Here is a 901,979-nt window from a genome sequence, read left to right as displayed (position 1 = left end):
GGGATGCCGGCGATTTCCTCGAGCCAGTATTTGGCCGCGCAGCCGCTGTAATAGCTGGTGCCGCAGGCCAGGATGAGCACGCTGTCGATCTCTTTGAAAACGCGCCATGCCGCTGCGCCGGGCTCGCCGTGCAGGCCGGCACCGTCAAACAGTTCGGGCACGATGCCTTCGACGCCTGCGAGCGTGTCGGCAATGGCGCGTGGCTGCTCGAAGATTTCTTTTTGCATGTAGTGGCGATAGGGGCCCAGCTCTGCCGCACCGCTGTGGGCCTGCACGGTGCGCACGGGACGTTGCGCAGGGGTGAGGCTTTCGCGCCCCTTGCCAACAATCCAGTAACGGCCTCTTTGCAGGTCTACCAGGTCGCCTTCTTCGAGGTAAACAACCTGGTCAGTGACGCCCGCCAAGGCCATGGCGTCGCTGGCCAGAAAGTGCTCGGAGCCATCCTTTCCCACGCCCAGTATCAGTGGCGAACCCGCCCGCGCACCCACCACGCGTTGGGGTTCGTCCTTGTGCATCACGGCGATGGCGTAGGCGCCACGCAGTTCGGCCACAGTGGCACGCACCGCGTCGAAAAGATCGCCGTTGTAGTGACTGTCCACCAGGTGCGCAATGACTTCGGTGTCGGTCTGGCTGGCAAACACATAGCCGCGCGCCTGCAGCGCGGCGCGCAGCTCTTCGTGGTTTTCGATGATGCCGTTGTGCACCACCGCCACGCGCCCGGGCGTGCTGGCAGATGCATCTGCGCCGGTGCCATGGCTGAAATGGGGGTGCGCGTTGGACACGGTCGGCGCGCCGTGCGTGGCCCAGCGGGTGTGCGCGATGCCGGTGGCGCCTTCAAGGTGGTCGGTCTGCACCTGCTCCAGCAGCTCGGCCACGCGGGCCGTGCTGCGCGCGCGCCGCAGCCCCGCAGACGACGATGCATTCAGGCTGGCCGCATGCACCGCCACGCCACAAGAGTCATAGCCGCGGTACTCCAGCCGCTGCAGGCCCTGGACAAGAATGGGAACGATGTTGCGCGATGAAACTGCGCCGACGATGCCGCACATAGGAAAGCTCCTGTGAATATGCTGCGATGGTAGGGCGTGCGATATTTAATTTTCAATCAAGATTTGAAGCCACTTGATTGAATATTTCACCAATCTTTTGAAACGACTGAAAATTTCATAAACTCCCGATATATGGAATTATCAACAATCGATGCCATCGACCTGCAGCTGCTCGACCTGCTGCAGCGCGATGCCGCGCAAAGCAACCAGGCGCTGGCGCAGCAGGTGCATGTGTCTGCGCCCACCTGCCTGCGGCGCATCAAGCGCCTGCACACCGAAGGCCTGATCGAGCGCCAGGTGGCCCTGCTGCAGCCCGACCGGCTGGCCGCGCTGCAAGGCCACGGGCTGTCGGCCATTGTGGAAGTGACGCTGGACCGCCAGGGCACCGAATGGCTGGACGGCTTTGAGGCCCGTGCCGTGGCCGAAGACTGCGTGCAGCAGTGCTGGCGCGTGTCGCCGGGGCCGGATTTCATGCTGGTGGTGCACACCCGCGACATGCCAGGCTATCTGGCACTGTCGCAGCGCCTGTTCACCGACGACGCCAATGTGCGCAACGTGAAAGCCTTTTTTGCCACCCGTCGCGCAAAATTTGAAACAAAAGTGCCACTAGCCCTTTCGTAGCAAGCGGCAATAGCTATGTTTTTCATAGCGTTTTAATCCATCCATCTGCACTCCGTACGGGGCGGGTTGCCGTGGTGGCAGGCTGCGGCATACAGTCAGCCCCAACAGCTGCCCCGCGCAGCCCCACCGCGAAGGAAACGCCGCATGGAATTCAAGGACTACTACCAGGTGCTGGGTGTCAGCAAAACGGCCACCGCCGATGACATCAAGAAGGCCTACCGCAAGCTGGCGCGCAAATACCACCCCGACGTGAGCAAGGAAGCCGATGCCATGGCGCGCATGGCCGAGATCAACGAGGCCAACGCCGTGCTCTCCGACCCCGAAAAGCGCGAGGCTTACGACGCCCTGGGCCGCCAGGCACCACACCGCCCGGGGCAGGACTTTCGCCCCCCGCCCAACTGGGACGCGGGCTTCGAGTTCTCCGACGGGGCCGGCGCAGCCGGTGGAACCGACGGCGAATTCAGCGACTTTTTTGAGCAGCTGTTTGGCCGCCAGGCGCGCGCGCAGCGTGCGCACCGTGCTACGGGCCAGCACCGCCAGGCGCCACCGGATGCCCAATGGGGTGGTGCACCACCGCCCACGCGCGGCAACGACCAGCACGCCAAGATCGAGCTTGATCTGCTGGACGCCTACCAGGGCGCCGAGCGCACCCTGGCGCTGCGCGGCGCCCGGCTGGACGAGGCGGGGCATATGGTTCATGAACAACGCAGCCTGCAGGTCAAGATCCCCAAGGGCGTGCGCGAAGGCCAGCTCATCCGCCTGTCGGGCCAGGGCAGCCCGGGCACGGGCGGCGCCCCCGCGGGCGACTTGTTTCTGGAGGTGCAATTCAAGCCCGACCCGCGCTGGCGCGCCGTCGACCGCGATGTGTACCAGCCTGTGGCCGTGGCACCCTGGGAAGCCGAGCTGGGCGCCGTCGTCGAGGTGCAGACCCCGGCAGGCGCCTTGGAGGTGACCGTGCCTGCGCACTGGAAAACCGCACGCAAGCTGCGCCTGAAGGGCCGGGGCATTCCGGCCGCCACGCCCGGGGATCTGTATCTGGAACTGACGGTTGCCCTGCCCCCGGCCCACACCGATGCCGAACGCGCTGCCTACACCGCGCTGGCCCATGCCTTCCCCCGCTTCAACCCCCGCGCCACCCCGGGAGCCTGACCATGACATCTGCCCACAACACCCCCACCGTGCAGCCGGGCGAGCTGCTGGACGACTCGGCCCTGCTCTCCCTGGAAGACCTGGCCCGCACCTGCCACATGGCGCCGGGCTGGGTGAGCGAACGGCTGGAGGCCGGCCTGCTGCAGGCCGACAGCCCGGACGGCCACTGGCGCTTTGTCAGCGCCACCGTGGTGCGCGCACGCCGGCTGGCCCAGCTGGAAACCACCTTCGACGCCGATCCCCATCTTGCAGCCCTCACGGCCGACCTGATGGAGGAAGTGGCACATCTGCGCCAACGCCTGCAGCACCTGGAGGCCGCCACGGGCCCTGGACCACAACCCAGGTGACCTGCGTGGTGACCCGTGTCGTGACATCACCGTGCCATTTTTCGCTGGCGCTGGCGGGAGGCAACCTGTAGGATTTCGTAACAACTCCCTGTCTGCCGGGCTCCCGGCACACCATGCCCCAGTGGCGCCCGACTCACCCATTGACGATGCCCAATCCCAAGCGCCAACTCCCCCGCCGCGTCTATCCCTTGCGCGCGCTGGGCATGGGGCTTGCGGGCCTGGTGGTGGGCGTGGTGCTGTGGGAGCGCAATGCTGGCCTGGCGGCATGGCTGTGCATGGCTGCGATCTCTTTCGTGTGGCCCCATGTGGCCCACCTGCTGAGCCGCCGCAGCGCTGACCCCTACCGCGCCGAAATACGCAACCTGCTGGTGGATTCGGCGCTGGCAGTGGTCCTGGTGACCCTGATGCACTTCAACTTGCTGCCCAGCGTATTGCTGGTCACGCTGACCATGGTGGACAAGATCACCACCGGCATCCGGGGCCTGTGGGCCCGCTCGCTGCCGGGCATGGCGGGGGCTGCAGTGGCCGGTGCGGCGTTCAACGGCTTTCAGTGGGCGCCAGAAACATCCATGCCGGTGATTCTGGCGTGCCTGCCCGTGATGGTGCTGCACACCCTGTCGGTCAGCTTGGTGAGCTACCGCCTGATCCGCAGGGTGTCACGCCAAAACCAGCTGCTCGACGAATTGCGGCGCATCGACGCCCTCACGGGCCTGTATGACCGCGGCCACTGGCAGGAGCAGGCCGAAGCCACGCTGCGCCGCCACCACGCCACCGATGAACCGGCCTGCCTGGTGATGCTGGACATCGACCATTTCAAGCAGATCAACGACCAGCATGGCCACACCGTGGGCGACGAGGTGCTGCGCGCGCTGGCGCGCATCGTGCTCAGCAATGTGCGCGCCACCGACTGCGCTGGCCGCTACGGCGGCGATGAGTTCGCCATCGTGCTGCGCGGCATGCACCTGGACGGCGCCACGGCGGTGGCCCATCGCATCCGCGAACAGGTGCAAGCCCTGCAGTTGCACGACATGCCCGACCTGCAGTTCACCACCAGCATGGGCGTGGCAACGGCCGACCACCGCCACAGCAGCCTGCGCGCATGGACCAACGCCGCCGATGCCGAGCTTTACCAGGCCAAGGCTGCGGGGCGCAACCGTGTATCGGCCAGTTCCATGCCAGACATGGCGCCGGTGGTGTAGCCGCTTCGTCTTGCTGATTCGGCGCCAGCGCCCGGCGCAGGGTGGGGCCGCCAATGCGGGTCAATGCCCACCAGGTGCCTGCCTGCGCAGGGCGGCGGGCAAAAGCGGCGAAAAAGCTGCAGCCATCAGGCGGCGTCGCTTGGCCACTCCACCCGCACCGTGCAGCCAGCGCCCGGCACGGCGGTGGCCGTGATGGCGCCGCCATGGCGTTGCGCAATGGCGCGGCACAGCGCCAGCCCTGTGCCCACGCCTTCAAACTCGCTTTCGCGGTGCAGGCGCTGGAACACACCAAACAATGTGCCGGCGCGTGCGGGGTCAAACCCCACGCCGTTGTCCTGCACGGTAAAGGCCACATGGCCAGCCGGTGCGACAACAGCCTGCACGGCAATGCAGGGCTGCGCTGCCTGGCGCGTGAACTTGAGGGCGTTGCCCAACAGCTGCACCAGCAGCTCCTGCAGCAAGGCGGGGTCGGCCTGCAGCGTGGGCAGATCCAACGCAATGCGCCACTCTACCGCCCGCCCGGGCTCGACAGCGGCAAGTGAGGCACGCGCCTGAACGATGGCATCTGCCAGCAAGACGGGCTGCAAGCGCAGCGGCGCCCGGCCCGCGCGCACCAGAGCCAGCAGGCCGTCGATCATGAGGCCCATGCGTTTGGCGGACTGGTCCATGGTGGCCAGAAAACCCAGCGCCTCCTGCACCTCGGGACCCTGCGCCACCTCGGGCGGCAAGTCGCCCAGCACCTCGCGCACCAGCGTGCCGTACGAGGTGACATGCCGCAGCGGCGCGCGCAGGTCGTGCGAAACGGCGCGCAAGAACTCTTCTTGCGCAGCGGCCATGTCGGCCACCTGCTGCTGGCTGCGGGCCAGCTCGGCGCGCAACTCCTGCAGCTGGTGATCGACGATGGCGTCGGGTTGCGTCATGGCTTGGGCATCTTGGCGGGGCGCTGCCAGTTTTCTTTGGTGATCTGCTTGCCCCGCGCCACGCCCAGCGCACCCGCAGGCACATCCTTGGTGATGGTGGAGCCGCCGCCCACGGTGGCCCCCGCGCCAATGGTCACAGGCGCCACCAGCACGCAGTTGCTGCCGATGTGCACGTCGGCCTCAATCACGGTGCGGTGCTTGTTGGCGCCGTCGTAGTTGGCAGTGATGCTGCCAGCACCGTAATTCACGCGCTCGCCCACGGTGGCGTCACCCAGGTAGGCGAGGTGGTTGGCCTTGGCGCCGTCGGCCAGGGTGCTGTTCTTCACTTCCACAAAGTTGCCGATGTGCACCTCGCGGCCCAGTTGCGCGCCGGGGCGCAGGCGGGCAAAGGGGCCAATCAATGCGCCCTCGCCCACCGTGGCACCGAGCTTCTCGCCGTCGATGTGGGTGTAGGGGTGGATAACGGCGCCCGCAGCGATGCGCGCGTTGGCAATGCAGCAGTTCGCGCCGATGCTCACGCCCTCGCCCAGCTCCACACGGCCGGTAAAGACGCAGTTCACATCCAGCTCCACGTCCTGCCCGCAGACCAATGCGCCGCGCACCCCGGTGCGGGCATCGTCGCGCAGGTCAAACCGTGCGGGGTCGGCCAGGCGCACGCCTTGCTCCATCAAGGCCCGCGCGGTGCGCAGCTGGTGCGCGCGTTCCAGTTCGGCCAGTTGCAGCGGGCTGTTCACGCCCGCCACCTGCAGCGCATCGGTGATGCGGTGGGCCGCCACGGGCACGCCGTCGGCGACGGCCATGGCGACAATGTCGGTAAGGTAGTACTCGCCCTGGGCGTTGTGGTTGGTCAGCCGTGCCAGCCAGCCACGCAGCAGGCGCGCGGGCACGGCCATGATGCCGCTGTAGACCTCGGTGATGGCACGCTGGGCGTCGGTGGCGTCTTTGTGCTCCACGATACCTTGCACCGCGCCTTCGGCATTGCGCACGATGCGGCCATAGCCCGTGGGGTCGGGCAGGGTCACTGTGAGCAGCGCCAGCTGCCCGCCGGCGCTGGCAGCCACCAGCGCGCGCAGCGTACCGGCCTGGGTCAGCGGCACATCGCCCGACAGCACCACCACTGTGCCGTCATCGCGCAGGTGGGGCACGGCCTGCTGCACGGCGTGGCCGGTGCCCAGCTGGGGCTCCTGGCGCACGAACTTCAAGTCAAATGTGCCTGTAGCGCTTGCTGCACCTACGGTAGCCGCTTCTACTTCTGTAGCGCCGTGGCCGGTGATGACGATGGCGCTGCGCGCCTGCAGGTGCGCGGCCTGGTCCAGAACATGGTGCAGCAGCGGGCGCCCGGCCAGGCGCTGCAGCACTTTGGGGATGCGGCTTTTCATGCGCGTGCCCTTGCCGGCCGCCATGATGAGAATGTCGAGTGAGGTCATGAAAAAGAAGTGTTGTGTGCACAGCAGGCACCCGCCGCGCGGGCATGGCACGAATTATCGTGCGGCACACTGCAATGCACCAAACGCTATAAATACAATAGCTACTAGCGCTTATCCATTAAGCGCTAGAGGCCATTTTGACCATATTTTTAGCAACGCAGGCGGTGCCTACAGCAACGGCATCAGCCGCGGCGGGGTGTCGTAATACTCGGCGATGCGCGCCAGGGCCCGCGTGTTCAGCAGGCGCAGCCGCCCGTTCTTGATCTCGTGCAGGCCCAGCCTCGACAAGCCGCGCAGCGTGCGGTTGGTGTGCACCAGCGACAACCCCAGTGCATCGGCGATGTGCTGCTGGTTGAGCGGAAACGCCACCGTGCCGTCCTCCACCAGCCCGATGCGGTCGAGCCGCCGGTACAGGTGCATGATCAGCATCGCCACGCGCTCGGTGGCGTTGCGGCGGCCGGCGGTCAGCAGGTTGTCGTCCACATGGCCTTCTTCGTGCGCCGACAGCCAGGTGATGTCGTAACCCAGGCGCGGATGTTCGCGAAACAGGGCCCACAGGCTGTCGCTCTGGAACACGCACAAAGAGCAATCGGTGAGTGCCTCGATGCCATGTGCGGACACATCGCCAAACTCTTGCTGCAGACCCACCAGGTCGCCGGGCAGCAAGAAATTGAGGATCTGGCGGCGCCCGTCGCTCATGGTCTTGTAGCGAAATGCCCAGCCCGAATACAGCGTGAACAGCTTGGCGTTGGTCTGGTTCTCACGCACCAGCGCGCCGCCCGCGGCCACCGCCAGGCTGTCGGTACGAAAGCCCTCAATGAAATTAAGCACCTCGGGCTTTACCGCCGTAAATGCGCCGGTCTTGCGCAAGCGGCATTCGCGGCATGTGGGAGGGCACGCGTGGGGCGGCAAGGTGGCAATCATGGTGCGGCGATTCTAGGTGGGGGAAGGCAATCCACCCGAGACTACGCGCCCCGCAGCGCAGCGGGCACGCAACGCCCGCCCCGACTGTGTCTTTTGACATTGCGCGGCTATCGCCCCACTCCTACATTCAGTCGCACTTATGACCCATTGCGCCGCCCTCTACGAAGTGCTCTACGTGAGCACCCTCGCCCCCCTTCACCCCCCGAGAGTGGTGGCCGAGATTGCCGCAAGGGCGCGCCATGTCAACGCCGAACTCGATGTCACGGGTCTGCTGATTTTTGACGGCCAGCGTTTTTGCCAACAGCTCGAAGGCCCGCAAAAGTCCGTGCTCAAACTCATCGAGCGCATCCGCAACGACCCGCGCCACATCAACGTGGAGGTGCTGCACCATGGCCCACTGGCGGGGCGGCGGTTTCAGCAGTTCACCCTGGCGTTCAGCACCGTGGAGGACGTGGACGCCCTGGCCCGCATGGAGCAACTGGACGGAGAAGCCGCACTGGCCGCGTTTGAGACCGTGCGCGGAGATGCCCTGCGCTAAGGCAATGCGGATTCAGACCGTGCCGAACAACTAACCCGCTGGCGCCAGGGCATTGCCTGGTAAAGCGCAAACCGGGCCAGGCCCGCGGCACACCGCCCACCAGCGTGCACGACCTTTGCAACGTCCGTGCCCAGGGCCCGCCCAAGCTGCCCCAAGGCTTGCCCCAGGTCGCGCAGCGGTTGCGCCACGCCATGCTCCCAGTCACGGGCTTCGGCGCTGGCGGCACGCAGTGTGGCGGGGGCGGTCACGCCCTCCCAACGCACTTCCACCGCTTCGGCACAGCCGGGCGGGCTCCAGGCTTCCATCACGACATGCTGGCCGGCAGCGATGGCCAGGCACTCGCCCGCCTGCAGCACATGGTCAGCCCCGGCCCCCGGCAGGTCGCCCCAACACCCACGCAGGGTGAGCCAGGCGCGCCCCCGGGCCACCCGCAGCACACCGGTGGTTTGCGGGCGCAGCGACAGCGCACGGCCTGGCGCCAGTTGCCAGCAACCGGCCGCGCTGCTGCCCACCCGGTTAGCCCGAGCGGATTGTTGCAATTCCAGACATGGAAGGGATGACATGGCGGCCTCCTTGGCACGAAAATAGGCTTTAAAGACAACGCATGGTGCGCCGACCACTGCCCACAGTCCAATGAAAACGCGGTACGCTATTCATTCCATCAACGCATGAATCATCGTTCCCATGGCCACTGCCCAATACGCCCCCGCCGTGCTGCGCACCCGCCCCGTGGCCACCGGCCACTGGCGCGCCTTTCTGGCCGTGGCACGGCACCTGAACTTCCGCGCCGCAGCCGATGAGCTGGCGCTCACGCAGTCGGCCGTGAGCCGCCAGATCCAGGCGCTGGAAGAAGAAGTGGGTGTGGCACTGTTCCTGCGCCATACGCGGGCCGTGGAGCTGACCAGCGCCGGTGCGCAGCTGCAGCGGGCCGTGGCACCGGCACTTGAGCGCATGGACGCCGCCGTGCGCCAGGTGCGCCAGACGGCGGGGCGCCGCAGCGTGGCCATCACCACCTGGGCCAGCTTTGCATCCATGTGGCTGATTCCGCGCATGGAAGAGTTCCAGCGCGACAACCCGGGCATCGACATCCGCATTGATGCCAGCGACGTGCCGGTGGACCTGGAAACCTCGGATGTGGACCTGGCCCTGCGCTACACCCTGCCAGGCCCGGGCACCCAGGGCGGGCTGCGCCTGTTTGGCGAGCAACTGGCGGTGGTGGCGAGCCCCTGGCTGCTCAAAAGTGGCAAGCCCCTGCGCACCCCGGCCGATGTAGCCCAGTTCACCCTGATCGAGGCGGGCGACGCGCACCGCAGCCAGCACCTGGAGTGGCTCAGCTGGCGCCGCTGGTTTGAAGCGTGCCACCTGACCCGGCTGCAGCCCGAGCGCTGGCTGTATTTCAACTACGCCCACCAGATCGTGCAGGCCGCCCTGGCCGGCCAGGGCCTGGCGCTGGCACGCATGCCGCTGATTGCCGACGCACTGGCCGCTGGAGACCTGGTGGAGGTGCTGCCCGGCCACCGCATCGACTCCCCGCTGGCCTATTGGCTGATGGTGGGGCCGCGCAGCGCACAACGGCCGGAAATCAAGGCGTTCTGTGCCTGGCTGCAGGTACAGGCCGAGGCCACCCGCCAGGCCATTGGCGATGTGCCCGATCCGGATCTGAATGACAACCTGGATTGAGCAATGCGACGCCAAAATGCTACACATTTAATAGCTGCTTGCGCTTATCCATAAAGGGCCGTCAGCCATTTTTAGCAGAATTGTGATGCCATTGAACTGCGCGCCAGCCAGCGCCTTCGAGAAGGGCGCGGCTCTGGCCAGTGCACCGGTGAAACTGGCTCCGACAGGCCTCCGGGTGCGCCCCCTCAGAGGGAAGCGGCGTAGCCGCTCAGGAGACCAGGTTCACGCGTGCAAACTTGCGCTTGCCCACCTGCACCACATAGGTGCCCGCGTCGAGTTTGAGGCCCCTGTCGCTGACCACGCCACCATCCACACGCACGCCGCCGCCGTCGATCAGGCGGTTGGCCTCGCTGGTAGACGGCGCCAGGTTGGCCTGCTTGAGCAAGGCACCAATGCCCAGCGGCGCACCCGTCAGGGCCACCTCGGGAATCTCGTCGGGCACGCCGCCCTTGCTGCGGTTGATGAAATCCTGCTCGGCCGCCTCGGCCGCAGCCGCGCTGTGAAAACGCGCGGTGATTTCCTTGGCCAGCGCCACCTTGGCATCCTTGGGGTTGCGGCCACCCGCGATCTCGGCCCTGAGCGCGGCGATCTCGGCCAGGCTCTTGAACGACAGCAGCGTGTACCAGTCCCACATCAGCGTGTCACTGATGGAGAGCACCTTGGCAAACATGGTGTTGGCGTCTTCGGTGATGCCGATGTAGTTGTTCTTGGACTTGGACATCTTGTCGATGCCGTCCAGGCCGACCAGCAGCGGCATGGTGAGCACGCACTGCGGCTCCTGGCCATATTCCTGCTGCAAATGGCGGCCCATGAGCAAATTGAACTTCTGGTCGGTGCCACCGAGTTCCAGATCGCTTTTCAGGGCCACCGAGTCGTACCCCTGCATCAGCGGGTAGAGAAACTCGTGCACCGCAATCGGATTGCCCGCCTTGAAACGGTCGTGAAAATCGTTGCGTTCCATCATGCGCGCCACCGTGAACCTGGCGGCCAGCTGGATCATGCCCGTGGCGCCCAGCGGCTCGCTCCACTCGCTGTTGTAACGAATCTCGGTGCGCGCCGGGTCCAGCACCATGCTGGCCTGGCGGTAGTAGGTCTCGGCGTTGAACTTGATCTGCTCAGGCGTGAGCGGCGGGCGCGTGCTGTTACGCCCCGACGGGTCGCCGATCAGGCTGGTGAAGTCCCCGATCAGGAAGATCACCTGATGGCCCAGATCTTGCAGCTGGCGCATCTTGTTCAGCACCACCGTGTGGCCGATGTGAATGTCTGGAGCCGTGGGGTCCAGCCCCAGCTTGATGCGCAGGGGTTGGCCGGTGGCTTCGGAGCGTGCCAGTTTCTTGATCCACTCGTCCTGCGGCAGCAACTCTTCCACGCCGCGCAACGAGATTTCGAGGGCCCGGCCTACACCATCGGATACCGGGTTTTTTGTAACAGAAGATTGATTCATAAGGGTTTTATGGGATGTCCAGACAGCATGCGCCGCTATACTTCAGCCCACACTTGCAGAGGCGGATTCTAGTGGTCTCGCCGTTTCGACACCTTGGTAACCCTGTCGAACGCCTGCAGCCTGACAGCTTGTACCCCCGGTTTTACCCCGCGTTGCAGCGGGACACATCACTAGGCGTACCTTCACCCTTGGGAACAGACCTTTGATCAACGGCTTCACCACCGCCAGCCTGGCTTTGCTAGACCAGCTGACTCACAGTGTCCAGAAACACCCCAAACGTATCACTACCGCCGTGGCGGCCCTGCTGCTGACTGGCGGCGGCGGCGCCTTTGCCGTGGCATCGTTGGCACCCGATGCTTCGGACCTGCCGGTACGCCAGATCAGCTACGCCGTGGAATCACTGGCGGAAAGCCCTGCGCTGGCCGCCCTGGAAGCGCCCGGTTTCTCGCTGTACCGCTCCGAGCAGACCCGCAGCAGCGACACCGCGGAATCGTTGCTGCAGCGCATGGGCGTGGCCGACCCTGCCGCCGCTGCCTTTCTGCGCAGCGATGCATCGGTTCGCCAGAACCTGCTGGGCCGTGCGGGCCGCTCGGTCTCAGCCGAAACCACTGACGACCACCGTCTGCTGCGCCTGACGGCCCGCTGGGCCCCGGACGACAGCGGCACTTTCCGCCGCCTGGTGGTGGAGCGCACTGGCGAAAAGTTCTCCTCGCGCATCGAAACCGCCCCCCTCACCACCGGCAGCCGCTTGGCGGGCGGGGTGATCCGCAGTTCGCTGTTTGCCGCCACCGACGCGTCCAGCATTCCCGATTCCGTGGCCGTTCAGATTGCAGAGCTGTTCTCGGGCAGCATCGACTTCCACCGCTCCCTGCGCAAGTCCGACCGTTTTTCGGTGGTCTATGAAACCTTGGAAGCCGACGGAGAACCCCTGCGCAGCGGCCGCGTGCTGAGCGCAGAATTCCACAACAACGGCAAGACCCATCAGGCAATGTGGTTCCAGGACCCCGGCACCAGCAAGGGAACCTACTACACCCTCGACGGCGAAAGCATGCGTCGCGCCTACCTCACATCGCCGGTGGAGTTCTCGCGCGTGAGCAGCAGCTTCAAGATGCGCTTTCACCCCATCCTGCAAAAATGGCGCGCCCATCTGGGCACCGACTATGCTGCCCCCACCGGAACCACCGTGCGCACGGTGGGTGACGGCGTCGTCGAATTTGCCGGGGTGCAGAACGGCTTTGGCAATGTGATCTTCGTGAAGCACCGCAACCAGCACCAGACCGTGTACGCACACCTGAGCCGCATGGATGTGAAAAAAGGCCAAACCGTCGAGCAGGGCCAGACCATCGGTGCCGTGGGCGCCACGGGCTGGGCCACGGGCCCACACCTGCATTTCGAGTTCCGCGTGAACGGGGAGCATCAGGACCCCCAGACCATCGCCCAGCAAAGCGAAGCCGCCGCCCCGGTGTCGGCTGCCGCACGGCCCGCCTTCGATCGCCTGGCCGCCAACATGCGCGTGCAACTGTCGGCTGCCGCGCTGGTGCTGCAGGCCAGCGCAGAATAAGCCGCTGCCGCACCTGGCACGCAGCGCTGGTGCGATAGGCCATCGGACATGCGCGGCTTGTACATTGGCCTCATGTCGGGCACATCGCTCGACGGGGTGGATGGTGTTCTGGCCGATTTTTCACACGAAACAATGGCCATCATTGGCCATGCATCAGCGCCTTTAGCTCCTGATTTACGAGCAGAAATGCTCGCACTCAACACCCCCGGACCCAATGAACTGCACCGCGCAGCCCTCGCGGGCAATGCGCTGGCCCGGTCTTATGCCGAAGTCGTGCGTACCTTGCTCCAATGCAGCGGTGTTTCTGCCAGCGCCGTGCAGGCCATTGGCGCCCATGGTCAAACCGTGCGCCATCGGCCCCAGGAGTTCGACGGCACGGGTTACACCCTGCAACTGAACAACCCGTCCTTGCTGGCCGAGCACACCGCCATTGCCGTGGTGGCCGACTTTCGCAGCCGCGATGTGGCCGCCGGCGGCCAGGGCGCACCGCTGGTGCCCGCTTTCCACCAAGGGGTGTTTGGCCGTGCGGGTGAGACGGTGCTGGTACTCAATATTGGCGGCATCTCCAACCTCAGCGTGCTGGGCGCCGACGGCACGGTGCAGGGCTTTGACTGTGGCCCCGGCAATGCGCTCATGGACTACTGGTGCCAGTTGCATACCGGCCAGGCGTATGACCGCGGCGGTGCCTGGGCCGCCCAGGGCCAGGTCCTTCCCAACCTGCTTGCCACACTGATGCAAGAGCCTTTTTTGCACCAGCCGCCACCCAAAAGCACCGGACGCGACCTTTTCAACCCGGCGTGGCTGGCAGCGGCGCTGGCCGGGTTTCCCATGGCACGGCCCGTTGACGTGCAGGCAACATTAACCGAATTGACCGCTAGCGCTTGTGCAGCAAGCGCTAGCAGCTATGGAAAAAATAGCAAAATACTGGCGGTGTGCGGTGGTGGCGCCTTGAACACGCACCTGATGCAGCGCCTTCAGGCGCTGTTGCCAGGTGTCTCGGTGGTGCCGACCGATGACCTGGGCCTGCCGGCAATGCAAGTGGAGGCTGCTGCCTTTGCCTGGTTGGCTCGCCAGACGCTGCTGGGCCAAACCGGCAACCTCCAAAGCGTCACGGGCGCAAAAGGCGCCCGTGTTCTAGGGGCCGTCTACCCGGCCTGAGGTATCTGCCCGCCCGAGTGGTCAGGCCGAGAAGCTGGAACCGCAGCCGCAAGTGCTGGCAGCGTTGGGGTTCTTGATCACAAATTGGGCGCCCTGCAGGTCTTCCTTGTAGTCAATTTCGGCGCCCAGCAAGTACTGGTAGCTCATGGCGTCGATCAACAGGGAGACACCGTTCTTGGTCATGGTGGTGTCGTCTTCGTTCGTGATTTCGTCGAAGGTGAAGCCATACTGGAAACCCGAGCATCCGCCACCCTGGACAAACACGCGCAGCTTCAGATCGGGGTTGCCTTCTTCGGCGATCAGGTCTGCCACCTTGGCCGCAGCACTGTCGGTGAACAGAATGGGGGTGGGCATTTCGGTCTGGATGTTTTCTGCAACTGCACTCATGGGGTACTCCAATTCAGGATTTCCCGTGAATGCTACTGCAATCCAGTCGGGAATTCAGGCGACCGGCTTTTGACGCCAGTTTCAGTGGGGGCATTGCGCCCAACAGCTCGCTGTGCGGCTTGCACACGCACACGCGCCAGACGGACGCACCAACAAAAAACCGCCCGTAGGCGGTTGTTTTGGCTGCCCACCACCGCAAGGATGATGGGCATGAAGCGCGGCCAAAGACAGCGCTTGCGCAGAGGCGAAACTTAACGTTTCGAGAACTGCTTGGCGCGGCGTGCAGAGTGCAGACCGACCTTTTTACGTTCCACTTCGCGGGCGTCACGCGTCACGAAGCCGGCTTGGCTCAGGACGGGCTTGAGCGTCGCGTCGTAGTCGATCAGGGCGCGGGTGATGCCGTGGCGGGCTGCACCAGCCTGGCCGGATTCACCACCACCGTGCACGTTGATCATCACGTCGAAGGTTTCGGCGTGGTTGGTCAGCATGAGCGGTTGCTTGGCAATCATGATCGAGGTTTCGCGGCCGAAGTAGGACTGGATGTCCTTGCCGTTCACCGTGATCTTGCCGGAGCCTTTTTTCAGAAACACGCGGGCGACGCTGGACTTGCGACGGCCGGTGCCATTGTTCCATTCACCAATCATCTCAAGGCTCCTTAGATTTCCAGCACTTTGGGCTGCTGGGCGGTGTGGGGATGCTCAGCACCACCGTACACCTTGAGTTTCTTGATCATCGCGTAGCCAAGGGGGCCCTTGGGCAGCATGCCCTTGACGGCCTTTTCCAGCGCGCGGCCGGGGTGCTTGGCTTGCATGTCGCGGAAGTTGGTGGCCGTGATACCGCCGGGATAACCCGAGTGGCGGTAATACACCTTGTCGAGGGACTTGGTGCCGGTGACCTTGATCTGGGCGGCGTTAATGATGACGATGAAGTCACCGGTATCGACGTGAGGCGTGTAAATGGCCTTGTGTTTGCCGCGCAAACGGAGAGCAACTTCGCTGGCTACTCGTCCGAGGACCTTGTCGGTCGCGTCAATCACAAACCACTCGTGCACGACCTCAGCGGGCTTGGCGCTGAAAGTAGTAGTCATGAGTTTCTCTTATGAAGAGGGTTTGGCGGGTCCTTTTCCACGGTCGGTGCTTCTCTTTCGGAAGCCTCTTAGGTGGGATAGAGTCTTCGCCGCGGGACCACATAAGCGCTGCGAAGCCTGCCATTATACGAAGCTGCGCGCTTTTTAGGCAAGGGCGCTCGCCAGAACGCTGCGCAGTGTCAGTTTTGCATCTGCCGACGCTGCTCGTCGGCCTCCTGCCGCCGGCGGACGTCCACGCAGACCGGGTGCCCCGTGAGGCCGGGTTTTTTGCATTCATTGAAGATACACAGCGGGCGGGCCAGAAAGCTGGCGTCAGCGCACGCCTCCTCGGGCCCCACACGCACGAGTGCCACCACGGGCTTGGGTGCCAAGGCCGGCGGGGGTGGCGGCACGGGCACATCCTGCACCACCACTGGCACGGGAGCCGAGGGCTCGGGCGTGTTGCGACGCTGGGCCAAGGCACGCGCGGTGGGGCGGGCCACAGGCGCTTCGGCGGTGGCCGCGCCGCCCAAGGCACCAGCCCCTGCAACCGCCTCCCTTTCGGCGCCGCCCGCCACGGGAACATCACCCAAGGGATTTGCCGACACAACCTGCTCCGACGCGGCAGTCCCGGCTGCGGCAGCGACCGGCACGACCTCTGGCACCTTGAGTTCCGTGATGATGTCGTCTGTGGGCCGCTGCGTAGACCGGCCCTGTGCCCACCACAGGGCCGCTGCCCCGACGATCAAGGCCAATGCAACACCCGTCAGCCACACCGGCGATGGCCGCCGCCGTGCCGTTGCACCGGCGGCAGCGCGCTCTGGCCCATGTTCTCTGTTCGCTCCGTTGCCCGAGGCCGGGCGCGTGCGCTTGGGCCCAGATTGCCCGGCTCGCGAGGCTTGTGCCGCCGGGGCATGGTCCGCTGCGTGGGCATCCTCGAAAACCGAGTCGCCAACATCGATGAACACCGTGTCGGCCATGTCAGCCGCCACCGTGTCCGGCCCCTCGGCAGCACCGTTGTGCTGCGTATCCGGCGCGATCGCGCCAGTCGCAGGCAGTTCGGGCCTGGCAGAGCGGTAGGTCAGGTCCTCCAGATCAGCCTTCTGCCTGGTAGCGGACTTCACGTCCACCGTAGGGGCAGGCACGCCGAGGCCCGGATGGTCCGCAGGCTCAACCCAGATATCTCCCAGATCAGCCCGAAAGTCAAAATGCCCCACCCCCTCGGGTGGCGAAGTCATTTCCATGGTCTGCAGGAACGCATCAATGCTCTGGGGGCGGTCTTCGGGGCGCAGGGCCAGGGCCTGGGCGATGGCGGCCACAAACGGCGCCGAATACTCCACCCCGAACTGGCGCTTGACCGTCTTGGCCACGCGCGAAAACGACACCATGCGGTCCCGGATGGAGCGCAAGGTGGCAGGCAGCGGCGTGTCGTTGCACAGACAGCCGTGCACCACGGCGGCCAGCGAATACAGATCGCTCCAGGGCCCCTGGCGCAATTCATCGTCGCTTTCAGCGTATTGCTCGATGGGGGCGTAGTTCACCTTGAGCACGGCCGTGTGCTTGTGCCCCTGGTCGTTGATGGCATGGCGCGCGGCACCCAGGTCCAGCAGCACCGGTGGCCCGTTGTCCTGCAGGAAGATGTTGTCCGGAGAGATGTCGCGGTGCAGCGTGTTGCCATCGTGCAGCACGCGCAGCGCACCCAGCACCGACCACAGCATCTTGCGCAGCCATGCCTCGGGCGGGGGCGTGCGCATCTGCGCGCGCGCCTGCTTGAACGTCATGCCGGTGTACAGCGGCATCACCATGTAAGCGGTGTTGTTAGCCTCCCAGAAGCGGAACACCTTCACCAGGGACGGGTGGTCAAACTGCGCCAGCAGGCGCGCCTCGCCCATGAACGACGTCAACCCGGCCTGGAACGTCTGCTGGTCGGACGACGACCGCACCCAAAGCGATTGCCCCTGCGCGCGGCCTGCAAGCGCCGAGGGCATGTATTCCTTGATGGCCACGGCACGGTGCAGCGAGTGGTCGAATGCCTTGTAGACCATGCCAAAACCACCCACGCCCAGCAATTGCAGGATTTCAAACTCGGCCAGGCGGGTGCCCGGTGGCAGCGCGTCCACATGGTTGACGCGGCTGGCAGAAGTTTGACTGGGGCTTTCGATCATCATGGGCAGGGTAAAGAGCAGGCTCGCGTCCGGGGCAGCAACGGGATGGGGGAGGAGACTGCACCTGTGCCGTCACGGCTGCCATCATGAAGCATGCACCAGCGCGACCTGAAACAAAAGGCATCCTGTCTGCGAAAAACATCACCCGCAGCCCGAACAGCGGCCCATTGTGCCGCGACTCAGCCGCGGCGCCCCCGCCCCGCTGGCTACGGCAACCGCTGCGCCACCCATGATATTTTACATAAAAACAGGCTCTAGCCCTTTACAGCAAAACGCTAACAGCTATGTTTTATATAGCATTGCAATCAAGCATCGCTGGCCCGCGCTGCCCGGCCACTTTGCGCCACGCCGCAGCGCACTACGGCAACCAGGGGCCGAGTCGTTACCATTGCGCCATGTTCAGTTATCGCCACGCCTTCCATGCGGGCAACCACGCCGATGTGCTCAAGCACACGGTGCTGATTGCCACTTTGCAACACCTCACCGACAAAGACGCGGCCCTCACGGTGCTCGACACCCATGCGGGCGCGGGCCTGTACCGGCTCGATGGCGACTATGCCAGCACCAGCGGTGAGGCGGGTGGCGGCATCTTGCGCATCACTGCAGCGGGCGTTGCAGCCCTCACGCCTGCGCTGCAGGCCTATGTGGACATGGTGAAAGCCTTCAACCAGGGTGCCACCACCAAGGTGTACCCGGGCTCGCCCTTCATCATCCAGCGGCTGCTGCGCGACCACGACAAGCTCAAGCTGTTTGAACTGCACCCGACCGATCTGCGCGCGCTGGCCGGAAACGTGGCGCAGCTGGAGGCCGGCCGGCAAGTGGCCGTGCTGCACGAAGACGGATTTGAAGGCATCAAGAAATTTTTGCCCCCACCGGCCCGCCGCGCTTTGGTGCTGTGCGATCCCAGCTATGAAATGAAGAGCGACTATGCCAAGGTACTGGACATGGCGGCCGACTCGCTCAAGCGCTTTGCCACCGGCACCTATGCCGTCTGGTACCCGATCATTCCGCGCCCGGAAGCACACGACCTGCCGCGCCGCCTGAAAACCATGGCCACCAAGGCAGGCAAAAGCTGGCTGCACGCCACGCTCACGGTCAAATCCAGCAAACTCACCGAGAACGCCGAGGGTGAAGTCAAGCGCCCAGGCCTGCCTGCCAGCGGCATGTTTTTGATCAATCCGCCCTTCACCCTGAAGGCCGCCTTGAAGACCGCCCTGCCCCAGATGGTGGAATTGCTGGCGCAAGACAAGCACGCGACCCACACGCTCGAATCGGGCAGCTAAGCGCCACGACCGCCGCTGCCCGCGGTGCGACGGGGCGGCGAACCGACAGGGCCTGAAAGCGGCTCCTGCCAGGTCAGCGCCCTACGGCGCCGACACCGACAGCGACCGCGGGCAATCGCCCTCGCCTTCCTCCAGCAGCCACAGTTCCACGGGCTTGATACCCAGCCCCTGCATGCCCAGTTCCTGGGCCGCGGCCTGGCTCAAATCAATCACGCGGTTCCCGGTAAACGGGCCACGGTCATTGATGCGCACCACCACAGCGCGGCCTGTAAGTTGGCTGCGCACACACACCCGGGTGCCAAACGGCAGCGTGCGGTGTGCAGCCGTGAGGGCCCGGCGGTTGAAGATTTCGCCACTGGCCGTGCGTCGGCCATGAAAGCGCGGGCCATACCAAGAGGCCAGGCCCTGCTGGTCGCTCTCGGGCACGGGCTCGGCCAGGGACTCTGGCAACTCTGCGCTGTCGGCCCCGCGCCCGCCTGCACTGTTGCGAACCGGTTCAGGCGGCTGTCTGGCCGTGGACGGTGGCTCGAGTGGCTGGCCAGCCGACGGCGCGCAAAACCGGGAGCTTGGCACACCACGCTGTTGCGCCAGCTCGCAGGCGTTGCGGGGCTCGATGGGCATCGCGGCAGCCGCTTCAGGCGCCGCCGTTTCCGCCACCGGCATGGGTGCGCAGGCCACCAGAGCGCAGGCAAGCGCCCCCAAACCCGTCAGGGTGCGCCAGCGCCGCATCCGGTCAGACATCTGCATCGATCACCTCTTTGCGAAAAAACGAACGTACCCACCGGGAGGTGACAGTTCCATCCACCCTCTCCAGCGACAATGCAAACCGGCCCCGGCCCAAGCCCCAAGACGCGCCGGGCCCCGCGCCCCATTACAAACCGAGGCGCCGGCAGATTTCCAGTGTGGTTGCACTTTGATTCATGGTGTAGAAGTGCAGGCTGGGCACACCGCGCTGGCGCAGTTGCTCGCACAGCGAGGTCACCACATCCAGCCCGAAAGCCCGGATCGACGCTGTATCGTCGCCAAACCCCTGCAGGCGCAGCCGGATCCAGCGCGGAATCTCGGCGCCGCAGGCGTCGGAAAACCGCATCAGCTGAGATGACCCCATGATGGGCATGATGCCGGGCACCACGGGTACATCCAGCCCCATGCGGCGCACGTCGTCTACAAAGCGCTCGTACGCGTCCGCATTGAAAAAATACTGCGTGATGGCCGAATCAGCCCCCGCGCGCACCTTGGCGGCAAAGGCCTGCAGGTCGGCGTCGGCCGACTTGGCCTGGGGATGCACCTCGGGGTAGGCAGCCACCTCGATGTGGAAATCGCGCCCGGTCTCGGCCCGGATGAAGGCGACCAGGTCGCTGGCATAGTGGAACTCGCCCCCCATGCCATAGCCGCTGGGCAGATCACCGCGCAGCGCCACCAGGCGGCGCACGCCCATGGCCTTGAGCGTGGCGAGCTCCTCGCGCACCGATTGCCGTGTGGCACCGATGCACGAGAAGTGCGAGGCCGCACTGACGCCTTCGGCCAGAATCTCACGCACCGTGCCGAAGGTGCCCTCCTGCGTCGAGCCCCCCGCGCCATAGGTGACCGAGCAAAACTCGGGCCGCTGCGCATACAGCTGCTGGCGCACGGCGCGCAGCTTCTCGGCGCCCTCGGGCGTCTTGGGCGGAAAAAATTCAAAACTGACCGGCAGGCCGGTGGATGGTGCGTTGGCTGCGGTCATGCGCCCCTCCTCGCAAAAACAAAAAACTCGTGGTTGCCGTCGCCGCCGCTGATGGGGCTGTCCAGCCAGGCCTGCACCACCAGGCCCTGTTCGGCACAGCAGTCGCGGATGCGTTGCTCTACCACCGCGTACAACGACGCATCGCGCACGATGCCGCCCTTGCCCACCTGGCCGGGCTGCAGCTCGAACTGCGGTTTGACCAGCATAAGCAGGCTGCCGCCCGGCGCCAGCAGCGGCACCAGCGCGGGCAACACCAGCGTGAGCGAGATGAACGAAAGATCGCCCGTCACCACATCAAACACCGGCGTGATGTCCACATTGGCACACTCGGCGCGGCGGCGGCGCTCAATGGGCAGCGTGCCCTGCTCGCGGGCCTTGGCACGGGCCGCACGCTCGGACTTGAAAGTCTCGATGTCCTTGTCCTTGGCATCGTTGCTGTCGTCGTATTCCTCGTCCACCTGCCCGCCATTGCGCATCCAGCTGTAGGGCGCCTCGGGCTGGGTCTCGTTGTCCTCTTCGGCCTCGATGACTTCGGACAGCGCCAGATCGCAGGCTTGCTGCAAGGCCGGCGCCGTCAGCGAGCGCGCATTCACACCCTCCACACAAACCACGCGCAGATCGCTGCGCAGCCGGTCGTGCAGCTGGCCGTGACCCACATCCACGCCGATCACCTGCGCCGCGCCGTGCTGCAGCAGGCAGTCGGTGAACCCGCCCGTGCTCTGCCCCACATCAAGGCAGCGCAGCCCCGTCACCGCCAGGCCGGTGGCCCGCAGCGCCCCTTCGAGCTTGAGCCCTCCGCGCGAGATGTATTTGGCCTCGGCATCGTCGAGCAGCCGCACCTCGGCCACGGACGGTATGTCGTCACCATTCTTGGCAACCTTCTGCCACGGGGCCAGCGGGGACAGGCGCCACTCCACGCCCGCAGCAATCAGCCGCTGCGCCTGCGAGCGCGTGGTCGCATGGCCAAAATCCACCAGAAAAACATCTGCACGCATGCGCCCATCCTTTTTGAATCAAAAGAGCCTCTGGCGCCCGTATATAAAGCGCAGTTAGCTATTATTTCAGGAGCAAATCAATCGCTCCTGCATTGCGCATGAAACGGCCATGCCCCAAAAGCCAGCGCCACCGCGAAGCCGGTTTTGCCGGGCAGCTTGTGGCGCCGCCCCCGGGGCTGAGGCCTGAGGCTCCAGGCCTGCCTGCGCAGGCCTGGTCAAAACCGAAGAGGCCGCGCCCGTGGCGCGTGCCACCGAGGCGCGCAGCACCTCAGGGAGAATCAATACCGGTAGGTATCGGGCTTGTAAGGGCCTTGCTTGGGCACGCCAATGTAGGCCGCCTGCTCGTCGCTCAGCTCGGTCAGCATGGCGCCCACCTTCTTCAGGTGCAGGCGCGCCACCTTCTCGTCCAGGTGCTTGGGCAGCACATAGACCTTGCCGTTTTCGTAGTAGTCGCTGTGGGTGAACAGCTCGATCTGGGCAATGGTCTGGTTGGCGAAGCTCGACGACATCACAAAGCTCGGGTGGCCCGTGCCGCAGCCCAGGTTCACCAGGCGGCCCTTGGCCAGCAGGATGATGCGCTTGCCATCGGCAAAGATCACATGGTCCACCTGGGGCTTGATCTCTTCCCACTGGCAGTGCTCTTCGAGCTTGGCGACCTGGATTTCGTTGTCGAAGTGACCAATGTTGCAGACGATGGCCTGGTCCTTCATGGCCTGCATGTGCTCGAACGTGATCACGTCGCGGTTACCGGTGGTGGTCACAAAGATGTCGGCCTTGTCAGCGGCGTATTCCATGGTCACAACCTTGTAGCCCTCCATCGCTGCCTGCAGTGCGTTGATGGGGTCGATCTCGGTCACCCACACCTGGGCGCTCAGGGCGCGCAGGGCCTGGGCACTGCCCTTGCCCACGTCACCATAGCCCGCCACCACGGCCACCTTGCCGGCGATCATCACGTCGGTGGCGCGCTTGATGCCGTCCACCAGCGACTCGCGGCAGCCATACAGGTTGTCGAACTTGCTCTTGGTCACCGAGTCGTTCACGTTGATCGCGCGGAACATCAGGCTGCCCTTGGCGGACATTTCCTTCAAGCGGTGCACGCCGGTGGTGGTTTCTTCGGTCACACCGATGATCTGGGCGCTCTTGCGGCTGTACCAGGTCGGGTCCACGGCCAGCTTGGCCTTGATGGAGGCGAACAGGCAGGTTTCTTCTTCGCTGGTGGGATTGGCGATGAGCGAGGCGTCCTTTTCGGCGCGCTTGCCCAGGTGCATCAGCAGCGTGGCATCGCCGCCGTCGTCCAGAATCAGGTTGGGGCCTTCGCCTTCGCTGCCGGCGGGGCCAAAGTCGAAAATGCGGTGCGTGTAATCCCAGTATTCGGCCAGGGTTTCGCCCTTGATCGCGAACACCGGCGTGCCCGCGGCGGCAATGGCGGCGGCGGCGTGGTCCTGCGTGGAGAAGATGTTGCACGATGCCCAGCGCACTTCGGCTCCCAGGGCCTGCAGCGTCTCGATCAGCACGGCCGTCTGGATGGTCATGTGCAGCGAGCCGGTAATGCGGGCGCCTTTCAGCGCCTGCTTGGCAGCGAACTCCTCGCGGATGGCCATCAGGCCGGGCATTTCGGTTTCGGCGATGCGAATTTCTTTGCGGCCCCATTCGGCCAGGCCGATGTCGGCAATGATGCAGTCGGTGTTGACGGGGGCGTTGACGCGTGCGTTCATGGTGTGCTCCAAAGCATGTTTGAAAAGCCACTTGACGCGGGGAGACAAAAAAAGCTCACCACACGATAAGTGGATGAGCGTCGTTGCTGGATGACTCCGAGCCTCACGCCCCGCCAGTAGCTGGGGGCGCTGCAACGCTCCTCGGATACCGGCGATTATAAAAGCAGTTGCGTGGGGCCCGCGCTTGGCCACACACATGCCCGGTAAAATCGCGGGTTCGGCCGCCCTGCCCCCGCTGTTCAGGTGCTGGCCCACCGTTTGCCCCAGCAGGGATTTGCCGCCCTGCCCACCTTCTGGAACCCCCGTGTCCTACGCCTCTGAAACCCGGCGCCGCCGTACCTTTGCCATCATTTCCCACCCCGACGCGGGCAAGACCACGCTGACCGAAAAGCTGCTGCTGTTCTCGGGCGCGATCCAGATCGCCGGCGCCGTCAAGGGCCGCAAGGCCAGCCGCCATGCCACCAGCGACTGGATGGAAATCGAAAAGCAGCGCGGCATCTCTGTGGCATCCAGCGTGATGCAGATGCTGTACCGCGACCATGTCATCAACCTGCTGGACACCCCCGGCCACAAGGACTTCAGCGAGGACACCTACCGCGTGCTCACCGCCGTGGATTCGGCCCTGATGGTGATCGACGCGGCCAACGGCGTGGAAGCGCAGACGCGCCGCCTGATCGAAGTGTGCCGCCAGCGCGACACGCCCATCATCACCTTCGTCAACAAGATGGACCGCGAGGTGCGCGACCCGCTGGACATCCTGGACGAAGTGGAGCGCGAACTGGGCATGCCCTGCTGCCCCATCACCTGGCCCGTGGGCCAGGGCAAGAGCTTTGGCGGCATCATCAATCTGCGCACGCAGACCATGACGGTGTTCACCCCCGGCAGTGACCGCGGCCCCAAAGACTTTGAAGTGGTGCCGCTGGCCGAGGCCGACCGGCTGCGCGCGCGCTTTGGCCAGTCGTTTGACGATGCGCTGGAGAGCATGGAACTGGCGGTGGGTGCCTCGGCGGCATGGAACCACGCAGACTTCCTGGCCGGCAAGCTCACACCCGTGTTCTTCGGCTCGGGCGTGAACAACTTCGGGGTCATGGAAGTGCTCGATGCCGTGGTCGACATGTCGCCCCCGCCCGGCCCGCGCACCAGCACCTTGCAGGTCAACAAGCAGGCCGTGGTCAAAACCATTCAGCCCGAAGACGAGGGCTTTGCCGGCGTGGTGTTCAAGGTGCAGGCCAATATGGACGCCAACCACCGCGACCGCATCGCCTTTGTGCGCGTGGCCTCGGGCAGATACACACCGGGCATGAAGCTCAAGGTGCAGCGCACTGGCAAAGAGCTGCGCCCCACCAGCGTGGTCACCTTCATGAGCCAGCGCCGCGAGGCGGTAGAAGAAGCCTACGCGGGCGACATCATCGGTTTCACCACGCACGGCGGCGTGCAGCTGGGCGACACCATCACCGACGGCGCCAACCTGCAGTTCACCGGCCTGCCCTTCTTCGCGCCCGAGCTGTTCATGACCGTCATTTTGAAGAACCCGCTGCGCACCAAGCAGCTGCAGCAGGGCCTGGCGCAGCTGGGCGAGGAAGGCGCGATTCAGGTTTTCCGGCCCGACGTGGGCGGCCCCATGCTGCTGGGCGCCGTGGGCCAGCTGCAGTTTGAAGTGGTGCAGCACCGCCTGAAGGCCGAATACGACGCCGACGTGCGCCTGGAAGGCTGCCAGTACACCGGCGCCCGCTGGATCACCGCCGACACCCCGGCCGACCTGCGCGCCTTCACCGACGCCTACCCCATGCGCCTGTCGCACGACGCGGCGAATGCGCTGGCCTACCTGTGCACCAGCCCCTATGACGTGCGGCTGGCGCAGGAACGATTTCCGAAAATCCACTTTCATCCGCTGCGTGAGCATGCGGGGTTGGCGCTGGACAGCAACCACTGACGGCGGCGGCCATGACTGCATTTTTGCGCCCCCTGACCGAGTGGCCGGCACCCGTGCCTGGCCAGTTGCTGGGCATCCTCACCGACATCGACGACACCCTGACCACCGACGGCGCCATCACCCCCGATGCGCTGCAGGCTTTGGGTGCGCTCAAGGCGAGTGGCCTGCATGTGATTCCCATCACCGGCCGGCCTGTGGGCTGGAGCGAGCCGTTTGCCGCCACCTGGCCCGTGGATGCCATCGTGGCGGAAAACGGGGCGGTGGCGCTGCAGCGCAGCGCAGACGTTTTTGATCAAAACAGCCCCTTGCCTAATCACAGCAAGCGTGAGCAGCTATCAAAAATATACCAACAGGACGCCGCCACACGCGCAGCCAACTACGCGAACATGCAGCAGGTTCTGGCGCAGATTGAGCGTGAGGTGCCCGGTGCGCGCCGCGCCACGGATTCGCCGGGCCGCGAAACCGACATCGCCATCGACCACAGCGAATTCACCCATCTGCCACAGGACGCCATTGACCACGCCGTGCGCATCATGCGCGACGCGGGCATGAACGCCACGGTGAGCAGCATCCACATCAACGGCTGGTTTGGGGCGCACAACAAGCTCGAAGGTGCCCGCTGGATCGTGCGCGAATTGTTCGGGCGCGACCTGGACGCCGAGATCGACCGCTGGGTGTATGTGGGCGACTCCACCAACGACCAGGTCATGTTCGAACATTTCCCGCACAGCGTGGGCGTGGCCAACATTGCGCGCTTTGTGCCGCAACTCACGCACCGGCCGCGTTTTGTAACGCAGGGCGAGCGTGGTGCGGGGTTTGCGGAGGTCGCGCGCGCGGTGCTGTCGACACGTTGATGCCATCCGGCATGGCCGGCGGTACCCCGGCACACCCAAGCTGCGCTAGAGTTAGGTATGGACTTGATCAACACACTCCGACACTGGCAGGCCATCGACCGGACAAGAGCGCGCCTGCCCAGTGAGAACCTCATGGTGGCGGGCCTTGGGCTGGCCCTGATCGCCGTATCCCTGCGCTCAGAGCGTCGCGGCACGGCCGCGCTACAGGCCGCCGCGGGCGGGGCACTGCTTGTACGGGCCGCACGAGGCAGCCGCTACCTGACCCGCGACCCCGACCCGCGCCTCAGCGGGGCGTGGGACGCCCACTTGGCGGATGCCCGCGAACTGGGCCTGGACTGATGGGGCGACTTCAGCCTTGAAGCCTTTGAGAGCCGTATCGCTTCACAGATAAGCAATACAGGCTACTCAAAATAAAGCATCACGGCGCCTTCGCCAGCCCCAGCTTCTCTACCAGCGCTTTCTCGCGTGCGAAAGTCTCTTGGGCAAACTTCTGGTAGGCCGCTGTGCTCATGTACATGGGCACCATGTCGTAGCGCGCCAGGGCCGTTCTGTAGCTCTCTTGCTCCATGGCCTGCTTGAAGGCGTCGTGCAGGCGCTTGACCACGGGCGCTGGCGTGCCCTTGGGCGCGCCAATGCCAAACGGCGAGTTCTGCACGATGTCCAGGCCCAGTTCCTTGAGCGTGGGCGCATCGGGGAACTTGGCCAGCCGCTCGGCGCCCCAGGTGTTGAGCACGCGCAGCTTGCCGGCCTCAACCTGCGGCGCAAAGCCCGTGGAGTCGGCAGCGGCCATGAGCTGGCCGCCCAGGGTGGCCTGCATGAGGTCGGCACTGCCCTTGTAGGGCACGTGCAGCAGCTCGATGCCAAGCTTTTGCGCGATCAGCTCGGTCGTCAGGTGCGGACTGGTCATGGTTCCGGTAGAGCCATAGCTCAGCTTGCCCGGATTGGCCTTGGCCCAGGCAACAAAGTGCGTCCAGGTCTTGAGCGGCGAATCGGCTGGCACCACGATGCCGAAGGCATAGCCCGTGACGTTGAGCACGTAGCTGATGTCCTTGACCGGATCCCAGTTGATCTTGGTGGTGTAGGGCAGGCGGAACACGCCCAGCGGAATCTGCGCCAGCGTGTAGCCGTCGGGCTGGGCTGTCTGCAGCGCCTGCGCGGGCAGCGTGCCACCGGCGCCGGGCTTGTTCTCGACGATCACGGGCTGGCCGAGGATCTTGCTGGCGTTGTCGGCCAGCACGCGCATGGAGATATCGGTGGGACCGCCTGCGGGGAAGGCAATCACGAGCTTGACCGGCTTGGCGGGAAAGCTCTGGGCGCTGGCGGTACCCAGAGAGACGGCGGTGAGTGCGGCTGCGCCCCACTGAATGATGTGTCGACGTTGCATGTGGCGATCCTGAAGGGACTAAAGGTTCCATTGAACCGCAAATGACGCACTGCAACACTCAGGAAAGCACCTAGCGGCTGTCGCCAAGGCGGCAGCCGCCGCGGGCGGCGCTTAGTACCGCTGGGGAACGTACATTTCAGGGGGCACCGGCTGGCGCAGGTATTCGGGGTTGCGCACCCGCTCCGGCAGCTCCACCGGGGGATGCGGCACCTCGTGGTACGGGAATTGATCGAGCAGGTGCGCAATGCAGTTCAGGCGCGCCTTTTTCTTGTCCACCGCCTGCACCACCCACCAGGGCGCCTCGGGGATGTGGGTGCGCTCGAGCATGGTCTCCTTGGCCTTGGTGTAGGCCTCCCAGCGCACGCGGCTTTCCAGGTCCATGGGGCTCAATTTCCACTGTTTCAACGGGTCGTGAATGCGGCCCAGAAAGCGCAGGTGCTGCTCGTCATCGGTGATGGAAAACCAGTATTTGACGAGCGTGATGCCCGAGCGCACCAGCATCTTCTCGAACTCGGGCACGGTGCGAAAGAACTCTTCGTACTCGTCGTCGGTGCAAAAGCCCATCACGCGCTCAACCCCCGCGCGGTTGTACCAGCTGCGATCAAACAGCACCATCTCGCCCGCAGCGGGCAGGTGCGCGGCGTAGCGCTGAAAGTACCACTGCGTGCGCTCGCGGTCATTGGGTGCAGGCAGCGCGGCCACACGCACCACGCGCGGGTTCAGGCGCTGGGTGATGCGCTTGATGACGCCGCCTTTGCCGGCGGCATCGCGCCCCTCAAACAAGATCACCACCTTCTTGCGCGTGTGCTGCACCCAGTCCTGGAGCTTGACCAGCTCACCCTGCAAGCGAAAAAGCTCTTTGAAATAGGCCTGCCGCTCCGCGCGGTCGGTGACGTGGCGGCCCTCCAGCTCGTCGAGGCTGCGGTCTTCCAGCTCCAGTTCGATTTCTTCGTCGTAGCTGTCCACCAGATCGCTCGCAATGCGCCGCATCAGGTCGTCATGGTTGGTCAGTGCACTGGGCAGCGTCATGGAATAAGGACTCCTGAAAAGAACAGGCCATACTGCCCATGCCCCATGTCATGTGCATGACATCCATAAGGCATCCTGGGCAGCACACAGGATGCCGGTCCACGGTGTCCGAGAAATCACCTACCGCAGGCTAACCCAGTAAGCCAGCAAGATCAACGCCAGCACCAGCGCCAGCCAGCCCACCACCAGCCAGCGCCACAGGGCTGGCGCATGCCGCAACTCCAGAAAGTCCAGACACACCAGCACCCCTTTCACGAACGCCAGCGCAAACATGGCCAGCACCGGCCCCATGGAGCCATGGCCGGACAGGCCCGCCTCGCCAATCCAGTACGTTGCAGCCGTGATGGCCAGCAATATCAGCCAGACACGGGTGTGTGAAATAGCAGGCATCTCTTCGCTCCTCAACGCATCACGTAAACCAGCGGGAACAGCACGATCCACAGCAGATCGACCATATGCCAGAACGCCGCGCCCGTCTCCAACGCGTGGCAATCATGGCTGCCATAGCACCCGCGCCGCGTTTTTACCCACAGATATCCAAGCGCCAGCATGCCCACCACCACATGCAGGAAGTGAAAACCGGTGAGGAAAAGGTAAAACATGTAGAAAGTGTTTGTCGAAAGGTCCACCCCGGACGCCATTTTCTGGGCGTATTCGCCCAGCTTGACCCCCACAAACCCCCCTCCGCAGGCCAAAGCCCCCAGTAACCAGCGCGCCCCCACCGTGGATGCATTGCGCCGCACTGCAGACACCGCGCAGGCCACGCACCAACTGCCGGAGATCAACAGCACGGTGTTGAGCGCGCCGGCAGTCAGGTTGAGCGTGGCCTGCGAGGCGTTGAACAGTTCCACCTCCCGCGTGCGGGCAAACGCAAATGACACAAAGAGGATGGCAAAGGTCAGCAACTCCAACAAAATGATCAGCCAGACCCCCAGGTCACCTGGGAGCCTGGGGGTGGCATCCTGAACATGCGGGGGAAAGCGTGTGTCGTCCACCAAACCCTCTACTGACTGCGATTCGTTGCTTGAAGACGACAAATAACTGGGTACGGGACCGTGCATAGGGAACATCCTGACTGATAATTCGCAGCCTTTTGCAACCAGGGGTTGCAGGCAAGCAACTCCAGGCTCATATTCTGTCGCCGCAAAGTGCCCAGAAGGCACAAGTTCAATGTAAGATTCATACCGAATGAATCTTATTGATTCTAATCAACCATTTGACCCGCTAAGTCATTACGATGCGGGCTCATCACTGCATGAGGTACACCATGAGTCAAGGCTTCACGAGCCAGATGGCGCGCAACATTTTCTACGGAGGCACGGTTTTTTTTCGTGCTTGTGTTTGCGAGCCTAATTTTTCACACCGAAACCAAAATTCCCGAGCGATCCAAAGCGGGCGAAATCACGGAGTCCGTAGTCCGTGGAAAGCATTTATGGGAGACGCGCAACTGCATCGGCTGCCATACACTGCTGGGCGAGGGTGCCTATTTCGCACCTGAGTTGGGCAACGTCTATGCGCGTCGTGGCCCTGATTTCATCAAGGGCTGGATCAAGGCCATGCCCACGCACACGCCGGGCCGCCGCCAGATGCCGCAGTTCAACTTCACCGAAGCACAGCTTGATGATCTGGTCGAGTTCCTGCGCTGGACCAATGGCATCGATGCCGAAAAGTGGCCACCCAATATCGAAGGGTAAGCATCTCAGTGCACTGAGACCTCACATCCAAGGATACAAAAATGCAACCCGCAACCCTTAAATACCAATCGCAGTCTGTCGCCAAGCTGTACTTCATCGCGGCGCTAGGACTGTTCACCGGCCAGATCATTTTCGGTCTGACGCTCGGCCTGCAATACGTGATCGGCGACCTGATGTTCCCGGCCATTCCCTTCAACATCGCCCGCATGGTTCACACCAACCTGCTGATCGTGTGGCTGTTGTTCGGATTCATGGGCGCCGCCTATTTCATGGTGCCCGAAGAGAGCGAAACCGAGCTTTACAGCCCGCTGCTCGCCAAGGTGCTGTTCTGGATCTTCCTGGCCGCCGGAGCCCTGACCATCCTCGGTTACCTGCTGGTGCCCTATGCCACGCTGGCCGAGATGACAGGTAACGACCTGTTGGCCACCATGGGGCGCGAGTTCCTGGAGCAACCCTTGCCTACCAAAGTCGGCATTGTGGTGGTGGCACTGGGCTTCCTCTTCAACATCAGCATGACCGTGCTGAAGGGTCGCAAGACCGCCATCACCCTGGTGCTGCTGCTCGGTCTGTGGGGCCTCGCGCTGCTGTTCCTGTTCAGCTTCGTCAACCCCAGCAACCTGGTGCGCGACAAGATGTACTGGTGGTTCGTGGTGCACCTGTGGGTGGAAGGCACGTGGGAGCTGATCATGGCGTCCCTGCTGGCCTTTGTGCTGATCAAGACGACCGGTGTGGACCGTGAAGTGATCGACAAGTGGATGTACATGATCGTCGCCTTCGCGCTGATCTCGGGCATTCTGGGCACTGGCCACCACTTCTACTTCATCGGCCTGCCAGGCTACTGGCACTGGGTGGGTGGCGTGTTCTCCGCACTGGAGCCCATTCCATTCTTCATGATGACGCTGTTTGCTTTCAACATGGTGCAGCGCCGCCGCCGTGAACACCCCAACCAGGCCGCTGTGCTCTGGGCTGTGGGCACCGCCGTCATCGCCTTCCTGGGTGCTGGCGTCTGGGGCTTCATCCACACGCTGAGCTGGGTCAACTTCTACACGCACGGCTCGCAAGTTACGGCAGCCCACGGCCACCTGGCTTTCTACGGCGCCTATGTGCTGGTAGTGCTGGCCATCATCAGCTACTCCATGCCCCTGATGCGCGGCCGTGAAGCCAACCCCATGCGCGCTCAACGCGTCGAAATGTGGAGCTTCTGGATCATGAGCATCGGTATGGCCGTGATGGTTCTGGCCCTCAGCGGCGCTGGTATCCTTCAAGTTTGGCTGCAGCGCATGCCGACCGACGGCACCGCGATGTCCTTCATGGCCACGCAAGACCAGCTGGTGTTCTTCTACTGGACACGTGTGGCTGGTGGTGTGATGTTCCTGATCGGCCTGCTGACCTATCTGTCGAGCTTCTTCATCGGTCCTGCAAAAGACGAGCAGGAAGTGGCTGCCATTCCCGGTAGCCGCATGCAGCGAGCCTGACCATGGAACACGCCCATACTGCGGTTTCGTCGGCCTCGGGTGCCAGCACCGGCCCGGGCGTGCGGCCCGCAGGTGGGGCGCCGTTCTATGCAGAACAGGGGGGCGAACGAGCGCTCTTTGAGCATTGCTTTGCCCAGCAGCTTCCGCTGCTGATCAAAGGCCCCACTGGCTGCGGCAAGACCCGTTTTGTCGAACACATGGCGGCGCGCCTGTCGCGCCCCCTGATTACCGTTTCCTGCCACGACGATCTCAGCGCTGCCGACCTGGTCGGTCGCCACCTGATTGGTCAAGGCAACACCGTCTGGACCGACGGGCCGCTCACGCGGGCCGTACGGGAAGGCGCCATTTTGTATCTCGACGAGGTGGTCGAAGCGCGCAAGGACACCACGGTGGTTCTGCACCCGCTTGCCGACGACCGGCGTCTCCTGCCGATTGAACGCACAGGCGAGCTGCTCAAAGCGCCGCCCGAGTTCATGCTCGTCATCTCCTATAACCCCGGCTACCAGAATCTGCTCAAGGGCCTCAAGCCGAGCACGCGCCAGCGCTTTACCGCACTGACGCTGGGTTACCCCGCCCCGGCCGTTGAACGCGCCATTCTGGAGCGCGAAGGCCATGCCTCCCCGGCTCTGGCAGCCCGTCTGGTGCAACTGGCACAGGCGCTGCGCCGCCTGACCGACCACGACCTGGAAGAAACCGCCAGCACCCGCCTTCTCGTAATGGCTGCACGCCTGGTGGCATCGGGTCTGCCCTTGCGCGACGCCTGCCGCGCTGCCATAGTGGACGCGTTGACCGACGACACCGAGACCATCCAGGCGCTCGATGAAGTTGTGCGCGCGATTGTGGGTGATGAAGACTGATTGTTCTGGCTGTGCCTCGGCTCCCGGCTGCTCCAGCGCAGCCACCGCGGCCAGCACATTAGGCGACAGCGCCCCGGTGGCGCTGCCCGCCACCGCACAACTGCAGCGCCGCCGTCGCTGGTTTCAAGCGGTCTTTTTTGCTGTATTTCTGCTCGCCCCCGCACTCAACCTGCTGCGCTTTGACCTCACCGAGGCACAGCTGTGGGTGCTTGGCTTTCGTTGGTCTCTGGGCATAGAGGCCTTCATGCGCGGCGAAGCCTCGGCAATGCAAACCGCGTGGTCCATTGTGTGGCGCGGCATTTTGCCGGTGTTGACCCTCGTCGTCGGTTTTCTCGCCGTGGCCTACCACTTTGGCCGGCTCTATTGCGGCTGGTTGTGCCCCCATTTTTCGCTGGTCGAAACCCTCAACGACCTGCTTCACCGCGCCACTGGCAAGCTCAGCGTGTGGGACAAATCGCCCACGCCACGTCCTGGCCGCTCGGCCGACAAGCGCTGGTGGCCCGTGTTCCTGGTGGCCTGCCTGGTTTTTGGCTTTGCCTGGGCCATCACGCTGCTGACCTACCTGCTCCCCCCCGCCATGATCTGGGGCAATCTGGTAAACGGCACCCTCACCCCCAACCAGACGCGCTTTCTGGTGGTGGGCACGCTGGTCTTCACGCTGGAGTTCACACTCGCGCGGCACCTGTTTTGCCGCTACGGCTGTGCCGTTGGCCTGTTCCAGAGCCTTGCCTGGATGGCCAACCCCAAGGGCATGGTGGTCTCGTTCACCCGCGAGCGGGCGCGCGAATGCAAAACCTGCGACGCCCCCGAGGCAGCGCCTGCGACAACGCCTGCCCCATGCGCCTGAACCCGCGCAACATCAAACGCATGATGTTTGCCTGCGTACAGTGCGGCCAGTGCCTGACCGCCTGTGACACCACCCAAACCGACCAGGGCCGCACACCCACGCTGGAGTGGAAGGTGGGTCTGGACGCTGTGCGCGAAACCATGCGTCAGCGCCGCGAGGAGCAGCGCTGATGGAAGAGTGGATTGGCCAGTGGTGGCACCGCGCCGTCACGCGCGTCGCAGAACCCGACCGCGCCCATGTGCAGGTCACCCTGGAGGAGATGCGCCGCAGCATCGCCTTGCTGTACCGCGCTGGCGGAGGCGACGCCGCTGTGCGCGTGGCGCCGGTGGCCGACAGCCGCCATGGCGGGCCCCGTGGCTGGCTTCAGCGCCTGGCCGGCAGTGGCATCCGCGTGCCCCTGCCGGTGCTCGACTGGGAAACGCTGGCCCTGCCCGCCCAAGTGGCAGTTTTTGACGAGCGCGAGCTCAACCACGAGTTGTACCTGTGGCTGGCAGCACTGGCTGCAGTGTTTGAACCCACGGGCGACTGGATCGCCGACAACCGCGCCGCCACGGCGCGGGCGTTGCAGCGTTTTGCAGGGATGCGCGGGCGCCACCAGCGCCTCACGCAGGCCCACCTTGCACAGCGCCCCAGCCTGACCAGCCTGCGCGCCGAGTCCATCCCCTGGGAGGCTGCGGTGCAAGCCGCACTGCGTGGCGATGACCACGGCCCTCTCTTCGTGGCGCCCGCCCAGGTGGCACCCGTGTGGCTGTGGCTGACAGCGGGTGTAGGCCAAGGCCCTTCAGGCGCTGCCGGGCAGAGCGGCGATGGCGCTGGCGAGCGCCCAGATGGCCCGCCTGGTGAGGAAAGCAAGCAACGCCGCCGTTCACGCCGCGTCGAGCACAAGGAGGTTCGCAACCCCTTGCTGGTGGCGTCAAAGACCGAGGCCTTGATGAGCTGGAGCGAGCTGATCCGCCTGGACCGCGGCACCGACGACGAGGTCGATCCCAACGCCACGGCGGCTGCCAACGATATGGACACCTTGTCGCTGGCGCGCGGCGACCAGACCACGGCCTCACGCATCAAGTTCGACCTTGATCTGCCCAGCGCCTCGGCCGACGATCTGCCGCTGGGCCCTGGCCGCAAAACCCCCGAATGGGACTGGCGCCGCAACGTGCTGCAACCCGATCACTGCTCGGTGCAGTGCTCGGTCGCCCGGCCAGGCACGCCCTACATTGCGCCCCAGGCGCTGCGCGCCACCGCACGGCGTGTGCGCCGCCGTCTGGAGGTGCTGCGCGCTGCGCCACGCTGGCAAAACGGCCAGACCACGGGCGACGAATTCGACATCGACGCCTGGGTCCGTTTTCAGACCGAATCCCAGGGGGGTGTGCAACATACCGACTCACCGCCGGTCTACATCCGGCGCCAGCGCGGCGAGCGCAGCCTGGCCACGCTCTTGCTGGCCGATTTGTCGCTCTCGACGGACGCCTACGCCACGTCCAATGCCCGCGTCATCGATGTGATCCGCGACGCGCTCTACGTGTTTGGCGAGGCCCTCTCGGCCACCGGCGACGCGTTTGAAGTGCTCGGCTTCAGCTCGGTACGGCGCCAGCATGTGCGCATCCAGCACATCAAGGGGTTTGGTGAACGCTGGAACGACACCGTACGCTCTCGCGTCGGTGCACTCAAACCGGGCTTCTATACCCGCATGGGTGCTGCGCTGCGCGATGCCACCCGCCGCCTGGGTGCGCGACCCGAGCGCCAGCGGCTGCTTTTGGTGCTGACCGACGGCAAGCCAAACGATCTGGACATTTACGAAGGTCGCTACGGCCTGGAAGACACCCGCCATGCCATTCAGGAGGCACGCGATGCGGGCCTGACACCGTTTTGCGTCACGATTGATCACGAAGCCCACGATTACCTGCCGATGCTGTTTGGCAGCCAGGGCTATGCGCTGGTGCGACGCCCGCAGGATCTGGTGCAGCGCCTGACACAGGCGTGGGCGACCCTGGCGCGCTGAGCGCCGCAACTCACCCGGCACACAGCCTCATTTTGGAGGCTGGTGTGCCAGCACATCGGCATCACACCCTGCCCCCGCAGCGATCCAGCGCCGGGCCAGCCGCCCCAGCCAGCGCACAGCCCAGGGATGCGTCCAGCCGGTAACACCGCCCGGATCGACCACCATTCCGCACTGGTAGCGCCCGTCGGCGTCGCTCCAGCGCAAGGCCAGGCAGGCCCCCGCGCGCCGCCGCGAAACCAGCACACCCAACGGGCAAGGCTCCGCCAGGCAACACAGGCCACAGCCGTTGCACGGCGCCCCCTCAACGGGCTTGGCGGGCGCCTCGGGGTGCAACCATACAACCGTGGGTGCAGAGGGTGGAGGCGTTGGCATGGTCTGCAAAAGTCGAGAAAATAGGGTTCTGTCGTTGCTCAAGGGCCGCGCGGATGCGCGAACGCAGGCACGCTTTGGCAACGCGCCAGCGTCCAGATGGCACAGCGCGACATCGCGAGCCGGTGGGACCCGTGGCACTTGCTTGATGCCCCGCTGCTGAGCGCATGCTAAGGCAAACACCCCCACCACCGTACTGGCCAGGGTCGCCCGACCGGTTGACCAACGTCAAAGCCAGTAACAACCCTGCCCCCACGCCGCACCACCGCTGCAACAATGGCACTCCCTGTTGCCTGGTCCCGCCCGCCATGAACCCTGCCCCTCACACCCTCGCCACCCTTCAGGCGGCGCTGGCCAGCCACCGTGTATGGAGTCAACTGGACGCGGCCACGCTGGACACACTGGCGCCGCAGTGGCGGCTGGAGGCATCGGATGTGGGCACCACGCTGCTGCCCCAGGGCCGCCTGCACAGTCGCACCGGGCTCATCGTGAGCGGCGCGGTAGACCTGCACGACCCCGACCTGGACATGGCCGTGCACCTGCAGCCCGGAGACATGTTCGGCTTTGGCGCCACCCCGGCGCAACACCTCACCACCTGGCAGGCCACTGCTGCGGCCGACAGCCACATCGCCTGGCTGGCCCCCGACACCGTGACCGCACTGTGCCGCGACCATGGCGCCCTCGCGTATTTCTTTCCGTCACTGCCCGGCGTAGGGCAGCCTCCAGCTGCGGCGCAGGCACCCGGCGCGGGCGTGCACCTGAACCTGCTGGGCACGCCCGTGCGCGCGCTCATCAAGCGCGAGCCGATCACGCTGCCGCCCGACACCAGCATCCGCGCCGCTGCGCTGCAAATGCGCGATCTGCGCGTATCGTCGGTGCTGCTGGTCGAGCAGCACCATCTGTTTGGCCTGGTCACAGACCGCGATCTGCGCAACCGCGTGGTCGCACTGGGGCTGGATATTGACCGGCCCGTGTCCGACATCGCCACCCTGGCGCCCATGACACTGCAGGCACAAAGCCCCGCCTTTGAAGCCCTGCTGCTCATGGCGCGGCACAACATCCACCATGTGCCGGTGATGGACGGCGCGCGCATCGTCGGCATGATCACCGCCACCGACCTGGCGGAACAACACAGCACATCGGCTGTTTACCTGGCGGGCGATGTTTACAAACAGACCACGGTAGAGGGCCTGGCGCATGCCAGCACCAAGATCAAGGCGCTGCAGCAACACCTGGCCGCCGCCGACGCCAGCGCCTACAGCACGGGCCACATCATCACCACCATCACCGACGCGCTGACCACCCGCCTCATCCACCTAGCCGAGGTGAAGCTGGGCCCGCCGCCGGTGGACTATGTGTGGGTGGCCGCCGGCTCCCAGGCCCGCAGCGAACAGACCGCCAGGTCCGACCAGGACAACTGCATGGTGCTGGACGACCGGTATGACGAAGCACAGCATGGCGAGTACTTTCGTGCGTTCTCGCGATTCGTGTGCGATGGCCTGGCGGCCTGCGGCTATATCCACTGCCCGGGCGAGATGATGGCCATGACCGACAAGTGGCGCCAGCCGCGCGCGCGCTGGGCACAGTACTTTCACCAGTGGGTGGACAAGCCCGAGCCCATGGCACTGATGCTGACCTGCGTGTTCTTCGACCTGCGCGCCATCCACGGCAAGACCGAGCTGCTGGAGTCGCTGCGCAATGAGGTGCTGCAGCGCACGCGGGGCAACAGCCTTTTTCTGGCGCACATGGTCGGCAACGCGCTCAAGCACCGCCCGCCGCTGGGCATGTTTGGCACCATCGCACGCATCCGTGGCGGCGAAAACGCGGGCACCATCGACCTCAAGCACAGCGGCATCGTGCCCATCGTGGACCTGGCGCGGGTGTATGCGCTGGCGGGCGGCATTGCGGCGGTCAACACGCACGACCGGCTGGAGGTGGCGTCACTGGCGGGTGAGGTGAGTGCACAAAGCGCACGCGATCTGCGCGATGCGCTGGAGTTCTTGTCCCGGCTGCGCATCGACCACCAGGCGCGTCAGATCGCGCAGGGGCAGGCGCCCGACAATTTTCTGGCGCTGGAGGAGCTATCCAACTTTGAGCGCAGCCACCTCAAGGAGGCGTTTTCGGTGGTGCAGACGCTGCAGGGGGTGTTGGGGCAGCGGTATCAGACGGGGCGGTATTGAGTGTTTTTGGGGTCTGGCGCTTATGGGGTAAGCGCTGGCAGCTATTTTTATATAGCTAACTTTGTGCTTTTGCGAGGGGCAAGTGCCGGGTCTCGCCCCGGCGGCCGACTCACTTTTCTTTGCTTCGCTGTATGGACCGGGGACATTGTTAACAGATGTGCGGACACATGGTTTACAGATCTGATTAAACGGCCTCGGTGTCAGCCAGGTCAATTACCAAGCAGCGATGGTGTGCGAAGAACACCTCAAAGCAGCCGTCCTTGTCCTGCTTGGGCCGGATACCCACCTTGTGGCGATGCAGGGCATTGCTCAGCTTGTATCGCTTGCCCCTGAACTTCAGGATCCCGTTCCAGTCGACCGTGCTCACTTCGTCTTCACTGCTGTACTCGGGCAGGCTCAATTGCTCCGGGAACGCTATCTTGCTGGGCCGATAGCACGTGACCGGTGTAGCTCCATGCAGTGCTTGGTGCGGGCGCTGATGGTTGTAGACCGCACGCCAGCGATCCAGCGCCGCCTGTACCCTCTCCAAGCTCTCAAAGCACCGTCCCTTGAGCACCTCGATCTCCAGTGTTCGATGGAAGCGCTCGTCCTTGCCATTGGTTTGCGGGTGGTAGGGTCGGCTGTGACTGACGTGAATGCCCAGTTGTACCAGCCACACGCCCAGTACTGTGAGCTGGCCCGGCGCACTTGGTGAGCCCCAGGGAGCGCCGTTGTCGAAGTTGATCTGCGCGGGCAGGCCATAGCGCCTGAATACTTCTGTCATGTGCGCTTGAACGACCTCGGTGGCAGTCTTGCCGCAGGCCTGCAAAGCCAGGTTAAAGCGCGAGTGATCATCCAGCATGGTCAGCGGCGAACAGCGCCCCTGAAGAGTCTGAAAGTGACCCTTGAAGTCGGCTTGCCACAGTGCGTTGGGCTCTTCACGTTCGAACCGCTGCCAGGGCTTGGCCGCTTCGCTGGCCTCGGACGTGATCAGGCCGTGGCGGCGCAGGATGGAGGTGGCGGTGCTGGGAGCCACACAGGGCCCACCCAGATGCTGCAAACGCCAGCTGATCTTGCGCCCGCCCCACGAGGGGTGCTCGGTGCGTACCGCGATGACGGCCGCCTCTACCTGCGGTGAGGAGCTGCTTGGACTGTTGCGGGGCCTGCGCGATCGATCTACCAGCCCCTCACTGCCTTGCTCTTCAAAGCGATTGAGCCACTTGTACGCGGTTGGGGCACTGATGCCAAAGCGTCGGCACAGCTCACGCACGTTGGCCCCTTCTTGCCTTGCCAGCTCAACGAATTCCTGTCTCAGGTTCATGGTGTTGCAAGCCTTCCATGGCATATAGACCTCCGGCGAAGTTCACCGAAAGTGTTAACCATGTCCTCGCACACCTGTTAACAATGTGCCCGGTCCATACACTTCGCCAAAGAAAAGTAAGCAAAAGAAAGGCGACCCTCAGTCTGCGACCCCTGCGCTTCGCTACGGGGCAAACCTGGGGCGGGGCGCTTGCGGGGTTCGCCGCATAACTCACTGCGCGCCTGCGGCGCTCCGTTCGGACAAACGCGGCGAGTCAGTTCACGAAGCATGCGCGCGGGGGCGCGCATGCCACCCCGCAAGCACCCCGCCGCAGGCGCAGCCAGCAAGGGGTTGAACACCCGCAGACCACACGGGCCATCGCTGCGCTCGGCCCTTCTTCGCGGGCGCAAGCGCCTCGCGCTGGCACGCCAGGCCGAGCGCAGCGATGGCCCGTGTGGTTGTTGGGCGCCAACCCCCCCTTCTGGTTGCGCCTGCGGCGCGCAGGGGATGGCGGATCAGGGCTCGCGATTGTCTGAGCGCCGCAGGCGCGAGTTCGAGCGAGACCCCGCCAGCACCGAGCACCGCAGGTTGCGGGTTATTGGGGTCAGACACCCATTTCACTGCGGTGCGCAGCACCGCACCCTCCGGGCGAGCCGAAGGCTCGGTGAATTGGGGCTCTGACCCCAATAACCCGTCGCAGACAGTAGGGTCGCCTTTTCTTTGGTGACTTTCTTTTGGCGAAGCAAAAGAAAGTTACTGCGCCGCCGGGCGCACACCCCGGCTCCCGCCCTCCGCAAAAGCACACCATCAACTACAAAAACAATAGCTGCCAGCGCTTACCCCATAAGCGCAAAACCCCAAAAACACTCAATATTTCAACCGCGCGTAATACGTCTTCTGCGCCGCCTCGCGCGCCTGGCGCAGCGTATGGATGCCCTGCTCCTGCAGCAGCGGAATCAGCCGCAGCCAGATCTCGGCCGTCACCAGCGCATCGCCCAGGGCCGTGTGGCGCCCCAGCACGGTAACGTTGAAGCGTTCCGCAATCGCTTCGAGCCGGTGCGACTCCTGGTTCGGGTGCACCACGGCCGAGAGCAGCAGCGTATCGAGCACAGGCTGGTGAAAGACCACCCCCGTGGCCTTCTCCTGCAGCTGCAGAAAGCGCATGTCGAACGCCGCGTTGTGCGCCACCAGCACCGTGTCTTGCGTGAACGCATGGAACACCGGCAGCACCTCGCCGATGCGCGGCTTGCCCGCCACCATGTCGTCGGTGATGCCGTGGATGGGGATGGACGCCGCTGGGATGCCGCGCCCCGGGTCCACCAGCTGTTCAAAGCATTCCTGCCGCAGCAGCTTGCCATTGACGATGCGGGCTGCACCGAGCTGGATGATGGCGTCGCCGCCGGCCGGATTCAGGCCCGTGGTTTCGGTGTCGAACACGGTGTAGGCCAGCTCGGACAGCGGGCGGTCGTCCAGCGCGCTGCTCTGGTCGGCCTGCTTGAACAGATCGAAGTCGTAATACTCGGGGCGGCTGTATTCGCTCTCGCCCAAAGCGGCATCCACCACGCCCTGCACGCTGGCCAGGGGCAGCATGAAGCGGAAGAACGCCTGGTGGCGCACCCGCTCGCGCTCAAACCACATTTCGCCGCCGTGGCGCTCGACCACTTCGCGCACGGTCAGGGGACTGCGTTCCGCGCCAAATCGCATGGCGTCCATCTCCCAGTTCATTACCGTTTCGTTGCTCATGGCCTGGCCGCTCCAGACCAGGTCGAGCTGCGCATGCGTGCCCGTGCTCTGCAACCGCAGTTGCAAAAAGCGCACCTCAAACTCATCCACCAGCCGGTGCGCCAGATAGGTCAGTGCCTGCAGCAGGGTGTAGCTGTCCACCTTGAGCCACAGGCTGCCGTCGATCGCGTCGAGCGTTACCGGCCGGTCGCACTGCGCGGCAATGCGGCGCTGGGCGGCGGTGGCCAGGTCGGCGCCCAGCATGTCCTCCATGGGCCAGCGCGTCTTGAGGCGCTGCGTGGCGCGCTGCGCCAGGTCGGTGATGCGCCGCCCCATGGCGCCCACCTCGTCGCGCACCACGCCCAGAAAGCGCTCGCGCATGGCGGGTTCCAGGTCGGAAAAGCCCAGCATGTCCACCGCCGCCTGGATGTTGGCCAGCGACGCTCGGCTGCCTTCGGTCAGGCCGTGCAGGAGCTGGTCGCGGGCAGATTCTTCCTCCACGCTGGCCGTCACGTTGTCGAGCATCAGCACAAAGCCGCTCACCACGGACTCCAGCGTTTCTTCGTCGGCCCCCTCGGCCACCGCCGCACGCACCGGCGCCACCTGCACGCGCAGCAACTGCCCACCCTGCGTGGTGGTGACAAACTGCGCCGACGGGCTGGCTACACCCCGCGCCATGCCCTGGTGAATGCGTTCGAGCGCATGGGCCAGCAACTGCTGGTCGAACACGGCATAAATCGACCGGCCAATGCCGATCAGCTCGGCCCCGGCCGCCAGCGCCGGCCCCTGCGATATCTGCCGGAACTGCTGGCGCGCGCGCTGGTTGTAGAGCAGGATGCGCCCGTCGCGGTTGCACACCACCACGCTCTGGTTCAGCTCAGCCATCAGGGCGGCGAGCCGGTTCTTCTCTTGCTGCACGCTGTGGCTGGCCTGGGATACCTGGGCGGCCATGTCGCCGCGCAACTGGTCGCGCTGGGCCGCCAGTTCGTTCACGGCGCGGGCCATGGCCTGCATTTCGGCGGTGCCCCTGGGGGTGAGCTGCTGGGGCGTGGTGGCCGTCACCACCACCCGGATTTTTTCCAGCAGGCGGTGCGGGTCGCCCACATAGCGGCGGTGCAGCACATGCAGCGTGCCCGCCACCAGAAACAGGCCCAGCAGCCAGCCCATGGCCACCAGCACGGTGCGGGACGCCAGCACCTCGCCCACCGCCAGGCGCTCCTGCGCATCGAGTGTGGACCAGACAATCACGGACATCAGCACCAGCCACAGCGCCATCACCAGGCCTGCAGCGGCCACGGCCAGCACCAGCCGGGGGTCGATCTTTTTCATGCGGGGGCCTCCCCGAGCAGCTCGGCCACCTTCTGCACCAGTTCGCGCGTGGAGAACGGCTTGGTCATGTAAGCGTTGGCGCCCAGGGCCAGGCCTTTGGCCAGGTCGGTCTCGCGGCCCTTGGCGGTGAGCATGAGAATTTTGGTGCCCTGCAGGGCCTCGTCGGCGCGCACGGCCTGGCAGACCTCGAAGCCCGTCTTGTGCGGCATCATCACATCGAGCAGCACCAGCGCGGGCCGCTCACGGGCGATGGTGTCCAGCGCCTCCTGCCCGTCGCGGGCCACCAGCACGGCGTAGCCTTCGCGCTGCAGCAGGTATTCGAGCGAGATCACGATGTTGGGCTCGTCGTCGGCAATCAGGATCTTGTGCGTCATGGGGTCTTGTCTCCAATAGGTGCTTTGGGCAGCGGCAGCCAGAAGCAAAAGCAGGCGCCCGGCTGTGCGGTGGGTTCCAGCCACAGCCGCCCACCAAAATGTTCTGCAATATGGCGGCTGATCGGCAGGCCCAGGCCTGTTCCGTGCGCCACCTGGGCACCCAGGTCGGTCTGGTGAAAACGATCAAAAATCATGGCCTCGTGGCCCGGTTGCACGCCCGGGCCATTGTCCTGCACGCACACGGTGATGCCCTGCGCATCGCACGCCAGCCGCACCTGCACCTGCCCGCCGGGCGAGGGCACAAACTTGGCTGCGTTGGACAACAGATTCAGCAGCACCTGCAGAATGCGGTCGGGGTCGGCCTGGAGCACGGGCGCCTCGTCGGGCAGGTGCACGTGCACCTGGGCCGCGCGCTCGCGGAACACTTCAGCCGTGGTGGCCACCGCACGCTCCACCAGGGCGCGCATGTCCACCGGCGCCACATGCCATTCGGCATGACCCGACTCGATCTTGGCCATGTCCAGCACCTGGTTCACCAGGCGTGTCAGGCGCTCGGTTTCGGACACGATGATGCCCACGAACTGCTGGCGCTGGGCGGCGGGCATGCTGGCGTCGTCCTGCATGAGTTCGGCCAGCGCGCGGATAGACGTGAGCGGCGTGCGCAGCTCGTGCGTCACAGACGACATGAAGTCGTCCTTGAGCCGGTCCAGGCTCTGCAACTGCTCGTTGGCGGCGCGCAGCTCGGCGGTGGCCTGCTCCAGCGAGCGCGACTTGCCCTCCAGCGCCCGCGAATAGGCGCGAATCTGCGAGGCCTCGTCCAGAATGCGCAGCACGTCTTCGGGCGAGAGCGTTTCTTCTTCGGCCACCGAGGCCACCAGCGCACGGGCCGATGCACTGCCCACGGCACCGGCCAGTTGGGTTTCGACAAACTGCACCAGCCGGGCGTCGGGCCGCAGCGCGTGGGCATGGTGCACGCCCACGCGCTGCGCATAGCCGTCAAAAAGCGCCTGCGCCTTGGCGGCGCCCAGAAAACGCTCGCACAGGCGCAGCAGGTCTTGCGTGTTGGCCCGCCCGCGCCAGAACACGGGGCTGGAAGTGGCCGTACGCTCCAGCACATCGACAAACAACAGGGCCTGGCTGGCCTCGCGGCCCGAAGGCGCGCGCCACAGCGACACCCCGACATAGGCCACCACATTGGCCAGCATGCTCCAGAAGAGCGAATGCGTGAGGCCGTCGAACCCCTGCAGGCCAAGCAACTGCTCGGGCCGCAGCCAGGCCATGCCCCAGGGCCCGTGTGCGATGAAGCCCATGTCGAGCCAGCCCGACTTGGCAATGGAGGGCAGCATGAGCGTGTAGGCCCACATCACAAAGCCCGCCAGCAGACCCGCGAGTGCGCCCAGGCGGGTTCCGCCCTTCCAGTACATGCCGCCCAGCACCACGGGTGCAAACTGCGCCACGGCGGCAAAGCTGATGAGCCCGATGCTGACCAGCGCGTACGCCTCACCCGCGAGGTGAAAGTAAACATAACCCAGCACCAGCACGCCCAAAATGGCGGCGCGCCGGATGCCCAGCAGAAGGCGCGTGAAGTCCTGCCCGCCGCCGCTGCGCAGGTGGCGCCAGCGCAGCAGCAGGGGCAGCACCAGCTCGTTGCTGACCATGGTGGAGACCGCCACGGTCTCCACGATGACCATGCCCGTGGCCGCAGACAGCCCCCCGACAAACGCAAACAGCGCCAGCGCGTGCTGCCCGGCCGCCAGCGGCAGCGACAGCACAAAATTCTCGGCATTGCCTTGCCCCGGCCCGAAATACAGCAGGCCGCCCAGTGCAATGGGCAGCACGAACAGGTTGATGAGCAGCATGTAGAGCGGAAACACCCAGACCGCGCGGCGCAGGTGGTCTTCGCGCACGTTCTCCACCACCATCACCTGGAACTGGCGAGGCAAAAACACCACCGAGAACATCGACAGCAGCATCAACCCGAACCACTGCGCCCAGGCAAACTGCCCGCCCTGCTCCAGGCGCAGCAACTGCTGCAACTGCGGCACCGCCTGCGCGCGGGCGAACAGGTCGCCCAAGCCATCGAACAGGCCATACACCACAAAGAAGCCGACCATCAGGAAGGCCACCAGCTTGACCACCGATTCAAACGCGATGGCGGCCACCATGCCCTCGTGCCGCTCGGTGGTGTCCAGGTGCCGCGCACCAAACACCATGGCAAAGCCGGCCAGCACCAGCGCCACATAAAAGGCACTGTCGCGGCTCCAGTGTGCGGGGTCGGCCACGCCGCCGGGCACCGTCAGCAGGGCATAGCCCGCCGACACCGCCTTGAGCTGCAGCGCAATGTAGGGCACGATGCCCACCACCGCGATCAGGGTCACCAGCCCGGCCAGCAGCGGGCTCTTGCCGTAGCGGCTGGCAACAAAGTCGGCAATCGACGTGATGCGGTAGGCCTTGGCAATGCGGATCATCTTGCGCAGCACGATCCAGCCCAGCACCATGACCAGCGTGGGCCCCAGGTAAATGGGCAAAAACCACACCCCGCCCGAGGCAGCCCGCCCCACGCTGCCGAAATACGTCCAGGCGGTGCAATACACGGCCAGCGAAAGCGCGTAGGTCCAGGGGTTGGCGATGACCGAGCGCCCCGCTTGCGCACGGCGATCGGCCCAGTAGGCCACGGCAAACAGCAGCAGCAGATAGGCGAACGACGAGGCAATGACCAGTGCGGGCGAGAGCATGCCTAATCCTGCAGCGGTGCAGACGGTGGGGGCGCCGCTGCCACGCGGTCGTCAGGGCGGTCATCGGGGCGTTCTTCGCTGCGGTCGCCCAGGCGGTTATCGGGCCGCTCCATCAGCCAGGCTAGTGCGGCAATCAGCCCGCCCCACAGCAAGAACAGGGCCGCCGGGAACAACGGAATGCCCCACACGGTGGCATCACGGTCCCACAGGCCGAGCAGCGGAAAATTGAACAGTACCCAGCCGCCGGCAAACAGGGCAACCAGGCGTTGGGAGCCGAGTCCTTTGAGCACAGCAGTCTCCTGGCGGGGAGTCTGGATGCCCCCCTGTTGTCCATTGTGCGCCCGGCACTTACCTCGGTCTTACGTACCGGGCAACGCAGTCAGGCTTTGACCTTGGGCTTGGCCCTGGCGGCCGCCCCATGCGCCTGGCGCGAGAGCGCGAAATCCAGAAAAAACTTGCACCAGATGGTGCTACCCGCCATGGCGGTCCAGGTGTTGTAGTCGAGCTGGCCCAGTGCCACGCTGACGATCACCACCGACGCCACCACACCAGCGATGAGGTTGATGACCATCGCATAGGGGGCGTATTTTTCGGGGTTGGGCGGTGACTCACCGCGCCTGATGGCGACCTCGGAAAAATCGCGCTTGACCACGATACGCCACGCCCGGCGGAACCAGAAGAACGCCATCGGGAACAACGCGAGATACAAAATCCAGGTCAATGCGACGCTGACATCAAAAACCATGCAGAGCTCCCAGCTTCGGGGGCAACGCACAGCGCGCAGGCTCCCCGGAGAATTCAATTAAAAAGGCCCTGCCAGCGCAGCCGGCAGGGCCTCCATTGTCACTGCCGCAGCGCCAGAGCGCCACGGCACAGGGGATTTACCCCCGGACAGACGCCTTAGTGGGCACCCGTCACCAGCTTGGAGCCGCGCGGGACGCGCACCGACTCCACCATGGCCTGGATATGCTCCGGTGGCTCTTTGGTGAACTTGTCCACCAGGAAGGCGACCCCGAAGTTCACCAGGGCACCGGCCGCACCAATCGCTTCAGGCGTGATGCCGAAGAAGCTGTTGGCGCCGCCAATGAGACCCAGATATTCCGTGCCCTTGATGAAGAAGATGCCCTTGTGTGCGAACACATAGAACAGCGTGAAGAACAGGCCAGCCAGCATACCGGCCATGGCGCCTTCCTTGTTCATCTTCTTGCTGAAAATACCCATCATGATGGCGGGGAACAGCGAGCTGGCGGCAATACCGAAGGCCAGGGCCACGGTACCGGCCGCAAAGCCTGGCGGGTTCAAGCCCAGATAACCAGCCACCACAATGGCCACGGCCATCGACACCTTGCCCGCCAGCAGCTCGTTCTTCTCGCTGATGTTGGGGTTGAAGACGCCCTTGACCAGGTCATGCGACACGGCAGACGAAATAGCCATCAGCAGACCCGCAGCCGTCGACAGAGCAGCTGCCAGACCACCAGCCGCCACCAGCGCGATCACCCAGTTGGGCAGCAGCGCGATTTCGGGGTTGGCCATCACGATGATGTCGGCATTCACGTCGAGCTCATTGCCCTTCCAGCCGGCAGCCTCTGCCTTGCCCTTGGCAACTTCGTTCTTGGTCTTGTCGTTGTAGTACTGGATGCGGCCGTCACCGTTCTTGTCGGTGAACTTCAGCAGGCCGGTCTTTTCCCAACGCTTCATCCAGTCAGGACGGTCTTCGTTCTTGAGCGAAGCTTCAGGCGCATACAGGTCGCCACCGGCCTTGACGGCGGTGTTGACGGTGGCATGCAGGTTCAGCTTGGCCATGGCAGCCACAGCAGGTGCCGTGGTGTACAGGATGGCGATGAAGATCAGGGCCCAGCCAGCCGAGCTGCGAGCATCCTTTACCGAAGGCACGGTAAAGAATCGCATGATGACGTGCGGCAAACCAGCGGTACCGATCATCAGCGACATCGTGTACATGAACATGTTGAGCATGCTGCCGGGCCATTGCGTGGTGTACTTGCCAAAGCCCAGGTCAGTGACCACGGAATCGAGCTTGGCCAGCAAAGTCATGTCGGTGCCAACATAGCTGCCACCCAGACCCAGCTGAGGGATCACGTTGCCCGTGAGCTGCAGCGAGATGAACACGGCAGGCACGGTGTAGGCCAGGATCAGCACGATGTACTGCGCCACCTGGGTGTAGGTGATGCCCTTCATGCCGCCGAACACGGCGTAGGCGAACACGATGGCCATACCGACGTAAATGCCGGTGTCGCTGGACACGCCCAGGAAGCGCGAGAAGGCAATGCCCACACCGGTCATCTGACCAATGATGTAGGTGAGCGACGCCACCAGCAGGCACATCACGGCAATGGTGCTGGCGCTCTTGGAGTAGAAGCGATCACCGATGAACTGCGGCACCGTGAACTTGCCGAACTTGCGCAGGTACGGAGCCAGCAGCATGGCCAGCAGCACGTAGCCGCCGGTCCAGCCCATCAGGAACAGGCCACCGCCATAGCCCATGTTGGCGATCAGACCAGCCATGGAGATGAAGGACGCCGCGCTCATCCAGTCGGCGGCCGTGGCCATGCCGTTGGTGATGGGGTGCACGCTGCCGCCGGCCGCGTAGAACTCGCTGGTGGAACCCGCGCGGGCCCACACTGCGATGCCGATGTAGAGCGCGAAGCTCAGACCGACAAAGATATAGATGGTTGTTTGAAGATCCATGATTTCAGCCCTCAGTCTTCATGCACGTCGAACTGACGATCGATGTCGCCCATCTTCTTCGCGTAATAAAAAATCAGCGCAATGAAGATGTAGATAGAGCCCTGGTGAGCAAACCAGAACCCGAGCGGATAACCGCCCAACTTGATGTTATTGAGCACGTCGACAAACAGGATCCCCGCGCCGAACGACACCACAAACCAGACGATCAGAATCTTGGTTAGCAGGCCGAGCGTGGCTTTCCAGTAGGCGTGACTGCTTTTGTCTTCCTTCATGAATTCCCCTCGTGTATGAGTACAGAACACAGCACCTAGGCACTGCCCCCGCGCATTCCGCAGGCTGGGCCATCGGATTGCGTAAGCGACTGTGTCCACGCTTGCTTACAGCTAACTGATGAAAACGCCCAAATTGCCGTGCGAAGGACGACTCAAGGGAAAACACCGATCAGAGATGTTGCGCGCATCTGAAACGGCCTAGTGAAAGTCCCAATGGCATAAAAAGGGGATGCGGAAACACTCTGTCACCAATTCACTTTTCGCTGAAAGATTGCGCCCCACACCCCATGGCAGATGTTCCCTCCAACCTGACCGCCGCCATTTACGCCAAGACCGCCCAGGGCCAACAAGAAATACAGTCCCGCTCGCTGGGGCTGACACCTCTTGCACGGCGCATTCTGGTGCTGGTGGACGGCAAGCGCAGCGGCCAGGACCTGAGTACCTTTGCTCCCGGCGGCGAGATCAGCGCCCAGCTCACCGAATTGCTCAGCCGTGACTGCATCGAGGCGGTGGGCGTGGCGCAGCCAGCCGCCAGCCCTGCGGCTGCCCCCGCCAAACCGCACGCCCCCGACGAGATTGACCTTTCGGGCCTGCCCCCCGCCGAATCGCGCAGCGCCAAAGAGCTGGACATGGCGCGCAATTTCATGACCAACACGGTCAACAACATCTTTGGCCACCACAACCGCATTTCGCTGTTGGAAGCCATCCACGGCTGCAAAAGCAGCAGCGAGTTGCGCCACGTTTATGTGGCCTGGGCCCAGGCGCTCGAAACCAACGCCACCGGCAAGAAGCGCCTGCCCGAGTTGCGCGAAAAGCTGTTCGCGGTGCTTTGATTTTTTTCCCAATTGCGCGTATGCCGTGTCGGTCGAAGGTGCGGCGCGTTGGGGAATGTTTGCGCTGTGCCGTCCCACTGCAGCAGCGCAGCCAGCAGGCGCACGCCTGCTGCCATACTGGAGCCGAGGCGGATTTAATTTTTGCACAAATGAGGCGCTAGTGCCCGTATAGAAAGCGTCTAATGCTATTTATTTAATAGCAATAGCTTCCACGCTTCAGGCGAACGGCAGTTCATGCACGCACCACGCCATCACGCCGTCACTCCAATGCGGGCCCCAAACGGCAACGGCCGCAAGGCCGTGGTGCAAACGTGATGTTCGGCGGTGCGCGCTCTGTAGCCTGCACCGCCCCCGCGTATTGTGAGGGGGCGGCGGGCAGCAGAGCCGCGTTCAGCAGCCCATGGGACGGTTGGGGCGCATGGGCACGATGCCCGTCACACGCAGCGTGGCAGCAGAGCCATCGGTGGCGGTGAGCGTCTTGCCTGTCAGACGCACCTGGTCACTCTCGCGCACCACCGCAGTGTCGGTGTCGTCGCTGCTGGCGTATTCCTTGCCGTCAAAAGTCAGGAACGCCTGGTAGAGCTTGGTGACATCGGGACGGTAGCGAATGTCGCCAAACGCGGTTGCCGAAGAGCCCACCTTGTTGGCACCGTCAAAGCGGAAAGCGCACAGCTCTGGCACCGAGCCAATGGGGTTTTGTTTGCTCACATCGGTGAGGTTGAGCGCACCGTTGCCGTACACGCCATTGAGGCCACTGACGGTGGCGTTGGTGACCGTCAGCACACCTGGCTCGTTGCTGGGGGTTGGGTCGTCGTCATTGCCGCCGCCACAGGCGACCAGCAGAACAGAGGCGGCCGCAATGGCGGTACAGGTCTTGAGAAGATGGAAAGCGTTCATGGTGATGGGCGTCCGTAGCTGTGGATGGAAAGTGGGGAGCCGATCCCCTGCAACCCATCGTAGGAAGCCCACCCCGCGCGGCGCGTGCGCCATGTTCCGCGCTGTGCGTAGGACAGGGGCCGACAGCTGCGTACGCACACCACCGGGCTGGCACTCCGCCCCTCCCTTCAGGCGCGCGGGCCATCACACTGCAAGGGCACCTCAGCGCGCCAGCACCGCCGCCAGCGCCTTGCCTGTATGGGTGCCTGCCGCCACCACGTCTTCAGGTGTGGCTGCGGCCACGATGCGCCCGCCTGCGTTGCCGCCCTCGGGGCCCAGGTCCAGAATCCAGTCGGCCTCGGCGATCACATCCAGGTCGTGCTCGATCACGATCACGCTGTGACCACCATCGACCAAGCGGTGCAGCACGCGGATGAGCTTGTCCACGTCGGCCATGTGCAGCCCCACGGTGGGCTCGTCCAGCACATACAGCGTGTGCGGCGCCTTCTGGCCCCGGCGGCCGACTTCGTCTCGCACCTTGGTCAGCTCGGTCACGAGCTTGATGCGCTGCGCCTCGCCGCCGCTCAGGGTCGGCGAGGGCTGGCCCAACGTGAGGTAGCCCAGGCCCACGTCCTGCAAGAGCTGCAGCGGGTGCGCAATGCTGGGCATGGTGGCAAAGAAGCCCACGGCCTCGTCCACTTCCATCTGCAGCACATCGCCAATGCTCTTGCCGCGCCAGGTGACGGCCAGTGTTTCGGGGTTGAAGCGCGCGCCGTGGCAGGTTTCGCAGGGCACCTTCACGTCGGGCAGAAAACTCATCTCGATGGTGCGCACGCCCGCACCTTCGCAACCGGGGCAGCGGCCTTCGCCGGTGTTGAAGCTGAATCGCCCGGCGGCGTAACCGCGTGCCTTGGCCTCCAGCGTCTCGGCAAACAGCTTGCGGATGGTGTCCCAGAAACCGATGTAGGTGGCGGGGCAGGAACGCGGGGTTTTTCCAATCGGTGTCTGGTCCACTTCGAGCACGCGGTCGATGCTCTCAAAGCCCGACAGCCCTGTGCAACCCACCAGCGGCTGCGCCTTGCCCGCGTCCATCGCATCGCGCCCGGCCTTGGTACTGCGCTGCTGCACCCAGGCCTGCACATTGGCCAGCAGCACGTCTCGCGCGAGCGTGGATTTGCCAGAGCCACTCACGCCCGTCACCGCCACCAGGCGGTGCAGCGGCACCGTGGCGGTCACGTTCTGCAGGTTGTGCAGCTGCGCGCCGTGCACGGTGAGCCAGCGCATGGCGGCGCGTTCCTTGGCCTCGGTCAGCGCACCGGCCGCCAGCGATGCAGCTTGGGCCGCGCGCTTCTTCGCGGCGGCGCTTTGCCGACCGGTGGGCGCTGCCGACTCGGCTTGGGCAAAGGCCGCCGTGGCCTGGGCACTCACCGCGCTGGGCGCCATGCTGCGGCGCAATTGCAGCGGGTGCTTCATGGCGTGCAGCAGGTAGCGGCCGGTTTGCGAATCTTCGGCACCCGTAATGTCTGCCACGCTGCCCTGCGCCACCAGGCGTCCGCCGCGTTTGCCCGCGCTGGGGCCAATGTCGATGATGTGGTCGGCGCGGCGGATGGTGTCTTCGTCGTGCTCCACCACCACCAGCGTGTTGCCCTTGTCGCCCAGCTTGTGCAGGGCGTTGAGCAAAATCTGGTTGTCGCGCGCATGCAGGCCGATGGTGGGCTCGTCGAGCACGTAGCACACGCCCTGCAGGTTGCTGCCCAGCTGCGCGGCCAGGCGAATGCGCTGGGCCTCGCCACCACTGAGCGTGGGCGCGCCCCGGTCCAGCGTGAGGTAGCCCAGGCCCACTTCTTCCAAAAATTCGAGGCGGCTCTGGATCTCGGGCACGAGGTCGCGGGCGATGTCGCTTTCACGTTGAGTCATGCGCTGGGGCATGCCGTCCGCTCCGCGCAGGGTCTCGATCCAGCGGCGCACGTCCGTCACCGACAGCGCGGCGATATCGGTGATGCCGACGCCGGCAAACTTCACGGCGCGGGCCGTGTCGTTCAGGCGCGTGCCCTGGCACGTGGGGCAAGCAGTGTCGGCCAGGTCTTCCACCTCGGGCTCGGCAAAGGTCTGCTCGCGGCCTTTTTCCCTTCCTTTTTCATTGCTGTCCTGCACCGAGTCGTCAAACACCTTGCGCTGGTCGCGGGTGAGCTTGACGCCGGTGCCCACGCAGTCGGGGCACCAGCCGTGTTTGCTGTTGTAGCTGAACAGACGCGGGTCCAGCTCGGCATAGCTGGTGGCGCACACCGGGCAGGCACGCTTGGTGGAGAAAGCCTGCAGATGCCCAATGCCTGCCGTGGGCAAGCCGCCTTCCATGGCCGCAGCCAGCGTGCCAATGCTGCTGAGCACATGCACCACGCCTTTGCCGTGGGTGAGGGCGTCGGCCAGCGCAGTGCGCAGCGCGGCCTCGTTCTCTGGCGACACATCCAGGCTGGCCACGGGCAGCTCGATGGTGTGCTCCTTGAAGCGGTCGATGCGAGGGAAGTTGGTGGTGGGCAAAAAGTTGCCGTCCACGCGCAGGTGGGTGTGACCACGCGGGCGGGCCCAGTCGGCCAGCTCGGTGTACACGCCTTTGCGGTTCATCACCAGCGGCGCGAGGAGGCCGATGTGTTGGCCCCGAAACTGCGTGAGCAGCTGGGCGGCGATGCTCTCGGGCGTTTGCGGCTGCACCGCCGCACCGTCTTTCACGCAATGCTGCGTGCCCAGCTTGACGTACAGCAGACGCAAAAAGTGCCACACCTCGGTGGTCGTACCCACGGTGGACTTGCGCCCGCCGCGCGAGAGGCGCTGCTCGATGGCCACGGTGGGTGGGATGCCGTACACCGCATCCACCTCGGGCCGGCCTGCGGGCTGCACGATGGATCGCGCGTAGGCGTTGAGCGATTCAAGGTAACGGCGCTGGCCTTCGTTGAACAGGATGTCGAACGCCAGCGTGGACTTGCCCGAGCCGCTGACGCCCGTCACCACATTGAACTTGCCACGCGGAATGTCCACGCTCAGGTTTTGGAGGTTGTGTTCCTTCGCGTTGACGATTTGTATAGCGTTTTTGGCCTCTAGCGCTTTACCATCAAGCGCCACTAGCTCTTTTTTTCGTAGCACGGCGGCTTTTTCGTGTGCCGAATGGCCACCGATGCCCAGCGTGAGTTCATAGTCGCGCAGCGCCTGTCCGGTGTGCGAGGTGGCGTGCTGGCGCACATCCTCCGGCGTCCCTTCGGCCACGATGAGGCCGCCCGCATAACCTCCCTCGGGCCCCAGGTCGATGAGCCAGTCGCTCGCGCGGATCACATCAAGGTTGTGCTCGATGACGATGAGCGAGTGCCCTGCGTCGATGAGCTTGCGCAGCGCGCGCATCAACTTGGCAATGTCGTCAAAGTGCAGGCCGGTGGTGGGCTCGTCAAACAAGAACAGCGTGCCTTTGCGGGCGACGGACTGGCGCGATTTGGATGCGCTGCGCGCGGCCTCAGCCAGAAAGCCTGCAAGCTTGAGGCGCTGCGCCTCGCCACCTGACAGCGTGGGCACGGGCTGGCCCAGCGCCACATATTCGAGCCCCACATCCACGATGGGCTGCAGCGCACGGATCACATCGCGGTCATTGGCAAACAGGTCGGCCGCCTCGGCCACCGTGAGGGCCAGCACATCGGCCACGTTCAACACCCGGCCGCCGCGCTCGATGGTGACTTCCAGAATCTCGGGGCGGTAGCGCTTGCCATCGCAATCGGGGCAACGCAGGTACACGTCCGACAAAAACTGCATCTCCACATGCTCGAAGCCCGAGCCGCCGCAGGTGGGGCAGCGCCCGTCGCCGCTGTTGAAGCTGAACTTGCTGGCGGTGTAGCTGCGCTGGCGCGACAGCGGCGCCACGGCATACAGCTCGCGAATGCTGTCCCACGCGCCGACATAGCTCACGGGGTTGGAGCGGGCCGTCTTGCCAATGGGCGACTGGTCCACAAACACCACGTCCGACAAATGGTCGGCACCCAGCATGCGGTCGTGCACGCCCGGCGCATCGGTGGCCTTGCCAAAGTGGCGCAGCAGTGCGGGGGCCAGCACATCCTGGATCAGGCTGGACTTGCCCGAGCCGCTGACGCCAGTGACGGTGACCAGGCGCTGCAGCGGGAACTCCACCGACACGTTCTGCAGGTTGTGCTCGCGCGCGCCTTCGAGGATGAGGCGTGGCGTCGCTTCCGTCACCATGCGCTTGAAGCCAAAGCCCACATGCTTGCGCCCGCTGAGATAGGCCCCGGTGAGCGTGTCGGCCTTGCGCAGATCGGCCGTTGTGCCATCAAAGACGATCTGCCCGCCGAGGCGGCCGGGGCCGGGGCCCATGTCGATCATGCGGTCGGCCGCCAGCATCACGGCCGGGTCGTGCTCCACCACCACCAGCGTGTTGCCCGCGTCGCGCAGGCGCAGCATGGCCTCGGTGATGCGGTGCATGTCGCGCGGGTGCAGGCCGATGCTGGGCTCGTCCAGCACGAACAGCGCGTTGACCAGGCTGGTGCCCAACGCGGTGGTGAGGTTGATGCGCTGCACCTCGCCGCCGCTCAGCGTGCGGCTTTGGCGGTCGAGCGTGAGGTAGCCAATGCCCACGTCACACAGGTACTTGAGGCGGGTGGTGATTTCTTCGTGCAGCAGTCGAAGCGCTTGTGCTTCACCAGTTTTCGCTTGTGCTTCACCAGGTTTCGCTTGCGCGTCACCCTTGGCGTTGTCGCCCACCGGCAGCTGCATGCGCGCAAAGAACTGGCGCAGGCGGTCGATGGGCAGCAGCATCAGGTCGTGCAAGCACAGGCCGGGCAGCGCTTCGAGCTGCTCGCGCGACCATTGCACGCCCTCGGGCATGAAGCGCTTGCCGGGCTCCAGCGCGGCATCGGCATCTTCCTTGCGGCCAATGCGCCACAGCAGGCTTTCGGTCTTGAGCCGCGCGCCCGCGCAGGTGGGGCATGGCGTGTAGCTGCGGTACTTGGACAAGAGCACGCGGATGTGCATCTTGTAGGCCTTGCTTTCCAGGTACTCAAAAAAACGCTTGATGCCGTACCACTGCTGGTTCCACTTGCCGTTCCAGTTGGGCGAGCCGTTGATGACCCACTTTTTGTGCTCGTCGGTCAGCTTGTTCCAGGGCGTGTCGCGCGGGATGCCCGCGGCCTCGGCGTGGCGCATGAGGTCGTCCTGCGCCTCTTTCCACGCGGGGGTCTGAATGGTCTTGACGGCGCCTGCGCGCAGCGTGAGCTTGTCGTTGGGGATGACGAGGCCGTAGTCCACCCCGATCACGCGGCCAAAGCCCCGGCAGCTGTCGCACGCGCCCACGGCGGAGTTGAACGAGAAGGCCGACGGAATGGGGTCGCTGTAGCGCAGGTCGCTGTCGGGGCAGTGCAGGCCGGTGGAGAAGCGCCACAGCTCGGGCTCGCCCTCCTCCATCAACCGGTAGACATTCAAACGCCCCGAGCCGCGCTTGAGCGCCACCTCAATGGCCTCGATCGCGCGCGCCTTCTCGGCATTGCCCAAACGGAAGCGGTCGGCCACCACATCGAGCACCTTGCGCGGCCCGGTGGGCGTGCCCACTTCGCGCTCGGCCTGCACCTTGGTAAAGCCGCTGGCTGACAGCCATTGCTCGACCTGCTCTGCGCTGGTGTTGGCAGGCAGCTCGACCGGGAAGGTCAGCACGATGCGCGGGTTGACCTCGGCCCCCACGCTCCCCACTGCGTGTGGTTCGCCGCCCCCCAGGGGGGCGCTCGCCGCCTTGGGGCGGCCCGGCGCCGGCTCGATGCCGCAGCGCTGCTGCAGCTCCGCATAAATGGTCTCCGGCGTGTCGTGCCGCACGGGCTGTGCCGTCTGCCTGTCAAACAACTGGCCCGCTCGGGCGAACAGCAGCTTCAGATGGTCGTTCAGCTCCGTCATCGTGCCCACGGTGGAGCGGCTGGAGCGCACGGGGTTGGTCTGGTCGATGGCAATGGCCGGGGGCACGCCCTCGACCTTGTCCACGGCAGGTTTGTCCATGCGGTCCAGAAACTGGCGCGCATAGGCGCTGAAGGTTTCCACGTAGCGGCGCTGGCCTTCGGCATACAGCGTGTCAAAAACCAGGCTCGACTTGCCCGAGCCACTGGGGCCCGTGACCACCGTGAGTTCGCCGGTGCGGATGTCCAGATCCAGGTTCTTGAGGTTGTGCTGGCGTGCGCCGCGGATTCGGATCAGTCCCTGGGTCATGGAAGCAGTCTTTCGGGTGTGAGGCGGAACATTCTAGGGACCAACCGCGGCGGGCGCGCAACACGGCGCAGTATCCCCGGCACCGCTGTGGTGCTTATGCTGCATTGCGGCATTCCACAGGGCACGGTGACGGTCAAAAGATGGCCTTAAGGCCGGTTCACCGTATAGACTGAAAATCAACTTAGAGAGGGGACTCCGATGAATCAATGGACCAAGCTCTGCGCCAGTGCTGCACTGGCCACACTGATCTGCACCAGCCACGCACAGATCCTGATCGGACAGACCGCCGGATATTCCGGCCAGGTCGCGGCGGGCGTCAAGGAAACTGCGGACGGTGCAATGCTGTACCTCGACGCGGTCAACGCGAAGGGTGGCGTGAACGGACAGAAAATTGAACTCGTCTCGCTGGACGACAAGTTCGACCCCAAACTCGCCGGTGAAAACGCCCGCAAGCTGATTGAAGAGCAAAACGTGCTCGCAATGTTTCTGACCCGCGGCACCCCTCACACAGAAGCCATGATCCAGCTGCTGGAGAAGAACGGCGTGGCGCTCATCGGCCCATCCACCGGCGCCATGGTGCTGCACCAGCCCGTGCGCAAATACATCTTCAACGTGCGCGCCACCTATCAGCGCGAGGCGGAAAAGGCCATGACCCACCTGGCATCCATGGGTATGACACGCATAGCGGTGGTGTATTCCGACGACAGTTTTGGTGCAGACGGCATCATCGGCGCCCAAAAAGGCCTGACCGCCAGCAAGCTCACCCCGGTTGTGCTGGAGAAGTTCAACCGTACCAAACCCGACTTTGCTCCCATTGCAGTCAAACTGGCCAGCGCCAACGCCCAGGCGGTGCTGATGGTGGCATCGGGCGCGGCGGTGGTGGATGCCGGCAATGCGTTTCGGGCAGCCGGGTCGGCCGCACAGATCGTCACGCTCTCCAACAATGCCTCCACAGGGTTCATCAAGAGCCTGGGCGCCAATGCGCGAGGGATGATCGTGACCCAGGTCTACCCCAACGAACGTGCCATGACCTACGCCATGGTGAAGGAAGCACTCGACCTGGCCAAAGCCAAGGGTCTCAGTGAGGTCAGCCCAGCCATGCTGGAAGGGTTTGCTGCCGCCAAAGTGCTGGTTGAAGGCCTCAAGCGCGCGGGCCCCAAGCCCACCCGGGAAAAAGTCCACGCCGCGCTGGAGAGCCTGCGCAAGTTTGACCTCGGTGGCCTTGAAATCAGCTACGGGCCCGACGACCATTCCGGGCTGGATTTTGCCGATCTCGCCATCATTGGCACAGACGGCAGGTTCCGCCGCTAACCGCACGGGGGGGCTCATCTGCCCTTCACGTATGAGTTGCTGAGGAAGCACAAAGGCCGCACGCATGCGACCTTTGCGTTTCCTCATTACCTGGTTCTGCTCTCCGGCCTAAACTCGGACCACTGGATAGATAGGTACACGCATGAAAAAATGGAAACCCTTGTTGGCAGCTTGTGCACTGGCGGCAGGATTGGCTGGCCACAGCATGGCGCAGATCGTCGTTGGACAAACGGTGGGCGTCACGGGCTCTGCGGCCATCACCGTCAAGGAATCCATGCAGGGTGCGTCGCTGTACCTGGATTTTGTGAACGCCCAAGGAGGCGTGGGTGGCCAAAAAATTGAACTGGTGGTGCTGGACGACAAGTTCGACACCAAGCTGACGCTGGAAAACGCCCGCACCCTCATCGAGAAACACGGCGCCATTGCGCTCTTCATGACACGGGGAACCCCACACACCCAGGGCATCGTGCCGCTGCTCGACGAAGCCGGCGTGGTGCTGGTGGGCCCATCCACCGGCGCAATGGCATTGCACAAGCCGGTGAGCCGCCACGTCTTCAATGTTCGTGCGCCCTACCAGCTTGAGGTGGAAAAGGCCATCACCCACCTGAACACGCTGGGGGTTGAGCGCATTGGTGTCATCCACGTCGATGACAGCTTCGGGGCAGACGCCCTGAGCGGCGCCCTGAACGGGTTCAAGGCCCAGGGTACCCAGGCTCTTTTTATTGAGAAATTTGATCGCAGCAAGCCTGACTTCAGCGCCATTGCCCCACGTGCCGCCAAACAGGCGCCACAAGCTGTGATCTTCGTCGGCACGGGCGCTGCCGTGGTGGACGGCATCAAGGCCCTGCGCACGGCCGGTGTGTCTGGCCAGATCGTGACATTGTCAAACAATGCCTCTGGCGGCTTCACCAAGGCTCTGGGAGAACAAGCGCGGGGCGTTGTGGTCACCCAGGTTTTCCCATCCGAGCGATCCATCAACTACCCCGTCATCAAGGAGGCCATGGGTCTGGCCAAGGCAAAGGGCATTGCCGAACTGACACCGGCCATGGTCGAAGGCTTCATCAACGCCAAGGTGCTGGTCGAAGGCCTGCGCCGGGCAAGCCCCAAGCCAGACCGCGCCCGCATGCTGGCGGCACTGGAGGGAATGCGAAAGTTCGACCTGGGCGGCCTGGAGTTGTCTTACAGCGCCACCGACCACAGTGGACTCGCGTTCACCGACCTGTCCATCGTGGGATCGGACGGGCGCTTCAAGCGCTGAAAAGCAGCTAACCCAAGCGGCGATCACTGGGCTGGAGGTATACGAGGTGATCTGGCCCCGGGAATGCGCTCATGACGCGCCGATGGTTGGTTTGACTCCGGCCAGGTTAGCTTTCTGACCACGATGTCTTCAGAAGTCAGACGCAACTGCAGAAATAGCTGCGTTCCTTTCGCTTTCGACTGGAGACTGCCCCTCTGCGCTCCGGTGAAAAATGGCCTCTTGAGCCACACAGGAAGCTGCCGTGACCCATCACCGCCGTATTCCACCAACCAGCGCTCCGCTCGCTGCAGATACCATCGACAACACAGCTCTGCGAGCAAGCGCACACCAATGAAAAAGGCCTTGCATCCAAAGATGCAAGGCCTTCACAGATTCCGTTTCGTCAGCTGGCAAAGCCAGCTGACGATCGGGAATTAGAAGTTGTGGCGAACGCCCACAGCGAACGAGGAGAAATCCTTGCCAGGCGCCTGGCCTGCAGCCAACGTGCCATTGAAGCCGTAGCCGTAAGTAGCATTGGCATCGTTGTTCACGCGGGTGTAGTAGGTGTAAACCTTGGTCCGCTTGCTCAGGTTGTAGTTGTAGCCCAGGGTAAATTGGGTGGCGGCCGAGTCAGCCAGATTGCTCCAGCTGTTAGTCCGGCCGACATTCAGGTGAAATTCCGATGCCCCCAAATTGTAGGCGCCAGCCAGACGGAAGTTGTTGCGGGTTCCGGCGGAGAACTGGTCGTTTCGCTGGTAGTAGCCACCCAAAGTGAACTGTCCAAGGGTATACAGTGCGCGCAACCCCAACTGCTTGGCGCCACCGACTTGGCTATAGCCAGCGCCCAAAGCCAGGGGGCCCGAAGCATAGTTACCGGCCAAGTCATAACCATGCTCGTTCTGGCTGCCCACCGTGATTTTATTCTCGTGAAGCTGTACCGCTGCTTCTGCCCAAAAACCGCCGAACTCGGGAGTACGGTAGGAGATTTTGTTAGCTTGCCCTAAATTACCGAACCAGACAGGATCGTGGTACAGGGCATCAGATGAAGACCCCGTGTCGTGGTTGTGCATGCTGACGTAGTCAGCCGTGGCGTAATAGGACTCGGGCGTGAAGTTGCCCAAGCGCACCATACCGAAGCCACCCGACAGGTTCACTTCGCTTTGACGGCCAAAGAACGTGGAAGACGATGCACCCGTGTCCGAAGCAAAACCGCTTTCCAGCTGGAAGCCAGCCTTCAGGCCACCGCCCAGGTCTTCCGTGCCCTTGAAGCCAAAGCGGGAAGAGTTGTTGAACATACCGGTGCTGCTGACGTCGCCCAGTTTTTGGCGTTCCACGGTGGTGTTGACGCGGCCATACAGCGTTACGCTGCTTTGGGCCATGGCGGCGGTGGTGCCGGCAACAGCCAGGACAGCCAGGACAACGCGGGTCATTTTTTGCATGAGAATTCCTTTGAAACTAGTTGCCATCAATAGAAGAGGCGCACAGGTGGCTTCAGATTTTGACTGGGCCACCCAAAATGCTATGGGGCCTCGATCTTATTGCGCGTCACGTTTAAACGCACTATTTGCTGAAAGTTTGATGACACGAGTGATGCACTCCTGCAACACTCGTACTTGCGGCGGGGTGGCCACTGCCCCACGACGGCTCCTGGGCGCATGAACGGCAAACCGACAGCAGTGCTCCAGAATGGTGCAAGAAGCCTGTTTTGCGAGCACACCGCGCTCTCACAGGTGGGCGGATGCACCGAACGATGGCAGTTGTTGATCAATCGTTGCCGTAGATGTCGACATCCTTGGTTTCACGAATGAACAAAGTGCCGATCACCGCCGTGACGCCCGCGATGATGATGGGATACCAGAGGCCGTTGTACATGTTGCCGGTCTGCGCCACGATGGCAAACGCCATGGTGGGGAGCAAGCCACCAAACCAGCCATTGCCAATGTGATACGGCAAGCTCATGGATGTGTAGCGTATGCGCGTGGGGAACATTTCCACCAGCATGGCAGCAATGGGGCCATACACCATGGTCACCAGAATTACCAGGTAGGTCAGGATGACAACCAGCATCACCTTGTTCATCTTGGCGGGGTCGGCATGGGCGGGATAACCTTCGGCCTTCAACGTTTCGGCCACGGCCTTCTTGAACGCTGCGTCCTTGGCCCGGGACTCATCCGCCGGGATACCCCTGGATGCATAGCTGGCGATGGTGGTTTCACCCACCTTGATCACGGCAGGTGCGCCCGCGGGGGCTGCTTCGTTGTCATAGCTCACCGACCTGGCGGCCAGCACCTGCTTGGCGACATCGCAAGAGCTGGTGAACTTCGCCGTGCCCGTGGGGTTGAACTGGAAGGAACACTCGGCGGGGTCGGCCAGCACCACCACCTTGTTCCTGGCCTGTGCGGCGGCCAGATCCGGATTGGCCGCCTCGGTCAGCGCCTTGAACGCGGGGAAATACGTCAAAACAGCCAGCACACAGCCCAGCATGATGATCGGCTTGCGCCCGATCCTGTCTGACAACGTGCCGAAGACCACGAAAAACGGCGTGCCGATCAGCAGTGCCGCGGCGATCAGCAGGTTGGCCGTGACGGCATCCACCTTGAGCTGCTGCGTCAGAAAAAACAACGCATAGAACTGCCCGGTGTACCAGACCACGGCTTGGCCGGCGGTCAGGCCGATCAGGGCCAGGATCACGATCTTCAGGTTCTTCCACTGGCCAAAAGATTCGGACAGGGGCGCCCTGGATGTCTTGCCTTCGGCCTTCATTTTCTGAAAGGCGGGCGATTCCGACAACGACAGCCGGATCCACACCGAGACGCCCAGCAGCAGGATGGACACCAGAAACGGAATGCGCCAGCCCCAATCGCCAAATTCGGCTTCGCCCATGAGCGTGCGGGTGCCCAGAATCACCACCAACGACAGAAACAGGCCCAGCGTTGCCGTGGTCTGAATCCATGAGGTGTAGGCACCGCGTGCACCGTGCGGCGCATGTTCGGCCACGTAGGTGGCAGCGCCGCCATATTCACCGCCCAGCGCCAGGCCCTGCAGCATGCGCAGCGCAATCAGGATCACCGGCGCAGCCACGCCGATGCTGGCGTAGGTGGGCAGGATGCCCACGATGAAAGTGGACAGACCCATGATCAGGATAGTGACCAGAAAAGTGTATTTGCGCCCGATCATGTCGCCCAGCCGGCCAAACACCAGTGCGCCAAAAGGCCGCACGATGAAGCCGGCGGCAAAGGCCAGCAGCGCAAAGATGAACGCCGACCCCGCATCCAGTCCGCTGAAGAACTGCTTGGCAATGATGGCGGCAAGCGAGCCATAAAGATAAAAGTCGTACCACTCGAACACGGTGCCGAGCGACGAAGCGAAGATCACATTCTTCTCTTGGGCAGACATGGGCCGCGGTGCGGAATGCTGGGTTGCCATGGTTGTCTCCTGTTCTTTTTTTATGTGAACTTGCAGGCACCGCAAGAATATTTTTGGGGCGACTATCCTTTGCGCCACTGACACCGCTCTGACGCATTTTTTTGCAGCAATTGCTGCAGAGCCTGCGCGAGTTTGCGCAGCGTCAACGGCTGTCTGTGCCCCGCGTGTTTCGACTCAACCAACACGCGGTAACAAATCAGCCCCACCGCCCTCTCACGGCCGCTGCGGTGCTCCTATCTCTGCAGCAATATCGCGGCAAAGCCCCGCGGCGTAAGCACTTGGTCAGTGCGCGTTCGCACAATCGAGACATGCGGTGCGGCATGCCGCCCCACACGACGATTGAATACACCACCTTGAGGAGAGACACCCATGAGCGACCCGATGGTCCAGAAAATACAAAGCCATCCGAAGTACCTGGAGTTGCGCACCAAGCGCAATCGCCTGGGCATCTTCCTGACGGCACTGATGCTGATCGTTTACTACGGCTACATCGCGCTGATTGCCTTCGACAAGAAGTTCCTGGCCCAGCCCATTGGCACGGGTGTGACCACATTGGGCATCCCCATCGGCATGGGCGTGATCATTTTCACAATCGTGATCACCGCCATTTATGTGCGCCGCGCCAACGGCGAATTTGACACCCTGACCAAAGAAATCCTGAAGGACGCAGCGCAATGAACGCCATGGAAAAACGCGGGGTCAGCCTGCTGACGCTGATGGCCCTGCTCGCAGCGGGTGCCGCCCACGCGGCCGGGGCCGACCTGGGCCAATCGGCCAAACAGGCCACCAACTGGACGGCCATCATCATGTTTGGCGTCTTTGTCGCCGGCACGCTGTGGATTACCAAGTGGGCTGCGGCCAAAACCAAGTCCGCCTCCGATTTCTACACCGCTGGCGGCGGCATCACCGGATTTCAGAACGGTCTGGCGATTGCAGGCGACTACATGTCGGCGGCTTCGTTTCTGGGCATTTCAGCGGCCGTGATGGCATCGGGCTACGACGGCCTGATCTACTCCATCGGCTTCCTGGTGGGCTGGCCCATCATCACCTTCCTGATGGCCGAGCGCCTGCGCAACCTGGGCAAGTTCACCTTTGCCGACGTGGCCGGCTACCGCTTTCAGCAAGGCCCCATCCGTGCGTTTGCCGCTTCGGGCACGCTGGTGGTGGTGGCTTTCTACCTGATCGCACAGATGGTTGGTGCAGGCCAGCTCATCAAGCTGCTGTTTGGCCTGGAATACTGGATGGCCGTGGTCATCGTGGGCGCGTTGATGATGGTTTACGTGCTGTTTGGCGGCATGACTGCCACGACCTGGGTGCAGATCATCAAGGCCGTGATGCTTTTGGCGGGCGTGACCTTCATGGCCTTCATGGTGCTGGCGCAGTTCGGCTTCAGCCCCGAGGCGCTTTTTGCCAAGGGCGTTGAAGTGCGCACTGCCATTGCCGCCAACACCGGCAAAACACCCGAAGAGGCCGCCCGCGCGGGCCTGGGCATCATGGGCCCTGGTGGCTTCATCAAGGACCCCATCTCGGCCATTTCGTTTGGCATGGCATTGATGTTCGGCACCGCCGGACTGCCGCACATCCTGATGCGCTTTTTCACGGTGCCCGATGCCAAGCAGGCACGCAAATCGGTGTTGTGGGCCACCACCTGGATCGGTTACTTCTATGTGCTGATCTTCATCATTGGCTTTGGCGCCATCACCCTGGTGCTCACCAACCCCGAGTTCGCAGACGTGGTCAAGGGCGTCATCCACGGCGGCGCGGGCACGGCCAACATGGCGGCCGTGCTGGTGGCCAAGTCGGTGGGCGGCAACATCTTCTATGGCTTCATCTCGGCGGTGGCGTTTGCCACCATCCTGGCCGTGGTGGCGGGCCTGACGCTCTCGGGCGCCTCGGCCGTGTCGCACGACCTGTATGCCACGGTGTTCAAGAAGGGCAAGGCCGACAGCGCCTCGGAGCTGAAGGTTTCGCGCATGACCACGCTGGCCCTGGGCCTGATTGCCGTGGTTCTGGGCATTGCCTTTGAAAAGCAGAACATCGCGTTCATGGTGTCGCTGGCCTTCGCCATCGCCGCCTCGGCCAACTTCCCGGTGCTGTTCATGTCGGTGCTGTGGAAAGACTGCACCACGCGCGGCGCTGTCATTGGCGGCTTCATGGGTCTGATCTCCTCGGTGGGCCTGACCATCGTGTCGCCCTCGGTGTGGGAAGCCACGCTGGGCAACCCGGTCGGCTCGGCGCTGTTCCCCTACACCTCGCCGGCGCTGTTCTCCATGACCATCGGTTTTGTGGGCATCTGGCTCTTCTCGATCACCGACAAGAGCGCCAACGCCGCACGCGAGCGCGCCGCCTTCCCGGCGCAGCAGGTGCGTTCGGAAACCGGCTTCGGCGCCGCCGGCGCTTCGGGCCACTGACCCGGCGCGGTACAGCGCCCACCTGCAGCACAGCGGCACCACCGCGGTGCTGCACCCCTCAAGCTGGGCCCCAGGGTCCGGCTTTTTTCATGTCCGTGTTCAGATAAGCGCTGTAACAATTGCTATTAATACAATAGCTTGTTGCGCTTTACAGATAAGGGCTAGAGGCCATTTTTTCTTAAACCTTGCTGACATTGCAATGGCAGTCCCGCCATCAGCCTGCGCCGTGCAACTGGCGCAGTTTGACGAAGGCCAGCGCCGCCATCACAGCGTCATTGAGTGCGTCATGCGCTTCGCGCCGGGGAAGGCCCAGGTCGTCCATCAGGGTGGCAAAGCGCAGATCGATGTCGGCGTTGGCGTGCTGCTGGTAGGGCGGGAGCTGCCGGAACTTGTGCTCGTAATACATCGCCGAGACTTCAATGGCGGGCTGCGGCAGGCCCATGCCCAGCATGGGCCACAGTGCCCGATTGAGCATGGCCACGTCGAATTCGAGGTAGTAGCCCACCAGCGGGCGGCTGCCAATGAAGCGCAGCAGCTGGCCCAGTGCCTCTTCAATCGGCAACCCCTGGGCCACGTCTGTGCTGCGCAGGCGGTGGATGCGCACGCTGTCTGCCGGCACGCTCTTGTCGGGGCGCACCAACAGCTCCAGCCGCTCGCTGGTGAGAATGCGGTTGCCCACGATGCGCACCGCACCAATGGCGATGATTTCGTCGCTGCGCACGTTCAGGCCCGTGGTCTCGCAGTCCAGCGCCACCCATTCATCGGGCGGTGGGGGTTCCAGCACAAAGGCGTAAGCCGGGTCGGTCAGGCGGTGCAGCAGCCATTGGCGCCGCAACTGCGCCAGCCAGCCGCGCGGGCCGGTGACGGTTTTCACAACAGATCCAGCCGCAGGCGCTGGTGCAGCAGCGCCTTGAAACGCTTGACCACCGCGAGTGCATCCTTGAGCAGGTCGCGCTCTAGGCTGCTCAGGCGCTCGGGATCGACGTTGCCGGTGACCTGCCGGCCGGTGTCGAGCTCGGCCAGGCCCGCCTGCAGGCGCAGGCCCATCAGGAAGTGCAGGCTCTGCACGAGTTCATCGCCCAGCGCCGCATCCAGCACGCCGCCCTCCACCAGTGCAGCAATGCGCTCGGCGGTGCCCGTGGCGGCCACGCGCCGGGCCAGGGCCAGGCTGCGCACGCCGTGAACGATGGGAAAGATGCCTGCCTTTTTCAGGCTGATGGCACGGCCTTCGTCGCCCAGGCCAAACAGGCGGCTCCACCAACCGGCAGGGCCGCCAAAGTTGTCCACCGCAGAGGCGAATCGCGCCAGCACAACGTCGTTGTCGATGGCTTGCGCCGCGACACTCTCGCGCACGACGGCCAGCAGCGCGGCATCGCCCGCCACCGCGTGCGCATCCAGAAAAATGGCCAGCTGCATGAGGCTGTCGCCCACGGGCTGCATCAGCCACTGGCGCACGCGCTGGCTCAAGGTGCTGACCGTGCCGCGCCAGTCGGGGTTGCTGACCATGATGCGGCCGGGGCATTCGGGGTAGCCAAAGCTCGCCAGCACCTCCGAAAAGCGCTGGCAAATGGCTTCAAGGTCGGGCGGCGGCACATAACCATCGCGCAGCACCAGGCCGTTGTCCTGGTCGGTCTTGAGCAACTGCTCGCCGCGCCCTTCGCTGCCCATGACGAACAGGCAGCTGTTGTCCACCAGATCGGCGGGCGCCACCATGTGCCAGGCGCGCTCGAACAGCCGGGCGTTGAGCTGCTGCACCAGCTTGGCCATGAGGCCGATGCGCGTGCCCCCGCGGTGCAGCGCTGAGATCAGCCGCGTGATCTGCGCCGCCGCCTGCGCCAGTGCGGGCAGGTCCTGGGCATGTTCGATCTGCACTGTGATGAGGTGCGAGTGGTTGGCCAGAAAGCTGAACAGGTCGAGCGCTTCGAGGATGCCCCGCACCTGGCCATTGTCCTCTACCACCACCAGCCGGTGCACGCGCTGGCGCAGCAGCAGCGCCATGGCATCGCCCAGCTGGTCGGATGGGCGCACGGTGACCACCGGGCCGCTGGCCAGCTCGCCCACGGCCAGCTGGTCCAGCGGGCGGCCATCGAGGATGGCGCGCTGCAGGCTGGTGTTGGTGAAGATGCCCAGCCCGCCGCCAGGCACGTTGTTCAGCCCCGTGACCAGCACATTGGTGGTGCGCTGCGCCTGGAACAGGCGCACCACCGAAACAATGTCGGTACCTGCATCGACCGTGTGCGCAGGGCGCAGGTACGCCTGGTCTACGCGCGCCAGGGTGAGCGACTGCAGCTCGTGCTGGTCGGCGCGCTGCGCGAGCGCACTGAGTTTCTGGCCCAGGTCAGAAAAAAGCAGCGCGCCAAAGGTGGTGTTGCGCGCGATGAGTTCATTGACCGCCTCGCGGGCGAGCTGGTAGGCCACCACCTCCTCGGCGGCCACAAAGCGGCTGCCCACGCGCCCGGTCATCAGGCCGCAGCCGTCAAAGCAATCGTCCGGCCCGTACGTGGCCAGCACCTCGTCGCCCTCGGTCTGCGTGACATAGCCCTTGATGATGACAAACAGGTGGGTGGGCACCACCCCCACGTCCAGCACCACGGCACCTTCCGGGAAATAGGCAATGTCCACGCTGGCGCGCACCAGACGCTGCTCGTCCGGGGTCAGGCAGTCAAACGGCGAGGCGGCGAAGTTGAAGGCATTGGGCATGGTGGGGCGATGGAGGAGCCGCTAGCGGGACTCAGACCCCGCCATTCAACCGGGCAGGCCTTGCGCCACGCTTGCAGCAGCGTCCCAGTCGTGCCCGAACCAGGTGTCGCCTTCCAGATAGGCGCGCAGCATGGGCAGGCTGTCGAAGCCCCAGAAAACCTTGCCATCGACCTCGAAGGCGGGCACACCAAACACGCCGCGCGCGGCGGCCGCATCGGTGTTGCTGCGCAGCAGCGCCTTGGCGCGTGCGCCATCGGCGTCGTCGGGTTGCAGCTGCGCCTCCAGCGCGGCGGCCAGGTCGGTGAGGCGCTGTGCATCCAGGGCATCGTGACCGCCCTGCCACACATGGCGCAGCAGCGTGCCCGCGACAAAGCGGTTGACGCTGCCGTCACGGCTGCAGGCCAGGGCCTGGCGCAACAGCGGCAGCGGGTTGAACGGGTGGCGCGCCGGCATCTGCAGGCCCACGCCCAGCGAATGGGCCAGCCAGGTGACATGGCGATAGGTCCAGTCACGCTTCGGAGCAATGCCCGCCGGCCCCGGGTTGCCATGCTGCTTGAGCAGCGCGCCCAGCAGCACCGGACGGTATTCCACGCTGTAGCTCAAGCCCTCCAGCACCTCGGGCAGGCGCTCGAAGGCCAGCCAGGCGTAGGGCGAAACGACGTCGAGGTAGAACGTGATGCGCTTCATGTCGGATCCTTGGCAACGGCTTCAGGGGGAAATGGCATTCCAGCACGCTGCGCCAGCCGCGCCCAGATGGCCAGGCGCTCGGCGCTGTCGGCCAGCGCCCAGGCGCGAATCTCGGGGATGGTGCGAAAGCACCCTTCGCAGCGGCTGCGGTCTTCGGTCATGCGGCACACCGAGATGCAGGGCGAGGGGATCACCTCGTCAGAATCTGCATCAAAATAGCCCGCAGAGCTTAACAGCTGTGCGCGAGCAGCTATTGCTTCTGTAGCACTCATACCGCCACCGCCTCTTGCACTACATCCACCACGGGGGCCCCGGTCAAGCGCTGCAGGTCGCCCGGGTGCAACGGAAACACGCCATGCGGGTGCCCGGCCGCCGCCCACACCACGTCAAAGCGCAGCAGGTCGCGGTCGATCAGCGTGACCGGTTTCGTGGCATGCGCAATGGGCGCAACACCGCCAATCGAGAAGCCCGTGCGCTCCTTCACAAACCCGGCGTCGGCACGGCCGATCTTGCCCACATGGGCCTCGACCTTCTTTTCGTCCACGCGCCGGTCGCCCGAGGTGATGACGAGCACGGCCACGTCGTCTGCCTTGCGGCGAAAGATGATGCTCTTGGCAATTTGCCCCAGCGCCACACCCAGCGCATCGGCTGCCTGCTGCGCGGTGCGCGCGGCGTCGTCGAGCATGCGCGGCATGTGCCCATGTCCCTGCGCCTGCAGCGCTGCCACCACGCGCTGCACACCCTCGGGCAGGCCTTCAAGTTCGGCTCGACTCATATCCGTCACCCCGCGCGCTTGTTGAGCACGGCCACGGCCACACGCGAGTTGGGTTTGCGGCCCAGGTAGTCGCTGATGTAGGCGCCTGCATCCACGAGCTTGTCGAGATCAATGCCGGTTTCAATGCCCATGCCATGCAGCATGAAGACCACGTCTTCGGTGGCCACGTTGCCGGTGGCGCCCTTGGCGTAAGGGCAGCCGCCCAGACCTGCCACGGAAGCCTGGTAGTTCCACACCCCCAGTTCCAGCGCGGCCAGCGTGTTGGACAACGCCTGGCCGTAGGTGTCGTGAAAATGGCCCGAGATCGCGTCGATGCCGAAATGCTGCAGCGTGGCCTCGATGGCGCGCTGCACCTTGCGCGGCGTGCCGACGCCAATGGTGTCGGCCACGTCCACGCGCTGCACGCCAATGCCTTTCATCAGCCCTGCCAGGTAAGCCACCTGCTGCGGTGCAATGTCGCCCTCGTAGGGGCAGCCCACGGTGCAGCTCATGGCGCCGCGCACGGCAATGCCAGCGGCCAAGGCTGCTTCGACCACGGGCGCAAAGCGTTCGATGCTTTCCGCAATGGAGCAGTTGATGTTTTTCTGGCTGAAGGCCTCGCTGGCCGATCCGAACACCACGATCTCGTCGGGCTTATCGAGCACCGCCGCCTCATAACCTTTGAGATTGGGCGTCAACACCGAATACGCCACGCCCGCCTGGCGCGCGACGCCTTCCATGACCTCGTGGTTATCGGCCATCTGTGGCACCCACTTTGGAGACACGTAGCTGGTGACCTCGATCTCTTTCAGGCCCGCCTGCTGCAAGCGGTGCACCAGCTCGATCTTGACGGCGGCAGGCACGGGGGTCTTTTCGTTTTGCAGGCCATCGCGGGGGCCAACGTCGATGAGGTGAACGCGGGAGGGAATGCTCATGGGGGCTACCAGATGAAGAGGTCAGGAAAATTTCTCATTGTCCAGCGAGTACTGGGCCAAGGCCACCTCATATCGTGCCAGACCATTCTCCGGACGCGCCATCAGCGGCCCACAGTGCCCGAGCTTTGTACTTCCTGCCGCAGCAGGGCCACCATCTCCTGCGCCGCCAGCGACAGGGGTCGCCCGCGCAGAGTGATCAGCCCGATGGGCCGGTGCAGCACAGGCGCCTTGAGTGGACGCGTGACCACCTCGGGCCTGCGCACGACCTGGGCAGCCAGCTCGGGCAACGCACTCACGCCCAACCCCGCCGCCACCATGGCCGCGATGGTGGCCAGGTGTTCCACCTCGTAGCGCGGCGCAAAGCGAATGCGGTGGGTCAGCAAGGCCTCTTCTGCATATTGCCGCACGCTGGTACCTGCGGGCATGGAAATGTGCGGCAGCTCGGCCACATCCGCCCAGGCGATGGCACTGCGCGCCCGTGCCAGCAGGTGCGTGCGTCCCATCAACAGCACAAAGCGGTCGGACACCAGCGGGGTGTAGTCCAGGTCTGCATAGGCGGGGTTGGCGGCCGTGAGGGCAAAGTCGACCCGCCCGGCGCGCACCATGTCAAACGCCGGGCCGGCCAGGCTGTCAAACAGCTCCAGCTGCACGCCCGGATGCTGCGCAGCAAACCGGGCAAACGCGCGCGGCACGGCCCCGGCTGCCAACGACGGCAGCGCCGCCAGCGCAATGCGGCCCACCTGCAGTTGCGCTACCTCCTGCACGCGGCGCACGGTCTCCTCCATCTGGTGGCGCAAAAATCGGGTTTGCTCGGCAAACACCTCGCCCGCCAGCGTGAGCTGCACGGTGCGCGTGGTGCGCTCAAACAGCCGCACGTCCAGCATTTCCTCCAGCCGCGCCACCGTGCCCGACACCGCCGACTGCGACAGGTGCACCTGCAGGGCCGTGCGCCGAAAGCTCAGCGTCTCGGCCAGCGACAAGAACACATCCACCTCGCGGGCGGACCAATTAATCTTCATGGCCGATCAGTCTATCGAAAAAGACGGCTAGACCGCGCAATGCAGGCCACCTAGACTGAATTGAAATGCAAGCACATCGCTTGAGCAGCTTGACAACGACAAGGAGACACGATGGACAACAGTTCGCCGCGTAACGCGCGCACCGTGGTGGTGGGCGGAGGCACCATGGGGGCCGATGTAGCCGTGGTCCTGGCCCGGGGCGGCGCGCAGGTCACGGTGGTGGACCCCCACGCCGCACGCCGCGACCACGTGTTGCCCCACATTGCGCAAGAGCTGGCCGCCGCGGGCCAGGCCACCCATGCCGGCCCGGTGCAGGTGTGCGCCAGCCTGCAGGACGTGGACTGGAGCGGCGTGGTGCTGGTGGTCGAATGCATCACCGAGCAACTGGCCGCCAAGCAAAAGTTGTTTGCCGAGCTGGAAGCTGTGGCGCCCCTCAACGCCGTACTGGCCAGCAACAGCTCAGGCTTTCCCATCAGCGCCATCGCCCACGGCCTGGCCACGGCACAGCGCATGCTGGGCTTGCACTTCTTCATGCCCGCGCACCTGGTGCCGCTGGTGGAGGTGGTGCTGGGCGAGCGCAGCGACCCGGCGCTGGGCACCTGGCTACACGCCTTCATGCGCGGCTGCGGCAGCGTGCCGGTGCTGGTCAAGAAGGACAAGCCGGGCTTTCTGGCCAACCGCATGCAACACGCCTTGTCGCGCGAGGCGTTTGCGCTTATCGACGAAGGCATTGCCTCCCCCGAGGACGTGGACGCCGCCGTGCGCTTTGGTTTTGGCTTCCGCTTTCTGGCGGCCGGGCCGGTGCTGCAGCGCGACCACGCGGGTATCGAGGTGCATACCGCTGCCGCAGCCACCATGTACCCCACGCTGTCGAACACCGACGTACCCGCCCAGGCCCTGCGCGACAAGGTGGCCCAGGGCACCCTGGGCATGAAGACGGGCAAGGGCTTTTTTGACTGGCCCGATGACCGCAAGCAGGCCGAACGCGCGCGTTACGACGCGCTGCTGCGCCAGGGCCTGGCCCTGCTGGCCAGCGAGTTGCCCACCATTGAGCCCCCCACCGATACCTCATCGACAGACACCCCATCGACCACCGGAGCCCGCTCATGAGTGCATCGCCCACCACCCACAACCAATGGACCGATCCGCTGATCGTGACCGTGGCGCCCAACGGTGCCTACAAACAGCCCGCCGACCACCCGGCCGTACCCATCACGCCAGCAACGCTGGCCACCACGGCCAAGTCCTGCCTGGACGCAGGAGCCGCGATGCTGCACATGCACATCCGCGATGCGCAGGGCCGCCATAGCCTCGATGTGGAGGGCTACCGCGAGGCCCAGCGCGTGGTACGCCAGGCCGTAGGCGATGCCATGGTGATCCAGATCACCAGCGAGGCCGCAGGCGTCTACCAGGCACCGGCGCAGATCGCCATGGTCGAAGCCCTGCAACCCGAGGCCGTGTCCATCGGCCTGCGCGAAATCGACAAGCCCGAGATTGGCGAGGCAGGTCTGCGGCGCTTTTTTGCCGACCTGGCGCAGCGCCACACCATGGTGCAGGTCATCCTGTACGACGTGCCCGACCTGCGCCGCTGGCAGGCGCTGCGCGCCAGTGGCGTAGTGCCCGACGCCGCCTGGTTCCTGCTGTTTGTGCTGGGCCGCTACAGCGCGGGGCAGACCTCCAGCCCGCGCGACCTGCTGCCGTTCCTGGCCGCCCACGAAGGCCCAGAGCCCTGGGCCGTGTGCGCCTTTGGTGCTGCAGAAAACACCTGCATCACTGCTGCCACGCTGTTCGGCGGCCACGCGCGCGTCGGCTTTGAAAACAACCTGCTGTGCAAGGACGGCAGCGTGGCCCCCGACAACACCGCGCTGGTACGCCAGGCCGTCGAAGCAGCCGCCGCGCTGGGCCGCCCGCTGGCGACAGCCGCTGACATCCGGCAGCGCTTTGGCGCAGGCTGAGCGGCACCGACGCGCAACAGACCACATCTATTGACATCAACCCGCAGCAGACGGGCCTTATCCATCCCCACAGGAGACAGACATGCACCACCGCCACCTTCCCTCATCGATGCCTCGCACCACCCGGCGCGCCGTGCTGCACGCGGCCCTTGCCGTACCCCTGGCCCTGGGCATCGCAGGTCAGGCCGCTGCACAAACAGCGGCCACCGCCTTCCCCAGCAAAACCATCCGCTTTGTGGTGCCCTACCCACCCGGTGGCCCCACCGACCTGATGGCCCGCATGTTGCAGCCCGAGCTGCAAAGCCGCCTGGGCGTGACCGTGGTGGTGGACAACAAGGGCGGGGCCGGTGGCAATACCGGGAGCGCCGAAGTGGCCAAGCAGGCACCGGCCGACGGCCACACGCTGCTGCTGGCCGCCAGCGGCCCGATGGCAGTCAACCCATCGCTGTACGCCAGCATGCCGTTCAACCCGCTGACCGATCTGGCGCCGGTGATCCAGCTGTCGGCATTCCCGCTGGTACTTGAAGTTCACCCCTCGCTGGGCGTCAAGACACTGGCCGAGTTCCTGGCCATGGCCAAGGCCGGCAAGCCGGTGCTGAGCTACGCGTCAGCCGGCAACGGCACGCCACAGCACCTGGCGGGCGAACTGTTCAACACCACGGCAGGCGTGAAGATGGGGCACATCCCCTACCGGGGAGCAGGCCCCGCGCTCAACGACCTGATCGGCGGGCAGGTGAACGTGATGTTCGACATCGTCGGCAGCTCCTTGCCCCACATCCAGGCGGGCAAACTCATACCGCTGGCCGTCACATCGGGCGAACGCGCCAAGGTGCTGCCCAACGTGCCCACCATGGCCGAGGCCGGCATTGCGGGTTACCAGATCACGGGCTGGCACGGCATTGCGGTGCGCGCTGGCACACCCCAGGCCACCATCGACAAGCTCAACGCCACGGTCAACGCCATCTTCAAGGAGCCCGCATTCCGCGCCAAGTGGGAGGCCATCGGCACCCCCGTGGTGGCGGGCAGCGCAGCCGACTTTGGCGCGCTGATCAAGGCCGATGCACAGCGCCTGGGCAAGCTCGTGCGTGATGCTGGCGTGACGGTGGATTGACCGCCACGCGGCGAGCTGGCGCGGCTCAGTAGCCGCGCGCGGGGTTCACTACACCCGCCACGGCCTCGCCCCGCTGTAGCGCGGCCATCTTGCGCGCGATCTGGGCAATACTCTCTTCGCGCAGCGTACGCGCCGAGGTATGGGGCGTGATGGTGATGCGCGGGTGGTTCCAGAACGCGTGGCCCGCGGGCAGCGGCTCGGTACGAAACACATCGAGCGTGGCACCGGCCACATGGCCGCTGTCGATAGCTGCGAGCAGGTCTTCGTCCACCAGATGAGCGCCGCGCGCTACGTTGATCACGTACGCGCCGGGCTGCAGGCGGCTCAGCGCGTCCTTGTTGATCACGTCGGTCGTGTCAGGCGTGAGGGGCAGCAGGTTGACCAGCACACGGCTGGCGCCCAGAAAGTCGTTGAACTGCTCCGCACCCGTGAAGGCGCGCACGCCATCAATGGCCTTGGGGCTGCGACTCCAGCCGTTGACGGGAAAATCAAACTGCGCCAGGGCCTTGGCCACGCGCTCGCCCAGCACGCCCAGCCCCATCACGCCCACGGCAAAGTCCTGGCGCAGGCGCGGCTTGCGGTAGGCCCATTGGCCCGCACGCATGCTGGCCTCGTATTGGTCGAACTCCCGAAAATGGCGGATGACGGCGTGGCACACGTATTCGGCCATCTGCACGGCCATGCCCGCATCGTCCAGGCGCACCACGCGGGCACCCTGCGGCAGGCGGCGCTGCAACAGCGCATCCACGCCCGCGCCAATGTTGAACAAGGCCTTGATGCCCTGCTGCTCATCCATGAACTGCTGGGGCGGTGCCCAGACGACGGCGTAATCGGCGACCGGGGCGCCGGGCTCCCACACAGAAAGCTCAGCGCCGGGCAGCGCAGCGGACAGCCCCTGGAGCCAGGGCTCGGCCTTGGTATCGGTACAACAAAAGGTGATTTTCATGGCGCCCGAGGTTAACGCCATTGCGACGCGCGCGCAGCAAGGCAAGGCGTGCACCCTTTGCCGCACCCGGTCATGTTCAGGCCTTGTCGGCAACGACCAGCTTGAGCAGCTCGGCCCCTTCGGTGACCTGATCGCCGGGCGCGTACAGCAGCTCCTGCACCACGCCGTCGGCCGGGGCCGCAATGGTGTGCTCCATCTTCATGGCTTCCATCACCGCCAGGGGCTGGCCCTTGGTCACGGCGTCGCCCGCCTTCACGGCAAACGACACCACTTTGCCCGGCATGGGCGCGGTGAGGCGCCCACCCTCGGCCGCGGTCTCTCCCGAGTGGGCCAGCAGGTCGATGGCGGTGATCTGCGTGGCACCCAGCGGGGTGAACACATGGTCCACCTCGCCCTGGGCATACACGGCGGCGCGGGTGCGCTGGCCGGCAAACTGCAATTCGATGCCCTGCGCCACAGCGTTGAACACCAACGGGCCGGCCACGGCGGCATCGCCCTCGCCTACCGCCAGATGCAGGCTGCCGCCGCGCTCGTAGGTCAGCAGCGCCTTGGCATGTTCATCGCCAAATTCAAACTCGAAGCGGCGCTGCACCACGCCATGCGTGTGAAAACCGTCGCGGCGGCTGAAGGGGTCCACGCCCTCGCTGGCGCGTTCGTTCAGCAGCGTTTGCGCTACGGCCGCCGCAGCGGCCAGCGGCAGGCCCACGGGTTCCTGGTGGAACAGCACGGCCTGCTCGCGCGGGATGAGCGCGGTGTCGAGCTTGGCCTGGGCAAACGAATCGGTGCGCGCCACGCGGCGCAAGAACTGCACGTTGGTTGCCAGGCCCACGATGTGGGTCTGCGCCAGCGCTTCATCGAGCCGCGCCAGCGCCTGCTCGCGCGTGTCGCCGTGCACGATGAGTTTGGCCACCATGGAGTCGTAGAACGGGCTGATCGCATCGCCCTGGCGCACGCCGGAATCGACGCGGACCGCACCCCGCTCGAAGGTCACGCACTCAGGCAGCACGTACACATTGAGCGCGCCGGTGGCGGGCAGGAAGTTGTTGTCGGGGTTCTCGGCGCAAATGCGTGCCTCGATGGCGTGGCCGTGGATGCGCAGGTCTTCCTGCTTCAGTGGCAGTGGCTCGCCCGAGGCCACACGCAGCTGCCACTCCACCAGGTCGAGGCCCGTGATGGCTTCGGTCACGGGATGTTCCACCTGCAGGCGGGTGTTCATCTCCATGAAGTAGAACTTCATCTGCTCGGGAGCGTCGTAGCCGCCGGGCTGCTCCACGATGAACTCCACCGTGCCTGCGCCCACGTAGTTCACGGCGCGGGCTGCGGCCACGGCGGCCTCGCCCATGCGGGCGCGCAGCTCGGGCGTCATGCCGGGGGCGGGGGCTTCTTCCAGCACCTTTTGGTGGCGGCGCTGCACCGAGCAGTCGCGCTCGAACAGGTACACGCAGTTGCCGTGCGTGTCTCCAAACACCTGGATCTCGATATGGCGGGGGCGCTGCACATATTTCTCGACCAGCACCGCATCGTCGCCAAAGCTGTTGATGGCCTCGCGCTTGCACGATTCGAGTGCTGCGGCAAAGTCCTCGCTCTTGTCCACCGCGCGCATGCCCTTGCCACCACCACCCGCGCTGGCCTTGATGAGCACCGGGTAGCCAATGCGGTCGGCCTCGCGCTGCAGCAGCGCGGGGTCCTGGTCGGCACCATGGTAGCCGGGCACCAGGGGCACCTGGGCCTGCTCCATCAGGCGCTTGGACTCGGCTTTGAGCCCCATGGCGTTGATGGCGCTGGCGGGTGGGCCGATGAAGACCAGGCCCGCGTCGGCACAGGCCTGGGCGAAGTCTTCGTTCTCGCTCAGAAAGCCGTAGCCCGGGTGGATGGCCTGCGCGCCCGTGGCTTTGGCGGCGTCGATGATGCGTTCCCAGCGCAGATAGCTGTCCTTGGGTGCACTGCCGCCGATGTGCACAGCCTCGTCGCACACGGCCACATGCTTGGCACTGGCGTCAGCATCGGAATACACGGCGACGGTCTTCACGCCCAAGCACTTGGCCGTGGCTGCTACACGGCAGGCGATCTCCCCGCGATTGGCAATCAGAATTTTTTTGAACATTTAGGCCACCTTGGCAGAACCAGAAAAGAAAGAAGACAAGCGCCGCACCACTGCGCGCAGAAACTTGAACAGCACCACCAGCAGCAGTACCGACACGATCACCATCACCACCAGGGCGATGCCAAAGGCCACGGGGTACTGCGTGGCCAGCCACACCACTGCCACGACCAGGCCGTCCTCAAAGAACGACAGGCCCCAGTTGGAGAAAGGCTCGGGCGAGGTGTTCACGGCGGCGCGCGTGGTCATCTTGGTGGCCAGCGCCGTGGCCGAGAGCGAGCCACCCAACAGCCCTGCCGCAACTGCCATCGTGGCGTTGTCGGCGCCAAAGACGCCGAAGGCCAGCGCGGCACCTGCGGGCACGCGGATGAAGGCGTGCACTGCATCCCAGGCACTGTCCAGCCAGGGCACCTTGTCGGCAAAAAACTCCACCATCAGCATGAAGCCGCTGACCATCAGCACCACAGGGTGCTGCAGCATGGTCAGGCCAGGCGGCAACGGCATCCAGCCCAGCACACCCATCATGCCGACCAGAAACACCACGGCATACAACCGAAAGCCGCTGGCCCAGCCCAGCGCGGCGGCCAGCGCCAGCAGGCTGGGCATGTCGAGCTGCGCGGTGGCACGCGCCGCACCCTCAGCCACACTGCGCGCCGCGCCCGCGTCCACATGCAGCCCCACGGTGTGAAGCCACTGGACGATGGCGAGCCAGAGTTGGTCCATGGTTGTTCAGGCGTATCGCTGAGGGCTCAGACCAGCAACCACGCGGGTTTGCGCTTTTGCAGGAAAGACTGCACGCCTTCCTTGCCCTCATCGCTCGCGCGGATGTCGGCAATGCCCTGCACCGTGGCGGCAATCAGGCCTGCATTGATCTCGCGCTCGGCCACATCCATGACGAGCTTCTTGCAGGCGCGCACGGCGTTGGGGCTGGCGCTGGTGAGGGCCTTGAGCAGTTCGTCCACCTTGGCGTCGAGTTGGTCGGTCGCCACCACCTCGTGCACAAAACCGATGCGCAGCGCATCAAACGCACCAAAACGCTCGGCCGTGAGGAAATAACGGTGCGCGGCCCGCGCGCCCATGGCACGGATCACATAGGGGCTGATGGTGGCGGGAATGAGCCCCAGCTTCACCTCGCTGAGGCAAAAGCCCGCCGTGTCCACCGCCACCGCCATATCGCACGCGGCCACCAGGCCCATGCCACCGGCATACACATCGCCCTGCACGCGCGCAATGGTGGGCTTGGGGCATTCGTAGATCACGCGCAGCATCTCGGCCAGCTTGGCGGCATCGGCGACGTTTTCAGCGCGCGTGTAGTCGGCCATGCGGCGCATCCAGTTGAGGTTGGCTCCTGCGCAGAACGCGGGCCCCTCAGCCGCCAGCACCACGGCGCGCACATCGGCACGGGCACCCACCTCGGCGAAGGCCGCCGTGATTTCGGCAATGACCTCGTCGCTGAAGGCATTGCGCACCTCGGGCTGGGTCAGGGTGATGGTGGCGCGGGGGCCTTCGTAGCGGATGGAAAGGGCTGCCATGGTCTTCCTCACATGCGGAACAGGCCGAACTTGGTGTCTTCAATCGGCGCGTTGCGCGTGGCCGCCAGGCCCAGCGCCAGCACGCGGCGGGTGTCGGCGGGGTCGATCACACCGTCATCCCACAGGCGCGCGGTGGCGTAGTAGGGGTGGCCCTGGTCTTCGTACTGGCGGCGGATGGGGGCCTTGAAGGCTTCTTCGTCCTCCATGCTCCAGGCTTCCTCACCTTTCTTGCCGCTCTTGGCCTCGATGCCGTCGCGCTTGACGGTGGCCAGCACGCCCGCAGCCTGGTCACCGCCCATCACGCTGATGCGCGCGTTGGGCCACATCCACAAAAAGCGCGGGCTGAAGGCCCGGCCGCACATGCCGTAGTTGCCCGCCCCAAAGCTGCCGCCGATGATGATGGTGAACTTGGGGACGCTGGCCGTGGCCACGGCCGTGACCATCTTGGCGCCGTTGCGGGCAATGCCTTCGTTTTCGTACTTGCGGCCCACCATGAAGCCGGTGATGTTCTGCAAGAACACCAGCGGGATCTTGCGCTGGCAGCACAGCTCGATGAAATGCGCGCCCTTGAGGGCCGACTCGCTGAACAAAATGCCGTTGTTGGCGATGATGCCGACCATCATGCCCTCAATGCGCGCAAAGCCCGTGACCAGCGTGGTGCCGTAGCGCGCCTTGAACTCGTCGAACTCGCTGCCATCGACGATGCGGGCAATGATCTCGCGCACGTCAAAGGGCTTGCGCGTGTCCACAGGGATCACGCCGTACAGTTCTTCTGCTGCAAATTTAGGAGCTACCGGCGCTTGATCGGCGGGCGCTGGAGCCTTGTTTTTATTCAAATTTCGCACTGCATTGCGCGCCAGTTGCAGGGCGTGCATGTCGTTTTGCGCCAGGTGGTCGGCCACGCCCGACAGGCGCGTGTGCACGTCGCCGCCGCCCAGGTCTTCAGCCGTGACGACCTCGCCCGTGGCGGCCTTGACCAGCGGCGGGCCACCCAAAAAGATGGTGCCCTGGTTCTTCACGATGATGGATTCGTCGCTCATCGCGGGCACATAGGCGCCGCCCGCCGTGCAGCTGCCCATGACCACGGCGATCTGCGAGATGCCCAGTGCGCTCATGTTGGCCTGGTTGAAGAAGATGCGGCCGAAATGGTCGCGATCAGGAAACACCTCGTCCTGGTTGGGCAGGTTCGCGCCGCCCGAGTCCACCAGGTAAATGCACGGCAGGTGGTTTTGCTGCGCCACTTCCTGGGCGCGCAGGTGTTTTTTTACGGTGAGGGGGTAGTAGGTGCCGCCCTTCACGGTGGCGTCGTTGCACACGATCATGCAGTCCACTCCGCTCACGCGCCCGATGCCTGCAATCAGGCCCGCGCCGGGGGCGTCGTTGTTGTACATGTTCAGTGCGGCCAGCGGTGCCAGCTCCAAAAACGGCGTGCCGGGGTCGAGCAGCATTTGCACGCGCTCGCGCGGCAGCAGCTTGCCGCGCGCCACATGCTTGGCGCGTGCGGCCTCGCCGCCGCCCAGGGCGATCTGGTCGAGCTGGGCGCGCAGGTCATTCACCAGCGTGCGCATGGCCGCAGCGTTGGCCAGAAAGTCGGCCGAGCGGGCGTTGAGTTGGGTGTCGAGAATGGTCATGCTGTAGTACTTCTTTGTTTCACGCCGTTTTGGCTTCGACCAGGCCCAGCTGGTCCGTCATCTCGTCGCGGATCTTGAACTTCTGAATCTTGCCGGTCACCGTCATCGGGAAAGCAGCCACAAAGCGGATATAGCGCGGCACCTTGTAGTGCGCGATCTGGCCCTTGCAGAAGGCGCGGATGTCGTCTTCGGTGGGCTTGGTGCCGGGCTTGGCAATGATCCAGGCGCAGAGTTCTTCTCCGTATTTGGGGTCGGGCACGCCCACCACCTGCACGTCCTGCACCTGCGGGTGGCGGTACAGAAACTCTTCAATCTCGCGCGGGTAGATGTTTTCGCCGCCCCGGATCACCATGTCCTTGATGCGGCCGACGATGTTCACGTAGCCCTCGGCGTCCATGGTGGCGAGGTCACCGGTGTGCATCCAGCCATCGGCGTCGATGGCTTCGCGCGTCTTGGTCTCGTCGCCCCAATAGCCGTGCATCACCGAATAGCCCTTGGTGCAGAACTCGCCGCGCTGACCCCGGGGCACCACGGCGCCGGTTTCGGGGTCCACAATCTTGATCTCCAGGTGCGGCTGCACCTGGCCCACGGTGGAGACGCGCTTTTCAAGCGGCGTATCGGTGCTGCTCTGGCAGCTCACGGGGCTGGTCTCGGTCATGCCGTAGGCGATGGTGATCTCGCGCAGGTTCATCTGCTCCACCACGCGCTTCATCACCTCGGTGGGGCACGGCGAGCCCGCCATGATGCCGGTGCGCAGGCTACCCAGGTCAAATTCGGCAAAGCGCGGGTGGTCCAGCTCGGCGATGAACATGGTGGGCACGCCGTGCAGTCCGGTGCATTTTTCGTCCTGCACCGTTTGCAGCACGGTGAGCGGGTCGAACCCGTCGTTGGGGTAGACGATGGCCGAGCCGTGCGTGAGGCACGCCAGGTTGCCCAGCACCATGCCAAAGCAGTGGTACAGCGGCACGGGGATGCACAGGCGGTCGTCGGGCGTGAGCTTCATGCACTCGCCAATGAAGAAGCCGTTGTTCAGGATGTTGCGGTGCGTGAGCGTGGCGCCCTTGGGAAAGCCCGTGGTGCCGCTGGTGAACTGGATGTTGATGGGGTCGGTGGCGCGCAAGGTGGCAGCCACCTGGGCGATGCGGGGGTCGGCCGCATTGCCGCGCGCCATCAGGTCGGAAAAGCGCAGCAAGCCCGGCTCTTCGCCACCCACGCCGGGCTCGTCGATCCACACCACGGTGTTCAGGTGCGGCAATTGCAGCGCCTCCAGCTGGCCCGGCGTGCCATGCACCCACTCGGGCGCCAGCTCGCGCAGCATGCCCAGGTAGTCGCTGGTCTTGAAGCGCGCCATGGTCACCAGCAGCTTGCAGCCCACCTTGTTGAGTGCATATTCCACCTCCGAGGTGCGGTAGGCGGGGTTGATGTTGACCAGCACCAGGCCCACCTGCGCGGTGGCCAGCTGCATCAGCACCCATTCGGCGTTGTTGTGCGACCAGATACCCACGCGGTCGCCGGGCACCAGGCCCAGGCCCAGCAGTGCGCTGGCCAGGCGGTGCGCCTCGGTCTGCAGGCTGCGGTAGGTGTAGCGCAGCCCCTGGTGCCGGCTCACCAGCGCCTCACGCTCGGGCTGGCGGGCCACCATGTCGGCAAAAAAGGCGCCAATGGTCTGCTCGATCAGGGGAACCTCGGTGGCACCGCAGGCGTAGCTGTCTGCGGGCGGTGCATTGTTCTGTGCGGCTGCAATCGTCATGGTCTTGTCTCCTGGGTCGCGCACCGGGGCACACATAAGGTGGCGCCCCTCAAGCATAGAAGCCTCGTCCCGCGCCGGGTTGCCACAAAGGTTGCAAATCGTGCCACGGCTGGGGCACACTGTGCACCGTGAAATCCCTTGCCCCGTCTCCCGATTCCCTGGTGCAGCCGCTTGTCGCCGCAGGCGCGCCGGCCGCTACGCCCATCGCGTTTGTGCGCGCCATTGCATTGGCTTACGAAAGAAGGGGCCTGAGCCCCCACCGCGCACTGGCCCAGGCACAAATTGCGCCGCAGCTGCTGCAAGACGACAGCGCCCGCATCACCGCCTGGCAGATGGAGCAGATCTCTGATGCCGCCATGCAAGAGCTGGACGACGAAGCCCTGGGCTGGTTCAACCGCCGCCTGCCCTGGGGCAGCTACGGCATGCTGGCACGCGCATCGATCAGCTCGCCCACACTGCAGGTCGCCCTGGCCCGCTGGTGCCGCCACCACGGCCTGCTGGCGGACGACATTGCCCTGCACCTCACTACCCAGGGCGAGACCGCCACCCTGGCGATCACCGAGGCCCGCGACCTGGGCGCGCTGCGCGAGTTCTGCCTGGTATCCGTGCTGCGCAATGCCCACGGGCTGGCGTGCTGGCTGGTGGACTCGCGCATTCCCCTCATCGCGGCCGAGTTTGCCTTTGATGCGCCGCCGCATGCCGATGCCTACGCCGTGCTGTTCCGTGGCCCCGTCACCTTCCACGCGCAGCGCACGGCTCTGCACTTTGACGCCCGCTACCTGAACCTGCCCCTGCGCCGCGACGAACAGGCCCTGCGCCAAATGCTGCAGCACGCCCTGCCGCTGACGGTGCTGCAGTACCGACGCGACCGCCTGCTGGTGCAGCGCGTGCGCCAGCTGCTGGCCGCGCCCCTGCCTGGGCAACCTGCCCACGCCCTGCCCCAGCACAGCGCCGAATCGCTGGCCGCGCTGCTGCATGTTTCACCCCGCACGCTGCACCGGCAACTGAAGGAAGAAGGCGCCACGCTGCAGGGCCTGAAGGACGACGTGCGCCGCACCCGCGCGGTGGAGCTGCTGCACCGCACCCAGCGCCCCATCAAGCAGGTGGCCGAGGCGGCGGGGTTTGTGAACGAGAAGAGTTTTATCCGGGCGTTTCGGGGGTGGACAGGGCAGTCGCCGGCGGAGTTTCGGAGGGTGGTGAGGGTGTAGGGAACGTGAGGGCGAGCGTTTTGATGAACGCCAGTCAGCCGGATCAGTTTCTCCTTGCGACCCTGAGGAGTCCTCGGCCTCGTACAAAAGAAGTCTTTGGGACAGGGTCGAGCCACGGACCCGAGCCCTCCAATCCTCAGCTCAGGCCGTCGGCCCCGGAGTGCGGGCCACATTCATCAGCCAGCACACCATGGCGAAGTAGCCGACCAGCGTGAGCACTTCGACCAGCGTCGATTCGCCCCATACCCTTAGCCCCTCATTCCAGGTTTCTTCGCTCAGGCGGTGCCGGCTGAGGAGCTCACTGGCAACCGTGCGCGCCAGCACGAGGTCGGGACGCAGGGCGGACGGCGAAGGCTCGCCGGCGTCCAGTGCAGCCAGCGCCGCTGCCGGGACCCCGGCGGCTGCAGCGAGCGGCAGGTGCATGTCCCACTCGAAGGCGTTGGAGAGTTCACGCGCAACGACGCAGATCGTCCATTCGCGCAGCGCGGCGTCGAGCGTGCCTTCGTAGCGCAAAGTTTCACCCACCTTGGCCACTGCACGCAGCAGCGGCGGGCGATGTAGCAGCGGGCGGAAAGGGCCATACACGCCACGGCGGGGTCCGTTGATCAGCTCGTCGGCTGCATCCTGCTGCGCCGCGTCCAGGGTCGCCGGCGGCCCCAGGCGCTCAGGCTGGCCTGCTTCGGGAAAGGCCCGGGGGGATGTCATCGAGGGAACAACTTTCATGGCAAGTGCTTGGTCAGGGTTGAGGGAGGAGGATTGCTGTCTCGCCACAGCCAGGCGGCTGAAACTATCAGCAGCACCGTGGCTGCGGCGTTGGCCCACGCCAGCGCGTCCCAGCCAGCGACGAGGCCAGGGCCGATTGCACGCACCAGAAGCGGCCCCAGGATCTGGCCGGCTGCAAAGGCGACCGTCATGCGGGACAGCAGCGGCGTCGGGTTGTTCGGTAGCCGCTCGCGCGCCAGCTGCAGGCCGGCCATCGTCGCGACCATGAACGTGCCGCCCACGAGCACGGCGCTGGCGGCCAACGCCCACAGCGACGGCGTCGCCAGCGGCAGGGCCGTGCCCAGCGCCATCGTTCCTTGCGCCAGCGCCCAGACGCGCCTGCGCGGCCAAGCCGAGAGGTAGCGCGCAGCCGCCATGACAGACAGGGCCGCCGCGAGCCCGAACAGAGGCCAGGTGAGGCCGAACACCAGCGGGTCGGCAACCTGCTGCCGCGCCATCGCGGGCAGGAAGGTCGCCGGCACGATGTAGCCGAAACCAAAGGTGCCGTAGCACAGCACGAGAGGCAGAGTCCCTTGGGTAGCGGTTCTTGGGGACGGTGCTGGCGGGGGCGCCGCAGCTGCAGTCCCAGCCGTGGCTGCGTGCTGCTGCAACTTCCATCCCACAAATAGCGCGCCGCCTGCGGCGAGCAGCCCCATCTCCAGCCACAGCCATTGGGCCGGCTGCGGCCCACCGAGCCATGCGAGCGTGCCTGCCAGCGCAATGCCAAGGCCCACGCCGACGTAGATCCAGGCGCCGAGTTGCGGTGCCTGTCGCCGGGCCAGCTCCGCCAGGCCCCAACCGCTCGTGCAAACCAGCGCCCAGGCACTGAACACACCCGCGGCGCCGCGCAGCAGCGCGCCCATCCAAGGGGGCGAACCGTGGCCGGTCCCTGCGATGGCCAAGGTTGTCAGCGCGACACCGACCAGTGCCAGCTGCAGACCGCGTCGTGGATTGCGTGAGAACCAGGCTGCGGTCAGCGCCCCGAGCAGGTAGCCGATGTAGTTTGCAGCCGCCCATTCCGCGCCTGCGGCCACCGTGAGGGTGCCGTCGCGCAGCATCAGCGGCATCAGCGGCGTGAAGGCGAAACGGCCGATACCCATGGCAACCGCCAGCGCAACGATGCCGCTGCTGACGATGAGCCAGTGCATGCGGTCGGGCTGAACGGTATCGGAAGGTGGAGTGTCCATCGTGGGCCGTATTGGACACCCCCAATAGTGCGTTGAATACTGAATTATTGAGAAGTAAACTTCTCAAAATGAGAATGATGAATCTCGAAGACCTGGACATTTTTCGCTGCGTGGTCAGGGAAGGCGGGGTGACTCGGGCGGCCAGCCAGCTCCACCGCGTTCCTTCCAACGTCACCACCCGGATCAAGCAGTTCGAAGCGCGCCTGGGTGTCACGCTGTTCAAGCGCCAGGGTCGGGGCCTGGTGCTGACCGATGCCGGCCGCACTCTGCTGGGCCACGCCGAGCGGCTGCTGCAGATGGCCGATCTGGCCGAGCAGGAACTGTGCAGCGGCACCGTGCGTGGAGTGCTGAGGTTGGGGTCGTTGGAAAGCGCGGCAGGCGCCCGGCTCCCGCCTGTACTTTCTGCGTTCCACGCGAAGCACCCGGAGGTTTCTGTCGAACTGCAGACCGGTACGACCGGCACTTTGCTGCGCCGGTTGGAGCACTTCGAGGTCGAGGCCGCTTTCGTGTCGGAGCCCTTCGAGAAGGGGAGCCTCTCTTCGCGGCCGGCTTTCGAGGAGGAACTGGTCCTCATCACCGCCAAGGGTTCTCCGGCGTTGCAACGCCCGGCTGACTTGGGCGGCCGCACACTGGTGGTCTTTCCGCACGGCTGCTCCTACCGTCGCCGTCTCCATGAATGGCTGGCCGAGGGAGGCATTTCACCGGGGCGGGTGCTGGATTTGGGCTCCTACCACGCCATTGTGGCCTGCGTCGCTGGCGGCACGGGTGTGGCCATCGTGCCTGCGGAAATGCTCGATCACGCTGTGCTGGGAAGCGCGGTGCAACGCCATCCTCTGCCCTTGCGGCTACGGGTCAACTACACGCACTTGGTGTGGTCAGGTGAGGCCAGCCCGGCCCTGCAAGGGCTTATCGACCTATTGCCTTCGTCGCATGACGCAAGCAAAGGCGAGAACACCTTGCCGTTCACAACAGGCACAGATGCCAAAACATCCAGACGAGAGAAAGAGCCGCGCTCATCGCGGGGGCGCAGCGTGAGCTGCGGACCATGGTGATTGGAGTGCCGTCAATGCATAGCTTGCTCGACGGGCGGCTTGCAGGGCCTTCGCTCGAACCTCCGCTCTTGACCGAAGCCCGACGCACCCTAAGCTGCGGGAAGTAACAGCCAGCCCGCGAAGCTAGACCGCCCCATGCTCCACCTCCACCACTGCGTCAGCGCCCGCTCCTTCCGCCCCCTGTGGATGCTCGAAGAGCTGCAACTGCCCTACACCCTGCACATGCTGCCCTTCCCGCCCCGGGCGCTGGCGCGCAGTTTTCTGGAGCTGAACCCGCTGGGCACCGTGCCGCTGTTGGTGCAAGGCAAGGCACCCAACGAGGTGCGCATGACCGAATCAGCCGCGATGTGCCAATACCTGGCCGCCACGCACCCCGAAGCGGGGCTGGATGTGGCGCCCACGCACCCGGCGTATGGCGCGTACCTGAACTGGCTGCACATGAGCGATGCCACGCTGACCTTTCCACAGACGCTGGTGCTGCGCTATGGCCGCTTTGAGCCGGCGCAGCGGCAGCAGCCGCAGGTGGTGCAGGACTACACGCGCTGGTTTCTGGCGCGGCTGCGGGCGGTAGAGGCGGCGGTGGCACACAACGAGTATCTGTGCGCAGGCCGCTTCACGGCGGCGGATGTGGCGGTGGGGTATGCGTTGCTGTTGGCGCAGCACCTGGGACTGGTGGAGCAGTTTGGCCCTGCCACGCAGGCCTACTGGCAGCGCCTTCAAGATCGCCCGGCCTACCAGCGCGCACTGGCTGCCCAGCACCAGGCAGCGCTGGCCCAGGGGGTTTCGCCACAGCCTTCGCCCGATATCCGCCCTTGACTGGCCTGCTGCAGAACCCTTACTTCAGCGCCCCAAACACCTTCTTCAAAATGGCGCTGCCCGCCGCCGCCGGGTTCTGGCGCAGTTGCTGCTCTTGCTCGCCGATCACCAGATACAGGCCGTCCAGCGTCTTGCCAGTGACGTACTGCTCGATGGTCGCATCTTCCTTCTTCACCAGGCCAAAACCCGCCGCCTTGCCCGCAAAGGCGTTGTACTGCTGGGCCAGGCCCACCTTCTGCGTTGCCTGGGAGACGACGGGCAAAAATTTCTGGCCCAACGGGGCACGGGTTTTTTCAGAAAAGAACTGCGTCACCGAGGTGTCGCCGCCCGCCAGGATGTTCTTGGCGTCGGTCACCGTCATGCTGCGCACGGCGCCCACCAGCAAGTCCTTGCCCATGGGCACGGCGGCTTCGGCGGCGCGGTTGATCGAGGTTTCCAGCTCTTCGATGCGCTGGCCCTGGCCAAATCGCTTCATCAGCTTGGCCGCGTCGTTGAGGTAACCCGGCAGCGGGATGCGCACCTTGGGGTTGTTCAAAAACCCGCCAGATTGGCCCAGCAAGCCCACAGCCGCCAGCGCGCCCTGCTCCAGCGCGGCCTTCACGCCGCTGCTGGCGTCGGCATTGCTGAGCTCACCCAGCGACAGGGCCTGCGCCCGCGTGGTGGCCAGGGCGATCAGTGCGGCAAAACTACAGGCCTGGAATTGGCGTCGTTGCATGGAGTGCTCCTTGAAGAAAAAACGGGAAACTCCCCCGAGTGTGCCGCGTGCGACCGTGGGGTTGTAACGGGCCGCTGACCGGGCGCCACCCGCAGTGTGGCCGCGCCACCGATGTCCCCTCTTCCTGCCCCACGGCGCGACAAAAATGCTCTGTAATAAATAGCTAATAGCGCTTGCTACATAAGCGCTTGGGGGAGTTTTCATTGAAATTTCTTTTTTTTCCAACGGCCTGCACCACAAGCACTTTGTTTTTGATAGCTTTTTGCGCTTACTCCATAAGGGCTAGAGCCATTTTTGGCCTCAACTCAGCGGCTGTCACCATCCACGTAGTACCAGCGCCCGGCCTCGCGCACGAAGCGGCTGCATTCGTGCAGACGCACGGCGCGCCCGGCCACACGGTAGCGGGCCACAAACTCGACCTCGGCGTGGTCGGCATCCAGCACGCGGTGGCTGCGCACCGCAAGGCCCAGCCAGTGCGCGCCGGGCTCGAACTCCAGCGTGGCCGGGCGCTGGCTGGCGTGCCAGGTGGCCAGCAAATAGTCGCGCCGTTGCAACACAAAAGCGCTATAGCGCGAGCGCATCAACCGCTCGGCGTCGGGCGCGGGCGTGGCATCGAAATCCTCCACATAACGGCCGCAGCAGTCGGCGTAGACCAGGGCTTTTTGCCGGGGCGACAAAGCGCCGCAGGGACAGGGAGAGGCGGGCAAAAACTGGGGTGGGTGCGGGGTTTGGGGCATGGCAGACGGGCGGTGGAAGCAATCGGCGGGACAACCCTCTGATTATTGAATGCCGCCTGTGCAGCCCGGGGCCCCACGGACGCACCGAGATGAGCACATACAACCGCGCGCAAGTGTTCGCCTTGATCCAGACCATGCCACGCCGGTAGCCAAACCAAGGGAAAACCCCTAAGATGTAAAGTTGAGTAAAAAACTGCACTACTGCAACCTGCGCAGGTGCGGTGTTTTCAATCCTCCAAGGTGAAGTGGCTGACCCGCCTGCGGCGAGCGTCGTCGGATTGCCTTGCAGGTACCTACCCCCTCATCTGGAGTTGCCGTGTTTGATTTTTCTTCCTGGCGCGTGCGCACGCGCCTGACCGTTGGTTTTGGCGTGGTCTGTGTCTTGCTGGTGGCCTCGGTGGTCATGGGCCTGATGGCCATGGGCCGCATGGGTGCGGGCCTCAAAGCCGTGGTCGCCGACCATTTCCCCCGCATCGTGGCGGCCGCCAACCTCTCGACACAGATCGACGTCATCGCCATTGCGCTGCGCAACATGATGCTCAACGCCGACGCTGCCGACCGCGAGCGCCAGACCCAGGTCATTGCCCAGTCGCGCCAAGAGGTCGTTCGGCTGTTTGACACCCTCGACAAAACGCTCACCGAGCCCAAAGACCGCGCCCTGCTGCAACAAGTGAAGGAGCAGCGCGCGCTTTACCTGGCTGGCCAGGAAGAATTGCTGGGCTTCATCAGGAGCGACCAGACCGATCAAAGCCGCGAATACCTGGCCAGCAAGCTGCGGCCGGTGCTGGCAAGCTACAAGGCATCCATCGGCGCGCTGGTGGAATCCGAGAAAAACTCCATCGTGACGGCCGGCACGGATGCACGGGATACCGCCCTGAGCGCACGCAACACCCTCATTGGCCTGGGCGTTACCGCCTTGCTGCTGGCGGTGGCCCTGGGCTGGCTCATCACGCGCAGCCTGGTGCGTGAGCTGGGCGGCGAGCCCCGCACTGCGGCCGATGTGGCCCGTGCCGTGGCCGGGGGCGACTTCACCCAGCCCATTGCCGTCAAAGACGGCGACACCACCAGCCTGATGGCCCAGCTTGCCGCCATGAAAGATGGCCTCGCCCAGGTGGTGTCGCAGGTGCGGCGCGGCTCGGAAAGCGTGGCCATGGCCAGCTCGGAGATCGCACAGGGCAACCAGGACTTGTCGGCCCGCACCGAGAGCCAGGCCAGTGCACTCGAAGAAACCGCCGCCTCCATGGAGCAGCTGGGCGCCACCGTGCGCCAGAACGCCGACAGCGCGGGCCAGGCCAATGCGCTGGCACGCAGCGCCTCGGACGTGGCCGTGCGCGGCGGCGAGGTGGTGGGCCAGGTGGTGCAGACCATGAAGGGCATCAACGAGAGCTCACAGCGCATTGCCGACATCATTGGCGTGATTGATGGCATTGCTTTTCAGACCAACATCCTGGCGCTGAACGCCGCTGTGGAAGCCGCGCGTGCCGGCGAGCAGGGCCGGGGTTTTGCCGTGGTGGCCAGCGAGGTGCGGTCCCTGGCCGGTCGCAGCGCCGAGGCCGCCAAGGAGATCAAGCAGCTCATCAGCGCCAGTGTGGAGCGCGTGGAGCAAGGCAGCGCCATGGCCGACCAGGCGGGCGAGACCATGACCGAGGTGGTGCAGAGCATTCGCCGCGTGACCGACCTGATGGGCGAGATCAACGCCGCCAGTTCCGAGCAGGCCAGCGGCGTGGCCCAGGTGGGCGAAGCCGTGACGCAGATGGACCAGGCCACGCAGCAAAATGCCGCGCTGGTTGAAGAGATGGCCGCCGCCGCAGGCAGCCTGAGCAGCCAGGCGCAAGAACTGGTGCAGGCCGTGGCGGTGTTCAAGCTCGATGCCGGCCAGAGCGGCGCCAGCGCTTACAGCACGCCCACAGCCCGCCCCGCACCCAAGGCTGCCCCGGTGCGGATGCCCGCACCGGCACGCAAGCCCACGGCCTTCAAGGCAGCGCCCGCCAAACCGGCCGCACTGCACGCCCCCAATCCGCCAAAACCCGTCAAGACCGCCAGTGCAGGCGCAGAGGACGACTGGGAATCGTTTTAAGGCACCGGTTGCAGCCCGGCCCTGCGCGGGCGGGCTGCATTGCATTGCCGCACTGAAAGCCGGGAACCTGCCGCGCCAGCAGCGCCCGCCGCAGACGCGTCAAAGGCCGAGGTTTTTTCGGCCGTGCCCGCACGGCGCGTCAACACCCCTGATCAAGGCGCAAAGCAAGGCCATGGCCCAACAGGCGATGGCGGGGCATTGACGGCACGGGTCCGGCGCGCTGTGGCGTGCAAGGCGGGCAGGGGCCATAGAGCCTCCGCCTCTCAGCCCAGCAGGGCGGGCAGCTCGCTCATGTGGGCAATGACGCGCACCGCCCCGGCGGCAAGCAGGGCCTCGGGTGCGCCGTGCCCCACCAGCGAGGGGCTGAAGCCCACCACCGTGGCGCCGGCGGCCACCCCGGCGGCAACGCCCGTCACCGTGTCTTCCACCACCAGACAGCGCTGCGGCGGCACGCCCAGTGCGGCGGCAGCGGCCAGGTACACATCGGGCGCGGGCTTGGTGCGCGGCATTTCGTGGCCGCTGAACACGTTGGCACCAAAGTACGGCGCCAAGCCCACTTTCTGCAGCTGCATTTCGACCTTGTAGCGGTCGGCTCCCGAGGCGCAGGCAATGCGCCCGCCCAGGCGCGCATGCACGGCGCGCACGGCCTCAATGGCGCCTTCGATCGGCTGCAGCTCGGCCTCCAGCAGCGCGTTGCGGCGCGCGTAAAACGCGGCCATCCAGGCGTCGGTCAGCGGCTGGCCGGTGTGCGCCTCGATGCGCGCGGCCTCGCTGCGCACCGTCTTGCCAATGAAGATCCGCATGCACTCGTCAGGCGCCAGCGCCCAGCCGGCCTCGTTCAGCATGGCGCACAGCACGCCATTGGTGATGGCCTCGCTGTCCACCAGCACGCCGTCGCAGTCAAACAGAAGGGCTTCGTAGTTCATCAACTTATCAGGTATTTTTGGCCTCTAGCGCTTATGCATCAAGCGCTATTAGCTATTGTATTTATAGCATTCAAGCCAGCGCGCGCTGGATGATGATCTTCTGCACGTCGCTGGTGCCTTCGTAGATCTGGCACACGCGCACGTCGCGGTAGATGCGTTCGACCGGGAAGTCGCTCACCACGCCGTAGCCGCCCAGCGTCTGGATGGCGGCGCTGCAGACTTTTTCGGCCATTTCGCTGGCAAACAGCTTGGCCATGGCGGCTTCCTTGAGACAGGGGCGGCCTGCGTCGCGCAGCGCAGCGGCGTGCCAGATGAGCTGGCGCGCGGCCTCGATCTGCGTGGCGCAGTCGGCTAGGCGAAAGCCCACGGCCTGGTGGTTGAAGATGGGGGTGCTGAAGCTTTCGCGCTCCTTGGAATACGCCAGGGCCGCGTCGAACGCGCTGCGCGCCATGCCCACGCTTTGTGCGGCGATGCCGATGCGCCCGCCCTCCAAAGCGCCCAGCGCGATCTTGTAGCCCTCGCCCTCGGCACCGATGAGGTTCTCGGCCGGGATGCGGCAGTGGTCAAAGTTGATCTGCGCGGTGTCGCTGCTGTGCTGGCCCAGCTTGTCTTCGAGCCGCGCCACCACGTAGCCGGGGTTGCTGGTGGGCACGAGGAAGGCGCTCATGCCTTTTTTGCCCGCGCCCTTGTCGGTGACGGCGATGACGATGGCCACATGGCCGTTTTGGCCGCTGGTGATGAACTGCTTGACGCCGTTGATGACGTATTCGTCGCCCTCTTTCACGGCCGTGGTGCGCAGCGCAGAGGCGTCCGAGCCCACATGCGGCTCGGTCAGGCAGAACGCGCCCAGCATTTCGCCACGCGCCAGGGGCGTGAGCCAGTCGCGTTTTTGCTGCGTGTTGCCGTAGCGCATGAGGATGGCGTTGACGGGGCAGTTGGTCACGCTGATGGCCGTGCTGGTGCCACCGTCGCCCGCAGCGATTTCTTCGAGCACCAGGGCGAGCGTGACGTAGTCGAGGTGGGCACCGCCCAATTCTTCGGGCACACAGATGCCATAGGCGCCGAGAGCGGCCAGACCCTGATGGGCCTCCTTGGGGAAGTGGTGTTCTTTATCCCAGCGGGCGGCGTGGGGCCACAGCTCGGTTTGCGCAAAGTCGCGCACGGCGTCGCGGATCATTTCCTGGTCTTGGGTCAGCAGCATGTTTGTCTTCGGGTGTATGGGTGTTTTTTGCGTGTCAAGCCCGCAGCCTCACCACGAGGCGAAAGGGGTGCCGTCGCGTTGCAGGAACTGGCCCTTGTGCGCTGGCGTGAGCCGCGCCAGCGTGGCGCGCATGGCGGCCACGCTCTCGGGCGCGGTGAGCGGGGCCTGTTCACCCCCCATCTCGGTCTGCACCCAGCCGGGGTGAAGCGCCACCAGCGTGGCCCGTGGGTAGTCGTGCTGGGCGCTGGCCACCGCCATGTTGAGGGCCGCCTTGCTGACGCGGTAAAGCCAGGTGTGGCTGCTTGCCACGCCGCCGATGCGGCCCAACTCACTGCTGATGAAGGCAAAGCGCCCTTGCGCGGCCTCGACCAGCGGGGCGACCTGCGGAATGGCCTGCATGGCGCCCAGCACGTTGGTGTGCATGACGCGGTCAAATTGCTCGTGCGTGGGCGGCGAAAGCGCCGTGCCGTGGCCCATGACGCCCGCCACGTAGAGGGCGGTGTCGATTTTTTCGCCGTCCAGCATCCAGGCCAGGCCGCTGATGCTGGCGGGGTTGGCCACGTCCACAGTCAGCACGTTTTCCACACCCAGCGCCTGCAGGCGCTCGCGCCCGGCGGCATCGCGCGCGGTGGCCAGCACGCGGTCACCGTCCGCCACATACTGGCGCGCAAACTCCAGACCCAGACCGCGCGAAGCACCCAAAATCAGGACATTTGACATCAAATAGGCCTCTAACCCTTATGTGATAAGCGCGAACAGCTATCAAATAAATAGTAAACCGGGCACGACCCAACAGGTGCCCCGGTGCGGGAAAGTGCGTGAAGCGTTTCCGGGGCGCGGCCAGAACCGCTGGCGCCCTGCCCCGGTCGCCCTCAGACCAGCTCGACCGCCACGGCCGTGGCCTCGCCGCCGCCGATGCACAGCGTGGCCAGGCCCTTTTTGAGGCCGCGTGCCTGCAGCGCGTAGATCAGCGTGACCATGATGCGCGCGCCCGAGGCACCGATGGGGTGGCCCAGCGCGCAGGCGCCGCCGTTCACGTTGACCTTGTCGTGCGGCAGGTTCAGCTCTTTCATCAGCGCCATGGGCACCACGGCGAAGGCTTCGTTGATTTCCCACAGATCCACATCCCCCACAGCCCAACCCGCCTTGGCCAGCGCCTTCTGCGTGGCGCCCAGGGGGGCGGTGGCAAACCACTCGGGCTCTTGCGCGTGCGTGGCGTGGCCCACGATGCGCGCCAGCGGCTTGCAGCCGAGCTTGGTGGCTGTGGATGCGCGCATCATCACCAGCGCAGCGGCGCCGTCGTTGATGCTGGAGCTGGAGGCCGCCGTGATGGTGCCGTCCTTCTTGAAGGCGGGCTTGAGGCTGGCGATCTTGTCGAGCTTGACCTTGCCCGGGCCTTCGTCCACGGAGACCACGGTTTCACCAGCGCGGCTTTTGACCGTGACGGGGGTGATCTCGGCGGCAAAGGCGCCCGAGGCAGTGGCGGCCTTGGCGCGCTCGACGCTGGCCGTGGCGAAGGCGTCTTGCTCGGCACGGGTGAAGCCGTACTTGGCGGCGCAGTCTTCACCAAAGGTGCCCATGGAGCGGCCGGGTTCGTAGGCGTCTTCCAGCCCGTCGAGCATCATGTGGTCGAAGATGCGGTCGTGGCCCAGGCGGTAGCCGCCGCGACCTTTTTGCAGCAGGTAGGGGGCGTTGGTCATGCTTTCCATACCGCCCGCAACCATCACATCGTGCGTGCCGGCCAGCAGCATGTCGTGCGCAAACATGGCGGCTTTCATGCCCGAGCCGCACATCTTGCTGAGCGTGACCGCGCCCGCCTCCTTGGGCAAACCGCCCTTGAACGCCGCCTGGCGCGCGGGCGCCTGGCCCTGGCCGGCCATCAGGCAGTTGCCAAACAGCACTTCGCCCACAGCATCGGGTTGGACACCCGCGCGCTCTACGGCGGCGCGGATGGCGGCGCCGCCCAGGTCGTGCGCCGCCAGGGCAGAGAAGTCACCCTGGAAGGCGCCCATGGGGGTGCGCGCCGCGCCGACGATGACGATGGGGTCTTGTTGCAATGCGGACATGAGAAGGCTCCTTGAGATTGAGGGAATGCTCGGTGATCAGTGGGCAGCGTGGTGGAAACGCCGCTCGGGGTCGTAGGGGAAAACGTCGTACACATGGCCCGCCTGGATGCGCTCTTTGTGCTGCTGCCAGAAAGCCACGTCCAGCAGATCGCCGTGGTGCTGCATGAACACGGCGCGCACGGCGTCGTTGCCCAGCAAAAAGGGGCCAAAGGTTTCGGGAAACACGTCGTGCGGGCCCACGGTGTACCAGACCTCGCCGCTCATTTCTTCTTCTTCGTTGCGCGGCGTGGGCACGCGGCGGAAGTTGCAGTCGGTGAGGTATTCGATCTCGTCGTAGTCGTAGAACACCACCTTGCCGTTGCGCGTGACGCCGAAGTTCTTCCAGAGCATGTCACCGGGGAAGATGTTGGCGGCTACCAGGTCTTTGATGGCATTGCCATATTCGATGACGCTGCGCTCCATCTGCTGGTGCGCGCGCGGGTCGGAAAGGCCGGTATCAAACGCTTCCTGCAGGTAGATGTTGAGCGGAATCATGCGCCGCTCGATGTACAGGTGCTTGATGATGACTTCCTGGTGCCCGTCACCGTCGCGGTCGCTGATTTCGAGCTGGCTGGGCGCGAATTTCTCGATCTCGGCGATCAGCGCATCGTCAAAACGCTCGCGCGGAAACGCGACTTCGCTGTATTCAAGCGTGTCGGCCATGCGCCCCACACGGTCGTGCTGCTTGACCAGCAGGTACTTGCCCTTGATCTGCTCGCGCGTGGTTTCCTTGGGAGGCGGGAAGTAGTCCTTGATGAGCTTGAACACGAACGGAAAGCTTGGCAAATCGAACACCAGCATCACCATGCCCTTGATGCCGGGCGCAATGCGGAACTTGTCGGTGGAGTGCTTGAGGTGGTAGAGGAAGTCGCGGTAAAAAAGCGTCTTGCCCTGCTTGGCCAGGCCCAGGGCGTTGTAGATCTCGGCGCGGGGCTTCCTGGGCATGAGGCTGCGCAGAAACTGCACGTAGGCGCTGGGCACCTCCATGTCGACCATGAAATACGCGCGCGCAAAGCTGAAGAGCATTTGCAGGTCGTCTTCACCAAACAGTGCGGCATCAATGAAGAGCCTGCCATCGTCGTCATGCAGGATGGGCAGGGCAAACGGCACTTCGTTGAAGCCGTTGATGATCTTGCCCACCACATACGCGCCCTTGTTGCGGAAAAAAAGGCTGCTGAGCACCTGGATCTGGAAGTTGGCGCGCAGCCTGACCTTGTCGAGCCGGCCGCGCATGGCGCTCACCACGCAACCGGCATCGCGCGGCAGGTCCACAAACTCCCGCTGGAGCTGAAAGGTTTCGACGATGTGGCACAGCGTTTCGTGCAGGTTTTCGCGCGTGGGATAAAAGGCCCGGTAAGTGGGCCGCGCGGCTGGCTCGTCGTTTTCGATGTATTCGGTGCTGACGGCGGGCCGTACAAAGATGAAGTCGTTGTGAAAATGCGTGCGGTGCAGGATCTTGGTGGTGACCGAGTTGAAGAAGGTTTCGGCCAGCTCGGGCTGGTGGTGGTTGACCAGCAACCCGATGTAGTGCAGCTTGACCTGGTGCCACACATCCATGGGTTGCGCGCCCGCGCTGAATTCCTTTTCGAGCCGTCGGACGCACTCCTTGACGCGCAGGTCATAAAACTCGATGCGCTCGCGCTGCGCCCGCTGCTGGCCGTGCCAGTCGGCGGTTTCAAAACGGTGCTTGGCCCGCGACGACTCGGTGCGAAACAGCCGGTAATGGCGGTTGAAACCGTCCATCATGGCCTTGGCAATGCCGTAGGCCTGGGGGGAGTCGAGCCGCTGCGGAAACATGCACCGACCTGCGCAATTACTGCCGACGGGCCGCCGCGACCCCTGCGATGGCGGCCTTGTAGAGCGACTCCAGGCCCTCGGTGCTGTCCACGCTCATGTGCAGGTTGTTGATGAGCCCGTCTTTGAGGCCATAGCACCAGCCATGCAGGGTGACCTTTTGACCACGGCCCCAGGCGTCCAGCATCACAGTGGTCTGCGCAATGTTGACCACCTGTTCGATGGCGTTGAGCTCGCAAAGCACGTCATGGCGCAGCTCGGGGTCCGTCGCGACAATCAGGTCACGGTGGCGGTCGCGCACGTCCTGCACATGACGAATCCAGTTGTCGGCCAGGCCTACGCGCGTGCCTTCCAGCGCTGCGAGCACACCGCCGCAACCATAGTGACCGACCACCATGAGGTGTTCGATGTGCAGCTGATCCACTGCGTACTGGATGGTGGACAGGCAGTTCAGATCAGTGGGCACGACCACGTTGGCCACGTTGCGGTGCACAAATATCTCACCAGGTTCCAGGCCCGTGATCTGGTTGGCTGGCACACGGCTGTCCGAGCACCCGATCCACATGTACTTGGGCTTTTGCTGGGCCAGCAGACCTGTGAAAAAGCCGGGGCGCTCGCGCTCCATCTGGGCTGCCCAGGCACGGTTGTGAACAAACAGGTCGTCGATCGTTGAAGGCATGTTGTCCTTGATTCGTCAGGGGAGAGCGGATACTCAGCAAGTCTCGGCAAACAGCTCGCGGCCAATCAGCATGCGGCGGATTTCGCTGGTGCCCGCGCCAATCTCATACAGCTTGGCATCGCGCCACAGGCGGCCCAGCGGGTATTCGTTGATGTAGCCGTTGCCGCCAAAAATCTGGATGCCGTCACCCGCCATTTTGGTGGCTTGTTCAGCGCACCACAGGATGACGCTGGCGCAGTCCTTGCGCACCTGGCGAACATGCTCGCTGCCCAGCATGTCGAGGTTTTTGGCCACAGTGTAGGCAAATGAGCGGCCGGCCTGCAGCAGGGTGTACATGTCTGCCACCTTGCCCTGAATGAGCTGGAATTCGCCAATGCTCTGGCCAAACTGCTTGCGGTCGTGGATGTAGGGGACCACGTTGTCCATCACGGCCTGCATGATGCCCAGCGGACCACCGGTGAGCACCGCGCGCTCATAGTCCAGGCCGCTCATCAGCACCTTGGCGCCCATGTTCAAGCCGCCCAGCACGTTGGCCGCAGGCACTTCGACGTTGTTGAACACCAGTTCGCCTGTATGGCTGCCGCGCATTCCGAGCTTGTCGAGTTTTTGCGCAATGCTGAAACCTGGCATGGCCTTTTCGATCAGAAACGCCGTGACGCCACGTGCTCCCAGTTCAGGCTCGGTCTTGGCATACACCACCAGGGTGTCGGCATCCGGGCCGTTGGTGATCCACATCTTGTTGCCGTTGAGCAGGTAGTAGCCGCCCTTGTCCTCGGCCTTGAGCTTCATGCTGATCACGTCCGAGCCTGCACCGGGCTCGCTCATGGCCAGGGCACCCACATGTTCACCGCTGATCAACTTAGGCAAGTATTTTTCTTTTTGCTCCTCGCTGCCGTTGCGGTTGATCTGGTTCACGCATAGATTGCTGTGTGCACCATACGACAGACCCACCGATGCGCTGGCACGCGAGATTTCCTCCATGGCCACCATGTGCGCCAGGTAGCCCATGGCAGCACCACCATATTGCTCGGGCACCGTGATGCCCAGGACGCCGAGATCGCCCATCTTGCGCCACAGATCCATGGGGAACTGATCGGACTGGTCAATTTCTGCCGCACGCGGAGCGATTTCTGCCTGGGCGAAATCGCGCACCGCGTCGCGCAATGCGTCAATATCGTCTCCCAGCTGGAAGTTGAGGCCTGGAATGTTGGCGGGAACGCTCATGAATGTCTCCTCGGATGGATGGAACGGTATGGTTTTTCAATGACGGATGTTTTCGCGGCCAGTGACTGCCATCAGCGTGCAGCCCATGGTGGCCACCAGCTTTTCGTGGGTGCCATCGAGCGCGTAGGCGCGCCCTTCGCAAACAGTGATGGTGCGGCCAGGCTTGAGCACCCGGCCCTCCATGCGAAAGCGCTCGCCACGGGCAGGCGCCAGAAGGTTGATCTTGAACTCGATGGTGAGGACAGCCGCTTCTTCTGGCATCAAGGTCAATCCGGCGTAGCCACAGGCTGAATCGAGGGCGGTGGCCACCATGCCCGCGTGCAAAAAGCCGTGCTGCTGGGTCAGACCTGCGGCCCAATCCAGTTCAATATTCACAGCACCGGGAGCAACAAGACCGAGGCGTGCACCAAGGGTCTGCATGGCCCCTTGCAGCGCAAAACTGTCGTGAACCCGAGCGACGTAGCCTGGCGCCTTGACCTCGAAAGGGGTTGTGCTCACACTCACTCCTGATTTACGTTTACGTAAACGTCAATTATCAACTATTTTTGGTTTTCCATGGCTCGCAGCAATACCCGCGCTTCCTTTTCGTGCTCTTGAACTTCTTCCAGATTCGCCTGAAGGTCAGCCAGCTGGTCTTCGAGTTGCCGCCGGTGAACGACGAGAACATCCAGAAATTTCTGCAATTGCACACCGGTATCTCGCGGGCTGTCGTAGAGGTCAATGATCTCCTTGGCCTCGCTCAATGACAGGCCAAGACGCTTGGCACGCAACGTCAGGCGCAGGCGCGTGCGGTCCCGCGCGCTGTAAACCCGGCTGCGACCCGCAGGTCCATTGCGCTCGGGCTGCAATAGACCCATATCTTCATAGAAACGAATGGCGCGCGTGGTGAGATCAAACTCTTTGGCAAGATCACTGATGGTGTAGGTGTGAGCCATGGTGGCGCAGCATTGCAGTGCCGCTTTGGACAGGAAACTTCCTGCTGCAAACGATGGCCACTGTGCAACGCTGTCTGACGTTTACGTTAACGTCAATAGTACCGCAACTTGCACCATAGGCGATTTGACTACCACTGCCGCCTCTTTCAAATACACGCTGGCGTAAACGGCTTGCCAGCATGAACACCACCGCTTGGGCGATCTAGCGGCCAGCGACCCGAGCTCCCACGGCGATAAGGTGCAAAGCAGACTCACCGGATGCAACGTTTGCCGGCTGGCTTGGCAGGCATTGAGTTTGGTGTGCAGTGTTTTGGCAATTCCAAAGCAGAAACGCCCCCTTCTGATCACAGAGGGGGGCGTTGCTGGGCTGTAAGAGCCTGACGATGACCTACTTTCACACGGGAACCCGCACTATCATCGGCGCAAAGTCGTTTCACTGTCCTGTTCGGGATGGGAAGGAGTGGTACCAACTTGCTATGGTCATCAGGCATAACTGAGTGCTGAGCTGTTACTGGAACAGCTCGGCGAATTCATAGAGTTTGGAATCAGATTGTGTGTTTTTTTGAATGCGTCAACTTGGCATAACAATCTTTGAAGAGAATGTCTGACACATCTTTGGGGGATGTGAAGACAGGCTGTCAAAGTTATAGGGTCAAGCCGCACGAGCAATTAGTATCAGTTAGCTTAACGCATTACTGCGCTTCCACACCTGACCTATCAACGTCCTGGTCTTGAACGACTCTTTAGGGGGCTCAAGGCCCCGGCAGATCTCATCTTGAAACGAGTTTCCCGCTTAGATGCTTTCAGCGGTTATCTCTTCCACACTTAGCTACTCGGCAATGCCACTGGCGTGACAACCGATACACCAGAGGTGTGTCCACTCCGGTCCTCTCGTACTAGGAGCAGGCTTCCTCAAATCTGCAGCGCCCACGGAAGATAGGGACCAAACTGTCTCACGACGTTTTAAACCCAGCTCACGTACCTCTTTAAATGGCGAACAGCCATACCCTTGGGACCGGCTACAGCCCCAGGATGAGATGAGCCGACATCGAGGTGCCAAACACCGCCGTCGATATGAACTCTTGGGCGGTATCAGCCTGTTATCCCCAGAGTACCTTTTATCCGTTGAGCGATGGCCCTTCCATACAGAACCACCGGATCACTATGTCCTGCTTTCGCATCTGCTCGACTTGTCAGTCTCGCAGTTAAGCACGCTTATGCCATTGCACTATCGTCACGATGTCCGACCGTAACTAGCGTACCTTCGAACTCCTCCGTTACGCTTTGGGAGGAGACCGCCCCAGTCAAACTGCCTACCATGCACTGTCCCCGATCCAGATAATGGACCTAGGTTAGAACCTCAAACACACCAGGGTGGTATTTCAACGTTGGCTCCATGAGATCTAGCGACCTCACTTCAAAGCCTCCCACCTATCCTACACAGATCTGTTCAAAGTCCAATACAAAGCTACAGTAAAGGTTCATGGGGTCTTTCCGTCTTTCCGCGGGGAGATTGCATCATCACAAACATTTCAACTTCGCTGAGTCTCAGGAGGAGACAGTGTGGCCATCGTTACGCCATTCGTGCAGGTCGGAACTTACCCGACAAGGAATTTCGCTACCTTAGGACCGTTATAGTTACGGCCGCCGTTTACTGGGACTTCAGTCAAGAGCTTGCACCCCATCATTTAATCTTCCAGCACCGGGCAGGCGTCACACCCTATACGTCCACTTTCGTGTTTGCAGAGTGCTGTGTTTTTATTAAACAGTCGCAGCCACCGATTTTTTGCAACCCCTTTGGGCTCGCCTTGTACAGGTTCACCTACTTGGGGCATACCTTCTCCCGAAGTTACGGTATCAATTTGCCGAGTTCCTTCTCCTGAGTTCTCTCAAGCGCCTTAGAATACTCATCTCGCGCACCAGTGTCGGTTTGCGGTACGGTCGTGTGTAGCTGAAGCTTAGTGGCTTTTCCTGGAAGCAGGGTATCACTCACTTCGGCTGCAAGCAGCCTCGTTATCACCCCTCATCTAAGCCCGGCGGATTTGCCTACCGGGCACGACTACAGGCTTGAACCAACATATCCAACAGTTGGCTGAGCTAACCTTCTCCGTCCCCACATCGCACTACACATCGGTACAGGAATATTGACCTGTTTCCCATCAGCTACGCATCTCTGCCTCGCCTTAGGGGCCGACTCACTCTACGCCGATGAACGTTGCGTAGAAAACCTTGCGCTTACGGCGAGGGGGCTTTTCACCCCCTTTAACGCTACTCATGTCAGCATTCGCACTTCTGATACCTCCAGCATCCGTTACCAGACACCTTCACAGGCCTACAGAACGCTCTCCTACCACGTGCAATAAATTGCACATCCGCAGCTTCGGTAACTGGCTTAGCCCCGTTACATCTTCCGCGCAGGACGACTCGATCAGTGAGCTATTACGCTTTCTTTAAATGATGGCTGCTTCTAAGCCAACATCCTGACTGTTTTAGCCTTCCCACTTCGTTTCCCACTTAGCCAATTTTAGGGACCTTAGCTGGCGGTCTGGGTTGTTTCCCTCTTGAGTCCGGACGTTAGCACCCGGTGCTCTGTCTCCCAAGCTGTACTCGTCGGTATTCGGAGTTTGCATAGGTTTGGTAAGTCGCCATGACCCCCTAGCCTAAACAGTGCTCTACCCCCGACGGTAATACTTGAGGCACTACCTAAATAGTTTTCGGAGAGAACCAGCTATTTCCAAGTTTGTTTAGCCTTTCACCCCTATCCACAGCTCATCCCCTAGTTTTGCAACACTAGTGGGTTCGGACCTCCAGTACCTGTTACGGCACCTTCATCCTGGCCATGGATAGATCACTTGGTTTCGGGTCTACACCCAGCGACTGATTCGCCCTATTCGGACTCGATTTCTCTACGGCTTCCCTATTCGGTTAACCTTGCCACTGAATGTAAGTCGCTGACCCATTATACAAAAGGTACGCAGTCACCCCTAAGGGCTCCTACTTTTTGTAAGCATGCGGTTTCAGGATCTATTTCACTCCCCTCCCGGGGTTCTTTTCGCCTTTCCCTCACGGTACTGGTTCACTATCGGTCGATTACGAGTATTTAGCCTTGGAGGATGGTCCCCCCATATTCAGACAGGATTTCTCGTGTCCCGCCCTACTTGTCTCTACCTTAGTACCACACGTCTGTTTTCGCATACAGGGCTATCACCTGCTATGGCCGGACTTTCCATTCCGTTTTGCTAACAGTCGTGCTATCAATAGAAGGCTCTTCCGATTTCGCTCGCCACTACTTTCGGAATCTCGGTTGATGTCTTTTCCTCGAGCTACTGAGATGTTTCAGTTCACCCGGTTCGCCTCGCATGACTATGTATTCATCATGCGATACCTCTTGCGAGGTGGGTTTCCCCATTCAGAAATCTCCGGATCAAAGCTTATTTGCCAGCTCCCCGAAGCTTATCGCAGGCTATCACGTCTTTCGTCGCCTGTAATCGCCAAGGCATCCACCACATGCTCTTATTCACTTGACCCTATAACTTTGACATCTCTTTCAAGATATCTCAGCCTAATCTTTCAAGGAATTGCCAGGTCTTTCACCTGACGCGTTATGCCGTAAACAATTTCAACCCTTTCAGGTTGTCATCGTATTACTTAAGAATTTCAAACTAGGTTTGAATATTCGTTTTGACGCAATCAAAAATTCTTGTTGCCAGCGGCACGGTCTGCACTAAACCTTTACGAATGTGCAGTTTCCGCCGACAACTCTGATTCGACTCTATGAATTTTTAAAGAACAGCCGATTGATCAAATGATATTGATCAACAACAAAGAGGCCTTTCACATTTCTGCTCAAAGCCGCTTTGGTGTTGAATGACCGAATTACTTCTTGTCGTCGTTGGTGGTGGAGGATGACGGGATCGAACCGACGACCCCCTGCTTGCAAAGCAGGTGCTCTCCCAGCTGAGCTAATCCCCCAGTGTCCTCTTACCGTATCTAGCAATTGGAATTTGGTGGGTCTAGTTGGGCTCGAACCAACGACCCCTGCGTTATCAACACAGTGCTCTAACCAGCTGAGCTACAGACCCATTCCTCAGCCTTGCAAATAGCTTCGCAAGTCTGCGGCTTGTTCCAACAACCGATAAGTGTGGGCGTTCAATTTTGAATGCGGTTTTCCAGAAAGGAGGTGATCCAGCCGCACCTTCCGATACGGCTACCTTGTTACGACTTCACCCCAGTCACGAACCCTGCCGTGGTAATCGCCCTCCTTGCGGTTAGGCTAACTACTTCTGGCAGAACCCGCTCCCATGGTGTGACGGGCGGTGTGTACAAGACCCGGGAACGTATTCACCGTGACATTCTGATCCACGATTACTAGCGATTCCGACTTCACGTAGTCGAGTTGCAGACTACGATCCGGACTACGAATGGCTTTATGGGATTGGCTCCCCCTCGCGGGTTGGCGACCCTTTGTACCATCCATTGTATGACGTGTGTAGCCCCACCTATAAGGGCCATGAGGACTTGACGTCATCCCCACCTTCCTCCGGTTTGTCACCGGCAGTCTCATTAGAGTGCCCAACTAAATGTAGCAACTAATGACAAGGGTTGCGCTCGTTGCGGGACTTAACCCAACATCTCACGACACGAGCTGACGACAGCCATGCAGCACCTGTGTTACGGCTCTCTTTCGAGCACTCCTCTATCTCTAAAGGATTCCGTACATGTCAAAGGTGGGTAAGGTTTTTCGCGTTGCATCGAATTAAACCACATCATCCACCGCTTGTGCGGGTCCCCGTCAATTCCTTTGAGTTTCAACCTTGCGGCCGTACTCCCCAGGCGGTCAACTTCACGCGTTAGCTTCGTTACTGAGAAAGTGAATTCCCAACAACCAGTTGACATCGTTTAGGGCGTGGACTACCAGGGTATCTAATCCTGTTTGCTCCCCACGCTTTCGTGCATGAGCGTCAGTACAGGCCCAGGGGATTGCCTTCGCCATCGGTGTTCCTCCGCATATCTACGCATTTCACTGCTACACGCGGAATTCCATCCCCCTCTGCCGTACTCTAGCTATACAGTCACAAATGCAGTTCCCAGGTTGAGCCCGGGGATTTCACATCTGTCTTATATAACCGCCTGCGCACGCTTTACGCCCAGTAATTCCGATTAACGCTTGCACCCTACGTATTACCGCGGCTGCTGGCACGTAGTTAGCCGGTGCTTATTCTTACGGTACCGTCATGGACCCCCTTTATTAGAAGGAGTCTTTTCGTTCCGTACAAAAGCAGTTTACAACCCGAAGGCCTTCATCCTGCACGCGGCATGGCTGGATCAGGCTTTCGCCCATTGTCCAAAATTCCCCACTGCTGCCTCCCGTAGGAGTCTGGGCCGTGTCTCAGTCCCAGTGTGGCTGGTCGTCCTCTCAGACCAGCTACAGATCGTCGGCTTGGTAAGCTTTTATCCCACCAACTACCTAATCTGCCATCGGCCGCTCCGTCCGCGCAAGGCCTTGCGGTCCCCTGCTTTCATCCGTAGATCGTATGCGGTATTAGCAAAGCTTTCGCTCCGTTATCCCCCACGATCGGGCACGTTCCGATGTATTACTCACCCGTTCGCCACTCGTCAGCATCCGAAGACCTGTTACCGTTCGACTTGCATGTGTAAGGCATGCCGCCAGCGTTCAATCTGAGCCAGGATCAAACTCTACAGTTCGATCTTGATTTTTTTCGCTCTTTCGAGCAACTCATAATTAAGAATTGAAGTGAACTTCACTTCTCTCTCATGAGCGTTTGTAGTGCTAAGCACTAGTTCCAAAGAACTTGGCACTCGCCATCAAACGCCCACGCTTATCGGCTGTATATTTTTAATGAACCAGATACCAAAACAGCAAAAGCTTTCTTGATTTCCTGACTTAGCTGCGATCAGCTGAGCCTTAAATTATAACAGGCTTTTTAATAACCTGTCAACTCGAAGGTCTTTGCACTTTCTTCACAAGCCACCATCTTCGGCAACTCGCTACTCTCAGCGCAGCCTTGAATTATATACCGGGTTTTTACCCAATCAAACCCAAAATCACACCTTTTTGCAAAACCTCACCCCCACCACCCAGATCTTCCCAACAGGGACGCCTCTGAGCAGCGAAGCCTGCAACTATAGCATGGAAAAGTTGACGCCTGAAGCAGGTCGTCGATTCTTTGCAAGTCAGCGGAATACTGATTCCCGTCACGACGCTTCGCAAGCGAAATGCACTGTACGGCATGACCCGCCCCCGCCCAACACCAACCGTCAATGGTCGCTCCCCTGATAATCAGCGCCACCATGTCACTTATCACCTTACTGGACGCCCAACTCGCATTTGGGCATGTCGCACTGCTGGATCACGCCGGCTTTTCCCTTGAAACCGCGGAGCGCGTTGGCCTGATCGGGCGCAACGGAGCAGGCAAATCTTCTTTGCTCAAAATTCTGGGGGGATTGGCCAAGCCAGACGATGGCAACCTGCACGTCCAGCAGGGGGTTCGTATCGCCTACGTAGCTCAGGAGCCGACCCTTGATCAGCAAGTCACCATTTTCAAGGCGGTTTCTGAAGGCTTGCAACATGTGATTGCCGTGAGGGACCAATACCTGTCAGGAGCAGATGGGCTTGATCTCGACGCGCTGCAGTCCGTGATTGAAGCGTACGACGCATGGAACTGGGAGCAGCGCGTCGAAGAGACGCTGCAACGCCTGCACCTGGATCCGGATGCGATCGTAGGGACGCTCTCCGGCGGCACAAAGAAGCGCGTTGCGCTCGCCCAGGCGTTGGTCACACGGCCGGATGTGCTGCTGCTGGACGAGCCCACCAATCATCTGGATCTTGACTCTATTGAATGGCTGGAGGACTTGCTGCTCGACTTTCCGGGCAGCGTTGTCACGATTACCCATGACCGGGCGTTCCTGGACCGGGTCGCAACCCGGATTGTGGAGCTGGACCGAGGACAGCTGCGCTCGTATCCCGGTAACTTCGCTCAGTACCTTGTGCAGAAGGAAGACCAGCTTGCGCAAGAAGCCGTAATTTCAGCCAAGGCAGACAAACTGCTGGCGCAGGAAGAGGTGTGGATTCGCAGGGGCGTGGAAGCGCGGCGTACCCGCAGCCAAAGCCGAATCAGCCGGCTTGAGCATCTACGCGCTCGTCGCGAGGCGCGGCGAGATGTTGTGGGCAGCGTCAAGATGGATGTCGCTACGGGTTCGCAAAACGGCTACCAGGGAAAAATCGTTGCCGAGCTGACCGGGGTTAGCAAGGCATTTGGCGACAAGACCATTGTTCGAAAATTCAGTGCCACGATCCTGCGCGGTGACAAGGTCGGGCTGATTGGTCCGAACGGTGCGGGAAAAACCACCTTGCTGAAGCTCATCCTGGGTGAACTTCAGCCTGACGAAGGCCAGATCCGCCAGGGTGCCAACTTGCAGGTGGCGTATTTTGACCAGATGCGACACGCGATCAACCTGGATGCCACCCTAGAGGACTTCATCAGCCCCGGCAGCGAGTGGATCGAGATTGGCGGACAGCGCAAGCATGTCAAAAGTTACCTGAGCGATTTCCTGTTTTCCCCGGCACGTGCACATTCACCTGTGAGGTCCCTGTCCGGCGGTGAGCGCAACCGACTATTGCTGGCGCGGCTGTTTGCGCGCCCCGCCAATGTGCTGGTGCTCGACGAGCCGACCAATGACCTGGACATCGACACGCTGGACTTGCTGGAAGATCTGCTGGAATCGTATGAAGGCACCGTATTTCTTGTAAGCCACGACCGCACCTTCCTGGACAACGTGGTAACCAGCACCATCGCTTTCGAAGGCGATGGCAACTGGCGTGAATACGAGGGCGGTGTGCAGGATTGGCTGATCCAATCCAAGCGAAGCCGGGCCCTGACGGCGGCTGCGCCCACGCCGAAGGAGCGCGCGGCACAAAATTTGAGCGAAACAACGGCTGAGCGCCTATCAGATAAGCCTGAGCAGCTATCAAAAAAGAAACTTAGCTACAAAGAGCAACGAGAACTGGATCAATTGCCCCAACGCATCGCCGATCTGGAGGCCGAGCAAAAAACCTTGCAGGATGAGCTGGCCGACGGCAAGGTGTACAGCCAGGACGCCGCCAGGGCAGCTACCCTCCACGCGCGCGAAGGAGAAATTGAGGAGCAACTGATGGCAGCGCTCGAACGCTGGTCAGCGCTTTCCACCTGACACGCTGATTTTTACAGGCCACAAGGCGCTCCCGGCGCTTTGCGGGCAGCATCTCAGATGCGGTGGTGCAGGCGGTCGGTGGCTCCGCGCAACCGCGTGATCAAGGCGGAGGCAATCTGGTTCAACGGAAGCACCTCATCTGCCGCACCGTGGCCAATGGCCTCGCGCGGCATGCCAAACACGATGCAACTCGCTTCATCCTGCACATAGTTGTAGCTGCCTGCGTCCTTCATCTCCTTCATCGCAGCCGCTCCATCGTTGCCCATGCCCGTGAGCATGATGCCGAATGCATTGCGGCCCACCACGGCAGCCGCAGATTTGAAGAGCACCTCCACCGATGGCTTGTGACGATTGACTGGTGCGCCATCGTCCACCACCGCGACATAATTGGCGCCACTGCGCGCCACATGAAACTGGGTGCCACCGGGGGCAATATAGGCATGCCCCGGAAGGATGCGCTCACCATTGACCGCTTCCTTGACCGTGATCTGACACAAGCCATTGAGCCGCGCCGCAAAACTGGTGGTAAAGCCGGGCGGCATGTGCTGGGTGATCACAATCGCCGGCGAGTCTGCCGGCATCTGCACCAGCACTTCGCGAATTGCCTCCGTGCCGCCGGTCGATGCACCGATGCAAATCAGCTTTTCTGTCGACAACCGGCCCAGCAACGCCGTTGCTGGTGCAGGATGAGCAACCCCACCGGACGAAGCGGACGCAGCCACCTCACGCGGCGCAGAACGGCGCACCTGGGCCACCGCGGCCACCCGGATCTTGTCTACGATCAGGGAGGCGAGCTCATTGATTCCGCTCGCCAGCCCCACGCGCGGCTTGGCCACAAAATCCACGGCACCCAACTCCAGCGCTTTCATGGTGACCTCTGCACCGCGCTCTGTCAGGGTGGAAATCATCACCACCGGCATAGGTCGCAAGCGCATCAATCGGCCAAGAAAATCAATGCCGTCCATGCGCGGCATCTCAACGTCCAAGGTGATCACATCGGGGTTCAGTTCGCGAATCATTTCGCGTGCGACCAGTGGATCGTTCGCCGTGCCAACGCACTCCATGTCCCTCTGTCGGTTGATGATTTCCGCGAGCAAGCTGCGCACCAGCGCCGAATCATCCACCACCACCACTCGAATTTTCTTGCTCATTCCCTCACACCTTCCTCAAAACAGATCCACCGAACCACCAGATGTGGTCTTGGCAACGATCGCTGCATTGCCGCGAACCTCCTGAGCCACAAGTGTTTCGGGGTGGGTATGGGCCAGCCGCTTGACCATGGCTTTGCCGGTTACGGGGAAAAAAACCACTTTGCGTGGATAGATATCCAGCACGTCCTCAGACATGATGGGGATACGTTCCGTCTGAAGATAGTTCAGCACGAAATTGGTGTTGCGCTCTCCCACATTCATCGTGGTGAAGTTGTGCATGACCTGGGCTCCGCCAAAAATCTTGGCTTGCATCGTCTCACGCCGGGCGCCGAGCTTGAGCATCTCGTTGATCAGCAACTCCATGGCGTAAGACCCATAGCGGCCCGAGGCATCTGCCATATCCCCGTCTGGAAGCATGAAATGGTTCATTCCACCAATGCGGGCTCTGCTGTCCCACAGGCAAGCCGCAATGCATGACCCCAGCACCGTCATGATGATCATGTTCTCGTCCGACACAAAGTATTCACCCGGCAACACCTTCACAGCGTTGTGCTGGAAATGATGGTCGGCGTAAAAAAACGATGCCTCACCAGGTTTGCGCGCCTGGGCTTTCAACCCCTGCAGCGACGACTCTTTCGCAACCGCAGTGCCAGTGGAGTAAACGTCTGCGCTCAAGGGGGCAATGCGCGGCGCACGCCGCCGCTCTGTGGTGTCAAATGCCATGGGAATGGCTCCCTGAAAGACCAGTGGCCAAATGGCGCCGGATCATAGGTTGGTCGTGGAAACTGCGTGGCATCAGTGAGGCTGTCAACGCCGTTCGTACACCGTTTTTCCACGCAGGGTAAAGAGATCCCGTGATTCGCTGAAATTTTCGGCATGGCCAACGAACAACATTCCGCCCGGCTTGAGCACCCGATGGATTCGCTCCAGCACCTTCCGCTGGGTCGGGGCGTCAAAATAAATCATGACATTGCGACAAAAAACCACATCAAAAGGCTCCCGGAAAGGCCAATCGTCGCGGATCAGGTTCACGCTGATGAACTCGATTGCCTTACGCATCTCGGGTTTGGCGCGAACCATGCCTTCATTGCCGGCCTTTCCACGCAGGAAAAAATGCCGAAGGCGCTCGGGGCTGAGCCCTTTGACGTTGTCCACCCGATAAACACCTTGTGACGCAGTCGCCAGTACGCGCGAGTCGATATCACTGGCCGTCAGCTTGAAAGGCGCATTCGGGCCCAGCGCTTCCAGCGCAGTCATGACAATGGAATAGGGCTCTTCCCCGGTGGATGCCGCATTGCACCAAACCCGCCACGGCGTGCCAGAAGGCTTGCTCTTCAGATGCGCAGCAAAAATTTCAAAATGGTGCTGTTCACGGAAAAATGCCGTCAAATTGGTGGTCAAGGCATTCACGAACTCTTGCCACTCGGGACCGTCATGCTTTTCCAGCCAGCTCAGATACTCGTTAAAGCTCGTATGCCCCGTCTCCCTGAGGCGACGCGAGAGTCGGCTGTAAACCATTGCGTGCTTGCCATCGTGCAAACTGATGCCAGCGCGCTGGTAAATGAGCCCCTGGACCCGCGCGAAATCGGCCGTTGTCCAGACAAATTCACGCCCTTGCGAAAGGGGGCCGGAGGACGCCGTTGCAGCAACGGCAGTATCCGCCCTGCCGGAAAGAGTGCGCGTTCGCGCCGCAGTTGAAGCGGTGGCAGTCGAGGACATGTGTTTCCTGTTCGCTCCATAGGGCCAGTGAAAAAACTCACCGGCCTGTGTTTCCCTGGGCCAACATTTGAATGGCCCAATCGTGCTACTCGTCCGTAGTCACCAAACCCATGTCCACACTGGACATCAATTTTTCAATGTCCAGCAGGATGAGCATGCGCTCGCCTACCGAGCCCAGACCCAAGATACAACTGTTGTCGATGGCGCTTTCAATATCGGGGGCGGCGCGAACACTGCCCGAGGCCAGTTCCATGACATCGCTGACCGAGTCCACCACAATCCCGACCACACGCTGACGCAAATTCAGAATGATCACCACCGTAAAGGTGTTGTAGTCGGCCTGGGTGCAGTTGAACTTGATGCGCATGTCCACGATGGGCACGATCGTTCCCCGCAAATTGACCACGCCTTTGATGAACTCTGGTGCATTGGCAATGCGGGTGGGAGGCTCGTAACCCCGAATTTCCTGAACCTTCAGGATGTCGATGCCGTACTCTTCCTGGTCGAGCCTGAACGTCAGATACTCCCGGGCACTGGACGCAGTGGTTTCTTCTGATTTTTCCATCACACTCATGGTGATTCTTCCTTTCAAGACAGCGCCTGCAACAACCGGCGCAGGCGCAAGAATCTAGTGGCGTGCCCGTCGCACCAGCCCACCCGTATCCAGAATAAGGGCCACGGTGCCGTCGCCCAAAATCGTGGCCCCCGACACATTGGGAACTTTGCGATAGTTGGATTCGAGGTTCTTGACTACCACTTGGTGCTGACCCAGCAACTCATCCACCAGCAGGGCGACACGGCTACCGTCTGCTTCCACTACCACCATGATGTTGCTGGACTTGCTGGCGTCGAAGCGAGGCACCTGGAAAATCTTTTCCAGGGCAATCACGGGCATGTATTCGTCCCGCACCTTGACCAACTGCGACCCTTGCGCCACTGTGCTGACATCTTCGGGGTTGACCTGGAACGACTCGACCACCGACGACAACGGAAGAATGTAGACCTCGTCGCTGACGCCCACGGACATGCCATCCATGATGGCCAACGTCAGGGGCAGGCGCACGGACACCCTCATCCCGTAGCCTTCTGCCGAATCGATCTCGACCGAGCCGTTGAGCGCCGCAATGTTTCGCTTGACAACGTCCATTCCCACACCACGGCCGGACACGTCCGTAACCTCATCGGCGGTGGAAAATCCCGGTGCAAAGATAAGCTGCCAGACATCGGCGTCACTCATGTGCTCGGACACATCGAGGCCGCGCTCCTGCGCTTTGCTCAGTATCTTTTCGCGCGACAGCCCTTTGCCGTCATCTCGCACCTCGATCACGATCGAGCCGCCCTGGTGAGAGGCTGATAGCGTAATGGTGCCGTGCTCCGGTTTGCCTTTTGCCAGACGATCGGCGGGCATTTCGATGCCGTGATCGCAACTGTTTCGCACCAGGTGAGTCAACGGGTCGGTGATTTTTTCAACCAGACCCTTGTCGAGTTCGGTGGCCTCACCCAGCGTCACAAAATCCACCTTCTTCCCGAGTTTGTTCGCCAGATCACGCAGCATGCGTGGAAAACGGCTGAACACGATCGACATGGGAATCATGCGAATCGACATGACCGATTCCTGAAGATCACGGGTGTTGCGATCAAGATCCGCCAGCCCCGCCAGCAACTGCTGGTAGGCGCCCGCATCAAGGCCTCGGCTGTTTTGCGCAAGCATGGCCTGGGTGATTACCAGCTCACCCACCAGGTTGATCAGCTGATCCACCTTGTTCACAGCCACCCGGATCGTCGTCGATTCCATCTGGGCCTGACTCTGCGCCTTGGGCTCTGCCGCCGTCTTGGCAACCGCTGGCTTGACGCCTGCGGTTACGGGCGGCGCAGCCACCAGCGCGGGGGCGGTCTCGGCGGGCGCGCCAGGCGCATCATGAAAGAAACCATAGGGCACTTCTGCTGCGGTGCCGGCTGGCGCCGCCTGCTCGACTGTTATGGCACCTGACGTCGCTGCGTCGCTGATGGCCACCTGCTCCTTGGCAACATGAAACGCAAAGAGATCCAGCAGATCATCGTTGGTTGATGTGGTTTCAACGGCAAATCGGCGGGTGGCGGGCTCGATAACGGGCAAATCGCTGATAGAACCCAGACCCGGGATGTCTCGGAAGAGCTCCTTGATGGCATCTGCCTGCGCTGGTCGTTCCAGCGGGCCTATCTGGATATGGAGCTGGCGCGGCTGACCGGACAGCACAGCCGGTGCTGGCGCCAGAACGGGCGGCGGCGCTACAACGGCGACCGCAGGAACCACTGCCGGCACCACGGGTGCAGGCGCATCCCCCGCTGGAACCCGGCCTGCGGCCAACTCGCTAATGCGGTGCACAAGCTCGGTGGTAGAGACCGCCTCGCCCTGCTCTCCCGCTTGGTGGCGCGCCAACAGACTGCGCGAGGCGTCTGCCGATTCGAGCAATACGTCCACCATTTGCGGAATGGGCTGAAGTTCGTGCCGCCGCAAGCGGTCCAGCAGAGACTCCATCTGGTGCGTCAATTCCGCCACATCGGCAAACCCGAACGTGGCGGCGCCGCCCTTGATTGAGTGCGCGCACCGAAAAATGCCGTTGAGCTCTTCGTCGTTGGCATTGACCAGGTCCAGATTCAGCAGCATATGCTCCATCTGGTCGAGGTTTTCACCTGCTTCTTCGAAAAAGATTTGATAGAACTGGCTCAGATCAAAATCTGCGCCAGATCCCGATCCTTCTTGATAGGTTTCCGCCATGGAGGCTCCTGTTGTCTTGCTTATCCCGGTCCGTGCGGATCAGCGGATAACTTTCTGAATTACTTCAATCAATCGGTTCGGATCGAAAGGTTTTACCAGCCATCCCGTGGCACCTGCGGCACGGCCTGCCTGTTTCATCTGGTCACTGGATTCAGTGGTCAGAATCAGGATGGGAATAGTCTTGAATTTGGGGTGCTCGCGCAGCTTGCGCGTGAGACCAATGCCGTCGAGCCGGGGCATGTTCTGGTCCGCCAGTACGAGGTGGATGTCGTGAGCTTCTGCTTTTTCCAGGGCATCCTGCCCATCCACGGCTTCCACCACATGGTAGCCCGCACCCGTGAGGGTAAAAGACACCATCTTTCGCATGGAAGGTGAATCATCTACGGCAAGGATCGATTGCATGTAAGGCTCCAACTGACTTGTGTATATAGGTTAACCAGTGATGCGAGCATCAAAACAGATCCACAGAACCCGCATCCATCTCGCTCTGGGTCACGGGATTGGGGCGATCAGGGGCCATTTCAGCAAATGGAGCCGCCTCTTCACCCTCTTCGTGCCCCATGACTTCAGATGCAAGCCGAAAGGCGCAGCCCTGGAGCACCTTGGTGGTATGCCAGATCAACTGAGAAGCCATGTCCTGAAACTGCAACTCGGTCACGGCTTTGCGCAATGCTGCTCGTGCAGCCACCAACTCTGGCGCATCCTTCACCACCGCATCGGACAACGCTGCATTGGCTTCGTCAAAACGCTCCAGCAAGTTGTCGGTGGCGTGGTTCAACAGCCCCTCAAGCCGATGCAAATCATGCATGACCACCAGCAACGAATCCTGCAGTTCCGCTGCCACCATGACGGGGACCTGTACTCCGGGGCCTCCGGAGGGTGTGAGCGTAGATTGCATCGTTTTCCATCCCGGCAAATATTGCAAAGCACGCGAAAAAATGGGCCCTGCGGAATCGATTGCCAAGCACCAGACTTACACCTTACAAGGTGCTGCCCATCTGACACCTCGCGCCGCACATGCCCCACGAGATAACACTATTTGTTCCAATATGTATCCTATGATAGCGCTCCTATGGTCAAAGCAATACAAGACCATCACCTAAAAATCCTTCATCTTGAGGATTCTCTCGCCGACCACGGGCTTGCCAAAGCTGCCTTGCGACGCTCGGGGATGGCATGCACGGTTCAGCACGTCGACACGCTAGAGGCCTTTCAGACCCTGACGGCACACCATTCGTTCGACATCATTCTGGCGGACTACCGTTTGGCAGGTTTTACGGCGCTTGATGCGTGGCAGCATGTTGCGCAATTGCATCAACATCCGCCTTTTGTCCTGCTCTCCGGGGCCATCGGGGAGGCCGCAGCAGTTGACGCCATGCGGCTGGGAATTGCGGATTATCTTTCCAAGGATGACATGGCTCGCCTGCCCCATGTCATATCTCGGGCGTTGGAGGTGCACGAGGCAAGAATAACGCGCGAACAGGCGGTGGCCGAACTGGCCGCCTCCCAAAGACGCCTGGCAGACCTGACCGAGCACCTTCAAACCTCCATTGAGCAAGAGCGTGCAGCAATCGCCCGGGAGATCCACGACGATATCGGGGGAGCCCTCACGGCTGTCCGGTTTGATCTTGCCTGGATCGGGCGCCACGCCCAGGATCGCACGATGCAGGAACACGCCACGGCCGCAGCTGACATGCTCCAGCATGCCATTGGCGCCAGCCAGCGCATCATGATGAACTTGCGCCCACCCATCCTTGATCAGGGCTTGGTCGCCGCCGTTCAGTGGTTGGCCAGCAGTTTCGAGCGCCGCACCGGCGTCACAACCGTGGTCCGCACAAGCAGCGGGGCCGTGGACATTCCTGCCGAAGTTCAGTTGGTAGCCTATCGCACCGCTCAGGAAGCACTGACCAACGTTGCAAAATATGCTGCGCCCCAGTCCGTTCACATCGAACTTGCAGACAGCGAAGGCGTATTGACACTGGAGGTCGCAGACGACGGGTGCGGAATTGAACCCGCCATGCGCGAAAAACCCAAGGCTTTTGGGCTGAAGGGGCTGCAGGAGCGCGCACGCACCGTGAACGGCTGGCTGGACATCAGCAGCCACCCCGGAAAAGGCACCAGCGTGATTCTTTCCGTTCCCCTTGCATCGCGCCACAATGCACCAGATGAAGGAGCCTCACAGTGATTCATGTTGTGTTGTGCGATGACCATGCTGTCTTGCGCCGCGGAATACGCGATACGCTGGCAGAGGCGCCAGACATCCTTGTCACCGGCGAGGCGGGTGGTTACTCGGAATTGCGCGAAGTGCTGCGTGCCGCCCCATGCGATGTACTGCTGCTGGACTTGAACATGCCGGGGCGCAGCGGCCTCGAAGTGCTGGCCAGCGTGCGCGAAACCCACTCCGCCATCAAGGTGCTGGTGGTTTCGATGTATCCGGAAGACCAGTATGCGCTGCGCTGTCTGCGTGCCGGCGCACAGGGTTATGCCAACAAGGCAAGTGACCCCGTCGAGCTCATTGCGGCCGTGCGCACCGTGATGCAGGGGCGCAAATACCTCACCCCCGAAGTCGCCCAAATGCTGGCGGAAAGCCTCGCACAACCAGCGCCCGAAGTGCCCCATGCAGCGCTCTCCGAGCGGGAACTGCAGACGCTGGTCAAGATTGCCTCGGGACGCAAGCTTTCGGATATCGCTGAAGAATTGATGCTCAGTCCCAAGACCGTCAGCGTATACCGCTCCCGCGTTCTTGAAAAGCTCAAGCTCACCAACAATGCTGAACTGACGGTCTACGCCATCCGCAACGAACTGGTTTGACGCCTTTGGCTAGCGCTGAGCCGCAAAAAGATCCATGACCTGTTGCATCAGGGTCAGCACTGGCTGCTCCAGCATGGGCAATGTGGCTGCAATGCCGAGCAAGCCGACTGTCAGCGTCACAGGAAAACCCACCGCGTAGATATTCATCTGCGGGGCCACGCGGGAAATGATGCCCAAGGTCAGGTTGACAAAGGTCAGCAGCGCGATCATTGGCAGCGCAATCCACAAGGCGCTGGAGAACAGCGATGCTCCCAGTTCGTGCAAGCGCATCTGCCCCAGTGCCTGCAGAAAGTTTCCGTCGGCTGGAAAGCTGTCAAAACTCTTGACCACGGCCATCAGCACCATCAAGTGCCCATTGATGACCACAAAGAGCAAGGTCGCCATGTGCCCAAAGAAACGTGCCACAGCGCTGACCTGCGCGTTGCTCGCCGGGTCGAAGAACGAAGCGAAATTCAGGCCCATTTGCAGACCGATGATTTCGCCCGCCAGCTCCACGGCCGAAAAAACCAGCCGCACTGCGAATCCAATGGCCAGGCCCACCACCACTTGCTGAGCAACGGCCCCCAAGGCCTCGCGCCCGTTCACACTGATCACCGGCTGGTCCGTCAAAACCGCCTGCGCGCACAGTGCGACCAGAAAAGCCAGCCCCACCTTGACCCGCATGGGAATGACACGCATGGAAAACACGGGGGCCACCGTAAAAACGGCCAGCACACGCAAAAACGGCCAAAGAATGGGTGAAATCCAGGCAACCAGCTGTGCCTCGGTGAAAGTGATCACGAAAACCCCACCTGGGAGGACTGACGCACTGAAACCCCGTGAAAGGTGCGTTTCGCACGTTCTGGAGAGCACTCGCCAGCCGCGCAGCCCGGATACATGACCACATCACCCGCCAGTTGACGCAACATGCTCACTTCCCGCGCACCACAGGCCAAATCACCCGATCACCGACGGAATCGATTCAATGGTCCGGCGGATGTAATCCACCAGCGTACTGATCATCCACGGACCAGCCACCGCAAAGACCACCATGGCAGCAATGAGCTTGGGAACAAAGGCCAGGGTTGCCTCGTGGATCTGCGTCACCGCCTGAAAGATACTGACCAGCAAGCCAACCGCCATCACAACGCCCAGCACGGGCATGGCGATCATCAATAGCAGGGTAAGCGCCTCGCGCCCCATGGTCAAAACCAGCTGAGAGGTCATAACACGGCTTCCTCAGGTCACAAAACTGGCGGCCAGTGAGCCAATCAGCAAATTCCAGCCATCTGCCAGGACAAACAGCATGAGCTTGAATGGCAACGCCACCAGCACCGGCGACAGCATCATCATGCCCAAGGACATCAGGATGCTGGACACCACCATGTCAATAACCAGGAAGGGAATGAAAATCATGAACCCGATCTGGAATGCCGACTTGAGCTCGCTCGTCACAAACGCCGGCACCAGCACGCGCAGGGGCGCCGTTTCGGCCGTGACCGATGCGTCCAGCCGCGCAAGGCGAGAAAACAGCGCAAAGTCGGACTGGCGGGTCTGCTTGAGCATGAACTCCCGCATCGGGGCCCCTGCCTTTTCCAGCGCCGCCTCAAAACTGATGGCGTTGGTGGTGTACGGCACATAGGCGTCCTTGTAGACGCGGTCCAGCGTGGGCCCCATGACAAAGAACGTGAGAAACAACGACAAGCCGATGATGACCTGATTGGGCGGAGCAGACTGCGTGCCCAGGGCCTGGCGCAACAGCGACAACACAATGACGATGCGGGTGAATCCCGTCATCATCAAAAGCACCGCCGGCAAGAATGACAGCGCCGTGAAGAACAGCAATGTCTGTATAGGTACGGAAAAGCTGGTTCCCGCGTTGCCCGATCCGACGAGCAGGGGCAACGAACCGCCACTTTGAGCGATGGCCGGCACATGAACCATGGTCAGCGCGCAAAACCCCACCAGCCATACCACCGGGCGCGATGCACCCCAAGCCCTGTTGCGGCATCCACCGGCCAATTCAGACATGGGAGGCCTTTTCGGGGGGTTGTGCGGCCAGCGCCATTGCACCGGCAAACGAGGCCGCAGGAGCTCCCTGCTGGTGGGCAGGGGATCCGATGACATGCAGACAGGTGATGCTCTGGGTCGTCACCCCCAACACCAGACACGCACGGGCCCCTTCCGCCCCCACCTCCACGGTCACCACGCGCTGCTGTGGCCCAACCGCCACGGCCGAGAGCACGCGAGACGAAGCGCCCCCAGGGGCACCACCTGCCGCCTGGCGCAACTGCACGCGCCGCACCAGCCACGGCAACGCCGCCATGGCAGCCACAAACAGCACCACAATGACAAGCGTCTGGGTCATGCCAGCACTATCCACGGCTGACCCGCCGCAGGCGCTCCGATGGCGTCACCACATCGGTGAGACGAATACCGAACTTGTCGTTGACCACCACCACCTCACCCTGTGCAATCAGATAGCCGTTGACCAGCACGTCCATGGGCTCACCCGCCAGCGCATCGAGCTCGACCACCGATCCCTGGGCCAGCTGCAGGATGTACTTGATGGGCACCTTGGTGCGCCCCAGCTCCACAGACAGCTGCACGGGAATGTCGAGCACCATGTTGATGTCATTGACCGTTCCGTCCCCTGCGCCAGAGAACGGGCGAACCGGTTCGCCCGACAACGGACCACCCTGCTCCGCATCACCGGGCTTGTCATCGGTGCGCTTTTGCTCTTCCAGCGCCTCGGCCCAGCCAGCAAACGGATCGTCCGCACTGTTGTCTTTACCGTCGTTGTTGTCTTCAGTGGACATCTTTTTCTCCAAGCCAGCTCATATCCGCATTGCGCAGGCATTCTTCAATGCGAATCGCATATTTGGAATTGTGGGTGCCATACTGGCACTCAAAAATAGGCACTCCCCCAATGGAGGCCCGAATACGGGGTTCCCTGTCCAGCTCGATGAAATCGCCGGGCTTCATGGCCAGCAGTTGTTCCACGGTGGCATCCGCTCGCGCCAGCTCCGCCACCAAGGTGACTTCGGCCGCCTGGATTTCGCGCGTCAGAACCCGCACCCAGCGGCGATCCACCTCGATCGAGTCACCCTGCGTGGAGGAATACAGCACATCCCGGATCGGCTCGAGGGTGGCATAGGGCATGCAGATGTGGATGGCGCCTGACAGGTCGCCAATTTCCAGCTGAAAGGCCGTGGACACCACAATTTCGCTGGGCGTCGCGATGTTCGCGAACTGGGGTTGCATTTCCGATCGCTGGTATTCCAGTTCCAGCGGATAGATACCGTGCCACGCCTTCTTGTATTCGGTGCAGATGACATCCACCAGCCGGTTGATCACGCGCTGCTCGGTGGGGGAAAAATCACGCCCCTCGATCCGGGTTTGAAACTTGCCCACACCACCATACAGCGTGTCGATGATGCCGAACACCAGCGAGGGTTCACACACGATCAGCCCACTGCCCCGCAACGGCCGAATAGCCACAATGTTGAAGTTGGTGGGAACCGCCAGCTCGCGCAGAAAAGCGCTATAGCGCTGCACCGAGACGGTGCCCACGGATATCTCGGGGCTGCGGCGGATGAAGTTGAACAAGCCGATGCGAAAGTTGCGCGCAAACCGCTCGTTGACGATTTCCATCGTCGGCATGCGGCCACGAACAATACGCTCCTGGCTGGAGATGTCGTAGTTGCGGACAGCCCCCGCCTCGGCGACCTCCTCTACCGATTTCTGACTCTCTCCGGTGACCCCTTCCAGAAGGGCATCTACCTCTTCCTGGGATAGAAACGAATCACTCATGGGGAAATCCTTGCCAGCTCACTGGATGATGAAACTGGAAAACAACACCCGCTGTACAGGGTTCTTCTCAACCTTGCGACGCGCAGCGGGCTCTTCAGAATCATCGTCCGGCACCTCGCGACGGGGCTTGGCCGACGACACCGAATAACCCAGCGGGCGAGAGACCTCTCGCAGGATATCGGCGGCCAGTTTTTCCTTGCCCTCGCGCTGCAAGAGCTCTTCCGAGGTGCGCTGCGAGGTGAGCATGAGAATTCCGCTGCGGATACTGGGCAGGTACTGCTTGATCTGCTCTGCCGTCTTGGCGTCCGACACTTCGAGCGTGATACCGATTTGCGCAAAACGGTCGCCACCCGGGTCGGCGAGATTGACCACCATGTTTTCCATGGGCAGGAAAGTGGGCACCACCTTGACCGCCTCCTTGCGCACTGGTTCGGCACCTTCTTCATCCTCGGCAGCCTGCGACCGGCTGGCAAGGAACCATGCGGCGCCAGCGCCCACAATGACCAGCAAGACAAGCACTGCGCCGATCACGATCAGCTTCTTGCTTTTGGCCTTGACCGGTGCGGCGGCGGGAGGAGTGGCAGACACGTTGAAAATTCCTTGGGGTAGAAAGCAGACAGCGTCCGCGCCCGAAGGAACGCAGGATCAACTGGAAACCCATTATTGGGCGAAGGGCCGACCAATAATAGCCAGAATAAAAGCCCAAAACCACGGCATTCCACCACCTCAGCCCGCAAACGCTGCGGGAGCGGGCGTTAAAAATCCTTGCGCCCTTCCGCAATCTCAGCGCCTCGGAGCCAGGACATCACACAAAGATGTCCACCGCACGGTCAGATGCGCCGCCGTTATGTCGCGCCGTTACCGCTGCGGACGGCACGGACGTCACCACTTGCGCACGCCGCTCACCGCCCCGGCCCTGGCGCTGTCCGGAATCGTTCGGCGAAGCGCCATCCCGCGCCGTTGTGCCCACCGTCGTGCCGGCCAACACGAGGCCCTCGTTGTGCAGCAAATCCCGCAACTGGGCCATGCTCGAATCCAGCAACTCACGGGTCTGCGCCTGGTCGCTGCGAAACGTCACATGGGCCTCACTGCCCGAGAGCGACACAGTCACCTGCACCGGCTGTCCATCGCGGTCCAGCGTCATTTCTGCATTCTGCGTTTTCTGGTTCACCCAGTAGGCTACCTGGTCCGCAATCTGCTCTTCGGCCCCCGCCAGCGTGGGGTCCGCAAACACTGCGGCACCCTCCAAGCCTGCCGTCTCCGGGCCCGCCGGCACAGTGCCCGAGCTACCCCAAGCCGCGTCTGCGGACGGGCGGCCACCAGCGTCACCACTGGTGGCGCTGCCTCCGCGCTGGGGCACCCGGTTTTCAGCAAATAGATTCAGGGCTGGGGCTTCTTCCGCACCGCTTAGCCCTCCCAGCAAATCACTCCCGCCGCGCGGTCCGACCTCGGCCAGTGGCCCGCCCACCATCCGCGCATCCACCAACGCCTGCGCGCCCTGCGTTGCGGAGAAAGCCGTCACCAGGGCCTGCTTCTTATCTGTCCCGTTGGCGGCAGCCGTGGCGGCAGCGGCCAAGCCGGACACCTCGCCCCTTCCTTGAGACAGCGCATTGTGGTGGCGCGAGAACATGCGGCCATAGCCCACCGCAGATCCATTGGGCGGCTTTGCGCCAGCGGCCTCTGCAGCTCCATCCAGCATCGCCGTCTGCGCCACCAGCCCATCGGCTGCCGCATGCCAATCGGCCCCGGCCAAACCGGACATGGCACCACCGCCAGCCGCCACCGCAGTTCCCGGCTGCGCGCCAGGAGCCAGAAGGCCTTGCCAGGCAGCCAGCGATGCAGAGTCCGCGTTGACAGGCGAAAGGGCCGCTGAACTGTCAGCGGATGGCCCTTCACCTGGCAGCGTGCCATCCAAAGACGCCAACAAAGCCAGAAACCCCCCCTGGGCCGACGGATCCACGGGGCCACCCGCTTGCTGTGCCTGGGATTTTCCACGCGCGGACTGGGTTCCCTGTGCGCCCTGACTACCCTGTGGGCCAGAGATGCGTGCTGGTTCCATTTTCAATACTCCTGCCCCGGCGGGCCATTGATCGCATTGCGCACCTGTATCGAGGCGCGCTCATCGGTTTGCTTTTGTTCGCGGCGCATCTGCTGGCGCTCGTGGTCCTGCTGGCGCTTTTCCACCACCTTGCGCAGGCTGGCCAGGCGCAGTTCGGCCTCCAGCAACGTGCGGGTGGCGTCTTGCACCCGGCTGGCGTGGTCACTCACCACACCTGTTTGCAGGCCCACGGCGTGGCCCAGCCGGTCCATGAACTGGTAGTGGTGGAACATCACCTCGGGCTGCACTGCGGCGTCCGCACGCATTCCCCAGCGCCCTTCTGTTTCCCGGGCGTAGCCCTGCAACTGGTTGAGCTGGTCTTGCGCGGCCTGCTGCGCCCCCTGCGCATCCTGCAACAGCCGCCGGGCCTCATCGCGCTTGCGCGAAGCCACTTCCACGGCCACCGTCAGGGCGTTCAGGGTTGACATGGTCGTTCAATCTCCATCGTTCAGTGCGTCAGTGATCCAGCACCACGGCCATGGTGTGGAGGCTTTGCTCCATGGACGCCGCATCAAACATGTCCTGCTGCAGGAAAGCGGCCATCTGGGGTTGCAGACGAATCGCTTCGTCCAGGGCCGGATCGGAGCCGCTCATATACGCCCCCACCTGCACCAGATCGCGGCTCTTCTGGTAGCGCGAATACACCGCGCGAAACCGCCGCGCCAGGTCAAAATGCCCGCGCGAGACCACGTTGTGCATCACCCGCGAGGCAGACTGCTCAATATCGATGGCCGGGAAATGCCCGGTTTCGGCCAGCGCCCGCGACAGCACGATGTGCCCGTCCAGAATGGCCCGCGCCGCATCGGCAATCGGGTCTTGCTGGTCATCACCCTCCGACAGCACGGTGTAAAAAGCGGTAATAGAACCCACGCCATGCAGCCCATTGCCGCTGCGCTCCACCAGCGCAGGCAGCTTGGCAAAACACGATGGTGGGTAGCCCTTGGTGGCCGGTGGCTCGCCAATGGCCAGCGCGATTTCACGCTGGGCCATGGCATAGCGCGTGAGCGAATCCATGAGCAGCAGCACATGCTTGCCCTTGTCACGAAAATGCTCAGCCACGGCCGTGGCATAGGCGGCCCCCTGCATGCGCAGCAGCGGCGGCGCATCGGCCGGAGCCGCCACCACCACCGACCGCGCGCGGCCATCCTCGCCCAGGATGTCTTCGACAAACTCCTTGACCTCGCGTCCGCGCTCGCCAATCAGCCCCACCACAATCACATCGGCCTGGGTGTAACGGGCCATCATGCCCAGCAACACACTTTTGCCCACGCCCGAACCCGCAAACAAACCCAGCCGCTGCCCCCGCCCCACGGTGAGCAGGGCATTGATGGCGCGCACGCCGGTGTCCAGGGGCTCGCGCACCGGGTCACGGTCCATGGCATTGATCTGTCGGCGATCCATGGGTTCGGAGACCACGTTCTGCACCGGGCCGCCGTGGTCCAGCGGCAAACCCTGCGAATCCACCACGCGTCCGAGCAATCCGTCGCCCATCGGCAGCCGCAGCACGCCAGCGCGGTGCACCGGGCGCGGGGGCTCGCCCAGACGGGGCATGGGAATGTAAGGCGCCGCAGGCACCACGCTGGCCCCGCTGGACAGGCCGTGGATGTCCCCAGCGGGCATCAAAAAAGCCCGGTCGGCAGAAAACCCCACCACCTCGGCCAGGATGGGTGTGTGGCCCGGCATCTGCACCATGCACTGCGAACCCACCGGCACCCGGATGCCCGCGGCCTCCAGCACCAAACCCGTCAGACGGGTGAGCGTGCCCCGCGTTTCCAGCGGCACTTGGGCCTGCACGCGTTCCCGGGCGTCTTCCATGAATTCGGCCCAGGCAGAACGGGTATCAGTGGACATCGCCATCACCACCGTCCTGCCACGCCGAATCGAGCCCCAGCGCCGCCACAGCGCGCTGCCAGCGCTTGTCCAGGCTGCCGTCCACCACTGTACCGGCCGACTCCACCAGGCAGCCCCCGGCTGGCACTGCGGCGTCCGCCATCCACTGCACGGCGGCGCCATCAAACTCTTCGCGCAAAGACCCCGCCATGGTTTCCATGTCCACAGGGTTCAGGCGCACCAGCGCCGGCCGCCCCTCGGACACCAGCATGCCCACGGCTTCGCGCACCACGGGCTGTACCGCGTTGGGATTGACCGACAGCTCGTGGCGCAGCACCTGGCGGGCAATGTCACAGGCCAGGTGCAGCATGTCTTGCGCCATGTGCTGCTGCATGTCGGCCAGCGATGCCTGGAGCGACTGCACCACGGCATTGATCCGCTCGGCCGCTTCTTGCCCCTGGTTCGCCACGTAGTCGTCCATGCGGCGTTGCCACTCCAGCGTGGCCTGCGCTTCACCCTGGGCCACGCCCTTTGCGTAGGCCTCGTCGCAGGCCTGCTGCACCAGGGCCTGCTGCTGTGCCTCGTCGAGGGCGGGCGGCAGCTCTGCTGCGGCCTTGGATTCAGGTACGGGCTCCTCCAAATCAGAGCCATCCATCGCACCGAACTTCCAGTGGGTGACGTCCCCCACTTCCTCGCTGGGGATGAAGCGCGAATACACCCGCTGGTTAGACGAAGGCATCATCACCGCCACCGCCAATCACAATCTGGCCCTCGTCAGACAAGCGGCGCACCGTCTTGAGGATTTCCTTTTGCTGGGCTTCCACTTCCGACAGGCGCATCGGCCCGCGCGACTCCAGGTCTTCGCGCAAGGCATCTGCCGCACGGGTGGACATATTGGCGAGAAATTTCTCGCGCAATTCGGGCACCGCACCCTTGAGGGCCACGATCAGCGTCTCGGACGCCACTTCGCGCAGCACCGTCTGGATGGCCTTGTCATCGAGCTTGAGCACATCGTCGAAGACGAACATCTTGTCCATGATCTTCTGGGCCAAATCGGGGTCGTATCCACGAATGGATTCGAGCACCACGCTGTCCATGTTGCCGCCCAGCATGTTGATGATTTCAGCCGCTGCCTTGACCCCGCCCAGAGAACTCTTGCGAATCTTGTCGCCCCCGGCCAGCACCTTGAACAGCACTTCGTTCAGGTCCTTCAGCGCGGTCGGCTGTATGCCTTCGAGGGTGGCCACGCGCAGCAGCACCTCGCTGCGCTGGCGGTCCGTGAAATTCATCAACACGGCAGCGGCCTGGTCGGAATCAAGGTGCACCAGAATGGCCGCCACGATCTGGGGATGCTCGTTGCGCAGCAGTTCTGCCACCGACAGCGGGTCCATCCACTTCAGGCTTTCAATGCCTGACACATCGCCGCCTTGCAAAATGCGGTCAATCAACAGCCCGGCCTTGTCATCGCCGAGCGCCCGCTTGAGCACCGCGCGCACATAGTTTCCAGTGTCGGACACCAGCAGGCTCTGCGCCGCTGCGGCATCCGAAAACCGGTTGATGACCTTGTCCACCTTGTCGCGCGACACCGAGCGCATGCGCGCAATGGTTTCGCCCAGCTTTTGCACCTCTTTGGGCGAGAAGTGCTTGAACACTTCGGCCGCCTCCTCCTCGCCGAGGGACATCAGCATGATGGCGGCGTCGTTGAGGCCCTGCTCATCCATAAGAAATTTTGTCCGTTCAGATCCGGGATCAGACGGGTTCGCCGTTCACCCAGGTTTTCAAAATATTGGCCACGGCCATGGGGTTCTCCTTGGCCAGCAGGCGCGCATCTTCGAGGCGCAGCTGCTCGGGCGTCGCCGGTAGCAGCTCGTCCTTTTTGGTTGGCGCCGGCAAGGCGGGCCGCTCGGGCTGCTCGGCCTCCATGGCATCCACCGTGCCGCCCGCCATCGGGATGGCCCGGGGGCGCTCCGCCCCGCCCTTGAGGGCTGGGCGCACCAGCCCCAGCAAAACCAGCGCGGCAAACAACACGGCTCCCACCGGCCAGGCAAAGCTCTTGGCCAGGTCCAGCACTTCAGGCTGCTTCCACAGCGGCACCTCGGTAACCGGCGTCACATCCACCTGGAACGGTGTGTTCATCAGATTGACGGAATCGCCACGCTCTTTGTTGAACCCGATGGTTTCGCGCACCAGCGCCGTCATCTGCTCCAGCTGTTCGGGCGTCAGCGCCTTGGCCACGGTCTTGCCCTTGTCTTCGGAAGACTGGTAGTTCACCACCACCGCCGCACTCAGGCGCTTGACGGCACCGCTGCCGCCCCGCGTCACGCGCACGGTTTTGTCCACTTCGTAATTGATCGTTGACTCGCGCTTGCCCCCCGCACCCAGTGCGCCCTGTGGCTGGCCGTTGGCAGCGGCCAGCGGCGGATTGGCACCGTTGATGGGTGCGGCAGACGGTGCGGGCGGCTGGTTAGAGGCGGCGCCGGGCACGCCGGTGGGCTGCGCGCCACCCTGGGGACCATTGCTTTCCACCACCTGCTGGCTGCGGATCGCGCTGGCATCCGGGGCCAGATTGGGGCGGTGCTGCTCAGAGGTGGATTCGGTCTGGCTGAAATCCACCTCGGCAGACACCTGCGCCTTCACATTGTTGCGCCCCACCACGGGCTCCAGGATGTCCATGATGCGGCGCGTGTATTGCTGCTCCAGCTGCTGCACATACAACAGCTGCTGCGCATCCACGGCGCTGCCCGAGGCGGTGTCGGGTGACTGCGACAGCAGCTTGCCCGTATCGTCCAGCACGCTCACGGCCGAGGGCGCCAGCTCGGGCACGCTCGACGCCACCAGATGCACGATGCCCGCCAGTTGCGCCCGGTCCAGAATGCGGCCGGGGTGCAGGCTCACCAGCACCGAGGCCGAAGGCTTTTGCTGCTCGCGAAAAAAACCATTCTGGTTGGGCAGCGCCAGGTGCACGCGGGCCCCCTGCACCGACGACAGTGCCTGGATCGAGCGGGTGAGCTCACCCTCCAGCCCGCGCTGAAAATTCAGCCGCTCCTGGAACTGCGTCATGCCGAACTTGCTCGACTCCATCAGTTCAAACCCCGCCACCGAGCCCTTGGGCAGCCCCTGGGTGGCCAGGCGCAGGCGCACGTCGTGCACGCGGTCGGCCGGAATCAAAATGGCGCCACCGCCATCAGCGTGCTTGTAAGGCACATTCATTTGCGACAACTGGGCCACGATGGCACCACCGTCCTTGTCATTGAGGTTGGCAAACAGCACCCGGTAGTCGGGCTGGCGACCCAGCACAATGGCCGCAATGGCCACCGCCACCAGCAGCGCAGCCCCCACGCCCAGCCGCATGCGCTGCGCCCGGTCGAGCGCCGACAGCCGCTGCAGCCAGCCAGAGCTTGCGGGGGAAGTGACGGGGATTTCAGCAACTGCAGACATTTCGCTTTCCAGTATGGCAGGGCCGGTGGGCGGTCCTTGCGTTGGGTCGATTATTCGGGCGCATCACCCGGACGTTCGCTGGATAAGCCGCGCATTTGACCATCAATTCCCCCGGATGGCCGGCGCCCCAGGGCCTAGTATTGCGCCATCCCCCCATCCCCCACCACACCCGCCATGGACCTCCGCATATCAAGCTCTACCACCCCCCTCTCGGGTGCCGGCCTGGCGCGCCGTGCCGCTGCGCCGCAAGACGCAGGCAATGAAGTGGGGTTTTCGGGGGCGCTCAAAGGCGCACTCAAATCGGTCAGTGCCGCCCAGAACCACGCCACCGGCCTGCAGCAAGAAGTGCAGATGGAGAACCCATCCGTCAGCCTGGAGCAGACCATGGTGGCCATCCAGAAAGCGCAAATCGGCTTTCAGGCCACGCTGCATGTGCGCAACCGCATGGTGCAGGCCTACACCGACATCATGAACATGCAGGTCTGAGGGGCTGCAAGCCGAGCCGCTTCACCCAGCAGTTCACCCGGCAAGTTCCGTCACCTGCCATGGTTGCCATGCAACCACTCCGTTTTTCATAGCTATCAGCGCTTGCCTGATAAGCGCTACAGTCGAATTTTGATCAAAAAAAAGCCACCCTGATCCAGAGTGGCTTTTTTCGTGCCCCGGGAATACATTGCGGCCTTCGCACGAGAGAACTATTATTTTGATAGCTTCTTGCGCTTACCACACAAGGGCTAGAGGCATATTTCGCTTAAAAACCAACCCCAGCACCCGGTCGCACCTCAATGCACCATCTGCGGCTGGCCTTCGAACATGTGTTCTACCTGCGCCAGCCAAGGCTCGGCCAGGCAGCGAATCTGGGCATCGTTGCGCAAGATGCGCTGCATGATGCGTGTCTTTTCGCGCTTGTGCTCGGGCAGCAGCTCATGCTCTTGCGCCTTGAAGCGCAATTGCTCGATCAGCACAGCGCAAGTGCCTTCGTAGCGCACCACACCGTCCCAGTCCTTACTTTGGGCGGCTTGCAGCATCTTGGCGCTGCTGTCTTCGATGGCTTTGTAGTAGTCAATCAGCATGTGTGACATGGTTCAGGCTCCCGCGCCCTGGGCGGCTGCGCCGTTGTTGGTACCGATTTCGCTCCAGCTTTGCGCCACGGGGGCAATCAGGCTCACCACCTCTTCCACCAGCGCAAGGTCGTTGCGCATGTTGGCCAGGGTAAGGCGGCTAACACAGTAGTCGTACAACGCGGCCAGGTTGCTGGCAATTTCGCCGCCCTGCGCGGGGTTGAGGCCGCCCTTGAGGCCCTCTTCCAGAATGCGCACGGCCTTGCCGATCTGGCGGCCTTTTTCGGCAATATCGCCGCGCTGCAAAGCGCCGCGCGCGGCGTTAAGCGACTGGATGAGGCCATCAAACAGCATCTTGATCAGCGTGTGCGGCGAAGCGCCATCCACGCCGGACTGAACGCCCACTTGCCGATAGGCCGAGGCTGCGCGAGAACTGACGGGGGTGTACATCAACGGCTCCTTCATGTGCTACTTGTTGTTATTGATATCGGCAATTGCTGGGAAAACTCAAGCAAATTTCATAGCACATCAGAAACATGAGAAGCGGCCTATTCCGCCCTTCGAAAACTAAAATTGATAGCTGCTGGCGCTTGCTCAGCAAGGGCCAGAGCCCTAAAACATCCCAATCAACTCTTGGTATTGTTCCACTGGGTGACTTGCTGATTCACATAGCTGCTCAATGCGGTCAGCTTGCCCATGCTGGCGTCGAGCCGGCTGTATTGCGCCTCGATCCGCGCCTTGGTTCTGCTGATGCGGTCAGACACACGCTCCTGCTCCTTGGTGTTGCGGTCAGACTCTGACTTCAGCGCACTGCTGCGCGTGCTCAGCGTGCCGCTCGAGTTCAGCAAACCCGCCGCAAAATCCTTGAGCCGCAAAGCCAAGCCATCAGAGCCATTGGTGCCGCCATCGGCCATGAAAAAGGTGCGCACATCGTCCGGCTTCGCCAGCGCTGCATCCAGCTTGGTGGTATCCACCTTGAGCGAGCCGTCTTTCTGAAACTCCACACCCAGGTCAGACAGGCGCCCCACAGCCGTGCCCGCCGGCCCGCTGCCGCCCACCATGCGCCGCAATGCGGCCTGCAAACCCAAGGCGGTGGAATCGCCCTGCAGCGTTCCACCCGTTTTGGTGGCGGCGTCGTACTTGGTCATCTCGGCCAGCGCATTGCTCATGGCGTTGTACGAGGCTACAAAATTGTTGATGCTGGTCTTGGCCGCCGCGGTGTCGCGCTTGATGCTCACCTCCACCGGCCCGGTGTCGGTGGTCACCTTGGACACCGTCAGCTTCACCCCCGCAATGGCTTCAATCGTGTTGTTTTGCGACGACACCGCCACGCCATTGATGGTGGCCTTGGTGTTCAAGGCCGACTGGGTGAGCGCCAGCCCGCCCGTTGCAGTGGCCGGGTCGAAGGCCAGCCGCCCCAGGCCCGTGCCATTGGTAATGGCCACACCCTCGGTGGCGGGAGCCACCGGCTCGGCCAGCGCCTGCACCCGAAACGCCGAAGCCTCGCCCGTAGCGCTGGAGCGCATCAGCAAGCGCTCGCCCGCGTCATCCTTCAGCACCGTTGCAGTCACCCCGGCGCCAGCGGCGTTAATTTTGTCGGCTATCTGGCTGAGGGTGTCGGTAGCGCTCACCGCCACATTCACGGCGGCGCCACTGCCCTTGGTAAACGTGGCCGGGCCGCTGGTGCTCCACGCGCCCAGTTCAATGCGCAGCGTGCCCGCACCCACAGGGCTGCCCGCAGGCGCCAAAGGGGCAGACCCCGCCATTTGCGCGCGCGCCATTTGACTCACTTCCACGCTGAACGCCGTTACCGCTGCCGCCGTGGTGGCGGTGCCTGAAATGGCGGCGTTGCTGGAGCTGACCGACATAGCATCCCAGTTGCTGGCCGTGGCCAGCTTGGAAGCCATGTCTTGCAAATTGGCCATTTGCGACTGCAACTGCCCATAGGCCGACAGCTTGGCGGTAATGGAAGATGCCTTGACCTGCAGCTGCGACAGCGGCTTTTGCTCCAGCGCCACCAGCTGCGAAACAATGCTTTTGACATCCAGGCCACTGCCAATGCCTGCAGAAGAAATTGCCATATAAACCTCCAGTTTCGGTGGCATGGATTGTGAACCCATTCACCCCAAGCCACACCTGCGGCGCGATGCGCAACCGGCCCGGCCCAAACAATTTGGACCCTGTCTATAAGGGTTATCGGCCAGTTGGGCGCCCAACTTGAGGCCCACCGAGATCGCCCGGCAAAGCGCGCCACGCGCGCCAGCCGGTTTACTGCAACAGCTTCAGCACGTTTTGCGGCAATTGGTTGGCCTGCGCCACCATGGCAGTTCCAGCTTGCTGCAGGATTTGCGAGCGGCTCAGGTTGGCGGTCTCTTGGGCGAAGTCCGCATCCATGATGCGGCTGCGCGAGGCAGAGAGGTTTTCGCTGTTCACGGCCAGGTTCGACACCACCGCCTCAAACCGGTTCTGTATGGCTCCCAGGTCAGCACGGGCCGAGTTCACGGCCTTCAGCGCGGCGTCCATAGCCAAGATGGTGTCGTCCGCGCCTTCGGCTGTCGCCACCGAAACCGTGGAAAACCCAATCTGCGCAGTCCCGGCGACGATGGGAGTTGTTCCAGCGGTCAGACCTGTGCCCACGGTCGGTGCCGTTCCCCCGACCAAGATAGGGCCATCAGACTTCATCACCAGCGTGCCGTTCACATTCGAGGCCTTGACGGCACCGTCAGGAAACGCATTGTTGATGGCCGTCACCAATTGTGCTGCCCTGTCCGCATCGGTGTAGGCGGCGTTAACCACGATGTTTTGGCCGTTCACGGTCAACGCACCGGCAGCAATGGCGGGATAATTGGTTCCTGCAGTGACATCCACGTCGGTCACAGGGCCGCCAGCGACTGACAAAGCATAGGTATTGACGGACGCATTGTTCAGCGTAACGACATCAGCCAAAACTGATGCAGACAATCCAGCAATACCAGACCCATCAACTGCCAACTTGATTTTGGCGGCGATGGCATCATTCGCATCAGCATCGGTACGTCCAACGAGCGCAGGAATACCCGTAACCTGCAGCTCTACGCCGCCAATGTTGATTTGAAAATCGGGAACCGCAGCTGCGCCCGTCCCGGCAGGCACGGCAGCAGTGAATGTGCCGGAACCCGCGATGGGCGTGCCGCCCATCGCGCCGCTATAAACTGAAGCGGGCTTGTCCACACTGCTCCACTCGCCTAACTGACTAACTCGAGAGTTCTGGATGCTGTCAATGTTGATCAGCTGACCTTGATTTGCCCCCACCTGAAAAGCCTTCGAGGTGAACGAACCATCGAGCAGGTTGGTGCCGTTGAAGGAGGTATCTCGGGCGACACGGTCCACCTCGCTCTTGAGCTGCGCCACTTCCTTTTGCAGGGCTGCACGGTCTTCGCTGGAGTTGGTGGCATTGCGCGACTGCACGGCCAATTCGCGAATGCGCTGCAGGTTGTTGCCAATGGTGCCCAACGCGCCTTCGGCCGTCTGCGCCAGCGAAATGCCGTCGTTGGCGTTGCGCCCTGCCTGGTTAAGACCGCGAATCTGCGTGGTCATGCGCTCGGAGATCGCCAAGCCAGCGGCGTCGTCCTTAGCGCTGTTGATGCGCAGGCCCGACGACAGGCGCTGCATGGACGTGGACAGCGAGTTTTGCGACACGCTCAGATTGCGCTGTGCGGTAAGTGACTGGATATTGGTGTTGATGACAGATGCCATGGCGATAGCTCCTTGGGTTTCAGCCCGTAAACCGGCACTGCGGTGGCCGTTTGCAATGCCAGCAACTGCGCTGGCTTCGGTTCCGGCGCCATGGGCTGGCCCACGTTTTCCGGATGAGCAATTGTTGAGGCGCAGGCCTAGTGGCATTACCCCGATAAAGGGCAGAAATCCGGAGCTTTTTGGCGCCACGCACCGATGGCGCAACACAAGCAGGCGAAAAAAAACCGGGTGCAAACCCGGTTTTTGAAGAAGGCCCCGAAACCCGGGGCCGAAACTGCGCTTAGCTCAACGCAGCAGGGCCAGCACGCCTTGTGGCAACTGATTGGCTTGGGCCACCATGGCCGTGCCTGCCTGCTGCAGAATCTGCGAGCGGCTGAGGTTGGCCGTTTCCGAAGCAAAGTCGGCGTCCAGGATACGGCTGCGCGATGCGGCCAGGTTTTCGCTGTTCACACCCAGATTCGACACCACCGATTCAAAACGGTTCTGGATGGCACCCAGGTCAGCACGGGCCGAGTTCACAGCCTTCAGCGCGGCGTCCATGGCCAAGATGGTGTCGTCTGCGCCTTCTGCTGTCGCAACCGAAATTCCCTCAAAGCCCACCTGAGCCGTACCCTTGACTGTGGTGGTCGTACCTGCGGCCAAGCCCGTACCCGTAGCTGGGGCTGCATTCACCACAATGTCCGCTGAAGACTTCAGCACCAGCGTGCCATTCACATTTGAGGCCTTCACGGAGTTATCCGCGAACGCTGTGTTGATGGCTGAAACCAGTTGGTTGGCACGGTCTGCGTCCGTGTAGGCAGCACCCACCTGGATATCCTTGCCGTTGATCTGCAAAGTGCTGCCCGTCAATGCTGCATGCTTAGTACCAGCAGTAACGTCCGTATCTGTAACAGCTGCACCTGCCACCGACAAGGCGTAGGTATTGGTCGAGGCGTTAGCCAACGTGACGCCGGTTGCCGTGGCCGTTGCCGTCAGGCCCGCAATGCCCGCGCCGTCAATAGCCGTTTTAATGTTCGTTGCAAGAGCTGCCTGAGCCTGTGCCACCGTACGCGTGGCCCCACCATCAGCAGCGAGGCCCGCGACGTCCAACTCCACACCGCCCACGCTGATTTTGAAAGCCGCAAATTCGGCTTGTGCTGCTGCGTCGTTAGCAGGCGCTGTCACCGCGAAATTACCTGCCCCTGGCGTAGCCGTTCCACCCATCGATGCGCCATAGACCGAAGCAGGCTTGTCTACGCTGGTCCACTCGCCCAACTTGTCGATCTGGGAATTCTGGATATTGTCAATACTGATCAGCTGGCCTTGGTTAGCCCCCACCTGAAAAGCCTTCGAGGTGAACGAGCCATCGAGCAGGTTGGTGCCGTTAAAGGAGGTTTCCTTGGCCACGCGGTTCACTTCGCTCGTGAGTTGAGCCACTTCCTTTTGCAGTGCAGCACGGTCTTCGCTGGAGTTGGTGGCGTTGCGCGACTGTACGGCCAACTCGCGAATGCGCTGCAGGTTGTTGCCGATGGTGCCCAGCGCGCCTTCTGCTGTTTGCGCCAACGACACGCCGTCGTTTGCGTTGCGAGCTGCTTGGTTCAGTCCGCGAATCTGCGTGCTCATGCGCTCAGAGATGGCCAAGCCAGCAGCGTCGTCCTTGGCGCTGTTGATGCGCAGGCCCGACGACAGACGCTGCATGGACGTGGACAGCTGGCTTTGCGAAGTGCTCAGGTTGCGCTGTGCGGTGAGCGACTGAACGTTGGTGTTGATATTGGCTGCCATGGTGATAGCTCCTTGTGTAACTAAAGCCCGAACGAGCGGTATTGCTTTCGGTGTCTCAAATGCCAGCACACGCTGGCTGCCCAACCCGTTGGCGCTCCACCTGTGTGCTGGGGTTTGCCTTCGGGGACAGGGCTTTTGTTCCCTGTTGCTTTGGTTATCGGACCCATGTGCAACAAACTTTAGGGCTGGCGTAACTTTTTGTGTATCGATAGCGGCACACGTCTTTTCGTTTGGTCGTCAGTCAGGATATTTTTGCTATTTTTTTTATAGCTGTCAGCGCTTGTCAATAATGGGCTTTAGGTATATTTCGCTTGTACTTCTCTACGGCGTTGGTGTTGGGTTGGTTTCAATGCATGGACGGCGCAGGCTTTCACACGCAGCACGAGCGCAGAGCGCCGCTTGACACGAGCGACAGGCGGGCTCATTGCGCGAAGCGGGTGGTGATCCGAGGCAAGTGACAGAGGTGAGGGTTCACTGCGAGCAGCGGCGGTAGGCTGCGCCGGTGAAATGCGCTGCTTGAACAAGGGCCAGTGAGCAGCCATGGCGGACGCTCAGCACAGCGGTGCGCAGTGCGGCCAGTGGCCAAAATACACCAGCAGCGCAATCTGGCAGCCCAAGCGGGTCTTGTTTGCACCAATGAAGTGGCAAGACTCTGCCAAAATCGACGCATGTTTGTCATCATCGGTTACATCGTCTGCTTCGGCTGTATCTTCGGCGTGTATGTGCTGCACGGTGGAAATATTGCCGTGATCCTGAAGGCCCTGCCCTTCGAGATCGTCACCATTCTGGGCGGTGCGCTCGGGGCCTTTGTGGTCAACAACCAGCCCAAGGTGCTCAAGGCCACGGCAGCGGCCATTCCCATGGCGCTCAAGGGCTCCAAGTACACCAAGGCGCGCTACATGGAGCTGATGGCGATGCTCTATGACATCTTGCAAAAGGCCCGCAAAGAGGGATTGATGGCCATTGAAAAGGATGTCGAGGCGCCCCACGAATCCGAGATTTTCAAAAAGTACCCCACGGTGGGCAGCGATCACCATGTGATTGAGTTCATGACCGATTACCTGCGCATGATGGTGTCGGGCAACCTCAATTCGCACGAGATCGAGGCGCTGATGGACAGCGAAATCGACACCCACCACCAAGAGGCACACGCCCCCGTGGCCGCGCTGGCACGGCTGGCGGGCGCGCTGCCAGCCTTCGGCATCATTGCCGCCGTGCTGGGGGTGGTGAACACCATGGGATCGGTGGGTCAGCCGCCTTCGGTGCTGGGCGGCATGATCGGCTCGGCCTTGGTGGGCACATTTTTGGGCATTTTGCTGGCCTACGGGGTAGTGGAGCCCTTGGGCGGCCTGGTAGAGCAAAAGACCGAAGACGCTGCCAAAGAGTTGCTGTGCATCAAATCCACCCTGCTGGCCAGCATGCAGGGCTACAACCCGGCCACGGCCATTGAGTTTGGCCGCAAGGTGCTGTTTTCAGGCGACCGCCCCAGCTTCACCGAGCTGGAAGGGCATGTAAAGGGCAAGAAGTAAGCGCACGCCGCGCCAGAGCACAACGCCATGGCAGAAAAAAAACTCCAGCCCATCATCATCAAGCGCATCAAGAAGAGCGGTCACGCCGTGCATGGTGGGGCGTGGAAGATTGCCTATGCCGACTTCGTGACGGCCATGATGGCCTTCTTTTTGTTGATGTGGCTGCTGGGCTCCACCGCCAAAGGTGAACTGCAGGGCATTGCGGCTTATTTCAGCTCGCCCCTCAAGGTGGCCATGACGGGCGGCGATGGTGCGGGCAACAGTTCGAGCGTGATTCCTGGCGGTGGCAATGATTTGACCAAGGTGCATGGGCAGGTGCGGCGCTCCGACAGCGAGACGGAAAAAGAACGCCGCATGAGCATTGACACGGCCCGGGCAGAGCGGGCCAGGCAGGACGCAGCGCGCATCAAGGCCTTGCAGTCCAAGATAGACGCCATGATCACGGAAAACCCGCGACTGAACGAATACAAGTCGCAAATCCGCATCGATGTGACGCCAGACGGCCTGCAAATCCAGATTGTGGACAACCAGAATCGCCCCATGTTTGACAGCGGCAGCGCCCTCGTCAAGCCCTACATGCGCGACATTCTTCGCGAAATTGGCGCAGCGCTGGGGGGTGTAGAAAACCGCATCAGCCTGGCTGGCCACACCGACTCCGCGCCCTATGGCAACAGCGACCGGGGTTACAGCAACTGGGAATTGTCGGCAGACCGCGCCAATGCCTCGCGACGCGAGCTGGTTTCTGCAGGCATGCCAGACGCTAAACTTGGCCGGGTTGTAGGCTTGGCCGCCAGCGACTTGCTGGAACCCGACAACCCGCGTGCCCCTGCAAACCGGCGCATCACGATCACTGTGTTGACGCGTGAAGCCGAAGAAAGACTCATGGGCAAGGGCATTCCTACCGTGACTTCCACCGAGTTGATGGAAGAAAAGACGGAAAATCCCAATACCGGCAGGTAAAAGTTACGACTTGTCACAAAACCTGCGCTCTATGACAATACCCCCAGCTAATTCCGACCGAAAGGGTCCCAAGTGAGCACAGCCCTTCGTTTTTTGATCGTTGATGATTTTTCCACCATGCGGCGCATTGTTCGCAATCTGCTCAAAGAAAGCGGATTTGCCGATGCCGATGAGGCCGAGGACGGCGTGGCCGCACTCAACAAGTTGCGCAACAGCAAGTTCGACTTCGTAGTAACCGACATCAACATGCCGAACATGAACGGCTTTCAGTTGCTGGCGGAAATCAAGAAGGACGACAAGCTCAGGCACCTGCCCGTTTTGATGGTGACGGCAGAAGCACGCAAGGAAGACATCGTGGCCGCAGCCCAAGGTGGCGCAGCGGGCTACATCGTCAAACCTTTCACCAAGGCAACCCTCGAGGAGAAGGTCACCCTGATTCTCAAGAAGATGGGGTTATGACGCCATGGTGCCAACCGAGATTTCGTTGGCGGATTCCGCCGACGTTCACCACAAGATCGGGCAACTGACACGCCAGTTGCACGATTCGCTGAATGAGTTGGGTTATGCCGACAAGCTGCGCGGCTCCATGGGCGAATTGCCCGATGCGCAAAGCCGACTGTCCTACATTGCCCGCCTCACAGGAGAAGCCGCCGAGAAAGTGCTCAACCGTGTGGAGCAGGCCAAGGCGCAGCACGATTTCATTGCGCAGGAGACCCGCCGAGTCGTCACCTCGCTGGTGAAAGACCCTGTGGCGGCCGTAGCCAAGGGTGAGATCATGAACTTTCTCACTGATGTGGAGCGCGTCACCAAGGAAGCCGACTCGCACCTGACCGAGATCATGATGGCGCAGGACTTTCACGATCTCACGGGCCAGGTGATTGCCCGCGTGGTGAACCTGGCTGCCACGATTGAGGAGCAACTGGTGCAGCTGCTCATTCAAACCGCGCCACCCAGCGTGCAGTCTGCGCCCATTGAGGTTCCGCGCGAGCACTTGGCGGGGCCGGTGGTAGACCCCGAGCGCACGCCCGACGTGGTGACCAACCAGTCGCAGGTGGACGACCTGCTGGCAAGCCTGGGTTTCTGATCCACGCCACCCGATAAGCAGGCCCAGCGGGCCTCTTATCGGGCTTTAGATTTCCAGGTCGCTCACGACAATGGCATGACACCAGCCGTCATGCCACCATGGAATCCAGCCAAGAAAAAAGCCTCCCCGCGACCGAGCGAAAGCTCCAGAAGACGCGCGAAGACGGCCAGGGCGCCCGCTCACGCGATCTCTCGCACCTGGCCATTTTGGGCGCAGGGGCGGGTTGCCTGATGGTGTGGACCCCCGAGTTGATGGAGCACATGCAGCGCGCCATGGGGCAACAGTTGAGTTTTGATGCCGCCACCGTGATGGCCACCGGCAGCATGCTCACCCGCCTTCAGGACATGGTGCTGGTGGGCATGGTGGCTAGCCTTGTTTTTGCCGTGTTGACTGGTGGCGCCGCGCTGCTCAGCGCCATTGGTGCGGGTGGCTGGATCTTCAGCGCCAAGCCCATCACACCGCAGTTCAGCCGGCTCAATCCGATCTCTGGCGCAGCCAACCTGTTCTCCAAGCAGCAGATGGCCAATGTGGCCAAGATGGTGCTGATGACCGCCATTCTTTCGTTTGTGGCGTGGAACTTCATGGGCAACAGCATCGACCGCATAGCCAGGCTGGTGTTGCAGCCCTCGCCCCTGGCCCTTCGCGATGTGGCGCAGTGGCTGATATCTGGCACCAGCCTGCTGCTGCTGGTGGTGTTTCTGGCGGCGGTGATTGATGTGCCGCTGCAGGCATATTTCTTCAAGTCGCGGCTGAAGATGTCGCACGAAGAAGTCAAGCAGGAGCACAAGGAGTCGGACGGCAACCCTCATACCAAGGGCCGCATTCGGCAACGCCAGCGCGAGATGGCAGACCGCGCCAGCGTGGGCGCCGTACCCAAGGCAGATTTTGTGGTGATGAACCCCACGCACTATGCCGTCGCCCTCAAATACGACGAACAAACCATGAGCGCCCCGCAGGTGATTGCCCGTGGTACCGACTTGATCGCCCTGAAGATCCGCGATCTGGCGGGCACCCACGGCGTGCCCGTGCTGCAGTCGCCCATGCTGGCGCGTGCCCTGTATGCCCACGCCGAGCTTGACCAGGCCATCCCCGCCACGCTGTACACGGCGGTGGCCCAGGTGCTGGCCTATGTGTATCGCCTCAAGGCTGCGCTGCGTGGCGAGGGCAAGATGCCCGACGCGCTGGTGCAACCCCATGTCCCCCCTGAGCTTGACCCGCTGAACCGGGTTGCTCCGCAAGGCACTGCCGTATGAACACCTCTGTAAAGTCTCTTCAGCAATGGGCGGGCAGCAACGCAGGCGCTCTTCAGGGGCTGTCTGCCCCCTTGCTGGTGGTTGCCATCCTGGCGCTCATGGTGCTGCCCATCCCGCCGTGGATGCTGGATGCGTTTTTTACGCTCAATATTGCCGTGGCGCTGATGGTGATGATGGTGGCGGCCTACATGCTGCGGCCGCTGGATTTTGCAGCCTTCCCCTCGGTGTTGCTGTTGACCACCCTCATGCGCCTGTCGCTGAACGTGGCCTCCACCCGCGTGGTGCTGCTCGAAGGCCACACCGGCCCCGGTGCGGCCGGTGCCGTGATCGAGGCGTTTGGTCACTTCCTGATTGGCGGCAATTTTGCCGTGGGCCTGATCGTGTTCGCCATTCTGGTGGTGATCAACTTCGTGGTGGTGACCAAGGGCGCCGAGCGCATTGCCGAGGTGTCTGCACGCTTCACGCTGGATGCCATGCCCGGCAAACAGATGGCGGTGGATGCGGACCTGAATGCCGGCCTGATTGACGAAAAAGAAGCCAAACGCCGCCGCGCCGAAGTGGCAGAAGAAGCCAACTTTTTCGGCTCGATGGACGGCGCCTCCAAGTTTGTTCGCGGCGATGCCGTGGCCGGCATTCTGATTTTGCTGATCAACATCGTGGGTGGCTTTGCCATTGGCGTGTTGCAGCACGATCTTTCGGCCAAGCAGGCTGCCGACAGCTACATTTTGCTGGCCATTGGTGATGCGCTGGTCGCACAGATTCCTGGCCTGCTGATCTCGGTGGCGGCCGCCATGGTGATCTCGCGGGTGGGCAAGGACCACGACATGGGCCGCCAGATCGTGGAGCAGCTGTTCATGTCGCCCCGCGTGCTGGGGGTGACCGCTGGCATTCTGTTGCTGCTGGGGCTGATTCCCGGCATGCCGCACATCGTGTTCCTGACCATGGGCGGGCTGCTGGGCTACGGCGCCTGGATCCTGCACGAGCGCCAGAAGGTGCCCCCAGCCGTCGAGGCCCCGCCCGCGCCGGTCAGCGATGGCGAAGCCACCTGGGACGACCTGCAGCCCGTGGACCTGCTGGGGCTGGAGCTGGGCTACCGGCTGATCACGCTGGTGGACAAAAGCCGCCAGGGCGACCTGCTTACCCGCATCAAGGGCGTGCGCCGCAAGTTTGCCCAGGAGGTGGGCTTTTTGCCGCCCGCCGTGCATGTGCGCGACAACCTGGAGCTCAAACCCAGCGGCTACCGCATCACGCTGCGCGGCGTGGTGGTGGGTGAAGGCGAGGCGTTCCCCGGCATGTTTTTGGCCATCAACCCCGGCGGCATCACCACGCCGCTGATCGGCACCCCCACCACCGATCCCGCTTTCGGGCTGCCAGCGCACTGGATCGACGAACGCCAGAAGGAAGCGGCACAAATGGCGGGTTTTACCGTGGTTGATTCCGAAACCGTGATGGCCACCCATTTGTCACACTTGATGCAAGTTCAAGCAGCCAAGCTCCTCAGCCGCACGGAAACCCAGCAGCTGGTGGAGCATGTGGCCAAGCTGGCCCCCAAACTCATCGAAGAAGTGGTCCCGAAAATGGTTTCTATCGCAACGTTCCAGAAGGTTCTCCAGCTGCTGCTGGAGGAGTCTGTGCACATTCGCGACATCCGCACCATCATCGAGACGCTGGCCGAGCATGCCGTCGGCATCTCGGACCCTGCAGAGCTGGCACGGCGGGTGCGCATTGCGTTGTCGCCCGCCATCGTGCAGCAAATCTACGGCCCGACGCGTGAACTCAACGTCATCGCCATTGAGCCCGGGCTGGAGCGCCTGCTGGTGCAGGCCCTGGGCAATGCCGCCGGCCCCGCACTCGACCCCGGCGTCGCAGACATCCTGACGCAAAAAGCAGCCGAGGTGGCACTCAAGCAGGAAGAGCTGGGCTTGCCCGCCTGCCTGCTGGTACCCGATCAGATTCGCACCGCCATATCCCGGCTGGTGCGTCGCGTAGCGCCTCGCCTGCAGGTGCTTGCGCACAGTGAAATTCCCGAGACCCACACCATCCGTATTGGGCCCATCCTCAAAGGTGCATCCGCATGAACATCAAACGCTTTCACGCTCCCACGTCACGGGAGGCCCTGGCCAAAGCGCGCATGGCGTTTGGCGACGGCACGCTCATCCTGTCCAATCGCCCAACGGCCACTGGCGTTGAGGTGGTGGCCACGGCCGAAGACACACTGTCGGCCCTGGACAGCGGCAGCGCGTCTGTGGGTACACAGGCCCTTTTGACGCCCGCACCGCAACGGGCGGCACGCACGGCGCAAAGCAATCCGGCTCCGGCTGGGCGAAACCCGGTGGAGGAAGACACGGAACAGCTGGCCATGAGCACGCTGTCCTTTCAGGACTATGTGCGTGAACGCATGTTGCGCCGCCGGCACGAGGCACTGAACGGCCCTGCCGACACCCCCACGCTTACTGATCGCAGCCGCGACCCCACCTCCGACCGCGAGCGCATGCCTGCCCCGCAGGTGGCCCGCCACAACCCGTTGCGCCCCGCACCCGTGGCCCGGCCCACAGAGCCTGCCCCCCGTCGCCGCCCCGAGCCTCAGGCTGCCGCCCCCGCATCGTCGGCGGGCCAGCAAAGCCTGATGAACGAACTGCACTCCATGAAGGAGCTGATCGAAGACCGGTTCAACACCCTGTCATGGCTGGGCCAGGCGCGGCAAAACCCGATCCAGTCCAATCTGATGCTCAAGATGATCCGCGCCGGCTACTCTCCGGCACTGGCGCGAGCCATTCTGGAGCGCATGCCCGAAGAGATGTCGGCAGCTGAATCGGTGCGCTGGCTCATGGAGGTGCTGGAGCGCAACCTCAAGACCGACATGCACGCGCCCCCGTTGTATGAAGAAGGCGGCATTTTTGCGCTGGTGGGCTCCACCGGCGTGGGCAAGACGACCACCACCGCCAAGCTTGCGGCCCATTGCGCACGCATCCACGGCCCTGGCAGCGTAGGCCTGATCACGCTGGACACCTATCGCGTGGGCGCCCATGAGCAACTGCGCACCTATGGGCGCATGCTGGGCATCGTGGCCCACCTGGCCCACGACCGCGCAGCGCTGCAAGATTTGCTCGGGCTGCTCAGCGGCAAGAAGATGGTGCTGATCGACACCACGGGCGTAGCGCCGCGCGATCCGCGCAAGCGCGACATGCTGGACGTGCTGGACCTGCCCAACGTCAACCGCCTGCTGGTTCTGAACGCCGGATGCCACGGCGACACGCTCGACGATGTGCTCACCGCCTTCAAGACCAGCGGCTCGCAGCAAGCCATCCTTTCGAAGGTGGACGAGGCCGTCAAGCTGGGCCCCGCCATGGATGCACTGATCCGCCACCAGATGGTGCTGCGCGGCATCACCAATGGCCAGCGCGTCCCTGAAGACTGGGAAACCGCCGATGCGCACAAACTCATCAGCACGTCGATGCGCGCGCCCACCAAGTCGGCGTTTGACCCCAAGGCAACCGATCTGGACTTCTTCTTCTCCCACTCGACCGACCCCATGACCGAACGGGAGTTTGTGGATGCTTGACACCAGTTTTCACCAGGGCGCCGGCCTGCACAGCTTCACGCCACAGTCCGAATTGCGCGTGCTGGCCGTAGCCAGCCAGGAACAGGCAGAAAGCGGCCTGGAGATGGAAACCCTCTGGCAGCTGTGCGCCAGCCTGCAGCGACTGGGTTACCCGGTGGTGGTACTGGATGGCACTGCCTATGAGACCGAGGCATCCCCCGGCCTCCACCACCTGCTCAGACAAGCCCCCTGGAACGAAGGCGCCAGCCTGGAGGCGGATGGAAACGTATCGTCCCTGGCCGTCCTGCCGGCTGCCAAGGGGTTATCGGAACTGGTGCGCATCGCACACGCAACCTATGCACCTCCCCTGCAGGGGCTTCTGCCTTATTTTCGAGCCTACGGGCTGCTGGTACTTCACGCACCGGCCAGTGTGCTGGGCCCGTTGCTCACGCACACGGCCACAACGCCCCTGGTCGTGATGCCAAAGGGTGCCGCAGGCGTGCTCACCAGCTACAAACACCTCAAGCAGATCGCACAGCACTCGGGTTTGCCATGCACCGTGGCTGCGGTACTGCAGGGCAACGGAGCGCCGGAACGCAGCAAAGCACAGGGTGCACTGCGCACCTTGCAGCAATGCGCAGACCGTCACCTGGGTGGGCGCATGCACGCCACAACGCTGTCTGTTGACAATGGCCAGGATATTCAGCGCCTGGCCTTGCAACTGCTGGAAAACGCGGGCACCATCGGCGGATCGCTGTCTGCAATGCCCACCCACAACCTGACCGGACTGCCTTCGCATGGTGTTCGGAGCCACTGATCTGATGTATACCGCCAAAGGCCAGCTCGACCGTGATGCGCTGATCCGCCAGCACGTACCGCTGGTTCGACGGATTGCCCACCACATGATTGCCAAGCTGCCCCCCAATGTGGAGGTGGACGACCTGATCCAGGTGGGAATGATGGGTCTGGCAGAAGCACTGTCCCGCTACGAAGCCACGCAAGGTGTTCAGTTCGAAACCTTTGCCACCCAGCGCATCCGCGGAGCCATGCTGGATGAGTTGCGCGAGGGCGACTGGATGTCCCGAAGCTCCCGCAAGAGCCAGAAAGACATCGAACACGCCGTGCGTCGGCTGGAACAAAAGCTGGGGCGCAGCCCCCTGGAGTCAGAAATTGCCGCAGACATGGGCATGACCCTTCCCGAATACCAAAGCCTGCTCGGCAAGGTACGGGGCACCCAGCTGGTGTACCTGGAAGACATGACCCACGGCAACGAAGACGACGATGGTTTTCTGGACCGCCACGTTGCCGACAGCGATGCCGACCCCGTCGAACTACTGCGCGACCACCGGCTCCGCACCTCTTTGGTTCAGGCCATTCAGAGCCTGCCCGAACGGGAGCAGCACATCATGGGCATGTATTACGAACATGACATGAATCTGAAGGAAATTGCAGCTGTGCTGGGCGTCACGGAATCACGGGTGTGCCAGTTGCACAGCCAGTCGATTGCCCGGCTTCGCGCAAAAATGCGCAGCCACTGAGCCGGGTGGTTTGTTTGGGTGGGTGGTGCTTCACCGAGCACCGGGTGCGCACACCACTGCGCACCTGCGTAAATTTTCAGCTCGCAGACCGGTAGATGCGGGCCACACTGCCGGCATTGCGCCCGCCCATGGCGCTTCCATATGTGGCGGCAGCATCTGCGGGGGGTAGCAAACCTGCGGCTTGCCGGTCGGTAATGGCCGCCAGGCGGGCCAGGCTCTCACGCTGAACCGCGAGCAAAGCGCCGACGGCCTGCAGGCGCTTTTGCAGGCCAGCAGGCGCAACACCTTCCCGGGAAATCTGTTCCATGACTTGTGACAGCTGTGCTGCTGCGTTGCGCAGCTGGGTGCTACCCGTTTCGAGCGCCTGTGGATCTGCAGCCAAAAGCGCAGCAGAAATGCCCTGCAGTTGGTGTTCTACGGTGGTGAGCGCGTCTTCCAGTTGCATGGTGCCTGTGTGCGGGTGAAGACGTTATGGGGAAACGGGTTACCCGCGTGAGCGGGTGAGTATTTCCTGGGCGTTCGACAACATCTTGTCGGCAATGGCCCCGGCATCCACGGTGAACGTGCCTTGATCGATGGCTGCTCGCACTGCCTTGACCCGACCGGCGTCGAAATCTCCGGCCGTTCGCGCCGTCTGGGCAAGGGTTCGGGCACTCATGGACACCGTAACGGGCACACCAGCGGCCGACGCCGAGCTTGCGCCTTTTGTTGCTTCTTCCGCTGCTGCAGGGGTTTTTGTCTGTTTGGACAGCCCTGTTTGCGCGAGTGCTCCCGGGAGTTCCGGTTTTTGACCAATCTTCATCGCTCTCTCCACCACCCCGTTCGATGTGGGGCACAGTAGCAATGTTTTCGACCTATCCGGGCCAGACTTTAGCCATTTCTGGCCAGTGGTGCATCAAAGAGATGCAGCTATTGTCCCATCTTCATTGACAATGCCCGATATCAATCGACCATTACTCATGCGGATGCGAACAGTCTGCCCCACGGTTCCGTTCGACATTGCCTGGCCCGACGATGTTACTGAATAGCCGGGGCCCTGAGCCACCACACGAACCTGTGCACCCGCGCGGAAAACACTGGGTGCCCGCACCATGGACTGCCGCACCGCCTGCCCCGCCATCAACTGGCGGGATGCCACCTGCCCCACCCATTGCTCGGGGTTGGCGATGACAGGCGCCACTTCGGCTGCCCAATCCACCTCGGATTCGCTGGCATCCGCCGCCGTCAACACGGTTCCGGTGGTGACATTGTTGTTCAACACCCAGGCCGGGCCAAAAGCCTTGATGGTCACCGGCAGAAAAACGTTCCAGGCCGTGGCACCCTCCACGCAGCGAAGCCCCAGGCGCGTGCGTCCCCACAGGCGGGAGCCGGCTGGCAAGTAGGGCTCTACGCGTGCGCAAGGCGCCAGGCGCAACCGGCTATCGAGCGTGCCCACGCTGACTTCCATGCGCAAGGGCAAACCACCAGACGGGCTGCTCGCCAGCGCATTGTCCAGCCAGCGCTGCGTCAGCGGCCCCAGATCAGCGGCGGGGTCCGTCACAGCCTGTGCCAGCAACGGACCGCCGTACATTGCAGACCCCAAACCCGCCAGCACCAGCGTCGCACGCAAAGCGGTACGCCGCAACAGCGGCAGGAACACCCGCAGCAAGTGGGGAGAGGGATTAAGGGGCAGCACGGCAATCTCCTGGGCGGATGGGCTGCCAGCCACCGGGCAGACCATTTCACCGCTGCAACTATAGGCAGACCTTGGCGGGATGAACCCGAAAACTGCGCAGCAATGTCCGCTTTCTTCGCGCTTTAGAAAAATCCGGCGATTTCCATAATCAAGCCACGCCGGAAACCCTCTCCAGGGCCCGGCGCCACTGCAACCCAGAGTGTGAGGCACACATGCTTGACAAGATGACCAACCGGCTGGACTTTCACGGCAACGCACTTTTGCTGCGTGCCGAGCGCCAGCGCGCCATCGCCAGCAACATTGCCAATGCCGACACGCCCGGGTACGTGGCCCGCGACTTCAACTTTGCCCAGGCCATGCGTGACGCCACTGGCTCTTCCGCAGGCAACAGCGCAGCCCGCCTGGCCAGCGGTGGCGCAGGGGCTTCCGGCACCACCGACGCGCGCCACATTCCGCTGCCCGCCTCAGGCGCTGGTGCCGGATCACAAAGCACGCTGGGGTACGCCATGCAAACCCAGCCCAGCCTGGACAACAACACCGTGGACCTCGACCGGGAACGCGCCAACTTCGTGGACAACGCCGTGCGTTACGAGGCCACGCTGCGCTTCCTCAACGGGCAATCCAAAACCATGCTCAGCGCCATTCAGGGCCAATAAGCCAGGCCGCGCAGACAACGGGAAATCACCATGTCCATGTTCTCCATCTTCAGTGTGTCAGGCAGCGCCATCAGCGCCCAGTCCCAGCGCCTCAACGTCGTGGCCAGCAACCTGGCCAACGTGGATGCCGTGGCCGGGCCGGACGGCCAGGCGTACAAGGCCCGCCAGGTGGTTTTTCAGACGGCCCCCATGGGCGCCGACAGCTCCGCCGGTGTGCGCGTGAGCGCCATCAACGAAAACAACACGCCAGGGCGGCGCATCCACGACCCGGGGCACCCTTCCGCCGATGCAGAGGGCTACGTGACCCATTCCAACGTCAACGCCGTGGACGAGATGGTCAACATGATTTCCGCATCGCGCTCCTATCAGAACAACGTCGAGGTCATGAACACGGCCAAAACGTTGCTGCTCAAGACCCTGCAAATGGGCCAGTAATTTCAGGACAAGCCACCATGATCAACAGCGCAACCTCCGCCACTTCGGGCTCTACGGCCGTGAGCACCACGGCAACCAGGGCCGACACCACGACCGATGCCTCGGCGGGACAGGACCGGTTCCTGAAGCTTCTGGTGGCACAGCTCAACAACCAGGATCCGATGAATCCGCTGGACAACGCGCAGATGACCTCGCAGATCGCGCAGATCAACACGGTGACCGGAATCCAGCAGCTCAATGACACCGTCAAGGGGCTGGTCAGCCAGTTTGCTGCACAGCAAATGCTGCAGGGCAGCGCCATGGTGGGGCATCAGGTGCTGGCAGAGGGCAACACCCTGTCCGTGGACACCGAGAGTGGCCAGGCTACCGGCGCCTTCGACCTCGCCGGATCGGCCGCCAGTGTGAAGGTCCAGGTGCTCGACGCCGCTGGCAAAGAGGTGGGGACCGTCGACATGGGCAGCCTCCCGGCAGGCCGCTACAACTTTGCATGGGATACCGCTGGCTACCAGGGCGACAGCGCACTGCGCTTCAAAGTGCTGGCCGCCAATGGCGACACCAGCGTGGGATCCACCGCACTGATGATCGACAAGGTCACCGCCGTCAGCATGGACAACGGCAGCCTGCAGCTGCAGCTTTCGCGCGGCGGCATGACCACCCAGGCAGGCATCAAGGCCATTCTGTAATTTCAAGAATCACCAGGAGTACACACCATGGCTTTCCAACACGGCCTCTCGGGACTGAACGCCTCCAGCAAGAACCTGGACGTCATTGGTCACAACATCGCCAATGCCAACACCACGGGTTTCAAGTCGTCGCGCGCCGAGTTCGCGGACCTGGTGGCATCGTCCATGGGAGCGGGCGGTGGCGCCAACTATGGCATCGGCGTCGAAGTGGCGGCGGTGGCCCAGCAGTTCTCGCAGGGCAACGTCACCGTGACGGGCAACAACCTGGATGTGGCCATCAACGGCAACGGCTTTTTCAAGGTGCAGCAGGCCGATGGCTCGGCCGCATACACCCGCGCCGGCAACTTCAAGCTCGACAAGACGGGCGACCTGGTGACCAACGGCGGTGCCCAGGTGATGGGATTCAAGGTGGACCCCGCCACAGGCCTCAGCACTTCCGAGGCACAGCCACTGAGCTTCCCGACGGGCGCCCCCATTCAGGCCAAGCAGACATCCACCATCACCGCCAACTTCAACCTGGATGCACGGGCTCAGAATGCCGTAGGCAAGGCCGCAGTCGCTGCGAACCCGACAGCAACGCCGCCCATCGCAGCGCAGGCAGCAGTACCTCCCACCCCAGCATCAACTTACGGCACATCAATCAATGTGTACGACAGCCAAGGGGTAGCAACCCCGGTAAGTTTGTATTTTTTGAAGAATGGCCCCAATACTTGGGAGGTTTACACAGACCTCGCTGTGGCTGAAGCCGATCTGGCCACTGCTGCCGCTGCAGGTGCAGGAACACCCTTGGCCCCGACTGATTCCAAAGGTCAACTCGTATTTGACGCAAGCGGGAAACTGATAAGCGGCAGCCCAATCCCGGGCTTGGAAATCCTTGCCCAAAACCCCAACACTCCCTCCCCAGAGTTCATCAACGGCGCGACTGGTGTGACGCTGGACCTGTCCGGCGCCACTCAGTTCGGCAGCAAATTCGCCGTCGCCGACCTCACGCAAAACGGCTACGCCTCCGGCGACCTCACGAGCATCAACATCTCCAACGACGGCATGGTGATGGCCAGCTACTCCAATGGCGTGACCCGTGCCGAGGCGCAGGTGGCGCTGGCCAACTTCCGCAACCCGCAGGGCCTGCTGGCCGTGGGCGGCAACAACTGGGTGGAGTCGTTCGACTCCGGCCCGGCCGTCATGGGCAAGCCCGGCGACGGCAACTTTGGCGCCCTGCGCTCGGGGGCGCTGGAAGACTCGAACGTCGATCTGACCGCCGAGCTGGTCAACATGATGACCGCCCAGCGCGCCTACCAGGCCAACGCCCAGACCATCAAGACGCAAGACCAGGTGATGTCGACCCTGGTGAACCTGAGATGAAGCAACACCCCCCTGTGGCGCTGCGCGCCTTCCCCCCGCTCTCGCAACGCTGCGCGCTGCGGGCGAGGGGACGCAGCCAGCGCGGCGGGGCGGCCCTTGCGCGGCTGCCCTGGCCCTGGGCGCGCCAGTTTCTGGCGCCGCGGGCACAGTGCGACTCGGTGAAACACTGAAAGGAAAGCAGGACCATGGACCGCATCATCTACACCTCCATGACGGGCGCCAACGCCGCCGCGCACCGGCAGGCGGTGCTGGCCAACAACCTGGCGAACGCATCCACCACCGGGTTCCGTGCCGAAATGTCCACCTTCCGCTCGGTGCCACTGCAGGGCGAGGGGTCTACCACGCGCGTCTTCGCGCTGGAGGCCACGTCTGGCCACGTCACGGCGTCCGGCCCCGCACAAACCACGGGGCGCAACCTGGATGCCATGGCCAAGGGCAATGCCTGGTTCGCCGTGCAAGGGCTCGATGGCACCGAGACCTACACCCGCGCAGGCCATTTCCAGGTCTCCCAGGGCGGGCAACTGGTCACCCCCACCGGACTGCCGGTGCTGTCGGATGGCGGTGCGCCCATCGATATTCCGCCCAACGCCACCATTTCCCTGGGTGCGGATGGCACGGTCACGGCCAAGACGGGCAACGAGCCACCGGTTCCCGTGGCCCGCCTCAAACTTGCCACGGCCACCGCCGACAACCCGGTGCGACGGGGCGACGACGGCCTGTTCCGTGCAACCAACGGTGACGCCCTGCCGGCCGACCCCAACGCGCAAATGCTGGCCGGTGCGCTGGAGGGCTCCAACGTGAACGCGGTCGAATGCATGGTGGGCATGATTGCCGCGTCCCGCCAGTTCGAGCAGCAGATGAAGCTGCTGCAAACCGCCGAGAGTGATGACAAGGCCGCAGGCCAGCTACTGAGCCTCAACGGCTGAAGAAAAGGACAACCGCCATGATGAATTCACTGTGGATCGCCAAGACCGGCATGACCGCCCAGCAAACCCAGCTGGACGTGATCTCGCACAACCTCGCCAACGTCTCCACCACCGGCTTCAAGCGCAACCGTGCGGAGTTTCAGGATCTGATCTATCAGAACCTGCGCCAGGTTGGCGCCCAGACCACCGAGGAAAACCAGCTTCCAACGGGCCTGCATCTGGGCCTGGGCGTGAACGTGGTGGCAACCAGCCGCAATTTCACGCAGGGCGGCCTGCAACAGTCGGGCAACAACCTTGATGTGGCCATCAATGGCGACGGATTCTTCGAGATCACGTTGCCCGATGGCACCACCGGCTACACACGTGACGGCTCGTTCCAGCTCGACGCTCAGGGCCGCATAGTCACCTCCGGCGGCCTGCCGGTGGCCCCCGGCATCACCGTGCCCGCGGGCACGAAAAGCATCAGCATCAGCGAAAACGGTGAAGTGAGTGCCATCGTGGCGGGCTCCGTCGCACCGCAGCCACTGGGCTCGCTGTCGATGTCCAGCTTCGTCAACTCTGCCGGCCTGCAGCCGATGGGCCAGAACATGTTCAAGGAGTCGGCTGCGTCCGGCGCTCCCCAGCAGGGCACGCCCGGCACCAACGGCCTGGGCATCGTGCGCCAGGGCTTTCTGGAGACTTCCAACGTCAACGTGGTGGAAGAACTGGTCAACATGATCCAGACCCAGCGCGCCTACGAGATGAACTCCAAGGCCATCCAGACTTCGGACCAGATGCTGGCCAAACTGTCGCAAATGTGAGGAGCACCACCATGAACACCCTCCTGCGCCTGATGGGCTGCGCCGCCCTCGCCGTGCTCGCCACGGGCTGCGCCAGCATCAACCCGCCACCGCCCGTGGACGTGCTGCCCACCACACTGCCACCCGTGGCCACCATGCCCCGGCCCGCCGGTCCTGCCACGGGCAGCCTGTTTCATGCCGCCAGCTTTCGGCCCGCGTTCGAAGACCAGCGCGCCCGCCTGATCGGTGATCTGGTAACGATCACGATCAAGGAAGAAATCGACGCCAAGCAAAACAGCACGTCGAACGTCGGCCGGTCGTCCAACACCGAGGGCCGCATCACGGCGCTGCCGCTTGTTTCAAGCAGCCTGGCTGCCAAGCTTGCTGGCAAGACGGCCATCGGTGCGGGCTATGAAAACACCTTCGAGGGCAAGGGGGACACCCTGGCCAAGAACGATTTCAAGAGCAACATCACCGCCATCGTCACCGACGTGTTGCCCAACGGGCATCTGGTCGTTGCGGGCGAAAAGCAGGTGGGCGTGAACCGCAGTGTGGACGTGCTGCGCTTTTCGGGCATCGTGGATCCACGCCGTCTGGCGCCTGGCAGCGTCATCGATTCCCGGTACGTGGCCAACGTGCGCGTGATCTCGCGCGGCATGGGCGAGCAGGCCGAGGCGCAGGCCATGGGCTGGCTGGCACGGGCGTTCAACACGGTCACGCCGTTCTGACACAGGTTTGCACCGCGCCCATGCACACCCTGCGCACACTGCTTCAACGCTCGGCGGCCGTGGTCCTGGCGATGTGCTGCGGCCTTGCTGGCGCAGCCGATTTTCGCGACCCGGTGGGGCAACCCTTTCTGGTCTGGCCCAATATTCCGGTCGTGCGCGCCACCGATCTGGGCGAATACGAGCACGATCGCAAGCTGTTTGCAGACCTGCACACCGGCAAGGGTGATCCGGCCACGGTGCTTGCCGCGCTGCAGGCCGTGGACAGCCTGCAGGCCCACCACGAGCGCACGGCGCTGGCCCAGCTGGGGCGCACGCTCAACACCCAATTGATTGGCGAGCTGGACCGGCAGGCACGGCGCATCAACACCCGTTCGCCCAAGCTGCGCTTCGAGTTTGCCGGCATCACACCCGAAGAGTTGCAGCGCGCCTCTGCGGCCGATGCCCGGGCGCTGGATGCCCTCAAGGCCAAGGCGGGCCGGATGGCGATGGTGGCCTACATCACCTACACACGGCTGGAGGGTTCGCTGGTGCAGGCCACCGCCACGCTGGTCAAGCTGGGCAGTGGCGAATCGCAAAGCTTCACCGTGACGGTGCCCGCGCCCACGCTGGCGGATGCGCTGGCGCGCGACATCTTTGATTACTTTCAGGGCACGCGCTTTTCTCAGCACCAGAACCCGCTGGCCGCACGGGAATGGCTGATGGCCGCGCCGGGACACGCCGATCAGCTGGTCTCGCGCGAGGCGGCGCAGCGCTACTGCCAGTCGCAGAACGCGGCCCTGCCCACGGCAGGGGAGCTGGAGACGGCCGAGGCATCGGGTTTTTATGGCGGCGGCGTGGCGCTGCGGCCCACCGGCGTCTACCACATCCAGTCGGGTCTGTACGACACGGCACAGGCGCTGGCAGACAAGGTGCGCGCCAACCACATTGCCAGCGTGCCCAATGGCCACTACTACTGCATACGCAACCCGGTGGACACCAGGGCGGCCAGGGTGCGCAGGTAAGGCGAGCACGCCGGTAGTTCGTCAAAAATAATAGCTTCTAGCGCTTTACTGCAAAGGGCTAGAGCCATATTTGACCCATATTTTTATTACCCCCGCCTCCCCGCACAAACCGGGGGCGAACACCGGCAATAAGGCGGCAGAAGCACGCTCTTTTCCCCTCTTTGCCGGCCGGGTGGCACGCCACAATGGGTGTCATGAAGACCTTGCCCCTCCCTCGCTTTGCATGGCTGCAGACACGCACGCTGTGGCTGGTGCTGGCCCTGTCCGTCACGGGACTCGTGGCGCCCGCCCATGCCTTGCGCATCAAGGAAGTGGCGTCCGTGCAGGGCGTGCGCAGCAATCAGCTGTCGGGCTACGGCCTGGTGGTGGGGCTGGACGGCACGGGTGACCAGTCCACGCAGATGCCCTTTACAGCGCAGGCGATGGCCAACTACCTGCAGCAAATGGGCATCAGCCTGCCCCCGGGCACCAGCGCTCCGCAGCTCAAGAACGTGGCCACCGTGGTGATCACGGCCCAGCTGCCCGCCTTTGCGCAGCCGGGGCAGAACATTGACGTGGCCGTGTCCTCCATTGGCAATGCCAAGTCCCTGAGGGGCGGCACACTCATCGCCGCACCGCTGCGCGGTGCAGACGGCGAGATTTATGCCCTGGCGCAAGGCAACGTGGTGGTGGGCGGCGCCGGCGCCTCGGCCGGCGGCAGCAAGGTGCAGATCAACCACCTGAGCGCAGGCCGCATTCCCGGTGGCGCGCAGGTGGAACGCTCGGTTCCCACGCCGCTGCACGTGGGCAGCACCATCACCCTGGGCCTTGATGCGGTGGACTTTCAGACCGCGCGCAAGGTGGCGCAGGCCATCAATGCCCGCCAGGGCGAGGGCACCGCCACCGCGCTGGACGGGCGCAGCGTGCAGGTGACGGCGCCGCAAGACCCAGGCAAACGGGTGAATTTCATCGCAGAGCTGGAAGAGCTGCAATTGCCCAACTCCACACCCGCAGCCAAGGTGGTGATCAACGCCCGCACCGGCTCCATTGTGCTGAACCAGGCGGTGACGCTGGGGCCCTGCGCCATCGCGCACGGCAATCTGTCCATCACCATCAGCAGCACGCCCGTCATCAGCCAGCCCAATCCCCTGTCGCAGGGAGTGACCGTAGTGGCGCAAAAAAGCGACATCGCCATCCAGCAGGAAGCGGGCAACGTCATCCAGATGCCGCCGTCGCCGCAGCTGGCCGACGTGGTACGCGCACTCAACTCCCTGGGCGCCACGCCCCAGGATCTGCTGGCCATTTTGCAGGCCATCAAGGCGGCCGGCGCCCTGAACGCCGAGCTCGAAGTGATCTGACCATGCCCTGCCCCACCAGCGCCCTGTCGGCCACGCACCAGGAGTCACCATGGCTTTGACCCTGCCCTCTTCCGCGACCTCCAGCACCACCAATGCGCTGGCGGCCGATGCACGCTCGCTCAACGCCCTGAAATACGAAGCCGGGCAAAACAGCGCCCAGGCCGCCAAAGAGGCCGCCAAGCAGTTTGAATCGCTTTTCATGCGCGAGCTGATCAAGAGCATGCGCGAAGCCACCATGAAATCCGGCCTGATGGACGGTGCCCAGGGTGACCTGGGAACCGACCTGCTGGACCAGCAACTGTCGGTCAGCATGTCGGGCGCGCCCGGCGGTTTGTCAGAAGCCATTGCGCGCCAGCTTTCGCGCCAGATGGGTGGGGCCGACACCACCATCTCGGCACCGTCCACGCTCAGCCTGCCCGGCGTGACCTCACGCAGCGCGGCCAGCACCACCCCTGTTGCCACCGGCCCCGTGCCCAAGGGGCGGGACGGTTTTGTGCAGTCGCTCAGCGCCACCGCCGAGCGCGTGGCACAAGACAGCGGCATTCCGGCCAGCTTCATGCTGGGCCAGGCAGGCCATGAAACCGGCTGGGGCAAGAGCGAGATCAAAAACGCCGACGGCTCCACTTCGTTCAACCTGTTTGGCATCAAGGCAGGCAAGGGCTGGACCGGCAAGGTGGCCGAGATCACCACCACCGAATACATCAACGGCAAGGCCCAGAAGGTAACGGCCAAGTTCCGCGCCTACGACTCGTACGAGGATTCGTTCCGCGACTACGCCCGGCTGATCAACGACAGCCCGCGCTACGAAAAAGCCCAGGCCACCGCCAGGACCGGCTCGGCCGTGGCTTATGCCGCCGAGCTGCAGAAAGCCGGCTACGCCACCGACCCCGAGTACGCCAAAAAGCTCAGCGGCGCCATCAACAGTGCCCTGCGCGTGCAGCGCGCACAGGCCTGAGCACACAAGGTAAGCCATGAGCCTGCTCAACGTCGGATCCCGCGCCCTTCTGGCCAACCAGGCGGCCCTGCAGACCGCAGGCCACAACATTGCCAACGTCAGCACGCCCGGCTATTCGCGCCAGACCGTGGTGCTGCAGACCGTGCAGGGCCAGTTCACCGGCGGTGGCTACATTGGCAAGGGCGTGGATGTGCAGACCATCCAGCGCAACCACAGCGAGCTGCTCACGCGCCAGTCCACGGCCGCATCGGCGGTGGATGCGGGCGACACCGTGCGCATGGACCGCCTGCGCCAGTTGCAAGAGGTTTTCAGCGGCGGCGCCAGCGGCATTGGCGCATCCATCAACGACATGATGAACGCGCTCTCGGATGTCGTGAGCGCCCCCACCGACCTCACTGCGCGCAGCGTGGCCCTCACGCGCATGGACGAAACCGCCGCGCGCATGCGCGACGCCTCGCAACGCCTGGACGAAATCGGCTACACCGTGGCCGAGCAGCTCAAGGGCAGCATGGTCGCCGTCAACAGCCTGGCCAAGAACATCGCCGGCATCAACGAGCAGATTGCCCGTGCCAAGGGCAACGGCCAGCCCGCCAACGACCTGCTCGACCAGCGCGACCAGCTCATCCGCGAGCTCAACCAGCACATCCAGACATCGCAAGTGGCCGCCGACGACGGCACGGTCAGCGTGTTCGTGGCCGGCAGCCAGCCCCTGGTGCTGGGCAACCAGGCTGCCACGCTGTCGATTGACGATCCGATCGATTTTGGCGCAGGCAGCGGCAAAAAAGTGCTGAGCTTTCTGGCACCCGGCTCCTCCACCAAGGTGGAATTGAACGAAAGCATGCTTGGCGGCGGCCAGGTGGCGGGTCTGCTGCGCTTTCAAAACAACGACCTGGCCGAAGGCCGCAACCTGCTCGGCCGCATGGCCATCGCCATCAGCGAATCGATGAACACGCAGAACCGGCTGGGTCTGACGCTCAATGGCCAGCCGGGTGAAAACCTTTTCGCGCCCATCAGTCTGGGCAATGCAACACCCAGCAACTTCAATACCTCGACCGCCACAATGGCGCTGACGGTAACCGACCCCACGGCGCTGCAGGCGTCGAGCTACACCGTCAGCTTCACGGCGGGCGACGCGGGCTCGGTCACCCGCCATTCGGACGGCAAAGTCTTCAACTTCGATGGCTCTGCGCTGCCACCGGTCACAGTGGCGAGCGTCTTTTCGGCACAGGGTCTGGGTGTCACGCTCTCAGGTGCGGTCAACGCAGGCGACAAGTTCGTGATCAATTCGCTGCAGGGCGCCGCGGCGGAGTTGCAGGCGCTGCAGTACTCGCCGACCGACCTGGCGGCTGCCAATCCGGTCAATGCCGCCATGGGGGCGACGAATGGGGGTTCGCTCCAGTTGGCATCACTGAAGGCAACCGGCCCGATCACGCAACCTGCAACGGGAAGTCCTGTCACGATTGCCTTTACAGCAGGGTCGCCTGCAACCTATTCGGCAACGGTTCCCGGCCCGCCCGTAGCAACCATTGCTACCGGCAACTACGTTTCTGGCGAAAAAATTGCCATCAATGGCTGGGAAATCGCACTGCAGGGCGCACCCAAGAGCGGCGACACCGTTACGGTGGGTAACGCGACCGACTCCCAATATGGCGACTGGTACAAGCGTGACACCGGCAACGCCAGCGCGCTGATGGCCCTGCGCGATGTGCCGATGTTCGACAACGCCACGCTGGCCGACGGTTTTGCCAGCGCCATGGCGCAGGTGGGCACACGCACCCAAAGCGCACAATTCGCGGCCGAGTTGTCTTCGTCGATCGCGGCCAATCTGGAGCGCGACCGCACGGCCGTCTCCGGCGTCAACCTCGACGAAGAGGCTGCGCGTCTGATCCAGTACCAGCAGGCTTACCAGGCCTCGGCCAAGATGATCCAGATCGCACAAAATATCTTCGACACACTGATCCAGGGTCTCGGCCGCTAAGAACAGGGCCCATGCCTGAACGGAGTCCATCATGAGCAACGCTCTTTACCGGCTGAGCACAGCCAACCAGTACGACGTAGCTGTGCGCAACATCGGTCAGCGCCAGACATCCCTGTCCAACCTGCAGGAAAACCTGACCTCGGGCAAGCGCGTGGTGCGGGCCAGCGACGACCCGGTGGCAGCCGCGCAGGCCGAGCGCGCCCTCACGCGGCTGACGCGTAACGAGACCGACCAGCGCGCTCTCGACATGCAGCGCAACACCATGGCACTGGCGGAATCTGCCCTGGGCCAGGCTGGGGATGCCATGCAGGAATTCCGCCAGCTGGTGGTGAGCGCCGGCAATGGCGCGTACACCCAGACCGAACGCGACGCCATCGTGCAGCAACTCGTGGGGCTGCGCGACCAGATCCTGGGCTACGCCAACCGCAAGGATTCCAACGGCCAGCCGCTGTTCCAGGCGCTGGGCAGCGCCGAGGCTCCCTTTACCGGCACGGCAACCACTGTCAGCTTTGCTGGCCTGCCGGGGCAGCATGCCAGCGGCAACACGCAGATTGCAAAGGTGCTGGATGGCGACGCCGCCTGGATGAGCGTGCCCACCGGCAACGGGGTTTTCGAAGTCACCCGCAATCCCAATAGCACCCCCGGTGTTTATGCCGGCAAGGCATGGGCCGACGTGGGGCAGATCACGGACCCCAGCGCAGTGACCGGTACAAGCCATCGCATCGCCTTTTTCACCGAGAGCGATGGAACTGCCAGTTTCAGCATCACGCCTGCCCCCACCACCCCCGGCCCGAACATGGCGCCCCACCCACTGGATGCAGCGCGATACGCCTACAAATCCCCCACGGACATCGCTTTTGACGGCCTGAGTTTCAAGATCACCGGCGCCCCCGTCGCCGGCGACAGCTTTGACGTGAAACCCAGCCAGCCATCCAATGTGTTCTCCGTGCTGGAAAGCGCCATCGGCGCCATCCGCGATGCACGCAACCCCGACGGCAGCACCGACGCTGGTAGCCTTACCCACGGCATCGGCCGAGGGCTGAACGAGATCGATGCGGCCATGAACCGGCTGCAGGCATCGCGCGGCCTGGCAGGCGATTTGCTCAACCGCGCAGACCGCATCGAAGGGGAACTGGACACGCGCTCCATCCAGCTCGAAGACGACCGCTCGCGCGCCGAGGATCTCGATATGATCAAGGGCATTTCGGACTTCCAGAACCAGCAGGTGGGATACGAGGCCGCCCTCAAGTCCTATGCCTCGGTTCAGAAGCTTTCCCTGTTCAACTTCATTAGTTAAAACCTGCTCGCGCGGCGGAGGCCCGGCTCCGTTGCCAGGATCCGGCCCCGCTGTCTTATTGCTTCAACGCCCATGGTCCAATCCGTCCTTGGCAGCCTGATTCTTGGCTACCGCCCTTTGTGGAACCGGGCCCGCAAGCTCGCGGGCATTCAGCTCTATGCCCAGAACGAAGCCGCCACGGTGGTGGATGCCGCCCACCTGCTGCGGACGGTGCAAGAGATGTGGTCTTCCACCTCACCACCGCTTCTGTTGTCTGCGCAAACGCGCCAGCTTTTGTGCTCGCTGCTGGATGAAGCCCCGCGCGGCGCACCCTGGATCGAGGTGCGGGGCGACTGGCTGTCCGACAGTGCCATCTTGGCCCGCGTCAAGTCGGCGCACCAGCGCGGCCTCAAGCTGGTGTGGCGCGGCGACATGGCCCGCTTGCCTGGGCCCGAGGTGGCGCGCTGCTTTGACAACAGCCTGCTTTCGCTGCGCCCCGAAGACGCCGTGGCGGCACTTCAAACCGCCCCCACCCGGCCTGGTGGCCCGGCGCCGGTGGCCCACGCCAAAAGCCCGGTGCTGGCAGGCCAGATGTATGAAAACATCACCAGCCGCGCACTCATGGAGCATTGTCTGGATCAGCAAAACGCCCTGGCACTTGCCGGGTGGCCGGCCGAAGACGTGCTGTATCACCAGCGGCACCAGGCGCCCCAACCCTCGCACGCCGTCATCTTCAAGCTGATGAAGGCCATAGACGCCGAGCAGTCGCTGGAGACCTTCGAAGAAATCATGGGCGAAGACCCGCTGCTGGCCTACCGTTTCATGGTCTATACCAACTCGGCGGCACTGGGCTTGCGCACGGGCATCGACTCGTTGCGCCGGGGGCTGGTGATGATGGGCTATGGCTCCATCAAGCGCTGGCTGTCCGACCAGTTGCCCCACGCCAGCACCGACCTGAACCTGCGGCCCGTGCGCGAGTCCATGCTGATCCGGGCGCAACTCATGACGCACCTGCTCGACGCTGGCGTAGAAAACGACCTGCGCCGCGAGATCTATCTGTGCGGGCTGCTGTCGCAACTGGACGATGTGATGGGCGAATCGCTGGGCACCATCCTGCGCCGCATTCCGCTGTCGGAACGCATCTACGACGCCAATGTGCTCGGCACGGGCCCCTATGTCTCGGGCCTTCAGATGGCCCGGGCACTGGAATCCGAAGACGCCAGCGCCATCCGCAAGCTGTGCGAAACCCACGAGATGGATCTGGAAGAAGTCAACCGCGCACTGCTGCGGGTGCTGGCCGATCTGGAAGTGGAACGCCCCGCCGCGTGACCCTTTGCTGCCGCAACGCTGCTCCGGTCTGGCGGTCTGGCGGTCTGGCAAAAATTCAACCGTTCGCCCTGCGCTTGTCGAAGGGCTTCGACCTCAAGGCGAGCGGAATTTGAGATCCAACGCCTGATCCAAACGCGGCTATCGGCTCTGCGCCACCACCCGCTGGAGCACGCGCCAGAAGGCCGCGTCCTGCGTGGTGGTGAAGTTGATGCGCATCAGCGTGCACGGTTGCCGGCTGGCATGGAACAACGCCCCGGGCGCCAGCAGGTAGCCCTCGTCCAGCATGCGCTGGGCCAGCACGTCGGTGTCCACGCCCGTTTCCACCCAGCCGAACAGCCCCGCAGGTTCGGCGGCAAAGCTGCAACCTGCCTCCAGCGCCAGCTGCACGCTGCGCGAGCGCGCCTGGGCCAGGCGCAGGCGCATGCGCTCGGCATGGCGGCGCAACTGGCCCTGGTCGATGCACAGGGCCAGCGCCTTCTCCAGGATGGACGGGGTGGTCAGGGTGGACAACAGTTTGGTGTCGAGCAGGCGCTCCACCAGATCGGGTGGCGCCGCCAGGTAGCCCACGCGCCAGTTGGGCGCGAGGATTTTGGCGAAACCACTCACATAGATGGTGCGCCGCAGGCCGTCGAGCACCGACAGCCGCGTGGCGTGTTCGGGCGCGATGTGGCTGTAGGTGTCGTCTTCCACCACATGAAAGTTGTGCTGCTGTGCCAGCTGCAGCACCTGGTGCGCACTGCCGGGCGACAGGCAATAGCCCGTGGGGTTGTGGAACACGCTCACGCTCACGAACAGCTTGGGGGCGTGGGCCTCGCAATAGCGCGCCATCACGGCCAGATCGGGCCCGTCGGCGCGACGCGGCACGGGCAGGATGTGCATGCCCAGGGCATCCAGGCGCGCAAACTCCACCGACCAGCCGGGCTCCTCGACCATCACCGGGTCGCCGGGCCGCAGCAGCGTGCGGCTGACGATGTCGAGCGCATGGGTGGCGCCCACCGTGGTCATGATCTGCCCGGCCCGCGCGGGAATGCCCAGGCCAGCCAGCTTGCGCGCCAGCACCTGGCGCAGGCCGGGGTCGCCCATGGGTTCGCCATACTGCAGTGAGCCCTCTTGCAACGCCCGGCTGCCGGTGACTTTGCGCACCGCCGCCGCCATGAAGCCCGTCTCCAGCCAATCGGCCGGGAACACGCCCGCGCCGGGTTGCGGATGGGTGGACGCCTGGTGGAACATGCCCCGGATCAGCGCCGTGGCGTTGATGCGCGAACCTGAGGGCAACGACCCCGTGCCCGTGGCCGCCCTGAGCGCCACACCTGCTACATTTTGTATAGCTGCTTGCGCTTGCCCCTCTTGGGCTAGCGCCCCATTCTGCACAAAATCCCGCACAAAAAAGCCGCGCTGGCTGCGCGCCTCTACCAGGCCCTGGGCCTGCAACTGGTCGTAGGCTGCCACCACGGTGTAGGGGCTCACGCCCTGCTGGCGCGCGCATTCGCGCACCGACGGCAAGCGCGCGCCCGCAGGCAGCAGGCGCGAACGGATGCGCTCGGCAAAACGCTCGGCCAGCTGTTCGGTCAGGGTGTGGTTGCTGTAACGGGTCAACATGCGGGGCCTTGTGCAGAAATGCCGACTGTGCTGACACAACCACCACTACAGATGGTTTGATTGTCAGATTAACTGTACCGGTACTGTATTGCCATTGCCTCTACAGTAACAGCCCAACATTCTCTTTTCAAGGCCATGCCACCTGTTGAATTCACTGCCCTGCTGGCACTGGCCACCGCCATGAGCTTCAGCCCCGGCCCCAACACCACGCTGTCCACCGCGCTGGCGGCCAACCGGGGCCTGCGCCACGCAATGCGCTTTGTCTGCGCCGTGCCCGTGGGCTGGAGCGCCCTGCTGCTTTTGTGCGCGGGCGGCTTGGGCGCCGCGGTGGTGGCGGTGCCCGCGCTGCGCTGGGCCATCAAGGCCGTGGGCATTGCGTACCTGGTGTGGCTGGCCTGGAAACTCAGCCAGAGCGGCCAGTTGGGCGAGGCCGACGCTGCCCGCATGGACGTGGGCTTTTGGCAAGGCGCGGCACTGCAATTCGTGAACATCAAGGCCTGGCTGCTGTCGCTGACCATCGTGGCGGGCTGGATCGTGGGGCGCGAAGACAGCCTGCAGCGCCTGGCCGTGGTGCTGCCCGTGATGGCCCTGTTTGCGCTGACCAGCAATTTTGCGTATGCCTCCGTGGGCGCGTTGCTGCGCCACTGGCTGGCGCACGGGCGCCGCCTGCTGTGGTTCAACCGCGCCATGGCGCTTGTCTTGGTGGTGACGGCGGCCTGGATGGTGCGCGCATGACGCCGCCCCGCGCCCATCCAGCCCACGGCGCTGAGGCCCGCGGGCTGGCCCTGGGCCTGCTCGGCGTGACGATCTTTGCCCTGACCCTGCCCATGACCCGGCTGGCCGTGGGCACACCCGATGCGCCACTGATGTCGGGCCTGTTCATCGCTATGGGGCGCGCGGCCCTGGCGGGGCTGCTTTCGGGGGCGCTGCTGCTGGCGCTGCGGGCACCGCTGCCGCAGCGCGCCGACGCCTGGCCGCTGGTGCTGACAGCGCTCGGTGTGGTGTTTGGCTTTCCGCTGCTCACCTCGATAGCCATGCGCCATGTCAGCGCCGTGCACGCCAGCGTGATCGTGGGCGTGCTGCCGCTGGCCACTGCGGCTGTGGGCGCGCTGCTGCACCGCCAGCGCCCGTCGCCAGCCTTCTGGGCCTGTGCGGCGCTGGGCACCGGGCTGGTGGTGGGGTTTGCCGTGTTGCGCTCGGGCGCCGCCGGGCTGGCGCTGCACCCGGCCGATCTGCTGCTGGGTGCCATGCTGTGCGCGGCCGTGGGCTATGGTTTTGGCGCGCGGCTGTCGCAGCACATGCGCGCCGAGTTCGTGATCTGCTGGGCACTGGTGATCTCGCTGCCAGTCACGGCGCCGCTGGCCGCGCTGTCGTGGCCTGACGTGTCCGTACCCGCCGTCGCCTGGAGCGGGTTTGCCTATGTATCGGTTTTCTCGATGTGGCTGGGCTTTTTTGCCTGGTACCGGGGCCTGGCGCTGGGCGGCACGGTGCGCGTGAGCCAGGTGCAACTGGTGCAACCCTTTCTGGGCATGTTGTTTGCCGTGCCCCTGCTGGGCGAGGGCCTGGACGCGGTGAGCGCAGGCTTTGGCCTGGCTGTGATGGCCACCGTGTTGCTGGGCCGTCGCATGCCGGTGCGGGCGCGGGCCACGCAGGGATGACGATGACAACCCGCCACGAACCCCCACAACCCCCACGGGCCCACGCCGAGACAGGCGCGTTACGCCCATCGGGCGGGTTAAAGTGCGACCCCATCGGTCCACCCGCACCCCCTGGCCCCGCCGCAAAGCGGCCCTTTTAATCGGATGACAAGCGCGCCCCTGCCGGGCGCCCACTGGAGATGACTGCATGACGAACTGGACCCTGGCTGCACGCGCCGCCAAGATGAACCCCTCGGCAATCCGCGAGATCCTCAAACTGACCGACAAGCCCGGCATCATCAGCCTGGCCGGCGGCCTGCCCTCGCCCAAGGCGTTCCCTCTTCAGGAGTTCACCGCGGCCTGCAACACCGTGATGGCACGCGACGGCGCGGCCGCCCTGCAATACGCCACCAGCGAAGGCTTTGCCCCCCTGCGCCAGGCCGTGGCCGACATGCTGCCCTGGGCGGTGGACCCGGACCAGGTGCTCATCACCACCGGCTCGCAACAAGCGCTCGATCTGATCGGCAAGGTGTTTCTCGACAAGGACAGCCGCATGCTGGTGGAAACGCCCACCTACCTGGGCGCGCTGCAGGCCTTTGCGCCGCAAGAACCGCTGGCCGTGAGCGTGGCCAGCGACGACGACGGCATTCTGGTGGACGACTTTGCCGCCAAGGTGGGCACCGGCGCCGACAAGGCCCGCCTGGCCTATGTGCTGCCCAACTTCCAGAACCCCACGGGCCGCACCATGACCGAGGCACGCCGCGCCGCGCTGGTGGCCAAGGCGGCCGAGCTGAACATTCCGCTGATCGAAGACAACCCCTATGGCGACCTGTGGTTTGGCGAGGCCCCACCCGCGCCCCTGACCGCCCGCAACCCCGACGGCTGCATCTATATGGGCTCGTTTTCCAAGGTGCTGGCCCCGGGCCTGCGCATCGGATTTCTGGTCGCGCCCAAGGCCATCTACCCCAAGCTGCTGCAAGCCAAGCAGGCGGCCGACCTGCACACGCCCGGTTTCAACCAGCGTGTGGTCGCCGAAGTGATCCGGGACGGTTTTCTCGACCGCCATGTGCCCACGATCCGCGCACTCTACAAGCAGCAGCGCGACACCATGCTGGACGCGCTGGAGCGCGAAATGGCCGGCCTGGATGTGACCTGGACGCGCCCGGCGGGTGGCATGTTCCTGTGGGTGATGCTGCCCGAAGGCATGGATGCGCAGGCCCTGCTGCCGGCGGCCGTGGAGCGCAACGTGGCCTTTGTGCCCGGTGCGCCGTTTTATGCCGAACACCCCGACACCCGCACCCTGCGCCTGTCGTATGTCACCGCGACCAGCGACGAGATCCGCACCGCCATCGCCGCGCTGGCAGCGGCCATCCGCGCGCAACTGGCAAAGGGCTGAGCATGTTGCGGCTATGGGGGCGGCTCTCGTCCATCAATGTGCGCAAGGTGGTATGGACCGCGCAGGAATTGGCGCTGCCCTTGCAGCGCACCGATGCCGGGGGGCAATTTGGCATCGTGCGTGACCCACATTACCTGGGCCTCAACCCCAACGGCCTGGTGCCCCTGATCGAAGACGAAGGCGGCGTGGTGCTGTGGGAGTCGAACACCATCGTGCGCTACCTGTGCGCCCGCTATGCACCCGGCCAGCTCTATCCCGAAGCCCTGCCTGCCCGGTTTGTGGCCGAGCAATGGATGGATTGGCAGCAAACAACGCTCAACCCTGCCGGGCGCGACGCCTTCATGCAGTGGATTCGCACACCGGCCACGCAGCGCAACGAGGCGCTCATCCACCGCTCGGTGGCGGCCACCGAAGCGCTGTTGGCGCTGCTGGACGCGCACTTGGCGCACCAGCCCTTCATGGCAGGCGAGCACTTCACCATGGCCGACATTCCGGTGGGCTGCGAGATCCATCGCTGGTGGGGCCTGCCCCAGGAACGCACCGCCCGGCCCCACCTGGAACGCTGGTTCCAGGCCCTGCGCGAGCGCCCCGGCGCACGCGGCGTGCTGGACCAGCCGCTGTCCTGAGTTCTTTCCTTCCAAGTCCCGCCATGCGCCAACGCCCTTTTCTGCAGGTCGACGTATTCACCCCCGAGCCCTACCGTGGCAACCCGCTGGCCGTGGTGCTGGACGGTGAAGGCCTCACGGCAGAAGCCATGCAGCAGTTCACCAACTGGACCAACCTGTCCGAAGCCACGTTTGTGCTGCCGCCCACGCCCGAGGGCCGCGCAGCGGGGGCCGATTACCGCGTGCGCATCTTCAGCCCGGGCCGCGAGCTGCCGTTTGCCGGCCACCCCACGCTGGGCAGCTGCCATGCCTGGCTGCAATCGGGCGGCCAGCCCCTCGTGGCGGGCCGCGTGGTGCAGGAGTGCGGCGTGGGCCTGGTCGCGCTGCGCCAGGACGATGACCGCCTGGCCTTTGCGGCCCCACCGTTGATCAAAAGCGGCCCGCTCGACGAAGCCGATGTGGCCCGCATCGCCCAGGGCCTTGGTGTGGCGCGCAGCGACATCCTGCACCACGCCTGGTGCGACAACGGCCCGAACTGGCGCGGCGTGATGCTGCGCTCGGCCGCGCAGGTGCTGGCCTTGAAGCCCGACGGCGCCATCCTTGCCGGGCTGGATGTGGGCGTGGTCGGCCCCCGTGGCAAGGTCGGCGTGGTGGGCAGCAGTGATGCGGACGGCATCGCCTTCGACGTGCGCGCCTTCTTCCCCGGCAACAACGGCCTGGCGGAAGACCCCGTCACGGGCAGCCTCAATGCCGCGCTGGCGCAATGGCTTATTGGCGCAGGCCTCGCGCCCGCGCGCTACGTGGCCAGCCAGGGCACGGCGCTGGGCCGCGCCGGGCGGGTGCATGTTGAACAAGATGGCGCGGATATCTGGGTGGGCGGCCACACCGTCACCTGCATCAGCGGCACGGTGCGGCTGTAAAAAACAAGCCAAAACAGCTCCAAGCGGCCATTCAGCAAGCGCCAGCAGCTATCAAAACAGAAGTTTTCTCCATGCCCCTTCCCACCCTGGCCGACATCGAAGCCGCCGCACAGGTGGTTTACCGCGACTTTGCCGCCACGCCGCAATACCGCTGGGCGCTGCTGAGCGAGCGCCTGGGCACCGACTGCTGGCTCAAGCACGAAAACCACACCCCCGTGGGCGCTTTCAAGATCCGGGGTGGCCTGACCTACTTCGACCAGCTCGCGCGGCGCGGCGCACTGCCGCGCGAGGTGGTCAGCGCCACGCGCGGCAACCACGGCCAGAGCATGGGCTGGGCCGCGCGCCGCCACGGTGTGGCCTGCACCATCGTCGTGCCACGCGGCAACTCGGTCGAAAAGAACACCGCCATGCGTGCCCTGGGCGTCAGGCTCATCGAGCACGGCAGCGACTTCCAGGAGGCGCGCGAACACGCCATGCAGATCGCGGCCGAGCGTGGCGCGCACATGGTGCCAAGCTTTCACGCCGACCTGCTGCGTGGCGTAAGCACCTACTGGTGGGAGTTTTTGCGCGCCGTGCCGCAGCTCGATGTGGTGTATGTGCCCATCGGCCAGGGCTCGGGCGCTTGTTCGGCGATTGCGGCCAAGCTGGCACTCGGCCATGGCGTGCGCGTGGTGGGCGTGGTCAGCAGCCATGCCACCACCTATGCCGACTCGGTGGCCGCAGGCCGCGTGGTGGAGGCCCCGGTGACCACCCAGCTGGCCGACGGCATGGCCTGCCGCGTGGCCGACGCCGCGGCACTGGCCATCATTGCACCGCACATCGACCACATCGTGCAGGTCAGCGACAACGAGGTGGCCGCCGCCATGCGCGCCTTGTTCACCGACACGCACAACGTGGCCGAAGGTGCAGGCGCCGCAGCCTTCGCGGCGGCGCTGCAAGAGAAAGACCGGCTTGCGGGCCAGACGGTGGGCGTGGCGCTCACGGGCGGCAATGTGGATGCGGACATCTTCAGCCAGGTGCTGCACCCCGCACCCTGAACCGGCGGCAGCCACAGGCCCCGGCCTTGCGTACAGGGCGGCCAGCACCGCGTGGTTCGCTTCTCTTTCAATAGCATGCGTCGCCCGCGAGACATAGGCAGACTGGCTATTCCCCTAAATTCCCGCCATGGGAACCCTCTACCTTGTGCGCCACGGCCAGGCCTCGTTTGGTGCCGACGATTACGACCAGCTCAGCACGCGGGGGCGTGAGCAGGCGGTGCGGCTGGGCGAACACTGGCGCGCACAGGGCCAGGCATTTGACGCCATCCTTACCGGAACGCTGCGGCGCCACACGCAGACGCTTGAAGGCATTGCCGAAGGCCTGCAGATCACCCCCGAGCCGCTGCAGATGCCGGGCCTGAACGAATACGACAGCCTGGCGCTCATTCGCGCCATCCACCCGCAACCCCTGGCCAAGCCCGACACGCCCGAGCTATACCGCCACCATTTCCGCCTGCTGTGCGACGCGCTGGCGCAATGGATGGCGGGCGTCATCAGCCCGCAGGGCATGCCCAGCTGGGACGAATTTGCCGGCGGCGTGCGCGCCGCGCTCGACCATGTGCGCCACCAGCACGCGGGGCACAACGTGCTGCTGGTCAGCAGCGGTGGCCCCATTTCGGCGGCAGTGGGCGAGGTGCTGGGCACCGCGCCCGAGGTGACCATTGCGCTGAACATGCGCATCCGCAACAGCGCCGTGACCGAGTTCAGCGTGTCGCCCAAGCGGCTGATGCTGCAGACCTTCAACACCCTGCCGCACCTGAACGGGCGCGAGCATGCCGACTGGGTGACGCACGCCTGATTCCGTTTCTAAATCACCCGTGTCGTCGTTGCTTCGCCTTGTCGTGCTACAGCACTGCCTGCGGCTTCGCGCCTAGACACGAATGATTTGGAAACGGAATGATCACAGAGGCATCGGCCCGCTTCATGCAGGCTGTCAAAGCCCGCAGCAGGCGCCCAGCACCAGCGCGGCCTCCAGCGTGAACCCGCCCGCGGCAATGCACTCGCGCACCTGGGCGGGGCTCCACAGCTCAAACCGCTCCACCTCGCCGTCCTGGTTGCGGGGTTCCAGCCCTTCGGGCACGGTGCAGCGAAACCAGTCGATGCGCTCGACCATGTAGCCCACGCCACCGCCCTCGCGGCTGGGGCGGCTGAAATCCACCTGACCGCCGTGTTCAGAGCCAAGCAATTCAGGCAGGCGCAAGCCCGCCTCCTCCCAGGTTTCGCGCTCCAGCGCCTGTTGCAAGGTGTCGGCGGCCGAGACCATGCCGCCCATCAACGTGTCCCACATGCCCGGGTTGTTGGGCTTGGTTTTGGAGCGTTGCTGCACCCAGATGCGTCCATCCGGCGCCCTGCCCACCAGGTGCACGGCCCGCGTGGCAATGCCCAGCACACGCACGGCGCCGCGCTCGATGGTGCCCAGCCGCTCGCCATGGGCGTTGCACACCGCCAGTTGCTCGTCGCGCCACGGGCCGCACTGGCCCTGGGCGCGCAGGGCCTGCGCCAGCAGGTTCAGCGCAGGGGTGACGGCGTCGGGCGCCACATCGAGGTGCCACGTCCATTCACCAGAATGCTCCTGATTCAGTAGCTGGTAGCGCTTATCTGATAAGCGCCAAAGGTCGATTTGGCTCAAAATCCCGGTCGCCACCGACCCCACGGCCTGCCCCGCCACCCACAGGGGCTCACGCGCTTGCGCGGGCGGCTGACGGACAGCCGCGCGGGCCGTGGCCAGCCATTCGGCGGCAGACGCTTTGGCGGCCAGCGTCACAGCGTGAGGATGGTCGAGCCGGTGGTCTTGCGCGCTTCCAGGTCGCGGTGCGCCTGCTGCACCTCGGCGAGTGGGTAGCGCTGGTCGATGTGGATCTTCACCCGCCCGCTGGCCACCACGGCAAACAGGTCGTCGGCCATGGCCTGGGTGCTTTCGCGCGTGGCGATGTGGCTGAACAGCGTCTGGCGCGTGACATACAGCGAGCCCTTGGCACCCAGCGCGCCGGGTGCAAAAGGCGCCACCGGGCCCGAGGAGTTGCCGAAGCTGGCCATCAGGCCAAACGGGCGCAGGCATTCCAGCGACTTGTCCCAGGTGTCCTTGCCCACCGAGTCGTACACCACCTTCACGCCCTGGCCTGCGGTGATTTCTTTCACGCGCGCCGCAAAGTCTTCGGTGGCGTAGTTGATGGCGTGGGCCGCGCCATTGGCCAGCGCCAGCTGGCACTTGGCATCGGTGCCAGCGGTGGCGATGAGCTGCAGCCCCAGCACCTTGGCCCACTGGCAGGCGATCAGGCCCACACCTCCGGCGGCGGCATGGAACAGCACATGGTCGCCGGGGTGCAGCCCCTCCACCGGCAGCGTCTTTTTCAGCAGGTATTGCGCCGTGAGGCCCTTGAGCATCATGGCCGCGCCGGTCTCGAAGCTGATGGCGTCGGGCAGCTTGCACACGCATTTGGCGGGCATCACGCGCGCCTCGCAATAGGCACCGGGCGGCTGGCTGGCATAGGCGGCGCGGTCGCCCACCTTCAGGTGCGTGACGCCCTCACCCACGGCTTCGACCACGCCGGCGGCCTCCATGCCGATGGTGGCGGGCAGGTTGAGCGGGTACAGACCCGTGCGGTGGTAAACATCGATGAAGTTCAGGCCGATGGCGTGGTGCCGGATGCGGATTTCACCCGGCCCGGGCTCACCCACGGCCACGTCAACCAGGTGAAGTTCTTCGGCGCCACCGGGCTGGCGGATCTGGACGGCAAGGCTCATGAAAACGGTCTCCTGTAATGGATGCGACAAGGGGGCTGTCATCCTGCCATGAATCTGCAAGCCTCGCTGGGGCCCCACCGTTACAGTGACGGCATGACTCAACGACTGACGCCCGGCACGGTGGCGCTGCTGGTGACGGCGCCGCTGCTGTGGGCCGGCAATGCCGTGGTGGGCCGCCTGGTTCATGACCTGGTGCCGCCCATCACCCTCAATTTTTTGCGCTGGGCGCTGGCCCTGGCACTGCTGTTGCCGCTCACGCACCGCGTGCTGCGCCCGGACAGCCCGCTGTGGCCGCACTGGCGGCGCTATGCGCTGCTGGGGCTGCTGGGGGTGGGCCTGTACAACGCACTGCAATACTTGGCGCTGCAGACCTCCACACCCATCAACGTGACGCTGGTGGGCTCCAGCATGCCGGTGTGGATGCTGGCGGTGGGCGCGCTGTTTTTTGGCGTAGCCGTCACGCGTCGGCAGCTGGCGGGCGCGGCCCTGTCAATGATCGGCGTGCTCACCGTGCTCAGTCGGGGCGAGTGGAGCCAGCTGCTGGCGCTGCGCCTGGTGGCGGGCGATCTGTTCATGCTGCTGGCCACGATTTCATGGTCGTTCTACAGCTGGCTGCTGGTGCGCACCAGCGAGCCCGCCAGCGTGCGCGGCGACTGGGCCGCCTTTCTGACAGGGCAGATGGTGTTTGGCCTGGCCTGGTCGGGCGTCTTTGCCAGCGCCGAGTGGGCCACGGGGCACACGCACATTGCATGGGGCTGGCCGCTGGTGGCGGCGCTGCTGTTCATCGCCATCGGTCCGGCGCTGGTGGCCTACCGCTGCTGGGGCATTGGGGTGCAGCGGGCCGGGCCGGCAGTGGCCGGGTTCTTCTCCAACCTGACCCCGCTGTTTGCCGCCTTGCTGTCGGCGGCGTTTCTGGGCGAAGCGCCCAGCGGCTACCACGCTGTGGCGTTTGCACTGATCGTGGGCGGAATTGTGGTGTCGTCGCGGCGCTGAAGGTTTTTTAATCAAAACAGCCGCCCGCGCTTTGTGGACAAGCGCAAGCAGCTATCAAAAACTAAGCGCCATCACACAGCGCCATGCAACGCCGTCAGAACGTGCCGGGGTAGGCGCCGCCGTCGGCCAGCACATTCTGGCCCGTCATGTAGCCCGCATGCACGCTGCACAGGAACGCGCAGATGGCACCAAACTCATCGGGGTTGCCAAAGCGGCCGGCCGGGATCTGCGCCTGCTGGGCGCGGCGCACGTCGTCCAGGCTTTTGCCGGACTTGGTGGCCGCAGCGCCCAGCGTGGTGGCAAGGCGGTCGGTGTCGAACTTGCCCGGCAGCAGGTTGTTCAGGGTGACGCCCTGCGCTGCCAGCTTGCTGCGCGCGGCGCCTGCCACAAAACCGGTGAGCCCGCTGCGTGCGCCGTTGGACAGGCCCAGGATGTCAATCGGCGCCTTCACCGCACTGGAGGTGATGTTGACGACGCGGCCAAAACCCCGCGCAGCCATGCCATCCACCGTGGCCTTGATGAGCTCGATGGGGGTGAGCATGTTGGCGTCCACCGCCTTGATCCAGGCGTCGCGGTCCCAGTCGCGAAAATCGCCCGTGGGTGGGCCACCCGCGTTGGTGACCACGATGTCGAAATCGCGCCCCGGCCCGCCGGGCACGGCAAAAACAGCGGCCCGCCCCTCGGGGGTGGTGATATCGGCGGCCACCGTCAGCACCACGGGTTTGGTGCCATTTTGGCCTCTGGCGCTTGCTGCGTCTGCGCCAGCAGCTATTAATTGAGAAGCAGCCACCTGCAGTGCATCGGCGTTGCGCGCGTTGATGACCACGTTCACGCCCTCGCGCACCAGCGCCTGCGCGCAACCAAACCCCAACCCCTTGCTGGCACCACACACCAGCGCCCATTTGCCCGCGATTCCCAGATCCATAAAAACTCCCGATTGCTGGCCGCAACTCGCAGCCGTTTCAAATCATAAATGGGGCCTGCGCGGGCGACCGCCGTGGCCCGGCGGTGCCCCCACGGCGCGGTTGGTTGCCCCGGCGGGTGGGGCGCCCGTGGAGCGTCAGCGCACCGGCTGGCGCGACATGCGCGTGAACACAAAAATGCCCGCAATCACCAGCGCAGTGCCCGCCGCCACCCACAGCGTGAAGGGCTCACCCAGAATCCACACCCCCATGAGGATGGTGGACAGCGGGCCCACCATGCCGGTCTGGGCCGCCATTCCGGCGCCAATGCGCTCGATGGCCATCATCACCATGAGCACCGGCGCCGCGGTGCACAGCGTGGCATTGAGCACCGACAGCCAGATCACCTCGGGCGCCACCACCGCCGCGCTCAGGGGCCGCAGCAGCACAAACTGCAGCAGGCAGCACAGGCAGGCCACCGTGGTGGCCAGGCCCACCAGCCGCAGCGAGCCGATGCGCTTGACCATCTCGCCGCTGTAAACAAGGTAGATGGCATAGCTGACGGCGCTCAGAAACACCAGCAGCGCGCCCCAGGCCGCATCGGCGCCCTGCAGCCGGGCCTCCAGGCCAAACACCAGCACCACGCCGCAGTAACTGATGGCCATGCCCAGCGCTTGGCCCCAGCGGATGCTGCGGCCATACAGCACCCAGCCCAGCATCATCACCAGCGTGGGGTTGAGGTACAGGATGAGCCGCTCCAGGCTGGCGCTGATGTAGGCCAGCCCGGCAAAATCCAGAAAGCTGGCCAGGTAGTAGCCCGTGACACCCAGGCCTGCCACGCCCAGCCAGTCGCGGCGCGACAAAGGCGGCTTGCCCCGGCTGGCCCACCACGCCATCACGGCAAAAATGGGCAGCGCAAACAGCATGCGGTACATGATGAGCGTGACCGCATCCACGCCATGGCGGTAGGCCAGCTTGACGATGATGGCCTTGCCGCTGAAGGCGATGGCGCCGAACAGCGCCAGCAATAAACCAGTTGCTACATTTTTTCTAGCTGCTTGCGCTTGCTGTGATTGGGCTGTAGGCACTTTTGATTAAAACTCACACCAACGCATTCAAAACCCGGCCGCCAGGCCGTCGCGGCGCGCATCGCTGGCAGCCAGGTAGCCATGCACCTTGGGGTCGCCCATGCGCCAGATGAACTGGCCCGCGCCAAAGTCCTGGTAAGAGTCCTGCAGCACGTCGATGCGGTGGCCCAGCGCCTGCAAGCCCTGCACGGTGGCGGGCTGCATCGACGCCTCGACGTTGATCGACAGCCCCGCATTGAAGCGCCAGCGCGGCGCGTCGCAGGCCATCTGCGGGTTCTGGCCGTGGTCGAGCATGCGCACCAGTGTCTGCATGTGGCCCTGGGGCTGCATGTTGGCGCCCATCACGCCATAGCTCATGACGGGCTGCCCGTCCTTCGTGACAAAGGCTGGAATGATGGTGTGAAACGGCCGCTTGCCCGGCGCCACCAGATTGGCCCGGTTGGCACCTGCCGGGTCAGTGCTGAACCCGAAACCCCGGTTTTGCAGGCTGATGCCGAACGTGGGCTCCACGCAGCCCGAGCCAAAGCCGGTGAAGTTGCTCTGGATGAAGCTCACCATCATGCCGTTCTCGTCGGCCGCTGTGAGGTAGATGGTGCCGCCCTTGACCGGGTTGCCCGCCCCAAAATCCTGCGCCTGGTTCATGCGGATGAGTCTGGCACGGGAAGCGAGGTAGCCGTCATCGAGCATTTGCGCGGGGGTCACCTCCATCCAAGAAGGCTCGGCCACATAGCGGTACACATCGGCAAACGCCAGCTTCATGGCCTCGATCTGCAGGTGCTGGGCCTCGGGCCCGTCCACCGGCAGGCTGGCCAGGTCAAACTGCTCCAGGATGCCCAGCGCAATCAGGGCGGCAATGCCCTGGCCGCTGGGCGGAATCTCGTGCAACGTGTAGCCCCGGTAGTTGCGGGCAATGGGCGTCACCCATTCGGGCCGGTGCGCGCCCAGGTCCGCCAGACTGAGGCTGCCGCCGTGGGCCTGCGCAAAGGCAGCCATGGCCTGGGCGATTTCGCCGGTGTAAAAGGCCTCGCCGCGCGTGGCACCAATGGCGCGCAAGGCGCGCGCGGCGGCCGGAAACTGGAACAGCTCGCCCACCTGCGGCGCGCGCCCCCAGGGCATGAAGCTTTGCGCAAAACCGGGCTGCGATTGCAGTTCGGGCACAGCGGCGGCCCACTTTTGCTGCACCACCACGGGCACCAGGTAGCCACGCTCGGCGATCTCGATGGCGGGTGCCATGAGGTCGGCAAACGGCAGCTTGCCAAAGCGCTCTGACAGCGCCACCCAAGCGCTCACGGCGCCGGGCACGGTGACAGAGTCGATGCCGCGCTTGGGCGGCGTGGCCGCACCGGTGCCGTAGCGGCGATGAAAATACTCCGGCGTCCACGCCTGCGGTGCGCGGCCCGACGCATTCAAGCCATGCAGCGCCTTCCCGTCCCACAAGATGCAGAACGCATCGCTGCCCAGGCCGTTGCTGACTGGCTCACACAGCGTCATGGCGGCGGCGGCGGCCACGGCGGCATCCACCGCATTGCCGCCCTGCTGCAGCATGCGCAAACCGGCCTGCGCGGCCAGCGGGTGCGAGGTGGAACAAAGGTTGCGCGCAAACACCGGCAAGCGGGTGCTGGCATAAGAGGGGGTGTAGCTGAATGGCATGCAGCGATTATCGGCCGCTTGCCCGCAGCGCGCCGAGACCCTTCAGCGGCCAAAAACCCGGCTCAGCGCTCTCCGGAGGGGGCAGCGGCGCGGGGGCGCAGGCGGCGCAGCCCCGAACGGCCCGGTGCGAGCCAGTGCGGCAAGCGCCATGCAAAACCCCAGGGGCGTTTTCAGAACGCTTTCAGTGCTTGCGAAACACCCGGTGGTGCAGCCGCCGCAGCGACCACCACACGCCCACCGCCACCACCGGAATCGCCACAGCCGCCGTGGTCTCGGGCGACAGGGGCCAGCCCAGCTTTTGCGCGCCCTTGGCCAGGTAGCTCACCAGCCCCACGATGTAATAGGTGATGGCGGCTACCGACAGGCCTTCCACCGTGGACTGCATCTGCAATTGCAAATCCTGCCGGTGGTTCATGGTGGTCAGCAGCGCCTGGCTGCTTTGCTGCTGCTCGATTTCGACGCGGGTGCGCAGCAGGTTGCTCATGCGCGAGACGCGCTGCGACAGCGCGTCCTGGCGCCGCGTGGCCCACTCGCAGGTGCTGCGCGCGGGCGTGAGCCGGCGGTCCATGAACTCGCGAATGGTCTGCATGCCCGCCAGGCGCGATTCGGCGATGTCCTGGATGCGGCGGTCCACCAGTTCAAAGTAGGCACTGCTGGCCGAAAACCGGGAATGCGTGGCGGCATACTGGCTTTCCACCTGCCCGGCCAGCCGTGTCAGGCGGTCGAGCAGCGCGGGCTCGGCATCGCGGTTGGCGGTGCGGATGGCATCGGCCAGCTCGGCCAGCTCGCGCTCGGCAAAGGCCAGCACATTGGCGGCATCGCGGGCTGCGGGCAGGCCCAGCAGGGCGGCCATGCGGTAGGTTTCGATCTCCAGCAGGCGCTGCACCAGGCGCCCCAGGCGGCGCGGTGTCATGCCGCCGGCCAGCAGCACCATGCGCGAAAAACCATCGGCATGGATGGCAAAGTCGGTGTACAGCTCGCCATGCCCGTCGGCCACGGTGGAGGCCACCAGCGTGTCCTCGTGCAGCACATGCCTGACCAGCGACCCCGAGCCAAACTGCTGGGTGGGCAGCACCCACAGGTTCAGGCTGCACAGACACTGGCCCGGCAGCGCCGCCAGCCATTCGCGCGGCACCACGTCGATGGCGCTGGTGGGATCGCGCTCGCCAAAAGCCTCGACGGGTGTGGGCACCATAAAGGTCCACGACACGAACTCGGTGTGCAACTCCCAGCGGATGCGAAACACACCCAGGTCCATGCGCAGGTGCGTGGTCTGCGCATCGGGCAGCGCCAGGTGGTGGTCGCGCAGCAGCGCCGCCACATGGGCGCGGCTGGCTTCGCGGCCGGCGGCATCGGCCAGCATGACGATGTGGGCAATGGCCAGCGGCGCCGTCAGGGCCTCGGGCGGGCGGGCGTGAATCTCGTTGTGCAGCATGACCCGGTGCGGGTGCTGCGTGGGGCGGTTGGGTGGTGGCATGCGGTCCTCGGTGCGCCATTGTGTACCGGGCGTTGCACCGTTTTGCCGAACCATCTTGCCAAAAAACAACGGCACCCGAGGGTGCCGTTGTGCTTGCAGCCGGGTCCCGCGCTGCGGGACCGGGGCGTTGGGTCAGTCTTCGACGAAGGCCTCTTCGCGCTTGTTCTTCACGGCAGGCAGCAGCACGATGATGAGCAGCAGGGCAGCGGCCGCCAGCAGACCGGCCGACAGCGGACGCGTGACAAACACGCTCCAGTCGCCACGCGAGAGCAGCAGGGCGCGGCGCAGGTTTTCTTCCATCATCGGGCCCAGGATGAAACCGAGCAGCAGGGGCGCGGGTTCGGTGCCCAGCTTGTGAAAGATGTAACCCACCAGGCCAAAGAGACCCACCATCCAGACATCCCAGGTGTTGTTGTTGGTGGAATACACGCCCACCGCACAGAACAGCACGATGGATGGGAACAGCCAACGGTAAGGCACCGTGAGCAGTTTGATCCAGATGCCGATCAGCGGCAGGTTCAAAACGATCAGCATGGCGTTGCCGATCCACATCGAGGCGATCAGGCCCCAGAACAGCTCGGGGTTGCTGGTCATCACCTGGGGGCCAGGCTGGATGTTGTGGATCGTCATGGCACCCACCATCAGCGCCATCACGGCGTTGGGTGGAATGCCCAGCGTGAGCAGCGGGATGAACGAGGTTTGCGAACCCGCGTTGTTGGCGGCCTCGGGAGCCGCCACGCCACGGATGTTGCCTTGGCCAAAGGGCACTTCGCCGGGGTGCAGCTTGGTTTTCTTTTCAATGGTGTAGGCAGCAAAAGCCGACAGCAGGGCACCGCCGCCGGGCAGGATACCCAGGGCAGAACCCAGCGCCGTACCGCGGATCACGGCGGGCAGCATGCGCTTGAAGTCTTCCTTGGTGGGGAACAGGCCTTCCACCTTGGCAGTGAACACTTCGCGGTCTTCTTCAGGACGCGAGAGGTTGGCAATGATTTCGCCGTAGCCGAACACGCCCATGGCAATGGTCACGAAGCCGATGCCGTCGGTCAGCTCAGGAATATCGAAGCTGAAACGGGCCACGCCCGAATTCACGTCGGTACCCACCAGGCCCATCAGCAGGCCCAGCACGATCATGCCCACCGCCTTGAGCAGCGAGCCCGAGGCCAGCACCACCGCGCCGATCAGGCCCAGGGTCATCAGCGAGAAGTATTCGGCGGGGCCGAACTTGAAGGCCACTTCGGTCAACGGAGGCGCGAAGGCCGCCAGAATCAGCGTGCCCACGCAACCGGCAAAGAACGAGCCCAGGCCGGCAGCCGCCAGCGCGGGTCCCGCACGGCCCTTGCGCGCCATCTGGTAGCCGTCGATCACGGTCACCACCGACGATGACTCGCCCGGCAGATTCACCAGAATGGCGGTGGTCGAGCCACCGTATTGCGCACCGTAGTAAATACCGGCCAGCATGATCAGCGCGGCCACGGGTGGCAGTGCATAGGTGGCGGGCAGCAGCATGGCGATGGTGGCCACGGGGCCGATGCCTGGGAGCACACCGATCAGCGTGCCCAGCAGGCAGCCTACAAAACAGTAGATCAGGTTCTGGAACGTGAAAGCAACGCCAAAACCGAGCGAGAGGTTGTCAAATAAATCCATGGTCAGTGCTCCTGCTTAACCCGTAATGAAACTCGGCCACACAGGAAACTGCAGCTTGAGCGCCCAGACGAATGCCACATAGCTGCCCACGGCAAGCACCGTGGCCAGAATGAACACGGCCTTTGCATTGAATTCATTGCCCGCTAGGCTGGCAACGAAGGTCAGCGCATAGATGCCAACAATCAGGCCCATGGCAGGAATACCAAAGCTGGGCAAGCCGGCCAAAAGGATGCCAAAGGTGAAGTTGGCGGCCAGAATGAAGAACAGCGGCTTCCAGGCCCACTTGCCGATCTTGTCTCCGTCCACGGTTTCCACCACGGTGGCCTTGAAGGCGATCAGGCTGCCAATCAGTGCCAGCAGGATGCCCAGCATCAGCGGGAAATAGCCCGGGCCCATGCGGGCGCCGGTGCCGACGTTGTAGGTTGTGGCGCCCCAGGCGAAGGCCACGCCGACGCACATGAACATGAGGCCGGCAAAAAAGTCTTTTTGACTCTTGATTTTCACGAATGTCTCCTAGGCGGAATCTCGACATCGCGATTGTGCTGGGAATACAGGCCCCCAGCGATGTGGATTCCACCTACACCCGGGCACCGCCGCCGCGCCTAGCCTTGTCGTGCTTTGCCGTGCCAAAAAGGGGCGCAGCGGCCACCCCCCGGGTCATTCGAGCGGCGGGGTCCCCGCCACCACCTCATCGAGCGTGGTCAGCCCTTCGGCCACGCGCAGGGCGCCAGCCAGGCGCAGGGGACGCATGCCGTCGGCCACGGCCTGGCGGCGCAGCACGTCGATCGATGGCGCCTGGGTGATCTTGTCCTTGAGCGCCTCGCTCACCGTGAGCAGCTCGTACAGCCCCATGCGCCCCAGAAAGCCCCCCATGCGGCAATCCACGCAGCCCACGGCCTTGAACGGCTGGTAAGTGCCCGAGAGCTTCCAGGGCTTGACCACCTCGGCCAGCGCCTCGGGCGCGGCCGAGGTGTCGGGCTGCTTGCACTGCTTGCACAGCGTGCGCACCAGGCGCTGGGCCAGCACACCGAGCAGCGTGGCATTGATCAGGTAAGACGGCACACCCAGCTCCATCAAGCGGGTGATGGCACTGGGCGCATCGTTGGTGTGCAGGGTGGAGAACACCAGATGCCCCGTGAGCGCCGCCTGGATGGCCATCTCGGCGGTTTCCAGGTCGCGAATTTCGCCCACCATGATGATGTCCGGGTCCTGGCGCATCAGGGCGCGCAGGCCTTCGGCAAAGTTGAAGTCGAGCTGCGGCTGCACCTGCGTCTGGTTGAAGCTGGGCTCGATCATTTCGATCGGGTCTTCCACCGTGCTCACGTTGACCTCTTCGGTGGCCACGCGCTTCAAGGTGGCATACAGCGTGGTGGTCTTGCCCGAGCCGGTGGGCCCGGTCACCAGGATGATGCCGTGCGGGCGCTTGACCAGCGCCTCCCAGCGCTGCGCGTCGTGCGGCGCAAAGCCCAGGGCATCCAGATTCTTGACGGTGTTGTCGGGGTCAAAAATCCGCATCACCATCTTTTCGCCAAACGCCGTGGGCAGCGTGGACAGGCGCATCTCCACCTCGTCCCCGCGCTGGTTGCGGGTCTTGATGCGGCCGTCCTGCGGGCGGCGCTTTTCCACCACGTCGATGCGGCCCAGCAGCTTGATGCGCGACACCATGGCGTTGTGCACGCCCATGGGCATCTGGTAGACGGGGTGCAGCACGCCGTCGATGCGAAAGCGGATCACGCCCTGCTCGCGGCGCGGCTCCAGGTGGATGTCGCTGGCGCGCTGGTCAAACGCGTATTGCCACAGCCAGTCCACCACCTTCACCACACCCTGGTCGTTGGCATCGAGCTGCTTGTTGCTTTTGCCCAGCTCCACCAGCTGCTCAAAACTGCTGCCACCCGAGTTGCCGCCCGCCTTCTGCGCCGCGCGCACCGACTTGGCCAGCGCAAAGAACTCGGCCGTGTAGCGGTGAATATCCTGCGGGCTGGCCACCACGCGGCGCACCGCGCGGCGCGACTGGCGCTCCACCTCGGCCACCCAGTCGTCAATGAAGGGCTCGGCCGTGGCCACCACCACCTCCTTGGCCGTCACCTGCACCGGCAGCACCTTGTGGCGCTCGGCATACTGGGCGCTCATGCTGTCGGCCACGCGGCCCACGTCCACCTTGAGCGGGTCGATGCGCAGGTATTGCAGGCCCGCGCGCTTGGCCAGGTATTCGGTAAGTGCTTCGATATCGAGCGGCTTGCCGTCGCTGGCGCGCGCCATGGACACGCTGGCCAGCCGCACCAGCGGATGCTGCGAGCTTTCGGCCTGCGAGCAGCGCGCAATGGTGCGCTGGGCTTCTTCCAGCGATATCACGCCATCGGAGCGCAACCAGTCCACCATGCGGCGCCAGTCCAGCGGGCCGACATGGATCGCAGGCGCAGCAGGCGCGGAGGTTTCGGGGAGGGTTTTCATCAGGGGCCTTGGAAGACGGTGCAATGGCTCGGCGCGCGGCTGCGGACGATCAGTCCACAACGGGTTTGAACACGCGCAGCCACTTGGCAGAGGGCAGATCCCAGCGCGCCTGGATGGCCTCGGCCCGCGCCGCCAGCTCGGTGCGTTTGGGCCGGCTGGGCGTGCGCTGCGCCAGCACCACGGTGTTGCCCTCGCGGGTGGGCTTGAAGGCCCACAGCGCGTCTTCGCCAAAGGCGCTGGCCATGCTCTTGAGGCTGCGCTCAAAGCTCGACGCGCGGCCAAACAGGTTGACGGTCATGCAGCCGTCCTCGGTCAGCAGGGCGCGGCAGTCGGCATAAAAATCAGGGCTGTCGAGCACCGGCGCGGCGGCTTCGTGGTCGTACAAATCCACGGCCAGGGCATCCACGGTGCCCAGCCACATCGGGTTCTTGATTTCCTCGGCTGCATCGGCCAGCACCACGCGCAGCTTGGGGCCATCGGGCGGCAGCTTGAACCACTGGCGGCACACCGCCAGCACCTGGGGGTTGAGCTCGATGGCCGTGGTGCACAGGCGCAGTTTCTTGTGGCAGAACTTGGTGATGGCCCCGGCCCCCAGCCCCAGCTGCATGGCATGGCGCTTGGTGACGCTGGCGGGCTCGACAAACAGCAGCCAGGCCATCATGCGCTGCACATACTGCAGCTCGATCTCGAACGGCTCGGCCACGCGCATGGAGCCCTGGATCCAGGGCGTGCCCAGGTGCAGGTGGCGCACCTCGCCATCGTCGGAGACACTCACTTCGGGCAGTTCTATCGCGGTTTTTTTATTGCGGGCCATTCACACCAATCCATGCCGGGCCAGCAGGTCGGCCCAGGCGGTCAATTTACGATCAAAACTCCAGGAGGCGTTGGCCGGGCTGGTCGACGGCAGCCGGTGCACCGGCACCCCCAGCAACGCCGTGCTGCGCGCATGCTTGAAGCTCTCCCCGCCATTGTGGGCGATGGCCGCCAGCCGGGGGCAGCGCGCACGCAGGCTCGCAAAGTCGTTGACCTGCGCATTGCGGATGCGGGTGTCCAGACTACCCACCCGCTCACAACTGGCGTACACATCCCACAGGCCCAGGCCCCGCGCCAACAACCAGTCGCAGCGCAGGCCGTAGTCTTGCCTGTCCGGCAGCGGGTGCTGCGGCCAGAGCGCCTGCACAATGCGCCAGAAATGGTTTTGCGGGTGCGCATAGTATTGCCCCGCCCGCAAGGAGGCCGCGCCCGGAAAGCTGCCCAGCACCAGCACCACCGTACGGTCGGACACCACGGGCGCCAAGCCCGTGAGGCGCTCGCCGCCGGGCGCCAGCAGCGGGCCAGCCCCCTCAGAGATTGGCGCGGCCAGATTGGGCGGCGCCGGTGGCGCGGGACGGGTGGTGGGGCGGTTGGTGGGGTACTCAGCCCCCGTTCTGTCCTTCATGCTTCGATTCTGGACTGAAACCCGGGGTACAGCCTTGTCACTATCAAATAAATAGCTACTTGCGCTTATCCAGCAAGCGCTAGAGGTCAAAAACACTTCAAATTTTCTGCACCAACCCGGCCAGGCGCGGCAGCGCCACACAGGCGTTGGCGCTGGTGCTGCGCGCCAGCGCAGCCAGCGGCAGGCCGCGCAGGCCCGCTACCACCTCGGCGATGCGGGGCAGCTCGGCCGGCGCGTTGCGCCCCTGCGGCTTTCCGGCAGCGCGCTGCTCGGCCGGGGTGTAAAGCCAGTGCGGCGGGATGTCGGGCGCGTCGGTTTCCAGCACCAGGGCCGATGCGGGCAACTCGGCCGCCAGCCGGCGCAATTGCAGCGCCCGGTCATAAGTCACCGCGCCGCCAAACCCCAGCCTGAACCCCAGCGCAATGAACGCCTGCGCCTGCTGCAGGCTGCCATTGAAGGCATGGGCGATGCCGCCCGGCACGGCAATGTCGCGCAGCCCCTTGAGCAGCTTGTCGGCCGAACGGCGTACATGCAGGATCACCGGCAGATCGAACCGGCGCGCCAGCTGCAGTTGCGCGCGGTAAAACTGCTCCTGCCGCGCGGGATCCAGTCCATTGGCAAAAAAATCCAGCCCGATTTCGCCGATGGCCACCAGGCGCGGGTCACGATGGTGCTGCTCCAGCGCCTGGGCCAGCAGCGCCAGGTCGGCATCGGCCGCCCGCGCGGTGTAGAGCGGGTGAATGCCCAGGGCGTAGCTGTCGCCGTGGCGGTGCGCGAGCTGGCGCACGGCATCCCAGTTGGCACGCTCTACCGCCGGAATCACGCAATGCGCCACGCCTGCTGCAGCCGCCTGCTGGCGCACGGTGTCGCGGTCGGCGGCAAACTCGGCGGCGTCCAGGTGGCAGTGCGTATCGATCCAGGAAGACATGCCGACATGATGCCCGACCAGCGCGCACCTGGCAGCGGCCTGGCAGCGGCCCGGCCACACAGCGGTGTGCATCAACCGGCGATCCGTGCTACTGTCAAACCCGTGCGCCACGCTCCGGCGCGACATTCCGTTTCCTCACCCCCGCGTGCCTGCAAAGGCGCGGCGCCCACAGCCCCCAAGGCGTGCGCACGGGCCGGGAAATGGCCATGGAACCAGAAGGTGACAGCATGCCACGGCCCGCCCTCTACAGCAGTTCCCGCCCCACCCGGCGCCCGGCAGAACCGGTGGCCGCAGTGGCCAGCGCGCCGCAGCCGTCACCACCGCTGGCACCGCCCGCCGAGGCATCCGCAACCACTGTCGCCCCGCGCAACCACCTGCGCGCCCTGTGGGCCACCGTGGTGCTGCTCACCGCGCTGCTGCTGGCCAGCCTGTGGCTGCACCCGGGCACCACGCCCCGCCGCATCACGCAGGACGACATCGACGCTGCCGTGCTGCGCACCCTGGAGACCACCACCTTTCCATCGCCCGCCACAGCGGCAGTGGAGGCCGTGGCGCCCTCGGTGGTGCGTGTGGCGAGCTACACGCGCAGCAAGAACGGCAAGAAAGAGCTCGAGCGCGGCATTGGCACGGGCGTGGTGATTGTGGATTCGGGAATCATCCTCACCAACCTGCATGTGGTGCAGGGCGCCAGCCGCATCACCGTCACTTTTCACGATGGGCTGGAAACCACCGCCAGCATCACCGGTGTCCAGCCCGAAAACGACCTGGCCGTACTGCAGGCCCACAAGGTGCCCGACGACCTGGCCGCCGCGCCGCTGCGCTCCACCCAAGACCTGCGGGCGGGCGACCAGGTGGTGGCCATCGGTTTTCCGTTTGGCATCGGGCCATCGGCGTCGGCGGGCGTGGTGTCGGGCCTGGACCGTGAATTCGATCCGCCCGAAGGCACCCGTCCGCTCACCAACCTGATCCAGTTCGACGCGGCCGCCAACCCCGGCAACTCGGGCGGCCCGCTGGTCACCATGGAAGGCGAGGTGGTGGGCATCGTCACCGCCATCCTCAACCCCACCGAGGCCCGCACCTTTATCGGCATCGGCTTTGCCGTGCCCATTGAAAACGCCGCGGCTGCGGTGGGCATGCCGCCGTTCTGAAATGGAACACCCCCTGAGTCGCTCCGCGCCTTCCCCCTCCAGGGGGACGACACCCTCGCTGCGGGGCGGCCCTTGCTCGGTGTCTCTCGCCTTGGCCGCGCCCGTCGTGTGGGCTGGTGACGGCCCGCAGCATCGTTGATCACTGACAAGGAAGGGAACCCATGGAAGCCGCAACGAACAACGCATCCACCGCCACGCTGATGGAGCAGGTGCTTTATGAGGTCAAGCGCGTCGTGGTGGGGCAAGACCGTTTTCTGGAACGTGTCATGGTGGCCATGCTCGCCCAGGGCCACCTGCTGGTCGAAGGCGTGCCCGGGCTGGCCAAGACGCTCACCGTCAAGACGCTGGCCCGCACCATCCAGGGCAGCTTCAAGCGCATCCAATTCACGCCCGACCTGGTGCCCGCCGACCTGGTGGGCACGCGCATGTACAACCAGAAAACCGGCGAGTTCATCACCACGCTGGGCCCGGTGTTCACGCACCTGCTGCTGGCCGACGAAATCAACCGCGCCCCCGCCAAAGTGCAAAGCGCCCTGCTGGAGGTGATGCAGGAGCGCCAGGTGACGATTGCCGGCGAAACCCACAAGGTGCCCGCGCCTTTTTTGGTGATGGCCACGCAAAACCCCATCGAGACCGAAGGCACCTACGCCCTGCCCGAAGCGCAGGTGGACCGCTTCATGATGAAGGTGCTGCTGGGTTACCCCACCGAGGAGGAAGAGTTCGTGATTGCCCAGCGCGCGCTGGCTGCGCCCGTGCAGGTGCTGCCCGTGGCCACCACGGCGCAGCTGTCGGCCCTGCAGGCCGAGTGCCGCAGCGTGTATGTGGACCCGTCGCTGCTGCAATATGCGGTGAAGCTCGTGGCGGCCACGCGGGCGCCCGCGCAGCATGGCGTCCAGGACATTGCGCAGTTCATTGCCTGCGGCGCCAGCCCGCGCGCCACCATCTGCCTGGCTGAAGGCGCGCAGGCCCTGGCCATGCTGCGCGGGCGCGCCTACGTGCTGCCCGAAGACATGACCGATCTGGCGGCCGATGTGCTGCGCCACCGGCTGTCGCTGTCGTACGAGGCGCTGTCGGACGGGCTGGATGCCGATGCGCTGATTGCCCGCATCATGGCCAAGATACCGGCGCCTGCGCGGCCTTTGCACCACCTGCAAAACAGCTTGGGCACTCACCATGAGCAACAAGCCGCCTGAACCCGCCACCGGGCAGCCCCTGCCCCGCTTGCCCGGCGAGGCCGACCGCCTGCTGCGGCAGCTGGAGTGGCATGTCATCCGGCGGCTCGACGGCCTGCTGCAGGGCGACTACCGCACGCTGGTGCGCGGCAGCGAGCTCGACCTGGCCGATCTGCGCGAGTACCAGCCCCACGACGATGTGCGCCACATCGACTGGAACGTCACGGCGCGCCTGAACGCGCCCCATGTGCGCGTGTTCACCGAAGACCGCGAAATGTCGGCCTGGTTTCTGCTGGACCTGAGCCCCTCCATCCACTTTGGCCCGCAGGGCCACGCCAAGCGCGACATCCTCACCGGCTTTGTGGCCGTGCTGGCGCGCCTGCTCACGCGCCACGGCAACCGCGTGGGTGCCATGCTGTATGGCGCGGGGGGTGCGGGTGGCGCAAAGGATGCAGAGGGCCGCAGCGCACGCGCGGTGGATGCCGTGCTGCCCCCGCGCAACAGCCGCGCGCAGGTGCTGCAACTGGTGCACCGGCTGCTGCAACCGGCCGCCGACCGGGCGGCGGGCGGCACGCAACTGGGCTTGCTGCTGCAGGCCGGGCTGGGCGGCATTCGCAGGTGCTCCACAGTGTTCGTGGTGTCGGACTTCATCAGCGCACCCGGCTGGGAAAAGCCGCTGGCCCAGCTGGCGCAGCGCCACGACGTGGTGGCCGTGCGCCTGTTCGATCCGCTCGAACTGGAGCTGCCCGACCTGGGCCTGGTGCTGTTGCGCGATGCCGAGACCGGCGAGCAACTGCAGGTCGACACGCACGACAAGGCCTTTCGCCAGCGCTTTGCCCGCCTGTCCGCCGAGCGCGAGGCCGCCCTGCGCACCGCCCTGGCCGCCGCGGGCGCCGACACGCTGGAGCTGCGCACCGATGACGACCTGATCGACGCCCTGCTGCGCTTCATGGACCTGCGCCAGCGCCGCGCCGGGCCGCGGCTGCGCGCTGTCCAGTCCAGCCCCCGCCCCACCACCGTGCTGGCCGGGCAGACCGCGCAGGCCACTGCCTGAAACCCACTCACCCAAGGACAACCGACCATGGTTTTTCTCTGGCCCACCCTGCTCTGGCTGCTGCTGGCGGTGCCGCTGCTGGTGGCGCTGTACGCCTGGCTGCTGCACCGGCGCAAGCAGCAGGCGCTGAACTACCCCAGCCTCGGCCTGGTGCGCGCGGCGCTCGGCCCCGGCCAGCGCCTGCGCCGCCACATCCCGCCCACCCTGTTTTTGCTGGCGCTGGTGGCCCTGCTGCTGGCGGCGGCGCGCCCCATGGCGGTGATCACGCTGCCCTCAGAGCAACAGACCATCGTGCTGGCCATGGATGTGTCGGGCAGCATGCGCGCCACTGACGTGGAGCCCGACCGCCTCACCGCCGCGCAGAACGCCGCCAAGGCCTTCATTGCCGAGCTGCCGCGCCATGTGCGCGTGGGCATCGTGGCGTTTGCGGGCAGCGCCCAACTGGCGCAACTGCCCACCCAGAGCCATGAAGACCTGGTCAAGGCGATCGACAGCTTTCAGCTGCAGCGCGGCACGGCCACGGGCAACGGCATCATGCTGGCGCTGGCCACGCTGTTCCCCAACGCAGGCATCGACATTGCCGCTCTGGGCGAGCGCCAGGCCATGCGGCCGCGCTCGCTCGACGAGGTCACCCGGCAGGACCCGGCCAAGACCTTCACGCCCGTCGCCCCGGGCTCCTACAACTCGGCCGCCATCATCATGCTGACCGACGGCCAGCGCACCACCGGGGTGGACCCGCTCGAAGCCGCCCAATGGGCCGCCGACCGGGGCGTGCGTGTTTACACCGTGGGCGTGGGCACGGTGCAGGGTGAAACCATCGGTTTTGAGGGCTGGTCGATGCGCGTGCGGCTCGACGAAGAAACCCTCAAGGCCGTGGCCTTGCGCACCCAGGCCGAATATTTCCACGCTGCCACGGCCGCCGACCTGAAGAAGGTCTATGAAACCCTGAGTTCGCGCCTTACGGTGGAAAAGCGCGAAACCGAAGTCTCTGCCCTGCTGGCGCTGGTGGGGGCGGCGCTGGCGGTGCTGGCCGCCGGGCTGTCGGTGGGGTGGTTTGGGCGGGTGATGTAGTTAAAAAAACTATCAAAATAATAGCTGCTTGCGCTTATTCCATAAGTGCTAGAGGCCAAAAACACCCAAAATACGCGTTATTCGACCAGGCCCCCGGCGCCATCCACCAAGGTGGCCAGCGGCAGATCGTGCAGCTCTTGCAGCAAGCGCACCAGTTGCTGTGCGGCGGCATCCACCACCGCGCGGCCCTTGTCGGCGGTGGCGGCGGCGGCATTGCCCACGGCACCGGCCACGTGGTAGTCCTGCATCTGCCAGCCCAGCTTGGCGCTTTTGCCGTTGCCCAGGATGGCGTAGCGCTCGGCCCGGTCCTGCGAGGTGGAGCGGAAATCGCGCGCGTGCTCCATGTGCACCGCGCTTGGCGCCAGGTGCAGCATCATTGAGGTCTCGATCTCGCCCGCATGGATGCCAAAGCGGTGCTCTTCGGCACTGAATTGGCCAGCCACGGCGTCGGGCAGAGGCAGGCTGAACCAGCTGGCGCTGTAGACCAGCAGATGGCTGCGCGTGCGCAACTCGCGCGCCACGATGTCCATCACGCTGACCTGGCCGCCATGGCCGTTGAACAGCAAGAGCTTTTTCACCCCGGCGCGCGCCACGCATTCGCCAATCTCGGTCCACAGCGCAATCACCGTGGCGGGCGACAGCGTGAGCGTGCCGGGAAAGCGGATGTGCTCGGGGCTCAGGCCCACCACCTGCGGCGGCAAAAACAGCACGGGCAGCGCGGCGGGCAGCTGCTGCAGGGCGGCGTCCATCACGCCCTGCAGCAGCGTGGCATCCACCGACAGCGGCAGGTGCGGCCCATGCTGCTCGATGGCCGCCACCGGCAGCACGGCCACCGTCTGCCGGGCCTGGCCGCTGGCGCGCAGCCCGGTGAAGTCGCGGGTGGAAAGGTCGGCCCAGAAGCGCGACGGCAGGGGTGGATGGGTGGCAGCAGTCATGCCCGCCATGGTAGTGGCTGCCGCCTCGGCCTGGGCATGAAAGGAATGCAGGTCACTTGAGCACCGTGGTGAGCAGCCAATACAGCAGATGGCCCACGCCCATCGCCAGCAACAGCACCAGTGCCAGCCCGCTGGCGCGCGTGCTGAAGCCACGGCGGCGCTGCCATGCCCGCACTGCCAGCGCCGCCACCAGCCCCACGCCCGCCAGCACGGCCCACACCACCCAGACAAGACCCCGGTAAATGCAGCCAAAGTTCTCGCAATACAACGTGAAGCCGTGAAAGGACAGCGCTGCCAGCAACGCACACAGGCCCAGCAGCAGCCAGCCGCTGCCACGCAGCAGGCGGGTGAGCGAGCGCGACCAGATAGTTGCTGCAGGAACGACCACAGAAGAAGAAGAAGAAGAAGAAGAAGAAGAGGGCTGCATGGAAGTGGATGTGCCCGACAGGGGCATGACCACCCCGACTATCCACCAGTTGGAGGCACCCCGGCGCACGGGTTGCAATGGCTTACCCCGACGGTCAGACAACGGGGACAATAGCGGCTCGCGCGCGGTCGTTTTGCATCAGGCCCTTGGGACTGCGGCGCTCACTTTTTGCACGTCGCCATGCCTTTGTCCCTGCCCTCTTTTTCTATTGCCTCCTCGCGCCAGCAACGCTGGCTTCGCCTCGCAGTGGGCGCACTGGCGGCCTTGATCGTGATTTGGCTGGTCAGCTGGCTGGCTATTGCGCATTTGGCGAAAGGCCCGCTGGAGCGCATCGCCAGTGAACAGCTGGGCCGACCGGTGACCGTGGGGGCGATCGAGTTCACGCCCTGGACGCTGGAATTGACCCTGCGCGACATCGCCATTGGCGGCGCCCAGGGCGGCCCCCCGCAGCTTCAGATTGCACGCATCTATGCCGATGCCGAGCTGCAGTCGCTGGTGCGCCTGGCGCCGGTGGTGGATGCCCTCGCGATCGACGCCCCCCATCTGCGGCTCACGCACCTCTCGGACGGCCACTACGACGTGGACGACATCCTCGCCCGGCTCACCGCCCCCAGCGACAAACCGGCCAGCGGCCCCGCACGGCTGGCGCTTTACAACCTGGCGCTAACGGACGGCACCATCGAATTCAACGACCACAGGGTCGACGCACTCCACACCGTGCGCCAGCTGGCCCTCAAAGTGCCTTTCATCAGCACCCTGCCCTCGCAACGCGAGATCAAGGTGGAGCCGCACCTGTCGTTTGTCGTCGGCGACAGCCGGTTTGACTCGTCGGTGCAGGGCACGCCGTTTGCGCAAACCGGCAAGGGCGACGCCACGGTGAAGTGGGAAGGGCTTGATCTGGCGCCTTACCTGCCCTACCTGCCCGCCAGCCTGCCGGTGCGGGTGCAGGGTGCCTTGCTCGACCTGGACCTGAAGGTGGCGTTTGAGCAGGCACCCCGCCTGGCCGTCACACTGAGCGGCACGGCGCAGACGCGCAACGTCAAGATTGCTGACCGCAACAACCAGCCCCTGCTGTCGTACGAGCGCCTCACGGTGGACATGGCCGATGTGCGGCCGCTCGACCAGGTGGTGCGCCTGGCCCGCGTGGAGCTGGCGTCGCCCATCGTGACGGCCGCGCGCAATGCCCAGGGCGCGGTCAACCTCGCGCAACTGGCTACCCCGGCCGCCGCCGCCAAACCGGCAGCGCCGGCACGCACATCACCGGCGGCATCGGCCCCCCAGGCCCCCGCCAGCAGCGCAAACCCACCCGCAGCCACAGCCCCCGCCCCCGGCTGGACCGTGGCGGTGGCGCAGGCCGCCGTGCGCAAGGGCCAGGTGCGCTGGAGCGACCAGAGCACCCGCCCCGCCGCCGCGCTGGAGGCCACCGACCTCACGCTGGATGTGGCCGATGTGGCCTATCCCTTCAAGGCCCCGCTCACCTTCACGGGCGCGCTGGGCGTGCAGGGCAGCACCCTGGCTTTCAAGGGTCAGGCCACCGACCGTGCCGCCGAGGTGCGCCTGACTGCCCAGGCCCTCGCCCTGCAACTGGCCGCGCCCTACCTGGCCCAGACGCTGGAGCCCGTGCTGACCGGCCTGGTCAGCGGCGAGCTGGCCCTGCAGTGGCAAGCCCCTGCTGGCGACGCCGCCAAGGCAGGCGCTACGGGCATCACGCTTGGCGCGGGTCCCCTGGCGCTGGAGCAACTGGCCCTGCAACAGGGCAAGACCGCGCTGGCCAGCGTGGGCAAGCTGGCGCTGGACGGCCTGAAGCTGAACCTGGACACCCGCACCGTGGACATCGAGCGCCTGGGCATCACCCAGCCCAAGGCCACGGTGGAACGCGCCGCCGATGGCCGCTGGCTGGCCGAGCGCTGGCTCAAGTCCGCGCCCGCCGCCAGTCCCTCCAGCGCCACCACAGCGCAAGCCTCCGCACCGCCACCCGCTGCGCCCGCTGCACCCGCATGGCGCGTGCGCCTGGGCGAGTTGGCCGTGGACGAGGGCAGCGTGGCCTTTGCCGACCGCGCCCAGCCCCGCCCCGTGGCACTGAACCTGTCGTCACTGGGCCTGCAGGCGCGCAACCTGGCGCTGGACGGCGGCAAGCCCGAGGCCTTCCAGCTCTCTGCCCGGGTGGCCGCACGCCGCGGCAACGCCGGCTTAGTCGAATCCCGGGGCAACGCCGGCAAGCTCGACTACCGGGGCACGCTGACGCCCCAGCCCTTTGCCACGCAAGGTCGCCTGGAAGCCAGCCGCCTGCCCCTGCACGCCCTGGACGGCTACCTGGCCGACCGGTTCGCCATCGAGTTGCTGCACGCCGAGGCGGGTTTTCGGGGCCAGGTGGCCATGGCCCAAAGCGCGCGCGGCACCACGCTGCGCGTGAGCGGCGATGCCGCCATCGACGAGCTGCGCGCCAACAGCACGGCTGCCGCCACGCCCAAGACCGCAGACCAGGTGGGCGAAGAACTGCTGGCCTGGAAGAGCCTGGGCCTGCGCGGCCTGAGCGTGGCCCTGGCGCCCGACACCGCCCCCCGGGTGGAGGTCAAAGAGACCAGCCTGGCCGACTTCTTTGCGCGCATCACCATCAACGAAAACGGCCGCATCAACCTGAGCGACATTGCCAAAAGCCCCGCCCAGGTCAACAACACGCCCCCGGCCGCCGACACCGCACCAGCCGCCCCCGTGGCGCAAGCGCCAAGCTCGCCCCCCGACACGCCCGCGAACACCGCCAACGCCACGGCATCGGCCAGTACCGCGCTGCCCCCCTCCCCAGCCACCCCGCCCGACCCCCTGGCCCCAGTGGTGGTGTTCGGCCCGGTGAGCCTGGTCAACGGCAAGGTGCTGTTCTCGGACTTTTTCATCAAGCCCAACTACTCGGCCGACCTGACCGAGCTGACCGGCAAGCTCAGCGCGTTCTCGTCCCAACCTGCGGGCAGCGAGCCCGTGCTGGCCGACCTGGAGCTGCGCGGGCGCGCCGAGGGCTCGGCATCGCTGGAGATCACCGGCAAGCTCAATCCGCTGGCCAAGCCGCTGGCGCTCGATATCCAGGGCAAGGTGCGCGACCTCGAACTGCCGCCCCTTACGCCTTATTCCGTCAAATACGCGGGGCACGGCATCGAGCGCGGCAAGCTCAGCATGGATGTCTCTTACAAGGTGCTGCCCAACGGCCAGCTCACGGCGAGCAACAAGCTGGTGCTCAACCAGCTCACGTTCGGCGACCCGGTGGAGGGCGCCCCCAACAGCCTGCCGGTGAAGCTGGCCGTGGCCCTGCTGTCTGACAGCCGTGGCGTGATCGACCTCGATCTGCCCATCAGCGGCTCGCTGAACGACCCGCAATTTCGCATCGGCCCGGTCATCTTCAAGATCATCGTCAATTTGATCGGCAAGGCCATTACCGCCCCGTTCAGCCTACTGGCCCGCGCTTTTGGCGGTGGTGACGAACTGAGCAGCGTGGCCTTTGCCCCAGGCAGTGCCGCCCTCACGCCCGAGGCCCGGCAGGGCCTGGACAAGGTGGCCAAGGCGCTGACCGAACGGCCCGCGCTCAAGATCACCGTCACCGGCACGGCCAGCCTGGAGCGCGAACGCGACGCCATCCAGCGCGAGCGCCTGCAAGCGCTGGTGCACGCCGCAAAACGCCGCGCGGCCCCCGCCGACACCACCCCCGTGCAGGCCGCCGAATACCCGGCGCTGCTCAAAGAGGTGTACCGCCGCGCCGACATGCCCAAGCCGCGCAACCTGGTGGGCATGGCCAAAGACCTGCCAGTGCCCGAGATGGAAGCCCTGCTGCTGGCCCACCTGCCCGCCGCCACCGAAGACGAGGCCACCGAGCTGGCCACACAGCGCGGCCAGGCCGTCAAGGCTTATCTGGCCGAGCAAAAGCTGCCCGAGGAGCGCCTGTTCATCGCCGCACCCAAGGCCGCCAAGCCCGACGAAAAATGGACGCCCCAGGCCCAACTGAACCTGGCAACACAATAAGGCAGGCCGCGGGCTCCAGGCAGGGCGCTCCGGCGCGCCCGGCCGGGGCGCCGGAACCAACCGCTGCGCCGAGCGCTCACACCCTCTAACCATGCCCCAACGCCTGCTCCCCCGTCTCTTTTTAGCTCTGCTTTTTATAGCTGTTAGCGCTTTATCCACGGGCGCCAACGCCCAATTTGGCCAAAAATCCAGCGCCGCAGCCGGCAGCGTGGTCACCACACCCTATGTGCGCGCCGAGCTGCTGGCCCATGCGCCTCAGGGCGTGGCGCCCGGCCAGCCGCTGTGGCTGGGCCTGCAAATCACCCACCAGCCCGAGTGGCACACCTACTGGAAGAACCCCGGCGACTCTGGCCTGCCCACCGAACTGGTCTGGACGCTGCCCGCCGGCCTGGACGCTGGCGAAATCGCCTGGCCCCTGCCCCGAAAAATCCCCATCGGCACGCTGGCCAACTATGGCTACGAAGGCACGGTGCTGCTGCCCGTTCCCGTCACCGTGGCCAGCACCTTTGCCCCCGGCCCGCTGACCAAGGACGCCACCATCGAGCTGCGCGCCTCGTGGCTGGTGTGCCGCAAGGAGTGCATCCCCGAAGAGGGCGTGTTCACGCTGCAGCTGCCCATCCAGAGCACCACGGCGCTGCACGGCGGCGCATTCGCGGCCGCCGCCAGGGCGCAGCCGCAACCCGTGCTGGCGGGCACCGGCGGCAGCGGGCCAGAGAGCCAGGCGCAGGTTGCCTCCGACGGCAACACCCTGAACGTCAGCGTGCAGGGGCTTCCCGCGGCGCTGCGCGGCAAGACGCTGGACCTGTTCCCCGAAACCGCCGAGATCATCGACAACGCCGCGCCGTGGCCCCAGGCCTGGAACGGCAGCGTGTGGACGGCCACTGTGCCGCTGTCGCCCCAGCGCAGCGCCAGCCCCAGCCTGATGCCGGTGGTGCTGGCCGAGAAGACCTCCGGGCAAGAAACCGCAGGCCACGCCACCGGCCCCGACACGCGCACCGGCTACCGCGCCGAGCTGAAGGTGCTGGGCACCTGGCCCCAGGGCGCCGCCGTGGCCACCGTATCGCCCGCGCTGGAGGCTGCGCTCAAGGCCAATGCGGCGCAGGCGGGCGGCACCGCCGCCACCAATGCGGCAACGGCAACGCCAGGCGGCGGGGCCTCGTCCCTCACCCTCACGGCTGCGCTGCTGGGTGCCTTGCTGGGGGGCCTCATCCTCAACCTCATGCCCTGCGTGTTCCCGGTGCTGGCCATCAAGGTGGTGGGATTCACCCAGCATGCGCAAAACCGCCGCGCCCACCGCATCAGTGGCATCGCCTACACGGCGGGCGTGGTGCTGTCGTTCATCGCGCTGGGCGCACTCATGCTGGGCCTGCGCGCGGCGGGCGAGGCCATTGGCTGGGGCTTTCAGCTGCAGTCGCCCGCCGTGGTGGCGGGGCTGGCGGCACTGTTCACGCTGATTGCGCTGAATCTGGCTGGGGTGTTCGAGTTCGGGCATTTCCTGCCGTCGTCGGTGGCCAGCCTGCAGGCGCGCCACCCAATGGCCGACAGCTTTTTGACCGGCGTGCTGGCTGTGGCCGTGGCCTCGCCCTGCACGGCGCCGTTCATGGGCGCCTCACTGGGCCTCACGGCCACACTGCCCGCACCGCAGGCGCTGGCCGTGTTTGCGGCGCTGGGCCTGGGCTTGGCGCTGCCGTACCTGGCCGCGAGCTTTGTGCCCGCCGTGGCCCGCGCACTGCCGCGCCCCGGTGCCTGGATGGACACTTTCCGCAAGCTCATGGCCTTTCCCATGCTGGCCACCGTGGTGTGGCTGGTGTGGGTGCTGGGCCAGCAAAGCGGCATTGATGGCGCGGGCGCGCTGCTGATCCTGCTGGTGGGGCTGGCCATGGTGGTGTGGGCGCTGTCGCTGGCGGGCCGTGCCCGCTTGTGGATGGGCTCTGTGTCCATCGCGGCGATGGCGCTGCTGGTCTGGGCCTTTGCACCGCAGGTGACCACCGTTGCGTCCACCGCCGCGCCCGCCACGGCAGCATCCAGCGCCGAAGCCGCTGCAGGCACCGGCTGGCAGCCCTGGGCACCCGGCGCGGCCGAGCAGATCGTGGCCACCGGCCGCCCGGTGTTTGTGGACTTCACGGCCGCCTGGTGCGTGACCTGCCAATACAACAAAAAGACCACGCTGGCCAACGTCGACGTGCTGGCCGACTTGCAAGCCAGGAACGTGGCCCTGCTGCGCGCCGACTGGACGCGGCGCGACCCCGCCATCACGGCGGCTCTCACCGCGCTGGGCCGCAGCGGCGTTCCCGTGTATGTGTTCTACCGCCCCGGCAAGCCGCCGGTGGTGCTGACGGAAGTGCTGAGCGTGGACGAGGTGCGGGCGGTGCTGGCCGACCTGTAGCGGCGCAAGGGGCGGGCAGCGCACATGCGCGGTCATGCTTGCGTACACTGCCACGCATGAGCCGCACCCCCGACACCATCAGCACCTTGCGCGACGTGCTGGGCCGCTGCCGCACCATTGCGGTGGTGGGCCTGTCGCCGCAATGGCACCGCCCCAGCTTCTTTGCCGCCAAGTACATGCAGGCGCATGGCTACCGCATCGTGCCGGTGAACCCGGTGGTGGCGCAGGGCGGCGGCAGCATCCTGGGCGAGATCTGCTTCGCCAGCCTGTCCGACGCGGGGCAGGCCATCGCCCGCCAAGGCGGGCGCATCGACATGGTGGACTGCTTTCGCAAAAGCGAAGACATCCCACCGCTGGCCGAGGATGCCACCGCCATTGGCGCCAGCTGCCTGTGGCTGCAGCTCGGCGTGGTCAATGAAGACGCTGCCCGGCGCGCCGAAGACGCGGGCCTGCAGGTCATACAGAACCGCTGCGTAAAAATTGAACACGCGCGCCTGTTTGGCGGCCTGGGCTGGATGGGCGTGAACACCGGCGTGATCACCGCCAAGCGGCTGCGGCAGCTGCCCTACTGACTGGTTACTCCTGTTTTAATAGCTGCTTACGCTTTATACATAAGCGCTTGCGGCCAATTTGATGCATAAACCGCCATGAGCAACTCTCCCCACCAAGCCGACCATGCCTATGGTTTTGGCACCCGCGCCATCCACGCCGGCGCCCAGCCCGACCCGGTGACCGGCGCGCGCGCCACGCCCATCCACCAGACCACGAGCTTTGTGTTTGACAGCGCCGAGCACGCCAGCAGCCTGTTCAACCTGCAGACTTTCGGCAATGTCTACAGCCGCATCAGCAACCCGACGGTGGCGGTGTTCGAGGAACGCATCGCCAGCCTGGAAAACGGCCGCGCCGCGCTGGCCTGCGCCAGCGGCATGGCCGCACAAATGGCGGCGCTGCTGGCCATTTTGAAAACCGGCGACCACATTGTGGCGGCGAGCACGCTGTATGGCGGCACGGTGGGGCAGCTGGGCGTGGGCTTTGCGCGCCTCGGTATCGAGACGACCTTCGTGGACCCGGCCGACCCAGAGAACTTTGCCCGTGCCATGCGCCCCAACACGCGCGCGGTGTATGGCGAAACCATCGGCAACCCGCTGGTCAACGTGCTTGACATCGCCGCAATTGCCGAGGTAGCGCAGGCCCACGGCGTGCCGCTGGTCATCGACAACACGGTGGCCAGCCCCTACCTGTGCAACCCGCTCGATTTTGGCGCCGACATCGTGGTGCACAGCGCCACCAAGTACATCGGCGGCCACGGCACCACCATGGGCGGCGTGGTGGTGGAAGGCGGCAAGTTTCCGTGGGACAACGGCAAGTTCCCCGAAATGGTGGAGCCAAGCCGCGCGTACCACGGCGTAAAGTTCTACGAGACCTTTGGCGATTTTGGCTACACCATGAAGGCGCGCATGGAGGTCAACCGCACCTTTGGCGGCGTGCTCTCGCCCATGAACGCCTGGCAGTTGCTGCAGGGCGCCGAAACGCTGCACCTGCGCATGCGCGAGCACTGCCGCAACGCGCTGAAGGTGGCGCAGTTTCTGCAGGGCCACCCGCAGGTGCAGTGGGTCAACTACCCGGGCCTGCCCGGCTCGCCGTACCACGCGCTGGCGCACAAGCAGTTCCGCGCGGTGGACGGCCACCCGGGCGCCTCGGGCATCCTGACCTTCGGGGTCAAAAGTGCAAAGGGTGGCGGCGCGGCTGCGGGCGAGAAGTTCATCGACGCGTGCGAGTTTTTGAGCCACCTGGCCAACATCGGTGACGCCAAGACACTGGTGATCCACCCGGCTTCGACCACGCACCGCCAGCTCAACGAAGAAGAACTGGCCCGCGCTGGCGTGAGCGCCGACATGGTGCGCCTGAGCGTGGGCATTGAAGACGTGGACGACATCCTGTGGGACATCGACCAGGCACTGGGGCGGGCCACGGCCTAGGAACCTGGGGGCTGTCAATACTCCTGCGGCGGCATGCGCTGGGCTGCCACGCGGCAGCGCTGCCAGCGGCGCCCGCGCTGCACGGCCGGCGCCAGCCACAGGATGTGCACGGCCACATAACCCAGCGCTGCCAGCAGCAGCCCCAGCGTGGGCAACCCCACCAGCAGCGGGGTGCCCAGGGCCTGCATCCATGCGGCCAGCGCCTGCACTGAAAACGCGCCGTCGGGTGCCACGCTGCCCCAGGCGGGCATGACCTGTTCTCCGGGCATCACCAGCGCGCCCAGGTAAAAGGCCAGCGCATACAGCGGCACGATCGTCAGGGGGTTGGTATAGAACGTGGTCATGCCGCCCGCCACCACATTGCCGCGCATCCAGGCGCAGGCCAGCAGGGTGCCAGGCAACTGCAGCGGGCCGGGAATGAGCCCGCAGAACATGCCCGCCGCTACACCCCGGGCCAGCGGCTGGCGCTGAAAACGGAACAGCGCGCGCTGCTCCAGCCAGGGCTGCAGGCGCAGCAGCCAGGGCCGGTCCATGTGACCCCGCACGCGGGGCTCCAGCCCCCGCAACCAGCGGCGCAAGCGGCACAGCATCTGCATGGCGGCGAACACTTAGAAGGTGTGAATGAATCCGGCGTGGCCGAGCAGGCCGCCAAAACGCGGCCTGTCGAGGCGCAAAGCGCAGCCATAGCTCGGGCTATGGCGAGCATTTGCGACGACGAGGGGGTGCGTTTTGGCGGGATGAGCGGGCATGGTGGGTTCGTTCACGCCTTCTCAACCCTTGGGGGGCAGGGCCGGCGAGCCTTGGCTCGACGCCCGCAGCGACAGCACGATGGAGCCGGCAATCAGCGAGGCCGTGACCAGCAGGGCATAGCCAATCGGGATCTTCACCAGGTCGATGAGCAGCATCTTGCCGCCGATGAACACCAGCACCAGGGCCAGGCCATAGGCCAGCAGGTGAAAGCGGTTGGCCAGGTCGGCCAGCAGGAAGTACAGCGCGCGCAGGCCCAGGATGGCGAAGATGTTGGCCGTGAGCACGATGAACGGGTCGCTGGTGATGGCAAAGATGGCGGGGATGCTGTCCACCGCAAAGATGATGTCGGTGGTGCCGATCAGCACCAGCACCACGAACAGCGGGGTGTAGTGCTTGACGCCGTCGATCATGGTGCTGAGCTTTTCGCCGTCAAACCGGTCGGTGATGCGCATGCGCTTTTTCAGCAGGGTGAGCACCGGATTGGTGGCAATGTCGGGCTCCTGCCCTGCGGCAAACCACATTTTCGCGCCGGTAAACACCAGAAATGCGCCAAATACATACAAAAGCCAGTGGAAGGTGGCCAACAGCCAGGCGCCCACCAGAATCAGCAGCGTGCGCAGCACGATGGCGCCGATGATGCCGATGATGAGCGCGCGCTTCTGGTATTGCGGCGGCACGGCAAAGTAGCTGAACAGCATCAGAAACACGAAGATGTTGTCGATCGACAGGCTTTTTTCCACCAGATAGCCGGTGATGAACTGCATTGACACCGTGTTGGCCACCTCACGGCCCTGGCTGCCGTCCAGATACCACCACAGGATGGCCACAAACACAAAGGCCAGCGAGAACCACAAAAGACTCCAGCGCACGGCCTCTTTCATCGTGACCTTGTGCGCGCCCTGGCGCTCCATCACCAACAGGTCGATGGCAATGGCCACCACCACAAAGACGGCAAATCCCGCCCACATCCACCAGGTTCCTATCGTTTCCATGCTTTTTCTCCGAAAGGGAATTTGTTTTGCCCACCGCTCGCCTCGGGCACAGGGCTGCACTGTAGGGGCGGCATCGATTCTTAAAAACCTGTCATATTGGTAGCATTGGTTCGGTTTTTACGAACCCCACCGCTTCACCCACCGAAAGCCCCCCATGAGCCAAAGCTTCAATTACCGCCATCTTTTCTACTTCTGGGTGGTGGCCAAGGAAGGCGGCATTGCCCGCGCCGCCGAGCGGCTGGACATGGCCGTGCAGACCATCAGCGCCCAGGTGCGCGAGCTGGAAAAATCGCTGGGCGTAAGCCTGCTGCGCACCGAAGGCCGCAACCTGGTGCTGACCGACGCCGGCGTGGCGGCGCTGCACGAGGCCGACCACATCTTTGCGCTGGGTGAGCTGCTGCCCGTGCGCGTGCGCGAGGCCGCCAGCGGCCAGACGCTGCGGCTGAACCTGGGCATCTCTGACGGCATTGCCAAGCTGGCCGTGCACCGGCTGCTGACGCCCGTGCTGGACGAGCCCCACCTGCGGCTGCTGTGCCATGAGGGCGAATTTCAGCCGCTTTTGGGCGAGCTGGCACTGCACAAGCTCGACGCCGTGCTGGCCGACCGCGCGGCGCCCCCCAACCCCGCCCTGCGCACCACCAGCCAGCTGCTGGGAAGCAGCGCCATCGCCTGGTATGCCCCGCCGCTATGGGCCGAGGCAGCGGCCAACGGCTTTCCGCACAGCCTGGCCGTGGTGCCGGTGCTGCTGCCCACCGACCACGCCGCCATGCGCGCGCGCATCGACCACTGGCTGGAGCGCGAGCGCATCCGCCCGCGGATTGCCGGCGAGTTTGAAGACAGCGCCCTCTTGAGCACCTTTGCCGCCACCGGCATGGGCGTGATGCCCGCGCCGGTATCGCTGGGCGAGCACCTGGCGCAAACCCACGGACTGGTGCAGGTGGGCAGCACGCCCGAGGTGCAGGAGCAGTTTCACCTGATCTACAGCGCACGCAAGGTCATGCACCCGCTGCTGACAAGGCTGCTGGAGGCAGGCAAGATCGGAACGCTATTAAATCAATAGCTTATAGCGCTTATCCATCAATGGCCAGAAGCCAAAAACACCCAAACTTCGAACCACAACCCGCTGGATGTACAGCGTTTGCGGCCCATCCCCGCGAGCAGGCCGACGCAACAGGAGGACCGCTTCTTCCAGACCGAAACCCGGGCCAGTGGCCTGCGCCAGCGCGCCCTGCGACAATTGCGGGCATGAGCACCACCTTCGCCCCCCTCACCAACGACACCTTTTTGCGCGCCTGCCGCCGCCAAGCCACCGACTACACCCCCCTGTGGCTGATGCGCCAGGCGGGCCGCTATTTGCCTGAATACAAGGCCACGCGTGCCCAGGCGGGTAGCTTCATGGGTCTGGCCACCAATGTGGACTACGCCACCGAAGTGACCCTGCAGCCGCTGGAGCGTTTCCCGCTCGACGCGGCCATTCTGTTCAGCGACATCCTCACCGTGCCCGACGCCATGGGCCTGGGCCTGACGTTTGCCGAGGGCGAGGGCCCACGCTTTGCCCAATCGATCCGCACCGAGGCCGACGTGGCCCAACTGGCCGTGCCCGACATGGACAAGCTGCGCTACGTGTTTGACGCCGTCACCAGCATCCGCAAGGCCTTGAATGGCCGCGTGCCGCTCATCGGTTTCTCGGGCAGCCCCTGGACGCTGGCCTGCTACATGGTCGAGGGCAAGGGCTCGGACGACTACCGCCTTGTCAAGACGCTGATGTACAGCCGCCCCGACCTGATGCACCGCATCCTGGCCGTGAACGCCGACGCCGTGGCGCAGTACCTGAACGCCCAGATCGACGCGGGCGCCCAGGCCGTGATGATTTTTGACAGCTGGGGCGGCGTGCTGGCCGACGGCGCATTCCAGGAATTCAGCCTGGCCTACACCCGCCGCGTGCTCGCGCAGCTCAAGCGCACCGGCGTGGACGGCCAGGACGTGCCGCGCATCGTCTTCACCAAGGGCGGCGGCATCTGGCTCGAAGACATGAAGGACATCGACTGCGAGGTGCTGGGCCTGGACTGGACGGCCAGCCTGGGCAAGGCGCGCGCCATTGTCGGCGGCCAGGTGGGCGGCCCCGGCAAGGCGCTGCAAGGCAACATCGACCCCAATGTGCTGTTTGCCCCGCCCGCGCAGATCGTGACCCAGGTGCATGCCGTGCTCGACAGCTTCGGCAAGCCGCACACCGACAAGTCCACCACCGGCCCCACGCATATCTTCAACCTGGGCCACGGCATCAGCCAGTTCACGCCGCCCGAGCATGTGGCGGCGCTGGTCGAGGCAGTGCATGGCTACTCACGGGCGCAGCGCCAGCGGTGAACACGGGGGCAACCGCCCCGTGCACCAGCCGGGGGCGCCCCGGCCCTGGTTATGCACAAACCGGGCGCAGCGGCCGCCTCCCCGCCCTGCCCCGTGCGCCCCGTCGAAACGATCTTTGACAGCTCGCAAAGTTTGATCTAAGTGATTGATTCCAAACGAGTTAATTGCATTGCCTATTTTCTGGGCAATCTAGCCAGAGCACGTAATTTCAAGGGCTTGCAAGCCAAATCCAGGGGATATCAACAAAGTTATCCACAGAAATTCTGAATTTCCTGCAAATACTTTGTGAAATCAAGGACTTGGAGCCCAAAGTGAACCAGTTTTTGAAGATCCCCGCCAACGGCTAGCACAAAACGGGGGCGTTTTCCCCTCTTGACGTACCCCGGCTGTACGACTTATGCACACAAATGGTGGTGCGGCGCAGCAAAATGGCGGGTGAACGCGCTACCACAAAAATTTCGCAAAAATTTCTTCAGATGATTGATTCATAAGGATTTTTTGCCGGTGCCATTTTTCCGGGCAATCTGTTGCAAGCCAGTATTCATGCGGCCTGGCAGCGCATCCCGGCAGGATGTCAACAAAGTTATCCACAGAAATCCGGGATTACTCCCCAATGCCTGCCAGATCAAGCACTTAGCCGCCACATCCCCGCACCACATCAACAAGCGGTTGTAACTCTTGCCTGTCCATCCCTCCATCGTCCACGTGGCACTGCACACCCCATCGCACAGCGGCGTGGGCGACCTGCTGAGCTACGCCAGTGAGCGCCCGCTTGCGCCCGGCACGCTGGTGCGCGTGCCGCTGGGCAGCCGCGAGGTGCTGGGCGTGGTGTGGGATGCCGACCAGGCCACCGGCGAGTTGCCCGACGGCGCCACCCTGCGCGCCATTGCTGGCGTGCTCGATGGCGTGGCCCCGCTCGACCTGTCCTGGCGCCGCCTCGTGGCGTTTGCGGCGCGCTACTACCAGCGCGCGCTGGGCGAGGTGGCCCTGGCCGCCCTGCCCCCGCAGCTGCGCGACCTGAACCCCGAGCAGCTGGCCCGGCGCCTGCGCCGCCCGGCCACGCCGGCAGGCGACACGTCAGACACTATTGAAAACATAGCACTTACCGCAGAGCAGGAGAGCGCCAGAGCCCGAATTGCTGCCGAAAAAGGCCCCTTCCTGCTGTTTGGCAGCACCGGCAGCGGCAAGACCGAGGTGTACCTGCGCTGCGTGCAGGAAATGCTGGAGGCCGACAAGGGCGATGGATTTCCGGCCCAGGCGCTGGTGATGGTGCCCGAGATCAACCTCACGCCGCAGCTCGAAGAGCGCTTTGTGGGCCGCTTTGCCCCCCGCTTTGGTGCGGGCGCCGTGGTGTCGCTGCACAGCGGCATGACCAACCCGCAGCGCCTGAAAAGCTGGCTGGCCGCCCACAGCGGCAGCGCGCGCATTGTGCTGGGCACGCGCATGGCGGTGTTTGCCAGCCTGCCGGGGCTGAAACTCATCGTGGTAGACGAAGAGCACGACCCCAGCTACAAGCAGCAGGAAGGCGCCCGCTACTCGGCGCGCGACCTGGCCATCTGGCGCGGGCGCGAGCAGAGCGCCAAGGTGCTGCTGGGCTCGGCCACGCCGTCGCTGGAAAGCTGGCACGCCAGCCGCCCGCCCACGCCCGAAGACCCCGAGGGCGGGCGCTACGTGCGCCTGCACATGCCCAGCCGAATCGGTGCCGGCGCCCTGGCCCGCGTGCGGCGGGTGGACATGAACCAGCAGCCCCGTCGCACCGTGTTCAGCGCGCCGCTGCTGCAGGCCATCACCGAGCGCGTGGCGCGTGGCGAGCAAAGCATGATCTTGCTGAACCGCCGCGGCTATGCCCCCGTGCTGCACTGCGTGGACTGCGGCTGGAAAAGCGACTGCCCCCACTGCAGCGCGCACCAGGTCTTTCACAAGACCGACCGCACCCTGCGCTGCCACCACTGCGGGTTCGCGGTGCGCGTGCCCCACCACTGCCCCAGCTGCGGCAGCCCCGACATCCACCCCATGGGCCGGGGCACCGAGCAGCTCGAAGAGCAACTGGGCGCCCTGCTGCGCAACGTGCAGCGGCCCGATGGCGACCCTGCCCGCATCGCCCGCATCGACGCCGACACCACCAAGGCCAAGGGCGCGCTGGAGGCGCAGCTGGCGCAGGTGCATTCGGGCGAGGTGGATGTGCTGGTGGGCACGCAGATGATTGCCAAGGGTCACGACTTTCGGCGCATCACGCTGGTGGCCGCCGTGCAGCCCGACGGCGCCCTGTTCAGCAGCGACTTTCGTGCGCCTGAGCGGCTGTTTGCGTTGCTCATGCAGGCTGCGGGCCGCGCCGGGCGCGACGCCGCCTACATGGCCGCGCAGGGCACGCAGTGCGAAATGTGGGTGCAGAGCTTTCACCCCCAGCACGCCGTGTTTGAGGCGCTGCGCACGCACGACTACCCCGCCTTTGCCACCCAGCAATTGAAGGAACGCGAAGAGGCCGCCATGCCCCCGTTCTCATACCAGGCGCTGGTACGGGCCGACGCCCGCACGCAGGAGGTGGCCCAGGGATTCCTGTCGGCCGCCACCGCCGCAGCCCATGCGACGGGCCTGCCGGGGCTCGACCTGGTGACCCTGTTCCCGCCCGTGCCCCTCACCATCCAGCGCGTGGCCAATGTAGAACGCGCCCAGATGCTCATGGAAAGTCCCAGCCGCGCTGCGCTGCAGCGCTTTCTGGCCGCCTGGCAGCCCGTGCTGCAAACCACCCGCAGCCAGCCCGAGCACAAGGGCCTGATCCGCTGGCTGGTGGATGTGGACCCGCTGGCGATTTGAGGTGTTTTTTGGCCCTTGCGCTTGCTGGACAAGCGCTAGGGATGACCTGCATAACCCTCGCGCGTCGGTGGTAGTGCGGATCGGGATGGGCCGCAAGGCGTCTTTTTGCAGCCAATAGCTCGGCTATTGGCAAGAAAAGCAACGCAGTGGACCGCCCGAGGCCGCGCTGCCACAGACCGCAGGGAGTTATGCAGATCATCCCTCGAAGCTATCGAAATGGATGCAGCCCAGAGAGCCGAAGCGGCACCTCGGTACGCCGTGGATGCGCACGCACGATCTGCCGCTGCAGCGCAGCGTGCCAACCTACAAGTGGAAGTCGCCCGCGGCTTCCGGCTGGTAAAGCACTTTTTCAATCCGGATGTGGCAGGTCCGGTCCGGAATCCGCCAGCTGAAGGCATCGCCCGCCTTGTAGCCCAGGATCGCGGTGCCGATGCCGGAGCAAACCGACAGTTTCCCGGCACGGTCGTCCGCGTCCTCCGGGTACACCAGCGCCACTTCCAGTTCCTCGTCGTCCACCTGCAGCAAGGCCCGGGAGTTCATCGTGACAACATCCTCGGCCACGTTCCAGGGATCAACGACGATGGCACGCTCGATCTCGTGCTCCAGCTCAAAAACCTCCGAGCCGCGGTCAAGCTCGACCAGGCTCCTGAGCCGGGCCTTGTCAATCTCGGTGATGTAGATGTCGGCGGCGTGCACCGCAGGGCTTTCGCGCAAGAGCCGGAGATAGCGCTCCGAGCTCATGGAAAGCGACTTCATCGCAGGCGTTTCGCTTTCCAGCAAAAAGCCGCTGTGCAGGAAGGCCTTCAGCGAGCGCGCATTGTCCGGGTGGATCTTGGCGATGAGCTTCTCGGCCCGCATGTCGAAGAAGGCGAGCTTCATGCCTTCGCGGATGGCGCTGGCGCCGAGCTTGCGGCCCCAGTTGTCGCGATTGCCGATGACCAGTACCATTTCGCAGTCCCGTCCCACCTTGACGAGGCGCACAAAGCCCACCGGCACGTCCTGCCCGTCGTAGGCCATGAAGAACCGGCCGCCCTGGTTGAAAAGATGGGTGAGGATCGGCAACTGGACGCGCCCGATGACCTGCTCGATGAACCGGGAGACATGGCGCGAATCGCTCAGGTAGCGGGTGACGTCCTCGTCTTCCAGCCAGTCCATCAGGGTCAGCGCGTTGGCCCGGGTGATCTCGGGGCACAGAGCAATAAAAGGCTTGTTCATCTTCACCACCTTTGGTTTCAAGAATGAAAGCCTTTCAGGGCCACGGCCGTGACGGTTCTTTCGGTTAACGTTTCATTTTAAAGCGGTACGCGGGTGCAGGCGTTCGACGCATTGCAAAAACCCCTGCGTTGCGTGCGACGTATGGGCCAGCGCTGAAGCGCCCGAGTTCACCGCGAAACGATCGCTTGCGCCATGTGAGCGAGCGGCCGCAACGGCTCGGCGCCCGCCATTCGAGGCAATTCGCCGGTGTCCGCTCGCAACGGGTGGCCTGTACCAACCGGGCCGGGCCGCGCAGCCAGACGATGAGTGCGCTGGCCATTTAGCGGTGGCATTTTCTGGCAGACCGTCATAGAGTGACCCAATGCACGTCCCTCCCTGCCACGTCACCCACCTTGTCTATCGGCTTGGCACGGGTGGCATGGAAAACGTGGTGGTGCAACTCATTCGGCACCTGCCGCGCACATCGTTTCGGCACACCGTCATCGCACTCAGTGACATCGACCCCGAGTTTGCCCGGCGTCTTGATGGAACAGATGTGGAGCTCATCGCGCTCAACAAGCCGCCGGGGCAGCCCTATGCCCTGTACCCCAAGGTCTATCGACTGTTGCGTCGCCTGCGGCCCGACGTGCTCCACAGCTGCAACCTGGGGGCGCTGGAGTTCGTGCCCGTGGCGGCACTCGCGCGGGTTCCGCTGCGTGTGCATGTCGAGCACGGACTGGACTTGCATGAAATCAATGGCAAATCGACCCGCTACCGCCTGCTCAGAAGGCTTTATCGCCCCTTTGTAAGCCAATACGTGGCGGTGTCAGTGGACCAGGCGCGCCAGTGTGCGCAGATTGGAGCGGCCGCCGAGCGCGTGCACCTGATCCCCAACGGCGTGGACACGCGTGTGTTTCGTCCGCGCACCAGCGACGACGCCTTGCCGGTGGGTTTTCCGTTCCAGCGCGAACGGCACTGGGTCATTGGCACGGTGGGGCGCCAGGCGGACATCAAGAACCCCTTGCTGCTGGTGGACGCCTTTGTCCACCTGGTGCGTTCGGGCGCTCCCGGCACAGAACGCCTGCGGCTGGCCATGGTGGGTGACGGGCCATTGCACAGCGAGATGGCACTGCGGCTGCACAACGAAGGGTTGAGCGATCGCGCCTGGCTGCCGGGCGCGCGTTCGGACATTGCAGACATCCTGCGATCGTTCGACTGCTTCGTCCTCCCGTCCCTTTCAGAAGCGACGTCGTGCGCCCTCCAGGAGGCCATGGCCACGGGCCTGACCATCGTGGCCTCCAACGTTGGCGGCAACGCGGACGTGCTGGACCAGGGCCGGTGCGGCAGCCTGGTGCCCTCGGGCGACGCCACCGCGCTGGCGACCGAACTGCTGCGGCTCAGCCAATCGGGCCGGCCGAACGCCCAGGCGCAAGAAGCGCTCATCTCGGTGCAGCGCCGCTACAGCCTTGAGACAGTGATCCAGCGCTATGGCGACCTCTTCCTGAGCGCGGCAACCCATGGCCCCCTTGAAATAGCGGCACAGCAGCCGGCGCCCCCGCAAGACACCATGCATTGATCCCCGTGCAAAGAAGCGGATTCACCACCGGTCTCATCCCTCTTTGCGTCCGAACGACGTCACTTTTTACCGCCATGAAAATACTTACGTTCTCTACCCTGTACCCCAATGCCGTCAAACAGCATCACGGCATCTTCACGGAAACCGCGCTGAAGAAGGTCATGGAGACGGGCAAGATCGAAACGGTGGTGGTGGCGCCGGTGCCATGGTTTCCGTTCACGCACAAGATGTTCGGCGACTATGCGGGCTTTGCGAAAGTGCCCACAGAGGAAATTCGCAGTGGCGTGCGCGTGCTACACCCCCGGTACTTTCTGCCGCCCAAGATGGGCATGCATGTCGCGCCGTTTCTGATGGCCATGGCTTCCAGGTCCGCGATAGCCAGACTGATGGACGAAGGCTTTCAATTTGACGTCATCGATGCGCATTACTTCTACCCTGACGGGGTGGCAGCAACGCTGCTGGGGCGCTACTTCAACAAACCCGTCGTCATCAGCGCCCTTGGCACAGACATCAACCTGATCCCGAAGTTTTACCTGCCCCGGAAAATGATAGTGTGGGCAGGCAAAAATGCGGCGGCCGTCGTGACGGTCTGTGAGGCCCTGAAGACTGAACTGAAAAAAATTGGCTTGGCACGCGAAGACATCATGCCGCTGCGCAACGGCGTCGATCTGGAATTGTTCAAACCCGTCGACCGGCCCACCACGCGGTCTGCGCTGGGGATCAGCGGCTTTACCTTGCTGTCGGTGGGTTACCTGGTGGCACGAAAAGGGCATCACCGCGCCATTGCCGCGCTCGCGTTGATGCCCGACGTGACCCTCGCCATCGCAGGCGGCGGCCCCGACGAGAACAAGCTCAGAAAACTGGCCACGGATCTCGGTGTTCAGAACCGCGTCAAGTTTCTGGGTGTGCTGTCGCAAAAAGAGCTATGCCGTTACTACGGTGCCTGCGACGCCCTGGTTTTGGCCTCCAGCCGGGAAGGCTGGGCCAACGTGCTCCTGGAGTCGATGGCATGCGGCACCCCGGTGGTCGCCAGCAATATATGGGGAACACCAGAGGTCATTACCTCGCCCGAGGCTGGCGTCTTAATGCCCAGCAATACGCCGACTGGCATTGCCCAGGCGGTGGCGCATCTGCGCAGCAACTACCCTCTGCACACCTCAACGCGGGCTTATGCAGAAAGGTTCAGCTGGTCGGACACCACGGCGGAAAAAGTGCGGATTTACAGCCGCTTGACCCAGCAGCCTGCACCAGCGCATTGAGTTTTATGGCACTTGAACTTGCAACCGCCCTTTTTGGGCATGCAAAAACAAGCCATCAAAAGCAAATCAAGTCTTGCGCAAATGGCCGCGCCGGTTCCCGTTCTGTCGGGCTAACCGCAGCAGTCGCCGCTGGCTCGGTTGGGAGTTGGCGCGCTCGGTGGGGCTCCTGCGGCACCGCTGCAGCACGATGCTGCGCCACGGTTCAATGGCGATGCCGGCGCAAGCATCTGGCTGGCTGCCATCAACCCTGCCTGGATGAACTGCTCCTGCGGGATCGCCTCGTAAGTGCGGCCGCCCACTTCAATCGTGCGGCAATCCGAGTCGCCGCACACAGAGCAGCAACGGCTCATGCCCACCTCGGCGCCCAGCCACTCCTCGATGGGTTTGCCCGCGATCCACACGCGGTTGGACTCGGAGGGATTGGACTTGAACGCAGCTTCGTCGATTTGCTGCATTTCGAGCACGGGCTCGATCCCCAGCGGTCGCAGTGCCGCAGCGAGTTGGGCCGTGGCCGCCTCGAGTTCGCGACCCGTATCCCCGCAACGGGTGCAAGTCTCACCGCCCATCACGAGGCGCCTCCACACAATCTGCATTGGTTTCATGCCACTCTCCTGAAAGTTTCTGACGGGCAACCGTTGTCATGGTCCATCGCGCCGCATGAGTTGGCAAGAGCAGCCAACACCACAGGCATGCGCATTCTTTGGTGCCTTGAACTGCTCGGCCAACCCTTCCATCACATCCGGATTATTCGACACCTCTCGAACTCCCGCCCCCCCCCCCGATCGAACCGGATGGGCATGGCCTTCGGCAAGAACCCAATGCGAGGTTGGCACAGGATTTAATTGAAGTGTTTTTGGCCTCTAACGCTTATGCAATAAGCGCCAACAGCTATTAAAATGAAAGCGCTCAGGTCAGCAACGCCACCGCCCCCGAAAAGCTCAGAAACGCCAGGGCCGTGGACACCAGAATGATGCGTGCGATGCGGCCGTTGTGGGCGCCGAATCGTTCGGCCAGCAGCGAGACATTGCTGGCGCTGGGCAGGGCGGCCAGCAGCACCAGCACCGTCAGCGCAAAGGGCGTGAGCGGCACACCCAGGGCGATGGCCGCCGTACCCACCGACCACACCAGCAGCGGGTGCACCAGCAGTTTGGCCAGGGCAATGGGCACGTAGTCGCGCACCAGCACCTGTTCGTGCTGGTTCATTTGTGAGCGCGCCAGCACGGCACCGATGGTGAACAGCGCCACGGGCGAGGCGGCGTCGGCCAGCATGGCCACGGTTTTTTCCACCGGGCCGGGCTGGGTGAACTGCAACGCCGAGGCCAGCGCCCCCAGCGCAATGGACCAGGGCATGGGATTGGTGGCCATGCCCTTGAAGGCGCTCTTGAGCGCCACGCCCACGCCGTGGGTGCCCGCGCCGTCAAGGCGTGACAACGCAATGCACAGCGAGCTGGTGATGACCATGTCCACCACGATGGTGACGATGGCCGGGCCCGCGCTTTGCGCGCCCAGCAGCGCCACCAAGAGCGGCACGCCCATGAAGCCCGTGTTGGGAAAGGCGGCCACCAGGGCGCCAAAGGCGGCGTCGTTCCAGCCGATGCGCGCATTGCGCGTGAGGGCCACCGCGGCGCCCACCATGACCAGCGCGCACAGCAGGTAGACGCCGGCCACGGCCGGGTCGAGCAGCTGCGCGATGGGGGTGCTGGCGCCAAAGCGGTACAGCATGCACGGCAGCGCGAAATACAGCACGAAGGCGTTGAGCCCGGGAATAGCCGGCTGCGGCAGCACGCCGCGCCGGGCGGCCAGATAGCCGCACAGCACCAGCGCGAAGAAGGGAAAGGTGATGAGGAGGACAGACAGCACGGGAAAGATTGTCGGTGCTGCGCCCGGCGCCGGGACGGTGCGGTCCGGGCCGCGGTCAGCGCAAAGTCAGGCGGGGGTCATCGCACAGGGCGAATGCGCGGCGGATCGCAGGCTTGGGGGGTCTCTTCAGGGGGTGCTTCTAAGGATTGCCTTCCACCGGATAACCAGGCGGAGAGCCGCAGACAGTGCTATTGCACGGCAAGGCTCTTCAACGACGTTAGCCGGCTGGAGGCATTCCTTGGTCACTGCTTGCGCTGGATGATGAGGTTGCGCTTGGCGTCTTCGGGGTAGGCAAAGGTGATGCCGCCGTTTTTGACCATGCCGATGACCAGCATGTTGCGCGTGATGGCGTCCTTGTCTTCCACGCTGAACGGTTTTTCGTAGGTGGACACGACGCCGTAGTAGGTTTTCATCTTGCCTTCGAGCGATTCCTTGATGGCCTTGCCGGCCAGGTTGCCGTCGCGGATGCCCAGAAACGAATACATCAGCAGGTAGGTGGCGTCGTAGGCGTTGGCGGCTGCCATGGGCACGGCCACCTTGCGCTGGTATTTGCGGGTGTAGCTCGACAAAAAGGACGCACGGCGCTCGTTGCTGGGCTCGGCAATGAAGGTCTGCACCATCAGCGCGCCTTCGGCGGCATCCTTGGCTCCATCCAGGAAGAACGGGAACGACAGCGTCCAGGGGCCCACCTGCGGCACCTTCCAGCCCAGGGCCTTCTTGCCATTGGCGATGACGGCGTTTTCCTGGCCCACGGTGTAGCTGTAGATCACTTCGGCGCCTGCGGTGCGCGCGGCGGCGAGTTCGGCCGAGAGGTCTTTCACGCCCAGCGCGAAGCGCGACACATGCACGGGCTTGAGGTTCTTGGCGGCCAGGGCGGCCACCACGTCGTTGTAGCCGCCTTCGCCATAGCCGGTGGTGTCGGCAAAGATGGCGACCTTGTCCCAGCCGCGCTTGACGATGTCCTCGACCATGAACGGGGCCTGCAGCGCATCGCGCCCCGTCACGCGAAAGATGTAGCTCTCGGGGGCGGGGTATTTGGCGGTGACGGCCGTGCCGGTGGCGCAGGGCACGATCAGCGGGGTCTTGGTGTCCTGGAACAGGTCGATGGCCTTCATCGCCACGCCGGTGTTGCAAAAGCCGATGGCGGCAACCACTTTTTCCTTGAGCAGCTCCTGGCTCACCTTGCGCCCCTGGTCCGGGTCGGCCGCGTCGTCCTTGACCACCAGTTCCAGCGGCCGCCCCAGGTAGCCACCCACTGCGTTGATTTCATCCACCGCCAGCTTGATGCCATTGAGCATGGGCACACCAAAATCGGCAGAGGGGCCAGTGAAAGGCCCCACCACACCGATGCGCACGGGCGTGGAGCTGCCGATCTGGGCCTGTGCAGGCAGGCAGGCCGCGCCCAGCAGCAAGCTGCCTACGGCCATTGCGCCCCACGAAGGGCGGCGTGCAACGCACAGGATCGAAAGAAAACGGTGCATGGAGGACATGGGTACAGACGTTGCAGCGCAACCGCTGGCAAGAAAAGTGATGAGATGGGTCAAGAGTATCAAACTGCAACGCCAAACGCCCTAGCGGGAATTCCCGAGACCACAGGTGGGGTGTCAGGGCGGCGTCAGGCAAAGCGAAAACTGGGCCGGCCGGTATCATTGCGCGCTTCGCGTCGTCCGCCCCCTGCCTGTCCCCTTCCCTCCCCCTCCCTCCATGTCTGCCGGTCTCAATCTCGCCCAGCTTCAGGCTGTCCATTACACCGACGGTGCCTGTCTGGTGCTGGCGGGGGCCGGCTCGGGCAAGACGCGGGTGATCACGCACAAGATCGCGCACATGATCGAAAAAGGGATGGAGCCCAAGCGCATTGCCGCCATCACCTTTACCAACAAGGCCGCCGCCGAAATGCGCGAGCGCGCCAAGGGCCTGATTGGCCGCCGCGCCAAGGATGTGCTGGTGTGCACCTTCCACGCCCTGGGTGTGCGCATGGTGCGCGAAGATGGCGCGGTGCTGGGCCTCAAGCCCCAGTTCAGCATCATGGATGCCGATGACGTGGCCGGTATCCTGAAAGACGCCGCTGGCGGCACCACCGACCTGGCCACCGCGCGCCAGTGGCAGTGGACCATCAGCAAGTGGAAGAACATGGGCCTGACCTCCGAGCAGGCACTGGCCCAGGCGGCAGACGACAACGAGCGCAGCATTGCCGTGGTGATGGCGCGCTACGAAGAGCGTCTGGCGGCCTACCAGAGCGTGGACTTTGACGACCTCATCGGCATGCCGCTCAAGCTGCTGCGCGATTTTCCCGAGGTGCGCGCCAAGTGGCAGGCGCTGCTGGCCCATGTGCTGGTGGATGAATACCAGGACACCAACGCCACGCAGTACGAACTTTTGAAGCTGCTGGTGGGTGAGCGCGGCCACTTCACGGCCGTGGGCGACGATGACCAGTCCATCTATGGCTGGCGCGGCGCCACGCTCGACAACCTCAAGAAGCTGCCGCTGGACTACCCCGCGCTCAAGGTGATCAAGCTCGAGCAGAACTACCGCTCCACCAGCGCCATCCTGCGCGCGGCCAACAACGTGATCGGGCCCAACCCCAAGCTGTTCCCCAAGACCCTGTTCAGCGAACTGGGCGAGGGCGAGCCGGTGCGCGTGGTCGATGCCGACACCGAAGAGCACGAGGCCGACCGTGCCGTGGCCCGCATCCAGAGCCTGCGCGCCGCCAGCAACCCGCCGCCTGCGTGGAAGGACTTCGCCATCCTGTACCGCGCCAACCACCAGGCCAAGCCGTTTGAAAAAGCGCTGCGCCGCGCGAACATTCCTTACAAGGTGTCGGGCGGCACCAGCTTTTTTGACCGCGCCGAAATCAAGGACCTGTGCGCCTGGTTTCGCCTGTGGATCAACAACGACGATGACCCGGCGTTTTTGCGCGCCATCGGCAGCCCCAAACGCGGCATCGGCCACACCACGCTGGCCGCTTTGGGCGCGTTTGCCACGCAGCACAAGCAAAGCATGTTCGGCGCGCTGTTCAACGGCATGCTGCCCGCGGCCGTGCCCAAACGCGCGCTCGATGGCCTGCACGAGTTTGGCCGCTACATCAACGACCTGGAGCACCGCGCACGCCACACGCACGGTGCCGAAGATTCGCGCGCTTTTCTGGCCGAATGGCTCAAGGAAATCGGCTACGAGCAGCACCTGTACGACGGCGAAGACAGCGAAAAGGTGGCTGCGGCCCGCTGGACCAACGTGCTGGAGTTTTGCGACTGGATGGCCCAGCGCGCCGGCGGCCAGATAGACGACACCGCCGGTGCCGTGGTGGCCAAGGAGACGAAAAGCCTGCTGGAGGTGTCGCAGACCATTGCACTGCTCTCCACCATCAGCGAGCGCGAGCAAGAGCAGGACATGGTCACGCTCTCCACGCTGCACGCCAGCAAGGGGCTGGAGTGGCCGCACGTCATTCTGGTGGGCGTGACCGAGGGCATGCTGCCCTTCAAGCTCGACGATGACGAGGGCCGCCAGCTCAAGGTGGCCGACGACACCCTGCAACGCCTGCAGGAAGAGCGCCGCCTCATGTATGTGGGCATCACCCGCGCCCAGCGCACGCTGGCCGTGAGCTGGACCAAAAAGCGCAAGAAGGGCCGCGAGATGGTGGCCGCACGGCCCAGCCGCTTCATTGCCGAGATGGGCCTGGACAAAACCACGGCGCGCGAAGACCCACGCGAAAAACTCAAGGCCCTGCGCGCCGAATTTGCTGCCAAGGCGCAGGCCGCAAGCGCTGCGAATGCCGCCAACGCGGCGCCCACCCCATGACGCCACGCCCGATGAAGCCGGTGGCATGGCCTATGCTCCGGCCTGCGATTACTTACATTTTGATAGCTATCAGCGCTTGTCCTACAAGCGCTACAGGCCAAAACGACCCAAAATCCGCGACGGCTTGCCCGGCTGCTGCCAACATGAACCACCAGCACCTGCAGGGCCGCTGGCACGCCACGCTGCAGGCCGCCGCACCGGATGCGGCGCACCCGCCCGATGCCACCGCCCTGTTGCAGCTTGGCCCCCATCCCGAGCTGGCCCACAGCGTGCGCGGAACCGTGCAGCGTGGCGGCGCCAGTGCACAGCTCAGCGGCGATGTGGACGCGGGCGAACTGACTTTGGAAGAATCGGTCAACGGCACCAACATCAGCGCCACCTGGACAGGCCAGGTGGTCGATGGCAGTTGCGGCAAGGAAATACACGGAACATGGAACAACGCCACTCCCCCCACCACCCAACCCTTCGTGCTGCGCAAGCAGGCGGGCTGGCAATGAGCGCCCGCCACGGCGCCGCACTGGCGCTGGCATTGCTGGCACCGGCCGGGGCCGGCCTGGCCCAAAACGCACCCACGCCCGCCAGCGCCAGTGCACTCGCCAGCGGCGACGCTGCATGGCGCCGGTGCGCAGCCCTGGGCGACGACAACCAGGCGCGACTGGCCTGCTTCGACCAGTGGGCCGGCCAGCAGGCCTGGCAGGCGCCGGGTGCGTCGGCCAAGGCGGGTGCAGCGGGCGCGGGCGAAACCGGCCAGGGCGCCGATGCGTCGGCGGTTGCGCTGCCGGTGGACGCCCGGCTGCCGGCCACCCGCATCATCGATGTCGCAAGCTCCGCAGGTTGCCGCGACACCCAATACAGTGACATCTCGCGCTTTTGGGAGCTGGAATCGGGCACCGACTGCGGCACCTTCAGCTTTCGCGGCTACCGGCCCATCACCGTGTCGGTGGTGGCCTCCGACAGCGTGAACCGCCAGCCCAGCTCGGATGCCGAGGACCGCACCGCTGCCGACATCACTCCCTACCGGCGCACCGAAAACCGCATTCAGCTGTCGGTGCGCACCAAGCTGGCCCAGGGCATGCTGACGCGGGGCCACCCCACGCTCAAGGACTCGCTGTGGTTTGGCTACACGCAGCAGTCGCACTGGCAGCTGTTCAGCCCCAACATTTCGCGCCCCTTCCGCACCACGGACCATGAGCCCGAGGTGATTTACGTGTATCCCACCGACGCCCAACTGCCTTTTGGCTGGCGCTGGCGCTACAGCGGCGTCGGGCTGGTGCACCAGTCCAACGGGCAGAGCAACCCCTTGTCGCGCAGCTGGAACCGCGCCTATCTCATGACCGGCATGGAGCTGGACAACCGCTGGAACGTGCGCGCGCGCGTCTGGAAGCGCCTGTCCGAAGACCGCACCAGCGACGACAACCCCGGCATCAGCGACTACATCGGCCGGGGCGAAGTGCAGGTGTTCTGGAACGTGGACAAGGACAACACCCTGGGCGCCACGGTGCGCCACTCGCTGTCCGGCACGGGGCGCGGCTCGGCCCGGCTGGAATGGCTGCAAACCCTGGGCACGGGGCTGGGTGGTGGCAAAAGCAACCTGCGCCTGCACACCCAGCTGTTCAGCGGCTACGGCGACAGCATGATCGACTACAACCACAAGCGCACAGTGCTCAGCCTGGGGCTGAGCCTGGTGGACTTCTAGCGTACATCCCCCTGAGGCGCTTGCGCGCCTTCCCCCTTCTCTCTCCTCGCTTCGCGAGTCGGAAAGGGAGACGCAGCCAGTGCGGCGGGGCGGCCCTTGCACGGCTGCCCTGGCTTGGGCCGCGCCAGCGCCACGCGCCGCGGGTGGCACGCAGCACCGGAGAGAGCCCATGCCATCACCGCCGCCCTCGCCAGCTCACAACTCGTTACGACATCGTCCTCAAGTTTGCCCCTGACGCGCCGACGTGCCGCCACAATGGCACGCGCACCGACGCCGGCATGGTCCTTGGCGAAGGGCTCCCAAAAAGAGCCCCTTTCCCACCCTTTAACCTGCCATTGCCTGCACCGTGCGCCCTCGACAATGCCGCTAAAGAGGAAATCCCATGGACATGCAATACCAGCTCAAGGCAGGCAGCTACTACCTGTACGACATGCGTGACACGCCCAGCGCGGTCACGGGTGAACGCCGGTTCAAGCTGAAAACCGACACGGTGGCCATTGCATTTGATGTGCACACGGGCGAGGTGCACCAGCACGGCAGCCCCACACGCATCCAGTCGTGGGCCAACAATACGCGCCGACGCCTGCGCGCAGCAGGTGCGCAAGATGTGGCCAACGACATCGTGGTGGTGTCAGGCCCCCTGCCGGTGGACGAGCTCAACAAGTGCCTGTGGGTCAACGGCTACGTGCGGCGCATGTTCAAGCGCCTGGCCAGCCTGCCGCACGGCAAGCTGCAGCGCACGGCCGAGCCGTTTCGTAAGGCCGCCTGAAGCCGGTCAGGCATTCAATTAATTCTGCACAAGGGCCGCGAACAGCGGCCCTTTGCGCATCTGCAGGTCAAACTGCTGCGTCTGCGGCACCTTCCAGGTCGTCTTGCACCTCCAGCACCTCGGGGTGTTTCACGATGGTCACCGGCACCGGGCTGGCATGGGCCAGCTCTTGCGACACCGATCCCAGCAACGCACTGCTGATGGCACCCTGGCCGCGCGCGCCAATCACGACCATGTCGCAACCCGAGCTTTCGATGATGTCCACCAGCACATGCGCCGGGTCGCCCACGCCCACGGCGGTGTCGCAGCCAAGGCCGGCCGCCTGCAGCAGCGCGCGCGCGGAGGCCATCAGGTGCTCGCCGGCCTCCACGCTGGCGGCGGCGATCAGGTCGGGGTCGCGCGACACCACCAGCTCATACAGCGACGCGGGCTCTTGCACATTGGCCAGCACCACGCTGGCGCGCAGGCCGTCCTGCACCAGCCGCAGCACATGGTGCACGGCGTCGAGCGAGAGGGCCGAGCCATCCACAGCGATAAGTATCTTGATCATGGCAACAACTCCTTTGTATTGAACAGTTCGGACCAGTGTAGCGGCGCGTGGGCAGCGCGCAGCGCGGCATGGCGGTGTGGCCCCATCTGGGACAATCGCGCCCATGCTCCAGTTTGACCTTCTCACCACCGACCCCACCAGCCACGCCCGGCGCGGCACGCTCACGCTCAACCATGGCGTGGTGCAAACCCCCATGTTCATGCCCGTGGGCACCTATGGCACCGTCAAGGGCGTGATGCCGCAAAGCCTGCACGACATGGGCGCGCAGATCATCCTGGGCAACACCTTTCACCTGTGGATGCGCCCTGGCCAGGACGTGATGCAGAGCTTTGGCGGCCTGCACGGCTTTGAAAAATGGGACAAACCCATCCTCACCGACTCGGGCGGATTTCAAGTGTGGAGCCTGGGCGCCATGCGCAAGATCACCGAAGAAGGCGTGCACTTTGCTTCTCCCGTCAACGGCGACAAACTCTTCATGTCGCCCGAGGTGAGCATGCAGATCCAGACCACGCTCAACAGCGACATCGTGATGCAGCTCGACGAGTGCACCCCCTATGAAACCAAGGGCCACCTGACCACCGAAGCCGAGGCCCGCAAGAGCATGGAGATGAGCCTGCGCTGGGCGCGCCGCAGCCAGGACGAATTTGCGCGGCTCGAAAACCCCAACGCCCTGTTTGGCATCGTGCAGGGCGGCATGTTTGAAAACCTGCGCGCCGAATCCCTGGAGCGCCTGGTCGAGATGGACTTCCCCGGCTATGCCGTGGGCGGCGTGAGCGTGGGCGAGCCCAAGGACGAAATGCTGCGCATCATGGCGCACACGCCGCACCTGCTGCCCGCCCACAAGCCCCGCTACCTGATGGGCGTGGGCACACCCGAAGACCTGGTCGAAGGCGTGGCGCAGGGTGTGGACATGTTCGACTGCGTGATGCCCACGCGCAACGCGCGCAACGGCACGCTGTTCACGCGCTTTGGCGACCTCAAAATCCGCAACGCCCGCCACAAGACCGACCACCAGCCGCTCGACACCACCTGCAGCTGCCACGCCTGCGCCGGCAGCGCGGGCGTGCCGTGGAGCCAAGGCGGCCGAGGCGGCTTCAGCCGCGCCTACCTGCACCACCTGGACCGCTGCGGCGAAATGCTGGGCCCCATGCTCACCACCATCCACAACCTGCACTACTACCTGAACCTCATGCGCGAAGTGCGTGAGGCACTGGAGGCAGGGCAGTTTGCGCAATTCCGCGCGCAATTCAAGGCAGACCGGGCGCGCGGGGTGTGAACAGTATCAAAGCCCTGTGCGGCGCGGACACTCTAAACTCATCTATTGATAGCTGACAACGCTTAACACCTGGGCGTTTAAGCCACTTTTATTAGAGAACCAAGCCCCCCATGAGCCACCTTTTCCAGGCCCTGGCCGAACGCGTGGACGCTTGGCGCACCGCGCGCTACGACTGCCCCGACTTCCCCGCCATCCGCGAAATCCTCGACTTCGCAATCGAAGACCCAGCCACCGGGCAATTGCGCTACCTGCGCCACGCGCAGTTCCGAGCGCTGGAAACCTATTGGTACCTGCGGCTGGTGCTGAATACACCACGTATTCCCGACCTTTACGCAACGCTGTTCCCAAAGCCCAAAGAGCGACGCGAAGCCATGGGTCTGACCGCACGCGAGATCGTGGACATGATTGCGGACGACGGGCTGGATACCGTCCTGGAGCGCCTCCAAACCGACAACGCCTTCGTACGCAAGCACGGACTCGAATCCCTGCGCGAAACCTTCGCGCTCGACTACCCCAGCTACATCCTGGCGCTGGCCATGGGCGCCGGCAAGACCATCCTGATGGGCTCCATTGTCGCCACCGAGTTCGCCATGGCGCTGGAATATCCCGATGGCCCGTTTGTTGAAAACGCGCTGGTGTTCGCACCCGGCAAAACCATCCTGAGCGCCCTGCGCGAGCTCGCCGATATTCCGTTTGACCGCCTGCTCCCCGCGCGGCTGTACAAGCCTTTTGCCGCCAGCTTCAAGCTCACCTTCACGCGCGACGGCGACAAAACCATTCCCATCACGCTGGGCAGCAGCTTCAACGTCATCGTCACCAACACCGAAAAAATCCGCATCCAGAAGCCCACCGTGCGCAACACCGCGCAAAGCCGCCTGTTTGCCGGCACCAAAGACGAAGAAGCCACGGCCCTGGCCAACCTGCGTCTGCAGGCCATTGCCTCGCTGCCGCACCTGGCCGTATTCTCGGATGAAGCCCACCACACCTACGGCCAGAAGCTGCTGGGCAAGTGGGAGAAAGACAAGGAAACTGGCGAGCCGGTATTCAAGGACGATGGCATCAAAAAAGTGCGCCGCACCATCGACTACCTGGCGCAGGAAACCAACCTCATCGTCACCATCAACGCCACCGGCACGCCCTATTTCGAGCGCCAGCCGCTGCGCGACGTGGTCGTCTGGTACGGCCTGGGCGAAGGCATACGCGATGGCGTGCTCAAAGAGCTGGCCGGCGGCATCAAGGTGCTGGAGCTGGGCGATGGCGAGGCCGGCACCATGGTGCAAAGCGTGATCGACGACTTTGTGCGCGACTATTGGCCGGTGGCGCTGGAAAACGGCGCCCCGGCCCGGCTGGCGCTGTACTTTCCCAACATCGACACACGCGACGAACTGCGCCCCGCCATCGAATCGGCGCTGCTGGCCCACGGCATTGGCCCCGATACCCTGCTGGCCGTGGACAACAAATCCAGCGACGCAACGCGCCGCGCCTTCGAGGCCGTGGCCCGCGACAGCGCCGCCCCGCACCGCGTACTGCTGCTGGTCAACATGGGCACCGAGGGCTGGAACTGCCCCAGCCTGTTTGCCTGCGCGCTGGTGCGCAAGCTCGCCACCAGCAACAACTTCGTGCTGCAGGCTGCCACCCGCTGCCTGCGCCAGGTACCGGGCAACAAGGCGCCAGCACGCGTTTACCTGACCGCCAGCAACAAGAAAACGCTGGAAGACCAGCTCGCCGAAACCTACGGCACCAGCCTCAAAGCGCTGGATGCCCAGCACGCCGACCGGGTGGAAAAAACCATCCACCTGCACAAGCCCCACCTGCCGCCGCTTCTCATCAAAAAGCGCGTGCTGCGCATTCAGCGCAAGGCCGACAGCGGTGCTGCCACGCCACTGACTTTCGCCGTGCCTGACACTCCGGCCCCAAGCGGCCCCGTTGTGCAAACCTGGAGCCCTGTGCTCACCGCCAGCGGCGACACCCGCTTGCAGCGCCTGGATGCCGGCGACGTGCTGCTGCAGCCCTACACGCCGATGCTGGATGCCTACACCGCCGCCGCCCGGCTGGCCACCAGCCACCACCTGCCCACACCCGAGCTGGTGGGCGCCCTGCGCAGTGCTTACAGTCAAAATGGCACGCAACCCAATCAGGATAAGCGCGAGCAGCTAGAAATACCAGAGCATCACCTCGATGCCCTGGCGCTGCAAATCGAAGCCCAGCGCAACCAGTACGAGGAAACCTGGGACGAAATCGAAGTGGCCGTGGCCCTGGTCAAGGCCGAGGGCTTCGACCATGCCGAGGTGGATGGCCAAAGCATCTACACCGCCCGCATCAGCTTTGCGAAAGAGCGCGAACCACTCTACAAGCAGGCCAAGGACACGGCCCATGCCGCGCTGGCCCTGCAAACCAGCTTCCACTACGAGGGCTACAACTTCGACTCCACGCCCGAGGCCGAATTTCTGGATTGGACGCTGGGCCTGCTGCAAAGCCACCCGCACCAGATCGAAGGCCTGTGGTTCACCGGCGGCCTGACCGATGCGGGCAAAACCGACCTGCGCGCCGAGTACCTGGGCGACGATGGCCGCTGGCACACCTACACGCCCGACTTCGTACTGCGCCGCGCCGACGGCAAACACCTGGTGGTGGAAGTCAAGAGCGACAGGCTCAGCCCCGACATCCATGCCGACATGGCCCGCCACGCGGCAGGCGAGCCCCCGCAAACCCAGGAAGGCCGAAAGGCTGTAGCACTGAAGCGCTGGGAAGACCTCAACCCCGAGCGCCTGCGCTACCACGTCATGTTTGCCGACACAGCCCTGCATGACGAGGGCAAGATAACCGTGCGTGATTTTATTTTGGGCTGACAATGTATATACTTAACATATATACATCCTCAAAAGGAGCAAACGCATGACTTACGCCCGCGTTTTTCAGTCTGGCAACAGCCAGGCGGTGCGCCTGCCCAAGGAATTTCGGCTCAACGTGGACCAAGTCGAAATTTTTCGCCAGGGCCGCGATATTGTGTTGCGCGAAGTTCCGCTCAGCGCCGCCGTGGTTTTTGATCTTCTGGCCAGCATGCCCGCCGATTTCATGGGTGACGGTCGGCACGACACCCCACCACAAGAGCGGGAAGCGTTCTGATGACCGATCGTTCCACCGTCCGCTACCTGCTCGACACCAACATCTGCATCTACATCGCCAAAGGCCAGCCGCTGGCGGTGCGCGCACGCTTTGAGCAGCACGCCCTGCACGACGTGGCCATGTCCACCATCACGCTGGGTGAATTGCGGTTTGGGGCGGAAAAAAGCCAAGCCCGCGAGCGCGCCCTGAACACCATCGAACAACTCATGCAGGTGATACCGGCCTGCGCCCTGCCCCTGGAGGCGGGTGAGCATTACGGCCAGATTCGCGCCGCCTTGCAACAGCAGGGGCTTCCCATCGGCAACAACGACTTGTGGCTGGCGGCGCATGCGCGCTCTCAGGGCTGGATTCTGGTGACCAACAACACCCGTGAATTTGCACGCGTACCTGGCCTGCAGGTGGAAAACTGGGTGGATTGAGACTCTTCTTTTATGACCGAAAAACCGTCGCCCGCCAAGAAACCCACCGAGGTGAGCATCACCCGCGCCAAAGGCCGCCCCATGCTCAGCTGGGTGGGCAAAAAACCCTTGGGCCGCGTGACGGCCTTCCCGGCGCAAGCCATTGAACGCTTCAGCGCCACCGACGCCGCGCCCGCGCAAGGTTTGGGCACCGCCGACTGGTCGAAGTGGCCGCAAGGTTTGCCCCAGGGTGGCCTGCTCTACCACGGCGACAACAAGGAAGTGCTGGCCCACCTGCTGGCCAACGGCTTTCGCGGCCAGGTCAAGCTGATCTACATCGACCCGCCCTTTGACAGCGGCGCCGACTATGTGCGCAAGGTGCAGCTGCGCGGCCCCAAGGGCACGCTGAAAATTGACGGCGAGGACTACGCTTTAGGCGAGCAGGTGCAGTACACGGACATCTGGAGCAACGACAACTACCTGCAGTTCATGTACGAGCGGCTGCTGATGTTGAAGGAGCTGCTGCATGAGAATGGTGCAATTGCTGTCCACTGTGACTTCAGCAAGGGCCACTACCTGCGCTTAATGCTTGATGAAATATTCGGCGAAAAGAACTTTGTAAACGACATAACCTGGTACTACGAAAACAAGCCGCAATTCGGGTTCATGAAGCATCTTCCACATGATCACGATCTGATTTTTGTATACGCAAAAAATTTCGGCGACCATTGCACGAACCATCAGCAAGTCCCCGTGAAGGAGGTCCAGCAGCAGGCGGTTGTTGCCTGGGATCCAGTTGCAAAAAAACGTGTTGCTAAGCGTGATGAGGCTGGCGACATCATCTATGTCACCCGAGAAGAAAAATACATGGGGAGTGTGTGGACTATTCCTCTAGTCCACCCAATTGCCACAGAGAGAACTGGTTACCCCACTCAAAAACCTGAACCTCTCCTTGAACGAGTGGTTGAGGTTTTTTCCAACCCCGGCGACCTCGTGCTCGACTGCTTTATCGGCTCGGGCACAACCGCCGCCGTCGCCCAGAAACTCGGCCGCCGCTGGATTGGCTGCGACATCAACAAGGGCGCCATCCAGACCACGGCCAAGCGGCTGCAGGGCGTGATGCGCGAGCAGGCGCAGGCACTGGCCGCCGCCAACAGCCAAGGCGAGTTGGTGGCGCGCGACGATGCGCCGACCGCGCCCTGCCAGCTGTCTTTCAGCACCTGGCGCGTGAACGACTACGACCTGCACATCCAGCACAACGAGGCGGTCGAGCTGGCCTGCCAGCACCTGGGCATCACGCGCACGCGCACCGACCCATTCTTTGACGGCACGCGCGGCGCGATGCTGGCCAAGATCATCCCGCTCAACCACCCGCTCACACCGCTGGACCTCGAAGCGCTGCGCACCGAACTCAAAAACCGGCCCGAAGAAGAGCGCGACATGCTGGTCGTCAGCCTGGGCCAGGAGCACAAGGCGCGCGAATGGGTGGCGCAGTACAACCACAACCGCCCTGTCAACAAGATTCACCTGATCGAGCTGCGCACCGACCGCAAGGCGGGCGGCTTCATCAAGCACGAGCCGATGAGCGTGCAGGCGCATCTGGAGCGCGATGGCAACACGCTGGTGGTGCAGATTGACGACGTGGTGTCGCCCAGCATCATTGCGCGGCTCGACTTGCAAGAGGGCATCTTCCGCGCCAGCATCCCCGATTGGCGCGCGGTGGTGGACTGCGTGCTGATCGACACCCAGCACGACGGCGAGGTGTTCAACGTGGCGCTGGCCGACGTGCCCGCGCGCAAGCAAGACCTGGTGGCCGGGCGCTACGAGCTGCCCGCACCGCCCACGGGCGCTACGGTGGCGGTGAAGTTGATCGACATGCTGGGTGAGGAATGCGTGGTTCGACTGCACGCCTGACGACCGATAGGCGCAGCGCTTGGCACCGGCACTTAGCAGCGCCCCGCGCACCGAAAAGGCAGCTTGGGCGCGCTGCACCCTGCGTGGCACGATCACACTCAATGCTTTATTTTTGATAGCTACCAGCGCTTTCTCCATAAGCGCTAGAGCCATATTTGACCCAAAAAACTATAACCGCCCAAAGCAAAGGCCCCTGCCATGCAAGACGACAGGGGCCTTCTGGGGCGGCGCGACGGCGCCGCAGATCAGTCGCGCAGATCGGCCGGCAGCGTGCCGCCGTTGGCGGCAATGCTGCGCATCACCTGCTTGTGCAGACCGATGTTCCAGGCGGCCGAGCCGGGTTCGTCGTTGCCGCTGTAAAGCAGTTCGGCGGCCAGCTCCTTGCGCGCCGACAGGCTGCTGTCCAGGCCCAGCAGCTTGAGCAGATCAACGATGGAGGTGCGCCAGTTCAGCGCGCTGGCGCCGGGCATGGCGTCCAGGATGGGCGCCACGTCTCCCAGCGCGATGGATGCCGGTGCTGGGGGGGCTGCAGGTGCGCCCGCGGCGGCGGGTGCCGGTGGCGCGGCCACCACGACTTCGGCCGCGTTGGCCGACGGAAAAATCTTGGAGAAGATGTTGGAAAAGAAACCCATGATTGCTCCCGAAGTGGTTGGGGTGGAAAGGACACGCGGCACCCAGGGTGAGGCCCTGAACTGCGCCTGCCTTTGTATCACGCTGGGGTGACGGGCGAATGCCCGGGCTCCGTTGACTGGCTGGCCTGTGCCCCCGTGCCGCACGCATGGCAAAACCGGGCAAATGAGCTCTTGCGCGTGCTGCAGTGGCCGCAGTGGTCAAACAGGCCGATGCCGCAGTGGGGGCAAAAATCGATCTTGTCGTTCTTCAGGTCGACCGGGCGTTCGCAGCCGGGGCACACGCTTTTGGCCAGGCGCGCCAGGGCCACGTCGTAGCCCAGCTCTTTGCGGCGCTGCTGGTCGGGCAAGGACTCGGCCTGCTTTTGCCGCTCCAGGTAGCGGTTGAGCGCCAGGATGGCATAGCGCCCCACCAGCGCCGTGATGGCGATGCCCACCACATAGCGCACGTAGCCGCCGTAGCTGGGCAGGTAGGGCACGAGTTCGACAAAGAATGCAAACAAGGCGAAAAAGATGAAGCCCCACACAAACGGCCAGTAAGTGCTTTTGCGCTTTTTTACAAACAGCCAGCCCGCCACCACCAGCAGCGGCAGCGTAAGCGCCAGGCGGTACAGGAACACGCGCAGCTCGACCTTGCGGCGCTCGGCGTTGAGCTTTTCGTAGCCTGCGGCTTCGAGCGTGCTCAGGCGCGCCTGGGCGGCGGCGGCGGCCTGGCGGGCATCCAGCGCGGCCTGCTGCTGTGCCTCTACGGCCTGCTGGGTGGTGCGCTCGGCCTGCTTGAGGGCATCGAGCGCCTGGGTGCGGGCCAGCACATCGGGGTCGTGCTCGGCGCGCTGGGTGACGCTGCGCGTGGCCAGCCAGTTGTTGAAGGTTTCGCGCGCGGACTGGCTTTCGCTGCGGGTCTTGCTGCGCTGCAGCTGGGCCTGCTCCAGCGCGGTTTGCGCCTCTTGCTCGGCCTGCCGGGCGGCCTGCACCTGGCTGCGCAGGGCCTGGGCCGCCGGTTTGTCGAGAAAGTCGTCCACCCGCAGTGGGGCCTCGACCTTGGGCAGGTCGCCCACGATGGTGCCGCCCAGGCCGATGAGGAAGCCGGCAAACACCAGGGCCACCAGCCACAGGCCGCGGCGAAACCATTTTTCAGACAGTCGCAATGATTTGCTCATGGTCTTTTTTCCTTTTAAAACACTATTAATTCAATAGCTGCTTGCGCTTTACCAGAAAGCGCTAGAGCCTGTTTTCACCATATTTTCTGCGGAAGAGGACACGTGCGCCGTGCAACGCATCCGAGGTGCTTCAACCGCTGCTGGCGCTGGCCCGGCTGCACTGGCCGCGTCGGCCACCCTGCAGCATGGTGCGGCACAGCGGGGCCGGAACTTTTCGTGGGCGCCGCGCCCCCAACCTCGTTGCGACGTACCACCGAGGTGAAATCATGATGTGGCAAAAACTGCGGCCTCTCGCATGGACCGGGATGGCCGCTGCGGCGCTTGCCGCCAGCGGCGTTGCGTGGGCCGATCGCGGCGGGCACAGCCATGGGCACCGGGGTGCGCGGGTGGGCATTGGCGTTTACCTGGGCCCGGGTATTGGTTATCCCGTGTACCGCCCGGCCTATCCTTACTACCAACCCTATCCGTATGGCTGGTCGCCGCCGGTGATGGCAGTGCCCGCCGAACCGCCCGTCTACATCGAGCGCGGCAACGACGCCCCGGCCTACAGCGGCGGCACCAACGGGCAGCAGCCTCAGGGCTACTGGTACCGCTGTAACGAACCCGATGGCTACTATCCCTACATCACCCACTGCCCTGGCGGCTGGCTGCAGGTGCCGGCGCAGCCGCCGGCCAACTGATGGACAGCCCTGCCCCTCGCTGCAATGACCCTGGCGCCGGGCAGGCGCCTTATCTTCACCTTGAGGAATCATGATGAAACCCCTTTCCCTCGCAAGCGTGTCGCTGCTGGTGCTGGCCTTGACCGGTTGCACGGTGATGCCCACCGGCCCCAGCGTGACGGTGCTGCCCGGCAGCACCAAGAGTTTTGAGCAGTTCCGGTACGACGACGTCAACTGCCGGCAATACGCACACATGCAGGTGGGCGGCGCCAACGAAGCCGTCAACCAGAGCGCCGTGGGCAGCGCGGTGGTGGGCACGGCCATCGGCGCCCTGGCCGGTGCCGCGCTGGGCGGCAACCACGAGGGCGCGGCGGTGGGCGCTGGCATGGGCCTGCTGATGGGCTCCAGCGTGGGCGCTGGCAATTCGCAATCTGCGGGCTACGGCAGCCAGCGCGGCTATGACAGCGCCTATGTGCAGTGCATGTATGCCCGCGGCCACCAGGTGCCGGTGTATGGCCGCATGCTCACCAGCCCGGGGGCACCCGGGCCGGGCTACGCCGCCCCCATGGCACCGCCGCCCCCGCCTGGCTACTGGCGGCGTTATTGATCTGGCGCCGGGATATTTCGAAGGCCGCGCGGGCTTGTCAAAGACCTTCGGCCAATTCAGCGTGAATGGCGCAAACGCCATGGTGCGGGGGCCCACAGGCCGTTCATGAAGGCTGTGCATTGACGACAGGTGGCACCAAGCCGTCAGGCCGCCAGCAGGCGCGCCACGCGCTCACGCAATAACTCGGGCTGCGCCTCGGCGGCCGCCACGGGGGTGCCCACGTTCAGCCCCACGCGGTTGAACAGGCCACGCCGGAACGGCCGCACCATGGCACCGCCCTGCTCTATGCGGCTGAAGTACGAGCCCCACAGGTTGGTCAGTGCCATCGGAACCACGGGCACGTCCAGCCCGTCGGCGCGGGCGCGGTCCAGAATTTTGACGATACCGCCCTTGAACGGCTGCAATTGCCCGTCGCGCGTGATGCCGCCTTCGGGGAAGATGGCCAGCAGGTCGCCGCCCTGCAGCACCTGCGCCGCGCGCTCGAAGGCCGCCTCGTAGGTGGCGGCGTCTTCCTTGTAGGGGGCAATGGGAATGGCTTTGGCCAGGCGGAACAATGCGCCCAGCACCGGCACCCGAAAAATGCGGTGGTCCATCACAAAATAGATGGGCCGGGGGCTGGCGGCCATCAGCAGCACCGCATCGACAAAGCTCACGTGGTTGCACGCCAGCACGGCCGCGCCCTGCACGGGCAGGTTTTCGTCGCCCTGCACCTTGAAGCGGTAAACAAAGCGCGAGAGCACCCAGGCCACAAAACGCAGCAAATATTCGGGCACCAGCAGGAAGATGTAAAACGCCACCACCGCGTTGGCAATGCCGGTGAACAAAAAGATCTGCGGCACCGTGAAACCCGCGCCCAGCAACGCGCCTGCAATGAGCGAGCTGGCAATCATGAACAGAGCGTTCAAGATGTTGTTGGCCGCGATGATGCGCGCGCGGTGCGTGGGCTGGCTGCGCATCTGGATCAGTGCATACATGGGCACGCTGTACAGGCCGGCAAACAGACTCAGCAGCGCCAGGTCGGCCATCACGCGCCAGTGCGCGGGCTGCGCCACAAAGGCGGCCAGGCCCATCACATCGGAAGCGGGTAGGCCGCGCGCGGCGAAATACAGGTCGATGGCAAAAACGCTCATGCCAATGGCGCCCAGTGGCACCAGGCCGATCTCGACATGGCGGCGCGAGAGCACCTCGCACAAGAGCGAGCCGGTGCCAATGCCGATGGAAAACACCACTAGCAGCAGCGAGGCCACCTGCTCGTTGCCATGCAGCACCTCTTTGGCAAAGCTGGGGAACTGGCTCAAAAACACCGCGCCAAAAAACCACATCCAGCTGATACCCAGCAGCGAGCGGAACACCACGATGTTTTCGTGCGCCAGCTTCAGGTTGCGCCAGGTCTCGGTGAAGGGGTTCCAGTTGATGGTGAGGTGCGGGTCGGTGGCGGGCACCGGGGGGATGAACTGCGCCACGGCCCGCCCCATCAGCGCCAGCAGCACACAGGCCAGGGCCACCGTGGTGTGCCCAATGCCGGGAATGGCCACCAGCAGGCCCCCCGCCACGTTGCCCAGCAAAATGGCCACGAAGGTGCCCATCTCGACCATGCCGTTGCCACCGGTGAGTTCGCGCTCGCTGAGCACCTGGGGCATGTAGGCAAACTTTACCGGGCCAAACAGCGTGGAGTGCACGCCCATCAAAAACGTGCACAGCAGCAGCACCGGCACGTTGCCCGCAATGAACCCGCCAGCGGCCACCAGCATGATGGCAATCTCCAGGTTCTTCACGAAACGGATCATGCGCGTCTTGTCGTATTTGTCGGTCAATTGCCCCGAGGTGGCCGAGAACAACAAAAACGGCAGGATGAACAGCGCACCAATCACCAGCCCCGCCATGGCAGGTGGCAGCCACGACACGCTGAGCTGGTACGTCACCATCACGGTGAAGGCGAACTTGAACAGGTTGTCATTGGCCGCCCCCGAGAACTGCGTCCAGAAAAAGGGCGCAAAGCGGCGCTGGCGCAACAGGGCGAACTGGTTGGGGTCGGCGTGTGCGCCAGGGGCAGGATGGCTGCTGATTGCGCTGGTAGCACTGGTGGCGCTGTCAGAGAGGGTCTCGGGGGTCATGCGTTGGTCCTCGGTTCCGTCACGGGTTATTGGGCGCGGGGTCTGCGGCTGCGCGCCGGGTCCACCGCTGTTCTGGTGCCGGTGCCCTGGCGCATGCAGTGCGCCCGCACACCGGGGTGACGTGGCGCGTCATTCTGCCCGCACACCGTGACTGCTGCGCCCGCAGGCAGCGGGCCGGTGCGCACTGCGGCCAGCGCGGCCAGCACCGGCAAGGCGGCACCCGCCGCCAGCAGGTGCTTGAGGCTGTGGCCCGACACCCACTGGCCCAGCGCGTCAAACACCGCGTGGTCTGCGGCCTCGAACAGCTTGGCCGCGCCATACCAGGCCATGACGGCGCCCAGCTGCAGTGCCAGTGCGCCGCACCGCGTGGGCAGCAACGCCATGGCCGTCACCGCCAGCATGCCGCCCAGTTGCACCACCGCCCAGGGCAGCAAGTTGCCGGTGTGCGCCCACCACATCACGGCCGCCGGCCCGGCCACCACCATGGCGGCCGCCGCCACCCCGCCCGCGCGCAGACTGACTCGGCTGGCCCCCGCCAGGCCCAGCAGCCCGGCAAAGGCCACGGCCATGCCCAGCCGGTCCCACAGCAAGCCTGCGTCATCGGGGCGCAGGTGGTAAACGGTGGAGCCGACCGATGTCAGCACCAGGCCCACAAAAAACAGGCCCGCCGCGGCGCGCGTGACCGCATCGACCGCGCCGCGCTGCACCCCCCGCAGCAACCCAAGCCCCCACAGGCCCGCCAGGGCAAAAGGCAGGTTGGTCAGCACGTCCAGCGCGCAGGGCAGACCCCACAGCATGCGCTGATCGGCAAAGCCATGCTGGTGCTCGCTGGCAGGCACGGCGGGGCCCAGCACAGCCAGTGCCAGCAGCACCGCGGCGCCCAGCAGCAGGCCGGTTTCGGGCCGGGTAAGGCCGCCCCGGGGAAGTGAATGGTCAAAGGTCATGGTGTTGCGTGGCCGGTAGTGGGTGATGCCGCGCAGTGTGGGCAAGGCCGGGGCAATTGGGGGCATAAAGTCGCTCAGGGCGCTACCGATAGCACCTTGGGTATCCATAATCGATACCCATGAGCACCACCGCCGACCTTGTTGCCGCCCTGAAGAAGGAACTCAAGACCGCCCAGATGACCTATGCCGACCTGGCGCAGCAACTCGGCATGGCCGAGTCCAGCGTCAAGCGCATGCTGGCCAAGGGCGACATGCCGCTGTCACGCATCGACGCCATCTGCCGCGCGCTGGCGCTGGACTTTGCCGACCTGGCCCGGCATGTGGCCGACAACCAGCCGCTGCTCAGGGAACTGACCCCCGAGCAGGAGCGGGCCGTGGTGGCCGACAAGAAACTGCTGCTGATGGCCATTTGCGTGCTGAGCCAGTGGACGCTGGAGCAGGTGACCACCGCCTACCGCCTGACCGAGGCCGAGGGCATCCAGTACCTGGCCCAGCTCGACCGCATCGGCATCATCGAGCTGCGGCCGTTCAACCGCTACCGCCTCAAGCTCGCCAAGACCTTCCGCTGGCGCCCGCACGGCGCGGTGATGAACTACTTTCGGGAGCACGCACTGCTCGACTACTTTGCGGGTGGCTTTGACGGCCCAGGCGAGGGGGTACTGCTGGTGCACGGCGCCATCAGCCGCAGTCTGGCCCCGGCTTTCATGGAACGCATGCAGCGCGTGGCGCACGACTTTGCCCAGCAGCACCTGGCCGACCAGAAACTGCCCCAAAGCGAACGCGAGGGCTACACGCTGCTGCTGGCGCTGCGCAGCTGGGAGTTCGAGGCGTTTGCGGGCATGCGGCGCTAGCACATTTTTTTCATAGCACGCAGCGCTCACCAGTAGGGCGTTACAGGCCAAAAACCCTCTGAATACTGCGCGCAAGTCGGCGCCCTGAAACACAACTTCACAACACTTCGCACAGCACCTACATGCGCTTGACGCAGTGCCCCCACGATCAAGGCTCCCGGTTCCGCACGGAATCCTTTCTGAGGAGAACACCATGGCACGCATAGCCCTCGCCGCCGCTTCCATCGCCCTGCTGTCGCTGAGCGCCTTGACGGCGGCGCATGCACAGGTTGGCGCCACTATCGTCATCCAGTCGGGCAGCCCCCACTACCAGCGCCCCGCCCCGGCGCTGGTGCAATACCAGGCCCCACCGCCCCCGCGCTACGAAGCTGTGCCCCGCCATCGGCGCGGCATGGCATGGGTGCCCGGCCACTGGGAATGGCGCGGCCACCGCCATGTGTGGATGCAAGGCCACTGGGTGAAGGCCCGCCCCGGCTACCACTACCGCGAGCCGCGCTGGATGGAGCACGACGGCCGCTGGGCCATGCAGCGCGGCGGCTGGGACCGTGACCGCGACGGCGTGGCCAACCGCTACGACCGGGACCGCGACGGTGACGGCGTACCCAACCGCCGCGACCCCCAGCCCGACAACCCCCGCCGCAACTGATTGCAACCGGGCACAACTGAGCGCCAATAAGCGCTATGTATCGCGGATCGGCACAACCGGGTGCAGGCGTGGCGGGTTTTCAGCCCAGCTGAAGCTCGGCGCGGCCCAGGCCCGGGAAGTCGGCCACCACCACCGTGCCCGGCGCCACCAGCACGGTACCGGTGCATGAACCAGTGGTCACCCACTGGCCGGCGCACAGCCCGCCCAGGCTGCGCGCACCTTCGTTGGCCAGCCATGTCAGCAACCGCAGGGGGTCGCCCGCCGGGTTGCTCCAGGTGGCGTGCTGCACGGCCACCGCCCCATTCACCGACAGGCTCACTCCTTGTGCCAGGGGCTGCACTGCAGCCACATCGGCCGTGCCCGAACCCACGATAAGTGCCCCGTGGCAGGCCTGGTCGGCCAGGCGGCTCCACGCGCCCTGCTGCGCCCAGGCGGCAAAGCGCGTGTCGCACACCTCGATGGCGGCACGCACGGATGCCATGGCCGCCAGCACCTCGGCCGCACTGTAAGGCGTTGGGCGATCGGGTAGATCGATGCCCAGCTCGTACACCAGTTCCGCCTCGACTCCCATCACGGCAAAGCCTGCGGCAGGCAGATGCAGTGCCTGCCCGGCTGGCGCAACAAACACCGAATCGCGGGTGAGTGCAGCGCGCGCAGGCAGCGCCTGGGGCGAAGCAGCCCCCACCTTCCAACCCGCGATCTCGCCGCGCTCGCGCACCACGGCGTCCTGCACGGCATACGCCTGGTCCGCATCGCATGGGCGCAGCGCAACGGGCAAATCCAGTGGCCGGGGCATGCGACCCTGGCGGGCCATGGTGATAACGGCGGCGCTGGCGAAGGGGTCAAAAGCGGTAACAGGCATGGCGTGCGTCCTTGGGGTAAAGCTGGGCGGATTATGGCGAGGCGCAGGCCCGTCCTGCCCCGCCAGCATCAGCAACGATTGCTGCCCATTAGCCAGCAAAACCACCCCGCCGCCGCCAGCGCACTCCTAGAATGGCCCCCGCAGGAGAGCATGGCGGGCCGCAAGCCCGCCGCTGCACCGAAGGCGCAAACTCCCATACACGCTCAGGTCCCGTACTGCACCATTCATCAAAGCCGTCTGGAGAGCCGCCACACACCCGTGTGGCGCACCGAAGGAGCAAACCGAGCGCCATGTGGGCCGCGCGGTGAATCTCTCAGGTACCAAGGACAGGGGGAGCGGCAGCTTGGGCAGTCATGCGCCAGCTGTACGCTATTGAACCTATAGCTGCCAGCGCACGTCTTTCAAGCGCCAGAGCCCAGAAAGGCTTTGAAAATCATGCGCGTGATCGTTTTGGGTGCCGGCTTGCTCGGCGTGACTTCGGCTTATTTTCTGCAGCAACTCGGCCACGAGGTGACCGTCATCGACCGCCAGGGCGCCCCCGGCGCCGAAACCAGCTTTGCCAACGGCGGGCAAATTTCGGTGAGCCACGCCGAACCCTGGGCCAACCCCAGCGCGCCGCTGAAGGTGCTGCAATGGCTGGGGCAGGAGGATGCGCCGCTGCTGTTCCGCATCCGCGCCGACATGCGCCAGTGGCTGTGGGGCCTGTCCTTTTTGCGCAACTGCACCCCGGCGCGCACGCGCCACAACATTGAGCAGATCGTGCGCCTGGGCACCTACAGCCGCAGCGTGCTGCAGCAACTGCGCGCGGACACGGGCATCCAGTACGACCAGCGCACGCAGGGCATCCTGCACTTTTATACCAACGCCAAGGAGTTCGACGGCGCTCTGGCCCCCGCCGAGCAGATGCGCGGTTTGGGCTGCGAGCGCCAGGTCATCAGCGCCGACGAGGCCGTGCGCATCGAGCCCGCCCTGGCCCACATCCGCCCGCAGCTGGCGGGCGCCACGTTCACGGCCGAGGACGAGTCGGGCGACGCCAACCAGTTCACGCGCGAACTCGCCAAACTGTGCGAGGCGGCGGGCGTGCAGTTCCGCCTGGGGCACCACATCACCGCGCTGCGCGAGGCGGGCGGCCGCATCGACCATGTGGAGGTGACCAACGCCGAAGGCCGCTTCGAGCGCGTGCGTGGCGATGCGTTTGTGCTGGCCATGGGCTCGTTCAGCCCGCTGCTGGCCCAGCCGCTGGGCATCAGCCTGCCCATTTACCCGGCCAAGGGCTATTCGGTGACCATGCCGGTGAAGGACGCGAGCCGGGCGCACCAAGTGAGCCTGACGGACGACGAGTACAAGCTGGTGTTCTCGCGCTACACCAGCGAACGCGGCGGCGACCGGTTGCGCATTGCTGGCACCGCCGAGCTCAACGGCTACAACCGCGACCTCAACCAGGTGCGCTGCGACGCCATCGTGCGCCGCGTGGAGCAACTCTTTCCCGGTGCGGGCGACGCGAGCCAGGCGCAGTTCTGGACCGGCCTGCGCCCCGCAACGCCCAGTAACGTGCCGCTGATCGGCCAGACGAAAGTGGGCAACCTGTTTCTCAACACCGGCCACGGCACGCTGGGCTGGACGCACGCCTGCGGCTCGGGCAAGGCGCTGGCCGACATCGTGAGCGGCCGCGTGCCAGAGGTGGATTTTGCGTTCCAGGGAATGGCCGCAGGACGTGGCGCCCATGCGCTGGTGCCCGCGGCCAAGGTGGCATGAGCCCCCAAAACGGACGAAGCGGCTGCAGCCGCTTCACAGGGAAGGCGCCGGAGCGAAACCACCGCGCCAGGAAAGGCCCGCCACAAGAATTGTGGCGGGCGAGCGGCCCCGTTCAAGGCGATGCCGCACCCGTGGCATGCGCGACAAAGCGTGCCAAAGCCTGCATGTCTTGCGGGCTGATTTTTTCAGCGTAGGAGGGCATCACGCCGATGCCGTTGCGCAACGCGCGCAGCACGCGGTCGGCATCGGGCTTGAGCTCGTCCAGCACCGGGCCGATCTGCCCCTCAGCCCCGGCCGCCTGCAAGGTGTGGCAAACGGCGCAGGCCGGCTGCAGGGTGGTGAACAGCAGCTTGCCGCGCGCTATTTCGGCAGGGTCGGCCGCCACGCTGGCGCCCGCCAGCAATGCCAGCCCACCCGCCGCCAAAGCGCGTGGCAGCCAGCGCCTCGTCGCCAACGCCACGTCAGGCCACCGTCACGGTCACGGCGTGATCGCTCCAGCTGGCGTTGTTGTAGCCGCCCACGTTTTCTTCGCGCTGCTGGGCCTGCACATTGCCTGCCATGTCGGTTGCGCGGCTGGCCAGCACATAGGTACCGACCCCCAGGCGCACTGGCAGCACAAACTGGCGCCATGCAAACCGGCCAAGGTCGGGGCCCACCAGTTGCGCGGCCCGCCAGGTTTGGCCGCCGTCCACCGACACCTCTACGCCCTTGACGGCGTGCATGCCACCAAAGGCCACGCCATGGATCTGCGCCACACCGGCCTTGAGGGGGCCTTGCTCGGGCAGCGGGCCGTTGATCCAGGACTTGACCGTCATTTCCCACACCGAGGGCTGGTCCGGGCTTGCCTTGGTGCCGGGTGGCGACATGCGGTAGCCGTGCTGCATGATGCGCGCCTGCGACTGTGTCGGCGTGAACGCCAGCCGCTTCACGTACTTGATGTTGTTCACGCCCTGGTAACCCGGCACCACCAGGCGCAGCGGCCCGCCATGTGCCAGCGACAAGGGCTCGCCGTTCATTTCCCAGGCCAGGATGGCATCGTCCAGCGCCTTCAGGGGCACCGAGCGCTCGACAAGAACGGTCAGAGGGTCCACACCTTCGGGCAGCTTTTCACCACCGGTTCCGGTGACATACGCCATGCCGTCCACCAGCCCACCCAGGGCGGCCACCACGTTGCGCAGCGGCACACCGCTCCACACCACACAACCGGCGGCACCCACCGTCCACGGCGTACCGCTGGGCTTGCTGGGGAAGAACCCCCGACCATTGCCCGAGCACTGCAGCACCGTGGCGACGGTGTCGATGCCCAGCGTCTTGAGCTCGGCCAGGCTCAGCGTGCGCGGGTTTTTGACGCCCTCGATGGACACGGTCCAGGCATCGCGGTTCTCCAGAACGGCGGCGTCGGGTGCGGGCAAATTGTTGCGAACATACAACTGGTTCGACGGCGTGATCACGCTGGTGCCGAAGGCTGCGCGGCGGGTTTCCAGGGTGCTGCCGCTGTGCACGATCAGCGCATTGGCGCTCTTCCAGCCGGCGTAGCCCGGCAACGGCTTGGGCGTGGCTGCGGCCTGGGCACGTGCAACGCCAGTCCAGCCAGCCAGCCCCAGCGCGCTCAGTGCGGCAGCGCTTCCGGCCAACATGTGGCGGCGTGGCAGTGTCATCGGGTTCTTCATGGGCAGGGTCCTCCGGAAATAAAGGAAACAGGTGAAGTCCGTCTTGCAACGCCGGATCGCCCGACGCCACAGAAGGGGCTTGGCGGATTTTGTGTGGGAAGCCGTTTTTGGCGAAGCGCTTTTGGAGCACAGATGTAAACAGGTGCAACAAATCCGCTGCAGGTGTTCGCAATGTCAAACCCTTGGGGCATATTTGCCAGACGGTTCACCGTGTTGCAAACGCGCACGCCCGGAAGTTGCCAGGCCAAAGCGCGGGCTGCGCCGGATTGCGGCGGGGTCCAAGCAGGGCGCGCCCTGGTGCGGTCTCGCACCGTGGTGGAATCCGACGCCGCACCGTCCATTGCGGCAAGCCACGGTGAAATTGAAGCGCCGCCATTCAACAATTCAAGAGGAAAAACCATGCCCCGCAACTTTCAATGGACCGCTGTCACGCTGGCGTGTCTGCTCGTCAGCCCCTGGGCCCAGGCCCAGCTGACGGCCATCGTGGCGGTGGAACCCACCGCCAAGAAGGCGGCCCACACCATCGTCCGCAGTGCGCTGGAAACAGGCCTGACACAGGCAGCAGGCCAGCCCCTGAAGCTCAGCACCAGCGAAGACCTGGCCGATGTGATGCGGGCCACCCGCAGCGCGGGCTATGACGTGTTCATCGGCCCTGCACAGGTTGCTGCCTCGGCCTTGCAGCGGGGCTATGAACTGGTGGGTGCCACCCAAAAATCCGAGCAATACCTGCTGATCGGCGCAGCCAATGTGCCTGCGGTGGCGGCCATGAAAGGCCAGCGGCTCTATCTGCCGCAGCAGGACTCGGTCTACACCTACATGGCGCGCGGCATGCTCAATGAAGCCGGGCTGTCGTTCCAGGACCTGAAATCGGTAAAGCATGAAAAATACCCGCAAGCAGGCCTGTCCGCGTTGTCGCTGGGCGTTGCGGACGCCACCGTGGTGCGCGCCGATGAATGGGCCGAGTGGTCGGCGGGCCACCCCGGCGTGGCACGCGTGCTGGCCACCTCGCACCCGGTGCCGGGCGGCTTCACGATCGTGGTGCGCAAGGATCTGCCCGCCGATACACGCAGCAAGCTGGGCCAGTGGTTCGGCACGGCCACGGTGTCCAGCGGGCTGACGCCGGTCACCCAGCGCCCCGACGCCCAGGAATACCGCCGCGTGGCCGAACTGGGCCTGTTCACACCCAACGGCCTGCCCGGCGTGACCCGCATTTCCGCCAAGGAGGCGCAGCAGTTGCAGGCCCAGGGCGCCGTGGTGGTGGACACGCGCACCGAGAAGGAATTCAAAGCCAAGCGCATCCGGGGCGCGGTGTTGGCCGCCTACGTGGAGAAAAGCCTCAAGGATGTGGCCTTCAACGCGGCCCAGGACGACTTTCAGGCGTTCGACAAGGTTTCCCTCGACAAGACCAAGCCGGTGATCTTTGCCTGCAATGGAGCCGAGTGCTGGAAGTCCTACAAGGCGGCCAAGGTGGCAGCCGCCAAAGGCTTCAAGTCGGTGTACTGGCTGCGTGGCGGATTGCCCGAATGGGATGCTGGCGGACTGCCCACGGAAGGCGGCTGAGGCCACGGGCATCGCCCGCGCTTCAGACAAACTTCGACAGAAAGCCCATGACTGTCAGGCGCGCGGGTTGCTGACCTGAAGGCTGAGGCCAGCGGCGCACCACCAAGCCAACGGTACGCCAGGTCAGGCGCTACTGCCCGCGCAGCATCACGCGCCAACAAACACCGTCAACACGCCGGTGTAGCCATACAGGTGGTGGTGCGCAATTTCACCGCCGGCGAAAAAACCCACCAATGGCACATCGCCCAGCGCATGCCGCACGATCTGCAGTTCGGCACTGGGGCCGCCAAAGTGGGGGCCGCCCCGGCCCGAGCAGCTCACGTAGATCGCGCCACAGATGCGCCGCCCCGTCTGTGGCAGCGCACCAGCAGCGGAGGCGCCAGGGGCTGCGGCCTGTTGTCCGCCCTGCGCATCGGACGATACCAACGGTGCGGTCTCCAGCTCTTCGGGCGAAAGCTCTTCGCGGATTTCGGCGCAGATGCGCATGAGGTCGGCGCGCGCCGCCGCCACATTGCGCTGGCAAAACGTCAGGTGCATTCCTGGTTCCACATGGTCGGCCAGCGCTACGCCCCGGCGGGTGGCATCCAGGCCCACGATGTGGCGCACACGCGTGTCGGTGCCGAAATGGCCCGTGCGGCGCTGGCCCTGGGGCTGCTCGCCCGCATTGACCAGCCCGGCCAGCGTGGCGCGCACCTTGCGAAGGGCGGGTTGCGGGTCGCCACCGTCCAGAGAAACCTCCAGCGTGTCGAGCAGCACATCGAGCGCAGGTTCGCCATCGAGCTGCAGCACCACGTTTTCGTGCGCGGCGGTGATGGTGTGCTGCACGCCCACGGGCTGGCAACCTTGCGTGACACGCGACACCAGCGCCACCCCGGCGCCAAACGCCACACCCGAAAGCCCGCCGTCAAACACCCCGCTGGCGCCGCCCTGCCCGGCCATGTTGCCGTCCCCCCCCACCGCAAACTGCACGTTGTTGCTGCGGCTGGCGCTCAGCCCCCCAAACAGGTAACCCGTGGCGGTGCGCGCAGCCATCTCGTCCAGCAGCTCGGCCAGTTCGGCGGTATGGCCATCGGCATGCACCAGCGCGGTGTAGGCCTCGAACCCGCTGGCCGGATTGCGCGGCAACGGGGCCACACCGGAAAACACGCGGTACTGGTCGGCGGGCACGTCCAGCAGCATCACGGAGAGCGCGGGCTCGTCAAAATACTCGGCGTTGCTGGCCGAGACGCCCACGCCCACGGTGCCGCTCCAGTCGGTCACCTCGGACAGTTCACTGCTCAGATAGTCGAACAGCGCCTGCGCTTCGCTGGCGTAGTGGTCGGTGATGTAGAGCAGGCCCAGCGTGGGTGCGGATGCGTATTCGGGCAGGGACATCTGTGCCCGCAACTGGGCCAGCACGAGTGCGGCGGCCATGCGCCACTGGGGGTGGGTGGCATGGCCGGTGGGAAATAGTTTCATGGTGTGACCTCTCGGGCAGTGGCGGGCGCTGCCCGCAGCACCGCCAGATCAGTGATCTCAGCCCGCCGACTTGCGCGGTGCGCGGCGGGCCGTGGCTTTTTTGGCGGCGGGTTTCGCGGCGGGTTTGCTGGCAGATTTGGCAGGTGCCTTTTTTGCAGCAGACTTTTTGGCAGCGGGCGCTTTGGCCGCACCGGCAGCAGCGCGTTGGCCGGCCTGCATGGTCTCTATGCCCTTGGCGGCAAACTGGCTGGCCATGTCGGTGGCGGTCTTCATGGCTTCTTTGGCCAGGCCGGTGGCCACGTTATGGGTGGGATCGATGCTGGTCTGCTTGGCGGCGTCTTTCAGGGCGTTGGCCGCGATCTGCTGGAACTGGCTGGTCAGCGCGCCCCACCAATGCATGGGGTCCACCACGGATGGCTCGGGGGCCTGGGAGCCCTTGGAATCGTCGGCCGGTGCGGCCTGGGCTGGCTTGACGGGTTCTGCGGGCGCAGGCGCAGCGGCGGCTGGCGCGGGGGTTGCTGCAGCAGTTGCAGCTGCCCGGCCGGCAAAGGTTTCGGCAGCCTTTTGCATGCTGCCCATCACGCCGTCGGCAGGCTTGAGCTTGAAGGCGCTGGCCACGTCGCCCATGCTGAAGTTCATGCCCTTGAGCGTGGCCAGCGTCATCTTTTGCACCTCCAGCGCCTGGACGGTGGCGGTCAGGGCGCGCGAGTTCTGCTCCAGCCAGAACTGCACGGCCTTGAGTTCGTCGATGCGTTTTTCCAGCTCTTCGACGCTGATGGTGGGCGCCACCCAGTTCGACAGGTTGGGCAGCTGGGGAATGCTGCTGGAGGCCCCTTTGGCCAGGCTTTGCAGAAAGTCAAAGCCGGGGACGAATTTGCCGAAACCGAAGTTGGATGTGTCGCTCATGGCCGCTCCGCAATAGGTGGGTCTTTGGCACGCGCCCCGCAGGGCGTCGTGTTGGCACAGCTTACTCCAATGCCTTGCGTTCCGGAAAGCCCCCGGTGCTCAGTGCTTGTTTCCGTGCGCTGCGCCTTGGCCCATGCCGGAGGCCGCTGCTCCAGGTGCTTGCGAGGCCACCGGCAGCTGCAGTGGCAGCTGGGTTTCGGCGCCCTTGGCATCCTGGAACACCAGGGTCACAGGCACGTTGGAGCCCTTGGCCAACGGAGCCTTCAGGTCCATCAGCATGACGTGGTAGCCGCCGGGCTTGAGCTCGACGGTTTTGCCGGCAGGCAGGTCGAGCGCGGGTATGGCGCGCATTTTCATGATGTCGCCTTCCATCTTCATCTCGTGCACTTCGACCACGCCGGCTGCTGGCGACTCGGCGCGCACCAGGCGCGCGCCGTCTTTGGCAGTCAGGCGCATGAAGGCACCCGTGGCCTTTTGGCCCTGCACGGTGGCACGCGCCCAGGCGCCGTCCACCGCCACGGGGGCAGTGGCTTGGGCGTGGGCCTGGCCGGCAAGCAGGGCAAGGGCGAAGAGTGCGGGACGGGTGATGCGGTGCAGTGTCATGGGGTTCTCCTGGGTAAAAAACGAATGGGAAACAGTAAAAGGGAAACAGTGAAAGGGGAACAACGTCAGCGGGAGGCCGCGTGCTGTCGACATTGCCACAGACAAGGCCTTCGGCGCAGGCGCGGAAATCTTCTGCCTGCCCGGCTTGCGGCCTGCAAACCGCTGCACACCTTGGCCAGCGCTGGCCCAGCCATGGCATGGGCGCGTCGCGCATTCAGGTAGCGCGGGCGCGGGGTCGATTCGCATAGGGCACTGGACACATCCAGCGCCGCGCAGCTTGGGTGCACGCAGCCTCCTGATTACAAGCCAAATTGGCCTCTAGCGCTTATCGATAAAGCGCAAACAGCTATTATAATAATAGCAAAATCAGAAGACAGCTGGGGGCCCGCGCGGCGGCAGCGGCGCGGCTGTGCGGGCCGCAATGTGCGCTGGCGGGGCAGAACCCAGGGCATGCGACGGGGGGCGGGCGACCGGCAACACTGCCGACGGGGGTGGCGGGGGTACACCGACATGGGCGCACAGTGGGCAGTCCAGCGTGTGGCTGGGAGTCTCCCGGGCGCCTTCATCGCTTTTCGCCACCAATTTGATGGCACCCGAGCCCGCGCAAATCAGCTCTACGGCCTGCGGACTGACCAGCGGCGAAGCCACGGCCACGCCGATCGACAAGGCAAACCACGCCAGCGCAAGGCGCGCGAACCAGCGAAGGTGCCGAAGGGTTTGCAGGAGGTGCCGCATGACGGCGCTGATTGTAGGGTGCCAACCCGCCATGGCCTTGACCGGGGTCATCTGAGCGACGGACTTCGCCGGTGCGCTCGCCTACGATGTGGGCTTCCACCCCACGACACCGGAGACAACCCCCATGCTGACACTCTGCGGCTTTTCAGCCAGCAACTACTACAACAAGGTCAAGCTCGCCCTGCTTGAAAAGGGCCTGCCCTTCACCGAAGAACGGGCCTGGGTGGGCGAGACCGACCCCAGCGCCACGCCGCTGGGCAAGGTGCCCTACCTGCGCACACCCCAGGGCACGCTGTGCGAATCGGCGGTAATGACCGACTACATCGAGGCCGCCCACCCCCAGCCCGCCCTGCTGCCTGCCGACCCGTTTGCCGCCGCCAAGGTGCGTGAGCTGATCACCTTCATGGAGCTGCACCTGGAACTGGTGGCGCGCAACCTCTACCCACAAGCCTTCTTTGGCGGTACCGTCAGCGAGTCGGCCCGCGAGAAAGTGGGCGTGCAACTGGAGAAAAACATTGCCGCCTTCGGCCAGCTGGCAAAGTTCAGTCCCTTTGTGGCGGGCGACAGCTTCACGCTGGCCGACTGCGCCGCCATCGTGCATCTGCCGCTTATCAGCGCAGCCACCAAAATCATCTATGGCCGCGACTACCTGGCCGACCTGCCGGTGCGCGACTACCTCGCGCGCATGGCCGAACGCCCCCATGTGCAGCGCCTGAACGCCGACCGCAAAACCAGCACCGCCGAAATGCTGGCCCGCCAACCCAAGCGCTGAGCACGCGCTGGAAAGAAGGGGGGGGAAATCCGGCCGCAGCAGCCGCCAGAAGCTGCAGATGCATCGGTTTCCTCCGTGCCATGCCGGGCTCCCCGCACGGGCTGTGCAGCCTCTTCTTGACCCTTGTCAACGCATGGTGGGTACCTCGGGCGCACCATGGAGGTGTTAGACCATTCCCAAGGAACCCTCGCATGGACCCCCATCTCGCCGCCCCCTTCCGCCAGCAACTGCTTGCGCAGCAATCCGCGCTTTTGGCCCAGTTGGCAGAGCAACGGGGGGGCGTCATCGGCCGGGCCGAGGCAGCAGCGGACCATTTTGGGCAGCCAGAAGATCCGCGTGCCCAGTTGGCCACTGAACGCGAGCTGGAATTTGCGCTGGACGAGCGCGAAACCGCCCACCTGGCCGCCGTGGTTGCGGCCCTCACACGCATCGAGGCCGGCACCTATGGCGAGTGCACCGATTGCGGTACCCATATCACCGCAGCCCGCCTGCACGCCACACCCGAGGCCGCGCGCTGCGTGCACTGCCAGGAAAAGGCCGAGCAGCACCGCCGGGCAGCCTGAGCAATCCTTTTTTTCTCCACTTCTTTACTTCAAGAAAGCATTTTCATGAGCACTTTTCACGCCGTTGTCTGGATGGACCACTCCGAAGCCCATGTGGTGATGTTCGACCGCGAACACACCGAGGCACAGCGCATCAAATCCCGCAGCCACCACAAGCACCAGGGCAAGACAGAAGACCTCAGCCTGTTCTTTGCCGACATCGCCCAGGCCCTGTCGAACACGCATGAAGTGCTGCTGGCAGGCCCCGGCCTCGCGCGCAACCAGTTCCGCGACTGGTGCGCCAAGCACAACGCTGCAGTGGCCGGCGCGGTGGTGGACTCGGTCGCGGCAGACCATCCCTCGGACGCTCAGCTGGTGGCCATGGCGCGCCAGTACTTCAAGAAGTTTGACAACATGGCGTCCGACCCGTCGATGGCCTGAACCCGGCCAGCCTGGCGGGCCTGATCGGCCCCGCCAGGCCGGTGCCTTGGCTGCTATCCTTTGCAGGATGCGCAGCCTTTTTCATTTCGCCTTTCATGTCACCGACCTGGATGCGGCGCGACGCTTCTATGGCGGCGTGCTGGGTTGCCAGGAAGGCCGAAGCACCAACACCTGGGTGGACTTTGACTTCTTCGGTCACCAGATCGCACTGCATCTGGGCACACCATTCGCCACCGCCCGCACCGGCCATGTCGGCGACCACCTGGTGCCCATGCCCCACTTTGGCGCTATTTTGGAGTTGCCCGACTGGCATGCACTGGCTGCGCGCCTGCGTGCTGCCAACACGGCCTTTGTGCTGGAACCCCAGGTGCGCTTTGAGGGCCAGCCCGGCGAGCAGTGGACGATGTTCTTTCACGACCCGAGCGGCAACCCGATAGAAATCAAGGGCTTTCGTACACTGGACAGGGTGTACGCGACATGAGCTACACCTTCGCGTCCGCCACGATCTTGCTGCTGCTGATCACCGATCCGCTGGGCAACATTCCCATTTTTGCCAACGCGCTGCGCGGCGTGGCACCCGAACGCCGGGCGCGGGTGATCCTGCGCGAGGTGCTGATAGCGTTTGCACTGCTGCTGGTGTTTTTATTCTTTGGCGCGCAGTTCCTGCGGGTGATGAACCTGAGTGATTTGTCGCTGCAGATCGCCGGGGCAGTGGTGCTTTTCCTGATCGCGCTGCGCATGATCTTCCCGCCCGACGCCGGACCTCCAACCGACCTGCCAGGCGAGCCGCTGATCGTGCCCTTGGCCATCCCTGCGCTCGCAGGCCCCTCCGCCATGGCCACCGTGATGCTGCTGGTGGCCCAGGCGCCCGAGCGAAAGATGGAATGGGTGGCCGCCCTGTGCGTGACCATGGCGGTGTGCGCGGTGGTGCTGCTACTGGCCGAGCGCATACAGCGCCTGGTGGGCGAACGCGTGGTGATGGCGTTTGAACGCCTGATGGGGCTGATCCTGGTGGCCATCTCGGTGGAGATGCTGATCCGCGGAATCAAGCAACTGGCGCATCAGCTGTAAATCCCGCGTCCTTGGGGACTGCACGCCCAGAGCATCCCGCGTGAATGCGGCGACCGAATCGCCGCGCAGGCCTATTTGCGGGCAAGGACCGGGAGAGCACCCAGCGCGAAGACCGAATTGGGCACTCCGGCACGGGCCATCAGCGGTGCGGGACGGCGTGCCAGTTTTGCACGGGCCACCACCGGTGACTCGACCCGTACGCCACGCGCCTGTTGCTCGGCCACCAGATCGCGCAGCGTGACAGACTGGAGGTATTCCAGAACCCGTGCATTGAACGCCGTGAAGAGCGAGCCGGTCATGGTCACCATTTGCGACGACCCGTTAGAGGCTGGCGCAGCCTCCTCACCTGGCTTGTGGTTCTCTACCGCCACCACGATGTCGGCAACCGACACCTGCTCGGGCTTGCGGGCCAGGGCATAGCCGCCTCCAGGCCCGCGTGTGCTGTCAACCAGCCCGGCCCGTTTGAGGGCGCTAAAAAGCTGCTCCAGATAAGACAGCGATGTCCCCTGGCGCGCACTGATCGTGGAGAGCGCAACGGGCCCGGTGTTCTGTCGCATTGCCAGGTCGGTCATCGCAGACACGGCAAGTTGGCCTCTGGTGGTAATTCGCATCTTCACTCCTTGTGAACATTGATACCTCCGAGCCCCGGGAAACCCTTTCCGGCTCGGTCCATGAAAACAATATAGCGGCTGAAACACTTCGCGTATATTCGTTTTATCGAGAAAAATAGTGCGGTTTTTTCGAACTATGGTGTTTCATCATGAACTTCAAGCATCTCAAATACTTCTGGACAGTTGCCAAGGCTGGCGGCGTGGTGCGCGCCGGCGAGCAACTGCACACCACGCCCCAGACGCTGTCAGGGCAAATCAAGCAGCTGGAGCAGTGGCTCGGTCACGACCTTTTTCGAAAGCGCGGCAGAGGGCTGGAGCTGACCAGCGAAGGGCGGGTTGCACTGGGCTACGCCGAGCAGATTTTTGCGCTGGGTGACGAGCTGGAAAAATCCGTCCGCCTGTCGCGCGACCAGGCAAAGACGCTGGAGTTTCGCGTGGGCATTGCCGATTCGGTGGCCAAGCCGGTGGCCTATCACTTGCTGGAACCGGCGCTGGGCCTGGCGGATCGCGTGCACATGATTTGCCACGAAGGAAAATTCCCGGAGCTGTTGGCCCAGCTCACCCTGCACCGCCTGGATCTGGTGATTGCAGACGAGCCGGTATCCCGGAAGGTGGGTGTCAAGGCCTTCAACCATGCCCTTGGGACCAGCGCCATGAGCTTCTTCTGCGCCCCTTCACTCGCGCGGCAACTCCAGGGCCCCTTTCCGCAATGCCTTCATCGTGCACCCATGCTGATCCAGGGCCCCACGTCTTCCGTGCGCCAGCAACTCGATCACTGGTTCAACAAATACCAGCTCCAGCCGCTCATCGTCGGAGAGTTCGACGACAGCGCCCTCATGAATGCCTTTGGTCGGGAGGGTCGAGGCGTTTTCACCTCTCCCAGCGTTCTGGAGGACGAAACCATGGCGCAGTTCGGCGTGGAGATCGTGGGCAAGACATCCGAGCTGGTGGAGGAGTTCTTCGCCATCTCCGTCGAGCGCCGCATCACCCACCCCTGTGTTTCCGCCATCACCCGGGCCGCCAGGGCAAAGCTGTTTGCGCTGTAGGCGCGCTGCCCAAAAACGGCATGAACAGAGCGGCCCTGTGGGCGCGGCGTTCGGTGCGTTAAAAAGCTGCGGCCACCGAACTGCCAACTTGGTGATGGCGCCCGGGTACCAGTGCGCAAGGCGGGTTCGCTGCCCAACCTTGGCTGAAGAAACGGAGCGCGCGGCAGCATGACCAAACACGCAGGTCCGTGACCTTGCCTTGCCAAAAAACGCCGAAAACCTATTGCTTCGACCGACTCTTGCGCACCGGCTTGGCCGTGGAGCTGTTGGCCTTGGCGCTTGCCTGCTCCAGCCACAGCAAGGAATCCATCTGCGACAGAAAACGGCGCAGGTAGTCGGGCGACAGGGACTGCATCAGGCTGAGTGAGCGCAGCATGAGCCTGTGCGAGTTGAGTGGCCCGGCATTCTCAGGCCCGCGGTGCAGCGCCTGTACCACCTGTTGCTCTGCAGAAATTTTTGACCAGACCTCAGTGAACTGGCGCACGCTCCTCAGGTCCGCCAGGCTGGCGCCTTCGCTAGCGAGTTCGGTGCCTGCATCTGCTCGTGCGCGGGCATTCAGCTCGCGGTTCAGTTGCGCCAGAGCAGCGCCTGGGGCGGGCGCTGCGGACTTTGGAAGGCACGGGCTTTCCCCAACGATCAACGACCTTCGCCCGGCATAGGCTGCAACGGCCTCGCGCAACCGGCTCGCCAGCACCTGCTGCACCGCCGCGTGCTGGCCCGGCAAGCGCCGGGCCAGCACCTCCAGGTAATGAAACCGCGCGGGGTCGTAGTGATGTGCGCCCTCTGCCCGCAAGGACTCCAGGGTGGGCTCACTTGGCTCACTCATGGGCGATGGTTTTTGCGTTGGTGGCCCTGGGCACCGGGGCCATTTCCACGCGGCGGTTCTGCGCGCGGCCCTTTTCATCCGCGTTGTCGGCAACGGGTTGCTCGGCACCGAAGGCGGCAGCAAACACCTGCGAAGATGGCATCCCCTCGTCGATCAGGGCGCGTGCCACAGTGAGCGCCCGCTGGGCCGACAGCTCCAGGTTGTCGGCAAAGCGCTGGTGGGGGACACGCAGCAACGTGGTGTTGTCGGTAAAGCCACTCACCATCAGCATTTCATCGCGTTCGCGAAGATACACCTGCAGCGGCTGCACCAGACTTTTAAGGAGCTGGCGGCCTTCTGGACGCAGCTCGTCAGAGCCTGCCGCAAACAGCACGCTGCCGCTGATGCCTATGCGGCCGTTGTTTACCGTGACCCGACCGCTGGCCAGCGGAATGGCAAGAGCCTTCTCCAGCGCCATGCGGCGCTGCTCTTCGATCTGGCGCTTTTCCACCTCCTGCTTAAGGCTTGCCACCAGATCAATCTGCACCACGAGTACGCCGACAAGGATCAACACAAACGCGCCGAGCAGACCCGCCATGAGGTCGCCAAAAACAGCCCATATCGGTGCGGTATGCGCCGTGTCATCGTCGAATGCTTCATCCAGGCCGGTCACGCATCGCCTCCCAAAGACGCCATGGCAGGCCGCCCCACACTGCCTTCACTACCGTGGAGCCTGCGCAGGTCTTCCACAATGCCCTGCTGCGCGCTGATGCTCAGGTCGATGACCTCACGGGCCTGGGCCACGTAGTAGGCCAGTTGCTCGTCGCTGCGGCTCATGGACTGCCCGATCGCCTGCTCAATGCTCTGCATGCTCTCCATGAGCTTTTCATTGCTGCCACTGAACAAGTCAACGCCACGGCTGAACGACTCTCCCAGGCTGGCCAATTCCACCGCACTGGCCGCCACATGTACGGCCACGTCGCCCACTGTGCCCGCCTGCTCCCGGAGTACCCGCCCAAACTGCTGACCCGCCTGTTCGAGCGCCTGGACTGCGGACCCTGCCAGTGTCTCGACGGCTGCACGCTGTTGTATCGCGGCTTCGCTCACCGAGTTCAGCAGGGTTCCCAGCTGTTCCATCATGGCCGTGCGTTCTACCAGGGCAACGTTGTCACGCTCGCTCAGGCGGGTCATTTCCTCGCGCAGCTGCGTGATGACCACCGCCGCGGCCTGCGGCACATCTGCGGCCGTCTTCAGCAGGCGTGTGAGGGGCGCCTCCAGGGCCGAGCCCAGCATTGCCAGATGCTGCGCCACGGCAGCCTGCAGCGTGTCGAGCCGATCCACCGCTGCCTGCCCGCGCACGGCCTCTGCATCGCGCAGTGAATTCAGCTCGGTGCGCCACACGGCAGTCAGCTCATCCATGCGCTGGCCCTGGGTATGCACCCACTGGGCCTCGGTCTCGATGCGGGTGCGCAGGAGCGCATCCGATTGGTCCATCAACGCAGCCGCACCGCCGATCGCGCGGGTCACCTGCTCGGTCATTCGCTCGGTGATCTGCGCTGTCGTGGCCTCCAGGGCCTGGCATACGCCCTGTTGCTGCGCCGCCGTCTGGGCCCCTGCGCGCTGCCATTCGGCGCTGAGCACGCTGGCCATCGTTTCCATGGAACGGCTCCAGCCGTCCAGGCGCTGCTGATCAAAGGCCAGCTGAGTCGCGTGCGATTGCACACCCAGTTCACGCAGCGACGCCACCAGGAAGTTGGAGCGCTCATCAAACGCTTGCGTTACCGACTGCAATGCGCCGCCCAGCTGCTCCACCAAGCCGCCCTGGGTTCGTGTGTAACTGTGCAAGGCTGTGGTCCATGTGTCGGCCACCCGGTGGGCCGTACCCTCCCATTGCGCAGTGAGCGCCTGCAACTGCACATCGGTGGTCTCGCGCAGGCGCTCGTGCGAGTGCTGGGCCTCCTGGGTCATGGCGGCCATCGCCTGCTCGACCACCTGACGGATCGCACCCCCGGCGCGGAGGGCATTGGTTTCAAGGCTCTCTTGCAAGGATGCCCCCACAGAGCTAGCCAGCTGCGTGTAGGCCGAAGCGGCCTCGCGGTGAAACTCCTGCTGTTGGGCCAGCAAATGCTGGTTGAGCTGGTCATTGCGACGCTCCAGCCCTTGCATCAGGTCTTGCAGGCGCTCAGCAATCAGCGGCATGGCCTGCGCCTGCGTCTTGAATGCAAGAAGCATTTCATCACGCCGATGGGCTGCCGAGAATGGCCGGAACAGTGCAGGAACACGCGCGTCGAGCAGGCGCGCGGCCTCCAATCGCTCACGACGGCTCATGGCGGACAAGAGGCCCAGGATGGCCGATGCAGCGACCCCAGCGATGGAGGTGCCAAAGGAAAGACCAAGGCCCTGGATCGGAGCCGCCAGCGCAGAGCGAATCGACTCGAGGCTGGACGAGGTCTCCAGCGCAAACATGGCACCCTTGAATGTGATCACCATTCCCAGGAACGTGCCCAGCATGCCGAGCATGACCAGCAGGCCTACCAGATAGGGTGTGAGGGCTGGGCCGGGCAAGGCTACACGCTCGCCCTCTATGCGCTGACGCACTGGGCTGCGCAGTGAAGGAACAAGGCGGACCAGCCAGCCGTCCAGGTCCGCCAACGGCTCTGCGGGGTTAACAGCCAGCGCAGTGGTAAGGGACGCGGTGGCGGCCCGGAATTGCACCAGCTCATATGCACCCAGTACGTAAACGCCGCCAATCACCACCGTCATCACCAGCGCCAGAGAGCTAGACCCCACGAACCCCCAGCCCACCCAGGCCACTACAGCAAGGCCCGCCGCAAATAGGGAGGCCATCACGATCTTGTTCATTCCTGTTGTCCTGTTTTGTCGTTGCGTGCGGCCTCCAACAACCCGTAAATCGGCTGAAGGCGCGCCTGCATTTCGGCGAGTAGCAACGCCTGTAGATCCTGCTCAAAGGCCCACAGCCACCCACCGGACTGTCGCCAGCGCTGTGGGTCATCGGCCCGGCCGGTGGTTTGCAGCATCTTTTGGTGCTCTTTGTGCCGATACACCAGACGACGCTCCACATAGCCCGACAACATGGCCCACGCCCGCTGCTCCCGCGCGTGAAACATCTGCTCCATGACGGAATCCAGCATTGCGAGCTGCCGCACGCTGCGTGCTCCAGTCGACAGCCACTGCCGCATCTGCGCCCGCACGGCGCCCAGTTTTGCGTCCATGTATTTTTGTATGCCGAGATAGCGCTGCACTTGTGCGGCGAAGTCATCCCGCGTCCAGGAATCAGGACTGTCAATGGGCGTGCGGTCGACACGTGCACGCATCGGCTTCAAAGGAGCACCATGGCCCGTGATGAGCGCTATGACATCGGCTTTTGCCGCCTGCAAGACGGCGTCCATCGTGTCCGCATCCCCGGCTTGCGCAAGCGGCGCCACCTTGGCCGGCAAAGACTCAATGGCGTGCAATGCCCTGCTCACATGGATGGCATCCACCGCATCCACCCACAGGCTCAACTGCTCTGCCACATCCTGCTGTGACACCTGTTCGCCCTCGGACCCAGCCCATTGGTGAAGAAGCACAACAAGACTTGAACTGTTGAGTCGATGACGCAGATACATCCCGTGTAACCCAATGACCGTGCCAGCTCCCAATCAGGTTACAGGCGTTAAGAGTCACGAGTCCCCCAATTGAGAAAGCGACATCTTTTGCAGAACCGCCTTGCTACGCTGACACGAGGCAATGGCTGAATACCGCACTTAAGTGGCTCCAAAGAGGAAATCACACCAGAGGTGTGGGTCATGCGACCATCTACCCTGTCCCCGCCCCTCTGCGACCAGGAGACAACATCAACTGTTGGCCCATAAACAAAAAAACCCACTGTTAAGTGGGCTTTTTTGATAGCGGAAACCGCCTATTTTGGTTGCGCGAGAAGGATTTGAACCTCCGACCTTTGGGTTATGAGCCCAACGAGCTACCAGACTGCTCCATCGCGCGGTAAGAAATAAATTATACCCTATTATTCAGCAGCTGCCGAATTATTTTCGGTTTCTGCAGCACGATCGACCAATTCGACCAGCGCCATAGGTGCGTTGTCGCCCACGCGAAAACCCATCTTCAGGATACGGGTGTAGCCGCCAGGACGGGCATTGAAGCGGGGCCCCAGATCGTTGAACAACTTGGTAACGCTGTCGCGGTCACGCAGGCGATTGAATGCAAGACGGCGGTTGGCAACAGTGTCTACCTTGGCCAGGGTGATCATGGGCTCAACCACCCGGCGCAATTCCTTGGCCTTGGGGACGGTCGTCTTGATGGCTTCATGTTCGATGAGCGAATTCATCATGTTCTGAAGCATCGCAAGGCGGTGCGAGCTGGTGCGGTTGAGTTTACGAAGGCCGTGTCCGTGGCGCATGGTGCTTTCCTTTTACTTGATTAAATCAGGCAGCCGTATCAGGTACTGCCCGAGGCACTGTTCCCACAAGGGGAACCAAAAATTATAACTTAACGTTTATCCAAACCAGCAGGCGGCCAGTTTTCAAGCTTCATACCGAGCGTAAGACCGCGCGACGCCAGCACTTCCTTGATCTCGTTGAGCGACTTGCGACCCAAATTGGGGGTCTTGAGCAACTCGTTTTCGGTACGCTGGATCAGGTCACCGATGTAGTAAATGTTCTCGGCCTTCAGGCAGTTGGCAGAGCGAACAGTCAACTCCAGCTCATCCACCGGACGCAACAGGATGGGATCGAACGTTGCATTGCCGCGAGGGCCTGCAGGTGCGTCAAATGCAGCCAGTTCACCACCTTCCAGCTGCGCGAATACCGCCAGCTGCTCCACCAAGATCTTGGCCGATGCGCGCACTGCGTCTTCGGCAGTAATGGCACCGTTGGTTTCGATCTCGACAACCAGTTTGTCCAGGTCCGTACGTTGCTCGACACGAGCGCTTTCTACGGTGTAGCTGACACGCTTCACGGGCGAGAACGACGCATCCAGAACGATCCGGCCAATAGACTTGGTCGATTCGTCGGCATAGCGACGCAAATTGCCCGGCACGTAGCCGCGGCCCTTCTCGACCTTGATCTGCATGTCCAGTTTGCCACCTGCGGACAGAGTGGCGATCACATGATCAGGGTTGACGATTTCCACGTCATGCGGTGTCTGGATATCACGTGCAGTGACAACACCTTCACCGTCTTTGCGCAGGCTCAGCGTCACTTCATCACGGTTGTGCAGTTTGAACACGACACCCTTGAGGTTCAGCAGGATATTGACCACATCCTCTTGAACACCATCGATGGACGAGTACTCATGCAGAACGCCTGCGATAGTGACTTCCGTCGCTGCGTAACCCACCATGGACGAGAGCAGGACACGCCGAATGGCGTTGCCCAATGTGTGACCGTAGCCACGTTCGAACGGCTCAAGCGCTACCTTGGCACGGTTGTGGCCAAGCTGTTCGACATTAATCGCCTTGGGTTTCAGCAAATTGGTTTGCATGCAACTTCCTCTCAATACCCCCAGCTCGTTACACCGGTAAGGCTGGTGAAGCGCCTAAACCGCGATGCCTCGCGGTTCAGGGACGGTTTCTCAAAATACGTATCGGGCGATTAGCGCGAATACAACTCAACGATCAGGGATTCGTTGATGTCGGCACCAAACTCATCACGATCAGGCACCTTCTTGAAGATACCTTCAGCCTTTTCGGCATTGACATCCACCCATGCCGGCATACCAACCTGGGCCGCCAGCTGAAGGGCTTCAACAATGCGGTTTTGCTTCTTGGACTTTTCACGCACTGCCACTACGTCGCCTGTCTTCACCAGATACGACGCGATGTTGACAGACTTGCCGTTCACCGTGATCGCCTTGTGGGAAACCAGCTGACGCGCTTCAGCGCGGGTCGAACCGAATCCCATGCGATAGACCACGTTATCAAGACGCGATTCGAGCAGGAACAGCAAGTTGGCGCCGGTATTACCCTTGCGGCCTTCAGCGGCTTCGAAGTAGCGGCGGAATTGTTTTTCCAGCACGCCGTACATGCGCTTGACCTTCTGCTTTTCACGCAGTTGCAGGCCGTAGTCAGAGGTACGAGCGCCAGAGGTGCGGCCATGCTGACCAGGCTTGGAGTCGAACTTGGACTTGTCCGCAATCGAGCGACGTGCGCTCTTGAGGAACAGGTCGGTGCCTTCACGGCGAGAGAGTTTGGCCTTGGGGCCGAGGTAACGTGCCACTTGAGCTTCCTTTGTGTCATCTGCCGCAAACAATTGCGGGAGCCGCCTGAGGCGCTTGCGCGTTCTCAGGCGGCGGTGGGCTTAGAGAGATTAGATACGACGACGCTTTTGAGGGCGACAACCGTTGTGAGGCACCGGTGTCACATCAGAGATCGACGTGATACGGATACCCAGTGCGCCCAGAGCGCGCACCGACGATTCACGACCTGGACCAGGACCCTTGATTTCAACATCAAGGTTCTTGATACCCTGGTCGATGGCTGCGCGACCCGCCACTTCCGAAGCCACCTGGGCTGCGAAGGGGGTGGACTTGCGCGAGCCCTTGAAACCCTGGCCACCGGACGATGCCCACGACAATGCATTGCCCTGGCGGTCGGTGATGGTGATGATGGTGTTGTTGAACGAAGCGTGCACGTGTGCAACGCCGTCCGACACGTTCTTGCGAACTTTCTTGCGTACGCGCTGCGCTGCGTTATTGGCAGGTGATTTAGCCATATTGATCTTTCAATCTTTATTTCTTCAGTGCCGCTGCGCCCTTGCGCGGACCCTTGCGAGTGCGAGCATTGGTACGGGTACGCTGGCCACGCATTGGCAGGCCACGGCGATGACGAAAACCACGGTAGCAACCGATGTCCATCAGTCGCTTGATATTCATCGTGGTTTCACGGCGCAGGTCACCTTCAATGGTGAACTGCTCAATTTGCTCGCGAATTTTTTCCAGATCGCTATCAGAAAGATCTTTGATCTTCTTGCTGTAAGCGATGCCAGTAGCTTCGCAAATTTTGCGAGCGCGGGTGCGTCCAATGCCAAAGATAGCGGTCAGACCGATTTCCGTGTGCTTGTGCGGCGGAATGTTAATGCCAGCGATACGTGCCATATGCGTCCTCTAATACTTTCCAATCAACCTTGGCGCTGCTTGTGACGCAGATCCGTGCAGATCACGCGCACCACACCCTTGCGGCGGATGATCTTGCAGTTGCGGCAGATTTTTTTGACCGAAGCCGAAACTCTCATTGCATTCTCCTAAAACTATTCCATCCGTCCCGGCTGCTTTGCACGGAACACAATTTGTGCCCGCGAAAAATCGTGGGGCGCCAACTCTACCGATATCCAGCTCTTTACAGGCAGCGTCGCCATGAAAGCGCGCTGCCTTCCTAATCATCAACTGCCTGCGTTGCCTTTGAAATTGGCCTTCTTGAGCAGCGACTCATATTGTTGCGACATCATGTAGTTCTGAACCTGGGACATGAAGTCCATGGTTACAACCACAATGATCAACAGTGATGTTCCACCGAAGTAGAACGGCACGTTGTACTTCAAGATCAGGAACTCTGGCAGCAAACACACGAAGGTGATGTAGACAGCGCCCGCCAAAGTCAGGCGAACCAGAATCTTGTCGATGTAACGGGCGGTTTGCTCCCCCGGACGAATGCCTGGAATGAACGCACCACTCTTCTTCAAATTGTCCGCAGTTTCACGGCTGTTGAATACGAGTGCCGTGTAAAAGAAACAGAAGAAGATGATCGCGGTGGCATAGAACATCACATAAATGGGCTGACCAGGAGTCAACGCACCCGAGATGTCTTTTAACCAGCGCATGGATTCACCCGCACTGAACCAGTTCACCACCGTTGCCGGCAGCAAGATGATCGAGGACGCAAAGATCGGAGGTATCACGCCGGCCATGTTCAGCTTCAAGGGCAAGTGCGACGACTGACCGCCGTAAACCTTGTTACCAACCTGCCGACGAGCGTAATTCACCAAGATCTTCCTTTGACCACGCTCCACAAACACCACGAAGTAAGTCACCAGACCCACAACAATGACAATGAAGATCGCCGCCAAAATGCTCATTGCACCCGTGCGAACCAGTTCCAGCAGGCCTCCGATCGAACTCGGCAACCCTGCAGCGATACCTGCAAAGATCAGGATCGAAATCCCGTTACCCAGTCCTCGCTCGGTTATCTGCTCACCCAGCCACATCAGAAACATAGTGCCGGCCGTCAGGCTGACCACCGCAGTCATGCGGAAGCCGAAACCCGGATTCAGCACCAGACCTGCAGAGCTTTCGAGCGCGACGGCAATGCCCAGGGACTGAAACAGGGCCAACCCCAATGTGCCGTAGCGTGTGTACTGAGTGATCTTTCTGCGACCGGCTTCGCCTTCCTTCTTCAACTGCTCAAACGTGGGAACCACGTAAGTCATCAGCTGCATGATGATCGATGCCGAGATATACGGCATGATCCCCAGAGCGAAGACCGTGAAGCGAGAAAGCGCGCCACCCGAGAACATGTTGAACAGGTTCAGGATTCCGCCTTGCTGGCCACTGAACAGCTGCTGGAGTTGAGCTGGATCGATACCTGGCACAGGGATATGAGCCCCTATGCGATACACGACCAGCGCAAGCAACAGAAAAACCAAGCGACGGCGCAGATCGCCGAACTTACCGGTCTTTGCAATTTGAGCCGCGCTAGTAGCCACAGATGTCTTCCTTCAGAGCCACACTCAGGCGACGCTGCCGCCAGCAGCTTCGATAGCTGCCTTGGCACCGGCCGTTGCGCCCACACCGTTCAGCTTTACAGCCTTGGTGAGAGCACCACTCTTGATGACCTTGACGACCTTGGCCAGCTCGCCCACGAGGCCAGCTTGCTTGAGAGCCAATACGTCCACTTCGGCCAGGCCGAGTTGGTCTAGAGCAGTCAGTGTCACTTCTGCGTTGAACTTGAGCAGATGCGATTTGAAACCGCGCTTTGGCAGACGGCGTTGCAAAGGCATTTGACCGCCTTCGAAACCCACCTTGTGGTAACCACCCGAACGCGACTTTTGACCCTTGTGACCACGGCCAGCGGTCTTGCCCAGACCGGAGCCGATACCACGGCCTACGCGGCGCTTGGCATGCTTGGCGCCGTCTGCGGGCTTGATGCTATTGAGTTCCATGATCTATCTCTCAGAGGACTTTGACCAGATAGCTGATCTTGTTAATCATGCCGCGCACTTCAGGCGAGTCCTGCAGTTCGCTGACACTGTTCAGCTTGCGCAGACCCAGGCCACGAACAGTGGCGCGGTGCGATTCCTTGGTGCCAATCGGGCTGCGCACCAGTTGAATCTTGACGGTTTGTTGCGTTGTCATATTCAAGCTCCGGTTCAGGCGAAGATGTCTTCGACTGTCTTGCCGCGCTTGGCTGCCACATTCGACGGGGTGGTCGAATTGACGAGCGCGTCAAACGTTGCACGGACCATGTTGTACGGGTTAGACGAACCATGGCTCTTGGCCACGATGTCGGTAATGCCAACAACTTCAAAAACAGCGCGCATGGGGCCGCCAGCGATGATGCCGGTACCCTTGGGTGCTGGGTGGAGTTCCACCGATGCTGCACCGTGATGACCCTTCACCGAGTGGTGAATGGTGCCACTCTTGAGCGCAACCTTCACCAGATTGCGACGGCATTCTTCCATCGCCTTCTGCACAGCTGCGGGCACTTCCTTGGATTTGCCCTTGCCCATGCCCACGCGGCCATCGCCGTCGCCAACCACCGTCAGTGCGGCGAAACCGAGAATACGGCCACCCTTCACGACTTTGGTCACGCGGTTCACCGCGATCATTTTTTCGCGCAGACCGTCGTCCTGGCCTTCGCTCTGCACCTTGGGTTGAAATTTAGCCATTTTTAATTCCGTTCCGCTTAGAACTGCAGACCTGCTTCACGGGCTGCATCGGCCAAAGCCTTGACGCGTCCGTGGTACGCAAAACCTGCGCGATCAAATGCAACCTTCTCGACACCAGCAGCCTTTGCTTTTTCAGCAATACGCTTGCCAATAGCCTGGGCTGCAGCGGCATTGCCACCCTTGCCCGAACCGCCCAGCGACTTGCGCACATCGGCTTCGGCCGTGGACGCACTTGCGAGCACCTTGCTGCCGTCGCCGGAAATCACACTGGCGTAGATATGGAGGTTCGTACGATTCACGGTCAAACGTGCCACGCCTTGCTGTGCAATGCGGATGCGTGTTTGACGCGAACGACGAAGACGCTGCTCTTTCTTTGTCAACATTTTGCAGCTCCTTATTTCTTCTTGGTCTCTTTGATCGTGATCTTTTCGTCCGCATAGCGGATACCCTTGCCCTTATAGGGCTCAGGTGGACGAACAGCACGAATCTCGGCAGCAATCTGACCTACGCGCTGGCGGTCTGCACCCTTGACGACCACTTCCGTGGGCGTGGGGGTTGCAACCGTAATGCCGGCGGGCATGTCAAAATTCACAGGGTGCGAATAACCGACCGTCAGGTTCAGGCGAGCACCGGAAGCAGCAGCTTTGTAGCCCACGCCCACCAGGCTCAGCTTCTTTTCGAAACCCTTGCTAACACCGATCACCATGTTGTTGACCAACTGGCGAATCGTGCCGCTCATAGCGTTTGCTTCGCGGGACTCGTTAGCCGGCTCAAAGCTGAGCTTGCCGTCATTGCTAGACACCTTCACCAGCACATTTTGTGCAAGCGAAAGCGCACCACCAGAACCCTTGACAGAGATCTGGTCATCTTTCACGGACACATCCACGCCTGCGGGGATGGTCACGGGCATTTTTCCTACTCGGGACATTTCAGTTTCTCCTCAATGCCGCGGGTTAGGCCACGTAGCAGAGCACTTCACCACCGACACCGGTAGCACGCGCTTTGCGATCAGTCATCACGCCCTTAGGAGTCGTGACGATTGCCACACCCAGACCGTTCATGACTTGTGGAATGGAATCACGGCCTTTGTAGACACGCAGTCCGGGGCGGCTGACGCGCTCGATGCGCTCAATCACGGGACGGCCTGCGTAGTACTTCAGGGCGATTTCAAGTTCGGACTTGCCAGCTTCCGTTTTCACCTGGAAGCCGTCGATATAACCCTCGTCCTTCAACACCTGGGCGATGGCAATCTTCACTTTGGAAGAAGGCACCAGCACCGTGGCCTTGGCGACCATTTGTGCGTTACGAATGCGGGTCAGCAAGTCAGCGATAGGATCACTCATGCTCATGTTGTATCTCTCCTGCCTGCTTACCAGCTGGCCTTGGTGACACCGGGGATGTCGCCTGCAAAAGCCAGTTCGCGAATCTTGGCGCGGGCCAGACCGAATTGACGGAATGTTCCACGTGGGCGACCGGTGATTGCGCAACGGTTACGCTGACGCGTAGGGTTTGCATTGCGTGGGAGCTTTTGCAGGCCCAGACGGGCTGCATCACGCTCTTCATCGCTGCGCTTGGCGTCGCCAGCAATCGCCTTCAGTTCCGCATACTTGGTTGCGTACTTGGCTGCCAATTTTTCGCGCTTCAGTTCGCGCTGGATCAAAGCTACTTTAGCCATGCTTCGCCTCAGTTCTTGAACGGGAAACGGAAACCAGCGAGAAGCGCCTTGGCTTCTTCGTCGGACTTGGCCGTCGTGGTGATGCTGATATTGAGACCGCGCAAGGCATCAACCTTGTCGTATTCAATTTCAGGGAAAATGATCTGCTCTTTAACGCCGATGTTGTAGTTGCCGCGGCCATCGAAGGCGCGACCAGAGATACCACGGAAGTCACGAACGCGAGGCAGCGCCACGGTCACGAAACGGTCCAGGAACTCATACATCTGCACGCCGCGCAGCGTAACCATGCAACCAATGGCCTGGCCTTCGCGGATCTTGAAACCAGCGATAGCCTTCTTGGCCTTGGTCACCACGGGTTTTTGACCAGCGATTTTGGTCAAGTCTGCCACAGCGTTGTCCATCACCTTCTTGTCCGAGACCGCCTCGCTCACACCCATATTGAGAGTGATCTTGGTCAGCCGGGGAACCTGCATCGGCGATGTGTAGCCAAACTGCTTCATCAGTTCGGGAGCGACTTTGTCGCGGTAAATTTCTTGCAGTCGTGCCATGTTTACCCCTTAGGCCGCCTTGATTTCAGCGCCGCTGGACTTGAACACGCGAACGCGTGCACCGTCAGCCTGCACCTTGATGCCTACGCGATCAGCCTTACCGGTAGCGGCATTAAAAATGGCCACGTTAGACTGATGGATGGGCATGGACTTCTCAACGATGCCACCCGTCAAACCCTTCATGGGATTTGGCTTGGCGTGCTTCTTGACGAGATTGATGCCGTCGATGACCAAATACGAGTCATCCTTGCGCAGCGACACTGTGCCGCGCTTGCCCTTATCGCGCCCTGTCAGCACGATGACTTCGTCGCCCTTGCGAATCTTGTTCATGGCGCGTCCTTAGAGAACTTCAGGAGCCAGGGACACGATCTTCATGAACTTTTCGGTACGCAGTTCACGCGTCACGGGTCCAAAGATGCGGGTGCCGATAGGCTCCAACTTTGCATTCAGCAACACCGCAGCGTTGCCATCGAATTTAACGAGCGAGCCATCGCCACGACGAATACCCTTCGCCGTACGCACCACCACCGCGCTATAGACCTCGCCTTTTTTGACGCGACCACGCGGAGCAGCTTCTTTAACGCTCACTTTAATGATGTCGCCAACGCTTGCATAACGACGCTTCGAGCCACCCAGCACCTTGATGCAAAGGACGGATTTAGCGCCGGTATTGTCGGCAACCTCTAACCGAGATTCTGTCTGGATCATTTCAATATTCCCAACTTGCACCAGAAGACAACAGCCCCAGAGAACTTCTCAAGGGCTGCAAATCAGCCAGTCAGTCTTGGGCCCGTCGTCCGCACCGCAAACCATTTGCAGCACTTCCCGCTGGGCAGAAACTTCACGCAGGAAACGCGAAGCCTTTGATTATTGCAAAGCTATTCAGGGAAGTCAAGCGCCTATTCGCCAGGAATGCGCAAATACTGTTGCGCCAACGTCAGAAATACTTCGAGCTGGGGGTCAGCGCCCAGCTCATCCTGCAGCAAAGCCGCAATGCGAGGGGCCAATGCGATGGCTTTGCGGGCATCCAGAAACAACAGCCGCGAACGGCGGGCCAGCATGTCCTCCACCGTGGATGCGTACTCATACCGAGCTGCAAAGCGCACCATCGCCTCTGTCAACCCTTCGCTCAGGCACTCGCTGTTCCCGGGGAGATCGGCAACAAACCTGGCCTCGCTCCCGTAGGAGTGCAGTCCCTGCAACTCGCTGATGCGATGGGTGACCGGCTGCGCCGGGGCACCCACGAGTGGCAGATTGTTGGTGATTCCCGCGGGCCGGGACGGCAACAGTTCGAGGGTGAAGCATTTTTGCAGCACGTCTTCCGCCATGGCGCGGTACGTAGTCCATTTGCCACCCGTCACGGTCACCAGGCCACTGCGGCTGGACAGCACCGTGTGCTCGCGACTAAGACTTTTGGTGTTGTCGCCGTCATCATCCTGCGGCTTGACCAGCGGACGCAGCCCCACCCAGATACTGCGGATATCTGCTGCTCTCGGCGCCCTGGTCAGAAACCGCGCGGACTCCTGGAGGATGAAATCCACCTCTTCACGGAAAGGCTCGGGCTCTCGCACAACGTCTTGGCGCGGGCTGTCGGTGGTGCCCAAAATCAGTTTGCCCAGCCACGGCACGGCAAACAAGACCCGGCCATCGGCGGTCTTGGGCACCATCAAGGCGTGGTCTGCGGGGAGAAATTCGCGGTCCACCACAATGTGCACCCCCTGGCTGGGAGCCACGATGGGCTTCACGGGGCGCCCGATCGCTTCTCCATCCATCTGTCTCAAGTCATCCACCCAGACCCCGGTGGCATTCACCACACTGCGGGCGCGCACCCTGAACCTACGGCCACTTTCGACGTCTTCGCACACCAGCCCGGCCACACGCCCCCCCTCATGAATCAGCTCCCGCGCGGGGCAGTAATTCACCAGCAGGGCGCCGTGGCTGGCCGCCGTGCGCGCCAGTGCCAATGCCAGCCGGGCATCGTCAAACTGCCCATCCCAGTATTTGACGCCCCCCTTAAGCCCCTCCGTGCGGATGGTGGGCAGGCACTGCAGGGTGCGCTCGCGCCCGAGGAACTGGGTGGCACCCAACCCGGCCTTGCCAGCCAGCACGTCGTACATCAGCAGGCCGGCGCCATAAAACGGCGTTTCCCACCAGTGGTAAGAGGGCATCACAAAAGGAAGCGGCTGCGCCAGGTGAGGCGCGTTGTGCAAGAGAGTGGTGCGCTCGTGCAGAGCTTCTCTTACCAACGCAATGTTTCCTTGGGCCAGATAGCGGACGCCACCGTGCACCAACTTGGTGGCGCGTGACGAGGTTCCCTTGGCAAAGTCGTGCGATTCGACCAGCACCACCCTGAAGCCCCGCGCCGCCGCATCCAGCGCCACCCCCAGGCCGGTGGCACCACCGCCAATGACGGCCAGATCGAAACAATGGGGTTCAGCCAAGCGGGCCAGCAAATCTTTGCGGCGGGTAGGGAGGGGAGCGGCAACGGTAGTCATGGATCCGATTGTCCATGGGCGGCAGCAGGATGCGCGCGCCCCTGTTATTCACTCCCGACGCCACGCACGGCTATCCTTGCCAGCCATGACCTACCTGCTCGCACTCGACCAAGGCACCTCCAGCTCCCGCAGCATCGTCTTTGATGAACGTGGCCACATCGTGGCGCACGCCCAGCTGGAGCTGCCGCAGATCTACCCGCAGCCCGGCTGGGTGGAGCACGACCCGCTCGAAATCTGGCGCACCCAGCTGACCACGGCACGCGATGCGCTGACCAAGGCGGGCATTTCCGCCAGTGCCGTCCGCGCCGTGGGCATCACCAACCAGCGCGAAACCACGGTGCTGTGGAACCGCAAGACCGGCAAACCCATGCACCACGCCATCGTGTGGCAAGACCGGCGCGCCGAGCCCGCCTGCGCTCAGCTGCGCGCACAAGGCCACGCAGCCCTGATCCAGACCAGAACCGGGTTGCTGGTGGACGCTTACTTCTCTGGCACCAAGCTGCAGTGGCTGCTGGACAACGTTTCCGGCGCGCGCAACGCGGCCGAGCGCGGCGAGCTGGCCTTTGGCACGGTGGACAGCTGGCTGATGTGGAAACTCACCCACGGCCAGGTGCATGTGACGGACGTGAGCAACGCCGCGCGCACCATGCTGTTCAACGTGCACACCAACCAGTGGGACGACGATCTGCTGGCGCTGCTGCGCATCCCCAAAGCATTGCTGCCAGAGGTGCTGCCCTCGGCCGCCCACTTTGGCGACATCGCCCCCGACCTGCTGGGCCACAGCATCCGCATCGGCGGCGTGGCGGGCGACCAGCAGAGCGCGCTGTTCGGCCAGGCCTGCTTTACCGCGGGCATGGCCAAGAACACCTATGGCACGGGCTGCTTCATGCTGATGCACACGGGCGGCACGTTCCAGACATCCCACAACGGGTTGCTGACCACCAGCGCGGCACAAGCCACCGCGCAGCCCGAATTTGCGATGGAAGGCTCCGTCTTCGTCGGCGGCGCCGTGGTGCAGTGGCTGCGCGACGGGCTGCGCGCCATCGATTCGAGCAGCGAGGTGCAGGCGCTGGCCGAAAGCGTGCCCGATTCGGGCGGCGTGATGATGGTGCCCGCCTTCACCGGCCTGGGCGCACCCTACTGGAAACCCGATGCACGCGGCACCATCACAGGCCTCACGCGCGGCACCACGCTGGGGCACATTGCACGCGCCGCGCTCGAAAGCATTGCCTACCAGAGCGCTGCCCTGCTGCTGGCCATGAGCCGCGATGCCGTGGCCGCCGGTGGCGCGCCAGTGAGCGAGCTGCGCGTGGACGGCGGCGCCTGCATCAATGACCTGCTGATGCAGTTCCAGGCCGACCTGCTGGGCATTCCTGTGGTGCGCCCCGCCGTCATTGAGACCACGGCGCTGGGCGCGGCCTACTTGGCAGGTTTATCGAGCGGCGTGTACCGCAGCACCGACGAACTCTCGCAACTGTGGCGCGCGGACCGGCGTTTTGTGCCCACGCTCAGCAATGCGCGCGCGCAGGAGCTGATGGCCAACTGGGAACACGCCGTGCGGCAAACGACAGCAGAGTGAATAAGCAGCGCGCCGAAACACCCCGGCGCGACGGCGCTACCATCATGACCCCCGTTGTTGCCACCTTGCACGTCCCATGAGCCAACCCGCCGCATCCCGTCTCCTCACCACCATCGCCTTCATCGGCGGCGGCAACATGGCCAGCGCCATCATTGGCGGGCTGATCCACCAGGGCCACCCGGCCAGCCAGATCGAGGTGGTCGAGCCCTGGGCCGAGGCGCGTGAGGCACTGCGCAAGAACTATGGCATCGAAGCCCAGGCCGAAGCCGGCCCAGCGCTGCAGCGGGCACAGATCGTGGTGTGGGCCGTCAAGCCCCAGACCTTCAGGGACGCGGCCGCCCAGGCCAAAGCCCACACGCAGGGTGCACTGCACCTGAGCGTGGCCGCCGGCATCCGCTCGGGCAGCATTGCCCAGTGGCTCTCCAGCGACCGCATCGTGCGCACCATGCCCAACACGCCCGCCCTGGTGGGCAAGGGCATGAGCGCGCTGTATGCCCGCCCCGCCGTCAGCGGGCCAGAGCGGCAAAGCATCGAGGCCATCATGGCCACGACGGGTGAGTTTCTGTGGGTGGACGACGAGCCGCTGCTGGACGCGGTCACGGCACTGTCGGGTTCGGGACCTGCGTATGTCTTTTATTTCCTCGAAGCCATGACGCGTGCGGGCACTGGCATGGGGTTGACCGAGCAGCAGGCGCACCAGCTGGCCGTGGGCACGTTTGTGGGTGCGTCCGAGCTGGCGCGACGCTCCGACGATCCGCCCTCCGTGCTGCGCCAGCGTGTCACGTCCAAGGGCGGCACCACCTATGCGGCGCTACAGTCGATGGAGGCAGCGGGCGTGGCGGCCAGCTTCGAGGCCGCCATGCGCGCCGCGCAACATCGGGCCCACGAGCTGGGCGATGAATTCGGAGCCTGATTTGGCACAATACGAGTGTTTTGCCGTCTAGCCCTTATCCATAAAGCGCTAACAGCTATTATTTAATGAGCATTAGCCGCAGCATGTGACGGCCTGCGAAGCACGCCAACACCGGCGTGCTCACCTGAAAATTGCGGTGAAGCGCCTCCACGCGTACCTATGCGGATCAGGATCACTGTGACACGCCACAGTACCTACAAAAGTGCCGCGCGAATTCTGGCAAAAATTGCTATACAAACAATAGCGTATCGCACTTACCCAAAAAGCGCGAGAGCCATAAAATGGCATACAACCAAGCAGAACGCCATGATGGATGGGCACATCCACTCGGCCCTGCGCAATGCTCGAGTTTGCAATGCCAGTTTTCGCAGCGACTGCGGTATGGCGGTCACGCGCCTTCAGACCGGGTGGGCGATGGCCACCCGCCGCACGAGTAGCGGCCGGACAATGGCCGAGCAATGGCCTCGGAGTTGGTGACGCCAACGTGGTGACCGCCGGCTTGGCGCCCACAGCGGCCGGGCCGTTGCACACGCCAAGGGTGCGCTGCCCTGCTGCCCAGTCTGCCGTAAACCCGGTAAAGTCTTTGCTCCAGCAACCTCACGGACCTGCAACGCATGCCCCGTTCTTCGAGCCCCCAGGCCGCCTCGCGTTTCGCCATTCCTCGCGCGCTGGTGGCAGGTTTTGTGGTGGCGGCCCTCGCCACCCTCGTCATCGCCATCGTCAATTTCCGGTCCGCCGAGACGCGATCCGATGCCGTGCACGCCATGGACCTCACCTCCCTGGCGATGCGACAGCTCAATTTTTTCAACGCGGCGGTCAGGGATGCAGAGAGCAGCCAGCGTGGCTACCTCCTGACCGGAGACATGGCCTACCTGCAGCCCTATCAACAGGCAGTGACGACACTCTCCAAGCACCTGGCCGAACTCGAATTCAGCTCAAGAAGCGACCCTGCCCACCAGCAACTGGTGGTGCAACTGGAAGAGCTGACCCAGCTGAAGCTGCGCGAACTCAATGAAGCTCTGGCGCTGCGCAAAAACGGTGATGCGGTGGGTGCAATGGGACTGGTGCATTCCGGAGCCGGCAAAAGCATCATGGACCGGATGCGCGACGTTGCAGAAAGCTTGCGCGTCCAGCAAAACCAGCAACTGGCCGAGCGGCGTCAGGAGTGGGTCAACGCCGCGAGCAACTCCAACCTGTACTCGGCGGGTGGCTCAATGGTGCTGCTGGCGCTGATCTGTCTGTCAGCCGCCATCACGGCGCGCGAATACCGAGCCAAGAGCCAGCAGTCCTGGGTGTCCGCAGGGCTTACCGGCCTGGGCCAGCGCATCCAGGGCGACCACCGGCTGGAAGATGTGGGCCAGCTGGCACTCGGATACCTGGCCACCTACCTCAGGGCCCAGGTGGGTGCCGGGTATGTGGCGGACCGCAACGGCGGCTTTACGCTGTTCGGCGGCTATGCCTTGCCACGCGAGCGCCTGGCGCAAAAGCTTCTGAGCGACGAAGGTTTGGTGGGGCAAGCCGCGCGCGCGCGCCAGCTGCTGGACGTGCGCGATGTACCGCCCGGCTACCTGCCGGTCTCATCCAGCACCGGGCAGGCCAGCCCCACCCAGCTGCTGATTGCGCCAGCCGTGGAAAACGGCGAAGTGTTTGCCGTTATAGAGCTGGGCTTTTATCGCCCCGTGAGCGACGCCGAGCGCAGCCTGCTGGAGCGTGCATCCGAGATGCTGGCCGTGGCCATACGCTCGGGTATCGACCGCAACCGCCTGCAAGAGCTGCTGGAAGAAACCCAACGCCAGTCCGAAGAACTGCAGACCCAACAGGAAGAGCTGCGCGTCAACAACGAAGAGCTGGAACAGCAAAGCCGCATCCTTCAAGAGTCGCAAGCGCAAATGGAAGTCCAGCAGACCGAGCTGGAACAGACCAATGCCAACCTGGAAGCGCAAACCCAACAGCTGGAACACCAGCGCGAGCAACTGCTGCGCGCCCAAAGCGCCATGACGGACAAGGCCCGCGAACTGGCTTTGGCCAGCCAGTACAAAAGCGAGTTTCTGGCCAATATGAGCCACGAACTGCGCACGCCGCTGAACTCCACACTCATCCTGGCCAAGCTGCTGGCCGACAACAAGCCCGGCAACCTGAGCACCGAGCAGGTGAAGTTTGCGCAGACGATTTACGCCGCGGGCAACGACCTGCTGGCGCTGATCAACGACATCCTGGACCTGGCGAAGATCGAATCCGGACAAGCCACCGTAGAGGTAGAACCCGTTAACATCGCCCGGACGCTGCAGGCGCTGGTCGACCCGTTGCGCCCAGTGGCGCAGGAAAAAGGCCTGGAGCTCACCACCACCGTGGCGCCCGACGCACCTGCCGGCTTCGAAACCGACCCACAGCGCCTGGGCCAGGTGCTCAAGAACCTGCTGTCCAACGCGCTCAAGTTCACCGACAAGGGCGCCGTGGCACTGCATGTGTCGCGCAACCCCGACGACACGCTGTCGTTCGCAGTGAAGGACACCGGCATCGGCATCCCCCCCCACCAACAAGCCCTGATTTTTGAAGCCTTCCGCCAGGCCGATGGCAGCACCCACCGCAAATACGGCGGCACGGGGCTGGGCCTGTCGATATCACGGGATCTGGCGCACCTTCTGGGAGGCACCCTTACGGTGCACAGCGTGCCCGGCGAAGGCAGTGTTTTCACGCTCATGGTGCCTATGCGACTCGTGCCGCAGCAACCGGCGGAGCCCCGCGCTGTGGCGCCTCTCGACTCGGCAACGCCCGAAGCGCCCTCCGGCACACCGTCGACCGTCCAGACAGGGCCCACTGCGGGACAGCCTGCGCCTGTTCCCGCAGGCTCTTCAGCTTCCGCCATCGCTGCCGTGGCCCAGCCTGTCCCGGTTCGCGCCGGGCCGCGCAGCATTCTGGTGATCGAGGACGACAAGCGTTTTGCCCAGATCCTGTGCGACCTCGCCCGTGAGATGGACTTTGAATGCCATCTGGCCTACAACGCGGCCGACGGCCTGGCTTTTGCAGCGCAAAGCCTGCCCAGCGCCATTGTGCTGGATGTGAATCTGCCCGATTTTTCGGGCCTGGGTGTGCTCGACCAGCTCAAGCGCAACCCCGCTACCCGCCACATCCCGGTGCATGTGGTGTCGGTGGCCGACTATTCCCAGGAGGCCATGGGACGAGGCGCGATTGGCTATGCGCTCAAGCCCGTCAAACGCGAAGAGCTGGTGCAGGCCCTGCAGCGGCTGGAAGCCAAATTCACCCAGCACCTGCGCCGCGTACTGGTGGTGGAAGACGACGAGCGCCAGCGCGAGAGCGTGCGGCACCTGCTCAGCAGCGAGGATGTGGAAATTGTGGGCGCCGGCACCGCCGCCGCCGCGCTCAATCACCTGCGCGGCTCCACGTTCGACTGCATGGTGATGGACCTGAACCTGCCCGACCTGAATGGCTACGAGCTGCTGCAGCAGATCACCGAGCAGGACGGGGTGTCGTTTCCGCCCGTGATCGTTTACACCGGCGGCGCCCTGTCGCGCGATGAAGAGCAAAAGCTGCTTCGGTTCTCCAAGTCCATCATCATCAAGGACGCTCGCTCACCAGAGCGACTGCTGGACGAGGTCACGTTGTTTTTGCACCAGGTGGAGTCTGATTTGTCGGCTGAGCACCGCCAGATGCTTCAGACCGCGCGCAACCGCGAGTCGGCACTGGAAGGCCGCACCGTATTGGTGGTGGAGGACGATGTGCGCAATGTATTTGCGCTCTCCAGCATCCTGGAACCCACAGGCATTCGGGTCGAAATTGCCCGCAACGGGCGTGAAGCGCTGGACAAGCTGGCGCGCGCGGGCAATGCGGACAGCCCGGTGATCGACCTGGTGCTGATGGATATCATGATGCCCGAGATGGACGGCTACACCGCCATGCGCGAGATCCGCAACCGCCCCGAATGGCGCCGCCTGCCCATCCTTGCGCTCACAGCCAAGGCCATGAAGGACGATCAGGAAAAGTGCCTGGCCGCCGGTGCCAACGACTACATCCCCAAGCCACTGGACGTGGAAAAGCTCCTGTCGCTGGTGCGAGTGTGGATGCCCAAATAGCCAGGCACCGCCCCCCAGCCCGCCAGCACCTATGCCGTACCAGAAGAAAGCGCGCATCGCCGACATCGAGCAGCGCCTGCTGATCGACGCGATTTTTCACCGCTACCACTACGACTTTCGGGGGTATGCCCAGGCGTCGCTCAAGCGGCGCCTGGGCTCGGCGCTGTTGCATTTTGACTGCAAGACACTGTCGCAACTGCAAGACCGCGTGCTGCACGACCCCACCGTATTCCCGGCGCTGCTGGAATACCTCACGGTCCAGGTCAGTGACATGTTTCGCGACCCCAGCTACTTTCGCGCGCTGCGTGACGAGGTGGTGCCGCTGCTGCGCACCTACCCTTCGCTAAGGGTGTGGGTGGCAGGCTGCAGCACTGGCGAAGAGGTTTATTCGCTGGCCATCCTGCTACAGGAAGAAGGGCTGCTGGACCGCACGCTGATCTATGCCACCGACATCAACCCGCATGCCCTGCGCGCGGCCGAATCCGGCGTGTTCGACATGGCGCGTATCGCCGCTTTCACCGAGAACCATGCCCGCTCCGGTGGGCGCGGCTCGCTGTCCAGCTACTACACCGCGCGCTACGGGCGGGTGGTTTTTGACAAATCCCTGCGTGAGCACATGGTGTTCTCGGACCACAGCCTGGCCACCGACAGCGTGTTTGCCGAGATGCACCTTGTGTCGTGCCGCAATGTACTGATCTATTTTGACCGCGAGCTCCAGAACCGCGCGCTCGGGCTGTTTCGCGACGCGCTGTGCCACCGGGGGTTCCTGGGCCTGGGCTCCAAAGAGTCGTTGAGGTTTTCTACGCACACGGAAGCGTTTGATGACTTTGTTTCGGAAAACCGCATCTACCGGAAGAAGGCGGGCCTGTGATGCCGACTTCTTTGCAATCACCCCAGGCTCGGCCCCCCTCAGCGGGCTACGACGCCATCGTGGTGGGCGGCTCGTCCGGTGGCATCGACGCGCTGTTGTACATGTTGCCTGCCCTGCCTGCCACCCTGCGCGCGGCGGTGTTGGTGGTGATGCACCTGCCGCGCGACCGGCCCAGCCTGCTGGCAGAGATCTTCCGCCACCGCTGCGGCCTACCCCTGAAGGAGGCGCACGACAAGGATGCAATTGCTCCGGGCACGGTGTACTTTGCGCCGCCGGACTACCACCTGCTGGTGGACGCCGGGCCGAGGCTCGCGTTGTCGGTGGATGCGCCCGTGCATTTTTCGCGCCCCTCGATCGACGTTCTGTTCGAGTCCGCAGCCGACCAGTATGGTGAGCGCCTGCTGGGCATTTTGCTGTCGGGTGCCAATGAAGATGGCGCACGCGGCCTGCAGGCCATTGCCGCCGCAGGCGGGCTGGTCGTGGTGCAGGACCCCGCCAGCGCTTCCATGCCTGCCATGCCCCATGCCGCCCTGGCACGCGTTGCGGTCCACCATGTCTTGCCACCCGCAGGTATTGCCGACCTGCTGGCCCATCTGCATGAAAATTGCTTGCTGTGATGCCGGCAGTTTCCACCTCCACACGCCCTCTATCGTTGAAACGTCCCATGCCATCTACCGACTGCATCAAATGCCTGCTTGTCGATGACGTTCCGGAAAACCTGATCGCTCTGGAAGCGCTGTTGCAGCGTGACGGGCTTGAAATCCTCAAGGCACAGTCGGGGCCCGAGGCCCTGGAACTGTTACTGACCCACACCGATGTGGCGCTGGCCTTGCTGGATGTGCAGATGCCTGAGATGAGCGGGTTCGAGCTGGCTGAGCTCATTCGCGGTAGCGAGCGCACGCGGCATATTCCGCTGATCTTCATCACGGCGGGATCGCGCGAACACAACTGGCAGTTTCGGGGCTACGAAAGTGGCGCGGTGGACTTTCTTTACAAGCCCATTGATCCCCACATGCTGATCAACAAGGCCAACGTTTTCTTCGAGTTGCAGCGCCGCAAGCAGGCACAGGCGCGCGAACTGGAGGAACGCACGGCGGCGCTGCGCGTCAATGAAATGTTCACGGCCGTGCTCAGCCACGACCTGCGCACCCCACTCATGTCCATCAGCGCTGCGGCCACGGTGCTCAAGCGGCAGCCCGACACCGACCGGGTCGCCGTCCTGGCGGACCGGGTGCTGAGCAGCAGCCAGCGCATGGGCCGCATGATCGAAGACCTGCTGGATGTGACCCGCATCCGCCACGCCGGTGGTTTGGCGCTGCAACTGGGGCGTGCCGACATGCAATCCATTGTGCAGCGCACGCTGGACGAAGTGCAGACGAGCTTCCCCGACCGCAACATCGAATCCGTGCTGCAGGGCGATATGGCGGGTGTATGGGACAGTGAGCGCCTGTGCCAGGTGGCCACCAATATTGTCGGCAACGCGATCCACCACGGCGCCCCCGACCAGCCCGTGCGGGTGGCCGTGGATGGCACCCAGGCGAGCGTGGTGACGGTGGCGGTCTCCAACGGCGGCACCATCGCGCCAGAACTGCTGCCGCACCTCTTCGACCCTTTTCGGGGCCGCGACCGCGCACCGGGCCGCCACCAGGGGCTGGGGTTGGGGTTGTTCATTGCCCACCAGGTCGTTCGGGCGCACGGGGGCCGTATCGATGTGCACTCGCAAGACGGCACAACACGCTTTGTGGTGGAGTTACCCCGGGTGTCACCAGCGGCAGAAAAGTGGTCGAACACCTGAGCCGCAGTGAAAGCCGGTTCTGGGCTCAGAAAAACCCACAAAGGGGTCAGGCGTCCGACCGTGCCACGGCTTGCTGGATGGAGCCGAGCAATTGCTCAAGTTCTTCTAGCTCAAACGGCTTGAGCAAGGTGCGCACGTTGGGGCCCCAGGCGTCGGGATAGCCACCCAGCGGGTAGCCCGAGCACAGCACCACCCGCCGCCCAGGATCTTCGGCCAGCAGCTGGCGGGCAAGTTCGGTTCCGGACATGCCCGGCAGGCTGACATCGGACACCAGCAGATCGAAACCCTGCTGCGCATCCAGTTTCAGTGCTTCTTCGGCCGTGGCGCATGAAGTCACTGTCCGGCCTTCCGCCTCCATGAGCATGCCAATCGTCTCGCGCAACTCACGGTTGTCCTCGACGTATAGGATTCGCATAAATCACCAGATGAGCTTGCCCCTGTCCTGGACAGGAGCCTGCAAGAAATGAAATCATCGGCTGCCAATGGGGTGCAGCACCATGCCGAAAGGCCCTAGGCGCAGCGGGATGACCCCAGGCAGCACACCGAGCCCTGGATCATCGGGACAAGTGCCATGGCCCGTTGTAGGACAAAACACAATTAGCTCGCCAAAAGCCCGCCAAGCATGGCAAGTGCGGCCATCAGCGCACCAGGCTGCTGCCCACAATGCCGGCAAACAGCGTGAACCCCACCCAGTGGTTCATGCGAAACGCGCGAAAACACCCCTCTCGCGTGCGTGTGCGGATCAGCCACCAGTGCCACCCTACCTGGGCCAGCGCCAGGGCAATTGCTATATAAAAAATAGCACCTAGCGCAAGCGGGATAAGCGCTAGCACCCAAAAACCCAAAAATAACAGGTAGAACACCACAATGGCCGCCACATCAAAACGCCCGAGCGTGATGGCCGAGGTTTTCATGCCGATCTTCAGGTCATCATCGCGGTCCACCATGGCGTATTCGGTGTCGTAGGCCAGCACCCAAAACAGGTTGCCCAGCCACAGCAGCCAGGCCGTGTCCGGCACTTCGCCCCGCACGGCGGCAAACGCAATCACGATGCCGAAGTTGAAGGCAATGCCCAGCACCGCCTGCGGCATGGCAAAAAAGCGCTTGGTGAACGGATAAAGAATGGTCACCAGCAGCGCGGGAACCGACCAGGCCACCGCTGCCCAGTTGGTGGTGAGCACCAGCCCGAGCGAAACAAGGGCCAGCACCGCGCCCAGCGCCAGCGCTTCCTTGACCGAGACCTGGCCCGAGGTGATGGGCCGCTGCGCCGTGCGCTTGACGTGGCGGTCAAAGTCGCGGTCGGCCACGTCGTTGATGCAGCAACCGGCGCTGCGCATCAGGATGGTGCCCAGCACAAACACCGCCAGCAGATGCCAGCCGGGAAACCCGCCCGCTGCCACCCACAGCGCGCTGAGCGTGGGCCAGATCAACACCAACCAGCCGGCAGGCCGATTCCAGCGGATCAGGTCAAGGTACAGGGAAAAGCGGCTGCGCGGGGAAGGAGTCATGCTGAAACCAACGGAAAACAAACGAGAGCGGGCGACGAAAGGACGGCAGAGGAAAGCGGCGAGCGCAGCCACCCGAACGCGCTGGCGGGCTTGCCAGGAAAAGGCGCTTTATACGCTACCCGGCAGCTGCGATGCCCAGGGCACACCAGCCCGGCCGGCGGCATAGCCGCGCAGAAACGCCACAATGCCCCGGTCCACTGCCAGCCGCTGGGCCAGCACACCGGCCTGCAACAGATCGCGTGATGCGCCAATCCCCGCCTGCACACCGCTGGCCTGCTGCAGCCAGCGTTGCGTGCGGGCGGGCAAGAGCGGGCACAAGGCCTCGATGTTGTAGCGCAGGCGCTTGGCCAGAATGCGCGCGCGGTGCTGGCTTTCGGCGTGGGTGCTGTCGCGCAGCGCCTTTTTCCATTGCGCATGCAGCCGCTGGATACGCTGGCGCACCCAGCGGCGCACGGTTTTTCCGGGCAAACCCGGGCTGTCGCCCCAGGCCTGCGGCCGGGACATGTCGTCCAGCCACAGGGTGATGGCCAGCAAGTCGGAGCCCACCGCCGGCGCCTGCAACGCATGGCGCACCGCCCGGCGCTGCTGCACCGCGGCGTGGCGAAACGCCAGCTCCATGGCCTGCCAAGCCTGCATTCGCTCGGCGCACTCGGCCACAAAGGCGTTTTGCAGCGCGGGCAGGGTCTGGGTACACGCCACATCCAGGTCGCGCAACTCGCCCAGCGCGGTCAGCAGGGGTTGCAGCCCCTGCCACGAGGGCAACGCCTGCGCGGGCACGGCAGGCTTGAACAGGCGCACGGCGCCGCGAAAGCGCCGCCAGCCCACCCGGGCCTGGTGCACCAGTTCCGGATCATCGCAATGGCGCAAAGCGTTCAGGTTGGCGGTGAACTGGGCAAACATCTCGCCCAGCACGGGCTGCACCATGTGGTGCCAGGCGACGTCGCCGCCCAGTGGCTGCGGGCGAGCGCGCAGGGGGGTGTCCAGCGTGCCATCGCGCAGCGCGTGGCCGCGCTGCGCCTTGCTGGCCGCCAGCGGCAGCACGGCGATGTGCAGCGCGATGTGCCGCGCCAGATCGAACAGCGCGGTGGGCGCACCCGCCAGCAGCTCCAGCTCCAGCTCGCAAATCGGCACGCTGCGCTGTCCGCTGGTGATCTGCCCCAGGTCGAGCGCCACCTCGATCACACTGCCATCGCGCCGGCGCACCGTCCAGGCCGTGCGTTCAAATGCAGTGGCAAAGCACGGCTGCAGCGCGGCAAACACCGCGCCCTCGGGGTCCAGGCGTTGCCAGGGGGGCGCGGCCTGCAAAGCGGCCTGCACCAGCGCGGGCCCCGGCACCGGCACCTCCCACTCACCACGCAGGCTCAGTGCGGAATCACCGCCGTCGCTGGTCTTGAAGGTTTGCAGCCACTGCGGCGCGTCATCCCCGCCCACCCGGCGCAGGCGCAGGGCCATGCGTTGGGCGCGCAAGGCCTGCGCGGGTGTGTCGAAGTAGATGTTGTCCACCTGCTTGCGCACGGGCTTGCGGCGCACCAGCGCTGGCAAACGCGCCAGTTGACGGGCCAGGCTAGCGGGGTCGGCCGTGGGCAGGGCCAGCTTGATTTCAAGCTCTGCACCCGGGCCGTGCTGGCTGGTAGAGGGCATGGTGTGTGTCTGGCCAGGTCACGGCGCCACGGAGAAGGTCCACTGCCAGAAATGAGCGCCGGCAGCAGACACGCCCCATGATCCAGCGAAGGGAATCAGTCTTCCAGCAAAGAGCGCAACATCCACGCGGCCTGCTCATGCACCGTCAGGCGCTGGGTGAGCAGGTCGGCCGTGGGCTCGTCGCTGGCCTTTTCGACCACCGAGAACAGGCTGCGGGCGGTACGTGCCACGGCTTCATGGCCCTCGACCAGCACGCGCACCATGTCCAGCGCCTTGGGGGGCTTGCTGGGTGCGTCGGGCACGCTGGCTAGCTTGCCAAAATCGGCATACGAGCCCGGCGCCACATGACCCAGCGAGCGAATGCGCTCGGCAATCGGGTCCACCGCATTCCACAGCTCGGTGTACTGCGTCATGAACATGGTGTGCAGCGTGTTGAACATCGGGCCCGTCACATTCCAGTGGAAGTTGTGGGTGGTGAGGTACAGCGTGTAGGTGTCGGCCAGCAGGCGCGACAGGCCCTGGGCGATGGCTGCACGGTCTTTCTCGCTGATGCCGATGTTGATGGTGGGTGCCGAGGTTTTGCTGGAAGCTTTGGCCATGTCATTTCTCCTGGAAAGGGCGGGTTAAACAACGGCTGCGGGCGCCGGGAAACCGGCCTGCAGCGCAATGGCCCACTGTAGCGCAGGAAACCGCGCGCCCGCGGCACAACCGCCGTTCAATACCTGTCGCGACGCCGATGCCCGATGCACGGTCGCATCAGGTCATGACAGCCGCGTGACGCCCGGCAGCTCGCAGGCATAAATGGCGTTGCGCAGCGCGGCAATGGCTTCGTAGCGCGTGAAACTGCGCCGCCAGGCCAGCACCACGCGGCGCGTGGGCGGCGGGCTGCCGTCTTCCTCGCGGATGGGCAGGTAGCGGATGTAGGTCTCGTCACTCTTGCGCCGGCGCGACACGGTCAGCAGTGCATCGCGCGGCACCGACAGGCGCGGCACCAGCGTCACCCCCATGCCGGCGGCCACCATGTGCTTGATGGTCTCCAGTGACGAGCCTTCGAACGACTTGCGAATGCCCTCGGCGTTGCTGGCAAAGCGCGCAAATTCGGGGCAGACCTCCAGCACATGGTCGCGAAAACAGTGGCCCGCGCCCAGCAGCAGCATGGTCTCGCTCTTGAGCTCGGCTGCCGTGATGGATTTTTGCGCGGCCAGCGGGTGCGTGCTGGGCACCGCCGCCATGAAAGGCTCGTCGTACAGCGGCGCCATGGCCAGCCCGGTGTCCGGAAAAGGCTCGGCCAGAATGGCGCAATCGATCTCGCCGGTGCGCAGCATCTCCAGCAACTTGACGGTGAAATTCTCTTGCAGCATCAGCGGCATCTGGGGCGATCGCTTGATGGCCTGGCGCACCAGATCGGGCAGCAGATAGGGCCCGATGGTGTAGATCACCCCCAGCGTGAGCGGCCCGGCCAGCGGGTCTTTGCCGCGCTTGGCAATCTCCTTGATGGCCGCCGCCTGCTCCAGCACGCTTTGCGCCTGGCGCACGATCTCTTCGCCCAGCGGCGTCACCGTCACCTCGCCCGCGCTGCGCTCGAAGAGCTTCACATCCAGCTCTTCTTCCAGCTTCTTGATAGCCACCGACAGGGTGGGTTGCGAGACATAGCAGGCATCGGCCGCATGGCCGAAGTGCTTCTCCCGTGCCACGGCGACGATGTACTTGAGTTCGGTGAGGGTCATGGTGTGTTCCAGCAGGCCGCGTCAGTGTTGATCGCAGCGTCTCATGCCTTGAGATAGTCTGATTTTCCACCCAACCAGCGCGCCACATGCCGGGCAGCCAACTCGGGGTGGCGGTCCAGCATCTGCGGGGCCAGTTCGCGCGCCCATTCGAGCAGGTGGGTGTCGGTGGCCAGGTCGGCAAAGCGCAGCAGTGCATCGCCCGACTGGCGCGCCCCCAGAAACTCGCCCGGCCCGCGGATTTCGAGGTCACGCCGGGCGATCTCGAAGCCGTCGTTGGTCTCGGCCATGGCGCGCAGGCGCTCTTTCGCCGTCTCGCCCACACGCCCGCTGTCGTTGGTGGCATACAGCAGCACGCAGGCCGAAGCGGCCGCGCCCCGCCCGACCCGGCCGCGCAACTGGTGCAGCTGCGACAGGCCAAAGCGCTCTGCGTGCTCAATCACCATGAGCGAGGCATTGGGCACGTCCACGCCCACCTCGATCACCGTGGTGCTGACCAGCACGCCCATCTGGCCGCTGGTGAACAGCGCCATCACAGCCTTCTTCTCGGCCGTGGGCATGCGCGAGTGCAACAGGCCGACCATCACGCCGGGCAAGGCCTCGCTCAAATCGGCATGGGTGGCCGTGGCGTTGGAAAGGTCGAGCGCCTCGCTCTCTTCGATCAGCGGGCACACCCAGTACACCTGCCGCCCAGCCGCCACCTGCGCGCCGATGCGCGCAATCACCTCGTCCTTGCGGCTGTCGGCGATGAGCTTGGTGACGATGGGCGTGCGCCCTGGGGGCAACTCGTCGATGACCGACACATCCAGGTCGGCGTAGTAGCTCATGGCCAGCGTGCGAGGGATGGGCGTAGCACTCATCATGAGCATGTGCGGTTCCATAGCGACCACAGGCCCCCACGCTCCGCCGCTGCGCGGGTCGCTGCCCCCCGAGGGGGCTGCGACGCCTTGGGGCGGCCCGGCGGCGACGCCCGCAGCCAGCTTTTGCCGCAAGGCAAGCCGCTGCGCCACACCAAAGCGGTGCTGCTCGTCGATGATGGCCAGCGCCAGGTTCTTGAACTGCACCTGCTCCTGGATGACGGCGTGGGTGCCCACCACCAGGGCGGCTTCGCCGCTCGCCACCAGCGCCAGCATGGCGGTGCGTTCTTTCTTTTTTTGCCCGCCCACCAGCCAGGCCACACGGCGGCCGCGTGCGGCCAGCAGGGGTTCGAGCCAGCCGATCATCTTGGCAAAGTGCTGCTCGGCCAGGATTTCGGTGGGCGCCATCAGCGCGCACTGCCAGCCGGCGTCCATGGCCAGGCACGCGGCCAGGGCCGAGACCACGGTTTTGCCCGAGCCCACATCACCCTGCAGCAGGCGGTGCATGGGCACGGCGCGGGCCAGGTCGGCGGCAATTTCTTCGCCCACGCGGCGCTGGGCGGAGGTGAGGCTGAAGGGCAGCACGGCCATGAGTTGCTCGTGCAGCGGCAAAGCACCATCGGCGGCTTTTTGGGCGCGCAATACGGGCGCACGCAGCATGTCGCGCGCGCGCCGCGACTGCTGCTGCGACAGCTGCTGGGCCAGCAGCTCCTCGGCCTTCAGGCGCTGCCACGCGGGGTGGCTGTGGTCTTCCAGCGTGGACAGCGCCACATCGGGCGTGGGGTGGTGCAAAAAAGTGAGCGCCTCGCGCAGGCTGAATAAGCGCTGCAGGCCATTTTGGCTATAAACCCGCGTCACCGGCGGCTCGCAGCCGGACGGCAGGGTGTCCGACAGGTCCACCCGGCTCAGCGCGCCCACCACGGCCCGGCGCAGGTAGGGCTGGGGCAGACCGGCGGTGGTGGGGTAGACAGGCGTCAACGCCGCAGGCAGCTCGCCGCCCGCCACGCGGAACGCCGGGTGCATCATCTGCCGCCCCCAGAAGCCGCCCTTGACCTCGCCCCGGATGCGCAGGCGCGCGCCCACCGCCAGGATTTTCTGGTGCGAGGGGTAGAAGCTGAAGAAGCGCAGCTCGCAACTGCCGGTGTCGTCCTCCACCTGCACCAGCAACTGACGACGCGGGCGTAGCTGAATCTCGCTGGCCGTCACCGTGGCTTCGATCTGCACCATCTGCCCGTCGCGCGCGTTGGCCAGCGGGGTGATGCGGGTTTCATCCTCGTAGCGCAGGGGCAGGTGCAGGGCCAGGTCAATGTCGCGGCGCAGCCCCAGCTTTTGCAGCGCCTTTTGCGCCACGGAGGCCCCGCCCTTGGCAGCCGACAGGGCAGGTGCCGGAGCGGCCGCTCGGGGAACGATTTTTGGGGCTGCGGGCATGAAGGGAAAAGAGACAGAAGAGCAAGAGACGATGACAGGCCAAAAAGGCTACCATGGTTGTCTTTGCTCACACCTTGTTACGATGTTCTTTCGAACGCAGTGCTTTCGTCATGCTCAAGCGTATCCCCATCCAGCACCTCACCCTTGGCATGTACCTGCACGAGTTTTGCGGCTCGTGGATGGAGCATCCCTTCTGGCGCGCCAAATTCCTGCTCAAGGACCCCGAGGATCTGGCCCGCATCGGTGCCACCTCCATCCGCGAATGCTGGATCGACACCGACAAAGGCATGGATGTGGCCATCGGCACCGCCTCTATCTCCTGGGAAGAAGTTGATGCGCAGAGCGATACCGACTTCAGCGCACCAGAGAACACACCCCAACCACCGCAGGCCATCCCGCCGACGCCTGCCCCGCGCAACCACGCCCCCACAGACATTGACTCCGAGCTGCAGATGGCCGCGTTCATCTGCAGACAGTCCAAGGAAGCCGTCGTGTCGATGTTCAGCGAAGCGCGCATGGGCCGCGCCGTGGACACCCCCAGCGTCAAGAACCTGGTGCAAGACATTTCCGATTCCATCACCCGCAACCCCGATGCACTGATCAGCCTGGCACGCCTGAAAACGGCGGACGACTACACCTACATGCATTCGGTGGCGGTGTGCGCCCTGATGGTGGCACTGGCACGGCAGCTCAAACTCGACGACGAGCAAACCCGCGTCGCCGGCATGGCAGGCCTGCTGCACGATCTTGGCAAAATCGCAACGCCTATGGTCGTGCTCAAAAAGCCCAGCCGGCTCACCGATCAGGAATTCGATGTGGTGCGCAACCACTCCGCGTCTGGCTACCAGATTCTCAAGAAGAGCGGCAACCTACCCGAGGCCGTGCTGGACGCCTGCTTACATCACCACGAAAAAATGGATGGCACGGGCTACCCCGACAAACTGAAGGGCGACGCCATCAGCCTGATCGCCCGCATGACCGCGATCTGCGATGTCTATGACGCCATCACTTCCGATCGCCCGTACAAAAACGGCTGGGATCCTTCCGAATCGCTGCGCCGCATGGCCGAATGGTCGGGCCACCATCTGGACCCCCGGCTTTTCCAGGCGTTCGTCAAAAGCATCGGCATCTACCCGGTGGGCTCGCTGGTGCGGCTGACTTCTGGGCGCCTGGGCGTGGTGGTAGAGCAGGCCCCTGCAGCGCTCACCACCCCGGTCGTCAAAGTGTTCTTTTCGACCAAATCCGACCTGCGCATTCCAGCCGAGCTGGTGAACCTGGCCGCGCCCGGCGCCACCGAGAAAATCGTGGCGCGGGAAGACCCCGGCCAATGGAATTTTCCCGACATGATCGAGCTGTGGTCGGGTTTTTCCGAGCAGGTCTGGTAGCTTTACGCCGCCAGCGGCCTGCGGTCGCACCGGCCGCCCGCCCCCAACGCCAGTCACGGGTTCGCCCAGGGTGACTGCAGGCTGCTGCTGGCTCAGCGATCTGTCAGCCCCGGTGAGGAAAAAGACTAATATGGTTGCTGATTGTTACGCCTTTTTGCCACCCATTCCAGCCAGCCACCATGCTCAAACGCATCGACGTGAAGCACCTCACCCTGGGTATGTACCTGCACGAGTTTTGCGGCTCGTGGATGGAGCATCCCTTCTGGCGCGCCAAATTCCTGCTCCAGGACCCTGACGACCTGGCCCGCATCCAGGCCACCGCCATTCGCGAATGCTGGATCGATACCGACAAGGGTGTGGATGTGGCTATCGGCACCGCCTCGATGTCCCGCGAACAGGTCGATGAGCAGATCGAGACCGACTTCAGCCTGCTGGAGGATCTGCCCCCCATCCATGTCACCCTGCCGACCCCGCCGCCACCGCCCAAGCGCAACCGACAGCCTGCGAACATGCAAAGTGAGCTCCAGATGGCGGCCTCCATTTGCGTGAAGTCAAAGCAGGCAGTGGTCTCCATGTTCAATGAGGCACGCATGGGCCGTGCGGTGGATTCGGTGGGGTTGCAAAGCCTGGTAGAGGAAATCTCCGATTCCGTCACCCGCAACCCAGGCGCGTTGATCAGCCTGGCGCGCCTGAAAACGGCGGACGATTACACCTATATGCATTCGGTGGCGGTGTGCGCGCTCATGATCGCCCTGGCCAAACAGCTCAAGCTCAAGGAAGACCAGCAGCGGCTGGCCGGTTTGGCCGGTCTGATGCATGACCTGGGCAAGGCCGCCATTCCCCTGAAGGTGCTCAACAAGCCGGGCAAGCTCACAGACCAGGAATTCACCGTGGTCCGCAGCCACCCGGTGGAAGGCTTTCACATGCTCAAAGAGGGTGGCAATATCCCCGAAGCCGTGCTGGACGCCTGCCTGCACCACCACGAGAAGGTGGATGGATCGGGCTACCCCGACAAGCTCAAGGGCGATGGCATCAGCGTGATCGCCCGCATGACGGCCATCTGCGACGTGTACGACGCCATCACCTCCGACCGGCCTTACAAGCGCGGCTGGGACCCCGCCGAGTCGCTGCGACGCATGGCCGACTGGACCAACGACCACTTCGACCCCCGGCTGTTCCAGGCGTTCGTCAAAAGCATCGGCATCTACCCGGTGGGCTCGCTGGTGCGGCTGACTTCTGGGCGCCTGGGCGTGGTGGTAGAGCAGGCCCCTGCAGCGCTCACCACCCCGGTCGTCAAAGTGTTCTTTTCGACCAAATCCGACCTGCGCATTCCAGCCGAGCTGGTGAACCTGGCCGCGCCCGGCGCCACCGAGAAAATCGTGGCGCGGGAAGACCCCGGCCAATGGAATTTTCCCGACATGATCGAGCTGTGGTCGGGTTTTTCCGAGCAGGTCTGGTAGGTTCGCGCCCAACTGTTTGCCCCACCCGAATGCTGCCCGTGCCCGCACTGATCACCCTCTCCCTCAACCCCGCACTCGACCTGGCCACCACCATCGAACGCGTGGAGCCTACGCACAAGCTGCGCTGCGGCCCTGCGCAACGGTTTGCAGGCGGTGGCGGCATCAATGTGGCCCGCGTGCTGCACCGGCTGGGCAGCGATGTGCAGGCCTGGGCCCTGGCGGGGGGGGCCGCGGGCGCGCAAGTGCGCCAGTTGTTGGCAGACGAAGGTGTGGCCGCCGACATCCGCCCCATTGCGGGCGATACCCGGGAAAATTTTTCGGTCGTCGAAACTGCCACCGGCCAGGAATTTCGCTTCGTGCTGCCCGGCCCCACTCTGCAGACTGCGGAATGGCAGGCGTGCCTGGATGCCCTGACCACACTCACCGTGGCCCCGCGCTGGCTGATTGCCAGCGGCAGCCTGCCGCCCGGCGTGCCGGATGATTTTTATGCCCGGCTTGCCCCCTGCTCCCGCGCACGCGGCACGCGCCTGGTGGTGGATACGTTTGGCCTGCCACTGGCCGCTGCGCTGCAAGCCGGCACCACCCTGATCAAGCCCAGCCTGCGCGAATTGCGCGAGGTGCTGCGGCAGCCGCTGGAACACCCCGCGGACCAGTGCGCGGCCGCGCAAGCGCTGGTGCACTCTGGCCAGACAGAGATGGTTGCGCTATCGCTGGGGGCGCAAGGCGCCGTGCTGGCCACGCGCGATGGGGTGTGGCAGGCGCCAGCCCTTGACGTGTCCGCGGCCAGGGGAACCACGGGTGCGGGCGACTGCTTTCTGGCCGCGCTGGTCTGGTCACTGGACCGCGGCGCCCCCCCGCCTGATGCCCTTCGCTGGGGCATGGCGGCGGGCGCTGCCGCGCTGCTGGTTCCAGGCACCGCACTGGCCCGGGCGACCGACGTGCACCGACTGCAATCGCAGGTCATCGTGCGCGCATCATCGGTTTGAATGGCGTGGCCGGCGTGAGAACGGTGCGAACGGCGAGCTGGGCGCGGGCGCCCTTGTGCCCTCACGCACTGATCGGTCGCGTCAGGCCGATTCCGCCATAACCCAGCGATTGCGCCCCTGCTCCTTGGCCCGGTAAAGCGCCGCATCGGCCTGGGCCACCAGGGGTGCACTGGCATCGCGCTGCGCCGGAATGCCGCTTACCGCCCCCACGCTGACCGAGACATGCGTAGCGACGCCCGAGGCCTTGTGGGCCAGCCCCAGCGCTGCCACCGCAGCCACCACCCGTGCAGCCACGGCGGCGGTGCCGGCGGCGTCGGTATCGGGCAAGATCACGGCCAGTTCCTCACCGCCATACCGGGCCACCAGATCGCTGGCGCGCAGCATGGCACCCTGCACTGCAGCAGCCACCGCCTGCAGGCACGCATCGCCAGCCTGGTGGCCGTAGCTGTCGTTGTAGCGCTTGAAATAGTCCACATCGATCATCAGCAGCCCCAGCGGTTGCTCGCGCCGAAAAGCGGTCGCACAGGCTTCTGCCAGCCGGGTGTCGAAATACGCGCGGTTTGCCAGCTGCAGCAGCCCGTCGGTGCGCGAGAAGGCTTCCAGCCGAACATTGGCCAGCTTCAGTTCTTCATTGGTCTGGGCCAACTCTGCGGTGCGCTGGGCCACGCGGTCTTCCAGGTGCAGGTTGGCCCGCGCCAGATCGGCGTTCTGCCGGGACAGCACATGGTAAAGATTGCCAATCATCTTGATCAGGGCCTGCGTGCCGTGGTCTTGCGCCGCCCCCTCGCGCTCGAAGGCATCGGCCGGGGCAACCCCCTGGCGTATCAGGTTGATCTGGCGTGCCAGCGACTGGTCGATGCCCAGAATATGCAAACCCAGCCACGCCGTCAGAAACCCGACAAAGGTCTCCGCCGGATCACCCATGTCGGCGCGCCGCCCCCACATCGTGTTGACCTGCGCCACAAACTGCTCATGCAGGGCGTGGTGCACCACGATGTGGCGCGCGTCCACCCCCTCGGAATGCATGAGGGCCTCTTCGTCGCTGAAATGCTCGCGGGTATAGGCTTCCAGCCGCCGGAAGGTATCGGCAAGCACCACCTCGCGGTTACCTTCCGCCAGAAAAAACGAGCTGCTGAGTTCATTGAAAAGGTCCACCAGCGCGTGGTGCTGCTGGTCCACCAGGGGCAGGCCGGTGAGCAGGTTCTGATCCCAGACAAAAGTTTCCATAGAGGCAGATAGGTGTTGTGTTCGAGTGGCCGGGCGTTCAGATGCGTCAATGCAAGGCGGCATTGTCAGCCCAGGCACCACACCGCGCAATGCATGGCCGGTTGTGTGGCTTTACCTCCGACTTGCCTTTCTCGCGTCACCGTCACCGTGGGCGTAGGCGTAGGCGTGGGCGTGGGAAAATCGGCGCCTCCCTCACCTCCCCCTTTTCTTGGCACGGACCCGTCCGGTCCTCAAGCTCCATGATCGATCACCCCGGCGGCAGCGCCCGCACTTTTACCCTCAGCGATTTTGATTTTTCGCTGCCCCCCGCACTGATTGCCCAGCACCCCGCCCCGGAACGCAGCGCCTCGCGCCTGCTTGACGGCCGCGCCATGCAGCCCGTGGACCGCATCTTTCGCGAGCTGCCCGGCCTGCTCCGCGCGGGCGACCTGCTGGTGTTCAACGACACCCGCGTCGTCAAGGCGCGCATCTTTGGCGAGAAAGCCAGCGGCGGCAAGCTCGAACTCCTGATCGAACGTGTGCTCACCGGTCACGAGGTGGTGGCGCACATGAAAGTCAGCAAGAAGCCCCAGAGCGGCAGCACCGTGCACATGGCCGGCGGGCGCCAGGGCGGCGGCTTCGACGCCACCTTGCTGGGCCGTTGGCCGGACGAGAACGGCCCGCTGTTCCGCTTTGCACTGCACGGCCCGGCCGGCGAGAGCCCCTGGGAGCTGATGGAGCGCCACGGCCACCTGCCGCTGCCGCCCTACATCGAGCGCAATCAGAACACCGACCACGACCCCGACGCCGCCGAGGACAGCCAGCGCTACCAGACGGTATTTGCCCGCGCCCCCGGCGCCGTGGCCGCGCCCACAGCGGCGCTGCACTTTGACGACGCCGTGCTGGCCGTCCTGGCAGCGCGCGGCATCGAGCGTGCCAGCGTCACGTTGCATGTCGGCGCGGGCACCTTCCAGCCCGTCAAGACCGAAAACCTGGCCGAGCACCAGATGCACAGCGAGTGGTACGAGGTGCCCCTGGCCACCCTGGCCGCGCTGGAGCGCTGCCGCCAGCGCGGCGGGCGCGTGGTGGCCGTGGGCACAACGACGGTGCGCACGCTCGAATCCTGGGCGCGCTCGGGCCAGGCGAGTGGCGACACCAATATCTTCATCACGCCGGGCTTTCGCTTTCAGGTGGTGGATGTGCTGCTGACCAACTTCCATCTGCCCAAGAGCACGCTGATGATGCTGGTGAGCGCGTTTGCGGGGTATGAGCGGGTGATGGCGTTGTACCGCCATGCGATTGCGCAGGAGTACCGGTTTTTTAGTTATGGGGATGCGATGTTGTTGGAGCGAATTTCTGGGTGATTTTGGCCGATAGCGCTTATACAGCAAGCGCTAGCAGCTATGGTTTTGATAGTTTTTGGTGCGCGCATGGCGAGGGCGGAGGCCGGGTCTCGCCCCGGCGGGCGACTCACTTTCTTTTGCCTCGCGAGACAAAGAACAAGTACCTCGCCCGCCGGGGCGAGACCCGGCCCCCCGCCCTCAGCACAAGCACAACAGCAACAGCAACAGCAACAGCAACAGCAACAACCTACCGCAAACTCACCCGGACATCACCGCCCGCCAAATCTCCCCCGCGTGCGACACCCCGAACAACACCAAGCCAATCAACCCGCCCACCACCGTCCCATTGATCCGGATGTACTGCAGGTCCTTGCCGATGTTCAGCTCGATAAGCTCTGACAGCTCCTGCGCATCCCAGCGCTGCACCGTGTCCTGTATGTGTTGCGCAGCAAACTGGGCCACGTCGGGCGCTAGCCCTTGCACCCAACTTTCCAGCCGCTGGTTGAGCGACTGGCGCAGCGCTGCATCGCCCGCCAGCGAGCGGCCCAGCCATGCGCCCATGGCGTGCACGTTGCGCGCCACGGCCGAGTGCTCGTCGGCCAGGTCGCTCTGCAATGCTGCGCGCATCCCTTGCCACAAGTCCTGCACATAGCGGCCCAGGGTGGCATTGGTCTGCAGATAGCGCCGAATCTCCTCGCCCTTGCGTGCCCAGTCCGGGTCGGTCTGCAGCCGCAGCACCATCCGCTGCACGGCCGCGTCGAACTGTTCGCGCAACTGGTGCTGCGGGTTCTGCGCCACGTCGGCCAGCAGGGCTTCCAGGGCATTGGCGATCATGGCCGAACCCTTGTCGCCCAGCCAGTCGGTGGGCAGCATTTTTTCCTTGAGCGGGTGCTCTTTCTTGAGCCATTGCACGATGGTGGTGGCAATCAGGTGGCGCGTGTCTTCCTCCTGCAGCACCACGATCAGCCGGCCCAGCGCATCATCGAGCAGCGCCTGGTGGCGCCCGTTGTGGGTGAGCGCCCCCAGCACCGTGGCCAGGGTGCCCGACAAATCCACCCGCCCGATGAGGGCGCGCGCTGCCTTGCGGATGAACCGCTCCATCTGCGCATCCTGCACGGTATCCAGGGCGGCACTGAGCAACCGCGCCGCCTGCTGGCCCAGCAGACCAGCGTTGCCTGCATCGCCCAGCCACTGGGCCAGCCGCAAGGCAGGGTCGTGACGCCGCAGCAGCGCCACCAGCGACGGCGGGTCGAGAAACCGGTCGCGCACAAAGGCGGCCAGGTTCACGCCAATGCGATCTTTGTTGCGGGGAATGACGGCCGTGTGCGGTATTGGCAGCCCCAGCGGGCGTCGAAACAGCGCCACCACGGCAAACCAGTCTGCCAGGGCGCCCACCATGGCGGCCTCGGCCATGGCTTTCACACAGTCGAGCAGCAAGCCGCGTTCGACCAGGCTGGTGCCGATGAACACCGCGGTCACCAGCAACAGCAGGCCCAGGGCCTGCCGCTTGGCGGCGCGCAGGGACTGGTGCGCGGGGCTCTGGTTAGCGTTCTGCATGATCAACCATGCGGGGCGCGCGCCGCAGCACAGACTGCGCCGCCCGGCCAGCCTTGGGGGTCATCAGGACTCGGCCGCAATCTGGTCCAGTGCCCTGGAAAGATGGCCCACCGTGCGCTCCACGTTGTGCCATTTTTCCAGCCCGAAGAGGCCGATGCGAAAGCTCTTGAACTCCGGCCCCTCGTCGCACTGCAGCGGCACGCCCGAGGCCGTCTGCAGGCCCACGGCGGCAAACTTGCTGGCGTTCTGGATGCCGGGGTCGGTGGTGTAGCTCACCACCACGCCAGGCGCCTTGAAGCCCTCGGCCGCCACGCTGGCAAAACCGCGCGATTCCAGCAGCGCACGCACCTTGGCGCCCAGTTCGATCTGCTCCTCGCGCACCTTGGCAAAGCCGTATTCGCGGGTTTCCTGCATCACGTCGCGCAGGCGCACCAGCGCGTCGGTGGGCATGGTGGTGTGGTAGGCGTGCTGGCCTTTTTCGTAGCCCTCGGCGATCTGCATCCACTTCTTCAGGTCACACGAGAAGCTGCTGCTCGTAGTGCCATCAATCGCCTGGCGCGCGCGCTCGGACAGCATCACCATGGCGCAACAGGGCGAGCCACTCCAGCCTTTTTGCGGGGCGGAAATCAGCACGTCCACGCCGGTGGCCTGCATGTCCACCCACATGGCGCCCGAGGCCACGCAATCGAGCACGAAGAGCGCGCCCACTTCGTGCGCGGCAGCCGTCAGCGTGCGCAGGTAGTCGTCGGAAAGGATGATGCCGCTGGCCGTCTCGACGTGGGGCGCAAACACCACCTTGGGTTTTTCGGCGCGGATGGTAGCGGCCACTTCCTCGGCGGGGCACGGCGCCCAGGGTGCCTGCGGGCCGCTGCCCTGCTGGCGCGCCTTGCACACCACGGCCCCGCCGCCCAGGCCTTTGTCGGCATCAAAAATCTGGCTCCAGCGGTAGCTGAACCAGCCGTTGCGCACGATCAGCACTTTTTGCTGGTTGGCAAACTGGCGCGCCACGGCCTCCATGCCGAACGTGCCGCTGCCGGGCACCAGCACGGCGGTATGGGCGTGGTACACCTCCTTGAGCGTGGCCAGGATGTCCTGCATGACGCCGGTGAAGCGCTTGGACATGTGGTTGAGCGCACGGTCGGTGTAGACCACCGAGAATTCGAGCAGGCCATCGGGGTCGATATCGGGCAGCAATCCGGGCATGAAAAGATCTCCAGTGACGGGGTGTGATGGCTGCAATCCGCCCTCGGGCGGCAAGCCATAAACTGAGCGAATCAGCTTAGCACGGGCGGCTTGCCAGACCCACCTGGTTGCGGCGCTGGAATGCCCGCAGCACGCCACAGCGGCAGGCTGTTGCGCAACGCTTGCACGAGTGGATCAGGCCGCCGGATAGGTTCGCCCGCCAAAGATGCCCGTACCCACACGCACCAGGGTGCTGCCCGCCTGGATGGCGGCCTCCAGATCCGCGGTCATGCCCATGGACAGGGTGTCGAAGTGTTCGAGCCCGGGCTCTCCCAGGGCGGCTATCTGGTCAAAAAGCCTTTTGGCGCCTTGGTGCAGTGCCAGTTGCGTTTCGAAATCAGGCGCGTGGTCTGGAATGCTCATCAATCCACGCACCCGCAAACGTGGCAGTTTTGCAACAGCGCGCACCAACTCCAGCGTGTCTGCCGGTGCCACACCGGACTTGGTGGGGCCGCCATCCATATTCACCTGAATACACACCTGCAAGGGCGGCAGGTGATCGGGCCGCTGGGCCGCCAGGCGCTCGGCGGTCTTGAGCCGGTCTACGGTGTGCGCCCAGTCAAAGTGCTCGGCCACCAGGCGCGTCTTGTTGCTCTGGATGGGGCCAATGCAGTGCCACTGCAGCGCGGGAACGAATCCGCCCCCCACCGCGGCGATCTTTTCTACCCCCTCCTGGATGTAATTTTCACCAAACGCACGCTGGCCGGCAGCGGCTGCCTGCAGCACCGCCTCGGCACCAAAAGTTTTGGAAACGGCCAGCAGCGAAACACTGGCGGGATCCCGGCCCGCCGCTGCACAGGCGTGCGCAATGCGCCCCAGAACCTGTTGGAGGTTGTTGGCAATCGTGGTCATAATGAACAATAAGCGTATCAAACGATAGAGGGAACCCGTGGACATTACCCAACTGCTTGCATTCAGCGTCAAGAACAAAGCTTCCGACCTGCATTTGTCCTCGGGTTTGCCGCCCATGATCCGGGTCCACGGGGACGTGCGGCGCATCAATGTGGACGCGCTCGACCACAAGACCGTGCACGCCATGGTGTACGACATCATGAGCGACTCACAGCGCAAGACGTATGAAGAGTTTCTGGAGGTCGACTTTTCGTTTGAAATCGAAGGCCTTGCACGCTTTCGCGTCAACGCGTTCAACCAGAACCGCGGCGCGGCGGCGGTGTTCCGGACCATTCCGAGCAAAATCCTCACGCTGGAGCAGCTCAACGCGCCCAAGATCTTTGGCGACCTGGCACTGAAGCCGCGCGGCTTGGTGCTGGTGACCGGCCCCACGGGCTCGGGCAAATCCACCACGCTGGCGGCCATGGTCAACTATCTCAACGAAACCGAGTACGGCCACATCCTCACGGTGGAAGATCCGATCGAGTTCGTGCACGAGTCCAAAAAGTGCCTGATCAACCAGCGCGAAGTGGGGCCGATGACGCTGTCGTTCGCGGCCGCGCTCAAATCGGCGCTGCGCGAAGACCCGGACGCCATTCTGGTGGGTGAAATGCGCGACCTGGAGACCATTCGCCTGGCCATGACGGCCGCAGAAACGGGTCACTTGGTCTTTGGCACGCTGCACACATCCAGCGCCGCCAAGACCATCGACCGGATCATCGACGTGTTCCCGGCCGAAGAAAAGGAAATGGTGCGTGCCATGCTGTCGGAGTCGCTGCAGGCCGTCATCTCGCAGACGCTGTGCAAGCTGAAAGACGGCTCGGGCCGCGTAGCCGCGCACGAGATCATGCTGGGCACCAGCGCCATCCGCAACCTGATCCGCGAGGCCAAGGTGGCGCAGATGTACTCCACCATCCAGACCAGTAACAGCGTGGGCATGCAGACGCTCGACCAGAACCTGACCGATCTGGTGCGGCGCAACATCATCAGCCCCGCCGAGGCCCGCAGCAAGGCCAAGATCCCCGAGAACTTCCCGGGTTGATCGCACGCTGCGGCCAACACCACCCTTCTGACACAGCGACGGCGCTTGCCGCGCATTGGAGAAATCAATGAAAGGCATTCTCAGCCTTCTGCGCCGCAACACCCGTGCAGGCAAGCCTACGGAGGACCACACCGACTCCGTGCTGTTCTCCACAGCGTTTGCTGGCCAGGGTGTTGACGCATCCATGCTCGTACCGTGGGAGGCCCGCGCCGTGGAAGTGGGTGCCAAGCGCCTGCCCATCAGTCGAGGCGGCAAGCTGCTGCAGGCGTTGTGGGCCAAAGACAAGTACATGGTCCACCTCGACAAGGACGCGGTGGAGCGCATGGAGCGCTTCTTTGAATTTGCAGCCATCCCTGCCAACCGCGACGTCATCCGGCAAGATGAATACGGCAACTTCATGGTGGTGTTGCTCACCGGCACCATCGCGGTGGACCGTGTTCAGCCCTGGGGCGAGCAATTGCGCCTGGCCGAGACACGGCCAGGTGACATCCTGGGCGAGATGTCGCTGCTGGACAGCGGCATCCGTTTTTCAGCCTGCACCACCCTTACCGACTGCGAAATCGCCGTGCTGAGCGCCGAGGCCATGGACGACATGATGACCAAGGACCCGCAATTGGCCGCCAGCCTGATTGCATTGCTGGCGCGCAAGCTGTCGCTGCGCCTGCGGGTGGTGAGCGCCCGGCTGAGCGACAACCAGAAATGACCCCTGTCCTGCAGACAAAGCCCCCCCGGAAGGATCTCTGATGGAACGCGATCAGGCCAGTAAATTCATCAACGACTTGCTCAAACTGATGGTGAGCCGCAATGGCAGCGACTTGTTCATCACGGCAGAATTTCCACCGGCCATCAAGGTCGATGGAAAGGTCACCAAGGTGTCGCCCCAGCCACTGACCGGCACCCACACCCTCACGCTGGCGCGCGCCGTCATGAGCGACAAGCAGGTGGCCGACTTCGAGCGCACCAAGGAGTGCAACTTCGCCATCTCGCCCGCCGGTATTGGCCGCTTTCGCGTGAACGCTTTCATTCAGCAGGGCAAGGTCGGCATGGTGCTGCGGACCATTCCGCTCACGCTGCCGACCATTGACGGTCTGGGTGTGCCTCAGGTCCTCAAGGAAGTGACCATGACCAAGCGCGGCCTGTGCATCCTGGTGGGTGCTACGGGTTCGGGCAAGTCGACCACGCTCGCCGCCATGGTCGACTGGCGCAACGAGAACTCGTTCGGCCACATCATCACCGTGGAAGATCCGGTGGAATTTGTGCATCCGCACAAGAACTGCGTGGTGACGCAGCGCGAGGTAGGCCTGGACACTGACAGCTGGGAAGCGGCGCTCAAGAACACGCTGCGCCAGGCACCCGACGTGATCCTTATGGGCGAAATCCGCGACCGCGAAACCATGGAACACGCCGTGGCGTTTGCCGAAACCGGCCATCTGTGCCTGGCCACACTGCACGCCAACAGCGCCAACCAGGCGCTGGACCGGATCATCAACTTCTTCCCCGAAGAGCGCCGCGCCCAGTTGCTGATGGACCTTTCGCTGAATCTGCGCGCCATGGTGTCACAGCGGCTCATCCCCAAGCAGGACGGCAAGGGCCGGGCTGCGGCGGTGGAAATCATGCTCAACACCCCTCTGATTGCCGACCTGATCTTCAAGGGCGAAGTCGCCGAGATCAAGGAGGTCATGAAAAAGAGCCGCAATCTGGGCATGCAGACCTTCGACCAGGCACTGTTTGATGCCTACGAGGCCAACGTGATCAGCTACGAAGATGCGCTGCGCAACGCCGACTCGCTCAACGACCTGCGCCTGCAGATCAAGCTCAACAGCCAGCGTGCCAAATCGCCCGACCTGGCTTCGGGCACCGAACATTTCGCGATTGTCTAGCCTCGGTCTGCCACCCGCATTTATCTGCTTTTCATCACCGCTTGAAGCCCGCCCCCTTGGGCGGGTTTTCTTTTTTTCCAACCCACTTTTCATTCATCGCGATGCCAAGCACCAACCCCCGCAACTACGACGCAACCCCTTCGCGCAAGGTGGCCTTTTTGGGCTTGGGCGTGATGGGCTACCCCATGGCCGGCCACCTCGCGCTGGCGGGCCATGAGGTCACGGCGTACAACCGCACCACTACAAAATCAATAGCGTGGTGCGCAGAGTACGCAAGCACCAAAGCCCCAAAACATGCCACAACGCCGCGCGAGGCCGCAGTGGGTGCGGACATCGTGTTCTGTTGCGTTGGCAACGACGACGACCTGCGTTCGGTGACGCTGGGCGCTGACGGCGCATTTGCCGGCATGCAGCCGGGCGCGATCTTTGTCGACCACACCACGGCCTCGGCCGAAGTGGCGCGGGAGCTGTATGCCGCCGCGCGCACCTTGGGATTGCACTTTGTCGATGCCCCGGTCTCCGGGGGCCAGGCGGGGGCGCAAAACGGCCAACTGACGGTGATGTGTGGCGGAGACCAGGCCGCGTTTGACGCAGCCCAGCCGGTGGCGATGGCATTCTCGCGGGCGTTCACGCTGCTGGGTGCCAGTGGCTCGGGCCAGCTGGCCAAGATGGTCAATCAGATCTGCATCGCGGGTCTTGTGCAAGGCCTGTCTGAAGCAGTGGCCTTTGGCCAGAATGCCGGGCTGGACATGAAGCAGGTGCTGGACGTGATCGGCAAGGGCGCAGCGCAGAGCTGGCAGCTGGACAACCGCGGCAAGACCATGGTGGACGGCAAGTTCGACTTCGGCTTTGCCGTGGACTGGATGCGCAAGGACCTGAGCCTGGTGCTGGACGAAGCCCGGCGCAACGGCTCGCGCGTGCCGGTGACCGCACTGGTGGACCAGTTTTATGCCGATGTGCAGAAGATGGGCGGCAACCGCTGGGACACGTCCAGCCTGATCAAGCGCCTGACCTGACGCCGGATGCGGGCGGCACAGGCGCCTTGCAGCCCCCTGCAAGTCTGCGATCGGCCAGAAAGCTGCGCAAAGCCGCGCCGTAATCGCCGGACTGCGATTCAGAACCCGGCCGTCAAACAGGCATCAGTTGCCCTGCGACGATGGGCTGTCAGTGGTCACGGTCGGGGGCGGCTGCGTGCTGGCGCGGCGCAGGTCGTCTTCGGTGATCATCTCGAACACCCGCACCACCTTGCTCACGCCCCCCACGCCGCGCGCGATTTCGGTGGCCCGCGTGGCCTCGCGGGGGGTTACCAGTCCCATCAGGTAGACCACGTTGCGTTCGGTCACCACCTTGTAGGCGCTGGCAAAAACGTCCTTGGCATCCACGAAACTCGCCCGCACCTTGCCGGTGATCAGGACATCATTCGAACGCTGGCCCAGTGAGGTGCTGGGCATCACGGCCAGATCGTTCACCACCGAGCGCACATTGTTCACACCCGCCACGATCTGGTCGACGGTGGCACGGTCCTGCGCCGTGGGCACCTCGCCGGTCAGCAAGACCTGGCGGTTGAAGCTGGTGACGTTGACATGGGCACGATCACCCAGCGTTTCCCGGATGCGGTTGACCGCGCGCAATTCGATCCCTTCGTCTTCCACCTGGGTGCCGGTGGTGCGGCGGTCCGTGGCCATCATGCCGCCCATCACCGCTCCTCCAACAACCAGAGGGGCGCAAGCAGACAGGCCTGCGGCAAGCGCAGCGGCAGCCAGCAGGGTGCAGGCGGTACGGTTCATGGTCAGCTTCATTGCGGTATTTCCTGTTCTCCAAGTAACTGGGCATCCACGCCATCGCACAGGCAGTGCAACACCAGCGCATGGACCTCGCGCACCCGCGCGGCGCGGTCGTGCGGCACGCTGATCAGCACATCGGTCTCGCGCACCAGGGCGGCCAGCTTGCCGCCGGTGCGACCGCTGAGGATCACCACCGTCATGTCGCGCTCGTGGGCGGCCTCGGTGGCAGCGATCACGTTGGCATCATTGCCCGTGACGGACAGCGCCAGCAACACATCGCCCGCCTGGCCAAGCGCACGCACCTGGCGGGCAAACTGCTGGGCCCCGTCGCTGCCGCCCCCGGCCAAAGTGAGCAGGGTGCTGTCAGAAGTCAGGGCCACTGCAGCCAATTCAGGCCGGTCGCGCTCAAACCCCGCAACACAGAAGGCTGCAAACTGCTGCGCCTCGGCGGCCGAAGGCCCGTTGCCGCAGGCCAGCACTTTGCCGCCACTGGTCACGCAGGCCAGAATGGCCTGCACGGCTGCAGCGATGGGCGCGCTGAGGGCTTGCGCGGCCTGGTATTTCAGGTCGGCGCTGTCGATAAAGTGCTGTTGAATGCGTTGCTCTAGCATGGAGGCCCGATGATACCCGCGGGTTGTTATAGGTTTTGTAGCAAACCGTAGTCACCAGCGTGGTGTGCAGGCCTTTTGGGCGCTGCGCTTATTGGGCGTCGAAGGCAGCCTTGAGCCATTGCACCGAATCCTGCACCAGCACCACGTCGAAGCGGCACGGCGGCGGCACCGACATACGCAGCAGGTAATGGCGCGCCGCAAACACGATGCGCCGCTGCTTGATGGCGCCAATGCTGGCACCCGCCCCTCCGAAGGCATTGCTGGCACGGCTGCGCACCTCGACAAACACCAGCGTGCCGTCACGATCGCGCATCACCAGATCAATCTCGCCCCCACCGCGCCCGGGCGTCCGATAATTGCGCTCCAGCAACTTCAGGCCCGCAGCCTGCAAAAAGGCCAACGCCTGGTCTTCGGCCGCATTGCCCCGCTGCCGCGTGGTGCTGCTACCTGCGGCGTCAGGCGCAGGCGGGCGGGTATGGGCTGGCTTTTTTCCAAGGAAATTCATTGAGCGCATCTTTCGCATCTGCCTTGAACGCCGCACGCGATGCGGCGGCTGCACAGCATTATCCGCAAGGCGCGCTGTATGTCGTGGCCACGCCCATCGGCAACCTGGCCGATATCACCCTGCGCGCGCTGCATGTGCTGCAGCTGGCCGACGCCATTGCCTGCGAGGACACGCGCCACACCCAGGCGCTGCTGCGCGCCTATGGCATCGACAAAACCAGCGCGCAACTGCTGGCTGTGCACCAGCACAACGAGGCCGAAGCCGCGCTGGCAGTGGTGCAGCGGCTGCAGCAGGGCCTGCGCGTGGCCTATGTCAGTGATGCGGGCACGCCCGGGGTCAGCGACCCCGGCGCGCGCCTGGTGGCTGCAGTGCACTCGGCTGGCCTGCGCGCCCTGCCGCTGCCCGGTGCCAGCAGCATCACCACGGCCCTGAGCGTGGCGGGCGCCGTGGTGCACAGCACGCAAAGCAGTGGCTTTCTATTTGCGGGTTTTTTGCCGGTGAAGAACGCCGAGCGGGCCACTGCCGTGCAGCAACTCTCCAGCGAGCCCCGCTGCGTTGTGCTGCTGGAGGCCCCCCACCGCATTGACGAGCTGGCCCAGGCGCTGGCGGTGCTGGGCGATCGCCCAGTGACGCTGGCACGCGAACTCACCAAGCAATTCGAAGAAATCGCCACCCACCCAGCCCGCGAGTTGACGGCCTGGCTGCAAGGCTCACCCCAGCGGTCCCGCGGTGAATTTGTGGTGCTGCTGCACCCCACGGCTCCTGCCGCAGACGACGGCGACAGCCTGCGCGTGCTGCGCCTGTTGTTGCAGGAGCTACCCCTGAAGACGGCCGTGCGCTTGGCTGCCGAAGTGACGGGCGCATCGCGCAACAGCCTGTATGACACCGCACTGGAATGGAAGCGCAGCGTCCCGGAATCCGGGAATGCGTAGCCTGCGCCTGTTTTTACATCAAATTGCCCCCTAGCCCTTTATAGATAAGCGCGCACAGCTATTGTATTAATAGCGTTCAACCACCCTGCATCCCCCTGATGGGTCTGCAAAACCGCCTGTGGTCAGGGCGCTGCCACCGCCAGCCCCGCCGCGACTCCCCCAAACAGATCGCCCTCCACCTGCGGGGTATCAGGGAACGCCATACGCAGCGCGTCACGCAGCGGGCGCAGTGCCGATGATCCACCAGTGAGGTAGATGGCCTGCAAATCCTGAGGCACCAGCCCGGCCAGTTGCACGCATTCGGTGGCGCAGGCCACCACCTGCTGCAAAGGCGCGACAAGGTGGCGGGCCAGGCCTTCAGAAGTGATGAGTGCCCCCAGCCCCGGCTCGACCCAGTCCAGCACCATCGGGGTATCCACCGCATCCACGGAAGCCGCGATCTTGGCCTGCTCCACCGTGTTGGCAAGGCGGTGCCCCAGGCGCTGATTGAGCACCGCCATCAGGCGGTCGTGCAGCACCGGCTGCGCATAATCGGGCCGCAGGGCCTGTGCATCGCGCAGCGCGCGCGGCGCATACAGCCACTGAATCAGGTGCCAGGTCGCAAGGTCAAAAAATACGCGGCTGGGCACCTCGCGGCCAGAAGGCCCGGTGTGCCCCAAGCCCAGCAATGGCATCAGCAGCGCCAGACTAAGGCGCCTGTCAAAATCGGTGCCCCCGACATGCACGCCAGTGGTGGCCAGAATGTCGCTGGCGCGGTCGGTGCGGGCCCTGCGCTCAGGCCCCAGGCGCACCACGGTGAAATCAGAGGTGCCGCCGCCAATGTCCACCACCAGCACCAGCGATTCGCGCTCGATGCGCTGTTCGTAATCCAGCGCTGCGGCAATGGGCTCCAGCTGGAACGAAATGTTTACAAACCCAGCATCCAGCGCCGCCTGCCGCAAGGCATCTTCGGCCTGCTGGTCGCGCACGGTATCGCCATCCACAAAATGCACGGGGCGCCCCAGCAGCACCCGGCCCGGCATACCGCCCAGCGTTTCGCGCGCCGTTTGGGCCAACATGCGCAAGAACAGGCTGATGATGTCCTGGTAGCTCACCAGCGCGTTGTGCACCGCCGTCTTGTCTTGCAGCAGCGAACTGCCCAGCAGGCTTTTGAGCGAGCGCATCAGGCGCCCTTCGGTGCCCGACAGGTACTGCGCAACGGCATCGCGCCCGTAGTGCGTGCGATGGTCTTCGGCATTGAAGAACAGCGCTGTCGGCAAGGTGTTGTTCTCGCCCTCCAAGCGCAACATGCGCGCAGGTGAATTCCCCTGGCGCACCGCCACCGCCGAGTTGGAAGTGCCAAAGTCAATGCCCAGGGTTGTGTCCGTCAAAAATGCCATCGTGAAAAATATGGAGATAAATGCCCGAAACCAGGCGCGGCGCGGCTCCAAAAGATGCGGACTTGTGCCAACAGGTGACATTGCCGCCCAGGGGCCAGGGCGATGCAGAAAGGCGCGGGAATGAGCCGCACCCCAAGGCCTGCAGTGAGGAAAAGCCAATGGAAAAAGCCCCTGACTTTTACAAATCAAGGGCTTTTAGGTTTGGTGGTGGAGTATAGCAGAACCTCGAACCGCTTATCTTCAACGATGCCGAAACGTCCCCATAGAAGTCCGTATCGTCGTGCTGAGCAGGGACATTGGCATGGACCGCTGATACACGCTGGTTCCCCGGCCAGGCGACGAGCCTCATCGCAACTCCGCGAATGACTTGGCTTCGTGGCCGAAGCTACGCCTGAATGCGTTGCCTTCAACCACAGACGGAGTCAACCATGCAGAAGATGATGATGAACGAAAACGAGCTGGCCACGCGCTGGAACATCAGCCCCAAGACCCTTCAACGCTGGCGTAGCGAGGGGCGCGGGCCTCGATTCATGAAAATGTCCAAGCGCGTCGTGTACCCCATCGATGAAGTCTTCGACTTCGAATCCAAAGCCCTCCGAGCCTCAACTTGGGAGCGAGCATCCGACGTCGTTCTTCCGAGCGGCTCTACGTTGATGGACCCGCGCGAAATTTCGCATGTGACCGGACTCCCCTTGTACCTCTTCACGCAAAAGCAGATGCGAGAGGCATTGGGTATCCCGCATCGTCGGGTACAGAAGCTCATCCGATTCGACCGCGACGAGGTCATGGCATGGGCCAAACGCTGGGTCCAGGATGCCCAAGACCAGGGCATTGATGTCAAGGCCGATCCTTCAAGCCAGAGCAGATCGTTGCTGCACGCCTTGGCATCGCTGCCTGCCTGACCGTAGCGCCCGCCACAGCGCAGCCGGTCATCTTGTTCCTTTTGATCGTCAAATTCGAGCGCCAGACGAAAAAACGGAACATACTCCGGCCATGCTCCCCGAGACCCACACCCAGCGCATCCTTGATCTGGCCAGCCAGAGAGGGCTGCTACGTGCCAGCGATCTGGACGCCATCGGCTCGCCCCGGGTCATCCTGACGCGCATGACTGCAGCAGGACTGCTGGAACGGGTCGGGCGTGGTCTTTACCGTCTGCCAGGCGCACAGGTGACGGAATTTGAGAGTCTTGCCCTTGTCTGTTGGCGCCGATTCAAAATTGAGCCACCGTGCCGATTGAATTTTGAGCCAGGGCTAATGGCCAACCTGTGAAGGTCGGCTGTGGATAAGTGTAGTGCCTTGGGTCGGTTTTGGTCTCCTTGGTGATCGAGCTCGGTGGTCGTCCGTTGAGGGCAAGCCGCGCAGGGCGAAGCCCGTAGCGGCTTGCCCTTGAACCGCTCAGAACGGCTCAGCCTTCTTGGCCTGTTCGCGTGCCTTGATGCGTTTCTTGGCCACGGCTGTGCTGTGCATGAACCTGTGGGACTCGTTGCCCGTCTCGACGATGTGGCAGTGGTGCGTGAGTCGATCCAGCAGTGCCGTGGTCATCTTGGCGTCGCCGAACACGCTGGACCATTCCTTGAAGTCCAGGTTGGTGGTGATCATCACGCTGGTCTGCTCGTAGAGCTTGCTCAGCAGGTGGAACAGCAAGGCGCCGCCTGCCTGGCTGAAGGGCAGGTAGCCCAGCTCATCAAGGATGACCAGGTCCATGCGCTGCAAGCTCGCTGCGATGCGGCCTGCCTTGCCTTGGGCCTTCTCCTGCTCCAGTGCGTTGACCAGATCCACCGTGGAGTAAAACCGCACGCGTGAGCCATGGCGCGTGATGCCCGCCACGCCGATGGCCGTGGCCAGATGCGTCTTGCCCGTGCCGGGGCCACCCACTAGCACCACGTTGTGCGCCTGCTCGGTGAACGCCATGCTGGCCAACTGCTCGATGAGCTTTTTGTCCACGGGCGAGCATTCGAAGTCGAAGCCCGCCAGGTCGCGGTGCACGGGGAACTTCGCCGTGTGCATCTGGTAGCTCACTGAGCGCATGGCCCTGTCCGTGACTTCCGCTTGCAGCAGGTGCTCCAGCAGCCAGCGCGAGCTCTCCAGCGTGGCGTGGCCGCGTTGCTTGACCAGGTCCTCCCAGGCCCCGGCCATGCCGTACAGGCGCAGCTCTTTGAACTCCTTGTCCAGCTCACGCATGATCGGCCTCCTGCATGTCGCTGCCAGCGCGCAGGCGGTCATAGCGCGCCGTGTCGGCCAGGGGTGTCTGGCTCACTTGCAGGTTGGTCGCAACCGTCTCGGGCAGGGGCTGCGCTTGCAGGCGGCCGAGCACGTTGATGACGTGCTCGGTGCTCACCCGCCCCGATGGCGGCGCACTCTCCAGGGCCAACTCCACCGCCACCAGCACGGCGTCCAGCCCTTGCTTGGGCACCTCGGCCAGTACCTGCGCCATCACCCTGTCGCCCCCCTCCTGGTGCAGCAAGCCTTTGCGCATGCGCTGCAATGGCTCGGGCAGGTCTGCAAAGGGCGCGCCGTTGCGCAGCGCGCCCGGCTTGCGCTCGATCAGCGGCACGTAATGCTGCCAGTCGTAGCGGGTCTGGTTGCGATCGCTCAGGCGCTCGTGCGTGGCCACCATAGCATCGCCGGCCACCACCACGATCTGCGCCGGGTACAGGTGTGTGCTGACCATTTGCCCCGCCCATTCGCAGGGCACCGAGTAGCGGTTGCGCGCCACCGTCACCAGGCAGGTGCTGCTCACCTTGGCCGGGTTCTCAACATAGCCATCAAAGGCCACCGGCATCGGCATCAGGTGGCTTTGCTCCAGCTCCAGCATCTCGGCGATGCTGAACGCTTTGTGCTGCGGGTGGCGCAGCTCTCGCCACAGAGCCCGGCAGCGCTCGCCCAGCCACGCATTGAGCTCGGTAAAGCTGCCAAAGCGCCGTTGCCCCGCCTCCACCCAGATGCGACGGCGGCTGTCTTGCACATCCTTCTCCACGCGCCCCTTCTCCCAGCCGCTGGCACGGTTGCAAAAATCAGGGTCGAACAGATAGTGCGCGCACATGGCTGCAAAGCGCGCATTGACCACGCGGCCTTTGCCCTTCTTGACTTTGTCGACCGCCGTCTTCATGTTGTCGTAGATGCCACGGCGTGCCACGCCACCCAGCGCTGCAAAGCTGCGGGTGTGCGCATCGAACAGCATCTCGTGGCCTTGGCTGGGGTAGGCCACCAGCCAGAAGGCCCCACTGGCACACAGCTTCATGTGCGAGACCTGCATGCGGTAGTACACCCCGCCCACCAGCAAGCCGTCTTCGCTCCAGTCGAACTGGAAGGCCTCGCCAAGCTCGAAGGTCAATGGCACGAAGGCCTTGCAGGCCGCCTGTTGGCCTTCACCTTGGCGCCACTTGCGGATGAAGTCCGTCACCCGCGTGTAGCCACCTTCGTAGCCCGCTGCCTTGATCTGCGTGAACAAGGCCTTGGCCGTGCGCCGCTCCTTCTTGGGCCGCTTGGCATCGGCCTTCAAGGCTTGCTTGAGCTCCGCCTCGTGCGCCGACAGCTTGGTCGCCTTCGCCGCCTCCCGGCGGTACTTGGGCTCGACCGGCTGCGCCTCGTCCAGCCACTTGGCCACCGTGTTGCGAGACAGGCCCGTGGTCCTCGATATCTCCCGCTTCGTCTTCTTGTCCCGGCGGTGCATCCGCCGTATCTTGCCAATCATGTCCATGGTGATCACCCTCTTCATTCCCTTGCTGCACAAAACAGCAGGGTAGGTAAAACACCTGGCTCAGTTTTAGGTCGGCATCACACCAAAAAGTGGCTCAGTTTTCGGTCGGCGTCAACACGATCCATTCCCGCCCAAGGGCTGACATGGAGGCACGCCTCGCGGGTTTGCCCTTCTGCTTTGCCCATGCAAACCCGCGAGCCAACCATTCGCATCGGCGCGCGCACAAGTGGTTGATGAACACCGCTGTCTGCGTGTGCTACGGCGAAGAAGTTAGCGCCGATTTCGAGAGAAGAGAGGGCGGAACGGAGGGCAACCGGGGATGTTCCTGCCAGACCACAGGACCCGGGTCGCACACGCAGAATGTGCGGGAACCCCGCGTGTCATGCGGGAAGCACAAATGAAAACGCCCAACTGAGAACAGTTGGGCGCCGAATTTTGGTGGCCTGGGGCGGAATCGAACCACCGACACAAGGATTTTCAATCCTCTGCTCTACCGACTGAGCTACCGGGCCTAAGCCTCAAATTATAAACCAGAAATTGACGCGATAAAAACAGCAACCCCAAGATTAATTGCGTTTTCCGCGGCCAAGGTCCACGCCCAGTTGGCGCAGCTTGCGGTACAGGTGGGTGCGCTCCAGCCCGGTTTTTTCTGCAACGCGGGTCATCGAGCCGCCTTCACGCGCGAGATGGAATTCAAAGTAGGCTTTTTCAAAGCCGTCGCGGGCTTCACGCAAGGGGCGATCCAGATCGAACCCTTGGTGCGCGTGAGGGCCGACCTCGCCCACCATGGCGGTGGTGATGATCGGTGCGGGCACGAAGCCGCCATCCACAGGCCCTGCAGCGGTGGGCTGGTGGGCGACCACGGGGGCTTGTTGCACGGCAGTACGTGCCAGTCCCTGTTCCACAGCCTTGAGCAGTTTTTGCAGGGTGATGGGTTTTTCAAGAAACGAGAATGCGCCAATCCGGGTGGCTTCGACGGCGGTGTCTATCGTGGCGTGCCCGCTCATCATGATGACGGGCATGGTGAGCACGCCGGCTGAGGCCCATTCCTTGAGCAGCGATACGCCGTCTGTGTCTGGCATCCAGATGTCCAGCAACACCAGGTCATACATCCCGGCGGCACGCGCTGCGCGCGCCTGCGTCGCGTTCTCCGCGAGGTCGACACTGTGGCCCTCGTCGTTCAGAATTTCCGACAAGAGGTCACGAATGCCGAGTTCGTCATCAACCACCAGAATGTTTGCCATGTGTATGAAACGCCTTGGATGCTGCAGTGGGTGTTGTTATGACGCCACCGATGGGTAAGTGGCGAATGATAACGACACTTGCGCCCCCCGCACCACGCCGTCGTCAAGCCGATTCGACAACTCGATGCGCGCACCATGCTCATCGGCGATCTTTTTCACTACGGCCAGACCCAATCCGGTACCGCGGGGTTTGGTAGTGACATAGGGTTCAAACGCGCGCTGGAGGATGTGCGCGGGAAAGCCCGGCCCACTGTCACTCACGGTGAGGCGGACGCGGCGCGTCGAGTCGCTCCAGCGTGTCGTGATGCGCACGGGCGGCAATGCGGGCCCCTCCCCACGCGCCTGTTCGGTGGCGTCCTGGGCGTTTTGCAGCAGGTTGTGCACGACCTGGCGCAGTTGCTGGGCGTCGCCTGCAATTGGCGGGCACCGCGCGTCCAGCTCGGATTCCACGGGCACGGTGGCGTTTTCCGCGCCATACAGATACAGCACATCTGTCACCAGCGTGTTCAGGTCCAGCGCCTGCAGTTCGGCAGCGGGCAAGCGTGCGTAGTCACGAAACTCGTTGACGAGCCGCTTCATCGCGTCCACCTGCTCGACGATGGTTTTGACCGACTTGGTGAGGATGGCCTGCTCGGGGGCAGGCAGCTTGCCCGTGAGCTTCATTTCAAGGCGCTCGGCGGACAGTTGCACAGGCGTGAGGGGGTTCTTGATTTCATGGGCCAGGCGCCGCGCCACCTCTCCCCAGGCCTGGGCCCGCTGGGCTGAAACAATTTCAGAAATGTCGTCAAAAACCAACAGACGCGTCGCATCCGGGAGCTCTGCGCCCCGCACCACGAGGCTTGTCGCATGGTGCCCGGCCCCGCTGGGTGAGCCATGCAGCTCAAAGGGCTGTTGCCAATGGTCCAGCCCGTGGTGGTGACGATCCCCCAGAAACTCGTCAAACTGCTTCTGCACCGCGGCCGCAAAATCGGCCAGACCCGGCACCGCCGCCAGTGGCTGGCCCGCATAGGCCGCCATAGGCACACGCAAAATGCGCGTGGCGCCCGGGTTGAAGGACAGGATCAGGCCCTGCGGATCCAGCACCATCACGCCTGCGGTGAGGTTGTCCAGAATGGTCTGAAGCTTGGCGCGCGCCGCGTCCACCGCGCCCATGCTCTGCTCCACCGCACCCCGCGCGTCTGCAATCTGCTGCGTCATGGTGGCAAAGGAACGGGTCAATCCGTCGAGCTCATCCTTGCCCTGCAATGCGGCCTTGGGGCTCAGGTTGCCGGCGGCCACCTCCCGCACACCCTCGGCGAGCACCAGCAGTGGCCGCACCAGCTGATTGCCCAGCAACACCGCCAGCAACACCGCACCAAACACCGCCAGAAACAGGCCCAGCGTCAACGTGCCCACATACATGCGGCGCAGGCCCTCGCGGGCCAGGGCGCGCTCCTGGTATTCACGGTTGGCCTCTTGCACCGCGAGCGCGTTTGCCACCAGGGCCGGGGGCAATGGCATCGTGACCTGCAAAAACCGGGGCTCCAGCAGCAGCCCAACCCGGGGGCTGGCGACCAGCGCAAAAACCTTCACCCGGGCATTCTGCGTAGCGACCGTGTCGGTGAGGTCGTCCAGGCCTTCGATCTGGGTCAGGGTGCGCTGCTGGCGCACCATGCGCAACTGGGCCGTGCCCGGGCGCTCCGGGCTCAGGCTGAAGCGCGACTGGCCGGCACTGGCAACAGCGTTGCCTGCCGCATTCCACAAGATCACATCGCTGGCGGAAAGCTGCTCGCGGATGCGCTCCAGCACCAGTCCGGCGGCGGCGTCGGGCACCTGGGCCAGCTGCACACTGGCGGTCCGCGCCTGGGTGGCCATGTCTTCGGCCATGGAATCAAGGGACACCCGCGCCAGATTCACACCGGCCACCAGCGCACCCTCCACCTTGACATCAAACCAGCTCTCGATGGACCGCGTGACAAACTGGTACGACACCACATAGATCAGCAGCCCGGGCAGCAGGCCAACCAGCGCAAAAATGGCGGCCAGCTTGACCAGGAGACGGCTGCCAAAGCGCCCACGCCGCAGCCGCACAACCAGGCGCACGCCCACCCACAGCAGCACCGCCAGCAGCAACACGGCCACCAGCACATTGACCCCGAGCAGCCACGCATAGTTGCGCTCGTAAAGTGCCCGGTTGTTGGTGGCCAGGGTGAGCATGAAAAGCAGCACCATTCCGATGGCCGACATGATGGCGGCCCCCACGCCCACGGTCCAGCGCACCGCACGCGATTGCCGGGCCAGGGCCTGGGCCGATCCTGGCTCGCCGACAGGTACGCGGGGTGGCTGCCTGATCACCGCGCCACCTCGGGCACCAGCCGCTGGTTGCGGGTGACCATGAGACTCCAGCCCGCGCTGCCCACTGCGCCTATCTGCAAAGGACGGGGCAACTGCGACAGGTCCAGCCGGAACCGGAAATTCACCGTATGCACAACATCGGCATCGATTGCTTCTCCATCCGCAATCTTCCAGCGCGAAATGCGCTGCATGGAAGACAATGCATCGCGCAAGTCGTCAAAGTTCTGCCCCAGCACCACGCCCAGCCCGGTGTTGGAAAACGGAACGGGCGATGTGCTCAGACGCCAGCGCCGTGTCAGGGGCTGGTAGCTCAACCGCATATGGCGCGTGGCTGCGGCCACTTGGCGGTCTGACCAGTACCAGCGCTCACGCAGCACCTGGGCTTCCGCCACAAAAAACACGGGAATGCCCTTGTACAGCGCATCTTCGGCCAGCGCGGGCAGTGCAAGCTGCAAGGCCGCATTCAGGTACAGGCCATCATCGGCCTGCTCCAGGCCGAGGTCCACCACCTCGTTCGCCGGAGACTGCGCCTGCACATTCACTGGCCAGGCCAGCAACCACAGCCACGCCATCGCCCACAACAAGACCCAGCGAGCCATGCGGCGCTCACCCAGGGGCTTTTTGCAACAGTGCGTAAAAAAATCCGTCGTGCTCACCCGCTGCATTGTCCGGGACAGCTCGGTGATTGGTGTCATTGCCTGGGAGTAAATGCCCCGGCGAGGGCAACAACCGGGCATCGGTGTGGTGCGCAAGAAACGTTTGTACCTGCGCATCGCCTTCTGCGCGGAACACCGAACAGGTGCAATACAGCAGCCGCCCGCCCGGCCGCACCAACGGCCACAATGCCCTAAGCAGGCGCGCCTGCTGGACCGCCAGCTGCGCAATGTCGGTTTCGCGGCGCAACCAGCGCACATCGGGGTGGCGGCGAACGATGCCCGAGGCGGTGCAGGGTGCATCCAGCAAGATCGCATCAAACGGCACACCTGCACAGTGCTGCTGCCACCAGTCTTGCGGCCGCGCTGCATCAGCCACTAGCACTTGCGCGTGCAGACCGATTCGATGCAGGGTTTCATGAAGGCGGGCGCTGCGCACCGAGTCCACCTCCAGTGCGGTCACCTGCATGGCGCTGGACGGGCCCGCGTATTCCAGCAGGTGTGCCGTCTTGCCTCCTGGTGCGGCGCAGGCATCCAGCACCCGCAAGGGCTGCGTGAGATCCAGCCCCTGCAGCAACAGTGGCGCGGCCAGTTGCGCCGCAGCATCCTGCACCGAAACCATCCCCTGGGCGAATCCCGGCAGCTCGGTCACCGGCAGGGGCTGCTGCAGGATCAAGCCGTGCTCACCCACCGAAGATGAATCAACATTCATAGCAGCTAGCGCTTGCTGGTATTGGGCTACAGTGCCTTTTGATGCATTAACACGCAAAATCATGGGTGCATGGGCATTGTTGCCCTGCAGGATTTGTTCCCAGTGCGTCGGGTGGTCCTTTTGCAACTTTTTTACCCACCACAGCGGGTGATTCCAGCGCGCCACGGGGTCGGCATCCGTTGCAGCAACCAAGGCATCGCGCTCTCGCAGAAAACGGCGCAGGCACGCATTGACGAACGACGCCTGGGCGCGCGTGGCAACGCCGCGTTTGGCAGCCTCTACCGCCTGGTTGACCAGGGTGAAGGGCTCGTATGGCGCCACTTCGGGTTGCCACGACAGCGCCAGCGCTGCGCACAACAGGGCATCGGCGGCGGGTGGCGGTGCACGGGACACCAGCTTGCGCCGAAGCGCCTCTGCACGCCCCAGTGAGCGCAACACCTGAAACAGCAGCGCCTGCACTCCGGGCCGCAAGCCCGAATCCACGGCGGCCAATGCCGCCGTGCCCGATTGCCCGGCCCGGATGGCCTGCAGCGCCGACGCGACACCCGCTAGTTGCTGCCAAAGCGCAATCCCCACCGCTGGGCGGGGGTCTGCTCCCAACTCTGCATGTGAAGAAGCGCGGATACCGGGTGCTCCCGCAGGGGCCCCATGGCGAGGCTGTTGATGTGAACCGGCTCGTGTCATGAATTGCCTTCTCGTGCGATGGACAGCACACGCGCTGGGGTGAAACCAAAAATCCAGGCCAGCAGCATCGCAGGAAACTGTGCGATCCCGGCGTTGTAGTGGGTCACCGCATCATTGAAGATCCGTGCGGCCTGTTCGTTATGGGTGCGCAACTCGTCCCACCGCGCGCGCCAGGGCGCCATCCTGCGGTGGTTGTCATCCGCATCTGCGTCCGGCAGGAGTGTCGGCCACACCGTGTCGACGACAGCACACGCGGCCGACAGTGCCGCCACCGCATCCGCCTTTAACGGGCGAGCCCGCGCCACCGCCAGGCAAGCCGTCAATTGCGTGGTCGCACCTTGCAGAAGGCTGCGCGCATGGCGATCCAGGGTACCGGCGGTAACTTGCGCAGCGTCAAATTCGCCCAGCATGGCCAGCCATCGAACCAGGTGGGCATCCAGACTTCCGAATGCCTGAACCACGGCGGAGCGCAACCGCACCAGGCGGTTGTAGGCGCCTACGGCCCAGAAAAGAGCGATGGCAATGACGATCCAGATGAGCGGCGATGACCACATGCGCTAACACCGACACCGCATGCGCCATGCGGCCCGGTCCTTGAGGATTCCAGAAAAAACGCTCCCGGCCTGTCGGGCGACAGGGCGGGAGCGCATCAGTGACGGCCCGGGGGCTTAGTCGGCAGCCGCGTCAGGAGCAGCACCTTCCGTCACGGAGGCTTCGGCAGAGGCCTCCATTTCAGCGGCTTCCGCTTCGGCAATGGCGCGGCGCTCGGCGTCGTCCATGGCGTCCTTGGCCTTGCGGGCCTGGTGATAGGCCATGCCCGTGCCTGCCGGAATCAGGCGACCCACGATCACGTTTTCCTTCAGGCCACGCAGCTCGTCGCGCTTGCCCATGATGGCGGCCTCGGTGAGCACGCGGGTCGTTTCCTGGAAGGAAGCGGCCGAGATGAACGAGTCGGTAGACAGCGATGCCTTCGTGATACCCAAAAGCAGATTGCTGTAGGTAGCGGGGATCTTGCCCGCTGCCTGCAGTGCATCGTTGGTGTTGAGGATCTCGGAGCGCTCGACCTGTTCACCACCGATGTAGTTCGACTCACCAACGTTCTCGACCACGACGCGGCGCAGCATCTGGCGAACGATCACCTCGATGTGCTTGTCGTTGATCTTCACGCCCTGCAAGCGGTACACGTCCTGCACTTCATCGACGATGTAGCGAGACAGCTCTTCGATACCCAGCAAACGCAGGATGTCCTGCGGGTCGGCCGGGCCGTCCACAATCGATTCGCCCTTGTTCACCACCTGGCCTTCGTGCACCAGGATGTTCTTTTCCTTGGGCACGAGTTCTTCGAACACATGGCCTTCGGGATCGGTGATCTGCAGGCGGACCTTGCCCTTGGTTTCCTTGCCGAACGACACAGTACCGGTCATCTCGGCCAGCGTGCCCTTGTCCTTGGGCGTACGGGCTTCGAACAGCTCGGCCACACGCGGCAGACCGCCGGTAATGTCGCGGGTCTTTTGACCTTCGACCGGGATACGGGCCAGCACTTCGCCGGGACCCACATCCTGACCGTCGCGCACCTGGATCAGCGCGCCGACCTGGAAGCCGATGGTCACCGAGTGGTCGGTGCCAGGGATCTTCACTTCGTTGCCCTGGGCATCGATCAGCTTCACCTGCGGGCGCACCACCTTGGCGGCGCCACGGCGCTTCGGATCGATCACCACCAGCGTGGACAGACCGGTCACTTCGTCGACCTGCTTGGCCACCGTCAGGCCTTCTTCGACGTTCTCGAACTTGGTCTGACCGGCAAACTCGGTGATGATGGGTCGAGTCAGCGGATCCCAGTTGGCCAGAATGGTGCCAGCCTTGATGGTCTGGTCGGCCTTCACCGTCAGCGTGGCGCCGTAAGGCACCTTGTGGCGCTCACGCTCGCGGCCATGCTCGTCCTGGATGATGATTTCACCCGAACGTGCAATCACCACCAGCTCGCCCTTGGTGTTGCTCACATAGCGCATCGTGGCGTTGAAGCCGATCACGCCGTTGGACTTGGCTTCCACGCTCGACGCGATGGCGGCACGCGAAGCGGCACCACCAATGTGGAACGTACGCATGGTCAGCTGGGTGCCGGGTTCGCCGATGGACTGGGCAGCGATCACACCCACGGCTTCGCCGAGGTTGATCAGGCCGCCACGGCCCAGGTCGCGGCCATAGCACTTGGCGCACAGGCCGTAGCGGGTTTCGCAGGTCAGTGCCGTGCGCACCTTCACCTCGTCCACACCGGCGATTTCGAGCCCTTCGATGATGTCTTCGTCGAGCATGACGCCCGCCTGGACCAGCACCGAACGGTTTTCGGGGTGCAACACGTCTTCCGCCGCCGTGCGGCCCAGGATGCGGTCGCGCAGCGATTCGATCACTTCACCGCCCTCGACAATGGCGCGCATCAGCGAACCGTTGGCCGTGCCGCAATCTTCTTCGGTCACGACCAGATCCTGCGTCACGTCCACCAGACGACGGGTCAGATAACCCGAGTTGGCCGTCTTCAGCGCCGTATCGGCCAGACCCTTACGGGCACCGTGGGTGGAGATAAAGTACTCCAGCACGTTCAGACCTTCGCGGAAGTTCGCGGTAATGGGCGTTTCGATGATCGAGCCGTCTGGCTTGGCCATCAGACCCCGCATACCGGCCACTTGACGGATCTGGGCAGCAGAACCGCGAGCGCCGGAGTCGGCCATCATGTAGATGGAGTTGAAGGACTCCTGAGAGACTTCGTTTCCATGGCGGTCAATGACCTGCTCCTTGGAGAGCCGGGCCATCATCACCTTGGAAACTTCGTCACCGGCCTTGCCCCAGATGTCCACCACCTTGTTGTAGCGCTCACCAGCGGTGACCAGACCGGACACGTATTGCTGCTCGATCTCTTTCACTTCCTTCTCGGAGCGCTCGATGATGCCGGCTTTCTGGGGCGGCACCAGCATGTCGTCGATGGCAATCGAAATACCGGCGCGGGTGGCCAGACGGAAACCGTTTTGCAGCAGCTTGTCGGCGAACACCACCGTTTCCTTCAGACCGCACTTGCGGAAGGACACGTTGATGAGCTTGGAAATCTCCTTCTTCTTGAGCGCCTTGTTCATGTTAGAGAACGGCAGGCCCTTGGGAAGAATTTCGGACAGCAGTGCACGGCCCGCGGTGGTTTCCACCAGCGAGGTCGATGGCACGAATTCGCCGGTTTCCTTGTTTTTCGTCCACTCGGTCATGCGCACGGTGATCCGGGCGGCCAGCTCCACTTCGCCAGCGTCCAGCGCACGTTGCACCTCGCCCGTATCGGCGAACACCAGGCCTTCACCCTTGCCGTTGATGCGGTCGCGGGTGGCGTAATACAGGCCCAGCACCACGTCCTGCGAGGGAACGATGGAAGGCTCGCCCGACGCGGGGAACAGCACGTTGTTGGAGGCCAGCATCAGCGTGCGGGCTTCCATCTGCGCTTCCACCGACAGCGGTACGTGAACAGCCATCTGGTCACCGTCGAAGTCGGCGTTGAAGGCCGCGCAAACGAGGGGGTGCAGCTGGATGGCCTTGCCTTCGATCAGGATGGGCTCAAAGGCCTGGATGCCCAAACGGTGCAGCGTAGGCGCACGGTTCAGCATCACGGGGTGTTCCTTGATGACCTCTTCCAGGATGTCCCACACCACGGGGGTGCCGGATTCGACTTCCTTCTTGGCGGCCTTGATCGTCGTCGCGATGCCCATGGCTTCGAGGCGCGAAAAGATGAAAGGCTTGAAAAGTTCGAGCGCCATCAGCTTGGGCAGACCGCACTGGTGCAGCTTGAGCGTTGGGCCCACGGTAATCACGGAACGGCCGGAGTAGTCCACGCGCTTGCCCAGCAAGTTCTGGCGGAAACGACCCGACTTGCCCTTGATCATGTCGGCCAGGGACTTCAGGGCACGCTTGTTGGCACCCGTCATGGCCTTGCCACGGCGGCCGTTATCCAACAACGAGTCGACAGCCTCTTGCAGCATCCGCTTTTCGTTGCGGGCGATGATTTCAGGGGCCTTGAGCTCCAGCAGTCGGCGCAGACGCGAGTTGCGGTTGATGACGCGGCGGTACAAGTCGTTCAGGTCAGAGGTCGCGAAGCGGCCGCCATCCAGCGGCACCAGCGGACGCAGGTCCGGTGGCAGCACGGGCAACACTTCGAGCACCATCCACTCGGGCTTGATGCCCGACTTCTTGAACGCTTCCAGCACCTTCAGGCGCTTGGCGTTCTTCTTGACCTTGACTTCGGAACCGGTCAGGTCGCCGCGCAGGCGTTCGATCGACAGGTCGATGTCGATGGATTCCAACAGGTCCTTGATGCCTTCAGCGCCCATCTTGGCGACGAACTCATCGCCGTATTCCTTGCGCTTGGCGTCGTAGTCGTCCTCGGACATGATGCTGAACTTCTTCAGCGGGGTCATGCCGGGGTCCGTCACAACGTAGGCTTCAAAGTACAGCACGCGTTCGATGTCGCGCAGCGTCATGTCGAGCACTAGGCCCAGACGCGATGGCAGCGACTTCAGGAACCAGATGTGGGCGCAAGGCGCGGCCAGGTCGATGTGACCCATGCGCTCGCGGCGCACCTTGGTCTGCGTGACTTCAACGCCGCACTTCTCGCAGATCACGCCGCGGTGCTTAAGGCGCTTGTACTTGCCGCACAGGCATTCGTAGTCCTTGATGGGGCCAAAAATCTTGGCGCAAAACAGGCCATCACGCTCAGGCTTGAACGTGCGGTAGTTGATGGTCTCGGGCTTTTTCACTTCGCCGAAAGACCACGAACGGATCTTCTCGGGCGAAGCCATGCCGATGCGAATGGCATCAAAGTGCTCATCCGGCGTGAATTGCTTGAACAGGTCGAGTAGCGATTTCATAGTGACTCTTTCCTTTTCTGCTTAGGAGCGTTCCAGCTCGATGTCCAGGCCCAGCGAACGGATTTCCTTGACCAGCACGTTGAACGATTCCGGCATACCGGCTTCGATGGCATGTTCGCCCTTGACGATGGATTCGTACACCTTGGTACGGCCCACCACGTCGTCGGACTTCACCGTCAGCATTTCCTGCAGTACGTAGGCAGCGCCGTAAGCTTCCAGCGCCCACACTTCCATTTCACCGAAACGCTGGCCACCGAACTGGGCCTTGCCGCCCAGCGGTTGTTGCGTGACGAGCGAGTACGGACCGGTGGAACGGGCGTGCATCTTGTCGTCCACCAGGTGGTGCAGCTTCAGGTAGTGCATGTAGCCGATGGTGGTGGGGCGCTCGAATTGATCACCCGTGCGGCCGTCAAACAAATAGGCCTGGGTGCGTTCAGCGGTCAACCCCTTGCGCTCGGCAAGATCATCGGGATACGCCAGTTTCAGCATGGCCTTGATTTCGTCTTCCGACGCACCGTCGAACACGGGCGTGGCATACGGCACACCGTTGGTGAGGTTCTCTGCCATGGCAACCAGCTCGTCATCGCTCAATTGCGACAAGTCTTCGGTACGACCACGGGAGTTGTAGACCTCTTCGAGGAACTTGCGCAGTTCAGACGCCTTGGCCTCCTGCTGCAGCATGTCGCCGATGCGCTGGCCAATGCCCTTGCCGGCCCAACCCAGGTGAACTTCAAGCACCTGGCCGATGTTCATCCGCGAAGGCACGCCCAGCGGGTTCAGAACGATGTCGGCAGGCGTGCCGTCGGCCATGTAAGGCATGTCTTCGACCGGAACGATCTTGGACACCACGCCCTTGTTACCGTGGCGGCCGGCCATCTTGTCGCCAGGCTGCAGGCGGCGCTTGACGGCCAGATAGACCTTGACCATCTTGAGCACGCCCGCTGGCAACTCGTCGCCTTGCGTGAGCTTCTTGCGCTTTTCCTCAAAAGCCAGGTCGAAACTGTGACGCGTCTGCTCCAGGGAGTTCTTGATGGATTCGAGCTGCGTGGCAACTTCGTCTTCTGCAGGGCGAATGTCGAACCAGTGGAACTTCTCGACCGAGGCCAGATAGGCCTTGTCGATCTTCGTACCCTTGGCCAGCTTCTGCGGGCCGCCGTTGGCAACACGGCCATTCAGCAATTTTTCGATACGGTCAAAGGCGTCGGCCTCCACGATACGCAGCTGGTCATTCAGGTCAAGGCGGAAGCGCTTGAGCTCATCGTCGATGATCTGCTGGGCGCGCTTGTCGCGCTGAATGCCTTCACGGGTGAACACCTGCACGTCGATCACGGTGCCTTGCGAGCCCTGATCCACGCGCAGCGAGGTGTCCTTCACATCCGATGCCTTCTCGCCGAAGATGGCGCGCAGCAGCTTCTCTTCAGGCGTGAGCGTGGTCTCGCCCTTGGGCGTGACCTTGCCCACCAGCGTATCGCCGGGCTGCACTTCGGCACCCACGTAGATGATGCCGGACTCGTCCAAACGGTTCAGTTGCTGCTCAGACAGGTTAGGGATATCACGCGTGATTTCCTCGGCGCCCAGCTTGGTGTCGCGCGCCATAACCACCAGCTCCTCGATGTGGATCGAGGTGTACCGGTCTTCGGAGACCACGCGTTCGGAGATCAGGATCGAGTCTTCGAAGTTGTAGCCGTTCCAGGGCATGAACGCGATCAGCATGTTCTGGCCAATGGCGATTTCGCCAAAGTCCGTCGATGCGCCGTCGGCAATCACGTCGCCCTTGACCAGCTTGTCGCCCTTCTTGACGATGGGACGCTGGTGAATGTTGGTGTTCTGGTTGGAACGCTGGTACTTGATGAGGTTGTAGATGTCCACACCGACTTCACCCGCCAGTGCTTCTGCGTCATTGACACGAACCACGATACGCGTCGCATCGACGTAATCCACGATGCCGCCACGGGTCGCGGTGACCACAGTGCCAGAGTCCACAGCAGCCACGCGCTCGATGCCCGTGCCAACCAGCGGCTTTTCAGGGCGCAGCACAGGTACAGCCTGGCGGGACATGTTGGCGCCCATCAGTGCGCGGTTTGCATCGTCGTGCTCCAGGAACGGAACCAGCGAGGCAGCAACCGACACGATCTGCGCAGGCGACACGTCCATGTATTGCACGCGGTCGGCACCACACAAAATGGATTCACCCTTTTCGCGAGCAGACACCAACTCACCCGTCAGACGGCCGTCCTTGTCGAGCACGGCATTGGCCTGCGCGATCACGTACTTGCCTTCTTCGATGGCCGAGAGGTAATCGATGTCGTTGGTGACCTTGCCATCCACCACGCGGCGATACGGGGTTTCAATGAAACCGTATTCGTTCAGACGCGCATACAGTGCCAGCGAGTTGATCAGACCAATGTTTGGACCTTCTGGCGTTTCGATAGGGCACACGCGTCCGTAGTGGGTCACGTGCACGTCACGCACTTCAAAGCCTGCACGTTCCCGCGTCAGACCACCTGGGCCCAGGGCAGACACGCGGCGCTTGTGCGTGATTTCAGCCAACGGGTTGGTCTGGTCCATGAACTGCGACAGCTGCGAGGCACCGAAGAACTCCTTCAGCGCGGCCGAGATGGGCTTGCTGTTGATCAGATCGTGAGGCATGAGCGGCTCTTGCTCTGCCTGGCCCAGACGTTCTTTCACAGCCTTTTCAATACGAGCCAAACCGGTGCGGTACTGGTTTTCGGCCAGTTCACCCACGCAACGCACGCGGCGGTTGCCCAGGTGATCAATGTCATCGACTTCGCCATTGCCATTGCGCAGATCCACCAGGATCTTGACCACGGCCAGGATGTCCTCGTTGGACAGCACCATGGGACCGGTGGACTCGCCGCGACCGATCTTGGCGTTGAACTTCATGCGGCCCACGCGCGACAGGTCGTAAGTGTCGGGGTTGTAGAACAGGCGCTGGAACAGGGCCTGTACAGCGTCTTCCGTAGGCGGCTCGCCAGGACGCATCATGCGGTAGATGGCCACGCGGGCAGCGAATTCGTCCACCGTCTCGTCGATGCGCAGGGTCTGCGACATGTACGCACCCTGATCTAGTTCATTGGTGTAGATGCATTGGACATCCTGTACACCCGAGCTGCGCAGCTTTTTGAGCAGTGCTTCGGTCAACTCTTCATTCGCCTTGGCAATGATTTCGCCAGTGTCCGCATCCACGATGTTGCGGGCCACGACGCGGCCGATCAGGAAGTCTTCCGGCACGCTGATGTGCGTGGTGCCCGACTGCTCGAGTTCGCGCGTGTGGCGTGCGGTGACACGCTTGTCCTTGGCCACGACCACTTTGCCGGATTTGTCGGTAATGTCAAAACGGGCCACTTCGCCACGCAGACGCTCGGACACAAACTCCATTTGTGCGCCGCTGTCCATCAGGCGGAAGTTGTCGTTGACGAAGAAGTTCGCCAGGATCGATTCGGGGTTCAGGCCGATGGCCTTCAGCAGGATGGTGACCGGCATCTTGCGACGACGGTCAACCCGGAAATACAAGATGTCCTTGGGATCGAACTCGAAATCGAGCCACGATCCGCGGTACGGAATGATGCGCGCCGAAAACAGCAACTTGCCCGAACTGTGGGTCTTGCCCTTGTCGTGCTCGAAGAACACACCGGGCGAACGGTGCAGCTGCGAGACGATCACGCGCTCGGTGCCATTGATGATGAACGAGCCTTTTTCGGTCATGAGCGGCACTTCGCCCATGTACACCTCTTGCTCCTTCACTTCCTTGACCACCTTGGACTGCGAGGTTGAGGACTCGCGGTCATAAATGATCAACTGAACCTTGGCCCGGACAGCGGACGCAAAAGTCAGACCGCGTGTCTGGCATTCACGCACATCGAATGCGGGTTTGGCAAGGTTGTACTCGATGAACTTCATCTCCACAAAACCGTTGTGGGAGACGATAGGAAAGGCAGCGTCGAATGCAGCCTGAAGGCCTTCGATGGTTCTTTTCTGGGGTGCTTTATCAGCCTGCAGGAAAGCGGTGTATGCGTCCTTCTGCATCTGCAGCAGATAAGGAACTTCGAGCACGCTATCGCGGGTGCCGAAACTTTTGCGAATTCGCTTGCGTTCGGTGTAGGAATAGGCCATGAGATCTCCGGGCAAAGACATGAGTCCTGGGTCTTCGACGACTGACCCGCAAGGAGATACGTCCTTACGGGCTTGGCGGTTGGCCACTACCAACCATGGCGGACGGTGATGCGTTGCACATCACCCGAACCAAGGCGTCTTCTGCTGTCGGGGTTGTCAGAAGACACTCGAAAATCTGCTGCTCGTTTTCCGTCGACCTTGTGTCTTCGGGAAACCGTTCAATCTGGTTTTCGGGTGCACTCTGAAAGCACCAAAGGCTGGAGGCCCGATAGGAGCACTCCAGCCCTTGAAGGAGACTGAATTACTTCAGTTCAGCCTTGGCGCCAGCTTCCACCAGCTTCTTGACTGCTGCTTCGGCATCAGCCTTGGCAATAGCTTCCTTGACGTTCTTCGGAGCGCCATCCACCAAGTCCTTGGCTTCCTTGAGGCCCAGGCCGGTGATTTCGCGAACTGCCTTGATGACGGACACCTTGTTGGCGCCAGCTTCGAGCAGCACAACGTTGAATTCGGTCTGCTCTTCGGCAGCAGCAGCAGCGCCGCCGCCACCAGCAGCAGGAGCGGCCATAGCGGCAGCGCTCACACCAAACTTCTCTTCAATGGCTTTTACCAGCTCATTGAGTTCCAGAACCGTCATGCTGTCCAGCGCGGTCAAAAATGCGTCTTTGTCGAATGCCATTTTGATTTCCTAACAAATTTGTTGGTTAACTGTCGGGCGCTTAAGCCACGACAGGTTCGGCTGCCTGCTCGGCAGCGCCTTCGCTTTTCTTTGCCGCCAGCGCGCCCAGCACAACGGCCGTACGCGACATGGGGGACATGAGCAAGCCACACACCTGTGCCAGCAACACTTCCTTGGAAGGAATGTTGGCCAGTTGTTTGACGCCATTAACGTCCAAAGCCTTACCCCCGAAAGCGCCTGCGCGAATCACCAACTTGTCGTTGGTTTTTGCGAAGTCGGCCACCACCTTGGCAGCGGCCACTGCGTCTTCAGAGAAGCCATAGATCAACGGACCAGTCATCTGGTCAGCCACCACGTCAAACCCGGTTCCAGCTACAGCACGGCGAGCCAAAGTGTTCTTCAAAACACTCAAGCTGACACCTTTGCTGCGAGCATCGGCACGCAGTTTGGTCATGTCGGCGACCGTGATGCCACGGTATTCCGAGATCACAAGCGTTTGAGCTTTAGCGGCGAGGCTGGTCACTTCACTGATGACCGCTTCTTTCTCACTGCGATTAAGACTCAAGGTCTACTCCTTAAAATGCGCACTCGGCAGAATGCCTCGTGCGCGCTCTTGTTGCAGCGACCAACTGTTTAGGAAAATTTCCATCTGCAGCGGGATCGCCATCTGCGTTGGCGCCTTGTCTGGCTTTAAGCGCGACAACGTCGCGCACCAACGGTCTTGGATGGCCTGCGGCTCCCGAAGCAGCCCCAGCCCACCACATCAGGCCCACCCGAGGGCCGGCCCGAAGATTTTTTGCGATTACGCTGCGATGGTCTGTGTATCCACGCGGACGCCAAGTCCCATCGTGGAGGACACTGCCACCTTGCGCAGGTACACGCCCTTGCTGGTTGCGGGCTTGGCCTTGGACAGCGCGTCGATCAGAGCTGCCAGATTGCCTTGCAGTTTGTCGTTGTCGAACGAACGGCGACCGATCGTGCTGTGCACGATACCAGCCTTGTCAACACGGAATTGCACCTGACCAGCCTTGGCGTTCTTCACAGCCGTGGCGACGTCAGGGGTCACAGTTCCGACCTTGGGGTTTGGCATCAGGCCACGTGGACCCAGAATCTGACCCAAGGTACCCACAACGCGCATAGCGTCCGGAGCAGCAATCACCACATCGAAAGGCATGTCGCCAGCCTTCACCATGGCGGCCAGGTCGTCCATGCCTACGATGTCAGCACCAGCGGCCTTGGCTTCATCAGCCTTGGCACCTTGCGCAAACACCGCCACGCGGGTGGTCTTGCCAGTGCCGTTGGGCAGCACCACGGCGCCACGCACAACCTGGTCGGACTTCTTGGCGTCGATGCCCAACTGCACTGCCACATCAATAGACTCGTCGAACTTGGCGGTCGCCGCATCCTTGACGATCACGATGGCTTCAGCGAATGCGTACAGCTTGGTGCTGTCCACTTTACCCTGCTGGGCTTTTTGTTTTTTTGTCAGCTTGGCCATTTACAAACCCTCCACCGTCACGCCCATGGAGCGTGCAGAGCCAGCCAATGTACGGACAGCAGCGTCCACATTGGCGGCATTCATGTCTTTGAACTTGGTCTTGGCGATTTCCTCGAGCTGGGCGCGAGTGATCTTGCCGACCTTGGTGCTCAGTGCGTTTGGTGAACCTTTTTCCAGCTTGATGGCCTTCTTGATCAAAACCGTCGCAGGCGGCGTCTTGATGATGAAGGTGAAGCTCTTGTCAGCAAAGGCCGTAATGACCACCGGCAGCGGCAGGCCGGGCTCGACACCTTGGGTCTGCGCATTGAATGCCTTGCAGAACTCCATGATGTTGAGGCCGCGCTGACCGAGCGCAGGGCCAATGGGTGGGGATGGATTGGCCTTACCAGCTGGTACTTGCAGCTTGATAAAACCGACGATTTTTTTCGCCATGGTTTTCTCCTTGCGGGTAATAACGCCGAACTTGCTGATGCAAGAATAGGCTCCCCGGGGCTAACGACTCACAAATTGCATTCACACCGAGTCGGAAAGTGTGATGCCCAAAAATTCAACAAATCAGGTTTTTTCGACCTGCGAAAACTCTAACTCCACCGGCGTGGAGCGACCGAAAATCATCACGGAAACGCGCACTCGGCTCTTCTCGTAATTCACCTCTTCCACCGATCCATTGAAATCCGTGAAAGGGCCCTCCTTGACCCGAACCAACTCACCCGCCATGAACTCGACCTTGTGCCGGGGCTTGTCAGTGCCTTCCTGCATCTGGCTGACGATTTTCTGCACCTCTTCTTCAGAGATGGGAGCGGGGCGATTCTTCGCGCCACCGACAAATCCAGTGACCTTGTTGGTGTGCTTGACCAAGTGCCAAGTGTCATCATCCATGACCATCTCGACGAACACATAACCAGGGAAAAGCCGACGCTCCGTTGTTTTGCGCTGGCCGTTCTTCATCTCGACCACCTCTTCGGTGGGCACCAAAATGCGACCAAACTTATCCTGCATTCCGGAGCGAGCAATGCGCTCGAGGATGTTGCGTTCAACTGCTTTTTCCATACCAGAATAAGCGTGGACAATGTACCAGCGCAAATCAGGATTGGAGGATGCAGCCCCACCAGGGGCATCTGCCCCAGCCAACTCCACAACGCTTGTCATGATTTTCTCCAGCCCAGAATCAGGTCGTAAAACACCCACTCAAGGGTCTTGTCGGTCAACCACAAGAACAGCGCCATGATCACGACAAATGCAAACACATAAGCCGTCATCTGAACGGTTTCTTTGCGCGTAGGCCACACCACCTTTTTGACTTCACGCCAAGCATCACGAGCGAAGGCGACAAACTGCCGCCCTGATTCAGAAACCAGAAATACGGCCGCAGCAACAACGAGGCCCACCAGCAACGCAGCCCATTGCACGATCGGACCTTGCTTGCTCAGCAAATAAAAGCCCGCCACGGAAGCAATGACCAAAGCCACGGCCGCAGCGAGCTTGGCCTTGTCCGCCCCGGTATTGACGGTTTCAACTTGTGTAGTGGCCATGTGTAAAATTCCTGCTTCGATTTCTGGCGTCGCCTAAGACGCCGAAGCCCGCCAATTCATGGCGGGCTTTTTTGACCACATTCAAGTGGCAGGGGCAGTAGGAATCGAACCTACAACCTTCGGTTTTGGAGACCGACGCTCTGCCAATTGAGCTATACCCCTATGAACACGCTTTAAGCAATGATCTTGGCCACGACGCCAGCGCCCACGGTGCGGCCGCCTTCACGGATGGCGAAACGCAGGCCTTCTTCCATGGCGATGGGGTTGATCAGCTTCACAGTGATCGACACGTTGTCGCCAGGCATGACCATTTCCTTGTCGGCTGGCAGCTCGATGGCGCCAGTCACGTCGGTCGTGCGGAAGTAGAACTGAGGGCGGTAGTTGTTGAAGAAAGGCGTGTGACGGCCGCCTTCGTCCTTGCTCAGCACATACACCTCAGCGGTGAAGTGGGTGTGGGGCTTGATCGAGCCGGGCTTGCACAGCACTTGGCCGCGCTCCACGTCTTCACGCTTGGTGCCGCGCAGCAGCAGACCGACGTTGTCGCCAGCCTGGCCCTGGTCCAGCAGCTTGCGGAACATTTCCACGCCGGTGCAGGTGGTCTTGACGGTGTCTTTGATACCGACGATTTCGATTTCTTCGCCGACCTTGATGATGCCGCGCTCGATACGGCCGGTCACCACGGTGCCGCGACCGGAGATGGAGAACACGTCTTCCACGGGCATCAGGAAGGCGCCGTCCACAGCACGCTCGGGCGTGGGGATGTAGGTGTCCAGTGCTTCAGCCAGCTTCATGATGGCTTCTTCGCCCAGCGGACCCTTGTCGCCTTCCAGGGCGAGCTTGGCGGAACCACGAATGATCGGGGTGTCGTCGCCAGGGAAGTTGTATTTGTCGAGGAGCTCGCGCACTTCCATTTCGACGAGTTCGAGCAGCTCTTCGTCGTCCACCATGTCGCACTTGTTCAGGAACACGATGATGTAAGGCACGCCCACCTGGCGGGCCAGCAGGATGTGTTCACGGGTCTGTGGCATCGGGCCGTCAGCGGCCGAGCACACCAGGATGGCGCCGTCCATCTGGGCAGCGCCGGTGATCATGTTCTTCACATAGTCAGCGTGACCGGGGCAGTCGACGTGGGCGTAGTGGCGGTTGGCCGTTTCGTATTCGACGTGGGCGGTGTTGATCGTGATGCCGCGGGCCTTTTCTTCAGGCGCTGCGTCGATCTGATCGTAGGCCTTGGCTTCGCCGCCGAACTTGGCGGACAGCACCGTGGCGATGGCCGCCGTCAGTGTGGTCTTGCCATGGTCCACGTGACCGATGGTGCCCACGTTGACGTGGGGCTTGGTGCGCTCGAATTTGCCTTTTGCCATTTTTCCGACTCCGAAAAAAATCTATGCCAACAAAACAGGACCACGGCGCAGCCGAATTCGGACGCACCAGAATTGGTGCCCATGGCGGGAATCGGACCCGCGACCTCTCCCTTACCAAGGGAGTGCTCTACCACTGAGCCACATGGGCCTTTTGGAACCGCAAAAACGATACCAAAGACTTTCTAAACTTCAAAACCAGCCTGCAGACGATGGAGCGGGAGACGGGAATCGAACCCGCGTCATTAGCTTGGAAGGCTAGGGTTCTACCATTGAACTACTCCCGCATCAGTGGCGTTTGCCACATCAGCGCAACCCGACAAATGCCGAGCAACTTTTGACTCATCTATAACTGGTGGAGGGGACTGGATTCGAACCAGTGTAGGCGTAAGCCAACAGATTTACAGTCTGCCCCCTTTAGCCACTCGGGCACCCCTCCGAAGAATTTCGAATTATAGCACTATTTTTTACGACTTCAGCGTTCCGCCCCACAAGATATGCAGCTTACAAAGACTCTCGCAAGGCCAACTGACGAAGAAACGTCTACGGCATAGGCAATTGGTGCGGCTGGCGGGGATCGAACCCACGACCCTTGGCTTCGGAGGCCAATACTCTATCCACTGAGCTACAGCCGCACTTTGTGCTTTGAACCACCCCGTAGATTATTGCATGAGCAAGCCCTACGAACGACGAGATCGCCACGATGGATTGCCTGCTGTTCACCCCACACGCAGACCACTTACGTATGCACCTCACTTTCGCGCGGCATCGCACAGACGTCTGCGATGCGTCAGCGACGAACACCTCGTCAGTGCTGGCGCCAGCCTGCTTCCGTGTCGCATCCGGGTCATCACACCTATAATTAAAAATTGATCACATCAAGCCCCGACATAACTGAGGACGTCATGAGCGACAACAACCATCACGAAGAAGCACATACCGGCCCAATCAAAAACCCCAAGCAGTTGCTGGTTGCGGTGATTCTTTCGTTTGTGGTACCGATCTTCGCAATCATCGGCTTGGTGTTGTATGTGACCGCTGACAACAAACCCGCCGCAGGCTCTGCGAATCCCGAAAAAGCGATCGCCGAGCGCATCCAGAAGATCGGCATGGTGGAGATTCGCGATGCAAACCGCCCCTTGCGCGGTGGCGAAGAAGTTTACAAAGGGCAATGCGCGGCTTGCCACGCCACGGGGGCTGCAGGCGCACCCAAGCTCGGAGACGCCGCCGAATGGGGCCCGCGCATCAAGACCGGATTCGACACGCTGGTTCAGTCTGCGCTCAAGGGCAAAAATGCCATGGCGCCGCAAGGTGGCGGCGAGTTCAATGACACTGAGATTGCACGTGCGGTCGCTTACATGGCGAATGCTGGTGGCGCCAAGTTCGCAGAACCCGCTGCTGCTGGCGCGCCCTCTGCAGACGCTTCGCCGGCCAGTACTGCTGCGCCTGTAGCGGCGGCCGCTCCTGCATCGGCAGTTTCGGCCAATGGCGAAGCTTTGTACAAGCAGGCTTGTCAGGTGTGCCATGGTGCCGGCATAGCTGGCGCGCCCAAGTTTGGCGACAAGACTGCCTGGGCCCCGCGCTTGGCCGCAGGCATTGATGCGGTGTATGCCAGCGCTGTTCAGGGCAAGGGTGGTATGCCTGCCCGTGGTGGCGCACAAGCTTCGGATGAAGATTTGCGTGCGGCAGTGGAGTACATGGCCGAGGCGGCCAAATAGGCACAGCACCGCACAATCGCGTAACTTGTTTCCGAGCCGACCCGAGTGGTCGGCTTTTTTCTGCCTGGTGTGTGTTGAAAGACCAACGGTACTGAACGATTCAGCGCGACATGCTATGCGCCTTGGGGCTCAAGACGTAGCCGAATTGCAGAGGTAGCTCGGCGCTGCGCACAGGTTGCGGCGACCAGATCCCTTTTTCAACGGCATCCGCGACAGCTTCCATATCCAGCGTGTGGACCAGTCCCACACCGATTGCGGAGCTGAGATAAACACGGCCGCACTCATCCTCAAGGCAGCCCAGTGCGGCAGCTTTGACCCCTGTGTGTGCCACCAGCGAAAAATCTGATTCGATGCGCCATACCCATGGCGTGTACTCCAACTCTACGTACACCCGCTGTGGGCCGTTCTGAAAGAACCACTGCCCCTCTACGTCTGCCTCGTAATTGCGCTGGATGAATTCAATGAGTTTTTCGTGCTGCAGGAGGGAACCCTTACTGTGGGGGAACGGACCTGCCGCCTGAGCAGCGTCGTCACGCAGGTACCACCGCCCACGCGCGTCCAAGCCTAGCCATCCGTAGCAATCGGGCACATTGGGCCACTTGACGAGGGCCTGTTTGACGATGTCATCCATGCGCGCATTGTGCCCCGCCCGGAGCAACTGCGTGGGCTGCGGCTTGCTGCGACAGCCATCCCACCACGATTTCCGGCATGGCCCGCACATGGCCAGGAACCCGACCCTGCACAAACCCCACATGCCCGCCATGCATCGGTTGCCACAGCCGCACAGAGGATCCCACCTCGTTGGCTGCAGGCAGGCTGGATGCGGGAACAAAGGGATCATTGCGGGCATTGACCACCAGGGCAGGTATGTGAAGGTTGCGCAGCAACGGTTTTGCTGACGCGCGGCGCCAGTAATCTTCTGTGTCTCTGAACCCGTGCAGGGGCGCTGTGAATACGTTGTCAAACGCATACAGATCACGCGCCTTCAACAAGGTATCGCGATCAAACAGGCCCGGATGCTGCTCCAGTTTCTTCAGTGCTTTGTGCGCATGAACATGCGTGTGTACACCTGCCGATTGAAGCCCTGACCGATCGCCCTCCCCCCAGCCGCCAGATCCAGCGGTGAGCACACCGCAGCTACGGCATCCACGCTACGGCCGGCCTGCGCCCCGGCCTCGGCCGCCCACCGCAACAGGGCGTTACCCCCTAGAGAGACACCCACCGCCATCAATGGCCCGCGATGGGCGCGGCGCAAGCGTTCAAGCATCCAGCCCATCTCTTCATGGTCGCCAGAATGGTAGGCACGGGGTGCCCGATTGATCTCGCCGCTGCAGCCACGAAAATGCGGCAATGCACAGGCCCAGCCTCGCTCCCGGGCCACATCGGCAAAAGCCTCACCGTAGTGGCTGCGCGATGATCCTTCAAGGCCATGAAAAACCACCAGCAACGGACGCAAAAACTCCGTCGGAGCGCCGTCCTGCAGATAATCCACATCCACAAAATCTGCGTCTGGCGTGGTCCACCGCTCGCGCCGATATGGCAACGGTGGCCCCTTCACCCGCCGCGAATACAGTGCCGGCCATATTGTCTGCAACTGCCCCCCGGGCAACCACCGCGGTGCCACGTAGTTCAGTGTGCACTGCGAGCTCTCAGCGGGCCTGACAGGCATCATTTTTCCATCCTCGGTCAGCGCACATGTCAATGCAACACGGGTCGCCCATCGCTCAGATTCTGGGCATCTTGTGCGCCCCCCGGACTGGCGTGGTGGACGCCATGCGCCACCCTTCGGGTGCATTGTGATAGACATTGGTCGCCAGGATGAGCGCATGGTGCACTCCATCCGGTAGCGTTATTTCCAGTTGTTCGACCACACCGTGCACGGCACTGGCCAGTGCAAGCACCCTGTGCACCTGCAAAGGTGTGGCTCGCACCACAGAAAATGGCCTCGAACGCGGCACGAATGGCACCGGTGCCCAAGAGGCGCGGACCATCCGGGTGCACGCACACAATGTCCTCATCCTGCGCCCAGCAGGACATCAGCTGTTCGATGTCACCGTGTTGCTGCGCTTCGTAAAACGCCGCCTCGATGTCTTCGGCAGATCCGCCCAGTACTGCTGCTCTGGGGCGTGCGCGGGTCATGGGATGGTGAGAATGTCGCGGAACTGGTATTGTGCTCGGCCCTGTCCAGTGCGGGTGCTGGGACTTCCTTGGGACCAAACCTGCCTTGCGGCAAAATTCAACGGTACCTTGCCACTTCCGGTATTCCCCATTTCATTTTTCCATACACAGGACCGCCAACATGAAACGTCTTCTTGCCCTTTTCACGGCTGCTCTGTTGCTTACAGGCTGCGGCTACAACGATTTTCAGCGCCTGGACGAACAATCCAAGGCCGCTTGGAGTGAGGTACTCAATCAATACCAGCGCCGCGCCGATCTGGTGCCCAACATTGTTGCCACCGTCAAAGGCGAAGCCAGTTTCGAGCAGGACACGCTGACCAAGGTGATCGAGGCCCGCGCCAAAGCCACCTCTATCCAGGTGACGCCGGAAACGCTCAGCGACCCCACCGCATTTGCCAGGTTCCAGGCGGCGCAGGGGGAGTTGTCGGGAGCGCTGTCGCGGCTCATGGTGGTGGCAGAGCGCTACCCCACCCTGCAGGCAAATCAAGGCTTCCGGGACCTCCGTGTGACGCTGGAAGGCACCGAGAACCGCATCACCGTGGCGCGCAACCGTTACATCCAGACGGTGCAGGAATACAACGTGCTGGCGCGCAGCTTTCCCACCAATCTGACCGCCATGGCGTTCAGCTACGCTCCGAAGCCAAGTTTCAGCGTGCAAAACGAAGCCCAGATCACCGCACCACCCGCTGTCGATTTTTCGGCATCGAAGCCTTGATTCTTGCTCATATATGCCTTTAGCGCTTATCCACATTGCGCTAGCAGCTATATTATTAATAGCAACCGGATGGGGTAGCGTTTATGCGCAAACACCGCTACCGGTTCCTGCGCTGACAGCACGCGTGCTGGATCAAACCGGCACGCTCAGTTCCGGCCAGCTTCTGTCTCTGGAGCAGCAGCTCGCAGCACTTGAACAATCCGGTGGCTCCCAGGTAGTGGTGCTGATGGTGGCCACCACGGCACCCGAAGACATTGCCAGCTACGCCAACCGCGTTGCGAACACCTGGAAGATCGGCCGCCGAACCGTGGGTGATGGTGTGCTGCTGCTGGTCGTAAAAGATGACCGCAAGATGCGCATGGAGGTGGCCAAGGCACTGGAAGGCGCTATTCCGGACATTGCCGCGGCCCGCATCATTGACACGGCCATGAAGCCGCGCTTTCGTGAAGGCGATTTCGCCGGGGGCCTGCAGGCGGCTATTACCCAGATATCTGCCCGCATTGCCGAAGAAGCCTTGCCAGAGCCGCAAGCAAATGCTCGCCCGTCGGGGAGAGACGATGCTATAGATTGGGGTGAGTGGGCCATTTTCCTGTTTCTGGGAGTCACGGTGGTCGGCCCGTTGGTGCGCTCCATTTTCGGTAAAGGCCTGGGTTCGGTGCTGACAGGGTCCGTCGCTGCGGTGCTGGCCTACGTGGCAACCACCAGCGCCCTGCTGGCAGGGCTGGCAGGCTTGGCCGCATTGGTCTACATGCTGCTCAGTGCATCGTCACGCACCCTGTCCAGTCGCGGACGTGGTGGCGGATGGGGTGGCGGCACCGGAGGTGGGGGCTGGGGCAGCGGATCCTCAGGCGGCGGTGGATTCAGTTCTGGTGGCGGCGGCGATTTTGGAGGCGGTGGCGCCTCGGGAGACTGGTGAACATGTCAGGGCTTTTTCCCGTCTTTGGGGTAGTTGACCGTCTCTTGCGGCACCGCTGGAACGACCAACTCGTGCGCCGCGTGCTCCCCGACGTCGCCTTGCAGCGGCTGACCACCCGCATTGCCGCCAGCGAACAACAGCACACCGGACAGATACGCCTGTGTGCGGAAGGTGGTCTCCCGTGGAGCTACCTGCTGCGCAATGCGCCCGCGCGCGAGCGCGCCCTCATGATGTTCAGCAAGCTGCGCGTGTGGGACACAGAGCACAACAACGGTGTGCTTATCTATGTTCTGCTTGCAGAGCATTCCATCGATATCGTCGCCGACCGGGGAATCCACGCACACGTCGGCGCCGCTGAGTGGCAAAAGATGGTTGCCCGCATGTCGCAGGCCTTCCGAGCGGGGCAATTTGAAGAGGGCATGGGTTTGGCAGTGGACGAAGTCACAGCTTTGTTGTGCCGCCATTTCCCGGCGTCATCGGACGCAGCCCGATCCAACGAATTGCCCGACGAACCCCACATCCCTTGAACCATATGTGCCCAGGCCCACCGACCAGCCTGTCTCATCAACCGCTGTGTCTGTGTGCTGGCTCCATGAAAAAACCCGGCAAAGCCGGGTTTCTGGGACGCGATCAGCCGGGGGACTGACTTACCTCTTTTGGCGGTATTTGCGCAATGCAGCAATCTGCGCTGCCATGACAGCCAGTTCTGATTGCGCCTTGGCCAGGTCGATTTCGCTTTTGGCGTTTTTCAGGGCCTCTTCTGCGGCAGCCTTGGCAGCATTGGCCTTTTCGTCATCCAGATCCTTGCCACGGATGGCGGTGTCGGACAACACGGTCACGCAGTCGGGCTGAACTTCCAGAATGCCCCCGGCCACGAAAACAAACTCTTCGCTGCCATCGGCCATTTCAATGCGCACCGAGCCGGGCTTGATACGCGTAATCAGCGGAGTGTGGCGTGGGTACACACCCAGTTCGCCCGCTTCACCGGGCAGCGCAATAAAGCGCGCTTCACCGGAGAAGATGGACTCTTCGGCACTGACCACATCAACGTGGATGGTGTTCATCATTGCTCCTGGGAAAAGATGGTTTGCTAGATTGCTGAAGGCCGAACCGCCGTGGGCTGCTCAGCCGCCGGGCAATCAGGCCATCTTCTTGGCCTTTTCGAAGGCTTCGTCAATGGTGCCCACCATGTAGAACGCCTGTTCTGGCAGGTGATCGCACTCGCCACCCACAATCATCTTGAAACCACGGATGGTTTCCGACAGCGGAACGTACTTGCCAGGCGAGCCAGTGAACACTTCGGCCACATGGAACGGCTGCGACAGGAAACGCTGGATCTTGCGCGCGCGGGCAACAGCCAGCTTGTCTTCAGGAGCCAGTTCGTCCATGCCCAGAATGGCGATGATGTCGCGCAGTTCCTTGTAGCGCTGCAGCGTGCCCTGCACGGCACGTGCGGTCGTGTAGTGGTCTTCGCCCACGACGTTCGGGTCGAGCTGGCGGCTGGTGGAATCCAGAGGATCCACAGCAGGGTAGATACCCAGCGAGGCAATGTCACGCGAAAGCACCACGGTGGAATCCAAGTGGGCGAACGTTGTGGCAGGTGATGGATCGGTCAAGTCATCGGCAGGCACGTAAACGGCCTGGATGGAAGTGATCGAGCCCACCTTGGTCGAGGTAATGCGCTCTTGCAGACGGCCCATTTCTTCAGCCAACGTAGGCTGATAGCCCACGGCGGAAGGCATACGGCCCAGCAGAGCGGACACTTCAGTGCCGGCCAGCGTGTAGCGGTAGATGTTGTCCACGAAGAACAGCACGTCACGGCCTTCGTCACGGAACGACTCGGCGATGGTCAGGCCGGTCAGCGCAACGCGCAGACGGTTGCCTGGGGGCTCGTTCATCTGGCCGTACACCATGGCCACCTTGGACTCTTCGAGCTTCTCCAGGTTCACCACGCCGGAATCGGCCATTTCGTGATAAAAGTCGTTGCCCTCTCGGGTACGCTCACCCACACCAGCGAACACCGAAAGACCGCTGTGGGCCTTGGCGATGTTGTTGATGAGTTCCATCATGTTCACGGTCTTGCCCACGCCGGCGCCACCGAACAGACCCACCTTACCGCCCTTGGCGAACGGGCAGACCAAGTCGATCACTTTGATGCCGGTTTCCAGCAGCTCTTGCGAAGGCGACAGTTCGTCGTACGCAGGGGCCTTGCGGTGGATGGATGCCGTCAGTTCCTGGCTGACCGGACCGCGCTCGTCGATGGGCGCGCCGAGCACGTCCATGATTCGACCCAGCGTCGCCTTGCCGACAGGCACCGTGATGGGGTTGCCTGTGTTGGACACCATGATGCCGCGGCGCAGGCCGTCGGACGATCCGAGCGCAATGGTACGCACGATGCCATCGCCCAGCTGCTGCTGAACTTCCAGCGTCAGAGCCGAGCCGTCCAGTTTCAGAGCGTCATAAATCTTGGGCATCTGGTCGCGCGGGAACTCAACGTCCACCACAGCGCCGATACATTGAACAATCTTGCCTTGCACTTGAGCCATTTTTCGCTCCAATTTAGATGTTGGTTGAGCTGCTTAAACAGCAGCGGCGCCGGACACGATTTCCGAAAGTTCTTTCGTGATCGCTGCCTGGCGCGTCTTGTTGTAGACCAGCTTCAACTCGCCAATGACGCTGCCGGCGTTGTCGGTGGCGGCCTTCATGGCCACCATGCGTGCCGACTGCTCGGACGCCATGTTTTCCGCAACCGCCTGGTAGATCAGGGACTCGACATAGCGAACCAGCAACTCGTCGATGACGCTTTGCGCGTCAGGTTCGTAGATGTAGTCCCAGCCATGCTCCGTTTTTTCGGCCTGCATCTGCTCGGAGGACAGGGGCAGCAACTGCTCCACCACCGACTCCTGCTTCATGGTGTTGATGAACTTGGTGTAGCTCAGATACACCGCGTTGATCTTGCCTTCGGCATAAGCATCGAGCAGCACCTTCACCGGGCCGATGAGCTTGTCCAGATGGGGCGTGTCGCCAAGACCCGTCACATGCGACACCACCTTGGCGCCCACACGGTTCAGGAATCCCAAACCCTTATTGCCAATGGCCACAGCTTCGGTGGACACGCCAGCGCTCTGCAATTCACGCAACTTGGTGGTCACGGCACGCAACACGTTGGTGTTCATGCCGCCACACAGGCCCTTGTCGGTAGTGACCACGATCACGCCAGCCGCCTTGGCCTCGTTCACCTTCATGAACGGGTGAACGTACTCAGGATTCGCATGACCGAGGTTGGCTGCAATGTTGCGGATCTTTTCGCTGTAGGGGCGAGCTGCCCGCATCCGTTCCTGCGCCTTGCGCATTTTGGATGCGGCCACCATTTCCATGGCTTTGGTGATCTTCTTGGTGTTTTCCACCGATTTGATCTTGCCGCGTATTTCCTTGCCTGCTGCCATGATGCCTCCTCGTCCGGTTTAAGCGAACGACTTCTTGAACGCGCCCACGGCAGCGGTCAATTCGGCCTCAGCGTCCTTGTCCATGGCGCGGTCCTTCTCCAGCTTGGCCAGCAGAGCGGCATGGCTGGTCTTGAGGAACTGGTGCAGGCCGTGCTCGAAGTCGAGCACCTTCTTGACGTCGATGTCGTCGAGGAAGCCCTTGTTCACAGCGAACAGCGTCGAAGCCATCAACGAGATAGGCAGAGGGCTGTACTGGGCTTGCTTGAGCAATTCCGTCACACGAGCGCCACGCTCCAGTTGCTTGCGGGTAGCTTCGTCCAGGTCGGAGGCAAACTGCGCAAAGGCAGCCAGCTCACGGTACTGGGCCAAGTCGGTACGGATACCGCCGGACAGGTTCTTGATCAGCTTGGTCTGTGCTGCACCACCCACGCGGGACACCGAAATACCGGCATTGATAGCGGGACGGATACCGGCGTTGAACAGGCTGGTTTCCAGGAAGATCTGGCCGTCGGTGATAGAAATCACGTTGGTTGGCACGAAAGCGGACACGTCGCCAGCTTGCGTTTCAATGATCGGCAGCGCAGTCAGCGAGCCAGTCTTCCCCTTCACGGAACCCTTGGTGAAGGCTTCGACATAGTCGGCATTCACGCGGGCTGCACGCTCAAGCAGGCGGCTGTGCAGATAGAACACGTCGCCAGGGTAGGCTTCGCGGCCTGGTGGGCGACGCAGCAGCAGCGAAACCTGGCGATAGGCCACGGCTTGTTTGGACAGGTCGTCATACACGATCAGGGCGTCTTCGCCGCGGTCGCGGAAATACTCACCCATCGTGCAGCCCGAGTAGGCCGACACGTATTGCATGGCGGCGGATTCAGATGCCGAGGCAGCCACGACAATGGTGTATTCCATCGCGCCGGCTTGTTCCAGTGAGCGCACCACGTTCTTGATCGACGACGCCTTCTGACCGATGGCAACGTAGATGCAGGTGACGCCCTGGCCCTTCTGGGCGATGATGGCGTCGATAGCGACGGCAGTCTTGCCGGTCTGGCGGTCACCAATGATCAATTCGCGCTGACCACGGCCCACAGGCACCATGGAGTCAATCGACTTCAGGCCGGTTTGCAACGGCTGGTCCACCGATTTACGGGCAATCACGCCCGGAGCAACCTTTTCGATCACGTCGGTGAGCTTGGCGTTGATAGGACCCTTGCCGTCAATCGGCTGACCCAAGGCGTTCACCACGCGGCCAATCAGCTCAGGGCCAACCGGCACTTCCAGAATGCGGCCAGTGCACTTGACGGTGTCGCCTTCGGAGATGTGCTCGTACTCGCCCAGAATCACGGCGCCGACAGAGTCGCGCTCGAGGTTCAGAGCCAGACCGTAGGAAGGCTGACCGTCCTTGGTGGCGGGGAACTCCAGCATTTCGCCTTGCATCACGTCCGACAGGCCATGAACGCGCACGATACCGTCAGACACGGACACCACGGTGCCCTGGTTGCGGATGTCGCTGTTGGCGGCCAGCCCTTCGATGCGGCTCTTGATGAGTTCAGAAATTTCTGCGGGATTGAGTTGCATGACTCTTTCCTTCTTTCTTTGGTTCGCGAAGACCTCGCCGCATTACGCGGTGAGGACCGCTTTCATTTGTTCAAGACGGGCCTTGACCGAAGTGTCCAGCACCTCGTCACCCACCACTACGCGAATGCCACCGATCAGGGACTCGTCCTGCTGCACGGTGAGATTGAGCTTGCGGCCAAAGCGGTTTTCCAGCGCCGAGCCGACGTCTGCCAGTGCAGCGCCATCCATGGGAAAGGCGCTGTAGACCACGGCGTCCGAAGACCCATTGCGGCGATTGACAAGAGCACGAAACTGCTCAGCCACTTCGGGGAGCGCGTTGAGACGCCCGTTGTCGATGACTGTACGCAGGAAGTTTTTCGCCATTTCGGGCAGCGCAGACTGCGCTACACCCGTGAAGACGTCAAACACCTGGTCTGCCGTCACCTTGGGGTTGTCCGCCAGCTGGCGCAACTGTGGGTTGGCGGCAATCGCCGCCAGTTCGTCCACCCAGGCAGCGGTGCTGCCCAGATCGACGCCCGCACCCGCCGTAACTGCCTTGAACAAGGCATCGGCGTAAGGGCGTGCAATGGTGGCGAGTTCTGCCATATTGTCCCCTTACAGCTCGGTCTTCAGGCGGTTGAGCAGGTCGGCATGAACGCCAGCATTGACTTCCTTGCGGAGAATCTGCTCGGCACCCTTGACGGCCAGTGCTGCCACCTGCTCACGCAGGGATTCGCGGGCTTGCACCGTCTGCTGCTCGGCTTCAGCGCGGGCAGCAGCAACAATCTTGTTGCCTTCCTCGGTGGCGCGGGCCTTGGCCTCTTCCACGATGGCCTGGGCACGTCGGTCGGCGTCCGCAAGACGCGAGGCCGTTTCGTTGCGGGCCTGTGACAGCTCCTTTTCGACGCGCTGATTGGCAGCGGTCAATTCGGACTTGGCACGGTCGGCAGCGGCGAGGCCATCGGCGATTTTCTGGGCTCGTTCATCCAGCGCCTTTGCGATCGGAGGCCACACGAATTTCATCGTGAACCACACAAGGATCAGAAAGACAATGGCCTGAACGAACAGGGTCGCATTGATACTCACGGCAACACCTTTCTAGAGTGGCGTTGAACGGGAATTACTTGGGCAGGTTGGCCAAGAACGTCGAAGCGAAGGGGTTGGCGAATGCGAACAGCAGAGCGATAGCCACACCGATCAGGAAAGCCGCATCGATCAGACCAGCCAAGATGAACATCTTGGTTTGCAGTTCGTTGATCAGTTCAGGCTGACGTGCCGACGATTCGAGGAACTTGCCACCCATCAGTGCGATACCGATCGAAGCGCCAATGGCACCAAGACCAACGATCAGACCACAAGCCAGAGCGACGAGACCGAGAATGTTTTCCATGATGACTCCTGAGTTAAAAAAGAAAAGTTAAGGAAAGAAACAACGAAAGGGAAAGCTTAGTGGGCGTTGTGCGCCTGGCCCAGGTAGATCAGCGACAGCATCATGAAAATGAATGCTTGCAGCGTGATCACCAGAATATGGAACAGCGTCCAGATGGTGCCCGCAATCACATGACCCACAGGCAGCAACACCCCAGACAGAGACAGCGCGGCTGCGCCACCCATCAATGCAATCAGCATGAAGACCAGTTCGCCGGCATACATGTTGCCGAACAACCGCATGCCGTGGGACACGGTATTGGCCACATATTCAATGATCTGCATCAGCACGTTGATCACACCGAGAATCAGGGCGAAGATCGGATTCTTGCTGGTACCAAAAGGAGCCGACACGAGTTCGTGCGCCCAACCGCCAGCACCCTTGATCTTGACGCTGTACCAGAAGCGCAGGATCAGAACAGCGAAAGCCAAACCAAGGGTCGTGGACAGATCGGCCGTCGGCACGACACGCAGGTAAGCATGACTCGGATCATGGCCAGCGGCGCCGTAGATCTGTGCCCAGAGGGCTGGCAGCGCATCCACCGGCAGCATGTCCATGAAGTTCATCAGGAAGATCCAGACAAACACGGTGAGGCCCAGCGGAGCGATGAACTTGCGGCTCTCAGCGTTGTGAATGTTGGCTTTCGCCTGATTGTCAACCATCTCCACCAGGATTTCCACGGCAGCCTGGAAGCGCCCCGGAACGCCGGAAGTTGCCTTGCGGGCAGCCGACCAGAGAATCAAAAGCGTGATGACGCCCAGAACGAGCCCCACAATGATGGAGTCGTAGTTGATGACGGTGAAGTCAACAATCTTGGTCTGGTTGACGTTCTGAAGATGCTGCAGGTGGTGAACGATGTATTCACTTGCAGTCGGAGCGTGCGCTTCTGCGGCCATCGGACAACTCTTCTCTATATCAATCGGTTTTTCGGACACCGGGCCGCACCAAAAGCGCCACCCAGTACGTTTTCATCGTGATCACCATGCCCACCACCAGGGCCAACCAACTCAACCCCGGCACCAGCCGAGGCGCCGCAGCCAGCAGCGCCACAGTCAACACGATCTTGGCAATTTCCCAACCAAAGAACCCCACCATGGCCGCCCGGGGATTAGCAGACGCCTTGCGGCGCAGCACGCCACGCGCAAACAAGGCAGCCGGAACCACCACCGCCAAAGCACCGTAGGCTGCAGACCAACCCATCGACGCCCGGCCCGTCAGAACCCAAGCCGCCAAAGCCACCACCACTCCGACCAGTACCTGACCCACCACAATCTTCCACACCGATACGGGAGGATTGCGACTGCGCCACTGCTCAGCCTCTTGGGCGGTCAGGGGCTTGAAGTCAGATTCTTCAGCCTCAGCTTCAGTGACAGGCGCGATTGTTTTCATGGATGAATGACGCCCGCGTTACAAGCTGGAACTTTTACAAAGCCTCTAATTATAAGTAAAAACCCGTGGCAAATAGCAAAGACCCGCAACGCGGATGCGAAAGTGGTGCGCGCGCTGCCCTGTTGTGGCTATCGACCAACGGCGCGCGGCACCACAATACACCTTTCTTGCACCCTTATCGAGCAAGGACATCGCTGTGAAGCATTGCCATTACTTGGCTTTGTCGCCCAATGGTAAAGCATCTGAAGCTATCAAAAAAGAAGCACTCATCCATGATTTCTCCTACACCGCCCCCAGCCAACGGCGCTGCACCATCCACCGATGATCCCCGCAAGGATTCTCTGATCGAATACCCATCCCGGTTTCCCATCAAGGTCATGGGCGCTAAAGTGGATGGTTTTGTGCATGCAGTGACCGAGTTGGCGCACCGCTTCGACCCCACTTTCGATGCCGCCACCATTGAACTGCGCGACAGCCGTGCGGGCAATTATCTCGGCGTCACCATCACCATCACCGCCACCAGCCGGGAGCAGCTTGATGACCTGTACCGCGCGCTGTCAGCACACCCCCTGGTGAAAGTGGTGCTCTAAGACATGGCCATCGACCTCAGCGTGCTGGGCCGGGTGGACTATGCCGCCACCGTGCAGGCCATGCAGGACCACACGGCGACCCGCACGCCGGAGAGCCGTGATTTGCTCTGGATTTGCGAGCACGATGCGCTTTACACACAAGGGATAGCGGGCAAATCAGATCACATTCTTCGCCCCGGCAACATTCCGGTGGTTGCCACCAACCGGGGCGGGCAGGTCACTTTTCATGGCCCCGGTCAGGTGGTGGCTTACCCGCTGATTGACCTGCAGCGCGCCGGCTATTTCGTCAAGGAATACGTCTATCGCATTGAAGAGGCGGTGATCCGCACACTGGCGCACTTTGGTGTCACGGGCCACCGCGTGGCTGGTGCCCCCGGCATCTATGTGCGCCTGGATGACCCGCACAGCCACGCGCTGCTGCCCCAGCGGCCACAAAAGCGCGTCGGCGCCGCTGCTCCAGTGCCCGAATTTGACGGGCTGGGGAAGATTGCCGCTTTGGGCATCAAGGTCAGCCGGCACTGCACCTACCATGGTGTGGCGCTCAATATCGCCATGGACCTTGAACCCTTTGAGCGCATCAACCCTTGCGGTTACGCAGGATTGCGCACGGTGGACCTTTCTACAATCGGGGTTCAAACCACCTGGGAAGAAGCCGCGCAGGTGCTGGGCCAGCAGCTCAGCATCCGTCTCGCGCCTTGACCACCACCACGCTGCCTACACGCCATGAGCACCCCTGAAGTCGTCCGCGAAGCACAGTCCGCTGAAACCTACAACCCGCTGGCCAAACAGAAGGCCGCAGCCAAACTGTCGCGCATTCCGATCAAGGTGGAACAGGGCGAAGTACTCAAAAAGCCCGACTGGATCCGCGTGAAGGCCGGCTCGCCGACCACGCGCTTCTACGAGATCAAACAGATCCTGCGCGAGAGCAATCTCAACACAGTTTGTGAAGAAGCCTCGTGCCCCAACATCGGCGAATGCTTTGGCAAGGGCACGGCCACCTTCATGATCATGGGCGACAAGTGCACGCGCCGCTGCCCGTTCTGCGATGTGGGCCACGGCCGTCCCGATCCGCTCGACAAAGATGAGCCCCTGAACCTGGCCAAGACGATTGCCGCACTCAAGCTCAAATACGTGGTGATCACCAGCGTGGACCGCGACGATCTGCGCGACGGCGGTAGCGGACATTTTGTGGAGTGCATCCAGAACATCCGCGCACTCTCGCCCCAGACGCAAATCGAGATTCTGGTGCCCGACTTCCGGGGCCGCGACGACCGCGCGCTGGAAATCCTGAACGCTGCGCCGCCCGATGTGATGAACCACAACCTGGAAACCGCGCCGCGCCTGTACAAGGAAGCACGCCCGGGCTCGGATTACCAGTTCAGCCTGAATCTGCTGAAAAAGTTCAAGGCCCTGCACCCCAACGTGCCCACCAAGAGCGGCATCATGGTGGGTCTGGGCGAGACGGACGAAGAGATCTTGCAGGTGATGCGCGACATGCGTGCGCACAACATCGACATGCTGACCATCGGCCAGTATCTGGCCCCCAGCAACAGCCACTTGCCCGTACGCCGCTACGTGCACCCCGAAACCTTCAAGATGTTCGAGGCCGAAGCCTACAAGCTGGGCTTCAGCCATGCCGCTGTGGGCGCCATGGTGCGCAGCAGCTATCACGCCGACCAGCAGGCCCACGCCGCCGGCGTGTAAGCCCTTGATCGGAGCGCAGCCCCGAACAGGCTTGCGCTTCCAACGCTGCGACGAGATGCCACATCTGCTCCGCCTATAGTCGGCGCCATGCAAGCCAATCTCTACGCCTTGGGCGCCATCGCCCTGTGGGCCTCGCTCGCCTCGCTCGGCGTTTCGCTCACGCACATTCCGCCGTTCCTGCTCACGGGCATCGCCCTCATCATCGGCAGTGTGCCCGCATGGCCTTTTGTTCTGCGCGATCCCTCGCAATGGCGCATTCCCGCGCGCACGCTGGCGCTGGGCGTGTATGGCCTGTTTGCTTACCACTTCCTGCTGTTTATCGCGCTGCGCCACGCGCCGCCCGTCGAGGCCAACCTGGTCAACTACCTGTGGCCACTGCTCATCGTGGTCCTGGCACCCGTGGTGTTGCCCGGCGTAGCCCTGCGCCTGCCCCATGTGCTGGCGGCCCTGCTGGGCTTTGGCGGCGCAGCCATTGCCATGGTGGGAGGGCGCGAATTAAGCGGCACGCTGGCCTGGGGCTACCTGCCCGCACTGGCGGCGGCGTTCATCTGGGCCACCTACTCGCTGCTCACCAAGCGTGTGGCGGCCTTCCCCACCACGGCCATTGGCCTGTTCGGACTGGTCTCGGGCGTGCTCTCGCTGCTGTGCCATGTGGTGCTGGAACCGCCCGCTTCGCTGCAGGCGCGCGATTGGGCGCTGCTGGCCGTGCTGGGCCTGGGCCCGCTGGGCGCATCGTTCTTTCTTTGGGATAAGGCGCTCAAGCTCGGGGATGCGCGGCACATCGGCATCCTGAGCTACATCACGCCGCTGGCCTCTACCGCTCTGCTGCTGCTGGTGAGCGGCCGCCCGTTCAGCTGGAGCATTGCCATCTCCACGGCAATGATCATCAGCGCCGCCGTGATGGGCATGCGGGCCCGGTAGAAAATTTGGCCAAAAAGGTCTATAGCGCTTATGGATAAAGCGCAAACAGCTATTATTTATATAGCATGTCAGGCCACAGCCAATGCAGCGGTCACTTCCCCCGCCAGCACTTGCTGTGCCCACGGGGCCAGCTTGCGGATGTCGGCCCGCAAGATCTCTTGCTTCACGGCCAGGATCTGCGCCGGGTGCATCGAAAAACTGCGCAGGCCCAGCCCCAGCAACAGGCGCGTCATGGTCACATCGCCCGCTGTTTCGCCGCACACACACACGCTCTTGCCTTGCGCCTGGCCCTCTGAGATCACGTCGGCCACCAGGCGCAGCACCGCAGGGTGCAAGGGGTCGTACAGATGGGCCACGGCTTCGTCGGCGCGGTCGATGGCCAGGGTGTACTGGATGAGGTCGTTGGTACCGATGGACAAAAAATCGAAATGCTTGAGAAAGCTGCGCACCATCAAGGCGGCTGCTGGCACTTCGATCATGGCGCCCAGCTCGACCGGGCCATACGGCACGCCCCGGGCGTCGAGTTCGGCACGCGCCAACGCCACCTGGGCCAGCGTCTGCTCGATTTCGTGCAGATGCGCCAGCATCGGGAACAGCAACTTCACCTTGCCGTAGGCGGCTGCGCGCAGCACCGCGCGCAGCTGGTTTCGGAACATGGACGGATCGGCCAGGCTCCAGCGAATGGCCCGCAAACCAAGGGCGGGATTGAGGTGCGTGTCCTTGTGGCCCTTGTCCAGTGGTTTGTCGGCGCCCACGTCAATGGTGCGAATGGTGACCGGCAGGCCCTGCATGCCGTCGATGGCTTCGCAATACGCCCGGTATTGCTCGTCTTCACCGGGCAGGTTGCCATTTTTGCCCATGAAGAGGAATTCGCTGCGGAACAGGCCTACGCCCACGGCGCCCGCGCGCACGGCGGCAGCGGCATCGCCAGGCTGCTCGATGTTGGCCAGCAGCTCGACCTTGTGGCCGTCCAGCGTGACCGCGGGCGTGTGGCGCAGGCGCGAGAGGCGCTCGCGCTCCAGCTCGGTCTGGCGCTGGCGAAACCCGTATTCGGCCAGAACGATGGGCGAGGGGTCCACGATCATCACCCCGGCATCGCCGTCGATGATGACCCAGTCGTCCTGGCGCACCAGCTGGCTGGCCGCACGCGCGCCCACCACGGCCGGAATGTCCATGCTGCGCGCCACGATGGCAGTGTGCGAGGTTTTTCCGCCCACGTCGGTCACAAACCCGGCGAAAACGCTCTGCTTGAACTGCAGCATGTCGGCCGGTGACAGGTCGTGCGCCACCAACACCAGGGGCACATCCACGGTGTCATCAAGCAGCAAATCTTGCTGGGTCTTGCGGCGCGGGCTGCTGGCAGGTGGCGCCACGGGGCTGGCCACGCCCTTCATGTAGCGCAGGATGCGCTCGACCACCTGTTCCAGGTCGGCCTTGCGCTCGCGCAGGTATTCGTCTTCCATCTCGTCGAACTGGCGCGCGATCAGCTCGAACTGCGTGGTCAGGGCCCACTCGGCGTTGTACAGGCGCTCGGAAATCCAGTGCTTGACCCCGCTGGTGAGCATCTCGTCCTGTAGCAGCATCAGGTGCACATCCAGCAGCGCGGTCAGTTCGGGCGGCGCATCGGGCGGCATCTCGGCCTGCAGGCGCTGCAATTCATCGGCCACCGCGTTGCGCCCCTGGCGCACCCGCTCGATTTCAGCCGCCACCTGCTCGGGCTGGATGAAATAGTGCGCCACATCCACGCGGCTGGAAGCCACCAGCACGGCCCGGCCGATGGCGATGCCCCGGGCAACCGCAAGTCCGTGGACGGAAAACGTCATCGAAGATCCTTCTCTGGCAACAGTTCAATCACCGCGTCGGCCCCCGCGCACCGGCGGGCACCAGACACGCGCCCGGTGCGCTCACGGGCACGCCTGTCATTCGCCCTCGCCGAACTTGTCGGCGATCAGCGCGAGCAGCGCATCCATGGCCTCTTGCTCGCGCTCACCGATGGTCTCGATTTCCACCTCGGTGCCCATGCCGGCGGCCAGCATCATCACGCCCATGATGCTCTTGGCATTGATGCGGCGATCTCCCCGGCTCATGAAAACATCGCACGGAAAACTGCCCGCCAGCTTGGTCAGCTTGGCAGACGCGCGGGCATGCAGGCCCAGCTTATTGTTGATGGTCGTGTGGGTCTTGATCATGGGAGTTTCGTCGAGTCTGGTTCTGCGGCGCCGCAATGGCCACCTGCATCACACCCTGGGTGCCGCCGACGACAGCGCGGGACACCACGGCGTCAAGGGGCTCTGCCCTGTAGCTCACGGCACGCAGCAGCATCGGCAGGTTCACACCCGCCACCAGGCGCGAGCCCACGCCGTCCACCAGTCGTTGTGCGATGTTGCAGGGCGTGGCGCCAAAAAGGTCGGTCAGCACCAGCGTGGAATGCGTGCCCATTTGCTGCAGCAGGCTGCGCGCCTGCGCGAGGCTGTCTTCTGGTGCGGCGTGGGGTTGCACATCCAGCGCCGCAACGCTGTCGCCGCAGTCAGAAAACACGTGCAAAGCACATTCGCGCAAGGCATGAGCCAGCGGGGCGTGGGCAATGATGAGAATGCTGGTGCTCATGGTGTGATCGTTTGCCTCGCATTATGGCGGCCTGCAACGGTGCCACGGCAGACAAACCGATAGCGGCGCCCCGGGGCAACAGGTTCAATGAAGGGTCAGGCCGGCAAAAAAGGCGTCGGCCACGTCAGGCCGGGGCTTGGCGGTGTACACCACGGCGTGGTAGAGCCGCACCTGGGGGCCCATCGCGCGCGCAAACCACACCCCCTGCACCGTGACGGCGGCGCCGTCCGCGCGCTGCCCCTGCGCCACCAGGCGCGCCGCCGACGGCAGTGGCAGCGTGCCCGGTGGCGCAAATGCCTGCTCGGACAGCACGGTGGCCGCGCCCACACGCGCCAGCGCCGCCGCCCGCCAGTGCGCCAGCGCAGTGTCGGCGCGGGCCGGGTCAGGCAACGCGGCGTGCGAGATGGCAAAGGTGGCGTTATCGGCTTCGCAGCCCGCCATGGCCAGCTCCACCGGCAAACCGGCCATTTCCACGGTGCGCACGGCATGGTCGGGCTTGCACGGCAGGGTGGCAGTGAGTGCGGCGCCGTCAAGCGCCACGCTGCGCCAGTTCAGGGCGGGGCTGCATGCCGCCAGCATCAGGGCGGCAACCCAGGGCAATGTCCGTTTCATGGCTCGATTATCAGCAGCGGCGTGCTTTCGTGCAGTGCGGCACACTGGGCGAACGAACTTTCATGGCTGCCTGAGGTCCATCCAACATGGTCACACAGGGCAGCAGGCGTGGGCAAGAAGTCCTGCACAATGCAGCGTTGGGCGTGGCCCATAGCTTTTGGATGAGGATGTCATGGGTATCAAGCATTGGGCGGTGGGTGCCGCATTGGTGGCTTTTGCGGGCGTGGGGGCGTTTGTGTATCTGGACGCCGGGCGTTCGGTCGCACCGGAATCCACGTTTGTATTGCTGGACGGCTCAAGCCAAACCACCGCCGATCTGCGTGGCAAAGTCACGCTGGTGAATTTCTGGGCCACCAGCTGTACTACCTGCGTAGCCGAGATGCCCGAAATCATCGCCACCCACAACAAATACCACGCCAAGGGTTTTGACACTCTGGCCGTGGCCATGAGTTATGACCCGCCGAGCTACGTGGTGAACTTTGCCGAATCGCGCAAGCTGCCTTTCAAGGTGGCGCTCGACAATACCGGTGCTGTGGCCAAGGCCTGGGGTGACGTGCGCCTCACGCCGTCAACTTTCATCGTGAACAAGCGTGGCGAAATCGTCAAAAGCTTTGTCGGCGCCCCCAACTTTCCGGAACTGCACCAGCTGATTGAAAAACTCCTGGCAGAAAGCTGATCGGACAGCTTGCCCGCGGTTGCACCAAAGGCCTGCATCTCGGAACCAGCCCTTTTCGGTGGTGATGGCCTGCACTCAAATTGCTCTGCAATGCCACGGTGTGTTCGCGGTCGCTGTGTTCGACCGCGAGGGCGCTGTCGTTGCGGAGAACGTTGTGCAGCGTGCAGACCACCATCCCTCCCTGCCGCTACACTGTCTTTTTGACTTCGCCAGCTTGCGTTGTGGATAAGTTACCCGTCACTCTGCTGAACCCGTCCCTGCCGCACGAAATGGACATGGTGCGCGCCATCTTCCGGGAATACGCCGAAAGCCTCGGAATCGACCTGTGTTTCCAGGATTTTGAGAACGAACTCGCGCAGTTGCCTGGCGAGTACGCTGCGCCACGCGGCCACTTGCTGCTGGCCGAGGTGGATGGTGCCATCGCCGGTTGCTGCGCTTTGCGCCCACTTGACACAGCCGATTACCCCAATGCCGCAGAAATGAAACGCCTGTATGTGCGCAAGGCGTTTCGCGGCTTTGGCCTGGGCCGCCAACTGGCCGAAGCGGCGCTCGACGCGGCACGGGCAAAGGGCTACGCCTGCGTGCTGCTCGATACGCTGGACGAAATGGAATCCGCACGGGCCCTGTACGCAGACTTCGGCTTCGTCGAAATCCCACCCTACTATCACAACCCCATTCCCGGGGCGCACTATCTCAAGGCGGATATTATTTAAGCCAAATTGAGCGCCAGCCCTTTTACAACGAGCGCTAGCAGCTACTTATTTAATAGCAAATCAAGCTTTGGCCTGCGCCAGCAATGTGTCGGCATCGCTGACGGCGAATTGCCCTGGCGCTTCCACATTGAGCGTGACGACCTTGCCATCGCGCACCAGCATCGAGTAGCGGTTGCTGCGCAGGCCCATGCCCTTGCCATGAAGATCCAGCGTCAGGCCCGTGGCTTTGGCAAAGGCGGCATCGCCGTCGGCCAGCATGCGCACCTTGTCGCCGGACTTCTGGTCACGCGCCCATGCGCCCATCACAAACGCATCATTCACGCTCACACACCAGATCTCATCGACACCCGCGGCGCGGAACTCGGCAGCCTTGGCCACGTAGCCGGGTACATGTTTGGCTGAGCAGGTGGGAGTGAACGCACCGGGCAATGCAAACAGCGCAATGGTTTTCCCTGCGGTGGCCTTGTCTACCGGCACGGGGTTCGGCCCGATGCTGCAGCCTTCGCCCTCGACTTCCGAGTATTCCATCAGGGTGGTGGCGGGCAGTGTGTCACCGACTTTGATCATGTTCATCTCCAAGGGGCTGGGGGAGTCCGCCGGGGTGCACATTGCATCCCACAAAGCAAAACGACCCACATTGTGGGTCGTTTTGAAGGTCCTTGCAGGCTTACGCCATTAGGGCTTAGAGCAGGCCGGCCTTTTGCACCAGACGGGTAGCAACCCAGTTCTTGGTCTTGGAGAGCGGACGGCTCTCGGTGATTTCGATCGTATCGCCCAGCTTGTACTCGCCATTTTCATCATGGGCGTGGTACTTGCTCGACTTACCGACGATCTTGCCGTAGAGCTCGTGCTTCACACGGCGCTCCACGAGCACCGTTACGGTCTTTTGACGCTTGTCGCTGACCACCTTGCCAACCAAGGTGCGCTTGAGGGATTTTTTAGGTTCCGTCATAGGGGCTCCTTACTTGGCGGCTTGCTTTTCAGCAAGAATGGTCTTGGCGCGAGCGATGTCGCGGCGGGTGGTACGCAACGTGTTGGTGTTACCCAGCTGTTGCGTAGCCTTCTGCATGCGCAGACCGAAATGGGCTTTTTGCAAGGCCTTGATTTCGGTTTCGATGCCGGCGACGTCTTTTTGGCGCAGTTCAGTAGCTTTCATTGCATGTTCTCCTGAATTACGAGCCAATCAGGCGGCTGACAAACGTGGTGCGCAGCGGCAGCTTGGCGGCAGCCAGGCGGAACGCTTCGCGGGCCAGTTCTTCAGGCACGCCCACGATTTCAAAAACGATCTTGCCGGGCTGGATTTCAGCCACGTAATACTCGGGGTTGCCCTTACCGTTACCCATACGCACTTCTGCGGGCTTGGTAGAGATTGGCTTGTCCGGGAACACGCGGATCCAGATACGGCCGCCACGCTTGACGTGACGGGAAATCGCACGGCGTGCAGCTTCGATCTGGCGGGCCGTCAGACGGCCACGATCGGTGCACTTCAGACCGAAATCACCGAACGCAACGGAGGCTCCCCGAGTTGCGACACCAGTGTTCCGGCCCTTTTGCTCCTTGCGGTATTTGCGGCGAGCGGGTTGCAGCATCTTTATTCTCCTTTGCCGTCCGCTGCTGTAGCGGGCGCGTCAACTTTACGAACGCGCTTAACGGCGGTTGCGTCGGCGCCACCGGCACCAACGGGCTTGTCGCTGCCATCGGCAGGGGCGCTGTTGGCGCCCACGGGACGACGTGGACCACCACGGCCAGCACCTGGACGATCGCCACCTGGGCGGCCATCACGGCGTGGGCCACGTGGGCGACGCTCTTCTTCCGGACGTGGGGTTTCCACGGCTGGCAGATCATTGCGACCCAGGGTGTCACCCTTATAGACCCAGACCTTGACGCCGATCACACCATAGGTGGTCTTGGCTTCAGAGGTACCGTAGTCAATATCGGCACGCAGTGTGTGAAGTGGCACGCGGCCTTCACGGTACCACTCGCAACGAGCGATTTCGATACCGTTCAGACGACCGGACGACATGATCTTGATGCCCTGGGCACCCAGACGCATGGCGTTCTGCATGGCACGCTTCATGGCGCGACGGAACATGATGCGCTTTTCGAGCTGCTGCGTGATGCTGTCGGCGATCAGCTTGGCATCGATTTCGGGCTTGCGCACTTCTTCGATGTTCACTGCAACCGGCACGCCCAAGCGAGCCGCGAGTTCCTTCTTAAGGTTCTCGATGTCTTCACCCTTCTTGCCGATCACCACGCCCGGACGTGCCGAGTAAATGGTGATGCGGGCGTTCTTGGCAGGACGCTCGATCAGGATGCGCGACACAGCGGCGTTCTTCAACTTGGCCTTCAGGTACTCACGCACCTTGATGTCTTCGGCCAGCATGCCCGCGAAATCACGGTTGCTGGCGTACCAACGGCTGGACCAGTTGCGGCTGACCGCAAGGCGGAAGCCGGTAGGATGGATTTTCTGTCCCATAGTCTTCCTTGGCCTCAGTTACCAACCGTCACGTACACATGGCACGTGGGTTTGCTGATGCGGTTGCCGCGGCCTTTGGCGCGCGCGGTGAAGCGCTTGAGCGTGGTGCCTTGTTCGACGTAGATGGTCTTGACCTTCAGTTCGTCGATGTCAGCGCCATCGTTGTGTTCTGCGTTGGCGATAGCCGATTCCAGAACCTTCTTGACGATTCCCGCAGCTTTTTTCTGCGTGAAAGTCAGGATGTTCAGGGCCTGGTCCACCTTCTTGCCGCGGATCAGATCAGCGACCAGACGGCCTTTGTCGACCGACAGACGGACGCCCCGGAGGACTGCACGTGTTTCAGACATGGTCGTTCCTTATTTCTTCTGGACTTTTTTGTCCGCGGGGTGACCCTTGAAGGTGCGCGTCAGGGCGAATTCGCCCAGCTTGTGGCCCACCATCTGGTCGGTGACGTAGACAGGTACGTGCTGCTTGCCGTTGTGCACGGCAATGGTCAGACCGATGAACTCGGGCAGGACCATGGAGCGACGCGACCAGGTCTTCACTGGTTTCTTATCCTTGGTGGCAATGGCTTTTTCGACCTTGGCCAACAAGTGATGGTCAACAAATGGACCCTTTTTGAGAGAGCGAGTCATCTGTTACCCCTTACTTCTTGCGACGCGACACAATCATTACCTGTGTGCGCTTGTTGTTACGGGTGCGATAACCCTTGGTCAGATTGCCCCAAGGATCGACTGCATGACGGCCTTCGCCGGTGCGGCCTTCGCCACCACCGTGAGGGTGATCCACCGGGTTCATGGCAACGCCACGAACCGTAGGACGAATACCCATCCAGCGCTTCACACCGGCTTTGCCGAGTTGGCGCAGGCTGTGCTCTTCGTTGGCCACTTCGCCAATGGTGGCGCGGCATTCGATATGAATCTTGCGGACTTCACCGGAACGCATACGCACCTGGGCGTAAATGCCTTCACGGGCCAGCAAGGTTGCCGAAGCACCTGCCGAGCGAGCGATTTGCGCACCGGCACCGGGCTTGAGCTCGATGCAGTGAATGGTCGAACCCACGGGGATGTTGCGAATCGGCAGCGTGTTGCCTGCGCGGATCGGGGCTTCCGAACCGCTCATCAGCGTTGCGCCGGCTTCCAGACCACGCGGAGCGATGATGTAGCGACGCTCGCCGTCGGCATAGCACACCAGAGCGATGTGGGCCGTACGGTTTGGGTCGTACTCGATGCGCTCAACCTTGGCAGCAATGCCGTCCTTGTTGCGCTTGAAGTCCACCACGCGGTAGTGGTGCTTGTGACCACCGCCCTTGTGGCGGGTGGTGATGTGACCGTTGTTGTTACGACCGGCTTTCTGGAATTGTGGTTCCAGCAATGGGGCGTACGCCTCACCCTTGTACAGGTGGTCACGTGTAACCTTCACCACAGCACGTTGGCCGGGCGAGGTGGGTTTCATTTTTACGACAGCCATGATTACGCAGCCTCCCCGGACAGGTTCAGCTCTTGACCTGGTTGCAGCGTGACATAGGCCTTGCGAACATTGTCGCGGCGACCCACGGTCTTGCCAAAACGCTTGGTCTTGCCTTTGGTGTTTACCACAGAGACGCCCTTGACCTCGACCTTGAACATCAATTCCACAGCGGCCTTGATTTCTGGCTTGGTTGCGTTCTGCAGCACCTTGAACGTCACAGCATTGGACTTCTCGGCAACCATGGTGGCCTTTTCAGACACGATGGGAGCGACCAGCACCTGCATCAGACGACCTTCGTCAAACTTGAGTGTGCTCATGCGAACATCTCCTTGAGTTTGTCGATTGCACCCTTGGTGACGAGCACTTTCTTGAAACGCACCAGCGACACGGGGTCGGCATAACGTGGCTCAACGACGAGCACGTTCACCAAATTGCGCGAGGCCAGGTACAGGTTTTCATCCACTTCGTCGGCAATCACCATCACCGATTGCAGATTCATTGCCTTGAACTTGTCGGCCAGGACCTTGGTCTTGGGCGAATCAAGCTTCAGGGAATCGACCACAGCCAGACGGCCTTCACGGGCGAGCTGCGACAGGATCGCAGACATGCCGGCGCGGTACATCTTCTTGTTGATCTTTTGCGTGAAGTTTTCGTCAGGCATGTTCGGGAAAATCCGACCGCCTCCGCGCCACAGAGGCGAGGAAGTCATACCTGCACGTGCGTTACCCGTACCCTTTTGCTTGAAAGGCTTCTTGGTCGAGTGACGGACTTGCTCGCGATCCTTCTGAGCGCGAGTGCCTTGGCGTGCGTTGGCCTGATAGGCCACCACGATCTGGTGCACCAGATCTTCGTTGTATTCACGACCGAACACGGTTTCAGGCGCTTCGAATTTCGAAGCGGCTTGGCCTTGGTCATTCAGGAGTTCGAGCTGCATTAGTTCGCTCCTTTGGATTTGGCCTTGACCGCTGGACGCACCGTCACGAACCCACCCTTGGAGCCCGGAATAGCGCCCTTGATCAAGAGCAGTTGACGCGCTTCGTCGATGCGGATGACATCGAGGTTTTGCGTGGTCTTGGTGACATCACCGAGGTGACCCGTCATGCGCTTGCCGGGGAACACGCGACCGGGGTCTTGTGCCATACCGATAGAGCCAGGCACATTGTGCGAACGGCTGTTACCGTGCGACGCGCGCTGCGAGCTCATGTTGTGACGCTTGATGGTACCGGCGTAGCCCTTACCGATCGAAGTGCCTTGCACGTCGACCTTTTGACCCACGGAAAACACGGACGTCACGGCCACCGACGCGCCAGCTTGGTACTGGGCTGCGGTATCTGCGGTCACGCGGAATTCCTGGATGATCTCACCGGCTTCCACACCTGCCTTGGCAAGGTGACCGGCTTCTGGCTTGGTCACGCGCGATGCTTTGCGCGAGCCGAACGTGACCTGCAGGGCCACGTAGCCATCGTTCTCTTGGGTTTTGATCTGGGTTACGCGGTTGTTGGACACATCCACCACCGTGACAGGCACTGCGTCCCCGTCATCGGTGAACAGACGCATCATGCCCACCTTGCGACCCAGCAACCCCAGGGAGTTGCTCAGACTCATTTGTTTCTCCAAAACTTCCACCGCCACAACTTCAATTGGCTGCGGCGTTTGCACTCGCGTGCATGAAAGGCGGTTGATAAAACCTCACCTTTTTGACACCGTTTGTACGGCGCAAATTAGGCGAAGCCCTAAAGTATAACGCGAACCGCTTTTTCAAGCAAGTTCGCGTTAGGAAGACGTGGCACCACTGGCAAGCCAGCAGCACCGCGGTCTTTTTACTGCAGCTTGATTTCGACGTCCACACCAGCGGGCAGGTCGAGCTTCATCAAGGCGTCCACCGTCTTGTCGGTGGGATCCACGATGTCCATCAGACGCTGGTGCGTGCGGATCTCGAGCTGGTCACGGCTGGTCTTGTTGACGTGCGGCGAGCGCAGGATGTCAAAACGCTTCATGCGCGTTGGCAGGGGCACGGGGCCCTTGACAATGGCGCCGGTGCGCTTGGCGGTATCAACGATCTCGGCAGCGGACTGGTCGATCAGCTTGTAGTCAAACGCCTTCAGGCGGATGCGGATTTTTTGCTTGGACATGGCAAGTTCCTTGTTCTGCTTAAAACTTAAGCAATGATCTTGGCCACGACGCCAGCGCCCACGGTGCGGCCGCCTTCACGGATGGCGAAACGCAGGCCTTCTTCCATGGCGATGGGGTTGATCAGCTTCACAGTGATCGACACGTTGTCGCCAGGCATGACCATTTCCTTGTCGGCTGGCAGCTCGATGGCGCCAGTCACGTCGGTCGTGCGGAAGTAGAACTGAGGGCGGTAGTTGTTGAAGAAAGGCGTGTGACGGCCGCCTTCGTCCTTGCTCAGCACATACACCTCAGCGGTGAAGTGGGTGTGGGGCTTGATCGAGCCGGGCTTGCACAGCACTTGGCCGCGCTCCACGTCTTCACGCTTGGTGCCGCGCAGCAGCAGACCGACGTTGTCGCCAGCCTGGCCCTGGTCCAGCAGCTTGCGGAACATTTCCACGCCGGTGCAGGTGGTCTTGACGGTGTCTTTGATACCGACGATTTCGATTTCTTCGCCGACCTTGATGATGCCGCGCTCGATACGGCCGGTCACCACGGTGCCGCGACCGGAGATGGAGAACACGTCTTCCACGGGCATCAGGAAGGCGCCGTCCACAGCACGCTCGGGCGTGGGGATGTAGGTGTCCAGTGCTTCAGCCAGCTTCATGATGGCTTCTTCGCCCAGCGGACCCTTGTCGCCTTCCAGGGCGAGCTTGGCGGAACCACGAATGATCGGGGTGTCGTCGCCAGGGAAGTTGTATTTGTCGAGGAGCTCGCGCACTTCCATTTCGACGAGTTCGAGCAGCTCTTCGTCGTCCACCATGTCGCACTTGTTCAGGAACACGATGATGTAAGGCACGCCCACCTGGCGGGCCAGCAGGATGTGTTCACGGGTCTGTGGCATCGGGCCGTCAGCGGCCGAGCACACCAGGATGGCGCCGTCCATCTGGGCAGCGCCGGTGATCATGTTCTTCACATAGTCAGCGTGACCGGGGCAGTCGACGTGGGCGTAGTGGCGGTTGGCCGTTTCGTATTCGACGTGGGCGGTGTTGATCGTGATGCCGCGGGCCTTTTCTTCAGGCGCTGCGTCGATCTGATCGTAGGCCTTGGCTTCGCCGCCGAACTTGGCGGACAGCACCGTGGCGATGGCCGCCGTCAGTGTGGTCTTGCCATGGTCCACGTGACCGATGGTGCCCACGTTGACGTGGGGCTTGGTGCGTTCAAACTTACCTTTTGCCATTTTTAATTCTCCAAAGAGCGATGCCTGTGTATTGGTTTAACGTCTGCATCCGGTTGCTGATTCGCCCTGCACAGGCAACGGGGCGGCACCGGATCGCAGATTGCAAAAATAATTTGCTACTAAGTTTATAGCTACTAACGCTTACTGGATAAGCGCCAGCGGCCTTTTCAGCAAAGTCGATGGGGACACAACAGCGAAGCTGGCATTGCCCCCCAGGACTTATTTGGAGCGCGCAGCCATGATGGCTTCCGACACATTGCGCGGTGCTTCGCTGTAGTGCTTGAATTCCATCGAGTAGGTGGCGCGACCTTGCGTTGCGGAACGCAGCGTGGTCGAGTAGCCGAACATTTCCGACAGTGGCACTTCGGCCTTGATGGCCTTGCCGCCGCCAGGAATGTCTTCCATGCCTTGCACCATGCCGCGACGCGAGGACAGATCGCCCATCACGTTACCGGCGTAGTCTTCAGGCGTTTCCACTTCCACGGCCATCATGGGCTCCAGAATCACGGGGTTGGCCTTGCGGCAACCTTCCTTGAAACCGAAGATGGCAGCCATCTTGAACGCGAGTTCGTTCGAGTCCACATCGTGGTACGAACCGAAGTGCAGCGTGACCTTGACGTCGACCACCGGGTAGCCGGCCAGTACGCCTTGCGTGACGGCTTCGTTGATACCCTTTTCCACGGCCGGGATGAATTCGCGAGGAACCACACCGCCCTTGATGGCGTCGACGAACTCGATGCCCTTGCCGGCTTCGTTGGGTTCGATCTTGAGCACAACGTGGCCGTACTGGCCCTTGCCGCCCGACTGGCGCACGAACTTGCCTTCGGCCTCTTCCACCGTCTTGCGGATGGTTTCGCGGTAGGCCACCTGGGGCTTGCCGACGTTGGCTTCCACGCCGAACTCGCGCTTCATGCGGTCCACGATGATTTCCAGGTGCAGCTCGCCCATACCGGCGATCAGCGTCTGGCCCGATTCTTCGTCGGTCTTCACGCGGAAGGATGGATCTTCGGCAGCAAGGCGTTGCAGCGCGATGCCCATCTTTTCCTGGTCGGCCTTGGTCTTGGGTTCGACAGCCTGCGTGATCACAGGCTCGGGGAACACCATGCGCTCCAGAATGATCGGTGAGTCGATGTCGCTCAGCGTTTCACCGGTAGTCACGTCTTTCAGACCCACACAGGCAGCGATGTCGCCGGCGCGGATTTCATCGACTTCGACGCGGTCGTTCGCCATCATCTGCACGATACGGCCAATACGCTCTTTCTTGCCCTTGACCGAGTTGAAAACGGTGTCGCCCTTGGTCAGAACGCCCGAATACACGCGCACGAAGGTCAACTGACCAACAAACGGGTCGGTCATCAGCTTGAACGCCAGTGCCGAGAACTTTTCGCCGTCGTCAGCCTTGCGGGTGACTGGGTTTTCATCTTCGTCGGTACCCGTCACGTCCGGAATGTCCGTCGGTGCTGGCAGGTAGTCGATGACGGCGTCCAGCATGCGTTGCACGCCCTTGTTCTTGAACGCGGTACCGCACAGCATGGGGTGGATTTCGGTGGCAATGGTGCGCTGGCGCAGACCCGCCTTGATTTCCTCTTCGCTCAAGTCACCTTCTTCCAGGTACTTGTTCATCAGCTCTTCAGTGGCTTCGGCTGCGGCTTCCACCATCTTCTCGCGCCATTCCTTGGCGGTTTCGAGCAGGTCGGCGGGAATTTCTTCGTAGGCGAACTTCATGCCCTGCGAGGCTTCATCCCAGATGATGGCCTTCATCTTGAGCAGATCAACCACGCCCTGGAACTTGTCTTCGGCACCAATCGGGATCACGACGGGCACAGGGTTGGCCTTCAGGCGCAGCTTCATCTGCTCGACGACCTTGAAGAAATTGGCGCCGGTGCGGTCCATCTTGTTCACAAAGGCCAGACGGGGCACCTTGTACTTGTTGGCTTGGCGCCAGACGGTTTCCGACTGGGGCTGCACGCCACCCACAGCGCAGTACACCATGCAGGCGCCATCGAGCACGCGCATGGAACGCTCGACTTCAATCGTGAAGTCCACGTGACCGGGGGTGTCGATGATGTTAAAGCGGTGCTCGGGGTAGGACAGGTCCATGCCCTTCCAGAAGCAGGTCACGGCAGCGGAAGTGATCGTGATGCCACGCTCTTGCTCTTGCTCCATCCAGTCCGTGGTGGCAGCGCCGTCATGCACCTCACCCAGCTTGTGGGTCACGCCGGTGTAGAAAAGAATACGTTCGGTGGTCGTGGTCTTGCCAGCGTCAATGTGGGCCGAGATACCGATATTGCGGTAGCGCTCGATGGGAGTCTTGCGAGCCATGGTGGATCCTTGGATGGTTCGTGTTATTCGGGGGCGGGCCCAGCATTCTGACGCTGCAACCCGTCAATTTTGTGACCGCCTCAATCGCCACAAGGCTGCAGGCAAAAATGCCGGCAGCCTTGCGAAGGACGACGAGAGCGGTTCGTCGACTTAGAAGCGGAAGTGGCTGAATGCCTTGTTGGCTTCGGCCATGCGGTGCACTTCGTCACGCTTCTTCATGGCGCCGCCACGGCCTTCAGTGGCCTCGAGCAGTTCGTTGGCCAGGCGTTGGGCCATGGACTTTTCGCCACGCTTGCGGGCGGCTTCCTTGATCCAGCGCATCGACAGAGCCAGGCGACGGACAGGACGCACTTCCACAGGCACCTGGTAGTTGGCACCACCGACGCGGCGGGACTTCACTTCAACCATGGGCTTGACGTTGTTGATGGCAACAGTGAAAGCTTCCAGAGGGTCTTTATCAGGGTGCTTCTTCTCGATCAGTTCCAGGGCACCATAAATGATGCGCTCTGCAACAGCCTTCTTGCCGCCTTCCATGATCACGTTCATGAATTTGGACAGCTCTACATTGCCGAACTTTGGATCCGGCAGGATTTCACGTTTGGGGACTTCGCGACGACGTGGCATTTTTTCACCTCATTCTTGCTTCAGTTGGCATCTTTTCAGACACCGCGAGAGCCATTCAGGACTCCCACTTACTCGACCCACGCAGACATTTGCGCTTGGGGTCACTACGCTGCATCACCGCGCCACGCGGGAAACAGCACCTTTTATATCGATCAACCGCAGGCTTATTTGGCCTTTGGCTTCTTGGCACCGTACTTGGAGCGCGACTGCTTGCGGTCTTTCACGCCTTGCAAATCGAGCGAACCGCGCACGATGTGGTAACGCACACCGGGCAAGTCCTTGACACGACCGCCGCGAACTAGCACGACGCTGTGTTCTTGCAGGTTGTGGCCTTCGCCGCCGATGTAGGAAATGACTTCGAAACCGTTGGTCAGGCGAACCTTGGCGACCTTCCGCAGAGCGGAGTTAGGCTTCTTAGGCGTCGTGGTGTACACACGGGTGCACACGCCACGGCGCTGTGGAGAGTTTTGCATCGCAGGGCTTTTGGAGTTGGTCGTTTCGACCTGACGCCCCTGACGCACGAGCTGGTTAATGGTTGGCATGAATACGTCCCTAAACGTGAAATGCTTCGTGAAAGCGAAAACGTGAATCCCTTCGGAAATTCCGAAAAGCCTTCTAATGTAGCAGGGCAGACCTCAACGGGCAAGCCCCGTAGAGCTCGGCCCTGCCACTGCTGCATCTATCTGATTGATAGAAACTACCGTCAAATTGATGCTTTGCGCTTATGGGTTAAGCGCCGACAGCTATCTTTTTTGATGACCGACAGCACAATGCGGTTACTTGATCCACAACCGGATCGCATCCCAGGCCCGGCCCAGAACACCCGCCTGCTCGACGCCATCCAGCGCCACCAGCGGCACTTCGGTCAGCGGCTGGTCGCCCAGCACGACCTTGAGCGAGCCAATCGCCTGGCCCTTGGTGAAGGGCGCCACCAATGGGTCCTGGCGCACGATCTGGGTGGTGACCTTGCCGGCGCTGCCCGAAGGCACAGCCACCACGATGGCCTCAGCGCGGCCGATCCGGATGGTGCTTTCTGTACCCTTCCACACTGCGGGTGTGGCCACGGGCTGGCCCGCATCGAACAGCTTGACGGCATCAAAGGCGGTGTAGCCCCAGTTCAGGAGCTTTTGGCTTTCGTTGGCGCGGGCGCTCTCGCTGGCGGCGCCCAGCACGATGGACAGCAGGCGGCGCTGCCCCACGTTGGGGAAATCGCGCTTGGAGGTGGCCACCAGACAGTAACCGGCAGCAGCGGTGTGACCGGTCTTGAGGCCGTCCACCGTAGGATCGCGGAACAGCAGCATGTTGCGGTTGTTGCCGTTGGATGCGGGCGTGCCGGGGTAGCTGTATTGCTTGGTGGCGTAGTAATGCATGAACTCCGGGAAGTCCTGCATGAGCCGGGTCGCCAAGGTGGCCAGGTCACGCGCCGTGGTGGTGTGCCCGGGTTCCGTCAACCCCTCGGGGTTCTTGTAGACCGTGCCCTTCATGCCCAGGGCCTGCGCCTGGTCGTTCATGAGCTTGACGAAATTCTCAACCGTGCCGCCCACGCCTTCGGCCAGCGCCATGGTGGCGTCGTTGCCAGACTGCACGATCATGCCCTTGAGCAGATCGTCCACAGGCACCTGCATCTTGGGGTCGATGAACATGCGCGAGCCGGGCATCTTCCAGGCGCGCACGCTCACGGGGAGCTTCTGGTCCAGCGTGACCTTCTTGGCGCGCAGCGCATCAAACACCAGATAGCCCGTCATGAGCTTGGTGAGCGAGGCCTGCTCCACCGGCGCATCAATGTCTTTGGCGGCCAACACCTGGTTGGCCGTCACATCGACCAGCATGTAGGTGCGTGCGGCGATCTCGGGGGGCTGGGGCGCCTGGGCGTGGGCCCAGAAGGCGGCGGGCGCGACCGCAGCAAAAAGGGCCAGGGATCGCAGTGCGGGCAGGATTCGTTTCATGGGGCAGAAAAATGGGGCGCAAGGCCCGGGGATAAAAAACACAAAAGGTGAAGCCTGAAAACGCCGCCTGGGGCGCGCAGGCCCCGCAACGGCCCAGGCTTCACCGCCCAGACTGGAGGTGGCGCACCACCAGATTCTTCAGCAGGGTCAATTGTCCGTGAAAGAAATGGCCGCCACCGGGGACGACTGTGACAGGCAGTATCTGGGGCCGTGCCCAGTCGAGGACAGCCGACAGCGGCACGGTGTCGTCGAGCTCGCCATGCAGCACCAGCGTGCGCAGATGGGCTTCGGGCGGCACGGGGGCCACGGTGAAGCGGCTTGCTGCGGTGCCAACCAGCACCGCCTGCGCCACCTCGCGCTCGCCCCACAGGGCGGCCAGTGCGTGGCTGGTGACAAAAGCGCCAAACGAGAAACCTGCCAGCGCTATCGGGCCCTGGGGCGCCACCTGCTGCACCACGGCCAGCAGATCCTGCAGCTCGCCGCGCCCCTCGTCGTGTACGCCGGCGCTGGCGCCCACACCCCGAAAATTGAACCGCACCGTCGTCCAGCCGCATTGGGTGAAGGCGCGCGCCAAGGTCTGCACCACCTTGTTGTCCATGGTGCCGCCAAACAGTGGATGGGGATGGGCCAGGATGGCCACGCCACGGGGGGCCGCGCCGTCGGGCAGGGACGCTGCATCGCGGGCTGCCTCGATGGCTCCTGCGGCGCCGCTCAGCGTCAGGCGTTCGGTTTGTACATTCAAGGTTTACTACTTATTTAATAGCACATAGCGCTTATCAAATAAGCGCCAGACGCCAAAAACACGGTTCTCTTCTATTTCGGGTGGCGTACAACATTCCCCACTGAGTCCATGGTCAGGCCCTTGCTTTTAGCAGAGGATTGCCCGGCAGGTGGGTAAGTTTGCCGGCGATCAGGAACGCCATGGCGATGAAGTGATCGGTCGTGCCGTATCCCCGCGCCTTGGCCTTGGCCGCTTGAAGCAACGAGTTGACTGCTTCCACATAGCCGGTGTGCAAGTGGGCTGCGTCAAACGCCTTGAGGATCCCGGCCCAGTGCTGCTTGATGGTCTTGGCCAGATCCTTGAAGGGTGCCAAGCGGCTGCGCTGTGCCCAGTGCAGCCACTTTGTGAGGGCCTGCGCACTTTGCTCTGCTGCATCAGAGCGTGCACTTCTGTAGATGTCACGCAGCGCCTCCTTCAGTCGCCACGCTCTGGCGGTCTTCAATCGGGTGTGGGGCAGCCAATCCATCTTGTCCTGCTCCTTGAGCGTCCACCTGGCCTTGTCTTTGAGCCAGCACCAGCGGGTCTTCTTGAGCCAGCGCTCGCCCCGGGCTTCCTCGCGGCGCACGGCATCGACCGCCCGGTTGGCCAGTTGCACCACATGGAATCCGTCAAAGGCGATGGCCGCCGTCGGCAGGTGCTGGGCGGCCCCTGCGATGAAGGCTTTGGACATGTCCATGCACACCACCTCGATGGCCTGTGGCTGGCCTTGGTGGCTCTTGAGGTCTTCGGTAAATCGCTGCACGGTGCTGGCATCCTTGCCAGGCGTGGCATGGATCAGCCGTGCTTTGTCCAGATCGTGCACCAGCGTGATGTAGCTGTGGCCTTTGGCGCAGCTGGTCTCATCAATACCGATGACCTTGACATTCGCGTAGCTCTCCTGGGCCCGGGCCAAACAGACATGGGCGTCGATCTGGCGCCACACGGTGTTGTCCGCACAGCGCAGGATGCGTGCGCACGCCGACACCGGCATCTCCCGGGCCAGCGTCAGTGCCAGCGCCTCGAACATGAGCGTGAAGCGGCTACCCTCGCGTGCCCAGGGCACGCTCAGTTGGGTGGCGGCACCGCAGACGCTGCAGGCCACGCGGGGCAGCGAGCAGTGCACGTAGGCCTCAAACTGAAAGAAGTCCAGATGCCGCCAGCTGCGCTGGCGGTGGTCATGGAGCTTTTGATCAGCAGCCGAGCACGCCGGGCAAGCTGCACTGGTGGCCTGCCAGACAACGTACAGGTCGATGCGGCTGCGCTCCACGTCCAGTTCAACACGCTCGACCGCCCAGGGGGCTGCAAGGCCTAACGCTTGGCAAAACAATGCTTCTTGCATCGGAACGGCTCCTGTTCAGGGGGTGTCAACAGATTTTTTTGAACTGTAGCGCTCCACCCGAAACGGAAGAGAGCCAAAAACACTCAAAACACACAGAGCAGCGCTCAGCGCCCCAGTTCTGCCGGCGTGACCAGGCGATGGACGATCTTGCCGTTCTTGAGGTGCGATTCCACGATTTCATCCACATCGTTGGCATCTACATAGGAATACCAGGTTCCCTCGGGGTACACCACAGCCACGGGGCCGGCTGCGCAGCGGTCCAGGCAACCCGCCTTGTTCACCCGCACCTTGCCGGGGCCCGCCAGCCCAGCGGCCTTGACCTGATCTTTGCACCGATCAAACGCCTCCTGGGCGCCGTGGTGGGCACAACTGTTTTCGCCGTTGGCACGGTCGTTCAGGCAAAAAAAGATGTGGCGGGCGAAATAGCCAGGCGCTGCGGCGGGTGTGGAGGGGGTGTCGCTCATGGGGACATTCTAGTTTTTCGGCTCCCGGCGCGACACCCGAAAGAACACATACGCCAGTGCGGCATAAGGCCACAGCCAGCCGACCCACTGGCCCAGGCCAAAAAATCGGATGAACCGCCCCTGCTCCCAGATTTGTAGCGTCTGGGCAAAATAGGCACTGGTGGGCGCCTGGTTGAGCAGCCCCAGGTGCCACGCCAATGCCAGCAGCAGCACCGCCGCACTGGCGCGCCGCGGCAAAGCCAGCAGCATCGCCGCCAGCGCCAGCGCAGCCCACACCCCCACACGCGTGGGCAAACCCAGCCAGCTCCAGGCGTGCAAAGGCCCCCAGCTCAAAGCCGCCGACAGGGCCGTCACCCCGATGCCCACCACCACCACGGCAAGGGCAAAAAGGGCCCGGCGCCCCACATGGCGAATGACGCAATACCCAAGCAGGCAGGGGATCAGCAGCCCCAGCGTCACGCACAGCAGCTCGCCGCCCGGGGACAAGGGCTCCAGTGGCACGTCGCGCACCGGCAACCAGCCAAGAAAGGGGGTGTCGGCCAGCATGTCTTCAAGGCCCAGCTCCAGCCGCTCCAGCACCTGGCCCAGGCCAAAAGGCACGGCCGCCGGAAACAACAGCGCCATGGGCCACAGCGCCAGCAGCACCAGTGCTCCGCGCGCATCCTGCACAAACCAGCGGGCGCGGAAATCGCTCCAGCGGTCGATGGCTCCCCAGCGCTCCAGCAGCGCTGCCGCGCACGCCCCCGCGAGCGCGCCGATGGCGTTGAGCAGAAGGTCCAGATTGGAGGGCACACGCCGGGGCAGATAGATCTGCAGGTATTCCATCAGCAGCGACAGCAAAGCGCCCGCCAGCGCTGCCAGCAGCACCGCCCAGCGCTCGTGCCCCCAGCGCAGCAGCGCCAGCGCCAGCAAAAAACCCAGGGGAACGTAACCCGCCACGTTGACGGCGACATCAAACCCCGTCCAGTACGGCGGCGGCAATGGGGCCGACAAAAAAATCCAGGGATCGATGCCCTGATCGCGCCAGCCGTCAAAGGGGAACAGGCTGGCAAAAACAATCAGCGCCGCATGAATCAGCGCAAGCGGCCAGGCAGAGGTTTTGTGCACCGGCGCGGCCCCAGGGTGTCAGAACGGCTTGACCACCACCAGCACCACAGCCACCAAAAGCATCAGCACGGGCGCTTCGTTGAACCAGCGAAACCACACATGGCTCTTTCGGCTGCTGCCGGCGATGAGCTTGCGCAGCAGCACGGCGCAGGCATGGTGGTAGCCAATCACCAGCACCACCACGAACAGCTTGGCGTGCATCCAGCCATTGCCCGGCCCCCAGCCGATGCCATAGCCCAGCCACAGCCACAGGCCGAGCGCCACGGCCGGCATTGCCAGCAGCGTAGTGAAGCGCAGCAGCTTGCGCGCCATCAGCACCAGTCGGTCGCGCTCGGCCACCGAGCCGGGCGCCACCATAGCCAGATTGACGAAGATGCGCGGCAGATAGAAAAGGCCGGCAAACCAGCTGGCCACGAAAACGATGTGAAGGGCTTTGATCCAGAGCATGCCCGCAGTTTAAGGGCCTGCGCGCACGGCCACGGCCAACCCGCACCAGCCCGGCACGTCCGCCGGGCCACGGCCGCCTTTTTTTGCAGCGCAACTCACCACAGCGCCGCCCCGGCCGCCGTCCCGTGGGGCGGGACGAAGCGACGCAGGGGGCTTCATAATTCCACCATGCACCTCTCCAGCCCCACCCCCTTTCCGCAAAGCCGCCCACGCCGCCTGCGCCGTGACAGCTTTACCCGCAACCTGGTGCGCGAGCACGCCGTCACGCCCCACGACCTGATCTATCCCGTGTTCGTGCACGAGGGCCAGAACCAGCGCGAGGCCGTGGCGTCCATGCCCGGCGTGGACCGCCTGAGCCTGGATCTGCTGCTGCCGGTGGCCGAAGACTGCGTGAAGCTCGGCATTCCGGTGCTGGCGCTGTTCCCGGCCATCGACCCCGCCCTCAAAACACCCGACGGCAAGGAGGCGCTCAACCCCGACGGCCTGATCCCGCGCGTGGTGCGGGCGCTGAAAAAAGAGTTTCCTGACCTGGGCGTGATGACCGACGTGGCGCTCGACCCCTACACCAGCCACGGCCAGGATGGCGTGCTCGACGACACCGGCTACATCATCAATGACGAAACGGTGGAGATCCTCACCGGCCAGGCCCTCACCCACGCCGAAGCGGGCGTGGACATCGTGGCGCCCAGCGACATGATGGACGGGCGCATCGGCGCGATCCGCGAGGCGTTTGAGGTGCAGGGCCACATCCACACCCGCATCATGGCCTACAGCGCCAAATACGCGAGCGCGTTTTACGGCCCCTTCCGCGACGCCGTGGGCACGCGCGGCGCACTGGGCAAGAGCAACAAGTTTGTCTACCAGATGGACCCGGGCAACAGCGACGAGGCCCTGCGCGAAGTGGCGCTGGACATCGCCGAAGGCGCCGACATGGTGATGGTCAAGCCCGGCATGCCCTACCTGGACATCGTGCGGCGCGTGAAGGACGAGTTCCGCGTGCCCACCTTCGCCTACCAGGTGAGCGGCGAATACGCCATGATCAAGGCGGCAGCCGCCAACGGCTGGCTCGACCACGACGCCGTGATGATGGAAAGCCTGCTGGCCTTCAAGCGCGCAGGCGCCGATGGCGTGCTGACCTACTTTGCCCGCGACGTGGCTCGTTTGCTCCTAAAATAATAGCTATTGGCGCTTATCCAATAAGCGCCAGAGGCCATTTTCACCCCAAATTGAGCGGCATGCGCATCTTCCACATCCACGCCGGTGGCGCGATCGAGCTGAACGCGCTGCCGAGCCAGCCACCCGGCCAGGGGTTTTTCTGGGTGTCTTGCGCACGCACCGTCTTCAGCACACAGCTGGGCCAGATCCAGGCCTCGCTGCAGGCCATCACCGGCCTGCAAGTGGTGGACCTGCATGTCTCGGACCTGCTCAATGCGCAGCTGCCATCGCGCTACGACTACACCTCGCAATACGACCTGCTGGTTTTTCGCCGCCTGGCCGCCCTGCCGCCCACCGCCGAGCCAGGCCACCCGGAAGGTGCGGCTGTGGCACCGATGCGGCGCAGCGGCCCCCCGGTGCTGCGCCGCATCGACACCAGCCCGGTGGGGTTTGCCATGTTTGACCATGTGCTGCTGTCGGTGCACCCCACCGACTGCACCGTGCGCGATGCCTACGCCGCGCGCCTGCTGGCCACCGCCTCCACCGATCTGCACGAGGGCCGCGCCAGCCCGGCACCCGGTGTACGGCAGCCGTCCAGCACCGCCGACCTGATGCTGCGCGTCGTCAACCTGATGGTGGATGGCTACCTGGACCTGCGCCGCGACCTCACGCGCCAGCTCGATCACTGGCAAAACGAGCTGCTCAAGCCCCGGGCGCGCTTTGTGAACTGGAACTCGCTGCTCGAAGCACGCCTGTCGCTGCACCAGCTCGACGAGATCTGCGAAGACCAGCGCACCGCCGTGCAAAACTGGATCGACGAACTGGAAACCTGGGCCCTGCCCGACAGCAGCGCCGGCCAGCGCGATCTGGACCTGCTCAAGGTGCGCAGCCGCGACGTGCTCGAGCACATCGAGCGCGTGGTGCACCATGTGCGGCGGCTGGAGCAAAGCACCGAAACCGCCGTGCAGATGCACTTTTCTGTGCAAAGCAACCGCACCAACGACATCATGCGCACCCTCACCGCGCTGACCGCCGTGTTTTTGCCGCTGAACCTGATTGCAGGCATTTTTGGCATGAATTTCGAGTTCTTGCCGCTCATCCACAAACAAGACGGATTCTGGTGGGCGCTGGGCACCATGACGGCGATTGCCACAGGGCTGGTGGCGCTGTTCTGGCGCAAACGCTACCTGGCGCGCACCGGCGGGCAATGACCGGGGGCTGGTGGGCCGCCGCACCGGGACCCAAGCCCCGGTGCCACATGCACCCCGCGTTGCCCCGGCCACTCCTCAATCGCCGTCCTACCCCACGTGCTTTGCAAAGAAGGCCAGGGTGCGGTCGCGCGCCACCAGTGCCGAGGCTTCGTCATAAGACCCGCGCTGGTCGCAGTTGAAGCCATGGTCGGCGTCGTAAACATGCACCTGCACGTCGGGGTGCGCGCGCGCAAAAGCCTGCACGCTGTCCACCGAAATCCAGTGGTCGTGCTGGCCAAAATGTGCCAGCACCGGCACCTGGGGCTGGCGCGCCACTTCGGCCACCGTGGTCATGCCGCCGCCGTAATAGCACGCCGCCGCCGATAAGCCCTTCAGGCTGCAGGCCGCGCGCCAGGCCAGCAAGCCACCCCAGCAAAAACCCACAATGCCCACCTTGCCGCCACCCTGCTGCGCGGCGTAATCGATGGCAGCCTGGATGTCGGGCATGGCACCGGCGCCGGGCAGTGCCTCCACCGCCGTCTTGAAGCCAAAGCCCACGCCCATGTCGGCCTCGCTGTAGCCCAGGTCCACATCGGGCTGCACGCGCGCAAAGGTGGCGGGGGCCACTGCCAGATAGCCACGCGCCGCGAAACGGTCGGCCACCGCACGGATGTGCGAATTGACACCGAAGATCTCCTGCAGCACCACCACGGCGCCACGCGGCGCTCCGTCGGGCTGGGCCACCCAGGCGGGCACCACAAAACCGTCCTGCGACGTCAGATTGACAAACTGGCCCATGCAATTGCTCCTTGAGAAGAAAACCTGTGGTGCAAAGACACCACCGCCACCCACGAAAGCACTCCGGCCCGGTGCCGGGATGCTGTAATGCACCCCATTCTTGCAGGAGACCGGTTGTGCTCAAAGTGGTTGTTGTCACCCGCGCAGGCCGCCGCATCGGGGCGGCCACGGCTCTCGCGTGGCGGCTGCCAGATGCCACCCGCACCACCCGTACCACCCCCACGCGCATTTTCGAAGGCCACCGATGGATCTGAAACCCCTCATCACCTTGCTGGCCATCGTGAACCCGCTGGCTATCGTGCCGTTTTTCATCCACTACACCCAGGGGTTTTCCAGCGATCAGCGTCGGCGCACCATCCGCACCGCGGCCCTGGCGTCGTTTTGCGTGATTGCAGCGTGTGCCCTGCTGGGTCTGCAGATTCTGGAGTTCTTCAACATCTCACTGCAAAGCTTTCAGGTGGGCGGAGGCATGTTGCTGCTGATCAGCGCCATGAACATGCTCAACGCACAGCCGGCTGAGGCCAAGCCCCACACACACGAGTTCGAAGAAGGCGCCGAAAAAGCCGCCGCAGGCAGCAGCATTGCCGTGGTGCCCCTCACCATTCCCCTGCTCACCGGGCCTGCCAGCATGTCCACCGTGGTGATTTACGCCGACCGGGCGCAAACTTTCTGGCAGCACGCGGCGCTGGTGGGCTACGGCGTGGTGATTGCGCTCGCCACGGCCCTGTGTTTTTCGCTCGCCGATCCGATTGCCCGCGTGCTGGGCAAGACAGGCATCAACGTGATGACGCGGCTGATGGGCCTGATCCTGGCGGCACTTGCCGTAGAGGTGATGGCCGATGGCCTGGGCAAGCTGTTCCCCATTCTCGGAGCGAGGTAAGCACCCTTGGCTGCGCGATTGCTGTTGCTGGAAGACGACCCGGCCATCGCCCGCACGGTGGTGTACACACTCGAACGCGATGGCCTGGCCGTGACGCACAGCCTGCTCCTGCGGGACGCCCGCCAGCAAGTGCAGGCCCGGGCGTTCGACCTGCTGGTGCTCGATGTGGGGTTGCCCGATGGCAGTGGGCTGGACCTGCTGCAGCAGGTGCGCAACACCCCGGCCCCCACCGCTGGAACACCTGGAACACCTGGAACACCCGGCACGCCCAGCGCCACCCCGGTGCTGATGCTCAGCGCGCGCGGTGAAGAACTGGACCGCGTGCTGGGACTGGAACTGGGCGCCGACGACTACCTGACCAAACCGTTCAGCCCGCGCGAACTGGCAGCCCGCGTCAAGGCGCTGCTGCGCCGCGCCGGTGCGCCAGCAGCCGCGCTTGCAGCGGCCCCGGCACTGTTGCACGACGATGCCGCGGGGCAGCGCATCAGCCTGCGCGGTGAGCCACTGGCACTGACCCGGCGCGAATACCGCCTGCTGGCCTGCCTGCTGGCGGGCGCAGGCCGCATCCACGCGCGCGAAACCCTGCTGGCCGCTGCCTGGGGCGACGAGAGCGACAGCCACGACCGCACGGTGGACACCCACATCAAGACCCTGCGCGCCAAGTTGCGCGAGACCGATCCGTCGCGCGAATACATACAGACGCACCGGGGCATGGGTTACTGCCTGAACCTGTGAAATATGAGCCAAATCGGCCTCCAGCGCTTACACAGCAAGCGCTAGTAGCTATGATTTTTGAAACCCACTGACCCCGCATTGGTGACCCATGCGCCTTGGCATCCGCCTGCTTTTCGCGTTCTTCCTCATCAACGGCATTGCGGCCTTTTTCGTGCTGCGCGTGTTCACCGCCGAAATCAAGCCCAGCGTGCGCGAGGTGATGGAAGACATGATGGTGGACACCGCCAACCTCCTGGCCGAGCTGGCCAGCGATGACCTGGCGGCCGGGCGCCTGGCGCAGGGCGACGCTGACAGCGCCTTTGCCCGCCATGTGCGCAACTACGCCAGCCGCCCCATCGACGCAGGCATCTGGGGCTTTGCCAAGCAGTCGCTGGATTACCGCATTTACGTCACCGATGCCACCGGGCGCGTACTGTTCGACTCGCAGGGCCAGGCAGTGGGCCAGGACTTCTCGCAGTGGCGCGACGTGGCCCGCACCCTGCGCGGCGAATACGGCGCGCGCATGACCCGCGAAGTGCCCAGCGACGACACCAGCGGTGTGATGCACGTCGCCGCCCCGGTGCTGGTGCAAGGGCGCATCCTCGGCGTGCTGACGGTAGCCAAGCCCGTGCGCACCGTGCAGCGCTTCATCGACCGGGCCGAACGCAAGGTGCTGATGGGCGGCCTGGTGTTGTTGCTGCTGTCGGCCGCCGTGGGCGTGGCCGTGACGCTGTGGATGGTGTGGAACGTGCGCCGCCTGCGCGACTATGCCCTGAGCGTGCAGGGCCCCGCCGATGGCGAGCACGACACCCTCCCGGCCACCGCACTGGCCGTGCCCCAGGTGCCCGGCGAGCTGGGCGACCTGGCGCGCGCCATGGACCGCATGCGCACGCGGCTACAAGGGCACGACTACATCGAAGGCTATGTGCGCGCACTCACCCATGAGCTCAAAAGCCCCGTGGCCGCCATCCGTGGCGCGGGCGAGCTGCTGCAGGAAGACTTGCCCGCCGCCGACCGGGCGCAATTTGCCACCCAGGTCGTGCAGCAAAGCGAGCGGCTGCAGCGGCTCATCGACCGGCTGCTGGAGCTGAGCAAGCTGGAGCAGCGCCAGCACACCGAAGTGCGCAGCCCCGTGTCGCTGCACGACTGCGCCAGCGCCGCCCTGGCCAGCAGCCAGGCCCGTGCCATGCAGCGGGGCCTGCAACTCACGCTCAGCGGTGCGGGCGCCAGCGGGCCGTGGGAGGCCGAGCTGGTGACCATGGCCCTGACCAACCTGCTCGACAACGCCATGGATTTTTCCCCGGCTGGCAGCATCATTCGCATCGAACTCGACGGCACCAACGTGGCCGTACAGGACAGCGGGCCCGGCGTGCCCGACTACGCCTTGCCGCGCCTGGGTGAACGCTTTTTCACCACCGCACGGCCGGGCGGCGAGCGCAGCGGCTCCGGCCTGGGGCTGGCCATAGTGCGGCGCGTGATGGCCCTGCATGGCGGGCACCTGGCCGTGCGCAACACGCAGCCAGGGTTGCGGGTGGTGCTGGAGTTTCCAGCCGGATAAACGGGCGTGCGCACAACGCGGCACGCCCCTTCGCCATGGGCAGATCACGGCCGCCAAGCTGCTGCGTTCTTGCAACCCGTCAGCCCAGCACCGCCCAGGTGTGGCAAGCCGTTCCCGCCGCCACAAACCCATGCCATACCGCGTGGGCATACCGAATGCGGGCGTCCAGCACAAAAAAGACCACCCCCAAGGTATACAGGCAGCCCCCGGCCACCAGCCATTGCGCGCCCGCCGCAGACGCACGCTCCAGGATGGGCACCACTGCCAGCAACACCAGCCACCCCATGGCGAGATACCCGCCCGTGGACCACCACGGCGACGACAGACGGCCCATGGCCTTGAGCACCATGCCTGCAGCGGCCACCAGCCACACCACCACCAGCGTAGCGCTGTCCCCTGGGCCGCCGAGGTGCCCCGACGCAAAGACCGTGTAACTGCCCGCAATGAACAGATACACCGCGCCGTGGTCGAGCTTCAGAAAAACCCGTTTGGCGCGGCCCTGCGGCAACGCGTGGTAAACGGTGGACGCCAGGTACAGCCACACCATCGTTGCCACGAACACGCAGACACCGACAAAGCCCTCTGCACTCCGGCTTCGCCCCCAGGCCACCAGCCAGTAACCGGCGACCACGGCTGCGGCCAACGCAGCCCCGTGGCTGGCCGCGTTGGCGATTTCCTCACCGCGGCTTTGCGGGCGCCCGGCGTTGCCCGAAAGGAAAAACCGGCCCATCGCCCGTTCCTAGTTCCTAGTGCGGGAGCGCAGTCTGCTGGCGGTCGCGCCAGGCGTGGTAGCGCGCCCGCTGCAGGGCAAAAAACTCCACCAAACCCCACGCCATGCCGCAGCCCACCAGGCCGCACAGCATGAGCCAGCGCATGGCGTCAATCCTGCGCTGGCGATGGGGACGTGAATTCTTCATGGGAGAAACAGTCGTTGCCCGGCAAATCCAGCCAACGCCAGGTTTCGTCGAACAGTTCGTCGAAGAGTCTCTGCAATCCGAGCAGTTTCCAGAGCATGCGAGGCCTTTGGAGAAGGTTGTGGGCCACTGCAAGGTAACTGCGGTATGTGACAGTTTGGCGTCCGTCGGCGCATTTGCCACACCCGCAGGTTCGATCAACACGCAAGGCCAGGCGGGCGGTATGCTGCGGCGTCCCCCCTCTGCAACCCCGCCCTCCACCACCGTGCCCGAAAACGTTCTGCCCGAACTGCGGGCCCTGGAAAAGATCCTGGAACAGGGCGGCCCGGACCTGCAGGTTCGCGTGGTGCGCGAGGTCAGCGTGGCGTCGGGCGCAAGCTTTCCCATCTACTCGATTGGCATTGGCAACCCCAGCCCGGACATCCCTGCCGTGGGCTTTTTTGGCGGGGTGCACGGCCTGGAGCGGATCGGCGCCGAGGTGGTGATTGCCTATCTGCAAAACATCGTCATGCGGCTGCGCTGGGACACCACGCTGCACCAGCAACTCGAACATGTGCGCCTGGTGTTCATGCCCATCGTCAACCCCGGTGGCATGTGGGCGGCCACACGCGCCAATCCCAACGGGGTGGACCTGATGCGCAACGCCCCCGTGGAGGCCCTGGACCGCGTGCCTTTCCTGATGGGGGGCCAGCGCCTGAGCGCAGGCCTGCCCTGGTACCGCGGCCACTTTGGCGAACCCATGGAAGTCGAGAGCCAGGCCTTGTGCGAGGTGGCGCGCACCGAGTTGCTGCCCCGGCCGTTCAGCATTGCGCTCGATTGCCATTCGGGTTTTGGCGTGCGGGACCGCCTGTGGTTTCCGTTTGCCCACACCCGCAAACCCATTGCGCACCTCAACGAGCTGCATGCGCTCAAAAACATCTTCCTGCAGGCGCACAGCAACCACCAGTACATCATCGAACCGCAGAGCGCGCAGTACCTCGCCCACGGCGACCTGTGGGACTACCTGTATCTGCAGGCCTGTGAGAACACCGAACGCATTTTCCTGCCGCTGACGCTGGAGATGGGCTCGTGGATCTGGATCAAGAAGAACCCGCGCCAGCTGTTCTCGCGCCTGGGCATCTTCAATCCGCTGATCGACCACCGCCAGCAGCGGGTGCTGCGCCGGCATCTGGCGCTGCTCGATTTTCTGTCGCGTGCGGCCTGCAGCCACCTGCGCTGGGTGCCCGGCAAGGAAAACTACGAACAACGCCGAGCCAATGCACTGGCCGAGTGGTATTGAGCGCGCCCCCATGGACACCTGGATTTTGTTGCGTGGATTGACCCGGGAGGCTTCCCACTGGGGTGCCTTTGCGGGCGATTTTCAGACTGCCTTGCCCCAGGCCCAGGTGGTGGCGCTCGACCTGCCGGGCAACGGCCAGCTCCATGCCCTGCCAAGCCCGCTCACCGTGCAGGGCATGGTGGCGGCTTGCCGCGCCGAACTGGCAAGGCAAGGGGTGTTGCCACCGTTTCATTTGTTTGCCATGTCGCTGGGCGCCATGGTGGCCACCGAATGGGCGCGCACTGCGCCCGAAGAAATCAGGGGGTGCGTGCTGGTGAACACCAGCTTTCGCCCGTTCAGCCCCTTTTTTCACCGGCTGCGGCCGCGCAACTACGCGGCATTGCTGGGACTGGTGCTGCACCCCCCATCGGCCGACGCCATCGAGCGCACGGTGTGGCGGCTGACAAGCAATGCGCCAGGCCCACGCACTGCCGTCATTGACGACTGGGTTGCCGCCCGCACCCGACGCCCGGTGTCGGCCATCAACGCCCTGCGCCAGCTGGTGGCGGCGGCACGCTACCGCGCGCCCACGGTGGCGCCCAGCCCCCCCGTCCTGCTGCTGGCCAGCCAGAACGACCATTTGGTGAACAGCCGCTGTTCACTGGCCATTGCCGACGCGTGGCACTGCGCCCTGGCCCTGCACCCCGATGCCGGGCACGACCTGCCGCTGGATGCGCCCCAGTGGGTGATAGAGCAGGTGCGGCATTGGTTGGCGCAGCAAGCCCCGTCGCAACGGCCAACGCCCAAAGAGAAATAACCCCCGTTTGGGATGACCTGCATAACCCTCGCGCGTCGGTGGTAGTGCGGATCGGGATGGGCCGCAAGGCGTCTTTTGCGGCCAATAGCCCCGCTATTGGCAAGAAAAGCAACGCAGTGGACCGCCCGAGACCGCGCTGCCACCGACCGCAGGGAGTTATGCAGGTCATCCCTTGCGCCACGCGCGGACTTCACGCTCACCTCACAAACTTCATCGTGGCCTCACCCGGGGCAACAACACTGCCTTCACATTCACCGTGGAGGAGCCCTTGAAAAATCCCTTGTTCAACAAACTGGCCGCGCTGGCGGCCATCACCCTGCTGTTGCTGTTCGGCCTGGGTCTGATCGAAGACGTGGTGCACGACCGCCAGCGCTACCGCAGCATGACGGCACAGGGCGTGGCCAACAGCCTCGCCGGCCCGCAAACCCTGGTGGGCCCGATGATCCACAGCGCCTGCGTGGAAAGCTGGGCTGTGGCCACCGGTCAGGGAGAGGAGCGCCGCGCCACCGAGCAGCGGCGCGAGTTTCTGCTGACCGCCATGCCTGAGCAACTCACGCTGCAATCGGGCGCCGCCATGCAGGAGCGCTCGCGCGGCCTGCACAAGGTGAACACCTACAACCTCAAGGCCCACATCACGGCGCAATGGGGCTCGCTGGCCAGCCTGCAGCCGCAGGCCACGGTAAAAGGCTCACGCATGCAGTGCGGCGCCCCCATCCTGATGATGGCGGTGGGCGATGCCCGCGGCATCCGCACCGCGCAGCTCACCCTGGGCGAGCAGACGCTGCCGCTCAGACCAGGCACCTTTCACCCCACCTACAGCCGGGGGCTGCACGCCGCGCTGCCCGAGGCCGTGCGCGACCAGACCAACGGCCTCTCGGCCACGCTGGAACTCGAACTGGTGGGCACCGAGCGCCTGGCCATGGTGCCCTTGGGCGGCAACACCGAGGTCCAGTTGGGCAGCAGCTGGCCCCATCCCTCGTTTGCGGGGCGTTTTTTGCCCTCCGAGCGCGAGGTGAAGGCCGACGGCTTCAACGCCCGCTGGCGCCTGTCGGCGCTGGCCACTACGGCCCAGCACGATATTGCCAACGGAAAAAAGGTGTGTGACGCAGCCAGCACAGCGGGCAGCGACCATGCCCTGGCCGCCACGGCGGAGCGCGACTGCGCCGACAGCTTCAGCGTGGCCTTCATCGACCCAGTCAACCCCTACACCCTGTCGGACCGGGCCATCAAATACGGGGTGCTTTTTATTGCGCTGACTTTTGTGGCGGTGGGCTTGTTCGAGCTGATGAAAAAGTTGCGCGTGCACCCGGTGCAATACCTGCTGGTGGGCAGCGCCCTGTGCAGCTTCTTCTTGCTGCTGGTAAGTCTGTCGGAGCACCTGCCGTTCGGCGTGTCGTATGCCATTGCCGCCACGGCCTGCGTGCTGCTGCTGGCTTACTACGCCAGCCACATGCTGGGCAGCCTGGCGCGGGGCGTGCCACTGGGCGCGGGCATTGCGTTGCTGTATGGCCTGCTTTATGTGCTGCTGCAACTGGAGCAGACCGCCCTGGTGGTAGGCGCCGTCGCGCTGTTCATGGTGCTCACCGCCGTCATGGTGCTCACCCGCAACGTGAACTGGTATGGACTGGCGCCCGCCCGCGCTGGCGCCAACTACGGCACCACCCACCCGGAGGCCGCATGACAACCGCCACGCAACGCACGCCCGCAACGCCCATGCAAACGCCCCTTGGTGCCAAAGCACCAGAGGTTTGGGCGCGCTATCTGGCCTCGGCGGCGGCGGCTGCGGTGTCCGGGCTGTCCGAGGGCGAAGCGCTGCGCTTGCAGCGCCACCGCGACCGTCTGCTGGCCGCGCTGCAGGTGCAAGACCGCGCCGCGCTGGAGCAAGCCAAACAGGATGTGCTGCAAGCCACCTGCCTGCCGCCCGGTTCGCCGGCATTGCGGCGCGCACTGAGGGAACTGTCGTGGCGGATGGCGGGCCTGCGGCTGCCACGTCGTCCGATACCGTGATGCCGTGATGCCGTGATGCACTCCGTTCTGGAATCCGCCAGTGAAAACAGCCTGCAGCGCAATAGGATCAAGCGCTAACAGCTATTTTTTAGATAGCATTGAACGAACGCCAAATCTCATCAAATCGTCACCGTGCCATTGAGCGCCTGGTTCTTGGCGGTGCACGGCGCCGCATCCTGGGCAGTGTGAACCCCGCGACGTACACACCATGCAAAAGCCCCGCTCTGGGCGGGGCTCTCGGGGTCGCAACCGTTCGGGCAATCCTTGCGGATCGCCCAACAGATTGTTTATTGACCGTACATGCGCTTGGCATCGTCCACGCACTTGGACTTGACGTCGCCCTGCATGGTGTCGCAGCGCTCCTTGGCGGCCTTGTAGTTGGCCTCGTTCTTCTCGGCAGACGCGTCCTTGCGTGCCTCGGCCACGGCAGCGCCCTTGGCGGCGGGTGTGTCGGCGGGCTTGGCCTGTGCCTGGGCTACCTTGGCGTTTTCCTTGGCGGCCACATGGGCAGCCTTGGCGTCCTTCACGCAAACGTCCTTGGCGTTGCCACTGAGGTCGTCGCATTTTTCCTTGGCGATGGCGTAGTCGGCATCGGCACGGGCCACGCGGGCCTTGTAAGCAGCTTTGGTGCTGGGTTTGTATTGCGCTTCCAGCTCAGCCTTGGCGACATCTTCATGGCCCTTGGCTTCCTTGACGCAAATATCCTTGGCGTTGTCGGTCAAGGCATTGCACTTTTCCTTGCTGGCCTTGTAGTCGGCTTCAATGGTGTCTTTCGCCGCCTTGTATTCAGGCTGCGTCAGTGCAAAAGCGCTGGTGGCCAACAGGCCCGCGGTGATGGATGCAATCAGTGTGCGTGCAATTTTCATGGGTCAATCCTTGGTGATGTTCGGGAAGGCGCAGGCGCCACAACGCCTGCGCACCGACAAATGAGCTCATTGCGCAAACGCGCGGCGCATCAGTCTTTGAAACGGAACTCGGGGTGGCGGTCCTGCCATTCCTTGAGCTGCTTTTCGGCCGCATCGCGAGCGATGCCGTGGCGCTCCTGCAGCTTGCCCAGGAACTGATCGCGCCGACCGGCGATCACGTCGAAATCGTCATCGGTGAGCTTGCCCCACTGTTCGACCATCTTGCCTTTGAACTGCTTCCAGTTGCCTTGGAGGGTGTCTTCGTTCATGGTGTGCTTCCTCGAAAATTTCGCCTCTGCCGTCCACCCGGAATGCGTGGAACCAATGCGAGATGCGATGGAGCCCACTGTAAAAACGATGGCCGCTGCGCCGCGTAGGCCATGCTGCGAAGCACGCGTCAGCGCAGGACTACGGTGCTGAAAGAAAAAAGCCAGACATTGCTCGCGCGAGACAGACAGCCGCCAAGCGCACGCCGCGCACGCCAGAGATAAACACCCAAGCGCACGGTGCAGGCAGCTGCCTAAAGGCGGTGCGCTCGAACGCAGTGGTCTCCCCTTGCTGCGCCTGGTGCTGACAGCGAGCGCGCCTTCAGGCGCCGCTCATCGTCCGAGCTGCTCCACCCACCGTGCCAATTCTTGCGCCACCTGGTGGGTGGCTTCGGCCAGTGCACGCGTGCCGCCAGCGGCATCGGCACTGCTCGCGGGGCGCTGCACGATGAAAACGCGCTGGCCCAGCAATGTTTCACCGGTCTGCGCGGGCTCTGACAGCGTGGCACGCAAGCGCACCAGGCCGACGCTTTCGGTGGCACTGGTGAAGACATGGCTGAACTCCTCCAGGTCCACGCGCAACACGGTGGGCAGCTTGCCGCCGGCGCGGGCCTGGGCGGCACCGCTTTCGAGCGTGAGCACGGCACGGCGCTGGCCCAGCTGGTCGAGCAGGCGCTGCTGCACCAGTTGCGCAGGCGGCTGACTCCAGCGCGCCTGGGTGTAGGGGCGCAGTTGCCGGGCATCGGTGTAAGCCAGGCGGTAGAGCACGGCGGTGCTGCCTTCGGCGAGGCCGGGGGCCTCTACGTCGGCCAGGGCCAGCGCAGGCAGCGGTGCACGGCGGTCGGTGGGCACTGGCGCCATGGCACCCGGGCCGAAGTCGTAGTGCACGGGGCGCGATGGCGGGGAGGGCAAGATCGAGCATCCTGCCACAAAAAATGCAACAAATACGACCGCAACCATTGATGGATAAGCGCAAGCAGCTATTGTTTTGATAGTTTTCATGGCGTATTCGATCAGGGTTGAACCTTGGGGGCCTCAAAACCGGGCTCTCCCGGGCCGGCGCCGGCACGGCCTGCACCATAGATGAAGAGCTGCGGGTTTTCGTTGATGCCCCCGGCCGTGCGCCCAAACTGGCGCGCAGCACGCGAGGTGTCGTCTGCGGCGCGGTTCAGGCGCGGCAGGGTAACGCTGCCAAACTGGTCTGCGGCGCGCGCCAGTGACTGGGTGCCCTGGGTGATCTGGTCGAGGGCACCGCCTTCAGCGCCCAGGCGTTTGTTGGTCTGACCGATGTCGATGGCCAGCGTGGACACCTGCGACCCCGCCTGTTCGAGCGCCTTGAGGGTCCGGCGCGCGTCGCCTACCAGGGGCGGCAGGGCCGCCAGGGTGGGGTCCAGGCGCTCTTTCACGGTGGTGTCCAGCCGCTGGGTGAGGGTCGCCACGCTGCTGGCCGCCTGCCCCATGCTGTCGAGTGCCGCACTGAACCGTTTCTGGTTGTCATCGCCCAGCAGCGTGTTGATGCGGTGCGTGGCTTCTTCCACCTGGCCCAGGATGGCGGGGCCTTGGTCCGCCAGGCGCGACAGCGGCGAGCTGCGCAGCGGCAGCCGCGGCAGGCCACTGGGGCCGGGGGGCACGGCTGGCTGCGCCACCCCCTCATCGTCCAGCTGCACATGGGCCAGCCCGGTGACTCCCTGGTAGCCCAGCACGGCGAAGGTGCCAGGGGTAATGGGGGCCTGGTCGTTGACGGCGATGCGGATCAGCACGTTGCCCGGAATCTGGGGGTCAAAACCAATGCGCGTGACCTTGCCAACGGCTACACCCTTGTAGCGCACGGCGGCCTGTGGCTGCAGGCCGGTAACGCCGTCCTTGCTGGTCAGCTCGTAGTGCTGGTAACTGGTGTTGTCGCGGGTGAGCCAGATCGCCAGACCCGCCAGCATGGCGGCCACCGCCAGCACGAAGATGCCGGCTGCAAGGGCGTGGGATTTGTTTTCCATCAGGATTCCTTGGCGGTAACCGCGTTATGCACTGGCGCCATGGCGCGCTGGCCGCGTTCACCCAGAAAAAAGTGTTCTATGAACGGATGAGGGTAGCGCGTCACTTCATGGGGCGTGCCGGTGACGATCACTTTCTTGTCTGCCAGCACAGCCACCCGGGTGCTCAGCGCAAACAGGGTATCGAGGTCGTGCGTGACCATCACGACGGTCAGGCCCAGCGCTGCATGCAGCTCGCGCAGCAGGGCCACAAAATCGTCTGCACTGCTGGGGTCAAGCCCCGCCGTGGGCTCATCGAGCAGCAGCAACGGGGGGTCCATGATGAGCGCCCGCGCCAGCGCCACGCGCTTGACCATGCCGCCCGACAGGTCGGCGGGCATGCGGGTGGCGTGCTCGGGCTTGAGGCCCACCATCTGCAGTTTGACCAGCGCCGCATCACGCACCACATCGGCCGGCAACGTGCCTTGCTCACGCAGGGCAAACGCCACGTTGTCGAGCACGTTGAAGGCCGAAAACAGGGCGCCGTGCTGGAACAGCATGCCCACACGGCTGGCAGCGCCTTCGCGCCCCATTTCCGAGGCCGGCTGGCCCAGCACCGTGACGCTACCGCGCGTCGGCCAGGCCAGGCCCAACATCTGGCGCAGCAGCACGGTCTTGCCGGTGCCCGAGCCCCCCACCAGCGCCAATATCTCGCCGCGTTGCACCGACAGCTGCAGGTCCTGGTGCACCGAAAAGGCCTCGTTGCCCTTGCCGAACGTGGTCCACAGCCCTTGCACGTCCACAACGGGCGGCTCGCCAGGCGCGACGGCGATGTGCCCGGGTTTGGCGGTGCGCTCCGTCATGGGCACCCTCTCTTTGAATTTGAAACTGGCGCGCGCGAAGCCAGCGGCCGCCGCTCAAGGGCCGCCCCGCCGAGCTGGCCGCGTTCACCTTCCCGCAAAACAACGTTTTGCGAGAGAAGGGGGAAGGCGCGAAGCGCATCAGGGGGATGCTTCCTCATATTCCGATGTTCTTGAATGCCACGGCAAACAGCGCATCCACGATGATCACCATGGTGATGGACGTCACGACCGAGGCCGTCGTGCCCTCGCCCAGGCTCTGCGTATTGGGTTTGACGCGCAGCCCCCAGTGGCAGCCAATCAGGGCGATCAGGGCGCCAAACACCACCGATTTGGACATCGCCAGCCCGAGGTTGCCAATCTTCACCGCCGAGGGCAGCGCCTCGACAAAGTACGCCGGCGAAATGTCCATGGCCACATCGGCCGCCAGCATGCCGCCAGCCAGTGCCGCCAGCGTGGTCCACACGCTGATGAGGGGCATGGCCAGCGCCAGCGCCAGCGTGCGCGGCAGCACCAGGCGAAAGCCATGGGGAATGCCCATCACGCGCATGGCATCGAGCTCTTCGGTGACCCGCATCACACCGATCTGGGCCGTGATGGACGAGCCCGACCGCCCCGCCACCAGAATGGCCGCCAGCATGGGGCCCAGCTCGCGAATCAACGAAATGCCCAGAATATTGACGATGAATGACTCGGCCCCGAACTGGCGCAGCTGCAGACTCATCAGGTAGGCCAGCACCACGCCAATGAGAAACCCCACCAGCGCCGTGATGGGCAGCGCCGTGGCACCCATGCGGTACACATGGCCCGACACATCACGCCAGGGCCCGCGCCCCGGCGCACGCGCCAGCCGTACGAGGTCAAGCATCAGCTGCCCCACCAGCTGCACCATGTGCCTGGCGTGGTCCGCACCATGCAGCACCAGCACACCCAGGTGGTCCATCTGCTCGGACAGGCGCCAGGGTTCTGCGGGCGGCGGCACTACGGTGAGGCTTGCCACACGCTCCAGCATGGCGCGCTGGGGGTCGGTCAGCTGCAAATGCTGCGGCCACTTCTGGCCCCAATGCTTCCAGAGCAACTGCGCGCCCACATGGTCCAGCCACTGCAGGCTGCGCAGGTCCCATCCTCCCGGAGGCACCGGTTGCTTGCGCAACTGTGCCGCCAGCGCGTGCCAGTGCTCACGGTGGCCCAGCTCGGCCGCACCCCAGCGGCCCAGCAATTGCGCCTGGGGCCCTTCGGGTGATTCGGCAAAGACGATGCGAGGCGAAAGATCGCTCATGGATGGGGCGGCGCAAGCCACCATGGTTGGAAAAAAGCAAAAGCAGCGCAAACGGCCTGGGCCCGGACCATGCGCCAAGCACAAGCACAGCCGCGAGCACTGTGCGTGCAATTATTATCAAAATAGCCTCCGGCGCAATACCATAAAGCACTATTAGCTACAAATTGCGTAGCAACTGGCGTTTGCCCCCTCGACAGACGGATTGCCCGCCGCACAATGGTGCGCAGACCCTTTTCTTGTTTCGCGCAGCGCCGCAGTCCGCTTTCATCCCATGAGTGACACCACGTTTGACTACATCATCATCGGCGGCGGCACGGCCGGCGCCCTGCTTTGCAACCGCCTGAGTGCCGACGGCCGCAGCCGCGTGCTGCTGATCGAGGCCGGCCGCAAGGACGACTACCACTGGATTCATATTCCCGTTGGCTATCTCTACTGCATTGGAAATCCACGCACCGACTGGCTTTACAACACCGAGCCCGACGCCGGCCTGAACGGCCGCACACTGCGCTACCCCCGCGGCAAAACACTGGGCGGCTGCAGCAGCATCAACGGCATGATCTACATGCGCGGTCAAGCCCGCGACTACGACCAGTGGGCCCAACTGACGGGCGACGACAGCTGGCGCTGGGACAACACCCTACCCTATTTCCGCCGGCACGAGGACCACTGGCGTCTGGACCAGCCTGACGGTGTGAACGAGAATTTCAAGCGCCTGCACGGTAGCAAGAGCACCGGCGGCACGGGCGAATGGCGTGTGGAAAAGCAGCGCCTGCGCTGGGATGTGCTCGATGCCTTTGCCCAGGCTGCGCAGCAGGCGGGGATTCCGGCCACCGAGGATTTCAACGGTGGCAACAACGAGGGCGTGGGCTACTTCGAGGTCAACCAGAAAAATGGCTGGCGCTGGAACACCGCCAAGGCCTTTTTGCGCCCCACCTGCTACGGACGCCCCAACTTCGAGATGTGGACCGCCGCCCAGGCGGCCAAACTCCTGATCGAGACGCAGCCGGACGGTAGCCGCCGCTGCACCGGCGTGCAGGTGTGGGACGGCCATGAGATGGTCACAGCCCGCGCCACGCACGAGGTCGTCCTGAGCGCCGGCGCGGTCAATTCGCCCCAATTGCTGCAGCTGTCGGGCATCGGCCCCGCAGCGCTACTGCGCCAGCATGGCATTGACGTGGTGCACGACCTGCCCGGCGTGGGCGCAAACCTGCAAGACCACCTGCAGATCCGCACCGTGTTCAAGGTGCAGGGCGTGGAGACACTCAACACCATGGCCAACTCGCTGTGGGGCAAGGCCAAGATCGGACTGGAATACGCCCTCAAGCGCAGCGGACCCATGAGTATGGCGCCCTCGCAGCTGGGCGCCTTCACGCGCAGCAGCCCCGACCAGCCCTGGCCCAACATCGAATACCACGTGCAACCGCTGTCGCTCGATGCCTTTGGCGAGCCGCTGCACAGCTTTCCGGCCTTCACGGCGAGCGTGTGCAACCTCAACCCCACGAGCCGGGGCACTGTGCAGGTCAAGAACGCAGATTTCAAGGCCGCACCGGCCATCGCACCCAACTACCTGAGCACGCCTGAAGACCGCCAGGTGGCCGCCGACAGCCTGCGCGTCACACGCCGCATCGTGACCCAGCCCGCGCTGGCCAAATACCAGCCTGAAGAATGGAAGCCCGGCGTACAGTTTGAGAGCGACGAAGACTTGGCTCGGCTGGCGGGCGACATTGCCACCACCATCTTCCATCCCGTGGGCACGACCAAGATGGGGCGCGATGGCGACCCGATGGCGGTGCTGGACTCACAGCTGCGTGTGCGCGGCATTGACAGCCTGCGCGTGGTGGATGCGGGCGCCATGCCCACCATCACCAGCGGCAACACCAATTCGCCCACGCTGATGCTGGCCGAAAAGGCCTCCGAGTGGATCCTGCAGGCACGCAAGGCGGCCTGCGGACACTGAGAATCTCCCGGTTCCTGCGGCCTCATGCATACACAGCCGCTGGCAGTGAGACCCTGAACACCCGCGGTTTCAGCGGATTCCACCCACATACCGCGGCACCTCGGGCGACGGCGCGATGCGCTGGCGCACTGCCTGCGTGGCCACGTCCAGTAACGGGCGGCGCTCCGCGCCGGGTGGGGCGGCATGGATGGCGTGGTCCAGGCGTGCAGCCCACTCGGCCAATTCGGGCTCGCCGTCTTCCTGTGCACGCTGGCGGGCAAAGCGCACGATCTCCAGGGCATATGCGGCATTGACCGCCATCCACTCGGTGTCGGTCACGCGCCCCGTCTTGCGGCGCAGCAGCACATGCAGGTGGGCAGCAATGGCAAGCTTGTCGGCTTCAGACATGGCACAACCCTTCAACCCGCCAGGCGCTCGCGGTGCTGTGCGATGTCCAGCCCGGTCTGCTCGCTCTGAGCATCCACACGCAGGCCCATCGCAAAGTTGATGACCCACAGCAGCGCGGCCGTCACCACCAGGCTGTAGGCCATCACCGCGCCTACACCAATGGCCTGGGTGAACAGGCTGGCTTGCACGCCCCCCACGGTTTCGCTGGCCAGCACGCCCGTCAGTAACGAGCCCACGATGCCGCCAATTCCGTGCACACCAAATACATCCAGCGAATCATCGGCACGGAGGAGGCGCTTGAGCCCGGTTGCGCCCCAGTAACACGCAAGGCCTGCGACCAGGCCGATCACCACCGCAGAGCGCAGCGTGACAAAGCCTGCAGCGGGCGTGATGGCCACCAATCCCGCCACCAGGCCCGAGCAAAGACCCAGCAGGGATGGCCGCCCCCGCACCACCCATTCGCCCAGCATCCACGACAAGGCACCCGCCGCCGCTGCCAGGTGGGTGACGGCCATCGCCAAGCCGGCACGCCCGTCCGCCGCCACGGCAGAGCCCGCGTTGAAGCCAAACCAGCCCACCCACAACATGCCCGCGCCCGCCATGGTGAGCCCCAGGTTGTAAGGCTCGAAAGGCTCTCGGCCATAGCCCGTGCGGCGGCCGAGGAACCAGGCGCACACCAGCCCTGCAATGCCCGCGTTCACATGCACCACCGAGCCGCCAGCAAAATCCAGCGCACCCATCTGGGCCAGCCAGCCGCCGGGCTCCCACACCCAATGCGCCACGGGGGCATAGACCAGCAAGCTCCAAAGACCGACAAAGATCAACATGGCAGAAAACCGCATGCGCTCGACCAACGCGCCCACCAGCAACGCTGCGGTAATGATGGCAAACGTGAGCTGAAACATGGCGTACACCGACTCAGGGATATGCGGAGCTACATGACTCACAGCCAGCCGTCCTTGTGCCAGCTGGAAATCGAGTCCCGTGAATCCCATGCGGTCAAAACCGCCGAGCCAGGCGCTGCCCGGCGTAAATGCCAGCGAATACCCCGCCGCAAACCACAACAGGCTGACCAGTGCCGCAATGGCAACCACGCTGGCCATGGTGTTGAGCACGTTCTTGCGGCGCACCATGCCGGCATAAAAAAGTGCAATGCCCGGAAGCGTCATGAGCAGCACCAAGACGGTGGAAGTCATCATCCAGCCAGTGTGTGCCGCACTCACGGTGTTGTGGTCGACCAGCGCGGGGCGCGTTGGTGGCTTCGCAACATCAGCCACGCCCACCTGTGCTGCCTGTGTCGCGTTAGGTGGCGCGGTCAATGGCCCCGTTTGCGCCATTGCACTGATGCACAACCCCAGACCCAGCGCCAATATCACCATCAACCGCTGCATGAATGCCCGCATAGAGATTCCCTTTCGCAAATTGTTACGAACGCATTGCACGAGCCATGCCAGCCGGCGGCCTCTTTTCAAGGCAAAAGCGCTTCTGAATCGCTGCAAAGGGGTGCGGGAAACTCCCAATGCACCATCGAAGTGCAGCCATTACAGTTGCCCCACTCGAAAGCGCGCTCCGGTGTGCCAAGCGAGGGGCCCGAGGAGACATCTTTTCTACCAATAACCAAATTTAAAGCACCCAACGAGGTGCATCCTTTTATAAGCGCTGGCGATCCCAGCGCTTTTTTCTTGCCCATTTTCTGTGCGCAGCACCGGAACCACGGGGCAAGCAATCACGAAATTGATAGCACTCACGGTGCGAAAATCCTGGGATGGAATGGATTTTTATTACCCTGGCCTCGCTGCTCGCAGGTTTTGTGGACGCGATCGTGGGCGGTGGGGGGCTGGTTATGGTTCCAGCGCTGTTTGCGGCTTTTCCGGGCGCGCCACCGGCCACGCTGCTGGGCACCAACAAGGCCGCAGCGGTATGGGGAACGGCCATGGCCACCTGGCAATACGGTCGGCGTGTGCAGATACGCTGGTCTGCCATGCTGCCTGCTGCAGCGGCCGGATTCATGGGCGCATTCGCCGGCGCGTGGGCTGTCACGGTGGTGTCGGCAGATTTTCTGCGCAAGCTGCTGCCACTCGTCTTGCTGGGCGTGCTGGTCTACACACTCGCAAAAAAAGAGTTGGGACGACACCACAAGCCCCGCCATGAGGGGCGGGCCGAAGTGCTGATCGCCAGCCTGATCGGTACGCTCATCGGTTTTTATGACGGTTTCTTCGGCCCCGGTACCGGCAGCTTCTTTGTTTTTCTGTTCGTGCGCCTGCTGGGCTATGACTTTCTCAACGCATCAGCGTCGGCCAAGCTGCTCAATTGCGCCACCAACATCGCGGCCATTGCGCTCTTTGCCGCCAAAGGCCATGTGTGGTGGCACTTCGCCGTGACGCTGGCGGTGGCGAACATCGTGGGAAGCCTGCTGGGCACGCACATGGCGCTCAAACACGGCACCGGCTTTGTGCGCGGCATTTTCATCGTGGTCGTAAGCACTTTGATTCTCAAGACGGGCTACGACGCCTTCCTGCGCTGAAACCCCACCGGCCACACACAGCGTCCACTGCGCCGCGGCCGGGGGGCAGGGTTGTCCGCTATAGGCGTTGTGGACTGGGCGCCATTTATAATTGCGGCAGATTTGTGACGCCCACCATCTTTGGGTACTATCATTTCCTTGGCTCCGGTTGCGTGACCCGCAAGCCGGATTTTTTGTATCTGCACCACCCCACGACAGGATTCCTCCATGAAATTCTTCAAGGTCATCGCATCTACCCTGGCACTGTGTGCTGCTTTTTCCATACAGGCCCGCTCCCTCGATGACATCAAGAAGAGTGGCAAGATCATTGTGGCCACCGAAGGACAGTTTGCGCCCTTCAACTACTTCAAGGGCACCACCCTGACGGGTTTCGAGGTGGAAGTGGCAGAACTCGCCGCCAAAAAGATGGGCCTGAAAATTGAATGGAAAACCATCGGTTTTGACGCCCTGCTGACCGGCCTGAAGCAGGACCGCTGGGATCTGGTGATTGCATCGCACGGCGTGACCGAAGAACGCGCCAAGGCCGTAACGTTCACCGCTCCGCACTACTGCTCTGGCGGCATGGTGATCGCCATGGACCCTGCCATCCGCAGTGCCAAGGACCTGGCCGGCAAGACCGTTGCAGTGCAGACCGGCACCAGCTATCTGGAAAACGTCCAAAAGGTCACAACGATCAAGGAAATGAAGAACTTCCCCACCGATGTGGATGCACGCAGCGCGCTCACCTCGCGCCGGGTGGACGCCTGGGTGACCGACCGTTTCGTGGCCAAGGAAGTGGTGGCCAAGAACCCCACTGCGGGCCTCAAGCTGGGTGAAATGGTGTTCATCGAGCGCATCGCCTCAGCAGTTACCAAGGGCAACCAGCCCCTGGCAGACGCATGGTCCAAGGCCCTGGCCGAAACCATGGCCGATGGCAGCTACGCCGCCGTGTCCAAGAAGTACTTCAACGAAGACGTACGCTGTAACTGAGAACGGGGGCTCCGGCCCTCTCTGATCCATGCTCATTGCCCTTTGGCCGCGCCACTGGAGCCGCCAGCAGCGCAGCAACGCTACGCTGGTTGCGGCTCTGGTCCTCATGGTGGTCATGCTGGCCCTTCTCGGCCAGATACTCTCCCTGTTCCCCGAACCCATTGGCTCCAACGCACAGGCGTTTTCCGATGGCGCACGCACCACACTGTGGCTCACGCTGATCAGCGGCACGGTGGGCCTGATCCTGGGCACCGCTGCGGCGCTGGCGCGCACCGCCCGCTGGATCGGCTTGCGCTGGCTGTCGGGTTTTTATATCTGGGCGATTCGCGGAACACCGCTGCTGGTCCAGATCCTGTTTGTTTACTTCGCGCTTCCGGTGCTGGTGCCGGGCCTGAATCTGCCTGACTTTGCCGCCGCCGTGGTGGCGCTGGGCCTGAACGTGGGCGCCTACAACGCCGAGGCTATCCGCGCGGGCCTGCTGGCGGTGCCCCGGGGCCAGACCGAAGCCGCGCGTGCGCTGGGCCTTGGCCGGGGCCATGTGTTTTTCGATGTGGTGTTCCCGCAGGCTTTCAAGATATCGCTGCCGCCCCTGGTCAGCAATTTCGTGGCGCTGCTCAAGGATTCTTCACTGGCCTATGCCATTGGCGTGGTGGAACTCACCAATGTGGGCAACCGCATCCAGTCGGCAACGTTTCAACCCATTGCCACCTTGACCACGGTAGCCCTGACTTACCTGCTGCTGACCACGCTGGTGACCCAGCTATCCAACGCCATCGAACACCGGTTTGATGTGGAAGGACGCATCCAATGACCGCCACGACGCCGTACATCGTGGCAGAGAATGTCTGCAAGACTTTTGGCACGAACCAGGTGCTGAAAGAGGTGTCCACGCATTTCAACACTGGTGAGGTCACGGTCATCATTGGTGCATCTGGCTCGGGCAAAAGCACCCTGCTGCGTGCCATCAACCGGCTGGAACCGCATGACAGCGGCACCATCCGCATCGGTGGCGTGCCCGTCACGGACGATCCCCGCACCCTGCAGCAGCAGCGCTGCGAAGTGGGCATGGTGTTCCAGCAGTTCAACCTGTTTGGCCACATGAGCGCACTCGACAATGTGGCGCTGGCCCCAAGGCGCCTGCGCCATCTCTCGAGAGCCCAGGCCAACGAGCAGGCAATGACGCTGCTGCGCCGTGTTGGCATGCAGGACCATGCACACAAGTACCCTTGGCAACTGTCCGGTGGGCAGCAGCAGCGCGTGGCCATTGCCCGCGCCCTGGCCATGGCGCCCAAGGTGATGCTGTTTGATGAGCCCACCTCGGCCCTGGACCCCGAGATGGTGCAGGAGGTGCTGGATGTGATGCGCGAATTGGCGCGTGGCGGCATGACCATGATCGTGGTGACCCATGAGATGGGTTTTGCGCGCGAGGTGGCAGACCGGGTGCTGTTTTTCGACAAGGGCCGCATTGCCCACGACGCGCCCCCCGCGGAGTTCTTCAACAACCCGGGCAATGACCGTATCCGCGCCTTCATTGGCCGGATGGGTGCTTGAGCCTCCCACGCCCAGCCAGAACTGCCCGCAAAACGCCCCGCCGCGCGGGCCTCGTTTCTTTGCCGCTCCTGGATCCTCAGCGCATTGGCCTGGTGTCCCGAATTGAACGTTCGCTTCATAAAGATGCCGGGAATCGTCGCCATGCTGCGTTGCACATCCTCGCGGTAGCTGCGGGTATCGCTGCGGTTTGCACCTTGCCTGACGACGATTTCGACATCTTTGCTTCTTCAACGAACTTCCAACCCAGGACACTCACCGGTGCGCGTGCCGGGCACCATTCCATTTTTTATGCGTTCTGAACGTTTTGGCCTTTGGGCCCTGTTGGTCGTCACCGCAGTGTGGGGAACCACCTTCCCTGCCATGAAGTTGCTGTCGGCGCACCTCGATGCCCTGCAGATCATCTGGCTGCGCTTTGCCCTGGCACTTCTGGTGCTGGCCCCGCTGTGGGTGGGCATGCGGCCCAAGGAACGCCTGTGGGGTTGCGCACTGGGGCTGCTGCTGTTTGTGGCGTTCTGGCTCCAGATTGAAGGCCTTGCGCGCACCAGCAGCAACCGCAACGCGTTTGTCACCGGGCTCAATGTGCTCGTGGTGCCGTTGATCGCCATGGCAGTCCTCGGGCGCCGATATGGCTGGCGCCTTTGGGCGGCCTGCGCCATGGCGTTCGCAGGCATGGCCTTGATGTTCCACGAGAACGATCCCTGGAATCTGGGCGATTCGCTCACGCTGGCCAGCACGGTGTTCTATGCCATCTATATCCTGGTACTGGAAGAGTGCTCACGCCGCACATCCGCACACCCCCTGCGTGCCACGCGCATGGCAGCGGCTCAGGCAACCGTGATGTGCGTGGCCGCCACCGTACTGCTGCTGACACGCGATGGCAGCATGAACTGGGTGCAATCGCTGGGCAGCCTGCAGACGCCGAGCTGGCTGGCGCTGGTTTACCTGGGCTTTGTGGCCAGCGTGGTGGTGGTGACGCTGCAGGCCTGGGGCCAGCAGCGCGTGGATGCCATGCGCAGTGCCATCGTGTTCGGGCTGGAACCGGTTTTCGCCGCCCTGACCGCCTGGGTGCTGCTGGGCGAAAGCCTAGGATGGTCTGGACTGAGTGGTGCGGCCATGATTGTGGCGGCTCTGGTTTTCAGTCAGCTCCGGCCGCCTGCGCAGACCAGGGGGACCCCGGCCTAGTCAAGCCTGCGCAGCAACAGAATATTGAGAGAAATCCGGCTGTAAGGCTTATGGAATAAGCGCAACCAGCTATCATTATTGACAATTCTATGGCGCCAACAGCGGAACATCAGCGGCAGCACGCGGCTTGCCGATAGGGGCGGAAGCCTGCCCCTTCTGCACGGCAGCAATGTCGGCCTCGCTGGGATACTCCCCCATCAACCAGTAGTCAAACACCCTGCGCGCGATGGGAGCTGCGTGCGCGGCGCCAAAGCCGGCGTTCTCGACGATCAGTGCCAGCGCAATCGTCGGGGCTTCGGCAGGAGCGAACGCCGTGAAGAGCGAATGGTCGCGCTGGTGCTCCTCCAGCGCCTTGGCGTTGTAGCGCACGTTTTGCCCCAGGCTCACCGCCTGTGCCGTACCGGTCTTGCCCCCCGATGTGTAGGGCGCCCCGGCAAACACGCGGGTGCCCGTACCCCCCTTGTTCACTGCCACCATCGCATTGCGCACGATTTCCACGTTTCTTGGTAGATAGCCCAGGTTTTCGCCCGGTGGCTGGGGTATCTCGGTGATCGCCCCGGTGACCGAATTCTTCACGGCCTTGGCCATGTGCGGGCGATAGCGGGTTCCACCGTTGACCATGGTGGCCTGCGCCGAAGCCAGCTGCAGCATGGTGAAGTTGTTGTAGCCCTGCCCGATGCCCAGCGACACGGTCTCGCCCGGGAACCAGCGCTTCATATCGGCGCGCTTGTAGGCATTGCGCTTCCATTCGGTGCTGGGCAGCGTACCGCGCACCTCTCCATTGAGGTCCACACCGGTCGCCTGGCCAAAGCTCAGCGGCTTCATGAAATCGTGAATGGTATCGACGCCCATCTCTACCGCCAGCGAGTAGAAATAGGTATTGCTTGAAAACTGGATGGCCCGGTGCATGTCCACGCCACCCAGACCCCCTTCGTGGCTGCGAAAGGTGTGGCCGCCAAACGTGTATGAGCCCGGATCGTTCACCACCAGACTGGCCGACCGTTTGCCCAGTTGCAGCGCGGCGAGAGCCATGAAGGGTTTGTAGGTTGAACCCGGCGGGTAGGTGCCCCGCAAGGCGCGGTTCAGCAGGGGCTTGTCGATGGATTCATTGAGCGCGGCCCAGTTTTCTACGTCGATGCCCTCGACAAACAGGTTGGGATCGAACTTGGGCATGCTCACCAGTGCCAGGATCTCGCCGTTGCGGGGGTCGATGGCGACCAGCGCGCCACGGCGGGTGCCATACAGATCCTCGACAAGTTTCTGCAGCTTGATGTCAATCGACAGCATCACGCTGTCGCCCGGCGTGGCCGCACGGCTCGACAGCTTGCGCACGGCCCGGCCTCCCGCAGATGTCTCCATCTGCTCCACGCCCGTAGTGCCATGCAATGCCGCTTCGTAGCTTTGCTCAATGCCCAGCTTGCCGATGTGCTCGGTGCCACGGTAGTTGGCCTCGTCTTCTGAGTCCTGTATCCGGCTTTTCTCCGCCTGGTTGATGCGACCGATGTAGCCAATCGCATGGCTTGCCACGTCGCCCAGCGGATAGTTGCGAAAGAGCCGCGCCTTGATGTCCACCCCAGGAAACCGGTAGCGCTGCGCCGCGAAGCGGGCCACCTCTTCGTCCGTCAGTCGGGTGCGAATGGGCAGCGACTCGAAATTGCGCGACTCCTCCATCAATCGCTTGAAGCGTCTGCGATCCCGGGTCTGGATCTCCACGACCTTCGACAGCGCATTGATGGTGTCGTCCAGCACACCCGCCCGCGCAGGTGTGATTTCGAGGGTGTACGCCGAATAGTTGGTGGCCAGCACCACACCATTGCGGTCCAGAATCAGGCCCCGGTTGGGAACGATGGGAACGATCGCGGTGCGGTTGCTCTCGGCCTGCGCGGCAAGGTCTTCGTGCCTCACCACCTGCAAGAAAAGCAGACGTGCCACGATCAGGCAGAACGCCAGAAAAACCACCGCGCCAATCACCAGCACACGCGTACGAAACCGCGCGGCATCCGCATCGACGTTGCGCAATTCCGTCATGCCATCCGCCCATTGCGTGCCGACGAACCGAACGCGCACCCCGCGGCACGCAATGCTTCACCGTTTGACAGGACGCAGGTCGTCTTGCTCAAGGAGGGCCTCACAGGGGTCGATTCTGGTCACGATCCGGCGGGCGGCGCTGCGGCGCCAACAGCACCCAGCTGGCCAGAGGCCAGAGCAAGGCCTCCAGCACGGGCGCGATCAGCCCCCAGAATCCCGGGAAAACCCCGCCACCGACCATGCGCAGCAAAAGCTCCACCACGTGGGCCATCAAAAACAGGGGAAACACCTGCAATGCCTGGGACGGAACGCTGAACCACAGCAGACGGCGGTGCATGGCCATCGCGCCAAACGACAGCACCGTGTAGGCCAGGGCATGCTGGCCCAGCCAGGACGACTGGTGCACATCCATGCAAAGACCCAGCACGAATGCAATGCCCATGCCGATGCGCTGGGGCTGGTGCACGACCCAGAAAGCCAGCAGCAGCATCAGGATGTCGGGTGTCCAGACCACACGCCCAAGCGGCAAAAAATTGATCGCCAAACCCACCAGCAGGCTGACGACAATAAAAACGGGATTGACTGGCAGCAGCAAAGGCTGCCCGCGCGGCATGATCATGGCGCGAGTTCCTTGGACCTGCCGGGCCTGCAATTCATCACTTGGAATTTACCTTCTTGCCAGGGGGCGGCGACACGGGCTCGGGCAGCTTCGACAAAGGCTCTGTCATTGGTTTGAGCAGCATCACATGGCGAGCCCCCTGCACCTCGGCAATGGGCACGCAATAGATACGTGCGAATGCCGAGTCGGCCCTTCGCTCGACACGCACCACCTTGGCGACGGGCAGACCCGGGGGGTATAACCCGTCCACTCCGCTCGTGGTGAGCAGATCACCCTCTTGAATGTCGGCGCTCGACGGCATGAAACGCAGTTCCATACCGCCGCCATGGCCCGCCACCGGATCGCCATACGCGACACCGCGGACACCGGTGCGAAGGTTCAGCACCGGGATGGCCTGATCGCGGTCAATCAGCAAGGTGACCTCACTCACGAACGGGTGCACGCGTGTGACCTGGCCCAGCACACCCTTTTCGTCGAGCACTGGCGAGCCCAGTTCGACCCCTGCCACCTGGCCCTGGTCCACCACCACACGACGCGTATAGGGATCGGCGGTGTCATACAGCACCTGCGCTGCCTGGGCGGGTGTTTCCAGCCTGGCCCGCAGGTCGAGCAGCTGACGCAAGCGCGCATTTTCCTGCATCAACTGCTCGGTCTGCATGGAGCGCTGCGACATCAACGCCATCTGCTTGCGGGCCGCATCGGCGTCATCCTGGGCCGTCTGCAGGGACTGAAAGTAACCGCTGCCCTGGGCAATGAACTGGACCGGCTGCAGCATCACCCATTGCACCGGGTAAAGCACAGCGGCCACCACCTGGCGCAGCGCGCCCGTGATCTGAAAACGCGCGTCCGCCACCATCAAAAACAGCGCCAACGCGCTGTAGAGAAGCAGCCGTGAAAGGGCGGATGGCCCTTGTTTGAACATTGGCGGCGCGCTGCGCTCAAGTGTTCCGAGCGGCATGGCACATGGTGGTTGTCAGACGGGGCCGCACGACCGCCGACCCGCGGATGCGTGCCGATATGGCATGGGTGCGAGCGCAGTCAGTCATGCAATGGAGAACAGTGTGCGACCTGTGCAGACACAGGTGTTCCGTCTTACTCGCTGGTAAAAATGCTGCCCAGGCGATCCATGCGCTCCAGCGCAATGCCGCAGCCTCGCACCACGCAGGTCAGGGGGTCTTCGGCTACCAGCACAGGCAGGCCGGTTTCCTCGGCCAGCAGGCGATCCAGGTCGCGCAGCAGTGCGCCGCCGCCGGTGAGCATCATGCCGCGCTCGGCGATGTCGGCGCCCAGCTCAGGCGGGGTCTGCTCCAGCGCGTTCTTGACGGCAGAAACAATCTGGTTGAGCGGCTCGGTCAGTGCCTCAAGCACTTCGTTGCTGGAAATGGTGAAACTGCGGGGCACACCTTCGCTGAGGTTGCGGCCACGCACTTCCATTTCACGCACTTCGGAGCCAGGAAAGGCCGAACCAATGTTCTTCTTGATGGCTTCGGCGGTGGGCTCGCCGATCAGCATGCCGTAGTTGCGGCGGATGTAGCTAATGATGGCTTCGTCGAACTTGTCGCCGCCTACACGCACACTGCCTTTGTAGACCATGCCGCCCAGCGAGATCACGCCCACTTCAGTGGTGCCGCCACCGATGTCCACCACCATGGAACCGCTGGCTTCGGACACGGGCAAACCTGCGCCGATGCCGGCGGCCATGGGTTCTTCAATCAGGTAGACGGCCGTAGCGCCTGCAGCCTCGGCCGCGTCCTTGATGGCGCGACGCTCGACCTGGGTGGAGCCGCAGGGCACGCAGATGATGATGCGCGGGCTGGGGGTGAACAGCGTGCGCGGGTGCACCATCTTGATGAACTGCTTGATCATCTGCTCGGTGATCACGAAGTCGGCAATCACGCCGTCTTTCATGGGCCGGATGGCTTCGATGTTGCCAGGCACCTTGCCCAGCATGGCCTTGGCCTCACGACCGACGGCCTGAATCACTTTCTTGCCATGGGGACCACCCTCGTGGCGAATGGCAACAACGGAGGGCTCATCAAGCACAATGCCTTTGTCGCGGGCGAAAATCAGCGTATTGGCTGTGCCAAGGTCAATGGCGAGGTCGGTGGAGAAATACCGGCGGAAAGCTCCGAACATTCAAAAATCCTCTCAGGCACGGCATGCACTTCGGCCTGCCGTCGCCGGGTGTGTCAGGGAGTGGGTGGGGGTCAGATATCGCTTTTTTCGCACAATGACCGGCAGTCAAGAGGGTATTGCGGCAAAGCCGGGATAATACCCCATCCCCTGTGAATAACTCTCTTCGGTTTGACCCGGATCACAGGTTTACATCTGGTTTCCCACGAGTTTTCCTTTATGGCACTGACACCCCAGGACATCGGTCGCATCGCCAATCTGGCACGGCTGGAACTGAACCCCTCCGAAAGTGAGCGCATGCTGACTCAGCTGAACGGCTTCTTTGACATTGTGGAAAAGATGCGGGCTGTGGACACATCGGGGCTCACGCCCCTGGCGCACCCTGTCGCCACCATCCAGGACGTGGCACTGCGGCTGCGCGAGGACGTGGCCAGCGAGCCCAACCAGCGCGAAGCCAACCAAAAGAGTGCACCCGCGGTCGAACGCGGCCTGTTCCTCGTTCCCAAAGTGATCGAGTGAGACCTGAATGACCACTTCCCCCACCAAAGCCCTGCACGACCTGGGCGTTTCAGAACTGGCCGCAGGCCTGCGCGCCAAGCAATTTTCTGCCGCCGAAGCCGCCCAGCATTTCCTGGCCCGCGCCAAGGTGCACCAGCGCCTGGGCGCATTTGTGGCCATGAACGAAGACGCCACACTGGCGCAAGCGCAAGCCGCTGATGCCCGCATTGCCGCTGGCACGGCGGGCGCGCTGGAAGGCGTGCCGATTGCGCACAAGGACATCTTCGTCACGCGCGACTTCCCCAGCACCGCTGGCTCCAGAATGTTGGCGGGTTACCAGTCACCGTTTGACGCCACCGTGGTCACCCGGCTGGCCAAAGCCGGCGCCCTCACGCTGGGCAAGCTCAACTGCGACGAGTTCGCGATGGGCTCGGCCAACGAAAATTCGGCCGTTGCCCCGGTGGGCTTCGAGGCCCCCGCGCCGGTCCGCAATCCCTGGGACACCAGCCGCATCCCCGGCGGCTCGTCGGGCGGCAGCGCCGTCGCCGTGGCTGCGCGCCTGGCCCCGGCGGTGACGGGCACCGACACCGGCGGCTCGATCCGCCAGCCCGCATCGTTTTGCGGCATCACCGGCATCAAGCCCACCTACGGCCGCGCCAGCCGCTACGGCATGATCGCCTTCGCCTCCAGCCTCGACCAGGCCGGCCCCATGGCCCGCAGCGCCGAAGACTGCGCCCTGCTGCTGTCCGCGATGTGTGGCCCCGACCTGGACCGCGATTCCACGTCGCTCGATGTGCCCGCCGAAGACTACAGCCGTTCGCTGAACGACTCTCTTGAAGGTCTGCGCATCGGCATACCTGCCGAGTTTTTTGGCGAAGGCCTGGCGCCCGATGTGCGCGCCGCCGTGAATGCCGCACTGAAGGAATACGAAAAACTCGGCGCCACGCTGGTACCCATCAGCCTGCCCCGTACCGAGCTATCCATCCCGGTGTACTACATCATTGCCCCGGCCGAGGCCTCGTCCAACCTCTCGCGCTTTGACGGCGTGAAGTTCGGCCACCGGGCCAAGGACTACACCGACCTGGTGGACATGTACAAGAAGACCCGCGCAGAAGGCTTTGGCGACGAGGTCAAACGCCGCATCATGATCGGCACCTACGTGCTTTCGCATGGCTACTACGACGCTTACTACCTGCAGGCGCAGAAAATCCGGCGCATGATCGCTGACGACTTCCAGAACGCCTTCAAGGAATGCGACCTGATTGCCGGCCCGGTAGCGCCCACCGTGGCCTGGAAACTGGGTGAGCATGGCAACAATCCGCTGGCAGACTACCTGGCAGACATCTTCACACTGCCCGCCTCGTTGGCTGGCCTGCCCGGCATGAGCGTGCCAGCCGGTTTTGGCGAGGGTGGCATGCCCGTTGGCCTGCAGCTTATCGGGAACTACTTTGCGGAAGCCCGCCTGCTGAACGCCGCCCACCGCCTGCAACAGGCCACCGATTTCCACCTCCGCCAACCCGGAGGTCTGTGACATGACCAGCAAATTGATCCACGGCTACGAAGTCGTCATCGGCTTTGAAACCCACACCCAGCTCGCCACGCAGAGCAAGATTTTCAGCCGCGCACCCACGGCCTTCGGCGCCGAGCCCAACACCCAGGCCTGCGCCGTGGACCTGGCCCTGCCCGGCACCCTGCCCGTAATGAACCGCGAGGCGGTGGCATGTGCTATCAAATTGGGACTGGCACTCGGCTCCCATATTGCGCCAGTGAGCATTTTTGCCCGAAAAAACTACTTCTACCCTGATCTGCCCAAGGGCTACCAGATCAGCCAGTTTGAGATCCCGGTCGTGCAGGGCGGCGAGGTCGAATTCTTTCTCGGTGACGAGAAGAAGACCGTGCGCCTGGTGCGCGCCCACCTCGAAGAAGATGCGGGCAAATCGCTGCATGAAGACTCAGCACTCGGAGGTGGGGGCCAAAGCGGCATCGACCTGAACCGCGCAGGCACGCCGCTGCTGGAAATCGTGACGGAGCCCGACATGCGCTCGTCCGACGAAGCCGTGGCCTACGCCAAGGAGCTGCACAAGATCGTCACCTGGATCGGCATCTGCGACGGCAACATGCAGGAAGGCAGCTTCCGCTGCGACGCCAACGTGTCGGTGCGCAAGCCCGGTGCCGCTTTAGGCACGCGCCGCGAGATCAAGAACCTGAACTCGTTCAAGTTCATGCAGCAGGCCATCGACTACGAGATCCGCTGGCAAATCGAGCAAATCGAGGACGGCCACGCGATCCAGCAGGCCACCGTGTTGTTCGACCCCGACACGGGCGAAACACGCGCCATGCGCACCAAGGAAGATGCGGCGGATTACCGCTACTTCCCCGACCCCGATCTGCCACCGCTGCACATTTCAGAGCAGTGGGTGCAGGAACAAAGGGAGTTGATGGCCGAATTGCCCCGCACCATGGCCGCGCGCTTTGTCGCGGACTATGGCCTGCCTGAATACGACGCCACCACGCTCACACAAAGCAAGGCCATGGCGGGCTATTTTGAGGCGGTGGCCAAGGCCTGCGGGCAGGCGAAGCTGGCCAGCAACTGGATCATGGGCGAGGTGTCACGGCGCCTGAACACGGGCGAAATCGGCATCGAGAAAGCCCCCGTCACGGCAGTACAACTGGCCGCGCTGATCGGCCGGATCGCCGATGGCACGATTTCCAATAACGCCGCCAGGCAGGTGTTCGACGTGTTGTGGGCCTGCGAATCTGCCGATGTGGACGCCATCATCGAGTCCAAGGGCCTCAAGCAGATGAACGACACCGGCGCGCTGGAGAAAATTGTCGACGAGGTCATTGCCGCCAACGCAGACAACGTGGCGCAGTTCCGTGCGGGCAAGGACAAGGCGTTCAATGCGCTGGTGGGCCAGATCATGAAGGCCAGCAAGGGCAAAGCCAATCCGCAGCAGGTCAACGATTTGCTGCGGGCACGGCTTGCCGCTTAGTTTCCACGTTGGATACGGCTTTTTGAGAGCCCCAGTGCCGTTCAGGCCAGGCTCGTCGAAACCCTTCGACGAGCCCAGGGCGAGCGGTTCAATCGATATCGGGCCAGATCAACAGGGCAGGCAAAGCAGGGGGTACACAAGCCTGCGGGTGCCGCCTTTCAGCGCGCTGCGGCTGGCAGCAATACCTCGGAGGCGGGTGCGGCGGGCGCCATCTGCGTCGCCCACAGCCTGCGCAGTTGCGCCAGCTCGGCGTCAAACCGCTGGTGGATGCGGCGCTTTTCCAGATCCTGATTCGCCACGAAGCGCTGTTGCTCAGCCATGCCGTCCTCGTTTTCGGCGATCTTGCGGCGCAGCGCCATGGGGGCCTTGGCAGGATCCCGCAAGTAAAACTCCATCTCCGTATCCAGCGCCTTGCGCTGCTGCTGCAGTTCTGCCATGCGCTTTTCGGCAATGGCGGTGACGTCGTCCAGCAGCTGGATGGCGGCGGCGCGCTCTACATCGTGGGCCGCCTTGTCTGGATAGCGTGCCGTAAGCACCCGCTCACGGCGGCGCTCTTCTTGCTGGCGCGTACGCTCTTCGGCCTCCTTGCGGCGCTGCACTTCCAGCGCCGCGCGCTCCTGTTCGGTGAGCGAGGGGCCAATCTGGCGGCGCACGGTGCCCGTGGGGCCCAGTTCCCGCTGTTCGCGGTCCAGGCATTCAGCAATGGGACGGTCGGCCGTCAGGCGCCGCCCCTGGCGATCGACACAGGTGTAGATGCTGCCAGTGTTGGACTGCTGCGCCCACGCGCAAGGCCCCACCAGGCTGGCAATTGCCCCCACTCCCATGATCCACGCCCATTTGCTCAACTGGATGACCCTTCGTTGACTCCATACCGCTGGCGATAGGCCAGTACCCGTTCGTGGTGTGCGCTCATCTCCACCCCGCCCTTTTGGGAGAGATACAGCAATAAGTCTGCCAGCGTTGCAATGGCACACACCTGCATGCCCAGTTGCTGGCGCACATACTGCACGGCACTGTGCTCGACGTCCTGGCCATTCTCGGTGGCTTTTTCCTGACGGTCCAGCGCTATAGCGACGGCATGTGGCACGGCGCCGGCCGCGCGGATGATGGCAATCGACTCGCGTGCAGCAGTGCCGGCCGACATCACGTCGTCAATGATCAACACCCGGCCCTTGAGCGGCGCCCCCACCAGCGTGCCGCCTTCGCCATGGTCCTTGGCCTCTTTGCGGTTGTAGGCAAAAGGCACATTGCGCCCCTGCCGCGCCAGTTCCACGGCCACCGTGGCAGCCAGGGGAATGCCCTTGTAGGCCGGGCCAAACACCATGTCGAACTCGATACCACTGGCCAGCAGCGCTTTTGCATAAAATTCTGCAAGACGGCCCAGCTTGTCCCCGTCGTCGAAGAGGCCCGCGTTGAAGAAGTAAGGACTCAGACGCCCCGCCTTGGTCTTGAACTCCCCAAACCGCAGCACGCCCGCCTCGACAGCAAAACGGACAAAATCCTGCGCCAGACGGCCCTGCTCAGGGGTGTGCGCGCCAACATTCACCATGGGAATTCCTTGTTCAAGTTAACCAGCCTCAATCTCAACGGCATCCGATCGGCCACCACCAAGGGCGTTGAACGCTGGATCGAAGCCACGCGGCCGGATTGTATTTGCGTGCAGGAGGTGAAGGCCCAGGCGGCCGACATCGCCACGCGCTTCGAGCAGCTTGCCGGAATGCAGGGGCATTTCCATTTCGCCGAGAAAAAAGGCTACTCGGGTGTCGGCATCTACACGCGCCATGAGCCCAGCGACATCATCACCGGCTACGGCTCGCCCGAGTTCGATGCCGAGGGCCGCACCATCGAACTGCGCTTTGACACACCCGCGCGCAAGCTGTCCATCATCAGCGCCTATTTCCCCAGCGGATCTTCGGGCGAAGAGCGCCAGCAGGCCAAGTTCCGCTTTCTGGACACCTTCCACCCGCACCTCATGGCCACCAAGGGTGCACGGGAGTTCATCCTGTGCGGCGACATCAACATCGCGCACCAGCAGATTGACCTGAAGAACTGGCGCAGCAACCAGAAAAACAGCGGTTTCCTGCCCGAAGAACGCGCCTGGATGACAAAGTTGTTACACACAACTGACCCCGATGGCGGGCTGGTAGACGTTTACCGTCAGTTACAACCGACCGCAACCGACACCGCCTACACCTGGTGGAGCAACCGCGGCCAGGCCTATGCCAACAACGTAGGATGGCGCCTGGACTATCACTTGGCGACAGCCGGCATGGCGGCGCTGGCGCGCGAAGTCTCCATCTACAAGACGGTGAGGTTTTCGGATCACGCGCCGATCACGGTGGACTACGACTTCGATCTCTGACAGGTCGCTCGACTCACCGAAAAACTTTGAAACTCAGTGGAATAGACAGCCACCGCCGTGCGTCTATGCAGTGTCTTCTCCACTCTTCCTTCAAAGGACTCCCATGAACAAGCACCTCGTCTCGACCCTCGTTCTCGCCATCGCCGCCGCATCCGCCGGCCTCGCCCAGGCGGCCGCTCCCGTGAAGACGGCCGGCGGCATGCTGGTCAACACCAGCGGAATGACGCTCTACACCTTCGACAACGACACGGCGGGCAGCGGCAAGAGTGCCTGCAACGGCCCGTGCGCCGGACTGTGGCCGCCGTTGATGGCAGAAGCGGACGCGAAGCCTGAAGGCGACATGACCATCGTCGCGCGCGACGACGGCACCAAGCAATGGGCCTACAAGGGCAAGCCGGTGTACCTGTACAAGTCCGACATGAAGGCCGGCGACATGACCGGCGACAACTTCAAGAACGTCTGGCACGTCATCAAGCCCTGATCGACCAGAACCGCAGAGAGCACGACGCTTCATCCCATGCGCACACAGGACGAAGCCTCGATCGTCGCCTGCATTCCCAGCCTGCGCCGTTACGCGCGAGGGCTGGTGGCAGATACCGCTCGGGCCGACGACCTAGTGCAGGACACGCTGGAGCGAGCGTGGAGCCGGTTCTCGCTTTGGCAGAAACGCGGCGACATCCGCGCCTGGATGTTCGGCATCATGCACAACCACTTCATCGACGGTGTACGCGCCAGGAGCAGCCGACCCGAGGACAGCGCGGGCGACGACCTGCCCGAAATCCCACAACGAGCCAGCCAGTCCGACGGCATCGAGGTCCGCGATCTGGACCGTGTCCTGCAGCGGTTGCCTGTGGAGCAACGCGAGGTGATGCTGCTCATCGCAGTCGAAGAACTAAGCTACGCAGAAGCCGCCGCAGTGCTCGGCGTGCCCATCGGCACGGTGATGTCCCGCCTGGCGCGCGGCCGTGACAAGCTGCGACAGGAACTGCAAGGCCGCGCGCCATCAGCCCAAGTTGCCGCGCCCCTGCGCAGGATCAAGTGACATGGACTCTCCCCCACTCAAACCCATTTCCACCGACGGCATCAAGCCGGTGACCGAAGCCGATCTGCACGCTTTTGCGGATCAGCTTCTGGACCCTGCGCGGCATGTAGAGATCGATGCCTTCCTGGATGCCCACCCGGCCGAACGCCAGCGCGTGGACGACTGGCGCGCCCAGAACCTGGCGCTCAAGCAGATGCTCGACCCGGTCCTGTCCGAGCCCTTGCCATTGCGCCTGCCGCTGAAGCCGGCGCCGGGGGCGGGCTGGCAGGAATGGCCGTGGCGCTCCCTGGCAGCCGGCGTGGCGATCGCGGTCGTCAGCACCGGGTCGGCCTGGTGGGGCCGTGGCGCCTACGACGGGCAACTGCAGCGCAGTGCCACGCTGGCCGCGGCGCGGGCGGGCACGCTCAATGGTTTTGCCCACCGCGCGGCCGTGGCCCACGTGGTCTACAGCCCGGACGTGCGTCGTCCGGTGGAGGTCGGCGCCGACCAGGAGCAGGCGCTCGTCACCTGGCTGACCAAGCGCATGGGCACCGAAGTGAAGCCGCCCGACCTGCGCGCCCTGGGCTACGAGCTCATCGGCGGGCGGCTGCTGCCGGGCGACAAGGGGCCGGTGGCGCAGTTCATGTTCGGCGGCGCAAAGGGCGAGCGTCTGACGCTGTACGTCACTCGCGAGGACGCCGGACGCGAGACGGCCTTCAAGTTCGGCCAGGATGGCCCGGTGAATGTCTTCTACTGGGTCGACAAGGAATTCGGCTACGCCATCTCTTCAGGCGACAGCAAGTCCGAAATGCTGCGGGTCGCGGAGGCGGTCTACAGCCAGCTCGAAGTGCGCAAGTAGTCTTGGCGCCCGAGGGGCCAGGCATCGACGGGATTTCCGTTGCGGCCCATCGGCCAGTGGTCCAGCCAGTGCTGCAGCACGGCGACGTCATCCGCTCGACGCCGCCGGTGCAGCGCGTACCCCTGGCCCGAATGCACCAAGTGCACCAGTTCGGTCGACAGCGGTGGGCTCTGGTCGCCGAAGTACCAGAAATGCCATGACACCAGTGCGTTGAGGCCCGCAATGTCTCGCGCGGCCTCGCTGTCGTCATGCAACGTGTTGGCCACCTGCTTCATCGAGCCGTTCGCCATCGCCCGATAGAAGTTGTCCGGGGGGCCGTCGCCGCCAGGTCGCTTGGCGACAAAGCGCGGGTCCGCCCAGTAGTCGCCCAGCGCCATGACTTCATCGATGCGCATCGCGTAGATGAGCTGGTCGTTGTGGCGGCTGCGCAGGCCGACGATCCAGTCGCCGACACGTGCCGAGCGACGAATCTGCGGCTTGCACACCGCGAGGGAGCACCAGCCGTGAAAAGGATTCGGCGACCCGCCGCGGTCTTGCCGCACGACATAACGAAAGATGCGAGGGCCTTCGATCACATCGGGCTGCGCAGAACCACCTTGGCTGGATCCATCGGCCCATCGCCTTCGATGACCACGATCGATGCGGTTTTTGGATTGGCTTCCGACTGCAGACGAGTGACCTCGCGGATTTCGCCGATCGCCGTGCCGTCGGCCATTCCCATCGGATTGGTCTTGAAGCTGGCGACGGGCACTTTCTGATCGCCCACATAGATGCTGTAGACCGTCTCCGGCTTGAGCTTGTAGAGGAACAGTTCCAGCGCATCGACCACACCGAAATTGCGTGCCACCACGAAGCCCTTGGCGTCGCCGGAATCGGGCATGAGCGGAATGTTGACCGGCGCCGCGTTCGCCAGCGGCTTCAGGTTGTCCGTGCCGGCGCCCGACGGTACGGCGTTCGAAACGTAGACCAACGCCTGCGGAGCCTGTCCAATCGGCACCGCCGCGATGACTTTGTCGCTGGCGGTGTCGATCACCTGGACCGCATCGCCGTTCTCCAGTCCGACGTACATGCGCGTGCCGTCGTCCGATGGCCAGACGCCATGCGGCAGCGCGCCGGTCGCGATCGTGTTGAGCAGCTTCGCCTCGCCATCGGTCGTGTAGACCTTCACGACGTTCTCGCCACCCACGGCGACGTACGCCAGCGTGCCGCGCGCGGTTTTGGCGAAGCCAAGATGGTTGGTGATGAAGCCGGTGTCGATCACGCCGGTCACCGCCATCGACTTCACGTCGATGCGCGTGACCTTGCCGACGTCCTTGTGACCCATCCAGACTTCCTTGCCGTCCGGCGTGAACTGCAGGAACGGCGAGAACGGGCTCACGACCGGAATACGCTTCACGATCTTGTACGCGCGCGTGTCGACCACGGCCACTTCGGCCGTGAAGCTCGACACCACAAAGGCGCGCCCACCGTCCGGCGTGAACAGCACCATGCCGGGGCCCGGCGCGGTCTCGATCCGGCGTTTTTCCTTGAAGGTCTTCGCGTCGATCACCGAGATGTAGTTCTCTCCGCGCACCACGGCCCAGACCTCCCTGCCGTCGCGCGTGAAGAAGGCCTCGTGCGGCGAGCGGCCGACGTAAGTCACGCCCTTGACCTTGTTGGTCGCCGTGTCGATGAAGGTCACCGAGTTCGAGCCGTTGGCAATGACGACCAGCGTGCGGTGGTCGGGCGAGAAACCGAGGCCGTGAACGTTGATCTCGCCCTTGTAGATCGGCGACAGCACGTCGGGGCGCTGGTTGCCCAGCTTGATCTGGCCGAGCAATGCGTTGGTGTTCGGGTCGATCACCGACACCGTGTTGGTGTTCTGGTCTGCGGTGTAGACGCGGTCGCCGGGATTGGAAGCTGCCGACGCCGCGAAAGATGCAACGGCCAGCGCCGTGGCAAGGACAAGGGGTTTGAGTGAATTCATGAAAGGTCCTTCTTCGACGTGTCTGGAGCGACTACTTGGCGGGTGATGCGTGGCGTGCGAGCCAAGCCTGCATCAGCCGGATCTCGTTGGCCTGCTCGGTGATGATTCCCTGCGCGAGGTTGCGCACTTCCGGGTCTTGCGTGTTGAGCAGGATCGACTTGGCCATGTCGATGGCGCCCTGGTGATGGGGAATCATCATGGTCATGAAGTCGTGCGCGGGCTGGCCGTTCATGGGTGCGGTGCGCATGTCGTGGTCCATTACGGCCATGGCATCACCCATCAGCGCATCGAAGGGCTTGGCCGTGCTGGCCATGAAGCTGGGAGGCACGACGCCCTCGGCTTTCATACCGTGCGCGTGCATGTCGGCCGCCTGCGTCAACGTGCTCCCTGCGACCAGCAACCCGAGGATGCCCGCACGAACGAAGCCGCTGCTCATGCCGCTTTCTTGCTCCATGCGCTGCACCAGCCCGCGGCAGCGACCTGCTTGCCGGCGAACAGCGGGCAGCCGCCCGTCGCTTCCTTGGGCTTGCCTTGAAACAGCTGACAGTTCGCGCAGTTCTGGCTGGCCGCGTGATTGGGGAATTTCTTGGCGTCGACCTTGGTGGTGTCTTCCTTGTAGCCGAGCGCCACGGCCTGAGGATCGGTCTCGGCCAGCTTCGGGCCGCCGGACTGTGCGTGGGCGGCGGAGACGGACAGCGCGGTTGCCGCGCCGGCAACTTGGAAGATGAAAAAGCGGCGATTCGTGGGGGTCATTTTTTTAATCTCGTGGGGGTTTTGGTCGTTGCCGGAGTCTTCGCTGCAGCGATCGGGGGCGTGCTTATTGCTTCAAGACGAACGCAGCCAGCGCTTTCACCTCTTCGGGTTTCAGTGCGGCGAAAGGCGGCATCGGCACGCTGCCCCATTTGCCGACGCTGCCGCCACGGATGCTGGCCTCCAGCTTTGACTGCGCCTGCGGATCGGCCTTGTACTTCTCGGCGACGTCGTGATAGCCCGGACCGACGATCTTCTGGGTCAGGCCGTGGCAACTCAGGCAGGCGTTGCTCGCAAGAAGCGCTTGGACGTTGACACTCGCGCCACCGGCTGGTGGCGTGGCCGCAGCACCCGGTGACGTTGGCGGAGCGGGCGACGCTGGCGCGGGTGTGGAGGCGGCGATCACATTGGCGTCTGTGGCCTTCGCGGACCCGTAGGCGACCGCCAGGTAGGCACCCACCTGCTTGACTTCGTCGTCACTGATCGGCGCACCGTAGGTGTGCTGCATCTTGGCCATCTCGGCGGTCCACTGCGTCTGCGTCATGCCGGGTGGCTGGTAGTTGACGTAGTCCGCCGAATGGCAGATCGCGCATTTCTGCATCGCGATGGCGTAGCCCGGCAGCTTCGAGGGGCGCAGCTTCGACGTGTCGGGCTGCAGCTTGATGTCGGGCGGCGCGGCCAACGCGTTGAACGCGATCAACACGCAGCAGCCAAGAACGGCACGGACCAAAAAGTGGGGGTTTTCATGGCGTGTCCTCAGGCGATGGTGACCGGCGTGGACTCGACCACATGGCGGCGGTAACCCGCCGGATTCCAGTCCACCGTGGCGGGCTGGCCTTCGCCCTTCTGGTTGGTCGCACGGACCATGAGCACGGCTCGGCCCATCTTCGCGAAGCTCACCGGCGCCCGCCATTCGCGAAACGAGAAGCGCCCCAGATCCTTGCCGAGCGTCGCCGCCTTCCAGCTCCGGCCGCCGTCGATGGAGACTTCCACCGTCTTGATGCCGGCACCGGCATCGAAGGCGATTCCCTTGAGTTCGATCGAGCGGGCGGCGGGCAGGATGCCACCGGCTTGGACGCTGGTGATGAAGCTGCGCACGGGCAGCGTGGAGATGGGCCGCGTCTTCGCCGCTGCGGAACCCGGTGCCACGCACTGGCAGTCGTTGTCGGGCACGCGGTAGGCGGTCGTCATGAACAGCGCGTCGTGGCCGTCGAACACATGGTCGATGACCTCGATTTCCGAGAGGTGCTTGACCCAGTAGGTGCCGAAGTAGCCCGGCACGATGAGCTTGACCGGGTAGCCGTTGAGGAACGGAAGGTCCTTGCCGTTCATGCCCCAAGCGAGCATCGGTTCGTCCTGCAGCGCGTGTTCGATGTCCAGCGCCTTGCGAAAGTCCGAGGTCGCGGGCAGCACCGGCGTGTCGAGGCCGTTGAAGGTTACCTGGCGGGCACTTGCAGCCACACCCGCCTTCTCGAGCACCTTGCGCAGCGGCACGCCGACCCATCGGGCATTGCCCATCGCGCCATTGGCGAGCTGTGCGCCGAAGACGCGCGGCGACGAGTACCCGCGGCTGTTGCCGGAGCACTGGTTGACCGCCACCACCTCCACCGGCTCGGCCAGTGCCTTCAGTTCGGCCAGCGACAGGTTCAACGGCGTGTTGACCTTTCCCTTGACGGTGAGCCGGTAGGTAGCAGGGTCGACCGCCAGCGGGATGTTGGCCAGGTGGTAACGCACGAAGAAAGCGTCGTTGGCGGTGATCGGCCCTTCGTTGAAGACTGAGAATGGCGTTTCCAGATGCGGCGGCCGGGTGTGAACGCGAATCAGCGGCCGTTTTTGCGGGTACGTCACCATGGGGCGCGGTCCGTCGGCAAAGGTCACGCCTTCGCCAGTATCGCGACCAGCCGCCAGCGCGGCGAGCGGCGACGCACCCAGCGCGAGAAGACCGGCGCCCTGGACGAAGCGCCGACGGGATGGAGCGCGCTTGGCGTCGTGCTGCGCGGTGGGTGTGGCTTCGCGACCTGATCTCATGGTTTGTCTCCGTTTGTTAGATAAATACAGTGGCTATTCAGGGTGTCTTCCAACCCCACTTGGCGAAGATTGCTTGTCCTGCAGGCGATTTCAGGTAGTCCGCGAGCGCTTCTTCACGGCGCGGCCTTCTGCATCTTTGCCGCAGGCGCAGCCAGCGTCGCCTCCACAAGGTTGCTCGCCAAGTCCACTTTGGCGATTCCCAAGTCTTCGTTCAGCACATAGGCCGTCTTGCCGTCGCGCGTGAAGACGATGGCTTGCCGCGGCTCCTTGAATCCGGTGATGGTGGCGACCACGCTCTTGCTCGCGACATCGATGACGGACAGCGAGTTGTCGCCCAGGTTGCCGGCGTAGACGCGCCTGCCGTCGGGCGACAGCGCGGCACCGTACGGGTCCTTGCCGACAGCGATCGTCGACTCGATGGCGCGCTTGTCCAGGTCGACGACCGCGATGGTGTTGCTGCCGCTGTTCGCCGCGAAGAGCGTCTTGCCGTCGGCGGTGACTGAGATCGCGCGCAGCTTGTTGAACCCGGTGATCTCGCCGTCGATCTTGTTCGTCGCCGTGTTCACGATGGTGATCTTGTCGCCCATGAAGTTGGTGACGTACAGGGCCGATCCGTCGGGACTCAGGCGCACACCCTGGCGCGGCTGCGCGAAGCCGGTGATGACGGCGCGCGGTGCGCCGCTTGCGAGATCGAAACGCGTGACCGTGCTGGCGGCCTGGTTGTTCACGTACATCGTGGCGCCGTCCTTGCTCAGCACGGTGCCGAAGGCACCGGGGCCTGCCGGCAGGCTGCTGACCGTCTTCAGGCTGGACGTGGCGATCTTCGCCACGGTGCCCAGGCTGCTGTCCGAAACATAGAAGAACTCGCCAGACGGCGCGAACACGATGTTGCGTGGCGTCACGAAGCCATTCAGCACCTTGCGCACCTTGCCGGTCTTCAGGTTGTAGACGACGACGTCCGGGCGTTCGCTGTACGACACCACGGCCGTGCCCTCGTCCGGGCTGAGCGCCAGCGAGTTGTTGTGGATGGCACCGTCGAAGGTCCAGCGCTGCGTCGCACTTGCGGACGCTGCGACAGGCGCAGGTTGTGCCGTGACCGTCGAAGGAATCGAGGCGAGTGTCGAGAGGGCGAGGCACAGCGAAAGTGCGAGAGGACGGAGTTTCATGAGATTCTTTCGGTTGTCTGAATGGATGGACGAATGGCGGGGGCGATTTATTCCAGGTCCGCCCTGTCAGTTGAGGAGTGCAGTGATGCCCGCGTTGATGGCGAAGCCGCCGCACACCAGCCAGACGAAGAGCACGGCCGCCAGCGCCAGCGGCTTGATGCCGGCCTTGCGGATGGCCGACACGTGCGTCGTCAGGCCAAGACCTGCCATGGCCATGGCCAGCAGCACGGTGTCGATGTCGATCACCTGCGTCACCACCGCATGGGGCAGCAATGCGAGCGAGTTGAGTCCGGCGACCGCCACGAAACCGAGGGCGAACCAGGGAATCACGATGCCGCCGCGTGGCGAGGCATTGGCTTCGTCGGTGCCATCGGCAGCATCGGCGTCCTTGGCACTGGAGCGGGAGAGGTAGGCGGACAGGATGATCAGGAACGGCGCCAGCATCATCACGCGGACCATCTTGGCGATGACGGCGGTGTTCGCAGCCTGCTCGCTGACGGCGCGACCGGCGGCGACCACCTGTGCCACCTCATGGATCGTCGAGCCGGCGAACACGCCGTAAGCGGTGGGCGACAGGTCGAACAGCCGGAATTGCGCGACCAGGTGATACAGCACCGGATACAGGAAGATCGCCAGCGTGCCGAACACCACCACCGTGGCCACCGCGACCATCACCTGCTCGGCGCGACCGCGCACGACGGGTTCGGCCGCCATCACCGCCGCCGCACCGCAGATCGAACTGCCGGCGCCGATCAGCATGGCCGTCTTGCGATCAAGCCCGAAGACCCGGGTGCCGAGGAAGCAGGCGAGCCCGAAGGTGCTGCACAGCACCGTGGCGTCGATCGCGACACCGGTCCAGCCGACGTTGCCGATGTCCTGGAAGGTCAGGCGCAGGCCGTACAGGATGATGCCCAGGCGCAGCAGGTTGGCCTTGGAAAAGGTCACGCCAGCGCCGGCCGCGGCGCCTATGCGGGGGTAGACGGTATTGCCGACCACCATGCCCAGCACGATGGCCAGGGTCAGCGCGCTGATGCCGTTGGACTGCAGCCAGCCGATCCTGCCCAGTTGGATCGACGCGAAAGCCAGGGCGCCCGTGAGTGCGAGGCCAGGAACCAACAGGCGTACACGGTGCATCGCTGCAGGGGTGTGCGTCAGGTGGGCTGCGGAAGTGGCGGTGTGCATCGTTTTCTCCATCGCGTCGTTTTCTGAAGGCATAGACGAACTTTGAACCGATTCGATCTATCCGGCAAACGGATACTTCCGCTATAACCTAGCCATCGAACAGGTAACGAAAGCGTTTGGATGCGCCTGACATTGCGTCAACTTCTGATCTTCACGGCCGTGGCCGACACCGGCAGCACCACCGCCGCCGGTGAGCGCGTCGCGCTCTCGCAGTCGGCGACCAGCGGCGCGCTGAACGAACTGGAGAACCTTCTCGGTGCCCAACTGTTCGACCGCATTGGCAAACGCTTGCTTCTGAACGACAACGGCCGTGCGCTGCTGCCGCAAGCCAGGTCATTGCTCGACGGCGCGCAGGAAATCGAAAGCCAGTTCGGGCTCGGCAGCACGGGAGCTGCAACCGCGCCGCTGGTCACGCGCCTTCGCGTTGGTGCCAGCACGACGATCGGCAATTACGTGCTGCCGGCGCTGATCGCCGGCTACAGCAGGACGTGGCCCGGTGCCGCAGTGGATGTCGTCATCGGCAACACGCGCGACATCGCTGCGGCCGTGACCCGCCTGGAGGTCGACATCGGTCTGATCGAAGGGCCCTGCCACGAGGCTGAGCTTCGAGTGACGCCATGGCTTCAGGACGAGTTGGTCATCGTGGCTGCACCGACGCATGCGCTGGTGCAGGAGGGCGTGCAGGCACGCGTTCCGTTGAAGGCCTTGCGGCAGGCACGCTGGTTGCTCCGTGAGCCGGGTTCCGGCACGCGCGAGGCCGTGGAGCACGTGTTGCTGCCGCACCTTCACCACCTGAACGGCGACATGCAGCCGGGCAGCACCGAAGCCATCAAGCAGGCGGCCGCCGAAGGCCTCGGGCTGGCTTGCCTGTCGCTGTGCGCGGTGCAGGACCTGGTGACACTCGGCAGACTGGTCGTTCTGCGAACCACGTTGCCTCGCCTGACTCGCCGCTTCTATCTGGTGCACCATCAGAAAAAGCGCCTTTCGGGCAACCTGCAACGCTTCGTGGCGCACTGCGAGCGACTGGAAGGAATCACCATGGCCCCAGACAAATCACCCATCGACTGAATCGGTACTCCGTGCGGCCTTGAGGTCGAGCTGAACGACCGCGTACCGGGAACGAAAACATGGGTCGCGCCGGCATTCAGATGTCGCAGCGAGACAATCAGAAATGCAGGTTTTATGTCGCACTGACTACCACCTGGCCACCCCCGCGCTCGCGGCCCTGGCGCGCACCGAGCATATTTACAAGGACGAGAAGTTCTCGGACCACGCGCCCATCACCGTGGACTACGACTTCACGCTTTGACCGCAGCGCTTGCTGCCTTCGCCGCACCTTCATGCAGATCGCCCCCATGCCAGAAACACCCCCCCCGACACCTGCCCAGTGCTTTACGCCCCAGGATACGGACGCCCTCTGGAAACTGGTCACCACGCCGCACCCGGTGGTAGGGAAAGCCCGCCACCTGGGGGAGGCCCTGTTGCATGCCGGCATCATCAGCGAAAGTGCCCTGCTCGACAGCCTGCGGGCCCAAAAGAGCGATCAGGAAAGAGGCATCCGGCGCCAGATCGGCCAGATCCTGGTGGACCAAGGCGAGGTGACGCAAGAGCAGATCAAGCACGTCATCGGCAGCTGGCTGGGCGAATACATGGTGAACCCCGCCCACCTGACGCCCGATGCGGTATCGCTGGCGCTGGTGCCCCGCGCGGTGGCCGAGCGCGAATCCGTGCTGCCGTTGCTGGCACGCGAAGACGCGCTGGTGCTGCTGATGGCAGACCCCTACGACCGCGTGCTGCTCGACGAACTGCGCTTTCTGACCCAGCGGCGCCTGATTCCGCTGCAGGCCGCGCCCGGCACCCTGATGCCGGCCATCTCCAAGGCCTACAGCGTGCATCTGCAAACCCCGGCGAGCACGCCACCGGGCGCAGGTGCGCACCGGCCCTCCGTGCCCACCTCGCGGGCCACGTCGCAAGAGCTCGCCGTCAACCTCACCACGACGGCCCCCGACAGCGAATCCGAGCAGACCGACGTCATCAGCGAGTCAGACAACACCCTGGTGCGCCTGATCAACTCGGTGATTGACGAGGCCATCAACCACCGCGCTTCCGACATCCACATAGAAACCGAGCCCGCCCCGCAGAACGTGCGCGTGCGCCTGCGCATTGATGGTGAACTGACGCCCTACCTTGAGCTGCCCGCACGCTTTCGGTTTGCCATGGTGGCCCGCATCAAGATCATGGCCAGCATGGACATCTCCGAGCACCGCAAGCCGCAGGACGGGAAGATCGACTTCTCGCGCTTCGGCGGCCCGCCCGTCGAGCTGCGCGTGGTCACCGTGCCCACCTCGCGCGGTCTTGAAGACGTGGTGCTGCGCCTGCTGGCTGGCGCCAAACCCCTGCCACTGGAAGCCATTGGCCTGAGCCCGGCCAACCTGGTGGCCATACGCGGTGTGATGAAAAAGAGCTACGGCCTGGTGCTGGTGGTCGGCCCCACGGGCTGCGGCAAGACGACTTCGCTGCACTCGGTCATCCGCGACATCAACACCGCCGGGCGCAAGATCTGGACAGCCGAAGACCCCATCGAAATCACCCAGAGCGGCCTGCGCCAGGTGCAGGTGAACGCCCGCATCGGCTGGACCTTTGCCGCCGCCATGCGCACCTTTTTGCGGGCCGACCCGGACGTCATCATGATTGGCGAAATGCGCGACGAGGAAACCGCGCGCATCGCCATCGAGGCCTCGCTGACCGGGCACCTGGTGCTGTCCACACTGCACACCAATTCGGCGCCCGAGAGCATTGCGCGGTTGCTCGAAATCGGGTTGGACCCGTTCAACTTCTCGGACTCGCTGCTGGCCATTCTTGCCCAGCGCCTGGTGCGGCGCCTGTGCACCGCCTGCCGCGAGCCCCGGTTGGCCGACGAGGAAACCCTGAACGATCTGGCCTCGCAATACCTCGCCAGCGGCACCAACAATACGCCCGAGGCGCGCTCGGCGCAGGTGGCACGCTGGCGCAAACAGCATGGCGACGCCACCGGTGCCATGCAGCTGTGGCGCGCGGTAGGCTGCAAGGAGTGCGAGAACCACGGTTACCGCGGACGGCTGGGCATCCATGAGCTGATGATCAGCGACGATTCCATCCGCCAGCACATCCGCCGCAGAGCCCCCGCCTCGGACATCCGGCACTCGGCGCTGGCGGCCGGCATGCTCACCCTGCGGCAGGACGGCATCGAAAAAGTGCTGCAGGGCCTGACCGACATGCCCGAAGTGATCGGCGCAACCAATCTGTGATCGATTTAGTGCCAAATACGCCTCTAGCCCTTATGGGTAAAGCGCAAATAGCTATATAAATAATAGCATTTCATGCACACATGATCCCTGCGGCGCAGCACCCTGGCGGGGCCGCGGGCGGCAACGGTGCCCCGGCGGCCCCTGGATGCTTGCGCAACCGGCGGTGCAGCGCACCCCAGCCCTGTTCAACAAGCCTGTGCAGCCACGAGCATGTTGAGCAAATCGCTGATGCGCACCGGTTTGTTGAGCACGCAGGTAGCCCCCAGGGCCTGCAGGCGCGAGGCGGCGTCGGGCTTCGCATCGGCCGCCAGCACGACAACCCTGGCATCCCGCGCCGTGGCGAACCGGCCCAGCCGCAGCTCGCCGAGCAGCTCCAGGGCCTGCTGCTCCTCGTGAAGGTCCAACACCAGGCCGTCATAGGCCTGCGCTGCCAGCAGCGTGCGGGCGCGGCCCACGCTGCTGGCCTCGTGAAAATCCACCATGCCGAGATCGCGCGCGACCATGACGATGGTGCGCCGCAACACGAACTGCGGCTCAACCAGCAAGATCCGGGGCAACAGCGCGGTCATTCGTCGCCCTCTTTTCCGGCCAGGGTCTCGTTTGCCAAGCGGCGAAGTGCATCCAGAATGGACAGCTCCACCGGCCCCAAGGTGCGCGGCACGGTGTCGATCACGCAAAGCGTGCCAATGTGGTGCCCGCTGGGGGCACTGAGCGGGGCACCGGCATAAAACCGGATGTGGGGCTCACCCGTCACCAGGGGGTTGTCGGCAAAGCGGGGGTCGCTGCTGGCGTCCTCGACGACAAACAGATCATTCTTCATGATCGCGTGCCCGCAAAAGGAGATGTCACGGGGGGTTTCTGTTGCCTCCAGGCCCACACGCGACTTGAACCACTGGCGTTGCCCATCCACCAGCGTCAGCAGGGCAATCGGCACGTTCAGTTGCTCGGCCACAAATCGGGCGAGGCGGTCATAGCGCTCTTCGGGCGGGGTGTCCAGCAGCAACAGGTCGCGCAGGGCATTCAGTCGGTCGGCCTCGTCGGCGGGTACGGGTGCGGGTGTCATGGTAAATCCTGGGGTAAATCGTGCGGCGATAGGAGTGGAGGTCAGGTCGCTGGGCTCAGCCCAGCAGGTACGCCATCTGGGCGAGGTCGACCACCACCAGGTTGGCGTGGTCCACCGCGCCTTTGGCATTGATCAGCCCGAACTCGCCCATGGCGCCCATGCGCATGCCGCTGCGCCGCGCGCTGTGGGCGGGCAGCCAGTCCGTCAGGCTGTGGATGGCGATGCCCATGGGCGCCGTCGTGCCGCCGGGCGCCTGGACAAGAACCGCCAGCTGCGGGTCTGCGAGTCCCTCCGACCTGGCGATGGCGGGCAGGCTGACGAGGCGAACCGTCTGGCCACGCCACGCCAGAAAGGCCGGTCGCCCCGACCGAAGGTCTTCCCTGGCCTGGACGGGCAGTTCCACCACCCCCACAATGCCGTCGACCGGGGACGCATAGCGTTGATCCGCATCGAACACCAGATAGGGCAAGGGCTCGGTGGCGTCGGGTTGCACCGCGCCGCCGGGAGCATGCAACGGGGCCGGCGCACGCCGGCTGATGGATGCCTCGGGCGTCAGGCCAAAGAGTTTGGCGACATCCAGCACCTGCAGCCTGGCGCCGTCTGGCAGCAGCGCCACGCCCGCCAGCAAGGGGTCGCCGGGCATGCTGGCCACGGCAGCCTGCGGCAGATCCACAAACTGCTGGCACTCCGACACCGTCAGCCCCAGCAGCAGCGGCCCCTGGCCCAGCATCACCATCCACGGCGCGGACTGGCGATCGCTGGCCTGGCGGCCCTCGCTGATGTCCACCAACGGCAGCTTGCGGCCCTGCCACTGGCCGATGGCCCAAGTGCGCTCCTTGGGCCCCAGCGCCAGTTCGGTGGCGGGCACGGGGACCACACGCTCCACGGCGCTTACCGGCACCGCCCACTGCTCCACACCGATCCCGAACACGGCGTGGCGTTGTGTTGTGCCCACCTGGTGCGGTGCAGGGACTGCCGGTGCGCCCGTGGCCGCTGCTTCGGCGGGCTCCACCTGTGCCTGCTCGCACCAGGCCTGGCCCAGTCGCATCAGCCGCGCCACTTCCAGAATGCACAGCGTCGGCTCGCTGGCTGTCGCGGGCACTACCGACTCGAACAGTTCGTTGTCATCGGGCGCGTGGTGCACCCGCCGGATATCGGCCGCCGCCACGGCCTTCACGCCCAGCACCGCGTCCACCCGTATGCCCACCAGGCCACCCGCCTGCTGCAGCACCAGCAGTCTTTGCAATGCAGCGGCACCGTCGTCCCGGGTCTCCAGCGGCACCCAGCGCTCCAGCGCCACAATCGGCACCGCCGCACCGGCGACATCGGCCACGCCCAGCAAGCCGCCGCTGCGGCGCGGCAGCGCTGTCAGGCCCTGGGGCGGCAGTGGCATGGCCTGCCAGACCTGCTCGATGGGAATGGCGATGTCGCAGCTGCCCACGCGCACATGCACATGCTGCACAACCCCAAGCGGGGCGCTGGATGGGGACTGGATCACGTCGTCCACCGCGCAGCTCAAGTCGCCTTGCGGGGGCTGCCGCTGCCCTGAAGGTCTTCGAGCAGGCGGGCCACGTCCTGGGTCGAATGCTCCTGCTCTTCGGTGGCACTGCGGATCTCGCTGATGGAACGCGTGGTGTTTTCCACCGCGCCCAGAATGCGCGAGAACGCTGCATCCACATCCTCGGACAGGCGGCTTCCCTCCGAGACCCGGATCACCGTCTGGTTGATCAGCTTGGCGATCTCGCGGGCTGCCAGCGACGACTTTTCTGCCAGCTTGCGCACTTCGTCTGCCACCACGGAAAAGCCCACCCCTTGCTCGCCCGCGCGCGCCGCCTCAATGGCCGCATTGAACGCCAGCAAGTGGGTCTGGCTCGAGATCTCGCTGATGGTGTCGACGATTTCATGGATATCGGACGACGAGCGCTCGATGGCGATGATCGCGTCGCGCGAGCGGCGCACCAGCTGACTGCCCTCGCCCGCCTCGCGCTGCGTCTGCTCGGCCAGCTCGGTGGAGCGGCCCGCGCTGCGCGCCAGCTGCTTGATCGATCCACTCATTTCCTGCAGCACGGCGGTGATGTCGTGCACCTTTTGCGCCACCGCGCGCTCGCGCTGCACCTGGGTGGTGATGTCAATCGCATACTTGACCACCTTGTAGGGCCTGCCATCGACATCGAGGATGGGGTTGTAGGTGGCCTGAATCCAGACCTCGGCCCCATGCTTGCCAATGCGGCGGTAGCGCGCGCTCTGGAACTTGCCCTCGCCCAGATCGGCCCAGAAGTCGCGGTAGGCCTGGCTTTGCACCAGGCCCGGCTCGCAGAACATGCTGTGGTGCTGCCCCTGGATTTCGGCCAGGGTGTAGCCCATGGTGCGCAGAAAGTTGGGGTTGGCCAGCAACACGTTGCCCTGCATATCAAACTCGATGACCGCTTGCGACAGGCCAATGGCATCAATCTTGCCCTTGGTCTCGGCGGACGATGTCATGTCGTGTGTGATGTCCACAGCGAACTTGACCACCTTGTAGGGCTTGCCGGTGACATCCAGGATGGGGTTGTACGAGGCCTGCAGCCAGATGTCGCGGCCATCCCTGGACAGGCGGCGAAACCGCCCGGCAATGAAGTCACCACGGCCCAATCGCTCCCAAAGGCTCGCGTACTCATTGGACTGGGCAAACTCGGGCTGGCAGAACATGCGGTGGTGCTGGCCCACCACGTCCTCACGCCGGTAGCCAAAGGTTTGCAGGAAGTTCGCATTGGCGTCCAGCACCCGGCCCGTCAGGTCGAACTCGATCACGGCCTGCACGCGGTCAATCGCCGCCATCTTGCCCTCAAAGTCTGCCTGCTGCACCCGCTGCGCGGTGATGTCGGTGGCCAGCTTGACCACGCCCACCATGTGGCCCTCAGCGTCCCGCACCGGGTTGTACGAGGCCTGCAGCCAGACCGGCTTGCCCGCCTTGGTGATCCGCAAAAACACATCCTCGCGCACCTGTCCGGCGCGCAACCCATCCCACAACGCCCGATACGCCTCGCTGCTGGTCACCTCGGGCGGGCAAAAAATGCGGTGGTGCTGCCCCAGAACCTCGCTGGCGCTGTAGCCCATCAGGTCCAGAAACAAGCGGTTGGCCCGCAGTACCCGGCCCTCCAGGTCAAATTCGATCACGGCTTGCACATGCTCCAGCGCAGCCAGCAAGGCCGCTGTGCGTGCGGCCTCTTGTGGGGCGGTAGCGGGCGTATCCATTGAATTATTCATGGGAAGAAATGCCTGTTGTTGGGGCAAAGCGCCACTGACTGGGCGGCTTTGGGGGTCATTCAAGGTTGGTGGCACTTGCAAACAGCTGCCGCCCAAGGCATGCAGCGGGCCCGCAATTGCAACCATATGAAACAATTTCTCAGTATGGCGCAAATTTGCTTTTCCGGCATGGACAGCCATTGGCAACCGTAGCCGCCAGCAGGTCACAGAAGAAACTGCAACCCGGCCACCTCCAAAACTACACTGGTGTCCTGTGCTGTGAAACCGTGTTTCCACGCGGTCGCCAGTCGGTGGAACCCGCTCTGAAAATGTGTTCTGCCTGTTGAGCCTTTGTTATCCGTTACCTGCCCACCCCATGCTCCGCTACCTCACCATCCCCGTTACGGCTTTTCAACAAAACTGCTCCCTCGTCTGGTGTGATGCCACCCGGAAGGCGGCCGTCATTGACCCCGGGGGCGATCTCGAAACGCTACTGGCCGAAATCCAGCGCTTGGGCCTCGCCCTGGAGCAGATCTGGCTCACGCACGCCCACATCGACCACGCCGGAGGCACGGGCGAACTGGCCCAGCGCCAGTCGCTGCCCATCATCGGCCCGCATCCCGGCGACCAGTTCTGGATCGACGGCCTGCCGCAGCAAAGCGCGATGTTCGGGTTTCCGCCCGCGCAGCACTTCACCCCCACGCGCTGGCTGCACGATGGCGACCAGGTGCAGATCGGCAACGAAACGCTGAACGTGCGCCACTGCCCGGGCCACACGCCGGGCCATGTGGTGTTCCATGCGCCGCAGATCGACCGCGCCTTTGTGGGCGACGTGCTGTTTGCCGGCAGCATCGGCCGCACCGACTTCCCCCAGGGCAACCACCAGCAGCTGATCGACAGCATCACGCAGCGCCTGTGGCCCATGGGCGATCAGACGGTGTTCATCCCGGGCCACGGGCCGGAGAGCACGTTTGCACGCGAACGCCAAAACAATCCCTATGTGGGCGGGACCTGAATGGTCCATCACATTCCTGTTTTTATAGCTGCTAGCGCTTGCCCAATAAGCGCTACAGGCCATTTTGGTCATTTTTTTACACCACAACACACTGCCCCGTGGGTGCAGGCATGCGGCTGCCACGCTGGTGTGCGCTGCACCCACGCCCTCGCCACCGCCCGGCAAAAGCACTGCCCACTATGATGTTGCTCTTTGTAAACAACATGTGAGCACCCGGCAGACGCCTCCCTCTGCCCGCCCTTTGTGCCATGAACACCACTTCCATTCCGATTCCGCCCCTGGAACCGCAGCGTGGCTCCAGCCTGGTGGGCAAGGCCTACTGGGTCATGCTGCAGCGGGTGACGCTGATTGCAGCGGCTATCGACGTGGGATACATCCTGCTGTTCATGGGGCTGGGCTCCCGGCCCCTGGCCATCGTCAATTTCCTGAGCATTGCCATGTACCTGGGGGCCTATCGCCTCATCCAGAAGCGCTACAACGCCGCCGCGCTGGTGCTGATCTGGGTGGAGGTGCTCGGGCACGCGGCACTGGGATCGCTGCTGATTGGCTGGGACAGCGGATTTCACTATTACCTGCTGCTGTTCATCCCCGCCATCGTGGTCGCCAACACGCGCGGGTATGCCGCGCCCATGGTGCTGGCCCTGCTGGCGTATTACCTGGGCCTGCAGGCACTGTGCAGCCATTGGGGCCCGCTCGATCCACTGCCCGTGCGCAGCGTCCAGGTCGTGAACTGGATGCACATCTGCCTGGTGTTTGCCATGTCGGCAGCGCTGGCGGCCGTTTACCGGCGCACCATCCTGATTGCCGGGAGCCGCCTGCGCAAGCAGGCCACCCAGGACCCGCTGACCAGCCTGGCCAACCGCAGCCACTTTGAAGCCCTGGCCGCCCATGCGCTGGCGCGCAGCCAGCGCGATGGTGCGCCGGTCACGCTGCTGCTGTGTGATGCGGATCTGTTCAAGCGCATCAACGACCAGTATGGCCATGCCGTGGGCGACGCGGTGCTGGTGGCCATCGCCAACGTGCTGGCCGCCAACCTGCGCGACGGCGATGTGCTGGCGCGCTGGGGCGGCGAGGAGTTTCTGGCACTGATGCCCTACTGCCCGCTGGAGGCCGCCTGCGCCACGGCAGAGCGCATCCGCGCCGCCATCGCGCAGGCGCCGCTGGACGTGGGCCAGGCGCCCATCGCGCTGACCATGTCTTTCGGAGTGACCCAGGTGCGCAGCACCGAAGACCTGCACACCGCCATTGCGCGTGCCGACAAGGCGCTGTACCAAAGCAAAAACGCGGGCCGCGACCAGGTGAGCGTTGCGTAAGCCAGGGCAGATCGCGCCCCTGAAAATTGGGTGAAATCAGTCTATAACGCTTGAAAAACAAGCGCGAGAAGCTATTAAAACAATAGCGTTCCGAAAGGTGCGCGCCCTTACCCGTTGCGCCGCGCGGCCTCGTACAACCCCTGCACCCTGGGCACGTTCTGCTCCAGCTCACGGATGCGTGCGGGCCCCGAGGGGTGGGTGGACAAAAAGGCCAGCCCCCCCTGCTTGCCGCCGGTGGCGTTGCCCATCTTTTGCCACAGGCTGACGGCGGCGGACGGCTGGTAGCCCCCGCGTGCGGCCAGCTCCAGCCCCACCAGATCGGCGTCGCTTTCGTCCGAGCGGCTGAACTGCAGCGTGAGCAGCTGCCCGCCCAGGCTGGCGGCGACGTTGCCCAGATCGCCCAGGCCCAGCAACTGCGAGCCCAGGCGCAGCGCCAGGTTGGTGCCCTGTGTCTTGGCGATGCGCTCACGCGCATGCTCGCGCAGCGCGTGGGCCATTTCGTGGCCCATGATCATTGCGGCCTCGTCGTCGGTGAGCTTGAGCTGGTCAAGGATGCCGGTGTAGAACGCAATCTTGCCGCCGGGCATGCAAAAGGCATTGACCTGCGAGCTGCCGATGAGGTTGACCTCCCAGCGCCACTGGCGAGCTCGGTCGTTCCAGGGCGCGGCATGCGGGATCAGCCTTTTGGCAATGGCATGCAGGCGCTGCAGCTGCGGGTGCCCTGCGGGTGCCAGTGCACGCTGGGCCTTGGCCTGCTGCAGCATCTGCTGGTACTGCTGGGCGGCAGAGTTCTCCAGCGTTTCGGCGGGCACCAGCTTGCGCAGGCTCGATGCCGAACCCACCTCCACCTGCGCCAGCACGGGCGCGGCGGCGCTGGCACCCGCAGCCAGCAGGAAGGCGCGGCGCGCAGACCACGGGGAAGACGGCGCTACGGAGGGCGAGGGGCAGAAGAGGCACATGCAGGAATAATAGACAAAAACCGCCCGGCCCCATGTCAGACACCTCCCCGACCCCACCCCGCTCCCCCGCCGTGCGCACCCCCTGGCTGCAAACCCTGCGCGTGTACCTGGAGCCCGCCAGCCTGCGCATGCTGACGCTGGGCTTTTCGGCAGGCCTGCCGCTGTTGCTGGTGCTGGGCACGCTCTCGTTTCGCCTGCGCGAGGCGGGCATTGACCGCAGCACGATCGGATATCTCAGCTGGGTGGGCCTGGCCTATGGCTTCAAATGGCTGTGGGCGCCGCTGGTGGACCGCATGCCGCTGCCGCTGCTCACGCGCTGGCTGGGGCGGCGGCGCAGCTGGCTGCTGCTGTCGCAGGGCATGGTGGTGGCCGGCCTCGTGGGCATGGCGCTGGCCGACCCGCGGCTCACGCTCGGCCCCATTGTGTGGTGCGCGCTGGCAGTGGCCTTTGGCTCTGCCACGCAGGACATCGCGCTCGATGCCTTTCGCATCGAATCGGCCGATTCCAACCACCAGGCGGCGCTGGCTGCCTCGTACCAGACGGGGTACCGCCTGGCCATGATCTGGGCCGGTGCGGGGGTGCTGTGGATAGCGGCACGCGCCGAAGCGGCGCCGGCTGTCGGGCAAATGGTGGGCGAGGCCGTTGCCCAGGGTGCGGCCGCCTACCAGAACGGCGCCTGGCAGGCGGCCTATCTGGCCATGGCCGCGTCGATGTCCGTGGGCGTGGTCACGGTGCTGTTCTCGCGCGAGCCGGTGCCCGTGGTGCTGCCACCCGCCAAAAATGCCGCCGAATGGATCAAGGGCGCCGTGGTCGATCCGTTTGCCGATTTTCTGGGCCGCTACGGCTGGCAGGCCGCGCAGATTCTGGCGCTGATTGCCGTGTACCGCATCAGCGACGTGGTGATGGGCATCATGGCCAACCCGTTTTATGTGGACATGGGCTTCACCAAGGACGAGGTGGCGGCCGTGACCAAGGTGTACGGCGTCATCATGACGCTGGTGGGCGCGTTTGTGGGCGGCGTGCTGTCGATGCGCCTGGGGGTGATGCGCATCCTGATGCTGGGCGCCGTGCTCAGTGCCGGCAGCAACCTGCTGTTTGCCTGGCTGGCAGGCCATGGGCACGACGTGACGGCGCTCATTGCCGTGGTGTCGGCCGACAACCTGGCCAGCGGCATTGCGTCGGCCGCCTTCATTGCCTATCTTTCAAGTCTGACCAACGTGAGCTACTCGGCCACGCAGTACGCACTGTTCAGCTCGATGATGCTGCTGTTGCCCAAGTTCGTGGCCGGTTTTTCGGGCGACTTCGTCGACTCGTTCGGCTACGCGCAGTTCTTCACGACCACGTCGTTGCTGGGGCTGCCCGTGCTGGGGCTGGTGTGGCTCGCTTCAAGGGTTAAAACGCCCTCTAGCCCTTTACCATAAAGCGCAAACAGCTATTTAATCAATAGCATTCAAACGCTGCACAGGTCGCACGGTTTACCGCATCTTTACGGAGGCTTCAACACTGCGAGACGCCTGCGGGCCACCATGGGGATCTGCCTGAACCGGCTCCACCACCCCACTACACTGCCACGATGAGCTCGCACCTGTTGATGATCGAAGACGACGCCCGCCTTGCACAGATGGTGGGCGAATACCTGGGCCAGTCGGGCCTGCATGTCACGCACCGCGCCGATGGCGCAAGCGGCCTGGCGCAACTGCAAGGCCCTGACGCGGGCCCTTTGCCCGACCTGGTCATCCTCGACCTGATGCTGCCCGACATGGACGGCCTGGACGTTTGCCGGCGCATCCGTGCGCTGCAGGGCCCCGCGGCCCAGGTGCCGGTGCTCATGCTTACCGCCAAGGGCGACCCCATGGACCGCATCATCGGCCTGGAGCTGGGCGCCGACGATTACCTGCCCAAGCCCTTTGAGCCGCGCGAGCTGCTGGCCCGCATCCGCGCCATATTGCGCCGGCGCACCGACGGTGGCAGCCCGCCCGCCACACAGGCCCTGCGCTTTGGCACGCTCGAGATCGACCGCGACGCCCGCACCGTGACCGTGGCGGGCGAGCTGGCCGATCTCACCTCCTACCAATTTGACCTGCTGGTGGCGCTGGCCGAGCGCGCGGGCCGTGTGCTCACGCGCGACCAGATCATGGAGGCCGTGCGCGGCCGCGAGCTGGAGGCGTTTGACCGCTCCATCGACGTGCACATGGGCCGCATCCGCGCCGCCATCGAGGTGGACGCCAAGAACCCGCGCCGCATCCTCACGGTGCGCGGCGTGGGCTACGTGTTTGCCAAGCAGCAGGATTGATGTGAAACAACCCCCTGTGGCGCTTCGCGCCTTCCCCCTTCTCTCGCATCGCTGCGCGCTGCGGGAAGGGGGACGCCGCCAGCGCTGCGGGGCGGCCCTTGCGCGGCGGCTCTGGCCTGGCCTGCGCCAGTTGCATGGGCTGCAGAACCAGAGCGTGCGGCATGGCGGTGTTTGATCTTTTTTCGCGACGCCTGTATCTGCGCCTGTGGCTGGCGGTGGTGGGCGGTGTGGCCGTGCTCACGCTGGCCGTGGGCTGGGCATGGCGCATTGCGGCCGAGCAGAACGCGCAGCCCATGGCGCCACCCGCCCGTGAAGTGGTTCTGCGCGACAGTAATGGCAACACGCTGATCGCCGGACTGGCCACGCGCGTGCCCGGGCCGCCCGGCGAGGGCCTGGAACTGGCCATTGACAGCGCCGACGGCACCACCTACAGCCTGCAACTGGCCCCACGCACCGACCGGGGCAACCACCCCGGCCCCAACCGCCGTGCCGACGCCGCCTTCTGGACCCGCCCGCCCTTTGGTTTCCTGTGGATGCTGGGCCTGGTGGGCCTGGCCGTGGTCGTGGGGGTGTTTCCCATCATCCGCCGCCTGCTGCAGCGGCTGGAAACCTTGCAGCGCAGCGTGCAACGCTTTGGCGAGGGCGATTTGTCGGTGCGCGTTCCCGAGCAGGGACAGGACGAGGTGGCCGACCTGGCGCGCCAGTTCAATGCCGCCGCCGCGCGCATCGAAGCCCTGGTCAAAACCCATAAATCGCTGCTGGCCAACGCCTCGCACGAACTGCGCTCGCCGCTCACGCGCATCCGCATGGGCCTGGAGTTGATGGGCGGCAACCAGCCTTCACCGGCATTTCGCGAGGAGATCCTGCGCAACATCGCCGAGCTTGACCAGCTGGTCGATGAAATTCTGCTGGCCAGCCGCCTGGATGCCCGCGAGGCCGATGTAGGCACCGTGGAGCTGGTCGACCTGATCGGGCTGGCCGCCGAGGAATGCGCCCGGGTGGATGCCGAGCTGGACGTGACTGCCGTGCCCGAGGGGCTGGAGGTGCGTGGCGTGGCCAAACTGTTGCGCCGTGCCCTGCGCAACCTGCTGGAAAACGCGCGCCGCTACAGCCAGGGCGACATCACGGTGGTGCTGCAGCGGCATGACGGCCAGGCACAGTTGAGCGTGCTCGACCGTGGGCCCGGCGTTCCTCCCGCCTTGCGCGAACGCATTTTTGAGCCCTTTTACCGCCTGCCCGGTGCCAGCGAACGTGCGGGCGGCGTGGGCCTGGGGCTGGCACTGGTGCGCTCGATTGCGCAGCGCCACAACGGCTCGGTGCGTTGCGAAGACCAGCCCGACGGATCTGGCGGCGCCTGCTTTGTGTTGCGCCTGCCGTTGCAAAGCCCACCCAGCACAGCGGCCCCGGCCCCGCAACGCAAGGGCACAGGAGCGAAATAGGGGTCTTCCGGGCTCAACGGCACCCAGCCTGCTTGGGTTGTGTCGCGTCAACCTGCCACCTGCCACCCGCGACTGCCCTGGCCTCACACCGACACCGCGGAATCGGCCGCGGCTTGCGGCAGCGGGACATTCAGCAACTCGACGCAATTGCGTCCCGCGCGCTTGGCGGCATACATGGCCTGATCGGCCACATCCACCATGGCCTGCGCACCTGCGGCATCATCCGGAATCCGGGCGTGCCCACCAATGCTGACCGTCACACGGATGGTCTCGCTTGCCCACGGCATTGCCAGGTGCTCCACCCGGGTGCGCAGGTGTTCCGCCACCATGCGCGCGCCGCTCGCATCGGTGCCCGGCAGCAAGGCCAGAAATTCTTCGCCACCATACCGCCCGATGAAATCCTGCCCGCGCAACGCGCCCCGCAGGCACTGGGCAACAGCCACCAGCACGGCATCGCCCGCCAGATGGCCGTAGGTATCGTTCACGCGCTTGAACCAGTCGATGTCCACCATCAGCAGGGCAACGGGCCGGCGTTCGCGCCCTGCCTGGGCCAGCGCGCGCTCGAGTGCGTCCATCAAGGCACGGCGGTTGGGCACACCCGTCAATGGATCCAGCAGGGCCTGCTGCTGGTGCCGTGCATTCGCCCTTTCTCGGCCCATCAGGATAAAGCCCATGGTGGTCAGCACCAGCCCCGCCAGCCCCATCACATGGCTGCCCACCTGGATGAAATGCGATGACCCCAAATGCGCCACCTCATTCCAGCCCAGCAGCACCCCGATGCTTCTTTGCAGATACAGCGCGATCACCATGCCCACACCAAGGGCCAGCAGCAGGCGTCCGCGCTCCAGCACTCCATTGTCGCGGCGCAATGCCTCGCGAGCCACCATACCGCCATGCAAGCTGAACAGCGCCCCGCCAGCCGCCACCCGGGCTTCCGGCCGATCCATCAACACCAACGATCCGACTACGGCGGCCACCACCGGCACCAGAATTTTCCAAAGCGAACAGGGTCTGCCAAAGAACCGGCAAATCGCCACCAGCGACGCCGAATAGGACGCGGCCAGCAGCGTGTTTCCCACCACCATCAGGGCCGGTAGCTGGTTTGACAGCAGGGAGTTGGCGATGAACAGCGGGAACGCCACGGCAATCATCAACACCCCCGCGGCCCAAGGCGCCAGGCCGTCATCCCGCCAACGCCCCCAGGCAACCACCAACATCGCCGCAGCCATGGACAGCGACACCACGGGGTACATCAGCATGATGGTGGCGACATCTACGGGCATAGTGCTCCAGTGGGCAAGCGAGGTGGTAATTGTCTTGTGCGCGGCGCCCGGGAGAAAGGGCGCCTCCTGAGCGTGCAATGAAAACCGCTTCCCATCACACGCCCGTGATCCATCGGCAAATGCCGCGAATTCAACTCATTCTAGGGATGACCTGCATGGCCCTCGCGCGTCGGGGGTAGTGCGGATCGGGATGGGCCGCAAGGCGTCTGTTTGCAGTCAATAGCCCCGCTATTGGCAAGAAACGCAACTCAGCGGATCGCCCGATGTCGCGCTACCACCGGCCGCAGGGGGTTATGCAGGCCGGCCCTATGGGTTGGACAGCCGCTGGAAACCTCGCCAGAATCACGCCATGACCATCTTTTCTTCCTCGCGCCTCTGTGCTCGATTCGGCCTTTCCACCCCCATCGTGCTGGCCCCGATGGCCCTGGCTTCTGGCGGTGCACTGGCCTCGGCTTGCGCTCGTGCCGGTGCGCTGGGGCTGGTAGGCGGCGGTTATGGCGATCTCGCCTGGACCCAACGTGAGTACACACTCGCGCTGCAAGCTTCACATACGAATCGCATTGGCTGCGGCTTCATTACCTGGAAGCTGGACGAAGACGCTTCGGCGCTTGACTGGGTACTGGACCATGCACCCGAGCACCGGCCTCGTGCCGTCATGCTGTCATTTGGAGACGCCCGCCGGTATGCCGCACGCATCGCCGCCAGCGGCGCCGCGCTGATCTGCCAGATTCAGCGCATGGAGCAGGCCCCACAAGCGCTTGAAGCCGGTGCCACAGCCATCGTGGCACAAGGCGCCGAGGCCGGCGGGCATGGCATGAACGCCCTGAACGGACGCGCCACCATGACCTTTGTGCCCGAACTGGCCGACTGGCTGGCAGCACACTCCCCCGACACCCTGCTGCTGGCCGCCGGTGGCATTGCCGACGGGCGCACCCTGGCCGCTGCGATGGTGCTGGGGGCCGATGGCGCGCTGGTCGGCTCGCGCCTGTGGGCCACGGCCGAAAGCCTGGCGCCGCAGGGCGCCAAAGAGCTGGCCCTGCGCACGGACGGCGACGGTACCGCCCGCAGCGCGGTGTTCGATATTCTGCGTCGCAAGAACTGGCCCGCACCCTACGACTTTCGCGCCATTCGCAACCCCTTGCACCGCGCATGGGAAGAGCGCATTGAAGAGCTGCGCAGCGACCCGGCCGCTGCGCGGGAGGCTTATGACGCGGGCATTTCGGCGGGCGACTACACCGCCGCACATGCGACCGTGGGGGAGTGCGTGGGGTTGGTGCACGACTGCGCCGGCGCGGCAGACGTGGTTCGTGCCATGGGCGAAGGGGCAACGGCTGCGCTCGACAATCCACGGCTGCAGCACTGACAGGGCGGGCGCCACCCGCGCACCTTTCAGACCGACTGGCATGCGATCTGCAGGCAAGTGAACACCCAGGAAACCTGCGCGTGCAGCCGACCCAGTGGAGGGCGCTCCCTACAATCGGGTTAAATCGCTGCCCTGCCATGATGCACATCATTGCCAACCAATTCACACTGACGGAGTTTCTGCTGGACAGCCTGCCCCCTGCACAGCGGGCTGGTGTGCTGACGCACCCGAAGCGCATCAAGGGCATGGCCTATTCGCTGCTGAATACCTTGGACGCTTGGTGCCCGTTTCTGCTGCCAGGATTTCGCCCGTTTCCGCAAACCTACCTGCAAGCACTGGCAGCCATCCCGCCGGACGCACCAGTGCTCATTTTTGGTATTGAAAACATCAAGGATTTGCGCATCATCCGCAAGTACCTGCCCACGCGGCACGTGGCGGTGTTCACCTGGAATCCGGTGATCGATTACCAACAAAACTACAAGGTGCGCAGACTCCACATCCAGCAACTCAAAGGCCTGGGTTTTCACGTGTTCACTTTTGACCCGGAAGACGCGCGGCAGTACGGACTAACACTCACAAAGCAGGTATATCGGTATGTGGATACCTACCGACAAGCGCTGCCAGAAAAGTGGGACATTTATTTTCTGGGGCAAGACAAAAACCGCTTTCCCGCACTCCGCAAGCTAGGAGAGCAGTGGCACAGCCTCGGCTTGCGTACCAGCCTGCGCATGTTGCGTGAACCAGGCAGGTCGTATCCCTCAACCGCAGTCATTGAAGGTCTGCCCCAAAGCATCGACTACCCTACAAACATTGACACCATCAACCGCTCACGCTGCCTTCTGGAGATCACCCAAGCTAACTAGGGCGGGCTCACGGTGCGCTGCATGGAAGCCTTTTTCTTCGACAAAAAGCTCATCACGAACAACCCCAGTGTGCGCACGCTGCCGTTTTACAACCCCACGCGCTTTTTCATCCTGGGGCTGGATGATCCGCAAGCCCTGCCCGCGTTCTTGCAAGCCCCCATGCGGCCACTGCCCCAGGGGGCGTTGCAGCCATACGATTTTGCGCACCGGGTGCAGCAGTTTGACCACATCACCGCCCCAGCGCGCGGCTGACGGGGTCTTCAGGAAGGCACGCCAGCCTGCTCCTTGGCGCACGGCCGGCGCGGCGCCGTCAGCACCAGCACCAGGCCAAAACCATAGGCCAGCCCTTCGTTGGCCAGCCAGATGCCGCTGTGTGTGAGGCCACCCACGCAGGCCACCCCAACGAAGGCAAAGGCCACGGCGCGGTCCAGCCGCTCCATACGGGCGGCCTGCCAGAGGGCGGCGGCAAACACGGCCACAAAGGCAAGCAGCCCAGGGACGCCGTGCTCGATCATGAAAAACAAGAACTGGTTGTGCGGATGGAACGAGCCCACCGCGCACCACTCGGGCGTGGTCGAGATGCGGCAGAACTCACCGTGGTACGCCCCCGTACCCCAACCCAGCCAGGGCTTTTGCCAAAACAGATCCAGCCCATACTGCAAAAAATACAGGCGTTGTCCAATGGAAGTTGTGATCTCCGGAACCTCGCCCAGTTCCTTCAGGCCCAGAGCCACACGCGGAACAATGGTGGGCGACAGCAGCACGGCGCCCGCCAGCAGCACGGCGACCAACGCCACGGCCATCCACCACCGGCGCATCGGCACCAGCGACAGCACAAAGGCCAGCACCGCCACCGCCGTGGCCACATAGCCCGTGCGCCCATACAGCAACTGGGTATTGCACACAAAGGCCAGGGCCGCCACGGCCAGCCAGGCACCCCGCTGCCAAGCCACATTGGTACGCAGCGCCACGTACAGACCGCGCAGCATCAGCAGCGCCATCAGCACGCTTTGGGTGATGTAGTCCTTGAACACGGAATGGTCGCCGCCCCAGCCCTGCGTCTGGGCGCGTGACCAGGGCAGCCGCCACCAGATGCTGAGGTAACTGCTCGCCAACGTGAACAGGGCGGCGATAGTGAAAGCCGTCCAGCAGCGCTCTCGGGTTTTCTCATCCTGCGCCAGCAGCGAGATGGCGATGACCATGAGCAGCAGCTTGTCGTACTTGAGCCAGTGGTCCAGCACCACGCGCCAGGGGGCAGTGGTGTACACCGCGCCCAGCAAAATGATGGTGTACAGGACCAGCAGCGGCAGGGTGACAGCATTGCTGCGGGCCACGTCCCAACGCTGGCGCCAGTCGCCCGCCAGCAACCAAGCAAGCACCATGCACAGCAGCGCGATGTTGGCCCCCGCAAGCGTCCACGGGATGGAAAAGAAGGCTGATATGGCACTGAAAACAGCCGCCGAGCGCAGAAAAACGTGGGGATACTGCATAGACCTTGTCGCCGCAACGACAACAACATTGACACCAGGCCAGCACATCACTGGTGCCCAGGCCGCGATAATTACAGCCTCACATTATCCATTGCACGGCGGCAGCCCCTGCGCCTGCGTGCTTCGCGCCCATGCCCCAACCTATCGTTCACACCATGCACTGGGACAACATCCCCAGTGTCATCCTGCAAAAGCAGCGTGAAGTTTTTGCCGCCCTGGACGTTCCGCTGCAGCAGGAATCTGCGCACCGCATCCCCCATGGCACCTGGATGAACAGCGTGGTGGAGCGCATGGCATCCGACGACATCGTCATCTTTTGCGACATTGACGCCTTCCCGCTCAAGCGCGCAGCCTACGACTTGGCTGTGGCCCATGCAGAGCAAGGCGCCATCTTCGGCCTGTCGCAGTTTTCCAACCACAAGAAAACCACCGAGACCTATGCAGGCCCCATGTTCATGGCGTTTCGCAAAAGCGTGTGGGAGCGGCTGGGGAGCCCCGACCTCAAATCATCGTCGGCCTTTGACGCGGCCGAAGGCCTGTCCGCCCTGGCGCGCGAACAGGGCGTGCCGCTGGTGCTGCACAAGCCCACCTCCACACTGATTTCCAAGTTCGCACTGGGCAACGAAGGGGTGTTTGGCATTGGCACTTTCTACGGCGACAACGACTTCTTTCACCTGTTCGAGTCGCGCGAGCCCGCGTACGAGCAACTGCTGGTGGCCGTGGCCGACGACGCCATCGCACAGCGCCCCTTGCAATTTGCCCGCTACCTGGAAGCGGCCATTGCCCTGCAACAAGGCACCCCGGTCAAAAAGAAGCGCCGCTGGTGGCGCCGCCTGCTGGGTTGAGCGCACCCATGAGCCTGCCCATCGTCTTCATCAACCTGGACCGCGATGCCGAGCGCCGCACGCGGCTGCTGGCCGAGTTGCAGTCCATCGACATGCCCAGCGAGCGCTTTCCTGCGGTGTGGTGGGCCAACGTGCCCCCCGAACAAACCAGCCGCTGGTACAGCGACGCCTTGAATGCACGCCAGTACTACAAGCCCCTGCGCAATGGCGAAAAGGGCTGCTACGCCAGCCACATCGGCGCCTGGCAGCAATTGCTGGCCAGCGACTCACCCGCGCTGGTGGTGCTCGAAGACGATGTGCGCCTGACCCCGCAGTTCACCGAAGTGATCGAGGCCATAGCCGCACTGAAAGAGCCGTGGGACATGGTCAAGCTGCTGGGCCGCGACCAGGAGAAGACGCGTTCGCAGCGGCCCCTGACGGGCAACACCGTGCTGGTGGATTACGCCCGCGTGCCCAGCATGACCGCGGGTTACGTGATCAGCCGCGCCGGTGCGGCCCGGCTGCTGGAGCGCCGCCAGCCTTTCGGCCGCCCCATCGACGTGGACCTGCGGTTCTGGTGGGAATGCGGCGATCTGCGCATCCTGGGCGTGTCCCCGGCAACCATCGAGCTGGATGACACCAGCCTGGTCAGCTCCATCTGGGACGAGCGCGACACGCTGACACCCGCGCAGCGCTGGCGCAAGTTCTGCATGAAGCTGGCGCTCACGCTGGGCAACGCCTGGCACCGCCGGCGCCTGCCCAAGCTGTAGCCGGGCCGTCAGTGACCGGCGGACAGCCTCTCGCCGGCGCGCAGGCGGTATTCAGTACCGCAGTACGGGCATCGCGCATGTCCCGTGTGGCCGACATCCAGGTACACGCGGGGGTGGCTGCTCCAAAGCGCTGTGCCCGATTGCGGACTGGGACAGGCGATACCGCCCCGCGAGTCGAGGTCCTTGGCTTGTAGTTCAACGATTTTCTGAGACATTGCGTCGTTTTCCAGTGATCAAAAAGAGGTGCAAGGCCTGCAATGCCACACTGCACGGACGGGCCGCATTATCGCGCGCGCGCCAGTGCCAGTTCGCGGAGGTAGAAGGCTTCCACCTCGGCCGTCTTGGCCTCGGCGCTGTACGCCCCAATGGGCCGGTCGCAGCGCGGCGGGCGTTGCGCGTACTGCGCCTTGAGGGCCTCAGCCAGTGCCGCGGCGTCTTCCAGCGGCACCATGCGCGCGCCCAGCGCAGCGCTCAGGTGCCGGGCCCCTTGCGTCTGCGTGGCAATGATGGGAAGCTCCGCCGCCATGGCCTCCAGAAAGACCAGCCCGAAAGGCTCGTCCCGTGCAGGGCTGACAAAGCCGTCGAACGCAGCCAGCCAATCGGCCGGGTGCTCAGAAAACCCCGGAAGGATGACGCGGGGCACGCCGCGCCGGCGTAGCGCTTCCAGTTCCGCACCGCGACCGACGATGACCAGGTAGGCGTCTTGCGGCAAACGGGCACGCTCGAAGACGTCCAGCAGCAGATCAAAGCCCTTGCTGCGGTCCATGCGACCCAGGGCGCCAAACACCCACGCATCCGGCGGGATGCCGTGCTGGGCGCGCAAGCGCTGGCGTGCGTCTGCAGCAGGCCGGTAGGGCAGCGTCCAGTTGTCGATCTGGGATGTGTGTGCCCGCAGGGGCGCCGGGATGGCGTCCATCTGCCAGCTGGCAATGGCCACCAGCGCGTCTAGCCGCGCGTGCTGCTGCGGCTTGTAGCAAATGTGCAGGGTGGCCACCCGCAGCACCTGGCCCTCAAGCCCCGACAGTCCGCCCAGGGCCTTGCACCCGTCGCTCAGGTGCGCATGGGCCACGTCCGGGCGCAAGCGCTGCACCAGGCGGCGGGCCTGCCACCGCCCCAGCCATTTGTTCACCCACAGAACACGCACACGCGGGTCCACCCGGTGCGCATACCCGCCGGGCCGACCGCTCTGTGCAGACTTGCGCAGGATCAGCGTGACCTCGTGGTGTTCGGACTGCGCATTGGCCAGCTCGATGGCGTGCCGCTCGCTGCCGGCAAAGCTGCGGGTCAACAGCAGGTGGACGATGCGCATGAAGAAGGTTGGTTGGATGCCGGTGTGACCCAGCGCCGCCACCGCGTCGCAACCCCGCGCTGACGGCGTACGGCGAAGGCGGCGCTGTGCGCCAGGTTCGGGTCAGACCTTGGTGAGCCAGTGGGCGTAGTTGGGATTGCGGCCATTGACGATGTCAAAGAACGCAGTTTGGATTTTTTCGGTGATGGGGCCGCGGCTGCCCACGTAGTCGCCCTTGCCCAGCTCGATGCGGTCCAACTCACGGATGGGCGTGACTTCTGCCGCCGTGCCGGTGAAGAATGCCTCGTCCGCGATGTAGACCTCGTCGCGCGTGATGCGTTTTTGCACGATTTCGAGACCCAGGTCCTTGGCGATGTGGAACACCGTGTTGCGGGTGATGCCGTTCAGGGCACCGGCAGACAGATCGGGCGTGTAGATCACGCCGTTCTTCACCACAAAGATGTTTTCACCGGCGCCTTCAGACACAAAGCCCGAGCTATCGAGCAACAGGGCCTCGTCGTAGCCTTCATCGGTGGCTTCCATGTTGGCCAAGATGGAGTTGGTGTAGTTACTTACCGCCTTGGCCTGCGTCATGGTGATGTTGACGTGGTGGCGGGTGTAGCTGCTGGTCTTGACGCGGATTCCGCGCTTCATGCCTTCTTCGCCCAGGTAGGCGCCCCAGGCCCAGGCGGCCACCATCAGGTGGATGGTGTTGCCCCTGGGGCTGACGCCCAGCTTTTTGTCGCCGATCCAGGTCAGGGGGCGGATGTAGCCCGATTCGAGCTTGTTTTCGCGGATGACGGCTTTTTGCGCCTCGTTGGCCTCTTCCTGGCTGAAGGGAATCTTCATGCGCAGGATCTTGGCGCTGTTGAACAGGCGCTCGGTGTGTTCCTGCAGGCGGAAGATCGCTGGGCCATTGACGGTGTTGTAGGCGCGCACGCCTTCAAAAGCGCCGCAGCCGTAATGCAGGGTGTGGGTGAGCACATGGATTTTGGCATCGCGCCAATCGACCATCTGGCCGTCCATCCAGATCTTGCCGTCGCGATCGGCCATCGAGGGAACTACGGGGCTCATGGGTGTCCTTTGGTTTGCTGGAGAGTCGCAAAAATCAGATTTTACGGGGCGGCCGATCCCGCGGTGCCATCTTGCGCATCCTCGGGGGCTGCGGGGCGTTCCAGCACCCATTTCACCAGCTTGCCGTTGTGAAACTCGCAGGTGACATGCGAGCGAGTGCCATCGGTCCAGCGGTAAAACTCGGGTTGTTCGTTTTCTGGCGACCGCAGCGCCCCCAGCGAACGGGTCATTGCCACCACATGCATCAGGCTCACCCCGGCTTGCAGCCTGGCATTGAGCATGACAGCGCTGCCCACATGACCGATGGGGCGGTCTGCCGCCTTGCGCAGCACATTCATGAGCCGCGTGAAATGCAGCAGGGCCCACATGACCACGCCACCGCCGACGGCCGCGACACCCATCCAGCCATAGGACCGAAAGCCCATCACCACCAAAATCACCAGCCCCACGGGCACCAGAATGTTTCGCAAATTCATGGCCCCATTGTCTTACGGCGCGAACCGCTTTGCCTTGTGGGGAGTGCGTATGCGGGCATCAGCCCATGCCGCGCACCACGTTCATGGCCTCTTCCACCCGCTCCACGGCATGGATGGTGAGGCCCTCGATCGGCTTTTTGGGCGCATTGGCCTTGGGTACCACTGCCACGCTGAAGCCCAGCTTGGCCGCCTCGCGCAGGCGCTCTTGCCCGCGCGGTGCAGGCCGCACCTCCCCTGCCAGCCCCACCTCGCCAAAAGCGATGAACCCCTGCGGCAAGGCCTTGCCCCGCAGGCTGGAGGTGATGGCCAGCATCACGGCCAGATCGGCGGCGGGCTCGCTGATGCGCACGCCGCCCACAGCATTCACAAACACATCCTGGTCCATGCAGGCGACCCCCGCATGGCGGTGCAGCACGGCCAGCAGCATAGCCAGACGGTCCTTGTCCAGGCCCACAGAGAGGCGCCGCGGGCTGGGCCCACCGCTGTCTACCAGGGCCTGAATTTCGACCAGCAAGGGCCGGGTGCCTTCGAGCGTGACCATCACGCAGCTGCCCGGCACCGGCTCGCTGTGCTGGCTCAAAAAGATGGCGCTGGGGTTGCTGACCCCCTTGAGGCCCTTCTCGGTCATGGCGAACACACCGATCTCGTTCACGGCACCAAAGCGGTTCTTGATGGCGCGCACCAGCCGGAACTGGCTGTGCGTATCCCCTTCGAAATACAGCACCGTGTCCACCATGTGTTCCAGCACGCGGGGCCCGGCGAGCGCGCCCTCTTTGGTCACATGGCCCACCAGCACAATCGCCACGCCGGACGCCTTGGCACACCGCGTGAGGTGCGCCGCGCACTCGCGCACCTGCGCCACCGAGCCGGGTGCCGACGTGAGCTGGTCGGAATAGACCGTCTGGATCGAGTCGATCACGGCCACCGCCGGTTGCATGGATTCGATGGTGGCCAGAATCTTTTCCAGCTGAATCTCTGCCAGCACATTCACCTGGCTATGGTCCAGCCCCAGCCGGCGCGACCGCAGCGCCACCTGGGCGCCGCTTTCCTCGCCGGTCACATACAAAGTGGGCAGACCTGCGCGCTGCAGCGCATCCAGCGCCTGCAGCAGCAGCGTGGACTTGCCGATGCCAGGGTCGCCCCCGATCAGCACCACGCCCCCTTCGACGATGCCCCCGCCCAGCACACGGTCCAGCTCATCAATGCCGCTGGGGGTGCGCGCAATGTCGGTTGCCTCAATCGCCGCCAGCGGCATCACGGCCTGCGCCTGCGCCAGGCCTGCAAACTGCGCGCCGCTGTAGCGGTTTTTGCCGGGCCCCGCCTCTGCCACCGATTCGATCAGCGTGTTCCACGCGTTGCACGATGGGCACTTGCCCAGCCAACGCGGGCTGGTGCCGCCACACTCGGTGCAGGTGAAAAGGGTTTTTTCTTTGGCCATGGCAGGTATCGGTAAGGAGCCCCGGGGTGGGGGCAGCCGACTATAGCGGCCATGCCCACACGCGCTGGCAACAGCCCGTACGATGGCGGGCTTGGCAACCCCGCACGGAGTTCAGATTGCAGACACCCACCAACCGCTTCAAACAGGCCATGGCCCAGGGCCAGGCGCAAATCGGCCTGTGGCTTGGGCTGGCCGACGCCTACAGCGCAGAAATCATCGCGGGCACCGGCTACGACTGGCTGCTGATCGATGGCGAACACGCGCCCAACGACCTGCGCTCCATCCTGCACCAGTTGCAGGCAATAGCCAGTGCGGCCAGCGCCAGCAGCGCCCTGCCGCCGGGCGCGCCGGCGCCCCACCCCATCGTACGCGTGCCCGTGGGCGACACCGCACTCATCAAGCAGTACCTGGACATCGGCGCGCAGACGTTGCTGGTGCCCATGGTGGACACCGCTGAGCAAGCACAGCAGCTGGTGCGCGCCACACGCTATGCACCCGAAGGTGTACGTGGCATGGGCAGTGCCCTGGCACGCTCGTCGCGCTGGCAGGCCTACCCCCAGTATGTGCACGAGGCGAACCAGCAGGTGTGCCTGCTGGTGCAGGCCGAAACCGTGGAAGCGATGGGCAACCTCGATGCAATTGCCGCCACGCCCGGTGTGGATGGCGTGTTCATCGGCCCGGCCGACCTGTCGGCCTCCATGGGCCACCCGGGCAACCCAGGGCACCCCGATGTGCAGGCCGCCATCCACGACGGCATTGCCCGCATCCTGCGCGCGGGCAAGGCGCCCGGCATTCTGGCCACCACCGAATCCCAAGCGCGCCAATGGCTCGCGGCCGGTGCGCTGTTTGTAGCCGTGGGGGTGGACACCATGCTGCTGGCCAGCGCCGCGCAGGATCTGCTGGCGCGCTTTCGCACCGACGCCGTTGGCACACCCCAGCGCCCTGCGGGCTATTGAGACCCTGTCGAAACCACACGCATCGAATCCACCAAAACATCACCGCCTGCAAGACAAAGGCCTTTCAACCATGAAAGCATGCATTGACGGGGCGGGTGCCATCAGGGGCTGGCTCGGCGAGCGACTGCAAACACTGGCCGACACGCTGCCGCGCGGCGGCATCGATGTGGAGGGGACCGACTGCATCCAGAAGGGCATCTGGTTCAAGCTGTGGGGCAACCTCACCATCAACCCCATCAGCGCCCGGACGGGTGCCACCACCGACCGCATCCTGGACGACGACCTGGTGCGGGGTTTTGTCAGCGCCGTGATGCTGGAGGCCAAGGCCATCGGCGAAAAGCTGGGCCTGCCCATTGACCAGCAGCCCGAGGATCGCCACGCCGTCACGCGCAAGCTGGGGCGGTCAAGACCTCAATGCGGCAGGATGTGGAGGCGAACAAGCCCCTGGAGATCGACGCGCTGGTGGGCGCTGTGCGGGAGCTGGGGCAGATCACCGGCACGCCCACGCCCCACGCCGACGCCTTGCTGGACCTGACCCGCCTGATGGTCCGCACGCGCAACCTCTACTGACAACCTTCGAACCAAATTGGCCTCTAGCGCTTATCCATCAAGCGCCAACAGCTATTAAATTCATAGCGAATCAACCTAACCATGACCACTCTCACGCTTTACTACACCCCCGGCACCTGTGCCCTGGCCGTTCACATTGCCTTGCACGAGGCCCAGGCGGGCCACGAACTGGTGCGCCTCGACTTTGCCGCCCAGCAGCAACGCAGCCCCGAATACCTGGCCATCAACCCCAAGGGGCGCGTGCCCGCCCTGGTCACCGAACACGGCGTGCTGACGGAAACCCCGGCCCTGCTGGCCTATGTGGCCCAGCGCTATGCCCAGGCGCAACTGGCGCCGCTGGACCCGTTTGCCTTTGCGCGCATGCAGGAGTTCAACAACTACCTGGCCTCCACCGTCCACGTAGCCCACGCCCACCGCCCGCGCGCCAGCCGCTGGGCGGACGAGCCCGCCTCCCATGCCGACATGCTGCGCAAGGTGCCGCAGAACATGGCCGAGTGCTTTGGCGTTATCGAACGCCACTACCTGCAAGGCCCCTGGGTGCTGGGGGAGCCCTATTCCGTCGCTGACGCCTACCTGTTCACCATGTCCGGCTGGCTGCACAGCGATGGCGTGGACGTGGCGCAGTTCCCCAAGGTGGCCGATCACCGGCGCCGCATGGCTGAGCGGCCTGCCGTGCAGCGCGCACTGGCCTGAATGCGCGCTTCGGCGGGCCGCAACCGGGGCGGGAAACGGGCGCAAAAAAGCCCCGGCACCTGGATAGCACCGGGGCTTTTTGGCTGTGCGGGCCTGGTCAGTTGACCTTGAGCGCGCGCCAGTCGATGCGGTTGTCGGCGCGGTGCGGCAAATCCACCTTCTGCGTAGCCGCCCACGGGATGACCTGGTTGTACAGCGGAATGTGCGAAATCAGCTCGTGGTCTTGCACCAGCGCCTTTTCGATCAGGCCATTGCGCGTGACGGCATCGGTTTCCTTCTTGATGCGCTCGATCAGCGCATCCTGCTGCGGGTTGCTGAAACGGCCCAGGTTGAAGTTGCCATCCCCGCCCGCGCCCGGCGAGCGGATCAACGACTGCAGCGAATAGAACGCATCAAACGTTGGCACGCCCCAGCCCAGCAAATAGATGCTGGCCTCGTTGCGCTGGATCATCGGGAAATACGTGGCAAACGGCAGCGAACGCAGCTTGGCCTTCACGCCCACCTTGGCCCACTGCGCGGTGATGGCCTGGCACAGCTGCTCATCATTGATATAGCGGCCTGCGCTGCAGGCAAAGTCCACCTCGAAGCCCTGCGGGTAGCCGGCATCGGCCAGCAGCTTTTGCGCTGCCTTGGCGTCAAAGGGGTAGCGCACATCGGCCTTGGGCGTCCAGCCATTGACCTGGTGGGCAACCAGCGCACCCGTGGGTTGGGCCAGGCCGCGCAGCACCACGCGCTGGATGGCATTGATGTCGATGGCCTGGTAAAGCGCCTTGCGCACGCGCACATCCTTGAGCGGGTTCTTGCCCTTGACGTTCGAGCCCGGCAATTCGTCGCGGAACTGGTCCAGGCCCAGAAAGATGGTGCGGTATTCGGCGCCTTCCAGCACCTTGAGGCCCTGCGTCTGGCGCACCCGCGCCAGATCCTGCAGGCTGGGGTCGATGATGAAATCGATCTCACCCGACAGCAGCGCCGCCGTGCGCGTGGCATCCGACTTGATGGGGGTGTAGACCACCTCGGTCACGTTGGTGGCAAATTTGCCCTTGCCCCACCAGTGCGGGTTGGGCTCGAGCACCACGCGCTGGTCGGGCGTCCACGACTTGAGCACATAAGGCCCCGTGCCCAGTGCGTTGCGGTGGGCAAAGGTTTCGTCCTTGTTCTTGATGTCCTTGGGGTCCACCGACTTGTTCTTCTCGGCCCAGGCCTTGCTGAGGATGCGCAGCTCGGTCAGCTGGTTCACCAGCACCGGGTTGGGCACGTCCGAGAAGATGTCGATGGTGTGGCTGTTGACTTTTTCCACCCGGTCAATGCCCTGGGCATACACCGCGTAATTGGAGCTTTTTGACTTGGCCCGCTCCAGCGAAAACTTGGCGTCGTCGGCGGTGAACTCGCTGCCATCGCTGAACTTCACGCCCTTGCGCAGGGTGATGCGCAGCTGCGTGGGGCTCACCAGCTTCCACTCGGTGGCCAGCGCGGGCTCGGGCTTGAAGGTCTTGCTGTTGTATTCGACCAGCGTGTCGTACACCGCTGCGTGCAAGGTGTTGTTCACGCCCACGTTCTGTGCGTGAACGTCCCACGAAGACACATCCACGGCACGCGCAAAGCGGAAGGTCTTGGCCTGCGTGACCACGGGGAGGGTGGCAGCCAAGGCTGCGGCAAGGAGCAGAGGTTTGAATTGCATGGGCTTGTGCCTCTCGAATAACAAACCCCTACTTTGACCGAGGTCGAGCCTCGTCGGAACAATTTTGTTGTTGTATCCATATGCCCAACAGGGACACGACGCACCCATGCACGCCACCAACGGATTGGGTCTGCGCTGGTGCGCCGCTGCGCCCTATTTGCGTCGCAGCGCCAGCCGAATGCGCTCCAGCGCCGGTGAAGGCGGGGCCACGGTGCGGTCGAACGGGTGCGCGGTTGCACCAACGGCCTTCAGGATGCGTTGCACGTAGGCGCGCGTCTCCAGATAGGGCGGCACGCCGCGGTAGCGCTCGACCTTTCCCTCGCCGGCGTTGTAGGCGGCAGCCACCAGCGCCACATCGCCCTCGAAATAGGCCAGCAGCCAGCGCAGATAGGTCAGGCCCCCGCGGATGTTCTGCGCCGGGTCGTACGGGTTCTTGACATTGAAGCGCTCGCTCGTCTCGGGAATCAGCTGCATCAGGCCCTGTGCGTTCTTGGGCGACAGCGCGTGGGTGTTGAAATTCGATTCGGCGGCAATGATGGCCAGCGCCAGCTGCGGTTCGACCTGGTATTGCGGCGCCATCTTGAGCACCAGTTCCACGATCTTTCGCGGCGCGGTCAACTGGTAGTTGACGCCCGGCGGGCCCGCCACAGCCTGCGCGGGTGGTGGGGGGCGCAGGCACGCGGGCACCTCGTCGGTGGCGCCGCCAACAACCTGCAACATGCGTGCGGCCACGCCCAGCCCCTGCTCGGCGGCGGCCTGGAAGAAAAAGGCGGCCACCACATCGTCGCGCGCCACACCACGCCCATGGGCATACATCCATCCGAGGTTGTATTGGGCCTGCATGTCGCCGAGCCGCGCACTCGCGCAATACAGGGCGGCGGCCCGCAGCGGGTCGCGCGCTACGCCCTCGCCGTGCTCATAGGCAATAGCCTCCTGACGCAGGCTGGCCGCCCGGGTGCGGTCGGTTTCACCGCCCTGCGCCCGCGCCACCTCGGCACCCAAGGCGCAGAACAACGCCACCGACAGCGGCGCAAGGATCGACAGGCTGGCACGCATGTTTTTCAGTATGCGCGTCTTGGCGCCGTACGTCACGTCCTGCTTGGTCTTCAGCCATGTAACCGAGTGCACACACGGCTGTGGCGTGCCAGTCAAAAGCAGCACCGGCCGCGAGCAGCGCCCCTTCAATGCGGCGGACATGCGGCAGCACGCGGCGGGCCGCAACGTGTGCCCCGCCATCTCGACGCCCCCCGTACAACGGCATGACCACCGTGACGGCCAATGCATGCGCCGCTGCAGACCAACGACCGGGCGTGGTTGAACTTAAGGAAAAAATGGCTCTAGCGCCCGTCTATAAAGCGTAGTCAGCTATAAAAAACAAAGCAATTTATCGCATCCGCAAGGCCCGCACCGCCTCGGGCAGCGAGTGCACATCGGGCAGAAAATGATCGATGGCGGCGCCCAGCAGCACGGCGCAGACCAGCGCACCGAGCAACGGCTTCCAGGTCAGGCGCACGGCGGCTGTGAGCCAGCCTTCGCGCTCCACGCCCACGGCAGCGCGGGCCGTGGCCACCGAAAACGCCAGCTCCACCGCCACGGTCAACAGCACATCCCAGCCAAAAAACAGCAGGGCCAGCGAACCCGCGCCAGCAATCAGTGCGGCCCCGATGAGGAAAATTGCGACCACCGGCACCACCACCACAGCGCCTTCGTCCGCGCTGCCAATGGCGTCGGCCGCACCGCTGGCCATGTCGCCCAGGGTGCTGGATTCGCTGCTGCCCAGGCCCGCATCCGAGAGGCCCGGGGGCCCGGCCCCGTCAAAGTCGCCGGATGCACCGCCGCCGCCAAAGTCGCCCCCACCGGTGCGCGGCAGGGTCCCGCCGCCATCGCTACACCCTCCCCGGGGCCAGGGCAGCTCGGTCGCCAGATCCAGCGCATCGCCCCCGACGCCGTCCGCGCCGTGTTCACCCGACTTGCGCTGCCGCACCAGCCGGGCGGCCCACGCGCGCAACACCAGCAAATACCCCAGGTACCCCACCGACAGCGTGACCAGATAGCGCAGCGCCAGCGAGTCCACCCCCAGCAGCATCTGCACATGCGCGCTGCACCACATGAGCAGCAGCGTGAAGCTGCCGATCAGCAGCCCGTGCCAGCGCAGGCGGTAGCGCTGCTGCAGCGTGCGCGCCACCGTGCTGTGGTGCGGCATGCGCACAGAGCGCCAACTGGAGGCCCTGTGGTTGCTTGCGCTTGCGCTGCGGGGGCTGGCCACGGGCTGAACGGGGTGTCGTGCAGGGCGAAGGTCAGGCAACGCCGTCCACCGCCACGGGCACGCGCGGCGCCAGCGCGCACATCAGCTCGTAGCCCACGGTGCCGGCGGCCTGCGCCACCTCGTCGATGGGCAACACGGCGCCATTGCGGGCGCGCCCCCACAAGGTGACCTCGCTGCCGAAGCCGGCATCCATGCCAGCCGCAATCACGGGGCTCAGGTCCACGGTGACCATGTCCATGCTGACGCGGCCCACCAGGCGCGTGCGCACGCCATTCACCAGCACGGGGGCGCCGGTGTCGCAGTGGCGCGGGTAGCCATCGGCATAACCGCAGGCGGCCACGCCGATGGTGAGTGGCCCCTCGGCTGTGAAGCGCGAGCCGTAACCCACGGTGTCCCCCGCCTGCAGCTGTTGCGTGCCGATGATGCGGGTGGCCAGCGTCATGGTGGGCTGCACCTGCCAGTGGTCCGCGTTGTGGGCAGGGAAATCGGGCGCGCTGCCATACAGCACGATGCCTGCGCGCACCCAGTCGCCGCGCACGCGCGCATCGGCCGCGTGGCGCAGGGTGGCGGCACTGTTGCACAGGCTGCGCTCGCCGGGCAGGTCTTCGGTGGCGGTGTTGAACGCGGCCATCTGGTGCGCAATGCCGCGCGGCCCGTCGGCATCGCTGAAATGGGTCATGAACGAGATCTCGTCCACCTGCGGCAGCGCGTTCAGACGCGCCCAGGCAGTGCGATAGCGCTGCGGCGTGAACCCCAGGCGGTTCATGCCCGAGTTCAGCTTGAGGAACACGCGGTGCGGCACCTGCGTCTTGTGGGCCGCCAGCATGTCGATCTGCTCGTCGCAGTGCACGGCATGCCACAGCAACAGGCGCGAGCACAGCTCCAGGTCGCGCGGCTCGAACACGCCCTCCAGCAGCAGGATGGGGCCGCGCCAGCCCAGGTGGCGCACGCGCTCGGCCTCTGCCAGGTCAAGCAGCGCAAAACCATCGGCGGCGCGCAGGCCCTCAAAGGCCCGCTCGATGCCGTGGCCGTAGGCGTTGGCCTTGATTACCGCCCAGGTTTTGGCATCGGGCACGGCCTGGCGCACGCGCGCGAGGTTGTGGTGCAGGGCATCGGTGTGGATGGTGGCGTGAATCGGGCGCGGCATGGGGATATACGAAGAAACAAGCATGGGATTCTGGCACTGCACGCCCGTGGGTGCGTGATATAACCGCCAGACACTTGTATGCGGCCCCCCAATCCATTCGGGCATCAGCCTCTCTGATATCCCCTCCAGCCATTCGATGAAGCGCGGTTTTTACACCATCATGTCGGCGCAGTTTTTTAGCTCGCTCGCCGACAACGCACTCTTCGTGGCGGCCGTGGAATTGCTCCGCACCAGCGGTGCCCCCGAATGGCAGCGCGCAGCACTGGTGCCCATGTTTGCCCTGTTTTACGTGGTGCTGGCGCCTTTCGTGGGCGCATTTGCCGATGCCTTGCCCAAGGGCCGGGTGATGTTTTTCAGCAATGCCATCAAGATCGTTGGCTGCCTGATGATGCTGTTCGGCTCGCACCCGCTGATTGCCTACGCCGTGGTGGGGCTGGGCGCAGCGGCCTATTCGCCCGCCAAGTACGGCATCCTCACCGAACTGCTGCCGGCCTCGCAATTGGTCAAGGCCAACGGCTGGATCGAGGGGCTGACCATTGCCTCCATCATCCTCGGGGTGCTGCTGGGCGGGCAACTTGTGGGGCAGCATCTGTCGGCAGCGCTGCTGTCCGTCGACATTCCCATGATCGATACCGGCGTCGACACCGCCGCCGAATCGGCCATTGCCGCGCTGATCGTGGTGTATGCGCTGGCCGCCTGGTTCAACACGCGCATCCCCCACACGGGCGTGGAGATGCGCCCGCTGCGCCAGCACCCGCAACGCAGCATTCTGGCCAGCACGCTGGCCCTGCTGCCCGACTTCTGGGCCTGCAACAGCCGCCTGTGGCACGACAAGCTGGGGCAGATTTCCCTATCGACCACCACCCTGTTCTGGGGCGCGGGGGGCAACCTCAAGTTCATCGTGCTGGCGTGGGCCGGGGTGGCCCTGGGCTACAACACCACGCAGGCATCGGCCCTGACAGGCGTGGTGGCCATCGGCACCGCCGTGGGCGCCGTGGCGGCATCGATGCGCATGCGCCTGGACATGGCCACCCGCGTGATTCCGCTGGGCATCACGATGGGGCTGCTGCTGATCCTGATGGTGTTCATCAGCAACATCTGGCTGGCCATTCCGTTCCTGATTCTTTTGGGCGGGCTGGGGGGCTTTCTGGTGGTGCCCATGAACGCCTTGCTGCAGCACCGGGGCCACAACCTCATGGGCGCAGGGCGGTCGATTGCCGTGCAGAACTTCAACGAGCAGGCCTGCATCCTGGGCCTGGGCGCTTTCTACAGCCTGTCGCTCAAGCTGGGGCTGTCGGTCTTTGGGGCCATCACGGTGTTTGGGGTGGTGGTGGCCGGCATCATGCTGGTCATCCAGCGCTGGCATGCCAGCAACTGCCGCAACCACAGCGAGGAACTCGATCACCTTCTGCACATCGCGCGGCAGGATACGCACCATTGATGCTATTATTTCAATAGCTATTGGCGCTTTCCACATAAGCGCTTGATGCCGATTTGATGCCAAAACTGCTTCCCATACTGGCACTGGTGCTCAACGCCTTGGTGTGGGGCGTCTCGTGGTGGCCTTTCAGGCAGCTGCACGCGGCCGGGCTGCACCCCCTGTGGGCGACGGCACTGATGTATGCGCTGGCGCTGGCCTGCCTGCTGCTGGCCCGGCCGCAAGCGCTGCGCACGTCGCTGCAACACCCCGCCCTGTGGCTGCTGGCGCTGAGCTCGGGCCTCACCAACGTGGCCTTCAACTGGGCTGTGACGGTGGGAGACGTGGTGCGCGTGGTGCTGCTGTTTTATCTCATGCCCGCCTGGTCGGTGCTGCTGGCCTGGAGGCTGCTGGGCGACCGCCCCACGGGCGTGGCGCTGGTGCGGCTGCTGCTGGCCTTTGCAGGCGTTGCGCTGGTGCTGGTGCCCGCAGATGCCGCATGGACCCGGCTGGCAGCCCACCTTTCGGGCGCCGACCTGCTGGCGCTGGCGGGCGGTTTTTGTTTTGCCCTGACCAACGTGACACTGCGGCGCCTGCATGCCGTGCCCGGCGAGGCGCGCATGCTCGCCATGTTTGGCGGCGGCGCCCTGCTGGCCGGCCTCAGTGCCACAGCGGGGCTGGCGGTGGGGGCCGTGCCCGCCCTGCCCGCCCCGGCCCTGGCCTGGGTCCTGCTGGCCCTGGCGCTGGCACTGGCCTTTCTGCTGGGCAACTACGCCCTGCAATATGGCGCCACGCGCCTGGCGGCGGGCACCACGGCACTGGTGATGCTGTCGGAGGTGGTGTTTGCCAGCGTGTCATCGGCCCTGCTCACCGCCGCCCCGCTGGAGCCGCGCACCCTGCTGGGCGGGTCGCTGATCATGCTGGCAGCACTGCTGGCTGCGCTGCAATATCGGCGCAGTGCCAGCGCCTGATGGCACGCACGGGCAATCGCCCAGCGCCATGCACGACGGGCAACCAGTCGCTACCATGCCCCCTTGCCCACAAGGAGTTGCCCATATGTCCAGCCTGTATGACTTTGAAGCCCAGCCCATGAGCGGCCCCGCCGTGCCGCTGCGGCAGTTCGAGGGCAAGGTTTTGCTGATCGTCAACACGGCCAGTGCCTGCGGCTTCACGCCCCAGTTTGGCGGGCTGGAAGAGCTGCACAAGCAATATGGCGACAAGGGGCTGATGGTGCTGGGTTTTCCGTGCAATCAGTTCGGCCACCAGGACCCGGGCAGCAACGACGAAATCGCCAGCTTTTGCCAGCTCAACTATGGCGTGAGTTTTCCGATGATGGCCAAGATCGACGTGAATGGCGCCAACGCCTCGCCCCTGTACCAGTGGCTCACCGCAGAAGCCCCGGGCCTGCTGGGCAGCAAGGCCATCAAGTGGAACTTCACGAAATTCCTCGTGGGCAAGGACGGCCGCGTGATCCGCCGCTATGCCCCGCAAGATGCGCCAAAAAAACTGGCAGGCGACATCGAGGCGGCGCTGGCCGCCCCAGGCGCTTAACAAGCGGCAATCAGGCCGTGGCAGCTGGCGGACGCTGGTGGCGCGCGCGCTCCAGCATCTGACCGGCCTGGCGCGGGTCCATGCCGTACATGTCGGCAAAGGCCTCCAGCGTCTGGCCGCTGGCTTCGAAGGCACGCAGCAGGGCCTCGTCCTTGGCATTGCGGGCTGCCCATTCGGCAAAGGCTTCTTCCAGGATGGCGTTGGCCGCCTCATCGCGGCCGGTGACCAGCTCGGTATAGGCCTCGCGCGTCAGGCCCGAGGCCTCAAACGCCTGGATCATGCGCTTGCGCAGCTTGGGCAAAACGTCGTCGCCCGCACGGGCCTTGCGGCGGCGAAACACCTCCAGCAACGCATGGTGCACGTGCTCGGGCGCCATGTCTTCAACGGGCTGGCCCGCGAGGTCGTGGCGCTTTTCGCCTGCGGCCACGCTTTGCAGGTAACGGGTGGAACGGGTGTGGATACCCAGCGCCACCTTGAGCGCATCGCGTTCAAACAGCTCGGGATGGGCTTCCAGCAGGTCCTGAAAGATGCCGCGCTTGAGCGGCAAAAACACCGCGCCAAACAGATGGGGATAAAGCCCCGCCAACTGTTCTAGCGCCGGGTGGGTGCGCGGGGGCGTGCGCGATGGCGCTTGCGGGCCTGCAGGCGCTTGGCCCTCGTTGCGCGCGCGATCACGGCCGCTGTTACGGCCACCGCGCCCACCCCGGGACGGGCGATCCCCGCGCGGGGAATCCGTGGCCATGGCGGCTGCGGCAGTGGCCGCCGGGGCGCTGTCGCCAGTCTCGGGCTGCTGCAACGCCTGCTGGGCGTTGGCAGCGGCTACCGGGGCGGCGGGCGCCGCGGTGGGTTCTTGGTCTGGCACGTGGTCGGTCATGGCTAGCGGGTGGAGGGCAACAAAACCCTCGATCATGCCAGCCTTGGCAAAACGCTCCTCACGGCGCGCACCACAACCACCTGTTGGGGGCAGGGATGTTGCAGCGTGCTGCGTCACGAGTCACCCCGTCATTGCGCCCCACCAGAGCAAGGAATTCGGCATCGGAAAGGTGAACGCACCACGACCGCATGGTCCGCGCATACCGGCTCCCAGCCCAGGTAGCCACCTCTATCGGTTGTTGCTCCCGGCTGGTCCTCGCCGCGATTGCGACTGGTTGCTGCCGCCCACATGCGACTCGCGGTCACTGCGGCTTTCGGGGGTGCGCTTGCCCTGGTTGATCTGGGTGGGGTCCTGCTCGCCCAGTTTGTTGGTGTCGTTCTCGACCTTGCCCGTGTGGGGCGGTTGCTTGTCGCGCGGGTTCTGATGGATCGTCATGAAGATCTCCTGTGTGTGGCGCAAGGCCAAAGCTTCGCAGACCACACTGCAGACGGTACAGGAAGCGAGGCCCGGTGGCAAACCGGGGCGCCCCCCCGGGATTGACGCCCGCTGCGGCGCCCCATAAAGTGGACGTCGCGCTTCGTGTGTTCGATTTTTCTCCCCCAGGAGAAGCCCCATGACTTCACGGATACCCCACCAAAGCCTGTCGCTCGGCAGGCGCATCGGGCCCTCGCCGGGATGGCTCAAGAACGCCGCCAACGGCCCGCTCATCCTGCGGCGGGCGCCATGAACGCCCCCTCTGGCACGCGAACCGTCCTGTACGACACGCCGCAGTTGGTGGCCGTCATCGACGAGATGGCGCGGCAGGCCAACGGCCTGCTCCACGGAGCCCACCCGGTGGCCGTGATTGGTGTGCTGCGCCGAGGCGCGCCGCTGGCAGATCGCCTGACCGCGCGGATGGTGGAGCTGTATGGGCTGCCTCAGCCGTTGCGGCTGGATCTGCAGGTCAAGCGTTATGCAGACGACCTGACGCTGCTCCACCCGGAAACCCTGCTGACAGAGCAGGCGCAACACGCCGCGCTGGATTTGCGCGGCTCTACGGTGCTGGTGGTCGATGATGTCTTGTACACCGGCCATTCGCTGCTGAGGGTGGTGGAATATCTGGCGCGCAAGCAGCCAGCGGCCATCCGGGTGGCCTGCCTGGTGGACCGTGTCACCACCCGCCTGCCCGTGCACGCCGATGTGGTGGGCGCCCGGCTTGGCATCGCCCCGCCAGACATCATCGAGTGCCATGTGCCGCCGTATGAGCCCGATTTCCGGATAGAGCTGGTGCAGCCCGCTCGCCCGCGATGAAACCACCCGAGGCCGCCCCATGTTCAAAGACCGCGATGACGCTGCCCATCAGCTGGCCGACCGCCTGAAAGGCTATCGCGACCAGCACCCCTTGGTATTGGCCATTCCGCGCGGTGCTGTGCCCATCGGCAAGATCGTGGCCCGGCAGATCGGCGGCGATTTCGACGTGGTGCTGGTGCGCAAGCTGCGCGCCCCCTTTGAGCCAGAGGTGGCGATTGGCTCGGTGGCGGAAAGCGGCTGGACCTACATCGCCCCCTATGCTGCCGCGGTAGGCGCCGACCAGGACTACATCGCTGCAGAAAAGCAGAAGCAGCTGGCTACCATCCACTCGCGCCGCGTGCAATACACACCGATCCATGCACCGATCGATCCGCAAGGGCGCGTCGTCATCGTGGTGGACGATGGTCTGGCCACGGGGGCCACCATGATGGCTGCGCTGCACAGCCTGCGCCAGCACCAACCCGGCAAGCTGGTCTGCGCCATCCCTGTCGCATCAACCGATGCCCTGCAGAAAATCCGGCCCATGGCGGACGAGGTGGTGTGCCTGCAGGCGCCGGAAGATTTTCAGGCGGTAGGCCAGTTTTACCGCCACTTCCCTCAGGTGGATGACGAGGAAGTGATCGCGCTACTGCGCGCCTGAGGGTGCCCCGCGCGTAGGCAAATGCTGCGCGAACCAGTCGGCCGCCAGGCGGGCCACGGCCTCCAGCGTTCCGGGCTCTTCAAACAGATGGGTGGCACCGGGAACGATGGTCAGGTGGGTGGGCCCGGGCATGTGCGCGGCGGCGCACCGGTTGAGGGCCAGCACCTCTTCGTCGCACGCGCCCACCAGCATCAGGGTGGGGCACTGCACCCGCGCAAGATCACGGGCCGGGGCGAGATCCGGGCGCCCGCCGCGGGAGACCACGGCCCGTATGCCTGCACCCTGCGAGGCAGCCGCACTCAAGGCCGCCGCAGCACCGGTGCTGGCACCGAAATACCCCATGGGCAGCAATGCCGTTGCGGGCTGGCGCCTGGACCAATCGGTCACATCCAGCAGGCGTTGCGTGAGAAGCGGGATGTCAAACCGCGTGGCGTAGACACGGTCTTCCTCTGGCGTGAGCAGATCGACCAGCAGGGTCGCCAGGCCGCGTTCTCGCAGCACCCGCGCCACATGGTTGTTGCGGGGGCTGTGGCGGCTGCTGCCGCTGCCGTGGGCAAACAGCACCAGACCCTGGCTGTCGGGCGGGCAATCCAGCGCGCCCTCGATAAGGCCAGCGTCCACCGGGATACGAACCAGTTGCTCCGTCGCAGCGTGCATGGGGTTTCACCTCTGCCGCCATTGTCTTCGCCTGCCACTCGGCCATGCCCCGAAACGCCCGGATCACCCATCCTGGCAACGCGGGAAAAGACCGGACAGGATTTCAAGGCGCGGCCAGCGCTTCGTCCAGTACTTCCACCCAGTGCCTCACGGGCGTGGCCGTGCCACTTTGCAGATGCGTGATGCAGCCGATGTTGGCCGAAAGAATGGCGTCGGGCGCCTGCTCGCCAAAGGCTTCGCCCAGCACACCGAGCTTGCGGTCGCGCAGCTGGTACGACAGGTCCGGGTTGAGCACCGAATAGGTGCCCGCCGAGCCACAGCACAGGTGGGATTCGTTGCGTGCCACGCGCAGCTTGAAGCCCAGCTGGTTCAGGTGCGTCTCTACCCCGCCGCGCAGTTGCTGGCCATGCTGCAGGGTGCAAGGCGGGTGGTAGGCAAACAGCACGTCGGGGGGCTGCACGCGGCCGGCCAGTTTTTGCGCCAGCTCGGGCAACAGCGCGGGCAGCAGCTCCGACAGGTCGCGCGTGAGGGCGCTGATGCGCTCGGCTTTGGTGGCGTAGTGCGGGTCATCCTTGAGGATGTGGCCGTATTCCTTGACGGTGACGCCGCAGCCCGAGGCGTTCATGACAATGGATTCCACACCGCCCGCCTCCACCAGCGGCCACCAGGCATCGATGTTGGCGCGCATCTCGGCCTTGCCGCCTTCCTGGTCGTTGAGGTGGAACTTGACGGCACCGCAGCAGCCTGCCTGGGGCGCGATCACGGTCTGGATGCCCGCGGCGTCCAGCACGCGGGCGGTGGCGGTGTTGATGTTGGGCATCATGGCCGGCTGCACGCAGCCCGCCAGCATGAGCACCTTGCGCGCATGCTCGCGGGTGGGCCAGGCCCCTGCCTTTTGCGGCGCGGGCACCTTGGCCTGGAGGGATTTGGGCAGCAGGCCGCGCACTGCCTGGCCCACCTTCATGGCGGGGGAAAACAAGGGCGATGGCAGGCCCTCTTTCAGCGCCCAGCGCAGGGCCTTTTCGCCCAGGGGACGGGGCACTTTTTCGTCCACCAGCTTGCGCCCGATGTCGATCAGGTGGCCATACTGCACGCCGCTGGGGCAGGTGCTTTCGCAGTTGCGGCAAGTGAGGCACCGGTCCAGATGCATCTGCGTCTTGCGCGTGGGCGCCTGGCCTTCGAGCACCTGTTTGATGAGGTAGATGCGGCCGCGCGGGCCATCCAGCTCGTCGCCCAGCAGCTGGTAGGTGGGGCAGGTTGCCGTGCAGAAACCGCAGTGCACGCATTTGCGCACGATGGCTTCGGCCTCCAGGCCATCGGGGCGGGCGCGGTATTCAGGGGCGAGTTGGGTTTGCATGGGTGCAGCCTGGACAGGTCAACAGAAAAAATCAGGGGGCGGGGGGCAACTGGGCAGGCGCGGCCTTGCGCAGCGGATGGCGCAGGCGCGCCCGGTCGGCCCACAGCGGGGGCAGCGACAGGGCCAGCAGCACCAGCGCCAGTGGCACCACAAAAACGAAACCTACATGCTTGAAGCCGGCCGCCCCGGCAATGCCGCCAATGAGGAACATCGCCACCAGCCCCGCAAACAGACGCAGCCGGGCATGGTTGGAGCGCACCTGGTTTTCCAGCGCGGTGCCGGTGCGGTTCCAGTAGAGCAACTTGCCCAGCTCGATGCCCAGGTCGGTCACCACGCCTGTCATGTGGGTGGTGCGGATCTGGGACGAAGACATCTTGGTCACCGTGGCGTTTTGCAGACCCATGATGAAAGACAGCAGAAGCACCGTCATGGGCACGGAAAAAGGCGTGCGCCAGTCCAGCGTGATGGCACCCACCAGGCCGAACACCAGCAGGAGCAGGGCCACCACCACCAGCGGCAGTGCATAACTGCTGTGCAACTTGCGCTGCAGCGCCCAGTTCACCATCACCGCCGTGGTGGCCGCCCCGCTGATGAAGGCCAGCAGGGCCCCCACGGCGCTGAGCACCAGCACCATGTTGCCCAGCACGAGGTTGTCGGCCAGCATGGAAAGAAAGCCCGTCATGTGCGAGGTGTACAGGTTCACCACCAGAAAACCGCCCGCATTCACCGCCCCGGCATTGAAGGCCAGCAACAGGCCCAGCACGCGATTGCTGGTACCCGTGCGGTGGTGGCCGGTGAGGTGCCGCAGGCGCCGCATGTTCAGATCCCGGTTCAGCACCGGCGAGGCGCCGCGCGCCGCTGCGCCTTGCACGGGTAAAGCGCCCCGTGCCGGACGGCGATGGCAAGCACGCGCACGCTCCTTACCACTGCGGCGCCATGCGGCCGGGGTTGAAGATACCGGCCGGGTCGAAGCTGTGCTTGAGGCGCGCGTGGATCTGCTCCAATGCCGCAGATTTCAGATCAAATTGACCCCCAGCCCTTTCCCCGACTGCGCCGTCAGCTATGAATAGTGAAGCACTCCCACCCACTGCCCGGGCTGCTTCGCGCAGCACATCACCGTGCGCAAGCGGCGCCTGAACCCAGCGCAGGGCACCATGCCATTCGACCAGCGGCGACACGCCACCCGGCAGCGCCAGCACGGGGGCCGTGGCGGGCAGCGACAGGCGCCACAGCGCCTGCCCGGGCCGCGCCAGGCGGGCAGCGAACCAGGGCAGCGTCTGCTCCCGGCAGGCCTGCCAGTCGGGTGCCGCGGTGGCGTTGTCGAGCCGCGTGCCGCCCATGCTTTTGCAGGCCGCATCCACCGCCGCCACGGCGCCACGCAGGCGCACATAGAGCTGGCCCACACCCGCGTCCTCCACCCAGCAACTGGCATTGAGCGGCAATGGCTGGCCACCCCAGGCGTGCAGCTTGCGCAGGGCATCGGCCTGGTTGCATTCGAAGCGCAGCGTGGCTTCGGCGGGAGCCACGGGCAACACCTTGAGGCTGACCTCGGTGAGCAGGCCCAGCGTGCCCCAGGCGCCCGCCATCAGGCGCGAAACATCGTAGCCCGCCACGTTTTTCATCACCTGGCCACCAAACGTGAGCAGCTCGCCGCGCCCGTTGATCAGCACCACACCCAGCAGGTAGTCGCGCACCGCACCCACGCTGGCGCGGGCGGGGCCGCTGAGCCCGGCCGCCACCATGCCCCCCACCGTGGCACCCGGGCCGAAATGGGGTGGCTCGAACGGCAGGCACTGGCCTTTTTCGGCCAGTACGGCCTCCAGATCGGACAGCGGCGTACCGGCGCGCGCCGTCACCACCAGTTCACTGGGCTCATAGCTCACGATGCCGTTGAGTGGGCGGGTGTCCAGCACCTCGCCGTGCAGCGCAAGGCCGTGAAAGTCCTTGGTGCCCCCGCCGCGGATGCGCAGGGGGGAACGACGCTCGGCGCTGTCGCGCACGCAGTCGATGATCTGGCGAAGAGCTATATCCATGGGGCAATGGTACTGCCCTGTACTGAACCGGGGTGGGGGTGTCAGTTTGATTTTTTTGAACGCTGAACGTGAGTGCAATCGCACCCACGTTCAGTTAGCGGCTTTCAAACATGCTGAAACACCAACGCATCCACGGCGGTCACCCCTTGCCCCTCGGGCAGGATCAGCAGCGGATTGATCTCGGCATCAGCAACGCGCAGTTCCGGCTTCAAAGCCAACTGCGACAGCGCACTCACGGTATGCGCCAGGGCCTCCAGATCGCCCCGCGCCTTGCCGCGCAGGCCCGTCAGCGGCTTCAGCGCATTGACCTCCAGGACCATCTCGCGCGCCGTCTCCACCGTCACCGGGGCCAGACGAATACTGCGGTCCTTCGCCACCTCTGCCCAGATGCCGCCTGCGGCCAGCATGATGATGGGGCCGGCGTCGGCGTCCACACGGTAGCCCACCAGCACCTCGCCCAAGCCTTTTTGCATGGGCTGCACCAGCACCTCGTCACAGAATGCTCTGGGCGCCTTCTCGTCCAGGTTGTGCCGCAGCGTGGCCATGGCAGCGACCAGTTCCTCGTCGCTGCCAATGTTCAGCAGCACACCGCCCACCTCGGTCTTGTGTGGAATGTCTGCCGAGCAGACCTTGGCCACCACAGGGTAGGCAAAGGGCAGCGACGCAGCCTCGCCGCCAAAGTGCCGCAGCACGACGGGCGCGTGCGGCACACCCACCGCATCGAGGATGCCGTAGGCATCGGCCTCGCTCAGCGTGCGCGTTGGGCCGGTGGCGGGCAGCCGTGGCTCTTGGCCCGGCTGGCGGCGCGCCAGCACGGCGGCGATGGCGTCGCCGCAGGCCTCGGGCGAGCGAAAGCACGGCACGCCAGCTGCGGTAAGCGCGGCCAGCGCCTCGGGTGCATCGGGCACCAGCATGGCCGCCAGCGGCTTGGGTTGCCCGGCGCATTCGACGATGGGCTTGACTGCCAGTTGCGGCTGGAAGCGTGCGGACGAACCCACCACGGCCAGCACCAGATCAAATTCGGGTGCGCTGAGCAGGATGTCCAGCGTGCCCTTCATGGTTTCGTATTTGGTGCCCGCGAGCGTCATGTCGAGCACGCGGCCGGGCGTGCATGGCAGGCCAGCCTGCTCCAGGCGCTTGAGCGTCTCTGCGGAAGGTGGCTCCACGACCACGCCCCGGATTCCGAGCTGGTCCACAGCCATCGCCGCACCGCCGCCGGTGGTGGTGACCACGCCCACGCGCTTGGGCGCACTCTCCAGCGGGATGCGCTTGGCGAGTGGGAAGGTTTCCAGCAGTGCGTCCAGCACGCCTACACGGGCGATACCCAAATCCTTGAAATAGGCGTCGGCAATGTCGTCTTCTCCCGCAATGGCGCCGGTGTGGGTGGTGGCCATCTCGGCGGCAGCAGCGCTGCGCCCGAGCTTGTAGGCGATTACCGGCTTGCCCGCCCGGTGCGCAGCGCGCGCAAAGGCACGCAATTCGGGGCCGTGGCGCATGCTCTCCAGGAACAGCAGATATCCCTCGATCGCAGGGTCATCCAGTGTGGCGGCGCAGATCTCGCCTACGTTCAAATCCACCTCGCTGCCCACCGACACCAGCCCAGCGAAACCCACGCCGCGTGCCTTGCCGCGCGAGACCAGCGCGCCGATCATGCTGCCGCTGTGCGAGGCGACGAAGACTTTCCCCGGCGGGATGTCTGGCTCGGCAAAAGCGGCGTTGGCGGTGAGCACCAGGCCCGTACGCGGGTTGACCACGCCCAGGCTGCTAGGTCCGAGGATGCGAATACCCGTCTCGCGGGCGATCTGGCGTAATTCTTCCTCGCGCTGCACGCCCTCGGTGCCGGATTCGGAAAAACCGCTGGCCAGGATAGTGACCACTTTCACGCCCAAGGCCGCACACTCGCGCACCGCCGGGATCACGGTTTCGGTGGGGGTGAGTACGAAAACCTGGTCAGGCACCTCGGGCAGGCTTTGCAGGCTGGGCCAAGCCTGGAGGCCTTGGATTTCCGCGCGCTTGGGATTGATGGGATAGATGCGACCGGCAAAACCCGAGCGTTTCAGAAACTGCACGGGCCTCCCGCCCATCTTGCTCGCGTCATCCGAGGCGCCGTACAGGGCGATGCTGGCCGGATGGAGCAGCGCCTGTGCCAGCTGCGCCATAGAGTCTTGGTGTGATTTCATTGCGTGTCGATTTTGATGGTCTTGAACTGCTCGCCCCATTGCGCGACCTCGCGCTGGATGTCGCCGCGAAACTCCTCGGGGCTGTTGCCGATCACGAGGGCGCCCAGAGACTCCAGCTTGGCCTTGATTTCCGGGGTCTGCAGTGCCTCTACAGCCGCTGCGTGCAATTTTTTGACGATGGCGGGGGGCGTGCCCACAGGGGCCAGCAGGCCGTTCCACGAGTCCGAGACCATCGCCGGGAAACCCGCCTGCGCGAAGGTGGGCACGTCGGCCAGGCCCGACAGACGCAGCGGTCCAGCCACCGCCAGGGACTTGACCTTGCCCGCTTGCAGGTGCGGCATGGCGCCACTTGCGGACACAAAAGCCAAATCCACATGCCCCGCAATCAAATCCGTCATGACGTTGCTGGCCCCTTTGTAAGGGATGTGCGTGAGCTGCATGCCCGTCAGGCGCTGGAGCAGCTCGGTTGCCATGTGTTGCGACCCACCCAGACCGGTGGTACCGAAAGTGAGCTTGCCCGGCTCTTTTTTCGCCAGGGCGATGAGCTCCTTGACATTGCCCACACCCAAATCGGGCCGTACTGCCAGCACGCCGGGTGAGGAGGACAGCTTGGAGATGGGCGTAAAGCTTTTGACAGCGTCGAACTTCAGCTTCTTGTAAACGTAGCTGTTCATCGTGAGCGGAGCTGCTGCTACCAGCAATGTGTAGCCGTCGGCCGGGGCTGCGGCTACTGCTTCGGAAGCGATGTTGGAGCCGGCACCGGGGCGGTTGTCGACGATAAAGGGCTGGCCCAGCCGCGTCTGCATATGGACCGCAATCATCCGCGCAACCAGATCAGTGGGTCCGCCCGCCGAGTAGCCCACGATAATGCGCACGGGCTTGGAAGGGTAGGCCGCTTCGGCCATGGCGCCACTGGCCAACCCCAGGGACAATGCCGCGCAGGCGGCCAGCGAGAAACTGCGACGATTCATGTTTGTCTCCTTGATTTGTGGTTATCAGTCTTTGGCCGGACGCTGCGAGAACGTGCGACCAAAAACACCTTCCGCGATGCGGTTCTTCAGGATTTCGATGGAGCCGCCAGCGATCATCCAGCCGCGTGTGCGCCGCACGCAGTACTCCACCAGCGACTCCTGGCTGAAGCCCATGCCGCCCATCACCTGCAGCGCCTCGTTGGACACCTCCCAGCCCGCCATGTTGCAAGCCAGCTTGGCCATGGCCGTGCTTTGCGCGCTGGGCAGACCATGTTCACCCTCCATGGCGGCTCGGTACAGCATGAGTTGCGCCTGCTCCAGCTTCATGGCCATGTCGGCAAACTTCCACTGCAGGCCCTGAAACTCGCACAGCTCACGTCCGAACTGCTTGCGCGTCATGGCGTGCTCACGGGCCGCATTGAAGGCATAGCGGCCCAGCGCCAGTGCGCGCGAGGAGTTGCCCAGTCGCTCCACGTTGAAGCCAGAAATCTGCTTCTTGAACCCGCCGGGCCCCAGCAGCACGTTGGCGGCCGGAATGCGGCACTCATCAAAATACAGCTGCGCCCACTGCTCGCCATTCATGAAGTTCGATGGTGTGCCAACCTGAAAGCCGGGTGTGCCGCGCTCGACCAGCACTGAGCCAATGCCGCCCACGCCAGGCCCAAAGCGCACATAGATCAGGAACAGTTCCGCTTCCGGACTGTGGGTTGAAAACACCTTGCTGCCGTTGATGACGTAGTGGTCGCCGTCCTGGCGCGCACTGGTCTTGAGCTCGGTGACGGCAGAGCCCGCGTCGGGCTCGGTCATGCCCAGCGAGATCAGCTTGCGGCCTGCCAGCAGGTCGGGCAGAAAGCGCTGTTTTTGCTCCGGCGTGGCGTACTCGACGAAGGTGCGGATAGGGCCAAAGTTGCCTGCCTGCACGATATCGGCGCTCTTGGGGCAGACCAGCGCGATTTGCTCGATGGCAAGCACGGCGTGCATCAACGTGCCGCCCTGACCGTGGTCTTCCTCGGGGAAGGCGATGCCCAGCAGGCCCTGCTCGGCCAGCAGTGCGGCCGTCTCCCAGGGGTAGTGGGATGAATGTGCGCGCTCCAGAGCTCCGTCCTTGAGCTTGTCTTGGGCAAAACGTGCCACCGAGTCGGCAAATGCCTGGTGCTCTTCACTGAGTTTGAAATCCATGTGCGTTCCTGCGTGGTGTGTAAGTGGACTCAATAGTGCCGACGCCTCCCTGTTTTGAGAACTTCGTCTTTTGTCAGGAGCCCCTACAAATACTCATACCACCACCACTTCTGCGAAGTTCACAGCAACACCCGCACGCGCGACGATACATACCCATGCAAACACCTCCGCTGAAATCCATGACTGCTGCCCAACGCTTTGCCGAATTCGCCTCGTCCCTGAATCAGGCAACCCTTGCTCCCGAAGTCGTCCACCATGCCAAGCGCGCCATCGTTGATTGGTACGCGGCGCTGCTACCTGGAGCGATCGAGTCACCCCCGACGCTGCTGGAACAGGCCCTTGCCGAAGACCTGGACCGAGGCGACGCACGCCTCGCCCTGGGCCGTGCGGCCACCGTGCGTACAGCGGCGCTCATCAACGGCACAGCAGCGCACACCGTGGAGGTTGACGACATCTACCGCGAAGCTATCTACCACCCCGGTGCCCCCACCATCGCTGCGACGCTGGCCTTGGCCCAGGCACGGCGGGCCACAGGACTACAAATGATTCGCGCTGTAGTGGCTGGCTACGAGGTATCCACACGCATCGGCGCTGCGCTGGGGCGGGCGCACTACCGCTACTGGCACAACACGGGCACTGTGGGTACCTTTGGCGCGGCGTCGGCAGCAGCCACGCTGCTGGGACTGGATGCCGAGCGGCACGCGCACGCGCTGTGCACGGGCGCCACCTTTGCGGCCGGGCTGCAGCAGGCATTTCGCATGGATTCGATGTCCAAACCGCTGCACGCGGGCCACGCCGCTGAGGCTGGCGTGCTGGCCGCATTGGCGGCCGAGCGTGGTGTTACCGGCTCGCTCGACGTGCTCGATGGTGACGCTGGCATGGGCCGGGCCATGGGTGACGCGCCCGACTGGAACCTGGCCACCGCCACGCTGGGGCAGGACTTCCACATCACGCGCATGACGTTCAAGAACCACGCCTGCTGCGGCCACACCTTTGCACCCATCGACGGTGCGCTGGAACTGCAGGCACGCATGGGTCTGCGCTGGCAGGAGCTGGACGCCATCGAGGTAGCCACCTACGGCCCGGCGCTGGCGGTGGCAGGCAACTTCACGCCCCGCACCGCGGCCGAGGCGCGCTTCTCCATCCCCTTCGTGGTGGCGACGGCCCTGATCCACGGCAGCGTGCGCCTGTCGGCCTTCACACCTGAGCGGTTGGTAGATCCGGAGATCCGCGCACTCATGGCGCGTATCCGGCTCACCGTCGATCCCGCGCTGGATGCGGGTTTTCCGGGCCAGCGGGCCGCGCGCTTGCGCTTCTCCACCTTGGACGGCAGACAGGCGGAGTACCTGCAACCCACGCGCAAGGGCGATCCAGAGCAACCCCTGACAGACGAAGAACTCTCCGCAAAATTTATGGAGCTGGCCGTGCCAGTGGTGGGCGATGGGCGTGCCCGTAGCTTGCTGGACGGCCTCTGGGCACTGGACACGCGCGCACACCTGCTGGACCTCTGACGGCGCATGCCCGGCGCCACCTCCAAGTTCCTCACGTTGCTGCTGGCGTGGGCGGCTGCCGAAATCTGCGGCCGCCTGCATATCCCCGTACCGTGGATGCTCGGCCCGTTGCTCGCCACGGCGCTGGCCACGCTGGCCGGTATGCCCACGTGCAGCAGCCTGAGGTTGCGCAATGGTGGTCAATGGGTGATGGGCGCATCGCTGGGTTTGTATTTCACGCCCACCATCGTGACCCAGCTTGTAAACCTGTGGTGGGCGGTGCTGGTGGCGGTCGGTTGGTCGCTGGCGCTCGGCATGGCATACGGGCACTGGCTGTACCGCTCCTGCGTAGGCCGGTTGCGCGGGGTGCCCGACGATGCGCTGCGGCCTTCGGCCTATTTCGCGGGCGCCATCGGCGCGGCATCCGAGATGACGCTGCTCGCCGACAGGGAAGGCGCGCGAACCGACCTCGTTGCCGCCTCGCACAGCCTGCGCATGCTGATCGTAGTGCTGGTCATGCCCTTCAGCATGCTGCTGGCGAAGTCCTGGTGGGGCCTGGAGGTGGTGGATATCGTCCCACCGGCCAGCGCGCCCTTCACGGTGGTTGGCGGGGCCTGGCTGGCGCTGTTTACGGTGGCAGGGGGCTTGGTCCTGAAGCTGCTTGGTCTACCCAACCCCTGGTTTCTCGGCCCGCTGCTGGTGGCTATCGGGCTGGCCGCCAGCGAAACGGCCCCTGCGACCGTGCCCACGCTGCTTTCCAACACGGCGCAGCTGCTCATCGGCGTCAGCCTGGGCGTGCGCTTCAGTCCGCAATTCCTGCACACCGCGCCGCGCTGGCTGGCGCACGTGGCGCTAGGTACCGTGGGCGTGATCGCGGCCTGCGCTACGTTTGGCGTGGCGCTGGCCTGGGCCACGGGGCTCCATCCGGCCACTGCCATTCTGGGCACGGCACCGGGTGGCATGACGGAGATGTCCATCACCGCCAAGGCACTGCAATTGGGCGTGCCCGTCGTCACTGCCCTGCAGGTGACGCGGCTGGTTGCGGTGCTGATTCTGGTGCGGCCGGCCTACCGTCTGTGGGCGACTTGGCGTCGCGATGGCGTGCACTCGCCTCAGCCATGACCAAAGCTCATTCCTCCACGACAAATTGTCGGTTGTGCCTGTGACGGTGGTATGGAACATTCACTTCAGGAGATAAAAAATTATGCACACCACCAATGGTGACAAGACAGGCAGCGCGGACGACTGGCTGACTTACCGCGGCCGCTGGGTCAACGTCACCTTCATGATAAAAAAAGGCGATGAGGAATACCTCGTCACCCTTCGCGACGGGCGCGTGATGCATCTCCAGCCCGGCCCGCACGTGATGCCGCGCTGGACATTTGCACTAGTCGCGGGTGAGGACGCTTGGCAGCGCTTCTGGGCGCATGAGCCGCAACCGCGCTTTCACGACCTGATGGCGATGGTCAAGTTCAATACGCTGCGGGTCGAGGGCGACCCAACCATCTTCATGAGCAACTTGCTTTACTTTAAAGAGCTGGTCAAGCGGCTCGGAGGGCAACTCCATGCGCGTTGAAAAAGAGGCCGTTACCGGCGGCTATGTGAACTTCGAGATCGCGGGCCGCATGTGCCGTGTGTATTACGAGATGGCCGGCAGCGGCCAACCCCTGTTGTGCCTGCATACGGCGGGCAGCGACACACGACAGTACCGCGCGTTGCTCAACTCGCCAGAACTGACGGCGGGCCACCGGGTGATCTGCTTCGATATGCCCTGGCACGGAAAATCCTCCCCGCCCGAGGGCTGGCAATCGCATGAGTACCAACTGACCAGCGCGCTCTATGTGCAGACCATCCTGGCCTTCGTGGACGCGATGCAGATCGAGCGCCCCATTGCAATGGGCTGCTCGATCGGCGGTCGCGTGGTGCTGCACCTGGCGTTGCAGCAGCCGGAGCGCTTCAAGGCTCTGATCGGCCTGCAATCGGGCGCGCACGTTCACCGGTACTACGACCTGGACTGGCTGCACCGCCCCGACGTGCACGGCGGCGAGGTGTGTGCCGGAATCGTCTCCGGCCTCATCGGACCAGGGGCATCGAAGCGTGACCGCTGGGAGACGCTGTGGCACTACATGCAAAGCGGCCCCGGCGTCTTCAAGGGTGACCTGCATTTCTACACGGGCGAGGGCGACCTGCGTGGGCGCGTGCAGCAAATCGACACCGCGCTCTGCCCGCTCTACCTGCTCACTGGCGAGTACGACTATTCATGCACACCCGAGGACAGTGAAGACCTGGCGCGCCTGATTCCCGGTGCACAGCTTCAGATCATGCCGGGCCTGGGCCACTTCCCGATGAGTGAGGCGCCGCAGGAATTCCTGCGTCACCTACTTCCCGTGTTGCAACGCATTCAAACTTCGTAAGGAACATCATGAAAGTCGGATTCATCGGCCTCGGCCGCATGGGCTTCGCCCTGGCCTCCCACTTGCTGCGCAAGGGCGTTCAACTCACGGTGCACGACATTCAGAGTGTCCCCGTGGACGCGCTCGTGGCGCAGGGCGCCTTGCGCGCGGCCAGCATCCGGGAGCTCGCGGCGAGTGTGGACTTGGTCTTCACCATGCTGCCCGGCCCCAAGCAATCGCGCGCGGTCATTCTGGGTGCAGACGGTGTGCTGGACGGCCTGCGCAGTGGTAGCTACCTGGTTGAGCTGAGCACCATCGACACCGACACGGTGGACGAACTGGCCCGTGCATCGCGCGAGCGCGGCGTGCATTTCGCCGACGCCCCCGTGGGCCGCTTGGCCGCCCACGCCGACCGCGGCGAATCGCTATTCATGTTGGGCGCTTCCGAAACCGATCTCGCCACGCTTGAACCCTTGCTACTGAAGATGGGCACTACGGTGCTGCACTGCGGAGACCCAGGCAGCGGCACGCGCATGAAGCTCATCAACAACTTGATGGTGCTGTGTTACTGCCAACTCAATTCTGAGGCACTGGTGCTCGCCAATGCGCTGGGCCTGGATACGCGCAAGACCTTTGACGTGCTCACTGGTACCACGGCGTCGAATGGGCAGCTCAAGGAGAAGTGGCCCGTGAAAGTGCTCGGCGGCGACCTAACGCCGGGATTCGATATCGCACTGGGTTTCAAGGACCTCACGCTGGCTTGCCAGGCCGCGCAGTCGGCTGGCATCTCACTGCCCATGGGCAACCTGGCGCGCAGCCTTTTTCAACTCGCACGCCATTCGGGCAAGGATGGGCAAGACACCTCTTGCATGACGGATTTCTGGGCCGAGTCCAACGGGCTGCCGCCGGTGCGGATGTAGCGCCCTTCAGGCACAAAAAACCCCAAGCAATCGAAAATTTAACAGGAGACAAGCAATGAAACTCACCTACACCAAGGCAGCGGTCGCCGTCGCGCTGCTCACCGCCTCAATGCTCGGGTCCGCTCAGGACAAAACCGCGCGCATCTCGGACGGTGTTGTCAAGATCGGCGTGCTGACCGACATGAATGGCCCCTTCATGGACAACGTTGGAAAGGGCTCCGTCGTCGCGACCGAGATCGCCATTGAGGAATTTGGCGGCAAGGTGCTGGGTTACCCGATTCAGATGGTCACTGCCGACCACCAGAACAAGGCCGACGTGGGATCTGCCCGCGTGCGCGAGTGGTTCGACCGCGACCAGGTAGACGCGGCGACCGAATTGGGCAACAGCGCCGTGGCACTGGCTGCGATGAGGTTGGCGCAGGAAAAAGGGCGTATGTCCATCGTCACCGGCGCCGGTGCGGTCCGCATCTCCAATGAGGACTGCACGCCCAACAACCTGCACTGGGTTTATGACACCTATTCGCTCGCCAAGGTGGGCACGCAGTCTGTGGTGAAGGGGGGGGCCAAGACCTGGTATTACCTCACGGCGGACTATGCCTTCGGCCATTCTCTGGAAAACGACGGAAAGCAATTCATCGAGGCCGCTGGCGGCAAGGTGCTGGGCTCCTCGCGATACGCGTTTCCAGGCAGTGACTTTGCCTCCTACATCATTAAGGCGCAGGGCAGCAAGGCCAATGCGGTGGCCATTGCTACAGCGGGGCTCGACCTGCAGAACGCCATCAAGCAGGGCAAAGAATTCGGTCTGGCCAGCGGCGGGCAGAAGACCGTGGCCATGCTCATGAGCATCATGGACGTGCACGGCGTGGGCCTGAAGGACGCGGGCGGCATGCTGTTCGCCGAATCGTTCTATTGGGACCTGGACGACGCTTCGCGCGCGTTCGCGCGCAAGTTCTTCGAGCGGACCAAGCGCATGCCCACCGCATTGCAGGCCGGTCAGTATTCGGCCACGCTGAACTATCTCAAGGCCATCGAAAAGGCCAAATCCGACAATGTGGCCGACGTGATGAAGGCCATCAAGAGCATGCCTATCCAGGACGCCTTTGCCAAGAACGGCAAGGTACGTGGCGATGGCAAGATGATCCACGACATGTACCTCGTGCGCGTGAAGACGCCGCAGGAGTCGAAGGCCGCGTGGGACTACTACTCCGTGCTGGAGACTGTTCCGGGCGAGCACGCGTTCCACTCCGTTGCAGAGAGCAAGTGCTCCCTGCTCAAGTCGTGACGACCGCGCCATGAACCCAGCCTGCTACGAGATCCTCGCGGTGAAGTACGCCACCGTGGATCGGGCCCGGGGGAGCAACTTCCTGCATCCCGCACCCGGCGACCCTGAGGCGCCCATGGCGCTGGACTTCTTTGTCTGGCTGATCCAGGGGCCGGGCGGCGCGGTGCTGGTGGACACGGGCTTCAGCCCCGCCTCGGCGCTCGTTCGCAGACGGAACTACCTGGTCTCGCCACTGGAATCGCTGCGCCGCCTTGGCTACGCGCCCGAGGGCATACGTGATGTGGTGCTCACGCACTTGCACTACGACCATGCAGGCAACGTAGGCGAATTCCCCGCCGCCACCGTCTGGGTGCAGGACCGCGAGGTGCGCTACGCAACGGGCGACTGCATGTGTGACCCAAAGCAGAATCACTTCTTCTCGACTGACGACGTGGCCGTGCTCATCAAGCGCCTGTACCAGGGCAATGTGAGGATGGTCGATGGCTTCCATCTGCTGCGTGATGGCATTGAATTGCACCACGTGGGCGGCCATACCGACGGCCTGCAGGTGGTGCGCGTGCGCACCGCACGCGGCTGGGTGGTTCTCGCCTCCGATGCGGCGCATTACTACGAGAACCTGGCGCTGCAGAACCCATTCCCCGCCATCTTCAGTCTGGACGACATGCTGACGGGCTATGCACGCATCCGGGAACTGGCGGATGGTGAGGATCTCATCGTTCCCGGTCATGACCCTGCGGTCTGCACCCGTTTCGAGAGTGCGGGCGTGCCCGGCGTCCACGCCTGGCGAATCGCCTAACAATTTTTAATGTACGGAGACAAATTGACATGAACGCAAATCACAAACACAAGCGCGCCTTCCTTCTGGGCTGCGCGGCCCTCGCCCTTAGCAGCACGGCCTTCGCTCAGACTGCAGGCAGTGACTGGCCCACGCGGCCCGTCACCATCGTCGTTGGCTTCAGCGCTGGCGGCCCCACCGACGTGGTTGCGCGCATACTGGCTGACAACTTAACTACCCAGTTCAAGCAAAGCTTTGTGGTGGATAACAAGGCCGGCGCATCCGGAGGAGTGGCGGCCATGCAGGTGAAGCAGGCCGCGCCGGATGGCTACACGCTGATGTTCGGCAGCAGCAGCACGCTGTCCATCATCCCCACCCTGCAAAAGACTGGTTACGACCCGCTACTGGATTTCACTGCCATCGGCCTGGTGGCCAGCTATCCGTACTTCCTGGTGGCGCCCGCTTCGTCGAACATTACTTCCCTGGATGAGCTGCTGAAGCAAGGCCGTAGCTCTTCGTCGCGACTGAGTTACGGCTCCGCCGGCAACGGCGCGGTCAACCACCTCGCTAGTGAGTGGTTCAAGCATGAGGCGAAGATTGACGCGGTGCACATTCCTTACAAGGGCGACTCGGCCGCGGTAACCGACCTTGTGGCTGGCCGGCTGGATTTCGCTTTCCTCGCGGGATCCGTTGCCCTGCCGCAGGCCAAGGCTGGAAAGATGCGGCTGCTTGCCTCCGCCAGCGCAGTACCAGGACGCGGCGGCGATGGCCTGCCCACGCTGGGCGAGCAGCGCTTCAAAGGCTTCTCCGCCGAGCCATGGAACGGGCTGATGGGACCCAAGGGTATCCCGCAGTCCATCGTGGTCAAGCTCAACGCGGCCGTGAACCAAATCATGAGCCGTCCGGACGTGGTGGCGCGCCTAGCCGCCATGGAGCAATACCCGTTCACCGGCACGCCACAGCAATTCACCGACCATATCAAGACCCAGAAAGAGCGTTGGGCCGTGGTTATCCAGTCGTCGAACATCAAGGTGGACTGATGAGCATGTCGTATTCCCAATGGATCGCCGGAGCGTTCCGCCAGGGCGCATCCACCCAGCGCTTCACTGTTATCAACCCCAGCACCGGCCAGCCGCTGGGCGACTACGCCCATGCGACGTCGGCGGATGTGCAGGCCGCTATCGACGCGGCAAACCAGGCGCTGCGCACTTGGAGCAAGACCCCGGCCCTGGAGCGCTCGACAATGCTTCGCCGCGTGGCCACCCTGATGCGCGAGCGCGCTGAGACCATCGGCACGCAGATCGCGCGCGAACTGGGCAAGCCCCTGGGCGAGGCGCAGAAGGAGGTGGCGACTGCTGCCGAGATGTTCGAGTGGGCGGCCGAGGAGGCACGGCGCGTCTATGGACGCACCATTCCCTCCCGCACAGGGGGTACTACACAGACCATGGTGCTGGAACCCATCGGCGTGGTGGCAGCGTTCGCGGGCTGGAACGCACCGGCCATCACGCCCGCGCGCAAGATCAGCGGCGCGCTCGCGGCGGGTTGCACCATCGTCATCAAGCCTTCTGAGGAAACGGCGGGCGTGGCGCTATGCATCGCGCGCGCGGTGCAGGACGCAGGCGTGCCTGACGGCGTCGTCAACATGGTGTTTGGCGATCCCGGCGAAATCGCCGACCAGCTCTGCACATCGGCGCAGGTGGCCATGGTCACCTTCACTGGCGCCACCTCGGTTGGCAAGCAAATCGGCGCCAAGGCCGCGAGCATGATGAAGCGTGCCACGCTGGAGTTGGGCGGCCACGCGCCGGTGATCGTCTGCGACGACGCCGATGTGGACCGCGTGGCTCGCATGGCAGTGGCCACCAAGTACCGCAACGCGGGCCAGGTCTGCACATCGCCCACCCGCTTTCTGGTGCAGGCGGGCGTGTTCGACGCTTTTTGCGCGCGCTTTGTGCAGGCCGCGCAGGCCATTAAGGTGGGTGACCCGTTCAACCCAGCCACGCAAATGGGGCCACTCAAGAATGTTCGCCGTCTGCAAGCTATCGATCAGCTGGTGCAGGATGCGCGCGGGCGGGGCCTGACTATCGCCACGGGCGGCGAGCGCATTGGCACCGAAGGTTTTTTCTACCAGCCCACGGTTATCGTGCGGCCCTCGATTGATTGTGACGCCGCCAACATCGAGCCCTTCGGCCCGGTGGCGCTGATCAGCCCGTTCGCGGAGCTGGAAGACGCCATCGCCGAGGCCAACCGACTTCCCTTCGGCCTGGCCTCCTATGCTTTTACCAACAACCTGGAGCGTGCCCACCGCCTTGCAAGCGAGATAGACAGCGGCGTAGTCTGCATCAATGAGTGGCAGGCTTCGCTGCCCGAAACACCTTTCGGTGGCCACAAGGACAGCGGTCTTGGTTCGGAGGGTGGGGTCGAGGGTTTGCAAGAATTCCTGCGCGTGAAGTGCGTGCGGCAAGGGGTGTCGTCATGAGCCCGGTACTCGGTTTCGTCGGCGTGGGAGTGATGGGCGAGGGCATGTGCCGCAACCTGTTGCAAAAATGCGGGTTGCCGGTCCACGTTGCCGACGTGCAGACTGAAAACGTGGCACGCCTTACGGCACTCGGCGCGGTGGCGTCAAGCGTGCGGTTGCTGAGCGAGACAGCACACACGGTGTTCCTGTCGCTGCCTTCGATCGACCAGGTGGAAGACGTGTGCTTCGGCGCCGATCCGCTCATCGTTCCCGGCGGATCGGTAAAGACCGTGGTGGACATGAGCACCAGCGATGTGCCACGCACCCGCGCTCTGGCAGAGCGGCTGGCTGCGTACGGCGTACGTTTTCTCGATGCCCCTGTGGCTCGCAGCCGGGAGGCCGCAAACAACGGCACGCTGCTCATCACCGTGGGCGGGCCGGCCGACTTGTTCGAGGCCGTGGTGCCGTGGCTGCGCTGCATGGGATCGGACGTGGTGCACTGCGGCGACGTTGGCGCCGGGCAAGTGGTCAAGATCATGAACAACATGGTGTTGCTGTCCACTGTCAACGCGCTGGCCGAGGCGATGGCTATTGCCGAGGCCGCTGGCGTGGACAAGGCGTTGCTCGCCAGCGTGCTACGCCTGGGCTCGGCCGATTCGTTCGCGCTACGGCTCACGGGCGAGAAGCTGGCTAAGGACGAGTTTCCCGAAAAGCTTTTTCCCACTGCCTACGCGCTCAAAGACTTGCGGCTCGCGCTGGGCCTGGCGCAGGCCTCGGGCATCACGCCGGCAGTGGCCCAGGCCACAGCATCGTTGCTGGATGCGGCCTGCGCCAGCGGATACGCGATGAACTATTACCCCGTGATTTATCGCCTGGTACGCGCTTAAAAAGCATAGCTGCTTGCGCTTATCCGGCTTGTGTTTTCTGGTTAAAGCAATCTGAAACTCATTGCCTGCAGACGCAAGCAGCTCATCTTTTTATAGTCGCCCTGCCTCGCGCATCAGCCAGTCCTTGAAGGCCGCGATCTTGTCAGAGTGGCGCTGAAGCGCCGGCGTGACGATGTAGTGGCCCTGACCTGTGCGCAACGGACGTGCGAAAGGGCGCACAAGGCGCCCGGCCTGGAATTCGGAATCCAGCATGTGTTGCTGGCCGATGGCGATGCCCAGGCCGTCCATGGCGGCCTGCCAAGTGAGTATGGAGCTGCTGAAAACCATCTTCTCCGCGGTATCGAACACATCGGTCATTCCCGCGTGCGCGAGCCAGCGCGGCCAGTCGTCCTTGCGGTACTTGGAGACCAGCAGGCGCTTGCCGCGCAGCCCTTCGGAGGTGGCAGCGCCCTCGATGAAACCAGGCGCACAGACGGGCTCCACGATGTCCTCCAGCAGCAGCGTGGCATCAGCGTCAGGCCACGTACCGGCGCCCAGCACGATGGCCAGGTCGCACTTCTCCACCCCGAAATCCAGTGGCGCGTTGCTGTTGAGGATGGATACCTCCACGTCTGGGTACTGTGCCTTGAAGTGCGGCAGGCGCGGGATCAGCCAGCGCGCCGTAAGCGTGGTGTAGGTGCGCAGGCGGATAACGTTGTTGGAATACTTCTGCGTGATGAAAGCGGTGGCGGCGGAGATTTCCTCGAATGCCGGCCCGATCCTGCGTGCGTAGGTTTCACCCACATCGGTCAGTCGCACGCCAACCCGTTCGCGTGCGAAGAGTTGCACGCCCAGGTATTCCTCCAGCACGGCCACCTGCCGACTGACGGCCGACTGGCTCACGTTCAACTCGCTGGCCGCCAGCGTGAGATTGTTGGTGCGCGCGACGACTTCAAAAACCTTGAGGGGATTGAGTGGGGGTATTTTCATCAGGAGGTCATTGTCTCGCCTCCCGGTTCGGCGGATCAAGCCCGTGCCGACCAATGCCTTGCCTTATCTACGGCCACCCTGCTTTTGCAAGAACTGACGGCGTGGCGACAACGGTGAATTGCGTCAATCTATCCGGCGCCACAGGGGGAAGCCAGCACCACGACCAGCGAGTCGTCACCCGCGCTACCCACGACGGACAGGTCGCATTTTTTGCACAGCAACTGTGCCACCAACCTCGTCTCCGGGTGGCCGGCGCACCGCCCTGTGCTACGCATCCAAGAAAAAAGGCCCGCCGAAAGGGCGGGCCAAAACCTTGAAGAAACTCGTCTGTCTTGCACGGCGCTGCGGCGCCACCAGACACCACAGCGCTGGGCGTTCAGCGGTTGTACGCCGTTTCGCCGTGCGAAGTGATGTCCAGTCCTTCGCGCTCGGCTTCTTCTGGCACCCGCAGGCCCACCAGCAGATCGGCGATCTTGTAGGCGACGAAGGAGACCACGCCAGACCACACGATGGTGAGCAGCACGCTCTTGACCTGGATCCACAGCTGAGCGCCCATGGCGAAGGTGTCGGGGGTCAGACCGCCCGTGCCACCCAGGCTTTGCGAGGCAAACACCGCCGTCAGGATGGCACCGATGATGCCGCCCAGACCGTGCACGCCAAACACATCGAACGCATCGTCGGCACCCAGCATCTTCTTGAGGCCACCCACGCCCCACAGGCAGACCACGCCAGCGATCAGGCCCAGCACGATGGAACCCATGGGGCCCACGAAACCGGCAGCCGGTGTGACCGCCACCAGACCCGCCACGGCACCCGAGGCAGCACCCAGCATCGAGGCCTTGCCCTTGTGCAGGGCTTCACCGGCCAGCCACGACAGCGTGGCAGCACCCGTGGCCAGAATGGTGTTGATGAAGGCCAGGCCAGCCACGCCGTTGGCAGCACCTGCCGAGCCGGCATTGAAGCCAAACCAGCCCACCCACAGCAGCGAGGCACCCACCATGGTCAGTGTCAGGCTGTGGGGCGTGAGCGCTTCTTTGCCGAAGCCGATGCGCTTGCCCACCATGTAGGCACCCACCAGGCCAGCGATACCGGCATTGATGTGCACCACGGTGCCACCAGCGAAGTCGAGCGCGCCGTCCTTGCCCAGCAGACCGCCGCCCCACACCATGTGGGCCATGGGGATGTAGCTGAAGGTGAACCACAGCACGGCAAAGATCAGCACGGCGGCGAACTTGATGCGCTCGGCAAACGATCCCACGATCAGCGCCACGGTGATGGCGGCAAAGGTGGACTGGAAGGCCACGAACACATATTCGGGAATGGTTGGCAGCAGGCCCGACAGCGTGTCTGACGCGATGCCCTTCAGGAAGATCTTGTCAAACCCTCCGAAGAACTGGCCCTCGCCGGCGAACGTCAGGCTGTAGCCATAAACGGCCCACAGCACGGTGATCAGCGCAAAGATCACGAACACCTGCACCAGCACCGACAGCATGTTCTTGGAACGGGCCAGGCCGCCGTAGAACAGTGCCAGGCCCGGAATGACCATCAGGATCACAAGCATGGTGGACGTGAGCATCCAGGCGGTGTCACCCGAGTCGAGCTTGGGCGCGGGTGCCGTGGGGGCCGCTTCGGCGGCTGCAACCGGTTCGGCTGCGGGCGCTGGGGCCTCGGCGGCGGGTGCAGCCACGGGGGCTGGCGCAGCGGCATCGGCCACCGGGGCGGCGATGGTGGTGTCGGCCGGGGCGGGTGCCTGGGCCAGGGACAGGGTTCCTGCGGACAGCAGACTCAGTCCCAGAATGAAGGAGGCAAGCAGTTTTTTCATGGCATGTACTCTCTGTGGGATGCAGCGGGCTTGGGGCCGTGCTTAAAGGGCTTCCTTGCCGGTTTCGCCGGTGCGAATGCGCACCACCTGCTCCAGGTGGCTGACGAAAATCTTGCCGTCGCCGATCTTGCCGGTGCGTGCAGCGCCTTCAATGGCTTCGATCACGCGGTCGACCAGCTCATCGTCCACGGCGGCCTCGATCTTCACCTTGGGCAGAAAGTCGACCACATACTCCGCGCCGCGGTACAGCTCGGTATGGCCCTTTTGGCGACCGAAGCCCTTGACCTCGGTGACCGTGATGCCCTGCACCCCGATGTCAGAGAGGGCTTCGCGCACTTCGTCGAGCTTGAAGGGTTTGATGATGGCTGTCACCATTTTCATTTTGAGTTCCTCCGATTGAGGGCACCGACAGGGCGCCCTCCGTTGATTACAGGGTTTTGGTGAGCGTGGCGATCACGCGGGTTTTGTTGACGGGGCCAAAAAAGTCTTTCTTGTTGGCGCCCACGATGGCAGCGCCCAGCGTGAGGCCGTCGCCAAAGTCATAGACACCACCGACGCTGTAATCCATGTAGTTGGGCACGCCTGCATCCTTGATGTCGCTGGAAAAGCGGGTGAAGCCCACCGAGGCCTTCAGCGTGACCTTGGACATCACTTCCTGTGCCACGGCGAAGCTCAGGTAGCCGGTGTTGCGGCCCTTGAGACCGGAGCCGGACTTGGCGCCCGCCCAGCCGAAATAGTCCTTGGACACCGTGTGCGCGTACTTGGCCGTGAGCGGGCCAAAAGTGGCGGCGCCATAGAGCTCGGTGGTGTTGCCACTGGTGTTGCCGGGATACAGATAGGCCAGCGCGCCCACATCCAGGTCCGCTCCGCCGACCTTGAACTTGTAGCCGCCGTAGACATCGGATTCCAGCGAGTTGCCAGACAGCCAGTTCACGCTGGAGTTCCAGTTGCCGACATACCAGCCAGAGTCGCCGAAGGCATAGTCAAAGCCACCCTGCACGGCGGGCTTGAAGGCACTGACCTTGCCTGTGTCCTGGTCCTGCCCCCGGAACTTGTAATTGCTGGTCAGACTGACATTGCCCGTGAGCTGGGCACTGGCCAGCATGGGCAGGGCGGCAATAAAGGCGACGCTCAAGAACTTGATGGATGCGCGGGTCATGGTTCCTCCGGTAGGTCTAAAGTGGGTACACACCGGTTAAGCACGGTCCGTGCCATGTCGCAAAACACCACGACGGCACGCCCTGCGCCCGTGGTCTGCATTCGCCCTTACATTGGTGGTGGCGCCGCGCCATCGCACCCGAGTGGTGCGCAGCACGGCCGCCAGACAACAACCATCCATCCACCGCACCTATCTGGGGAGAAAACCGCTCATGAGTCTTGCTTTGGTGCAAAGCCGCGCGCTTCTGGGGCTGCAGGCGCCCTCGGTCACCGTCGAGGTGCATCTGGCCAACGGGCTCCCCAGCTTCACCCTGGTCGGTCTGGCCGATGTGGAGGTGAAGGAGGCGCGCGAGCGCGTGCGCTCAGCGCTGCAGAACGCGGGGCTGGAGTTTCCGCACAACAAGCGCATCACCGTGAACCTGGCGCCGGCCGATCTGCCCAAGGACTCGGGGCGCTTTGACCTGCCCATCGCGCTGGGCATCCTGGCCGCCAGCGGACAGATCGACGCCAGCCGCCTGGCCGGCCATGAATTCGCTGGCGAGCTGTCGTTGTCCGGCCAATTGCGCCCCGTGCGCGGCGCCCTGGCCACCAGCCTGGCGCTGCGTGCCCACCAGGTGGCGGTGCGGCTGGTGCTGCCACCGGGCAGCGCCGAAGAAGCCGCCCTGGTGCCCGGTGCCCAGGTTTACCGCGCGCGCCACCTGCTGGATGTGGTGCGGCATTTTTTACCGGCAGGCGCCCAGGAGCCCATCGACGACAACGCTGCCACTGACGACGGCTGGTGCCTGCTGCAGCCCGCACCGCTGGCCACGCAAGCGGTCTATGCCGACCTTTCGGATGTCAAGGGCCAGGTGGTTGCCAAACGCGCACTCGAAATCGCGGCCGCCGGCGGGCACAGCCTGCTGATGATGGGGCCGCCGGGCTCGGGCAAGTCCATGCTGGCCCAGCGCTTTGCCGGGCTGCTGCCAGCCATGACCATGGAAGAGGCCCTGGAAAGCGCGGCAGTGGCCAGCCTGGCAGGCCGCTTTAGCGCCGCGCAGTGGGCGCAGCGGCCCACCAGCCAGCCCCACCACACCGCATCGGCCGTGGCGCTGGTGGGCGGGGGCTCCCCGCCGCAGCCCGGAGAAATATCACTCGCCCACCACGGGGTGCTGTTTCTGGACGAATTGCCAGAGTTTCCCCGTGCCGCGCTGGAAGCCCTGCGCGAGCCGCTGGAGACCGGGCGCATCACCATTGCGCGCGCCGCGCGGCGTGCGGAGTTTCCGGCGTGTTTTCAGATGGTGGCCGCCATGAACCCCTGCCCCTGTGGCTTTTTGGGGTCGGCGCAGCGCGCCTGCCGTTGCACGCCCGACCAGGTGGCGCGTTACCAGGGCAAGCTCAGCGGGCCGCTGCTCGATCGCATCGATCTGCATGTGGAGGTGCCTGCCTTGCCAGCCAACGACCTGCTGGACGCGCCAGCGGGCGAGGCCAGCGCCGCCGTGCGCGAGCGCGTAGCCCGCGCCCGCCAGGCGGCCATGGCACGCCAGGGCAAGTCCAACCAGGCGCTGCAGGGTCAGGAGATCGACACCCACACCGCCCTGGAGCCCGCTGCCACGCAGTTTCTGCAAACCGCCGCAGCCCGCCTGGGCTGGTCGGCCCGCAGCACGCACCGCACCCTGAAGGTGGCGCGCACCATTGCCGACCTGGCGGGCGCCACCAGCACGCAGGTGGCCCATGTGGCCGAGGCCGTGCAATACCGGCGCGTGCTGCGCAGCCCGGGCGCATGAAACATCCCCCCGGCCGCCGCGCGCGGCCCCCGGCCTGGCCTGCGCGCACGGGGAAAACCGCAGGAAAATGCTATTTAATAAATAGCTGCTTGCGCTTATCTATAAAGGGCTAGGGGCCAATTTCACTCATATTTCTCGAAAACCCCGAGGATTCGGTCGCTACACCCCGAGGTACTGGCGCCGCACGGCCAGGTCGGCCACCAGCGCCGCCATGGTGCTGTGGTGGCAGATCTGGCCCTTTTCGAGCACATAGGCGCGGTCGGCCACCGCCTCGGCAAAGTGCAGGTTCTGCTCGGACAGCAGCACGCTCACGCCCTGTGCCTTGAGTTGCAAAATGGTGCGAGCCATCTGCTCGACGATCAGCGGGGCCACGCCTTCAGACGGCTCATCGAGCAGCACCAGCAGCGGCTGGCCCATGAGGGTGCGCGCCACTGTAAGCATCTGCTGCTCGCCGCCACTCATGCGGCCGCCGGGCCGCTGGGGCATTTCACCCAGATTGGGAAACAGCGCAAACAGGCGCTCGGGTGTCCAGTGCGGCGCGGCGCTGCCGTCGGGCCAGTGGCGCGCGCCCTGGCGCCCCACTTCCAGGTTGTCGAGCACGCTCAGGTCGGTGAAGATGCGCCGCTCTTCGGGCACATAACCCAGCCCCATGCGCGCCACCTGGTAGGGCGCGCTGCGCGCAATGTCGCGCCCCAAAAATCGCAACTGCCCTCCCTGCTGAATCTCGCGGCGCACCTCCAGGCCCACGATGGCCTTGAGCGTGGTGGACTTGCCGGCACCGTTGCGGCCCATCAACGCCACGACCTCGCCGCGCCCCACCTGCAAATCCACGCCAAACAGCACCTGCGCTGCGCCATACCAGGCGGCCAGCCCCTGCACCTGCAGCAAAGGGGCCGACAAGGCGGACTGGGGCGTTGCGGTTGGCACAACCACGGATGCGCGGGCCGTCACGGCGCGCTCCCGCCCGTGGGCACATGACCGAACATGCTGCCGCTGCCCAGATACACCTGCTGCACCTGGGCGTTGTCGCGAATGGCCTGCGGCGTGCCCTCGGCCAGCAGGCGCCCGCGCGCCAGCACCATCACGCGGTCGGCGTGGGCAAACACCACATCCATGCTGTGCTCGGTGAACAGCACGCCCATCGCCCGCTCGCGCGCCAGTTGCTGCGTGAGCGCCATCAGCGCCAGGCGCTCCGCCGGGGCCATGCCGGCCGTGGGCTCATCCATCAGCAACAACCGGGGCGCGTGGGACAGCGCCATGGCCAGCTCCACCCGCTTCACGTCGCCATAGGCCAGCGCACTGCAGGGGCGCAGCGCCTGCGCCGCCATGCCCACCTGATCGAGCAGCGCCAGCGCATCGGCACGCCGGTGGTTCTGCGCGCGCGGCCAGAACGAAAACAGGCGCCGGTCAGCCGACAGCAGGGCCATCTGCACGTTTTCCACCACGGTGAGCGAGGCAAAGGTTTCAGCGATCTGAAAGGTGCGCCCTACGCCCTGCTGCCAGATGGCGCGCGGCGGCAGGCCGGCAATGTCCACCCCGGCCAGCTCGATGGTGCCCGCATCGGGCCGCAGCTGGCCGCCCACCATGTTGAAGGTGGTGGACTTGCCCGCGCCGTTGGGCCCGATCAGCGCCAGCATCTCGCCGGGCGCCAGCGCAAAATCCACGCCATCGACCGCCAGCACACCGCCAAAGGCCTTGCGCAGGCCAGTCACCTGCAGCAGTGGTGGCGCTGCGCTCATGGTGCGCTCCTGCGGGCCTGCCAGCGCAGGGCCAGAAGCCGTGCAAACCCTGCCAGCCCCTGCGGAAACAGCAGCACCAGCGCCAGCATGGTGCAACCCAGCACGGCGCGCCAGTAATCGGTGTTGCGGGCCACGGTGTCGTGCAGCCAGGTAAAGGTGACCGCGCCCACCCAGGGGCCCGCCAGATTCTGCACGCCGCCCAGCAGCACCATCACCAGCCCATCCACCGACTTGCCCACCGAAAGCCCTTCGGGCGAAATGCTGCCCTTGGAAAACACATACAGCGCCCCGGCCAGGCCGGCAAAAACGCCCGCCACCACAAACGCCGCCCACTGCAGGCGGCGCCCGTCCATGCCGATGGCATCGGCCCGCAGGGCCGAGTCGCGCACCGCGCGCAGCGCATAGCCAAAAGGCGCCAGCAGCACCCGCCGCAGCAGCAGCACGCCGGCCGCCACCAAAGCAAGGGTCAAGAGGTAATAGGCCTGTTGGCTGGCCAGCCACGGTGCGGGCCACACGCCGGCAATGCCGTTGCTGCCGCCGGTAACGGCGTCCCACTGGTAGCACAGCGCCCAGGTGATCTGGGCAAACGCCAGCGTGAGCATCGTGAGGTACACGCCCGACAGCCGCACACAGAACCAGCCATACACCAGCGCCGCAACGCCTGCGGCCAGCGGTGCCAGCAGCAGGGCCACTTCCATGCGCACCCCGGCCGACTGCACCAGCAGAGCCGCCGCATAGGCCCCCAGCCCGAAATAGGCGGCATGGCCAAACGAGTGCATACCTGCAGGCCCCATGAGGAAATGCAGGCTGGAGGCAAAGAGCACCGCCACCAGCAAATCCACCAGCAGCACCGGCGCATAGGGCCAGGCCCCCGCCAGCAGTGGCACCAGCGCCAGCGCGGCAAGAACGGCCCAGCCCAACCATTGCACCCCCCGGCTGGCGGGATGCAGCGGCGCCTCGGCCACGCCAGCCGCGTGCACCTGGGGCTGCGGCTGCCCCAGCAGCCCCCAGGGGCGCCACACCAGCACCACAGCCATGACCAGAAACTCCACCACCAGCGTCATCTTGGACAACGACAGGCTGATGCCCCCCACCTCCACCAGCCCGGCCCACACACACACCGCCTTGAGCTCGGCAATCAGCAGCGCCGCCACAAACGCGCCGGGAATCGAGCCCATGCCGCCCACCACCACCACCACGAAGGCAGCGCCAATGGTGTTCAGGTCCATGTCGAGCTGGGCGGGCTCGCGCGGCAGCTGCAGCGCGCCGGCCAGGCCCGCCAGCAAAGCGCCCAGCGCAAACACGCCGGTGAACAGCCAGGCCTGGTTGACGCCCAGGGCGCCCACCATGCCGCGGTCTTGCGTGGCTGCGCGCACCAGCGTGCCCCAGCGCGTGCGGTGCAGGCCCAGCCACAGCAGGCCCAGCACCAGCGGGCCCACCGCCATCAAAAACAGGTCATAGGTCGGGAACTGCCGGCCCAGAATTTCGACCGCCCCCTCCAGCCCCGGCGCACGCGGCCCGAAAAGCTCTTCGGGGCCCCAGGCCCACAGCACGGCATCCTTGATCACGAGCACCAGCGCGAAAGTGGCCAGCAGCTGAAAAAGCTCGGGCGCGCGATAGATGCGCCGCAGGAGCACCACCTCCACCAGCGCCCCCAGTGCCGCCGTGGCCAGCGGTGCCAGCAGCAGCGCCGGCCAGAAACCGATGGCGGCACCCAGGTGCTCCACCAGCGAATACGCCACGTAGATGCCCAGCATGAAAAATGAGCCGTGGGCGAAGTTGACGATGCGCATGACCCCGAAGATCAGCGACAGCCCCGCCGACACCAGAAACAGCGACGACGCCGAAGCCAGCCCGTTGAGCAACTGGACGAGCAGGCCGGAAAAACTCATGCGCAATTCACCGGGCGATGCGGCAGCGGGGCGGGGCCAATGTCAATCGGCTGCGCGCAATTTCCGCACCTCCTCGGCCGGCGGCTGAAAGCGCGCACCGTCGAGGTAGCGGAAGTCCGACATCGCACCCACGCCGTTTTGCAGGCGCGTGCGGCCCACAAACGCGCCCATGGTCGACTGGTGGTCTTCGGGGCGGTAGCGAATGGGGCCAAACGGCGATGTCACCTCCAGCCCCTTGAAAGCGGCGATCAGCTTTTCGGTGTCGCTGCCACCGGCCTTGCGCAGGCCTGCGGCCAGCGAGTGAATCGCCGTGTAGCCCACCACCGATCCCAGCCGGGGATGGTCGTTGAAGCGCTCTTTGTAGGCCTTCAGAAACGCCTGGTGCTCGGTGGTCTGGATGCCATACCAGGGGTAGCCAGTGACGATCCAGCCCACCGGCGCCTCGCCCTTGAGCGGGTCCAGGTACTCGGGCTCACCCGTCAGCAGGCTCACCACCTCGCGCCCCTTGAACAGGCCGCGGGTGTTGCCCTCGCGCACCAGGCGCGCCAGATCGGCGGCGAACAGCACGTTGAAGATGGCGTCGGGCCGCGCATCGGCCAGGGCCTGCACCACGCTGCCGGCATCCACCTTGCCCAGGGGCGGCGCCTGCTCGGCCACAAACTCCACGTCGGGCTGGGCGGCCTTGAGCAGCTTCTTGAACGTGGCCGCTGCCGACTGGCCGTATTCGTAGTTGGGGTAAACGATGGCCCAGCGCTTTTTCTTCAGGGCCGCAGCCTCGGGCACCAGCATGGCCACCTGCATGTAGGTGGAAGCGCGCAGGCGGAAGGTGTAGCGGTTGCCGTTTTCCCAGACGATCTTGTCGGTCAGCGGCTCGGCGGCAAGAAAGAAAACCTTTTTCTGCTTGGCGAAGTCGGTCAGGGCCAGCCCCACATGCGACAGAAAGCTGCCCATGAGCACATCCACCTTCTCGCGCGCCAGCAACTCGTCGGCGGCCCGCACGGCATCGCCGGGGTTGCCGTTGTCGTCGCGCACCACCAGTTCGAGCTTGCGCCCCTGAATGCCGCCCGCGCTGTTGACCTCTGCCACGGCGAGCTCCATCCCCTTTTTGTAAGGGCCCAGGAAGGCAGGCTGCGCCTTGTAGCTGTTGATCTCACCGATCTTGATCGCGCCCTGGGCATGCACCGCGCCAGCGGCAAGCGACAGACCGGCCACGAACAGGGCCCCAAGGGCGGCAGAGAAGCTTCGCATCAATAATCCTTTGTCCGACATCACAGAGGTCGAAACCGGAAAATGTACCGCCCCTCGCATTTGCCGGACAATGTGCGGGTTTGCCCGGCAGTCCGGGGTGCCCGCCAGGCTTCGCCCCGCCAGCACCGCCGCCGCCCTGAGAGGCTGAGCCCGCCCCCTGTTGGGGCCTTGTTTTTTTCATTCCTGCCAAGAAACCATGAGTGCATTTCTCGAAGAACGCGTGCTGACCGTTCACCACTGGACCGACCGGCTTTTCAGCTTCACCACCACCCGCGACCCGGCGCTGCGCTTTTCCAACGGGCACTTCACCATGATCGGCCTGAAGGTGAACGACAAGCCGCTGCTGCGCGCCTACAGCATCGTCAGCGCCAACTACGAAGAGCACCTGGAGTTCCTGTCCATCAAGGTGCCCGACGGCCCGCTGACCTCGCGCCTGCAGCACATCCAGGTGGGTGACACCATCATCGTCGGCAAGAAGCCCACCGGCACCCTGCTGATCGACTACCTGCTGCCAGCCAAGCGCCTGTACATGCTGTCCACCGGCACGGGCCTGGCGCCGTTCATGAGCGTGATCCGCGACCCCGAGACCTACGAGAAATTCGAGGAAGTGATCCTGGTGCACGGTGTGCGCGAGGTGAAAGAGCTGGCTTACCACGACTACATCACCCAAGAGCTGCCCCAGCACGAATTCCTGGGCGAGCTGGTGAGCAAGCAGCTCAAGTACTACCCCACGGTCACGCGCGAACCCTTCCGCAACCAGGGCCGCATCAACGATCTGATCGAAAACGGCAAGCTGTTCACCGACCTGGGCATCCCGGCACTGAACCCGCTGGAAGACCGCGTGATGCTCTGCGGCAGCCCCGAAATGCTGGCCTCGCTCAAGACGCTGCTGGAGCAGCGCGATTTCGAAGAAGGCAACACCACCAAGCCCGGTGACTTTGTCATCGAGCGCGCATTCGTCGAGAAATAAGACCACCGGCGCCACGAGAATCCGCGCATGCCTGCGCCCCGCGTTTCCCACCCAGCGACTCCCCGAACCAAGGAAGACCGCCATTTCGTCACTGCCCTGGCACGCGGCCTGGACGTTCTGGCGTGCTTCCGCTCGGGCGACAAGGTGCTGGGCAACCAGGAGATCGCGCAGCGCTGCAAGCTGCCCAAGTCCACCGTCTCGCGCCTGACCTACACGCTCACGCGGCAGGGGTACCTGATCCACATCGAAGAAATTGGCAAGTACCGCCTGGGCACGGCCACGCTCTCGCTGGGCAGCACCATGCTGGTACGGCTCGACGTGCGCCAGATCGCCCGCCCGCTGATGCAGGAGCTGGCCGACTTCGCCACCGCCGAAGTCTCACTGGGCACGCGCGACCGGTTCTCGATGATCTATGTGGAAAACTGCCGCAGCTCGGCCCTGCTCACGCTGAGCCTGGACGTGGGCTCGCGCATCGCGCTGGCCACCTCGGCCATCGGGCGCGCCTGGCTCGCAGCCATCACCGAAGACGAGCGCCGCCCCCTGCTGGAACAGCTGCGCGCCCGCGACGAACAGGCCTGGCCCGAGGTGCAGGCCGGCGTTGACAAGGCGCTGCAGGACTACCGCAGCCTGGGCGTGGCCTGCTCGTTTGGCGACTGGCAGAAGAACGTGAACGCTATCGCCCGCGCCTTCCAGCCCGGCGGCGGCCTGCCGCCGATGGTGATCAACTGCGGCGGCCCCTCATTCACTGTCTCGCCGGAATTTTTGCTGGGCGAAGTGCGCCCCCGGCTGGTCGAGATGGTGTCGCGCATCGAGGCAGCGCTGAACCGCTGAAACCACGAAAATCCCCGCATTCACACCCCGCCCAAAGCCATGAACGCTCTTCACCCGCTAATTCGCCGCTCCGCCATGCGCTGGGCCCTGACCATGGCCCTGGGTGCAGTGACCGCCCTGCCTGCAGGCGCTGCCCCGTCTGCCGAACGCCTGGGCCTGGAGGCCGCCCGGGCCGAGGCCGAATCGGGGCGCGCCCTGCTGGTGGACATCCGCGAACCGTACGAGCACGCCACCGGCGTCGCGCGCGGTGCCAAGCTGCTGCCCATGCGGGAGATCGGCGCGCGTCTGGCCGAAATCCCCAAAGACGCTGCCCAGCCCGTGCTGCTGATCTGCAACACGCAGAACCGCTCGCGGGCGGTGTGGCAGGCCCTGCGCGAGCGCGGCTACACCAATGTGCGCTACGTCGAGGGCGGGATGTCGGAATGGGCACGGCGCGGGCTGCCGCTGGTCATGCCCGCAGCACGTTGAAGCCTTTTTTTGCTATTGTTTGAATAGCTTTTAGCGCTTATCCCTAAAGGGCTAGAGCCGAATTTCATTCAAAACTTCGGCTAAAACCACGCATCCTGCATCGCCAGCGTGCTGTCGTCCAGGCTGCGCAGCAGCGCATGCTGTGGCGCGGTGCGCGGCAGCTCCCAGTGAAAGAACCAGCGGCAGGCCTGCAGCTTGCCGCGGTAGAAGTCCGCGTCCTGCGGCGTGGCGGCCTGCGCCAGCGCGCCATCGGCCACCAACGCCTGGCGCAGCCAGGTCCAGGCCAGCACGGTGTGACCGAAGGCTTCGAGGAACACGCTGGCGTTGGTCAGCGCACGGTCGCCCTCACTGCGCAGCAGCGGCGTGAGCACGGCCAGCGTGGCCAGCACGTCGCCCCAGGCCACCTGCAGCGCCTCGGCATGGGGGGCCAGTGCGGGCCGTGTGCGCGCCTCTTCCACGGTGGCCTGCAGTTCGCGGCCGAACAGCGCGATGGCCGCGCCCTGCTGCATCACGGCCTTGCGGCCCAGCAGGTCGAGCGCCTGGATGCCGTGCGTGCCCTCGTGGATCATGTTCAGGCGGTTGTCGCGCCAGAACTGCTCCACCGGGTATTCGCGTGTGTAGCCGTAGCCGCCGTGGATCTGGATGGCAAGGCTGTTGGCCTCCAGGCACCACTGCGCGGGCCAGGATTTGACGATGGGCGTGAGCAGGTCCAGCAGCAGGCCAGCCTCGGCGCGGGCCGCGTCGCTGGTGCCGGTGCGCTGCTCGTCCACCAGGCGCGCGGCGTACAGGCCCAGCGCAAACGCGCCCTCCACGTAGGCCTTCTGCGCCAGCAGCATGCGGCGCACATCGGCGTGCGCCACCAGCGGCACCTGCGGCTGCAGCGGGTCTTTGGCGGCGGGCGGGCGGCCCTGCAGGCGCTCGCGCGCGTACTGCAGCGAGGCCAGATAGCCCCGGTAGCCGTACATCACCGCGCCCATGCCGACGCCGATGCGCGCCTCGTTCATCATGTGGAACATGCAGGCCAGGCCTTGGTGCGGCTGGCCCACCAGCTCGCCCTCGCACGCATCCTCGTCACCAAACGACAGCATGGTGGACGTGGTGCCACGCCAGCCGGCCTTGTGGATCAGGCCCGACAGCGTCACGTCGTTGCGCGGCCCTAGGCTGCCATCGGAGTTGACGCGGAACTTGGGCACGCTGAACAGCGAGATGCCCTTGACCCCGGGCGGCGCGCCCGGGATGCGCGCCAGCACCAGGTGCACGATGTTCTCGCGCAGCTCGTGGTCGCCGCCCGAGATGAAGATCTTGCTGCCCTTGATGCGGTAGGTGCCATCGGGCTGCGGCGTGGCGCTGGTGGTTAGGTCCGACAGACTGGAGCCGGCCTGCGGCTCGGTCAGCGCCATGGTGCCGAAGAAACGGCCCGAAAGCAGCGCCGCCAGGTATTTGGCCTTCTGCGCCTCGCTGCCGAAGCGCTCGATCACATTGGCATTGCCCAGCGTCAGGCCCACGTACGAGGTGGTGGCGCCGTTGGCGCTCTTGAACAGCGCCGAGCAGGCCTGTGCCACCACCACGGGAAGCTGCATGCCGCCCTGCTCGTAATCCTTGGTGGGCGCCAGCAGGCCGACGGCGCAGAAGGCGTCGAGCGCCTCGCGCACCTCGGGAATCATGCGCACGCGGCCGTTCTCGAAGGTCGGCTCGTGCTCGTCCGAGGCGCGGTTGTGCGGCGCAAATTTTTCTTCAGCGATGGTGTGCGCCGTGTCCAGCGCGGCGGTGAAGGTCTCGCGGCTGTGGTCGGCATGGCGCGGGCGCTGCGCCAGCGCCTCGGCCTGCAGCACTTCGAACAGCTGGAAGTCGAGGTCGCGGCGGTTGATGAGCAGGGATTCGGGCAAGGGGCCTCCGGTGTTCTGCATTGCAGAATTTAAGGGAAAGACGGCGCCACCACTGCGGCCAGCGGAGGGGCGCGAAACCCCGCCATCGTAGGCACGACCCGGACAACCAGCAACGGCGCAGAGTTTCGCAGGTGACAGACAGCACGGCGGGTGGCCGATAGCATGGACCGGGCGTTGATTCTGCAATGCAGAACCATCGGTTGTCACTGGCCCCTCCACTTCCGGACTCCCCATGAGCACCACCCCCACTTCCACCTCCTACGCAGTGCACGGCCCCGTGGCCGTGGTGACGCTGAACAACCCGCCCGTCAACGGCCTGGGCCACGCCTTGCGCAGCGGCATCGTCGCCGCGCTCGACCAGGCGCTGGCCGACCCGCAGGTGCAGGCCATCGTGCTCACGGGCAGCGCGCGCGCCTTCTCCGGCGGCGCCGATGTGCGCGAGTTCGGCACGCCCAAGGCCGGCCAGGAGCCCACGCTACCCAGCGTGATCCGCGCGCTCGACGGTTCCACCAAGCCGGTGGTGGCCGCCATCGCCGGCGTGTGCCTGGGCGGCGGGCTGGAACTGGCGCTGGGCTGCCACTACCGCGTGGCCCTGCCCGACGCCTCGCTCGGCCTGCCCGAGGTGAAGCTGGGCCTGCTGCCCGGCGCGGGCGGCACGCAGCGCCTGCCGCGGCTGATCGGCCTGGAGCCGGCGCTGAACATGATCGTCTCGGGCCAGCCCGTGCCCGCCAATGCCTTCGCGGGCACGCCGCTGGTACATGCGCTGATCGAGGGCGACCTGGTCGAAGGCGCGGTGGCCTTCGCCGCCCAGGTGGCGGCGCGGGGCGAACCGCTGCCGCGCGCCCGCGACCTGAAGGTCAAGCAGCCCAACGCCGACGCCTTCCTGCAGTTCGCGCGCAACACCGTGGCCGCTGCCAGCAAGCCCTTCCCGGCGCCGCTGCAGTGCGTGGAGGCCGTGGCGGCCTCGCTCAAGCCTTTCGACGAGGGTCTGCAGACCGAGCGCACGCTGTTCCAGGCGCTGATGCAGACGCCCGAGTCGCGCGCGCTGCGCCATGTATTCCAGGCCGAGCGCGCGGCCGCCAAGGTGCCGGGCCTGCCCGAGGGCACGGTACTCCGCCCCATCGCCCGCGTGGGCGTGATTGGCGCCGGCACCATGGGCGGCGGCATCACCATGAACTTCCTCAACGCCGGCATCCCCGTGGTGCTGCTGGAGATGAAGCAGGAAGCGCTGGACCGGGGCCTGGCCACGATCCGCAAGAACTACGAGAACTCCATGAAGAAGGGCAAGCTCAAGCCCGAGCAGGTGGAGCAGCGCATGGGCCTGATCACGCCCACGCTGGAGTACGCCGCGCTGAAGGACGCGGACCTCATCGTTGAGGCCGTGTTCGAGGAAATGGGCGTGAAGGAGGCCGTGTTCCGCCAGCTCGACGCCGTGGCCAAGCCCGGCGCCATCCTGGCGTCCAACACCTCGTACCTGGACATCGACCGCATCGCCACCTTTACGCGGCGCCCGCAGGACGTGATCGGCCTGCACTTCTTCAGCCCGGCCAACGTGATGCGCCTGCTGGAGATTGTGCGCGGCGCCCAGACTGCGCCCGACGTGCTGGCCACCAGCCTGCAGCTCGCCAAGCAGATCAAGAAGGTGGCCGTGGTCTCAGGCGTGTGCGACGGTTTCATCGGCAACCGCATGCTGGCACGCTACGGTGCCGCCGCCCAGGGCCTGATCAACGCGGGCGCCCTGCCCCAGCAGATTGACGGCGCGCTGCAGAAGTTCGGCCTGGCCATGGGCCCGTTCCGCATGGGCGACCTCGCGGGCCTGGACATCGGCTGGGCCACGCGCAAGCGCAAGGCCGCCGAGGCCGGGGTGGAGATGAAGCCCATCGTGGCCGACAAGCTCTGCGAGGCCGGACGCTTCGGCCAGAAGACGGGCGCGGGCTGGTACCGCTACGAGGCCGGCAACCGCAATCCCCTGCCCGACAGCGTGACCGAACAGCTCATCACCGACTACCGTGCCGCCCACGGCATCACGCCGCGCAAGATCGGCGACGAGGAGATCGTCGAGCGCTGCATCTTCGCGCTGGTGAACGAGGGTGCGCGCATCCTCGAAGAAGGCATCGCCGCGCGCGCCTCGGACATCGACTTGGTTTACCTCAACGGCTACGGCTTCCCGCTGCACCGGGGCGGCCCCATGCTCTACGCCGACACCGTGGGCCTGCCGCAGGCGGTGCGCAGCCTGCGCCGCTTCGCCGCCGAGCCGGGTGCCGACGCCTCCTGGCAACCCGCGCCGCTGCTCGTGCGACTGGCCGAAGAAGGCCGAAGCTTCAACTAATTCCATTTCTAAACCATCCGTGTCGTTGTTGCTCCGCCTTGCCGTGCTCAAGCACTGTCTGCGGCTTCGCGCCTAGACACGAATGATTTGGAAAAGGAATAACACCACCACAGGACAAGCACACCATGACAGAAGCAGTGATCGTTTCCACCGCCCGCACCGGCCTGGCCAAGAGCTGGAAGGGTGCCTTCAACATGACATACGGCCCCACGCTGGGCGGCCATGCCGTGCAGCACGCCGTGGCGCGCGCTGGCATTGATCCGGCCGAGGTCGAAGACGTCATCATGGGCGGCACCTTCGGCGAGGGCACCACCGGCGGCAACGTGGCGCGCCAGATCGCGCTGCGCGCCGGCCTGCCCATCACCACCGCAGGCATGACCGTCAACCGGTTCTGCTCCTCAGGCCTGCAGACCATCGCGCTGGCCGCGCAGCGCATCATCGCGGGCGAGGGCCAGGTCTACGTGGCCGGTGGCGTGGAAAGCATCTCGTGCGTGCAGAACGAGGCCAACACCCACATGCGGCGCGACCCCTGGCTGGTCGAACACAAGCCCGAGATCTACTGGAACATGCTGCAGACCGCCGAGCAGGTGGCCCAGCGCTACCACATCGGCAAGCAGGCCCAGGACGAGTACGGCGTGCGCAGCCAGCAACGCGCCGCCGCCGCCCAGGCCGCCGGCCTGTTCAACGACGAGATCGCCCCCATGACCACCAACATGGGCGTGGTGGACAAGGCCACGGGCCGCATCACCATGAAAGAGGTGACGATCAATTCCGACGAGGGCATCCGCCCCGACACCACCCTGGAGGCCGTGCAGAAGATCCGCGCCGCCCTGCCCGGCGGCGTGGTCACGGCCGGAAACGCCAGCCAGTTCTCGGACGGTGCCTCGGCCTGCGTGCTGATGGACCGCCAGCTCGCCGAACGACGCGGCCTGCAGCCCCTGGGCATCTTCCGGGGTTTTGCCGTGGCGGGCTGCGAGCCCGACGAGATGGGCATCGGCCCGGTGTTCGCCGTGCCCAAGCTGCTGGCCAAGGCCGGCCTGAAGGTCGATGACATCGGCCTGTGGGAACTGAACGAAGCCTTCGCCGTGCAGGTGCTGTACTGCCGCGACAAGCTGGGCATCCCGGACGAACGACTCAACGTCAACGGCGGCGCCATCGCCGTGGGCCACCCTTATGGCGTGTCGGGCTCGCGCCTGACGGGCCACGCCCTGATCGAGGGCAAGCGCCGGGGCGTGAAGTACGTGGTGGTCACCATGTGCATCGGCGGCGGCCAGGGCGCGGCCGGTCTTTTCGAAGTGTGCTGATACAACGGCCCCATCGCGGGCCATGAACAACCAAGGAGCAACAGCCATGAGTGTGAAACAACTTTTTGATCTGACCGGGCAGGTCGCCCTCGTCACCGGAGGCTCGCGCGGCCTGGGCCTGCAGATGGCCGAGGCGCTGGGCGAGATGGGCGCCAAACTCGCCATCACGGCGCGCAAGGCCGACGAACTGGCGCAGGCCAAGGCGCACCTTGAAGGCCTGGGCTACGAGGTCGAGACCGTGGTCAACGACCTGTCGAAGTTCGACCAGATTCCCGCCATGGTGGACCAGGTGCTGGCGCGCTTCGGCACCATCGACATCCTGGTGAACAACGCCGGCGCCACCTGGGGCGCCAACGCCGAGGACTACCCCGACGCCGCCTGGAACAAGGTGATGGACCTGAACGTGAACGCGCCCTTCTTCCTCTCGCGCGAGGTGGGCAAGCGCGTGATGATTCCCAAGGGCCGGGGCAACATCATCATCACGGCCTCGGTGGCCGCCATCAAGGGCACGCCGCCCGGCATGAACACCATCGCCTACAACACTTCCAAGGCCGCCGCGCTGCACTTCGCGCGCACGCTGGCGTCCGAGTGGGGCCACTACGGCATTCGCGTCAACGCCATCTGCCCGGGCTTCTTCCCGAGCAAGCTGGCCAATGGCCTGATCGAAAAGCTCGGCCCTGCCATGGTCGAGCGCACACCGCTGCGCCGCATCGGCGGCGACGAGGACCTCAAGGGCGCCGTGGTTTTTCTGGCCTCCGACGCTTCACGCCACATCACCGGCCAGGGCATCGTGGTCGATGGCGGCGCGAGCTTGATTTGACAACCCCCTGAGGCGCTACGCGCCTTCCCCCTTCTCTCGCAAAGCTGCGCTTTGCGGGAATGGGGACGCAGCCCTCGCCGCGGGGCGGCCCTTGCTCGGCTGCCCTGGCCTGGGCCGTGCGTGCCCCGATGGCCCTGATATTTTTCGCAAAGGATTGACTCATGGACTTCTCTTACTCCCCCAAGGTCGTGGACCTGCAAAAGCGCCTGACGGCCTTCATGGAAGAGCACATCTACCCGGCAGAGGCCGTGTACCACCACGAGGTGGCCGAGAACCGCAAGGCCGGCAACCCCTGGCAGCCCACCAAGGTGATGGAACAGCTCAAGGCCCAGGCCAAGGCGGCCGGCCTGTGGAACCTGTTCCTGCCCGAGTCGAAATACGGCGCGGGCCTGACCAACCTCGAATACGCTCCGCTGTGCGAAATCATGGGCCGCTCGCATGTGGCGCCCGAGGCCTTCAACTGCTCGGCACCCGACACCGGCAACATGGAGACCCTGGTGCGCTACGCCACCGAGGAGCAGCAGCAGCGCTGGCTGCTGCCCCTGCTCGACGGCACCATCCGCTCGGCCTTCGCCATGACCGAGCCCGCCGTGGCCTCGTCGGACGCGACCAACATCGAGGCGCGCGTCGAGCGCGACGGTGACGAGTACGTGATCAACGGCCGCAAGTGGTGGACCTCGGGCGCGCCCGACCCGCGCTGCGAGATCCTGATTTTCATGGGCAAGACCGACCCCGACCACGCCAGCCGCCACAGCCAGCAATCGATGATCCTCGTGCCCATGAAGACCCCGGGCGTGACCATGGAGCGCGCCCTGCCCGTGTTCGGCTACGACCACGCCCCGCACGGCCATGGCGAGGTGAGCTTTGACAACGTGCGCGTGCCGGTCAGCAACGTGCTGCTGGGCGAGGGCCGGGGCTTTGAGATCGCCCAGGGGCGCCTGGGCCCCGGGCGCATCCACCACTGCATGCGCCTGATCGGTGTGGCCGAGCGCGCGCTCGAACTCATGTGCAAACGGGCGCTCAGCCGCGTGGCCTTTCACCGCCCCGTGGCCGACCAGGGCGTGACGCGCGAGCGCATCGCCAACGCGCGCATCCTGATCGACCAGGCGCGCTTCTTGGTGCTCAACGCTGCCTACATGATGGACACCGTGGGCAACAAGGTGGCCAAGAAGGAAATCGCCATGATCAAGGTGGCCGCGCCCAGCATGGCCTGCCAGGTGATCGACTGGGCCATGCAGGTGCATGGCGGCGCGGGCGTGAGCGACGACTTCCCGCTCGCCGCCGCCTACGCCAGCGCGCGCACGCTGCGTTTTGCCGACGGCCCCGACGAGGTGCACCGCAACCAGATCGGCAAGATGGAACTGGCCCGTTACCTGAAGTAACCCCCCTGAGTCGCTTCGCGCCTTCCCCCCAGGGGGACGACGCCCGTGGCCGGGCCAGGCCCGTTCCACGGCGTCCGCTGGCATGGCCTGCTCCGCGGCCTTCTGACCCGTGGCGCGGCGCCAGTGCCACACGCCTACGGGCGGCGATGCACCACGGATCACTGAAACCCCATAGCCAACGAATCACCCATGTCCGACCGCCATTTCGCCCACTGGCCGCGCATGCTGCCGCGCCACCTCACCGTGCCCGCCACGCACCTCTACCGCAACATCGAAGTCTCGGCCATGCGCTACCCCGACAAGGCGGCGCTGGTGTTCTACGATTCGGTCGTTTCCTACGCCCGCCTGCAGGACGAAACCGAGCGCCTGGCGGCCCACCTGCAGCAGGTGTGCGGCGTGCGCAAGGGCGACCGCGTGCTGCTCTACATGCAGAACAGCCCACAGTTCGTCATCGGCTTCTACGCCATCCTGCGTGCCGACGCGGTGGTCGTGCCGGTGAACCCGATGAACCTCACCGAGGAACTGCGCCATTACGTGAGCGACGCCGGTGCCCGCACCATTGTTGCGCCGCAAGACCTGTTCGCCCAGGTGCGGCCGCTGCTGCGCGAAGGCCTGGCTGCCGCCGCGGCCGATCCCGCCGCGCCCGGCCTGCGCCATGCCGTGGTGGCTGCCTACAGCGACTACGCCACCGCGCCCACCGATCTGCCGGTGCCGACCTTCGTGCATGCGCCGCGCGAGCCTGTCACCGAGCCCGGCGCCATGCCCTGGACGGACGCACTGGCCGCCGGCCTGCGCCCCGCGCCCATACAGGCCGGTCCCGACGACCTGGCCGTGATGCCCTACACCTCGGGCACCACCGGCCACCCCAAGGGCTGCATGCACACGCACCGCAGCGTGATGTACAACACCGTCGCCGGCACGCAGTGGCTGGGCACGCCGCAGGACGCGGTGTCGCTGGTGGTGCTGCCGCTGTTCCACGTGACCGGCATGCAGAACGGCATGAACGGCTCGCTCTACGTGGGCGCCACCATCGTGTTGCTGCCGCGCTGGGACCGCGACGCCGCCGCGCAGCTCATCCAGCGCTACCGCGTCACCGGCACGCAGATGATCGTGACCATGGTGGTGGATCTGCTGTCCAACCCGCGCCTGGCCGAATACGACCTCTCCAGCATCTGCCGCCTGAGCGGCGGCGGCGCGGCCATGCCCGAGGCCGTGGCCACGCGGCTCAAGGAGCTGTGCCGGCTCGACTACATCGAAGGCTATGGCATGTCCGAAACGATTGCGCCCACGCACATCAACCCGCCCGAGCGGCCCATGAAGCAGTGTCTGGGCATCCCGATCTTCGACGTGGACGCCCGCGTGGTCGACCCGGCCACCCTGGCCGAACTGCCCCCGGGCGAGGTGGGCGAAATCATCGTGCACGGCCCGCAGGTCATGCAGGGCTACTGGGGCCAGCCCCAGGCCACCGAAGCCGCCTTTGTCACCCTGGACGGCAAGCGCTTTCTGCGCACCGGCGACCTGGCGCGCACCGACGAGCACGGCTACTTTTACATGGTGGACCGGATCAAGCGCATGATCAATGCCAGCGGCTTCAAGGTGTGGCCGGCCGAGGTGGAAGCGCTGATGTACGCCCACCCCGCCATCCAGGAGGTCTGCGTGATTGCCGCGCGCGACGAGCGCCGCGGCGAGACCGTGAAGGCCGTGGTGGTGCTGCGCGAGGCCTTCAAGGGCCAGGTGAGCGAGCAGGAGATCGTCGACTGGGCGCACGGCCACATGGCAGCCTACAAGAGCCCGCGGATCGTGCAGTTTGCCGACAGCCTGCCCAAATCGGGCACCGGCAAGGTGCAGTGGCGCGCATTGCAGGAGCAGGAGCCTGCGCGCATCGCCGGGTGACCTGCCTCGCACACCATCGCAAATCGCTCTTTTTATAATAGCTGTCAGCGCTTATACATCAAGGGTTGGAGGCCAAAAATGATTGAAACCATGAACCCCGAGGCCCTCGCCCGCCTGCGCTCCGTGCTGCAAACCCATGTAGCCCAGGGCCTGCTGCCCGGCGCCGTGGCCCTGGTGCACCACCGGGGCCGGACCGTGCTGCACGAGGCCGTGGGCCACCAGCGCCCGCCCTCCGCCGAAACGGCAACGCCCGCCATGGCGCCGGACACGGTGTTTCGCATCTACTCGATGACCAAGCCCATCGCCTCGCTGGTGGCGATGATGCTGATGGAAGAAGGCCGCCTGTTGCTGTCGCACCCGGTGGCCCGCTACCTGCCCGCCTTTGCCGCGCAGCAGGTGTACGACCCGGCCACGGGCGCCACAACCCCCGCCCCGCGCGAGGCCACCGTGCACGACCTGCTGCGCCACACCGCCGGCCTGAGCTACGCCTGGGACCTGGGCACCGTACCCGACGCCTACCGCGCCGCGCGCATCGGCTCGCGCCGCCACAACAACACCCAACTGGCGGCCGCACTCGGCCCGCTGCCGCTGGTACACGCCCCCGGCAGCTGCTGGGAATACAGCCGCGCCACCGATGTGCTGGGCGCCGTGCTGGAGGTGATCGAGGGCGAGCCGCTGGGGGCCATCCTGCAGCGGCGCGTGTTCGGCCCGCTGGGCATGCACGACACCGGTTTTTCGGTGCCCGCAGCGCAGCAGCACCGCCTGGCCGAGCCCTTTGCACTCGACCCGCAGACCGGCCTGAAGGTGGCGCTGATCGACGTGACCGCCCCGCCCGTGTTCGAGTCGGCCGGCGGCGGGCTGGTGTCCACCGCCCGCGACTACGCGCGCTTTCTGCAGCTGATGCTGGGCCGGGGCACCGCACCGGGCCCGCACGGCCCCGTGCGCCTGCTAGGCGGCGCCACGGTGGATTTCATGACGGCCGACCACCTGGGCTCCCTGCCCGTGGCGGGCGACATCCTGCCCACCGGCCACGGCTTTGGCCTGGGCGTGGCCGTGCGCACAGCATCCGGCCTGGCCACGCGCCCGGGCTCGGCCGGGCAGTACAGCTGGAGCGGCCTCGGGGGCACCTTCTTCTTCGTGGACCCGGCCGAAGACCTGTTTGCCATCATCCTCACCCAGGCCCCAGGGCAGTTGCGCTACCTTTGCGAGCTGTACCCGGCCCTCGTGTACGCCGCCCTCTGAAAAAAGGCCCGCCATCTTGCGATGGCGGGCCTTGTGTTCTCGCGCCTGGCTTACTTGGCCAGATCGCTCAGTCGGATCTCGCGGATCTTGCCGTTTTCAACCACGGCCACGCGGGTGTTGGCCGTCGAGCCGCCGCGTTCGTTCACGCCGTTGATGTCGTGCGGGTTGTGCGCATCGGGCAGGGCCTTGAACGCCTTGTCCAGGTTGGCGCGAATGGCCGCTGCATCGCTGGTGCTGCCGGCCATCTTCATGGCCAGCGCAGTGGCGTGCACGGCAGAGTAGTTCAGCGACACCTCCGAGCTCGGGTCGCGGCCCGGGTTGAGCTTGCGGAAGCGCTCCACAAAGGCCTTGGTCACGGCCGTGCTGTCTTCCACCACCGGCAGCACGCCAATGGAGCCTTCCAGCGGACCATAGCCGCCGGTGATCTTGCCGATCTCGTCCATCTTGGCCTGGTCGATGATGACGAAGCCGCCCTTGAAGCCCAGCTCGCGCGCCTGCTTGACCACCAGGCCCGTGGGCTCGGAGGCGCCGCCGATGAACAGCACATCGGGCTTGGACGCCAGCACGCGGCTCACGCCGCTGTAGAAGTCGGTGGCACGGTTGTACGACATCGGGTTTTCGGCCACGACCTTGCCGCCGGCCGCTTCCCAGGCGGGCTTGAACGCTGCCGTCCAGGCCTTGGCGTAGTCGTGGTCGGCATTGGCCACGGCCACGTTCTTGCCGTATTTGCCCATGGCGTGGCTCACGAAAGGCTTGATGTAGGAAGTGAACTCGGGCGGAATGCGCAGCGTGAGCTTGTTGCCCTTCTCGGTGATCTGCGGCACGCTGGTGTACGACAGCAGCAGCACCTTTTGCTGCTCATTGATGGCCTGCACGGCAAAGCTGCCGCCCGAGTGCGGCACCAGCACGGCGGCGGCCTTGTGCTCCTGCACCAGGCGCTGGGTGTTGATGGCGGTCTCGGACGGGTTGTACTTGTCGTCCAGGGCGACGACCTCCAGCTTCACTTTCTGGCCCGCCACTTCCAGCCCGGCATCGTTGATTTCCTTGATGGCCATTTCCATGCCGCTGAGCACGTTTTTGCCATACAGCGCGGCGCCGCCGCTCAGGGGGCCGGAGTAGCCGATCTTTACGACCTGCTGGGCCATGGCCGGGGCAACGCCCAGCAGCGTGGCGGCGAAGGTGCTGGCGCACAGGCGAAGAATGGTCTTGCGTTTCATGCTGTCTCCTAGTGGTGGAAAGAAAGGGGAAATCAGGCTCCGATGTAGGCCTTGCGGACCGCTTCGTTGTTCATGAGGCTCTCGCGGTCGCCTTCCATGACGATGCGGCCGCTCTCGATGACGTAGGCACGGTGCGCGATCTTCAGTGCGGCAAACGCGTTCTGCTCGGCCAGCAGCACCGTGGTGCCGGCCTGGTTGATGCGCTGGATGACCTCGAAGGTCTGCTTGATGACCAGCGGCGCCAGGCCCAGCGAGGGCTCGTCGAGCAGCAGCACCTTGGGTCGGCCCATCAGCGCGCGGCCGATGGCCACCATCTGCTGCTGGCCGCCGCTGAGCGAGCCGGCCGGGTCGTCCTTTTTCTGGTCGAGGATGGGGAACAGCGCCATCACTTCCTCAAGCCGCTGCCGGTTGACGGCGCCGTCGCCGCGGTGCACGTAGGCGCCGAGCATCAGATTCTTGAGCACCGACATGCCGGGGAACAGCTTGCGCCCCTCGGGGCACTGCACCACGCCGTTGGCCACGATTTGCGAGGGCTTCATGCCCACCAGACTCTTGTCGCCATAGCGGATGCTGCCGCCCGCTGCCTTGTGGATGCCGCTGATGGTGAGAAAGATAGAGCTTTTGCCGGCGCCGTTGGCACCCAGCAGCACCACCAGTTCGCCCTGGCCGGCGTGCAGGCTCACGCCGTTGAGGGCGGTGAAGCTGCCGTAGTTCAGCGAAACGTTCTCAAGCGTCAGCATGCTCGCTCCCCAGGTAGGCATCGATCACGGCCGGGTTGGCGCGGATCTCGGCGGGCGTGCCTTCGGCGATTTTTTCGCCGTAGCTGAGCACGAGAATCTTGTCGGCCAGGCTCATGATCATGTTCATCTTGTGTTCGATCAGGCAAACGGTCAGGCCGCTTTGCACCATCTTGCGGATGAGGTCGGCCAGGCCCTGGGTTTCATCGGGGTTCACGCCGCCGGCGGGCTCATCGAGCAGCAGCAGGCGCGGGCCGGTGGACAGGGCCAGCGCAAAGGCCACACGCTTGCGCTCTTCCTGCGAGATGTCGCCCGCCATGCGGTTTTCGAGGTGCGAGAGGCCGACGAAGTTCAGCGCGTCGCGCGCTTTTTCGCGGCAGATGCGCTCTTCCTCGCGCAGCAGGCTGGAGCCGCGCAGCACGTCCAGCAGGCCCGATTTGGTGCGCAGGCGGTGGCCGACGATGAGGTTGTCGAGCACCGAGGCCATGTCGAACAGCGCCGTGGTCTGGAAAGTGCGTGCCACGCCCAGGTGCGCCACCTGGTCGGTGCGCAACGAGGTCACGTCACGGCCTTCGAGCGTGATGGTGCCCGAGGTGGGGCGGTGCACGCCGCTGATGAGGTTGAAGAACGTCGTCTTGCCGGCGCCGTTGGGGCCGATGATGGCGTTGATCTTGCCGGTCTCGATGGTGGTGCTGACGTTGTTGACCGCCGCCAGCCCGCCAAAGCGCTTGGTGAGATGTTCAATCTTGAGCATGCTGGCCTCCCTGTGCGGCGCGGCGCGCACGCCAGCCCAGATAAGTGCCCACGATGCCGTGCGGGACAAAAATCACCAGCAGCACCAGGATGGGCCCGAAAACGAGGAAACGATACTCTTGCAAAAACTGCAGGTACTGCGTGAGCCAGGGCATGGCCAGCGCGCCCAGCAGCGGCCCCAGCAGGGTGCCCAGGCCACCGATGATCATGTACATGGTCATGTCAAAGGTGTGCTCGACACCGGCCACACCGGGGCCAATGAAGCGCACATAGCCCGCATACAGGCCGCCCGCCATACCCGCATAAAAAACCGACAGCATGAAAGCCAGCGTCTTGTTGCGCATGAGGTTGATGCCCAGCGACTCGGCCAGTTCATCGCTGTTGCGGATGGCCATGAAGGTGCGGCCCAGCAGCGAGTTGACGATGCGGCGCATGGCCCACAACCCAACCACCAGCCAGAAGAACACCAGGTAGTACAGCGCCAGCGGCGTGTCGAAGCGGATCGCGCCAATCGGTTCGGGCGCCGGGATGCCCATGATGCCCACGGTACCGTGCGTCAGCCCTTCCCACTTTTCGATCACCAGAAACATGATGTAACCCACGCACAGCGTGAAGATCGAGAAGTAGTGCCCCTTGAGCCGCAGCGACAGGATGCCGATGAAGTAGCCCAGGAACGCCGTGACCACGCCCGACAGCGCAAAGGCGCCCCAGAACGACCAGCCGTGGTCCACCGTGAGGATGCCCACGGTGTAGGCCCCCACGGCCATGAAGCCCGCGTGCGCCAGGTTGAACTGCCCGGTATAGCCGGTGATGAGGTTCAGCCCGATGGTGGCAATGGCGAAGATATAGGCCGTGCCCATCACCGTGAGGTGGTAGTCGTTGCCCGTGAACAGCGGAAACAGCAGGCCCGCGGCCAGCAGCAGGGCCCAGCCCAGTTTGCCTTGGAGATAAGCCATGGTCAGCGCACTCCCTTGGTGAACAGGCCCTGCGGGCGCAGCGACAAAATAAACACCAGCAGCATGAAAGCGATGATGTCTTTGTAGTCGGTGGAGATGTAGAAGGCGCCAAAGCTCTCGGCAAAGCCGATGATCAGGCCGCCCACAATGGCACCCGGCACGCTGCCCATGCCGCCCAGGATGATGATGACGAAGGCCTTGGTGATCACCAGGTGCCCCATGGCCGGGTACACGAGGTTGATGGGCGCATACAGCGTGGCCGCCACGGCGGCAAGCACGCCCGAGATGGCGAAGGTGAGCATGGCCACGCGGTTAGCGTCAATGCCCACCAGTGAAGCGCCATCGCGGTTCTGCGCCATGGCGATGATGGTCGAGCCCATCACCGTCTTCTTCAGGAACAGGTGCAGCACCACCATCAGCGTGAACGCGGCGCCGATGATCAGCAGGCGCTGCACCGGCGCCGTAACGCCCGCCAGCTCGATGATGCCGTTGTAGGGCGTCTGCATGCGGTGGAAGTCGGCGCCCCAGATGGCCTGCGCGGCAGCCTCCAGAAACAGCAGCACGCCGATGGCCGCGATCATGGGGTGCAGGCCCGAGGCGTTGCGCAGCGGGTGGAACACCAGCCGCTCGGCCAGCACCGCGATCAAGGCCACGCACAGGGCGGAGCCCCCCATGGCCAGCCAGTAGTTCCAGCCCCAGGCCGACATGAGGTGGAAAGACGCGAAAGCGCCGAACATGTAGAAGGCGCCGTGGGCAAAGTTGGGCACGTGCAGGATGCCGTACACCAGCGTCAGGCCCAGGGCCACCAGGCCATAGATACCGCCCAGCGTCAGGCCGTTGAGCACCTGTTGCAAAAACATTTCCATCACCTGACCCTCCTGGCGGTGGAATGGGCAGGGCACCAGGCCCGCCCATCATGCTGCGGCGACCTTGCCCTGCGGGCATCTGGCCCCAAGTCCGGGAGTTTCTGCATCATCTGGCTCCTGAAGGTTGTCCGGGCGTTACGCGCCGGATTTTGAGGTGAGTGCCGACACAGCTTAGCGCGCGACATACGTGGCCAGAGGATGAATTCTGCATTGCGGAACGACTGCAGGGTAAACACCCATGAACGAACGGCACTTGGAGTCGCACAGATGACTTTTGGCAGCTGTTACTGATTTTTGCATCCGTCTTTCGGGTCCCGCCCCGCAACCAGCAGGCGCCTACATTCCGTATTGCAGAATCCCGAATGGCACGTCAGCCGCCTATGCCAAGCGCACGGGCACGTTCGGATTTGCAGCGATCACCGCTATCGGTTTGCGGTGCGTTTCAGTTGTGGTTTCAGCGCCTGCCAGTCGAGAACGACCTGTGATGTTCCAAACCCGGGACTGGTTTTGTGGTCATTTGCGCGCCATCGGCCACGGCAAGGACGTGATCATCCGCGGCGGCGACAACATTCCGGTGGTCTAGGTCGAATCGCTGCTCTGCCGCCACCCGGCCAACGCCATGGCCGCCATCGTGGCCTACCCCCGACGAGCGCCTGGGCGAGCGCGTCTGCGCCGTGGTGGCGCCCAAGCCCGGGCAAGCCATTGTCCCGCCACGACTGGTGCAGATTCTGAAAGACCAGAAGACTGCCGAGCAGTACATCCCCGAGCGCCTGATCGCGCACGATGCGATGCCCTCCACACCGTCTGGAACGATCAAGAAGTTCAAGCATGCGCGACATGCTGCGCGAAGAAAGCCTGCAGCCACCATCACCCCCCGGCAATCGGGCTTCAGACCAGCTGAAATCCCTTGCCCTGCAAACGCACGGGTGCGCCTTCGGGCACAGGTTGCGCGCGCGTGAAGCGGCGCACCGAGCCATCGTCCATGCGAACGCGCACCTCGTACACCGTCTGGGTGCGGGTGCGCTGCTCTACCGTGTGGCCCACGTAACCGCCGCCCACAGCGCCCAGCACCGTGGCGGCTGTGCGGCCCGAGCCCTTGCCCACCTGGTTGCCCACTACCGCGCCCAGCACGCCACCAGCTACCGCGCCCACGCCCGTGGCGGGGGCTGCGTGCTGCACGGCCTGCACCGATTCAATGCGGCCGCAAACCGCACACACCGGGGCCCGGGCCATTTCATGGCGCGCATCCCGCCCGGGGGCTTCGTCGTACCGCGACTGCTGCGGCGCTTGCGGGTAAACGCGGGCGGCAGCCCGTTGCACCGGCGCTGGGGCAAGCGCCCGGCTTGCTCCGTATTCAGGAGCTGCTTGCGCACGCTGGTTAAGCGCTACAGGCCTTTTTTCATCAATTATTTCTGACTCTGGCGTGCGCGGCGCAGGCGACGCCAGGGCCTCGCGTTCGGACACCGCGCCCGGGCGCTGCTGCGCCACCAGGGTTGCGCCCAGCGCCAGCACGCACAGGCCCAGCGCGGCAATTGCCGCCCACAGCCATTTCAGTGGAACGCCTGCCGGGGTTGTGGCCAAGGGTGCGCTGGGCACCGCAGAGGGGGTTGGTTGCATGGTTGTTGCCTTTCTCGACAGATCGAAACGTTCGTCTGCAACACGGGTCGCAGGTCTGCCTTGAAGTTACACACTGCGCTGCTCGGAACGCGCACCACCCATGTAAGCGGGGGTAAGAACCTTCAGCAATCTCTCATTGCGGCGCGGTGGGACCCAGCGCTTCTTCGTAGGCACGCGCGCACCCGGCAGAAAACAGCAGCACCGCCGACGAGAAATAGATCCACATCAGCAGCACCACCAGCGACCCCGCCGCCCCGTAGGCCGAAACCACCGCCGCAGTCGACAGATAGACCGCCAGCACATGCCGCCCCGCCGTGAACAGCGAGGCCCCCATGAACGCACCCAGCCACAGATACCGCAGCCGGGGCTTGGGGCCCGCACTCATGCGCATCAGGCCCACAAATAGGGCCGCGCACACGGCAAACGAGGTGGCTTCGTTGAGCACCCGCAGCAGTGGAGCGATGGGCAACCAGTTGCCTGCCCAGCCCGTGAACAGGTTCAGCAGCGTCGAGACGGCCAGCGACACCAGCAGAAGAAAGCCAAACGCCAGCACATAGGCCACGCCGCGCAGGCGCAGCGAAGCACCGTGCCACCACGGCAGCGGGGGCACCTCATCGTGCCCGTGGGTCCACAGCCGCTGCAGCGCAGACTGCAGCTCGCCAAACACCCCGGTGGCGCCAAACAGCAGCACCAAAAAGCCCAGCAACGAGGCCAGCAACCCCTGCGAGGGCTCCTGGGCGCTGCTCAGGGCCTGGCGAATCACCGCCGCACCCTGCTCGCCCACGATGGTGCCAATCTGCGCAATCAACCCCTGCTGCAGGCTGTCGCGGTCCAGCCACCAACCCAGCCCGGCCACCAGCAGCACCAGCAAAGGCGCCAGGCTCAAGATGCCGTAAAACGACATCGCCGCGCTCATGCGGGCGCCGTCGGCATCTGCCCACAACCACACCGCCCGCCGCACGGGAAGCAGCATACGGACGCGGTGCACCACCGCCAGCGCGGGCTTGTCATCTTGAGGGGCATTCATGCGCGCAAGCCTACAGGCATACGGCCTGGTTGCCCATCAGACAGACAGGGAAGCCGGGGTAGTCCACCTCCCACAGCAACGCCTGCCCGGTGGGCTGCAGCGGTGCCGGGCTGCGCTGCGCTTCAAGGCGCTGAACAAGGCACGGCGTAACGCACGGGCGACCGCACCCCGGGGCACCACCGTACACTCGGCCTGAAGTTGGGCAGTCAAGAAAACAGGACACCATTTATGCAGATTCGCTGCGCACTCGTCGGCATGCCCGGCTCGGGCAAATCCACCGTCGGCCGGCAGCTGGCCCACCGGGCCGGGGTGCCGTTCATTGACCTGGACCATTGGCTGGAAAAGACCATTGGCACCACCATCCGCAGCTTCTTCGAGACGGAAGGCGAGGCACGCTTTCGCGACCTTGAGGCGCAGGCGCTGGCCGAAGTCACGCAGCAGCCCGGCGGCATGGTGCTGTCCACCGGCGGCGGCGCCGTGCTGCGCCCCGAAAACCGCGAGGTGCTGCGCCAGTTTGGCAACGTGCTGTATCTGCGCGCATCGCCTGAAGAAATCTTCAAACGCGTCAAGCACGACAAAACGCGCCCCCTGCTGCAGGGCGGCAACCCCATGGGAAAGCTGCGCGACCTGTACGCCCAACGCGACCCCCTGTACCGGGAAACCGCGCACTACGTCATCGAGACAGGGCGGCCGTCGGTGAGCACGCTGGTCAACATGGTGATGATGCAGCTGGAGATGGCGCAAAGCGCTGTGGTGGCTGCGCCATCCACCCCCGGCACCGAGCAGCCCTCTGACACCGCCCCCTGAAACGAAAAAAGGGGGCCCAAGCCCCCTTGGTGCGATCACCGCACCGGAACGATACAGGTTCTCACGCTTGTTTTTGCTTGCGGCGCGATGCAGCCGCCGCACCCGCCAGGGCCAGGCCCAGCAGGGCCAGGGAGCCCGGCTCGGGAACCTGAATGGACTCCACCTTCACCACCATGTCCTGGAAGTCATTGTCGGTGCCGTCTTCAAAGGCAAAAATCCAGTTGGTCGATGTGCCGCCCTGGAACGCCAGAAAATCGGTGACTCCGCCCTGGTTCAGGCTGTCAATGGAATAGGCGATTTTTCCCGCACCTGTGGCGAAATAAAAGCCGAAGCTGTCGGGATTGATCAGCGCGTTGGAGAAGAGGCCGCAATTGACCTGTGTGCCGCACGCGCTCTGGAAGGTGGGGCCAGCGGAAATGATCATCCGGCCATCGCCGATCCCGATGCCGACGGCACTTTGCTGCAGTGTGTTGGGCGCACCTACCGCACCGCCAAAGAACAGGTCAACGGTGTAAATGCTGGAGGTATCGGTACCAAACCACATGCCAAATTTCTGGCTGGCAGCGCCGCCGGTCTGTTCGATGATCAGCGTAGGAATGGTGGTGGCCGAACCCGTCGCAGAGCCCCACAGGCCTGCCGCGCTCTGGTTGTTGGCCGCGCTCACCGCGCCGGTGCCAAACACGCTGTTCAAAACGGTTTGCAGTGATTGCTCGCCTGCAGGGGTGGCACCAAGAACCACGGGGCGCACGTTGGTGTTGACAATCGGCACCGCATGAACAGCTGCAGAAATGAACATGCCGACGACGATGGCTGCAACGGTTTTGAACTTCATGGCCTGAACCCCTTGTATGTAACCACTGAAAACTGCGGTTTCAACTTACAAAAGCACACACCATGCCACCCAATGAAATCAATGACTTAGGCGAAAATTTGCCTCGAATCGTAAAAATATCCGACGCCATTTACCCCTTTGGCCCCGCCCCCATTCACGAACGAAAGCCCCGCATGCGGGGCTTTCGAATTTTCATAGAAAACGGCCTCTAGCGCTTTAGCAGCAAGCGCCATTAGCTATTATTTAAATAGCATCACAAATTTGGGGCCAGCAGCCTTGCCAGCACCGCCTCGTCCATCCCACGGCGCAGGGCCATGTCGTGCACCTGGTCTTCGCCGATCTTGCCGACATTGAAGTACACCGCGTCGGGGTGACCCAGGTAAAAGCCGCTCACGCTGGCGGCGGGGGTCATGGCCAGGCTCTCGGTGAGGGACATGCCGATCTCATGGCACTGCAGCTGCTGGAACAGGGCGGTTTTAGCGCTGTGGTCGGGGCAGGCCGGGTAGCCGGGCGCGGGGCGGATGCCGACGTATTTCTCGGCGACCATGTCGTCGCTGGTGAGGGCCTCGCCAGCGGCATAGCCCCACAGGTCGGTGCGCACGCGATGGTGCAGGCATTCGGCAAAGGCCTCGGCCAGACGGTCGGCCAGGCTTTTGAACAGGATGGCCGAGTAGTCGTCCAGCGCGTCGATGAAGGCTTTTTCCTTCTTCTCGATCCCTAAGCCCGCCGTGACGGCAAACATGCCGGCGTAGTCGGCGATGCCACTGCTTTTGGGAGCCACAAAATCGGCCAGGCAGCGGCTGGGACGCGTCACGCCGTCGATCACATGCTTTTCGGTCTGCTGGCGCAGGCCATGCCAGGTCATGGCGACTTCGGTGCGGGTGTCGTCGGTGTAGAACTCGATGTCGTCGTCGTTCACGCTGTTGGCGGGCAGCAGCGCCATCACCCCGCTGGCGGTGAGCCAGCGGCCTTCGATGATTTTCTTGAGCATGGCCTGGCCGTCGGCAAACACGCGCGAGGCCTCCACGCCCACCACCTCGTCGGTCAGGATGGCGGGGTACGGGCCGGCCAGGTCCCAGGTCTGGAAGAACGGGCCCCAGTCGATGTATCTGGCCAGTTCGGTCAGGTCGAAGTTCTTGAACACGCGGCGCCCCAGGGCGCGCGGCACGGCGGGCTGGTAGGCCGACCAGTTCACGGGCGTCTTGTTGGCGCGCGCCTTGGCCAGTGGCCACAGGGGCGTGGCCTTTTTGTTGGCGTGCTGGGTGCGCACCTTGTCGTAGTCGGCGTTGATCTCTGCCACATAACTTTCGACGCTGTCGCCCAGCAGGCTTTGCGCCACGCTCACGCTGCGCGAGGCATCGGGCACATAGACCACGGGGCCTTCGTAGTGCGGCGCAATCTTGACGGCCGTGTGCACGCGCGAGCAGGTGGCGCCGCCAATCAGCAGCGGAATCTTCTTGATGCGAAAGTGCTCGTCTTTCTGCATCTCGCCGGCCACATACTGCATCTCTTCAAGGCTGGGCGTGATGAGGCCCGAGAGCCCCACGATGTCGGCGCCCTCGACCTTGGCGCGCGCCAGAATCTCGTGGCAGGGCACCATCACGCCCATGTTCACCACCTCGAAGTTGTTGCACTGCAAGACCACGGTGACGATGTTCTTGCCGATGTCGTGCACATCGCCCTTCACCGTGGCGATGATGATCTTGCCCTTGGTCTTGACGTCGCCCCCAGCGGCTTCGAGCTGGCGCTTTTCTTCCTCGATGTAGGGCAGCAGGTGCGCCACGGCCAGCTTCATCACGCGGGCGCTTTTCACCACCTGGGGCAAGAACATCTTGCCGGCGCCAAACAGGTCGCCCACCACATTCATGCCGTCCATGAGCGGGCCTTCAATCACATGCAGCGGGCGCCCACCCTTGGCCAGGATGGCGCGGTAGGCCTCTTCGGTGTCTTCGGTGATGAAGTCGGTGATGCCGTGCACCAGCGCGTGCGACAGGCGCTCGCCCACGGTCCTGGGGTGCTCGGGTGTGCCGCGCCATTCGAGTCGCTTGCTTTCGTCCTTGGCACCGCTCTTGGCGGTTTCGGCAATCTCGACCAGGCGCTCACCGGCGTCGGGGCGGCGGTTGAGCACCACGTCTTCCACGCGCTCGCGCAGCACGGGTTCCAGGTCGTCGTACACGCCCACCATGCCCGCGTTGACGATGCCCATGTCCATGCCCGCCTGGATGGCGTGGTACAGGAACACGGTGTGGATGGCTTCGCGCACCGGGTCGTTGCCGCGAAAGGAAAAGCTCACGTTGCTCACGCCGCCCGAGACCTTGGCGCCCGGCAGGTTCTGCTTGATCCAGCGCGTGGCGTTGATGAAATCGACCGCGTAGTTGTTGTGCTCTTCAATGCCGGTGGCCACGGCGAAGATGTTGGGGTCGAAGATGATGTCTTCGGGCGGGAAACCCACCTCGTCGACCAGGATGCGGTAGGCGCGCTCGCAGATTTCGATCTTGCGCTCGTAGGTGTCGGCCTGGCCTTTTTCGTCAAACGCCATCACCACGGCAGCGGCGCCATAGCGGCGCACCAGGCGCGCCTCGTGCCGGAACTTTTCCTCGCCCTCTTTCATGGAAATCGAGTTGACGATGCCCTTGCCCTGGATGCAGCGCAGCCCGGCCTCGATCACCTCCCACTTGGAGCTGTCCACCATGATGGGCACGCGGGCGATGTCGGGCTCGGAGGCGATCAGCTGCAGAAAGCGCACCATGGCGGCCTTGCTGTCGAGCATGGCCTCGTCCATGTTGATGTCGATGACCTGCGCGCCGTTTTCGACCTGCTGGCGCGCCACGGCCAGGGCCTCTTCGTACTGGCCATTGAGGATCATGCGGGCAAACGCCTTGGAGCCGGTGACGTTGGTGCGCTCGCCAATGTTGACGAACAAGGCGCCCTCGCCAATGGACACCGGCTCCAGGCCGGACAGCTTCATGGGGGGCAACGAAATAGCAGACATAGGGCTCACCTGTGCAGAAACAGCGGAATAACAGGTGAGCGTCGTTGCGAAGAAAAGGCCCCAAGCCTGACGGTGCCACCGTTCATCCGGTGGGCCGCTGCAACGCTCCTTGGGAGCCGGCAATTTTACGTGCAGCCCGGCCGCTCGTGCAGGGGGCCGCCGCGAGGGCGTTTCGCGCGACGGCCAGCCCGGGCGGGCCATCGCACCGAATTTAGATTAAAACCGGCTGAAAGCCTTTTGCAGAAAGCGCCAGCAGCTATGCTAAAGATAGCGACCGATTCCGACACCGGAGCAGGGGGTTTACGCGGCGCCCTGTGCCGAAGCAGGCAGCCCAAACACGCGGTCAAACGCCCAGTTGAAGACAAAGGTGTAGCAAAGAAAGAAGACGATGAGCGCAAGGTCCATCACAAAGGCCTCCCACAGGCTCACCTTGAACCACCAGGCAAACAGCGGCACCAGCGTGAAGACCAGCCCGCCCTCGAACCCGATGGCGTGCGCCACCCGGCGCGCCACGCTGCGCCCGCGCACTGTCTGGCGCGACTCCCAGCGCTCAAAGGCCCAGTTGAACACTACGTTCCACAGCACGGCAATGGCCGACGCGGCCACTGCCACCACACTGGAGTGCCCTGCGCCCTGCCCGGAGAGCTGCGCCAGCCCCGCCGTGGCCACCGCGATGGCGATCAGTTCATACAAGGTGACATAAAGCACGCGGCGCCACGGGCCCTGCAGCCCTCGGGCAGGGGTCTGGGGGGCGGCGGGAGAAGTCTGGGTGAAAGGCATGGGGCGACTTTATGTGTGTATTGCTGATATATAAAGTCAGCTTATTTCAGTTTTTTTGATAATTGCGGCCATGGCTTTTTCTTCTGACAGCGTGCAGGTGTTTTTGGCGGTGCTGGACCGGGGTTCGTTTTCGGCGGCCGCGCGCGCGCTTTCGCGGGTGCCGTCGGCCGTGAGCATGACCATTGCGCACCTGGAGGCCGAGCTCAATGTGCAGCTTTTCGACCGCAGCGGGCGCGAGCCCCGCCCCACCGCCGCCGCCCGCGCGCTGGAGCCCCAGGCTCGGCTGCTGGCCGGGCAGCTGCAGCAGCTCAACGCCCAGGCGCTGGCCCTCACCCAAGGGTTGGAAGAGCGGCTGACGCTGGCCATTGCCCCCGAGCTGCTGGCCGCCCGCTGGACGGGGCCGCTGGCTGCGTTGGCATCGGAATACCCGCTGCTGCAGGCAGAGGTGCTGGCCGCGCCGCAGGTGGATGCGCTGGCGCTGCTGCACAGCGGGCGGGCGCAGCTGGCGCTGGTGTTCGAGCGCCCCAGCATCGACGGGCGCGAGGGTTTTCAGGAGGTGGGCAGCGAAACCCTGGTGGCCGTGATGGCCAGCCAGCACCCGGTGCTGGCCGCCGCGCGCGCTGCCGCAGCCGCCCGGGGCGAGGCACCCGAGCAGGCCCAATTGCGCGAGGAACACCTCACCACCACGCGCCAGATCGTGGTGGCCAGCCGCGACCTGGCGCAGACCGACCCCCGCTTTGTGTTTGCCCGCCACCACTGGCGCACCGACAACCACCTGGCCGCGCTGGGCCTGATCGAAGCCGGGCTGGGCTGGGGCTGGCAGCCGCGTGCGCTGGTGCAACCGCGCATCGCCGCCGGGTCGCTGGTGGAGATGCCGTTTGAAAACCTCAGCAACGGCGTGGCGCTGTGGGTCGACGTGGTGTGGTCCAAAGAGCGCCCGCTGGGCCTGGGCGCAAGGCGCTTCGTGCAGCTGATTGCGCAGCAGGGTGCATCGGGTGATGCAGCATGAATATTGATGAAAAATGGCTCTTCTAGCGAATGCTAGTGATGAGTCTTTAACCGCCCCGCTGCGCCCCCATCTCCAAAGCATGACGCTCGTGCGTCAGCCTCAGGAGAAGGCCATGCGACAGCAACAGATGACGCGTTTGATCCACAGCCTGCCCCAGCTGACGCACCACCAGCGCCAACAACTGGCAAGCTCCCTGCAGGCGCTGCTCGATCACAGTCAGTCCATCGCCGTTGTAGAAACACACAACTGCGCCCCCCGAGCCTGTCCGCACTGCAGCAACTCCTTGCTCGTCAAGAACGGCTCAGCCAACGGGCTGCAACGCTTCAAGTGCCGCCAGTGCGCACGCACGTTCAATGCATTGACAGGTACACCGCTTGCGCGGCTGCATCTGCGAGACAAGTGGATGGGCCAGGCACAGGCCCTGGGCGAAGGGCTCTCGCTCAACCAGGTCGCCCAGCGTCTGGGCGTGGCGCAAAGCACGGCCTTTCGGTGGCGCCACCGCTTTCTTGCCTGCCCCAAGAGCGTGCAGGCACGCCAGCTTGTGGGCATCGCCGAGGCCGATGAGTCCTACTTCCTGGCCTCCTGCAAGGGACACAGAGGGTTGCTGCGCCGTCCTCGCCGGCGCGGCGGTAAGGCGCTGGCTGGCTGCAAGGGTTCGGAGTACACCCCGGTGCTGATGGCGCGAGACCGAGCCGGAGCAACGGCCAACCTCATCCTGCAGACGAACATGGCGGTGAGTGTGCAAGCGGCGCTCAAGCCTTTGCTGGCGCCGGACACCATCCTGTGCACCGATGGCAGCATCACGCTGGCCAGCGCCGCGCGGGCACTGGGCGTGCAGCACCAGGCGGTGAACGTAAGCCGGGGCAACCGCGTGAGAGGCCCCTGGCATGTGCAAAACGTCAATGCCTATGTCAGCAGGCTGCGCGGGTGGATGCAGCGCTTCAAGGGCGTTGCGACGAAATACCTCGACTCGTACCTGGGCTGGTTCAGGATGTTGGACCGATCAGGCCCCATGGGGCCGCAGCCCGCGCAGGTGCTGGAGGCGGCCATGGGAAATCAAGGCGTCACTAGTATTCGCTAGAAGAGCCTGAAAAATGGCTGTAGCGCTTATCTAGCAAGCGCATGAAGCTATAAACAATATAGCAATCACCATAGTGTCTTTGCGGAAAGCGCGCATTGACCCACCCGCCACATTGCGCCAAGCTGTCAGCCCAACCCCAAGAAAAACAACCATGAGCAAATCTCCCTTTCAAAGCAACAACAAAGGCCTGGCCAAGCGCTGGGCCGAATGGCAGCCTCGCCCGGCCAATGGCTCCGGCCCCAGGCCGGTCTCTCTGAAGGATTTCGATCCCGGTGCCACGCCGTTCATGGACGGCGAAAAGGCACAGGGCAAAGAAGACGTGCAGGCCCTGGCCATTGAACTCGACACGCTGCAGAACCTGCTGTATGCCGACCGGCGCTACAAGCTGCTGGTGCTGCTGCAGGGCACCGACGCTTCGGGCAAGGACGGCACCGTGCGCGGTGTGTTTGGCAGCATGAGCGCCCTCGGTGTGCACGCCGTGGGCTGGAAGGCGCCCACCGAGCCCGAACGCGCGCACGACTACCTGTGGCGCATCCACCAGCGGGTGCCCGGTGCTGGCGAGCTGACGGTGTTCAACCGCAGCCACTACGAAGACGTACTGGTGCCGGTGGTCAACGACTGGATCACGCCCGAGCAGCACCGCCAGCGCCTGGCACACATCAACGACTTTGAACGCATGCTCAGCGAGACCGGCACCGTCATCGTGAAGTTCATGCTGCACATCAGCTACGAAGAGCAGCGCGAGCGCCTGCAAGAGCGCCTGGACGACCCCGCCAAGCACTGGAAGTTCGACATGGGCGACATCGCCGTGCGCAAGCAGTGGGCCGATTACCAGAAGGCCTACGAAACGCTGCTGTCGGCCACGCACACCCCCTGGGCACCCTGGACCATCGTGCCATCCAACTCCAAAACCCACCGCAACCTGATGATTGCCACCGTGTTGCGCGAGGTGCTGCAGAACCTGGACTTGAAGTACCCGCCCGGCGACCCGGCGCTGGAGCATTTCACGGTGGAGTGACCGGGCTTAACACCATAAATGGCCAAAGTCCAATACTGGCAATCGCTTGCAGCTATGTTTTAGTGAGCAAATAGGACAACACCGGTGCGTTGGCGAATTATGCAAACCACGCATAACTCCGTAACACTCCGGCCTTGGACAGTTGGGCGGGGCAGGCATAAGCTTGCTGGCTTGACCACATCCCACAAGGAACCCCCGCCATGACGCTTTCCACCGGAACGCCCGGCAGCATCGCCACTGCACACACCCTGCCGTCGTACCTCGACGCCAACCACCTCGGTCCCTGGGGCAACTACCTGCAGCAGGTGGATCGCGTCACGCCGTATCTGGGCCACCTCTCGCGCTGGGTGGAAACGCTCAAGCGCCCCAAGCGCATCCTGATCGTGGACGTGCCGATAGAGCTGGACAACGGCACCATCGCCCACTTCGAGGGCTACCGTGTGCAGCACAACCTCAGCCGCGGCCCCGGCAAGGGCGGCGTGCGCTTTCACCAGGACGTGACGCTGTCCGAAGTGATGGCGCTGTCGGCCTGGATGTCGGTGAAAAACGCGGCTGTCAACGTGCCCTACGGCGGCGCCAAAGGCGGCATCCGGGTCGATCCCAAGAAGCTCTCGATGGGTGAGCTGGAGCGCCTGACGCGCCGCTACACCAGCGAGATCGGGTTGCTGATCGGCCCGTCCAAGGACATTCCCGCGCCGGATGTGAACACCAACGGCCAGATCATGGCCTGGATGATGGACACCTATTCCATGAACACCGGCGCCACCGCCACCGGGGTGGTCACCGGCAAGCCGGTGGACCTGGGTGGCTCGCTGGGCCGCGTCGAGGCCACCGGCCGCGGCGTGTACACCGTGGGCGTTGAGGCCGCCCGGCTGACCGGCCTGCCGATCGAAGGCGCCCGCCTGGCCGTGCAGGGCTTTGGCAACGTAGGCGGTACCGCGGGCAAGCTGTTTGCCGAAGCCGGCGCCAAGGTGGTGGCCGTGCAGGACCACACCGGCACCATCTACAACGGCAACGGCCTCGATGTGCCCGCCCTGCTGGCCCATGTGAAGGCGAGCGGCGGCGTGGGCGGCTTTGCCGGCGCCGACGCCCTGGCCCATGAGGACTTCTGGGGGGTCGACTGTGAGATCCTGATCCCGGCGGCGCTGGAAGGCCAGATCACCAAGGACAACGCGGGCCAGATCAAGGCCAAGATGGTGATTGAAGGCGCCAACGGCCCCACCACGACCGAGGCCGACGACATCCTGCACGACAAGGGCGTGCTGGTGCTGCCCGATGTGATCGCCAACGCTGGCGGCGTGACGGTGAGCTACTTTGAGTGGGTGCAGGATTTCTCCAGCTTCTTCTGGAGCGAGGACGAGATCAACGCGCGCCTGGTGCGCATCATGCAAGAGGCCTTTGCGGGCATCTGGCAGGTGGCCCAGGAGCACAAGGTGAGCCTGCGCACCGCCACCTTCATCGTGGCCTGCCAGCGCATCCTGCACGCGCGCGAGATGCGCGGTTTGTACCCCTGAAAAAAACAGTCTTCGCAAGACCAGGCTGCCCAATGGGCAGCCTTTTTTCTGCTTGTCCAGACCAGTGCACCTGGTTTCGCGTCCAGAAAGCCGGGCTTTGCCATTGGCAAAGCGAACCGCTCCAAAACCCTAGGCGCGGATCAAGGCCTCGCGGCTATGGTTAACCCTCTGCTCTCAGGACCTCGCCGAGGTCGGAGCGTTCAAGAGGAACCACCCATGATTTTGCGGCGCTGCATCCTGGTCGCCCTGAGCACCCTGCCTTTGGTCACCTGGGCGGCATGGCCCGAGCGGCCCATCACCATCGTCGTGCCCGCCGCAGCCGGCGGCACCACCGACATCGCGGCGCGCGTGCTGGCCGAGAAGATGAGCAAGGACCTCGGCACCCCCATCGTGGTGGAGAACAAGGGCGGGGGCGGCGGCAGCATCGGCACCGGCCAGGTGGCGCGCGCCAAGCCCGACGGCTACACCGTGCTGATGGGCAACATCGGCCCGGTGGCGATCAACTTCAGCCTTTACAAGCAGCTCAGCTACAAGGAGAGCGACCTGCGCGGCATCACCAACGTGATCTCGGTGCCCAACATTCTGGTGGTGCATGCCGACTCGCCCGTGCGCAGCGCGCAGGAGCTGGTGGGCCTGGCGAAGACGCGTCGGCTGAACGTATCCACCTCGGGCGTGGGCCAGTCGCCCCACATGTCCTCGGAAATGTTCCGCCAGAAGGCCGGCATCGACGTGACCCTGGTGCCTTTCCCCGGAGCGGCCCCGGCCGTGACGGCGCTGCTCGGGCAGCAGGTGGATTTCATGATCGACAACCTGCCGAGCTCGATGCCGCACATCAAGGCCGGCAAGTTCCGTGCGCTGGCCATCACCAGCGGCGCGCGCTCGGCGCAACTGCCTGATGTGCCGACGATGACTGAAGTCGGTGTGCCCATGCAGGTCACGGCCTGGTTCGGCCTGCTCGCGCCGGCCGGCACGCCCGACGCGGTGGTCGAGCGCCTGCAGCAGTCCGCGCGCAAGGCCATGCAGACACCCGACGTGCGCCAGCGCTTCGCCGAGCTTGGCGGCGTGCCCGGCGGCGAGACGCCGGCCGAGTACGACGCCTTCATCGCCCAGGAGCGCAAGAGCTGGGCCCAGATCGTCAAGGCGGCGGGTCTGTCCCTCGAATAACCCGACCAGGACCAGCCCGCGCACGTCCTGCCTTCCACCCTGCTTCCCCGATTCCATGCACCACGACATCGAACACCTGCTGGCCAAGCCCTTCGGCTCGCTGCCCGAGCTGATTGCGCAGCAGGCCGCGCACCGCCCCCGCCATACCGCCCTGGTCCTTGGCGCACAGAGCCTCGACTACGCCGCGCTGCGCGCGGGCATGGACCGGGTGGCCCGCAGCCTGCAGCAGGACGGCTTCGGCCCTGGCGATGTGGTGGCGATCTGCGCCGGCACCTCGGTCGAGTATGTGCTGGCCTTTCTCGGCGCGCTGCGCGCTGGCGTGGCGGTGGCACCGCTAGCGCCGTCGTCCACGGCCGAACATCTGAGCGCGATGCTGGATAACTGCGGCGCGCGCCTGGTGCTGCGCGACCGCGAGGTCGCCGCGCAATGGCCGCTGCACGCGGGCGCGGCACTGCGCTGCGTAGCCCTGGACGATGCGGCCGAGGCGGGCGAACCCTGGTCCCGATGGCTGCCCCCCGGAGATGCGGCGCCTGCGCCCATTGCGCCCGAGCCCGAATGGGCGTTCAACGTGATCTATTCCTCGGGCACCACGGGCATGCCCAAAGGCATCGTGCAGTCCTGGGCCATGCGCTGGGCGCATGTGCGACGTGCCGTCTCCAATGGCTACGGGCCCGATGCCGTCTCGCTGTGCGCCACGCCGCTGTATTCCAACACCACGCTGGTCGCGGCACTGCCCACGCTGGCGCTGGGCGGCACGCTGGTGCTGATGCGCAAGTTTGACGCTGCGCAGTACCTGGCGCTGGCACAGCAGCACGGCGCCACGCACACCATGCTGGTGCCCGTGCAGTACCAGCGCCTGATGGCCTGCCCCGACTTTGACCGCGCTGACCTGAGCCGGCTGCAGCACAAGTTCTGCACCAGCGCGCCGTTCAGTGCCGCCCTCAAGGCTGAAGTACTGCAGCGCTGGCCGGGCCGGCTCATCGAGTACTACGGAATGACCGAGGGCGGCGTACGCTGCGAGCTGCACTGCCACGATCACCCCGACAAGCTGCACACCGTGGGCCGCCCCGGCGAGGGCGCCGACATCCGCTTCATCGACGAACAGGGGCGCGAGCTGCCGCCCGGCGAGCAGGGCGAGATTGTCGGCCGCTCGGCCGGCATGATGAGCGGCTACTACCGCCTGCCCGACAAGACGCGCGAGGCCGAGTGGTTTGACAGCGAAGGCCGGCGCTACATCCGCAGCGGTGACGTGGGCCGGCTGGATGCGGACGGCTTCATCGTGCTCGGCGACCGCAAGAAGGACATGATCATCACGGGCGGCTTCAACGTCTATCCAAGCGACATCGAAAGCGTGCTGTCGCAGCACCCCGCCGTGGCCGAATGCGCGGTGATCGGCGTGCCCAGCGAGCAATGGGGTGAGACCCCCGTGGCCTACGTGGTGGCGCGGCCCGGCACGCAGTCCACCGCCGAGGAACTGCGCGACTGGCTCAACGCCCGCGTGGGCAAGACCCAGCGCGTGGCTGCTGTGCAGCTGGCAGAACGCCTGCCACGCAGCGAGATCGGCAAGGTGCTCAAGCGCCAGCTGCGCGAGCAGTATGTGCAGGCTGCCCCTACGGTCGATTGACTTTTTTATCCACAACGATCAGGAGACCGCTATGCCCTTGCCTACTTCCTCGCGGCTGCGCCGCGCCATGCTCGCCAGCCTGGCGCTGGGCGCCACCGCCCTGCTGATGCCCGCCGCACAGGCCGCGGACCCCTGGCCCGCCAAGCCGATCCAGCTCGTGATTCCCTACCCGCCCGGTGGCAGCGCCGACCTGCTGGGCCGGCCGCTGGCCGTGCAGCTGCAGCAACAGCTGGGACAGCCGGTGGTGCTGGAATACAAACCCGGCGCCGGCGGCACGCTGGCCACGCAATACCTGGCGCGCGCCAAGCCCGACGGCTACACGGTGCTCATGGTGCTGGCCGCCCATGCCATCAACGACAGCCTCTACCCCAAGCTGCCCTACGACACACGCAAGGACTTCGCGCCCGTGTCGCTGGTGGCCAACCTGCCGATGGTCGTGGCGGCCAGCGGCAAGCTGCCCGCGAAGAACATGCAGGAGCTGATCCAGGCCGCCAAGGCCGCCCCGGGCAAGCTCACCTTTGGCTCGGCCGGCAATGGCAACACCGGGCATCTTGCTGCCGAATATTTCAGCAGCATCGCCGGGGTCAAGATGACGCATGTGCCCTACAAGGGCAGCGCCGGCGTGGTCAATGCCATGCTGGCCGGCGACATCGACCTGACCTTCGACAGCATCTCCACCTCCATGCCGCACATCCGCGGCGGGCGCATGCATGCGCTGGCCGTCACCAGCCCCCAGCGGTCGGCGCTGGCGCCCGAGGTGGCGACGGTGCAAGAACAGGGCATCGCCGGATTTGACGTGACCGGCTGGTACGCGTTGATCGCGCCGGCCGGCACGCCGCCCGAAGTCACCCAGCGCCTGAGCCGCGAGATCGCCACCGCGCTGCGCCAGCCCCAGCTGCAGGCGCAGCTGGCCGCCGGCGGCTACGAGCCCGTGGGCTCCACGCCCGAGGCGCTGCAGGCGCACATCGAGCGCGAGATCACGCGCTGGGCCGCCGTGGTCAAGTCCACGGGCGCAAAAGTGGATTGACACCCTCCTGAGCCGCTACGCGGCTTCTCCCCGCTCTCGGCTTCGCCGGGCATGGGGCGCAGCCAGCGCGGCGGGGCGGCCCTTGCGCAGCTGCCCGCGCCGGGGCCGTGCCATGCGGGCCCGCCATGAACAACTGACAATCCACGCCATGCAACACCAGTCCACTGATCACGACAACATCCCCGCCAGCCCCTTCGCTGGCGAAGCCCCCGACATGTTCTTTGGCCTGCCCATGGCCATGGCACGCGCCATGGCACTGCGCGGCGAGCGCATCGGCAACGACATGGCCCAGGTGCGCATGGGCTTCCAGGCGAACCAGGCCAACAGCCGCGGCGAAGTGCATGGTGGCGCCATCGCCACCTTGCTCGATTGCACCCTGGCGGCGGCTGCGCGCGCACACGACCCCGCCGCCCATGGCGTGGCCACCATCGACCTGACGCTGCATTACGTCGCGGCGGGCAGCGGTGACCTGATCGCCACCGCGCGTTGCGAGCGGCGCGGCCGCTCCATCAGCTTTGCCCGTGGTGAAGTGCGCGCCGAGGACGGCACTCTGGTGGCCATGGCCACCGGCAGCTTCAAGCTGATCGCCCGCGCGCCGGCACCCGCAAAGGCGTAAGCCGTTCAGGTCGGCTGCACGCCGGCGGCCTGCAGCAGGCGGCCCCAGACCGGCGCTTCCTGCGCCCACAGCCGGGCGAATTTCTCGGGGGTATCGTCATCCACCGGCACAAAGCCTGCGGCGATGATGCGTGCCATGCCCTCACGGCTGGCCACGGCGTGGTTAGCGGTCTGCGCCCATTGCCGGGCCACGTCGGCCGGCATACCCTTGGGGCCCGCGATCGCCAGCCAGCCGACGAGTGACAGGGCGTCCTGCGGGTAGCCCGCCTCGGCAAAGGTGGGAACGTCGGGCAGCAGCGGCACGCGGCGCGGGCCGGTCACCGCCAGCGCGCGCAGCTTGCCAGCATCGATGTGTGACTTGAGCGACAGCAGGCTGCCCATGCCGATCTTGACCTGCCCGCCCAACAGGTCCTGCACCATGGGCGCCTCGCCCTTGTAGGCCACATGGGTCATGTCGGCGCTGGCCACCTCGCTGAGCGTGGTGCAGGCCAGCTGACCATGCGAGCCAATGCCGTAGGAGCCGTAGGACAGTTTGCCCTTTTGGGCCTGGATCCAGGCCATGAACTCCTGCAGGTTCTGCGCGGGCGTGTCGGCCGTGACCACCAGTGCAATCGGTGCCAGGCACACGCGCACCAGCGGGGTCAGGTCGGTCAACGGGTCGTAGGGCGTCTTCTTGTACAGGTACTTGCTGGTCAGCATCGACGAGGTGGTACCCAACAGCGCCGTCATGCCGTCGGGCTGTGCCTTGACCACCGCCTCCCCAGCGATCAGCCCGGCCGCGCCCGGCTTGTTGTCGACCACCACCGACTGGCCGAAGCGCTGCCCCATGCGCTCGCCCAGCACACGGGCGATGACGTCGGTGGCACCGCCTGCGGCAAAGGGCACTACCACCCGCAGCGGGCGGGTGGCAAAGGGGGTCCTGGTCTGCGCCTGCGCGCCCAGCGGACCGCCGGCGGCAGCACTGGCCGCCAAAGCCAGCAGCTGGCGCCGGCTCCATCCAGGGGGGTTGGCTTGGTGGGGCATCGTGCTTGTCCTGGTTGGGGTGGTTGGGGTCAGTCCATGGAGATCTTGGCCGCCTCGGCCACGCTCTTCCAGTGGGTGGCGTCCTTGTCGATCTGGGCCTTGAAATCGTCGGGCAGCGAGCCCACGGGAATCAATCCCATATCCGTCAGGCGCTTGTTCAGTTCGGGGGACTTGACGATGGACGCCACCTCGGCGCCCAGCTTGTCCACGATGGCCTTGGGCGTGCTGGCGGGCAGGAACATACCAAACCAGCCATTGGCCTCCAGGCCAGGGTAGCCGGCCTCGGTCATGGTGGGCACCTGTGGCAGCGCGGGATGGCGCTGGGCGCCGGTGATGGCCAGGATGTTGACCTTGTCCGACTTGATGTGCGGATAAGCGGCCGTGGCATCGACGAATGCCAGCGTCAGCTGCCCGCCCAGCAGAGCTGCCATCTCGGGCCCAGAGCCCTGGTAAGGGATATGGGTGATGTCGATGCCGGCCTTTTGCTTGAAGCGCTCGCCATTCATGTGCGACGAGGTGGCGTTGCCGTAGCTGCCAAAGTTGAACGTGCCGGGTGCGGCCTTGGCCTTCTGAATGAACTGCTCCAGCGTGGTCACGCCCGAGCTGCGCGGAACCATCAGCAAGTCGGCCGACTTGGCGACCTGCGACACCGGGGCCAGATCACTGAGCTTGTAGGGCACCTTCTTGTACAGCGCGGGGATCTGCACCACGGTGGTGATGCCCATGAGCACGGTGTAGCCATCGCCGGGCGCCTTGGCCACGGTGTCATTGCCCAGGATGCCGCTGGCGCCGGGCTTGTTTTCCACCACCACGGCCTGCCCCCAGCGCTGGCCCAGTTGCGTGCCGATCAGGCGGGCGATGGTGTCGGTGCCGCCCCCGGCGGGGTAGGGCACGATGAGTCGAATGGGTTTGTTGGGGTAGCTGTCTTGCGCCTGTGCGCCGCCCATGCCGCAGGCTGCGGTCAGTGCGATCAGAGGTAGAAGCTGGACGAGGGTCTTGCGCCGGGTAAATGCCATGGTGATGTCTCCTTGGGTTGGTGTGGTTCGGTGATGTGTTGCCGACGGTCCGTCAAAAACCGGCGCAACCCATCGGCGGGACGCCGAGCAAGGGCCGCCCCGCAGTGAGGGCCGTCCCCCCTGGGGGAAGACACGAAGCGGCTCAGTGGGTCAAAGCGTTCTTGCGATGATTTCTTTCATGATCTCGTCGCTGCCACCGTAAATACGGCCGATGCGGGCGTCGGTCCAGGCGCGGCCCACCTGGTATTCGGTCATGTAGCCATAGCCACCGTGCAGCTGCAGGAATTCGTCGAGCAGGCGGTTTTGCAACGCCGTGGCGTTGAGCTTGACCATGGCGGCGCGCTCAGGTGTCAGCGCGCGCTTCAAATGCAGCTTTATGCATTCGTCCACAAACGTGCGCAGCATGGTGGCCTGGGCCTTGGCCTCGGCCAGCTTGAAACGGGTGTTCTGGAAATCAAAGACGGTCTGGCCGAAGGCCTTGCGCTCGCGGGTGTAGTCGATGGTTTTTTGCAGGAACGACTCAATGCAGCTGGCCGCGCGCACTGCCACCACCAGGCGCTCTTGCGCCAGCTCTTGCATCAGGTACTTGAAGCCCATGTTCTCCTCGCCCAGCAGGTTGCCCACAGGCACTTTGACGTTGTCAAAGAACAGTTCGGAGGTGTCCTGCCCCATCAGGCCAATCTTCTCGAGCTTGCGGCCTTTGCTGAAGCCCGGTGTGCCTTCTTCCACCACGATCAGCGACACACCTTTGGAACCCAGCTCGGGCGCGGTCTTGCAGACCACGATCACGATTGCAGAGTTGATGCCGTTGGTGATGAAGGTCTTGGCGCCGTTGATGACGTAGTGGTCGCCTTCGCGCTTGGCCGTGGTGCGCACCGACTTCAAATCACTGCCTGCGCCGGGCTCGGTCATGGCGATGGCGCCAATCAACTCGCCGGCGGCCATCTTGGGCAGCCAGCGGTCATGCTGCTCCTTGTTGCCGTAGGCATAGATGTAGGGCGACACGATGTCCGAGTGCAGCGGGAAACCCAGCGCTGTGGCGTTGGTGCGGCCCACTTCCTCGATCAGCACCGCCGCGTGGCCAAAGTCGCCGCCGCTGCCGTAGGGCTCGGGCAGCATGGTGTTCAGCAGCCCTTCGCGGCCAGCCTTGCGCCAGACTTCCTTGGGCACGATGCCGTTGCGCTCCCACTCGGCCAGGTGCGGCACGATTTCCTTGTCAAAGAAATGGCGCACGGCGTCACGGAACTGTTCATGGTCTTCACGGTAGACGGTGCGTTGGATCAGGTCTTGCATGGTCAAAGGTCTCAGGAAATAATGATCAAATCGGGCTGCAGCGCTTGTTTAATAAGCGTTTACAGCTATGGTTTCAGGAGTAGCGCAGGGCGAATCCCGCCTGCGGCTCGTCGCGAAAACGCTCTTTGAGCTTGCGGCGCAGCAGCTTGCCGGTCTCCAGGCGCGGCAGGGCGTCCACGAACACCACGCGCTGCGGCAGCTTCATGCGCGCCAGCACCTCGGCGGCCTGGGCGGCAATGGCGCGGGCCGTCGCCAGGGAGTTCTCCGCGCCACGGCGCAGCACCACGGCCGCCAGGGGCTGCTCGCCAAAGTCGGGGTCGGGCACGCCCACCACGGCCACCTCCTGTACGTCGGGGTGGCGCATCAGCGCGTTCTCGATCTCTTGCGGGTAGAGATTGACGCCGCCCGAGAGAATCAGGTCCGCCCGGCGGTCGCTCAGGAACAAATAACCTTCAGCATCCACATGGCCGATGTCGCCATAGGTGATCCAGCCGCGCTCGTTGATGGCCTGGCGGGTCTTTTCCTCGTCGTTGAGGTAGCTGAACTGCCCGCCGCCCGAGAAATACACCTGGCCGATCTCGCCCACGGGCAGCTCCTGCCCGGCGTCGTCCACGATGTGCAGCTGGCCCGTGGTGGGTCGGCCCACCGAGCCGGGGCGCAGGCGCCATTCCTGCGAGGAGATCATCGTGGTGCCGCAGCCCTCGGAGCCCGCGTAGTACTCCATCAGGATGTCGCCCCACCAGTCGAGCATGGCGTGCTTGACCGGAACGGGACATGGCGCTGCGGCGTGGATGGCCAAGCGATGGCTGGACAGGTCGTAGCGCCGTCGCACCTCCTCGGGCAGCTTGAGCAGGCGCCCGAACATGGTGGGCACCCACTGGCTGTGGGTGACGTGGTGGCGCTCAATCAGGGCGAGGGCGGTTTCAGCGTCGAAACGCTCCATGATCACGGCCTGGCCGCCCAGCTCGAGCACGCGCATCGTGTAGCGCAGTGGCGCGGCGTGGTACAGCGGCGCGGGTGACAGATACACGGTGTGCTCATCCATGCCCATGAGGCGGGCCGTGCCCAGCGCCTCGGGGTCGGTCTGGCCGCGCAGGTGGTTGGGCTGCAGGGGCTTGAGCACACCCTTGGGCCGGCCCGTGGTGCCCGAGGAGTACAGCAGGTCGCGCCCCAGCGGGCGGTCCTGGAAGTCCGCGGTCGGGCCCTGCAGGGCCTGCAGTGCGGCCTGCAGCGACCGTGCCTGCGGTGTGGCGTCGTCCACAGTCCAGCATGGCAGGGGGTGGGCCGCCTGCGACTCAGCCAGCTGGGGCAGGGTCTTGTGCGAGGCCACCACCAGCCGCGCGCCGCAATCCTGCACGATGTAGGCCACTTCGGCCGGGGTGAGATGGGTGCTGAGCACGGCGACATACAGGCCCGCCTGCCGCGCCGCCAGGGCCAGGGCCAGGATCTCGACGCGGTTTTCCAGCACCACCGCGAAGCGCTCGCCCGCCTGCAGCCCCTGGGCATGAAGCCACTGCGCCATCTGCAAGGCGGTGCGCGCCACTTCGCCGGCAGTGTGCTGTGTGCCGGTTTCGGCCATGACCAATACCACCCGTTCGGGAGCCGCTGCCGCGCGGCCAAAGAAGTCCTGCATACCTTTCACCCATCTCTCCTCAGAGCCGCCGCAGTGGGCAAGCCCCACCAAGAACGAATTGCATGTCTCACAAAAATATGAGTTAAGTGATTTTTTCAGGCGCACCACTGAAAAAACATGGGGTTAACACGGCGTTCAACACAAACTAACCGGCAGAAAATGATTTTTAATGGATCATTCGTCTCATAAACATATGGAGCAAGTATGAATATTCCCGTGATCGTCGATGCCATCCGCAGCCCCATGGCCCGGGCCAAGCCTGATGGCGCACTGGCCGAGGTCCACCCCGTGGATCTTTTGTCACAAGTTCTGCAGCAGCTGGTGGAACGCAACCGGCTCGACCCCGGCACGGTGGACGACGTGATCTGCGGCTGCGTCAGCCAGGCCGGCGAGCAGGCGGGCACGCCCGGGCGCCTCGCCTGGCTGGCCGCAGGCCTGCCCGCGCATGTGCCCTCCACCACCATCGACCGCAAATGCGGCTCCAGCCAGCAGGCCGTGCACTTCGCGGCCCAGGCCATCATGGCCGGCACGCAGGACATCGTCATCGCCTGCGGCGTGGAGTCGATGAGCCGCGTGCCCATGGGCAGCTCGCGCATGGGCAAGAACACCACCGGCCCGCGCTTCGATGCACTCTTCGCACCCGGCCTGGTGGGCCAGGGCGTTTCGGCCGACCTGGTGGCCGCCCAATGGGGCCTCTCGCGCGCCGACCTGGACGCCTACGCCGTGCGCTCGCACCAGCGCGCCCATGCCGCGCAATCGAGCGGCGCCTTTGTGCGCGAGATCGTCGGTATCGACACCCCGGCCGGCCGCGCCACGGCCGATGAAACCATCCGCGCCGGCACCACGGTGGAAAAACTCGCCGGCCTGAAGGCGGTGTTCGAAAGCGAGGAGCTGTCCGCGCGCTTCCCGCAGATCCAGTGGGCCACCACAGCCGGCAACGCCTCGCAGATGACCGACGGCGCCAGCGCCATGCTCATCATGAGCGAGCAGCGTGCCCAGCAGCTGGGCCTGCGCCCGCGTGCGCGCTTCGTGGCCTTCGACGTGGTGGGCGACGACCCGCTGTACATGCTCACGGCCCCCATTCCGGCCACGCAGCGCGCGCTGGCCAAGGCGCGCATGAAGCTGGACGATATCCACCACTATGAAATCAACGAGGCCTTTGCCTCGGTGCCCATGGCATGGCAGAAGGAGCTGAAGGCCGACGGCGAGCGCCTGAACCCGCGCGGCGGCGCCATTGCGCTGGGCCACCCGCTGGGCGCCTCGGGCATCCGCCTCATGACCACCATGCTGCACGCCCTGGAAGACAGCGGCCAGCGCTTCGGCCTGCAGTCCATGTGCGAGGCCGGCGGGATGGCCAACGCCACCATCATCGAACGTCTGTAACTATCAATTCAATAGCTGTTGGCGCTTGATGGACGGGCGCCAGAGGCCAAAAAAGGAAAGAAACATGAAGCTGCAACAAGGAATGACCGCCCTCGTCACCGGTGGAGTCTCGGGCCTGGGCGAGGCCTCGGCCATCGCGCTGCTGGAGCGCGGCCTGAACGTGGTGGCCGTCGACCTGAACGACGAGCGCGGCCAGGCCATGGAACAACAATACGCCGGCCGTCTGCGCTATGTGAAGGCCGACGTGTCCGACCCCGACCAGATGGCCCAGGCCATCGCCGCGGCCGAAGCCTTTGGCAACTTCCGCGCGCTGGTGCACTGCGCCGGCATCGGCGGGCCGGTGCGCCTGATCGAGAAGGATGGCAGCCCCGGCTCGCTGGAAAAATACACCAACATCATCCGCGTCAACCAGATTGGCAGCTTCAACACGCTGCGCCTGGCGGCCGTGAGCATGGCCAAGAACGAGCCCATCGACGGCGAGCGCGGCGTGTGCGTGCTCACCGCGTCGGTGGCGGGCTACGAGGGGCAAATCGGCCAGATTCCCTACGCCTCGTCCAAGGCTGGCGTGATCGGCATGACCATCGTGGCCGCGCGCGACCTTGCTTCCAAGTTCATCCGTGTCTGCACCATCGCCCCGGGCCTGTTCGACACGCCCATTCTGGCCAAGCTGCCCGAGAACGTGCGCCAGTCGCTGGCCGCATCGGTGCCCCACCCGGCGCGCCTGGGCCACCCGTCGGAATACGCGCTGACCGCGCTGCACATCCTGGAGAACCCCATGCTCAACGGCGAGACCATCCGCCTCGATGGCGCCATCCGCATGCAGCCGAGGTGACAACCCCCTGAGGCGCTGCGCGCCTTCCCCCTTCTCTTTGCGCGCTTCGCGCTCCGGGAAGGGGGACGCAGCCAGCGCGGCGGGGCGGCCCTTGCGCGGCTGCCCTAGCCTCAGGTCGCGCCGGTTTCATGCAGTGTGGGCCATGCAGCGCGATCAAGAACTGAAAGGAATTTTTTAATGACATCCACGGTACTGGTTGAAGTGCGCGGCAACGTGCAGATCATGACGCTGAGCAATCCCGAGGCGCGCAATGCCGCCACGCTGGAGATGGCCGAGGCCATGGTGGCCGCGCTCGATGCGCTGGACAACAACCCGGCGCTGCAGGTGGGCATCGTCACCGGCGCGGGTGGCACCTTCTGTGCGGGCATGGACTTGAAGGGCTTTCTGCAGGGCAAGCGCCCGAGCATCGCCGGGCGGGGGTTTTGCGGCCTCACACAAAAACCGCCGCGCAAGCCGCTGATCGCCGCCGTCGAGGGCTACGCGCTGGCCGGAGGCTTCGAGTTGGTGCTGGCCTGCGACCTGATCGTGGCCGCCCGCACGGCGAAGTTCGGCCTGCCTGAAGTCAAGCGCGGCCTGGCGGCCTCCGCCGGCGGCCTGTTGCGCCTGCCCAAGCGCCTGCCCTACCACATCGCCATGGAATGCATCCTCACCGGCGACATGTTTGACGCCGAGCGCGCCCATGCCCACGGCCTGGTCAACCGCCTGGTCGAGCCCGGCCAGGCGCTGGACGCCGCCCTGGAGCTGGCGCAAGCCGTGGCGGCCAACGGCCCGCTGGCGCTGATCGCCAGCAAGCGCGTGGCGCAAGAGTCGGCGGACTGGCCGCAGACCGAGATGTTTGACCGCCAGGCCGTCATCACCACGCCGGTGTTCACTTCGCTGGACGCACGCGAAGGTGCCACCGCCTTTGCCGAAAAACGCCCGCCGGTCTGGCAGGGCGTTTGATAAAGGATTTGATGGAAAAAGAGGCGTTAACGCCCGTCCATCAAGCGCGAAAAGCTATTTAATTAATAGCAAATAGGCGGCCGCAGTGCCGCCACAACCCAAGGAGACAAAAATGCAAATCCCTCATCGCCGCCACGCGCTGCGCCTGGCGGGCGCCAGCGCCCTGCTGGGCCTGGCCACCCTGGCCACGTCGCAGCCCGCGCGGGCAGACGCCGCCTGGCCCACGCGCCCCATCACCTTCGTCGTGCCCGGCGCGGCCGGTGGCACCACCGACACGCCCGCGCGCTTCCTGGCGCAAAAGCTGAGCGAGCGGCTGGGCCAGCCCATCATCGTGGACAACAAGCCCGGTGCCGGTGGATCACTGGGCAGCAGCTTCGTGGCGCGCGCCCAGCCCGACGGCTACACCGTGCTGGTGGGCAATACCGGCTCCAACGCCATCAACTACACCACCTACCAGAAGCTCCCCTACAAGGCCGAGGACTTCATCGCGCTGACGGACATGATCTCGTTCGCCAACGTGCTGGTCGTGCCGGTGAAGTCGCCCATCAAGAGCCTGAAGGACCTCGTCGCCGCAGCCAAGCGCGAGCCGGGCAAGCTGGCGTTTTCGTCTGCGGGCGTGGGCCAGACCACGCACCTGATGGGCGAGCTGCTGCGCCAGAGCGCGGGGGTCGATGTGGTTCATGTGCCCTACAAGGGCTCCGCCCCGGCCACCATGGCCATCGTGAGCGGCGAAACGCAATTCATGTTCGACAACCTCACAGGCTCGCTGGGCCATGTCAAGGACGGCAAGCTGCGCGCGCTGGCCGTAACCGGCGCCGCCCGCGAGCCCGAGCTGCCCGACGTACCCACCATGACCGAGCTGGGCATGAAGGACTTCGACAAGGTGGGCTGGATGGGCTTCTTCATACCCGCCAAGACGCCGCCGGCCGTCGTGAAAAAGCTCACCGACAACCTGATCGCCGTGCTCCAGGACCCGGCCGTAGTCAAACGCTACCAGGAGCTGGGCGGCCGCTCCGGGGGCATGGCGTCCGAGCAGTTCTCGAAGATCGTGGAGCGCGACCGGCAGGACTGGGGCGAGCTGATCCGCAGCCAGAAGTTGCAACTCGACTGAGGACGCACCATGCCCAACCCGCAAACCTTCGCAGGCCGCCATGTGTTCGTGGCCGGCGGCAGCAGTGGCATCAATCTCGGCATTGCCCAGGCGTTCGCCCGCGCGGGCGCCCATGTCACGGTCATGAGCCGCTCGCCCGACAAGGTGCAGCAGGCGGCCGGAAGTCTGCGCGCGCTGGGTGCGCAGGCGCTGGGCATCAGCGCCGACGTGCGCGACCCCGCAGCGGTGGAAGCCGCGCTGCGCCAGTCCCATGCACAGTTTGGCGACATCGACGTGCTGATTTCAGGCGCGGCGGGCAACTTCATCGCGCCGGCCAAGGACTTGTCGCCCAACGGTTTCAAAACCGTGATCGACATTGACCTGAACGGCACCTTCCACGTGTTGCGCCTGGCCTATCCCATGCTCAAGAAGCCGGGCGCCAGTGTCATCAGCATCTCGGCACCCCAGGGCGTCAATCCCACCATGTACCAGGTGCATGCCTGCGCGGCCAAGGCCGGCATCGACATGATGACGCGCGTGCTGGCCATGGAATGGGGCGAGGTGGGTGTACGCGTGAACGCGATTGCGCCCGGCCCGATCGGCGACACGGAGGGCATGCGCCGGTTGGCACCCTCGCCCGAGGCGCTGGCCAACGCGGTCGCTACCGTGCCGCTGCAGCGCATGGGCACGTTGGAGGACATTGCCCACATGGCACTGTTTCTGTCGTCGCCGCAGGCCGGCTACGTGACGGGCGCCGTCATCCCAGTGGATGGTGGCTCTTCGCTGCGCGGCGGACGGGACATGCGCGCTTCCTATGTGCCCAGGGATGCAGCATGAGCGCCGCGCCGGGCCGCCCCAAGCAAGCTCGCACCGCAGTGCATAGCACGGAGGTTACCCAGTGAGCGCCGTCTACCAGCGCATACGCTTTGGCGTGGAGGGTGGCGTGGCCACCCTGGCGCTCGACAACCCCGCCAAGCGCAATGCCTTCGACCCCGCCATGCGCGTGGAGATGGCCGAGGTGGTGCGCCAGGTGCAAAGCGACCCCAGCATTCGCGCACTGGTGCTGACGGGCGCGGGCGCGCATTTCTGCTCGGGTGGTGATCTGGCCAACATTGCCTCCAGTGGCCTGGACAACGGCGGCTGGCGCCAGCGCCTGACCAGCCTGCACGACTGGCTCAAGGACCTGATGCTGCTGGACAAGCCGGTGGTCGCGGCCGTGGATGGCGCGGCTTATGGCGCCGGCTTCAGCCTGGCGCTGGCGGCCGACTTCATCGTGGCCAGCACGCGCGCACGCTTTGCCATGTCTTTCATCCGCATGGGCGTGGTGCCGGACTGCGCGGCGTTCTACACCCTGCCGCGCGTCGTCGGCGTGCAGCGTGCACGCGAGCTGATGCTGTCGGGCCGCGAGGTCTCGGCACAGGAAGCGCTGCGGCTGGGCATTGCCACCGAGCTGGTCGAACCCGATGCGCTGCAGGCGCGCGCGCAGGCCATCGCACGCAGCTTTGTGGGCGCCTCGCCGGTGGCGCTGAGCCTGATCAAGCGCTCGCTGAGCCTGGCCGCCAGCGACTTGCCCTCGCTGCTGGAACAGGAAGCCAACGCCCAGGCCCTGGCCATGGGAACGCCCGAGCACCGGGAGGCAGTGCGCTGCTTTCTGGAGAAAAAGCCGCTGCCCTTCCAGTGGCCGCAGGCTTGAGGGCGTGTGCTGGCAATGAATCAGGCGAAAATCACCGGTTTTTAAAGGTCCATGTGAACGTAAACGCAGATCCGGACGGCAAATTGGTCAGCGCCCTGGTGCGTGGCGTTTCCATATTGCGGTGCTTTTCAAACAAGTGCCAAGAGCTCAGCGCCAAGGAACTGATGGACCTGACCGGACTGCCCAAGCCCACGCTGTTCCGCCTGACGGACACGCTGTGCGAGCTGGGCCTGCTGCGTTATTCGGAACGGTTGTCCAAGTACGTGCCCGGTCTGGGCCTGCTCAGCGTGTCCTCGCCGGTGCTCACCCGCCTGGCCCTGCGCCAGCTCGCCCGGCCGCAGATGCAGGCGCTGGCCGACCTGACCGAGGGGCAGGTGCAACTGGCCGTGGGTTTTCGGCGCGAACTGTGCCTTGTGGAGCAGGCCAACAGCCTGGGCAACCCGATTTTTCGGCCCGAGGTGGGCGTGCACACCTCGCTGCCGCGCACGGCATCGGGCCGCGCCTATCTCCTGGGCCTGCCCGATGAGGAACGCGCGGCCTACCTGCGCGACCTGCGCGCCGCGGAACCGCAGCGCGCCACCTGGCTGGAGCAGCGGCTCGACGACGCACGCAACGATCTGGCCGAGAACGGCTTTTGCCGCAGCCACGGTGACCTGCACAGCGAGCTGGAGTCAATCGCGGTGGCCATGTCCAAGCCGCAGGACGGCGAGCTGTGGGTGTTCGCGGTGACGCTGCCCGTCTACAGCCCCCTGTGCGGCAAGCTGGAAACCGAGGTCGGTCCACGCCTGCGCACGCTGGTACGGTCGGTAGAGAGCGTGCTCGGGGCCTCGGGCCTGTCTTGACGCGCCCTCGCCAGCAACACACAAAACACCACCCAAGGAGACATCGTGAAGGTTCTGGACAGCGTACGTGTGCTGGAGATTGGTGGCCTGGGGCCGGGGCCGTTTTGTGCCATGCACCTGGCGGACCTGGGCGCGGATGTGATCTCCGTGGTGCGGGAAACCAAGGGCCAGGGGACCACCGGCCCGCTGCTCAACCGGGGCAAACGTTCGGTGTTCGCCGACCTCAAGACCGAAGAAGGCCGCCAGCTGGTGCTGGCCATGGTGGCCGAGGCCGACGCGCTCATCGAGGGCATGCGCCCCGGCGTGATGGAGCGCCTGGGCCTGGGCCCCGAAGAATGCTTGGCGCTCAACCCGCGCCTGGTGTACGGGCGCATGACCGGCTGGGGCCAGAGTGGGCCGCTGGCGCCGCGCGCCGGGCACGACACCAACTACGCCGCCGTCAGCGGCGCGCTGTGGGGCTGCAGTCCGTCCGACGCACGGCCCGTGTCGCCCTTTGCCGTGCTGGGCGACATCGGCGGCGGCGCCCTCTATCTGATGACGGGGCTGCTGTCCGGCATCGTGCAGGCGCGCGCCACGGGTCGCGGCACGGTGGTGGATGCGGCCATCGTGGACGGCTCGGCCCACATGCTGAACCTGATGCTGAGCGCGCGCCAGAGCGGCCTGGTGGCCGATGTGCGCGGCCAGAGCATCCACGACAGCGCGCCGTTCTACGACACCTATGTCTGCGCCGATGGCCACCACGTCACCATCGGCGCCATCGAGCCGCAGTTCTATGCCTTGCTGCTTGAGACCTTGGGCCTGGACGGGGATACCGATTTCGTGAGCCCGCAATGGGACAAGGCCACCTGGCCCGCGCGCCGGTCGCGTCTGGCGACACTTTTCCTGGCCCAGCCGCGTGCACACTGGCAAGCCCTGCTGGAGCCCACCGACGCCTGCTTTGGCGCAGTGCTCAGCCCCGTGGAGGCGGCAAGGCATCCGCACATGCGCGCGCGTGGCGTGTACACCGAGCACCAGGGCGTGCTGCAGGCCGCACCGGCGCCGCGCTTTGACGGCGCGGCCTACGAGCCGGGCGAGGCATGCGTGCCGGGTGCGCACACGCAGTCTGTCAGGGATCGCCTGGGCCAGTCCGGCGCGCCGGCCGTGTGGCGCCAGCGCTGAGCGCGCTGCACGCTGGGGGGCGCCCCCGCGCCGTTCCCGTTACCGCTGCTGCAGCAGCGGCGACACCGGCAGCAGCCGGAACGCCACCGACGCCAGCGACAGCCAGGCGGCAATGGTCAACAACACGGCGCGGTAGGGCTCCAGCCCCGCGCTTGCGGCCCATGCTGCCACGGCGCCGGTCAGTGATTGCATGAAGGCCACGCCCAGAAACATGGCCATGGTGTAGAGCGACAGGGCACGCCCTGTGAGCTCGGCGGGGTAGGACGAGCGCACGTCGGCGTACTGCAAGATGCTGTAGCCCGACAGCAGCCCCATCACAACCATCAGCACCACGGTGGCGGTGGCGTTGTTGACCAGGGCCATCGTGGCAAACAGGCCAGCCATCAGCAACGAGGCGCGGCTCACCCAGACGCGGCGGCGGGCCGCACCGGGATCAAGGCTGCCAAACACGGCCGGCGTGAACAGCGCGATGAGCGACAGCACCAGCGCCACGTTGCCGCTGTCCACCAGCGAAAAGCCGTGGCGGTGGATCAACAGCGGCCCCAGCCACAAGCCGCGCAGCGACAAAAAGGCCGCGTAGCACGACATGCCCAAAATCACGATGCCCCAGGTGTGCGGCAGCGTAAACAGCCGCCCCATGCCCGCCAGCGCCTCGCTCCAGCTGCTGGCCGGGCGGTGGTGGGCCTCGGTGCCGGCAGGCTCGTGCACCACGGCATAGATCAGCAGCCACGACAGCAAGCTCAAGCCTGCCAGCAGCCCAAAGCCCGTGCGCCAACCCCAGTGCTCTACCACCCAGGCCAGCGGCGTACCGGTGAACAGTAGGCCCAGCCCGCCCACGCCCATGCTCAGGCCCGAGAAGAATGCAAAGCGATCGGCCGCGAAATGGCGCGCAATGAACAGCGTGCAGGCCACGAAGGCCGGCGAATAGCCCACGCCGATCAACACCTGCCCGGCCATCAGCCAGCCCTGACTGGGCGCCAGTGCAGACAGGGCTGCACCGGCAATGCCCACCGGCGCGGCCGCCAGCACCGTGCGGCGCATGCCGTAGCGATCCAGCGCAATGCCCATGAGCAGCTGCGCCACGCCAAAGGAAAAGCCGAACAACCCGGCAAAGGCACCCAGCGACGAGGCCTGCAGGCCAAAGTCCGCCTGCAGACCCTGGGCCAGGATGGCGGTGGTGGTGCGGTAGGCCTGGCTGAGCGCAAAGCCAGACAGCAGGGCAAGCAGCATCACCCACAGCGGTTGAGTGCGGGAAGGAGTCAAGGGAATAACGAAGTCACGGAAGGAACGAGGGCGAGAGTGCAACGCGACCACTGCAATGCGATGGGCGCGGTTGTGGCGCGGTGTCAGTCCGCGGCCAGGCGCTGTTGCGCCCGGGCGTGGCGCAGCAGGGTTTGCTGCGCCTGCGCCAGCACTGGCGCATCCACCATGCGGCCATCGAGTACACAGACGCCACCACCAGCCAGCTGCAGCGCCTGCTGCACCCGCAGCGCGTGGGCCACGGCCACGTCGTCGGGGTCGAAGGCGGCATGCAGCACCGGCACCTGCGCCGGGTGAATGCACAGTTTGCCGCCAAAGCCCATGCGCCGCGCGCGCTCGGAGTCACGGGCCATGCGCTCGGGATTGCGCGTGTCCACCGTCACGCCGTCAATGGATGCGGCGAGTCCCGCGCGGCGCGATGCCAACACCAGTGCCATGCGCACGGGCAGCAGTTCTTCCTCGGTTTCTCCACAGGCCATGCCGGCATCGACCTGGAAGTCCAGGTGACCGAAGGCCAGGCGCACCACCTGCGGCGCGCCGGCCAGCGTGTCGGCTGCAGACAGGCCAGCCACGCTCTCGACCAATGGCACCAGCACGGCCTGCGGCCCGGCGGCCTGGGCCACGGCCTGCAGGGTGGCGTCACTTTCTGCCTTGGGCACCACGGCACCGGCTAGTCCCTGCGCCGTGAGCTGCGCCAGGGCTTGCAGGTCTGCCGAAAACCAGGGCGAGCCCTCGCTGTTGATACGCACCAGCAGGCGCGCACGCTGGGCGGGCTGCAATGCGGCCACTGCTTCGGCCAGGGCGGCGCGAGCGCGTTCCTTATCAGCGGGAGCTACGGCGTCCTCCCAGTCGGCGATCACCATGTCGGCTCCGCTGGCCAGGGCCTTGGGCAGCCGTTCGGGCTGGGTGGCGGGGACAAACAGGAAGGAACAGGCGTTGCGCACAAAATCAGTCATTGCAAATGGGTCTTTCAGGCGTATTCGGAGATCTCGATCAGGTTCTGGTCCGGGTCGCGCACGTAGACCGAGAGGATGCCGCCGCGCGTCCCGGTGCGCTGAACCGGGCCGCATTCAATGGCAACGCCGTGTTCGGCCAGGCGCTGCTGCACCTGGGCCAGCGGCACGGAGGCGATGAAGCACAGATCCAGCGCACCCGGCGTGGGGTGCAGGGCCTTGGGCTCGAACTCGCGGCCCTGAATGTGCAGGTTGATCTTCTGGCCGTTGAACACAAAAGCCTTGCGGCCCTCGCCAAAGGTCTGCAGTGTCATGCCGAGCACGGTGCAGTAAAAGTGCACGCAGTCCGCCTCATGGGCGGTCGTCAGAACAAGGTGGTCGAGCCGGTCGATCATGGGTTGCCTTGGGGTGATGCCCCCGGCCTGCTGCGTGCATGCCGGGGGCGATGCGGGTTACTCGGCGCTGACGCCGGCGGCCTTGATGACCTTGTCCCAGCGCGCCACCTCGGCCTCCAGGTGCTTGCGCAGCCCCTCGGGGGTGGCCTTGTCAGGCGAGACCAGGTCCGCGCTCAGTTCGGCAATGCGCTTTTTCACGTTCTCGTCCTTGATCGCCACGTTCAACGCCTTGTTGAGCTTGGCCATCACGTCCTTGGGCGTGCCCTTGGCCGCGTACATGCCGTGCCACACCTTCACGTCAAAGCCCTTGAGGCCCTGTTCGTCGAGCGTGGGGATATTGGGCATGGACGACAGGCGCTGCGGCGTGGTCACGCCGAAGACCTTGACGCGCTTGCCGTCCTGAATCACGGGCGCGGTCTGCGTGGTCTGGTCGCACAGCAGGTCCACCTGGCCGCCCATCAGGTCGTTCATGGCCGGGCCCGCACCCTTGTAGGGCACGGTGGTCAGCTTCACGCCCAGCTGGTGCATGAACAGCATGCCGCACAGCTGCGACACGGCACCAATGCCCGCGTTGGCCAGCGAAACCTTGTCCTGGTTCTTCTTCACGTAGTCCAGCAGCTCGGGGAAGGTGTTGGCGGGAAAGTCCTTGCGCGACAGCAGCGTCATGGGCACGTCCAGCACCTGGCCGATGTACTCGAAATCTTTGAGCGGGTCATAGGGCAGCTTCTTGTAGAGCGCCGGGGCCGTGGCCATGCCCATGTGGTGGATCAGGATGGTGTAGCCGTCGGGTTTGGACCGGACGATGCGCGCGGGCGCCAGCGTGCCGCCCGCGCCCACCGTGTTTTCCACCACCACCGTCTGGCCCAGCGACTGGCCCATCGGCACAGCCAGCAGGCGCGCCACCACGTCGGTGGGGCCGCCTGCGCTGTAGGGCACGACCAGGGTGACAGTCTTTTCGGGCCAGTCGGCGGCCAGTGCGTTGCCGCCCAGGGCCAGCGCGGCGCAGGCGGCAGCGATGGCGCCTGTGATGGCGCGGCGGGAAATCGGGGTGAAGGGTGCGGTCATGCGTTGTCTCCTAGTGGTTGTAATGAACGGGGCGTCGTCTGCGCCCCTGTCGGGTCATGGGCCGCGGCGGTTGCCGTGCCCGTTGATCAGCCCAGCAGGCGTTCCGTGCGGGGCCATTCCTGCACCCGCCACAAGCGCTGCACGGCGGCCTCGGCCTGCGCGGCAGGCACCGCACCGCCATAGGCCGCCAGGCGCAAGGCCTTGGCGGTGATTTCCTCGCGCGAGAGGGTGTTGCCGGGGTCGCCCTTGGGCTCGTCCACCCGGCCGTGCAGGGTGCGGCCGTCGGTCGTCTGCACGGTGACCTTGCCGATCCAGCGCTGCGGGTAGGCGGCGTCCACCTCGGGGTCCAGCGCCATGCGCACCTTCTCGCGCAGGGCCACCGTGTCCGGGGCGAGGAACTCGGCGTCGAATTCAGTCAAACCCGCATGGCCAAAGCGCGCCGCCAAGGCCAGCACCGTGCCCATGGAAAACTTGGACTGGTGCACCGTGGCGGGCGAGACCACCGGCCCCAGCACGTCGATGGCACCCTGGTGCACATGGCAGGTCACCTGCGCGATGTCGGCGGGCTGCAGGTTGTGCTCGCGCATCACCTGCTGCAGCGCGTCAGCGGCAGGGTGTGTGTGGCGGCACGAAGCATGCCACTTGAATGAGGTCTCGGCCGTGGCCCAGCGGGTGCCCAACCCGTCAGTCAGCTTGGCCGGGTTGGCGTCGGTGGACATGCCCGCAGCCAGGCCCTGCGGGCCGGTGAAGATGTCCTGCGCGCCGGTGAAACCGTCCTTGGCCAGGTAGGCCGACATCAGGCCGGCCGCAGCGGCGTGGGCCGTGTGCAGCTGCTTGCTGTCGGCCGCAGTGCGCAAGAACTCCCACAGCCCGGCCGACTGCGTGCCGGCCGAGCCAAAGGCGTGCTGCATCTGCGCAGGCGTCAGCTCCAGCAGGCGGCCCACGGCGGCGGCGGCCGCCAGCGTGCCGGCCGTGGCCGTGGTGTGGAACACCTTGTAGTGACTGCGGCCCAGAAATTCACCCACGCGGATGCCCACTTCGTAGCCGGCCACGCAGGCCGCCATGAGCTGCGCGCCACTCGCGCCAATGGCCTGCGCCACGGCCAGCGCGGGCGGGAAGACCACGGCCGCCGGGTGGAACACCGAGCCGTTGTGCACGTCGTCCTGCTCGGCCACATGCGCGGCGGCGGCATTGGCCAGCGCGGCCATCATGGGGGAGGTGGTGGCGCTACCGCCAATGACCTCGCTAGGACCAGCGGCGGGCCCCTGCGACAACGCAAAGCGCGTGATGCTGGCCACGGGCCGGGCCTGGCAGCCGGCCAGCACCGAGCCGAACCAGTCCACCCACAGGTCTTCGGCGCGGCGCTGCACGGGCGCGGGCACATCGCTCCATTGCAGCGTGGCGGCGAACTGGGCGAGGGGGTGGACGGTGGCTTGGATTTCTTGCTTCATTTCGGGCTCCAGCACAGACAACACAATCGTCTGCAGCTATGGTTTTTTATTTAGACGCTGAGCGTTTTTCGACCGTGACCGAAAGGTGCGTCAAAACGCATCGGATCTAGGCGCAAAACGCAGCCATAGCTCGGGCTATGGCGAGTATTTGCAACGACGAGCCGGTGTGTTTTGGCGTGCAAGGCGGGCATGGATGAAAGACTCTCAGCCTCTTAGATGGCTTGCGGTGCCTGCAGTGCGTCGACCTGCTCGGCGCTCCAGCCCAGCTCGGCCAGGATGGCGGCGTTGTGCTGGCCCACGGCCGGCACGGCGTCCATGCGGTAGTCGAAAGCGCTGTTCACACCGGGCGGCAGCAACGCGGGCACCTCGCCCGCCGGCGTGCCCACGGTGCGCCAACGCTGGCGCGCCTGCAGTTGCGGGTGCGCCCACAGGTCGGCCATGTCATTGACACGCGCGTTGGCAATGCCGGCGGCATCCAGACGCTCGACCACCTGGGCGGCGGTCAGCACCGAGAAGCACTGCACGATGAGCGCCTGCAGCGCGTCGCGGTGGGTATTGCGCTGTGCGTTGCTGTCAAAGCGGGGGTCCGTCGCCACTTCGGGGCGCTGCAGCACGGTGTCGCAAAAGGCTTTCCACTCGCGCTCGTTCTGCAGGCCCAGCATCACCGTTCCGCTGTCACCAATGGCTTGGCCGGCCACAAACGGCCCGTAGGGGTAGATGCTGGCGTGCGACGCGCCGGTGCGCGGCGGCGGCGGAGCGCCGTCGTAGGCGTAGTACATCGGGTAACCCATCCACTCGCCCATAGCTTCGAGCATGGACACATCGATATGGCTGCCCTCGCCCGTCTTGCCGCGCAGCAGCAGGGCCGACAGGATGTTGGTGTAGGCGTACATGCCCGCGGCGATGTCGGCCACCGAGATGCCGGATTTGCTCGGCGTCTCGGGCGTGCCGGTGACGGACAGGAACCCCGCCTCACTCTGGATCAGCAGGTCGTAGGCCTTCTTGTCGCGGTACGGCCCGTCGGCGCCGTAGCCGCTGATGTCGCAGACGATGAGCCGGGGGTTGTGCGCCTTCAGTGCCTCATGCGACAGCCCCATGCGCGCGGCCGCGCCGGGTGCGAGGTTCTGCACCAGCACATCGGCCGTCTTGAGCAGTTGCAGCAGCGCGGCCTTGGCCTGCGGCTGCTTCACGTCGAGCGCCAGACTTTCCTTGTTGCGGTTGAGCCAGGTGAAGTGGGACGACTGGCCCTTCACCCGCTGGTCGTAGCCGCGCGCGAAGTCGCCGCTGCCGGGACGCTCGACCTTGATGACGCGCGCGCCCAGATCGGCCAACTGTCGCGTGCAAAAAGGCGCGGCGACCGCATGTTCCAGCGAGACGACGATGATGCCGTCGAGGGGGCGGATGGTTTTTGTCATGAGTCAGTCGTTCCCTGCATGAACGCGGTGAGCGGCGCTTGCGACCGGCACAACCCAACCTCAGGGACACCGAGGAAGGGCCGCCCCGCACCGAGGGTGTCGTCCCCCTCCCGCGAAGCGAGAGAGGGTGAAGGCGCGCAGCGACTCAGGGGGTGTTGCATTTAAAACGAACGCGGCAAACCGAGAATGTGTTCGGCCACGTAGCTGTAGATCATGTTGGTCGAAATAGGCGCCACCTGGTACAGGCGGGTTTCGCGGAATTTGCGCTCGATGTCGTATTCGCAAGCAAAGCCAAAGCCGCCGTGGGTCTGCATGCAGACGTTGGCCGCTTCCCAGCTGGCCTTGGCGGCGAGGTACTTGGCCATGTTGGCCTCGGCACCCGCGTTCTGGTGCGCATCGATCTTCTCGCAGGCCTTCCAGCGCATCAGGTTGGCGGCTTCCAGCTCGATGAAAGCATCGGCAATCGGAAACTGCACGCCCTGGTTCTGGCCGATGGGGCGGTTGAACACCACGCGCTCGTTGGCGTACTTGGTGGCGCGGTCGATGAACCAGTAGCCATCGCCAATGCACTCGGCGGCAATCAAGGTGCGCTCGGCGTTCAGGCCGTCCAGCAGGGTCTTGAAGCCCTTGCCTTCCTCGCCCAGCAGCGCGTCCTCGGGGATTTCGAGGTTGTCGAAGAACAGCTCGTTGGTCTCGTGGTTGACCATGTTCAGGATGGGGCGCACGGTGAGGCCGTTGCCAATCGCCGTCTTCAGGTCGATCAGGAAGCACGACAGGCCTTCGGACTTTTTCTTCACCTGGTCGGCGGGCGTGGTGCGGGCCAGCAAAATCATCAGGTCGCTGTGCTGGATGCGCGAGATCCACACCTTTTGCCCGTTGATGACCCAGCGGCCATCCTTCTTCACCGCCGTGGTCTTGAGCTTGGTGGTGTCGCTGCCGGTGGTGGGCTCGGTCACGCCCATGGACTGGATGCGCAACTCGCCCGAGGCGATCTTGGGCAGGTACAGGTCTTTTTGCGCTTGCGAGCCGCTGCGCACGATGGCGTTCATCACGTACATCTGGCCGTGGCAGGCGCCCGAGTTGCCGCCGCAGCGGTTGATTTCTTCCATGATGACCGAGGCCTCGGCCATGGTCAGGCCCGAGCCGCCGTATTCCTGCGGGATCAACGCGGCCATCCAGCCAGCCTTGGTGAGGGCATCGACAAACTCCTCGGGGTAGCCGCGGGCCTCATCGACTTTGCGGAAATATTCGTCGGGGAACTGGACACAAAGGGCGCGCACGGCGTCGCGGATTTCCTGGTATTGGTCGGGCTGATGGATCATGGTGGCTTTCAAGTGTTTTTAGGCTTTAGCGCTTACGTAGCAAGCGTTAGCAGCTATTGATTTGGTAGTTTTCAGGCCAGCGTGGCCGTGCCTTGCATGGTCAGCCAGCCCTCGTGGTCCTGGGCCCAGAGCTCCACGGCCTTGCCGTCGGCCGACGGCTTGCCGTGCACGCTGAAGGGGTGCAGGTCGAAGGTGGGACGCACGGCGCGGAAGTCGAAGGTGGCCACCTGCGCCCCGGGAAGGCTGCGGCGCAGCAGGTCCAGCAGCAGCGTGGAAATCAGCGGGCCATGCACGATCAGGCCGGGGTAGCCCTCGACCTCGGTCACGTACTTGCGGTCGTAGTGGATGCGGTGGCCGTTGAAGGTGAGCGCCGAGTAGCGGAACAGCAGCACGTCGTCGGGTGTGATGCTGCGCGACCACACAGCCTGGCCGTCCAGCGGCGGTTTTTGCGGCGCGGGTGCGGCCTCGCCGGGCTGGGCGGCGGAGCGATAGACGATATCGTGCTCTTCGGTCAGCGCCAGGCCCTGCGCATTGCGCAGCTGGTGCTCTACCAGCACGAACAGCAGCTCGCCCGAACGCCCCGACTTGTGCTGGATGGACTGGATGGTGGATGTGCGCTGCACCTCCTGGCCCACGCGCAACGGGTTGGTGGCCTCCCAACGCAGGCGCCCCCCCGCCCACATGCGGCGCGGCAGCGGCACGGGCGGCAGAAAGCCCCCGCGCTTGGGGTGCCCGTCGGGGCCGATCTCGCTCTGGCGCGCATGCGGCAGAAAGTACAGCCAGTGCCACAGCGGAGGCAGGTCGGTGCCGGCGGCCGGCGCCGGGTCGTCACGGTCCAGCGTGGCCGCTAGCGCCGCCACAGGCATGGCCGTAAGGGTGTCGCTCAGGGTTTCGCTTTGGCCCTGCCAAGTCTGCAGGTGCGCGAGCAGGGTGTTGTCAATGGTGGTCTCTGTCATGGCCGCCATCGTGCGGTCTGGCGGGCGCCGGTGCAATCCGCGTTTGTGGAAGCGTGTCTTCGGCGCCCATGAAGCCCCTGCCCTTGCGCCGCTGCTTTCATGGGGCCGAAGCCTGCCCTTGCGATTGCCGAATAGCGCACCGGGGACTTTGCGCTCATGCTCGCAGCCATTGATTTCCATATCGCTAACGAAGGACGACAGACATGACGCAAAAAATGGTGCAGGACAAGGTATTGGTGGTCACAGGGGCTGGCGGCGGCATCGGGCGCGACATGGCGCTGGCCCTGGCGGCGGCCGGCGCCAAGGTGGTGGTGAATGACATCGGCACATCCACCACGGGCGAGGGCACGGACGCCGGCCCCGCGCAGAAGGTGGTCGATGAGATCAAGGCCGCTGGCGGCCAGGCCGTGGCCAACATGGACAGCGTGGCCGAGTCTGCTGCCGCCGGCCGCATCATCCAGTGCGCGCTGGACCACTTCGGCCGCATCGACGGCGTGGTGAACAACGCGGGCATCCTGCGCGACCGGTTCTTTCACAAGATGAGCCTGGACGAGTGGGACGCCGTGATCAAGGTGCACCTGTACGGCAGCTATTTCATGGCGCGCGCCGCCGCCAATCACTTCAAGGAACAGGAAAGCGGTGCCTTCGTGCACATGACTTCCACCTCGGGCCTGATCGGCAACCTGGGCCAGGCCAATTACAGCGCCGCCAAGCTGGGTCTGACGGCACTGTCCAAGAGCATTGCGCTGGACATGCAAAAGTTCAACGTGCGCTCCAACTGCATCGCACCGTTTGCCTGGAGCCGCATGATCGGCTCCATCCCCACCGACACGCCCGAGCAGCAGGCGCGCGTGGCCAAGATTCAGCAGATGACGCCCAACAAGATCGCTCCGCTGGCCGTCTACCTGCTGTCCGACCAGGCCAAGGACGTGAACGCCCAGGTGTTTGCCGTGCGCAACAACGAAATCTTCCTGATGAGCCAGCCGCGCCCCCTGCGCTCGGTGCACCGCAGCGAGGGCTGGACGCCCGAGTTCATCGCCGAGCACGGCATGCCGGCGCTCAAGGCCTCGTTCGTGCCGCTGGACCGCTCGGCCGACGTGTTCAGCTGGGACCCGGTGTGATGGCGACAACCCCCTGTGGCGCTTCGCGCCTTCCCCCTTCTCTCTGCGCGCTACGCGCTCCGGGAAGGGGGACGCAGCCCTCGCTGCGGGGCGGCCCTTGCTCGGCTGCCCTGGTGGGGGGCGCGCCAGTGCCGCATGGCGTGCTGGCAATACACAACCGGACGGATGACTGAGATGGCGATCGACTACCACCACCTGAAGGCGCGCGACTTTGGCCTGATCCGCCAGACGTACACCGAACGCGACACCATGCTCTATGCGCTCAGCCTCGGGCTGGGCAACGACCCGCTCGATGCTGCTGCGCTGCCGTTCGTCTATGAAGGGCTGGAGGGCGGCCTGCGTGCCCTGCCTACGCAGGCCGTGGTGCTGGGTTACCCCGGTTTCTGGGCGCGTGAACCCGACACGGGCATCGACTGGGTCAAGCTCATGCACGGTGAGCAGCGCGTGCGCTGGCACCGGCCGCTGCCCGCCAGCGGCGCCGTGGTGGGCAAGAACCGCGTCACGCACCTGATCGACAAGGGTGAGGGCAAGGGCGCCATCCTGATCATCGAGCGGCAGCTGGAAAGCGAGGCCGGCGAATTGCTGGCCACGCTGCAGCAGGTGACCTTTTTGCGCGGCGACGGCGGCTACAGCCAGCTGCGCGGCGGCCAGCCCAGCGACGCGCCGCTGCCGGCGCTGCAGCCCACGCCCGAAGACCGTGCGCCCGACTTCACCGACACCCAGACCACCCGCCCCGAAGCGGCGCTGCTGTACCGCCTGATGGGCGACTTCAACCCGCTGCACGCCGACCCGGCAGTGGCGGCCAAGGCGGGCTTCGAGCGCCCCATCCTGCATGGCCTGGCCAGCTACGGCCTGGTGGCCCACGCGGTGCTGCGCCAGTGCGCCGGGGGCGACCCCGCGCGCCTGAAGGCGCTGGACATCCGCTTCGCCGCGCCGGTGTACCCCGGCGAGACGCTGGTCACCGATATCTGGCGCGTGCCGGGTCAAGCGGGGCAATTTCATTTGCGCGCCCGCGTGGCAGAGCGCGACAAGGTGGTGATGAGCCACGGATTTGCCGAGCTGGCATGAACTATCAAAAGGTGAGCTAGCAGCGCTTGCTGTGAAAGCGCTACAGCCCATTTTGACTATAAAAATCCAGGAGAACGCCATGAGCGCACCCCCCGTGTTGACCGCCGTGCTGGACGGCATCGGCACCATCACCCTGAACCGCCCCGAGGCGCGCAACGCCCTCAGCATGGACATGCGCCCGGCCCTGGCCGCCGCCATTGCACAGATGCGTGACGACGCGCAGGTGCATACCGTCATCCTCACCGGCGCGGGCGGCGCCTTCTGCTCGGGCGGCGACATCTCGGCCATGCAGGACCCCAGCCGCACCGGACTGACGTTTCGCAACGGCATGCGCGAGCTGCACCAGTGGTTCCCCGAGCTGGTGAACCTGGAAAAGCCCGTGATCGCCGCCGTGGACGGCCCCGCCTTTGGCGCCGGCCTCAGCCTGGCGCTGGCGGCCGACTTCGTGCTGGCCACGCGCCGGGCCAAGTTTTGCGCCGTGTTCGGCCGTATCGGCCTGGTGCCCGATCTGGGTGCCCTGCACCTGCTGCCGCGCATCGTGGGCCACCAGAAAGCCAAGGAGCTGGTGTTTACCGCGCGCACCGTGGATGCCGCAGAGGCCAAGCAGCTGGGCATGGTCTACGACATCGTCGATGACGCCGCCGCCCTGACCGAGGCTGCACAGGCCCTGGCGCAGCGCTTCGGCCAGGCGTCCACGGCCGCCATCGGCATGGCCAAGACCATCATGAACCAGTCCTTCGAGAGCGACGCGCGCACCATCGCCGAACTGGAGTCCTACGCCCAGGCCATGTGCCGCGGCTCGGCCTACCACCAGGACGCGGTGCAGCGCTTCAAGGCCAAGGAGCCATTGCGCTTCGACTGGGACAAGAAGTGACTGCCCCCCTGAGTCGCCTGCGGCGCCATCCCCCCAGGGGGACGCCGCCCGTGCGGCGGGGCGGCCCTTGCACGGCGGCCCTCGCCTGGGTCGCGCCAGTTTCACGCGGCGCGGGCGCGACGCAGCACCGCGGAGAATTGACATGAGCCTGCTGGCCCAGCAACTGCAGGCCCTGATCCGCCCCGGCGACACGCTGTGGTGGGGCCAGGCCACGGCCGAGCCGCTCACGCTCACGCGGGCGCTGGTGGAACATCGCCATGCGCTGGCACAGGGCGGGCGGCTGCGGGTGTTCGTAGGCATCGGCGCATCAGACACGCTGCAGCCCGAACAGGCCGACGTCATCGATTTTTTTGGCTACGCCGCGGGTGGACCACACCGCCGCCTGGCAGAAGCCGGCGTGCTCGACATCCTGCCCAGCCATTACTCGCACCTGCCCGGCCTGATCCGCGCCGGCGTGCTGCCCGCCGACGTGGTGCTGCTGCAGGTCTCGCCACCCGACGATCAGGGCCGCTACAGCCTGGGCCTGGCGCAGGAATACCTGCCCGCCGCGCTGGAGCAGGCGCGCGTAGTGATTGGCGAGGTCAACCCCGCCATCCCCTGGACCCACGGCGGCGTGCACCTGCAGGCCCGCGATTTCGCGCTGCTCATCGACGCCGAGCATCCGCCACTGGAACAAGGCCGCGCCGCGCCCGGTCCGGTGGAGCAGGCCATCGCACGCCATGTCGCCGCGCTGATCGAGGACGGCGCCACGCTGCAGCTGGGCATAGGCAACCTGCCCGAGGCCGTGCTGGCCGCGCTGCATAGCCACCGCGACCTGGGCCTGCACAGCGGTGCGGTGGGCGACGGCATCGCCGCCCTGGCCGAGGCCGGTGTGCTGACCAACGCGAAGAAGAGCCTGGACACCGGCATGGGCATTGGCGGCATCCTGATGGGCAGCGAGAAAGTGCGCCGCTGGGCGCACCGCAACCCCCAGTTTGCATTGCGCGGCACCGACTACACCCACGACCCCGAGGTGCTCGCTGCCAGCCACCAACTGGCCGCCATCAACGCGGCCATCGAGGTGGACCTGACCGGCCAGATCAACGCCGAGGTGGCCGCCGGTGTGTATGTGGGTGCCGTGGGCGGTGCGGTCGACTTTTTGCGCGGCGCAGCGCGCAGCCGCGGCGGCCTGCCCATCGTGGCGCTGCCCGCCACCGCCAAAGGCAAGACCCGCATCGTGGCCCGGCTGTCGGGCCCGGTGAGCACGCCGCGCAGCGACGCGGGCCTGATCGTCACCGAGCATGGCGTGGCCGACCTGCGCGGCCAGACGCTGTCGCGCCGCGTGCGCCGGCTGATCGACATTGCCGCCCCTGAACACCGTGAGGACCTGGAACGCCAGGCCCACGAGGCGCTGCGCCATTGCGGCGCGGCATTTAGTCAAACTTTATAGCTACTAGCGCTTATCAGATAAGCGTTAGAAGCCATTTTTCCTGATTAGCGACATACCTTAGATATCTTGCCCCATCCGTTCGGGCTGAGCCTGTCGAAGCCAGGGCACTGTTTTGGCACGGCCCTTCGACAAGCTCAGGGCGAACGGGGTTGGTCTGAGGCATGCACCTAATCACGCCATTTTTATTCATATTTCAAGGAGAACCACCATGCGCAGAGCCGCCATAGTCACCCCTGTTCGCACCCCCGTCGGCACCTTCGGCGGAAGCTTGCGGCCCGTACCCGTCGAGGAACTGGCGGCCACCACGGTGCGCGCCGTGGTGCAGCGCAGCGGCATCGACCCCGCGCGCATCGACGACGTGGTCATGGCCCAGTCTTATGCCAACAGCGAAGTACCTTGCGTGGGCCGCTGGGCCGCGCTGCAGGCGGGGCTGCCGGTGTCGGTGCCGGGCATGCAGCTGGACCGGCGCTGCGGCGGCGGCCTGCAGGCCATCGTCACGGCCGCGATGATGGTGCAAAGCGGCGCTGCCGACGTGGTGATCGCTGGCGGCGTGGAGAGCATGAGCAACATCGAGTACTACAGCACCGACATGCGCTGGGGCGCACGCTCTGGCAATGTGCGCTTTTTTGACCGCCTGGAGCGCGGGCGCGAGCGCTCGCAGCCGGTGGAACGCTTCGGCAAGATCTCGGGAATGATTGAGACCGCCGAGAACCTGGCGCGCGACTACGGCATCACGCGCGAGGCGGCCGACGCCTACGCCTTGCGCAGCCACCAGCGCACGGCGGCCGCCTGGGCTGCGGGGCGCTTCAATGATGAAATCGTCCCCGTGTCGGTGCCCCAGCGCAAGGGCGACCCGGTTGTTTTCAGCAAGGATGAAGGATTTCGCGCGGATATCACGGCCGAGAGCCTGGGCAAGCTGCGTGTGCTGTTGCCCAACGGCACGGTCACGGCGGGCAATGCCAGCCAGCAAAACGATGCGTCAGCCGCCTGCCTGATCGTCGCCGAGGACAAGCTGGCCGAACTGGGCCTCACCCCCATGGCCACGCTGGTGGGCTGGGCGGCGGCGGGCTGCGAGCCCTCGCACATGGGCATCGGCCCGGTGCCGGCCGTCAAGAAGCTGCTGGCGCGGTTGAACCTCAAGATAGACGACATGGACCTGGTGGAGCTCAACGAGGCTTTCGCCTGCCAGGTGCTGTCGGTGCTCAAGGGCTGGGAATGGCAGGACCAAGAGGCCATCGCGCACAAGCTCAACGTCAACGGCTCGGGCATCTCGCTGGGCCACCCCATCGGCGCCACCGGCGTGCGCATCCTGGCCACGCTGCTGCACGAACTGCAGCGCCGCAAGGGCCGCTACGGGCTGGAAACCATGTGCATCGGCGGCGGCCAGGGCATTGCGGCGGTGTTCGAGCGAATCTGAAACAACCCCCTGAGGCGCTGCGCGCCTTCCCCCTTCTCTCTGCGCGCTTCGCGCTCCGGGAAGGGGTACGCAGCCCTCGCTGCGGGGCGGCCCTTGCTCGGTTGCCCTGATCTCACGGTGCGCAAGTTTCATGCATCGCGGGTGACGCGCAGCGCAATAGGTCACTGACGTACCGTCCTAAGAAGACCTGAACCCTGGCTTTGGCAAAAGCAGATTCCCACGGCGCTGGTTGAAGTTCACCATCGCTGTCTACAAGACCTATCGGAGACAAACCATGCATTCTTCCCACCGCCGCCTTGCCATTGCCGCCCTGGCCCTGGCGCCCCTCGCTTTGGCCATGTCCCCCGCCGCTGCCCAGGACACGCAGCCCGTGCGGCTTATCGTCGGCTACTCTGCCGGGGGCCCCGTTGACCAGGGCGCGCGCCTGTTTGGCCAGGCGCTGTCCAAGGAGCTGGGCGTGCCAGTCATGGTGGAAAACAAGACCGGCGCCAACGCCACCATTGCCGGCAACGAGGTGGTGCGCGCCAAGCCCGATGGCACGACGCTGTGGTTTGCCGCCAGCCCCACCATCACCATCACCCCCAACGTAATGACCAAGATGCCGTTCGACCCGGCCAAAGACCTGGCGCCGGTGGCACCCATCCTGAGCTACTACAACGTGCTCGTCGTCAACAACAGCGAGCCCTACAAGAACGTACGCGAGCTTGTGGCCCATGCCAAGGCCAACCCCGGCAAGCTGGCCTACGGTTCGGCCGGCGTGGGCGGTTCCAACCACCTGGGTGCGCTGCTGTTTGCCAATCGCAGCGGCATCGAGATGAACCACATCCCCTACAAGGGCAACGCACCGGCAATGACCGACGTCATCGGCGGCCAGCTCAACATGATGCTGGACATCATCAGCACGGCCAGCACCTACATCCAAAGCAACAAGGTGCGCGCCCTTGCCGTCACCTCGCCGCAGCGCAATGCCTCGCTGCCCGACGTGCCCACCTTCGCCGAGTCAGGCATCGAGGGCCTCAAGGGCTTTGACGTGGGCGGCTGGTACGGCGTCTATGGTCCCAAGGGCATGGCGCCTGAACTGGTGGCAAAGCTCAACAAGGCCGTCAATGCCGCCCTGGCCCAGCCGGATCTGAAAAAGCGCTTCAAGGAACTGGGCTACGACGAATGGACAGGCAGCCCCCAGAAACTGGCCGAGCGCGCCGCCAAGGAGCGCGCCATGTGGGCCACGGTGACCCAGGGCATCGTGGTCGATTGAGCCCGGCTTCATGACCGAACGCATCCACCACCTGCTGGACCGCTGGCTGGCCGAGGCACCGCAGCGGCCCTTCATTCACCTGCCCGATGGCCGCAGCCTGAGCTTTGCCGACCTGGGTGCGCTTACCGAGACGGCCGAGGCCGAACTGCGTGCGCTGGACGTGCGCCCCGGCGATCGCGTGCTGGTCGTGGCCGAGAATTGCCCTGAGCATGCCGCGCTGATCCTGGCCTGCAGCCGCGTGGGTGCCTGGTCCTGCGGCGTGAATGCGCGCATGGCGCCCGCCGAGATCGACGCCTTCGCCGCCAAGGCCGACGCGCGCGTGGTGTTTTTCACGGCCGCAGCGTCCCGCAGCGCCGCCGCGCATGCACAGCGCTTCGCCGCGGTGGACTCGGCCCTGCCGGGCATGCAGCACAGCCCCGTGCGCGCGGATGCGCAGCCCGAATCTGGCGCGCTGCGCGACGCGGTGGCGGCGCTCATCTTCACCTCCGGCACCACCGGTGAGCCCAAGGGCGTGATGTTGACGCACGACGCGCTGATCCACTTCGCGCGCGTTTCCGGAACCTCGCGCGCGCTGGGTCCACAGGACCGCAGCTACGCCTTCGTGCCCATGACGCACATCTTCGGGCTGGGCACGGTGCTGATCAGCTCGCTGCTGGCGGGTGCCCAACTCGTCATGCGCCCGCAGTTCGACCCGGACGACCTGCTCGATGCGCTGGCCCATCATGGCGTGTCGCAGCTGCAGGGTCCGCCCGCGCTGTTCTCGCGCCTGCTGGCCCATCTGCAGGAGCGCGGCATCCAGCGGCCCGAGGCGCCGGCGCTGCGTTATCTCTACTCCGGCGCTGGCCCCCTGGATCTGGCGTTGAAACAACGCGTAGAGGCGGCTTTCGGCCAGGCGCTGCACCACGGCTACGGCCTGTCGGAATATGCGGGTTCGGTGCACCTGACGCGCCTTGGCGAGCAGCGTCCGGACACCAGCGCCGGCTACGCGGTGGCCGAGGCCGAAGTGCAGGTCACCGACCCGGCCACGGGCCAGCCGCTGCCGCTGGGCGAACGCGGTGAGCTGTGGATCCGCGGCCGGGGCCTCATGCCCGGCTACTTCCGCGACCCGGCGGCGACAAACGCCGTGATGCGCGAAGGCGGCTGGTACGCCAGCGGCGACCTGGGCGAGATGCATGCTGACGGCGCGCTGTTTGTCGTGGGGCGCCTGAAGGAAATGATCATCCGCTCGGGCTTCAACGTGTATCCAGCCGAGGTGGAGACGGCGCTCAACACCCATCCGAGCGTCCAGCGCTCAGCGGTGGTGGGCCGCACCGTGGACGACGGCAACGAGGAGATCGTGGCTTTTGTCGAACTGCGCCCCGGAGCCGCGCTGGATGCGGATGCCGTGCAGGCGCACCTGCGCGACCTGCTGGCGCCCTACAAGCGCCCTTCCCACATCGTTGCCCTGACCGAACTGCCGACCAACACCAACGGCAAGGTCCTCAAGCGCACCTTGAGAGATCAGGCCCTGACCCTGACAACCTGAACTACAGGAGACAAAGCATGCATTCCTCGACCTCACGCCGCAGCTTCATTGCAGGCAGCCTGCTCGCCGCCGCCCATCCGCTGGCGGCATTCGCTTCCGAGCCGTGGCCCAGCCGGCCCGTGCGCTTCATCGTGCCGTTTCCGCCAGGCGGCCCGGTGGACACCACGGCCCGCGTGTTCAGCCAGAAGCTGTCCGAGATCTGGAAGACACCCACCGTGATCGATAACCGCGCGGGCGCGGGCGGTGTGGTTGGCGCAACGGCCGCCGCCAAGGAGGCACCCGACGGCTACGGGCTGTTCGTGGGCGCCATCCACCATTCAGTCAACCCGTCGCTGATGGGCAAGCTGCCCTACGACATCGAAAAGGACTTCGCGCCGATCAGCTTCGCTGCCATGTTTCCGGTGTTCATCGTGGCGCATCCGTCGGTGCCGGCCAACACCATCCAGGAACTGATCGCTCTGGCGAAGAAGGGCACGCCGCTGGCCTATGGCTCCTCGGGCAACGGCGGCGGAACGCACCTAGCGGGCGAGCTGTTCAACATGGAGGCCGGCACCAAGCTGCAGCACATTCCCTACAAGGGCAGCGCCCCGGCCATGAACGACCTGCTGGGTGGTCAGGTGCAGCTGATGTTCAGCGACGCGCCCACCGCGCTGCAGCACATCAAGTCCGGCCGCATCAAGGTGCTGGGCGTGGCCAGCCGCAAGCGTTCCTCCATGCTGCCCGATGTGCCCACCGGCGTGGAATCCGGCCTGCCCGGCTACGAGGCCTATTCCTGGGCTGCACTGTTCGCGCCCGCCAAGACACCGCAGGCCGTGCTGGACAAGATCAACGCCGACTTCAACACCGCGATGAAAGACCCGGATGTGCGCCGCCGCCTGCTGGAGGCCGGCGCCGAGGCCGACCCAGGCACGCAGGAGCAGATGCGCCAGCGCCTGCGCGGTGAACTGGACAAGTGGGCCAAGGTCATCAAGACCGCGGGGATCACGCCGGGCTGATTCCGCGGCGAAGGCGCCCTTTCAGATTGTCGAATTGAATTGAGGCCGTGACGAGTGCATGCTGCATCTCTTACTGCGAAGTCTTTCAAAAAAACCATGCACCTGAGCGCACAAACCCACTACCAGGCCGAGCTAGACGCCGGCCGCTTTTGCCTGCAGCAATGCCCGCAGTGCCAGAACCATGTCTTCACGCCACGCGAACTGTGCCCGCACTGCGGCGCCAGCCCGCTGCGCTGGGTGCGCGCAAGCGGCCTGGGCACCGTTTATTCCGCCACCACCATCGCACGCAAGGCGGACGCCGGCGGCAACTACAACGTGGCCTTGATCGACCTGGACGAAGGCGTGCGCATGATGAGCCGCGTTGAGAGCTTGGCGCCCGAAGCGGTACACATCGGCATGCGCGTGCAGGCCCATGTGGCGCAAAAGGACGGACGGGGTCTGGTGCTATTCCAGCCCGCAGCACCAGGAGGTGCCGCATGAGCCGCACTCCGCAATCCCACCTGGACGCCGCCGCCGTGAATCGCCCCCTGCGTGGACGCGTGGCCATCGCCGGCGCCGCCACCTATGGCTGCGGCGAGGCGCCCGGCATGGACGACATGACGCTGCTGGTGCGCGCCGCGCACGCGGCCGTGGCCGACGCGGGCTTGACCATGCAGGACATCGACGGCCTGGCCACCTGCAGCGTCAACGCCAGCATGTGGACCATGCCGGTCATCGAGCACCTCGGCATCAACCCGACCTACGTGGACGGCACCATGATCGGCGGCAGCAGCTTCATCGCCCACCTGCTGCCGGCGATTCGCGCGCTGGAGGCGGGCCAGTGCAAGGCCGTGCTGGTGTGTTACGGCAGTGCGCAGCGCTCCGCCACCTTCGGCCGCAAGGAAGGCGTGGCTGCCCGGCGCTATCTGGACCCACAGCCCTACGAGCACCCCTATGAGCCAGTGTTGCCCGTCGCCGCCTACGCGCTGGCCGCCGCGCGCCACATGCATGAATTTGGCACCACGCGTGAGCAGCTGGCCGAGGTGGCCGTGGCCGCACGTGCCTGGGCCCAAAAGAACCCCGAGGCATTCATGCGCGACCCGCTCACGATCGAGGACGTGCTCTCGGCCCGCCCGATCGCCAGCCCGCTCACCGTGCGCGACTGCTGCCTGGTGACGGACGGCGGCGGCGCCATCGTGCTCACCCGTGCCGAGCGTGCGCGCGACCTGCCCAACCCTCCCGTCTATGTGCTGGGCAACGCCACGGCCATCTGGAACCGCCAGATCTCGTGCATGCCCGACCTGACCACGACGGCGGCCGCGCAGTCCGGCGCCCAGGCCTTCGCCATGGCAGGGCTCCGCGCGGCCGACATGGACATGGCGCAGGTGTACGACGCCTTCACCATCAACACCATCCTGTTCCTGGAAGACCTGGGCTTTTGCGCCAAGGGCGAGGGCGGAGCCTTCGTACAAGGCGGCGGCATCGCGCCCGGCGGGCGCCTGGCCGTCAACACCAATGGTGGTGGCCTGTCCTGCGTGCACCCGGGCATGTACGGCATCTTTGCGCTGATCGAGGCCGTGCGCCAGTTGCGCGGCGAAGCGGGCGCACGCCAGCTGAACCAACACCGCACGGCCGTGGTGCATGGCAACGGCGGCACGCTGTCGAGCCAGTCCACCGCCGTGCTCGGCACGGCCGAAACCCTCTGACCCTGAATATCGAGAAAAGAAAGTACCTCCGCCATGATCCGCGACCCAGAAACCCTTGAAGCCCTGCTCGACAGCGTGCGCCGCTTTGTGCGCGAGCGCCTGGTGCCAGCAGAGAACGAAGTGTCCGAGACCGACGAGATTCCAGAGGCCATCGTGCAGGAGATGCGCAACCTTGGCCTGTTCGGAATGACCATTCCCGAGAAGTTCGGTGGTCTGGAGCTGACGATGGAGGAAGAGTGTCGTGTGCTGCTGGAGCTGTGCCAGACCGCACCGGCCTTCCGCTCCATCATCGGCACCACGGTGGGCATTGGCTCGCAGGGCATCCTGATGGACGGCACGCCTGAGCAGCAGGCCGAGTGGCTGCCCAAGCTGGCCACGGGCGAGGTGATTGCCTCGTTCGCGCTGACCGAGCCAGAAGCCGGATCGGACGCCGCCTCGCTGCGCACCACGGCCATCCGCGACGGCGACCACTACATCGTCAACGGCACCAAGCGCTACATCACGAACGCTCCGCACGCCGGCATGTTCACGCTGATGGCGCGCACTAACCCGCAGGACAAGGGCGCGGGCGGCGTGTCGTCTTTCATCGTGGACGCCAAGACGCCGGGCATCAGCTTTGGCAAGTACGACAAGAAGATGGGCCAGCGCGGCGCCCATACCTGCGACGTGATCTTCGATAACGTGAAAGTGCCGGCAGGCAATCTGATCGGCCTGCAGGAGGGCCGCGGCTTCAAGACCGCAATGAAGGTGCTGGAAAAAGGCCGCATCCACATCGCCGCGGTGGCCGTGGGCGTGGCCAAGCGCATCCTGCGCGATGCGCTGCAGTACGCGCTGGAGCGCAAGCAGTTCGATCAACCGATCTGCGACTTCCAGCTGGTGCAAGCCATGCTGGCCGACAGCCAGGCAGAGCTGTACGCGGCCGAGTGCATGACACTCGACGCCGCGCGGCGCCGCGACGATGGACACAACGTCTCCACCGAGGCCTCGTGCGCCAAGATGTTCGCCACCGAGATGTGCGGCCGCGTGGCCGACCGCGCGGTGCAAATCCTGGGTGGCGCGGGCTACATGGCCGAGTACGGCATCGAGCGCTTCTACCGCGACGTGCGCCTGTTCCGCCTGTACGAGGGCACGACGCAGATCCAGCAGATCATCATCGCGCGCAACATGGTGCGCGAGGCACGCAACGCATGAGCATCCCGGCCGGTCCCAAGGCTCAGAGCGCCGCAGCCCCTCAGGGCGAAGTGACTCCCGTGAGCGAGGCGGCAGGGCCGGTGGACCGCAGCGCCTTCATGCGGCTCATCGGCGCCACGCAGGTGCCGGCGCCTCAGGGCAAGGTGCATGTGCGCCTGCCCCACCTGCGCGAGGAACTGCTCAACCAGCTGCCGGCCGCGCATGGCGGCGTGATCATGGCCTTGCTCGATTCGGTGATGTCGCGCGCTGCGGGCGAAGTGCCGGATGCGCCTTCGCAGACTGCCGTGACCGTGGAGATGAGCAGCCGCTTCCATCGTCCGGCACGTGGCGCGCTGCTGGCGGAGGGCTGGGTGGTGCACGCCACGCGCAGCCTGTGCAGCTGTGCGGGCCAGCTGCTCGACGAGCAGGGCCAGGTGGTGGCCACGGCCAGCGGCACCTTCAAGTACTGGCTGGCGCCGGTGACCTGGAAATCAATCGAATGAAAATCAAGTGAAATGTGGCTGAAGCGCTTATCTGGCAAGCGCTAACAGCTATTATTAAAAGAGCATCACTTTAGCTGTAACCGACCCTGCGCATCCGCCACCAGCAGCTCCACCAGTTCCTGCGCAAAGCTGGGCAGGGACTCCAGGCTGCGCACGCAGATCTGCATCTCGCGCACCGACCAGGCGTCCGTCAGTGGCACGATGGCGATGTCCATGGTCTGGGCGTGGCGGCTGGCGGCCGACTCGGGCAGCACGCCCACGCCCACGCCCGCCTCAATCATGCGGCAGGCGGTCTCGAAGTTGCCAACCTGGATACGCAGCTTGATCGGACGGTGCAGCTGGTCACTGGCCTGGCGCAGAAATGCATGGATGGCGCTGGACTCGTGCAGGCCGACATAGTCGAGCTCCAGCGTGTCGGCAAAGTCGATCTGCATCTGACCGTCGAGCGCGTGGCCGCGCGGCACCACCAGCACCAGGCGGTCACGGTGGTAGGGCAGGGTCTCCAGGTTTTCGGTGCGTACCAGGCCGGCGACGATGCCGATGTCGGTCTGCCCCTCGGTCACCGCGCGCACGATGTCGTGCGAAAGCCGCTCGCGCAGGTCGATGTTCACATCCGGATGACGCCGCAGAAAATGCCGCAGCACCGGCGGCAGGAACTCGCCCAGCGACGTGGTGTTGGCGAACACACGCACATGGCCCTTGATGCCACGCACGTACTCCTGCATATCGCCGCGCAAGTGTTCGATCTGGCCCAGCACCATGCGCGCATGGGTGACGAAGGCTTGGCCCGGTGGGGTCAGCGTCACGCCCTGGCTGGTGCGGTACAGCAGCTTGGTGCCAATGCTCTCTTCCAAATTCTTGATGCGCGTGCTCGCGGCAGGCAAGGAAATGAAAGACAGCTCCGCTCCGCGCGTCATGCTGTTTGCCTCAGCAATGCGCACCATCAAACGCAAATCCACAAGATCAAAATGCATGGCCATGCACGCATTGTAGGAAAGCCTGGCCCCCTCCTGCCGCGCCTGTGCTGTCAGGTACAAACGCTGCCTTCAATAATAGCGAAGCCACAGTGCACGCCGCCGCCCTAGGATGGCAACCTTGCCTGCAAGGTGCAGGCCACTCGACAGGTACCACCGAAAGAACGCCATGACCGCCAGCGACCACGCCACCGCCCCTGCCTCGTCTGCCTCGCACGGGGCGGCACCGCAACGCACGGGGGCTCTGGGCCATCTGCGCGTGCTAGACCTCTCGCGCGTGCTGGCCGGCCCCTGGTGCACCCAGAACCTGGCCGACATGGGGGCCGACGTGATCAAGATCGAAAAACCCGGCGAGGGCGATGACACACGGCACTGGGGCCCGCCCTTTTTTGCCGATGCGGCCGGCATGCCCACCGACAACGCCTGCTACTTTGCCGCCTGCAACCGCAACAAGCGCTCGGTCACGGTGGACATGGCCACGCCCGAGGGCCAGGAAATCATCCGCGAACTGGCCTGCCAAAGCGACGTGCTGGTGGAGAACTTCAAGACCGGTGGCCTGGCGCGCTACGGCCTGGACTACGAGAGCCTGCGCCAGCTCAACCCCCGCCTGATCTACTGCTCGGTCACGGGTTTTGGCCACACAGGGCCGTATGCGCCACGCGCCGGCTACGACCTGCTCGTGCAGGCCATGAGCGGGCTGATGAGCATCACGGGCCGCGCCGATTCAGAGCCCGGTGGCGGCCCCCTGCGCGTGGGTGTGGCGGTCATCGACCTGTTTACGGGCATGTACGCCACCAGCGCCATCCTCAGCGCCGTGGAGGCGCGCCACCACACAGGCCGCGGCCAACACATCGACATGGCCCTGCTGGACGTGGCCATGGCCATCCTGGCCAACCAGGGCACGGGTTACCTCAACTCCGGCAACTTGCCCCGCCGCCAGGGCAACACCCACCCCAGCGTTGTGCCCTACCAGGACTTTCCAACGGCCGACGGCAACATGCTGCTGGCCATCGGCAACGACGGGCAGTTCGTGCGTTTTTGCGCAGCAGCCGGCGTGGATTGGGCACAGGACGCACGCTTTGCCACCAATGCAGGACGCGTCACGCACCGCGACACCCTGATTCCCCTGATGGCTGAAGTCACGCGCACGCGGTCCACGACCGAATGGGTCCGCCTGCTCGAAGACAAGGCCGTGCCCTGCGGCCCCATCAACCATATCGGCCAGGCCTTCGACGACCCCCAGGTGCAGCACCGGGGCCTGCGCGTGGAGCAAGAGCGCTACCCGGGCGCCCAGCCGCCTGCGGGCGAACACGTCAACCGCGTGGTGACCACGGCCAGCCCGATGCGCCTGTCAGACACGCCGCCCACGCTGCGCCATGCCCCGCCAGCCCTGGGCCAGCACACCGAGCAGGTGCTGCGCGAACGCCTGGGCGTGGACGCCCAGCGCATGGCTGCACTGCGCGACAAAGGGGTGGTGTAGCTCTTTGGGTAGCGTCCTGGACTGCCGCAGCCCGCAGGGCGCCTGTCCGAAATGCATGCCACGGCCGCCGTCAGGGCGACGCTGAACAAGTCCCCGTGATGGCGCGCGCGCCCGGCTTTGGGATGGGATGCAAGGCACAAACCGTAGCAATAGCTCAAGCTATTGCGAGGATTTGCAACGCAGCAGACCGTTCAAAGAAGAGTTGCGCGGCGCGCGAGGGACTTATTCAGCGTTGCCTCAGCTCGGGCGCGGGCTGTATCCCTGATGGCGATCGGATTCTTGAAGGCGGGCCGCTTACCCGGTGACGTCTTTTCCGGCCGGTTCTACCACTGAAGGGTCAGGCGCCTCAGCGCCCAAAGCCAGTGCGGGCACCACGGCCCCCACGCTGTGCAGCGCCGGGCAAAAGGGCTCCTCGCACTCGGCCCGCCCGGCATACGGGCAGCCGGGGGTGTGGCACAGCCCATGCTCACCGCTGCGGGCCTTGTCTTCTTCGCGCGGTATTTGCCCGCTGGCTTGCAGGGCGGCCATCTGCACCCAGGGGTCCAGGCGTATTTGCATGTCGCGCCCGTACACCTGGGCCGCCTGCTGCGGCTGAAAATCCATGACCAGCAACGCGCTGGTGCGCGCGGCAGCGGACTCGGCGCCCTGCAACACCAGCGCCACCACGCCCGACTGCAGGGCCTGCGGCGGCCCGCCAAATGCGGCCTGCAACGGGGCGGCTGAAGCAGCGGCTGCGGGCGCAGCAGCCAGGGACGGGGACTGGGTCTGCAACCACGCCGCCGGTACCCGCAGCGTGAGCGAAAAACCGCGCGCGCCCTCTGGCGTCAGCACCGATCCCTGGCGCACCAGCCAGTTCTGCAGGGGCGGCAACAAGGCCCCATCGCCGTCACTGCCCGCGGTTGCAGCGCCATCCAGCGCCCGGGCCAGGTCGGCGGGCCAGGGCTGCGCCCGCGTTACCTGCTGGGGCAACACCGAGGCCGTGAGCTGCTGCACCAGGGCGTTCACCATGCTGCGCAACGGCACACTGAGCCCACTGGCGGGCCAGGCTGGCAACAAAGGCATGGCGCTGGCGGACGCGCCCAAAGCCGAGGGCGACAGCAGTGATGCGGGTTGAACGCCGGGGCCTGTGCGGCCCCCGGCACCGCCTGTTGTGGTGGCCGAGGGCGTATCGCCCAGGCCTTGCCGGGCCTGCGGTGACAGGCTCACCCGGTCCGTGAGCGCAGGCACTGGTGGCTGCGCCATCGCAGAAGGCACTGGGGAAGGCATCGCGGGCGTGCCCGGTGCGGGCGCTCCCGGCAACACCTCTGGGGCTGGCAGCTGCACAGCCCCTTCGCGCTCGCCCCCCAGCAGCATGTTCTGCCGCTGGACGGCCGCTTGCGCCAGCGCCTGTGCGACGGACGGCTGGGGGCTGCGGGGAGGATCCATGCGAATGGACATGGCGGGGCTTTGTGTGGTGACAGGGTGCGCACCGAGGATGCAGCGCGCCCGCAGATTCTGCGGGGTTTAGTGGCCCGTGGCTAGCGCAGGCACATCCACGCGCTGGCCGGCGCCGCAAGGCGGGGCGGGGTGGCGGAGTGACGTGGCGGCCACGTCACTCGACCCGGTTCCACTCCAGCGCGCGGCTGCGCCAGTGCTCTTCGATGGTCTGGGTGAAATCGGCGCGCACCAGCTTGGCCCGCTGCTCCAGCCAGTCGGCGTTTTCGCGCCGGATCACGATGCCTTCGAGGTTGCCCTGGCGAAACTGGCTGTGCGTTGCGTGCACCCGTTCGCGCAGCTGGTCGAGATCCACCGGCCCGGCATACAGGCAGGGCACGGTGGCGAAGCCCATGCGCGCCGCCCACGCGTTGCGCCGCGTGGTGCTCCAGAACCGGCCCGTGCTGCGGTCGTACACATCGAACAGTAGCCACCAGTCGGGCAGCGCGGCGTAGTCGAGCGAATGGCGGGCGGCGCACCATTCGCCAAACGCCACCAGGTCGGTGCCGAGTGCATCAAACAGCTTGTCTTCGTGCGCGGCGAGCCAGGGGCCGAGCCGGGCAAACTGGCCGTGAAAGGGCTGCGGCAGATACTGCCCGCGGTTTTGCGCGCGCAGCACACCGTCGGGTGACACCGAAAAACCCAGGTTGGCGCCATCGAGCTTTTCTTCCAGCACCACCTCGCCGGCCAGCAGCTCGTGCGCCTCGTCGGGCGAAAGCACCTTGTCGTCGCGTGGCGCGCCGGTGGCCAGCCACGCAATGTGCGGGGTGTGCGGGAAACGGAAGAAATCAGTCATATCGGGCCCTTTTTCCATGCTTGGTGTGCCAACGCGCCACCAGCCAGTCGTTCAACAAATTCTCCACCTCCAGGCCCACGGACCGCAGCGCCTTCTGGCAGTCGAGCCAGTCGGTGTCGCTGGCATTGGTGAGCTTGCAGGCACTGCCCAGTTCGAGCGCGGCCAGGGCGGCCGCCACCATCTTGCGGTCGGCCAGATCGGTCACGGCGCTGGCCAGTGCGGGGGGCAACACGGCGTTGCCATCGGCATCGGGCTGCACATCCACCCACACCACTTCGTTGCGGTCGATCTTGTGCATCATCACCAGCCAGCCATAGTCCTGCTCCGACAGCTTGTTGTCGTATTCGCCGCACACCTGCCAGCCGGCGTCGAGCACGGCGTGGCGCGCGGGGTCGGACTCAAAAGCCTCCAGCCAGTCGAACACGCGTTGGCGCAGGGCGGCGTCGTCCACCGGCGTGCCCTCGGGGCGGAAAGGCGAGCCGGCATCGGCCGCGCTGGCCACGATCAGCACGTTGGTATCCACCAGCCGCGAGGCCGGCACGGCGGCGGACGCGGGGCCGCTAGGTTCAGCCACCGGCGGCTTCCCGCATGCGCTGCGCCCGGGCGCGCGCCTGCTCGCGCGCCTCGCCCATGGCATCGCCAAAAAACCGTGGCGGCCAATTGCGCACGGCACCGAATTCGTCCACCTCCAGCGGCACCAGCACGGCGTTGGCGCCCTGCCGCTCCACGAACAGCATCTGGCATTGCGCGGTGGTGGTCTGGCGGCGCGCCAGCAGGGTCTGCATGCGGCGAAACAGGTGCTCGGAATGCGTCTCCACCAGAAACTGCACCTGGCGCTGCTGGCTGACCTCGGCAAACAGCTCGGCCAGCACCGCCTGGGCCAGCGGGTGCAGATGGATCTCGGGCTCTTCGAGCAGCACCGTGCTGCCGGGCGGCACGCTGTAGGCCACCGTGAGCACCGGCAGCACCTGCGCCACACCCACCCCCACGTCGCGCAGGTTGGCAGCCACGCCATCTTTGTGCACCAGCAGTTCGTAGCGGCTGGAGCGGCCCAGTTGCCGCACCTCGATCCCGTCGGCCAGGCCCATGCGCTGCAGCCCCGCCGACACGCTGCGCAGCACCGCGCCCTGCCCCGCGCCCGGCTGCAAGGCATCGGACAGCAGGGCGTTGATGGCCTGCTGTCCCTCGGCCCCCACAGCGCCCGACCCGCCCTTGTTCCACACCTGGTCGCGCGCAGGCCGCTGGCGCAGCGGGCCCAGGTAAACAATGGCCTCCAGTTCGCGGCGCAGGGCCAGACTCAGGTCCTGCAGATGGGCACCATCGGGGCCCAGCAGCGCAATGGCCTCGGCGGAAAACGCAATGGAGCGCTCGGGCGCCAGCTGCGGCCCCTTGCCCCGGGCCTGGCGCTCGCCATCCACCCACACCGCATAGGCCCCGCGCTCACGGCGCACGGCGCGGAACTCGCGCGCCACCGTGGACAACGCCAGCGCCTGCACCACCACGGCACCGCTGGCCGTCTGGCCATAGCTGCAGGCAAACCGGCCCCGGCGCACGCGCTCGCCCTCGGGGCGCTCGAACTCCAGCACGATCTCGAACTGGCGCGGGGTCGCGCCGTGCGCCAGCACCGCATCAAAGCTGCCCAGGCTGACCATGTCGTGGGCTTCATCGCCCCCCAGGTTCAGGTGCACCGTGCGATCGGGCGCAGCCGCGGTCTGCTTGAGCAGCAGCAGGCTTTGCAGCAAGCTGGACTTGCCCGACGAGTTGCTGCCCAGCAGCATGGTGACCGGCGCCAGCCGCACCAGCCCGCTGTCGCGCCAGGCCTTGAAATTCTTGAGCTGCAGGTGCTGGATCATGTGCGTCGATTCTCCGCGCCAAAGCGGCCAGGGGTCGCATGCGGGCGCTGTGCCCGCTTCGGGTCGGTTCAGGCCGCTTCGCGATAGAACAGGGGCCGGGTCTTGACCGGCGCCACGGCCTTGGCAATGGCGCCAATGTGGTCCGGCGTGGTGCCACAGCAGCCGCCAACGATGTTCACCAGCCCCTCCGCGGCAAACTCATGCACCAGGCGGCTGGTCACCTCGGGCGTCTCGTCGAAGCCGGTGTCGCTCATGGGGTTGGGCAGGCCGGCATTGGGGTAGCAGCTGATGAAGGTGTCTTCTGCCACGCGGTTCAGCTCCTGGATGTAGGGGCGCATCAGCGTGGCGCCCAGCGCGCAGTTCAGGCCAATGGCCAGCGGGCGCGCGTGGCGCACGCTGTGCCAGAAGGCCGTCACGGTCTGGCCGCTCAAAATGCGGCCCGAGGCGTCGGTCACCGTGCCGCTGATGATGAGGGGCAGGCGCTCGCCGCTCTTCTCGAAATACTCGTCGATGGCGAACAGCGCGGCCTTGGCATTGAGCGTGTCGAAAATGGTTTCGACCAGCAGCACGTCGGCGCCGCCCTCCACCAGCGCCTCGGTCTGCTCGTAATAGGCCGCACGCAACTGCTCGAAGTCGACATTGCGCGCGCCAGGGTCGTTCACGTCGGGGCTGATGCTGGCCGTCTTGGGCGTGGGGCCCAGGGCGCCGGCGACAAAGCGTGGTTTGTCGGGCGTGCTGTATTTGTCGCAGGCGGCGCGCGCCAGCTGGGCCGAGCGCAGGTTCATCTCGCGCGCGAGATGCGCCATCTTGTAGTCCTCTTGCGCCACGGTGGTGGCGCCAAAGGTGTTGGTCTCGATCAGGTCGGCGCCAGCGGCCAGATAACGCTCGTGGATGTCGCGGATCACGTCGGGCCGGGTGATGCTGAGCAGCTCGTTGTTGCCCTTCACGTCGCGCGGAAAGTCCTTGAAGCGGTCGCCCGCGCCGTCAGGCCCCGTGTAGCCCTCGCCCCGGTACTGCGCCTCGCCCAGCTTGAAGCGCTGGATCATGGTGCCCATGGCGCCGTCGAGGATGACGATGCGTTGGGCAAGGATGGCGGGCAGTTGGGCGGCGCGGGTGTATTGAAGGGCTTGCATAGCCCGCTATTGTAGGAAGCCGGGCCATCCGGCGCCGCCTGAGGACATGTGGCGATGAGGGTGCGCGTCGACTGGCGCGCATGGCGGCGACGCCCAACATCGCTGCCGCCGCGGCAACAGGGCGCACGTCACGGCACACCCGGGCGTGGCGTTCTTTTAAAACCACAAAGAATATTAAATAAATTTCACATACGAATTGCAATATAATTAACTTTGTTGCAGTCACGTCTCCCGACAGGGTCGTCACCGCAACGCCTGCTTATAGGCGGCAAGCCGCCCCATGCAGGCCGCCATTTGCGACCTTTGTCGCCCAGTGGGTCTGTAGAGCTGCAGCCCACCGCGTCCCTCGATGCTCGCGCAGGCCGCTTTACAAGCCTGCGATCTTGATTGCACCCGATTTCACAGACCGCCATTTCCATGGGCAAGTACGTCGTTTCGCCCTCGACACACCCGACCGACTGCGGCCGCTTCCGCGCCTCCTTCTCGGTCCATCGTTCCCAGGGCAACGGCAGCTATTGCCGTGTGTTCCGTTTTGACAAAGCCTTTGCCTCGCGCGAAGCCGCCCGGCTCTTTGCAGTCACCCAGGGCTGGCTGCAAACGTGCATGCAGCACCCACCCATGTGCTGATGGGTGATCTGCCCACCCCAGATCCAGTTCACCCTTCCTCCTTGCTGCGGACTCCCGATCTGCACGCCCGTACCCCAACGGTGCGCCATTCGTTGCACACCACTATTCAGAAAGGCTCTTCCATGAGTACCAAAATCTACGTGGGCAACCTGCCCTACTCCGTGACCGACTCCAGCCTGCAAAGCAACTTTGCCGAGTTTGGCGGCGTCTCTTCGGCCAGGGTCATGATGGACCGTGAAACCGGCCGCTCCAAGGGCTTCGGCTTTGTGGAAATGGCCTCTGCCGAAGTCGCCCAGGCCGCCATCAGCGCGCTGCACGGCATGTCTGTCGACGGCCGTTCGATCGTGGTGAACCTGGCCCGCCCCCGCGAAGAAGGTGGCGGCTCGGGTGGCTACAGCGCCGCTGGCTACACCGCGGGCAAGCGCTCAGATGTTGGCTACGGTACGGGCGGCTACGGCGGCGGTCGATACTGATCCCCACACCTTCCTGCGAATGACCGGCTCTGCGGAGCCGGTCTTTTTTTTGTCCCGACCAGGGCGCCATGGAGCCAGCGTTACAAGGGCATGGGGCCCAAACCTGCGGAGTGCGTACGGCGCGAGGCCCTCAACGGGTAACGCGGCGCCCGGCGCACAATAAGCCCCTTCGCCAGCGGGCAAGTCTGCCGCGAAAATATTGGTCAAATTGGCCTCTAGCGCTTTATAGATAAGCGCTAACAGCTATCAATTTCAGAGTAATCGTTTGTCTTCTCGCCTGTCCTCCGCCTTGTCCCCTGCCCACACCGTCCTGCACGACGTCTTTGGCTACGAGCAGTTTCGTGGCCCCCAGCAGGACATCGTCGAACATGTGATTGGCGGTGGCGATGCGCTGGTGCTCATGCCCACGGGCGGCGGCAAAAGCCTGTGCTACCAGGTGCCCGCCATCGTGCGCCAGCAGCAGGGGCGCGGGGTGACCATCGTGATCTCGCCCTTGATCGCACTGATGCACGACCAGGTGGGCGCGCTGCACGAGGCGGGGGTGGACGCGGCGTTTTTGAACTCCACCCTGAGTTTTGACGAGGCGCAGGACGTGGAGCTGCGCCTGCAGACGGGCGACATCACGCTGCTGTATGCTGCGCCCGAGCGGCTGAACACGCCGCGTTTCCTGGGCCTGCTCGACAGTCTGTACCAGGGCGGGCACCTCTCGCTTTTTGCCATTGACGAGGCGCATTGCGTGAGCCAGTGGGGCCACGACTTTCGCCCCGAGTACCGCGCGCTCACGGTGCTGCACGAGCGCTATGCGGGCGTGCCGCGCATCGCCCTCACGGCCACGGCCGATGACCTGACGCGCGCCGACATCATCGAGCGGCTGCAGCTCGAAGACGCACGGCTGTTCATCAGCAGCTTTGACCGGCCCAACATCCGCTACCGCATTGAGGAGAAAAAGGACGTCACCACGCAGTTGCTGCGCTTCATCGAGCGCGAGCACGCGGGCGAGGCGGGCGTGGTGTATTGCCAGTCCAGGAAACGCGTGGAAGAACTGGCCGCCACGCTGTGCGACGCGGGCATCACGGCCCTGCCCTACCACGCGGGCCTGGACACCAAGGTGCGCCAGAAGAACCAGGACCGCTTCCTGCGCGAAGAAGGCATCGTGATGGTGGCCACCATTGCGTTTGGCATGGGCATCGACAAGCCCGACGTGCGCTTTGTGGCCCATGTGGACATGCCCAAGAACATTGAGGGCTACTACCAGGAAACCGGCCGTGCGGGCCGCGACGGACTGAACGCCGATGCCTGGATGGCCTATGGCCTGAACGACGTGGTGAACCAGCGCCGCATGATCGACGAGAGCCCCGCGGGTGAAGAGTTCAAGCAGGCGCTGCGCGGCAAGCTCGATGCACTGCTGGCGCTGGCCGAGGCCACCGATTGCCGACGCGTCCGGCTGCTGGCCTACTTTGGCGAAAAATCCACGCCCTGCGGCAACTGCGACAACTGCCTGAACCCACCGGCGGTGTGGGACGCCACGGATGCCGCGCGCAAGCTGCTGTCCACCATCTACCGCGTGAACCAGGCCAGCGGCATCAGCTTTGGCACCGGGCACATCATGGATGTGCTGCGCGGCAAGAAGACCGAAAAGGTGGCGCAGTTCGGGCACGAAAAAATCTCCACCTTCGGCATTGGCGCCGACCTGACCGAGCCCCAGTTGCGCGGCGTGCTGCGCCAGCTGATCGCCACCGGCGCACTGGGCTTGCAGAAGGTAATGCTGGACAGCGGCCACAGCTTTGACACCCTGTGCCTCACCGAAGGCTCGCGCGCCGTGCTCAAGGGCGAGGTGCCGGTGCAGCTGCGCGAATCGGTGTCATCCGCCCCTGCCAAACGCACCCGCAAAAGCAGCGCACCACCGGCCGCTGCCGCAAACCTGGGCCCCGATGCGCAGGTGCGTTTCATCAACCTCAAGGCCTGGCGCGCCGAAGTGGCGCGCGAGCACAACCTGCCCGCGTATGTGATCTTTCACGACGCAACGCTGGCTGCCATTGCCGAGCGCAACCCAGGCACGCTGGAAGACCTGCAGGGCATCAGCGGCATGGGGGCGAAGAAGCTGGAGGCGTATGGTGCCGAGGTGCTGCGGGTGTGTCAGCAAAGCTGAGATAGTGCTGGCAGTGCCGTGCAGGGGAGGCCCATGGCGCCCTGAATTGGGGGCACCAATTGGACGCCCCGGCGGCTTGCATGGGCACGAGCCCATTCGGCGCGTCCGAGGCTTGCACTCATCCCGATTGCACTCCAATGCGATCTCCAAAAAGACGTTGAACAGGCTCTAAGGCCGTCGCCTTCAGCCCCGTCGCACACTGAACGACGCAAACCGCTCGCCAAGGGTCTCCACCACAGGCGGCAGCCCTTCGTACGCGGCGAGGCCCGGCACACGGCATTGCTGCAGCGCCCAATGCGTGACCCCGCCATCGACCAGCGTTTCGCCCAAGTCCTGGAGTGCATCCAGATCAAACAGCTCGGGGTTCCAGGTGGTCCGGCATTCGTATGGCACACCGCTTTGCACCACGAGTTGCAGCGACTCCCACGCGCGCTTTCCGCTGCCGGGAACGCCGGTGATGCTGTCGTAGGCTTGCAGCGGGCCTTTGATGTCCAGCCCCACCCAGTCGAGCAGCGGCAGCACAGCGGCAAGGCGCTCTGGGTACATGCCGCCCGTGTGCAGGCCGGTGGCAAAACCCATGGCACGGACCTCGGCCAGCGCAGCGGGCAATGCGGCCTGCAGCGTGGGCTCGCCGCCCGAGAACACCACGCCATCGAGCAGGCCCCGGCGGCTTTGCAAAAACGCCTGCACCTGCGCCCACGGCACGGCGGCGGGCGCCGTGGCATCCAGCAATTCGGGGTTGTGGCAATAGCTGCAGCGCCAGGGGCAGCCCTGGCAGTAGACGACGGCCGCGAGGCGGCCGGGAAAGTCTATGGTGGTGAGCGGCGTGATGCCGCCGATGCGCATAGGGTTGGCAGACAACAGGGTTTCGCTCACGGTATCCATGGTTGAAGACGTATGCTCTGGCGCGGCACCGGCCAGCGGCCACCGCGCAAGGGCCGCCCCGCTGCGCATGTGGCGTCCCCCTTCCCCCAAAGCAGAGCTTTGCGAGAGAAGGGGGAAGCGGCGCAGCCGCTCAGGGGGTTGTTCACTTCTCGGCAAAAAACTGGCGCTCGTGGTGCTCGCCCTGCTTGCCCACGTTGAAGCTGGAAACGGGGCGGTGGTAGCCCATCACGCGGGTCCAGACCTCGCAGGGCTGGCGCTCGGCGTCGGTGAGTTGAACGTTGTCAATGGCGGCTTGCTCGGTGATCGAAAGATGGCTCATGGTGGTATCTCCTGGGGTCGAAAAATGGACACGCTGCAAAATTACGGCGCTGTCCGGCGGGAACGCATACAACGGGTTGGGAGTCTTGAATGCTCCTATTTCGATAGCTGTTAGCGCTTATTACATAAGGGCTACGGGCCTTTTTCTTCTAAATATCGGCCTGCATTGGCCGCGCCAGAGCCTGCGCCCTCACGCAGCCAGTGCAGCCCGCTTGGCGGCCAGCCGCTCTTCGTCGCAGCGCGGGCAGAAGGGGTGTTCGCCCGCCAGGTAGCCGTGCGTGGGGCAGATCGAGAACGTGGGCGTGACGGTGATGTACGGCAGGCGAAAGCGCGTGAGTGCGCGCCTGACCAGATCGCGGCAAGCCGCGCCGCTGGACAGGCGCTCGCCCATGTACAGGTGCAGCACGGTGCCGCCGGTGTATTTGGATTGCAGCGCCTCCTGGCGCAGCAGGGCCTCGAACGGGTCGTCGGTAAAACCCACGGGCAGTTGGGACGAGTTGGTGTAGTACGGCTGGCTTGCCGTGCCGGCCTGCAGGATGGCGGGCCAGCGCTTTTTGTCCTCTTTGGCGAAGCGGTAGGTGGTGCCTTCGGCGGGCGTGGCCTCCAGGTTGTAGAGGTGGCCGGTTTCTTCCTGAAAAGCCGTCATGCGCTCGCGCACATGGTCGAGCAAGCGCACGGCAAACGCATGACCCCAGTCGCTGGTGATGTCGTGCGCATCGTGGGTGAAGTTGCGCACCATCTCGTTGATGCCGTTCACGCCCAGTGTGCTGAAGTGGTTGCGCAGGGTGCCCAGATACCTCTTGGTATAGGGGAACAGGCCCTGGTCCATGAGGCGCTGGATGAGCTTGCGCTTGGTCTCCAGGCTCTGCTTGCCCAGTTCCATCAGGCGGTCCAGCGCGGCGAACAGGCCGGCTTCATCGCCCGCATGCTGGTAGCCCAGGCGCGCGCAGTTGATGGTCACCACACCCAGGCTGCCGGTCTGCTCGGCGCTGCCAAAAAGGCCGTTGCCGCGCTTGAGCAACTCGCGCAAATCGAGCTGCAGGCGGCAGCACATGGAGCGCACCATGTTCGGCTCCAGCTCGGAGTTGATGAAGTTCTGGAAATACGGCAGACCGTACTTGGCCGTCATGTCAAACAGCAGCTGCGCGTTCTCGCTCTCCCACGGGAAATCCTTGGTGATGTTGTAGGTGGGGATGGGAAAGGTGAACACGCGGCCCTTGGCATCGCCCGTGGTCATCACGTCGATGTAGGCGCGGTTGATGAGGTCCATCTCGGTCTGCAGGTCGCCATAGGCAAACGGCATTTCGTGGCCTGCGATCACGGGCACCTGCTCGCGCAGGTCTTCGGGGCAGGTCCAGTCGAAGGTGAGGTTGGTGAACGGTGTTTGCGTGCCCCAGCGCGAGGGTACGTTGAGGTTGTAGACCAGCTCCTGGATGCACTGGCGCACGGCGGCGTAGTCCATGCCGTCCTTGCGCACGAAGGGCGCCATGTAGGTGTCGAACGACGAGAACGCCTGCGCACCCGCCCACTCGTTTTGCAGCGTGCCGAGAAAGTTGACGATCTGCCCCACGGCCGAGCTCATGTGCTTGGGCGGTCCCGCCTCCACCTTGCCGGGCACGCCGTTCAGCCCCTCATGCAGCAGCGTGCGCAGCGACCAGCCCGCGCAGTAGCCGCTGAGCATGTCGAGGTCGTGGATGTGGATGTCGCCATGGCGGTGCGCCTCGCCGATCTCGGGCGTGTAGACGTGCGACAGCCAGTAATTGGCCGTGACCTTGCCCGCCACGTTGAGGATCAGGCCACCGAGCGAATAGCCCTGGTTGGCGTTGGCATTCACGCGCCAGTCGGCGCGCGTGAGGTATTCGTTGATGGAGCTTTCCACGTCTACCAGCGTCTGCTTGTCAGCGCGGAGCTGGGCGTGCTGCTCGCGGTAGACGATGTAGGCGCGCGCGGTGGCCAGGTGGTTGGCGGCGATCAGCGTCTGCTCGGCCACGTCCTGGATCTGTTCCACCGTGGGCGCCTCGCCATGAAAGCGGTGGATCAGCACCTTGGTCACCTGCGCGGTGAGCAGCGCCGCTTCTTCGGCGCCATATTCACCCGCCGCCTGCCCGGCACTGGCCAGCGCGGCGCGGATGCGCTCCGCATCAAAAGGAACGCGCTGACCGCTGCGCAAAACGACCTCGCGGGGCAAGGTGACTAGGGTGGACGCCATGGGTTCTCACAATCTGGCAAGGGGTTAAAACACTACATATGGTGTTCACGATACCCATCAAACACTATAGGTAGTTTGATTCAGCACAAATGCGGCTGTCAGCAGAAGTAAAAAAAGCCCCGACACCAGCACACGGTGATCAGGGCGTAAGCCATCTGCGCCCGATACGCGGCGGGCTTTTGGTTGCCTCTGCGTGCGTGCTGGCACCACCGCCAGAGCCGCTCGCCCAAGCCGGCCCGCTGCACCGCCACGCGCTGGCGGCAGTGGCAGATGGCTTTGTCGCGGCGCCGCTGGGCAACGCGTTCATGGGCCGGGTGGCGGGGGTTCATCGGCACGCAGGCGATCGACGTCGCCGCCACGCAGGCGCACGCACTCACCGGGGGCGAGGGGACCTGTGGGTGCGGATCAGCCCGCCTCGACGGGACATGGGGCCAACCGGATCCGGTTGCGCCCGTCCTCTTTGGCCTGGTACATCGCCGCATCGGCCCTGTCGATCACACTGCTTTGGCTCTCGTCGCGCCCCCGGAAAATCGCCACGCCGATGCTGGCGGTGCATTGGTGCTCGATGGTCCCGGTCGCGGGGCCGGATGGCGCGGCTTGCAGCACATAAAGATCGGACAGGCGGATGCGGATTTTTTCGGCGACAGCGATGGCTTGTTCGCTGGCTTCGGCCGGTTGCGTGTCCAGTTCGCACAGCAGCACCACGAATTCGTCACCGCCAAAGCGCGCCACGGTGTCGGCTTCACGCACGCACGCCTTCAGACGCTCGGCCACTTCGATCAGCAGCAGGTCGCCCACGCTGTGGCCGTGGGTGTCGTTGAGGGACTTGAAGTTGTCGAGGTCGAGAAACAGCAGCGCCCCATGGTGGTGGCTGCGCTTGCTGGCCGACATGGCCTGGTCCAGGTGCTCCAGCATCAGGCGGCGGTTGGCCAGGTGGGTGAGCGGGTCGTGGAAGGCGAGCTGACGCACCTGCTCTTCCAGGCGCTTGCGCTCGGTGATCTCGCGCGTGATGCCGTGGTAGCCGATGATTTCGCCCTGAGCATTGCGATCGGTCTTGGACATGACCTCGCCCCAGATCAGGCGGCCATCCTTGCAGCGGTGCTGCACCTGAAAGTTCAGAAACCCGACAGGCGTGCCGGATGCCTCTTCCTGTGCGCGGCGCTGGATCATGGCTTTCACCACGGCGACGCCTTCTTCGGTGAACATCTCAAACACATGGCGCCCCACCACCTCGTCGGCCCGAAAGCCGCGCAGGCGTTCGTCCGCCGGGCTGATGTAGGTGACGATGAGCCGGGCGTCGGTGCGCCACAGCACATCCTGCGCATCTTCGGTGAGCAGGCGGTACAGGGCCTGGCTGTCGTGCAGCGCCTGGGTGCGTTCGGCCACCAGGGCCTGCAGGGCGCTGTTTTGCTCCTGCAGGCTGTGGAGCGGGAAGACCTCGCCGTCCTGCGTGCTGTGGTAGGGAACGGAATAGCTGCAGTGCACGATCATCCAGTCGTCGCCCTCGCGGCGAAAGACCAGCGTGAGCCGCACCACCTTGGTCGAAAAATAATCGCCGCCGCTGGGCAGGTGGATGTGAAAGAAGGCGGTGGCGACCACCACGCTGTCGGCCAGGTCCTGCAGCGCGATGTCGAGCATCTCGATGCGGATGCGGCCGGGCACCTGGGCAAAGTCTTGCCGGGTGATGCGGATCCATTCCTCGCGGTCGTGGATCAGCTGGCTCCCGCTGCCAGGGTAGCCGGTGAAGTTCTGGCTGAAACGCTCGGTCAGGCGCTCATCCCGAGCGGCGTACATCTCGATGTATTCGTTGAACAGCTCACGAATTTTGCGCTGTCGATCTGGGTGCATGGCGTGGAAGATCCTGGTGTGCGAGATATCCTGGCCAAACCCATTGCCGCTGCAACGCTCGCGTCAAGATACGTGTTGTTACTTTACACCGCCCTCAATTCCAGTCGGTGAATGAATCCAGCTGGGCCGGCCAGGACAAGGGGTGTCTCACCGCGCGTGCTTTGTTGCCACAATGCCGGGCATGATCACCCTTCAAGACATTCAGGCTGCCGCATCCCGCCTGCAAGGCCAGGTGCTGGACACTCCTTGCGTGGAATCCAAAACGCTCTCGCAAATCGTGGGCGCTCAGGTGTTCCTCAAGTTCGAAAACCTGCAGTTCACCGCTTCTTTCAAGGAGCGCGGGGCCTGCAACAAGCTCACGCTGCTGACGCCAGCCGAATGCGCCCGGGGCGTGGTGGCCATGAGCGCCGGCAACCATGCGCAGGGCGTGGCCTACCACGCACAGCGGCTGGGGCTGCGGGCGGTGATCGTGATGCCGCGCTTTACGCCGGGCGTGAAGGTGGAGCGCACGCGCGGCTTTGGCGCCGAGGTGGTGTTGCATGGCGATACGCTGGAGGAGGCGCGCGCGCACGCCTACCGTCTTGCCGATTCCGAAGGGCTGGTGTTCGTCCATCCCTACGATGATGAAGCGGTGGCCGCCGGCCAGGGCACGCTGGGGCTGGAGATGCTACGCGCCGTGCCCGACCTGGACACGCTGGTGATTGCGGTGGGCGGCGGTGGGCTGATTGCGGGCGTGGCCACTGCGGCCAAGGCGCTGCGGCCCGACATCGAGGTCATTGGCGTGCAGACTTCGCGCTTCCCGGCCATGGTGAATGCCGTACAGGGCACGCACCACCCGCAGGGCACGTCGACCATTGCCGAGGGCATTGCCGTGGGTTCGCCGGGCAAGATCACACAAGAGGTGGTGAAGCGGCTGGTGGACGATCTGGTGCTGGTGGACGAGGGCGACATCGAGCAGGCGGTGCTGATGCTGCTGGAGATCGAGAAAACGCTGGTGGAGGGCGCGGGCGCTGCGGGGCTTGCGGCGCTTTTGCGCTACCCCGGGCGCTTTCAGGGCAAGCGGGTGGGGCTGGTGCTGTGCGGCGGCAACATCGACCCGCTGCTGCTGGCGGCCATCATCGAGCGCGGCATGGTGCGCTCGGGGCGGCTGGCGCGCATCCGCGTGAGTGCGCGCGACGTTCCGGGCGTGCTGGCGCGCATCACGGCCACCGTGGCAGACGCAGGCGCCAACATCGAAGAGGTGCACCACCAGCGCGCCTTCACCCTGCTGGCTGCGCAAAATGTAGAAATTGCGCTGGTGCTGCAGACCCGCGGGCAGCACCATGTGGCCCAGGTGCTGGAGGCCTTGCGCTGCGCAGGGATGCAAGCAGCGCTGATGTGATGGCCCTGGTGACACGCATCTGTGCCGCTACAGCTAGAATTGCGCCAATTCTTCGCCATTGGAGTCATTGCCATGTCTGACCACAACACCTCGCACACGCCTGCAGCGCACACCGCCGACGCCGTGGAAAACGTTGTCCCGCTGATTCCCGTGGTGCTGCCTGTCGTGGGTGCCATCATGATTTTCCTGCTGGCCTTCATTGCCGTGAACATGGCCTGAGGCGCACGCCGCCATCGCCCATCAACCCCGCAGCGCGGGGTTTTTTTACGCCCCATTTTCGAAAGAAGCCGCCCATGCGATCCGGACACGCCCTCGTACTTTTCTCCGGTGGCCAAGACTCCACCACCTGTCTGGCTTGGGCTTTGCAGCATTTTGCCCACGTCGAAACCATCGGCTTCGACTATGGCCAGCGCCACATGGTGGAGCTGCAGGCGCGACAGGAAGTGCTGGCCGCCCTGCGCGCAGGTTTTCCGCACTGGCAAGAGCGCCTGGGCGAGGACCACATGATTGACCTGGCCGTGCTGGGGCAGATCAGTGACACGGCGCTCACGCGCGACACGCAAATCGTGATGGACGCTGCCGGCCTGCCCAACACCTTTGTGCCCGGACGCAACCTGCTGTTTTTTCAGCTGGCAGCGGCAGTGGGCTACCGGCGTGGATTGCACACGCTGGTGGGCGGCATGTGCGAAACCGATTTTTCGGGTTACCCCGATTGCCGCGACGACACCCTGAAGGCGCTGCAGGTGGCAGTGTCACTGGGCATGGGCCAGCGCTTCACCTTCGAGACGCCGCTGATGTGGCTGGACAAGGCCGACACCTGGCAATTGGCGCGCACCCTGGGTGGCCAGGCGCTGGTGGACATTGTTCTGGAGCATTCCCACACCTGTTACCACGGTGCGCGCGATACGCGCCACGCGTGGGGCTATGGCTGCGGGACCTGCCCGGCCTGCGCCCTGCGCAAGGCAGGTTTTGAGCGCTGGCAAGCATCGCAGTCCTGAATTTGGCCCAGCCAAGCCACCAAAGAAGCATAACCTCATGCGTTTTTTGCATGATTTTAACCCCTGACTGACAGACAAACGGGCGTCAGATTCATAAAATCGACATCCCAGCCGACCCGCGGAATCCGTGGAATAGCCTCCACCCGTGGGGCTATGCCTTGCAACCGCCCGCCGACTGAGCACGTAAGCCGTTTTTTCAAAGGCAGCGCTCAGCACCCACATTTGCGCCCGGCCCTGTCGCAACCCTGCAGGTTGGCTTCCTTTGAAAAAACTGTTTTTCAACTTAGGAAGCTCCCCAATGAACTCACCCACGATGCAGGGCCTGAATCTCCAAGCCCCCGCTTACGTTAAGAACGCCCGCCTGCTCGCCTGGGTGTCCGACATGGCCGCCCTGTGCAAGCCTGACAGCATCTACTGGTGCGATGGCTCGCAAGATGAATACGACCGCCTGTGCCAGCAGTTGGTGGATGCAGGCACGTTCAAGAAGCTCAACCCCGCCAAGCGCCCCGGCAGCTTTCTGGCCTGCTCCGATCCGTCGGACGTGGCCCGCGTGGAAGACCGCACCTACATCTGCTCGGCCAAAAAGGAAGACGCCGGCCCGACCAACAACTGGATGGCCCCCGCTGAAATGCGCGCTACGCTGCAGCCCCTGTTTGACGGCTGCATGAAGGGTCGCACCATGTATGTGGTGCCTTTCAGCATGGGACCGCTGGGCAGCCACATTGCCCACATCGGCGTGGAGCTGACTGACAGCGCCTACGTGGCCGTGAACCAGAAGCTGATGACCCGCATGGGCAAGGCCGTGTACGACGTGCTGGGTGTGGACGGCGAGTTTGTGCCCTGCATGCACACCGTGGGCGCACCGCTGGCAGCCGGCGAAAAAGACACCACCAGCTGGCCTTGCAACCCCAAGGTCAAGTACATCGTGCACTACCCCGAAACGCGCGAAATCTGGTCCTACGGCTCGGGCTACGGCGGCAACGCCCTGCTGGGCAAAAAGTGCCTGGCACTGCGCATTGCCTCCACCATGGGCCGCGACCAAGGCTGGCTGGCCGAGCACATGCTCATCCTGGGCGTGACCAACCCCGAGGGCAAGAAGTACCACGTGGCTGCTGCCTTCCCCAGCGCCTGCGGCAAGACCAACTTCTCCATGCTGGTGCCGCCCGAGGCCGGTTTTGCGGGCTGGAAGGTCACCACCATCGGTGACGACATCGCCTGGATCAAGCCCCATGCCGACGGCAAGATGTACGCCATCAACCCCGAAGCGGGCTACTTTGGCGTGGCCCCCGGCACCAACATGCACACCAACCCCAACTGCATGTTGTCGCTGAACCAGGACGTGATTTTCACCAACGTGGCACTCACCGACGACGGCGACGTGTGGTGGGAAGGCATGGAAAAAGACGGCGGCGGCATTCCCGCCCACCTGATCGACTGGCAGGGCAAAGACTGGACGCCCGCCATTGCCAAGGAGACCGGCGCCAAGGCCGCGCACCCCAATTCGCGCTTCACCGTGGCCGCCACCAACAACCCGGCGCTCGACCCCCAGTGGGATGATGCCAATGGCGTGGCCATCGATGCCTTCATCTTCGGCGGTCGCCGCTCGACCACCGTGCCACTGGTCACCGAAGCCCGCACCTGGATGGAAGGCGTGTACATGGCCGCGACCATGGGCTCCGAGACCACCGCCGCCGCCTTTGGTGCGCAGGGCGTGGTGCGCCGCGACCCGTTCGCCATGCTGCCGTTCTGCGGCTACAACATGAGCGACTACTTCCAGCACTGGCTGGACATGGAGCACAAGCTGGAGGAATCCGGCCACTCCCTGCCCAAGATCTTCTGCGTGAACTGGTTCCGCAAAGACGAGGCAGGCAAGTTCGTGTGGCCCGGCTACGGCGAGAACATGCGCGTTCTCAAGTGGATGATCGACCGCATCGAAGGCCGGGCGAAAGGCCAGGACACGATGTTCGGCATTGCTCCGCAGTATGCAGAAATCAACTGGACGGGCCTGGACTTCAACACCCAGCAGTTCCAGACCGTGACCCACATCGACAAGGCTGCCTGGGTGGAAGAACTCAAATTGCACGATGCGCACTTTGAGCAACTGGCCTACCACCTGCCCAAGGAGCTGCTGGAAACACGGGCTGCCATCGAAAAGCGCCTGGCTGCCGTGTGATCGAGTGCACGAACCCTCACAGGGTTCGTGCACTGCGCCAAGCCGCCCGCCCCTCAGTGGAGCGAGGCGGCTTTTTTCATGGCGCCTGCACTCTTGCTGGCGTGGACGAAAAAAAGCCGTGGGCTGTGACCACGGCTTTCGTTGCTGTGCTGCCAGGCGACGCCCGGCACACGGTCTGTACAGTGCTCAGTAGTATTTGTTGCCGATATCCTGCGTGGCAGAGGAAGTCATTGCGCGGCTCAGATCAGCCATCATGCGGGCGTCCTGCAGGGCGGCATTCCAGGTGCGCTGGTCTTCGGCAGCCTGGCGACGGCTTTCCACCCAAGCCTTGTAGCCGTTGCGTAGCACCACAGATGCGCGGCGAGCGGGCGTTGCAAACAGCGCAATGGCCATAAACGCCACCGCCCACAACAACATCCAGGCGGCCATCAAGTGGCCATCGCCCCAAGTGTCGATCACCTGGTTGGCAACCACCACCAACGCGGCAACCACCGCCGCCAGCATCAGCGAGGCTGCACCGCGTGCGCCGTCAAAGCCTGCGGCAAAATTCTTCAGTGCCGCGATGGCGTTTTCGGCCCGGACCACGCCGGGGTGCTGTGTGGGGTAATCCACGTGTGCAAAACTGGTCATATTTGAGGTCCCTTTCCAAACGCTTTTGGCGAGATTGCCGGGCGATGGGGTGATATTAGGGTTTACCCTGAATACATTCAAGTTTATATTGTGAATTGAGATCATTCATGTGAGTGATACTTTGACTGCATGGTCCCTGTTAATTTCCGCTCCCTTGACCTGAACCTGTTGCGCGTCTTTGACGAGGTGATGGCAGAGCGCAGCCTGACGCGGGCTGCGCACAAGCTGTCGCTCACGCAGCCAGCAGTGAGCAACGCGCTGCGGCGACTGCGCGAAGTGCTGGGTGACGACCTGGTGGTGCGCAGCGGTCACGGCGTGGAGCCCACCCAACGGGCCTTGGCACTGTGGCCCCCGGTACGCGAAGCCTTGGCGCAATTGCAGGAGTCGCTGGCGCCCGGCCTGTTTGAGCCCACCACTGCCACATCCACTTTTGTGCTGGCCATGTCTGACGCCACCGCGGCCACGCTGGTGCCCGGGCTGGTGGAGATGATGGAGCGCGAGGCCCCCGGCATTTCCGTGCGGGTGGTTCCACTCACCACCCGCGATCCCCGCCGTCTGCTTGAGGAAGAATCCGCCGACATGGCCGTGGGCTACTTTCCTGCCGTGCTGGCCGACCTGACGGCGCGGGCCCAGTCGGGGAGCGTGATCGCCTTTGACAGCAGGCGCATCTACGACGGCGAATATGTGTGCGTGATGCGCCAGGGCCATCCGCTGGCCAACTCGCCGCTGACGCTGGACCAGTTTTGCGCGTCCCGCCACATGCTGGTGAGCTTTTCCGGGCGCCCGTTTGGCTTCATCGACGAGGCCCTTGCATCGCTGGGGCGCGTGCGGCGTGTGGTGCTCACCGTCAACCAGTTTTTCACTGCGGGGCGGGTGGTGGCCAGCTCTGACTTGCTCACCGTGCTGCCGCGGCACTTCGTGCCCGTTACCGGCATCGCCGACGCCCTGGTGCTGCGCCCCTTGCCCCTGGATGTGCCGGCGGTGCATGTGGATGCCCTGTGGCGTCGGCGCGGCCCCCAGCAGGCGGCCATCAACTGGTTGCTGCTGGCGCTGGCACGCGCTGCACGGCGCACCTTTCCCCAACAGGCGGGCCCCGCCGCCGTAGACTGACCCCGCCATGAAGATACAGCTGCTGTCCGACCTGCACCTGGAGGCGCATCCCCAGTTCACGCCCGAGCCCGCCCCCGCGGCCGATGTGCTGGTGCTGGCGGGCGACATCGGCTCTTACCAGGAGGGCGGGCTGCTCGCCGACACGTCATTCGGCCTGGAGCGCTTTTCCCCCTTGCCGCAATTTGCTGGCTGGCCTGTGCCGGTGCTGTTGGTGCCCGGGAACCATGAATACGACGCACAGGATTTCGACGCCGCACATCACCGGTTGCGCACGGTCTGCGACCAGCTCGGCATTGCGTGGCTGGAGCGCGAAACGCTGGTGCTGGACGGCGTGCGTTTTGTTGGCACCACGCTCTGGAGCGACTTCGATGCCCTGGCAGACCACGAAAACAGCACCGATCTCACGCGTAGCCTGAAGCTGCGCGACAAGGCGTTTCGCGCCGCCAACTTTTACCTGCGCAAAACCGGCGCAACACGCGATGGCGAGCCCTTTCTGGCAGAGCAGGTGCGCACGCAGGCGCTGCTGTGCCAGCAATGGTTGCGTGACGCACTGGCCCGTCCGCACCCCGGGCCCACGGTGGCAGTGACCCACTTTGCACCCAGCTTGCGCAGTGCCGATCCACGCTATGGGCTGGTGCCCGGCACGGCCGGCTTTTGCAATGCCCTGGACGAGTTGTTGCCCCTGGCGCAACTGTGGCTGCACGGGCACCTGCACGCACCCAGCGACTACACGGTGGGCGGCACCGACGAGCATGGTGCGCCCTGGCAGTGCCGCGTAGTGGCCAATCCACTGGGATATGCACGCAAGGGAGAACAGGATTTGTTCCAGGCGCAGTGCTGCATTTCCGTATGATGGGCGCAGGCTGACACCCTTTCCGAGCGCACGAGAAAACCTGGCACAGGTGAAAACAACAACCGCGGGCGCAGATTAGCCTGATCCATTCATTCTGGAGAACACACCATGAACATCCTGCTTGCTGTCGATGGCAGCGCGTACACCAAGAAAATGCTGGCCTATCTTGCAACCCATGAAGAGTTGCTGGGCGGCACCCACGAATACACCGTGCTGACCGTGCAGATGCCCCTGCCCACCCGCGCCCGCGCCGCGCTGGGCAAGGAAATGGTGGACACCTACCACGCCGAGGAAGCCGAGAAAATTCTCGCTCCGGTGTGCAAGTTTTTGGCGCGGCACGGCGTGCAGCCCAAGCGCAGCGTCAAGGTCGGCCCGGTGGGTGAAACCATTGCAAAGGTTGCCGACACAGGCAAGTTCGACCTGCTGGTGATGGGCTCGCATGGCCATGGTGCCATCGCCACGCTGGTGATGGGCTCGGTCACCACCCAGGTGCTGGCCCACTGCAAGGTGCCCCTGCTGATCGTGCGCTAAGGCGGTTGCGCCACCAACCAAGCCCTGTCCTGACAGGGCTTTTTTTCGCCCCGAAATTACCGTTCGGTTATTGAATAACCATATGGTTTACATTGAAACCAATTGGTTATACATTCGCGCCACGCCCATCCTGGCGTGTCATCTCCACCCATCCGAGAGGAACGAACCATGAAAAAGACCCTGATTGCTATCGCCTTGACTGCAGGCGCCACGTTCACCGCCATGGCACAAGACATCGTTGACACCGCCGTGAAGGCGGGCAACTTCAAGACCCTGGTGGCTGCGGTGCAGGCCGCTGGTCTGGTGGATACCTTGAAGGGCCCCGGCCCGTTCACGGTATTTGCGCCCACCGACGAAGCGTTTGCCAAGATTCCCAAGGCCACCCTCGATGGCCTGCTGGCCGACAAGGCGGCACTGTCCAAAGTGCTGACCTATCACGTGGTGTCCGGCAAGGTCATGGCCAAGGATGTGAAGGCCGGCAAGGTCAAGACCGTTCAGGGCCAGGACCTCACGGTGACCACCAACATGGGCGTGATGGTGGACCAGTCCAAGGTCATCGCCACCGACGTGGCCGCCAGCAATGGCGTGATCCACGCCATCGACACCGTGCTGATGCCCAAGTAAGCGCTGGCCCCGTTCTTTTCACCGACCGACCATTCGCGAGGAGAAGCCACCATGAAAACCGCATTCAACCGCCGTACCGTTATATTGGCCGCCGCCCTGGGCGCTGGCACCACCTTGTTGCAAGCCTGCGGGGGCGGCGATGACGAACCCCAGCGCAACATCGTTGAGCTGGCGAAAAACACCCCCGAACTGAGCATCCTGGTGGAAGCCGTGGTGGCCGCCGATCTGGCCGCCACCCTGAGCACCAGCACGCTCACGGTGTTTGCGCCCACCAACGCGGCCTTCGCTGCGCTGCTGACCGAACTCGGCGTGAGTAAGGAGGCCTTGCTGGCCAACAAGCCACTGCTGACGGCGGTGCTGACCTACCACGTGCTCGGCAGCACCGTGGCGCGGGCCGACGTGCCACTGGGCAAGGCAATCACCCCGGTATCGGGTGGCTTCTTCAAGATCGAATCCAATAACGGCCTCAAGATTACCGATGGCCGCAACCGCGTAAGCACCATCACCGCCACCGACATCCAGGCCAGCAACGGTGTGGTGCACCTGGTGGACCGCGTGCTGCTGCCAGCCGACAAGAACATTGTGGCCACCGCTTCGGCGCTGCCCGACTTCAGCATCCTGGTCGAGGCCGTGGTAGCCGCAGGCCTGGCGAGCACCTTGCAGGGCACGGGCCCGTTTACCGTGTTTGCGCCCACCAACGCAGCATTTGCCGCACTGCTGACCGAGCTGGGCGTCAGCAAGGCCGATTTGCTGGCCAATACGGCTCTGCTGACCAAGGTGCTGACCTACCACGTGGTTCCGGCGCGCGTGCTCAAGGCCGAGGTGCCCGTCAACACCGCCATCACCACCGTGCAGGGCCAGAGTTTCACCGTGAACTCCAGCCTGGTCATCACCGACCAGAACATGCGCACCAGCAGCATCGTGGCCACCGACGTATTTACCAGCAATGGCGTAATTCACGTGGTGGACAAGGTGATCCTGCCCAAGTGAGTCGGGTGACTCTGACCCCCATCGCAAAAGAGCCCGGCATGCCGGGCTCTTTTTTTTTGGGTGGAAACCGCGCAATTACGGGATGCGGGGTGCGGGTTGTGTGCGTACGCCGTCAGCGCGACTTTTGCATGCCGTTAGCGCGCGGCCAGCCCTTCAAAGCAGGTGCGCACCACCAGGTCGACGACTTCTGCGTCCGAATACTGGCCGCCCTCCTTGAGGAACCCCACCACCGGATCGCACGCGCGGGCAAACAGGGTGTACAGCACCACCAGCGGCGGCAGCGCCGGGTTGATAAAGCCTTGCGCCTGCGCTTCGGTTATCCATTGCCCGATCTGGTCACTCACGGTCACCAGCCCGTCCAGGTAGTGCTTGTTGGCCATGAGCACCGCCCGCAGGCTGGAGTTGCGGCTGGGCAGCAGCGGCATTTCGTTGGTGATCAGCCGCTCCAGCGACCAGCGCACCAAGTCTCGCAGCTTGTCCTGGGGCGGCATGTCTGTGGGCAAGGTGTCGAGGTAGGCACGCACACGCCCAAGAATCTGGATCATGGCGGCGCAGCACAGGTCTTCCTTGCTGGCGAAATGCTTGTAAAGGCTGGCCTTGGCGATGCCCACCGCGTTGGCGACATCGTCCATCGTCATCGCATCGAAAGACTTTTCGCCCAGCAGGCGGCAAGTGGACTGCAGGATGGCGTCTTCACGCGCCAGGTGCATTTGTTCCTTGAAGGAGACCTTGGGTTTCAGCGTTTGCATGCCCGCATTTTATACGCATTGGTTCCAAAACAACTTAACAGTTGCACTACAACCACGTCGTTCACTTTTCAATCGCATCCTGAACGGCTTGGGGCCCTGCGAACGCTGTGCACCAACGCCCTGCGCGGACCCGGTGCCTGAAAACGTGTTCACGATCTCAGGCAACAAGCGCCTGGGCGGCGGCGCCGGTCAGGGCCGCTGTCAGGGCGTCGAGCAGCTCCGATTCCAGGTTCCAGCAATGCCAATACAGCTCGATGGACAGGGCGCGGCCGGGGGCCAGGCCCACCATGGAGCCGTCGGCCAGGGCGCCCCGTGCCAGCAGCTCGGGCACCACCCCCACCGCCCAGCCCGCAGCCACGGCCCGCATCTGGCCCTCTGCGCTGGGCACGAAAAGGTGGTTGAGCGCCACCCGCTTGAGGCCGAACGCGCGCGCCACAAACTCGGAGGCCATGTCATCCTTGCGGTTGAACGACAAAAACGACACCTCACGAAAGTTGTGCGGCGTCAGCCCTTGCGGCAAATACTGCTGCGCAAATGCAGCCGAGGCCACCGCCACATAGGGCATTGCCCCCAGCGGCACCATCTTGCAGCCGCGCAGCGCCTGCTTGAGCGTGGTGACGCAGCCCAGCACCTGCCCCGAGCGCAGCCATTCCTGGGTGAAATCCTGGTCGTCCACGATGATTTCCAGCGGCAAACGCTGTCGCACCAGATCGTGCAGGGCACCCATGGCCCAGGTGGCGATGCTGTCGGCATTGATGGCGATCGAGATGCGCTCATCCTCGCGCGTGCCCCCCGGCGCGCTGGGGGCCAGCTCCTGCAGGTCACGCTCCAGGTCGGCGCGCAGCAGGCGCATTTGCTTGGTGTGCTTGAGCAGCAACTGCCCCGCCGAGGTCGGCCGCAGCGGCCGGCTGCGCACGATAAGCACCGAGCCCACCTGCGCCTCCAGCGCCCGCAGGCGCTGCGACACTGCCGATTGCGTGACATTCAGGCGCTGGGCGGCGCGCTCGAAACCGCCCTCTTCCACGATGGCGGCAAGGCATTCCAGGGCGGCAGGATCAAAGGTGCTCATGGTCTTTCAACTCGCGCAAAAAGGGGAAGTCGTGCAGCGCGCTTTATTAGGTGCGCTGATGTTTTTGGAGTAAGTTTAATTTTGCTTTTAGTTGCCGGCAATGTCACGGACACTGCATGAGAGCGTGTTGTGCACTTTGACGTACCCGCGTTGGCCCTGGAGGCTGGTGATCGCAAGGCGCAGTGCCGCCGCCAAGGCCCGTGCCTTGGCAAGCGCTGCAACGCGGCGAACGCCTGCCTCCGGGGCCAACCCGGAGGGAAAGCCGGGGAAAGGCCCGGCCACGTTGTTACAGGCCGCTTGCAGTATCCATACTGCGGCGCGTCCTGCGCCTGGTTGCCGGGCCTTTCCCCGGCTTTCGCGGGCACATCAAAGTGCACAACACGCTCTCTCTATGAAAACGATTGTTCTCGGCGCCGGCATCATCGGCATCAGCACCGCCTGGCATCTGCTGGAGCGCGGACACGAAGTGGTCGTGGTCGACCGCCAGCCCGACGCCGCGCTGGAAACCAGTTTCGCCAATGCAGCGCAAATCTCCGTCAGCTACTGCGAGCCCTGGGCCAACCGCGCAGCGCCATGGAAAGCGCTCAAGTGGATGTTCAACAAGGAGGCGCCGCTGCTGTTGCGCCCTCAGCTGGACTGGGAGCAATGGCGCTGGTGCCTGAAGTTTCTGGCGCAATGCAACGACACGGCCTTTGAGCGCAATGTGCAGCAGATCGTGGCCCTGGGCGCCTACAGCCATGCGGCGCTGAAAGACGTGGTGCGGGCCACCGGCATCCAATACCACCGCCTCGAATGCGGCATCGCACACTTCTATTCCGACCAGAAATCGCTGGACGAGGCGGGCCACGCAGTCGAGGTGATGCGCAAGTTCGGCGTGCAGCGCCGCCTGGTCAGCCGCGCAGAGCTGCTGCAGATCGAGCCAGCCTTCAGCGCCTATGGCGAGCGCATCACCGGCGGCACCTACACCAGCACCGACGAAAGCGGCGACGCGCGCCTGTTCACCCAGCAACTGGCCCGCCACTGCGCCGAGCGCGGCGCGCAGTTTCTGTATGGCCATGACGTGCTGCGCCTCAACAAAACCGGAAACACTATCGATTCAGTAGCTGTTAGCGCAATACAGTCGGGGGCTACAGGCCAAAAACACTCAATATTGAAGGGCGATGCCATCGTGGTGGCCTGCGGCTCCTACAGCGCGCCGCTGCTGCGCAGCGTGGGTGTGGACCTGCCCATTTATCCCGGCAAAGGCTACAGCGCCACGTTCCCGCTGCTGCGGCCCGAAGCGGCGCCCCTGGTCTCTGCCATCGACGATGGCAAAAAGCTCGCCATGAGCCGCCTGGGCGATGTGCTGCGCGTGGCAGGCACCATCGAACTGGGCGGTTTTGACCTGTCCCTGGACAACCCCGTGGCCAAGGCGCGCTGCCACTTGCTGTCACGCCGCATCGAAGAAGTCTTGCCCGGCGTGTGCGACACCCGCACGCCCGAGCAGGGCGGCAACCCGCAGTACTGGACCGGCCTGCGCCCCGCCACCCCCACCAATATCCCGTTCATCGGCCGCACGCGCGTGGGCAAGCTGTGGGTGAATGCCGGCCATGGCACGCTGGGCTGGACGCATGGCGCGGGCTCGGGCAAGGCCCTGGCCGAGCTGATCAGTGGCGCGCAGCCTGCGATGGCCTTCGGCTTTCTGGGCGCTGAACCGGGGCCGCACCAACGCCCTGTGGTCGCGGCCTGAGGGGCGGTCAAAACGCCCCACGCCTGCGCGATTGCGGGCACCGCACCATAATAGCCCTCCCCCTCCAGAAGGCTCTGCGCCCCGTTTTTGTGAACAGCTCCCTGCACCGACCCGCCCTTGCCCGCCCGCCCAGTTTTTCTGCGAGGGAGTTTCGCGATGCGCTGGGCATGTTCGCCACCGGGGTGACCATCGTGACGGCCCGCAATGCACAGGGTCAGCCGATCGGGCTCACCGCCAATTCATTCAATTCGGTTTCGCTGGATCCGCCCTTGGTGCTGTGGAGCCTGTCGCGCGCGGCCGCTTCAATGCCGGCCTTTGCCAACGGCTCCCACTACGCCATCAATGTGCTGGCAGCCGACCAGAAGGCCCTGGCCGAGCGCTTTGCCTCCCGCGGAGTCGACCGCTTCGCCGGTGTGGAACACCACTCGGGCATCAGCGGCGCCCCGTTGCTGGAGGGTGCCGCGGCCACCTTCGAGTGCTTCAACCGCAGCCGCTACGAAGAAGGCGACCATGTGATTTTTGTCGGCGAGGTCGAGCGCTGCCAGCACCACGGCGGCATGTCGCCCCTGCTGTACCACGGCGGGCGGTTCTACACCGAGCACCCGCTCTGAGCGGACAGTCCATGGCCCAGACACTTCAAGTGCTCAGCGTGAATGTAGGAACGGCCCAGCCCGTGCGCATCGGCGAGCGCAAGATCCTCACCGCCATCGGCAAATCATGCACGCCCGGCCCCGTTGCCGTGGGACGGCTGGGCCTGGCGGGCGACGAGCAGGCCGACCTGAGCGTGCACGGCGGCCTGGACAAGGCGGTGTATGCCTACCCGGCGGTGCACTACGCCTTCTGGCAAGCCCAACGGCGCGAGCGCGGGATCAGCCTGTTCGACGAGCCGCTGCCACCCGGTTTCATGGGCGAAAACCTCACGGTCGACGGCCTGCTGGAACACGAGGTGTATGTGGGCGACCGGCTGCACTTTCCCGATTGCGTGCTGCGCGTGGCGGCACCGCGCGAGCCTTGCTACAAATTCAATGCCGTCATGGGGTTCGCGCAAGCCGGCCGCGCCATGGCCATTGCCGGGTGCTGCGGCTACTACCTGGCGGTAGAGCAGACTGGCACCATCGCGGCGGGCCAGCAGGCCACGCTCGAACCTGGGCAGCGTGGGCTGAGCATTGCGCAGGCATTTGCCGGGAAATTCGCGAAGCACGCGCGCTGAGACGCGTTTTACTTCGTTTTTTATAGCTGCTAGCGCTTTTTGATAGGGCGCTAGAGCCCTGTTTCATCCCAAATCAGCGCACCGTATCGGGCAGCTCGATTTTCACTTCGAGCACTTCCAGGTTGTCCTGGCGCTCCAGGTGCACCTTGAGGTCGTCGGGGTTGATCTTCACGTATTTCGAAATCACCGCCACCAGTTCGCGCTGCAGCGCGGGCAGGTAGTCGGGCTCGGCGGCGTTGCGGCCGTTGCGTTCGTGCGCCAGGATGATCTGCAGGCGCTCTTTGGCGACGCTGGCGGTCTTCTTCTTTTCGCCCAGCAGGAAAGACAGGAATGACGCCATGGCTTATTTGCTCCCGAACAGGCGTTTGAAGAAGCCGGGCTTCTCGGCTTCGATGAAGCGCAGGGGCTTGTCCTCGCCCAGGAAGCGGTCGATCACGTCCTTGTAGGCCTCGGACACATCGCTGCCCTGGGCGTGGATGGCGGGGGAACCCTGGTTGGACGACTGCAGCACCACTTCCGACTCCGGAATCACGCCGATCAGCTTGATGCGCAGGATGTCCTGGATGTCCTCCAGGCTCAGCATCTGGCCGTCCTGTACGCGGCTGGGGTTGTAGCGCGTGATGAGCAGATGCTCCTTGATGGGCTCGCCGCCCTCGATGGCGCGCCGGGTCTTGCTGCCCAGCATGCCCAGGATGCGGTCGGAGTCGCGCACGCTGGACACCTCGGGGTTGGTCACCAGCAGCGCCTCGTCGGCAAAGTGCATGGCCATGAGCGCGCCGCTTTCGATGCCGGCAGGCGAGTCGCAGATGATGTATTCAAAGCCCATGCTGGCGAGATCGGTCAGGATCTTCTCGACGCCTTCCTGGGTCAGCGCGTCCTTGTCGCGCGTCTGGCTGGCGGCCAGCACGAACAGGTTGTCGCACTGTTTGTCCTTGATGAGGGCCTGGTTCAGGTTGGCCTCGCCCTGGATCACGTTGATGAGGTCATACACCACGCGGCGCTCGCAGCCCATGATGAGGTCGAGGTTGCGCAGGCCGACATCAAAGTCGATCACGGCAGTCTTGTGGCCGCGCAGGGCGAGGCCGGAGGCAAAGCTGGCACTGGTGGTGGTCTTGCCCACGCCACCCTTGCCGGAGGTCACGACGACGATTTTGGCCATGTGTGCTGATTCTCTGTGGGGTTGATACGAATGAAATAGGGACTCAGACGAGCGGCTCGATGATGAGCTTCTCGCCATCGAGCCGCACCTGGGCCGGCTTGCCACGCACGTCGGCGGGCAATTCGGTCTCGGTGGTGCGGTAGATGCCCGCGATGGAAACCAGTTGCGGCTCCAGGCAGGTCGAAAAAATGCGGGCCTCGGTGTTGCCGCGCGCCCCGGCAATGGCACGGCCGCGCAGCGGGGCATAGACGTGGATATTGCCGTCGGCAATGACTTCGGCGCCAAAGCTGACTACGGCCATCACCACCAGATCGGCACCCCGCGCATACACCTGCTGGCCTGAGCGCAGGGGTTTGTCGACCACCACGGTGCCGAGGCCGGGCATGGGCACTTCGCGCACGACCTCGTGCACCACTTCCACCTCGCGGATGACCTCGCGCATTTCGGGCGCGGGCGCTTCGGCGCGCACGGGCGGGGCATCAGGCGCTGCGGCCAGGCCAACGGCGCACGCGGCCTTCATCTGGGCCGCACTGCCGCCGCGAACGGCCACGGGCAAGGTGCTGTGGCGACGCAACTGCGCCGTGATGGCGGCAAAGTCGATGGGCTCTGGCGCTTCGCGCACCATGGCCAGGTCGATCAGCACCGGGTCGTTATCGAAAAAGCCCGGGGCATCGGCCACGCGCTCGGCCAGATCGGCGGCAAACTGCGCGGCGTCGGTGGTCTTGAGCACCACGGCCACCACGGGCAGAGAGGCGCTTTTGAGATCAAAGCTGGTGCGGGCTTGCGCCGCCGTTTCAAAGGCCATGAATGGATTGCAGGGATGAAGGGCGCGCCACCGGGCACCGGGCAGGCACACCGCGGATGGGGCCAAAAGGGCAAAGTGTACTGTGCAGCACCCTGCATAACCGTAACGCTCGGTGCATGCCGCCTCAACGACGGGGCTCGTGCTGCCATTGCGGCAGGCGGGCGCCGCAGTGCATGCAGTGCAGCGCCTCGGGCAGATGCCCTTCGGTCAGGCATTCGTGGCAGGTGCGGGTGGTGGGCACCGGCGTTGCAGACAGGCGCTGCGAGGTCATCTCGGCGGTGACGATGCCGGTGGGAACAGCCAGCGTGCCCCAGCCCAGCAGCATCATCACCGAGGCGATAAAACGCCCCAGCTCGGTTTTGGGGGTGATGTCGCCAAAGCCCACCGTGGTCATGGTGGTAATGGCCCAGTAAACCGACGTGGGAATGGTCGAAAAACCGTTCTCCGGCCCTTCCACCACGTACATCAGCGTGCCCATGACCAGCACGATCATCAGCACACCGGAGATGAACACGATGATCTTGCGGGCGCTGGCCTGCAGGGCCTGGCCCAGGCCCCGGTACTCGGTCAGGAACGAGGTGAGCTTGAACACCCGAAAGATGCGCAGCAGGCGCAGCACACGCACATCGATCAGTGCGTGCGCGCCCGGCAGCAGCAAGGCCAGGTAGGTTGGCAGCAGGGCCAGAATGTCCACCACGCCAAAAAAACTGGTGGCATAACGCAGGGGTCGCCGCGTGCAGGCCAGACGGGCCAGGTATTCAATCGTGAACAACGCGGTAAAGCCCCACTCTGCCCAGGTGAACTGCCGCTGCCAGCGATCGTGCAGCGCGGGTACGCTGTCGGCCACCACCACGGAGATGCTCAGCAAGATGGCGACGATCAGCGTCACATCAAACAGACGACCGGCGCGTGTGTCGGCCTCGAAGATGGTGGTGTACAGGCGCAAACGCCAGCCCTGCAGCGGGAGATCGGGGTTGGGGGAAGCCAGGGGCATGGAGCGGCGGTGCGTCAATGGATGAAATGAACGGGTGTGACGGTTGCCACTGTAGTACGTTGCCATTCACCGGCCACCACCCGGCTGCCGGACAGGGCCCTGACCATAATCAGCGCATGCCTCAGCCCACCACCCGCAAAGCCCATCTCGACTCGCTGGCGGTCTGCCTTTTGCTGGCGTGCTGCATGTTCTGGGGCTTCCAGCAGGTGCTGGTGAAGGCCACGGTGGCCGAAGTGGCGCCGGTGTTCCAGGCCTTTGTGCGTTTTGCGCTGGCCACCGTGGCGGTGTCGGCATGGTGTCTGTGGCGCGGCGTGCGCCTGTCAATGGCCGGTGAACCCGCAGGGGCCGCGCGCGCCGGGCTGCTGGCGGGCGCGCTGTTTGCGGGCGAGTTCGCGTGCATCTACCTGGGCCTGCAGTACACCACCGCATCGCGTCTCACGGTGTTTCTGTATGCCGCACCCTTTTGGGTGGCCCTGCTGCTGCCGCGCTTCATTCCGGGCGAGGGGCTCAAGGGCTGGCAGTGGCTGGGCCTTGGCGCCGCCTTTGTGGGGGTTGGGCTGGCCCTGGGCGACGGGCTGCTGGGCCCCGCCAATGCGGCGCTGCCCCAGGCCTGGCTGGGCGACCTGATGGGGCTGGCGGCGGGCCTGATGTGGGCGCTGACCACCGTGGTCATCCGCACCACACCCCTGGCCCGCGTGCCCCCCGCCAAACAGTTGCTCTACCAGGTGGGCGTAAGTGCCGTCGCGCTGCCCGTGCTGTCGCTTGGTTTGGGCGAACCCTGGGTGTGGCAGTTCAGCGCGTTTGCCTGGGGGTCGCTACTGGTGCAGGCGCTGCTGGGCGCTTTTGTGAGTTACCTGGCCTGGATGTGGATGCTGGCGCATTACCCGGCCACCAAAATTTCGGTATTTGTGTTTCTGACGCCCGTGTTTGCGCTGCTGTTTGGCGCCTGGTGGCTGGGCGAACCCGTCACCCCCGGGCTGGTGGCAGCGCTGGTGCTGGTGGCGGCCGGCATCGTGCTGGTGAACAAGCGGCCCGCAGCGGCCTAACATATCAATGAAATAAGCCTCTAGCGCTTATCTATAAAGCGCTAGCAGCTATCATTTCTATATCACCCTGCCCGCGATGAACCGGGCATGGCCAGGACCAGCGCCACGGGCTTGGTCGGACCGCTGGATGCGTGCCCTCCACGGGGAAAACGCGTGGCAACTACGGGAAAGTCAAAGCTTCGGAATGCGAATCCGGCTGATCATCAGCGAGCCCGACAACGCAAACAGCAGCACCAGCGGGTGCAGCGTGAAGCCGCCGATCAGCACCTGGCCGAACCACAGGTTCTCGCGCACGGCACCCAGGTAGCCCGCCAGTGCCAGCAGCCCCACCAGCACGATGGAGGTGGGAATCGGCGTGCCTTCAAAGTATTTCACCTTGCCGTCGTCGCCCGACAGGGTTTCGGCCGTGACGTTGTAGCGCGCCAGGCGCGACACGCCGCAGGCCACAAAGTAGGCCAACACGATGCGGTCATAAAGCCCCTGCATGCCGCAGCCATAGGCAATGATGGCAGGCGCCACGCCAAACGAGATGACGTCGGCCAGCGAATCGAGCTCGCGGCCCAAGGCCGAGCTTTTCTGGCGCCAGCGCGCAATGCGGCCATCGAACACATCAAAGATCAGCGCGGCCAGCACCAGCGCGCAGGCAAAGTAGATGTGCACCACATCGCTGGTCTCCAGGTACGACATCACCGAGAACAGGGCTCCCACGCCACAAACCGCGTTGCCCAGCGTGAACCAGTCCGCCAGGTGGAACTCGCGGATCATCGAAAAGCGTTTGGGCGGGGGGGAAGAATTCATCACAGTGCGCTCCTGGGTGGTTAAACCGGTGCAAGCCCTCTTTGGGAGGCGAAAGGTCCTGAACTGGTTCCAAGAGGGGGCGGCCACCTGCTGCGCCGGCCGCAGCCCCAAGGTTCGCACCATTATGAAGGGCGGCAGGTGTCGGGGCTTTCTGCCAATGGCCGCGCGGCAGCGCAAAAGCGGGCGAGTGTCCAGCCTGGCCCCAGCCAGTCGCCCGACGTGAACAGGCGGCCGTGCAGGGTGTGGAGTTTCTGCTCCAGCGCAGAAATGGTGGCTGCAGGGGCGTATCGCATTGGCGCTGTGCGATAGGACAAGGGAAAGGAGAAACGGAGCGCGGGAGCCAAGCCCCGGCTACGCCCTGTGCTGTGGCGCCGCGCGCCGGGCAAGGCCACCGGGGTGACCCTGCCCCTTGCCATTCAATCGAGCTTGATGCCCGTCGACTTCACCACGCCCGCCCAGCGCTGGAGTTCCTTGCCGATGTAGGTGCGATATTCCTCGGGCGTAGAACCCAGGGGCTCGGCGCCTTGTATGGCCAGCTTGGCGCGCACCTCGTCGCTCTGCAATGCCTTGTTGATCTCGGCGTTCAGGCGCTGCACCACCTCCGGCGAGGTTTTGGCAGGCACCATCACGCCCTGCCAGGCACCTGCTTCAAAGCCGGGCATCACGGTTTCGGCCAGCGTGGGCACGTTGGGGAAAAGGGACATGCGCTTGGCGGTGGTGACCGCCAGCAACTTCAGGCGCTTGTCGTTCACGAAAGGCATCACCGAGTTGATGGTGTCCGTCATGAACTGGATCTGGCCCGCCACCAGGTCGACGTCTGCCGGGGCGCTGCCCCGATACGACACGTGCGTGGCCTCGATGCCCAGGTTCTTGGTGAACTGGAACGCTGCCAGGTGGGTCACATTGCCATTGCCCGCCGAGCCATAAGAGAGCTTGTCCGGATTGGCTCTGGCGTACTCCACAAACTCGCGCACGGTGTTGGCGGGAATGCTCGGGTGCACCACCAGGGCCAGCGGCACCACGGCGGTGAGGGCCACGGGCGCAAGGTCTTTCTGCACGTCGTAGCTCAGGTTCTTGTAGAGCGCGGGGCTCAAGGTGATCGACGACGTGTTGTAGAGCAGCGTGTAGCCGTCCCCCGCCGCCTTGGCGACCTGGGCGCCGCCGATGTTGCCGTTGGCCCCGGGCTTGTTGTCCACCACCACGGACTGCCCCATCTGCTCGGTCAGCTTCTGCGCCAGCACGCGCGCCACCTGGTCGGTGGGCCCGCCCGGCGGGAAGGGCACCACCAGGGTGATCGGCTTGCTGGGGTAGCTTTGCGCCTGTGCAAAGCCCATGGGGGCCAGGGCGGCCATGCCGGCTGCGCCGCTGAGCAGGGCCAGGCACAAACGTCGCAGGTTCTTTGGACGCTGGGCTGTATTCGGATCGGTTTTTTTCATGGTGCTTGTCTCCTGGGTTGTTGTAGCAAGGGATAAGTGGTCACGAGCGCCCGGCCAGCAGCCGGGTGGCGGTGTAGGTCATCACCATCACCCCCTGGTGATTGAAGACGTCGATGCGCGAGGTCACGACGGCACGGCCGCTCTTGGATGTGGGGCGAATCTCCGTCACCTCCACCACCGCCTCGATGGTGTCGCCCACCCGCACGGGGGCGAGAATCTTCTGGTGCAGCTCCAGCATGGCCAGGCCCGTGCCCTGGATCATGGTCTGCAGGATGAAGCCCTCGATGAGCGCATAGGTCAGCGCACCCGGCACGGGCCGCCCGGCCATGGCGCCGCCTTCATAGCCGTCTTCGATAAAGATCGCCTCCAGCATGCCGGTCACGCCGATGAAGCTGACCAAGTCTGTCTCGGTGACCGTTCGGCGGAAGGTGCGAAAGCGCTGTCCCACGCTCAGCTCCTGCCACACAAACCCCTGGCCCAGCCGGGGCAGGTTACGGTCTACGCTGGCGGGCGCGGCACTACGGTCGGAGGCCAAGGGTGTGTTCTGTGGGTGCATGGAATGTCTCATTCAAGTAGCGGGCAATGGCTGCGCGGGTGTCCACCAGGGCGTCGATCTGCGCGGCGCCGAGCCCTGCTTGCGCCAGGAGCTCACGGGTGTGTTCGCCCAGACGCGGTGGCATGGTGATGGCGGCGCGCTGCCCGTCAAAGCGCACGGGCACACCCGGGAAGCGCACGTCTCCCAGCGCCGGGTCGGCCACGGTTTCAAAGAAATCGGTGGCCACCAGGTGGGGGTCGAGTGGCAAGTCCTGCAACTTGGCTACCGGCGCTGCGGGAATCTCCAGCCGCTCACACACCGCAATCCAGTGGGCCGTGGTGTGGCGCTCGGTAAAACCCGACGCGAGTTCCAGCAGCTCGGCAATGTGCCGCGTGCGGCTTGCGATATCGACAAAACGCGCATCGCGCGCCAGTTCCGGGGCGCCCACTTCAGTGAAGAAGCGCTGCCAGTGCAGATTGGTGTACGGCATCATGGCCACCGCCCCATCGGCCGTGCGGTAGGGCCGACGCCAGGGGGCCAGCACCCGCGGGTAGCCAGGTGCCGACAGCGGCGGCTCGAAGTGCTGGCCGTAGTAGTGCTCGACCAGGTTGAAGCCCACCATGGACTCGAACATGGGGATTTCCACAAACGCGCCCTGGCCCGTGCGCTCGCGCTGCCACAACGCCGCCAGGATGGCATGCGCGGCCACATGGGCGCAGGTCTTGTCGGCGGCAATGGTGGGCAGGTAGCGCATCTCGCCGCCCTGCCGCTCCATCAGGTCAGCCAACCCCGACATGCCCTGGATCACGTCGTCATAGGCCGGTTTGCCGGCATAGGGGCCGGGCAAAAAACCCACCAGGCTGGCGTACACCAGGCGCGGAAAACGTTGGCGCAGCGTCTCGGGGGCAAGGCCCAGGCCTGCCAGCTTTTGCGGCCGCATGCTGTGCATCAGCACATCCGCCGTGGCGACCAGCGCAATCAGCGCCTCTTGGGCGTCCGCCTGCTTGAGGTCCAGCGCCACGCTTTTCTTGCTGCGGTTGGAACCAAGAAACATGGCCGCCATGCCCGCTTCTTTCGAAGGGCCGGTATGGCGTGTCGAGTCGCCCTCGGGCGGCTCGATCTTGATCACCTCGGCCCCGTAGTCGGCCAGTATCTGGCTGGCCAGGGGACCAAAAATCACACTGGACAGATCCAGGATGCGCAGGCCTTGCAGCGGCTTCATCTCGTGCTCTCCAGCGCGGCGTTCACTGGAACTTCGGGGCGCGTTTTTCAATGAAAGCGGTCACCGCTTCACGGTGGTCGGCCGTCTTGTGGGCGATGGCCTGGTACCCCGCCGAGATCTCCAGCAACGAGGCCAGCGAGGCACTTTGCCCCTCGCGCAGCAGGCGCTTGGTCATGCGCATCACGGCACCGGGGTTGGCGGCGATCTTGGCGGCCAGCGCCCGGGCAGTGGGCAGCAACTGGTCAGCGGCCACCACGCGCGACACGAGGCCGCAGGCCAGCGCCTCTTGCGCGCTGATGGGCTCGCCGGTGAACGCCATCTCGGACGCCTTGGCCATGCCCACGGCGCGCGGCAGCAGCCAGGCGCCGCCGTCGCCGGGCACGATGCCCACGCGCACAAAACTCTCGGCAAAGGTGGCCGTCTCGCTGGCGATGCGGATGTCGCACATGCAGGTCAGGTCCAGCCCCGCGCCGATGGCCGGGCCGTTGATGGCGCAGATCACAGGCACGTCGAGCTGGACCAGCGCATTGGGAATCTGCTGGATGCCCTGGCGGTATTCCTCGCGGATCAGGTCGGGGGTCAGTGCGTCGTCAAAGAAGCGCTTCATGTCCTTGACGTTGCCGCCCGAGCTGAAGATGGGGCCGGCGGCCGTAATGATCAGCACCTTCACGCTCGCGTCCTTGCGCACGTCCTCGCACAGCTGCACGAACTCCTGCACCGCCGTGTTGCCCGTGAGCGCATTGCGCGTTTCGGGCTGGTTCATGGTGGCGGTGAGAATGCCGCCGTCGCGTTCGATGGTCAGAAAGGCCATGGGATATCTCCGATATTAAAAAATGAGCTGCCAGCGCTTGATATAAAGGGATTTCAAATGAATTTCATAGTGAAACCCAATTACATCAAGCGTTGGCCGCTATGGTTTTCAAAGCACCGCGTCCACGTCGGTGATGCGCCGCACGATGTCCAGGGTCATGCCCTGGTGGTGCAGCAGGGCCTCGCCCGCCACGCCGTACCAGTAGGCTTCGCTGCCAGCAGTCTGGCGCCAGGCATGCAGGCGGCGCGTGAACAGCTGCAGGTCGTACTCCCCGGTGAAGCCGATCGCACCATGGATGGCATGCGCCAGCTCGGACACCACCAGCGCCGCCTCACTGCAGCGCGCTTTGGCCGTGGCCACGCGCAGGCGGTCGGGCACCACGCCCATACCGTCATGTCCAGCGCTGCAGCCCAGTTGCGCGGCCATGCGCGCGGCAAACACGTGCTCGCTCATCACTGCCAGCTGGTGCTGGATGGCCTGGAACTTGCCGATGGGGCGGCCAAACTGCTGGCGCTCATTGGCGTACTGCAGCGTGCGGTCGAACACGGCCTTGAGTGCGCCGGCCATCTGCGCGGCCACCACGGCGGCCTGCAGGGTGCGCACCTCCAGTGCAGCGTCCACTGCCACCACGGGTGCGGCCTGCACTTGCGTGGCCGACCATGCCAAGGCAGCGTCCAACGCCAGCGCCTGGGGGGACGCTTGCGCGCCCTCGGTGCCCAGCAGACGCCATTCGTCACCCGCCTGCACCAGCACCGACTGCGCCACCTGGCCCGTGCGCACCAGCGCGCAGCGCACGCCGCCGTCGCCCAGGCGCTCACCGCGCGCCAGTGCGATGCTGCCTGCGGGGCGGGCCACACCGGCCTGCGCCAGCAGTGCACGCGCCACCATGGTTTCACCCAGGGGCAAGGGCAGCGCATGTGCGCCACATTGCTCCAGCACGCCGAACACCTGGCCCAGCCCCAGCCCTGCCCCACCTGCGTCTTCGCTCAGCAGCGCATCGGCCAGGCCGGTGGCTTCCAGCTGTTGCCACAGTGCCGTGGTGGCGGCCGCGCCGCGCCCCCCGTGTTCGATGGCGCGCACCACCTGCGGCGTGCATTGGTCCGCCAGCACATCGCGGGCGGCGTCGGCAAACAGATCGTTGTCCATGCTCATGTCAGTTATCCATTACGTTGTAAGCCCCGCCACAGTCCGTGCCGCTAGCGCTGCCCCAGCCAGGGGCGCCGAGCCAGGGCCGCCCCGCAGCGAGGGCGACGTCCCCCTCCCGCGCAGCGAGAGAGGGGGAAGCCGCGCAGCGGCTCAGGGGGTGTTGTTTCATCGCAAACCCAGGCCGCGGGCGATCATGCCGCGCAGGATGTCGCGCGTGCCACCGCGCAGCGAGAACGAGGGCGAGGCCTCCGTCACATACTTGAGCGTCTGCAGCAGCTCGACCGGTACGTCTTCGGCATCGCGCGAGAACAGGTCTTCCGCAATGGCGGCAGGAATCATCTGCTCCAGCGTAGTGCCAAGCTCCTTGACCAGTGCGGCCTCGACGATGGGGCTGGCGCCTTGGGTGAGTTTTTCCTGCACCGACACCGACATGGCGCGCAGCGGCGCGAGCTGAGTGAGCACCTTGCCTGCCAGTTGCCGGGCCGATTCGGTGCGGCCCTGGGACGTGCGCACATAGTCGAGCCACTGGTCGAACAGCACGATGCTGGAGTACAGACGCTCGGGCCCGCTGCGCTCGAAGGCGAGTTCGGCGGTCACCTGCTCCCAGCCCTGGCCTTCGGCGCCGACGATCGCGTCCGCCCCGAGCTGCACGTTGTCGAAGAACACTTCGCAGAAATGGCTGTCACCCGAGAGGTCTTCAATCGGGCGCACGGTGACGCCGGGCAACGACAGGTCCACGATGACCTGCGACAGGCCCTTGTGGCGGTCTTCGGTGGTACCCGAGGTGCGCACCAGCGCGATCATGTACTGGCAGTGGTGGGCGTTGGTGGTCCAGATCTTCTGGCCGTTGAGCACAAAGCCCTGGTCGTTGGGCGTGGCACGCGTCTTCACGCTGGCCAGGTCCGAGCCCGCATTGGGCTCGCTCATGCCAATGCAAAAGAACGCCTCGCCACGGCACACGCGCGGAATGTAGAACTGCTTTTGTGCCTCGGTGCCGTATTTCAGGATCAGCGGCGCGCTCTGGCGGTCGGCAATCCAGTGCGAGCCCACGGGCGCGCCGAAGTTGAGGAACTCCTCGACCAGCACATACCGTGCAAAGGCGCTGCGCCCGCCGCCGCCATATTCCGCAGGCAACGTGACCCCGAGCCAACCCTTGGCGGCCAGCCGGCGGCTGAACTCGGTGCTGTAGCCGCTCCAGGAGCGGGCGCGGATGTGCGCGGGTATAGCGCGTGTGGCCTCGGCCAGAAAGGCGCGCACCTCGGCGCGCAGGGCTTCGTCTTGCGCAGGGATGCGCGTGAGCGTGAGTGAATCCAGGGTACTCATCCCAATACTCCGTTGTCTCTATAGGTTTGCAGCGCCTCGGCCGTGAGGCCCAGGTGGCGGGTCAGCACCTCGTCGGTGTGCTGGCCCAGCTGCGGGGGGGTGTGGCGGTAGGAAACCGGCGTGTCCGACAGGCGAATCGGGCTGGCGACCAATGGGACCTCGCCTGCTTGCGGGTGCTGCATGGCAATTTGCAGGCCACGGGCTTTGACCTGCGGGTCCTCGAACACGTCGCGCACGGTGTTGATGGGGCCACAGGGCACGGCATGCTGCTCAAGCAGGGAAATCCAGTCGCGCGTGGTGCGCATGACGGTCACGGCGCGGATGCGCTCCACCAGTTCCGCACGGTTCGCCAGTCGCGCAGCGTTGTGCGTGAATCGCGCGTCCTGCGCCCAGCCGGGCTCGCCGATGGCGTGGCAGAAGCGGGCGAACTGGCCGTCGTTGCCAATGGCCAGGATCATGTGGCCGTCGGCAGTGGGAAAGTCCTGGTAAGGCACGGTGTTGGGGTGCGCGTTGCCCATGCGCTGCGGCACCTTGTCTCCATATAGGAAGTTCATGCCCTGGTTGGCGAGGCAGGCCACACCCACGTCGAGCAGCGCCAGGTCGATGTGCTGACCCCGACCAGTGTGTTCGCGCGCCTGCAGGGCGGCCAGAATCGCCGTGCTGGCATACAGGCCGGTGAGGATGTCGGTGAGCGCAACCCCCACCTTCATGGGGCCGCCGCCGGGCTCGCCATCCGAGCGGCCGGTGACGCTCATGAGCCCGCCCATGCCCTGGATCAGGAAGTCATAGCCTGCGCGCTGCGCATAGGGACCATCCTGACCGAAGCCCGTGACGGAGCAATAGACCAGTCGCGGATTCATGGCGCTCAGGCTGGCGTAATCGAGCCCATATTGCGCCAAGCCGCCCGTCTTGAAGTTCTCGATCAGGACATCGCACTGGGCTGCGAGCTGGCGCACGATCTGCTGTCCTTCTGGCCGCGTGAAGTCCACCGTCACCGACTGCTTGTTGCGGTTGGTGCACATGTAATAGGCCGACTCGCCCGTGGGCTGGCCCTGAGGGTCGGTCACATAGGGTGGCCCCCAGGCGCGGGTGTCGTCGCCCGTGCCGGGGCGCTCGACCTTGATCACCTCCGCACCCAGGTCGCCCAGGGTCTGGGCAGCCCAGGGGCCTGCCAGCACCCGCGACAGATCAAGCACCTTCACATGCTGCAGCGCGCCCGGCTGCACGGCGGGGCGTTCACTCATTGCTGGGGTACCTTGGCCTGGGTCACGATGCGCTTCCACAGCGCGATTTCGTTCTTCTGGAACTCCTGCATCTGCGCGGGGCCGCCAGTCATTGGGGTAGCACCAATGCGCTCGTAGAACGCTCGGGTTTCGTCCATCTTGGAAATCGCCGTGAACAGCTCAGCCAGCTTGGCCGTCTCTGCCGCTGGCGTCTTGGAGCTCACCATCGCGCCCACCCAGGTGTAGGCCTCGAATCCGGGCAGGCCGGCCTCACTGGCAGTGGGCACATCGGGCGACGAGTCCACGCGTTTGTCCGCCGCAACGGCGAGCACCTTCACGCGGCCACCCTTGGCGAGCTCTTGTACGGCAGTCACCTCGGCAAAGGCATAGTCCACCGTGCCTGACGCCACGGCGGTCATGGTTTCTCCTGCACCCTTGAAGGGCACATGCACCGTCTGCACCTTGGCCGCATCGTTGAGCAGCTCACCCATGAGCTGATAGCCTGCAGACCCGGCGCCGAAGTTGACCTTGCCGGGGTTCGCCTTGGCATAGGCCAGCAAACCCTTGAGGTCCTGGTACGGCGCCTGCGGGGTGACGGTGAGCATGGCGGGCGAGCGCATCATCATCGTCAGGGGGGCGAAATCCTTGACCGGGTCGTAGGGCAACTCCTTGAACAACGCGGCGTTCACTGCGAGCGTGGAGTTGCTGCCAATGAACACGGTGTAGCCGTCGGCTGGCGCCGTCAGCACCTGCTTGACGGCGATGAAGCCGTTGGCGCCCGGCTTGTTCTCGACCACCACCGCTTGGCCGGTAAGGTCTTGCAGTTTGCGGGCGAAGTACCGTGCCGAGGTATCGGTACCGCTGCCGGGCCCGAAAGGGACCACAAACTTGATGGTCTTGGACGGAAAACTCTGTGCGTACGCGGCGGGCGCAAGTGCTGCGCCGAGCGTGATCAGAGCGGCGGCGCCGAAGGTGCCCAGGATGAATCTGCGCTGTTGCATGGGGTTTGTCTCCTTGAATGGTTTGCAGCTATGTCGGCCCTTGGTGGGGCTCTGTCTGGCACTCTAGCCAGCAGAACAAACACCGTCTAATATTAAGAATTGAAAAGCCAATACCTTTTGGATATCGCATGAACCTGCGCCAGTTGCGCCAATTCGTCACGCTCGCAGAGACGGGCAACTTCCACCGTGCTGCAGAGATGCTGCACATGGCTCAGCCGCCGCTGTCGGTGTCCATCCGCAAACTCGAAGAGGAAATGGGCGAGGCGCTGTTCGAGCGCCGGTCCACGGGCGTTTTCCTCACCACGGTGGGTGAGGCCATGCTGGCGGATGCGCGGCTCACGCTGTTCCATGCCGAGCAATGCCGCCAGGCCGTGATGGATGCGCGCCAGGGCCAGGGCGGGCTGCTGCGCATGGGCATCATCGGCTCGGCCACCTATGCGTTGCTGCCCGAACTGATTCCTTCGCTGCGTGAGCGCTTTCCCAAGATTGAGCTGGAACTGACCGAGGCCACCTCATCCGAGATCCTCGACGGGCTTGTTTCGCGCCGCTTTGATGTGGGTTTTGTGCGCTACCCCGTGCTGCACCCGGCACCGTTTGAGCTGCTGCCCATGGACCGCGATGACTTCGTGCTCGCCGTCTCGGAACACAGCCCGCTTGCGGCGCACGACGCGATTGCGTTGTCAGACGCGGCCCGCCATCCCTTCATCATGTACCCACAACACAAAGTGCCCGGCCTCTCGACCCTGGCGCTGATGCGCTGCCAGCTCTCGGGTTTCACGCCGCGCGTAGCCCAAGAGGCCATGCAGGTGCAGACCATCATGAGTCTGGTGGCCTCGGGCCTGGGCGTGGGGCTGGTCGCTGGCGTGGCGCGGCTGGTGATGCCGCGCGGCGTGAAATGCCTGGCACTGACCGACAATCCGCCGGGGTTTCATGTGGGCATTGCGCTGGCGCGGTTGCAGGGCAATACCAGTAGGCTCGTCGAGCGCTTCACCGAGCATGCCCTGCGCTTTTCCACAGCGCCCGATGTAACGCCGCCGCCCACAGCGCAGCCGTCAGCCGGCTGAAGGCGTGCCCACACCACGCCAGCGCCACCCCGCAGCAGGCGCTGCGTTCAGCCGGCGGCAGCGGCCGGCACCGCGCGGCGCTCCGCAAACGCCACATACCAATCGAGGCACTGTGGGTTGGCCATCGCATCCTTGTTGACCACCTTTTCCAGCGGCTGGCCCAGCAGCAGTTTCTTGATGGGCAGCTCCTGCTTTTTGCCGCTGAGGGTGCGCGGCACTTCGGCCACGGCAAAAATGTCGTCGGGCACGAAGCGCGGGCTGAGTGCGGTGCGGATGGCGCCGTGGATGCGCGCGCGCAGTGCGTCGTCGAGCACATGGCCGGGGCGCAACACCACGAACAGCGGCATGTAGCTTTCGCGGCCCAAGTATTCGAGGTCCACCACCAGGCTGTCGAGCACCTCGGGCAGCGATTCGACGGCGCTGTAGACCTCGCTGGTGCCCATGCGCAGGCCGTGGCGGTTGATGGTGGCGTCCGAGCGGCCGTAGATGACGCAGCCTGCCGCCGCGCCGCTGCCGATCTGGATCCAGTCGCCATGGCGCCAGACGGCGCCCATGCTGGCCGGGCCGTCGCCGCCGCCGGGCTGGCGGCCGTGGCCCGCCGGGTACATGTCGAAATAGCTCGCCAGATACCGCGCGCCGCTGTCGTCACCCCAGAGGTACAGCGGCATGGACGGAATGGGCTGGGTGCAGACCAGCTCGCCCACGGCGTCCAGCACCGGGCGACCCTGCTCGTCCCAGGCCTCGACGGCGGCGCCGAGCATGCGGCACTGCATCTTGCCGGGAGTTTGCGGCAGTTCGCGGTGGCCGCCGATGAAGGCGCCGGCAAAATCTGTTCCACCCGAGATGTTGCTCCACCAGATGTCGGGCACACCCGCCTGTGCCATGAAGTCCGTGCCCCACTGCTGCACCTCGGCGCTAAGCGGCGATCCGGTGGAGCCCAGCGCGCGGATGGACGACAGGTCGCCGCACTGCGCGGGCGTGATACCGGCCTTCATGCAGTTGGCGTAGAAGGCCGCGCCCGCGCCAAAGAAGGTCACGCCGGTCTCGGAGGCAAAGCGCCACAACAGGGCCCAGTCGGGGTGCTCTTTGCTGCCGCCGGGGTTGCCGTCAAAAATCACGCAGGTGGTGCCCGCCAGCAGGCCGCCGACCTGGGCGTTCCACATCACCCAGCCGGTGGAGCTGTACCAGTGGTAGCGCTCGCCCCGGCTGTTGGGGGCGTAGCTGCAGCCAAGGTCGTTGTGCAGCGCGCCCAGTTGCAGCTGCACCAGCACCATGCCGCCGTGGCCGTGCACGATGGGTTTGGGCAGGCCGGTGGTGCCGCTGGAGTAGACGATCCACAGCGGATGGTCGAACGGCAGCCAGAGCGGCTCGAACGCATCCGTTTCATGGTCATTTTGGCCTGTAGCGCTTGTCCAGATTGCGCAATCAGCTATTGAAACCGTAGCATCCAGATTCCCCAGAAGCAGCGTGTGCTGCACGCTGGGAAGCTGGGCGCGCAGCTCGGCCAGCACGCCCAGGCGGTCGTGGTCGCGCCCGGCGTAGGTCACGCCGTCCACGGCAATCAGCACCTTGGGTTCGATCTGGCGGAAGCGGTCGAGCACGGCGTGGGTGCCCATGTCGGGCGCACACAGGCTCCACACGCCGCCGATGCTCACCGTGGCCAGAAAGGCCACCATGGTTTCGGGCACGTTGGGCAGGTAGGCGGCCACGCGGTCGCCCGGCTGCACGCCCTGGGCCTTGAGGTGCAGCGCCAGCGACGCCACCTGGCGGCGCAGCTCGGGCCACGACATCTCTCGGTGCGCGCGCTTTTCGTTGCTGCTGACGATGGCCGGCACGCCCGCCGCATGGGCGGCATCCACATGCCGCAGCACCTGGCGCGCATAGTTCACCTGGGCGCCGGGAAACCACTGCGCGCCGGGCATGCGGTTGTGCGCCAGCACGGCGCTGTGTGGCGTGGGCGATTGCAGGTCGAAATAGTCCCAGATGCTTTGCCAGAAGGAGTCGAGGTCGGTGGTGGACCAGCGCCACAGCGCGTCGTAATCGGCAAATTCCAGGCCACGCTGTTCGCGCAGCCAGTTCTGGTAAAGGCGTATCTGGGGAATATAGGGAGCACTCATGGCAGCAAGCCTAGCCCCGCAGCCGGGCGCGGCGCCACGGGGTTTTACCGCGTACCCAGTCGCTGGCGCGACAACCCAACCACCGCAACGGCAAGGTTTGCAGCGATTGCCCCGCGCCGTGCATCCGCTCCCAAAAAGACAGCGGCGCGGCCTGCGGGAGATCGTGAACCCGCTCCAAATCCCCTACCATGCGCGTCATCAATTCACAACGGAGAAATATCCATGGGCTTTATGACCTGGAGGGAGAAAAGCGCCGACGCGCTGCAACAGGGCGGCGTGATCGGACCGGACGAGCGGCTGCCCTGGCCGCAGACGGCGGTGATGGGCGTGCAGCACGTGATTGCGATGTTTGGCGCCACGGTGCTGGCCCCCATCCTCATGGGCTTTGACCCGAACCTCGCCATCTTGATGAGCGGCGTTGGCACCTTGATCTTCTTCTTCATCACCGGCGGCAAGGTGCCCAGCTACCTGGGGTCGAGCTTTGCCTTCATCGGCGTGGTGATTGCGGCCACCGCCTACGCGGGCAAGGGGCCCAATGCCAATATCGGCCTGGCGCTGGGCGGCATCATCGCCTGCGGGGCGGCGTACACACTGATCGGTGTCATCGTGCAGATGGTCGGCACGGGCTGGATCGAGCGCTTCATGCCGCCCGTGGTGACGGGCTCGGTGGTGGCGGTGATCGGCCTGAACCTGGCCGGGATCCCCATCAAGAACATGGCGGCCAGCAACTTTGACAGCTGGATGCAGGTGGTGACGTTTGTCAGCGTGGGCCTGGTGGCCGTGCTCACGCGCGGCATGGTGCAGCGCCTCTTGATTCTGGTGGGCCTGATCGTGGCCAGCATCATCTACGCCGTGCTGACCAACGGCCTGGGCCTGGGCAAGCCGCTCGACCTCTCTGCCGTGCTGGCTGCGCCCTGGGTGGGCATGCCGGGCTTCTCGGCACCCGTATTCAGCGGCCCGGCCATGCTGCTGATTGCCCCGGTGGCCATCATCCTGGTGGCCGAAAACCTGGGCCACATCAAGGCCGTGACGGCCATGACCGGCAAGAACCTGGACCAGTACATGGGCCGCGCGTTCATTGGCGACGGCATTGCCACCATGGTCAGCGGCGGCGCCGGCGGCACTGGGGTTACGACTTATGCCGAGAACATCGGCGTGATGGCGGCCACCAAGATCTATTCGACCGCCGTGTTCCTGGTGGCGGCGCTCATTGCCGTGGTGCTGGGATTCAGCCCCAAGTTTGGCGCCGTGATCCAGGCGATTCCGCTGCCGGTGATGGGCGGTGTGTCCATCGTGGTTTTTGGCCTGATTGCCGTGGCCGGGGCCAAGATCTGGGTGGACAACAAGGTCGATTTCTCGCAGAACAAGAACCTCATCGTCGCCGCCATCACGCTCATCCTGGGCACGGGCGACTTCACGCTCAAGTTCGGCCAGTTTGCGCTGGGCGGCATCGGCACCGCCACCTTTGGCGCCATCGTGCTGTACGCGCTGCTCAACCGCAAAAGCTGAAGGCGCGCCGACCGGTCGGCGCCGCTCTCGGGTAAACCCTTATATATCTGACCGTCCCGGGTAAGATCAAAGGATTTGCCTGGCGCGCCTTGCGCGCCGGCGCCCATTCACCGTTGCGGAGTTTTCCCCATGTCTCTGGCCGATCGGGTACGCCACCCTGCCTTTCTTGAACGCGTCATGTCGGCCGAAGAGGCTGCGGCGCTCATCCCCGCTGGCGCCAACGTCGGCATGAGCGGCTTCACCGGTGCGGGCCACCCCAAGGCCGTGCCCCAGGCCCTTGCAGCCCACGCCAAGGCCGAGCATGCCGCCGGCAAACCCTACAAGATCAACCTCTGGACCGGCGCTTCGACCGCCCCCGAGCTTGATGGCGCCCTGGCCGCGGCCAACGCCCTGGGCCAGCGCCTGCCTTTCAACACCGACCCCATCTGCCGCAACAAGATCAACACGGGCGAGATCGACTTCATCGACATGCACTTGTCGCACGTCGCCCAGCACGCATGGTTTGGCTTTCTCGGCCCCCTGCACGTTGCGGTGATCGAGGTGCTGGGCGTGACGGCAGACGGTCTGCTGATCCCCGCTGCGGCCGTGGGCAACAACAAGACCTGGCTGGAGATTGCCGACAAGGTGATCCTCGAAGTCAATACCAAGCCCTCCGCCAAGATGGAAGGCATGCACGACATCTACTACGGCACCGCCATTCCGCCACGCCGCGTGCCCATCAACATGACACATGCGGACGACCGCATCGGCCAGCCCTATCTGCGCGTGGACCCGGCCAAGGTGGTTGCCGTGGTGGAGACCCACAAGGGCGACCGCGACAACGTGTTTGCCACGCCGGACGAGAACTCCAACAAGATTGCCAGCTACATCATCGACTTTCTCGCGCACGAGATGAAGATGGGCCGGTTACCCAAAGAAATGCTGCCCATCCAGTCGGGCGTGGGCAACGTGGCCAACGCCGTGCTGGCAGGCCTGCTGCACAGCCCGTTCGAGAACCTGCTGGGTTTTACCGAAGTGCTGCAAGACGGCATGCTGGACCTGCTGCGCGCGGGCAAGATGAGCAAGGCCTCTGCCACCGCCATCTCGCTGAGCCGCAGCGCGCTGCAGGACTTCGAGGACAACATCGACTTCTACCGCGAGCGCATCATCCTGCGCCCGCAAGAAATCTCGAACCACCCCGAGCTGGTGCGCCGCCTGGGCATCATCGCCATGAACTCGATGATCGAGGCCGACATCTACGGCAACATCAACTCCACCCACCTGATGGGCACGAGCATGATGAACGGCATTGGCGGCTCGGGCGACTTTGCGCGCAATGGCTACCTGTCGTTCTTTGTGACACCCTCGGTGGCCAAGAACGGCGCCATCAGCTGCATCGTGCCCATGGTTTCGCATGTGGACCACACCGAGCACGACACGCAGATCATCGTCACCGAACAAGGCCTGGCCGACCTGCGTGGCCTCTCGCCGCGCCAGCGCGCCCAGGTCATCATCGATCACTGTGCGCACCCCGATTTCCGGCCCATGCTGCAGGACTACTTTGACCGCGCCCAGCATTCATCGGGTGGCCTGCACACACCCCACCTGCTGAACGAGGCCTTGTCGTGGCACCAGCGCTTTGTGGAAACAGGGTCGATGCGAGCGCCTGCCTGAGCGGGACCTAAGCGTGGCATGGGCGTGTCCCCGCCCCTGCGCAGGGGCTGGCGGCGCAACGATTGCCTGGCAGGCGGATGATCATAGGCGCCGGCACTGCGCCGGTGCCAACGCCCGTTTTCTGGGCTGTGGGTCTGGCCGAGATCAGCCCAGGAAACGCCCCGAACCGCCCAGCACCCCCAGATCGACATAGCGCGAGCCCACATACGGGGCCTGACCGCTGTAGTCCACCACAAACCCGCCCAGATCCCAGTTGCGAATGCCTGCCAGCGCGCTGCGCAGCTTGGCACGCGTCGGGTCGGAGCCTGCGCGCTCCAGCCCTTCGGCCAGCACGCGCATGTTCACATAGGCCTCCAGGCTGCCCTGGGTGAAATCCTGCTTTCCATTCGCCCGCATGGCAGACTGGTAGTCGCGCACCACTTGTGACTTGGCACGGTTGGGATCGGGCACGACCATGGTGATGGCGATGCCGCTGCCGACATCACCCAGTTTCTTGAGACTGTCGCTGGGCAGGGTCACGCTCACGCCGGCCAGCAGGACGCCCGGCGCATTCTTCTTGAGGCCCCGCACCAGCTCCACCGAAACGGTGCCGGCGGTAGCCAGCAGCACGGCGGCAGTGCGCGCCTCGGCCACTTGGGCAAGCACCTGCGAAAGGTTGGCGCCATCGGTGGCCAGCGCGGCCTGCACCGAGGGCTTGAGGCTTTGCTCGGCCAGCGAGCGGGTGGCGTCCTCGAGCATTTCGCGGCCGTAGCCGTTGTCCAGATACACCACCCCGATGCTCTTGAGACCCATGCCGGCAAGGCGCTGCACCAGGCGACGCACCTCGTCGGTGTAGCTGGCTCGCACATGGAACACATTGCGCGCGCCCTTGCGCAGCGACGATGCCCCCGTAATCGGCGCCACATACGGCACACCCGCCTCTTCGATCAGTGGCAGGATGGCCGTGTTGTTGGGCGTGCCAACGCATGACAGCAGTGCAAAGGTATTGCCCTGCGACAAAATCTGCTTGATGTTGTCGGTGGTGCGCTGGGGCACATACGCGTCATCCACGATATTGAACTGAAGCGTGCGGCCGTTTATGCCGCCCCGGCTGTTGATGTGGGCCAGCGCCGATTCGGCGCCCAGCTTGACGTCCTGCCCCAGCCCTGCCAGCGGGCCCGTGAGGGCGGCTGAGCAACCAATGGTGAGGGTTTTGCCGGTGATGCCCGCCTCTTGGGCAAAGGCATTGCGAAGAAAGGCAGGTGCGGCTGCAGCAGCGACCACAGCACCGGGGGCAAGAGAGACAAATTGGCGACGTTGCATGAGGGTCAGGATCCGGGAAATAAGCACAATGACAAAAGCCCGGTGCGCAGCCCATGCGGGTGACAAGTTCAGCCAGCTACCAACTTCCGGGAAACCCTACATTCTAGTCGGCCACTCGCCACCGGCATCCTGCGCGCGCTCACCCACACTTTGGAGGAACCCATGTCCATCTGGAAGAAACCCATTTCACTGTCATTGCTCAATGAGACCAATGCCAACACCGCCGCCACGCACCTGGGCATTGAAATCACCGAAGTGGGCGACGATTTTCTGCGCGGACGCGTGCCCGTGGACGAGCGCACCCGGCAACCCTTTGGCATCCTGCATGGCGGGGTCAGCGTGGTGCTGGCCGAGACGCTGGGCTCCATCGGAGCCTTCTACGCCTGCCCCGAAGGGCACCGCGGCGTGGGCCTGGACATCAATGCCAACCATATCCGTGCAGCCAGCAGCGGCTGGGTGACCGGCACGGCGCGCGCCGTGCACATTGGCCGCACCACGCAGGTGTGGCAGATCGACATGGTCAACGACGCTGGCGAGATAACCTGCGTTTCGCGCATCACCATGGCGATCCTGGCGCCGCGCTGAACCCACAGCGCGCCTGCGCACGCATCTGTGTCAGGCCGGTGCCCGGCTGCGGCTTTGTTGCTGCGTGAATTGCCGCATGTCCTTGTCATAGCGCCGGATGTGCAGCGACAGCCAGTCCCGCAACACGGTAGACAGTTGCGAGGCCACGGTGCTGCTGCCGCCCTCGAACTTGCGCTGCAGGCCCTGCAGATCGGCCACGAACTGGTCGTGGCCCTGCTTGTGCTGCACCAGGCGCGGATAGCCCATCCGGGCCATTTCCTGCTCTTCACGCCGGATGTGCTCGACGGTATCGCGGATCAGCTCATCCAGCAGGCGCCCCACCACCTCGTGGCCACGGCCCTCACTGGTGGCGGTGTGCAATTCGTTCACCTGCCTCACCAAAATCTGATGGTCCTTGTCGATGGGGCCGTTGTCGATGACCATGTCATCGGCCCATTCAAAATACGCCACGGCGAAGTCTCCTGGAAACAATTGAGGTAACGCGTGCGGCCCTCTGGCCTTGTCTCAGCGGCCCGACAAGGCCAGCTGGCCAGACGCCACACCCAGCTTGCCCAGCTCGCCCAGTTTGAACACGCTGACCGCCTGCACCAGCCCCTTGGCCTGGTGTTCGAGCGACTGTGCCGCTGCAGCGGCTTCTTCCACCAGCGCCGCATTCGATTGCGTCACCTGATCCATCTGCCCCACAGCCTGATTGACCTGGTCGATGCCCGAGGTCTGGTCCTGGCTGGCCGAGGTGATCTCGTTCATGATGTCCGTCACCCGGCGCACATTGACCACGATTTCATCCATGGTGCTGCCCGCGCGCTCCACCTGCTGGCATCCTTCCGTCACGTTGTTGACCGAGGTCTCGATCAGCGCCTTGATCTCCCGTGCGGCGGTGGCCGAGCGGCCGGCGAGGCTGCGCACCTCGCTGGCCACCACGGCGAAGCCCCGGCCCTGCTCACCGGCACGGGCAGCTTCCACCGCCGCGTTGAGCGCCAGGATATTGGTCTGAAAGGCAATGCCATCAATGACCCCGATGATGTCGGCGATCTTGCGCGACGAGGTGTTGATGGCCTCCATGGTGTGCACCACCTGCGACACCACCGATCCGCCCTTCACGGCCACTTGCGAGGCAGCCTCGGCAATTTCGTTGGCGTGGCGGCTTTGCTCGTAATTGCGTTTGACGGTGTCGGCCAGCTCTTCCATCGACGCAGCGGTCTGCTCCAGCGCACTGGCCTGCTCTTCGGTTCGCGAAGAAAGGTCAATGTTGCCCGCCGCGATCTGGCTGGTGGCCGTGGCGATGGCTTCGGTGCCGCCGCGCACATTGCTCACGATGTCGATCAGGCTCTCGTTCATGCCCCGCAACGCTGAAAGCAGTTCGGCGGTTTCGTCGCTGCCGTCCACCTCGATGCGGCTGCCCAGATCACCCGCCGCCACGTTCTGGGCCACCGCCACGGCACGGCGCAGCGGCATGATGATGGAGCGCGTGATCCAGTAGGCGAGGGCCACGCCGATCAGCAGGCCCGCGGCACCCAGTGCGAGCATCTGGATGCGCGCACTGGCAATGTCGCGCACCACCGTGCGACCGCCGGTCTCCACCAGTTTTTTCTCCAGCGCATTCATCGCATTGATCGGCTCCTGCAACGCATCCAGCGCAGGCAGCGTCTCGGACTTGAGCAGCGCGGTGGCCCCTTCGCGGTCGCCGGCTTCCACCATTTGCACGACCTTGCTGAACGACTGCACGTATTTGCCCCGCAGGTCCTTGAGGCGCAACAAAACGGCCTTGGCCTCGGGCAGATACACCCGCTGGTCGAGCACCGCGATGGCGTCGTCAATGGTCTTTTTGTTGGTGCCAATGGCTGCCTTGACCAGCTTCTGGTGCTCGGCATCAGAGGCAATGACCAGCTCCATGGTGCGCCGCGCATTGGACCGCGTGGTGGTGTCGATCACGCTGGCGGCCTCGGCCCTCACCCAGTCATCTTCGATGAGGCGGGTGTTGATCTCGCCCACTTTCCCCAGGCGCAGCACCCCGATGAGGGCAATGCCCAGCATCATCACGATCAGCAGGCCAAAAGCCAGGCCGAGGCGGGTGCCGATTTTGAGGTGGCTGATATTCATGGGGAGACCTCCGAAAAAGATGCAATTTGTTACCACTTTGCATTGTCGGTCGTTTTCTCCCGACAGGTTGCCGCGCATCCTTGACGCGTGTCAAAAGAACGCGGCGCACACCGCCCAGGGCCGCAACAGCCCCCTGGCCGCTACTCGGTGGCCGCCCGCGCCAACCGCTCGCTCTTCCAGTACACGTCGTCGCCGCCATCCATGCGGTTGAGCACACGCGACAGCACAAACAGCAAATCGGAAAGCCGGTTGAGGTAGTGGCACGGGGCCTCGCGCACGGTTTCGTGTTTGCCCACCGCCACCACGGAGCGCTCGGCGCGGCGGGCCACGGTGCGGCACACATGCGCCTGGGCGGCGGCGCGCGTGCCTGCGGGCAGGATGAACTCTTGCAGGCGCGGCAACGCGGCGTTGTAGTGCGCCAGCGCCTCATCGAGCTGCAACACGGCCTCGTCCTTGAGCAACTCAAACCCCGGAATCGACAGCTCGCCGCCCAGGTTGAACAGCTGGTGCTGCACATCGATCAGCAGCTCGCGCACATCCTGCGGCAGTGGCTCGCACAGCAGCAGGCCCAGGTGCGAATTGAGTTCGTCCACATCGCCCATGGCGTGGGGGCGCGGGCTGTCTTTGGACACGCGCGTGTTGTCGCCCAGGCCGGTGGTGCCATCGTCGCCCGTGCGCGTGGCGATCTGTGTGAGTCGGTTGCCCATGTGTGTTCCTTGTGCTGCAGGGTGCATTGTCCGATACCGCGTTGGAAGGCGTATTGCACAGGGCCATAGACCGTAAGCAGACCCTTACACCGCGCAGGAAAATGTTGGCTGGGGCAACAGCAGGCAAAAGTGCTGGTCAGGCACGGCATGCTGCGGTGCAATGAAACCCTGTTCAACTTTGACGGAGCTCTTCATCCCATGAAAGCCACCTCACGCCGCACCTTTGCCTTTGACACCCGCAGCGTATTGCTGTTCACCGCACTCTCTCTGGGCGGCGGCGCTGCCCTGCAGGCGCAGACCGCACCGGGCGCAGCGCCCAAGGCACAAGGGGGGGCGTCTTTCGGACCCGGCACCTCGTCTTCTCCCAGCTCTCCCAACTACACCACTGGCCCCGGCAAGGGCTCATCGGCCACAGCCGCCTTTGACCGGGCCGACGCCAATGCCGATGGCAAGCTCAGCCCCCAGGAAGCCGCCACACTGCCAGCCATTGGCAACCGTTTCGAGCAGCTTGACACCGACCGTGACGGGAGCCTGTCGCACACCGAGTTCGACAAAGGCGCCAAGTCCTGACCGTTGATACGCCGGCGGCGCGATAGCCGCCACTCCCGTTGAAAGCGCAGCGCCGCGATCGGGCTTAACCGCCCCATCGCGGCGCATTTGCGGGTGCCCGGTGGTATTCTTTTGCGTTACCCGGAGACCGCCATGAACGCCCCTGCCACCGCCTTGCACCTGCTGCCCCAAATTCACTTGCGCGAGGTGCCGCAGGCGCTGATCGACGCGCTGCAAAGCCGGTTTGGCGCGCAGTGCTCGCTGGCGCAAGCGGTGCGCGAACAGCATGGGCGCGACGAAGGCTCGCTGCAGGCGCCCCCGCCCAGCGCCGTGGTGTTTGCCGAAAGCACCCAAGATGTGGTCGATGCAGTGAAGCTCGCCAGTCAATACGACGTACCCGTGATTCCCTACGGTGCAGGCTCATCGCTCGAAGGCCACCTGCTGGCCGTGCAAGGCGGCATCAGCATCGACGTGGGCCGCATGAACCGGGTGCTCAGCATCAACGCCGACGACCTCACGGTAACGGTGCAGCCCGGCATCACACGCAAGCAGCTCAACGCAGCCATCAAAGACACCGGCCTGTTCTTTCCCATCGACCCCGGCGCCGACGCCAGCATTGGCGGCATGAGCGCCACGCGCGCCAGCGGCACCAACGCCGTGCGCTACGGCACCATGCGCGAAAACGTGCTGGCGCTCGAAGTGGTCACCGCCAGCGGCGAAGTGATTCGCACCGGCACACGCGCCCGCAAAAGCGCTGCGGGTTACGACCTGACGCGCCTGATGGTGGGCAGCGAAGGCACGCTGGGCGTGATCACCGAAGTGACCGTGCGGCTGTACCCGCTCCCCGAAGCCGTGAGTGCGGCCATCTGCTCGTTTCCGAGCATCGAGGCCGCCGTGCGCACCACCATCCAGACCATTCAACTGGGTGTGCCCATTGCGCGCGTGGAGCTGATCGACCGCCACAGCGTGCGCATGGTCAACGCGCACAGCAAGCTGAATCTGCGCGAAGAACCCATGCTGCTGATGGAATTCCACGGCTCGCCCGCCAGCGTGAAGGAGCAGGCCGAAACCGTGCAGACCATCGCCAGCGAGTTTGGCGGCAACGCCTTTGAATGGGCCAGCACGCCCGAAGAGCGCACGCGCCTGTGGACCGCGCGGCACAACGCCTACTTTGCCGCCGTGCAAAGCCGCCCCGGCTGCCGCGCCATCAGCACCGACACCTGCGTGCCCATCAGCCGCCTGGCCGATTGCCTGCTCGAATCGGTGGACGAGGCCGAGGCCAGCGGCATCCCCTACTTTCTGGTCGGCCATGTGGGCGACGGCAACTTTCACTTCGGCTACCTGCTCGACCCCAACATCCCGCAAGAGCGCATTGCCGCCGAAGACCTGAACCACAAGCTGGTGGCGCGCGCGCTCAGCATGGGCGGCACCTGCACCGGCGAGCACGGCGTGGGCCTGCACAAGATAGGCTTTTTGCTGGACGAAACCGGTGCGGGCGCGGTGGACATGATGCGCGCCATCAAGCGGGCGCTGGACCCGAAGAACATCCTGAATCCCGGCAAGATCTTTGCGCTGTAAGTGCGAGGCAGTCCGCACGCAAAACACTCCATTTTTGATAGCTAGTAGCGCTTTACACATAAGCACCACAGGCACTTTTACCTTAAAACAGAGCCCCACCAACGCGGCACGATGGCCCTGCGTCCCGGCCACGCACCGCACGCCCGATGTGCCCCGCGCCGGTGCAGGCGCTGGCGCCTGCGCTGCATCCCTGCCCTGTCCCTGCCTTTCCCCGCGCGATCAAAGCCATGCCTGAAACAAAAACCGTCCTGCTTTTTCTTGTCACTGCGCTGGCAGAAATCGTGGGCTGCTATTTGCCCAGCCTGTGGCTCAGCCACGGAAAAAGCGCATGGCTGCTGGTGCCTGGCGCGCTGAGCCTGGCTGCTTTCGCCTGGCTTTTGTCACTGCATCCCACTGCGTCCGGGCGGGTGTATGCCGCCTACGGGGGCGTGTATATTTTTGTGGCCATTGTCTGGCTGTGGGCGGTGGACGGTGTTCGCCCCACGCCATGGGACATTGCCGGCGCGGCACTGGCGCTTGCAGGCATGGGGGTCATCATGTTTGCCCCCCGAAGCGCCTGAACAGAGCATCACAGACCGTCGCCGGGTGCGGCACCATTGCAGCCAAACCCGCGACAATCACCGGCCCCCCCCCCAGCCCATCGGCCTATTGGCCTATTGGCCCCACTTTCTGGAACCCCTCATGACCTGCTCATCCCCCTCGACCCGCACCCTCATCAAAGCGGTGCTCGCCAGCGCCGTTCTCACCCTGGGCAGCCTGGCGCAGGCACAGGCAGTCTTCAAGATCACGGCCATCCCTGATGAATCGCCCACCGAACTGGCGCGCAAGGCGGCGCCGCTGGTGAAATATCTGGAGCACAAGCTGGGCACCAAGGTGGAATTCACGCCCGTGTCCGACTACGCCGCCGCCGTGGAGGCGCTGGCCAACAAGCAGGTGGACATGGCCTGGTATGGCGGTTTCACCTTTGTGCAGGCCAGCATCCGCTCGGGCGGCAAGGTGGTGCCTTTGGTGCAGCGCGAAGAGGACGAGAAATTCCGTTCGGTGTTCATCAGCGCCGACCCGGCCATCCGGGCGCTGGCCGACCTCAAGGGCAAGACTGTGAGCTTTGGCTCGCAATCCAGCACCTCGGGCCACCTGATGCCGCGCAGCTACCTGCTGCAGGCGCAGATCGACCCGGACAAGGACTTCAAACGCGTGGCCTACTCGGGCGCGCACGACGCCACCATTGCCGCCGTGGCCTCGGGCAAGGTGGACGCGGGCGCGCTCAACATTTCGGTGTGGGAAAAGTTTGTGGCCGACAAGAAGGTGGACACCGGCAAAGTGAAGGTGATCTTCACCACCCCGGCCTACTTTGACTACAACTGGACGGTGCACAGCGACATGCCAGTGGCCCAGCGCGAGAAACTCACCAAGGCTTTTCTCGACCTGAACCGCAACACCCCCGAGGGCAAGGAAATTCTGGACCTGCAGCGCGCCACGCGCTTCATTCCCACCCAGGCCAGCAACTACAAGGGCATCGAAACCGCAGCGCGCAGCGCGGGCCTGATCAAGTGAACGGGTGTTTGCTATTGTTTTAATAGCTGCTTGCGCTTTTGCAATAAGCGCTGCAGCCTGATTTGCCCATGAAAGTTCAGCTGGACAACACCACCGTGCGCCACCCGGCCGCACGCGCCGGTGCACCCGCAGCGCTGCGCGGCCTGGATCTGGTGGTGGCGCAGGGCGAGCAGGTGGCGGTGATCGGCCCTTCGGGCGCGGGCAAGACCACGCTGCTGCAGCTGCTGGCCTGCGCACAGCGGCCCGACGAGGGCAGCTTGCAGCTCGATGGCATCGACCCCTGGGCATTGCCGCGCCGCGCATTGCAGCGCTTGCGCGGTCGCCTTTTTCTGGCGCCCCAGGTGCCGCCGCTGCCACCCCGGCAGCGTGTGGTGACGGCGGTGCTGGCGGGGCGCCTGCCGCACGAAAGCCTGTGGGCCAGCGTGCGCAGCCTGGTCTATCCCACCGGCATCGGGCTGGCCGAGGCCGCGCTGGCGCATTTTGACGTGGCCGACAAGCTGTTCGACCGGGTAGACCGGCTCTCGGGCGGCGAGCGCCAGCGGGTGGGCCTGGCGCGGGCGCTGGCCTCGCAGGCCAGCCTGTTGCTGGTGGACGAGCCGCTGTCCGCGCTCGACCCGGCGCGTGCGCAACAAGCCTTGGCCTCGCTCACGCAGGCGGCCCACGAGCGCGGCGCCACGCTGGTCGCCACGCTGCACCATGTGGAGATGGCCCTGGCGCATTTCCCGCGCGTGATCGGGTTGCGCGACGGTGCGCTGGCCTTTGACCTGCCTGCGGCGCAGGTGACGCCCGCGCACCTGCACCAGCTGTATGCGCAGCACCTGGACGAGCTGACCCAAACGGCGCCGCCCTCCCCCGATGTGCCTGTGGCCGCGTCCCCTGTGCCGATGCAGTGCCGCTAACCCACGGGCCATCTCGCCGCCATGACTGCCCTGTCGCCTGATCTGCCTGCACCCCCCGACAAGAGCCCGCCGCCCGAGCGCCGCGACCCCGCCTGGCGCGGCCGCCTGGCCGGGGCCGCGGTGGCGCTGTTTCTGCTGTGGCCCATGCTGGTGCTCACCGAGTTCAAGCCCTGGCTGCTGCTGGCGCCGGATGCGCTGAAGCCCTCACTGCGGTTTCTGGCAGATTTTGTGCCGCCCCGGCTAGACGCCGAGTTTCTGGCCCTGGTGGCGCGCGAGACCTGGCGCACGGTGGCCATTGCCACCGCAGGCCTCACGCTGGCGCTGGTGCTGGCCGTGCCGCTGGCGCTGCTGTCGGTGCGGGTGCTGTCGGTCTCGGCGCTCACCGGCCCCATGGCGCCGCTGCCGGCGCTGGTGCGGCTCTTGGTGCGCTGGCTGCTGGTGGTGCTGCGCAGCGTGCCCGAGCTGATCTGGGCCCTGGTTTTTGTGCGCGTGGTGGGCCTGGGGCCCACGGCCGGCGTGCTGGCCATTGCACTGACCTTTGCCGGCATGCTGGGCAAGGTGTATGCCGAAATCCTGGACAGCGCCGAGCCCCATGCCGCCGCCAGCCTGCTGCGCAACGGCAGCGGCCGGCTGCAAGCCTTTTTGTATGCGCTGCTGCCGCAAAACGCCGCCGAGCTCACCAGCTACACGGTGTACCGCTGGGAATGCGCGATCCGCTCGTCTGCCGTGCTGGGCTTTGTGGGCGCGGGCGGGCTGGGCCAGCAGATGGACGCCTCGATGAAGATGTTCGAGGGCGCCGAGGTGGCCACCATGCTGCTGGTGTTCATGGCGCTGGTCTGGCTGGCGGACCGCATCAGCGCCTGGTTGCGGCAAAGGCTGGCATGAATACGCGCGGCACTTCAGCGCCCCGACCCTCTGCCAACCGCTGCCTGGCCTGCTGGTGCGTAGCCGCTGGTGCGCTGGCGCTGGTAGGCCTGAGTTTCTGGTCGCTGGACCTGCAGTGGGCGCAGTTTGTGTCCGCCCCGGCGCTGGCCAAGATGGGCCGGTTTCTGGCCGAGCTGCTGCAGCCCGAAACCAGCCCGGCGTTTTTGCAAAAACTGCTGTGGGCCACGCTGGAGACGCTGGCCATGTCGGCCCTGGGCACCTTGCTGGCGGTGCTGCTGGGCCTGGCGCTGGCCCTGCCCGCCAGCAAGGCGTTTGAGGGCGACCCGGCGCGTTGGCGCGGCCCCACGCGGCTGGTGCTCAACGCCCTGCGCAGCATTCCCGAACTGGTGTGGGCCACCTTGCTGCTGATCGCGGCCGGGCTGGGGCCGTTTGCCGGCACGCTGGCGCTGGCACTGCACACCTCGGGCGTGCTGGGCCGCCTGTTCGCCGAGGCCATCGAAAACGCCCCGCCGGGCCCTGGCTTTGCCCTGCGCGTGCGCGGCGTGGCCAGTGGCCGCTTGTTTTTGTATGCCACCCTGCCCCAGGTGCTGCCGCAGTTGCTGAGCTACACGCTGTACCGCTGGGAAAACAACATCCGCGCCGCCGCCGTGCTGGGCGTGGTGGGGGCCGGCGGGCTGGGACAGATGCTGGCGTTCCACATGGGGCTGTTCCAGATGGGCGAGACCAGCAGCGTGCTGGTCGCCATGCTGGCGCTGGTGGCGCTGGTGGATGCGCTGAGCTTTGCCAGCCGGCGCTGGCTGGCGATCTGACACAAATTGCTATTATTTTAATAGCTTATTGCGCTTTATGGGCGTGCGCCAGAGCCACTTTTCATTCAAATCCCTGCCGGTACGGTTTGCATTCAATCGGATAACCAGGCGGGGCGCCGCAGACAGTGCTGTCGTACGTGCAGCACGGCAAGGCGACCAACGACGTTAGACGTTTGAAGGCCCTACCGCATCAGGCCGCCACTGCGGCAGCGCGCCGCAGCCGTGCCGCCACCCCCACGCCCACCAGCGCGGCAGACACCACGCTCAGCGCCAGCGTGATGGCCGAGCCGTAGAAGATGCCCGAGGTCATGCCCCGGTCGAGCAGCGCGCCGAACACCGGTGCGGCCAGGCAAAAGCCCAGGTCCAGCCCCGAATACACCGTGCCATACACCCGGCCCGTCGCACCCGGTGGGGCCGCGCGCTTGATGAGCATGTCGCGCGACGGGCTCGCGAGGCCCGTGCCGACGCCCGCCAGCGCGGCCACCACCACCGCCGCCATGCCGGGCAGCCAGCCCGTGCCCACCAGCACCAGCAGGGCGGCCGAGGCCAGCAGGCACACCGAGATGATCTTCTCCAGCCGCACCACGCGGCCCACCAGAAAGCCGCCCACCACCATGCCTGCCGCGCCGCACAGCATGTAGCCGGTGACCACCAGGGCCGTCACGCTGAGCGGCAGGCCATACATGCTTTGCAGCGCGGGGCTGGCAAAGCTCTGGATGGCGCTCAGCGCGCAGGTGCTCCAGAAAAAGAACGAGAAGCACAGCCACACCGAAGGCAGCTTGAGGAAGGCCATGGGATGCTCGTCGGCCACGGCCTTGGCGCCCGGGGCCTGGTGCGCCCAGGCGCCCTGGCGGTCGTCCAGCGCATCGCGGTTCCACACCATGACGGCCAGCACCGCAATGGCCAGCAGCGCGCCGCACAGGCAGGCGGCACGCCACGAGCCCGTGGCCGAGGCAATGCCCGCCATGAACACCGGCGCCGTGGCCCAGCCCAGGTTGCCGCTGATGCCGTGCACCGAAAAGCCATGGCCCAGGCGCTGCGGCGATACGCGCTTGTTGAGAATGGTGAAGTCCACCGGGTGGAACGGCGCATTGCCCAGCCCCGCCAACGCCGCCGCCACCAGCAGCCCCGCATAGCCCTGCGCCGTGCCCGCCACCAGGCCGGCCGTGGCAAAGCTGGCCAGCGCAAAAAACAGCACCGGGCGCGCGCCCACGCGGTCCACCAGAAAGCCCGACAGCGCCTGCCCCACGCCCGACACCACAAAGAACACCGATACCAGCAGGCCCAGCTCGGAATAGCTGAAACCAAACTCGCCAATGAGCCACGGAAACAGCGGCGGCAGCAGCATGTGAAAAAAGTGCGAGCTGCCATGCGCCAGGCCGATGAGGGCGATGGTGCGGGCATCCTGCCGCAGGGGAACCGCGCTGGGTGCGCCAGGGGAAATGGGGGTCATGGCGCTGATCTTAGGCAGGCCGGCGACGGCAGGTTTACGATAGCCTGCCAATTTCTATCGCCAACATGCCAAAAGCAGCCCCGCCCGCAGACACCTCGCCGCAGCCGCGCCCGCGGCGGGCGCTGTCGTATGTGGATTCGCTCACGCCGCATCTGTTTGTACCCAGCGCCGAGCGCCCGGTGCGCGCCAAGGTGCGCCAGCTGGCAGCCGACACGCAGGTGATGCCGCACAGCCACCCGTGGGCGCAGGTGGCCATCTCGACCACGGGCGTGATCCGGCTCACAGTGGACCGGGGCACCTACATCGTGCCGCCCTCGCGCGCGCTGTGGATTCCGCCCGGCGTGGAACATGCCGTGACCATGGTGGAAGACGCCGATCTGCGCACGCTGTATTTCCACCAGCCGCGCGGGCGTTGCGGCCCGGGCGTGCCGCGCCACCAAGAGGCCGCCTGGCGCCAGTGCCGGGTGCTGGAGGTGTCCGACCTGCTGCGCGCCCTGGTGCGCGAGCTGCCCACCGCGCCCGACGACGGCCCCACCTCCACACCACCATCCACCCCCGACGAGCGCACGCGCGAGCGCCACCTCAACGCGCTGGTGCTGGGCGAGCTGCGCCGCGCCGCCGCCGTAAAGCTGGGCGTAGACCTGCCGCACGACAAGCGCCTGCGCCACCTGTGCGAGGCGGTGCTGGCCGACCCCACACGCCACGCCACCCTGAGCGCCTGGGCACAGGACACAGGCGCCAGCCCGCGCACGGTGGCGCGACTGTTTCGCACCGAGCTCTCGAGCACTTTCACGCAGTGGCGCCAGCAGGTGATATTGGCCAAGGCCGTGTCGCTGGCTGCGGGCCGCATGCCCATGGGGCAGATCGCCGCCGAACTGGGCTACAGCCCCAGCGCCTTCAGCGCCATGGTGCGCAAATCGGTGGGGCAGCCACCGGGGCGGTTTCTGGGGGCGGCGCGGTGAGGGGACGGGCGCGCACGGCACGGCACGGCACGGACCCCACCCACCCGCCCGCCCCTTGGTCGCGTCAAACTTTGAACGTTTTTGACCTGTAGCCCTTGCGGATAAAGCGCTATCAGCTATCTAATTAACAGCAATACCGGCCCGGCAGGCGATGAAATGCAGAGCCTCTGGCGCCAAAATATTGAGAAACCCCGCTTCCCCCTACCGCACCTTTGCCCATGACCGCTGACATCCACAGCTACGAACCCCGCAGCGGCCACGGCCTGCCGCACGATCCGTTCAACGCCATCGTGGGCCCCCGCCCCATCGGCTGGATCTCCACGCAAAGCGCCGCCGGCGCGCTGAACCTGGCACCCTACAGCTTCTTCACCGCGTTCAACTACGTGCCGCCCATCGTGGGCTTTGCCAGCATTGGCGCCAAGGACACGCTGCGCAACATCGAGGCCACCGGCGAGTTTGTGTGGAATTTGGCCACGCACGATCTGGCCGACGCCATGAACCAGAGCTGCGCCGCCGTGCCCCCCGAAGTCAGCGAGTTTGAGCTGGCGGGCCTCACCCCCCTGGCCTCCGAGAAAGTGCGCCCACCCCGCGTGGCCGAAAGCCCTGTCACGTTTGAATGCCGCAGCACGCAGATCGTGCAGCTGCAGGGCATCGACGGTGAAAAGGTGCCCACCTGGCTGGTGCTGGGCGAAGTGGTGGCCGTGCACATCGCCAAGGCGCTGCTGAAAGACGGCGTGTACGACACGGCAGGCGCCGGCCACATCCTGCGCGGGGGCGGCCCGGCCGACTATTTCACGGTGGGGCCAGAGCAACTGTTCCGCATGCACCGGCCCGCCTGAGAAGGGGTGAACGCCGCAGCGCCGGGGCCGGCCCAATACCCCACAGTGGACGGCCCTGCTCCACAGCGGGCACACTCGATTCCCTCATGGTTCTGAATCTGGTGTTTTGATGCTGCATTTTCTGATGTTCGCCGCCGGGCTGGCCGCGCTGGTGGTGGGGGCCGACCTGCTGGTGCGGGGCGCTTCGCGACTGGCCCTGTCGTTTGGCATTTCGCCGCTGGTGGTGGGGCTGACCATCGTGGCCTTTGGCACCAGCGCCCCCGAGATGGCGGTGTCGACCGGGGCCGTGCTCAATGGCCAGACCGGCCTGGCCATGGGCAATGTGGTGGGCAGCAACATCTTCAACGTGCTGTTCATCCTGGGCCTGAGCGCCCTCATCGCCCCGCTGGTGGTGCATGTGCAGATCATCCGGCAGGAGGTTCCCATCCTCATGGGGGCCTCGCTGTTGCTGCTGGTGCTCGGGCTCGATGGCCGCATCAGCCTGACCGACGCCGCGCTGCTGTTTGGCCTGCTGCTGGCCTACACCGTATTTCTGGTGGTGCAGTCGCGCCGGGAAACCCAGGCCGCCCAGGCCGAGTTCGAGGCCGAAATCCACGCCCCCGCTGCCGGCGCCTGGGATGCCCGCCTGCCGGTGCAGATCGCGCTCATCGTCGCCGGGCTCGCGCTGCTGGTGCTGGGCTCGGACTGGCTGGTGGACGCGGCCGTGGTGTTTGCCAAGGCGCTGGGCGTGAGCGACCTGGTGATCGGCCTGACCATCGTGGCAGCGGGCACCTCCATGCCCGAGGTGGCCACCTCGGTGGCCGCCGCCCTCAAGGGCGAGCGCGACATCGCCGTGGGCAACGTGGTGGGCAGCAGCACCTTCAACATTCTGGGCTGCCTGGGGCTGGCCGGACTGGCGGCGGGCAGCGAAGGCCTGGTCGTGGCGCCCTCGCTGATGGCCTTCGACATCTGGGTGATGCTGGCCGTGGCGCTGGCCTGCCTGCCCATCTTCCTGTCGGGCCGCGAGATCGCCCGCTGGGAAGGCGCCGTGTTCCTGGGCTACTACGTGGCCTACGTGTCCTACCTCATCCTGGCGGCGCAGCAGCACGACGCGCTGCACACCTACTCGGCCGTGATGCTGGGCTTTGTGATCCCGCTCACGGTCGTCACCTTGGTGGTGTCGCTCATCCGGCCCTCCCGGGGCGTGCAGTAAACCCACGCCGCCCTGCCTCCAGGCGCCTGTTGCCGGGCATGCGGCTGCACCCCTGGCACGGGAAATTCCAGACTCACCAGCCAGGCGCCCGGGGCCATTTCGGCGCAGCCTTTGACCCAGGCACGGGCCATGCTTTCGGGGCGCTGGAACAGGTAGACGAGCTGGTAGCCGCTCCAGTCGGCGCGCCACAGGTCGCCCTGCGCAACCCGCGCCCAAGGGCAGCGGCGGGCGCACAGCCAGCGCAGGGGGCGGCTCCATTCCAGCCCCTCCAGCCTGGCCAGGGGGTAGGCCTGGCGCAGCGCGATCAGGCCGTCGCCCAGACCGCAGCCCGCATCGAGCACGCGCGCGCCAGGCTCCAGGGGGGCAAAGTCGGGCAGGTCATTGAGCGCGTCGGGCGGGGTGGGGAACAGCGGGGCATCGCGCCAGGCGTTCAGGGGGTAGACCAGCAGCAGCAGGGCCAGCGGCACCAGCCAGGCCCAGGCGGGCAGGCCCGCCGCACCCGTGAGGGCCAGCGACAGCGGAAATCCCGCCGCAATCAGCCCACGCTGCCACCAGGTGCCGCCCAACAGGCTGGCAGCCGTGCCCAGGCCACAGGCCAGCACCAGCGCCCATGCCGCGGGCAGGTGCGCGCGCTGCAGGGCCACAAACGCCAGCCACGCCGCCGCCCAGGCCAAGAGCGCCGGCAAGGGCCATGGCAAAAAGCGGCGAACCATGTGGGGCAAGGGCCCTGCGTTCGGCCGGGTCAGGCGTTGCCGCGCAGCCGGTCGATCAGTCCGTTCAGGGCTTCCAGCGAACCGAACTGGATGGACAGCTCGCCCATGTCTTCCATGCGGCCATTGCGTTTGACGCGCTTTTTCACACGCACCTCCACCTCGGCCATGAGCAGGTCCGAGAGTTCTTCTTCCACCCGCTTGAGGTCGCGCGATTTTTCCTTTTTGGGCCGCGTGGCCACCAGGTTGAACTCGGCACCGATCTTTTTGACCAGGGCCTCGGCCTCGCGCACCGAGAGTTTTCGGGCGGCGATCTGGTTGCCGGCGGTGATCTGCGCAGCGCGGTCCAGCGCCAGCAGCGCACGCGCGTGGCCCATGTCGATGTCGCCCGCCATCAGCATGGTCTGCACCGGCTCGGCCAGGTTCAAGAGGCGCAGCAGGTTGCTGGCGGCGCTGCGCGAGCGGCCCACGGCCTGCGCGGCCTGCTCGTGCGTGAGGCCGAACTCTTTCACCAGCCGCTGCAGGCCCTGGGCTTCTTCCAGCGGATTGAGGTCTTCGCGCTGGATGTTCTCGATGAGCGCCATGGCGGCGGCGGCCTCGTTGGGCACGTCGCGCACCAACACGGGCACGCTGTCCAGCCCCGCCAGGCGCGCCGCACGAAAGCGCCGCTCGCCCGCAATGATTTCGTACCGGCCCGCGTTGTCGCCCTCGACCAGGCGGCGCACCAGAATCGGCTGCATGATGCCCTGGGCCTTGATGGATTCGGCCAGCTCGTACAGCGCGCCCTCGTCCATGCGGGTGCGCGGCTGGTACATGCCGGGCACCATGTCATCCAGGCGCAGGCTGCTGGGCAGCCCCGCATCGGCGGCCTGCGCCTTTTCAGCCGCCTCGGCCACCTTGGGGCCCAGCAATGCTTCGAGTCCGCGGCCGAGGCCCTTGGGTTTTTTGGTGACCATGTTCGTCAATCTTTCAAAAGGGTGTGCAGCAGGTGGTGGCCCTCGGGCCAGTCTGCCAGGCCGGATTCGGCATTGAGGTGGCCGCGTGCGCCGCCGTCGACAAAGCGTGCGCCCCAGGCCTCGCCCAGGCCTTCGGCGCGCTCATAACGGCAATACGGGTCGTTGCGGCTGCCCACCAGCACGGCGGGAAACGGCAGCGGCTGGCGCGCAATGGGTGCCCAGCCGTGGATTTGTGCGGCGATATCGGGGCGCTCCACATCACCAGGCGCCACCAGCAGCGCGCCCTGCACGCGGTGGGCGTTGGGCGAATGCGCCGCCCACCAGGCGGTGAGGATGCAACCCAGGCTGTGCGCCACCAGCACCACGGGGCCGTCGGCATCGACCACGGTTTCTTCCAGCCTTGCCGACCAGTCGCCGCGCAGCGGGCGCATCCAGTCGTGCTGCTCGACGCGGTGGTAGCCGTGGCGGGCCTCCCACAGGCTTTGCCAGTGGTCGGGGCCAGAGTTCTGCCAGCCGGGCAGCAGCAAAATGTTGGACGCCTTCATTACTATTGTTTTGATAGCTATCAGCGCTTATCCATCAAGCGCCAGAGGGCATTTTGACCATGGAACTTGCTGCTGCAGGCATGCTTTGCACGCGCTCGACCATCTCTTGCGCAAACTCCACAAACGCCTGGCTACCCTTGGCGGCAGGGTCGAACACCACACCGGGCAGCCCGTAGCTGGGCGCCTCGGCCAGGCGCACATTGCGCGGGATCACGCTGTTGAACACCTTGTCGCCAAAGTGGCCCTTGAGCTGGTCGCTCACCTGCTGCTGCAGTGTGATGCGGGGGTCGAACATCACACGCAGCAGGCCGATGATCTGCAGGTCGGTATTGAGGTTGGCGTGCACCTGCTTGATGGTGTTGACCAAATCGGTCAGGCCTTCGAGCGCAAAGTATTCGCACTGCATGGGCACGATGACGCCGTGGGCGCTGCACAGGCCGTTGAGGGTGAGCATCGACAGGGATGGAGGGCAGTCGATGAGCACAAAGTCGTAGTCGCCCCCCACCTCGGCCAGCGCGGCCTTGAGGCGCTTTTCGCGGTGCTCCAGCGCCACCAGTTCCACCTCGGCACCGGCCAGTTCGCGGTTGGCGCCCAGCACCCAGTAGCCGCATTTGTCGGACAGCACTGCAGCCTCTTTGACCGACGCAGATTCGAGCAGCACGTCGTACACCGTCAGCTCCAGGCTGCGCTTGTCCACGCCCGAGCCCATGGTGGCATTGCCCTGCGGGTCCAGGTCGACCATCAGCACGCGCTGACCAATCTTGGCCAGGCCCGCAGCCAGGTTGACGGTGGTGGTGGTCTTACCAACGCCACCCTTCTGGTTGGCAACGCAAAAAATCTTGGCCATGTGGATGCTGTGGTGGTGGGGGGTTATTTGGAGATGGCCAGCTTGATGCCAAAGCCGATCAAAAAGACGCCGGCCACTTTTTCAAGCACGCGGGCAATGCGGGGGTTGGCGCGCATGCGCTCGGCCAGGTGGTGCGTAAGCAGTACCACGGTGAGGCCGTAGGCCAGGGTCAGGGCGGCAATGGTGGCGGCCATCACGCCAAAGGTGAGCATGCCCTGATGGCGTGCCGGGTCCACAAACAGCGGGAAGAACGCCATGTAAAACACGATGGCCTTGGGGTTGAGCAAGGTGATGAGTGCGGCCTGCTTGAAATAATGGCGCGGCTGGATGTTGAGGATGGGCTGGGCACCCGGCTTGGCCGTGAGCATCTTGAAGCCCAGCCAGGCCAGATAGGCAGCGCCCAGCCACTGCACGGCATGGAAAGCCGTGGGGTAGGTGGCCAGCAAAGCCGCCACACCAGCCACTGCCGCCCACATCAGCACCTGGTCGCCCGCGATCACACCCAGCGTGGCCGCCAGACCGCCACGCACGCCGCCCTTGCTGGTGGAGGTGATGAGCGCCAGGTTGCCGGGGCCCGGGATGGCCAGAAACAACACAATGGCGGCGACAAAGGCGCCGTAGTCTGCAATGCCGAACATGTGGGATTCCTCTGGAAGGCTGGAAGGTCTGCGCAGCGCTGCGGACCGGAGCCCGAGTTTACGCGACCACCCTTGCCTCGCCTCAAAAAGATCCGTCAGGCGGGCTTCATCCAGACAATGCAGCGCTCGGCATCCAGCCCCGGAACGGTGAGCTGTTCCACGTGAAACACCTGCACTTCGGCGGGCAAGGCGGCGATTTCGTCTGCGGGGTGCTTGCCTTTCATGGCCAGCCAGACCCCGTGCGGCATGGCCAGCGCACTCTGTGACCAGGTCACAAAATCGGGCAACGAGGCAAAGGCGCGGCAGCTGATGATGTCAAACGGCGTCGTGAGGGTCTCGACCCGCGCGTGCACGCCATGCAGGTTGCGAAGTTTCAGGGCCACCGCCGCCTGCTGGATGAACGCCGCCTTCTTGCCCACGGTATCGACACAGCTCACGTCAACATCCGGGCAGCAGATGGCGAACACCACGCCAGGCAATCCACCTCCCGAGCCTACGTCAAGCAGGCGCACGGCCCCCCCGCCCTCGCCAGTCTGCGCAGCCACATGGCGGCGCAGCGGCCCCACCGCTGCAAGGCTGTCGAGCAAGTGGTGGGTGAGCATCTCCTGCGGGTCCCGCACGGCCGTGAGGTTGTAGACCTTGTTCCACTTTTGCAGCAGGGACAGAAACTCGAGCAACTGGGTGATTTGTGCCTCGGTCAGACCCAGGGCCAGGGCGTCTGCACCCGCCTGCAGCTGCTTGCGCAGGGCGTCGTTGTGGACCGCTGCTGTCGTCATGCCACCACCTGCCCTTCGGCCGTGGCAGGCAAAGCCGGGGCCACCGCAAACTCCTTGAACCCGCCCTTCTTCAAATGCACCATCAGCAACGAGATAGCTGCCGGCGTAATGCCCGTGATGCGCGAGGCATGGCCCAGGGTTTCGGGCCGGTGGCGGCTGAGCACCTGGCGTGCCTCTATGCTCAGAGCCGTCACCTGCATGTAGTCCAGGTCTGGGGGCAGGCGCAGTTTTTCGAAATGTGCGGCGCGCTCCACCTCGCCTTTTTGCCGGTCGATGTAGCCCGAGTACTTGGCGGCAATCTCCACCTGCTCCACCACGGGCACGCTCAGCTCCCCCAACGTTTCACGTGAAACGTCGGCCGAAGCGTACTTGCCGCCGTCCATCGACATCAGGTTGGCGTAGTTCACGTCGGGGCGGCGCAGCAGCTCGAACAGGTTGTACTCATGCTCGATGCTCTTGCCCAGCACCCGCTCCGACTCGGCCGCAGGCAGGTTGCGCGGGTTCACCCAGGTGGCTTTGAGGCGCTCGGTTTCACGTGAAACCGCATCGCGTTTGCGGCTGAAAGACTCCCAGCGCGCATCGTCCACCAAGCCCATGCGGCGCCCGGCTTCCGTCAGGCGCATGTCGGCGTTGTCCTCGCGCAGCTGCAGGCGGAACTCGGCCCGGCTGGTGAACATGCGGTAAGGCTCGGTCACGCCCTTGGTGATGAGGTCATCCACCAGCACGCCCAGGTAAGCCTCGTCGCGGCCGGGCAACCAAGGCGCCTCGCCCCGACACTGCAGCGCGGCGTTGAGCCCGGCGAACAAGCCCTGCGCCGCCGCCTCTTCATAGCCCGTGGTGCCATTGATCTGCCCGGCGAAGAACAGACCCTGAATCTGCCGCGTCTCGAAGCTGCCTTTCAGCGCGCGCGGGTCAAAGTAGTCGTATTCGATGGCGTAGCCGGGGCGCAGAATGTGCGCGTTCTCCAGCCCCGGCATGCTGCGCACCAGCTCGTACTGGATGTCGAACGGCAGGCTGGTGCTAATGCCATTGGGGTAAAACTCGTGCGTGGTCAGCCCCTCGGGTTCCAGAAAAATCTGGTGGCTGTCCTTGTCGGCAAAGCGGTTGATCTTGTCCTCTACGCTCGGGCAGTAGCGCGGGCCCACGCCCTCTATCTTGCCGGTGAACATGGGGCTGCGGTCAAAGCCGCTGCGGATGATCTCGTGCGTGCGCTCGTTGGTGTGGGTGATCCAGCAGGGCATTTGCTTGGGGTGCATGGCCGCACCACCGTACGCATGGGCCATGAAGCTGAACACGGGCACCGTGCCCTCGTTCACACCGCCCGGCATGCCGTCACCGGGCTGCTCGGTGCATTTGGAGAAGTCGATACTGCGCCCATCCAGCCGGGGTGGTGTACCGGTCTTCAGGCGGCCCTGCGGCAGTTGCAATTCCTTGAGCCGTGCCGACAGCGACACCGCTGGTGGGTCGCCCGCCCGGCCAGCAGCGTAGTTGTTCAGCCCCACATGGATCTTGCCGTCCAGAAAAGTCCCGGCCGTCAGCACCACCGTGCGGCTGCGAAATTGGATGCCCACCTGCGTGACGGCGCCCACCACGCGGTCGCCCTCCACCATCAGGTCGTCCACCGCCTGCTGAAACAGCCACAGGTTGGGCTGGTTCTCCAGCATGCGGCGGATGGCGGCCTTGTACAAAATGCGGTCGGCCTGCGCGCGCGTGGCCCGCACGGCGGGGCCCTTGCTGCTGTTGAGAATGCGGAACTGGATGCCGCCCTCGTCCGTGGCCAGCGCCATGGCACCGCCCAGCGCGTCCACCTCTTTCACCAGGTGGCCCTTGCCGATGCCGCCGATGCTGGGGTTGCAGCTCATCTGCCCCAGTGTCTCGATGTTGTGGGTCAGCAGCAGCGTGCGGCTGCCCATGCGCGCTGCGGCCAGCGCGGCCTCAGTGCCTGCGTGGCCACCGCCGACAACGATCACATCAAATTCCTGGGGATACAACATCGGACAACTCCGGGGCCACCGGCCCATAACGACACACACCACACACACCACACGGGCCAAATTCTGGCCAAACACCCACCGAGCACCCACCGCAGCGGCCCGCCCCGCCTGCCAGCCCTGAGGCCCCGCTGCGGGAAACCCGCAATTTTCCCACCTTTGTCTGGCGCACGCCGCCGCCGCTGCAGACAACCTTTGCAGCACACCTGCACTGCGCGCCTGGGGCAGACCGTTTCACGTGAAACACCGCCCGCCAGCAAGGCCCCGAGGCGTTGGATCAAAGGGGCTGCACAAGCCCCCATGCGCCGTCAAAGGCCATGACCAGCCCGCCAGCACCCCCGCCACACGCCTGTGCTCCAATGCCAGACATGCACCAACAACTTCTCGTTTTTGCGGGCAGCACCCGCCAGCAGTCCTTCAACCGCAAGCTGGCCCACGCCGCTGCCGCCATCGCGCGCGAAGCCGGGGCCCGGGTCACAACGCTTGAGTTGTCCGACTTTGACATTCCGATGTACAACGCCGACCTGGAAGCGCAAGGCACGCCCGCCGATGTGCTGCGCCTCAAGCAGGTGCTGCACGACCACCCGGCCTGGATCATCTGCTCGCCCGAGTACAACGGCAGCTATACCGCGCTGCTCAAGAACACCATCGACTGGGCATCCAGCCCCGTCCAGGGCCACCCCGACTGGCAGGACGGCACCCGGTCTTTTCGCGGCAAGGTCGTGGGCATGCTCAGCGCCTCACCCGGCGCCTTGGGAGGCCTGCGCTCGCAAAGCCATCTGGCCCCGCTGCTCATCAACCTGGAATGCTGGCTGGCGCCCCGCGCGTTTGCGCTGGGCGGCGCAGGCACCGCGTTTGACGACAGCGGCACCCTCGTCCAGCCCGCCCACCGCGACCGCGTGCGCGCCGTGGTGGACCAGGTGCTGTGGGCTGCAGAGCGGCTGCAGCCGGCGGCTGGCTGATCATTTCAAGCCAAAACGGCCTCTGGCCTCCGCCTGACCAGCGCAAGCAGCTATCAAAACCGATACCCCTGGATTGCCGCCCCCGATGCGGCGCCTGCTGCACCGCCCCCTCCATCAGCTCGCCCATACCCGGCATGCCACACGGCAAACCGGCGGGTGTGCGCTGCATTCAACTGGGCGATGACGCGCGCTGCCTCATTTTTGGGCAACCCGGGCGCCCGGCAGTTTGCAGCGGGCTGATGCCTTCGGCCGAAATGTGCGGGCATGACACCGGCCAGGCCATGCGCTTCCTGGACGAACTGGAAGTCCTCACCCACCCCTGATGCGGGCGAAGATGCGCGCATCGATCACTGAAACATGCCGACGAGGCACGCAAGCCGCCAGACGGGAAAAATTGAATCGAATAAGGCTCTGACGCTTATCCAGCAAGCGCTCGCTGCTATTATTTTTTGCATAGTCATGGCACGGCAGCTGTTGTCGCCCGTGTAGCCTGCCGGACAGCCGCCTGCGCCGCGCCGCCCTACAGTGGCGCGTCTTACCTTTCCCCAAACCGCGGAGACAAAACCATGCTCAACATCCCCTCTTTGCAAGCCAGCGTCAGCCCCGAAGAATGGCAACTGCGCTGCGACCTGGCCGCGTGCTACCGGCTGGTGGCGCTGTATGGCTGGAGTGACCTGGTCTTCACCCACATCAGCGCCAAGCTGCCCGAATCAGTGTCGGGCGTGGGCGAGCACCACTTCCTCATCAACCCCTACGGCCTCATGTTCGACGAGATCACTGCGTCAAGCCTGATCAAGGTGGACATGCAGTGCAACCAACTGCACGAATCGCCCTTCCCGGTAAACCCTGCGGGTTTTGTCATCCACAGCGCCGTACACGAGGCGCGGCCCGAGGCCGGTTGCGTGTTGCACACCCACACGCGCGCGGGCGTGGCCGTGAGCGCGCAAAAGGGCGGCGTGCTGCCGATCAGCCAGCAAAGCACCTTTGTGCTGGGCTCGCTGGCGTACCACGCGTACGAGGGTGTAGCCTTTCGCGATGCAGAAAAACCGCGCCTGCAGGCCGACCTGGGCGCGGCCAACTTCCTCATGCTGCGCAACCACGGGTTGCTCACCGTGGGCAAGACAATTGCCGATGCGTTTCTGTCGATGTACACCTTCGAGAACACCTGCCGCATACAGATCGACGCCCAGGCCGGTGGCGAGTTGATCGACGTGAACCCACGAATCGTGAGCGGCGTGGCCCAGGCCATGCGCGTGCAAACGGGTGGCCTGGGCGGGGCGTTTGCCTGGCCGGCGCTGCTGCGCAAAGTGCAGCGCGAATTGCCCGGCTGGAACACCTAACCCCTGTGTCGCCTGCGGCGCCTCGGTGCGGTTGCTAGAGGCGCCAGACCTTCGCGCACGTCATGGCCTGCACAGGCAGGCTCGGAGCTGCGGCCCTCAGCCTCAAGGGGATGCCCACCCGTGCAGCCCAAAGGGAACGCAGCCCTTGCGGCGGGGGTAGCCCTTGCACGGCTGCCGCTGGCTTCGAGGGCACCAGTTGCGCGCCCGGGTATCACTGCCAGCCTTGCCCCGCGCCAGCAAAAAGCCGGCGCAGCGCATAGCATCGGGCGCTCATGTTCCGATTTGTTCACAAGGATTCGCCCATGAAGCTTTACTACTCGCCCGGTGCCTGCTCCCTGTCTGCCCACATTGCCCTGCACGAGGCCGGCCTGGCCTGCACGCCCATGCTGGTCAGCACCAAAAGCCACCAACTGCAGGACGGCACCGATTTCTACAGCATCAACCCGCTGGGTTATGTGCCCGTGCTGGAGCTGGACAACGGCGAGCGCCTGCGCGAAGGCCCCGCCATCGTGCAGTACATCGCCGACCAGGTGCCCGAAAAGAACCTGGCCCCCGCCAATGGCTCCATGGCGCGCTACCGCCTGCAAGAGTGGCTGACCTTCATCGGCACCGAACTCCACCAGGGTTTTGGGCCGCTGTTCAACCCCGCCACGCCTGCCGACTACCAACCCCAAGTGCGTGAGCGCCTCCTCAAGCGCCTGCAGTGGATAGATGGCCAACTCGCGGGCAAGCCCTACCTGATGGGCGAGCAGTTCACCGTGGCCGACGGCTACCTGTTCACCGTGGCCAACTGGGCCGGGTTTGTGCGCCTGGACATTTCGGGCCTGAAGAACCTCAGCGCCTTTCAGGCCCACGTGGCCGCCCGCCCCGCCGTGCAGGCGGCCATGAAGGCCGAAGGCCTGCTCAAGTAAGTGCCAGCGGCCGCTGGCGCGCTGCCACCAGCGCCCCCAGCCACAGCGCGCAGGCCGAATACACCAGGCCGCGCGCCAGCCCGCCGGGACCGTCGGCAATCCAGCCCACCACCGTGGGCCCCACGATCTGCCCGGCAGCGAACACGACAGTGAATGCGCTGATGCCGCCGGCCCACTGCGCGGGCGGCAGGTTGTGGCGCACCAGCGCGGTGGTCGAGGCCACCACCGCCAGGAACACCCCGCCAAACAGCAGGCCCGAAGCCAGCACTACGGGCCAGGCCGAGGTCAGTGCCGGAAGCAGCGTGGCCACGCCCAGCAGGCCATTGAGCAGGGCCAGCGCACGCCCGCCGCGGCTGCGGTCCAGCAAGCCCGCCCAGATGCGCGACGACAGCACCACCGCCAGCCCCAGCAAGGCATAAAACAGCGTCACGGTGCCGCTGGCCATGCCCTGCTCGCGCAGCAGCGCCACCACAAAGGTCATGTAGCCGATGTAGCCCACACCAAACAAGGTGTAGCCCAGCAGGGCCGGCGCCAGCGCGCGCAGGGGCACGGCGGGCACGGCCGCGGCCGCAGGGGGCGCCGCGTGTTGCGCAACGGCCTTCGCGCCCTCAGCCCCACTGGCGCCCACACTCAGGCCTTTCGCAGGGGCGGGCGCGGTTGCAGGCGCCGTCAGCCCGCGCAGCGCCCGCACGGGCCACACCAGCACCGCGGTGGCCAGCGCACACACGGCTGCCAGCGCCCACCAGGCCCAGGTCCAACCGTGCAGCGCCGGGGCCACGGCCAGCACGGGCGGCACCAGCAGCGCCGAAGCGCTGATGCCCCAGCCCACGCCACCGTAATACAGGCCCAACAGCAGGCCACTGCGGCCCACGTCCAGGGCGCCCAGGCGCGCCGCCATCAGCCCGCCAGCGATAAAGATGACGGCGCTGGCCACGCCCGCCAGCAGGCGTTGCAGCAGCAACGGGACGGCCTCGATGAAGAAACCACTCAAGGCCATGAACAGCGTGGCCAGCACCGCACCCCACAGCAGCAGGGTGCCGGGCGCCAGGCGCCGCAGCAGCGCGGGGGCGGCCAGGGCGCCCAGCAGGTAACCGAGCGCATTGACGGTGTTCATGGCCCCGGCCAGGGTGTAGCTCCAGCCCAGGTCGGCGCGCATCACGGGCAGCAGCAGTGCATAGGCAAAACGCGTGATACCCAGCGACACCGCCGCACCCAGCGACAGCGCCAGCACCACGCCCACCGGGTGGGCGCGCAAGCCCTGCAAGCTCCTTGTGTGGTTTGTCTCCATGGGCGCTGATTGTGCCTGCGGGCTGCGCATTTGGCCTGTGGGTGCGCTCAGATCAAATATTGATCAAAATGGCAGATAGCGCTTATGGATAAAGCGCTGGTAGCTATCATTTTTGAACATTCTGATTCTTTTGCGGCAGTGCGGTTAGCACACAATGGCTTGACCGTGCTGTCCGCCGCGTACTGCAGCGTTTGTGGCACTGCAGTACCCTTATGCCAAACCCTGCCTTCGGGCAAGCCCCCTTTCACTCTCTCGACGAAAGCCTTTCATGCCCTCTTTGTTCGAACCCGTACAGGCCGGTGACCTGCACCTGGCCAACCGCATCGCCATGGCGCCGCTCACGCGCAACCGCGCGCCCGACGCCATCCCCACGCCGCTCATGGCCACCTACTACACGCAGCGCGCCAGCGCCGGCCTGCTGATCACCGAGGCCACCGCCATCAGCCCCCAAGGCCAGGGCTATGCCGACGTGCCCGGCCTGTATGGCACCGAGCAGCTCGATGGCTGGAAGCGCGTGACCAGCGCCGTGCACGCCGAAGGCGGCAAGATCGTGGTGCAGCTGTGGCATGTGGGCCGCGTCTCGCACACCGACCTGCAGCCGGGCAACGCCGCCCCCGTGGCGCCCTCGGCCATCCGCGCGCACACCAAGACGGTGCTGCTCAAGGACGGGGTGCCCACCTTCACCGACACCTCGATGCCCCGCGCGCTCGATCTGGGCGAGCTGCCCGGCATCGTGCAGGACTACCGCCACGCCGCGCGCAACGCCATTGCCTGCGGTTTTGATGGCGTGGAAATCCATGCGGCCAACGGCTACCTGCTCGACCAGTTCCTGAAAACCGGCGCCAACGAGCGCACCGACGACTACGGCGGCAGCATCAAGAACCGCGCCCGCCTCACCCTCGAAGTGGTGCGCGCCATCGTCGATGAAATCGGTGGCGGCCGCACCGGCATTCGCCTCTCGCCCGTGACACCCGCCAACGACATCGTGGACGAAAACCCCCAGCAGCTGTTTGACTACCTGCTGGCCCAGCTCGCCCCGCTGGGGCTGGCCTATGTGCACATCATCGAAGGCGCCACCGGCGGCGCCCGCGAGCTGGCCGACCGCCCGTTTGACTACGCTGCCCTCAAGGCCGTGTACCGCAAGGCCGGCGGCAAGGGTGCCTGGATGGTGAACAACGCCTACGACCGCGCACTGGCCGATGCCGCCGTGGCCGCCGGCGCCGACATCGTGGCCTTTGGCCGGCCCTTCATCGCCAACCCCGACCTGGTGACCCGCCTGGAAAAGAACGCGCCCCTGAACGAGCCCGACCGCGCCACCTTCTACGGCGGCGGCGCTGCCGGATACACCGACTACCCCACGCTGTACTGAGACGTGAAATTCAGGTCAAAAGTGGCTACAGCGCTTGTTCATAAAGCGCTTATAGCTATCGAATAAATAGCAAACGCCGCCCTCGGGCGGCGTTTTTTCTGGGGCACCGGCAAGCCAGCGGCCTGCCGCTGGTCCCTCGGTCGCTCAGCCCGCCAGCTGGGGCGTGGCGCGGCCGATCAAGGCACGGTCCGGCGCGGAGGCCGGCATGCGGGACAGGGACGCCATGCCGTTGCCTTCATCGGCCAGGCGGAACTGCTGTACCACCTTCGACAGACGGGCCGCCTGCTCGCGCAGCGACTCGGCGGCGGCAGCCGACTCTTCCACCAGCGCCGCGTTCTGCTGCGTCATGCGGTCGATCTCGCCCACCGACTGGTTCACCTGGCCAATGCCGGCCGACTGCTCCGAGGCAGCGGCAGTGATCTCGCCAATGATGTCGCCCACGCGCTGCACGCTGGCCACGATTTCCTTCATTGCGGCGCCCGCATCTTCCACATGGCGCACGCCACCGTCCACGGCAGTCACGCTGTTGTGAATCAGCCCCTTGATGTCGCTGGCCGCTGCGGCCGAGCGTTGCGCGAGGCTGCGCACTTCGCTGGCCACCACGGCAAAGCCCCGGCCCTGCTCACCCGCGCGGGCCGCTTCCACGGCAGCGTTCAGCGCCAGGATGTTGGTCTGGAAGGCAATCGAGTCGATCAGGCCGATGATGTCGCCGATCTTGCGGCTCGATGCCGAGATCTCGTGCATGCTGGCCACGGCCTGCGCCACCACCGAACCGCCGCGCGTGGCCGTGCTGGACGCCGAGCTGGCCAGCTGGTTGGCCATCTGCGACGACGACGCGGTTTGCTGCACGTTGGACGTGATCTGCGACAGCGATGCCACCGCTTCCTGGGCATTGCTGGCGGTCTGCTCGGTGCGCTGCGACAGGTCCTGGTTGCCCGTGGCGATCTCCTGGCTGGCCGTGGCAATGCTGCCGCTGGCATCGCGCACCTGCGCCACCAGCGCCCCCAGGCCCTGCTGCATGTCGGTCAATGCGCGCTGCAGGTCGGCCACTTCGTCTTTGCCCTCGGCGGCAATGCGCTGCGACAGGTCGCCACCGGCAATCGCCAGCGCCATGCGGCGGGCATCAGCCAGTGGGCGGCAGATGGACAGCATGTTCATCAGCGTGGTGGGCACCACCACCAACACGGTGATCAGCACCGCCAGGGCAAACAGCCACAGGGTCTGGTTGGACACATCGGTCTGGTCCGCCACGGCCGCTGTCACCTCGCCACGCAGCACGCCATCGAGTTCCTTGAGCAGCTTGTCGGCCTCGTCAAACTCGGCCACCGCCTTGCCGCTCATGCGGTTGGCAATGGTGGCCGTGTCGTAGCCCCCGGCTTCCAGCTGGCGCGCCACATGCGCAAACTGGTCGCGGTAGCTGTCCAGGCGCTTGACGATGGCCTGGGCGATGGCGTTGTCGGCGTCCTCTGGGCCTTCAAGGAAGCGGGCCGCCACTTTTTTCGACTGCTCCAGGCTGGCCAGCCACTTGGTGTGGGCCGCCTTCACGCTCTCGGGCTTCTCGTACGCAATGATCATGTCCTTTTCATGCTGGCGGATGGCCCCCATCTCGCCGCGCAGCTCGGCCATGTGGCTCACCTCGGCAAACGAGTTGGCCATGAAGTCCTCGCTCATGTCGTGGATGCGGAACATGCCCAGCATGCCCGCGCCGCCCAACAGGCCCAACAGCCCCAGCACAACGCCAATGGCCCCCAGCATCCGAAAGCGGATGGTGAAAAGCCGCATGAGCGATAAGAGATTCATGGTGTGTCCCCTTCTGATGTCTGAAAAGTGCCCCGGCCGCTTGTGATGGCCACGGACATGCAACAAAACGTTGCAGTTTGCCAGACATTGGTGACCGCACCGCGCCAAACTGTCGCGGTGGTCACATGCGCCAGCGCTTGAGCAGCAGGGCGTTGGCCATCACGCTCACCGAACTCAGCGCCATGGCCGCCCCGGCCACCACCGGGTTCAGGTAGCCCAGCGCCGCCAGTGGAATGCCGGCCACGTTGTAGAAAAAGGCCCAGAACAGGTTTTGCCGGATTTTCGCTACGGTGCGCCGCGAGATGTCCAGCGCGGCGGCCACCAGCATCGGGTCGCCCCGCATCAGCGTGATGCCGGCCGCGTGCATGGCCACATCGGTGCCGTTGCCCATGGCCATGCCCACGTCGGCAGCGGCCAGGGCCGGGGCGTCGTTCACGCCGTCGCCCACCATGGCAACAATGTGGGCGCCATGCTGGGCCGCTGCGCTGGGGCGCTGCCCCCCCGGGTGGGCTTCTTCGCCATCGCCTTGCTGCAGCGCCACCACCTGGGCCGCCTTGTCGCCCGGCAATACCTCGGCGCGCACATCGGCGGCGTCCAGCCCCAGGCGCTGCGCCATGGCCAGGGCCGCGCCCCGGTTGTCCCCCGAAATCATCACGGTGCGAATGCCGCGCGCGCGCAGCGCCGCCAGCGCCTCGCGCGCCCCGGGCTTGGGCTCGTCGCCAAAGGCCAAAATTGCACGCAGGGCCAACCCGTCGGTGGTGCGCTCGGCCAGGGCCGACACCGTGGCGCCATCGTTTTGCAGGCTTTTCGCCCGGTCCGCCAGCGCGCCCAGCCCAACGCCCAACTCGTCCATCCAGCGCAGGCTGCCCACCAGATAGCTGCGGGCCTGCACCTCGCCCTCGGTGCCGCGCCCCGGCACGGCGCGCACGCTGTCGGGCGCCATGGGCTGCAGGCCGCGCTCCTGCGCAGCCACCACCACTGCACGGGCCAGCGGGTGCTCGCTGCCACTTTGCACACTGGCCACGGCCGCCAGCACGGCCGCCTCGTCCTGGCCGGGCACCACCTCAAAGGCAGTGAGCCGTGGGCGGCCCACGGTCAGGGTGCCGGTCTTGTCAAACGCCACCACATCCACCTTGTGGGCCAGCTCCAGCGCCTGCGCGTCCTTGATCAAAATGCCATTTTTTGCCGCCACCCCCGTGCCCGTCATGATGGCCGCCGGCGTGGCCAGCCCCAGTGCGCAGGGGCAGGCAATCACCAGCACGGCCACGGCACGGATCATGGCCAGCTCAAAGCCCGCACCCATCCACAGCCAGCCCAGCAGCGTGGCCAGCGCCACCAGCAGCACCACCGGCACAAAAACGGCCGACACCTGGTCAACCATGCGCTGCAAGGGCGCCTTGGCGGCCTGCGCGTCTTCCACCAGTCGGATGATGCGCGACAGCACCGTCTCGGCGCCCACCGCCGTCACCTGCATCACCACCCGGCCATCGCCATTGATGGAGCCGCCGGTCAGGGGCGCACCCACCTCGCGCGTCACGGGCAAGGGCTCGCCGGTCAGCATGGACTCGTCTACCTGGGTGTGGCCCTCCAGAATGCTGCCGTCCACCGGAATGCGCTCGCCAGGGCGCACCACCAACCGGTCGCCCGCCATCACCTCGGCCACCGGCACATCCACCTCGCCGTCACGCCCCAGCATGTGGGCCACATCAGGCCGCAGCGCGTGCAGTGCGCGGATGGCCGCTGTGGTCTGCCGCTTGGCGCGGGCCTCCAGCCACTTGCCCAGCAGCACCAGCGTCACCACCACCGCCGAGGCTTCGAAATACAGGTGCGGGGCGTGCCCCTCGTGCGCCGTGAGCCACAGCCACACCGACAGCCCCCAGCCCGCCGATGTGCCAATCGACACCAGCAGATCCATGTTGCCCGACAGCGCCTTGAGCGCGTGCCAACCCGCCTTGTAAAAACGCGCCCCCAGAATGAACTGCACCGGCGTGGCCAGCGCAAACTGCGCCCAGGCAGGCAGCATCCAGTGCGCGCCAAACAGATCGCCCAGCATGGGCAGCACCAGCGGGGCCGACAGCAGCAGGCCCACACCCACCGGCAAAAAACCGGCCCAGGGCGACAGGTCCTCGGGCGCATCGTCCTGCCCCGCCGCGCGCGGCTCGTAGCCCGCATTGCGCACGGCGCGGCGCAGCAGGGCATCCATGGCCGGGCCCTGGGCATCCGGGGGCACCACATAAGCGATGCGCGCGGACTCGGTGGCCAGGTTCACGGAGGCATCCTGCACGCCGGGCACCTTGCGCAGCGCCCGCTCCACGCGGCCCACGCAACTGGCGCAGGTCATGCCGCCAATGCCAAGGTCCAGGGTTTCCAGGGCGTCCAGAGATTCGGGGGAAGTGGCAACAGTGTTCATGGGGGCTACCGTAATCCTTGTCATGATGGCAAGGTCAAGCCCTGGCACACATCAACCATGCGTGTGTCAGTGCCTTTGTGGGCGCTTGACTATGCCACGATGTCAATGTTCATCATGTGCCTGTTGTCCACCATTTAACGGAGAAACCCCATGCAATACACCCTTCAAGTAGAGGGCATGACCTGCGGCCACTGCGAACGCGCCGTCACCCAGGCCGTGCAGCAGATCGACCCGGCCGCCACCGTGCGCATTGACCGCGCACAAAACCGCGTCGATATCGACAGCACCCAGCCCCGCGAGGCACTGGCCGCCGCCATTGCCGAAGAAGGCTACACGGTCGCCGCATGACCGCCCGCGCACCCCGAAACGATGGGCCCGTGCCCATCAGCGAGGCCGCCCGGCGCGCCGGGGTATCGGCGCGCATGGTGCGCCACTACGAGGCCCTGGGTCTGCTCAACGGCGTGGCGCGCACCGACAGCGGCTACCGCCAGTACACCGAGGCCGACGTCCACGCGCTGCGCTTCATCGGCCGCGCGCGCACGCTGGGCTTCTCGATGGAAGAAATCCGCGAGCTGCTGGGCCTGTGGCAAGACAAGGGGCGCGCCAGCGCCAGCGTCAAGCGCATTGCCCAGGCGCACATCGACGATCTGGCCGAGCGCATCGCCGCCATGCAGGCCATGCAGCGCACCCTGCAGTCGCTGGTGCACTGCTGCCACGGCGACCAGCGGCCAGATTGCCCCATTCTGGATGACCTGGCCGCAGCGCCCAAATCACCCGGTGCGCTTGCAAAAACACCATTGCGCCGATAACGTTTTGCGCTCGTCCCCGCATTTTTGAGGCAAAACCGCCTCTAGCCCAATATAGACGAGCGCCAACAGCTCACTTTTTTGATACTTTGCGAGCCGCGGCCGGAGCGGCCCGGCGCTTGACGGGGGCGGCCTTCAGCGGCTCGGGCCGCCGCAACACGCCATCGCACAGGGTGGCAATGCACTGCTGCGCCACCTGCTCAGGCGTGTAGTCGCCGCCCGGCTGGTACCAGCGGCCGATCCAGCTCAGGGCGCCGGCAATCATGAACGCGCTCATCTTCGGGTCGCAGGGCGCCAGCGAGCCTTCCTGCACCCCTTGGGCCACCAGGCGTCTGAAAGCGTGGTCAATCTCAGACTTCATGCGGCGCAGTTCCGTGCGGCTGGGCTCGGGAACCTCCTCGTCACCCACACGAATCAGGCACATGCCAAAAGGCTGCATGACGATGTCGGCATACACCTGCATGCAGGCGCGCAACTGATCCACCGCATTGCCACCGGCCTGGCGCGAGGCCTCAATGCCTTCAAGCGTCATCTGCAGCCCTTGGCTCACGCACTGCAGCAGGATCTCGTCCTTGTTCTTCACGTAGTAGTACAGCGTGGGCTTGGTCACACTCAGCCGCGCGGCAATGTCGTCGAGCGAGGTGGCGTGAAAGCCACGCTCGTTGAACAACTGTGCGGCAGCCTGCAGCACGGCGTTGCGCTTGGCCTCGCGCTGCTGCTCGCGATCAGGGGCAACGGCCCAGGGCGATGCCACGGCGGGTGCCGTCTTCTTGGGGGCCTTCGGAATCTTGGCAACCGTTCTTTGGTTCATGGTGCATATCGCATCGGGAAACTACCGATGCCCGGAGAGGGTGGATTACCCAAAATCTACTCGCGAGTAAACAGTTTACGTAAAAGTAAGCATTCACAGGTTCGAACAAACCCGCATAAGAGCCCGATGGAGACAAACCAACCCCGCGGCCCTGCCGCCACCCCCCTGCTGCAGGTCGATGGCCTGACGCTTGCCTTTGGCGGCGTGAAGGCGCTGTCCGGCGTGGGCTTTGGCGTGCAGCCGGGCTCCATCACCGCCGTGATCGGGCCCAACGGCGCGGGCAAGACCTCGCTGTTCAACACCATCTCGGGCTTCTATCGCCCCGCGCAAGGCAGCGTCCGGTTCAAAGGGCAGGACATCACACGCATCCCCGCACCGCAGCGCGCCCGCATGGGCCTGGGCCGGAGCTTTCAGAACATTGCGCTGTTCCGAGGCATGACGGTGCTCGACAACATCAAGCTCGGCCGCCACGCGCACCTCAAGGCCAATGTGTTCGATGCGCTGTTCTACCTGGGCCGCGCCCGCAAGGAAGAGGCCGAGCTGCGCCGCGACATCGAGGAACGCATCATCGACTTCCTGGAAATCGACCACATCCGCCACGCCAGTGTCGCGGCCCTGCCCTACGGCCTGCAAAAGCGCGTCGAGATGGCACGCGCCCTGGCCATGCAACCCGAAATCTTGATGCTCGACGAGCCCGTGGCCGGCATGAACCGCGAAGAGACCGAAGACATGGCGCGCTTCATCCTCGACGTGCGCGCCGAGTGGGGCGTGACGGTGCTGATGGTCGAGCACGACATGGGCATGGTGATGGACCTGTCCGACCACGTGGTAGTGCTCAACTTCGGCCAGGTCATCGCGCAGGGCACACCCGCCGTGGTGCAGGCAGACCCCGAGGTGAACCGCGCCTACCTCGGCTCGGGCGACGTGGGCGACCTACGCCGCAAGCTGCAGGCGGGCAGCGCCACCACCGTCACCACAGCCCACGGAGCCGCATGATGGATTGGGCCTATCTGTTTGAGATCAGCCTCACCGGCATTGCCAGCGGCGGACTTTACGCCCTGGCGGCGCTGGCCTTCGTGATGGTCTACAAGGCCACGCGCGTGGTGAACATCGCCATTGGCGAAATGCTCATGGTCGGCGCCTACCTGTTTTTCACCTTTTCCTCGATGATGGCGCTGCCGCTGTGGATGGCCATCCCGGCTGCCGTGCTCGGCACCGGCCTGCTGGGCGCGGTGATCGAGCGCACCATGATCCGCCCGCTGCTGGGCGAGCCACCCATCTCGGTGTTCATGGTCACCGTGGGCCTGGCCTCGGTGTTGGTGGGCCTGGTCGAGATGATCTGGAGCGCCGACCAGCGCCGCCTGCCCGACTTCATGCCCACGCAGCCCATCATGGTGGGCGACGCCTTTCTGGCGCCCAAGGTGTTCTGGGGCGCCATGATCGCGGTGGTGTTCATCGCCGCCGTGCTGCTGGTGTTCCGCTTCTGGCGCGGCGGCGTGGCCCTGCGGGCCACGGCCAGCGACCAGGCCGCCGCGTATTCGGTCGGCATCAACGTGCCACGCGTGTTTTCGCTGTCCTGGGTGGCCTCCGCCATGCTGGCGGCCATCTCCGGGATCATCGTCGGCTCGATCGGCGGCATCTCGTCGAGCATGGGCGTGTTCGGCCTGTCGGTGCTGGTGGTGGTGATCGTCGGCGGGCTCGACAGCGTGCTCGGCGCACTCATCGGCGGCCTGTGCATCGGCCTGGTCGAAGCCCTGGCCGGCGCCTACCTGGGCGGCGAGTACAAGCTGCTCGCCACCTTCATCGTGCTGGTCGGCATCCTCATGGTCCGCCCCTATGGCCTGTTCGGCACCCACGAGATAGAGAGACTCTGATGCGCATCGGAACCCTCAAGGAAACCTACATCGCCGACGCCGCGCTGTTCGACTCGCGCACGCAAAAAGCGTGGCTGGCCGTGGCCGCCGCCCTGCTGGTGCTATTCCCCTTCATGGCCAGCGACTACTGGCTCTACCTCGCCTGCCTGGTCAGCATCAATGTGGCGAGCAGCGCGGGGCTCAACATCCTCACGGGCTACACCGGGCTGGTCAGCCTGGGGCAGGCCGCCTTCATGGGCCTGGGCGCCTATACCGTGGCCATCCTGCAGGCCAAGGTGGGCACGCCGTTTTTGCTCAACATCCTGGCAGGCGGCGTGGTGGCCATGCTCGGCGGTATCGTCGTGGGGGTGCCTTCGCTGCGCGTCAAGGGACTGTACCTGGCGATTGCCACCATCGCCGCCTCGTTCATCGCGCACTTCCTGTTTGCCAACCTGCAGTTCACCGGCGGCACGGGCGGCCTGAGCGTGCCGCCGGCCAGCCTGTTCGGCATGCCGCTCGACACCTCGTTTCGCCTCTACTGGCTGATCGTGCCAGTCACCATTCTCATGCTGCTGGGCGCGGCCAACCTGTTCCGCACGCGCATCGGCCGGGCCTTCATCGCCATCCGCGACCGCGACATCTCGGCCGAAGTGCTGGGCATTCCCCTGCTGCGCTACAAGCTGCTGTCGTTCGGCCTGTCGTCGTTCTACGCTGGTGTGGCCGGGGGCCTGTGGGCCTACTTTTTCCGCGTGGTCACGCCCGAGAGCTTTCCGCTGCTCATGTCCATCTTCTTCCTCGCGGCCATCATCGTCGGCGGCATGGGCAGCATCCTCGGCGGCATCCTCGGCGCGGTGTTCATGACCATGGTGCCCGAGCTGCTCAAGCTGGTGTTCGACCTGCTGCCCAACAGCACCGAATACACGGTGTTCCTGTCACCCGTGCGCACCATCATCTTCGGCCTCTTGATCATCGGCTTTCTGGTGTTCGAGCCGCATGGCCTGGCCGAAGTGTGGCGGCGCATCCGCCGCTTCTTCCACCTGTGGCCCTTCCGCAACTAAGAACCTGTTCCAGGGCACACCCCGCTTTCCTGCCACCACACCAACCACCGAAGGAGACACGCATGGACCACCAACGCATTTCCCCCCAGCGCCGCAGCCTGATGCTGGGCGCCGCCGCCGCTGGCGCCGCCGCGCTCACGCACCCGCTGTCGGTGCTCGCGCAGGGCGCCGAAGACATCGTCATCGGCGGTTCCATCCCCATGACGGGCGTGTTCGCCTTCGCGGGCGTGGGCATCAACGCCGGCATCCAGGACTACGTGAAGATCGTCAACGACGCGGGCGGCATCAAGGGCCGCAAGGTCAAGTACGTGCCCGAAGACACCGGCTACAAGGTCGATGTGTCGGTGGCCGCGTTCAAGAAGATCACCAGCCAGAACAAGGTCAACCTCTACTACGGCGACTCCACGGGTTTCTCCAAAACCATCAACCCCGAGCTGGACCGCAACGGCAACATCCTGATGGCCGGCGCCTCGTTCGCCTCCGAACTGAACGACCCCAAGAAGTACCCCAACCAGTTCCTGGTAGGTCCCGACTACACCGAGATGTTCAGCATCCTGCTCAAGCACATCGCCAAGGAAAAACCCGGCGCCAAGGTGGCCTTCGTCTACTCCGACTCCGAGTTCGGCCGCGACCCCATCGAGAAAAGCGAGGCCGAAGCCAAGAAGCTGGGCCTGTCGGTGCCCGTCAAGATCATGACGCCCGCCGGCAGCGTGGATGTTTCGGGCGAGGTCATCAAGCTGCGCCGCGCCGCACCCGACTACACCATCTTCCACGGCTACATCCTGGCGCCCATCCCCGAGTTCATCACCCAGGGCAAGCAGCAGGGCATGACCAGCAAGTGGATGGGCACCTTCTGGACCATGGACAGCTCCACCGTCATGAAGATGGGCCCGGACGGCGACGGCTTCATGGGCGTGATGCCCTTCCGCTACTACTACGACACCGAAAAAGCGCCCATGCTGGAAAAAATCCGCGCCGTGCGCCCGGAATACCAGAGCACGGCCTACATCCAGGGCTTCCTGGCCGCCATGCTGTTCCTCGAATCGGCCAAGCGCTGCCTGGATGCGGGCAAGCCGCTCACGGGCGCCAACCTCAAGGCCGCGCTGAACACGCTCAAGGACTTCGACACCGGCGGCCTGATCGGCGTGCCGATCACCATCAGCGGCAACTCCATCCCCGTGGGCCGCGTGTACCGCGCGGACATGAAGGCGCAAAAAATGGTCGCCGCCTCCGACTGGATCAAGCTCTGACACTGCCTTTGCCATGACCCAGAAAGCCACGGACAACGTCCTCGAAGTCAACAACATCGAGGTCATCTACAACAAGGTCGTGCAGGCCCTGCGCGGCCTGTCGCTGGCCGTGCCGCGTGGCCAGATCGTGGCACTGCTGGGCAGCAACGGCGCGGGCAAGTCCACCACGCTCAAAGCAGTATCTAGCCTGCTCGCGCTGGAGGATGGACAGCTCGAGAGCGGCAGCATCCTCTTCAACGGGCAGAGCACCGCCGCGCTGGCACCGCAGCAACTGGTGCGCAGCGGGCTCTCGCATGTGATGGAAGGGCGCCGGGTTTTTGAAGACCTCACGGTTGAGGAAAACCTGGTCGCCGCCACCTACGCGCTCACGGGCCGCAAAGAGGCGCCCAAGCCCGACTTCGACATCGTCTATAGCTATTTCCCCCGCCTGCACGAGCGCCGCAAAGGCCTGGCGGGCTATCTGTCGGGCGGCGAACAGCAGATGCTGGCCATCGGCCGCGCGCTCATCGCCCAGCCGCAGCTCATCCTGCTCGACGAACCCTCGCTGGGCCTCTCTCCCAAGCTGGTCGAAGACATCTTCACCATCATCGCGCGCATCAACGCCGAGCGTGGTACCAGCATGTTGCTGGTGGAGCAGAACGCCACTGTGGCCCTGGCCGTGGCGCACAGCGGCTACATCATGGAGAACGGCAAGATCGTCATCGACGGAACGGCCGAACGCCTGGCCAACGACCCCGACGTGCGCGAGTTCTATCTCGGCATGGGCGGCGGCGGCGAAGCCAAGAGCTTCAAAGACATCAAGCACTACAAGCGTAGAAAGCGCTGGTTGTCGTAATGAACATGCAAGCCCTTCCCGAACTCACCCTGCCCCAGATGCTGCGCGAACGCGCACGCCAGGATGCGCAGCGTGTCGCCATCCGGCAAAAAGACTTCGGCATCTGGAAGCCCTTCACCTGGGCGCAGTATTTCGAGCGTGCCTGCCACTTCGGCCTGGGCCTGCGCGCCCTGGGCCTGCCCGATGGCGGCCATGTCGGCGTGATTTCCGAGAACCGCATCGAGTGGGTACTCACGCAGATGGGTGCGGGCCTGGTGGGCGCCGTCACCGTCGGCGTGTATCCCACCAGCCCCTCTTCGGAAGTGGCCTACGTGGTGGGCCATGCCGACATCGAGATCATCGTCTGCGAGGACCAGGAACAGACCGACAAGGTGCTCGAAGCCCTGGACGATCTGCCGCGCCTGAAGAAGATCGTGGTCATGGAAACCAAGGGCCTGCGCAGCTTTGCCCCCGAAGTGCGCGGCCTCATCGTCCCCTTCGACGAGGTGGAGCAACTGGGCGCGCAAAGCGGCAAGCTGCAGGACGTGGAGGCCGCGCTGGCCCGCCAGCAGCTGGACGACATCGGGCTGATGATCTACACCTCGGGGTCGACGGGCAAACCCAAGGGCGCGATGGTGTCCTACCGCAACATCCGTGGCGTGGTGCCCGGCATCGTGGACCGGCTCCAGCTCTCGCAGGACACCACCCATCTGTCCTACCTGCCGCTGTGCCACGTGGCCGAGCAGATGCTCACCACCTTCGTGCCGGTCTACGTCGGCTCGCAGGTCAACTTCGGCGAATCCATCCGCACCGTGCAGGAGGATCTGCGCGAGGTGGCACCCACCATGTTCCTCGGCGTGCCGCGCATCTGGGAGAAGATGCACGCCGCCATCAGCATCAAGCTGCAGGAAACCGGCGGCCTGCGCCGCGCGCTGTTCCGCAAGGCCTACGCCGCCTGCCAGCCGCTGGCCGAAAAGCCCCGTGCGCAATGGAGCATCGGCGACATGTTCACCTTCACCGCCAGCTACTGGCTGGTGTTCCGCGCGCTGCAGAACTTCATCGGCCTGCGCGAGGCGAAAGTGGCGCTCACGGGCGCGGCGCCCATTCCGCCGGACGTGGTGCGCTTCTTCCGCGTGCTCGGCGTGCCGCTGGTCGAGGTCTATGGCCTGACCGAATCGACGGGCATGGTCACAGGCCACCCGCTCGACCATGTGGTGGTGGGCACCGTGGGCGTGCCCACGCGCGGCGTGGAGTGGCGCATTGCCAAAAGCGGTGACGACGACATGGGCGGCGAGTTCCAGATCAAGGGCGAGATGGTGTTCGCGGGCTACTACAAGAACCCCGAGGCCACGGCGCAAAGCATTGTCAACGGCTGGCTGCACACCGGCGACGTGGTGCGCCTGCAAGACGGCCAGATCAAGATCGTGGACCGCCTCAAGGACATCATGATCACCGCTGGCGGCAAGAACCTCACGCCGTCCGAGATCGAAAACACGATGAAGGCCAGCCCCTACATCAAGGAGTGCATCATCGTCGCCGAGGGACGCAAGTTCGTCGGCGCGCTGGTCATGCTCGACTACGAAACCGTGGGCAAATGGGCCGAGGCGCAGCGCATCCCCTTCACGCATTTCCGCTCGCTCGTCGAAACACCCGAAGTGCGCCAGCTCATCGACACCGAGATCGCCACCGGCAACGCCAAGCTGGCGCAGGTGGCCCAAATCCGCAAGTTCCACCTGCTCACCAAGGAACTGGACCACGACGACGGCGAAGTCACCGCCACCATGAAGGTGCGGCGCTCCAGCATCTACAAAACCTACGCCGCCGAGATCGAGGCGCTGTACCGCTGAATTTCAAGCTTTTTCGGGCTCCAGCGCTTTACCATCAAGCGCGAGCAGCTCTTATTTCAGGAGCAAATATGACTGCCACCACGCCACCGCCCCTGCTGCTGGAGCGCCACGGCGCCATCGCCACGCTGCGTTTCAACCGCCCCGGCGCGCTCAACGCCATCGACGTGCCCATGGCCACCGCCTTGCGGGACACCGTGCGCTCCCTGGCCCAAGACGACAGCGTGCGCTGCGTGGTGCTGTGCGGCGCGGGCAAGGGCTTCATGGCCGGGGGCGACCTGGCCACCCTGCGTGCCGACCCCGTGCAGGGCGCCAAGGACTTGCTGGCACCGCTCAACGAAGCCGTGGCGCTGCTGGCGCAACTGAACGCCCCCGTCATCGCCCAGGTACACGGCGTGGCCGCCGGCGCGGGCCTCTCGCTCATGCTGCAGGCCGACTTCGTGCTGGCCGCCGAGGGCACGCGCTTCAACCTGGCCTACATCAACCTCGGCACCAGTTGCGATGTCGGCGCCTCGTGGGCCCTGCCGCGCCTGGTGGGCCTGCGCCGCGCGCTGGAGATTGCCATGCTCGGCGACACCTACAGCGCCAGCGAAGCCGAACGCCTGGGCCTGGTCAACCGCGTGGTGCCCGCCGCCGAACTCGATGCCGCCGTGCAGGAGCTGGCCCAGCGCCTGGCTGGCGGCCCCACCCTCGCCTACGGCCACATGCGCCGCCTGATGCGCAACGCCTTCGACCACGACCTGCCCACCCAGCTGGCCGCCGAAGCCGAGGCCTTCGTGGCCTGTGCGCGCAGCGCCGACCTGCCCGAGGGTATCGAGGCCTTTCACGCCAAGCGTCCCGCCGCTTTCCAGGGCCGCTAATTGCATTGCTAAACCATCCGTGTCGTTGTTGCTTCGCCTTGCCGTGCTACAGCACTGTCTGCGGCTTCGCGCCTGGACACGAATGATTTAGAAACGGAATAACTTCCTTCCTTGTTTCATCTTTCCGGAGCCTTCCCCATGACCCACCGTGACGTCTTCGTCGTCAGCACCGCCCGCACCGCCATCGGCACCTTCGGCGGCACGCTGAAAGACGTTCCCAACACCCAGCTCGCCACCACCGCCGTCAAAGCGGCCATCCAGCGCTCGGGCCTGGCGCCCGACGCCGTGGGCCATGTGGTCATGGGCAACGTGATCCCCACCGACACCAAAGACGCGTACCTCTCCCGCGTGGCCGCCATCGACGCCGGCTGCCCCATCGAGACGCCCGCCTTCAACGTCAACCGCCTGTGCGGCTCGGGCCTGCAGGCCATCATCAGCGCGGCCCAGGCCATTGGCTATGGCGACTGCGACGTGGCCGTGGGCGGCGGTTCCGAGTCCATGAGCCGGGGCCCCTACTTCGATACCGCCGCGCGCTACGGCGCGCGCATGGGTGACGCCAAGAGCATCGACTACATGCTCGGCATCCTGCACGACCCCTGGCAGAAGATGCACATGGGCATCACCGCCGAGAACGTGGCCGAGCGCTACAAAATCTCGCGCGAGATGCAAGACCAGCTCGCCTGCGAGAGCCAGCGCCGCGCCGCTGCCGCCATCGCCGCCGGCACCTTCAAGGACCAGATCGTCCCGGTCGAAATCCAGACCCGCAAGGGCACCGTGCTGTTCCAGGAAGACGAGCATGTGCGCGCCGCCACCACGCTCGACGTGCTGGCCGGCATGAAGCCCGCGTTCAAGAAGGACGGCGGCACGGTGACGGCTGGCAACGCCTCGGGCATCAACGACGGCGCCAGCGCCGTGGTGCTGGTGGCGGGCGACCGACTGCAGGCGCTGGGCGTGAAGCCCCTGGCCCGCCTCGTGGGCTACGCGCACGCGGGTGTGGACCCGGCTTACATGGGCATCGGCCCCGTGCCCGCCACGCAGAAGGTGCTGGCGCGCACCGGGTTGAAGGTGCAAGACATGGACGTCATCGAGGCCAACGAGGCCTTCGCCGCCCAGGCCTGCGCCGTGGTGCAGGAGCTGGGCCTGGACCCCGCCAAGGTCAACCCCAACGGCTCGGGCATTTCGCTCGGCCACCCGGTGGGCGCCACGGGCGCCATCATCACCACCAAGGCGATTGCCGAGCTGCACCGCACCGGCGGGCGCTACGCGCTGGTGACCATGTGCATCGGCGGCGGCCAGGGCATTGCGGCCATCTACGAGCGGGTGTGATCAATATTTGAGTGTTTTTGACCTCCAGCGCTTGTGTATCAAGCGCTGGTAGCTCTTATTTATATAGCAATATTACCGCCATGCTGCCCAATCATTTCATCAGCGCCGACGAGCAGGCCGAACTGCAGCTCTTCACCGAGTCGCTGGAGCGCTTCTGCGACGCCGAGATCGAACCCCACTACCGCACCTGGGAAAAAGCCGGCCGCGTGCCGCGCGAACTGCTGCGCAAGATGGGCGAGAACGGCTACCTCTGCGCCGACGTACCCGATACCTACGGCGGCCCGGGCGCCAGCGTGCCGTTTTCGTTCGCCGTGGTCGAGGTGCTCTCGCGCCGGGGCTACGGCGGCTTTGTCGGTGGGCTGCAGGTGCACAACGACATCATCCCGCCCTACCTTCTGCACTGCGGCACCGAGGCGCAGCGCCAATACTGGCTGCCGCGCATGGCCAGCGGCGAGGCCATCGCCGCCATCGGCATGACCGAGCCCGGCGCGGGCAGCGACCTCAAGGCCATCCGCACCACCGCCAAACGCGACGGCGACCACTACGTCATCAACGGCAGCAAGATCTTCATCAGCAACGGCCAGAACTGCGACCTGCTGGTGCTCGCCGCCAAGACCGACCCGGCCGCTGGCGCCAAGGGCGTGAGCCTGTTCCTGGTGGACGCCGCCACGCCCGGCTTCACGCGCGGTCAGAACCTCGAAAAAATCGGCCAGCACGCGGGCGACACCTCCGAGCTGTTCTTCAACGACATGCGCGTGCCGGCAGACGCCCTGCTCGGCGGCGTGGAAGGCCAAGGCTTCGTGCAGATGATGCGCGAGCTGCCGCGCGAGCGCCTCATCATCGGCGTGCAGGCCGTGCACGGCGCCAAGGGGGCGCTGGATGCCACGCTGAAATACGTGCAGGAGCGCCAGGCCTTCGGCCAAAACCTGGCCCAGTTCCAGAACACCCGCTTCACGCTGGCCCAGTGCGCCACCGACATCGCGGCCGCCGAAGCCTTCCTCAACGCCAGCGTCGCCGCTTACCAGCAGGGCCTGCTCACGCCCGAGGCGGCGAGCGCGCTCAAGCTACACACCACCGAGCTGTTCGGGCGCGTCGCCGACGCCTGCCTGCAACTCTTCGGCGGCTACGGCTACATGGCCGAGTACCCGATCTCGCGCTTCTGGACCGACGCGCGCGTGCTGCGCATTTATGGCGGCACGTCGGAGATCATGAAAGAGCTGGTGGCGCGCTCGCTGCTGGGGCGCTAACGGGCCCTGCGCCCCAGGCGATCAGAACGGCGCCGACTCGGGGTCGGTGTCCACCGGCGCGTCCCTGGGCCCGGTCACCATGCCACCGCCCGCACTTTTGCGTGCGGGTGCGGAGTGTCCGGTAGGCGCGGAGGATGGCGCCGTGACGGCTGCGGGCGCAGCGCCTGCGGCAACCGCCTGCGCTGCACTGGCCACGCCGCTCTCGGCCTCGCCGCCCAGCGCTTCGATCAGGTCGGGGATCAACTTCACCAGCTCGCCCGTGGCAATGGCCACGTCGGTGTCAAAGCCGCCATCGTCGGCCTTGGTGCCTTCGAACACGGTGTCCAGAAACGACACCTTCTTGATCTGCAGGCCTTCGGTCAGCATGAAGCTCACGCGGTCGTCCCAGGTCAGCGCCAGCTTGGTGGGCAGCTTGCCAGCGGCGATGTGCGCCTGCACTTCTTCGATGTCGAGCGGGTGGCGGGCATAACGCACCACGGCCTTGGCTTCATCGGCGCTTTTGAGCTCGCATTCGCGGTCCACCGTGAAGCCCACGGGCGGCTCTTGCGTGCTCAGCCAGTGCGACATTGCGGCCTGCGGGCTGGTCTGGGTGTTGATCAGCGACACCGACAGGCCCGGCAGCGATTCGACCAGCAGCGTCACCACCTCGTCGGCACGGCCTTGGGCTGAGGTGTCGAGCACCAGCAGGCGCGACGCGGTGTCGATCCACACCCACATCGAGCCCTGCTTGGTGAAGGCCATGGGAAGCAAATCCAGCTTGGCCTCGTCCTTGAGCTCTTTGCTTTCCTTCTTGCCGGGCTTGCGGCCGGTTTCCTGCTCGATGCGTTCGGCCTTTTCCTTCACGCGGCGCGCCAGCACGCTGCCGGGCAGCACCTTGGACTCGACCATGAAGCGCAGGATCCACTGCCCGCCCACCGACTCGGCCAGCGGGCCATGCGCATCACCGCGCGGCGGCACCCAGCCGAGCGACTTTTCCTGCGTGGCACCACATTCCATGAAGGGCGCCTTGGCCAGGGCCTCTTCCACCTGCGTCAATTCCACCTGCCATTGCGGCGCAATGCGGTACACGATCATGTTCTTGAACACGGACAACCTTTGTTTCTTCTGGCCATTTGCAGCCATTGCGGAGTACAGGCGATATTGTCGGGGGTCGGCTGGCCCGCCTGCGGGCACAACGGCTGGCTACACTATATTTTTAATAGCTATCAGCGCTTTACCATCAAGCGCTTGAGGCTATTTTTATGGTGAATACATGAAGGCCGCGCGCGGGACTTCTTGTTGCAACTTTACACAGCCACACCATTACCACACGGACGGGTTACACGGGCCGCGCACACTGGCTCTCAACCGCTGAAACGGTCGTTCCAGCGGACCAACCCTCGATAAGGACCCACACCATGTCTTTCTTCCAAAGCCGTATTGCCGCCGCCGCCATGATGGCCGCCCTCGCCCTGCCCGTGCTGGCCCAGCCAGCTCCCTCTGCAGTGTCGGCGCCACCCGCCGCAACGGCCTCGGCCGAGCAGGCTCGCAAGCCGGGCGACCGGCAAGAGCGCCGCCAGGCCTACATGGCCAAACGCGCCGAGGCCTTCAAGGCACAACTCCAGCTGACACCCGCACAAGAACCGGCCTGGGCCGCCTTCACCGCCGCCATGCAGCCAGGCGAGCGCTCTGCCCGCCTGGGCCGCGCCGACATGGAGAAGCTCACCACCCCGGAGCGCATCGACCGCATGCGCGCCATGCGCGCCCAGCAGGCCGCTGAAGCAGACCGCCGGGGCGAAGCCACCAAGACCTTCTACGCCGCCCTCACGCCAGAGCAGCAAAAGACCTTCGACTCCCGGGGTCAGAACATGCGCGGCAAGGGCGGGCAACGCAGCGACTGGGGCCATGACAACGGCCGCCACGGCGGTATGCGCGGCTGCGACATGCCCATGGGAGGCCCCGGCCGCTAAAAACCTGTTCAAAGGCCTCCAGCAGTTGTCCACACGGACAGCGCTCCCCCGAGCCCGGTGCCCACCAAAGCACCGGGCTTTTTTCATTGTGGACAAGCCTGGGGATAGTTTTGGCACAACCGGGCGGTTATCCACAGACCCACCGCAAAACCCAAAGTTGTTATCTACCAGCATCCAAGTTCAGGGGGCCCTGCGCACATACTTTCAGGCAACGCAACTGCGCGCCAGCATTCACAAAAATGACCTTGTCCACAAAAAAAGGCGCCCTCTACTACTACTGCTATTTATATATAGAACCATAGAAGAACAACCCAAACCTTCTATGCGCCGCCGCCAACGCCTTGAATCGCGCAAAAATGGGGCGCAGCCAGCCCCAACCCACCGGAGAAGCCTGTGCACCTGGCAAGTCGTCTGAAAACCTGGGCACAGAGCGTCAAGCGCGACGGCATCACGCTGTGGTTTGCCGCACGGCACCCGCAGGCACCCTGGTATGCCAAGGCGCTGGGCGTGTTGGTGGTGGCCTAAGCCCCATCGACCTGATCCCAGACTTCATCCCCGTGCTGGGTTGTGTGGACGACCTGCTCTTGCTTCCGGGGCTGATCTGGCTGGCGATCCGGCTGATTCCGGCGCCGGTGCTGCAGCAATGCCGCGACCAGGCCGACCTGTGGATAAAAACCAGCGGCGGCAAACCCACCAGCCGCATCGGCGCGGTGCTGGTGGTGGCCGTCTGGATGGGCGCCGGCCTGGCGTTGTGGCACTGGCTCGCAGCCTGAAAGCCATCAAGATCTGATAGATGCTATTAACTTAATAGCTTATTGCGCTTATTTTAATTGGGCTAGAGGCCGATTTGACCCATATTCTTCCATCCACCACCACCCGTGCACAACACTGGGGATAGTTTGGGCACAACCGGGCGGTTATCCACAGAAAACCGGCGATGGACCGTTTTATCCCCGTCGGGCAGACAGCGGCAGCCGGGCCAGGTCCACAGGGTTGGGTGTGGCGCAAGTGGCTGTCAGGCCTGGGCAAAAGACACTTGTCCACAGAAACAGGCGCCTTCTACTACTACGACTATGTATTTATAGAAACCTTTAATTAATAACAACAAAACCACCCGGTGCCGTTTTGGACCCCCTTCACGGACTGCGCCACGGCCTGAACGGGAAAAAGGGCAAAAAAAACCGCAGGCCAGGCTGCGGTGGGTGGAAAAACCGGCGGGCTGAACCTGCCTCAATGCATGGCGGGGTGCAGGAAGGCCTCCAGAAGGTCCGGGGGCAAGGGGCGGCTGAACAGGTAGCCCTGGTAGAGGCGGCAGCCCGCGCGGGCCAGCAGATCGCGTTGTGCGGGGGTTTCCACACCTTCGGCGATGACTTCCAGCCCCAGGCTGCGCGACAGGGCAATGATGGTGTCCACAATGGCCGCATCGTTGGGGTCGGTGAGCAGGTCGCGCACAAAGCTTTGGTCGATCTTGAGCTGGTCCAGTGGCATGCGCTTGAGGTAGCTCAGGCTCGAGTACCCGGTGCCAAAGTCATCCAGCGCAAAACCCACCCCATAGCCGCCCAGGGCCGTCATGGTGGCAATGGTGGTCTCCATGTCTTCGACCAGCAGGCTTTCGGTCAGCTCCAGCTTCAGCAGGCCCGATGGAGCGCCCGTGATGGCCAGCACCCGGGCCACGTCGTCCACAAAGCTGGCGTGGCGGAACTGGCGGGAGCTCACGTTGACCGCCATGGTCAGCTCGCGCAGTTCCGGGTCGTCCTGCCAGCTCGCCAGCTGCTTGCAGGCGTTGTGCAGCACCCAGCGGCCCAGTGCAAGGATGAGGCCGGTTTCTTCGGCCAACGGAATGAAATCCGCCGGCGACACCATGCCCCGCTGCGGGTGGGCCCAGCGCACCAGCGCCTCCACCCCCACGCATTCGCCGGCAAGGTTGACCTGGGGCTGAAAGTGCAGCAAGAACTCGTCTTTTGCCAGGGCCGCGCGCAAGTCTTCTTCGAGCGCCGCGCGGGCCGTCACCACGGCCTGCATTTCGGGGTTGAAAAAGCGCAGGGTGTTGCGCCCGGCCTTTTTGGCCTGGTACATGGCCAGGTCGGCCTGTTTGAGCAATTCGCCCACGCTGGCCTGGTCACCATCAAAGGGCGCGATGCCGATGCTGGGCGTGCTGCGGTACTGGTAGCCCTTGAGCGCATAAGGCATTGCCAGCGTGGTCAGGATTTTTTCGCCCACGCCGTGGGCTTCCCGGGCCAGGTCGTCGGGATGCTGGCTGAGCTCTTCCAGCATCACCACGAACTCGTCGCCACCCAGGCGGGCCACGGTGTCCACGTTGCGCACGCATTTGTTCAGGCGCTCGGCCACAAGCTGCAGCAGCAGATCGCCCTGGTCGTGGCCCAGGGTGTCGTTCAGGGTCTTGAAGTTATCGAGGTCGATGAACAACAGCGCACCGCCCTGCTGGCGCCGCTGGGCGCTGGCCAGCGCCTGGGCCATGCGGTCCATCAGCAGCATGCGGTTGGGCAGACCGGTGAGCGCGTCGTAAAACGCCAGGCGCTGGATCTCGCGCTCGGTGGCCTTGCGCTCGCGGATGTCGGTGTTGATGGCCAGCACCGAATGGTTCTGACCCAGATCGTCTTTCACCAGCGTCCAGCGCCCTTCCACATGGATGGCGCTGCCGTCGCGGTGCCGCTGCACGATTTCGCCGTTCCACTCGCCATGCTCCAGGGTGGCCTGGGTGGCGCGGCGAAACTGCGTGGGGTCGTCGTACAGCAGGGTTTCGATGGACTGGCCCAGCACCTGCAGCTGCGTCCAGCCATAAAGCCGCTCGGAACTCTTGTTCCAGTAGATGATGCGGTTTTCGAGGTCGCGCACGATGATGGCGTCCTGGGCTTTGTCGAGCAGCGATGCCTGGTGGCGAATGCGCATGTCGGATGTCTGCCGGTCGATCTCGGCCGAGGCGCGGCTGGCAAAAATGCGCAGTGTCGAGGTAACGAAATCGTGGTTGGTCAGCGGCTGGCGGAACAGCACGAAGATCATGCCCACCACCTCGCCGTCGCCGTTACACAGCTGCTGCCCGGCATAAGCTTGCGCTGCCAGTTTGCGCAGGATGGGCGCCTCGGGGTACAGCTGCGCCACGTTTTCCGTCACCACCACCTGGGGCTGGCTGAGCAGCAGCAGGCTGGGCGTGCCAGCCAGCGCGTATTCGCTGTTGGGCAGTGTCTGGCCATCAAATACGGTCGCCAGAGTGGTGGCGCGTGGTGCCTGCCCCTGCTGGGCTGGCAGCAGGCGGCCCACGCAGCCGACCTGTGCGCCCAGCGCCTCGGCCATGTTGCTGGCCAGTTGCACAAAGAACTCGGTGCCCGTGCTGGCCGACACGGCAGCGGCCATCTTGAGCACCGAGGCCTGCAGGCGTTGCTGCTCATGGCGGGCCCGCAGGCTCATGATGCCGAAGGCCAGGTCGTTGGCCAGTTGCTGCAGCAAGGTGGTTTCGTCGCCGCTGATGTGCAAAATTTCTGGCGCATACAGGTACAGCAGGCCAAAGGTTTGCTCGCGTTCGCGCAGGGGCAGGCAGATCACGGCATGAAACCCGTGCCCCAGCATGCGCTCGGTCCAGTCGGCAAAGCTGTCGTCGGTGCGGATGTCCTGCACGATCACGGGCTGGCCGCTGCGCACGGCCACCCCGGCCGGGCCCCGCCCAAAGGCGCTGCTTTCGGACCAGCTCAGTTGCAGCTGTTCGATATACCCGTGGTTGTAGCCCGCATGGGCCACCGGTTCGATGGTCTGGGCTTCGTCATTCAGCGCAAAGCCCACCCAGCCCATGCGGTAGCCACCAATGTCCACGGCAATCTGGCAGATTTCCTGCAGCAGCGTGGTCTCGGAGGTGGCGCGCACCAGGGCCTCGTTGCAGGCGCTGAGCAGGCGCTGTGCACGGCCCATGCGGCGCAGGTCGTCTTCGGTGCGCAGGCGCTCGGTGATGTCGATGGCCAGCACCTGGCGGGCTGGCGCCCCATTGAAGCTGATGTTGCCCGCCGAAATATCCATGTGCATTGGCACACCGTTTTTGTGCAGATGGCGGCGCACCATGGAGGTGTCGCGTGGCTGCAAAAAAACGTCCTTCAGCCGTTCTCTGAGGCCGGGGCGATCCTCTGGCATACACAGGTCTGTCAGCTCCATCTGCAGCAGCTCGGCCTCGGTGTAGCCATAGTGCGCCACCATGGCCTGGTTCACCGCCAGCAGGCGCAGGCTGTCTTTGGCATACACCCACATGGGATGCGGATGCTCGTCGAACAGCATGCGGTATTGCAGCTCGGAGGCGTGCAGCTTGCTGGCTACCTGGCGCAGTTGCACCATGGTGCCCAGGGATTCGGTCAGGATTTCCAGGTGGGCCACGCTGCGGGCCGAAAAGGCGTGGGGCTGGTCGGAGGTGACCAGCAGCGATCCCACCACGGTATCGCCCGCCCGCAAGGGCACCGCCGCCACCGAGCGCAGGCCGCGCGAGTGGGGAAGGTGCGACAAGTCCCAGCCTTCGGCTTCGATGTCATGGCAAACGATGGTGCGGGCCTGGCTGAGCGTGTGCCACAGCAGGCTCATGTGCACCGGCAACGGGTGGCCCAGGGGGCGCACCATGACCCCGGCAGACGCATAGACCACCAGGTGCTGGCCTTCGAGCAGGTCCACCTGTGCACCGCGCGCGCCGGTCTGGTCCAGCACCGTGCGGGCCACCATGGCCAGCACTTCGGGCAGCGGCAGGTCGATGGATGACATGCGCTGCTGCAGCTGCAGCAGCTGGGCGTGGTTCTGTGCATCGCGCTGCGCTTCGATCTCGGCCAGCCTTTGCGCGCTGATGTCGGCCATGCCGCCCACCATGCGCACCGCACGGCCCTCGCCGTCGCGGATCAGGAAGCCGCGGTCCAGCACCCAGGCATAGCTGTCATCGTGGCGGCGAAAGCGGTATTTGGCCGACCAGTGGCTGGCGCTGCCCCTCACGGCCGCCTGGATGCTTTGCAGCACCTCGGCGCTGTCTTCGGGGTGCAGGCGCAGGGTCCACGAGCGGCTGTCGGGCAGCACCTCATGGGGTGGAATGCCGAACAGGTGCTGCATGCCTTCGTTCCACCACATGGCGTCGGTGGCGAGGTTCCAGTCCCAGATGGCATCGGCCGTGGCGCGCGCCACCAGATGAAAGCGCTCTTCACTCAGGCGCAGCGCCTGGTCGGCCTGGTGCTGCGCGGTGATGTCCTGGAACGCGCCCTGCACGCGCACCACGCGGCCCTGTGCATCGCGCACGGCCAGGCCTGCCGTGCGAACCCAGAAATGCCGCTCACCCGCCAGCAGCACCTCGGACTGCAGGTCAAAGGGCGTGCCATCGCGAATGCACTCCTCCAGGGCTTGTTCAAGGGCCGGGCGGTAGGGTGGGGTGTGCAGCGCCAGGATTTGCGCCACCGGGCCCGTTCGCCCGTCCAGACCGAAAGTGTCAACAATTTCTTGCGACCAGTTCAGCTGCCGCGCTGGCAATTCCAGTGACCACCCGCCAATGCGGGCAATGCTGCCGGCCACGCGCAGGGTTTCGCTCTGGTCCACCAGCTCGGCGTGCATCTGGTCGCGTTCCTGCACCAGCTGGGACAACAGCCGTTGCTGGCGGCGCAGCTCCAGCAACACCATCACCTGGCCGGCCAGGATCTTCAGGCCCTCCAGCTGTTCATCGGTCAGCGCGCGGGGCACGGTGTCCAGCACTGCCAGCGTGCCCAGTGCGGCACCTTCGGGGGTAATCAGCGGCACGCAGGCATACAGCCGGACATGGGGCTCGCCCACCACCAGCGGGTTGACCGCAAACAGCGGGTGCTGGCGGGCATCTGCCACCACCATCGGGGCGCGGGTGCCGCTCAGCGCGTGCGTGCAAAACGAAATGGCCCGATCGGTCTGCCGAAACGGCACACCCACCGCCGCCTTGAACCACTGGCGTTCGCTGTCCAGAAAATTGACCACCGCCATCGGCGTGCCGCACAGGCGCGCGGCCAGGGTGGCCAGCTGGTCATACGCTTCTTCGGCCGGTGTGTCCAAAATGGCGTAAGACTGCAACGCTTGCAGGCGCTCGGTTTCCTGGGGGGCGTGCACAGGTGCCATGGGCTCTAGCGCCCTGTGCCGCAAGGGCGGCAGGGTGTGGCGGGCATGAAGAGCGGCTTTTCCTGCATGGAGTGACCGTAACGCTAAGAACGGGAAAGTGGTTGAACGCTGAAAAAGCCAGGGCGGCGCCAGAGGCAGGCTTTACCCACCGGCGCCTTGCCGGCATGGGGGCTGCAAAAGGTGCGCCTGTGCAACGGAGTGTTAATGCTACACCGCATGACTGTCATCAAGCGTCTCCAAGGGACCACAGTGCAACCACAGCGCGTGGGCGCCGACTAGGCGGCCAGTTTCTGGCGCCGGGCCCGCACGGCAGCGGCCAGGCCTTCCAGCACCGGCAGCGTCTGCGCCAGGCTGATGCAGGCGTCCGTCACCGAAACCCCATGCTGCAGCGGCTGTCCGGGCACGATGTCCTGGCGGCCCTCTTGCAGGTGACTTTCGATCATCAGGCCGGTGATGCGTTCGTCGCCTGCGGCAATTTGCTCGGCCACCTCGGCGGCCACCGTGATCTGGCGCTGGTGCTGCTTGCTGCTGTTGGCGTGGCTCACGTCAATCATCACCTGCGGGCGCAGCCCGGCGGCCTGCAGCATGGCGCAGGCGGCGTCCACATCGGCCTTTTGATAGTTGGGCTGCTTGCCGCCGCGCAAAATAACGTGGCAGTCGTGGTTGCCGCGCGTCTCAAAAATGGCGGCCTGGCCCATCTTGGTCATGCCCATGAAAGCGTGCGATGCCTGCGCCGCCTGGATGGCGTCGCTGGCCACCTTCACGCCGCCATCGGTGCCGTTCTTGAAACCCACGGGGCACGACAGGCCGCTGGCCAGCTGGCGGTGGCTCTGGCTCTCGGTCGTGCGCGCACCAATGGCGCCCCAGCTCACCAGGTCGCTGATGAACTGCGGCGACAGCAGGTCGAGGAACTCGGTGCCCACCGGCAGGCCCACGGCCAGCACATCCAGCAGCAGTTGGCGCGCCAGCTCCAGCCCTTCGTTGATGGCAAAGCTGCCATCCAGGCGCGGGTCGTTGATGTAGCCCTTCCAGCCCACGGTGGTGCGTGGCTTTTCAAAATAGACGCGCATCACCACGATCAAATCGTTGCCCAGCGCATCGGCCTGGGCCTTGAGCGCATGCGCGTATTCCATGGCCTGGCCGTGGTCATGGATGGAGCAGGGCCCCACCACCACGATCAGCCGGTCATCCTGCCCGTGCAGCACGCGCGAGATGGCGGCGCGGCTGGTCTCCACCAGGGTTTGCGCGGCGTCGGGCGCAGGCAGCCACTCTTGCAGCAGGGCGGGGGTGATGAGCGGGCGCACGGCCTTGATGCGCGTGTCGTCGATGCGCGTGGTGTCGTGCGTGGAAACGGGGGTGGCAGAGTGGTGTGCGTGGGTCATGGTGGCCCCGATTGTCGCGCCGCACCCTCACAGCACCCTGACGGCGCTGCCCAGCGCGTCAAAGTCTGCGAAACGACGCGTTTTGCCGCGACCAGTAACGCGACTGCAGATGGTCCATGCGCACCTCGCCGCCCGCAGAGGGCGCATGCACAAAACGGCCCGCGCCCACGTAGATGCCCGCATGGGTGGGCGTGCGCCCCTTGCCAAACACCACCAGGTCGCCGGTGCGCAACTCGCCATTGGCAACCGGCTGGCCCCAGCCACTGAGCTGCGCCACGGTGCGCGGTGGCGCTGTGCCCACCCGGTGGCGGTAGACATAGCCGATGAGACCGCTGCAGTCAAAGCCCGAGTCCGGCGTGTTGCCGCCATAGCGGTAGGGCGTGCCCACCAGCCCCAGCGCGTGGATGGCGATGTCGTGCGCATGCTCGTCCGACAGCTGCGCTGCCGTGCCGCGCAACGGGGCCGAACGGGACGACGGCAGTGGGGTGCTGCAGCCGCTCAGCAGCAAGGCGGTGGTGAGGGCGAAGCAAAGAGCAGGTGCGCGCATGGGTGCCGAGCGTAGCGGATGGGGCACGGGCTCGCAACCGCGGGCGCTGATACCTCTGCATGGCGCTGGGCGCCAACGGGGGCATTGACGGGCACTTGCCTTCCGCCTGGATGGGTGCAAAGCGTCACGGGCTTGTCACCCAATTTGCATACAACCGCAGCTTTTGTAGCCCTTTGAAACACCCACCCCATGCAGCCCTTCACGTTGGCCTCTTTGCGCGCGCCCAGCCGTCTTTTCATCACCACGCTGCTCGCCAGTGCAGCGCTGGTTGCCTGCGGGGGCAGCGATGACGAGCCCCGCACCCCAGTGAGCCTGAAGCTGGAGAAAATCGGCAGCTTTGAGACCGGTATTTTTGGCAAGAGCGCGGCAGAGATTCCGGCGTTTGACGCCGCCTCCAGGCGTGCCTTCGTGGTCAATGCGCAGGCTGGAGCGGTGGACGTGCTGGACCTGAGCAACCCCACGCAGCCCAAGCGCCTGGGGCAAATCAGCTCGGCGCAAGTTCTGCCGGGCTCCAGCATCAACAGCATTGCCGTGCACAGCGGTCTGGTGGCGGTGGCCATTCAGGCAGCCGTCAAAACCGACCCGGGCCGCATGGCGCTGTACCGTGCCAGCGACCTGCAACTCGTCAGCCAGGTGACCGTGGGCGCGCTGCCCGACATGGTGACCTTCACCCCCGACGGCCGCACCGTGCTCGTTGCCAACGAAGGCGAGCCCAGCGACGACTACCAGATCGACCCCGAAGGCTCGGTCAGCATCATTGATGTGGGCACGCCCCAGACCCCCGTGGTCAAGACCGCCGGCTTTGCCGCATTCAATGGCCAGGAGGCCGCACTGCGCGCCAAGGGCGTGCGCATTTACGGCCCTGGTGCCACTGCCGCCAAAGACATCGAGCCCGAATACATTGCCGTGGCGGCCGACGGCAAGACCGCCTGGGTCACGCTGCAAGAGAACAACGCCCTGGCCCGCATCGACATCGCCAGTGCCACGGTGAAAGACATCGCGCCGCTGGGGTACAAAGACCACGGGCTGGCCGCCAACGCACTCGACACCTCCGACACCGACCTGGCCGCCAACCTGCGCGCCTGGCCGGGCGTGCGCGGCCTGTATTTGCCCGACAGCGTGGCCAGCTACCAGGCCGGGGGCAAGACCTACCTGGTCACCGCCAACGAAGGCGATGCACGCGCCTGGGGTGAAGGCAACAGCGCCTACTGGGCGGGAGATGCCAGCAAGGGTTTTGTGGAAGAGTTCCGCGTCAAGCACCTGATCAACAGCAAAGGCTGGTCGGGCCGCTCGGGCGATGACCTGGCGCCCCAGCTCAAGGCGCTGGCCGCCGGTGGCCTGCTCAACCCGGCGGTGTTTGGCTACTGCGGCGCGGTGGCGGGCAACCCCGGCAAATGCCGCGACGACGACCAGCTGGGCCGCCTGAACGTGTCCTGGACCCAGGGCTACCGCACCGATGCCAGCGGCGCGCCCCTGAAATTCAATGCCGCCGGTGTGCAGGACGCGGCAGGCGACCGCCTGATGTACGACGCGCTCTATGCCTACGGTGGGCGCTCGTTTTCCATCTGGGGCGACGATGGCAAGCTGGTCTGGGATTCGGGCGCCGAAATTGAAAAATTCATCGCCAGCGACGCCTGCCAGGCCGGCGCACAGCGCAACATCCCCTGCAAAACCTTCTTCAACTCCAACCACGAAGAAGGCGGCACGCTGGACAACCGCAGCGACAACAAGGGCCCCGAGCCCGAAGGCGTTGCCGTGGGCCGCATTGGTGCCAAAACCTTTGCCTTCATTGGGCTGGAACGCATGGGCGGCGTGCTGGTGTATGACATCACCTCTCCCACAGCCCCCGTGCGCGTGGATTACCTGAACACCCGCAACGACTGGACCACCAAGAGCCCCGCAGCGGTGTTGGCCCAGGTGGGCGACCTGGGCCCCGAGGGCCTGGTCTTCATCCCCGCCAGCGACTCGCCCAATGGCAAACCGCTGTTGCTGGTGGGCTATGAAGTCAGCGGCAGCACAGCGGTGATCCAGCTCAACCTGGCGTATTGAGCCCGCATTCATCCCGGTTCCGTGGTGCAGCAACGCCACGGGCCGGGGGAGCCGTTTCAAGAGCAAAAATGGGCTCTAGCCCTTTATGAATAAGCGCTAACAGCTATTAATATGATAGCTTATCAACCCGCTGGACCGGAGCATTCAGTTCATCCAGCGGTCTGCGCGGTGTTCTTGCTGAAACGCCAGAAACTGCTGTGCTGGCATGGGCCGTGCAAACACATAGCCTTGCAAAATGTCGCAGCCCTGCCCGATCAGGTACTCTGCCTGATCGCGTGTCTCCACGCCTTCAGCCGTGACCTGCAGGCCGAGGCCATGCGCCAGCGCCACGATGGCCGAGACGATGGTGCGGCTGTGTTCTTGCCGGGGCAGGTCTTTGACAAAGCTGCGGTCAATTTTGAGCCGCCGCATTGGCAGCTGCCGCAGGTACGCCAGTGACGAGTAGCCGGTGCCGAAATCGTCAATGGCCAGATGGATGCCCAGCTGGCTCAGGCGGTGCAGCGTGTGTGCTCCGGCTTCCATGTTTTCCATGAGCACGGTTTCGGTCAGCTCGATTTCGAGCCGGTGGGCGGGCAGCCCTTCCTCGCGCAGGATATCCATCACGCGTTCCAGAAACTGCGGGTCGCCCAGTTGCCGGGCCGATATGTTGACGGCCACGCGCAGGGGGTTGCCAGCGCCCCAGCTTGCGGCATCCCGGCATGCGGTGCGCATCGTCCAATAGCCCAGCGCAACGATCAGGCCACAGTCTTCGGCCACCGAAATCGCCTCCATGGGGGATACGTTGCCCAGCTCTGCGTGGGTCCAGCGCAGCAGGGCTTCTGCGCCCACCAAAGACTCATCGGCGGCCGAAATCAGGGGCTGGTAGTGCATCGACAGCCCGTCGCCATGCTCCAGCTCGGCGCGCAGCGCGATTTCGATGGCGTGGCGCCGCGCCGCGGCCTGGTTCATGGATGCCTCAAAGCGCACGTAGCGGTTCTTGCCCATTTCTTTGGCGCGGTACATGGCGGTGTCGGCATTGCTGATGAGGCCGTCGATGTCAGAGGCATCCTCGGGAAAGGTGGCCACGCCCGCGCTGCAGGTCACGTTCACCTCTTGTCCCCCTTCGGTGTAGGGGGCCTGAAAGACGTTGATGACCCGTTGGCCGTATTTCTGCAGCGCCGCGTCGTCCATGTCGAGCCGCAGGATCAGTGCGAACTCGTCGCCACCCAGGCGTGCAATGGCGTCGGTGCCGCGCACCACCGACTGCAGGCGCTGGGCCACCTGGCGCAGCAGGCCGTCGCCTGCGGCGTGGCCGAAGGTGTCGTTGTGGGTCTTGAAATTGTCCAGATCGATATAGACCAGCGCCACCCTGCCTTGCAGCTGGACCGCGCGCCGCATTTCTGCAGCGAGCCGCTCGTTGAAGGCGTGCCGGTTGCCGACGCCCGTGACGGCATCGGTGTGGGCCAGGGCTTGCAGGCGGTTTTCGGCATCGCGCACTGCGGCGCGGCTTCGCAGCACCATCACGGTGGCCATGCCCATCACGCCTGCGGCAATCAGCAGGGCACTGAGAAAGCGGATGGCCAGGTTCTGGTAGACCGCGCTCATCGACTTGCGGATGTAAAGCGTGCCGCCCACCGCCGAGGGGACCACGATGGGGTGTGCGATCTCCAGGGTGCGCAGCCCGGCGCGCTCCGTCGCATCGCCCATGCCCAGCTCGAAAACGGTGGTCGGAAAGCCCGGATCACGCTCGCGCACATAGTGCGCCAGCAGCACGCCATCCGAGTCGTACACACCGGCGCCGATCACCATGGGGGACAACCTCAGGGCGCCGAGCATTTCCTTGGCGGTTTGCGTGTCGCGGAACACCACCGCTGCAGAGATGTTGTCCGCCACGATAGCCGCCTCCACCCGGCTGTCTTGCAGCATGGTGGTGCGGGTGCTCCAGTAGTCGATGCCGGTGATGGCCAGCACCATTGTCAGCAGCGCCAGCCCGGCAGCCAGCAGGCTGGTGAAAGCCAGCCGCGAAGACAGCGCGGTCTGTGACGGGCCCGGCGCCTGTTGCGGCTGCGGGTTGTTGGCCTGGGTATTCATTTGCCTGCCTTGGCCAGCCGCAGCAGCCTGGAACTTACGGTAAGGCCCGCCTTGGACGCCGCGCTGGCGCTGACGCCAAAAACAATGCGCCCGTCCTGCTGGCTTAGCGTGATCATGATCTCGGGGCTGGCAAAGGTCATTTCATCGGCAATCGTCAGGATGCCGTGCCCGGCTGGCATGGATTGCAGCGCGCGCAGCATGGGTTCCACGTCGGCATTGTGGAAAACAGCCACCCGGCACTTGTGCAGTGCACCGAGGTCCAGCAGCCTCACCTGGATAGGCTGGCCCTTGCGTGCGGGTTTGCCTTCCAGGGCGCTCAGCGGTCTTTTCAGGGGGCTGAAGGGCGAAACACAAATGCTCCAGTCGCGGCTGGCAACGGCTTCGTTCTCGGGCCATTCGATGAACTGGATGAAGTTAAAGACATAGGCCGCCTTCAGATCGAGCTCTTCAACCAATGCATCGGCGCGGGCCCCCGTGCCGCAGCTCAACGCCCACAGCCCGATCAGGAGCGTGTTGCGCAGGCGCATGGCTATTGGTGTCGGCTTGGGTGTCGGCATGGCTCTCAAAACGCGTAGGTCAGTTTTACGCGGTAGGTCCGGCCGTCCTGCGCAATGGAGTCTTCGCGGATCTCGTACGAGGCGGGGTCTGCGTTGCGGCGGTTGAACAGGTTGTACACACCCACCGACACATCCACATCCGCAATGCGTGCGGAATAGGTGAGGTTGGTGCGAATGTTGGCTGGCAGGCGTGCGTGTTGCAAGGTTCGGCGCGAGCCGACGCCGATCACCTCGACCGCGTAGCGGCCCGATTGCCAGCCCAACCCGGCAGGGGACCGCACAGAGTCCGACCACTGCAGCTTGAGCAAGTGCTCGGGAGAGTGCGTCAGCCCGGTGTCTGCCACGGTGTCGCGCAGCTTTTGCCTGCCATAGACTGCGCGCACGCGCGCGCCACCGTCCAGGCGGTGATCTACCGCGGCCTCCAGGCCCTGCATATGCACCCGGCCTGCATTGGTGAAGGTAAACCGGTCAGGCTGGTGGGCGTGTCCCAGGGAAATCAGGTTGGTCACGTTGGACCGAAACACCGTCAGCAGCATGCGGCTTGCGCCCGTGGGGGCGTGTTCCAGCGCCAGCTCGGTGGTGCGCACACGCTCGGATCGCAGGGCGACCGTGTCCACCACGCCACCGGGGGTGTCAACGCGGTAGTCACGCTCGTAGGCGTTGGGGGGGCGGTAGGCGGTGCCATGCAGCACCTTGATGGCGGTGGTGGGGTTCCACCAGTACACCAGGCCCAGCCGAGGGTTCACAGAGCCCTTGCTGCCCGACTGCCGCCCCCAGCGCAGACCGGCGTGCAGCGTGAGATCGGGGCGAAGCGCAAACTCGTCCTGAACAAAAATGCCCAGGGCATCGCCGGTGCGGCGGGCGTCCAGGTTGTCTGTCCGTGGCTCCAGATCGAAATTGAGCTGATCGATGCGCGTGTCACGCCGGTAGTCCACGCCCCACGAAAGCTTGTGGCGTGCCAGTGCCGTGCTGACCCATTGCCACTCGGTTGCCCACCACTGCCCGGTTCCCACATCGCGGTTCACCGTGAGGGGCGGGTAGTCGTAGACATAGTCGCCCACGTATTCGTAGCGGCCCGCATGGACCCGGCCGGTCAACGCCAGGGACGGCCGCACCTGGGTGGTGTATTCGGCCGCCAGGCGCGTGGTGGTGTCGGTCAGCCGTGAGCGCGGGTCGTTGAACACCTGGGAGTAGGCCGCCGTGGGCATGCCTTTGTTGCGCTCGCCATGCGCCAGCGTCAACGTCAAACCGTTCTGGTGCATCCGGGCAAACAGCTGGGTGCTGCGATCAAAATCCAGCCCCTGGGCCACGCCGTTGTGGGTCGATGGCGTGTCGTAAGAGGGGTAATACTGGTCTGCCCCGCGCGTGGTGGCGCGTGTCACGGCAATCAGCCAGTCGCCCCCGTGGGCGTCAACCGTTCCCAGCGAAAACCGCAGCTTGGCGCTGCCGTGGCTGCCGGCCTCGGCGCTCACCTGCGGCCCGGCCAGCTGGCGGCCGTTGCGCGTGATGACATTGATGACGCCAAAGAACGCATTGGCGCCATACACCGCCGACCCGGGCCCGGGCACAAACTCCACCCGGTCCACCAGATCCAGGTCGATCGGAAAATCCGTGCCGATGGTTGCCTGATCGTAGAGGTTGTCGTTGAATCGGACCCCGTTGACCAGCAGCAGCACGCGGGTGTTGTAGTCGCCCGGTGTGGCAAACCCCCGGGTGCCCAGGTAGTGGTAAGTGCGGTCGTACGACACATGCAGCCCGCGCATGCTGCCCAGCACCTCGGAAAGGTTGCGGTAGCCAAAAAGCCGGATGTCGTCGGCGGTGACCACGCTCACGGTGGCGGGCGCTTCGAGGGCCGTTTGCGCATACCGGCTGGCCGTGGTGACCTGCAGCTGCATGAGCTGCTCCAGCGGCAAGTCGGCCATGTCGGCTTGCGCATGGACGCTGGTCATCCAGACGCAGAGCAGCCAAAGCGCTGTTTGTCGTGGCCACTGTGGCGGGACGTCGGAACCTTGTTTCATGGGAGGCAGAACGGGCTGGCGTGGCTGGCGGGCGCTGGTTCAGGCCACTGCTGGCTGGCGGCAGGTTGTGAGGATTGTTACGATAACTTTACAAATTGTATCGAATTTGCCGCCAAAACCTAAACATGAGTTTTAGATGGACGTTTTTGCCATGCAGAAAATAGATTCGTTCAGGAACCCGTGGCGGCGACACGGTGCAGCCTTGCCTGGCAGGTCGGTACGCCACGCTGGTGTTGGGTTGTGCGGGATCTCAATGGGCCGGGCAACCGCCCCGCAGTGCCGCAGCACGGTGCGGCCCGCACCAACCTGCAGGTGTGGCCGCAGCCGCTCCACCGTGGAGCAGCGGGCCCCTGCTGGCGCAGCAAATGGTGCTGCGCCTTACTGACTGGCTGCCTTAACGTCCCAGCGGCGCCACGCCGATCAGCCAGACATGCGCCCAGAACGCAAAGCCTGCCCACGCGGCCGTTCCCACCACCACGGCAATGCCCGTGCCTGCCGCCGTGGCGGGCGCGTACACCGAGTTTTGCGCACGGTCGCGCTGGCGCGCAGCGCGAAAGTCGAGCACTGCCCACAGCAGGAAAGCGCCAAACAGCACCACATCGGCCAGGTTGCCGTTGGAGATCAGGTGCGCCAGCGCCCACACCTTCACGCTCAGCACCATGGGGTGGTGCAGCTTGGCCTTGAACACGTTGCGCGGCACATAGGCGGCGGCCAGCAGCACAAAGGCGATCAGCGTGAGCAGTGAAGCCGCATGGCGCATGCCCACGGGTGGATTCCACAGCACCACGGGCTGCTGGCGTGCCAGGCCGTAGCCCCAGACCACCAGCACCAGGCCCACCACCGAAGCCACCGAGTACAGCCCCTTCCAGGCGCCCTCACCCAGGCGGGCCCGCATCTGCGTGCGCCAGCCATCGGCCACGATGCGCACCGAATGCACGCCCAGAAACAGCACCAAACCAAGAACCAGATACGACATGAAAGTCCTTTTGTGGGGAAAGATGGCGCGATTATGGGCAAGGGCGGTGCAAACCCCGCTTTAAGAGCCAAAAAGACCTGTAGCCCTTAACGGATAAGCGCTAACAGCTATTAAAATAATAGTAAATGAGTCCCGCGCCGGGGCATGGGGGCTCATTCGCTGGCCGCATGTTGAGCCAGCAGCTTGCCCACTGCGGGCCGGGCGCAGCGCTGCAGCGCCATCAACAGGGCATGGTCGGGCTGGGCCACGCGCCATTGCGTGCGCAGGTCGTGCTGCATGCGCGCCAGCAGGGCGGCGGCCATTTCGGCATCGGCCAGCGCCCGGTGGGCCTGGCCCGTGCGCGGCAGGCCGTGGTAATCGACCAGCACACCCAGCTTGTGGCTGGGCGCCTGTGGGTACAGCCGGCGCGACAGCAGCACCGTGCAGGCAAAGGGCTGCGGCGCTGGCACCCCGGCCAGTGCCAGCTCGGCCTGCCAGAACTTGCTGTCGAACGACGCGTTGTGCGCCACCATGGGCGCGTTGCCCACAAAGCGCGCGGCCTGTGCCATTACCTCGGCTGCAGCGGGCGCGGCGTTCACCATGGCATTGGTGATGCCGGTGAGCTGGGTGATGAAGGGTGGAATCCACGCGCCGGTTTTCATCAGGCTCTGGAACCGGTCCACCACCACCCCGCCCTCCAGCAGCACGATGGCCACCTCGGTGGCGCGCGCACCCTGGCCGGGCGAGATGCCGGTGGTTTCAAAGTCGATGACGGCGATGGGGTGGGACATGCTGCAGCGCAGGTACGGTGGACGGGTAGTCGGCGCTGATATCAAGTGTTTTTGGCCTGTAGCGCTTATGCAACATGCGCTAGCAGCTATCAAAAACAAAGCATCAGGCCTTCTTCAGAAACTCCGATTTGAGCAGCATGCTGCCCAGGTCGGTCTTGCAGTCCACGTTGTGGCCATCTGCACCATCGACCAGGCGGATGCTCTTGATCTTGGTGCCCTTTTTCAGGGTGGAGGACGAGCCCTTGACCTTGAGGTCTTTCACCAGAATCACGGCATCGCCATCGGCCAGGGGGTTGCCGTTGGCGTCACGCACCACGCCGTCGCCTGCTTCTGCCGCATCGGTTTCGGCGGCATCGGCCACCTGCGGCCATTCCAATGCGCAGTCGGGGCACACGTAGTTGCTGCCATCGGGGTAGGTGTTTTCCTGGCCGCATTGGGGGCAGGCGGGAATGGTGTGGGGCATGGTTGGTCCTCTCTCTGTTCGCTTTTGATGTGCTTGGAAATGTGGTGTGTGAAGTGTCGTGCCATCACAGGGGTGCGCGCTGCTCCAGCGCAAACGCCGGCAGCCCTTTGAGCAGCCGCTGGCCATAGCTGGTGCGCGTCAGGCGCTTGTCGTAGCAATACACATGGGCCATGTCTTCTTCGGTGCGGATCGCGCGGCCCACCCATTGCGCCAGGCGGATGGCGGTGGCGGGCACCACCAGTTCGCTGAAGGGGTCGCGCCCCACGGCGCGCAGCCATTCGGCGCGGGCTTCGCCCACGGGGTCGTCGGGCGGGGCAAAGGGCAGCTTGGTGATGAAGACCGACTCGCACAGGCGCCCGGGCAGGTCCAGCCCCTCGCCAAACGACTGCATGCCGAAGATGACCGAAGGCTCACCGCCCTCCACCCGCTCGCGGTGCCGCTTGAGCAGCTGCGCGCGCGGCAGCGCGTTTTGCACCAGCACCACGCTGCGCATGGCGGTGGGCAATGCGTCTACCGCCTGGCGCATCTGCTCGCGCGAGGTGAACAGCACCAGCGCGCCGTATTCCACGCGCGCAATGTCGTGCAGCAGCGCATCGACCATTTCGGCGGTGAACTGCGCGGCGTTCTTGGGGTCGGCGCGCGTTTCGGCCGCAATCAGCGTGCCCTGCGCGGCGTAGTTGAAGGGGCTGGCCACCTCCAGTGTGGAGGCGGCTTCGTCACCGTGCAGGCCGACTTCGCGCAAAAAGAAATCGAAATTGCCGCAGCTGGTGAGCGTGGCCGATGTCAGCACCGCGCCGCGCACCGCGCTCCACAGGTGGTTGCGCAGCGTGGTGCCGGGCAAGATGGGGCTGGCGTGCGCCTTCACCACGATGAAGTCGCCATCCATCTCCAGCGTGAACCACTTGGCGGCGGGCACAAAGCTGCGGTCGGCGCCCTCGGGGGCATCCTGCAGCAGCAGTTGCGCGGTGGCGTGCAGCTCTTCCAGGCGCGGCGCCAGCATGCCGATCTGTGCATACAGCGTGGACAGGCGCTTGGCCTCGTCGGGCTTGTCGCGCATCTCGGCGCGCAGGGCTTTGCTGATGGCGCGCAGCGCTTCCAAAAAACCATCGGCACTGGCGGCCAGCAGGCCCAGCGGGGCAATCAGGGGCTCGGGCAGTTCGCCGCGGGGCACGCGCACGCGCGCCGGGCCCCAGGTGTCCTTCTGGCTTTTGAGGTGGTCGCCATACACGTCCATCACGATGCGCGCCAGGTCCTGCAGCGTCTGCCGCAGCTGGGCCGCATGGCGCGGGATGTCGGCAATCTCTTCCACCTCCAGCAGCGCGCCAATGCGCAGGCCCCGGCTGGAGAGCCGCTCGATCCAGGTGATGCGCGACAAATCCATGCTGCACGCAAACTGGGCAAGCGCCGTGGCGGGCAAGTGGTGGGCTTCGTCCAGCACCAGGAGGCAATTGTCCAGCTCGGGCAGCACACGCGCGCCCAGCGACGACAGCAGCAAATCGTGGTTGGCCACGATCACCTGCGCGCCCACCAGCTCCTTGCGCTTGTCGTAATAGGTGCACTGGCTGAAGGCCGGGCAGTGCTTGCCCGTGCACGATGCACCCTCGGCCGCCACGGGGCTCCACACCTCGGGCTCGGGCGGGGTGTCCAGGCTGTCGCGGTCGCCGTCCCAGGCGCCCTTCGATAGCGTCTGCGCCATGGTCGAATAAAACTGCATGCGCGCCTCCGTCTCCTGGTGGGAGCGTTTGTGGCGGGCGCTCACGGCCTCTTCGGGGAACAGGTCGTCATCGTCCTCGCCATGCGCCTCGCCCGTGCCGGCCAGCCGGTCAAGCTTGAGCTTGCACACATAGCGCCCACGCCCCTTGGCCAGCGCAAACTTGAACGGCTGCGGCATGCGCGCGGCCAGCGCCGGCAGGTCTTTGTTGACCAGCTGCTCCTGCAGCGCCACGGTGGCGGTCGAGATCAGCACCCGCGTGCCCCGTGCCAGCGCCAGCGCAATGGCAGGCGCGCAATACGCCAGCGACTTGCCCACGCCTGTGCCCGCTTGGATGACGGCAATGGCGCGCGTGGGCGCGGCCTCGCCGCTTTCTTCATCCACCTTGCCCAGCGTGGCCGTGCTGAAGGTGCGCGCCACCTGCTCGGCCATCAGCCGCTGTCCGGCGCGGCTGCGAAACCCCTCGGTGGCCTGCACCACCGCATCAAACGACTGCAGGGCCGCCTGGGCCCACTCTGTAGAAGACATAACCACCTGTTGTAAGGGCAAGAGTGTGGCACGGGTCAAGCGGCAGGCCCTGCCCAAAGTCTCCATCCCCCGGCGGCCGCATGGCATGTGGGCCTACACGCCTGCATTGCGGGCGTTTCTACGATGGCCTGGTTGGCAATCCTGTCATCCACTTCAAGGAGACCCCCATGCCCCCAACCGACACCCGCAACCACCCCATCCCAGGCCCCACCGGGCCCGAGCCGTCGATAGACACCACCAAGCGCCAGATGCCGGGGCCCGACACCCAGGGGCCGTTGCAGACAGACCCCGCGCCCGCCAAAGACACAGAAACCCCCAAGCTGCCCCACGAGCGCGATGAATCGGTGGACATGACCCATGGCGAGCCCGACGCGCAGATGCAGCAGGCCTACCGCGATGTAGAGCGCGGGCTGCAGGACACCGACCAGGACCTGCGCGCCCACCGCGTGGGCCACAAGCCAGCACGCCCATAAATGCTATTAAAATAATAGCTGATAGCGCTTATGCAGAAAGCGCTAGAGGCCATTTTGACCATTGAAGCCGCATGCGCTGCGAGGGCCCGCGCTGCGGTTGGACGGCACCGCGCCATGCAACCTTGCCGCTGCTGCGCCCCCACAATCGGTCAGTCAGTCAATCAGGCCACGCGTCGCCCGTAGGCACAAAACCCCGGCTTGGGGCTCTTTTTTTGCGGGTGCAGGCGGCAGGTGTCGGGCCGCTGTTCATACACCGTGCACAGCCGCGTGGTGGGGTGCAGAAAATTGCAGTCCCCACTGGCCCGCCGTGCCATGGTGAACACCACATTCTTGTGGTTGAAGTGGTCAATCAGCCGCGCCTTTTGCAGCCGCTTGGCAATCTGCCGCGGCTCCTCATGCTCGGCCTCAAACGCATCCACCAACCCCAGCCGCACCAGGTCGGGCAACTGCACCTCCAGCGGCATGGTGCAGCAGTTGGCCGCGCAGGTGTCGCACAAGCCAGCGCGGTAGCGGGACCAGGTGTCGAGGCGGTCTACGTCAACGATGGAGATGGGGGAGCGCATGGGGGTGGGATTGTGCCTAATCTCCATCCACCCAGGCGCGCACGGCGCGGTGCACGGCGTTGGTGGGGACAAACTCTTGCTCCAGCCGCCCCTTTTGCTGCGTGCGCAGGTGGACGCACAGCGTGGCCTCGTCGGGTGCCAACGTGCCGCAAGCGCTGTCGGGGGCATGCACTGGTTCGGCCACGGCCAGGTGCTGGTGGGCGCTGAAGGTGGCTGCGTCCATCAGCAGCGCCTGCAGGTGCGGCAGGTGGTGGCGGGCCGTGGCCAGCATGTGGAGGCCCCAGGTGTCGAGGTCGCCCCAGTAAGCCACGCGGCGCCCTTGTAGCCAGGGCGCGGCCAGCCAGCCCAGGTTGAGGCCTGCGCCCAGCACGGCGATGGTGTGTGCCACGGGCTGTGGCAGTTGGTGCAGGCAGCGCTCGTTTTCTACCAGCAGGATGCGGCTGTCGGGCAGTGGCGTGGTGAGCAGCTCGCTGGCGCGCACGCGCATCTGGGCAAACGGCAGCAGGTCGGGGGACAGCGGGGCGATGAGCAGCCAGTGGTCGTCCTCCGGCAGTGCGCCGAGAAAGCCCACCAGCCCCTGGCGGCTGGCTTCACCGTCGAAGCGCTCGTCCAGCAAGGCGGTGAGCAGGCTGGCGTGGCGTTCAAAAAACTTGGTGTCATTGCCCTGCACGGCCAGTGCGCGCAGGGGCTTGCCTTGGGCGCAGCCGGGCTCCAGCTGCAGGGCTGTGTGCGCGGCGGCAATGACGGCTTCGGTGGGCGTTTCGCGCCACTGCACCAGGCGGCGCACCAGCAGGCGCTGAAAGCCGGGCCGCTCCACCCCTGCGATGAGGGTGCTGAGCCGGGCGTAGTCGCTTTTGACCTGCGCATGGCCCGGCACCTTGAAGTGGCTGATGGCGGCGATGCACTGCGAGGGCTTGGCCAACTGCCAGTGCGTGGGCACGGCGATGGCGTCGCTGCTGCCACGGTAGCGACGCTCTTGCCACTGCACGCTGCCCAGGCCGTGCTGTTCTACGGCGCGCCACTGCTGCAAATGGCAGCGCAGCGCGGCGGCGTCGTTCAGAAACACGGCCGTGTCGGGCTGGCCGATGGCCAGGGTCAGCGGCCACGCGGCGGTGGCGCCCAGAAGCTGGCGTTCGCGCCAATCGGCGCTGTTCCAGTGTTGGGCCAGCCGTGCAGCCAGTGCCTGGGGCGACTTCATGCCTCTATGCCGGTGGGGGCGCTTGGAGTGCTTGGAGCGCTCCGGCGGAATGCGTCGATTTCTTCCCAGCGCAGCGACGCCAGCGTGGCCTGTGCGCCGCGCCGGTGCACCACCACGGCGCTGCGCGTGTGGTTGCGTAGCAGGCGCACTTCCTTGTTGGGCGTGACGAACAGCGCGTGCAGGCCAAACTCGCGCAGTGCCTGGATGATGCGAGCGGCCACGGCCTGCGAGCTTTTGGAAAACGCTTCGTCCAGCACGATGGTGCCGAACACCGGGCGGCTGGCCCCGCTGGGGCACAGCGCGTAGCTCAGCGAGGCGGTGAGCACGTAGCTGGCGATGATTTCTTTCTCGCCCCCGCTGCCGCCTTGCGAGCCGGTGCGCCGCTCCAGCATCCGGCCGTTGGCCCGGTCGAGCACCAGCACGGCGAACTGCAGGCGGTAGCGGGCATCCAGCAGCGCCTGGGCGGCCTTGCTGCGGCGGTTGCTGGCGTGGGTTTGCAGGATTTCGACGATGGCGCGCAGCGCGCGGTAGTGGCTTTGGCCGCCGTCGTCGCGCAGGCTTTCGGTGCGCAGTTGGGCCTGGGCGCGGTTGAGTTCTTGCAGGCTTTGGTGCACGACGGCGCGGGGCTCCAGCTGCAGGTAGCGGCCGGGCTGGAAGTCCACGCGCTGGAGGGTGTCGTTGAGCTGGGCAATGCGCTCTTCAATGTCGGTCACCTGCGCGGCGATGCCGTTGAGCAGCGTGTCCACGCCCTGCTGTGAGGTGTTGTTGAGGTATTCCTGAAACCGCTGGCGTTTGTGCGGCAGGGCTTCTTCTTCCAGCGCTTGCAGGCGCTGCAGGTAGTGGGGCAGCGCATCCACCTCTTGCGCGTGGTCGGCCAGTGCGCCCCGGTCTTCGGCCTTGGCTTTGCCCATTTGGCGCACGATGTCGGTGTGCAGGGTGCCCAGCTTTTTGCTGGCCTCGGTGACTTTGGCTTGCACCGTGGTGCCTGCTTCGCGCTCCTGCGTTTCCAGGTTGTCGCCATCAAGCGGGGGCAGGCGGTGCCCGGCGCTGGCCAGCCTGGCTGCAAAGTCGGTGGCAAAGTCCGTGTCGATCACGGCCGCGCCAGCGCTGCGTGCGTGGTAAGCGCTGTGCTTCTTTTGCGCAGTGGTCCGCAAGGTCTCGTCTTGCGTCTGTGCCGTTTGCAAATCGCGCCACTGGGCTTCGGCAGCGCGGGTTTGCGCTTGCGCTGCGTCCCAGCGCTTTTGGGCCTGTGCGGTGTCTGAGCCCGGGTGCAGCAGCGCCTGCAGTTGCTGCGTTTTGTGCTGCAACTGCGCATCGGCAGCCGCCGTGTCCAGGTCTTCGCGGCGCAGCGCCTGCAGGGCGGCCCACAGTTGGCGCTGTTCCTGTGCCTGGCGTTGGGCATTCAGGGTTTGGGTCTTTTTGGCCTCTAGCGCTTGATAGTCAAGCGCTAACTGCTCCTTTTGTTGTAGCAAATGCGCCAGCCGGTCGCGGTTGTCAAACCCCGTCATCCAGTCCTGGTCCAGGCGCTTTTGGTCTTGCTTGTCGAAGTGGCCGGAGTGGCTGGACATCAGCCCCTGCACCGTCATGGCGTGGGGTGTGCGCTCCAGGGTTTGCACGTCAGGCACGCAGTGGCGGTCCAGCCCCTGCAGCAACTGGCGCAGCGTGTTCAGGTGCGCGGTGGGGGTGGCGGGTTTCAGGTTGAGCTTGCGCGCAAAGCCATCGGGCATGAACGCTGCAGGCGTGGCATCGCGCACTTCCAGCAGGCGCACATGCAAGCGGTTGTGCCGCTGGTTCACCCACTGCAGCGCGGCCTGCATCGCGGCCTGGGGCACCAAAATGCGCAGGCGGTGGCTGCCCAGCGCACGCTCGATGGCACCGCGCCAGGCCTGGTCGGCTTGGCGCACTTCGACCAGCTCGGCGGCAAAGGGCAGGTCGCTTTCTGGCACGCCCAGGTGCTCGGCCAGCTCGGCGCGAAAGCGCTGAAACTCTACGGGCAGGTTGGAGCCAGGGCGCTGGCGCACGGCGTCGTACTCGGCCTGGGTGTCGCGCAGGCGGGTGTGGGCGTTGTGGGCCTGGACGATGGCGCGTTCGGCGTCGGCCTGCAACTCGGCCTCTTCGGCATCGATCTGCTCCATCGCCGCCTGGGCTTGGGCCTGATGGCTGACCAAGTGGTCGGCCTCTGCGTGGTCCCCCAGCCCCAGGTTGCGCGCCAGTGCCTGGTACTGCGCCAGGTTGTGCGCAATGCGTGCCAGCTCTTTGCGCGCATGCTCGATGTTCTCTTGCAGCGATTCGATGCTGGCACCACCTGCTTGCAGGTACAGGCCGTGCAAGTCCTGCTCGTGCTTGCGGGCGCGGTGGACCTGCGCTTGCGCAGCAAGTAGTGCATCGCCCCGCGCCGCCATCTGGGCCTGCAATTGCGCCACGCGCTGGCCCCACCATTGCGCGCCCTGCGCCGCAAACCAGTGCGGCAGTTGCTGCTGCAGCGCCTGCAGGCTCGCTTGGTGCTGGGCCTGCTGCTGCTCGCGCGTGGCCAGGTCGCGCAGCGGTAGCAGCGATACAAACTGCGCATTCGCCAGCTCCAGGTCGGCGTGGATGGAGGCCAGCTCGGCAAAGCCATCGACCACCTTCTGCGCATCGTCAAAGGCCGCGTGGTCGTCCAGCACCAGCTCACGAAAAATCTCGTCAATGCTGTTGAGCTGCTTGAGGCCCGCCGCGCGGTTGAGCAGTGTGAAGGCGTTGGGCCCCACCTCAAAAAAGCTGTGCAGCTTGGCGAGGTACGGGGCCTTGCTGCTGAACATCTGCAAGCCGTCACTGTCCTTGGCCAGCCGCGCCAGTGCCTTGGCACCACCGCTGTGCTGCTCCTCCAGCCACAGGTCCAGGTTGTGTTCCTGCCCCTGCGCGAAGAGCCAGCGCTTTTGCATGTCGGCGGCCGACTGGCTGCTGCCGTCAAACCACAGCAGCGCGCCCAGCCAGACCGATTCAGCCCCACGCACCAGCCGTGCAGCCACGCCCGTGGCGCAGCGCCCGGCCCGTGCAATGTGGTCGCCGCTGTCGTTGCCCTGGCCGCTGGCGCCGCGCACGTAGCTCACCAGGTCGCGGTCGCTTTCGTGCCCGCCGGTCGAGGCCAGGTTGTAGCGCGGGCTGGCGCACAGCAGCGTCATCAGCGCATCGACCAGCGTGGTCTTGCCGCTGCCCGTGGGGCCGATGATGGCGCTGTTGCCGGGGTCGATGGCCACTTGGTGGCGGCCTGCGAACGCGCCCCAGTTGTAAAGGTGCAGCTCTTGCAGGATGAAGGAGGCGTCGGCGCTCATGGCGTGCCCTCTGGCTTGGCTGCACTGCCTTGTTCAGCCACCTCGCGCAGGCGCAGCAGCAGCGTTTGCAGGTTCTCGGGGTTGAGCAGGTGCACGATCATCGGGCGGATGGTGATGCAGTCTTGCGCATCCACCTCGGTCACCATGCCGTGCGTGCGCAGGTTCTCCAGCAACTGTCCCAGGCGCTTGCGCTCTTGCATGTCGCTGCCTGTGCTACCCAGGTAGGTTTCGAGCTGCGGCAACAGGCTATCGACGGTGACGCGCACCACCGCGCCGGTTCCGCTTTCTTGCTCGCGCTGCAAAAACTCGCGCCGCAACAAGGCCAGCAGCAGCGATTGCTCCAGCGTCAGCCGCTGGCGCTTCATCAGCGGGTGCGTCCAGTCGTCCTGCTCGCTTTCATCGGTGTCGTCGCCTGCGTAGCCGGGCACTACGGCCAAAAAGGCCAGGCCACGCACGTCGTCTACCACCACGCGCAGGTCCAGCGGTTCCAGCAGTGCATCGAGCAGCGTGGTGTGCGCCGCAACCAGGCCGAACAGCTTGGGCTTGACCGCAGATTCGAGCCAGCCGTGCGCTAGCAAAAACTGTAGCGCCTGGCGCACGTTGGACGGGGTTTGTGAAGGATTTTGTGCCTCAAACGCTTTTGCAGAAAGCGCTGGCAGCTCCTCTTTTGATAGTAATGGCGATGCCTCAACGCCTGCGGCCTGCGCGGCCATGCGGTCAAAAATATCCGGCTCTTGCTCCATCACAGCTCCCATTCCCTGTGCGCCAACTGCGCGCTATCCAGTGCCACGCGCGGCACGGTAAAGCGCCAGTGCTGGCCGCCATCTCCTGTGTCGATCTGCTCCTCACCCGGCTGCAGCGCCACGCCCGCCTCGCGCGCCATGGCCAGCCACAGTGCAAGCGTCTCCAGGTCGTGTTCGCCCGGTGGCAGCGCGGCGGCCAGCTCGGCCAAGGTCATGGGCTGGCCCTGCTCGGCCAGCGTTTGCAAGGTGCGTTGCACCAGGGCGTCGCGGTCCAGCCCCTCAAACGCCTGCCAAAACTCGCTGTCCATCTGGCCCAGGTCGGTGTATTGGGTGGTGAGCAGCAGCGCGGCCTGTGCGCCGCCGTCCAGCGACTTGGTGCGCAGCCGCTCTACCAATGGCACGCTGCCCAGTGCCACGCCCACCGGCGGCAGCGGCGCGCTCTGGCGGCGCACGGCCTGGCGCTGCCAGTCGATGCGCAGCGCCTGCTCCAGCACGTCGTTGAGCAACTGCCCTACGCGCTGGTTCTCGGCCGCCTGGCCAGTCTTCATGAACTGGCTGACCTCGCGCTCGCTGCGCGCCCGCACGGCCTGCACCACCTTGGCCTCTTTGATGAGCTGCTGCACCAGCAGGCGCAGCGTGCTGTGCTGCAGGCCATCCAGGGCCTTGTCTGCAGCAGGATGGTCCAGGATCTGGCGGATGCGCTGGCGCATCTCGGTCAACTCGGTTTGGTGGGACAGTTGCTGGTGAAAGCTGTCGAACACGCGGCCCTCTTGCGTGTTGAGCAGGTTGGCGTGGCCGTCCAGCAGCTGGTCCATCACCGCGCCCCGGTGGTGGCGGGCGCTGATGATGGCCTCGCGCAGCGCACGGTCGGCCTCGCGCCACGAATCCTCCACCCGCCGAAAGTCCGCCCGCAAACTGACCGACAGCGCATACACCTCGCGAATGCCTTCCACGGCCTGCTCGGGCGTCAGTTCTGCGATGCGCCCCGCCTGCACGTCATCGAGCTGCTGCTGCAGATCGGCCATGCGGCGCTGCAGATGCTCGGCGCGGCTTTGCGGGTCGGGGTTGAGCGCGGCGGCCAGGTTGTCGATTTCGCGCTGCACCACCGCCAGGCGCGATGCGGTGGAGGTCATCATGCGCCCATCGAGCTGCGCAATGAAGCGCAGCGCGGTCTTGAGCGCATCGGTCTCAAACACCCGCCCCTCGCGCTCCACCACCAGCCCGCGCCGTATCCATTCGCGCACCTCGCGCCGGGCCTGGCCCAGGGTGTCGGTGCTGTCGATTTCAAAGTCCACCTCGTTGGCGTGCGCTGCCAGCAGGTCCGCCAGCGCCTGCACGGCGGCATCAAACGGCACGCCATCGCGCTGGTGCTCGAACAACGCATCCAGACAGCTCAACGCCAGGGGCGCCCGCCGAGAAGCCAGCAACACCCAGGCCGGGTGCTGCTGGCGGGCGGCGATGTATTTGTGGGTGCGCTGCTGGTTGAGGGTGGGCATGTACGAAGCCGGAGATGTTCCAATGGCTTGCGCCAAGTATTCAACACTTTTCACACGGGAGGACACACACGATGGCAAATCACATGGGCGATGCGGAGTCGCGTGTCGCAGTGCTGGTGGACTGCGACAACACCAGCCCTGAGATTTTGGAGTACGCGCTGCGCGTTGTGGCGCAGTTTGGTCGTGTAGTTCTGCGCAGGGGCTATGGCAACCACAGTACGCGGCGGGGAAAAACACGTCCGACCTTGCTTTGGCGCTGGATGCCATGGAAGCGCTGTTCGACGGCCGCGCGACGACGTTCTGCATCGTCACCAGCGACTCTGATTTTGCCTATCTGTGCCGCAAGTTGCGCGAACGGGGCGCGACGGTGCATATCGTGGGTGAGGCCAAGTCGCCCGATGCGCTGCGCAACGCGAGCGACCAGTTCTTTGAATGGGTGAAACCTGCGCCGGAATCCGAGCTTACGGCAGCAGAGTCTGTCGCGCTCAAGCAACCCAGCAAGGCTGAGCTAGTCAAGCCAGCCCCCAAGCTGCGCCCCAAGTTCATTGTGGAAGCAGTCACGCTCTTGGCAGCAGACACCCCGGAAGGCAAGGTAAGCGTAGGAGGGTTGGGTTCCTACCTCAAGCGCGCGGATCCGTCGTTTTCTCCCAAGAGCTATGGTCACTCAGGACTGCTCGACATGCTCAAGACCTACGACTTGTTGAAGGTCCAACAAGAGTCAGGAGGGCACTGGACTGCCCGACTAACGGAGAAGCCAACGGTGTAAAAGCCACGCGAACCATGAAAATCGAAAATGGCGTTTTCGATTTTCATGGTGAATCGTTTTCGTCAAACGTCGATGTTTCCAGCGCGCAAGGCGTTGGTCTCGATGAACTCCCGCCGTGGCTCCACCTCATCGCCCATCAGCATGGTGAACACGCGGTCGGCCTCGATGGCGTCGTCGATCTGCACGCGCAGCAGGCGGCGCACGGTGGGGTCCATGGTGGTTTCCCACAGCTGGGCGGGGTTCATTTCGCCCAGGCCTTTGTAGCGCTGGCGGCTGGTGGAGCGTTCGGCCTCCGAGATGAGCCACTTCATGGCCTGGCGGAAGTCGCCCACTTTTTCTTCTTTTTGCTTTTCGCCTTCGCCGCGCATTACCTTGGCGCCCTCGCCCAGCAGGCCGCGGAAGGTTTCGGCGGCTTCGGCCAGGGCGGCATAGTCGGCGCCGTGCACAAAGTCTTGCGTGATGACGCTGCTCTTGATGTTGCCGTGGTGGCGGCGGCTGATGCGCAGCAGGGGCTTGTCGGTGCGCGCGTCAAACTCGCCGGCCACTTCGGCGGGGGCACCGGTGGTGTTGAGCTCGCGCAGCTTGGTCTGCAGGGCCACGGCGCTGGTTTCGGCTTCGGCCACGGTGTCGAGCTGGAGGGAAACGCCGTCGGCAATGGCGCGCAGGGCTTCTGCGTCCATGAAGTTGCCCAGACGGGCAATGACGCTTTCGGCGATCTGGTGCTTGCGCGCCAGCTCGGCCAGTGTGTCGCCGCTCAGGGTCTGGTTGCTGGCGGTGCCGGTGAACACGCTGGCGTGGTTCAGCGCAATGCGCAGCAAAAAGCCGTCGAGTGCGGGCGCGTCTTTGAGGTACAGCTCTTCCTTGCCGGCCTTCACCTTGTAAAGCGGCGGCTGGGCAATGTAGATGTGGCCGCGCTCGACCAGCTCGGGCATCTGGCGGTAGAAGAAGGTGAGCAGCAGGGTGCGGATGTGGGCGCCGTCCACGTCGGCGTCGGTCATGATGATGATGCGGTGGTAGCGCAGCTTGGCGACGTCAAAATCGTCGTTGCCGGTGCTGCCGCCGGCCTTGCCGATGCCGGTGCCTAAAGCGGTGATGAGCGTGAGGATTTCGTTGCTGGTCAGCAGTTTTTCGTAGCGGGCTTTTTCCACGTTCAGGATCTTGCCGCGCAGCGGCAGGATGGCCTGGAACTTGCGGTCGCGGCCCTGCTTGGCAGAGCCTCCGGCGGAGTCGCCCTCGACGATGTAGATCTCGCACATCGCCGGGTCTTTCTCCTGGCAGTCGGCCAGCTTGCCGGGCAGGCCCATACCGTCGAGCACGCCCTTGCGGCGGGTCATTTCGCGGGCCTTGCGGGCGGCTTCGCGGGCGCGGGCGGCCTCCACGATCTTGCCGCAGATGATCTTGGCGTCGTTGGGTTTCTCTTGCAGGTAGTCGGTGAGCAGCTTGCCCACGATGTCTTCGACCGGTGCGCGCACTTCGCTCGAGACCAGCTTGTCCTTGGTCTGGCTGCTGAACTTGGGCTCGGGCACCTTCACGCTCAGCACGCAGCACAGGCCTTCGCGCATGTCGTCGCCGGTGACTTCGACCTTGGCCTTTTTTGCAAAGTCGTTTTCTTCGATGTATTTGTTGATGACGCGCGTCATCGCTGCACGCAGGCCCGTCAGGTGGGTGCCGCCGTCACGCTGGGGGATGTTGTTGGTGAAGCACAGCACCTGCTCGGTGTAGCCGCTGTTCCACTGCATGGACACTTCCACGCCGATGTGCGTGCCGGGAATGCCGCCGTAGGTTTCTGCCGGGCGCTCGCCCGCCGCATAAAACGAGGTGGGGTGCAGAACGGTCTTGCCCTTGTTGATGAACTCGACAAAGCCGCGCACGCCGCCGGCGCCCGAGAAGTCGTCTTCCTTGCCGGTGCGCTCGTCTTTCAGGCGAATGCGCACGCCGTTGTTCAGAAAGCTCAGCTCGCGCAGGCGCTTGGCCAGGATTTCATAATGGAAATCGCTGTTTTCCTTGAAGATTTCGGTGTCGGGCAAAAAGTGCACTTCGGTGCCGCGCTTTTCGGTGTCGCCGATCACCTTCATGGGCGAGACTTCGACGCCGTCCACCGTTTCGATGATGCGGTTTTGCACAAAGCCCTGGCTGAAGTCCAGCACATGCATCTTGCCTTCGCGGCGCACCGTGAGGCGCAGCTTTTTGGAGAGCGCGTTCACGCAGCTCACGCCCACGCCGTGCAGGCCGCCCGAGACCTTGTAGCTGTTCTGGTTGAACTTGCCGCCGGCGTGCAACTCGGTCAGCGCAATCTCGGCCGCCGAGCGCTTGGGTTCGTGCTTGTCGTCCATCTTCACGCCGGTGGGAATGCCGCGGCCGTTGTCGGTGACGCTGATGGAGTTGTCCGAGTGGATGGTGACCACGATGTCGTCGCAGTGGCCGGCCAGCGCTTCGTCGATGGAGTTGTCCACCACCTCAAACACCAGGTGGTGCAGGCCGGTGCCGTCGCTCGTGTCGCCGATGTACATGCCGGGGCGCTTGCGCACGGCCTCCAGGCCTTCCAGGATGGTGATGGCGCCTTCGCCGTAGCTTTCGCTGGCGCCAGCCTGGTTGGTGTCGATTTTTGGCACAACGGGCTCACCATTACCGGTGGAGCCGTTCTCGATGGGCTCGGGTTGCGTGTTGTCTGCGGTCATGGTGGGCCTTGGGATCCGTGGAAACCGGCGGTTTCCAATATGTTCAATGATAAAAAGTGGCTCTAGCGCTTATGGGGTAAGCGCTAACAGCTATCAAAACAATAGTGTTCTGGTGGCTGTGCTGCGTCAGATGCGCATGGGCATGACGACGTACTTGAAGGTGCTGTTGTCGGGAATGGTCAGCAATGCCGAGCTGTTGCCGTCCGACAGCTCAACCTTCACCATGTCCTGGCTCATGTTGGCCAGGGCGTCGATGAGATAGGTGACGTTGAAACCGATCTCGATAGTGTCACCGCCGTAGTCGATGTCGAGCTCGTCCACGGCCTCCTCCTGCTCGGCGTTGTTGCTGGCCACGCGCAGGGTGCCGGGCTCCAGGTTCAGGCGCACGCCCTTGAACTTGTCGCTGGTCATGATGGCGGTGCGCTGCAGGCTGGCCAGCAGCGGCGCGCGGCCCAGGGTCACGCTGTTGGTGTGGTTGCGCGGGATCACGCGGTTGTAGTCGGGGAACTTGCCCTCGACCAGCTTGGTGACAAACTCCATGCCACCAAACGTGAACTTGGCCTGGTTGTTGGCAAACTGCATTTCGATGTGGGGCTGGTTGTCGCCACCCGCATCAGACAGCAGGCGCTGCAGCTCGATCACCGTCTTGCGCGGCAAAATCACCTCTTGCTTGGGCACTTCCACATCCAGTGTGGCGCTGGCAAAGGCCAGGCGGTGGCCGTCGGTGGCCACCAGGCTCAGTTGCTTGCCTTCGGCGACAAACAAGATGCCGTTGAGGTAATAGCGGATGTCCTGCACCGCCATGGCAAACGACACCTGGCCCAGCAGGTCTTTGAGCGTCTTTTGCGGCACGCTGAACACGGGGCCAAAAGCCGCCGACTCCTGCACCAGCGGAAAATCTTCAGCCGGCAGCGTCTGCAGCGTGAAGCGGCTTTTGCCGCCCTTCAAGATGAGCTTGGACTGGGCCGATTCGAGGCTCACCGTCTGGTCGCCGGGCATGGTGCGCAGGATGTCGATGAGCTTGCGTGCGCCCACCGTGGTGGTGAAGTCACCGGTGTCGCCACCCAGCTCGGCGGTGGTGCGGATCTGGATTTCGAGGTCGCTGGTCGTCAGCTGCAGGGCATTGCCCGTCTTGCGGATCAGCACATTGGCCAGGATGGGCAGGGTGTGCCGGCGTTCAACAATGCCGGAGACCGATTGCAGAACCGCGAGAACCTTGTCTTGTGTTGCCTTCAGGACGATCATGTCAACCTCTTGTGGTTTTTGGAACGGTGCGTGGACAGCAGCACAGGTTGTGCCTCCTCCCTGCCGCATAAACCGCCATTTTGCCCGTTAACCGGGGCGCTTCCGTTGGGGGCTTGCACCACCTGCATCAGCCCTTGAGTGTTTGCTCCAGCACATGCAGCTGCTGGTTCAGTTCGGTGAGTTGCTGGCGCTCGCCAGAAATCTTGCGCACGGCATGCAGCACGGTGGTGTGGTCGCGCCCGCCAAACAATTCTCCGATTTCGGGAAGACTCTTTTGCGTCAACTCCTTGGCCAGGTACATGGCAATCTGGCGCGGGCGGGCAATGCTGGCCGGGCGCTTCTTGCTGTACATGTCGGCGACCTTGATTTTGTAATAGTCGGCCACCGTCTTCTGGATGTTTTCCACACTGATCTGCCGGTTCTGGATGGACAGCAGATCGCGCAGCGCCTCGCGGGCCAGCTGGATGGAGATTTCCTTTTGGTTGAAGCGTGAATAGGCCAGGATCTTGCGCAGCGCGCCTTCGAGTTCGCGCACGTTGGAGCGCACGTTCTTGGCCACGAAAAATGCCACTTCCTCGGGCATTTCGGTGCTTTCAGCGCGCGCCTTGTTGATCAAAATGGCCACGCGCATCTCCAGCTCGGGCGGCTCGATGGCTACCGTAAGGCCCGAATCAAAGCGCGAAACCAGCCGCTCGTGGATGTTGGCCAGACCCTTGGGATAAGTGTCCGACGTCATTACGATATGGCTCTTTTTGGCCAGCAGGGCTTCGAACGCATTGAAGAATTCTTCCTGCGTTCGGTCCTTGTTGGCAAAAAATTGCACATCGTCGATCAACAGCAGATCGAGCGAGTGGTAGCGCTCCTTGAACTCGTCAAAAGTGCGGCGCTGGTAGGCCTTAACCACATCCGACACAAACTGCTCGGCGTGGATGTAGAGAACTTTGGAATCGGGCCGGTCGGCCAGCAGCTTGTTGCCCACGGCATGCACCAGGTGGGTTTTGCCCAAGCCCACACCGCCATAGATGAAAAGCGGGTTGTACAGGTGCCCGGGCATGCCCGCCACGTGCATGGCCGCCGAGCGCGCCATGCGGTTGGCCGTGCCTTCCACCAGGGTCTCGAACGTCAGCGCCGGATTGAGCCGGGTGCGAAAGGCGCCGGCAGGGGCTTCGTCGCTGCTGTGGTTCTGTGCGTCAGAAGGGGCGGTGGGTTGGGTGGTTGCGGGCCGGATGTAAGTGCGCGCAACGGATTCACGCTGAGCAAGCGCTAACTCCAGCGTAACGGATTGCCCGTAAATCGACTCCAGCAGGGCGGCAATGCGGCCCGCGTATTGGGCACGAATCCAGTCGAGCTTGAAACGGTTGCCAACCAGCAGCGTGACCTTGGAAAAATCTTCGGCTACCTGCGCTATCAGGGGCTTGATCCAGGTGTTGAATTGTTGCTCGGGCAGGTCTTGGGCGAGCTGCTCTACGCAGGCCTGCCAAAGGCCCTGGCCGGCGTCAGCGCCGGGCTGGCCCATGGGGCTGCGATGGGATTCCTCGGTCATTTCAGGGGGCATTCTTGTTGTGGATAGGAGGAACGGTTCAAGGCGGCGGATTGTAGCTTGTCAAGGAGTTATCCACAATTTCAAAAGCACCTGCAAATAACAGGGCGGCGGGACCTGGGTGTGCGGTTTTTTGTGGGTCGACAAAGGCCCACAACGCGGTGGGCATTGCCAGTTGGCATCAAGCCTGCGATAATTTTCGGTTTCCCTGAATGTGTTCAGGGTGATTTGACCCGGCGCGCCGTTATTTCAGCCCCGCAAGTCTTCGGTTGTGAGCGACTCCCGCATGGGGCGCTGCGGCCACGGATGGCGGGGTTCAAGAGCAGCAGCCCGGAACTGAACCTCAAGGAATAGCATCATGAAACGTACTTATCAGCCCTCCAAGACGCGCCGCGCACGCACCCACGGTTTCCTCGTCCGCATGAAGACCCGCGGCGGCCGCGCTGTCATCAACGCACGCCGCGCCAAGGGCCGCAAGCGCCTGGCCGTCTAAGGCCGTTACGGTCTCCGGCCTGCTCCCCGGTTTGCGCCGCCAGGTTCCAAACGGGGTGCTTGCGTGCAACGGTTGAAAACCCGTCCGCAGTTCCAAGCGGCCATGGCGGGAGGCACTGTCTCCCGCACTGCGCATTTTGCGCTGCACCGTCTGGTGCTGGACGCCAACAGCGCTGCTGCCGCAGTGAACCCCATTGCTTCCTCAGGGCCCGACTCCTTGCCATCTGTGCAAGGGTCGCAGGCCCTGTTTGCTGTGCATGAAGTCTGGCTGGGCGCCATGGTGCCCAAACGCTGGGCCAAGCGCGCTGTCACGCGCAACACCATCAAGCGGCAGATTTATGCCGTGGCGGACCTGTTCGAGGCCCGTTTGCCGCAGGCGGCCCATGTGGTGCGCCTGCGTGCCACGTTTGATCGCAAGCAGTTCGTCAGTGCCACGTCCGACCCGCTCAAGCTGGCCGTGCGGGCTGAACTGTTGCAGTTGTTTGGCCATGCGGCACGGCGTCCTGCCGTGGCGCCAGTGCCTGCGCAGGTGGCCCCATGATGCGTGCAGCACTCATGGGGCTGGTCAAGGGCTACCGGCTGTTCCTCAGCCCCTGGCTGGGCTCGTCCTGCCGGTTTGAGCCCACCTGCTCGGCCTATTCGCTGCAGGCGCTGGAGCAGCATGGTGCTGCGGCGGGCAGTTATCTCACGGTGCGCAGGCTGGTACGCTGCCATCCCTGGTGTGACGGGGGCCATGACCCGGTCCCGCAACAATTGCCGCGCAGCATGCGGCTTTTTTCGCGGCTTTCTCCTTCCAACACCCAACCATCCTCACCAAAGAAGTCTTCATGAACGACATTCGCCGCACCATCCTGTGGGTGATTTTTGGCTTTTCCATGGTTCTGCTGTGGGACAAATGGCAGCTGCACAACGGTAACAAGGCCACATTCTTCCCTTCCTCCAACCCCGCCGTGACGGAGACTGCGCCGGGCCCTGCTGGGGCAGCGACCACCGCCACGGGCGCGGCCAGCGTGCCTTCGCCCACCACGGCGCTTGCCGCGCCCGCGCAAGGCGCGGCTGCGGTGCCGGGCCGGCCCGCCCCCGCGGCGCCCGCCGCGCGTGAGCGCGTCGAGGTGACCACTGACGTGTACCGCCTGACGTTCGACAGCGAGGGTGGCTCGCTCACCCATGCCGAGCTGCTCAAGCATGTGGACATGGCGGACAAGAGCCGCAACTTCCTGCTGTTCGACGAAAGCGCCGCCCGGGTGTATGTGGCCCAGACCGGGTTGATCGGTGGCGCCTACCCCACCCACAAAACGGTGATGCAGGCCGTGCCGGGCCCGCGCGCGCTTCTGGACGGCGAAAACGAGTTGAGCGTGCGCTTTGAGTCGCCCGACCTCGGTGGCCTGAAGCTGGTCAAGACCTGGACGCTCAAGCGTGGCTCGTACGACATGGCCGTGGCCCATGAGGTAGTGAACACCGGCAGCACGGCTGTTTCGCCCCAGCTGTATCTGCAACTGGTGCGTGACGGCAACCCGCCTCCCGGAGAGTCGTCGTTCTATTCCACCTTCACCGGCCCTGCCGTCTACACCGACGCAAAGAAATACCAGAAGGTCGATTTCAAGAAGATCGAAGAAGGCAAGCCCGAGTTCGAAAAGACTGCCACCAATGGCTATGTGGCCATGGTGCAGCACTACTTTGCCAGTGCCTGGCTGCTGGGTGACGGCATCACGCGCGAACTCTTCATGCGCAAGGTGGACAGCAACCTGTACTCGGTGGGCATGATCACGCCCGTGGGCGAAATCGCGCCCGGCGCCAGCAAGACCGTGCAGGCGCAGCTGTTTGCCGGCCCGCAGGTCGAGACCAGCCTGGAAAAGCTCGCCCCCGGCCTGGAGCTCGTCAAGGACTACGGCTGGCTCACCATCCTGGCCAAGCCGCTGTACTGGCTGCTGGACCAGTTGCACAAGATTCTGGGCAACTGGGGCTGGTCCATCGTCGGCCTGGTGCTGCTGCTCAAGATATTGTTCTATTGGCTCAACGCCAAGGCCTACGCCAGCATGGCCAAGATGAAGGCCGTCAACCCCAAGATCATGGAGATGCGCGAGCGCCTGAAGGACAAGCCGCAGCAGATGCAGCAGGAGATGATGCGCATCTACCGCGAGGAAAAGGTCAACCCCATGGGCGGCTGCTTCCCCATCATGATCCAGATCCCCGTGTTCATTGCGCTGTACTGGGTGCTGCTGTCCAGCGTGGAGATGCGCAACGCGCCCTGGATCGGCTGGATCCACGACCTGTCCACGCCCGACCCTTACTTCATCCTGCCGCTCTTGATGACGGCCAGCTCGCTGCTGCAGACGGCGCTGAACCCCGCGCCACCTGACCCGATGCAGGCCAAGATGATGTGGTTCATGCCGCTGATTTTCAGCGTGATGTTCTTCTTCTTCCCGGCCGGCCTGGTGCTGTACTGGCTGACGAACAACATCCTGTCGATTGCGCAGCAGTGGATCATCAACACCCGCATGGGCGTGCCGCCGCAATTCAATTTGCCGAAGTTCAAGTGATGCTGCAGCGGCAACGCTGACATCCACGAACTGATCCCCGAAAGGCCGCGCAAGCGGCCTTTTTTCTGTCCACCTTGTAAAGTCCTTGCCCATGCTCGCCCGCCACCACGATCCCATCGCCGCCATCGCCACCGCCCCCGGACGCGGGGCTGTGGGTATCGTGCGCGTGTCGGGCAAGGGGCTGGGGGTGCTGGTGGAAGCCGTTTGTGGGCGCACCTTGCGCCCGCGCGAGGCCACTTACCTGCCCTTCCGTGATGCGGTGGGGCAACCCATTGACCAGGGGCTGGCGCTATTTTTCCCCGCGCCCCACTCCTACACCGGCGAAGACGTGCTGGAGCTGCAGGCCCATGGTGGGCCGGTGGTCTTGCAGCTACTGCTGGCGCGCTGCCTGGAGGCGGGCGCACAGGCGCACCCGGCCACAGGCCAACCCGCCCTGCCCGGCCTGCGCGTGGCCCAGCCGGGCGAATTCACCGAGCGTGCGTTTCTCAACGACAAGATCGACCTGGCGCAGGCCGAGGCGATTGCCGACCTGATCGACGCCTCTACCACTGCGGCGGCGCGCAGCGCCAGCCGCTCGCTCACGGGCGCTTTCTCGCACGAGATCCATGCACTGCGCGATGCGCTCATTCACCTGCGCATGCTGGTGGAAGCAACGCTCGACTTTCCTGAAGAAGAAATCGACTTCCTGCGCAAGGCAGACGCGCGCGGGCAGCTATCGAATTTGAAGCAAACGCTGTCGCAGGTAATGCAGCGGGCCCGCCAAGGCGCGCTGCTGCGCGAGGGCATCAAGGTGGTGATTGCCGGGCAGCCCAACGCCGGCAAAAGCTCGTTGCTCAACGCCTTGGCCGGCGCCGAGCTGGCCATCGTCACGCCCATTGCCGGAACCACGCGCGACAAGGTGCAGCAGACGATCCAGATCGAAGGCGTGCCCCTGCACATCATCGACACCGCCGGGCTGCGCGACAGCGATGACGAAGTGGAACGCATTGGCATCGCCCGCGCCTGGGACGAAATTGCCGGCGCCGATGCGGTGCTGTTCCTGCACGACCTCGCGCGCCGGGATGCGATGGACTACAGGGCAGCGGACGCAGTGATAGAGAGCACCCTGGCCGAAAAATTGCCTTCATCCGTGCCCGTCATCGACGTATGGAACAAGGTGGACTGCGTGCCGGGGGCTGCACAACCTGCGTCCGCAGGGCGGGCCGCCGTGCACCTGTCGGCCCGCACGGGCGAAGGGCTGGATGCCTTGCGCCGCATTTTGCTGGAGGTGGCGGGCTGGCAGTCGGCGCCAGAAGGCGTGTACATCGCTCGCGCCCGGCATGTGCAGGCGCTGCGCACCGTGCAGCAGCACTTGGAGGAGGCAGCGGCCCAGCTGGATGCCCTTGGCCCCGCACTGGACCTGTTGGCCGAAGAGCTGCGCCTGGCGCAGAACGCGCTGAGCAGCATCACCGGCGAATTTTCGTCCGACGACCTGCTGGGTGTCATCTTCTCCAGTTTTTGTATCGGCAAGTAACGGCATTGGCCGGCTTTTGTTGTAAACAGTCGTAAAGAATGCTTGTGCCTGCTCTGTTACAAGGTTAGCTTCAACAGACCATGAACGCCATTACACCCATCGCATCCAAAATCGATCTCACGGGCCTGCTGAGCGCCATCGCCCAGGCGGATGCAGACGACAGCATGTCCAATCCTCTGACGCCCGCACAGTGGGATACGGTTTCCGCCTACCTGCAGCCCTATGCCGTGCCAGCCGGCCATGTGCTGTTTTCCCAGGGTGCGACGGACAGAACGCTTTATCTGGTGGAGAGCGGCAGCCTGAGCGTGCACTACCAAGACGAGAAGGAGCGCCTGCGGCTGGCGATTGTGGGGCCGGGGTCGGTGGTGGGAGAAGGCGCCTTCTTTTCGATGCGCCCCCGCAGCGCCACGGTGCAGGCCAGCGCGCCGACCAAGCTGTGGACCCTGACGGCTTTGCGCTTTACCGAGCTGACCAACCGCCAGCCCGCCATTGCGCTGGGTCTGGCCATGGCCGCAGGGGCTGTGCTGGCGAAACGGCTGGGCAACCGCCGCCGCCGCGTTGCAGCTACCTGACACCGGGCGTTCTTCACGCTTTTTCCGGGTTCATTGGGAGGTGCTCGCGTGGGCGCGCCGGGTAAACTCAATTCGGATATTCACCGGTGCCTCCGCCAGAAAGCAAACCATGTCCCTGTTCAGTTGGTTTAGCCGCAAACCTTCACCGTCGAAACCCCGTTCGCCCATCGAACCCTCGGGCCTGCTCAACGCGGATGCCACGGTTCCGCTGGCGGTGGGACGCAATCCGGCCCTGGAACCCCGGCCCGTGGAGCACGCTGCCAACCGCAAGAATGAACGCATGGAGCGGCGCGAACTGCTCTACACCGTGGTGCGGGATGCCATGGTGCGTGCCGGGGTACTGTCGGCCAGTTACAAGTTCAAGGTGTTGTCGCTGGACCAGCGCGGCCGGCAGTTTCTGGTGATGATGGACCTGGCCCGCGAGTTTGGCGGAGAAACCGTGCGGCTCAGCGAGATCGAGGCGCTGATTGCCCAGACGGCCAAGGCCCGTTACGACATTCTGGTGACGGCGGTTTACTGGCGCATCAATGACCATGTAGCAGTGGGCATTCCGCAAAAAGGCATTGCCCCGCTGGGGGCCTCTCTGCCCGCAGCCGGTGTGCCTGTGCGGGCGGCTGCTCCCGTGGCTCCTTCGTTGCGCCCTGCCGCGTCGGTTGCCGCCGCAGCGCCCCCTGTGCGGCCAGCCCCCATTGCGCAGGCTCGCCCCGAGGCCGCTGCGGTGCGCCCTGCGCCGCGCTACGAACCCATCGAGGCCGACGAAGTAGCGGCATTCAAGCGCGCGCTGTCGGATGCCGCTGGCGCACGGGCAGCGCCTGCCGCGGCCAGCAAGCCGGGTGTCCCGTTGCGGTCGGGACCTTTGCTGCCACCCTCACGGCCGACCGGATTTGAAGACACCGTGATGCCCGGTGCGGATGGGGCCTCTCCGGACCTCAGCAGCACCCAATACGGCGACCTCAACTGAAATAGGCTGTGTCGGGCAGCGGCGCCCGACTGCACGCCTTTGCCGGCCCTGCGCTCAACCGGGGGTCAGTGCCCGGCGAAATCCACCAGGGTGTAAAGCGCAAGGCCGCTTTCGCGCAGGCGCTGTGATCCGCCCAGCTCCGGCAAATCGACAATGGCGGCGCCTTCGGTGACCGTGGCGCCCAGTTTTTCCAGAAGCTTCTTGCCAGCCATCATGGTGCCGCCGGTGGCAATCAGGTCGTCGATCAGCAGCACGCGGTCGCCTGGTTTGACGGCATCGGTGTGCAACTCTACGGTGGCGCTGCCGTATTCGAGTTCGTAGGTTTCTTCTACCGTGGTGAAAGGCAGCTTGCCTTTTTTGCGGATGGGCACAAACCCCACATTCAATTCGTAGGCAACCACTGCGCCCAGGATAAAGCCGCGTGCGTCCAGCCCGGCCACCACGTCGGGGCGCAGCGCGCGGTCCATGTAGCGGTGCACGAAGGCATCTATCAGGACGCGGAAAACCTTGGGGTCCTGGAGCAGGGGCGTGATGTCGCGAAACTGCACCCCCGGAGCGGGCCAGTCGGGGACCGTGCGGATGTGCTGGCGAAGGAAGTCGTTGACGCTGAGGGGCTGCATGGGATGGCGCGGTGTGGCAAGAAACAAAGAAGAAGGCGGCGAAGGCATGGTCTGCCATTGGGGGAGTGTAAGAGCCGCTTGCCGATCTGTTGAGGGGATGTGCGTGCCAGAAACACCTATCAGCGCTGCCCCCGTCCACCCCATAATGGGTAAATGTTGTTTCTCCCTGTTCCGCGGGCGGCGTTTGGTCTACCTGCGGTCCGCGCATCGGATTGACCCATGCCCATCTCAGTCCTCTTGATCGATGATGATTGTGCCCACGCGCAGGCAGTGGTGGGTGTGCTGGTCGATCCCTGGCTGGACTGGACGGTCGAGGTGGCGCCTTCGCTGGCCCACGCCCGCCCTGTGCTGTCCCGCCAGCAGACCGATGTGGTGCTGACGGTGCGGCGCGTGGTGGATGGCACTGCCTTTGACGTGCTGGAACTGCTTGACAACGTGCCCGCCCTGCTCATCGTGCCGGAGGGAGAAGAGGCGCAGGCGGCACACGCCATGCGGCATGGCTTCTGTGACTTTCTCGTGCAGACCCCGCAGCGGGACCATCTGCTGGCGCTTCCGGCGCAGATTCAGGCGGTGCTGGAACGCAGCACGGGCGCCCGGGCGCGCCAGAGCGCCGAGGCCATGCTGGCACGCCAGCACCGCTTGCTGCAGGCCATCACACAAGCCCAGACCATCTTCATTGCCGGCTCGTCGCCTCGCGCCGCGTTTGAGGCGGTGCTGCAGGAATTGATGGCGCTCACCGGCAGCGCGTTCGGGCTGGTGGGGCAGGTGCAGCACAAGCCCGAGGGGCAGCCATTCTTGCGCGTGCATGCCATGACCGACATCAGCTGGGATGTCGCTTCGCGCGCCCAATATGCGCAGCATGCCCAGGAGGGAATGGTCTTTGACAACCTGCACACCCTGATGGGTGCGGTGCTTTTGACGGGTGAGCCCGTCATCAGCAATGACCCCGGCACCGATCAGCGCAGCACCGGGGTGCCGCCGGGGCATCCCGCCCTTGAAAGCTATCTGGGCCTGCCCATCCATGCCGCAGGGGCGTTTGTCGCCATGGTCGGGCTGGCCAACCGCCCCGGCGGGTATTCGCAGGCAGATGTGCAATTTCTGCAGCCGTTGCTCAACACGGTGGGGCATCTGGAGCTGGCCCGCCGGGCCGAGCTGGCGCGCAGCGAAGTCGAGTCCCAGCTGGCGCGCACCAGTGCGCTGCTGGCCGAAAAAACCCGTGCGCTGGAAGGCACGCTGGCCAGCGTTTCCCAGGGCATCACCAGCGTGGATGCCACCGGGCACATCCGTGTCTACAACCGGCGTTATCTTGAACTGCTGGATTTGCCCGAAGAACTGCTCGCAACGCAGCCGACCGTGGAAGAGGTGGTGCGGTTTCAGACTGGGCGGGGTGATTTCGGACCCGGGTTCGAGTTGATCGAGCCGTCCGCACGGGCGTATGTGGCATCGGATCACTCGTGGCGCGCAGATGGCCCCAGCGTGCCCGAAACCTATATCCGCAAAACACGCGCGGGGCGGTTTCTGGAGGTGCGCACACGGCTTCTCGAGGCCGGTGGGCGCGTGCGCACTTTTTCCGATGTGACCGATTACCTGGGCACACTGCAGGCGCTGCGGGAGAGCGAGGCGCGCTGGCGCAGCCTTACCCATCTTTCTTCGGACTGGTACTGGGAGCAGGATGCCGACTTCCGGTTTGTCCGGTTCGACGGCAGCGCAGAGCGTGATCGGGATATCCCGGATGAATCGCAATACGGCCTGACCCGCTGGGAACTGCCCGACGCCGTGGTGGCGCCCGGGCAATGGAGCAAGCACCGCCAGCAGCTGCAGGCCCATGAGGTCTTTCATGACTTCGAGATGCGGCGCACCAGCAGCGACGGCACGCCCATCTGGGTATCCATCAGTGGCGAACCCATCTTTGATGCCGAAGGCCGGTTTACCGGGTATCGCGGCATTGCACGCAATATCACCCAACGCAAGAAGGCCGAGGCCGAGATTGAGCGGCTCGCGTTTTATGACGAGCTCACAGGGCTTCCCAATCGCCGGCTGTTGCTGGACCGGCTCGCGCAGGCGGCCCAACTGTGCGCGCGCGAAGAGTGCCACGGCGCCCTGCTGTTTCTGGACCTGGACAACTTCAAGGCCATCAACGACACGTTCGGTCACGAATGGGGAGACCGCCTGCTGGTTCAGGTGGCGGAGCGCTTGCAGGCCGGTGTGCGGTCTGTGGACACCGTGGCCCGCCTCGGGGGTGATGAGTTTGTGCTGATTCTCCAGCACCTGCACAGCGTGGAGCCTGAGGCCGCCGTCGAGGCCGAAGCGATTGCCCAGAAGGTCATCGCATCGCTGAACGAACCTTTTCAGGTGGACAAACGCGAGATTCACAGCACGCCGAGCATCGGTATCGCACTGTTTCGGGACGCGCAGCAGTCGGTGCACGAATTGCTTCAGCGTGCGGACCTGGCCATGTACCAGGCCAAGGTCCAGGGGCGCAATACGCTGTGCTTCTTTGACCCCGCCATGCAGGCCGCCGCCAGCGCGCGGTCGGCGCTGGAGGGGGATATCCGGCTGGCGCTGCAGCGCAACGAGTTTCTGCTGCACTACCAGCCGGTGGTGAACGAGCAGGGCGAGGTGATGGGCGCAGAGGCACTGGTGCGCTGGATGCATCCGCAGCGCGGCATGGTTTCGCCCGGCGAGTTCATTCCGCTGGCCGAGCAGACCGGGCTGATCCTGCCGTTGGGGCGGCTGGTCATGCGGCTGGCATGTGAACAGTTGGCGCTGTGGGCGGCCATACCCCGCACCGCTGGCTGGAGCGTGTCGGTGAACGTCAGCGCCAAGGAGTTCCGGCACCCCCATTTTGTGCCGCAGGTGCTGGAAATCTTGCAAGAGTCTGGCGCCGACCCGAGTCGGCTGAAGGTGGAGCTGACCGAAAGCCTGATGCTGCACGACGTGGAGGACAGCATCCTCAAGATGCAGGCCCTGCGCACCCTGGGTGTGGGCTTTTCGCTGGACGATTTTGGTACGGGCTATTCATCGCTGGGCTACCTCAAGCGCCTGCCGCTCGACCAGCTCAAGATCGACCAGAGTTTTGTGCGCGACGTGCTCACCGACCCCAACGACGCGGCCATTGCCTGCACCATTGTGGCGCTGGCCCATAGCCTGGGGCTGAAGGTGGTGGCAGAGGGGGTCGAGACCCCGGGGCAGCTCGATTTTTTATTGCGCAACGGCTGCCGCAGTTTTCAGGGATATCTTTTCGGACGTCCAGGGCCTGTTGAGTCGCTATATAAATAATAGCTATAGGCGCTTGTTGGATAAGCGTTTGACCGTATTTCTTCAAAATTATTGCTGACCGCTGCAATGGATACCCCCCCCGGCCTGGGACGCCGTGCTGCGCCTCATGGGGAGGTGCCTTGTTACCCCTGCAGCAGCTTGTCCTCGGCCAGCGCCAGTGCGGCCGGGTGCCCCGAGAGGACCAGTGTGTCCCCCGCCGCCAGCAGCGCTTCGGCCACGGCGGCACTCGGGTGGCCGTCGCCCCGCCGCAAATTGACCACCCGCACGCCCATGGCGGGCAACGCCAGCCCACCCAGCGGCTGGCCAATGACCTTGGCCCCTACCGGCAGGGTGACGGTAGACAGGCGCTCCTGGTCGCGCTCGTTCACGGTGTCGTCGTCGGCCCCATGGAAGTAGCCGCGCAGCAGGTTGTAGCGTGCATCGCGCTGGTCCTGCACCAGCCGCAAGACCCGGCGCATGGGCACGCCCACCAGCGCCAGCGCGTGGCTGGCCAGCATGAGCGAGCCTTCGATGGCTTCGGGCACCACCTCGGCCGCACCGGCGGCCTGCAGCTTGTCCAGGTGCAGATCATCTTGTGTGCGCACCACCACGGGCACATGCGGCGCATGGGCGCGCGTGTTGGCCAGCACCTTGAGCGCCGACGGCACATCCAGGTAGGTCACGGCCACCGCGCTGGCGCGCACCAATCCAGCTGCCATCAGCGCCTGAAGGCGTGTGGCATCCCCATAGACCACGGAGTTTCCGGCAGCGGCGGCCTGGCGCACGCGGTCGGGGTCCAGGTCCAGCGCCATGTAGGGAATGCCCTCGCGTTCCAGCATCCGGGCCAGGTTTTGCCCGCAACGGCCAAAACCACAAATGATCACGTGTTTGCTGGTGTTGATGGACTTGCGTGCGATGGTGGTCATCTGCAGTGACTGCTGCAGCCAGTCACTCGCCACCAGCTTCATCACGATGCGATTGCTGTACATGATGAGAAACGGCGTGGCCAGCATCGACAGCACCATGGCCGCCAAAATGGGGTTCATGAGTGCTGGCTGCACCAGCCCGTTCTCCAGCGTGAGCGACAGCAGCACAAAGCCGAACTCGCCCGCCTGCGCCAGATACAGGCCGGTGCGCAAGGCCACCCCGGTGGTGGCGCCCATGCTGCGCGCCAGTGCCAGGATGAGCACCAGCTTGAGCAGCAGCGGCACCGTGATCAGCACCAGCACCAGCGCCCAGCGGTCCACCAGAATGTGCCAGTCCAGCATCATGCCGATGGTGATGAAAAACAGGCCCAGCAGCACGTCATGAAACGGGCGGATGTCGGTGCCCACCTGGTGCCGGTATTCGGTCTCCGAGACCAGCACCCCCGCAATGAAGGCGCCCAGCGCCAGGCTCAGGCCCGCCAGCTCGGTCAGCCACGCCAGCCCCAGCGTGATCAGCAGCAGGTTCAGCATGAACAGCTCGTCGCTCTTGCGCCGGGCCACCTGCGTGAGCCACCAGCGCATCAGGCGCTGGCCGCCCGTGAGCAGCAGGCCCACCAGCACGGCGGCCTTGAGCAGCGCCAGCCCCAGGGCCGTCAGCAGGCGGTCGGGCGACGAGCTGAGCGCCGGAATCAGAATCAGCAGGGGCACCACCGCAAGGTCCTGGAACAGCAGGATGCCCATCACGCGGCGGCCATGTTCGCTTTCGAGCTCGGAGCGCTCGGCCATCAGCTTGACGACGATGGCCGTGCTGCTCATGGCCAGCACGCCCGACAGCGCCAGCGCCGACTGCCAGCCCATCTCCCACACACCACCCACCAGGTGCGCCAGCGCCAGCGCCAGCCCCGTGACCACCAGCATGCTCAGCACCACCTGCGCCAGCCCCAGGCCAAACACCTGGCGGCGCATGGCGCGCAGCTTGGGCAGGCTGAACTCCAGCCCGATGGCAAACATCAGGAATACCACCCCGAACTCGCCCAGATGGCGCACACCCTCCGAGTTCTGGGCCAGTGCCAGCGCATGGGGCCCGATCAGCACGCCCGCAGCAAGATACCCCAGCATCGGCGGCAGTTTGAGGCTGCGGCACACCACCACGCCCAACACCGCGGCCAGTAGGTAAAGCAAGGTCAGCGCGAGTGAGGACATCTACCAATGCTATCCGAGCCCATGCACCCCGGTCGATAGAATCCGCGCATGACTCCCGCCACCCATTCCACTCTTGATCCGGATCAGGCCCTGCACCTGGCGCGGGAAACGTTTGACATCGAGGCGTCTGCCCTGAGGGGGTTGGCTGCCCGCGTGGATGCCCGGTTTGTGCAGGCGGTGCAGCGGGTTTTGCAGACCACCGGGCGCGTGGTGGTCATGGGAATGGGCAAGAGCGGCCATATCGGACGCAAGATTGCGGCCACGCTGGCATCCACCGGCACGCCGGCTTTTTTTGTGCACCCCGCCGAGGCCAGCCACGGTGATCTGGGCATGGTGACCGGCCAGGATCTGGTGCTGGCCATCTCCAACAGCGGCGAAAGTGGCGAACTCACGGCGCTGCTGCCGGTGCTCAAGCGTCTGGGCGTGCCCCTGATCGCCATGACGGGCGGGCTGAACTCCACCTTGGCCCGCCACGCAGACCTCACGCTCGACTGCAGCGTGGAGCGCGAGGCCTGCCCGATGAACCTGGCACCCACGGCCAGCACCACCGCCCAGCTGGCGATGGGCGATGCCCTGGCCGTGGTCCTGCTCGATGCGCGGGGTTTTCGGCCGGAGGACTTTGCCCGTTCGCATCCCGGCGGCGCCCTGGGCCGCAAACTGCTGACGCATGTGAGCGATGTCATGCGTTCCGGCGATGCCGTCCCTCGCGTCTTGCCCGAAGCTTCTTTCAGCGAACTGATGCGGGAAATGAGTGCCAAGGGACTGGGCTCCGCCGCAGTGGTGGATGGCGCGGGGCAGGTGCTGGGTATCTTTACCGACGGCGATTTGCGCCGCCGCATCGAAGCGGGCGCCGACCTGCGCACGGCCACGGCCGCCCAGGTCATGCACGCCACGCCCCGCCGCATTGCACCCGACGCCCTGGCGGTCAATGCCGCCGAAATGATGGAGACCCACGGCATCACCAGCGTGCTGGTGGTGGGCGCGAACGGAACGCTGGAAGGCGTGGTCCATATCCGCGACCTGATGCGGGCCAAGGTGATCTGATGAGCGCCATCCCCCCTTCATTTTCAGCAGCCGACAGCAGCCCGGCGCTCAGCTTCGATCCCGTGCTGCTGCTGCAGGCCCAGGGCGTGCGCGTGGCCTTTTTCGATGTGGACGGGGTGCTGACCGACGGCGGCCTGTATTTCAGCGAAGCGGGCGAAACGCTCAAGCGCTTCAACACCCTGGACGGTCACGGCCTGAAGTTGCTGCAGAAGGCCGGCATCACCCCGGCCGTGATCACTGGCCGCGATTCGGCCCCGTTGCGCCTGCGCCTGAAGGCGCTGGGTGTCGAGCATGCCGTGTTCGGCACCGAAGACAAGCGCCCCGCGGCCGAGCAGATGCTGGCGAGCCTGGGGCTTTCATGGTCGCAGGCGGCTGCCATGGGTGACGACTGGCCCGATCTGCCCGTCATGCGCCGCTGCGCCCTGGCCTGCGCCCCCGCCAATGCCCATGTGGAAGCGCGCCATGCAGCGCACCACACCACCGTGGCGCGTGGCGGTGAAGGGGCTGCGCGCGAGTTCTGTGATCTGCTGCTGGTGGCCAGTGGCCGCTATGCAGCCTTGCTGGCGGACTACACGCAATGACTCCCGTGCTGCGCCAAGGCTGGGAAAAGTTTTCACTTTACCTCCCGATCATCCTCATGGGGATGCTCGCGCTGGGCACCTGGTGGCTGGTGCGCAATGCCCCCGCGCCCATTGCCGCAGCGGCCGGGCCCAGCAATCCACACCAGCCCGACTATTTCATGAAGCTCTTTTCGGTCAAGAGCTTTGATGCCACGGGGCGGATGCAAAGCGAAATCAAGGGCGAGATGGGGCGGCATTATCCCGACACGGACACCCTGGAGGTCGACAAAGTCCACATGCGATCGGTGACGCCGCAGGGTCTTGTGACCCTGGCCACGGCCGATCGCGCCCTGAGCAACGCCGATGGCTCGGAAGTGCAGTTGTTTGGCAATGCGGTGGTCACGCGCGAGGCGATACCGGGAGGCGCTGGCACGGCGCAACCGCGCCTGGAGTTCCGTGGTGAATTCCTGCACGCCTTCACACAAACCGAGCGTGTGCGGTCAGACCAGCCGGTCGTCCTCATCCGTGGCAACGACCGGTTCACGGCCGACGCCATGGAATACGACCACCTTGACCAGGTGCTGCAATTGCGCGGGCGTGTGCGTGGCATTCTGATGCCTGCTGCGTCGCGATAAGTCGCGCACAGCGCCGAAGCCGCCCCATGACTGCACCACTCGTCTTCATTACCGGCGCCTCCAGTGGAATCGGCCAGGCGCTGGCCCTGCGTTTTCATCGGCAAGGCTATCGCCTGGCGCTGGTGGCGCGGCGCACATCTGAGATTAAATCATGGGCTAGCGCCCAACAGATAAGCGCTGATAGCTATGAAATTTATAGTGCGGATGTATCCGTGCCCGTAAGCATCATGGCGGCGGGCCAGGATTGCAAGGCACGCCAGGGGCTGCCCGATGTGGTGATTGCCAACGCCGGCATCAGTGTGGGCATGGACACCGCCATTGGCGCAGATATTGAGGTCATGGCGCGCACCTTTGCCACCAACACTATCGGCATGGCGGCCACCTTCCAGCCGTTTGTGGACGGCATGGTGCAACGCCGGTCCGGCACCCTGGTGGGTATTGCCAGCGTGGCGGGAGTTCGAGGCTTGCCCGGGCATGGGGCCTACTGCGCCAGCAAAGCGGCGGTCATCAGCTATTGCGAGAGCCTGCGTGGCGAAATGCGCCCGCATGGGGTGCGTGTGGTCACCCTCTCGCCCGGCTATATCGACACGCCGCTCACCCGCCAGAACCGCTACGCCATGCCGTTCCTGATGCAGGCCGATGAATTTGCAGACCGTGCTTTCAACGCCATTGCCGCAGGTGCACGCCACCGGGTCATTCCCTGGCAGATGGGCATCGTCGCCGGGCTGCTGCGCATGCTACCGAACGCGCTGTTCGACCAATTGTTGGCAGGCCGCCCGCGCAAGCACCGCCAGGGTGAGGTGCAATAGCCCGAAGGGCGGGGTCAAGCCTGTCATGCGATGGCGTGCCGGGTGCCGACATTTTTTCAACAAGGCAGCCTGATTTTTCCAAACCCTTGGCCATGAAAAAAGCCCCCGAAGGGGCTTGTCTCAAGAAAACCTGTGGGTGAGTGGTTTAGTAGCCGTTGCCGCCACCGTAGCCACCACCGCCGCCGCTGCGGCCACCGCTGCCGCCGCCATTGCGTGAACCCGTGCCATAGGGGCTGCGAAAGCCGCCTTCACTGCGACCGCCGCCACCATAGCCGCCACCATCACCTCGGCCACCACCTCCATAGCCACCGCCGCCGCCTTCACGGCCACCTCCGTATCCACCGCCGCCACCGCCGCCATAGCCGCCTCCACCACCACTGCGGCCTCCGCCACCGTACCCACCACCGCCGCCACCGCCACCAAACCCACCGCCACTGCGGGGCGGACGGGGCTCCATGGGGCGCGCTTCGTTGACGACGATACCGCGGCCTCCCAACGGCTGGCCGTTCATGCCCTGAATGGCAGCCTGCGCCTCGGCATCGCTGCCCATTTCGACGAAGCCAAAGCCTTTGGATCGACCGGTGTCGCGCTCCATCATGACCTTGGCGCTCGTCACTGAGCCAAATTGGCCAAAAGCCTGCTCCAGATCGCTGTCACGTACCGAGTACGGCAGGTTGCCCACATACAGTTTGTTGCCCATCACGGGACTCCTCAAAAACACATGGAAAAAGCGATGGAGTCCAGAAAACGCAACCAGCTAATCTCAATGACGCCCTATGCGCGAAACTGACGGATCACCGCAAACTTGAAGGCGAGAAAACCCCGCAGCGGCAATTTTTCTCATAGTTCTTGTAAAAAGGCAAGTGCCTTTGGCTGTTGTGGCAGCAATGCTGCAGCCATAAAAAAAGGAGCCCAAAGGCTCCTTGTTTTGCCGGCAGCAGGTGCAAGCACCTGCCTTGACGGTCTTAGTAGCTGCTACGGCCACCGCCGTAACCACCACCACCGCCGCCACCGCTGCGGCCACCGCCGTAACCACCACCGCCGCCGCCACCACCGTAGCCGCCGCCACCACCGCTGCCGCCGCCGAAGCCGCCGCTACGTGGAGCGCGTGGCTCCATGGGACGGGCTTCGTTGACCACGAGGTCACGGCCGCCGAAGTTGGTGCCATGCACGCCTTGGATGGCAGCCTGGGCTTCAGCATCGCTGCCCATTTCGACAAAGCCGAAACCCTTGGAGCGGCCGGTGTCGCGCTCCATCATGACCTTGGCGCTGCCGACCGAGCCGTACTGGCTGAATGTCTGCTGCAGGTCTTCGTCGCGGAAGGAATAGGGCAGATTGCCCACGTAAAGTTTGTTGCCCATGAAGGACTCCTAGAAAAACATGAAAACGCGATGGGAGTCCGACGCAATCAACAAACCTGTGACGACTTCAAAGACGCGAAACTGACCAATCACCGCTAACTTAACTACTTTCCTGCATTGCAGAAAAGCGAAGCCATTATTAATCACTTTTCTGCGCCGCGTGGATATTTATTTCCAAGGGGGTTTTTTGAAGGCAGGCAGCGTTGTCGGTGATGCCAGCGCGACCCGTGAACGCGTTGCACTAAAATCGCCCGGTCTTTGGGGAGTAGCCCGTCCGGCCGCACGCAGCGCCGGGGGCATGCGTCAACACACTTGGGCTCTCACAGCCTATGGCGCATGCGGCTTGCAATGAGCTGGGCGAGACCATTGACTGCATGCCGATCCATTGGCCGGAGTTGGCGTGCAGTCAATGCGTTCACCACCCATCCGGCCGGATTGGATAACCCCTCCCCATGGAAGCCTTTTTTGTTTCTACCGCCATCGTCGCCCTTGCCGAGATGGGTGACAAGACCCAGTTGCTGGCGCTGGTGCTGGCCGCGCGTTTCCGAAAGCCCTGGCCCATCGTTCTGGGCATTCTGGTCGCCACGCTGGCCAACCACGGGCTGGCGGGTGCCGTGGGCGCCTGGGTGACCGCGGTGGTGGGGCCGCAGGTGCTGCGCTGGATATTGGGCGCTTCGTTCATCGCCATGGCGGTGTGGATGCTGATTCCGGACAAGCTCGATGAAGGCGATGCCGACGGCGCGCCGCGCTGGGGCGTTTTTGGGACGACGCTGGTGGCCTTTTTCCTGGCCGAGATGGGTGACAAGACGCAGATTGCTACCGTCATGCTGGCGGCGCAATACAACGCCTATCTGTGGGTGGTGGCTGGAACCACGCTGGGCATGATGCTGGCCAATGCGCCCGTGGTCTGGCTGGGCGACCGCATCACACGCCTGGTGCCCATTCGTGTGGTGCACGGTGTGTCCGCGGTCATTTTTCTGGTCCTTGGGCTGGTGGCGATCTTTGCGCCGGTGTGACCGTGCGGGGTGGCCGCAAGGCGACCTTTTGGTATATTTGCGCTACGCGCCGATTTGCTACAGCTTGCGGGCGCTTTATAAATTCTGCTAAAGACCCGTCCGACACTGCCCGGCCTCGTTTTTAGCGATGCCGGGTTTTTTTATGTCGTTCATTGCCACGCCCCAGACCATGCATTTTCCGGAGGTGCTGCCGCTGCAAAGCGGCGCCTCCATCCGCGATTACCACCTCGCTTTCGAGACCTACGGCCAACTCAATGCCGACCGCTCCAATGCCGTGCTGGTGTGCCACGCGCTCAACGCCTCGCACCACGTGGCCGGTGTGTACGAAGGCCAGGACAAGAGCGAAGGCTGGTGGGACAACATGATCGGCCCGGGAAAGCCGGTGGACACCAACCGCTTCTTTGTCATCGGCGTGAACAACCTGGGCTCGTGCTTCGGCTCCACCGGCCCGATGCACCTGCACCCCGACACCGGCGAGGTCTACGGCGCGGATTTCCCCGTGGTCACGGTGGAAGACTGGGTCCACGCCCAAGCCCGCCTGCTCGACCGCCTGGGCATTACGCAACTCGCCGCCGTGCTCGGCGGCAGCCTGGGGGGCATGCAGGCCCTCTCGTGGACGCTGCAATACCCCGAACGCGTGCGCCATGCCGTGGTGGTGGCCAGCGCACCCAACCTCACGGCCGAGAACATCGCCTTCAACGAGGTGGCGCGCCGCGCCATCGTCACCGACCCCGACTTCCACGGTGGACACTTTTACCGCCACAGCGTGATCCCCAAGCGCGGCCTGCGCATCGCCCGCATGATCGGCCACATCACGTACCTGAGCGACGACGTGATGAACGAAAAGTTCGGTCGCCAGCTCAGAGAGGGTCTGGATCTCAAATACTCTACACAGGACATCGAATTCCAGATCGAGAGCTACTTGCGCTACCAAGGCGACAAGTTCAGCGAATACTTCGACGCCAACACCTACCTGCTCATCACACGTGCGCTCGACTACTTCGACCCCGCGCGCGCCTTTGGTGGCGACCTCACCCAGGCCCTGGCGCGCGCCACGGCCAAATTTCTGCTGGTTAGCTTCACCACCGACTGGCGCTTTTCGCCCAAGCGCTCGCGCGAGATCGTCAAGGCGCTGCTCGACAACCGCCGCAGCGTGAGCTACGCGGAGATCGATGCACCCCACGGGCACGATGCCTTTTTGCTCGATGACGCCCGCTACATGGGTGTCGTAAGCTCATATTTCGATAGCATTTCAAAGGAGCTGGCATGACCGAGAAAGCCACCATGGAAGCCCTGGCGCGCCTGGTGCCCGAAGGCTCGCGCGTGCTTGACCTGGGCTGCGGCGACGGCAGCATGCTCGACTACCTGCAGCGCAGCAGGGGTTGCAGTGGCTACGGCATCGAGATTGCCGATGCCAACGTGCTGGCCTGTGTGCGCCGGGGCGTCAACGTCATCCAGCTCAACCTCGACGAAGGCCTGGCCATGTTTGGCGACAACTCATTCGACGTGGTGCTGCAGATCGACACCCTGCAGCACCTTCGCAACGCCGAAGTCATGCTGCGCGAAACCGCGCGCGTGGGCCGCACCGGCATCGTCGCGTTCCCCAACTTCGCGCACTGGCCCAACCGCCTGTCGGTGCTGCGCGGGCGCATGCCGGTCACGCGCCGCCTGCCCTACCAGTGGTATGACACGCCCAATATCCGTGTGGGCACCTACAAGGACTTTGAGGTGCTCGCGCTCAAAAACCAGCTGCGGATGATTGATTCGTTCGGCCTGCAGAACGGGCGCGCGGTCCGTTGGTGTCCCAACGCACGGGCGGGCACGGCGGTGTTTCATTTCGAGCACGCCTGAGCGCCACGACGGGGCAAATTCTGACAGGATTTTTTGCTATATAAATAATAGCTATTGACGCTTTCTGGATAAGCGCAAGAGCCATTTTTGTCCCAATATCCGTAGGGCATGTATCCAAAGCGTCGGCGCCACTGCACTGTTGCGCGACTTCGCGAATGCCGCGCTGAAGAAAAGTGCCTGCCCTGGCGGGCCATGGAGCCTTGTCTGGCACGCAGCGGCTTTCCCGATGGCGATCGGTGTCATGGGCCTTGCTGCAGCGAGTGAGCGCCGACAGCGGTATCGCGTGGCGCAGGGGGCCGACGCGCCATTGGGCCGCGGTAGGCTGAGGGATCAATCCGGGGCCGTCCCAGGCGTCTCCCCGTGAACCGTGGCGCCCGAGGGCGCGTTGTGGTCGAATGCGGTTTTCGAATTGCCGCTGGAGCCCGCCCATGAACGCCCGAGTCCCCTCCCAAATCCTTCAACCTGCGCTGGCACTGGAGCGGGTCGGCCAGGCGTGGGATGACGACATCCTGCGCCAGCTCACCGAATACATCGCCATTCCGGCCAAGTCGCCCACCTTTGCCCCCGACTGGGCGCAGCTGGGTCTGCTCGATACCGTGGTGCGCAATGCTGCCACCTGGGTCGAGGCGCAAAAAGTGGCCGGTCTGCGCCTGGAGGTCGTGCGCCTGCCCGGCCGCACACCGGTGCTCTTCTTCGAGATCGAGTCCACCGAGGCCGCCGCCACCCAGACGGTGCTGATGTATGGCCACCTCGACAAGCAACCCGAGTTTTCCGGCTGGCGCAGCGACCTGGGCCCCTGGACGCCCAAATACGAAGACGGCAAGCTTTACGGACGCGGCGGTGCCGACGATGGCTACGCCGTGTATGCCAGCATTGCCGCCGTGCAGGAACTCAAGCGCCAGAACGTGCCGCACCCGCGCATCGTCGGCCTCATCGAAACCTGCGAGGAAAGCGGCTCGCGCGATTTGCTGCCCTACATCGACGCCCTCCGCACCCGCCTGGGCGATGTGGGGCTGGTGATCTGCCTGGACAGCGGCGCCGGTAACTACGACCAGCTGTGGCTCACCACCAGCCTGCGCGGCATGGCCAGCGGCACGCTGAAGGTCGAGATCCTCACCGAAGGCATCCACTCGGGCGATGCTTCGGGCCTGGTGCCGTCGTCGTTTCGCATCATGCGCCAGGTGCTCGACCGGCTCGAAGACAGCGCCACTGGCCGCCTGCTGCCCGCCAGCTTCCATTGCGAAGTGCCCGCCGCCCGCCTTGCCCAGGCCCGCGCCACGGCCACCATCCTGGGAGAAGAGGTGTACAAGCGCTTTCCCTGGGCGCACTACGACTGCGGTGGCTCCACCCAATTTGCGCTGCCCACCACCACCGACCCGCTGCGGGCACTGCTCAAGCGCACCTGGGAGCCCACGCTCAGCGTCACCGGCGCCGAAGGCTTTCCTGCGCTGCAGGACGCCGGCAACGTGCTTCGCCCCTACACGGCCTTCAAGCTCAGCCTGCGCCTGCCTCCGCTGGTGGATGCCGCCCAGGCCGTGCAAGAGCTCAAAACCCTGCTCGAAGACAACGCGCCCTACCAGGCCCGGGTCACGTTCGACGGCGGTGGCGGCGCAACGGGCTGGAACGCCCCGGCCACCACACCGTGGTTTGAGCAGGCGCTCAACGCGGCCTCGCAGGCCCATTTCGGCGCGCCGTGCGGCTACATCGGCCAGGGCGGCACCATCCCGCTGATGAACATGCTCAGCGAAGGCTTTCCCAAGGCCCAGATGATGGTGTGCGGCGTGCTCGGCCCCAAGAGCAACGCCCATGGCCCCAACGAGTTTTTGCATGTGCCCTATGCCAAGCGCCTCACCGCCTCGGTGGCGCAGGTGATCGGCGCCATGGCACAGCAGGCCGCATCGGAGCCCGCCGTCTGAACCGCTGGCAGGGCAGCGCGCGCAGCGCTGGCCCCGACGCTCAAGCTTTCCCCGCAATCTGCGGGTTTTTTCACCGTTACGCGTGCGGTCCATGTGGCCCGCGCTGCCCTCAAACCTTGCCCGACCCATGTCTGACACCGTTGTTTCCACCTTGAGCACCCTGACCACCTTCACCGCGGCAGATGGCGAGAACCTGGCGGTCCAGGACTGGCCGCTGTTGGAGGGCGCATCCCGCGGCACCGTGCTGCTGGTGCATGGCCTGGGCGAGCATGTGGGGCGTTACGACGATGTGGCACGGCGCCTCAATGCCTGGGGCTTTGCCGTGCGGGGCTATGACCAGTATGGCCATGGCGAGTCGGGCGGTCCGCGCGGCGGCTTGACCAGCGCGATGCGCCTGCTGGATGATCTGGCGGACATCGTGGATGCCACCCGGGCCCGCATGGCGCCCGGCCAGCCGCTGGTGCTGCTGGGCCACAGCATGGGGGGGCTGGTCGCGGCGCGGTTCGTGTCGATGCACCTGCGGCCGGTGGATGCGCTGGTGCTCTCGTCGCCCGCGCTGGACCCGGGCCTCAATGCCGTGCAAAAGCTGCTGCTGGCCACGCTGCCGCGCATCTTGCCCAACCTGCGCGTGGGCAACGGGCTCGATGCGCAATACCTTTCGCACGACCCGGCCGTGGTGGCCGCCTACCTGGCAGATCCGCTGTGCCACGACCGCATCAGCGCCCGCCTGGCCCGGTTCATCGCCGACGGCGGCCCCGCCACCGTGGCGCGTGCCGCGCACTGGAGCGTGCCCACCCTGCTGATGTGGGCCGGTGCAGACAAGCTGGTCAACCCCGCTGGCAGCCGGGCGTTTGCTGCGGCGGCGCCCCGGGGCGTGGTGCAGTCGCATGGCTTTGAGCCTTTGTTCCATGAGCTGTTCAACGAAAGCCCCGAACTGGCCGACCCGGTGTTTGCCCTGTTGCGCCAGTGGCTGCTGCAGCACTGCCCCGCCGTGGATTGACAGGATGCGGCGGGTTGGCCGGATTTTGTTAAAAACAGGCTATAGCCCTTGCGTGTAAAGCGCCAATAGCTATTTTATTGATAGCAATCAATGCAAATGGCGGTCGGCGGTTCGTGGCCCAGCGCCCGGAGCGCGGTGTTGGCGCGTTCACCCACCGCCGGGTTCTGGCCCTCAGGCGGCCTGCACCCGGCGCCGGTGCAACGCCAGCCACAGCAAGGCTGCCCCAGTGATCGCAATGGGCGCCAGCGAGCCGTAGTTGAGCAGCGTCCAGCCCTGCGTGGTGACCAGCACGCCCGAAAACAGTGAGCTCACCGCCAGCGTGGCAAATACGCAGAAGTTCAGGGCCGCCTGGGCGCGGTCCTTTTCTTCGGGGCGGTAGGCCGTCATGGCCAGCGCGGTGCTGCCGGTGAACAGAAAATTCCAGCCCACCCCCAGCATGAACAGCGCAATGCCAAAGTGGTGCAGCTCCACCCCCATCAGCGCCACGGCCACACAGGCCAGGTTCAGCAGCACGCCCGCCCCCATGATGGGCAGCATGCCATAGCGCTTGATGAGGTGGCCCGTGAAGAAGCCCGGCGCAAACATGCCGATCACATGCCACTCCAGCACCAGCGCCGCGTCATCAAAAGCGAAGCCGCACACCTGCATGGCCAGCGGGGTCGCGGCCATCAGCAGGTTCATCACGCCATAGCCCAGGGCGGCGCCCAGCACGGCCACGAGGAAGGCAGGCTGCCGCATCAGCTCAGGCAAGGGCCGGCCACGGGCGGGCTGGCCCGCCGCGTTGAGCACCTGCGGCGGCGCCTCGAAACGGATGGCGGCCATGCACGCCATGGCCAGCAGCGCCACCGCCATCAGCGCCACATAGGCGCCCGCAAACGCTGCGGGAAATAGCGTGCGCGTGGCGCTGGCCAGGTTGGGGCCGGCAATGGCGCCCAGCAGGCCACCGGCCAGCACCAGTGAAACGGCCTTTTCCCGGTAATCGGTGGCTGCCAGTTCGGCCGCCGCAAAGCGATAAAGCTGGCCGTTGGCACTGTAGTAACCCGCCACCAGCGTGGCCGTGCACAGCACCCAGAAATTGGCAGTGAAGGCCGCCCAGGCGCACAGCGCCGCTGACGCCACCGCCACGGCCAGCCCGATCTGGAACGACACCTGCCGCCCCCAGCTCGCTTGGCTGCGCGCCACCAGCGGGGTGGACAGCGCACCGCCCACCACATAGGCCATCACGGGCAGCGTGGCCATCCAGCCAAACGGTGCCAGCTGCAGGCCCACCAGGCCGTTGATGCCGATGAAAACGACGTTGTTGGTCAGGAAAAGGCCCTGGCAGAGGGCCAGCAGCCACAGGTTTTTGTTCACGGCGGGAGGGCGATGGAGAGGGGGTGGATGAAGGGGCTCAGCACGGCAGTGTCGGCGGCACCGGGGCATGGCCTGCATCAAAGTCCGACTGCGTTTGTCTGGCATTGTGCGCTGCAATTGACTCAGATCAGCCCCCACCCGGCCCTGGACCGGTAATGTGGCCACCAGTGCCGTGGCTCCAAGCCCGGAGCCGGCTATTGATTGCTTGTGATGGAATCCCTGAACCCGATTGCGGCGCCCCCTGCGGCGTCTGGCTTTGAACTTGTCTGCCCCGCTGGCAGCCTGCCCGCCCTGAAGGCGGCGGTGGACAACGGCGCAAGCTGCGTCTATCTGGGCCTGCGCGACGCCACCAACGCGCGCAACTTCGCCGGGCTCAACTTCGACGAAGCAGCCATCGCCAACGGCATCCGGTACGCGCACGAGCGCGGCTGCAAGGTCTTCATGGCGCTCAACACCTACCCGCAGGCCGCCAACCCCGCGCCGTGGCGTGCGGCCATGGACAAGGCCGTGGACATGGGGGTGGACGCCGTCATCCTGGCCGACCCCGGTCTCATGCAATACGGCGCGCAGCACCACCCCAAGCTGCGCCTGCACCTGTCGGTGCAGGGTTCGGCCACCAGTGCCGACGCCATCAACTTCTACCGCGAGCAGTTCGGCATCGTGCGCGCGGTGCTGCCGCGCGTGCTGTCGATGGAGCAGGTGCAGCGCGTGATCGACGCCACCCCGGTGGAGATCGAGGTGTTCGGCTTCGGCAGCCTGTGCGTGATGGTCGAGGGGCGCTGCGCCCTGTCGTCCTACGTGACGGGCGAGTCGCCCAACACCCACGGAGTGTGCTCGCCCGCCAAGTCGGTGCGCTGGCAGGAAACGCCCAAGGGGCTCGAATCGCGCCTGGGCGGTGTGCTCATCGACCGCTACGCCCCCGGCGAAAACGCGGGCTACCCCACGCTGTGCAAGGGGCGCTTTGACGTGGGCGAGGACGAAAACTACTACGCCATCGAAGAACCCACCAGCCTCAATACCCTCGAACTGCTGCCAAAACTCATCAAGATGGGCGTTCGCGCCGTCAAGATCGAAGGCCGCCAGCGCAGCCCCGCCTATGTGGCGCAGGTTACCAAGGTGTGGCGCGACGCCATCGACAACTGCCTGGCCGACCCGCTGCGCTACGCCCCCAAGACCGCCTGGATGGCCAGCCTCGACCAGGTGGCCGAAGGCCAGCAGCACACCCTGGGCGCCTACCACCGCCCCTGGAAATGACGAACATGATCAAGCTCTCTTTGGGTGCGCCGCAGTACTACTGGCCGCGCCAGACCTATTTCGACTTCTACGAGGCCATGGCGGCGTCGCCGGTGGACATCGTTTACCTGGGTGAAACCGTGTGCTCGCGCCGCAAGGAGCTGCGCCTCTCGGACTGGCTCGACATCGCCGACCTGATGCGCTCTGCTGGCAAGGAGGCCGTGCTGTCCACCCAGGTGCTGCTCGAATCGGGCGTGGAAGTCAGCACCATGCACAAGGTGACGGCCAACCCCGATTACCTCATCGAGGCCAACGACATGGGCGCCGTGCAGCGCCTGTCGGGCAAGCGCCCTTTTGTGGGTGGCCTGCACCTGAACATTTACAACCAGCCCTCGCTGCAGTGGCTGGCCCAGTTGGGCGCCACGCGCTGGGTGGCACCGCTGGAGATGAAGCACGAAGACCTCTCCGCCCTGATCCAGAACGGCCCGCAAAACCTGCAGACCGAGGTGTTTGCCTATGGCCGCATGGCGCTGGCGTTTTCGGCGCGTTGCTTTACCGCGCGCCAGCGCAACCTGCCCAAGGACGACTGCCAGTTCAGCTGCCTGGACCACCCCGACGGCCTGATGCTCAAGACCCGCGAGAGCGAGGAGTTCTTGGTGCTCAACGGCATCCAGACGCAGTCGGCCCGCGTGCACAACCTGATTGACGAACTGCCGCGCATGCAGCGCATGGGCGTGGCCGTGGCGCGCATCAGCCCCCAGGCGCAGCACACGGGCGAGATCGTGGCCCTGTTTGACGCCGTGCGCAAAGGCAGCCTGGCCCCGCGCGATGCCCGCGCCCAGCTTCAGCCGCTCATGCCTGAGCAAAGCTGCAACGGCTACTGGCATGGCCGTCCCGGCCTGGACCTGGTCGAGTCCGAGGCCTTGGCAGCGGCCTGAACGCCATGGCCGGCCTGCTCCCCCGTCACCGCAGCGGCGCCAGCAAGCGCCGGGCTGGCGGCTTTGGTTTGCGGGCAACGCTGAACGAGTCCCTCGCGCGCAGCGCATCTCCGGGGGGTGTTCAGCGTCTTTTTATTGTAAAAATAGCCTCTATCGCTCTACGATATTGGATTTATTGCTATCAAATTGTTAGTTTCTGGCAGCGCGTTGCACCGCCCCGCAGCGTGCGCGCCGCTGCTTGAACAGGAAAAACCATGAACGCTTCCACCACGCCCCCGGCCCCCTTCGTCCTGCCCTCTCCCGTGGCGGCGTTCACGTCGCGCCTGCCGGCGTTTCCGGGCTCGCTGCTGCTGGTCACGGCGCTCAACCTGGGCGTGGCGCGCCAGTTGCCGCGCGATGTGGGCGACATGCTGCTGAACAAGCGCCTGCGCATCCATGTGCGCGATGCCGGGGTCACCTTCGACTTCACCTGGACCGGCGGTGCCTTTGCCCCGCGCGCGCGCCACGCCGAAGCCGACCTCTGCATCAGCGCCTCGGCGCATGACTTTGTGCTGCTCGCGCAGCGCCAGCAGGACCCCGACACGCTGTTCTTCAACCGCCGCCTGGTCATGGAAGGCGACACCGAGCTGGGTTTGGTCGTCAAAAACACGCTCGACGCGCTGGAGCTGCCCGTGCTTGACCTGCAGCAGTGGGCGCCGCGCCAGGTGCTGGCGCGCCTGTCGGCACTGCGCCCTGGCGCCCGGTCCGCACACAGCGCCTCGGGTGCCGATCCGCTCTATCCGGGTACCCGGCCATGAACCGCGCGGCCGACCCCCGTCCGCTGGTCTATTCGTGCTCGGGCTGCTCCAGCGCCGCGCAACTGGCCAACCATGTGGCGCTGCAGCTTGATCGACGCGGCGTGGCCGAGATGTCGTGCATCGCCGGGGTGGGCGGTGATGTGCCGCACCTCATGAAGATCGTGCGCTCGGGCCGCCCCATCATTGCACTCGATGGCTGCCCGCTGGTGTGCGTCAAAAGCACGCTGGCGCGCCACGGCATTGCGGCCGACCGCCATTACCAGCTGCAGCAATACGGCGTGAAAAAACGCACCCACGAAGATTTTGACCCCGCGCAGGCCGCCCTGGTGCTGGAGCAGGTAGAGGCCGACCAGCAGGCTGAGCCCTTGCGCGCCAGCGCCGCCGAGATGGCCCCGCATGGCTGAGCCGGTGCGCACCCGTCGCATCATCGTCGCCATATCGGGTGCCAGCGGCGCCGTGTATGGCGCACGGTTGCTGCAGGTGCTGCGGGGCTTGCCCGGCATCGAGACGCACCTGGTTGTCTCTGACGCAGGCTGGCGCAACCTGCAGCATGAGCTGGGCATGGAGCGCCCGGCCGCCCAGGCCCTTGCGCACCAGGTGCATGACGTGAACAACGTGGGCGCCGCGATTGCCAGCGGCTCGTTCCAGTGCCATGCCATGGTGGTGGCGCCGTGCTCCATGCGCACGCTGGCGGCCATTGCCCATGGCCTGGCCGACAACCTGCTGACGCGCGCGGCCGACGTGATGCTCAAAGAGCGCCGCCGCCTGGTGCTGATGGTGCGCGAGACGCCGCTGCACCTCGCCCACCTGCGCAACATGGTTGCCGTCACCGAGATGGGCGGCATCGTGTGCCCACCGCTGCCCGCCTTTTACCTGCGCCCGCAAACGGTGGATGATGTGGTGAACCACAGCGTGGCCCGGGTGCTGGACCTCATTGACGTAGACCACCAGCTTGCACCGCGCTGGCAGGGCCTGGAGCTGGATGCTCCTTGATTCATAGCTGCTAGCGCTTATCCCATAAGCGCTAGCGGTCAATTTCACTCAAAACCTCTGGAACCCCATGGCTTACCGCGACCTGCGCGATTTCATGGCCCAGCTCGAAGCCACAGGCGAACTGCGCCGTGTGCACGAGCCCGTGTCGCCGCACCTGGAGATGACCGCCCTGAGCGACCGCGTGCTGCGCGCGGGCGGCCCGGCACTGCTGTTCGAGCAGCCCACGGGCCACCACATGCCGGTGCTCACCAACCTGTTTGGCACCACCGGGCGCGTGGCCCGCGCCATGGGTGTGCCCGACCTGCGTGGTGTGCGCGCCTTGGGTGAACTGCTCGCTACCCTCAAGGAGCCCGAGGCGCCCAAGGGCTTCAAGGACATGCTGGGCATGGGCCAGCTGCTCAAGACCCTGTGGAACATGGCGCCGCACACCGTGGGCCGGGGTGCACCCTGCCAGCAAGAGGTGTGGGAAGGCCCCGATGTGGACTTGGCCCGCCTGCCCGTGCAGCACTGCTGGCCGGGCGACGTGGCACCGCTCATCACCTGGGGCCTGACCATCACGCGCGGACCACGCAAGGCGCGGCAGAACCTGGGCATCTACCGCCAGCAGGTGATTGGGCGCAACCAGGTCATCGTGCGCTGGCTGGCCCACCGGGGCGGCGCACTCGATTTTGCCGACCACTGCGCTGCAAATCCCGGCAAGCCGTACCCCGTGGCCGTGGCGCTGGGCGCCGACCCGGCCACGCTGCTGGGTGCCGTCACGCCCGTGCCCGACTCGTTGAGCGAATACCAGTTCGCGGGCCTGCTGCGCGGCGCACGCACCGAGGTCACGCCCGCGCTGGGTCTGCCGCTCACCGTGCCCGCCACAGCCGAGATCGTGCTCGAAGGCCATATCCAGCCCGACGCCAAACATGCCAGCGGTTGGCAGCACGCGCTGGAAGGGCCGTATGGCGACCACACCGGCTACTACAACGAGTGCGCCGAGTTCCCCGTGCTCACCATCGACCGCATCACGCTGCGCAAGGCCCCGATCTACCACAGCACCTACACCGGCAAACCGCCCGACGAGCCCGCCGTGCTGGGCCTGGCGATGAACGAGCTGTTCATCCCGCTGCTGCAAAAGCAGTTTCCCGAGATCGTGGACTTTTACCTGCCGCCCGAAGGCTGCAGCTACCGGATGGCGGTGGTGAGCATCCGCAAGGCCTACGCGGGCCATGCGCGGCGCGTGATGATGGGCGTGTGGAGCCACCTGCGCCAGTTCATGTACACCAAGTTCATCGTGGTGGTGGACGCCGATGTAGATGTGCGCGACTGGAAGGACGTCATCTGGGCCATCACCACCCGCATGGACCCGGCGCGCGACACCATGATGGTGGAGCACACGCCCATCGACTACCTGGACTTCGCCTCGCCCGTGAGCGGCCTGGGCAGCAAGATGGGCATGGACGCCACCAACAAGTGGCCCGGCGAGACGCAGCGCGAGTGGGGCCGCCCCATGCAGATGACCGCCGAGGCGACGGCGCGGGCAGAGCAACTGTTTCAGGCGCTGGGGCTGTAAGGCGCCAAAGCGTGGCGTCGGTGCTTTCTTTCGGCGTGCCGAGGGGCTGTGCAGGCGGTGCGCGCCGGATTTGAAAAGCCGGGCCCGACGGGCCCGTGGTATCGCCTGTTTTGGCGTCATCCGTCCAATAAAAAGCCCCATCGGGTGGGGCATGTCAGGGCACCTGGGCAGGTGGGTTTGTTGTGCTTTCAGGCTTTCACATCGAGCAGCGAACCCAGCATCTGGTCTTGTGTCTTGATGGTTTGCAGACTGGCCTTGAAAGCATAGGTGGCCGACATCTGCTCTACGGCCTCCTGCTCCAGCGCCACCCCTTTTTCGTTGGCCTCGCGCTCCACCGTGGCACGCACGCCCGCGCTGTCGGCCACGGCTTGCTGCGCCACAGACAGGCGGCGGTAGCCGGGGGTGTTGGCATTGGCCACGTTGTTGGCCGAGGCATCCAGCCGCAACTGGGCGGCCTGCAAGCCGGAACTGCCAATCGAAGACAGGGATACCATGGAACGCCTTACACAAAGTTGCAACTACAGCCTGCATTCTGCCGCCTGCCGCAGGGTGCGCGCAAGGCCGCCTGCCCATCAACCATGCGCATCCAGCAGGCACTGCGCAAACGCCTGCGCAGCGCGGGTCGGCTGGGGCGACTTGCGCAGCACGCTGACGAACTGGCAGCGGTAGAAGAACTGAGCAGGCTGCACGGCCTGCATCTGGCCCTGGCGCTCGAAGGCCTCGGCATAGTGGTCGGGCAGAAAGCCCAGGTAGCGTCCCGAGAGGATGAGCGTGGCAATCGACTCCTGGTCAAACCCCGTGGCCTTGCGCGGCAGGCGGGTGCTGTGGCTCAGCTCCATGTTGGGTGAGTGGTAGCCCAGCCCGGCAAACTGGTAGGCGCGCAGCGATTCCCAGGTCAGCGCGGCATGGTCCGTGCCATACAGCGGGTGGCGCGCGCCGCAGTACAGCAGCATGGTTTCGGCAAACAGGTCGGCGTAGACCAGGCTTTGCGAGGTGCGGTGCGCCGGGATGATGCCCACATGGAAGCTGCCATCGATCAGCCCGCGCTCGATCGCCGGGATCGACGCCACATGCATCTGTAGGCTGACCTCGGGCGCTTGGCTGGCAAACAGCGCAATGGCGTCGCCAATGTGCGCGGCCGGGTTGCTGGCGGTCTTGTCGAACACCGCCACCTCAAGGCGCCCGCCCATGCGGCGGTGGATGTCGTCGATGCTGCTGCGAAACGCCTCCACGGCCGACAGCAGCCGCAGGGTTTCGTCGTAAACGCGCTGGCCTTCGGCCGTGAGGGCAAAACCCGCCCGACCCCGGCGGCACAGCGTGAGGCCCAGGCGGGTTTCCAGGTCTTTCATGTGGCGGCTGACGGTGCTGGTGCCGATGTTCAGCTCTAGCTCGGCGGCCGACATGCCGCCGCACTCCACCACGGCCTTGAACACCTGCAGCAGGCGCAGGTCCATGTCGCTGAGCTGGCCCAGCACGGCGCGGTGTTTGGTGGGCGGTGGGATCGCGACGCGCGACGCAGGTGGTTTCACTTGCATAAAACGTCAAGTAAACATTGATATTGAATTATTTGAGAGATTAACAGCCGGCGCAACAATGCCCTGCGTCCTGCCCTGAACCTATGGGGTGGAGCGTCTTTTTATCGCCGTCATGCACTGGAGAACCCCATGAGCTTTGCCCCCATCGACACTCCCGCAGCTGGTGCCGCTCCCCGCATGGACGCTGAGTGGCTCGACGCGCACTGGATGCCCTACACGGCCAACCGCCAGTTCAAGGCCAATCCGCGCATGATCGTGGAGGCCAGTGGCGCCTATTTCACCGACAGCGAAGGCCGCAAGATTTTTGACGGGCTCTCGGGCCTGTGGTGTTCGGGCCTGGGCCACGGCCGCCGCGAGATCGCCGAAGCCATTGGCAGGCAGGCGATGAAGCTGGACTACGCGCCCGCCTTCCAGTTTGGCCACCCGCTGTCGTTCGAGCTGGCCAACCGCGTGAAGGAGCTGACGCCTGCGGGGCTGGACTACGTGTTCTTCACCGGTTCGGGGTCTGAATCGGCCGACACCTCGCTCAAGATGGCCCGCGCCTACTGGCGCGCCAAAGGCCAGGGCACCAAGACGCGCCTCATCGGCCGCGAAAAGGGCTACCACGGCGTGAACTTTGGCGGCATCTCGGTGGGCGGCATCGTGGCCAACCGCAAGCTGTTTGGCCAGGGCGTCGAAGCCGACCACCTGCCCCACACCCAGCCGCCCGCAGGCTCGTTCCACAAGGGCATGCCCCCCACGGGCAAGGAGCTGGCCGACCGCCTCCTCGATGTAATCGCGCTGCACGACGCATCGAACATCGCGGCGGTGATCGTCGAGCCGTTCTCGGGCTCGGCCGGTGTGGTGATCCCGCCCGTGGGCTACCTGCAGCGCCTGCGCGAAATCTGCACGCAGAACAACATCCTGCTGATTTTTGACGAGGTGATCAGCGGCTTTGGCCGCTCGGGCGCGTTCACGGGAGCCGAGGCCTTTGGCGTGACGCCCGACATCCTGAACTTTGCCAAGCAGGTCACCAACGGCGCGCAGCCCCTGGGCGGCGTGGTGGCCAGCAAGGAGGTCTACGACACCTTCATGGCTGCCGGCGGCCCCGAGTACATGCTCGAATTCCCGCACGGCTACACCTACTCGGCCCACCCCGTGGCGTGCGCGGCAGGCCTTGCGGCGCTCGACATCCTGCAAAAGGAAGACATGATCGGCCGTGTGAAGGCCCTGGCGCCGTACTTCGAGCAGGCCGTGCACAGCTTGAAGGGCGCCAAGCATGTGGCCGACATCCGCAACTTCGGCCTGGCTGCTGGCTTCACCATTGCGCCGCTGCCCGGCGAACCCGCCAAACGCCCTTACGAGATCGCGATGAACTGCTGGAAGAAGGGCTTTTACGTGCGCTACGGTGGCGACACCATCCAGCTGGCGCCGCCGTTCATCAGCGAGAAGGCCGAAATCGACCGCCTGATCAACGCACTCGGTGACGCGCTGGCGGAAACGGCGTAACACACGCCTGCATCGCCCAACAATTCTCCAGCTTGCTGAAGGTTGTTTGCTATAGTAATAATAGCTATTGACGCTTTATGGGTAAGCGCTAGAGGCATTTTTCATGCGTATTGTGGCCGGTCCTGCCGAGCATCTGCCAGGCCGATGGATTTGCGCTCCCCGCAGCGCCGCTTCGATCCTTTTCGCAAACAGGTGCTTTCACCGGGCAAGCGCCCTGGCGGGTCAGGGTTTCTACCGCGCGAAGCCTACAATGCACCTCCCCCTAACAAGCTGACGGCCCGCCCGGAGCAGATCAACCGCGGACCCCGGCACTTTCTGAAAGCTGGAGACGCTTGATGCCCGAGAACACCACGGCCGATCACAACAACCTTCCCGACAAGCGCGCGCTGCTGCGCAAGGCAGCGCTGGAGTACCACGAGTTTCCCAAGCCCGGCAAGATCTCGATTGCCGCGACCAAGCAGATGGTCAACCAGCACGATCTGGCGCTGGCCTATTCGCCCGGTGTGGCCGCACCGTGCGAAGAAATCGTCAAAGACCCCAACGCCGCCTTCAAGTACACCAGCCGCGGCAACCTGGTGGGCGTGGTCACCAACGGCACCGCCGTGCTGGGCCTGGGCGACATTGGCCCGCTGGCGGGCAAGCCGGTGATGGAGGGCAAGGCGGTTCTGTTCAAGAAGTTCTCGGGCATCGATGTGTTCGACATCGAGATCAACGAGAAAGACCCTGAAAAGCTGGTTGAGATCATTGCCAGCCTGGAGCCGACCTTTGGCGGCATCAACCTCGAAGACATCAAGGCGCCCGATTGCTTTTATGTCGAGCGCAAGCTGCGCGAGCGCATGAAGATCCCGGTCTTTCACGACGACCAGCACGGCACAGCGATCACCGTGGGCGCGGCCATCCTGAACGGCCTCAAGGTGGCGGGCAAAGACCCCAAAAAGATCAAGCTCGTCACCTCGGGTGCGGGTGCCGCCGCACTGGCCTGCCTGGGCCTGCTGGTCAAGCTGGGCATTCCGCGCGAGAACATCTGGGTGACCGACCTGGCGGGCGTGGTCTACGAAGGCCGCACCGAGCTGATGGACGAGGACAAGATCCAGTTTGCGCAAAAGACCACGGCGCGCACGCTGGGCGAAGTGATTGCGGATGCCGACGTCTTCCTGGGCCTGTCGGCCGGCGGTGTGCTCAAGAAAGACATGGTGGCCAAGATGGCCGCCCGCCCGCTGATTTTTGCCCTGGCCAACCCCAACCCCGAGATCCAGCCCGAGGACGTGAAGGCCGTGCGCGATGACGCCATCATTGCCACGGGCCGCTCGGACTTCCCCAACCAGGTCAACAACGTCCTGTGCTTTCCCTACATCTTCCGGGGCGCGCTCGATTGCGGCGCCACCACCATCACGATGGAGATGGAAATCGCCGCCGTGCACGCCATCGCCGAGCTGGCCCAGGCCGAGCAGAGCGAGGTGGTGGCCGCGGCCTATGTGGGCGAGCCTCTGGCCTTCGGCCCGGAATACCTGATTCCCAAGCCGTTCGACCCGCGCCTGATGATGATGATTGCCCCGGCCGTGGCCCAGGCCGCCGCCGAAAGCGGTGTGGCGCTGCGTCCGATCGCCGACATGGACGCTTACCGCGACCATCTGCAGACCTTCGTGTACGCCTCTGGCACCACCATGAAGCCCATCTTCACCGCCGCCAAGGCTGCCGCCAAGAAGCGCGTGGCCTATGCCGAGGGCGAAGAAGAGCGCGTGCTGCGTGCCGCACAGATCGTGGTGGACGAAAAAATCGCCCGCCCTACGCTGATTGGCCGCCCGGCCATCATCGCGCAGCGCATCGAAAAGTTCGGCCTGCGACTGCAGGAAGGGCGGGACTACGACATCGTCAATGTCGAGCAGGACCACCGCTACCGCGACTTCTGGCAAACCTACCACCGCATGACCGAGCGCAAGGGCGTGACCGCCCCGATCGCCAAGATCGAAATGCGCCGTCGCCTGTCGCTGATTGGTGCCATGCTGCTGCACAAGGGCGAAGTGGATGGCCTGATTGCGGGCACCTGGGGCCACACGGCGCACCACCTGAACTACATCGAACAGGTGATTGGCAAGCGCCCCGGCGTGACCACTTTTGCCTGCATGAACGGCCTGCTGTTGCCCGACCGCCAGGTGTTTCTGGTGGACACCCACGTCAACTACGACCCCACGGCTGAGCAGCTGACCGAAATCACCATGATGGCGGCCGAGGAAATGCTGCGCTTTGGCATCAAGCCCAAGGCGGCCCTGTTGTCGCACTCCAACTTTGGTTCCAGTGACCAGCCCAGCGCCGTCAAAATGCGCCGGACGCTGGAGCTGCTGCGCGTGCAGGCGCCCTGGCTCGAAGTGGATGGCGAGATGCACGGCGACGTGGCTCTGGACGGCAAGGCGCGCGCCGCGCTCATGCCCCACAGCACCCTGGCGGGCGATGCCAACTTGCTGGTGCTGCCCAACATCGATGCGGCCAACATTTCCTACAACCTGCTCAAGACAGCGGCCGGCGGCAACATTGCCATTGGCCCCGTGCTGCTGGGTGCGGCCCAGCCGGTGCATATCCTCACGGCCAGCACCACGGTGCGGCGACTCGTCAATATGACAGCCATCACCGTGGCCGACGCCAACGCAGCACGATAAGCCTCCAACAAATAGCGTGCACTAACTCTGGTGCACCACTAATGCCCTCGGCGCCTGCCCAATCTTTGTGCAGGCGCTTGCTTTTTGGGGGGCTTTGAGCGACACTAGCCCGTTGAAATTTCGGGTTAACCCGTAGTTTCTGAAAGGTGTCGTTGATGCTCAAGGCTGTAGCCACCCAAGTGCGAAAAGCAGGGGTTTTGTGTGTTGTGGGTGTTGCGTTGGTCCTGGGCCCGGTTGCCGGACATGCCCGGAAATCTCCGTCTCACGACGGTTCCATGGCTTCCATATCCGTGGCAGAGCTGCCCCCCCAGGGACGTTCGACGTATGCGCTGATCCACCATGGAGGCCCTTTTCCGTACGACAAGGACGGAACAGTGTTTGGCAACCGTGAACGGTTGTTGCCGGCCCACCAGCGCGGCTACTACCGTGAATACACCGTCAAGACCCCCGGCGCGCGCAATCGTGGCGCCCGGCGCATTGTGTGTGGAGGCAAGCCCCGGGTGCCGGACGCCTGCTATTACACCAGCGACCACTACGCCAGTTTTCGCAGGATTGTCGAATGATGTCCGAAGTGTTGTCCGCCCGCCCCAGCCGGGGCAGTGGGCAGCCAGGCCCCTTGTTTTCCCGACCCGAAACACGCATCCTGCGGTTTTGCGGTCAGCCAGAAGTTTTTGGACCTAATAAAGAAAGAGCAACGGAGATGCAGACGCCCCTTCGTAAAGACCAGGAAACGCCACTGCGTGGCGTGCGCACCAACATCGTGCAATCCATTCGCGCTTTCCGCGTGCAGGATCTGCAAGATGCGGCAGCTTCCCTCGGTCAACATTTTTTGTATGCCAACCTGGCCCATGCCCAGTCCAAACAGGATGTGCTGGACCTGATTGCCGCGCAGTTCACCTTTCCGTCGCACTTCGGCAAGAATTTCGATGCGCTTTACGACTGCATGACCGATCCCCTGCACAAATCCGGGCCGCAGCCGGGCTTCATCGTGGTGCTCGAGCAGATTCCGGCCACGGGCAAGTTCGACAAGGAAGCGCGCGAGCAGCTGCTCGATATCTTCCGCGATGCCGCAGATTTCTGGGGCGACCGCAAGATTCCGTTCCGCTGTTTCTATTCTTTTCTGTAGCCCGTTCTGCAACCACCAGCCAAGCAGAACGGGCGAACGAGGCTAAGGAAACGGTAGCGGTCCAGGGCATTGCCATCGATCCCGAAACCGCCGAGAAGATGCCCACCGACAAACTGGTCGATATCTCGCCCATGGCATTGCGCATGAGCAGCCCGTTCAATGCGGGCTACTGGCTGACCGCCGCCTGAGCCCCGCGCCGCGCAGAAAGCGCGCGCATGAAAAACCCGCCATTCGGCGGGTTTTTTGCATCAAAACGGGCTCTGGCCCTTGTTGGGTAAGCGCTAGGCGCTATGCTTTTTGATCAAGCGACAGGGCCAGCGCCAGATATTCATGCACTGGCACTTCTTCTGCGCGGCGCTGGGTGTCAAAGATGCCGGCAAAGCCCCGGCCTTCCAGCCAGCGGCCCAGGGTGTGGCGCAGCAGTTTGCGGCGCTGGCTGAAAGCCACCTGCACCAGCTCGGACAGCAGTGCCGTGCGCACCGCCGCTGGTGCGGCATGGGGCACCATGCGCACCACGGCACTGTCCACGCGCGGCGGAGGATCAAAGCTCTCGGGTGGCACGAACAGCACGTTCTCCATGGCATAGCGCCACTGCAGCATGACCGAAAGGCGCCCGTAGTCCGAGGTGGCTGGCGACGCCACCATGCGGTCTATCACCTCTTTTTGCAGCATGAAATGCTGGTCTTCGATCACCTGCACATGCTCGAGCAGGTGGAACAGGATGGGCGTGGAGATGTTGTAAGGAAGGTTGCCGACCACCCGGATTTTGGGCACGCCCAGCGTGTGGGCCAGTTGCGTGAAATCGACCTTCAGTACGTCCGACTCTATGACATCGAGCTGCCCGTGCAGCCGCAGCCGAAAGGCCAGGTCGCGGTCGAGCTCAATCACTGTCAGGCGCCCCAGGCGCTCTACCAGCGGCTGGGTGAGGGCGGCCAGGCCAGGGCCAATTTCCACCATCGGCTGGCCGGGCAGCGGCGCGATGGCGCTCACGATGGATTCGATGATGCCGCCGTCCGCCAAAAAATGCTGGCCGAAGCGCTTGCGGGCAATGTGTTTCATGCAGTGGCCATCTTCACTGCGGTGCTTCGCGGTATTCGACGTAGGCCCGGCCCCGCAACTCCTGCATCCAAGTGGTGAGGGCTTCCTCGACCTTCTTTTCGCGCACCGTGTCGCGTGCCATGTCCCGCTGCTCACGCTGGGTGAGCTTGGCCTCGCGGCGCTCGACCAGCTGGATCAGGTGCACGCCAAAACGCGAAACCAGGGGCTCGCTGATGTCGCCGGGCTTGAGTGCATTCAGGGCCTGCTCGAACTCGGGCACGTAGCGGCCCGGATTGGCCCAGCCCAGATCGCCGCCCTGTTTGGCGCTGCCATCCTGTGAGTGCTCGCGCGCCAATTCGGCAAAGTCTGCCTGGCCCGCGACGATGCGGCGCCGGTAATCGGCCAGCCGCGCTGCGGCGGCGCTTTCGGTGAGCTGGGGCCCCGTGCGCAGCAGGATGTGGCGCACGTGGTTTTGGGTGACCAGGGTGGGAATGCCGGTGGTGGACTTGTCTGCCAGCTTGAGCACATGGAAACCCGCCCCGGACCGCACGGGCCCGGCGATGCCGCCCACGGGCAGCTGCGTCGTGGCGCTGACAAACAATTCGGGGTAGCGGTCGGCCGGGCGCATGCCCAGCAGCCCGCCTGCCGTTTTGGCCTCGGGGGCGTCCGAGAACTCGGCGGCCACCGCGGCGAAATCCTCTCCGGCACGCACCTTGTCGGCGGCGCGCTGGGCGCGGGCCTGGCGCTCGGCCACCTGGGCAGGGCTGGCGTTTTCGGGCACCGCCACCAGAATGTGGCCCAGGTTGATGTCGAGACGGGAGGCATCGGCACCCGATTGCTGCTCGCGCAGGTACTGGTCCACGTCCAGATCGCTCACGCGCACCCGGGACTGCACGTCGCGCTCGCGCAGGCGCTGCAGCAGCAGCTGGTTGCGCAACTCTTCGCGAAAGCGCTCCTTGCTGATGCCGTCGGCGGCCAGCCGGCGGTGCATCTCGGCCAGGCTCACGTTGTTTTGCTTGGCCACGCTCTCCTCGGCCTGGCCCACGGCAAAGTCGTCCACCTTCATGCCGACTTCGCGGGCCAGTTGCAGCTGGATTTTTTCCAGGATCAGCCGCTCCAGCACCTCGCGCGCCAGCACGTCTGCGGGCGGCAGGGCAGCGCCCTGCTGGGCCATCTGCTGTGCGATACGCGTTGCCCGGGCCCGTACCTCGTTGTTGGTGACGGGCTCTGAGTTGACCACCGCCACGATGAAATCGGCTTGGCGCAGTGCCGTGCTGGCGCCAGATGCGGGCAGGGTGAACGAAGGCGCCGCAGGCGACATGCGCGAGAGGCCAGTGCCTGCAGCCCCCGAGGGGCGCAGACCCTGCGCCGCAGCGCCCTGGGTCAAGAAAGATGCCAGGCACGCCAGGCCCAAAGCAATTGCACGGTGGTTCATGGTGTCAGGTCAGTCATAGTTGCTGAAGCGGCTGGGGGTGCTGACCTGCTCGCGCAGGTATTGGTAGCGCGGCACATTCCGCCTCAAGGTTTCCAGGGGGCTTGCGCCCAGGCTCAGGCGCGAGAAGCCCACAAATTCGATCTGGAACAGCAGCCGCGTGTTGGAGGTGGTCACGCTGCTTTGCAGGCGCTCCAGCACCACGCGGCCAATCCAGCAGCAGCTGTCGTATTCAAAGCCCACCACGGTATCGACGAGCTTGCGGTCCTGCAGGCTGTAGTTCAGGCGGCCCACGGTGTACCAGCGGCCGCTGCCTTTGCCCTGGCCTTGGGCGCGCTCGGGGCCGCGGTCTGCGCCCTGGCCGCCCCACAAGGCCGCCAGCGGCCACTGCCAGCCCACGTCGATTTGCTCGCTGGTGCCGCGCTGCAGCCGGTAGACCGCGTTCACGGTGCGGTAGTTGCCCGGGCTGTAGCGCGCACCCACGGTGGAGCGGATGGAGCGCTGCGTCTTGGGGTTGTATTGCACGGTGGAGTCAAAGCCCCACTGCGGTGCCCAGTTGATGCCCGCGCCCAGCAGCACATCGGACAGGCGCTCGCTGACCGGTGCACCACCCGGCAGGGTCACGTTCTGGTCGGAGAACCGCAGGCGCTGGGCGATGCCCAGGCGCAAGGCCTCTGCGCCGGTGTCGGGATTGAGAAAACGCGTGGTCACGCCCAGGGTGAGCAGGTTGTTGTCGGCCAGGCGGTCATTGCCGACATAGGGGTTCTCGGTGTAAATGGTGCCAAAGTTGAAGTCGGTAGCCCCGGTGTCATACAGCGGCAGGCGGCTCTGGTCGCGAAAGGGCGTGTAGGTGTAGAAAGCGCGGGGCTCCAGCGTCTGCGTGAAGGCGCGCCCCAACAAACGTGCATCGCGCTCGAACACCAGCCCGCTGTCCAGGCTGAAGGTGGGCAGGGTGCGGCTGGCCGAGCGCTCCCCGCTGACCAAAGGGTTGTCGAACTGGTATTGCGTGGCGTGCAGCTGCAGCTTGGGGATGACGAAGCCCCCCGGCGCCAGAAAGGGGCGGCTCAGCTGGGCCTGCACAAAGCTGCGCTGGCCGTCGGCCGGGTTGGGCAGCGCACGGTCCGCCTCGAAGCGGGTGGTGTCGGCCACCATGCTGAAATCCAGGCCCCGCCCCAGATCCTGGGGCGTGTAGCGCCACAGCAGCTGGGGCATGAGGTTGTAGGGCGGCACGATGGGTGACGCCACATCCTGCAGGGCCTGCCACTTGAGCGTGCGCACCTGGGCCGACATGTTGCCGCCCGCCCACGACGCCGTCGCGTCGCTGGGCAGCAGGCGCTGGCGCAGCGGCAGCGCGGCGCGCCCGAAGTCGCGCCAGTAGTTGTCGTCACTCACCCGGTTGAGGTTGAGGTTCAGGCCCACACCGCCCATGGGGGTGCTGATCATCCCCTGGTGCTGCGCCGAATACCCCCAGCGCACGCGGTCGCGCTGGCTGTCGGTGGGCATCAGGCTGGCGTCCACTTGGCCCTGGTAGTTGGTTTCGAGGTAGCGGAACTCGCCCCCGACTTCAATGCCCCGCTTGGCCATGATGGCGCCGCGCAGTGTGGCGTCCCGGTTGGGGGCGATGTTCCAGTAGTAGGGCTGGATGTATTCGAGGCCATTGCGGCTGTCCAGGCCCACCGTGGGCGGCAGCAACCCGGACTTGCGCTTGTCCGACAGCGGAAACGTGATGTGCGGGATGGGCAGCACCGACACGCCCTTGAACTCCAGCACGGCACCTTCGGCAGTGCCTACTTCTTCGACGTTGTCCAGGCGGATGGACTGGGCGCGCAGCACCCAGTCGGGTTCCCAGCTGGCGGAGTCGTCGCGCTGGCAGGTGGTGTAGGTGGCGTTGTGCACCACGGCGCGGTCGCGGTCCAGAAAATCCACCCGCGTGGCATCGCCATGGGCACCGGTCTGCAGGAAGCGGTAACGCGCGTCGCTGAAAAACCCCTTGAACGCATCCACATGCAGCGCCAGCTCCGAGCCGTCATAGGTGTTGCCGGCCCGGTTGATGTGCACCTGCCCCTGCGCCTGGGCCAGATCGTCGGGCACGGTGTACTCCAGCCGATCGGCACGGATCACGGTATCCCCGCGGCGCAGTTCGGCATTGCCGTCGATCACCGCCTTCACATCGGGCTGGCCGGTGATGCGGTCTCCCGACACAAACACCGGCAGCTGGGGGCGCACCTCTGCCGGCAGGGTCTCTTGCAGTTGCGGGCTGCGGCGCAGTGCGGGCGGGGCATCCCACGCGCTCTGTGCATCGGCCTGCGCCAGTGCAACCAGCGGCACGCCGCACCACGCCAGCGCCACGGCATACGCCAGAGGGTGCAACCCCGGCCGACGGGCGCGCGCAGCGGCTTGCGGCAACGGCCGGGAAAGGGGGTGAGATTTCTGCACGAAAGGGGGCTGGCAGCGGGGCACGTCGGGCAATATGGACAGGGCTTTGGAAACGGCCCGCGCCAGGCAGGGCGGGTTTGTAAAATGGGATTATCCATGAGCCACCCCTCCTCCCCCCCAACGCCCCTTGCCGCGGCATCGCCCGCTCCCGCCAGCCCCGTCAGCTGGCCCGATGCGGCCCGGCAAGCCGCGTTCGAACAATGGCTCGCGCCGCTGGTGCAAAGCCACCAGCTGCTGCCCGCCAGCCTGCGCCCGGCCTCGGCCGACGCCAGCTTTCGCCGCTACCTGCGCATCGACAGCGCGGCCGGCGCCAGCTGCATCGTGATGGATGCGCCGCCCGACAAGGAAAACTGCCGCCCCTTTGTGCAGGTGCAAGCGCTGATGGCAGCTGCCGGCCTGAACGTGCCACACATCCTGGCCTGGGACGAACCCGGCGGCTTCATGCTGCTGAGCGATCTGGGCAACACCACGCTGATCGAGTTGCTCACTCCCGAAAACCCCCAGGCCGCGCTGGGCTGGTATCTGCAGGCCACCGATGTGCTGCTCGATTGGCAAAAGGCCTCGAAGCCGGGCGTGCTGCCCGCCTATGACGAAGCCCTGCTGCGCCGCGAACTGGCGCTGTTCCCTGACTGGTATCTGGGCCAGCACCGCGGCATCACGCTCGATGGCAAGCAGCAGGCCACGCTGGCCAGAGCCTTCGATGCCATCGTGGCCCACAACCTGGCGGCTCCCAACGTGTTCGTCCACCGCGATTTCATGACGCGGAACCTGATGGCCCCCACGCTCCCCGCTGCGCGTGGTTCGCTGCCCCCCGGGGGGGCGCTCGCCGCCTTGGGGCGGCCCGGCGGCGGCTCGGATGGCGCTGCCGATGCGCCCCTGGGCGTGCTGGACTTCCAGGACGCCGTATACGGCCCCATCACCTACGACATTGCCAGCCTGCTGCGCGACGCCTTCATCAGCTGGGAAGAAGAATTCATCATCGACGTGACCGTGCGCTACTGGGAAAAGGCGCGCAAGGCCGGCCTGCTGGGCGCGCACAGCGCCAGCGGCTGGGGCGACGACTTTGGCGAGTTTTACCGCGCCGTCGAATGGATGGGGCTGCAGCGCCACCTCAAGGTGGCCGGCATCTTTGCCCGCCTCACGCTGCGCGACGGCAAGCCCAAATACCTGGCCGATGCGCCGCGCTTCATGGGCTACATCCGCGCCACGGCCCACCGCTACCGGCAGCTCGGGCCGCTGCTCAAGATGCTGGACCAGATCGAAGGCACCGAACCCGTCACGGGTTTTGCCTATGGCCGCATGTAGAAGCTGAAATCGGTTCCATTGCTCAATATTGAGTCAAAACAGCCATTGGCCCTTATAAATAAAGCGCTAATAGCTATATTAAAGATAGCAAATGCCCCGTTTTCATTGCCCGGCGCCCCTGGCCACCGGGGCCGAGATTGATCTGCCCCCCGGCGCCGCGCGCCATGTGCAGGTGCTGCGCCTGCAACCGGGCGACGGCATCACGCTGTTCCATGGCGGCCAGGGTGCGGACAGCCCCGGGGGCGAGTTCGATGCCACCGTGCTGCGCATGGGCCGCAGCGATGTGCGCGTGCAGGTGGGCGCCCACCACGCCATCGAGCGCGAAGCCCCGCGCGCCGTGCACCTGCTGGCGGGCATCACCGCCAACGAGCGCATGGACTGGCTGGTAGAAAAAGCCACCGAGCTGGGTGTGGCCAGCATCACGCCGCTGGTGGCCGAGCGCAGCGTGCTCAAGCTCAAGGGCGAGCGTGCCGAGAAAAAACTGGCCCACTGGCAGGCCGTGGCCGTGGCAGCGTGCGAGCAGTGCGGGCGCAACCGCGTGCCCGTGGTGCATGACGCGGTGGACCTGGCCGGCTGGGTGCGCGCCCAAGCCCCATTGCAAGCACAGGGCACACGGCTGCTGCTGTCACTGCGCACCGGCACACAAGCGCTGCGCATGGCGGCGGCGGGTGGCGGCGGGCTGATTTTTCTTTCGGGCCCCGAGGGCGGGCTGAGCAGCACCGAGGAAGACCTGGCCCTTGCGCACGGTTTTGCACCCGTCACCCTGGGGCCCCGCGTGCTGCGCGCCGAGACCGCGCCGCTGGCCGCTCTGGCGGCGCTCACGCTGCAATAGCTGCCGCAGCCGCGCCGCGCGCGCTACATGCCGTAGTCGCGCTCCACGCGGGCAATGCGCGTCTTGAAGCCTGCGTACCACTGCGCCCGGCCCAGGCGCTGGGCGTCCTGGTGCTCGGCATTCGCTTTCCAGGCGGCGATGGAGGCGAGGTCCGCCCAGTACGACACCGTGATGCCCAGGCCCTCGCGCGCCGACTCCACGCCCAGAAAGCCGGGTTGCTGCGCGGCCAGCTCCACCATGCGCTCGGCCATGGCGCCATAACCCTGGTCGCCCTCGGTGCGCAGGCTGGTGAAAATCACCGCGTAATACGGCGGCGCGGGGGTGTGGGCGAAGCTGTCCACCTCATCGTCCCATCGGCACGGGCTTGATCGTGCCGCAGTTGTCCGACAGCCACTTGCCGGACTGCGCCATGTCAATCTGCTCGGGCTTGCCCTCGTTTTCGGTCTTGATCTTGAATTGACCCGTGTAGGCCGTGGGGCCCTGCATGCTGACCGTGCCATCGCCACTGGACGGCGGCTGGCCCTGGCCGCCCTTGCAGCTGAAGGCGACTTTCATGGTGCTGGCGTTGATGCGCTGCACCTTTTGCGTGCAACCCTCCTGCTGCGGAACGGTGTCCATATCGGCCTGCTCCTGGGTGACGCAGACCTTTACCGTCTGGCCCTTGGGCCCCATGCCCACGCCCTGCTGGGCCATCATCTGTTCCATCTGCTTGCGCTGCGCGGGCGGCATGCTGGCCAGGGACTTCTGCATCTCGGCCATGGCGGCTTCCATCTGCCCACTCTGGCTTTTCATCGTCATGCTGTGTTCCCACAGCCCGGGGCGCATTTTTTGCGGCTGGGCGTGGGCCAGGCCCATGGCGCTGGGCAGCAGCACGGCAGTGGTGACGGCGATGGCAAATAGGTGCATGGCAAGGCTCTCCGGGCGGGATGACGAAAGACCCACAGTATCCCTGAGAGCCTGTTCATGATCTTTTCATGGAGCCCGTTGCCCCGCCCAGGTGGTGGCTGCAAGGCGCACACCGCAGCCGGGCTGGTGGCCCGGCGAGGATTTGCAACGCCGCAGACGCCGCCTGGGCGGGGCAACCCTTCGGGCAAGGCAGCAAAACGCCGCACTCCGCGTTGCCCGCCTTGTCCAGGCCACCAGCATGGCCTGCGGCGCGCGCCTTGATTGCGGCGTTTTGCTGCCTTGCGGGCTCCATGAAAAGATCATGAACAGGCTCTAAGCCGCGCAGGGCTGCCAAGGGCCCGTGCGCGGGCGCGCAGCGGTTGCAGCAACCGGATGTGCTGGCGGGCTGCGCTCAGGCGCTCAGGTGGGGCGGCGCACGTAGCTGCTCAGGCGTGGTGAACCATGCGGCCGAAGCGCCCAGGCCCGCACGCGCCTGGGCCAGCTCGTGCCGCGCCACGGTGCGCAGGTGCACCTCGTCGGGCCCGTCCATCAGGCGCAGGGCGCGGCCCCAGGTCCACAAGGAGGCCAGCGGCGTGTCGGGCGACAGGCCCATGGCGCCAAAGATCTGCATGGCGCGGTCCACCACGCGCTGCTGCAGGCGCGCGGCCACCACCTTGATGGCGGCGACCTGGGCACGCACCTGCCGGGCATCTGCCCCATCGGCTGATTCGCCCTGGTCCAGCAACCAGGCCGCCTGCAACACCAGCAGGCGCGCCTGGTCGATCTCGATGCGCGACTCGGCTATCCACTCCTGCACATTGGCCTGCTCGGCCAGCGGTTTGCCAAAGGCGGTGCGCTCCAGCGCGCGCTCGGTGGCCAGGGAGAGGGCCAGCTCGCACTGGCCGATGGTGCGCATGCAGTGGTGCACCCGCCCCGGCCCCAGGCGTGCCTGCGCCATGGCAAAACCGGTGCCCCAGTCGCCCAGCAGCTGGCCGGCGGGTACGCGCACACCCTGCAGCAAGATCTCGCAATGCCCCTCGGGCGCATGCTGGTGCAGCACGCTGATGTTGCGCACGATCTGCACGCCCGGTGCATCCGCGGGCACCAGCACCATGCTGTGGCGGTGGTGGCTGTCGGCCCCATCCGCATCGGCGTTGCGGCACAGCACGATGAGCAGCCGGCAATGCGGGTGCGCCGCGCCGGTGATGAACCACTTGCGGCCGCTGATCACCAGGTCGTCACCATCACGCCGCACCGTGGTCTGCAGGTTGGTCGGGTCGGACGAGGCCACGTCCGGCTCGCTCATGGCAAAGGCCGAGCGCATGCGCCCCTCCAGCAGCGGCGCGAGCCATGCGGTGCGCTGTGCGGGCGTGGCAAAGCGGTGTAGCAGCTCGATGTTGCCGGTGTCGGGCGCGTGGCAGTTGAACACCTCGGCCGCCCAGGGCAGGCGGCCCATGGTTTCGGCCAGCGGCGCGTAGTCCAGATTGGACAGGCGCGTGCCGGGCTCGTCGGGCTGCAGCGTGGGCAAAAACAGGTTCCACAGTCCTTCCTCGCGCGCCAGGGCCTTGAGGTCTTGCAGAAACGGCGGCGGGTAGTCGCCCGCCTGCACCGCTGCGTGCCAGGCCGCGTTGTAGGGCAGCAGGTAGCGGTCCATGAACGCCAAGAGGCGCTCGCGCAGTTGCCGGGCCAGGGGAGAAGGTGCGAAGTCCATGCAGGCATTGTGAAAACCCGCGCGGCCCGTGTCACAACGCAGGCGACATGGGGCTTGATGCACGTCACGGTTTCACGCTGGAAACGGATGCAGAACCGGCTGCAGAAGCGGGTGTGGAAACGGCTGCGAAAAGGGCCCAGAAACAGGCTTCGCTCAAACCGCTTCGCTTTTCATAGCTGTCAGCGCACATCGGACAAGCGCCAGAGGCCTTTTTGACTCAAACTGCCGCGCACGCAGGTACCATGCCCCGATGAGTACCCATTACGAAACCCTGCAGCAAGCCGACACCTACCGCGAGGCGTTTGCGGTGGAGCCCCCAGCGGCCCTGGGCGAGCGCCACCTGTGGCCGCGCAAGCCAGGCTTTTTTATCGTGCATGAAGCCACGGCGGCGGCCATGGCCAATCCCTCGGCGCAGCCTGCGCAGCCGTCACAGCCGCCACAAACGCCCCCCGCGCCACAGACCGATCTGCCAGCGCCACCGGCGGATGCGGGCACCGAAGCCACCAGCGAAGCACCCGCGCGCCCTGCGCAGCAGCGCGTGCTGGTGCCCGCGCAGTGGGGCCTGGTGCCGCACTGGGTCAAGTCGGCGTCCGACGCCAAGCTGCGCGCGCCCAAGCTGGTCAACGCCAAGTCGGATACCGCCTCCACCGGCACGCCGTTTCGTGATGCGTGGCTCAACGGCCAGCGCTGCATCGTGCCCATGACCGCGTTTTACGAAGACGACCTGCGCAGCGGCAAGGCCGTGCCCACCCGCGTGGCCCGCGTCGACGGCAAGCCCATGGGCGTGGCGGGCCTGTGGGCGCGCTGGCAAGGGGCCGACGGCGAAGTCATCATCAGCTATTGCCTGCTCACGGTGAACGCCAACAACCACGCGCTGTTGCACCGCTATGGTCAGCCGGGCAGCGAAAAGAGCATGCCCGCCATCCTGAACGAAGGCGCCTACGACGCCTGGCTGACGGCGCGCCCCGACAAGGCCAAGGAATTCATGCGCCAGTACGCGGCCCAGTGGCTGCTGGCCAACCCCGTGGAAAAGAAGGCCGACAAGGTGCCCAAGGGGTTGCTGGGCTGAGCACGGGCTGGACAGGGGCCCGAGGACCGGGTGGACCCGGTCGACCAAGGTGCGATGGCCGCACGAACGCCATCGAAGCCACCGGGCCTTTCACGCCTGTCAAAAGCGCAAGGCCAGGCTTGCAAAGGCTGAAAAGCGGAACGGCACGTTGCGATGCCTTACTCGGCCCGCGCCAGCCCCGCCAGACGGTGCACAAGCCAGCGCTGAAAAGCCAGGCCGGCTGCGGATCGGCTGCGCAAGGGGATGGTGTACATGGTGGGTTCCTCGCGTTTTTGGTGTTGAACGGGTGTGCGCTGTTCAGGCGCCTTGCAGTGCCGCAGCCTCGGCTGCATTGCGGCGAGCGGCCCGCTCCCAGGCCTTTTCATGGAAGAAAAAGGCCACGGCCTGCACCGTAGGCTCCAGCAGGCTCAGCGTGAGCGATGCCCACAGGTTGCCCGTGACGGCATAGGCCACCAGCGCGGCCACACAGATGTGGATGAGGTAGTAGCTGCCCGTTTTCATCAGCATGGTCTTGTTTTTTTGAGCGGTGCGGCGGATGAGGGACATGGCGGACTCCTTGGCTTCAACAGGGCCCGCAGTGAAATGCAGGCACAGTCAAATGGTAGTCATTCTCAATATCGGAGGCCAATTGATCGTGCCTAAACCGGGGATAGCCGCGGTCAAGATGCGCCACATCGCCCGAAGAAGCCGCTTTCGCCTTCACAGCCCGTTGCTATGATGGCCGCTCTTTTCTCCAACCCCTCACCGCACCCGGGAGCACCGCATGGCCCTCATGGACTTCATCAAGAAACAGTTCATTGACATCCTTGAGTGGACCGAGGACGGCGACGGCACCCTGGCCTGGCGCTACCCGATGGCGGGGATGGAAATCCAGAACGGCGGCACGCTGGTGGTGCGCGAGTCGCAGATGGCGGTGTTCGTCAACGAAGGCCAGGTGGCCGACGTGTTCGGCCCCGGCACCCACAAGCTGACCACGCAGACCCTGCCGGTGCTCACGTATTTGAAGAACTGGGACAAGCTGTTCCAGTCGCCCTTCAAGAGCGACGTGTACTTCTTCAGCACGCGCCAGCAGATCGACCAGAAATGGGGCACGCCCCAGCCCATCACCATCCGCGACAAGGACTTTGGCGCGGTGCGCCTGCGCGCGTTCGGCAACTACGCCTATCGCATCGCCGACCCCAAGCTGTTCCACACCGAAATCTCGGGCACGCGCGAGTCCTACCCCGTGGCCGACCTCGAAGGCCAGCTGCGCGGCATGGTGCTGCAGAACATCAGCAACGCCATTGCGGGCAGCGGCCTGCCGTTTCTGGATCTGGCCGCCAACCAGGTGATGTTTGCCGACGCGCTGGCCAAGGAACTCGCCCCGCACTTTGCCAAGATCGGCCTGGTGATCGAGAGCCTGACGGTGCAGAACGTCTCGCTGCCCGAAGAGCTGCAGAAGATCCTCGACCAGAAGATCGGCATGGGCATGGTCGGCAACGACATGGGCAAGTTCATGCAATACCAGACGGCGCAGGCCATTCCCAAATTCGCCGAAGGCGCGGGCAGTGGCGGTGGCGGCATTGCCGGTGACGCCATGGGCCTGGGCGCCGGCGTGGCGCTGGGCCAGGTGCTGGCGCAGAACCTGCAGGCCGGCCTGCAGGGCGGCGGTGCGCAGGCCGCCCCCGCAGCGGCCGCGCCCGCGGGCGTGCGCCCCGACGAAGTGATGGCCACGCTCGAGAAGCTGGGCGAGCTCAAATCCAAGGGCATCCTGACCCAGGAAGAGTTCGACGCCAAGAAGGCCGAGCTGCTGAAGAAGCTGGTCTGAGCCCGGTCACTATAAAAACAATAGCTGCCTGCGCTGGAGGGATAAGCGCTAGAGGCCAAAAAGGCTTCAGAACCGCGTAGCGCGGCGCAGGCACCCGCCCCCACGATGGCCACCGACCCCACACAGCGCTATTACCGCGCGCCCTGCCCGGGCTGCGGCGCGCCGGTTGAATTTCGCAGCGCGCAGTCCACCCACGCCGTCTGCGGCTACTGCCAGAGCACCGTGGTGCGCAGCGGCGAGGTGCTCACGCGCCTGGGCAAGATGGCCGAGCTGTTCGACGACCACAGCCCGTTGCAGCTCATGGCCAGCGGGCGCATCCAGCTCGATGGCAAGGACGTTCCCTTCACGCTGATTGGCCGCCTGCAATACAAGGGCGACGCGGGCGTGTGGACCGAATGGGCCGCCTTTTTGCAAGACGGCACCCTGGCCACGCTCGGCGAAGACAACGGTGCCTACGTCTTCACCCGGCCCATCGACCCGGGCCGCGAGATGCCCACGCCCGAGCGCTTTCGCATCGGCACCACCACCGCCATCAACGGCAAGCCCTACAGCGTGGCCTACACCGGCCAGGCGCAGCTGATATCGGCCCAGGGCGAGCTGCCCAAGCTGCCGCCGCTGGGCCAGCCCTTCGGCATGGTGGAGCTGCGCAGTGCCGACGGCGAAGTGGTCAGTATTGACTACGGCCACACCCCGCCCAGCGTGGAGCGCGGCCGCGCCGTGCTGCTCGAAGACCTGCAGCTGCAGGGCCTGAAGGACGAATCGGCCAAGGACGAAAAAGGCCGCCAGTTCAACTGCCCGCACTGCGGCGCGCCGGTGCAGGTGCAGCTTGCCACCACCAAAAGCCTCACCTGCGGCTCGTGCGCCAGCATCATCGACCTCAGCAGCGGCGTGGGTGGCGAGCTGCGCTCGGCCGAGCAGGACGAACCGGTGCGCCCCATCATCCCGCTGGGCACCAAGGGCCAGCTGCAGGGCGTGCACTGGCAGGTGGTGGGCTTTCAGCACCGCATGGGCGTGGAGCCCGGCGACGACGAACACTTCGGCTGGAGCGAATACCTGCTCTACAACCAGAAGCGCGGCTTCGCCTTTCTGGTCGATTCGGAAGAAGGCTGGAGCATGGTGCGCCCCACCACGGGCGCGCCGCAGCTGGCATCCAATGGCCGCAGCGCCACCTACATGGGCACCCAATACGAGCTCAAGTACACCTACGAGGCCGAAACCACCTACGTGCTGGGCGAGTTTTACTGGCAGGTCACGCGCGGGCAGAAAACCAGCAACCGCGACTTTGCCAGCGCCAAAGGGCTGCTGTCGATGGAGCAAAGCCGCAATGAGATCACCTGGTCCGCGGGTGACAAGCTGTCCAGCGACACCGTGGTCAAGGCATTCAGGCTGGAAGACAAAAAAGACGTGTTGCAGCGCGACGACCCCGGCCCCTTCGTGGCCGCCAAGGGCGTGGGCTGCGGCACCGTCATCCTGATTGCCTTCGTCCTCCTGATCCTGCTCATCATCCTGAGCGACTGCTCGGGCTCATCGGGCGGCAGTTACCGCAGTTCGGGCGGCTCGTTCGGGGGCTACTCCTCCGGCGGCAGCCACAAATGACATTTCAAGGAGAAACACACCATGATGGGAATCGAATGGCTCCGGCCCGCAGCCTTCCTCGGGTCCATGCTTTATGCGCTGATCGGCGTGGTCATCTTCTGGCTGTGCTTCGTCCTGGTCGACAAGATCACGCCGTACGACCTGTGGCGCGAAATCGTTGAAAAGCAGAACAAGGCCCTGGCCATGGTGGTGGCCGCGATGTGCCTCGGGATCAGCATCATCGTGGCGGCGGCGATTCATTGATGGGACACCCCCCTGAGCGGCTTCGCCGCTTCCCCCCGCTCTCGCAGCGCAGTGCGCTGGGGGCAAGGGGATGCCACCAGCGCCCGGAGTGCGACATGCTGGCGGCCCTTGCGCGGTGCCCACTGGCCACGGCCGCGCCCATTGCATGCGCCCTCCCATGAAGGACACCGACACCCCCACCGGCCCCCGCCCCATCGAAGTCGCCCTGCTCGCCAGCGTGTTCGTGGTGGCGGCTTGCGGGCTGCTGTACGAGCTGGCGGCGGGAGCGATCGCCTCCTATGTGCTGGGCGACTCGGTGCTGCAGTTCAGCACCATCATCGGCACCTACCTGTTTGCCATGGGCGTGGGCTCGTGGCTGTCGCGCTATTTCGAGCGGCAGCTGCCCGCGCATTTTTTGCGCATCGAGCTCTTGGTGGCGCTGGTTGGCGGGGCACTTCCGGCCACGCTGTTTCTGGCCAATGCGTACACGCCCGGCGCGTTCCGGTTTCTGCTGTACGGCATGGTGTTCATGGTGGGGACGCTGGTGGGCCTGGAGATTCCGCTGGTCATGCGCATCTTGAAGCGCAATGTGGCGCTGAAAGACCTGGTCTCGCAGGTGCTCACGTTCGACTACCTGGGCGCGCTGGCGGTGTCGATGGCGTTTCCGCTGCTGCTGGTGCCGCACCTGGGGCTGATCCGCACGGGGCTGCTGTTTGGCCTGATGAACGCGGTTGTGGCGCTGTGGGCCGTGTGGCTGTTCCGGCACGAGCTGCGACGCCTCAAAGCCCATGCCGCAGCCTGCGTGATGGTGCTGGGCATTCTGCTGGCGGCCCTGGCGGGGGCCGAGCACATCACCAGTTTTGCCGAAGACAAGTTTTATCAAGACCGCATCGTGTTCAGCACCGCATCACCCTACCAGCGCATCGTGGTGACGCAGGGGCGGGCGGGACACCGGCTGTACCTCAATGGCAACCTGCAGTTTGCGCAGGCCGATGAGTACCGCTACCACGAAGCCCTGGTGCACCCCGCCATGGCGGCGCACGGCGCTCCCAGGCGCGTGGCGGTGCTCGGCGGGGGCGACGGCATGGCGGTGCGCGAAATCCTCAAATACCCCTTGGTCGAATCCGTCACGCTGGTGGAGCTGGACCCGGCGATGACGACCATCTTCACTGACAACCCCACGCTCGCAGCCCTGAACGGCCACGCGCTGCGCAACCCCAAGGTGAAGATCGTCAACACCGACGCCTTTGGTTGGCTGCAGCAGGGCGCTGACACTTTTGATGTCATCGTGGTGGACTTCCCCGATCCCACCAATTTTTCCATCGGCAAGCTCTACACCAACAGCTTCTATGCCCTGCTGGACAAGCGCCTGGCCGCCAGCGGCTACGCGGTGGTGCAGACCACCTCGCCCCTGGTGGCGCGGCAAAGCTACTGGACGGTAGCGCAGACCATCGAATCCATCGGTCTCTCGACAGCGCCGTACCACGCGCATGTGCCCAGCTTTGGCGAGTGGGGCTTCATCATCGCCAGCCGAAGGCCCTGGCGCCTGCCCGATGCACTGCCTGGCGACTTGCGGTTTCTGAGTGCCGACACGCTGCCGCTGCTGTTCGACTTTCCGCTCGACATGGCGCGCGTGCCTGCCGAGGTGAACCGGCTGTCGAACCAGGCGCTGGTGCACACGTACGAGCGTGAGTGGGGAAAGCACTAGATGCGACACCCCCCTGAGCCGCTTCGCGTCTTCCCCCCGCTCTCGCAGCGCTGCGCGCAGCGGGCAGGGGGACGCCCCCAGCGCGGCGGGGCGGCCCTTGCGCGGGGGCCGCTGGTTTGGGCCGCGCCGGTTTCATGCGTCGCGGGTGGTGCGTACACGCCGCAAGGCTGAAGCCATGCAGCGCCGCCATTTCCTTGCCACTGCCGCAGCCAGCGTCCTCGCGGGGTGCCATGACGCGCCGCGCACGCTCGAAGGCGGTTTCGCCGGCATCGACATGGAGCGTGGCCACCAGCTGCGTGATCTGCTCAAGGCTGGCACCCTGCCCACCCCCGGCGTGGTGCGCCGCGCGCAGGTCCTCATCGCGGGGGGCGGCGTGGCGGGGCTGGCCGCCGCGCGCTCGCTGCGACTGGCGGGTGTGGAAGACTTTGCGCTGCTGGAGCTGGAGGATGCGCCCGGTGGCAACAGCCGGGGCGGCCAGGTGGCCGGCATCGCCTGCCCGCTGGGCGCGCACTACCTGCCCGTGCCCGGCGACGACGCGCGCGAGGTGCAGGACCTGCTCGAAGAACTGGGCCTGCGCCAGCGCGTGGCCGGGCGCTGGCAATATGACGAGCGCCACCTGTGCCACAGCCCGCAGGAGCGCCTGTTTTTAGAGGGCGAATGGCAAGAGGGCCTGCTGCCCGTGCAGGGGGTGGGCGAGGCCACGCTGGCGCAATACCGGCGCTTTGCCGAGCGGGTGCAGGCGCTGGGCAAGGCCGCGCGCTTCACCATGCCCATGCTCAAGTCTTTTGATGCAAAACGACCGCTGGCACCCGCCCATCAAGCGCTGGATGCCATGACTTTTGCTGCGTGGCTGGACCAGGAAGGGCTGGATGACCCGCGCCTGCGCTGGTACCTCGACTACTGCTGCCGCGACGACTACGGCGCGGGCACGGCGCGCGTGTCGGCCTGGGCCGGCATCCACTATTTCGCCAGCCGCCACGGCTTTCATGCGCCGGGCGATGCCGCCGCCGAAGACCGCGAGAGCGTGCTCACCTGGTCCGAGGGCAACGGCTGGCTCACCCAGCGCCTGGCTGCGCCGCTGCACGACGGCGGCCAGTTGCGCACGGCCTGCAGCGTGCTGCGCATCACCGAGGGCCGCCACGGCGTGGAGGTGGACGCCTTCAACCACGCCACCGACAGCGTGGAGCGCTGGCAGGCGCAGCGCTGCATCGTGGCGCTGCCGGTGTTCATGGCCGCACGCGTGGTGCAGAGCCCGCCCGCCTTTTTGCGCGAGGCCGCGCAGCGCCTGTCGTGGGCGCCCTGGCTGGTGGCCAATATCCACATCGATGCACCGCTGGCCGACCGCCCCGGTGCCGCGCCCGCGTGGGACAACGTGCTCTATAACGACGCCAACCCCGGCGGGCTGGGCTATGTGGATGCGGGCCACCAGCGCCTGGACCTGCGCGCCGTGCTTGCCGGCCCCACCGTGCTCAGCTACTACCAGGCCCTGGGCGACGTGCCGCAGGGCCGCGAGCAACTGGCCACCCAGCCCTGGGTGCACTGGGCCTATGCCACCCTCGCCGCTTTGAGCGGGCCCCACCCCGACCTGCCGCGCCGCGCCACGCGCGTGGATATCACCCGCTACGGCCACGCCATGTCCATCCCCACGCCGGGTGTGCTGGGGTTTTTAGGTCAAATTGGCCTCAAGCCCATATCTGATAAGCGCAAACAGCTATCGAATGGTGAGCGAGTCGCCTGGCTTCCCACCCCCACCACCGCCCGCCTGGCGTTTGCGCACAGCGACTGGTCGGGGTATTCGGTGTTCGAAGAGGCCTTTACGCGCGGGCATGGGGCGGGACTGGCGGTGGCGCGGTAGTGCGCCACACAGCGCCAAGGCATTGCACTCTGGCGCAGTTTGGGTGCGTGGCATGCGTTGCGCATGCCACGCCGGTCTTTACCTCAGGGCAGCACCACGCCGGCCTTGGTGATGACCTTCTGGTGCGCGTAGTCGGCTGCCTTGGGGCGGGCGATGGTGCCCTGGGCGATCACATAGTCCACGAAGCTCTGGGTGTAGAGCAGGTAGGTGTTGACGTAACGGCCTGCGGTGTAGATGGGCTTGAGCGTGGCGTAACCATCACCACCCGCGGCCACGAAGTCGTTGGTCACCAGCACATAGGTCTTGGCGGGGTCGATGGCGGTCCAGGCGCCGGTGGTCTTGTTGCGCGCCTGCACGTTGCTGAAGCGCTGGCCCTTGGCTTTGCTCATGTCCAGGTCCCAGCGCAGGCCTGCGGCGTAGGGGTGCGCGCCGTCTGATGGCACGGCCGCGTCCAGATGGGCGGCCACGCCGTCTTCCAGGGCGGCAATCACTTCCGAACCCTTGAGGTCCATCTCGACCAGCACGTTGGTGAACGGCAGCAGCGTGAAGGCCGTGTTCATGCTGAGCGAGCCGGCGGCAATCGGCGTGCGCACACCACCCGCGTTTTGCAGTGCAAAGTCGGCGCGCTTGCTGGCCCGCAGGAAGGCTTCTGCCACCACCTGGGCGGCGTCGCTGCCGCGCGCCAGGGTGTTGGCGGTTTCGCAGCCTGCCACGCCGGTGTTGCGGCTGTTGGAGCCACCGGGCACGCGCATCAGGCACAGGGCTTCGCTGGCCGTACCGATGGTGATGGCCTTCTGGGCCGTGACCTGCGAGGCGTAGGTGGAAAGCGTCTGGGTTGCAGCGGCGTCGGGTGTGACGACCTTCACGTTGGCATGGGATGCCAGCTTGGCAACCAGCGCAGTGCGGTCGGCATCGGCCAGGGGTTGCCACACGCCAGCGCTGTCCTTGCGCTTGAAGCTGTCGCCAATCACCAGCTGGCTCTTGCCTGCGCAGCTGGCCACGCTGCCCTGCGCATCGAACTTCACGTTCATGAGACCGTAGGCCTTGGCGTATTCCCAGGCCTGGCCGATGCACACGGTTTCGCCCGACTTGTTCTTGACCACCGTGGGGTAGGTGCCAGTGGCAGAAGCAACCCCGACCGCCTTGAAGTCACCCAGCAGGGTGTGCGAGTCGCCACCGATGACCACGTCCACATCGGTCAGTTGCGCGGCGATCTGCTTGTCGTTGTCGTAGCCCAGGTGCGACATCAGCACGATGTGGCGCACGCCCTTGGCCTTGAGCTCGTCGATGGCCTTCTGGGCCGCCTTTGCCTCGTCCTGGAACTGGGTGGTGGCCAGCGGGCGCGACGAGTTGGCCGTTTTGGCGGCAATGGTCACGCCCACGATGCCCACGTCCACGCCGTCGATCTTCTTGATGGTGTAGGGCTGCAGGTAGGCGGCGGCGCCGGCCGGGGCCAGCGGCGTGCCGGCCTGCGGCACGATGTTGGCCGACACGGTGGGCGTTTTGCAGTTGCCGCCGTTGGCCGGGTCGGCCAGGGCATCCAGGAAGCCCTTGAAGACGCCGTCGCCGTCGTCAAACTCGTGGTTGCCGGGCACGAAGGCGTCAAAGCAGATGCTGTTCATCATCTGCGCATCGGCCTTGCCCTTGAAGAAGGTGTAGTACAGCGAGCCCGTGATGGCGTCGCCCGCGTGCAGCTTGAGCAGGTTGGGCGTGCCGGCAAGCGCCTTGAACACCGCCGTCTGGCGCGCAAAGCCGCCCAGCTCGACCTGCGTGGCCACGCCGTCGAGCGTCAGCTCGGTGCCGGCAAATGCATCGAGTTGCGAGTGGTGGTCGTTGATGTGGGCGATGTTGAGTTCGATGGTCTTGAAGCTGGGGGCATCGTCACTGCCGCCGCAGGCCACCAGGCCCAGGGTGAGTGCGCCCATCAGGGCCAGGGCCAGCGGACGGCGGGGCAAAGAAAACGGGGCGTGCAGGTGCATGGGAGGCCTTCAGTAATGTGACGACTTGAAACAGCAAAGGCGCAGTGTTTTGCCATTGCGTGACCGCCGTGTGACGGTGTGCCAATCCCCCTGCAAAGCCCGCACGACACTTGTGCACGGCCGGTTGCCAGTGGCGCCAGGCCACTGCGGCGCCCCGCGCATGTCATCGCTGCGTCACAGCCGGTGGCTATCTTTGCGGCATTGTTTTGTTGTCTGAATGCTGTTGCCATGCCCATCCTCTCCATCCCACCCCTGAACACGACCATTGCCGCCGTGCTGACCGTGACCGCCAGTGCCTGGGGCCTGCCCGCCGCCGCGCAAGCCGCCTGATAACGCGCGTGCGTGTTGTGGGTTGGGGCCTTGCGCGCCAGGGGCATGGCGCACGGCACATGCCAAGGGCTTGAGCGCATTGCCTGACAATCCGGCGCTTGTCTATTGCAGCCTGCCGTGATGACCTTCTCTGCCACCCTCCCGCCCCCGGTTCGTTTGCGTGCGCTGGTGCACCCCGATCTGGCGGATCTTCTTGCCGTGCAGCGGGCCTGCTATGGCCCGGGCTTTGTCGAGAGTGTCGAGGTGTTTGCTCGCCGTCTGGCCAGCCCGGCCAATTGCTCGCTGGTGCTGGAGCGCGATGGCCAGGTCTGCGCCTATCTGGCCGCCTACCGCTCGGCGCTGGGCAAGGTGACGCCTCTGCACGGTGATTTCGAGGCGGTGCCACAGGCCGACACGTTGTACCTGCATGACATGGCCGTGCTGCCCACCTGCGCCGGGCAGGGCTTGGCGCAGGCGCTGCTCAAATCGGTGTGGGACCATGCGGCGGCGCAAGGGCTGCGGCACACCGCGCTGGTGTCGGTGCAGGGCTCGCAAACCTATTGGGAGCGCCATGGCTACGCCCAGCAGCCGTTGGGCGACGCGTCGCAGCGCGAGCGCCTGGCCAGCTATGGGGCAGGCGCGGTGTACATGGCGCGTGCCATGGCGGTGGCAGCAAATACGCCGCCCATGGGATAAAGACATGGGTGCACCGCGCAGATCAGGCCGGGTGGCAAAATCTGCGTAACCCCTTCAGGAGTGCTGCCCGCCCCCGCAGGCCCTGCGCTCCGCAACGCACCCGGAAAGCCGCGCCACCATGTTCACAGGCATTGTTCAAGCCACCGCCACCATCGCCGCCATCCATGACCGCGCAGGCCTGCGCACCTTCACGCTCGACTTTCCCGAGGGTTTTTGCCAGGACTTGGCCATTGGCGCCAGCGTGGCAACCGACGGCGTGTGCCTCACGGTGACGGAAATCCTCTCGCCCACGCAGGCCAACTTTGACGTGATGCTGCAGAGCCTGAGCATCACCACGCTGGGCAGCTACCAGCAGGGCGACCGCGTGAACGTGGAGCGCGCGGCCAAGGACGGCGCCGAGATCGGCGGGCACCCGTTGTCGGGCCATGTCGATTTCACCGGCACGCTGGTGCAGCGCCGCGAGTTCGACAACAACCTGGTGTGGCGCGTGGCCGTGCCGCCCGACTTTCGCAAGTATGTGTTTGCCAAGGGCTACATCGCCATTCACGGCGCCAGCCTCACGGTGGCCGAGGTCAACCGCGCCGAGGGCTGGTTTGAGGTGTGGCTGATCCCCGAAACCCGCCGCGCCACGGTGTTTGAAGACAAGAGGGCCGGCGACGTGCTCAACATCGAGATCGAGCGCAGCACCCAGGTGGTGGTGGACACCGTGCGCGAGGCCGTGCACGAAAGCCTGGGCCGCCTGCAGCCCGTGCTGGAGGCGCTGCTCAAGGAAAAAGGCCTGTCGCTTGACGACTTCGTGCAGGCCCCCGTGGTGCCGCACTGAGCGACCTGGGCGGCGCAAATACAGCGTGTTTATTCGCGCTACAGAGCGCGCCCCAGAGCGACTTCAAAGGCCCTTGCGATCCCCTGACCGGGCCCCATCAGGCGCCTGTCATGGCCCGTGGTCATAATGCGCGCCATGCCAAATCGCTGGAAACCCAACGTTACCGTGGCCGCCATCATCGAACGCGATGGCCGCTTTCTGCTGGTCGAAGAAGACACGGCCGACGGCCTGCGGCTCAACAACCCCGCCGGTCACCTGGACCCGGGCGAGTCGCCCATCGAGGCCTGCGTGCGCGAGGTGCTGGAGGAAACGGCGCACGACTTTGCGCCCGCGGCCCTGGTGGGCGTGTACCTCAACCGCTTTACGCGCACGCGCACGGGGCACGACATCACCTACCTGCGCTTTGCTTTTGCCGGCACGGTGGGCACGCACCACGAATGGCGCGCGCTCGATGAAGGCATCGTGCGCACCGTGTGGATGACGCTGGACGAGCTGCATGCCAGCGCCGCCCGCCACCGCAGCCCGCTGGTGCTGCAGTGCATCCAGGACTACCTGGCCGGTCAGCGCGCTCCGCTGGCGCTGATCCACACCGACGCGAGCGTGCTGCAAGCCACAGCGGCCCTCTGAAGGGGCCGCCAAGAGTCTGTCGGACTTGGAGTCGACGATTTCCAAGTCCGACAGGCTTCTGGGTTGCTGCGAGCCGAAGTCAGTCCGCCGTGAGCTTGCGCTCCTTGATGATGGCGGCCCACTGGGTCGATTCCTTCTTCATGAACGCCGTGAGCTCGGCCCGCGTGGTGGGCTGGGGGGTGAGGCCGTGCTTGTTCAGCGCATCCTTCACGCCCGGGTCGTTCAGCACCTTCACGATTTCCTGGTTCCAGCGGTCCAGCAGCGGCGCGGGGGTTTTGCCGGGCGCCACAAAGGCGTACCAGTTCAGCGCCTCAAAGCCCGGAAAGCCCGACTCGGCCACCGTGGGGACGTTGGGCAGGTAGGCCGGGCGCGTCAGACCCGTGGTGGCCAGCGGGATTAGCTTGCCCGACTCCACATGCGGCATGGCCGTGGGTGGCGCGGCAAAGTACGAGGTGATGCGCTCACCCAGCAGGTCTTGCAGCGCGGGCGCGCCGCCCTTGTAGGGCACATGGGTCATGTCGATGCCTGCACGCTGGTTGAACAGCTCGCCTGCCAGGTGCGATGCCGAGCCCGCGCCGGTGGAGGCAAATTCCACGCTGCCAGGTTTCTTTTTGGACAGCTGGATGAACTCGGCCAGCGTCTTGGCACCGGCGGCCTTGTGCACCACCAGCACGTTGGGGAAGTTGACGCCGCCCGAGATGGCCGCCAGGTCCTTGAACGGGTCATAGGTCAACTTCATGAGGTGCGGCGCAATGGTCAGCGGGCCGACCGAGCCAAACAGCAGCACCGTGCCATCGGGCGCGGCATTGGCCACAAACTGGTGGGCGATATTGCCGCCCGCGCCGCCCTTGTTGTCCACCACCACGGTCTGGCCGATGTTCTCGCCCAGTTTCTTGGCGATCAGGCGCGCGGCCGCGTCGGCAGCGCCGCCTGCGGCAAAGCCCACCACCAGCGTGACGGGTTTCTTGGGCGGAAAGTCCTGCGCGCTGGCCGTGCCAGCCAGCAGCAGGGATGAAGCGACGAGCGCGGTGGCGCGCAGCAGTTGGCGTTTGTTCATGAAGGCCTCCTCGGGTTGTGGTGGTGTGGTGGGTGGGATGGGGTGGATGTCATTCCTTTTCCAAATCATTTGTGTCGAGGCGCGAAGCCGCAGGCAGTGCTGTAGCACGACAAGGCGAAGCAACAACGACACGGGTGATTTAGAAATGGAATCAGTCAGCGCCCAGACCGATGGGGTTGGGCTGGCGCTTTTCGATGGCGTGGCGCAAGAGCGATGCGGTGCGGAACACGCCGTGCGCAAACTTGCCATAGGGCAGCGTGGCAAACAGCGCCATCACCGCGCCCAAGTGCAGGCACAGCAGCAGCGCCAGGGCGGGCGTGCTGCGCGCCAGCCAAAGCGCCAGGCCGCTGGACGACACCAGGAACAGCAGGGCGATGAAGCCCAGATCCATGGGCTTTTGCTGCGCATCGCCATGCAGCGCGTGGCGCGTGCGGTTCAGGTGCCACAGGCCGGCCGTGCCCAGCATCAGCATCACGCCGCCCACGGCGCCCAGCAGCTTGGGCACGCTGGGCAGGTCGTAGGGCGCCGCCCAGCCAAAGACATAGTGGTACACCGTGGCCAGGCTGGTGGCGGCAAAGCACAGCATGAAACCGTAGAACGTGAGGTGGTGCGCACGGCGGCGCTTCAGCGTGTAGGCGTCGTCCTCGTTGTGGCAACCGTCGCCGTGGCCGCCGTCGAGGTATTTGAGGCGCAGCACGGCATCGGTGGCGTCCAACGTGGCGGGTGCGGACAGCGGCGCGCCGCTGGTGGCGGGCGTCACGTCACGCCAGAAGCGGCGCACGCCCATGGCGAGGGCAAACACCACAAACAGGAACACTGGCGCAAACAGCCCCACCAGCAGGTTGTGCGGGAACAGGTGGTAGAAGTTGCCGCCCAGGTTGGCGCCCCACAGCGCACCCAGGCCGCCGCCTTGCAGCACGGCCCCCAGCACCAGGAACAGCGCCAGCCCCGCCGCCAGTGCCAGCGACAGCGTGAGCCCCTGGCGCTGGTACAGCTGGCCCAGCGCGGGCGGCCAGGCGTAGTCGGCATAGGTCTGGCCGCGCACCTGGGCCATGGCCTGCGGCACGTTGACGGCAAACTCGTGCGGCGGCGCATATTGGCAGGCGTGCAGGCAGGCGCCGCAGTTGTGGCACAGGTTGGCCAGAAAGTGGATGTCGGCCTTGCCGAATTCAAGCCGGCGCGTCATGGCCGGGAACACGGCGCAAAAGCCCTCGCAGTAGCGGCAGGCGTTGCAGATCTGCATCTGGCGCGCCACTTCGGTTTCGGGGGCAGACAGCACGATCTCGCCGTTGGCCAGCGCCCTGGCGTCGCGCGTCAGGGCTTCAAGCGATTGCATGGTTTGCTCCTGTTTCGCCGCCGGGCCGCCCCAAGGCAAAACGCGCCCCCTCGGGGGGCAGCGCAGTGCACGAAGTGACAAGCGTGGGGGTTTCATTTTTCATAGCTGTTGGCGCTTTGTGCATAAGCGCTGGAGGCCGTTTTGATGCCAAAGCTGCCTGCGCCGCGTTGGTGCCGGCAATGCGGCCAAACGCCGTGCCAATGCTCATGCCCACGCCGGCCGTGTAGCCCTTGCCCAGCACGTTGCCGGCCATCATTTCGCCGGCCACAAACAGGTTGTCGCTGGGCTGGTTGTTGAAGCGCACGGCGGCGGTGTCGTCGGTGTGCAAGCCCAGGTAAGTGAAGGTGACGCCCGGCTTGAGCGCGTAGCCGTAATAGGGCGCCGTGTCGATGGGCCGCGCCCAGTGCGTCTTGGCAGGCATCACACCCTCGGTGTGGCAATCGTCCAGCGCGGTGTGGTCGAACGTGCCGACGCGGCAGGCGGCGTTGTAGCTGTCGAGCGTGCGAATGAAGGTATCCACATCCAGGCCCAGCTTTTGCGCCAGCTCAGGCAGGCTGTCGGCCTTGACGCCCGGAAACACCGGCGGCATGAAGCGGCCAATGGCCTTGCTGTCGATGATCGAATAGCCAATTTGCCCCGGCTGCTGCGCCACCAAGCGCCCCCAGATAGCATAGCGCTTGGGCCAGAAGTCCTCGCCCTCGTCATAAAAGCGCTCGGCCTCGCGGTTGACCACCACGCCCAGCGACACGCAGTCGATGCGGGTGCAGATGCCGCCGTCGTACAGCGGTGCGCGCGCGTCGATGGCCACCATGTGCGCCTGCGTCGGGTCGCCAATGCGGTCGGCGCCGTGGTCGTCGAGCAAGTGCTTGAGCAGCACGCCCCGGTTGTAGGCCGTGCCGCGAATCAAAAAGTTGTCTGACGGCCATTCACCGCGCTCGTTCTGGCCCCAGGCCTCGCGCAGCCATTCGCGGTTCGATTCAAAACCGCCTGCGGCCAGCACGCAGCTTTTGGCGGTGATGCGCTCGGGTTTGCCGTTGACGGTGCAATGCGCGGCAATGAAACGGCCGTTGTCGATCTCGATGCGGTCCACCGGCGCTTCATAGCGGATTTGCACGCCGAGTTTTTCCGCGCTGCGGTAATACGCGTTGACCAGCGCCTTGCCGCCCCCCATGAAGAAGGCATTGGTGCGCGCCACATGCAGCGCGCCCGACAGCGGTGGCTGAAAATGCACGCCGTGGCTGCGCATCCAGTCGCGGCAGTTGCTCGACGCCCGGATCACCAGGCGCGCCAGGTGTTCGTTGGTCAGGCCGCCCGTCACCTTGAGCAGGTCTTGCCAATATTCTTCTTCGGGGTAGGCCTCTACCAACACATCCTGCGGCGCATCGTGCATGCAGCGCAGGTTGCGCGTGTGGGCCGAGTTGCCGCCGCGCCAGGCGCGCGGGGCCGATTCAAGCAGCAGCACGCTGGCACCGGCCTCGCGCGCCATCAGCGCGGCGCACAGGGCGGCGTTGCCACCGCCAATCACCAGAACGTCGGGGCTCATGGGCAGTTCTCTTCATTCATGAACCTGAATGTAGAAAGAATGCCCCCGCTTGCGCAGGGGTTGCGCCGGCATGGCCCCATCACAAATCGTGATGGGCTGGCCGCCAAGCCGGCTCATGCCAGTTTGCTTGCGCCCGACAACATCCGTTCGACAGGGCGCGGCCCAGGCCAGCGGCCGCCGCGCAAGGGCCGTCCCGCCGCGCTGGCGGCGTTCCCCTTAAGGGGGAAGGCGCGCAGCGCCTCAGGGGGTAGTCAAACGTGCGCCAATCCACCGGCCCGACTGCACCAGCTCGCGCACGCAGTCGCCCAGCACCACGCGCGCGGCCAGCGCGGCGGGTGAGAGCTCGTCGTCCGACAGGCTGCACAGCGCAGCGGGCCGGTAGGCCGGGCCATCTGCAATTTCGGCCAGCACAAAGCGCTGCGCCGCGTCGGGGTAGCGGCCCACCGCCGCCCAGGGCTGGATGGTGCTGCCCAGGCCCATGTCCACCGCATCCATCAGCAGCGCGAGTGAGTCGATTTCCATGGCCATGCGCGGCGCCACGCGCGCCTGGGCAAAGGCGGCATCCAGCCGGCTGCGCAGGCCGTGCGGGCCGGTGGGCAAAATCAGCGGCTCGTCGCCCAGCTGCGCCAGCGCCACCTTGCCCGCTGGCAGTGGCTGCTGCGCCGGGTGGTGCGCCGAGCGGATCAAAAACAGGCGCTCTTCCAGCAGCGGCAGCACGCTCCAGCGGCGTGCGGGCTGGGTGTCAAACAGCACGGCCAGGTCGAGCTGGCGCGCGTTGAGCATGGTCGACAGGTGCCCCGACAGGCTGCCCACCATGTGCAGGCGCACATCGGGGTAGCGCTCGTGCATGGCGCGCATCAGCGGCACACCCAGCACCGACGCTGTGGTGGGCGACAGGCCCACGCTCACGCTGCCCGTCAGCCGCGCCTGCTGCGCCGCACGCGCCGCCTGGTCGGCATGGCGCAGCGCCAGTTGCGCCTCGCGAAAAAACGCCAGCCCCGCCTCGGTGGGCACGGCGCCCTTGGCGGTGCGCTGCAGCAGCCGGGTGCACAGCTCGCCCTCCAGGCGGCTGATCTGCTGGCTCAGGGCCGACTGCACCATGTTCAGGTCGAGCGCCGCCCGGCCCATGGAGCCGAGCTCGACGATGCGGACGAAGTAGCGGAGTTGGCGCAGTTCCATGGGGGTCCTTTTTGCCGGAGTGTTACACCCCTCGCAGCACACTGAATTCTCTGAACAGTCGCGCAGGTAGCGGAGTGTGCATTTTCCAGATGATGTTCATGGGTCGATCACCCTCGGCCGACTCCAGCGCCACGGGGCCGCAGGCGCGGTAGGCCTCACCCTTGCGCGGCCTCACGAAAAGTTGGAACTGCCAGCCATTGGTCGCGCTTTCGAGGTAGCGGCGGCCACCTGGCGTGTCTGGGCCAGCGCTGTTCTGGCTTTGCCAATGAAAGCGCTCCGCGCTGATCGCGTAGTCGTGGTAGGCGATGCGGTCGTGGTAGCCCTCACTCTTGTCGAGCGTGACGAACAACAGCTCGGTTTTGCGGCTGAGCAACGACAAGGTGCCAGCTTGAAACGGCACACGGCGCGACGCCGTTAGCCAGCCCACTGCGGTGAGGATTTCACGCGCACCATACGCAGCGTGCAGGCACAAGGGCGTATCTTCGAGACCGGGAACCGGATGTGCGCCCAAGGTGCTGCGGGCTTGCAGTGACGCAGACAACTCCACCAGCTCGGCCGCAATGGCGGGGTGTTGCGCCACACGCGCCATGAAAGCCTCGTGCCCGCCGGCCTGCTCATGGCGCCCATCAATCTGGTAGGCCAGCATTTGCACGCGCAATGCTTCCTCTGCCGTGGGCACCTGCGAATCTTTGTGACGCGTGCCGACTGCGGCCATTACATCGAGCCGACGCGGATCATCCACATGCAGCAGGTCGCCAAAGCGGCGGCTGAAGTAGTCCTCCTCCGGGCCTGGCTCTGCCACCATCAGGCCCGCATCGCGCTTCAGTGCCGTCCAACCACTGCGGCCTTGACCCGTCCCGGCGCGGTAGACGTCTTCCAGCTCCAGTGCCTGGTCGTGCAGAAAATCGGCCAACTGCACGGTCGAGCGGCCACGCAGCGCGGCGTAGGTCTGCAGCTCGGTCTTCAGGCGCCGCCAGTTCTGCGATATCAAGGCCCGCAAACCTTGCAACACCTGCTCGCGCGTCTGGCGTTGCAGGTGAATATGGCAACCGGGCGGCAAACTGCCAAACCCGTTCTCCACACCGTCGGTCAGCTCGCGCCGCGACAAGCCGGTCAGGCTCGACAACAGGCGGTCAAACCGAAACTCCGTGCGGTGCTGGCCCACAAAGTCGAGCACCAGACAGCTTTCCTTGCCGGGAGCCAGACGCAGGCCACGGCCAATCTGCTGCTGAAACAGCACCGGGCTTTGCGTGGGCCGCAGCAACAACAGTGTGTCTACCATCGGCAGGTCAATGCCTTCGTTGTAGAGATCGACCGTCACCAGCGCGCACAACTCGCCACTAAGCAGACGCTGTGGTGCGCGGCGCCGCTCTTCGCTGGCCGTCGTACCGACCACACAAGCCGCAGGCAGCCCCGCGCGATTAAGCCAGTCGGTCATGAATTCAGCGTGCGCCACCGACACACAAAAAACAATGGCTCGCGACTGCCGTGCATCAGATGCCAAGCGGCGCCATTCGTTGATGACGAGTCGGGCGCGAACGTCGTTGCCTGTGACCAGGTTGTCCACCGCCTCCCGTTCCCCCGGCCGGTCCCAAGGCACTTCCGAGAAGTCGGTGGCGTCGTCGCAGGCGTAGTACTCAAACGGCGCCAGCAGTTGCAGGTCCAGCGCATGCCACAACCGCAGCTCGACCGCCGGGCTGCCGTCTGGCCGTGCATCGAAATACTGCGCGATGGGTTGGCCGTCGCTGCGCTCAGGCGTGGCTGTCAGCCCAAGCAACACACTGGGGCGAACTGCTTTGGCAAAAGTATCAAACCGGTCAGCAGCCAAGCGGTGGCATTCATCCACCACCACCGTATGCCAATGGTTGGCGCCCACGGTGGCCACAAGATTGCGGCTGGTCAGGCTGTCGATGGTGGCGAACAAATGGTCCCAGCGTTCGGGTTGGTGGCTCCCGGTGAGCAGCTCACCGAAATCGGGGGCGCGCAGCACTTCACGGTAGGTGCGCAGGGCCTGGCGCAGGATTTCCTCGCGGTGGGCCACAAACAAAAGGCGCGGGTGCCCGCCTTCGCTGCGGCAGGTGTTGCGGTAGTCGAACGCGGCCACTACCGTCTTGCCGGTGCCGGTGGCAGCCACCAGCAGGTTGCGGGTGCGACCGTGGGCTCGTTCGTTGGCCAACTGCTCCAGCATCTCCTGCTGATAGGTCTTGGGCTGGAGGTCAAAAAAGCTGATGGCGGTCGAGGGTTCGCCACCAAACGACTCGCGGCCCAGCGCGGCGGCCAGGGCCTGCCGGTGTTCAACGTTGTCCGGGTCGTAGCGCTGAAATTCGCTGTCCGCCCATAGCGTCTCGAAATGGGCCACGGCGCGGGCAAACAACGCCTCTTGCGAGCGCTGGGTCAGTTTGACGGTCCACTCCAGCCCACCGGTCAGTGCAGCGCCCGAGAGGTTGGCGCTGCCAACATAGGCCGAACCGAAGCCGCTCTTGCGCTGGAAAAGCCAGGCCTTGGCATGCAGACGGGTGCGCCGGCCATCGAGCGACACGCGCACTTCGCACCCAGGCAGGCGTGCCAGCTCGTCCAGCGCACGCGCCTCGGTCGCGCCGGTGTAGGTGGTGGTGAGGATGCGCAGGCGGGTCTTGCGTGGCGCCTGCCCTGTTGGTTGCGCGCCCATGGCCGTGATCTGCTGCAACACGTCCTGCAACTTGCGCACGCCGGAGACGGTGATGAAGCTGACCAGAATATCTACCTGGTCGCTGGATGCCAGCTCTCGGCGGATTTCCTGCAGCAGCGAAGGCGAGCCTTTTCCGGCGGTAAAGAGCCAGGGCACCCCCAGACCAATCTCCGGCGACGCCGGGAACTGCTGGTCACGCTGGACCGCCCGCAGGACCCGCAACGGAGAGGCAATCAGGTCAATCACATCCGCGGATGGACCAGTGCCCACCTCACCAACACCACCCACGAGCCGCTGCCGCAGCATCACCAGAAGCCCGTTGACCAGCTCCAGTTGCGCTTTAACTTTGTCCGCATCCTCGCCGGGCAGGTCGTCGAGGAGTGCCCCAAGTTGCCGCGTAATGGCATCGGTTAGAAATTCAGTCGCTCCGCCCTTCAAGGGCGACACATCTGCGCGAGACGGAGTCAGCTCAGCGAGCGAACGGGCCAGACCCTCGGTCAACAGCAAGTCGTACAAACCATCGGGCAATGCCATCGTCGTCCTTGTTAGGGGGTGCGGTGGCCTGGATTGTCCTGGCAACGCACACGACCAGAAAGCAAATGAGAGATGAATTGCAAAAGCCTGTTCGGCGCCCCAGCATCGACTGCCCTCGAAGGCATGGATAAAAGGTTACTGGGTTCTTGTAAAAAATAGGGTTTGGCCTTTAATCATCAAGCGTCAATAGCTACATATTCAATAGCAGTTGTCTTGGGTAACACGGCGATAGCCGGATAATCCCGTCCATGAAAAAGCAACGCGTTGTCGTGGGCCTGAGCGGCGGAGTGGATTCCGCCGTCACCGCCCACCTATTGAAGCAACAGGGCCACGAGGTGGTCGGCATCTTCATGAAGAACTGGGAAGATGACGACGACAGCGAGTACTGCTCGTCCAACATCGACTTCGTGGACGCCGCCGCCGTGGCCGATGTGATCGGTATCGAGATTGAACATGTCAACTTCGCCGCCGATTACAAGGACCGGGTGTTCGCCGAGTTTTTGCGCGAATACCAGGCCGGGCGCACGCCCAACCCCGATGTGCTGTGCAACGCCGAGATCAAGTTCAAGGCCTTTCTCGACCACGCCATGCGTCTGGGCGCTGAGAAGATTGCCACCGGTCACTATGCGCGGGTGCGCCAGAACGCAGCCACGGGCCTGTTCGAGCTGCTCAAGGGGCTGGACCCGGGCAAGGACCAGAGCTATTTTTTGCACCGGCTGAACCAGGCGCAGCTGTCCAAAACGCTGTTCCCGGTGGGCGAGCTGCACAAGACCGAGGTGCGCCGCATTGCCGAAGAAATTGGCCTGCCCAACGCCAAGAAGAAGGATTCGACCGGCATTTGCTTTATTGGCGAGCGGCCGTTTCGTGAGTTTTTGAACCGCTACATCAGCCACGCGCCGGGCCCCATCCAGGACGACCGGGGCCGCACGCTGGGCAAGCATGTGGGGCTGAGTTTCTACACGCTGGGTCAGCGCCAAGGGTTGGGCATTGGCGGTGTGAAGGCCAAGGGTGCCGAGCTCAAGGCGGCGCTGGACCGGGGCCAGCGCGGCGTGGGCGAGCACGCGCCGTGGTTTGTGGCGCGCAAGGATCTCGAGAAAAACGTGCTGCGCGTGGTGCAGGGGCACGACCACCCCTGGCTGCTGTCGCATGGGCTCGATGCCCAGGATGCCAGCTGGTGCGCTGGCCATGCGCCCGCGCCGGGCCAGTACGCCGCCAAGACGCGTTACCGCCAGCAGGATGCGGCCTGCACCGTGGTGAGCGCGGTGGGTGCGGACTTTCGTCTGGAGTTTCCCGAGGCGCAGTGGGCCGTTACGCCGGGGCAAAGCGCCGTGCTGTACGACGGCGAGGTGTGCCTGGGTGGGGGGGTAATTGCGGCGGTGGACCCGGACTGAAAAATACAATCAAATAGCCGCCTGACGCCCTACTGAAGGGCGTCAAAAGCTATTAATTAAATAGCAAAACATCGGGTGTGCGCCCGATGCTTTCGCTCAGTGGTTCCAGGTGGCGCGCAGCACCCAGCCGCTGTTACGGCTGTCACCGCCCAGGCGCGCGCGGTACTGCAGCGACAGCTCCAGCCACGAGCGGCCCGCGCGGTAGGCGTCTTCGCGCAGCCACCAGCGTGCGTTCACGCCCAGGCCGGCGCTGGCCGCGTTCTGGCGTCCGTAGGTGTTGTTGTGTTCCAGCGCCAGCACGGCGTGGGTCCAGAGCGAGGCGGGCCGCGCATCCTCGGCGCCGAGGCGCCAGTTGGGGCCGTAGCGCAGTTCGGCCACGGCGTATTCCTCGCCGCTGTCGAGATAGCGGCCGACCTCGGCATAGTGGTCGTAGGCCATCCAGCGGCGCCCGTGTGGTGGCGGCAACTGGCCCTTCGTGGCTGAGTACGCGGCGCGCACCAGCCAGTCGTTGCGCGTGAAGGTGCCGGCTTTGACGAGGCGTTCGGCCGCGAGCACGAGGTTGTGCTCCGCCAGGGGCTTGATGCGGGCGCCAAGCACCAGTTGCACCGAAGGCCAACCCGAATGCTCGCCGGTGGCGGCATGCAGGTTACCGGTGGTGCGCACATACAGGTCGGCATGGGTGCCATAGCCGCGCCAGTCTTGCGGGCGCCAGAACAGCTCGGTGCCGAACTGGGCGTTGCGCTCGCGCCCGCCGGTGGAGAAGGAACCCGGAATGCTGGAGCCGCCCGTGGATGACAGCCCCACCGAGGCGCCCCAGGTGCGTTCGAGCGCGCCCACGGCCACGCGCACGTCCTGCAGCTTTTGCGGCTCCAGGGCAATCTGCCCGGCGGCCACCCGGTCGATCACAGCGCGAAAGCGCCGCGCAGCTGGGGCCACCTGGCCCACACGCTCGGCTGCGTAGGCGGCATCCTGCAGCGAAGCCGACGGCAACGTGCCGGTTTGCTCGGCCTCGTCGTAGGCCTGGGCTTGCAGGGGATAGTCTTGTGCAAGGTTGGCCAGCGCCGCCCGCTCCACGGCTGGCAGTGTGCCAAAGGCGGGCAGGCGCAGCGCCTGGCGTGCGGCCTCGCGGGCCTGTTCGGGTTGCTGCAGGGCAGCCAGCGCATTGGCGTGAAGCTGGTGGTGGCGGATGTTGCCGGGGTCTGCCTCCAGCAGCGCGGTGGTAAGGACCAGCACGGCGGGCCATTCCCCGCGCTCGGCCAGTGCATAGGCCGAGCTGCCCAGCGTAAAGGGCAGATTGTGGCTGTAGCGTATGCCGCAGGTGGGCTGGTTGGCCGACCCGTCGCACTGCAGCTGTGGCGGCTGGGCAGGCAAGGGGGGCCGCAGAGCAGCCAGCCCGGGGCTGCGCTCCTGGGCCAGCGCCATGGCACGGCGCGACGCAGCATCGGCTGGCGGCACGGGCAACAGTTGCAGCCATTGCAGCGCCGTTGCGGGCTCGCCAGCCGACAGGGCAGCATCGGCCGCCGCGAGCACGCCTTCCGGTGTAGCGTGCGTGCGCAAGGCCGATTCATGGTCGGCTCGCGCCGCACTCCGGTCGCCTGCTGCCTGCAGCAGGTGGGCGCGCACCATCAGCAACGCGGGATGGCCGGGGTGGCGCTGCAGCGCAGCGTGTGCAGCCGCCAGTGCGGGGCCTGTCTGGCCACTGTCGATGAGTGACTGCACCTGCAGCACATGCCAGGTGAGCGGGGTGGGGTCGAGCGCCAGCGCTCGCGCGGCCTCGCGGCTCGCAGCAGTTGCGTCTCCAGCGGCAAAGGCCTCGTAAGCGCGGCTGGCGTGCTGCCACGCGGTGTCTTGCGGCTGCGACTGTGCCTGGGCCTGGGCCTGCATTCCCGGGGTGGCCAGTGCAAGGCATGCAAGGGCAAGGGCGGTTACCCGGCATCCGTTCATGGCTGAATCTCCTTGGGTTTGGTGGCTGCGCTGCGCAGCGCAAGCGCCCGTTCAAGCGCTGCCTGGGTAAGCACGCCACGGCGCACGAGGTAGGCGCCAATCAGGCCGTCTTCGTCGGAGCGATAGTCCATCAGCGCACGGTCAAAGCGTTCGCGTGTCACCAGGCCTTCTTCGATCAGCACGTCACCCAGCAGCGGCAGGTCGGGCTCGCCGGGTGTCTGGGGCACTCCGCGCAGCAAACGCAGACCTTGCGCGATGTCGCTTTCACACGCGATGGCCTGCTGCACCTTGCGCCCGGCGTGCTGACGCAGGGTTTCCAGGGCGCTTTCTGAGAGGGGTGCCACGACGGCCAGGTGCAGCACCTGGGATGTGGTTTCAGGCAAGGCCAGTGCGCGCAGCTGGATGGCGGTGTCGATGGGCAGGTGCACATTGCCGGCACGCACGCGTGCTTCGTCCAGGCTGGTGCGCGGCAGGGCCGACTGGTAGGCCAGCGCTTCGGCCAGGGTTTCCTCGTCAAGCCAACCCTTGCGCATCAGGATATGGCCCAGCGGCTGCCGCCCGAAGGCAGGGTCTTGCAAGGCCTCGTTGAGCTGGTTTGCATCAATGGCTTGCCAGGCCGTCAGCAGTTCGCCAAGGCGGTGGTGTTTGCCCGCGAGCGCCTGCGTGGACGGGAAGTCGTGCAAGGTCTTGTTCCAGACCAGCGGCCGCCCCAGCAGGATGTGCGCCAGAAACAGGCGCCAGGCACGGGCTGCCGCCATGGCGTTGACGAAGTTGCCAACCACCATGCGCGGTACGGCCAGCACGCCATGCTCCCAGCCATACAGTCGCCCCACAAAATAGACCCGCTGCACCACGCGCATCACGAGTGCAAAGGCGTTGAACCACATGACGTTGCGCAACCAGCCGTCGGCCTCCAGCGATGGAGGCAGAAAGGCGCTCCACCAACCCATGCGATCGAGCAGCAGGAACAGCATGTAGTTGAAGAACAGCACGTAGGCAACCACCGTGACGAACGAGGTGAGCAGGCCCTTGCGGTCGCGGAACAACAGGTACTTGACCGCCAGCGACCCCTTCCAGCCCACCTGCTGCCAGCCCTGAAAGCCAATGCCCAGCGTCCAGCGTGCTTTCTGTCGGTAGGCGGCACGGAAGGTGTTGGGAAAATACTCCCGCACGCCCAGCGGGTGCGTGATTTCCTGCTTCTTGACCGGGCCCAGGCCAAACCATGATTTGCGCTGCACCCGGTACTGAACGTCAAAGCGCCCAAAAATCTGTCGCATACCCATGCGCGAAAGGCGGGCTCCGACGTCGTAATCCTCGGTCAGCGTTTCGGTGTTGAAAGGCTCGGCATCGGTCTGCCTGGCCAGGGCGTGCAGCGCGCGGCGCGAGAAGCAGGTGGCCACCCCGGCCGATGGAACCATGTGCGAAAGGCTCTCGCGTACCACCAGGTCCTTGCCGTGCCACTCGGCAAACTCGTCCATGTAGGTGCCGGCAATCCATTCCGTGGCATTGCGCTCCAGCGAGATCACGGGCAGCTGGATGAAGTCGATGCGCGGCAGCAGATAGTTGTAGTACTTGAGCTCCAGCGGGTGCAGCACGTCTTCGCTGTCGTGGATGACGATGCCCGCATAGATCTCGGATTGGCGCTCCTCTTGCGCCTCGACTTCCTGATAGATCGCATTCAGGCAGTCTGCCTTGCAGGTTGGCCCGTCGTGCGGTACCTCCACGCGCACCAGATGAGGGTAATACTGGCGCAGGCGCTCGACCTCCGCAATGGTGCGCTCATCGTTCGGGTAGGTTCCCACAAACACCCGGTAGTTGCGGTACTCCAGGGTGCGCGCCATGTTTTCGAGCATGGCGGCAATCACTTCGTGCTCCCTCCAGGCCGGAACCATGATGGCCAGGGGCTGCTCCGGGCGTGCCCGGATCTGCTCTGCCGTCAGCGCCTGGTGCTTGGGGCGCACGCGCAGCTTGCGGTAGAGCTCGCGCACCCAGTACCAGGCATCAATGAAAAGGTCATCCACGCTCGAAATGAGAATGACCACAGCAACAACTGCCGTGGCAATTTCCAGGAACTGGTAGTGGGCCTCAAACCAATGGGCCCAGGCGCTTGGGTTCATTACGACCTCGTTGTGAAATGACCGGGAAGGGTGGTTTCAGGCCGGAAGGGTTCCATGTCCTGACCGCAGAGTATGGCCACGATCCGCTCGCTGGCATGGCCATCGCCGTAGGGGTTGACGCTGTGTGCCATGCGCTGGTACTGCGCAGCATCGTCCAGCAGCAGGGAGACTTCTTTTTCTATGCGCTCCTTCGAGGCACCGACCAGGCGCGCCGTACCCGCCTGCACCGCCTCGGGCCGCTCCGTGACCTCGCGCATCACCAGCACAGGTTTGCCCAGAGCCGGCGCCTCCTCCTGCACGCCGCCCGAGTCGGTCAGCACCACACTCGCCAGCTGCATCAGGCGAACGAAACCCGCATAGTCCTGGGGTTCGATCAGATGGACATGGGCTTGCCCCTGCAGGATGCGCAGCACCGGCTCGTGCACCTGCGGATTGAGGTGCACGGGATAGACCAGTTCGATGTCTCCGCGGCACGCCAGCGCGCAAATGGCATGGCAGATGTCGGCCATTGCAGGGCCGAAGTTCTCGCGCCGGTGCCCCGTTACCAGCACCATGCGCCGCGACGGGTCGAGCGCAGGCAGGTTGGCGTCAAGGCGCGCCCGCAGCACGGCGTCGGTTTCGAGCCGCTGCACCATGGAATGGAGTGCGTCGATGACAGTGTTGCCGGTCACATGGATGCGGCCACCCAGGTTTTCGGTGAGCAGGTTCTGGCGGGCTCCCTCGGTGGGTGCAAAGAGCTGGTCGCTCACCACATCGACCACGCGCCGGTTCATCTCTTCGGGCCAAGGCTGGCTCAGCGTGCCGGTGCGCAGCCCGGCCTCGACGTGGCCTACCGGTATGCGGCGGTGAAAAGCCGCCAGAGACGCCGCCATGGCCGTCGTGGTGTCCCCATGCACCAGCACGCGGTCGGGGCAAACGCGTTCGAGCACAGGGTCCAGCCGTTCGAACACCCGTGCACACAAGCCATTGAGCGTCTGGCCCTGCACCATGACCTGCAGGTCGTGGTCCACATGCAGGCCGAACAGGTCAAGCACCTGTTGCAACATGGAGGCGTGCTGCCCTGTGGTGCACACCACGGATTCAATGCCGGGGGTTCGGGCCAGACGGTCCAGCACAGGAGCCATCTTGATCGCCTCCGGGCGGGTACCGATCACAGACAGGATTCGCATTTCTTGGCGGTGGGGCACAAACCCCACAGTGATGCACATCTGTTCATCATGTCAGCTTTGTAAGGGCTGAGGTGGTGCGGTATCTCTACTCTAGGAGCCTGTCGGACTTGGAAATTGTCGGCTGCAAAATCGGCCGCAGCGGCCCGGCGGCACACGGCTACGACGCCGGTGTGCCCGCCTTGCCCGCAGGATGGCCCCGCAGAAAGATCGCGCACACGGCCCCAAAGAACATCAGAACGGAATATCGTCGTCCATGTCGTCAAAACCCGAGGCAGCGCGCGGTGCCTGCGCCACGGGGGCGGGTGCAGGCCGGGGGGCGGGTGCTGGGGGGCGTTGTTGCATGGGGGCTGGCGCGGGGGCAGCGCGGCGCGGGGCCTGGTCGTAGCCGCCGCCAGCGTCACCACCATAACCGCCGTCGTCATGGCCGCCACCCTGGCCACCCATGCCCTGGCGGCCGCCCAGCATTTGCATCTGGTCGGCGCGGATTTCGGTGCTGTACTTTTCAATGCCAGCTTGATCGGTCCACTTGCGGGTGCGCAGGCTGCCTTCGACATACACCTGCGAGCCCTTGCGCAGGTATTGGCCCACGATTTCGGCCAGGCGGCCGTTGAAGACCACACGGTGCCACTCGGTGGCTTCCTTCATTTCGCCGGTCTGCTTGTCTTTCCACTTGTCGGTGGTGGCAATCGTCACGTTGGCCACCTGGTCGCCACTGGGAAAAGTGCGCATTTCAGGGTCGCGGCCCAGGTTGCCGACGATGATGACTTTGTTGATGGATGCCATGGTGGTGTCTTTGCCTTCAAGGGATGAAAAGCGCCGGATGTGAGGGAATTCCAGGCGCCAAAACGTGCATTGTGCCGCAACCGGGGGTGGTGCTCATCCCCTGCGGCAGTGCAATCTTTCAGTGCCCGCCGCCGGCGTTGCGGCCCACGGGCTGCAAGGGCCAGGTCAGCACCAGCCACAGCGCGGTCAGCACGGCGGTGGTGGCAAAAAGACCGGGGGCGCCCGCCCATTTGACCAGTGCGCCGCCCAGTGCGCCGCCGGCAAACAGCCCCAGCGACTGCAGCGTGTTGTAGCTGCCCAGCGCCGCCCCGCGCACCGGCGCCGGTGCCATGCGCGAGACCAGGCTGGGCTGGCTGGCTTCGAGTGCATTGAAGCCGCAGAAAAATAAAAACATCAGCGGTCCCAGCACCCACAGCGTGGGCGTAGTGCCGCTGGCAGCCAAGGCCCCCAGGCCCACCTGCACCAGCAGCACCAGTGCAATGGCGCCCAGCAGCGCGCCGCGCAGGCGACCGCGCCGCTCCATCGCAAACAGGCCGCCCATCGCCACAAAAGACAGCACCACGGCCGGCAGATACACCTGCCAGTGGGTGTCTTTGGTCAGGCCCGCCTGCACCAGCATGGCGGGCACGGCCACCCACATCGACAACTGCACGGTGTGCAGCACAAACACGCCCAGGTTCAGGCGCAGCAGATCGGGGTTGCGCCACACATCGGCCACGCTGCCGCGCGGGGCATTGCGGTGCTGGGCCGACTCGGCCGGCACCCACCACAGCACCACGGCCACGCCGGCCAGCGCCAGCGCGCAGGTCAGGCCAAACAGGCCCGCAAGGCCGATATGGGCCGTCAGCACGGGGGCGGCCACCAGCGCCACGGCAAACATCAGGCCGATGCTGCCACCCACCAGCGCCATGGCCTTGGTGCGCACGGCGTCGCGCGTCTGGTCGGCCAGCAGTGCCGTCACGGCGGCCGACACGGCCCCCGCGCCCTGCAGCGCGCGGCCCACCAGCAGCCCGGTCAGCGAATCGGCCATGGCCGCCAGCAGGCTGCCGGCCGCAAACACCAAAAGGCCCAGCACGATGACGCGCTTGCGCCCAAAGCGGTCAGAGGCCATGCCCAGTGGCAGCTGCAGCACGGCCTGGGTGAGGCCATAGATGCCCATGGCCAGGCCCACCAGCGCGGGGTCGTCACCGCCGGGGTATTTGCCCGCTTCGAGGGCAAACACCGGCAGCACAAGGAACAGGCCCAGCATGCGCAGTGCAAAGATCAGCGCCAGGCTGATGCTGGAGCGGCGCTCCAGCGGCGTCATGGCCGTGGAAGCGGGGGCAACGGGGGGTGTTGGGGTTGGGGGGGGCACGGTAGTGTCTGACACGCTCAAAAAGGGGCCGTTGGGTCTGTTGGTAGGGCCTGCTGAAACTCGAACCGTTCGCCCCGTGCTGGTCGAGGGGCTTCGACCAGCACAGTCTGAACGGTGGTGGAGACTTTAAAGGGCCAGAACAACAGGCAACTGAAGCGATAAAGCTCTTGATTGTCCGCGATCTGTGCAAGGGGTGCCCGGGCGCTGGCCCACGCGAAATGCCCTGCGTCACTATCATGGTGGGTTTTTCTGCTTTTCTGGCGTGCGCCCACTGTGAACCCTTCCTTGCCCCACCGACCTGCTGATGATCAGCCCTCTGGCCCCTCGGGTCTTTATCTGGGGCACGCCCTGGCGCAGCAGCGCATCAGCATTCGCGGCGCGCGCACGCACAACCTCAAGAACATCGACCTGGACATCCCGCGCAACCAGCTGGTGGTGATCACGGGGCTGTCGGGCTCGGGCAAGTCGAGCCTGGCGTTTGACACGCTGTATGCCGAAGGCCAGCGGCGCTATGTAGAAAGCCTGTCGGCCTATGCGCGGCAGTTTCTGGGGCGGCTGGACAAGCCCGATGTGGATTTGATCGAAGGCCTGTCGCCGGCGATTTCCATCGAGCAAAAGGCCACCAGCCACAACCCGCGCTCCACCGTGGGCACGGTGACCGAGATCCACGATTACCTGCGCCTGTTGTACGCCCGCGCGGGCACCCCGTTTTGCCCCGACCACGGCCTGCCGCTGGCTGCGCAGACCGTGAGCCAGATGGTGGACGCCGTGCTGGCCCTGCCCGAGGACACCAAGCTGATGATCCTGGCGCCCGTGGCGCGCGAGAAAAAGGGCGAGTTCACCGAGCTGTTTGCGCAGATGCAGGCGCTGGGCTACATCCGCTTTCGGGTGGATGGCCAGACTTACGAGCACGAGAATCTGCCCGCGCTGAAAAAGACCGAGAAGCACAACATCGACGTGGTGATCGACCGTGTGAAAGTGCGGGCCGACCTGCAGCAGCGCCTGGCCGAGAGCATTGAAGCCGCCCTGCGCGTGGGTGGTCACGAGGGCAACGGCCGCGTGCTGGCGCTGGAGATGGACACCGGCCAAGAACACCTGTTCAGCAGCAAGTTCGCCTGCCCGGTGTGCAGCTATTCGCTGGCCGAGCTGGAGCCGCGCCTGTTCTCCTTCAACTCGCCCATGGGCGCGTGCCCCGCGTGCGACGGCATCGGCCAGCGCGAGGTGTTCGACCCGGCGCGCGTGGTGGCCTTCCCCACGCTCAGCCTGGCCAGTGGCGCCATCAAGGGCTGGGACCGGCGCAATGGCTACTACTTTGCCATGCTCGAAAGCCTGGCGCGGCACTACGCGTTCGACATTGATGCGCCGTTCGAGTTGTTGCCCGCGCCGGTGCAACACGCCATCCTGCACGGCTCGGGCGAGGAAGAAATCGCCTTCAGCTACATCATGGACAGCGGCGCCTCCAAGGGCAAAGCGGTCGTCAAAAAGCACGTGTTCGAGGGCATCCTGCCCAACATGGCGCGCCGCTACCGCGAGACCGATTCGGTGGTGGTGCGCGAAGACCTGGCCCGCTACCGCAGCACCCAGCCCTGCCCCGAATGCCACGGCGTGCGCCTGCGCCGCGAGGCCCGGCATGTGAAGCTGGGCGAGGGAACGCAGGCCCGCGCCATCTATGAAGTGAGCCATGCCACGCTCAGCGATGCGCACGCCTGGTTCAATGACCTCAAGCTCACCGGCGCCAAGGCCGAGATCGCCGACAAGGTGGTGCGCGAGATCGCCACGCGCCTGCAGTTTCTGAACGACGTGGGCCTGAGCTATCTGAGCCTGGACCGCAGCGCCGAGACCCTCTCCGGCGGCGAGGCGCAGCGCATCCGCCTTGCGTCACAAATCGGCTCGGGCCTTACGGGCGTGATGTATGTGCTGGATGAGCCCAGCATCGGCCTGCACCAGCGCGACAACGACCGGCTGATTGCCACCCTCAAGCACCTGCGCGACATTGGCAACAGCGTGATTGTGGTCGAGCACGACGAAGACATGATGCGTGCCGCTGACCAGGTGATCGACATGGGCCCCGGCGCGGGCGTGCACGGCGGGCGCGTGATGGCGCAGGGCACTTACGACGAGGTGCGCGCCAATGCACAGTCGCTCACGGGCCAGTACCTGTCGGGCGCGCGCTCCATTGCCGTGCCCAAGCGCCGCACCCCCTGGCTGCCGGTGCTGGAGCAGGCCGCGTCGGTGGTGGAGGCCAAGGCCAAATCGCGCTTTCCGCAAACCGAAGCCAGCAAGCGCCGCGCCGAGCGCATGGCAGAGCACCACGCGCGCCAGGGCGCCGTGCAGGCGCTGCGCGTGGCGGGCGCCACGGGCAACAACCTGAAGGGCGTGACGGTGGACTTCCCCGTGGGCCTGCTGACCTGCGTGACGGGTGTTTCGGGCTCGGGCAAAAGCACGCTGGTCAACGACACGCTGTACGCCGCGGTGGCGCGCCAGCTCTACCGCGCGCACGACGAACCGGCCGCGCACGATGAGATCGTGGGCATCGAATACTTCGACAAGGTCATCAACGTGGACCAGAGCCCCATCGGCCGCACGCCGCGCAGCAACCCCGCCACCTATACCGGCCTGTTCACACCCATCCGCGAGCTGATGGCCGAGGTCAACACCGCCAAAGAGCGCGGCTACGGCCCGGGGCGCTTCAGCTTCAACGTGGCCGGTGGCCGCTGCGAGGCCTGCCAGGGTGACGGCGTGGTGAAGGTGGAAATGCACTTCTTGCCCGACGTGTATGTGCCTTGCGACATCTGCCACGGCCAGCGCTACAACCGCGAGACGCTGGAAGTGCTGTGGAAGGGCAAGAACATCGCACAAATTTTGGAGCTGACGGTGGAGGACGCCGCCGCCTTCTTCAAGGACGTGCCCACCATCGCGCGCAAGCTGCAGACGCTGCTGGATGTGGGCCTGTCCTACATCCGCCTGGGCCAGGCGGCCACCACGCTGTCGGGCGGCGAGGCGCAGCGCGTGAAGCTGGCGCAGGAGCTATCCAAACGCGACACCGGCCGCACGCTCTACATCCTGGACGAGCCCACCACCGGGCTGCACTTTGCCGACATCGACCTGCTGCTCAAGGTGCTGCACCAGCTGCGCGATGCGGGCAACACCATCGTCATCATCGAGCACAACCTCGACGTGATCAAAACGGCCGACTGGCTCATCGACATGGGCCCCGAGGGCGGCGCGGGCGGCGGTACCGTGGTGGGGGTGGGCACGCCCGAAGAGCTGGCGGCGAACCCGGCCAGCCACACCGGGCAATACCTCGCGCGCTATCTGGCGTAGGGGGCTCGTAGCGAGAGAGAGGTCGTTGCATCGGCCCCACCCGCAAGGCGCCAGTGGGTTGGAGTACTTTTATGGGCAAAACGGCCGCAATCGCTTATCTATTAAGTGCAAATAGCTATTATATTGATAGCTAATCAGTGCGCACGAACAGCCAGCTTGCGGTACAGCGTCTGCCGGCTGATACCGAGCTGGCGTGCGGCCTGCGACATGTTGCCGCGCGCGGCCTGCAGGGCCTGGTCGATGGCGGCGGTGGACAGTTGCTGCAGACTCAGCGCTGCAGGTGCCGTGGGCGTGTCTGGAGTGTCTGGCGGGTGGCCGAATGCCAATGGCGCCACCTCCAACGCCTGCACCAGGTCGTCGGGCATGTGCTCCCAGCGCAGGGTGTCTTCGCCCTCGACCAGCATGGCGCAGGCGGTGCGCAGCACGCTGGCCAACTGGCGCAGGTTACCGGGCCAGGAGTAGGCGGCCAGGCGGGCCAGCAGGTCGGGGGCCACTTCCACGTCCACAGGCAGGCCTTGTTCGGTGGCCAGGTCGGACAGCAGCCGCCGCAGCAGCGCCACGAAGTCGCTGCGCTCGCGCAGCGCGGGCAGCTGCACCGTGAGGCCGTTGATGCGGTAGTACAGGTCTTGCCGAAAGCGCCCCTGCTCTGCGGCTTGCATGAGTTGGTTGTGGGTGGCGCAGACCAGTGCAAAGTCCACCGGCACGGCCTTGCTGGCGCCCACGGGTGTCACGCTGCGCTCTTGCAGCACGCGCAGCAGGCGGGTCTGCAGGGCCAGCGGCATGTCGCCAATTTCATCGAGGAACAGCGTGCCGCCATGGGCCTCGCGCAGGTGGCCGAGGTGGCCCTCCTTGCGTGCGCCGGTGAACGCACCGGCCACATGGCCAAACAGCTCGGATTCGATGAGGTTCTCGGGGATGGCGGCGCAGTTGATGGCCACAAAAGGCGCGTTGCACCGGGGGCCGCTGGCGTGCAGGGCACGCGCAAACACCTCTTTGCCCACGCCTGATTCGCCCTGGATGAGCACAGGGATGGGCTTGGCCACCACGCGGCGGGCCTTGTCGGCTGCGGTGCTCCAGCGGACGTCGCCGGTGTCCAGCAACGCCAGTGCGTCCTGGGCCGGTGCAGCGCGGGCAGCCGTGTTGGACTGCGACGGGGTCATCCACGCGGCGGCATCCATCTGCACTTGGGCAAACAGCAGCCCACTGATGCCGTTCAGGCCCAGCACCCGCAAGGCCTGGGGCTGCTGGGGGCGGCGTTTGTGGTGCGAGAGCAGGTCATCGAGCCGCACATCCAGCACACGCTCCAGCAAGGTGGCGCCCACGTCGCCCGCGTGCAGGCCCAGCTGCACCAGGCCCACGCGATTGGCGCCCACGATCCAGCCGTCGGCGGACACCGCCACGATGCCTTCGGCCACACTGCCAATGCCCTCGGGCGCGCTGTGCAGGTGCAGGCGGATGTTGCGTTTGCAGGTGGCGGCCAGCAGGCGGTTTTCGATCATGCGCGCTGCGGTGCTGACCAGGCCCAGCGTGTGGGCGTGGCCGTTGCGATAGTCGCCCGAGATGTCGAGGATGCCCAGCAGCTCGCCGGTGGCCGACAGGATGGGCGAGGCCGCGCAGGTCAGAAAACTGTTGCGCTCCAGAAAATGCTCGCCGCCATGCACCTCCACAGCACTGCATTCGGCCAACGCGGTGCCGATGGCGTTGGTTCCCCGGTGCGCCTCGTGCCACGAGGCGCCGCTGGTCAGCGCCACGCGCTCGGCCTTGTCCACAAAGTAGGGGTCGCCCAGCGTGTGCATGAGCATGCCGCGCCGGTCGGCCAGCACCACCACGCTCTGGCTGTGGCGCACCTGCTCGAACAGGTATTCCATGACGGGGCGCGAATGCGCGAGCAGCTCGGGGTTGCTGGCCAGCACATGGCGCAAGGTGCCGCTGCTGGGGTGGTCGATGGACTGGGGCCGCCCGGTGGGCATCAGGCCGGCCGCCATGCTGCGCGACCAAGAGCGGGCCAGGCGCTCGTCCACCAGGCCGCTGGGGCACTGGCCGGATTCCAGCAGGTGCTGGCGGGCCTGTCGCAGGGCGACGGGGGTGGTGAGGGGGCGCACGCTTTGTCTCCGTGCAGGGTCATGGTGCCCTGCTTTGAATGGGTTTGCGGGAGTATGGCGGGCTGCGCCGCCGGGGGCAAGGGCATGGCCACCGGGGTCGTGCCAACTGTTCCATTTCGTGACAGGTGTCGCGTTCCAGCACAGCGCGGATGTTGTCCGCTGCAACAGCAGCAACACCTGATCGGCAAAAAATCCCAATGAAATCAATGGTCCACGCGCCCTGAAACGCTGGCATGGGTCTTGAGTAGAGAGTTGGCATCGGAACGGCCCACAGGGCGGTCCGATAGCCACAACAACCTCAGGAGACAACACCATGACTGTTTACGCAGCCCCCGGCGCCGCTGGCGCCAAGATCGCCTACAAGCCCCAGTACAACAATTTCATCGGAGGCCAATTCGTGCCCCCGGTCAAGGGCCAATACTTTGATGTGGTCTCGCCGGTCAACGGCAAGGTCTACACCCAGGCCGCGCGTTCTACCGCCGAAGACATCGAGCTGGCGCTGGATGCCGCCCACGCCGCTGCCGACGCCTGGGGCAAGACCGACGCCGCCACACGCGGCAACATCTTGCTGAAGATTGCCGACCGCATCGAGCAAAACCTGGAGTTGCTGGCCTATGCTGAAACGGTGGACAACGGAAAGGCGATCCGCGAAACGCTGAACGCCGACATTCCGCTCACGGTGGACCACTTCCGCTACTTTGCGGGCTGCGTGCGCGCGCAAGAAGGCGCCCTGTCGAACATCGACGAGAACACCGTGGCGTACCACATCCAGGAGCCGCTGGGCGTGGTGGGCCAGATCATTCCGTGGAACTTCCCCATCTTGATGGCAGCCTGGAAGCTGGCCCCTGCCATTGGCGCGGGCAACTGCGTGGTGCTCAAGCCCGCAGAGTCCACGCCCATTTCCATCCTGATCTTGGCCGAGCTGATTGCCGACCTGCTGCCGCCGGGCGTGCTCAACATCGTCAACGGCTACGGCCGCGAAGCCGGCATGCCGCTGGCCACCAGCAAGCGCATTGCAAAAATCGCCTTCACCGGCTCCACCACCACCGGCCGCGTGATTGCGCAGGCGGCCGCCAACAACCTGATTCCCGCCACGCTGGAGCTGGGCGGCAAGAGCCCCAACGTGTTCTTTGCCGACATCATGGACAAGGACGACGCGTTTCTGGACAAGGCGGTGGAAGGCCTGGTGCTGTTTGCGTTCAACCAGGGCGAGGTCTGCACCTGCCCATCGCGTGCGCTGATCCAGGAAAGCATCTACGACCAATTCATGGAGCGCGTCTTGAAGCGCGTGGCCGCCATCCAGCATAAAAACCCTCTGGACACCGACAGCATGATGGGCGCGCAGGCCAGCAAAGAGCAGCTCACCAAGATCCTGTCGTACCTGGACCTGGGCAAGCAGGAGGGCGCTGAGGTGCTGGCCGGCGGTGGCCAGGCCCACCTGGGCGGCGACCTGGAAGGCGGCTATTACGTGCAGCCCACGCTGTTCAAGGGCCACAACAAGATGCGCATCTTCCAGGAAGAAATCTTCGGCCCCGTGCTGGCCGTGACCACCTTCAAGGACGAGGCCGAAGCGCTGGCCATTGCCAACGACACGCTGTATGGCCTGGGCGCCGGCGTGTGGAGCCGCAACGGCAACGTGGCCTACCGCATGGGCCGCGCCATCAAGGCCGGGCGCGTGTGGACCAACTGCTACCACGCGTACCCCGCGCACGCGGCGTTTGGGGGCTACAAGGAGTCGGGCATCGGGCGCGAGACGCACAAGATGATGCTGGACCACTATCAGCAAACGAAAAATCTGCTGGTTTCGTACTCAGAAAACAAGCTGGGTTTCTTCTGATGGGGGTGGCGGTCCACAGACCGTCCCTGGCGTCGTTGCTCCGTCTTGCCGTAGCGTTGCTACTGTCTGCGAAGGAGGCGCCTAGCCAGGAACGGTTTGTGAACCGCTGGAAACATTTCTACTGACGCGGCTCGTTGTTCCAACTTGCCGCGTTTTTTTGCATTGCTCGCTGGAGAAACCCCATGGTCGATAAAGTCATCGCCACCCCTGCCGCGCTGGAGCTGGTGGTCTTTCTGCAAGCCAAATACGGACCCGATCTGATGTTCCACCAGTCAGGCGGCTGCTGCGACAACAGCGCGGCCAACTGCTATCTGCCCGGCGAGATCACCATGGGTGCGGGCGATGTGTACCTGGGTGACATCGGCGGCTGCCCGTTCTACATCGGGCGCTCGCAGTACGAGACCTGGAAACACACGCAGCTCATCATCGACGTGATTGAAGGCACCGGCGGCACCTTCTCGCTGGAGGGGCCAGAGGGCAAGGCCTTCCACACCCGCTCTCGCGTGTTCACCGCGGTGGAGCTGGCGGAGCTGGCAGTGCAAGACGACCGGGGCGCTACACCATCACCGCTGTGAAACGGCGAAAAATAGTGCTAAAACAGCCTCAAGCGCTTACCCAGTAAGCGCAAACAGCTATTGAATTTGTAGCGATTGGCGTGTGCGCTGCAGCGATGCCTGACCCAGGTGGCTGCCGCCTTCGTCTTCTAGTTGGAACACCGACACCACCTGCACCAGGTCTTCGGCCTGGCTCTTGAGGCTGCTGGCGGCGGCGGCCATTTCTTCGACCAGCGCGGCGTTTTGCTGCGTGACCTGGTCCATCTGCGTCACGGCCTCGCCCACCTGGGCCACGCCCAGCGACTGCTCGTGGCTGGCCGCGCTGATCTCGCCGACGATGTCAGTCACGCGGCGGATGGAGGCCACCACCTCGCTCATGGTGGCTCCGGCGCGGTCTACCAAGGCGCTGCCCTGGGCCACGCGCTCCACGCTGGCGCTGATGAGCGACTTGATCTCGCGCGCTGCTTCGGCGCTGCGCCCGGCCAGGCTGCGCACCTCGCTGGCCACCACCGCAAAGCCCCGGCCCTGCTCGCCCGCGCGGGCGGCTTCCACGGCGGCATTGAGCGCCAGGATGTTGGTCTGGAAGGCAATCGAATCGATCACGCCGATGATGTCGGAGATTTTTTGCGACGACGCGTTGATGCCGTGCATGGTGTCCACCACTTGCGCCACCACCTCGCCGCCCTGCACGGCCACGGTGCTGGCGCTGGCGGCCAGCTGGCTGGCCTGCTGCGCGCTGTCGGCGTTTTGCCGCACGGTGGCGTTGAGTTGCTCCATGGATGCTGCGGTTTCCTCCAGCGCGCTGGCCTGGCTTTCGGTGCGGGCCGACAGGTCGGTGTTGCCCTGGGCGATTTGCACGCTGGCCGTGGCCACGCTCTCAGACCCACCGCGCACATTGCGCACCACATCGGTGAGCTGCCGGCGCATCTGCAGCAAGGCCTCCAGCAACTGGCCGACCTCGTTGGTGCCGTGGGCGATGGGGCCACCGCTCAGGTCGCCCTGCGCCACGGCGCGCGACAGCTGCACGGCCTGCGCAAGCGGTTGCGTCATGGAGCGCACAAACACCAGGGCCACGCCGGTGGTGAGCGACAGTGTTGTCACCAGTGCCACCGCCACCCACAGCAGGCTTTGCTGCAGGTTGGAAACGCGGTTGTCCAGGGCCTGCGTCAGGTTGCCTGCGGCCTGGGTGTTGAGGGCATACAGCGCTTCGATAGTGCGGGTGAAATGGTCGAAATAGTCCTTGGCCGGCAGCTTGAATTCGGTGGCGTTGATCACCTCGCTCTCCAGCAGTTGAAGCGACTGCGTGATCAGGCCCTGGATTTCCTGGGTCTTGCTGCCCATCGACTGGCGAAACTGCGGGTTGCGTTCCAGCGCCCGGTCGAAGCTGCGCAGTGTTTCTGCCTGCAACTCGGTCACGCGCTGGCGTAGCACCAGCAGCTGCCCCTTGTCTTGCGGGGGCAGCTCGCCGCGCCCCAGAAACCCCGAGCCCTGCGCCCGCAAAACGCCCAATTTTTCACCCAACATCGGGGCATGGACCAGCGATGCCTGGATCAGCGCATTGGTGTCGGTGTCAGGGTCGGTTTGCAGGTCGTAGGCGTGCAGCAGGCCCTCGTTGATCAACATGATCGAGGCAATCAGCTGGGTGTGCTGCGCCGTGCTTTGCGCAGTCTGCAGGCTGCGTGCGGCCACGGCCTGCTCCAGGGTCTTCCAGGTTTGCTGGGCTTGTGTCCATGCGCTGTTTTGCGCGGCGGGCACCTGCGCTGCGGCAAAGCTGGCCGCCACTTCTGCCATGGCTTTTTCCAGGGCGTCGCGGGCCGCGGGCCGACGCGCCGCCAGCGCCTCGTCTCCACCCAGCATGCCGGCCGACAGACCCCGGTGCACCTGCATCAACTGCACCACCTTGTTCACCACCAGTGCGGGCACGGCACCCACCGATTCATGCCGCGCTGCCGCGATGGAGCGCAGTGAATCGCTCACATAAAGGTACGTGGGCAGGGCGCTCATCATCAACCCGATCGTGCCCAAGATCATGAATTTCTGAAGCAGGCCAAGGCGATGGAGGATGGACATGGCAATAAGCGCACACATGCGCAGGTCGTGGAAACACAAAGACCGAAGCGTGTTGTCGGCCACAAGAAGTCTGCAGGCCCATGGCGGGTATTGCAAGCTGTAACGTAATGTACGGAGATTGGCATCGGACCGGGTTGACGCATATCAAGTCAAGACGCTGTCGGCGGACCATGACAGGGCCCTCCAGGTCGTTGGAGGGGCGCCGTCCCCGGGTTGGGCTGGCGCAGCCGATGCGGGCGCTGGTGAATAATGTCCTGACTGTCCCAACTGCGGAGAATTCCCGGCATGCATTCCATCACCTTGCGTTTCATGGCCGCATCCGGCGCCTCATCGGCCTCGGGCCGCATTCAGGGTGGGGCCGTGTTGCTGTGGGTGGACGAAGCCGGGCTGGCCTGCGCCAGCGCCTGGGCGCACTGCGCCTGCGTGACGGCCTTTATGGGCGGTGCCAGCTTTCTGCGGCCAGTTCGCTCCGGGGATCTGGTGGAGGTGGAGGCCCGCCTGGCCTACACCGGCAGCAGCAGCATGAGCATGGCGGTGGAGGTGCGGGCGGGCAGCATCCAGGACAGGGACCTGCAGCCCGTGACCCACTGTGTGGTGGTGTATGCCGCCGTGGATGACGATGGACAGCCTCGAGCCGTGGACGCCTGGACCCCCGAAACCCCCGGCGACATCGCGCTGGCCCAGCGCGTCAAGGCCCATATCGACGCTGCGCGCGCAGCGCAGTAAGGCAGCGAATGACCACTGCGCCGGGGCCGATGCGGGCCCGCGATCTTCTGGCTGCGCTCGCGGTGGTTGTGCTGTGGGGCGTGAACTTCGTGGCCATGAAGTGGGGCCTGCGCAGCTTTACGCCATTTCAGCTGGGCGCCTTGCGCTACCTGTGCGCGGCCCTGCCCCTGGTGCTGCTGGTGCAGGCACCCCGCCTGCATTGGCGCTGGGTGCTGCTGTTTGGCGCTTTCCAGGGCGTGGGGCAGTTCGGCTTTTTGTTTGTGGCACTGCAAATGGGCATGACGGCGGCGTTGGCCAGCGTGCTGCTGCAAACCCAGGTGTTCTTTACCGCGCTGTTCGGTTTTGGTGTGCTGCACGAGCGCCCGGGCCGGCCGCTGGTGCTGGGGCTTGCGCTGGCGGGGGTGGGGCTGCTGTGTTTTGCCATGAACCATCTGCAGCCCGGCGCTGCCACGGCCGGCACCACGCTGGCGGGCCTGCTGCTGACGCTGTGCGCGGCGGCTTCGTGGGCGGCATCGAACATCGTCTCGCGCCTGGCACAGCAAGCCTCGCCGGGCTACAACCCCCTGTCTTTCGTGATCTGGAGCAGCCTGGTGCCCGTGCTGCCCTTCATCCTGCTGTCGCTCTGGTTCGATCCGGACGCGGGCCGCTGGATCGATCCCGCCGCCTGGGCCGCCGTGCCGCTGGTGGCCTGGCTGTCGTTGGCCTATCTGGGCTGGGCGGCCACGGTGCTGGGCTACGGCATGTGGACCAGCCTGCTCAAGCGCTACCCGGCCAACCGCGTGGCACCCTTCAGCCTGGGCGTGCCGCTGGTGGGCATGGCGGCGGGCCTGTGGGTGCTGGACGAGGTCGTCACCGCCTGGCAATGGGCGGGTGTGGCCTGCGTGGTGCTGGCCCTGGTGTGCGTGGTGCTGGGGCCAAGATTCGGCATGAAATAGCCCTGTAGCGCTTATCTGGAAAGCGCTGACAGCTATCTATTTAATAGTGGCAGTGGCTGGCCGCACCCCGGTGCCGGGGGCGGGGGCATCACAGCAACCGACGGCGTGCGTAGCGCACCACGGTAACGCCAGCGCGGGCCTGGCGCGTAGAGGGCATCACCAGCACGCAGTCATCGTAGAGCGTGGCGACGGGTTCGCCATCGTTGTCGCCTATCACCGTGCCTGCCTGCGCGATCACTTCCAGCCCGGTGAAGGGTGCGTTGAAACGGAAGGCGCTGCTGCGGGCGACCACGGGGCCCGTGACCTCAAGCGCCCACTGGCGGGGTGCATCGGCCAGGCGCCAGCCGGGCAGCCTGCGGTCCAGTTCCGCCGCTTCGACCACGCCGGCTGTTTCGAGAAAGCGCACGCACTGGTCCTGCGCGACGGCGCGGCTGGCGGGGTCGCCGTGGAAGCCGCACTCGATCAGCAGCGAACGCGTATCGCCGCCTTGCCCCGGGGCCTGGCCATCGGGCAGGCCAAAGCGCCCATAGTCGCGCATGCGTACGCCGTCTTTGTGCCCGGCATCGATCACGATGTGCTCGGGCGAGCGCATGGCGCGCGCCAGTTGCAGGTTGCGTGGCTGGACCCCGGTGAGCAGCAGCGGGGCCGAGGGCTCATGCATGGAATGGATGTCGAGCAGCCAGTCGGCCTGCGCTACCCACGGACGCAGCGCGGCGGCGCGGCGGCGCTCGTTGGTGTCCGCGGCGTCGATGCGCTCGTCCAGCCATTGGCGGTTCAGGTCTTCGTCGGTGAAGCGCGAGGCGTCGTGGTTGCCGGCGTCAAAGCGGTCGAACGCATCCAGGTTGCAAAAGGCCAGGGTAAGCCGACCTTTCTGCGGGCGCAGCGCGGCCTCCAGCAAACCCTTGAGGGCCCAGGCGCCGCACAGTTCATTGCCATGCACCAGGGCGCTGATCATCACGTGGCGCCCGGGCACACCCGAGTCGAAGTGCCACACGCCTGGCGTGCCGGTGTTGCCTGCACGCCAGGCGCTCAGGTCTGGTGCGGGCAACGTGAAGCTGAGGGCCGTTGGGGGAGGGAGGACGGTGCTCATTCTTCGATCTTGGCGAATTCAACAATCTGTTTGTACTTGGCCACTTCGGCGGCTAAAAACTTGTCGATGTTCACGCTGGGTGACGACACCGTCGAGCCGCTGCTCTCCAGCTTCTTGCGCAGCTCGGGTGCCTGCAGTGCTTCGTTCAGCGCTTTCTTGAGTTTGTCGAACACCGGTTTGGGCAAATGCGCGGGGGCCATGAGCGCGAACCAGACGCCAATGTCCACGTTCTTGTACTGGGCTGATTCAGAGATCGCCGGGATATCGGGCGTGGCGGCCGAGCGCGTGGCTTCGGTGGTGCCCAGCGCGATCACCTTGCCGCTTTTGATGTGCGGCAGACCGCTGGAGAGCACGAACACGCCGTACTCCAGGTTGTTGCCCATCAGGTCGTTGGTGAGCGGCGCCACGCCGCGGTAGGGAATATGCGTCATGAACAGCTTGCCCTGTTCTTTGATCATTTCGCCCGCCAGGTGCAGCGAAGTGCCCACGCCCGAGCTGCCGTAGCTGAACTTGCCGGGGTTCTTGGAGACTTTCTGCGTGAACTCTGCCAGGTTCTTCACCCCGGAGCCGGTGGACGCCACCAGCACCAGGGGTTGCGAGGCGATCAGGCCGATGGCTGTGAAGTCCTTGATGTCGTACTTGACCTTCTTGGTCACCAGCTTGTTGATGGCGATCTCGTTGCTCGCACCCACCAGCAGGGTGTAGCCGTCCGGTGCGGCGCTGGCCACTTTTTGCGCGCCAATGGCACCGCCGGCACCGCCAATGTTCTCTATCACCACCGGCACGCCCAGGCGGTTGCCCAGCTCGGTGGCCACCACCCGGCCCGTCAGGTCGGTGCTGCCGCCCGGCGGATAACCCACCACGATCGTGATGGGCTTGCTGGGATACGAGGCTTCCTGGGCGACTGCCGGGGCGCTGGCCAGCACGGCCAGGCTGCAGGCCAGGGCGGCGCGGCGAGAGAGATGGAGGGTGTGCATGGCAGGTTGTCCTTGTGGTGGGGTTGGCCCATTGTGGGAACGTGCACAGGCTTCGTTGGTGCCGAAACGGCACGAATCGGTGCGTAGTTAAGCCGAGCGATCGTTCTGATGCGGTCAGCGCAGCGTCACGGTCTGCCACAAGGCTTCGGCCAGCGGGCCCAGGCGGCGCTTGGGCCGGTACAGGCGCACGTCAAAGCGCACTTCCATTTGCTCGCTACCCGCGCGTGCGAGGCGGCCGCTCTTGCAGTCGGCATGCACCATCGACCAAGGAAGCCAGGCCACACCGAGTCCCTTTTGCACGTATTCGTAGTGGGCATCTGCCGAGTCGCATTCCACCAGGCGCTGAAGGCGCGGTGCATGCGGGTTGTGCGCCAGGTGGTCCTCGACCAGCCGCCCCAGTGCCAATTGGGGGGCGTAGGCCAGGTACGGCACGGGTTGCCCTTGCGCAAAGTCGTGCAGCGGCAGCCCTTGCGGTGTGGCGCGGGATACAGGCACCAGGCGATCCGTGGCCATGGTGACATGGATGAACTGCCGAGCGTCCAGCCCAATGGCCAACGCCGGGTGGTGGTACACGAGCGAGAAATCGGCCTCGCCGCGCTCGAGCATGGCGACGGTGTCCGCCAGTGCGCGCGTCAGGATGTGCAATTGCCCGTCTTGCAGAACCGGGCGCAGGCGCACCAGCCAGTCAGCCACCACGGTGCGCGCCAAGGTGCGGCCGGTGGTCAGCGTCACGGTACGGCCCTGGCGCCCGGCCAGGCTTTGCAGCTCCTCGTGCGATTGCGCCAGGTTGCGCGCCAGTTGCGCGGCGGTTTCCAGAAAACTGGCACCCGCCGCCGTCAGTGTGACGGGACCGCCACCGCGCTTTACCAAAGGTGTTCCAGCCCAGGCCTCAAGGGCGCGGATGCGACGCCCGAATGCGGGGTGGGTGACGTGGCGCAACTCGGCAGCACGCGTAAAGCTGCGCTCCTGCGCCAGCGTGATGAAATCCTCCAGCCACTTCAGCTGCATGGCCCGGCAGGCAGTGGATGCATGGGTTCACCAAACCCTCTATCCCTGCTGCCCATTCCTGTTGGCTGCATGTGGGGTTGGTACGGCGAGGCGTCGCCATGCGCAGCCTTGTACCCGGTGGTTTCACCGCACTGCAGCACAGCTGGTGTCTCCACGGTTGTCGGGCGTGTCAGCCGCACGCCGCTTGCAGCACAGCGCGGGTGCGCAGGGCCTCATGGCGCGCGGCGGCTGCAAAGTCGTCCCCGCCCGACGCATACAGAATGGCCCGCGATGAGTTCACGATGATGGGGCCGTCAGGGCGCAGCCCGGCGCGCACGGTGGCCACGGCATCGCCGCCCTGCGCACCCACCCCGGGGATCAGCAGGGGCAGCGTGGGTGCAATGCTGCGCACGCGTTCAATTTCCTGGGGGTAAGTGGCGCCCACCACCAGGCCGAGCTGGCCGTTGCGGTTCCAGGGGCCTTGCGCCAGGCGCGCCACATGTTCATACAACAAGGGCTGGCCGTCGACGCTGGCCAGGCGCTGGTTTTGCAGGTCGTCACCGCCGGGGTTGGAGGTGCGGCACAGCAGGAAAGCGCCTTTGCCGTGGTAGGCAAGGTAGGGTTCGATGGAATCAAACCCCATGAACGGCGAGAGCGTGACGGCGTCGGCGCCGTAGCGCTCAAAGGCCTCTTTGGCGTATTGCTCGGCCGTGGAGCCAATGTCGCCACGCTTGGCATCCAGAATCACCGGCACATGGGGGGCGTTGCAGCGCATGTGCTGCATCAGCCGCTCCAGCTGGTCTTCGGCGCCATGGGCTGCAAAGTAGGCAATCTGGGGCTTGAAGGCGCACGCCACATCGGCAGTGCTGTCGACAATCGCGGCGCAAAAGTCATAGATCTTGCGCGGATCGCCGCGCATGCCTGCGGGAAACCGGTTGGGTTCAGGGTCCAGCCCCACGCAGAGCATCGAGTTGTTCTGCGTTGAAGCAGTGCGCAGCATGTCGAGAAATGTCATGGGGTGTAATTTTAGGCGGCACCATGGCGGATGTGACAAGCTTCCCGGCGGCGCAGTGTGGGCGTTTGGCACAGACCCGCCCCGGTGGTCCACTTCCCCGAAGCGCTGCGCCCATAAAAAATGGCCGTTGATCGGCCATTTTTTTTCAAGACCCGGGAGGGCGAAAGCGGTCAGCGCGGTACGGTCAGCAGGCGCTGGACGTCGCGGTCATTGGTCAACGCGCAGTTCTGCCCGCGCACGATGCGGCTGTCTTCGGTGCGCACCAGTTTCATGGTCATCACCTTCATGTGATTGGCCGGCCGCCCTGCCAGGCGCCGCTCATCCCTTCACCAGTCCGCCATCCACGATCAGGTTTTGCCCGGTCACCGCGCGCGACCAGGGTGAGAGGAAGAACAGCACGGCGTCGGCAAACTCGGCCGGTGTGGTCACGCGGCGCAGCGGGGTCAGGCTGGCGATGAGTTCGAACACCGCCTCGGGCGTGGCGCTGCTGGCGTCGGTGCTGCGCAGCAGGCCGCCCGAAACCATGTTCACGGTGATGCCGTGCGGCCCCAGGTCGTTGGCCGCCGTGCGTGTGAGCGACAACAGCGCTGCCTTGGCGGCGGTGTAGTCGTGGTACGGCACCACGGGGTTCTGAAACAGGTTGGTGCCCACGTTCACGATGCGGCCAAAGCCCTGCGCACGCATTCCGGGCAGCGCCGCCTGCAAGGTGTTGAGCGCACCCTTCACGGCGCCTTCGATCTGCTGGTTGAAGCGCTGCCATGCAATGTCGCCAATCTGCGGGCGCGCCTCGCCGTCGAACTGAAAGCCCACCAGTGCGTTGTTCACCACACTGCTGATGGGCTGGCCGGTGCGCTCATGGGCCTGCGCAAACAGTGTGTGCACAGCGGCGGTATCGGTCACATCGGCCTGCAGAGCCATGGCGCGCGGGCCCAGTTCTTCGGCCAGCGCGGCGGCGGCCTTGTCGCTGTGGTGGTAGTTGATGACCACGCCCGCGCCTTCGCGCGCCAGCGCCCGTGTGATGGACTGGCCCAGACCACGGGCGCCACCGGTCACCAAAACCCATTGTTCCGCTATCAGCATGTCGATTCCCAAAATGGAGGCAAGCGCAGATTGTGGCGGCAAATAGTGCCCTGCCAGCTGCCTTGTCCCAGCGCGGTGGACGGCCAGCACGGGTCTGGGCAAGTGGCTGGATTTGCCACCGTTGCAGCGGAAAACCCGTTGGGGGAGCAGGAACCCGTGGGGGCGTTGATTGCGAGTCTGACCCCGATTTTTACCCCGGCTGTTCCATGCCCCCGTTCATTCGCACAACCGTTCAACCTATGCGGCGGGGCGGTGCAGGGCGCACAGCTTGTTGCCGTCCGGGTCGCGCAGATAGGCCAGGTAGAGCTTGCCGCCAGGGCTTTCGCGCCAGCCCGGCGGGTCTTCGCAGGTGGTGCCGCCATTGGCCACGCCGGCTGCGTGGAAGGCATCGGCCTGCTCGGGCGACTTCATCGCAAAACCGATGGTGCTGCCGTTGCCAATCGTGGCAGGCTCGCCATTGATGGGCGTGGAAATGCCAAACGTGCCTTGGGGGCTGCGGAAAAAATAACGGTTCTTGTTGGCCACCCCGGGGTTGATACCCATCGTGGCAAACAGCGCGTCATAAAACTTTCTGGACTGCTCCAGGTCACTCACACCGACCATCACATGACTGAACATGGCATTTGTCTCCTTATTTGAGGCCCCCGGCGGGGCGGTTGACAGGCGACGGAATGGTACTTGTTGCCACGCCGCCCCGGCTTGCGCCGATGTAAAACCCCTTGCACACCGGCGCGACCGGCCGGCGGGAGGCGCACGTCACGCCCGACATCCGCGGTGTAGTAGCAAACTTCAGGTCAAAATAGCCCCTGGCGCTTATGCTGAAAGCGCTAATAGCTATAAAAATAAGAGCAAAAATGGGGGCGGGATGGTCATCTCAACCGTGTCAGCCAAGTCCCCATCCCCTGTCCTGGCCCACTTGTCCACCCACCGTTGCGCTACCCCATGCCACCCAACCCGCACTTCACCCCCGTCCCGCTGGACAAGGCCTACCGCCTGCTCAATCACGGCCCCACCGTGCTCGTCTCGGCCAGCCATGCGGGCGAGGACAACGCCATGGCCGCCGCCTGGGCCTGCGCGCTGGACTTTGCCCCGCCCAAGGTCACGGTGGTGCTCGACAAGGCCACGCGCACGCGCCAACTGGTAGAGGCCAGCGGGCACTTTGCCTTGCAACTGCCCACCCGGGCCATGGCAGCGCTCACGGTGGGCATTGGCACCGACAGCGCCAAGACCCACCCCGACAAGCTGCAGCAGCACGGCGTGCAGCTCTTTCACGCGCCCGGCCACGCCACGCCCCTGGTGCAGGGCTGCGCCGCCTGGCTGCTGTGCCGCGTCATCCCCGAGCCGCACAACCAGCAGACGTATGACCTCTTCATCGGCGAAGTGCTGGCCGCTTGGGCCGACGAGCGCGTGTTCCGCAATGGCCACTGGGAGTTCGACACCGCACCGGACGAGCTGCGCACGCTGCACTACGTGGCGGGTGGGCTGTTCTATGCCACGGGGGCGTCGGTGACGGTGTAATCCTGGTAGCTGTGCGCGGCGCCGGGTGTTGATCCCTCGCCCCTTGCGGAAGAGGGCACATTACTCCCCATCCGAAATCTCCACCTGCTTGAGCTCTGCAAACTTGGCCGCCATCGTCGGGTTGCCCCGGGTCAGCTTCTTGATCGTGAGGTCTTCGGCCTTGTCGTTGGCCAGGCGCAAATTGTTGGCCGACTTGTGCAGCGCCTCCTTGGTCTTCTCCAAGTCCTTGATGGCCTCATCAATGCGCCGAACAGCCTCCTCAAACCCGTCCGACGCCAGGCGCCAGTTGCGCCCAAACGCGCCCTTGAACTCCTCCAGTTGCGATTCGAACTTGGTGATGTCCAGGTTCTGCGCCTTCACCAGCGCCAGCTCTGACTTGTACTGCAGCGACTTCATCGAGGCGTTGCGCAGCAGCGTGATGATGGGAATGAAAAACTGCGGCCGCACCACGTACATCTTGGGGTAGCGGTAGAACATGTCCACGATGCCGGTGTTGTACAGCTCGCTCTCGGGCTCCAGCAGCGACACCAGCACCGCGTATTCGCAGCCTTTTTCACTGCGGTCTTTGTCCAGCTCTTTCAAGAAGTCTTCGTTGCGCTTTTTGGTGGCGGTCTCGTCGTTTTCGTTCTTCATCTCGAACATGATCGAGACGATCTCGTTGCCCGACTCGTCCAGGTCGCGAAAGATGTAGTCGCCCTTGCTGCCACTGCGCGCGTCGTTGTCCTTCTCGAAATACGCGCGCGCAAACGCGGTGGCGCGGATGCGGTTGAACTCCGTCTCGCAGTGCTGCTCCAGCGTCTCGCCCACCATCTTGGTTGACAGGCGCGCCTTCATGTCCCGCAGCCGCGCAATCTCGCCATCGCGGTCGCGCAACTGCAAGGCGTATTGCTCCTTGATGGCGGCCTCCTCCAGCTGCTTTTTCACCACCACCAGGTTCAGATCGTTCTTGAATTCATCGCGCTCGCGGGCCACCACGGTGACCGCCTCGGACACCGCCAGCCTGCGCACCACCTCGCCCGCCTCCAGCTGCGACTTGAGCTGCTGGATCTCGGCGTCCTTTTTGGCGGCCGCGCCCTGCAGCTCCTGCGCCAGCCGGGCTTCTGCCAGCAGGGCCGCTGTTTGCTGCGCTTGCCGCGCGCGCTCCAGCTCATTAGCCAGCGCATCGCGCTCCTGGTGCACTCCGCCCAGCGCCTCAGACACCGCCAGCTTGCGCGCCACTTCGGCGGCATCCAGCTGGGCCTTCAGGGCTTGAATCTCGGAGTCTTTGGCGGCCGTCGATTTCTGCAGCTCATTGGCCACCTGGGCTTGCGCCAGCGCCACCGCATTGCGCTTGTCTTGCTCGGCCAGCTCCAGCCGCTCGTGCAGCTGCTCGTTGAAATCCGCGTCGCGCACCTGCTTGAGGATGTCGGCATACCCGGTTTCGTCCACCTTGAACGCCTTGTTGCAGTGGGGGCAGATGATGTCGTGCATGGCGGTCACCGTGTGTCGTGTTTCGTTGGTGGGGGAGCATAGCGGGCAGCACCTGCACAAAGCCCGGCCGCAATGCCCTGCACAACGCGGTGTGTGAAGCGCCGTGCCGAACATGTTCAGGTCAATAAGCGCCCATGTAGTCGCGCTTGCCAATGGGCAAACCGTTGTGGCGCAGGATGGCGTAGGCCGTCGTCACATGAAAGAAGAACTGCGGCAGACCATAGTTCGCCAAGTAGGTCTGCCCACTGAGCTTTTTCTCTTTGGGCGTGCCAGGGCGCAAGACGATTTCAACGCCCTCTTTGCCTTCAAACTGCGCTGCGTTCACGCTTTCCAAAAAGGCCAAGGTCTGCGCCAACAGCGCATCCAGATCGGCAAAGCTTTTCTCTTCGCCTGCAAAGACCGGCACATCCACCCCCGCCAGCCGCGCCGCGATGCCGCGAGAAAAGTCGGCTGCAATCTGCACCTGCTTGAGCAGCGGAAACATGTCGGGCGCCAGCCGTGCCTGCAGCAAGGCGTCTGGCTCGATCGACTTGGCGGTTGCGTATTCGCTCGCCTGCGCAAGAATGCTTTTCAACGCGGTCAGCATCTGCTTGAGGACGGGAACCGAGTGGGAGTACATAGGGCTGGTCATGGGGTGGTCCGGTGAGTGGGGAAAAGGGGAAAAGCCAGGGGCCCGTCGCGCCGAAGGGCCAAGGGCTGCCAAGTTCGTGTGTACTGGTCTGGAAGCGCCTGGTTCGCGCCCGCCTGTTGCGCCGCCGGGCACTGTAACCCGCCTGCAGGGACCGGCGCTTCCAAGGCGATTCCACCCTTGCCTTACCAACGGGCTTCACGTGCCAGGCGCTGTCGGATCTATCAGATCGGCCACCTCGTGCAAGGCGGCGAGCGCAAACTGGTGATCGGCCACGCCGCGCGCAGCTACGTGGCGCTGCACCACTACATAGAGGCCCTGGACACGGTGTTCGTGCTGGCCGTGCGCAGCCCGCTTGAGGCCGGGGTCAAGCGCTAGGTTTTGAGCCAAATTGGCCGCCAGCGCTTATTGAGTAAGCGCCAGCAGCTATCAAAACGAGAATAACTGCCAGCCTGGCTACGCGTGTCAGAGCTGCCCCTATCCGTTCGGGCTGAGCATGTCGAAGCCACCCGAAGGGCGTCGTTAACACGTCTAATGGGAAATACGACCCAGCGCTTGAGGTTCATGCGGTGAAAAGCCCGTTTATTCACCGCGCAATTTGCGGCGAATAAACGCCATAATCACCGCATGTGGACCGAAAAGAAAGCCCCTCGCCGCCGCACTTACCTGTGGCAACGCCCCGACTGGCCGCAGTGGCGGTTTGACGCAGCCGCCCTGGCCGCGCCACTTGCGCAGGTGCATCGCGCACAGGGCATGCTGGCCGGGCGCATGGCCGAGCTGGGCCTGCCGCAGCGCGACCAGGCCACCCTGCAAGTGCTCACACAAGAAGTCATCACCACCAGCGCCATCGAAGGCGAACGGCTGGACCTGGACGCCGTGCGTTCTTCCGTGGCCCGCAAGCTGGGCCTCGACATAGGCGCCCTGGCACCCAGCGACCGGCATGTGGACGGCGTGGTGGACGTGGTGCTGGACGCCACCCGCCACTTTGACCAACCCCTGACCCCCGAGCGCCTGTTTGGCTGGCACGCCGCGCTGTTCCCCACCGGCTACAGCGGGCGCACGCGCATCACCGTGGCCGCGTGGCGCACCGATGCCAGCGGCCCCATGCAGGTGGTGTCTGGCCCCGTGGGGCGCGAGAAGGTGCACTTTGAAGCCCCGCCCGCCGCCACCCTGCCCGCGCAAACCCAGGCCTTTTTTGACTGGTTTGAAGCCGCCCCAGCGGGCGACGCCATCATCAAAGCGGGCCTGGCCCACCTGTGGCTGGTCACCTTGCACCCTTTTGACGACGGCAACGGCCGCCTGAGCCGCGCCGTGGGCGACATGGCGCTGGCACGCGCAGAGGGAACGCACCAGCGGTTCTACAGCTTCAGCGCCCAGATACAGCGCGAGCGCAAAGACTATTACGACCAGCTAGAGGCCACCCAAAAAGGTCCGCTGGACGTGACCCCGTGGCTGCATTGGTTTCTGGGCTGCCTGCTGCGCGCCGTGCAGGGTGCAGACGCCACGCTGGCGGGCGTGCTGGACAAAGCCCAGTTCTGGCAGCGCTGGGCAGGCACGCCCATGAACGCCCGGCAAACCCTGGTGCTGAACCGCGTGCTGGACGGCATGGAAGGCAAGCTGACCAACGCCAAGTGGGCGGCCATGGGCAAATGCTCTGCGGATACGGCGCTGCGGGATATCAACGACCTGCTGGAGCGTGGGGTGCTGCGCAGGCTGGAAGGTGGAGGGCGGAGTACGGGGTATGAGTTGTGTGCCAAATAGGTCGCTAGCGCTTTTGGAATAAGCGCAAGCAGCTATCAAAAAGATCGCGCAATCTAGCCAAGTAATGCAGCCTCAATCTCGCGCTTGGCCTGTTCCCGCAACTGCTTTGCCTGCTGGCGCAGCGCCAGCGCGTCAACGCGGGCCTGGCCGATGGCGCCAATCAGTGTTTGCTGCACGTCGAGTGGTGGCAATGGGAAACGCAGGGCCATCAAGGCTGGCTTGCTGATGTTCTTCATGGTCGGGGATGTGCCCGTCAATGAGGCTTCGATCTGCTGGCGTAAGTGGGGCGTCTTCATAACTTCGTCCAAGTACGCCGGGAGAACCGGCGAGTCCGGTCGCCAGACAGCGCGAAAAATCTTGTCGCACAACATTAAGCGGGGTGGTGTTTCGCCTACCAGCGCCGCTACAAAGTACCGTACACAGAAGCCCGCGCCCGCCTGCTTGCCGCCATCGGGGAACCTATTGGCAGCCTGTTTGAGCTATCGAAAAACGCACAATGGCAAGCTGGGCAAGATCAAAACCGAAGTGCTGTTTATCGAACGCTGCCTAGACCTGCTTAAACCTGGTGGCAGACTGGGCATCGTGTTGCCCGAGGGCATTTTCAACAACCCCTCACTGACCTACGTGCGCGAGTTTGTGGAGGACCGTGCCCGCTTGCTGGCCGTGGTTAGCCTGCCACAGGAAACCGCAACGGCCTCACACCGCCTGCAAATACCGCCCCGCCAACTCCTTCTGCGCGGCGGCGTCCACGCCCAGCACATCCACCAGATACGGCTGCACGCCGCCAAAGTCGTTGTCCACCATGTGCAGCGCGGCGTCCAGAAACTCTTCCTGCACGCGCCACAGCACGCGCAGCACTTCCTCGGGGGCGTGGCTGCCCATGCCGGGCGGGCGCTGGTAGAGCGCGTTGGTGAGCAGGTAGTCGTGCATGACCACGTCGCGCGGCACGCCCAGGGCGAGCAGGATGAGGGCGGCGGCAAAGCCGGTGCGGTCTTTGCCGGCGGTGCAGTGAAACACGGTGGGCGCATCGCTGGCCAGCAGCAGTCGGAAGAGCTCGGCAAAGCGCGGGGCGTTGTCGTGCACAAAGCCCAGGTAGGTCTCTTGCATCAGCCCCACGGCATCTTGCGCGGTGAGCTGGCGGCCGGTGCGCTGCAGGTCGAGGGCGCGCTGGATCACGGTGGGCTCGATGGCCAGCGGGTGGTAGGCCACGCCGGGCAGCGCGTAGGCATGGGCCGCGCTTTCGGCCTGGCCGCGAAAATCTACCGCGCGGGCCACGCCCAGCTCGGCCAGCAGCGCCTGGTCTTGTGGCGTAAGGCCCGCCAGATGGTCGGACCGAAAGAGCCGCCGCCACCTCACCGGCCGCCCACCATGGCCCGTGTAGCCGCCCAGGTCGCGGAAGTTGGTGACACCGGTGAACGGGAGCGAGCGGGTGGGGCTGGTGGAATGCGTGGGGGGGTGCTGCTGCATGGTCAGGGCGCCGGGGTGGCGTTAAAACGCAAAAGTCCAGCTTATCCCATGCGGGTGACGTGCCGTGTCACGCGGGTGCGCGGCGCCATCTGTGTGTGCGCCGGTGGCTTGAATGTCAGCGCGGCAATGAGGTGACGGCGCCATCCACCAGCTGCTCCTGGCTACCCGGTGGGCAGGGCTGGTCGGTGTAAGTGGCGCGGCCATCTTTCAGGCATTTGCGCGGCGGCGGGGCGATGGGTTCAGAGCCCCCGCTGCGGGCGGGGCGGGCCTGCGCGGCGCGTTTTTCGGGCGGCAGGGTGTCGTGGCCGGGGCGCGTGATTTTTTTCCAGGCCTGCGCCGCCCAGGGGCCCGCGTGGGGCCGCCAGCGGTCGGCCGTCCACCACGCAGCGGCAGCGGCGGCTACCAGGACCACCGCGATGGCGGTGAGAACCGTGCGTTCGGTGCGGCTGCGCATGGAATCAATGGCGGTTGGTCGCTGCAGTGGCAGTGCGAGGTCGGTAATCGGGCGAAATCATGGGCGTGGGGCCGTTGCGCAGCGCGTCAGCGCGTGCGTTGCCGTGTGACACCCACGTCGATATCACCAAACACAGTGATGCCACTGGCGCCCTGCTGCGAGCGGGCTGCATCACCGGCGGACGAAGCAGCGGGCACGCTGCTGCACCCGGCCAGCACCCCGGCAGTGGCCACGGCTGCCAATGCCAGCCGCACCGTGCGCCAGACGGGCGATGCAGCGGGGGCACAGCACCGCTTCATCACTCGGCGCCCAGGTGGTTGCCCAGAATGCCTGCCAGCTCGAACATGCCCGCGCTGTCCTTGCCGAACACGGCGCGCAGCTTGTCATCGGCGACGATGGTGCGCTTGTCCTTGGGGTCCTGCAGGTTGTGGGCCTTGATGTATTCCCACATCTTCTTCACCGCCTCGGGCCGTGCCACGGGCTCGGCGCCAATCACCGCAGCCAGGGCGGCGCTGGGGGCCTTGCCTGCGGCGGGCTTGCGTGGGGCCTTGGCGGCAGCGGTCTTGGTGGCCGGGGCTTTCTTGGTGGCGGCAGGTTTGGCGGCCTTTTTGGCTGCAGCGCTTGTCTTTCCTGCCTTTGCAGCTATCGTTTTAGCGGCAGCGCCCGGGCGTGGCGGGAACTTGGATGGCGCAAACTCAAAGTTGACTTTGCCGGCCTCTTTGTCCCACGCCAGGTGGGCCTTGAAGGCGCGGCGGGTGCGCATGCTCACAAACTTGTCGAGCAGGTCGGTCTTGCCAGTGGCCAGCAGCTTTTGCATTTGCTCGCGCTCCACGGGCTGCTGCAGGATGATCTTGCCGCTCTTGAAGGTGCAGCTCGGTGTGGGCTGCGCGGCCGTGGGCACGGCCTTGCTGCACACGTAGTTGCTGCCGTGCTCGTGCACGTCTGAGCCACAGATGGGGCAGGCGCCCAGGGAGGCGTCTTCAAATTCGACGATCTCGCCGGATTCTTCGCCCTTCTTGTCGTCGCCAAAGTCGAACTCGAGCTTGTAGTTGTGCGCCTCGTCGTCGTACTTGATGACGATCTCGGACGTGAAGGGCCAGCCGGCCTTGGAGCGGAAGCCTTCCAGCGGGCCGATCTTCTTGTCGCGCAGCAGGGCATTGGCCTCGGCGGTTTCAAAGGTGCGGCCTGCGGGCGATTTGCCAAAGCTGAAGCCGCAACCTTCTGCACCGGGTTTACCGACGCAGGCAAAGCGGCGGTAGTTCTCTTTGACCACGCCGCCGCAGTTGGGGCAAGGCGATTCGAGCGTGGCGTAGTCGCCGGGGATGGTGTCGCGGTCGTATTCCTTGGCCTTTTTCACCATGCGCTCGGTCATGGCGGCGATGCCGGCCATGAAGTCTTCGCGGCTGAGCAGGCCCTTCTCCATTTGCGAGAGCTTGAACTCCCACTCGCCGGTCAGGTCGGCCCGCGAAAGCTCTTCCACACCCAGCCCGCGCAGCAGCGTCATCAGCTGAAACGCCTTGGCCGTGGGGATGATCTCGCGGCCTTCGCGCAGCATGTATTTTTCGGTCAGCAGACCTTCGATGGTGGCTGCGCGCGTGGCGGGCGTGCCCAGGCCTTTTTCCTGCATGGCCGAGCGCAACTCTTCGTCGTCGATCTGCTTGCCGGCGCTTTCCATGGCGCCCAGCAGCGTGGCTTCGGAGTAACGTGCGGGTGGCTTGGTCTTGAGGCCCTTGGGGTCCACGGCCACGGTGTTGACCATTTCGCCGGGTTTCACGGGCACCAGGTTCTGGCCCTTGTCGCCCTCTTTTCCACCCTCCACTTCATCGGCCGCTTCCTTGCCGTAGATGGCCAGCCAGCCCGGCTTGACCAGCACCTTGCCTTCGGTCTTGAAACTGTGCGGGGCCACGGTGCTGATGCGCGTGGTCACGGTGTATTCAGCGCTGGGGAAGAACACCGCCATGAAGCGGCGCACGACCAGGTCGTACAGCTTCTGTTCGGCTTCCGACAGGCCCGAGGGCGCCTGCAGCGTGGGGATGATGGCAAAGTGATCGCTCACCTTGCTGTTGTCAAAGATGCGCTTGGACGGCCGCACGTAGTTGTTGTTCAGCGCCGTGAGCGCGTGCGGCGCGAGATGCCGCATGCCGCTGTCGGCCAGCATCTCGAAGGTCTGCTTGGCCACGGGCAGGTAGTCCTCGGGCAGCGCGCGCGAGTCGGTACGCGGGTAGGTCAGGGCCTTGTGGCGCTCGTACAGGCTTTGCGCCAGCGCCAGCGTGGTTTTGGCAGAAAAGCCGAACTTGCCGTTGGCCTCGCGCTGCAGGCTGGTCAGGTCAAACAGCAGGGGCGATGCCTGCGTGGTGGGCTTGCTCTCTTCGGTGACGGTGGCCTGCTTGCCGCGCACGGCGTTGGCTATTGACTGTGCTTCTGCGGCAGACCAGACGCGGTCGGCGCGTGCTTCCACGTCTTCCGACTTCTTCCACTTGGGGTCGAACCACTTGGCGGGGTATTCGCCCGCCTGGGCGCCGAAGGTGGCGTGGATTTCCCAGTAGTCGCGGCTGATGAACTTGCGGATCTTTTCCTCGCGCTCCACCACCAGCGACAGCGTGGGCGTCTGCACACGGCCCACGGTGGTCAGGAAGAAACCGCCATCGCGCGAGTTGAACGCCGTCATGGCGCGCGTGCCGTTGATGCCCACCAGCCAGTCGGCCTCAGAGCGGCTGCGCGCGGCGTGGGCCAGCCCCGCCATCTGCTGCTCGGTGCGCAGTGCGTCAAAGCCGTCGCGAATGGCCTGCGGCGTCATGCTCTGCAGCCACAGGCGCTTGACGGGTTTGCCCAGACCTTTGCCATCTGGTTTGCTGCCACCGGCGTATTGCTCGATCAGACGGAAGATCAGCTCGCCCTCGCGGCCCGCGTCGCAGGCGTTGATGAGTTCGGTCACGTCCTTGCGCTTGGCCTGTTTGACCACCGCGTTCAGGCGCGTCTTGGTCTTGTCCACGGGCTTGAGGTCAAAGTACGGCGGGATGACGGGCAGGTGGGCAAAACTCCACTTGCCGCGCTTCACATCAAACTCTTCGGGCGCCTGAATCTCCACCAGGTGGCCCACGGCGCTGGTGACTACATAGCGGTCGTTCTCGAAGTGGTCGTCGTGCTTTTCAAACTTGCCGGCCACGGGGGTCAGTGCGCGCACGATGTCTTGCGCGACGGAGGGTTTTTCTGCAATTACCAGGGTCTTGGTCATTTTGGGGCTCTCGCCAGTCATTCTGGTTGCCCGGGTTGCGGGCGCTTCTACAATTCGGGTCTCACGCGCATGCACACGCATGTACGCGCACGCACACACATGTGTGCACCATCAAGTTAACAGAGTTTTTGCCATGCCCCGCTCCGCATCGCCCGCCGCCCCCACTGTTGCACCGGGCCGCCGTATCCAGACCCGGCGCTCGGGCGTGCATGGCAAGGGCGTGTTTGCCGTGCAGGACATTGCCGAGGGCGAGGTGCTGGTGGAATACACCGGCCAGGTCATCGGCTGGCAGGAAGCGCAGGACCGGCACCCGCACGACCCCCTGCAACCCAACCACACGTTTTACTTCCATGTGGATGAAGACCGCGTGATCGATGCAAAGTTCGGCGGCAACTCCTCGCGCTGGATCAACCACAGCTGCAACCCCAACTGCTACGCCGATGAGCGGGACGGCCGCATTTTCATCACCGCGCTGCGCAACATCCAGGCGGGCGAAGAGCTCAACTACGACTACGGCCTGATCATCGAAGAGCGCTACACACCCAAGCTCAAGGCCGAATACCCCTGCTGGTGTGGCAGCAAGAACTGCCGGGGCACGCTGCTGGCCCCCAAGCGTGGCTGGGCACCGCCCGTGCCGCTGCCGCCTTCAAAGCAAAAGGCCCAGGCCAAAACAAAGGCAAAAACGAAGGCCAAAGACGCTGCTCCCAAAAAAGCCAAGGCAGCCAACGAGGCGAAGAAAACCAGGGCGCCCGCCCCGCCTGCGGCCCCCCAACCCCGCCGCAACCGCCCGCAGTGATGCCGCAGCAGAAAAGTCCCATTCGCTGGCCCGCCGAGGCCATTTGGGAGGCCGTGGCACCGCTGCTGCCCGGCTTCACGGTCGAGGTGCTGCCCAGCATCGACTCCACCAACACCGAGCTCATGCGCCGCGCGCGCGCCGGCCAGTGCGAGCCCACGCTGCTGGTGGCCGAGCAGCAAACAGCAGGGCGCGGGCGGCTGGGGCGCGTGTGGCAAAGCGATGCAGGGGCGTCTTTGATGATGTCCCTGGGCCTGCCACTGGCGCCTGCCGACTGGTCTGGCTTGTCATTGGCTGTGGGCGTGAGCGTGGCCGAGAGCCTGCAACCCGTGTTGCCCGCCCTGGGTGATGGCCATGCGGCGCGCATTGGCCTCAAGTGGCCCAACGACCTGTGGCTGGACGGCGCAGCGGGCGAGCGCAAGCTGGGCGGCATTTTGGTGGAGACCGCGAGTTTTGTTGCGCCCCAGGCGCCTGCTGCCACCCGCGCACCCGCCGCCCGCTATGTGGTGGTGGGCATTGGCATCAATGTGCTGCCACGCAGCCCCGAGGGCCTGAGCATGCCGCCCGGCAGCCTGCAGGATGTGGAACCCGGCCTGGACGCCCCCACCGTCCTGCTGCGCATCGCTGCGCCCCTGGTCGCCATGCTGCAGTCGTTTGAAGGCTATGGCTTTGCGCCCATGCAGGCGCGATTTGCCGCGCGCGACGTGCTGAAGGGCCGGGCCGTGACGCTGAGCGACGGGCAGGCCGGCACAGCGCATGGCGTGGCCGAGGACGGTGCGCTGCTGGTGCACACCGCGCAAGGCATGCAGGCCATCACCAGCGCTGAAATCAGCGTGCGGCCCGCAGCCGCCCGCGCCCTCTGAAAGACCTGCCCATGCTGCGACTTGCTGTCATCGTCCTGCTGCTGGCCAATGCCGGCTATTACGCGTGGTCGCACGGCTGGCTGCGCTCGTGGGGGCTGGCGCCGGTCGAGCAGACCGAGCCGCAACGCATGGCGCAGCAAATCCGCCCCGAAACGCTGCGCATTCTGCGGGCCCGCGAAACCCCGCCGGTGGCGCCATCCGTCGCCAGCGAGGCCCCGGCTTCCGCCCCACCCGCCCCCGCACCCGCCGCGATGGCGGCTTCCGCGCCTGCCACGGTGTGCCTGCAGGCCGGCACGCTGGACCAGCGCCAGGCCGACGCCGTGCGCACCGCTGCCGCGGCCCTGCCGCAGGGCAGCTGGAGCCTCGAATCCACGCCCATTCCCGGGCGCTGGATGGTTTACATGGGCCGCTTTGCCGATGACGAGGCGCTTGACAAGAAGCGCGCCGAGCTGCGCGCCCGCAAGGTGCCCTTTGACCGCCCCAACAACCCGACGCTGGAGCCGGGCCTGTCGCTGGGCCGTTTTGCCTCGGAAGAAGCCGCCCAGCGGGCGCTGACCACGCTGGGCAACCAGGGCGTGCGCACCGCGCGCGTGGTGGTAGAGCGGGCCGAGGCCCCAGGTTTCACGTTGCGCCTGCCCGCCCTCGACAGCGCCACGCGCGCGCAGGTCGAAACGCAGCTGCGTCCGGCCTTGGGCGAAAAGACACTGCGCACCTGCCCTTGATATTTGAGGCAAAAACGGCTGCAGCGCTTGATGGGTAAGCGCAACATGCTTCTGTTTTAATAGCATTCAGGCCCCGCTGTCCGTCCACGCCCGCAAGGGCCTGTGTGGCGCACGCGCGCCCGGGCCGTGCTTATCCCTGTGGCGCGTCGGTGTCCGGCATGCGGGCGGCAAAGCGCACCGTGAAACGCGCGCCCGGTGGCTGCTGGCCGGGGTTGGCGTCTTCCAGCGTCACCTCGGCCTCATGCTGGCGCGCAATTTCCATCACGATGGGCAGACCCAGGCCCGAGCCGTCGGCCTCGCTGCCCAGCGCCCGGTAAAAAGGCTGAAAAACCAGCTCGCGCTCGGCCTCGGGCACGCCGGGGCCAGAGTCTTCCACCTGCAGCAGCAGCACATGGCCAAAGGTGTCGGCCAGCACGCGGGCGGTGACCATGCCGGGCTTGTCGGGGGACGAGGGGGTGTAGTTGATGGCGTTGTCCACCAGGTTGCGCACCAGCTCCTTGAGCAAGGTGGGGTTGCCGTCCATCCACACACCGGGGGCGCCCGGCTGGGCGCCGTCGTAGCCCAGGTCGATCTGCTTGTCGAGCGCGCGCGGCACCGAGTCGCGCACCACCTCGATGGTGAGTTTGGCCAGATCGCACGGCACGCGCGCAATGCCCACGCCGCTGCCTTCGGCGCGCGCCAGCGCCAGCAACTGGTTGACGGTGTGCGTGGCGCGGATGCTGGAGCGGCCAATCTGTTGCAGTGAGCGCTTGAGCTCTTCGGTGCTGGTGCCTTCGCGCTGGGCCAGGTCGGCCTGCATGCGCAGGCCGGCCAGCGGCGTCTTCAGCTGGTGCGCCGCATCGGCCAGAAAGCGCTTTTGCGTGGCCAGCGAATCGCCCAGGCGCGTAAGCAGGTCATTCACGGACGACACCAGTGGCGCCACCTCCAGCGGGACGGTGCGGTCGTCCAGCGGCGAGAGGTCGTCGGGGCTGCGCTCGCGGATGCGCTGCTCCAGCTGGTTCAGTGGCTGGATGCCGCGCGCCAGCGCCAGCCACACCAGCAGCACCGCCAGCGGCAGGATGACGAACTGCGGCAGCATCACGCCCTTGATGATTTCGGTGGCCAGCACGCTGCGCTTTTCGCGCGTTTCGGCCACCTGCACCAGGGCCAGCGGCGCATCGGGCAGCGCCAGCCGCACCCAGATGTAGGCCACGCGAATCTCCACGCCGCGCAGCTCGGCATCGCGCAGGCGCACTTCGCCGGGCGCAGTGTGATCGTCATCGTCGGGCAGGGGCAAATCGCGTTCGCCCGAGAGAAATTTGCGCCCCGGCCCGGTCACCTGGTAATAAACGATGTCAGAGTCGTCGGCGCGCAGGATCTCGCTGGCAGGCTGGGGCAGGTTGAACTGCACCTTGCTGTGCTGCACCGTCACCAGCTGCGCCAGCGCATGGGCGTTGTATTCCAGGGCGCGGTCAAACGGCTTGTTGGCCAGGCCCTGCGCCACCAGCCAGGTCAGCGCCAGGCTGACGGGCCACAGCAGCAGCAGCGGCGTGAGCATCCAGTCCAGGATCTCGCCGAACAGCGAGCGCTGCTCGCGCTGGAAAATCTTCACTGCGCCCCCGGTTTGTAATGAAATAAGGCTATAGCGCTTATTGGATAAGCGCTAACAGCTATTAATTTCATAGTGAATGCAGCCTGGATGGATGCGGCTAGCCGGGGATTTTTTCCAGGCAGTAGCCCAGCCCGCGCACGGTGGCAATGCGGATCGGGCCCTTCTCGATCTTTTTGCGCAGGCGGTGGATGTACACCTCGATGGCGTTGTTGCTCACCTCTTCGCCCCACTCGCACAGGCGCTCCACCAGCTGCTCCTTGCTCACCAGGCGGCCGGCACGCTGCAGCAGCACTTCGAGCAGCCCCAGCTCGCGCGCCGATAGCTCGACCATCTTGCCGTCGATGGTGGCCACGCGGCCGGCCTGGTCGTACACCAGCGGGCCGTGCTTGATGGCGCTGCTGGTGCCGCCCATGCCCCGGCGCGTGAGGGCGCGCACACGGGCTTCTAGCTCTTGCAGTGAAAACGGCTTGGCCATGTAGTCGTCGGCGCCGTAGTCCAGGCCCTTCACGCGCTCTTCCACGCTGTCGGCGGCGGTGAGGATGAGCACCGGAAGGGCCGTTCCCCGGCTGCGCAGGCGCTTGAGCACCTCCAGGCCGTGCATCTTGGGCAGGCCCAGGTCCAGGATGAGCAGGTCGAACTCGTTGTTGGTCAGCAGGGCGGCATCGGCTTCGCTGCCGCTGGCCACATGGTCCACCACCGCCCCCGAGGCGCGCAGCGTGCGCAGCAGGCCATCGGCCAGCACCTGGTCGTCTTCGGCAATAAGAATGCGCATGCGGGAGTCTCCTGGTGGGAGGCGGCGGTCTGGTGCCGCGCCTGTGCCACGATTTTAGGCGGCGCCGCGCCGCAGTGCAGGCGCTTTGCAGCGAGGGCGGGGGTGGAGGGCCCACCCCGGCGCAGCCAAGGCCCTTCAGCGTGGGTCGGTCACCAGCAGCTTGTGCACCAGCGCCTGCAGGTCGGCCTGCAGGCGGGCCATGCCCTCGGGGTGCTGCTCCAGGGTGGTTTCGTCCATGTAGAGCTTGCGGTTGATCTCGACCTGGATGCTGTGGCGGTGCTGCGCCGGGTTGCCGTAGCGGCGCACCAGCTCCACGCCCTTGTAGGGGTGGTTGTATTCCACGCTGTAGCCACAGCCGCGCAGGTGCTCGCAGATCAGGGCCGACAGCGCCGGGCTGGCGGTGCTGCCATCGCGGTCGCCCACCACGAAGTCGGCATGCACCATGCCCGGAAACTCGGTGGCATGGCTGGCGGCCACGGCGGGCATCGAATGGCAGTTGATGTGGATGCTGTAGCCATGGCGCGCATGGGCCGCGTCAATGGCCTGCGCCACGGCGGCGTGGTAGGGGCGCCAGCAGCGGTCAATGCGCGCACGCACCTCGGCCACCGAGAGCAGGCGGTTGTAGATGGGTTCGCCTTCGTCCGTGAACTTCCAGATCAGGCCCTTGCCCAGACGCACCTTGCTCAGCACCTTGGGGTCGGTCGATATGGGGTCGGTCCATTCACCATCGAGCAGCGTGGTGTCGAGCTCGGTGGTGTCGCGGTTGGCATCGAGGTAGATGCGCGGGAAATGCGCCTCGACCCAGGCCACGCCCAATGCGGGGGCAAAGGCGTAGATCTTTTCGACGTGGGTGTCTTCCGCACGGCGCAGCGTGGGCAGATCGCAGACCGCGCCAAAATCGTGTGGGTAGAACGTGCCGCTGTGCGGCGAGTCCAGCACCAGCGGGGTGGTGCCGGGCTGTTGCGACACCATGCTGACGGGGGGCGCGGCAACGCCGGGCGTGCCCGTGGCACCGGGCTCCGGTTGCTGGAAGCGGTGGTTGATCAGTTTCAAGGCTGCATGCATAGGCAAAGTGTGCGCAATTTGGGGCGGCCGGCCTAGCCGCCCAGACCCGAAAGACCCTGTGGTTATCCCTGAGTCTTTCCGGTTGTGGCCGTCGGGCCCGCAGGCCCGCTGCTGAAATCAGTCGAGGCTGACCTTGGCGAATGCCGCCACGCCTTTCATCTTGTCGATTTCGCGGGCGATTTGGGTTGTGAATGCCTTGGGCGTCGTTCCCGAGGGGTACAAGCCTTGCCTGGCCAGCCGCTCGCGCACGTCGGGTTCCTGCAGGGCCTGGGCCACGGCTTGCTGGATGCGATCCACCGCCGCAGTCGGCGTGCCGGCAGGTGCCACCAAGCCAAACCACGACGGATCGTTGTTGGCAGCATGGCCCAGTTCGCCATAGGTGGGCACATCGGGCAGCACGTCCAGCCGCTGGGGCCACGAAACGGCCAGCGCCTTGACCTTGCCAGAATTGATGTGCGGCAGTGACGAAGCCACCTGGTCAAAGTACACCGCCACCTGTCCCGCCAGCACATCGTTGATGGCCGGGCCTGCACCACGGTAGGGGATGTGCACCATCGAGGTGCCGGTGCTGCTCTTGAACAGCTCGCCCCACATGTGGCCGATGGTGCCGTTGCCCGGCGTGGCATACGACACCTTGCCGGGGTTGGCCTTGAGGTATTTCACCAGGTCGGCAAAGTCCTTGACCGGCAGTGCCTTGGGGTTGACCACGATGACGCCCGGCGCTTTGACGATCTCGGTCACGCCCACGAAATCCTTGGTGGGGTGGTAGGGCAGTTTGCTGTACACGGCGGGGTTGACCCCGTGGGTGGACAGCGTGGCCACGCCAATGGTCAGGCCGTCTGCAGGGGCGCGGGCCACTTCAGCCATGCCGATGGAGCCACCCGCGCCGCCGCGGTTTTCCAGCACCACGGGCTGTTTGAGGATGCGGGCCAAAGCGTCTTGCAGCGTGCGCGCCGTGATGTCGGTAGCGCCCCCCGGCGGGAAAGGCACGATCATGCGCAATGGCTTGCCTTCCTGGGCAAAAGACATTCCAGGCACGAAAGACACAGCAGCCAATGAGGCAAGCAGTTGACGACGTTGCATAGGTTCATTCTCCTTTGGGATGCACTGAGGTTACCGAAGCTGACGCCTTCTACCAAGCAACGGATATGCCTGATAACATTCCATTTTGGAATGTATTGAGTGCAACCTGCCATGTCATTGCGCCGCCTCGCCCCACCTTTGCACCTGCTACGCGCGTTCTCCACCGTGGCCCGGTTCGGCGGTGTTTCACGCGCTGCCGAAGCGTTGCACCTCACGCAAAGCGCCGTGAGCAAGCAGATCAAGGACCTGGAAGCCTGGGTGGAAGTGCTGTTGTTCGAGCGCACCCACAAGCGCCTGGCGCTCACCCCTGCCGGGGAGCGCTACGAGAAAGCTGTGCAGGCCGTGCTGCTGCAACTGGAAGCTGCCACACTGGAGCTCATCACCAGCGACGACGGCGGCGGCGCACTGCACCTGTCGAGCCTGCCCACCTTTGGCGCCAAATGGCTCATTCCACGGCTGCCGCAGTTCCAGCTGCAGCACCCGCAGGTCACGCTGCATTTCGTGCCGTATGTGCACAGCTACAACTTCGAGCGGCCCGAGCTCGACTGCGCCATCCTCTTCGGTGACGGCCACTGGCCTGGTGCCCACGCCCACTACATCACGGGCAACGATGTGGCGCTGATCGCCCCGCGTGCCAAGGTGGCCGACTGGCCCATTCACACCCCGCACGACGTGGCGCGCCACACGTTGCTGCGCCATGTGACCGTGCCAGACGCTTGGCTGCGTTGGAGCGAAACGCACGGCGTGCAGGGCAGCATCGACCCATTGGCCGGGCCGCAGTTCGACCAGTTCCAGACCATGATCCGTGCCGTGATGGCGGGCATGGGCCTGGCGCTGGTGCCGCGCTGCCTGGTGCAGGACGAGATCACCGCAGGCGTGGTGCGCGAGCCCCTGGCCGATGCCGCCCGGCGCGGCGGCTACCAGAGCGATGTGGGCTACTGGCTTTGCTACCCCGAAGGGCGCATGCAGCTGCATGCGCTGCAGTGTTTTCGGCAATGGGTGCTGGCCTGCGCGGAGCCCGTGGACGCTATGGACGCAGCAGCGGCGATTCAACCACCCGCTGCCCCGGCATAAGCCTCCAGCCCAATGGCCACCACCGTGGCCACGTCCTGCCCCACCTCTTCACGAAACTCTGCTTCTGCCTGCGCCACGGCGTCGCGAAACGCCTGCAGCCAGGCCAGGCCCGTGGGCGTAAAGCACACGCGCCGCGCGCGCGCATCCAGCGGGTCGGCCGCGCGCGTGACCAGGCCCCAGGCCTCGCACTGGTCCACCAGGTTGGCCATGGCCTGCTTGGTCATGCCTGCGCGCTGGGCCAGGTCGGTCAGCCGGTCGCCCTGCAATGCCAAGTGCCGGGTGATGTGCACATGGGCTGCCGTGACCTGATCGCGCGCCGCCAGGTTGGACAGCGCCAGCGGCACCTCGACATTGCGCGCCATGAGCTGCAGCACCCGGGCATCGAAGCGGCGCAGCGCACTGCCCATCAGGCGACCCAGGTGGGTCTGGCGCCAGCGGTCGTCGGGCGCCGAAATGGCCGGGATGGGGAGCGTGATGGAGAGGGGCGCGGGTGAAAAATCATCCATGCCGCATTGTCAGGCAAACTGACTAAAAATTGCTTTATCTCGATTCCATTGCTCGCATAAACTACTGTTCAAGCATCCAGCCTGTGATTAACCGCAGAGCGATGCCAGCATCCAACCTGTTGTTTTTCAAGGAGTTTCTCATGGACGTCGCAGTCAAAGGCACCAACCCCGCATTGCCAGTGAACACCGAAAAGGCCAAGGCCCTGGCCGCCGCGCTCGCCCAGATCGAGAAGCAGTTTGGCAAGGGCACCATCATGCGCCTGGGCGAGGGCGAGGTGATCGAGGACATCCAGGTCGTCTCCACCGGTTCGCTGGGCCTGGATGTCGCCCTGGGCGTGGGCGGCCTGCCGCGTGGCCGGGTGGTCGAAATCTATGGTCCGGAATCGTCGGGCAAGACCACGCTCACGCTGCAGGTGATTGCCGAGATGCAAAAGCAGGGCGGCACCTGCGCATTTGTCGATGCCGAGCACGCCCTGGATGTGCAATACGCCCAGAAACTCGGCGTGCAGCTCTCCGACCTGCTCATCAGCCAGCCAGACACCGGCGAGCAGGCGCTCGAAATCGTGGACAGCCTGGTGCGCTCGGGCGCCGTGGACCTGATCGTCATCGACTCGGTGGCCGCCCTCACCCCCAAGGCCGAAATCGAAGGCGAAATGGGCGACAGCCTGCCCGGCCTGCAGGCCCGCCTGATGAGCCAGGCGCTGCGCAAGCTCACCTCCACCATCAAAAAGACCAACTGCATGGTCATCTTCATCAACCAGATCCGCATGAAGATTGGCGTGATGTTCGGCAGCCCCGAGACGACCACCGGCGGCAATGCGCTCAAGTTCTACGCCTCGGTGCGCCTGGACATTCGCCGCACCGGCACCATCAAGAAGGGTGACGAAGCCATCGGCAACGAAACCAAGGTCAAGGTGGTCAAGAACAAGGTGTCGCCCCCGTTCAAGACGGCCGAGTTCGACATCCTGTTTGGCGAAGGCATCAGCCGCGAAGGCGAGATCATCGACATGGGCGTGAACGCCAAGATCGTTGAAAAAGCCGGTGCCTGGTATGCCTACAACGGCGAGAAAATCGGCCAGGGCCGCGACAACGCCCGCGAGTTCCTGCGCGAGAACCCCGACCTCGCCCGCGAGATCGAAAACAAGGTGCGCGAAAGCCTGGGCATTGCCCTGCTGCCCGCCGCCCTGGAAGCTGCCCCCGCCACCAAGCCAGCCAAGGCCGAGAAGGGTGAGAAGGAAGACAAGTAAGAGCGGTAGCAAGAGCGGCAGCGGGCGCCTTTCATGCAAGGCGCACCGGCTACTTTTTTTTGAGGTCAAATAGGCTGCTGGCGCTTACCCAATAAGCGCCAGCAGCTATTAATAATATAGCAAAAATATCGCCATGGCCTTTGGCACCCTCTCCCTCAAGGGCCGCGCGCTGCGGCTGCTGTCCCAGCGCGAACATTCGCGCACCGAGCTGGCCACCAAGCTGGCGCGGCACGTGCAGGAGGGCGACGACCTCAACGCCGTGCTGGACGACCTGCAGGCCAAGGATTTCATCAACGCCAACCGCGTGGCCGAATCGCTGGTGCACCGCCGCGCTGGGCGCCTGGGCACGCAGCGCCTGGTGCAGGAGCTGCGCAGCAAGGGGCTCGATGATGATCTGGTGCGCGCCACGGCCGAGCGCCTGCGCGCCACCGAGCACGAGCGTGCCCAGGCCGTGTGGCGCCAGCGCTTTGGCAGTGTGGCCACCGATGCACAAGAGCGTGCGCGGCAAATGCGCTTTCTGGCCGCACGCGGGTTCTCGGGCGACGTGGTGCGCCGTGTGGTGCGCGACGGCAGCCCCGACGACGAGCCCACGTGAAAGATGGGGCCACTGCCAGGGAACTGGATTGCCGGTAATTTTGGATAAAAAAGGCCCTCAGCCCTTTATCCATGAGCGCAGCAAGCTATCAAATACGAAGCATTTCAACCGCCAGTCAAGCCAGTCGGCTGCGTCAGGCCCCGCTGTCGCAGGGCCTGCCCATTCACAAACCCAGCATCAACTGCAGGTTTTGCACTGCCGCACCGCTGGCGCCCTTGCCCAGGTTATCCAGGCGCGCCACCAGCACGGCGTGGCGGTAGGTTTCGTTGGCGAACACCCGCAACTCCAGCTTGTTGGTGTCGTTGAGCGCGGTGGGCTCCAACTTGCCGTCTTCGGTGGGCGGCAGCACGCTTACCCACTGCGCGGGCGTGTTGCTCTGGGCGTAGTGCGATGCCAGCGCGTCGTGCAGATCGGCCGCCTTGGGCTGGCCCGGCAACAGATCAAGGTGCAAGGGCAATTGCACCAGCATGCCCTGGCGGAAATTGCCGACGGCGGGAACAAAAATGGGCCGGCGTGTGAGCCCGGTGTATTTCAGGATCTCGGGCAGGTGCTTGTGCGACAGGCCCAGTGCATACAGCTCAAACGGCGCGGCCTGGCCTTGCTCATAAGCTTCGATCATGGTGCGGCCGCCGCCTGAATAGCCACTGACCGAAGGCAGCGCGAGCGGAAAATCCTTGGGCACCAGGCCTGCATCCACCAGCGGTCGCAGCAGGGCAATCGCGCCGGTGGCGTAGCAGCCGGGGTTGGAGACGCGCATTGCCTCGCGCACGGCCTGCGCCTGCCCTGCGGCCAGCTCAGGAAAACCAAACACCCAGCCCGGCGCCGTGCGGTGCGCGGTGCTGGCGTCAATCACCTTGACTTGGCGGCCGGTGGTCTTTTCGATGTAGTCGACCATGGCCACGGTCTCGCGTGCCGCGTCGTCGTGCAGGCACAGCACCACCAGGTCCACGCCCGCAATCAATTCGCGCTTGGCGGCAGGGTCCTTGCGCAACTCGGGCGCAATGCTCACCAGCTCGATCTGGGGCATGGCCTGCAGGCGTTCGCGGATCTGCAGACCCGTGGTGCCGGCTTCGCCATCAATAAAGATTCTGGACATGTGAATGCTCCTGCAAGGGGGATCGCGTTCTGGCCACCCCTGTAAGCTTGGCACAAGGGATGGTGCATTGCAGCATGATACATTCACAGGCTGCCATGTCCCGAGCCCGCGGCCAGACATTCTTTGTCCATGGTAAACGGGTAAATACCACCCTTCCCTGAGAGAGACCTCATGAAGATTCACGAATACCAAGGCAAGGAAATCTTGCGCAATTTTGGTGTGCCCGTTCCGCGTGGCATTCCCGCATTCACGGTGCAAGAAGCCGTGGAAGCAGCACAAAAACTTGGCGGCCCCGTGTGGGTTGTCAAGGCCCAGATCCACGCCGGTGGACGCGGCAAGGGCGGCGGCGTGAAGGTTGCCAAGACCATCGAAGACGTCAAGCGCATCGCGGGCGAAATCCTGGGCATGCAGCTCAAGACGCACCAGACCGGCCCCGAAGGCCAGAAGGTCCGCCGCCTGTACATCGAAGACGGCGCCGACATCAAGAACGAGCTGTATGTATCGCTGGTGACCGACCGCGCTACGCAGAAGGTGGCCCTGATCGCTTCGTCTGAGGGCGGCATGGACATCGAGGAAGTAGCCCACTCCACGCCCGAGAAGATCATCACCGAGATGATCGACCCCCTGACCGGCATCACCGCCGAGCAGAGCAAGAAGGTGGCCGCAGCCATCGGCCTGACCGGCGCTTCCATCGACCAGGCCGTAGACATCTTCGCCAAGATCTACAAGTGCTACATGGAAACCGATGCATCGCTGGTGGAAATCAACCCCCTGAACTGCGACTCCAAGGGCAACCTGATGGCGCTGGACGCAAAGTTCAACTTTGACCCCAACGCGCTGTTCCGCCACCCGGAAATCGTGGCCTTCCGCGATCTGGACGAAGAAGATCCCGCCGAAGTGGAAGCCTCCAAGTTCGACCTGGCCTATATCAGCCTGGACGGCAACATCGGCTGCCTGGTGAACGGTGCCGGCCTGGCCATGGCCACCATGGACACCATCAAGCTGTTTGGCGGCGAGCCAGCCAACTTCCTGGACGTGGGCGGTGGCGCCACCGCCGAGAAGGTCACCGAAGCTTTCAAGATCATGCTGAGCAACCCCAAGGTGGAAGGCATTCTGGTCAACATCTTCGGCGGCATCATGAAATGCGACACCATCGCCAACGGCGTGATCACTGCCTGCAAGGCCGTGAACCTGTCGGTACCGCTGGTGGTGCGCATGAAGGGCACCAACGAAGAGCTGGGCAAGAAGCTGCTGGCCGAGTCCGGCCTGCCCATCATCGCGGCCGACACCATGGCCGAAGCCGCGACGAAGATCGTCGCTGCCGTCAAGTAATGACCCGACCAGAACGCTAGGACACGCACATGTCGATCTACATCAACAAAGACACCAAGGTCATCACCCAGGGCATCACGGGCAAGACTGGCCAGTTCCACACCGAAAAGTGCCAGGAATACGCGAACGGCAAGAACGCCTTCGTGGCCGGCGTGAACCCCAAGAAGGCCGGCGAGTCGATCTTCAACATCCCGATCTACGCATCGGTCAAGGAAGCGGCCACGCAAACCGGCGCCACCGTGTCGGTGATCTACGTGCCGCCGGCAGGCGCCGCTGCCGCCATCTGGGAAGCCGTCGAGGCCGACCTGGACATGGCCATTTGCATCACCGAAGGCATCCCCGTGCGCGACATGCTCGAAGTGCGCAACAAGATGAAGGCCAAGGAAGCCGCCGGTGGCAAGAAGACGCTGCTGCTGGGCCCCAACTGCCCCGGCATCATCACGCCCGACGAAATCAAGATCGGCATCATGCCCGGCCACATCCACCGCAAGGGCCGCATCGGCGTGGTGAGCCGTTCGGGCACGCTGACGTACGAAGCCGTGGCCATGCTGACCGAAGTGGGCCTGGGCCAGTCGACCGCCGTGGGCATTGGTGGCGATCCCATCAATGGCCTCAAGCACATCGACGTGATGCGCGCCTTCAACGATGACCCCGACACCGATGCCGTCATCATGATTGGCGAAATCGGCGGCCCCGATGAAGCCGAAGCCGCCCAGTGGTGCAAGGCCAACATGAAGAAGCCCATTGTTGGCTTCATCGCGGGTGTGACCGCCCCGGCCGGCAAGCGCATGGGCCATGCAGGCGCGCTGATCTCCGGCGGTGCCGACACGGCCGATGCCAAGCTCGCCATCATGGAAGAGTGCGGCTTTATCGTCACGCGCAACCCTTCGGAACTGGGCAAGCTGCTCAAGGCCCAACTGAAGTAATTCGGCCAGCGAGTGACTGGCGCCGTGGGCGCCACCGCAAGATAGCGGGAACCGTCAAAAAAAGAAGCGCCCGAAACCCTGGTTTCGGGCGCTTTTTGCATCCAGGCTGTCTTGGTTGGATGCAACGGCCAGACGCCCAATGCAGCCAAGGCGGTGACAAAAATGACACTCTGTTGTCTCTCTGTCGCCAGCAGTGTCAGAGGCATGCCGTTGTTGAGTGGCCATGACCTGAAAACATGTGCCGAATGCGGCCCGAACGCCGCATTCTGAGCGGGCGTAAAAATTGCTGTTCTCTGGACAGAGCAACCTGTGAGGTGGAGAGTTTTTCGATCATGCAAGCCCATCGCAATCAATGACGCCAGGCATTGCTACGCCTGCCACCGCACCAGTGCTGCCCAGCCAAGCACTCGTCTATGATGCGAGTCGCGATGCAAATGGGCCTGACATGGCAGCTTTCCCGCCAAGCGTGATAAAGCTTCCCGCTGTCCGGAACTCGGTACTTCCACCGTGTTCGGCTGCCTGACGACGCACGCGGCAACCTCCATGATCTACGAATTTTTCGCCCGTACCGACCGCGGACGGGTGCGCAACAACAACGAAGACTCCGTGGCCTTCGACCGCGATGCGCAAATTGCCGTTCTGGCGGATGGCATGGGTGGCTACAACGCCGGCGAAGTGGCCAGCGCCATGGCCACCACCTTCATTCGTACGGAAATGGCGCGCTGGCTCGCACATGCCGGCCAGAATGCGCAGAGCGCCGATGTCCGCAAGGCGCTTGAAATCTGCGTGGAAAACGCCAACCACGCCGTGCTGGGCGCCTCACTCTCCAATCCCCAATATGCAGGCATGGGCACCACGCTGGTTGTGGGCGTCTTTCGGGGCGAGCGGCTTATTCTGGGGCACATCGGCGACTCGCGCTGCTACCGCCTGCGCGATGGCGTGTTGCAGCAAATCACGCGCGACCATTCCTGGCTGCAGGAACAAGTGGATGCCGGCTTGATGACCCCCCAGCAAGCCGCCGTGTCCACCAATGGCAATCTGGTTACCCGTGCCCTGGGGGTCGAGCCCCATGTGCAAATGGAAGTGAACGAATTCCAGGTGGCGCCGAACGATTTGTTCCTCCTGTGCTCCGACGGCCTGACCGACATGGTGCCCGACGCCGATGTGGCGGACATGGTGCGCGCATCCCTGTCGCTGGAAGAAAAAACCAACCTGCTCGTCGATACCGCCAACGCACAGGGCGGGCGCGACAACATCAGTGTGCTGCTGGTGCAAACGGCGGCAGCGGGCGGCAAAAAACGAGGTTTCATGTCCCGATTGATCCGGGCTGCATGATGCCGCTCAACCCCACAACAATTCAACACACCAGGAGTGGATCATGCCCAGAATGATCGTTTCGATCGACAGCGTCGTCATCAAAGAGGTCGAGTTGACCAAGGAGCGCACCACGCTGGGCCGGCGCCCCTACAACGACATCGTCATCGACAACCTTGCCGTCAGCGGTGAGCACGCCGTCATCCACATGACCGACGATGGGGTGGAAATCGAAGACGTGGGCAGCACCAACGGCACCTATGTCAACGCCAAGGCCGTCACACGCCAAGAGCTACGCAACGGCGACATTATCGAAGTGGGCAAATACAAGATCCGCTTCCTGCAAGAGGCCGAGGGCGAAAATTTCGAGAAAACCTTGCTCTTCAAGCCCGGCATGGTTCCCCCGTCCATGGGGTTGCCCCGTGCCGCCGCCGCGGCGGCACCAACCCCGCCAGCAGCTGCGTTGCCCTCGGCGGTCATTCGCGTGATGTCGGGCGCGGCGGCCGGGCGCGAGGTGGCGCTGTCGAAGGTGGTCACCACCATCGGCAAGCCCGGTGTGGCTGTGGCCTCCATCACCAAACGCCACCACGGCCATGTGCTGGCGCACGTCGAAGGGCCCGACAGGCCCCTGCTCAACGGCATCCCCATGGGGGAGGCCCCCGTGCCTCTCAAGCATGGCGACCGCATCACCCTGGCAGGCACCGAGATGCAGTTCGAGCAAGGCTGATTCCCCGCTGGTATTTGCCGTGTGGGAGGGATGTTCGGGGTGTTACCCTTCGGGGTCTCAGCGGGCGGCATTGGTATAGCCCGCTTCAACTCCTGACAAGGCGGTGGCATGAAGGTTCGCGTGTTGGGATGCTCGGGTGCCATTGCGCAAGGTTGCCGCACCACCTCTTTTCTGATCGAGGGGCGTGTACTCATCGACGCAGGCACCGGCGTGGGCGACCTCACCCTCGAAGAAATGCGCCACATCGACCATGTGTTGCTCACGCATTCGCATCTGGACCATGTGGCAGCCCTGCCTCTGATGCTGGACGCCGTGTCGTCCCTGCGCAGCGCCCCGGTGCAAGTGCACGCCCTGCCCGCCACCATCGCCGCGCTGCAGGCCCATATTTTCAACAACGTCATCTGGCCGGATTTCAGCCGCATCCCCAGTGCCGCAGCGCCTTTCCTGATCTTCAAAGAGCTCGAAACCGCGCAAACGGTGCACCTCGCCGGCCTCGATATTGAGGTGCTGCCCGCCATCCACACCGTGCCCGCCGTGGGCTATGCCGTGCGCGGGCGCAGCGGCTGGTGGGTCTACAGCGGCGACACCGGGCCAAACCCCGCCTTCTGGCAACGCATCAACCAGTTGCCCGTGGCCATGCTGGTCATAGAAACCGCCTTCAGCAACCATGAAAGCGCCCTGGCGCAGCGCAGCCTGCACCTGGCGCCCCACACCCTGGCGCGGGAGCTGGCGCAACTCGCCCCCGGCAGGCAGTGCCCCATCTACATCACACACACCAAGCCGTCCGAGACGGAGCTGATCGTCGAGCAAGTCCGCCGCTTCGACGCCATCACGCACCCGGGCAGTGGTGAGCCGCATGACATTTCGTGGCTGCAGGCGGGGCAAGAGTTTGAGGTGTAGTGCACATCTGTTTTGATAGCTACTTGCGCTTGCTGCGTAAGGTCTACAGCCTGATATCCTATGCAAAAAATGCAAAGCTGAAAGCTCCCGCTCTCGCCGCGAACTTTGCAGGGCTGCGTTCCCCACACCGTTGTCACCAGAACTGGCGCAGCCCAGCCTGACCGAGTTTTTTTCTCAGCAGACATCGACCGGCCCGGCTTAACGAAACGCACCTGAGCGTCAAAGCAGCCGGCCGGATCACCGGCACCACTTCCCTCTGGCATGGCGATTCGCAAGCTGACCGCCCTCAAAGCGCATCAAACGCCCGATGTGTAAGCCGAAATTGCACTTCGTGACATACATGGCGTGACAAAAATGTCGCTCCGATGGCGGATGGACTAGGGGCTGTTACACAATCGCGTTTTCTGGCGTGCTTTGTAACCGTCAGGACGTGTTTGGTTGCGTGCAGTGACCTGGCACGGTTGCTGCTTTTATCGGTGCGAACCTGAAGAATCCTTCTGCAGGTTTTCAATTGCAATTGACTCCGAGGAGAATTTATGAAGCGTAATCTGCAAAAGGGTTTCACCCTGATCGAATTGATGATCGTTGTGGCGATCATCGGTATTCTGGCTGCCGTGGCGCTGCCTGCGTACCAGGACTACACCGTCCGCGCCAAGGTTTCGGAAATCATTCTGGCTGGCTCGTCCGCCAAGGTGGCCGTTGCTGAAGCTGCTCAAGTAAATGCAGCCATGCCTGCTGTGGCTAGCGTTACCATTGATACGCAAGTGTCGAAGTGGGTGTCTGGTGTTGGGTACAAATACACTGACGCATCTAATGCCGTCATCATTGCAGCTGCATCGTCTGCCGACGCAAAGCTGAGTGGCAAGGGCGTTGCTTTTGCGGGAGCCCTCCAAGGCAACGGGCAAGTCGTGTGGACTTGCCGTGCAGCAACAAGCGCCGATAACGCGAGTGGTGTTACCGTTTCCACCACGATGGAAGCCAAGTATCTGCCTGCTAGCTGCAAGTAATCTATCCGGCTTTGCTGAAAAGGCTCCTTTAGGGGCCTTTTTCTTTGGTCTATACCAACGAAGAAAAATTTGCTGCGGCAACAGGGTGATCAGGTGCGCTATTTATCCCCAGCTACCAGCGACATTTCGATGTGCGCTGGTAAAGATATTTTTACGAAGTTCTGGCTTGTTATTTGGGCCATCGGTTTGTCTTTGGGATGGCTCCTTCCCAATCACTACCTTCCCTGGCCCTCGTTTCATATGGAGGCGTGGGTCTCCCTCCTGTTGGCTGGTGCCGCTTTGGCGGTCGTGGTGCGAGCTCCGGGAAAAAGCACCCTGTCTAGTGCGGCACTGGTCGCATTGATCATGGTTGCCATGCCCTTCGTACAGTATGCAGCTGGGATGCAGGCGTTTGCAGGCACGGCTTGGGTTGCAACTGCCTATCTGCTCGGTTTTTTCCTGGCCATCGCGATCGGTATTCGCTGGGAGTCCGGTGCGCCTGGTCAGATGGCGGATGGGCTCTTCTTAGCAATAGGTATCGCCGCGATGTTTTCCGTAGGGTTGCAGTTTCATCAATGGCTCGAACTGGACCGACTGTTTCTTTGGGATATGGGTGCCACAGCTGGGCGCCCTTTCGCCAATTTTGGGCAACCTAATTTGTTAGCCACGTTTTTGATATGGGGGTTGTTAGCTGCAGGTTGGGCGGTTCAGCGCAACTACGTGAGTGGAGTGACGGGCGTAATTATCGCCCTCTATCTTTTGTTTGGGGTGGCTTTAACTGCTTCGCGCACGGCTTGGATTGCGATGGCGATTTTGATAGGCGCAACCTGGATGTGGCGCGGCATGTGGCGCAACCGATGGGCACCATGGACCATCGTTGCGCTGGGAGGATATTTTATTGGTTGCTTGCACGCAAAAGATTGGCTGCAAGAGTACTTGCTTCTCGGCGGCCAGACTGACTTGGTTCGCATGGCGACTGAAGTTCGCCCCCAGGCATGGGCACTATTCATTGATGCCGTTCAGCATAAACCATGGATCGGATACGGATGGGGGCAGATTGCAATGGCACATCTGCAGGTGGCTGTAAATAATTCACCTTTATACATTCTTTTTTCTAATTCTCACAACTTCTTCCTTGATCTCGTATTATGGAATGGTATTCCTATTGGTTTGCTACTGATCGGAATAATGATATTTTGGTTGTGGAGGCATTTTCGAGCAGCGAAAAAAATAGAAGATATTTTGCTCTTGTTATTATTGGTTGTAGTTGGCAACCACGCCCTGTTGGAATATCCCCTGTCATACGCCTATTTCCTCTTCCCAGCCGGCTTGCTGGTTGGTGCCCTAGATATGCGGTTGGGAGCGCAATTGTGGCATGTGGGTGGGCGTTGGATACTGTTCTCTGTCTGTGCCTTGTCAACGTGTCTTTTGGTGCTGATCGCACGTGACTATTTTCGTGTTGAAGCGAGTTATCTGGCATTGAGATTTGAGTTTGCTAACATTCGTACAAATGAGCCCAAGGAACCGCCAAAAGTACTAGTGCTAAACCATTTGAGTGACATGATTCGATTCGCTCGTTTCGAGCCGCACAAAGACATGTCGCCCGAAGAGCTGAATTGGATGCTGAACGTGGCGAATCTATATCCGAGCGCAGGAGTAATTCACAAGCTTGCCGCAGCCATGGCATGGAACGACCGCCCTAATGAGGCGCGTCTTTGGCTACAGCGCATGTGCTTGATGGTAAATGCCGCACAATGCGAAGCGGTTCGTCAAGCTTGGGCTAATCAAGCGCTGAACGATCCTCTAATCAGGGCAATATCCTGGCCTGAAATCAAAAAAATCAATAATTAAGAACCCAAGCCGATTTTAGAATGGGTTTTCTAATCTTCAGGTATATGCATTAAGCGTTGAAATAATTAAAACCAGATTCCAGTTTCGGTAAAGTTGTTCTGCGGGGCTAGCGGCAAACTTTGGCTGCGATGGTGCCACCCCTGCACCTTGCCAACGTCAACCCGTCTCCGCTCCCGCCACAAAACTCCCCGACTTCCCCCCATGCTTTTCCACCACGCGCACGTCGTGGATGGACATGCCCCGGTCCACGGCCTTGCACATGTCGTGGATGGTGAGCAGGGCCACCTGCACGGCGGTGAGGGCTTCCATCTCTACGCCGGTGGGGCCGACGGTTTCCACCGTTGCAGCACAAAATATGCCTGTAGCGCCTGGCTGTCGTGCGCTGGCAGCTTCAAATTCAATAGCAATCCGGGCCAGCGCCAGCTCGCGGCACAGCGGGAGGAGGTCGTTGGTTTTCTTTGCCACCATGATGCCGTCAATGTCGTCAATGCGGGCAATGCCCAGCACATCGCCTTTTTTGGCGGTGCCGACTTCGATGAGGGTCAACGTGGCGGGCAGCATTTCGATGCGGCCGCTGGCGATGGGGATGCGGTGCGCGGAAATCACTCGGCCATGGGGTCATGCGTCCAATGGATTGCAGTGAAATGCCAGCAGTGGGCCATTGAACTACACTTGCTCTATGCAATTCGAATGGGATGAAGTGAAAAGCGAGGCGTGCTTTCGCCAGCGCGGCTTTGATTTCGCTTACGCAGCGCGGGCCTTTTTCGATCCAGATCGCTTGGTACACGCTGACACCCGACGTCTTTATGGCGAAGACAGGTATCAATTGCTGGGCAAGATAGAGCAGCGTCTCTTCGTGGTGGTCTATACGCCACGCAAAGATGCCATGCGCATCATCTCAGCACGCAAAGCCAACCAAAGAGAGGTAGCACACTATGGAAACAAAGACAGTTCGCATCACCCTTGACCCAGGCATGCCAGCATCGCAATTGCCAGGCCGCCTGGATGTTGGGCGGGTGGATGCCACGACCGATGCAGATATTGCGGCGCAGCATGCGGCAGATGAGGCCGCCGCCATGCAAGATGCCGCCCAATTCGCTCGGCGTGTGCGCAGGCGCCTGGGATTGAGCCAGGCCGAGTTGGCTGCGCGCATCCAGGTCTCGCTCGACACCATTCGTAACTGGGAACAAGGCAAGCGCAGCCCGACGGGCGCGGCCAAAGCTTTGCTCAAGGTGCTGGACAAGGCGCCGGAAGCGGCTTTGGCGGCGTTGCACTGATGCTCTGAGGTGGCCAGTGCCCCATTGATTGCCCTGCCTTCGAGTGCAGTTTGCTGCACATACAACCGCTTAGCCCGCCGCCCCCGCCACAAAACTCCCCGACTTCCCCCCGTGCTTTTCCACCACGCGCACGTCGTGGATGGACATGCCGCGGTCCACGGCCTTGCACATGTCGTAGATGGTGAGCAGGGCCACCTGCACGGCGGTGAGGGCTTCCATCTCGACGCCGGTGGGGCCAACGGTTTCCACCGTTGCGGCACAAAATATGCCTGTAGCGCCTGGCTGTCGTGCGCTGGCAGCTTCAAATTCAATAGCAACACGGGTCAACGCCAGCGGGTGGCACAGCGGGATGAGGTCGCTGGTTTTCTTGGCGGCCATGATGCCGGCGATGCGGGCGATGCCCAGCACGTCGCCTTTTTTGGCGTTGCCGGCTTCGATGAGGGCCAGGGTGGCGGGCAGCATTTCGATGCGGCCGCTGGCGATGGCGATGCGGTGCGTGGCGGCCTTGGCGGCCACGTCGACCATGTGGGCCTGGCCCTGGGCGTCAAAGTGGGTGAGTGCAGACATGGCGGGGTAACCAGGTGAATCGGTGGGGAACATTCGGGCAAAGGGGCATCATACGTGCATGTGGAATAGCCAATGCACCCCTGCCAGACCGTGGGCCGATGTCTCTGCAGCAGCACAGAACATCAAGCCAAATATGCCCTTGGCGCACGCTGGACGTGCGCTGGTAGCTTCTTTATTAATAGCAATGGGCGTGGGTGCCGCGCTGCCCGCTGCTGCCCAGTCCAGCTTGCCCACCCTGGGCGATGGCAGCGCCCTCACCACGGGCGAAGAGCGCCGCCTGGGCGACCGCATCATCCGCGAGCTGTACCGCGACCCGGACTACATCGATGACCCGGTGCTGGGGGAATATGTGCAGGGGCTGTGGCAGGCGCTGCTGGCGGCTGCGCGCGCGCGCGGCGAGCTCTCGCCCGAGCTCGATGAGCGCTTTGCCTGGGAGGTGTTGCTGGGGCGCGATCGCACCGTGAACGCCTTTGCGCTGCCCGGTGGCTACCTGGGGGTGCACCTGGGCCTGATTGGGGTGGTGGCCACGCGTGACGAGCTGGCATCGGTGCTGGCGCACGAGCTGAGCCATGTCACCCAGCGCCATATCTCGCGCCTGATCGCGCAGCAAAGCCGCCAGACACCGCTGCTGGTGGGCGCCATGGTGCTGGCCGCCCTGGCCGCCAGCAAGAACCCGGGGGCCGCGCAGGCCGTGGTGGTGGGCGGCCAGGCGGTGGCCATGCAGAACCAGCTCAATTTTTCGCGCGACATGGAGCGCGAGGCGGATCGCATTGGCTATGGGTTGATGGAGCCTTCGGGGTTTGCGCCGCAGGGTTTTGTGGGCATGTTCGACAAGCTTCAGCAGGCCAACCGCCTCAATGACAACGGCTCGTGGCCCTATTTGCGCAGCCACCCGCTGACCACCCAGCGCATGGCTGACATGCAGTCGCGGCTACCGCCCGGCGGCGCGGTGCAGCCTGTGGCACCTAGCCTGGAGCACGCCATGGTGGCCGCACGGGCCCGCGTGTTGTCAAACCCCGGGGTGGATGCGCTGCGGCTGTGGATTGCCGAGCCCCAGAGCACCGGCTTTGCCAGCCAGCCCGCCGCCCGCCGTGCTGCGGCCTGGTACACCGCTGCGCTGGCCAGCAGCCAGCTGCGGGATTTTGCGGCGGCACGCACGGCCCAGGCGAAGCTGGACGAGGTGGTGCGGGGCGATGCCGTCGCCCAGCGCCAATCGCAGCGGCTGGCGGCAGAGATCGAGTTGGCCGCCGGGCTGCCCGAAGCGGCCCTGCAGCGGCTGCCCCAAGAGGCAGGCAGGCCCGAGCTGGTGCTGCGCACGCAAGCCCTGCTGCGCGTGGGCCGACCGGCCGAGGTGACGGGGGCCTTGCAGACCTGGGTGGTCACGCATCCGCACGATGCTGCCGCATGGCAGCTGCTGGCCAGCGCGTGGCAGGCGCAGGGGCAGCCACTGCGGGCCGTGCGCGCCGAGGCTGAATCGCACGCCGCTCGTTACGACTATGCGGCAGCGGTAGACCGCTTCAAGGCCGGGCAGGACCTGGCACGCAAAAGCAGCAGTGCTGCCGACTACATCGAGGCGTCCATCATCGACACGCGATTGCGCGCGATGGAGCTACTTCTTAAAGAGCAGGCCGCCGAGCGCTGATTCGATCAGCAAACCCAGCACCGAATAGATCAGCGAGCCCAGCAGCGCAGCGCCAAAGCCCGTGACATGAAAGCCGTCCAGCACCCCCGCTGCGGCCCAGAACATGAAGGCGTTGATCACAAAGAGAAACAGGCCCACGGTGACGATGGTCACCGGCAGCGTCAGCACCACCAGCACGGGGCGCAACACGGCGTTGAACAGGCCAATGACAAACGCCGCAATCAGCGCCGAGGTGAAGCTTTGCACTTGCACGCCGCTGTAGAGGTAAGCCACCAGCAGCAGCGCCGCAGCGCTGAGCAGCCATTTGAGTAGGAGTTTCATGCGCGCAGAATAGCACCGCGCGGGCGGTGGCGGCTTTCATCTAACGCGGAGCCACAGGCTGTTCGGGAGGAGTCCTTGAGCGGGCTTTGGACAGGCCCATCGAAGCCAAGGCGACTGGATCGGGGAATGCACAGCGCCCGCACAGTGCCCAGCCGGGTCCGCAGGCCAGGTACGGTGCCCGGATACGGCTGTCGGCATGGCGCCGTGGTCGCAGCGCCAGGAGCGGTCGGATCGGCGGCGGCGTCCGGCCTTCCGGGCCGCCAACTGTCCGCCACGAGGGCAGATCTGCCGCACATGGGCTGCGTCGTCCGCCCACACAACGAAGTCCACTCCACCTTCGATATTGGAGGGGCCAATGACAAAGGGAGCGCAAGGCCCCCTTTGTGTCACTCAGTGCGCCGGATGGCGCGCAGGTTAGGTGTCAGAGATCGCCATCAGCCCTGAGCGGGCGCAGCGGCTGCGCGGCGCGCCAGAATGGCGCGGCCCGCCAGCAACACCAGCAGGGCACCTGCCACGCTGGCTGCGTAGCGGATGGTGTCGGTTTGCGCGATCTTGAACATCCACTGCCACTTGTCGGGGTTGGCAAAAACGGGGTCGGTTACCAGCATGCCGCCCGCAATCCAGCCCAGCAGCATGCCGCCCAGCGTGATGATCATGGGGAAACGCTCCATGAGCTTGATGACCAGCTGGCTGCCCCAGACGATGATCGGGATCGAGATCAGCAGGCCCAGCACCACCAGCAGGAACTGGTGCTCACCAGCGTTCTGCGCGGCACCGGCAATGGCGATCACGTTGTCCACGCTCATCACCAGGTCGGCCACGATGATGGTCTTGATGGCCGCCAGCAGCTTGTCGCTGGTCTGGATGTCGCCATGGCCGTCTTCATCGGGGGCCAGCAGCTTCACGCCAATCCACACCAGCAGCAGCGCGCCCACAAACTTGAGGAACGGCAGGGCCAGCAGCGTCATGGCAAACGCGATCAGGATCACGCGCAGCACGATGGCGCCTGCCGTGCCCCAGATGATGCCCTTGGCACGCTGGGCCGGCGGCAGTTTGCGGCAGGCCAGGGCAATGACTACCGCGTTGTCGCCACCCAGCAGGATGTCGATGATGATGATCTGGCCGAGTGCGAGCCAGAATTCGGGCGATGCCAAAAAGTCCATAAATTCCTCAATAACAATAGGCAAAAGGACGACCTGGCAGCCACTGTAGCGCCGAGACCATCCAGGGGATAGGGGGGCCGTGGTGAGCGGATCAAGGGCGCTGCGCAAACAGCAGGGTTGTGACGGGACGCCTTGATCAGCCCACGATGGGCCCATCAAAGGTCTTGCTCGGCCTCACACCCTGGTGGGTGCCAAACCCGGACCGCCGGAAGCGATGCTTCGTGATGACGACGGTTCCGATGCCATGCCCACGATCGCCATTGACTGCCACGGCCGGAACGCATGTCGGGAGCTACTCCCCTTCGAAGCGGCGATTGGAACACAGGCAGCGCCGCGCGTGCAAGCCAGAGGCCATGGCAGCGCCCGCTTTTTTTCAAGGAAAATTGGCCTCAAGCGCTTGATGGATAAGCGCAAGCAGCTATAAAAAAAGGAGTTCACAAAGCCCGGCCGGGCACCCTGCGCCGTTACTGAACTGTTGCTGCACCGTCCCTGCACCGCGCAGGGCCACCGGCGCGGCTCCTCACCCACTGCGCCCGGCGCCACTATCATCCACGCCCTGTTGCCCTTATTGCAACTGCACGCCATGGCCGCCATCCACATCACCGACATCGAAGCCGCCATCAACCACTGGCGCGAGCGTGCGCCCGCCAGTGGCGGGGCAGTGCTGGCGCCCGAGATCAGCGCGCTGGGTGAGGTGTATGCGCTCATGGTGTACCGCCACCAAGACGAAACCGATGAGCACAGCCTGCCTGCGCCAGCGCGTGCCGCCTGGCTGGCCTGGTACGACACCACGCCCGACACGCCATGCATTGCCATCTGCTCCACCAGCCAGGGCGACGACTGGTGCAAGGGCTGCGGGCGCAGCTTTGACGAAGTGCAGTTCTGGCCGGCCATGGGCCCCGCAGAAAAACGGGCGGTATGGCGCCGCATCACGCAGGAGCACACCGCCTGGCGCTTCAACCGCTATGCCGAGCGCGCGGCAGAGGGGCGCACCGGCGCAGCGCGGGGCGCCATCGGCGCTGCCGCAATACCGTCCTGACGCCGCATCCAGGCCTGGCGGCACCCGCCGCGCACAACCCGGCCCTGTACGCCCCGCCCACAAAGCGCTATGGTGGGGCCATGCTGCGTCTTACCCAGGCCCCCAACATCGCCATTGCCACCCTGTGGGCCGACCTGCTGTGCGAGGCGGGCATGACGGCGTCGGTGCAGCGGCAATACTTGGGGGCCGCCGCCGGACACCTGCCGCCCGACCAGTGTTTGCCCGAAATCTGGCTGCAATACGACGAGCACGCCACCCGCGCCCGCGCCTTGCTGCAGGATCTGCAAGACCTGCCCCAGCGCCGCTGGCATTGCCGCTGCGGCGAAATGGTGGAAGGCGGCTTCGAGCAATGCTGGCAGTGCGGCGCCCTCATGCCGCGCGAATAAGGGACACCCCTCTGAGCGGCTGCGCCGCTTCCCCCCCGCTCTCGCAGCGCTGCGCACTGCGGGCAGGGGGACGACACCCTCGCTGCGGGGCGGCCCTTGCTCGGCGTCCCTGGCCTTGGGCGCGCCAGTTGCGTAAGCCGCCGCGCTATGGGCAGTGTTGTCGCGTCACTTCCAGCGCACGGGCTCCACATGCACGCTGCCCTGCGTGCTGCTGAGGGTGATGGCGCCTTCCTGCACGGTGGCCTGCAGCTGCATGCTGCGCTCGGCCAGTTGCGCCAGTGCCTGCGATGCCTCGGTGGGAATGCGCCAGACTTGCAGTTTCTCCAGCCGTGAGAGCTTGGTTTCAATGCCCTTCCACCAGATCTCGGCGGCGTGGTTGAAGCAGTACACGATCACCGAATCGGCCTTGCTGCACGCCTTGGTGAGCGGTTTGTCCTCGGGCTGGCCCACCTCGATCCACACGCGCTTGCGCCCGGTGAAATCGGTCAGCGAGGCGTCCGGATCGTCCGGGTCCGACAGCCCCGCGCCAAAGGCCAGGGTGCCGTCGCCATTGCACAGGTCATTGAGCTGGTGCGCCTGGATGGCCAAGGCGGCCAGCCGCACCATCATGCGCTCGTCGGTCTCGCTGGGGTGGCGGGCCAGCGTGAGGGCGTGGTCGGCGTAGTAGCCGTGGTCGATGTCGGCGATTTGCAGGTTCGCCTTGAAGATGGTGGATTTGATGGCCATGCAGCCTCACTATGAAATGGATAGCTGCTAGCGCTTATCCTGTAAGCGCTAGAGGCCAAAAAGGCTTGAAATGGTGTTCAGACGCGCCGCGCCAGCTCGGCGGCCTTACCGGTGTAGCTGCCCGGCGTCATGGCCAGCAGGCGGTCTTTTTCGGCCTGGGGGATTTCCAGCGAGCGGATCAGGCCGTGCAGCGCCTCGGCCGTCACCACCTGGCCGCGCGTGACTTCCTTGAGCTTTTCGTAGGCGCCCTGCACGCCATAGCGGCGCATCACGGTCTGGATGGGCTCGGCCAGCACTTCCCAGCTCGCGTCCAGGTCCACCGCCAAAGCTTCCTCGTTCAGTTCCAGCTTGTTCAGGCCAGTCAGCAGCGAGGCATAGGCCAGCGCGGCATATCCCAGGGCCACGCCCATGTTGCGCAGCACGGTGCTGTCGGTCAGGTCGCGCTGCCAGCGGCTGATGGGCAGCTTTTCCGAGAGGTGGCGCAGCAGCGCATTGGCCAGGCCCAGATTGCCCTCGGCGTTCTCGAAGTCGATGGGGTTGACCTTGTGCGGCATGGTGCTGGAGCCAATCTCGCCGGCCTTCAGGCGCTGCTTGAAGTAGCCCAGGCTGACATAGCCCCAGATGTCGCGCGACAGGTCTACCAAAATGGTGTTGGCGCGCGCCACGGCATCAAACAGCTCGGCCATGTAGTCGTGCGGCTCGATCTGGATGCTGTAGGGCTGGAACGTGAGGCCCAGGCCCAGGGGCTCGGGCGTTTCGATGACCTTCTTGCTGAAGGCTTCCCAGTCAAAGTCGGGCCAGGCCGAGAGGTGGGCGTTGTAGTTGCCCACGGCGCCGTTCATCTTGCCCAGGATCTTGACGGCGGCAATGCGCTCGCTGGCGGCCTGCAGGCGCATGAGCACGTTGGCCATTTCCTTGCCCACGGTGGTGGGGCTGGCGGTCTGGCCGTGCGTGCGGCTGAGCATGGGCACGTCGGCAAAGGCGTGGGACATTTCGCGCAGTTTGAGGATGATGCGGTCCAGCCCCGGCAGCACCACCTGGTCGCGGCCCGAGCGCAGTTGCAGGGCGTGGCTGGTGTTGTTGATGTCTTCGCTGGTGCAGGCAAAGTGCACGAATTCCGATGCTTTTTCGAGCTCGGGGCGCGCTTCAAACTTGGCCTTGATCCAGTATTCGACGGCTTTCACGTCGTGGTTGGTGGTTTTCTCGATCTCCTTGATGGCAGCCGAATCGGCCTCGGAGAAGTTCTTGATCAAGCCCAGCAAATAGGCGCGGGCGCCGGTGGTCAGCGGCTTGAACTCGGCAAAGCCGGCATCCGACAGCGCGATAAACCACGCCACCTCCACCTGCACACGGCGCTGCATGTAGCCGTGTTCGCTCATGATGGGCCGCAGTGCGGCAAGTTTGGTGGCGTAACGGCCGTCAAGCGGCGACAGGGCGGTGATGGTGGACAGGCTCATGGCGCAAGATTGTAGGCCGCGCACCACGGTGCGTTTCGGATGGGTCGCTGCCGATAGAATCCAACGCGTATGGACCAGCCCACCCCGCGCAATGGAAGAAACATGAAACTGATCGGTTCCAACGCCAGCCCCTACGTACGCAAGGTACGCATCGTGATGGCAGAAAAAAAGCTCGACTACCAGTTCGTGCAGGAAAACGTCTGGGCTGATGAGACCGGCATTTCCAAATCCAACCCGCTGGGCAAGGTGCCCTGCCTGGTGATGGAGGGCGGCGAGGCGGTGTTTGATTCCCGTGTGATCGTGGAATATCTGGACACGCTGTCGCCCGTGGGCAAGCTGATTCCTGCGCAGGGACGCGAACGCGCCGAGGTCAAGACCTGGGAAGCGCTGGCCGACGGATTGGTGGACGCAGCGATTCTTGCGCGCCTGGAGGCCACCTGGGCGGGCCGCCAGGACAGCGAACGCAGCCAGGCGTGGATGGACCGCCAGCTGGGCAAGGTGCAGGCCAGCCTCAAATCCATGAGCCAGGGCCTGGGCGACAAGCCGTTTTGCAGCGGCATCCACCTGAGCCTGTCGGACATCGCCGTGGGCTGCGCGCTGGGCTGGCTGGAGTTCCGGTTTCCCCAGATCGCCTGGCGTGCCGAATATCCCAACCTGGACAAACTGCTCGACAAGCTGATGCAGCGCGCAAGCTTTGCGGACACCAAGCCGGTCTGAGCGCCAACGGGCTTGATGCCGCCCAAAAAGATGCCGACGCAAGCCGGCATTCTTGTTTTTGAGACTGGCGCAAAGCGCTATTGCGCCGCGCGCCGCCGCAGCCAGCGCATCAGCGCGCCCACCACGGGCAGTTTTTCGTACAGCTCTTCGGCGGCATCCCAATAGTCGCGGTGCAGCACGATCAGGCCCTGAGGGTCCAGCACCAGGTGCGAGGCGCCGCGCACCGTCTGGGTTTCGCCGCGGTGATAGTTCTTGAATGCAAACAAGAAATCCCAGGTCAAAAAACACTGCTGCCCCTGCACCACGCGGCCGGTGACCACAAAGCGGGGCTGGTCGAGCGCCACATACATGTGCTCAAAAATCTGCTGAATGGGAATGACGCCGCAAACCTCGTTGAACGGGTCTTTAAAGCGTGCATCGGGCGCATAGATGCGGTCAATGGCTGCCAGGTTGGCGGGCGTGATGTGCTCAAAGAAGGCCACCACGCGGGTAACGGCGTCTTCCATGCTGGGGGCGTCGGGGTGTGGCATCAAAGTCCCGTAAAGCGGCGCACGGCCGGAAAATACCACCGGTACGGTAACACCCGCAGCAGTTTCATCACCCGCGTAAAGCGCTTGGGGAAGTGGATGTCGAAATGCCCCCGCTCCCAGCCCTGCACGATGGCGGCGGCGGCGGCCTCGGGCGAGATGAGCGCGGGCATGGTGAAGTCGTTGCCTGCCGTGAGCGGCGTGGCCACAAAGCCGGGGTTGATCACGCTCACGCCCATGCCCAGGTCGTGCAGATCCAGGTACAGCGCTTCGGCCAGGTTGATGAGCGCGGCCTTGGTGGGCCCGTAGGCCAGGCTTTTGGGCAGGCCCCGAAAGCCCGCCACGCTGCTGATCACGCTGATATGCCCGGGGCGCCCGGCCTGCGCCGCCGTCAGCATGGGCGGCAACACGGCGGCCAGCACATGCAGCACGCCGTTGTAGTTGATGTGCTCGTGGCGCAGCATCACGGCCAGATCGAAATCGGTGGCGCGCATGTCGCGGTAGTAGCCCGCGCAGTAGCACACCAGGTCGGGCGCGCCGCCGGCCAGCACCTGGGCCGCGGCGGCCTGCACCTGTTCGGGCTCTGCCGTGTCCATCGGCATGGCCATGCTGCCGGGGTGCTGGGCGACAAATGCATTGAGCGCATCACCGTTGCGCGCTGACACGATGACCTGCGCACCGCGCGCATGCAGCGCGGCGGCCGTGGCCCGGCCAATGCCGCTGCTGGCCCCGATCAGCCAGGCACGGCGGCCACGCCAGTCGCGCAGGGGGGGGTTGAGGCTCATGCTGCGCGTTTGGTGAAGGACAGTGTGATCTCGCCCAGCCGGAATCCGAGCTTGCTCATGGTGGCGCGGTTGAGCATCACGCGGTCGTCAATGAGGTACATCCAGTCGTCCAGATCGACGTTGTAGACCTTGCCATCCACGGGCAACGCCAGCGTGTAGGTCCAGCGAAAGGCGTTGCCGCGCGTTTGCCCGTTGGCCGTGCCCACCACGTCGTCGGCGGTGCCGGTGTAGCGGCCGTCAGCGTGCTTTGTCAGGCGCCAGATGCGCCGCTGCGTGGTGCCGTCCGAGTAGGTGAAGGCCTCGTCCAGTACGCCCTGGTTGCCCTTCCACTCGCAGTCCATGACCACGGTGAAGCGTTTGACGATGCGGCCGCCACGGTCCTGGAAAATTCCATGCGCGTCGATGGTGCCGTTGAAATACTGCGCAAGGTCCAGCACCGGTTTTTCGCTGGCATAGCCGTCAATGCTCTGGCTGGCGCAGCCAGACAGGACCACGGGCGCAGCCACAGCGGCCGAAAGGAGGAGGCGTCGTTGCATCATGGTGGGGTGCCTTGGGGTCGGTTCGTACAAAGGGTTGGCGTGGCCTGCAGGGGCCGAAGGATGAGCGCATACAGTGCTGCCGCCGCCATCAGCTTGAGCAGGCAGGGCAGCACCGCATAGGCCAGGCCCAGGGTCTGCAGGCCGTCTTCGCTGCGGGTGCCGGGCGTGTAGCCCAGCCAGCCCAGCAGCGGTAGCGCCAGGCCTGCGGCCAGCGCCAGGTTGAGCTTGGTCGCAAAGTTCCACCAGCCAAAATAGGCGCCTTCGTGCTGGCCGCTATCGCCCTCGGCCGCAATCACGCCGGCCAACAGGGCGCTGGGCAGGGCCAGGTCGGTGCCAAGCGCCACGCCGGACAGCGCACAGACCACCAGGAACGGCAGGGCGTCGCCCGCCCCCAGAAAGGCGGTCCACACAAACACCGCAATCGCCAGCAACATGCCGGCCAGCCAGGTGCGCGCCAGACCAAAGCGGCCCACGGCGTGCAACCACAGCGGGATGGACAGTGCGGCGCAGACGAAATACGCCGCCAGGAACATGGGCTCTTGTGCGGGCGGGGCCTGCAGCCGGTCCTGGATGAAAAACAGCACCAGCGTGGCCGGGATGGCGCTGGCAATGCCATTGAGCATGAACACCGCCAGCAGGCGGCGGAACGCGGGGCGCCCCCACGGCCGCCACAGGCTGGCGCGTTGCGGCGGTCGATAGACCCCGGCCACGGCGCCCCCATGGGCCGCAGGGCGCGGCGCCTGCGTCCAGGCCCACCAGCCCAGCAGCAAGGTGATGGCAAACACCGCCAGCATGACCGGCAGGCCCAGCAGCGCGGGCAACACCGAGGCCAGCACCACCCCCACCAGCGCAGCGCCCTCGCGCCAGGCCACGATGCGGCCGCGCTGCAGCTCGTCGCCACCCAGGCGCGCCCCCCACGACTGGTGCGCAATGCTCAGCTGGCTGTAGGCGGTGTAAGTGATGAGCAGCGCGATGAGCGCCCAAGCCACGAGCGCATCGGGGCCGCGCACCGCCGGAAAGAACAGGCTGATCAACCCGAGCGCCAGCACCCCGGCCGACAGCGCGCCCACACCCAGCACCGCCCGCACCGAGCGACCAAACAGGTGGTCGGACAGGCGGCCCAGCAGCGGGTCGGAGATGGCATCGAACAGTCGCGCCGCCAGCAGCACCGCGCCCAGCGTGGCCAGCGGCATGCCGAACTCGCGTGCGTAGTGGTTGGGCAGCAGCACATACAGCGGCAGCGCCACAAACGCCAGCGGCAGGCCCAGCAGCCCATAGGCCAGGCCTGCGCCGGCGCGGATGGGCTGCGTGCCGGTCATGGCTGCCCTGCGGTACGCGTCATGGCGATGAGCTGCTGGCGCAGCCCGGGCTCTGAGGTTTGGGGCGAGAGCCAGATGCCAAAGAACAGGCGGGAAAACTCGGCATCGGGCACCTCGCCCACCACCCGCCCGCCCATCTTGAACACGGCGCCCGCGCCCGGTTGGTACAAGCCCAAAAGGCGGTCGCCCGGCTTCACATCCGGCAGCGCCGCCTGCAGCGCCTGCTGCCAGCCCGTGGCTTGCTGTGGCGTGAAGCTGCCCACGCGGCGCATCTCCTCGATGGAGCGCTTGGCGATGGCCTCGGCGGTGAAGTTGCGCTGGTAGGTAAGCTCCAGCGCCAGCGGCTGGGCGGTGTAGTTGTCGGCATCAAAGCCGGGTTGCACCCACAGGCGCGCACGGTAGATCTCGAAGCCCAAAAACCGCAGAACCCCCTCGCCTGCCATGCGGGTGCCCGCCAGCGGTGTGGTGGCGGCCAGGGGGGACGCACTGGCCGGGGCCACCTGTGCCAAAGCAAGATTTGAATGAAAAGTGGCTGTAGCGCTTATCAATAAAGCGGTAATAGCTATTTTTTTCATAGTGAAATCACGCCTTGACCAAGGTGTACTGCACGAGGTCGATGTTGCGCATGGCAAACGCGGCTTCGCAGTAGGCCAGGTAGAACTCCCAGATGTGCATGAAGCGCTGGTCAAACCCGAGCTGCAGGATCTGCGTGCGCTGCGCCAGAAAGCGCTCGCGCCAGCGTTTGAGGGTTTCGGCGTAGTCCTGGCCAAACGCAAACTCGTCCACCACGCGCAGGCCCGCCGCCTCGGCCTCGCGCCGGAACTCGCGCGGGCAGGGCAGGCAGCCGCCCGGAAAGATGTACTGCTGGATGAAGTCGGTGGAACTGATGTAGCGCGCAAACAGGCTGTCGTCGATGACGATGCTCTGGATGCAGGCCTTGCCACCGGGCTTGAGCAGGCGGTTGACCGACTGAAAATAGGTGGGCCAGTATTCGCGGCCCACGGCCTCGACCATTTCGATGGAGCAGACCGCGTCGTAGGGGCCGTCGTCGATGTCGCGGTAGTCCTGCAGCCGCAAATCGGCCTTGTTCTCCACCCCATGCGCCGCCATGCGCTTTTGCGCAAACGCGAGCTGCTCGGTCGAAAGCGTCACGCCCGTGAGGGATGCCCCAAACTCGGTGGTGGCCATCTCGGCCAGGGCGCCCCAGCCGCAGCCGATCTCCAGCACGCGGTCACCTGCCTGCACGCCCGCCATGCGCAATGCGCGGCGCACCTTGGCGTGCTGGGCCACGCGCATGTCGCCGCCCGCATCGCCCTCGAACCAGGCGGACGAATAGTTCATCGTGTCGTCCAGCCACAGCGCGTAAAACGCGTTGCCCAGGTCGTAGTGGGCATGGATGTTTTTCTGGCTGTTGGCGCGCGTGTTGCGGTTGAGCAGGTGCTTGATGCGGTACAGCAGCCGCCCGGCCCAGGTGCCGTAGATCACGCCTTCGACCTGCTGGCGGTTGGCGATGAAAAGCTTGAGCAGGTCGGTGAGGTGCGGTGTGGTCCAGTCGCCCGCAATGTAGCTTTCGGCAAACCCGATATCGCCCGACCGGAGCGCGGCGCTGCACACGTTCCAGTTCTTGAACGTGATCGCGGCCGATGGGCCGTTGCCGTGCCCGAAATGCTGCAGCGTGCCATCGGGCAGCTGCACGGTGAGGTGGCCATGCTGCAGCCGCTGCAAAAGCCTGAGGGCCGTGCGCGCCGCAGCGGGTGTGCCCGCAGGCAGGGCCTGGGCAGAGCGGGGAGCGGTGGTGGTGTTCATGGCGGTCTCGCGGGACTGGGGCGACATGGAGATCAACGGGTCACGGTGGAGGCGGGTGCCTCGGGTTTGCGATGGAACCGGACGCGCTTGAGCCAAAGGCGCAGCGCATGCCAGTGAATACGGGCCACAACGGCCAGCGTCATGGCGGGGTAGCCCCACAGCGCATGGCGCAGGGTCTGGGCGGTGATGGCGTGCAGGGTGCCGCTCACGCTGGTCTGGATCAGCGGGCCGGTGTCGTCGTCGTGGTCGATGCGCACCACCGTGCGGCCTGCGTCGGCCGCGCTGGCGGGCGTGCGCATGAAGCGAAACCGGTAGCCCCCGCTCACCTCGCAGAACGGCGACACATGGAACACCTTGCGCGCCTGCAGTTCCACGCCGTATTGCGGCGCATCGAGCAGGTAGCAGTGGCGCTCGCCAAAGGTGTTGTTGACCTCCACCACGATGGCGCGCAGGCTGCCATCGCTGCGGTGGCAGTACCAGAAGCTCACCGGCTTGAAGGTGTAGCCCAGCACACGCGGGTAGCAGTGCAGCCAGACCTCGCCGGTGGCGTCGTTGATGCCTTCGGTGCGCAGCAGTTCGTCGAGCCAGGCCAGCGCCCCGCCCTGTGCGGCGCTGCGGCCGTCGCCATGGTCCACGTCATGAAAGCTGATGGCGCCACGCCGGTTCACCGCCAGCCTGCCGTGCGCGCTGGGTGCTCCGGCCAGGCTGCGCATCGGCAGCATGAGGAAGAACGTGCGGTAGGCAAACGCGTGTTTCTTGGGCCGCAACCGCGTGTGGCGCACCTGGCCAAAGCCGATCAGGGGCAAGGTGGGCGTGGCGGTCGCTGTCATGCGGCCTCCGCCAGCGTGGCGGGCATGGCTGCCAGCAGTTGCTGCGCCACGGCCAGGCCCGATTTGAGACCGTCTTCGTGAAAGCCATAGCCGGTCCAGGCACCGCAGTACCAGGTGTGCTGCTGCCCCTGGATGTTGCCCACCTGCTGCTGCGCGCGGATGGCCGCCATGTCGAACACCGGGTGCGCATATTCGTAGCTGCCGATCACCTGCTCGGGTGCAATGTCGCGCAGCGGGTTGAGCGACACCACCACGGGCTGGGCAAACGGCACGGGTTGCAGTTGGTTGATGAGGTAGTGCAGGCACACGCGGGCCGATTCGCGGCTCTTTTGTTGGGCGCGCTCGTAGTTCCACGCAGCCCAGGCGGCGCGGCGTGCGGGCAGCACCGAGGTGTCGGTGTGCAGCACGGCGCGGTTGGCTTGGTAGCGGATGGCGCCCAGCACGGCACGCTCCTGCTGCGTGGGCTGGGCCAGCAGCGCCAGCGACTGGTCTGAATGCGTGGCCAGCACCACCTGGTCGAAGTGCTCCACCCGGCCGTCGGTGACTACGCGCACGCCAGCGGCATCGCGCTCGATGCGGCGCACGGGCGTGGACAAGCGCTTGTCGGCAATGCCCGCCACGATCTTGTCAACATAGTGGCGCGCGCCGCCGGACACCGTCCACCACTGCGGGCGGTTGCTCACCTGGATGAGGCCGTGGTTGTGGCAGAACCGGATCATGGTGGCCACGGGGAATTTCAGCATCTGGTCGGTGGGGCAGCTCCAGATGCAGCCCAGCATGGGCAAGAAGTACCAGTCGCGGAAGGCATCGCCAAAGCGGTGCTGCTTAAGGAAATCACCCAGCGGCTGCATCAGCGCCGCATCGGCCTGGGCCTGTGCAATGCGCGTGCACAGCTTGTTGAAGCGCAGCAGGTCGCGCAGCATGCCCAGAAAGCGCGGGTTGACCAGGTTGGTGCGCTGGGCAAACACGGTGCTGAGGTTGGTGCCGCTCCACTCTAGCGTGCGGCCGCCGCCCGAGCCACCCAAGGCGCCCGGCACCTGCACCGAGAAAGACATGTCCGACTTGGCGGTCTCCACGCCCAGATCGGCCAGCAAACGGATCAGGTGCGGGTAGGTGCGCTCGTTGAACACCAGAAATCCGGTGTCCACGCCGTGCGTGACGGGGGCGCCCGACGCATCGGGCAGCGTGACGTCCACGGTGTGGGTGTGGCCACCGAAATAGTCGCCCGCTTCGTACAGGGTGATGTCGGCCTGGCCGCGCAGCTGGTGCGCGACAGAAAGCCCGGAGATGCCAGAGCCAATGATGGCGACTTTCATGGCCGGCCCCCTCTGACCGGCGCCTGGAATAAAAGCGTTGCGAAGCGTCCCGAAACGAATAAGAGAGGGAGGGAGGAGAAGCGCTTCAGGAGGTCAGTCGGAACCCGGAGGGCCGAAAGGCTTCGCAACGTCAAAACGGTAAGGCGCTCAATGCGTCCTTGCAATAGACAGAATGGGGTTGTACCTCCAAAGTTCCAGCCCCGGGGGTGAAAAATATCAGAAAAACGTAACGAGGTCATGGAAATCACTTGGGTTGGGGTGCTGCCAGCTGCTGTTCGATGGCGCGCACCAGGCCCTTGCTGTCGGGCGCCGTCAGGCTGGAATAGCTGTCCACCAGCTGGCCGTTGCGCCCCAAAAGGTATTTGTGGAAATTCCAGCGTGGCGCCGTGCCCGACAACTGCGCGAGCTGGCGGTACAAAGGCGAGGCCTCTGGGCCCTTGACGCTGCTTTTGGCAAACATCGGAAATTTCACGCCAAAGGTGTTCTCGCAGAAGTCGGCAATCTGCTGATTGCTGCCGCTTTCCTGGGAGAAATCGTTGGATGGGAACCCGAGCACCACCAGCCCCTTGTCCTTGTAGCGGGCATACAGATCTTCCAGCCCCTTGTACTGGCCTGTGAAGCCGCAGTAGCTGGCGGTGTTGACGATCAGCACCACCTTGCCGCTGTACTGGCACAACGACTGCGGCTTTTCGTCCTGCAGCCGGTCAAAGGTGTGCTGCAGTGTTGCCGGGCAGGCCTGCGCCTCGCCAGCGTAGGCCGCACCACCGGTCAGCATCAACCCGGCCACGCCCGCAATGCGAAGGGCCATGGAAAGGCGAGAGAGGGATTTCATAGCGGGTTTCATGGTGGATTTCCTGATGGTTTGACTATTTCATCACAAATTGCCCCGTTTGGTATTTATTTATACCAAATAGTATGCGTGACCGGGGTGCCATTGCGGTGGATTTTTTGCCCACGCTGTTTTTTGGGGCTTGCGCTGCCGCGCAGTCGAGTCACATCGAGACGGGATTCACGACGCCAAAGCGGCGAGGAATGCGCCAGAGAGGCGGCGTGGACGAACCGCGGCCGTGCGCGCGCACGTGGTGTGACGTTTTCCGGTAAGGGGCTGAGAACGGGGCGCACAGGAAAGGGCCCCTGCACGGTGGGCTACACCAGTGCCAGCAAGCGGTCCAGGGGGAGTTGCACCCGGATATCCCGGTAGGCCACCACGCCGGTGATCTTCCAGGCAGCTTGCGAGGTGTCGCGTGGAATCATTTCGCCCGTGGGCATGCCGTCGCGGTTCATCACCACCGCCACGCGGGGCGTTGTGGCCGTTGCACCCCGGCGGAGCACCACCGCCACTTCCTGGGTGGCCAGCCGGACAAAGGCCCCGGGTGGATAGACGCCCAGCGTCTTCACCAGCGCGGCGCCGGCCTCGTCCACGCGGTGCTCTTCGTCGTAGTAGCTGGCCTGCATGGCGGCCGTAACTGGCATGGGCGAACGTGCCACGCGGGGCGCCAGTCGCGCACCAAAGATGTCGGCGCGCTGCACCAGCCGCGCCATTTGCTGGGCCTCGGACTTCTTCGCCAGTGGGCCGGGCGAGCGGTGGTGGTGGCATAGCACTGCCTCCAGCCACACGGGGTCGGCCACCCCCAGGCACCGAAGCAACTGCTCTGACCGACTGGCATGGTCTTCCACGGCCACGATCTGCTGGGACGTGAGCGGCTGCGATTGCTGGGCCAGCTGGTCCTGCAACTCGGTCATCGCGATGTTCATGGTGAGCGCCGCGCTGCCCACTTGCAGTACCCGCGCATCGGGCCAGCGCAGCATTTCACGGGCCACCACCATGCAGACGCAACCCACCAACATGGCGTGGGTGGCGCTGTACATGCGGGTTTCCTGTGCCGAAAGATAGATCAGGGCCAGAAGCGTGGCATCGGGCGTTTGCTCGCAGTTGCGGGCCAGCTCGCTGTGCAAGGATTGAAAACGGCCTTCGAAATCGACAGCCAGCGGTGAGCGCAGCAACTGGGTGGCGCGCAACTGCAATTCCGACCAGTCCGGCACATACTTGCCACCGCGCTCCCGGCCTGCCTGCGCACCTGCCTGCATCGTCATCGCGGCAATCTGCCCCAGGGAGGTGTCGGACATCAGCATTTTTTGCAGCTGTGCCAGATACGCGCGGTGGCTTTCGCCCGACTCATCTGTGTCCACGCACAGCTTCAAGCCGCGCGACACCAGCGAATCCAGCTCGGCGCGGGTGCGAATGACATAGCCCTTTTGTGCCAGCAACGTTCCATCCGCACCGCGCAGCACAAATGGCAACGGGTGACCCAACTGGATGCTGTCGATGTTCAGTGCAACAAGGTTCATGGTGCTCGTTACATTATCTAACAATCATGCCCGCAGGCAAGTGGGAACAACCCCCGGTCACCGGAGCCCTCACCCCGGTCTGCCCTCGCCTTGGCATCGCCTGCAGAAAGGCCCCCGGCGAATGCCCTGCCCGGCCTGCGCAGCGCGCGAATCCAGGGGAGCACCACCCCCGTAAATTGCCACGCGTCGCTGGCCGTCACGCGTGAGCTTCTCACGGCCCAAAGAGTGAGAAGCTCACGCCTTTGCGGAAACTGCGGAGTTCTCGCCAAAAACCGCGTGCCAGAGGTCCAGCACAGCATGTTGTTCTGCCTGCAATGCCGGTGGCGTTACCTCGGTGGGCACTTCATCGAGCCGTGCACGGTGCTGCACGCGGCGCAGCTCGCGGTAGGCGTCAGCCGCCGCGTGGCCCACACCGGCAGGCAACAAGCCCACCTGCTCGGCACGTTGCAGCAGCGCGATGTTGCCCACGTTGCCCACCAGTTCCGGATGGCTTGCGGAATTCGCCAGCACCAGGTATTGCACGGCAAATTCGGCATCCACCATGCCGCCCGGGCTGTGTTTCACATCAAACTGCCCGTCGCGTGTGCGGTGGGCAGAGCGCACGCGCTCACGCATGGCCACAATCTCCGCACGCAGCGCCGCAGGGTCTCGCGGCGAGGTGATCACAGCCTCTCGCACCGCATCAAACCGCGCCTGCAGGGCCGCACTGCCCAAAACAAAGCGCGCCCGCGTCATCGCCTGGTGTTCCCAGGTCCATGCCGTGTTGCTGCCGCGTTGCTGCTGGTAGGCCGCGTAGGCATCGAAACTGGTGACCAGCAGGCCGGAGCTGCCATTGGGGCGCAGGGCAGTGTCGATTTCGTACAGATCGCCCTCGCCGGTCTTCACGGTGAGCCAGTTGATCAGCTTGCGCACAAACGCCGCATAGATCTCGGGGGCGCGTTCATCGTCATCGTCAAACACGAAAACGATGTCGAGGTCGCTGCCATAACCCAGCTCCTTGCCCCCCAGCTTGCCGTAGCCAATGATGGCAAATTGCGGTGTTTCGCGGTGCCGGTTCTTGAGGCGGCTCCAGCACCACTGTGCAGAGATGCGCAGCACGCTGTCGGCCAGGGCGCTGAGGTCGTCGGCCACCTGTTCGACCGTGATCCGGTGCTCCACGTCGCGTGCCAGCGTGCGAAAGGTTTCCGCGTGCTGAGCGCGGCGCAGCAGGTTCAGCAGGGTTTCGTCGTCGTCCTCGCCGGTGGACCGCAGCGCGGCCAGTCGCAGGGTGAGCTCGCGTTCGAAATCGGCCACCACAAAGCGCTCGGCCAGCAGCGCGTCGCCTACCAGTTCATCGATGACGCCGGGGTGTTGCAACAGGTAGCGTGCGGGCCACCGAGCGGCGCCCAGAAGGTGCAGCAGCTGCTCGTGCACCGAGGGGCGTTCCAGCAACAAGGCCAGATAACTTTCGCGGCGCAGCAGGGGTTCGAGCCAGTTCACGAGGCGCACGGCTGCTTCTTCGGTGACGCGGCCTTCGCCCAGCCACTGCGCCGTGCGCTGGATCAGCCGGAACAGCCGAGCGCGTGCTTCGTCGCGCAGCGCCGTCACGCGGGGGTGCGTGCGCCACTCGGCCACGCGCTCGCGAAAGCCGGGAGGCAGCTGTTCTAGCAAGCCTTCCAGCTCGGGCGGAGGTGCGGCAACTGCGCGCGGCCCGCCGCATCCACCGCCGTTGCATTCCTTTTTGCCATTGCCGCCCAGCAGGGTGTCGAACTCTTGCGCCACCAGTTCACGATGGGCATCGAGCGCATGCAGAAAACCGCAGCAGTCGGTGTGGCCCATGGTGCGGGCAATCCAGGCCAGGTCGTCATCGCACGTGGGCAGCACATGGGTCTGCTGGTCGTCGAGGTACTGGATACGGTGCTCCACACGGCGCAAAAACACATACGCCCGCGCCAGTGCATCGGCCGTCTCCTGGGGCATGAGCCCCGCCTGGGCGAGGCGTTGCAGCGCATCCAGCGTGGGCCGGCGACGCAATTCGGGGAACTGCCCGCCGCGCACCACCTGCAGCAGTTGCACGGTGAACTCGATTTCGCGGATGCCGCCGCGCGACAGCTTCACATCGTTAGCGCGCTCCGGATGTCCGGCGCTGCGCTTGGCGGCGTGCTCGCGGATCTGCCGGTGCAAGGTGCGCAGCGCGTCAAACACGCTGTAGTCCAGATAACGGCGGAACACGAACGGCAGCACCACGCTGCGCAGCGCCAGCACTTCTGCGCTGCCGATAGCGCTTTGCGGCGCCACCACCCGGCTCTTGAGCCAGGCAAAACGCTCCCATTCGCGGCCCTGTACCTGCAGGTATTCCTCCAGCGCCGCCAGCGACACCGCTGCGGGGCCGGAATTGCCATGGGGCCGCAGGGCCAGGTCCACCCGGAAGACAAAACCATGTTCGGTGGTGTCGCCGACCAGGCTGTAGATGATCTTCACCGCATGGGCAAAGTACTCATGGTTGGAAATGCGGCCGCGCCCCTCGGGGTTGCCGGCCGTTTCTCCGTCCTGTGCATACACATAGATCAGGTCGATGTCGCTGGACACATTGAGCTCGCGCGCACCGAGCTTGCCCATGCCGATCACCCACAGGGGCACGGGCTGTCCGTCGGGCGAGAGCGGTGCGCCGTGGCGGCTGTCCAGCTCGCGGCGGGCGTGAAGGCACGACTGGTCCAGCGCGAACTCTGCCAGTTCGGTGACCGCGCGGGTAATGTCTGACAACGGGGCCTGGGCATCGCAATCGAGCCGGATGAGCCGCTCCATGACCAGTTGGCGCAGGACGCGCAAGGCGGTGGCGGTGTCGGATCCTCGTGCCTGTAGTGCGGCAAACGCCTGCGTCATCGCCGCTTTGTCCGGCGCACCGGGCGGCAGCAAGACCAGGTCTTGCGCGTACCGGCGTTGCAGGCGCTGAAAAAACCGCGAATACCCGGCCTCACCGATCGGGGGGGCGCAAGTGCCGGAGGGCTCAGCGGGAGAATGGGTCATGGCAGAGGGAGCGGCAAGTTGCCATATACATAAGGACACCGGTTTTGACTGAACCCACCCTTTGGTCGCGGGTCATAATTCCTGCCACATTCAACCCCGTCAATGATCGAACCATTAAATCGCCCCACACGCCTGCTGCGCTTCGTCGCCGGGTTGGCGCGATGGTCGCTGGGATGCCTGCTGGCCTTGTGGCTGCTGCTGGCCGTCGCGTGGGGGGCACTGCATGGCTGGATTGTGCCGCGTATTGGTGAATTTCGCCCGCAACTGGAGGCGCAGGCCGCACGGGCGCTGGGGTTGCCTGTGCGCATCGGGGCCATCTCGGCGCGGTCTGAGGGGCTGATCCCCACCATTGAGCTTCTGGATGTCGCGCTGCTGGATGCCCAGGGGCGGGTTGCGCTGCTGCTGCCGCGCGTGGTGGTGGCACCTTCCCCGCGCTCGCTGCTGAACTGGGGTTTTGAGCAGCTTTACATCGAACACCCCGATCTGGATATCCGCAGACAGGCCGACGGCCGCATTGCGGTGGCGGGCCTCACCTTTTCTGAGACCGCGGGCGAGAACAATGCAGCAGCAGACTGGCTTTTCTCCCAGGGCGAAGTCGTCGTCAAGGGTGGCAGGCTGCGCTGGACCGACGAATTGCGCGGTGCCCCCGAACTGGCGCTGGAAAATGTTGATGTGCTGTTGCGTAATGGCAGCTGGCAACACAACATGCACTTTGCGGCCACACCGCCGCCGACTTGGGGCGACCGGTTCACGCTGACCGGGCGGTTTCGTGCGCCACTGCTGCGTGCACGCGACGGCAACTGGCAGCACTGGAGCGGCCAGCTGTTTGCCGATTTCTCGCGTGTGGATGTCTCCCGGCTGCGCCACCATGCCGACCTGGGTGTGGAGGTGGCGCAAGGCCGGGGCGCCGTGCGCGCATGGGCCGACGTGCAGCGTGGCCAGATCGTGGGCGGCACGGCCGACCTGGCACTGACGGAAGTCAACGCCACGCTGGGCCCGCAACTCAAGGCCCTGGTGCTGCCGTCCATTCAGGGGCGGATGGGTGGCCGGCGGCTGGCAGGCGGCTTCGAGTTCTACACCCAGGGGTTGCAGTTTCAAACCGACGATGGCCTGGTGTGGCCCGGCGGGAACCTGCGCCTGCAGCACACGGGTGCTGCAGGCAAGGCGCCCGCCCAGGGCGACCTGCGAGCGGACCGCCTGGACCTTGCCGCGCTGGCCCAGATCGGCAGCCGTCTGCCACTGGGGGCGGCGGCCCACAGCGCACTACAAACCTACACCCCCCAGGGCCTGGTCAATGAGGTGCATGCCACCTGGCGCGGCCCGCTGGAGACGCTGCAGCAATACCAAGTGCGCGGCAAGGTGACGGGGCTGGCCCTGGCTGCCGGGGCGCGGGAGGCGGGCAACACGCTTCCCGGCCTGAGCGGTGCGAGTGTGGACGTCGAAATGACCCAGGCCGGTGGCAAAGCCAGCCTGGCCATCGCGTCGGGGGGGCTGGTCTTGCCGGGGGTTTTTGAAGAACCTGTCCTGCCGCTGGACCAGCTGAGCGCAGAGGTGCGCTGGCAGGTGGATGGGCCACGCCTGGCGGTACAGGCCAGCAATGTCCGGTTTTCCAACGCGGATGCGCAGGGCGAATTGCGCGCCAGCTGGCGCACCAGCGACGCCGGCCAGGGCCCCCGTTTTTCGCGCTTTCCCGGTGTGATGGACCTTGCGGGAACGCTGGTGCGTGCCGACGGAACCCGCGTGCACCGTTATCTCCCACTGTCCCTTCCGGCCGAATCGCGCCACTATGTGCGCGACGCCATCCTGAGCGGCAGTGCCAGCGACGTGCAGTTTCGGGTGAAGGGTGATCTGCGCGACCTGCCCTTCAATGACCCCAGCCAGGGAGATTTCCGCATTGCAGCCCGCGTCAGGGACGTGACGTACGCCTATGTTCCGCCCCGGTTGCAGCCCACCGGCGCGCTGCCCTGGCCGGCGTTGACGCAACTGGCGGGTGAGCTGATTTTCGAGCGCTCGTCCATGCAGGTGCGCGGCGCTACCGGCGGCTTTGCCGGCACGCCGGGCGTGCGGCTGGCCAAGGTGGAGGCGCAGATTCCTGACCTGTCCCACACCGTGGTAGCGGTCAATGCCGATGCGCGCGGGCCGCTGACTGAGCTGCTGACCATCATGCGCACCTCCCCGCTTGCGCGCATGACGGGTCAGGCCCTGGACCAAGCCAGCGGCACGGGCAATGCCGATTTGCAACTGCGATTGAGCCTGCCGATCAACGATATCGAAAAATCGAAAGTGCAGGGCAGCGTGGTGCTTGCGGGCAACGATGTGCATATCACCCCGGAAACGCCCCCGCTGTCACGCGCCCGCGGCACTGTGCAATTTACCGACACCGGTTTTTCTGTGAACGGCGTGCAGGCGCGCGCGCTGGGGGGCGACTTGCGCCTGGAGGGCGGAATGCGCGCCCTGCCCTCCGGTGCCGGTCCCGTCGAGTCCGCCATACAACTGCGGGCGCAAGGCACGGCCACCGCCGAGGGGCTTCAGCAGGCACGGCAACTGGGCATGCTTTCGCAGCTGGCCCGCAGCGCCACGGGCAGCACGCCCTACACGCTGGCGCTGGCGTTTCGCAGGGGTGTCCCCGAGATCCTGGTTGCCACCAACTTGCAGGGACTGGGGCTGGCGCTGCCCGCGCCGCTGGCCAAGACCGCCGACGCACTGCTGCCGGTGCGCTTTGAAACCCGGGTCGCCCAGGAGTCCCTGGCCGCGGTGCCCGCAGGTGCGGCCCCCCCGCCCTTGCGCGACCAGATGACACTGGACCTCGGATCGCTGGGATCGGCCAGCTTTCAGCGCGAGCACCAGGGCAACCAGACGCGCGTGTTGCGCGGCGCCATCGGCATCGGTCTTGGCGTGGGGGAGGTCGCGCCCATGCCGGTGGACGGCGTGGCGGCGAACATTCGTGCAGAGCAGATGGATGTGGATGCCTGGGAAAAGGTGTTGACACAGGCCGCCATCGCCGAAGCAGCCCCTGCCGCCTCCGCCGTCGCTGTCGGGCCAGACCGCACGACGGCGGGCGTGGCGCAAGACTATCTGCCCACCGCCGTTGCCGTGCGTGCCCAGGCGCTCACCGTGCAGGGGCGCACATTGCACAACGTTGTGGTGGGGGGCTCGCGCGACGGTTCCACCTGGCGTGCCAACCTGGACGCCAGCGAACTCAATGGCTATGTCGAATACCGGCAGGCAGGTACCCGCGACAACCCGTCGGGCCGTCTGTTTGCCCGTCTGGCGCGCATGAAACTGCCCCAGAGTGCCGCCACGCAGTTTGAGACCCTGCTGGACGAGCAGCCCGGTACCCTTCCCGCACTGGACATCGTGGTGGACGATTTCGAACTGCGTGATCGCAAACTAGGGCGAGTGGAAATCGAAGCGCAAAACCGGGGCGGCGAGACGGTCCAGCGCGAGTGGCGGCTGAGCAAGTTCAACATCGTGGCCCCCGAAGCCACCTTCACCGGCACGGGCAATTGGGCGCTGCTGGCTGGCAGCGAAAAATCGATGCGCCGCCGCACGGTGATGAACTTCCAGCTGGACATCCGCGACTCGGGCGACCTGCTTGCCCGTTTTGGCATGGAAAACGTGGTGCGCCGCGGCAAAGGGCGCATGCAGGGGCAGGTGGCGTGGATCGGCGCGCCCATGAGCCCGGACTACCGCTCCATGAGCGGGCAGATCAATCTGAACGTGGAATCGGGCCAGTTCCTCAAGGCAGATCCGGGGTTAGCCAAGTTGCTCGGTGTGCTGAGCCTGCAATCCCTGCCGCGGCGCCTGACCCTGGATTTCCGCGATGTGTTCAGCGCGGGGTTCGCGTTTGACTTTGTGCGCGGCGACGTGCGCATTGAGCAGGGTGTTGCCATCACCAACAATCTGCAGATGAAGGGCGTCAATGCAGCCGTGCTGATGGAAGGCAGTGCCGATATCGACCAGGAAACCCAGGACCTGCATGTGGTGGTGGTTCCGGAAATCAACGCCCTGACCGCCTCGCTGGTGGCCACGGCCATCAACCCGGTCGTTGGATTGGGCAGCTTTCTGGCCCAGGTGTTTCTGCGCGGCCCCCTGATCGAGGCCGCCACCCAGGAGTTTCACGTGGATGGCACCTGGACGGATCCGCACATCGAGCGCATTCCCCGCCGCAGCCGGGAATCGGGCAGCGCCCCTTCGCCCTCGGGGGCTGCGCAAGTGCCCGGCACACCGCCTTTGTCCGCAGGAGAGCCCTCATGAAGGTTGCAGCCTTGCAGATGGTCTCTGGCACGCAACGCAGCGACAACCTGGCCATGGCCCGCCGCCTGCTGGAGCAGGCCGCAGAGGCAGGCGCCGAGCTGGCCGTGCTGCCTGAGTACTTTTGTGCCATGGGGCTGCGAGACACCGACAAGCTGGCATTGCGCGAAACCCCCGGCGAGGGCGTTGTACAGGCGTTTCTCGCCCGCGCTGCACAGGAGCTTCAGTTGTGGGTGGTGGGCGGCACGCTGCCCATGCAAACCGCAGATCCGGCGCGCGTGCGCAACACCACACTGGTGTATGCACCGTCGGGCGAATGCGCTGCCCGTTACGACAAGATTCACCTCTTCCGGTTTGACAACGGGCGCGAACATTTTGACGAGGGCCGGGTGATCGAGGCGGGGGCTGAGCCGGTGCAGTTTGACCTGCCATCGCGCAGCGGCCACACCTGGCGCATCGGGTTGAGCGTTTGCTACGACCTGCGGTTTCCCGAGCTCTATCGCCAGCATGCCCGAGCAGGTGCCGACCTGCTGCTGGTGCCGAGCGCCTTCACCCACACCACCGGGCAGGCCCACTGGGAACTGCTGTTGCGTGCACGCGCGGTGGAAAACCTGGCCTATGTGCTGGCGCCCGCGCAGGGCGGAGTGCATGAAAACGGGCGCCAGACATGGGGGCACAGCATGCTGGTCGATCCCTGGGGCGATATCGTCAATGCACTGGCGCAAGGCCCCGGCGTGGTGCTGGGCGAACTCGATGCCGGGCGCGTGCGCCAGGTTCGCGCACAACTGCCCGCACTGGAACATCGCGTCCTGTGATGATGCCACCGCGTCATCGCACTCCCTGGCAGCGCTGGCGCAGCGCATGGCGCCGGTGGTCGCTGTGGACCTTGCTGGTGGTCCTGGTGGTGTCCATGCTGGTCACCCTGGTATGGCTGGCCGGGCGCTACGAAGCCAGCCAGGTGCAGTCCCGGCTGGAGCGGGATGCCGCCGACGCGGGCTCCGACATCCGCTCCGCGCTCTCGCGCAACGTGCAGAGTCTGCAGGCACTTCAGGCGGGCGACCCTGGTCTGCTGGCCTGGGAAGTCAATGCGGCCGAACTGCTGCGCCAGCGCCGTGAACTGGTACGCATCGAGTGGCGGGATGTCAACTTGCGTCTGCGCGCCTATGCCCAGACGCCCTACCGTCCCGTGTCGTGGGACAACGCCAGCCGGGAGGGATCGCATTCCGATGCGGCCCTGGCCTGTACCAACGCGCGCCGGCTGAGCGCACCCGCCTATTCGGGCAGCTATTTTCAGCCCCATGGCGACGGTCTGGGCTCGGAGATGATGGAGCTGTGCCTGCCCCTCACCAATGCCGGGCGCCCCGCGGGTTTTCTGGTAGCCACCTATGCCCTGCAGGAGATGCTGGTGGACCTGGTAGGGCACAACCTGACCCGCAGCCAGGAGGCCTCGTTCACCGAGGCAGATGGCACCCGGCTGGCAGTGCTGGGCGCCGCCCGGCGCGGCACGCGCATGTTCACGGCACAGCAGCTGCTCGACCTGCCGGGCACCACGCTGGTGTTGCGCATGGACCGCTGGCACGGCGCCCCCAACCTTTTCCCCAACGTGCTGACTGCGCTGGTCACCGCCATGTCGATTGCCTTGGTGACCGTGATGGTGGTGCTGGTGCGGGACAACCGCCGAAGGCTGCGCGCAGAGCGTGACCTGGCGGACGCCCTGGCCTTTCGCAAGGCCATGGAAGACTCTCTGGTGACCGGTTTGCGCGCCCGCGACCTGCAGGGGCGCATCACCTACGTCAACCCCGCGTTCTGCGCCATGGTGGGGTTCAGCCCGCAAGAACTGCTCGGGCAAAGCACGTCCGCACCCTACTGGCCGCCGGAACTCTCCGAAGAATACCGGCAGCGCCAGGCCAAGCGCTTTGCCGGTGGCATGCCCCCGCGCGAGGGCTTCGAATCGGTCTTCATGCGCAAGGACGGCACGCGGTTTCCGGTGCTGATCATCGAGGCCCCGCTGATCAATGCCTACGGGCTGCACACCGGTTGGATGAGTGCCTTCCTGGACATCAGCGAACAGCGCCGCATCGAGGAACTCTCGCGCGCCTCGCAAGAGCGCCTGCAGGCCACGGCGCGGCTTGCCACCGTGGGCGAAATGGCCTCACTGCTGAGCCACGAACTCAACCAGCCCCTGGCAGCCATTTCCAGCTATGCCACCGGGTCGCTGAACCTGCTCGATTCCAGCGTCCCCGGCACCGCCCATGCGGGCGACCTGCAGGATGTGCGCATGGCGATGCAGCACATTGCCCGGCAGGCCGAGCGCGCAGGGCGCGTGATCAAGAGCGTGCATGATTTTGTGCGCCGCCGCGACCAGACGCGCGAAGCCGTGCCGCCCCAGGAGCTGCTCGATGCCATCCTCCCGCTCATCAGCCTGCAGGCGCGCAAGCTGGGCGTGCGCGTGCAGACCACGGTGGAAGCCCAGCTGCCTTATGCGCTGTGCGACCGCACCATGGTCGAGCAGGTGCTGCTGAACCTGGCCCGCAATGCCATGCAGGCGATGGACGACCCCGCCATCGAGCCGCGCATCCTGGACATTCGGGTGCGGCGGGGCGCATCCAACGCCTACAGCAGCTGGCTGGAGTTTTCTGTGACGGACTGCGGCGTGGGCATTGCGCCCGAGGTGGCGCAGCAGCTGTTCACGCCGTTTTTCACCACGCGCGCCGAGGGCATGGGGCTGGGTCTGAGCATGTGCCGCACGGTGGTCGAGCAGCACGGTGGCGTGCTTGCCTACGAGCCCCACGCGCCGCGTGGTACGGTATTTACCTTTACCTTGCCTGTCTGTCAACCGGCCTCACCCTGATGGAACCCGTATCCAACGCCACTGTGTACATCGTGGACGACGACGCTGGCGTGCGCGAAGCGCTCGCCTGGTTGCTGCGCTCACGCCGACTGCTCAGCGAGTCGTTTGACAGCGCCGAAGCTTTTGACGCGATGCTGAAGGCGCAAGCCCCACCGTGCCGACCCTGCTGTCTATTACTGGATGTGCGCATGCCGGGCATGAGCGGCCTGGCACTGTTCGACCTGCTGCTGGCGCGGGGCGAACTGGCCGCCATGCCCGTGATCTTCTTGACCGGCCATGCCGACGTTCCCACGGCGGTCGATGCGGTCAAGCGCGGGGCTTTTGACTTTTACGAAAAACCATTTTCCGACAACGCACTGGTCGATCGCATCGAACAGGCGCTGGCGCAGTCTGGCGCCCACCTGGAGCAATTGCGCCAGCGCAGCAGCCTGCAGGTGCGACTGCACGATCTGACCGAGCGCGAGCGCGATGTCATGGACCTGGTGGTGGCCGGCTTGCCCAACAAGCTGATTGCCGACCAGCTGGAGATCAGCGTGCGCACCGTCGAAGTGCACCGCGCACGCGTGTTCGACAAGATGCAGGTGAAGTCAGCGGTGGAGCTGGCCAACCTGCTGCGCGCCAAGCCCTGAAGCTGCAGGGGCGCGGTGCGCAGGGTTTACGGTTTAGCCGCGGGGGCGCTCACCCACATAAATTTCGACCCGGCGGTTGCGGCTGCGGCCTTGTGCCGTGTCGTTGGTGGCAATGGGCTGGCGTTCGCCCATGCCTTCGATTGCAATGCGGCGCCCGTCGACGCCACGGCCCGTAAGGTAATTTCGCGTGCTGGCAGCGCGCTCCAGCGACAACGGGTTGTTCACGGCATCGCTGCCGGTGTTGTCGGTGTGGCCGATGATGCGCACGTCGGTGTTCGGGTTGTTGCGCAAGCCTTCGGCAAACCGGTCAAGCACTGGCGCGAAGTTGGACTGGATGTCCGAGCGGCCCACGGCAAAGGAAATGTCGCTCGGGATGTCCAGCTTGAGCTGGTTGTCTTGCGTTTGCGTCACGGCAATGCCCGTGCCCTGGGTAGCCTGCTCCATCTCACGCTTTTGGCGCTCCATGTTTTGCGACCAGATGTAGGTGCCCAGTGCGCCCACACCCGCACCCACCACGGCACCCGTACCTGCGCGACCGCCGGTGGCCGAGCTGAGCACGGCTCCTGCCAGTGCACCCACGCCCGCGCCGGTGGCGGTGCGGCGCTGGGTATCGCTCATTTCGGCACACCCGGTGGCCAGAATGACAACGGCGGCAACGCCGGTAATGAGGTATTTGCGCATGGCTAGGCTCCTTGTAAATGATGGGACGGAATGAAAATCCGATGTTGAGTCGGGAGTGTTCACTCTACGCCTTCACAAGGGTATAGGCCAGTCGGCAGGCGCCTTGTAGGACGAAACCTTGCAAACGTCGGGCCCGCCCTCAGTGCGTGGGCGGTTCGGTATTTTTGTCCGGCGGCGGCGCCTTCAGCTCGCCGCCCTTGCGCCCGGAAAACATCGTCCACCACACGATCAACCCCAGCACCACCAGCGCCAGCAGCGCTTCAAGCAAAATCAGCCCCATGAAATTGACACTCCTGCGCCTTGTGATGACGGCGCTGATTGTAGGAACGCTGGCCGCCTGCTCCACCCCACCCGCGCCAAGCCCCGCGCAGCCAGGGGCCATCGCGCCGACGCCGACCACCGCCGGCGCGGCCATGACGGGCGACACCGGGCCGCTGCCGTCCTCCATGTCGCAGCCCAAGAGCCGCTGGATTGCGGTGCGCTGGGCCGAGCTGCCGGGCTTTGCCGACGACGCGTTGCACGAGGCCTGGAATGCCTGGATCAAGGGCTGCGAGCGCCCGGCGCCTGCCTTTGCCCCCCTGTGCAGCGAAGTGCGCCAGCTCAGCATTGCCAGCGGTGACGAGCAGCGCGCCTGGATGGTGCGGCGCCTGCAGCCCTACCGCGTTGAAGCTGCCGACGGCAACGCCGAGGGCCTGCTGACCAGCTACTACGAGCCCATGATCGACGCCGCCCGGCAGCCCGGCAACGGCTACACCGTGCCGGTTTACGGCCTGCCCGCCGGGCACGGCAGCCGCAAGCCCTGGTACACGCGCCAGCAGATCGACACCCTGCCCGAGGCGCAGGCGGCGCTGCAGGGGCGGGCGATTGCCTGGCTGCGCGACCCGGTCGAATCCCTGGTGTTGCACATCCAGGGCTCGGGACGCCTGCAGATCACCGAGGCCGACGGCCGCGTTACCACCGCTCGGGTAGCCTATGCGGGCACCAACGACCAGCCCTATCAGAGCGTGGGCCGTTGGCTGCTGGACCAAGGCGCAACGCGCGATGCCACCTGGCCCGGCATCCGCGCCTGGCTGGCGCAAAACCCGCAGCGCACCAACGAGTTGCTGTGGAGCAACCCGCGCTACGTGTTCTTTCGCGAAGAGCCCTTGAGCCCGCTGGATGCTCAGTTTGGCCCGCGTGGCGCGCAGGGCGTACCGCTCACGCCCGGCCGGTCGATCGCAGTGGACCGCCAGAGCATTCCGTATGGCACGCCGGTGTGGCTGGCCACCACGGGTCCGCAGGTGTCGATGCAGCGCCTGGTGATGGCACAGGACACCGGCAGCGCCATCGTGGGTGCGGTGCGGGCCGACTATTTCGCCGGCTGGGGTGCCGAAGCGGGCGAGCTGGCCGGGCGGCTCAAGCAGGGCCTGCGGTTGTGGGCCCTGTGGCCGCGTTGAGCGGGCTACACCGGGGCCTTGCCACTGCCTGGCATTACACGCTGTTTTTATATCAAAACAGCCTCTAGTGCTTGCTGCATAAGCGCTTATAGCTATTATTTAAGGAGCTATTCAATGGCGCGGAAACGGACGCCTCCGAAGGATCAGCGCTCCACGAGGTAGCGCACCACCGCGGGCGGCGATTCGCCTCGGTGGAAGGCCAGCTTGCGCTCGCGCAGTGCCACATCGGACGCGGTCACCCGGTCAAAGCGGCGCAGGTGCTCGGTCCATGACTCGTCCACGATCTGCTCCACATAGCGCGCCGGATCGGCCAGGTCGTGCAGCAAATCGCACGACAGCGCCCCCTGGCGCAAGCGGCTGCGGCGGCTTTCCTGCATCAGGGTGCGAAATTCTGCGGCGCGCGCCGGGTCGATGGTGTATTCGATGGTGACCACCACGCGCCCGGCCTGCGGCGGCGTGGTTGTCACCGGTGCCTTGAAGGCCTGCGAGGGGCTCAGGTCTTCTTCCATGTGGCGATCGGTCACCAGGCGCTGCACCAGGGCCATGGCCATCACGCCCGTCAGCGCGGCCAGCGCCAGGCTCAGGTGCACCGACGTCACCGTGGCCACCTGCCCCCACACGGCAGCGCCCAGCGCGGTGGCACCCATGATGGACATCTGAAAGATGGACATGCCGCGCGCGCGCACCCAGTTGGGCAACGCCAGCTGGGCCGACACGCTGAGCGAATTGGCCGTGGTGATCCAGGCCATGCCCGCCAGCACCATGGCCGGCACGGCCACATAGATATTGGGCGCAATGGCCATCACCGCCATGGCGGCCGCCTGCAGCAGCGTGCCGCGCAGCACCAGCACATCGCGCGCCATGGCCTGGCGCAGGCGCGGCAAGAACATGGCGGCAACGATGGCACCCGCCCCCATGCTGGCCAGCAGCAGCGTGAACATGCCCGCGCCGCCGCCGTCAAGCCCCCTGGCCACCAGCGGCAGCAGGGCCATCAGCGCCGTGGCGTGCAGAAAAAACACGGCAATGCGCCACAGCACGGCCCGCAGGCGTGGCGACTGGCGCACAAACTGCAGGCCCACCCGCATCGCGCTGGGCAGCTTTTCGCGCCCCAGCGGGCTGGGCACATGGGTGCGCTTCCAGCGCATGATGACGAGACCCGAGATGACCGACAGCACCGCGTTGAGCACAAACACCCAGGCGCTGCCCGCGCTGGCGATGATGGCGCCAGCTACCAGCGGGCCGATGATGCGCGAGGCGTTCATGGCCACGCCGTTGAGCGCCAGGGCCGCAGGCAACTGCGGGCGGCTGACCAGCTCGGGCACGATGGCGGCAAACACCGGCCAGCGCATGGCCAGGCCGATGCCGTTGGCAAAGGTGAGCGCCAGCAGCAGCGGCGCCGTCATGCCGCCGGCCAGGATGGCCACGCACAGCACCAGCGCCACGGCCGCCACCCAGAACTGCGTGGCAATGAAATACCTGCGGCGGTCCAGTATGTCGGCCAGCGCGCCACTGGGCAGGCCCAGCAAAAACACCGGCAGCGTGGAGGCCGACTGCACCAGCGCCACCAGAATGGGCGAGGTGGTGAGCGTGGTCATGAGCCAGGCGGCCGCCACGTCGTTCATCCACATGCAGGTGTTGGCGGCCACCCAGGTCAGCCAGAGCATGCGGAACACGGGGACAGACAAGGGGGCCAGCGGCGAGAGGGAGACGGCTGCGGTGGCTGCCGGCGCGCCTTCTTCCAGCTTTGCGGTCACGGATGTCTCTGTGCCGTGGGCGAGGGCGGCGCGGTCTGCGGCCGCATCAGACTGCGGCGGGGTGCCAGGGTTCTGCGTGGACGGGTCCTGCAAGGGCGGGGGTGCAACGCTGCGCGTGCTTTCGTGGGACGGCAATGGGGGCATGTCCGCCGATTGTGCGACGGCTTGCCGCGCGGCGCAGCGGCACCCTGGCGCGACCCGTACCCGGTCATGGCCATGACTTGCACAGTAAAAAATATGGGTAAAAACAGGCTCTAACGCTTATCCATAAAGCGCCGAAAGCTATGAATTAAATAGCATTTACAGGCGCGGCCGTGCCAGGTGGGTGAGCGGCAGGGCGCTGCTGGCCTTCACCTCGCCCAGCGAAAAGCTGGTGTGCATGTCTTTCACATTCGGCAGGTTCAGCAGCACGTCGCGCGCAAACAGCGAAAAGCTGTCCAGGTCGCGTGCCACCACCTGCAGCTCGAAGGTGCCAGTGCCGCTGATGTAGTGGCATGTCACCACCTCCGGAATCTGGCGGATGGCCTCTTCCATGGCACGGGTCAGGTTGCCGGTGCTGCGGTCGGCGTCCAGCCGCACAAAGGCCAGTACCCCCAGGCCAATCTTGTGCCGGTCGATCTCTGCGCGGTAGCCCTTGATGAAGCCGTGCTCCTCCAGCGCACGCACACGGCGCCAGCACGGCGCAGCCGACAGGCCGACGCGCTGGGCCAGTTCGGCGTTCGTCAGGCGCGCGTCGGTTTGCAACTCGCTCAGGATGGCGATGTCGAATTTGTCCAAATCATTCATGATTTACCGATTTTAAGAAAGATCCTTTCTAAATCGAGGGTAAACGCGGCATGAAAACGCAAGCACATAGCGCGGCACAGTGCATAAACTGCCCGCAGCCACCCATGACGTTGCCCGCCACCGCCCCCCAGGCGGCGGCGATGCGCGCCCCACCACTGGAATCAGCCATGAACGCCCCATTGCCCGAACACATCCGCAAGGCCCTCGAAACCGTGAGCCTTGAAGACAAATACACCCTGGGCGAAGGCCGCGCCTTCATGAGCGGCGTGCAGGCCCTGGTGCGCCTGCCCATGCTGCAGCGCCAGCGGGACGCGGCGGCAGGTCTGAACACGGCGGGTTTCATCAGCGGCTACCGGGGCAGCCCGCTGGGCACCTACGACCAGGCGCTGTGGGCGGCCAAGAAGCACTTGGCCCAAAACCACATCGTCTTCCAGCCCGGCGTGAACGAGGAACTGGGCGCCACGGCCGTGTGGGGCACGCAGCAGCTCGACCTGTACCCCGACAAGAAGAAGTACGACGGCGTGTTTGGCATCTGGTATGGCAAGGGGCCGGGCGTGGACCGCTGCTCGGACGTGTTCAAGCACGCCAACATGGCGGGCACTGCCAAGCATGGCGGCGTGATCGCCATTGCGGGTGACGACCACATCAGCAAGAGCAGCACCGCGCCGCACCAGAGCGACCACATTTTCAAGGCCTGCGGCACGCCGGTGTTCTTTCCGAGCAGCGTGCAGGACATCCTCGACATGGGCCTGCACGCCTTCGCCATGAGCCGTTTTTCGGGCGTGTGGTCGGGCATGAAGACCATCCAGGAGGTGGTGGAGTCGTCCAGCAGTGTGAGCCTCGACCCCGACCGCGTGAAGATCGTGATGCCCGAGGACTTTGTCATGCCGCCGGGCGGCCTGCACATCCGCTGGCCCGACGCGCCGCTGGAGCAGGAGGCGCGCCTCATGGACTACAAGTGGTACGCGGCCCTGGCCTACGTGCGCGCCAACAAGCTCAACTACAACGTGATCGAGGGCCAGAACGACCGCTTCGGCATCATCGCCAGCGGCAAGGCCTATAACGACACGCGCCAGGCGCTGGTGGACCTGGGGCTCGATGACGACACTTGCCGCCAGCTGGGCATCCGGGTGCACAAGGTCAACGTGGTGTGGCCGCTCGAAGCCACCACCACGCGCAGTTTTGCCCAGGGGCTGCAGGAAATCCTGGTGGTGGAAGAGAAACGCCAGGTCATTGAATACCAGCTCAAGGAAGAGCTGTACAACTGGCGTGCCGATGTGCGCCCGCATGTGCTGGGCAAGTTCGACGAACCTGAAGGCGACATCTCGGGTGGCGAGTGGTCCATGCCCAACCCCAGCCAGAACTGGCTGCTGCGTGCCAAGGCCGACCTCACGCCCGCCCTCATCGCCAAGGCGATTGCCAAGCGGCTGAAGAAGCTCGGTGTCTCGGCAGACATCGTGGCCCGCATGGACGCGCGCCTTGCCATCATTGAAGCGAGCGAACGCGCCATGACCGAGCTCAAGGCCGACACCGGCGAGCGCGCTCCGTGGTTTTGTAGCGGCTGCCCGCACAACACCAGCACGCGCGTGCCCGAGGGCTCGCGCGCCGTGGCGGGCATCGGCTGCCACTACATGACGGTGTGGATGGATCGCAGCACCTCCACCTTCACGCAGATGGGCGGCGAGGGCGTGTCGTGGGTGGGGCAGTTCCCGTTCACCGAGGACAAGCATGTGTTCGCCAACCTGGGCGATGGCACCTACTTCCACAGCGGCTTGCTGGCCATCCGCCAGAGCATCGCGGCCGGGGTGAACATCACCTACAAGATTCTCTACAACGACGCCGTGGCCATGACCGGTGGCCAGCAGATCGGCGAGCGCCCTGAGGGGCACTCGGTGCTACAGATCATGCACAGCGTCCAATCCGAAGGCGCTGTGAAGATTGTCATCGTGACCGATGAACCACAAAAATACGACGGCGTGCCGCTGGCCGATGGCGTGACGGTGCACCACCGCGACGAACTTGACCGCATCCAGCGCGAGTTGCGCGAAGTCAAGGGCTGCACCGTGCTGATCTACGACCAGACCTGCGCCACCGAAAAGCGCCGCCGCAGGAAGCGCGGCCTGCTCGCCACGCCCGACAAGACGGTCATCATCAACGAACTGGTGTGCGAAGGCTGCGGCGACTGTTCGGTCAAGTCCAACTGCCTGAGCGTCGAGCCGGTCGAGACGCCGTTCGGCCGCAAGCGCCGCATCAACCAAAGCACCTGCAACAAGGACTACTCCTGCGTCAACGGCTTCTGCCCGAGCTTCGTCACCATCGAGGGCGGCAAGCTCAAGAAGCCAAAGAAAGAGAAAAAGGGCGACCTCTCCAGCCTGCCGCCCCTTCCCGAGCCGGTGCTGCCCGTGGCCGAGCAGGCCTGGGGCATCGTGGTTGGCGGTGTGGGCGGCACGGGTGTCATCACCATCGGTTCGTTGCTGGGCATGGCCGCGCACCTGGACGGCAAGGGCGTGGTCACGCAGGACGCGGGCGGCCTGGCGCAAAAGGGTGGCGCCACCTGGAGCCATATCCAGATCGCCAACCGGCAGGAAGCCATCTACACCACCAAGGTCGATACCGCCAAGGCCGACCTGGTGATCGGCTGCGACTCCATCGTGGCCGCGAACAAGGTCACGCTGGCCGTGATGCAGCCGGGCCGCACCTTCGTGGCACTGAACACCCATGGCACGCCAACGGCCTCGTTTGTCACCAACCCCAACTGGCAGTTCCCGGGCGGCAACTGCGAGAGCGCCGTCACGGCGGCGGTGGGCGCCGAGCTGGTGGGCAGTTTTGACGCCGAACAGGTGGCCGTGCAGCTGCTGGGCGACAGCATCTACACCAACCCCTTGCTGCTGGGCTTTGCCTGGCAAAAGGGCCGCGTGCCGCTGTCACACGCCGCGCTGATGCGCGCCATGGAGCTCAACGGCGTGCAGATCGACAACAACAAGGCAGCCTTTGAGTGGGGCCGGCGCTGCGCGCACGACTTGGCGGCGGTGCAGTCACTGTTTGCCGCCGCCCAGGTCATTGAGTTCGTCAAGAAGCCCGGGTTGACCGAGATGGTGGCCAAGCGGGTGGAGTTCCTCACGGGCTACCAGGATGCCGCCTATGCGGCGCAGTACCGTGCCTTCGTCGACAAAGTGCAGGCCGCCGAGGCCCGGCTGGGCGGCAGCACGCGCCTGGCCGAGGCCGTGGCGCGCTATCTGTTCAAACTCATGGCCTACAAAGACGAATACGAAGTGGCCCGCCTGCACACCGACAAGGCCTTCACCGACAAGATCGCCGCGATGTTCGAGGGCGACTACCGAATCGTGCACCACATGGCGCCACCCCTCATGGCCAAGCGCAACGAGAAGGGCGAGCTGGTCAAGCAGTCGTTCGGCCCCTGGCTGCGGCGCGCCCTGGGCGTGCTCGGCGGGCTCAAGGGCCTGCGCGGCGGCGTGCTGGACCTCTTTGGCAAGACGGCCGAGCGCCAGATGGAGCGTGCGCTGATCCAGGAGTACCGCGCCTGTATCGAGGAACTGCTCGGCGGCCTGACACCCGAGCGGCTGGGGCTGGCGGTGGAGATTGCGTGCATCCCCGAAAACATCCGGGGCTATGGCCACGTGAAAGAGCGCCACCTCAAGGCCGCACGCGCCCAATGGGACGGCCTGATGGCCCAGTGGCGTGGCAGTCCGACAGCCGAGCCCCGGCGCCAGGCGGCCTGAGCCGTGGCGCAGGTGCCACGGGTCGCCTGCAGTGCCAGCATTCGCGTGGGTGTGTTTGCTATATAAATAATAGCTATTTGCGCTTGCTCATAAAGCGCTAGAGGCATATTTGACCTGTTTTTTCGGTGACCGGGCGCCGATTGGTCCTGCGCGGCAAACACCCGGCGCCGGCCTGGGTCTTGGTACTTTGGCGCGGCGCAGGGGGCCGCATACAATGATCCGTTTCGCCACGGCACGGCGGGTATTGCGCGCCGGTGGTGGGTTGTGTGTGTTTTGACCATCCTTTGTGGAGTTCTGTCCGTGTTTATTTCTTCTGCTATTGCCCAGACCGCACCCGCCGCTGCCACTGGTGGCGGCGACATGATGTCCTCGCTCACGGGCATGTTGCCCCTGGTGCTGATGTTCGTGGTGCTGTATTTCGTCATGATCCGGCCCCAGATGAAGCGCCAGAAAGAACACCGCGCCATGATCGACGCCATCGCCAAGGGCGATGAAGTGGCTACGGCCGGCGGCATCATCGGCCGGGTCACGCGCCTGTCCGAAGGTTTTCTGCACGTCGAAATTGCCAGCGGTGTGGAAGTGCAGGTCCAGCGCAGCGCCGTGGCGCAGGTGCTGCCCAAGGGCACGGTCAAGTAAGTTTGCAAGTCCAATGCATGGCGGTGGCAGGCCTTGCGTCTGCCACCCGTTGAAGCTGTCTGTGAGATAAGAGCGCGATCATGAACCGTTATCCGGTCTGGAAGTATGCGATCCTGGTGATCGTGCTACTGGTGGGGGTTTTGTACACCCTGCCCAATTTTTTTGGTGAAGCGCCTGCCGTGCAGGTTTCGTCGGTCAAGACCACCGTCAAGGTCGATGCGGCCGTGCAGCAGCAGGTGGAAGAAGTGCTCAAGGCCGCCGGCCTGACGCCCGACGTCGTCACGCTGGATGGTGGCTCGGTGCGCGCGCGCCTGGACACCCCCGACAACCAGCTCAAGGCCCGGGACGCCCTCCAGAAAGCCCTGGTGCCCGACCCCGCGAATCCCTCCTACATCGTGGCCCTGAATCTGGTGTCGCGCTCGCCTGCCTGGCTTACGGCCCTGCATGCGCGCCCCATGTACCTGGGGCTGGACCTGCGTGGCGGCGTGCACTTCATGCTGCAGGTGGACATGCAGGCCGCGCTGACCAAGAAGGCCGAGTCCTATGCGGGCGACATTCGCACCGCCCTGCGTGACAAGAACATTCGCCATGGCGGCATCAGCCGCGATGGCCAGAACATCGATATCAAGGTGCGCGACGAAGCCACGCAGACGGCGGCGCGCAACCTGATCGCCGACCAGTTCGCCGACCTGCAGACCGTCAGCACGCCCGATGGCAACGAGTTCCGGCTGCGCGCTACCATCAAGCCCGAGGCCACGCGCCGCGTGCAGGAGCAGGCGCTCAAGCAGAACATCGTGACGCTGCACAACCGTATCAACGAGCTGGGCGTGGCCGAGCCCGTCATCCAGCAGCAAGGGCTGGATCGCATCGTGGTGCAGCTGCCGGGCGTGCAGGACACCGCCAAGGCCAAGGACATTTTGGGCCGCACTGCCACGCTGGAAGTGCGCCTGGTGGACGAAGGCACCGAAGCACGCGCAGCAGAATCCGGCCGGGGCCCGGTGCCGTTTGGCTCCGAGCGCTACCTGGAGCGCAGCGGCCAGCCAGTCATCGTGAAAAAGCAGGTCATCCTGACCGGCGAAAACCTCACCGATGCCCAGCCCGGCTTTGACGGTCAGACCCAGGAACCGACCGTCAACCTCACGCTCGATGCCAAGGGCTCGCGCATCTTCCGCGACATCACCCGCGAGAACATCGGCAAACGCATGGCCATCGTGTTGTTTGAAAAGGGCAAGGGCGAGGTGGTCACGGCCCCCGTGATCCGCAGCGAAATCGGCGGTGGCCGCGTGCAGATCTCCGGCCGCATGACCACGGCCGAGGCCAATGACACCGCACTGCTGCTGCGCGCCGGATCGCTGGCCGCACCGATGGAAATCATCGAAGAATTCACCATCGGCCCGAGCCTGGGCGCTGACAACATCGAGCGCGGCGTGAACAGCGTGGTGTGGGGCTTGGTCGCCATTGCGATTTTCATGTGCGCCTACTACATGCTCTTTGGCGTGTTTTCCAGCATTGCACTGGGCATGAATGTGCTGCTGCTGCTGGCCGTTTTGTCGATGCTGCAGGCCACCCTGACGCTGCCCGGCATTGCGGCCATGGCGCTGGCGATTGGTGTGGCCATTGACTCCAATGTGCTCATCAACGAACGCATCCGCGAAGAGCTGCGCGCGGGCGTCAGCCCGCAGGCAGCCATCCACACAGGCTACGAGCGCGCCTGGGCGACCATTTTTGACTCCAACGTGACCACGCTGATCGCCGGCCTGGCGCTGCTGGCGTTTGGCTCGGGCCCGGTGCGCGGGTTTGCCGTGGTGCATTGCATCGGCATCCTGACCAGCATGTTCTCTGCCGTGTTCTTCTCGCGCGGCCTGGTGAATCTGTGGTACGGGCGCCAGAAGAAACTCAAGAGTGTTTCGATCGGTACGGTCTGGAAGCCAGAGGCCGGCACCGACGTGGCCAAGACGAACTAAAGGACAGCGGCCATGAGATTGTTTGCTCCGGTATCCCCTGTGCGTTGCGCATACGCGCCTCTTCTGAAAACTCCAAATAAGGAATAGAGATCATGGAGTTTTTCCGCATCAGAAAAGACATTCCCTTCATGAAGCACGCGTTGGTCTTCAACGCGATTTCCTTCATTACCTTCGCGCTTGCCGTGTTTTTTCTGCTGACCCGCGGACTGCACCTGTCGGTGGAGTTCACGGGCGGCACGGTCATGGAAGTGGCTTACAGCCAACCTGCCGAGCTGGCCAAGGTGCGCGAGACGGTGTCAGGCCTGGGGTATGCAGACGTGCAGGTGCAAAACTTTGGCACCGCCCGCGACGTGATGATTCGCCTGCCCGTGCAAAAGGGCGTGTCGTCAGCCCAGCAAAGCGAGCAGGTTCTGGGTGCGCTCAAGGCGGTCGACCCCGCGGTGACGCTGCGTCGCACCGAGTTCGTTGGCCCGCAAGTCGGCGAGGAGCTGGTGCAGGGCGGCCTCATGGCCCTGGCCATGGTGGTGGTGGGTATCGTGATCTACCTTGCCATGCGGTTTGAGTGGAAGTTCGGCGTGGCCGCCATCATCGCCAACCTGCACGACGTGGTGATCATCCTGGGGTTCTTTGCGTTCTTCCAGTGGGAGTTTTCGCTGTCGGTGCTGGCCGCTGTGCTGGCTGTGTTGGGCTACTCGGTGAACGAGTCGGTGGTGATTTTTGACCGGATCCGCGAGGCCTTCCGCAAATACCGCAAGATGAACACCGCCGAGGTGATCGACCATGCCATCACCAGCACCATGAGCCGCACCATCATCACTCACGCCTCCACCGAGGCCATGGTGCTCTCGATGCTGCTGTTTGGCGGCCCCAGCCTGCATTACTTTGCGCTGGCGCTCACTATCGGCATCCTGTTCGGCATTTACTCGTCGGTGTTCGTGGCAGCCGCCATTGCCATGTGGCTCGGTGTGAAACGCGAAGACCTGATCAAGACAGTCAAAAAAGAGGATGAGGATCCGAACGATCCCAACGCAGGGGCCACGGTCTGACCCGCTACCATTAAGGTATGCCTACACCGCCTCCTTCTGTTCCGCAGCGTCGCCTGGCTCGCCAGGCACGTCAGAAATTTGTGGAAGGGATCTGCGCAGGACTGCCTGAGGTGGACAAGACCGTCCTGGACTTCCTGTCCCAGCTGATGTCCCAGACCGGCACGCAACGCGAAATGCATTCGCGGCGCGATGCCTGGCAGTTGTACCAGCAGCACCACACCGACTGGATTGCACGCATGGACCGAAGCCTGCGTGAAGCGCTGGCGCCGCACATCAGCACCACACGCGGCACCCAGATGGGCGGCGGTCATTTCGAGTTGCTCAGCGACGATGTGGTGGAAAACAAGATCGCAGCCTCCCGCATGGCGCTCACGATCACCGAACAGGTCAGCCATCAGCTCGACACGGTGCGGCTGCGAACGCAGTCGCTTGAAGGCCAGGAACTCGACAGCAATGACATTCTTCGCCCCGAGGCCGTCTGTCTGATCGCCGTTGAGCAGTGGGTCGAATCCGGCCTGCCGCGCACCGACCTGCTGACCGTGGTGGGCCCCCTGCAGCGCGAGTTGGCCAACCTGCTGCAAAAGCAGTACCAGGCGGTGAACGTGTTTTATGTGGAGCAGGGCATCACGCCGCAAAACGACCTGCGGTCACGCGTGCGCCGGACCGAGGGCGGTGCGGTGGCCAGCCGGGACTCTGGCGCAAGCGGACTTGCATCGCAGGCGTTGACGCAAACCCGGGAGGCCATGGCCGCCGGGCGAGCCGCACCACCGCGACAGGGCCAGCCCCAGGGGATGGCTCCAGTCTTTGCCACAGGCATGACGCCACTGTCGCGCGCACGCCAGCGTGCGCAGGGTGTCATGGGGCAGCTGCGTCGGCTGCTGACCCAGCCCGCCACCGGCTTTGATCTGGTCAACGCACCACCCGCATCGGCGGCGCTGGCGCATGCCCTCACGGCCCACCGCGTCCAGGCCGACACCTACTACAGCGGTGTCGCCACGCTCATCGAAGACTACAGCCCCGCCGCCGTGGTGCAGCTGGCGGGCGCGGTACGGGAGCGTTCCACCGAATTGAAGAAAAAGGCCTCCACGGCTGGCGAGAAGGCCATCATCGAGGTGGTGGCGCTGATGTTCCAGAGCATTCTGGCCGAAGACCGTATTCCCCCGGCCGTGCGCGTCTGGTTTGCGCGGTTGCAGGTGCCGGTGCTGCGCGTGGCCCTGGCAGAGCCCGAGTTCTTCAGCAACATCGCCCACCCGGCCCGCCAGCTCATTGACCGCATGGGGGCGTGCGTCATGGGATTTGATGCGACGTCGATCAATGGCAGCGCCCTGGAGGCGGAGATTCGCCGCGTGGTGCAGGTGATCGAGCAATACCCTGAGACCGGGCGGCGGGTTTTTCAGCTGGTGTACGACGAGTTCGAAAAATTCCTGTCGAAGTTCCTCACCGAAAAGCAGGCCACCTCGCGCCTGGTCAGCGTGGCGCAGCAGGTGGAGCAGCGGGAAACGCTGGCCATCCAGTACACGATCGAGCTGCGCACCATGCTGCGCGACATGCCGGTGCGCGACGAAATCCGGGAGTTTCTCTTCAAGACCTGGGCCGAGGTGCTGGCCCTCTCGGCTGTGCGCGATGGCCCTCAGCATGCCGATACCATCACCTTCAAGCGCACGGCCGCCGATCTGGTGTGGGCAGCCAGCGCCAAACCCCATCGCAGCGACCGGGCACTGGTGATCCAGAGCCTGCCCGGCCTGCTGCAACGCCTGCGCCAGGGGCTGGCGCTGATGGGAATCGCCGCTGCCGCGCAGGATGCGCAGATCAAGGTGCTGACCGACACCCTGGCCGATGCCTTCCTGTCCAAGACGGCATCCATTCCGCAGGCGCATATTGAAGCCATGGCAAAGCGGCTGGCCAACCTCGAGGACTTCATCGGGGACGCCACGCTGGGAGACATGCCGCTCAATGCCGACAACATCGAGATGATGCTGGGCATTGATGCCTCGTCCATCCATGTGATTGCGGACAACGGGGCGCCGGTGGACGAAGCCATGGTGGCCTGGGCTCAAGAGCTGCAACGGGGCACGTGGTTCACCTTGGACCACAACGGATCGTCGGCCCAGGTGCAATACGCCTGGCAGAGCCAGCGCAAGCAATTGCACCTTTTTGCCGCCACGGACGGCAGCAGCTACCTCATTCAGCTGCGCCGCCTGGCGGCGTATCTGCAATCCGGGCTGCTGGTGCCGCAGGACGAAGAGGGTCTGACGTTGCGCGCCACGCGCGATGCCCTGGCCAAGCTGGACGCCAACCCCGAGCGGCTGCTGGACTGACTCATACGCCCGGCGGTGCCGACCGCCTGAGGGGCATTCCAGCGCGATAAACAAAGCCAAGCAGCGCAGTGAGGGCTTGTTTATGGCTCTGGCTCAGGCGTTGCCCATGCGCTGAAACAGGCCCCCCGGAAGGCGTGCCACCACGCCTGCCAGCTCCAGTTCGAGCAACTCCACCTGCATGGCGGCGGTGTCCATGCCGGTGCGTGCCATCAAGGCATCCAGCCCCACAGGGTCAAATCCCATCGCCTGGAGCAGTGCGCTTTCGGGTGGAGCGGCGGGGGCACTGACAGTGGGGCTCAGGCCGCAGGATGCGGGTTGCGATGCAGCGCCTGGAACGGGAAGGTGCAGTTCTTCCAGCACGTCTTGTGCAGATTCCACCAACTTGGCCCCTTGCCGTATCAGGGCATGGCATCCGCGCGACTGGGGTGCATGGATGGAGCCAGGAATGGCAAATACTTCACGCCCCTGCTCCACCGCCAGCCGGGCCGTGATCAACGAGCCGGACGCCAATGCGGCCTCCACTACCAGTGTGCCCTGCGACAGTCCCGCAATGATGCGGTTGCGTTTGGGGAAATTGGCCGCCAGGGGCGGTGTGCCGAGGGGGTATTCGCTGATCAGGATGCCGTGGGCGGCAATGCGCCGCGCAAGTCCCAGGTTCTGACGGGGGTACACCCTGTCAAGTCCCGTGCCCACCACGGCAATCGTGGCGGGAGCGTTGACATGGGCCAACGCGCTGTCCAGGGCTCCTTCGTGTGCGGCGGCGTCCACGCCCAGTGCCAGCCCGGACACGATGGTCAGACCGGCTGCATGCAATGCACGCGCAAACTGGCGCGCGTTGTCCGCGCCCTGGGCGGTGGGGTTGCGGCTGCCCACGATGGCCAGGCAACGCCCGGCGGGAAAAGGATTGGCCGCCCACATTGCTGAAGGGCCGATGCCATACAGCGCCAAGGGAGGGTCTTCCGTGTCGAGCAGTGCCTGCGGGTAACGCCCATCGCCCAGCGTCAGAAAAACCCGAACGGGCCCGTCGGGCACCGTGTCCTGCAGCCACGCCCAGGTGGTTTCCAGTTGCGGTGCCAGACCGTCCGGAACCAATCGCAGGGCACGCGCCTGTGAGGGCGTCACGCACTGCGTGAGCGCACCCTCCGGTTGCTCGAAGATGGTCTCAGGAAGACCAAAGGCCGCCAGAAGGCGGCGGGCGGTGCCGTTGCCTACGCCCGGGGTCAGGGTCAGTCGCAACCAGCCGGCGAGTTCATCGCGGTCCATGGATGGGGTGGGGTCGAGGCGCGCTTGCAGACGAAACGACTGCGCGGCCTCCGGTTCCGTCCTTAGTCGGGATTGACCAGCCGGTCACCCACTCGCACGCCGGTGCTGATTTCCAGAATCAATGCGTAGGAAACACGGTCAAACGTGCGGAACACCATGACGTGGCCATTGCGCTCGCTGGGCAGCTTGATCACGGTCTTTGCCTCGTCCGTGCTGTCCTTGATGCGGTCGCCCATGGTCATGATGTGGAGAACCTGGCCGGCCTCCATGCCATCCTGGGAGCCCCTGTTGATCGCAACGACCTGGTTCTGTGCCGCGTAGGTCACGGAATTGCCGCCATAAATCGAGACCACCCGCGCATCGACTTCCATCTGGGGTGCGCGCGGCGTGTAGCTGACAAAGGCGCGCGCCGGCGCTGGCAGCAGCCGGTCGCCCGCACGAACCTCTTGTTTGGTGGCGGTCAGCTCGACCGTGGCGGGTACGTACTCGACCACTTTGCCGCCCTTGCCATCGGCCGTTTCTTCGAGCGACTCGCCACGCACCAGTTCGGCTTTTCCGACGTATTGCGCTTCGTAGCCCAGGATTTCACCCGTCACCGGATCTTTGAGTGCAATGGCGTCCCGGAAAATTCGGTAGTGGCGGGGCGCACCTGGCTCCATGCGCAGCGGAGTGGCAGCATCGCCACGGGCATAGGCCCGGTCGCCGTCCGCCATCAGAACGCGGTGATCCACCGTGGCCACGATGCGTGGCGCGCGTTCCAGCACCTCGGCATCCACCACCAGCGGCTCCACCAGGAAGGGCTCGATGAGGTGGGGCTTGAGTGTGGGCAGGGCGGTGTCGGAAAGGCTGTCGCTGCGCGTACGCGGAGACACCCGCACCGTGTCAGGCTCGCCACGGGCGCTGGTGCGAAGACGTGCATAGCCGCCGTCCTTTTCCAGGTACAGCGTCTGTCCCGGAAAAATTAGATGCGGGTTGGGCAGGGCCTTGAGATTCATGCCCCACAACTCGGGCCAGCGCCAAGGGCGCTTGAGGTACATGCCGGAAATGCCCCAGAGGGTGTCGCCACGTTTCACTACATAAGTGTCGGGAGCCCCCGGAGCCAGCTCGGAAAGAGGAACCCCACGTTCGGCCACCTGCTGCGCCGTTGCCCGCTGGCCACTGGAAATCGGGAAGTTCTGCGCTTGGGCCGGAGCGACAAGCAAGGCGCCGGCAAATACTGTCAACGCGCCCAAGGCGTTTTGCCGCACGCGGGTGAATGCCGTCATGTTGTTCCTTTTTTGATGCATTGTGAAACGCCCCCTCACTGGCGCCGCGGTCGATTGCGTCATGCAAGCCGCCGGGCAGATACGTTACAAACGATCTGAGATTCTCTGCTCAAGCCCTTGATTGGGCAACGAATATTGCGGTCAGGGGCTGCAGCGGGCGCCAAAAGTGGCGAAAATAGCGACAGCTTTCACCTTCATCCATGGCAATTCTTCCCATTCTCTGTTACCCGGATCCTCGTCTTCACAAGGTTGCACAGCCGGTTCAGGCCGTCGATGCACGCGTCCAGACGCTGGTTGAGGACATGCTCGCCACGATGTACGACGCCCACGGCATCGGCCTGGCGGCCACGCAAATCGACGTGCACGAGCGCATCGTGGTCATCGATGTCTCCGAAGAGCGCAACGAACCCCTGGTGCTGATCAATCCCGAAATCGTCTGGGCCAGCCCGGAAAAGCATGTGGGCGACGAGGGCTGCCTGTCGGTGCCGGGCATCTATGACGGCGTCGAACGCGCTGCTGCAGTGCATGTGCGCGCTCTGGACGCCCAGGGGCATTCGCGCACCCTCGAAGCCGAGGGACTGCTGGCGGTCTGCGTCCAGCACGAGATGGACCACCTCATGGGCAAGGTGTTCGTGGAATACCTCTCCCCCCTCAAGCGCAACCGCATCAAGACCAAGCTGCTCAAGCAGCAGCGGGACGCGCGCGAGTGAGCACCTGGAGGCGACGCCTTGGTATCGGCGCTGTTGCGCTGGTCTCCGGGGTGTTGCTGTCGGCCTGCGCATCGCCCGACCTGGAAAAGCCGGGAGCCCGGCGAGCAGATGTGCTGGCGCGGCTGGGCGCACCGCACAGCACGACTGCCCTGGAGGGCAACCGGGAGCGCCTGCTGTATTCCACCCTGCCCGCAGGCCGCCGGGTATTTCATCTCGACTTTGATGGCGCCGGGCGTCTTGAACGCGTCGAGCAGGTGCTGACCTTGGCCCGCTTTTCGGGCATTGCACTGAACACATGGACCCAGGCAGATGTCGAGCGCACCTTCGGCCCGCCGATGCTGGTCGAACGGGTTGCCCGTTTTGACGGCGACATCTGGACCTACCGGTTCATGGACGACTACGAACCGCGCATGGCGCACATCCACATCGACCGCGCCGGCACCGTGCGCCAACTGGTTTTCTCCGATGACCAGCCGCCGGGTGACGACAGGGATCTCTGACAGCCGCCACCGGGCCCCTCTTCATGAAAATCGTTTTTGCCGGAACCCCTGAATTCGCCCGTGTCGCATTGCAGCGCCTGCTGAGCGCCGGGTTCACCGTGCCCCTCGTTCTCACGCAGCCCGACCGGCCCGCAGGCCGGGGCATGAAGCTGCAGGCCTCGCCCGTCAAGCAATGCGCGCTCGAGCATGGCATTGCCGTGGCCCAGCCCCGCAGCCTGCGCCTGGACGGAAAATTCCCCGAAGACGCTGCTGCCGCCTGTTCGGCGCTGCTGGCCGCCCAGGCCGATGCCATGGTGGTGGCGGCCTACGGCCTGATCCTGCCGCAGTGGGTGCTGGACCTCCCGGCCAGGGGTTGCCTCAACATTCACGCCAGCCTGCTCCCGCGCTGGCGCGGCGCCGCCCCCATTCACCGTGCCATTCAGGCGGGCGACACCGAGACGGGCGTCACCATCATGCAGATGGATGCGGGGCTGGACACGGGCGCCATGCTGCTGACCGAAAAGCTGCCCATTGGTCCCCGCGACACCACCGCCTCGCTGCACGACCGGCTGGCCGACATGGGTGGCCGCCTGATCGTGGAGGCCCTTGAGCTGGCCGCCTGCGGTGGTCTGCAGCCTGTCCCGCAACCGGAGCAGGGCGTGACCTATGCCCACAAGATCGAGAAATCCGAGAGCGCAGTGGACTGGTCGCTGCCAGCGCACGTGATTGGCCGGCAGATCCGGGCTTTCGATCCGTTTCCCGGGGCGAGCACCACGCTGGGCACCGAGACCGTCAAGCTGTGGGGCTACGAAATTAATAGCTATCAGCGCTTGTCAGATAAGCGCTGCGGGCAGATTTTATCTATAGACAGCACCGGCGTGCTCGTGGCCTGCGGTGAAGATGCCCTGCGCCTGACCACCTTGCAGCGGGCCGGAGGCAAGCGGTTGCCGGCCTCTGAGTTTCTGCGTGGCTTTCCGCTGCAGCCCGGCATGGTGCTGGGGGAGGCGCAGGCACCCGGCACCCCCGGCGCGCCGACAGCGCCATGAGCCTGCAGGCGGTCGGCCAGACCGTGCGCCACCCGGCGTTTCGCCTGGCCATCACCGATATGGCGGGCACCTCGCTGGGCATTGCCGCCTGGGGCATGGTGACCGGTGTGGCCATGGTCAAAAGCGGCATGTCGGTATCGCTGGCCATTTTCATGTCGCTGCTGGTGTATGCAGGCAGCGCCCAGCTGGCCGTGATTCCGCTGCTGGCCACCGGGGCGCCGCTGTGGGTGGTGTGGCTCACGGCGTCGTGTGTGAACCTGCGCTTCGTGATTTTCAGCAGCCTGTGGCGCAGCTACTTTGTGCACCTGCCGTTGCGCCAGCGGCTGGCCATTGGCTACTTCAGCGGCGACGTGATCTTTGTCGCCTTCATGAAGCGCTTTCCCGAGCCACGCCCCGCGCCCGAGCAGGTGCCCTACTTCTGGGGCGCCGCCACCACCAACTGGCTGGCCTGGCAGGTGCCTTCGATTGCCGGCATCCTTCTGGCCAATGCCGTGCCGCTGTCGTGGGGACTGGGGTTTGCCGGTGTGCTGGCGCTGTTGGGGGTGTTGCTGTCGCTGCTGTTCGACCGCGCCACCTGGCTTGCCACGGGAGTGGCCGCTACGGCCGCCATTGCTGCTTTTGCCCTGCCGCTCAAGCTCAACATTCTGGTGGCCATTGCCGCCGCGATCGCGGTGGGCCTGCTGATCGAGGCTGTGGACCGGCGCCGCCACCGCCCCGAGGTGCTGCTGGTGCCGGCCGACAGCATGATCCCGGCCGACGAGTTCGAACAGGTCGAGGCCGGCGATGCGGTGGCGCTGCGCGAAGAGTTGCATCCATGAGCTGGGACTGGCTCGAACCCTTTCTCGCTGTGGTGGGCCTGGCTGTGCTCACCCTCGTGACGCGCTCCTTCTTCATGATCCCCGAGCGCGAGTTGCCCATGCCCGACTGGCTCAAGCGCGGGCTCAAATATGCACCGCTGGCTGCCCTCACGGCCGTCATTGCGCCCGAGATCTTCATGGCGAACGGCGAACTCATCGCCACCCTGAAAGATGCGCGTCTGCCCGCCGTGGCGTGCGCGAGCGCCTACTACTTCTGGCGCCGGGGCATTCTGGGCACCATCGTGGTGGGGATGCTGGTGTACCTGCCACTGCACATCGGCTGGGGCTGGTAGACGCAAGCAAGCCCCCCTGAGTCGCCTTTGGCGCCATCCCCCCAGGGGGGACGCCCCCGGTGGCCTGGCAAAGCCCGTTCCACGGGTGCACTGGCACAGACAGAATGGCGCCCTTCGCTGCGGTTACTAAAATGGCCGCCCGCGAGCCCACTTTCCCTCCTTTACACCTTTGCCATGAATATCCTCCGCTTCTCCGATCTGTGCGCCCAGGGCAAGGCCCGCAACCAGCGCGTCTTCATCCGTGCGGACCTGAACGTGCCGCTGGACGCCGCCGGCCGCATCACCGAAGACACCCGCATCCGCGCCTCGATTCCGTGCATCCGCATGGCTTTGGAGGCGGGCGCCGCCGTCATGGTGACCAGCCACCTGGGTCGTCCGACCGAAGGTGCGTTCAAGCCGGAAGACTCGCTGGCCCCCGTGGCCCAGCGCCTGACCGAGCTGCTGGGGCGCGAGGTGCCGCTGCTCGCCAACTGGGTGGACGGCGTGACCGTGGCCCCGGGGCAGGTGGTGCTGCTGGAAAACTGCCGCGTCAATGTGGGCGAGAAAAAGAACAAGGAAGAGCTGGCCCGCAAGCTGGCCGCCCTGTGCGACATCTTCGTGAACGACGCCTTTGGCACGGCCCACCGCGCCGAGGGCACCACCTACGGCATCGCCCAGTACGCCCCCATTGCCTGCGCCGGCCCCCTGCTGTCGGCCGAAATCGACGCCCTGACCAAGGCCCTGGCCCACCCCCAGCGTCCGCTGGCCGCCATCGTGGCGGGCTCCAAGGTGTCCACCAAACTCACCATCCTGCAAAGCCTGGCAGACAAGGTGGACCAGCTGATCGTGGGTGGCGGCATTGCCAACACCTTCATGCTGGCCGCAGGCCTGCCCATCGGCAAGAGCCTGGCCGAGCCCGACCTGCTGGACGCCGCCCGCTCCGTGATGGCCGCCATGAAGGCGCGTGGCGCCGAGGTGCCGATTCCCACCGACGTGGTCACCGCCAAGGCCTTCGCGGCCGATGCGCCCGCCACCATCAAGGCCGCCACCGATGTGGCCGAGGACGACCTCATTCTGGACATCGGCCCCGAAACCGCCGCACGGCTGGCGGCGCAGCTCACATCGGCCGGCACCATTGTCTGGAACGGCCCCGTGGGCGTATTCGAGTTTCCCGCCTTTGAAAACGGCACGCGCGTGATTGCCGAGGCCATTGCCCAGTCGCCCGCATTCAGCATTGCCGGCGGCGGCGACACCCTGGCGGCCATTGCCAAATATGGCATCGAGCAGCAAGTGGGCTACATCTCTACCGGCGGTGGCGCGTTTCTGGAGGTTCTCGAAGGCAAGACACTGCCCGCGTTCGAGATTCTTGAAAAACGGGCTGCCGCGCAATCCTGAGTGCACGGGTTTTCGACGCTGCGGTGGCTGGCACGCCCGCCCGCGTGCCCGTTGGGGGCCAGCGCGCCGACAGCGCAAGCGCGGCATTGACTCACTCTGCTGCCCGATACTTGGGCACACACGGTAGGCGGCGCTGCCTGCACCGGCATTCCGGCGCAGGCGTAGTGCACCCCATGGCTGAAGGAATGGCGCGTGAAATCTGCAAGTGATACCTGGTTCGACGAGGCCTACTACCAGCGCTACTACTTCGACAAGAAAACCAGCGTGATTGACCCCGAACACGCCGAGCGGCTGGGCGCGTTTGTGTGCAGCTACCTGCAGTACCTGCGCGTGCCGGTGAAGCGGGTGCTGGATGTGGGCTGCGGCATCGGCCTGTGGCGTGCGGCGGTGGCGCGGCATTTTCCCGATGCCAGCTACCACGGCGTGGAGTTCAGCGACTACCTGTGCGGGCGTTTCGGCTGGGAGCGCGGTTCGGTGGTGGACTACCAGGCCCATGACCCGGCCGAGCCTTTTGACCTGGTGATCTGCCAGGGCGTGCTGCCCTACCTGAACCCGTCCGACCTGAAACTGGCCCTGCGCAACCTGGGCCGGTTGAGCCGGGGCGCGCTGTATGTCGAAGCCGTCACGCGCGAGGACTATGAGCGCGACATCCTCGACGAAGACCTGACCGACCCGCGCCTGTTTCGCCACCGGGCCGAGCTGTACCGGCGCGGCCTGCAGGAGGGCTTTACCGAGCTCGGCGGCGGCGTGTGGCTGAGCCGCCAGTCCGAGGTGCCGCTGTTCGAGCTCGAATGCGCAGGTGGCCGATGACCGTGGCTATGGCGCCTGTGATTCCCCATGCCGTCTCGCGCCAGCGCACCGAGCGCCTGGCGCGCAGTTCCAAGCCCTTTCTGGCGCGCGGTGGCCCGCGCGGCGAGCGTTGCGCAGGCTGCCGCCTGCTGCCCAGCCACTGCCTGTGCGCCTTGCGCCCGGCCGTGCCCACGCGCGCGGGCGTGTGCCTGCTGATGGGCGATGTCGAGGCGCTCAAGCCCAGCAACACCGGCTGGCTGATCGCCGACGTGGTGGCCGACACCTTTGCCTTTGGCTGGGCGCGCACCGCCGTGCACCCGGATTTGCTGGCCCTGCTGGCCGACCCGCAGTGGCAGCCGGTGGTGGTGTTTCCGGGTGACGACGTGGCGCCCGAGCGGGTGCTGACCGGCCTTGCCTGCAACGCAGGCCCCGTTGCCCCGCACAGCGCCAGCGGCAAGCGCCCGCTGTTTGTGTTGCTCGATGGCACCTGGCCCGAGGCGCGCCGCATGTTTCGCAAAAGCCCTTATCTGGACCGCCTGCCCGTGCTCACCCTGCAGCCGGGGCAACGCTCGCGCTACCGCCTGCGCCATGCGCTGCACGATGACCACCTGTGCACCTCCGAGGTGGCCGCCCTGTGCCTGGAACTGGCGGGCGAGACCCGCGCGGCGCAAACCCTGGAGGCTTACCTCGACGTGTTCACGCACCACTATCTGCAGGCCAAAAACCAGCTGCCCGTGGATGAAAACGATGCGCTGCACCAACGCCTGCGCGATCTGGGCGCGCAGGCCTGAGATCGTGAACACGTTCTGAGCCACGTCCCACCCGGCACCAGCACCCGGTGCCGCGCCAGGGGATTGCGCCCCGGGCGCAAAATGCACCCATGAAAGCACCCCCCCGCCTGCAGTCCCTCATTGAGGAAGGCCTGATCGACACCGTGGTTCGGCAACTCATGAGTGGCAAGGAAGCCATGGTCTACGTGGTGCGTTGTGGCGATGAAACGCGCTGCGCCAAGATCTACAAAGAGGCCAACAACCGCAGCTTCCGCCAGGCCGTTGATTACACCGAAAACCGCAAGGTCAAAAACTCGCGCTCGGCCCGCGCCATGGCCAAGGGCAGCAAGTTTGGCCGCCAAGAACAAGAAGCCGCCTGGCAAAGCGCCGAGGTCGATGCGCTCTACCGCCTGGCCGCAGCCGGCGTGCGCGTGCCGCAGCCGTTCAATTTTCATGACGGCGTGCTGCTGATGGAGCTGGTGACCGATGCCCATGGTGACGCCGCCCCGCGCCTGAACGATGTGAGCTTTACCCCCGAAGACGCCCGCACACACCATGCCACCCTGGTGGCCGAGGTGGTGCGCATGCTGTGTGCGGGTGTGGTGCACGGCGATCTGTCGGAGTTCAACATCCTGCTGGCGCACTTGCCGGGCGTGGATGGCGCAGAAGATGCGGATGGCCCCGTCATCATCGACCTGCCCCAGGCGGTGGACGCCGCAGGCAACAACCACGCCCAGCGCATGTTGCTGCGCGACGTGGCCAACCTGCGCGATTTTTTCGGCCAGTTCGCCCCCGAGCTGCGCACCACGCAATACGGCCCCGAAATCTGGAGCCTGTACCAGAGTGGGCTGCTGAGCAACGAAACCCCTTTGACCGGCCGCTACGCGCCAGACCATGTCGATGTGGACATGCAGGCCGTGCTGCGCGAGATCGACGATGCCCGCGACGAAGACGCGGCGCGCAGGCTGCGCATGGCCACGGCGGCCTGAGCGCCAGGGGCGTGCCCGCAGCACACTTTGCTCTGGCCACGGAGCCATTGCCTTACAGTAGCCGCCCCGCAGCATGCAAACCAACACACCAGCCCACGATGGCTGCACCCTCTATGACCAAAGACCTGGCCCGACAGAACGAACTCAAACCCATGGCGCTGTGCGAGCCCTGCCAGGGCATCCAGCGCAACTGGCGCAAGGCGCCCGGCCACGCCGAGCTGGTGCAGCGCGGCAACCGCAAGGAAGACCGCGAACAGGGCTCCGTCACCATCACGCGCTATGTGTGCGACCGCTGCGGCACGGCGTGGGAGTATGAGAACGACAAGGACAACCAGAAAGCAGGCTGGTCCGTGGTGGGCCGGTAGTTGCACGGCAACGCGTTGCTATCAAAAATGATAGCTGTCAGCGATTGATGGATAAGCGCTAGAGGCCATTTTCGCCTTAACCGTTGGCCGCACAAGCCGATGGACCGTGTCCATGGCCTCGGCAAAGCGCTACGCCTGCGGCTTTGCGAGCAAGCCGGGCGCATGGTGGGTGAATGGATCAGCCCATCAAATCGCCCATGAATCAACGGCTTGCACCGTTGCGTGAATGGATGCGCTGCCACGGCCCGCAGATGCGGCACCTTTTCACCTGGCCCGTGTCCCACCTCCGTTCAAGGAGATATTCCCCATGCTGCATCGCAGACGATTTCTGACCACCGCCTCCAGCGGCTTGGCCCTGGGCGCAGTGGCGCTGCTGCTGGGGCGTGGCGCGCTGGCCCAGCCCAGCTACACCGTGCCGCTGGCGCAGTTGCAGGAGATGGTGGCGCCCAGGTTCCCGCGCAGCGTGCCCGTGCAGGGCTTGTTTGACCTGACCCTGCAGGTGCCGCTGCTGCGCCTGCTGCCCGAGGTGAATCGCCTGGGCGCAACCATGGCGGTGGATGCCGCAGGCCCGGCCCTGCGGCGCAGCCATGCAGGCCTGTTCGACGTGGAATTTGCGCTGCGCTACGAGGCCAGCGACCGCACCCTGCGCGCCCACCAGATCCGGCTGGGGCGGCTGGATTTCCCGACCCTCCAGCCCGCTGTTTCGGAACTCCTCAATGTCTACGCCCCCGTGCTGGCCGAGCAATCGCTGCGCGAAGTCACCCTGCACCAGCTGCGCCCACAAGACACGGCCATGTTCGACGGACTGGGCCTGCAGCCGGGGCCGATCACGGTGACGGCCAAGGGGCTGACGGTGGCATTTGTGGGCAAGCCGCCTTGAGGTGGATTTTTTAATCAAAAACAATAGCTGTATGCGCTTGCTGCATAAGCGCTTGAGGCTGTTTTGGCTTAAGCTTTGCCGCCAGGGCTGTGTGTGAGATGGCGGGCGTTGTCACAGGGCCATGCGCCACTGTCCTGCGCCTTGCACCGCACTGTTCCACGCAGCGACCTTTTGTGCGGCGTCGCAGGCCTTATCTTTGACAGACGCGCTGCCCGATCGCGTATGGCGCAAATCCAAGGAGCCCCCCATGCCGTCCACCCCCGTGTCTTTGTCTGCCGCCCAGCCCATCGTGCAAGCCCAGGCGCTGGGCCCGCTGTGGCCCACGATGGACCCGTTTTTGTTCTGCGCCCACCACGACGATGCCTACCCCGCAGGCAACGCGGCGTTCGGCCCGGCCGTGCCCATCGATGATCGCCAGATCGGCAGCGACTTCAGCCGCAAAGACGGCTGGAGCATGTACCACGGCGACACCGTGCCGGGCTTTCCAGGCCACCCGCACCGCGGCTTTGAAACCGTGACGCTGGTGCGCAAGGGGCTCATCGACCACTCGGATTCGCTGGGCGCGGCCGCGCGCTTTGGTGGCGGTGATGTGCAGTGGGTCACAGCCGGCAAGGGCATCGTGCACTCCGAGATGTTCCCGCTGCTCAACGCCACCGAGCCCAACCCGCTGGAGCTGTTCCAGATCTGGTTGAACCTGCCCGCCAAGAGCAAGATGGTGGAGCCCCACTTCACCATGCTCTGGAACGAGCGCATTCCGCGCCTGGTGCGGCACGACGCGGCTGGCCGCACCACCACGGTGACCGTGGTGGCCGGTGCCCTGCCCGGCGCGCCCGCCCCGCTGGCGCCGCCCCCCGAATCCTGGGCCTCGCAGCCCGAGGGCGATGTGGCCATCTGGACCTTGCACATGGAGCCTGGCGCGCAGTGGACGCTGCCGGCCGCACAAGGCCAGGGCACACGCCGCATGCTGTATTTCTTTGGGGGTGACAGCCTGCGTGTGGGCCCGCAGGACGTGGGACAGCACGCCGCGCTGGAGCTGGTGGCAGGGCAGGACTGGCAATTGACCAACACCGGCGCAGCGCCCGTGGAATGCCTGCTGCTGCAAGGCCAGCCCATTGGCGAATCCGTGGCGCAGTACGGCCCGTTTGTGATGAACACGCAGGCCGAAATCATGCAGGCCATGAACGACTACCGCCGCACCCAGTTTGGCGGCTGGCCCTGGGCCGAGCAGGACCCGGTGCATGGCACCGAGGCGCGGCGGTTTGCGCGCTACCCGGGGCAGACGGACGAAGAACGCCCTGCTCAGTCCGTGGCTGCCGGGTAGGTCCACCCGCTTTCGGCCCCACAGTCAGCGTGTTTTGGGGCCCGGGCGGCGCCTCGTGGACAATCCACGCTTTCCATGCGCGCGCGGGTGCCGGGGTTGATCCTGCTGCGCCGCCGCGACGCTTCCTCGACCGAAACCGCAAACACCACCATGGCCACCATCACCAAAGACACCGCTGTCACCATCACCTACAAAGTCACCACGCCCCAGGGCAAGCCGCTGGACGGCGGCAGCCTGTCGTACCTGCATGGTGGCTATGAAAACATTTTTCCCAAGGTGGAGGCCGCCCTTGAAGGGCAGGCGGTGGGCTTCAGCACCGCGCTGGACCTGGCCGTGGAAGACGCCTTTGGCGCCCGCGACGAAAGCCTGGTGCGCACGATCCCCAAAGCCGAGTTCCCGCCCGGCGTGAAGGTCGGTGGCCAATTGCAGGGTGTGGGCGCAGACGGCCAGCCGGCCGTGTTCAACGTGGTCAAGATCAAGGGCCCCGAAGTGCACCTGGATGGTAACCACCCGCTGGCAGGCCAGGCGCTGAAATTCAGTTGCAAGGTGACCGAAGTGCGCGCCGCCAGCGCCGAAGAGATTGCGCACCGCCATGTGCATGGGGCCCACGGCCACCAGCACTGAAGCGCTGCGAGCCCCCCTGGGCCCGTCGGTGCACTAGCTGCAGGCCGCTGTAGCAGCGCCGGAGGCCCAAGCCGGTGCCCACGCCCCGTGCTGCCCCGCCGCCTGCACCTGCACTTGCTTATCGGCGCGCCGGTCGTCACCCACCCGCCCGCCGCCCGCTTTTCCCCACCCCAGACCACCACCGTCTCGCCACCAGGAGCTTTTCATGCACCGCACCATATTGGAAGAGAACGCCATCCACCCCGCCATTCGGGCGCAAGTGGCAGCGCTCCACCGCGAGTTGATCGACGAGGTGCAGGCCGCCGTCCGTGCCCATGCGGTGGTGGTGATCGGCATGTCGGGCAACCCGTTTGTGGGCAAGGCGCGCAAGGCGCTGGATGCCGCCGGGGTGCCGCACGAATACCGGGAGTTTGGCAGCTACCTCTCGCAATGGCGCCGTCGCAACGCCCTCAAGATGTGGACCGGCTGGCCCACGTTTCCCATGGTGTTCGTACGCGGCGTGCTGGTGGGCGGGTGTGACGATGTGCGGGCGCTCATCGCCTCGGGCGAGCTGGCCAAGTTGCTGGCCGCTTGAGTCCGCTGGAGCCCCTTTGGGGCCGCTGGTGCGCCCCAGCTGCCTGGTAATGGCGAACGGCGGGGCGTTTTGCCGGGCGGGCTAGTGCAGCCAAGCCTTTGCCTGGCTGATCTGTCCGAAGGCCGGGTGGGCGGCATTTCGCCCAATGAACCGTCCGCAGTGACGCGTAACCCCATCGACACGCGAAGGCACGAGGTGAAGTGGTGCCTGGGGTTTTTGTGGGGGCTGCGCACCGAATAGCCTGCGGGCTGCTCCAATCGCTCCCATGCAACTTCACGACGACATGACCCTGCGGGTGACCGCACTGCCTGCCGATGCCCAGTGGGCGCCCTCGCCCCTGGCGGGTGTCGAGCGCCGCATGCTCGACCGATCGGGTGGCGAGGTGGCGCGGGCCACCAGCATCGTGCGCTATGCACCCGGTGCGCGCTTTGACCGCCATGTTCACGGCGGCGGCGAGGAAATTCTGGTGCTGGAAGGGGTGTTCTCCGACGAGTCGGGTGACCACCCGGCGGGGACCTACCTGCGCAACCCGCCGGGCAGCGCCCATGCCCCGTTTTCGCGCGAGGGCTGTGTGTTGTTTGTGAAGCTGTGGCAGTTCACCGCGGGTGACACGGCACCGCTGCGCCTGGACACCCGCGCGGGAGAGTGGCGGCAGGGCCTGGTGCCCGGCCTGACCGTACTGCCGCTGCATTCGCATGACGGCATTGACACCGCGCTGGTGCGCTGGGCGCCCCACACCCGGTTTCAACCCCACACCCATCCGGGCGGCGAAGAGATTCTGGTGCTGCAAGGGGTTTTTTCTGACGAATGGGGCCATTACCCGCAGGGCAGCTGGCTGCGCAGCCCGCGCTGGAGCCAGCACGCGCCGTTCACCGAGGCCGAGGGCGCGCTGATTCTGGTGAAGGTGGGGCACCTGGGCGCGACGTTTCTGGCACCCTGAGGCGCGGTAGTGCATTGCCGCCGTGGTGGTGGCAACGTCTTCGCCAACCTCCCTCTCGTTGTTGTTGTAGAAGTCTCCGTGCCCGTTGCAACCGTGGTGGCTGGTTTGCTGCGCAGGCTTGGCGGCCGGTGCCCCCTGCAATTCGCCGCTGGGGCACGGTGGTCATGGCAGCCACCATCTGGGCGCTGCGCTGGTGCGCGGTTTGGGTCAATGCGCTGATCCGGGCCGCCTCGGGCAGATTGCGCCAGTAGCGCGTGGGCATCTCTTCTTTTCACCATGTTCGGCTTGGGCCGCGCGGGGGTGAAGAGGTGGCAGTAGTCGGTGAGCCACACAGCGCGGGCCATGTGGTGCGCCTGCAGGCGGGCGGCGTGCAGCGGGTCGTGGCGCAATCAGCGGCAGTGCGCGCGCCGCGTCGGGCTTGGGCGCTTGAGGTTCAGGGCGGCCTCGGTGCTTGGCTGCGGCTTGCACGCAATGGCAGGGATGAAGTGCAATTCACTCCCACGAGGTGTGACATCGGCGGGCGCAGTCTGCGCCGCATCGGCGCGCCTTTCAGACCGGTCCGTCGGCCCGCTATGGCGCCGCCGCCTTGTCTCTGCGCAACGCACTGCGCAGCAGCCTCGTCGCCCGATCCCGTAGCCCCGCAGGCTGGTCCCGCCGCGCCAGCGGGTTCGCCTTGGCTTGTGCACACGCCGCCAGAAAGTCGTTGAGGATGGCAGTGTCGTCCAGCGTGTCCGAACCGGCCCGGTGGAACTCGGGGTGCCACTGCGTGGCCGCGATGTAGCCGCGCCCCGGCGCGGGTTTGAGGCGAATCGCTTCGGGCACGCCGTCGGGCTCGCTCAGCGCCTCCACCACAAAGTCGGGCGCCACGCGCTTGATGCCCTGGTGGTGGATGCTGTTCACGCGCGCGCGCGGTGTGTTGGGGTAAAGCTTTGCCAGATGCGAGTCGGCCACGATGTGGATATCGTGGAAGTGCTGGTCGTACGTGGTGGCATTGCGGTGCTGCAGTGCACCGGGGTGCTGGGTCTGCAGGTCCTGGTAGAGCGCGCCGCCAAACGCCACGTTGATGAGTTGCAGGCCCCGGCAGACACCGAAAATGGGTTTGCCCACTTCGGCAAACGCTTTCACCACGGCCAGGTCGTAGAGGTCGCGCACACGGTCGCCCAACCACTCCTCGCGCAGGGCCTCCTCACCGTAATTGCCGGGCCACACGTCAGCGCCACCGTGCATGACCACACCGTCCAGCCACTGGGCATAGTGCGCCAGCGTCACATCGCCGCGCGCGGTCTCGCCCGTGGGGCAGGGCACCATGACCACCATGGCCCCGGCGGACATGATCCAGTGCGCAATGGACTGCTCGACATACTGCAGGGTCTTGCCAGTGAACAGCGGGCGCGCGGGGTCGGCGTGCTGGAAGCAGGCTGAAAGACCAATCTTGAGGCGGCGGGAGGCGGGCATGAAGAAGCTCCGAAGGGGACGCAGGGCGGTTTGCACCAAGTCCCGGTGGGGGAATCGTGCAATTGTCTTTGTAGCACTACCGGCCCGCAGCGTCTGTAGGAAGGCGCCGTGCTTGCCCCGCGCAGTGCCAGTTCGGGCGCGCGGCGGGGCGTTTGTCATGAAATCGCCAGGAGGTATCGGCCGTTTCTCTGGGTTCGCCGTGCGGCGGTCAGCGCGTTGCTGCGCCATGGCGTCTTGATCCCTGTTGGCTGGTGCGCCATTGACTGGCGTCAAGCTTCAAAATCCGGATGCGTGCATGATGCCAACATACCGATGGCCGTGACTGCGCTGCCATGTCGTTTCAACTTCACAAGGAGTGCCCGATGCAAGTACAAGTACACACCGATGACCATATCCATGGCGGCGAGTCCCTGGCGCAATGGATTCAAGACGAGTCGGGCACCCGGCTTGCGCGTTTTCGCGAAAACATCACGCGCCTGGAGGTGTTTCTGACCGATGTGGATGCAGGCAAGTCCGGGGCAGAAGACAAACGCTGCCGTATCGAGGCCCGCGTGGCCGGCCGCCAGCCGGTGGCCGTGACGGCCGAGGCCGACAAGATGGCCACTGCGTTCATCAGCGCGGTGGACAAACTCACGCGCGCACTGGATGCCGACCTGGGCCGGGTGAAAGATCGCCACGGGCGCGACACCATCCGTGACGCACAGGAATAAGCCACAGGCCCCTGCACGCTGAGCCCGGTCTGCCGGGGTCAGGCACAAAAAAACGCGCCCTGGGGCGCGTTTTTTGTGGGGGATCGCCGTGCTTACTTGGCCGTCACCACGCGCACCATTTCCAGGCACTTGTTCGAATAGCCCCACTCGTTGTCGTACCAGCTCACGACTTTCAGGAAGGTGCCATCCAGGGCAATGCCGGCGTCGGCGTCAAAGATCGACGTGCGGGTGTCGCCACGGAAGTCGGTGGCCACCACCTTGTCTTCGGTGTAGCCCAGCACGCCCTTCAAGGCGCCTTCGGACTGGGCCTTCATCTCGGCCTTGATTTCTTCGTAGGTGGCAGCCTTTTCGAGTTCCACCGTCAGGTCGACCACCGACACGTCGGAGGTGGGCACGCGGAACGACATGCCGGTCAGCTTCTTGTTGAGGGCCGGAATCACCACGCCCACGGCCTTGGCTGCGCCAGTGCTCGAAGGGATGATGTTCTCCAGAATGCCGCGGCCACCGCGCCAGTCCTTGTTGCTGGGGCTGTCCACCGTCTTTTGCGTGGCGGTGGCTGCGTGCACGGTGGTCATCAGGCCGCGCTTGATGCCCCACTTGTCATTGAGCACCTTGGCCACGGGGGCCAGACAGTTGGTGGTGCACGAGGCGTTGGACACGATGGCCTGGCCTGCGTAGGTGTCGTGGTTCACGCCAAACACGAACATGGGGGTGTCGTCTTTGGAGGGGGCCGACAGGATGACCTTCTTGGCGCCGGCATCAATGTGCTTCTGGGCCGAAACCTTGTCCAGGAACAGGCCGGTGGATTCGATCACCACGTCGGCGCCGACTTCGTTCCACTTCAGGTTGGCCGGGTCGCGCTCTTGTGTCAGGCGGATCTTCTTGCCGTTGACGATCAGGGTGTTGCCCTCGACCGACACGGTGCCCTGGAAGCGGCCGTGCACCGAGTCGTACTGCAGCATGTACGCAAGGTACTCAGGTTCCAGCAGGTCGTTGATGCCAACGACTTCGATGTCGCTGAAGTTCTGAACAGCCGAGCGCAACACGTTGCGGCCGATGCGGCCGAAGCCGTTGATACCAATCTTGATCGTCATAGCCTGAGTTTCTCCAAAGTTGATAGCGGAACCAATATGTCTTACTTGCGCTTGAGCGCCGCGAGCACCGTGGCCGCAACGTTCTCTTCGGTGAAGCCGAAGTGTTTGAACAGCACGGGTGCGGGCGCCGACTCGCCGTAGGTGTCGATGCCCACCACGGCGGCGCAGCCGTATTTCCACCAGCCGTCGGTCACGCCCATTTCCACGGCAACGCGCGGGAGGCCCGTGGGCAGCACGGCTTTTTTGTACTTGGTGTCTTCGCGGTCGAACGTGGTGGTGCTGGGCATGGAGACCACGCGCACGGCCACCTTCTTGTCGGCCAGCAGGCGCTGGGCCTTCAGGGCCAGCTGCACTTCGGAGCCGGTGGCAATGATCACGGCCACGGGCTTTTTCTTGAGGCCCACGTCCGCAGGGTCGGACAGCACATAGGCGCCGCGCGAGATGTCGCCCAGGTCGCGCTTGGGTGCATAGGGCAGGTTCTGGCGCGACAGGGCCAGCACGGTGGGCTTGTCGCGGTTGGACAGGGCCACGCTCCAGGCCACGGCGGTCTCAGCCGTGTCGGCGGGGCGCCAGACATCGAGGTTGGGGATCAGGCGCAGGCTGGCAACGTGTTCGATGGACTGGTGCGTGGGGCCGTCTTCACCGAGGCCGATGGAGTCGTGCGTGAACACATGGATCACGCGCTGCTTCATCAGCGCGGCCATGCGGATGGCGTTGCGGCTGTAGTCGCTGAAGGTCAGGAAGGTGCCGCCGTAGGGGATGAAACCGCCATGCAGCGCAATGCCGTTCATGATGGCGGCCATGCCGAACTCGCGCACGCCGTAGTTGATGTGGCGGCCACCGACCTTCTGGCCACCTTCCAGCTCGGTCTGCACCACATGGCCCTGTGTGTCAAAGCGCAGGTTGGGTGTGCTCTTGGTGTTGGTGAGGTTGGAGCCGGTCAGGTCGGCACTGCCACCCAGCAACTCGGGCAGGGCGGCGGTGAAGGCTTCCAGCGCCAGCTGGCTGGCCTTGCGGCTGGCCACGGTCTCGCCCTTGGTGTGGGCGGCGACCACGGTGTCCACGGCCACCTGGGCAAAGTTGGCTGGCAGGTTGCCTTCCATGCGGCGCTTGAACTCGGCGGCCAGCTCGGGGAAGGCCTTGCTGTAGGCGTCAAAGCGCTCGTTCCAGACAGCCTCAAAACCTTCGCCGTTGGCCTTGGCATCCCAGTCGGCGTACACGTCTTCAGGAATCACGAAAGGCTCGCTCGTCCAGCCCAAGGCTTCGCGGGTGAGTGCAATCTCTTCTGCGCCCAGCGGCTCGCCGTGGGCCTTGGCCGTGTTGGCGCGGTTGGGGCTGCCCTGGCCGATGTGCGTCTTGCAAACGATGAGGGTGGGGCGCTCGGACTGTTGTTTGGCTTCTTCGATGGCGGCGTCCACCTTGTCGGCGTCGTGGCCGTCGATGGGGCCGATCACGTTCCAGCCGCTGGCCACGAAGCGCAGGGGGGTGTTGTCGGCAAACCAGGGAGCGACCTGGCCATCGATGCTGATGCCGTTGTCGTCGTACAGCGCGATCAGCTTGTTGAGCTTCCAGGCGCCGGCCAGCGACACGGCTTCGTGGCTGATGCCTTCCATCAGGCAGCCATCGCCCAGGAAGGTGTAGGTGTGGTGGTCCACCACGGTGTGGCCTTCACGGTTGAACTCGGCCGCCAGCAGCTTCTCTGCCAGTGCAAAGCCCACGGCGTTGGTGATGCCCTGGCCCAGCGGGCCGGTGGTGGTTTCGACGCCGGGCGTGTGGCCGACTTCAGGGTGGCCCGCCGTGCGGGAGCCGAGCTGGCGGAAGTTCTTGAGCTCCTGCATGGGCAGGTCGTAGCCCGTGAGGTGCAGCAGCGCATACAGCAGCATCGAGCCGTGGCCATTGCTCAGCACAAAACGGTCGCGGTCAAACCACTGGGGGTTGGCCGGGTTGTGCTTGAGGTGGCGGCCCCACAGCGCCACGGCCATGTCGGCCATGCCCATGGGGGCGCCGGGGTGACCGGAATTGGCTTGTTGAACTGCGTCCATGGCCAACGCGCGGATTGCGTTGGCCATCTGGTGGGATTGCTGGGTGTTGGCCATGGGGTGGGCGGCTCCGGGTGGGAGGTTCAGGGGAAACCCGGCATTTTACCGGTGCGGCCAGCTGGGGGGCTTGCGGGCACCCGCGCACGCCGTCGCGTCGCGGCCAATGCACTACAGTTCCGGCCATGCAAGGACTGCATCTCACTGCCGATCTGCGTGGCTGCCGCTGCGCTCCCCAGCGCATGCTGGATGCCGCCGCACTGTCCCTGGCCTGTACGGATGCCGTGCGCGCTGCGGGTTTGCAGGCGGTGGACCAGCTGTTTCATACCTTCCCGTCCACAGCCCAAGGCCCGGGCGGTGTCACTGCCACGGTGCTGCTGGCCGAGTCGCACCTGTGCGTGCACACCTGGCCCGAGCAAAACGCCGTCACGCTGGATGTGTACGTGTGCAATTTCGGTGCCGATCATTCGGTAAAGGCGCAGGCCCTGATGGATGCGCTGCTGGCCCTCTTTGACCCCGCCGAGGTGCAGCGCCATGCCCTGCAGCGCGGCGCTGTGGAGTCAGCCACTGGGGCCGTGCGATGACGCAATCCAACCCTTCCGTGCAAGTGCCTGCGCTGGTGCTGGCGGCAGGCCGCGGCGAGCGCATGCGGCCCCTCACCGACTCCACCCCGAAACCTCTGCTGCAGGTGCAGGGCCGGCCACTGCTGCAGTGGCATTTGCAGGCCCTGGCCAATGCTGGAGTCTCGCGCGTGGTGATCAACACCGCCTGGCTGGGAGAGCAGATACCTGCCTATTTTTCAGATAAAAATGGCGTTAAACCCATATGGGATAAGCGCAAGCAGCTATCAATTTCATACTCGCAAGAGGGTGTGAATTTTGGTGGTGCGCTGGAAACGGCGGGAGGCATTGCCCGTGCCCTGCCGCAGTTGGGGCCCGTTTTTTGGCTGGCTGCGGGCGATGTGTTCGCGCCCGATTTTGTGTTCGACAGCGCCGCTGTGCAGGCTTTTGCCGCCAGCGACCAGCTCGCCCATCTGTGGCTGGTGCCCAACCCGGCGCACAACCCGCGCGGCGACTTCGGCCTGTCGTCCCAAGGCCTGGCGCTGAACCTGCCCGCAGACGACCCCGCGCCGCGCTACACCTACAGCACCATCGCGTTGCTGCGGGCCGAACTGTTCGCGCCGCCGTGGTGCGACATTGCGCCAGGCAACCCACTGGGCGTCAAAGCCCCTCTGGCGCCGCTGCTGCGATGTGCGATGGACGCAGGCCGTGTGTCCGCCTCACTTTATGGCGGCCGCTGGACTGACGTCGGTACGCCCGAGCGGCTTGCAGAACTCAACCGCTGAGCCTAACGGGGCGCCGCCGCAACGGGGCTTTTGCCGGGCGCCGGTTCCAGGGCGATTGCCGGACCAGCTTCGCACTTGCGAAACAGCCATTGGCTGGGCAGAAACCGTGCCTGTGGCCCATCGGGTGCGGGTTTGCCCAGTTCGGCCTGAATGTCATGCGCAATGTGCGGCACGTGGAACAAGGCGATCTGGCCTTTCTTGCAGGTCAGTGCGGACACCACGGTGTTGGGCACCCAGCTTTGGCTGGCGCTGTCGAAGCGGTAGAACGGGCCGATGCGCTGGTCATGCGCCAACTCCACACGCATGGGCACCGTCTGCATTGCGCTGGCCCAAACACCCGCCAACTGCACCGGCTGCGAGAACCTCACGGCTTCCAGCCCATGCAGCGCCAGCGGGCGGGTGGGTTCACCTTTGTCGAACGGGTCCCGGCGGTTGATGAGGCTGCCTGCAGGGATGGTGAGTTCGCCATACAGATAGTCGTGGGGCAGCACAAACCGCTCACGACCCAGACGGATGGACGCGCCGTCCTGCCAGGCCTGCTGCGCGCCGTGTGAAAGATAGAGCCGCAAACCCAGCCAGGCGTTGCACAGCACGGCCACTGCCAGCAGTATTTGCACGGTGCGCGGTGTCAGCAGCCACTTGCGGGGTATGTCTATCCAGTGCACATACACACCGTAGACGAGCAGTGAGGTCGCCAACACGAGACCGAGCAGTGGGATGAAGGTCACCAGGAGGAAATGCAGCGGTGACGTGAACAGAGCAGACATGTTTGCAAATAACGGATGGGACCAATGGGAGCCTGCCCGACGCTGCGCAGAAAGGCCGGAAAATGAAAGCAGATTCGCAGGCATGAGGGCCGTCCATCGCCAGATGGCCTCAAAATGTGCGGATGAGTCTACAGACATCCATCCATGCCCAGCGGCGTGCCCGCCTTGCCTCGATGCTCGGTGAAGGCGGTATCGCGATCATCCCCACAGCGCCAGAACGCCAGCGCAACCGGGACAGTGATTTTCTCTTTCGCCACGACAGCTATTTTTATTACCTGACCGGGTTCACCGAGCCGGGCGCCTGCCTGGTGATCACGGCTGACGGGCGCAGCACGCTGTTTTGCCAGCCCAAAGACCTGGAGCGCGAGATCTGGGACGGCTACCGGCTGGGTCCGGCGGCTGCGCCTGCTGCGCTGGGCGTGGATGCCGCACATTCGATCTCCGAGCTGGATGCCGGGCTGCCCCGCCTGCTCGAAAACAGCGGCGCTGTCTGGTACCCGTTCGCCACCCACAACGGCCTGGCCGCACGGGTGGAAGGATGGCTGAATGCCGTGCGCGCCCGTGCGCGCCACGGCGCGCTGTGCCCTGCAGTGCAAAACGACCTGTGCACGGTGCTGGATGAAATGCGGCTGGTCAAGGATGCGCATGAGCAGGCCATCATGCGCCGCGCCAGCGTAATCAGTGCGGGCGCGCACATCCGCGCCATGCAACGCTCGGCCCGCATGCTGCGTGCCGGTGAGGAGGTGCGTGAATACCACCTGGATGCCGAGTTGCTGCACGAGTTTCGCCAGCAGGGTTCGCAATACCCCGCCTACGGCTCCATCGTGGCGGCGGGCGCCAATGCCTGCGTGCTGCATTACCGTGCCGACACCGCACCCGTGCGCGATGGCGCGCTGGTGCTGATCGATGCCGGGTGCGAACTCGATGGCTATGCCAGCGACATCACGCGCACCTTCCCGGCCAATGGCCGGTTCACCGGGCCGCAGCGTGCCTTGTATGACCTGGTGCACGCAAGCCAGGAGGCCGCCGTGGCCGCCACGCGCGCGGGTGCCCGCTTCACCGACCCGCACGACGCCACCGTGGCCGTGCTGGCGCAGGGCCTGCTGGATCTGGGCTTGCTCGACAAAAACAAGGCGGGCTCGGCGCAGGACGTGATCGACCAGCGGGCTTATTTTCAGTTCTACATGCACCGCACCGGCCACTGGCTGGGCATGGATGTGCACGACTGCGGCAGCTACGTGGAACCCGGTGAAGTGGGCCAGGTGAGTCAGCGCAAGGACCCGCTCTCGGGCGAGCTGATCACCAACCGCCCCAGCCGCGTGCTGCGCCCGGGCATGGTGCTGACCATCGAGCCGGGCCTCTATGTGCGGCCTGCTGCTGGCGTGCCCGAGGCGTTCCACAACATCGGCATCCGCATCGAAGACGACGCCATCGTCACCGAATCCGGCTGCGAGCTGATCACGCGCGGTGTGCCGGTGAAAGCCGACGAAATCGAAGCACTGATGCGCGCCTGATGCGGGCGAGCGGTGGGAGCAAGCGTGGTGCGCCGGTTTCGCGGGTGTAACCGCTTCCGTGTAAAAATGGAAACTTAATTACATGTTCAGTGAAAGAGACGCATCCATGTCCACCCGTCGCGCCACCAAGATTGTTGCCACCCTGGGCCCCGCATCGAGCGATCCGGCATTGCTGGAGGCCATGATCCGCGCAGGGGTCAATGTGGTCCGGCTTAACTTCAGCCACGGCAAGGCGCAGGACCATATCGACCGCGCCACGGCAGTGCGCGCTGCGGCGCAGCGGGCCGGGCGCGAGGTGGCGATCATGGCCGACCTGCAGGGTCCGAAGATCCGGGTCGGCAAGTTTGCCGAAGGCAAGGTGCAACTGGAGCAGGGCGCGCCGTTTGTGCTGGACGCCTCGCGCACCGAGCCGGGTGACCTGGCCGGCGTGGGTCTCGATTACAAGGAATTGCCGCGCGATGTGAAACCGGGCGATGTGCTGCTGCTCAACGACGGCCTGATTGTTCTCACGGTGGACGCGGTGCGGGGCGAGGCGGTTCACACCACGGTAAAGATCGGTGGCGAGCTGTCCAACAACAAGGGCATCAACAAGCAGGGCGGTGGCCTCACGGCGCCCGCCCTCACCGCCAAGGACATGGACGACATCCGCACGGCCATGGGTTTCCAGGCCGACTATGTGGCCGTGAGTTTTCCCAAGAATGCGACCGACATGGAGATGGCGCGCCAGCTGTGCAACGTGGCAGCAGCGGAATACCGCCACAAGCCCGGGCTGATTGCCAAAATCGAACGCGCCGAGGCCATTCCGCACCTGGAGGCCATCCTGCGCGTCAGCGACGGCATCATGGTGGCGCGCGGCGATCTGGCGGTGGAAGTGGGCAACGCGGCCGTGCCGGCATTGCAGAAAAAGATGATCCGCATGGCGCGCGAGCTGGACAAAGTGGTCATCACCGCCACGCAAATGATGGAAAGCATGATCACCAACCCCGTGCCCACCCGGGCCGAGGTGAGCGACGTGGCCAACGCCGTGCTGGATGGCACCGACGCAGTGATGCTCAGCGCCGAGACGGCTGCCGGCAAATACCCCCTGGAAACCGTGGAAGAAATGGCCAAGATCTGCGCCGCTGCCGAGGCGGCCGAGGATCACCGGCTGGACGCCGACTTTACCGGTCGCACCTTTGGCCGGATCGACCAGTCCATTGCCATGGGTGCGCTGTTCACGGCCCACCACCTGGAGGCCAAGGCCATCGTGGCCATGACCGACAGCGGCGCCACCGCCCTGTGGATGAGCCGCCACCGCAGCCATATCCCGATCTATGCGCTCACGCCCAAGGTGGCCACGCAGCGCAAAATGGCCATGTACCGCAATGTGCGGCCCTTGCTCATGGACACCAGCGCCGACCGCGACACGGCACTGGCGCAGGCCGAAGGCCATCTCAAGAGCCGCGGCATCGTGCAGGGCGGCGATGTGTATGCCATCACTTGCGGCGAACCCATGGGCGCGCCCGGCGGCACCAACATGCTGAAAATCTGCCGCGCCAGTTGATGGCACTCACCGCGTGAAAGAAGGCCAGGTTACGTTGCTGCATGGGGCGGTGGCCCCGGTGGTAGCTGGCTGTCGGCCAACGCAAAGCGCTGGCGCAGCAAACCCGCCGCCAGGTCGCACAGCCAGCCGGTGGTCCAGCAGAGCCAGCCGGTCCACAGGGTGTGGCTCATGAAATGGGCGCCGCGCACCTGCTGGGCCCCGCCCAGAACCAGACCCGCGGCCAGCGATGCAGCCAGCCACAGGCGCGCAGCGCGCGGCTGGCGCCGCCGCAGTGCAAAGTAGCCCCCTAGAAAGGCAAACCCCGCCGAAGCATGGCCCGCCGGAAAGCAGCGCCCGCCCCCACCGTCGACAATGCCCAGCGCCCAGTGCGATGCATAGCGGGCCACGCCGCCGAACTCGGCCAGGTCCCAGGGGCAGCTGGTGGCGCTCAGGCTCTTGAGGCTACTCACCACAGACAGTGCCACCAGCGCGCTGACGGCCAGTTGCAGCCGTTCCCCCAGGTCGATACGCCGCAGCAATCCCATCGGCCACCAAACGCCCAGAGCCAGCAGCAGCACCACAAGCCAGCCTACGCGGCGGGCGCCCTCGTGCAATACCTGTGAAAAAAACCATTGCTCCCGCATCGGGAAACCACTGCCCGTGCCAAAGGCATGGGCCAGCGCCCGGTCTTGCCCCATGGCATCCCACGCCAGCAGGCACACGAGGGTACCAACGGTCCAGGCCAGGGTGGTGCGCAGGGAATGGGGAGGCAAGGCGGGGTGGAGACTCGAATGCGGCATGTTGGGCACCATAGGCGCAGGCGCTTAACTGGGTCTTAACCTATTCCGCAGGGGCCGGTCACGGCGACAATGGGGCCATGCGAATCCTTGTGGTCGAAGACGATGCGGGTATTGCCGACGGGCTGCGCACCAACCTGCAGCAACGCGGATATGCGGTGGATGTGTGCGATGGCGTTGCCTCGGCCTGGGCCGCCTTGCGCGCCGAGCCCTTCGACGCCGTGCTGCTGGACCTGGGTCTGGCCGATGGTGAAGGCAGCGAACTGTTGCAGCGGCTGCGCGCTAGCCCGCCGACTGCGGGTGCGGCCGCGGGCACGCCGGTGTTGCCGGACCCTGCAACCCCGGTGCTTATCGTGACCGCACGTGATCTGGTCAGTCAGCGCATTGCGGGCCTGGACCAGGGCGCCGACGACTATCTGGTCAAGCCTTTTGATGTTGATGAACTCGACGCACGTTTGCGTGCGTTGCTGCGCCGCGCGGCAGGCCGAGCCTCGCCCACCATCCGCTACGGGGACATCGAAGTGGACCCGGCTGCACGCACGGTGATGAAGGATGGCAAACCGGTCGAGATGTCGCCCCGCGAGTTTTCGGTGCTGCTGGTGCTGTTGCAGGCCCGGGGCCGCGTGTTGTCACGCCAGCAGCTCGAAGAGCGGTTGTACAGCTGGCAATCGGCCATTGAAAGCAACGCGGTCGAAGTGCATATCCACCATCTGCGGCGCAAGCTGGGCAGCGGGTGCATCCAGACCATGCGGGGCGTGGGCTACTTCATGCCGCAGGAGGCCGGGTGATGCCGGCACCGGGGTCCGCTGACTTGCCTGCCAAGGGAGCGGGTCGCCATTCCCTGACCCGGCATCTGCTGCTGTGGTCTCTGGGCGCTCTGGTGTTGGTGTGGGGCAGCTTTGTGTTCATGGGATACCGCGCCGGTGTGCACGAAGCGGATGAGCTGACCGATGGACATCTGGCCAGTGTGGCGGCGCTGCTCATCAACCTGCGCGCTTCCGAGTCCGTGGAGACGTCCGTTACCACGCAGCGCGCGCCGACGCCGTGGCTCAAATCGCATGACTACCAGCAGTCCATCAGCGTGGTGCAGTGGGATGCCGCCGGGCGTGTGCTGGCGCAAAGCGGCAGCGCGCCCTTGCCCCCCTTTGGTGTTGCGGAGGGGTTTGCCGACTTGCGCCTGGGGCCGCAGGCCGTGGCCTGGCGTAGTTTTTCGCAATGGGATGGTTCCAAGACCCGCAAGGTCATGGTGCTGCTGGAGTTGCGCGAGCGTGACGAACTGGCACAGGACATCGCCGAGCAGATGGTCGAGCCCGGCTTGTGGCTGCTGCCCGTGGTGGCGCTGGCCCTGGGCCTGGCCTTGCGGCGCGGCTTGCGGCCCTTGTATGCCCTGTCTGCGGACGTGGCCGCGCTGGACCCCGCGAGCACGCAGCGGCTCGCGTCGCGCCATGCATGGAGTGAATTCGAATCGGTGGTGGCCTCTATCAACACCTTGCTGGACCGGCAGCAGGACGCGCTGGTGCGCGAGCGGCGGCTGGCCAATGAAGTGGCCCACGAGCTGCGCACTCCGCTGTCTTCCATCGCGCTGCAGGCCAGTGCGCTGGGAGGGTGGCTCGCCCCGCAGGCGCAGGCGCAGGCAGTGGCACAGATCGGGCAGGACGCCCTGCGTGCAGGGCATGTGCTGAACCAGTTGCTGGCGTTGGCACGGGCCAGCCGCGCGCAGTTGCACGAAGCCAAGGCGCCGGTGGACCTGGCTGCCACGGCGCGCGCGGTATGCGCCGACTATGCGCAGGCCGCATGGAAGCGGGGGGGCGAGATTGCCCTGGTGGCGCCCGACACGCTGGAACTGATGGGGCATGCGGTGCTGCTGGACCTGGCGGTGCGCAATCTGGTCGAAAACGCCCTCAAGCACACCCCGCCTGGTACCCGGATTTCCGTGCAGATCGGGCAGTCCGACACCGGGGCGGCCTGGCTGCAGGTGTGTGACGACGGCAAGCGCGTCCAGGCGGATGGGGCCCACGCGAGGGTGGCGCGCCCGGTGGACAGCCTGCACCTGGGGCATGAAATCGTGCTGCGCGTGGCGCAAATGCACGGGGGCGCCTTTGGCGCAGCAGCCGCGCCAGCGCCATTCACCACCTGCTACCGTCTGGATTTCCCGCCACCTGCCGCCGTAGCAGCCGGGTAAAATCCAGGTTACCAAGCGGTTACCACCGCAGCGGCTGCCTGTCAGCACCCCATCAACCCTGAACGGACTTCACGACCATGCCCCTCGTCTCGATGCGCGAACTGCTCGACCATGCTGCCACCAATGGCTATGGCATTCCTGCCTTCAACGTCAACAATCTGGAGCAGGTGCAGGCCGTGATGGCCGCTGCCGACGAGGTGGGCGCCCCGGTGATCCTCCAGGCCAGCGCCGGTGCGCGCAAATACGCGGGCGAGGCCTTCATCAAGCACCTGATCCAGGCGGCGGCCGAGATGTATCCCCATATTCCGCTGGTGATGCACCAGGACCATGGCACCTCGCCCAAGGTGTGCCAGGGCGCCATTGACCTGGGCTTCGGCTCGGTGATGATGGACGGCTCGCTGATGGAAGACGGCAAGACCCCCTCTTCGTTCGACTACAACGTGGAAGTCACCCGCAAGGTGGTGGACATGGCGCACAAGGTTGGCGTCACCGTGGAAGGTGAACTGGGCTGCCTGGGCAACCTGGAAACCGGTGAAGCGGGTGAAGAGGACGGCATTGGCGCCGAGGGCAAGCTGGACCATAGCCAGATGCTGACCGACCCCGAAGAAGCCGCCACCTTCGTCAAGGCCACGCAGCTCGATGCGCTGGCCATTGCGATTGGCACCAGCCATGGCGCTTACAAGTTCAGCCGCAAGCCAACGGGCGATATCCTGGCCATCAGCCGTGTCAAGGAAATCCACCTGCGCATTCCCAACACCCACCTCGTGATGCATGGCTCCTCGTCGGTGCCGGCCGATTTGCTGGCCATCATCAACCAGTACGGCGGCAAGATGAAGGAAACCTACGGCGTGCCTGTCGAAGAGATCCAGGAAGCCATCAAGCATGGTGTGCGCAAGATCAACATCGACACCGACATCCGTTTGGCCATGACCGGCGCGGTGCGCAAGTTCCTGGCCGAGAACCCCGAAAAGTTCGATGCCCGCGAATGGCTCAAGCCCGCGCGGGAAGCCGCCAAGGCCATTTGTAAACAGCGCTACATCGAGTTTGGCTGTGAAGGCCAGGGCGCCAAGATCAAGGGCCACAGCTTGCAGGTCGTGGCTGCTCAATACGCCTCGGGGGCGCTGGCACAACGGGTGAACTGATCTGCGCTGCAGGGCCGCAGTCTGTGGCCCCGGAAGCAAGCCGGTGAACTGTGTGTCACCGGCTTTTTTTTGCGGCTGGAATGTGCAGGGGAGTCTTCCTCGTATGGTGTGAATGCGACAGGCATTCGCGTTTCTTCATGTAAGCTCGTGGTCAGTTTGCCCGGGGTGGGTGCCCTGCGAAATGTCTGATACCAAGTCGCCTTCAAAAATTGCCCGCTTGGTCATTTCGCTGTCCTGGTTTCCTGCGCCCCTTTCCAGTCACCCGCGCACGCCAGTCCCCTTGTATAGCGGCCTGGCATAACGATTACGAAATTTGAGGAGAACTCTGATGCAGACAAGCCCAGTCCAGCAGCCGCAGCGTATCGGCGTGCCGAGGGAAACCTTCCCCGGCGAAAAGCGCGTGGCCACCGTGCCCGATGTGGTGGAGAAGCTGATCAAGCTGGGCTTCACCGTCGCTGTGGAGTCTGGGGCGGGGGACGCCGCCAATTTCAGCGACGACGCCTACCGCGCCGCCGGGGCCCAGATCGTTGGGGACGCTGCCGCGCTGTGGGCTGCTTCAGACATTGTCTTCAAGGTGCGCCCCCCCAGCAGCGACGAAGTCGCGCTCATGCGCGAGGGCACGACGCTCATCGACTTCATCTGGCCCGCCCAGAACCCCGAGTTGATGCAGCAGCTGTCCGCCCGCAACGCCACGGTGCTGGCCATCGACTGCCTGCCTCGCACCCTGAGCCGGGCCCAGAAGATGGATGCACTGACTTCCACGGCCGGTGTCTCGGGCTATCGTGCTGTCATTGAGGCGGCCAATGCCTTTGGTCGCTTCTTCAATGGCCAGATCACGGCCGCAGGCAAGGTGCCGCCGGCCAAGGTGTTCATTGCAGGCGCTGGCGTGGCGGGTCTTGCGGCCATTGGCACGGCGGCCAATCTGGGCGCCATCGTGCGCGCCAACGACACGCGCGCCGAGGTGGCCGACCAGGTCAAGTCGCTGGGCGGTGAGTTCGTCAAGGTGGACTACGAGGAAGAAGGCTCGGGCGGCGGCGGCTACGCCAAGGTCATGAGCGAGGGATTCCAGGCCGCGCAGCGCAAGATGTACGCCGAGCAGGCCAAGGATGCCGACATCATCATCACCACCGCGCTGATCCCGGGAAAGCCCGCGCCCAAGCTCATCACGGCCGAAATGGTGCAGAGCATGAAGCCCGGCAGCGTGATCGTGGACATGGCCGCCGAGCAGGGTGGCAATTGCGAACTCACGGTGCCCGGTGAGGCCGTGGTGCGCCATGGCGTGACCATCGTCGGCTACACCGACCTGGCCTCGCGCCTGGCCAAGCAGTCTTCCACGCTGTATGCCACCAACCTGCTGCGCCTGACAGAAGAGCTGTGCAAGGCGAAGGACGGCGTGGCCGTGGTCAACATGGAGGACGACGCGATCCGCGGCCTCACCGTGGTCAAGGACGGCGCCATCACGTGGCCTGCCCCACCGCTCAAGCAGGCAGCGGCACCGGCGCCCAAGGCGTCCGCTGCTCCCGTAGCGGTCAAAAAATCGAGCCATGGCCCCGGTGAGCCCATGTCCGCCAAGACGCTGACCATCGTCTTTGCTGTGCTGGCCGTGCTGTTCTGGGCCATCGGGGCTTATGCGCCCGTGGCCTTCCTGGGGCACTTCACCGTGTTCGTGCTGGCCTGCTTCATCGGCTACATGGTGGTGTGGAACGTCACGCCCGCGTTGCACACGCCGCTGATGAGTGTGACCAACGCCATCTCCAGCATCATCGCCATCGGCGCGCTGGTGCAGATCGCTCCCCCCGATGCAGGCATCAATGGGCGCCCGGATGGATTGATTCTTTGGCTGGCCTTCGCCGCACTGGTGCTCACGGCAGTCAACATGTTCGGCGGCTTTGCCGTGACGCGTCGCATGCTCGCCATGTTCCGTAAATAACAACGACAAAGACAAGGAAAGACGAACATGTCCCAAAGTCTCGCTACCGTTGCCTACCTGGGCGCGGCCATTTTGTTCATCCTCAGTCTGGGTGGCCTGTCCAATCCTGAAACCTCACGCCGCGGCAACCTGTTCGGCATGGTCGGCATGGCGCTGGCCGTGCTGGCCACGGTGTTCGGCCCGCGCGTCAGCCCCATGGGCGTCGCATGGATCGTTGGTGCATTGGTGATTGGCGGCGGCATCGGACTGTACGCCGCCAAGGTCGTCAAGATGACCCAGATGCCCGAGCTGGTCGCGCTCATGCACAGCCTGGTGGGCCTGGCGGCCTGCCTCGTGGGGTTTGCAAGTTATGTGGACACCTCGATCCAGCTGCAGGGCGTAGAGAAAACCATCCATGAGGTGGAAATCTATGTCGGTATCCTGATTGGCGCCGTCACGTTCTCGGGCTCGCTCATCGCCTTTGGCAAGCTCAACGGCAAGATCGGCGGCAAGCCGCTGTTGCTGCCTGGGCGCCACTGGCTCAACCTCGCCGGGCTGCTGATCGTGATCTGGTTTGGCCGGGAGTTTCTGCAGGCCGAAACAATAGAGCAGGGTATGCTGCCGCTGGTCGTGATGACGGTCATCGCACTGCTGTTCGGCATCCACATGGTCATGGCCATTGGTGGCGCCGACATGCCGGTGGTGGTGTCCATGCTCAACAGCTATTCGGGCTGGGCGGCGGCGGCCACGGGCTTCATGCTTTCTAACGACCTGCTCATCGTCACTGGCGCGCTGGTGGGCTCCTCGGGCGCCATCCTGTCCTACATCATGTGCAACGCGATGAATCGCAACTTCATCAGCGTGATCGCGGGTGGTTTCGGCTCGGGGTCTGGCACGCCTGCCAAGAAGGGCGAGGCTGCCGAGCCACAAGGCGAGGTGGTGCCTGTCAGCTCTGCCGAAACGGCCGATCTGCTGCGCGATGCCAAGAGCGTCATCATCGTGCCCGGCTACGGCATGGCCGTGGCCCAGGCACAGCACACGGTGTACGAGATCACCAAGACCCTGCGCGAAAAGGGCGTGAATGTGCGCTTTGCCATTCACCCGGTGGCGGGCCGCATGCCGGGCCACATGAACGTGCTGCTGGCCGAGGCCAAGGTGCCCTACGACATCGTGATGGAGATGGACGAGATCAACGAGGACTTCCCAGACACCGACGTGGCCATCGTCATTGGCGCCAACGACATCGTGAACCCCAGTGCCCTTGATGATCCATCCAGCCCCATTGCGGGCATGCCGGTGCTCGAAGTGTGGAAGGCCAAGACCTCGATCGTGATGAAGCGGTCCATGGCCTCGGGCTATGCGGGGGTGGACAACCCGCTGTTCTACAAGGAAAACAACCGCATGCTGTTCGGCGATGCCAAGAAAATGCTCGACGAAGTCCTCACCGCGCTTAAAGGCTGACGGGCATAATCCCCTCGCGGAAAAAGCACGATCGTGCTGAGAAACATCAGCGTGCTTTTGTGATCACAATGAACCTTATCAGGAGACAATGAAAATGACCGACCGCCCCTGGCTGGCCGCCTATCCGCAAGGCGTTCCCGCTGATGTTGACCTGTCCAAATACCCATCCCTCGTCGCCCTCATGGACGAGGCATTCACCAAGTACGCCGACCGTATTGCCTACAGCTTCATGGGCAAGGACGTCACGTATGCCCAGACCGATTCGCTGAGCAACGCCTTCGCGGCCTACCTGCAGGGCTTGGGCCTGGTCAAGGGCGACCGCGTGGCCATCATGATGCCCAACGTGCCGCAGTACCCCGTCACGGTGGCGGCCATCCTGCGAGCCGGTTTTGTGGTGGTGAATGTGAACCCGCTGTACACACCGCGCGAGCTGGAGCACCAGCTCAAGGATTCGGGTGCCAAGGCCATCGTGATCATCGAGAACTTTGCCACCACGCTGGAGCAATGCCTGGTCCACACACCCGTCAAGCATGTGGTGCTGTGCTCCATGGGAGACCAGCTGGGCATACTCAAAGGCACGCTGGTCAACTACGTGGTGCGCAACGTCAAAAAGATGGTGCCCGCCTTCAACCTGCCAGGCGCAGTGCGTTTCAATGACGCAGTGGCGCAGGGCGCACGCGGTGCGTTCAAGAAACCCGACATCAAGCCCGACGACATTGCGCTGCTGCAATATACCGGCGGCACCACTGGCGTGAGCAAGGGCGCCATCCTGCTGCACCGCAACGTGATCGCCAATGTGCTGCAGTCAGAGGCCTGGAACGACCCGGTGATGACCAAGGTGCCCGAGGGTGAGCAACCCACCAGCATCTGCGCGCTGCCGCTGTACCACATCTTCGCGTTCACCGTGAACATGATGCTGTCCATGCGCACGGGCGGCAAAACCATCCTGATCCCCAATCCGCGCGACCTGCCTGCCGTGCTCAAAGAGCTGTCCAAGCACACCTTCCACAGCTTTCCGGCCGTGAACACGCTGTTCAACGGGCTGGCCAACCACCCCGACTTCAACACCGTCAACTGGAAGAACCTCAAGGTTTCCGTGGGCGGGGGCATGGCCGTGCAAGGTGCGGTGGCCAAACTGTGGCTCGAAAAAACGGGCTGCCCGATCTGCGAGGGCTACGGTCTGTCGGAAACCAGCCCCTCGGCCAGTTGCAACCCGGTGACCGCTAAAGAGTTCACCGGCACCATCGGTGTGCCCTTGCCCAACACCTACATGAAGCTGCTCGATGACGAAGGCCACGAGGTCACCACCCTCGGTCAGCCCGGCGAAATTGCCATCAAGGGACCCCAGGTGATGGCGGGCTACTGGCAGCGCCCCGACGAAACCGCCAAGGTCATGACCGAAGACGGCTATTTCAAGTCCGGCGACATCGGCGTTGTGGACGAGCGCGGCTACTTCAAGATCGTTGACCGCAAAAAGGACATGGTGCTGGTCAGCGGCTTCAACGTGTATCCGAACGAGGTCGAAGAGGTGGTGGCCAACTGCCCTGGCGTTCTGGAATGCGCCGTAGTGGGCGTGCCCGACGAAAAATCGGGCGAGGCCGTCAAGCTGGTGATCGTCAAGAGGTCGGAAGACCTCACCGAAGCCGATGTGCGCGAATACTGCCGCCATGAACTCACGGGCTACAAGCAGCCCAAGGTGATCGAGTTCCGTACCGAGCTGCCCAAGACTCCCGTCGGGAAAATCCTGCGGCGCGAACTGCGCGACAAGAAGTAACGCGTTTTTGCCGCCAGCCAACGCGAGGAGGTCTACGTGATCTTCCCGCGTCGCCTGTTTGCAGGCCACCACGCTCACGGCGTGGATGGCGTGCACAACGGGAACTGAGTTTTTCTGGCCGCTTCGTGCGGCCGCCAGACCCTGGTGCCTGACAGCCCAGGGTTTTTTTATGCAGAAATAATGGGGCCTATGACCACCGCCATCCTCAGCGCTCTTCCCGAAGAACAATCCAGCCTTGTCGCCCTGTTGCAGGCGCCGCAGCGCAGGGTGCACGCGGGGCGTGTTTTCTGGACGGGGATGCTGCACGGCAAAAGCGTGGTGCTGGCGCTCTCGGGCATTGGCAAGGTGGCGGCCGCCACCACGGCCACGGCGCTGATCGAGCGGTTTGGTGCGGCCCGCATCGTGTTTACCGGTGTGGCCGGTGGCGTGGGTGATGGTGTGCGCGTGGGCGATGTGGTGGTGGCGCAGGACTATGTGCAGCACGACATGGACGCCTCGCCGCTGTTCCCGCGCTGGGAGCTGCCGGGCTACGCGCGTGCACGGCTGGCCTGCGATGTGGCTTTGTCTGCTCTTCTTTTGGAAGCTGCCCGCGCTTGTTTGGTAAGCGCTGAGGGCCTATTTGATTCAAATAATGGCCACACTGCCCAGCAGGTGCACCACGGCCTGATGGCCAGCGGTGACCGCTTTGTCTCGGCCGCGCACGAGTCGGACCGGCTGCGCACCGCGCTGCGCGAAGCGGGCCACGACGTGCTGGCCGTAGAAATGGAGGGCGCCGCCGTGGCCCAGGTGTGCCTGGACTATGGCGTGCCGTTTGCGGCGGTGCGCACCATCTCCGACCGCGCCGACGACGCCGCGCATGGCGACTTTGCGCTGTTTGTGCAGACCGTTGCCAGCCGCTACGCCGATCACATGGTGCAGACGTTTCTACAAAAACTATGAAATTAATAGCTGTCAGCGCTTTGCTGATAAGCGCTAGCGGCCTATTTGACTAGTATTTGACTGGCAGGCGCCTCAGATCACTGGAGCACGACCGTTGAAAGTGATGACCACCAGCGCGTGATCAATAAACGCCATCAGCAAAGCTGACTGCCCGTAAAAACTGGCGGACCCTAGGCCAGCGCCACCGCGGAACCGGCTTCGCCGGGCCGCTGGAGGCGTCCCCCCTCGGGGGGGAAGGCGCGCAGCGCCACAGGGGGGCTACTTCAACCAGCCGCGCTTGCGGAAGTACCACATGGGGCCCAGCGCGCTGGCCAGCATCAGCAGCAGCGCGTAGGGGTAGCCCCACTCCTTGGCCAGCTCGGGCATGTGCTGAAAGTTCATGCCGTACACGCTGGCAATCAGCGTGGGCGGCAGCAGCGCCACACTGGCCACCGAGAAGATCTTGATGATCTTGTTCTGGTTGATGTTGATGAAACCGACCGTTGCGTCCATCAAAAAGTTGATCTTGTCGAACAAAAAGGCCGTGTGGCTGTCCAGCGACTCGATGTCGCGCAAAATCTGCCGCGCTTCCTCGAACTGGTTGGAGTTGAGCATCTTGCTGCGCATCATGAAGCTGACGGCGCGGCGCGTGTCCATCACGTTGCGGCGGATGCGGCCGTTCAAGTCTTCCTGGCGGGCGATGGCGCCCAGCACTTCACCGGCGCGGGTGTCGGTCACGTCACCGGCCAGCACCTGCTTGCTCACCTTTTCCAGTTCGTCGTAGATGTTTTCCAGCGTGTCGGCTGAATATTCTGCGTCGGCATCGAACAGCGCGAGCAGCACTTCCTTGGCATCCTCGATCAGGCCCGGCGCCCGGCGTGCGCGCATGCGCAGCAGGCGGAACACGGGCACGTCTTCATCGTGAATGGAGAACAGGACGCCCTTGCTTTTCAGGTCTGAGTTGGTCAGGTTCAGGATGAAGGCCACGCGCACCGAGCGCGGCTGCTCGTTGTCGTCAATGAGAAAGTCGCTGCGAATGTGCAGGTCGCCGTTGTCTTCTTCGTAGAAGCGGGCGGATTCCTCAATGTCCTCGTCCATCGCGTCTTCGGGGATGGACAGGCCGTAGTGCTGTTTGATCCAGCGCTTTTCTTCGACCGTGGGGTTTTCCAGATCCACCCAGATGGGCTGGAAGCGGGTCAGCTCCTCCAGCGATTCGATCTCTTCCTGAAACAGCCGGCCATTGGCAAGCGTGAAGATGTTGAGCATGGGCTCACTCCCTGGTTATATGGCGTCTGCAATGGGTATGGGGTGCTTTCAACCCCACGGCAGGCCGGGAGCTGAAAGCTACCAACTCGGGTAGGTTTCCAAGGAACTGTCTCCGTCAAAAGTTCACGCCGCGGATTATGCATTGCGTTGAAGACACCCGCGCGCTGCGGGACATGGCGCCGGGCGGACGTCAGGGGCGGGCGGTGGCGGCGTGCGCCAGTGACAGCGCGCGGCACAGATCGGCCCAGGCAGCCCCCTTGTAGCCCTGGGAGCGCAGCAAAAAGGCGGGGTCGTAGGTGACGATCGCCGGGCAGCCCGCCAGCTGGTGCAGCTCGGCACGCAGGCGGCCCAGGGGCTCGGTACGTCCCAGCGCCGCTCGGGCTGCCACATGGCCCAGCACCAGCACCATGGCGGGGCGCAGGGTGGCCACCATCTCATTCAGTGCCGGCGCTATCTCGAGGGCGTTGGTTGCGTTGCCGGCCTGCGGGCGCTCCAGCGCCGCCAGAAACACGCGGGGGTGGCGGTGCAGTTGCATGGCCCGCAGCATGTTGTCCAGCAGGCGGCCCGCGTCGCCCGCCAGGGGCTCCGTGGGCGAGAGGCTCTCGGCAACCACCAGCCATCCGGCGCCCAGCCCGGCAGGCGTTTGCGCCGGATCGGCCGTGGGGTACAGCGCCTGCGCTGCGTGCAGGACCAATGCGGGCGTGGGGCTGCCGTCCTGGGGTGCTGGCGGCCTGGGTGCGGGGGCGCCGCCCGGAGCGGCTGCGCGTTGTTCCCGCACGGCACGCGGTGTCGCCGCGGTGTCGCCCCCCGCAGCCGCCACGGCGGGGGCGGGCGTGGGGGGCTCGGCTGCTGTCCCCTGGCTGCGGGCGGCATCGTTCACGGGCGCTGGGGCCGCAGACACTTGGGCGGGCGCCCAGATGGTGACGCCCATCTCTTGCAGCATGGCGCGCTGGCGCGCATCGAGGTGAAGGCTCATAAAGACAGGTTCATAACGGCAGGCACAGGGCGGTCGGTGGGCTCACAGGGGCAGGCTCATGACGACGGCGTCTTCGCGCTGGCCTGCGGGGGCAGGGTAGTAGCGCTTGCGTTCGCCCACGCGACGAAAGCCATGGGCCTGGTAGACATGCAGGGCGCGCTCGTTGCTCACGCGCACTTCAAGCCAGAGCCACTGGGCGCCCCGCCCACGCGCCCACAGCGCCAGGGCGTCCAGCAGCACGCGGGCCCAGCCCTGCTTCTGGTAGGCCGGGGCTACGGTGATATTGAGCAAATGCACCTCGTCCACACCCATCATGGCCACGAAGTAGCCCAACAAGTGGTCGCCCGCCACCAGCAACTGGGTCTGGTAACCCGAGGCCATGGCGTCGGTGAAATTGCCCCGCGTCCAGGGGTGGGAATAGGCGGTGAATTCGACGTCCAGCACGTCGTCCAGTCGCGCCAGCGTGAGCGGCTCAAAGCGTGCCTCGGGGGCGCTGGCGAGGGGCGAGACGACGGCGTTCATGGTGCAGGTGGGTGGCTTATGTGGCTTGTGCAGCGGATGCGGCCTGGGCTGCACGCAGGGCGGCCCGCTCGGCGGTGGTTTGCGCCACTTTATCGCGGATGTAGCGGGGCAGCGCCTCGCTGGCAGGCACGGCGCCGCCTGCGGCGAGCAAGGCCGGTGCCAGGCGCAACAGGGCCGTGGCGGTGGGCAGCGCGCTGGCGTGCAGGGCGCTGGGGGCCAGGCGTTCTGCATAGGCGGCCTGGGCGTTGCCGGCCAGTGTCCAGCCTGTGGGCACCCGCACGGCCTCAGGGGCGCACAGGCCGAAATCCCCGTCGGTGCGCCAATGGCCGGCAGTGCCGCCCTGGGCCGGCAGCCATTCGCAGTGCGCCACGTACACCTCGTCCATGCGTGCATCCAGCACCGCCACCACCTGGGTGCAGCCATGCTGGTGACGGGCTTCTTCGGCCACCGCGAGCAGGGTGTCTACCGGTAGCACCGGCACGCCCGCGCCGCCGCGCGCACCAAAGGCCAATCCCTGGGCCACCGCGCAGGCCGTGCGCAAGCCGGTAAATGACCCCGGGCCGCGGCCAAAAACAATGGCATCCAGTGTGGAAAACGACATCCCGGCCTGCGCCAGCAGGCTGCGAATGGCCGGAATCAGCGTGGCCGAGGCCTGCGAGCCACCCGGCCCGGTGTGTTGCCACACGGCGCCTCCCGCCTGTACGGCAATGGAGACGGTGTCGGTGCTGGTGTCAAAGGCAAGCAGGTTCATGGGGCCGGGAGGGTATGGGTTCGGAGGGCAATTATCAGGGGCACGCTGCTGCGGGCGCCAGGCTTGCCGCCAGGCGAGAGTGCCCCGGCGATAGACTTGGCCGATGATGTTTGTTCCTGTGGGCTGCCGCGCAGCCGTTGTGCGCTGGTGTTTTGGGTGCCTACTCCTCGTTGGCGGTGCAGTCCCGGCGCAAGTGCTGGTGCCACTGCCCCCCGAGGTGGAGGCCGCACTGGCGCGAGCCCGCTTGCCCCGTGACGCCCTGTCGGTGCTGGTGGTGGACGCGCAGGGCGGCCGCCAGGCGCCCAGGCTGGCGCACCGCGCACAGGTGGCCATGAACCCCGCTTCGGTCATGAAGCTCGTGACCACCTATGCAGCGCTCGACCTGCTGGGCCCCGCACACACCTGGAGCACACCGGTGTATGTGGACGGCGTGGTGCAGGGCGGCAGCCTCAAGGGCAACGTCCATATCCAGGGGCAGGGTGACCCCAAGCTGGTCATGGAGCGCCTGTGGCTGCTGCTGCGCCGCCTGCAGGGCCAGGGTATCCAGGTCATCGTGGGCGATATCGTGCTGGACCGCACCGCCTTTGACGTGCCCGAGCACGATGCAGCCCGCTTCGATGGCGAACCGCTGCGCCCCTACAACGCGGCGCCCGACGCTTTGCTGATGAACTACAACGCGGTGGCCATGACTTTGGTGCCCGATGCGGCCGCCGGGCTGGCGCGCATCCAGTACGACCCGCCGCTTGCCGGCGTGCAGCGCCAGGCCACGGTGCCGCTGGCGACGCCCGGCACCGCGTGCGGTGACTGGCGCGCCGCCCTGCGGGCCGAGCTGTCCGATCCGGCGCGCGTCGCATTTCAGGGTGTCTATCCGGCCAGTTGTGGCGAGCGCGTGTGGGCGGCGGCGTACCCTGATGCCAAGAGCTTTGCCGCACGCGCCGTAGAGGGCATGTGGCGCGAGTTGGGCGGCAAGCTCACGGGCAGCGTGCGTGATGGCAAGGTGCCTGCGGGGCTCAAGCCCGTGTTTGTGGCCACATCGCCCGCTCTGGCCGAGGTGGTGCGCGACGTGAACAAATACAGCAACAACGTGATGGCGCAGCAACTCTTTCTCACACTGGCACTGCGCCAAAATGGCGCGGCCACGTTCGACGGTGCTCGCGCTGCATTGCGCCAGTGGTGGCAGGCCCGGCTGGGCGATGCCGAACCGCCAGCGCCCGAAAACGGCGCGGGCCTGAGCCGCGACGCACGCATCAGCGCCCAGGCCTTGGCGCGCATGTTGCAGCTGGCCTGGCAGTCGCCGGTGATGCCCGAGCTGGTGTCGTCCTTGCCGATTGCCGGCGTGGACGGCACGCTGCGCCGCAGCCAGAGCCGTGCAGGCACTGCCCACCTCAAAACCGGCAGCCTGCGCGACGTGATGGCCGTTGCGGGCTATGTGCATGCCGCCAGCGGCCGCCGCTATGTGCTGGTGGCCATCGTCAACCACCCCCAGGCGGGCGGCGCGCGACCAGTGCTTGATGCGCTGGTGGACTGGACTGCGCGCGATCAATAGCCCCGGATGCCCACACCACCATGCCCCTCCACGACCTCATCGGCTACCTGGCTGCGGCCCTGACCACCTGCAGCTTTTTGCCGCAGGCGCTGCACACGTTCCGCACCCGCGATGTCAGCGGTATCTCGCTGGGCATGTACAGCACCTTCACGCTGGGCGTGGCGTTGTGGCTGGCTTACGGGGTGGCGCTGGCGGCCTGGCCCATCGTGGTGGCCAATGCCATCACACTGGCGCTGGCGGGTGCCATCCTTGGCATGAAGCTGCGCTACGGCGCGCGCTGCCGGGCCTGAAGCTCCCCCCCCCCCCAGGGTGTCGCCCAGGCGTCTTTGCAAGGGTGCGGTCGGCGTAATTCCCTATGGATGCTGCAGTGCAGGTGCGCGCACGATGCGTCGCTGTTCTTACTCCAAGGGATTTCTTCATGACGTATTTCCGCCTCACTTGTGTTGCCACCGCTGCGGTGTTGCTTGTTGCCTGCGGGGGCTCGGACGGCCCCCAGCGTGGGGATCTGGTGGATGCGCCCGCCACGTTGGCCACGCTGACTGCCGCGCAGATCGATGCCGCGACCGCAGGCAGCGGCCTGCAGGCCATCAGCGGCAAGGCCAAATGCGATGTCAAGGTGGTGGGGTTGAACTACTCCACGGTGGGCGCACGGGCCGGTGAACAAACCAATTCATCGGGCGTCATGCTGGTGCCCGCGGGCAGCTGCACGGGCGCTGCGGCCCTGGTGGCCTATGCGAAGGGCACCGATGTGCAAAAAAACCGCACGCTGGCCAATCCGCAAGACAGCGAAACCTTTCTGCTGGCGGCCATGTATGCCGCCCAGGGCTATGCGGTGGTGGCCACGGATTACCTTGGTTTTGCCAAGTCCACCTACAGTTACCACCCCTATCTGCACGCAGACTCCGAAGCCACGACGGTGCTGGACTCGGTTCGCGCCGCGCGGGCGGCCGCGTCCAGTGTGGGTGCCAACCTGTCGGGCAAAGTGATGTTCACCGGCTATTCGCAAGGTGGGCACGCGTCCATGGCGGCGCAGCGCGCAGCCGAGCGGGACTACGGCACCGAATTCAACGTGGTGGCCGGTGCCCATCTGGCAGGACCTTACAACTTGTCGGGCTCGTTGCGCGTGCCCGACGCGATAGCCGGGGTGCAGTTCTTCGTGCCTTACCTGGTGACCTCATGGCAAAAGGTGTACGGCACGGTGTACACGGATGTGAAGACGGCTTTCAAGACGCCATATTCCGACTACATCGAGAGCCTGCTGCCCAACCCCACGCTGAACTACACCACGCTGGTCACCACCGGCAAGCTGCCCGGCGGCCCCGGTGTCACGCCCAACCAGGCCCGGGACCTCGTGTTCCAGCCCGAATTCCTGGCTGCAGCCCAGGCGGGTGGCTCCAACCCGTTGTTCGTGGCGGCCCAAAAGAACGACCTGCTGGGCTGGAACCCCAAGGCCCGGGTGCTCCTGTGCGGAGGCGCGGGTGATCCCACCGTGCCGCCTGCCATCCACCAGCGGGCCATGAAGGCCGACTTTGACAGCCGGGGACTGAGCAATGTGGCCTCGGTGGATGTCGATGCCCTGGTTCAGGCCACGTATGGACCAGGCGGCAAAGCGCCCACCGACCCCGCATCGGCGGCCTTTGCCACGTATTACGGCAACTACCACGGCACCTACGAGCCGCCGTTCTGTCACGCCCAGGCGCGCGCAGTGTTTGATGCCGTCAAATAAGCGGCTTGCGCTTTGGGCATGAAAAAAGCCGACCTCAGGGTCGGCTTTTTTGTGTGCGGTGTGGCTGCGGCTTACCAGCGGGCCCGCAGGCGGTCGTACGCGTAGTCGCCCAGCTGGCGGTGGGCCGATGGCGTCAGGTAGACCGCGTCGGCAAACACATACTTGTTCTGGTTGGCACTGGGGAGCAAGGTGGCGGTGGTGCACAAGGCCGAGTTGACCTGGCCGGTGCCGATGCCAATGCCGTTGCCGGCATCCACCGAGGTGCATACCGGTGTGGTGGCGTTGTCAAAACTGTACGAGCCGGGCGAGCTGGTGTACAGATTGACGTAGTAGGCCGCATCGACATACAGCACATTCGCGCCCAGATCGACGATGTTCACCAGCAGCCCCTCGTTGAATCGGCTGCTGGCATCGTTGAGCAGGCTGGTCTGGCTGATGGCCGTGGCCCATGGCGTCTTGCCCAGGTCGTAGGTGCCGGTCACCACCACATGCTTGGCCCCAGCGTTGACGAGGCGGCGCACCTGCGTGGCCAGTTCCTGGCCTGCCTTGCGTGCTGACGCCACCATGTCGGCGGGGGCGATGGTGCCGGCGCGCACGGCAGCCATGCCTACGATCAGGTCGCTGGCCCCGGCGTTGATGAACACCACGTCGTTGGCGCCAAAGGCGCCGCCGGCCAGAAAGCGGTCAATTTGTTCGGTGACAGTGAGGGTGGTCGCATCGCCAGCCACGTCGGGCTTGGCGGTGATGCGTGCGTTGCCCGCTGCGTAGCTCAGGCCACCCGATGCCACGGGCGTGATCGTCTTGCCGTAGCGCGAGGCGAGCTGCTGCGTCCAGTTGCTGACGGAGCCATCGTTGACGGTGTAGCGCGATCCCTTTTGCCCCACATCGGTGAAGGCATCGCCAAAGGCAATGAAGCGGTCGGGCGTGAGTTCCGAATCCGTGGTGCTGGAACCACAGGCCGCGAGCAATGCTGCCGACGCACATGCGGCGACCATCACGGTGCGGCGCATCCAATTTGTTGCCATGTATTTCTCCAGATAAGTGGGGGTTAGTTTAACGACGCACAGCCAGCGCATGTAAAGCAAACAGGCAGGCAAGCCGGCTCAGGCCGCGGCCGCGCGCTGCAGCCGGTCGCGCACGCCTTCCCAGTCGGGGGTGGCGGGGGGGGTCTCGATCCAGATCAGTTTCACGGCCTGGTCATCAAAGCCACGCAGCACGGCAAAAAGTTGCTGGGCGGTGGCGCTGGCGTCATCGGGCATGCGCCGCACGACCAGCTTTGACGAGCGGGTGCGCAGTGCGCTTCGGGCATAGACGGCGATGTGGGCAGCGTCAGCGCCCAGCAGGTCCAGCGCGGTTTGCAGCGCCTTGGCGTCCATCAGGCGCACCTTGGCAGCGGGGGCGTAATGGGCCTCCAGCGTGCCCGACGCGCGCGGGGTCAGCGCGGGAAGCTCTTCTTTCGATAGCGGTTGCATGCCGCAAACCGCGGCAATCTGTTCCCGCGAGATGGCCCCCGGGCGCAGCAGCACCGGCACGCCGCGCGTGCAGTCCACGATGGTGGATTCAATGCCCACATCGCAGGGCCCGCCATCGAGCACCAGCAGATCGGCGCCCAGTTCGTCCTGCACATGCTGTGCCGTGGTGGGGCTCACACGGCCAAAGCGGTTGGCGCTGGGCGCGGCCAGCCCCCACACCGGCGGCCCGCCGAGTTTGGGGCCATCACCAGTTGCGGAGCAGGCCTGCAGCACCGCATGGGCCACGGGGTGGGCGGGGCAGCGCAGGCCCACGCTGTCCTGGCCGCCGGTGGCGGCCGTGGCCACACCGGGCCGGCGCGGCAGGATGAGGGTGAGCGGGCCGGGCCAGAAGGCATCGACCAGCTTTTGCGCAAAGCCGGGCACTTCGCGGGCAAAGTGCGCAATGCCCGAGGCATCGGCCACATGCACGATGAGCGGATGGTCGCTGGGGCGGCCCTTGGCGGCAAAGATCTGCGCCACGGCAGCATCGCTGCTGGCGTCGGCGGCCAGGCCATAAACGGTTTCGGTGGGCAGGCCCAGCAGCGCGCCGCTGCGCACGGCCCGCGCTGCGGCAGCGATGGATTCGGGCAGGGTGCCGTCAAGAATCATGGTCAGAATGGTGCGATGCCCAGCAGGGCCGCCGCCTTCAGTGCCGTTGCGCGTGCCGTTTCGGGGGTGGCTGCGGTGATGTTGAGGTGCCCCATCTTGCGGCCCCGTTTGGCTTCGCGCTTGCCATACAGGTGCAGGTGCGCGCCGGGCAGGGCCAGCACGGCAGCCCACGGGGGTGTCTGCTCGGCATCGCCCTGCGCAAACCATAAGTCGCCCAGCAGGTTGAGCATGACGGCAGCGCTGTGCTGGCGCGGCTGCACCAGCGGCAGGCCCGCCATGGTGCGCACCTGCAGCTCAAACTGCGACACGTCGCAGGCGTTCTGGCTGTAGTGGCCGCTGTTGTGCGGGCGCGGGGCGATTTCGTTCACCACCAGGCTGCCGTCTTGTAGCACAAAGAACTCCACACACAGCACGCCCACATACTGCAAGCCGTTTGCTATCGAAATAGCAGCTTTTGCCGCTTGTTGGATAAGCGCTTGAGGCATATTTTGCTCATAAACCTCGGTCACGGCCAGGATGCCGTCGCGGTGCAGGTTGCGCTGCACGGGCAGGTGCACGGCGGCGCCGTCGGCACCGCGCGCCACGATCACTGAACATTCCAGCGCCAGCGGCAGCATTTTTTCGAGCACGCAAGGCACGGAGCCGACCGACGCCCAGGCAGCGGCCAGTTCGGCGGCGGTTTTGACGCGCACCTGGCCTTTGCCGTCATAGCCCATGCGGGCGGTTTTCAGAATCCCCGGCAGCAGATCGGGCGCCACGGCAGCCAGTTGTTCGGCCGTCTCGATCACGGCATAGGGCGCACAGGGCACACCGCAGGCGACGAAGTGGGCCTTCTCCTGTGCACGGTCCTGCGCCACGGCCACTGCGCTGGCATCGGGCGACACGGGGCGCAGCGCGGCCAGGGTGGCCAGAGCGGCAGCGGGCACATTCTCGAATTCGGTGGTCACCGCATCCGACAGGCGGGCCAGCTCGGCCAGGCCTTTCGGGTCTTCATAGCCCGTCTGGATATGGTGGTGGCTTACCAGCCCGGCCGGGCTGGTCGGGTCGGCGTCGAGCACGGCGGTGAAGTAGCCCATGGCCTGGGCCTGGTGCACGAACATGCGGCCCAGCTGGCCGCCGCCGAGCACGCCCAGCGTCGATCCCGGCAAGAGAGGTTTGTTGGGGCTCATGCGGCGGGCGGCAGGGTCATGTTGCGCGCCACTTCCGTCTGCTCGGCGCGGAAGGCTTCGAGGCGCTGGCGCAACTCGGGACTCTCGTTGGCGAGCAGGGCCACGGCAAACAGGGCGGCATTGGCCGCGCCCGCCGTGCCAATGGCGAATGTGGCCACAGGTATGCCCTTGGGCATCTGCACGATGGAATGCAGTGAATCCACGCCCTGCAGGTGGCGGCTGGCCACCGGCACGCCCAGCACGGGCACGGGGGTCTTGGCCGCGATCATGCCCGGCAGATGGGCAGCGCCCCCGGCCCCGGCGATGATGGCCTTGAGGCCCCGGCCTGCGGCGGCCTCGGCATACGCAAACATGTCGTCGGGCATGCGGTGGGCCGAGACCACGCGGGCCTCATGTCCGATGCCGAACTGTTCAAGAATCTGCACTGCATGCTGCATGGTGTCCCAGTCGCTGCTGGAACCCATGACCACGCCGATCTGGATGGGTTTCATGGTGTTGGAGGTGTCGGGCCGCAGGCTGCGCCCGCTGCACCGCTGTAGGTGGAACCCGCGATTTTACTTTTTGCGCTTCCCTTGCTGGCGTGGGGCTGTTTCATTGGGCCAAAATAGCGCGAAATCGCTTAACAGGCCCATGGCCCACACCATCATGATTGACGTCACCGTAGAGAACTTTGAAGCCGAGGTGGTTGCCGCCTCGATGAACGTGCCCGTGCTGGTGGACTTCTGGGCGCCCTGGTGCGGCCCCTGCAAGTCGCTGGGCCCCATCCTCGAAAAGCTCGAAACCGACTACGCGGGCCGCTTCAAGCTGGTCAAGATCGACTCCGATCAGGAGCAGCAACTGGCGGGCATGTTCGGCATCCGCAGCATCCCCACCTGCGTGCTGCTGATGAACGGCCAGCCGGTCGATGGCTTCATGGGCGCGCTGCCCGAGGGCCAGGTGCGCGAATTTCTCGACAAGCATGTGCCATCAGCAGAAGAAGTGGTGGCAGAGGCCGAGGAAGAAGAGGCGCTGGATGCGCTGGCCGAAGGCGACACCGACACCGCCCTGGAAAAGCTGCAGCACGCCGTGGCCACCGACCCTGCCAACGACGACGCACGGTTTGATTACGTCAAGCTGCTGCTGCAACTGGGCCGCGACGATGACGCCAAGGTGGCCTTTGCCCCCGTGATCGCCAAGGCCGCCACCTCGCGCAAGCTCGGGGCCCTCAAGTGCTGGATGGATGCTATTGATTGTCTAGCTGTTGGCGCTTATGGGGAAAGCGCTGGAGCCGAATTTGATGCAAAAATCACCGCCAACAAGCGCGACTTTGACACCCGCTTTGCCCGCGCTCGCTGGCTCATGGCGCAGCAGCGTTGGACCGACGCCATGGACGAGCTGCTTGAAATCCTCATGCGTGACAAGGCCTGGAACGACGAGACTGCCCGCAAGACCTATGTGGCCATCCTGGAAATCATCGAGCCGCCCAAGGTGAAGGTGGCAGAAGGCCAGATTCCCCCCGAAGACCCGGTGGTAGCCACCTACCGCCGACGGCTGTCGAGTGTGGTGCTGAGCTGAAGAGAAGCCACCAAAAATCCCAGGAGCCGAGATGGCCGGGATCAGGCCGCCTGGCGCGGACAGGGGTGCGTGACTGACCGCGCATGCTCCGTGGCCAGCACGCGGCCGGGGTTGAGGCTGCGGATCGGGATCGAACGGTCCTGCGGAATGCCGCCCGACAGCTGCAGCGCCAGGTAGCGCCCGCAGCACACGCGCAGAAACGATGCAAAGTTGTCCACGCTGCCCCGTTCGGCCAGCAATTCATCGTGCAGCCGGGCGCAAAGCTGCGGCACGCTCATGCCGTCGCGCGCGGCAATTTCTTCCAGCACCTGCCAGAACAGGTTCTCCAGCCGGATGCTGGTGGCCACCCCATGCAGACGCACCGAGCGGGCGCGGCAGGTGTAGAGGGCGGGGTCGGCGCTGATAAAGACCTGGCACATGGCGGGCTTCTCCGGGGAGGGCAGAAAACAGGCCCCATCGTGCGCGCCCGCACAGGGGCGCGCAAGCGGGCAAGCCCGGGGGCACCTCGCTCAGTGGGTGATGCGCGTGCCCAGCACCGCCAGAAACTGCGCGATCCAGTCCGGGTGTGCGGGCCAGGCCGGGGCGCTGACCAGGTTGCCGTCGGTGTGTGCCTTGTCCACAGCAATGTCGGCATACTGGCCGCCCGCCAGCTCCACCTCGGCGCGGCAGGCCGGGTAGGCCGAGCAACTGCGCCCCTTGAGCACGCCTGCGCCCGCCAGCAACTGCGCGGCATGGCAGATGGCGGCCACGGGCTTGTCGGCGTCAAAGAAATGCCGCACCGCCGCCAGCACGGCCGGGTAGGTGCGCAGGTATTCGGGCCCGCGCCCGCCGGGCAGCACCAGCGCGTCGTAGTCCTGGGGCTTCACGTCGGCAAAGCTTGCGTTGAGGGTGAAGTTGTGCCCCGGCTTCTCGCTGTAGGTCTGGGCGCCTTCAAAGTCGTGGATCGCGGTCTTGATGTGCTCGCCCGCCTTCTTGTCGGGGCACACGGCGTGTACCTGGTGACCTACGGCCAGCAGCGCCTGAAAGGGCACCATGGTCTCGTAGTCCTCGCAGTAGTCGCCACAGATCATCAGAATTTTTTTCCGGCCATGCGTGTCTCCTGGGTTGTGAATCGGCAGCACCCATTCTTCCGGCAGACGGGCCGGGCGTGGTGTTAGCCGGTTACTACAGCCTGGATTCAGGCTTTCAGCGCACGATGCTGCGCTGCCGCAAGCGATCAGCCCGTCAGCCGCTCCAGCGCCTCGCGGTACTTGGCGGCGGTTTTCTCGATCACGGCCTGGGGCAGGCGCGGGGAGGGCGGCGTTTTGTCCCAGGGCTTGCCGTTGACCTGGGCCTGCTCCAGCCAGTCGCGCACAAACTGCTTGTCGTAGCTGGGCGGGTTTTCGCCCTTGGCAAGGGCTTCGGCATAGCCCTCCACCGGCCAGTAGCGCGAGCTGTCGGGCGTGAGCACTTCGTCCATCAGCACCAGTGTCCCATCCGGGGCCAGGCCGAATTCGAACTTGGTGTCGGCAATGATCATGCCTTTGGTGAGCGCGATCTCTGCGGCGGCCTTGTAGATGGCGATGCTCAGATCGCGGATTTTGGTGGCCAGCTCCAGGCCGATCATCTCGACCGTGCGCTCGAAGGTGATGTTTTCGTCGTGCTCACCCGCTGCCGCCTTCGCCGCAGGGGTGTAGATGGGTTCGGGCAGCCTGGCGGCGTTGGTCAGGCCGGCGGGCAGCGGCACGCCACACACCGATTGCGACGCCTGGTATTCTTTCCAGCCGCTGCCGGCCAGGTAGCCACGCACCACGGCTTCGACCGGGATGGGCTGCAGGCGCTGAACCAGCATCGAGCGGCCGCGCACCTGTGGCACTTCGGCCGGGCTCACCACGCTTTCGGGCGCCTCGCCCGTCAGGTGGTTGGGGCAGATGTGGCCGAGCTTGTCGAACCAGAACAGCGCCATCTGCGTGAGCAGTTCCCCCTTGCCGGGGATGGGCTCGCCCATGATCACGTCAAACGCCGACAGGCGGTCGCTGGCCACCATCAGGATGCGGTCATCTCCCACGGCGTAGTTGTCGCGCACCTTGCCGCGGGCCAGCAGGGGCAGGGAGGTGAGGGCCGAAGTGTGCAGGGCTTGGGGGCTGGGCTGGGTCATGGTGGTAGTGCGGGCAGGCGGAGCGTGAAGAGGGTTCCGTGCCAGGAAAGTGTTAAGGATTGCGGGCGATCAGGGCTGCTTCGAACCGTTTGATTTTACGCAGCAGCGCACCGGGTGGGGCCCCGGCTCTGGGCGGCTGCGCGCAAGGCCGTGGCAATGCAGGGGGTGCCTTGCAAGGCGGGCAACTGCCGCGTTGGTGGGGCACGCACTGGGGGGCGTTTTGGGGACTTTGCCCACAGCCGATCCATTGTGCGCGTTTTTTTTTCGCCGTGGCACCTTCACCGACATAACCCGCCCGCCAAGGGCGGTATGGGATTGCTTTTGGCATTGCGCGGGGGCATAGTGAACTCGCATCGACGCATGTATCTGAGTTAGCCGGGCCGTTCCTTTGATCCAGAGCGGCATTTTTGTCAAAGAGCCACAGGAGACTTACTTATGAACTTGACGATCAGCGGTCACCACCTCGAAGTTACCCCCGCCTTGCGCAATTACGTCACGACCAAGCTCGACCGGATCACGCGCCATTTCGATCAGGTAGTGGACGTCAAGGTGCTGCTGACAGTAGAGAAACAGAAGGAAAAAGAGAAACGGCAGCGAGCGGAATGCAACATCCACGTCAAGGGAAGCGACCTGTTTGCAGAAAGCTCCCATTTCGACCTGTATGCCGCTGTGGACGAGCTCGTGGACAAGATGGATCGCCAGGTCGTGCGCCATAAAGACCGCATCCAGGACCACTACGACGCATCCAAACGCGAGATGCTCGCGTAAGCCATGCAGATGCGCTGCCTGTCGGCCGCAGCCGCCCCCCGGGGCGGTTTTTTTGTGGCTTGCGGGTTTTGATCAGGGTTTCTGCCAATGTGTGCATAATTGTTTCCTTGATCATGAACCGACTCGCATCCATCCTGCCCTCCGCTCAAGTGCTCGTGAGCGTTGACGCCACCAGCAAGAAGCGTGCTTTCGAAGAAGCGGGTCTCCTGTTTGAAGGCCAGCACGGTCTTTCGCGGGCGCTGATCACCGACAGCCTCTTTGCGCGTGAGCGACTAGGCTCCACGGGCCTGGGACACGGCGTGGCCATTCCGCATGGCCGCATCAAGGGCCTCAAGGCGCCGATGGCGGCGGTGTTTCAACTCGCGCAGCCGATTGGTTTCGATGCGCCCGACGAAATGCCGGTTGGGTTGCTCATTTTTCTGCTCGTACCCGAAGCCGCGACCCAGAAGCACCTGGAAATCCTCTCCGAAATTGCCGAGCTGCTGAGCGACTCGGTGCTGCGCGAGAGGCTCAAGGCGTGTGACGACGCCGCGGTGCTGCACGGCATGATCGCCGGTTGGCAGTCCACCCAGGCCGCCTGATTTTTTCTTCGCCTTCGCGGGACTGTCTTGAAGCCCAACGTCGTCAGTGCCGATGTCCTGTTTGAGGAATTCCGGGGCACCCTGAAATGGGAATGGGTGGCCGGCCTTGGTGCTTCAGAGCGGCGCTTTGACGAAGTGGCCGTGCGTGCGGCACGCTCGGGCGCCGATCTGGTGGGGTATCTCAACTACATCCACCCCTATCGGGTGCAGATTCTGGGCGAGCGAGAAATCGCCTACCTCGTCAATGCCACCCCCGAAGACTGCCAGCGCCGCATTGCGCGCATTGTCACGCTGGAGCCGCCCGTGCTGGTGCTGGCCGATGGCCAGGTTGCGCCGGATGCGCTGCTGTCCATGTGCGAGCGGGCGCAGATTCCGATGTTCGCCACGCACGAGTCGTCGGCGTTCGTCATTGATGTGCTGCGTGCCTACCTGTCCAAGCACTTTGCCGACCGCACCACGATGCACGGCGTGTTCATGGACATTCTGGGCCTGGGGGTGATGATCACGGGTGAATCCGGCCTGGGCAAAAGTGAGCTGGGGCTGGAGCTAATCTCGCGCGGCAACGGTCTGGTGGCCGACGATGCTGTTGACCTGTTTCGCATCAACCAGACCACCATTGAGGGCAAGTGCCCCGAGCTGCTGCAGAACCTGCTGGAAGTGCGCGGCATTGGCCTCCTGGACATCCGCGCCATCTTTGGTGAAACCGCCGTGCGCCGCAAGATGCGCCTCAAGCTCATCGTGCACCTGGTGCGCAAGGAAACGCTGGAGCGCGAATACGAGCGCCTGCCCTACGAGCCGCTCACGCAGGACGTGCTGGGCGTGCCGGTGCTCAAGGTGGTGATCCAGGTGGTGGCGGGGCGCAATATTGCCGTGCTCGTGGAGGCGGCCGTGCGCAACACCATCTTGCAGTTGCGCGGCATCGACACTTATCAGGAATTTGTGGAGCGGCATCGCCGCGCCATGGAACGCGACACCGGGGGCTGATTCGCAGGTCGGGCAACAGGCTCGGCAACCGTTCCAGGCAATTGTGTGCGCGCTGTCCGCAGGCCCAAGAGCCCGTCGCGGCCAAGCCGGCGGCCGCCGCGCAAGGGCCGCCCCGCCGCGCTGGCGGCGCCCCCCTTCAGGGGGAAGGCGCGCAGCGCCTCAGGGGGGGGCTTCATTTGGCGGCGCAGTGGGCGCACTGGCCATACAGGGCCATCGTGTGGTCCTGCACCACCCAGCCCTTGGCCTTGGCAATGATCTGCTGGCGCTTTTCGATCTCGGGGTCGTAGAACTCTTCCACCTTGCCGCACGACGTGCACACGAAATGGTCGTGGTGCTGGCCTTCGTCGAGTTCGTAAACCGCCTTGCCGCTTTCGAAGTTGCTGCGGATCAGAATGCCCGCCTGCTCGAACTGCGTGAGCACGCGATAGACCGTGGCCAGCCCTATGTCCGAGCGTTCTTCCAGCAGGACGCGAAAGACATCTTCGGCCGTCATGTGGCGCTGTGCGCCCTTCTGGAAAATCTCCAGAATCTTCAGGCGCGGCAAGGTTGCTTTGAGGCCTGTGCTTTTGAGTTCGTCGATATTCGTCATGACCCTGTCTTTCGTGCGTCGGCGGGCTCGACCAGGCCCGCAGGACCAGCCGCTACAATGGATCGATCATAGCCTTACGACTCTTTTCCATGCCCGCCAAAGCCCATCGCAGTGCCCGTCTGGGCGTGACATTGTTCATCGGTGCCTGCCTCACTGCCGTGGCCGGCTGCAGCAGCCTGGACAGTGCCAGCAATCGCCTGGCCAGCGTGGTGACGCCTTACCGACTCGATGTGGTGCAGGGCAATTTCGTGTCGCGCGAGCAAGTCGAAGCGCTTGCGCCGGGCATGAGCCGCCAGCAGGTGCGCGACATTCTCGGCACGCCCCTGGTCACCAGCCTGTTCCACGCAGAGCGCTGGGAATACGTGTTCACCATCAAACGCCCCGGTGAAGACATCCAGACGCGCAAACTCACCGTGTTCTTCCAGGGAGACCTGCTGCAGCGTTTCGAGGGCGACCCCATGCCCTCCGAAACCGAGTTTGTGGCTACTCTCGGGTCGCGCTCCACCAAGGGCAAGGTGCCCGTGCTGGAAGCCACCGATGCCCAGTTGGCGCGTTTCCCGGCACCCGAGCGCGCGGCCAGGACACCGGCGGCGGTGCCTGCCCAGCCGGTTACCACCACCTCTTACCCTCCGCTCGAAGCGCCTGCGCGCTAAGGCCTGCGATTGGGGGTGCCGGCACCCGGCATGGCCCTCCGCATTCATAGAAACAGGAACGACATGACAGGCAACTCTTTGCCCTCCCAACCCGCCTCCAGAGTCCTGCGCGTCGCGGTGGCTGGGGCATCTGGCCGCATGGGCCGCATGCTGATCGAAGCCCTGCGCGCCAGCGACGACATGGTGCTGGCTGGTGCTCTGGATGTTGCGGCCAGCCCCGCCATCGGCTCGGACGCCACGGCTTTTCTGGGCCACGCAAGTGGCGTGGCCATCACGGCAGACCTGCGCACGGGCCTGAAAGATGCTGATGTGCTGATTGATTTCACCCGCCCCGAAGGCACGCTGGCCCATCTGGCCCTGTGCTGCGAGCTGGGCGTGAAAGCCGTCATCGGCACCACGGGGTTCACAGAACCGCAGAAGGCCGAGATTGCGGCCTGCGCCCAGCGCACGGCGATCGTGATGGCGCCCAACATGAGCGTGGGCGTCAACGTCACGCTCAAGCTGCTGCAGATGGCCGCCAAGGCCATGGCCACTGGCTACGACATCGAGATCATCGAAGCCCACCACCGCCACAAGGTCGATGCGCCCTCCGGCACCGCACTGAAGATGGGAGAAGTGATCGCCGATGCGCTGGGGCGTGACCTCAAGGACTGCGCCGTGTATGCGCGTGAAGGCGTCACGGGGGAACGCGATCCGTCGAGCATCGGCTTTGCCACTATCCGAGGTGGCGACATCGTGGGCGACCACACCGTGCTGTTTGCCGGCATTGGCGAGCGCATCGAGATTACGCACAAATCGTCCAGCCGCGCCACCTATGCCCAGGGCAGCCTGCGCGCCGTGCGCTTTCTCGCAGACCGCAAGACCGGCATGTTCGACATGTTCGACGTGCTGGGTCTGAACTAGCGCCCCCGGCGAGCCGCCATGGACGCACTTCACTGGTGGCGCCAAGGGGATGCCGTGACGCAGGGCACGGCCCTGCTGCTGCTCGCCATGTCAGTGGCCAGCTGGGTGGTGATTTTGTGGAAGGCGCGCGTCATGCGCCGGGCCTTGGCCGACGTGGCGCGGTGCACAGCGGCTTTCTGGCAGGCGCCATCGCTGGACGTTGCGGTGCAGCGTTTGCAGTCTTTTGACCGCGAGGCGCTTGTTCTTTCTATGGTTGTTGCTACAAAATCAATAGCGACACGTCCTGATTCAGCTGAGCAGGCCACGCTGGCGACTTCCGGCAGCCTGTCGCAGCAACTCACCCGCGTGCTGCGGGACGCCCTGCACGGCGCGCTGGGCAGGCTGCAATGGGGCCAGGTGCTTCTGGCAACAGTCGGGTCCACCGCCCCTTTCGTTGGCTTGCTCGGCACAGTCTGGGGCATCTACCACGCCCTCAGCGCCATGGCGGGAGCCGGGCAGATCACCATCGACCGCGTGGCCGGTCCCGTGGGCGAGGCCCTGGTGATGACGGCTGCGGGTCTGGCGGTGGCCATTCCGGCGGTGCTGGCTTACAACGTGTTCGGGCGCTTCATTGGCCGCATCGAGGCTGACCTGGAAGGTTTTGCGCGCGACCTGCGCGAACTCCTTGTCGACACCGCGCCCCCCCAAGGTCGTGTCGGCATGACGGAGCGCGTGGAAACATGAGTTTCGGTCGGCTGGAGCGCACCCCCGGGCCGCAGCCCATGAGCGACATCAACATGACGCCGCTGGTGGATGTGATGCTGGTGCTGGTGGTCATCTTCATTCTCACGGCGCCATTGATGGCCAGTTCGATCCGGCTGGATCTGCCGCGCACCGAGGGTGCCACGCCGGGCGCCGCACCGCAGTCCATCACGCTGGTGGTGGATGCGACGGGCCAGGCCTTTCTGGAGGACCAGCCGCTTTCGCAGGCAGCCCTGGCCGAGCGGCTGCAGCGCATCGGTGCGGCCCGTCCCGATACGGAAGTGCAGTTGCGTGCCGATGCCGCCGTGCCATACGGCCGCGTGGTCGAAGTCATGGGTGCGGCCCACAGCGCCGGGCTCCAGCGCATCGGGTTTATTGCCGAACAGCCCGCTGCGGCGCGCTGAGCCCCTGACGGCAAGCCCAGACCCCGCACCGGGTGCGGCGCACGGCCGGGCGCGTTCCCCGTGACCGCCTAAAATCTGGCAAAGCAGCAGCCCAGCGGCTGCATTCCTCTCATCCAGCAGAGCTCCCATGCAAGAAAAATACTCCCACCAAGACGTCGAGCGCGCCGCGCACGACCACTGGACCGCCACCGACGCCTACCGCGTGACGGAAGACACGAGCAAGAAAAAGTTCTACGCCTGCTCGATGCTGCCTTACCCCAGCGGCAAGTTGCACATGGGCCATGTGCGCAACTACACCATCAACGACATGCTCACGCGCCAGCTGCGCATGAACGGCTACAACGTGCTCATGCCCATGGGCTGGGACGCTTTCGGCCTGCCTGCCGAGAACGCCGCCCTGAAGAACGGAGTTCCACCGGCGAAGTGGACCTACGAAAACATCGCCTACATGAAAAAGCAGATGCAGGCGATGGGACTGGCCATCGACTGGAGCCGCGAGGTCGCCACCTGCGACCCCGAGTACTACAAGTGGAACCAGTGGCTGTTCCTGAAGATGCTGGAAAAGGGCATCGCCTACCGCAAGACCCAGGTGGTGAACTGGGACCCGGTGGACCAGACCGTGCTGGCCAACGAGCAGGTGATCGACGGCAAGGGCTGGCGCACGGGCGCCACCGTGGAAAAGCGCGAGATTCCGGGCTATTACCTCAAGATCACCGACTACGCCGAAGAGCTGCTCGACTTTGTGACCGGCGACAAGCTGCCCGGTTGGCCCGAGCGTGTGAAGCTGATGCAGGAGAACTGGATTGGCAAATCGGAGGGCGTGCGTTTTGCCTTCACACACGAGATTGCAGGGGACGACGGTGCGCTGATTGGCGACGGCAAGATGTACGTGTTCACCACGCGCGCCGACACCATCATGGGCGTGACCTTCTGCGCCGTGGCGCCCGAGCACCCGCTGGCCGCGCACGCTGCCAAGACCAACCCCACGCTCAAGGCCTTCATTGAAGAATGCAAGAGCGGCGGCACCACCGAGGCAGAGCTGGCCACGCAAGAGAAGAAGGGCGTGCCCACGGGCCTGTTCGTCGCGCACCCGCTCACGGGCCTGCCGGTGGAGGTGTGGGTGGGCAACTACGTGCTCATCGGCTACGGCGACGGCGCCGTGATGGGCGTGCCCGCGCACGACGAGCGTGACTTTGCGTTTGCCCTCAAATACGGCATCGAGATCAAGCAGGTGGTGCTGGTCGATGGCGAGCACTTTGATTACCACCAGTGGCACGACTGGTATGGCGACAAGCAGCGCGGCGTCACCATCAACTCTGACAACTTCAGCGGCCTCTCTTACAAGGACGCCGTGGCTGCCGTGGCCCACGCGCTGGCGCAAAAAGGCCTGGGCGAACTCAAAACCACCTGGCGCCTGCGCGACTGGGGCGTGAGCCGCCAGCGCTATTGGGGCACGCCGATCCCTATCATCCACTGCGACGAACACGGCGCCGTGCCGGTGCCCGAAAAAGACCTGCCCGTGGTGCTGCCCGCCGACTGCGTGCCCGATGGCTCGGGTAACCCGCTGCACAAGCACGAAGGCTTTCATGCCGGCGTGACCTGCCCCGTGTGCGGCAAGGCAGCCCGCCGCGAGACCGACACCATGGACACCTTCGTGGACAGTTCGTGGTACTTCATGCGGTATTGCGACCCGAAGAATGCCGACGCCATGGTTGCCGAGGGCGCCGATTACTGGATGCCGATGGACCAGTACATCGGCGGCATCGAGCACGCCATCCTGCACCTGCTGTACGCGCGCTTCTGGACCAAGGTGATGCGCGACCTTGGCCTGGTGAAGGTGGACGAGCCTTTCACCAAGCTGCTCACGCAGGGCATGGTGCTCAACCACATCTACAGCCGCCGCACCGCCAAGGGCGGCAAGGACTACTTCTGGCCGCACGATGTGGAGCATGTGCTGGACGAGGGCGGCAAGATCATTGGCGCCAAGCTCAAGAACGAAGCCACCAGCGGCGACGGCATGCTCAGCGTGGGCACGCCCATCGACTACGAGGGCGTGGGCACCATGTCCAAGTCCAAGAACAACGGCGTGGACCCGCAGGACCTGATCGAGAAGTACGGCGCCGACACCGCCCGCCTGTACACCATGTTCACCGCCCCGCCCGAGGCCACGCTGGAGTGGAACGACGCGGCCGTGGAAGGCAGCTACCGGTTCCTGCGCCGCGTGTGGAACTTTGGCGTCAAACTTTCTGCTATGGATATGGGAGCTGCTACCGCAAGCGTGGCAAGCGCCAGCAGCCTGAAAGACGTTGAATTTGGCAAGGAAGCCAAGACACTGCGCCTGGAGATCCACACCGTGCTCAAGCAGGTGGACTACGACTACCAGCGCATGCAGTACAACACGGTGGTCTCGGGCGCGATGAAGATGATCAACGCGCTCGAAGACTTCAAGGCGCTGGAGTGCGCGGGCGCCCAGGTGGCACTGATCGAAGGCTTTGGCATTTTGCTGCGCTGCCTGTACCCCGCCACGCCGCATGTGGCGCACAGCCTGTGGTCGCAACTGGGTTACGCCGGGCACCTGGGCGATCTGCTCGATGCCCCCTGGCCTCAGGTCGACCCCGATGCGCTGGTGCAGGACGAGATTGAGCTCATGCTGCAGGTCAACGGCAAGCTGCGCGGCTCCATCCATGTGCCCGCCCAGGCCGACAAGGCCGAGATCGAGCGCATCGCGCTGGCCAGCGAGGCCTTCATTGCCCAGGCCGCTGGCGCAGCACCCAAGCGGGTGATCGTGGTGCCCGGTCGCCTGGTGAACGTGGTGGTCTGACCATGATGAACAAGCGCACGCTGCTCTCCCTTGCCCCTGTGGCCCTGCTGACCGCCTGCGGTTTTCGCCTGCGGGGGGTGCCCGAATTTTCCTTTGCATCGTTGTATGTGGCGGCCCCCCAAGGCTCGCCACTGGCGCGGGAGCTGACGCGCACGCTGGAGGGATCGGGCAGCAAGCTGCAGGTGCTGCGCGACCCGGCCGCGCTGCCAACGGCACAGGCCGTGCTCGATCTGCTGTCGGAGCAGCACGAACGCGCGGTGGTGGGCCTCAACGCCTCGGGGCAGGTGCGTGAACTGGAGCTGCGCCTGCGTGTGCGTTTCAAGCTGCGCACGCCGGCAGGCGATGAGCTGATTCCCGACACCGAGCTGCTCCAGCAGCGCGAGATCAGCTACAACGAAGCCATCGCCCTGGCCAAGGAGGCGGAAGAGGCCCTGCTGTTTCGCAACATGCAGACCGACATCGTGCAGCAGTTGCTGCGCCGTCTGGCGGTGGCCAGGCGCTGAGGCCGCTGCAGCGGCCTGGTCTTCAGGCAGGCACCCGCATCAGCGTGCTTTTTCCAAAGAGCGATTCCACCAGGTCCACGGCCAGCAGCGCGGTCTGGTTGCGCACATCGAGCGCCGGATTGAGTTCCACCACGTCGAGCGAGGCCAGCCGTCCGCTGTCGGCAATCATCTCCATGCACAGCTGCGCTTCGCGGTAGGTGGGGCCACCGGGCACCGTGGTGCCCACGCCGGGCGCAATGTCGGGGTCCAGGAAATCGACATCGAAGCTCACATGCAGGTGCGTTTCGTCGTCCAGCCCCGCCAGCGCCTGCTGCATGGTCTGGCGCATGCCCACTTCGTCGATGAAACGCATGTCGAACACCTCCAGCCCCTGTTCGTGCACAAAGCGCTTTTCGCCCGCGTCCACGCTGCGGATGCCGATCTGCCGAATCTGATCTGCCCGCAATGCCGGCCCCCCGCCGGGCATGCGGGCCAGCCCTGTCAGCTCTTGCGGGCCAAAGCCGCACAGGCAGGCCACCGGCATGCCATGCACATTGCCGCTGGGCGTGAGCGCGCTGGTGTTGAAGTCGGCGTGGGCATCGAGCCACAGCACGCGCAGTTTTTTGCCCGCCTCCACACAATGGCGCGCCACCGCGCTGATGCTGCCCAGGCCCAGGCTGTGGTCGCCGCCCAGCAAGATGGGCAGGTGGCCCTGCTGCAATTGGGCAAACACCGCATCGAACACGCACTGGTTCCACTGCACCACCTCGGGCAGGTGGCGGTAGCCGTGCACAGGCGGCAGCCAGGGGTTGGCTGGGCCGCTCAGGTTGCCCAGGTCGCACACCTGCAGGCCCCGGCTTTCCAGGGCCTGCTGCAGCCCCGCCACGCGCAGCGCCTCGGGGCCCATGGAGGCGCCGCGTGCGCCGGCACCGATGTCGGTGGGCGCGCCAATCAGGCGGACTGAGCGGATGGGTGCAGCGGGGTGGGTGGTGGTGTTCATGCGGTGGGGGTCTGGCAAGGCAAAGGGTGCGGCCGTCGGGCGGTGCGCGCATTCTCTTGCGCCACGGCTGCAACGAAAAGGCGGGCAACGCCGTGATCTTAGTGCGCCAACCGTCTGCGCCCCGCCCATGTGCTCAATCTGAGCAGCACATGGCGCCCGTGAGAGAGGGCTGGTGCAGGAGCCCTCGACAGGCGACAAGCTCCGCGGCCCCCAGGCGCGCTGCCCCGGGGCGATAAACTTTGCCCATGCAAGTCGCCCTGGCCCAACTTTCCCAACATCTTCAACGTGGCCTGTCGGCGCTGTATGTGCTGCACGGCGACGAGCCGCTGCTGCAGCAGGAGGCGGCCGATGCGATTCGCGCCGCGGCCCGCGCCCAGGGCTATACCGAGCGCAGTTCGTACACCGTGGCGGGCGCCCACTTCGACTGGAGCGCGGTGCTGGCCGCAGGCGGCAGTTTGAGCCTGTTTGCCGACAAGCAGATTGTCGAAATCCGCATCCCCTCGGGCAAGCCAGGCAAAGAAGGCAGCGTGGCACTGCAGCAGTTGGCTGAATCGGCGCGGGGCAACGACAGCACGCTCACGCTGGTGATGCTGCCGCGCCTGGATAAAGCCACGCGCACCGGCGCATGGTTTGCGGCGCTCGAATCCTGCGGCACCTCGGTCCAGATCGACCCCATCGAGCGCGGCGCACTGCCGCAGTGGATTGCCCAGCGCCTGGCCGCACAGGGCCAGCGCGTGGCGGCGGGCGAGGAGGGGCAGCGCACCTTGCAGTTTTTTGCCGACCGGGTGGAGGGCAACTTGCTGGCCGCGCACCAGGAGATCCAGAAGCTGGCACTGCTGCACCCGGCGGGCGAACTGACGCTGGCGCAGGTGGAGGCCGCCGTGCTCAACGTGGCGCGTTACGACGTGTTCAAGCTGTCCGAGGCGGTGCTGTCCGGGCAAATGGCACGCGTGCAGCGCATGCTCGACGGCCTGCAGGCCGAGGGCGAAGCAGAGGTGCTGGTGCACTGGGCGCTGTCCGAAGATATTCGGGCGCTCAAGCGGGTGAAAGACGCCATGAATGCGGGGCGCCCGCTGCCCATGGCATTGCGCGAAAACCGCGTGTGGGGGGCCAAGGAGCGACTGTTCGAACGCATCCTGCCCAAGGCCAGCGACGCCGCACTGGCCCAGCTGCTGCAATCGGCCCACACGGTGGATGGCATCGTCAAGGGCCTGAAAGTGCCCGACTGGCCCACCAATGGCTGGCAGGCCCTGCAGCGGCTGGCGCTGCAGTTGGGTCGCGTCTGCGCGGGCCTGCCCCGGCGCGGATAAGGCGCGCCCAGGGGCTGCTTTTGCGCAGCGCGGGCAGATTATTTGTCGTCGAGGACGAAGGTGACCTGCATGTTCACCCGATAACTGACGATGCGGCCGCCCTCGATGGACACCTTCTGTTCCTTGATCCATGCGCCGCGCACGTTGGCGATGGTGTCGCAGGCGCGGGCAATGCCCTGGTTGATGGCATCTTCAAAGCTGGTGGTGCTGGAAGCACTGACTTCAATGACTTTTGCGACGCTCATGGCGGTCTCCGGTAGGTGGGGAAGCGCTCATGCTAGGAGGGGTGCTAGCACGCCGGTGTCGGACAAACGCGCCTGCTGCCGTAGTCGGCGGGTCGGTTTGGCGCTCTCCGTGACAAGGGCAGCAGGGCCCTGGGGATTCGGCAGGGGCGCATCTGCGGCAAAATCGCGCCATGAATGCCCTCAACGTCACCGAATACACCCACACCCTCGGTTTACAGGCAAAAACGGCCTCAGCCCTTATGGCGCGAGCGCCAGCAGCTATTAAAAACAAAGCACTCAAGGCGCTTGCCCGGCTGCTGCGTGAAAGCACGGCCGCCCTGCAGATCGACAACGCCCGCGATCTGGAGCGCGCCCGCGCCGCCGGCCTGGCCGAGCCCATGGTGGATCGCCTGCAGCTCAGCCCCAAGGTGCTGGAAACCTGCGCCCAGGGCTGCGAGCAGCTGGCCGCCATGCCCGACATCATTGGCGAAATCATGGGCATGAAGCAGCAACCCAGCGGTATTCGCGTGGGCCAGATGCGCGTGCCCATCGGCGTGTTCGGCATGATCTACGAGAGCCGGCCCAATGTGACCATCGAGGCCGCCAGCCTCAGCATCAAGAGCGGCAACGCCTGCATCCTGCGCGGCGGCTCCGAGGCGATCGAATCGAACAAGGCACTGGCCAGGCTGGTGCAGCAAGCGCTGGCCGAGGCCGGTCTGCCGCAAGATGCGGTGCAACTGGTGCAGACCACCGACCGCGAGGCCGTGGGCCAGCTCATTGCCATGCCGCAGTATGTGGATGTGATCATTCCGCGCGGCGGCAAGGGCCTCATCGAGCGCATCAGCCGCGATGCCAAGGTGCCCGTCATCAAGCACCTGGATGGCAACTGCCATACCTATGTGGACGACCCCTGCGACATCGCCATGGCGGTGAAGGTGGCCGACAACGCCAAGACCAGCAAATACAGCCCCTGCAACGCGAGCGAAGGCCTGCTGGTGGCGCGCGGTGTGGCGGCACAGTTCTTGCCCAGGATTGGCGCGGTGTATGCCGCCAAGGGCGTGGAGATGCGCGGCTGCCCCGAGTCGCTGGCGATTCTGCAATCGGTGGCGGGTGCCAAGCTGGTGCCTGCGACTGAGCAGGATTGGTCCGAGGAATACCTGGCCCCCATCATCAGCGTGAAGGTGGTGGCAGATGTGGACGAGGCCATCGCCCACATCAACCGTTATTCCAGCCACCACACCGACGCCATCCTCACCACCAACCACCTGCACGCCCAGCGCTTTTTGCGCGAGGTGGACTCGGCCAGCGTGATGGTGAACGCCAGCACGCGGTTTGCCGATGGTTTCGAGTTTGGCCTGGGGGCAGAAATCGGCATCAGCACCGACAAGTTCCACGCCCGCGGGCCTGTAGGGCTTGAAGGACTCACCTCGCTCAAGTACGTGGTGCTGGGCGAAGGCGAGGTTCGGGTCTGATTCGCTCCTGTATTCATAGCTGGTAGCGCTTGATAGTATTGCTCTGAAGGCCAATACCACATGAAAATCATCATCCTCGGAGCGGGCCGCGTGGGCCAAAGCGTGGCCGACAGCCTGGTGTCGGAGCGCAACGACATCACCGTCATCGACACTGACGCTGAACGCCTGCGCGATCTGGAGTCGCGGTTCGATTTGCGCGGCGTGGTCGGCAACGGTATCGAGCCGGCCGTTCTGGCCGAGGCGGGCGCGCAAGACACCGACCTGCTGATCGCCTGTGCCGCGCAGGACGAAACCAACCTGGTGTGCTGCAAGGTGGCGCAGCTGATGTTCAACATCCCCAAGCGCATTGCCCGCGTGCGCTCCACCGGGTTTCAGCGCGATGAACGTCTGGTAGGTCCCGAGGGCTTTGCGGTGGACCGCATCATCTGCCCCGAGGAATCCCTCACCCGCTACATCGGCAAGCTCATCGACTACCCCGAGGCCATGCAGGTGCGTGAGTTTGCGGGCGGCCGGGCCTGCCTGGTGTCGGTGCGGGCGCGGGCTGGCGCGCCCATGGTGGGCCACACCGTGGCCGAGATGCGCAACAGCACGCCCGATGTGGCGGTGCGCCTGGTGGCGATTTACCGCCGTTTTCCGGAAGAGCCCGACCGCTTTGTGGCCTGCGCTGGCGAAACCCGCATCGAGCCCGGCGACGAGGTTTTTGTGCTGGCCGCGCGCGAGCACATCGCCCATGTGCTGGCCACCTTGCACCGCCGCGACGCCACACCGGTGCGGCCGGTGCGCCGCATCATGATCGCCGGAGGTGGCCGCGTGGGCCTGCACCTGGCGCTGGAACTGGGCAAGGAGCCGGGGCGCTTTCTTGTGAAGATCATCGAGGACGACAGCGCACGCTGCATCGAGCTGGCCTCGCGCCTGCCGTCGGATGTGCTGGTGCTGCAGGGTGATACCACGGACGAAAACCTGCTCGGGGACGAGAGCATCGACGAGATCGATCTTTTTCTGGCCCTCACCGACGACGACGAGGACAACATCATGTCCTGCCTGCTGGCCAAGCGCCTGGGCGCGCGCCGCGTGCTGGCGCTCATCAACCGCCGCAGCTATGCCGACCTGATGCATGGCACGCAGATCGACATTGCCCTGTCGCCTGCACAGGCCATGCTGGGCGAGTTGCTGGCTTACGTGCGCCAGGGTGACGTGCAGGCCGTGCACAGCCTGCGCCGTGGCGTGGCCGAGGCGCTGGAGATCGTGGTGCGCGGGGACCGTAAAACGTCGCGCGTGGTGGGCCGTAAGGTCAGCGATCTGGCCCTGCCGCGCGATGTGCACATTGGCCTGATCGTGCGGGGCCTGCCCGATTCGCCCGACGTGTCGGCCGATGAGTTGCGCGAGCCGCAGGTGATCATTCCACGCAGCGCCACGGCGCTGGAGAGCGGCGACCATGTGGTGTTTTTCCTGCCGCACAAGCGGCTGGTGCGCGATGTGGAAAAGCTCTTCCGCGTGAGCCCCACCTTCTTCTGACACGAAACCCGCAAGAACACCATGGTGGACATGTTTCCCGTCCTGCGTGTGCTGGGCATCCTCGTCATGATCTTTTCGCTGTCCATGGGGCTGCCGCTGGCGGTATCTCTGTGGACCGGAGACGGGGTGTGGCATGTCTACCCGCTGGCCATGGCAGGCACGCTGGCGGCGGGCGCCTGGCTCTGGTGGCGCCTGCGCCTGTTCCGGCAAGAACTGCAGCCGCGCCATGGCGTGATGCTGGTGTCGCTGGTGTGGATGCTGCTGCCGCTGTTCTCCACCGTGCCATTGATGCTGGCGGCGCACCACATCGGGCGGCCCATGTCGTTCACGCATGCCTACTTTGAGGCCGTGTCGGGCCTTACCACCACGGGCTCCACAGTGCTGGTGGGCCTGGATACGCTGCCTGTCTCGGTGAACGTGTGGCGCACCTTTTTGCAGTGGATGGGTGGCATGGGCATTCTGATTCTGGCGGTGGCCGTGCTGCCACTGCTCGGGGTGGGCGGCAGCCAGCTGTTCAAGGCCGAGGCGGCGGGGCCACTGAAGGACACCAAGCTCACGCCGCGCATGACCGGCACCGCCAAAGGGCTGTGGGGCGTGTATGCCCTGTTTTCCACGTTGTGCGGCGTGGCCTACTGGGTGGCTGGGATGGCGCCGCTTGATGCGCTGATGCACATGTTCTCCACCGTGAGCCTGGGCGGGCTGTCGTCGCATGACCAGAGCTTCGGGTATTTCCAGTCGCCCTTGCTGGAAGCCATCTGCATCGTCTTCATGCTGGTGGCCAGTTGCAACTTTGCACTGTATTTCGTGGCCATTCGCAAGGGCCACTGGCATGGTTTCTGGCACGACCCGGAGCTGCGCGCCACCTTGTTCACCCTGGTGGGTGGGGGGCTGCTGGTGGCCGTGCTGCTGTGGGTGAAGGGCGTGTATGCGCCACTCGATGCCCTGCGCCACGGCATGTTCAACCTGGTGTCGCTGGCCTCCACCACGGGCTATGCCACGGTGGACTACCTGGCCTGGCCGGTGTTTGCGCCGGTGTTCATGCTGCTGCTGTCGGGTGTGGCCACCAGTGCGGGGTCGACGGGCTGCGGCATCAAGATGGTGCGCATGCTGATCTTGCTCAAGCAGGCGCGCCGGGAGATGAACCGCTTGGTGCACCCGCGTGCCGTGCAGCCGGTGCGGCTGGGCGATGCGGTGGTAGACAACCGGGTGATCTTTTCCGTGCTGGCGTTCATGCTGGTGTATGGCGCCACCATCTTCGGGCTGAGCATGGTGTTGCTGCTGACCGATCTGGACCCGGTGACCGCGTTTTCGGCGGTGCTGGCCAGTGTCAACTGCGCCGGGCCTGGCCTGGGTGCGGTGGGCCCCTCCTCCAATTTTGCGGTCCTGACCGATTTTCAGATATGGGTGTGCACGCTGGCCATGCTGCTGGGGCGACTTGAAATCTTGAGCTTCATGGCCTTGCTCACCCCGGCATTCTGGCGACGCTAGCGGGCGGATGGCTGCCCACGCCGCTGCCTTGCGAATCCCGGGCCCGACCCCAAATCCCTACAATCCACCGCAATCGCTTCCAGAGGGCATCTATGGTTCCGCATCTCATCACGGCCCTCACGGGGCCTATCAACGAACTCGAACAGCGCATTCTCGACTCGATGCCCGCCATCGAACGCTGGTTTCGCCTGGAGTGGATGGAGCACACGCCGCCGTTCTACACCTCGGTCGATATTCGCAACGCGGGCTTCAAGCTGGCGCCGGTGGACACCAACCTGTTCCCCGGTGGCTGGAACAATCTCACCAAAGAGATGCTGCCGCTGGCCGTGCAGGCCGCCATGGCCGCCATCGAGAAGATCTGCCCCGAGGCGCGCAACCTGCTGATCATTCCCGAGAACCACACGCGCAACACGTTTTATCTGGCCAACGTGGTGCAGTTGCAGCGCATCTTCAACATGGCGGGTCTGAATGTGCGGGTGGGTTCCATCAGTCCCGAGATCAAAAAATCCACCCTGATCGAGTTGCCCAACGGCGATTCGGTCATGCTCGAACCCGTGATCCGCACCAAGGGGCGGCTGGGGCTCAAGGATTTTGACCCCTGCACCATCCTGCTCAACAACGACCTGTCCGCGGGCGCGCCCGGCATTCTGGAAGACATCCACGAGCAATACCTGCTGCCGCCGCTGCATGCCGGCTGGAGCGTGCGTCGCAAGAGCACGCATTTCAAGAACTATGAAGAGGTGGCCAAGCGCTTCGGCAAGATGCTGGGCATCGACCCTTGGCTGATCAACCCGATGTTCAGCCAGTGTGGCGACGTGGATTTTGCCGAAGACAAGGGCATGGACGCCTTGCAAACTTCAGTGGACGCGCTGCTGGGCAAGGTGCGGCGCAAGTACAAGGAATATGGCATCCACGAAAAGCCCTTCGTGATCGTCAAGGCCAACAACGGCACCTACGGCATGGGCATCATGACCGTGCGCGACGCCAAGGAGCTGGACGCCCTGAACCGCAAGACCAAGAACAAGATGGCCGTCATCAAGGACGGCCAGCCGGTCAGCGATGTGATCATCCAGGAGGGGGTGCTCACGCAGGAGCGCGTGCACGAGGCCGTGGCCGAGCCCGTGGTCTACATGATGGACCGCTATGTGGTGGGCGGCTTTTACCGCATGCATGCCGAGCGCGGCGTGGACGAAAACCTCAATGCCCCCGGTGCCAGCTTTGTGCCGCTGGCGTTCGAGCACAGCACCCACCTGCCCCAGCCAGGCGTGCGCCCTGGCGTGAGTGCGCCGAACCGCTTTTACATGTATGGCGTGGTGGCGCGCCTGGCCATGCTGGCCGCCAGCTACGAGCTGGAAGCCACCAATCCCGACGCAGAGATCTACGACTGACCGGTTTGATTCTCCTGCCACGCCCTGAGCACGGAGGCCAGAGGGTAGTTGCTGCACTGCAACAGGCTCTCTGGCGCAACGGCGCGAACCAGGGGGGGCAGGGGCACAATAGCGTTCCCAAAAGTTACGGAACCCTGTCTTGCCCAGTGCAGCGGGGGGTGTCAGTGCAAAGCTCCAAATCATCGCTCGCAGCGCTCACGCTGGGCGCCATCGGTGTTGTCTATGGCGATATCGGCACCAGCGTGCTGTACGCGGTCAAGGAGGTGTTTGGTTCGGGCCACGTGCCGTTCACGCCAGACAATATCTACGGCATCCTGTCCATTTTCTTCTGGACCCTCACGGTCATCGTCTCCCTCAAATACGTGGTGCTGGTACTGCGCGCCGACAACAATGGCGAGGGCGGGCTCATTGCCATGCTGGCGCTGGCCTCGCAGGCGGTGAAAGACAAGCCCCGGCTGCGCAAGGTGCTGCTGGCGGTGGGCATCTTCGGCACTTCGCTCTTTTATGGCGACGGCGTCATTACCCCGGCCATCTCGGTGCTGTCCGCGGTGGAGGGGCTGGAGGTGGTTTCGCCCCATTTCAAGCAATACGTGATTCCGCTCACGCTCGTAGTGCTGTTTTGCCTGTTTGCCGTGCAAAAGCGGGGCACCAGCGGCATTGGCAAGTTCTTCGGCCCGGTCACGCTCATCTGGTTTTTGACGATTGCCGTGCTGGGCGTTTCGCACATCGTCACCCACCCTGAAATCCTCTGGGCCATGAGCCCGCACCACGCGGTGGGGTTCATGTGGGCCCATCCGGGCATCAGCTTCATCATCCTGGGCGCCGTGGTGCTGTGTGTGACCGGGGCCGAGGCGCTGTATGCCGACCTGGGGCATTTTGGCAAACGCCCCATTCGTCTGGCCTGGTTTGGTGTGGCCATGCCGGCGCTCACGCTCAATTATTTTGGCCAGGGAGCGCTGCTGCTGGCCGAACCCGAGGCGGTGAAGAATCCATTTTTCATGATGGCACCCGATTGGGCCCTGGTGCCGCTGGTGGTCATGGCGACGCTGGCCACGGTCATTGCGTCGCAGGCGCTCATCACGGGCGCCTTCAGCGTCACCAAGCAGGTCATCCAGCTCGGTTATCTGCCGCGCCTGAACATCCTGCACACCAGCGTGCGGGACACGGGGCAGATCTACATTCCGCTGGTCAACTGGGGGCTGTTCGTGGCCATTGTGCTGGCGGTGGTGATGTTCCGCTCGTCCAGCAACCTGGCTGCGGCCTATGGCATCGCCGTCACGCTGGACATGCTGATCACCACCATCTTGACGTTCTTTGTCATCCGCTTTGGCTGGGGCTATCCGCTGGCGCTGTGTGTTGCGGCCACTGGCTTTTTCTTTGTGGTGGACCTGGCTTTCTTCGCATCCAATCTGCTCAAGTTGTTCCAGGGTGGCTGGTTCCCGCTCATGATTGGCGGGGGCGTGTTCATGCTGATGATGACCTGGAAGCAAGGGCGCAGCCTGCTCAATGACAAGCTGCGGGCCGATGCCATCGACCTCAAGGATTTCCTGGAGTCGGTGTTCTTGAGCCCGCCCATGCGCGTGGATGGTACGGCCGTGTTTCTGACGGCCGAGCCGGGAGCCGTGCCCAACGCACTGCTGCACAACCTGAAGCACAACAAGGTACTGCACCGCCAGAACCTGTTCGTCACCGTCCGCAACCATGAGGTGCCCTGGATCGGACGGGACAAGCGCCTGCAGGTGGAGCCCCTGGGCCACGATTGCTGGCAGGTGGTGGTGCAATACGGCTTCAAGGACGATCCCGACATCCCCAGTGCCTTGCACCAGTTGCGGGTGCAGGGCTGTGATGTGGAACCCATGACCACCAGTTACTTCCTTTCGCGGGACACCATCATCCCCACCATCGGCAGCGGCATGGCGCCCTGGCGCGAAAAGCTGTTTGCCCAGATGCACCACAACGCCAGTGGCGCCGCCGATTTCCTGCACCTGCCCAGCAACGCCGTGGTCGAGCTGGGTTCCAAGATCGAAATTTAATCTGTTTATAGTGTTTTAGGCCTCTAGCCCTTATGGATTAAGCGCTATAAGCTATTAAAATTATAGTAAATTGGCTCGCGCAGGGGGCGTGTCAGGCAGACAGGCCTGGCCGGATGCGGTGCCAGAATGCCCCACATGCAATTCTTCAAAGACTTGAGCCTGTCGGCCTTTACGGCCGGCTTTGTCGCGGTGCTGGTGGGCTTCACGAGTTCCGTGGCCATTGTTTTCCAGGCGGCGCAAGCCTTTCAGGCCACACCGGCGCAAATCACCTCTTGGATGTGGGCTCTCGGGCTGGGCATGGGGCTGTGTTCCCTGGTGCCATCGTTGTTACTGCGCAAGCCGGTGATGGTGGCCTGGTCCACACCGGGGGCCGCCGTGCTGGCGAGCGCCGGGCTGTCCGGGGGCTTTAGCATGGCCGAGGCCGTGGGCGCCTTCATGGTGTGCGCTGTGCTGATCACGCTGGCGGGCGTCACGCGCTGGTTCGAGCGGGTCATGAACCGCATTCCCACGGAGATTGCCGCTGCGCTGCTGGCGGGGGTGCTGGCGCGCTTTGGCATGCAGGCCTTCGCAGCGGCACAAACTGCGCTGCCCCTGGTCTTGCTGATGCTGGGGGCTTATCTGGTGGCACGCCGATTGATCCCGCGCTATGCCGTGGTCATCACGCTCGCTCTGGCGATTGCATTTGTCGCGCTGCGTGGTGAGATGTCCTGGTCGGCCATCCGTTTCGAGCTGGCCATGCCGGTGTTTACGGCACCGCAGTTCACCCTGTCTGCCGCCATCAGCCTGGCGCTTCCCCTGTTCGTCGTCACCATGGCGTCGCAAAACCTGCCGGGCGTGGCGGTGATTCGCGCCACGGGATATGACCTGCCGATCTCCCGTCTCATCACCATGACCGGACTCGCAACCCTGGTGCTCGCCCCATTTGGTGGCTATGCGCTGAATTTCAGCGCCATCACCGCCGCCATCTGCATGGGCCCGGAAGCCCACCCGGACCGCGACAAACGCTACACGGCGGCGGTGTCCTGCGGCTTGCTGTATGTGGTGATCGGTATTTTTGGCGCGGTCGTCACCGGGCTGCTGACGGCATTTCCCAAAGAGCTGGTGGTGGCCATTGCGGGCCTTGCGCTGCTGGGCACCATCGGCAGTGGCCTGGCCGCTGCGTTGCGCGACGAGCCGCACCGCGAGGCGGCACTGATCACTTTCCTGGTCACCCTGAGCGGCGTGGTGGTGGCGGGGGTGGGATCTGCCTTCTGGGGCGTGGTCGCCGGCAGCCTTGCGCTATTTGTGCAACAGTACAGGCGTTCCCACGTCGGCAGTGTCTGACTTGGGTCCGATGCATCGAATACGGCAATGCCCCCCAAGGCGGCCACCTGTTCGCCCTGTCGACCTACTCGGCACGGCCCTTTTTCCTGAGAAACCATGAAACTACTGTTCATCACCGATCCGCTGGAAAGCTTCAAGATCTACAAAGACACCACCTTTGCCATGATGCGCGAAGCACAGCGGCGAGGCCACACAGTGGCGGTCTGCCTGCCGCAGGATCTGGTCTGGCAGCGCGGCAGCCAGGTGAGTGCACGGGTGCAGGACATTGTCCTCACGGGTGATTCCACCAACTGGTTTCAGGCGCAGCCCCTGCGCAGTGCAGCGCTCACGGCGTTCGATGCCGTGCTGATGCGCAAAGACCCGCCCTTCGACAGCGAGTATTTCTATGCCACCCACCTGCTTGAACAGGCCGAGCGGGAGGGTGCCCGCGTCTTCAACAAGCCGCGCGCCCTGCGCGATCACCCGGAAAAGCTGGCGATCATGGAATTTCCGCAGTTCATCGGTCCCACGCTGGTGACGCGTGATCCGCACGACATCCAGCGTTTCCATGCCGAACACGGGGACATCATCCTCAAACCGCTCGATGGCATGGGCGGCATGGGCATTTTCCGGGTTGGCCCAGACGGCCTCAATCTCGGCAGCATCACGGAGACCCTCAATCGTCATGGGGCCCAAAGCGTGATGGTTCAGAAATTCCTTCCCGAGATCACAGAGGGCGACAAGCGCGTCCTCGTCATCGGCGGCAAGCCCGTGCCTTTCTGTCTGGCGCGAATCCCACAAGGCAGTGAAGTCCGGGGCAATCTTGCGGCCGGGGGCAAGGGGGTGGCGCGCGCGCTGTCTGCGCGCGACTGGGAGATCGCCGAAGCGCTGGGCCCCGTCTTGCACAGCCGTGGGTTGCTGCTGGCAGGGGTGGACGTCATCGGAGATTGCGTTACCGAGATCAATGTCACCAGCCCCACCTGTTTCCAGGAGATCTATGACCAGACCGGCTGCAACGTGGCCTTCCTGTTCGTGGACGCACTGGAGGAGGCGGTGGCATCGCGCGCTTGAAGTTCTGTACAACCCGTCTTGAATGCCATCAAATTTCCATGCTATAGTTGCAGGCTTCGCTGTTCAGAGGTGTCCCTGTTGGGAAGATCTGGGTGGTGGAGATGAAGGTTTGCAAAAAGGTGTGATTTTGGGTTTGAT

General features: G+C 64.7%; 829 protein-coding genes, 9 tRNA genes, 3 rRNA genes, 7 pseudogenes and 4 riboswitches (1 of these 852 cut by a window edge). Of the genes and pseudogenes, 395 read left to right on the top strand and 453 right to left on the bottom strand.

Going from position 1 to position 901,979, the window contains the following annotated elements:
- Positions 1-1,046, bottom strand: the 5' portion of a protein-coding gene (glmS, locus tag K226_RS0106725) for a glutamine--fructose-6-phosphate transaminase (isomerizing) (RefSeq protein WP_024814079.1). 868 nt of this gene lie to the left of the window's left edge; 1,046 of the gene's 1,914 nt are visible here — the first part of the coding sequence; it begins with the start codon at positions 1,044-1,046; the stop codon falls past the left edge of the window.
- 132 nt (positions 1,047-1,178) lie between these two features.
- Here glmS and K226_RS0106720 point away from each other — a divergent pair, with 132 nt between their 5' ends.
- The 4 genes from K226_RS0106720 to K226_RS0106705 all read left to right on the top strand — a co-directional run bounded on the left by K226_RS0106720 (position 1,179) and on the right by K226_RS0106705 (position 4,362).
- Entirely contained in the window at positions 1,179-1,667 is a 489-nt protein-coding gene (locus K226_RS0106720) for an Lrp/AsnC family transcriptional regulator (protein WP_024814078.1), read from the top strand.
- A 144-nt stretch (positions 1,668-1,811) separates the two neighbouring features.
- On the top strand, positions 1,812-2,816 hold the full coding sequence (locus tag K226_RS0106715) for a DnaJ C-terminal domain-containing protein (protein WP_024814077.1): 1,005 nt from the start codon (positions 1,812-1,814) through the stop codon (positions 2,814-2,816).
- Positions 2,817-2,818: 2 nt separating this feature from the next.
- Positions 2,819-3,163, top strand: a complete 345-nt coding sequence (locus K226_RS0106710) for a chaperone modulator CbpM (protein WP_024814076.1) — start codon at positions 2,819-2,821, stop codon at positions 3,161-3,163.
- A gap of 146 nt (positions 3,164-3,309) precedes the next feature.
- Positions 3,310-4,362: a sensor domain-containing diguanylate cyclase gene (locus K226_RS0106705; RefSeq protein WP_024814075.1), complete on the top strand. Its 1,053-nt coding sequence runs from the start codon at positions 3,310-3,312 to the stop codon at positions 4,360-4,362.
- A gap of 125 nt (positions 4,363-4,487) precedes the next feature.
- Here the strand turns inward: K226_RS0106705 and K226_RS0106700 are convergent, their stop codons facing one another.
- The 3 genes from K226_RS0106700 to K226_RS0106690 form a co-directional block, all read right to left on the bottom strand.
- Complete coding sequence (locus K226_RS0106700; protein ID WP_024814074.1) at positions 4,488-5,282, bottom strand: ATP-binding protein; 795 nt, start codon at positions 5,280-5,282, stop codon at positions 4,488-4,490.
- Entirely contained in the window at positions 5,279-6,709 is a 1,431-nt protein-coding gene (gene glmU / locus K226_RS0106695; protein ID WP_024814073.1) for a bifunctional UDP-N-acetylglucosamine diphosphorylase/glucosamine-1-phosphate N-acetyltransferase GlmU, read from the bottom strand. The genes K226_RS0106700 and glmU overlap by 4 nt, the downstream gene beginning before the upstream one ends.
- Before the next feature lie 168 nt (positions 6,710-6,877).
- The gene (locus K226_RS0106690; RefSeq protein WP_024814072.1) at positions 6,878-7,633 is read right to left on the bottom strand and encodes a Crp/Fnr family transcriptional regulator; all 756 of its coding nucleotides are present in this window, start codon (positions 7,631-7,633) and stop codon (positions 6,878-6,880) included.
- Between the two features lie 139 nt (positions 7,634-7,772).
- Here K226_RS0106690 and K226_RS0106685 point away from each other — a divergent pair, with 139 nt between their 5' ends.
- Complete coding sequence (locus tag K226_RS0106685) at positions 7,773-8,171, top strand: BLUF domain-containing protein (RefSeq protein ID WP_024814071.1); 399 nt, start codon at positions 7,773-7,775, stop codon at positions 8,169-8,171.
- Here K226_RS0106685 and K226_RS19295 read toward each other — a convergent pair.
- Entirely contained in the window at positions 8,168-8,734 is a 567-nt protein-coding gene (locus K226_RS19295) for a DUF2917 domain-containing protein (protein WP_024814070.1), read from the bottom strand. The two genes, K226_RS0106685 and K226_RS19295, sit on opposite strands and share 4 nt — an antisense overlap.
- Positions 8,735-8,855: 121 nt before the next feature.
- Between K226_RS19295 and K226_RS0106675 the strand changes: the two genes are divergently transcribed.
- Entirely contained in the window at positions 8,856-9,851 is a 996-nt protein-coding gene (locus tag K226_RS0106675) for a LysR substrate-binding domain-containing protein (RefSeq protein ID WP_024814069.1), read from the top strand.
- 208 nt (positions 9,852-10,059) lie between these two features.
- On the opposite strand, the gene tyrS is transcribed toward K226_RS0106675, so the two are convergent.
- On the bottom strand, positions 10,060-11,295 hold the full coding sequence (tyrS, locus tag K226_RS0106670; protein ID WP_024814068.1) for a tyrosine--tRNA ligase: 1,236 nt from the start codon (positions 11,293-11,295) through the stop codon (positions 10,060-10,062).
- A gap of 202 nt (positions 11,296-11,497) precedes the next feature.
- Between tyrS and K226_RS0106665 the strand changes: the two genes are divergently transcribed.
- The gene (locus K226_RS0106665) at positions 11,498-12,856 is read left to right on the top strand and encodes a M23 family metallopeptidase (protein WP_024814067.1); all 1,359 of its coding nucleotides are present in this window, start codon (positions 11,498-11,500) and stop codon (positions 12,854-12,856) included.
- Between the two features lie 48 nt (positions 12,857-12,904).
- Positions 12,905-14,014: an anhydro-N-acetylmuramic acid kinase gene (locus tag K226_RS0106660; RefSeq protein WP_024814066.1), complete on the top strand. Its 1,110-nt coding sequence runs from the start codon at positions 12,905-12,907 to the stop codon at positions 14,012-14,014.
- A gap of 21 nt (positions 14,015-14,035) precedes the next feature.
- Here the strand turns inward: K226_RS0106660 and erpA are convergent, their stop codons facing one another.
- The 4 genes from erpA to K226_RS0106640 all read right to left on the bottom strand — a co-directional run bounded on the left by erpA (position 14,036) and on the right by K226_RS0106640 (position 17,632).
- The gene (gene erpA / locus K226_RS0106655; RefSeq protein WP_024814065.1) at positions 14,036-14,401 is read right to left on the bottom strand and encodes an iron-sulfur cluster insertion protein ErpA; all 366 of its coding nucleotides are present in this window, start codon (positions 14,399-14,401) and stop codon (positions 14,036-14,038) included.
- Positions 14,402-14,652: 251 nt separating this feature from the next.
- A complete protein-coding gene (rpsI, locus tag K226_RS0106650) occupies positions 14,653-15,045 on the bottom strand; it encodes a 30S ribosomal protein S9 (RefSeq protein ID WP_024814064.1) in 393 nt (130 codons plus the stop codon).
- 11 nt (positions 15,046-15,056) lie between these two features.
- Complete coding sequence (gene rplM / locus K226_RS0106645; protein WP_024814063.1) at positions 15,057-15,488, bottom strand: 50S ribosomal protein L13; 432 nt, start codon at positions 15,486-15,488, stop codon at positions 15,057-15,059.
- A 179-nt stretch (positions 15,489-15,667) separates the two neighbouring features.
- Positions 15,668-17,632 carry a serine/threonine-protein kinase gene (locus K226_RS0106640; RefSeq protein ID WP_024814062.1) on the bottom strand — a complete coding sequence of 655 codons (1,965 nt, stop codon included), beginning with the start codon at positions 17,630-17,632 and terminating at the stop codon, positions 15,668-15,670.
- A gap of 395 nt (positions 17,633-18,027) precedes the next feature.
- On the opposite strand from K226_RS0106640, the gene K226_RS0106635 reads away from it, so the two are divergent.
- A complete protein-coding gene (locus K226_RS0106635) occupies positions 18,028-18,915 on the top strand; it encodes a 23S rRNA (adenine(2030)-N(6))-methyltransferase RlmJ (RefSeq protein ID WP_024814061.1) in 888 nt (295 codons plus the stop codon).
- Positions 18,916-18,996: 81 nt separating this feature from the next.
- Here K226_RS0106635 and K226_RS19430 read toward each other — a convergent pair whose 3' ends face one another.
- The 4 genes from K226_RS19430 to ahcY all read right to left on the bottom strand — a co-directional run bounded on the left by K226_RS19430 (position 18,997) and on the right by ahcY (position 23,348).
- A complete protein-coding gene (locus K226_RS19430) occupies positions 18,997-19,662 on the bottom strand; it encodes a septal ring lytic transglycosylase RlpA family protein (protein ID WP_024814060.1) in 666 nt (221 codons plus the stop codon).
- 124 nt (positions 19,663-19,786) lie between these two features.
- Positions 19,787-20,638: a methylenetetrahydrofolate reductase [NAD(P)H] gene (gene metF, locus K226_RS0106625; protein WP_024814059.1), complete on the bottom strand. Its 852-nt coding sequence runs from the start codon at positions 20,636-20,638 to the stop codon at positions 19,787-19,789.
- Positions 20,635-21,633, bottom strand: coding sequence for a TlyA family RNA methyltransferase (locus K226_RS0106620; RefSeq protein ID WP_024814058.1), 999 nt, complete (start codon positions 21,631-21,633; stop codon positions 20,635-20,637). Before K226_RS0106620 ends, metF begins: the two co-directional genes overlap by 4 nt.
- A 278-nt stretch (positions 21,634-21,911) precedes the next feature.
- On the bottom strand, positions 21,912-23,348 hold the full coding sequence (gene ahcY, locus K226_RS0106615) for an adenosylhomocysteinase (protein WP_024814057.1): 1,437 nt from the start codon (positions 23,346-23,348) through the stop codon (positions 21,912-21,914).
- 68 nt (positions 23,349-23,416) lie between these two features.
- Positions 23,417-23,497: riboswitch (S-adenosyl-L-homocysteine riboswitch) on the bottom strand.
- A gap of 155 nt (positions 23,498-23,652) precedes the next feature.
- On the opposite strand from ahcY, the gene K226_RS0106610 reads away from it, so the two are divergent.
- From K226_RS0106610 to K226_RS0106600, 3 genes are all read left to right on the top strand, one after another.
- Entirely contained in the window at positions 23,653-25,281 is a 1,629-nt protein-coding gene (locus K226_RS0106610) for a peptide chain release factor 3 (RefSeq protein WP_024814056.1), read from the top strand.
- Between the two features lie 11 nt (positions 25,282-25,292).
- The gene (locus tag K226_RS0106605; RefSeq protein WP_155886503.1) at positions 25,293-26,135 is read left to right on the top strand and encodes an HAD-IIB family hydrolase; all 843 of its coding nucleotides are present in this window, start codon (positions 25,293-25,295) and stop codon (positions 26,133-26,135) included.
- Positions 26,136-26,198: 63 nt separating this feature from the next.
- Positions 26,199-26,474: a hypothetical protein gene (locus K226_RS0106600; RefSeq protein ID WP_155886502.1), complete on the top strand. Its 276-nt coding sequence runs from the start codon at positions 26,199-26,201 to the stop codon at positions 26,472-26,474.
- Positions 26,475-26,553: 79 nt separating this feature from the next.
- Here K226_RS0106600 and K226_RS0106595 read toward each other — a convergent pair whose 3' ends face one another.
- The 4 genes from K226_RS0106595 to K226_RS0106580 form a co-directional block, all read right to left on the bottom strand.
- Positions 26,554-27,519, bottom strand: coding sequence for a tripartite tricarboxylate transporter substrate binding protein (locus tag K226_RS0106595; RefSeq protein ID WP_024814053.1), 966 nt, complete (start codon positions 27,517-27,519; stop codon positions 26,554-26,556).
- Positions 27,520-27,630: 111 nt separating this feature from the next.
- Positions 27,631-28,548, bottom strand: coding sequence for a polyphosphate kinase 2 (ppk2, locus tag K226_RS0106590; RefSeq protein ID WP_024814052.1), 918 nt, complete (start codon positions 28,546-28,548; stop codon positions 27,631-27,633).
- Positions 28,549-28,668: 120 nt separating this feature from the next.
- Positions 28,669-28,938 carry a cytochrome C oxidase subunit IV family protein gene (locus K226_RS0106585; protein ID WP_024814051.1) on the bottom strand — a complete coding sequence of 90 codons (270 nt, stop codon included), beginning with the start codon at positions 28,936-28,938 and terminating at the stop codon, positions 28,669-28,671.
- Positions 28,939-28,949: 11 nt separating this feature from the next.
- On the bottom strand, positions 28,950-29,609 hold the full coding sequence (locus K226_RS0106580; protein ID WP_081739331.1) for a cytochrome c oxidase subunit 3 family protein: 660 nt from the start codon (positions 29,607-29,609) through the stop codon (positions 28,950-28,952).
- Between the two features lie 270 nt (positions 29,610-29,879).
- Here K226_RS0106580 and K226_RS18730 point away from each other — a divergent pair, with 270 nt between their 5' ends.
- Genes K226_RS18730 through K226_RS0106555 form a run of 6 tightly spaced genes read left to right on the top strand, consistent with a single transcriptional unit; the run spans position 29,880 to position 35,420 of the window.
- Positions 29,880-30,242 carry a cytochrome c gene (locus K226_RS18730; RefSeq protein ID WP_304412841.1) on the top strand — a complete coding sequence of 121 codons (363 nt, stop codon included), beginning with the start codon at positions 29,880-29,882 and terminating at the stop codon, positions 30,240-30,242.
- Between the two features lie 41 nt (positions 30,243-30,283).
- Positions 30,284-31,717 carry a cbb3-type cytochrome c oxidase subunit I gene (locus K226_RS0106570; protein ID WP_024814049.1) on the top strand — a complete coding sequence of 478 codons (1,434 nt, stop codon included), beginning with the start codon at positions 30,284-30,286 and terminating at the stop codon, positions 31,715-31,717.
- Between the two features lie 2 nt (positions 31,718-31,719).
- Positions 31,720-32,574 (top strand): CbbQ/NirQ/NorQ/GpvN family protein, encoded by an 855-nt coding sequence (locus tag K226_RS0106565; RefSeq protein WP_024814048.1) that lies wholly within the window; start codon positions 31,720-31,722, stop codon positions 32,572-32,574.
- A complete protein-coding gene (locus tag K226_RS18725; RefSeq protein ID WP_238324201.1) occupies positions 32,564-33,421 on the top strand; it encodes a 4Fe-4S binding protein in 858 nt (285 codons plus the stop codon). The genes K226_RS0106565 and K226_RS18725 overlap by 11 nt, the downstream gene beginning before the upstream one ends.
- The gene (locus K226_RS20195; protein WP_238324200.1) at positions 33,412-33,591 is read left to right on the top strand and encodes a hypothetical protein; all 180 of its coding nucleotides are present in this window, start codon (positions 33,412-33,414) and stop codon (positions 33,589-33,591) included. The genes K226_RS18725 and K226_RS20195 overlap by 10 nt, the downstream gene beginning before the upstream one ends.
- Positions 33,591-35,420 carry a nitric oxide reductase activation protein NorD gene (locus K226_RS0106555; RefSeq protein WP_024814047.1) on the top strand — a complete coding sequence of 610 codons (1,830 nt, stop codon included), beginning with the start codon at positions 33,591-33,593 and terminating at the stop codon, positions 35,418-35,420. The genes K226_RS20195 and K226_RS0106555 overlap by 1 nt, the downstream gene beginning before the upstream one ends.
- A gap of 27 nt (positions 35,421-35,447) precedes the next feature.
- On the opposite strand, the gene K226_RS19425 is transcribed toward K226_RS0106555, so the two are convergent.
- Positions 35,448-35,792 carry a hypothetical protein gene (locus K226_RS19425; protein WP_081739406.1) on the bottom strand — a complete coding sequence of 115 codons (345 nt, stop codon included), beginning with the start codon at positions 35,790-35,792 and terminating at the stop codon, positions 35,448-35,450.
- Positions 35,793-36,097: 305 nt separating this feature from the next.
- Between K226_RS19425 and K226_RS0106550 the strand changes: the two genes are divergently transcribed.
- Positions 36,098-37,969 (top strand): putative nucleotidyltransferase substrate binding domain-containing protein, encoded by a 1,872-nt coding sequence (locus K226_RS0106550; protein ID WP_024814046.1) that lies wholly within the window; start codon positions 36,098-36,100, stop codon positions 37,967-37,969.
- Positions 37,970-38,153: 184 nt separating this feature from the next.
- On the opposite strand, the gene K226_RS0106545 is transcribed toward K226_RS0106550, so the two are convergent.
- The 8 genes from K226_RS0106545 to K226_RS0106510 form a co-directional block, all read right to left on the bottom strand.
- Positions 38,154-39,293, bottom strand: coding sequence for an IS481 family transposase (locus K226_RS0106545; protein WP_024813185.1), 1,140 nt, complete (start codon positions 39,291-39,293; stop codon positions 38,154-38,156).
- A gap of 822 nt (positions 39,294-40,115) precedes the next feature.
- Positions 40,116-42,299, bottom strand: a complete 2,184-nt coding sequence (locus K226_RS0106540) for an exonuclease domain-containing protein (RefSeq protein ID WP_024814045.1) — start codon at positions 42,297-42,299, stop codon at positions 40,116-40,118.
- Positions 42,296-42,673, bottom strand: a complete 378-nt coding sequence (locus tag K226_RS0106535; protein WP_024814044.1) for a response regulator transcription factor — start codon at positions 42,671-42,673, stop codon at positions 42,296-42,298. Before K226_RS0106535 ends, K226_RS0106540 begins: the two co-directional genes overlap by 4 nt.
- Positions 42,670-45,408, bottom strand: a complete 2,739-nt coding sequence (locus K226_RS0106530; RefSeq protein ID WP_024814043.1) for a sensor histidine kinase — start codon at positions 45,406-45,408, stop codon at positions 42,670-42,672. The genes K226_RS0106535 and K226_RS0106530 overlap by 4 nt, the downstream gene beginning before the upstream one ends.
- Positions 45,409-45,410: 2 nt before the next feature.
- Positions 45,411-45,698: a hypothetical protein gene (locus K226_RS20190; RefSeq protein WP_024814042.1), complete on the bottom strand. Its 288-nt coding sequence runs from the start codon at positions 45,696-45,698 to the stop codon at positions 45,411-45,413.
- Between the two features lie 89 nt (positions 45,699-45,787).
- Complete coding sequence (locus K226_RS0106520; protein ID WP_024814041.1) at positions 45,788-46,153, bottom strand: hypothetical protein; 366 nt, start codon at positions 46,151-46,153, stop codon at positions 45,788-45,790.
- A gap of 155 nt (positions 46,154-46,308) precedes the next feature.
- Positions 46,309-48,114, bottom strand: coding sequence for a sodium:solute symporter family protein (locus K226_RS0106515; protein WP_024814040.1), 1,806 nt, complete (start codon positions 48,112-48,114; stop codon positions 46,309-46,311).
- 11 nt (positions 48,115-48,125) lie between these two features.
- Positions 48,126-48,386 carry a DUF4212 domain-containing protein gene (locus K226_RS0106510; RefSeq protein ID WP_024814039.1) on the bottom strand — a complete coding sequence of 87 codons (261 nt, stop codon included), beginning with the start codon at positions 48,384-48,386 and terminating at the stop codon, positions 48,126-48,128.
- Positions 48,387-48,673: 287 nt separating this feature from the next.
- Between K226_RS0106510 and K226_RS0106505 the strand changes: the two genes are divergently transcribed.
- A complete protein-coding gene (locus tag K226_RS0106505) occupies positions 48,674-49,219 on the top strand; it encodes a hypothetical protein (protein WP_024814038.1) in 546 nt (181 codons plus the stop codon).
- A 390-nt stretch (positions 49,220-49,609) separates the two neighbouring features.
- Here the strand turns inward: K226_RS0106505 and K226_RS0106500 are convergent, their stop codons facing one another.
- Positions 49,610-50,116 (bottom strand): hypothetical protein, encoded by a 507-nt coding sequence (locus K226_RS0106500; protein ID WP_024814037.1) that lies wholly within the window; start codon positions 50,114-50,116, stop codon positions 49,610-49,612.
- Positions 50,117-50,317: 201 nt separating this feature from the next.
- Positions 50,318-56,332: an excinuclease ABC subunit UvrA gene (locus tag K226_RS0106495; RefSeq protein ID WP_024814036.1), complete on the bottom strand. Its 6,015-nt coding sequence runs from the start codon at positions 56,330-56,332 to the stop codon at positions 50,318-50,320.
- 198 nt (positions 56,333-56,530) lie between these two features.
- Between K226_RS0106495 and K226_RS0106490 the strand changes: the two genes are divergently transcribed.
- Both K226_RS0106490 and K226_RS0106485 read left to right on the top strand, forming a co-directional pair.
- Positions 56,531-57,643: an ABC transporter substrate-binding protein gene (locus K226_RS0106490; protein WP_024814035.1), complete on the top strand. Its 1,113-nt coding sequence runs from the start codon at positions 56,531-56,533 to the stop codon at positions 57,641-57,643.
- A 142-nt stretch (positions 57,644-57,785) separates the two neighbouring features.
- The gene (locus K226_RS0106485; protein ID WP_024814034.1) at positions 57,786-58,901 is read left to right on the top strand and encodes an ABC transporter substrate-binding protein; all 1,116 of its coding nucleotides are present in this window, start codon (positions 57,786-57,788) and stop codon (positions 58,899-58,901) included.
- Between the two features lie 413 nt (positions 58,902-59,314).
- On the opposite strand, the gene K226_RS0106480 is transcribed toward K226_RS0106485, so the two are convergent.
- Both K226_RS0106480 and K226_RS0106475 read right to left on the bottom strand, forming a co-directional pair.
- A complete protein-coding gene (locus K226_RS0106480) occupies positions 59,315-60,319 on the bottom strand; it encodes a porin (protein WP_024814033.1) in 1,005 nt (334 codons plus the stop codon).
- Positions 60,320-60,644: 325 nt separating this feature from the next.
- Complete coding sequence (locus K226_RS0106475) at positions 60,645-62,306, bottom strand: MFS transporter (protein ID WP_024814032.1); 1,662 nt, start codon at positions 62,304-62,306, stop codon at positions 60,645-60,647.
- A 369-nt stretch (positions 62,307-62,675) separates the two neighbouring features.
- Between K226_RS0106475 and K226_RS0106470 the strand changes: the two genes are divergently transcribed.
- Together K226_RS0106470 and K226_RS0106465 are read left to right on the top strand one after the other, a co-directional pair.
- Entirely contained in the window at positions 62,676-62,984 is a 309-nt protein-coding gene (locus K226_RS0106470; protein ID WP_024814031.1) for a DUF485 domain-containing protein, read from the top strand.
- Positions 62,985-62,989: 5 nt separating this feature from the next.
- Positions 62,990-64,717: a cation acetate symporter gene (locus tag K226_RS0106465; RefSeq protein ID WP_155886533.1), complete on the top strand. Its 1,728-nt coding sequence runs from the start codon at positions 62,990-62,992 to the stop codon at positions 64,715-64,717.
- Between the two features lie 214 nt (positions 64,718-64,931).
- Here K226_RS0106465 and K226_RS0106460 read toward each other — a convergent pair whose 3' ends face one another.
- The 7 genes from K226_RS0106460 to K226_RS0106430 form a co-directional block, all read right to left on the bottom strand.
- Positions 64,932-65,591 (bottom strand): 3'-5' exonuclease, encoded by a 660-nt coding sequence (locus K226_RS0106460; RefSeq protein WP_024814029.1) that lies wholly within the window; start codon positions 65,589-65,591, stop codon positions 64,932-64,934.
- A complete protein-coding gene (locus K226_RS0106455; RefSeq protein ID WP_024814028.1) occupies positions 65,588-67,417 on the bottom strand; it encodes a putative nucleotidyltransferase substrate binding domain-containing protein in 1,830 nt (609 codons plus the stop codon). Before K226_RS0106455 ends, K226_RS0106460 begins: the two co-directional genes overlap by 4 nt.
- 45 nt (positions 67,418-67,462) lie before the next feature.
- A complete protein-coding gene (locus K226_RS0106450) occupies positions 67,463-68,104 on the bottom strand; it encodes a 2-hydroxychromene-2-carboxylate isomerase (protein ID WP_024814027.1) in 642 nt (213 codons plus the stop codon).
- Complete coding sequence (locus K226_RS0106445) at positions 68,101-68,376, bottom strand: DUF1289 domain-containing protein (RefSeq protein WP_024814026.1); 276 nt, start codon at positions 68,374-68,376, stop codon at positions 68,101-68,103. The genes K226_RS0106450 and K226_RS0106445 overlap by 4 nt, the downstream gene beginning before the upstream one ends.
- Complete coding sequence (locus K226_RS0106440) at positions 68,373-68,879, bottom strand: YbaK/EbsC family protein (protein WP_024814025.1); 507 nt, start codon at positions 68,877-68,879, stop codon at positions 68,373-68,375. The genes K226_RS0106445 and K226_RS0106440 overlap by 4 nt, the downstream gene beginning before the upstream one ends.
- A 5-nt stretch (positions 68,880-68,884) precedes the next feature.
- Complete coding sequence (locus tag K226_RS0106435) at positions 68,885-69,793, bottom strand: hydroxymethylglutaryl-CoA lyase (RefSeq protein ID WP_024814024.1); 909 nt, start codon at positions 69,791-69,793, stop codon at positions 68,885-68,887.
- 101 nt (positions 69,794-69,894) lie between these two features.
- Positions 69,895-70,812 carry a LysR family transcriptional regulator gene (locus tag K226_RS0106430; protein WP_024814023.1) on the bottom strand — a complete coding sequence of 306 codons (918 nt, stop codon included), beginning with the start codon at positions 70,810-70,812 and terminating at the stop codon, positions 69,895-69,897.
- Positions 70,813-70,923: 111 nt separating this feature from the next.
- On the opposite strand from K226_RS0106430, the gene K226_RS0106425 reads away from it, so the two are divergent.
- The 3 genes from K226_RS0106425 (at position 70,924) to K226_RS0106415 (ending at position 73,878) form a co-directional block, all read left to right on the top strand.
- Positions 70,924-71,922, top strand: coding sequence for a 3-hydroxyacyl-CoA dehydrogenase family protein (locus K226_RS0106425; protein WP_024814022.1), 999 nt, complete (start codon positions 70,924-70,926; stop codon positions 71,920-71,922).
- Entirely contained in the window at positions 71,919-72,767 is an 849-nt protein-coding gene (locus tag K226_RS0106420; protein WP_024814021.1) for a 3-keto-5-aminohexanoate cleavage protein, read from the top strand. Before K226_RS0106425 ends, K226_RS0106420 begins: the two co-directional genes overlap by 4 nt.
- Positions 72,768-72,849: 82 nt before the next feature.
- The gene (locus K226_RS0106415) at positions 72,850-73,878 is read left to right on the top strand and encodes a tripartite tricarboxylate transporter substrate binding protein (RefSeq protein WP_024814020.1); all 1,029 of its coding nucleotides are present in this window, start codon (positions 72,850-72,852) and stop codon (positions 73,876-73,878) included.
- A 25-nt stretch (positions 73,879-73,903) separates the two neighbouring features.
- Here K226_RS0106415 and K226_RS0106410 read toward each other — a convergent pair whose 3' ends face one another.
- The 6 genes from K226_RS0106410 to K226_RS0106385 all read right to left on the bottom strand — a co-directional run bounded on the left by K226_RS0106410 (position 73,904) and on the right by K226_RS0106385 (position 81,838).
- Positions 73,904-74,824 carry a glyoxylate/hydroxypyruvate reductase A gene (locus K226_RS0106410; RefSeq protein ID WP_024814019.1) on the bottom strand — a complete coding sequence of 307 codons (921 nt, stop codon included), beginning with the start codon at positions 74,822-74,824 and terminating at the stop codon, positions 73,904-73,906.
- 76 nt (positions 74,825-74,900) lie between these two features.
- Positions 74,901-76,928, bottom strand: a complete 2,028-nt coding sequence (locus tag K226_RS0106405; protein WP_024814018.1) for an acetyl/propionyl/methylcrotonyl-CoA carboxylase subunit alpha — start codon at positions 76,926-76,928, stop codon at positions 74,901-74,903.
- A complete protein-coding gene (locus K226_RS0106400) occupies positions 76,929-77,648 on the bottom strand; it encodes a DUF4126 domain-containing protein (RefSeq protein ID WP_024814017.1) in 720 nt (239 codons plus the stop codon). It abuts the gene before it with no gap.
- A 26-nt stretch (positions 77,649-77,674) separates the two neighbouring features.
- On the bottom strand, positions 77,675-78,457 hold the full coding sequence (locus tag K226_RS0106395) for an enoyl-CoA hydratase/isomerase family protein (protein ID WP_024814016.1): 783 nt from the start codon (positions 78,455-78,457) through the stop codon (positions 77,675-77,677).
- Positions 78,458-78,465: 8 nt separating this feature from the next.
- Positions 78,466-80,088 carry a carboxyl transferase domain-containing protein gene (locus K226_RS0106390; protein WP_024814015.1) on the bottom strand — a complete coding sequence of 541 codons (1,623 nt, stop codon included), beginning with the start codon at positions 80,086-80,088 and terminating at the stop codon, positions 78,466-78,468.
- Between the two features lie 19 nt (positions 80,089-80,107).
- A complete protein-coding gene (locus K226_RS0106385) occupies positions 80,108-81,838 on the bottom strand; it encodes an AMP-binding protein (RefSeq protein WP_024814014.1) in 1,731 nt (576 codons plus the stop codon).
- A gap of 128 nt (positions 81,839-81,966) precedes the next feature.
- On the opposite strand from K226_RS0106385, the gene K226_RS0106380 reads away from it, so the two are divergent.
- On the top strand, positions 81,967-83,046 hold the full coding sequence (locus K226_RS0106380; RefSeq protein WP_024814013.1) for an AraC family transcriptional regulator ligand-binding domain-containing protein: 1,080 nt from the start codon (positions 81,967-81,969) through the stop codon (positions 83,044-83,046).
- Between the two features lie 141 nt (positions 83,047-83,187).
- On the opposite strand, the gene K226_RS0106375 is transcribed toward K226_RS0106380, so the two are convergent.
- Both K226_RS0106375 and K226_RS0106370 read right to left on the bottom strand, forming a co-directional pair.
- Positions 83,188-83,769: a carboxymuconolactone decarboxylase family protein gene (locus tag K226_RS0106375; RefSeq protein WP_238324199.1), complete on the bottom strand. Its 582-nt coding sequence runs from the start codon at positions 83,767-83,769 to the stop codon at positions 83,188-83,190.
- Positions 83,766-84,956 carry a YbfB/YjiJ family MFS transporter gene (locus K226_RS0106370; RefSeq protein WP_155886501.1) on the bottom strand — a complete coding sequence of 397 codons (1,191 nt, stop codon included), beginning with the start codon at positions 84,954-84,956 and terminating at the stop codon, positions 83,766-83,768. The genes K226_RS0106375 and K226_RS0106370 overlap by 4 nt, the downstream gene beginning before the upstream one ends.
- Positions 84,957-85,072: 116 nt before the next feature.
- On the opposite strand from K226_RS0106370, the gene K226_RS0106365 reads away from it, so the two are divergent.
- Positions 85,073-86,047, top strand: a complete 975-nt coding sequence (locus K226_RS0106365; RefSeq protein WP_202899878.1) for a LysR family transcriptional regulator — start codon at positions 85,073-85,075, stop codon at positions 86,045-86,047.
- Between the two features lie 135 nt (positions 86,048-86,182).
- On the top strand, positions 86,183-86,863 hold the full coding sequence (locus K226_RS0106360) for a glutathione S-transferase family protein (protein ID WP_024814009.1): 681 nt from the start codon (positions 86,183-86,185) through the stop codon (positions 86,861-86,863).
- A gap of 19 nt (positions 86,864-86,882) precedes the next feature.
- Here the strand turns inward: K226_RS0106360 and K226_RS0106355 are convergent, their stop codons facing one another.
- Positions 86,883-87,578, bottom strand: a complete 696-nt coding sequence (locus tag K226_RS0106355) for a DUF4197 domain-containing protein (protein ID WP_024814008.1) — start codon at positions 87,576-87,578, stop codon at positions 86,883-86,885.
- Between the two features lie 305 nt (positions 87,579-87,883).
- Positions 87,884-88,315, bottom strand: a complete 432-nt coding sequence (locus tag K226_RS0106350; protein ID WP_024814007.1) for a YchJ family protein — start codon at positions 88,313-88,315, stop codon at positions 87,884-87,886.
- 316 nt (positions 88,316-88,631) lie between these two features.
- Here K226_RS0106350 and K226_RS20390 point away from each other — a divergent pair, with 316 nt between their 5' ends.
- Positions 88,632-90,392, top strand: coding sequence for a methyl-accepting chemotaxis protein (locus tag K226_RS20390; RefSeq protein ID WP_024814006.1), 1,761 nt, complete (start codon positions 88,632-88,634; stop codon positions 90,390-90,392).
- Between the two features lie 263 nt (positions 90,393-90,655).
- Here K226_RS20390 and K226_RS0106340 read toward each other — a convergent pair whose 3' ends face one another.
- The 14 genes from K226_RS0106340 to K226_RS0106275 all read right to left on the bottom strand — a co-directional run bounded on the left by K226_RS0106340 (position 90,656) and on the right by K226_RS0106275 (position 104,962).
- Positions 90,656-91,318, bottom strand: coding sequence for an HAD family phosphatase (locus K226_RS0106340; RefSeq protein WP_011806863.1), 663 nt, complete (start codon positions 91,316-91,318; stop codon positions 90,656-90,658).
- 70 nt (positions 91,319-91,388) lie between these two features.
- Entirely contained in the window at positions 91,389-92,519 is a 1,131-nt protein-coding gene (locus tag K226_RS0106335; RefSeq protein WP_024814005.1) for an acyl-CoA dehydrogenase family protein, read from the bottom strand.
- Between the two features lie 48 nt (positions 92,520-92,567).
- Entirely contained in the window at positions 92,568-93,239 is a 672-nt protein-coding gene (locus K226_RS0106330) for an SDR family oxidoreductase (RefSeq protein WP_024814004.1), read from the bottom strand.
- A 152-nt stretch (positions 93,240-93,391) separates the two neighbouring features.
- On the bottom strand, positions 93,392-94,585 hold the full coding sequence (locus K226_RS0106325; RefSeq protein ID WP_024814003.1) for an acetyl-CoA C-acyltransferase: 1,194 nt from the start codon (positions 94,583-94,585) through the stop codon (positions 93,392-93,394).
- 36 nt (positions 94,586-94,621) lie between these two features.
- Positions 94,622-96,421 (bottom strand): bifunctional isocitrate dehydrogenase kinase/phosphatase, encoded by a 1,800-nt coding sequence (gene aceK, locus K226_RS0106320; RefSeq protein ID WP_024814002.1) that lies wholly within the window; start codon positions 96,419-96,421, stop codon positions 94,622-94,624.
- Positions 96,422-96,437: 16 nt separating this feature from the next.
- Positions 96,438-97,097: a carbonate dehydratase gene (can, locus tag K226_RS0106315; RefSeq protein WP_024814001.1), complete on the bottom strand. Its 660-nt coding sequence runs from the start codon at positions 97,095-97,097 to the stop codon at positions 96,438-96,440.
- Between the two features lie 33 nt (positions 97,098-97,130).
- The gene (locus K226_RS0106310; protein WP_024814000.1) at positions 97,131-98,321 is read right to left on the bottom strand and encodes an isovaleryl-CoA dehydrogenase; all 1,191 of its coding nucleotides are present in this window, start codon (positions 98,319-98,321) and stop codon (positions 97,131-97,133) included.
- Positions 98,322-98,357: 36 nt separating this feature from the next.
- On the bottom strand, positions 98,358-98,741 hold the full coding sequence (locus K226_RS0106305; RefSeq protein ID WP_114656824.1) for a PaaI family thioesterase: 384 nt from the start codon (positions 98,739-98,741) through the stop codon (positions 98,358-98,360).
- 119 nt (positions 98,742-98,860) lie between these two features.
- Positions 98,861-99,256, bottom strand: coding sequence for a MerR family DNA-binding transcriptional regulator (locus K226_RS0106300; protein ID WP_024813998.1), 396 nt, complete (start codon positions 99,254-99,256; stop codon positions 98,861-98,863).
- Between the two features lie 375 nt (positions 99,257-99,631).
- A 5S ribosomal RNA gene (rrf, locus tag K226_RS0106295) occupies positions 99,632-99,744 on the bottom strand.
- Between the two features lie 160 nt (positions 99,745-99,904).
- A 23S ribosomal RNA gene (locus K226_RS0106290) occupies positions 99,905-102,783 on the bottom strand.
- Between the two features lie 369 nt (positions 102,784-103,152).
- A tRNA-Ala gene (locus K226_RS0106285) sits at positions 103,153-103,228 on the bottom strand.
- A 33-nt stretch (positions 103,229-103,261) separates the two neighbouring features.
- Positions 103,262-103,338 (bottom strand) — tRNA-Ile (locus K226_RS0106280).
- Positions 103,339-103,429: 91 nt separating this feature from the next.
- A 16S ribosomal RNA gene (locus tag K226_RS0106275) occupies positions 103,430-104,962 on the bottom strand.
- Together the 16S, 23S and 5S rRNA genes with 2 tRNA genes alongside form the textbook arrangement of a ribosomal RNA operon.
- Positions 104,963-105,568: 606 nt before the next feature.
- Between K226_RS0106275 and K226_RS0106270 the strand changes: the two genes are divergently transcribed.
- A complete protein-coding gene (locus tag K226_RS0106270) occupies positions 105,569-107,467 on the top strand; it encodes an ATP-binding cassette domain-containing protein (protein ID WP_024813997.1) in 1,899 nt (632 codons plus the stop codon).
- Between the two features lie 53 nt (positions 107,468-107,520).
- Here K226_RS0106270 and K226_RS0106265 read toward each other — a convergent pair whose 3' ends face one another.
- The 7 genes from K226_RS0106265 to K226_RS0106235 form a co-directional block, all read right to left on the bottom strand.
- Entirely contained in the window at positions 107,521-108,618 is a 1,098-nt protein-coding gene (locus K226_RS0106265; RefSeq protein WP_024813996.1) for a chemotaxis response regulator protein-glutamate methylesterase, read from the bottom strand.
- Between the two features lie 15 nt (positions 108,619-108,633).
- Complete coding sequence (gene cheD, locus K226_RS0106260; protein ID WP_051463464.1) at positions 108,634-109,341, bottom strand: chemoreceptor glutamine deamidase CheD; 708 nt, start codon at positions 109,339-109,341, stop codon at positions 108,634-108,636.
- Positions 109,342-109,425: 84 nt separating this feature from the next.
- Complete coding sequence (locus K226_RS0106255; protein ID WP_024813994.1) at positions 109,426-110,337, bottom strand: CheR family methyltransferase; 912 nt, start codon at positions 110,335-110,337, stop codon at positions 109,426-109,428.
- An 85-nt stretch (positions 110,338-110,422) separates the two neighbouring features.
- Complete coding sequence (locus tag K226_RS0106250; RefSeq protein ID WP_024813993.1) at positions 110,423-110,911, bottom strand: chemotaxis protein CheW; 489 nt, start codon at positions 110,909-110,911, stop codon at positions 110,423-110,425.
- A gap of 54 nt (positions 110,912-110,965) precedes the next feature.
- Positions 110,966-113,095 carry a chemotaxis protein CheW gene (locus K226_RS0106245; protein ID WP_024813992.1) on the bottom strand — a complete coding sequence of 710 codons (2,130 nt, stop codon included), beginning with the start codon at positions 113,093-113,095 and terminating at the stop codon, positions 110,966-110,968.
- Positions 113,096-113,134: 39 nt separating this feature from the next.
- Positions 113,135-113,497: a response regulator gene (locus K226_RS0106240; protein WP_024813991.1), complete on the bottom strand. Its 363-nt coding sequence runs from the start codon at positions 113,495-113,497 to the stop codon at positions 113,135-113,137.
- Between the two features lie 49 nt (positions 113,498-113,546).
- Complete coding sequence (locus K226_RS0106235) at positions 113,547-113,993, bottom strand: hypothetical protein (protein ID WP_024813990.1); 447 nt, start codon at positions 113,991-113,993, stop codon at positions 113,547-113,549.
- A 174-nt stretch (positions 113,994-114,167) separates the two neighbouring features.
- Here K226_RS0106235 and K226_RS0106230 point away from each other — a divergent pair, with 174 nt between their 5' ends.
- Complete coding sequence (locus K226_RS0106230) at positions 114,168-115,280, top strand: ATP-binding protein (RefSeq protein WP_024813989.1); 1,113 nt, start codon at positions 114,168-114,170, stop codon at positions 115,278-115,280.
- Positions 115,277-115,906 carry a response regulator transcription factor gene (locus K226_RS0106225; RefSeq protein WP_024813988.1) on the top strand — a complete coding sequence of 210 codons (630 nt, stop codon included), beginning with the start codon at positions 115,277-115,279 and terminating at the stop codon, positions 115,904-115,906. The genes K226_RS0106230 and K226_RS0106225 overlap by 4 nt, the downstream gene beginning before the upstream one ends.
- A 9-nt stretch (positions 115,907-115,915) precedes the next feature.
- Here K226_RS0106225 and fliR read toward each other — a convergent pair whose 3' ends face one another.
- From fliR to fliF, 13 genes are all read right to left on the bottom strand, one after another.
- Positions 115,916-116,686: a flagellar biosynthetic protein FliR gene (fliR, locus tag K226_RS0106220; RefSeq protein WP_024813987.1), complete on the bottom strand. Its 771-nt coding sequence runs from the start codon at positions 116,684-116,686 to the stop codon at positions 115,916-115,918.
- A gap of 156 nt (positions 116,687-116,842) precedes the next feature.
- A complete protein-coding gene (gene fliQ / locus K226_RS0106215) occupies positions 116,843-117,112 on the bottom strand; it encodes a flagellar biosynthesis protein FliQ (protein WP_024813986.1) in 270 nt (89 codons plus the stop codon).
- A gap of 12 nt (positions 117,113-117,124) precedes the next feature.
- The gene (gene fliP, locus K226_RS0106210) at positions 117,125-117,829 is read right to left on the bottom strand and encodes a flagellar type III secretion system pore protein FliP (protein ID WP_081739405.1); all 705 of its coding nucleotides are present in this window, start codon (positions 117,827-117,829) and stop codon (positions 117,125-117,127) included.
- A 79-nt stretch (positions 117,830-117,908) separates the two neighbouring features.
- Complete coding sequence (locus K226_RS0106205; RefSeq protein ID WP_024813984.1) at positions 117,909-118,253, bottom strand: flagellar biosynthetic protein FliO; 345 nt, start codon at positions 118,251-118,253, stop codon at positions 117,909-117,911.
- 7 nt (positions 118,254-118,260) lie between these two features.
- Positions 118,261-118,704, bottom strand: coding sequence for a flagellar motor switch protein FliN (gene fliN / locus K226_RS0106200; RefSeq protein ID WP_024813983.1), 444 nt, complete (start codon positions 118,702-118,704; stop codon positions 118,261-118,263).
- The gene (fliM, locus tag K226_RS0106195) at positions 118,694-119,698 is read right to left on the bottom strand and encodes a flagellar motor switch protein FliM (protein WP_024813982.1); all 1,005 of its coding nucleotides are present in this window, start codon (positions 119,696-119,698) and stop codon (positions 118,694-118,696) included. The genes fliN and fliM overlap by 11 nt, the downstream gene beginning before the upstream one ends.
- Before the next feature lie 18 nt (positions 119,699-119,716).
- On the bottom strand, positions 119,717-120,286 hold the full coding sequence (gene fliL, locus K226_RS0106190) for a flagellar basal body-associated protein FliL (protein WP_024813981.1): 570 nt from the start codon (positions 120,284-120,286) through the stop codon (positions 119,717-119,719).
- A gap of 217 nt (positions 120,287-120,503) precedes the next feature.
- A complete protein-coding gene (locus tag K226_RS20175) occupies positions 120,504-121,460 on the bottom strand; it encodes a flagellar hook-length control protein FliK (RefSeq protein ID WP_238324198.1) in 957 nt (318 codons plus the stop codon).
- Positions 121,461-121,759: 299 nt separating this feature from the next.
- A complete protein-coding gene (fliJ, locus tag K226_RS0106175; RefSeq protein ID WP_024813980.1) occupies positions 121,760-122,224 on the bottom strand; it encodes a flagellar export protein FliJ in 465 nt (154 codons plus the stop codon).
- Positions 122,225-122,252: 28 nt separating this feature from the next.
- On the bottom strand, positions 122,253-123,647 hold the full coding sequence (fliI, locus tag K226_RS0106170) for a flagellar protein export ATPase FliI (protein WP_024813979.1): 1,395 nt from the start codon (positions 123,645-123,647) through the stop codon (positions 122,253-122,255).
- Entirely contained in the window at positions 123,637-124,368 is a 732-nt protein-coding gene (locus K226_RS0106165; RefSeq protein ID WP_024813978.1) for a flagellar assembly protein FliH, read from the bottom strand. Before K226_RS0106165 ends, fliI begins: the two co-directional genes overlap by 11 nt.
- Positions 124,352-125,347, bottom strand: a complete 996-nt coding sequence (fliG, locus tag K226_RS0106160; RefSeq protein WP_024813977.1) for a flagellar motor switch protein FliG — start codon at positions 125,345-125,347, stop codon at positions 124,352-124,354. The genes K226_RS0106165 and fliG overlap by 17 nt, the downstream gene beginning before the upstream one ends.
- Before the next feature lie 28 nt (positions 125,348-125,375).
- On the bottom strand, positions 125,376-127,064 hold the full coding sequence (gene fliF, locus K226_RS0106155) for a flagellar basal-body MS-ring/collar protein FliF (RefSeq protein WP_024813976.1): 1,689 nt from the start codon (positions 127,062-127,064) through the stop codon (positions 125,376-125,378).
- 174 nt (positions 127,065-127,238) lie between these two features.
- On the opposite strand from fliF, the gene fliE reads away from it, so the two are divergent.
- The gene (gene fliE, locus K226_RS0106150) at positions 127,239-127,550 is read left to right on the top strand and encodes a flagellar hook-basal body complex protein FliE (RefSeq protein WP_024813975.1); all 312 of its coding nucleotides are present in this window, start codon (positions 127,239-127,241) and stop codon (positions 127,548-127,550) included.
- 296 nt (positions 127,551-127,846) lie between these two features.
- Here the strand turns inward: fliE and K226_RS0106145 are convergent, their stop codons facing one another.
- From K226_RS0106145 to K226_RS0106125, 5 genes are all read right to left on the bottom strand, one after another.
- Entirely contained in the window at positions 127,847-128,146 is a 300-nt protein-coding gene (locus tag K226_RS0106145) for a flagellar protein FliT (RefSeq protein ID WP_024813974.1), read from the bottom strand.
- A gap of 3 nt (positions 128,147-128,149) precedes the next feature.
- Positions 128,150-128,575 carry a flagellar export chaperone FliS gene (gene fliS, locus K226_RS0106140; RefSeq protein WP_024813973.1) on the bottom strand — a complete coding sequence of 142 codons (426 nt, stop codon included), beginning with the start codon at positions 128,573-128,575 and terminating at the stop codon, positions 128,150-128,152.
- A 176-nt stretch (positions 128,576-128,751) separates the two neighbouring features.
- Positions 128,752-130,206: a flagellar filament capping protein FliD gene (fliD, locus tag K226_RS0106135; protein WP_024813972.1), complete on the bottom strand. Its 1,455-nt coding sequence runs from the start codon at positions 130,204-130,206 to the stop codon at positions 128,752-128,754.
- Positions 130,207-130,393: 187 nt separating this feature from the next.
- Positions 130,394-131,860: a flagellin gene (locus K226_RS0106130; protein WP_024813971.1), complete on the bottom strand. Its 1,467-nt coding sequence runs from the start codon at positions 131,858-131,860 to the stop codon at positions 130,394-130,396.
- 285 nt (positions 131,861-132,145) lie between these two features.
- On the bottom strand, positions 132,146-133,621 hold the full coding sequence (locus tag K226_RS0106125) for a flagellin (protein WP_024813970.1): 1,476 nt from the start codon (positions 133,619-133,621) through the stop codon (positions 132,146-132,148).
- Between the two features lie 668 nt (positions 133,622-134,289).
- Here K226_RS0106125 and motA point away from each other — a divergent pair.
- From motA to K226_RS0106075, 9 genes are all read left to right on the top strand, one after another.
- Positions 134,290-135,150, top strand: a complete 861-nt coding sequence (gene motA, locus K226_RS0106115) for a flagellar motor stator protein MotA (RefSeq protein ID WP_024813969.1) — start codon at positions 134,290-134,292, stop codon at positions 135,148-135,150.
- Between the two features lie 27 nt (positions 135,151-135,177).
- Positions 135,178-136,110, top strand: coding sequence for a flagellar motor protein MotB (gene motB / locus K226_RS0106110; protein ID WP_024813968.1), 933 nt, complete (start codon positions 135,178-135,180; stop codon positions 136,108-136,110).
- A gap of 72 nt (positions 136,111-136,182) precedes the next feature.
- A complete protein-coding gene (gene cheY / locus K226_RS0106105) occupies positions 136,183-136,569 on the top strand; it encodes a chemotaxis response regulator CheY (protein WP_024813967.1) in 387 nt (128 codons plus the stop codon).
- Between the two features lie 4 nt (positions 136,570-136,573).
- Positions 136,574-137,194 carry a protein phosphatase CheZ gene (locus K226_RS0106100; protein ID WP_024813966.1) on the top strand — a complete coding sequence of 207 codons (621 nt, stop codon included), beginning with the start codon at positions 136,574-136,576 and terminating at the stop codon, positions 137,192-137,194.
- A gap of 98 nt (positions 137,195-137,292) precedes the next feature.
- Positions 137,293-138,447 (top strand): flagellar biosynthesis protein FlhB, encoded by a 1,155-nt coding sequence (locus tag K226_RS0106095; protein ID WP_024813965.1) that lies wholly within the window; start codon positions 137,293-137,295, stop codon positions 138,445-138,447.
- A complete protein-coding gene (gene flhA / locus K226_RS0106090) occupies positions 138,444-140,525 on the top strand; it encodes a flagellar biosynthesis protein FlhA (protein ID WP_024813964.1) in 2,082 nt (693 codons plus the stop codon). The genes K226_RS0106095 and flhA overlap by 4 nt, the downstream gene beginning before the upstream one ends.
- Positions 140,522-142,009 (top strand): flagellar biosynthesis protein FlhF, encoded by a 1,488-nt coding sequence (gene flhF / locus K226_RS0106085; protein WP_024813963.1) that lies wholly within the window; start codon positions 140,522-140,524, stop codon positions 142,007-142,009. The genes flhA and flhF overlap by 4 nt, the downstream gene beginning before the upstream one ends.
- Complete coding sequence (locus tag K226_RS0106080) at positions 142,002-142,805, top strand: hypothetical protein (protein ID WP_024813962.1); 804 nt, start codon at positions 142,002-142,004, stop codon at positions 142,803-142,805. The genes flhF and K226_RS0106080 overlap by 8 nt, the downstream gene beginning before the upstream one ends.
- A gap of 4 nt (positions 142,806-142,809) precedes the next feature.
- A complete protein-coding gene (locus K226_RS0106075; protein WP_024813961.1) occupies positions 142,810-143,526 on the top strand; it encodes an RNA polymerase sigma factor FliA in 717 nt (238 codons plus the stop codon).
- A 76-nt stretch (positions 143,527-143,602) separates the two neighbouring features.
- Here K226_RS0106075 and K226_RS0106070 read toward each other — a convergent pair whose 3' ends face one another.
- The 3 genes from K226_RS0106070 to flgA all read right to left on the bottom strand — a co-directional run bounded on the left by K226_RS0106070 (position 143,603) and on the right by flgA (position 145,096).
- A complete protein-coding gene (locus tag K226_RS0106070; RefSeq protein WP_024813960.1) occupies positions 143,603-143,971 on the bottom strand; it encodes a hypothetical protein in 369 nt (122 codons plus the stop codon).
- A 39-nt stretch (positions 143,972-144,010) separates the two neighbouring features.
- Positions 144,011-144,328, bottom strand: coding sequence for a flagellar biosynthesis anti-sigma factor FlgM (flgM, locus tag K226_RS0106065; RefSeq protein ID WP_024813959.1), 318 nt, complete (start codon positions 144,326-144,328; stop codon positions 144,011-144,013).
- Positions 144,329-144,421: 93 nt separating this feature from the next.
- Complete coding sequence (flgA, locus tag K226_RS0106060; protein WP_081739404.1) at positions 144,422-145,096, bottom strand: flagellar basal body P-ring formation chaperone FlgA; 675 nt, start codon at positions 145,094-145,096, stop codon at positions 144,422-144,424.
- Between the two features lie 317 nt (positions 145,097-145,413).
- On the opposite strand from flgA, the gene flgB reads away from it, so the two are divergent.
- From flgB to K226_RS0105995, 13 genes are all read left to right on the top strand, one after another.
- On the top strand, positions 145,414-145,857 hold the full coding sequence (gene flgB / locus K226_RS0106055; RefSeq protein ID WP_024813957.1) for a flagellar basal body rod protein FlgB: 444 nt from the start codon (positions 145,414-145,416) through the stop codon (positions 145,855-145,857).
- Positions 145,858-145,887: 30 nt separating this feature from the next.
- Complete coding sequence (gene flgC / locus K226_RS0106050) at positions 145,888-146,292, top strand: flagellar basal body rod protein FlgC (protein WP_024813956.1); 405 nt, start codon at positions 145,888-145,890, stop codon at positions 146,290-146,292.
- Between the two features lie 17 nt (positions 146,293-146,309).
- Complete coding sequence (locus tag K226_RS0106045) at positions 146,310-146,975, top strand: flagellar hook assembly protein FlgD (RefSeq protein WP_024813955.1); 666 nt, start codon at positions 146,310-146,312, stop codon at positions 146,973-146,975.
- A 27-nt stretch (positions 146,976-147,002) separates the two neighbouring features.
- Positions 147,003-148,337, top strand: a complete 1,335-nt coding sequence (flgE, locus tag K226_RS0106040) for a flagellar hook protein FlgE (RefSeq protein WP_024813954.1) — start codon at positions 147,003-147,005, stop codon at positions 148,335-148,337.
- 185 nt (positions 148,338-148,522) lie between these two features.
- Complete coding sequence (gene flgF, locus K226_RS0106035; protein ID WP_024813953.1) at positions 148,523-149,263, top strand: flagellar basal-body rod protein FlgF; 741 nt, start codon at positions 148,523-148,525, stop codon at positions 149,261-149,263.
- A 17-nt stretch (positions 149,264-149,280) separates the two neighbouring features.
- Complete coding sequence (gene flgG / locus K226_RS0106030) at positions 149,281-150,063, top strand: flagellar basal-body rod protein FlgG (protein ID WP_024813952.1); 783 nt, start codon at positions 149,281-149,283, stop codon at positions 150,061-150,063.
- A gap of 11 nt (positions 150,064-150,074) precedes the next feature.
- On the top strand, positions 150,075-150,770 hold the full coding sequence (locus K226_RS0106025; protein ID WP_024813951.1) for a flagellar basal body L-ring protein FlgH: 696 nt from the start codon (positions 150,075-150,077) through the stop codon (positions 150,768-150,770).
- 20 nt (positions 150,771-150,790) lie between these two features.
- Positions 150,791-151,771 (top strand): hypothetical protein, encoded by a 981-nt coding sequence (locus K226_RS0106020; protein WP_024813950.1) that lies wholly within the window; start codon positions 150,791-150,793, stop codon positions 151,769-151,771.
- 185 nt (positions 151,772-151,956) lie between these two features.
- Complete coding sequence (locus K226_RS0106015) at positions 151,957-153,108, top strand: flagellar basal body P-ring protein FlgI (RefSeq protein WP_024813949.1); 1,152 nt, start codon at positions 151,957-151,959, stop codon at positions 153,106-153,108.
- 49 nt (positions 153,109-153,157) lie between these two features.
- Complete coding sequence (flgJ, locus tag K226_RS0106010) at positions 153,158-154,063, top strand: flagellar assembly peptidoglycan hydrolase FlgJ (protein ID WP_024813948.1); 906 nt, start codon at positions 153,158-153,160, stop codon at positions 154,061-154,063.
- A gap of 16 nt (positions 154,064-154,079) precedes the next feature.
- Positions 154,080-156,041: a flagellar hook-associated protein FlgK gene (gene flgK / locus K226_RS0106005; RefSeq protein ID WP_024813947.1), complete on the top strand. Its 1,962-nt coding sequence runs from the start codon at positions 154,080-154,082 to the stop codon at positions 156,039-156,041.
- A gap of 31 nt (positions 156,042-156,072) precedes the next feature.
- Positions 156,073-157,338, top strand: a complete 1,266-nt coding sequence (gene flgL / locus K226_RS0106000; RefSeq protein WP_024813946.1) for a flagellar hook-associated protein FlgL — start codon at positions 156,073-156,075, stop codon at positions 157,336-157,338.
- A gap of 72 nt (positions 157,339-157,410) precedes the next feature.
- Positions 157,411-158,646, top strand: coding sequence for an HDOD domain-containing protein (locus tag K226_RS0105995; protein WP_024813945.1), 1,236 nt, complete (start codon positions 157,411-157,413; stop codon positions 158,644-158,646).
- 138 nt (positions 158,647-158,784) lie between these two features.
- Here the strand turns inward: K226_RS0105995 and K226_RS0105990 are convergent, their stop codons facing one another.
- Positions 158,785-160,245 carry a PLP-dependent aminotransferase family protein gene (locus K226_RS0105990; RefSeq protein ID WP_024813944.1) on the bottom strand — a complete coding sequence of 487 codons (1,461 nt, stop codon included), beginning with the start codon at positions 160,243-160,245 and terminating at the stop codon, positions 158,785-158,787.
- A 135-nt stretch (positions 160,246-160,380) separates the two neighbouring features.
- Here K226_RS0105990 and K226_RS0105985 point away from each other — a divergent pair, with 135 nt between their 5' ends.
- The 7 genes from K226_RS0105985 to K226_RS0105955 all read left to right on the top strand — a co-directional run bounded on the left by K226_RS0105985 (position 160,381) and on the right by K226_RS0105955 (position 166,639).
- Positions 160,381-160,980 carry a LysE family translocator gene (locus tag K226_RS0105985; RefSeq protein ID WP_024813943.1) on the top strand — a complete coding sequence of 200 codons (600 nt, stop codon included), beginning with the start codon at positions 160,381-160,383 and terminating at the stop codon, positions 160,978-160,980.
- Positions 160,977-161,903: a DMT family transporter gene (locus tag K226_RS0105980; RefSeq protein ID WP_024813942.1), complete on the top strand. Its 927-nt coding sequence runs from the start codon at positions 160,977-160,979 to the stop codon at positions 161,901-161,903. The genes K226_RS0105985 and K226_RS0105980 overlap by 4 nt, the downstream gene beginning before the upstream one ends.
- A 187-nt stretch (positions 161,904-162,090) precedes the next feature.
- Entirely contained in the window at positions 162,091-163,278 is a 1,188-nt protein-coding gene (locus K226_RS0105975) for a PLP-dependent aminotransferase family protein (protein ID WP_024813941.1), read from the top strand.
- Positions 163,279-163,280: 2 nt separating this feature from the next.
- A complete protein-coding gene (locus K226_RS0105970; protein ID WP_024813940.1) occupies positions 163,281-163,904 on the top strand; it encodes a glutathione S-transferase family protein in 624 nt (207 codons plus the stop codon).
- A 23-nt stretch (positions 163,905-163,927) separates the two neighbouring features.
- The gene (locus K226_RS0105965) at positions 163,928-164,803 is read left to right on the top strand and encodes a PhzF family phenazine biosynthesis protein (protein WP_024813939.1); all 876 of its coding nucleotides are present in this window, start codon (positions 163,928-163,930) and stop codon (positions 164,801-164,803) included.
- A 71-nt stretch (positions 164,804-164,874) separates the two neighbouring features.
- A complete protein-coding gene (locus K226_RS0105960; protein WP_155886500.1) occupies positions 164,875-165,840 on the top strand; it encodes a threonine dehydratase in 966 nt (321 codons plus the stop codon).
- 127 nt (positions 165,841-165,967) lie between these two features.
- On the top strand, positions 165,968-166,639 hold the full coding sequence (locus tag K226_RS0105955) for a histidine phosphatase family protein (RefSeq protein ID WP_024813937.1): 672 nt from the start codon (positions 165,968-165,970) through the stop codon (positions 166,637-166,639).
- A 135-nt stretch (positions 166,640-166,774) separates the two neighbouring features.
- Here the strand turns inward: K226_RS0105955 and K226_RS0105950 are convergent, their stop codons facing one another.
- Together K226_RS0105950 and K226_RS0105945 are read right to left on the bottom strand one after the other, a co-directional pair.
- Positions 166,775-167,599 carry a DUF4743 domain-containing protein gene (locus K226_RS0105950; RefSeq protein WP_035241441.1) on the bottom strand — a complete coding sequence of 275 codons (825 nt, stop codon included), beginning with the start codon at positions 167,597-167,599 and terminating at the stop codon, positions 166,775-166,777.
- 2 nt (positions 167,600-167,601) lie between these two features.
- Positions 167,602-168,585, bottom strand: coding sequence for a quinone oxidoreductase (locus tag K226_RS0105945; RefSeq protein ID WP_024813935.1), 984 nt, complete (start codon positions 168,583-168,585; stop codon positions 167,602-167,604).
- Between the two features lie 93 nt (positions 168,586-168,678).
- On the opposite strand from K226_RS0105945, the gene K226_RS0105940 reads away from it, so the two are divergent.
- Positions 168,679-169,578, top strand: a complete 900-nt coding sequence (locus tag K226_RS0105940) for a DMT family transporter (protein ID WP_024813934.1) — start codon at positions 168,679-168,681, stop codon at positions 169,576-169,578.
- A 94-nt stretch (positions 169,579-169,672) separates the two neighbouring features.
- Here the strand turns inward: K226_RS0105940 and K226_RS0105935 are convergent, their stop codons facing one another.
- The 10 genes from K226_RS0105935 to K226_RS0105890 form a co-directional block, all read right to left on the bottom strand.
- Positions 169,673-170,503, bottom strand: coding sequence for an SDR family oxidoreductase (locus tag K226_RS0105935; protein ID WP_024813933.1), 831 nt, complete (start codon positions 170,501-170,503; stop codon positions 169,673-169,675).
- A 135-nt stretch (positions 170,504-170,638) separates the two neighbouring features.
- Entirely contained in the window at positions 170,639-171,568 is a 930-nt protein-coding gene (locus K226_RS0105930; RefSeq protein WP_035240905.1) for a DMT family transporter, read from the bottom strand.
- A 27-nt stretch (positions 171,569-171,595) separates the two neighbouring features.
- The gene (locus K226_RS0105925; protein WP_024813931.1) at positions 171,596-173,218 is read right to left on the bottom strand and encodes a gamma-glutamyltransferase family protein; all 1,623 of its coding nucleotides are present in this window, start codon (positions 173,216-173,218) and stop codon (positions 171,596-171,598) included.
- Between the two features lie 181 nt (positions 173,219-173,399).
- The gene (locus K226_RS0105920; RefSeq protein ID WP_024813930.1) at positions 173,400-174,695 is read right to left on the bottom strand and encodes a DUF3422 family protein; all 1,296 of its coding nucleotides are present in this window, start codon (positions 174,693-174,695) and stop codon (positions 173,400-173,402) included.
- Positions 174,696-174,827: 132 nt separating this feature from the next.
- Positions 174,828-176,339 (bottom strand): tripartite tricarboxylate transporter permease, encoded by a 1,512-nt coding sequence (locus K226_RS0105915; protein WP_024813929.1) that lies wholly within the window; start codon positions 176,337-176,339, stop codon positions 174,828-174,830.
- Positions 176,340-176,354: 15 nt separating this feature from the next.
- Positions 176,355-176,843, bottom strand: a complete 489-nt coding sequence (locus tag K226_RS0105910; RefSeq protein ID WP_024813928.1) for a tripartite tricarboxylate transporter TctB family protein — start codon at positions 176,841-176,843, stop codon at positions 176,355-176,357.
- 153 nt (positions 176,844-176,996) lie between these two features.
- Positions 176,997-178,790 carry a GspE/PulE family protein gene (locus tag K226_RS0105905; RefSeq protein ID WP_024813927.1) on the bottom strand — a complete coding sequence of 598 codons (1,794 nt, stop codon included), beginning with the start codon at positions 178,788-178,790 and terminating at the stop codon, positions 176,997-176,999.
- A 49-nt stretch (positions 178,791-178,839) separates the two neighbouring features.
- Positions 178,840-179,604 carry a spermidine synthase gene (locus K226_RS0105900; RefSeq protein WP_024813926.1) on the bottom strand — a complete coding sequence of 255 codons (765 nt, stop codon included), beginning with the start codon at positions 179,602-179,604 and terminating at the stop codon, positions 178,840-178,842.
- Positions 179,605-180,120, bottom strand: a complete 516-nt coding sequence (locus K226_RS0105895; protein WP_024813925.1) for a DNA-deoxyinosine glycosylase — start codon at positions 180,118-180,120, stop codon at positions 179,605-179,607.
- A gap of 205 nt (positions 180,121-180,325) precedes the next feature.
- A complete protein-coding gene (locus K226_RS0105890; protein ID WP_024813924.1) occupies positions 180,326-181,156 on the bottom strand; it encodes a TatD family hydrolase in 831 nt (276 codons plus the stop codon).
- A 227-nt stretch (positions 181,157-181,383) separates the two neighbouring features.
- On the opposite strand from K226_RS0105890, the gene K226_RS0105885 reads away from it, so the two are divergent.
- The 4 genes from K226_RS0105885 to K226_RS0105870 all read left to right on the top strand — a co-directional run bounded on the left by K226_RS0105885 (position 181,384) and on the right by K226_RS0105870 (position 185,601).
- A complete protein-coding gene (locus K226_RS0105885) occupies positions 181,384-182,304 on the top strand; it encodes a S1C family serine protease (RefSeq protein ID WP_024813923.1) in 921 nt (306 codons plus the stop codon).
- Between the two features lie 161 nt (positions 182,305-182,465).
- The gene (locus K226_RS0105880) at positions 182,466-183,497 is read left to right on the top strand and encodes a MoxR family ATPase (protein ID WP_024813922.1); all 1,032 of its coding nucleotides are present in this window, start codon (positions 182,466-182,468) and stop codon (positions 183,495-183,497) included.
- Positions 183,478-184,530, top strand: a complete 1,053-nt coding sequence (locus K226_RS0105875; protein WP_024813921.1) for a DUF58 domain-containing protein — start codon at positions 183,478-183,480, stop codon at positions 184,528-184,530. The genes K226_RS0105880 and K226_RS0105875 overlap by 20 nt, the downstream gene beginning before the upstream one ends.
- A gap of 27 nt (positions 184,531-184,557) precedes the next feature.
- Positions 184,558-185,601 (top strand): VWA domain-containing protein, encoded by a 1,044-nt coding sequence (locus K226_RS0105870; protein WP_024813920.1) that lies wholly within the window; start codon positions 184,558-184,560, stop codon positions 185,599-185,601.
- A 77-nt stretch (positions 185,602-185,678) separates the two neighbouring features.
- Here the strand turns inward: K226_RS0105870 and K226_RS0105865 are convergent, their stop codons facing one another.
- Positions 185,679-186,536, bottom strand: a complete 858-nt coding sequence (locus K226_RS0105865) for a creatininase family protein (protein ID WP_024813919.1) — start codon at positions 186,534-186,536, stop codon at positions 185,679-185,681.
- A 52-nt stretch (positions 186,537-186,588) separates the two neighbouring features.
- The gene (locus tag K226_RS0105860; protein WP_238324197.1) at positions 186,589-187,032 is read right to left on the bottom strand and encodes a hypothetical protein; all 444 of its coding nucleotides are present in this window, start codon (positions 187,030-187,032) and stop codon (positions 186,589-186,591) included.
- 111 nt (positions 187,033-187,143) lie between these two features.
- On the opposite strand from K226_RS0105860, the gene K226_RS0105855 reads away from it, so the two are divergent.
- The 4 genes from K226_RS0105855 (at position 187,144) to K226_RS0105840 (ending at position 195,333) form a co-directional block, all read left to right on the top strand.
- On the top strand, positions 187,144-190,968 hold the full coding sequence (locus K226_RS0105855; RefSeq protein ID WP_024813917.1) for a DUF748 domain-containing protein: 3,825 nt from the start codon (positions 187,144-187,146) through the stop codon (positions 190,966-190,968).
- Between the two features lie 91 nt (positions 190,969-191,059).
- Positions 191,060-193,354, top strand: coding sequence for a protein-disulfide reductase DsbD (locus tag K226_RS0105850; RefSeq protein ID WP_024813916.1), 2,295 nt, complete (start codon positions 191,060-191,062; stop codon positions 193,352-193,354).
- 56 nt (positions 193,355-193,410) lie between these two features.
- Positions 193,411-193,926 (top strand): CoA-binding protein, encoded by a 516-nt coding sequence (locus K226_RS0105845; RefSeq protein ID WP_024813915.1) that lies wholly within the window; start codon positions 193,411-193,413, stop codon positions 193,924-193,926.
- A gap of 75 nt (positions 193,927-194,001) precedes the next feature.
- A complete protein-coding gene (locus tag K226_RS0105840) occupies positions 194,002-195,333 on the top strand; it encodes an O-acetylhomoserine aminocarboxypropyltransferase/cysteine synthase family protein (protein WP_024813914.1) in 1,332 nt (443 codons plus the stop codon).
- Positions 195,334-195,347: 14 nt separating this feature from the next.
- Here K226_RS0105840 and K226_RS0105835 read toward each other — a convergent pair whose 3' ends face one another.
- Positions 195,348-195,941: a DUF2062 domain-containing protein gene (locus tag K226_RS0105835; RefSeq protein ID WP_238324196.1), complete on the bottom strand. Its 594-nt coding sequence runs from the start codon at positions 195,939-195,941 to the stop codon at positions 195,348-195,350.
- A 162-nt stretch (positions 195,942-196,103) separates the two neighbouring features.
- Complete coding sequence (locus K226_RS0105830) at positions 196,104-197,075, bottom strand: TerC family protein (RefSeq protein WP_024813912.1); 972 nt, start codon at positions 197,073-197,075, stop codon at positions 196,104-196,106.
- Between the two features lie 154 nt (positions 197,076-197,229).
- Between K226_RS0105830 and K226_RS0105825 the strand changes: the two genes are divergently transcribed.
- The 3 genes from K226_RS0105825 to priA all read left to right on the top strand — a co-directional run bounded on the left by K226_RS0105825 (position 197,230) and on the right by priA (position 202,253).
- Entirely contained in the window at positions 197,230-198,135 is a 906-nt protein-coding gene (locus K226_RS0105825; RefSeq protein ID WP_024813911.1) for a LysR family transcriptional regulator, read from the top strand.
- 185 nt (positions 198,136-198,320) lie between these two features.
- Entirely contained in the window at positions 198,321-199,439 is a 1,119-nt protein-coding gene (hemE, locus tag K226_RS0105820) for a uroporphyrinogen decarboxylase (protein ID WP_024813910.1), read from the top strand.
- Positions 199,440-200,144: 705 nt separating this feature from the next.
- Positions 200,145-202,253 carry a primosomal protein N' gene (priA, locus tag K226_RS0105810; RefSeq protein ID WP_369795396.1) on the top strand — a complete coding sequence of 703 codons (2,109 nt, stop codon included), beginning with the start codon at positions 200,145-200,147 and terminating at the stop codon, positions 202,251-202,253.
- 303 nt (positions 202,254-202,556) lie between these two features.
- Here the strand turns inward: priA and K226_RS0105805 are convergent, their stop codons facing one another.
- Positions 202,557-203,468 (bottom strand): bifunctional GNAT family N-acetyltransferase/nucleoside diphosphate kinase regulator, encoded by a 912-nt coding sequence (locus tag K226_RS0105805; protein ID WP_024813908.1) that lies wholly within the window; start codon positions 203,466-203,468, stop codon positions 202,557-202,559.
- Positions 203,469-203,829: 361 nt separating this feature from the next.
- On the opposite strand from K226_RS0105805, the gene K226_RS0105800 reads away from it, so the two are divergent.
- Together K226_RS0105800 and K226_RS0105795 are read left to right on the top strand one after the other, a co-directional pair.
- Positions 203,830-205,023: a glycosyltransferase gene (locus K226_RS0105800; protein ID WP_024813907.1), complete on the top strand. Its 1,194-nt coding sequence runs from the start codon at positions 203,830-203,832 to the stop codon at positions 205,021-205,023.
- Positions 205,024-205,097: 74 nt separating this feature from the next.
- Positions 205,098-206,282: a glycosyltransferase family 4 protein gene (locus tag K226_RS0105795; protein ID WP_024813906.1), complete on the top strand. Its 1,185-nt coding sequence runs from the start codon at positions 205,098-205,100 to the stop codon at positions 206,280-206,282.
- 110 nt (positions 206,283-206,392) lie between these two features.
- On the opposite strand, the gene K226_RS18715 is transcribed toward K226_RS0105795, so the two are convergent.
- From K226_RS18715 to K226_RS0105775, 3 genes are all read right to left on the bottom strand, one after another.
- Positions 206,393-206,884 (bottom strand): DUF2703 domain-containing protein, encoded by a 492-nt coding sequence (locus K226_RS18715; RefSeq protein WP_024813905.1) that lies wholly within the window; start codon positions 206,882-206,884, stop codon positions 206,393-206,395.
- 304 nt (positions 206,885-207,188) lie between these two features.
- Complete coding sequence (locus tag K226_RS0105780) at positions 207,189-208,142, bottom strand: AEC family transporter (RefSeq protein ID WP_024813904.1); 954 nt, start codon at positions 208,140-208,142, stop codon at positions 207,189-207,191.
- A 242-nt stretch (positions 208,143-208,384) separates the two neighbouring features.
- Positions 208,385-209,569, bottom strand: coding sequence for an ABC transporter substrate-binding protein (locus K226_RS0105775; protein ID WP_024813903.1), 1,185 nt, complete (start codon positions 209,567-209,569; stop codon positions 208,385-208,387).
- A gap of 277 nt (positions 209,570-209,846) precedes the next feature.
- Between K226_RS0105775 and K226_RS0105770 the strand changes: the two genes are divergently transcribed.
- From K226_RS0105770 to K226_RS0105755, 4 genes are all read left to right on the top strand, one after another.
- Positions 209,847-211,937, top strand: coding sequence for an ATP-dependent helicase (locus K226_RS0105770; protein ID WP_024813902.1), 2,091 nt, complete (start codon positions 209,847-209,849; stop codon positions 211,935-211,937).
- A gap of 143 nt (positions 211,938-212,080) precedes the next feature.
- Positions 212,081-212,434 carry a hypothetical protein gene (locus K226_RS0105765; protein WP_238324195.1) on the top strand — a complete coding sequence of 118 codons (354 nt, stop codon included), beginning with the start codon at positions 212,081-212,083 and terminating at the stop codon, positions 212,432-212,434.
- Entirely contained in the window at positions 212,431-213,633 is a 1,203-nt protein-coding gene (locus K226_RS0105760; RefSeq protein WP_024813900.1) for a phospholipase A, read from the top strand. The genes K226_RS0105765 and K226_RS0105760 overlap by 4 nt, the downstream gene beginning before the upstream one ends.
- Before the next feature lie 382 nt (positions 213,634-214,015).
- Positions 214,016-214,402 (top strand): hypothetical protein, encoded by a 387-nt coding sequence (locus K226_RS0105755; RefSeq protein ID WP_024813899.1) that lies wholly within the window; start codon positions 214,016-214,018, stop codon positions 214,400-214,402.
- A gap of 67 nt (positions 214,403-214,469) precedes the next feature.
- Here the strand turns inward: K226_RS0105755 and K226_RS0105750 are convergent, their stop codons facing one another.
- A complete protein-coding gene (locus K226_RS0105750; protein ID WP_024813898.1) occupies positions 214,470-214,952 on the bottom strand; it encodes a universal stress protein in 483 nt (160 codons plus the stop codon).
- Between the two features lie 103 nt (positions 214,953-215,055).
- Here K226_RS0105750 and tgt point away from each other — a divergent pair, with 103 nt between their 5' ends.
- From tgt to K226_RS0105725, 5 genes are all read left to right on the top strand, one after another.
- Positions 215,056-216,228 (top strand): tRNA guanosine(34) transglycosylase Tgt, encoded by a 1,173-nt coding sequence (tgt, locus tag K226_RS0105745; protein WP_024813897.1) that lies wholly within the window; start codon positions 215,056-215,058, stop codon positions 216,226-216,228.
- Between the two features lie 110 nt (positions 216,229-216,338).
- Entirely contained in the window at positions 216,339-219,077 is a 2,739-nt protein-coding gene (locus tag K226_RS0105740) for a DEAD/DEAH box helicase family protein (RefSeq protein WP_024813896.1), read from the top strand.
- Between the two features lie 46 nt (positions 219,078-219,123).
- On the top strand, positions 219,124-219,354 hold the full coding sequence (locus K226_RS0105735; protein ID WP_024813895.1) for an AbrB/MazE/SpoVT family DNA-binding domain-containing protein: 231 nt from the start codon (positions 219,124-219,126) through the stop codon (positions 219,352-219,354).
- Positions 219,354-219,773 carry a type II toxin-antitoxin system VapC family toxin gene (locus K226_RS0105730; protein WP_024813894.1) on the top strand — a complete coding sequence of 140 codons (420 nt, stop codon included), beginning with the start codon at positions 219,354-219,356 and terminating at the stop codon, positions 219,771-219,773. The genes K226_RS0105735 and K226_RS0105730 overlap by 1 nt, the downstream gene beginning before the upstream one ends.
- A 12-nt stretch (positions 219,774-219,785) precedes the next feature.
- On the top strand, positions 219,786-221,666 hold the full coding sequence (locus K226_RS0105725) for a site-specific DNA-methyltransferase (RefSeq protein WP_024813893.1): 1,881 nt from the start codon (positions 219,786-219,788) through the stop codon (positions 221,664-221,666).
- 245 nt (positions 221,667-221,911) lie between these two features.
- Here the strand turns inward: K226_RS0105725 and K226_RS0105720 are convergent, their stop codons facing one another.
- Together K226_RS0105720 and K226_RS0105715 are read right to left on the bottom strand one after the other, a co-directional pair.
- Positions 221,912-222,298 (bottom strand): DUF3597 domain-containing protein, encoded by a 387-nt coding sequence (locus K226_RS0105720; protein ID WP_024813892.1) that lies wholly within the window; start codon positions 222,296-222,298, stop codon positions 221,912-221,914.
- Between the two features lie 77 nt (positions 222,299-222,375).
- On the bottom strand, positions 222,376-223,455 hold the full coding sequence (locus K226_RS0105715; protein ID WP_024813891.1) for a zinc ribbon domain-containing protein: 1,080 nt from the start codon (positions 223,453-223,455) through the stop codon (positions 222,376-222,378).
- Positions 223,456-223,721: 266 nt separating this feature from the next.
- Here K226_RS0105715 and K226_RS0105710 point away from each other — a divergent pair, with 266 nt between their 5' ends.
- Positions 223,722-224,135: a hypothetical protein gene (locus K226_RS0105710; RefSeq protein WP_024813890.1), complete on the top strand. Its 414-nt coding sequence runs from the start codon at positions 223,722-223,724 to the stop codon at positions 224,133-224,135.
- Positions 224,136-224,208: 73 nt separating this feature from the next.
- On the top strand, positions 224,209-224,721 hold the full coding sequence (locus K226_RS0105705) for a YMGG-like glycine zipper-containing protein (RefSeq protein WP_024813889.1): 513 nt from the start codon (positions 224,209-224,211) through the stop codon (positions 224,719-224,721).
- 143 nt (positions 224,722-224,864) lie between these two features.
- Here K226_RS0105705 and K226_RS0105700 read toward each other — a convergent pair whose 3' ends face one another.
- Together K226_RS0105700 and K226_RS18710 are read right to left on the bottom strand one after the other, a co-directional pair.
- A complete protein-coding gene (locus K226_RS0105700; protein WP_024813888.1) occupies positions 224,865-226,835 on the bottom strand; it encodes an MFS transporter in 1,971 nt (656 codons plus the stop codon).
- 26 nt (positions 226,836-226,861) lie between these two features.
- On the bottom strand, positions 226,862-227,845 hold the full coding sequence (locus tag K226_RS18710) for a hypothetical protein (RefSeq protein WP_155886499.1): 984 nt from the start codon (positions 227,843-227,845) through the stop codon (positions 226,862-226,864).
- 53 nt (positions 227,846-227,898) lie between these two features.
- On the opposite strand from K226_RS18710, the gene K226_RS0105690 reads away from it, so the two are divergent.
- Together K226_RS0105690 and K226_RS0105685 are read left to right on the top strand one after the other, a co-directional pair.
- Positions 227,899-228,630: a helix-turn-helix transcriptional regulator gene (locus K226_RS0105690; protein WP_024813886.1), complete on the top strand. Its 732-nt coding sequence runs from the start codon at positions 227,899-227,901 to the stop codon at positions 228,628-228,630.
- A gap of 193 nt (positions 228,631-228,823) precedes the next feature.
- The gene (locus tag K226_RS0105685; RefSeq protein WP_024813885.1) at positions 228,824-229,276 is read left to right on the top strand and encodes a YXWGXW repeat-containing protein; all 453 of its coding nucleotides are present in this window, start codon (positions 228,824-228,826) and stop codon (positions 229,274-229,276) included.
- 79 nt (positions 229,277-229,355) lie between these two features.
- On the opposite strand, the gene K226_RS0105680 is transcribed toward K226_RS0105685, so the two are convergent.
- Positions 229,356-230,138, bottom strand: a complete 783-nt coding sequence (locus tag K226_RS0105680) for a 2-keto-4-pentenoate hydratase (protein ID WP_024813884.1) — start codon at positions 230,136-230,138, stop codon at positions 229,356-229,358.
- Positions 230,139-230,365: 227 nt separating this feature from the next.
- A riboswitch (glycine riboswitch) is annotated at positions 230,366-230,478 on the top strand.
- A gap of 95 nt (positions 230,479-230,573) precedes the next feature.
- Here K226_RS0105680 and K226_RS0105675 point away from each other — a divergent pair.
- Entirely contained in the window at positions 230,574-231,893 is a 1,320-nt protein-coding gene (locus K226_RS0105675) for a D-amino acid dehydrogenase (RefSeq protein WP_024813883.1), read from the top strand.
- A 112-nt stretch (positions 231,894-232,005) separates the two neighbouring features.
- Here the strand turns inward: K226_RS0105675 and K226_RS0105670 are convergent, their stop codons facing one another.
- Positions 232,006-232,353: a cytochrome c gene (locus tag K226_RS0105670; RefSeq protein ID WP_024813882.1), complete on the bottom strand. Its 348-nt coding sequence runs from the start codon at positions 232,351-232,353 to the stop codon at positions 232,006-232,008.
- Position 232,354: 1 nt separating this feature from the next.
- Positions 232,355-233,563, bottom strand: a complete 1,209-nt coding sequence (locus tag K226_RS0105665) for a sulfite oxidase (protein ID WP_024813881.1) — start codon at positions 233,561-233,563, stop codon at positions 232,355-232,357.
- Between the two features lie 399 nt (positions 233,564-233,962).
- Between K226_RS0105665 and K226_RS0105660 the strand changes: the two genes are divergently transcribed.
- Entirely contained in the window at positions 233,963-235,123 is a 1,161-nt protein-coding gene (locus K226_RS0105660) for a rhodanese-like domain-containing protein (RefSeq protein ID WP_024813880.1), read from the top strand.
- Between the two features lie 147 nt (positions 235,124-235,270).
- Here the strand turns inward: K226_RS0105660 and K226_RS0105655 are convergent, their stop codons facing one another.
- From K226_RS0105655 to K226_RS20170, 4 genes are all read right to left on the bottom strand, one after another.
- Positions 235,271-236,581 (bottom strand): FIST N-terminal domain-containing protein, encoded by a 1,311-nt coding sequence (locus K226_RS0105655; RefSeq protein WP_024813879.1) that lies wholly within the window; start codon positions 236,579-236,581, stop codon positions 235,271-235,273.
- Positions 236,582-236,638: 57 nt separating this feature from the next.
- Entirely contained in the window at positions 236,639-237,487 is an 849-nt protein-coding gene (locus K226_RS0105650; protein WP_024813878.1) for a PhaM family polyhydroxyalkanoate granule multifunctional regulatory protein, read from the bottom strand.
- Positions 237,488-237,586: 99 nt separating this feature from the next.
- Entirely contained in the window at positions 237,587-238,090 is a 504-nt protein-coding gene (locus tag K226_RS0105645; protein WP_024813877.1) for a copper chaperone PCu(A)C, read from the bottom strand.
- Between the two features lie 366 nt (positions 238,091-238,456).
- Entirely contained in the window at positions 238,457-238,825 is a 369-nt protein-coding gene (locus K226_RS20170; protein WP_035240899.1) for a DUF2946 family protein, read from the bottom strand.
- 124 nt (positions 238,826-238,949) lie between these two features.
- Here K226_RS20170 and K226_RS0105635 point away from each other — a divergent pair, with 124 nt between their 5' ends.
- The 5 genes from K226_RS0105635 to K226_RS0105615 all read left to right on the top strand — a co-directional run bounded on the left by K226_RS0105635 (position 238,950) and on the right by K226_RS0105615 (position 241,651).
- Positions 238,950-239,597 (top strand): glutathione S-transferase, encoded by a 648-nt coding sequence (locus K226_RS0105635; RefSeq protein ID WP_024813875.1) that lies wholly within the window; start codon positions 238,950-238,952, stop codon positions 239,595-239,597.
- Between the two features lie 191 nt (positions 239,598-239,788).
- Positions 239,789-240,160: a TraR/DksA family transcriptional regulator gene (locus tag K226_RS0105630; protein WP_024813874.1), complete on the top strand. Its 372-nt coding sequence runs from the start codon at positions 239,789-239,791 to the stop codon at positions 240,158-240,160.
- 45 nt (positions 240,161-240,205) lie between these two features.
- Positions 240,206-240,580 carry a hypothetical protein gene (locus K226_RS0105625; RefSeq protein WP_024813873.1) on the top strand — a complete coding sequence of 125 codons (375 nt, stop codon included), beginning with the start codon at positions 240,206-240,208 and terminating at the stop codon, positions 240,578-240,580.
- Between the two features lie 67 nt (positions 240,581-240,647).
- Complete coding sequence (locus K226_RS0105620) at positions 240,648-241,061, top strand: VOC family protein (protein ID WP_024813872.1); 414 nt, start codon at positions 240,648-240,650, stop codon at positions 241,059-241,061.
- Positions 241,058-241,651, top strand: a complete 594-nt coding sequence (locus K226_RS0105615) for a MarC family protein (RefSeq protein ID WP_024813871.1) — start codon at positions 241,058-241,060, stop codon at positions 241,649-241,651. Before K226_RS0105620 ends, K226_RS0105615 begins: the two co-directional genes overlap by 4 nt.
- A 71-nt stretch (positions 241,652-241,722) precedes the next feature.
- Here the strand turns inward: K226_RS0105615 and K226_RS0105610 are convergent, their stop codons facing one another.
- Positions 241,723-242,262, bottom strand: coding sequence for an Rrf2 family transcriptional regulator (locus K226_RS0105610; RefSeq protein WP_024813870.1), 540 nt, complete (start codon positions 242,260-242,262; stop codon positions 241,723-241,725).
- 149 nt (positions 242,263-242,411) lie between these two features.
- Here K226_RS0105610 and nhaR point away from each other — a divergent pair, with 149 nt between their 5' ends.
- On the top strand, positions 242,412-243,308 hold the full coding sequence (gene nhaR / locus K226_RS0105605) for a transcriptional activator NhaR (protein ID WP_024813869.1): 897 nt from the start codon (positions 242,412-242,414) through the stop codon (positions 243,306-243,308).
- 220 nt (positions 243,309-243,528) lie between these two features.
- On the opposite strand, the gene K226_RS0105600 is transcribed toward nhaR, so the two are convergent.
- From K226_RS0105600 to K226_RS0105490, 23 genes are all read right to left on the bottom strand, one after another.
- The gene (locus K226_RS0105600) at positions 243,529-244,134 is read right to left on the bottom strand and encodes a DUF2894 domain-containing protein (protein WP_024813868.1); all 606 of its coding nucleotides are present in this window, start codon (positions 244,132-244,134) and stop codon (positions 243,529-243,531) included.
- A complete protein-coding gene (locus tag K226_RS0105595; protein ID WP_024813867.1) occupies positions 244,127-244,786 on the bottom strand; it encodes an OmpA family protein in 660 nt (219 codons plus the stop codon). Before K226_RS0105595 ends, K226_RS0105600 begins: the two co-directional genes overlap by 8 nt.
- Positions 244,783-246,975, bottom strand: a complete 2,193-nt coding sequence (locus K226_RS0105590) for a DUF802 domain-containing protein (RefSeq protein WP_024813866.1) — start codon at positions 246,973-246,975, stop codon at positions 244,783-244,785. Before K226_RS0105590 ends, K226_RS0105595 begins: the two co-directional genes overlap by 4 nt.
- Positions 246,972-247,742, bottom strand: a complete 771-nt coding sequence (locus tag K226_RS0105585) for a DUF3348 family protein (RefSeq protein ID WP_024813865.1) — start codon at positions 247,740-247,742, stop codon at positions 246,972-246,974. The genes K226_RS0105590 and K226_RS0105585 overlap by 4 nt, the downstream gene beginning before the upstream one ends.
- A 299-nt stretch (positions 247,743-248,041) precedes the next feature.
- Positions 248,042-248,118: transfer RNA gene (locus K226_RS0105580), tRNA-Met, on the bottom strand.
- Between the two features lie 22 nt (positions 248,119-248,140).
- Complete coding sequence (rplQ, locus tag K226_RS0105575; protein ID WP_024813864.1) at positions 248,141-248,533, bottom strand: 50S ribosomal protein L17; 393 nt, start codon at positions 248,531-248,533, stop codon at positions 248,141-248,143.
- A gap of 89 nt (positions 248,534-248,622) precedes the next feature.
- Entirely contained in the window at positions 248,623-249,615 is a 993-nt protein-coding gene (gene rpoA / locus K226_RS0105570; protein ID WP_007861735.1) for a DNA-directed RNA polymerase subunit alpha, read from the bottom strand.
- 110 nt (positions 249,616-249,725) lie between these two features.
- Positions 249,726-250,349, bottom strand: coding sequence for a 30S ribosomal protein S4 (gene rpsD, locus K226_RS0105565; protein ID WP_024813863.1), 624 nt, complete (start codon positions 250,347-250,349; stop codon positions 249,726-249,728).
- A gap of 90 nt (positions 250,350-250,439) precedes the next feature.
- Entirely contained in the window at positions 250,440-250,844 is a 405-nt protein-coding gene (gene rpsK / locus K226_RS0105560) for a 30S ribosomal protein S11 (protein WP_024813862.1), read from the bottom strand.
- Positions 250,845-250,860: 16 nt separating this feature from the next.
- On the bottom strand, positions 250,861-251,226 hold the full coding sequence (gene rpsM, locus K226_RS0105555) for a 30S ribosomal protein S13 (RefSeq protein WP_024813861.1): 366 nt from the start codon (positions 251,224-251,226) through the stop codon (positions 250,861-250,863).
- A gap of 23 nt (positions 251,227-251,249) precedes the next feature.
- Positions 251,250-251,363, bottom strand: coding sequence for a 50S ribosomal protein L36 (gene rpmJ, locus K226_RS0105550; RefSeq protein WP_005793651.1), 114 nt, complete (start codon positions 251,361-251,363; stop codon positions 251,250-251,252).
- Between the two features lie 147 nt (positions 251,364-251,510).
- Positions 251,511-252,830 (bottom strand): preprotein translocase subunit SecY, encoded by a 1,320-nt coding sequence (secY, locus tag K226_RS0105545; protein ID WP_024813860.1) that lies wholly within the window; start codon positions 252,828-252,830, stop codon positions 251,511-251,513.
- Between the two features lie 24 nt (positions 252,831-252,854).
- Positions 252,855-253,286, bottom strand: coding sequence for a 50S ribosomal protein L15 (rplO, locus tag K226_RS0105540; protein WP_024813859.1), 432 nt, complete (start codon positions 253,284-253,286; stop codon positions 252,855-252,857).
- Positions 253,287-253,296: 10 nt separating this feature from the next.
- The gene (rpmD, locus tag K226_RS0105535) at positions 253,297-253,479 is read right to left on the bottom strand and encodes a 50S ribosomal protein L30 (protein WP_007861725.1); all 183 of its coding nucleotides are present in this window, start codon (positions 253,477-253,479) and stop codon (positions 253,297-253,299) included.
- A 14-nt stretch (positions 253,480-253,493) separates the two neighbouring features.
- On the bottom strand, positions 253,494-254,012 hold the full coding sequence (gene rpsE, locus K226_RS0105530; protein ID WP_035240898.1) for a 30S ribosomal protein S5: 519 nt from the start codon (positions 254,010-254,012) through the stop codon (positions 253,494-253,496).
- A gap of 17 nt (positions 254,013-254,029) precedes the next feature.
- A complete protein-coding gene (gene rplR / locus K226_RS0105525) occupies positions 254,030-254,395 on the bottom strand; it encodes a 50S ribosomal protein L18 (protein ID WP_035240896.1) in 366 nt (121 codons plus the stop codon).
- An 11-nt stretch (positions 254,396-254,406) separates the two neighbouring features.
- On the bottom strand, positions 254,407-254,940 hold the full coding sequence (gene rplF / locus K226_RS0105520; RefSeq protein ID WP_024813856.1) for a 50S ribosomal protein L6: 534 nt from the start codon (positions 254,938-254,940) through the stop codon (positions 254,407-254,409).
- Positions 254,941-254,965: 25 nt separating this feature from the next.
- Positions 254,966-255,361 carry a 30S ribosomal protein S8 gene (gene rpsH, locus K226_RS0105515; RefSeq protein ID WP_008906523.1) on the bottom strand — a complete coding sequence of 132 codons (396 nt, stop codon included), beginning with the start codon at positions 255,359-255,361 and terminating at the stop codon, positions 254,966-254,968.
- Positions 255,362-255,381: 20 nt separating this feature from the next.
- Positions 255,382-255,687 carry a 30S ribosomal protein S14 gene (gene rpsN / locus K226_RS0105510; RefSeq protein WP_024813855.1) on the bottom strand — a complete coding sequence of 102 codons (306 nt, stop codon included), beginning with the start codon at positions 255,685-255,687 and terminating at the stop codon, positions 255,382-255,384.
- Between the two features lie 8 nt (positions 255,688-255,695).
- Positions 255,696-256,235, bottom strand: a complete 540-nt coding sequence (rplE, locus tag K226_RS0105505; RefSeq protein WP_024813854.1) for a 50S ribosomal protein L5 — start codon at positions 256,233-256,235, stop codon at positions 255,696-255,698.
- A 9-nt stretch (positions 256,236-256,244) separates the two neighbouring features.
- A complete protein-coding gene (rplX, locus tag K226_RS0105500; RefSeq protein WP_024813853.1) occupies positions 256,245-256,565 on the bottom strand; it encodes a 50S ribosomal protein L24 in 321 nt (106 codons plus the stop codon).
- Between the two features lie 9 nt (positions 256,566-256,574).
- Positions 256,575-256,943, bottom strand: coding sequence for a 50S ribosomal protein L14 (gene rplN, locus K226_RS0105495; protein ID WP_024813852.1), 369 nt, complete (start codon positions 256,941-256,943; stop codon positions 256,575-256,577).
- 191 nt (positions 256,944-257,134) lie between these two features.
- Positions 257,135-258,730 carry a glycerol-3-phosphate dehydrogenase/oxidase gene (locus K226_RS0105490; RefSeq protein ID WP_024813851.1) on the bottom strand — a complete coding sequence of 532 codons (1,596 nt, stop codon included), beginning with the start codon at positions 258,728-258,730 and terminating at the stop codon, positions 257,135-257,137.
- An 85-nt stretch (positions 258,731-258,815) separates the two neighbouring features.
- Here K226_RS0105490 and glpK point away from each other — a divergent pair, with 85 nt between their 5' ends.
- The 6 genes from glpK to K226_RS0105460 all read left to right on the top strand — a co-directional run bounded on the left by glpK (position 258,816) and on the right by K226_RS0105460 (position 267,979).
- Complete coding sequence (glpK, locus tag K226_RS0105485; RefSeq protein ID WP_024813850.1) at positions 258,816-260,309, top strand: glycerol kinase GlpK; 1,494 nt, start codon at positions 258,816-258,818, stop codon at positions 260,307-260,309.
- Between the two features lie 76 nt (positions 260,310-260,385).
- Entirely contained in the window at positions 260,386-261,222 is an 837-nt protein-coding gene (gene proC, locus K226_RS0105480; RefSeq protein ID WP_024813849.1) for a pyrroline-5-carboxylate reductase, read from the top strand.
- 614 nt (positions 261,223-261,836) lie between these two features.
- Positions 261,837-265,313 carry a response regulator gene (locus K226_RS0105475; protein WP_024813848.1) on the top strand — a complete coding sequence of 1,159 codons (3,477 nt, stop codon included), beginning with the start codon at positions 261,837-261,839 and terminating at the stop codon, positions 265,311-265,313.
- Positions 265,314-265,344: 31 nt separating this feature from the next.
- Positions 265,345-266,184, top strand: coding sequence for a protein-glutamate O-methyltransferase CheR (locus K226_RS0105470; RefSeq protein ID WP_024813847.1), 840 nt, complete (start codon positions 265,345-265,347; stop codon positions 266,182-266,184).
- Positions 266,184-266,801 (top strand): chemotaxis protein CheB, encoded by a 618-nt coding sequence (locus K226_RS0105465; RefSeq protein WP_024813846.1) that lies wholly within the window; start codon positions 266,184-266,186, stop codon positions 266,799-266,801. Before K226_RS0105470 ends, K226_RS0105465 begins: the two co-directional genes overlap by 1 nt.
- A 47-nt stretch (positions 266,802-266,848) precedes the next feature.
- The gene (locus tag K226_RS0105460; RefSeq protein WP_024813845.1) at positions 266,849-267,979 is read left to right on the top strand and encodes a hybrid sensor histidine kinase/response regulator; all 1,131 of its coding nucleotides are present in this window, start codon (positions 266,849-266,851) and stop codon (positions 267,977-267,979) included.
- A 46-nt stretch (positions 267,980-268,025) separates the two neighbouring features.
- On the opposite strand, the gene K226_RS0105455 is transcribed toward K226_RS0105460, so the two are convergent.
- From K226_RS0105455 to recG, 6 genes are all read right to left on the bottom strand, one after another.
- Positions 268,026-268,394 (bottom strand): response regulator, encoded by a 369-nt coding sequence (locus tag K226_RS0105455; protein ID WP_024813844.1) that lies wholly within the window; start codon positions 268,392-268,394, stop codon positions 268,026-268,028.
- 223 nt (positions 268,395-268,617) lie between these two features.
- A complete protein-coding gene (gene ubiA / locus K226_RS0105450; RefSeq protein ID WP_024813843.1) occupies positions 268,618-269,487 on the bottom strand; it encodes a 4-hydroxybenzoate octaprenyltransferase in 870 nt (289 codons plus the stop codon).
- Between the two features lie 108 nt (positions 269,488-269,595).
- Entirely contained in the window at positions 269,596-271,128 is a 1,533-nt protein-coding gene (locus K226_RS0105445; RefSeq protein ID WP_024813842.1) for a CYTH and CHAD domain-containing protein, read from the bottom strand.
- Positions 271,129-271,223: 95 nt separating this feature from the next.
- A complete protein-coding gene (locus tag K226_RS0105440) occupies positions 271,224-271,727 on the bottom strand; it encodes a Dps family protein (RefSeq protein ID WP_024813841.1) in 504 nt (167 codons plus the stop codon).
- A 162-nt stretch (positions 271,728-271,889) separates the two neighbouring features.
- The gene (locus K226_RS0105435) at positions 271,890-272,855 is read right to left on the bottom strand and encodes a LysR substrate-binding domain-containing protein (protein ID WP_024813840.1); all 966 of its coding nucleotides are present in this window, start codon (positions 272,853-272,855) and stop codon (positions 271,890-271,892) included.
- A gap of 41 nt (positions 272,856-272,896) precedes the next feature.
- Positions 272,897-275,137: an ATP-dependent DNA helicase RecG gene (recG, locus tag K226_RS0105430; protein WP_024813839.1), complete on the bottom strand. Its 2,241-nt coding sequence runs from the start codon at positions 275,135-275,137 to the stop codon at positions 272,897-272,899.
- Positions 275,138-275,247: 110 nt separating this feature from the next.
- Between recG and K226_RS0105425 the strand changes: the two genes are divergently transcribed.
- The 3 genes from K226_RS0105425 to K226_RS0105415 all read left to right on the top strand — a co-directional run bounded on the left by K226_RS0105425 (position 275,248) and on the right by K226_RS0105415 (position 278,968).
- Positions 275,248-276,522, top strand: coding sequence for an HD-GYP domain-containing protein (locus tag K226_RS0105425; RefSeq protein ID WP_024813838.1), 1,275 nt, complete (start codon positions 275,248-275,250; stop codon positions 276,520-276,522).
- A 179-nt stretch (positions 276,523-276,701) separates the two neighbouring features.
- Positions 276,702-277,982 (top strand): HD-GYP domain-containing protein, encoded by a 1,281-nt coding sequence (locus K226_RS0105420; protein WP_024813837.1) that lies wholly within the window; start codon positions 276,702-276,704, stop codon positions 277,980-277,982.
- A 38-nt stretch (positions 277,983-278,020) separates the two neighbouring features.
- Positions 278,021-278,968 carry a 1-phosphofructokinase family hexose kinase gene (locus K226_RS0105415; protein WP_024813836.1) on the top strand — a complete coding sequence of 316 codons (948 nt, stop codon included), beginning with the start codon at positions 278,021-278,023 and terminating at the stop codon, positions 278,966-278,968.
- Positions 278,969-279,049: 81 nt separating this feature from the next.
- Here the strand turns inward: K226_RS0105415 and K226_RS0105410 are convergent, their stop codons facing one another.
- Positions 279,050-280,195 carry a diguanylate cyclase domain-containing protein gene (locus tag K226_RS0105410; protein WP_024813835.1) on the bottom strand — a complete coding sequence of 382 codons (1,146 nt, stop codon included), beginning with the start codon at positions 280,193-280,195 and terminating at the stop codon, positions 279,050-279,052.
- 239 nt (positions 280,196-280,434) lie between these two features.
- Here K226_RS0105410 and queA point away from each other — a divergent pair, with 239 nt between their 5' ends.
- Positions 280,435-281,538, top strand: coding sequence for a tRNA preQ1(34) S-adenosylmethionine ribosyltransferase-isomerase QueA (gene queA, locus K226_RS0105405; RefSeq protein ID WP_024813834.1), 1,104 nt, complete (start codon positions 280,435-280,437; stop codon positions 281,536-281,538).
- Positions 281,539-281,775: 237 nt separating this feature from the next.
- Here the strand turns inward: queA and K226_RS0105400 are convergent, their stop codons facing one another.
- The 3 genes from K226_RS0105400 to K226_RS0105390 all read right to left on the bottom strand — a co-directional run bounded on the left by K226_RS0105400 (position 281,776) and on the right by K226_RS0105390 (position 285,168).
- Positions 281,776-283,074: a DUF445 domain-containing protein gene (locus K226_RS0105400; protein ID WP_024813833.1), complete on the bottom strand. Its 1,299-nt coding sequence runs from the start codon at positions 283,072-283,074 to the stop codon at positions 281,776-281,778.
- A gap of 63 nt (positions 283,075-283,137) precedes the next feature.
- Positions 283,138-284,277: an aminotransferase class V-fold PLP-dependent enzyme gene (locus K226_RS0105395; RefSeq protein WP_024813832.1), complete on the bottom strand. Its 1,140-nt coding sequence runs from the start codon at positions 284,275-284,277 to the stop codon at positions 283,138-283,140.
- 174 nt (positions 284,278-284,451) lie between these two features.
- Positions 284,452-285,168 carry a YggS family pyridoxal phosphate-dependent enzyme gene (locus K226_RS0105390; protein ID WP_024813831.1) on the bottom strand — a complete coding sequence of 239 codons (717 nt, stop codon included), beginning with the start codon at positions 285,166-285,168 and terminating at the stop codon, positions 284,452-284,454.
- A gap of 37 nt (positions 285,169-285,205) precedes the next feature.
- Here K226_RS0105390 and K226_RS0105385 point away from each other — a divergent pair, with 37 nt between their 5' ends.
- The 4 genes from K226_RS0105385 (at position 285,206) to K226_RS0105370 (ending at position 289,145) form a co-directional block, all read left to right on the top strand.
- Positions 285,206-286,249, top strand: a complete 1,044-nt coding sequence (locus K226_RS0105385) for a type IV pilus twitching motility protein PilT (protein ID WP_024813830.1) — start codon at positions 285,206-285,208, stop codon at positions 286,247-286,249.
- A gap of 67 nt (positions 286,250-286,316) precedes the next feature.
- Positions 286,317-286,952: a cyclic nucleotide-binding domain-containing protein gene (locus tag K226_RS0105380; protein WP_024813829.1), complete on the top strand. Its 636-nt coding sequence runs from the start codon at positions 286,317-286,319 to the stop codon at positions 286,950-286,952.
- Between the two features lie 40 nt (positions 286,953-286,992).
- Positions 286,993-288,129, top strand: a complete 1,137-nt coding sequence (locus K226_RS0105375) for a PilT/PilU family type 4a pilus ATPase (protein ID WP_024813828.1) — start codon at positions 286,993-286,995, stop codon at positions 288,127-288,129.
- 101 nt (positions 288,130-288,230) lie between these two features.
- Entirely contained in the window at positions 288,231-289,145 is a 915-nt protein-coding gene (locus K226_RS0105370) for an NAD(P)-dependent oxidoreductase (RefSeq protein WP_024813827.1), read from the top strand.
- Positions 289,146-289,268: 123 nt separating this feature from the next.
- On the opposite strand, the gene K226_RS0105365 is transcribed toward K226_RS0105370, so the two are convergent.
- The 3 genes from K226_RS0105365 to K226_RS0105355 all read right to left on the bottom strand — a co-directional run bounded on the left by K226_RS0105365 (position 289,269) and on the right by K226_RS0105355 (position 291,029).
- Entirely contained in the window at positions 289,269-289,928 is a 660-nt protein-coding gene (locus K226_RS0105365) for a BON domain-containing protein (RefSeq protein ID WP_024813826.1), read from the bottom strand.
- On the bottom strand, positions 289,925-290,524 hold the full coding sequence (locus tag K226_RS0105360) for an SIS domain-containing protein (protein ID WP_024813825.1): 600 nt from the start codon (positions 290,522-290,524) through the stop codon (positions 289,925-289,927). Before K226_RS0105360 ends, K226_RS0105365 begins: the two co-directional genes overlap by 4 nt.
- An 88-nt stretch (positions 290,525-290,612) precedes the next feature.
- Positions 290,613-291,029 carry a YraN family protein gene (locus tag K226_RS0105355; protein ID WP_024813824.1) on the bottom strand — a complete coding sequence of 139 codons (417 nt, stop codon included), beginning with the start codon at positions 291,027-291,029 and terminating at the stop codon, positions 290,613-290,615.
- Here K226_RS0105355 and rsmI point away from each other — a divergent pair.
- Complete coding sequence (rsmI, locus tag K226_RS0105350) at positions 291,029-291,961, top strand: 16S rRNA (cytidine(1402)-2'-O)-methyltransferase (RefSeq protein WP_024813823.1); 933 nt, start codon at positions 291,029-291,031, stop codon at positions 291,959-291,961. The two genes, K226_RS0105355 and rsmI, sit on opposite strands and share 1 nt — an antisense overlap.
- Before the next feature lie 122 nt (positions 291,962-292,083).
- Here rsmI and K226_RS0105345 read toward each other — a convergent pair whose 3' ends face one another.
- On the bottom strand, positions 292,084-293,340 hold the full coding sequence (locus K226_RS0105345; protein WP_024813822.1) for an Hsp70 family protein: 1,257 nt from the start codon (positions 293,338-293,340) through the stop codon (positions 292,084-292,086).
- Positions 293,341-293,768: 428 nt separating this feature from the next.
- On the opposite strand from K226_RS0105345, the gene K226_RS20050 reads away from it, so the two are divergent.
- On the top strand, positions 293,769-294,242 hold the full coding sequence (locus K226_RS20050; RefSeq protein WP_024813821.1) for an AlpA family transcriptional regulator: 474 nt from the start codon (positions 293,769-293,771) through the stop codon (positions 294,240-294,242).
- A 91-nt stretch (positions 294,243-294,333) separates the two neighbouring features.
- Complete coding sequence (locus K226_RS0105335) at positions 294,334-294,609, top strand: type IV toxin-antitoxin system AbiEi family antitoxin domain-containing protein (protein WP_024813820.1); 276 nt, start codon at positions 294,334-294,336, stop codon at positions 294,607-294,609.
- Positions 294,610-294,735: 126 nt separating this feature from the next.
- Here K226_RS0105335 and istB read toward each other — a convergent pair whose 3' ends face one another.
- The 22 genes from istB to K226_RS0105225 form a co-directional block, all read right to left on the bottom strand.
- A complete protein-coding gene (istB, locus tag K226_RS0105330) occupies positions 294,736-295,521 on the bottom strand; it encodes an IS21-like element helper ATPase IstB (protein ID WP_024813819.1) in 786 nt (261 codons plus the stop codon).
- Positions 295,514-297,040 (bottom strand): IS21 family transposase, encoded by a 1,527-nt coding sequence (gene istA / locus K226_RS0105325; RefSeq protein ID WP_024813818.1) that lies wholly within the window; start codon positions 297,038-297,040, stop codon positions 295,514-295,516. The genes istB and istA overlap by 8 nt, the downstream gene beginning before the upstream one ends.
- Positions 297,041-297,476: 436 nt before the next feature.
- Positions 297,477-297,552, bottom strand: a tRNA-Phe gene (locus tag K226_RS0105320).
- A 54-nt stretch (positions 297,553-297,606) separates the two neighbouring features.
- Entirely contained in the window at positions 297,607-298,284 is a 678-nt protein-coding gene (locus K226_RS0105315) for a response regulator (RefSeq protein WP_024813817.1), read from the bottom strand.
- Positions 298,285-298,320: 36 nt separating this feature from the next.
- The gene (locus K226_RS0105310; protein ID WP_024813816.1) at positions 298,321-300,618 is read right to left on the bottom strand and encodes an ATP-binding protein; all 2,298 of its coding nucleotides are present in this window, start codon (positions 300,616-300,618) and stop codon (positions 298,321-298,323) included.
- Positions 300,615-301,217: a DUF4390 domain-containing protein gene (locus K226_RS0105305; RefSeq protein ID WP_369795394.1), complete on the bottom strand. Its 603-nt coding sequence runs from the start codon at positions 301,215-301,217 to the stop codon at positions 300,615-300,617. The genes K226_RS0105310 and K226_RS0105305 overlap by 4 nt, the downstream gene beginning before the upstream one ends.
- A gap of 7 nt (positions 301,218-301,224) precedes the next feature.
- Positions 301,225-302,667: a 16S rRNA (cytosine(967)-C(5))-methyltransferase RsmB gene (rsmB, locus tag K226_RS0105300; RefSeq protein ID WP_081739326.1), complete on the bottom strand. Its 1,443-nt coding sequence runs from the start codon at positions 302,665-302,667 to the stop codon at positions 301,225-301,227.
- Positions 302,664-303,221 (bottom strand): LemA family protein, encoded by a 558-nt coding sequence (locus K226_RS0105295; RefSeq protein ID WP_024813813.1) that lies wholly within the window; start codon positions 303,219-303,221, stop codon positions 302,664-302,666. The genes rsmB and K226_RS0105295 overlap by 4 nt, the downstream gene beginning before the upstream one ends.
- 114 nt (positions 303,222-303,335) lie before the next feature.
- Positions 303,336-307,562 carry a DNA-directed RNA polymerase subunit beta' gene (rpoC, locus tag K226_RS0105290; protein WP_024813812.1) on the bottom strand — a complete coding sequence of 1,409 codons (4,227 nt, stop codon included), beginning with the start codon at positions 307,560-307,562 and terminating at the stop codon, positions 303,336-303,338.
- Between the two features lie 21 nt (positions 307,563-307,583).
- A complete protein-coding gene (gene rpoB / locus K226_RS0105285) occupies positions 307,584-311,696 on the bottom strand; it encodes a DNA-directed RNA polymerase subunit beta (protein WP_024813811.1) in 4,113 nt (1,370 codons plus the stop codon).
- Between the two features lie 301 nt (positions 311,697-311,997).
- On the bottom strand, positions 311,998-312,372 hold the full coding sequence (gene rplL / locus K226_RS0105280) for a 50S ribosomal protein L7/L12 (RefSeq protein ID WP_024813810.1): 375 nt from the start codon (positions 312,370-312,372) through the stop codon (positions 311,998-312,000).
- A 40-nt stretch (positions 312,373-312,412) separates the two neighbouring features.
- Entirely contained in the window at positions 312,413-312,937 is a 525-nt protein-coding gene (gene rplJ, locus K226_RS0105275; protein WP_024813809.1) for a 50S ribosomal protein L10, read from the bottom strand.
- A gap of 237 nt (positions 312,938-313,174) precedes the next feature.
- Complete coding sequence (rplA, locus tag K226_RS0105270; RefSeq protein WP_024813808.1) at positions 313,175-313,870, bottom strand: 50S ribosomal protein L1; 696 nt, start codon at positions 313,868-313,870, stop codon at positions 313,175-313,177.
- Positions 313,871-314,302 (bottom strand): 50S ribosomal protein L11, encoded by a 432-nt coding sequence (gene rplK / locus K226_RS0105265; RefSeq protein WP_024813807.1) that lies wholly within the window; start codon positions 314,300-314,302, stop codon positions 313,871-313,873.
- 123 nt (positions 314,303-314,425) lie between these two features.
- Positions 314,426-315,019 (bottom strand): transcription termination/antitermination protein NusG, encoded by a 594-nt coding sequence (gene nusG / locus K226_RS0105260; RefSeq protein ID WP_024813806.1) that lies wholly within the window; start codon positions 315,017-315,019, stop codon positions 314,426-314,428.
- Positions 315,016-315,402 (bottom strand): preprotein translocase subunit SecE, encoded by a 387-nt coding sequence (gene secE, locus K226_RS0105255; RefSeq protein WP_024813805.1) that lies wholly within the window; start codon positions 315,400-315,402, stop codon positions 315,016-315,018. Before secE ends, nusG begins: the two co-directional genes overlap by 4 nt.
- A gap of 86 nt (positions 315,403-315,488) precedes the next feature.
- Positions 315,489-315,564, bottom strand: a tRNA-Trp gene (locus K226_RS0105250).
- Positions 315,565-315,575: 11 nt separating this feature from the next.
- Positions 315,576-316,766 carry an elongation factor Tu gene (gene tuf / locus K226_RS0105245; protein WP_024813773.1) on the bottom strand — a complete coding sequence of 397 codons (1,191 nt, stop codon included), beginning with the start codon at positions 316,764-316,766 and terminating at the stop codon, positions 315,576-315,578.
- Positions 316,767-316,839: 73 nt separating this feature from the next.
- A tRNA-Thr gene (locus K226_RS0105240) sits at positions 316,840-316,914 on the bottom strand.
- A 62-nt stretch (positions 316,915-316,976) separates the two neighbouring features.
- Positions 316,977-317,050, bottom strand: a tRNA-Gly gene (locus tag K226_RS0105235).
- Between the two features lie 66 nt (positions 317,051-317,116).
- A tRNA-Tyr gene (locus K226_RS0105230) sits at positions 317,117-317,202 on the bottom strand.
- Between the two features lie 120 nt (positions 317,203-317,322).
- Positions 317,323-317,398 (bottom strand) — tRNA-Arg (locus K226_RS0105225).
- 270 nt (positions 317,399-317,668) lie between these two features.
- Here K226_RS0105225 and K226_RS0105220 point away from each other — a divergent pair.
- Positions 317,669-318,481 carry a cytochrome c5 family protein gene (locus K226_RS0105220; RefSeq protein WP_024813804.1) on the top strand — a complete coding sequence of 271 codons (813 nt, stop codon included), beginning with the start codon at positions 317,669-317,671 and terminating at the stop codon, positions 318,479-318,481.
- A 100-nt stretch (positions 318,482-318,581) separates the two neighbouring features.
- Here K226_RS0105220 and K226_RS0105215 read toward each other — a convergent pair whose 3' ends face one another.
- The 3 genes and pseudogenes from K226_RS0105215 to K226_RS18695 all read right to left on the bottom strand — a co-directional run bounded on the left by K226_RS0105215 (position 318,582) and on the right by K226_RS18695 (position 320,620).
- Positions 318,582-319,112, bottom strand: coding sequence for a DUF2946 family protein (locus K226_RS0105215; RefSeq protein WP_024813803.1), 531 nt, complete (start codon positions 319,110-319,112; stop codon positions 318,582-318,584).
- Positions 319,105-320,114, bottom strand: a pseudogene (locus K226_RS18700) (YheT family hydrolase). The gene K226_RS0105215 and the pseudogene K226_RS18700 overlap by 8 nt, the downstream one beginning before the upstream one ends.
- A 65-nt stretch (positions 320,115-320,179) precedes the next feature.
- Positions 320,180-320,620: pseudogene (locus K226_RS18695) on the bottom strand (nuclear transport factor 2 family protein).
- 160 nt (positions 320,621-320,780) lie between these two features.
- Here K226_RS18695 and K226_RS0105200 point away from each other — a divergent pair.
- Genes K226_RS0105200 through K226_RS0105190 form a run of 3 tightly spaced genes read left to right on the top strand, consistent with a single transcriptional unit; the run spans position 320,781 to position 322,817 of the window.
- A complete protein-coding gene (locus K226_RS0105200; RefSeq protein ID WP_024813802.1) occupies positions 320,781-321,374 on the top strand; it encodes a LemA family protein in 594 nt (197 codons plus the stop codon).
- Between the two features lie 13 nt (positions 321,375-321,387).
- The gene (locus K226_RS0105195) at positions 321,388-322,290 is read left to right on the top strand and encodes a YgcG family protein (protein ID WP_024813801.1); all 903 of its coding nucleotides are present in this window, start codon (positions 321,388-321,390) and stop codon (positions 322,288-322,290) included.
- 2 nt (positions 322,291-322,292) lie between these two features.
- Positions 322,293-322,817 carry a TPM domain-containing protein gene (locus K226_RS0105190; RefSeq protein WP_024813800.1) on the top strand — a complete coding sequence of 175 codons (525 nt, stop codon included), beginning with the start codon at positions 322,293-322,295 and terminating at the stop codon, positions 322,815-322,817.
- Between the two features lie 120 nt (positions 322,818-322,937).
- Here the strand turns inward: K226_RS0105190 and K226_RS0105185 are convergent, their stop codons facing one another.
- The 9 genes from K226_RS0105185 to K226_RS0105145 all read right to left on the bottom strand — a co-directional run bounded on the left by K226_RS0105185 (position 322,938) and on the right by K226_RS0105145 (position 330,105).
- On the bottom strand, positions 322,938-323,354 hold the full coding sequence (locus tag K226_RS0105185) for a F0F1 ATP synthase subunit epsilon (RefSeq protein ID WP_024813799.1): 417 nt from the start codon (positions 323,352-323,354) through the stop codon (positions 322,938-322,940).
- A gap of 75 nt (positions 323,355-323,429) precedes the next feature.
- Positions 323,430-324,836 (bottom strand): F0F1 ATP synthase subunit beta, encoded by a 1,407-nt coding sequence (atpD, locus tag K226_RS0105180; RefSeq protein ID WP_024813798.1) that lies wholly within the window; start codon positions 324,834-324,836, stop codon positions 323,430-323,432.
- A gap of 33 nt (positions 324,837-324,869) precedes the next feature.
- Complete coding sequence (atpG, locus tag K226_RS0105175) at positions 324,870-325,736, bottom strand: F0F1 ATP synthase subunit gamma (RefSeq protein WP_024813797.1); 867 nt, start codon at positions 325,734-325,736, stop codon at positions 324,870-324,872.
- Between the two features lie 18 nt (positions 325,737-325,754).
- Positions 325,755-327,308 (bottom strand): F0F1 ATP synthase subunit alpha, encoded by a 1,554-nt coding sequence (gene atpA, locus K226_RS0105170; protein ID WP_024813796.1) that lies wholly within the window; start codon positions 327,306-327,308, stop codon positions 325,755-325,757.
- Between the two features lie 42 nt (positions 327,309-327,350).
- Complete coding sequence (locus tag K226_RS0105165) at positions 327,351-327,893, bottom strand: F0F1 ATP synthase subunit delta (protein WP_024813795.1); 543 nt, start codon at positions 327,891-327,893, stop codon at positions 327,351-327,353.
- 9 nt (positions 327,894-327,902) lie between these two features.
- Positions 327,903-328,373, bottom strand: coding sequence for a F0F1 ATP synthase subunit B (locus tag K226_RS0105160; protein WP_024813794.1), 471 nt, complete (start codon positions 328,371-328,373; stop codon positions 327,903-327,905).
- Positions 328,374-328,407: 34 nt separating this feature from the next.
- On the bottom strand, positions 328,408-328,677 hold the full coding sequence (gene atpE / locus K226_RS0105155) for a F0F1 ATP synthase subunit C (RefSeq protein ID WP_007847749.1): 270 nt from the start codon (positions 328,675-328,677) through the stop codon (positions 328,408-328,410).
- A gap of 56 nt (positions 328,678-328,733) precedes the next feature.
- Entirely contained in the window at positions 328,734-329,612 is an 879-nt protein-coding gene (gene atpB / locus K226_RS0105150) for a F0F1 ATP synthase subunit A (RefSeq protein ID WP_024813793.1), read from the bottom strand.
- A 19-nt stretch (positions 329,613-329,631) separates the two neighbouring features.
- A complete protein-coding gene (locus K226_RS0105145; RefSeq protein ID WP_024813792.1) occupies positions 329,632-330,105 on the bottom strand; it encodes an ATP synthase subunit I in 474 nt (157 codons plus the stop codon).
- Between the two features lie 272 nt (positions 330,106-330,377).
- Between K226_RS0105145 and K226_RS0105140 the strand changes: the two genes are divergently transcribed.
- The 4 genes from K226_RS0105140 to K226_RS0105125 all read left to right on the top strand — a co-directional run bounded on the left by K226_RS0105140 (position 330,378) and on the right by K226_RS0105125 (position 333,320).
- Positions 330,378-330,695 carry a YbeD family protein gene (locus K226_RS0105140; RefSeq protein ID WP_024813791.1) on the top strand — a complete coding sequence of 106 codons (318 nt, stop codon included), beginning with the start codon at positions 330,378-330,380 and terminating at the stop codon, positions 330,693-330,695.
- 3 nt (positions 330,696-330,698) lie between these two features.
- Entirely contained in the window at positions 330,699-331,394 is a 696-nt protein-coding gene (gene lipB, locus K226_RS0105135; protein ID WP_024813790.1) for a lipoyl(octanoyl) transferase LipB, read from the top strand.
- Positions 331,395-331,418: 24 nt separating this feature from the next.
- Complete coding sequence (lipA, locus tag K226_RS0105130) at positions 331,419-332,399, top strand: lipoyl synthase (RefSeq protein WP_024813789.1); 981 nt, start codon at positions 331,419-331,421, stop codon at positions 332,397-332,399.
- 87 nt (positions 332,400-332,486) lie between these two features.
- Positions 332,487-333,320, top strand: a complete 834-nt coding sequence (locus K226_RS0105125) for a DMT family transporter (protein ID WP_024813788.1) — start codon at positions 332,487-332,489, stop codon at positions 333,318-333,320.
- A gap of 68 nt (positions 333,321-333,388) precedes the next feature.
- Here K226_RS0105125 and ptsP read toward each other — a convergent pair whose 3' ends face one another.
- The 4 genes from ptsP to K226_RS0105105 all read right to left on the bottom strand — a co-directional run bounded on the left by ptsP (position 333,389) and on the right by K226_RS0105105 (position 336,539).
- Positions 333,389-335,143: a phosphoenolpyruvate--protein phosphotransferase gene (gene ptsP / locus K226_RS0105120; RefSeq protein ID WP_024813787.1), complete on the bottom strand. Its 1,755-nt coding sequence runs from the start codon at positions 335,141-335,143 to the stop codon at positions 333,389-333,391.
- A 96-nt stretch (positions 335,144-335,239) separates the two neighbouring features.
- A complete protein-coding gene (locus K226_RS0105115; protein ID WP_024813786.1) occupies positions 335,240-335,509 on the bottom strand; it encodes an HPr family phosphocarrier protein in 270 nt (89 codons plus the stop codon).
- Positions 335,478-335,927, bottom strand: coding sequence for a PTS sugar transporter subunit IIA (locus K226_RS0105110; RefSeq protein WP_024813785.1), 450 nt, complete (start codon positions 335,925-335,927; stop codon positions 335,478-335,480). The genes K226_RS0105115 and K226_RS0105110 overlap by 32 nt, the downstream gene beginning before the upstream one ends.
- 84 nt (positions 335,928-336,011) lie before the next feature.
- Positions 336,012-336,539, bottom strand: a complete 528-nt coding sequence (locus K226_RS0105105) for a hypothetical protein (protein WP_024813784.1) — start codon at positions 336,537-336,539, stop codon at positions 336,012-336,014.
- Positions 336,540-336,711: 172 nt separating this feature from the next.
- Between K226_RS0105105 and K226_RS0105095 the strand changes: the two genes are divergently transcribed.
- Positions 336,712-337,215, top strand: coding sequence for a peroxiredoxin (locus K226_RS0105095; RefSeq protein WP_024813783.1), 504 nt, complete (start codon positions 336,712-336,714; stop codon positions 337,213-337,215).
- Between the two features lie 221 nt (positions 337,216-337,436).
- A complete protein-coding gene (locus tag K226_RS0105090; RefSeq protein WP_024813782.1) occupies positions 337,437-337,928 on the top strand; it encodes a GNAT family N-acetyltransferase in 492 nt (163 codons plus the stop codon).
- Positions 337,929-337,988: 60 nt separating this feature from the next.
- On the opposite strand, the gene K226_RS0105085 is transcribed toward K226_RS0105090, so the two are convergent.
- The 22 genes from K226_RS0105085 to K226_RS0104980 all read right to left on the bottom strand — a co-directional run bounded on the left by K226_RS0105085 (position 337,989) and on the right by K226_RS0104980 (position 354,232).
- On the bottom strand, positions 337,989-338,495 hold the full coding sequence (locus K226_RS0105085; RefSeq protein ID WP_024813781.1) for a peroxiredoxin: 507 nt from the start codon (positions 338,493-338,495) through the stop codon (positions 337,989-337,991).
- Between the two features lie 115 nt (positions 338,496-338,610).
- Complete coding sequence (gene rpsQ, locus K226_RS0105080; protein WP_024813780.1) at positions 338,611-338,880, bottom strand: 30S ribosomal protein S17; 270 nt, start codon at positions 338,878-338,880, stop codon at positions 338,611-338,613.
- A gap of 9 nt (positions 338,881-338,889) precedes the next feature.
- Positions 338,890-339,084, bottom strand: a complete 195-nt coding sequence (gene rpmC / locus K226_RS0105075) for a 50S ribosomal protein L29 (protein ID WP_024813779.1) — start codon at positions 339,082-339,084, stop codon at positions 338,890-338,892.
- 16 nt (positions 339,085-339,100) lie between these two features.
- On the bottom strand, positions 339,101-339,517 hold the full coding sequence (rplP, locus tag K226_RS0105070) for a 50S ribosomal protein L16 (RefSeq protein WP_005796975.1): 417 nt from the start codon (positions 339,515-339,517) through the stop codon (positions 339,101-339,103).
- A gap of 2 nt (positions 339,518-339,519) precedes the next feature.
- Positions 339,520-340,404: a 30S ribosomal protein S3 gene (gene rpsC, locus K226_RS0105065; protein WP_024813778.1), complete on the bottom strand. Its 885-nt coding sequence runs from the start codon at positions 340,402-340,404 to the stop codon at positions 339,520-339,522.
- Between the two features lie 14 nt (positions 340,405-340,418).
- Positions 340,419-340,751 (bottom strand): 50S ribosomal protein L22, encoded by a 333-nt coding sequence (gene rplV / locus K226_RS0105060; protein ID WP_005796970.1) that lies wholly within the window; start codon positions 340,749-340,751, stop codon positions 340,419-340,421.
- A 9-nt stretch (positions 340,752-340,760) separates the two neighbouring features.
- Positions 340,761-341,039: a 30S ribosomal protein S19 gene (gene rpsS, locus K226_RS0105055; protein ID WP_024813777.1), complete on the bottom strand. Its 279-nt coding sequence runs from the start codon at positions 341,037-341,039 to the stop codon at positions 340,761-340,763.
- 10 nt (positions 341,040-341,049) lie between these two features.
- Positions 341,050-341,874: a 50S ribosomal protein L2 gene (gene rplB, locus K226_RS0105050; protein ID WP_024813776.1), complete on the bottom strand. Its 825-nt coding sequence runs from the start codon at positions 341,872-341,874 to the stop codon at positions 341,050-341,052.
- A gap of 2 nt (positions 341,875-341,876) precedes the next feature.
- Entirely contained in the window at positions 341,877-342,191 is a 315-nt protein-coding gene (gene rplW, locus K226_RS0105045; RefSeq protein WP_007847815.1) for a 50S ribosomal protein L23, read from the bottom strand.
- Positions 342,188-342,808, bottom strand: a complete 621-nt coding sequence (gene rplD / locus K226_RS0105040; RefSeq protein WP_024813775.1) for a 50S ribosomal protein L4 — start codon at positions 342,806-342,808, stop codon at positions 342,188-342,190. The genes rplW and rplD overlap by 4 nt, the downstream gene beginning before the upstream one ends.
- The gene (gene rplC / locus K226_RS0105035; protein ID WP_035241392.1) at positions 342,808-343,479 is read right to left on the bottom strand and encodes a 50S ribosomal protein L3; all 672 of its coding nucleotides are present in this window, start codon (positions 343,477-343,479) and stop codon (positions 342,808-342,810) included. The genes rplD and rplC overlap by 1 nt, the downstream gene beginning before the upstream one ends.
- Positions 343,480-343,694: 215 nt before the next feature.
- Positions 343,695-344,006 carry a 30S ribosomal protein S10 gene (gene rpsJ / locus K226_RS0105030; protein WP_005796953.1) on the bottom strand — a complete coding sequence of 104 codons (312 nt, stop codon included), beginning with the start codon at positions 344,004-344,006 and terminating at the stop codon, positions 343,695-343,697.
- A gap of 26 nt (positions 344,007-344,032) precedes the next feature.
- On the bottom strand, positions 344,033-345,223 hold the full coding sequence (gene tuf / locus K226_RS0105025; protein WP_024813773.1) for an elongation factor Tu: 1,191 nt from the start codon (positions 345,221-345,223) through the stop codon (positions 344,033-344,035).
- 219 nt (positions 345,224-345,442) lie between these two features.
- The gene (gene fusA / locus K226_RS0105020) at positions 345,443-347,545 is read right to left on the bottom strand and encodes an elongation factor G (RefSeq protein WP_024813772.1); all 2,103 of its coding nucleotides are present in this window, start codon (positions 347,543-347,545) and stop codon (positions 345,443-345,445) included.
- A gap of 150 nt (positions 347,546-347,695) precedes the next feature.
- Positions 347,696-348,169 (bottom strand): 30S ribosomal protein S7, encoded by a 474-nt coding sequence (gene rpsG / locus K226_RS0105015; protein ID WP_005798541.1) that lies wholly within the window; start codon positions 348,167-348,169, stop codon positions 347,696-347,698.
- A 164-nt stretch (positions 348,170-348,333) separates the two neighbouring features.
- Positions 348,334-348,711 (bottom strand): 30S ribosomal protein S12, encoded by a 378-nt coding sequence (rpsL, locus tag K226_RS0105010; protein ID WP_024813771.1) that lies wholly within the window; start codon positions 348,709-348,711, stop codon positions 348,334-348,336.
- A 234-nt stretch (positions 348,712-348,945) separates the two neighbouring features.
- The gene (locus K226_RS0105005) at positions 348,946-350,115 is read right to left on the bottom strand and encodes a D-alanyl-D-alanine carboxypeptidase family protein (RefSeq protein WP_024813770.1); all 1,170 of its coding nucleotides are present in this window, start codon (positions 350,113-350,115) and stop codon (positions 348,946-348,948) included.
- A gap of 100 nt (positions 350,116-350,215) precedes the next feature.
- Positions 350,216-350,857: an alpha/beta hydrolase gene (locus tag K226_RS0105000; protein WP_024813769.1), complete on the bottom strand. Its 642-nt coding sequence runs from the start codon at positions 350,855-350,857 to the stop codon at positions 350,216-350,218.
- A gap of 112 nt (positions 350,858-350,969) precedes the next feature.
- Positions 350,970-352,214 carry an ISL3 family transposase gene (locus K226_RS0104995; protein ID WP_024813768.1) on the bottom strand — a complete coding sequence of 415 codons (1,245 nt, stop codon included), beginning with the start codon at positions 352,212-352,214 and terminating at the stop codon, positions 350,970-350,972.
- Positions 352,215-352,318: 104 nt separating this feature from the next.
- The gene (locus K226_RS0104990) at positions 352,319-352,678 is read right to left on the bottom strand and encodes a ferredoxin (RefSeq protein WP_024813767.1); all 360 of its coding nucleotides are present in this window, start codon (positions 352,676-352,678) and stop codon (positions 352,319-352,321) included.
- 9 nt (positions 352,679-352,687) lie between these two features.
- Complete coding sequence (locus K226_RS0104985; protein WP_024813766.1) at positions 352,688-353,785, bottom strand: VanZ family protein; 1,098 nt, start codon at positions 353,783-353,785, stop codon at positions 352,688-352,690.
- Between the two features lie 18 nt (positions 353,786-353,803).
- Positions 353,804-354,232, bottom strand: a complete 429-nt coding sequence (locus tag K226_RS0104980; RefSeq protein WP_024813765.1) for a CopD family protein — start codon at positions 354,230-354,232, stop codon at positions 353,804-353,806.
- Positions 354,233-354,400: 168 nt separating this feature from the next.
- Between K226_RS0104980 and hemB the strand changes: the two genes are divergently transcribed.
- Both hemB and K226_RS0104970 read left to right on the top strand, forming a co-directional pair.
- The gene (gene hemB / locus K226_RS0104975; RefSeq protein WP_024813764.1) at positions 354,401-355,408 is read left to right on the top strand and encodes a porphobilinogen synthase; all 1,008 of its coding nucleotides are present in this window, start codon (positions 354,401-354,403) and stop codon (positions 355,406-355,408) included.
- Between the two features lie 59 nt (positions 355,409-355,467).
- Entirely contained in the window at positions 355,468-356,598 is a 1,131-nt protein-coding gene (locus K226_RS0104970) for a magnesium transporter CorA family protein (protein ID WP_024813763.1), read from the top strand.
- An 87-nt stretch (positions 356,599-356,685) separates the two neighbouring features.
- On the opposite strand, the gene K226_RS0104965 is transcribed toward K226_RS0104970, so the two are convergent.
- Positions 356,686-357,375 carry a dienelactone hydrolase family protein gene (locus K226_RS0104965; protein ID WP_024813762.1) on the bottom strand — a complete coding sequence of 230 codons (690 nt, stop codon included), beginning with the start codon at positions 357,373-357,375 and terminating at the stop codon, positions 356,686-356,688.
- Between the two features lie 244 nt (positions 357,376-357,619).
- Between K226_RS0104965 and K226_RS0104955 the strand changes: the two genes are divergently transcribed.
- The 3 genes from K226_RS0104955 to creC all read left to right on the top strand — a co-directional run bounded on the left by K226_RS0104955 (position 357,620) and on the right by creC (position 360,527).
- A complete protein-coding gene (locus K226_RS0104955; RefSeq protein ID WP_024813761.1) occupies positions 357,620-358,255 on the top strand; it encodes a MarC family protein in 636 nt (211 codons plus the stop codon).
- Between the two features lie 6 nt (positions 358,256-358,261).
- Positions 358,262-358,990: a winged helix-turn-helix domain-containing protein gene (locus tag K226_RS0104950; protein ID WP_035240887.1), complete on the top strand. Its 729-nt coding sequence runs from the start codon at positions 358,262-358,264 to the stop codon at positions 358,988-358,990.
- Between the two features lie 88 nt (positions 358,991-359,078).
- Positions 359,079-360,527: a two-component system sensor histidine kinase CreC gene (creC, locus tag K226_RS0104945; RefSeq protein ID WP_024813759.1), complete on the top strand. Its 1,449-nt coding sequence runs from the start codon at positions 359,079-359,081 to the stop codon at positions 360,525-360,527.
- Positions 360,528-360,606: 79 nt separating this feature from the next.
- Here the strand turns inward: creC and K226_RS18690 are convergent, their stop codons facing one another.
- Entirely contained in the window at positions 360,607-361,257 is a 651-nt protein-coding gene (locus K226_RS18690; protein ID WP_035240886.1) for a hemolysin III family protein, read from the bottom strand.
- Between the two features lie 16 nt (positions 361,258-361,273).
- Positions 361,274-361,444 (bottom strand): hypothetical protein, encoded by a 171-nt coding sequence (locus K226_RS20045; RefSeq protein ID WP_201741004.1) that lies wholly within the window; start codon positions 361,442-361,444, stop codon positions 361,274-361,276.
- A gap of 220 nt (positions 361,445-361,664) precedes the next feature.
- Here K226_RS20045 and K226_RS0104925 point away from each other — a divergent pair, with 220 nt between their 5' ends.
- The 4 genes from K226_RS0104925 to K226_RS20165 all read left to right on the top strand — a co-directional run bounded on the left by K226_RS0104925 (position 361,665) and on the right by K226_RS20165 (position 365,523).
- Positions 361,665-362,720 (top strand): M14 family zinc carboxypeptidase, encoded by a 1,056-nt coding sequence (locus K226_RS0104925; RefSeq protein ID WP_051463516.1) that lies wholly within the window; start codon positions 361,665-361,667, stop codon positions 362,718-362,720.
- Positions 362,721-362,730: 10 nt separating this feature from the next.
- On the top strand, positions 362,731-363,516 hold the full coding sequence (locus K226_RS0104920; RefSeq protein WP_024813757.1) for an alpha/beta fold hydrolase: 786 nt from the start codon (positions 362,731-362,733) through the stop codon (positions 363,514-363,516).
- Between the two features lie 268 nt (positions 363,517-363,784).
- On the top strand, positions 363,785-365,197 hold the full coding sequence (creD, locus tag K226_RS0104915) for a cell envelope integrity protein CreD (protein WP_024813756.1): 1,413 nt from the start codon (positions 363,785-363,787) through the stop codon (positions 365,195-365,197).
- Positions 365,194-365,523, top strand: coding sequence for a hypothetical protein (locus tag K226_RS20165; protein WP_024813755.1), 330 nt, complete (start codon positions 365,194-365,196; stop codon positions 365,521-365,523). The genes creD and K226_RS20165 overlap by 4 nt, the downstream gene beginning before the upstream one ends.
- A 287-nt stretch (positions 365,524-365,810) precedes the next feature.
- Here K226_RS20165 and K226_RS0104905 read toward each other — a convergent pair whose 3' ends face one another.
- The 6 genes from K226_RS0104905 to K226_RS0104880 form a co-directional block, all read right to left on the bottom strand.
- The gene (locus K226_RS0104905) at positions 365,811-366,389 is read right to left on the bottom strand and encodes a hypothetical protein (RefSeq protein ID WP_024813754.1); all 579 of its coding nucleotides are present in this window, start codon (positions 366,387-366,389) and stop codon (positions 365,811-365,813) included.
- 89 nt (positions 366,390-366,478) lie between these two features.
- Positions 366,479-366,697, bottom strand: coding sequence for a CsbD family protein (locus K226_RS0104900; protein WP_024813753.1), 219 nt, complete (start codon positions 366,695-366,697; stop codon positions 366,479-366,481).
- A 330-nt stretch (positions 366,698-367,027) separates the two neighbouring features.
- Complete coding sequence (locus K226_RS0104895) at positions 367,028-367,696, bottom strand: ABC-type transport auxiliary lipoprotein family protein (RefSeq protein ID WP_024813752.1); 669 nt, start codon at positions 367,694-367,696, stop codon at positions 367,028-367,030.
- 11 nt (positions 367,697-367,707) lie between these two features.
- Entirely contained in the window at positions 367,708-368,685 is a 978-nt protein-coding gene (locus K226_RS0104890) for an MlaD family protein (protein ID WP_024813751.1), read from the bottom strand.
- Entirely contained in the window at positions 368,685-369,524 is an 840-nt protein-coding gene (locus K226_RS0104885; RefSeq protein WP_024813750.1) for an ABC transporter ATP-binding protein, read from the bottom strand. Before K226_RS0104885 ends, K226_RS0104890 begins: the two co-directional genes overlap by 1 nt.
- 154 nt (positions 369,525-369,678) lie before the next feature.
- Positions 369,679-370,800 carry an ABC transporter permease gene (locus K226_RS0104880; protein ID WP_024813749.1) on the bottom strand — a complete coding sequence of 374 codons (1,122 nt, stop codon included), beginning with the start codon at positions 370,798-370,800 and terminating at the stop codon, positions 369,679-369,681.
- Between the two features lie 271 nt (positions 370,801-371,071).
- Here K226_RS0104880 and K226_RS0104875 point away from each other — a divergent pair, with 271 nt between their 5' ends.
- On the top strand, positions 371,072-372,757 hold the full coding sequence (locus tag K226_RS0104875; RefSeq protein ID WP_024813748.1) for a GMC family oxidoreductase: 1,686 nt from the start codon (positions 371,072-371,074) through the stop codon (positions 372,755-372,757).
- Positions 372,758-372,826: 69 nt separating this feature from the next.
- Here the strand turns inward: K226_RS0104875 and K226_RS0104870 are convergent, their stop codons facing one another.
- On the bottom strand, positions 372,827-373,144 hold the full coding sequence (locus K226_RS0104870; RefSeq protein WP_024813747.1) for a hypothetical protein: 318 nt from the start codon (positions 373,142-373,144) through the stop codon (positions 372,827-372,829).
- Between the two features lie 11 nt (positions 373,145-373,155).
- The gene (locus tag K226_RS0104865; RefSeq protein ID WP_024813746.1) at positions 373,156-374,547 is read right to left on the bottom strand and encodes an ammonium transporter; all 1,392 of its coding nucleotides are present in this window, start codon (positions 374,545-374,547) and stop codon (positions 373,156-373,158) included.
- Positions 374,548-374,909: 362 nt separating this feature from the next.
- Between K226_RS0104865 and K226_RS0104860 the strand changes: the two genes are divergently transcribed.
- From K226_RS0104860 to K226_RS0104840, 6 genes are all read left to right on the top strand, one after another.
- Entirely contained in the window at positions 374,910-375,668 is a 759-nt protein-coding gene (locus tag K226_RS0104860; protein WP_024813745.1) for a TSUP family transporter, read from the top strand.
- Positions 375,669-375,875: 207 nt separating this feature from the next.
- On the top strand, positions 375,876-376,637 hold the full coding sequence (locus K226_RS0104855; RefSeq protein WP_024813744.1) for an ABC transporter substrate-binding protein: 762 nt from the start codon (positions 375,876-375,878) through the stop codon (positions 376,635-376,637).
- A gap of 28 nt (positions 376,638-376,665) precedes the next feature.
- Positions 376,666-377,448, top strand: coding sequence for an amino acid ABC transporter permease (locus K226_RS0104850; RefSeq protein WP_024813743.1), 783 nt, complete (start codon positions 376,666-376,668; stop codon positions 377,446-377,448).
- Positions 377,445-378,188 carry an amino acid ABC transporter ATP-binding protein gene (locus K226_RS0104845; protein WP_024813742.1) on the top strand — a complete coding sequence of 248 codons (744 nt, stop codon included), beginning with the start codon at positions 377,445-377,447 and terminating at the stop codon, positions 378,186-378,188. Before K226_RS0104850 ends, K226_RS0104845 begins: the two co-directional genes overlap by 4 nt.
- 92 nt (positions 378,189-378,280) lie before the next feature.
- Entirely contained in the window at positions 378,281-378,487 is a 207-nt protein-coding gene (locus tag K226_RS19995; protein WP_162150975.1) for a hypothetical protein, read from the top strand.
- Entirely contained in the window at positions 378,477-379,370 is an 894-nt protein-coding gene (locus tag K226_RS0104840) for a DMT family transporter (protein WP_024813741.1), read from the top strand. Before K226_RS19995 ends, K226_RS0104840 begins: the two co-directional genes overlap by 11 nt.
- An 87-nt stretch (positions 379,371-379,457) precedes the next feature.
- Here the strand turns inward: K226_RS0104840 and mrdA are convergent, their stop codons facing one another.
- The 4 genes from mrdA to K226_RS0104820 form a co-directional block, all read right to left on the bottom strand.
- Positions 379,458-381,398 (bottom strand): penicillin-binding protein 2, encoded by a 1,941-nt coding sequence (gene mrdA, locus K226_RS0104835; protein WP_024813740.1) that lies wholly within the window; start codon positions 381,396-381,398, stop codon positions 379,458-379,460.
- 100 nt (positions 381,399-381,498) lie between these two features.
- Positions 381,499-382,017 carry a rod shape-determining protein MreD gene (mreD, locus tag K226_RS0104830; RefSeq protein ID WP_024813739.1) on the bottom strand — a complete coding sequence of 173 codons (519 nt, stop codon included), beginning with the start codon at positions 382,015-382,017 and terminating at the stop codon, positions 381,499-381,501.
- A gap of 37 nt (positions 382,018-382,054) precedes the next feature.
- On the bottom strand, positions 382,055-382,975 hold the full coding sequence (gene mreC, locus K226_RS0104825; protein WP_024813738.1) for a rod shape-determining protein MreC: 921 nt from the start codon (positions 382,973-382,975) through the stop codon (positions 382,055-382,057).
- Positions 382,976-383,109: 134 nt separating this feature from the next.
- Entirely contained in the window at positions 383,110-384,153 is a 1,044-nt protein-coding gene (locus K226_RS0104820; RefSeq protein WP_024813737.1) for a rod shape-determining protein, read from the bottom strand.
- A gap of 216 nt (positions 384,154-384,369) precedes the next feature.
- On the opposite strand from K226_RS0104820, the gene gatC reads away from it, so the two are divergent.
- The 3 genes from gatC to gatB are packed head-to-tail and all read left to right on the top strand — an operon-like array spanning position 384,370 to position 387,641.
- On the top strand, positions 384,370-384,669 hold the full coding sequence (gene gatC / locus K226_RS0104815) for an Asp-tRNA(Asn)/Glu-tRNA(Gln) amidotransferase subunit GatC (RefSeq protein WP_024813736.1): 300 nt from the start codon (positions 384,370-384,372) through the stop codon (positions 384,667-384,669).
- A gap of 7 nt (positions 384,670-384,676) precedes the next feature.
- Positions 384,677-386,179, top strand: a complete 1,503-nt coding sequence (gatA, locus tag K226_RS0104810) for an Asp-tRNA(Asn)/Glu-tRNA(Gln) amidotransferase subunit GatA (protein WP_024813735.1) — start codon at positions 384,677-384,679, stop codon at positions 386,177-386,179.
- Position 386,180: 1 nt separating this feature from the next.
- Positions 386,181-387,641 carry an Asp-tRNA(Asn)/Glu-tRNA(Gln) amidotransferase subunit GatB gene (gene gatB / locus K226_RS0104805; protein ID WP_024813734.1) on the top strand — a complete coding sequence of 487 codons (1,461 nt, stop codon included), beginning with the start codon at positions 386,181-386,183 and terminating at the stop codon, positions 387,639-387,641.
- Between the two features lie 158 nt (positions 387,642-387,799).
- On the opposite strand, the gene K226_RS0104800 is transcribed toward gatB, so the two are convergent.
- Positions 387,800-388,465 (bottom strand): hypothetical protein, encoded by a 666-nt coding sequence (locus K226_RS0104800; protein WP_051463514.1) that lies wholly within the window; start codon positions 388,463-388,465, stop codon positions 387,800-387,802.
- 17 nt (positions 388,466-388,482) lie between these two features.
- Positions 388,483-389,190: an orotate phosphoribosyltransferase gene (pyrE, locus tag K226_RS0104795; RefSeq protein ID WP_024813732.1), complete on the bottom strand. Its 708-nt coding sequence runs from the start codon at positions 389,188-389,190 to the stop codon at positions 388,483-388,485.
- 9 nt (positions 389,191-389,199) lie between these two features.
- On the opposite strand from pyrE, the gene K226_RS0104790 reads away from it, so the two are divergent.
- From K226_RS0104790 to K226_RS0104775, 4 genes are all read left to right on the top strand, one after another.
- Positions 389,200-390,003 carry an exodeoxyribonuclease III gene (locus K226_RS0104790; RefSeq protein WP_024813731.1) on the top strand — a complete coding sequence of 268 codons (804 nt, stop codon included), beginning with the start codon at positions 389,200-389,202 and terminating at the stop codon, positions 390,001-390,003.
- Positions 390,004-390,106: 103 nt separating this feature from the next.
- Positions 390,107-390,484 (top strand): lipoprotein, encoded by a 378-nt coding sequence (locus K226_RS0104785; protein ID WP_024813730.1) that lies wholly within the window; start codon positions 390,107-390,109, stop codon positions 390,482-390,484.
- Positions 390,485-390,520: 36 nt separating this feature from the next.
- The gene (locus K226_RS0104780; RefSeq protein ID WP_024813729.1) at positions 390,521-391,045 is read left to right on the top strand and encodes a sigma-70 family RNA polymerase sigma factor; all 525 of its coding nucleotides are present in this window, start codon (positions 390,521-390,523) and stop codon (positions 391,043-391,045) included.
- A gap of 1 nt (position 391,046) precedes the next feature.
- Positions 391,047-391,883, top strand: a complete 837-nt coding sequence (locus K226_RS0104775) for an anti-sigma factor (protein ID WP_024813728.1) — start codon at positions 391,047-391,049, stop codon at positions 391,881-391,883.
- Here the strand turns inward: K226_RS0104775 and K226_RS19280 are convergent.
- The 8 genes from K226_RS19280 to K226_RS0104735 form a co-directional block, all read right to left on the bottom strand.
- Entirely contained in the window at positions 391,856-392,458 is a 603-nt protein-coding gene (locus tag K226_RS19280) for a hypothetical protein (protein WP_024813727.1), read from the bottom strand. The genes K226_RS0104775 and K226_RS19280 overlap by 28 nt on opposite strands.
- On the bottom strand, positions 392,455-393,849 hold the full coding sequence (locus K226_RS0104765) for a beta-propeller fold lactonase family protein (protein WP_024813726.1): 1,395 nt from the start codon (positions 393,847-393,849) through the stop codon (positions 392,455-392,457). The genes K226_RS19280 and K226_RS0104765 overlap by 4 nt, the downstream gene beginning before the upstream one ends.
- 31 nt (positions 393,850-393,880) lie before the next feature.
- Entirely contained in the window at positions 393,881-394,303 is a 423-nt protein-coding gene (locus K226_RS18675) for a DUF305 domain-containing protein (RefSeq protein WP_081739325.1), read from the bottom strand.
- Complete coding sequence (locus K226_RS0104755; protein WP_024813724.1) at positions 394,282-394,602, bottom strand: high-potential iron-sulfur protein; 321 nt, start codon at positions 394,600-394,602, stop codon at positions 394,282-394,284. The genes K226_RS18675 and K226_RS0104755 overlap by 22 nt, the downstream gene beginning before the upstream one ends.
- 64 nt (positions 394,603-394,666) lie before the next feature.
- Positions 394,667-395,302 carry a c-type cytochrome gene (locus K226_RS0104750; RefSeq protein ID WP_238324194.1) on the bottom strand — a complete coding sequence of 212 codons (636 nt, stop codon included), beginning with the start codon at positions 395,300-395,302 and terminating at the stop codon, positions 394,667-394,669.
- A 53-nt stretch (positions 395,303-395,355) separates the two neighbouring features.
- The gene (locus K226_RS0104745; protein ID WP_024813722.1) at positions 395,356-396,627 is read right to left on the bottom strand and encodes a molybdopterin-dependent oxidoreductase; all 1,272 of its coding nucleotides are present in this window, start codon (positions 396,625-396,627) and stop codon (positions 395,356-395,358) included.
- Positions 396,628-396,740: 113 nt separating this feature from the next.
- Positions 396,741-397,793, bottom strand: a complete 1,053-nt coding sequence (locus K226_RS0104740; protein ID WP_024813721.1) for a YncE family protein — start codon at positions 397,791-397,793, stop codon at positions 396,741-396,743.
- Positions 397,794-397,859: 66 nt separating this feature from the next.
- The gene (locus K226_RS0104735) at positions 397,860-398,975 is read right to left on the bottom strand and encodes a YeiH family protein (RefSeq protein ID WP_024813720.1); all 1,116 of its coding nucleotides are present in this window, start codon (positions 398,973-398,975) and stop codon (positions 397,860-397,862) included.
- 120 nt (positions 398,976-399,095) lie between these two features.
- Here K226_RS0104735 and K226_RS0104730 point away from each other — a divergent pair, with 120 nt between their 5' ends.
- The 3 genes and pseudogenes from K226_RS0104730 to K226_RS0104720 all read left to right on the top strand — a co-directional run bounded on the left by K226_RS0104730 (position 399,096) and on the right by K226_RS0104720 (position 402,262).
- Positions 399,096-400,043 (top strand): LysR family transcriptional regulator, encoded by a 948-nt coding sequence (locus K226_RS0104730; RefSeq protein WP_024813719.1) that lies wholly within the window; start codon positions 399,096-399,098, stop codon positions 400,041-400,043.
- Between the two features lie 118 nt (positions 400,044-400,161).
- A pseudogene (locus tag K226_RS19770) lies at positions 400,162-400,284 on the top strand (exodeoxyribonuclease III); the annotation flags it as partial.
- Between the two features lie 46 nt (positions 400,285-400,330).
- On the top strand, positions 400,331-402,262 hold the full coding sequence (locus K226_RS0104720) for a GspE/PulE family protein (RefSeq protein WP_024813718.1): 1,932 nt from the start codon (positions 400,331-400,333) through the stop codon (positions 402,260-402,262).
- Between the two features lie 185 nt (positions 402,263-402,447).
- Here the strand turns inward: K226_RS0104720 and K226_RS0104715 are convergent, their stop codons facing one another.
- From K226_RS0104715 to K226_RS0104700, 4 genes are read right to left on the bottom strand one after another with little or no spacing between them, the layout of a single operon-like run.
- A complete protein-coding gene (locus K226_RS0104715; RefSeq protein ID WP_024813717.1) occupies positions 402,448-402,831 on the bottom strand; it encodes a response regulator in 384 nt (127 codons plus the stop codon).
- Positions 402,828-403,325: a GAF domain-containing protein gene (locus K226_RS0104710; RefSeq protein WP_024813716.1), complete on the bottom strand. Its 498-nt coding sequence runs from the start codon at positions 403,323-403,325 to the stop codon at positions 402,828-402,830. The genes K226_RS0104715 and K226_RS0104710 overlap by 4 nt, the downstream gene beginning before the upstream one ends.
- A 55-nt stretch (positions 403,326-403,380) precedes the next feature.
- Complete coding sequence (locus tag K226_RS0104705) at positions 403,381-404,832, bottom strand: chemotaxis protein CheW (RefSeq protein WP_024813715.1); 1,452 nt, start codon at positions 404,830-404,832, stop codon at positions 403,381-403,383.
- Between the two features lie 8 nt (positions 404,833-404,840).
- Positions 404,841-406,571, bottom strand: a complete 1,731-nt coding sequence (locus K226_RS0104700) for a PAS domain-containing methyl-accepting chemotaxis protein (protein WP_024813714.1) — start codon at positions 406,569-406,571, stop codon at positions 404,841-404,843.
- 355 nt (positions 406,572-406,926) lie between these two features.
- On the opposite strand from K226_RS0104700, the gene K226_RS0104695 reads away from it, so the two are divergent.
- Together K226_RS0104695 and K226_RS0104690 are read left to right on the top strand one after the other, a co-directional pair.
- Positions 406,927-407,565: an MBL fold metallo-hydrolase gene (locus K226_RS0104695; protein ID WP_024813713.1), complete on the top strand. Its 639-nt coding sequence runs from the start codon at positions 406,927-406,929 to the stop codon at positions 407,563-407,565.
- Positions 407,566-407,813: 248 nt separating this feature from the next.
- Positions 407,814-408,878 carry a GGDEF domain-containing protein gene (locus tag K226_RS0104690; RefSeq protein WP_024813712.1) on the top strand — a complete coding sequence of 355 codons (1,065 nt, stop codon included), beginning with the start codon at positions 407,814-407,816 and terminating at the stop codon, positions 408,876-408,878.
- Between the two features lie 107 nt (positions 408,879-408,985).
- Here K226_RS0104690 and K226_RS0104685 read toward each other — a convergent pair whose 3' ends face one another.
- Positions 408,986-409,837: a M48 family metallopeptidase gene (locus K226_RS0104685; RefSeq protein ID WP_024813711.1), complete on the bottom strand. Its 852-nt coding sequence runs from the start codon at positions 409,835-409,837 to the stop codon at positions 408,986-408,988.
- A 32-nt stretch (positions 409,838-409,869) separates the two neighbouring features.
- On the opposite strand from K226_RS0104685, the gene K226_RS0104680 reads away from it, so the two are divergent.
- The 3 genes from K226_RS0104680 to K226_RS0104670 all read left to right on the top strand — a co-directional run bounded on the left by K226_RS0104680 (position 409,870) and on the right by K226_RS0104670 (position 413,569).
- Entirely contained in the window at positions 409,870-411,258 is a 1,389-nt protein-coding gene (locus tag K226_RS0104680; RefSeq protein ID WP_024813710.1) for an MFS transporter, read from the top strand.
- Positions 411,259-411,410: 152 nt separating this feature from the next.
- Positions 411,411-412,130, top strand: coding sequence for a response regulator transcription factor (locus K226_RS0104675; protein WP_024813709.1), 720 nt, complete (start codon positions 411,411-411,413; stop codon positions 412,128-412,130).
- A gap of 161 nt (positions 412,131-412,291) precedes the next feature.
- Positions 412,292-413,569: an ATP-binding protein gene (locus K226_RS0104670; RefSeq protein ID WP_024813708.1), complete on the top strand. Its 1,278-nt coding sequence runs from the start codon at positions 412,292-412,294 to the stop codon at positions 413,567-413,569.
- An 83-nt stretch (positions 413,570-413,652) separates the two neighbouring features.
- Here the strand turns inward: K226_RS0104670 and K226_RS0104665 are convergent, their stop codons facing one another.
- Positions 413,653-414,852 carry a GGDEF domain-containing protein gene (locus tag K226_RS0104665; RefSeq protein ID WP_024813707.1) on the bottom strand — a complete coding sequence of 400 codons (1,200 nt, stop codon included), beginning with the start codon at positions 414,850-414,852 and terminating at the stop codon, positions 413,653-413,655.
- Positions 414,853-415,201: 349 nt separating this feature from the next.
- On the opposite strand from K226_RS0104665, the gene K226_RS0104660 reads away from it, so the two are divergent.
- From K226_RS0104660 to K226_RS0104650, 3 genes are all read left to right on the top strand, one after another.
- Positions 415,202-416,215 carry a nitronate monooxygenase family protein gene (locus K226_RS0104660; protein ID WP_035240884.1) on the top strand — a complete coding sequence of 338 codons (1,014 nt, stop codon included), beginning with the start codon at positions 415,202-415,204 and terminating at the stop codon, positions 416,213-416,215.
- Between the two features lie 137 nt (positions 416,216-416,352).
- Positions 416,353-417,078 (top strand): hypothetical protein, encoded by a 726-nt coding sequence (locus K226_RS0104655; RefSeq protein ID WP_024813705.1) that lies wholly within the window; start codon positions 416,353-416,355, stop codon positions 417,076-417,078.
- A gap of 21 nt (positions 417,079-417,099) precedes the next feature.
- Positions 417,100-417,330 carry a hypothetical protein gene (locus K226_RS0104650; protein WP_155886497.1) on the top strand — a complete coding sequence of 77 codons (231 nt, stop codon included), beginning with the start codon at positions 417,100-417,102 and terminating at the stop codon, positions 417,328-417,330.
- An 8-nt stretch (positions 417,331-417,338) separates the two neighbouring features.
- On the opposite strand, the gene K226_RS0104645 is transcribed toward K226_RS0104650, so the two are convergent.
- Positions 417,339-418,568 (bottom strand): O-antigen ligase, encoded by a 1,230-nt coding sequence (locus tag K226_RS0104645; RefSeq protein WP_024813703.1) that lies wholly within the window; start codon positions 418,566-418,568, stop codon positions 417,339-417,341.
- 131 nt (positions 418,569-418,699) lie between these two features.
- Between K226_RS0104645 and K226_RS0104640 the strand changes: the two genes are divergently transcribed.
- Together K226_RS0104640 and K226_RS0104635 are read left to right on the top strand one after the other, a co-directional pair.
- Positions 418,700-419,413 (top strand): hypothetical protein, encoded by a 714-nt coding sequence (locus K226_RS0104640; RefSeq protein WP_035240882.1) that lies wholly within the window; start codon positions 418,700-418,702, stop codon positions 419,411-419,413.
- 8 nt (positions 419,414-419,421) lie between these two features.
- Entirely contained in the window at positions 419,422-420,162 is a 741-nt protein-coding gene (locus K226_RS0104635) for a glycosyltransferase family 25 protein (protein ID WP_024813701.1), read from the top strand.
- Positions 420,163-420,170: 8 nt separating this feature from the next.
- Here K226_RS0104635 and K226_RS19415 read toward each other — a convergent pair whose 3' ends face one another.
- The 5 genes from K226_RS19415 to radA all read right to left on the bottom strand — a co-directional run bounded on the left by K226_RS19415 (position 420,171) and on the right by radA (position 424,438).
- A complete protein-coding gene (locus K226_RS19415) occupies positions 420,171-420,377 on the bottom strand; it encodes a zinc-finger domain-containing protein (protein WP_081739324.1) in 207 nt (68 codons plus the stop codon).
- Positions 420,378-420,445: 68 nt separating this feature from the next.
- Positions 420,446-421,471, bottom strand: coding sequence for a glycosyltransferase (locus K226_RS0104630; protein ID WP_024813700.1), 1,026 nt, complete (start codon positions 421,469-421,471; stop codon positions 420,446-420,448).
- Positions 421,472-421,573: 102 nt separating this feature from the next.
- The gene (locus K226_RS0104625) at positions 421,574-422,524 is read right to left on the bottom strand and encodes a branched-chain amino acid transaminase (RefSeq protein ID WP_024813699.1); all 951 of its coding nucleotides are present in this window, start codon (positions 422,522-422,524) and stop codon (positions 421,574-421,576) included.
- 41 nt (positions 422,525-422,565) lie between these two features.
- Positions 422,566-423,000, bottom strand: coding sequence for a hypothetical protein (locus K226_RS0104620; protein ID WP_024813698.1), 435 nt, complete (start codon positions 422,998-423,000; stop codon positions 422,566-422,568).
- A 58-nt stretch (positions 423,001-423,058) separates the two neighbouring features.
- A complete protein-coding gene (gene radA / locus K226_RS0104615) occupies positions 423,059-424,438 on the bottom strand; it encodes a DNA repair protein RadA (protein ID WP_024813697.1) in 1,380 nt (459 codons plus the stop codon).
- A 116-nt stretch (positions 424,439-424,554) separates the two neighbouring features.
- Here radA and hpaI point away from each other — a divergent pair, with 116 nt between their 5' ends.
- The 3 genes and pseudogenes from hpaI (at position 424,555) to K226_RS0104600 (ending at position 426,657) form a co-directional block, all read left to right on the top strand.
- The gene (gene hpaI, locus K226_RS0104610) at positions 424,555-425,394 is read left to right on the top strand and encodes a 4-hydroxy-2-oxoheptanedioate aldolase (protein WP_024813696.1); all 840 of its coding nucleotides are present in this window, start codon (positions 424,555-424,557) and stop codon (positions 425,392-425,394) included.
- Between the two features lie 70 nt (positions 425,395-425,464).
- Positions 425,465-425,964 (top strand): annotated as a pseudogene (locus tag K226_RS0104605) (ketopantoate reductase C-terminal domain-containing protein).
- A gap of 81 nt (positions 425,965-426,045) precedes the next feature.
- Entirely contained in the window at positions 426,046-426,657 is a 612-nt protein-coding gene (locus K226_RS0104600) for a glutathione S-transferase family protein (RefSeq protein ID WP_024813694.1), read from the top strand.
- A 97-nt stretch (positions 426,658-426,754) separates the two neighbouring features.
- Here the strand turns inward: K226_RS0104600 and K226_RS0104595 are convergent, their stop codons facing one another.
- The 4 genes from K226_RS0104595 to alr form a co-directional block, all read right to left on the bottom strand.
- Positions 426,755-428,335, bottom strand: coding sequence for an ABC transporter substrate-binding protein (locus K226_RS0104595; RefSeq protein WP_024813693.1), 1,581 nt, complete (start codon positions 428,333-428,335; stop codon positions 426,755-426,757).
- A gap of 153 nt (positions 428,336-428,488) precedes the next feature.
- On the bottom strand, positions 428,489-429,463 hold the full coding sequence (locus tag K226_RS20385) for a transglycosylase SLT domain-containing protein (protein WP_051463512.1): 975 nt from the start codon (positions 429,461-429,463) through the stop codon (positions 428,489-428,491).
- A 256-nt stretch (positions 429,464-429,719) separates the two neighbouring features.
- Positions 429,720-430,538 (bottom strand): hypothetical protein, encoded by an 819-nt coding sequence (locus tag K226_RS0104585; RefSeq protein WP_051463460.1) that lies wholly within the window; start codon positions 430,536-430,538, stop codon positions 429,720-429,722.
- Positions 430,539-430,632: 94 nt separating this feature from the next.
- Positions 430,633-431,748: an alanine racemase gene (alr, locus tag K226_RS0104580; protein WP_024813690.1), complete on the bottom strand. Its 1,116-nt coding sequence runs from the start codon at positions 431,746-431,748 to the stop codon at positions 430,633-430,635.
- A 136-nt stretch (positions 431,749-431,884) separates the two neighbouring features.
- On the opposite strand from alr, the gene lplT reads away from it, so the two are divergent.
- From lplT to K226_RS0104565, 3 genes are all read left to right on the top strand, one after another.
- Entirely contained in the window at positions 431,885-433,189 is a 1,305-nt protein-coding gene (gene lplT / locus K226_RS0104575) for a lysophospholipid transporter LplT (protein ID WP_024813689.1), read from the top strand.
- Between the two features lie 56 nt (positions 433,190-433,245).
- Positions 433,246-434,136 (top strand): DMT family transporter, encoded by an 891-nt coding sequence (locus K226_RS0104570; protein ID WP_024813688.1) that lies wholly within the window; start codon positions 433,246-433,248, stop codon positions 434,134-434,136.
- Positions 434,137-434,221: 85 nt separating this feature from the next.
- Positions 434,222-434,716 carry a glutathione peroxidase gene (locus K226_RS0104565; RefSeq protein WP_024813687.1) on the top strand — a complete coding sequence of 165 codons (495 nt, stop codon included), beginning with the start codon at positions 434,222-434,224 and terminating at the stop codon, positions 434,714-434,716.
- 10 nt (positions 434,717-434,726) lie between these two features.
- Here the strand turns inward: K226_RS0104565 and K226_RS0104560 are convergent, their stop codons facing one another.
- Both K226_RS0104560 and K226_RS0104555 read right to left on the bottom strand, forming a co-directional pair.
- Complete coding sequence (locus K226_RS0104560; RefSeq protein WP_024813686.1) at positions 434,727-435,590, bottom strand: ProQ/FINO family protein; 864 nt, start codon at positions 435,588-435,590, stop codon at positions 434,727-434,729.
- 228 nt (positions 435,591-435,818) lie between these two features.
- Positions 435,819-436,025 (bottom strand): hypothetical protein, encoded by a 207-nt coding sequence (locus tag K226_RS0104555; RefSeq protein WP_024813685.1) that lies wholly within the window; start codon positions 436,023-436,025, stop codon positions 435,819-435,821.
- A gap of 288 nt (positions 436,026-436,313) precedes the next feature.
- On the opposite strand from K226_RS0104555, the gene K226_RS0104550 reads away from it, so the two are divergent.
- Together K226_RS0104550 and K226_RS0104545 are read left to right on the top strand one after the other, a co-directional pair.
- Complete coding sequence (locus K226_RS0104550) at positions 436,314-436,880, top strand: phosphoribosyltransferase domain-containing protein (protein ID WP_024813684.1); 567 nt, start codon at positions 436,314-436,316, stop codon at positions 436,878-436,880.
- 19 nt (positions 436,881-436,899) lie between these two features.
- Positions 436,900-437,520, top strand: coding sequence for a phosphoribosyltransferase (locus K226_RS0104545; RefSeq protein WP_024813683.1), 621 nt, complete (start codon positions 436,900-436,902; stop codon positions 437,518-437,520).
- Here the strand turns inward: K226_RS0104545 and K226_RS0104540 are convergent.
- The 7 genes from K226_RS0104540 to K226_RS0104510 all read right to left on the bottom strand — a co-directional run bounded on the left by K226_RS0104540 (position 437,506) and on the right by K226_RS0104510 (position 445,897).
- Positions 437,506-438,177, bottom strand: a complete 672-nt coding sequence (locus K226_RS0104540) for a dienelactone hydrolase family protein (RefSeq protein ID WP_024813682.1) — start codon at positions 438,175-438,177, stop codon at positions 437,506-437,508. The genes K226_RS0104545 and K226_RS0104540 overlap by 15 nt on opposite strands.
- Before the next feature lie 103 nt (positions 438,178-438,280).
- Entirely contained in the window at positions 438,281-439,534 is a 1,254-nt protein-coding gene (gene glcF, locus K226_RS0104535; RefSeq protein WP_024813681.1) for a glycolate oxidase subunit GlcF, read from the bottom strand.
- A 31-nt stretch (positions 439,535-439,565) separates the two neighbouring features.
- On the bottom strand, positions 439,566-440,351 hold the full coding sequence (locus tag K226_RS0104530) for a YoaK family protein (RefSeq protein ID WP_024813680.1): 786 nt from the start codon (positions 440,349-440,351) through the stop codon (positions 439,566-439,568).
- Between the two features lie 103 nt (positions 440,352-440,454).
- Positions 440,455-441,567 (bottom strand): glycolate oxidase subunit GlcE, encoded by a 1,113-nt coding sequence (glcE, locus tag K226_RS0104525; protein ID WP_024813679.1) that lies wholly within the window; start codon positions 441,565-441,567, stop codon positions 440,455-440,457.
- Positions 441,568-441,671: 104 nt separating this feature from the next.
- On the bottom strand, positions 441,672-443,747 hold the full coding sequence (locus K226_RS0104520; protein WP_024813678.1) for an acetate--CoA ligase family protein: 2,076 nt from the start codon (positions 443,745-443,747) through the stop codon (positions 441,672-441,674).
- Positions 443,744-444,718 carry a tripartite tricarboxylate transporter substrate binding protein gene (locus K226_RS0104515; protein ID WP_024813677.1) on the bottom strand — a complete coding sequence of 325 codons (975 nt, stop codon included), beginning with the start codon at positions 444,716-444,718 and terminating at the stop codon, positions 443,744-443,746. Before K226_RS0104515 ends, K226_RS0104520 begins: the two co-directional genes overlap by 4 nt.
- Positions 444,719-444,742: 24 nt before the next feature.
- Positions 444,743-445,897: an acyl-CoA dehydrogenase family protein gene (locus K226_RS0104510; RefSeq protein ID WP_024813676.1), complete on the bottom strand. Its 1,155-nt coding sequence runs from the start codon at positions 445,895-445,897 to the stop codon at positions 444,743-444,745.
- Positions 445,898-446,076: 179 nt separating this feature from the next.
- Here K226_RS0104510 and K226_RS0104505 point away from each other — a divergent pair, with 179 nt between their 5' ends.
- The 10 genes from K226_RS0104505 (at position 446,077) to K226_RS0104460 (ending at position 456,099) form a co-directional block, all read left to right on the top strand.
- Positions 446,077-447,408, top strand: a complete 1,332-nt coding sequence (locus K226_RS0104505; RefSeq protein ID WP_024813675.1) for an MmgE/PrpD family protein — start codon at positions 446,077-446,079, stop codon at positions 447,406-447,408.
- A gap of 6 nt (positions 447,409-447,414) precedes the next feature.
- On the top strand, positions 447,415-448,509 hold the full coding sequence (locus K226_RS0104500; protein ID WP_024813674.1) for an AbrB family transcriptional regulator: 1,095 nt from the start codon (positions 447,415-447,417) through the stop codon (positions 448,507-448,509).
- 82 nt (positions 448,510-448,591) lie between these two features.
- Positions 448,592-448,963 (top strand): hypothetical protein, encoded by a 372-nt coding sequence (locus K226_RS0104495; protein ID WP_024813673.1) that lies wholly within the window; start codon positions 448,592-448,594, stop codon positions 448,961-448,963.
- Positions 448,953-449,801, top strand: coding sequence for an alpha/beta fold hydrolase (locus tag K226_RS18670; protein WP_035240880.1), 849 nt, complete (start codon positions 448,953-448,955; stop codon positions 449,799-449,801). Before K226_RS0104495 ends, K226_RS18670 begins: the two co-directional genes overlap by 11 nt.
- 8 nt (positions 449,802-449,809) lie before the next feature.
- On the top strand, positions 449,810-450,700 hold the full coding sequence (locus tag K226_RS0104485; RefSeq protein WP_024813672.1) for an NAD(P)-dependent oxidoreductase: 891 nt from the start codon (positions 449,810-449,812) through the stop codon (positions 450,698-450,700).
- Positions 450,701-450,755: 55 nt separating this feature from the next.
- Complete coding sequence (locus K226_RS0104480) at positions 450,756-451,982, top strand: ABC transporter substrate-binding protein (RefSeq protein ID WP_024813671.1); 1,227 nt, start codon at positions 450,756-450,758, stop codon at positions 451,980-451,982.
- A 10-nt stretch (positions 451,983-451,992) separates the two neighbouring features.
- Positions 451,993-452,778: an N-acyl homoserine lactonase family protein gene (locus K226_RS0104475; RefSeq protein WP_024813670.1), complete on the top strand. Its 786-nt coding sequence runs from the start codon at positions 451,993-451,995 to the stop codon at positions 452,776-452,778.
- Between the two features lie 29 nt (positions 452,779-452,807).
- Positions 452,808-453,797, top strand: coding sequence for a tripartite tricarboxylate transporter substrate binding protein (locus K226_RS0104470; RefSeq protein WP_024813669.1), 990 nt, complete (start codon positions 452,808-452,810; stop codon positions 453,795-453,797).
- A 5-nt stretch (positions 453,798-453,802) separates the two neighbouring features.
- Positions 453,803-455,233 carry an NAD-dependent succinate-semialdehyde dehydrogenase gene (locus K226_RS0104465; protein WP_024813668.1) on the top strand — a complete coding sequence of 477 codons (1,431 nt, stop codon included), beginning with the start codon at positions 453,803-453,805 and terminating at the stop codon, positions 455,231-455,233.
- On the top strand, positions 455,230-456,099 hold the full coding sequence (locus K226_RS0104460; RefSeq protein ID WP_024813667.1) for an NAD(P)-dependent oxidoreductase: 870 nt from the start codon (positions 455,230-455,232) through the stop codon (positions 456,097-456,099). The genes K226_RS0104465 and K226_RS0104460 overlap by 4 nt, the downstream gene beginning before the upstream one ends.
- A gap of 90 nt (positions 456,100-456,189) precedes the next feature.
- Here K226_RS0104460 and K226_RS0104455 read toward each other — a convergent pair whose 3' ends face one another.
- The 4 genes from K226_RS0104455 to K226_RS0104440 form a co-directional block, all read right to left on the bottom strand.
- Positions 456,190-457,068 (bottom strand): LysR substrate-binding domain-containing protein, encoded by an 879-nt coding sequence (locus K226_RS0104455; RefSeq protein ID WP_024813666.1) that lies wholly within the window; start codon positions 457,066-457,068, stop codon positions 456,190-456,192.
- Between the two features lie 376 nt (positions 457,069-457,444).
- Positions 457,445-458,890 carry an ammonium transporter gene (gene amt, locus K226_RS0104450; protein ID WP_024813665.1) on the bottom strand — a complete coding sequence of 482 codons (1,446 nt, stop codon included), beginning with the start codon at positions 458,888-458,890 and terminating at the stop codon, positions 457,445-457,447.
- Between the two features lie 42 nt (positions 458,891-458,932).
- Positions 458,933-459,271: a P-II family nitrogen regulator gene (glnK, locus tag K226_RS0104445; RefSeq protein ID WP_024813664.1), complete on the bottom strand. Its 339-nt coding sequence runs from the start codon at positions 459,269-459,271 to the stop codon at positions 458,933-458,935.
- A gap of 46 nt (positions 459,272-459,317) precedes the next feature.
- Positions 459,318-460,049: a TorF family putative porin gene (locus K226_RS0104440; RefSeq protein WP_024813663.1), complete on the bottom strand. Its 732-nt coding sequence runs from the start codon at positions 460,047-460,049 to the stop codon at positions 459,318-459,320.
- 211 nt (positions 460,050-460,260) lie between these two features.
- Between K226_RS0104440 and K226_RS0104435 the strand changes: the two genes are divergently transcribed.
- The gene (locus K226_RS0104435) at positions 460,261-461,811 is read left to right on the top strand and encodes a YifB family Mg chelatase-like AAA ATPase (protein ID WP_024813662.1); all 1,551 of its coding nucleotides are present in this window, start codon (positions 460,261-460,263) and stop codon (positions 461,809-461,811) included.
- Between the two features lie 159 nt (positions 461,812-461,970).
- Here the strand turns inward: K226_RS0104435 and K226_RS0104430 are convergent, their stop codons facing one another.
- Genes K226_RS0104430 through K226_RS0104415 form a run of 4 tightly spaced genes read right to left on the bottom strand, consistent with a single transcriptional unit; the run spans position 461,971 to position 466,690 of the window.
- Positions 461,971-462,738 (bottom strand): ABC transporter ATP-binding protein, encoded by a 768-nt coding sequence (locus tag K226_RS0104430; RefSeq protein WP_369795463.1) that lies wholly within the window; start codon positions 462,736-462,738, stop codon positions 461,971-461,973.
- Positions 462,739-462,758: 20 nt separating this feature from the next.
- On the bottom strand, positions 462,759-463,550 hold the full coding sequence (locus K226_RS0104425; protein ID WP_035240878.1) for an ABC transporter ATP-binding protein: 792 nt from the start codon (positions 463,548-463,550) through the stop codon (positions 462,759-462,761).
- Entirely contained in the window at positions 463,547-465,442 is a 1,896-nt protein-coding gene (locus tag K226_RS0104420) for an ABC transporter permease (RefSeq protein ID WP_024813659.1), read from the bottom strand. Before K226_RS0104420 ends, K226_RS0104425 begins: the two co-directional genes overlap by 4 nt.
- Before the next feature lie 42 nt (positions 465,443-465,484).
- Positions 465,485-466,690, bottom strand: coding sequence for an ABC transporter substrate-binding protein (locus K226_RS0104415; RefSeq protein ID WP_024813658.1), 1,206 nt, complete (start codon positions 466,688-466,690; stop codon positions 465,485-465,487).
- Between the two features lie 196 nt (positions 466,691-466,886).
- Between K226_RS0104415 and K226_RS0104410 the strand changes: the two genes are divergently transcribed.
- From K226_RS0104410 to K226_RS0104400, 3 genes are read left to right on the top strand one after another with little or no spacing between them, the layout of a single operon-like run.
- Positions 466,887-467,660, top strand: a complete 774-nt coding sequence (locus tag K226_RS0104410) for a ferredoxin--NADP reductase (RefSeq protein WP_024813657.1) — start codon at positions 466,887-466,889, stop codon at positions 467,658-467,660.
- A 27-nt stretch (positions 467,661-467,687) separates the two neighbouring features.
- The gene (locus K226_RS0104405; RefSeq protein WP_024813656.1) at positions 467,688-468,491 is read left to right on the top strand and encodes an IclR family transcriptional regulator; all 804 of its coding nucleotides are present in this window, start codon (positions 467,688-467,690) and stop codon (positions 468,489-468,491) included.
- 39 nt (positions 468,492-468,530) lie between these two features.
- On the top strand, positions 468,531-468,959 hold the full coding sequence (locus K226_RS0104400) for a rhodanese-like domain-containing protein (protein ID WP_024813655.1): 429 nt from the start codon (positions 468,531-468,533) through the stop codon (positions 468,957-468,959).
- Positions 468,960-469,039: 80 nt separating this feature from the next.
- On the opposite strand, the gene K226_RS0104395 is transcribed toward K226_RS0104400, so the two are convergent.
- On the bottom strand, positions 469,040-470,866 hold the full coding sequence (locus tag K226_RS0104395) for an acyl-CoA dehydrogenase (RefSeq protein ID WP_202899876.1): 1,827 nt from the start codon (positions 470,864-470,866) through the stop codon (positions 469,040-469,042).
- 211 nt (positions 470,867-471,077) lie between these two features.
- On the opposite strand from K226_RS0104395, the gene K226_RS0104390 reads away from it, so the two are divergent.
- The 6 genes from K226_RS0104390 (at position 471,078) to K226_RS0104365 (ending at position 479,815) form a co-directional block, all read left to right on the top strand.
- Positions 471,078-473,174: a 3-hydroxyacyl-CoA dehydrogenase NAD-binding domain-containing protein gene (locus K226_RS0104390; RefSeq protein ID WP_024813653.1), complete on the top strand. Its 2,097-nt coding sequence runs from the start codon at positions 471,078-471,080 to the stop codon at positions 473,172-473,174.
- 125 nt (positions 473,175-473,299) lie between these two features.
- Positions 473,300-474,478, top strand: coding sequence for an acetyl-CoA C-acyltransferase (locus K226_RS0104385; protein WP_024813652.1), 1,179 nt, complete (start codon positions 473,300-473,302; stop codon positions 474,476-474,478).
- Between the two features lie 46 nt (positions 474,479-474,524).
- Positions 474,525-475,298, top strand: coding sequence for an SDR family oxidoreductase (locus K226_RS0104380; protein WP_024813651.1), 774 nt, complete (start codon positions 474,525-474,527; stop codon positions 475,296-475,298).
- Between the two features lie 161 nt (positions 475,299-475,459).
- Positions 475,460-476,680, top strand: coding sequence for an acyl-CoA dehydrogenase family protein (locus tag K226_RS0104375; protein WP_024813650.1), 1,221 nt, complete (start codon positions 475,460-475,462; stop codon positions 476,678-476,680).
- A 189-nt stretch (positions 476,681-476,869) separates the two neighbouring features.
- Positions 476,870-478,573, top strand: a complete 1,704-nt coding sequence (locus tag K226_RS0104370; protein WP_024813649.1) for a long-chain fatty acid--CoA ligase — start codon at positions 476,870-476,872, stop codon at positions 478,571-478,573.
- Positions 478,574-478,663: 90 nt separating this feature from the next.
- Positions 478,664-479,815 carry a serine hydrolase gene (locus K226_RS0104365; RefSeq protein WP_024813648.1) on the top strand — a complete coding sequence of 384 codons (1,152 nt, stop codon included), beginning with the start codon at positions 478,664-478,666 and terminating at the stop codon, positions 479,813-479,815.
- 50 nt (positions 479,816-479,865) lie between these two features.
- On the opposite strand, the gene K226_RS0104360 is transcribed toward K226_RS0104365, so the two are convergent.
- The 7 genes from K226_RS0104360 to K226_RS0104330 all read right to left on the bottom strand — a co-directional run bounded on the left by K226_RS0104360 (position 479,866) and on the right by K226_RS0104330 (position 486,988).
- Positions 479,866-481,032: an ABC transporter substrate-binding protein gene (locus tag K226_RS0104360; RefSeq protein WP_024813647.1), complete on the bottom strand. Its 1,167-nt coding sequence runs from the start codon at positions 481,030-481,032 to the stop codon at positions 479,866-479,868.
- A 32-nt stretch (positions 481,033-481,064) separates the two neighbouring features.
- Positions 481,065-481,772 carry an ABC transporter ATP-binding protein gene (locus K226_RS18665; protein ID WP_035241361.1) on the bottom strand — a complete coding sequence of 236 codons (708 nt, stop codon included), beginning with the start codon at positions 481,770-481,772 and terminating at the stop codon, positions 481,065-481,067.
- Entirely contained in the window at positions 481,759-482,523 is a 765-nt protein-coding gene (locus K226_RS0104350; protein WP_024813646.1) for an ABC transporter ATP-binding protein, read from the bottom strand. The genes K226_RS18665 and K226_RS0104350 overlap by 14 nt, the downstream gene beginning before the upstream one ends.
- Positions 482,510-483,478, bottom strand: coding sequence for a branched-chain amino acid ABC transporter permease (locus K226_RS0104345; RefSeq protein WP_024813645.1), 969 nt, complete (start codon positions 483,476-483,478; stop codon positions 482,510-482,512). Before K226_RS0104345 ends, K226_RS0104350 begins: the two co-directional genes overlap by 14 nt.
- Positions 483,479-483,480: 2 nt before the next feature.
- Positions 483,481-484,344, bottom strand: coding sequence for a branched-chain amino acid ABC transporter permease (locus tag K226_RS0104340; RefSeq protein WP_024813644.1), 864 nt, complete (start codon positions 484,342-484,344; stop codon positions 483,481-483,483).
- Positions 484,345-485,232: 888 nt separating this feature from the next.
- Positions 485,233-485,961 (bottom strand): glycine zipper 2TM domain-containing protein, encoded by a 729-nt coding sequence (locus K226_RS18660; RefSeq protein ID WP_155886495.1) that lies wholly within the window; start codon positions 485,959-485,961, stop codon positions 485,233-485,235.
- 133 nt (positions 485,962-486,094) lie between these two features.
- Positions 486,095-486,988 carry a YihY/virulence factor BrkB family protein gene (locus K226_RS0104330; RefSeq protein WP_024813643.1) on the bottom strand — a complete coding sequence of 298 codons (894 nt, stop codon included), beginning with the start codon at positions 486,986-486,988 and terminating at the stop codon, positions 486,095-486,097.
- A gap of 228 nt (positions 486,989-487,216) precedes the next feature.
- On the opposite strand from K226_RS0104330, the gene K226_RS0104325 reads away from it, so the two are divergent.
- Positions 487,217-487,795, top strand: coding sequence for a shikimate kinase (locus tag K226_RS0104325; protein WP_024813642.1), 579 nt, complete (start codon positions 487,217-487,219; stop codon positions 487,793-487,795).
- A gap of 61 nt (positions 487,796-487,856) precedes the next feature.
- Here K226_RS0104325 and K226_RS19275 read toward each other — a convergent pair whose 3' ends face one another.
- From K226_RS19275 to K226_RS0104310, 3 genes are all read right to left on the bottom strand, one after another.
- Positions 487,857-488,627, bottom strand: a complete 771-nt coding sequence (locus K226_RS19275) for a PEP-CTERM sorting domain-containing protein (RefSeq protein ID WP_024813641.1) — start codon at positions 488,625-488,627, stop codon at positions 487,857-487,859.
- Positions 488,628-488,880: 253 nt separating this feature from the next.
- Positions 488,881-491,619 (bottom strand): methionine synthase, encoded by a 2,739-nt coding sequence (gene metH, locus K226_RS0104315; RefSeq protein WP_024813640.1) that lies wholly within the window; start codon positions 491,617-491,619, stop codon positions 488,881-488,883.
- A 29-nt stretch (positions 491,620-491,648) separates the two neighbouring features.
- Positions 491,649-491,736: riboswitch (S-adenosyl-L-homocysteine riboswitch) on the bottom strand.
- Positions 491,737-491,919: 183 nt separating this feature from the next.
- The gene (locus K226_RS0104310) at positions 491,920-492,399 is read right to left on the bottom strand and encodes a PACE efflux transporter (RefSeq protein WP_024813639.1); all 480 of its coding nucleotides are present in this window, start codon (positions 492,397-492,399) and stop codon (positions 491,920-491,922) included.
- Between the two features lie 70 nt (positions 492,400-492,469).
- On the opposite strand from K226_RS0104310, the gene K226_RS0104305 reads away from it, so the two are divergent.
- The 8 genes from K226_RS0104305 (at position 492,470) to K226_RS0104270 (ending at position 501,452) form a co-directional block, all read left to right on the top strand.
- Positions 492,470-493,408, top strand: a complete 939-nt coding sequence (locus K226_RS0104305) for a LysR family transcriptional regulator (RefSeq protein WP_024813638.1) — start codon at positions 492,470-492,472, stop codon at positions 493,406-493,408.
- A gap of 112 nt (positions 493,409-493,520) precedes the next feature.
- Positions 493,521-494,489: an IS1595 family transposase gene (locus K226_RS0104300; RefSeq protein ID WP_024813637.1), complete on the top strand. Its 969-nt coding sequence runs from the start codon at positions 493,521-493,523 to the stop codon at positions 494,487-494,489.
- 151 nt (positions 494,490-494,640) lie between these two features.
- Entirely contained in the window at positions 494,641-495,507 is an 867-nt protein-coding gene (locus tag K226_RS0104295) for a phosphate--nucleotide phosphotransferase (RefSeq protein WP_024813636.1), read from the top strand.
- A 200-nt stretch (positions 495,508-495,707) separates the two neighbouring features.
- Positions 495,708-497,021 carry a Glu/Leu/Phe/Val dehydrogenase gene (locus tag K226_RS0104290; RefSeq protein ID WP_024813635.1) on the top strand — a complete coding sequence of 438 codons (1,314 nt, stop codon included), beginning with the start codon at positions 495,708-495,710 and terminating at the stop codon, positions 497,019-497,021.
- Between the two features lie 216 nt (positions 497,022-497,237).
- Positions 497,238-498,185: a tripartite tricarboxylate transporter substrate binding protein gene (locus K226_RS0104285; protein WP_024813634.1), complete on the top strand. Its 948-nt coding sequence runs from the start codon at positions 497,238-497,240 to the stop codon at positions 498,183-498,185.
- 55 nt (positions 498,186-498,240) lie between these two features.
- Entirely contained in the window at positions 498,241-499,809 is a 1,569-nt protein-coding gene (locus K226_RS0104280; protein ID WP_024813633.1) for a class I adenylate-forming enzyme family protein, read from the top strand.
- A gap of 31 nt (positions 499,810-499,840) precedes the next feature.
- Positions 499,841-500,836, top strand: coding sequence for a tripartite tricarboxylate transporter substrate binding protein (locus K226_RS0104275; RefSeq protein WP_024813632.1), 996 nt, complete (start codon positions 499,841-499,843; stop codon positions 500,834-500,836).
- A 148-nt stretch (positions 500,837-500,984) separates the two neighbouring features.
- The gene (locus K226_RS0104270) at positions 500,985-501,452 is read left to right on the top strand and encodes a PaaI family thioesterase (protein WP_024813631.1); all 468 of its coding nucleotides are present in this window, start codon (positions 500,985-500,987) and stop codon (positions 501,450-501,452) included.
- Between the two features lie 5 nt (positions 501,453-501,457).
- On the opposite strand, the gene K226_RS0104265 is transcribed toward K226_RS0104270, so the two are convergent.
- The 4 genes from K226_RS0104265 to K226_RS0104250 all read right to left on the bottom strand — a co-directional run bounded on the left by K226_RS0104265 (position 501,458) and on the right by K226_RS0104250 (position 506,416).
- Positions 501,458-502,474, bottom strand: a complete 1,017-nt coding sequence (locus K226_RS0104265; protein WP_024813630.1) for a tripartite tricarboxylate transporter substrate binding protein — start codon at positions 502,472-502,474, stop codon at positions 501,458-501,460.
- 29 nt (positions 502,475-502,503) lie between these two features.
- Positions 502,504-503,490: a tripartite tricarboxylate transporter substrate binding protein gene (locus tag K226_RS0104260; RefSeq protein ID WP_024813629.1), complete on the bottom strand. Its 987-nt coding sequence runs from the start codon at positions 503,488-503,490 to the stop codon at positions 502,504-502,506.
- A gap of 150 nt (positions 503,491-503,640) precedes the next feature.
- Positions 503,641-504,783, bottom strand: coding sequence for an acyl-CoA dehydrogenase family protein (locus K226_RS0104255; protein WP_024813628.1), 1,143 nt, complete (start codon positions 504,781-504,783; stop codon positions 503,641-503,643).
- 73 nt (positions 504,784-504,856) lie between these two features.
- On the bottom strand, positions 504,857-506,416 hold the full coding sequence (locus K226_RS0104250; RefSeq protein WP_024813627.1) for an AMP-binding protein: 1,560 nt from the start codon (positions 506,414-506,416) through the stop codon (positions 504,857-504,859).
- 204 nt (positions 506,417-506,620) lie between these two features.
- Here K226_RS0104250 and K226_RS0104245 point away from each other — a divergent pair, with 204 nt between their 5' ends.
- The 8 genes from K226_RS0104245 (at position 506,621) to K226_RS0104210 (ending at position 514,356) form a co-directional block, all read left to right on the top strand.
- The gene (locus tag K226_RS0104245) at positions 506,621-507,799 is read left to right on the top strand and encodes a thiolase family protein (protein ID WP_024813626.1); all 1,179 of its coding nucleotides are present in this window, start codon (positions 506,621-506,623) and stop codon (positions 507,797-507,799) included.
- Between the two features lie 64 nt (positions 507,800-507,863).
- On the top strand, positions 507,864-508,631 hold the full coding sequence (locus K226_RS0104240; protein ID WP_024813625.1) for an SDR family NAD(P)-dependent oxidoreductase: 768 nt from the start codon (positions 507,864-507,866) through the stop codon (positions 508,629-508,631).
- A 177-nt stretch (positions 508,632-508,808) separates the two neighbouring features.
- Positions 508,809-509,573: a crotonase/enoyl-CoA hydratase family protein gene (locus tag K226_RS0104235; protein WP_024813624.1), complete on the top strand. Its 765-nt coding sequence runs from the start codon at positions 508,809-508,811 to the stop codon at positions 509,571-509,573.
- A 112-nt stretch (positions 509,574-509,685) separates the two neighbouring features.
- Positions 509,686-510,684, top strand: a complete 999-nt coding sequence (locus K226_RS0104230) for a tripartite tricarboxylate transporter substrate binding protein (protein WP_024813623.1) — start codon at positions 509,686-509,688, stop codon at positions 510,682-510,684.
- 9 nt (positions 510,685-510,693) lie between these two features.
- Positions 510,694-511,500, top strand: a complete 807-nt coding sequence (locus K226_RS0104225; RefSeq protein WP_024813622.1) for an SDR family oxidoreductase — start codon at positions 510,694-510,696, stop codon at positions 511,498-511,500.
- Between the two features lie 61 nt (positions 511,501-511,561).
- Positions 511,562-512,356, top strand: a complete 795-nt coding sequence (locus tag K226_RS0104220; RefSeq protein WP_024813621.1) for an enoyl-CoA hydratase/isomerase family protein — start codon at positions 511,562-511,564, stop codon at positions 512,354-512,356.
- 53 nt (positions 512,357-512,409) lie between these two features.
- A complete protein-coding gene (locus tag K226_RS0104215) occupies positions 512,410-513,198 on the top strand; it encodes an IclR family transcriptional regulator (protein ID WP_024813620.1) in 789 nt (262 codons plus the stop codon).
- 45 nt (positions 513,199-513,243) lie between these two features.
- Entirely contained in the window at positions 513,244-514,356 is a 1,113-nt protein-coding gene (locus K226_RS0104210) for a CaiB/BaiF CoA-transferase family protein (RefSeq protein ID WP_024813619.1), read from the top strand.
- 39 nt (positions 514,357-514,395) lie between these two features.
- On the opposite strand, the gene K226_RS0104205 is transcribed toward K226_RS0104210, so the two are convergent.
- The 8 genes from K226_RS0104205 to K226_RS0104170 all read right to left on the bottom strand — a co-directional run bounded on the left by K226_RS0104205 (position 514,396) and on the right by K226_RS0104170 (position 523,182).
- Positions 514,396-515,586, bottom strand: a complete 1,191-nt coding sequence (locus K226_RS0104205; protein WP_024813618.1) for an MFS transporter — start codon at positions 515,584-515,586, stop codon at positions 514,396-514,398.
- Between the two features lie 116 nt (positions 515,587-515,702).
- A complete protein-coding gene (locus K226_RS0104200) occupies positions 515,703-516,572 on the bottom strand; it encodes a CoA ester lyase (RefSeq protein ID WP_024813617.1) in 870 nt (289 codons plus the stop codon).
- A gap of 14 nt (positions 516,573-516,586) precedes the next feature.
- A complete protein-coding gene (locus K226_RS0104195; protein WP_024813616.1) occupies positions 516,587-516,964 on the bottom strand; it encodes a VOC family protein in 378 nt (125 codons plus the stop codon).
- A 57-nt stretch (positions 516,965-517,021) separates the two neighbouring features.
- Positions 517,022-518,029, bottom strand: coding sequence for a tripartite tricarboxylate transporter substrate binding protein BugD (locus tag K226_RS0104190; RefSeq protein WP_024813615.1), 1,008 nt, complete (start codon positions 518,027-518,029; stop codon positions 517,022-517,024).
- 86 nt (positions 518,030-518,115) lie between these two features.
- The gene (locus K226_RS0104185) at positions 518,116-519,480 is read right to left on the bottom strand and encodes an MmgE/PrpD family protein (RefSeq protein WP_024813614.1); all 1,365 of its coding nucleotides are present in this window, start codon (positions 519,478-519,480) and stop codon (positions 518,116-518,118) included.
- A gap of 212 nt (positions 519,481-519,692) precedes the next feature.
- The gene (locus K226_RS0104180) at positions 519,693-520,895 is read right to left on the bottom strand and encodes a CaiB/BaiF CoA-transferase family protein (protein ID WP_024813613.1); all 1,203 of its coding nucleotides are present in this window, start codon (positions 520,893-520,895) and stop codon (positions 519,693-519,695) included.
- A 161-nt stretch (positions 520,896-521,056) separates the two neighbouring features.
- Complete coding sequence (locus K226_RS0104175) at positions 521,057-522,217, bottom strand: acyl-CoA dehydrogenase family protein (RefSeq protein ID WP_024813612.1); 1,161 nt, start codon at positions 522,215-522,217, stop codon at positions 521,057-521,059.
- A 71-nt stretch (positions 522,218-522,288) separates the two neighbouring features.
- Entirely contained in the window at positions 522,289-523,182 is an 894-nt protein-coding gene (locus K226_RS0104170) for a MaoC family dehydratase N-terminal domain-containing protein (RefSeq protein ID WP_024813611.1), read from the bottom strand.
- A gap of 194 nt (positions 523,183-523,376) precedes the next feature.
- Here K226_RS0104170 and K226_RS0104165 point away from each other — a divergent pair, with 194 nt between their 5' ends.
- The 12 genes from K226_RS0104165 (at position 523,377) to K226_RS0104110 (ending at position 536,215) form a co-directional block, all read left to right on the top strand.
- Positions 523,377-524,294, top strand: coding sequence for an SDR family NAD(P)-dependent oxidoreductase (locus K226_RS0104165; RefSeq protein WP_024813610.1), 918 nt, complete (start codon positions 523,377-523,379; stop codon positions 524,292-524,294).
- Between the two features lie 174 nt (positions 524,295-524,468).
- Complete coding sequence (locus K226_RS0104160; RefSeq protein ID WP_024813609.1) at positions 524,469-525,362, top strand: MaoC/PaaZ C-terminal domain-containing protein; 894 nt, start codon at positions 524,469-524,471, stop codon at positions 525,360-525,362.
- Positions 525,363-525,441: 79 nt separating this feature from the next.
- Positions 525,442-526,236 (top strand): enoyl-CoA hydratase/isomerase family protein, encoded by a 795-nt coding sequence (locus tag K226_RS0104155; protein WP_024813608.1) that lies wholly within the window; start codon positions 525,442-525,444, stop codon positions 526,234-526,236.
- 142 nt (positions 526,237-526,378) lie between these two features.
- Positions 526,379-527,665, top strand: coding sequence for an acetyl-CoA hydrolase/transferase family protein (locus tag K226_RS0104150; protein WP_024813607.1), 1,287 nt, complete (start codon positions 526,379-526,381; stop codon positions 527,663-527,665).
- A 208-nt stretch (positions 527,666-527,873) separates the two neighbouring features.
- On the top strand, positions 527,874-529,082 hold the full coding sequence (locus K226_RS0104145; protein WP_024813606.1) for an acetyl-CoA C-acetyltransferase: 1,209 nt from the start codon (positions 527,874-527,876) through the stop codon (positions 529,080-529,082).
- A gap of 274 nt (positions 529,083-529,356) precedes the next feature.
- Complete coding sequence (locus K226_RS0104140; protein WP_024813605.1) at positions 529,357-530,337, top strand: tripartite tricarboxylate transporter substrate binding protein; 981 nt, start codon at positions 529,357-529,359, stop codon at positions 530,335-530,337.
- Between the two features lie 10 nt (positions 530,338-530,347).
- Positions 530,348-531,862, top strand: coding sequence for a class I adenylate-forming enzyme family protein (locus tag K226_RS0104135; protein ID WP_024813604.1), 1,515 nt, complete (start codon positions 530,348-530,350; stop codon positions 531,860-531,862).
- A gap of 17 nt (positions 531,863-531,879) precedes the next feature.
- Complete coding sequence (locus tag K226_RS0104130; protein ID WP_024813603.1) at positions 531,880-532,857, top strand: tripartite tricarboxylate transporter substrate binding protein; 978 nt, start codon at positions 531,880-531,882, stop codon at positions 532,855-532,857.
- A gap of 96 nt (positions 532,858-532,953) precedes the next feature.
- Complete coding sequence (locus tag K226_RS0104125; protein ID WP_024813602.1) at positions 532,954-533,337, top strand: Zn-ribbon domain-containing OB-fold protein; 384 nt, start codon at positions 532,954-532,956, stop codon at positions 533,335-533,337.
- Positions 533,334-534,542 (top strand): thiolase, encoded by a 1,209-nt coding sequence (locus K226_RS0104120; protein WP_024813601.1) that lies wholly within the window; start codon positions 533,334-533,336, stop codon positions 534,540-534,542. The genes K226_RS0104125 and K226_RS0104120 overlap by 4 nt, the downstream gene beginning before the upstream one ends.
- A gap of 33 nt (positions 534,543-534,575) precedes the next feature.
- Positions 534,576-535,733: an acyl-CoA dehydrogenase family protein gene (locus K226_RS0104115; RefSeq protein ID WP_024813600.1), complete on the top strand. Its 1,158-nt coding sequence runs from the start codon at positions 534,576-534,578 to the stop codon at positions 535,731-535,733.
- Positions 535,734-535,831: 98 nt separating this feature from the next.
- Positions 535,832-536,215 (top strand): PaaI family thioesterase, encoded by a 384-nt coding sequence (locus K226_RS0104110; RefSeq protein ID WP_155886530.1) that lies wholly within the window; start codon positions 535,832-535,834, stop codon positions 536,213-536,215.
- Between the two features lie 65 nt (positions 536,216-536,280).
- On the opposite strand, the gene K226_RS0104105 is transcribed toward K226_RS0104110, so the two are convergent.
- Complete coding sequence (locus tag K226_RS0104105; protein ID WP_024813598.1) at positions 536,281-537,195, bottom strand: LysR substrate-binding domain-containing protein; 915 nt, start codon at positions 537,193-537,195, stop codon at positions 536,281-536,283.
- 163 nt (positions 537,196-537,358) lie between these two features.
- On the opposite strand from K226_RS0104105, the gene K226_RS0104100 reads away from it, so the two are divergent.
- Positions 537,359-538,669 (top strand): CaiB/BaiF CoA-transferase family protein, encoded by a 1,311-nt coding sequence (locus K226_RS0104100; RefSeq protein WP_024813597.1) that lies wholly within the window; start codon positions 537,359-537,361, stop codon positions 538,667-538,669.
- 294 nt (positions 538,670-538,963) lie between these two features.
- Here the strand turns inward: K226_RS0104100 and K226_RS0104095 are convergent, their stop codons facing one another.
- The 5 genes from K226_RS0104095 to K226_RS0104075 all read right to left on the bottom strand — a co-directional run bounded on the left by K226_RS0104095 (position 538,964) and on the right by K226_RS0104075 (position 543,924).
- Positions 538,964-540,106 carry a hypothetical protein gene (locus K226_RS0104095; protein WP_024813596.1) on the bottom strand — a complete coding sequence of 381 codons (1,143 nt, stop codon included), beginning with the start codon at positions 540,104-540,106 and terminating at the stop codon, positions 538,964-538,966.
- A gap of 154 nt (positions 540,107-540,260) precedes the next feature.
- Positions 540,261-540,938 (bottom strand): RNA ligase family protein, encoded by a 678-nt coding sequence (locus K226_RS0104090; RefSeq protein WP_024813595.1) that lies wholly within the window; start codon positions 540,936-540,938, stop codon positions 540,261-540,263.
- Entirely contained in the window at positions 540,931-541,512 is a 582-nt protein-coding gene (locus K226_RS0104085; protein WP_081739321.1) for a hypothetical protein, read from the bottom strand. Before K226_RS0104085 ends, K226_RS0104090 begins: the two co-directional genes overlap by 8 nt.
- A complete protein-coding gene (locus tag K226_RS0104080; protein ID WP_024813593.1) occupies positions 541,505-542,791 on the bottom strand; it encodes a DUF3696 domain-containing protein in 1,287 nt (428 codons plus the stop codon). The genes K226_RS0104085 and K226_RS0104080 overlap by 8 nt, the downstream gene beginning before the upstream one ends.
- Positions 542,792-542,859: 68 nt before the next feature.
- Complete coding sequence (locus tag K226_RS0104075; RefSeq protein ID WP_024813592.1) at positions 542,860-543,924, bottom strand: homocysteine S-methyltransferase family protein; 1,065 nt, start codon at positions 543,922-543,924, stop codon at positions 542,860-542,862.
- A gap of 417 nt (positions 543,925-544,341) precedes the next feature.
- Between K226_RS0104075 and K226_RS0104070 the strand changes: the two genes are divergently transcribed.
- From K226_RS0104070 to recQ, 3 genes are all read left to right on the top strand, one after another.
- The gene (locus tag K226_RS0104070; RefSeq protein WP_035240874.1) at positions 544,342-544,551 is read left to right on the top strand and encodes a hypothetical protein; all 210 of its coding nucleotides are present in this window, start codon (positions 544,342-544,344) and stop codon (positions 544,549-544,551) included.
- Positions 544,552-544,673: 122 nt separating this feature from the next.
- Entirely contained in the window at positions 544,674-545,024 is a 351-nt protein-coding gene (locus tag K226_RS0104065; protein ID WP_024813590.1) for an RNA-binding protein, read from the top strand.
- A 289-nt stretch (positions 545,025-545,313) separates the two neighbouring features.
- The gene (gene recQ, locus K226_RS0104060) at positions 545,314-547,173 is read left to right on the top strand and encodes a DNA helicase RecQ (protein WP_024813589.1); all 1,860 of its coding nucleotides are present in this window, start codon (positions 545,314-545,316) and stop codon (positions 547,171-547,173) included.
- 183 nt (positions 547,174-547,356) lie between these two features.
- On the opposite strand, the gene K226_RS0104055 is transcribed toward recQ, so the two are convergent.
- The 4 genes from K226_RS0104055 to K226_RS19270 all read right to left on the bottom strand — a co-directional run bounded on the left by K226_RS0104055 (position 547,357) and on the right by K226_RS19270 (position 552,433).
- Positions 547,357-548,058 (bottom strand): anaerobic ribonucleoside-triphosphate reductase activating protein, encoded by a 702-nt coding sequence (locus tag K226_RS0104055; RefSeq protein WP_238324193.1) that lies wholly within the window; start codon positions 548,056-548,058, stop codon positions 547,357-547,359.
- Positions 548,059-548,200: 142 nt separating this feature from the next.
- Entirely contained in the window at positions 548,201-548,377 is a 177-nt protein-coding gene (nrdD, locus tag K226_RS19765; RefSeq protein ID WP_114654666.1) for an anaerobic ribonucleoside-triphosphate reductase, read from the bottom strand.
- Between the two features lie 189 nt (positions 548,378-548,566).
- The gene (locus tag K226_RS0104045) at positions 548,567-550,585 is read right to left on the bottom strand and encodes a ribonucleoside triphosphate reductase (RefSeq protein ID WP_024813587.1); all 2,019 of its coding nucleotides are present in this window, start codon (positions 550,583-550,585) and stop codon (positions 548,567-548,569) included.
- A 405-nt stretch (positions 550,586-550,990) separates the two neighbouring features.
- On the bottom strand, positions 550,991-552,433 hold the full coding sequence (locus K226_RS19270) for a diguanylate cyclase domain-containing protein (protein ID WP_024813585.1): 1,443 nt from the start codon (positions 552,431-552,433) through the stop codon (positions 550,991-550,993).
- 181 nt (positions 552,434-552,614) lie between these two features.
- On the opposite strand from K226_RS19270, the gene K226_RS0104030 reads away from it, so the two are divergent.
- The 4 genes from K226_RS0104030 to K226_RS0104015 all read left to right on the top strand — a co-directional run bounded on the left by K226_RS0104030 (position 552,615) and on the right by K226_RS0104015 (position 556,985).
- Complete coding sequence (locus tag K226_RS0104030) at positions 552,615-553,814, top strand: threonine ammonia-lyase (RefSeq protein WP_024813584.1); 1,200 nt, start codon at positions 552,615-552,617, stop codon at positions 553,812-553,814.
- A 72-nt stretch (positions 553,815-553,886) separates the two neighbouring features.
- A complete protein-coding gene (locus K226_RS20040) occupies positions 553,887-554,033 on the top strand; it encodes a hypothetical protein (RefSeq protein WP_201740922.1) in 147 nt (48 codons plus the stop codon).
- Between the two features lie 74 nt (positions 554,034-554,107).
- Positions 554,108-554,812, top strand: a complete 705-nt coding sequence (gene queC, locus K226_RS0104020) for a 7-cyano-7-deazaguanine synthase QueC (protein WP_024813583.1) — start codon at positions 554,108-554,110, stop codon at positions 554,810-554,812.
- A gap of 298 nt (positions 554,813-555,110) precedes the next feature.
- Entirely contained in the window at positions 555,111-556,985 is a 1,875-nt protein-coding gene (locus tag K226_RS0104015) for a phosphoenolpyruvate carboxykinase (GTP) (protein ID WP_024813582.1), read from the top strand.
- 186 nt (positions 556,986-557,171) lie between these two features.
- Here K226_RS0104015 and K226_RS0104010 read toward each other — a convergent pair whose 3' ends face one another.
- The gene (locus K226_RS0104010; protein ID WP_024813581.1) at positions 557,172-557,615 is read right to left on the bottom strand and encodes a hypothetical protein; all 444 of its coding nucleotides are present in this window, start codon (positions 557,613-557,615) and stop codon (positions 557,172-557,174) included.
- A gap of 129 nt (positions 557,616-557,744) precedes the next feature.
- Between K226_RS0104010 and K226_RS0104005 the strand changes: the two genes are divergently transcribed.
- The 5 genes from K226_RS0104005 (at position 557,745) to K226_RS0103985 (ending at position 561,723) form a co-directional block, all read left to right on the top strand.
- The gene (locus K226_RS0104005) at positions 557,745-558,725 is read left to right on the top strand and encodes a LysR family transcriptional regulator (RefSeq protein ID WP_024813580.1); all 981 of its coding nucleotides are present in this window, start codon (positions 557,745-557,747) and stop codon (positions 558,723-558,725) included.
- A 7-nt stretch (positions 558,726-558,732) separates the two neighbouring features.
- The gene (locus K226_RS0104000; protein ID WP_024813579.1) at positions 558,733-559,578 is read left to right on the top strand and encodes a metallophosphoesterase; all 846 of its coding nucleotides are present in this window, start codon (positions 558,733-558,735) and stop codon (positions 559,576-559,578) included.
- Positions 559,579-559,686: 108 nt separating this feature from the next.
- Complete coding sequence (locus tag K226_RS0103995) at positions 559,687-560,109, top strand: universal stress protein (RefSeq protein WP_024813578.1); 423 nt, start codon at positions 559,687-559,689, stop codon at positions 560,107-560,109.
- Positions 560,110-560,277: 168 nt separating this feature from the next.
- On the top strand, positions 560,278-560,733 hold the full coding sequence (locus tag K226_RS0103990; RefSeq protein WP_024813577.1) for a fasciclin domain-containing protein: 456 nt from the start codon (positions 560,278-560,280) through the stop codon (positions 560,731-560,733).
- A gap of 51 nt (positions 560,734-560,784) precedes the next feature.
- Positions 560,785-561,723: a fasciclin domain-containing protein gene (locus K226_RS0103985; protein WP_024813576.1), complete on the top strand. Its 939-nt coding sequence runs from the start codon at positions 560,785-560,787 to the stop codon at positions 561,721-561,723.
- Positions 561,724-561,857: 134 nt separating this feature from the next.
- Here K226_RS0103985 and K226_RS0103980 read toward each other — a convergent pair whose 3' ends face one another.
- A complete protein-coding gene (locus K226_RS0103980) occupies positions 561,858-562,472 on the bottom strand; it encodes a TetR/AcrR family transcriptional regulator (protein WP_024813575.1) in 615 nt (204 codons plus the stop codon).
- A 157-nt stretch (positions 562,473-562,629) separates the two neighbouring features.
- Entirely contained in the window at positions 562,630-563,541 is a 912-nt protein-coding gene (locus tag K226_RS0103975) for a LysR family transcriptional regulator ArgP (protein WP_024813574.1), read from the bottom strand.
- Positions 563,542-563,932: 391 nt separating this feature from the next.
- Here K226_RS0103975 and K226_RS0103965 point away from each other — a divergent pair, with 391 nt between their 5' ends.
- The 3 genes from K226_RS0103965 (at position 563,933) to K226_RS0103955 (ending at position 566,480) form a co-directional block, all read left to right on the top strand.
- Complete coding sequence (locus K226_RS0103965) at positions 563,933-565,270, top strand: D-amino acid dehydrogenase (protein WP_024813573.1); 1,338 nt, start codon at positions 563,933-563,935, stop codon at positions 565,268-565,270.
- Positions 565,271-565,359: 89 nt separating this feature from the next.
- Positions 565,360-565,881, top strand: a complete 522-nt coding sequence (locus K226_RS0103960; RefSeq protein ID WP_024813572.1) for a flavin reductase family protein — start codon at positions 565,360-565,362, stop codon at positions 565,879-565,881.
- A gap of 11 nt (positions 565,882-565,892) precedes the next feature.
- On the top strand, positions 565,893-566,480 hold the full coding sequence (locus tag K226_RS0103955) for an MOSC domain-containing protein (RefSeq protein ID WP_024813571.1): 588 nt from the start codon (positions 565,893-565,895) through the stop codon (positions 566,478-566,480).
- A gap of 73 nt (positions 566,481-566,553) precedes the next feature.
- On the opposite strand, the gene minE is transcribed toward K226_RS0103955, so the two are convergent.
- From minE to K226_RS0103935, 4 genes are all read right to left on the bottom strand, one after another.
- Positions 566,554-566,820, bottom strand: coding sequence for a cell division topological specificity factor MinE (minE, locus tag K226_RS0103950; protein ID WP_024813570.1), 267 nt, complete (start codon positions 566,818-566,820; stop codon positions 566,554-566,556).
- Positions 566,821-566,823: 3 nt separating this feature from the next.
- Positions 566,824-567,639 carry a septum site-determining protein MinD gene (gene minD / locus K226_RS0103945; protein WP_024813569.1) on the bottom strand — a complete coding sequence of 272 codons (816 nt, stop codon included), beginning with the start codon at positions 567,637-567,639 and terminating at the stop codon, positions 566,824-566,826.
- Between the two features lie 43 nt (positions 567,640-567,682).
- The gene (gene minC, locus K226_RS18645; RefSeq protein WP_035240871.1) at positions 567,683-568,444 is read right to left on the bottom strand and encodes a septum site-determining protein MinC; all 762 of its coding nucleotides are present in this window, start codon (positions 568,442-568,444) and stop codon (positions 567,683-567,685) included.
- Positions 568,445-568,568: 124 nt separating this feature from the next.
- Positions 568,569-569,438, bottom strand: a complete 870-nt coding sequence (locus K226_RS0103935) for an ion transporter (RefSeq protein WP_035240869.1) — start codon at positions 569,436-569,438, stop codon at positions 568,569-568,571.
- A 116-nt stretch (positions 569,439-569,554) separates the two neighbouring features.
- Between K226_RS0103935 and K226_RS0103930 the strand changes: the two genes are divergently transcribed.
- The gene (locus K226_RS0103930; protein ID WP_024813567.1) at positions 569,555-570,484 is read left to right on the top strand and encodes a DMT family transporter; all 930 of its coding nucleotides are present in this window, start codon (positions 569,555-569,557) and stop codon (positions 570,482-570,484) included.
- Positions 570,485-570,655: 171 nt separating this feature from the next.
- On the opposite strand, the gene pssA is transcribed toward K226_RS0103930, so the two are convergent.
- From pssA to K226_RS0103880, 10 genes are all read right to left on the bottom strand, one after another.
- Complete coding sequence (gene pssA, locus K226_RS0103925; RefSeq protein ID WP_024813566.1) at positions 570,656-571,282, bottom strand: CDP-diacylglycerol--serine O-phosphatidyltransferase; 627 nt, start codon at positions 571,280-571,282, stop codon at positions 570,656-570,658.
- Positions 571,283-571,404: 122 nt separating this feature from the next.
- Positions 571,405-571,575 carry a hypothetical protein gene (locus K226_RS19760; RefSeq protein ID WP_162150974.1) on the bottom strand — a complete coding sequence of 57 codons (171 nt, stop codon included), beginning with the start codon at positions 571,573-571,575 and terminating at the stop codon, positions 571,405-571,407.
- A 123-nt stretch (positions 571,576-571,698) separates the two neighbouring features.
- A complete protein-coding gene (locus tag K226_RS0103915; RefSeq protein WP_024813565.1) occupies positions 571,699-572,718 on the bottom strand; it encodes a tripartite tricarboxylate transporter substrate binding protein in 1,020 nt (339 codons plus the stop codon).
- Positions 572,719-572,758: 40 nt separating this feature from the next.
- Positions 572,759-573,274, bottom strand: a complete 516-nt coding sequence (locus K226_RS0103910; RefSeq protein ID WP_035240867.1) for a MaoC family dehydratase — start codon at positions 573,272-573,274, stop codon at positions 572,759-572,761.
- Complete coding sequence (locus K226_RS0103905; protein ID WP_024813563.1) at positions 573,237-574,475, bottom strand: CaiB/BaiF CoA-transferase family protein; 1,239 nt, start codon at positions 574,473-574,475, stop codon at positions 573,237-573,239. The genes K226_RS0103910 and K226_RS0103905 overlap by 38 nt, the downstream gene beginning before the upstream one ends.
- A 22-nt stretch (positions 574,476-574,497) precedes the next feature.
- Positions 574,498-575,286: a crotonase/enoyl-CoA hydratase family protein gene (locus tag K226_RS0103900; protein WP_024813562.1), complete on the bottom strand. Its 789-nt coding sequence runs from the start codon at positions 575,284-575,286 to the stop codon at positions 574,498-574,500.
- Between the two features lie 108 nt (positions 575,287-575,394).
- A complete protein-coding gene (locus K226_RS0103895) occupies positions 575,395-576,432 on the bottom strand; it encodes an acyl-CoA dehydrogenase family protein (protein WP_024813561.1) in 1,038 nt (345 codons plus the stop codon).
- Positions 576,433-576,597: 165 nt separating this feature from the next.
- The gene (locus K226_RS0103890; protein ID WP_024813560.1) at positions 576,598-577,755 is read right to left on the bottom strand and encodes an acyl-CoA dehydrogenase family protein; all 1,158 of its coding nucleotides are present in this window, start codon (positions 577,753-577,755) and stop codon (positions 576,598-576,600) included.
- A complete protein-coding gene (locus tag K226_RS0103885) occupies positions 577,752-578,999 on the bottom strand; it encodes a CaiB/BaiF CoA-transferase family protein (RefSeq protein WP_024813559.1) in 1,248 nt (415 codons plus the stop codon). Before K226_RS0103885 ends, K226_RS0103890 begins: the two co-directional genes overlap by 4 nt.
- A complete protein-coding gene (locus K226_RS0103880; RefSeq protein WP_024813558.1) occupies positions 578,996-579,979 on the bottom strand; it encodes a tripartite tricarboxylate transporter substrate binding protein in 984 nt (327 codons plus the stop codon). Before K226_RS0103880 ends, K226_RS0103885 begins: the two co-directional genes overlap by 4 nt.
- 128 nt (positions 579,980-580,107) lie before the next feature.
- Here K226_RS0103880 and K226_RS0103875 point away from each other — a divergent pair, with 128 nt between their 5' ends.
- On the top strand, positions 580,108-581,043 hold the full coding sequence (locus tag K226_RS0103875) for a LysR family transcriptional regulator (protein ID WP_024813557.1): 936 nt from the start codon (positions 580,108-580,110) through the stop codon (positions 581,041-581,043).
- A 47-nt stretch (positions 581,044-581,090) separates the two neighbouring features.
- Here K226_RS0103875 and K226_RS0103870 read toward each other — a convergent pair whose 3' ends face one another.
- Complete coding sequence (locus K226_RS0103870) at positions 581,091-583,160, bottom strand: acetoacetate--CoA ligase (protein WP_024813556.1); 2,070 nt, start codon at positions 583,158-583,160, stop codon at positions 581,091-581,093.
- Positions 583,161-583,382: 222 nt separating this feature from the next.
- Here K226_RS0103870 and K226_RS0103865 point away from each other — a divergent pair, with 222 nt between their 5' ends.
- Entirely contained in the window at positions 583,383-584,669 is a 1,287-nt protein-coding gene (locus tag K226_RS0103865; RefSeq protein ID WP_024813555.1) for a solute carrier family 23 protein, read from the top strand.
- Positions 584,670-584,798: 129 nt separating this feature from the next.
- The gene (locus tag K226_RS0103860) at positions 584,799-586,322 is read left to right on the top strand and encodes an acetyl-CoA hydrolase/transferase family protein (RefSeq protein ID WP_024813554.1); all 1,524 of its coding nucleotides are present in this window, start codon (positions 584,799-584,801) and stop codon (positions 586,320-586,322) included.
- A gap of 144 nt (positions 586,323-586,466) precedes the next feature.
- Here the strand turns inward: K226_RS0103860 and K226_RS0103855 are convergent, their stop codons facing one another.
- Positions 586,467-587,624, bottom strand: coding sequence for an ABC transporter substrate-binding protein (locus tag K226_RS0103855; protein ID WP_024813553.1), 1,158 nt, complete (start codon positions 587,622-587,624; stop codon positions 586,467-586,469).
- 162 nt (positions 587,625-587,786) lie between these two features.
- Between K226_RS0103855 and K226_RS0103850 the strand changes: the two genes are divergently transcribed.
- Positions 587,787-588,209 carry a hotdog fold thioesterase gene (locus K226_RS0103850; protein ID WP_024813552.1) on the top strand — a complete coding sequence of 141 codons (423 nt, stop codon included), beginning with the start codon at positions 587,787-587,789 and terminating at the stop codon, positions 588,207-588,209.
- A 30-nt stretch (positions 588,210-588,239) separates the two neighbouring features.
- Here K226_RS0103850 and K226_RS0103845 read toward each other — a convergent pair whose 3' ends face one another.
- The 3 genes from K226_RS0103845 to K226_RS0103835 all read right to left on the bottom strand — a co-directional run bounded on the left by K226_RS0103845 (position 588,240) and on the right by K226_RS0103835 (position 591,016).
- On the bottom strand, positions 588,240-588,659 hold the full coding sequence (locus K226_RS0103845) for a bacteriohemerythrin (RefSeq protein WP_024813551.1): 420 nt from the start codon (positions 588,657-588,659) through the stop codon (positions 588,240-588,242).
- Positions 588,660-588,713: 54 nt separating this feature from the next.
- A complete protein-coding gene (locus tag K226_RS20380) occupies positions 588,714-590,309 on the bottom strand; it encodes a methyl-accepting chemotaxis protein (protein ID WP_024813550.1) in 1,596 nt (531 codons plus the stop codon).
- Positions 590,310-590,449: 140 nt separating this feature from the next.
- A complete protein-coding gene (locus K226_RS0103835) occupies positions 590,450-591,016 on the bottom strand; it encodes a cob(I)yrinic acid a,c-diamide adenosyltransferase (RefSeq protein WP_024813549.1) in 567 nt (188 codons plus the stop codon).
- Positions 591,017-591,214: 198 nt separating this feature from the next.
- On the opposite strand from K226_RS0103835, the gene K226_RS0103825 reads away from it, so the two are divergent.
- The 7 genes from K226_RS0103825 (at position 591,215) to phnE (ending at position 597,290) form a co-directional block, all read left to right on the top strand.
- Positions 591,215-591,586, top strand: coding sequence for a calcium-binding protein (locus K226_RS0103825; protein ID WP_024813548.1), 372 nt, complete (start codon positions 591,215-591,217; stop codon positions 591,584-591,586).
- A 132-nt stretch (positions 591,587-591,718) separates the two neighbouring features.
- Positions 591,719-593,143: an FAD-binding oxidoreductase gene (locus K226_RS0103820; protein WP_024813547.1), complete on the top strand. Its 1,425-nt coding sequence runs from the start codon at positions 591,719-591,721 to the stop codon at positions 593,141-593,143.
- A gap of 227 nt (positions 593,144-593,370) precedes the next feature.
- Positions 593,371-593,703 (top strand): YnfA family protein, encoded by a 333-nt coding sequence (locus K226_RS0103815; protein WP_024813546.1) that lies wholly within the window; start codon positions 593,371-593,373, stop codon positions 593,701-593,703.
- 121 nt (positions 593,704-593,824) lie between these two features.
- Complete coding sequence (locus K226_RS0103810) at positions 593,825-594,697, top strand: putative selenate ABC transporter substrate-binding protein (protein ID WP_024813545.1); 873 nt, start codon at positions 593,825-593,827, stop codon at positions 594,695-594,697.
- 68 nt (positions 594,698-594,765) lie between these two features.
- Positions 594,766-595,596: a phosphonate ABC transporter ATP-binding protein gene (locus K226_RS0103805; RefSeq protein WP_024813544.1), complete on the top strand. Its 831-nt coding sequence runs from the start codon at positions 594,766-594,768 to the stop codon at positions 595,594-595,596.
- A 21-nt stretch (positions 595,597-595,617) separates the two neighbouring features.
- Complete coding sequence (locus K226_RS0103800; protein WP_202899875.1) at positions 595,618-596,481, top strand: ABC transporter permease; 864 nt, start codon at positions 595,618-595,620, stop codon at positions 596,479-596,481.
- The gene (gene phnE, locus K226_RS0103795; protein ID WP_024813542.1) at positions 596,478-597,290 is read left to right on the top strand and encodes a phosphonate ABC transporter, permease protein PhnE; all 813 of its coding nucleotides are present in this window, start codon (positions 596,478-596,480) and stop codon (positions 597,288-597,290) included. Before K226_RS0103800 ends, phnE begins: the two co-directional genes overlap by 4 nt.
- A gap of 190 nt (positions 597,291-597,480) precedes the next feature.
- Here the strand turns inward: phnE and K226_RS0103790 are convergent, their stop codons facing one another.
- The gene (locus K226_RS0103790; protein WP_024813541.1) at positions 597,481-598,743 is read right to left on the bottom strand and encodes an MFS transporter; all 1,263 of its coding nucleotides are present in this window, start codon (positions 598,741-598,743) and stop codon (positions 597,481-597,483) included.
- Between the two features lie 65 nt (positions 598,744-598,808).
- Between K226_RS0103790 and K226_RS0103785 the strand changes: the two genes are divergently transcribed.
- The 3 genes from K226_RS0103785 to K226_RS0103775 all read left to right on the top strand — a co-directional run bounded on the left by K226_RS0103785 (position 598,809) and on the right by K226_RS0103775 (position 601,736).
- The gene (locus tag K226_RS0103785; protein ID WP_024813540.1) at positions 598,809-599,705 is read left to right on the top strand and encodes a helix-turn-helix domain-containing protein; all 897 of its coding nucleotides are present in this window, start codon (positions 598,809-598,811) and stop codon (positions 599,703-599,705) included.
- Positions 599,706-599,923: 218 nt separating this feature from the next.
- Entirely contained in the window at positions 599,924-600,544 is a 621-nt protein-coding gene (locus K226_RS0103780; protein ID WP_024813539.1) for a flavin reductase family protein, read from the top strand.
- A 109-nt stretch (positions 600,545-600,653) separates the two neighbouring features.
- Positions 600,654-601,736: a calcium/sodium antiporter gene (locus K226_RS0103775; RefSeq protein ID WP_202899874.1), complete on the top strand. Its 1,083-nt coding sequence runs from the start codon at positions 600,654-600,656 to the stop codon at positions 601,734-601,736.
- On the opposite strand, the gene K226_RS0103770 is transcribed toward K226_RS0103775, so the two are convergent.
- From K226_RS0103770 to mnmG, 7 genes are all read right to left on the bottom strand, one after another.
- The gene (locus K226_RS0103770) at positions 601,646-602,449 is read right to left on the bottom strand and encodes a trans-aconitate 2-methyltransferase (RefSeq protein WP_238324244.1); all 804 of its coding nucleotides are present in this window, start codon (positions 602,447-602,449) and stop codon (positions 601,646-601,648) included. The two genes, K226_RS0103775 and K226_RS0103770, sit on opposite strands and share 91 nt — an antisense overlap.
- Positions 602,450-602,478: 29 nt before the next feature.
- Entirely contained in the window at positions 602,479-603,402 is a 924-nt protein-coding gene (locus K226_RS0103765; RefSeq protein ID WP_024813536.1) for a ParB/RepB/Spo0J family partition protein, read from the bottom strand.
- A 5-nt stretch (positions 603,403-603,407) separates the two neighbouring features.
- Positions 603,408-603,947 carry an alpha/beta hydrolase gene (locus tag K226_RS0103760; RefSeq protein WP_024813535.1) on the bottom strand — a complete coding sequence of 180 codons (540 nt, stop codon included), beginning with the start codon at positions 603,945-603,947 and terminating at the stop codon, positions 603,408-603,410.
- Between the two features lie 34 nt (positions 603,948-603,981).
- Positions 603,982-604,794 carry a ParA family protein gene (locus K226_RS0103755; RefSeq protein ID WP_024813534.1) on the bottom strand — a complete coding sequence of 271 codons (813 nt, stop codon included), beginning with the start codon at positions 604,792-604,794 and terminating at the stop codon, positions 603,982-603,984.
- A 23-nt stretch (positions 604,795-604,817) separates the two neighbouring features.
- Positions 604,818-605,432 (bottom strand): LysE family translocator, encoded by a 615-nt coding sequence (locus K226_RS0103750; RefSeq protein WP_024813533.1) that lies wholly within the window; start codon positions 605,430-605,432, stop codon positions 604,818-604,820.
- A gap of 95 nt (positions 605,433-605,527) precedes the next feature.
- Positions 605,528-606,208: a 16S rRNA (guanine(527)-N(7))-methyltransferase RsmG gene (gene rsmG, locus K226_RS0103745; protein WP_024813532.1), complete on the bottom strand. Its 681-nt coding sequence runs from the start codon at positions 606,206-606,208 to the stop codon at positions 605,528-605,530.
- On the bottom strand, positions 606,205-608,202 hold the full coding sequence (gene mnmG / locus K226_RS0103740) for a tRNA uridine-5-carboxymethylaminomethyl(34) synthesis enzyme MnmG (RefSeq protein WP_024813531.1): 1,998 nt from the start codon (positions 608,200-608,202) through the stop codon (positions 606,205-606,207). Before mnmG ends, rsmG begins: the two co-directional genes overlap by 4 nt.
- 365 nt (positions 608,203-608,567) lie before the next feature.
- On the opposite strand from mnmG, the gene K226_RS0103735 reads away from it, so the two are divergent.
- The 4 genes from K226_RS0103735 to gstA all read left to right on the top strand — a co-directional run bounded on the left by K226_RS0103735 (position 608,568) and on the right by gstA (position 611,412).
- Positions 608,568-609,161, top strand: coding sequence for an NADPH-dependent FMN reductase (locus K226_RS0103735; RefSeq protein WP_035240858.1), 594 nt, complete (start codon positions 608,568-608,570; stop codon positions 609,159-609,161).
- A gap of 68 nt (positions 609,162-609,229) precedes the next feature.
- On the top strand, positions 609,230-609,484 hold the full coding sequence (locus K226_RS18640; RefSeq protein WP_081739400.1) for a YkgJ family cysteine cluster protein: 255 nt from the start codon (positions 609,230-609,232) through the stop codon (positions 609,482-609,484).
- Positions 609,485-609,727: 243 nt separating this feature from the next.
- Entirely contained in the window at positions 609,728-610,501 is a 774-nt protein-coding gene (locus K226_RS0103725; protein ID WP_024813528.1) for a class II aldolase/adducin family protein, read from the top strand.
- 302 nt (positions 610,502-610,803) lie between these two features.
- Positions 610,804-611,412 carry a glutathione transferase GstA gene (gstA, locus tag K226_RS0103720; RefSeq protein ID WP_024813527.1) on the top strand — a complete coding sequence of 203 codons (609 nt, stop codon included), beginning with the start codon at positions 610,804-610,806 and terminating at the stop codon, positions 611,410-611,412.
- Here gstA and K226_RS0103715 read toward each other — a convergent pair.
- Positions 611,405-612,700: a YbfB/YjiJ family MFS transporter gene (locus tag K226_RS0103715; protein WP_024813526.1), complete on the bottom strand. Its 1,296-nt coding sequence runs from the start codon at positions 612,698-612,700 to the stop codon at positions 611,405-611,407. The two genes, gstA and K226_RS0103715, sit on opposite strands and share 8 nt — an antisense overlap.
- Before the next feature lie 268 nt (positions 612,701-612,968).
- Here K226_RS0103715 and K226_RS0103710 point away from each other — a divergent pair, with 268 nt between their 5' ends.
- A complete protein-coding gene (locus K226_RS0103710) occupies positions 612,969-614,069 on the top strand; it encodes an alkene reductase (RefSeq protein WP_024813525.1) in 1,101 nt (366 codons plus the stop codon).
- A gap of 144 nt (positions 614,070-614,213) precedes the next feature.
- On the opposite strand, the gene K226_RS0103705 is transcribed toward K226_RS0103710, so the two are convergent.
- Positions 614,214-615,869 carry a methyl-accepting chemotaxis protein gene (locus K226_RS0103705; RefSeq protein WP_024813524.1) on the bottom strand — a complete coding sequence of 552 codons (1,656 nt, stop codon included), beginning with the start codon at positions 615,867-615,869 and terminating at the stop codon, positions 614,214-614,216.
- A 121-nt stretch (positions 615,870-615,990) separates the two neighbouring features.
- Entirely contained in the window at positions 615,991-618,279 is a 2,289-nt protein-coding gene (locus K226_RS0103700; protein WP_024813523.1) for a cation-translocating P-type ATPase, read from the bottom strand.
- Positions 618,280-618,429: 150 nt separating this feature from the next.
- Between K226_RS0103700 and K226_RS0103695 the strand changes: the two genes are divergently transcribed.
- Both K226_RS0103695 and cueR read left to right on the top strand, forming a co-directional pair.
- Entirely contained in the window at positions 618,430-618,627 is a 198-nt protein-coding gene (locus K226_RS0103695; RefSeq protein ID WP_024813522.1) for a heavy-metal-associated domain-containing protein, read from the top strand.
- Entirely contained in the window at positions 618,624-619,088 is a 465-nt protein-coding gene (gene cueR / locus K226_RS0103690; protein ID WP_024813521.1) for a Cu(I)-responsive transcriptional regulator, read from the top strand. The genes K226_RS0103695 and cueR overlap by 4 nt, the downstream gene beginning before the upstream one ends.
- Positions 619,089-619,158: 70 nt before the next feature.
- Here the strand turns inward: cueR and K226_RS0103685 are convergent, their stop codons facing one another.
- Entirely contained in the window at positions 619,159-619,896 is a 738-nt protein-coding gene (locus K226_RS0103685) for a TetR/AcrR family transcriptional regulator (RefSeq protein ID WP_024813520.1), read from the bottom strand.
- Between the two features lie 126 nt (positions 619,897-620,022).
- Between K226_RS0103685 and K226_RS18635 the strand changes: the two genes are divergently transcribed.
- The 9 genes from K226_RS18635 to K226_RS0103640 all read left to right on the top strand — a co-directional run bounded on the left by K226_RS18635 (position 620,023) and on the right by K226_RS0103640 (position 630,148).
- Complete coding sequence (locus K226_RS18635) at positions 620,023-620,892, top strand: ABC transporter ATP-binding protein (RefSeq protein ID WP_035240856.1); 870 nt, start codon at positions 620,023-620,025, stop codon at positions 620,890-620,892.
- Positions 620,889-621,770: a branched-chain amino acid ABC transporter permease gene (locus tag K226_RS0103675; RefSeq protein ID WP_369795385.1), complete on the top strand. Its 882-nt coding sequence runs from the start codon at positions 620,889-620,891 to the stop codon at positions 621,768-621,770. The genes K226_RS18635 and K226_RS0103675 overlap by 4 nt, the downstream gene beginning before the upstream one ends.
- Positions 621,770-622,807 (top strand): branched-chain amino acid ABC transporter permease, encoded by a 1,038-nt coding sequence (locus K226_RS0103670; protein WP_024813518.1) that lies wholly within the window; start codon positions 621,770-621,772, stop codon positions 622,805-622,807. The genes K226_RS0103675 and K226_RS0103670 overlap by 1 nt, the downstream gene beginning before the upstream one ends.
- Positions 622,808-622,869: 62 nt before the next feature.
- A complete protein-coding gene (locus K226_RS0103665; RefSeq protein ID WP_024813517.1) occupies positions 622,870-624,057 on the top strand; it encodes an ABC transporter substrate-binding protein in 1,188 nt (395 codons plus the stop codon).
- A gap of 13 nt (positions 624,058-624,070) precedes the next feature.
- A complete protein-coding gene (locus K226_RS0103660; RefSeq protein WP_024813516.1) occupies positions 624,071-624,892 on the top strand; it encodes an ABC transporter ATP-binding protein in 822 nt (273 codons plus the stop codon).
- 5 nt (positions 624,893-624,897) lie between these two features.
- A complete protein-coding gene (locus tag K226_RS0103655; protein WP_024813515.1) occupies positions 624,898-626,718 on the top strand; it encodes a long-chain fatty acid--CoA ligase in 1,821 nt (606 codons plus the stop codon).
- 68 nt (positions 626,719-626,786) lie between these two features.
- Positions 626,787-627,575: an enoyl-CoA hydratase/isomerase family protein gene (locus K226_RS0103650; RefSeq protein WP_024813514.1), complete on the top strand. Its 789-nt coding sequence runs from the start codon at positions 626,787-626,789 to the stop codon at positions 627,573-627,575.
- A gap of 138 nt (positions 627,576-627,713) precedes the next feature.
- Positions 627,714-628,901, top strand: a complete 1,188-nt coding sequence (locus tag K226_RS0103645) for an acetyl-CoA C-acyltransferase family protein (RefSeq protein WP_024813513.1) — start codon at positions 627,714-627,716, stop codon at positions 628,899-628,901.
- 80 nt (positions 628,902-628,981) lie between these two features.
- The gene (locus K226_RS0103640) at positions 628,982-630,148 is read left to right on the top strand and encodes an acyl-CoA dehydrogenase family protein (protein ID WP_035240854.1); all 1,167 of its coding nucleotides are present in this window, start codon (positions 628,982-628,984) and stop codon (positions 630,146-630,148) included.
- A 21-nt stretch (positions 630,149-630,169) separates the two neighbouring features.
- Here the strand turns inward: K226_RS0103640 and K226_RS0103635 are convergent, their stop codons facing one another.
- Complete coding sequence (locus K226_RS0103635) at positions 630,170-631,234, bottom strand: recombination-associated protein RdgC (RefSeq protein WP_024813511.1); 1,065 nt, start codon at positions 631,232-631,234, stop codon at positions 630,170-630,172.
- 311 nt (positions 631,235-631,545) lie between these two features.
- Between K226_RS0103635 and K226_RS0103630 the strand changes: the two genes are divergently transcribed.
- Complete coding sequence (locus K226_RS0103630; protein WP_024813510.1) at positions 631,546-632,097, top strand: Spy/CpxP family protein refolding chaperone; 552 nt, start codon at positions 631,546-631,548, stop codon at positions 632,095-632,097.
- 393 nt (positions 632,098-632,490) lie between these two features.
- A pseudogene (locus tag K226_RS18630) lies at positions 632,491-632,870 on the top strand (YkvA family protein).
- Positions 632,871-633,327: 457 nt separating this feature from the next.
- On the opposite strand, the gene K226_RS0103620 reads toward K226_RS18630, so the two are convergent.
- From K226_RS0103620 to K226_RS0103610, 3 genes are all read right to left on the bottom strand, one after another.
- On the bottom strand, positions 633,328-638,202 hold the full coding sequence (locus tag K226_RS0103620; protein ID WP_024813509.1) for an EAL domain-containing protein: 4,875 nt from the start codon (positions 638,200-638,202) through the stop codon (positions 633,328-633,330).
- A 275-nt stretch (positions 638,203-638,477) separates the two neighbouring features.
- The gene (locus K226_RS0103615) at positions 638,478-639,584 is read right to left on the bottom strand and encodes a 3-deoxy-7-phosphoheptulonate synthase (protein WP_024813508.1); all 1,107 of its coding nucleotides are present in this window, start codon (positions 639,582-639,584) and stop codon (positions 638,478-638,480) included.
- 58 nt (positions 639,585-639,642) lie between these two features.
- Positions 639,643-640,131, bottom strand: coding sequence for a C40 family peptidase (locus tag K226_RS0103610; RefSeq protein WP_024813507.1), 489 nt, complete (start codon positions 640,129-640,131; stop codon positions 639,643-639,645).
- Between the two features lie 189 nt (positions 640,132-640,320).
- Between K226_RS0103610 and K226_RS0103605 the strand changes: the two genes are divergently transcribed.
- Entirely contained in the window at positions 640,321-642,180 is a 1,860-nt protein-coding gene (locus K226_RS0103605) for a choice-of-anchor I family protein (protein ID WP_051463458.1), read from the top strand.
- 144 nt (positions 642,181-642,324) lie between these two features.
- Here the strand turns inward: K226_RS0103605 and K226_RS0103600 are convergent, their stop codons facing one another.
- The 7 genes from K226_RS0103600 to dinG all read right to left on the bottom strand — a co-directional run bounded on the left by K226_RS0103600 (position 642,325) and on the right by dinG (position 651,273).
- Positions 642,325-644,250 (bottom strand): bifunctional diguanylate cyclase/phosphodiesterase, encoded by a 1,926-nt coding sequence (locus tag K226_RS0103600; RefSeq protein WP_024813505.1) that lies wholly within the window; start codon positions 644,248-644,250, stop codon positions 642,325-642,327.
- Positions 644,247-644,777 (bottom strand): YfiR family protein, encoded by a 531-nt coding sequence (locus tag K226_RS0103595; RefSeq protein ID WP_024813504.1) that lies wholly within the window; start codon positions 644,775-644,777, stop codon positions 644,247-644,249. Before K226_RS0103595 ends, K226_RS0103600 begins: the two co-directional genes overlap by 4 nt.
- 35 nt (positions 644,778-644,812) lie before the next feature.
- Complete coding sequence (locus K226_RS0103590) at positions 644,813-646,756, bottom strand: TonB-dependent siderophore receptor (protein WP_024813503.1); 1,944 nt, start codon at positions 646,754-646,756, stop codon at positions 644,813-644,815.
- Positions 646,757-647,219: 463 nt separating this feature from the next.
- Positions 647,220-647,801, bottom strand: a complete 582-nt coding sequence (locus tag K226_RS0103585; protein ID WP_024813502.1) for an NnrU family protein — start codon at positions 647,799-647,801, stop codon at positions 647,220-647,222.
- Between the two features lie 152 nt (positions 647,802-647,953).
- Positions 647,954-648,571 carry a PolC-type DNA polymerase III gene (locus K226_RS0103580; protein WP_024813501.1) on the bottom strand — a complete coding sequence of 206 codons (618 nt, stop codon included), beginning with the start codon at positions 648,569-648,571 and terminating at the stop codon, positions 647,954-647,956.
- A 103-nt stretch (positions 648,572-648,674) separates the two neighbouring features.
- Positions 648,675-649,034, bottom strand: coding sequence for a zinc ribbon domain-containing protein YjdM (locus K226_RS0103575; RefSeq protein ID WP_024813500.1), 360 nt, complete (start codon positions 649,032-649,034; stop codon positions 648,675-648,677).
- Between the two features lie 64 nt (positions 649,035-649,098).
- On the bottom strand, positions 649,099-651,273 hold the full coding sequence (gene dinG / locus K226_RS0103570; protein ID WP_024813499.1) for an ATP-dependent DNA helicase DinG: 2,175 nt from the start codon (positions 651,271-651,273) through the stop codon (positions 649,099-649,101).
- Between the two features lie 167 nt (positions 651,274-651,440).
- On the opposite strand from dinG, the gene K226_RS0103565 reads away from it, so the two are divergent.
- Positions 651,441-651,746, top strand: a complete 306-nt coding sequence (locus K226_RS0103565; RefSeq protein WP_024813498.1) for a hypothetical protein — start codon at positions 651,441-651,443, stop codon at positions 651,744-651,746.
- A gap of 161 nt (positions 651,747-651,907) precedes the next feature.
- Here the strand turns inward: K226_RS0103565 and K226_RS0103560 are convergent, their stop codons facing one another.
- Genes K226_RS0103560 through K226_RS0103540 form a run of 5 tightly spaced genes read right to left on the bottom strand, consistent with a single transcriptional unit; the run spans position 651,908 to position 659,057 of the window.
- On the bottom strand, positions 651,908-652,309 hold the full coding sequence (locus K226_RS0103560; protein ID WP_024813497.1) for a YkgJ family cysteine cluster protein: 402 nt from the start codon (positions 652,307-652,309) through the stop codon (positions 651,908-651,910).
- A 16-nt stretch (positions 652,310-652,325) separates the two neighbouring features.
- On the bottom strand, positions 652,326-653,507 hold the full coding sequence (locus tag K226_RS0103555) for a Wadjet anti-phage system protein JetD domain-containing protein (RefSeq protein WP_024813496.1): 1,182 nt from the start codon (positions 653,505-653,507) through the stop codon (positions 652,326-652,328).
- A complete protein-coding gene (locus K226_RS0103550) occupies positions 653,504-656,818 on the bottom strand; it encodes an ATP-binding protein (RefSeq protein ID WP_024813495.1) in 3,315 nt (1,104 codons plus the stop codon). The genes K226_RS0103555 and K226_RS0103550 overlap by 4 nt, the downstream gene beginning before the upstream one ends.
- On the bottom strand, positions 656,815-657,561 hold the full coding sequence (locus K226_RS0103545; RefSeq protein ID WP_024813494.1) for a DUF4194 domain-containing protein: 747 nt from the start codon (positions 657,559-657,561) through the stop codon (positions 656,815-656,817). The genes K226_RS0103550 and K226_RS0103545 overlap by 4 nt, the downstream gene beginning before the upstream one ends.
- On the bottom strand, positions 657,561-659,057 hold the full coding sequence (locus tag K226_RS0103540) for a DUF3375 domain-containing protein (protein ID WP_024813493.1): 1,497 nt from the start codon (positions 659,055-659,057) through the stop codon (positions 657,561-657,563). Before K226_RS0103540 ends, K226_RS0103545 begins: the two co-directional genes overlap by 1 nt.
- A 71-nt stretch (positions 659,058-659,128) precedes the next feature.
- Between K226_RS0103540 and K226_RS18625 the strand changes: the two are divergent.
- Positions 659,129-659,823 (top strand): annotated as a pseudogene (locus K226_RS18625) (NYN domain-containing protein).
- 62 nt (positions 659,824-659,885) lie between these two features.
- On the opposite strand, the gene gyrB reads toward K226_RS18625, so the two are convergent.
- The 3 genes from gyrB to dnaA all read right to left on the bottom strand — a co-directional run bounded on the left by gyrB (position 659,886) and on the right by dnaA (position 665,289).
- Positions 659,886-662,501 carry a DNA topoisomerase (ATP-hydrolyzing) subunit B gene (gene gyrB, locus K226_RS0103530; RefSeq protein ID WP_024813492.1) on the bottom strand — a complete coding sequence of 872 codons (2,616 nt, stop codon included), beginning with the start codon at positions 662,499-662,501 and terminating at the stop codon, positions 659,886-659,888.
- 126 nt (positions 662,502-662,627) lie between these two features.
- Positions 662,628-663,746: a DNA polymerase III subunit beta gene (gene dnaN / locus K226_RS0103525; protein WP_024813491.1), complete on the bottom strand. Its 1,119-nt coding sequence runs from the start codon at positions 663,744-663,746 to the stop codon at positions 662,628-662,630.
- 127 nt (positions 663,747-663,873) lie between these two features.
- Positions 663,874-665,289, bottom strand: a complete 1,416-nt coding sequence (gene dnaA, locus K226_RS0103520) for a chromosomal replication initiator protein DnaA (RefSeq protein WP_081739319.1) — start codon at positions 665,287-665,289, stop codon at positions 663,874-663,876.
- Positions 665,290-665,644: 355 nt separating this feature from the next.
- Here dnaA and rpmH point away from each other — a divergent pair, with 355 nt between their 5' ends.
- From rpmH to K226_RS0103485, 7 genes are all read left to right on the top strand, one after another.
- Entirely contained in the window at positions 665,645-665,779 is a 135-nt protein-coding gene (rpmH, locus tag K226_RS0103515; RefSeq protein WP_005798102.1) for a 50S ribosomal protein L34, read from the top strand.
- A 63-nt stretch (positions 665,780-665,842) separates the two neighbouring features.
- Positions 665,843-666,319: a ribonuclease P protein component gene (locus K226_RS0103510; protein WP_024813489.1), complete on the top strand. Its 477-nt coding sequence runs from the start codon at positions 665,843-665,845 to the stop codon at positions 666,317-666,319.
- Positions 666,316-666,609, top strand: coding sequence for a membrane protein insertion efficiency factor YidD (gene yidD / locus K226_RS0103505; RefSeq protein ID WP_024813488.1), 294 nt, complete (start codon positions 666,316-666,318; stop codon positions 666,607-666,609). Before K226_RS0103510 ends, yidD begins: the two co-directional genes overlap by 4 nt.
- Complete coding sequence (gene yidC / locus K226_RS0103500; RefSeq protein WP_024813487.1) at positions 666,606-668,318, top strand: membrane protein insertase YidC; 1,713 nt, start codon at positions 666,606-666,608, stop codon at positions 668,316-668,318. Before yidD ends, yidC begins: the two co-directional genes overlap by 4 nt.
- A 91-nt stretch (positions 668,319-668,409) precedes the next feature.
- Positions 668,410-669,831, top strand: coding sequence for a tRNA uridine-5-carboxymethylaminomethyl(34) synthesis GTPase MnmE (gene mnmE, locus K226_RS0103495; RefSeq protein WP_024813486.1), 1,422 nt, complete (start codon positions 668,410-668,412; stop codon positions 669,829-669,831).
- 80 nt (positions 669,832-669,911) lie between these two features.
- Positions 669,912-670,403: a Crp/Fnr family transcriptional regulator gene (locus K226_RS0103490; protein WP_024813485.1), complete on the top strand. Its 492-nt coding sequence runs from the start codon at positions 669,912-669,914 to the stop codon at positions 670,401-670,403.
- A gap of 109 nt (positions 670,404-670,512) precedes the next feature.
- Positions 670,513-671,364: a hypothetical protein gene (locus K226_RS0103485; RefSeq protein WP_024813484.1), complete on the top strand. Its 852-nt coding sequence runs from the start codon at positions 670,513-670,515 to the stop codon at positions 671,362-671,364.
- Between the two features lie 65 nt (positions 671,365-671,429).
- Here K226_RS0103485 and K226_RS0103480 read toward each other — a convergent pair whose 3' ends face one another.
- Positions 671,430-671,984, bottom strand: coding sequence for an adenine phosphoribosyltransferase (locus tag K226_RS0103480; RefSeq protein WP_024813483.1), 555 nt, complete (start codon positions 671,982-671,984; stop codon positions 671,430-671,432).
- Between the two features lie 219 nt (positions 671,985-672,203).
- Between K226_RS0103480 and K226_RS0103475 the strand changes: the two genes are divergently transcribed.
- The gene (locus tag K226_RS0103475) at positions 672,204-675,263 is read left to right on the top strand and encodes an EAL domain-containing protein (protein WP_024813482.1); all 3,060 of its coding nucleotides are present in this window, start codon (positions 672,204-672,206) and stop codon (positions 675,261-675,263) included.
- Between the two features lie 122 nt (positions 675,264-675,385).
- On the opposite strand, the gene K226_RS0103470 is transcribed toward K226_RS0103475, so the two are convergent.
- On the bottom strand, positions 675,386-677,371 hold the full coding sequence (locus tag K226_RS0103470) for a monovalent cation:proton antiporter-2 (CPA2) family protein (RefSeq protein WP_024813481.1): 1,986 nt from the start codon (positions 677,369-677,371) through the stop codon (positions 675,386-675,388).
- A 48-nt stretch (positions 677,372-677,419) separates the two neighbouring features.
- On the opposite strand from K226_RS0103470, the gene K226_RS0103465 reads away from it, so the two are divergent.
- From K226_RS0103465 to K226_RS0103450, 4 genes are read left to right on the top strand one after another with little or no spacing between them, the layout of a single operon-like run.
- The gene (locus K226_RS0103465; RefSeq protein ID WP_024813480.1) at positions 677,420-678,415 is read left to right on the top strand and encodes an SIS domain-containing protein; all 996 of its coding nucleotides are present in this window, start codon (positions 677,420-677,422) and stop codon (positions 678,413-678,415) included.
- Positions 678,415-678,996: an HAD family hydrolase gene (locus K226_RS0103460; RefSeq protein WP_024813479.1), complete on the top strand. Its 582-nt coding sequence runs from the start codon at positions 678,415-678,417 to the stop codon at positions 678,994-678,996. Before K226_RS0103465 ends, K226_RS0103460 begins: the two co-directional genes overlap by 1 nt.
- Complete coding sequence (gene lptC, locus K226_RS0103455; protein ID WP_024813478.1) at positions 678,993-679,610, top strand: LPS export ABC transporter periplasmic protein LptC; 618 nt, start codon at positions 678,993-678,995, stop codon at positions 679,608-679,610. Before K226_RS0103460 ends, lptC begins: the two co-directional genes overlap by 4 nt.
- A gap of 26 nt (positions 679,611-679,636) precedes the next feature.
- Complete coding sequence (locus tag K226_RS0103450) at positions 679,637-680,419, top strand: SDR family oxidoreductase (protein WP_024813477.1); 783 nt, start codon at positions 679,637-679,639, stop codon at positions 680,417-680,419.
- 145 nt (positions 680,420-680,564) lie between these two features.
- Here K226_RS0103450 and K226_RS0103445 read toward each other — a convergent pair whose 3' ends face one another.
- Both K226_RS0103445 and K226_RS0103440 read right to left on the bottom strand, forming a co-directional pair.
- Positions 680,565-681,119 (bottom strand): RNA-binding protein, encoded by a 555-nt coding sequence (locus K226_RS0103445; RefSeq protein WP_024813476.1) that lies wholly within the window; start codon positions 681,117-681,119, stop codon positions 680,565-680,567.
- Between the two features lie 265 nt (positions 681,120-681,384).
- Positions 681,385-681,780 carry an RNA-binding protein gene (locus K226_RS0103440; RefSeq protein WP_024813475.1) on the bottom strand — a complete coding sequence of 132 codons (396 nt, stop codon included), beginning with the start codon at positions 681,778-681,780 and terminating at the stop codon, positions 681,385-681,387.
- A 248-nt stretch (positions 681,781-682,028) separates the two neighbouring features.
- A riboswitch (yybP-ykoY riboswitch) is annotated at positions 682,029-682,212 on the top strand.
- Positions 682,213-682,232: 20 nt separating this feature from the next.
- Between K226_RS0103440 and K226_RS0103435 the strand changes: the two genes are divergently transcribed.
- The 5 genes from K226_RS0103435 to K226_RS0103415 all read left to right on the top strand — a co-directional run bounded on the left by K226_RS0103435 (position 682,233) and on the right by K226_RS0103415 (position 687,563).
- The gene (locus K226_RS0103435; RefSeq protein ID WP_024813474.1) at positions 682,233-682,796 is read left to right on the top strand and encodes a TMEM165/GDT1 family protein; all 564 of its coding nucleotides are present in this window, start codon (positions 682,233-682,235) and stop codon (positions 682,794-682,796) included.
- 142 nt (positions 682,797-682,938) lie between these two features.
- Positions 682,939-684,066 carry a homoserine O-acetyltransferase gene (locus K226_RS0103430; RefSeq protein ID WP_024813473.1) on the top strand — a complete coding sequence of 376 codons (1,128 nt, stop codon included), beginning with the start codon at positions 682,939-682,941 and terminating at the stop codon, positions 684,064-684,066.
- Positions 684,063-684,647 carry a methionine biosynthesis protein MetW gene (metW, locus tag K226_RS0103425; RefSeq protein ID WP_024813472.1) on the top strand — a complete coding sequence of 195 codons (585 nt, stop codon included), beginning with the start codon at positions 684,063-684,065 and terminating at the stop codon, positions 684,645-684,647. Before K226_RS0103430 ends, metW begins: the two co-directional genes overlap by 4 nt.
- A gap of 428 nt (positions 684,648-685,075) precedes the next feature.
- Positions 685,076-686,563: a M20 family metallopeptidase gene (locus tag K226_RS0103420; protein ID WP_024813471.1), complete on the top strand. Its 1,488-nt coding sequence runs from the start codon at positions 685,076-685,078 to the stop codon at positions 686,561-686,563.
- A gap of 127 nt (positions 686,564-686,690) precedes the next feature.
- Positions 686,691-687,563, top strand: coding sequence for an alpha/beta hydrolase (locus K226_RS0103415; protein WP_024813470.1), 873 nt, complete (start codon positions 686,691-686,693; stop codon positions 687,561-687,563).
- Between the two features lie 171 nt (positions 687,564-687,734).
- Here K226_RS0103415 and K226_RS0103410 read toward each other — a convergent pair whose 3' ends face one another.
- Entirely contained in the window at positions 687,735-688,916 is a 1,182-nt protein-coding gene (locus K226_RS0103410; protein ID WP_024813469.1) for an MFS transporter, read from the bottom strand.
- Between the two features lie 210 nt (positions 688,917-689,126).
- Here K226_RS0103410 and K226_RS0103405 point away from each other — a divergent pair, with 210 nt between their 5' ends.
- From K226_RS0103405 to ubiD, 6 genes are all read left to right on the top strand, one after another.
- The gene (locus K226_RS0103405) at positions 689,127-690,170 is read left to right on the top strand and encodes a peptidase U32 family protein (RefSeq protein WP_024813468.1); all 1,044 of its coding nucleotides are present in this window, start codon (positions 689,127-689,129) and stop codon (positions 690,168-690,170) included.
- An 8-nt stretch (positions 690,171-690,178) separates the two neighbouring features.
- Positions 690,179-691,087, top strand: a complete 909-nt coding sequence (locus K226_RS0103400) for a U32 family peptidase (protein ID WP_024813467.1) — start codon at positions 690,179-690,181, stop codon at positions 691,085-691,087.
- A 254-nt stretch (positions 691,088-691,341) separates the two neighbouring features.
- A complete protein-coding gene (locus tag K226_RS0103395; protein WP_024813466.1) occupies positions 691,342-691,884 on the top strand; it encodes an SCP2 domain-containing protein in 543 nt (180 codons plus the stop codon).
- On the top strand, positions 691,881-692,288 hold the full coding sequence (locus K226_RS0103390) for a putative zinc-binding protein (protein WP_024813465.1): 408 nt from the start codon (positions 691,881-691,883) through the stop codon (positions 692,286-692,288). Before K226_RS0103395 ends, K226_RS0103390 begins: the two co-directional genes overlap by 4 nt.
- On the top strand, positions 692,281-692,877 hold the full coding sequence (locus tag K226_RS0103385; RefSeq protein ID WP_024813464.1) for a UbiX family flavin prenyltransferase: 597 nt from the start codon (positions 692,281-692,283) through the stop codon (positions 692,875-692,877). Before K226_RS0103390 ends, K226_RS0103385 begins: the two co-directional genes overlap by 8 nt.
- 67 nt (positions 692,878-692,944) lie before the next feature.
- On the top strand, positions 692,945-694,432 hold the full coding sequence (gene ubiD, locus K226_RS0103380) for a 4-hydroxy-3-polyprenylbenzoate decarboxylase (RefSeq protein ID WP_024813463.1): 1,488 nt from the start codon (positions 692,945-692,947) through the stop codon (positions 694,430-694,432).
- 188 nt (positions 694,433-694,620) lie between these two features.
- Here ubiD and K226_RS0103375 read toward each other — a convergent pair whose 3' ends face one another.
- Positions 694,621-694,926, bottom strand: coding sequence for a flagellar basal body protein (locus K226_RS0103375; RefSeq protein WP_024813462.1), 306 nt, complete (start codon positions 694,924-694,926; stop codon positions 694,621-694,623).
- Positions 694,927-695,004: 78 nt separating this feature from the next.
- On the bottom strand, positions 695,005-695,967 hold the full coding sequence (locus K226_RS0103370; protein WP_202899872.1) for a LysR family transcriptional regulator: 963 nt from the start codon (positions 695,965-695,967) through the stop codon (positions 695,005-695,007).
- 129 nt (positions 695,968-696,096) lie between these two features.
- Between K226_RS0103370 and K226_RS0103365 the strand changes: the two genes are divergently transcribed.
- From K226_RS0103365 to K226_RS0103350, 4 genes are all read left to right on the top strand, one after another.
- The gene (locus K226_RS0103365) at positions 696,097-697,455 is read left to right on the top strand and encodes an aspartate aminotransferase family protein (RefSeq protein WP_024813460.1); all 1,359 of its coding nucleotides are present in this window, start codon (positions 696,097-696,099) and stop codon (positions 697,453-697,455) included.
- A 335-nt stretch (positions 697,456-697,790) separates the two neighbouring features.
- Positions 697,791-700,109 (top strand): NADP-dependent malic enzyme, encoded by a 2,319-nt coding sequence (locus K226_RS0103360; protein ID WP_024813459.1) that lies wholly within the window; start codon positions 697,791-697,793, stop codon positions 700,107-700,109.
- A 155-nt stretch (positions 700,110-700,264) separates the two neighbouring features.
- Positions 700,265-700,672, top strand: coding sequence for a ribonuclease domain-containing protein (locus tag K226_RS0103355; RefSeq protein WP_024813458.1), 408 nt, complete (start codon positions 700,265-700,267; stop codon positions 700,670-700,672).
- Between the two features lie 137 nt (positions 700,673-700,809).
- On the top strand, positions 700,810-701,235 hold the full coding sequence (locus K226_RS0103350; protein WP_024813457.1) for a barstar family protein: 426 nt from the start codon (positions 700,810-700,812) through the stop codon (positions 701,233-701,235).
- Between the two features lie 288 nt (positions 701,236-701,523).
- On the opposite strand, the gene rsmA is transcribed toward K226_RS0103350, so the two are convergent.
- From rsmA to K226_RS0103330, 3 genes are read right to left on the bottom strand one after another with little or no spacing between them, the layout of a single operon-like run.
- A complete protein-coding gene (rsmA, locus tag K226_RS0103340; protein WP_024813456.1) occupies positions 701,524-702,294 on the bottom strand; it encodes a 16S rRNA (adenine(1518)-N(6)/adenine(1519)-N(6))-dimethyltransferase RsmA in 771 nt (256 codons plus the stop codon).
- A gap of 13 nt (positions 702,295-702,307) precedes the next feature.
- Positions 702,308-703,708 (bottom strand): peptidylprolyl isomerase, encoded by a 1,401-nt coding sequence (locus K226_RS0103335; protein ID WP_024813455.1) that lies wholly within the window; start codon positions 703,706-703,708, stop codon positions 702,308-702,310.
- 9 nt (positions 703,709-703,717) lie between these two features.
- Entirely contained in the window at positions 703,718-706,111 is a 2,394-nt protein-coding gene (locus K226_RS0103330) for an LPS-assembly protein LptD (protein WP_035240846.1), read from the bottom strand.
- Between the two features lie 126 nt (positions 706,112-706,237).
- Between K226_RS0103330 and K226_RS0103325 the strand changes: the two genes are divergently transcribed.
- Together K226_RS0103325 and K226_RS0103320 are read left to right on the top strand one after the other, a co-directional pair.
- Complete coding sequence (locus tag K226_RS0103325; RefSeq protein ID WP_024813453.1) at positions 706,238-707,446, top strand: aminoglycoside phosphotransferase family protein; 1,209 nt, start codon at positions 706,238-706,240, stop codon at positions 707,444-707,446.
- Between the two features lie 91 nt (positions 707,447-707,537).
- On the top strand, positions 707,538-708,278 hold the full coding sequence (locus K226_RS0103320; protein ID WP_024813452.1) for a 16S rRNA (uracil(1498)-N(3))-methyltransferase: 741 nt from the start codon (positions 707,538-707,540) through the stop codon (positions 708,276-708,278).
- A gap of 23 nt (positions 708,279-708,301) precedes the next feature.
- Here the strand turns inward: K226_RS0103320 and K226_RS0103315 are convergent, their stop codons facing one another.
- The 3 genes from K226_RS0103315 to K226_RS0103305 form a co-directional block, all read right to left on the bottom strand.
- Positions 708,302-708,619 carry an antibiotic biosynthesis monooxygenase gene (locus tag K226_RS0103315; RefSeq protein WP_024813451.1) on the bottom strand — a complete coding sequence of 106 codons (318 nt, stop codon included), beginning with the start codon at positions 708,617-708,619 and terminating at the stop codon, positions 708,302-708,304.
- Between the two features lies 1 nt (position 708,620).
- Entirely contained in the window at positions 708,621-709,184 is a 564-nt protein-coding gene (locus K226_RS0103310) for a DUF3617 domain-containing protein (RefSeq protein ID WP_024813450.1), read from the bottom strand.
- A 391-nt stretch (positions 709,185-709,575) separates the two neighbouring features.
- Positions 709,576-710,874, bottom strand: a complete 1,299-nt coding sequence (locus K226_RS0103305) for an acyl-CoA dehydrogenase family protein (protein ID WP_024813449.1) — start codon at positions 710,872-710,874, stop codon at positions 709,576-709,578.
- A gap of 250 nt (positions 710,875-711,124) precedes the next feature.
- On the opposite strand from K226_RS0103305, the gene K226_RS0103300 reads away from it, so the two are divergent.
- Positions 711,125-711,943 (top strand): SOS response-associated peptidase, encoded by an 819-nt coding sequence (locus K226_RS0103300; protein ID WP_024813448.1) that lies wholly within the window; start codon positions 711,125-711,127, stop codon positions 711,941-711,943.
- Positions 711,944-712,240: 297 nt separating this feature from the next.
- Here the strand turns inward: K226_RS0103300 and K226_RS0103290 are convergent, their stop codons facing one another.
- Positions 712,241-712,489, bottom strand: a complete 249-nt coding sequence (locus K226_RS0103290) for a DUF2061 domain-containing protein (RefSeq protein ID WP_024813447.1) — start codon at positions 712,487-712,489, stop codon at positions 712,241-712,243.
- 217 nt (positions 712,490-712,706) lie between these two features.
- On the opposite strand from K226_RS0103290, the gene K226_RS0103285 reads away from it, so the two are divergent.
- The 5 genes from K226_RS0103285 to K226_RS0103265 all read left to right on the top strand — a co-directional run bounded on the left by K226_RS0103285 (position 712,707) and on the right by K226_RS0103265 (position 719,131).
- Positions 712,707-713,750: an SPFH domain-containing protein gene (locus tag K226_RS0103285; protein WP_024813446.1), complete on the top strand. Its 1,044-nt coding sequence runs from the start codon at positions 712,707-712,709 to the stop codon at positions 713,748-713,750.
- Positions 713,751-713,855: 105 nt separating this feature from the next.
- Positions 713,856-715,346 carry a DUF4178 domain-containing protein gene (locus K226_RS0103280; protein WP_024813445.1) on the top strand — a complete coding sequence of 497 codons (1,491 nt, stop codon included), beginning with the start codon at positions 713,856-713,858 and terminating at the stop codon, positions 715,344-715,346.
- Positions 715,347-715,367: 21 nt separating this feature from the next.
- Positions 715,368-715,589, top strand: coding sequence for a DUF350 domain-containing protein (locus tag K226_RS0103275; protein WP_024813444.1), 222 nt, complete (start codon positions 715,368-715,370; stop codon positions 715,587-715,589).
- A 157-nt stretch (positions 715,590-715,746) separates the two neighbouring features.
- A complete protein-coding gene (locus K226_RS0103270) occupies positions 715,747-717,276 on the top strand; it encodes a polyamine aminopropyltransferase (RefSeq protein ID WP_024813443.1) in 1,530 nt (509 codons plus the stop codon).
- A 175-nt stretch (positions 717,277-717,451) separates the two neighbouring features.
- Positions 717,452-719,131 carry an NAD(P)-binding protein gene (locus tag K226_RS0103265; protein WP_024813442.1) on the top strand — a complete coding sequence of 560 codons (1,680 nt, stop codon included), beginning with the start codon at positions 717,452-717,454 and terminating at the stop codon, positions 719,129-719,131.
- 83 nt (positions 719,132-719,214) lie between these two features.
- Here the strand turns inward: K226_RS0103265 and K226_RS0103260 are convergent, their stop codons facing one another.
- The gene (locus K226_RS0103260) at positions 719,215-721,110 is read right to left on the bottom strand and encodes a bifunctional UDP-sugar hydrolase/5'-nucleotidase (RefSeq protein ID WP_024813441.1); all 1,896 of its coding nucleotides are present in this window, start codon (positions 721,108-721,110) and stop codon (positions 719,215-719,217) included.
- A 450-nt stretch (positions 721,111-721,560) separates the two neighbouring features.
- On the opposite strand from K226_RS0103260, the gene K226_RS0103250 reads away from it, so the two are divergent.
- From K226_RS0103250 to K226_RS0103240, 3 genes are all read left to right on the top strand, one after another.
- Positions 721,561-722,115 carry a GNAT family N-acetyltransferase gene (locus K226_RS0103250; protein ID WP_024813440.1) on the top strand — a complete coding sequence of 185 codons (555 nt, stop codon included), beginning with the start codon at positions 721,561-721,563 and terminating at the stop codon, positions 722,113-722,115.
- Between the two features lie 118 nt (positions 722,116-722,233).
- Positions 722,234-722,938 carry a riboflavin synthase gene (locus K226_RS0103245; RefSeq protein ID WP_024813439.1) on the top strand — a complete coding sequence of 235 codons (705 nt, stop codon included), beginning with the start codon at positions 722,234-722,236 and terminating at the stop codon, positions 722,936-722,938.
- Between the two features lie 135 nt (positions 722,939-723,073).
- A complete protein-coding gene (locus K226_RS0103240; protein ID WP_024813438.1) occupies positions 723,074-723,565 on the top strand; it encodes an NUDIX hydrolase in 492 nt (163 codons plus the stop codon).
- Positions 723,566-723,644: 79 nt separating this feature from the next.
- On the opposite strand, the gene K226_RS0103235 is transcribed toward K226_RS0103240, so the two are convergent.
- The 5 genes and pseudogenes from K226_RS0103235 to K226_RS0103215 form a co-directional block, all read right to left on the bottom strand.
- Positions 723,645-724,622 carry a tripartite tricarboxylate transporter substrate binding protein gene (locus K226_RS0103235; protein ID WP_024813437.1) on the bottom strand — a complete coding sequence of 326 codons (978 nt, stop codon included), beginning with the start codon at positions 724,620-724,622 and terminating at the stop codon, positions 723,645-723,647.
- A gap of 151 nt (positions 724,623-724,773) precedes the next feature.
- A complete protein-coding gene (tcuB, locus tag K226_RS0103230; protein WP_024813436.1) occupies positions 724,774-725,958 on the bottom strand; it encodes a tricarballylate utilization 4Fe-4S protein TcuB in 1,185 nt (394 codons plus the stop codon).
- 151 nt (positions 725,959-726,109) lie between these two features.
- Positions 726,110-727,501 (bottom strand): annotated as a pseudogene (tcuA, locus tag K226_RS0103225) (FAD-dependent tricarballylate dehydrogenase TcuA); the annotation flags it as partial.
- Between the two features lie 240 nt (positions 727,502-727,741).
- The gene (locus tag K226_RS0103220) at positions 727,742-728,680 is read right to left on the bottom strand and encodes a LysR substrate-binding domain-containing protein (RefSeq protein WP_024813434.1); all 939 of its coding nucleotides are present in this window, start codon (positions 728,678-728,680) and stop codon (positions 727,742-727,744) included.
- 22 nt (positions 728,681-728,702) lie between these two features.
- Positions 728,703-731,882 carry a DUF3427 domain-containing protein gene (locus K226_RS0103215; RefSeq protein ID WP_024813433.1) on the bottom strand — a complete coding sequence of 1,060 codons (3,180 nt, stop codon included), beginning with the start codon at positions 731,880-731,882 and terminating at the stop codon, positions 728,703-728,705.
- Between the two features lie 248 nt (positions 731,883-732,130).
- Here K226_RS0103215 and mnmA point away from each other — a divergent pair, with 248 nt between their 5' ends.
- Positions 732,131-733,273, top strand: coding sequence for a tRNA 2-thiouridine(34) synthase MnmA (gene mnmA, locus K226_RS0103210; RefSeq protein WP_202899871.1), 1,143 nt, complete (start codon positions 732,131-732,133; stop codon positions 733,271-733,273).
- Between the two features lie 96 nt (positions 733,274-733,369).
- Here mnmA and K226_RS0103205 read toward each other — a convergent pair whose 3' ends face one another.
- The 5 genes from K226_RS0103205 to K226_RS0103185 form a co-directional block, all read right to left on the bottom strand.
- Positions 733,370-735,217, bottom strand: coding sequence for a hypothetical protein (locus K226_RS0103205; protein ID WP_081739318.1), 1,848 nt, complete (start codon positions 735,215-735,217; stop codon positions 733,370-733,372).
- Positions 735,214-737,334 carry a glycosyl transferase family protein gene (locus K226_RS0103200; RefSeq protein WP_024813430.1) on the bottom strand — a complete coding sequence of 707 codons (2,121 nt, stop codon included), beginning with the start codon at positions 737,332-737,334 and terminating at the stop codon, positions 735,214-735,216. The genes K226_RS0103205 and K226_RS0103200 overlap by 4 nt, the downstream gene beginning before the upstream one ends.
- Complete coding sequence (gene wecB / locus K226_RS0103195; protein ID WP_024813429.1) at positions 737,334-738,503, bottom strand: non-hydrolyzing UDP-N-acetylglucosamine 2-epimerase; 1,170 nt, start codon at positions 738,501-738,503, stop codon at positions 737,334-737,336. The genes K226_RS0103200 and wecB overlap by 1 nt, the downstream gene beginning before the upstream one ends.
- 231 nt (positions 738,504-738,734) lie before the next feature.
- Positions 738,735-739,286 (bottom strand): single-stranded DNA-binding protein, encoded by a 552-nt coding sequence (ssb, locus tag K226_RS0103190; protein WP_024813428.1) that lies wholly within the window; start codon positions 739,284-739,286, stop codon positions 738,735-738,737.
- 118 nt (positions 739,287-739,404) lie between these two features.
- Positions 739,405-740,592 (bottom strand): MFS transporter, encoded by a 1,188-nt coding sequence (locus K226_RS0103185; RefSeq protein WP_024813427.1) that lies wholly within the window; start codon positions 740,590-740,592, stop codon positions 739,405-739,407.
- Positions 740,593-740,925: 333 nt separating this feature from the next.
- On the opposite strand from K226_RS0103185, the gene uvrA reads away from it, so the two are divergent.
- Positions 740,926-743,964 carry an excinuclease ABC subunit UvrA gene (gene uvrA, locus K226_RS0103180; protein ID WP_024813426.1) on the top strand — a complete coding sequence of 1,013 codons (3,039 nt, stop codon included), beginning with the start codon at positions 740,926-740,928 and terminating at the stop codon, positions 743,962-743,964.
- A gap of 134 nt (positions 743,965-744,098) precedes the next feature.
- Here the strand turns inward: uvrA and K226_RS0103175 are convergent, their stop codons facing one another.
- Positions 744,099-746,066: a sigma-54-dependent Fis family transcriptional regulator gene (locus K226_RS0103175; RefSeq protein ID WP_024813425.1), complete on the bottom strand. Its 1,968-nt coding sequence runs from the start codon at positions 746,064-746,066 to the stop codon at positions 744,099-744,101.
- Between the two features lie 313 nt (positions 746,067-746,379).
- Between K226_RS0103175 and K226_RS0103170 the strand changes: the two genes are divergently transcribed.
- Both K226_RS0103170 and K226_RS0103160 read left to right on the top strand, forming a co-directional pair.
- Positions 746,380-747,903: an aldehyde dehydrogenase family protein gene (locus K226_RS0103170; RefSeq protein ID WP_024813424.1), complete on the top strand. Its 1,524-nt coding sequence runs from the start codon at positions 746,380-746,382 to the stop codon at positions 747,901-747,903.
- A 182-nt stretch (positions 747,904-748,085) separates the two neighbouring features.
- A complete protein-coding gene (locus tag K226_RS0103160) occupies positions 748,086-748,478 on the top strand; it encodes a DUF779 domain-containing protein (RefSeq protein ID WP_024813423.1) in 393 nt (130 codons plus the stop codon).
- Between the two features lie 57 nt (positions 748,479-748,535).
- On the opposite strand, the gene K226_RS0103155 is transcribed toward K226_RS0103160, so the two are convergent.
- Positions 748,536-750,527 (bottom strand): methyl-accepting chemotaxis protein, encoded by a 1,992-nt coding sequence (locus K226_RS0103155; protein ID WP_024813422.1) that lies wholly within the window; start codon positions 750,525-750,527, stop codon positions 748,536-748,538.
- Positions 750,528-750,812: 285 nt separating this feature from the next.
- Here K226_RS0103155 and K226_RS0103150 point away from each other — a divergent pair, with 285 nt between their 5' ends.
- Together K226_RS0103150 and K226_RS0103145 are read left to right on the top strand one after the other, a co-directional pair.
- Positions 750,813-751,253 (top strand): acyl-CoA thioesterase, encoded by a 441-nt coding sequence (locus tag K226_RS0103150; RefSeq protein ID WP_024813421.1) that lies wholly within the window; start codon positions 750,813-750,815, stop codon positions 751,251-751,253.
- A gap of 8 nt (positions 751,254-751,261) precedes the next feature.
- Positions 751,262-752,188, top strand: a complete 927-nt coding sequence (locus tag K226_RS0103145) for an EamA family transporter (RefSeq protein WP_024813420.1) — start codon at positions 751,262-751,264, stop codon at positions 752,186-752,188.
- 88 nt (positions 752,189-752,276) lie between these two features.
- On the opposite strand, the gene K226_RS0103140 is transcribed toward K226_RS0103145, so the two are convergent.
- The 6 genes from K226_RS0103140 to K226_RS0103110 all read right to left on the bottom strand — a co-directional run bounded on the left by K226_RS0103140 (position 752,277) and on the right by K226_RS0103110 (position 757,955).
- A complete protein-coding gene (locus tag K226_RS0103140) occupies positions 752,277-753,278 on the bottom strand; it encodes a succinylglutamate desuccinylase/aspartoacylase family protein (protein WP_024813419.1) in 1,002 nt (333 codons plus the stop codon).
- Positions 753,275-754,255 carry a tripartite tricarboxylate transporter substrate binding protein gene (locus tag K226_RS0103135; RefSeq protein ID WP_024813418.1) on the bottom strand — a complete coding sequence of 327 codons (981 nt, stop codon included), beginning with the start codon at positions 754,253-754,255 and terminating at the stop codon, positions 753,275-753,277. The genes K226_RS0103140 and K226_RS0103135 overlap by 4 nt, the downstream gene beginning before the upstream one ends.
- 114 nt (positions 754,256-754,369) lie before the next feature.
- Positions 754,370-755,263: a LysR family transcriptional regulator gene (locus K226_RS0103130; protein WP_024813417.1), complete on the bottom strand. Its 894-nt coding sequence runs from the start codon at positions 755,261-755,263 to the stop codon at positions 754,370-754,372.
- Positions 755,264-755,432: 169 nt separating this feature from the next.
- Complete coding sequence (gene pyrF, locus K226_RS0103125; protein ID WP_024813416.1) at positions 755,433-756,257, bottom strand: orotidine-5'-phosphate decarboxylase; 825 nt, start codon at positions 756,255-756,257, stop codon at positions 755,433-755,435.
- Between the two features lie 318 nt (positions 756,258-756,575).
- Positions 756,576-757,337: a 3-oxoacyl-ACP reductase gene (locus tag K226_RS0103115; protein ID WP_024813415.1), complete on the bottom strand. Its 762-nt coding sequence runs from the start codon at positions 757,335-757,337 to the stop codon at positions 756,576-756,578.
- 237 nt (positions 757,338-757,574) lie between these two features.
- A complete protein-coding gene (locus K226_RS0103110; protein ID WP_024813414.1) occupies positions 757,575-757,955 on the bottom strand; it encodes a VOC family protein in 381 nt (126 codons plus the stop codon).
- A gap of 324 nt (positions 757,956-758,279) precedes the next feature.
- On the opposite strand from K226_RS0103110, the gene K226_RS0103105 reads away from it, so the two are divergent.
- A complete protein-coding gene (locus tag K226_RS0103105) occupies positions 758,280-758,855 on the top strand; it encodes a flavin reductase family protein (RefSeq protein WP_024813413.1) in 576 nt (191 codons plus the stop codon).
- 60 nt (positions 758,856-758,915) lie between these two features.
- Here the strand turns inward: K226_RS0103105 and K226_RS0103100 are convergent, their stop codons facing one another.
- Positions 758,916-760,325 carry a DUF2130 domain-containing protein gene (locus K226_RS0103100; RefSeq protein WP_024813412.1) on the bottom strand — a complete coding sequence of 470 codons (1,410 nt, stop codon included), beginning with the start codon at positions 760,323-760,325 and terminating at the stop codon, positions 758,916-758,918.
- A gap of 121 nt (positions 760,326-760,446) precedes the next feature.
- Positions 760,447-760,956, bottom strand: a complete 510-nt coding sequence (locus K226_RS0103095; protein WP_024813411.1) for a DUF1993 family protein — start codon at positions 760,954-760,956, stop codon at positions 760,447-760,449.
- 177 nt (positions 760,957-761,133) lie between these two features.
- On the opposite strand from K226_RS0103095, the gene K226_RS19755 reads away from it, so the two are divergent.
- Positions 761,134-761,331 (top strand): type II toxin-antitoxin system RelE/ParE family toxin, encoded by a 198-nt coding sequence (locus K226_RS19755; protein ID WP_155886492.1) that lies wholly within the window; start codon positions 761,134-761,136, stop codon positions 761,329-761,331.
- A gap of 249 nt (positions 761,332-761,580) precedes the next feature.
- On the top strand, positions 761,581-762,714 hold the full coding sequence (locus K226_RS0103085; RefSeq protein WP_024813410.1) for a Fic family protein: 1,134 nt from the start codon (positions 761,581-761,583) through the stop codon (positions 762,712-762,714).
- Positions 762,715-762,767: 53 nt separating this feature from the next.
- Here K226_RS0103085 and K226_RS0103080 read toward each other — a convergent pair whose 3' ends face one another.
- From K226_RS0103080 to K226_RS0103060, 5 genes are all read right to left on the bottom strand, one after another.
- On the bottom strand, positions 762,768-763,010 hold the full coding sequence (locus K226_RS0103080) for a hypothetical protein (RefSeq protein WP_155886491.1): 243 nt from the start codon (positions 763,008-763,010) through the stop codon (positions 762,768-762,770).
- A 400-nt stretch (positions 763,011-763,410) separates the two neighbouring features.
- Complete coding sequence (locus K226_RS0103075) at positions 763,411-764,181, bottom strand: tyrosine-protein phosphatase (protein ID WP_024813408.1); 771 nt, start codon at positions 764,179-764,181, stop codon at positions 763,411-763,413.
- A 115-nt stretch (positions 764,182-764,296) separates the two neighbouring features.
- Complete coding sequence (locus tag K226_RS0103070) at positions 764,297-764,635, bottom strand: hypothetical protein (RefSeq protein ID WP_024813407.1); 339 nt, start codon at positions 764,633-764,635, stop codon at positions 764,297-764,299.
- An 86-nt stretch (positions 764,636-764,721) separates the two neighbouring features.
- On the bottom strand, positions 764,722-764,934 hold the full coding sequence (locus K226_RS0103065) for a hypothetical protein (protein WP_024813406.1): 213 nt from the start codon (positions 764,932-764,934) through the stop codon (positions 764,722-764,724).
- Positions 764,934-767,870 carry a DNA topoisomerase III gene (locus tag K226_RS0103060; RefSeq protein ID WP_024813405.1) on the bottom strand — a complete coding sequence of 979 codons (2,937 nt, stop codon included), beginning with the start codon at positions 767,868-767,870 and terminating at the stop codon, positions 764,934-764,936. The genes K226_RS0103065 and K226_RS0103060 overlap by 1 nt, the downstream gene beginning before the upstream one ends.
- A 133-nt stretch (positions 767,871-768,003) precedes the next feature.
- Between K226_RS0103060 and K226_RS0103055 the strand changes: the two genes are divergently transcribed.
- From K226_RS0103055 to K226_RS0103045, 3 genes are read left to right on the top strand one after another with little or no spacing between them, the layout of a single operon-like run.
- Positions 768,004-768,666 (top strand): SET domain-containing protein, encoded by a 663-nt coding sequence (locus K226_RS0103055; protein WP_024813404.1) that lies wholly within the window; start codon positions 768,004-768,006, stop codon positions 768,664-768,666.
- Positions 768,666-769,526: a biotin--[acetyl-CoA-carboxylase] ligase gene (locus tag K226_RS0103050; RefSeq protein ID WP_024813403.1), complete on the top strand. Its 861-nt coding sequence runs from the start codon at positions 768,666-768,668 to the stop codon at positions 769,524-769,526. Before K226_RS0103055 ends, K226_RS0103050 begins: the two co-directional genes overlap by 1 nt.
- 11 nt (positions 769,527-769,537) lie before the next feature.
- Positions 769,538-770,248 carry an SPOR domain-containing protein gene (locus tag K226_RS0103045; protein ID WP_024813402.1) on the top strand — a complete coding sequence of 237 codons (711 nt, stop codon included), beginning with the start codon at positions 769,538-769,540 and terminating at the stop codon, positions 770,246-770,248.
- Positions 770,249-770,378: 130 nt separating this feature from the next.
- Here K226_RS0103045 and K226_RS0103040 read toward each other — a convergent pair whose 3' ends face one another.
- The 4 genes from K226_RS0103040 to K226_RS0103025 form a co-directional block, all read right to left on the bottom strand.
- On the bottom strand, positions 770,379-771,839 hold the full coding sequence (locus tag K226_RS0103040; protein WP_024813401.1) for a sensor histidine kinase: 1,461 nt from the start codon (positions 771,837-771,839) through the stop codon (positions 770,379-770,381).
- A gap of 97 nt (positions 771,840-771,936) precedes the next feature.
- Entirely contained in the window at positions 771,937-772,611 is a 675-nt protein-coding gene (locus K226_RS0103035) for a response regulator transcription factor (RefSeq protein WP_024813400.1), read from the bottom strand.
- A 135-nt stretch (positions 772,612-772,746) separates the two neighbouring features.
- Positions 772,747-773,676 (bottom strand): N-formylglutamate amidohydrolase, encoded by a 930-nt coding sequence (locus K226_RS0103030; RefSeq protein WP_024813399.1) that lies wholly within the window; start codon positions 773,674-773,676, stop codon positions 772,747-772,749.
- 117 nt (positions 773,677-773,793) lie between these two features.
- Entirely contained in the window at positions 773,794-774,759 is a 966-nt protein-coding gene (locus K226_RS0103025) for a tripartite tricarboxylate transporter substrate binding protein BugE (protein WP_024813398.1), read from the bottom strand.
- 111 nt (positions 774,760-774,870) lie between these two features.
- Between K226_RS0103025 and K226_RS0103020 the strand changes: the two genes are divergently transcribed.
- Positions 774,871-775,833, top strand: a complete 963-nt coding sequence (locus K226_RS0103020; protein WP_024813397.1) for a LysR substrate-binding domain-containing protein — start codon at positions 774,871-774,873, stop codon at positions 775,831-775,833.
- On the opposite strand, the gene K226_RS0103015 is transcribed toward K226_RS0103020, so the two are convergent.
- Positions 775,809-776,339 carry a MarR family winged helix-turn-helix transcriptional regulator gene (locus K226_RS0103015; RefSeq protein WP_024813396.1) on the bottom strand — a complete coding sequence of 177 codons (531 nt, stop codon included), beginning with the start codon at positions 776,337-776,339 and terminating at the stop codon, positions 775,809-775,811. The two genes, K226_RS0103020 and K226_RS0103015, sit on opposite strands and share 25 nt — an antisense overlap.
- 140 nt (positions 776,340-776,479) lie before the next feature.
- Between K226_RS0103015 and recA the strand changes: the two genes are divergently transcribed.
- Together recA and recX are read left to right on the top strand one after the other, a co-directional pair.
- Positions 776,480-777,586 (top strand): recombinase RecA, encoded by a 1,107-nt coding sequence (gene recA / locus K226_RS0103010; protein ID WP_024813395.1) that lies wholly within the window; start codon positions 776,480-776,482, stop codon positions 777,584-777,586.
- A gap of 133 nt (positions 777,587-777,719) precedes the next feature.
- Positions 777,720-778,181: a recombination regulator RecX gene (gene recX, locus K226_RS0103005; protein WP_024813394.1), complete on the top strand. Its 462-nt coding sequence runs from the start codon at positions 777,720-777,722 to the stop codon at positions 778,179-778,181.
- A gap of 163 nt (positions 778,182-778,344) precedes the next feature.
- On the opposite strand, the gene argC is transcribed toward recX, so the two are convergent.
- The gene (gene argC, locus K226_RS0103000; protein WP_024813393.1) at positions 778,345-779,277 is read right to left on the bottom strand and encodes an N-acetyl-gamma-glutamyl-phosphate reductase; all 933 of its coding nucleotides are present in this window, start codon (positions 779,275-779,277) and stop codon (positions 778,345-778,347) included.
- 171 nt (positions 779,278-779,448) lie between these two features.
- On the opposite strand from argC, the gene sucC reads away from it, so the two are divergent.
- The 7 genes from sucC to K226_RS0102965 all read left to right on the top strand — a co-directional run bounded on the left by sucC (position 779,449) and on the right by K226_RS0102965 (position 787,313).
- A complete protein-coding gene (gene sucC / locus K226_RS0102995) occupies positions 779,449-780,609 on the top strand; it encodes an ADP-forming succinate--CoA ligase subunit beta (RefSeq protein WP_024813392.1) in 1,161 nt (386 codons plus the stop codon).
- 29 nt (positions 780,610-780,638) lie between these two features.
- Entirely contained in the window at positions 780,639-781,535 is an 897-nt protein-coding gene (gene sucD / locus K226_RS0102990; protein WP_024813391.1) for a succinate--CoA ligase subunit alpha, read from the top strand.
- Between the two features lie 543 nt (positions 781,536-782,078).
- The gene (locus K226_RS0102985) at positions 782,079-782,870 is read left to right on the top strand and encodes a Stp1/IreP family PP2C-type Ser/Thr phosphatase (RefSeq protein ID WP_024813390.1); all 792 of its coding nucleotides are present in this window, start codon (positions 782,079-782,081) and stop codon (positions 782,868-782,870) included.
- A gap of 43 nt (positions 782,871-782,913) precedes the next feature.
- On the top strand, positions 782,914-783,576 hold the full coding sequence (locus tag K226_RS0102980) for an FHA domain-containing protein (RefSeq protein WP_024813389.1): 663 nt from the start codon (positions 782,914-782,916) through the stop codon (positions 783,574-783,576).
- 108 nt (positions 783,577-783,684) lie between these two features.
- Positions 783,685-784,476, top strand: coding sequence for an MBL fold metallo-hydrolase (locus K226_RS0102975; protein WP_024813388.1), 792 nt, complete (start codon positions 783,685-783,687; stop codon positions 784,474-784,476).
- A 536-nt stretch (positions 784,477-785,012) separates the two neighbouring features.
- Positions 785,013-785,483, top strand: a complete 471-nt coding sequence (locus tag K226_RS0102970) for a pilin (protein ID WP_024813387.1) — start codon at positions 785,013-785,015, stop codon at positions 785,481-785,483.
- 93 nt (positions 785,484-785,576) lie between these two features.
- Positions 785,577-787,313, top strand: coding sequence for a PglL family O-oligosaccharyltransferase (locus tag K226_RS0102965; RefSeq protein WP_155886490.1), 1,737 nt, complete (start codon positions 785,577-785,579; stop codon positions 787,311-787,313).
- Positions 787,314-787,469: 156 nt separating this feature from the next.
- Here K226_RS0102965 and K226_RS0102960 read toward each other — a convergent pair whose 3' ends face one another.
- Positions 787,470-787,919, bottom strand: a complete 450-nt coding sequence (locus K226_RS0102960; protein ID WP_024813385.1) for a cyclic pyranopterin monophosphate synthase MoaC — start codon at positions 787,917-787,919, stop codon at positions 787,470-787,472.
- A 73-nt stretch (positions 787,920-787,992) separates the two neighbouring features.
- On the opposite strand from K226_RS0102960, the gene K226_RS0102955 reads away from it, so the two are divergent.
- Positions 787,993-788,280: a BrnT family toxin gene (locus K226_RS0102955; protein WP_024813384.1), complete on the top strand. Its 288-nt coding sequence runs from the start codon at positions 787,993-787,995 to the stop codon at positions 788,278-788,280.
- 7 nt (positions 788,281-788,287) lie between these two features.
- The gene (locus tag K226_RS0102950; protein ID WP_035240839.1) at positions 788,288-788,590 is read left to right on the top strand and encodes a DNA-binding transcriptional regulator; all 303 of its coding nucleotides are present in this window, start codon (positions 788,288-788,290) and stop codon (positions 788,588-788,590) included.
- 69 nt (positions 788,591-788,659) lie between these two features.
- Here the strand turns inward: K226_RS0102950 and moaC are convergent, their stop codons facing one another.
- Entirely contained in the window at positions 788,660-789,157 is a 498-nt protein-coding gene (moaC, locus tag K226_RS0102945; RefSeq protein ID WP_024813382.1) for a cyclic pyranopterin monophosphate synthase MoaC, read from the bottom strand.
- Between the two features lie 133 nt (positions 789,158-789,290).
- Here moaC and K226_RS0102940 point away from each other — a divergent pair, with 133 nt between their 5' ends.
- Entirely contained in the window at positions 789,291-790,799 is a 1,509-nt protein-coding gene (locus K226_RS0102940; RefSeq protein WP_035240837.1) for a M48 family metalloprotease, read from the top strand.
- Here the strand turns inward: K226_RS0102940 and K226_RS0102935 are convergent.
- Positions 790,767-791,120 (bottom strand): phage holin family protein, encoded by a 354-nt coding sequence (locus K226_RS0102935; protein ID WP_024813380.1) that lies wholly within the window; start codon positions 791,118-791,120, stop codon positions 790,767-790,769. The genes K226_RS0102940 and K226_RS0102935 overlap by 33 nt on opposite strands.
- A gap of 434 nt (positions 791,121-791,554) precedes the next feature.
- The gene (locus tag K226_RS0102930; protein WP_024813379.1) at positions 791,555-792,283 is read right to left on the bottom strand and encodes a TerC family protein; all 729 of its coding nucleotides are present in this window, start codon (positions 792,281-792,283) and stop codon (positions 791,555-791,557) included.
- 583 nt (positions 792,284-792,866) lie between these two features.
- Between K226_RS0102930 and K226_RS0102920 the strand changes: the two genes are divergently transcribed.
- Positions 792,867-793,322 carry a DUF3717 domain-containing protein gene (locus K226_RS0102920; protein WP_024813377.1) on the top strand — a complete coding sequence of 152 codons (456 nt, stop codon included), beginning with the start codon at positions 792,867-792,869 and terminating at the stop codon, positions 793,320-793,322.
- An 80-nt stretch (positions 793,323-793,402) separates the two neighbouring features.
- Positions 793,403-793,708, top strand: coding sequence for a hypothetical protein (locus K226_RS0102915; protein ID WP_024813376.1), 306 nt, complete (start codon positions 793,403-793,405; stop codon positions 793,706-793,708).
- 165 nt (positions 793,709-793,873) lie between these two features.
- On the opposite strand, the gene K226_RS0102910 is transcribed toward K226_RS0102915, so the two are convergent.
- Positions 793,874-794,434, bottom strand: a complete 561-nt coding sequence (locus K226_RS0102910) for a YaeQ family protein (protein WP_024813375.1) — start codon at positions 794,432-794,434, stop codon at positions 793,874-793,876.
- A gap of 77 nt (positions 794,435-794,511) precedes the next feature.
- Entirely contained in the window at positions 794,512-795,891 is a 1,380-nt protein-coding gene (gene purB, locus K226_RS0102905) for an adenylosuccinate lyase (protein WP_024813374.1), read from the bottom strand.
- Between the two features lie 102 nt (positions 795,892-795,993).
- On the opposite strand from purB, the gene K226_RS0102900 reads away from it, so the two are divergent.
- Complete coding sequence (locus tag K226_RS0102900; protein ID WP_024813373.1) at positions 795,994-796,608, top strand: glutathione S-transferase N-terminal domain-containing protein; 615 nt, start codon at positions 795,994-795,996, stop codon at positions 796,606-796,608.
- A 77-nt stretch (positions 796,609-796,685) separates the two neighbouring features.
- Here K226_RS0102900 and K226_RS0102895 read toward each other — a convergent pair whose 3' ends face one another.
- The 11 genes from K226_RS0102895 to glnE all read right to left on the bottom strand — a co-directional run bounded on the left by K226_RS0102895 (position 796,686) and on the right by glnE (position 809,085).
- On the bottom strand, positions 796,686-797,138 hold the full coding sequence (locus K226_RS0102895) for a nuclear transport factor 2 family protein (protein WP_024813372.1): 453 nt from the start codon (positions 797,136-797,138) through the stop codon (positions 796,686-796,688).
- Positions 797,138-797,920 (bottom strand): SDR family oxidoreductase, encoded by a 783-nt coding sequence (locus tag K226_RS0102890; RefSeq protein WP_024813371.1) that lies wholly within the window; start codon positions 797,918-797,920, stop codon positions 797,138-797,140. Before K226_RS0102890 ends, K226_RS0102895 begins: the two co-directional genes overlap by 1 nt.
- Positions 797,917-798,459, bottom strand: a complete 543-nt coding sequence (locus tag K226_RS0102885; RefSeq protein ID WP_024813370.1) for a DUF3833 domain-containing protein — start codon at positions 798,457-798,459, stop codon at positions 797,917-797,919. Before K226_RS0102885 ends, K226_RS0102890 begins: the two co-directional genes overlap by 4 nt.
- The gene (locus tag K226_RS0102880) at positions 798,456-799,778 is read right to left on the bottom strand and encodes an MFS transporter (protein ID WP_024813369.1); all 1,323 of its coding nucleotides are present in this window, start codon (positions 799,776-799,778) and stop codon (positions 798,456-798,458) included. The genes K226_RS0102885 and K226_RS0102880 overlap by 4 nt, the downstream gene beginning before the upstream one ends.
- Positions 799,775-800,287: a chalcone isomerase family protein gene (locus K226_RS0102875; protein WP_035240835.1), complete on the bottom strand. Its 513-nt coding sequence runs from the start codon at positions 800,285-800,287 to the stop codon at positions 799,775-799,777. Before K226_RS0102875 ends, K226_RS0102880 begins: the two co-directional genes overlap by 4 nt.
- Before the next feature lie 73 nt (positions 800,288-800,360).
- Complete coding sequence (locus K226_RS0102870; protein WP_024813367.1) at positions 800,361-801,584, bottom strand: cyclopropane-fatty-acyl-phospholipid synthase family protein; 1,224 nt, start codon at positions 801,582-801,584, stop codon at positions 800,361-800,363.
- Positions 801,585-801,616: 32 nt separating this feature from the next.
- A complete protein-coding gene (locus K226_RS0102865; protein ID WP_024813366.1) occupies positions 801,617-802,414 on the bottom strand; it encodes a DUF1365 domain-containing protein in 798 nt (265 codons plus the stop codon).
- The gene (locus K226_RS0102860) at positions 802,411-803,730 is read right to left on the bottom strand and encodes an NAD(P)/FAD-dependent oxidoreductase (protein WP_024813365.1); all 1,320 of its coding nucleotides are present in this window, start codon (positions 803,728-803,730) and stop codon (positions 802,411-802,413) included. Before K226_RS0102860 ends, K226_RS0102865 begins: the two co-directional genes overlap by 4 nt.
- Positions 803,731-803,974: 244 nt before the next feature.
- A complete protein-coding gene (locus tag K226_RS0102855; protein ID WP_024813364.1) occupies positions 803,975-804,562 on the bottom strand; it encodes a glutathione peroxidase in 588 nt (195 codons plus the stop codon).
- Between the two features lie 314 nt (positions 804,563-804,876).
- Positions 804,877-806,079: an HD-GYP domain-containing protein gene (locus K226_RS0102850; protein WP_024813363.1), complete on the bottom strand. Its 1,203-nt coding sequence runs from the start codon at positions 806,077-806,079 to the stop codon at positions 804,877-804,879.
- Between the two features lie 234 nt (positions 806,080-806,313).
- Entirely contained in the window at positions 806,314-809,085 is a 2,772-nt protein-coding gene (glnE, locus tag K226_RS0102845; RefSeq protein ID WP_024813362.1) for a bifunctional [glutamate--ammonia ligase]-adenylyl-L-tyrosine phosphorylase/[glutamate--ammonia-ligase] adenylyltransferase, read from the bottom strand.
- A gap of 102 nt (positions 809,086-809,187) precedes the next feature.
- On the opposite strand from glnE, the gene K226_RS0102840 reads away from it, so the two are divergent.
- From K226_RS0102840 to K226_RS0102825, 4 genes are read left to right on the top strand one after another with little or no spacing between them, the layout of a single operon-like run.
- Complete coding sequence (locus K226_RS0102840) at positions 809,188-813,342, top strand: YhdP family protein (protein ID WP_024813361.1); 4,155 nt, start codon at positions 809,188-809,190, stop codon at positions 813,340-813,342.
- Complete coding sequence (locus K226_RS0102835) at positions 813,339-814,154, top strand: carbon-nitrogen hydrolase family protein (RefSeq protein WP_024813360.1); 816 nt, start codon at positions 813,339-813,341, stop codon at positions 814,152-814,154. The genes K226_RS0102840 and K226_RS0102835 overlap by 4 nt, the downstream gene beginning before the upstream one ends.
- Positions 814,154-816,190, top strand: coding sequence for a nitrogen regulation protein NR(II) (locus tag K226_RS0102830; RefSeq protein WP_035240833.1), 2,037 nt, complete (start codon positions 814,154-814,156; stop codon positions 816,188-816,190). The genes K226_RS0102835 and K226_RS0102830 overlap by 1 nt, the downstream gene beginning before the upstream one ends.
- Positions 816,190-816,819, top strand: coding sequence for a response regulator transcription factor (locus K226_RS0102825; RefSeq protein ID WP_024813358.1), 630 nt, complete (start codon positions 816,190-816,192; stop codon positions 816,817-816,819). The genes K226_RS0102830 and K226_RS0102825 overlap by 1 nt, the downstream gene beginning before the upstream one ends.
- A 33-nt stretch (positions 816,820-816,852) precedes the next feature.
- Here K226_RS0102825 and K226_RS0102820 read toward each other — a convergent pair whose 3' ends face one another.
- Positions 816,853-817,500 carry an OmpA family protein gene (locus K226_RS0102820; protein WP_024813357.1) on the bottom strand — a complete coding sequence of 216 codons (648 nt, stop codon included), beginning with the start codon at positions 817,498-817,500 and terminating at the stop codon, positions 816,853-816,855.
- 139 nt (positions 817,501-817,639) lie between these two features.
- The gene (locus K226_RS19990) at positions 817,640-817,780 is read right to left on the bottom strand and encodes a hypothetical protein (RefSeq protein WP_162150969.1); all 141 of its coding nucleotides are present in this window, start codon (positions 817,778-817,780) and stop codon (positions 817,640-817,642) included.
- Between K226_RS19990 and K226_RS0102810 the strand changes: the two genes are divergently transcribed.
- Positions 817,779-818,936, top strand: a complete 1,158-nt coding sequence (locus K226_RS0102810) for a murein transglycosylase A (protein WP_024813356.1) — start codon at positions 817,779-817,781, stop codon at positions 818,934-818,936. The genes K226_RS19990 and K226_RS0102810 overlap by 2 nt on opposite strands.
- 143 nt (positions 818,937-819,079) lie before the next feature.
- Here the strand turns inward: K226_RS0102810 and K226_RS0102805 are convergent, their stop codons facing one another.
- Together K226_RS0102805 and K226_RS0102800 are read right to left on the bottom strand one after the other, a co-directional pair.
- Positions 819,080-820,834: an MFS transporter gene (locus tag K226_RS0102805; RefSeq protein WP_024813355.1), complete on the bottom strand. Its 1,755-nt coding sequence runs from the start codon at positions 820,832-820,834 to the stop codon at positions 819,080-819,082.
- Between the two features lie 156 nt (positions 820,835-820,990).
- The gene (locus tag K226_RS0102800; protein ID WP_024813354.1) at positions 820,991-821,476 is read right to left on the bottom strand and encodes an Lrp/AsnC family transcriptional regulator; all 486 of its coding nucleotides are present in this window, start codon (positions 821,474-821,476) and stop codon (positions 820,991-820,993) included.
- A gap of 167 nt (positions 821,477-821,643) precedes the next feature.
- Between K226_RS0102800 and K226_RS0102795 the strand changes: the two genes are divergently transcribed.
- From K226_RS0102795 to K226_RS0102775, 5 genes are all read left to right on the top strand, one after another.
- On the top strand, positions 821,644-825,216 hold the full coding sequence (locus K226_RS0102795; RefSeq protein WP_024813353.1) for an indolepyruvate ferredoxin oxidoreductase family protein: 3,573 nt from the start codon (positions 821,644-821,646) through the stop codon (positions 825,214-825,216).
- A gap of 300 nt (positions 825,217-825,516) precedes the next feature.
- A complete protein-coding gene (yajC, locus tag K226_RS0102790) occupies positions 825,517-825,852 on the top strand; it encodes a preprotein translocase subunit YajC (protein ID WP_024813352.1) in 336 nt (111 codons plus the stop codon).
- 80 nt (positions 825,853-825,932) lie between these two features.
- Positions 825,933-827,816, top strand: a complete 1,884-nt coding sequence (gene secD, locus K226_RS0102785; protein ID WP_024813351.1) for a protein translocase subunit SecD — start codon at positions 825,933-825,935, stop codon at positions 827,814-827,816.
- 92 nt (positions 827,817-827,908) lie between these two features.
- Positions 827,909-828,862: a protein translocase subunit SecF gene (gene secF / locus K226_RS0102780; protein WP_024813350.1), complete on the top strand. Its 954-nt coding sequence runs from the start codon at positions 827,909-827,911 to the stop codon at positions 828,860-828,862.
- Between the two features lie 17 nt (positions 828,863-828,879).
- On the top strand, positions 828,880-831,180 hold the full coding sequence (locus K226_RS0102775; RefSeq protein ID WP_024813349.1) for a DUF1631 domain-containing protein: 2,301 nt from the start codon (positions 828,880-828,882) through the stop codon (positions 831,178-831,180).
- 93 nt (positions 831,181-831,273) lie between these two features.
- Here K226_RS0102775 and dprA read toward each other — a convergent pair whose 3' ends face one another.
- Both dprA and K226_RS0102765 read right to left on the bottom strand, forming a co-directional pair.
- Entirely contained in the window at positions 831,274-832,443 is a 1,170-nt protein-coding gene (gene dprA, locus K226_RS0102770; protein WP_024813348.1) for a DNA-processing protein DprA, read from the bottom strand.
- 62 nt (positions 832,444-832,505) lie between these two features.
- A complete protein-coding gene (locus K226_RS0102765; protein WP_024813347.1) occupies positions 832,506-833,708 on the bottom strand; it encodes a LysM peptidoglycan-binding domain-containing protein in 1,203 nt (400 codons plus the stop codon).
- 200 nt (positions 833,709-833,908) lie between these two features.
- On the opposite strand from K226_RS0102765, the gene def reads away from it, so the two are divergent.
- The 15 genes from def (at position 833,909) to K226_RS0102690 (ending at position 845,719) form a co-directional block, all read left to right on the top strand.
- Positions 833,909-834,418: a peptide deformylase gene (def, locus tag K226_RS0102760; protein WP_024813346.1), complete on the top strand. Its 510-nt coding sequence runs from the start codon at positions 833,909-833,911 to the stop codon at positions 834,416-834,418.
- Positions 834,415-834,918, top strand: coding sequence for a membrane protein (locus K226_RS0102755; protein ID WP_035240826.1), 504 nt, complete (start codon positions 834,415-834,417; stop codon positions 834,916-834,918). The genes def and K226_RS0102755 overlap by 4 nt, the downstream gene beginning before the upstream one ends.
- A gap of 23 nt (positions 834,919-834,941) precedes the next feature.
- Positions 834,942-835,943 carry a methionyl-tRNA formyltransferase gene (gene fmt, locus K226_RS0102750; protein ID WP_024813344.1) on the top strand — a complete coding sequence of 334 codons (1,002 nt, stop codon included), beginning with the start codon at positions 834,942-834,944 and terminating at the stop codon, positions 835,941-835,943.
- Positions 835,940-836,761, top strand: a complete 822-nt coding sequence (locus tag K226_RS0102745; RefSeq protein ID WP_024813343.1) for an AzlC family ABC transporter permease — start codon at positions 835,940-835,942, stop codon at positions 836,759-836,761. The genes fmt and K226_RS0102745 overlap by 4 nt, the downstream gene beginning before the upstream one ends.
- Positions 836,758-837,093, top strand: a complete 336-nt coding sequence (locus K226_RS0102740; protein ID WP_024813342.1) for an AzlD domain-containing protein — start codon at positions 836,758-836,760, stop codon at positions 837,091-837,093. Before K226_RS0102745 ends, K226_RS0102740 begins: the two co-directional genes overlap by 4 nt.
- 174 nt (positions 837,094-837,267) lie before the next feature.
- Positions 837,268-838,467 (top strand): phosphoglycerate kinase, encoded by a 1,200-nt coding sequence (locus tag K226_RS0102735; protein ID WP_024813341.1) that lies wholly within the window; start codon positions 837,268-837,270, stop codon positions 838,465-838,467.
- A 192-nt stretch (positions 838,468-838,659) separates the two neighbouring features.
- On the top strand, positions 838,660-839,277 hold the full coding sequence (locus K226_RS0102730) for a class I SAM-dependent methyltransferase (RefSeq protein WP_024813340.1): 618 nt from the start codon (positions 838,660-838,662) through the stop codon (positions 839,275-839,277).
- Positions 839,274-840,047 (top strand): tRNA-uridine aminocarboxypropyltransferase, encoded by a 774-nt coding sequence (locus tag K226_RS0102725; protein WP_024813339.1) that lies wholly within the window; start codon positions 839,274-839,276, stop codon positions 840,045-840,047. Before K226_RS0102730 ends, K226_RS0102725 begins: the two co-directional genes overlap by 4 nt.
- An 89-nt stretch (positions 840,048-840,136) precedes the next feature.
- The gene (locus tag K226_RS0102720; RefSeq protein WP_024813338.1) at positions 840,137-841,015 is read left to right on the top strand and encodes a PA4780 family RIO1-like protein kinase; all 879 of its coding nucleotides are present in this window, start codon (positions 840,137-840,139) and stop codon (positions 841,013-841,015) included.
- Between the two features lie 113 nt (positions 841,016-841,128).
- Positions 841,129-841,380, top strand: a complete 252-nt coding sequence (locus K226_RS0102715; RefSeq protein ID WP_024813337.1) for a hypothetical protein — start codon at positions 841,129-841,131, stop codon at positions 841,378-841,380.
- 307 nt (positions 841,381-841,687) lie between these two features.
- Positions 841,688-842,260 carry a hypothetical protein gene (locus tag K226_RS0102710; RefSeq protein ID WP_024813336.1) on the top strand — a complete coding sequence of 191 codons (573 nt, stop codon included), beginning with the start codon at positions 841,688-841,690 and terminating at the stop codon, positions 842,258-842,260.
- A gap of 247 nt (positions 842,261-842,507) precedes the next feature.
- A complete protein-coding gene (locus tag K226_RS0102705) occupies positions 842,508-843,581 on the top strand; it encodes a pirin family protein (protein WP_035241296.1) in 1,074 nt (357 codons plus the stop codon).
- Between the two features lie 150 nt (positions 843,582-843,731).
- Positions 843,732-844,205: a peptidylprolyl isomerase gene (locus K226_RS0102700; RefSeq protein WP_024813334.1), complete on the top strand. Its 474-nt coding sequence runs from the start codon at positions 843,732-843,734 to the stop codon at positions 844,203-844,205.
- Positions 844,206-844,410: 205 nt separating this feature from the next.
- Positions 844,411-844,779, top strand: a complete 369-nt coding sequence (locus K226_RS0102695) for a glutaredoxin domain-containing protein (RefSeq protein WP_024813333.1) — start codon at positions 844,411-844,413, stop codon at positions 844,777-844,779.
- Between the two features lie 265 nt (positions 844,780-845,044).
- On the top strand, positions 845,045-845,719 hold the full coding sequence (locus tag K226_RS0102690; protein WP_024813332.1) for a cupin domain-containing protein: 675 nt from the start codon (positions 845,045-845,047) through the stop codon (positions 845,717-845,719).
- Positions 845,720-846,289: 570 nt separating this feature from the next.
- Here K226_RS0102690 and K226_RS0102685 read toward each other — a convergent pair.
- Positions 846,290-847,174, bottom strand: a complete 885-nt coding sequence (locus K226_RS0102685) for a gamma-glutamyl-gamma-aminobutyrate hydrolase family protein (RefSeq protein WP_024813331.1) — start codon at positions 847,172-847,174, stop codon at positions 846,290-846,292.
- A gap of 362 nt (positions 847,175-847,536) precedes the next feature.
- On the opposite strand from K226_RS0102685, the gene K226_RS0102680 reads away from it, so the two are divergent.
- Entirely contained in the window at positions 847,537-847,884 is a 348-nt protein-coding gene (locus tag K226_RS0102680) for an HPF/RaiA family ribosome-associated protein (RefSeq protein WP_024813330.1), read from the top strand.
- A gap of 92 nt (positions 847,885-847,976) precedes the next feature.
- Here K226_RS0102680 and gap read toward each other — a convergent pair whose 3' ends face one another.
- Positions 847,977-848,978 carry a type I glyceraldehyde-3-phosphate dehydrogenase gene (gene gap / locus K226_RS0102675; protein WP_024813329.1) on the bottom strand — a complete coding sequence of 334 codons (1,002 nt, stop codon included), beginning with the start codon at positions 848,976-848,978 and terminating at the stop codon, positions 847,977-847,979.
- Positions 848,979-849,019: 41 nt separating this feature from the next.
- Complete coding sequence (gene tkt / locus K226_RS0102670; RefSeq protein WP_024813328.1) at positions 849,020-851,074, bottom strand: transketolase; 2,055 nt, start codon at positions 851,072-851,074, stop codon at positions 849,020-849,022.
- 125 nt (positions 851,075-851,199) lie between these two features.
- Here tkt and speD point away from each other — a divergent pair, with 125 nt between their 5' ends.
- On the top strand, positions 851,200-851,598 hold the full coding sequence (gene speD, locus K226_RS0102665; protein ID WP_024813327.1) for an adenosylmethionine decarboxylase: 399 nt from the start codon (positions 851,200-851,202) through the stop codon (positions 851,596-851,598).
- Complete coding sequence (locus tag K226_RS0102660; protein WP_024813326.1) at positions 851,595-852,359, top strand: nucleotidyltransferase family protein; 765 nt, start codon at positions 851,595-851,597, stop codon at positions 852,357-852,359. The genes speD and K226_RS0102660 overlap by 4 nt, the downstream gene beginning before the upstream one ends.
- A gap of 2 nt (positions 852,360-852,361) precedes the next feature.
- Here the strand turns inward: K226_RS0102660 and K226_RS0102655 are convergent, their stop codons facing one another.
- A complete protein-coding gene (locus tag K226_RS0102655) occupies positions 852,362-853,126 on the bottom strand; it encodes a hypothetical protein (RefSeq protein WP_024813325.1) in 765 nt (254 codons plus the stop codon).
- A gap of 122 nt (positions 853,127-853,248) precedes the next feature.
- Here K226_RS0102655 and K226_RS0102650 point away from each other — a divergent pair, with 122 nt between their 5' ends.
- Positions 853,249-854,640, top strand: a complete 1,392-nt coding sequence (locus K226_RS0102650) for an aminopeptidase P N-terminal domain-containing protein (protein WP_024813324.1) — start codon at positions 853,249-853,251, stop codon at positions 854,638-854,640.
- Between the two features lie 106 nt (positions 854,641-854,746).
- Entirely contained in the window at positions 854,747-856,183 is a 1,437-nt protein-coding gene (pyk, locus tag K226_RS0102645) for a pyruvate kinase (RefSeq protein ID WP_024813323.1), read from the top strand.
- Between the two features lie 29 nt (positions 856,184-856,212).
- Here pyk and K226_RS0102640 read toward each other — a convergent pair whose 3' ends face one another.
- A complete protein-coding gene (locus tag K226_RS0102640) occupies positions 856,213-856,962 on the bottom strand; it encodes a phosphatase PAP2 family protein (RefSeq protein ID WP_024813322.1) in 750 nt (249 codons plus the stop codon).
- Between the two features lie 77 nt (positions 856,963-857,039).
- Between K226_RS0102640 and K226_RS0102635 the strand changes: the two genes are divergently transcribed.
- The 7 genes from K226_RS0102635 to K226_RS0102605 all read left to right on the top strand — a co-directional run bounded on the left by K226_RS0102635 (position 857,040) and on the right by K226_RS0102605 (position 866,366).
- Positions 857,040-857,747 (top strand): response regulator transcription factor, encoded by a 708-nt coding sequence (locus K226_RS0102635; protein ID WP_024813321.1) that lies wholly within the window; start codon positions 857,040-857,042, stop codon positions 857,745-857,747.
- The gene (locus K226_RS0102630; protein WP_024813320.1) at positions 857,747-859,141 is read left to right on the top strand and encodes a two-component sensor histidine kinase; all 1,395 of its coding nucleotides are present in this window, start codon (positions 857,747-857,749) and stop codon (positions 859,139-859,141) included. Before K226_RS0102635 ends, K226_RS0102630 begins: the two co-directional genes overlap by 1 nt.
- Positions 859,142-859,218: 77 nt before the next feature.
- The gene (gene fba, locus K226_RS0102625; protein WP_024813319.1) at positions 859,219-860,283 is read left to right on the top strand and encodes a class II fructose-bisphosphate aldolase; all 1,065 of its coding nucleotides are present in this window, start codon (positions 859,219-859,221) and stop codon (positions 860,281-860,283) included.
- Positions 860,284-860,611: 328 nt separating this feature from the next.
- Positions 860,612-862,213: a Re/Si-specific NAD(P)(+) transhydrogenase subunit alpha gene (locus K226_RS0102620; protein ID WP_024813318.1), complete on the top strand. Its 1,602-nt coding sequence runs from the start codon at positions 860,612-860,614 to the stop codon at positions 862,211-862,213.
- 27 nt (positions 862,214-862,240) lie between these two features.
- Positions 862,241-863,653: a Re/Si-specific NAD(P)(+) transhydrogenase subunit beta gene (gene pntB, locus K226_RS0102615; protein ID WP_024813317.1), complete on the top strand. Its 1,413-nt coding sequence runs from the start codon at positions 862,241-862,243 to the stop codon at positions 863,651-863,653.
- Positions 863,654-863,747: 94 nt separating this feature from the next.
- Positions 863,748-865,427, top strand: a complete 1,680-nt coding sequence (locus K226_RS0102610) for a long-chain-fatty-acid--CoA ligase (RefSeq protein ID WP_024813316.1) — start codon at positions 863,748-863,750, stop codon at positions 865,425-865,427.
- A gap of 189 nt (positions 865,428-865,616) precedes the next feature.
- Positions 865,617-866,366, top strand: a complete 750-nt coding sequence (locus K226_RS0102605) for a 5'-methylthioadenosine/adenosylhomocysteine nucleosidase (protein WP_024813315.1) — start codon at positions 865,617-865,619, stop codon at positions 866,364-866,366.
- Between the two features lie 258 nt (positions 866,367-866,624).
- Here the strand turns inward: K226_RS0102605 and corA are convergent, their stop codons facing one another.
- The 4 genes from corA to tsaB all read right to left on the bottom strand — a co-directional run bounded on the left by corA (position 866,625) and on the right by tsaB (position 869,860).
- Positions 866,625-867,611 (bottom strand): magnesium/cobalt transporter CorA, encoded by a 987-nt coding sequence (corA, locus tag K226_RS0102600; protein ID WP_024813314.1) that lies wholly within the window; start codon positions 867,609-867,611, stop codon positions 866,625-866,627.
- 190 nt (positions 867,612-867,801) lie between these two features.
- Positions 867,802-868,587 carry a uracil-DNA glycosylase family protein gene (locus K226_RS0102595; protein WP_024813313.1) on the bottom strand — a complete coding sequence of 262 codons (786 nt, stop codon included), beginning with the start codon at positions 868,585-868,587 and terminating at the stop codon, positions 867,802-867,804.
- Between the two features lie 42 nt (positions 868,588-868,629).
- The gene (gene rimI, locus K226_RS0102590) at positions 868,630-869,109 is read right to left on the bottom strand and encodes a ribosomal protein S18-alanine N-acetyltransferase (RefSeq protein WP_024813312.1); all 480 of its coding nucleotides are present in this window, start codon (positions 869,107-869,109) and stop codon (positions 868,630-868,632) included.
- 16 nt (positions 869,110-869,125) lie between these two features.
- On the bottom strand, positions 869,126-869,860 hold the full coding sequence (gene tsaB / locus K226_RS0102585) for a tRNA (adenosine(37)-N6)-threonylcarbamoyltransferase complex dimerization subunit type 1 TsaB (RefSeq protein WP_024813311.1): 735 nt from the start codon (positions 869,858-869,860) through the stop codon (positions 869,126-869,128).
- A gap of 103 nt (positions 869,861-869,963) precedes the next feature.
- On the opposite strand from tsaB, the gene dacB reads away from it, so the two are divergent.
- The 3 genes from dacB (at position 869,964) to K226_RS0102570 (ending at position 873,132) form a co-directional block, all read left to right on the top strand.
- On the top strand, positions 869,964-871,406 hold the full coding sequence (dacB, locus tag K226_RS0102580) for a D-alanyl-D-alanine carboxypeptidase/D-alanyl-D-alanine-endopeptidase (RefSeq protein ID WP_024813310.1): 1,443 nt from the start codon (positions 869,964-869,966) through the stop codon (positions 871,404-871,406).
- A 20-nt stretch (positions 871,407-871,426) separates the two neighbouring features.
- Complete coding sequence (locus K226_RS0102575) at positions 871,427-871,696, top strand: SemiSWEET transporter (protein ID WP_024813309.1); 270 nt, start codon at positions 871,427-871,429, stop codon at positions 871,694-871,696.
- Positions 871,697-871,824: 128 nt separating this feature from the next.
- Positions 871,825-873,132: a lipase family protein gene (locus K226_RS0102570; RefSeq protein ID WP_024813308.1), complete on the top strand. Its 1,308-nt coding sequence runs from the start codon at positions 871,825-871,827 to the stop codon at positions 873,130-873,132.
- 71 nt (positions 873,133-873,203) lie between these two features.
- Here K226_RS0102570 and K226_RS0102565 read toward each other — a convergent pair whose 3' ends face one another.
- The 4 genes from K226_RS0102565 to purE all read right to left on the bottom strand — a co-directional run bounded on the left by K226_RS0102565 (position 873,204) and on the right by purE (position 876,912).
- Positions 873,204-874,157 (bottom strand): SGNH/GDSL hydrolase family protein, encoded by a 954-nt coding sequence (locus tag K226_RS0102565; protein WP_024813307.1) that lies wholly within the window; start codon positions 874,155-874,157, stop codon positions 873,204-873,206.
- A gap of 78 nt (positions 874,158-874,235) precedes the next feature.
- Positions 874,236-875,252 carry an L-threonylcarbamoyladenylate synthase gene (locus K226_RS0102560; RefSeq protein ID WP_024813306.1) on the bottom strand — a complete coding sequence of 339 codons (1,017 nt, stop codon included), beginning with the start codon at positions 875,250-875,252 and terminating at the stop codon, positions 874,236-874,238.
- A 2-nt stretch (positions 875,253-875,254) separates the two neighbouring features.
- Complete coding sequence (locus tag K226_RS0102555; protein WP_024813305.1) at positions 875,255-876,421, bottom strand: 5-(carboxyamino)imidazole ribonucleotide synthase; 1,167 nt, start codon at positions 876,419-876,421, stop codon at positions 875,255-875,257.
- Complete coding sequence (gene purE, locus K226_RS0102550) at positions 876,418-876,912, bottom strand: 5-(carboxyamino)imidazole ribonucleotide mutase (RefSeq protein WP_024813304.1); 495 nt, start codon at positions 876,910-876,912, stop codon at positions 876,418-876,420. Before purE ends, K226_RS0102555 begins: the two co-directional genes overlap by 4 nt.
- Before the next feature lie 154 nt (positions 876,913-877,066).
- Here purE and trxA point away from each other — a divergent pair, with 154 nt between their 5' ends.
- The gene (gene trxA / locus K226_RS0102545) at positions 877,067-877,975 is read left to right on the top strand and encodes a thioredoxin (protein WP_024813303.1); all 909 of its coding nucleotides are present in this window, start codon (positions 877,067-877,069) and stop codon (positions 877,973-877,975) included.
- A gap of 41 nt (positions 877,976-878,016) precedes the next feature.
- Here the strand turns inward: trxA and K226_RS0102540 are convergent, their stop codons facing one another.
- From K226_RS0102540 to K226_RS0102530, 3 genes are all read right to left on the bottom strand, one after another.
- Complete coding sequence (locus K226_RS0102540) at positions 878,017-878,394, bottom strand: ribbon-helix-helix domain-containing protein (RefSeq protein ID WP_024813302.1); 378 nt, start codon at positions 878,392-878,394, stop codon at positions 878,017-878,019.
- Positions 878,395-878,484: 90 nt separating this feature from the next.
- Entirely contained in the window at positions 878,485-879,045 is a 561-nt protein-coding gene (locus K226_RS0102535) for a DJ-1/PfpI family protein (protein WP_024813301.1), read from the bottom strand.
- Positions 879,046-879,191: 146 nt separating this feature from the next.
- On the bottom strand, positions 879,192-880,112 hold the full coding sequence (locus K226_RS0102530) for a phosphoribosylaminoimidazolesuccinocarboxamide synthase (protein WP_024813300.1): 921 nt from the start codon (positions 880,110-880,112) through the stop codon (positions 879,192-879,194).
- Positions 880,113-880,547: 435 nt separating this feature from the next.
- On the opposite strand from K226_RS0102530, the gene hpf reads away from it, so the two are divergent.
- The 3 genes from hpf (at position 880,548) to hprK (ending at position 882,445) form a co-directional block, all read left to right on the top strand.
- Positions 880,548-880,880, top strand: a complete 333-nt coding sequence (gene hpf, locus K226_RS0102525; RefSeq protein ID WP_024813299.1) for a ribosome hibernation-promoting factor, HPF/YfiA family — start codon at positions 880,548-880,550, stop codon at positions 880,878-880,880.
- 113 nt (positions 880,881-880,993) lie between these two features.
- Positions 880,994-881,461 (top strand): PTS sugar transporter subunit IIA, encoded by a 468-nt coding sequence (locus tag K226_RS0102520; RefSeq protein ID WP_024813298.1) that lies wholly within the window; start codon positions 880,994-880,996, stop codon positions 881,459-881,461.
- 27 nt (positions 881,462-881,488) lie between these two features.
- Positions 881,489-882,445, top strand: a complete 957-nt coding sequence (hprK, locus tag K226_RS0102515; protein WP_024813297.1) for an HPr(Ser) kinase/phosphatase — start codon at positions 881,489-881,491, stop codon at positions 882,443-882,445.
- 172 nt (positions 882,446-882,617) lie between these two features.
- On the opposite strand, the gene fur is transcribed toward hprK, so the two are convergent.
- The gene (fur, locus tag K226_RS0102510) at positions 882,618-883,034 is read right to left on the bottom strand and encodes a ferric iron uptake transcriptional regulator (RefSeq protein WP_024813296.1); all 417 of its coding nucleotides are present in this window, start codon (positions 883,032-883,034) and stop codon (positions 882,618-882,620) included.
- 89 nt (positions 883,035-883,123) lie between these two features.
- Between fur and K226_RS0102505 the strand changes: the two genes are divergently transcribed.
- The 6 genes from K226_RS0102505 to lptE all read left to right on the top strand — a co-directional run bounded on the left by K226_RS0102505 (position 883,124) and on the right by lptE (position 889,059).
- Positions 883,124-883,687 (top strand): outer membrane protein assembly factor BamE, encoded by a 564-nt coding sequence (locus tag K226_RS0102505; RefSeq protein WP_024813295.1) that lies wholly within the window; start codon positions 883,124-883,126, stop codon positions 883,685-883,687.
- A 63-nt stretch (positions 883,688-883,750) separates the two neighbouring features.
- On the top strand, positions 883,751-884,590 hold the full coding sequence (gene dapB, locus K226_RS0102500; protein WP_024813294.1) for a 4-hydroxy-tetrahydrodipicolinate reductase: 840 nt from the start codon (positions 883,751-883,753) through the stop codon (positions 884,588-884,590).
- Positions 884,591-884,608: 18 nt separating this feature from the next.
- The gene (locus K226_RS0102495) at positions 884,609-885,313 is read left to right on the top strand and encodes a MotA/TolQ/ExbB proton channel family protein (RefSeq protein WP_024813293.1); all 705 of its coding nucleotides are present in this window, start codon (positions 884,609-884,611) and stop codon (positions 885,311-885,313) included.
- The gene (locus K226_RS0102490; protein ID WP_024813292.1) at positions 885,310-885,735 is read left to right on the top strand and encodes a biopolymer transporter ExbD; all 426 of its coding nucleotides are present in this window, start codon (positions 885,310-885,312) and stop codon (positions 885,733-885,735) included. The genes K226_RS0102495 and K226_RS0102490 overlap by 4 nt, the downstream gene beginning before the upstream one ends.
- Positions 885,736-885,862: 127 nt before the next feature.
- Positions 885,863-888,556, top strand: a complete 2,694-nt coding sequence (gene leuS, locus K226_RS0102485; protein ID WP_024813291.1) for a leucine--tRNA ligase — start codon at positions 885,863-885,865, stop codon at positions 888,554-888,556.
- A 5-nt stretch (positions 888,557-888,561) separates the two neighbouring features.
- Positions 888,562-889,059: an LPS assembly lipoprotein LptE gene (lptE, locus tag K226_RS0102480; protein ID WP_024813290.1), complete on the top strand. Its 498-nt coding sequence runs from the start codon at positions 888,562-888,564 to the stop codon at positions 889,057-889,059.
- 22 nt (positions 889,060-889,081) lie between these two features.
- Here lptE and rocF read toward each other — a convergent pair whose 3' ends face one another.
- Positions 889,082-890,038 carry an arginase gene (gene rocF / locus K226_RS0102475; RefSeq protein ID WP_024813289.1) on the bottom strand — a complete coding sequence of 319 codons (957 nt, stop codon included), beginning with the start codon at positions 890,036-890,038 and terminating at the stop codon, positions 889,082-889,084.
- A 245-nt stretch (positions 890,039-890,283) separates the two neighbouring features.
- On the opposite strand from rocF, the gene holA reads away from it, so the two are divergent.
- The gene (gene holA, locus K226_RS0102470) at positions 890,284-891,348 is read left to right on the top strand and encodes a DNA polymerase III subunit delta (RefSeq protein ID WP_024813288.1); all 1,065 of its coding nucleotides are present in this window, start codon (positions 890,284-890,286) and stop codon (positions 891,346-891,348) included.
- A 38-nt stretch (positions 891,349-891,386) separates the two neighbouring features.
- Here the strand turns inward: holA and K226_RS0102465 are convergent, their stop codons facing one another.
- On the bottom strand, positions 891,387-891,593 hold the full coding sequence (locus K226_RS0102465; RefSeq protein ID WP_024813287.1) for a dodecin family protein: 207 nt from the start codon (positions 891,591-891,593) through the stop codon (positions 891,387-891,389).
- Between the two features lie 170 nt (positions 891,594-891,763).
- Between K226_RS0102465 and K226_RS0102460 the strand changes: the two genes are divergently transcribed.
- The 7 genes from K226_RS0102460 (at position 891,764) to gshB (ending at position 901,841) form a co-directional block, all read left to right on the top strand.
- A complete protein-coding gene (locus K226_RS0102460) occupies positions 891,764-893,044 on the top strand; it encodes a glutamate-5-semialdehyde dehydrogenase (RefSeq protein WP_024813286.1) in 1,281 nt (426 codons plus the stop codon).
- A 60-nt stretch (positions 893,045-893,104) separates the two neighbouring features.
- A complete protein-coding gene (gene trkA, locus K226_RS0102455; protein ID WP_024813285.1) occupies positions 893,105-894,559 on the top strand; it encodes a Trk system potassium transporter TrkA in 1,455 nt (484 codons plus the stop codon).
- A gap of 21 nt (positions 894,560-894,580) precedes the next feature.
- Positions 894,581-896,047 carry a TrkH family potassium uptake protein gene (locus K226_RS0102450; protein ID WP_024813284.1) on the top strand — a complete coding sequence of 489 codons (1,467 nt, stop codon included), beginning with the start codon at positions 894,581-894,583 and terminating at the stop codon, positions 896,045-896,047.
- A 92-nt stretch (positions 896,048-896,139) separates the two neighbouring features.
- Positions 896,140-897,435: a glutamate--cysteine ligase gene (gene gshA, locus K226_RS0102445; RefSeq protein WP_024813283.1), complete on the top strand. Its 1,296-nt coding sequence runs from the start codon at positions 896,140-896,142 to the stop codon at positions 897,433-897,435.
- A gap of 164 nt (positions 897,436-897,599) precedes the next feature.
- Positions 897,600-899,468, top strand: coding sequence for a potassium transporter Kup (locus K226_RS0102440; protein ID WP_024813282.1), 1,869 nt, complete (start codon positions 897,600-897,602; stop codon positions 899,466-899,468).
- A 135-nt stretch (positions 899,469-899,603) separates the two neighbouring features.
- A complete protein-coding gene (locus K226_RS0102435; RefSeq protein WP_024813281.1) occupies positions 899,604-900,791 on the top strand; it encodes a benzoate/H(+) symporter BenE family transporter in 1,188 nt (395 codons plus the stop codon).
- Between the two features lie 96 nt (positions 900,792-900,887).
- Complete coding sequence (gene gshB, locus K226_RS0102430; protein WP_024813280.1) at positions 900,888-901,841, top strand: glutathione synthase; 954 nt, start codon at positions 900,888-900,890, stop codon at positions 901,839-901,841.
- The last annotated feature ends 138 nt before the right edge of the window (positions 901,842-901,979 follow it).

Source organism: Acidovorax sp. JHL-3 (assembly GCF_000526295.1).
Taxonomy (GTDB): Bacteria; Pseudomonadota; Gammaproteobacteria; order Burkholderiales; family Burkholderiaceae_C; genus Acidovorax; species Acidovorax defluvii.
Note: the sequence above shows the minus strand (reverse complement) of the source record. Positions and strands in the feature narration are given on the sequence as shown.

Excerpts from the sequence above, each read along its gene's own strand:
- K226_RS0106720 (WP_024814078.1), top strand. The coding sequence starts at position 1,179 with ATGGAATTATCAACAATCGATGCCATCGACCTGCAGCTGCTCGACCTG.
- K226_RS0106715 (WP_024814077.1), top strand. The coding sequence starts at position 1,812 with ATGGAATTCAAGGACTACTACCAGGTGCTGGGTGTCAGCAAAACGGCC.
- K226_RS0106710 (WP_024814076.1), top strand. The coding sequence starts at position 2,819 with ATGACATCTGCCCACAACACCCCCACCGTGCAGCCGGGCGAGCTGCTG.
- K226_RS0106705 (WP_024814075.1), top strand. The coding sequence starts at position 3,310 with ATGCCCAATCCCAAGCGCCAACTCCCCCGCCGCGTCTATCCCTTGCGC.
- K226_RS0106700 (WP_024814074.1), bottom strand. The coding sequence starts at position 5,282 with ATGACGCAACCCGACGCCATCGTCGATCACCAGCTGCAGGAGTTGCGC.
- glmU (WP_024814073.1), bottom strand. The coding sequence starts at position 6,709 with ATGACCTCACTCGACATTCTCATCATGGCGGCCGGCAAGGGCACGCGC.
- K226_RS0106690 (WP_024814072.1), bottom strand. The coding sequence starts at position 7,633 with ATGATTGCCACCTTGCCGCCCCACGCGTGCCCTCCCACATGCCGCGAA.
- K226_RS0106685 (WP_024814071.1), top strand. The coding sequence starts at position 7,773 with ATGACCCATTGCGCCGCCCTCTACGAAGTGCTCTACGTGAGCACCCTC.
- K226_RS19295 (WP_024814070.1), bottom strand. The coding sequence starts at position 8,734 with ATGTCATCCCTTCCATGTCTGGAATTGCAACAATCCGCTCGGGCTAAC.
- K226_RS0106675 (WP_024814069.1), top strand. The coding sequence starts at position 8,856 with ATGGCCACTGCCCAATACGCCCCCGCCGTGCTGCGCACCCGCCCCGTG.
- tyrS (WP_024814068.1), bottom strand. The coding sequence starts at position 11,295 with ATGAATCAATCTTCTGTTACAAAAAACCCGGTATCCGATGGTGTAGGC.
- K226_RS0106660 (WP_024814066.1), top strand. The coding sequence starts at position 12,905 with ATGCGCGGCTTGTACATTGGCCTCATGTCGGGCACATCGCTCGACGGG.
- erpA (WP_024814065.1), bottom strand. The coding sequence starts at position 14,401 with ATGAGTGCAGTTGCAGAAAACATCCAGACCGAAATGCCCACCCCCATT.
- rpsI (WP_024814064.1), bottom strand. The coding sequence starts at position 15,045 with ATGATTGGTGAATGGAACAATGGCACCGGCCGTCGCAAGTCCAGCGTC.
- rplM (WP_024814063.1), bottom strand. The coding sequence starts at position 15,488 with ATGACTACTACTTTCAGCGCCAAGCCCGCTGAGGTCGTGCACGAGTGG.
- K226_RS0106640 (WP_024814062.1), bottom strand. The coding sequence starts at position 17,632 with ATGATCGAAAGCCCCAGTCAAACTTCTGCCAGCCGCGTCAACCATGTG.
- K226_RS0106635 (WP_024814061.1), top strand. The coding sequence starts at position 18,028 with ATGTTCAGTTATCGCCACGCCTTCCATGCGGGCAACCACGCCGATGTG.
- K226_RS19430 (WP_024814060.1), bottom strand. The coding sequence starts at position 19,662 with ATGCAGATGTCTGACCGGATGCGGCGCTGGCGCACCCTGACGGGTTTG.
- metF (WP_024814059.1), bottom strand. The coding sequence starts at position 20,638 with ATGACCGCAGCCAACGCACCATCCACCGGCCTGCCGGTCAGTTTTGAA.
- K226_RS0106620 (WP_024814058.1), bottom strand. The coding sequence starts at position 21,633 with ATGCGTGCAGATGTTTTTCTGGTGGATTTTGGCCATGCGACCACGCGC.
- ahcY (WP_024814057.1), bottom strand. The coding sequence starts at position 23,348 with ATGAACGCACGCGTCAACGCCCCCGTCAACACCGACTGCATCATTGCC.
- K226_RS0106605 (WP_155886503.1), top strand. The coding sequence starts at position 25,293 with ATGACTGCATTTTTGCGCCCCCTGACCGAGTGGCCGGCACCCGTGCCT.
- K226_RS0106595 (WP_024814053.1), bottom strand. The coding sequence starts at position 27,519 with ATGCAACGTCGACACATCATTCAGTGGGGCGCAGCCGCACTCACCGCC.
- ppk2 (WP_024814052.1), bottom strand. The coding sequence starts at position 28,548 with ATGACGCTGCCCAGTGCACTGACCAACCATGACGACCTGATGCGGCGC.
- K226_RS0106585 (WP_024814051.1), bottom strand. The coding sequence starts at position 28,938 with ATGCCTGCTATTTCACACACCCGTGTCTGGCTGATATTGCTGGCCATC.
- K226_RS0106580 (WP_081739331.1), bottom strand. The coding sequence starts at position 29,609 with ATGCACGGTCCCGTACCCAGTTATTTGTCGTCTTCAAGCAACGAATCG.
- K226_RS0106570 (WP_024814049.1), top strand. The coding sequence starts at position 30,284 with ATGCAACCCGCAACCCTTAAATACCAATCGCAGTCTGTCGCCAAGCTG.
- K226_RS0106565 (WP_024814048.1), top strand. The coding sequence starts at position 31,720 with ATGGAACACGCCCATACTGCGGTTTCGTCGGCCTCGGGTGCCAGCACC.
- K226_RS18725 (WP_238324201.1), top strand. The coding sequence starts at position 32,564 with ATGAAGACTGATTGTTCTGGCTGTGCCTCGGCTCCCGGCTGCTCCAGC.
- K226_RS20195 (WP_238324200.1), top strand. The coding sequence starts at position 33,412 with ATGCGCCTGAACCCGCGCAACATCAAACGCATGATGTTTGCCTGCGTA.
- K226_RS0106555 (WP_024814047.1), top strand. The coding sequence starts at position 33,591 with ATGGAAGAGTGGATTGGCCAGTGGTGGCACCGCGCCGTCACGCGCGTC.
- K226_RS19425 (WP_081739406.1), bottom strand. The coding sequence starts at position 35,792 with ATGCCAACGCCTCCACCCTCTGCACCCACGGTTGTATGGTTGCACCCC.
- K226_RS0106550 (WP_024814046.1), top strand. The coding sequence starts at position 36,098 with ATGAACCCTGCCCCTCACACCCTCGCCACCCTTCAGGCGGCGCTGGCC.
- K226_RS0106545 (WP_024813185.1), bottom strand. The coding sequence starts at position 39,293 with ATGCCATGGAAGGCTTGCAACACCATGAACCTGAGACAGGAATTCGTT.
- K226_RS0106540 (WP_024814045.1), bottom strand. The coding sequence starts at position 42,299 with ATGAAAAAGATCGACCCCCGGCTGGTGCTGGCCGTGGCCGCTGCAGGC.
- K226_RS0106535 (WP_024814044.1), bottom strand. The coding sequence starts at position 42,673 with ATGACGCACAAGATCCTGATTGCCGACGACGAGCCCAACATCGTGATC.
- K226_RS0106530 (WP_024814043.1), bottom strand. The coding sequence starts at position 45,408 with ATGCTCTCGCCCGCACTGGTCATTGCCTCGTCGTTCGCCTATCTGCTG.
- K226_RS0106520 (WP_024814041.1), bottom strand. The coding sequence starts at position 46,153 with ATGGTTTTTGATGTCAGCGTCGCATTGACCTGGATTTTGTATCTCGCG.
- K226_RS0106515 (WP_024814040.1), bottom strand. The coding sequence starts at position 48,114 with ATGGATCTTCAAACAACCATCTATATCTTTGTCGGTCTGAGCTTCGCG.
- K226_RS0106510 (WP_024814039.1), bottom strand. The coding sequence starts at position 48,386 with ATGAAGGAAGACAAAAGCAGTCACGCCTACTGGAAAGCCACGCTCGGC.
- K226_RS0106505 (WP_024814038.1), top strand. The coding sequence starts at position 48,674 with ATGGCAGATGTTCCCTCCAACCTGACCGCCGCCATTTACGCCAAGACC.
- K226_RS0106500 (WP_024814037.1), bottom strand. The coding sequence starts at position 50,116 with ATGAACGCTTTCCATCTTCTCAAGACCTGTACCGCCATTGCGGCCGCC.
- K226_RS0106495 (WP_024814036.1), bottom strand. The coding sequence starts at position 56,332 with ATGACCCAGGGACTGATCCGAATCCGCGGCGCACGCCAGCACAACCTC.
- K226_RS0106490 (WP_024814035.1), top strand. The coding sequence starts at position 56,531 with ATGAATCAATGGACCAAGCTCTGCGCCAGTGCTGCACTGGCCACACTG.
- K226_RS0106485 (WP_024814034.1), top strand. The coding sequence starts at position 57,786 with ATGAAAAAATGGAAACCCTTGTTGGCAGCTTGTGCACTGGCGGCAGGA.
- K226_RS0106480 (WP_024814033.1), bottom strand. The coding sequence starts at position 60,319 with ATGCAAAAAATGACCCGCGTTGTCCTGGCTGTCCTGGCTGTTGCCGGC.
- K226_RS0106475 (WP_024814032.1), bottom strand. The coding sequence starts at position 62,306 with ATGGCAACCCAGCATTCCGCACCGCGGCCCATGTCTGCCCAAGAGAAG.
- K226_RS0106470 (WP_024814031.1), top strand. The coding sequence starts at position 62,676 with ATGAGCGACCCGATGGTCCAGAAAATACAAAGCCATCCGAAGTACCTG.
- K226_RS0106465 (WP_155886533.1), top strand. The coding sequence starts at position 62,990 with ATGGAAAAACGCGGGGTCAGCCTGCTGACGCTGATGGCCCTGCTCGCA.
- K226_RS0106455 (WP_024814028.1), bottom strand. The coding sequence starts at position 67,417 with ATGCCCAATGCCTTCAACTTCGCCGCCTCGCCGTTTGACTGCCTGACC.
- K226_RS0106450 (WP_024814027.1), bottom strand. The coding sequence starts at position 68,104 with ATGAAGCGCATCACGTTCTACCTCGACGTCGTTTCGCCCTACGCCTGG.
- K226_RS0106445 (WP_024814026.1), bottom strand. The coding sequence starts at position 68,376 with ATGAGTGCTACAGAAGCAATAGCTGCTCGCGCACAGCTGTTAAGCTCT.
- K226_RS0106440 (WP_024814025.1), bottom strand. The coding sequence starts at position 68,879 with ATGAGTCGAGCCGAACTTGAAGGCCTGCCCGAGGGTGTGCAGCGCGTG.
- K226_RS0106435 (WP_024814024.1), bottom strand. The coding sequence starts at position 69,793 with ATGAGCATTCCCTCCCGCGTTCACCTCATCGACGTTGGCCCCCGCGAT.
- K226_RS0106430 (WP_024814023.1), bottom strand. The coding sequence starts at position 70,812 with ATGAAGATTAATTGGTCCGCCCGCGAGGTGGATGTGTTCTTGTCGCTG.
- K226_RS0106425 (WP_024814022.1), top strand. The coding sequence starts at position 70,924 with ATGGACAACAGTTCGCCGCGTAACGCGCGCACCGTGGTGGTGGGCGGA.
- K226_RS0106420 (WP_024814021.1), top strand. The coding sequence starts at position 71,919 with ATGAGTGCATCGCCCACCACCCACAACCAATGGACCGATCCGCTGATC.
- K226_RS0106415 (WP_024814020.1), top strand. The coding sequence starts at position 72,850 with ATGCACCACCGCCACCTTCCCTCATCGATGCCTCGCACCACCCGGCGC.
- K226_RS0106410 (WP_024814019.1), bottom strand. The coding sequence starts at position 74,824 with ATGAAAATCACCTTTTGTTGTACCGATACCAAGGCCGAGCCCTGGCTC.
- K226_RS0106405 (WP_024814018.1), bottom strand. The coding sequence starts at position 76,928 with ATGTTCAAAAAAATTCTGATTGCCAATCGCGGGGAGATCGCCTGCCGT.
- K226_RS0106400 (WP_024814017.1), bottom strand. The coding sequence starts at position 77,648 with ATGGACCAACTCTGGCTCGCCATCGTCCAGTGGCTTCACACCGTGGGG.
- K226_RS0106395 (WP_024814016.1), bottom strand. The coding sequence starts at position 78,457 with ATGGCAGCCCTTTCCATCCGCTACGAAGGCCCCCGCGCCACCATCACC.
- K226_RS0106390 (WP_024814015.1), bottom strand. The coding sequence starts at position 80,088 with ATGACCATTCTCGACACCCAACTCAACGCCCGCTCGGCCGACTTTCTG.
- K226_RS0106385 (WP_024814014.1), bottom strand. The coding sequence starts at position 81,838 with ATGACGATTGCAGCCGCACAGAACAATGCACCGCCCGCAGACAGCTAC.
- K226_RS0106375 (WP_238324199.1), bottom strand. The coding sequence starts at position 83,769 with ATGAAAGTTGTTCCCTCGATGACATCCCCCCGGGCCTTTCCCGAAGCA.
- K226_RS0106370 (WP_155886501.1), bottom strand. The coding sequence starts at position 84,956 with ATGCACTGGCTCATCGTCAGCAGCGGCATCGTTGCGCTGGCGGTTGCC.
- K226_RS0106365 (WP_202899878.1), top strand. The coding sequence starts at position 85,073 with ATGAATCTCGAAGACCTGGACATTTTTCGCTGCGTGGTCAGGGAAGGC.
- K226_RS0106360 (WP_024814009.1), top strand. The coding sequence starts at position 86,183 with ATGCTCCACCTCCACCACTGCGTCAGCGCCCGCTCCTTCCGCCCCCTG.
- K226_RS0106355 (WP_024814008.1), bottom strand. The coding sequence starts at position 87,578 with ATGCAACGACGCCAATTCCAGGCCTGTAGTTTTGCCGCACTGATCGCC.
- K226_RS0106350 (WP_024814007.1), bottom strand. The coding sequence starts at position 88,315 with ATGCCCCAAACCCCGCACCCACCCCAGTTTTTGCCCGCCTCTCCCTGT.
- K226_RS0106340 (WP_011806863.1), bottom strand. The coding sequence starts at position 91,318 with ATGAACTACGAAGCCCTTCTGTTTGACTGCGACGGCGTGCTGGTGGAC.
- K226_RS0106335 (WP_024814005.1), bottom strand. The coding sequence starts at position 92,519 with ATGCTGCTGACCCAAGACCAGGAAATGATCCGCGACGCCGTGCGCGAC.
- K226_RS0106330 (WP_024814004.1), bottom strand. The coding sequence starts at position 93,239 with ATGTCAAATGTCCTGATTTTGGGTGCTTCGCGCGGTCTGGGTCTGGAG.
- K226_RS0106325 (WP_024814003.1), bottom strand. The coding sequence starts at position 94,585 with ATGTCCGCATTGCAACAAGACCCCATCGTCATCGTCGGCGCGGCGCGC.
- aceK (WP_024814002.1), bottom strand. The coding sequence starts at position 96,421 with ATGTTTCCGCAGCGGCTCGACTCCCCCCAGGCCTACGGCATTGCCAAG.
- can (WP_024814001.1), bottom strand. The coding sequence starts at position 97,097 with ATGCCTTCAACGATCGACGACCTGTTTGTTCACAACCGTGCCTGGGCA.
- K226_RS0106310 (WP_024814000.1), bottom strand. The coding sequence starts at position 98,321 with ATGAGCGTTCCCGCCAACATTCCAGGCCTCAACTTCCAGCTGGGAGAC.
- K226_RS0106305 (WP_114656824.1), bottom strand. The coding sequence starts at position 98,741 with ATGCAGACCCTTGGTGCACGCCTCGGTCTTGTTGCTCCCGGTGCTGTG.
- K226_RS0106300 (WP_024813998.1), bottom strand. The coding sequence starts at position 99,256 with ATGGCTCACACCTACACCATCAGTGATCTTGCCAAAGAGTTTGATCTC.
- K226_RS0106270 (WP_024813997.1), top strand. The coding sequence starts at position 105,569 with ATGTCACTTATCACCTTACTGGACGCCCAACTCGCATTTGGGCATGTC.
- K226_RS0106265 (WP_024813996.1), bottom strand. The coding sequence starts at position 108,618 with ATGAGCAAGAAAATTCGAGTGGTGGTGGTGGATGATTCGGCGCTGGTG.
- cheD (WP_051463464.1), bottom strand. The coding sequence starts at position 109,341 with ATGGCATTTGACACCACAGAGCGGCGGCGTGCGCCGCGCATTGCCCCC.
- K226_RS0106255 (WP_024813994.1), bottom strand. The coding sequence starts at position 110,337 with ATGTCCTCGACTGCCACCGCTTCAACTGCGGCGCGAACGCGCACTCTT.
- K226_RS0106250 (WP_024813993.1), bottom strand. The coding sequence starts at position 110,911 with ATGAGTGTGATGGAAAAATCAGAAGAAACCACTGCGTCCAGTGCCCGG.
- K226_RS0106245 (WP_024813992.1), bottom strand. The coding sequence starts at position 113,095 with ATGGCGGAAACCTATCAAGAAGGATCGGGATCTGGCGCAGATTTTGAT.
- K226_RS0106240 (WP_024813991.1), bottom strand. The coding sequence starts at position 113,497 with ATGCAATCGATCCTTGCCGTAGATGATTCACCTTCCATGCGAAAGATG.
- K226_RS0106235 (WP_024813990.1), bottom strand. The coding sequence starts at position 113,993 with ATGCAATCTACGCTCACACCCTCCGGAGGCCCCGGAGTACAGGTCCCC.
- K226_RS0106230 (WP_024813989.1), top strand. The coding sequence starts at position 114,168 with ATGGTCAAAGCAATACAAGACCATCACCTAAAAATCCTTCATCTTGAG.
- fliQ (WP_024813986.1), bottom strand. The coding sequence starts at position 117,112 with ATGACCTCTCAGCTGGTTTTGACCATGGGGCGCGAGGCGCTTACCCTG.
- fliP (WP_081739405.1), bottom strand. The coding sequence starts at position 117,829 with ATGGTTCATGTGCCGGCCATCGCTCAAAGTGGCGGTTCGTTGCCCCTG.
- K226_RS0106205 (WP_024813984.1), bottom strand. The coding sequence starts at position 118,253 with ATGACCCAGACGCTTGTCATTGTGGTGCTGTTTGTGGCTGCCATGGCG.
- fliN (WP_024813983.1), bottom strand. The coding sequence starts at position 118,704 with ATGTCCACTGAAGACAACAACGACGGTAAAGACAACAGTGCGGACGAT.
- fliM (WP_024813982.1), bottom strand. The coding sequence starts at position 119,698 with ATGAGTGATTCGTTTCTATCCCAGGAAGAGGTAGATGCCCTTCTGGAA.
- K226_RS20175 (WP_238324198.1), bottom strand. The coding sequence starts at position 121,460 with ATGTCCGGTTTGGCCGGGGCCGATTGGCATGCGGCAGCCGATGGGCTG.
- fliJ (WP_024813980.1), bottom strand. The coding sequence starts at position 122,224 with ATGTCAACCCTGAACGCCCTGACGGTGGCCGTGGAAGTGGCTTCGCGC.
- fliI (WP_024813979.1), bottom strand. The coding sequence starts at position 123,647 with ATGTCCACTGATACCCGTTCTGCCTGGGCCGAATTCATGGAAGACGCC.
- K226_RS0106165 (WP_024813978.1), bottom strand. The coding sequence starts at position 124,368 with ATGATGCCTTCGTCTAACCAGCGGGTGTATTCGCGCTTCATCCCCAGC.
- fliG (WP_024813977.1), bottom strand. The coding sequence starts at position 125,347 with ATGGATGAGCAGGGCCTCAACGACGCCGCCATCATGCTGATGTCCCTC.
- fliF (WP_024813976.1), bottom strand. The coding sequence starts at position 127,064 with ATGTCTGCAGTTGCTGAAATCCCCGTCACTTCCCCCGCAAGCTCTGGC.
- fliE (WP_024813975.1), top strand. The coding sequence starts at position 127,239 with ATGGACCTCCGCATATCAAGCTCTACCACCCCCCTCTCGGGTGCCGGC.
- K226_RS0106145 (WP_024813974.1), bottom strand. The coding sequence starts at position 128,146 with ATGTCACACATGCTGATTGACTACTACAAAGCCATCGAAGACAGCAGC.
- fliS (WP_024813973.1), bottom strand. The coding sequence starts at position 128,575 with ATGTACACCCCCGTCAGTTCTCGCGCAGCCTCGGCCTATCGGCAAGTG.
- fliD (WP_024813972.1), bottom strand. The coding sequence starts at position 130,206 with ATGGCAATTTCTTCTGCAGGCATTGGCAGTGGCCTGGATGTCAAAAGC.
- K226_RS0106130 (WP_024813971.1), bottom strand. The coding sequence starts at position 131,860 with ATGGCATCTGTCATCAACACCAATATCCAGTCACTTACCGCACAGCGC.
- K226_RS0106125 (WP_024813970.1), bottom strand. The coding sequence starts at position 133,621 with ATGGCAGCCAATATCAACACCAACGTTCAGTCGCTCACCGCACAGCGC.
- motA (WP_024813969.1), top strand. The coding sequence starts at position 134,290 with ATGTTTGTCATCATCGGTTACATCGTCTGCTTCGGCTGTATCTTCGGC.
- motB (WP_024813968.1), top strand. The coding sequence starts at position 135,178 with ATGGCAGAAAAAAAACTCCAGCCCATCATCATCAAGCGCATCAAGAAG.
- K226_RS0106100 (WP_024813966.1), top strand. The coding sequence starts at position 136,574 with ATGGTGCCAACCGAGATTTCGTTGGCGGATTCCGCCGACGTTCACCAC.
- K226_RS0106095 (WP_024813965.1), top strand. The coding sequence starts at position 137,293 with ATGGAATCCAGCCAAGAAAAAAGCCTCCCCGCGACCGAGCGAAAGCTC.
- flhA (WP_024813964.1), top strand. The coding sequence starts at position 138,444 with ATGAACACCTCTGTAAAGTCTCTTCAGCAATGGGCGGGCAGCAACGCA.
- flhF (WP_024813963.1), top strand. The coding sequence starts at position 140,522 with ATGAACATCAAACGCTTTCACGCTCCCACGTCACGGGAGGCCCTGGCC.
- K226_RS0106080 (WP_024813962.1), top strand. The coding sequence starts at position 142,002 with ATGCTTGACACCAGTTTTCACCAGGGCGCCGGCCTGCACAGCTTCACG.
- K226_RS0106075 (WP_024813961.1), top strand. The coding sequence starts at position 142,810 with ATGTATACCGCCAAAGGCCAGCTCGACCGTGATGCGCTGATCCGCCAG.
- K226_RS0106070 (WP_024813960.1), bottom strand. The coding sequence starts at position 143,971 with ATGCAACTGGAAGACGCGCTCACCACCGTAGAACACCAACTGCAGGGC.
- flgM (WP_024813959.1), bottom strand. The coding sequence starts at position 144,328 with ATGAAGATTGGTCAAAAACCGGAACTCCCGGGAGCACTCGCGCAAACA.
- flgA (WP_081739404.1), bottom strand. The coding sequence starts at position 145,096 with ATGTACGGCGGTCCGTTGCTGGCACAGGCTGTGACGGACCCCGCCGCT.
- flgB (WP_024813957.1), top strand. The coding sequence starts at position 145,414 with ATGCTTGACAAGATGACCAACCGGCTGGACTTTCACGGCAACGCACTT.
- flgC (WP_024813956.1), top strand. The coding sequence starts at position 145,888 with ATGTCCATGTTCTCCATCTTCAGTGTGTCAGGCAGCGCCATCAGCGCC.
- K226_RS0106045 (WP_024813955.1), top strand. The coding sequence starts at position 146,310 with ATGATCAACAGCGCAACCTCCGCCACTTCGGGCTCTACGGCCGTGAGC.
- flgE (WP_024813954.1), top strand. The coding sequence starts at position 147,003 with ATGGCTTTCCAACACGGCCTCTCGGGACTGAACGCCTCCAGCAAGAAC.
- flgF (WP_024813953.1), top strand. The coding sequence starts at position 148,523 with ATGGACCGCATCATCTACACCTCCATGACGGGCGCCAACGCCGCCGCG.
- flgG (WP_024813952.1), top strand. The coding sequence starts at position 149,281 with ATGATGAATTCACTGTGGATCGCCAAGACCGGCATGACCGCCCAGCAA.
- K226_RS0106025 (WP_024813951.1), top strand. The coding sequence starts at position 150,075 with ATGAACACCCTCCTGCGCCTGATGGGCTGCGCCGCCCTCGCCGTGCTC.
- K226_RS0106020 (WP_024813950.1), top strand. The coding sequence starts at position 150,791 with ATGCACACCCTGCGCACACTGCTTCAACGCTCGGCGGCCGTGGTCCTG.
- K226_RS0106015 (WP_024813949.1), top strand. The coding sequence starts at position 151,957 with ATGGGTGTCATGAAGACCTTGCCCCTCCCTCGCTTTGCATGGCTGCAG.
- flgJ (WP_024813948.1), top strand. The coding sequence starts at position 153,158 with ATGGCTTTGACCCTGCCCTCTTCCGCGACCTCCAGCACCACCAATGCG.
- flgK (WP_024813947.1), top strand. The coding sequence starts at position 154,080 with ATGAGCCTGCTCAACGTCGGATCCCGCGCCCTTCTGGCCAACCAGGCG.
- flgL (WP_024813946.1), top strand. The coding sequence starts at position 156,073 with ATGAGCAACGCTCTTTACCGGCTGAGCACAGCCAACCAGTACGACGTA.
- K226_RS0105995 (WP_024813945.1), top strand. The coding sequence starts at position 157,411 with ATGGTCCAATCCGTCCTTGGCAGCCTGATTCTTGGCTACCGCCCTTTG.
- K226_RS0105990 (WP_024813944.1), bottom strand. The coding sequence starts at position 160,245 with ATGTTGACCCGTTACAGCAACCACACCCTGACCGAACAGCTGGCCGAG.
- K226_RS0105985 (WP_024813943.1), top strand. The coding sequence starts at position 160,381 with ATGCCACCTGTTGAATTCACTGCCCTGCTGGCACTGGCCACCGCCATG.
- K226_RS0105980 (WP_024813942.1), top strand. The coding sequence starts at position 160,977 with ATGACGCCGCCCCGCGCCCATCCAGCCCACGGCGCTGAGGCCCGCGGG.
- K226_RS0105975 (WP_024813941.1), top strand. The coding sequence starts at position 162,091 with ATGACGAACTGGACCCTGGCTGCACGCGCCGCCAAGATGAACCCCTCG.
- K226_RS0105970 (WP_024813940.1), top strand. The coding sequence starts at position 163,281 with ATGTTGCGGCTATGGGGGCGGCTCTCGTCCATCAATGTGCGCAAGGTG.
- K226_RS0105965 (WP_024813939.1), top strand. The coding sequence starts at position 163,928 with ATGCGCCAACGCCCTTTTCTGCAGGTCGACGTATTCACCCCCGAGCCC.
- K226_RS0105960 (WP_155886500.1), top strand. The coding sequence starts at position 164,875 with ATGCCCCTTCCCACCCTGGCCGACATCGAAGCCGCCGCACAGGTGGTT.
- K226_RS0105955 (WP_024813937.1), top strand. The coding sequence starts at position 165,968 with ATGGGAACCCTCTACCTTGTGCGCCACGGCCAGGCCTCGTTTGGTGCC.
- K226_RS0105945 (WP_024813935.1), bottom strand. The coding sequence starts at position 168,585 with ATGAGCCTTGCCGTCCAGATCCGCCAGCCCGGTGGCGCCGAAGAACTT.
- K226_RS0105940 (WP_024813934.1), top strand. The coding sequence starts at position 168,679 with ATGACTCAACGACTGACGCCCGGCACGGTGGCGCTGCTGGTGACGGCG.
- K226_RS0105935 (WP_024813933.1), bottom strand. The coding sequence starts at position 170,503 with ATGGATCTGGGAATCGCGGGCAAATGGGCGCTGGTGTGTGGTGCCAGC.
- K226_RS0105925 (WP_024813931.1), bottom strand. The coding sequence starts at position 173,218 with ATGCCATTCAGCTACACCCCCTCTTATGCCAGCACCCGCTTGCCGGTG.
- K226_RS0105920 (WP_024813930.1), bottom strand. The coding sequence starts at position 174,695 with ATGCCACCACCCAACCGCCCCACGCAGCACCCGCACCGGGTCATGCTG.
- K226_RS0105915 (WP_024813929.1), bottom strand. The coding sequence starts at position 176,339 with ATGGATTTATTTGACAACCTCTCGCTCGGTTTTGGCGTTGCTTTCACG.
- K226_RS0105905 (WP_024813927.1), bottom strand. The coding sequence starts at position 178,790 with ATGAAAACCCTCCCCGAAACCTCCGCGCCTGCTGCGCCTGCGATCCAT.
- K226_RS0105900 (WP_024813926.1), bottom strand. The coding sequence starts at position 179,604 with ATGGCCCGCAATAAAAAAACCGCGATAGAACTGCCCGAAGTGAGTGTC.
- K226_RS0105890 (WP_024813924.1), bottom strand. The coding sequence starts at position 181,156 with ATGTCTTCCTGGATCGATACGCACTGCCACCTGGACGCCGCCGAGTTT.
- K226_RS0105885 (WP_024813923.1), top strand. The coding sequence starts at position 181,384 with ATGCCACGGCCCGCCCTCTACAGCAGTTCCCGCCCCACCCGGCGCCCG.
- K226_RS0105880 (WP_024813922.1), top strand. The coding sequence starts at position 182,466 with ATGGAAGCCGCAACGAACAACGCATCCACCGCCACGCTGATGGAGCAG.
- K226_RS0105875 (WP_024813921.1), top strand. The coding sequence starts at position 183,478 with ATGAGCAACAAGCCGCCTGAACCCGCCACCGGGCAGCCCCTGCCCCGC.
- K226_RS0105870 (WP_024813920.1), top strand. The coding sequence starts at position 184,558 with ATGGTTTTTCTCTGGCCCACCCTGCTCTGGCTGCTGCTGGCGGTGCCG.
- K226_RS0105865 (WP_024813919.1), bottom strand. The coding sequence starts at position 186,536 with ATGACTGCTGCCACCCATCCACCCCTGCCGTCGCGCTTCTGGGCCGAC.
- K226_RS0105855 (WP_024813917.1), top strand. The coding sequence starts at position 187,144 with ATGCCTTTGTCCCTGCCCTCTTTTTCTATTGCCTCCTCGCGCCAGCAA.
- K226_RS0105850 (WP_024813916.1), top strand. The coding sequence starts at position 191,060 with ATGCCCCAACGCCTGCTCCCCCGTCTCTTTTTAGCTCTGCTTTTTATA.
- K226_RS0105845 (WP_024813915.1), top strand. The coding sequence starts at position 193,411 with ATGAGCCGCACCCCCGACACCATCAGCACCTTGCGCGACGTGCTGGGC.
- K226_RS0105840 (WP_024813914.1), top strand. The coding sequence starts at position 194,002 with ATGAGCAACTCTCCCCACCAAGCCGACCATGCCTATGGTTTTGGCACC.
- K226_RS0105830 (WP_024813912.1), bottom strand. The coding sequence starts at position 197,075 with ATGGAAACGATAGGAACCTGGTGGATGTGGGCGGGATTTGCCGTCTTT.
- K226_RS0105825 (WP_024813911.1), top strand. The coding sequence starts at position 197,230 with ATGAGCCAAAGCTTCAATTACCGCCATCTTTTCTACTTCTGGGTGGTG.
- hemE (WP_024813910.1), top strand. The coding sequence starts at position 198,321 with ATGAGCACCACCTTCGCCCCCCTCACCAACGACACCTTTTTGCGCGCC.
- K226_RS0105805 (WP_024813908.1), bottom strand. The coding sequence starts at position 203,468 with ATGAACAAGCCTTTTATTGCTCTGTGCCCCGAGATCACCCGGGCCAAC.
- K226_RS0105800 (WP_024813907.1), top strand. The coding sequence starts at position 203,830 with ATGCACGTCCCTCCCTGCCACGTCACCCACCTTGTCTATCGGCTTGGC.
- K226_RS0105795 (WP_024813906.1), top strand. The coding sequence starts at position 205,098 with ATGAAAATACTTACGTTCTCTACCCTGTACCCCAATGCCGTCAAACAG.
- K226_RS18715 (WP_024813905.1), bottom strand. The coding sequence starts at position 206,884 with ATGAAACCAATGCAGATTGTGTGGAGGCGCCTCGTGATGGGCGGTGAG.
- K226_RS0105775 (WP_024813903.1), bottom strand. The coding sequence starts at position 209,569 with ATGGCCGTAGGCAGCTTGCTGCTGGGCGCGGCCTGCCTGCCTGCACAG.
- K226_RS0105770 (WP_024813902.1), top strand. The coding sequence starts at position 209,847 with ATGTCTGCCGGTCTCAATCTCGCCCAGCTTCAGGCTGTCCATTACACC.
- K226_RS0105765 (WP_238324195.1), top strand. The coding sequence starts at position 212,081 with ATGAACCACCAGCACCTGCAGGGCCGCTGGCACGCCACGCTGCAGGCC.
- K226_RS0105760 (WP_024813900.1), top strand. The coding sequence starts at position 212,431 with ATGAGCGCCCGCCACGGCGCCGCACTGGCGCTGGCATTGCTGGCACCG.
- K226_RS0105755 (WP_024813899.1), top strand. The coding sequence starts at position 214,016 with ATGGACATGCAATACCAGCTCAAGGCAGGCAGCTACTACCTGTACGAC.
- K226_RS0105750 (WP_024813898.1), bottom strand. The coding sequence starts at position 214,952 with ATGATCAAGATACTTATCGCTGTGGATGGCTCGGCCCTCTCGCTCGAC.
- tgt (WP_024813897.1), top strand. The coding sequence starts at position 215,056 with ATGCTCCAGTTTGACCTTCTCACCACCGACCCCACCAGCCACGCCCGG.
- K226_RS0105740 (WP_024813896.1), top strand. The coding sequence starts at position 216,339 with ATGAGCCACCTTTTCCAGGCCCTGGCCGAACGCGTGGACGCTTGGCGC.
- K226_RS0105735 (WP_024813895.1), top strand. The coding sequence starts at position 219,124 with ATGACTTACGCCCGCGTTTTTCAGTCTGGCAACAGCCAGGCGGTGCGC.
- K226_RS0105730 (WP_024813894.1), top strand. The coding sequence starts at position 219,354 with ATGACCGATCGTTCCACCGTCCGCTACCTGCTCGACACCAACATCTGC.
- K226_RS0105725 (WP_024813893.1), top strand. The coding sequence starts at position 219,786 with ATGACCGAAAAACCGTCGCCCGCCAAGAAACCCACCGAGGTGAGCATC.
- K226_RS0105720 (WP_024813892.1), bottom strand. The coding sequence starts at position 222,298 with ATGGGTTTCTTTTCCAACATCTTCTCCAAGATTTTTCCGTCGGCCAAC.
- K226_RS0105715 (WP_024813891.1), bottom strand. The coding sequence starts at position 223,455 with ATGAGCAAATCATTGCGACTGTCTGAAAAATGGTTTCGCCGCGGCCTG.
- K226_RS0105710 (WP_024813890.1), top strand. The coding sequence starts at position 223,722 with ATGATGTGGCAAAAACTGCGGCCTCTCGCATGGACCGGGATGGCCGCT.
- K226_RS0105705 (WP_024813889.1), top strand. The coding sequence starts at position 224,209 with ATGAAACCCCTTTCCCTCGCAAGCGTGTCGCTGCTGGTGCTGGCCTTG.
- K226_RS0105700 (WP_024813888.1), bottom strand. The coding sequence starts at position 226,835 with ATGACCCCCGAGACCCTCTCTGACAGCGCCACCAGTGCTACCAGCGCA.
- K226_RS18710 (WP_155886499.1), bottom strand. The coding sequence starts at position 227,845 with ATGCCCCCAATTGCCCCGGCCTTGCCCACACTGCGCGGCATCACCCAC.
- K226_RS0105690 (WP_024813886.1), top strand. The coding sequence starts at position 227,899 with ATGAGCACCACCGCCGACCTTGTTGCCGCCCTGAAGAAGGAACTCAAG.
- K226_RS0105685 (WP_024813885.1), top strand. The coding sequence starts at position 228,824 with ATGGCACGCATAGCCCTCGCCGCCGCTTCCATCGCCCTGCTGTCGCTG.
- K226_RS0105680 (WP_024813884.1), bottom strand. The coding sequence starts at position 230,138 with ATGCCTGTTACCGCTTTTGACCCCTTCGCCAGCGCCGCCGTTATCACC.
- K226_RS0105675 (WP_024813883.1), top strand. The coding sequence starts at position 230,574 with ATGCGCGTGATCGTTTTGGGTGCCGGCTTGCTCGGCGTGACTTCGGCT.
- K226_RS0105665 (WP_024813881.1), bottom strand. The coding sequence starts at position 233,563 with ATGAAGAACCCGATGACACTGCCACGCCGCCACATGTTGGCCGGAAGC.
- K226_RS0105660 (WP_024813880.1), top strand. The coding sequence starts at position 233,963 with ATGCCCCGCAACTTTCAATGGACCGCTGTCACGCTGGCGTGTCTGCTC.
- K226_RS0105655 (WP_024813879.1), bottom strand. The coding sequence starts at position 236,581 with ATGAAACTATTTCCCACCGGCCATGCCACCCACCCCCAGTGGCGCATG.
- K226_RS0105650 (WP_024813878.1), bottom strand. The coding sequence starts at position 237,487 with ATGAGCGACACATCCAACTTCGGTTTCGGCAAATTCGTCCCCGGCTTT.
- K226_RS0105645 (WP_024813877.1), bottom strand. The coding sequence starts at position 238,090 with ATGACACTGCACCGCATCACCCGTCCCGCACTCTTCGCCCTTGCCCTG.
- K226_RS20170 (WP_035240899.1), bottom strand. The coding sequence starts at position 238,825 with ATGCGGCACCTCCTGCAAACCCTTCGGCACCTTCGCTGGTTCGCGCGC.
- K226_RS0105635 (WP_024813875.1), top strand. The coding sequence starts at position 238,950 with ATGCTGACACTCTGCGGCTTTTCAGCCAGCAACTACTACAACAAGGTC.
- K226_RS0105630 (WP_024813874.1), top strand. The coding sequence starts at position 239,789 with ATGGACCCCCATCTCGCCGCCCCCTTCCGCCAGCAACTGCTTGCGCAG.
- K226_RS0105625 (WP_024813873.1), top strand. The coding sequence starts at position 240,206 with ATGAGCACTTTTCACGCCGTTGTCTGGATGGACCACTCCGAAGCCCAT.
- K226_RS0105620 (WP_024813872.1), top strand. The coding sequence starts at position 240,648 with ATGCGCAGCCTTTTTCATTTCGCCTTTCATGTCACCGACCTGGATGCG.
- K226_RS0105615 (WP_024813871.1), top strand. The coding sequence starts at position 241,058 with ATGAGCTACACCTTCGCGTCCGCCACGATCTTGCTGCTGCTGATCACC.
- K226_RS0105610 (WP_024813870.1), bottom strand. The coding sequence starts at position 242,262 with ATGCGAATTACCACCAGAGGCCAACTTGCCGTGTCTGCGATGACCGAC.
- nhaR (WP_024813869.1), top strand. The coding sequence starts at position 242,412 with ATGAACTTCAAGCATCTCAAATACTTCTGGACAGTTGCCAAGGCTGGC.
- K226_RS0105600 (WP_024813868.1), bottom strand. The coding sequence starts at position 244,134 with ATGAGTGAGCCAAGTGAGCCCACCCTGGAGTCCTTGCGGGCAGAGGGC.
- K226_RS0105590 (WP_024813866.1), bottom strand. The coding sequence starts at position 246,975 with ATGAACAAGATCGTGATGGCCTCCCTATTTGCGGCGGGCCTTGCTGTA.
- K226_RS0105585 (WP_024813865.1), bottom strand. The coding sequence starts at position 247,742 with ATGTATCTGCGTCATCGACTCAACAGTTCAAGTCTTGTTGTGCTTCTT.
- rplQ (WP_024813864.1), bottom strand. The coding sequence starts at position 248,533 with ATGCGCCACGGACACGGCCTTCGTAAACTCAACCGCACCAGCTCGCAC.
- rpoA (WP_007861735.1), bottom strand. The coding sequence starts at position 249,615 with ATGCAAACCAATTTGCTGAAACCCAAGGCGATTAATGTCGAACAGCTT.
- rpsK (WP_024813862.1), bottom strand. The coding sequence starts at position 250,844 with ATGGCTAAATCACCTGCCAATAACGCAGCGCAGCGCGTACGCAAGAAA.
- rpsM (WP_024813861.1), bottom strand. The coding sequence starts at position 251,226 with ATGGCACGTATCGCTGGCATTAACATTCCGCCGCACAAGCACACGGAA.
- rpmJ (WP_005793651.1), bottom strand. The coding sequence starts at position 251,363 with ATGAGAGTTTCGGCTTCGGTCAAAAAAATCTGCCGCAACTGCAAGATC.
- rplO (WP_024813859.1), bottom strand. The coding sequence starts at position 253,286 with ATGGAACTCAATAGCATCAAGCCCGCAGACGGCGCCAAGCATGCCAAG.
- rpmD (WP_007861725.1), bottom strand. The coding sequence starts at position 253,479 with ATGACAACGCAACAAACCGTCAAGATTCAACTGGTGCGCAGCCCGATT.
- rpsE (WP_035240898.1), bottom strand. The coding sequence starts at position 254,012 with ATGGCTAAATTTCAACCCAAGGTGCAGAGCGAAGGCCAGGACGACGGT.
- rplR (WP_035240896.1), bottom strand. The coding sequence starts at position 254,395 with ATGTTGACAAAGAAAGAGCAGCGTCTTCGTCGTTCGCGTCAAACACGC.
- rplF (WP_024813856.1), bottom strand. The coding sequence starts at position 254,940 with ATGTCCCGAGTAGGAAAAATGCCCGTGACCATCCCCGCAGGCGTGGAT.
- rpsH (WP_008906523.1), bottom strand. The coding sequence starts at position 255,361 with ATGAGCATGAGTGATCCTATCGCTGACTTGCTGACCCGCATTCGTAAC.
- rpsN (WP_024813855.1), bottom strand. The coding sequence starts at position 255,687 with ATGGCTAAAGTAGCTTTGATCCAGCGCGAACTGAAGCGCGAAAAATTG.
- rplE (WP_024813854.1), bottom strand. The coding sequence starts at position 256,235 with ATGGCACGACTGCAAGAAATTTACCGCGACAAAGTCGCTCCCGAACTG.
- rplX (WP_024813853.1), bottom strand. The coding sequence starts at position 256,565 with ATGAACAAGATTCGCAAGGGCGACGAAGTCATCGTGCTGACAGGGCGC.
- rplN (WP_024813852.1), bottom strand. The coding sequence starts at position 256,943 with ATGATCCAGACAGAATCTCGGTTAGAGGTTGCCGACAATACCGGCGCT.
- K226_RS0105490 (WP_024813851.1), bottom strand. The coding sequence starts at position 258,730 with ATGACTACCGTTGCCGCTCCCCTCCCTACCCGCCGCAAAGATTTGCTG.
- glpK (WP_024813850.1), top strand. The coding sequence starts at position 258,816 with ATGACCTACCTGCTCGCACTCGACCAAGGCACCTCCAGCTCCCGCAGC.
- proC (WP_024813849.1), top strand. The coding sequence starts at position 260,386 with ATGAGCCAACCCGCCGCATCCCGTCTCCTCACCACCATCGCCTTCATC.
- K226_RS0105475 (WP_024813848.1), top strand. The coding sequence starts at position 261,837 with ATGCCCCGTTCTTCGAGCCCCCAGGCCGCCTCGCGTTTCGCCATTCCT.
- K226_RS0105470 (WP_024813847.1), top strand. The coding sequence starts at position 265,345 with ATGCCGTACCAGAAGAAAGCGCGCATCGCCGACATCGAGCAGCGCCTG.
- K226_RS0105465 (WP_024813846.1), top strand. The coding sequence starts at position 266,184 with ATGCCGACTTCTTTGCAATCACCCCAGGCTCGGCCCCCCTCAGCGGGC.
- K226_RS0105460 (WP_024813845.1), top strand. The coding sequence starts at position 266,849 with ATGCCATCTACCGACTGCATCAAATGCCTGCTTGTCGATGACGTTCCG.
- K226_RS0105455 (WP_024813844.1), bottom strand. The coding sequence starts at position 268,394 with ATGCGAATCCTATACGTCGAGGACAACCGTGAGTTGCGCGAGACGATT.
- ubiA (WP_024813843.1), bottom strand. The coding sequence starts at position 269,487 with ATGACTCCTTCCCCGCGCAGCCGCTTTTCCCTGTACCTTGACCTGATC.
- K226_RS0105445 (WP_024813842.1), bottom strand. The coding sequence starts at position 271,128 with ATGCCCTCTACCAGCCAGCACGGCCCGGGTGCAGAGCTTGAAATCAAG.
- K226_RS0105440 (WP_024813841.1), bottom strand. The coding sequence starts at position 271,727 with ATGGCCAAAGCTTCCAGCAAAACCTCGGCACCCACCATCAACATCGGC.
- K226_RS0105435 (WP_024813840.1), bottom strand. The coding sequence starts at position 272,855 with ATGACCCTCACCGAACTCAAGTACATCGTCGCCGTGGCACGGGAGAAG.
- recG (WP_024813839.1), bottom strand. The coding sequence starts at position 275,137 with ATGCCCGCAGCCCCAAAAATCGTTCCCCGAGCGGCCGCTCCGGCACCT.
- K226_RS0105425 (WP_024813838.1), top strand. The coding sequence starts at position 275,248 with ATGCTCAAGCGTATCCCCATCCAGCACCTCACCCTTGGCATGTACCTG.
- K226_RS0105420 (WP_024813837.1), top strand. The coding sequence starts at position 276,702 with ATGCTCAAACGCATCGACGTGAAGCACCTCACCCTGGGTATGTACCTG.
- K226_RS0105410 (WP_024813835.1), bottom strand. The coding sequence starts at position 280,195 with ATGGAAACTTTTGTCTGGGATCAGAACCTGCTCACCGGCCTGCCCCTG.
- queA (WP_024813834.1), top strand. The coding sequence starts at position 280,435 with ATGATCGATCACCCCGGCGGCAGCGCCCGCACTTTTACCCTCAGCGAT.
- K226_RS0105400 (WP_024813833.1), bottom strand. The coding sequence starts at position 283,074 with ATGCAGAACGCTAACCAGAGCCCCGCGCACCAGTCCCTGCGCGCCGCC.
- K226_RS0105395 (WP_024813832.1), bottom strand. The coding sequence starts at position 284,277 with ATGCCCGGATTGCTGCCCGATATCGACCCCGATGGCCTGCTCGAATTC.
- K226_RS0105390 (WP_024813831.1), bottom strand. The coding sequence starts at position 285,168 with ATGACCACGATTGCCAACAACCTCCAACAGGTTCTGGGGCGCATTGCG.
- K226_RS0105380 (WP_024813829.1), top strand. The coding sequence starts at position 286,317 with ATGAAAGGCATTCTCAGCCTTCTGCGCCGCAACACCCGTGCAGGCAAG.
- K226_RS0105375 (WP_024813828.1), top strand. The coding sequence starts at position 286,993 with ATGGAACGCGATCAGGCCAGTAAATTCATCAACGACTTGCTCAAACTG.
- K226_RS0105370 (WP_024813827.1), top strand. The coding sequence starts at position 288,231 with ATGCCAAGCACCAACCCCCGCAACTACGACGCAACCCCTTCGCGCAAG.
- K226_RS0105365 (WP_024813826.1), bottom strand. The coding sequence starts at position 289,928 with ATGAAGCTGACCATGAACCGTACCGCCTGCACCCTGCTGGCTGCCGCT.
- K226_RS0105360 (WP_024813825.1), bottom strand. The coding sequence starts at position 290,524 with ATGCTAGAGCAACGCATTCAACAGCACTTTATCGACAGCGCCGACCTG.
- K226_RS0105355 (WP_024813824.1), bottom strand. The coding sequence starts at position 291,029 with ATGAATTTCCTTGGAAAAAAGCCAGCCCATACCCGCCCGCCTGCGCCT.
- K226_RS0105345 (WP_024813822.1), bottom strand. The coding sequence starts at position 293,340 with ATGGCATTTTTGACGGACACAACCCTGGGCATTGACTTTGGCACTTCC.
- K226_RS20050 (WP_024813821.1), top strand. The coding sequence starts at position 293,769 with ATGCAGAAGATGATGATGAACGAAAACGAGCTGGCCACGCGCTGGAAC.
- K226_RS0105335 (WP_024813820.1), top strand. The coding sequence starts at position 294,334 with ATGCTCCCCGAGACCCACACCCAGCGCATCCTTGATCTGGCCAGCCAG.
- istB (WP_024813819.1), bottom strand. The coding sequence starts at position 295,521 with ATGCGTGAGCTGGACAAGGAGTTCAAAGAGCTGCGCCTGTACGGCATG.
- istA (WP_024813818.1), bottom strand. The coding sequence starts at position 297,040 with ATGGACATGATTGGCAAGATACGGCGGATGCACCGCCGGGACAAGAAG.
- K226_RS0105315 (WP_024813817.1), bottom strand. The coding sequence starts at position 298,284 with ATGGCAAACATTCTGGTGGTTGATGACGAACTCGGCATTCGTGACCTC.
- K226_RS0105305 (WP_369795394.1), bottom strand. The coding sequence starts at position 301,217 with ATGGCTCGCTGGGTCTTGTTGTGGGCGATGGCGTGGCTGTGGTTGCTG.
- rsmB (WP_081739326.1), bottom strand. The coding sequence starts at position 302,667 with ATGACACGAGCCGGTTCACATCAACAGCCTCGCCATGGGGCCCCTGCG.
- K226_RS0105295 (WP_024813813.1), bottom strand. The coding sequence starts at position 303,221 with ATGTGGTCATCGCCGCTCATCTGGATCGTCATTGCCATCGCTCTTTTC.
- rpoC (WP_024813812.1), bottom strand. The coding sequence starts at position 307,562 with ATGAAATCGCTACTCGACCTGTTCAAGCAATTCACGCCGGATGAGCAC.
- rpoB (WP_024813811.1), bottom strand. The coding sequence starts at position 311,696 with ATGGCCTATTCCTACACCGAACGCAAGCGAATTCGCAAAAGTTTCGGC.
- rplL (WP_024813810.1), bottom strand. The coding sequence starts at position 312,372 with ATGGCATTCGACAAAGACGCATTTTTGACCGCGCTGGACAGCATGACG.
- rplA (WP_024813808.1), bottom strand. The coding sequence starts at position 313,870 with ATGGCCAAGCTGACAAAAAAACAAAAAGCCCAGCAGGGTAAAGTGGAC.
- rplK (WP_024813807.1), bottom strand. The coding sequence starts at position 314,302 with ATGGCGAAAAAAATCGTCGGTTTTATCAAGCTGCAAGTACCAGCTGGT.
- nusG (WP_024813806.1), bottom strand. The coding sequence starts at position 315,019 with ATGACAAGCGTTGTGGAGTTGGCTGGGGCAGATGCCCCTGGTGGGGCT.
- secE (WP_024813805.1), bottom strand. The coding sequence starts at position 315,402 with ATGGCCACTACACAAGTTGAAACCGTCAATACCGGGGCGGACAAGGCC.
- tuf (WP_024813773.1), bottom strand. The coding sequence starts at position 316,766 with ATGGCAAAAGGCAAATTCGAGCGCACCAAGCCCCACGTCAACGTGGGC.
- K226_RS0105220 (WP_024813804.1), top strand. The coding sequence starts at position 317,669 with ATGAGCGACAACAACCATCACGAAGAAGCACATACCGGCCCAATCAAA.
- K226_RS0105215 (WP_024813803.1), bottom strand. The coding sequence starts at position 319,112 with ATGGATGACATCGTCAAACAGGCCCTCGTCAAGTGGCCCAATGTGCCC.
- K226_RS0105200 (WP_024813802.1), top strand. The coding sequence starts at position 320,781 with ATGAAACGTCTTCTTGCCCTTTTCACGGCTGCTCTGTTGCTTACAGGC.
- K226_RS0105195 (WP_024813801.1), top strand. The coding sequence starts at position 321,388 with ATGCCTTTAGCGCTTATCCACATTGCGCTAGCAGCTATATTATTAATA.
- K226_RS0105190 (WP_024813800.1), top strand. The coding sequence starts at position 322,293 with ATGTCAGGGCTTTTTCCCGTCTTTGGGGTAGTTGACCGTCTCTTGCGG.
- K226_RS0105185 (WP_024813799.1), bottom strand. The coding sequence starts at position 323,354 with ATGAACACCATCCACGTTGATGTGGTCAGTGCCGAAGAGTCCATCTTC.
- atpD (WP_024813798.1), bottom strand. The coding sequence starts at position 324,836 with ATGGCTCAAGTGCAAGGCAAGATTGTTCAATGTATCGGCGCTGTGGTG.
- atpG (WP_024813797.1), bottom strand. The coding sequence starts at position 325,736 with ATGGCAGCAGGCAAGGAAATACGCGGCAAGATCAAATCGGTGGAAAAC.
- atpA (WP_024813796.1), bottom strand. The coding sequence starts at position 327,308 with ATGCAACTCAATCCCGCAGAAATTTCTGAACTCATCAAGAGCCGCATC.
- K226_RS0105165 (WP_024813795.1), bottom strand. The coding sequence starts at position 327,893 with ATGGCAGAACTCGCCACCATTGCACGCCCTTACGCCGATGCCTTGTTC.
- atpE (WP_007847749.1), bottom strand. The coding sequence starts at position 328,677 with ATGGAAAACATTCTCGGTCTCGTCGCTCTGGCTTGTGGTCTGATCGTT.
- atpB (WP_024813793.1), bottom strand. The coding sequence starts at position 329,612 with ATGGCCGCAGAAGCGCACGCTCCGACTGCAAGTGAATACATCGTTCAC.
- K226_RS0105145 (WP_024813792.1), bottom strand. The coding sequence starts at position 330,105 with ATGAAAACAATCGCGCCTGTCACTGAAGCTGAGGCTGAAGAATCTGAC.
- K226_RS0105140 (WP_024813791.1), top strand. The coding sequence starts at position 330,378 with ATGATTTCTCCTACACCGCCCCCAGCCAACGGCGCTGCACCATCCACC.
- lipB (WP_024813790.1), top strand. The coding sequence starts at position 330,699 with ATGGCCATCGACCTCAGCGTGCTGGGCCGGGTGGACTATGCCGCCACC.
- lipA (WP_024813789.1), top strand. The coding sequence starts at position 331,419 with ATGAGCACCCCTGAAGTCGTCCGCGAAGCACAGTCCGCTGAAACCTAC.
- K226_RS0105125 (WP_024813788.1), top strand. The coding sequence starts at position 332,487 with ATGCAAGCCAATCTCTACGCCTTGGGCGCCATCGCCCTGTGGGCCTCG.
- ptsP (WP_024813787.1), bottom strand. The coding sequence starts at position 335,143 with ATGACGTTTTCCGTCCACGGACTTGCGGTTGCCCGGGGCATCGCCATC.
- K226_RS0105115 (WP_024813786.1), bottom strand. The coding sequence starts at position 335,509 with ATGATCAAGACCCACACGACCATCAACAATAAGCTGGGCCTGCATGCC.
- K226_RS0105110 (WP_024813785.1), bottom strand. The coding sequence starts at position 335,927 with ATGAGCACCAGCATTCTCATCATTGCCCACGCCCCGCTGGCTCATGCC.
- K226_RS0105105 (WP_024813784.1), bottom strand. The coding sequence starts at position 336,539 with ATGAAACGGACATTGCCCTGGGTTGCCGCCCTGATGCTGGCGGCATGC.
- K226_RS0105095 (WP_024813783.1), top strand. The coding sequence starts at position 336,712 with ATGGGTATCAAGCATTGGGCGGTGGGTGCCGCATTGGTGGCTTTTGCG.
- K226_RS0105085 (WP_024813781.1), bottom strand. The coding sequence starts at position 338,495 with ATGATCAAAGTCGGTGACACACTGCCCGCCACCACCCTGATGGAATAC.
- rpsQ (WP_024813780.1), bottom strand. The coding sequence starts at position 338,880 with ATGACGGAACCTAAAAAATCCCTCAAGCGCACCTTGGTTGGCAAGGTG.
- rpmC (WP_024813779.1), bottom strand. The coding sequence starts at position 339,084 with ATGAAAGCTACTGAACTGCGCCAAAAAGACGTCGCCGGCATCGAAACC.
- rplP (WP_005796975.1), bottom strand. The coding sequence starts at position 339,517 with ATGCTGCAACCCGCTCGCCGCAAATACCGCAAGGAGCAAAAGGGCCGG.
- rpsC (WP_024813778.1), bottom strand. The coding sequence starts at position 340,404 with ATGGGACAGAAAATCCATCCTACCGGCTTCCGCCTTGCGGTCAGCCGC.
- rplV (WP_005796970.1), bottom strand. The coding sequence starts at position 340,751 with ATGTCTGAAACACGTGCAGTCCTCCGGGGCGTCCGTCTGTCGGTCGAC.
- rpsS (WP_024813777.1), bottom strand. The coding sequence starts at position 341,039 with ATGACTCGCTCTCTCAAAAAGGGTCCATTTGTTGACCATCACTTGTTG.
- rplB (WP_024813776.1), bottom strand. The coding sequence starts at position 341,874 with ATGGCTGTCGTAAAAATGAAACCCACCTCGCCCGGCCAACGTGCTGTG.
- rplW (WP_007847815.1), bottom strand. The coding sequence starts at position 342,191 with ATGAGCACACTCAAGTTTGACGAAGGTCGTCTGATGCAGGTGCTGGTC.
- rplD (WP_024813775.1), bottom strand. The coding sequence starts at position 342,808 with ATGCAGCTCGAACTCCTGAATGACCAAGGCCAAGCCGCTTCGAAATTC.
- rplC (WP_035241392.1), bottom strand. The coding sequence starts at position 343,479 with ATGAGTCTGAGCAACTCCCTGGGGTTGCTGGGTCGCAAGGTGGGCATG.
- rpsJ (WP_005796953.1), bottom strand. The coding sequence starts at position 344,006 with ATGTCCAAGCAAAAAATCCGCATCCGCCTGAAGGCGTTTGACTACAAG.
- tuf (WP_024813773.1), bottom strand. The coding sequence starts at position 345,223 with ATGGCAAAAGGTAAGTTTGAACGCACCAAGCCCCACGTCAACGTGGGC.
- fusA (WP_024813772.1), bottom strand. The coding sequence starts at position 347,545 with ATGGCTCGCAAGACTCCCATCGAGCGCTACCGCAATATCGGTATCTCG.
- rpsG (WP_005798541.1), bottom strand. The coding sequence starts at position 348,169 with ATGCCACGTCGTCGCGAAGTCCCCAAACGTGAAATCCTGCCGGATCCA.
- rpsL (WP_024813771.1), bottom strand. The coding sequence starts at position 348,711 with ATGCCAACCATTAACCAGCTCGTGCGTCAGGGGCGTCAGGTCGAAACG.
- K226_RS0105005 (WP_024813770.1), bottom strand. The coding sequence starts at position 350,115 with ATGAAACGAATCCTGCCCGCACTGCGATCCCTGGCCCTTTTTGCTGCG.
- K226_RS0104995 (WP_024813768.1), bottom strand. The coding sequence starts at position 352,214 with ATGCAAGAAGCATTGTTTTGCCAAGCGTTAGGCCTTGCAGCCCCCTGG.
- K226_RS0104990 (WP_024813767.1), bottom strand. The coding sequence starts at position 352,678 with ATGAGCGACACCCCCTCCACACCCGCCGCAGCGCCTGGCTATTTCGCC.
- K226_RS0104980 (WP_024813765.1), bottom strand. The coding sequence starts at position 354,232 with ATGCTCTGGATCAAAGCCCTTCACATCGTTTTCGTGGCCAGCTGGTTT.
- hemB (WP_024813764.1), top strand. The coding sequence starts at position 354,401 with ATGCACCTCTCCAGCCCCACCCCCTTTCCGCAAAGCCGCCCACGCCGC.
- K226_RS0104970 (WP_024813763.1), top strand. The coding sequence starts at position 355,468 with ATGCGCATCTTCCACATCCACGCCGGTGGCGCGATCGAGCTGAACGCG.
- K226_RS0104965 (WP_024813762.1), bottom strand. The coding sequence starts at position 357,375 with ATGGGCCAGTTTGTCAATCTGACGTCGCAGGACGGTTTTGTGGTGCCC.
- K226_RS0104955 (WP_024813761.1), top strand. The coding sequence starts at position 357,620 with ATGGATCTGAAACCCCTCATCACCTTGCTGGCCATCGTGAACCCGCTG.
- creC (WP_024813759.1), top strand. The coding sequence starts at position 359,079 with ATGCGCCTTGGCATCCGCCTGCTTTTCGCGTTCTTCCTCATCAACGGC.
- K226_RS18690 (WP_035240886.1), bottom strand. The coding sequence starts at position 361,257 with ATGGGCCGGTTTTTCCTTTCGGGCAACGCCGGGCGCCCGCAAAGCCGC.
- K226_RS20045 (WP_201741004.1), bottom strand. The coding sequence starts at position 361,444 with ATGAAGAATTCACGTCCCCATCGCCAGCGCAGGATTGACGCCATGCGC.
- K226_RS0104925 (WP_051463516.1), top strand. The coding sequence starts at position 361,665 with ATGCTGCGGCGTCCCCCCTCTGCAACCCCGCCCTCCACCACCGTGCCC.
- K226_RS0104920 (WP_024813757.1), top strand. The coding sequence starts at position 362,731 with ATGGACACCTGGATTTTGTTGCGTGGATTGACCCGGGAGGCTTCCCAC.
- K226_RS20165 (WP_024813755.1), top strand. The coding sequence starts at position 365,194 with ATGACAACCGCCACGCAACGCACGCCCGCAACGCCCATGCAAACGCCC.
- K226_RS0104905 (WP_024813754.1), bottom strand. The coding sequence starts at position 366,389 with ATGAAAATTGCACGCACACTGATTGCATCCATCACCGCGGGCCTGTTG.
- K226_RS0104900 (WP_024813753.1), bottom strand. The coding sequence starts at position 366,697 with ATGAACGAAGACACCCTCCAAGGCAACTGGAAGCAGTTCAAAGGCAAG.
- K226_RS0104895 (WP_024813752.1), bottom strand. The coding sequence starts at position 367,696 with ATGAAAACTATCAAAACAATAGCTGCTTGCGCTTATCCATCAATGGTT.
- K226_RS0104890 (WP_024813751.1), bottom strand. The coding sequence starts at position 368,685 with ATGGAAAACAAATCCCACGCCCTTGCAGCCGGCATCTTCGTGCTGGCG.
- K226_RS0104885 (WP_024813750.1), bottom strand. The coding sequence starts at position 369,524 with ATGACGGAGCGCACCGCCAAACCCGGGCACATCGCCGTCGCGCCTGGC.
- K226_RS0104880 (WP_024813749.1), bottom strand. The coding sequence starts at position 370,800 with ATGAGCGATCTTTCGCCTCGCATCGTCTTTGCCGAATCACCCGAAGGG.
- K226_RS0104875 (WP_024813748.1), top strand. The coding sequence starts at position 371,072 with ATGAGTGACACCACGTTTGACTACATCATCATCGGCGGCGGCACGGCC.
- K226_RS0104870 (WP_024813747.1), bottom strand. The coding sequence starts at position 373,144 with ATGTCTGAAGCCGACAAGCTTGCCATTGCTGCCCACCTGCATGTGCTG.
- K226_RS0104865 (WP_024813746.1), bottom strand. The coding sequence starts at position 374,547 with ATGCGGGCATTCATGCAGCGGTTGATGGTGATATTGGCGCTGGGTCTG.
- K226_RS0104860 (WP_024813745.1), top strand. The coding sequence starts at position 374,910 with ATGGAATGGATTTTTATTACCCTGGCCTCGCTGCTCGCAGGTTTTGTG.
- K226_RS0104855 (WP_024813744.1), top strand. The coding sequence starts at position 375,876 with ATGAAATTCTTCAAGGTCATCGCATCTACCCTGGCACTGTGTGCTGCT.
- K226_RS0104850 (WP_024813743.1), top strand. The coding sequence starts at position 376,666 with ATGCTCATTGCCCTTTGGCCGCGCCACTGGAGCCGCCAGCAGCGCAGC.
- K226_RS0104845 (WP_024813742.1), top strand. The coding sequence starts at position 377,445 with ATGACCGCCACGACGCCGTACATCGTGGCAGAGAATGTCTGCAAGACT.
- K226_RS0104840 (WP_024813741.1), top strand. The coding sequence starts at position 378,477 with ATGCGTTCTGAACGTTTTGGCCTTTGGGCCCTGTTGGTCGTCACCGCA.
- mrdA (WP_024813740.1), bottom strand. The coding sequence starts at position 381,398 with ATGACGGAATTGCGCAACGTCGATGCGGATGCCGCGCGGTTTCGTACG.
- mreD (WP_024813739.1), bottom strand. The coding sequence starts at position 382,017 with ATGATCATGCCGCGCGGGCAGCCTTTGCTGCTGCCAGTCAATCCCGTT.
- mreC (WP_024813738.1), bottom strand. The coding sequence starts at position 382,975 with ATGCCGCTCGGAACACTTGAGCGCAGCGCGCCGCCAATGTTCAAACAA.
- K226_RS0104820 (WP_024813737.1), bottom strand. The coding sequence starts at position 384,153 with ATGTTCGGAGCTTTCCGCCGGTATTTCTCCACCGACCTCGCCATTGAC.
- gatC (WP_024813736.1), top strand. The coding sequence starts at position 384,370 with ATGGCACTGACACCCCAGGACATCGGTCGCATCGCCAATCTGGCACGG.
- gatA (WP_024813735.1), top strand. The coding sequence starts at position 384,677 with ATGACCACTTCCCCCACCAAAGCCCTGCACGACCTGGGCGTTTCAGAA.
- gatB (WP_024813734.1), top strand. The coding sequence starts at position 386,181 with ATGACCAGCAAATTGATCCACGGCTACGAAGTCGTCATCGGCTTTGAA.
- K226_RS0104800 (WP_051463514.1), bottom strand. The coding sequence starts at position 388,465 with ATGGGAGTGGGGGCAATTGCCAGCCTGGTGGGGCCTTGCGCGTGGGCG.
- pyrE (WP_024813732.1), bottom strand. The coding sequence starts at position 389,190 with ATGGTGAATGTTGGCGCGCACACCCCTGAGCAGGGCCGTCTGGCGCAG.
- K226_RS0104785 (WP_024813730.1), top strand. The coding sequence starts at position 390,107 with ATGAACAAGCACCTCGTCTCGACCCTCGTTCTCGCCATCGCCGCCGCA.
- K226_RS0104780 (WP_024813729.1), top strand. The coding sequence starts at position 390,521 with ATGCGCACACAGGACGAAGCCTCGATCGTCGCCTGCATTCCCAGCCTG.
- K226_RS0104775 (WP_024813728.1), top strand. The coding sequence starts at position 391,047 with ATGGACTCTCCCCCACTCAAACCCATTTCCACCGACGGCATCAAGCCG.
- K226_RS0104765 (WP_024813726.1), bottom strand. The coding sequence starts at position 393,849 with ATGAATTCACTCAAACCCCTTGTCCTTGCCACGGCGCTGGCCGTTGCA.
- K226_RS18675 (WP_081739325.1), bottom strand. The coding sequence starts at position 394,303 with ATGGAGCAAGAAAGCGGCATGAGCAGCGGCTTCGTTCGTGCGGGCATC.
- K226_RS0104755 (WP_024813724.1), bottom strand. The coding sequence starts at position 394,602 with ATGACCCCCACGAATCGCCGCTTTTTCATCTTCCAAGTTGCCGGCGCG.
- K226_RS0104745 (WP_024813722.1), bottom strand. The coding sequence starts at position 396,627 with ATGAGATCAGGTCGCGAAGCCACACCCACCGCGCAGCACGACGCCAAG.
- K226_RS0104740 (WP_024813721.1), bottom strand. The coding sequence starts at position 397,793 with ATGAAACTCCGTCCTCTCGCACTTTCGCTGTGCCTCGCCCTCTCGACA.
- K226_RS0104735 (WP_024813720.1), bottom strand. The coding sequence starts at position 398,975 with ATGCACACCGCCACTTCCGCAGCCCACCTGACGCACACCCCTGCAGCG.
- K226_RS0104730 (WP_024813719.1), top strand. The coding sequence starts at position 399,096 with ATGCGCCTGACATTGCGTCAACTTCTGATCTTCACGGCCGTGGCCGAC.
- K226_RS0104720 (WP_024813718.1), top strand. The coding sequence starts at position 400,331 with ATGCCAGAAACACCCCCCCCGACACCTGCCCAGTGCTTTACGCCCCAG.
- K226_RS0104715 (WP_024813717.1), bottom strand. The coding sequence starts at position 402,831 with ATGACCGCGCTGTTGCCCCGGATCTTGCTGGTTGAGCCGCAGTTCGTG.
- K226_RS0104710 (WP_024813716.1), bottom strand. The coding sequence starts at position 403,325 with ATGACACCCGCACCCGTACCCGCCGACGAGGCCGACCGACTGAATGCC.
- K226_RS0104700 (WP_024813714.1), bottom strand. The coding sequence starts at position 406,571 with ATGAATAATTCAATGGATACGCCCGCTACCGCCCCACAAGAGGCCGCA.
- K226_RS0104695 (WP_024813713.1), top strand. The coding sequence starts at position 406,927 with ATGCTCCGCTACCTCACCATCCCCGTTACGGCTTTTCAACAAAACTGC.
- K226_RS0104690 (WP_024813712.1), top strand. The coding sequence starts at position 407,814 with ATGAACACCACTTCCATTCCGATTCCGCCCCTGGAACCGCAGCGTGGC.
- K226_RS0104685 (WP_024813711.1), bottom strand. The coding sequence starts at position 409,837 with ATGTGCCTCTTCTGCCCCTCGCCCTCCGTAGCGCCGTCTTCCCCGTGG.
- K226_RS0104680 (WP_024813710.1), top strand. The coding sequence starts at position 409,870 with ATGTCAGACACCTCCCCGACCCCACCCCGCTCCCCCGCCGTGCGCACC.
- K226_RS0104675 (WP_024813709.1), top strand. The coding sequence starts at position 411,411 with ATGAGCTCGCACCTGTTGATGATCGAAGACGACGCCCGCCTTGCACAG.
- K226_RS0104670 (WP_024813708.1), top strand. The coding sequence starts at position 412,292 with ATGGCGGTGTTTGATCTTTTTTCGCGACGCCTGTATCTGCGCCTGTGG.
- K226_RS0104665 (WP_024813707.1), bottom strand. The coding sequence starts at position 414,852 with ATGCCCGTAGATGTCGCCACCATCATGCTGATGTACCCCGTGGTGTCG.
- K226_RS0104660 (WP_035240884.1), top strand. The coding sequence starts at position 415,202 with ATGACCATCTTTTCTTCCTCGCGCCTCTGTGCTCGATTCGGCCTTTCC.
- K226_RS0104655 (WP_024813705.1), top strand. The coding sequence starts at position 416,353 with ATGATGCACATCATTGCCAACCAATTCACACTGACGGAGTTTCTGCTG.
- K226_RS0104650 (WP_155886497.1), top strand. The coding sequence starts at position 417,100 with ATGGAAGCCTTTTTCTTCGACAAAAAGCTCATCACGAACAACCCCAGT.
- K226_RS0104645 (WP_024813703.1), bottom strand. The coding sequence starts at position 418,568 with ATGCAGTATCCCCACGTTTTTCTGCGCTCGGCGGCTGTTTTCAGTGCC.
- K226_RS0104640 (WP_035240882.1), top strand. The coding sequence starts at position 418,700 with ATGCCCCAACCTATCGTTCACACCATGCACTGGGACAACATCCCCAGT.
- K226_RS0104635 (WP_024813701.1), top strand. The coding sequence starts at position 419,422 with ATGAGCCTGCCCATCGTCTTCATCAACCTGGACCGCGATGCCGAGCGC.
- K226_RS19415 (WP_081739324.1), bottom strand. The coding sequence starts at position 420,377 with ATGTCTCAGAAAATCGTTGAACTACAAGCCAAGGACCTCGACTCGCGG.
- K226_RS0104630 (WP_024813700.1), bottom strand. The coding sequence starts at position 421,471 with ATGCGCATCGTCCACCTGCTGTTGACCCGCAGCTTTGCCGGCAGCGAG.
- K226_RS0104625 (WP_024813699.1), bottom strand. The coding sequence starts at position 422,524 with ATGAGCCCCGTAGTTCCCTCGATGGCCGATCGCGACGGCAAGATCTGG.
- K226_RS0104620 (WP_024813698.1), bottom strand. The coding sequence starts at position 423,000 with ATGAATTTGCGAAACATTCTGGTGCCCGTGGGGCTGGTGATTTTGGTG.
- radA (WP_024813697.1), bottom strand. The coding sequence starts at position 424,438 with ATGGCCAAAGAAAAAACCCTTTTCACCTGCACCGAGTGTGGCGGCACC.
- K226_RS0104600 (WP_024813694.1), top strand. The coding sequence starts at position 426,046 with ATGACCACTCTCACGCTTTACTACACCCCCGGCACCTGTGCCCTGGCC.
- K226_RS0104595 (WP_024813693.1), bottom strand. The coding sequence starts at position 428,335 with ATGCAATTCAAACCTCTGCTCCTTGCCGCAGCCTTGGCTGCCACCCTC.
- K226_RS0104585 (WP_051463460.1), bottom strand. The coding sequence starts at position 430,538 with ATGCCGCACCACAGCACGGTGGCGCGCACGCTGCAGCAGCGCTACCGC.
- alr (WP_024813690.1), bottom strand. The coding sequence starts at position 431,748 with ATGCCGCGCCCGATTCACGCCACCATCCACACCGATGCCCTGCACCAC.
- lplT (WP_024813689.1), top strand. The coding sequence starts at position 431,885 with ATGAAGCGCGGTTTTTACACCATCATGTCGGCGCAGTTTTTTAGCTCG.
- K226_RS0104570 (WP_024813688.1), top strand. The coding sequence starts at position 433,246 with ATGCCAAAACTGCTTCCCATACTGGCACTGGTGCTCAACGCCTTGGTG.
- K226_RS0104565 (WP_024813687.1), top strand. The coding sequence starts at position 434,222 with ATGTCCAGCCTGTATGACTTTGAAGCCCAGCCCATGAGCGGCCCCGCC.
- K226_RS0104560 (WP_024813686.1), bottom strand. The coding sequence starts at position 435,590 with ATGACCGACCACGTGCCAGACCAAGAACCCACCGCGGCGCCCGCCGCC.
- K226_RS0104555 (WP_024813685.1), bottom strand. The coding sequence starts at position 436,025 with ATGACGATCCATCAGAACCCGCGCGACAAGCAACCGCCCCACACGGGC.
- K226_RS0104550 (WP_024813684.1), top strand. The coding sequence starts at position 436,314 with ATGAACGCCCCCTCTGGCACGCGAACCGTCCTGTACGACACGCCGCAG.
- K226_RS0104545 (WP_024813683.1), top strand. The coding sequence starts at position 436,900 with ATGTTCAAAGACCGCGATGACGCTGCCCATCAGCTGGCCGACCGCCTG.
- K226_RS0104540 (WP_024813682.1), bottom strand. The coding sequence starts at position 438,177 with ATGCACGCTGCGACGGAGCAACTGGTTCGTATCCCGGTGGACGCTGGC.
- glcF (WP_024813681.1), bottom strand. The coding sequence starts at position 439,534 with ATGCAAACCCAACTCGCCCCTGAATACCGCGCCCGCCCCGATGGCCTG.
- K226_RS0104530 (WP_024813680.1), bottom strand. The coding sequence starts at position 440,351 with ATGCGGCGCCTGCGGCACCTCACCGGCCACCACCGCACGGGTACCAGC.
- glcE (WP_024813679.1), bottom strand. The coding sequence starts at position 441,567 with ATGGATATAGCTCTTCGCCAGATCATCGACTGCGTGCGCGACAGCGCC.
- K226_RS0104520 (WP_024813678.1), bottom strand. The coding sequence starts at position 443,747 with ATGAAATCACACCAAGACTCTATGGCGCAGCTGGCACAGGCGCTGCTC.
- K226_RS0104515 (WP_024813677.1), bottom strand. The coding sequence starts at position 444,718 with ATGAATCGTCGCAGTTTCTCGCTGGCCGCCTGCGCGGCATTGTCCCTG.
- K226_RS0104510 (WP_024813676.1), bottom strand. The coding sequence starts at position 445,897 with ATGGATTTCAAACTCAGTGAAGAGCACCAGGCATTTGCCGACTCGGTG.
- K226_RS0104505 (WP_024813675.1), top strand. The coding sequence starts at position 446,077 with ATGACTGCTGCCCAACGCTTTGCCGAATTCGCCTCGTCCCTGAATCAG.
- K226_RS0104500 (WP_024813674.1), top strand. The coding sequence starts at position 447,415 with ATGCCCGGCGCCACCTCCAAGTTCCTCACGTTGCTGCTGGCGTGGGCG.
- K226_RS0104495 (WP_024813673.1), top strand. The coding sequence starts at position 448,592 with ATGCACACCACCAATGGTGACAAGACAGGCAGCGCGGACGACTGGCTG.
- K226_RS18670 (WP_035240880.1), top strand. The coding sequence starts at position 448,953 with ATGCGCGTTGAAAAAGAGGCCGTTACCGGCGGCTATGTGAACTTCGAG.
- K226_RS0104485 (WP_024813672.1), top strand. The coding sequence starts at position 449,810 with ATGAAAGTCGGATTCATCGGCCTCGGCCGCATGGGCTTCGCCCTGGCC.
- K226_RS0104480 (WP_024813671.1), top strand. The coding sequence starts at position 450,756 with ATGAAACTCACCTACACCAAGGCAGCGGTCGCCGTCGCGCTGCTCACC.
- K226_RS0104475 (WP_024813670.1), top strand. The coding sequence starts at position 451,993 with ATGAACCCAGCCTGCTACGAGATCCTCGCGGTGAAGTACGCCACCGTG.
- K226_RS0104470 (WP_024813669.1), top strand. The coding sequence starts at position 452,808 with ATGAACGCAAATCACAAACACAAGCGCGCCTTCCTTCTGGGCTGCGCG.
- K226_RS0104465 (WP_024813668.1), top strand. The coding sequence starts at position 453,803 with ATGTCGTATTCCCAATGGATCGCCGGAGCGTTCCGCCAGGGCGCATCC.
- K226_RS0104460 (WP_024813667.1), top strand. The coding sequence starts at position 455,230 with ATGAGCCCGGTACTCGGTTTCGTCGGCGTGGGAGTGATGGGCGAGGGC.
- K226_RS0104455 (WP_024813666.1), bottom strand. The coding sequence starts at position 457,068 with ATGAAAATACCCCCACTCAATCCCCTCAAGGTTTTTGAAGTCGTCGCG.
- amt (WP_024813665.1), bottom strand. The coding sequence starts at position 458,890 with ATGAAAAAACTGCTTGCCTCCTTCATTCTGGGACTGAGTCTGCTGTCC.
- glnK (WP_024813664.1), bottom strand. The coding sequence starts at position 459,271 with ATGAAAATGGTGACAGCCATCATCAAACCCTTCAAGCTCGACGAAGTG.
- K226_RS0104440 (WP_024813663.1), bottom strand. The coding sequence starts at position 460,049 with ATGACCCGCGCATCCATCAAGTTCTTGAGCGTCGCCTTTATTGCCGCC.
- K226_RS0104435 (WP_024813662.1), top strand. The coding sequence starts at position 460,261 with ATGAGTCTTGCTTTGGTGCAAAGCCGCGCGCTTCTGGGGCTGCAGGCG.
- K226_RS0104425 (WP_035240878.1), bottom strand. The coding sequence starts at position 463,550 with ATGAGCGCAGCGCCACCACTGCTGCAGGTGACTGGCCTGCGCAAGGCC.
- K226_RS0104420 (WP_024813659.1), bottom strand. The coding sequence starts at position 465,442 with ATGAGTTTTTCCGGCCTGCTCGTCCAGTTGCTCAACGGGCTGGCTTCG.
- K226_RS0104415 (WP_024813658.1), bottom strand. The coding sequence starts at position 466,690 with ATGCGAAGCTTCTCTGCCGCCCTTGGGGCCCTGTTCGTGGCCGGTCTG.
- K226_RS0104410 (WP_024813657.1), top strand. The coding sequence starts at position 466,887 with ATGAGTGCATTTCTCGAAGAACGCGTGCTGACCGTTCACCACTGGACC.
- K226_RS0104405 (WP_024813656.1), top strand. The coding sequence starts at position 467,688 with ATGCCTGCGCCCCGCGTTTCCCACCCAGCGACTCCCCGAACCAAGGAA.
- K226_RS0104400 (WP_024813655.1), top strand. The coding sequence starts at position 468,531 with ATGAACGCTCTTCACCCGCTAATTCGCCGCTCCGCCATGCGCTGGGCC.
- K226_RS0104395 (WP_202899876.1), bottom strand. The coding sequence starts at position 470,866 with ATGCAGAACACCGGAGGCCCCTTGCCCGAATCCCTGCTCATCAACCGC.
- K226_RS0104390 (WP_024813653.1), top strand. The coding sequence starts at position 471,078 with ATGAGCACCACCCCCACTTCCACCTCCTACGCAGTGCACGGCCCCGTG.
- K226_RS0104385 (WP_024813652.1), top strand. The coding sequence starts at position 473,300 with ATGACAGAAGCAGTGATCGTTTCCACCGCCCGCACCGGCCTGGCCAAG.
- K226_RS0104380 (WP_024813651.1), top strand. The coding sequence starts at position 474,525 with ATGAGTGTGAAACAACTTTTTGATCTGACCGGGCAGGTCGCCCTCGTC.
- K226_RS0104375 (WP_024813650.1), top strand. The coding sequence starts at position 475,460 with ATGGACTTCTCTTACTCCCCCAAGGTCGTGGACCTGCAAAAGCGCCTG.
- K226_RS0104370 (WP_024813649.1), top strand. The coding sequence starts at position 476,870 with ATGTCCGACCGCCATTTCGCCCACTGGCCGCGCATGCTGCCGCGCCAC.
- K226_RS0104365 (WP_024813648.1), top strand. The coding sequence starts at position 478,664 with ATGAACCCCGAGGCCCTCGCCCGCCTGCGCTCCGTGCTGCAAACCCAT.
- K226_RS0104360 (WP_024813647.1), bottom strand. The coding sequence starts at position 481,032 with ATGAAACGCAAGACCATTCTTCGCCTGTGCGCCAGCACCTTCGCCGCC.
- K226_RS18665 (WP_035241361.1), bottom strand. The coding sequence starts at position 481,772 with ATGCTGACGCTTGAGAACGTTTCGCTGAACTACGGCAGCTTCACCGCC.
- K226_RS0104350 (WP_024813646.1), bottom strand. The coding sequence starts at position 482,523 with ATGCTCAAGATTGAACATCTCACCAAGCGCTTTGGCGGGCTGGCGGCG.
- K226_RS0104345 (WP_024813645.1), bottom strand. The coding sequence starts at position 483,478 with ATGGCTTATCTCCAAGGCAAACTGGGCTGGGCCCTGCTGCTGGCCGCG.
- K226_RS0104340 (WP_024813644.1), bottom strand. The coding sequence starts at position 484,344 with ATGGAAATGTTTTTGCAACAGGTGCTCAACGGCCTGACGCTGGGCGGT.
- K226_RS18660 (WP_155886495.1), bottom strand. The coding sequence starts at position 485,961 with ATGCAACCAACCCCCTCTGCGGTGCCCAGCGCACCCTTGGCCACAACC.
- K226_RS0104330 (WP_024813643.1), bottom strand. The coding sequence starts at position 486,988 with ATGAATGCCCCTCAAGATGACAAGCCCGCGCTGGCGGTGGTGCACCGC.
- K226_RS0104325 (WP_024813642.1), top strand. The coding sequence starts at position 487,217 with ATGCAGATTCGCTGCGCACTCGTCGGCATGCCCGGCTCGGGCAAATCC.
- K226_RS19275 (WP_024813641.1), bottom strand. The coding sequence starts at position 488,627 with ATGAAGTTCAAAACCGTTGCAGCCATCGTCGTCGGCATGTTCATTTCT.
- metH (WP_024813640.1), bottom strand. The coding sequence starts at position 491,619 with ATGTCTGCTATTTCGTTGCCCCCCATGAAGCTGTCCGGCCTGGAGCCG.
- K226_RS0104310 (WP_024813639.1), bottom strand. The coding sequence starts at position 492,399 with ATGCCTTTCACCCAGACTTCTCCCGCCGCCCCCCAGACCCCTGCCCGA.
- K226_RS0104305 (WP_024813638.1), top strand. The coding sequence starts at position 492,470 with ATGGCTTTTTCTTCTGACAGCGTGCAGGTGTTTTTGGCGGTGCTGGAC.
- K226_RS0104300 (WP_024813637.1), top strand. The coding sequence starts at position 493,521 with ATGCGACAGCAACAGATGACGCGTTTGATCCACAGCCTGCCCCAGCTG.
- K226_RS0104295 (WP_024813636.1), top strand. The coding sequence starts at position 494,641 with ATGAGCAAATCTCCCTTTCAAAGCAACAACAAAGGCCTGGCCAAGCGC.
- K226_RS0104290 (WP_024813635.1), top strand. The coding sequence starts at position 495,708 with ATGACGCTTTCCACCGGAACGCCCGGCAGCATCGCCACTGCACACACC.
- K226_RS0104285 (WP_024813634.1), top strand. The coding sequence starts at position 497,238 with ATGATTTTGCGGCGCTGCATCCTGGTCGCCCTGAGCACCCTGCCTTTG.
- K226_RS0104280 (WP_024813633.1), top strand. The coding sequence starts at position 498,241 with ATGCACCACGACATCGAACACCTGCTGGCCAAGCCCTTCGGCTCGCTG.
- K226_RS0104275 (WP_024813632.1), top strand. The coding sequence starts at position 499,841 with ATGCCCTTGCCTACTTCCTCGCGGCTGCGCCGCGCCATGCTCGCCAGC.
- K226_RS0104270 (WP_024813631.1), top strand. The coding sequence starts at position 500,985 with ATGCAACACCAGTCCACTGATCACGACAACATCCCCGCCAGCCCCTTC.
- K226_RS0104265 (WP_024813630.1), bottom strand. The coding sequence starts at position 502,474 with ATGCCCCACCAAGCCAACCCCCCTGGATGGAGCCGGCGCCAGCTGCTG.
- K226_RS0104260 (WP_024813629.1), bottom strand. The coding sequence starts at position 503,490 with ATGGCATTTACCCGGCGCAAGACCCTCGTCCAGCTTCTACCTCTGATC.
- K226_RS0104255 (WP_024813628.1), bottom strand. The coding sequence starts at position 504,783 with ATGCAAGACCTGATCCAACGCACCGTCTACCGTGAAGACCATGAACAG.
- K226_RS0104250 (WP_024813627.1), bottom strand. The coding sequence starts at position 506,416 with ATGCAGGACTTCTTTGGCCGCGCGGCAGCGGCTCCCGAACGGGTGGTA.
- K226_RS0104245 (WP_024813626.1), top strand. The coding sequence starts at position 506,621 with ATGAATATTCCCGTGATCGTCGATGCCATCCGCAGCCCCATGGCCCGG.
- K226_RS0104240 (WP_024813625.1), top strand. The coding sequence starts at position 507,864 with ATGAAGCTGCAACAAGGAATGACCGCCCTCGTCACCGGTGGAGTCTCG.
- K226_RS0104235 (WP_024813624.1), top strand. The coding sequence starts at position 508,809 with ATGACATCCACGGTACTGGTTGAAGTGCGCGGCAACGTGCAGATCATG.
- K226_RS0104230 (WP_024813623.1), top strand. The coding sequence starts at position 509,686 with ATGCAAATCCCTCATCGCCGCCACGCGCTGCGCCTGGCGGGCGCCAGC.
- K226_RS0104225 (WP_024813622.1), top strand. The coding sequence starts at position 510,694 with ATGCCCAACCCGCAAACCTTCGCAGGCCGCCATGTGTTCGTGGCCGGC.
- K226_RS0104205 (WP_024813618.1), bottom strand. The coding sequence starts at position 515,586 with ATGCTGCTTGCCCTGCTGTCTGGCTTTGCGCTCAGCCAGGCCTACCGC.
- K226_RS0104200 (WP_024813617.1), bottom strand. The coding sequence starts at position 516,572 with ATGACTGATTTTGTGCGCAACGCCTGTTCCTTCCTGTTTGTCCCCGCC.
- K226_RS0104195 (WP_024813616.1), bottom strand. The coding sequence starts at position 516,964 with ATGATCGACCGGCTCGACCACCTTGTTCTGACGACCGCCCATGAGGCG.
- K226_RS0104190 (WP_024813615.1), bottom strand. The coding sequence starts at position 518,029 with ATGACCGCACCCTTCACCCCGATTTCCCGCCGCGCCATCACAGGCGCC.
- K226_RS0104185 (WP_024813614.1), bottom strand. The coding sequence starts at position 519,480 with ATGAAGCAAGAAATCCAAGCCACCGTCCACCCCCTCGCCCAGTTCGCC.
- K226_RS0104180 (WP_024813613.1), bottom strand. The coding sequence starts at position 520,895 with ATGACAAAAACCATCCGCCCCCTCGACGGCATCATCGTCGTCTCGCTG.
- K226_RS0104175 (WP_024813612.1), bottom strand. The coding sequence starts at position 522,217 with ATGATCCATCAGCCCGACCAATACCAGGAAATCCGCGACGCCGTGCGC.
- K226_RS0104170 (WP_024813611.1), bottom strand. The coding sequence starts at position 523,182 with ATGGCGGCCATGACAGAGACCACCATTGACAACACCCTGCTCGCGCAC.
- K226_RS0104165 (WP_024813610.1), top strand. The coding sequence starts at position 523,377 with ATGACGCAAAAAATGGTGCAGGACAAGGTATTGGTGGTCACAGGGGCT.
- K226_RS0104160 (WP_024813609.1), top strand. The coding sequence starts at position 524,469 with ATGGCGATCGACTACCACCACCTGAAGGCGCGCGACTTTGGCCTGATC.
- K226_RS0104155 (WP_024813608.1), top strand. The coding sequence starts at position 525,442 with ATGAGCGCACCCCCCGTGTTGACCGCCGTGCTGGACGGCATCGGCACC.
- K226_RS0104150 (WP_024813607.1), top strand. The coding sequence starts at position 526,379 with ATGAGCCTGCTGGCCCAGCAACTGCAGGCCCTGATCCGCCCCGGCGAC.
- K226_RS0104145 (WP_024813606.1), top strand. The coding sequence starts at position 527,874 with ATGCGCAGAGCCGCCATAGTCACCCCTGTTCGCACCCCCGTCGGCACC.
- K226_RS0104140 (WP_024813605.1), top strand. The coding sequence starts at position 529,357 with ATGCATTCTTCCCACCGCCGCCTTGCCATTGCCGCCCTGGCCCTGGCG.
- K226_RS0104135 (WP_024813604.1), top strand. The coding sequence starts at position 530,348 with ATGACCGAACGCATCCACCACCTGCTGGACCGCTGGCTGGCCGAGGCA.
- K226_RS0104130 (WP_024813603.1), top strand. The coding sequence starts at position 531,880 with ATGCATTCCTCGACCTCACGCCGCAGCTTCATTGCAGGCAGCCTGCTC.
- K226_RS0104125 (WP_024813602.1), top strand. The coding sequence starts at position 532,954 with ATGCACCTGAGCGCACAAACCCACTACCAGGCCGAGCTAGACGCCGGC.
- K226_RS0104120 (WP_024813601.1), top strand. The coding sequence starts at position 533,334 with ATGAGCCGCACTCCGCAATCCCACCTGGACGCCGCCGCCGTGAATCGC.
- K226_RS0104115 (WP_024813600.1), top strand. The coding sequence starts at position 534,576 with ATGATCCGCGACCCAGAAACCCTTGAAGCCCTGCTCGACAGCGTGCGC.
- K226_RS0104110 (WP_155886530.1), top strand. The coding sequence starts at position 535,832 with ATGCGGCTCATCGGCGCCACGCAGGTGCCGGCGCCTCAGGGCAAGGTG.
- K226_RS0104105 (WP_024813598.1), bottom strand. The coding sequence starts at position 537,195 with ATGGCCATGCATTTTGATCTTGTGGATTTGCGTTTGATGGTGCGCATT.
- K226_RS0104100 (WP_024813597.1), top strand. The coding sequence starts at position 537,359 with ATGACCGCCAGCGACCACGCCACCGCCCCTGCCTCGTCTGCCTCGCAC.
- K226_RS0104095 (WP_024813596.1), bottom strand. The coding sequence starts at position 540,106 with ATGTCCATTCGCATGGATCCTCCCCGCAGCCCCCAGCCGTCCGTCGCA.
- K226_RS0104090 (WP_024813595.1), bottom strand. The coding sequence starts at position 540,938 with ATGACTGATTTCTTCCGTTTCCCGCACACCCCGCACATTGCGTGGCTG.
- K226_RS0104080 (WP_024813593.1), bottom strand. The coding sequence starts at position 542,791 with ATGATCCAGCACCTGCAGCTCAAGAATTTCAAGGCCTGGCGCGACAGC.
- K226_RS0104075 (WP_024813592.1), bottom strand. The coding sequence starts at position 543,924 with ATGCAAGCCCTTCAATACACCCGCGCCGCCCAACTGCCCGCCATCCTT.
- K226_RS0104070 (WP_035240874.1), top strand. The coding sequence starts at position 544,342 with ATGGGCAAGTACGTCGTTTCGCCCTCGACACACCCGACCGACTGCGGC.
- K226_RS0104065 (WP_024813590.1), top strand. The coding sequence starts at position 544,674 with ATGAGTACCAAAATCTACGTGGGCAACCTGCCCTACTCCGTGACCGAC.
- K226_RS0104055 (WP_238324193.1), bottom strand. The coding sequence starts at position 548,058 with ATGGATACCGTGAGCGAAACCCTGTTGTCTGCCAACCCTATGCGCATC.
- nrdD (WP_114654666.1), bottom strand. The coding sequence starts at position 548,377 with ATGAGCCATCTTTCGATCACCGAGCAAGCCGCCATTGACAACGTTCAA.
- K226_RS0104045 (WP_024813587.1), bottom strand. The coding sequence starts at position 550,585 with ATGGCGTCCACCCTAGTCACCTTGCCCCGCGAGGTCGTTTTGCGCAGC.
- K226_RS19270 (WP_024813585.1), bottom strand. The coding sequence starts at position 552,433 with ATGCACCCAGATCGACAGCGCAAAATTCGTGAGCTGTTCAACGAATAC.
- K226_RS0104030 (WP_024813584.1), top strand. The coding sequence starts at position 552,615 with ATGATCACCCTTCAAGACATTCAGGCTGCCGCATCCCGCCTGCAAGGC.
- K226_RS20040 (WP_201740922.1), top strand. The coding sequence starts at position 553,887 with ATGTCTGACCACAACACCTCGCACACGCCTGCAGCGCACACCGCCGAC.
- queC (WP_024813583.1), top strand. The coding sequence starts at position 554,108 with ATGCGATCCGGACACGCCCTCGTACTTTTCTCCGGTGGCCAAGACTCC.
- K226_RS0104015 (WP_024813582.1), top strand. The coding sequence starts at position 555,111 with ATGAACTCACCCACGATGCAGGGCCTGAATCTCCAAGCCCCCGCTTAC.
- K226_RS0104010 (WP_024813581.1), bottom strand. The coding sequence starts at position 557,615 with ATGACCAGTTTTGCACACGTGGATTACCCCACACAGCACCCCGGCGTG.
- K226_RS0104005 (WP_024813580.1), top strand. The coding sequence starts at position 557,745 with ATGGTCCCTGTTAATTTCCGCTCCCTTGACCTGAACCTGTTGCGCGTC.
- K226_RS0104000 (WP_024813579.1), top strand. The coding sequence starts at position 558,733 with ATGAAGATACAGCTGCTGTCCGACCTGCACCTGGAGGCGCATCCCCAG.
- K226_RS0103995 (WP_024813578.1), top strand. The coding sequence starts at position 559,687 with ATGAACATCCTGCTTGCTGTCGATGGCAGCGCGTACACCAAGAAAATG.
- K226_RS0103990 (WP_024813577.1), top strand. The coding sequence starts at position 560,278 with ATGAAAAAGACCCTGATTGCTATCGCCTTGACTGCAGGCGCCACGTTC.
- K226_RS0103985 (WP_024813576.1), top strand. The coding sequence starts at position 560,785 with ATGAAAACCGCATTCAACCGCCGTACCGTTATATTGGCCGCCGCCCTG.
- K226_RS0103980 (WP_024813575.1), bottom strand. The coding sequence starts at position 562,472 with ATGCAAACGCTGAAACCCAAGGTCTCCTTCAAGGAACAAATGCACCTG.
- K226_RS0103975 (WP_024813574.1), bottom strand. The coding sequence starts at position 563,541 with ATGAGCACCTTTGATCCTGCCGCCCTGGAATGCCTTGCCGCCATCGTG.
- K226_RS0103965 (WP_024813573.1), top strand. The coding sequence starts at position 563,933 with ATGAAAACGATTGTTCTCGGCGCCGGCATCATCGGCATCAGCACCGCC.
- K226_RS0103955 (WP_024813571.1), top strand. The coding sequence starts at position 565,893 with ATGGCCCAGACACTTCAAGTGCTCAGCGTGAATGTAGGAACGGCCCAG.
- minE (WP_024813570.1), bottom strand. The coding sequence starts at position 566,820 with ATGGCGTCATTCCTGTCTTTCCTGCTGGGCGAAAAGAAGAAGACCGCC.
- minD (WP_024813569.1), bottom strand. The coding sequence starts at position 567,639 with ATGGCCAAAATCGTCGTCGTGACCTCCGGCAAGGGTGGCGTGGGCAAG.
- minC (WP_035240871.1), bottom strand. The coding sequence starts at position 568,444 with ATGGCCTTTGAAACGGCGGCGCAAGCCCGCACCAGCTTTGATCTCAAA.
- K226_RS0103935 (WP_035240869.1), bottom strand. The coding sequence starts at position 569,438 with ATGCCCCTGGCTTCCCCCAACCCCGATCTCCCGCTGCAGGGCTGGCGT.
- K226_RS0103930 (WP_024813567.1), top strand. The coding sequence starts at position 569,555 with ATGCCTCAGCCCACCACCCGCAAAGCCCATCTCGACTCGCTGGCGGTC.
- pssA (WP_024813566.1), bottom strand. The coding sequence starts at position 571,282 with ATGAATTCTTCCCCCCCGCCCAAACGCTTTTCGATGATCCGCGAGTTC.
- K226_RS19760 (WP_162150974.1), bottom strand. The coding sequence starts at position 571,575 with ATGCGATACGCCCCTGCAGCCACCATTTCTGCGCTGGAGCAGAAACTC.
- K226_RS0103915 (WP_024813565.1), bottom strand. The coding sequence starts at position 572,718 with ATGAAAAAAACCGATCCGAATACAGCCCAGCGTCCAAAGAACCTGCGA.
- K226_RS0103910 (WP_035240867.1), bottom strand. The coding sequence starts at position 573,274 with ATGCACCCACAGAACACACCCTTGGCCTCCGACCGTAGTGCCGCGCCC.
- K226_RS0103905 (WP_024813563.1), bottom strand. The coding sequence starts at position 574,475 with ATGAAGCCGCTGCAAGGCCTGCGCATCCTGGATCTGTCCAGTGTGATT.
- K226_RS0103900 (WP_024813562.1), bottom strand. The coding sequence starts at position 575,286 with ATGGCCTTTCTGACCATCGAACGCGACGGCGGCATTCTCACCGCCACC.
- K226_RS0103895 (WP_024813561.1), bottom strand. The coding sequence starts at position 576,432 with ATGGACAACGATCTGTTTGCCGACGCCGCCCGCGATGTGCTGGCGGAC.
- K226_RS0103890 (WP_024813560.1), bottom strand. The coding sequence starts at position 577,755 with ATGAGTACCCTGGATTCACTCACGCTCACGCGCATCCCTGCGCAAGAC.
- K226_RS0103885 (WP_024813559.1), bottom strand. The coding sequence starts at position 578,999 with ATGAGTGAACGCCCCGCCGTGCAGCCGGGCGCGCTGCAGCATGTGAAG.
- K226_RS0103880 (WP_024813558.1), bottom strand. The coding sequence starts at position 579,979 with ATGCAACAGCGCAGATTCATCCTGGGCACCTTCGGCGCCGCCGCTCTG.
- K226_RS0103875 (WP_024813557.1), top strand. The coding sequence starts at position 580,108 with ATGAACCTGCGCCAGTTGCGCCAATTCGTCACGCTCGCAGAGACGGGC.
- K226_RS0103870 (WP_024813556.1), bottom strand. The coding sequence starts at position 583,160 with ATGAGTGCTCCCTATATTCCCCAGATACGCCTTTACCAGAACTGGCTG.
- K226_RS0103865 (WP_024813555.1), top strand. The coding sequence starts at position 583,383 with ATGGGCTTTATGACCTGGAGGGAGAAAAGCGCCGACGCGCTGCAACAG.
- K226_RS0103860 (WP_024813554.1), top strand. The coding sequence starts at position 584,799 with ATGTCTCTGGCCGATCGGGTACGCCACCCTGCCTTTCTTGAACGCGTC.
- K226_RS0103855 (WP_024813553.1), bottom strand. The coding sequence starts at position 587,624 with ATGCAACGTCGCCAATTTGTCTCTCTTGCCCCCGGTGCTGTGGTCGCT.
- K226_RS0103850 (WP_024813552.1), top strand. The coding sequence starts at position 587,787 with ATGTCCATCTGGAAGAAACCCATTTCACTGTCATTGCTCAATGAGACC.
- K226_RS20380 (WP_024813550.1), bottom strand. The coding sequence starts at position 590,309 with ATGAATATCAGCCACCTCAAAATCGGCACCCGCCTCGGCCTGGCTTTT.
- K226_RS0103835 (WP_024813549.1), bottom strand. The coding sequence starts at position 591,016 with ATGGGCAACCGACTCACACAGATCGCCACGCGCACGGGCGACGATGGC.
- K226_RS0103825 (WP_024813548.1), top strand. The coding sequence starts at position 591,215 with ATGAAAGCCACCTCACGCCGCACCTTTGCCTTTGACACCCGCAGCGTA.
- K226_RS0103820 (WP_024813547.1), top strand. The coding sequence starts at position 591,719 with ATGAACGCCCCTGCCACCGCCTTGCACCTGCTGCCCCAAATTCACTTG.
- K226_RS0103815 (WP_024813546.1), top strand. The coding sequence starts at position 593,371 with ATGCCTGAAACAAAAACCGTCCTGCTTTTTCTTGTCACTGCGCTGGCA.
- K226_RS0103810 (WP_024813545.1), top strand. The coding sequence starts at position 593,825 with ATGACCTGCTCATCCCCCTCGACCCGCACCCTCATCAAAGCGGTGCTC.
- K226_RS0103805 (WP_024813544.1), top strand. The coding sequence starts at position 594,766 with ATGAAAGTTCAGCTGGACAACACCACCGTGCGCCACCCGGCCGCACGC.
- K226_RS0103800 (WP_202899875.1), top strand. The coding sequence starts at position 595,618 with ATGACTGCCCTGTCGCCTGATCTGCCTGCACCCCCCGACAAGAGCCCG.
- phnE (WP_024813542.1), top strand. The coding sequence starts at position 596,478 with ATGAATACGCGCGGCACTTCAGCGCCCCGACCCTCTGCCAACCGCTGC.
- K226_RS0103790 (WP_024813541.1), bottom strand. The coding sequence starts at position 598,743 with ATGACCCCCATTTCCCCTGGCGCACCCAGCGCGGTTCCCCTGCGGCAG.
- K226_RS0103785 (WP_024813540.1), top strand. The coding sequence starts at position 598,809 with ATGCCAAAAGCAGCCCCGCCCGCAGACACCTCGCCGCAGCCGCGCCCG.
- K226_RS0103780 (WP_024813539.1), top strand. The coding sequence starts at position 599,924 with ATGACCGCTGACATCCACAGCTACGAACCCCGCAGCGGCCACGGCCTG.
- K226_RS0103775 (WP_202899874.1), top strand. The coding sequence starts at position 600,654 with ATGCTGCATTTTCTGATGTTCGCCGCCGGGCTGGCCGCGCTGGTGGTG.
- K226_RS0103770 (WP_238324244.1), bottom strand. The coding sequence starts at position 602,449 with ATGGTTCGCCGCTTTTTGCCATGGCCCTTGCCGGCGCTCTTGGCCTGG.
- K226_RS0103765 (WP_024813536.1), bottom strand. The coding sequence starts at position 603,402 with ATGGTCACCAAAAAACCCAAGGGCCTCGGCCGCGGACTCGAAGCATTG.
- K226_RS0103760 (WP_024813535.1), bottom strand. The coding sequence starts at position 603,947 with ATGAAGGCGTCCAACATTTTGCTGCTGCCCGGCTGGCAGAACTCTGGC.
- K226_RS0103755 (WP_024813534.1), bottom strand. The coding sequence starts at position 604,794 with ATGGCCAAGATTTTTTGCGTTGCCAACCAGAAGGGTGGCGTTGGTAAG.
- K226_RS0103750 (WP_024813533.1), bottom strand. The coding sequence starts at position 605,432 with ATGTTCGGCATTGCAGACTACGGCGCCTTTGTCGCCGCCATTGTGTTG.
- rsmG (WP_024813532.1), bottom strand. The coding sequence starts at position 606,208 with ATGACGACAGCAGCGGTCCACAACGACGCCCTGCGCAAGCAGCTGCAG.
- mnmG (WP_024813531.1), bottom strand. The coding sequence starts at position 608,202 with ATGTTGTATCCCCAGGAATTTGATGTGATCGTTGTCGGCGGTGGCCAC.
- K226_RS0103735 (WP_035240858.1), top strand. The coding sequence starts at position 608,568 with ATGCACCAACAACTTCTCGTTTTTGCGGGCAGCACCCGCCAGCAGTCC.
- K226_RS0103725 (WP_024813528.1), top strand. The coding sequence starts at position 609,728 with ATGCTCAACATCCCCTCTTTGCAAGCCAGCGTCAGCCCCGAAGAATGG.
- gstA (WP_024813527.1), top strand. The coding sequence starts at position 610,804 with ATGAAGCTTTACTACTCGCCCGGTGCCTGCTCCCTGTCTGCCCACATT.
- K226_RS0103715 (WP_024813526.1), bottom strand. The coding sequence starts at position 612,700 with ATGGAGACAAACCACACAAGGAGCTTGCAGGGCTTGCGCGCCCACCCG.
- K226_RS0103710 (WP_024813525.1), top strand. The coding sequence starts at position 612,969 with ATGCCCTCTTTGTTCGAACCCGTACAGGCCGGTGACCTGCACCTGGCC.
- K226_RS0103705 (WP_024813524.1), bottom strand. The coding sequence starts at position 615,869 with ATGAATCTCTTATCGCTCATGCGGCTTTTCACCATCCGCTTTCGGATG.
- K226_RS0103700 (WP_024813523.1), bottom strand. The coding sequence starts at position 618,279 with ATGAACACTGTTGCCACTTCCCCCGAATCTCTGGACGCCCTGGAAACC.
- K226_RS0103695 (WP_024813522.1), top strand. The coding sequence starts at position 618,430 with ATGCAATACACCCTTCAAGTAGAGGGCATGACCTGCGGCCACTGCGAA.
- cueR (WP_024813521.1), top strand. The coding sequence starts at position 618,624 with ATGACCGCCCGCGCACCCCGAAACGATGGGCCCGTGCCCATCAGCGAG.
- K226_RS0103685 (WP_024813520.1), bottom strand. The coding sequence starts at position 619,896 with ATGAACCAAAGAACGGTTGCCAAGATTCCGAAGGCCCCCAAGAAGACG.
- K226_RS18635 (WP_035240856.1), top strand. The coding sequence starts at position 620,023 with ATGGAGACAAACCAACCCCGCGGCCCTGCCGCCACCCCCCTGCTGCAG.
- K226_RS0103675 (WP_369795385.1), top strand. The coding sequence starts at position 620,889 with ATGATGGATTGGGCCTATCTGTTTGAGATCAGCCTCACCGGCATTGCC.
- K226_RS0103670 (WP_024813518.1), top strand. The coding sequence starts at position 621,770 with ATGCGCATCGGAACCCTCAAGGAAACCTACATCGCCGACGCCGCGCTG.
- K226_RS0103665 (WP_024813517.1), top strand. The coding sequence starts at position 622,870 with ATGGACCACCAACGCATTTCCCCCCAGCGCCGCAGCCTGATGCTGGGC.
- K226_RS0103660 (WP_024813516.1), top strand. The coding sequence starts at position 624,071 with ATGACCCAGAAAGCCACGGACAACGTCCTCGAAGTCAACAACATCGAG.
- K226_RS0103655 (WP_024813515.1), top strand. The coding sequence starts at position 624,898 with ATGCAAGCCCTTCCCGAACTCACCCTGCCCCAGATGCTGCGCGAACGC.
- K226_RS0103650 (WP_024813514.1), top strand. The coding sequence starts at position 626,787 with ATGACTGCCACCACGCCACCGCCCCTGCTGCTGGAGCGCCACGGCGCC.
- K226_RS0103645 (WP_024813513.1), top strand. The coding sequence starts at position 627,714 with ATGACCCACCGTGACGTCTTCGTCGTCAGCACCGCCCGCACCGCCATC.
- K226_RS0103640 (WP_035240854.1), top strand. The coding sequence starts at position 628,982 with ATGCTGCCCAATCATTTCATCAGCGCCGACGAGCAGGCCGAACTGCAG.
- K226_RS0103630 (WP_024813510.1), top strand. The coding sequence starts at position 631,546 with ATGTCTTTCTTCCAAAGCCGTATTGCCGCCGCCGCCATGATGGCCGCC.
- K226_RS0103620 (WP_024813509.1), bottom strand. The coding sequence starts at position 638,202 with ATGGCACCTGTGCACGCCCCCCAGGAAACCGAGCGCCTGCAAGCGTTG.
- K226_RS0103615 (WP_024813508.1), bottom strand. The coding sequence starts at position 639,584 with ATGACCCACGCACACCACTCTGCCACCCCCGTTTCCACGCACGACACC.
- K226_RS0103610 (WP_024813507.1), bottom strand. The coding sequence starts at position 640,131 with ATGCGCGCACCTGCTCTTTGCTTCGCCCTCACCACCGCCTTGCTGCTG.
- K226_RS0103605 (WP_051463458.1), top strand. The coding sequence starts at position 640,321 with ATGCAGCCCTTCACGTTGGCCTCTTTGCGCGCGCCCAGCCGTCTTTTC.
- K226_RS0103600 (WP_024813505.1), bottom strand. The coding sequence starts at position 644,250 with ATGAATACCCAGGCCAACAACCCGCAGCCGCAACAGGCGCCGGGCCCG.
- K226_RS0103595 (WP_024813504.1), bottom strand. The coding sequence starts at position 644,777 with ATGCGCCTGCGCAACACGCTCCTGATCGGGCTGTGGGCGTTGAGCTGC.
- K226_RS0103590 (WP_024813503.1), bottom strand. The coding sequence starts at position 646,756 with ATGACCAGCGTCCATGCGCAAGCCGACATGGCCGACTTGCCGCTGGAG.
- K226_RS0103585 (WP_024813502.1), bottom strand. The coding sequence starts at position 647,801 with ATGTCGTATCTGGTTCTTGGTTTGGTGCTGTTTCTGGGCGTGCATTCG.
- K226_RS0103580 (WP_024813501.1), bottom strand. The coding sequence starts at position 648,571 with ATGTCCCACCCCATCGCCGTCATCGACTTTGAAACCACCGGCATCTCG.
- K226_RS0103575 (WP_024813500.1), bottom strand. The coding sequence starts at position 649,034 with ATGCCCCACACCATTCCCGCCTGCCCCCAATGCGGCCAGGAAAACACC.
- dinG (WP_024813499.1), bottom strand. The coding sequence starts at position 651,273 with ATGTCTTCTACAGAGTGGGCCCAGGCGGCCCTGCAGTCGTTTGATGCG.
- K226_RS0103565 (WP_024813498.1), top strand. The coding sequence starts at position 651,441 with ATGCCCCCAACCGACACCCGCAACCACCCCATCCCAGGCCCCACCGGG.
- K226_RS0103560 (WP_024813497.1), bottom strand. The coding sequence starts at position 652,309 with ATGCGCTCCCCCATCTCCATCGTTGACGTAGACCGCCTCGACACCTGG.
- K226_RS0103555 (WP_024813496.1), bottom strand. The coding sequence starts at position 653,507 with ATGAAGTCGCCCCAGGCACTGGCTGCACGGCTGGCCCAACACTGGAAC.
- K226_RS0103550 (WP_024813495.1), bottom strand. The coding sequence starts at position 656,818 with ATGAGCGCCGACGCCTCCTTCATCCTGCAAGAGCTGCACCTTTACAAC.
- K226_RS0103545 (WP_024813494.1), bottom strand. The coding sequence starts at position 657,561 with ATGGAGCAAGAGCCGGATATTTTTGACCGCATGGCCGCGCAGGCCGCA.
- K226_RS0103540 (WP_024813493.1), bottom strand. The coding sequence starts at position 659,057 with ATGCCCACCCTCAACCAGCAGCGCACCCACAAATACATCGCCGCCCGC.
- gyrB (WP_024813492.1), bottom strand. The coding sequence starts at position 662,501 with ATGACCGCAGACAACACGCAACCCGAGCCCATCGAGAACGGCTCCACC.
- dnaN (WP_024813491.1), bottom strand. The coding sequence starts at position 663,746 with ATGATCGTCCTGAAGGCAACACAAGACAAGGTTCTCGCGGTTCTGCAA.
- dnaA (WP_081739319.1), bottom strand. The coding sequence starts at position 665,289 with ATGACCGAGGAATCCCATCGCAGCCCCATGGGCCAGCCCGGCGCTGAC.
- rpmH (WP_005798102.1), top strand. The coding sequence starts at position 665,645 with ATGAAACGTACTTATCAGCCCTCCAAGACGCGCCGCGCACGCACCCAC.
- yidD (WP_024813488.1), top strand. The coding sequence starts at position 666,316 with ATGATGCGTGCAGCACTCATGGGGCTGGTCAAGGGCTACCGGCTGTTC.
- yidC (WP_024813487.1), top strand. The coding sequence starts at position 666,606 with ATGAACGACATTCGCCGCACCATCCTGTGGGTGATTTTTGGCTTTTCC.
- mnmE (WP_024813486.1), top strand. The coding sequence starts at position 668,410 with ATGCTCGCCCGCCACCACGATCCCATCGCCGCCATCGCCACCGCCCCC.
- K226_RS0103490 (WP_024813485.1), top strand. The coding sequence starts at position 669,912 with ATGAACGCCATTACACCCATCGCATCCAAAATCGATCTCACGGGCCTG.
- K226_RS0103485 (WP_024813484.1), top strand. The coding sequence starts at position 670,513 with ATGTCCCTGTTCAGTTGGTTTAGCCGCAAACCTTCACCGTCGAAACCC.
- K226_RS0103480 (WP_024813483.1), bottom strand. The coding sequence starts at position 671,984 with ATGCAGCCCCTCAGCGTCAACGACTTCCTTCGCCAGCACATCCGCACG.
- K226_RS0103475 (WP_024813482.1), top strand. The coding sequence starts at position 672,204 with ATGCCCATCTCAGTCCTCTTGATCGATGATGATTGTGCCCACGCGCAG.
- K226_RS0103470 (WP_024813481.1), bottom strand. The coding sequence starts at position 677,371 with ATGTCCTCACTCGCGCTGACCTTGCTTTACCTACTGGCCGCGGTGTTG.
- K226_RS0103465 (WP_024813480.1), top strand. The coding sequence starts at position 677,420 with ATGACTCCCGCCACCCATTCCACTCTTGATCCGGATCAGGCCCTGCAC.
- K226_RS0103460 (WP_024813479.1), top strand. The coding sequence starts at position 678,415 with ATGAGCGCCATCCCCCCTTCATTTTCAGCAGCCGACAGCAGCCCGGCG.
- lptC (WP_024813478.1), top strand. The coding sequence starts at position 678,993 with ATGACTCCCGTGCTGCGCCAAGGCTGGGAAAAGTTTTCACTTTACCTC.
- K226_RS0103450 (WP_024813477.1), top strand. The coding sequence starts at position 679,637 with ATGACTGCACCACTCGTCTTCATTACCGGCGCCTCCAGTGGAATCGGC.
- K226_RS0103445 (WP_024813476.1), bottom strand. The coding sequence starts at position 681,119 with ATGGGCAACAAACTGTATGTGGGCAACCTGCCGTACTCGGTACGTGAC.
- K226_RS0103440 (WP_024813475.1), bottom strand. The coding sequence starts at position 681,780 with ATGGGCAACAAACTTTACGTGGGCAATCTGCCCTATTCCTTCCGCGAC.
- K226_RS0103435 (WP_024813474.1), top strand. The coding sequence starts at position 682,233 with ATGGAAGCCTTTTTTGTTTCTACCGCCATCGTCGCCCTTGCCGAGATG.
- K226_RS0103430 (WP_024813473.1), top strand. The coding sequence starts at position 682,939 with ATGTCGTTCATTGCCACGCCCCAGACCATGCATTTTCCGGAGGTGCTG.
- metW (WP_024813472.1), top strand. The coding sequence starts at position 684,063 with ATGACCGAGAAAGCCACCATGGAAGCCCTGGCGCGCCTGGTGCCCGAA.
- K226_RS0103420 (WP_024813471.1), top strand. The coding sequence starts at position 685,076 with ATGAACGCCCGAGTCCCCTCCCAAATCCTTCAACCTGCGCTGGCACTG.
- K226_RS0103415 (WP_024813470.1), top strand. The coding sequence starts at position 686,691 with ATGTCTGACACCGTTGTTTCCACCTTGAGCACCCTGACCACCTTCACC.
- K226_RS0103405 (WP_024813468.1), top strand. The coding sequence starts at position 689,127 with ATGGAATCCCTGAACCCGATTGCGGCGCCCCCTGCGGCGTCTGGCTTT.
- K226_RS0103395 (WP_024813466.1), top strand. The coding sequence starts at position 691,342 with ATGAACGCTTCCACCACGCCCCCGGCCCCCTTCGTCCTGCCCTCTCCC.
- K226_RS0103390 (WP_024813465.1), top strand. The coding sequence starts at position 691,881 with ATGAACCGCGCGGCCGACCCCCGTCCGCTGGTCTATTCGTGCTCGGGC.
- K226_RS0103385 (WP_024813464.1), top strand. The coding sequence starts at position 692,281 with ATGGCTGAGCCGGTGCGCACCCGTCGCATCATCGTCGCCATATCGGGT.
- ubiD (WP_024813463.1), top strand. The coding sequence starts at position 692,945 with ATGGCTTACCGCGACCTGCGCGATTTCATGGCCCAGCTCGAAGCCACA.
- K226_RS0103375 (WP_024813462.1), bottom strand. The coding sequence starts at position 694,926 with ATGGTATCCCTGTCTTCGATTGGCAGTTCCGGCTTGCAGGCCGCCCAG.
- K226_RS0103370 (WP_202899872.1), bottom strand. The coding sequence starts at position 695,967 with ATGCAAGTGAAACCACCTGCGTCGCGCGTCGCGATCCCACCGCCCACC.
- K226_RS0103365 (WP_024813460.1), top strand. The coding sequence starts at position 696,097 with ATGAGCTTTGCCCCCATCGACACTCCCGCAGCTGGTGCCGCTCCCCGC.
- K226_RS0103360 (WP_024813459.1), top strand. The coding sequence starts at position 697,791 with ATGCCCGAGAACACCACGGCCGATCACAACAACCTTCCCGACAAGCGC.
- K226_RS0103355 (WP_024813458.1), top strand. The coding sequence starts at position 700,265 with ATGCTCAAGGCTGTAGCCACCCAAGTGCGAAAAGCAGGGGTTTTGTGT.
- K226_RS0103350 (WP_024813457.1), top strand. The coding sequence starts at position 700,810 with ATGCAGACGCCCCTTCGTAAAGACCAGGAAACGCCACTGCGTGGCGTG.
- rsmA (WP_024813456.1), bottom strand. The coding sequence starts at position 702,294 with ATGAAACACATTGCCCGCAAGCGCTTCGGCCAGCATTTTTTGGCGGAC.
- K226_RS0103335 (WP_024813455.1), bottom strand. The coding sequence starts at position 703,708 with ATGAACCACCGTGCAATTGCTTTGGGCCTGGCGTGCCTGGCATCTTTC.
- K226_RS0103325 (WP_024813453.1), top strand. The coding sequence starts at position 706,238 with ATGAGCCACCCCTCCTCCCCCCCAACGCCCCTTGCCGCGGCATCGCCC.
- K226_RS0103320 (WP_024813452.1), top strand. The coding sequence starts at position 707,538 with ATGCCCCGTTTTCATTGCCCGGCGCCCCTGGCCACCGGGGCCGAGATT.
- K226_RS0103310 (WP_024813450.1), bottom strand. The coding sequence starts at position 709,184 with ATGCACCTATTTGCCATCGCCGTCACCACTGCCGTGCTGCTGCCCAGC.
- K226_RS0103305 (WP_024813449.1), bottom strand. The coding sequence starts at position 710,874 with ATGGACTTCGCACCTTCTCCCCTGGCCCGGCAACTGCGCGAGCGCCTC.
- K226_RS0103300 (WP_024813448.1), top strand. The coding sequence starts at position 711,125 with ATGAGTACCCATTACGAAACCCTGCAGCAAGCCGACACCTACCGCGAG.
- K226_RS0103290 (WP_024813447.1), bottom strand. The coding sequence starts at position 712,489 with ATGTCCCTCATCCGCCGCACCGCTCAAAAAAACAAGACCATGCTGATG.
- K226_RS0103285 (WP_024813446.1), top strand. The coding sequence starts at position 712,707 with ATGGCCCTCATGGACTTCATCAAGAAACAGTTCATTGACATCCTTGAG.
- K226_RS0103280 (WP_024813445.1), top strand. The coding sequence starts at position 713,856 with ATGGCCACCGACCCCACACAGCGCTATTACCGCGCGCCCTGCCCGGGC.
- K226_RS0103275 (WP_024813444.1), top strand. The coding sequence starts at position 715,368 with ATGATGGGAATCGAATGGCTCCGGCCCGCAGCCTTCCTCGGGTCCATG.
- K226_RS0103270 (WP_024813443.1), top strand. The coding sequence starts at position 715,747 with ATGAAGGACACCGACACCCCCACCGGCCCCCGCCCCATCGAAGTCGCC.
- K226_RS0103265 (WP_024813442.1), top strand. The coding sequence starts at position 717,452 with ATGCAGCGCCGCCATTTCCTTGCCACTGCCGCAGCCAGCGTCCTCGCG.
- K226_RS0103260 (WP_024813441.1), bottom strand. The coding sequence starts at position 721,110 with ATGCACCTGCACGCCCCGTTTTCTTTGCCCCGCCGTCCGCTGGCCCTG.
- K226_RS0103250 (WP_024813440.1), top strand. The coding sequence starts at position 721,561 with ATGACCTTCTCTGCCACCCTCCCGCCCCCGGTTCGTTTGCGTGCGCTG.
- K226_RS0103245 (WP_024813439.1), top strand. The coding sequence starts at position 722,234 with ATGTTCACAGGCATTGTTCAAGCCACCGCCACCATCGCCGCCATCCAT.
- K226_RS0103240 (WP_024813438.1), top strand. The coding sequence starts at position 723,074 with ATGCCAAATCGCTGGAAACCCAACGTTACCGTGGCCGCCATCATCGAA.
- K226_RS0103235 (WP_024813437.1), bottom strand. The coding sequence starts at position 724,622 with ATGAACAAACGCCAACTGCTGCGCGCCACCGCGCTCGTCGCTTCATCC.
- tcuB (WP_024813436.1), bottom strand. The coding sequence starts at position 725,958 with ATGCAATCGCTTGAAGCCCTGACGCGCGACGCCAGGGCGCTGGCCAAC.
- K226_RS0103220 (WP_024813434.1), bottom strand. The coding sequence starts at position 728,680 with ATGGAACTGCGCCAACTCCGCTACTTCGTCCGCATCGTCGAGCTCGGC.
- K226_RS0103215 (WP_024813433.1), bottom strand. The coding sequence starts at position 731,882 with ATGGCATTGCCCGATGGTTTGTACGACTTGCTGTTGACCGAGGGTCTG.
- mnmA (WP_202899871.1), top strand. The coding sequence starts at position 732,131 with ATGAAAAAGCAACGCGTTGTCGTGGGCCTGAGCGGCGGAGTGGATTCC.
- K226_RS0103205 (WP_081739318.1), bottom strand. The coding sequence starts at position 735,217 with ATGAACGGATGCCGGGTAACCGCCCTTGCCCTTGCATGCCTTGCACTG.
- K226_RS0103200 (WP_024813430.1), bottom strand. The coding sequence starts at position 737,334 with ATGAACCCAAGCGCCTGGGCCCATTGGTTTGAGGCCCACTACCAGTTC.
- wecB (WP_024813429.1), bottom strand. The coding sequence starts at position 738,503 with ATGCGAATCCTGTCTGTGATCGGTACCCGCCCGGAGGCGATCAAGATG.
- ssb (WP_024813428.1), bottom strand. The coding sequence starts at position 739,286 with ATGGCATCCATCAACAAAGTCATCATCGTCGGCAACCTGGGCCGCGAC.
- K226_RS0103185 (WP_024813427.1), bottom strand. The coding sequence starts at position 740,592 with ATGACGCCGCTGGAGCGCCGCTCCAGCATCAGCCTGGCGCTGATCTTT.
- K226_RS0103170 (WP_024813424.1), top strand. The coding sequence starts at position 746,380 with ATGACTGTTTACGCAGCCCCCGGCGCCGCTGGCGCCAAGATCGCCTAC.
- K226_RS0103160 (WP_024813423.1), top strand. The coding sequence starts at position 748,086 with ATGGTCGATAAAGTCATCGCCACCCCTGCCGCGCTGGAGCTGGTGGTC.
- K226_RS0103155 (WP_024813422.1), bottom strand. The coding sequence starts at position 750,527 with ATGTCCATCCTCCATCGCCTTGGCCTGCTTCAGAAATTCATGATCTTG.
- K226_RS0103150 (WP_024813421.1), top strand. The coding sequence starts at position 750,813 with ATGCATTCCATCACCTTGCGTTTCATGGCCGCATCCGGCGCCTCATCG.
- K226_RS0103145 (WP_024813420.1), top strand. The coding sequence starts at position 751,262 with ATGACCACTGCGCCGGGGCCGATGCGGGCCCGCGATCTTCTGGCTGCG.
- K226_RS0103140 (WP_024813419.1), bottom strand. The coding sequence starts at position 753,278 with ATGAGCACCGTCCTCCCTCCCCCAACGGCCCTCAGCTTCACGTTGCCC.
- K226_RS0103135 (WP_024813418.1), bottom strand. The coding sequence starts at position 754,255 with ATGCACACCCTCCATCTCTCTCGCCGCGCCGCCCTGGCCTGCAGCCTG.
- K226_RS0103130 (WP_024813417.1), bottom strand. The coding sequence starts at position 755,263 with ATGCAGCTGAAGTGGCTGGAGGATTTCATCACGCTGGCGCAGGAGCGC.
- pyrF (WP_024813416.1), bottom strand. The coding sequence starts at position 756,257 with ATGACATTTCTCGACATGCTGCGCACTGCTTCAACGCAGAACAACTCG.
- K226_RS0103115 (WP_024813415.1), bottom strand. The coding sequence starts at position 757,337 with ATGCTGATAGCGGAACAATGGGTTTTGGTGACCGGTGGCGCCCGTGGT.
- K226_RS0103110 (WP_024813414.1), bottom strand. The coding sequence starts at position 757,955 with ATGTTCAGTCATGTGATGGTCGGTGTGAGTGACCTGGAGCAGTCCAGA.
- K226_RS0103105 (WP_024813413.1), top strand. The coding sequence starts at position 758,280 with ATGCCACCCAACCCGCACTTCACCCCCGTCCCGCTGGACAAGGCCTAC.
- K226_RS0103100 (WP_024813412.1), bottom strand. The coding sequence starts at position 760,325 with ATGCACGACATCATCTGCCCCCACTGCAACAAGGCGTTCAAGGTGGAC.
- K226_RS0103095 (WP_024813411.1), bottom strand. The coding sequence starts at position 760,956 with ATGACCAGCCCTATGTACTCCCACTCGGTTCCCGTCCTCAAGCAGATG.
- K226_RS0103085 (WP_024813410.1), top strand. The coding sequence starts at position 761,581 with ATGTGGACCGAAAAGAAAGCCCCTCGCCGCCGCACTTACCTGTGGCAA.
- K226_RS0103080 (WP_155886491.1), bottom strand. The coding sequence starts at position 763,010 with ATGAAGACGCCCCACTTACGCCAGCAGATCGAAGCCTCATTGACGGGC.
- K226_RS0103075 (WP_024813408.1), bottom strand. The coding sequence starts at position 764,181 with ATGCAGCAGCACCCCCCCACGCATTCCACCAGCCCCACCCGCTCGCTC.
- K226_RS0103070 (WP_024813407.1), bottom strand. The coding sequence starts at position 764,635 with ATGCGCAGCCGCACCGAACGCACGGTTCTCACCGCCATCGCGGTGGTC.
- K226_RS0103065 (WP_024813406.1), bottom strand. The coding sequence starts at position 764,934 with ATGAAGCGGTGCTGTGCCCCCGCTGCATCGCCCGTCTGGCGCACGGTG.
- K226_RS0103060 (WP_024813405.1), bottom strand. The coding sequence starts at position 767,870 with ATGACCAAGACCCTGGTAATTGCAGAAAAACCCTCCGTCGCGCAAGAC.
- K226_RS0103055 (WP_024813404.1), top strand. The coding sequence starts at position 768,004 with ATGCCCCGCTCCGCATCGCCCGCCGCCCCCACTGTTGCACCGGGCCGC.
- K226_RS0103050 (WP_024813403.1), top strand. The coding sequence starts at position 768,666 with ATGCCGCAGCAGAAAAGTCCCATTCGCTGGCCCGCCGAGGCCATTTGG.
- K226_RS0103045 (WP_024813402.1), top strand. The coding sequence starts at position 769,538 with ATGCTGCGACTTGCTGTCATCGTCCTGCTGCTGGCCAATGCCGGCTAT.
- K226_RS0103035 (WP_024813400.1), bottom strand. The coding sequence starts at position 772,611 with ATGCGCATTCTTATTGCCGAAGACGACCAGGTGCTGGCCGATGGCCTG.
- K226_RS0103030 (WP_024813399.1), bottom strand. The coding sequence starts at position 773,676 with ATGCATGCAGCCTTGAAACTGATCAACCACCGCTTCCAGCAACCGGAG.
- K226_RS0103025 (WP_024813398.1), bottom strand. The coding sequence starts at position 774,759 with ATGCAACGTCGTCAACTGCTTGCCTCATTGGCTGCTGTGTCTTTCGTG.
- K226_RS0103020 (WP_024813397.1), top strand. The coding sequence starts at position 774,871 with ATGTCATTGCGCCGCCTCGCCCCACCTTTGCACCTGCTACGCGCGTTC.
- K226_RS0103015 (WP_024813396.1), bottom strand. The coding sequence starts at position 776,339 with ATGGATGATTTTTCACCCGCGCCCCTCTCCATCACGCTCCCCATCCCG.
- recA (WP_024813395.1), top strand. The coding sequence starts at position 776,480 with ATGGACGTCGCAGTCAAAGGCACCAACCCCGCATTGCCAGTGAACACC.
- recX (WP_024813394.1), top strand. The coding sequence starts at position 777,720 with ATGGCCTTTGGCACCCTCTCCCTCAAGGGCCGCGCGCTGCGGCTGCTG.
- argC (WP_024813393.1), bottom strand. The coding sequence starts at position 779,277 with ATGTCCAGAATCTTTATTGATGGCGAAGCCGGCACCACGGGTCTGCAG.
- sucC (WP_024813392.1), top strand. The coding sequence starts at position 779,449 with ATGAAGATTCACGAATACCAAGGCAAGGAAATCTTGCGCAATTTTGGT.
- sucD (WP_024813391.1), top strand. The coding sequence starts at position 780,639 with ATGTCGATCTACATCAACAAAGACACCAAGGTCATCACCCAGGGCATC.
- K226_RS0102985 (WP_024813390.1), top strand. The coding sequence starts at position 782,079 with ATGATCTACGAATTTTTCGCCCGTACCGACCGCGGACGGGTGCGCAAC.
- K226_RS0102980 (WP_024813389.1), top strand. The coding sequence starts at position 782,914 with ATGCCCAGAATGATCGTTTCGATCGACAGCGTCGTCATCAAAGAGGTC.
- K226_RS0102975 (WP_024813388.1), top strand. The coding sequence starts at position 783,685 with ATGAAGGTTCGCGTGTTGGGATGCTCGGGTGCCATTGCGCAAGGTTGC.
- K226_RS0102970 (WP_024813387.1), top strand. The coding sequence starts at position 785,013 with ATGAAGCGTAATCTGCAAAAGGGTTTCACCCTGATCGAATTGATGATC.
- K226_RS0102955 (WP_024813384.1), top strand. The coding sequence starts at position 787,993 with ATGCAATTCGAATGGGATGAAGTGAAAAGCGAGGCGTGCTTTCGCCAG.
- K226_RS0102950 (WP_035240839.1), top strand. The coding sequence starts at position 788,288 with ATGCCAGCATCGCAATTGCCAGGCCGCCTGGATGTTGGGCGGGTGGAT.
- moaC (WP_024813382.1), bottom strand. The coding sequence starts at position 789,157 with ATGTCTGCACTCACCCACTTTGACGCCCAGGGCCAGGCCCACATGGTC.
- K226_RS0102940 (WP_035240837.1), top strand. The coding sequence starts at position 789,291 with ATGCCCTTGGCGCACGCTGGACGTGCGCTGGTAGCTTCTTTATTAATA.
- K226_RS0102935 (WP_024813380.1), bottom strand. The coding sequence starts at position 791,120 with ATGAAACTCCTACTCAAATGGCTGCTCAGCGCTGCGGCGCTGCTGCTG.
- K226_RS0102930 (WP_024813379.1), bottom strand. The coding sequence starts at position 792,283 with ATGGACTTTTTGGCATCGCCCGAATTCTGGCTCGCACTCGGCCAGATC.
- K226_RS0102920 (WP_024813377.1), top strand. The coding sequence starts at position 792,867 with ATGGCCGCCATCCACATCACCGACATCGAAGCCGCCATCAACCACTGG.
- K226_RS0102915 (WP_024813376.1), top strand. The coding sequence starts at position 793,403 with ATGCTGCGTCTTACCCAGGCCCCCAACATCGCCATTGCCACCCTGTGG.
- K226_RS0102910 (WP_024813375.1), bottom strand. The coding sequence starts at position 794,434 with ATGGCCATCAAATCCACCATCTTCAAGGCGAACCTGCAAATCGCCGAC.
- purB (WP_024813374.1), bottom strand. The coding sequence starts at position 795,891 with ATGAGCCTGTCCACCATCACCGCCCTGTCGCCGCTTGACGGCCGTTAC.
- K226_RS0102900 (WP_024813373.1), top strand. The coding sequence starts at position 795,994 with ATGAAACTGATCGGTTCCAACGCCAGCCCCTACGTACGCAAGGTACGC.
- K226_RS0102895 (WP_024813372.1), bottom strand. The coding sequence starts at position 797,138 with ATGCCACACCCCGACGCCCCCAGCATGGAAGACGCCGTTACCCGCGTG.
- K226_RS0102890 (WP_024813371.1), bottom strand. The coding sequence starts at position 797,920 with ATGAGCCTCAACCCCCCCCTGCGCGACTGGCGTGGCCGCCGTGCCTGG.
- K226_RS0102885 (WP_024813370.1), bottom strand. The coding sequence starts at position 798,459 with ATGATGCAACGACGCCTCCTCCTTTCGGCCGCTGTGGCTGCGCCCGTG.
- K226_RS0102880 (WP_024813369.1), bottom strand. The coding sequence starts at position 799,778 with ATGACCGGCACGCAGCCCATCCGCGCCGGCGCAGGCCTGGCCTATGGG.
- K226_RS0102870 (WP_024813367.1), bottom strand. The coding sequence starts at position 801,584 with ATGAACACCACCACCGCTCCCCGCTCTGCCCAGGCCCTGCCTGCGGGC.
- K226_RS0102865 (WP_024813366.1), bottom strand. The coding sequence starts at position 802,414 with ATGACAGCGACCGCCACGCCCACCTTGCCCCTGATCGGCTTTGGCCAG.
- K226_RS0102860 (WP_024813365.1), bottom strand. The coding sequence starts at position 803,730 with ATGAAAGTCGCCATCATTGGCTCTGGCATCTCCGGGCTTTCTGTCGCG.
- K226_RS0102855 (WP_024813364.1), bottom strand. The coding sequence starts at position 804,562 with ATGAAATCCCTCTCTCGCCTTTCCATGGCCCTTCGCATTGCGGGCGTG.
- K226_RS0102850 (WP_024813363.1), bottom strand. The coding sequence starts at position 806,079 with ATGAACCTTGTTGCACTGAACATCGACAGCATCCAGTTGGGTCACCCG.
- glnE (WP_024813362.1), bottom strand. The coding sequence starts at position 809,085 with ATGACCCATTCTCCCGCTGAGCCCTCCGGCACTTGCGCCCCCCCGATC.
- K226_RS0102840 (WP_024813361.1), top strand. The coding sequence starts at position 809,188 with ATGATCGAACCATTAAATCGCCCCACACGCCTGCTGCGCTTCGTCGCC.
- K226_RS0102835 (WP_024813360.1), top strand. The coding sequence starts at position 813,339 with ATGAAGGTTGCAGCCTTGCAGATGGTCTCTGGCACGCAACGCAGCGAC.
- K226_RS0102830 (WP_035240833.1), top strand. The coding sequence starts at position 814,154 with ATGATGCCACCGCGTCATCGCACTCCCTGGCAGCGCTGGCGCAGCGCA.
- K226_RS0102825 (WP_024813358.1), top strand. The coding sequence starts at position 816,190 with ATGGAACCCGTATCCAACGCCACTGTGTACATCGTGGACGACGACGCT.
- K226_RS0102820 (WP_024813357.1), bottom strand. The coding sequence starts at position 817,500 with ATGCGCAAATACCTCATTACCGGCGTTGCCGCCGTTGTCATTCTGGCC.
- K226_RS0102810 (WP_024813356.1), top strand. The coding sequence starts at position 817,779 with ATGAAATTGACACTCCTGCGCCTTGTGATGACGGCGCTGATTGTAGGA.
- K226_RS19990 (WP_162150969.1), bottom strand. The coding sequence starts at position 817,780 with ATGGGGCTGATTTTGCTTGAAGCGCTGCTGGCGCTGGTGGTGCTGGGG.
- K226_RS0102805 (WP_024813355.1), bottom strand. The coding sequence starts at position 820,834 with ATGCCCCCATTGCCGTCCCACGAAAGCACGCGCAGCGTTGCACCCCCG.
- K226_RS0102800 (WP_024813354.1), bottom strand. The coding sequence starts at position 821,476 with ATGAATGATTTGGACAAATTCGACATCGCCATCCTGAGCGAGTTGCAA.
- K226_RS0102795 (WP_024813353.1), top strand. The coding sequence starts at position 821,644 with ATGAACGCCCCATTGCCCGAACACATCCGCAAGGCCCTCGAAACCGTG.
- secD (WP_024813351.1), top strand. The coding sequence starts at position 825,933 with ATGAACCGTTATCCGGTCTGGAAGTATGCGATCCTGGTGATCGTGCTA.
- secF (WP_024813350.1), top strand. The coding sequence starts at position 827,909 with ATGGAGTTTTTCCGCATCAGAAAAGACATTCCCTTCATGAAGCACGCG.
- K226_RS0102775 (WP_024813349.1), top strand. The coding sequence starts at position 828,880 with ATGCCTACACCGCCTCCTTCTGTTCCGCAGCGTCGCCTGGCTCGCCAG.
- dprA (WP_024813348.1), bottom strand. The coding sequence starts at position 832,443 with ATGGACCGCGATGAACTCGCCGGCTGGTTGCGACTGACCCTGACCCCG.
- K226_RS0102765 (WP_024813347.1), bottom strand. The coding sequence starts at position 833,708 with ATGACGGCATTCACCCGCGTGCGGCAAAACGCCTTGGGCGCGTTGACA.
- def (WP_024813346.1), top strand. The coding sequence starts at position 833,909 with ATGGCAATTCTTCCCATTCTCTGTTACCCGGATCCTCGTCTTCACAAG.
- fmt (WP_024813344.1), top strand. The coding sequence starts at position 834,942 with ATGAAAATCGTTTTTGCCGGAACCCCTGAATTCGCCCGTGTCGCATTG.
- K226_RS0102745 (WP_024813343.1), top strand. The coding sequence starts at position 835,940 with ATGAGCCTGCAGGCGGTCGGCCAGACCGTGCGCCACCCGGCGTTTCGC.
- K226_RS0102740 (WP_024813342.1), top strand. The coding sequence starts at position 836,758 with ATGAGCTGGGACTGGCTCGAACCCTTTCTCGCTGTGGTGGGCCTGGCT.
- K226_RS0102735 (WP_024813341.1), top strand. The coding sequence starts at position 837,268 with ATGAATATCCTCCGCTTCTCCGATCTGTGCGCCCAGGGCAAGGCCCGC.
- K226_RS0102725 (WP_024813339.1), top strand. The coding sequence starts at position 839,274 with ATGACCGTGGCTATGGCGCCTGTGATTCCCCATGCCGTCTCGCGCCAG.
- K226_RS0102720 (WP_024813338.1), top strand. The coding sequence starts at position 840,137 with ATGAAAGCACCCCCCCGCCTGCAGTCCCTCATTGAGGAAGGCCTGATC.
- K226_RS0102715 (WP_024813337.1), top strand. The coding sequence starts at position 841,129 with ATGACCAAAGACCTGGCCCGACAGAACGAACTCAAACCCATGGCGCTG.
- K226_RS0102710 (WP_024813336.1), top strand. The coding sequence starts at position 841,688 with ATGCTGCATCGCAGACGATTTCTGACCACCGCCTCCAGCGGCTTGGCC.
- K226_RS0102705 (WP_035241296.1), top strand. The coding sequence starts at position 842,508 with ATGCCGTCCACCCCCGTGTCTTTGTCTGCCGCCCAGCCCATCGTGCAA.
- K226_RS0102700 (WP_024813334.1), top strand. The coding sequence starts at position 843,732 with ATGGCCACCATCACCAAAGACACCGCTGTCACCATCACCTACAAAGTC.
- K226_RS0102695 (WP_024813333.1), top strand. The coding sequence starts at position 844,411 with ATGCACCGCACCATATTGGAAGAGAACGCCATCCACCCCGCCATTCGG.
- K226_RS0102690 (WP_024813332.1), top strand. The coding sequence starts at position 845,045 with ATGCAACTTCACGACGACATGACCCTGCGGGTGACCGCACTGCCTGCC.
- K226_RS0102685 (WP_024813331.1), bottom strand. The coding sequence starts at position 847,174 with ATGCCCGCCTCCCGCCGCCTCAAGATTGGTCTTTCAGCCTGCTTCCAG.
- K226_RS0102680 (WP_024813330.1), top strand. The coding sequence starts at position 847,537 with ATGCAAGTACAAGTACACACCGATGACCATATCCATGGCGGCGAGTCC.
- gap (WP_024813329.1), bottom strand. The coding sequence starts at position 848,978 with ATGACGATCAAGATTGGTATCAACGGCTTCGGCCGCATCGGCCGCAAC.
- tkt (WP_024813328.1), bottom strand. The coding sequence starts at position 851,074 with ATGGCCAACACCCAGCAATCCCACCAGATGGCCAACGCAATCCGCGCG.
- speD (WP_024813327.1), top strand. The coding sequence starts at position 851,200 with ATGCAAGGACTGCATCTCACTGCCGATCTGCGTGGCTGCCGCTGCGCT.
- K226_RS0102660 (WP_024813326.1), top strand. The coding sequence starts at position 851,595 with ATGACGCAATCCAACCCTTCCGTGCAAGTGCCTGCGCTGGTGCTGGCG.
- K226_RS0102655 (WP_024813325.1), bottom strand. The coding sequence starts at position 853,126 with ATGTCTGCTCTGTTCACGTCACCGCTGCATTTCCTCCTGGTGACCTTC.
- K226_RS0102650 (WP_024813324.1), top strand. The coding sequence starts at position 853,249 with ATGAGTCTACAGACATCCATCCATGCCCAGCGGCGTGCCCGCCTTGCC.
- pyk (WP_024813323.1), top strand. The coding sequence starts at position 854,747 with ATGTCCACCCGTCGCGCCACCAAGATTGTTGCCACCCTGGGCCCCGCA.
- K226_RS0102640 (WP_024813322.1), bottom strand. The coding sequence starts at position 856,962 with ATGCCGCATTCGAGTCTCCACCCCGCCTTGCCTCCCCATTCCCTGCGC.
- K226_RS0102635 (WP_024813321.1), top strand. The coding sequence starts at position 857,040 with ATGCGAATCCTTGTGGTCGAAGACGATGCGGGTATTGCCGACGGGCTG.
- K226_RS0102630 (WP_024813320.1), top strand. The coding sequence starts at position 857,747 with ATGCCGGCACCGGGGTCCGCTGACTTGCCTGCCAAGGGAGCGGGTCGC.
- fba (WP_024813319.1), top strand. The coding sequence starts at position 859,219 with ATGCCCCTCGTCTCGATGCGCGAACTGCTCGACCATGCTGCCACCAAT.
- K226_RS0102620 (WP_024813318.1), top strand. The coding sequence starts at position 860,612 with ATGCAGACAAGCCCAGTCCAGCAGCCGCAGCGTATCGGCGTGCCGAGG.
- pntB (WP_024813317.1), top strand. The coding sequence starts at position 862,241 with ATGTCCCAAAGTCTCGCTACCGTTGCCTACCTGGGCGCGGCCATTTTG.
- K226_RS0102610 (WP_024813316.1), top strand. The coding sequence starts at position 863,748 with ATGACCGACCGCCCCTGGCTGGCCGCCTATCCGCAAGGCGTTCCCGCT.
- K226_RS0102605 (WP_024813315.1), top strand. The coding sequence starts at position 865,617 with ATGACCACCGCCATCCTCAGCGCTCTTCCCGAAGAACAATCCAGCCTT.
- corA (WP_024813314.1), bottom strand. The coding sequence starts at position 867,611 with ATGCTCAACATCTTCACGCTTGCCAATGGCCGGCTGTTTCAGGAAGAG.
- K226_RS0102595 (WP_024813313.1), bottom strand. The coding sequence starts at position 868,587 with ATGAGCCTTCACCTCGATGCGCGCCAGCGCGCCATGCTGCAAGAGATG.
- rimI (WP_024813312.1), bottom strand. The coding sequence starts at position 869,109 with ATGAACGCCGTCGTCTCGCCCCTCGCCAGCGCCCCCGAGGCACGCTTT.
- tsaB (WP_024813311.1), bottom strand. The coding sequence starts at position 869,860 with ATGAACCTGCTTGCCTTTGACACCAGCACCGACACCGTCTCCATTGCC.
- dacB (WP_024813310.1), top strand. The coding sequence starts at position 869,964 with ATGATGTTTGTTCCTGTGGGCTGCCGCGCAGCCGTTGTGCGCTGGTGT.
- K226_RS0102575 (WP_024813309.1), top strand. The coding sequence starts at position 871,427 with ATGCCCCTCCACGACCTCATCGGCTACCTGGCTGCGGCCCTGACCACC.
- K226_RS0102570 (WP_024813308.1), top strand. The coding sequence starts at position 871,825 with ATGACGTATTTCCGCCTCACTTGTGTTGCCACCGCTGCGGTGTTGCTT.
- K226_RS0102565 (WP_024813307.1), bottom strand. The coding sequence starts at position 874,157 with ATGGCAACAAATTGGATGCGCCGCACCGTGATGGTCGCCGCATGTGCG.
- K226_RS0102560 (WP_024813306.1), bottom strand. The coding sequence starts at position 875,252 with ATGATTCTTGACGGCACCCTGCCCGAATCCATCGCTGCCGCAGCGCGG.
- K226_RS0102555 (WP_024813305.1), bottom strand. The coding sequence starts at position 876,421 with ATGAGCCCCAACAAACCTCTCTTGCCGGGATCGACGCTGGGCGTGCTC.
- purE (WP_024813304.1), bottom strand. The coding sequence starts at position 876,912 with ATGAAACCCATCCAGATCGGCGTGGTCATGGGTTCCAGCAGCGACTGG.
- trxA (WP_024813303.1), top strand. The coding sequence starts at position 877,067 with ATGATTGACGTCACCGTAGAGAACTTTGAAGCCGAGGTGGTTGCCGCC.
- K226_RS0102540 (WP_024813302.1), bottom strand. The coding sequence starts at position 878,394 with ATGTGCCAGGTCTTTATCAGCGCCGACCCCGCCCTCTACACCTGCCGC.
- K226_RS0102535 (WP_024813301.1), bottom strand. The coding sequence starts at position 879,045 with ATGATCTGTGGCGACTACTGCGAGGACTACGAGACCATGGTGCCCTTT.
- K226_RS0102530 (WP_024813300.1), bottom strand. The coding sequence starts at position 880,112 with ATGACCCAGCCCAGCCCCCAAGCCCTGCACACTTCGGCCCTCACCTCC.
- hpf (WP_024813299.1), top strand. The coding sequence starts at position 880,548 with ATGAACTTGACGATCAGCGGTCACCACCTCGAAGTTACCCCCGCCTTG.
- K226_RS0102520 (WP_024813298.1), top strand. The coding sequence starts at position 880,994 with ATGAACCGACTCGCATCCATCCTGCCCTCCGCTCAAGTGCTCGTGAGC.
- fur (WP_024813296.1), bottom strand. The coding sequence starts at position 883,034 with ATGACGAATATCGACGAACTCAAAAGCACAGGCCTCAAAGCAACCTTG.
- K226_RS0102505 (WP_024813295.1), top strand. The coding sequence starts at position 883,124 with ATGCCCGCCAAAGCCCATCGCAGTGCCCGTCTGGGCGTGACATTGTTC.
- dapB (WP_024813294.1), top strand. The coding sequence starts at position 883,751 with ATGACAGGCAACTCTTTGCCCTCCCAACCCGCCTCCAGAGTCCTGCGC.
- K226_RS0102495 (WP_024813293.1), top strand. The coding sequence starts at position 884,609 with ATGGACGCACTTCACTGGTGGCGCCAAGGGGATGCCGTGACGCAGGGC.
- K226_RS0102490 (WP_024813292.1), top strand. The coding sequence starts at position 885,310 with ATGAGTTTCGGTCGGCTGGAGCGCACCCCCGGGCCGCAGCCCATGAGC.
- leuS (WP_024813291.1), top strand. The coding sequence starts at position 885,863 with ATGCAAGAAAAATACTCCCACCAAGACGTCGAGCGCGCCGCGCACGAC.
- lptE (WP_024813290.1), top strand. The coding sequence starts at position 888,562 with ATGAACAAGCGCACGCTGCTCTCCCTTGCCCCTGTGGCCCTGCTGACC.
- rocF (WP_024813289.1), bottom strand. The coding sequence starts at position 890,038 with ATGAACACCACCACCCACCCCGCTGCACCCATCCGCTCAGTCCGCCTG.
- holA (WP_024813288.1), top strand. The coding sequence starts at position 890,284 with ATGCAAGTCGCCCTGGCCCAACTTTCCCAACATCTTCAACGTGGCCTG.
- K226_RS0102465 (WP_024813287.1), bottom strand. The coding sequence starts at position 891,593 with ATGAGCGTCGCAAAAGTCATTGAAGTCAGTGCTTCCAGCACCACCAGC.
- K226_RS0102460 (WP_024813286.1), top strand. The coding sequence starts at position 891,764 with ATGAATGCCCTCAACGTCACCGAATACACCCACACCCTCGGTTTACAG.
- trkA (WP_024813285.1), top strand. The coding sequence starts at position 893,105 with ATGAAAATCATCATCCTCGGAGCGGGCCGCGTGGGCCAAAGCGTGGCC.
- K226_RS0102450 (WP_024813284.1), top strand. The coding sequence starts at position 894,581 with ATGGTGGACATGTTTCCCGTCCTGCGTGTGCTGGGCATCCTCGTCATG.
- gshA (WP_024813283.1), top strand. The coding sequence starts at position 896,140 with ATGGTTCCGCATCTCATCACGGCCCTCACGGGGCCTATCAACGAACTC.
- K226_RS0102435 (WP_024813281.1), top strand. The coding sequence starts at position 899,604 with ATGCAATTCTTCAAAGACTTGAGCCTGTCGGCCTTTACGGCCGGCTTT.
- gshB (WP_024813280.1), top strand. The coding sequence starts at position 900,888 with ATGAAACTACTGTTCATCACCGATCCGCTGGAAAGCTTCAAGATCTAC.